The following is a 912,539-nucleotide window of genomic DNA, read 5'->3' on the forward strand; positions in this document are numbered from 1 at the left end:
CGGTGAACTGCGGCACCTGCGGGACCTTGCCGGCGGCCGCCTGCTGCTTGGCCTCTTCGAGATAGATGCGCGACTGGCCCTGGCCATCGCGCTCGGTATTCAGCGCGACCGGCTTGCGCCACACCCGCACCACCGCCTGCTGCGAGGGACAGGCCGCGCTGGGCACGCGGATCAGATCGTTGAACTTCCAGCCGGTGGCCTCGCTGGGCTTGGCCTGGTCGAACTCGACCAGCCTGGCGCGCGGCTGGCAGGTGGGGCTGCTGCGCACCGCGGAGAACCGGTAGGGCTGCGCCGTATCGCCGGTGTACTCGCCCTCGAAGCGCACGCAGGCCTCGGGGATCTGGCGGATGGTGTGCACCACCCCGACCGCCTGCGGCGCGCTGGCCGGGCGTTGCAATTCGGGGGTCGGATCGGCGGCCGCCGCGGCCAGCGGCGCCAGCGCGTACAGGGCGATGGCCAGGATCGAAGCGCGTGCGCGCAGCCTTGGGGAAAGCGTCGTGTGCATCGGAGGGCTCCTGGGAAGCGATGCGCCACGCTGCCATGCGCAGACTGAACCGGACGCCAAAACTGCGATGCCCTGCCGGGTCGCTGGCGGCAGCACCGAGCCAGGCGCATACTCGCCCACGTCCAGGCCAGATGACATTGCGATACGCACCAGCGGCGCGCGTTGTGGCCGCGGAGTCGTTGCATGCTTCAGCTCCTACGGTGTGATCCCGCGGTACGTCCAACGCTTGGGCGCCATCCACATCCTTGGGAGGGGTCATGCTGGAACGATATGCGGTCACCGTGGCACTGGCGTGCGCGGCTCTGGCGGTGCTCTACGGCATCGTCTCCACGCGCTGGATCCTGGCGCAACCCGCCGGCAACGAACGCATGCGGCAGATCGCCGATGCGATCCAGGAAGGCGCCCGCGCCTACCTCAACCGCCAATACCTGACCATCGCCATCGCCGGCGCGGTGCTGCTGGTGCTGGTCGGCGTTTTCCTGAGCTGGTACACCGCCGGGGGCTTCGCGATCGGCGCGGTGCTGTCCGGGGTCGCCGGCTACATCGGCATGAACCTGTCGGTGCGGGCCAACGTGCGCACCGCCGAGGCGGCGCGGCGCGGGCTGGCGCCGGCCATGGCGGTGGCGTTCCGCGGCGGCGCGATCACCGGCATGCTGGTGGTGGGCCTGGGCCTGATCGGCGTGGCCGGCTACTACGGCCTGCTGCAGTGGCTGGGCCACAGCGTCGGCGACAGCCTGCATGCGCTGGTCGGCCTGGCTTTCGGCAGTTCGCTGATCTCGATCTTCGCGCGCCTGGGCGGCGGCATCTTCACCAAGGGCGCCGACGTCGGCGCGGACCTGGTGGGCAAGGTCGAGGCCGGCATCCCCGAGGACGATCCGCGCAACCCGGCGGTGATCGCCGACAACGTCGGCGACAACGTCGGCGACTGCGCCGGCATGGCTGCCGACCTGTTCGAGACCTACGCGGTCACGGTGATCGCGACGATGCTGCTGGGCGGGCTGATGGCCGCCGAGGCCGGGCGCAACGCGGTGCTGTATCCGCTGGTGCTGGGCGGGGTGTCGATCGTCGCCTCGATCGTCGGCACCTTCTTCGTGCGCGTGCGCCCCGGCGGCTCGATCATGGGCGCGCTGTACAAGGGCGTGGTGGTCTCGGCGGTGCTGGCGGCGCTGGCGTTCTGGCCGGTGACCCAGCAACTGATGGGCGACACCGCCGCCGGTGCCGGCAAGCTCTACGGCTGCGCGCTGATCGGCCTGGCGCTGACCGGGCTGATCGTGTGGATCACCGAGTACTACACCGGCACCCAGTACAAGCCGGTGCAGCATGTGGCGCAGGCCTCGACCACCGGCCACGGCACCAACATCATCGCCGGGCTCGGCATCTCGATGAAATCCACCGCGCTGCCGGTGATCGCGGTGTGCGCGGCGATCTGGGGCGCGTTCGCGCTGTCGGGCCTGTACGGCATCGCCATCGCCGCCACCGCGATGCTGTCGATGGCCGGCATGATCGTGGCGCTGGACGCCTACGGCCCGATCACCGACAACGCCGGCGGCATCGCCGAGATGGCGGAACTGCCGCCGGAGGTGCGCGCGGTCACCGACCCGCTGGACGCGGTCGGCAACACCACCAAGGCGGTGACCAAGGGCTATGCGATCGGCTCGGCGGCGCTGGCGGCGCTGGTGCTGTTCGCCGACTACACCCACAACCTGCGCGCCGCGCATCCCACCGAGACCTTCGCCTTCGACCTGTCCGACCACACGGTGATCATCGGCCTGCTGATCGGCGGCCTGATCCCGTACCTGTTCGGCGCGATGGCGATGGAAGCGGTGGGCCGCGCCGCCGGTGCGGTGGTGGAGGAAGTGCGGCGGCAGTTCCGCGAGATCGCCGGGATCATGCAGGGCACCGGCAAGCCGCAGTACGACCGCGCGGTGGACATGCTGACCCGCTCGGCGATCCGCGAAATGATCGTGCCCTCGCTGCTGCCGGTCGCGGTGCCGATCGTGGTCGGCCTGTTGCTGGGCCCGCGCGCGCTCGGCGGCCTGCTGATCGGCACCATCGTCACTGGCCTGTTCGTGGCGATCTCGATGACCACCGGCGGCGGCGCCTGGGACAACGCCAAGAAGTACATCGAGGACGGCCATTTCGGCGGCAAGGGCAGCGAGGCGCACAAGGCCGCGGTGACCGGCGACACCGTCGGCGACCCGTACAAGGACACCGCCGGACCGGCGATCAATCCGCTGATCAAGATCATCAACATCGTGGCGCTGCTGCTGGTGCCGCTGCTGTAGCTGAATGGACAGCGGGCGCCGGCGACATGCCGACGCCCGCTGCGCATGCGCGTCGTGGCTACAGGCAGTCGATCAACCCGTCGTTGATGCTGCGCTCGCTGTGCGGCAGCGGCGCGAACAGCGGTCGCTCGCCCGACAGCGCCGCGTACAGCGCGTGCAACCGGGTCTGCGGCTGCAGCGGCGTGCGGCAGTGCCACAGCCGCGCATCGACCACCACCTGGCCGGTGTCCGGGTCGACGCTGGCCTCGCTGGCGGCGAAGCTCCACAGGCACTCGCCGATCACCCCGTCGCGCTGACGCACCGAGCAGCGATAGCGCAGCGGCCGGTAGTCGCTGTAGTCGCCTTCGCAGAAGGTGTCGCCGCAGAGCTGGTCGAAGTCGTGCGCCAGCCGTCGCTCCAGGTCGGCGAACGCCTCCCAGCCTTCGCCGGGCGCTGGGTAGTCCATTGCATCCACATACCTCGGCGCCGCCTGCTGCGCCTGCGCAGCGCCGCAGGCCAGGACCAGCACCGCCAGCAGCGGCCATATCGATCGCCGGATTCCGTTCATCGTCTTGCTCCTTGATGGGGGACAGTGGCCACAGGGTCGCCGCCCCCGAGGACCGGCACCATCGGAATGCGCCCCATGCGGGCCGGTATGGAGTCCGAAACCGCTGTAGGAATCCTCCGAAGCGCCGTGCGCTGCATTGCAACAGCCAACCGACTAGAATGCCTGCCTCTTTAGAAGCCACTCCACTGGAGCTAGCGCATGGGTCTGGAACTGGTCACCTCCGGCAAGAACCTGCCGGAAGAAATCAACGTCGTCATCGAAATCCCCAAGGATTCCGAGCCGGTCAAGTACGAAGTGGACAAGGCCAGCGGCGCCATCTTCGTCGACCGCATCCTCTCCACCCCGATGCGCTACCCCTGCAATTACGGCTACGTGCCCAACACCCTGTGCGGCGACGGCGACCCGGCCGACGTGCTGGTGGTGCTGCCGCTGCCGCTGGTGCCCGGCTGCGTGGTGCGCTGCCGCCCGGTCGGCGTACTGAAGATGAGCGACGAGGCCGGCAGCGACGAGAAGATCCTGGCGGTGCCGGTGGCCAAGGTGTTTCAGGGCTACGCGCACATCGAGGACATCACCCAGGTGTCCGGCCACTGGATGGAGCGCATCGGCCACTTCTTCGAGCACTACAAGGATCTGGAGAAGGGCAAGTGGGTCAAGCTCGACGGCTGGGGCAATGCCGAAGAGGCCAAGCGCATCCTGCGCGAGTCCGTGACCCGTTACGAAGCCGGCGCCTGAGCCGCGCGGCCGAGGCGGGGCGCCTGCCCCGCCACGGCTGATCCGTTTCACGTTTTGCCGTTGCCGGGGCGCCGCGCTTCGGGGTTTGCGGTACATTGCGTCATGGCATCAGCGAGCCCGGTCCGTCCGCGATCCGGCTCTTCTTGGGGGACAGTCTCTTGCGCATCCTGTTCGTCGGCGACGAAGCCAGCCTTCCGTCCGAAGTCACTGAATACATTCGCGATCTGGGCGACGACTGGCAGGTCCAGAGCGTCGCCGACGGCAATGCCGCGATCGCCGCGGCAGCCACCGTGCGCCTGGATGCGGTGATCGCCGCGCCGACGCTGCCGGACCTGACCACCGCCACCCTGCTCGGCCAGATCCGCACGCTGAGCCCCGAAACCATCCGCATCGCGCTGATCGAGGCCGAACAGAGCAACCGTGCGCCGCCGGCGCGGATCATCGGCGTGGCGCACCGGTTCCTGCCGCTGCCACTGTCGCCGGAGATGCTGCTGGAGGCGGTGACCAGCCTGGAAGAACTGCAGGAACTGCTGGGCAACCCGCGCCTGCGCTCCAGCATCGGCCGCATCGAGAAGCTGCCCTCACCCCCGCATCTGTACCTGAGCCTGATGCACGCGCTGGAGCAGGACGAAGGCAGCAACGCCGCCGACCTGGCCAAGCTGGTCTCGGCCGACCCGGCGATTGCGGCCAAGGTGCTGCAGCTGTGCAATTCGGCGTTCTTCTCCAACGGCCGCACCATTTCCGACCTGCGCACCGCCGTCACCCGGCTGGGCACCGCCACCCTGCGCGACCTGGTCCTGGCCAGCGAAGTGTTCTCGGTGCAGGCGCTGTCCAACGCCGAGCGCAACGCGCTGCAGCAGCGCTCGCTGCTGGCGTCCAAGCTGGCCGCGAAGATGCTGCCGGCGTCCAGCGTCGAACTGGGCTCGACCGCGGCGCTGCTGGCCGACATCGGCCTGTTGCTGCCGGGCGTGCGCGACGAGCGCGAGCCGCCCGTCGATGCCGACGACGCCCGCCCGGGCCACGCCGAGGCCGGTGCCTACCTGCTCGGCCTGTGGGGCCTGCCGATGCCGATCATCGAGGCGGTGGCCTTCCATCGCCAGCCGCAGCGCTCCAGCACCCGCAGCTTCTGGGTCACCGGCGCGGTACACGTGGCGATGGCCCTGGCCAGCGGCTCGGAGGTGGACGAGGAGTACCTGTCCAAGACCGGCATGCTGAGCAAGCTGCCGACCTGGCGCGAACACGCCGAAAACCTGATGGGGCTGACTTCGGCCTGAGCCGACCGTGGCGCACGCGGCCTCCTGTCGCGTGCGCCGAATGGCGCTTGCCGTCCCCAGCGTCCTCGCTGCCGCTGACACGCGCCTTTCGGCGCCTCTCGCGCCGACACCGCGGCCCGCCAGTCGCTCGATCCACACGACGGCCCGCACGCGCCCCTGCAGCGGTGCGACGACTGCGCCATCCCGCGTCGCGGCGAGAGCCGTGCCGTGCGAGCGCATAGTGGCCACAAGAGGAACCGCGCCAGGGCATTCCCCACGACGACGCGAAGCGTGCTGTCGTAGGAGCGGCTTCAGCCGCGACAGTCACCCCGGCGCAGCCCGTCGCGGCTGAAGCCGCTCCTACGGCAAAGCAATTGCATCCGGCCACAGCGCGTTCTTGGGGTGGGCCCTGACGCCTCGATCGCCGGCACGCGGTGCCAATCACCTTGCGTCGCATCGCCACCGGTCGCCGGAGCATAGCGACGCGGACGCAAGGAAGCGCCGGCCATGTCCCGCGCCCCAGCTCGCCAACCGCCTGCCCGCCGCCCGGCACACCACGTCACACGCGCCGCGCAGGCACAAAAAAAGACGGGCCTTGCGGCCCGTCTTCGTGTCACACAGACAACTGCATCAGAAGCGCTGGGTGTACTTCATGTACACGTAGCGACCGATGTCGAAGCCGCCGTAGTAGGCGAAGCTGCTGTCCGGGGCCGAGTACATCAGCGGACCGCGGTGGTCGAACACGTTGTTCGCACCGATGGCGATCGTCGCGTCCCACGGCGCCTTCCAGTTGACCTGCAGGTCGTGGAAGGTGTTGGAACCGGTGTGACGCAGCGGATCGGATTCGCCGTTGGCGAAGTGGTCCGGCGCATCGCAGTAGTCCGTGGCCAGCGAGATGCAGCTTTCCTTCATGCCGGAGTAGTAGCGCAGGGTGTAGTTCACACCGAAGTCGCCCATCGTCCAGTTCACGCCCAGGTTGGAGCGCACGCGGAAGATGCCCGGCTCGCCCACGCGGCCGATGGTGATGTTGTCGCCCGCGGCGTTCTGGCCGGCTTCGTCGTACTTGCTGACGTAGCTGGTCTGCCAGTCGATCATGATCTTGCCGAACGCCATTTCCGGCAGACGGTAGCGGATGCCCAGATCGTAGCCTTCGGTCTCCATCTGGCCGAGGTTGGCCACGCCGTAGGTCATCGCCGAGATGTGGCCGTCGGCGGCGCGGGTCACGCCGGCGCAGCGCTCGGCATTGCCCAGCACGTAGCAGTCGCGCAGGATGCGGTCCACGCTATCGGCGATGATCATGTCCTTGATCTCGTAGCGGTACCAATCCAGCGAGATGTCCAGGCCCTGCACCCAGCGCGGGCTCCACACCAGACCGGCGGTCTTGCTGGTGGAGGTTTCCGGCTTCAAGTTCGGGTTGGAGCCGCTGATGAACTCGTCCGGGGTCTGGCACGGATAGGTGGTGCACGGCACGTAGCCCTGGCCCAGCTGGGTGTAGCCGACCGGCACGCCGGCCGCGGAACACGCCGCATTGCCGTTGACGCTGTTCGGCGCGCCCACGCCGCACGGATCGACGTACGACTCGAAGCTGCTGCTCAGGCCGCCGTACAGATCGCTGATCGTCGGCGCGCGGAAGCCCTCGGCATAGGTGCCGCGGACCAGCAGCTCGTCGATCGGCTTCCAGGTGAAGCCGAACTTGGAGTTCACCGTGTCGCCGAAGTTGCTGTAGTCCGAGTAGCGGCTGGCCAGGTTCAGGGTCAGCTGCTTGGCGAACGCCATGTCGGCCAGGATCGGCACGTTCAACTCGAGGTAGAACTCGTCCAGATCGTAGTTGCCGGAGGTGGTCTTGGCGCCAAGGCCGGTGCTCTCACCCGACTGCGCGAAGGCGTCCGGCGAGAAGCGGCCTTCTTCCTTGCGGTGCTCGTAGCCGACCGCAACGCCGAGGTCGCCCGCCGGCAGCGTCGCCAGGGTGCCGCTCAGGTTGGCGGTGTAGCTGGTGGTCTTGGTCAGGCCGGTGTCGGTGAAGTACGGGAACAGGAAGGCCTGGGTGTCCGGATCGGCCAGCGAGCCCGGGCCGGCCACGCCGTACGGCAGCAGCGGGTTCCACGGACGGCAGCTGCTCAGCGACACCGGCGCGGCGGCGGTGCCGCACTGGGCGACGCCGTTGGCGTTGATGAAGGACGAACCCAGCGCCTGGCGCGCCGCGATCAGGCTCATGTCGCCGTGACCGGTCTTGGTGCTCTCGTTGCGGTTCCACAGCGCACCGACGTCCCAGTCCCAGGTCTTGTCGGCGAACTCGAAGGAGCCGCTGATGGTCGGCGCGAAGCGCGTGGTCTTCAGCTTGCTCTCGGTGGTGCGCGGCACTTCCCACAGGCGGCGGCGGAAGTCGATGTCCTGGCCGATCGGGTTGAACGCGCTGTCGGCAGCCAGCGGGGTGCCGAACGCGGCGGACTGGTACGGATAGCCGGCGATCTGCTGATCGGTGGTGCGCTCGTTGTAGAGCACGTCGGCGTTGAAGACGATGGAGTCGGTCAGGTCGTAGTTGGCGTTGGCGAACACCGACTTACGCTCGATGCCGGTCTGCACCATCATCTGCTGGTTGGAGTTGGCGCGCTCGGCCGCCGTCAGCGGGTGATAGTCGGCCGGGTTGTTCGGGTTGCCGCCCTGGTTCAGGGTCTGCCACACCGCTACGCTCGGATCCGAGCAATCCACGGTCAGCGGGTTGCACCAGCTGCCGTTCTGGCTGATCGGGCTCCAGCTGCTCGGGGTGGAGTTCGGACCGCGGCTGCCGTCGCGGCTGAACCAACGGTTCTTGGCGAACACCGGATCCTGCTTGGAGTACTCGGCGGTCAGCGCCACGCCACCGCGCTCGCCCTGGGTGCCGATGGTGAAGGAGTACTGCGAGGTCTTGCCGTCGCCTTCGCCGAACTGGCCGAACTCTGCGGAAACCTCGGCGCCGTCGAAGCGCTTGCGGGTAATGATGTTGACCACGCCGGCGATGGCGTCGGAACCGTAGATCGACGAGGCGCCGTCCTTCAGCACTTCGATGCGCTCGATCGCCGCCATCGGCACCTGGCTCAGATCCTGCAGGCCGGAGGTGGTGGCGCCCAGGCGCTTGCCGTTCAGCAGCACCAGGGTGCGCTCGGCACCGAGGTTGCGCAGGTCGACGTAGTAGCCGCCGACGTTTTCGCCGGACGCCAGCGCGTCGGCGCGCGAGATGGCCGGGGAACCGGCCGAGGTCAGGTTCTGCAGCACGTCGGCGACCGAGGTGTAACCCTGGCGCTCCAGCGCCTGGCGGTCCAGGGTCAGGATCGGCTGCTGGGTTTCGACGTCGGCGCTGCGGATGCGCGAACCGGTGATTTCGATCCGGTCCAGCGTGGTGGTGGACGAGGCGGCGGCTTCTTGCGCGCCGGCAATCGCCGGCGTCAACGCGATCGCGATGCTGGCGGGCAGCAAGCCCAGCCGCACTGCGGGAGTGCGAAGGTTCATCAATCTCTCCAGGGTAACGTTAGGGGCGTGTTAAGACGCCCTCGGCACGTTACGTTCCGGTGAGCGCGGCTGCTTTGCCGCTGCCGCTTGCAGACTTTGCCGATTCTGGCGGCACGGGATTGCCGTGGCGATATTGCGAGGCCGAGACCCCGAAACGCGCACGGAACGCCCGCGCGAAGCTGCAGCAGTTGTCGAATCCGCTGGCGGCGGCCACCTCGCCGATCATCATCGTGGTGTCGCGCAGCAGGTCCGCCGCACGCTCCAGGCGCAGGCGCGCCGACAGCGCCTGCGGGCTTTCCTCGTACAGGGTCTGGAACGTCTTGGACAGGTACCAGCCGGAGAAGTTGGTCAGCTCCGCCAGTTCGCTGATCCGCACCACGCGGTCGCGATGGCCGTCCAGATACAGCCGCGCGCGCTGCATGCGCCCGAACACCTGGCGCTTGCGCATCCGCGAGCGTCCCGGGCAGCGCTGCACGCGGCGCGACAACTCGCCCTGCATGGAGGCCAGGTGCAGCAGCACCGGCCGCATCGCCAAGGCATCGCCGGGCCGCGCCGCCGCCTGCCGCCACAGCCGCAAGGCGGTGCGCGTCTCGCGCAGCGACAATTCGCCGCGCCCCGCGTACAGGGTCTCGTCGGCCATCCGCCCAAGGGCCTTGAGCGCCTCGCCGTCCAGGCTCAGGCCGATGCTCAGGCCGTCGCGGTCGGTCTGCAGCAGCGGCCGCGAGTCGCGCTCGAAGGCCAGCCACTGGCCGCGGCGCAGGGCGAAGCGCCCCTCCTTGGCCTCGATCCAGGCGCTGCCGCGCAGCTGCAGCCAGACCGTGAAGGCATTCGCCGACGCCTGCACGCTGGCCAGGCGCGCCGCGCCCAGACAGGCCGGCCCGGCCGGCGCGTCGTCGGCGTCCAGCACCAGTTGTTGTCCATGATCGACCAGGAAAGATTGCCGCATCCGAGCACCCGTTTGACGTAAACCGATGCGCAGTCTTTGCCGAATGTGGCGGCAGGTCAGGACGTCTTGGCGATAGTTGTCCGAAATCGCCACGATGCCCTTACGAACAACTTACGATGCTTATTTTTCTTTCCGGATCAACCAGTTGTGCGAGATCGTCGAGAACCACTCGGGCTGTTCGCGCATGCGGATGAAGCCGATCTCGCTGCCATCCTCGACCGCCAGGGCGACATAGGCGTCGCCGCTGCGCGGGTCGATGCTGAAACCGTTGATCGCACTGAAGTGGTCGCGGTCCAGGCACACGCTGGCATCGCGGCCGCCGTCGATGCGCGCCATGCGGCTGGCGCATTCGCTGGTCTGGAACAGGTAATGCACCGCCCCGTCGGCGCCCACCGCCCAGCTGCGGTAGCGCCACAGCGAGGGCAGGCCGTCGTCCACGGCCCGCACGCTGGCCAGGTCCAGGCTGGCATCGGCGCGCCACAGGCCGCTGCGCGCGAGCCGGGTGAACAGGATCTGCCCGTTGGCCGGATCGATGCGGATCTGCGACACGTCCGGCAGGGTGGCCAGGGGCCGCCAGGGCACCGCACGCCGGTCGTACAGCTGCAGACGGGTGCGACCGTTCTCGCCCAGCAGCACCAGCAACTGCCCGGGCTCGGCGGTGTACAACGCCTGCAGCGGCTCGCCGGCCGGCACCGGCAGGGCCGACACGCTGCCGGACTGCGGCCGGACCTCGTAGATCGCCGAGTGCCCCTGCGCGTCGCGGCCGCTGACCAGCAGCGCCTGGCTGTCGGCCGACCACGCCAGCGGCTGCCGGGTCTCCGGCCGCACGCCCTCGATCAGCCGCAACGAGGCCGGCTGGGTCACGTCGCCCCACCACAGCGCGTAGCTGCCGTCGCGATCGGAGGTGAAGGCGAGCTGGCGCCCGTCGGGCGCGATGCTCGGCTGCCCGTCGCGGCCGGTGGAGGCGAACAGCCGCTGGCGTTCGCGCGGCACGTCCGTCGCCCGCGCCGGGATGCGGTACACGGCGAATTGCGGACGCCGGTGCACGAACGCCAGGCTGCCGCCATCGCGGGCCAGTCGCGGCGCCTGCGCATCGCTCAGGCCCAGGTCGCGCAAGCGCCGGGTCTGGGTGTCCAGGCGGTACAGCCGGGTCTCGCCATCGACCCGGCGCCCGAACACGATGCCCTCCCCGTCGCGCGCCCAGTCCCAGCCGCGGATCTCGGCGAACTCATGGGTCAGCGGCTCGGCGATACCGCCGGCGGCCGGCACCCGCCACAGCCCGCCCATCTGCGGATTGCGCACGAAGGCGATCCATTTGCCGTCCGGCGAGTAGCGCGGCGCGTAATCGAAATCGCCGGCGCCCACCGGATAGTCCAGCGCCGTCCAGCGCCCGCTGCCCAGGTCCAGCACGCGGATGCCGCGTGCGGCCTGGCGGCCGCCCAGGCTGCCGAAGATCAGGCCGCGGCCGTCCGGCGTCCAGTCGAAGCTGAGCAACTCGCTGTCGTCGCAGCGCGCGACCTCGCGGGCGGGCGCACGGCCGTCGGCCTGGACCAGCATGACCCGGCACTGCCGGTCCGCACCCAACCGGGCGAAGGCGATCTGCGTGCCATCGGGCGACCAGGTGGGCAGGCGGTCGGACGCGCCGCGGGCCGGCACCCCGAGCGAGCGCGGAGGGGTGCTGCCGGTGGCGCCGCTGGTCGGCTGGATGAGCAACTGTGTGCCGTCGCTGCCGTTGCTGCGTGCGGCATACGCCACCTGCGCACCATCCGGTGACAGCGCCGGCTCCAGCTTGAATCCGGACAGGGTGGTGATCAGCCGATACGGCCGGCTGGGGCTGCCCAGCACGCGCTCCTGCTCGGCGCTGTCGGCAGGCGCGGCCGCGGGGCGCGCGAACCACCACCAGAAGGCCAGCGCCAGGACCAGCATCGACGCCGCGCCCGCGGCGGCGGCCAGCCATGACGGCGGACGCCGCCGCGCCGCAGGGGCGATGGCGATGGCCGGGGCGACGGGGGCCGCCGTGTCCTCGGCGTGGTCCGTGTCCGGCGACGCAGCCGAAACCGCGCCGGTCTCGGCCTCGACATCGGGCAAGGCCTGCACCGGCGCCACCAGGCGATAGCCGCTCTTGGCCAGGGTCTCGATGTACACCGGCGACTCGCCACGCACGCCGGCGGCGAAGGCCTTGCGCAACTGGGTGATGGCCTGGGTCACCACGTCGTTGGTCGGCTGCGTGTCCGGCCAGACCTGCGCCAACAGCGCCTCGCGTTCCACCACCTGGCCCGGTTGCGCCAGCAGCACCCGCAACACGCCCATCGCCTTCGGCGTGAGCCGCTGCGGCCGGCGCGCGCGCGGCGCGTGCACTTCGCGCAACGACAGCAGCACCAGGCAATCGCCGACCTGCATCCGTTGCGGAAGCGTCGGTATGGCGGACGATGGAAACGACATGTTGGACAACAAGGAAAACGCCGTGACGGAAATGCCGCAGATGCGGCGGCAACGCGGCCACGCGTGGCCCCGCGGCGGGAGCCAACGAGCAAACTCGGCAAAACGAGGCAGCGGATGTCGCCAAGCGCGACATGTCACTGGATTCTACTCTAGTCATCGCCGCCGCCAACCGCGACGACGCATTCAGGCTCTCTCTCCGCCGACGAAATTCACATAATCGCTCCATGACTGCGCGCCCCTGGGCGCGCTTTTTTTACGCCACGTTCACGCTTTCATGTGGCGTGTGACGCTGAGCCCAATCAGCCGCGATACCACCAGGGCGATGTACATCACCCCTGCGAACTGCTCGAGCATCACCAGCGCCCGCGCGAACGGCTGCACCGGCACCACGTCGCTCAGGCCCACGCCGGAGAGCACGCTGAAGCTCAAGTACAGCAATTCCATCCAGGTCCGCGGCGAGGACGCGTCCACGGCCGCGGTGAAGCTGCCCGGCCACCATTGCTGGCACACCGCGAAGACGAACGCGAAGGCCCAGGCCAGCAAGGTGAAGGTGGCACCGGCGGCATACAGTTCGTCGCGGGTGACCACATGGTCCTGCAGCATGTAGGCGATCAGGCTGGCGGCGGTATAGAAGTACAGCAGGCTTTCCAGCAACTGCGCCCACGCGGTCATCGCCGGATTGCCGAGCAGGGCCGCGGCGATCGACAGCGCCACCGACGGCAGCGCCAGACAACAGGCGATCCACAGCGCCGTGGGTCCGCGGTTGACCACCCAAAGCGCCAGCGACAGCACCACGATGCCGAACGCACCGAACAGCGCGCGCCCGGCCGCCGTGTCCTCCATCCAGGGATACAGCAGCACGCCCAGCAACTGCACGCCGAGCAGCAGCGCGGACGGATGGCGACGCAGCGCGAACGCATAGCGCAGCATGGGACATTCCCTGTGGCGACCAGCGCGCATGATAGACGGGCGCGTGCATGGCGCCGTCGTCACGACCGAAGATGCCGGCCGCACCTGCCGTGCGAGCGCACGGCAGGCGTGGCATTGGACTGGCGCATGCGCACACGCGCCGACCGCCACAGGTCACTCGGCGCGGTACACCTGCGCGCCGGCCGCCAGGAACTGCGCCGATTTTTCCGCCATGCCGGCGTGCAGCGCGGCCTCGGCGTCGACCCCGTGTTCGGCGGCGTAGTCGCGCACGTCCTGGGTGATCTTCATCGAGCAGAAGTGCGGCCCGCACATCGAACAGAAGTGCGCCAGCTTGTGCGCGTCCTTGGGCAGTGTCTCGTCATGGAACTCGCGCGCCTTCTCCGGATCCAGGCCGAGATGGAACTGATCGTCCCAGCGGAACTCGAAGCGCGCCTTGGACAGGGCGTTGTCGCGCACCTGCGCACCCGGGTGGCCCTTGGCCAGGTCCGCGGCGTGCGCGGCGATCTTGTAGGCCATGATGCCGTCGCGCACGTCGGCGCGGTTGGGCAGGCCCAGATGCTCCTTCGGCGTGACGTAGCACAGCATCGCGGTGCCGAACCAGCCGATCATCGCCGCACCGATGGCGGAGGTGATGTGGTCGTAACCCGGGGCGATGTCGGTGGTCAGCGGCCCCAGCGTGTAGAACGGCGCCTCGCCGCACTCGCGCAGTTGCTTGTCCATGTTCTGCTTGATCAACTGCATCGGCACATGGCCGGGGCCTTCGATCATGGTCTGCACGTCGTGCTTCCAGGCGACCTTGGTCAACTCGCCCAACGTCTCCAGTTCGCCGAACTGGGCGGCGTCGTTGGCGTCGGCGATGCAGCCCGGGCGCAACCCGTCGCCCAGCGAGAAGGCCACGTCGTAGGCCTTCATGATCTCGCAGATCTCTTCGAAGTGGGTGTAGAGGAAGTTCTCGCGATGATGCGCCAGGCACCACTTGGCCAGGATCGAGCCGCCGCGCGAGACGATGCCGGTGACGCGTTTTGCGGTCAGCGGCACGTAGCGCAGCAGCACGCCGGCATGGATGGTGAAGTAGTCCACGCCTTGTTCGGCCTGCTCGATCAGGGTGTCGCGAAAGATCTCCCAGGTCAGCTCCTCGGCACGGCCGTCCACCTTCTCCAGCGCCTGGTAGATCGGCACGGTGCCGATCGGCACCGGCGAATTGCGCACGATCCATTCGCGGGTTTCGTGGATGTGCTTGCCGGTGGACAGGTCCATCACCGTGTCCCCGCCCCAGCGGATCGCCCACACCAGTTTCTCCACTTCCTCGGCGATGCCGGAACTGACTGCGCTGTTGCCGATGTTGGCGTTGATCTTGGTCAGGAAGTTGCGGCCGATGATCATCGGCTCGCTTTCCGGATGGTTGATGTTGCACGGCAGGATGGCACGCCCGCGGGCGATCTCGTCGCGCACGAACTCGGGCGTGATCTGCTGCGGGATCGCGGCGCCGAACGCCTCGCCGGGATGTTGTACGCGCAGTTGCGCATCGTGCAGGTCGTGCAGGCGCTGGTTCTCGCGGATCGCCACGAATTCCATTTCCGGGGTGACGATGCCGCGCCGCGCGTAATGCATCTGGGTGACGTTGGCGCCATCGCGGGCGCGCCGCGGCAGGCGCCGTGCGGGGAAGCGCACCGCCTGCAGGCGCGCGTCGTCCTCGCGCGCGCGGCCGAACTGCGAACTGAGCCCGGCCAGCGCCACGCTGTCGCCGCGCTCGGCGATCCAGGCGGCGCGCAGCGGCGCCAGGCCGGCGCCGAGATCGATCCGCGCCTGCGGGTCGGTGTAGGGCCCGGAGGTGTCGTAGACGGTGATGGGGGCGTTCTCCTCGCCGCCGAACACGGTGGGCGTGCGGGTCAGCGCGATCTCGCGCATCGGCACCTGCAGGTCGGCGCGCGAGCCCTGCACGAAGATCTTGCGCGAACCGGGGATCGGGCGGGTCACCGCCGCGGACAAGGTGTCGGTCTGCTGCTGCAGCGGGTTGGGTACGGCGTTCATCGGCGTTCGTCCTGGTTGGGTGACCCGCGGGGGAACGCGGGACGGGTGCGAGCGGACTCGCATCTCGGACGAAGCGGCGGCGCGGGCCCGCCACGGACGCGCACGCGCCGACAGCGGACTTGCGAAGCTTCCCTACGCCGGTATCAGCCGGATCAGGTTCGAAGGGACTGTCTCAACCGCGGCCTGCGCCGCGGTACCCCCGCTTCTGCGGCTATTAGACCCGTTTCCGCCGCTGGCCGCCAACCGGCGCGGGCTGAACGCCAGCATAGCCGCCGCGCCCATGTGTCAGCGCCGCGACACAGATTGCCGCCGGCGACAAACCGCGACCACGCGGCCGGCCTAGGCTGGACCGACAAGAATCCACGCTCTCTCTCTCATTGCCGCCGGCACCACCGGCGGCATTTTTTTGCCCGCGCGGGCGATGGCTCATTCCAGCATGTAGGCCACGCGCAGGCCGCCCCAGTGGCGCCCGCGCACATGCACCGGCACCGACAGGTCGAACAGGATCTGCCCGGTATCGCGCCGGTACACCTGCAGCAGATAGGGCGCGGTGTGGCGGCCGACGTTGCGGCCGACCCGGTCGGCGAAGATGCGCTTGGTGCGGTTGCCGACCAGGTCGCGCGCGCGGTCGCCGCTGAGCGGCTGGCTGAAGCGCAGATTGTGGGTCGGCACATAGCCGTCGACGTTGGCGCAGATCGCGAACACGATCCATGGATGCGCGGCCAGCAACGGCTCCTGCAGCGGCGGCAACAGCTCGTCGCACAACGCATCGAACGCGGTGCGGTACTTGGGCGGGTCGATGCCGGGGATCGGCACGTATTCGGTGGAGAACAGCGCATCCTCGCCGATCCGCCCGCGCGCCAGTGCGGCCTCCAGGGCCAGGCCAACGCTGACCGCGGCCGCCTGCGCCAGATCGCGCACGCGCGCATGCCGTGGCTGCCGCATCGGATCGGCGGGCAGCCGGAACAGGTTCACGCAGTCGTGCAGGGTCTCGCTGCCGGCGGCCAGGTCGGCGCTGCGCTGGAGCACCTGCGCGGCGTGCTGCAGATTGCTCCGACTGAGCCCGACCACGTGCTCCACGGCGCGGCCGATGCCGCCGATCTCCCCGCTCTGCGTGGCGATGCGGCCGGCCACTGCCTCCATCGCCGTACTGGCGCGGCCGAGCAACTCGCCGATGCCACCCAGCACCTGTTCGGTGCGCTGCGCCGAGGCGGCGCTGTCCTGCAGCGCCGCACCGGTCTCGCCGATGATGCTGCGCACGTCGCGCGCCGCGGTGGCGGCGCGGTCGGCCAGTTGCCGGATCTCGGTGGCGACCACCGCGAACCCGCGCCCGGCCGGACCGGCATGCACCGCTTCGATGCTGGCGTTGATCGAGAGGATATTGGTCTGGAACGCGACCGCATCGATCACCTCGATGACCTGGTTGGCGCGCGCCGAACGCCGCGCCAGCTCCTGCATCGCCTGGCCGAGGCTGTGCGCCGCCTCCACGCCCTGGCGGGCGCTGTCGTCGGCGCTGGCCGCCACCGCGATCACCGCGCGCAGGTCGCGGTCCATCTCCTGCAGGCTCTGCAGCAACTGCCGGGTGGTGCCCAGCACGGTCTGCAGCGCATCCAGCTGGGTCTGGGACTGCCGCGCCAGTTCGTCGTTCTCGGCGACCACGTGCGGCACGTCGGCGGCGATCTGCAGCGACAACGCCACCGCCTGGCGGATCGCCTCGGCCAGGTTGCCGAAGCCGGCCGACAGGCGCCGCCCCGGCATCGCCTCGGTCTCCTGCGCCGACAGCGGCGTCTGCAGCCCCAGATCCAGATCGCAGCCGGTCAGCCGCTCGCCGACCCGATCCAGCAGCGCCTGCGCCACCGCCCCCTCCTGGATCCGCTGCGCCAGCGCCTGCAGCGCCGGGCTGGTCGCCCCCTGCGGCTGACCCTCGCCGAGCAGCGCGACGTCGCGCAACAGTGCCGCGGTTTCTGGATGCGGCAGCGACAGCAGCCAGCCCTGGCCGCCACGATCGCGGTCGCGCTGGTAGCGCACGCGGCGCGCGGGATCGCCCCCCGGCGCCTGCCAACTGCCTTCGCTGTCGACCAGCGCGGACAGCGGCAAGCCCCAGACCGCCTCGCTGGCGGCGCCGAGCAGCGTTTCGGCCGGGACGCCCAGCAGGTCCAGGGCGGCACGGTTGGCGGCACTCACGCGACCGTCGGGCTCCAGCCGCAACAGCGCGATCGGGGCATCCGGCAAACCGGCAACGGGCGCGGCGTCGGCATCGGGACTGCGTGAGAACAAGGCCATCGGCGTCTTCCTCAGTGCTGCGGCCATGGTATCGGGTCGCCCACCTGGCGTTGCAGCCGTCGCACGCGCAAACGGGATCGCCATCATGGGCCGGTCGGCCAGGACGCCCGCCGCGGCATCACGCCGAGGCGGCGGCCGCGCGGCGCACGATCGCCGCCTGGCGCCGCGAACCGGACGTAGCGGCCGGATCGCGTCGTGTCTGCCGCCCTCGCTTTTGCGGGCCCCGCGTCCCGGGCCCAGTTGCGGCGTTTCCTCAATAACCGGCGGCCTGCCCGTCCTTGCGGCTCTCCGAGGCGCCGTAGTACACGCCACTGTCCGGGTCGCGCGCGATCGCCTGGTAGCCGCCATAGGGGCCGTCGGCGAAGATCACCCGGTGACCCTTGCGCATCAGCGCGCGGATCGTCTCGTAGGAAAAGCCGGTCTCCAGGTTCAGCTCGCCGCCGTCGCGCATCGCGGTGGCCTGCCCGGTCGGCTCGGTGGAGCCGTCGTGCTGGATCCGCGGCGCGTCGCCCGCCTCCTGCAGGTTCATGTGGAAATCGATCAGGTTCATCAGGATCTGCACGTGGCCCTGCGGCTGCATCGCCCCGCCCATCACGCCGAAGCTCAACCACGGCTTGCCGTCCTTGGTCACGAACGCGGGGATGATGGTCTGGAACGGACGCTTGCCCGGCGCGTAGCCGTTGGGGTGGTCCTTCTGCAGCACGAACATCTCGCCGCGGTCCTGCAGGATGAAGCCCAGCCCCGGCGGCGCCATGCCGCTGCCCATGCCGCGGTAGTTGGACTGGATCAGCGACACCATCATGCCGTCGGCATCGGCGACGGCCAGGTAGATGGTGTCGCCCTCCTCCAGTTGCTTCGGCGTGCCCGGCTGCACCTCCTTCAGCGCGCGGTCCATCGAGATCAGCGCGCGCCGCTGCGCGGCATAGTCCTTGGAGATCAGCCGCGCCAGCGGCGCCGGCTGGAACGCCGGGTCGGCATAGAACCGCGCGCGGTCGGCGAAGGCCAGCTTCTTGGCCTCGGTGAACAGGTGCACGTGCTCGGCCGAGCCGAACGGAATCCTGGAGAAGTCGTAGCCCTCCAGGATGTTGAGCATCTGCAGCGCGGCGATGCCCTGGCTGTTGGGCGGCAGCTCCCACACGTCGTAGCCGCGGTAGTTGGTGGACACCGGCTCGACCCATTCGCCGTGGTGGCTGGCCAGGTCCTCATAGCGCAGGAAGCCGCCATTGGCCTTGAAATAGGCATCGATGGTGCGCGCGATCGGCCCCTTGTAGAACGCGTCGCGGCCGCCGTCGGCGATCTGCTGCAGGGTGTTGGCCAGGTTCGGGTTCTTCCACAGCTCGCCCTTGCGCGGGGCGCGGCCGTCGATGGTGAACTGCTCTTTGAAGCCGGGGTACTGCGACAGCCGCGGCACCGAAAGGCCCCAGTAGTAGGCGATGGTCTCGGCCACCGGATGGCCGTCGCGGGCGTAGCGGATCGCCGGCGCCAGGTTCTGCGCCATCGTCCTGCGCCCGAAACGGTCGTGCAGCGCAAACCAGCCGTCGACCGCGCCGGGCACCGACACCGGCAGCGGGCCGGTGGCCGGGATCTCCTTCAGCCCGCGGCGCTGGAACTCGGCCAGGGTCAGCGCCTTGGGCGAGCGGCCGGAGCCGTTGTAGCCGTACAGCTTCTGCGTCTTCGGATCCCAGACGATGGCGAACAGGTCGCCGCCGACGCCGTTGCCGGTCGGCTCCATCAGCCCCAGCGCGGCGTTGGCGGCGATCGCCGCGTCCACCGCCGAACCGCCATCGCGCATCGTGTCCAGCGCGATCTGCGTGGCCAGCGGCTGCGAGGTGGCGGCCATGGCATGCGGGGCGATCACTTCCGAGCGGGTGGCGAACGGCTGGCCGGTGATGCGGTCGGCGGCCTGCGCCGGCACCGACGTGGCCAGCGCCAGGGCCAGCGCCAGGCGCGCCAGGGAAGGAAGCGAGACGGACATCCGCGGCTCTCCGGAAACAGGGACGCCCACCGTACCCGAGTGCGGCGGGCGGCGCCGCGCACGCGTGCACATCGCGCCCTTGGCAATCGCCGCATTTCCGCGCAGTCGGCGCCATTCGCCGCCCGCGCCGCCTCCGTTTCATGCGTAACCATGCAGTGCTGGCGCGGCTTTCGGCACATTCGTGCAGAAGGGCCGGCGACACAGTTGACAGTCGCGCAAAGCCCATGTTTATCTCGCTGCATGTTGCAGCGCCACACCCGCCCGAAGCCGACCCACCAGCCCGCCGCATTGCGCGCGGACGCTGCCGCGTCGCTCCTCGTACTCGTGCTTATTACCTCGCCCACAAGTGCGGGACGAACCGGCGTGTAAGCGACAAGCAGCCAGGATTCGATCAGACCCCGCACCGGCAACGGCGCGGGGTTTTTCGTTTCAGTGACCACGAATGCAAGACCCCTCTCCACTCCAACACCGTTCAAGGACATCCGCCCCATGACCAGTTCCGCCCAGCCCACCACCAAGATCGCCATCGTCGGTTACGGCAGCCAGGGCCGCGCGCACGCGCTGAACCTGCGCGAGTCCGGCTTCGACGTCACCATCGGCCTGCGTGCCGGCGGCCCGACCGAAGCCAAGGCGCAGGCCGACGGCTTCGTGGTGAAGAGCCCCGCCGAGGCGGTGAAGGACGCCGACCTGGTCGCGGTGCTGACCCCGGACATGGTGCAGAAGAAGCTGTACGAAGAGGTGCTGGCGCCGAACATGAAGCAGGGCGCCTGCCTGCTGTTCGCGCATGGCCTGAACGTGCACTTCGACATGATCAAGCCGCGCGCCGACCTGGACGTGGTGCTGGTCGCGCCGAAGGGCCCCGGCGCGCTGGTGCGCCGCGAGTACGAGATCGGCCGCGGCGTGCCGTGCATCTGGGCGGTGTACCAGGACAAGAGCGGCAAGGCCGAGCAGTTCGCGCTGGAATACGCCGCCGGCCTGGGCGGCGCGCGCGCCAACCTGATCAAGACGACCTTCAAGGAAGAGACCGAGACCGACCTGTTCGGCGAGCAGGCGGTGCTGTGCGGCGGCGCCTCGTCGCTGGTGCAGGCCGGCTTCGAAGTACTGGTGGAAGCCGGCTACCAGCCGGAAATCGCCTATTACGAAGTGCTGCACGAACTGAAGCTGATCGTCGACCTGTTCTACGAAGGCGGCATCACCCGCATGCTCGAGTTCGTCTCCGAGACCGCGCAGTACGGCGACTACGTCAGCGGCCCGCGGGTGATTGACGCGGCCACCAAGGAGCGCATGCGCGACGTGCTGACCGACATCCAGAACGGCACCTTCACCAAGAACTGGGTGGCCGAGTACGACGCCGGCCTGCCGAACTACAAGAAGTTCAAGCAGGCCGACCTGGACCACCCGATCGAAACGGTCGGCAAGCAGCTGCGCGCCAAGATGGTGTGGCTCAACGGCGACGCCGCTGCCGCGCCGGCCGCCGGCGGCACCAAGGCCGCGTAACCCGCGGCTCCCCCACCCGCTTCCACCGAAAGGTCGCCACCGTATGAACTCCTCCGCTCACGGCACGCCCCGCAACGGCGCGCGCTGGCTGACGCAGGCCCTGGAAGCCGAAGGCGTGGACACGCTGTTCGGCTATCCGGGCGGCACCATCATGCCGTTCTACGACGCGCTGGTAGACAGCCAGCTCAAGCACATCCTGGTCCGCCACGAACAGGGCGCGGCGCTGGCCGCCAACGGCTACGCCCGCGCCAGCGGACGGGTCGGCGTGTGCGTCGCCACGTCCGGCCCGGGCGCGTCCAACCTGGTCACCGGCATCGCCGATGCGATGCTCGACTCGGTGCCGATGATCTGCCTGACCGGACAGGTCGCCACGCCGCTGCTGGGCACCGACGCGTTCCAGGAACTGGACGTGTTCGGGCTGACCCTGCCGATCGTCAAGCACAGCTTCCTGGTGCGGCATGTGGAAGACCTGCCGCAGGTGCTGCGCGACGCGTTCCGCATCGCCCGTGAAGGGCGGCCGGGGCCGGTGCTAATCGACCTGCCCAAGGACGTGCAGCTGGCCGATGCCGCGCATCTGCCGGCGCACGTGCCGGCGGCGGTGCCGACCCCGCCGGCGCCGCAGGACGCGGTGCTGGCCGAGGCGCTGGCGGCGATCGCCGGCGCCGAGAAGCCGGTGATCTACGGCGGCGGCGGCATCGCCCTGGGCGATGCGGTGGACGCGTTCCGCCAGTTCGTCGAGGCCACCCGCATCCCCACCGTGCTGACCCTGCGCGGCCTGGGCGCATTGCCGCACGCGCACCCGCATTACCTGGGCATGCTCGGCATGCACGGCACCCGCGCCGCCAACATGGCGGTGCAGGAGTCGGACCTGCTGATCGTGGTCGGCGCGCGCTTCGACGACCGCGCCACCGGCAAGCTGGCCGAGTTCGCGCCGTTCGCGCGGGTCATCCACCTGGACGCCGACGCCTGCGAGATCTCCAAGCTGCGCCAGGCCGATATCGCCGTGCCCGGCGACGTGGCGCAGGCGCTGCGCGCGCTGGCCGCGGCCACCAGCACCTGCGAGCCCTGGCACGCGCGCTGCGTCGCCCACCGCGAGAAGTTCGGCGCGCGCTACGACGCACCCGGGCAGGACATCTACGCGCCCGGCCTGCTGAAGCGGCTGAGCGAACTGGCCCCGGCCGACACCGTGATCGCCTGCGACGTCGGCCAGCACCAGATGTGGGTCGCCCAGCACTGCCGCTTCAACCACCCGCGCAACCACCTGACCAGCGGCGCGCTGGGCACCATGGGCTTCGGCCTGCCGGCGGCGATGGGCGCGCAGTTCGCCTGCCCGGACCGCACCGTGGTGCTGGTCAGCGGCGACGGCAGCTTCATGATGAACGTGCAGGAGCTGGTCACCATCGCCCGCTGCAAGCTGCCGGTGAAGATCGTGCTGCTGGACAACAGTTCGCTGGGCATGGTGCGGCAGTGGCAGGAACTGTTCTTCGCCGAGCGCTACAGCGAGATCGACCTGTCCGACAACCCGGATTTCGCCGCGCTGGCGCAGGTGTTCGGCATCCCGGCCAAGCGCATCACCGCGCGCGGGCAGGTCGACGACGCGCTGGCCGAGCTGCTGGCGCAGCCGGGCCCGGCGCTGCTGCACGTGGCCATCGACGCCCGCGCCAACGTGTGGCCGCTGGTGCCGCCGAACACCGCCAACAGCACCATGCTGGAAAGCAATCCCGCGACCCAGCGCCAGGAGACGACACATGCGTTACCAGCTTGACCTGGTGCTGAAACCGATCGACGGCGCCCTGCTGCGCGCGATCGGCATGGCCGAACGCCGCGGCTTCGCGCCGATCTCGATCAGCGGTGCGCCGGTGGCCGAGGACGCCGGCCGCTGGCACCTGCAACTGGTGGTGGACGGCAACCGTCCCGGCGAGACCCTGCGCCTGCAGATGGAGAAGGTCTACGACTGCGAATCGGTGCGCGTGACCGCGCTGGACGGCGTAGCGTGATGGCGCCGGGATTCGGGAGTGGGGAGTCGGGATTGGGCGCGCATCCCAACGTCCCGGCGTGCATGGCGGTCCTGCCGCGCCAGCGCCGTACTGCCATGCGGAGGCATCTTCTTCAACGGAGGTCGCTTCTTCTCGCCTGCGCCCAGGATTCCCGCTGCGCATCCCCACTCCCCACTCCCCGCTCCCGGCCCCACCATGTCTGACGCCGGCCGCCCTGCGCAGGAGCCGGATGTAGGCCACGTCGCCGTCAGCGTGGCCGACGTGCTGGCCGCGCAGGCGCGGCTGCGCCGCTACCTGTCGCCGACGCCGGTGCATTACGCCGAGCGCTTCGGCGTCTGGCTGAAGCTGGAAAACCTGCAGCGCACCGGTTCCTACAAGGTGCGCGGCGCGCTCAATGCGCTGCTGGCCGGGCTGGAACGCGGCGACGAGCGCGCGGTGATCTGCGCCTCCGCCGGCAACCACGCGCAGGGCGTGGCCTGGGCCGCACACCGGCTGGGCGTGCAGGCGATCACGGTGATGCCGCACGGCGCACCGCAGACCAAGATCGCCGGCGTCGCGCACTGGGGCGCCACGGTGCGCCAGCACGGCAACAGCTACGACGAGGCCTTCGCCTTCGCCCGCGAGCTGGCCGAACAGAACGGCTACCGCTTCCTGTCCGCTTTCGACGACCCCGACGTGATCGCCGGCCAGGGCACCGTCGGCATCGAACTGGCCGCGCACGCCCCGGACGTGGTGATCGTGCCGATCGGCGGCGGCGGCCTGGCCTCCGGCGTGGCCCTGGCGCTGCGCTCGCAGGGCGTGCGCGTGGTCGGCGCCCAGGTCGAAGGCGTGGACTCGATGGCGCGGGCGATCCGCGGCGACGTCCGCGCCGTGGATCCGGTGCCCACCCTGGCCGACGGCGTCAAGGTTAAAATCCCCGGGTTCATCACCCGCCGGCTGTGCGCCAGCCTGCTCGACGATGTGGTGATCGTGCGCGAGGCGGAACTGCGCGAAACGCTGGTCCGCCTGGCGCTGGAGGAGCACGTCATCGCCGAGGGCGCCGGCGCGCTGGCCCTGGCGGCCGGGCGCCGCGTCGCCGGCAAGCGCAAGTGCGCGGTGGTGTCCGGTGGCAACATCGACGCCGGCGTGCTGGCGACGCTGCTGTCGGAGGTGCGCCCGCGCCCGCCGCGCAAGCCGCGCCGCCGCAGCGCCGAGCGACTTCGCAGCCAACGTCCCGCTCCGCCCGCCCCTGCCCGCATCGCTCCGTCCCCGCATTCCCATCCGCAAGCCACCGCCGCCGTAGAGGAACCCATCTGGTGAACACTTCCGTTTCTTCCCAGACCCCCCGCATCCGCATTTTCGACACCACCCTGCGCGACGGCGAGCAATCCCCCGGCTGCAGCATGACCCCGCCGCAGAAGCTGGTGATGGCGCGCGCCCTGGCCGAGCTGGGCGTGGACATCATCGAGACCGGCTTCCCGGCCAGCTCGCAGTCCGACCGCGAGGCGATGGCGCTGATCGGCCGCGAGCTGCGCACGCCGACCCTGGCGGTGCTGTCGCGCTGCCTGGCCGCCGACATCGAGACCTCGGCGCGGGCGCTGGAAGCGGCGGCCAATCCGCGCCTGCACGTGTTCCTGTCGACCAGCCCGCTGCACCGCGAGCACAAGCTGCGCATGACCCGCGAGCAGGTCCTGGAGTCGGTGCGCAAGCACGTGGCGCTGGCGCGCCAGTACGTGGACGATGTGGAGTTCTCGGCCGAGGACGCCACCCGCACCGAGGAGGATTTCCTGGCCGAGGTCGCCAGCGTGGCGATCGCCGCCGGCGCCACCACCATCAACCTGCCCGACACGGTCGGCTTCACCACCCCGGAAGAGATCCGCGGCATGTTCGCGCGGATCATCGCCAACGTCCCCGGCGCCGACCGCGTGGTGTTCAGCACCCACTGCCACAACGACCTGGGACTGGCCGTGGCAAACTCGCTGGCCGCGGTGGAAGGCGGCGCGCGGCAGGTGGAATGCACCATCAACGGCATCGGCGAGCGCGCCGGCAACTGCGCGCTGGAAGAGATCGCGATGGCGCTGAAGGTCCGCAACGCGTTCTACGAGCTGGATACCGCGATCAACACGCCGCGCATCGTCGCCACCTCGCAGCTGCTGCAGCGCCTGGTCGGCATGCCGGTCCAACGCAACAAGGCGATCGTCGGCGGCAACGCCTTCGCCCACGAGTCGGGCATCCACCAGCACGGCATGCTGCGCCACCGCGGCACCTACGAAATCATGCGCCCGGAAGATGTGGGCTGGGAGTCCTCGCAGATGGTGCTGGGCCGCCACAGTGGCCGCGCCGCGGTCGAGCAGCGCCTGCGTGCGCTGGGCTACGTGCTGGACGAGGCCGAACTGAACATCGCCTTCGATGCGTTCAAGGCGCTGTGCGAACAGCAGCGCGTGGTCAACGACGCCGACCTGCAGGCGATGATGCAGGATGCGCCGGAGAGCCAGGGTTACCGGCTGTCGTCGATGACCGTCAGCGACCGCGGCCAGCGCGCCAGCGCGCAGGTCGAGCTGTCCGACCCGGACGGCCAGCGGGTCAGCGAGCGCGCCGAGGGCGACGGCCCGGTGGACGCGCTGTTCGCCGCGCTGTCGGCCGCCACCGGCGTGCAGCTGGTGCTGGACAGCTACCAGGTGCACAGCGTCGGCATCGGCGCCGACGCGCGCGGCGAGGCCAACCTCAGCGTGCGCCACGGCGAGGTCGAGTACGACGGCACCGGCACCAGCCGCGACATCATCGAGGCCAGCGCGCTGGCCTGGCTGGACGTGGCCAACCGCGTGCTGCGCCAGCGCCAGGCGGCGCCGGCCGCCGCCGACGCGATGGCCTGAGCGGCCACGCCGCGGTCATTGTCCTCGTGCACGCTCGCCTTCGCTCGCCCTCCCCGCCCAGCTTTCCTGCCAGGTAGTTCCGCAATGTCCGCCACTCCCCGCACCCTGTACGACAAGCTGTGGGACGCGCACGTCGTCGTCCCCGAAAGCGCCGCCGCCCCGGCGGTGCTTTACATCGATCTGCACCTGATCCACGAAGTGACCTCGCCGCAGGCGTTCACCGAGCTCAAGACGCGCGGCCTGGCGCCGCGCCGGCCCGACCGCACCAAGGCGACGATGGACCATTCCACGCCGACCCTGCCGCGCGGCGCCGACGGCAAGCTGCCGTACTACACCCCGGCCTCCGAGGCGCAGGTGGACATGCTCGCGCGCAACTGCGCCGACTACGGCATCGAACTGTTCGACATGGGCTCTGACAACCGCGGCATCGTCCACGTGATCGCGCCGGAGCAGGGCTTCACCCAGCCCGGCATGACCATCGTCTGCGGCGACAGCCACACCTCCACGCATGGCGCGTTCGGGGCGCTGGCGTTCGGCATCGGCACCAGCGAAGTCGGCCACGTGCTGGCCACGCAGTGCCTGCTGCAGCGCAAGGCCAGGACCATGGCGATCACCGTCGACGGGCCGCTGGCGCCGGGCGTTGGCGCCAAGGACGTGATCCTGCACATCATCGGCGTGATCGGGGTCAACGGCGGCACCGGCCACGTGCTGGAATACCGCGGCTCCACCATCGAAGCGATGGACATGGAACAGCGCATGACCCTGTGCAACATGTCGATCGAGGCCGGCGCGCGCGCCGGCATGGTCGCGCCGGACCAGGTCACCTTCGACTGGGTCGCCAACACCCCGCGCGGCCCCAAGGGCGCCGACTTCGACGCCGCCGTGCAGCGCTGGTCGCAGTTGCGCAGCGATCCCGGCGCGCGCTTCGACGCCGAGGTGCACATCGATGCGCGCGACATCCGCCCGACCCTGACCTGGGGCACCCACCCCGGCACCGCGATCGCGGTGGACGTGCCGATCCCGGCCGCACAGGATCCGGCGGCGCAGAAGGGTCTGCACTACATGCACCTGGAAGCCGGGCACGCGCTGATCGGCACGCCGGTGGACGTGGTGTTCGTCGGTTCCTGCACCAACGGCCGGCTCAGCGACATGCGCGCCGTGGCGCAGGTGCTGCGCGGCCGCAAGGTGGCGCCGCACGTGCGCATGCTGGTGGTGCCGGGTTCGGAGATCGTCAAGCGTCAGGCCGAGGCCGAGGGCATCCACGAGGTGGTGCGCGCGGCCGGTGCGGAATGGCGCGAGTCCGGCTGCTCGATGTGCATCGCCATGAACGGCGACCTGGTGGCGCCGGGACAGCTGGCGGTGAGCACCAGCAATCGCAATTTCGAGGGCCGTCAGGGCCCGGGCTCGCGCACTCTGCTGGCCTCGCCGCTGACCGCGGCCTGGGCGGCGGTGAACGGCAAGGTCAGCGATCCGCGCGCGCTGTTCGCGGAGGTCGCGTGATGGCATCGCACATCGCCGCGTTCGCGGCCACGCTGACCTTCGTCGCCACCACCACCCGCGCCTTTGCGCACCGCCACCAGCCGCTGCTGCCGCCGCACGTGCCGCCCGCGGCGCTGCCGCCGCCCGTGGCCGACGCCGCAGCGCCCGCCCCCGACTCCGTCGCTTCCCAGGAGACCCCGTGATGGCCGGCTTCGCCACCCTCACCTCGCGCAGCGTGGTGCTGCGCCAGACCAACATCGACACCGACCAGATCATCCCGGCGCGGTTCCTGTCCACCACCGAGCGCGCCGGCCTCGGCCGCCACGCCTTCAACGACTGGCGCTGGCAGGCCGACGGCACGCCGAACCCGGAGTTCGCCTTCAACCAGGCGCACAACGCCGGCCGCCAGATCCTGCTGGCCGGGCGCAACTTCGGCTGCGGCTCCTCGCGCGAGCATGCGCCGTGGGCGCTGACCGACCTGGGCCTGCGCGCCATCGTCAGCAGCGAGATCGCCGACATCTTCCGCAACAACAGCCTCAAGAACGGCCTACTGCCGATCGTGCTGGCCGAGGACGACGTGCAGACGCTGATGCAGCGCCCGGACGACGAACTGACCGTGGACGTGGCCGCGCGCGAACTGCGCACGCCCGACGGCCGCGTCTACGCCTTCCCGCTCGACGCGTTCTCGCAGACCTGCCTGCTCGAAGGCGTGGACGAGATGGGCTACCTGCTGCTGCGCCAACCCGACATCGAACGCTACGAGGCCACCCATGCACGCTGACATCGTCGTCCTGCCCGGCGACGGCATCGGTCCGGAAGTCGCCGCCGCCGCGGTCGCGGTGCTGCGCGCCGTCGCCGCGCGCCACGGCCACGACTTCCAGTTTCACGAACACGACATCGGCGGCATCGCCATCGACCGTCACGGCGAGCCGCTGCCGGCGGCCACGCTGACCGCCTGCCAGGGCGCCGACGCGGTGCTGCTGGGCGCGGTCGGCGGACCGAAGTGGTCCGATCCCAACGCCAAGGTGCGCCCCGAGCAGGGCCTGCTGGCGATCCGCCGCGGCCTGGGCCTGTTCGCCAACCTGCGCCCGGTCAAACCGCACAAGGCGGCGCTGGACGCCTCGCCGATCAAGCCGCACCTGCTGCAGGGCGTGGACATCGTGGTGGTGCGCGAACTGACCGGCGGCATCTACTTCGGCGACAAGACCCGCAGCACCAGCGACGCCAGCGACCTGTGCCGCTATACCGTTGCGGAGATCGAACGGGTGCTGCGCAGCGCGTTCCGCCTGGCCCGGCAGCGCCGCAACCACGTGGTCTCGGTGGACAAGGCCAACGTGCTGGAAACCTCGCGGCTGTGGCGCGACGTCGCCGCGCGCATCGGCCGCGAGGAATTCCCGGACGTGCGCCTGGAACACCAACTGGTCGATTCGATGGCCATGCACCTGCTGGCCAAGCCGCGCGAGTACGACGTGATCGTCACCGAGAACATGTTCGGCGACATCCTCACCGACGAGGCATCGATGCTGGCCGGCTCGCTGGGGCTGCTGCCCTCGGCCTCGCTGGGCGACGGCCGCATCGGTCTGTACGAGCCGATCCACGGCTCGGCACCGGACATCGCCGGCAAGGGCATCGCCAATCCCTACGCGACCATCCTCAGCGCGGCGCTGCTGCTGCGCCATTCGCTGGGCCTGGACGCCGAAGCGGTGGCCATCGAGCAGGCGGTGGATGCCGCGCTCGAGGCGCAGGCGTTCACCGCCGATCTCGCCGCGCCCGGCCAGGGCATCTCCACCGAGGCGGCCACGCAGGCGGTGTTGCAGCGCCTGCAAGGCTGATCCGCGCCGGCGCGCTGGCGCCAGCCGCCTCCCGCCCGCCGCGACGATGCGGCGGGTGCGGAACGCCCCACTGGAATACCCCACGCGCTTCGCGGCGCCTGCCTGGCGCCTGCGCGCGCTGCCCACGCAACCTGCGTCGCCGCGCAACCGTCGCGCTGCGTCCGTGTGGCGACAGCGCCCTAGCCCACCACCCGATCGCGGCCTTCGCGCTTGGCCTGGTACAGGAGCTTGTCGGCCTTCACCAGCAGGTCGCGGCGCGTGCGCAGGGTCGGCGACACGCAGGCGAAGCCGATGCTGGCGGTGAAGCGCACCGCGCGCCCGTCGTCGTCGTACAGCACCAGGTCGGCGATGCGCACGCGCAACGCGTCCAGGCGCGCACGCGCCGGTTCCTGGTCCAGGCCGGGCAGCACCAGCAGGAATTCCTCGCCGCCGTGGCGCGCAGCGAACGCCTGCTCGCCGAGGCTGGCGCGCAGCGCCTCGCCGACCCGGCGCAGCACCTCGTCGCCGATCTCGTGGCCGTACGCGTCGTTGATCTTCTTGAAATGGTCGATGTCCAGCAGCGCCACGCACAGGGGCGTGCGCGTGCTCAGCGCCCGCTCCAGCGCCGCGTTGAGGTAGGGATCGCCGGTGCGCCGGTTGGGCAGGCCGGTCAGGGCATCGTGGCCGGCCTGGTAGGCGAGCTTGCGCACCAGATCCTCGCGTTCGAGATTGGCCAGCTTCAAGGCCAGGTTCTTGGCCTTCAGCTCGTGGGTACGCTCGGCGATGATGGTGTTGAGGCGACGCTGGCGGCGCCGGTAGCGATGGCTGCGGCCGCGGTACCACCACAGGATCAGGCCGGTCGCGCACAGGGCCACCAGCACCACGAACGGCCAGCGCTCCCAGAACGGCGGCACCAACTGCAACTGCAGCGAGGCGCTGCCGATGCGGTCGCTGCGCGACCAGTCCAGCGGGCTGGTCATCGCCTGCACGTCCAGGCGATAGCTGCCCGACGGCAGGTTGGTGTAGACGGCCTCCTCGCTGCTGCCGGCATCGACCCACTGGCGGTCGAACCCCTGCAGGCGGTAGCGGTAGCGCACCTTGTCCGGCGAGCGGAAGCTCAGCCCGGCATAGCCGACCGCGAGCCGGGCGACGCCGCCGTGCAGGCGGTACTCGCCCCGCAGCGGCTGCGCCACGCCATCCACCTGCACGTGCGAGATCACCAGCGGCGGCGCCCGCACGTCGCGCCGGCTCGGCAGCGCCGGATCGATCAGCGCCAGGCCGGCCGATGTCGGGATCAGCAATATCCCGTCGCGGCTGCGCCAACCGGCCGGCGCGGTGCTGCCGTTGCCCTGCACGCTGGGCATGCCGTCGCTGCGATCGACCACGTCCACCGCCAGGGTGCTGCGCTGGCCGGCGTCCAGTTCCGCCAGACGCGCGCGCGCGATGCGCAGCACCCCACGATTGCTGTTGGCCCACAGGTTGCCGTTGCCGTCGTCGAGCAACCGGAACAGCTTGTCGCGCGGCAGGCCGACGCTGTGGTCGTAGATGCGCCACTGCCCGCCGCGTAGCCGCAGCAGCCCGCGGTCGCTGGCGACCCACATCGTGCCATCGGCATCTTCGAGGAAGTCGAAGGCGTTCTGCGCCGGGAAGCCGTGGCCGCTCGGCCGCGCCCGCAGCGTGCCGTCCGCGGCGAGCGTGGCGATGCCCTGGCTGGTGCCGATCCACAGCACGCCGGCGCGGTCGCGGTACAGCGCCTGCACCTGCCGCCCCGGCAAGCCGTCGGCGCTGCCGTAGGCCCGCGTGCGATCGCCCTTGCGGTACAGCAGCCCCTCGTTGCCGCCGATCCACAGGCCGCCGTCGGCGTCGGCCAGCAGCGCGCGCACCATGCTCCGCGGCACGCCCGCGGCCACGCCCAGGCGCTGCCGGATGCTGCCGTCGGCCGACAGCAGCAGCACGCCCTGGTCGTAGGTGCCCACCCACATGCCGCCGTCACGCGCGGCGGCCAGCGCCAGCACCGACGGATCGCGGCCTGCGCGCTCGCTCAATCGCACCCCACGGATGCGGCCGCCCTGCCAGCGGTCGAGGCCGGCGGCATGGCCGATCCAGATCGCGCCATCGGCGTTCTGCTGGACCACGCGCACGTAGTCGCTGCCCAGCCCGTCCTGGCGGGTCAGGCCGCCGGCGTCGCCCTTGGCGACGCGGAACAGGCCGTCGGTACTGCCGGCCCAGATCAGGCCTTCGTGATCCTCGATCAGCGCCGGGCTGACCACGCCGGAAATCGACAGCACTTCGTCGCTGGCGCCGTTGCCGGCGCGCCGCAGCAGTTGTCCGCTGGACAGGCTCATCCACAGCTGGCCGTCGCGGTCCTGCAGCGCGGCATCGACGCGCTGGCCGCGCCGCAGCCATTGCAGGCTGTCATCGGCGCCGAGCCAGAACACGCCCTCGTCGCTGGCCGCCAGCAGGCCGCCGTGGCGGTCGGGGGCCAGGCGCCGGATCGACGCCGTGCGCATCGCCGCCGCGCCCCAGCGCTGCGCGCGCGTGCCATGCGCGGTCAGCCGGAACAGCCCTTGCGGCGTGCCCACCAGCACCGCATCGCGGTAGCGCAGCAGCGCGGCGATGCGGGTCCTGCCCAACCCCGCGGCGGCGCCGGCATCGACCAGGCGGCCGTCGGCCTCGATCCGGAACAGGCCGTCCTCGCTGCCCACCCACAGCCCGCCATCGGCATCGCGCAGCATGGCGGTGACCCGCAGCCGTTGCGCGCGCGCATCGCCCAGATGCTCCCAGCGCCCGGCGGCGTAGCGGAACACGCCGTCGTAGGCGGTGCCGACCAGCATGCCGCCGTCGGCGTCGGCGAGCAGCGCGAACACCCCCGACAGCTCCATGCCCGGCGTGTTCTGCCGATCGAAGACGGTGAAGGCGCGGCCGTCGAAACGCGCCACGCCTTCCCAGGTGCCGACCCAGATCATGCCGTCGCGGTCCTGCGCCAGCGCGTGCACGAGGTTGTGCGGCAGCCCTTCTTGCATGGTCCAGCGCGCGATCACCGGGCGCTCGAGCACCGCGCGCTCGGTCAGCGACGCGGCCGGTTCGGCGCGCGCGACGACACTGGCGCAGCACAACGCCAGCAACAGGCACAGACCCACGCCCAGGCGGCGACACAGCGCGTGCGCGCCGTCGCGAATATCGTGACGCCGATCCCCCTGTTCCATCCTTTCCGAATCACACCGGTAACGGCGCGCGGGTACCCCCTGTGGGCAGATGGCTAATCTATCACCGCCTGTTCGGCGCCGATGTCAGGGTGTTCCTGACGCCCCGGCTGGATTCACGGCGGCAGCGGCAGGGTCACGCAGACGCGCAGGCCGCCCAGGGTCGGGGAGGTGTCCAGGGTCACCTCGCCGCCGTGCGCGCTCACCACCTCGCGCACGATCGCCAGGCCCAGGCCGCTGCCCTCCACGCCGCTACCCAGTTCGCGGTGGAAGCGCGCGAACACCCGCTCGCGCGCCTCGGCCGGGATGCCGGGGCCGGAATCCTCGACGCTGAAGCAGACCCCGTCGCGCCCGGCGCACAGCGCCACCTCGACCTGGCCCTGCGGCGGAGCGTAGCGCAACGCGTTGTCGATCAGGTTGCGCACCAGCGCCGACAGCGCAGCCTCGTTGGCCGGCAGCCGCGCCGGGTCGTTGCGGCGCAGGTGCAGGTGCTGGCCGCGGCGCGCGGCCAGGTCGTGCGCCTCCTCCACCTGCAGCGCCACCAGCGCGTCCAGCGCCAGCGGCGCCAGCGTCGCGGCGGCAGCCCCCGGCTCGACCCGACTCAGGGTCAGCAACTGCGCGACCAGCCGCTCCACCCGGCGCACGCTGGCATCCAGGTGCCGCTGCGAGTCGGCGCGCTCGTCGGCATCGCGGGCCTGCCGCAGGTTGTCGGCGTGCACCTTCAGCGCGGCGATCGGGGTGCGCAGCTCGTGCGCGGCGTCGGCGATGAAGCGGCGTTCGCGCTCCAGCGCGGTCTGCAGGCGCCGCATCAGCCCGTTGACCGCGGCGACCAGGCCGAGGATCTCGCGCGGCACGCCCTGCAGCGGCAGCGGCTCCAGCCGCTGCGGATCGCGCTCGCCGATCTCTTGCGACACCCGGCTCAACGCGCCGCTGGCCCAGTTCACCAGCAGCCACACCAGCACCAGCAGCACCGGCAGCGCCAGCAGCAGCGGCAAGGCCGTGCCCAGCGCGATGTCCTCGGCCAGTTCCTCGCGGATATCGGCCTGCTCGCCGGTCTGGAACCAGCGCCCGCCCGGCGAGCGCAGGCTGAAGGTGCGCCAGCGGTCGCCATCCAGGGTCACGTCGGCGAAGCCGGCGCGCAGCGGCGCCAGTTGCCGGGTCGGCCCGCTGTCCGAGCGCAGCAGCAGATGACCGTTGCCGTCGCGGACCTGGAACGCCAGCTTGCTTTCGTAGGCGTGCCCGGTGCGGAACGCCAGCGCCTCGCCCACGCCCTGCGCCTGGCCATGCCAGCCGCGGATCACGATGGCATCGCCGGCCGGCCCCAGTCGCGACAGATCGTCCAGCGGCTCGTCGACCAGGCTCATCAGTACCCGCGAGGACTGCACCAGCTTGGCGTCGAACATCTCGCCGGCCTCCTGCAGCCCGGCGCGGTAGCTCAGCAGCGCGGTCAGCGCGAACACCGGCACCACCACGCCGAGCAGGCCGCCCAGCAAGCGTCGCCGCATCGAGCTCATGGCGCGGCCGTCGCGGCCTGGGTGTCGAGCGCGTAGCCGACCCCGCGCACCGTACGGATCAGCGCCGGATCGAGCTTGCGCCGCAACTGGTGCACGTGCACGTCCACCGCGTTACTGGCCACGTCCTCGTCCCAGCCGTACAGCCGCTGCTGGATCGAATCGCGGGCGATGGCGCGGCCGTGGCGCTCGGCCAACAGCCACAGCAGGGCGAACTCGCGTCGGGTCAGGTCGAGCGCACGGCCGCGCCAGCGCACCGCCAGGCGCTCCGGGTCCAAGTGCAGCGCACCGATCTCCAATTGCGGCGTGGCGCGGCCGGCGCTGCGCCGCAGCAGCGCACGCGTGCGCGCCAGCAGTTCGGTGGTATCGAAGGGTTTGCCCAGGTAGTCGTCGGCGCCCACGTCCAGGCCGAGCGCGCGATCGGCTGGCCGTTCGCGCGCGCTGAGCACCAGGATCGGCACGTCGGCGCCGAGCTGGCGGGTGCGCCGGATCACCTCCAGCCCGTCCATTCGCGGCAGACCCAGGTCCAGCAGCACCAGGTCGATCTCGCCATCGCCGATCGCGGCCAATGCAGCGGCACCGTCCTGCACCCAGTCCACCGAATAGGCGGCGCGGCGCAACGCGGTGCGGATGCCTTCTCCCAGCGACAGATCGTCTTCCACCAGCAGGATGCGCATGGCCGCAGTGTGGGCGGCCGCTCAGCGGCTGGCAAGATGCGTTTCGACCTCGTGCAGTACCGCCTGGATCTGCTGGCGGCGGCCGTGGTCGGCCACTTCGCGGCCAGGCCGCGGCGGTGCCGCCAGGGCCTTGCGCAAGGCCGCGGCAGCGCCGCTCCAGTCCTTCTGCGCGCGCAGGAAATCGCCGTAGAAGTAGTTGGCGTCGATGCCGTCCGGATCGTACTGCAGGCCCTGCTGCAACAACGTCCGCGCCTTGGCGTCGTCGCCGAAGCCCACCGGCCAGCCGGGCACCTGGTAGTACAGCGCGCCCAGGCTGGTGCAGCCTGCGCCGTTCAAGGCGGCCGGGTCCAGCGCCAGCGCCTGCTCGAAATCGCTGCGGGCGCGCTTGACCAGGGCGAGCGCGCCGAGTCCACCGCGTTCATTGGCCTCGCTGGACAGCACGATGCCCTCCCAGATCAGCGCCGCCGGATCGCGCGGCGACGCTTGCCGGGCCACGCCCGCCTGCGTGGCGAGGCGGGCGTAGGCCTGCAGGCGCTGCGGCTTCGGCGTCTGGTAGGCGACCTGCGCCCACTGGTCGCGCACCGCGGCCACCGCCGGGTTCAGTGGCGCGGCAGCGGCCGCCCCCAGCGGCGACAGCGCAAGCAACAACGACAGCGCACGCAGACGGACGTTCATCGGGCATCTCCAAATCGGGAAGGAGCGCGCGCGGCATGCCGGCGCACCACGGGCAACTGCGCCTTCAAACTGCGGTCCACCAGTCCCGGCAAGGCGCCGTTGAGGCGGGCGAAGAGCTTTTCCGGCCAGCCGATCTGCAGGCGCCGATCGCCGCGTTCGATCGCCTGCCGCAGCGCACGCGCCACCCGCTCGGGCGTATCGGCGCCGACCTTCAGCTCCTGGTTCATCGCATCCACCTGCGCGGTGTTGAACGCGGTGCGGGTGGCGCGCGGCGCCAGGTACTGGAAACGCACATGGCTGTCGGCGTATTCGCGCGCCAGCGCCTCGAACAGCCCGCGCAGGCCGAACTTGCTGGCGCTGTAGCCGGCGAAACCAGGGAACCCCAGGCTGCCGAAGGTCGAGCCGACCGCCACCACCGTGGCCTGCGGCTGCGCCTGCAGCAACGGCAGCAGCGCGCGCACCAGCAACATCGGCGCCATCAGGTTGGTGTCCAGCAGTTGCCGCAGATCCTGCTCGGACTGTTCGGCGAACAGGCCGAAACCGCTCTGCGCATGCGCGATCAGCAGCAGCGACGGACGGATCGGCAAGGCTCCGGCGGCGCCGAGCAACTGCGCGCGCCCGGCCGGCGTGGACAGGTCCAGCGGCAGCGGCAGCACCCGCCCCTGCGGATGCCGGCCGGCGACCTGCGCCAGCCGCACCGGGTCGCGGCCGACCGCCAGCACGCAGGCGCCGGCGGCCACCAGTTCGTCGCACAGGGCGGCGCCGATGCCGCCGCTGGCGCCAGTGAGAATCACGCTGCGTCCGTTGAGATCCATCATGCGGCCTCCGCCATGGGCAGCGCCGGCTGTACGCGCAGGCTGCGGAAGATGTCGCCGTACAGGCCGTAGAAGCGCTTGGCCGCGTGTACCACCGCGCGCTGATCGTCGGCGTCGTCGAGGCGGTCCATCAGGCCTTCGAAGAACCCGGCATGCTCGATATCCAGGTCGCCGTGCGAGCGCAGATAGCTGAATGCGTTGCGCGGCAGGCCCAGCGAGGTTTCGATGCTTTCGGCCGCGCGCGTGGCCAGCGCCACGCTGGTGCCTTCCAGCACCAGCACCATGCCGAAGAAGCCCACCGGATTGCCGCGGGCGATGGTGTCGTAGGCGTAGGCCACCATCAGTTCGGTCGCCGCCGATGGCATCGAGGCGGCGGCGGCGGCGCGGTCGGCGCCGCAGGCGGCCAGGTCGTCGAGGATCCACTCCTGGTGGCCCAGTTCTTCCTCGATGTACTCGGCCACCGCGCTGCGCAGCCACTCCAGCCGTGCCGGCAGGCGCGCGCCGCAGGCCATCAGCAGGGGCACGGTGTGGCGCACGTGGTGATAGGCCTGGCCGAGGAAGGCGACGTAGTCGGCGCCGGCGATCTGCCCGGCCAGGGCGGTCTGGATGATCGGGATGGCGATCAGGTCGGCGCGTTCGGCCTGGGTCTCGGCGAGCAGGCGGGCATGGAAACTCATTGGAAGGCTCCTGGGGCGGGATCGGGTTCGAGTTCGGCATAGCGCTGCGCCACGGCGTCGGCGTAGCGCTGCAGGATGGCGTCGCGGCGTGGGCGGCCGTTGCCGGTGAGCAGGCCGTCGGCGGCGCTGAATGGCGCGGCGGCACGTACGAAGCCGGCGACGCGGGCGTAATCGGGCAGGCCGGCGTTGACCTCGGCCAGCGCGCCGTGCAGCGCGGCGTCGTCTTCGCCGGCGCGGCGCGGCCACAGCACCGCCAGGTTGTGCGCGCGTGCCTCGCCGCACACCACCGCCTGGGCGATCAGCGGATGCTGCAGCAGTTCGCTTTCCACCCACTCCGGCGAGACGTTGCGGCCGAACGCGGTGATGAACACATGCTTGCGGCGGCCGGTGATGTGCACGAAGCCATCGGCGTCGACATGGCCCAGGTCGCCGGTGGCGATCGGCCCCGGCGCCGGGCCGGGGGCGCCCAGGTAGCCCAGGCAACGCACGCCGTCGACCTGCAGTTCGCCATCGACCACCTGCACCCGCGCATGCGGCAGCGGTCGCCCGACGCTGCCCAGGCGCTGCGCCTCGGGCCGGTTCAAGGCCACCACCGAGGCGCATTCGGTCAGGCCGTAGCCTTCGAACACCGGCAACTGCAGCGCCGCCGCACGGCACAGCAGGCCCGGACCGACGCGGCCACCGCCGACCGCCAGGTAGCGCAACGAGGCGGGCAGCGGCACGCCGCGCTCGGCGGCCATGACCAGCCCCAGCAGCAACTGCGGCACCAGGATCACGCTGTGCGGCTGGTAGCGGTGCAGGCAGGAGATCAGGGTCGGAATGTCCAGGCCGGCAGCGCCGCTGTAGCCGATCTCGGCCAGCGACGGCAGCGCGATCTGGGCGCCCGACAGCAGCGGCGCGTACAGGCCGCCGACGTTTTCCAGCAGCGTCGAAAGCGGCATCAGGCACAGGTGCCGGCGCGGCGCCAGCGCCGAGGCCGCGTCGGCCAGCGAGCCGGCCACCTGCAGCAGCGCCTCGGCACTCAGGCACACCCCCTTGGGCTGGCCGGTGGTGCCGGAGGTGTAGGTGATGCAGCCGGTGCCCGCGGGCAGGGCCACCGGCGCCTGCGCCAGGCGCCGGCCCGCCAGGCCCGGCTCCGGCAGGCGCAGCGCCTCGCCGTCGAGGCCGGCCAGCGCCGGACCCGGCGCCGCGACCAGCCCCTGCGCACCGCTGCTGGCCAGGGCGTACTGCACCTGCGCCGGACTGAAGAAGGTCGGCAGCGGCACGTGCACGCCGCCACCCAGGCGGATCGCCAGGTCCAGCAGCAGCCAGTCGGGGCCGTTGTCCAGGCGGCTGGCCACGCAATGCAACCCATGCCGCTGCAGCGCATCGGCCAGGCGCCGTGCGCGCTCGAGCAGATCGCGCTCGGGCAGCGCCCCATCGGCGTAAAGCACCCGCGCGTCGTCGCCGCGCAAGCCGGCCAGCAGGTCGGCAACGCCGGGCGCGCTCACGGCGCCCCCGCCAGGCAGGCGCGGAACGTCGGCAGCGCGCCGTGGCGTGGTTCCGCCTCGCGCTGCAGGAAGGCGTGCCCGGCGGCGATGTCGCCGAACATCAGCCGCGGCTGCGCCGCGTAATAGTCGCCCCAGTCGCTGGGGTCGTCGCGCAGGTCCTGGCCGCGCGCTTCGCCCAGTTCCACGGTCGCCAGGTGCAGGCGGTCGAAGGCGTTGCGCAGTTGCCGGGTCGCCACGAACAGCACCCAGCGCAGGCCGGCGCCGTGCAGGGTGCAGGTCAGTGCGCGGATCATCGCCCGCGCATCGCCGGCGTGTTCGGCGGCGAAATTGCCCACCTCCACCAGTTCGCTGCGCACCACCCGCCGTGGCATCCGCTCGGCGATCGCCAGCTCGGCCGGCTGCGCCAGGTACTGCTCGACGAACAGCGGGCCCTCGCTGGCGCAGCGCAGGCCCAGCGCGGCCTGCAGGCGACCGTCGGCGCCGTGGTAGGCGAGCAGGTGCGGAAGGAAGCCGCGCAGAACCGCGCCGTAGCGCTCGCGGTAGACCCGGGCGATGAAGGCTTCGACCTGCGCGCGGTCGGGATGCAGGGCATCCACCAGCACGGGGTCGGCGAAGCGGAAACCGGAAGCGGCGGAGAGCGGGACGATGGCCATGGCGGCATCGTCGGGGCCGCCGATTAGGCGACCATGAGCCCGATGTTAGGCAAATGTAAGCCGCGCATAAGCAAAGCATTGGACGGCGATATTGGCCGGCGATGCCGCCGCGGCCCGACAGGCCGATCGGCGGCGCCTGCCCTGCCCGACCACGACGCCGGCCGAACGCAGCGTCACAATAATGAACCAGCGGGTCTAGTATAAATATCGAACCGACTGGTCTAGTATTGCCGCCATGGTCAGCAAATCGCCCGCCGCCGCCAAGCCCGCCTCCCGTCCCGCCGGACCCGGCCGCCCCAAGGACATGGGCAAACGTGCCGCGATCCTGGAAGCGGCGCGGGAGATGTTTACCGAACTGGGCTTCGGCGGGGTCAGCATGGACGGCATCGCCGCCCGCGCCGGCGTCTCCAAGCTCACCGTCTACAGCCACTACGGCGACAAGGAGACCCTGTTCGCCGAGGCGGTGCGCGCGCAATGCCAGGCGCTGCTGCCGGACGACCTGTTCGGGCACGCGCTCAAGGGCCCCCTGCGCACCCAGTTGCTGGACATCGGCCAGGCCTTCTTCGCCATGATCAGCAGCGAGGCGGCGATGGCCACCCACCGCATGATGCTGACCCCCGGTACTGGCGACGACCACGTTCGCGAGATGTTCTGGAATGCTGGCCCCAAGCGCACCCAGCAGGACCTGGCCAGGTTGCTGCAGGCCCATGTCGCCGCCGGCGAACTGGACATCGCCGACCTGGACCTGGCCGCCTCGCAGTTCTTCTGCCTGGTCAAGGGCGAGCTGTACTCGCTGATGATGTGCGGCCTGTGCCGCGACGCCAGCCAGGAGCGGATCCGCGCCCATGTCGAGGCCAGCATCGACTTCTTCCTGCGTGCCTATGCGGCGCGCTAGCCCGGCCGCCCGGCCGTTCCCCGGCGCCGATGACTTCCGGCACTGCGCGCCGGGCCGTCCGGCGGCGATGCTGCGGCATACGCCCGGCCTCCGTGCCGGCTAAAATGCCCGGCCCTCCGCGTTGGATGCCCGAAATGACGATCGACTACTCCCAAGCCCGCGAAAAGATGGTGGAACAGCAGGTCCGTCCCTGGGACGTGCTGGACCTGCGCGTGCTCGACGTGCTGTCGCGGCTGCCGCGCGAGATCTTCGTGCCGCCGGCCCACCGCGCCGTGGCCTACGCCGACCTGGAAATTCCGCTGGGCCACGGCCAGTTCATGATGAAGCCGGTCATCGAAGGCCGCATGCTGCAGGCCCTGGACCTGCAGCCGGGCGAGGACGTGCTCGAGATCGGTACCGGCAGCGGCTTCGTCAGCGCCTGCCTGGGCGAGCTCGGCCGCGAAGTGGTCAGCCTGGAGATCGAGCCGGCCCTGGCCGCCGCCGCGCGCGCCAACCTGGACGCCGCCGGCCTGGGCAGCAACGTCCGCATCGAGACCGCCGACGCCTTCGCCTGGAACAGCGAGCGCCGCTTCGACGTGGTCTGCGTCACCGCCGCGGTCACCGAGATCCCGGCGCAGTTCCTGGCCTGGCTGCGTCCCGGCGGGCGCCTGTTCGCGATCCGCGGCCGCGCGCCGGTCATGGAAGCGGTGCTGGTGCATGCCGAGGCCGGCGCGCCGCGCACGGAATCGCTGTTCGAAACCGATCTGGCGTACTACCTGCGAGGCGCAGCGCCAGTCCCCCAGTTCACATTCTGATCCATCAAGGAAGCCGCAATGATCCGCCGATCCCTCGTCCTGGCGCTGGCCGCCGCGCTGTTTCCGCTGGCCGCCAACGCCACGGACCTGCTGCAAGTCTACGAAATGGCCCGCAACAGCGACCCGCAGTTGGCCTCCGCGGAATCGACCCGGCTGTACGACAAGGAGGGCGAGGTGCAGGCGCGCGCCGCACTGCTGCCGCAGCTCAACGGTAGTGCATCGCTGCAGCGCAGCCATAGCGAGATCGAGCGCGGCACCGGCGAGCTGTCCGGCACCAGCAAGAGCCGCAGCTACGCCGTGCAGGGCCAGCAGACCCTGGTCAACTTCGCGCAGTTCTCCAACCTGCGCGCGCAGAAGGCGCGCAGCCTGGCCGCCGACTACACCCTGGATTCGGCCAACGACGACCTGATCGTGCGCACCTCGGCGGCCTATTTCAACGTGCTGGTAGCGATCGAGTCGCTGGTCGCCGCCGAGACCAACGAAGCCGCCGCCAAGAAGCAGTTCGACTATGCCGACAAGCGCCTGGAAGTGGGCCTGGCGCCGATCACCGATGTGCACGAAGCCCGCGCCGAGTACGACCAGGCCCGCGCCGACACGATCACCGCGCGCAACTCGCTGCAGGACCTGTACCAGGCGCTGACCGAGATCACCGGCCAGCCGGTGCGCGACCTGCGCGGCCTGCCGGAGGATTTCCGTCCGCAGCTGCCGGCCACCGGCGGCGACATCGACAGCCTGATCGCCTCGGCGCTGGACAAGAATCCGTCGCTGCGCTCGTACCAGTACCAGGTGCAGGCCGCCGAGGCCAGCGTCTCGGCCGCGCGCGCCGGGCACCTGCCGACGCTGAACCTGTCGGCCAGCGCCGGTCGCGATGCGACCTGGGGCGACGGCGTCTCCGGCAGCAATTCGCCGCGCGCCGACAGCAACACCATCGGCGTCACCCTGAACATCCCGATCTTCGCCGGCGGCGCCACCCAGTCGGCGGTGCGCCAGGCGTTGGCGCAGCGCGACATCGCCCAGGACACCTACGAACTGCAGAAGCGTGCGCTCGACCGCAACACCCGCAACGCCTACCAGACGGTGGTGGCCGGGATCAGCGAGATCGAGGCGCGGCGCCTGGCGGTGGTCTCGGCGCAGGCCGCGTTCGACGCCTCGCAGGTCGGCCTGGAAGTCGGTACCCGCACCGTGCTGGACGTGGTGCAGAACCAGCGCACCCTGTACCAGGCGCAGCTGGCCTACGCGCAGGCGCGCTACAACTTCCTGCAGAACCGCCTGCTGCTGAGCCAGGCGCTCGGCTCGCTGGACGTGGCCGAGGTGCAGTCGATCAACGCGCTGCTGACCCAGAGCGCCGAATCCAAGCTCAACTCCACCAGCACGCAGTAAGCGCGTCCGCGCGCGCATCGAAACGGCGGGCCTTCGGGTCCGCCGTTTTGTTTTGGGGAGCTCGGGCTGAGCTGTGTCAGCACGCCGTTCCCGCCTGCCGGTCGCGGCTGAAGCCGCTCCTACGAGTGCGCACTCGCCATGCGACACGCGCCCGCCATCTGGCAAAGCGAACGCCGTTCTGACCGTGACACGACAGTCCGGCAGCACACTGTGGGAGGGACTTCAGTCCCGACGCGCTGCGCGATGGAAGGGGCGGAATAGGCGCACGGAGAGCGTCATGCGTCGCGGCTGAAGCCGCTCCCACACGGGTCTTTCTGGGATACGGAAAAGGAAGCTGGCGCAGTCACCGTAGGAGCGGCCTCAGCCGCGACGCGCTTTACCGGGAACGCCGAATGACGCACGCATCCCGGCGCCACGCACGTCAGTCCTCCGCACTCGCCTCGCCGGCCAACGGCGGCAGATGCGGCGCGATCAGTTGCAGGGTCCGTTGCAGCGCACCGCGGCCGTTGGCGACCAGCGCGCACCCGGCCTCGGCCATCTGCTTGCGCGCATCGGCATCGCCCAGCAGGGACTGCAGCGCCGCGCACACGGCGCCTGCATCCTCGCAGATGGCCACCGCACCGGCCTCGCGCATGCGCCGCGAGATTTCGGAGAAGTTGTGCAGGTGCGGGCCGGTGACCGACGGCGTGCCGACCGCCGCCGGCTCCAGCAGGTTGTGGCCGCCGATCGGCTGCAGGCTGCCGCCGACGAAGGCGACCTGCGCGCAGGCGTAGAAGCCCATCAACTCGCCCAGCGTGTCGATCACGAACACCGCATCGTCGGCACCCGGCCATTGCTGCTGGCGGCGCGTGGCCACGCGCCAGCCCTGGTCGCGCGCCAGCGCCTCGACCTTGGCGAAGCGTTCCGGATGCCGCGGTGCCCACAGCAGCAGCAGGTCCGGCCACTGCCGGCGCAGTTGCCGGTGCATCTCGATCACCGCCGCTTCCTCGCCGTCGTGGGTGCTGGCGGCGATCCACACCGGGCGCGCCGCCGGCACGCGCTCGCGGAACGCGGCAACGACCTCCGGCAGGTGCGCGGGCGCGGCGATGTCGAACTTCAGGTTGCCCAGGGCGCGCACCTGCTCGGCGCGCGCGCCCAGCGCGACGAAGCGCTCGGCGTCCTCCTGCGACTGCGCCGCCACGCAGGTGACGGTGCGCAGCGCACGCCCGATCAACGGCCGCAGCACCCGGTAGCCGCGCAGCGAACGCGCCGACAGCCGCGCGTTGAGCACGTACACCGGAATGCCGCGGTCGCGGCAGCCGAACAGCATGTTCGGCCACAGTTCGGTTTCCAGGATCAGCGCCAGGCTCGGGCGGAAATGCTGCAGGAAGCGGCCGACGCTGCCGGGCACGTCATAGGGGAGGTACACATGGTCCAGCGCGTCGCCCCACAGCGCGCGCACCCGCTCCGAGCCGGTCGGGGTGATGGTGGTGATCACCCAGCGGATGTCCGGACGCTGCGCACGCAGCGCGTTGACCACCGGCGCGGCGACGTTGACCTCGCCCACCGAGACCGCGTGCAGCCACACCCGCGGGCGTCCGCGCGCCTGCGAGTACGAGGCGTAACGCTCGTCCCAGCGCTGGAAGTACTGGCGCACGCGGAAGCCGCGCCAGACCAGGTGATAGACGGTGACCGGCAGCAGCAGATAGAGCACGGCCGAGTACAGGCCGCGCAGCAGCCGCTCGATGAAATCGTTGCGCATCCGGACAGCATAGCCGGTTGCGTCGGGACGGCGGCAGACGATCGCCATGCCCCCAGCAGTGCGCGCCGACGCGGCCGTACGCGTGCCCGGCTAAACTTGGCGCATGTCTGCCGCTCCCACTCCGCCCGCGTCCGCGACCCAGGCCGCACCGCCGCCACGCTCGCCCCGCCACTGGCCCACCTGGCTGCTGCTCGGCCTGGCGGTGATCGCCGCCCGCCTGCCGTGGCTGTTGCAGCGCGCGCTGGGCCGCGGCATCGGCTGGCTGGCGCTGCGCCTGGCCGGCACCCGCCGCCATGCCGCCGAGGTGAACCTGACACTGTGCTTCCCGGAGCAGAGCGAGGCCTGGCGCGCGCGCCTGCTGCGCGACAGCTTCGACGCGCTGGGCGTGGGCGTGTTCGAATTCGCCCGCGCCTGGTGGGGCGGCATCGGCGCGATTCGCCGGCGCACCCGCATCGAGGGCCTGGAACACCTGCAGGCGCTGCAGGCGCAAGGCCGCGGCGTGCTGCTGGTGTCGGGCCACTTCATGACCCTGGAGATCTGCGGCCGCCTGCTGTGCGATCACGTGCCGCTGGCCGGCATGTACCGGCGCCACCGCAATCCGGTGTTCGAATGGGCGGTCAAGCGCGGCCGCCTGCGCTACGCCACCGCCATGTTCGCCAACGAGGACCTGCGCGGCAGCGTGCGCCACCTCAAGCGCGGCGGTTTCCTGTGGTACGCGCCGGACCAGGACATGCGCGGCAAGGACACGGTGTTCGTGCCGTTCTTCGGCATGCCCGCGGCCACCATCACCGCCACCCACCAGCTAGCGCGGCTGACCGGTTGCGCAGTGGTGCCGTACTTCCACCGCCGCGAAGGCGCCGACTACATCCTGCGCATCGCGCCGCCGCTGGAGGACTTTCCGTCGGAAGACATGGTCGCCGACACCGCGCGGGTCAACGCCGCCATCGAGGCGATGGTGCGCGAGGCGCCGGCGCAGTATCTGTGGATCCACCGCCGCTTCAAGCGCCAGCCCGGCGGCCGCAGCGACTTCTACGAGCGCCAGCGCGGCTGAGCGCTCACCCCGGCGTCGCGGCGTCGGTGCGTTCGCCCGGTTCGGGGTCGTTCGCCAGCAGGGCGCCGGCGTACAGGCCGATCAGCAGCATGGTCAGCGCGCCCCAGAACGACGAGTAGAAGGCCAGGTGGGTGTTGAACGGGAACACCGTGATCAGCAGCGCCTGCATGGCCGGCCGCGCGCGTTCGCGCGCCTGCGCCGACGCGTAGCGCCACGCGCGCCACGCCTGCGCCGCACCGGCCAGCCACAGCAACAGGCCGATCACGCCGGTCTCGGCAAGCACCTCGAGCACGATCTGGTGGGCATGGAAGGCCGGTTCGCGTCCCCACTCCCCGGCATGGCTCGGATCCGGATCGCACCCGACGTAGGCCTCGCGGAAGCCGCGCACGCCGACGCCGTTGATCGGGTGCTGGCGGATCATGCACCAGGCCGCGGTCCAGATCTGCGCACGCCCGGTCAGGGCGGCGTTGAGGTCGGCCGGATGCCCGCTGAGCGCGCGCGCGGTGCGCTCGAAGCGGTCGTGCACCTGCGGCGACACCACGCCCAGCACGCCGGCGCCCAGCAGCGCGGCCACGCCCAGCGCCAGCAGCTTGCGCGTGCCGAGCAGGCGCCAGCCCGACAGCACCAGCAGCAGCGCATAGGTGACCCACGACGCGCGCGATCCGGCCAGCACCAGCACCCCGCCGACCGCGCCCGCCGCAAGCAGCCAGCCCCAGGCGCCGCCGCGGCGCGCCGCCACCCACAGCAGGAACGGCGACACGCTGGCCAGCACCTGGCCGAACTTCAGGTTGCACGGGCCGAACACGCCGCTGAGGCGATCGGCCAGGGCGATCTCCTGCGGCGTGCACAGGCCGTGGTGGCTGATCGCCCACTTCAGCTGGTCCATCGACCAGAACAGCGGGCTGGTGCCGCACAGCGCCTGCGCCAGTGCGTCCACGGTCCAGATCGCCGCGATCGCCGCCAGGCCGTTGAAGGTGATGCGGCGCCCGCGCGGCGTCGCCACGGCCATCGCCACCAGCCACAGGAACGGCAGGAAGCGCAGGTCCACCGCCGATTCGCGCAGGGCCAGCGCCACGTCCACCGCACCGAACGCCGACAGCGGCTGCGGCAGCCAGTAGGTGAGGAACAGCAGCGTGGTCAGCGCCCAGGCCGGACCGCTGAGCAGGCGCGCGCCGCCGCGGAAGCGGCTGTGCAGCAGCCGCGCCAGGGTGACCAGGGCGCCCAGCGCCAGCACGCCGGCGGCCAGGCCGGGCGCCGGCCACAGCGCGACGAACACCAGCACCCATACCGGCGCCCAGCGTTCGCGGACCTCGGGCAGGGCAGAAGCGGACAGGGAACCGTCAGGGCCGGAGTTCGTCATAGATCGCCAGGGTGCTGCGCTGCATCGCCTGCAGCGTATAGGGAAGCGTGGCCGGCGGCGCCGGTGGCTGCGCCAGCAGCGCGCGCGCGGCGGCCTGCAGGGCCGTGGCGTCGAACGTCGCCACGGCGCCGGCGGGCTGCAGTTGCGCCAGCAGTTCGCCGACCCCGCCATGCGCCCAGCCCAGGACCGGCCGCCCGACCGCCAGCGCCTCGACCACGGTGCGGCCGAACGCCTCGGGCTTGCGCGAGAGTTGCAGCACCAGGTCGCTGGCGGCATAGGCCTCGGCGATGCGGGCGGTGGGCGCGGTGAACGCCAACGCATCGGCCACGCCGACTGCAGCGGCCTCGGCCTCCAGTTCGCGGATATAGGCCTCGCGTCCGGCCTCGCGCGCGCCGGGCAGCCACAGCCGTGCGTCGCTGCCCTCCCCGCGCAGTGCGGCCAGCAGGCGCAGCGCATCGGCATGGCCCTTCAGGCGGGTGCCGCGCCCCGGCAGCAACAGCAGCGGCCCGTTCCCGGCCAGCGCCGGCGCCTGGCTGGCGGCCCAGGCCCGCGCCTGCGCATCTGGCCAGGGGCGGCGCGGGAACTGCGCCGGATCGATGCCGCGCGGCACCACCCGCAGGCGCGCCGGATCGGTCTGCGGATAGTGCCGCAGCACGTAGTCGCGCACGGTCTCGGACACGCAGATGACCCGCTCGCCGCGGGTCATCACCGCGCTGTAGCGGCTGGGCGAATTGAGCCCGTGCACGGTGGTGACCAGGCGCGGACGTTGCGCCACCGGCATGCCCTGCAGCGCGCGCCAGCCCAGCCAGGCCGGCAGCCGCGAGCGCGCGTGCACGATGTCGGCGCGCTCGCGCGCGAACAGCCGCCGCAGCGCCGGCACATGGCGCAGGGTCAGCAAGGACTTGCGGCCGATGTCCAGGGCGATGTGCTCGGCACCGGTGGCGGCCAGCGCCGGCAGCAAGCGGCCGCCGGCCGACACGACCACGGCGCGATGCCCGGCGTCGACCAGGGCCTGGGCGATTTCCAGCGTGGACCGCTCGACGCCGCCGGACTCCAGCGCCGGCAGCAACTGCACCACGGTCAGGCGGTGCATCGAATCCGGATCAGTCGACCAGCACGAAGACCGCGCCGCAGTACGGGCACTTGGCTTCCAGGCCCGGCTCGTCCTCGATCGGCAGGTACACCCGCGGATGCGAGTTCCACAGCGCCATCTCCGGCGTCGGGCAGCTCAGCGGCAGGTCGGCGCGGCGCACCTCGTAGCGCGTCTGGGCGTTGGCGGGCGCGGTGGCGGTATGGCTCATGGCGGTGGGGACACGGCGAAAAGGGACAGGCGATTCTAGCAGCCCGTCCCGCTACGGGCGCGGCTTGCGGCGGCGGCGCGGCGCGGTCCTTTCACGCGCCTTTCCGCTTCGCTTGATACGGAACCAACGCGCCACTATGCTGGCATCACGCGGCGCCGACATGCCGCTTTGAGGTGTCTCGTGGATATAGGTGTGCGTTTGATGCAGGCGCGGCGAAATGCCGGTTTCACACTGCGCGAGCTTGCCGCCTTGTTGGGCGTGGCGCATAGCACGCTGGGTCATTGGGAGAACAACCGTTCGGTCCCCAATGCCCGGCATTTGCTGAAGATCGCCGAACTTACCGGCGTCGACGCATATGTGCTGCTGACCGGCAAGCCTTCCAAGCTGAACCAGACCGACGGCGACAGCCTGCCGCTGCCGTGGGCAAGCGCATGGCCTGAACGGGGCGCGGCGCCGCCGGCGCCGCCTTCGTGCCTGGCCTTCCCTCGCGCGGCCTTCGTGCCGGCCGCGCGCGCAGCGATGCGAATGGCACTGCGGCATTTCGTGTCGCCCACGGATGAAAGCGTTTTCAGTCTCGTCCTTTCGGTCTCTCCCCTAGCGCCCCCCTCGCCCGCCGGCCCCGCAGCCGTGGGGATCGTGGCGCCGCTGCTGTTCTCTTCTCGCCCCACACCATTCCGCGCAACCAGCGCAGGCGGCTGCATGCGCGGCAGGTGCGATTCGCCTGCAATGCGAATGCGCACGCCAATGCGCCGCCGCATCAGCGGCAGCGCATCGGCACAGCAGCAGTGGGCGCAACCGGCGAACGCACGGCGCGCGACGCGTGCCAACGCCGCCGCGTGCGGCGCCGACCCGGCGCTTATTTCTCCGCGTCGCGTTGCTTGCGGATCTGCGCATCGACCGCGGCGATCGCGGTCATGTTCATCACCCGGCGCGAGGTGGCGCTGGTGGTGAGGATGTGCACCGGCTTGGAGATGCCCATCAGGATCGGGCCGATCGCCACGCCGTCGGTGAACACGCGCACCAGGTTGTAGGCGATGTTGGCCGCTTCCAGGTTCGGCAGCACGAACAGGTTGGCGCGGCCCTTCAGCGTGCTGTTGGGCATGATCTGCTTGCGCAGCGCCTCGTCCCACGCGGTATCGCCCTGCATCTCGCCGTCGATGTTGAGTTCCGGCTTGCGCTTGAGCAGCGCCTCGCGCACCTGGCGCATCTTCAGCGCGTCGCGCGAATCGTGGCTGCCGAAGTTGGAGTGCGACAGCAGCGCGATGTTTGGCTCGATGCCGAACAGCTTCAGGCGATAGGCGGCCTGCAGCGTGGCCTCGACGATCTGCTCCACGCTCGGGTCTTCCTGCACGTGGGTGTCGACGAAGAAAAACGCGCCCTGCTGGTTGATCACGCCGGTCATCGCCGAGGTCGAACTGACCCGCGGCTCCAGCGGAATCACGCTGCGCGCGTAGCCGAGCTTCTTGTGGAAGCGGCCGACCACGCCGGTGAGCAGCGCATCGGCTTCGCCGCGCGCGACCATCACCGCGGCGATCAGCGTCGGCCGCGAGCGCATCAGCTCCTTGGCCGCGGTGACGGTGACGCCACGGCGCTCGGTCAGCGCGTGGTAGTACTGCCAGTAGTCGTTGAAGCGCGGATCGTCGTGGATGTTGGTGATCTCGAAATCCACGCCGGCGGTGATGCGCAGGCCCAGGCGCTGGATGCGCGCCTCGATCACGTCCGGGCGGCCGATCAGGATCGGGAACGCCAGGCCCTCGTCGATCACGCTCTGCACTGCGCGCAGCACCACTTCCTCTTCGCCTTCGGCATAGACCACGCGCTGCTTGTCGGCGCGGGCGCGGTCGTACACCGGCTTCATCATCAGGCTGGTGCGGTAGACGAACTGGCTGAGCTTGTCGCGGTAGGCGTCCATGTCGGCGATCGGCCGCGTGGCCACGCCCGAATCCATCGCCGCCTGCGCCACCGCCGAGGACAACTCGACCAGCAGGCGCGGATCCAGCGGCCGCGGGATCAGGTAGTCGGGGCCGAAGCTCGGCGTCTCGCCGCCGTAGGCCGCACCCAGGTCCGAGGCCTCGCGCCGTGCCATCGCCGCGATCGCCTTGACGCAGGCGATCTTCATCTCCTCGTTGATGCCGGTGGCGCCGACGTCGATGGCGCCACGGAACAGATAGGGGAAGCACAGCACGTTGTTGATCTGGTTCGGGTAGTCCGAACGGCCGGTGCCGATGATCGCGTCCGGGCGCACTGCCTTGGCCGCTTCGGGGGTGATCTCCGGATTGGGATTGGCCAGGGCGAAGATCACCGGCTGCGGCGCCATGGTCGCCACCATCTCCGGCTTGAGGATGCCGGCGGCCGACAGGCCGAGGAAGATGTCCGCGCCCTCGACGATCTCGGCCAGCGTGCGCTTGTCGGTGTCGCGCGCGTAGCGCGCCTTGTCCGGGTCCAGGTCGGTGCGGCCGGTGTGGATCACCCCGTCGCGGTCCAGCGCCAGGATGTTCTCCGGCTTCAGGCCCAGCGAGACCAGCATGTTGACGCAGGAGATGCCGGCCGCGCCCATGCCGGTGGTGGCCAGCTTGACCTCTTCGATCTTCTTGCCGGTGACCACCAGCGCGTTGAGCACGGCCGCGCCGACGATGATCGCGGTGCCGTGCTGGTCGTCGTGGAACACCGGGATATTCATGCGCTCGCGCAGCTTGCGCTCGACGATGAAGCACTCCGGCGCCTTGATGTCTTCCAGGTTGATGCCGCCGAAGGTCGGCTCGAGGCTGGCGATGATGTCGACCAGCTTGTCCGGGTCGTTCTCGTTGATCTCGATGTCGAACACGTCGATGCCGGCGAACTTCTGGAACAGCACGCCCTTGCCTTCCATCACCGGCTTGGACGCCAGCGGGCCGATGTTGCCCAGGCCCAGCACCGCGGTGCCGTTGCTGATCACCGCCACCAGGTTGCCGCGCGCGGTCAGTTCGCTGGCCTGCTGCGGATCGGCGACGATGGCCTCGCAGGCGAAGGCCACGCCCGGCGAATAGGCCAGGGACAGGTCGCGCTGGGTCAGCATGGGCTTGGTCGCGGAGACCTTGATCTTGCCCGCCGGCTGTTGGCGGTGATAGTCGAGGGCGGCCTGTTTGAAATCGTCGTTTGACATCGAGGGCTTCTTTTGTCGAAAGGCGCGGAGGCCCGGAATTCTACCCCCAGCAGCAGGAGTGGTCCTGTCTGGCGGCTGTCGCCAGGGCCTTGAGTGCCGGGAAAAACGCAACGCGCCGGCAATGCCGGCGCGTCGTGCGGTGCAGCGGATCAGCGCGTGGCGAGCGATTCGGCCGCCACCGCGGGCAGCGGCACGGCCTCGCCGTCCAGGGCCAGGCGCAGGCGATCGCGATCCAGTGCGTTCTCCCAGCGCGAGACCACCACGGTGGCCACCGCGTTGCCCATGAAGTTGGTCAGCGAGCGGCACTCGCTCATGAAGCGGTCGACGCCCAGGATCAGCGCCATGCCGGCCACCGGCACTTCCGGCACCACCGCCAGCGTCGCCGCCAGGGTGATGAAGCCGGCACCGGTCACGCCGGCCGCGCCCTTGGAGCTGAGCATCGCCACCAGCAGCAGCGTGATCTGATGGCCGAGGGTGAGTTCGGTATTGGTGGCCTGGGCGATGAACAGCGCCGCCAGGGTCATGTAGATGTTGGTGCCGTCGAGATTGAAGGAGTAGCCGGTGGGTACGACCAGGCCGACCACCGACTTCTCGCAGCCGGCGCGCTCCATCTTCTCCATCAGCGACGGCAGCGCCGATTCGGACGAGGACGTGCCCAGCACCAGCAACAATTCGGCCTTCAGGTAGCGGATCAGCTTGAAGATCGAGAACCCGCACAGATACGCCACGGCACCGAGGATCACCACCACGAACAGCAGCGAGGTGACGTAAAACGAACCGACCAGCCAGGCCAGCTGCACCAGCGAGTGCAGGCCGTGTTCGCCGATGGTGTAGGCGATCGCGCCCAGCGCGCCGATCGGCGCGGTCTTCATCAGGATGTGCACCAGCTTGAACACCGGCGCGATCAGCGCCTCCAGCAGGTTGACCACGGGCTTGCCGCGCTCGCCGATCAGCGCCAGCGACACGCCGAACAGCACGGCGACGAACAGCACCTGCAGCACATTGGGACCGACCAGCTTGCCATTGACCACCTGGTCGCCGGTGAACGCGCCGATCAGCGACGTGGGGATGATGTCCATCAGGAAGCCGACCAGGGTCAGGTCGTGCGACTTCTGCACGTAGCTGGCGACCTTGCTCTGGTCCAGCGTGGCCAGGTTGACGTTCATGCCCGCGCCCGGCTGCACCACGTGCGCGACGATCATGCCCACCACCAGCGCCAGGGTGGAGAAGAACAGGAAGTACACCATCGCCTTGCCGAACACCCGGCCGACCGTCTTCAGGTGGGTCATGCCGGCGATGCCGGTGACGATGGTCAGGAAGATCACCGGCGCGATGATCATCTTCACCAGCTTGATGAAGGCATCGGCCAGCGGCTTGAGCTGGGTGGCGAACTGCGGTTCCAGATGGCCGAGGACGGCACCGATGACGATGGCCGCCAGCACCTGGACATAGGTGTGCCGGTAGAACGGCACAGGCCGCGGCGCAGGCGTGGCCGGGGAAGTTGAGATGTGCATCGAAAGCGCTCCGGGACGGTCCGCCCACCCGACGCGGGTCGCGGAATGCTGCCTTTGTACGCGTCGCCAGCGTCTAAGCAGATAACCTATTGGTACTAGGCCCGGCGCCGCGCCTTGTCGACGCGGTTACAGTGGCGCGGTAGGCTCACGGAAGGGCTAACGCAACGCCGCACGCAGACGCCGCCCGCGCTGCGATGGCGGCGCCGTCGCCATCGCAGCGCATGTCTTCAGGGGGAGACGGCGCCGCAGGACTGCAACATCGCCGTAAAGAACGGCCGGGCGCGTCCGCTATTGCATGCAGGGGGCATCACGTCCGGCACCGTGTCCGCATCGCGGCGGCATCGCCGTTCGCGTGCGGCCCGCCGCCGCACTGCCCGCGTCATCGCACCACCTGCCGGCCGGGGACTGCCGTGCCTTCATTCCTTACCGAGACGACTCCATCATGCGCCACACTCTTCTCTTCGCCGCGCTGGGCCTGACCGCCGCCGCTCCCGCCTTCGCTGCCAACGGCTTCGACGACTGGCCGACCAAGGTCGCCTTCAACGACGGCACCGAACTGGCCGTGACCGGCAACTACGCCTACGACTGGAACAACTTCTCCAACGACGACGGCCGCCTGGAGGACGACAATACGTTCCGGCGCAAGGAGTTCGGCGCCACGCTGAAGAAGAAGGGCGTGTACGACGCGATGGTGTACTTCGACTTCCAGTCCAAGCTGTGGCTGGACGTGTTCTTCCGCTTCGAGACCAAGGCCCTGTTCGGCGCCGACTACGGCAAGGTGCGCCTGGGCTACATCAAGGTGCCGGTGGGCCTGGAAGGCGTGACCAGCTCGCGTGCGGACAGCTTCATGGAAGTGGCGCTGCCGGTGCAGGCGATCTACCAGGGCCGCCGGACCGGCGTGGAGTGGACCTTCGAGCGTCCGCAGTACCTGCTGCAGGCCGGCGCCTACGGCGGCAAGGATCTGCAGGGCGACAATCCCGGCACCACCCAGGCGGTGCGCGGCGTGTGGACCCCGTTCAAGGCCGACGGCGACGTGCTGCACCTGGGCCTGGCGTATTCGCAGGAGAATCCGCGCGGCTACCACAACGGCCTGGACGTGAGCTTCAGCCCGCGCGCGCGCTTCCGTGCGCGTCCGGAAGCCGGACTGACCGACGTGCGCCTGATCGATTCGGGCACGCTGGTCGACGTCGACCAGGTGCGCCGCACCGGCCTGGAGGCGATCTGGATCAAGGGTCCGTTCTCGATGCAGGGCGAGGCGCTGCGCGCCGACGTGACCCGCGACAACGGCCGCCCCGACTACACCGCCGACGGCCAGTACGTGTTCGCCAGCTACGTGCTGACCGGCGAATCGCGGCCCTACAGCGCCGGCAACGTCGGCAACATCAAGCCGGCCAACGCCTACGGCGCGGTCGAACTGCTGGCGCGCTACAGCCGCCTGGACCTGGACGACGGCACGGTGCTCGGCGGCCGCCAGCACGACTGGACCCTGGGCGCCAACTGGTACCTGACCAGCCACTTCAAGTTCCAGGTGAACTACGTGCGTGCCGATGCCGAGCGCGCCGGTGTGCGCGTCAAGCCGAACTCGCTGGACCTGCGCGCCCAGGTCCAGTTCTGAGCCGCCGCAGTCCGGCCGATCCGACGCGATCGGCCGGGCTGCGGGTTGCTGCGCCGCGCGAAAGCGCTGCGCAGCGGGCTGCGGGCATGGCGCTCGGCGATGCCGACGACGCTTGGGCGATGCGACCTGCCCATACACGGCGTACCGTTGCAGATCCGCAAGACGGCATCGCCCGGCGTCCACTGACGCGATCGGCGGCCAATCTGCCTGGGTCCTTCGCTTTCGCTTCGCGATCCACGGCGGCAGCCATCGCCACCGCGCACCGCAAACGCCAGCGCACCCTCTAAGCTGATGCGGTCCCGGTCGCCGCGTTCTTCAGCATGCCCTCGCTCCTGCGCCATCGTCGCCTGATCCTGCTGCTGGTCGTCATCGTCGGCGGCATGGTGCTGGCGATGCTGTCGGCGCAACACGTCGCCGAACAGCGTGCGCTGCGCGCCGAGAGCGTGCAGTTGCGGCAGCAGTTGGAGCTGTATGCGCAGACCCTGCAGCAGCGCATCGACCGCTACCGCACCCTGCCGCAGGTGCTGGCGCTGGACCCGGAACTGCGCGACGCCCTCACCCATCCGCTGGACACGGCCACGCAGCAGCAGTTGAATCTGAAGCTGGAACGCGCCAACGACGTCACCCGCTCCTCGACCCTGACCCTGATCGACGCCAACGGCGTAGCCCTGGCCGCCAGCAACTGGCGCCTGGCCAGCAGCAACGTCGGCGCCGACTACAGCTTCCGCCCCTACGTGAAGCAGGCCCTGGCGCAGGGCAAAGGCCGTTTCTACGGGATCGGCATGACCACCGGCGTGCCCGGCTACTTCCTCTCGCAGGCGATCCTCGACGCGCATGGACGCCCGCTCGGGGTGATCGTGATCAAGATCGAACTGGCCGCGCTGGAGCACGAATGGCTGCGCGTGCCCGACGTGGTGCTGGTCAGCGATGGGCATGGCGTGGTGTTCCTGTCCAGCCGCGACGTGTGGCGCTACCGCCAGTTGCAGCCGCTCAGCGCGCGCGAGCGCGACGAACTGCTGGCGACCCGCCAGTACGCCCAGCAGACCCTGCTGCCGGCGAAGCGGCGGGTGCTGGAGACGCTGGACGACGGCGGCCAAGTGATGCGCATCGACATGCCGGCGCAGCCGGCGCCGCTGCTGTGGCAGAGCATGGCGCTGCCGGAGAGCGGCTGGCGCCTGCACCTGCTGCACGACGTGGGCGGCAGCCGCGCCGCCGGCCGCGCCGCCGCGCTGGCCGCGGCCGGCATCTGGCTGGCGCTGTCGTTCCTGGGCCTGCTGTTCCAGCAGCGCCAGCGCCTGGCGCGGCTGCGCCAGCGCAGCCGGCGCGAACTGGAAGCGCTGTTGCAGCAGCACGCGCAGGAACTGCGCACCGCCCAGGACGGTATCGTGCAGGCCGCGCAACAGGCCGACACCGGCCTCAGCCGCAGCCTGGAGCACCTGCCGCAGGGTGTGGTGATCATCGACGCGCAACTGCGCCTGGTGGCGTGGAATTCGCGCTATCTGGAGATCTTCCGCTTTCCGCCGGAGTTGATCCGGGTCGGCCGCCCGATCGAGGACGTGTTCCGCTACAACGCGCGCCGCGGCCTGCTCGGCCCCGGCCCGGTGGAAGCGGCGATCCAGCGCCGCCTCGACCACCTGCGCAGCGGCCGCCCGCACATGCGCGAGAGCGAGAAGGACGACGGCACGGTGCTGGAGATCCGCGGCAATCCGCTGCCCGACGGCGGCTTCGTGACCAGCTACGCCGACATCACCAGCTACAAGAACGCCGCACGCGAACTGCGCTCGCTGGCCGACGCGCTGGAGCACCGCGTCGCCGAACGCACCCACGATCTGGCCGAGGCCAAGCGCGAGGCCGAGAACGCCAACCGCTACAAGACCCGCTTCGTGGCCTCGGCGGTGCACGACCTGCTGCAGCCGCTCAACGCCGCGCGCATGTTCGTCTCGGCACTGCGCGGCAAGCTGCACGACGCCGATGCGCGGCAGATCGCCGACCACGTCGACAACGCGCTGGCGGCGCAGGATGCGATCCTCAACAGCCTGCTGGACATCTCGCGGCTGGAAGCGGGCACGCTGAAGACGCAGGTGCAGGACCTGGCGCTGGACCCGCTGCTGCAGACCCTGGCGCGCGAGTTCGGCATCGTCGCCGAAGGCCGCGGCCTGCGCTTGGACTATGTGCCGACCCGCGCCACCGTGCGCAGCGATGCGACCCTGCTGCGGCGCATCCTGCAGAACTTCCTGTCCAACGCGGTGCGCTACACCCCGCGCGGGCGCGTGCTGCTGGGCTGCCGGCACGACGGCACGCAGTTGCGCATCGAGGTCCACGACCAAGGACCGGGCATTCCCGACGCGCTGCAACAGGAGATCTTCGAGGAGTTCCGCCGGCTCGGCGACGGCGTCGCCAACGACCGCGGCGCCGGCCTCGGCCTGGCGATCGTGGAACGCATCGGCCGCCTGCTCGGCCACCGCATCGGCCTGCGTTCGCAGTTGGGCCGCGGCAGCGTGTTTTCGGTGACCGTGCCGCTGGGCGATGCCGCGGCCGCACAACGCCAGGCGCCGGCGGCGATGGCCAGCGACAACGGCGACGATCCGATCCTGCACGGCTGCCGGGTCTGGTGCATCGACGACGACCCGCGGGTCTGCGAGGCCAGCCGCACTCTGCTGACGCGCTGGGCCTGCCAGGTGGAACTGGCCGCCGGCCCGGACCAGGCGTTGGCCGCGGCACAGCCGGCGCAGGCACCGGAACTGGTGCTGCTGGACGTGCGCATGGGCGAGTGCGACGGCCCGACCCTGTTCGCGCAGCTGTGCGCGCGCTGGCAGGCCGAGCCGCGCGCGATCCTGGTCACCGCCGAGGCCGATCCGGCGCTGCGCACCCTGGCGCAGGAGCACGGCTGGGGTTTCCTGGCCAAACCGGTCCGCGCGCCAGCCCTGCGCGCGCTGATGACGCAGATGTTGCTGCGGCGTGGGTGAGGCGTGTGAGCGGGTTTATCAGGTTTGGGGAATGTGGATCTTTGGCCGCCGTACCCTCATCCGCCCCTACGGGGCACCTTCTCCCGAAGGGAGAAGGGAAGCGCTGGCCCCTCTCCCCTCGGGAGAGGGGTTGGGGTGAGGGTCAGGGGCGCGCAGCGCCACGCACAACCTCAACCACAGTTGACGCGCCAATCCGGCCGCCGCCCTGGCGGCGAAAGGATCCTGGCTGCCGTACCCTCATCCGCCCCTGCGGGGCACCTTCTCCCGAAGGGAGAAGGGAAGCGCTTAGCCCCTCTCCTGCCGGGAGAGGGGTTGGGGTGAGGGTCCGGGCACGCAGCGAGGCCTCTACCACTCGCGCGGCGCGATCAGCTCCTCGACGTCGGCGTCTTCGAAACCGTAGGCCTTGGCGATGTGCAGGAAATCCACGCCGATGTTCTCGCTTGCGGCGGTCTCGATCTCGCTGTCGTGGGCCTCGAATTCCAGCGCCAGCTTGTTGAATTCCTCGGTAGCGGCATGGGTCAGCCGGTACAGCGCCGGCAGGTCCGCCGGTGCCTGCGCCTCGATCGCCTCGCACAACCGCAGCAGGATCTTCTGCCCCTTGCCGACCAGCGACGGGGGGAAGTAGTCGTCGTCCAGCATCTCCTGCAGGAACGGATAGTGGGCGGTCTGCTCGTTGCGGAGGGTCGTGGTGGGCATGGTCCGGTGGTCTCCGCCCGCGGGGGGCGCGGGCATCGGCGCATAGCATCGCGTATCCGGGCGCCGCGGAAAACGCCCCCCGCGGCGATTCGGTTCAGGCCTCGCCTTCCGGCTCCAGCGCCTTCACCAGCACCGCGGCCTGGGTGCGGCTGTGGCACTCGAGCTTCTTCAGGATCGCGGTCACGTGGACCTTGACGGTGTTCTCGGCCAGGCCCAGCTCATAGGCGATCTGCTTGTTGAGCAGGCCATCGGCCAGGCACAGCAGCACCCGGAACTGCTGCGGGGTCAGTTGCGCCAGACGCGCGGCCAGTTGCGCGTCGGCCTCCGACCGTGCCGCGGTCAGCGGTGGAAACCAGGTGCCGCCGTCGAGCACCGCCGCCACCGCGATGCCGATGGTCTCGGCCGGCGAGGACTTGGGGATGAAGCCGGCCGCGCCGAACTGCTGCGCGCGGCGGATCACCCGCGGGTGATCGTTGGAGGAGATCACCACCACCGGCACGTCCGGGCGCTCGCCGCGCACGTGCAGCAGGGCCGAGAAGCCGCGCGCGCCGGGCATGGCCAGGTCCAGCAGGATCAGGTCGGCATCGGCCTGCGCGGCCAGCGCAGCGTCCAGGGTGGCGGCGCTGGCCGCTTCCACCACCAGGGCGCGCGGCAAGGCCTGGCGCAGCGCGTGCAGCACGGCGGCGCGGAACAGCGGGTGGTCGTCGGCGACCAGGATCGTCGGGGCATCCATGGGCGTGAGGCGGCTGGCATGACGCCGCAAGGCGTCGGGTGGGCGCGGACGGCGCGCAGGACATGCAGTGTACGTGTGGCGCGGAGGGATGCCGAGCGTGCGTCCGCGCCACCGGAGCGTTGCGCGCCATGACCGGCCTGCCGGATCTTGTCGGCAGTGCGCACCACGCGGCACAGCCCCGCACGCGCCGCACCGGACAATCGCCCGGCCTCCTGGCCGCCAGCGCCAGCGGCAGGCCCCGACTGCCGCCCATTCAAGACCGACACCACAGTGGCCGATAACACGGCGTGATCGTCTCCCTCTCCAACCTGCTGGGCCGCCTGCCGCTGGCCGCGTCCTGGCTCACCCTGTGCCTGGCGCTCGCGCCGGCTGCCTCCGCGGCCGTGGCGGCCGACGACGACGCCCTGCCCAGCAGCCTGGAGCACTTCGGCCTGGACGAGGGCCTGTCGCAACTGTCGATCAACGCCTTGCAGAGCGACGACCAGGGCTTCCTGTGGGTCGGCACGCAGGAAGGGCTGAACCGCTTCGACGGGCATCTGTTCCGCGCCTACCGGCGCGAACTCGGCAGCGACAGCCGGCAGAGCCTGCTCAGCAGCAGCATCGACAGCATCGGCTTCGAGCCGCGCGGCACCCGCCTGTGGCTGGGCACCAACGACGCCGGCCTGGAAGTGATCGAACTGGCGACCTGGCAGCACCACCGTCTCGACACGAAGCAGGGCCTGTCGCACAACCGCATCACCCAGATCCTGATCGATCCGCAGGGCGGCGCGTGGCTGGGCACCGAACGCGGCCTGGACCGGGTCGAGGCCGACCTGCAGCGGGCACGGCCGCTGGGCGGCGATGCGCCGGTGGTGGGACTGACCTGGATGCCGGACGGCACGCAGCCGGTGGCGCTGGACCGGCAATGCCGGCTGTGGCGGCTGAGCCGCGACGCACGCGAGGAGCTGCCGGCGCCGCGCGGGATCGACGAATGCGTGGGACTGCAGTCCGGGCCGGAAGGGCTGTGGCTGGCCTCGGCGCGCGGGGGGCTGTTCCAGCTCGATCCGCGCGGTGCGGTGCTGGCGCACTGGACGCCGGCGCAGCTGTTCACCCGCGGCAGCGACCTCAGCGCGCTGATCCGGCTGCACGACGGCCGCGTGCTGGTCGGCACCACCAACGCCACGGTGACGCAACTGGACAGCGTGCGCCATGTGCCGCAGCGGCTCAGCTTCGACCTGCCGCCGAACAGCGCCATCATCCGCTTCTACCAGGCCCCCGACGGCACCTGGTGGATCGGCACCTACACCGCCGGGCTGTACCGGGTGCGGCCGTTGTCGGCGGTGATCCGCAACGACGAGGAGCGCGTCAGCGACACCCACGACTGGTCCAGCAGCAGCGTACGCAGCATCTGGCGCGACGGCGAGCGCATGCTGATCGGCACCGACCAGGGCCTGCTGACCCGCGACAACAGCCGCGCCGCCTGGCAACTGGTGCCGGGGCTGGCCAGCCAGGCGATCCGCAGCATCGCCGCCGATCGCGACGGCTGGTGGCTGGGCACGCGCCAGGGCCTGTGGCGCCTGGACCGCAGCGGCGCGCTGCGACGCCTGGGCGGCCTGGCCGACGAGCACATCAACGATCTGCTGCTGGAAGGCGACACGCTGTGGGTGGCCACCCGCCGCGGCCTGAGCCGCGTGGTCGGCGGCCAGGTACGCAACGATCCGCGCTGGGCGCCGCTGAACGGACACACCCTGACCCGGGTGTACCGCGACAGCGAGGACACGCTGTGGATCGGCTGCAACGACTGCGGCGTGTGGCACATGCGCAGCGGCCGTCCCGCCGAGCCCTACCGCCCGCGCGGCAGCACCCTGTACCCCTCGGTGTGGTCGCTGTACGCACACGACGGCGTGCTGTGGGTGGGCACCTTCTCCGGTGGGCTGTACCGCATCGACCTCAAGCGCGACGTGGCGCTGCGCTACAGCGACCGCGAGGGGCTCAGCAGCAACGTCATCTACACCATCCTGCCGGATCCGCAGGGGCGGCTGTGGCTGAGCACCAACAACGGCCTGAGCGTGCTCGACCCGCGCACCCGCATCGTGCAGAGCCTGGGCCGCCGCGACGGCCTGCAGAACCAGGAGTACAACAGCGGCCGCGGCTATCGCGACGCGCACGGGCTGCTGTACTTCGGCGGCACCCAGGGCGTGGACGTGGTCGATCCCACGCGCCTGCCGCTGCGCAGCCCGCAGGCGCGCGCGGTGCTCACCGACCTGCGCATCCTCAATGCCGGCGAGGACCGCGACGGCGGCGAGAACCAGACCGAGAGCGACGTGGTCTACGCGCAACGCATCGCCCTGGACCACCGCGACAACGTGTTCACCATCGGCATGACCGCGATCGACTTCGCCGCGCCCGGCACCGCGCGCCTGCGCTACCGCGTCGACGGACTGCAGAAGGGCTGGGTGTACCCGCAGACCGCACACAGCGATTTCTCGGTCAGCCACCTGCCGCCGGACCGCTATACGCTGGTGGTGGAAGCGGCCGGGCGCGACGGCCAGTTCGGCGCCGCGCGGCGACTGCAGATCGAGGTACTGCCGCCGCCGTGGCGGCATCCGTTGGCCTACGCCGGCTACGTGCTGCTGGCGCTGGCGCTGCTCGGGCTGGTCTTGCATCGCGTGCGACGCACGGTCAACCGCGAGCGCGACATGGTGGAACTGTTGAACCTCACCGTGGCCGAGCGCACCCGCCAGCTCGAACGCGCCAACCAGCAACTGCTGCAGAGCAACGCGCGCCTGCAGGCGGCCACGCGCCTGGATCCGCTGACCCAGGTCGCCAACCGCCGCGAGCTGCAGGATTGGCTGGCGCGCGAATGCCCGGTCCTGCTGGCGGCGCTGGACGACGGCAGCAGCGCCGATGCGCTGTATTTCTTCATGATCGACGTGGACAACTTCAAGCGCATCAACGACGACTATGGCCACCAGGCCGGCGACGCGGCGCTGGTGCACTGCGCCGACCGCCTGCGCGGGCTGTGCGGCGAGCGCGACCTGCTGGTGCGCTGGGGCGGCGAGGAGTTCCTGCTGGTCACGCGCCTGCCGCGCGAGGACGCCGCCAGCGCTCTGGCCGAACGCCTGCGCGCGGCGGTGGCGACGCAGGGCTTCGCCCTGGCCGAGCGCGAACTGACCCTGACCTGTTCGATCGGTTTCGCACCGTGGCCGTTCGTCGCCGCGTGGCCGGCGCTGGGCGACTGGGAACAGAGCGTGGGCCTGGCCGACCGCTGCCTCTACGCCGCCAAGGGCGCCGGCAAGGACGCCTGGGTGGGGCTGGCGCCGGGCGCGGCCCCGGACCGGCCGCGCCTGCACGCGCTGCTGGCCGGCGGCGCGCCGGAACAACTGGGCGACAGCGTGCGCGTGCTGTGCTCGCCCGGGCGCCAGCCGCGCTTCGCACGCTGAGCACCGGCACCGCGGCTCAGCGCGGCGGCGCCTGCTGCATGCTGCTGCGCCAAGCGTCCAGGAACTGCCGCCGCTTCAGCGCATCCAGGTACACCAGCAGGCCCGGGCCCAGCGCGATCGGGCGGAACGCCGGGGCCGCCGCCGGCCCGCCCTGCGCGACCCCGCCTGGCTGCGGCAGGATCGGCTGCAGCCGCGCCTCGCGCGACAGCACCTGCTGTCCGCGCGGCGACAGCAGGTAATCCAGGAAACGACGCGCCTCCGCCGCATGTGGACTGTCGCGCGGGATTACCGCGGTCCGCAGCGCGACCAGGGTGTAGTCCTCCGGCTGCACGATCGCCAGCGGCGCGCCGGCGTCGATGCGCGCCTGCGCGTACGAACCCAGCACGTTGTAGGCCAGCAGCAGTTCGCCGCGCGCGACCTTGTCCAGCAGCACGCCGGTGCGCTCTTCCAGCACCACGTGGTTGTCGCCCATCGCCGCCAGCAGCGCCCCGGCCATGCTGCCGAGCTGGCTGTCCTGGGTCGCGAACAGATAGCCCACGCCGCTGCGTTCGACGTCGTAGGTGCCGATGCGCCCGCGCAGCGGCGATGCGGGCGCGCGCAGCAGTTCCAGCAGCCGGCGGCGGGTCCGCGGCACCTGCGCGGCCGGCAACCGCGCGGTGTTGTAGACGATCGCGACCGGCTCGTAGCTGATGCCGAACACTTCGTGCCGCCATTGCGCCCAGGCCGGCAGCGCCTCGGTCTGCGGCGAGCGGTGCGCCAGCGCGTGGCCGTCGTTCACCAGCTTGGCCTGCAGGTCCATGCTGGCGCTGATCAGCAGATCGGCGCAGCGCGGGCCCGGGCCCGGATGCAGGTAGCGCCGGTAGATATCGCCGGCGATCACGTCCTGGTACACCACCTCGGTGTGCGGATGCAGGCGTTGGTAGTCGCCGATCACCGCGGCGAACACCTCGATGTCGGTCGAGCCCTGGATGCACAGTTGCGCGGTGGCCGCACCCTGCGCCGGGAAGCGGCGCACCTCGCCGGGCGCGGCCAGCGCGGCATTGGCGAGCAGCATGGTCAGCAGCAGCGGCAGACGGCGCAGCAGCATAGACAGGCTCATGGATGCAACCTCGGCAGATGCAGGCTGGCGATCAGGCCGCCGCCCACGCGGTTGGACAGATCGATGCGCCCACCATGCGCTTCGACCACGCGCTTGACGATCGCCAGGCCGAGCCCGGCGCCGCCGGCGGCCGCGCCCTCGCCGCGCACGAAGCGCTCGAACACGCGCTCGGCCTCGGCCGCGGCGATGCCCGGGCCGTGGTCGGCCACGGTCACCACGCAGTCGCGCGCGCTGCAGGTCAGCGCCACCTGCAACGGGCCGTCGCTGCCGTACTTGCAGGCGTTGTCGATCAGGTTCTTGATCGCCTCGCGCAACAGCAGCGCATCGCCGCGCACCAATGCCGGTTCGCTGGCGACGGCCAGTTGCACGCGCGGCCGCGGCGCGGCCTGCGGCACCGCTTCGTGCAGCGCCTGGTGCAGCACCTCGGCCAGGTCGACGCTGGCGTAGCGCTGCAGGTTGGAGCGGTGGATCACGCTGGCGTCGCTGAGCAACTGGTTGAGCAGGCGGCTCATGTGCGTGGCGTTGCGCTCGATCGCCTCCAGGCTGCGGCGCATCTCCTGCGGGTCGTCCTCGTCCAGCGCCAGTTGCGCCTGTGCGCGCAGCGCCGCCAGCGGCGTGCGCATCTGGTGCGCGGCCTCGGCCATGAACGCACGCAGGGTTTCGTTGCTGCCGGCCAGGCGCGCCATGAAGCGGTTCAACGCCGTCACCATCTGCTGCATCTCCTGCGGCGCAGTCGCGGCCACCGGCTTGAGCTCGGACGGTTCGCGCCGCGACAGCTCGCGCTCCAGCGTGCGCAACGGCCGCAAGGCGCGCGACACGCCCAGCCACACCAGCGCCAAGGCCAGCAGCGACAGCAGCGCGATCGCCACCAGCGCATGCAGCACCACATCCTGTGCCAGCGCCTCGCGCGCGCGCCGGGTCTGCCCCACCTGCACCCACACCTGGTCCTGCGCCGCCGCCGAGGACACCCGCCGCGACACCACCGCAAAGCGCACCGGCTCGCCGCTGTACACCGCATCGAACAAGCGCGGCGGCGCGCTGGCGCGCGGCAGCGACGGCGCCGCCGGCAGGTCGTCGTAGCCGGTGATGGTGCGCCCGCGCGCATCGAACACGCGGTAGAACACCCGGTCCTCCGGCGCCATCGCCAGCAGGTCCAGCGCCGCATACGGCAAGTCCACCTGCCACTGGCCGCCGGCCAGCGCCACCGAATCGACGATGGACAGCGCCGAGGACACCAGCAGGTGGTCGTAGGAACGGTTGGCGGCACGCTGGCCGTAGTCGCGCGCCACGAAGAACAGCGCTACCGCGCCGAGCAGCGACAGCGCGCCCAGGTAGCGCAGCAGCGTGCGCCGGATCGACGGCGCCGGCAACGCGGCCTCAGCCATCGGCGTCCGCTGCCGCCGGATCCGGCGTCGCCGCCGCCTCCAGCTTGTAGCCGACGCCGCGCACGGTGACGATGCGCAACGGCGCGGCGGCCAGCTTCTTGCGCAGGCGCCCGACGTACAACTCGATCGCGTTCGGCCCGGCCTCGTCGTCGAAGCCGAACAGGCCGTTGCCGATCTCGTCCTTGCCCACGACCTGGCCGAGCCGGCCGATCAGGATCTCCAGCAGGCGGTACTCGCGGTTGGGCAGCTCGATCGGCGTGCCGTCCAGGCTGACGCTGTGCGCGGCGTTGTCGAAGGCGAAACCGCCGAGCTGCACCACCTCGCTGGCCTGGCCGCGATTGCGCCGCAGCAACACCCGGCAGCGCGCCTCAAACTCGCGGAAATCGAATGGCTTGCCCAGGTAATCGTCGGCACCCACGTCCAGCGCCTGCACCCGGTCCTCGATGCCGTCGCGCGCGGTCAGCATCAGCACCGGCGTGGTATCGCCGCGCTCGCGCAGCCCGGCCAGCACGCGCAGCCCGTCCAGCCCCGGCAGGCCGATATCCAGCACCACCAGATCGAAGCGCTGGTAGCGCAGCACCCCGGCCGCACTCAAGCCGTCGCGCTGCCAATCCACCGCATGCCCGCTGCGGCGCATGCGCCGCACGATCGCATCGGCGAGATCGGCGTTGTCTTCTACCAGGAGCAGGCGCATTGGGGCCGGGATTGGGGATTCGGGATTGGGGATTCGCAAAAGCGGCTTCCGCAGACTGATGCTAGCGCGCTTGCGTCAAGTCAGACAGCGCGCAGAGCGCTTTTACCAATCCCCAATCCCGAATCCCCAATCCCGGCCTTCCCGACAGGTCGTTGACAGCTACGCCCGACTAGGCTGCGTCCATGCCGGTCCGCGGCCGTTGCTGGCGGGCCGATCCAATCGCTGCGACACGCACCTGGGAGGGGACGTGGAACTGAAGACTCTGACATTGGGCAGCGCCTGCGCGTTGCTGTGCCTGGCCGGATCGGCGCGCGCCGCCAGCGACGACGACGGCCCGGTGACCGCCGAGCTCGGTGGGCGCCTGCATTGGGATTTCGCCCACTTCGACAACGACAATCGCGGCACGCCCAATCCCGACGACACCGAGATCCGCCGGCTGTGGCTGGACGTGTCCGGCAAGTTCTTCGGCTTCGGCTACAAGGTCGAAGGCGATTTCGCCGGGCTGCAGGACGACTTCAACGGCAAGGGCATCGAGGCCAAGGACGTCTACATCACCCGCAAGTTCGGCGCCGGCACGCTTACTGTGGGTCAGTTCAAGCAGTACTTCACCCTCGACGACCGCACCGGCTCCAACTTCGGCCAGTTCCTGGAGCGCAGCGGCGCGGCCAGCACGCTGGCGCCGCTGTACCGCAAGGCGGTGTCGTGGCAGGCCGCGGGCACCGACTACACCTGGGCCGCCAGCGTCTACAGCCTGCAGAGCATCGACGTCTCCAACACCCGCGGCCACGCGTTCGGCGGCCGCGGCACGTGGGCGCCAGGCGCGCGCGACGGCGACGTGCTGCACCTGGGCCTGTCGCTGGCGCACGAGCACTACGACCATCCCGGCGCCGGCGGTGCGCCCGCGCTGAGCATCCGCCCGCGCCCGGCCGGGCATCTGTCCGACGACAGCCGCGTCACCCTGGCGCGCTTCGCCGACGGCCGCGATACCGACGTGGACAAGTGGTCGCTGGAATACGCGCAGGTGCGCGGACCGTTGTCGTGGCAGGGCGAGTTCAGCGGCGGATTGTTCGACGACGGCGCGCAGCGTGCCGACGTGATGGCGGCCTATGGCTTCGTCAGCTGGTTCGCCACCGGCGAATCGCGCCGCTACGACGGCAAGACCGGCCGCTTCACCCGCATCAAGCAGGTCAACCACAAATATGGCGCCTTCGAACTGGCATTGCGCTACGACCGCATGTGGGGCGAGCAGCACCGCGATGGGCAGCCCGATCTGCTCGACGCTTCCACCGCGTCGTGGACGCTGGCCGGCAACTGGTACATCAAGCCGAACCTGCGGCTGATGCTCAATCTGATCGACAGCCGCAACCGCGATCACCTGGCCGGGACCACGCTCGACCATACCCGCGCGATTACCGGTCGTTTCCAGTACGACTTCTGAGTCCTCCGCTCCTCTGCAGGAGCGGCTTCAGCCGCGACAGATCCTTCCGATGCCGGCCTGTCGCGGCTGACGCCGCTCTTACAAAAACCGCAACGCCTCTTCCCCCGCACCACCAAGGAACTTCCATGCTGACCGCGCTCGGTTTCGGAATGGTCATTACCTTCATGTACCTGATCATGAGCAAGCGGCTGTCGCCGCTGGTCGCGCTGATCATCGTCCCGATCGTGTTCGCGCTGGCCGGCGGCTTCGGCACCGGCATCAACGAGATGATGCTGGAGGGGATCAAGAAGATCGCGCCCACCGGCGTCATGCTGATGTTCGCGATCCTGTACTTCGGGGTGATGATCGACGCCGGCCTGTTCGACCCGCTGGTGCGGCGCATCCTGCGCCTGGTCAAGGGCGACCCGATGAAGATCGTGGTCGGCACCGCGGTGCTGGCGCTGCTGATCTCGCTCGACGGCGATGGCTCCACCACCTACATGATCACGGTTTCGGCGATGCTGCCGCTGTACCGCCGCCTCGGCATGAACGCGCTGAACATGACCTGCGTGACCATCCTCGCCGGCGGTGTGATGAACCTGACGCCGTGGGGCGGCCCCACCGCACGCGCCGCCACCGCCCTGCACGTGGACCCGGCCGACGTGTTCGTGCCGCTGGTGCCGGCGATGGCGCTGGCGATCGCCGGCATCCTGGTGCTGGCCTGGTACCTGGGCATGAAGGAGCGGCGCCGCCTGGGCGTGGTGACGCTGCCCGGCGATGCCTGGATGGACGGCAGCGTGGCCGACGACGGCGAGGCACTGCCCACCGTGGAGGACGCCGAGGACGTCAAGCGGCCGCGGCTGCTGTGGGTGAACCTGGTACTGACCCTGGCGCTGATGGCCGCGCTGGTAATCGGCGTGCTGCCGATGCCGGTGCTGTTCATGATCGGCTTCGCGCTGGCGCTGCTGATCAACTACCCGAACCTGGCCGAGCAGCGCCGCCGCCTGGTCAACCATGCCGGCAACGTGCTGTCGGTGGTGTCGCTGATCTTCGCCGCCGGCGTGTTCACCGGCATCCTCTCCAACACCGGCATGGTCGAGGCGATGTCGCGCAGCTTCCTGGCGGTGATCCCCGACGCCTGGGGCCCGTACCTGGCGGTGATCACCGCATTGGCGAGCATGCCCTTCACCTTCTTCATGTCCAACGACGCCTTCTACTTCGGCGTGCTGCCGATCCTGTCCGACGCCGCCAGCCACTACGGCATCACCCCGGTGGAAATGGCCCGCGCCTCGCTGGCCGGGCAACCGGTGCACCTGCTCAGCCCGCTGGTGCCGTCCACCTACCTGCTGGTCGGCCTGGCCAAGGTCGACTTCGCCGACCACCAGCGCTTCACCCTGAAATGGGCGGTGCTGGTGTCGTTGGTGTTGATGGGCGGCGGGTTGTTGTTCGGCCTGTTTCCTTTGGCGAAGTGAGCGCCGCCCGGGATTGGGGATTGGGCATTGGGGATTCGTAACAGCCACTGCCCGCGCGCCCATCCAATCCCGACTCCCCAATCCCGATTCCCAACTCCGAAGGAGTTCAACGTGACCCTCAGAATCGCCTACGTCACCAGCGGCATGGGCAGCATCGGTACCGCAATCTGCCAGAAGCTGGCGCGCAACGGCCACACCGTGGTCGCCGGCTGCGGGCCGGACTCGCCGCGCAAGTCGGCGTGGCTGCGCGAGCAGCGCGAGCTCGGCTTCGACTTCATCGCCTCCGAGGGCAACGCCACCGACTGGGATTCGACGGTGGCCGCGTTCGCCAAGGTCAAGGCCGAGGTCGGCGAGATCGACGTGCTGGTCAACAACGCCGGCGGCAGTCGCGACATGCTGTTCCGGCAGATGGGCCGCGAGGACTGGCAGGCGGTGATCGCCAGCAACCTGCATGCGCTGTTCAACATCACCAAGCAGGTGGTCGACGGCATGACCGCGCGCGGCTGGGGCCGCATCGTCAACATCGGCGCGGTCAGCGCGCAGAAGGGCCAGATCGGGCAGATCAACTACGCCACCGCCAAGGCGGCGATGCAGGGCTTCAGCCGCGCACTGGCGCAGGAAGTGGCCTCGCGCGGCGTCACCGTCAACACGGTGTCGCCCGGCTACATCGCCAGCGCGGCGATCAGCGGCTTCCCGCCGGACGTGCTCGACCGCCTGGCCAGCTCGGTGCCGCTGCGCCGGCTCGGCAAGCCCGAGGAAGTGGCCGCGCTGTGCGCCTGGCTGGCCTCGGACGAGGCCGCCTACGTCACCGGCGCCGACTACGCGGTCAACGGCGGCCTGCATATGGCTTAGGGCGTGTCACCAATTCCCGATTATGCCGCGCCTGCCAGGCCCAACCCGAAGGGCCGCTCGGGAATTGATGACACGCCATAGCCATGCGCAGCGCCGCGACGCGCGCCTGGCATACACTGCCGGTTCCGCTTCGTCCGTCGCGCCCGCTCCGCATGTCCGACAAACCCGAATCCGGCGCGCCCGCCGCGCGCCTGCAGATGGCCGACATCGCGCGCATGGCCGGCGTCTCCGAATCCACGGTCTCGCGCGCGCTGGCCGACAACCCGGTGGTCGCCGAACGCACCCGCGCCTACATCAAGCAACTCGCCCGCGATGCCGGCTACCGGGTCGATCCGGTGGCGCGCAGCCTGCGCTCGCGGCGTTCCAACATCGTCTGCGTGGCCGTGCCGCTGATGCACGCGCACGAACAGCCGCTGTCGGACCCGTTCATGATGACCATGCTGGCGCTGCTGGCCGACGCGCTGACCGCGCGCGGCTACAGCATGCTGCTGTCCAAGCTGGACCAGCACCAGGACCACTGGGTCGAGGACCTGGCGCGCAACAGCCGCGCCGACGGCGTCATCATGCTCGGCCAGAGCCACGAACACGCCTCGCTGGACGCCGCCGCGCGCGGCGGCCTGCCGATGCTGGTGTGGGGCAGCCGCATCGACGGCCAGGCCTATGCCAGCGTGGGTAGCGACAACCTGCGCGGCGGCGAACTGGCCACCGCGCACCTGATCGAGCACGGCCGCCGGCGCATCGCCTTCCTCGGCGACGAGCAGTTGCCGGAAGTGGCACCGCGCTTCGCCGGCTACCGGCGCATGCTCGACGCGCATGGCCTGGCGTTCGACCCGCGGCTGCACGCGCGCAGCCACTTCCTCAGCGAGGACGCCTACCGCCTGACCCGCGCGATGCTGAAGAAGACCGAGCCGCCGGATGCGGTGTTCGCCGCCTCCGACGTGATCGCCCTGGGCGCGATCCGCGCCCTGATCGAAGCCGGCCACCGCGTGCCGCAGGACATCGCCCTGGTCGGCTTCGACGATATCCCCCTAGCCGCCTACAGCCAGCCGCCCTTGACCACCGTGCGCCAGGACCTGGCCCAGGCCGCCACCCTGCTGGTGGACGGCGTACTGAACCTGATCGCCGGCACGCCGGTGGACTCGGTGGAGATGCCGGTGAGTCTGGTGGTGCGGGAGTCGGCTTGAGGGGCCGGGATTGGGGATTCGGGATTCGGGATTCGCAAAAGCCAGGACGCGCGCACTGCGGGTACACTCGCTGAATCGGCTTTTTTCCAATCCCGACTCTCGAATCCCGACCTCACCGCTTTACGAATCCCGAATCCCTACTCCCGAATCCCGACGCTTCACAAACAACATCGCCACCGCCGCCAACAGCATCAACACGCCGGCCAGGCGAATGACGTTGCGCGGATCGCCCTGCAGCAGGCTGTCGTAGTACAGCGGCAGGGTCACGATCTGGATCAGCATCGGCAGCACGATGAACAGGTTGAACAGGCCCATGTACACGCCAGTGCGCTCGGGCGGGATGCTGTTGGCCAGCATCAGGTAGGGATTACCCATCATGCTGGCCCAGGCCAGGCCGATGCCGAGCATCGGCAGCAGCAACAGCCAGCGGTCGTGGATCGACGGCAGCACGCACATGCCGACGCCGGCGGCGACCAGGCACGCGGCGTGGGTGGCCTTGGGGCCGAACCGCCGCGCCACCGGCACCATCGCGAACGCGGCCAGGAACGCCACGAAGTTGTAGAAGCCGCCGATCTGCCCGTTGACCAGGCCGGCCTCGCGGAAGCCGTGCGAATCGGCCGCGGTGGTGCCGAACAACGTGGTCGACAGCGACAGCACGATGTACTGCCAGTAACAGAACATCGCATACCACTGGAACAGCATCACCGGTGCCATCTGCCGCATCGTCGGCGGCATCTGCCGCACCGCGTCGACGATCTCGCGCAACGTCGCCAGCGGCCCGACCGCGGCGCTGCGCAAGCGCTGCAATTCCGCCGCCGGCAGCACCGGCTCGCGCACGCTGCGCGCGGTGAGCAGGATCGAGGCGGCGGAGAATCCCGCACCGATCGCGAACGCGGCGATGGTGACGTAGGGAATGCGGTGGGCGTTGGCCGCGTCCTGGTTCATGCCCAGCCACACCAGCAACGGCGGGGTGACATAGGCCAGGGTCTGGCCGAGGCCGGTGAACGCGCTCTGGGTCAGGTAGCCCAGCGGCCGCTGCGGCGGTGCCAACACGTCGCTGACCAGCGCGCGGTACGGCTCCATCGCCACGTTGTTGGCCGCATCCAGCATCCACAGCAGCGCCACCGCCATCCACAGCGCCACGCTGAAGGGCATGGTCAGCAGGCACAGGCTGCACACCAGCGCGCCCACCACCATGTACGGCATGCGCCGGCCCCAGCGGGTCACGGTGCGGTCGCTGAGCACGCCGACCACCGGTTGCAGCACCAGCCCGGTGATCGGGCCGGCCAGCCACAGGTAGGGCAGGTTGGCGTGGTCGGCGCCCAGGTAGTTGTAGATCGGGCTCATGTTGCTCTGCTGTAGCCCGAAGCTGTACTGCACGCCGAAGAAACCGGCGTTGAGCGCCAGCACGCGCGAGAGCGGAAGCAGGGGGCGATCGGAACGCATGAGCATCGGCATCGGCCTGGGCGGGTCGGGCACGCGGGAGGCGTGCCGCAGCGGCGGAGCGGAGTGTCGCCGCGCCTGCAATCGTTTGTAACGCTGCGCTGCACCATGCAGAATGCTTCGATCTCCCAACGATAAGGTTGGCGTAAGCGCCCCTGGTGGATTTGCTGCACTGCAAATTGCAATCGATTGCGGACAGCCGTATCTGTACGCCGCCGCACCCACCGACCGCGCCGCGCCCTGCCCGTTCCGGCAGCGGCGCGCCGCCACCCACTGCACCACTTCGCTTCGGGAGAGACAGCGATGCATCACCCTTCGATCCGCCTGCAGACCCTGGCCCTGGCCGTCGCCGCGGCGCTGTCCGCACCGGCTGCGCTCGCGCAACAGGCCACACCCGCCGCTGCCGACGCCCCGGCGGCGCAGGGCGACGTGGTCAGCCTGGACTCGGTCTTCGTCACCGGCACCGCCACGCCCAAGAGCAAGCTCAAGTCCAGCGTCTCGGTCAGCACCGTCGGCGCCGAGGCGATCGAACAGTCGGCGCCGCGCAGCACCGCCGAGATCTTCCGCAACATCCCCGGCATCCGCTCCGAATCCAGCGGCGGCGAAGGCAACGCCAACATCGCCGTGCGCGGGCTGCCGGTCGCCTCGGGCGGCGCCAAGTTCCTGCAATTGCAGGAAGACGGCCTGCCGGTGCTGGAGTTCGGCGACATCGCCTTCGGCAATGCCGACATCTTCCTGCGCGCCGACTACAGCCTGGAGCGCATCGAGGCGATCCGCGGCGGCTCGGCGTCCACCTTCGCCAGCAACTCGCCCGGCGGCATCATCAATTTCATCAGCAAGACCGGCGACACCGCCGGCGGCAGCGTCGGCCTCACCCGCGGCCTGGGCGGCTACGACAACACCCGCCTGGACTTCGACTACGGCGCACCGTTCGCCGAGCACTGGCAGTTCAACGTCGGCGGTTTCTACCGGCGCGGCGACGGCGTGCGCGACGCCGGCTACACCACCGACAAGGGCGGCCAGCTCAAGGCCAACCTGACCCGGCTGTTCGACAACGGCTACGTGCGTATCTATGCCAAATACCTCAACGACCGCGCCGCCGGCTACCTGCCGGTGCCCACGCGGGTCAGCGGCAGCGACGGCTCGCCGCACTTCGGCAGCATCGACGGTTTCGATCCCGGCACCGACACGCTGTACAGCCCGTACTTTCGCAGCAGCGCCACCCTCGATGGCCGCAACAAGCCCTCGCGGGTGGTACTGGGCGATGGCATGCATCCGCTGTCGCGCGCGTTCGGCGCCGAGGCGCAGTTCGACATCGGCGGCGGCTGGACCCTGACCGACAAGTTCCGCATCGCCGATACCTCCGGCCGCTTCGTTTCGCCGTTCCCCGCGCAGGTCGCCGATGCCGGCGCGCTGGCGGCGAGCATCGGCGGCGCCGGTGCCAGCCTGCGCTACGTCGACGGCCCGAACGCCGGCCAGGCCTACACCGGGCTGGCGCTGCGCACGCATCTGTTCAACGTGCACCTCAACGACCTGGGCAACGCGGTCAACGACGTCAGCCTGGCGCGCGACTTCGGCAGCGGCGACGGCGGCAACCTCAACCTCAAGGCCGGCTGGTACACCTCGCGGCAGACCATCGACGTGGACTGGACCTGGAACTCCTACGTGCAGTCGCTTGGGCACCGTGCGCGGCTGCTGGACGTGGTCGCCGCCGACGGCAGCCTGCGCTCACAGGACGGCCTGTACGCCTACGGCGTGCCGTACTGGGGCCTGGACGTCACCCGTCACTACGACGTGCGCTACGACATCAATGCGCCGTACCTGGCGCTGAGCTGGGACCAGGGTCCGCTGAGCCTGGACGGCAGCCTGCGCTACGACATGGGCCGCGCGCGCGGCAACACCGCCGGCGGCCTGCTGGCCAGCAACGTCGACGTGAACGGCGACGGCGTGATCGAGGCGCCGGAGCAAAGCGTGGCGACCATCGACTACGCCAACCCCAAGCCGGTGCGCTACGACTGGAACTACCTGTCGTATTCGTTCGGCGGCAACTACATGCTCAACGACGACCTGGCCGCGTTCGCGCGCTACAGCCGCGGCGCCCGCGCCAACGCCGACCGCCTGCTGTTCGGCGTGGTCCGCGACGACGGCTCGGTCTCCTCCAACGAGGCGGTGAACTTCGTCAAGCAGCTCGAAGGCGGCCTGAAGTGGCGCAGCGGCGGGCTGAGCCTGTTCGCCACCGCCTTCGCCGCGCGCACCCAGGAGCAGAACTACGAAGCCACCACCCAGCGCTTCTTCGACCGTACCTACAAGGCGCATGGCCTGGAGCTGGAAGCGGCGTACCGCGCGGGTGGCTTCAACCTCAACGGCGGCCTGACCTGGACCGATGCCACCATCGACAAGGACCAGATCACCCCGGCCAACGCCGGCAACACGCCGCGTCGGCAGGCGCGCTTCGTGTGGCAGCTGACGCCGAGCTATCGCGGCGAGCGCTACCAGGTCGGCGTCAACGCGATCGGCACCAGTTCGGCCTACACCCAGGACAGCAACCAGCTGAAGATGCCCGGCTACACCCAGGTCAACCTGTTCGGCGACTACCGCATCACCGATGCGCTGACCGTCTCGCTCAACGTCAACAACCTGTTCAACACCTTCGGCCTGACCGAAGCGGAGGAAGCGTCGATCGCCGACGCGGCTTCCGGCGTGATCCGTGCGCGCTCGATCCCGGGCCGCACCTCCAGCATCAGCCTGCGCTACGACTTCTGACGAGGACCGCACATCCGCGCCCCGCCCGGGGCGCGGCCAAGCCCCCCATGACCGCACCCGCTCCTTCCGCACTGTCCGCGCTCGCCCACACCCTGTGGCAGGCGCATCTGCATCCGGATGTCGCCGCCACACTGTTGCCGCGGCTGCAGCGCCACGGCGAGCGTCTGTTGGCGCCTTTGCATGCGCTATACGGCACGCATCCGGCCTTCGCGCAGTGGTTGCCGCAGTGGCTGACGCAACTGGCGACCGCCGCCAACGCGCGGCCGTCGGCGCTGCGCCAGCTCGATGCCGAGCGCGCGCCCGACTGGTTCGCCACCCCGGCGATGCTCGGCTACAGCGCCTATGTCGACCGCTTCGCCGGCACCTTGCATGGCGTCGGCGAACGTGTGCCCTACCTGCAGGAACTGGGCGTGCGCTACCTGCACCTGCTGCCGTTCCTGCGCGCCCGCGCTGGCGACAACGATGGCGGCTTCGCGGTCAGCGACTACGGCCAGGTCGAGCCGCGGCTGGGCGACACCGCCGACCTGGCGGCACTGACCGCACGCCTGCGCGCGACCGGCATCAGCCTGTGCGCCGACTTCGTGCTCAACCACACCGCCGACGATCACCCGTGGGCGCTGGCGGCCAAGCGCGGCGACGCGCGGCATCTGGACTACTACCACCACTTCCCCGACCGCAGCGTGCCGGACGCCTACGAGCGCACCCTGGGCCAGGTGTTCCCGCACACCGCCCCGGGCAACTTCACCTGGGTGCAGGAAGCCGACGCCTGGGTGTGGACCACGTTCTACCCCTACCAATGGGATCTGGACTGGAGCAACCCGGCAGTATTCGGCGACATGGCGCTGGCGCTGCTGCAGCTGGCCAATCTGGGCGTGGAGGTGTTCCGCCTGGATTCCACCGCCTACCTGTGGAAGCGCCCGGGCACCGACTGCATGAACCAGCCGGAGGCGCACACCATCCTGCAGGCGCTGCGCGCACTCACCGACATCCTGGCGCCGGCGGTGCTACTGAAGGCCGAGGCGATCGTGCCGATGGCGCAGTTGCCGCCGTATTTCGGCGAAGGCGCCGCGCGCGGCCACGAATGTCACCTGGCCTACCACAGCACGCTAATGGCGGCCGGCTGGGTGGCGCTGGCCGAGCAGCGCGGCGACATCGTGCAGGCCGCGATCGCGCACACGCCGGCGCTGCCGCCGGCCTGCGGCTGGCTCAGCTACGTGCGCTGCCACGACGACATCGGCTGGAACGTGCTGCAGCGCGAAGCCGCCGGTGGCGATGGCGTGGCGCCGTTTGCGCTGGCGCGCACCGCCCAGTTCTACGCCGGCCGCACCGCGGACAGCTACGCGCGCGGCGAAGCCTTCCAGAGCAGCGGCGATGGCGTGCACGGCAGCAACGGCATGAGCGCTGCGCTGGTTGGCATCGCCGCGGCGCTGGCCGCCAGCGACAGCGACGCGCTGGAACTGGGCGTGCGCCGCCTGCTGCTGCTGTACGCGGTGGCGCTGGCGATGCCGGGCATCCCGCTGTTGTACATGGGCGACGAACTGGCGCTGGGCAACGACGAGGACTATCGCCACGACCCGCTACGCCAGCACGAAGGCCGTTGGCTGCACCGCCCGGTCATGGACTGGGCACGCGCGGCGCAACGCCACGACACCGGCAGCCTGCCCGGCCAGGTCTACACCCGCCTGCGCGGGTTGATCGCCGCACGTGCCGCCACCGCGGCGCTGGCCTCCGACCAGCCGCTGCGCGCGATGCCACTGGGCAATCCCGCCCTGCTCGGGCTGGCGCGCGGCGAGGCGTTCGTGGCGGTGTACAACTTCAGTGCGGAGCCGGTTGCGGTGGAGGTCGCCGATGCGCTTGGAGCAGGCGACTGGCACGCCATCGCCGATGGCGGCAACGATCCGGCAACGCTGGTGCACTGGGATGGCATCCTGCCCGCGTACGGCCTGCGCTGGTGGCGGCGCAACTGAGCCGAAAACAGCAGCGGTGCCGATCAGCGCCGCTGCGTTGCATCTGCGCTTGCGAGTGCGTGCAGTCGGGACTGAAGTCCCTCCCACAAGCGTAAAGCCTGCCTGGCATCCGGCGGCACAGGTGTGCGTTGTAGGAGCGGCTTCAGCCGCGACCGGCATCAATGGGAACGCCCGTCGCGGCTGAAGCCACTCCTACGAATGACGGAGCAAGGGTGCGTTTAGTGGAGCACTACAAGGCGGGCTATCAACGCGACCTTCAAGCGCTGCGCCATCACCAGGAACCGAAGCACCCCTTGTGCCGTGATGGCAAGTTGGCCTCGCCATCCTCGCGATCGGTGATTACTCACTTACCGCGCAGCAATCCCAGCAACGCCTCAGCCGCCGCCTCGGACGAGGCCGGGTTCTGCCCGGTGACCAAGCGACCGTCCTCGACCACGTGCACGCCCCAGTCGGCGCCCTTGCTGTAGTTGCCGCCCAGCCGCTGCAGTTCGTCCTCGACCAGGAACGGCACCACGTCGGTCAAGCCCACCGCGGCTTCCTCGCCGTTGGTGAAACCGGTGACGCGGCGGCCTTTCACCAACGGCGCGCCATCGGCCGCGTTCACCCGGCGCAGCACGCCCGGTGCATGGCAGACGAAGCCGATCGGCTTGCCGGCGCGCGCGAACGCTTCGATCAGCGCGATGGAGTCGCGGTCTTCGGCCAGATCCCACAGCGGGCCGTGGCCGCCCGGGTAGAACAGCGCGTCGTAATCTTCCATGCGCACCGACGCCAAGGTCTGCGTGCTCGCCAACTGCTGCTGCGCCGCCGGGTCGTCCTTGAAGCGATGGGTGGCCTCGGTCTGCGCATCCGGCGCATCGCTCTTCGGGTCCAGCGGCGGCTGCCCGCCCTTGGGCGAGGCCAGGGTGATCTCGGCGCCGGCATCCTTGAACGTGTAGTACGGCGCGGCGAATTCTTCCAGCCAGAAGCCGGTCTTGTGGCCGGTGTCGCCGAGACGGTCGTGCGACGTCAGCACCATCAGGATCTTCATGCGGGTCTCCTCGTGAGGGGAAGCGGCCATACGGGGGCAGGCCGGGCGCCGCAGTATCGGCAGCCCCACATTCGCGGCGGGTGAGCATCGCGCAATGCGGTTCAGCTCACACACGCGATCCTGCAAGGCGGCCGAAGCCAGTCACTACGGCGGCAGCCCAGCCGCTGCGCCGGGTCGCCCAGCTTGTTCGAAGCGGATAGCGACCAGTTGATCAGCCAGCGAACCATAGGCGGCCTCCATACACCAGACGAAGTCACCGGCGTCCTGGGGCAGTCCATGCGTCCCCCGGGCCAGGCTGCATGCAGTGCGCGCTCTGTTCGACGTGAAATGAAACTGCAGGCCGAACGGCGGCGCGCACTGGAATCGGCGGCTATCCAAATCCACCGAGTGATGGCGTGGATGCCGATGCGCCGCCACCCCGTACGCACGCGATCAGGCATCGCGCCCGGCTACTCCAGCGAGACACCAGACCACTCCGGCAACTCCATGGCCGGTATCAATCATGCCACTACTTCTTCACGACGGGGGTTTCCGGGAGACTCTGGACGACGTCACCCTTGTCATCAATAAAATCCAACGATGCCTTTCCAGCAGGCGTGACGGACATGATGATCCTGGGATTTCCGGAATCGTCCGCGAGAATCACCGCAGACGATTTTCCGCGAGTACGCCCGACAAAGAGTCTCTGCGTCTGCTCACCACCCGCGTCCTTCCACTGCTTCAACAGCGCATCCTTCTCCGGCCCATTCGGGGCCGCCAGATACTTTTCATACAGCCCTTCGTACTGCTTGGAGAGTCCGCGATCGAATACGGAAAGGCCGGTTTCCATGAAGCCGCCCTCCTCGTAGTGATGCAGGGCGATTTGCTGATCTCCGCCGAACCGATCCATCGAAAGATGCACGCCGCCACTGGGCTTTCCATCTTGACCGAGACTGCCGTCATAGATGAGCCCGCCGACCTCGTCGCCCACGCCGTTATAGAACAGCATTCCGGGCATGTTGCTCCTCTCGGTTTTCATGACCTTCCCGCCCATCACTGGATCGGGCAGCAAACCGCGGGCGGCCAACACCATGGACCTGGACCCGTCCTCGTTGACGATATTGATGCGCTTGACATCGATTTCGGAAAATACCTGCTTGCTGCCAGCGCCTCGGGCGCCCATCAGCATGAGCGTCAAAGGAAGGGCGAGCGCCACAGCCGAAAAAATCTTCAGAATTCGATTTTGCCTGCGCAGCTGCGCGATGACGCCAGCCGCTCCCATGTCCCCACCCCTACCTTCCGTTATCGACACGCGAGCCTCCTTATTGGCGATAAATGCGCGACCCAGCATAGGTACTTGATTCTTCTCTCTGCAAGCAAGATGGACATGAGCGAACCATCCTTCTTGCCAGAGAAATGCCTCGGACTTCTTTTCGTTTCTTCAAAAAAACGGCCGACAGCCCGCAATAGAAGGTTGCGATAGTCATAGGAACAATGCAGCCGCATTCGACGCTTCCGATCGTCCCCGCGGCTGGTCGCTGCGAATGCCGTCCACTTCTCGCAGCGGCAGCTCCTTTCTTCTGGAGCGCCCTACTCCACCTGATCCATGCGAATCCGGTTGGCGAACAGCGAGAACGCCAGCATCCCGGCCAGGCCGCTGGCGCGCGCCACCCAGGTCGGCAACCAGCGCGGCGGCGCCAGCACGCCGGACTCGAACAGCGGTGCGAACGCGGCCACGTCCTCCAGCGCCATCTTGCCGGCGAACAGCCAGCGGCACAGCGGCAGGCGATCGCGCTGCAGCGCCTGGCGGAAGAAGGTGTGCACCGACACCAGCCCGCGCAGGTACACGGTGTCCTTGGTGAACGCGGCGCCCCCGGTGGTTGGCACGCCGCGGAACACGCGCTGCGCCGAGGAGAAACTCTCCGCAGGCGATTGCCCGGCCGCATCGAAGTAGCGGAACACCTCGATGAAATCGGCGCCGTCGCGGGCCAGCGCGATCGCCTCGATGCGCAGGCTGATCCGCTTCATTCGCTCGATGTCGATGCTGCCGGTGATCTGCTCGGCGAAGGTCGCCAGGCCTTCCTGGGTGGCGGTGGTGCGCGGCGAGGACAGCGCCAGGCTCGGCAATTGCGCCTGTTGCCGGCCGTTGAGCGCGGTCAGCGAATGCACCAGCGCCTCGTGATGGAACAGTTGCGCGCGGTCGTAATCGCTGAAGTGCGCGCCGGAGCGCAGGCGGATGCGCTGCGCGCCGGCGGCGGCCTTGGCCAGCAGGTCCGGATCCAGTTCCACCGTGATCACCCGCCCGCCGAAGAACTCGTCCAGGTCGCGCTGCAGCAGAAGGCGCAGCGCGGTGGCCGACACCGGTACCTGTTCTTCGGCCGAGAACAGTTCGCGGTCCAGTTCCTGGGCGATGCGGATGAAATGGCCGGCCGCCTCGCGGGTCGTCGGGCCGTGGCCGGGCATCGGGTCGTCCGGCACCCCGAACAACTGCGCCGAATAGCTACCCACCGCCGGCGTGCCGAGCGCTTCCAGCAGGGCGGCGGCCAGGTCCCAGCTGTGCACCGAGGCCTGCAGGTAGGCGCCGAGCGGATGCATCGGATCGGCGGCCTCGGCGATCGCCGCGAGCTCGCGGCGGGTGTCAGCGAAATCCAGCCTGGGATATTGCACCTGCGGCAGTTGCGGCTGCCCGCGCGCCACGCTCTCCAGGAACGGCGCCTGCAACGCCACCGGCCAACTCGCCAGCGCCAGCAGGCGGATGCCGCGCACGGCCTTGACCAGCCGCGCATCGAGCGCGGCGTGGTGGCGGATCTCGGCCGACAGCGCGCGCTTGGCCACGGCCGGCGTCAACGGCGCAAGGTGCGCGGCGGCGGGCGCTTGCCGCCCGGCTTGCCGCCGCCGGGCTTGCCGCTGCGGCCGGCGGCCGCGTTCTGCGCCTGGCGCTGCGCCAGCTTGCCGGCGGCGCCGGCCACTTCCTCGCGCAGCTTCAGGTAGTTGGCCAGGCGCGCGGCATCGATCTCGCCACGCTCGATCGCCGCCTGCACCGCGCAGCCCGGCTCGGCCAGGTGCGCGCAATCGTTGAAGCGACACTGCGCCGCCAGCGCCTCGATGTCGGCGAAGGCGCCCTCGGCCAGGTCTTCCTCGCCGGTGGGCTTGAGTTCGCGCATGCCCGGGGTATCGATCAGGCAGGCGCCGGAGGGCAGCGGCAGCAGCGCGCGATGGGTGGTGGTGTGGCGGCCGCGCGAGTCGGTGGCGCGCACCGCTGCGGTGCGCATCTTCTGCACGCCGAGCAAGGTGTTGGTGAGGGTGGACTTGCCGGCGCCGGAGGAGCCGACCAGCACCGCGGTCTGCCCCGGCCCCAGCCACGGCCGCAGCGCGGCGACGCTGTCGGCCTCGCGCGCGTTGACCGTGAGCAGCGGGATCGACTGCGCCGCCAGTTCTTCCAGCACCGCCAGCGCGTCGTCGGCGTACTCGGTGAGGTCGGCCTTGGTCAGCACCACCACCGGCGCCGCACCGCCGCCGCCCACCAGCAGCAGATAGCGCTCGATCCGCCGCGGGTTGAAGTCCGCATCCAGGCCGCAGACGATGAACACCGTGTCGATGTTGGCCGCGATCACCTGCTGGTGGTAGTGCTCGCCGGCGGCGCCGCGCTTGATCGCGGTGCGCCGCGGCAGCAGCGCGACGATGCGCGTGTCCTCCAGCAACACCCAGTCGCCGACCGCGGCGCGCTCGTGGCTGGGAAAGCGCGGCCGCTGCCAGTCCGGCAGCGATTCGACCTTGAACCCGGTATCCACCGCGTCGGCGACCACGTAACCGGTGCGGTGCTGCTCCACCACCCGCGCCGGCCGCGCCTGCGGATGCGCCTCGAACAGCGCGCGCCAGGCCGGCTCCTCGGGCAATCCGGGCCAGGGCCAGCCGATGGGGCGCAACGCGTCGAAGTCGATCGGGGAGGAGGTCATGCGCGGATTCTAGAGGGTGTGCCGGGCCCGGAGGTGAGCGCACTCCGGCCGCGGGGGCGAGGTGCGCGGGCATGCCTGGCGCCGCCGCCTCGCCCATCGCAGCGCCGAGCGCGGAGGCCGGCCGCCGTAGACGGCCCGCCACCACGCAGCCCCCGCCCCGCCGCGGTGTCACATTTCCGCTACCATGCAGGTCCCACGCCCCACCGGCCAATGCGATGCCCACCCTGCCGATCAAGCCGCTCGCGATCCGCGAACGCCTGTCCGAAGTCCGCTACGAGATCCGCGGCGAACTGGCACGGCGAGCCCGCGAGCTGGAGGCCCAGGGGCGCAAGCTGATCAAGCTCAACATCGGCAATCCCGGCGCGTTCGGCTTCCGTGCGCCCGAGCACCTGCAGCGTGCGATCGCCGACGACATGGGCCGCACCGATCCCTACACCCACCAGCAGGGCCTGCCGGAGGCGCGCGAGGCGATCGCCGCAGCATACGCCCGGCGCCAGCATCCGGACGCGCACCCGGATCGCATCTTCGTCGGCAACGGCGTCAGCGAGCTGATCGACCTGTCGCTGCGCGCACTGCTCAACCCCGGCGACGAAGTGCTGGTGCCCTCGCCCGACTACCCGCTGTGGTCGGCCGCCACCATCCTCAACGACGGCCGCCCGGTGTACTACCGCTGCGCGCCGGAGAACGGCTTCCAGCCCGACCCGGTGGAGATCGAGACGCTGGTGTCCTCGCGCACCCGCGCCATCGTGCTGATCAACCCGAACAACCCCAGCGGCGCCAGCTACTCGCGCGCGCTGCTGGAGAAGATCGTCGCCATCGCGGTCAAGCACAACCTGCTGCTGATGGTCGACGAAATCTACGACCAGGTGCTGTACGACGCTGCGGAGTTCGTGTCGGTGGCGCCGCTCGCCGGCGCGCATCCGTGCATCAGCTTCGGCGGCCTGAGCAAGGTGCACCGCGCCTGCGGCTGGCGCGTCGGCTGGGCGCTGCTGTCCGGCGATAGCGAGCGCGTCGGCGATTTCCGCAACGCCATGGACCTGCTCGGCGCGCTGCGCCTGTGCGCCAACGTGCCCGGCCAGTTCGCCATCGATGCCGCGGTCAACGGCCCGGACACGATCTCGCCGTTGTGCGCGCCCGGCGGCCGCCTGTACGAGACCCGCCGCGCGGTGATCGAGGCCTGCGCCGCGAGCGAACACCTGTCGCTGGTGCAGCCGGCCGGTGCGCTGTACGCGTTCCCGGCCGTGGTCGGCGCCGCCGCGCGCGGCTTCGACGATCACGCCTTCGCCCTGGAACTGATGGAACAGGAAGGCGTGCTGGTGGTGCCCGGCTCCAGCTTCAACGTGCCCTACCGGCACCATTTCCGCGTCACCCTGCTGCCGGAGGCGGCGACGATGCGCGAGGTGTTCGCGCGCATCGACCGCGTGCTGGCGCGCCGCGCCGAGGACGCCACCAAGGTGGTGCCGCTGAAGCCGCGGGCGGCTGTGGGGCGGTGAGTGGGGAATGGGGAATGGGGAATGGGGAATGGGGAATGGGGAATGGGGAATGGCAAAGCGTGCGCCGTTCCTGCGAGCGCGCGTCTCGGTGCTGAGGCTGCCATTGGCACCGCGTAGATGAGCCAGGGGCGTTTCGCCGCGGTCCAGCACGCTCCGCTGCGCTACTTGGCGCTGGGCGATTCCTACACGATCGGCGAAGGCGTTGACGCCGACGGACGCTGGCCGATGCAGCTGGCGGCGGCGCTGCGCCGCGACGGCATCGCCCTGGCCGATCCGCAGATCGTCGCCACCACCGGCTGGACCACCGACGAACTGGACGCCGGCATCGACGCGGCTGTGCCGCAGGGACCTTTCGACCTGGTGACGCTGCTGATCGGCGTCAACAACCAGTACCGCGGCTACCCGCTCGACGACTACCGCGCGCAGTTCGACGCGCTGCTGCAGCGTGCGATCGGTTTCGCCGACGCGCGGCCGCAGCGGGTGCTGGCGGTGTCGATCCCGGACTGGGGCGTGACCGCCTTCGCGCAGCCGCCCGCACACGATCCGGCACGCATCGCCGCGCAGATCGACGCCTTCAACGCCGCCGCGCAGGCCTGCTGCGCCGCGCGCGCGGTGCGCTTCGTCGACATCACCGCCTGCAGCCGCGACGGCGGTGGCGACGCGGCGATGCTGGCCGCCGACGGGCTGCATCCGTCGGCGGCGATGTACGCGCGCTGGACCGCAGTGCTGTTGCCGGCGGCACGCGATGCGTTAGCCTAGCTGGCGTACGCCCGCTGCCAAGGACCGACATTGCGCGACGCCAGCACCACCCAGCCCATGACCCGCCCGCAGGCCCTGGCCATCGCCCGCGCCTTCCTGCCCACGCACCCGCTGGGCAATCGCTACGACTACTACTACACGCGCACCAAGCTGCGCACCGACCCGCTGTATCCCGGCGTACTCGCCGCGCTGCGCGGCACCGATGCGCCGGTGCTGGACCTGGGCTGCGGGCTGGGCCTGCTCGCGCACGCGCTGCGCGCCGACGGCCAGCGCCAGCGCTACCACGGCGTGGACATCGACGCGGCCAAGATCCGCCGCGCCGGCGCCATCGCCGCGCGCAACGGGCTGCAGGACACGCAGTTCGCGGTGGTCGACCTGGGCCAGTCCTGGCCCGAGCACCACGGCAGCGTCGCGATCCTGGACGTGCTGCAGTACCTGGACCGCGACATGCAGTCCAACCTGATCCGCAGCGTGGCGCGCATGCTCACGCCCGGCGCCAAGCTGGTGATCCGCAGCGGCCTGGGCGATGCCAGCGGCCGCGGGCGCACCAGCCGCATCACCGACGTGCTGGCGCACCTGGCCGGCTGGATGCAGGAGCTGCCCAAGGCCTACCCCACCCGCGACAGCCTGCAGGCCCAGCTCGACGCCGCCGGCCTGCGCGCCAGCTTCGCACCGTTGTACGGCAACACGCCGTTCAACAACTGGCTGATCGTGGCGGAGCCGCGTTGAGGCGGGTGCAGGAAGACCGCTTACGCAGCGGCCGCGTCGGCTGCGCCGACCCGCACCCGGTTGGCTGCGCATGACCGCACCCGCGCCACGGCCACGCTCCGGCCTGGGCATCGCGTCCCTGGCGACCAGCCTGCTCAGCGCGTTGGTGCTGCTCGCGGCGCTGTTGCTCAGTACCTTCTTCGTCATCCCGACATTCGCCGCTGACCCGCACACGCCGATGTCGCTGCTGCTCGGCCTGCTGGCACTGTTCACCGCCATCGCGCAGGTCTGCGCCATCGCGCTGGGCATCGGCAACTGCCTGCAGCCTGATCGCAGCAAGCAGTACGGCCTCCTTGGTCTGTCGTGCGCCCTGCTTACCCTCGGCGCGATGGCGGCGCTGATGGCCTACGGCATGACGCGGCCGGGCTGATTCAGGGCGCTGAGCGAACCGATCGGCACGCGGCGTGCCGCGCGCATCGCACTGCCGCGGCACGACGACGCACCTCCGAGTCAATCCGGCAGCACCGCCTGCAGCCCACGTGCCTGCACCGCCTGCAACACCCCCTCCACGATCGCCGGGTTGTGCCCGTGCGCCGCGCCCTCGTGCAGCAGCACGATGGCGCCGGGGCGCAGATCGCGGGCGATGCGCGCGACGGTGACGACGGGGTCGCAGCGCACGCCATCGAAGCCGCGCGCGCTCCAGGCCACCCGGGTGAGGCCGTGCCGGCGCAACGGTGCGGCGACGAAAGGGTTGGTCATGCCCACCACCGAGCGGTACCAGCGCGGCGCAGTGCCGGCGATCGCGGCCAGGGTCTGCTGCGCCTGGCCGATTTCCTGGGCCATGCGCCGCGGTCCCAGCGCCCAGAACCACGCCTGCGGGTGATGCTGACTGTGGTTGCCGATGCCGTGGCCGCGGCGCAGGATCTCGCGCACCAGCTGCGGGCGCGCGGCGGCGCGGGCGCCGACCAGGAAGAAGGTGGCCTTGGCCTGGTGGCGGTCGAGCAGGTCCAGGATCGCCGCGGTGTCGTCGGACGGGCCGTCGTCGATGGTCAGCCACACCCGCGGCGCACTGCCGGGCAGGTGGTCCAGCACCGGCGCGTACAGCCGCGCCCGCGGCAGGAACACCGGCAGCACCAGCGCCGCGTGCGACAGCAGCAGCGCCGGCAGCCCGACCTGCCAGCCATACACCCGCCACAGCGCCGCCACCAGCGCCTGCGAGGCCAGCGCCCAGGGCAGCCAGCGGTACGGGTGGCGCGGGATGCGATGCAGCGTTTCCGGAACTGTCATGCCCCATGATGCCATGCGGCGTAGAATGACCGGTCCGACTCTGCGACGACTGCTGCCATGTCCCTCGACCCCGCCCTGCGCTCCCGTATCGAAACGCTGCTCAGCTCCAACCGCGTCGTGCTGTTCATGAAAGGCCAGCCGGGCATGCCGCAGTGCGGCTTCTCCGCCAAGGCGGTGGGCGCGCTGAACGAGCTCGGCGTCGACTTCGCCCACGTCAACGTGCTGGCCGACCAGGACATCCGCGAGGGCATCAAGGTCTACGGCGACTGGCCGACCATCCCGCAGCTGTACGTGGACGGCGAGCTGATCGGCGGCAGCGACATCATCCTGCAGATGGCCGGCAGCGGCGAGCTGAGCGAACTGCTCGGCGTGGCCGCGCCGGACCGCACGCCGCCGTCGATCACCATCACCGATGCCGCCGCCGAGATGCTGCGCGGCGCGCTGGCCGACGCCCCGGGCGCCAGCCTGGCGCTGGCGATCGACGCGCAGTTCCAGCCGAACTTCCAACTGGCGCCGACCGATCCCAATGCCATCGCCGCCGAGTCCAACGGCCTGCGCGTGCAGTTCGACCTGAGCAGCGCGCGCCGCGCCGACGGCATCACCATCGACTGGGTGGACGATATCCGCGGCCGCGGCCTGGCGATCGACAATCCCAATGCGCCCAAGCCGGTGCAGGACCTCAGCCCGCGCGACGCCGACGACCAGGTGCGCGCCGGCGGCCTGCTCCTTGTGGACGTGCGCCCGCCGGAAGAGCGCGCGGTGGCGGCGGTCAACGTGCCGTTCCGCACCCTCGACGGCGAGCAGCGCGCGCAACTGGAAGCGCTGCCGAAGGACACCGCCCTGGCCTTCCTGTGCCACCGCGGCGGCCGTAGCGCGCAGGCGGCCGAGCACTTCCGTTCGCTGGGCTTCACCAAGGTGCACAACGTGGTCGGCGGCATCGACGCCTGGACCGACCAGGTCGACGGCAGCGTGCCGAAGTACTGAGCCGACTGCGCGTTGTTTGCGCCCAGCGCGGACGCATCGAAAGGGCGATCGAACGATCGCCCTTTTTTGTGCCCGCGCGTCGCGTTCGCCACAACGCGCAACCGCGCAACCGCGTAGGAGTGGCTTCAGCCGCGACCGGGCCTTACCGGGAACGCCCGGTCGCGGCTGAAGCCGCTCCTACCCTGGGCACACCACCGCTTGGCGTCTTGCGCACCTGCTGACGGCAGCAGCGAAGTCCGGCAATCCCTGTGGGAGGGACTTTAGTCCCGACTGCAATGAAGTCGAATGCGTCCGATGGCTTCGCTCGTCGCGGCTGAAGCCGCTCCCACAAGAAGCGCACTCCGTGTCGCCGGTGCGCGTACCAGGCGAATGCTGGCGGCCGCGCCAACTGCCTGGTGGCTCGCTGTGGGAGGGACTTCAGTCCCGACTGCAGTGACATCCGGTGCGCCAGCGGCGTCGCTGGCATGACGCCATGATCGCGCAGCCCCCTCCCTCACCCAGCAAACCCACCCGCATCCAGAAACGCCTGCTCCTCCGCCGTGGTCGTGCGCCCCAGCGCCGCATTGCGGTGCGGGAAGCGGCCGAAGCGCTGGATCACGTCCTCGTGCACCACCGCCCACTGCAGCGACTCGGCATCGCCGAGCGCGCTGAACAGCTCCACCGCCTGGCGCTGCCGCGCCGCGTCCTCGGCATGCGTGTAGGGCAGGTAGAAGAACATCCGCAGTTCCGCATCGGCCTGCTGGTCGAAGCCGGCCGCCAGCGCCTGGTCGGCGTAGCGGCAGGCCAGGCCGTCGGTGGCGAAGGCGTGCGCGCTGCCGCGGAACACGTTGCGCGGCACCTGGTCGAGCAACAGCAGCAGCGCCAGCGCGCCCTCGGCGTCGGCCAGCCAGTCGCCGCGTTCGCCGCGCGCGGCGGCATGGTGCGCGTCCAGCAGGTGCTGGCGGACATTGGCGTCGAAGGAGTCGTTGGCGGCGAACCAGCGCTCGCGGCCGGCGCTGCGCCAGAAGTCCACGACGGTGCGCGCGGGGGTGTCGGTCATCGCAGTTTCCATGGGCGGCAATCGGCCTGGATAGCAGGGTCGGCGTCGCGATCCGGTGCAGCCGGGCGCGCCGATGCCGCCCCCGCACTTGGCAAGCGCGCCGGCTCGGGCTAGCGTGCGGGCACGGCCGCAAGGGCCACGTCCATCTTCCGGGGAAAATCCGATGCGTCATCTGTTGCTCGCCTGCCTGGGCGTGGCGTTGTGCGGCCCTGCCGCTGCCGCCTCGCGTTTCGTCGACGATCCCTATCCCAGCACCTACCGCGCGCTGCCGTCTGTGCCGGTGCTGATCGAACACGCCACCGTGCTCACCGGCACCGGCGAGCGCCTGGACGACGCCGACGTGCTGCTGCAGGACGGCCGCGTGCAGGCGGTCGGCCGCGCGCTGGCCGCGCCGGACAACGCCACCCGCATCGACGGCCACGGCAAGTGGGTCACGCCCGGCATCATCGACGTGCACTCGCACCTGGGCGTCTACCCGAGCCCGGGCGTCAGCGCGCACAGCGACGGCAACGAGGCGACCGCGCCGGTGACCCCGAACGTGTGGGCCGAGCATTCGATCTGGCCGCAGGATCCCGGCTTCGGCACCGCGCTGGCCGGCGGCGTCACCGCGCTGCAGGTGCTGCCCGGCTCGGCCAACCTGGTCGGCGGCCGCGGCGTTACCCTCAAGAACGTGCCGGCCACCACCTACCAGGCGATGAAGTTCCCCGGCGCGCCGTGGGGCCTGAAGATGGCCTGCGGCGAGAACCCCAAGCGGGTCTACGGCGAGAAGGGCGGTCCGTCCACGCGCATGGGCAACGTCGCCGGCTACCGCGCCGCCTTCATCGACGCCAGCGAATACATGCGCAAGAACGCGCCCAAGCAGAAGAGCCCGCCCAAGCGCCACTGGTGGAGCCGCGGCAACGGCGACAACGACAGCAGCGGCGACAGCGGCGGCAAGCGCGACCTCAAGCTGGACACGCTGGCCGGCGCCATCAACGGCGACATCCGCGTGCACATCCACTGCTACCGCGCCGACGAGATGACCACCATGCTCGACCTGGCCAAGGAGTTCGGCTTCAAGATCGCCGCTTTCCACCATGGCGTGGAGGCCTACAAGATCGCCGACCGCCTGGCCCAGGAGAACGTCTGCGGCGCGCTGTGGGCCGACTGGTGGGGCTTCAAGATGGAGGCCTTCGACGGCATCCAGGAGAACATCGCCCTGGTCGATCGCCCCGCCAATGGCTGCGCGATCGTGCACTCGGATTCGGAGGAAGGCATCCAGCGGCTCAACCAGGAAGCGGCCAAGGCGATGGCCGCCGGCCGCCGCGCCGGCATCGACATCCCGCCCGAACGCGCGATCCGCTGGCTGACCAGCAACCCGGCCAAGGCGCTGGGCATCGACAAGCAGACCGGTTCGCTGGAGCCGGGCAAGATGGCCGACGTGGTGCTGTGGAACGGCAACCCCTTCAGCTCCTACGCCCTGGCCGACAAGGTCTACATCGACGGCGCGCAGGTCTACGACCGCGCCGACCGCCGCCTGCAACCGACCTCCGATTTCATGCTCGGCCAGGAGGCTGCCCGATGAGCCGCGCCCTGCTCTCGTCCCCTCGCCTGGCGCAGCGCCTGGCCCTGGCCGCCTGCCTGCTGCTCGGCAGCGCGCCCGGGTTCGCCCAGGACGTGCTGATCCGCGGCGCCACCGTACACACCGCCAGCGCCCGCGGCACCCTCGCCAATGCCGACGTGCTGGTCCAGGGCGGGGTGATCCGCGCGGTCGGCCCCGGCCTGAGCGCGCCGGCCGGCGGCGCCGTGGTCGAGGCCAAGGGCCGGCCACTGACCCCGGCGCTGTTCGGCGGCATCACCGAGATCGGCATCGAGGAGGTCTCCGGCGAGGCCTCCACTGTCGACAGCACGCTGACCCTGCCGCACGACCAGCCGATGCGTCCGGAGTTCGACGTGACCCTGGCCTACAACCCCGAATCGGTGCTGATCCCGGTCGCGCGGGTGGAAGGCATCGGCTTCACCGCACTCGGCGCCAACACCGGCGGCGCCTTCGTCGCCGGCCAGGGCGCGGTGATGCGCCTGGACGGCGGCGCCGACCCGATCGGCCCGCGCGCGCTGTACCTGCACCTGGGCAGCGATGCGCTGGAGCTGAGCGGCAAGTCGCGCGCGGCGCAATGGATGCTGCTCGACCAACTGGTGGCCGAAGCGCGCGGGCGCATGCCCGCCGACTCGCCGCATGCGCTGCTGACCCCGGCCGGACGCGCGGTGCTGGCGCGCTACCTCGCCGGCCAGGGCCGCATCGTGGTGACGGTGAACCGCGCGGCCGACATCCGCCAGTTGCTGCGTTGGGCACAGCGCGAGAAGGTGCGCATTGCCATCGCCGGCGGCGACGAGGCCTGGAAGCTGGCGCCGGAACTGGCGAAGGCGCAGGTGCCGGTGTTCGTCAACGCGCTGGACGACCTGCCGGCCAGCTTCGACCAGATCGGCGCCACCCTGGAGAACGCCGCACGCCTCAACGCCGCCGGCGTGGCGGTGAGCTTCACCCAGGGCGGCGACGGCGCGCACAACGCGCGCAAGCAGCGGCAACTGGCCGGCAACGCGGTCGCGCACGGGCTGCCGTGGGACGCCGCCCTGGCCGGCCTGACCCGGGTCCCGGCCGAGGCCTTCGGCGTGGGCGATCGCCTGGGCAGCATCGCCCCGGGCAAGCTCGCCGATCTGGTGCTGTGGGAAGGCGACCCGCTGGACGTTGCGCATTACGCCGAGCAGGTCTGGCTGGGCGGCCGCGCGATCCCGATGCGCTCGCGGCAGACCGAGCTGCGCGACCGCTACATGCAGCAAAGCGGCGCGCTGCCGAAGGCGTACACGCGCTAAACCGCGTCGAGTACGCCGGGACGGCATCGCACGGACGATGCCGTCCCGCGATAGCGGCGCCCCGCAACGCACAACGCGGCGCTGTGCAAGGCGCCGCCGCGCTGAGCCAGGCAGGAACGGCGGCGCCCGTGCGGCGCCGTCAGTTGGCGCCGATATTGGCCTGGATCCAGGCCCAGCCGTTGCCGCGCACCACCTCGAAGCCGGCTTCGACCACGTGCAGGTACATCGCGTTGCTGAAGCGTCCGTCCTGCGCGCGGTGCGTGTGCAGCCAGGTCAGGAACGGCTTGATGTCGATGTTGAGATTGCCGTTGCTCGGCAGGGTCGGCTGGCCGGCGGTGTTGTGCGGAATGAAGGTGTAGACGTAGTAGCCGGCGGCGCTGTTCATGCCTTCCCACAGATCGAAGGTGTAGCCGCCGGCGCTGATGACGTTGCTGGCGGTGAGGGTGCCGATCGGATACGAGTTGTGGCCGCCCCAGATCATCACCTCGGCCTGCGGAATCGCGCTGGACGACACCGTGCTGTCCCAGCGGAAGAACAGGTCGTAGGCGAAGTCGCCGGCCAGGTTGCTGCCGCCGGACGAGTACGCGAAGGTCGCCGGCAACGAACGCAGCGCCGAGACCTGCCGCGGGAAGGTGCGGTCGGCGGTGGGATTGAAGCCGTAGTGCGAGCCGCGCAGGATCGCCGGATAGCCGTACAGGCTGGCGTTGGGGAAATTGAAGGTCACGGTCATGCTCGGCGTGCTGCCGCTGTGGAACGTGCCCTGGATGACGTTGTTGGGATCGTTGAAGTTGTTCACCCACGCGTACTGGTTGCCGTACACCTGGTAGGGACCGGCCAGCGCCAGCGGCGCCGCGGCGAGCAGGGCGGCGGCGAACAGCGCGCGCAGGACGCGCGTCCGGCCGCGCCGCGGCCCGACGACGGTGGCGGGAAGGCGCGGCGAAGCGGCATCGGAAACGGGAGCGGAAGCGTGCATGGCGGTCTCTCCTGAACGTGCAGGGGCAGCGACACTGCTGCCGCGACGGACGCTAGCAAGGCGCGCGCGCCGCGAGCTATGACAAGACCCGCGCGCGCCATGCGCCAGCGCAATAGCGCTACCGCGATCCAGGCCGCGGGCGTGGGCCGCTTCACAGGTATCTCGTGCCGGCGAGATTCTCGCCACTGCATCGTCTACGCCGTGCTGTCCGCACCCGCACCGGGCGGCACTGACGTCCCGCACTGCACCATGCGCTGGCAGGTCGCCGCGCGCGCAGCGCCGCGATAAGCTGATGGGTCATTGCGGAGAAGCACAATGACATTGCGCTGGTACTTCGATTTCATCTCGCCGTTTTCCTATCTGCATTGGCAGCAGGTGAAAACGCTTCCGGAGTTCGACCGGATCCAGCCGGTGCCGATCGTGTTCGGCGCGGTGCTGGCGCAGTTGCAGGCACGCGGGCCGGCCGAGGTGCCGCACAAGCGCGAGTTCACCTACCGCTTCGTGCAGTGGCAGGCGCAGCAGCAGGGCGTGCCGCTGCGTTTCCCGCCGGCGCACCCGTTCAACCCGCTGACCGCGCTGCGCCTGTGCGTCGCCGCAGGCACCACGCCGCAGGCCATCGACGCGCTCTTCGACTGGCTGTGGCGCGACGGCCACGCCGGCGACGACGCCGCGGCGCTGGCGCCGGTCGGCCAGGCGCTGGGCATCGCCGACGTGGCCGCGGCCACCGCCGATGCGCAGGTCAAGGCGCAGCTGCGCGCCAACACCGAGCAGGCGCTGGCAGCCGGCGTGTTCGGCGTGCCGACCCTGCAGATCGACGACACCCTGCTGTGGGGCAACGACGCGCACCCGCTGATGCGGGCGGTGCTGGCCGACCCGCAGCTGCTGCAGCGCGGCGAGATGGCGCGCCTGGCGACGCTGCCGGCCGCCGTGCAGCGGGGCGCCTGAGCGGCCGCCATGTTCATCGCCATTTCCCCGTACTGGAGCTTCAGCGGATGCGTATCGGCATCGTCGTAGATTCCGCCTGCGATCTGCCGCAGGACTACATCGCGCAACACGATCTGGTGGTCCTGCCGATCAGCGTGCGCCTCGGCGGCACCGTGCTGGCCGATCAGCGCGACGAAGCGGCGACGCTGGAATTCCTGCACGCGCAGGTCAGCGCGCACGGCGCCGAGGCCGAGACCGTGCCGTACAGCGTGGCGCAGATCCGCGAGCTGTTCCTGGGCCGGCTGGTCATCGACTACGACCACGTGTTCTGCCTGACCATCGCCAAGACCCGCAGCCCGATCCACGACCACGCGCAGCAGGCCGGCTTCGCCATCCTCAGCGACTACAAGCCGATCCGCCAGGCCGCCGGTCACGCCTCGCCGTTCGCCCTGCGGGTGATCGACACCCAGAACCTGTTCGCCGCGCAGGCGGTGGTCGCCGTCGAGGCGGTGCGCTTGCGCGCCGACGGCGCCGGCGTGCAGGCCATCCGCGAGCGGCTGGAGACGCTGGCCGAGCACACCCATGGCTACATGATCGCGCGCGACCTGTACTACCTGCGCAGCCGCGCGCGCAGCAAGGGCGACCGCAGCGTCGGCCTGCTCAGCGCCGCGCTCGGCTCGGCCCTGGACATCAAGCCGGTGCTGCACTGCCACCGTGGCGAGACCGCGCCGGTGGCCAAGCTCAAGGGCTTCGACCACGCCGTGCAGACCCTGTTCGGCCTGGCCGCCAAGCGCGTGGCCGCCGGGCTGATGACGTCCACGCTGTGCCTGAGCTACGGCGGCGAGCTGGCGGAACTGCGCGCCCGGCCCGGCTACGCGGCGCTGCGCCAGGCCTGCGACAGCCACGGCGTGGCGCTGCTGGAAAGCGTGATGAGCCTGACCGGCATGGTCAACGTCGGCAAGGGCGCGCTGGTGCTGGGCTTCGCCGGCGAGGCGCTGCGCTTCAGCTGATCCGACCCGGGGCCGCGTCGACGGCGGCGCGGCGCCGGCTCTGCTAGGCTCCGCCGCTTCGTACCGCCCACAAGAGATGCCCATGGCCGTGACCTACTCGATCAGCCTGCCCGATCCCGCCCGTGCCCGCGGCAGCCAGCCGTCGCTGAGCTTCACCGCGCACGGCGCCGACGCCTTCGCCGAACAACTGCAGGCCGCGCTGAGCGACCCGGCCTGGTTCGAGCGCTGGCGCGCGCTGCAGCCGGAGCCGGACGAGGTCGATCCGGCCCTGGGCGTGACCGATCCGGCAGCGCGGGTGACCGGCCGCCAGGACGATCTGCGCATCGACCTGTCCGCCACCACCAGCATCCCCGGCGACATCCTCAAGCAGCGCCTGCGCCTGCTGGCCGGCAGCGGCTGGGAACTGCGCGACGTGCGCTGAAACGCGCGCCCAGGCCACCGCACCGCGGTGGCCGACGCGCCCACGCGGAGCCGCGCCACGCTACGACGCGGCCACCGCCCGGCGCGGCCAGGACCAGCGCAGATTGACCGCCAGCGTGCCCAGCACGATCAGCGCCAGGCCCAGCCACTGCACCGGCACCAGCCGGTGGCCGTACAGCAGGTAGTCCAGCAGCAGCGTCACCAGCGGGTAGACGAAGGCGACCACCGCGATCGCCGCCACGTGCAGGTGCCGGTAGGCGCTGTAGAACAGCACGTACACCACGCCGCTGTGGATCACCCCCAGGCCGACCAGCCAGAACCAGTGCCGCCCGGGATGCAGCGCGGCGCTGCTGGAGAAGCCGGCCAGCATCGCCGCCCCGACCCAGCACTGCACCGTCACCACCGCCAGCGGCCGCTCGCGGCTGATCCGCCGCGACATCAGCAACGAGGCGCCGCACAGCAGCGCGCCAAGCAAGGTCAGCGCGATCCCGCCCAGATAGCCGCGGTCGGCGCTGGACCACAGCCGCAGCGGATCGGCCGAACACGCCACGCCGACGAAGGCCAGCAGGGTCCAGCCCAGGTCGGCACGGCGGCTGCGCTCGCCCTGCAGCACCGCCGCCAGGATCAGCATGACGAACGGGAACACGTGGTAGACCATGGTCGCCACGCCGATCGACGAGCGCGCCATGCCGGCGAACAGCGCCACCCAGTTGAGCACCAGCAACACGCCGCTGAGCGCCGCGTCGCGCAGCAGCGCGCGCTCGCGGCACAGGCCGCGCAACTGCCCGCCGAGAAGGCCGCACACGGTCAGGAACAGCGCGCCGAACAGGCAGCGGTAGAACACCGCGGTCACCGGATCCTGACCGCTCTCGTGCACGAACACGCCGACCGAGCCGATCAGCACCTCGGCCAGCAGTAGCTGCCACAAGGCACGCCGCACCGTGCCCGCCGACGTCGCAGCTACGGCGCTCATAGCGCGATGCTCCCGTGCAGGTACTGCACCGCCGCGCCGCGCACCTGCACGTGGTCCGGCAGAACCCGGCAATCCAGTTCGCCGCCGCGCGCCGAGGCCTGCCACGCGCGCAAGTCCCACTTGCCCAGCCGCTGCGCCCACAACGGCGCCAGCGCGGCGTGGATCGAGCCGGTCACCGGATCCTCGGCACCGCCATTGGCTGGCCAGAAGTAGCGCGAGACGAAATCGTGGTCGCGGCCGGGCGCGGTGACCGCGACATCGCGCGGCGCCAACGCCAGCATCCGCGCCAGGTCCGGCACCACCGCGCGCACCTGGGCTTCGTCCGCGTACACGGCGATGTAGGCCTGGTCGTTGCGGTACGCCGCCTGCGGCGCGATCGACAACGCCTGCGCGAGCGCCTGCGGCACCGTCGCCAACGCGGTCGGCGCCTGGTTCGGAAAGCGCAGGACGAAGCGCCCGTCGGCCTCGCGGTCCACCCCCAGTTCGCCGACCGCCGCGGCGCGGAACCGCAACGGCAGCGGCGCCAGGCCCTGGGTGGCGACGACGAAGGCGCTGGCCAAGGTGGCATGGCCGCAGAACCCCACTTCGCGCAGCGGCGAGAACCAGCGGATCGCGAACGCGCCATCGGCCTCGCGCACGAAGAACGCAGTCTCCGACAGATTGTTCTCGCTGGCGATGGCCTGCATCAGCGCGTCCGGCAACCACGCCTGCAGCGGCACCACCGCGGCCGGGTTGCCGCGGAACCGCACCGTGGCGAAGGCATCGACGATGAACAGCGGCAGTTGCACGCGCGGCCTCTGACATGGGGGAAGGACGCGGCCAGTGTGCGCCGGGGTGGGCGACCAGCACAGAGTCAGATACGCTGCAAATCGACCGATACAGATGAGGCCGCCGCATGCGCCTGTACGAAGCCCTCGCCAGCCAGCTGCGCGAACAGATCGCGCAGGGCACGCTGCGTGCCGGCGAGCGCCTGCCGTCGATCCGGCAACTGGCCGCCGGCCACGGCATCAGCGCCGCCACCGCGGTGCAGGCCTGCCTGCAACTGGAACGCGAAGGGCGGGTGCAGGCACGCCCGCGCTCGGGCTACTTCGTGCGCGCCGCGGCCACGCCGCAACCGACCGGCGCAGGCGCCGCTACCCGGCGGCGCGCGCCGGGCGCGGTCGCCAATCCGGCGCTGCAGGGCGTGCTGGACATGCTCGCGCGTTCGGACCTGGTGCCGCTGCACACCGCCACGCCGGCCGCGGCGCTGCTGCCCGGCGCACACCTGGCCAGCGCACTGGCGCGGCAGTTGCGCCGCCAGCGCAGCGCCGCGCTCGACTACGCCCCGCCGCAGGGCCATGCCGCGCTGCGCCGGCAGATCGCGCAGCGCTACGCGCATTGCGCCACCGCCGTGGCCGCCGACGAGGTGGTGGTGACCGCCGGCGCGATGGAGGCGATCAGTCTGGCGCTGCGCACCCTCACCGCGCCGGGCGACGTGGTGCTGGTCGAGACCCCGACCTACCACGGCATCCTGCAGGCGGTGGCGGCGCTGCGCCTGAAGGTGCTGGAGGTTCCGAACCGGCCCGGCCAGGGCATCGACGCCGCGCGCCTGGATGCGCTGCTGCAGCGCACGCCGGCGCGCGCCGCGGTGCTGGTACCGAACTTCAACAATCCGCTCGGCAGCCTCACCCCGGACGTGGCCAAGCGCGCCCTGCTGGACAGTTGCGCGCGCCACGGCACGGTGGTGATCGAGGACGACATCTACGGCGAACTCGACTGGTCCGGGCAGCGTCCACGGCCGCTGCGCCATTTCGACACCCACGGCAACGTGATCACCTGCGGCGCCTTCTCCAAGGTGCTGGCGCCCGGCCTGCGCGTGGGCTGGCTGCTCGGTGGCGCCTGGACCGACGCGCTGGTGCGCGCCAAGTACTTCTCCACCATCGGCGGCGCCAGTCTGCCGCAACTGGCCCTGGCCGACTACCTGCAGCGGCACGACCTGGAACGGCACCTGCGCAAGCTGCGCCGCACCCTGGCCGACAACGGCCAGCGCCTGCGCGAGGCGGTGCTGCGGCACTGGCCGGCCGGCACCCGCATCGGCGACCCGGCCGGCGGCCTGTCGCTGTGGCTGCAACTGGCCGACGGCGGCAGCGGCTAGGCCTTGTTCGAGGCCGCCCTCGCCGCCGGCATCGGCACCTCGCCCGGGCATCTGTTCTCCAGCCGCGGCGACTACACCGACCACCTGCGGCTGAGCTGCGGCCAGCCGTGGAGCGAGCCCCTGGAACACGCCATGCGGCGGCTGGGCACGCTGGCGGCGCGGCTGCCGCGCTGAACGCGACGCCCGGCGCCATGCCGCTGCCCCGATGCGAAACGCGTACTGCCAGCATTTGCCTGGCAGTCCATCGCACCATGCTGTCCTACCGGCACCGCGGGGCGATGCAGCGGATTGCAGGCGAGCGCTTGCCGATCCAGACGATCGCCGCCGCGGTACGACACGACCGCGTCAGCGCGTCCCGCGCGACGGCGTCGATGCGATCGCCGGCAGCCGGGAATGGCTGCGCTAGCGCGTGGCCGCGCCGATCGCCAACGCCACGCAGGCACCGAACACGGTGCAGGCCAGCATCGCCACCGCGCTGAGCGGGCTGCGCCAGCGCTGCCAGGGGAGCAGCAAGGTGCGACGGCAGGACATGGCGCGGCTCCGATCCAGTGACGTGGGGATGGCGAACACTGCGGAATCTAGCCAGCGCCCGTCTCAGCAGGCGCGAACGCGATCGCACAACCGCACGCTGGCTGCCGCCGCCCCCACGTTTGTTTACGAGACCGGCCACACCGCCGCCGTGATGGTCACGGCGCTGTCATGTGCAGGCCGGCGAGCCCACATCTGCGCCGCTCGCCTCCAGCCGCCCGCCACCGCACGGCAGCGACGACAGCCCGGAGGGCACGGGTGCGCCGGCACCGCCGCCAAGCCCGCGGTGCCTGCCCGGCGGCCGCGTCGCACGCGGCCGCCAGCGGAGCGCGCTCAGCCCTGCAGCGCGCGCGCGTGGAAGGCGATGTGCTCGCCGATGAAGCTGCCGATGAAGTAGTAGCTGTGGTCGTAGCCGGGCTGCACGCGCAGGGTCAGCGGATAGCCGGCGGCGTCGGCGGCGGCCTGCAACAGCTGCGGGCGCAACTGCTTGTCAAGGAACTCGTCGCCGCCGCCCTGGTCGACCAGCAGCGGCAGGCGCTCGCTGGCACTGCCGATCAGCACGCTGGCGTCGTACGCCTGCCACTGCGCGCGGTCCTCGCCCAGGTAGGCGGTGAAGGCCTTCTCGCCCCAGGGCACCTGCGTGGGCGCCACGATCGGCGAGAACGCCGACACGCTGCGGTAGCGGCCGGGATTCTTCAGCGCGATCACCAGCGCGCCATGGCCGCCCATCGAGTGCCCGCTGATCGCGCGGCGGCCGTTGTGCGGGAACTGCGCCTCGATCAGCGCCGGCAGTTCCTGCACCACGTAGTCGTACATGCGGTAGTGCGCGGCCCACGGCGCCTGGGTGGCGTTGACGTAGAAGCCGGCGCCCTTGCCCAGGTCGTAGCCCTCGGCATCGGCGACGTTCTCCCCGCGCGGGCTGGTGTCGGGCGCGACCAGGATCACGCCGTGCTCGGCCGCATAGCGCTGCGCGCCGGCCTTGGTGATGAAGTTCTGCTCGGTGCAGGTGAGGCCGCTGAGCCAGTACAGCACCGGCAGCTTGCTGTGCTCGGCCTGCGGCGGCAGGTACACGGCGACCTGCATGCTGCAGCCGAGCACGGCCGAATCGTGGCGATAGACGTCCTGCCAGCCGCCGCAGCAGGCGTGGTGTTCGATGCGTTCCATGGGCAGTTCCGGGAAGAGGGCCTGCGACCGCGCGCGGCCGCAGGCGGAGATGCCGCGACGCGTCGACCGACGACGCGCACGGCAGCGGACTTCAGTGCAGCACGCCGTTCTTGCGCGCCACGTGGGTGGAGATCGCGTCCATCAGCGGCGGCGACAGGCAGTCGTACGGCTCCAGCTTCAGTTCGCGCAGGCGATTGCGTATCCCGTCCATCGCCTCCGGACGCGTGCCGCTCTCGATGATCGAGGACACGAACGCGGCGAAGCCCGGCGCCGACCAGCCCTGCTGCGGCGACAGTTCCGTATGCACGAAATCCAGGCCGTAGAACGGATGCTCGGTGTTCTCGATGCGGCCGTACATGTGCACGCCGCAGCCGGTGCAGGCATGACGGCGGATGGTCGCGCTCTCGTCCACCACCTTGAGCTTCTCCTCGTGCGCGGTCACCTTGACCTTGTCGCGCGCCACCACCGCCACCACCGAGAAGGTCGCGCCCTTCGGCTTCCAGCACTTGGTACAGCCGCATGCATGGTTGTGCGCGGTCTGCGCCCCCACTTCCACCACCACCTTGTCGCTGGCGCAGTGGCATTCCAGGGTGCCGCCCTGGAAATGCTCCGCGCCGGCACGCACGCCGGCATCCACCGACGGATGAATCGTCACAGTACTCATCTTGCCCCCTCCCGGGTTCGTTGCGTCGCTGCAATGCGCGGAAACGGCCGCGCGCCGGACTGACCTGCGGTCAGAAGTGGATGACGGTGCGGATCGACTTGCCCTCGTGCATCAGGTGGAAGGCTTCGTTGATCTCGTCCAGCGGCAGGGTGTGGGTGATGAACGGATCGAGGTCGATCTCGCCGTGCATCGCCTGCTCCACCATGCCCGGCAACTGGGTGCGGCCCTTGACCCCGCCGAAGGCGCTGCCGCGCCAGACCCGGCCGGTGACCAGTTGGAACGGGCGCGTGCTGATTTCCTGGCCGGCGCCGGCCACGCCGATGATGACGCTCTCGCCCCAGCCCTTGTGGCAGCACTCCAGCGCCGAGCGCATCACGTGCACGTTGCCGATGCATTCGAAGCTGAAGTCCACGCCGCCATCGGTCAGCTCGACGATGACCTCCTGGATCGGCTTGCTGTAATCCTTGGGGTTGATGCAGTCGGTGGCGCCCATGCTGCGCGCCAGCTCGAACTTGCCCGGATTGGTGTCGATGGCCAGGATGCGGCTGGCCTTGGCCTGCACCGCGCCCTGGATCACCGCCAGGCCGATGCCGCCCAGGCCGAACACCGCCACGGTGTCGCCTTCCTTCACCTTGGCCGTGTTGTGCACCGCACCGATGCCGGTGGTGACGCCGCAGCCGAGCAGGCACACCTTCTCCAGCGGCGCCTCGGGATTGACCACCGCCAGCGAGATCTCCGGCACCACCGTGTACTCGCTGAAGGTGCTGCAGCCCATGTAGTGGTAGATCGGCTGGCCGTTGTAGGAGAAGCGGGTGGTGCCGTCGGGCATCAGGCCCTTGCCCTGGGTGGCGCGCACCGCCTGGCACAGGTTGGTCTTGCCGGACAGGCAGAACTTGCACTTGCGACACTCGGCCGTGTACAGCGGGATCACGTGGTCGCCGACCTTGACGCTGGTGACACCCTCGCCCACCGCCTCGACGATGCCGCCGCCCTCGTGGCCGAGCACCGCCGGGAAGATGCCTTCCGGGTCGTCGCCGGACAGCGTGAACGCGTCGGTATGGCACACGCCGGTGTGGGTGATGCGCACCAGCACCTCGCCCTGGCGCGGCGGTTCGACATCGATCTCCACAATCTGCAGCGGCTGGCCGGCTTCGAATGCAACGGCGGCTCGGGATTTCATGCGCTTTCTCCTGGCTGAGGAAATGGGTGTGGGGTGCGGATCACTTGAGATAGGAGCGGACCAGCATGCCCATCTCGCGCACGCGCGCGGCGCGCTGCGCGTCGGAACTGGCGGGCTGGCCGAATTCTTCGCGGACGTGGGCTTCCATCACCTCCGACATCAGGCCGTTGACCGCACCGCGGATGGCGGCGATCTGCTGCAGCACGGCAGCGCACTCCGTCCCCTCTTCCAGCGCACGTTCCAGCGCCTCGGTCTGGCCGCGCAGGCGGCGGATGCGGGCGAGGACGCGCTTCTTCTCGTGCGGGGTGTGCGGCATGCGGTGAGGCCCTAGAACTATACTGGGGGATAGTATGCCGGCCGCCGGCAAAAGAAAACGGCCGCGCATCCCGCAACCCCGGCCCAGCCTGTGACAGACGCCCCGCCAACGCAGGTGCCGACGCATGGCAACGCGTGTCGGCACAGGACACGCGACGGCCATGATCCCGCTGCCGGCGCTGCCTATGATGGCCATGCGTTCAGGCGCGGGCCCCGGGTGCGGTGGCCTCGTCCCTGGGCGCCCCCAGTTCCAGGCAGCCGCGGCCACGTCTAGACTGGGCGACTCCCGTGTGGCGGCCCTTCAAGATCGTGGACATGAAATCCTTCATTCTGGTCGTCGACGACGATCCGGATCTGCGCCGACTCATCAGCGAGTTCCTGAGCGACCACGGCTACCAGGTGGACACCGCCGAGACCGTGGCGGACATGCGCCTGCGGATGGCCGAGCGCCAGCCGGACCTGGTGATCCTGGACGTGATGATGCCCGGCGAGGACGGCCTCAGCGCCGCCCGCCAGCTCGCCAGCGAGCGCGGCGCGCCGGCGGTGATCATGCTCAGCGCGCTGGGCAGCGACACCGACCGCATCATCGGCCTGGAGGTCGGCGCCGACGACTACCTGGCCAAGCCATGCAATCCGCGCGAGCTGCTGGCGCGGGTGCGCGCCCTGCTGCGGCGCAGCCAGGCCACGACGCTGCCGCCGGAAGCGCGCGGCAACGTCTACGAGTTCGCCGGCTGGCGGCTGGACGTGATCCGCCGCGACCTGCGCGACCCCACCGGCATCTTCATCAACCTCTCCGACGGCGAGTTCGCACTGCTGCGCACCTTCGTCGAGCATCCGCAGCGCGTGCTCAGCCGCGACCAGTTGCTCGACTATGCGCGCGGCCGCGACACCGAGGTCTACGACCGCGCCATCGACAGCCAGATCAGCCGCCTGCGCCGCAAGATCAACGAACGCGTGCAGACCGAACTGATCCGCACCGTGCGCAACGAGGGCTACATGCTGTTGCCGAGCGTCGCCCGCCTGTGAGTGCGTCCACGCGCGCCCGCCGCGGCGTGCCGATCTTCGCCCGCGCCTTCCTGCTGCTGGTGGTGGCGCTGCTCACCGCGCAGCTGATCGGCATCGCCCTGGTGCTGCGCACGCCGGTCTACGAGATGCCGGTGCATCCGCCGGAGGTGATCGCCCTGCTCAGCACGCGCATGCCGGCCGGCACCCAGACCCTGAAGGTGCAGGACACCGCGCATGCACCGCTGCCGGCTCGCGACCAGGTACGCGACCGCAATGCCGAACGGGTGATGGCGCACTGGCTGGACGTGCCGCCGGACCAGGTGCGTTTCTACCGCAACAGCGACGGCCGCCTGGAGCGCCTGCGCCTGCGCCTGGGCGAACACCCGCCGCCGCCGCCGCACGCCGTCGCCGCCGACGACGATGCGTCCTCGCACGGGGCGATGCCGCCGCCGCACGGACAGGAACCGCCGCCGATGGAGCCACCGCCCGGCCCGGGCGAGCCACCGCACGATGGCGCCTTCGGCGGCACCATGCACGCGTCGGGCTGGCGCGAGCGCGGCTTCGCCCCGGCGGTGCCGCTGCTGGATGGCTTCACCGCCGCACTGCGCCAGCCCGACGGGCGCTGGCGCAGCGTGATGTCGCCGCCGCGGCGGTTCTCCAACGAATTCAAGACCCAGGTGGTCATGCTGTTCCTGGCCGGCATGCTGGCGATGCTGCCGCTGGCCTGGTGGTTCTCGCGGGCGCTGTCGGCGCCGATCCGGCGCTTCGCCGAGGCGGCCGACCAGCTCGGCCGCAACCCCGACGCGCAACCGCTGCGGCGCAGCGGCCCCAGCGAGATCGTGCAGGCGGCCGATTCGTTCAACGCCATGCAGGCGCGCCTGAACCGGCTGATCAACGAGCGCACGCACATGGTCGCGGCGATCGCCCACGACCTGCGCACGCCGCTGGCGCGGCTGGCGTTCCGCCTGGAGACCCTGCAGTCGCCGCTGCGCGAGAAGACCATGGCCGACATCGACGAGATGAAGGCGATGATCTCCGCGGCGCTGGACTTCATCCACAACGACAGCCGCCGCGGCAAGCGCTCGCCGCTGGATTTCCGCCTGCTGGTGGAAAGCGTGGTCGACGACGCCAGCGACACCGGCGCCGACGTGGTCCTGCTGCTCGGCGACGCCATCACCCTCGACGGCGACCCGCTATCGCTGCGGCGCATGGTGATGAACCTGGTGGAGAACGCGCTGAAGTACGGCAAGCGCGCACGCCTGCAACTGCGTCACGAGGCCGGCGAGTGCGTGCTGTGGATCGACGACGACGGTCCCGGCATCGATCCGGCGCAGCGCGAAAAGCTGTTCCTGCCGTTCTTCCGCGGCGAGAACTCGCGCAACCGCGACACCGGCGGCATCGGCCTGGGCCTGTCGGTGGCGCACAGCATCGTGCTGGCACACGGCGGCCAGATCGCGCTGGACAACCGCCCCGACGGCGGCCTGCGGGTCAGCGTGCGGCTGCCGTGCCACGCGGTCGGCGGCTGAGCCGCCCCCGCGGCCGGAGCGCCGCACGCCGACCGGCTCAGTGCGGGTTCGGCTCGACGATCACGGCCGTGCCGTAGCACAGCACCTCGGTCAGGCCAGCCATCAGCTCGGTGGCGTCGTAGCGCACCGCGACGATGGCATTGCCGCCCATCTGCCGCGCGTGCTGCAGCATGTCGCGGTAGGTCTCCAGGCGCGCCTGCTCGCACAGTTGGGTGTAGATGGTGATATTGCCGCCGAAGATGGTCTGCAGCCCGCCCAGGAAGTTGCCGACGATGGAACGCGAGCGCACGGTGATGCCGCGCACGATGCCCAGATTGCGCACGATGCGGTAGCCGGGAAGCTCCAGCGCGGTGGTCACCATCGCATCATTGAGCGGCGAGGCCGCCATCGCGCGTGGCGGCGAGGAATTGTACGGATCGGTCATGGATGCCCCCTGTGGCGCCGGCCCGTGGCTCCGCGGACCGCGGACCCGGCACGCGTGCGCCGGAACCGGCAGTGTTAGCACCGCAGGAAGAACGACGCAATCGCCAGGACCAGGCCGCCGATCCACAGCAGCAACATCGCCACGACGCCGGCCAGGACGACCGCGACGCGTCGCCAGCGGCGCAGGCCGCGCGCGCGCCGCACTACGTGCACGCACAACCCAGCGCCCAGGACCCCACCGGTGACGATCACGGCCCACCCGAGCAGATCGACGAGCGGATCCTTCGGGCCAACGTCAGCTGGGCATTGGCTGGTCGCATGCGCGGATGCCATGCAGCCGAGCAACACGCTCGTAACGCCGGCCCTGCCGCCGCGGCGACGCCCAACGCCGCTGCCCGCCTTCATGCAGGTCGCGGACTCGGCGCGAACGCGACGAAGCGTGGGCAATATGAAGGGGCTCGACATGCAACGGGGCTTCGCGGAACGCGGAAAATGCCGTTCAACGGATCGGCGGCATGGGGCTGTCGGCACCTGTCGCGGAGAGTCGCCGAAACTCGGCCGTCACGGATCGCGACAGCAAGCGCGCGATGATCCAGCCATGCAAGGCGACGAAGGCCGCCGCAAAGACCACGCCGATCGCCGACATGGCCCACAGCATCGGCCGCATGTCCGGCGCGCCCTGCATCTGCGCAACAGCGAACTGCTTCTGCATGAACGCGATCATCTGCACCTGCACGACTGCGCCGCCCAGGTTCCATGCGATCACCAGCGACATGGCCGCGATGAAACACCACCGTGCCCAATTCAACCGCCGCAGAAGCCCGATCGAACTCACCAGGGTCCACGCCGAAAACAGCGCAGTCCCAAGAAAAAACCACCGAAAGTGCGAAAAAATGAAGGCGATCGTCGGCGGCATCCCTGGCGGAAACCTGTGCACCGCATCGGCGAACTGCACGTGATCGAACATGGCGAACACAACCAAGACCTGCATGATGCCGATCACCGTGCCGAAACCGGAGAGTGCGATGAAGATCGAGGCCAGGATGGTGACAAAGTTGGACCGCGGTGGTGCCTGATGCATACGTCCCCCTGAAGACGAGTCGTCAATAGTGCCGCCTGGCCGCTCCCCGCGCCATCGCCTGCAGCCACATCCGATCGCCGAACGCTCTAGCCGCGTCGCGCAATGCGCATGCGTCGGTCACCGCGCTGGTACAGCCAGCCCGCCGGCAGGACGCCGCAACAGGCGAAACGGCACTCAGCGGCACGGTCAGGCGGCGTCGCCCGCGGCGACGCGCATCGCCTCAACTTCGCTGCGCCAGCGCCGCGGCATGACGCTCCAGCAACAGCGGCCGTGCGGTCGTCCGCCAGAACACCAGGCTGACGTACCCCGAGGACATGCCACCATGGCTGAGCCGCGGCACGAACACCGACTCGACGGATGCGTCGTCCAGCGCCGTGCCGACCAGGCGCGCGAAGGTGTCGGCGAGCAGCGCCGCGCACTGCGCCGCCGTCGCCGGCAGCGGCACGCCGGTCAAGGCCGACGCCATCTCTTCCCACAGATACGGATCGCCACGGCCGCCCCATCTGCCCGGCTCGTCCTGGAACAGGCCCGCCGTGTCTGCGATCACGGTCACCGTGCTGCCGGCCTGCGCGCGTGCGGCGCGGCGCTCAATACGCGAACTCGCGGAACACGTGGTCGATGTCGCCCTGCCAAGCGCCGTGGTACAGCGCCAGCTTGCGCTCGGCCGCGGTCTCGCCGGCGTGCAGGATTTCCACCAGCGGCTCGAGGAAGCGCGATTCGTCCTGGCCGTCGCGGTTCAGGCGCGCGCGGCGGCGCAGGCCGGCCAGGGCGATCTTCACCGCCTCGGCGGCCAAGTCCTGCACGGTGCCGTTGCGGAACGGCAGCTTCAGCGCCTGCCGCGGCACGCCGTCGCGCAAGGCGTGGCGTTCGGCCAGGGTGAAGTCCTTGACCAGGTCCCAGGCCGCATCCAGTGCGGCATCGTCGTACAGCAGGCCGACCCAGAACGCCGACAGCGCGCACAGCCGGCCCCACGGACCGGCGTCGGCGCCGCGCATTTCCAGGTACTTCTTCAGGCGCACTTCCGGGAACGCGGTGGTCATGTGGTCGGACCAGTCGCGCAGCGTCGGCAACGCGCCCGGCAAGGCCGGCAGCCTGCCCTGCAGGAAGTCGCGGAAGCTCTGTCCGCTGGCGTCCACGTAGGTGCCGTCGCGATAGGAGAAGTACATCGGCACGTCGAGCAGGTAGTCGACGTAGCGCTCGTAGCCGAAGCCGTCCTCGAACACGAAGTCGAGCATGCCGGTGCGGTCGGCGTCGGTATCGGTCCAGATGTGCGAGCGGTAGCTGAGGTAGCCGTTGGGCGTGCCGTCGGCGAACGGCGAATCGGCGAACAGCGCGGTGGCGATCGGCTGCAGCGCCAGCGACACGCGGAACTTGCGCACCATGTCCGCTTCGCTGGCGTAGTCCAGGTTGACCTGCACGGTGCAGGTGCGGGTCATCATGTCCAGGCCGAGCGCGCCGACCTTGGGCATGTAGTGTTTCATGATCTTGTAGCGGCCCTTGGGCATCCACGGCATCTCGTCGCGGCGCCACTTCGGCTGGAAGCCCATGCCGAGGAACCCCAGGCCCAGTTCGTCGGCGACCTGCTTGACCTCGTTGAGGTGGCTGCCCACTTCCACGCAGGTGTCGTGGATGGTCGGCAGCGGCGCGCCGGACAGTTCCAACTGGCCGGCCGGCTCCAGCGTCACCGAGGCGCCGTCGCGCAGCAGGGCGATGGTGTGCCCGGCTTCGCGCACCGGCTCCCAGCCGAAGCGGGTCAGGCCCAGCAACAAGGCCTCGATGCCGCGCTCGCCGTCGAAGGTCGGCGGCCGCAGGTCGTCCAGGCGGAAGCCGAACTTCTCGTGCTCGGTGCCGATGCGCCACTGCGCTTCGGGCTTCTCTCCGGAGGCGAGCACCTGCACCAGTTCGGCGCGGTCGGTGATCGGCGTCTCGGCAACGTGGCTGGGGCTCGACAAGGGCAGGACTCGCACGGCGGGTGAGGCGATGTGGGGACCGGGCCCGGCCATCGCAAGGCCCGCACTATAGCCTGCCGGGGGTGAGGCCCATATCGCTACCGGCGGCACTGCAGCATTCCACGGCCGCGCCGCCGCCGCGTCGAGAGTGAGACGCAGCAAGCGCCCGCGGCGCCGGCTTCGGTAGGCTGCGGACTCTCTCACCGCCCGCGGCAGGCAACGCATGCGCCCGACCCACTCCGAACGCCATCGCACCGACCGCGCCGGCTGGCTGCGCGCGGCCGTGCTCGGCGCCAACGACGGCATCCTGTCCGTGGCCGGCCTGGTGGTCGGCGTCGCCAGCAGCGGCGCGTCGGCGGCCACGGTGTTGACCACCGGCATTGCCGGCCTGGTCGCCGGCGCGATGTCGATGGCCGCCGGCGAATACGTGTCGGTGCAATCGCAGGCCGACACCGAGCGCGCCGACCTGGCGCTGGAGCGCCGCGAACTGCACGAGGATCCGCAGAGCGAACTGGAGGAACTGACCGCGATCTATCGCCAGCGCGGCCTCGATCCCGCCCTCGCCCGCCAGGTCGCCGAGCAGTTGACCGCGCACGATGCGCTGGGTGCGCACGCGCGCGACGAACTCGGCATCACCGAGAGCCTGCGTGCGCGCCCGCTGCAGGCGGCCGCCGCATCGGCCGCGGCGTTCTGCAGCGGCGCGGCGCTGCCGATCGTGGCCGCCTGGCTGGCGCCGGACGGACGGCAACTGTGGGTGACCGGCGCAGCCACCCTGGTCGGCCTGTCGCTGACCGGCGCGCTGGCCGCGCGCGCCGGCGGCGCCTCGGGCCTGCGCGGCGCGGTGCGCGTGGTGTTCTGGGGCGCGGCGGCGATGCTCGCCAGCGGCGCGATCGGCCATGTGTTCGGCGTGCATGTCTGAGCGGGCATGCGCGGTAATGGGTAGCATCACCGGCATGGCCGACGCCCGTTTCCCCGAAATGCAAGGCAAGCGCACGCCCATCGCTCAAAACGCAACCTGACCTGGAGGACTGAAAATCAACACGGACACCTGCGTCGTCGACCACATGGGATTTTCCGTTTCGTCGCTGGATGAGGCGATCGCGTTCTGGACTGAGGCCATGGGCTTCGAACTTGTCCGCACAGGCGAAATGGGCGGCGATTTCCTGCGCGAGGTGACGGGCGTCGACGATCCTCGTTGCCGCATGGCGCTGGTGGTCTCGCCTGCCGGCTTTCCCATCGAACTGCTGGAATACTCGACAGCCCGCACGTTGGGCAAGACACCCGCGAGCGCTGGCGCGATCGGCGCAGCCCATCTTGCCGTCACCGTGACGGAGATCGACGTGGCTGTCGCCAGGATCCAGGCGCAGGGATGGCACTTGAAAGGATCTCCGCGGCCGATCGAGGCCGGGCCACGCACGGGAACCGTCGTTGCCTACGTCAGCGGGCCCGACGGGATCACCATCGAGCTCATGCAACCTCCCAGGTAAGCCTGGCTGACAAAACGACTGCGCAGTCGCCAGACCGCGGGGAAACGACCTGTGGCGCACCGAGACCGGCAGTTTGCGGGGCCGGCACCAGCGCAGCCGTGGTGGTCCGGCCGGCTGCGACGTGGCAGCCTGGCGCTTTACGCTGAGCGCGCGCGCGCCGCGCTGCGCTAGCATCACGGCCATGGCCGACACCACCTCTCCCGATGCCCTGCTGCTGGCGCGCCTGTCCAGCCTGGCCGACTGCACCCAGGCCGAGGGCTACGCCTGCATCAGCGCGCGCCGCGAACACGGCGCGCGCTCGGTGGAGATCCCGCGGCCGCAACTGGCGATCCTGCTGCAGGGCCGCAAGCAGGTGCGCACCGCCACGCAGACGCTGGACTTCGTGCCGGGCGATCTGTTCCTGGTGACGCGGCGCTGCCGCATCGATGTGGTCAACATCCCGGATCCGCACAGCGGCCTGTACCTGAGCGTGCTGGTGCCGCTGTGCGAGGAAGCGCTGAGCGCCGCCCGCGTGCTGTGGAACGAGCCGCTGCCCGCCGCCGGCGCGGAACTGGCGCGCCTGCGCGCCGAGACGTTCGGCGGCACCCTGCTGCAATGGCGGCAGGCGCTGCAGGACGGCCGCTACACCGAGGCGCGGCTGGCGCTGGCAACGCTGGTGGTGGCGCTGTGCCGGCAAGGCCACGGCGGCCTGCTGCTGCCGCCGGCGCCAAGCGTGGCGGCGCAGGTGCGCGAGCTGATCGCCACACAGCCGCAGCGCGACTGGCGTTCGCGCGACATCGAAGACCATCTGGGACTGAGCGGTGCGACCCTGCGCCGGCACCTGGCCGGCGAAGGCACCTCCTTGCGCGAGCTGCTTGCCGATGCGCGCCTGGCGCATGCGATGCAGCTGCTGTACACCACGCGCTGGCCTCTGAAGACGGTCGCCGCGCACGCCGGCTACCGCTCGGTGCGCAGCTTCAGCCAACGCTTCCAGCAACGCTATGGCCTGGATCCGGCCAGTATCGGCAATTGATGCCACGTCGGCGTTGAGCGCCGCGCGCAGCGGAATGAGCGAATCGCGCAGCGGCGCCGGTGCAGCATGTCATGACCGCGGCGCACGCCGCTCTACCAGGAAATCCCATGTCCGTGTTCCCGTTGCGCGCGCTGTGCGCGCTGGCCCTGAGCGCCAGCGCGGCGCTGACGCTGCCGTCCTCCGTCCACGCCGCCGCGCCGGCCAGCGCCCAGACGCAGGTGCCCGGCGTCTATCGCCAGACGATCGGCCGGTTGCGCGTCACCGCACTGTTCGACGGCACCGTGGCGCTGTCGCGCGCGGAACTTGCGAACATTCCGCCGGAGGCGATCGCACGCCTGCTCGACCACCGCTACGTGCCGGAGAACGACAAGGGCCTGCAGACCGCGGTCAACGCCTACCTGATCCAGGACGGGACGCACCTGACCCTGGTCGATACCGGCACCGCCACCTGCTTCGGCCCCGGGCTCGGCCAGGTGCTGGCCAACCTGCGCGCGGCAGGCTACGCGCCCGAGCAGGTCGACGACGTGCTGCTGACCCATGCCCATCCCGATCACCTGTGCGGCCTGCTGGACGCACAGGGCCAGCCCGCCTATCCCAAGGCGACGGTGTGGCTGAGCGCCGCCGACGCGGCGTACTGGCTGGACCCGGCCAGCGAGGCCGGGGCGCCGCAGGCACTGCGCTTCGCCTTCCCGCTGGCGCGTGCGGCGGTGGCGCCGTACCAGGCTGCGCAGCGGCTGCGGCGCTTCCACACCGGAGACGCGTTGCCGGGCGGTGCGGTGGCGCTGGACACCCGCGGGCACACGCCCGGGCATGTGTCGTACCGCTTCGACGGTGGTGCGGGGCAGCAATTGCTGGTGTGGGGCGACCTGGTGCACTACCACGCGGTGCAGTTCGCGCAACCGCAGGCCTCGTACGAGGCCGACAGCGACCGCGCCGCAGCGATCGCCGCGCGCAAGCGCATGCTGGCGCAGGCCGCGGACCACGGCTGGTGGGTGGCCGGCGCACACCTGCCGTTCCCGGGCCTGGGCCACGTGCGCCGCGAGGGCGAAGCCTTCGCCTGGGTGCCGGCGGAGTTTTCGCCGTTGCCGGCGGCGCCTTGATTGGCCCGTACCCTCATCCGCCCCTGCGGGGCACCTTCTCCCGGTGGGAGAAGGAACAGCCGCTAGCCCCTCTCCCCTCGGGAGAGGGGTTGGGGTGAGGGTCCGGCGCGAAGCGTCTCGCAGCGTTCAAGCGCAAGAAGCCGAATCCGGCACCACCCCACTCACTCCGCGACAGTCGGCTCCGTCTCCAATCCCAGCCAGCCACCGACGATGCCACGCAACTCGTCCACGCCCTGGCGGCTCTCGCCGGAGAAGGCCTGCACGCTGACGGTGTCGCCGAACGCGCTGGCCAGCTCCTTGCGCACCTGCTGCAGCACCTGCGCCTGCTGGCCGCGGCCGAGCTTGTCGGCCTTGGTCAGCAACGCATGCGCCGGCAGGCCGCGCTGCACCGCATACCCGAGCATCTGCCGGTCGTAGTCCTTGAGCGGATGGCGAATGTCCATCACCACGACCAGCCCGCGCAGGGCCTCGCGCGTGCGGAAATAGGTGTCGATGAACTTCTGCCAGTGCGCCTGCAGTTCCTGCGGCACCTTGGCGTAGCCGTAGCCGGGCAGGTCCACCAGGTAGCGCTCGGGCTGGACCTGGAAGAACACCAGTTGCTGCGTACGGCCGGGCGTCTTGGAGACACGGGCCAGGGCGTTCTGCCGGGTCAGCGCGTTCAACGCGCTGGACTTGCCGGCGTTGGAGCGGCCGGCGAAGGCCACCTCCCAGCCACCGTCGTCCGGCAACTGACGGGCATTGTGGGCGGACAACAGATAGTGGGCACGTTCGAGGATCAGCGACATCCGCCTAGGATCGCACGTCCGCGGCCCCGGGCGGGCTTCGTTGACCGCCGGGCCGCGGCATGCCGATAATCGCGCGAGTGCGGTCGCCGGCCCGGCAGCCGCGGGGTCGGGTCATACGGAGCTTCAGCAATGCGCCACGCTCGCGTTCTTGCCTTTGCCGGTCTAGCGGTTTCCGTCGCCGCCGCGGTCGCGTTCGCGCAGACCTCGGTGGTTCCCATTCCAGACCACGCCCCGGTGCGCACCACGCCGCTGGAGAGCGACGTCGGCAAGGCCGCCTGGGGCGACCCCAAGGCCGGTCAGGCCAAGGCGGCGGCCTGCGCCGCCTGCCACGGCGCGGACGGCAATCCCGCCATCGCCATGTATCCGCGCATCGCCGGGCAGATGGAGCGCTACAGCGCGCGGCAGATGGCGCTGATCGCCCACGGCGAGCGCACCAGCGGCGCGGTCGCGGCGATGGTGCCGTTCGTGCAGCCGTTGAGCACGCAGGACATGCGCGACATCGGCGCCTACTTCGCCACGCAGAAGGCCGGCGCCGGCATCGCCGACGACGCGGTGATCGCCGACGGCCCGTACGCCGGCATGAAGTTCTACGAAGTCGGCCAGCAGCTGTATCGCGGCGGCGATGCGAGCCGCGGCATCCCCGCGTGCATGGCCTGCCACGGCCCGGCCGGCGCCGGCAACCCTGGCCCCGCCTACCCGCACCTGGGCGGCCAGCACGCCGACTACGTGGCGCGGCGCCTGCAGGAGTACCAGGCCGGCACCACCCAGGAACGCGATCCGACGATGTTCAAGATCATGGCGCAGGTGGCCAAGCCGCTGACCGACCAGGAGATCAAGGCGCTGGGCAGCTACCTGCAGGGCCTGCACGACCGCGCCGACGACGCGGCCGCCGCACAGGCCGCACCGGCCGCGGCAACGCCACAGCAGCCGGCGCCCGCGCAACAATCCTGACCGCGCGCCGCCGCGGCGGCGCCGGCCCGTTTCCCCTTCGCGCCGGTCCCGACGACCGGCGTTCGTTTTTTGCCATTGGAGATCGCATGAATCGTCTGCCCCGCCTGCTGTTGTGCCTGCTCGCCCTGCTGCCGTTGAGCGCCTGCGCGCAACCCAAGTCCGCCACTGTGGTGGAAGGCGAGGACTACACCCTGATCGCCGACCCCAAGCCGTTCGCGCCGCTGGCCGGCAAGATCGAGGTGGTGGAAGTGTTCGGCTATACCTGCCCGCATTGCGCGCACTTCGAGCCGCTGTTGGAGGAATGGGCCGGCAAGCAGGCCAAGGACGTGCGCCTGACCCTGGTGCCGGCGGCGTTCGGCGGCTACTGGGACAGCTTCGCCAGCGCCTTCTACGCCGCGCAGCAATTGGGCGTGCAGAGCCGCAGCCACCGTGCCATGTTCGAGGCCATCCACGACAAGCGCAGCGTGCCGGTGCAGAACGTGGCGCCGGAGGAACTGGCCACGTTCTACGCCGGCTTCGGGGTCAAGCCGCAGGCCTTCATCGCCGCCTACCAGAGCCCGCAGGTCGCCGCGCAGGTGAAGGCCGCGCGCGATTTCGCCGTGCGCGCCGACATCGCCGGCACTCCGGCGCTGATCGTCAACGGCAAGTACCTGGTCAAGGGAAAGAACTTCGAGGACATGCTGCGCATCGCCGATGCGCTGATCGCCCGCGAGCGCGCCGGCAAGTAATCGGCGCACGGCGCTTCATCCGCGCCATGGCATCATGACGGGGTGGCCGGACCGCGCTTGCGGCGCGTCCGGCGTTTTTCCCCCATCCTGCTGGAGATGTCGCCGATGAAGACCCGCTTCGCCCTGACCCTGATGGCCCTGCTGCCGATCCTGGTGGCATGCAAGGCCCAGGACGGCACTGCCGACACCGTCGCCCCTGCTTCCGGCACCGCCGCGGCCCCGGCTGCGCCTGCCGCCGGCGACACTGCCGCCGCGCCCGCCGAGACCCCGGCCGCGCCTGCGGCCACCACCGCCGATGCCGCCGCGCAGCCCGCCGCCACCGACGGCGACACCGCCGCCGCGGCCAAGCCGGTCGCCGCCAAGACCCCGAACGGTCCGGAGCCGGTCGCCGGCACCGACTACGTCGACATCGCCGGTGGCCAGCCGTTCCAGCCGACCAACGGCAAGATCGAGGTGGCCGAGATCTTCGGCTACGTCTGCCCGGCCTGCGCGCGCTTCCAGCCGCTGATCGGCCCGTGGAAGGCCGGTCTGCCCTCCGACGTGCGCTTCGTCTATGTGCCGGCGATGTTCGGCGGCACCTGGGACGACTACGCCCGCGCGTTCTACGCCGCCGAGGCGCTGGGCGTGCAGGAGAAGACCCACGAGGCGCTGTACAAGGCCATCCACGTCGACGAGACCCTGAAGGGCGAGCGCGGCCGCGACTCGGTGCAGGACATCGCCAACTTCTACGCCAAGTACGGCGTGGACCCGAAGCAGTTCGCCGACACCATGGGCAGCTTCGCGGTGGCCACCAAGACCAACCGTGCCAAGCAGTTCGCCACCCGCAGCGGCATCACCGGCACGCCGTCGCTGATCATCAACGGCAAGTACCTGGTCAAGGGCAAGAGCTACGACGACATGCTGCGCGTGGCCGATCACCTGATCGCGCGCGAGCGCGCGGCGATGGCCAAGTAAGCCGTCCGCCCCGGGCCGCACCGCCGTGACCGCTCCCGCCACCCGCACCCTGCGCGTGCTGACCGCCAACATCCAGGCCGGTTCCAGCACGCGCCGCTACAGCGACTACGTGACCCGCAGCTGGTCGCACGCGCTGCCGGCCGGGCGCAAGCGCAGCAGCCTGGACGCGATCGCGCAGCTGGCCAGCGACCACGACATCGTCGGCCTGCAGGAGGCCGACCCCGGCAGCCTGCGCTCGGGTTTCACCAACCAGACCCACTACCTGGCCGAGCGCGCCGGCTTCAACTACTGGAGCCACCAGCCGAACCGCCGCGTGGGCGGCGTGGCGTCCAGCGCCAACGGCCTGCTCAGCCGGCTGGAGCCGGTGGAAGTGCAGGACCACGCCCTGCCCGGCCGGCTCGGCGGGCGCGGCGTGCTGCTGGCCAAGTTCGGCAACGGTGCCGACGGCCTGGCGGTGGCGGTGGCGCACCTGTCGCTGGGCGCCAATTCGCGCGCGGCGCAGTTGGCCTTCATCGCCGAGCTGCTGTCCGATCATCCCAACGCGGTGCTGATGGGCGACTTCAACTGCGTCGCCGACCGCCCGGAAATGCAGTTGCTCTACAAACGCACCCGGCTGCAACCGCCGGGCTGCGTGGTGCCGACCTTCCCGAGCTGGCGCCCGCAGCGCGCCATCGACCACATCCTGGTCAGCGACGGCCTGCGCTGCAACGAACAGCGTGCGGTGCCTGCGGCGTTCTCCGACCACCTGGCGGTGGCCACCGAGATCGATGTGCCGCAGCACTTGTTGCGCTGAGACAGCACGGTCGATTCTTGTAGCGCGTCGTCGCGGCTGAAGCCGCTCCTACAGCTCGCATCGATACGCCCTTCGGGAGCGTACACACGCTCCCGAAGTGTGTCAGGCGTAGGCAGCGACTAGAACTTCAGATCCGCACGCACATACAGGTAACGTCCACCGGGAATGCCGTAGGTGGAGGCGTCGTAGCCGTTGAGCGAGCACGACAGGCAGATCGGCGGGTCCTTGTCGAAGACGTTGTTGACGCCGCCGCTGAGGGTCAGGCCCTTGAGCCAGTCGAAGCGGTAGCCCACCTGCAGGTCGTGGTAGGTGATCGCGTCCAGCGTGTTGGTGCCGGCGACCGGATTGCTGCACACCGGGAACGCGACCGCATCGCCGCATTGCTCGGTCAGCTCGGAGATGTGCCGCAGCGTCCACGACGCGTTCCAGCGCCCGCGCGACCAGTCCAGGCTCAGGTTGCTGGTCCACTCGGGAATCGCGCTGTCCATCACTTCCACGCCCGGGCGCTGCGGCTGCACCTGGCCGGCCGCGCCGGTGGCGACGTAGCGGGTGACGAAGGTGTTCTGCCAGCCGATCTTGAAGCGGCCGGCGGCGGTCTCCGGCGAGTTCCAGAACAAGTCCACGTCCCAGCCGTCGGTCTTGATCGAGCCGAGGTTGGTCAGCCGGTTGTTGAAGCCGTTGATGCCGCCGGTGGAGGCGCGGGTGATGCCGTCGCAGTAGGTCGGCGACAGCGTGTCCACGCACAGGTCGAGCTGGGTCTGCGCGTTGATCGCCTGGATCGCGCCGTCGATGTCGTGGCGGTAGAAGGTCACCTCCACGTCGAAGCGGTCCGACCACGGCACGTTGCTGGCGAACCACGGGCTCCACACGAAGCCGGCGCTGAAGCTGCGCGCCTTCTCCGGCTCCAGCGCGCGGTTGCCGCCGGTGGTCACCGAGATCTGCGAGTTGGCCTGCTGGTAGCCGGCCGGCACGCCGAGCGCGGCGCAGTTGCTGGCGCTGCCGCGCGGCGCGGTACCGCCCAGGCCGATCGAGCACGGGTCGGACAGGGTCAGGTCGGCGCGCGCGGCCGAGCCGTACAGTTCGCCGATGCTGGGCGCGCGGAAGCCTTCGGCATAGCTGGCGCGCAGCACGAAGTCCGGCGCCACCTGCCAGCGCAGGCCGTACTTCGGGGTGAACTTGCCGCCGAAGGTGGAGTAGTCGGAATAGCGCCCGGCCAGGCTCAGGTCGAGTTTGTCGCCCAGCGGCGAGTCGGCGAAGATCGGCACGCTCAGTTCGAGGTAGGCCTCCTTGACGTCGTAGCTGCCCTGCGTCGGCAGCGACGGCACGCCGTTGTAGTGGCCGATCACGGTCAGCGGGTCGGGGCGGTAGAAGCCCTCGTACTTGCGGTACTCCACGCCGGTGGCGAAGGACACCGCGCCGGCCGGCAGCCGGAACAGGTCGCTGCTGAGGTTGGCGGTGAACTGGGTCAGCTCGTTCTGGCTGCGGTCGTGCACCACCGGCTGGATCCAGCGCAGCATGTCCGGGGTGATGCTGCCGGCGCCGCCGAAGATGTTCAGCGGCACGCAGCCGGCTACCGCCGCGCACGCCGCCGGATCGCCCAGCGCCAGGTTGATGTTGTAGATGTTGTAGCTGCCGTAGTTGGTCTGCTCGGCCTTGTTCTTGCTGTAGGCGCCGTTGACGTCCCAGAACCAGGTGCGGTCGGCGCGCTCGAAGCTGCCGATGAAGCCGGTGCCGACGTACTGGGTGTCCACGCGCTGCTCGAACACGCGCGGCCCGCCTTCCACCGGGCGGCGCCCGATCATGATCAGGTTGCTGCCCGAATCCAGCGCGAAGCCGAACGGGTTGTACGGGTTGGCGGCGGAGATGACGATGTTGTCGGCCAGCGGATTGCCGGTGCCGGCGTCGGGGCCAAGGAAGATCGGCTCCGGCGCGGCCTGGTTGGTCGATTCGCGGCGGTTGCCGAGCAGCTTCAGGTACCACTGCACGTCGTCGTTGAAGAAGAAGCGGAACTGGCCGAACACGCCCTTGCGCTCGGACGGCGTCAGCAGCAGGTTGGAGGCGGCGAAGTTGTAGCGGTCGGCGGTGGTGAAGCAGTGGTAATCGTCGCTGCGGGTACAGCCGCCGGCGCCGTCGTAGCGCGGCGTGCCCACGCCGCTGTTCGGGGTCAGGTTCTGCTCGGCGCCGGTGTTGGGGTCGACGAAGATGAAGCGCCCGTCCGGCGTGGCCGAGCTGCCGAAGGTCAGGCCGGTGCCGGGAATCGGATACAGCGACTGCGCCCGGTCGCGCGCGTAGATCGGATCCTGCTTGGTGTAGCTGGCGCCGAGGAACAGGCTGGTGCGCTCGGTGCTGTGGCCCCAGGCCAGGTCCACGCCCTTGCTGGCGCCATCGCCCTTGTCGTACTCGCCGTAGTTCAGGGTGACCTGGCCGCCTTCGAAATTGCGCCGGGTGATGATGTTGACCACGCCGGCGATGGCATCGGAGCCGTACAGCGAGGACGCGCCGTCCTCCAGCACCTCGACGCGCTCGACGATGGCCAACGGGATGGTGTTGAGATCGGTGGCCGCGCCCACGCCCGAGGCCGAAGACTCGTTGACCCAGCGCATGCCGTCGACCAGCACCAGCACACGCTTGGCGCCGAGGTGGCGCAGATCGACCTGCGCCGAACCGGCGCCGACGCCGCTGCCGTCCGGGGGAAAGCCGAAATTGCCGGAGGAATTGAACTTGGCGTTCAAGGCCGAGCCGGAGGCGGTGAGTTCCTGCAGCACGTCGCCGATGGAGGTCAGGCCGGTGCGTTCGATGTCGGCGCGGCTCAGGGTCTGCACCGGCACCTGCCCCTCCACTTCCGCGCGCCGGATGCGGGTGCCGGTGACCTGCACGCTGTCGAGCGTGGTGGCGGTACCGGGGGCGGCCGGGGGCGTCTGTTGCTGAGCGCCGGCGATGGCGGGGATGCCGCCGAGCAGGACCAGGGATACCGCGAAGACCAAAGGATGGCGGTGCAGGAAATTCATCCGTCTCTCTCTCCAGAAAGGATGTGGGTCGGCCGCTGCGACCCCCTGCACCGCGACGGCGTGGAATTCTTTGTAAACAAATCGTAAACGGCCTGCAAGCGTCCGGCCGGCAAAGCGCGGGCCATGGACGCGACTGGTCGATCTGGTAGACACGAGTGCCGCGAGACGCCGTCAACTGGCGACGCACCGAAGCCCCTCTCCCCTTGGGAGAGGGGTTGGGGTGAGGGTACGGAGCGAAGCGCCTCGCAATGCCTGGCTGCACTGGCTGTCGTTGTCCACAGCGGCACTCGTACCCTCATCCGCCCCTGCGGGGCACCTTCTCCCAATGGGAGAAGGTAGAAGCCAAAGCCCCTCTCCCACCGGGAGAGGGGTTGGGGTGAGGGTAAGGCGCGAAGCGACTCGCAGACTTCAGGCGTACGAAGCTGCACCCGCACCTCGCCCGCCGTGCCGGAGCACAAAACGCAGGCCGACGCGCGATACCGATCTGCAACGCTACAGGGCATCGCACTGACACGACCTGCCGTGGCTCTACCCGTCGTTGAAACGGCGATTCATCGGCGTTCGGTATAGTCCCGCGCATGATCCTGCGCACGTCCCTTCTGCTGTTCGCCGCCGCGTTGTGCGGCCCCGTTTCCGCCCTCGCCCAGTCCCTGGATGCGCAACGCCCGGCGATCCGCTCGGCGATCGACGATGCCGAACAGGGCCGCTTCGATCCGGTCCGCGCGGCCGCCTTCAAGCAGCATCCGCTGTACGGCTGGCTGGAGTACGCCAACCTGCGCCGCACCATCGACAAGGTGTCCGATGCGCAGGCGCAGGACTTCCTCAAGCGCTACGCGGGGCAGCCGGTGGCCGAGAGTTTCCGCGCGCTGTGGCTGCCGGCGCTGGCGCGGCGCGAGGACTGGCCGGCGCTGCTGGCGAACTGGAAACCCACCGAGAACCTCGGCCTGCGCTGCGCCCAGCTCAATGCGCGCCAGGCCACCGGCCGCGCCGACGCGCAATGGATGGACGAAGCGCAGGCGCTGTGGCGCAACGCCGGCAAGTCGCTGCCCGACGCCTGCGACCCGGTGTTCGCGGTGCTGCAGGCGCGCGGCGGCATGACCGATGCGCTGCGCTGGGCGCGCGTGGAAGCGGCGGCGGACGCACAGCAGCCGGCGGTGATGCGCGCCGCCGCACGCGGCCTGCCCACGGCCGAGCTGGCCCTGGCCAACGACTACGCGGCGTTCCTGGACGCGGTACACACGCGTGCGCTGAACTGGCCCAAGACCGAGCGCAGCCGCAAGGTGGCGGTGGACGGGCTGCAGAAGCTGGCCAAGACCGACCCGGACGCGGCCGAGCGGCAACTGCCGCAATTCGCCCAGGCACTGCAGTTCAGCGAGGCGCAGCGCGGCGCGGTGCTGTACCAGATCGCGCTGTGGACGGTGGCCTCGTACGGGCCGGATTCGGCGCGCCGGCTCAACGCCGTGCCCGAGTCCGCCTACGACGAACGCCTGCACGAGTGGCGCGCGCGCGAGGCGATGGCGCGCGGCGACTGGCCGGCGGCCCTGGCGGCGATCCGCAAGATGCCGCCTGCGCAGCGCAACGATTCGCGCTGGCAGTACTTCGAGGCACGGCTGGCGGAGAAGACCGGCAATGCCGGCGAGGCGCAGCGGCTGTATCGCGCGGCGGCCAGCTCTGCCACCTTCCACGGCTTCCTGGCCGCCGACCGGCTGAAGCAGCCGTATGCGCTGTGCCCGTGGGAACCGAACGACAGCGCACAGGCGCAGGCGGCGGTGGCGCGCGATCCGGCGCTGATCCGCGCGCTGGAGCTGTTCAAGATCGACCGCGCCGGCTGGGCGGCGGCCGAGTGGAACGATGCGCTGAGCCGCTTCGACGACACCCAGCGGCGCCTGGCGGTGGAAGTGGCCAGCGCCAACGGCTGGTTCGACCGCGCGGTGTTCGGGCTCGGCAAGCGCCCGGAGGAGCAGCGCCTGTACACGCTGCGCTTCCCGCTGCACCACGCCGACACCATCCGCCGCGAAGCCGGCAAGAACGCGATCGATCCGGCCTGGGTTGCCGCCGAGATCCGCGCCGAAAGCGTGTTCAACCCGAACGCGCGCTCCCCGGCCAACGCGATGGGCCTGATGCAGGTGGTGCCGGCCACCGGCGCCAGCGTCGCCCGCAGCCTCGGCCTTGCCGGCTACGGCGGCGCCGCCAGCCTGTACGACCCGGACACCAACATCGCCATCGGCGCCGCCTACCTGCGCCAGTTGCTCAACACCTACGGCCTGCCCTACCTGACCATCGCCGCCTACAACGCCGGCCCCGGCCCGGCCTCGCGCTGGCAGAGCCAGCGCCCGGGCCACGATGCCGACTTCTGGATCGAGACGGTCAGCTACAAGGAAACCCGCGAGTACGTCGCGCGCATCCTCGCCTTCAGCGTGATCTACGACTGGCGCCTCAACGGCGACGCCCTGCCGGTCACCGAACGCATGCTCGGCAAGCTGGACGCGCCGCGGAAGAAGTTTGTGTGTGAGGCGGAGAGTCGGGATTAGGGATTGGGGATTGGTAAAAGCGCACGCATCCGTATGCGGTTAGCATTCCTGGAACAGGCCACAGCGGCATCCGTTCGCGCGATGTCGCTCTGACCAATCCGAATCCCCACTCCCGAATCCCAGCCCCATGCACATCTACCTCGTCGGCGGCGCCGTCCGCGACGCCTTGCTCGGTCAACCGCCCGGCGACCGCGACTGGGTGGTGGTCGGCGCCAGCGCGCAGCAGATGCTGGAGCTGGGCTACAAGCAGGTGGGCCGCGATTTCCCGGTGTTCCTGCATCCGCGCAGCGGCGAGGAATTCGCGCTGGCGCGCACCGAGCGCAAGGCCGGGCGCGGTTACCACGGCTTCGTGGTGCAGGCCGATCCGTCGGTGACGCTGGAAGAGGATCTGCAGCGGCGCGACTTCACCATCAACGCCATCGCCCGCGACGAGGCCGATGGGCGTCTGGTCGATCCGTATGGCGGCGCGCGCGATCTCGAGCAGCGGGTGCTGCGCCATGTCGGCCCGGCCTTCGCCGAGGATCCGCTGCGGGTGCTGCGCGCGGCGCGGTTCATGGCGCGGCTGGCGCCCCTGGGATTCGTCGTCGCGGCCGAGACCATGGACCTGATGCGCGCGATGGCCGCCGGCGGCGAACTGGAAACGCTGGTGCCCGAACGCGTCTGGCAGGAACTGCGGCGCAGCCTGGCCTCGGCGCAGCCCTCGGCGTTCCTGCGCACGCTGCGCGAGGCCGATGCGCTGCGCTGGGTGCTGCCGGAGCTGGATGCGCTGTACGGGGTGCCGCAACGCGCCGAGTACCACCCCGAGGTCGACACCGGGCGCCACCAGGAACTGGTCAGCGACATGGCCGCGCGGCTGGCGCCGGGCGATGCGCTGATCGGCTTCGCCGCGCTGACCCACGACCTGGGCAAGGCACTGACGCCGCCGGAGGAATGGCCGCGCCACCTGATGCACGAACAACGCGGCCTGGCGCCGCTGCGCGCACTGTGCGAACGCCTCAAGGTACCGCAGGAGCATCGGCAACTGGCCGAGATCGCCTGCCGCGAGCATCTGAACGTGCATCGCCTGGCCGAGTTGCGCGACCGCACCGTGCACGAACTGCTGCAGCGCTGCGACGGCTTCCGCAAGCCCGAGCGCATCGCGCAGCTGGCAACGGTGTGCGAGGCCGACAAGCGCGGCCGCCTCGGCAGCGAGGATGCCGATTATCCGCAGGGCCCGGCGCTGCAGCGCCTGCATGCGGCGGCGCTGGCGGTGAACGCGCGCGACCTGGCCGCGCAGGGCCTGAGCGGCCCGCAGATCGGCGAGGCCCTGGCCAAGGCGCGGATCGCGGCGATCGCCGCGGCGCGGAGTGCGGCAACGATGTCTGCAGAGCGCGGACGCTAGTTTCCTACTGGAACAGTCAAAGTTCGCGCGCCCGCAGCTCCCTGAATCCCGAATCGATCGCGGCCGGATCCGCGAACTCGACCTGCAGACCATTGGCGGCAAGCGCGAGCACCTCACTCCCATCGACAGCCGTACCGCTCATCTTTGCGAGTAGCGGCTCAAGCACGGCCGTGGCGAACGCGCGGGACAAATCCGCGCGACACGCCAGATCGGAGACAGTGACGGGAACGGTACTGGCGGCAGCCAGGTACGTTTCAAGATCTCGCGAGGGCTCGAAGAAGGTAGCGACCAGCATACCGACCCCAGGCTGCCCGACCGCCATCAGGCCATAAGGGACGAACAGGTACATGGGGCGCCCATGCTCCGCGGGCGTGTCTTTTTCGCTGGCCCCAAACAAATGCGCGACCATGAGCCGACCGCTGTCCCACGGTAACCGGACAAGGCTTCCATCCCTGACGTAGGCACCGTTCTTCCAGGCGGCGAAACCGGCACGAAACTCCTTCAGAAACACGCCGGCGACATGTTCGTTGAACCACGCAGGTGCGGCAGGATGCCGGGCATTTTTGGCAAAGCGCCGATGCAGCAGCATCATTCCAGCCGACAGCTTCATCAACCACAGATGCGCTTCGTCGTCCGCGACCTTGGACCAGTCTTCCGACAGTCGTTGTTCAAGCCGGCCGAACTCAGCATTGGCCTGTGGATCGGCGGGCGCCTTGAAATCGCAGAGCCGGGCAAAGCTCCCGGCACCGCCGAGCAACACCCGGCCCTCACCTTGATGGCGCCGAGCAAGCCATCGGGGAATTACATGCTCGCCGGCGCCTGACACCGGCGCCCCGGTAAAGAGACAGGCCGCGTCCATCGGCTCTTCGAGATAGCGGTTCGGTTCCATGCATTGCCGCCTGCGTTGTCAGCGACGCACACTGTACACAACGCATGGCAGCACGCGCGGGTTTCAGCAGCCTGGCTAAACAGCCGCAGTACCGCCACCTACTCCATCACACCCGCGATCCAGGTATGCCGGACCTGCAACGCGTCGTCCAGCAGCACCAAATCGGCCTGGTAGCCGGGGGCGATGTGGCCGTAGCGGTGGTCCAGGCCCACGCACTGCGCGGGGTACAGCGAGGCCATGCGCGCGGCCTCTTCCAGCGGCACGTCCAGCCACTGCACGCTGTTGCGCACCGCGCTGGCCATGTCCAGCGCCGAACCGGCCAGGGCGCCGGCGGCATTGCGCACCACGCCGTCGATGGCAGTGATGGTTTCGCCGTACAGGTCGAACGCGGGGCTGTCGGCGCCGACCATCGGCATCGCGTCGGTCACCAGGAACACGGTGCCGCGCGGCTTGGCCGCCAGCGCCACGCGCAGGCTGGCCGGATGTACGTGCACGCCGTCGACGATCACGCCGCACCAGGCATTGCGGTCTTCCAGCGCCGCGCCGACCACGCCGGGATCGCGCCCCTGCAACGGGGTCATGGCGTTGTACAGATGGGTGAAGCCGCAGATGCCGGCGTCCAGCCCGGCGCGGGTCTCTTCGTAGCTGGCGGCGGTGTGGCCGGCGAACACGCGCGCACCGGCCGCGGCCAGGGTGCGGATGCTGGCCGCCGGCACGCGCTCCGGTGCCAGGGTGATCAGGGTGACGCCGTTGTCCAGCGAGGTGGCCATGGCCAGTTCGTCGGCGTCGGGCACGCGGAACTTGTCGGCGTTGTGGGTGCCCTTGCGCGCCGGCGCCAGGTAGGGCCCTTCCAGGTGGATGCCGAGCACGCCCGGCACGCCTTCGGCGATGGCCTGGCGCGTGGCGGCGATCGCCGCGCGCATCACCTCCACGTCGTCGCTGATCAGCGTCGGCAGGTAGCCGGTGGTGCCGTAGCGGCGGTGGCCCTGGCCGATGCGACGCAGCGCCTCGACGTCGGTGCGGTTGTTGAACAGCACGCCGCCGCCGCCGTTGACCTGCAAGTCGATGAAGCCCGGCAACAGGCTGCCGCCGCCCAGGTCGTGCTGCACCGGCGCTGCCGCCACGCGCGGATCGGCGTCGTCGAGCAGGGCGAGGATGCGCCCGCCCTCCAGCAGCACGCTGACGCCGTCGAGAAACCCGTCCTCGCCGAGCACGCGCGCATTGCGCAGCGCCACCGTGGTCATCAGACGGTCTCCGTCACTTTGTTCAGATGCGGCGGCAGGTCCGGGTTGTAGCCACGGCGCAGCGCCAGGGCGTTGATCGCGCGGTAGAAGCTCTGGATCGCCAGCAAGGGCGCGCAGGCCGGATGCGGTGCGGCGACCAGCGGCAGGTCGCCGCCGGCGCTGGCCAGCCACACCTGTGCGCCGCGGCCGCGGAACTCCTCGGCCAGGCGCCGGGTGCCCTCGCCGGCTTCGTCCGGCTGGTCGAACGCCAGCACCGGGAAGCCCGGGCCGACCAGGGCCATCGGCCCGTGCTTCACTTCCGCCGAGCTGTAGGCCTCGGCGTGCAGGCCGCAGGTCTCCTTGAACTTCAGCGCCGCTTCCTGCGCCGCCGCCAGGCCGAGGCCGCGGTCGAGCACGAACAGGTTGTGCGCCTCGACCAGGCCGTCGGTCAGCGAGCGCCAGTCGGCCTGCCAGGCCGCACGCAGCGCCTGCGGCAATTCCTGCAGTGCGCCCAGCAGCGCCGGGTCGTTCTTCCAGTGCGCGCCGAGCTGCAGGATGGCCGCCAGCGAGGCCAGGTAGCTCTTGGTCGCGGCCACGCTCTTCTCCGGGCCGGCGCCGAGCGGGATCACCGTGTCGGCCAGCTGCGCCAGCGGCGAATCCTCGACGTTGACCAGGGCCACCACGCGCGCGCCGGCGTCCTTGGCCGCCTGCGCGTTGCGCAGCAGATCCGGGCTCTTGCCCGATTGCGAGATCACCAGGTACAGCGCGCCGCGCAACTGCAGCGGCGCTTCGTACACCGACCCCACCGACGGCGAGGCCGAGGCGGTGACCACGCCGAGCTGGGTCTCGAACAGGTACTTGGCGTAGGTGGCGGCGTGGTCGGAACTGCCGCGCGCGCAGGTCACCACGAACGGCGGCGGCGCGGCGCGCAACGACGCGGCGAGCGCGCTCACGGTGGCGTGGTTGCGTTCGAACTGCGCGGCGATGACCGCGGCGGCTTCCGCGGCTTCGCGGAACATCAGGGTGTCGGTTTCGGAGGGCAGCGCCATGGGCAGGGTCATGTGGGGTCAGGGGAGGAGGAACGGCGGGAATGCGGCTGCATGGGCGCGGTCGAGCCACGCACCACCAGTTGCGGCACGAAGCCCTGGTTGTGCACCGGCGCCGGATGGTCTTCGTAGGCATCGCTGCGCAGTTGGCTGATCAGCAGCCGCGCGGCGTGGCGGGCGATGTCTTCGGTGGCCTGCTTGGCGGTGGTCAGCGGCGGCCACGACTGGCGCGAGAACGGGCTGTCCTCGAAGCCGGCGATGGACAGGTCGTAGGGTACGTTCATGCCTGCCGACTTGGCCGCGGCCAGTACGCCGGCGGCGATCTCGTCGTTGGAGCCGAAGATCGCGGTCGGCGGCTCGCGCAGCGCCAGCAGCCGCCGCGCGCCGCGGAAGCCATCGTCGAAGGTGTAGTCGCCGGGGATCACCAGGTGCTTGTCCAGGGTGATGCCGTAGTCCTTCAGCGCCGCCTCGTAACCGGCGTAGCGCTCGCCGCTGGACCGGTGCGAGGTGCCGCCCCACAGGAAGCCGATGCGCTGGTGGCCGAGCTGGATCAGGTGCTCGGTGATCTCGTAGGCGGCATCGCGGTCGTCGACGTAGACGCAGGGGCCGTCCTGCGGATCCTCGGTGGCGGCGATGATGCGCACGGTCTTGATCCCGCGCGCGGCCAGCGCCGCGACCAGGTCGGCGCGCTCGGACATCGGCGCGGTCAGCACCAGCCCGGCCAGGCGCGAGCGCTGGGTCCACTCGGCCAGTTCCTCGGCCAGCATCGGCGCGGTGGAATCGCAGGGATGGATCTGCAGGCCGAAGCCGGTCTCGCGGCAGGCGGCGAGCACGCCGTTCTGCACGCCGATGATGTGGTACGGGTTGGGGTTGTCGTACACCAGCCCGATCACGAACGGCGTGCCGCTGCGCAGGTTGCGCGCCGACGGATCCGGCTCGTAGTCCAGCTCGGCGATGGCATGCAGCACGCGCGAGCGCGTGGCCTGCATCACCGACGGTTCGTTGTTGATGACCCGCGAGACGGTCTTCAGCGACACCCGCGCCCGTTCGGCGACGTCTTTGATGGTGGGTCTGCGCATTGGAATGAGTTTGCCGGGTTGGAGAAAAGCGCGTCAGCTCACCGCGCGCCCTGGCCGACGCGGTGACCGCGCAGCGCGAAGAACAAGATGTACAGGTAGCAGGCGATCATCAAGCCGGCGAAGACCACCTGGAAATCGAACGACTCCTTCAGATGGGCGAACAGCTGCGGCACCGCGGCGCCGCCCACGATGCCCATGATCAACAGCGCCGCGCCCTTCTCGGTGAACTTTCCCAGCCCCTTGATGGCCAGCGGGAAGATGGCCGGCCACATGATGGCGTTTGCGAATCCGAGCGCCGCCACGAACGCCACCGAGACATAGCCGCCGGTCAACATCGCGCACAGCGAAAAGACGATGCCGAGGCATGCCGAAATGGACAGGTACTTCTCCTGCGAGATGTACTTCGGAATCAGCACCAGGCCGACCAGGTAGCCCGCCAGCATGCAGGCCAGGGTGCCGATGGTGAAATACTTCGCGTAGTCGAGCGAGAGACCGAGGCTGTTGCCGTAGATGCCGATCGCATCGCCCGCCATCACCTCGGCGCCGACGTACACGAAGATGCACAACGCGCCCAGCCACACGTGCGGGAACGCGAAGATGCTGTCGCGGCTGCGCTCGTCGGCGGCCGACGCGTTGGCCTTCTCGGCGCTGATCTCGGGCAGGGGCGAAAACAGGATGGCCACGGAAAGCACGGCAAGCACGCTGGCGATCGCCATGTAGGGGCCGTGGATGCGGCCGGCGAACTCCTGCAACAGCAGTTCCTTCTGCGCCGGCAGCACCTGTTCGATCTGGGTCGAAAAATCCTCCATGCCGTGCAGGACCACCCTCGCCAGCCCATACGTGGCCAGCGCGCCCGCCACCTTGTTGCAGATGCCCATGAGCGCGATACGGCGCGCGGCGCCGTCGATCGGCCCGAGGATGCTGATGTACGGATTGACCGCGGTCTGCAGCAGGGCCAGGCCGCCGCCGATGATGAAGATGCCGCTCACCGCGCCCACGTAGGAACGGGCATTGGTGAACTGGCCGAAGATGGCCGCGCCGATCGCCAGGATCAGCAGGCTCAGCGCCAGGCCCTTCTTCATCCCGGTCAGCTTCAGGATGAACGACGAAGGCAATGCCAGGCAGAAGTAGGAAATGTAGAACGCGCTCGGAATGAGGAACGCGAACGTGTCGCTGACATTGAAGGCGACCTTGGCGAACAGGATCAACGGCCCGTTGATCCAGGTAAAGAAGCCCATGATGAAGAACAACAGGCCGACGATGGCGATGGAGGCGTAGGGACTGGCGGGCCGTGCGGTGGTCATGGGCGGGCGTGCTCCGGGAGGGCGCGGGGGTCGGCGATCAGCGTCGCAGTTCGGCGACGAAGTCGTAGTAGTCGTTGTGGCAATAGGTGTCGGTCAGTTCGATCGCGCTGCCGTCGCGGGTGTAGCCGACCCGCACCACATGCAGGATCGCCTCGCCTTCCTTCATGCCGAGATGGCCGGCCAGCCGCGCCGGCAGGTTGATGGCGCGAAAGTACTGCAGCGCCCGCACCACCGGGGTGCCGCGCTCGTCCAGGTAGCTGTAGAGCGAATCGGCGATGGCGTGCGGATCGGGCACCACGTGCTGCGGCAGCACCGCCTTCTCGTAAGCCATCACCCGGCCGTCGGCGCTGCGCAGACGGGTCAGCGCCGCAACCACCGTGTCCGGCGACAGGCCCAGGCGCAGGATCTCCTCCCCGTGCGCCGGACGCGTGCGCCGCTCCAGCCAGCGCGTGCCAGGCTCAAGCCCCTTCATGCGCAGGGTTTCGCTGAAGCTGGCCAGGCCGCTGAGCTGGTGCTGGATGTGCGAGGTGACGAAGGTCCCGGCGCCCTGGCGGCGCGACACCAGGCCCTGCTCGACCAGCGCGTCCACGGCCTGGCGCAGGGTCACCCGCGACACCTGCAGGTATTCGCACAGTTGCCGTTCGGCCGGCAGCGCCTCGCCCGGCTTCCACTGCCCGCCCTTGATCGCCTCCACCAGCTTGCTAGCCAGTTGCAGGTACAGCGGCGTGGGCGCGTCCGGATCCACGGCCAGCGCATGCAGGCGTGGATCGGCCTGCGGCTTGGGCTTTGTCATGGCGCGCTCTCCAGTCCGCATGAATTCGTTATGTCCAATATAGTACCAATTCGCGGTCCGTGCACGCCGGGTCACAGCCGCAGGTACAGCCTCCTGCGATCCATCCACCAGCCCACCAGCCAACACAGCAACGTATAGGCCAATGCGCAGGCCAGGCTGCCCCACGGGCCGGGCAGCAGCCGCTGGAACACCTCCACGCCCAGCCACTGGTACAGGTCCATGCCGCTGGCGCCGGCCGGGACCAGCCGCAGGCAGACCACGAACAGTTCGGAAAACAAATAGATCGCCAACGGATTGCGCCCGAGCACGGTGAAGAAGCCGCTGCCGGCCTGCCAATGGCGCACTTCGATCGCCCACAGCAGCGCGCCCAGCAGCCACAGGTCCAGGCCTACGGTCAGCAGCACGAACGAGCCGGTCCACAGTTTCTTGGCCAGCGGGAACCACGGCTGCCAGGCCAGCGCCAGCAGGACCAGCGCGCCGCCGGCCAGCCACAACCAGCGCACCGTGCGCGCCTGCTTGCCGACCCGGCGCACGTACAACCCGGTCAGGTAGCCGGCGATGACGTTGACCGTGGCCGGCAAGGTGCCGAGCAGGCCCTCCGGATCGAACCCGCCGTCCTTGCGATACAGCTGCGCCGGATCCAGCAGCCACAGGTCCAGGCGCGTGCCGGCATTGCCGAGTTTGCTCAGCTCCGCGCCCGGCTGGCCCCACAGGTACAGCGCGCCCCAGTAGCCGAGCAGCAGCGCGACGCACATGCCCAGCAGGCCGCGCGGCGACAGCCAGCGGCACAGCAGCGCCGCCAGCGCGTAGCACAGCGCGATGCGCTGCAGCACGCCCGGTACCCGGGTCTGGTCGATCGCGGTAAGGCTCCAGTGGCCGTCCGCGCCCTGGTGTACGAACGGGAACCAGTACATCAAGAAGCCGAGCAGGAAGATCAGCGCGCTGCGCTTGCCGACCCGGCGCAGGAACGCGCCGAGCGGCTGGCCGCGGTCCAGCGCAAAGCTCATCGCGTTGCCGACCGCGAACAGGAACGACGGAAACACCAGGTCGGCGGCGGTGAAGCCGAACCACGGCGTATGCCGCAGTTGCACGAACGCATCGGCGCCGGCACCCGGCGTGTTGACCAGGATCATCAGGAAGATGGTCAGGCCGCGGAACACGTCCAGCGACAGGAAGCGTTCGCGCGGCGGCGCCGCGGCGGGAAGGCGGACGGACGCGGCGCTCATGGCGCATCCACCTGTTGCAGCAGCGTGCGCACCGCCGCCACCGGATCGGCCGGCGCGTGCCGCACGTAGGCGGTGTCGCGCGCCACCCAGTCCCGTTCCCAGGCGCGCAGCCGTTGCTGCAGTTGCGCCTCGTCCACGCTGCCGCCGGCGACCGCCGCCTCGCGCAGCATCTGCAGCGCCAGCGTCCAGCGCGGCAGGTAATAGTCCGCATACATGCCCTGCCAGGCCTTGGACGCGTAATCGCCCAGATTGCCCTCGCCGCCCCACACGCTGACCTGCGCCTTGGCGTCGCGCCGGTAGTAGGCCGCGTCCTGTGGGGTCTTCGCATAGCCGGCGGCGGCGTCGAGCCAACTCGACAGGGTGTCCTGCTGGCCGCCGACCAAGCTGTCGAGCTGCGTCACCGCCTCGCGCACGCGCGTGGTCGCCGCGTCGCCGGCCGCGACATCGCCACGCCGGTAGGCGGCCACCGCCTGCTGCAACTGCACGTCCACGCGGCCGGTGGCGTAGTGGCGGGCGAAATCGACCAGGTCGTAGCGATACAACGGCGCGTCGGCGTACTCCGGCGCCAGCGCCAGCAGTTGCTGCACCGCGCGGCGCAATCGCGGCGGATCGCCGGGCGCACCTTCGAACTCGCCGATGTCCAGCGTCGGCCGCTTGAACAACAGGTAGGCGCCGGCGCGGCTGCGCCACCAGCGCGGCGTCCAGTAGCGGGTCGACAGCACCGACGCCTGCAGGTCGTCCCAGGCCGCGCGCAAGGCCGGCGAGGTGTGCCCGTAGCGGGCGCGGGTGTAGTCGTCGAGCCAGTCCTGCAACGGGCGCTGCTGCGTGCCCCAGGCCAATGCGTACATGTATTCGTAGACCACCGAGGTGGTGTGTAGCCCTTCCGGGAAGGCGCCGAAGCCGACCAGTTGCTGCTTGCCCTTGTCGGCGAGCAGCGCACGCAGGTCCTCGCGGTAGAACGCCAGGTCGCCGTACACCGGATTGCTGCCGCCGTAGTTGTGCACGTAGCCGTAGATCCACTGCTTGCCGTCGAACGCGTCGGACAGCTTCCAGGTACCGGGGTAGCGGTCGTTGCCGATATCCAGCACCAGCAACTTGTCGTTGGGCACCTCGCGCAGGAACGCGGCGATCGCCTGCGGCGTCCAGAAGTGGCGATCGGCACCGAACAGCCAACCCTGCATCACCCACACCGCATCCGGGTTGGCGCGGTGGATCGAGGCGTACAGCGCACGGCCGTACGCGGCCAGGCGCTTGTCGCGCTGCGCCGGCGGCACCTCGGGCGGCTTGGCCTTGGCGGTGTTGGCGGTGCTGTCGCCGTAGCTGGCCAGGCGCGCGTCGCTGCCGTCGGCGGCGATCGGCGGCAACATCTCGTTGAACGCATCGGCCAGGTAGTAGGTACCCTTGCCATAGGTGCGGTCGTAGAGCTGGATGAAGCGCTGCGCGATCTGCGCGAACAGCGGATCGGCCGGATCCAGCCAGTAGGTCTCGTGGAAGCCCTCCCAGGCGCGCATGCGGTAGATGCGCGCCTGCGGATGCGCCTGCGCGAACGCCTTCGGCACGTAGCCGGCGAAGGCCGGCAGCACCGGTTTCATGCCCAGCGCGCGCATGCGTTGCAGGATGCGCAGCTGCAGCGCGTGCTTGTCCTCGATCCACTGCTGCGGCAGCGGCGCGTCGTAGCCCTCGATGTTGCCCATGCGCTGCCATGGCGCGAACGCCGGGCCGGAGAAGTACTGCGCCAGGTCCGCATCGGCGACGCCGAACTCGCGCCACAGCGCCTGCCACACGTACTCCTGGCCTTCCATCGCCAGCGGCATGTCGATGCCGTGCAGCGCCATCCAGTCGATCTCGCGCTCCCAGCGCGCCCAGTCCCACCACGGCGTGGTGTAGCCGTAGGTGCAGACGTTGAGGTAGGCGCGGTGCGCGAACGGGGTGGCCACACGCGGCCCCTGGACGTCCGCGTAAACCGCCGGCAGCGCCACGCGGCTGCCCTCCCAGCTCACCGACGCCGCGCCGATCGACTGCAGGTAGCTGTACGCGCCATGCGCCAGCGCCACTTCGGACGACCCGGACACGCGCAGCGTGCCGGCCTCGGCGGCGACCTGGTACCAGTCGTTGCCGCGGCCGCGCGGCTGCCGTTGCAGCTGCAACTCGGCGGCGCGCGGGCCGAGCGTGCGCAGCAGCACCTCGCGTGCGGTGCCGCCCTGCGTGTCCTGCGCGGGCGACGCGAATGCACCCGGCGCCAGCAGCGCACAGGCCAGCAGCACCAGCACGGCATGCGCGCGCAGCGATATCGCCTGGACACGGCGCAGTCCGGCATGGCCGCGCAGGAAGATCTGGCGGAAAGCATGGTTCATTGGCTCAATACTCCACTGTCGCGACATCGTCGAAGCCGAATGGCGCTCCGGCCTTCACCTGCATCACCACCGCCAGTACCCGTTCGCCAGCCGCCGGCGACAGCCGCAGGGACACCGGCTGCCCCGCCGCCACACTGGCGACCCGCTGCCGGTCCAGATACACCTGCACCGCGCCGGTCGCGCGGCCGAGCCGCAAGCGACCGCCGCGCTGCTGGATTCCGCCCCAGGGCGTGAACGCGGTCCGGTACAGCACGTAGCCGTCGCGCTCGGCGCGCATCTCCAGGTTGCCTGGCTGGCAGAAACTCCAGCTGTTGTTGTCGTTGGCCGCACGCGGAAGCGCCGGATCCGGCGGCGCGGCGAACGGCAGGGTGCGCCGCCAGCCGCCCACCACCATCGCCGTGGCGGCCGGCGGCAACGACAGCGGCGGCGTCGCCGCGTCCAGCGTGATATCTGCCTGCGCCGCACGCAGGCCAGGCGCGCTTGCCACGATACGTAGCCGACGCCGACCGCTGCCGGCCTCGACGATGGCCTGCGCCAGGCCGTTGAACAGCTGCACCTGCGGCACGTTGTCGGGCGCATGCCGGTTCGGGTCGCCGTTGCCGACGCCGAGCAGGCGCCCGCCTTCGACCTGCAGCGCGATCTGCGCATCGGCGAACGGCACATGGCGGCCCTGCGCATCCACCGCCTCCAGGGTGATCGGTTGCGCGTCGCGGCCGTCGCCGTGCATGCGCGTGCGGTCCGGGGTCAGCCGCAGCGCGACCGGCGCACCAACCGTCTGCACCCGCTGCCGCGCGACCTCGTGCCCGTCGCGATACGCCACCGCTTCCAGCACGCCGGGCGCATACGCGACCTGCCAGGTGTTCATCGCGATCCGGTCCACCGCCTGCCGCCCTTGCGAACGACCGTTGAGCCACAGCTCCACCTGCTGCGCGTTGCAGAACGCCATCACCTTGATCGGGGCGCCCTCGCGGCCCGGCCAGTTCCAGTGCGGCAGCAGCTGCAGCACCGGCGCCTCGTCGATCCACTGCGCCTGGCGCAGCCAGTAGGCGCCGCACAGGTCCATGATGCCGAAGAACGAGGAAACCGACGGCCATTCGAACGGCGTCGGCTCGCCGCGATAGTCGAAGCCGGTCCAGACGAAGCCGCCGGCCAGGTAGGGCCGCTCGTCGATCAGCTTCCAGGACGCGCGATGGGTGTTGCCCCAGGGCGCGGCCACCGAATCGTCCTCGGCGATGACATGCGCGTCCATGTCGGTGAACCAGGCGCCGCGGGTCTGGAAGGCGCTGGTGTCTTCGCTGGACAGCAGCGGCGTGTGCGGCATCGCCGCATGCACGCGGTCGTAGTTGAACTGGCGGTAGTTGAAGCCGACCACGTCCACCGCATGGGACGCGTTGCGCTCGGTCAGCATCCCGTCGTTCATCGCCGCGGTCACCGGACGGCTGTCGTCGAGCGTGCGCACCAGCGCCACCGCGCGGCGCACCATTTCGTAGCCGGCGACGGTGCCCTGCATCGGCTCCTCGTTGAACACCGACCACAGGAACACGCAGGCGCGGTTGCGGTCGCGGCGCACCAGCCAGCGCAGTTGCGCAGCGTAGTCGGGCGCCGGATTGAACACGCGGTTCTCGGCCATCACCAGCATGCCCAGGCGATCGCAGACGTCGAGCAGTTCGCTCGCCACCGCGTGGTGCAGGCGGATCGCGTTGCAGCCCAGCGCCTTGAGCCGGCGGATGCGGAACTCCAGCAGGCTGTCCGGCACCGCCACGCCGACCCCGGCATGGTCCTGGTGCAGGCAGGCGCCCTTGATCTTGAGCGGCCGCTCGTTGAGGAAGAAGCCCTGTTGCGCATCGAAGCGCAGCGTGCGGAAGCCGATCGCGCACTCGCGGCGATCGCGCTCGCGGCCCGCGCTGCGCAGCACCGCCGTGAGCCGGTGCAGATGCGGTGCGGCCACGTCCCAACGCTGCGGCTGCTGTACCTGCAACACGACCTGGGCCTGCACCTGCGCCAGCGCACCGGCCTGCAGCGCGGCGCTGCCCTGCGCCACCACCGCGCCCTGCGCGTCGTACAGCGTCGCCTCCAGCAGCGCCGCATCGGCCTGCTCGCCGACATTGGCGACGGTGACCGTCACCGGCAGCGTCCAGCGATCGTCGGCCTCCCTGCGCGGGACTGCGTGCACGCCGTCGCCGACGATGTGCAGCGCATCGCGCACCGCCAGCCAGGTATGCCGGTAGATCCCGGCGCCTTCGTACCACCACCCGTCCATCGCCTCCGCATCCACGCGCACCGCGATGGTGTTCAGATCCTGGCCATAGCGCGCGATCGCGGTCATGTCGATGGCGAGGCCGTCGTAGCCGCTCCAACTGCGCGCCATCAGCAGGCCGTTGACCCACACCGTGGCGCGGCTGGCGATGCCGTCCAGGCGCAGTTCCAGCGCCTTGCCGCGCTGCGCCTCGTCCAGCCGCAGGCTGCGCCGGTACCAGCCGATGCCGCGGCGGCGATAGCCCTGCGCCACGTTGGCGCTGGCCTCGATCGGCTGCTCGATGGCGAAATCGTGTGGCAGCCGCAGTTGCCGCCACTGGCTGTCGTCGAAATCGCCGGCGGCCGCGCCCCAGGCCTTGCCGGCCTTGGCGTTGTCGTAGCTGGCGTCCTGCCCGGTGATCGGCGGAAACGGGATGTCGCCCTCGTGGAAACGCCAGCCCTCGTCCAGGCAGAACAGGCCGGGATCGGCCGCCAGGGTCACGGCGGGCACGGCCGCCACGGCGGCCGTGCCCGCGCTGGCGAGCCCGGCGGACGCCGCCGTGCCGGCCCGGCTCCCGCGCGGCAGCGCCAGCAGCAGGCCGGCGCCGGCGCTGCCGGCCAGGAAGGTTCTTCGTTGCATGCGCTTGTCCTCATCGGATCGACCGCCCGGCGCCACCGCGGCGCCGGGCCAGGCTCGCGCTAGCCCACAGGCGCCTGCGCCGCCCTCACAGGATGTCCCACTGCATCGACACGTAGAAGCTGCGGCCGGTGACCCCGGTCATCTGCCAGCGGCTGCTGATGTCCTTGTACGCCTCTTCCTTCTTGTTGGTCAGGTTGAGCGCGCCGAGCTGGAAGCTGAGTTTGTCGGTGGCCTGGTAGCCGAGCACCGCATCGACCTGGGTGCGCGCCTTCATGGTGTGGCCTTCACGGGCGAAAAAGCTGTCGCTGCTGTCCTGCTCGTACTCGCTGCGATGGTTCAGCGACAGGCGCGCGGAGAACATCGCGTTCTCCCAGTAGCCGGTGGCGTTCCAGGTCTTCTCCGACAGGTTGCGGATCTTGAAGTCGGTGTCGCGCTGCGGGATCACCCGGGTGAAGTTGGCGGTCAGCCCGAAGCCCTGGATCGGCAGCCAGGCATCGAACGATTGCGTCCAGCCCAGTTCGTAGCCCTTGATCTTGACCTTGCTCGGATCGTTGCGGGTGGCGGTGATCTCGTAGATGTTGCCGCCGCCGTCCACGCAGTCGCCGGCGCCATTGGTGGACAGCGCCGTGCCGTTGAACGTGGCCGGGCAGACGATGCTGTTGAAGGTGCCGTTCTTGACGTTCTTCCAGAAGCCGGCCAGGGTCAGCCCGCCGCCCTGGCCGTAGTACCACTCCAGGCTGAGGTCGGCCTGGTCGGCGGTCAGCGCCTTCAGGTCGGTCTGGCCGAGCGCCACGTCGTAGGTGGTGGTGCCGCCGGTGTTGCTGCCGGAGGAGATGGTGGTGGCGATGGCGGTGTTGCTATCCAGGATCGGCCGCACCAGTACCTTGCCGGCGGCGAAGCGCAGCAGCAGGTCCTCGCGCATGTCCAGCACCAGGTTCAGGCTCGGCAGCCAGTTGTGGTAGTCGTACGGGGCGCGCGCGGTGCCGACCACCTCGTTGGCGTCCTCGCTGTATTGCGAGGCGGTGGTCAGGTAGGTGTCGGTGGTGCGCTTGGTGCCCTCGTAGCGCACGCCGACGTTGCCGCGCAGGCGCATGCTGCCGACGTCGGTGTCGATCCTGGCCAGCGCGTAGGCGGAGAAGATGTCGTTGCGGATGTGGTAGCTGGCCTGCGGCGCGAACAGCACCGGCACGGTGATGCCGGAGGCCGCCAGGGCCCTGGCGTAGGCGTACACGTCCGGCGCCACCCAGTCGCTCTGCGAGGCCAGGTCGCCGTCGAGGAAGTTGCTGACGTTGGAACTGGCCGCCGACAATTCCGGGAACATGCCGTAGCCGGACACCGCGCCGGAGTTGATCAGGTACAGGAAGTCGCGACGCCAGACATTGCGGTCGAAGGTCTCGCGGCGGAACTTGGTGCCGACCTTGACCGCGTCCAGGAAGCCGTTGCCGACGTAGCGCTCGGCATCGAACTGCAGCGACCATTCCTTGTTGCGCAGCGCGTTGATCGCACCGTTGGGGTACTCGTCACGGACCAGATTGGCCTTGTTCCAGGCGCTGGCGTCGGTGGCGTCGGCATCGGTGGTCAGCGAGATCGCGCCGGGGTTGGACATGTCGAACAGGGTCGCGCTCGGCTTGCGGCCGAGGATCACCGCGCGCTCGTCCTCGTCGGTCTTGCCTTCGGTGTAGTTGGCCACGCCGCTGAAGGTCCACGCGTCGCCCTTCCAGCGTGCGTCCCAGGTCAGCAGTTGCGAGCTCAGGTCGTGGCGCTCGAGCTGGCGGTTGTTCTCCAGCCAGTAGTTGGACGCCGACACCTTGGTCGCGGTCAGGCCTTCGGTCTGCAGTACGGTCAGGTAGTTGCGGTCGAAGGAGTAGACCAACTGATTCATGTCGTTGTCGGTCTTGTCCTGCGAATACAGCGCGGTCAGGTTCATCTCCAGCCGGTCGTTGGGTTTCCACTGCAGCCCGGCGGTGAACATCTTGCGGTCGGTCTCGCGCTCGATCGAGCGATAGCGCGGACGCCGCGGGATGTAGAGCGTGCCGTCGCCGGTGTCCTGGGTGTACCAGCGGTCGATCCACAGGTAGTCGGCACGGTCGCGAAGCTTCTGGTAGCCTGCGTTGACGAACACGCCCAGTTCGCCGCCGTCGGCCAGATGGAACTGGTCGATGTAGGTCAACACGCCCTTGGGCGTCGGCGCGCCGCCGGCGAATTCGGCGTACTGCTCCTTCGCCGAGAAGATCAGCTTGCGCTCCTTGTAGTCCAGCGGCTTGGTGGTCTCGATGTTGACCGTGCCGGACAGGCCGCCGGCATCCATGTCCGCCGACGGCGACTTGATCACCTCGATCGCCGCTGCCACCTCCGGCTGGATGATGTCGTAGCGGAAGCCGTCGGTGAAATCGGCGCTCTTGATGGTCTGGCCGTTGATCGTGGTGGCCGAGTATTGCGGGCCCAGGCCGCGGATGCTGATGGTCGAGCCGCGCCCGTTGATGGTGGAGATCTGCACGCCGGGAATGCGCTGGATCGCCTCGGCGATGTTTTCGGCCGGGAACTTGCCGATGTCCTCCGACGAGATGCCGTCGGTCATGCGCGCATCCTCGCGCTTGTTGTCCAGCGCGGTGATCAGGCTCTTCTGGTAGGAACTGGTGACGGTCACCGTGTCGAGCTGGGAAATCGAATCGGACGCGGGCGCTTCCTGCGCCTGCGCAGCGGCACTGAGCAGGCCGAGCGCGATGGCGCTGGCGAGGACGGACAGGGGACAACAATGCGAACGGGAGCGGGCGACATGTGGCATTGGGCTATCCTGGTTGATGGCGATCGGCACGACGACGTCTGACATCCAGGGCGGCGATCGGCAGGCAGCACCCTCCCTCGCGCCCGACGCGACGCGCAGGGCGATACCGTCCGTGCGGACGGAGTCGATGGAACGTTCTGGCTGTTTCCTGCGCCCTGTGTTGCAGGAGGCGCGTCCCCGTCCCTTCCCCGGAACGGGCGACTGCATGTGCGGCTTGACGGATCTGGCCCGAATTGGCAAGGACCAATTCCAGGCGCTTCGATTCTTATGGTCTTAGAAAGATTGTGTCAACGCCACACCGCACGAAATCGAAGAATGACACCTGGACTCGCGCGCTTAACCGGATAAACACCTTAAAAATCAATTTCATGCGCGGGGAAAATATTTCTCGCGAGGCGTTGTTCACGCATCGTTGTCACGATACCTATGCCGCACCAATTGTGACAACGAGACCAATTTTGTGCGCCGCCGCATAAGCGCATTGCATTCTCATTTGCGCAAGGTGATAAGCCGCGCTGAGTGCCCGCACAAGCACTTGATAAACAATGATTTTTATTTCAGCAGCGCATTCTTTCCGGGATCGACTGCCGATATTGAGCGGCAAAACCAGAACCAGACAAATTTTCGCAGCAAGACTTGACATCGTTGTCATAGGCTCGTAAGAATCGGCGCACACGGGGGTGTAGCCGCGCATTGCGGCGCGAAAGCGGGGCCAAGGGAGGCATGTGATCGCAATGATCCGTTCGCACGCGTCGCGTGTCGCACGCGGCACTTCGTGGCATGACCAAGCACAGCCGTTGCCGAGCGCGCATGCCGCGCCCAGTCCACTGCGGCTGTTGCTGCGCCGCGCCGCTCTCGCAGCCCATTCCGATCGACCGCGATGGACGGACTCGCTGATCGCCGTCTCCGGTGACCGCCCTAACACCCTGCCCGCACCAAGACCGGCCACGCATGCGCGTGCGCACCGCACCGGCAGCACCCGCCTTCCCGCGCAACACGCGACGGCCTTCGCGTTTCGCAACACCCGGCACTCCAGCCCGCATCCGCAGCACAGGCAGTAAGGCAACAGGCACCCCGGCGCGCGGCGCACCGTCCGCGCAATCGCGTTGATCCATTGAATGATGAGGGAGAGACATCATGCAATATCGCCATTCCGTCTTGTCCGCGGCCATCGCCGCCAGCGTCCTCGCCTTCGCCGCGCAGGCGCAGCAAACCGATTCCGCCGCCACCGATCTGGACGCGGTCCAGGTGGTGGGCATCCGCGCCAGCCTGGAAAAGTCGCTGGACACCAAGCGCAACAACGTCACCGTGTCCGAGGCGATCACCGCCGAGGACATCGGCAAGTTCCCCAGCACCAACGTCGCCGAGGCGTTCGCGCAGATTCCCGGCGTCACCATCGACCGCCGCTTCGGCCAGGGCGAGCGGGTCAGCATCGACGGCACCGATCCCAGCCTCAACCTGTCGTTCCTGGACGGCCACCCGGTGGCCCAGGCGATCTGGCTGTATGGCGAGCAGCCCAACCGCGGCTTCGACTACACCCTGCTGTCGCCGCAGATCCTGGGCCGCGCGGAGATCGTCAAATCCTCCGAGGCGCGGCTGACCGAGGGCAGCCTCGGCGGCACCGTGCTGATGCATACCCGCCAGCCGCTGGACCTGAAGGCCAACGAGATCGCCGGCTCGGTGGGCTACAGCTACAGCCAACAGGCCAGCGAAGGCAAGCCGAACGCGTCGCTGCTGTACAGCTGGAAGAATCCGCAGGAGACCTTCGGCGTCGCGGTGTCCGCGCAGCACTACGAGGAACGCGTGGACCGCCAGGGGCTGGAGGTGTTCGGCTACGCCAAGGCCAGCACCTTCGCCAACGCCACCGGCGTGCCCGCCGATGCCGACGTGCCCAACTCGATCAACGCCGCCTGGTTCCAGCAGGACCGCAAGCGCGACAGCGCGGTGCTCAACCTGCAGCTCAAGCCCAGCGACGCGCTGGAGTTCAACCTCAGCGGCCTGTACATCAAGGAAGACTTCGACAACTACAACCAGTCGATGTACAGCTTCCTCACCTGGAACCCGGGCACCGTCGCCGCGGTCGACGCGCTGGGCGACGTGCGCAACGGCGTGGTCAACAGCGGCCATTCCAGCGCCAACGCCAACGCGGGCGGCGGCACGGTGATCTACGACAACAACGTGCGCCAATCGCAGGTGACCACCAAGGGCCTGGATTTGCGTGGCGCCTATCGTGGCGAACGCTGGACCCTGCGCGGCCAGCTCGGCCAGAGCAAGTCCGACAACGACGACCTGGCGCAATACTTCATCGAACCGTTCTACAACGGCGGCTTCCGCTGGGATCTGGACCGCGGCATCCGCTTCGACGATCCCACCGCCGCGCGCAACCCGGCCAACTGGGGCTCGGCCGGCGGCTGGATCGGCAACAACGGCGTGTTCTCCACCCAGAGCAAGGACCGCTACGGCCAGCTCGACCTGGAGCTGCCGTTCGACGGCGTGTTCAACCAGTTGCTGGTCGGCGTGCGCCAGGGCAAGCACGACGAGGACTTCGCGCTCAACGTCTACGGCGGCGTCACCCCCGGCACGCTGGCCGACATCGGCACCATCGGCCTGACCGACATCCGCGGCTTCTACCCCGACCACGGCCAGCACGTACAGGCCGGGCGCGGCAACGTGATCGACTGGATCCGCAACAGCCCGGTCGACTACGCCAACCCGGATCCGTCCAGCTACCTCAACAACACCTGGGCGCTGCAGCAGACCAACAACGCCGCCTACGTGCAACTGAACTTCTCCAATGCCGGCCTGCGCGGCAACCTCGGCCTGCGTTACGTGGACTCCAAGACCCAAGGCAGCGGCTTCGTCTACAGCGGCACGCCGACGCTGCAGGATCTGGACAGCAAGTGGCAGACCCGCACGAAGACCGAACACTTCCTGCTGCCGTCGCTGAATCTGGCCTACGACACCGAGAACGACTGGGTGTTCCGCTTCGGCGCCGGCAAGGTGATCGCCTGGGCGCCGTACAACCAGATGGTCAACAACACCTTCCTCAACGACACCACGCTCACCGGCAGCGGCGGCAATGCCGCGCTGTCGCCATACGAATCGTGGAACTTCAACCTCTCGGCCGAGTACTACTTCGCGCCGCAGGCAGTGGTGGCGTGGTCGGTCTTCTACAAGAAGATCGACAACTACATCGACACCTCGGCCACCATCGAGCGCCAGTACAACGCGATCCGCGACACCTCGCCGCAGACCTGGGCGCAAATGCTCGGCAGCAACGGCTGCACCGCAGACGGCTACTGCGACTACAGCATCCAGCGCCCGCGCAACGCCGGCACCGGCAAGGTCAAGGGCTTCACCCTGGCCTACCAGCAGCCGTTCGGCGAGAGCGGCTTCGGCCTGTCGGCCAACTACACCTACGCCAGCGGCGAGAACAACAGCGGCAATCCGCTGCCCTACCAGTCGCGCAACAGCGTCGCCTTCAGCCCGTACTACGAGAAGGGCCCATGGAATGCGCGGATAAGCCTGAACTGGCGCGACAGCTACCTGGCCGGCGGCTACGTCGCCGGCGCCGCGCCAGCCAGCGTCGACGACTACACCGACCTGGGCGCCAGCGTGGGCTACGCGATCAATGCGCAGTGGTCGCTGCAGCTGGACGCGCAGAACCTGCTGGACGAGGAGTACCTGCAGTATCTGGGCGACAAGGACCACCCGGCCGGCCGCTACCACAACGGCCGCCGCTACATGGCGACGCTGCACTTCAAGTTCTGAGCAGGCGGCCGCGCCTGCGCTGCGGCGTCATCGCCGCGACGCAGGCGCGCGCATACGAGTGGAAGCAGCGCCGGCGCGCAACCGCCGGTGCATGAACGAGCGCCAGTCAGCGCGGGAACTGCACGTGCCCGTCGGCGAAGTACACGCCCTTGTCGCCCTGGCTGGGCAGCGCGCCGAGGGTGTCGGTGACCACCTGGCCACGAATGTCGGTCAAGCGGATCTCCAGCAGTTGCGCGCCCATCTGCTCGCCGACGAAGTGGTTGTACGCGGTCTTGGGCAGGCTGACCCAGTCGCCGTTCTTCTTGTATTCGAACTTCACCACTGGATAGCGGTGGTTGCGCACCTGGATCGCCGCCCAGTATTGCGAGCTGCCTTCCTTGATCCGGTACACCACGTTGCCGGTGACCGGCGCGGCCACCACCTGCCAGCGGATCGGGATGCGCCCGGCGCTGGTGTCGCCGATCGCGGCGAAGGCGTTGGGCGACAGGTCCAGCCCGCAGTCGGCGCCGTCTGGATACAGGTCGGTGACGTACACGGTGACCGAGCCGCGCGGCCCCTGCACCTGCAGATAGGCGCCGGCCAGCGCCGCCTGGATTCCGCCGTAGTTGAGCTGATTGGGGTTCAGCGCGGTGATCGTGGCGGCCGGGTCGATGGGATCCAGCAGCAGCGCGCCGCCGGAATACCCGGAGCTGGTGTAGGTGGCGGTGCCACTGCACAGATCGTTCCAGGCGGCGCTGGCGGGCGCGGCGCTGAGCGCCAGGCACAGCGCGGCGCACAGGCCGGCGCCGCGCGCGGCACGGGTGGACTGTCGTGCTTGCATGCGTGTTCTCCTGCACAGGCGCGCGGAGCCGCCGCGCGGCGACCGGGCGGGGTACCCGGCGCCGGCACTCTAGGACGCGGTGCACCTGCCGCGCCTTGCGCGCGGCCGGGAAATCCGGCGTTTGGCCGATGGCGTAGACCGCGCCGCCGCCGCGCTCAACGACGGTGCAGGCTGCCGCGCTCCAGCCGCCACAGCAGATCGCGCCACGGCGTGGCCGCGGTGGCCATGCCGGCCGCCACGCCCAAGGCGTCGGCCAGGGCATCCAGCGGATCGGCCGAGCGCGTGGTGGTCCAGGCGCCCTGCGCGAATTCGATGCCCACGCCCAGTGCCAGCAGGCCCAGCGCGGCCCAGGTCCAGGCGCGCGGCCCGGCATAGACCTGCACGGCCGCGGCGGCCAGCAGCAGGTAGGCGATGAAGTGCTCGGCCTTGTCGCTGTCGGGCAGGTCCGACAATTGCGGCGGGTGCGGCATCATGCACACGTAGATCAGCACCACGATGCCCAGCCACCACAGCCCCAGCCACAGCCAGGGCCAGCGGAAGTCGCGCACTGCCGCCATCACAGCCGCCAGGTCAGGTCGCCGGACAGGAACGCCGGCGCCAGCGACACGTCGCGCTCGAAGCCCATCACCTGGAAACGCTCGCCCATCTCGCTGGGCAGGGTCAGTCGCTTCACCTGCTGGCGCAGGCGCAGCCGCGCGGTCTCGTCGCTGCGTGCCTCGGCCTCGGCCAGCAGCGCGTCCAGGCCGTTGCCGAGCAGGAAGCTGGCCTGGTTGCAATAGCCGGCCAGGTCGAAGCCCGCCCCGGTGCCGGCCTCGGCCAGCGCGGTGAAGTCCACCGAGGCGGTCAGGTCCTGCAGGCCCGGCCAGCGGTACGGATCGGCATGCGTGCGGTGCCGGTAGAACGCGCGCAAGGTGCCATCGTCGCGCTCGGGCAGATAGAACTCGCGGCGCGGATAACCGTAGTCCACGAACAGCATCGCGCCGCTGCGCAGGCCGCCGGCCACCGCCTGGATCCAGTACGGCAACTGCGGCAGCAGTTCGGAGCGGTAGCCGTCGGCGAACGGCGTCTGCAGATAACGCTCGAGGTGGCGCACCGCCGCCGCTAGCAGCGGATCGGCCGGCTGTTCGCCGCGGCGGAAGCGGCCCTCGCCGTCCAGCATCACCGTCTCCTCGAACACCTCGCCGTCGCGCAGCGCGAAGCGCGGCGTCGGCAACGCGTCGATCACCTCGTTGGCGAACAGCACGCCGTTCCAGTCGTCGTCGAACGGCCGGTCCAGCCATTCCACCAGATCGAACACCGGCGGGATCAACGTGCGCGCCAGGCGCTCGCGCTGGCGTTCGCGCAAATCGGCGCTGGGTTCCAGGATCGCATAGCGCTCGGGCAGCGCATCCAGCGCCAGCAGGCGCTTGAGCATGACCTCGGCGAACGCGCCGCTGCCGCCGCCCACTTCCAGCACGCGCGCCTGCGGCCCGAGTTGCTGCAGCACCGGCGCCAGCGCATTGGACACGGTGGCGGCGAACAGCGGCCCCAGTTCCGGCGCGGTGACGAAATCGCCCTCTTCGCCGAACTTGCTGCTGCCGGCGCTGTAGTAGCCCAGGCCGGGCGCGTACAGCGCCAGCTCCATGAAGCGCGAGAACGGAATGGCTCCGCCGGCGGCGGCGATCTCGGCGCGCATGTGCGCGGCCAGGCGATCGCTGTGGGCCAGCGCGGTGGCATCGGGCAAAGGAAGGTCGGTGGGCATGCGCTGCGCGATTGCGTGGACAATGCACAGCATAGCCGAGCATGGAACCCGTACATGACCCAGACCAAAGTCGCCCTGATCACCGGCAGCGCGCGGCGCATCGGCGCCGGCATCGCCCGGCGCCTGCACGCGGCCGGCTATGACGTGGCCTTGCATGCGCACACCTCGCAAGCCGAGCTGCAGGCGCTGGCGCAGGAACTGGAATCCCAGCGCGCCGGCAGCACGCTGACGCTGCAGGCCGACCTGCGCGACACCGCGCAGCTGCCCGACCTGGTGACGCAGTGCGTGGCCCGCTTCGGCCGGCTCGACGCGCTGGTCAACAACGCCTCCAACTTCTATCCCACGCCGCTGCACGAGGCCACACCAGCGCAGTGGGACGACCTGTTCGCGGTCAACGCGCGCGCGCCGCTGTTCCTGGCGCAGGCCGCGGCCGCGCAGCTGCGTCAGCACGGCGGCGCGATCGTCAACATGACCGACGTGCACGCGGAAACGCCGCTGCGCGCGCATCCGCTGTACAGCGCGGCCAAGGCCGCCCTGGCGATGCTGACCCGCTCGCTGGCGCTGGAACTGGCGCCGCAGGTGCGGGTCAACGCCATCGCCCCCGGCGCGATCCTGTGGCCAGACGCCGGCAAGGACGCCGCCGCACAACAAGCCCTGCTGGCACGCACCCCGCTGGCGCGCATCGGCCAGGTCGAGGAAATCGCCGAGGCCGTGCGCTGGCTGCTCGACGACGCCAGCTTCGTCACCGGGCAGACCGTGCGGGTGGATGGTGGGCGTGGGTTGATGTGAGGCCGGGATTGGGGATTCGGGATTGGAGATTCGCTGTGAAGCAGGGATTCGGGATGCAGGGATTGGGGATTCGCTTCAGGCAGCAGAGACCTCATCGGGTAAGCGCAACGACGTTCACGCGGGCGCTATCGGACCGCTGCAATCCGCTTTTGCGAATCCCCAATCCCCAATCCCCGCTACTCAACCAACTCGACCACCTCGAACGCCTTCCCATGCTCCGCATGCGCCTGCCATAGCGCGCCGAGGGTTTGGCCGCTGACCGGGTCGACGAAATCGGCGGCGATGTCGGCCAGCGGCTTGAGCACGAAGGCGTGGCGCAGCTCGGGCCGCGGGATGCGCAGGTGGCCGGGACCTTCGACGATGCGGTCGCCGTAGAACACCACGTCGATGTCCAGGGTGCGGTCGCTGAAGCGCGGGCCGCTGCGGTCGCGGCCATGCGCGTCCTCCAGCGCATGCAGCCAGTCGTCCAGCGGCGCCAGCTCCCAGTCGGTCTGCAGCGCCACCGCGTTGTTCAGGAACGCCGGCCCGTCGAAGCCGACCGCCGCGGTGCGATAGGTCGGCGACACCGCGATCGCGCCGAACTGCCGGCGCAGCGCCGCGATCGCCGCGGCCAGGTGGTGATGCGGGCGCAGATTGCTGCCCAGGCTCAGAAGCACGGTGGTCATGCACTATTCGCGCATGCCGCGGCGCCGAGCGTCAACGGCTAGCCAGCCCGCGCCAGCCCGCATAGAATCCAGATGCACCCGGTTTCGGCATCGCCATGACATATTGCGTCGGCATCGAAGTGGACGAAGGCCTGGTCTTCGCCGCTGACACCCGCACCAACGCCTCGCTGGACGACGTCCGCGTGCACCGCAAGCTGCACGTGTTCGAGTATCCGGGCCAGGCGGTGTTCGCACTGATGTCGGCCGGCAACCTGGCGACCACCCAACTGACCATTTCACGCCTGCAGCGCGACGCCGAGGATCCGGAGGCGCCGCGCAGCCTGCGCAGCTTCCGTCACCTGTTCGAGGTGGCCGAGTACGTCGGCGAGGTGCTGGCCTCCAGCCAGATCAAGCTCTCCGAGCAATCCCAGCACAGCGGCGTCAACGTGCAGTCGACGCTGATCCTGGGCGGGCAGATCGCCGGCGAACGGCCCGGGCTGTACATGATCTACCCGCTCGGCAACGCCATCGCCACCTCGCCGGAGACGCCCTACCTGCAGATCGGCGAATCCAAGTACGGCAAGCCGATCCTGGACCGCATCATCCGTTCGGAGATGCAACTGGAAGATGCCGCGCGCACCGCCCTGGTGTCGCTGGACTCGACCATCCGCTCCAACCTGTCGGTGGGCATGCCGATCGACCTGGCGCTGATCCGCCGCAACGACCTGCGCGTGACCGAGCGCATGCGCCTGGAAGCCGACACCCCGCTGTACGCCGAGATCCACGACACGTGGTCGCGCAAGCTGGAGAACGCCGTGCGCACCCTGCCGCGCTTCCCCTGGGAACCGGCCCTGGCCGCCGACCACGACACCGAAGCCCGCGACGCCCTTCCGCCCCTGCCTCCCCGCCGCTCCCCCGCCCGCCGCGACCCGGAAGACCAGTCGGCGCAGCAGTGAAAGGCCGGGATTGGGGAATCGGGAATCGGGATTCGGGATTCGCAAAAGCGGGTTTCTGGGAACTGACACCGCGCGCTTAGAGCATCGCTGCGCTTCGCGCGCGAAGCGGAGACGGCCGTTGCTGTTGCCTCCAACGAATCCCTAATCCCGACTCCCGAATCCCTGCTTCACAACGAATCTCCAATCCCGAATCCCTAATCCCGGCCCCTGACTCAGCCACTTTCGAGGGCATGCGCCACAGCCCGGAACACGCGCTGCATTTCCAGCGGCTTGCGCAGGACGTGCACGGCGATGTCGGCGGGGAAGTGGTCGCGCTCCAGGGTGGTGCCGGTGTCCTCGAGGACGATCGCCGGACCCTGGTAGCCCAGGTCCTGCAACGCCAGCAGCAGGTGCACCGCCGAGAGCAGGATGATGTCGCTGTCGACGATCACCAGCTCCGGCAGGCCGTGCTCCTCGACGTCGCGCAACGCCGCGGCGCCGTCCGAGGCCAGTTGCGGGCGATAGCCCTGGCTGGACAGCGCATTGCCAAGCAGCGACAGGCGCGTGGCCTCGCCGTCGACCAGCAGCACGCGCTGGCCCTTGCCCATCGGCAACGACAGCTCGGGCTCGGTCGATGGCGCCGGCGCGCGCAGCGGGATCAGCATTTCGAAACAGGTGCCCTGCCCCGGCGTGCTGTCCACGCCGATCCGGCCGCCGTAGCTTTCGACGATGCGCTTGCACGAGATCAGGCCCAGGCCGGTACCGTCCGGCTTGGTGGTGAAGAAGGGACTGAACAGCCGCGCCTGGGTCTCCGCGTCCATGCCCATTCCGCTGTCGCGGACCAGGATGCGCACCTGCTCGCTGCCGTCGGCGCCGATCGCCGGCGCCGCCGAGAAGCTCAGCTGGCCGCCGTCGGGCATCGCCTGGATCGCGTTGAGGCCGAGGTTGAGCAGGCACTGCTGCAGTTCGGTGTAGTTGGCTTCGATCGACAGCGCCGGATCGGCCACGTCCGCCTGCAGCGTCACCCGCTCCGGGAGGCTGCTCTTGAGCAGCATCTGCACCGCCTGGAACAGTTCGGCGATGCGCACCCGCTCGCTCGGCGTGCGCGAGCCGCGCACGAACGAGAGCATCGACTCGGCCATTTCGTGGCCGCGCCGGCCGCACTCGGCGATGACGTCGGCCAGGTGCCGCAGTTGCGGATCGTCGCTGCGACCGACGATCAGTTCCGGCACGATCAGCAGCGGCTGCAGGATGTTGCGCAGGTCGTGGCTGAGGCCGGCGGCGAGCAGGGCCAGGCTCTCCAGCCGCTGCGCGCGCATCAGTTCGCGCTCCACCCGCTGCCGCTCGCGTTCGGTGCGGGCCTCGCGGATCGCCCGCGCCACCGCCGACGGCAGGCGGGTCGGGTTGTGCTTGATGATGTAGTCGTTGGCGCCGTCGCGCAGCGCCTCCACCGCGGTCTCCTCGCCGATGGTGCCGGAGACGAAGATGAAGGGCACCGCGTTGCCGTCCTCGCGCACCACCCGCAGCGCCTCGTGCCCGGAGAACCCGGGCATGCTCAGGTCCGACAGCACGATGTCCGGGGCGAACTCGCCCAGCGCCTCACGCAGGGTCGGCTCGCTTTCCACGCGGCGGAAGGTCGCCTCCAGGCCGGCGTCCAGCAACTGGTCGGACAGCAGCTCGGCATCCTCCGGCGAATCCTCGACCATGAGGATCCGGATCGGGCCAAGCCTGGGGCCGGTGGTGGGCATGCGCGCTTACTCTTTGTCCGGCGCCTGGTTGATCAGCGCCCAGAAGGTGCCCAGGGTCTTCACCGCGGTGAAGAACTGGTCCACGTCCACCGGCTTGACCACATACGCGTTCACGCCCAGGTCCCAGCTGCGGGCCAGGTCGCTTTCCTCGCGCGAGGACGACAGGATCACCACCGGCAGGCGCTTGAGCGATTCCTCGCTGCGCACCAGCTTGAGCACTTCCAGGCCGTCCATGCGCGGCATCTTGATGTCCAGCAGCAGCACCGCCGGCAGGCCTTCCTCGCGGTCGGCATAGGCGCCGCGGCGCAGCAGGTAGTCCATCGCCTCCACGCCGTCCTCGACGTGCACGATGGGATTGGCCAGACGCGCGTCGCGCAACGCATCCACCGCCATTTCGGCATCGGCGGGGCTGTCTTCGGCAAGCAGGATGGTGCGGATGGCGGTCATGCAATGAACTCGGTAGAGGACGCTTCGGGCGCCGGGGGCAAGACGAAATGGAAGGTGGCGCCCTGGTCGGGGGCGGACTCGGCCCAGATGTGGCCGCCATGGCGGGCCAGCACGCGGCGCACGCTGGCCAGGCCGATGCCGGTACCGGAATACTCGCTGGCCTTGTGCAGGCGCTGGAATACGCCGAACAGCTTGGCCGCGTAGGTCATGTCGAAGCCTGCGCCATTGTCGCGCACGCTGAAGTGATGGCTGCCGTCCGGCTGCACCTGGTAGCCGACCTCGATCTGCGCGACCTCGCGCTTGGCGCTGTACTTGACCGCATTGCCGAGCAGGTTCAGCCACAGCTGGCGCATCATGTTTTCGTCGGCGACCAGGATCGGCAACGGCGCGATGCTCCATTCGATGCGATGCCCGCTGTCGCCATGGTCGGACTGGTAGTTGGCGTCGAGCACCGAACGCGTCTCCGCCACCAGCGACTGCATGTCCACCGCCTGCAGGCGCAGCGCACTGCGACCCAGGCGCGAGTACACCAGCAGGTCGTCGATCAGCGAGGCCATGCGCCGCGCCGAGGTGCCGATCACCTCCAGGTAGTGCCGGCTCTTCTCATCGGCACCATCGCCCAGGTGCCGCACCAGCTTGTCGGCGAAGCCGGCCACGTGGCGCAGCGGCGCGCGCAGATCGTGCGAGACCGAGTAGCTGAACGCCTCCAGTTCGCGGTTGACCTCCGACACCTGCTCGACCTTGCCCTCCAGTTGCCGGTTCAGCTCCTGGATGCGCTGCTGGGCGCTCTTTTGCAGGGTGATGTCGCTGACCGTCATCAAGACCACTTCATCCTCGCTGTCCGGTAGCGGCATGCGCCGCGCATTCAGCAGCATGGTCCTTGGTACGCCGTCCGCGCCAAGTTGTTCGTGCTCGAAATCCCATAATTCGCGTCCGCGCAGCAGCACGTCGGCCAGGCGCTGGGCGATGATCGGATCCCGCCAGACGCCGTCGCCGACATCGGTCAGCATCCTCGGCGGATCGGCCAGGTCCATGCCGTACAGTTCGGCGAAGGCGGTGTTGTGCATCAGCATGCGCTGCCCGTTGTCGAGCAGCACGATCGGCTCGCGCACGGTCTGCAGCACCGCCGCGGCGCGACCGTTGGCACGCAACATGTCGCGCTCGGCGTCCAGGCGCCGGCCGATCTGCCGTTGCAGCAGCCAGATCACCAGGCCCAGCAGCAGCAGCTGCACCACCAGCGAGGTCCAACTGACAGCGGAAGCCAGCATGCGCCGCTGATCGGCGTCGGCGGTGCGCTCGACCAGCAGGTCGTCCTCGCGCCGCTGCAGTTCGTTGATCAGGCCGCGCACCGGGTTGTCGGCGGTCATGTCCTGGATCAGGGCGCGGATCCGCTCCGGATCGCGGGTCTGCGCGATCCGCTCGGCGATCAGGCCCCGCCGTTCCAGCGTGCTCTGCAGGCGACCGACGCGGATCTGCTGGTCCGGATTGTCGCGGGTCAGCTCGGCCAGGTGCGCAAGCGTCGGCTGCAGCGACTTGCGCGACTGCTCCATGCGCGCGGTCAGGATCGGCGACTGCACGCCATGCGACATCGCCATCGCCGCCGATTCCATGTCGCGCAGGTCCGCCTCCATCCCGTTCAGGGTGGCGGTCACTTCCTGACTGTGCGCCACCCAGTCGGCGGCGCGCAGGGTACTGGCATTCATCTGCCGCAGCAGCAGCGAGGGCAGGATGACGATCAGGACGACGGCCAAGGCCAGCAGCGGCAGGCGCCAGCGGTCCCAAGCATCGTGTTTGGCGATGGTCTGCATAGCGGATGCGTGAAAAGAAGGAACGGCTGCGGCCATCGCGGGCGCGCATTGTCGCCCATCTTCCCCGGCAGCAGATGAATTATTCAGCGGAAGCGCGACACCCCGATCGCGGCAGCGGCAATGACTCTATCCCAGTGCACGCGCACGACGAAACGGGCGGCATGGGGCCGCCCGCACGAATCCCACGCACACACCGCGCTCAGGGCCGGCGCGCCGGGGGCGGGGCGGAACCGGCATTGGCGCCGACCAGGGTCCAGGCCGGCATGCCGGCGCGCACCAGCAGGAAATCGGCGTGGCTGTGCAGGCGCCGGCGCTCGGACAGGCTCAGGCCCTGATCCAGCTCCTGCATCAGCACGGAGAACGCGGGCCAGAAGCCGGCGTCGTCATGAAAGGTGGTCAGCAGCATGCTCAACTGCGCCTCGAGCCTGCGCACGGCCGGCAGCAACAGCGACGGCTGGGCGCCACGGCTCGACAGCGCGGCGCCGAGCGCTTCGGCCGCCGCGGCCGCAGGGCTCGCGGCTGGGTGGGCTTGGGTCTCCAACATCGCGCGTGATCCGTTGACGAACATGAAGGGATGATGTCTGAACCTGTGTCAAAGCGACGCGAAATGCGATGCGCGTCTCCAATTTCGAGCTTCCAAAAAAAACGCACCCCGCAGGGTGCGTCGCAGGCCGGCTGTCGCGGGTGGGGCGCCTCGTCGCATCCCCACCCGCGGCCGCGGAGCGCAATGCTTACTTCTTGGCGGCGGCGCTGACCTTCAGGTCGGTCGCATCGACCTTCTTGACCCCGTCGATCTTCTTGGCGACCGCCACGGCCTTGTCCTTCTCCGCCTTGGTCGCGACCGCGCCCGAGAGCTTGACCGTGCCATTCACGGTATCGACCTTGATCTCGGTGCCCGACACGTTCTTGGTGGCCAGCAGATCGGCTTTCACCTTGGTGGTGATCCAGGTGTCGGTGACCGGCTCCTTGGAATCGTGGCGGCTGGCGTCGTGGGCGGTGGTGTCGTGCTGCATGGTGTCCTGCTGGCCCATGGTGCCGTGGTCCTTGGCGCCGGTGGCCTGACCGGCGGCGAACGCCTGGCCGGCGCCGAACGCGAAACCGGCCATCAGGGTGGCGCCGAGCAGGGTGCGTGCATTGATCGTCTTCATCGTGTCTTCCTCCGCTGAATGTGCGCGCAGTCTCCACCACGCCGTCGTACAGGCAGCGTGACCACGGAATCGCCGCAGCGTGAATGCACGATGCGCGCCAGCAGCCGGGCGATACTGGATGCCCGTCGCTTCCGCCCGCGCCCATGTCCGCCTTCAATCTCGCCCTGCTCGGCTTCGGCTACGTGGGCCGCACCTTCCATGCGCCGCTGATCGCACACACGCCCGGCCTGCACCTGCACACCGTGGTCTCGCGCCAGGCCGAGGCGGTGCATGCGGCCTGGCCACAGGCGCACGTGGTCGCCGATGCGGCGCAGGCCTTCGCCGATCCGCGGATCGATGCGGTGGTGATCGCCACGCCCAACCAGACCCACGCGCCGTTGGCGCTGGCCGCCCTGGCCCAGGGCAAGCACGTGCTGGTGGACAAGCCGTTCACGCTGGACGTCGCCGAGGCGCAGCAGGTGCTCGACCAGGCGCAACGCGTCGGCCGCATCGTCAGCGTGTTCCAGAACCGACGCTGGGACGGCGACTTCCTGGGCGTGCGCGCCCTGCTGGAGGCCGGCACGCTCGGCGAGATCGCCGAGTTCCATTCCCACTTCGACCGCCATCGTCCGCAGGTGGTCGACCGCTGGCGCGAGCACGCGCTCCCCGGCTCGGGGCTATGGTTCGACCTGGGGCCGCACCTGCTCGACCAGGCGCTGCAGCTGTTCGGGCCGCCGCAATCGCTGCAGGCCGACCTGGCGCTGCAGCGCCCCGGTGCGCAGACGGTGGATTACGTGCACGCGGTGCTGCGCTATCCGCGGCTGCGGGTGGTTTTGCATGCCGGCTCGCTGGTCGCCGCGAACGGCCTGCGCTTCGCGCTCCACGGCACCGCCGGCAGCTATCTCAAGCATGGACTGGACACGCAGGAAGCGCAGTTGCGCGCCGGAGTCGCGCCGGGCGCGCCCGGCTGGGGCGAGGATCCCCTGCCCGGCCAGTTGCGCCTGGTCGGCGCCGACGGCACGCACGCCGTGCAGACGCTGCCGGCGCACCGCGGCGATTACCGCGACTGCTACGCGGCGTTTCGCGAGGCGCTGGCCGGGCGTGGGCCTGCGCCGGTGGATGCGGCGCAGGCGCTGGCGGTGATGCGCCTGCTGGAGGCGGGCGTGCACAGCGCCGCCTCCGGTTGCAGCGTGACGCTGGACTGAGCGCCGCGGCTCAGGCCGGACGCGTGCCGCCCGGCGCGGGTGCGGCGCCGCCCTCGTGCTTGATCGCATGACCGCCGAACTGGTTGCGCATCGCCGCCAGCAACTTGTCGGCGAACGAATCGTCGTCGCGCGAGCGCAGCCGCTCCAGCAGCGAGAGGGTGATCACAGGAGCAGGCACGTCCAGGTCGATGGCCTCGGCCACCGTCCAACGGCCTTCGCCGGAATCCTGGACGAACGGCGCGATGCCGGCCAGGGTCGGATTCTCGCCCAGCGCATCGGCGCACAGGTCCAGCAGCCAGGAACGCACCACGCTGCCCTGGCGCCAGACCTCGGCCACCTGGTGCAGGTCCAGCGCGAACTCCTGCTTGCGCCCCATCAGCGCGAAGCCTTCGGCATAGGCCTGCATCATTCCGTACTCGATGCCGTTGTGGACCATCTTGGTGAAGTGGCCGGCACCGCTGGGGCCGACGTGTCCCCAACCGGCATCGGCGGCCGGCGCCAGGGTCGCGAACACATCGTGCAGGCGCTGCACCGCGGCGGTGTCGCCGCCGATCATCAGGCTGTAGCCCTCGCGCAGCCCCCACACGCCGCCGCTGGTGCCGCAGTCGACATAGGCGATGCCGTGCGCGGCGAGTTCGCCGGCACGGCGCATCGAATCCTTGTAGTAGGAATTGCCGCCGTCGATCACCACGTCGCCCTCGCCCAGCAGCGGCAGCAGCGCCGCCAGGGTGTCGTCGACGACCTTGCCGGCAGGCACCATCAGCCACACCGCGCGCGGCGCCGGCAGCGCCGCGATCAGCGCGGCCATGCTGTCGACCGCTTCCACCCCGCGCTGCTGCGCCGAACTGCGCGCGGCCTCGCCCAGGTCGAAACCGACCACGCGATGCCCGCCGCGCACCAGCCGCTCGGCCATGTTGGCGCCCATCCGGCCCAAGCCTACAAGTCCCAGTTCCATGCGTCGTTCCCGGTTCGAAAAAAGGAGGGTTAGGGTCTCACGAAGCGGCGATGCCGACGTGACGCGCAGCTAAGGCGCCGGCACATCGGCACGCGCCGACCGCGGCGTCTGTGCGCAGTCGTGCAGTTGCAGGTCGCGCCAGCGCCGGTACAGGGTGGTGTGCAGGTTGTGCAGGGTCAGCTCGATCGCAAACGGCGTGCGCGGATTGCGATCCAGCAGCCGCACCACGTGATAACCGATCGGCTTGACGCCCTTGGGATGCACGTAGACCTGAAAGCCCCGGTAGAACGGATCGTCGAGCAAGGCGTCGAGTTGCGCGAGCACCGCCTGCTGCGCCGGATCCAGGCGTGCGCGCAGCGCCGGGTCGCGCACGTACAGCAGGCGCTCGAAGCGCTCCCGCCCCGGACCGCGCAGCGCCTGCGCCAGTTCCCAGATGCGCCGGTTCTGGCCGTCGTAGTAAGCGAAGCCACCATGCGCGCGCAGAGATGCCGCGGCCTCGGCACTGACCGCGGCGACCACGAAGTTTTCCGCCTGGTTGTTGATGTCGTCCAGGTAGCGACGCTCGAACACGTGCACGATGTAGCCGGGCGCACCGAGGAAGGCCGCACGGCCGCGCTGCGCGGTCCTGGCCGCCTTGCCGTCGGCGAAGAACTCGCCGGCATGCGCGCCGAGCAGGATGCTGTCGGTGTCGTGCAGGGTCAGGAAGGTGCCGATCGACAGCTCGTCGGCGCTGAACGCGCGGTCGAACGCGGCATCGCCATACAGTTCGCGCTGCGTTGCCAGTTGCGCGATCTGCCGGCCGACGCCGCATTCCGAGCGCACGTGGCCGCTGTAGAACGCCTCGATCGCCTGCGCATTGCCGCCGGCCGGGCGATAGCCGCGGCCGAAGCTGCGGAAGCGCTCCCAGCCTTGCGCGTGCGCGCCGCGCAGGCCGAAGCCGATCCAGCCCAGTTGCAGCGCCGAGAAGCGATAGCCCGGATTGTCCTGCAGCCGCGCGACCGCGCGCGTGGTGGCCGCGCCCAGTTGCAGGAAATAGCCGCACTGCGTCGCCGGCGCGTCCAGCAAGGCGCGCAACGCCTGCTGCCGCTGCGCGTCATTCCAGCCGGTGGGCAAGGCCGCCTGCAGATCGCCGTGCGCCTGCGCCTCGGCCAGCGAACCGCGTTCGCAGGGCGCGCCAGCGGCGATGTGTGGCTGCGCGTCGGCGGTCCTGCCGATGCGCCAGCCGAGCCGCTCCAGCAGGGCAGTCAGACAGGCGGCGCTGGCCTGGTCGGCCGGCGCTGGCGCGGCCGTCGCCGCGGCACTGGCGAGCAGCGCAGCCAGCAGCAGACCCACGCCGCGGCGCGGACGCGGCATGCGCGCGAATCGGGGTGGTCGGATCATGGAGCGGGCATCGCGAGCAGGAACATCCGTTGGTTGCGCGGCGCGGCGCGGCGCCCGCGCAGCCTGACGGGTGGCCCGTGCAGGCGTCGCGAAACCGCCCCGCCGCACCGGCGGCGTCGGCATTCACTCTTCCGCCATGCCCGGCGCACCTACACTGCGGCTCCCTTGGCGCAAGCGATCCCCTGCATGCACGTGCTCGTTACCGGAGGCACCGGATTCATCGGCAGCGCACTGTGCGCTGCCCTGCTCGACGCCGGGCACAGGGTCAGCGTGCTCACCCGCGACCCGGCGCGCGCGGCGCGGCTGTTGCCGGCGGTGCAGGCGCTGGACGATCTGCGGCGCGCCGCACCGGCCGATGCGGTGATCAACCTCGCCGGCGAACCGCTGACCGAGGGCCGCTGGAGCGCCACCCGCAAGCGCCGCTTCCGTACCTCGCGCATCGGCACCACCCGCGCCCTGATCGACTGGATGAGCGGGCTCGACGCCGCGCGGCGTCCGGGTTGCCTGATCTCCGGCTCGGCGATCGGCTACTACGGCGATCGCGGCGACGAGGTCCTGGACGAAACCAGCACGCCCGGCGACGACTTTTCCGCCGAGCTGTGCCGCGACTGGGAAGCCGAAGCGTTGCGCGCGCAGGAGTTGGGCGTGCGCACCAGCCTGATCCGCACCGGCGTGGTGCTGGGCCGCGACGGCGGCGCGCTGGCGCGGATGCTGCTGCCGTTCCGCTTCGGCATGGGCGGACGCATGGGCGATGGCCGCCAGTGGATGAGCTGGATCCACCGCGACGATCAGGTCGGGCTGCTGCTGTGGCTGCTGCAGCACGGTGGCGAAGGCGCCTACGACGCCACCGCGCCAGCGCCGGTGACCAATGCCGCGTTCGCGCAGCAACTCGCCGCGACCCTGCATCGTCCGGCGCTGCTGCCGATGCCGGCGGCGGCGCTGCGCCTGGGCTTCGGCGAGATGGCGGAACTGCTGCTAGGCAGCCAGCGCGTGCTGCCCGCACGCGCACAGCGCGAGGGCTATGTGTTCCGTTATCCGCAGTTGGACGCGGCGCTGCGCGACCTGCTCGCCGGTTGAGCTACGGCGGCGGCGCTGCGCGCGACGTCGCAACCGACATCCCAAAGAAAACGCCCCGGCGGAGGACTCCGCCGGGGCGTGCTTTATCACGTCGTCAGGTCGTCAGGTCGGCGCCAGGCGCCGACCGACACGGCGCAGTGGCGCGACTCAGTAGCGCTTGCAGACGGTCTCGACCACGCGATTGCCATTGGCCTGCTGACGCTGGCCCTGGATGTAACGGCCGGTGGCGCCACCGGCGACCGCGCCGCCGACCGTGGCCAGCTTGCGGCCATCGCCCTTGCCGATCTGGTTGCCGAGCAGGCCGCCGATCGCCGCGCCCGCCAGGGTGCCCCCGATGCGGTCCGGGTCGGTGCTGTTCTTGCGCACCGCGACCTTCTTGCAGTGCACGCGGGTGCCGTCGCTGAAACGGCGGCCATTGTCCTCGGGGCCGTAATGGCGCTGCGCCTCGGCGAGCGGCGCGGCGGCCGTGGCGATGGCGAGCACGGAAAGACACAAGGCGGATTTGAGAGTGTTCATGCTGATTGCTCCTGGGTGGCGGAGCCGATGCACTAGCACCGCGCTCTCGACGGGCGCCACCTTCTCACCGATTTCGCGAATGGTTCGTGAAGCGAAATCGGCCGCATTCAGCTTCTGCAGCAGCGCCTGAATCAGTCGGCGCCACCGGGTTCGTTGCTTGCCGGCGCCGTCGTGGCCGGCGGCTGCGCTGCCGTGGCCGATGCGGGTGTCGGCGGCGACGTAGGCACCGCAGCGGGCGTCGGTGACGGCTCGGTCGACGCGGCCGCTGGAGGTGCTGCCGGTGCCGGCACCGGTGCTGGCGCCGCCATCGCCGCCGGCGTCGGCGGATGCGCGGGCGGCTCCGGTGCGGGCTTGCTCTTGGGCAGGTACTCGCTCATCAACTGGAAGAAGCGCTTGTAGAAGTCGCCGTCTTGCACGGTGCTGCTGGCGACCCGCACCATCGAGTCGTCGCTGCTGCCGATCGGCAACGACACCGAGCCGAGTACGCCGACACCGACGCTGGCCGAGGTCGGGCTCTTCTTCAGCGCATAGCGGTCCTGCAGCGCGCTGACGAACACCCACGACTCGTCCTGCCCGTGCGCCACGCACGACACGCGCAGTTCCAGTTGCTCGTGCAACTCGTCGCTGGGCTGGAAGTTCTTGGTGCCTTCCACCGCATCGGCGGTGGCCTTGGACACCACGTAGCCCTGGCTCAGCAGCGCGCGGCGCGCCGATTCGCAGGCCTGCGCCGGCTGCACCGGATAGTTGCGCGAATACGTGTTGTCGGAGTTGAAGGTCTCTTTCACCAGGCCGTCCTGCTTGCGCGCGAAGCAGCCGCTCAGGCCGATCGCGATCAGCGCGAGCGCGGGAATGGCGAGAACCTTGGGGGTAGCGGACATAGGCCGTTGACCGGAGAGAGGGAACCGCGGCAAAGGATAGCCGCAAGCGCGTCGGCGCGGCCTTGACGCCGCCGCGGCCGCTCATCCCGCGGTTAGCGAGATGCGCGGCCGGGCCGCCGCCGGGTCAGGCGGCGGCGGGTTCCAGCGCCAGGTCCACGCGCAGCAGGCCGCCGTCGCCGGCCCGGCGTTCGGCGCGCAGGTAATGATGGGCGTCGAGCAGTTGCAGGGTCGGCGGCGCCGCCAGCGGCTCGCCCCACAGGCTCAGCAGGAAGCCACGCGCGCGCAGCCAGTCGAGCAGCCGCAGCAGGCCGTCCAGGTCGCGCGGCAACAGCAGGTCGACGTCGCCGGGCAGACGCGGTGCCGCCGCCGGATCGGCCAGCCAGCGCGGATAGCTGCCGTACAACGCGAAGGCGAAACCGTCGGCGCGCAGGGCCGCCAGCAGTTGCGCCGTGCCCGCCAGGTCGATGCGCTGGCGCCGGTGCTGGAAGATCAGCGCGTACTCGTGGCTGCGATCGTTGCGGGTGTCGCCGGGCGCCAGCGGCTGCGCCGTCTCGCGCGGGTAGCACAGCACGCGCTCGGGACAGGGCGCGAACAGGCTGCCGAGGATCCGGGCCAGGTCCCAGGCCTGCGGCACGGTGACCTCGCCGAGTTGGACGTTCTCCACCATTGCGATGCAGAAGCCGTCCTCGCGCAGGTGGCGGCGCACGCCATGGAACACCGCGCGCAGGCCGTGCAGGTAGCTTGCATAGTCGGCGCTGGCGTAGAGCTGACCGGCCCCTGCATCGGCGGGCCAGGCACAGCCGAAGTACGGGACGTTGGTCAGGCACAGGTCCACCGGTGCGGATGGCGCGCAGTGCGGCAAGCCGCCGTCCAGCACCTCGGCGTGCAGGCCCAGCCGCTGCAGCCGTTCGCGCGCCAAGCGCGCACGTGCCGCGTCGATCTCCAGGCCGATGCCGTGGCGGCCTTCCAGTTCGGCCGCGAGCAGCGTGCTGCCGAAGCCGCAGAACGGATCCAGCACACGCGCGCCGGGCGCGCTGAAGTGGCGCACGAACGGCCGCATCTGCCCGACCCAGCCGCAGTCGCGCGCGCCCAGCGGATCGCGCTGGCGCAGGTCCTCCGGCAGCCGATGTTCCGGCGGATCCGGCTGCGGCGTCCACCAGCTGCGGCTATCCATGCGGCGCCCGCCACAGCAAATCGCGGTCCGGCTGCCAGCCCGCGCACAGCCGGCCGTCGGCGAAGAACACCAGCTTGTAGATGTCGCCGCTGTCGTGGCGCGCGTGCATCGCGCCGTAGTCGGAGGTCTCGAACACCACCTCCATGCCGTCGGCGGTGGCCAGGCGCAGGTTCCAGAAGTAGTAGCCCTCGGTGATCTGCAGCGGCTGCAGCGTGCGCCACCACGGCGCGGCCATGCAGGCACCGAGTACCTGTTCCACCGCGGCCCGCGCCTGCGTCAGATAGCGCGCGGTGCCGCCGTCGCGGTAACCGTCGCCGAGTCGGGAGAACTCGCGGAAGATCACCGTGCGCGCCCCGCAGGCACGCGCCCACTCCAGGTAGGCGGCGACGCCATCGGCATCGGCGATGCCGCCGTGCTGCAGGATGCACACCAGGCGCAATGGCAGCGCTTCGGCGATGCGCTGCGCCGTGGCGACGAAGACGCCCGCGTCGGCAATCGCTTCGCCGTCGCGGAAACGCATGATCGCGTCGTTGTGCGCCTGCTGCGGATGGTGCCGCGACAGTTCGATCCACGACAGGCCGAAGCGCTGCAACGCCTGCAGCAGCGCGTCGCCGCGGCCGCGGGCGAAGCCGGCGCCATTGCTGTACAGCACCCGCTGCTCGACCAGCAGACCCTCGCGCTCGGCGGCACCCAGGGTCTGCAGCAGTTCCACGAACCAGTTTTCGTCGTCGGTCATCTCCAGCCCCGACAGCGAATGCGACAGCGGCAGCCCGCGCAACTGCGCCAGCGCCTGGCGCAACTGCGCGAAGTAGTCCGGCGGTGGCCGCAGGCTCGCCGCGGCGGTGCCGCCGGCCTGCGGCCGCAGGGTTTCCGAGCAGAAGCGGCAGCGCGCCGAACATGGCCGCACCGATGCGTAGGGAGTGAAGGTCACCGGCTGCGCGACGCGGTAGTCGCGCGCGCCGATGCGCTGACGTCGCCAGCGCGACGCATCGGCGGCGGCCGGCACCCGCCATTCCAGGTGCGGGGTGCTGGCGCGCAACGCGGCGAACAGCGGCGAGCCGCCGCTCAACGGCGGCGCGCTTGGCAGGGAGGCGTGCATGGCCGCCTCCTACAGGCGCGCGGCGTTCGCGCGCTCGCGTACCTCGGCGAAGGTCCAGTCGTGTAGCAGGCGGCCGTTCTCCCACACGGTGACCATCGCATCGTCGTAGCCGGCCGGGCCGGCGACCGCTTCGGCCGACACCGCGTCTGGCGCCACCGGCTCGGTGCGGTAGCTGCCGTACTCGCGGTGCCGCAGCAGGCGCATGCGCCCGCGCTTGCTGAGCTTGCCCTTGTCGGTGACCGGATCCTTGTAGACGTCGATCCAGCGGCCGTCGACGCGCGCGGCCGAACACTTCAACGCGAACTTCTGCGTATCGCGGTCGAGCCGCTGCAGCAACGCGCCGCCCATGCCGAAGGCCAGGTTGTCGGTGGCGTAGCCGGCGCTGGTGATGCGCTCCAGGATCGCGCGGATGCTGGTCGGGTTGACCCCGTCGCCCTGGATCACCCGCACGTGGTTGAGCACCTTGTAGCCCTTGCCGTTGACGCTGTGGCCGAAGGCCTCCTCGAGCAGTTCCAGGCACTGGTGCACCACCGCCACCGGATCGCCGGAGTCCGGGCGGATCACCACGGTGGCGCCGGAGGCGATCACCTCCTCGCGCAGCGTGGTGCCCCAGTGCTCGCGGATCGCGTGGAAGATGTCATAGCTGTCCGATACCACCGCGACCACGCCGCCGGGCTTGCCGAACTGCTTGAGCATGTTGCGGTACGCATCGACCTCGCGCTCGCGGCCCCAGCTGGTGATGGTGCTGTGCTCGGCGGCGGGGATCGAATAGCCGGCCATCGGCTCGTGGTAGTGCGCGCGCGCCAGCAACAGCCCGGACACGGTGTCGGTGCCGAGGAAGTTGACCAGGTGCGCCGCGCCGCCGATCGCCGCCGATTCCAGGCTGGACACGCCGCGCGCGCCGAAATCGTGCAGCTTGAACGGCAACTGCCCGTCCGGATCGTCGCTGGTGCGCTCCAGGAACTGGCGGATGGTCTGCTTGGCGTGCCAGCTCACCGTTGCCACGGTCACCGGATACCAGATGCGCAGCAGCAGCGTCTCCAGGTACGACGGCACCCAGTAGGCCTGCGCGTCGGTGGACTCGATGGTCATCAGCGCGTTGTGGGTCGGCACCACGCTGCCCTCGGGCACGGCGCGGATGCGGATCGGTAACTGGCCGCCGAGGCGGTCGACGATGTCGCGCCAGCCGGCCTCGTTGAACGGCTCGCCGTGCGCGGCGAACAGGTCGCGCGCCTCGTCGATGTCGGCATGGGTGACGGGGCGGCCCAGCGCCTCCTTCAGGATCGACTGCAGGCCGAAGAACACGGTGCGGTCGTAGACGCCGCCGCGCGATTCCACATAGAAGAACGTGGCGTCGGTGCCGGGCGGGTACTGCAGCCAGTGGCTGGCCTTGTAGCTGTCGGTGTTGAGCAGCAGGTTGTTCAGGCATTGCATGACGGAAGCTCCTTCGCGTCGGGGAAAGCCGGCGGTCTGTCCGCCAGCCGGGGAGGCCGCGTCAACCGCGGCCCAGGAAGAATTCGAGCAGGTGCAGGTGGTCTTCGAACAATTTCGGGCCCATGCCCAGCACCTCGCTGACCGGCACCCAGCGCGCCTTGTCGGCGTCGTCGCCGCCGCGCACCTCGGGCAGTTCGCCGAACACGAACTCGAAGTGGAAGGCATGGGTGATGGTGCGCCCGCGCAGGCTGCGTTCGGGGTGGTCGAAGACGTGGCGGTTCTTCAGCGAGCCCTTGAGCACCGGCACCGGGATCTTCAGCCGGGTCTCCTCGCGCAGCTCGCGCAGGCACGCATCGAGGATGCTCTCGTGCTGGCCGACGAAACCGCCCGGCAGCGCCCACAGGCCCTTGCCCGGCGCCGCGCGGCGGCGCACCAGCAGCACGTGCCCGGAATGCACCACCACCGCATCGGCGGTGACGAAGGTCGGCGGATACGGCGCCTCCTTCCAGGCGGCGCGGTACTGCTCGATGAACTGGTATTCGGCGAGCAGTTCGGCGTACGACGGCGAGTTCTTGCGGAACGCCTCGAGCATGTCGAACACCGGCGCCGGCACGTTGCCGCGCAGCATCAGCAGCGCACCGTGGAAATCGATGTTGCCGGCCTCGAACAGGTAGCGGCGCAGCTCGGTCGCCGACAGCGTCTCGGTGTGCTGCACGTCGACCAGCGGCCACTGCGGGAACTCGCGCAGGTAATAGCTGCTGGCGTCCTTGTCCATGCCGATCAGGCCGATCCGCGCCTCGGCGCTGCCGCCGTCGCTGCGCACCGCCTCGGCCACCGTGAACTGCACCGCGGCGATCCACTGGCTTTCGTTGTACAGGTGATCGCGCAGCGGACGCAGGATCAAGCGCTCGCCGGCACCTTCCAGCGCGGCCTGGATCATCACGCTGCGCTCGGCAACGGTCCAGGGATTGCGGATGGTGCGGGGGGTCTCGGCCGAGCCGATCAGGAAGATGAGTTTCTGCCCACGCGCCAGGGCGTGGCGGGCAACGGCAGCGTGGCCGTTGTGGAAGGGCTCGAAGCGCCCGATGAACACCAAATAGTCGAACTCCATGAGCATCCCTCACGGTTGGGTGGATCGCCGCGGGTCTGTCCCTTGGCGTGGGCGGAATGCTACGCCGATGCCGCATCGCGTCAAGTGACGCACCGCGCAGATTCATCGGCCATCCAGACAGCGCGCGCGGACGCCGCGCCGGCGACGCTGCAGTGCAGCGCGCGTCGCCACAGCGATCGCGCTAGCCTCGTGCGCGCCGCGGCCACGGGGACCGCCCGGCACGTCGCGCCGGGCGTCGTTCGCGGCCCGCGCGACGCCCCTTCTTCCCTCCTCCCATCACTGCGAGAATCGCATGAACCGATCGAGCAAGCGCGTGTCCGCCTGGCTGCTGGTGTTGTTGCTCGCCTGCCTGTGTGCGCCGGCCATGGCGCAGACCTTCGCCAAAGGTGCCGATGTCAGTTGGATCGACCAGCAGGAGAGCAGCGGGCGCGTGTTCCGCAACGCCTCCGGCGCCACCACCGATTTCTTCTCGCTGCTCAAGGGCACCGGCGTCAACGCGATCCGGCTGCGCGTATGGGTCAATCCGCAGGGTGGCTGGAACGACGGCGCCGACACGCTGAACATGGCCAAGCGCGCGAAGGCGCAGGGCATGCGCATCATGATCGACTTCCACTACAGCGACAGTTGGGCCGATCCCGGCAAGCAGACCAAGCCGGCGGCCTGGAGTAACCACGACTTCGCCACCCTGGTGAAGGACGTGTATTCGCACACGAATGGCATCCTGTCCTACCTCAAGTCCAACGGCATCGACGTGAGCTGGGTGCAGGTGGGCAACGAGATCAACAGCGGCATGCTGTGGCCGGACGGCAAGACGCCCAACTTCGGCAACCTCGCGCAGCTGATCAACAGCGGCTACAACGCCAGCAAGTCGGTCTATCCCAACGCCAAGGTGATCGTGCACCTGGCCAATGGCTACGACAGCGCGACCTTCCGCTGGTTCTTCGACAGCCTCAAGTCGGCCGGCGGCAAGTGGGACGTGGTCGGCATGTCGCACTACCCGTCCCCCAATGCCTGGCAGAGCGCCAACACGCAGATCGCCAGCAACATGCAGGACATGGTGGCGCGCTACGGGTCGGACGTGATCGTCAGCGAGGTCGGCATGGACTGGCAGCAGGCCGCCACCACCCGCGCGATGCTGGCCGATCTGCTCAGCAAGACCCGCGCGCTCGGCAGCCGTGGGCTGGGCGTGTTCTATTGGGAACCCGACGCCTATCCGGGCTGGCAGGGCTACACGATGGGCGCGGTCGACAACAACGGCAAACTCACCCAGGCGCTGTCGGCGTTCAACTGATCGCCGCTCGGCAGGCGCGCCACGCGGTGGTCACCGACACCACCGCCGTGCCACCATCGCGTGCTCCGCTCCTGTCGAGATCTGCCATGTCGCTGTCGCTGTCGTCCGCGCGCAAGCTCGCGCTTCCTCTGCTGCTGGTGCTGGGCGCGTGCATCGCGCCGGCGCAGGCGCGCACGCCCGCCGCGCCGGCCCCGCTCAAGGTGATGAGCTTCAATGTGCGCGTGCCGGTCGACACCGACGGCGACAAGCGCTGGGACGTGCGCCGCAGCGCGATGGCCGCGCTGATCCGCGCGCAGCATCCGGATGTGTTCGGCACCCAGGAACTGGTCGAGCGCCAGGCCGACTACCTGGCCGCGCAATTGCCGGAGTATCGCTGGTTCGGTCCCAGCCGCGATGGCAAGGACGACGGCGAACGCATGGGCGTGTTCTACGACAGCCGCAGGCTGAAGCTGGTGGACTCGGGACACTTCTGGCTGTCGGACACGCCGGAGGTGATGGGCAGCATCAGCTGGGGCCATCCGCTGCCGCGCATGGTCAACTGGGGCCTGTTCGAGCGCATCGGCGATGGCCGGCGCTTCTACCTGTTCGACACCCATCTGCCCTATCGCGACGAGGACGAAGCGGCGCGCGCCAAGGGCGCGGCGCTGATTGTGTCGCGGCTGAAGGCGCTGCCGGCAGACGTGCCGGTGGTGCTGACCGGCGACTTCAACACCGTGCCGGACTCGCCGACCTACCGCACCCTCACCGCCAGCCTGGCCGATGCACGCACGCAGGTGGCGCAGCCGCGGGGCCCGGAAGCGACCTTCCACGATTTCACCGGCCACCCGGACCGGCGCATCGACTGGATCCTCTCGCGCGGGCTCAAAGCAACCGACTACGCCACGCTCGACGCGCGGCCGCAGGGCCACTGGCCGTCGGACCACTTCCCGGTGATCGCCACGTTCGCCTGGCCGCAGTGAGGCGCGTGGGCATGCGGCATGGACCGCAGGCCCGCGAACGGGAGCGGTTCCTATCTGTTCGGTATCAGCCGCGACGAGGCGCCAGCGGTAAAGCCCGTCGCGGCTGAAGCCGCTCCTACCAGGCGACGCCATGCCTGGTAAGGCAGACGGTTAACTAACGAAGTGCCGCTCGTCGTAGGAGCGGCTTCAGCCGCGACGCGCATGACGTGAAAGGCCTTCGCGTGGCTGGCTGGCCAAGGCCACATCGAGCGCTGCAAGACAGGCAACACCTCCGGCAGAGCCAAAGCAGAAGCGCGTGATCCGCTCAGTTCTTCAGTCGCAATCTCGCACCGGGAAGCATCCGGCTCCGGTAGCAGTCGGGACTGAAGTCCCTCCCACAGGAAGCAACTGCGCTGACAGAGGGCCGTACGTCCGCAGGAGCGACTTCAGCCGCGACACGCGTCACCGAGGAACAGCCGTCGCAAGCGATCCCGAACAGCGTAGCAAGGCCCGCGCCTGCCAGTTAACGATGCCTCGCTGCACCATTGCGCAAGCGCATCGTCAGAGGCGTCCGTCGTGCGCCAGCCGACGGATACTCAGGCCGCCGGCACGGCATGCGCGCACAACCAATCGAGAACCTGCTGCACCGGCGACGATGGCGCCGGTGTCGCTCGCCACACGATCGACAACTGGCGCAACGCCCACGGCTCCTGCAACGGCACCGCGACCAGTTGCGCGCGCACGCTGACCCGCTCCAGCGCCGCCTGCGGCAGGATCGCCACGCCGGCGCCGCGTGCCAGCATCCGGCACAGCGGTTCGATGCCGTGCACCTGTGCGCGCAGACGCAACTGGCCACCGGCACGCGCGGCCTGGGTCCGCAGATGCTGCTGTAACGCGCTGTCCTCGGCCAGGCCGAGCAACTGCGCCTGCCATACCTCAGCGAACCGCAGCTGCGACGCCTGTGCCAGCGGGTGCGTGGCCGCGGCCACCAGCACCAGCCGATCCTGCTGGAATGGGTGGGCCTGCAAGCCCTGCAGATCGGCGTGATCGGCGATCACCGCCAGGTCGGCGCGTTGCTCGCGCAGCGCGTCGGCCGCGGCGATGCTGCCCTGCTCGCGCAGCGCCAGATCGATGCGCGGATGCGCCACCAGGAACTCGGCCAGCACCTCCGGCAACCACTCCGACAGCGCCGCAGTATTGGCCAGCAGGCGCACACTCGCCTGATGGCCGCCGGCGTATTCGCCCAGTTCGCTGCGCATCGCCTCGGCCTGGCGCAGCAACTGCCGCGCGTGCCGCAGCAGCGCGGTGCCGGCCGCGGTGAGGCCGACGCCGCGCGGGCCGCGCTCGAACAACGCGACGCCGAGCTGCGTCTCCAGCGCGCGGATGCGTGCACTGGCGGCGGCCAGCGACAATGCGGCGCGGTCGGCGCCGGCGGTGATGCTGCCGGCTTCGGCCACCGCCAGGAACAGCAGCAGATCGGTGAAATCCAGGTGCATCGGCGCTCCCGCCTTCGTCGTTGCCGAAGTCTGCCTGAAGCATTTGCGCATTGTCCGGCCGCCGCGGCACGCTGATGCTCGACGTCATGGACACGCTCGCCCCGCACCTGCTGCCGATCGCCCTGGTCTTCCTGCTGGCCGGCGGCGTCAAAGGCGTGGCCGGCATGGGCCTGCCGACGGTGGCGATGGGCCTGCTTGGGCTGTGGCTGACGCCGACCGAGGCGGCGGCGCTGCTGGCATTGCCGTCGCTGCTCACCAACCTGCAACAGGCCTGGGGCGCAGGCACGGGCGCGCTGCTGCGGCGGCTGTGGCCGCTGCTGGCCTGCATCGTCGCCGGCACCTGGTGCAGCGCCGGCGTCCTCGCCGACGCCGACCCGCGGCTGGCGCGCGCCGGCCTGGGCGCATTGCTGGCGCTGTACGCCGCGCTCGGCCTGAGCAAGTGGCAGGGGCGTCTGTCGCCATCGCAGGCGCGCTGGGCAGGGCCACCCGTGGGCCTGGCGACCGGATTGCTGACCGGCGCCACCGGCGTGTTCGTGTTGCCGGTGCTGCCCTACCTGGTGGCGCTGGAGCTGCCGCGGGACACGCTGATGCGCGCCCTCGGCAGTTGCTTCGCCGCGGCGACACTGGCGCTGGCCGCGGCCCTGGTCGCGCACGGCGCCTTCCCCTCGCACGCACTGGGTCCATCGCTGCTGGCGCTGCTGCCCACCGCCATCGGCATGTGGCTGGGCGCACGGCTGCGCCAGCGCATCTCCGCTAAGACGTTCCGCCACGTGTTCTTCCTGACCTTGCTGGGATTGGGCGTGCACCAGGTGTGGCAGGCGCTGGGCTGAAGACGTGGTTGCGCCGCTGTATCGCGCAGCGGTAGGAGCGGCTTCAGCCGCGATGGGGCCTTCTCGGGAATGCTGGGTCGCGGCTGAAGCCGCTCCTACGACGCCACACGGCAAGGACGCGGCGGACCCAACGCCGCGTCCGCGGTGCGTACCGATCCAGGAGATGGACTGCCGGCCCACGCAGCCCGCCAGTTCCTCCGCACGCATCGACGCAGCGGACCGATCGACCAGCGCATGACGATGACGCATATCGGCTACCTGCAAAACCCGACCTGCAACAAAAAACGCGCCACCGCTGGGCGATGGCGCGTTCGTGTTCGGACGAAGGCGGCGTGCGGGCTCAGTCGGCCCAGCGCCCCGGGCCGGTGGATTGCGGCAGCACCTGCACCGACAGCGGGCGATCCTTCTCCAGCAGGTTGACCGCATCGCTCAGGATCGAGGCCGACTCGCGCAGCAGCGGATCCGGGCGTTTGTCGACCAGCTTCTCGCGCGCGGCATCCTTGATGATGTCGCGCTCGTTGCCGGTCAGGCCGTCGTCGCTGCTGTCGTCGGCCAGCGGATCCAGCGGCAGGCCGAGCTGCTTGCGGATCTCCTGGCGCTGCTTGCGCTGCGCGTCCTGCTTCTCACGCTCGGCGCGGCGCTCGGCCTCGTTGAGCACCACGTACTTCTTCGCCGCTTCGTCGCGGAACTGGCGCACGTCCTCTTCCCACCACTGGAATTCCTTGTCGTTGGCGATGCGCGTGGTGTGCAGCGCCTCCAGCTTGGGCAGCAGCGGCGCGAAATTGCCGTACTGGGTGTGCGGCACCGCGGCGATGCGGCTCCACGGCAGCGCGTTGTCGTAGGTGCTCTCGCCGAACTCGGTGGCATCGACGCTGGCCGGGAAGGCGATGTCCGGCACCACGCCCTTGTGCTGGGTGCTGCTGCCGCTGACGCGGAAGAACTGGGCGATGGTCAGCTTGACCTGGCCGAAGCGGTCGGTCTCGTTGGCCGGCCAGCGGTCCAGGTCGACGATGTTCTGCACCGTGCCCTTGCCGAAGCTGGTCTCGCCGATGATCAGGCCGCGGCCGTAATCCTGGATGGCACCGGCGAAGATCTCCGACGCCGAGGCCGAGCCACGGTTGATCAGCACCGCCAGCGGGCCGTCCCAGGCCACGGCCGGGTTCTGGTCGCTGTTGACGGTGACGCGGCCGCCGGATTCGCGCACCTGCACCACCGGGCCCTGCTCGATGAACAGGCCGGTCAACTCGATCGCTTCGTCCAGCGAACCGCCGCCGTTGTTGCGCAGGTCCAGCACCACGCCGTCGACCTTGTCGGTCTTGAACCCGGCCAGCAGCTTGGCCACGTCGCGTGTCGCCGAGGCATAGTCCTTGGCGTTGCGGCGGCGGCCTTCGAAGTCCTGGTAGAACGCCGGCAGCTTGATCACGCCGATGCGCCGCGCCGGTTCACCGTCCTTCGCCGGCAGCTCGATGGTCTCGCCCTTGGCGGCCTGCTCGGCCAGGCGCACCTTCTGCCGGGTCAGCAGCACCTGGCGATGCTTGCCGTCCACGCCGGCTTCGGCGGGGATGTACTCCAGGCGCACCTGGGTGTCCTTGTCGCCGCGGATCTTGGCGACCACATCATCGATGCGCCAGCCGATCACGTCCTCGACCGGACCGCTCTTGCCCTGGCCGACGCCGACGATGCGGTCGCCCGGCTTGAGCGTGCCGTCCAGCGCGGCGGGACCGCCCGGAATCACCTCGCGGATCACCACCAGGTCGTCCTGCTTCTGCAGCTGCGCGCCGATGCCTTCCAGCGACAGCGACATCTGCTGGTTGAAGTTCTCGGCGGTGCGCGGGGTGAAGTAGTCGGTGTGCGGGTCGACCGTGTTGGTGTAGGCGTTCATGAAGAACTGGAACACGTCCTCGCTCTTCAGTTCCTTCACCGAGTCGTCGAGGTTGGCGTAGCGCTTATCGAGCGTCTTGCGGATGTCCTCCGGCTTCTTGCCGGCGAGCTTGAGCCGCAGCCAGTCGTTCATCACCGACTTGCGCCACAGCGCATCCAGTTCCTGGTCGTCCTTGGCCCACGGCGCGTTCTTGCGGTCGTACTCGAACTTCTCGTCGCCGTCGAAGTTGAAGTCCTGCTTGAGCAGCTTGCGCGCGTAGGCGATGCGCTCGTCCACACGTTGCCGGTACACGGCGAAGATCTGGAACGCCGGTTCCAACTGGCCCGAGGAAATGTTGGCGCCGAGGTTGTTCTGGAAGGCGGCGAACTTGTCGATGTCGGCCTGGGTGAAGAACTGCTTGCTGCCGTCCAGGGTCTCCAGATACTTCTTGAAGACCTCCTTGGAGGTCGCCTCGTCGAGGGCGCGCGGCCGGTAGGCGTAGCGGCTGTCGGAGAGCAGGCCGTACACCAGCTTGGCGGTGGTGGCCTGGTCGGCGGTGGCAGCGGCCGGCAGGGCGGGCGCATCGGTACGGGCGAACAGCGCCAGCGGTGCGGTCAGCGCAAACGCCAGCAGGAAGGCGGAAGCTTTGAATTTCATCTGGGGACTCTCGGCACCAGGCCGTCAGGGGGGCAGCACATCGCGTGAGACAACACGACAGTGACGCAAGTTGCAGGCCGTGTCACCTGTTCATGAAGCAGACTAGCGGCGTGCCTGCGCAGAAGTGTGAACGCTGCCGGTGCAAGCCGCGCGGACGGTCGTCCTGCGGCGACGAACGCGCGTCGCCGCCGCGCACAGGCGCGATCGACGACGCGGCTCAGGAGAACGCGATTCAGGCGGCGACGCCGGCGCCGGCCGCCTGGCGATCGGCGTGATAGGACGAACGCACCATCGGCCCGGAGGCGACGTGGCTGAAGCCCAGCGCGTTGCCGTACTCCTCCAGCGCCTTGTACTCGTCCGGCGTCCAGTAGCGCATCACCGGGTGGTGATGGGCAGTCGGCTGCAGGTACTGGCCGATGGTGACCATGTCCACGTCGTGCGCGCGCAGGTCGCGCAGGGTCGCCTGCACCTGCTCCAGGGTCTCGCCCAGGCCGAGCATGATGCCGGACTTGGTGGCGATCGCCGGATGCTGCGCCTTGAACTTCTTCAGCAGGGTCAGCGACCACTGGTAGTCGGCGCCGGGGCGCACGTTCGGGTACAGGTCCGGCACGGTCTCGATGTTGTGGTTGAACACATCCGGCGGATTGGTCGCCAGGATCTCGAGCGCGCGGTCCATGCGGCCCTTGCCGCGGAAGTCCGGGGTCAGGATCTCGATGCGGGTGTTCGGCGCGGCGACGCGGATGGCGCCGATGCAGTCGGCGAAGTGCTGGGCGCCGCCGTCGCGCAGGTCGTCGCGGTCGACGCTGGTCACCACCACGTACTTCAGGCCCATGTCGGCCACGGTCTGCGCCAGGCTGGCCGGCTCGCCCGCATCCGGCGGCTTGGGCCGGCCGTGCGCGACATCGCAGAACGAGCAGCGGCGGGTGCAGACCTCGCCGAGGATCATGAAGGTGGCGGTGCCGTGGCCGAAGCACTCGTGGATGTTCGGGCAGCTGGCCTCTTCGCAGACGGTGACCAGGCGGTTCTCGCGCAGCTTGGCCTTGAGGGTCTGCACCGCATTGCCGGAGGGAATGCGCACGCGGATCCACGAGGGTTTGCGCAGCACCGGCGCGTCGGCGAACTGCACCGGCGAGCGCGCGATCTTGTCGCCGCCCAACTGCTTGACGCCGGTCTGCAGCGGCGCGGGCGCGCTGTCGCCGGAAAGGACCTGCAAGGGAATGGAGCGTGCGCTGGGCTGGGTCATGGCGTGGTCGGCGGGCAGGCGGTCAGGCCGCGTGCGTGAGCGAGAGATCGGGCAAGGCGTCGAGCGGCTGCAGGGTCAGCCCGAACTGGCGCGCCAGTTGGGCCAGCAGGACCGGAGTGACCGCCTGCATGCCGGAGGGACCGCCCAAGTCTAGCACCGCGGTCACCTGCAGGCCCTGGTAGCCGCAGGGATTGATCCGGTGGAACGGCTCCAGGTCCATCGCCACGTTGAACGACAGGCCATGGAAGGTGCAGCCGCGGCGCACACGGATGCCGAGCGCGGCGACCTTGGCGCCGCCGACATAGACGCCCGGCGCGCCGTCGCGGCGCTCACCGAGGATGTTCCATTCGTCGAGGGTGTCGATGATCGCCTGCTCGATCCGGCACACGTAGTCGCGCACGCCGATGTGCAGCCGGCGCAGGTCCAGCAGCGGGTACACCACCAACTGGCCGGGGCCGTGGTAGGTGACCTGGCCGCCGCGATCGACCTGCAGCACCGGGATGTCGCCGGGCGCCAGCACGTGTTCCGGCTTGCCGGCCTGGCCGAGGGTGAACACCGGCTCGTGTTCCACCACCCACAGTTCGTCGGGCGTCGCCTCGTCGCGCGCATCGGTGAAGCGCTGCATCGCCCGCCACACCGGCTCGTAGGGCTGACGGCCGAGCTGGCGCACCCGGCACGGCGGCAGCGTGAGGGCCGGCGCCAGTGGCGCGTCCCCGGCTACAGCGTCCACTTCACTTCCGGGTGCTCGCGCAGCGCCTGGTGCGCGGCGTCGTACTGGGCGCGGTCCACCGCACGGAAGGCGATGCGCACCGACACATACTTGCCGTTGGACGAATGCTTCCAACTGATGCGCTCCTCCATCACCTCCACGCCGGCGGCGACCAGCAGGCGCGGCAGTTCGGCCTCCAGGCCGGTGTTGGCGGTGCCCATGGCGCTGAGTTCGAACACGCCGGGGAACTGGAAACCGTGATCGGGGTTATCGGAAGTGATGTCCATGCCCGCATTATCGGGCCGGCACCGGGCAAACCCAAGGCCGGGCCGGAGTGGACGGCAGCGGCCCGGGCCTGCCAGCCGCATGCCAGGCACGGGTGGGGAGCGGCCACGCTGCCTCGGCTGCGCCTACCTGCGCGGGTCATTGCGCACCATCGCCTTCACGCGACAAGAGGGCGAATGGGACAGACAAACCCAAACGGACGAATTTGTCCGCTACGGCACTTTTGCCTATCCTTCACTGCACGGGCTGCGTTCATGGTCCGGGATGTCGCCGGCATCGACTGCCTGCAGGCGGACATCGCCGCTCACGCCTTTTTCCGACCAGAGACGCCGCCCATGCCGTCGCCCCGCCCGCTTGTTCCGCTGGCCATCGCCCTGGCCTTCGCCTCGGCCCCGGTCGCCGCCACCACGCAATGTCCACACGACACCCTGGAAGCGACCGCGCCGACCATCAACGTCCGCGTCGACAACGACCTGTTCGGTGGCGCCGGCCAGGACCAGGGCTATACCAATGGGTTCGGCCTGATCATCGTCTCGCCGAACCTGCGCGACTACACCGACGACCCCTGCCTGCCGCGGCTGGCGCGGGCGGCGAACCGCGCCCTGACCTGGCTGCAGCCGAACAGCGACTTCACCCAGCGCAACATGACCTTCGCGATCGGCCAGGCGTTGTTCACTCCCACCGACAAGACCCGCCGCGACCTGATCGAGGACGACCGTCCCTACGCCGGCCTGTTGCTGATGAACATCGGCTACAACGCGCGCAACGACGACCGCCTGCGCACCACGCAACTCACCCTGGGCCTGGTCGGCCCGTCGGCGCAGGGCAAGCAGGTGCAGGATGCGGTGCACGACCTGTTGGGCGACGCCAAGTTCCAGGGCTGGGACAACCAGTTGCACGACGAGCCGGTGTTCCGCGTGCTGCACGAACGCCTGCGCCGCTGGTCCGGCGACGGCAGCCGCGACGGCTGGGGGTGGGACGCGATCAGCCACTGGGGCGGCGCGCTGGGCACCCTGGATACCCACGCCAATGCCGGCATGGAACTGCGCCTGGGCTGGAAGCTGCCCGACGATTTCGGCAGTTCGCCGCTGCGCCCCGCCGGCGAGAACGTCGCCCCGCCGGCCGACAGCGTCGGCAGCGGCTGGTCGGCCCACCTGTTCGTGACCACCGATGGACGCTGGGTCTTGCGCGACATCACCCTGGACGGCAACACCTTCCGCGACAGCCACAGCGTGAAGAAGCGCCCCTTCGTCGGCGACGCCGGCATCGGCCTGGCGGTGATGCGCGGCAAATGGAAGTTCGCCCTCGCCCGCTACTGGCGCACCCGCGAGTTCGACCTGCAGCGGCAGACGCCGGTGTTCGGGAGTTTTACGGTGAGCAGGCGGCTTTAGCCGCCGGGATTTGGGAGTCGGGATTCGGGATTCGAAGGTCTTCGCGAGCGCGCGGTGCCGTAGGAGCGGCTTCAGCCGCGACGCTTTATCGGTAAGGCGTCGCGGCTGAAGCCGCTCCTACAAGAAGCGAGGGCAGCACGCGCTGTCGCCACCAATCCCGAATCCCCACTGCCGAATCCCCAAGAAAAAAGCCGGCATCAGCCGGCTTTTTTCAAACACTCATTCCGATTCCCACCACATCCAGAAGCTGTCCCACAGGCGCTTGAAGAAGCCAGCCTCGTCGACCGCCTTCAGCGCCACCAGCGGGGCCTGCGCCACCACCTTGCCGTCCAGGCTCACCTTGACCGTGCCGATCTGCTGGCCCTGCTTGATCGGGGCCTCCAGGGTCTTGGGCACTTCGATCGCCGGCTTCAGTTCGTTGTAGCGGCCGCGCGGCACGCTGACCAGCAGCGGCTGCGCCACGCCCAGCAGCACCTGCTTCTCGGTACCCTTCCACACGCGCTGCTGCGCGACCTGCTTGCCCGGTTCGTACAGGCTGTGGGTCTCGAAGAAGCGGAAGCCCCAGTTCAGCAGCGCCAGGCTGTCCTCGGCGCGCTGCTTCTCGGAACTGTCGCCCATCACCACCGCGATCAGGCGCTGGTCGCCGCGCTTGGCCGAGCTGAGCAGGCAGTAGCCGGCTTCGGAGGTGTGGCCGGTCTTGATGCCGTCCACGCTGGGGTCGCGCCACAGCAGCAGGTTGCGGTTCGGCTGGGTGATGTCGCCGACGCGGAATTCCTTGATCTTGTTGTACGCGTAGGTTTCCGGATAGTCGCGCACCATCGCCCGGCCCAGCAGCGCCAGGTCGTAGGCCGTGGTGTAGTGGCCGTCGGCCGACAGGCCGTGGGCGTTGACGAAGTGCGAGCCGGTCATGCCGATCTTCTTCGCGTACTCGTTCATCAGCGACGCGAAGGCTTCCTCGCTGCCGGCGGTATGTTCGGCCAGCGCGATCGCCGCGTCGTTGCCGGACTGGATCGCCATGCCCTTCTCCATGTCTTCCAGGCGCGCGGTCTTGTTGACCGGGAAGCCGCTGTAGCTGCCGTCGGTGCCGGCGCCGCCCTCACGCCAGGCGCGCTCGCTGAGCATGACCTGGTCGTCGCGGGTGATCTTACCCAGCTTCAGTTCGGCCGCGATCACGTACGAGGTCATCACCTTGGTGATGCTGGCCGGGGCCACGCGTTCGTGTTCGTTCTCGCCGGCCAGCACCTGGCCGGTGGCGTAATCCATCAGCACCCAAGACTTGGAGACGGCCGGCTTCGGCGCGGGCGGGATCGCCACGGTGGCCGGAGCGGCGGCAGCGGCGGCCGGCGGCGCGGGAACCGGACCGGGCGTCTGCGCGGAAACCAGGCCGACGGCAAACGTGGCCACGGCAGCGACGGCGAAGCGGAATTTCATCTAAAACGACTCCTGGCGGGCCCGAAGGCCGATGGAAAACGCGACATTGTAGGCCGAGCCGGCGCCCGGGCAGGCGCGGCCGGGATACGCGCGCAAACCGGCGTTAAGCCATCGGCGCGCCGAAAGCCCGCCGCGGTGGGCGAGCTACCTCAATCCTTGACGATCTGCGGCCGGCCGAAGCCCAGGCCGGCGATGCGCGTGGCCAGTTCCGCGGCGCGGCCATGGTCCTCGGCCGCCACCCGCAGCCGCCACAGGGTGCGCCCCCCGGAGACGATGTCGCTGATGCTGGCGCCGACGATGCCGGCCGAGGCCAGCTGCGACAGCGCGCGGTTGGCGTTCTCGCGGCTGGCGAAGCTGGCCACCTGCAGCAGGATGCCGAGCGGCCCGCGCGCGCTGTCGGCGTCGGCCCGCGGCTCGGCGCTGGCGACCGCTCTGGCGGGAGTCGCCGGCGTCGGCGTGGCCACGGCGACACTCGGCGCAGGCGCGGCAGGTGCGGCCGTGGGCGTGGCGGCTGCAGTGCCGCGGGATCCGCGCGCCGGGGTGCTCGCCGCGGCGACGCTGGGCGCCGGCATGGTCGGCTTGCCGGTGGCCACGCGCACGCCACGCGACTTCATCCACGCGTCGAAGCGATCGGCATCGCCGACCCGACCCGGCGCGTCCTGGACGCGATAGCGCCAACGCTCGCCTTCCGGCAGCGCCGCGGCCGTGGCGGTCGCCGCGGCGGCGGTAGGCGCGACCACCGCAGCCACCGGCACGGCACGCGCCGGCGCGGCCGCGGCCACGCTGCCGCCGGCCGTTCCGGCCGACGTCGCCGGCAGGGTCTTGACTAGGTTGTCCATGTCCGCCGCGCGCCGCACCGCCGCGGGATCGCGCGTGGCGGCCGCAGTGGACGCGCTGGCCAGCAGCGTCGCCGGGCGCCGGCCGGGAGTGCGCCGTGCCAGCAGGTCGCCGTTGTCGGCCGGGGTCAGGCCGCGCACTTCCACGCGGCCGGTGCCCTTGCCGGTGATGCCGAGCTTGACCGCCGCCGCGTAGCTCAGGTCGATCAGCCGGTCGTCGTGGAACGGGCCGCGATCGTTGATCCGCACCACCACCGATTCGCCGTTGTCCAAGTTGGTGACCAGGGCGAAGCTGGGCAGCGGCAGGGTCTTGTGCGCGGCGGTGAACGCGTACATGTCGTAGACCTCGCGGTTGGAGGTCAGCCGGCCATGGAACTTGCTGCCGTAGTACGAGGCGGTACCGCGCTCGACGTAGCTGTGCGGATCGTCGATGACCACGTACTCGCGGCCCAACACCATGTACGGGGAGCGGTTGCCGATGGCCGAGCGCGGCTCGTCGGTGACCAGCGGCTCGGGAATGCAGGCGACGTTGGGCACGTAGTCCGGGGTGCTGTCGCGCACGCCGGGCGCGTAGAGGCCGCCGGCGGTGTAGTTGCCGCGCTTGGACGGGTCTTCCTTGGCCGGCGCGTAGGGCGAGGTCGACGGGCAGCCGGTGGCGACATGCGCCGGGCCCTTGCCCTCGACCCGGATGCCGGGTCCGGCGCCGCCGGCGGTCTTCTTCGGGGCGCTGCTGCAGGCGGCCAGCGCCAGCACAGCGACGACGGGAGCGATCCGGAGCAGCGCGTTCGGGTTCATGCCGGGGGTAACTCCTTGCCGGCGATGGCCTGGGACAGTTGATAGACGGCCATCGCGTACATCTTGGAATTGTTGTAGCGGGTGATCGCGTAGTAGTTCTGGAAGCCCAGCCAGTACTGCTTGCCGGCGCTGCCGTCGAGGCTGATCGGCGTGGCGGTGCCCGCCGTCGCCGGCACCGGCGCGGTCGGCGTGTAGCCGCGCGCGGCCAGGTCGGCCAGGGTGTAGGTCGGCGTCCAGTCGGTCGGATTGAATTCCTCCGCCCCCGGACGCAGCGTCGCCGGCACCGCGACCACGCCGTCGCGCACCCAGCCGCCCTTCTTGACGAAGTAGTTGGCGATCGACGAGAACGCGTCGTCGTAGTCGGTGAACAGGTTGCGCTTGCCGTCGCCATCGCCGTCGACCGCGAACTGGCGGTAGCTGGACGGCATGAACTGGCCCAAGCCCATGGCGCCGGCATAGCTGCCGATCAGGCTGGTGATGTCCAGGTTCTCCTCGCGGGCCAGCGCGAACAGCTGGCCGAGTTCGTCGCGGAAGAACAGCTCGCGGCGCACCTCGCGCTCGAGCTTGGCCGGGTCGCCGCTGCGCGGGTAGCGGAACGCCAGCGTGTACAGCGCATCCAGCACGCGGTAGGAGCCGGCGTTCTTGCCGTAGCTGGTCTCCACGCCAATGATCGCCACGATGGTCTCGGCCGGCACGCCGGTGCGCGCCTGCACCCGCTGCAATTCGTCGCGGTGCGTGGCCAGGAACGCGCGACCGCCGTCGATGCGCGCCTGGCTGATGAACATCGGCCGGTATTCGCTCCACGGCTTGACCCGCTCGGCCGGGCGCGACATCGCCGCGACGATCGCATCCTTGAACTGCGCCTGCGCCAGGGTCGCCTCGATCTGCGCCGGAGCGATGCCGTACTTGGCCGCGGTGTCGCGAACGAAGTTGGCGCGGGCGACCTCGAACGGCACCGGGGTCAGGTCCACCGGCGGCGCCTGCACCGCCTCGGGTGCGGCTTCGACCGGCGGTGCCGGGCGTGGGGCCGGCGGCGGCGCGCTGGCCTGCGGCGGCGACGGCGGCGCCTTGGGCTGGGTCGCGCATGCGACCAGGCCAAGCGTGAGCAGGCAAATCAGCGAGCGTCGGATCATGCCGGCAGACTAACAGATTCAAGATGAATTTCTACCAATAACGCCATGAAACAAAAGAACTTTGCCGCAGGTCAAGTGCGCCTGCAGCATTCTCTTCCAGCGTGCTCCCGCACTTCACGCGGCGCTTGCCGCCGCTGGAGCGTGAAAGGGCGCCGGACGTGCCTCCGCGGCAACGCAAGGCCTTGGATCTGATGCCGCTCTCGGAACGCCGGGCAGCACCCGGCGCAGCGGCCCACGCGCACCATCGGCACGCACCGCCCTGCCCCGCGCATCCCTGGCAGCGCCTCGCACAAAACAGCCTGGACTGCCGAGGGATGGAGGGCGACGGGTTTGCCGCGCAGCAGCTACAGGGCCGGAAACACTGGCGCGCTGGCGCAGGCGGGGACCGACCCGGCGAGCGTGGTCGCATAGGTCGAGGCCGCGCTGCTGTCCTCGCTCAAGCGCAAGTCGGACTGGTCCACGCCGATGCGCGCGTTGCCGGCATGCAGGGCAACGACGTCGGCCTCCACGTGCGCGAGCACCAGGTCGAGCGGCGTCGCGGCGCTGTCGCCCTGCACGGTGCTGCCCTTGCCGGCAGGCGTGTCCTGCGCGCGCAGTCCGTCGACCACGATTCCGACGAAGGTCGGCACATTGCCGCTGCCGCTGCCGCCGTGGTCGTGGCCGTAGCGCGGCGTGATCACCAGCGGCCTGGCCACGCCGAACAGGCAGGTGTTGCGGTAGAGCACATCGCGCACCGGGCCGCCCTTGGTCGGGCCGGTCTTGATGCGCAAGCCGTTGTTGTCGGTGGCGACGATGCCGTCGGCGTCGTGGCCGACCAGGCGGTTGCCGTCCACCAGCACGTTGTCGACGCCGTACATCACCTCGCTGCCGATGGAGATGCCGTGGGTGCCGTAGAAACGCGAATCGCGCACGGTGATGTCGGCCGAACGCGCGGCGCTGGTCTTGATCGCGATGCCGTCGTCGCCGGCCATCACGTCGTTGTCGGCCAGGGTCGCATTGCGCACGCTGTCCAGATCCAGGCCATCGGTGTTGGGGCTGTTGGCCGGTGCCCTGACCCGCACGCCCCACACGGTGACGCCGTCGCCGCCGTGCACGAAGAAGTGGAAGTACGGCGCATCGATCAGGTTGAGGTGGTAGAGCTGCAGATCGGCGACGTCCTGCGCACGGATCAGGTCGGGCGCGTTCTGGGTCAGGCCGGCGGCCTTGGCGCTGCGCGCGAACTGCCACCAGCTGTCGCTGCCGCCGAGCATCGGCAGGTCGCCGCGGCCGTCGATGCTGCCCTGGTGGCCGGCGGCGTCGCGCACGCCCATCACCCCCAGGGCGCGCCCGTGCAGGGTGATCAGCGCGCGGCAGCTGCCACTGCGATCCGCGGCCTGGCCGCAGGCGCTGCGGCCAGAGACCTGGTAGTCGGCCGGCTGGCGCGAGGCGAACAGGGTCACGCCGCTGTCGATGACCAGCGTGGTGTTGTTGCGGATCGTCAACGGCCCGCTGAGGAAGGCGGTACCGCTGCCGGCGCGCAGCAGCACCGCGCCGTGCGCGCCGTCGGCGCAGCGGTCGAGCGCGGCCTGGATGCGTGCGGTGTCCGGCGGGCGGCGCTCCTGCGCGTCGGCGAAGCGGCGTTGCTGCGCCTGCAGGGTCGCATCCAGGGTCGTACACACCGGCGGCAGCTGCGGTTCGACGACACGGCGGGCATCGCCGGTCGCAGCGGCGCTGGCGAACGCCACGGCCGCGAGCAGGCCGCCGCAGACCAGCGCAACGCGCATGCGCAGGCTCATTGCCGCAGCGCGGCGTGCGACGGCGGCAGCGCGGCGGCGGGCGATGCCGTGGCCGCGGCAGGACGCGGCGCGCGCAATTCGGCCACGGGCAGGCGCGCGTCGGCGGACAGTTGCTGCCAGCGGTCGTCGACGATCGTCGCCAGGCCCGCCGGGTGTTGGTCGAAATGGTGACCGCCGTGCAACACCACCACCTCCGCGCCGCGCGCACGCAATTGCGGGCAGAGCGTATCGGTTTCCTTGTCGCCGTACACGCACAGCAACTGCGCCGGGGCGATGCGCGCCACTTCCGGCTGTACCGGCAAGGCATCGTCGGCGTCGCCGAGATTGAACCAGCCGCGCACGCGGATCTGGAAATCGGCCTTGTGCTCCAGGCCCAGCAGGGCCACCAGGCCGACCTGCTCGCGCTGCGCCGGCGGCAGCCGGTTGACCATGAACGGCAGCGTGGTGGCGCCGAAGGAATAGCCGACCAGCAGGATCTTCTGCGGACGCCAGCGCTGCTGGTAATAGGCGATGACCCGGCTCAGGTCGGCGCTGGCCCGCGCCGGCGGCTTGGCCCGCCAGAAGTAGCGCAGACTGTCCCAGCCGACCACGGCGATGCCGCGGCGCTGCAGGGCCTCGGCCATGCCCTTGTCGATGTCGCGCCAGCCGCCGTCGCCGGACAGCACGATGGCCAGCGGCGCGCCCGGGATGTTCGACGGCAGTTCGGTCAGCGGCAGGTCGTCCAGCGCACCGCCGCGGCCGCGCGCGTGCAGGTGCACGGCGACGCGCGCCGCCAGCGCGGCATCCACGCCGCCATCGGCCGGCGCCGCCACGGTGTCGACGAAGCCCTGCGCCGGAGTAGCGGCGGCGGTGCCGGCGCAGACCTCGGTGGGTGCCGGCGCCACGCCGATGGCGCCGCCCAGGGTCGCGGTCGGCGCCGCCCCGACGATGCGCTCGGCGAGGGTCGCGGCGGTACCGGTGCCGGCCAGCACCGGCAGGTAGTAGCTGTCGCCATGCAACTGCCGCTGCAGCCGCCGGCTCAACTGCTCGGCGTCGTGCCAAGCCTTGTCGCAGCCGTGGCCGCCACGACGCAGGTGCTTGAGATAACGCTGGCCGTCGACCACCGCGACCAGCGCGCCGCTGGCGGCGATGCGCTGCGCGGCGGCCTGCCGCTGCGCCGGGCTGCCGCTGGCGAGCAGGATCACCAGGCCCTGCGGCGTGCCCTGCGGATGCACCAGGGTCGCACGACCGTAGCCGCGGGCATGCAGCGCACCCGGCGGAAAGTAATAGCGCAGCAGTGCGTAGCCGCTCAGGCCCAACACCACGCTCGTCAACAGCAATACACGCAGGAATTTCATCAAGACGCATCCAGCCCGGCAGTGCCGGACATCGGGACAACCACGGGACGCGAGGAAACGGCGTTGCGGCGAACGCACGCGGACGCGCAGGCCTGGGCCCGGGTCGGCGGACGTGCTGCGCGTGGCTCCTCGACGACGGTGGGCTGGGATGGATGCGCGGGGTCGCACCTGCCTACCCGGAACGTTCCTGCGCGCGTGTGGGCCGGGGGGAGCGGCGCGCGTCACGTGGCATCGACGCGAATTGTGGCACGCGTGACACGCGCTGCCATCCTGCAGTCATCTGCCTGCAAGGGAGCGGTTAAGCCAGCGCGCGGCAGCGGCCGTGCGGCTCGCTCAGTAACCGTGCACCGGACGGTGCGCCTTCACCGCCATCACCAGGCCCAGTCCGGCCAGCAGCGACACCGCCGAGGTGCCGCCGTAGCTCATCAGCGGCATCGGCACGCCGACCACCGGCAGCAGCCCGGAGATCATGCCGCCGTTGACCAGCACGTAGACGAAGAACGCCAGGCCGGTGGCGCCGGCCAACAGCCGCGAGAAGGTGTCGCGCGCCTGCGAGGCGATCCACAGGCAACGCCCGATCACGATCAGGTACAGGGTCAGCACGGTGGCCACGCCGATCCAGCCGAACTCCTCGCTGAGCACTGAGAAGGCGAAGTCGGTGGTCTGCTCGGGAATGAAGTTCAGGTGCGACTGCGAGCCCAGGCCCCAGCCCTTGCCGTGCAGGCCGCCGGAGCCGATCGCGATCTTGGACTGGATGATGTTCCAGCCGGCGCCGAGCGCGTCGTTCTCCGGGTTGAGGAACATCATGATGCGGTCCTTCTGGTAGGGCCGCAGCAGCCACAGCCACGCCACCGGCGCGGCCGCGGCGACGCCGCCGACGGCGATGCCCACCCACCACCACGGCAGGCCGGCCAGCAGCAGCACGAAGCCGCCGCTGGCGGCGATCAGCACGCCGGTGCCGAAGTCCGGCTGCAGCATGATCAAGGCGGTGGGAATGCCGATGATCACCGCGCTGACCAGCACCGTGGGGATGCGCGGCGGCAGCGGCATGCGGTGCAGGTACCAGGCCACCATCATCGGCATGCTGATCTTCAGCAGTTCGGCCGGCTGCAGGTAGAACACCTTCAGGTCCAGCCACTGCCGCCCGTACTTGCCGGTGCCCAGCACGAATACCGCCAGCAGCGGCAGCATCGACAGCGCGTAGATCAGCGGGGTCCAGGCGCGCAGGCGCAGCGCCGACACCCGCGACAGGCTCCACATCGCCGCCGCACCGATGGCGAAGCGCGCGCCCTGCGCCATGACGAGGTGCATGCCGCCGGCGCTCTTGAGCACCGCCAGCCCCATCGCCATCAGCGCGCCCAGCGCCAGGCACAGCGGCCAGTCCAGGGTGCGGGTGAAGCGGCCGCCGATGTCGACCAGCCAGCGCAGGAAATCCTTCATCGCTCGTCCGGAATCTCGTCGGGGATCGCCGGCGCCGCGGACTGCAGCGGCACCACCGCCGCATCCACCTCGGCCTCGCCGATCAGCACCGGGCGTTCGCCGGCGGCCAGGGCGACCGCATCGGCGGCGGCGCGCGAGCCCGGATCCTCGGCGTAGTACAGGTGGCTGCCGAAGGCGGTGGCGCCGCGCAGGCTGTCCAGCGGCTCGACGCCGGGCGGCAGCCGGCCGAGCAGCCAGGCATCGAAGATCTTGCGCGCGATCGGCGCGGCGGTACTGGCGCCGTAGCCGCCGCCTTCCACCGCGATCGCCAGGGCGATGGTCGGCCGCTCGGCGGGCGCGAAGCCCTCGAACAGCGAGCGGTGACGCAGGTGCATCGGCAGGCTGCGCGGATCGACCGCGGCCAGCCCCTTGCGGCTGACCACCTGCGCGGTGCCGGTCTTGCCGGCCATCTGGTACGGCGCACCGACGGTGATGGCATAGCCGCTGCCGCCCGGGCGCATGGTGTCCATCATGCCCTCGCGCACCGCCTGCAGGTTGCTGGGGTTGTCGCTGATCGGCTTGCTCGGCTCCGGCTGCACCGGCGCCCACGGCTGGTCGAAGGCCTGGCGCGTGGCCATCACCAGGTGCGGCGTGCGCAATTGCCCGTCGGCGATGCCGGCAACCCCGCGCACCAGTTGCAGCGGCGTCACCTTCCAGTCGCCCTGGCCGATGGCGATGTTGACCGTGTCGCCGGGGTACCAGGCTTCCTTGCGGCTCTTGGCCTTGTAGGCCGGCGACGGCACGATGCCGCCGGTCTCGCCGACCAGGTCGATGCCGGTGGGCACGCCGAAGCCGTAGCGGGTCATGTACTGGTCGACCTTGGTGATGCCCATGTCGATGGCCAGCTTGTAGTAGTAGGTGTTCACCGACTGCGCGATCGACTTGCGCAGGTCGGTCCAGCCGTGGCCGCCGCGGTGCGAGTCGCCCCAGCCGCGGCTGACCCCGGGCAGGTAGAACATGCCGGTGGAGAGGATCTTGTCCTCCGGGCGGCGGGTGCCACTGTCCAGGCCGGCCAGGCCCATGAACGGCTTGATGGTGGAGCCGGGCGCCACGCCGCCCAGCACCAGGCGGTTGAACTGCGGCCGCGACGGGTCGCTGTTGAGCGCCTGGAAATCGGCGTGGGAGATGCCGTTGACGAACAGGTTGGGGTCGTAGGATGGCAGGCTGACCATGGCCAGGATCTCGCCGGTGCGCGGATCGATGGCGATCGCCGAGCCCTGGTAGTCCCCGAAGGCGGCGACCATGGCGCGCTGCAGATCGGCGTCGATGGACAGGCGCAGGTCGGCGCCGGATTGCGCCGGCACCCGGCCGACGGTGCGGATCGCGCGGCCCTGCACGTTGGTCTCGACCTGCTCGTAGCCGACCTTGCCGCGCAGTTCCTCTTCGTAATAGCGCTCCAGCCCGGACTTGCCGATGTGGGTCAGCGCGGCGTTGCCCTCGCCCAGCGCCTCCAGGTCCTTCTCGTCGATGCGGCCGACGTAGCCGATGATGTGCGCGAACAGGTCGCCGTAGGGGTAGTGCCGGGTCAGGTAGGGCTCCAGCTCCACGCCCGGGAAGCGCCAGCGGTCCACCGCGAAGCGCGCCCGCTCCTCCTCGCTGACACGCAGCTTCAGGGTGATCGGACGGAAGCTGCGGCTGGCCTTGCGCGCGGCCTGGAAACGCTCGATGTCTTCCGGCGACAGCGCGATGACCTTGCCCAGCTCGGCCAGCAGCGCGTCCATGTCGGCGACCTTGTCCGGGGTCACGTCGAGCCGGAACGCGGGCACGTTCTCGGCCAGCAGCCGGCCGTTACGGTCGTAGATCATGCCGCGCCCGGGCACCACCGGCCGCGGCTTGATGCGGTTGGCGTCGGAGCGGGTGGCGTAGACATCGTGGTCCAGCACCTGCAGCTTGAAGTACCAGCCGCCCAGGCCCAGCAATGCCACCAGCACGCCGAGGAAGCCCAGCGCCGCGCGGCGCCGGAACTGCTCGGCCTCGGCGTGCGGATTCTTCTGCGCGCGGCGCGGATGCAGGGCCATGCTACTTGCTCCGCCGGCCCAGCCGCAGCGCGTCCAGCAGCACGAACAGCGGCGGCCACAGCGCCATGCCCAGCAGCGGCGCCCACCAGTAGTTCCACGGCAGCGTCGGCTCGCCGACGGCCAGGTGCACCGCCGCGGCGACGATGCGGTCGTTGACCAACAAACCGCCGATCGCCAGCGCCTGCTGCGACATCGGGAAGAAGCGGATGCGCGCGCGGAAGCGCTGCAGGATGAAGCTCAGGATCACCAGGCGCAGCGCCTGCTCGCCCAGCACCCCGCCGTACAGCAGATCGGCCAGCACCCCGACCGCGAAGGCGAAGCCCAGCCCGACCTTGTCCGGGGTCTCGATCACCCAGTACGCCACCACCAGCGCCAACCAGTACGGCCGCAGCGGCTGCACCACCAGCGGCAACGGCATCAGCCCCAGCAACAGCGCCACGATCACGCTGACCGGAAGCACCCAGCCTTTGCTGCGCAGGCGGCTCATTGGGTGGGCTCCTTTGGAGCCGGGATTGGGGATTGGGGATTGGGGATTGGCGAAGCGGCTGGTCGTTTGGGCTTGGCGGAGGCCGCCTCTGGTGATGCGGGCGTGCCACTTGCGGAAGTGGCGCGATTGGCCGACTCGGGCTTGCCTTTTCCTAGCGCCGCCGCCGGGGCATTGGCCTGGGCGCCAGGGCCTGCGGAGGCGGCCGGCTGCTGGGCCGCCACCGAGGCGGTGTCAGCGCTGTTGACCCGGCTTTTCACCAATCCCGAATCCCCAATCCCCACTCCCGTTGCCGCGGCCGAAGGCCGCAGCAACAACACATCCCGCCCCCGGTCCAGCTTCGCTGCCGGCTTCAGTTCGCCGACCAGGAAGGCATGGGTGTCGTCCGGGCGCAGGGCGGAGATGGTGCCGACCGGGAAGCCGGCCGGGAAGCGGCCGCCCAGGCCGGAGGTGACGATCTCGTCGCCCACTTCGACGCCGGCGCTGAGGGGGATGTCGCGCAGTTCCAGGCTGCCGCCGCGGCCGTAGACGATCAGGCGCACGCCGTTGCGCGCCACCGTCACCGGCACCGCGTGGTCGGGGTCGGTCAGCAGCAGCACGGTGGAGTGCAGCGGGGTCACCGCGATCACCTGGCCCATCAGGCCGCCGGCGTCGATCACCGCCTGGCCGACGTGCACGCCGTCGCGGCTGCCGGCGTCGAGCACCAGCCGCTGCCGGGTCGGGTCCAGGTCGATGTCCAGGATCGGCGCCAGTTGCACGTCCAGGCCGCGGCGTTCTGCCACGCCCAGCAGTTCGCGCAGCTGCGCGTTGTCCAGCGCCGCGGTCTGCAGCCGGGTCAGGCGCGCCTTGGCGATCAGCAGCTCGTTGCGCAGCGCGCGGTTTTCCTTGACCAGTTGCGCGTGGCTGGCCGCGTTCTCCTGCACCTGGGTGCCCAGCCGCCCGGGCAGGCCGGCCAGCGCCCAGATCGGCTGCACCAGCACCGTGGCCTGGCTGCGCAGGCGGGCCAGCCAGTCGGCCTGCGCGTCGAGCACGATCAGCACCAGCGCCAGCGCCAGGTAGACCAGCAGGCGCGGCGTGCTGGCGGATTCGCCGGGGCGGGCGGTGACGGGAGGACCGGCGTAAGGAGGCACGGTTAGAGCCGGGAATGGGGAATCGGGAGTGGAGAATCGGAACGCAATGGCGCGCTCCCGGCGCGATCGGGCCGGGGCGCAGGCAGGCTAGTGGAGACGGCGTCGGCAGGGCAGCGTCGGAGGGGCCATTCTATTCCCCATTCCCCACTGCCCATTCCCGGCCTCACATTCACTCCGGCGCGAAGAACTCGTTGCCGTGCATGTCCACCAGCTCCAGCGCACGGCCGCCGCCGCGGGCCACGCAGGTCAGCGGATCGTCGGCGACCTGCACGTGCAGGCCGGTTTCCTCGGAGATCAGCCGGTCCAGGTCGCGCAGCAGCGCGCCGCCGCCGGTCAGCACGATGCCGCGCTCGGCGACGTCGGCGCACAGTTCCGGCGGAGTCTGCTCCAGGGCGAGCTTGACCGCCGAGACGATGCCCGACAGCGGCTCGTGCAGCGCTTCCAGCACTTCGTTGGAGTTGATCTTGATCATCTTCGGCACGCCCTCGGCGAGGTTGCGGCCGGAGATCTCCATCTCCTGCACCACCGCCTGCGGGTAGGCGCAGCCGATTTCCAGCTTGATCCGCTCGGCGGTGGCCTCGCCGATCAGCATGCCGTGGTTGCGGCGCACGTAGTTGGTGATCGACTCGTCGAAGCGGTCGCCGCCGATGCGCACCGACTGCGAATAGACGATGCCGTTCAGCGAAATGACCGCGACCTCGGTGGTGCCGCCGCCGATGTCGATGACCATCGAGCCGCGCGCCTCGGTGACCGGCATGCCGGCGCCGATCGCCGCGGCCATCGGTTCCTCGATCAGGTACACGTCGCGGGCGCCGGCCTCCTCGGCCGATTCCTTGATCGCGCGGCGCTCGACCTGGGTGGAACCGGCCGGCACGCACACCAGCACGCGCGGGCTGGGACGCAGGAAGCGCGACTTGTGCACCTTCTTGATGAAGTGCTTCAGCATCGCCTCGGTGTAGGTGAAGTCGGCGATGACGCCGTCCTTCATCGGGCGGATGGTGGTGATGTGGCCCGGCGTACGGCCGAGCATCTGCTTGGCCTCGGCGCCGACCGCGGCCACCGAGCGGGTGCCGCCGATCGCCCGGTCCTGGCGCACTGCCACCACCGACGGTTCGTTCAGCACGATGCCCTGGCCACGCACGTAGATGAGGGTGTTGGCCGTGCCCAGATCGATGGACAGGTCGTTGGAGAACATGCCGCGGAGTTTCTTGAACATCGGGGGATTGGGTCCTGGGGCGCGCGCCGTCGCCAGAATGGCGAAAAAATGGGCAGAAAACGAAGTCCGCTAGCCTAGCAACCCGCCTGGGTGCGGGCAAGGAAAATTCTCGCTAAAACCACGCGTTGCGTGGTATCGGCGGGACCGCGATGGATCGTGGTTCTGGCCCTGCCGGGCCGCAGCCGTTACCCTTTGCGCCGCGGCGACCCCGCCCCTCGCCCGCCTGAATGCGGGCTCATTCCTCCGCCAAGGCCTGCCCGATGTCTGCACTGATCTGTGGTTCTCTCGCTTACGACACCATCATGGTGTTCCCGGACCAGTTCAAGAACCACATCCTGCCGGACAAGGTGCACATCCTGAACGTGTCGTTCCTGGTGCCACGGATGCGCCGCGAGTTCGGCGGCTGCGCCGGCAACATCGCCTACAACCTGCACCTGCTGGGCGGCCACCCGATCCCGATGGGCACGGTGGGCCAGGACTTCGGCCCGTACCGCGAGCATTTCCAGGCGCTGGGCATCGACCTGTCGCGGGTCAAGGTGATCGAGGAACTGTTCACCCCGCAGGCGTTCATCACCACCGACCACGACAACAACCAGATCACCGCGTTCCATCCGGGCGCGATGATGCGCAGCTACGAGAACCACGTGAAGGACGTGCCGGGCGTGACCCTGGGCCTGGTCGGCCCGGACGGGCGTGAGGGCATGATCCAGAACGCCGAGGAGTTCAGCGCCGGCGGCGTGCCGTTCATCTTCGACCCGGGCCAGGCGATGCCGCTGTTCAACGGCCCGGAACTGCGCCAGTTCATCGAGCAGGCCGACTACGTGGTGGTCAACGACTACGAGTCCAACCTGCTGCAGGAGCGCACCGGCTGGGACGAGAAGGACATCGTCTCGCGCGTGCAGGCCTACATCACCACCCAGGGCCCGAAGGGCGCGCTGGTGCACACCCCCGAGAAGACCTACGACATCCCGCCGGCGCACGAGCGCCGCGTGGTCGACCCCACCGGCTGCGGCGACGCCTTCCGCGCCGGCCTGATCTTCGGCATCCAGCGCGGCTGCGACTGGCTGACCATCGGCCGCATGGGCAACCTGATGGGCGCCCTGAAGGTCGAGCACCCAGGCACCCAGAACCAGCGCTTCGACTTCGACGAATTCAACGACCAGTTCAAGCAGCAGTTCGGGTACGCCTTGTAGAGCTGGGATTTGGGAGTCGGGATTGGGGATTCGTAAAAGCTGGCCCCTGGCGCTTGAGTCCACGAAAAACCGCGCGATCACGCGGCTTTTTCGTTTGGCCTGAGCGGAAAAGAAGCCACCCCAGCCAAGCCGCTTTTGCCAATCTCCAATCCCGATTCCCCACTCCCCGCCTTTGCTGCACTGCGGGTTGAGCGCCGGTCCGGTTTGTGCGTCACTTGCCCCAGGGGCCCCCTGGGGGGACGAGAGCGCGCCCATGTCCGAGTCGACTGTCGCCAGCCTCGCGCAAGCCAAGGTCGTCGCAGCATCCGCCGCCGAGGCCGACTGTGCGCCGCTGGCGCGCATGCGCCATTTCCGCCAGATCGAGTCCCTGCCGCCGGTTCTGGCGCGCTCGTGGCGGCGCTGCCTCGACGAGTACGGCCTGGACCCGGACACCCATCCCTCGCCGATGGTCCACGACGACAGCGAGCTGCGCGAACGCCAGCAGCGGCTGGAGGCGTTGCTGCGCATCGCCAAGGTGGAGATGGAAAATCTCTACGAACAGATCGCCGGCGGCAGCTACGCCGTGGTGTTCGCCGACACCGAGGCCACGGTGCTGCACAGCGTGCAGGATCCGGCGCTGTTGCGCGCGTTCCGCGAGACCGGGCTGTTCTGCGGCGCCAGCTGGGCCGAGCGCTACCAGGGCACCAATGGCATCGGCACCTGCGCGGTGGAAGGCAGCGCGCTCAGCGTGCACCGCGGCGAACACTACCTGGAGCGGCACCTGCCGTTGTCGTGCAGCGGCGCGCCGATCCTGGATCCGCAAGGCCGCCTGCTGGCGGTGCTGGACGCCTCCACGCCGGACGCGCGCGATACCAAGCTGGTGCAATGCCATACCGGCGCGCTGGTGCGCATGTCGGCGGCGCAGATCGCCCGCGCTTACTTCCTGGAACAGTACCGGCATGCCTGGATCCTGCGTTTCCACAGCCGCCCGGAGTTCGCCGGGCTGCTGCACGAAGCGTTGATCGCCGTGGGCGGCGATGGCCGCGTGCTGGCGGTCAACGAGGCGACGCTGGAACAGCTCGGCAAGCCCGACCGCTCCCCGCTGGTCGGGCGCGACATCGCCCAGGTGATGCAGCTGGATTTCGACACGCTGGAGCAGCGCGCGCGCAACGACGCCAGCACGCTGTGGTCGATCCGCTGCGCCTGCCACGGCCGCCGCTTCTTCGCCCTGGCGCAGCCGCCACGTGCACGCACCCCCGCCAGCCGTGCCCGCGCCGGCAGCGTGGATGACCAGGCCACGCGCGCCAACGACCATGTCGGCTCCGATCCGCGCATGCTGCACAACCTGGACAACGCGCTGAAGCTGGCCAAGCACCGCGTGTCGATCCTGCTGTGCGGCGCCACCGGCACCGGCAAGGAAGAATTCGCCAAGGCGGTGCACCGCAGCTCGCCCTGGGCCGACCGGCCGTTCGTGGCGGTGAACTGCGCGGCGATCCCGGAAGCGCTGATCGAGAGCGAGCTGTTCGGCTATGCGCGCGGCGCCTTCACCGATGCCGCGCGCGAGGGGCGTCACGGCAAGCTGCTGCAGGCCAGCGGCGGCACCCTGTTCCTGGACGAGATCGGCGACATGCCGCTGCCGCTGCAGACGCGCCTGCTGCGCGTGCTGGAGGAACAGAGCGTGACCCCGCTGGGCAGCGACCGCGCGGTGCCACTGGAACTGCACGTCATCAGCGCCAGCCACCGCGACCTGGCGCAGATGGTCGGCAGCGGCGGCTTCCGCGAGGACCTGTACTACCGCCTCAACGGCGTGGTGCTGCACCTGCCGCCGCTGCGCGAGCGCAGCGACAAGGCCGAACTGATCCGCACCCTGCTGCGCGAAGAGAGCGGCGAACAACCGGTGCGCATCAGCGAGGACGCCCTGCACAAGCTGCTCAGCTATGCCTGGCCCGGCAACCTGCGGCAGCTGCGCAACGTGCTGCGCACCGCGGCGGTGCTGTGCGCCGACGGCGTCATCCGCATCCCCAACCTGCCACAGGAGATCGTCGACGCCGACAGCGGCCCGTGCCTGCTCGGCGACGATGCGCATGCCGGCGACGGCGTGCCCGGTCGCGTCGCCCTGGACAGCGCCGAGCGCAGCGTGCTGCAGCAGCAGCTCGAGCGCCATCGCTGGAACGTCAGCCGCACCGCCGATGCGCTGGGCATCAGCCGCAATACCTTGTATCGCAAGCTGCGCAAGCATGGGTTGGCGACGATGTGAGTTGAGATGCCATCGCAATGCAAGGAGGTTGCTTGTCGCGAATGAAACCTCGCCTGTCGCTCCCCGCCTGGCGGTTGCGCGAGTACTTCGGGAAATTCGGATCCCGACCGCTGATGCGCTTGGAGGATGCCCGGCTTCGACGTCGCGGCTGAAGCCGCTCCTACAGGAATCGCTGCGCCGGTCAGGCTGCGCTACCTCCGTAGGAGCGGCTTCAGCCGCGACAGTCGCCGGAGCCGATCGGCTTCCGGCCGCATGGACCAGCCGGATCACGCGAAGCCGCAACAGCGCACGACCGCCACTAGAACCGCCAGCGCAAACCGACCTGGTATTGCCGCGGGGCGCCAGGCGCGACGAAACGCGAGGGGCCGTCCTCGACCGCGGCGTCCTGCGGCCGCGCCAGCGCTCCGCCCGGAAACAGATCCTCGGCGATGGCCGCATACGTCTCGTAGCGACGGTCGAACACGTTGTTGACCCGCAGGTACAACGACAGCCCTTTGGCGAGTTCCCAGGTGCCGTGCAGGTCGAGCAAGGCGTAGCCGCCGGTGGACAGGTCGTGGCGCGCTGGCGCCTCGCCTTCCTCCGGATCCTCGACCAGGCCGTCCTCGTTGCCGCTGGCCACGCGCCGCGACACCGCACGCAGGTCCGCGCCCAATGCCAGCTGCGCCAGCGCCTGCCACTCCACGCCCAGCTTCAGCGTGTTGCGCGGCAGGCCGGCGATGCTGGTGCCCGGGCGCAAGGTCACGGTGCGTTCGCCCGAGAGTAGTTCACCGGCGCTGCGGTAGGTGGCGTCCAGGTAGCTGTAGCCGGCGAACCAGCGCAGCGCGCCGTGGCTGCCGCGGTAGCTGAGATCGGCGCCCTGGTAGCGGGTGCGGTCGACGTTGTCGAAGTAGCCCTGCTGGGAATTGGGTGCGCGCAGGAACAGGATGTCGTCGCGGTTGTCGGCGCGATACAGCGACGCGTTCAGCGTCTGCGCCGGCGACGGGTTCCAGCGCAGGCCGAGCTCGTAGGTGCGCGAGACGATCTGCTCCAGGCGCGGATCGGCCTGCAGCCCGGTCGGCAGCCGGCACGGTTGCTCCGGGTCGGCGCAGCCGAGTTCGATCGCGGTCGGCGCGCGGCTGTTCTGCGAGGCCGAGGCGAACGCGGTGAAGCCGCCGCCCAGGCGCTGGGTGATGCCCAACGACGGATTGGCCTTGGCGAACACGAAGCGCTCGCGCGGCAGCACGCCGTCGTCGGCGGTGGACAGGGTGTTGGCGACAGCGACGCGGTTCCAGCGCAGCGCAGCGCTGACATGCGTGCCCTCGCTCACTTCCCAGGTATCGGCGGCGAACAGGCCCAGGGTGCTGCTGCGGCCGTCGACGCCGGAGAAGAACGCACGGTCCTCGTCCGGATCGGCGACCACCGAGCGGTCGTCCTGCACGAACGCCTCCTGCTCGTACTGGCGGTAGCGCACGCGGTTGCGGTCGTAGGTGGCGCCGATGCTCAGCGCGTGCGCGCCGGCCTGGCGGCTGAGGTTCAGCGCCACGCCCTCGGCATGCTGGCGCATCTGCGTGGTGTTGAGCACGCCGCTGTGCAGGGCGTCGGCATCGGCGCGCGAGACCGTGCAGCCGGCATCCAGCGGCGTGCCGTCGGCGGCGTAGCCGTCGGCGCAGTCGTCGACGAATTCCTCGTAGTCGTCGTTGATGTCGCCGTTGACGGTGTCGCGGCGCCCCTGCCGGTAGTAGGCCAGCAGATGCAGCGCGGTGCGTTCGTCGAAGCGATGGTCGAACTGCCCGGTGAGCAGCGTGTTGCGGTTGCGGGTCAGGTCCGGCGAGGTGTAGACCGCGGCGCGGTCGGCTTCGTACAGCCCCGGCTCGGTGCCCTCGTCGGTGTAGCGGTAGCTCGGCAGCAGGCCATTGCCGATCAGGCGGCTGCGCCCGTGCAGCAGCGACACGTCCCAGTCGGTGCGCTCGCCCTGCCGGCCGAACTTGCCGAACACGGTGCCCAGGCGGCCAGCGGAAGCGTCGCGCCAGCCGTTCTCGTCGAAGCCGGTGACCGCGACGAAGGCATGCAGGCCGTCGCGTCCGGCGTAGCCGTAGGACGCATCCAGGCGCTTGCGCGCGCCGCTGCCTACCGACAGGTCGGCGCGCAGGCCCGGCGCGGTGAGGCCGGACTGGGTGGTGAAGGCCAGCGCGCCACCGAGCGTATTGGGACCGAACAGCGGGTTGGAGCCCGGCATCAGCGCGACGCTGCGGATCGCCGCCTCCGGCATCATGTCCCAGCTGACGATGTCGGCGAACGGCTCGTTCATGCGCACGCCGTCCAGGTACACCGACACGCCCTGCGAGGCGCCGGGCAGCGCCGAGGCGCGGAAGCCGCGGAAGGTCAGATCGGTCTGGAACGGACTGCCCTGCACCTCGTTGGTGTCCACGCCGTTCATCTCGCGCAGCAGGAAGTCGGTGAGGTTGCCGGCCTGGCTGCGCGCGATGTCGTCGGCATTGGCGGTCTGCACCGTGTACGGCAGCAGGTCGGCATCGATCAGCGTGCCGGGAATCGGCGTGGCGGTGACCTCGACCCGGTCCAGCGCGGTGATCTGCGCATCGTCGGCGTTGACCGTGGTTTGCGCGCGCGCCGGTGCGGCAAGCACGCCGATGGCGGTGGCGACGGCCAGCGCGATCGAACTCGCCGACGGGGTGCTGGGTCCTGGGGTATAGGGCATGCCGGTTCCTTGAGGCTCAGTAGAGAACGATCGATTTGATGCCGCGGCCTGCGCGCATCGCCTCGAAACCGCGGTTGATGTGGTCCAGCGGCAGGGTTTCGCTGATCAGTTCGTCGATGCGGATCTCCCCGGCCAGGTAGCGCTCGGCATAGGCCGGCAGTTCGCTGCGGCCCTTGACCCCGCCGAACGCGCTGCCGCGCCAGGCGCGGCCGGTGACCAGTTGCAGCGGCCGCGTGCTGATCTCCTGCGCGCTCGGCGCCACGCCGAGGATGATGCTTTCGCCCCAGCCCTTGTGGCAGCACTCCAGCGCCGCGCGCATCGCGCGCACGTCGCCGACGCAGGCGAAGCTGTGGTCGGCGCCGCCGTCGGTGAGATCGACGATGACCTGCTGCACCGGCGCACCGAAATCCTTCGGGTCCAGGCAATCGGTGGCGCCCAGCGCACGCGCCAGCGGGAACTTGTCGCGGTTGATGTCGACCACGATGATGCGTTCGGCGCGCGCCATCACCGCGCCCTGCACCACCGACAGGCCGATGCCGCCCAGCCCGAACACCGCCACGCTCTCGCCCGGACGCACCCGCGCGGTATTGAGCACCGCGCCGATGCCGGTGGTGACGGTGCAGCCGAGCAGGCAGGCCTTGTCCAGCGGCGCGGCCGGATGGATCCTGGCCACCGCGATCTCCGGCAGCACGGTGTACTCGGCGAAGGTGCTGGTGCCCATGTAGTGCAGCAGCGGGCGCCCGTGCAGCGAGAAGCGGCTGCTGCCGTCGGGCATCAGCCCGCGGTCCTGGCTGCTGCGGATCGCCTGACACAGGTTGGTGCGGTTGGAACGGCAGTACTTGCACACGCCGCATTCGGGCATGTACAGCGGGATCACGTGATCGCCCGGGCGCACGCTGGTGACGCCGACACCGACTTCCTCGACCACGCCGGCGCCTTCCTGGCCCAGGATCACCGGAAACGCCGCCTCGGCATCGATGCCGGACAAGGCGATGTCGTCGCCATGGCAGATGCCGCTGGCGACCATGCGCACCAGCACCTCGCCAGCCTTGGGCGGCTGCAGATCCACTTCCTCGATGGCCAGCGGCTGGTTCGCCGCCCAGGCGACCGCGGCTCGCGTCTTCATTCCGGCTCTCCCCGCCTCCCGTCGCGGCGCCCGAGAGCGCCGCTCGCCTCACCTCACTGCGCCACGACCACACCCCATGGCATCTCGCCCACCGCGATCTGCTTGATCTCCTTCATCGCCGCCGTGTCGATGACACTGACGCTGTTGGAACGGCCATTGGCCACGTACAGCTTCTTGCCGTCAGGACTCAGCGCCGGATTCCACGGCCGTTGCCCGACCGGGATTTCCGCCAGCACCCGGCGCGCAGCCGGGTCGATCACGCTGACCGTGCCGGCGCCGTTCGACGCATACACGCGGCTGCCGTCGCGGGCGATGGCGATGCCGGCGGTGCGTTGCCCGGCCGGGATGCTGGCCACGCGCTTGCGCGCCGCCAGATCGATCACGTCGACCACGTTGGCCGCTTCCTGCGCCACGTACGCCGTCTTGCCGTCCGGCGCGAACGCCATGCCGCGCGGATGCCCGCTGGTGGCGATCACGCCGATGGACGTGCCGGCCTTCAGGTCGATCACGTCCAGGTCGTTGGAGCCCTCGTTGCTGGTCAGCAGCAGCGCGCCGTCCGGGGTGTACACGCAGTGTTCCGGCGCCTGCCCGCGGGTGGCGATGTGCGCGCCGATGGTGAAGCCGGCCGGGTCGATCAGCATCACCTGGTTCTGCCCTTCCACGCACACCGCCAGCTGGCGGCCATCCGGCGACGCGGCCACGCCTTCGGCGTTCTCGCCGATGTCGACGCTGCGCAGCACGTGGTCCTGCACGGTATCCAGGTCCAGCAGGCGATGGCCCTGCGCGTCGATGACGTACAGATGCCCGGGCGGACCCGGCACCACCTGCTGCAGGCGCTTGCCCAGCTGCCCCTGCGCCGACAGCGTCCGCACCACGCGGTCGCTGCCGGTGTCGATCACCGAGATGGTGCCGCTGCGCTGGTTCGGGACGTAGGCCAGCGCCGCGGCAGCGGCCGTCGGTGCCGGCGCAGCCTTCGCGGCGTCGGCCCCTGCGGCTGGCGCAGGGGCACGCTGGCAGGCCGCGGCGCACAGCGACAGCGCGACGACAGCGGCCAGTCGCAACGCATTCCTCATTGCGGGGCGCCCGCAGTCTTGTTGATGGAATGGATGAAGGCCAGCAGCTTCTCGGTATCGCCTGGCTTGAGCACCGGTCCGAACGGCGGCATCTGCCCGACCACCTTCTCGTGGCCGATGCGGGTCTTGCCGTGCGCGGCCATGCCGGCGGTGCCTTCGGTGATCAGCGCGCGCAAGGTGTCGTCGTCGCTGCCGTAGACCCAGATGTCGTTGGTCAGCGGCGGGCACATGCCGCCGCCACCGGTGCCGCCATGGCAAGCGGTACAGCCGGCGGAGTTGAAGATCGCCTTGCCTTCGGCGACCAGTTCCGGGGTGACCTTGACCGGCGGCCCCTTCGGAATCGGCGTGACCGCCGCAGCGGGTGCAGGTGCAGGTGCAGGCGCCGCGGCAGCGGGCGCGGCAGGCGCGGCCGGTGCAGGCGCAGGCGCTGCGGCAGGCGCGGCCGGGGCCGGCGCGGCCGCGGGCGCAGGCGGCGTCTCCTGCTTGCCGCAGGCGGCCAGCAACAGGAACGCGGCGAACAGGGACATGGGCAGCAGCACGGAAACGGCGCGACGGCGGACGGAAGCAGGACGCATGGGAACAACACCTTTGCGGAGTGCACGATGGGAAGAGCAGGCCGCGCGGGCGGCATGTGCGGGACGACAGGAAGCGGTCATTGCGTGCGTCGGTGCTGGGCCTCCGTCAACAGGTGGGCGAGTTCGGCATTGCCGCGTTGCTGGGCCAGCGCCGCGGGCGTCTTGCCGTCGGCGTCGCGCGCGTCGGCGCTGGCGCCGGCGGCGAGCAGGCGCCGGGCGCTGTCCTCGCGACCGGCGGCGGCAGCGAGCATCAAGGGAGTGACGCCGGCGCGGTTCGCGCGGTCGGGCTCGGCGCCGCGCTTGAGCAGCAGATCGAGGATCTTCGGCTCGTTGCGCGCCACCGCGAACATCACCGGGGTGAAGCCGGCCGGATTGGCGTGGCGCACGCTGGCGCCGGCGTCGAGCAGCGCCTGCACCACGTCGGCATCGGCGTAGGAGATGGCCAGGTCCAGCGGCGTCCAGCCATCGGCGGACACCGCCTCGACCTTGGCACGATGCGCCAACAGTTGCGCGACGCTCTTGCCATCGTTGGACCAGGCCGCCTTCATCAATGGCGTCCAGCCATTGCTGTCGCGGTTTTCGACCTTGGCGCCGGCGGCCAGCAGTTCGCCGACCAGCAGCGGCGCCTGGTTGCGGATCGCCTGCTGCAGCGGCGGCTCGCCGAGCAGGTTGGGTTTGTCGGCGCTGGCGCCATGGCGCAGCAGCCAGGCCACGCGCACGCCGTCGCCGGCATCCAGCGCATGCGCCAGTTCCTCGTTGGGATCGGCGCCACCGGCGATGCGCAGCTGCAACTGCGCCAGCATGTCCGAGGAGGCCTGCGCGCTCGGCGTGTCGTCCTGGTCGTCGGGCGCCGCATAGGGACCGTGCGAGCGCAGGTCGCCGGCAACGATGCAATCGGCGCAGGCCACCAGCGGCACGTGGTAGTCGCGCAGGATCGCGCCGATCTTGCCGGCACTGCGCTGCATCGCCGCGTTCAGCGCATCGCGCAGGTCCGCGTTCTTGCGCGACACCGCCCACGCCATCGAATACTCCAGCACCTCGTTGTCGATGACGTTCAGCGGCACCACGCCGAGGCCGCCGCGCGCGGCGTAGTAGCCGGCCACCGGGCCCCAGGATTCGGCGGCATCGAGCTTGCCGGCGGCGACCTGCTCGGCGAGCTTGCCAGGATGTTCCTGCGGCGCGCTGGCCGAGTCGTAGAACAGGTATTGCACCTCGCCCTGCACGCCATGGTCGAACAGCGCCTGCCGCGCCGGCGAACTCTGGAACACGCCGACCTTGAGTTTTTTCAGCGCAGGATCGTCCAGCGACGCCGGGCGCACATCCAGGCCCTTGCGCGTGACCAGCACATAGGTGGAGCGATACAGCGGGCGCGTGGGCAGGCCCATTTCGAAATCGCTGTTCATGTCCATCAGCACGTCGCAGCGCCCGGCGTTGATCGTGCTGCGCGCCAGGCCGCGCTGGTAGTAGCTGCGCCACTCGTACTCCAGGCGCCGGCCCATCTCCGCGGCCACCACCTGGGCGATCTTGTTCTGGAATCCTTCGCCTGCGCGATCGGACAATGGCATGTTGCCGGGATCGGCGCAGACCCGCAGCACCGGCGCATCGGCCGGCAGCGTCGTGGCGGGCGCGGCGGAGGCCGGCGCCGCAGCGGCGGGCGGGGCAGCAGGAGCGCGAGCCGTCGCGGACGACGGCTCGCGCGTACAGCCTGCGGCGACGAGTCCGAGGCTGCACAACAGCAACACGGCGCGTGCGCCCGCAGGCAGGCGCCACGAGACGGGCGCCATGCGGCCCCCGCTCGCACCCTGGACGCGGCGCCGCCGGCTCATCGCACCGTCTTGGCGGCGACCGCCGCGCTACCGCCACCGGCGGCCGCGGTGGCGGTCGTGGTGGGCGTGACGGTCTTGCCGGCGCCGTCGATGCGGAAGGTGTGCACCATGCCGCCCAACGGGATCTTGTCGAAGCCATTGCTGAAGGCCAGGCCGGCGGCACCCAGCGCGCCGTACGGATCGCCCGGATCCAGACCGGCGGCGACCGGCAGGCCGATCCAGCCGCCGATGCCCGAGAACACCGCCACGTACTGGTGGCCATTGGCCTTGTAGGCGATCGGGTTGCCGATGATGCCGGAGGGCAGCTTGGTCTCCCACAGCTTCTTGCCGGTGTCCTTGTCCACGGCGCGGAACCAGCCGTCCAGCGTGCCGTAGAACACCAGCCCGCCGTCGGTGACCAGGGTACCGCTCCACACCGGGAACTTCTCCTTGATCTCCCACTTGGACTTGCCTTCGACCACGTCGAACGCCTTGACGATGCCCAGCGCGCCGGGCTCGTTCGGCTTCATCATCACGTTGGCGAACACGTACGGCAGGCCCATCATGGTGTTGCCGCGTTCCTGCGGATCGAGTTCCATGTGCCAGTTGTTGGTGCCGCAGAAGAACACCGCCGAGTTGGCCGGATCCACCGAGCACGGCTGCTGGTCCTTGCCGCCCATCGCCGACGGGAACGCCTCGACCTTGCGGCCGCGCTCCAGCGGCGAATGCGCCGCGACCTTCACCGGGCGCCCGGTCTTCATGTCGATGCGCTCGGCCCAGTTGGCCGGCACGAACTTGTTGGCGCGCAGCAGCGTGCCGTCGCGGCGGTCGAGCACGTAGGCGAAGCCGTTGCGGTCGAACTGCACCACCGAGGGCACCTGCTTGCCGTCGATGGTCAGGTCGACCAGGATCGGCTCGTTGATGCCGTCGTAGTCCCACTGATCGAACGGGGTCTTCTGGTAACCCCACACCGCCTCGCCGGTGTCGATCTTGCGCGCGAACAGGGTCATCGACCACTTGTTGTCGTACTCGCCGGTGTCGCATTCCTTCTGCGTGGTCTTGCCGCAGCGGTACGACGGACTCCAGAGGCCGGGATTGCCGGTGCCGTAGTAGACCAGCTTGAGTTTCGGGTCGTAGCTGTACCAGCCCCAGGCTGCGCCACCGCCGCGCTTCCAGCCTTCGTCGGGATAGGTCTTCTGGCCGAGGTCGCCGAGCTGGCCGTGCTGCGGGTTGGCCTTGTTGAAGTCCGGGCCGAGGCAGATCTCCTTGTCGGTGCCGGTGGCCTCGCAGGACCAGGCCTGCTTGCCGTCGGCCAGCGCGTACGCGGCGACACGCCCGCGCACGCCGAACTCGTTGCCGCTGATGCCGGCCACCACTTTGCCGTCGGCGATGATCGGGGCCATGGTGATGGTCTCGCCCTTCTCGGGATAGGCGAGCTTTTGCTTCCACACCTCCTTGCCGGTCTTGGCATCGAGCGCGATCACGTCGCCGCTGAGGCTGCCGAACACCACCTTGCCGTCGGCATAGGAGGCGCCGCGGTTGACCGTGTCGCAGCAGGCCACCGCCACCGCGCGCTCGTCCTGCTGCGGGGTGTACTTCCACAGCACCTTGCCGTTGTCTTCCTGCGACAGGTCGATCGCGAACACGTTGTTCGGATAGGCGCTGACCATGTACATGGTGCTGCCGATCACCAGCGGCTGGCCTTCGTGGCCGCGGGTGGCGTCGGTCTTCATCTCCCACGACATCTTCAGGTTCTTGACGTTGTCGCGATTGATCTCGGCCAGCGGGCTGTGCCGGTTCAGGCCGAAGTCGCGACCGATGCCACCCCAGTTGTCGGGGTTGGCGGCATTGGTGGCGAACTCGCTGTCGGTATCGGCAACCGCGGCCGGCGCGGCAGCCGGCGGTTGCTGTGCGGCGGCGGCCGGTGCGGCCGGGGCCGGGGCCTCTTCCTGCTTCTTGCAACCCGCCAGCGCCAACGCAGTGGCCAGCGCGAGCAATGTACAAGCCTGGGTACGACGTGAATGACTGTGCATCGTTCTACTCCCCTCGTTGAAGAGCCGCGACAGCTGCACCTGGGTCGGCGTGTGCCACGGAACCTGAAGCGTGGGTGTCTACGAGCAACGTCCATGCCATCGCAGCGCTGCGATGCAACATCCCTTGACGCGCGGATCACGACGCCATGCGCCGCCCTGAAGGTGTCCATCCAGGCGTCCGCAGGCGTCTCGAGAACGTGACACTTTGTGCCACACCGTTGCATCGCCCGTGGCGCAGTGTGAGCACGCGCCTCGGTGGCACACCCTGCGCCATCCAGGCCCGTGCGTGGAGGCACGGCAGGGGAAGTGAGGCCGCGGCAGCCGTCAGCCGCCGCGGCGCGCGGTCAGTGCGGCTGCGGCCCGGCGCCGTCCTGCCACCACGCCAGCAGCGCGGCGCAATCGGCGAAATGCAGGTCGGCCAGCGCCGGCCAGGGGTTGTCCGGATGCAACAGCACGGTCGTCGCACCGGCGTGGCGCCCGCACTGCAGGTCGTAGGCGTGATCGCCGACCATCGCCAGCGCCTGCGGGGCCACGCCCCAGTGCTCGGCCAATTGCAGCAGGCCGCCGGGATGCGGCTTGGGCGGCGCCTCGTCGCGACCGAGGATGGTCACCTCCTCGAACAGATCGTCGACCTCGATCTCCTCCAGGGTCAGTTGCGCCAGCTCGCGCGCGTTGCGGGTCAGCACCGCCAGCCGACAATCGGCCGCACGCAGGGTGCGCAGCAGCGCCGGGGCGCCGTTGGCCGCGGTGGCCTCCTGGGCCAGCACGCGCTCGTGCTCCAGCAGCCAGGCGTGCTTGCTGGCGCGCTGCGCATCCGGCAACGCCGCCAGGTGCTGCAGGATGTCGGCCTGCGGCGGGATCTGCAGTTCGCGGCGGATCAGCGCGAAATCGTGCACGGCGCGGGTCAGCGTGCCGTCCATGTCGAACACCCAGTGACGGACCTGGCGCAGGGCTTCGGCTGGCGGCGGCGTGGCGGCGTGCATGGAGCTCAATCCCAGCCCGGCATCTGCGCGCCGTCCAGGCCACCGGTCTCGAACACCGCGGTGCGGGTGCCGCCGGCCTTCACCGGGAAGGTGATCTGCAGCACCGTGGTCTTGCGCGCCAGCTTCCACAGCGCCTTGTCGTCGCTGATGAACATGGCGATGGCTTCGTCGGTCTTGGGCCGCCAGGCTGCGGCCGCGTGCGGCGGCGCGTCGTCGGCCTTCAGTTCCACCTTGCAGCCACCGGCGCAGCGGAAATCGCCGGACTGCAGCACCAGATAGGCGCTGCGCTTCCATTCCGGGTGGTCGCGGAACACCAGTTGCACCGGCTTGGGCCCGCTGCCGTCCACGTCGACCTTGTCGCGGCTGTACAGCATCGCCGAGCGCTGCACGCCCTTGCCGGCCGGCACCTGCGAGTACTGCCAGGCCGCCTGCATGCGCCGCAGCTCGCGCGCCGCCTCGCCCTTGGCCTTGACCTCGGCATAGCCGGGCTGGATGCGTTCGGCCGCATCCGACCCGGGATACTGCTGCAGCAGCGCCGCGCCATGGATCCGCGCCAGGTCCCAATTGCCCGATTTCACCGCGGCGTCGTACTGCTTGGCCAGGTCGTCGGCCGCCTGCGCCTTGGCCTGCGCTTCGGCCGCGGCCTGCGCCTTGCGCTCGGCCTCGTGATCGCCGCAAGCGGCCAGGGCAACGGCGCACAGCGCGCCGAGCAGGATGCGTTTCATCGTGGGGTTCCTCGTTGGATCAGGGCGTCGATGGCCTGCGCGACCTCGGCGGGCTTCTCGACGATGGACATGTGGCCGCTGCCGTCCAGCAGCACCTGGATCGCCTGCGGCAGGCGTTGCGCGTACAGCGCCAGCGCACTGACGTCGATCACCGCGTCCTGCACGCAATTGAGCAGCAGCGCCGGCTGGCGGATGCGCGCGGCCTCCTCGAACGGCAGGAACGCCTCCTCGCCGCGGCCGATGCGCGCCAGCACCTGCTGCTCGAACGCGGCCTCGCGGCGGCGCCAGGCCACCACCGCCGGCACCGCCCAGCGCGGGATGTGCGGCTTGGCACGCTCGAGCAGGAACACGGTGTCGATGTAGCGCTGCAGCGATGCGGCATCGTGAACCGCGAACGGATTGTGCCCGTCCAGCACCGCCTGGCCGAAGACGTTGTCGGCGAAGCGCACGCCGGCGGCGTTGAACAGGCCGACCCGGTCGAACACGGCGGGATGGTGCGCCGCGGCCAGCGCGGCGATGCCGCCGCCCATCGAATGCCCGAGCAGCACGCATTCGCTGCCCGCACGGCGCGCGCACTGGACCGCGAACGCGGCCACGCGCTCGGCCTGCGCGACGAAACCGTAGTCCTGCCCGGCGATGCGCTGGCTCTCGGCCCAGCCGGGCAGATCCGGGATCACCAGGTGATAGCGCGTGCCCAACGCGCGCGCCAGCGGCAGCCAGTTCTCCTTGCTGCCGGTGAAGCCGTGCACCAGCAGCAGGGTCGGCGCGGCGGGATCGACCGCGGCGCGCACCAGATAGGTCCAGCTGTGTCCGGCGACCTGCGCCTGGCGCCGCTGCAGCCCGCTGCCGCGGCGCTGGCGCAGGCTCTCCAGGCGGACCAGCAGGAACGGATCGCGCAGCACCAGCAGCACGCCGACCAGCGTCGCAACCAGCAGCAGGACGCCGGCCAGCAACAGCCAGGCCATCGTCAGCACCAGCATGGCGACACCGGGAGGCAGGGACAGGTCATACGCTCACACCACCACGTCGGCTTCGCCGAGATGGAGGGCCAGCCACACGGTGGGCTGCCCGGGATCGGTAAAGGTCACCCAATGCGGCGTATCGGCCGGGATGAACAGATGATCGCCCGGCGCCAGCGCGACCTCGCGCTCGCACAGCGCCACCCGCGCACTGCCGCGCAACAGCAGCACCCACTCGTCGTGCGCCTGCACATAGGGCGTCTCCTGCGGCGTGGTCTGCCCGTGCGAGACGATGCGTTCGACGCGGCAACCGGAGCGCCGCAGCAATTCGGTGAAGATTTCGCCACTGCGCGCATCGGGCAGCGCGGCCAGCAGGGAACCGGACAGTGGATGCGCGTCGCTCATCTCAGGAGCACCTCGACACGCGCAGGCGATTCCGCTCGCATCGGCATCGGCACCGTCCTGCCGTGGCGATGGCGCTTGCAGCGGAGACCAGGGAGGCGGTGGCGAACGGGGTCATGCGCGCATGGACCGGGGACCATCGGGACTGCCGAGGATATCGCGAATGCGTGGCAACGGGTCGCTGCGCGCGAGCAGCGACATGTGTGGAATTCGTTAACGCCGCACTGGGCAGACGCGCGTCGTGCAGGACGCGCAAGCGATGCCGCGCATGCGCATCTGGCGCAACGTGCGCGCAGCGAACTGCTGCAGCGATCGCCGCTTTCGCATGGCGCGCCCGCCGCATCATGCAGGCCTCGCAAACGCACACGGCGCCGGGATCGCTCCCGGCGCCGTGTGCGCGGTCTTCAGCAGCAGACGCGCGTCAGTGCGCGGTGTTGCCGGCCTTGGCCTTGTCCAGCATCTCCTGCACCGACACCGTGGTGATCGGGTGGTAGCCGGGCTTGGCCTTGGCGAACACCTCCTCGGCGAAGGCCAGGCCGTCCGGCGTCTTCACCAGTTCGGCGTAGATCGGCAGGATCAGCTTGCGGCGACCGACGCGGGCGATGAATTCGCCGGCGGCCGGGCGCGCGTCCAGGTAGCCGCTGCGGATCGCCAGCGGATACCAGCGCATGGCGATCTCGCCATTGGCGGTGCCGGTGAAGTGGTAGGCGTCGTCGAGCTGCTTGAGCTGCGCCGGGGTGAGTTTGTCGCCCAGGCCGCTGAGGAAGCGCGTCCATTCCTGGGTGCTCCACGCATCGGTCACCTGCTTGCCCGGCAGCGTGCCGCTGCCGCTCCAGGCGATGCGGGCGGTGTCGACCATGGCGAAGTTGCGCGAACGCGCCTTCTGCGCGAACGCCGGAATGCCCGGCTCGTCCAGCCACGCATGCAGTTCCTGCGCGGTCACCGCGTTCGGCTTCTTGGACAGCAGGTGGGTCTTCAGGTACTCGACGAACTGGTCGGTGTTGGCGCTCTGGAACGCGTGGTCGTCGAACCAGCCGCGCAGGAACGGATCGAAGGTGTCGCGACCGAAGCGCTGCTCCAGGAACTGCAGGAACCATGCGCCCTTGACGTAGGCGACCTGGCTCAGCGCCTCGTCCGGATCGCGCTCGGTCAGCGCCGGCAGCGCCAGCGCCTGGTCGGCCGGGCTCATGCCCTTCAGTTCGGCCAGCAGATCGGTCTGGTCGATCTCGCGCTCCATCTCCGCCGCTTCCGGGCCGTACAGCGCCTCGGTGATGCGCGCCTGCACGTAGGTGGTGAAGCCTTCGTTGAGCCAGATGTCCTTCCAGCTGGCGTTGGTCACCAGGTTGCCGGACCAGCTGTGCGCCAGTTCGTGCGCGATCAGCGACACCAGCGACTTGTCGCCGACGATCACCGTCGGGGTGGCGAAGGTCAGGCGCGGATTCTCCATGCCGCCGAACGGGAACGACGGCGGCAGCACCAGCATGTCGTAGCGGCCCCAGCGGTACGGGCCGTACAGCGTCTCCGCGGCCACGATCATCTTCTCGGTGTCCTCGAACTCCTTGGCCGCCTTGTCGACCATCGCCGGCTCGGCCCACACGCCCGAGCGCGCGGAGATCGGCTTGAACACCAGGTCGCCGGCGGCGATCGCCAGCAGGTAGGACGGGATCGGCTGCGGCATCTTGAAGCGGTAGTCGCCGTTGCGCACCGCCTTGGGATCGTTGTCGGCGCTCATCAGCACCATCACGTCCGGACGCGAGACCACGTGCGCGCTGTAGGTGAAACGCACGCTCGGCGTGTCCTGCAGCGGCACCCACGAACGCGCGTGGATCGCCTGCGACTGGCTGAACATGAAGGGCAGCTTCTTGCCCTCGGTCATCGACGGCTCCAGCCACTGCAGGCCCGAGGCGGTCGGTGCGGTGTGGTAGGTGATGCTGATCTTCTGCGGCTGGGTCGGCGCCTCGATGGTCAGCTTGCTGCCGTAGATCTTGTCGGCCGGCGCCAGCGCGTACTGCAGCGGCGCCTCCTGTCCCTTGCCGTCGTCGGCCTGCACCTTCTCGATGGTCAGGTCGCGGGTATCCAGCACCAGTTGCTTGGCGCTCTTGTCCTTCCAGTCCAGCGTGTAGGTGGCGGTGCCGCCGATCTGCTTGCTGTCGAAATCCAGCTTCAGATCCAGCGCCAGATCCTTGATCACGACCTTGGACGGCTCGGCGTAGGAGGTCTCGTCGTGGCTGCGGTCGGCCGGCTTGGCCGCGGCGGGCGCCGGCTTGGCGGCAGGTGCGGCCGCATCGGGCGCAGGTGCTTCACGGGAACACCCGGACGCGACCATCGCGGCCAGGGACAACAACAGGAACGGGGAACGCATGGCGGACAGCACCGATTCGGGAAAACCCGAAGTTTACCGGAAGGCCGGGATTGGGGATTCGGGAGTGGGGATTCGTCACAGCGGAGCTGCTTCGCCGGCACCGTGGGACCGCGCGTCGGGACTGAAGTCCCTCCCACAAGGGCAGCCCAGCGCCCCGGTCAGCACCCGATCGCTCGCTTTTGCGATTCCCGAATCCCGAATCCCGAATCCCGGCTTCTCAGATCTTGTCGCCCGAATGGATTGCCACGATCCCGCCGGTGAGATTCTTGTAGTGGCTGCGGGCGAAGCCGGCCTCTTCCATCATCGCCTTCAGCGCCCCTGCGGCGTGTGCTTGCGCCGGCACCGAAGGACCGCGCGTCGAGACTGAAGTCCCTCCCACAAGCACAACCCAGCGCCGCGATCAGTCAGCACCCGATCGCCCGCCTTTGCGAATCTCCAATCTCCAATCCCGAATCCCCAATCCCGGCTCTAAATCCTATAGCCCGAATGGATCGCCACGATCCCGCCGGTGAGATTCTTGTAGTGGCTGCGGGCGAAGCCGGCCTCTTCCATCATGCCCTTCAGCGCGTCCTGCGGCGGATGCTTGCGGATGCTCTCGGCCAGGTACTGGTAACTGTCGGCGTCCCTGGCGAACAGCTTGCCCAGGCGCGGCAACACCTTGAACGAATGGAAGTCGTACAGCGGCTTGAACCAGTCGGCGGTGACTTCGGAGAACTCCAGCACCCGCGCCTGGCCGCCGACCTTGAGCACGCGGTACATCTCGCGCAGCGCCGCGTCCTTGTCGGTGACGTTGCGCAGGCCGAAGGCGATGGTCACCAGGTCGAAACTCTGGTCCGGGAACGGCAGCGCCTCGGCGTTGCACTGCACGTAGTCCAGGCCCGCGACCAGGCCGCGGTTGGTGAGGCGGTCGCGGCCCACCGAGAGCATGCCGGCGTTGATGTCGCCCAGCACGATCTCGCCGTCGGCGCCGACCCGGTCCTTCAGCAGCGCGGCGATGTCGCCGGTGCCGCCGGCCAGGTCGAGCACGCGGTCGCCCGGCTTGACCTGCGCGGTGGCGACGAAATAGCGCTTCCAGACCCGATGGATGCCCATGCTCATCAGGTCGTTCATCAGGTCGTAGTTGCCGGCGACCGAGGTGAAGACCTCGCCGACCAGCTTCTGCTTGTCCTTGGCGGCGACGTCGCGGAAGCCGAAATGGGTGGTACCGGTCTTGTAGGGGGATTCGCTCATGCCGGGATTATCGCACTGCCGGCCGCCGCGTGCCGGTGAAGCGCCGCCCGGGATGACAGCCGCCGGCCGCCTGGGCCAGACTGCCGGCCACTCCCTTCCCCCGGCCCTGCCATGCTGACCACGCCCGACTACCGCGCCCTGCTCGACACCGCCATCGCCGAAGCCCGCCAGGGCCTGGCCGAGGGCGGCATCCCGATCGGCGCCGCCCTGTACCACCGCGACGGCCGCCTGCTCGGCTGCGGCCACAACCGCCGCGTGCAGGAGGGCGACCCGTCCGTGCACGGTGAGACCGACGCCTTCCGCAAGGCCGGCCGCCAGCGCCGCTACAAGGACACCATCATGGTCACCACCCTGGCGCCGTGCTGGTACTGCAGCGGCCTGGTGCGGCAGTTCAACATCGGCACGGTAGTGGTCGGCGAATCGGTGACCTTCCAGGGCGGCATCGACTGGCTGCGCGAGAGCGGCGTGGAGGTCATCGACCTGCACAGCCAGGAATGCATCGACCTGCTCGGCGGCTTCATCGCCGCGCACCCGGACGTGTGGAACGAGGACATCGGCGAGGACTGAGCCTTGCGCCGCCGCGCCGGTGCAGGCGCGGCGGCCTGACGACGCGATCCGCGGACAGATACCCGCGTCCGCCAAGGATCGCGCCCTCGCCCCGTCTGGCGCGCGCCGCCGGCACGACCGGCCATCGCCCCGCGTGACCATCAGGGTCGCGACGGCGCCCGACGCGCAAGTGTTATATTGTTTCAATATTCGACACTCGCCGTCACGCATGCCACCCGCTGCTTCCGTTTCCGCCGCGCCCGCATCCTTCGTCCTGCCCGCCGTTGCCACGGCCCACACACGCCTGGCCTCGATCGACCTGCTGCGCGGCACGGTGATGCTGCTGATGCTGCTCGACCACGTGCGCGAGACCTTCTACCTGCACCATCCGGTCAGCGACCCGATGCAGGTGGAAGGCACCGCGCCGGCGCTGTTCGTCGCGCGCACCCTGGCCCACCTGTGCGCGCCGGTGTTCGTGTTCCTGACCGGCCTGTCGGCGTGGCTGTACGCGACGCGGCAAGCCGACGGCCGTGCGGCGGCCGCGAGCTTCCTGCTCAAGCGCGGCCTGTTCCTGATCGTGCTGGAGCTGACCCTGGTCAACCTGGCCTGGAGCGGCGCCTTCCCGCCGCAGGCGCTGTACCTGCAGGTGATCTGGGCGATCGGCCTGAGCATGCTCGCGCTGGCTGCGTTGCTGTGGCTGCCGCGGCCGGCGCTGGCGCTGCTGGGCGCGGCGCTGGTCGCCGGCCATCACCTGCTGGACGCCGTGCAGGTGCAGGGCGACGGCCCGCTCGCGGCCGCCTGGGCGGTGCTGCACGACCGGCGCTGGCTGGAACTGGGCGATCTGCGCCTGCGCACCTCGTATCCGGTGCTGCCGTGGATCGGGGTGATCGCGCTCGGCTACGCCGCCGGCCCCTGGTACGGCGCCGCCACCGACCCGGCGCAACGCCAGCAGCGCCTGCTGGCCTGGGGGCTGGGCGCGCTGGCCGGCTTCCACCTGCTGCGCTGGCACAACGGCTACGGCGATGCGCCCTGGCAGGCGCAGGACGACCTCGCGCATACCGCGATGAGCTTTTTCAACGTCACCAAGTACCCGCCTTCGCTGCAGTTCCTGCTGCTGACCCTGGGCGTGGGCCTGCTGTTGCTGCGCCTGTACGAACACCCCGCCGTGGCGCGCAGGCTGGCGCCATTGGCGGCGATCGGCGCGGCGCCGATGTTCTTCTACCTGCTGCATCTGTACGTGCTCAAACTCGCCTACCTGGCTGCGCTGGCGCTGTGGGGCGCCAACCACGGCGCCGTCTTCGGCGTGGACAGCGTGGCCGCGCTGTGGGCGATCGCCGCGGCGCTGGGGCTAGCCCTGTACTGGCCCACCGCCGCGTTCGCGCGGCTCAAGGCGCGGCGCCGCGACCAGGCCTGGCTGCGCTACTTCTAGGAGCGATGGGCGGTTCATCTGCGTGCAATGCGGGCGTGCTCGACTGCCGCTTCCCTCGTCCGCCCCGGAGACCCGCGATGTCCACCCGCCTGCCGCAGTTGCTGCTGATCGGCCTGACCCTTGCCGCATGCGCCGGGGGCGCGACGGCGGCGAGCAAGCGCGACGCCTGGGTGGTGCAGCAGATCCACGACTACAACCATCCCTACGCCGCGCAGCGCGCTGAGTTGGACACCAAGATGGCGACCATGGCCACCAGCGCCTACGCCTTCTACCGCGGCACCGACCACATCTTCTACCAGGACATGACGACCTTGCCGGGTTCGCTGTGGACCTCGCCGCAGACCGGCTACACCTGGCTCGGCGGCGACACCCACCTCGGCAACTTCGATGCGGCGCGCGACAGCAGCGGCAAGGCGGTGTTCAAGGTCGCCGACTTCGACGAAGGCCACCTCGGCCAGTACGTGTGGGACCTGCGCCGGCTGGCCGCGAGCATGGTCCTGGCCGGCCGCGACAACGGCCTGTCCGACAGCGACATCGGCGATGCCATCGACACCATGGTCGGCGCCTACCTGGACAAGATCGCCGATTTCCGCGGCAGCGACGCCGAAGCGAGCTTCCAGTTGAGCAAGCGCAACACCAGCGGCGCGGTGGCCAAGATCATCGACAGCGCCGACGGCAAGAGCCGCAGCAGCCTGCTGTCCAAGTACACCGTGGTCAACGGCGGCAAGCGCCAGTTCCAGGACCTGGACAACCTGGTCGCGGTGGACGCCAGCACCGCCTCGGCGGTGGCCGCGGCGATGAACGGCTACATCGGCTCGATCGCCGCGTCCAAGCGCTATGCGTCCAGCTACTACACCATCAAGGACGTGCGCCAGAAGCTGGGCTCGGGCACCGGCAGCCTCGGCCGCCTGCGCCTGTACGTGCTGATCGAAGGCGCGAGCGCGTCGACCAGCGACGACGTGATCCTGGAGTGGAAGCAGGAAGCGGCCAGCGTGGTCGCGGTGGCGGCGCCGTCGCAGATGCCGGCCTCCACCTACGACAACAACGAGGGCGCGCGGGTGGCGCGCACGGCGAAGGCGCAGACCATCGACGCCGACGTGCTGGTCGGCTACGCCAGCGTCAACGGCACCCCGTTCTACGTGCACGAGAAGTCGCCGTTCCAGCAGGACCTGGACCCGACCGCGCTGGACAGCGCCGGCAAGCTCGCCACCGCCGCCACCTACCTCGGCCAGGCCCTGGCCTCGGCGCACGCCCTGGCCGACCAGGACTACGACCCGAACGTGGTGCCCTACAGCATCGACAAGCAGATCGACCAGGCGGCCACCAGCAAGAGCGGGCTGAAATCGGAACTGCGCCAGTTCGCGTTCGACTACGCCGCGCAGGTGCAGTTGGATTGGCAGTCGTTCGTGGCCGCGTACAAGGCGGGCACGCCGCTGTATTGAGTTCGCAGTTGCATGCGGTCGACCATCCTGGCGCGGCGGCGCTAGCACGCGGCGTCTGTTGCGCGTCAGCGACCGCCACTGGCCGCCGATGACGCGCTTGCGCTGCCACCGCCACGCCTAGGAGAGAAGAGGCGCCACGCCGTCGCAGCGCAGGCGGGCGGCGCCAGCGCGCCTCAGTGCAAGGTCGGGCTGTGCGGATCCAGCCGATCGATGACGCCCTGCATGGCGCTGTCGAAGGCGCCGTCGTCCACATGCGCGCGCAGCCGGCCCAGCCGCACCATCACCGCCAGTTCTTCCGGCGAGGCCACGCAGAAGCGCACGCCGCGCCGGTTGACGAACAGCAGGCGCGACGAGATCGGGCTCACCCACGATAGCTTGCCGGCCTGCATCTTGCCGTCGCGGTCGACGAAATCCAGCCAGGTGCCGATCGGCATCGCGCGGAAGCGGTCGGCATCGGCGTTGTCGAAATCGTCCATGGTCTGCGGCGGCGCCACCTCCACCGGTTGCGCCTCCTGCACCGGCGGTTGCGGCAGCGCCACCTGCGGCAGTTCCGGCAGCGGCCGCTCCAGTTCCGGACGCAGTTCGGCCACCGCCTGCAGCGTGTCGTGCAGCGCATCGATCGCCGCGGTCGCCGCCTCGGCATGCAGGCCGACGCTGGCGAAGACCCGCTGCAGCGCGCCCTGCCAGGCCTGCAGCCAGGGCTTGCCGACGATGTGCCGCTGCGCCTCGGCGGCTTCCTCGAGCAGGCCGTCGGCCAGCGCCAGCGCATCGCGCACGCCGGGACCGCCCTCGCCTTCGCGCAGCATCGCCATGGTCAGGTGGTGCTGCCACGGCTGGCGCAGGAAATCCTGCAGCGCCTGCGGCAACTGCCGGCCCTGCAGGCGCAGCTGCAGTTCGGCCTCGGCGCGCTGCCGCGCCAGTTCCAGCTTCTCCTGGCCGCGCTGGGTCTCGGCGGCACGGCGCTCGGCGATCTCGATGCGGCGGCGGTGCTGCACCAGGAAATCGCGGAATTCCTCTTCCAGGGTCAGGAAGATCGCCAGGTTCTCGTTGAACTCGGCCACCAGCCGGTCGATGATCTCCTCGACCTTGCCCATCAGCACGCGCTCGGCCTGGCTCTCGCCGGTGTTGCCCTCGCAGGCCTCGGCCAGCGAGTTGAGCAGGCGCCGCGCCGGATGGGTCTTCTGCACGAACATGCGCCGGTCCAGCAGCGCGACCTTGACGAACGGCACCACCAGCCGGCCGATCAGTTCGCGCGAGCGGCCTTCCAGGTCGCGCTCGTCGAGCATCACATCGAACAGCATGCCGACCAGATCGATCGCATCCTCGTCGACCGGATCCAGCCGTGCATGCGCCGGGTCCACGCCGAACTGAGTGGCGTTGGACAGCACCTCGCTCTTGAGCCGCTGCGCCAGCGACTCGCTGTCGTCGCCGATCGCCGCGCGCAGGGTGGCGCTGGGCGTGGCCTGCAGCAGCGACAGCACCGACATCATCTCGCGCTGGCTCAGCGGCCGTTGCTGGCCGACCGCCGCGGTCGCCGCGGAGGTGGCGCTCTCGCGCGCGTTGCGGGTCTGCTGCAGCAGTTCGTGCAGCGCCTCCAGCAACACACCCTGGCTGCCGCCGGGCAGGCGCGCCTCGGGATCCTCATAGCGCTCGCCGGCCTGCAGACTACCGCGGCGCTCGGCCCAGCGGTTGACGAAGCGATTGGCCCAGGCCGGCGCGTAGTGTTCCTCGTCCTCGCCCAGCTCGGCGCCGATGCCGGCATCGGCCGCAGCGCCGGTGTCACGCGGTGGGCGCTGCTCCGGCGGCGGCGCGCGGCGCGGCGGCGGCGTGCGTGGCCGCGAGATCTCCGGCATCACCCCGGCCTGGGCGAGGCTGTCGTCCAGGTCCTGGTAGAGCTTGCCGACCCCGGCGGTGAAGTCGCGCTCGCACAGCTTGATCAGCACCAGCCGAACTTCCGGGGCCAGATCGCTGGTGGAGAAGGCAGCATGCACGGCCACGCCGATGTGTTCGGGGCCGATCGGGTTGGTGTCCGCATCCAGTTCCAGGCCGCCGGCGATCCAGCCCAGGCGCCGGTCGATGCGGGTCAGCACCGGCTTCCACTCGCGCAGCAGCACGCTGGCCAGGTTGCGCACCGCCAGCCGCGATTCCAGTTCGTGTTCGGAGATCAGGCTCAGGCCCTGCCCATAGCCGGCCAGGGCGACTTCGGCCGACAACGGCGCGCCGGCCTCCAGCGCCTCCCAGGCGGTATGCAGTTGCGCGCGGAAGCGCGCGGCGATCTCGTCGCGGCGGCGCCGCAACTCGCGCATCCCGTCCAGGAACAGCAACTGCGACGCACCGGCGCTCTCGGCGCGGTCGAACAGCACGTCGTCGAAGTGCGCCAGCGCCTCGGCGAAGGCCTGGCCCAGCACCGGCAGCATGCCCTCGCGCGCCTGCGTCAACAGGCGCGGGTCACGCGCCGGGTGTGCGTGCGGGCTGGGGCTGAAACTCATGCGCGACGGCTCCGCGCCATGGACGGCGCCAGATGGAGGAATGGTGGAGGACAAACAGACGCGGCCCCTGTTTCCGCTCCTGCATGGTAGGCAAGGTAGCTGAATATCGACCGTGACGGGCTACGCATTTCTCGCTCCAGAACGTGACCCCGAGCAGAATCGTAGCGGTCGGCAGCGTAACCGCGTGTGCAGCGCGGCCTGAATGCGCAACCGCTCAGGCCGCGACCGCCACCCGTTCCAGGCGGTCGACCACGCCCTGCATGGCGCTGTAGAAGGCATCGTCGTCGCGATGCAGGCGCAGCCGGTCCAGCCGCGCCATCACCGCCAGCGCCTCGGCCGAGGCGACGCACAGCCGCCCGCCACGACGGTTGACGAACAGCAGGCGCGCCGAGATCGGACTCACCCAGGTCAATTTGCCGGGTTGCACGCGGCCCTCGCGGTCGACGAAGTCCAGCCAGGTCCCCAACGGCAGGTTGCGGAAGTAATCGGCGGTGATGTGGTCGAAATCGGTGGCCTGGGCCGGTTCCGGCAGGGCCGGCACGGTCTCGGCGGCGGGCGGCTCGGGCACATCCACGCCCGTCGCGGGCAGCGCGGCCTGCAGCGGCCGCGCGTGCGCCAGGTCGTCCAGCGCCGTGTGCAGGGCCTGCCAGGCGGCTTCGGCCGCCGCCGCGTCCAGGCCGACGCTGGTCCACAGCCGGGTCAGCTCGGCATGCTGCGGCTGCAGCCAGCCCTCCGCCGGTGCCGCGCCGGACTGGGCCTGGCGGCACTGCGCCAGCACCGCATCGCCCAGCGCCAGCGCCGCGGCGAGCGCGCTGCCCTGGCCGTCGTCGCGCAAGGCCGACTGCTGCACGTACTGACACCAGGACTGGCGCAGGAACGCCTCGATGGGCAGCGGCAGGGCCAGGTCGTCGCCGGCCTGCTGCAGCAGTTCGTGCAGGGCCTGCGCGGCGCGCTGCCGGGCGACCTCCCGGCGTTCCTCCGCCCGCTGCAGTTCGGCCGCGCGGCGCTCGGCGATCTCCACCCGGCGCCGGTACTGCTCGTAGGCGCTGCCGAACTCGGCCTCCAGCGCAAGGAACACCGCCAGGTGCTCGTCGAAATCGCGCACCACCCGTTCCACCGCCGCCTGCGCCTGCGCCAGCAGCGCCTGCTCCGGGCCGGTGCTGCCGGCATTGCCGTCGCAGGCGTCGGCCAGCAGGTTGAGCAGGCGCCGCGCCGGATGCCCGTCGCGCACGAACAGGCGGCCGTCGATCAGCGCCACCTTGGCCATCGGCACCAGCATCTGCCCCAGCAGTTCGCGCTGCGCCGGCTGCAGCACGCATTCCTCGAGCATCACGTCGAACAGCAGGCCGACCAGATCCAGGGTGTCGGCATCGGCCGGGTCCAGGCAGGTGCTGGCCGGGTCCAGGCCGAGCGAGGCGCCGACCCCGGCGATCTGCCGGCGCAGGCCCTGCGCCAGCGGGCCGCCGTGTTCGCAGACCGCGGCGAATCCGGCCAACGGCATGGTCTGCAGCAGCGACAGCACCGACAGCACCTCGCGCGGCGACAGGCAGCGGCGGCCGTCGCCCGGGCCCGCCTCCGGCTGCGCCTCGTGCAGCAGCGCGCGCAACGCCGGCGGCAGCACCTCCTGCTCGTTGCGCGCGTGCGCGTCCAGCGCGCGCGCGGCACGGCGCTGCGCCGCCGACAGCGGCGTGGCGGTGTCCCAGTTCTCGAAGAAGCGGCTGATCCAGTCCGGCGCCGCCTCGTCCTCGCTCGCGCCCAGGCGCGGGATGGCGCGCCGGCGCGGGCGCCCGCTGGGCAGCGCGCGGGCGCGCGCAACCTCGTTCAGGCGCTGCTCCAGTTGCGCATACAGCTCGCCGACGCGCTCCTGCAGTTCCTGTTCGCAGATCTTGACGATCGCCAGTTGCACCTGCGGCGCCAGCACCAGCCCGTGCAGCGCCGCGTACACCGCCGCGCCCACGTGCTCGGGGCCGAACGGGTTGTTGTCGGCATCGATGCGCTGGCCGCCGGCGATGAAGCCGAGGAACCGGTTCAGCCGCATCAGCTCCGGCCGCCAGCGGTGCTGGATCGCGCCAGCCAGGTTGCGCACCGCCAGGCGCACGTCCAGTTCCTGCTCCGAGACCAGGCTGAGATCGCCGCGCTCGCGCGCCAGGCTGCGCTCCACCGACAGCGGACGGCCGGCTTCCACTGCCTGCCAGGCCTGGGCCAGGTGCGCGCGGAACCGCGCGGCGATCGGCTCGCGCTGCTGGCGCAACAGCTGGATCGCCTCGAAATAGTCGTTCTGCGCCGGCCCGGCGCGCTCGGCCATGCGGAACAGGGCCTCGGCGAGCACGTCCAGCACCTCGCCGAACGCGCCGGCGAGCGGAACCGACACCACGTCACGGACCTGCTCGAGCAGATCCGCGTTGCGGCTGGGCGACAACTCTTCAGCGTATTCAGCAAGGGTCATGGCAGTGTGATACGCAGGCGGCAGTGAGACCGACGTCAATTCGGAAGCTAGCGGCAGATCAGCAACGCAACGTGATTGTCCGTGTAACCGCGGCATCCGCTGCCGCCTGCGAGCGCCCGACTATAATTCCGCGCTCGCCCCACGGAATCGAGACTATGCGCACAATTCATTCGCTGCAAGCGCTGGATGCGCGCCGTTCAGTGCCATCCAAGCAGTTGGGCGAGCCGGGACCGGACGCGGAGACGCTGCTGGCGATGCTGCAGTCGGCAGTGCGTGTCCCCGATCACGGAAAGCTGGTGCCGTTCCGCTTCCTGCGCATCGCCGGCCCGGCGCGCCAGGCGTTGGGCGACATCCTCGCCGCGCGCACCCTGCAGCGCGATCCCGGCGCGGCACCGGCGGCGGTGGAGAAGGACCGCGAACGCTTCGCCCACGCGCCGCTGGTGATTGCGGTGATCGCCTGCCTGCAGCGCGGACACAAGGTGCCGGAGATCGAACAGTGGATGACCGCCGGATCGGTGTGCTTCGCGCTGCTGCAGGCGGCGCAGGCCTACGGCTTCGGCGCGCAGTGGCTGACCGGCTGGATGGCGTATGACGAAACGGTGACCGCGCGACTGGGCCTGGCCGAGCACGAGCATGTCGCCGGCTTCATCCATATCGGCACCGCCCGCCTCGACGCCCCGGAGCGCGAGCGGCCGGACCCACGCGCGCTGCTCAGCGACTGGACGCCGTGAACGCAGGCCTGCCCGTGTCGCGGCCGCTGTACCTGGTCGATGCCAGCCTGTACGTGTTCCGCGCCTGGCATTCGATTCCCGACGAGTTCCAGGACGCGCAGGGCTGGCCGACCAATGCGGTACACGGCTTCGCCCGCTTCCTGCTCGACCTGCTCGAGCGCGAGCGCCCGCAGCACATCGTGATCGCCTTCGACGAAGCGCTGGACAGCTGCTTCCGGCATCGGCTGTACACCGCCTACAAGGCCAATCGCGCGCCGGCACCGGACGCGCTGCGCCGCCAGTTCGCGCACTGCAAGGCGCTGTGCGCGGCCCTGGGCCTGTGCGTATTGGCGCACCACGACTACGAGGCCGACGACCTGATCGGCAGCGCCCTGCACAGCGCCCGCGGCAACGGCTTCCACGGCGTGATCGTCTCCGCCGACAAGGACCTGTCGCAGTTGTTGCTGGAGTTCGACGAACAGTGGGACTACGGCCGCGGCCAGCGCTGGGGCGCGGCCGGGGTCAAGGCGCGCCACGGCGTGCATGCGCACCAGATCGCCGACTACCTGGCGCTGACCGGCGATGCGATCGACAACATCCCCGGCGTCACCGGCATCGGCGCCAAGTCGGCGGCGATCCTGCTGGCGCATTTCGGCGACCTGGACACGCTGCTGGCACGGGTCGACGAAGTGGCATTCCTGCGCCTGCGCGGCGCCGCGCAGATGGCCGTGCGCCTGCGCGAGCAACGCGAACACGCGCTGCTGTGGCGGCAGCTGACCACCATCGCCCTGGACGCGCCGCTGCACACCGCCACCGCGGATTTCGCCCGCGGCGCGGCCGATGCCGACATGCTGCACGGCCTGTGCGAGGCGCTACGCTTCGGGCCGCTGACCCGGCGCCGGCTGCTGCAGGCCGCAGGCCTGGAGTTCGTGGCCGGCTGAGCGCCGGCCCCGCGTCGCGCCCGCCCACCGCTGGCCGCAGGGCACGCATCAAAAAAACACAGCACACGCTCTACACTGCACCGCATCGCCGGACCGCGCCGCGCGCGACCGCGCCTTCTTCCTCCGCCATCTTGCGAGCTGCCCATGCCCCGCCACGATTCCCCGCCCCGCGTCGTCTACGAAGGCAAGTACCAGCGCATGGTCGTGCGCGGCACCTGGGAGTATTCCGAACGGGTGCATGCCGGTGGCCTGGCCGCGATCATCGTGGCGGTCACGCCGGACGACGAAGTGCTGTTCGTCGAACAGTTCCGCGTGCCGCTGCAGGCGCGCACCATCGAGATGCCGGCCGGGCTGGTCGGCGACATCGATGCCGGCGAATCGATCGAAGTGTCGGCGGTGCGCGAACTGGAGGAGGAGACCGGCTGGACCGCCGACCACGCCGAAGTGCTGCTGATCGGCCCGACCTCGGCCGGCGCCAGCAACGAGAAGATCGCCTTCGTGCGTGCCACCGGCCTGCGCAAGGTCGGCAACGGCGGCGGCGACGCCAGCGAGGACATCACCGTGCATTCGGTACCGCGCGCCCGTGCCGCCGCGTGGCTGGTGCAGAAGATGGGCGAAGGCTACGCACTGGACGCGAAGCTGTGGGCCGGCCTGTGGATGATCGAACACGAGCTCGACGGGACGCCGCGTGGCTGAGGCGCCCCGTTCCGATCTGCCGCCGCTGCTGGGCGCCGGCGACCCGGCGGTGTTAACCATCCACCGCGCGCACGGCGCTTCGCCGTTCGTGCTGCTGGCCGACCACGCCGGCCAGGCGGTGCCGCGCGCGCTGCACGGTCTCGGCCTGGCGCAGGCGGACCTGGACCGGCACATCGGCTGGGACATCGGCATCGCCGGCACCACCCGCGCGCTGTCCGCGCTGCTCGACGCCTGGGCGATCGAACAGACCTATTCGCGACTGCTGATCGACTGCAATCGCCCGCTGGCCTCGCCGACGCTGATTCCGCCGGTCAGCGACCACACCGTGGTGCCGGGCAATGCCGCACTGACGGCGGCGCAGCGGCAGCAGCGCATCGACGCCGTGCATGCGCCCTACCACGCGCGCATCGCCGCCGAACTGGACGCACGCCGCGCCGCCGCGCGCCCCACCCTGCTGGTGATGATGCACAGCTTCACCCCGGTGATGGACGGCGTGCCGCGGCCCTGGCATGCCGGCGTGCTCTACCACCGCGACACCCGCTTCGCCCACGCGCTGCTGCAGGCGCTGCGCGAGGAAGACGACCTGCTTGTCGGCGACAACGCGCCGTACGCGGTCAGCGACAGCAGCGACTACGCGGTGCCCGTGCACGGCGAAGGCCGCGGCCTGCCGCACGTGGAACTGGAGATCCGCCAGGACCTGATCGCCGACGCCGCCGGCCAGCAGGCCTGGGCGCAGCGGCTGGCGCGGATCTTCAGCGCGCTGCAGCCGCCGTTGCTGGCGCTTGGCTGAGTACAAGACGTCGGCGAGAGATGTGGCTTCTGCCGCGTCCCTCCGTCGAAGACGACCGACCACCGCGCCCACGCGCTGCCGCAAGGACCCCCGGTGCGGCGGTCCTTGGCGTCGCGCGCACGTCGCGCCGCGGTTTCGCCGCCCACCCGTCGCCAATGCGTCGGTTCGACATGCACTGAGACCCCTCCGCCGCTCAGCATGCTGAAGCGGCGGGCGCCCGCCTTCACACCAAGCTGAGCGCGGCCTGCGCACGCTGGGCTTGGACCGGTCCGCACCGGCAACCCGCCCCGCACCGGACACACCATGCTCATCCGCCTCGGCTACGAGATTCGCTACCGGTTCGCGCAGGCGACGCCGATGCTGGCGATGCTGGACATCCACGACAGCCGCCACGACGACATCGTCGCCGCCACCGCCCTGCACAGCGTGCCGGCAGTGCCGCTGCACACCTATCGCGACGGCTTCGGCAACCGCTGCACGCGCCTGCAGGCACCCGCCGGCGCGCTCACCCTGCGTGCCGACGCGGTGGTGCGCGACAGCGGGCTGCCGGACCAGTACCGCTACGACGCCGCGCAGACCCCGGTGGAGCAGTTGCCCGACGATACCCTGGTGTATCTGCTCGGCAGCCGCTACTGCGAGACCGACCTGCTCAGCGGCATGGCCTGGGAACTGTTCGGCGGCACGCCGCCCGGCTGGGCGCGGGTGCAGGCGATCTGCGACTACGTGCATGCGCGCATCGCCTTCGGCTACGTCCATGCCTGCGCCACCAAGAGCGCGGCGCAGGCGCTGCAGGAAGGGCGCGGGGTGTGCCGCGACTTCGCGCATGCGGCCATCGCCCTGTGCCGCTGCATGAACATTCCGGCCCGCTACTGCACCGGCTATCTCGGCGACATCGGCGTCCCGGCCTCGGACGCGCCAATGGATTTTTCCGGCTGGTTCGAGGCCTTCCTCGACGGGCACTGGTACACCTTCGATGCGCGCCACAACCTGCCGCGCATCGGCCGCGTGCTGATCGCGCGCGGCCGCGACGCCGCCGACGTGGCGATCAGCACCACCTTCGGCGACAACGTGCTGGAATCGTTCGTGGTCTGGACCGAGGAGACCACGCAGGCGCAACTCGACCCGCTGCCTGCACCGGCCAGCGCCACCGCGGCTGCCGGCTGCGAACCCCGCAACGCGCTGGCCTGCTGAACCGCAGACCGGCGCACCGCGGACGGCGCCGCGCGCGAACTCAGGCGAAGCCGTCGGTGGCGCGCACCAGCGCGTCGACGTTCTCGGCTTCGAACGCCGAATGCCCGGACGCCGGCGTGATCTGCAGCGTCGCCTTCGGCCAGGCCTTGGCCAGGTCCCAGGCATTGGCCAGCGGGCAGACCACGTCGTAGCGGCCATGCACGATCACCCCGGGGATGTCGGCGATGCGGTGCGCGTCGCGCAGCAACTGGTCCTCGACCTCGAAGAAGCCGCCGTTGACGAAGTAATGGTTCTCGATGCGCGCGAACGCCAGCGCGAAGTGCGGGTCTTCGTGGCTGTCGACGAAATCGGCATCCACGTGCAGGAAGCTGGTGGCGCCTTCCCACACGCTCCAGGCCTTGGCCGCGGCCAGGCGGGTGGCCTCGTCGTCGCTGGTCAGGCGCCGGTGGAAGGCGGAGATCAGGTCGGCGCGCTCCACCGGCGGGATCGCCGCGACGTAGTGCTCCCACGCATCCGGGAACAGGCGGCTGGCGCCTTCCTGGTAGAACCACTCCAGCTCCCAGCGGCGCAGCATGAAGATGCCGCGCAGCACCAGTTCGGTGACGCGCTGCGGATGCGTCTGCGCGTAGGCCAGCGCCAGGGTCGAGCCCCAGCTGCCGCCGAACACCTGCCAGCGGTCGATGCCCAGGTGCGTGCGCAGCCGCTCGATGTCGGCGACCAGGTCCCAGGTGGTGTTGTCGACCAGGTCCGCATGCGGCGTGGAGCGGCCGGAACCGCGCTGGTCGAACAGCACGATGCGGTACTTGGCCGGGTCGTGGAAGCGACGCATCTTGGCGTTGCAGCCGCCGCCCGGACCGCCATGCAGCAGCACCACCGGCTTGCCGTGCGGATTGCCGCACTGTTCGTAGGACAGGGTATGCCGTGCGTCCACCGGCAACATGCCGCTGTCGAACGGCTCGATCTCGGGATACAGCGTGCGCATGGCGCCTCCTGCAGGGAAACCCCCGATTCTACCCAGCGCTTGGCCTGGACTCGCAGACGAATGCACCGCGCTCCCTTGGCGCCTGGGGCGAGTCGACACGACCGCTCGGCGCAGCGCGGGGGCGCTTCCCTGCACGGCGCGCATCGCGTGGCCGCCATCGGCAACGGTCGCGCGCCCCACAGACCCTGTCGCTCAACTGGTCGGCCACTGCCCCAGCGTGACCCGGTCGCGCGCCTCCAGGTCCTGCCGGGTCGCCACCTCCGCGAAGCCGGCCGCCTTCAGCAGTGCGCGCACCGCCGCGCCCTGGTCCCAGCCGTGTTCCAGCAGCAGCCAGCCACCGGGCAGCAGATGCGCCGGCGCATCGGCGACGATCCGGCGCAGATCGTCCAGCCCGTCCGGGCCGGATGCCAGCGCGCTGGCCGGTTCGTAGCGCAGGTCGCCCTGCTGCAGGTGCGGATCGCCATCGGCGATGTACGGCGGGTTGCTGGCGATCAGGTCGAAGCGCTGGCCGGCCAGCGGCGCCAGCCAGGCGCCGTGGACGAAGACGACGTTGCCCAGGCCGTGCGCGTGCGCATTGGCCTGCGCCACCGCCAGGGCGGCTGCACTGAGGTCGGTGGCCGTCACCTGCGCCTGCGGGCGCTCGCTGGCCAGGGCCAGGGCGATGGCGCCGCTGCCGGTGCCGAGGTCGGCGACGCGCCGGCCCGGTGCCCTATCCAGTCGCTCCAGCGCCAGTTCCACCAGCCGCTCGGTGTCCGCGCGCGGGATCAGCGTGGCCGGCCCGACCGCCAGGTCCAGGGTCCAGAAGCCGCGCCGGCCGGTCAGGTAGGCCACCGGCTCGCCCTGCGCACGCCGCGCCAGCAGCGCCTGGAAGCCGGCGACCACACCGTCGGGCAGCGGCTCGCGGGCATGCGCGAACAGCCACGCGCGGTCGCGTTGGAGGGCGTGCAGCAGCAGGGCTTCGGCATCGCCGCGCTCGACCTGGGTGCAGGCCGCGCGCAGCAGGGACTCGGGGGTAGGCGCATTCATCGCTGTCACGATGACGCAGCGAGTCCGGAAAAGCCAACGTGGTAGAACGGACCAACGCCTATGCGCCATGGGCGGGTGGCGCCCTCGCGCGGCAGTGCAGCAAAGAGCCAGGCTTGGAAATCGATAGAGGAAAGCTATCTATTCAATTCCATCAATCGATTTGAGGGATCTATCGGCACCCCCTATCATGAGCCTCGTTCCATCCCCCGACCCCTATTGCAACCACGAGGAAACTCCATGTCGTCTTTGATCAACACCCAGGTCCAGCCGTTCAAGGCCAACGCCTACCGCAACGGCGAATTCATCGAAGTCACCGACGCGGACCTGAAGGGCAAGTGGTCGGTGCTGATCTTCATGCCGGCTGCCTTCACCTTCAACTGCCCCACCGAAGTGGAAGACGCCGCCGAGCATTACGCCGAGTTCCAGAAGATCGGCGCCGAGGTCTACATCGTCACCACCGACACCCATTTCTCGCACAAGGTGTGGCACGAGACCTCGCCGGCGGTGGGTAAGGCCCAGTTCCCGCTGGTCGGCGACCCGACCCACCAGCTGACCCGCGCCTTCGGCGTGCACATCGAGGAAGAAGGCCTGGCCCTGCGCGGCACCTTCGTGATCAACCCGGAAGGCGTGATCAAGACCCTCGAGATCCACGACAACGCGATCGCCCGCGACGTCACCGAGACCCTGCGCAAGCTCAAGGCCGCGCAGTTCGTCGCTTCGCACCCGGGCGAGGTGTGCCCGGCCAAGTGGAAGGAAGGCGAGAAGACCCTGAAGCCGTCGCTGGACCTGGTCGGCAAGATCTAAGCCGCCCGCGCTCCCATCTCCGCCTCGCGGCGGGGGTGGGGGTGAACCGCAGCCGGCATCGCGCGCCGGCGCCGGCTGCGGTTCATCCCTCCTCCCTCTTCGCAGCGCGCTGCTCCGGCAGCTCGCTTCCCCCTCGCTTTGCCCAACGTCAGGAGTCCGCCATGTTGGATGCCGATCTGAAAACCCAGTTGAAGGCTTACCTGGAGCGGGTCGTCCGGCCCATCCACATCACCGCGTCGGTGGACGATGGCGCCAAGTCGCGCGAGATGCTCGACCTGCTCGAGGATCTGGTGCTGCTGTCGGACAAGATCACCCTGGACGTGCACCGCGACAGCGGCGAGCGCACCCCGTCGTTCGCGCTGAACAGCCCGGGCCACGACATCCACCTGCGCTTCGCCGGCCTGCCGATGGGCCACGAGTTCACCTCGCTGGTGCTGGCGCTGCTGCAGGTCGGCGGCCACCCGTCCAAGGCCACCGCCGAGCTGATCGAGCAGGTGCGCAACCTGCCCGGCGAGTACCGTTTCGAAACCTATTTCTCGCTGTCCTGCCAGAACTGCCCGGACGTGGTGCAGGCGTTGAACCTGGCCGCGGTGCTGAACCCGAACATCCAGCACGTGGCGATCGACGGTGCGCTGTTCCAGGACGAGGTCGAGGCGCGGCAGATCATGTCGGTGCCCACCGTCTACCTCAACGGCGAAGTGTTCGACCAGGGCCGCATGACCCTGGAGCAGATCGTGGCCCGGCTCGACACCGGCGCGGCCAAGCGCGATGCGGCGGCGATCGCGGCCAAGGCGCCGTTCGACGTGCTGGTGGTCGGCGGCGGTCCGGCCGGCGCGGCCGCGGCGATCTACGCTGCGCGCAAGGGCATCCGCACCGGCGTGGCGGCCGAGCGCTTCGGCGGCCAGGTGCTGGACACCATGGCGATCGAGAACTTCATCTCCGTGCAGGAGACCGAAGGCCCGAAGATGGCCGCGGCGCTGGAACAGCACGTGCGCCAGTACGACGTGGACATCATGAACCTGCAGCGCGCCGAACAGCTGCTGCCGGCCGGTGCCGACGGCCTGGTCGAGGTCAGGCTGGCCAACGGCGCCTCGCTGAAGAGCCGCACGGTGATCCTGTCCACCGGCGCGCGCTGGCGGCAGATGAACGTGCCCGGCGAAGACCAGTACCGCAACAAGGGCGTGGCCTACTGTCCGCACTGCGACGGCCCGCTGTTCAAGGGCAAGCGCGTGGCGGTGATCGGCGGCGGCAACTCCGGCGTGGAAGCGGCGATCGACCTGGCCGGCATCGTCAGCCACGTCACCCTGGTCGAGTTCGACAGCAAGCTGCGCGCCGACGAAGTCCTGCAGCGCAAGCTGCGCAGCCTGGGCAACGTCGACATCCTGGTCAACGCGCAGAGCACCGAGGTGCTGGGCGACGGCCAGAAGGTCACCGGCCTGGTCTACAAGGACCGCGTCGGCGGCGATGTGCATCGCGTGGCGCTGGAAGGCATCTTCGTGCAGATCGGGCTGCTGCCGAACACCGAATGGCTGCAGGGCACGGTGGCGCTGTCGCCGCGCGGCGAGATCGTGGTCGACGACCGCGGCCAGACCTCGCTGCCGGGCGTGTTCGCCGCCGGCGATGCGACCACGGTGCCGTACAAGCAGATCATCATCGCCATGGGCGAAGGCTCCAAGGCCGCGCTGAGCGCCTTCGACCACCTGATCCGCCACAGCGCACCGGTCGCCAGCGGCAGCGTCGCCGAAGCGGCCTGATCCGCCCCGTCCCGCGCCGCACTGTCGGCGCGGGATCAGGGCGCGCGGCCTGCGACACGCGCGCGCCCATCTGTCTCGCCGCCATCTGCGCCAGACGCTCTATGCTGTGACCCTGCGACACCTCCCGCCGCTGCGTCCCGAGGACCCCGTCGATGAACCTGCGTGATCTGAAATACCTGGTGGCGCTGGCCGATCACAAGCATTTCGGGCGCGCCGCCGCGGCCTGCTTCGTCAGCCAGCCGACGCTGTCCACGCAGATCAAGAAACTCGAGGACGAACTGGGCGTGCCGCTGGTCGAACGCGCCCCGCGCAAGGTCATGCTGACCCCGGCCGGGCGCGAAGCCGCCAGCCGCGCGCGTGGCATCGTCGCCGAGATCGAGCAGATGAAGGAGGCGGCGCGGCGCAGCCAGGATCCGGAAGCCGGCACCGTGCGCCTGGGCATCTTCCCCACGCTCGGCCCGTACCTGCTGCCGCACGTGATCCCGCGCATCCGCGAGCGCTTCCCGCAGCTGGAACTGCTGCTGATCGAAGAGAAGAGCGACGTGCTGCTGACCCGCCTGCGCGAAGGCCGGCTGGACGCGGCGCTGCTGGCGCTGCCGCTGCACGACGAGCAGTTGCACGCCGAATTTCTGTTCGAGGAACCGTTCGTGCTGGCGGTGCCCGAGCAGCATCCGCTGGCGCGGCGGCCGACCCCGCTGACCCTGGAGGAACTGCACGCGCAACGCCTGCTGCTGCTCGAGGATGGGCATTGCCTGCGCGACCAGGCGCTGGACGTGTGCCATCTGTCCGGTGCGCTGGAAAAGGCCGAGTTCCAGGCCACCAGCCTGGAGACGCTGCGGCAGATGGTCGCCGCCAACGTCGGCGTGACCCTGTTGCCACTGCTGGCGGTGCAGCCGCCGGTGGCCAATCCGCCGAACCTGCGGCTGTTGTCGTTCGCGCCCGACGGCGGACCGAGCCGGCGCATCGCCATGCTGTGGCGGCGCAGTTCGGCGATGGGCGCGTTCCTGCAGCAACTGGCGCACCTGTTCGGCGCGCTGCCCGAAGACCTGTTCACCCTGCCGGCACAGGCGCCACTGCCGAACCAGGCGCCGCGGCAGGTGGCCTGAGCGGGGCAGACCCGGCCGCAGCGTCGCATCGGCGCCGGCTTGCTTGCACAATGGCAACAGGGGGCGGCACGGTGCCGCCCCCGTGCGTTGTGCCATCCAACCGGAGCCTGTCCATGACCTCGCAACACCACAGCGGCCTGCCGCCCTCGTTGACCGTCTCCAGCCGCGATTTCGCGCGCCTGGAAGCCCTGCTCGATTCCCCTGCCTTGCACCAACACCCGGCCGCGCTCGCGCTGGGCGCAGAACTCGACCGCGCCACCGTCGTGGCGCCGGAGCAACTTCCTCCCGGCATCGTCGCCATGCATTCGCGCGTGGAGTGCGAAGACGAACTGCACGGCGAACGCCACCAGCTGACCCTGGTCTATCCGCACGAAGCCGATGCCGCGCATGCGCGCATCTCGGTGCTGGCCCCGGTCGGCAGCGCCCTGCTCGGCCTGGCCGTGGGCCAGTCGATCGACTGGCAGGCGCCCGGCGGACGCCCGCTGCGCCTGCGCGTGACCGCGGTGCAGCGCGCCGACGACGACAACGCGCGCGCAGCGCGTTAACGTGCGCGGCCCTATCCTTGTTCCCACTCGTTTCCGAGAGATACCGATGACCTCTTCCGCCCCCTCCAAGCTCGCCCAGTTGCGCGAGTTGTCCGTGGTCGTGGCCGATACCGGCGACTACGACGCGATCAAGCGGCTCAAGCCGGTGGACTGCACCACCAACCCGACCCTGGTGAAGAAGGCGCTGGACCTGCCGGTCTATGCCGACCTGATCGACGAGGCGCTGGCCTGGGCGCGCGGCCAGGACGGCGACCACGCCGCCCTGGTCGACGAGATCGCCGACCGCCTGACCATCGGCGTCGGCGCCAAGCTCAGCGCGCTGGTGCCCGGCCGCGTGTCCACCGAGGTGGACGCCGACCTGGCCCACGACACCGCCGCCACCATCGCCAAGGCGCACAAGTTCATCGCCATGTATGCCGAGCGCGGCATCCCCAAGGACCGCATCCTGATCAAGGTCGCTGCGACCTGGGAAGGCATCGAGGCGGCGCGGCAGTTGCAGAAGGACGGCATCGACTGCAACCTGACGCTGATCTTCAACCGCACCCAGGCCCTGGCCTGCGCCGAGGCCGGGGTATTCCTGATCTCGCCGTTCGTCGGCCGCATCCTCGACTGGTACGTGGCCAAGGGCCAGACCCCGGCGACCATCGACGAGGACCCGGGCGTGCAGTTCGTGCGCGGCGTGTACGACGAGTTCAAGCGCCGCGGTTCGCAGACCGTGGTCATGGGCGCCTCGTTCCGTTCCACCGCGCAGATCGAGGCGCTGGCCGGCTGCGACCGCCTGACCATCTCCCCGGACCTGCTGGAGAAGCTCGACGCCGACCACGGCCCGCTGCCGCGCAAGCTCTCGCCCGGCCAGGCCGACGGCGCCAAGATCGAGCCGATCGATGCCAAGCGCTTCGCCGCCGACCTGGCCGCAGATCCGATGGCCACCGAGAAGCTGGCCGGCGGCATCGACACCTTCGCCAAGGACCTGCAGACCCTGCGCGACACGATCCGGCACAAGCTGGTCGGCTGAGTGTGTGCCTGCACCCCAAGCGCGGTGATGCTGCGCTTGGGGTGCAGGGAATGGGGAAACCGAAATGGGGAATCGGGAAAGCGAGTCCCCGTTTCTCTGCCGTCTCCCGATCGATTCGATGACGTCTGCACGCGGTCGCACTGCGCGAGCGCGAAGGCGCACGCCCCACGAACGCCGAAAACAGACGTGGGCGCGGCGCGTATCACCTGCGGCGCTTTCGACACCGCGTTGGCGCGGCCGCAACTTTTCCCGGGCTATGCTGCGCGCCCGAGTGCAGAGGCAAGGCAATGGCAACGATCGCAGTGGTGATGGTGGACGGCGTGGCGGACTGGGAAATCGGCACCATCCTGCCGGCGGCGCGGGCCTGGTTCGGCGACACGATCCAGATCGCCAGCATCGACGGCAAGCCCATCACCTCGATCGGCGGACTCGACTTGCACCCCACCCATGCTCTGTCGGACCTGGCGCCGCTGGACGCCGACCTGTGGCTGCTGCCCGGCAGCGACCGCTGGCAGGCCGGCGAGATTCCGGGCCTGAGCGCGTTGCTGCAGCAGCGCCTGGAGGCCGGCCGCGGCGTCGCGGCGATCTGCGGCGCGACCCTGGCGCTGGCCTACGCCGGCCTGCTCGATAGCCGCCCGCATACCAGCAACTCCGAAGCCTTCCTGCGGGAGCACGCCGGCGTCTATGCCGGTAGCGCGCATTACCAGGAACGCCGGGTGGTCAGCGTCGGCGGCCTGATCACCGCACCGGGCACCAGCCCGGTCAGCTTCGCCGAGGAATGCCTGCGCCTGCTGCACCCCGAACGCGAGGAGCAGATCGCGCAGATGCGGCAGATGTTCGCGGCCGAGTTCGTCTAGCGCGACCAGTGCCACCTGTCATGCAGACGGCGGCGGCACACCATGACTACACTTGTCGCCACACCCTGCAACCCGCCATCGGCGGCTGCGCGCGGCGTCGCGGTCGATCCGCGACGGGCGTGACGTAACGGCGCTCACGCACACCCGCGCGCCGGCAGGGTGCTTCCACGGCTTGGACAGGAGAGCGTGCATGCGCGGATGGATGGCGCGTTGTTTGTTTTCGCTGACGCTGGCTGCCGCCAGCGCCACCGGCATGGCCGCCACGCCGGCACCGACCCGGGTCGCGATCCTGGGCGTGGAGCACGCGGCGCAACTGGTCTCCGAGCGCGACCAGCCGGGCGTGCTCGCCGCGTTCCTGGAGCACCTCGCGCCGGATGCGATCTGTCTCGAGCGACCGCCGGAGCAGGCGGCGCGCGGCGACTATTACGAGTACACCTACGAGGTGCAGGGCGTGATCCTGCCGTACGCCGCGGCGCATCCGGTCACCCTCTGTCCGATCGACTGGATGCCGCCGGTGGAGGACGCCAGGCTCGGCTTCGGCGTGGACCTGGACACCCCGCTGGAACTGCGCCGCGAGCAGGGTTTCCAGGGATTCCTGTCCTTCCCCGACAAGGCCGCCCTGCAGCGCGACTTCTTCGCGGCGGATGCGGCCGAAAACGTGGCCGCGGTGCAGAAGTGGGCGCAGACGCCGGCGCCGCGTGCCGACCAGGACCTGCCGCGACGCCTGTACCTGTACCGCACCTTCCTGCAGGCCCAGCGCATCCGCGCCGCAGCGCTGGCGCACCCGGGCAAGACCGTGCTGGTCGTGGTCGGCTATTTCCACAAGCCGGACCTGGAAGCGATCCTCGCGCACGATCCGGCGATCGCACTGGTGCGGCCGTCGACGCTGGGTCGCCCCACCGCGGACGCGGTCGCGCGCGCCACCACCGCGTCACAGCGCGCGGCGATCCTCGCCTTCAATTTGCTCGGCACCCAGGCCGACACCGGCAACGTCGATTGGGCGTGGATGGGCCGCGTCCTGGATGCCTACGCGGTCGACGCACCAGCCGCCGAAACGGCGCTGTTGCAGACGCGCCTGGCGCTGCTGAGCGGCCGCATCGCACCGGCCGAAGCACGGCGGCGCTATGCACGGCTCGCCGAGGAAACCCCAGCCGAACTGGCGTTCGGCTGGACCGGCGTGCAGGACCGCGCGCGCGTGGATTCGTTCTTCGATCCCTTCGGCAACCTGACGGTGCGTCAGCGCGCGACGCTGGAACTGGCGCGGACCGACTACGCGCTCGGCCGCAGCCGTGACGGCGACGCGGCGATCGAACGGCTCAAGGCCGAGCTGTCGCCGCGCAAGGCGCTGCAACTGTCCGGCTATGCGGCGCGGCTGCGGCCGGCCGCCGGCAAGGGCTGCGCGGTTATCGCCAAGTAAGCGGATGACGTCGGCAAGGCGCGCGCTGTCGCCGCGCCCGTCGAGGTGCAGTCTCGCTCCTTGAGAGGGTGCTTTGGCTTGATGCGGCCGAGTCCAGTTCGGAGACGCAGCATGTCACTCGCCGAGATCGCAGGTCGCTACAGCAATATCGCCGGCGTCATCGCCGCCGCCGGCGCGCTGCCCATGTTCTTCCTAAAGTGGAGGACCGGCTTTCTCGGTCTCTCGGTGAAACGCACGCAACGCCTCTATGCGCTGTCCCTTGGCGGTGCCTGGCGGCATGCGGATGCAGCCGCCTTGCAGATCGCGGTCGGCAATGCCATCGGGGGCAATCTCGATGGCGACGACATCAGAATTGCGCTGGCACGCAGCAATGCCGTGCGGGTGCTGACGTACTGCAAAATGGCCAAAGGCATGATCGGGGTGTCGGACGACAAGTCGCACTTCGTGCCCAAAGGGAATTGGAAATCAGCCAAGAGCTATCGAAAAGGGGCCATTGCCCTGTACGTAGCCGCATTTGTCCCCTGGTTGCTTGCACCGGCCGCCTTCACTCTCTTTGAGCCATCCAAACAAATTGCCGGTGGGATTGCGCTGGCGATGTTGCTATTGCCCCCCGTCCTGACATGGCTATCCGCGTGTGCGGAAGCTGCTTACCGGCTCACAAGCGACTTCGATCGGAAGTACCCCAGGCTTCAGCCGCTCCCGGCCACCAAAGGACGGACACGGACAGCACGCACGAAGCGTGCAGGCGCGCCGCAGCCGAGCGCCGGTCGGCCGCGGCGCAGCCTCCGCGTCGAGGCTCAGGCCTCCAGCCCGATCGGACAACTCACCCCGGTCCCGCCCAGGCCACAGTAGCCGCCCGGGTTTTTGGCCAGATACTGCTGGTGCTCGTCCTCGGCGTAGTAGAACGGCGGCGCCGGGAAGCGGATCTCGGTGGTGATGGGACCGTAGCCGGCGGCGTCCAGGCGCTGCTGGTAGGCATCGCGGCTGGCCAGCGCGGCCTCGTACTGGGCCTGGGTGGTGCAGTAGATCGCCGAGCGGTACTGGGTGCCGGTGTCGTTGCCCTGGCGCATGCCCTGGGTCGGGTCGTGGCTTTCCCAGAAGGTCTGCAGCAGCTGCTCGAAGCGCACGGCCTGCGGGTCGAACGCCACCAGCACCGCCTCGGTGTGGCCGGTCTGGCCCGAGCAGACCTCGCGATAGGTGGCATTGGGCGTCTCGCCGCCGGCGTAGCCGACCGCGGTGCTGAACACGCCCGGCAGCGACCAGAACTTGCGTTCGGCGCCCCAGAAGCAGCCCAGGCCGAACTGCACCTGCTCCAGGCCGGCGAAGGCGTCGCGCAACGGATGGCCGTTGACGAAGTGGCGGTTGTGCAGCGGCAGCGGCTGCGCGCGTCCCGGCAAGCTCTCGCCCGGACGCGGCAGGCGCTGCTTGAAGGCACCGATTCCCAACATGGCATGGACTCCTGGCAGCGACGGCGATGTCTTTGTGGATGGCGCTGCCGGAGTTCGCTTTCAAGTGCGCCGGCCACCGCGGCGGCGGCGGGCGCGACGTTCACTTCGTTGCGGTGCTGGCCGTCGCGGCGGCGACCGGCTCCGGCATCGCCGAGCTGTGGTGGTTGATGATCAGCCAGCGCCCGTCGCGCTTTTCGTAGACGAAGGTGTAGCGCGCCTGCACCTGGCGGGTGCTGCCGTCGGGATTGTTCAGGGTGAAGGTGTAGACGCCGGCGTCGACCGCGCTGTCGTCGTCGAGCAGCCGCACCTGGCGGTAGTTGATGGCGCCGCGCGGCTTGGCGGCGAGGAAGTGGCTGAAGTAGTCCTCGATCTCGGCGCGGCTGGCGCGGACCTGGTTGGACACCGTGGGCAGCAGCACGCCGTCGCGGGCGTACAGGTCGGCCACGCGCTGCGGATTGCCGGTGGCCAGCGCCGCGTTCCAGCGGTCGAACAGGCCGGCGATTTCGCGCTCGGCGCTGCTGGCCGGCGTCGCCGGCTGGCCGTCGTAGTGCATCGCCGGCGCGGCCAGCGCGGTGGTGGTGGTGGTCAGGCCCAGTGCCAGGGCGAACAGGATGCGACGCATGGGAAGTCTCCGTGTGCTGAGGGGATGCCGTCTCGGGGCGAAGCGAGTATTGGCAACCGCGGCTTGCGCAACATCCGCTGGGCGGCATATCCTCGAATATGCCGTTCGGCATACCGGAGACGCGCCCGTGCACCCTCCCTCCAATGCAGGCCAGTGGCGTGAGGCACTACGCCGCGACGCTGCCGACGCGGCACGCTGGCAGGCGGTGGCCGCCGCCGCAGTGGCGCTGCGCGAGTCCGGCGATGCCGCCCAGGCCGCCGCGCACGCGCTGGTGCCGGCCAGCGCCCTGGTGGCGGCCCCGCACGCCGCGGTGCTGGCGGTGCGGGGCGCCCGCTGCCTGGTGCTGGCCAGCCAGGGCGATGCGTTGCCGCCGGGCGCCAGCGTCGCCGTCGAGGCGCCAGCGCATGCGTGGCGCCTGCGCGGCGATGCCGCCAACGAGGCCGGCGAACTGTGCCTGCCGATCGCCGCGCTGGGCGTGCCGCTGGGCACGCTGTGCCTGGGCTGGGACGCCCGCACCGTGCCAGCGCCGGAAGACGTGCAGGCCCTGTCCGCGATCGCCGCGCTGCTGGCACCGCTGGCGGCCGAACCGCCGCGTGCGCCGCGGCGACGCAAACCGGCGCAGGCCGACCGCCTGGCCGTGCTCAGCGCGCGCGAGCGGCAGGTGCTGGCGCTACTCTCGCGCGGCCTCACCAATGCCGCGCTCGGCGCCGAACTCGGCATCAGCGCCGGCACCGCCAAGGTCCACGTCGAGCGCATCCTGCACAAGCTGCAGGTGGCCGACCGCACCCAGGCCGCGGTGGTCGCGGTGCAGGCCGGGGTGGCGCTGTGAAGGCGCTGGCGCGCCGCTGGAACGACTGGCCGCTGACCCGCAAGAGCCTGGCGCTGGTGGCGCTGCCGCTGTTGCTGCTGGTGGCGGCGCTGGTGGCGATCTACAGCGTGGAGCGGCAGAACATCGCCGCCGAGAACGACGTGCGCCGCACCCTGCAGTTGCTCAGCGACCTGCACGAGGCGCATGCGCTGCTGGCCGAGACCGCCGCCGGCGTGCGCGGCTACCGGCTGGTGCGCCAGGACGCGTTCCTGACCCCGTACCGCGATGCCGAGCCGCGGCTGAAGACCGTGGTGCAGCGCCTGTCGCAGCGCATCACCGACCCGCGCCAGGCGCAGCGCTTCGCCCGCATCCAGCCGCTGTTCGAGGAGAAGATGCAGGGCTGGCGGCGGCTGCTCGCGCCGGACCTGAGCCGCGAGGAAGAGATCCGCCAGCTGCGCGAAGGCAAGGTCACCCTCGACATCCTGCGCGCGGAACTGCGCGAGCTGCGCAACTACGAGACCGCGCAGTTGCAGGTGCGTACCGCCAAGGCGCAGGCGCTGCGCCAGCGCAACTTGCTGATCACCCTGTGCGCGGCGATGCTGGGCGGGCTCGGCGCGGTGCTCGCGGTGGCCTGGTTCGCCTCGTCGCTGTCGCGGCGCCTGCGCCAGCTCTCGGCCAATGCCGACCGCCTCGGCGACGGCCGGCCGCTGGCGCCACAGCCACCGGCCGGCGACGAACTGGGCCAGGTCGCGCAACGCCTGCAGCAGGCCAGCACCCTGCTCGCCGCGCGCGCCGAGGAAGCGCAGTCGGCGCGCCGCGAGGCCGAGAGCGCCAACCGCGCCAAGACCGAATTCCTCTCGCGCAGCAGCCACGAACTGCGCACCCCGCTCAACGCCATCCTCGGCTACGCGCAGGTGTTGGAGATGGACCTGCCGGGCGCGGCGCAGCGCGATCACCTGCAGCACATCCTCGGCGCCGGCCGGCATCTGCTGGGGCTGATCACCGAACTGCTGGACATCGCCCGCATCGAGGCCGATCAGCTCGACCTGAGCCCGCGCCCGGTGCCGGTGCGCACCGCGCTGGAAGAGGCGCTGGGGCTGGTCGCGCCGGAGGCGCGGGCGCGCGGCATCGTGCTGCGGCCACCGCAACTGCCGCCGGAGTGGACCGTGCGCGCCGACCCGCAGCGGCTACGCCAGGTGCTGATCAACCTGCTGTCCAACGCGATCAAGTTCAATCGCCCCGGTGGCGCGGTATGGGTAAGCGCGGTGCCCGAAGGCCAGTCCCTGGCGCTGACCGTGCACGACCAGGGCCACGGCCTGACGCCGGCGCAGGTGGAACGCTTGTTCACGCCGTTCGAGCGGCTCGGCGCCGAGCGCTCGGCGATCGAGGGCACCGGCCTGGGCCTGGCGCTGAGCAAGCGCCTGACCGAGGCGATGGGCGGGCGCATCGCCGTGGACAGCGGCCCGGACGGATCGCGCTTCACCATCGCGCTGCCGCTGGACCGCCCACAGGCAGCGGCGCTGCCGGACCCGGCCGTGGCGACGACGACGGCGGGCGGGGGACAGCGCCAGTTGCTGAGCGTGGAGGACAACCCCTCCAACCAGGCGCTGATCCGTACCCTGGTCGAACGCCGACCGCACTGGCGCCTGTACGAGGCCGCCAGCCTGGCGCAGGCGCACGCGCATCTGCAGCACGCCACGCCCGACCTGATCCTGCTCGACCTGCATCTGAGCGACGGCAACGGCGAGGACCTGCTGCAGGCGCTGCGCGCGCAGCCGCACACCGCGGCGATCCCGGTGGTGGTGGTCAGCGCCGATGCCACCGCGACCACGCTGGCCCGCGTGCAGGGCGATCCCGTGCGCGCCTACCTGACCAAGCCGCTGGACGTGGCCGACTTCTTCTCCGTTCTGGACCGACACCTCGCATGACCCGCAACGATGTCCTCGCCGCGCGCATCCTGATCGTCGACGACGAACCGGCCAACGTGCGCCTGCTGGAAGAACTGCTGCAGCGCGAAGGCTTCCGCCAAGTGGTGGCGACCACCGACCCGCAGCGGGTGCTGGGCCTGGTCGCCGCATTCGCGCCGGACCTGATCCTGCTCGACCTGATGATGCCGGAGCTGGACGGCTACGCGATCCTGGAGCAACTGGCGCGCTTGGCCGGCCCGTCCAGCTTCCTGCCGGTGATCGTGCTCACCGCCGACCCCAGCCGCAGCGCCCGCCACCGCGCCCTCGGCCTGGGCGCCAAGGATTTCCTGACCAAGCCGCTGGACACCTTCGAAGTGGCCCTGCGGGTGTGGAACGTGGCCGAGACCGTGGTGCTGTTCAAGCGACTGCGTGCGCTGGCCGTGGCGGATGCCGTGCCCCCGGGCTGGTCGACGGCCGGGATTGGGGATTAGGGATTGGGGATTAGGGATTAGGGATTAGGGATTCGCAACGGCGGCACCCCGCTTTTGCCAATCCCCAATCCCGACTCCCCAATCCCCGCCCCCAACCTACATCGCCCGCGTCACCTGGCCGCCCAGGCCCAATGCCATCAGCACTTCCTGGGCCTTTTCCAGCAATTCGTCGGCCACGCAGACCTGGACCACGCCGAACGGCAGTTCGCCGGCGCCGCCGAGCAAGGCCTCGCCGAACACGAAGGCGGTGATGCCGGCGTCCTCCAGCGCGTGCTTGGCCAGGTGCGCATCGATCAGGTGCTGGGCGCGGTAGGCGATCTGCATGGTCGGCCCTCAGCCGTACACAGCGACATTGGCGACGACACGGGAGACGCGCCGCACGCTCGCAGACAGGGTCTGGGCGCCGATAACGAGGCTGAGCAAAGGCATGGCGCGTTCTCGCAAAGGGAGATCGGCAGAGTACGCTGGGGACGCCGGTCGCAGCCAGCCGAACCGAGCCCCCAGCGTCAACAAACGTCAACATAGAGTCAACGTTTGTTGACCCGAGTAGACTGTTGCGCACCCAATTTGTTGACGCGCGCATGTCCGACACCCCCGCCACCGACGCCTCCGCCCCGGCCGAGAAGAAAGACTTCATCCGCCAGATCGTCCGCGAGGACCTGGCCAGCGGCAAGCACACGGCCATCCGCACCCGCTTCCCGCCCGAGCCCAACGGCTATCTGCACATCGGCCACGCCAAGGCGATCTGCCTGGACTTCGGCATCGCCGCCGAATTCGGCGGGCGCTGCAACCTGCGCTTCGACGACACCAACCCGGCCAAGGAAGATCCCGAATTCGTCGCCGCGATCCAGGACGACGTGCGCTGGCTGGGCTTCGACTGGGCCGAGCTGCGCCATGCCTCGGACTATTTCGAGGTGTACTACCTGGCCGCCGAGAAGCTGATCCGCGACGGCCACGCCTTCGTCTGCGACCTCTCCGCCGAGCAGGTGCGCGAGTACCGCGGCACCCTCACCGAGCCGGGCCGCGACTCGCCGTACCGCACCCGCAGCGTCGAGGAGAATCTGGACCTGTTCCGGCGCATGCGCGCCGGCGAGTTCCCGGACGGCGCGCGCACCCTGCGCGCCAAGATCGACATGAGCAGCGGCAACATCAACCTGCGCGACCCGGCGCTGTACCGGATCAAGCACGTCGAGCACCAGAACACCGGCAACGCCTGGCCGATCTATCCGATGTACGACTTCGCGCATTCGCTGGGCGATGCGGTGGAAGGCATCACCCACTCGCTGTGCACCCTGGAGTTCGAGGACCACCGCCCGCTGTACGACTGGTGCGTGGACAAGGTCGACCTGGCCGGCCACCCGGAACTGCTGCAGCCGCTGCTGGACAAGGGCCTGCCGCGCGAGGCGGCCAAGCCGCGGCAGATCGAGTTCTCGCGGCTCAACATCAACTACACGGTGATGAGCAAGCGCAAGCTGACCCAGCTCGTCGCCGAAGGCCTGGTGGACGGCTGGGACGACCCGCGCATGTACACCCTGCAGGGCCTGCGCCGCCGCGGCTACACGCCGGCGGCACTGCGCCTGCTGGTCGACCGCGTCGGCATCAGCAAGCAGAACTCGGTGATCGACTTCTCGGTGCTGGAAGGCTGCCTGCGCGAAGACCTGGACGCGCATGCCGCGCGGCGCATGGCGGTGATCGAGCCGCTGAAGCTGGTGCTGAGCAACCTGCCCGAAGGCCACAGCGAGACCTTGACCTTCTCCAATCATCCCAAGGACGAGGGCTTCGGCACGCGCGAGGTGCCGTTCTCGCGCGAACTGTGGATCGAGCGCGAGGATTTCGCCGAAGTCCCGCCCAAGGGCTGGAAGCGGCTGGTGCCGGGCGGCGAAGTGCGCCTGCGCGGCGCCGGCATCGCCCGCGTCGACGAAGTGATCAAGAACGACGCCGGCGAGATCGTGGAACTGCGCGGCTGGCTCGACCCGGAATCGCGCCCGGGCATGGAAGGCGCCAACCGCAAGGTCAAGGGCACCATCCACTGGGTCAGCGCCGCGCACGCGGTGGAGGCGGAGATCCGCCTGTACGACCGCCTGTTCTCGGTGGAGAAGCCCGACGACGAGTCCGAGGGCAAGACCTACCGCGATTACCTCAACCCCGCCTCCAAGCGCAGCGTGCGCGGCTACGTCGAACCCGCCGCCGCCCAGGCCGCGCCGGAGCAGGCGTTCCAGTTCGAGCGCACCGGCTATTTCGTCGCCGACCGCTACGACCACCGCGCCGATGCGCCGGTGTTCAACCGCAGCGTGACGTTGCGCGACACCTGGAGCGGCGGCCAGGGCGGCGCCTGACGCAATGCGCGTGCGGTCCTCGCGGCCGCACGCGCAGCGCCCCCATAGGCCAGCGCCGGCCGATATCGGCGCCTGGTCTCCGCACCGCAGCATCGCTGGTACACCGCGATGAAACGCTCGAAGCGTCCGTAGGAGCGGCTTCAGCCGCGACGGGCAGGAGCCCAGGGTCGCGGCTGAAGCCGCTCCTACGACGACAGCGCACCATCGGGCTATTGCGAATCCCCAATCCCCGCCCTTCCCCCACCACCGTCCGCGCGCTAGCGTAACCGGCATGTTCCCCGCCCCATCCCTGAGCCTGCGCAGCTACGGCCGCGACGGTGCCGCCCATCAGCACGACCACGTGCAGTTGGTGCTGCCGTTGCGTGGCTCGATGGAACTGGAGGTGGACGGCCGCGGCGGCTACCTGGACCGTTTCCGCGCCGCGGTGGTCGCGCCGCAGACCCGGCATGCGCAGTGCGCGCTGGACGCCAACCGCTTCCTGGTCGTCGATTGCACAAGCGATATCTTTGGCGACGATGCGCTGGAGCGCCTGCGGCGCCAGCCGTTCCTCGACCTGCCACCATCCCTGCAGGATCTGCTCGCCGCCCAGGCACCGCATCCACACCTCGCGATCGCCCATGCCGATGCCGGCGCCGCCGTGCTGGCCTGGCTGCAGGCGGACACCGCGCCCCGCGGCTGGCAGCGGCTGCAGGCGCTGTGCCGGCGCATCGAGGCCGCGCCCGGCCAGGACTGGCCGGTGCGGCGCATGGCGCAGCTGGCGCACCTGAGCCCGAGCCGCCTGCATGCGCTGTTTCGCGCCGCGCTGGGGCGCACGCCGCAGGACTGGGTGGCGGCACGGCGGCTGGACTGGGTGCGCCGGCAACTGGCGCATGGCAACCGGCCGATCGCCGACCTGGCCCAGGACAGCGGCTATGCCGACCAGAGCGCGCTGACCCGCGCGCTCAAGCGCAGCACCGGGCAAACCCCGGCCGCCTACCGCCGCCGTCATCGCCCGGCGCCAGGACAGGAGTCTGGGACAAGCCGGCCGCTGCCGGCGCCGGCATGCTGAGCCGTCACGGCTGACACGGCCGATACGGAAACCAACCGCATGCGCGAACGTCTATGGGCAGGGGTCGGCAGCGGCATGGTCGCGGGCGCGCTGTGGGGCCTGGTGTTCCTGGCGCCGCAATTGCTCAGCGCCTTTTCGCCGCTGCAACTGGCCATCTCGCGCTACCTGGCCTATGGCGCCATCGCCGCCGTGGTGCTGCTGCCGCGCTGGCGCGCCGCCACCGCGCCGCTGGGCGCGGCCGAGTGGTGGGCGCTGCTGCGCCTGAGCCTGCTCGGCAACATCGTCTACTACGTGCTGCTGGGCAGCGCGGTGCAGTGGGCCGGTGGCGCCGCCACAGCGCTGATCATCGGCCTGCTGCCGGCGGCGGTCACCGTGATCGGCTCGCGCGCGGCCGGCGCGGTCCGCCTGCGCAGGCTGGCCGCGCCCTGCGCGCTGTGCGTGCTCGGGGTGGCGCTGGTCGCGGTGCAGACCCTGGCCGTCGCGCGGCCGCACATTCCCGCCAGCCTCGGCCTGCGTGCGGCGGGACTGGCCTGCGCGGTCGGCGCGCTGGCGTGCTGGACCGCCTACTCGATCAAGAACGCGCGCTGGCTGCGGCGGCGCCCGGACCTGTCCGGCCGCGACTGGTCGCTGCTGACCGGCGTGGTCACCGGCGCGCTGGCCCTGGGCCTTGCGCTGCCGGCGTTCGCGCTGGCCGGCACGGCGCACGCCGGCCCCGAGTGGATGCGCTTCTGGGGCACGGCGCTGGTGCTGGCGCTGTTCGCTTCGGTGATCGGCAACGCCTGCTGGAACCACGCCAGCCGGCTGCTGCCGCTGACCCTGGTCGGGCAGATGATCGTGTTCGAGACCGTGTTCGCGCTGCTGTACGGCTTCCTGTGGGAGCAGCGCTGGCCGACCGCGCTGGAACTGCTGGCGATCGCCTGCCTGCTCGGCGGCGTGCTGTGGTGCACCCTGGTGCATGCGCGGCCGCAACCCGCCGTGCGCGAAGCCAAGCCCGGTTAAGCGGCGCTGCCTAGACTTGCGCAGGTCCTCTCACGGGAATCGCGCCATGCACACCGTCCTGCGCCGTTGCTGCCCCGCTCTCATCCTGGCCGCCGCACTGGCTGGCTGCCACGCCTCCAACGCGCCATCCGGCGCGGCACCGAGCCCGGCCGCCAACGCCAGCGCACCGGCGGCAACCGGCAAGTGCGACGCCGTCCCCGACCACGCCTACGACCTGCCGGCCGGGCGCTTCGATGAGGTGTCGCAGCAACTGGCCCACGCCACCGGCTGCATGGTCGTGTACCGCGATCCCGGCCTCGCATCGTTGCAGGTCAACGCGGTGAAGGGACAGGTCAGCATCCGCCAGGCGCTGCACCAGGCACTGGACGGCACGGGGTTGCGGATCGCGCAGGAGAACGCGGACACGTTGACGGTCGTGCGCCGCTGACCCGGCGGCGGCGCATGGGGTTGCTACCATGGCCGCACTCCACCGCACGGAAGGTCGCCATGTCCCGCCATTTCGCGTCGTTGCTGTGTTCCCTGTGCCTGCTCGCCGGCATGCTGCTATCCAGCGCCTGTGCGCGCAGCGAAACCGCCAAGCCGGCGGTGCCGGCGCCGGCGCAAGCGGCATCCGCACCGGGCCTGCCGATCAAGGTCGACACCAGCTGCCGCACCGATGCCGACTGCACCGTCAAGAACGTCGGCAACTGCTGCGGCGCGATGCCGGCCTGCGTCAACCGCGACAGCCCTACCGATCCGCAGAGCGTGATGGCGCAGTGCCAGGCCAGCGGGCGCATGAGCGTGTGCGGCTCGCCCGCGATCGCCGGCTGCTCCTGCGTGGCCGGGCAATGCAGCGCGCGCGCCGCGCAAGCCGATACACTGCGCGCCCCCCAGCCTGCCGAACCCGTCCGCTGATGCTCTACGCGCAAGTCCACCTCACCCTGCCCGCCTGGATCCACGAGGCGGTCGATCCGCAGGCCGTCTACGCCAGCGACGCCGACAAGGTCGCGCTGGCGGTGGAACTGTCGCGGCTGAACGTGGACGCCGGCAGCGGCGGCCCATTCGGCGCGGCGGTGTTCGGCCCGGACCACCGCATCATCGCCGTCGGCGTGAACCGCGTGGTACCACAGACCACGTCGCTGGCGCATGCCGAGAACATGGCCTACATGCTGGCCCAGCAGCGCCTGCAGACGCCGCGATTGAACGCGGTGCTGTCACCCGTGACCCTCGCGACTTCCTCGCAGCCGTGCTGCCAGTGCTACGGCGCGACCATCTGGGCCGGCATCGACCGCCTGCTGATCGGCGCCAGCGCCGAAGACGTGATGGCGCTGACCCCGTTCGACGAAGGCCCGCTGCCGGCAGACTGGGTCGGCGAACTGCAGCGCCGCGGCATCGAGGTGGTGCGCGGCCTGCACCGCGACGCCGCCTGCGCGGTGCTGCGCCGCTACGGCGAACTCGACAGCCCCCGCTACTGACGCCGCCGGCGAAGGCTTGCCCATGTCCTCCGAGAACGGCCCGCTGGTCCATGGCCTGCTGTGCTACTGCCGGCCCGGCTTCGAACCCGAACTGGCGGCCGAGCTCAACGCCCGCGCCGGCGAGGCCGGGCTGGCCGCCTACGCCCGCACCGAGCGCAACAGCGGCTATGCGCTGCTGCTCAGCGACACCGCGGTGCCGGCGCAGGCGCTGCCATGGCGCGGGCTGATCTTCGCCCGGCAGAAGCTGCAGCTGCTGGCCGACCTGCGCGAGTTGCCGGCCAGCGACCGCATCGCGCCGATCCTGCAGGCGCTTGCCGGACAGCCGCGCTTCGGCGACCTGTGGGTCGAACATCCGGACTCGGACGCCGGCAAGCCGCTGTCGGGCCTGGCGCGCAGTTTCGGCAACGCGCTGCGCCCGGCGCTGCGCAAGGCCGGCCTGCTCAGCGACAAGCCGCAGCCGCGGCTGCCGCGCCTGCACGTGTGCTTCGTGACCGGCACGCACGCCCTGCTGGCGGTGGCCGACAGCGAGGACAGCGCGCCGTGGCCGCTGGGCATCCCGCGCCTCAAGCTGCTGCCGGAGGCGCCCTCGCGCTCGGCGCTGAAACTGGAGGAAGCGCTGCTGGCGCTGCTGACCCCGCACGAGCGCGAGACGCTGCTGCGCCCGGGCATGCGCGCGGCCGACCTCGGCGCCGCCCCTGGCGGCTGGACCTGGGTGCTGACCCGCCAGCACCTGCACGTGACCAGCGTGGACAACGGCCCGCTGCGCCAGCACGTGCTCGACAGCGGCCTGGTCGACCACCTGCGCGCCGACGGCTTCCACTGGAAACCGCCGCAGCCGCTGGACTGGATGGTCTGCGACATGGTCGAGCAACCGCGCCGCGTCGCCGAGCGCATGGCCACCTGGTTCCGCGAGGGCTGGTGCCGGCACGCGATCTTCAACCTGAAACTGCCGATGAAGAAGCGCTGGGACGAGACCCGGCTGTGCCTGGACCTGTTCGCCGAGCGCGCCGAGCGTCCGCTGCAGTTGCGTGCCAAGCAGCTGTATCACGACCGCGAAGAGATCACGGTGCTGGCGATCCCGGGCTAGGCGGCCGCGAGCATCCGACCCGTTTCTTCGTAGCAGCGGCTTCAGCCGCGACAGGCTTTCCCGGGAACGCCCATCGCGGCTGAAGCCGCTCCTACGAAGAGCGCACTGGCTCCACCCACCGCTACAACACGATCCGCGCCCCATCCTCGCGCGCCGAACGCTGGATGGCATCGACGATGCGCATGTCGCGCAGGCCTTCTTCGCCGGGCACGCGCAGCGGCGTGCCCTGCAGGATCGCCAGCGCGTCCTCGTCCATCTGCAGCGCCTGCTGGTGGTGCACCCGCGCGTCGAACAGGCGTCCATCGCTGGCCCGGCCGCGCACGCCGTCGTAGGCCTGGAACGGCGCCAGTTCGTACCAGCCGTTCGCGCACTCGGCGCGCAGCAGGTTCATGGTGCGGCCGAAGCTGGCCGCGCAACTGGCGGTCACCCCGTGCGGGAACTCCAGGGTGAAGTGCATGTGCTCGTCGACCTCGTCGAACAACGCCGGCCGATCGGTGGAACGCCGCGCGCTGACCGCCAGCGGCTCGGCGCCGGTCGTGTAGCGCGCCGCGTTGAGCGGATACACGCCCATGTCGTACATCGCACCGCCGCCGTACTGCGCGCGCAACCGCCACGGCCGCTGCGCCGGGTCGGTGTCGCCGTAGCCGGCATAGCCCGCCTCGGCGCGCACGCTGCGCATCGCCCCGAACGGGCGTTCGCCGGTCAGGGCGATAAGGCGCCGGGTGTTGGGCTCGTGCTGCATGCGGTAGCCGATGCTCAGCCGCACCTTGTTGCGCGCGCAGGCCTCGATCATCGCCTGCGCCTGCGCGGCGTGCAGCGCCATCGGCTTCTCGCACCACACGTGCTTGCCGGCGGCCGCGGCGCGGATGCTCAGCGGCGCATGCAGATGGGTGGGCGTGACCACGTAGACCACGTCGATGTCCGGGTTGTCGGCGATGCGTTCCAGGTCGTCGTAGCTGTAGACATTGCGATCCGGGATGCGATAGCGCGCCTGCCACTGCGGAATCTTCTGCGGCGAGCCGGTGACGATGCCGGCCAGGCGGCAGTGCCTGGTCAGGGTGAGCCCTGGAGCCAGGCGGCTGCTGGCGTACTCGCCTAGCCCGACCAGGGCCACGCCCAGCGGCTTGCGCCGACGCGCCGGCGTGGCCGCCCATGCGGACGCTCCGAGCATGCCGGCGGCGGTGGCGGAGAGGCCGGCCAGCAACAGGCGGCGGCGATTCGGCGAGGACGGCTCCATGCGCAACTCCGACCGGAAGGATGCTCCACCCTAACCGCTCGTGCGGCATCGGCACTGTGAGCGCTATCGCGCGATGCGCCGGGGCCTCTGGCACACTGCCGCCTCCCCCGCCGTCCGGACACCCGATGCGCTGCCGCCCACTGCTTGCCGCCCTCGCCCTGCTGCTGGCTGCCCCGGCCGGGGCGCAGGACCCCCTGTTCCACGCCCGCGACCTGGTCGGCGACGGCGTATTCACCGACAAGATCGAAGGACCTGCGACCGGCCCCGATGGTGCGCTGTACGTGGTCAACTTCGCCCACGACGGCAGCATCGGCCGGGTCCAGCGCGATGCCGACGGCCGCGGGCAGGCCACTCTGTTCGTCGATCTTCCTGAGGGCAGCATCGGCAACGGCATCCGCTTCGACCGCCGCGGGCGCATGTACGTGGCCGACTACGGCAAGCACCGCATCCTGCGCATCGCCCTGCCGAGCAAGCGCATCGAGGTCTATGCCACGCTGCCGGGCGCGTTCCAGCCCAACGACATCGCGATGGCGCCCGACGGCACCCTGTACGCCAGCGACCCGGACTGGAAGCACGACGGCGGCCAGCTGTGGCGCATCGACCGCGACCGCAGCGCGCACCTGATCGAGACCGGCATGGGCACCACCAACGGCATCGAGGTCAGCCCCGAAGGCAAGCGCCTGTATGTCAACGAGAGCGTGCAGCGGCGGATCTGGGTCTACGACCGTGCGGCCGACGGCAGCGTGTCGAACAAGCGGCTGTTCGCCAGCTTCGCCGACGCCGGCCTGGACGGCATGCGCTGCGACGTCGACGGCAACCTGTACGTGGCCCGCTACGACGCCGGCAAGGTGATCGTGCTGGCGCCCGACGGCACGCTGCTGCACGAGGTCGCGACCAAGGGCCGCAAGCCCACCAACCTGGCCTTCGGCGGCGCCGACGGGCGCGATGTCGACGTGACCCTGCAGGACCGTGGCGCGATCGAGACCTTCCGCAGCGACCGCCCCGGGCGCGAGCACGGACGTTGATGGGATGCGTATCGCAGCGGTGTCTCAGCCCGCGCAATGGCTGCCTGGCATCCTGGCTGTACTGACTGGAGGGCCGCGCACATGCAGCCGATCGAACTGAACAACCCGGCCGGCTTCGCCGACGAATTCCTGCGCCTAACCCTGTTGCAGGGCTTCCAGTCGCTGACCAAGCGCGACCTGGAACTGCTGATCTTCGTGTTGCTGGAACGCGACGGCGCGATCTCGCGCAGCGATTCCAACAACGCGGTGGCGATGCGCCTGCGAGTGACCCCGGCCAAGGTCAAGGGCCTGCGCCGCGACGGCTATGCGCGCTGGCGCGCGCTGGTGCCCGAGGACAACGAGGCGGCGCTGCAGCGCATCGTCGCCACCGTGCTCACAGAGGACAACCTGCGCGCCGGGGCCAAGCACGTCAGCGAGCGCAGCAAGAAGGACGGCTTCCTGGCGATCCGCATCGAGCACCCCGACGACCAGCAGCGCTTCGAACAGGCCATCGTCGATGTCGGCGCCATGCCCGTGTACGAGCGCAATCGCGACGTGATGGCGGTGCGCTTCGACACGCTGCTGAAGATCGCCGAGCGCTGGGGCTACCTGCAGCCGGAGCCGGAAAAGGTGACGCAGGAACTGCAGAAGCTGGCGCCCACTGCCGAAGAGGTGGCCGACCTGTTGAAGAAGGACGTGAGCAAGCTACGCTGGGAGGACGTGCGCCGCGCCCTCAACAGCCTCGGCGCCAAGGCCATCGCCAGCACCGCCGAGGGCGGGCTGAAGGGCCTGTTGAAGCTCGCGTTTCCGTTCATCCCCGGCTGAGCCGGGGCCACCATCCATCGCCATACCGGAGTTCGTCGTGTCCATGTCCTGCCGTTCCCTCGTCCTGCTTTGCTGCCTGTGCGCCTGTGCCGCGCCGGCCGCGGCGCAGAATCTCAACAGCGCCTCCAGCGCCACCACAGAACCGCTGCGGGATGCGCCGGTCAACGTGCGCGCGCAGCCGCTCAGCAACGGTGTGGTCACCCACCAGGTGCAGTTGCCGGCCACGCCTGGCGAAGCGCAGGTGACCGTGCGCAGCATCCAGCCGGACCGCGTCGCCGGCAGCTACCGCATCGACTTCGAGGCGTTGGACACCGACCACGACGGCTACATCAGCCGCAGCGAAGCGCAGGCCAATCCGTCGCTGGCCGACGAGTTCGACGCGCTCGACACCACCCACAGCGGCCGCCTCAGCCGCGCGCAGCTCGCCGGCTGGCTGTAACCGCAGCGACATGCGTCCCGGCGCCGCCATGAAGGACGCCGGGACCCATTCGATCGCAGTCCAGGACACATTGGAAACGCTTGCTAAACGGCGCCGGCGCACACCTGCGAACGCCCGATTTTTTTAGCGTCGATTAATTCGGCCAGGCCTATGTTTTTGACTCCTTCCCAGCAACAGGAGTCGTGCCATGAACCGCATCGTTCCTCGTCTCGTCCCGTTCGCGTTCGCGCTGCTTGCCGCGCCGGCGCTGGCCATGGCGCAGTCGGCGCCGGACGAAGTGACCCTGCACCAGAACGGCCAGATCATCAATGTCACCTCGGTCGAACCGAACTCGATCGTCGGCGACTACCACATCGATTTCGCCAAGCTCGACCGCAACCATGACGGCTACATCAGCCGCGCCGAAGCCAAGGCCGACCCGACGCTGTACGCCGAGTTCGATGCCGTCGACGTGCATCACCACGGCCGCCTGAGCAAGGCCGACCTGGAAGGCTGGATGTCGACGTGACGCGACTTGCGCGTCGACCGATTCGCGTCCTTCCCACCACACGCGCCGCCTGCGGCCTCCCCGCCGCATGCGGCGCGATTTTTTTCTGAAGCGGCAACACCGCAGACACCCGTCACGCGAAGGCCGGAGCATCATGCGCTCGCTTCATCGCAGCTGCCGCCGCATCGATCGCCGCGCCGCGCGCGTCATCCAACGCCCTCCATCTCGCCTCGCCGCGCTGACGAGCGCTACAGCATGCCTTCCTGCAGCGGCGCATCCTGCGTTCCGCCCCAGGGATCGTCCAGCAGATAACGCGCCGCCACCGGCTGCGTCGCCGGCACCAGGGTGAGCCGGTAATACACCTCGTCCTCGCCTTCGCAGACTTCGTAGTACAGCGCGTAGTCGCCAGGCTGCAGCGCCAGCGTCACATCGAAGGCCTCAGCGGCGGACGCCACCTGCACCCGCGCGTCCGGATCCACCCGGAACGGCACCTGCATGCGCCGCTGCGCACGCGGATCGGGGGCGAACGCCTCGGCCAGCACCAGGTGCACTTGCGCGCCGAACGCGTCCTCGGGCAACGGATCGAACACCACGTAGTCGCGATGCAGGATCGCGCCCTGCTCCAGGTTGCGCGGCCCCCAGCGGCAGGCGGCCTCGTCGAAGGCGCGGGCGCGCAGTTGCAGCTGGCTGTGGGAAATCAGCAGATCCACGGTCTGCGCCCGGGTCGCGTCTTGCATCGTCGTCCTCCATGGCAGGGACGCGGCCTGCGTGCTGCGCTTCGCGCCCTACCCTCACCCCAACCCCTCTCCCGAGGGGGAGAGGGGCTCAAGCAAACCAGCCGACGCTGGCGCTTCCTTCTCCCTCCGGGAGAAGGTGCCCCGAAGGGGCGGATGAGGGTACGGGCGCCGCTCGGCGCGCGTGGTCGAATCTGCGGCCGCCGCGTCCGGCCGCAGCGTGCGGTCACACGCCGGAAGCGCGCTTCCAGAAACCATGCATCAACAAGGGCAGCTTGCCGGCCAGGCCCAGCAGCGGGCCGCGCAGCAGGGTCAGGTGCAGCTCATCGTTGGAGAACAGCCGGTTGATCGCATCGAAGCCGTAGGCGGCCACGGTGTTGTCGCTGCGGCGACCACGCGCCCAGCGCGCCAACCGCTGCGGCGCCGCCCAGTCGACCCGCTGCGCCTGCGCCTGCCGCACCAGCGTCGCCAGCGCGGCGACGTCGCGCAGGCCCAGGTTGACGCCCTGCCCGGCCAGCGGATGCACCACGTGCGCGGCGTCGCCCAGCACCAGCAGGCGGCCGCGCTGGTAGGCCTCCACCAGTTGCCGGCGCAGCGGGAACGCCAGCCGCGGCGACAGCGCGCGCACCGCGCCCAAGCGGGCGCCGAAGGCCTGGGTCAGTTCGGCGCCGAAGGCCGCATCGTCCAGCGCCAGCACCCGCGCCGCCTCGGCCTCGGGCAATGTCCACACGATCGAGCTGCGGCCGTCTGCGAACGGCAGGAACGCCAGCGGCCCGCCCGGCAGGAAGCGCTGCCAGGCAGTGTCCTGGTGCGGTTGCTCGGTCTGTACGAAGGCGACCACGCCGCGCTGGCCGTAGTCGTGCGCCGGCGCGTCCAGCCCGGCCAGCCCGCGCAGGGTGGAATCGGCACCGTCGGCGGCGATCGCCAGGCGCGCGTCCAGGCGGCTGCCATCGTCCAGGCGCAGGCGCGCGCGCTCGGCCGACGGCTCCAGCGCCTCCACCCGTGCCGGGCAATGCACCTGCACGCCGGCAGCCGGCAGCGCCGCCCACAGCTGTTCGACCAGCAGGTTGTGTTCGACGATCCAGCCGAGTTGGTCGCGACCCAGGGTGTCGGCGTCGAAGGCCAGTTCGCCACCGCCGCCGGCATCCCACACGCGCATGCGCCGGTACGCGCTGGCGCGTTGCGCCAGCACCTGCGGCCAAACGCCCAGGCCCTGCAGCAGCGCCGCGTTGTCCGGGGCGAAGGCGTAGACCCGCAGGTCCGGCGTGTCCGCCGACCAGCGTGGCGGTTCGCGGCCCTCGACCAGCGCCACCGCCAGGCCTTCGCCGGCCAGGGCCAGCGCGCAGGCCGCGCCGACCACGCCGCCGCCGACCACCACCACATCCAGCACGCCGCGCCGGCTCATGCGCGCGTCTCCCGGCACAGCTGCGGCACATCGCCGCGGAAGCCCATCGCGCCGCCGACCAGGAACGACTGCAGCGGCGCGGCCTGCGCCGCCGCCAGCAGGCCCAGGCTGCGCAACGGGCGCAGCAGCGGGGTGGGATTGGCGGTCAGCCGCGCCAGCCCGCCGGAGAATGCCACCGTGCGCTGGCGATCCTGTTCGCGGCGCTGCGCGTACTGCTGCAGCAGCGCCGGCGCGCCCGGGTCAGTGCCGTCGCGCTCGATCAGTTCTGCCAGGGTCAGCGCATCGCGCAGGCCCAGGTTGAAGCCCTGCGCGCCCAGCGGGTGCAAGGTTTGCGCGGCATTGCCCAGCAGCACCGCGCGCGCGTCGGTCAGCCGCTCGGCCAGCACCTGCACGATCGGGTAGGCACTGCGCTCGCCACTGCCGAGCAGGCGGCCGACGCGCCAGCCCAGCGCATCCTGCAGCCGCTGCAACCAGGCGCCCTCGTCCAGCGCGGCCACCGCATCGGCGTCCTCGGCGGCGACCGCGTGGATCGCGCCGTAATGGCGGTCGCCGCGCGGCAGCAGCGCGGTCGGGCCATCGTCGCGGAAGCGCTCGTAGGCGGTGCCGTCGGGCTGGCGGCTGCCGCGCACCCGCGCCACGAACAGGGTCTGCTGGAAATCATGGCGCGCCGCGGCGATGCCCAAGGCCTCGCGCACCGCGCTGGCGCTGCCGTCGGCGCCGACCAGCAGCCGCGTGTGCAGGACCTGCTCGCTGCCGTCGCGCGCGATGCGCAGGCGGCGCTCGCCCTCCTCGGTGTCGGCCTCCAGCGTCACGAACTGCGCCGGGCGATAGCGGGTCAGCCGCGTGGTCGCCGCCAGGCTGGCCTCCAGCGCCTCGCCGAAGTCGCGCGCGACCACCACCTGACCGAAGGCCTCGCGCCCGTAGTCGGCCGCCTCCAGCCGGACCCGGCCGAAATCGCCGGCGCGGCTGACGTGGATGCGGCGGATCGGGCCGGTCGGCGCGCGCAGCCGCTGCATCACCCCCAGCGCGCCCAGCGCGTTGACCGTGGCGGCGGCGAAGCTGAGGTTGCGCTGGTCGAACACCGGCGGCAACGCGCCCGGCGGTGCGGCCTCGACCAGGCCCACGTCCACCCCCAGCCGGTCCAGGGCGATAGCCAGGCTGGCGCCGACCAGGCCGCCGCCGACGATCACTACGTCATGTCGTTTGCTCATCCGGCCATGATACGACCCGCACCCGTCTGCCCGGTGAGCGCCACCGCCCAGCTTGCGTGCCGTGGCGGCAGCGGTGCACGGCGCTCGCGCACGCCGCGCTTCCAGTAGAATCCGGGGTCTTACGTGCCCCGGTGCCCGCCGCCATGACGCCTTCCGCCCACCGCCTCCCCGCCCTGCTGCTGTTGACCGCGCTGCTGGCCGCAACCCGCATCAACCACTTCGGGGCGATCCCGGACGCGTCGTGGGCGGTGTTCTTCGTCGGCGGTTTCTACCTGCGCAACTGGACCCGCTGGGCGTTCCCGCTGCTGATGGCGCTGGCGGTGCTGGTCGACTACCTGGTCATCCGCAGCCAGGGCCTGGATTTCTGGCAGCACTACTGCGTGTCGCCGGCCTACTGGTGCCTGATCCCGGCCTACTTCTTGCTGTGGGCCGGCGGCGCCTGGCTGGCGCAGCGCTACCGCGGCGCCGACTGGCGCGCCCTGGGCCTGGCCGCAAGCAGCCTGCTGGTGGCGGTGGCGTTGTGCCACCTGCTGGCGCAGGGCAGCTTCTACTGGGTCAGCCGCAGCGTGCCGAACCCGACCCTGGCCGGCTGGTGGCAGAACTACAGCGACTGGCTGCTGCCCTACCTGGGCAGCGCCGGCCTGTACGTGGCGCTGGCCGCGGCGATCCAGGTCGGCCTCGAGCAACTGGCGCGGCTGGGCCAGCGCGGCCAGCCGGTCGGTCACTGACCGGGATGGGCAACCGCCTCTCCAAGATCTATACCCGCACCGGCGACGACGGCAGCACCGGCCTGGGCGACGGCAACCGGGTCGGCAAGGACTCGGCGCGGGTCGCCGCCTACGGCACCGTGGACGAGGCCAACTCGGCGATCGGCGTGGTCCTGGCCTGCCCGCTGGCCGAGGACGTACGGCAATTGCTGACCGCGATCCAGCACCAGCTGTTCGACCTCGGCGGGGAGCTGTGCATCCCCGGCCACGCCGCGATCCATGCCGCCGACATCGACGCGCTGGAACGGCACCTGGACCGCTACAACGACACCCTGCCGCCACTGCAGGACTTCATCCTGCCTGCCGGCGGCGAGGCGGCGGCCCGATGCCACCTGGCCCGCACCATCGTGCGCCGCGCCGAGCGCGAGACGGTGGCGCTGTCGCGGCAGGACGCGGTGCGCCCGGAAGCGGTGCGCTACCTCAACCGCCTGTCCGACCTGCTGTTCGTGCTGGCGCGGGTGCTGGCGCGGGCCGACGGCCACGGCGAAGTGCTGTGGCGCCACGACCGGCGCCAGGCCTGAGCGACGCCCGGGCCGCGGCCGCGCATGCTGATCTACAGCCATCCTGCGTGCCTGGGTCACGCGCCCGGCCCGGAACACCCGGAACGTCCGCAGCGCCTGGAGGCGGTGACCACCGCGCTGCGCGAGGCCTTTCCTGCGCTGGAATGGCGCGAGGCGCCGCTGGCCAAGCTCGGCGACCTGGCCCGGGTCCATGAGCGCGACCTGATCGACCGCGTCCTGGCCGACCTCGACGGCCCGCAGATGCTCGACGTGGACACGGTACTCTCGCCCGGCTCGCGCGCCGCCGCCCTGCGTGCCGCCGGCGCCGGCGTGGCCGCAGTGGACGCGGTCATGCACGGCGTCAGCGACACCGCGTTCTGTGCGGTGCGCCCGCCCGGCCACCACGCCACCGCCGACACCGCGATGGGCTTCTGCCTGTTCAACAACGTCGCCGTGGCCGCCGCCCATGCCCGCGACGCGCATGGCCTGGAGCGGATCGCCATCGTCGATTTCGACGTGCATCACGGCAACGGCACCCAGGCGATCTTCGAGCGCGAGCCCCGCGTGCAGTACCTCAGCACCCACCAGTCCGGGCTGTTCCCGCACACCGGCGGAGTCCACGACCGCGGCGTCGGCAACCTGCACAACGCGCTGCTGCCGCCGGGCAGCGGCGGCTTCCGCTTCCGCAACACCTGGGCCGACCAACTGCTGCCGCTGCTGGACGCGTTCAAGCCGCAGTTGCTGCTGATCTCGGCCGGCTTCGACGCGCACATGCGCGATCCGCTGGCCGACCTGATGCTGGACACCGAGGACTTCGCCTGGATCACCGCCGAGCTGCGCGCGGTGGCACAGCGGCATGCGCGCGGCCGGGTGGTGTCCCTGCTGGAAGGCGGCTACGACCTGCAGGCCCTGCGCGAAGGCAGCGTCGCCCACGTCGACGCGCTGCGCTGAGCGTCCCGCCGGCCCGATGAACCCCGTCCCCCGCGCCGGGGACGCCTTCATTGCCCCTATGCACAGGATGGGGCAAGCTAGCGACCGTTTTCGCCCGATACCTGACGCGCGTGCGCCGAACCCTTCGCCTGCTCCCTCTTCCGTTCAGTATCGCCCTGTGCCTGCCGGCAGTGGCGGCTGAGAAGCCGCCGAACTGGGGCCTGTGCCCGACCCCGGACGTGCTGCCCAAGTTCGACGACGCGCAGCAGCCGGATCCCAAGCTCGCGCAGAACCGCGACCAGCAGCCGACCAATATCGAAGGCGACCAGCTGTCGGGCACCACCACCATCCCCAACTACACCGGCAACGTCGCGCTCAAGCGCGGCGACCAGTTCATGGGCACGGACAGCCTGCGGGTGGACACCGAGACCGGCAACTACATCGCCGAGGGCCACGTGCGCTACCAGGATTCGTCGATCCGCATGATCGCCGACCGCGCCGAGGGCAATCAGGACACCGATACCCACAAGATCACCAACATCCGCTACCAGCTGCTGGCCCGCCGCGGCAACGGCAAGGCCGACTCGGTCGACCTGCAGGGCGCGCTGGGGCAGATGCACCGCTCCACCTACACCACCTGCGACCCCTCGCAGCGGGTGTGGGAACTGCATGCGCCGGAAATCGACGTCGACAACGACGAGGGCTTCGGCACCGCACGCAACGCGATCCTGAAGGTCTACAACGTCCCGATCCTGTACGCGCCCTGGTTCAAGTTCCCGATCGACGATCGCCGCAGCAGCGGCTTCCTGTTCCCGGCGATCGGCATGTCCAGCCGCAACGGCTTCGACTACACCCAGCCGTACTACCTGAATCTGGCACCGAACTACGACGCCACCCTGTATCCGCGCTTCATGGCCCGCCGCGGCCTGATGCTGGGCAGCGAATTCCGCTATCTCTACGACGGCGGCAAGGGCGAACTGCAGGCCGCCTACCTGCCCGACGACAAGCTGCGCGACAAGGATCGCGGCCGCTTCGGTTACCAGGGCTACCACAACATCAATTCGCAGTGGCAGGCGCGCGCCTCGCTGGCCTGGGTCAGCGACGAGCGCTACACGGAGGATTTTTCCAACCGCCTGCTCGGCAATGCGGTGTCCAACATTCAGAGCCAGATCGGCGTCTACGGCACCGGCGACACCTGGACCGCGGGCGTGATGGCCGACCGTTGGCAACTGACCGACTACACCCTGACCGAGGACTCGCTGCCGTACAACCGCCAGCCGCGCGCCTTCTTCAACTGGGACCAGTCGTTCGGCAACTACTTCGAAGCCGGCCTGTACAGCGAGGCGGTGCGGTTCGTGCACGACGACATCCATGCCAAGGACGCGCTGTACGAGCGCACCGGCGTGGTCACGCCGCGCCCCGGCGGCAGCCGACTGGACCTCAAGCCCTACATCTCGATGCCGCTGGCCGGCGCCGCCTGGTTCCTCAAGCCGACCCTGGCCTGGCGCTACACCGCCTATCAACTCGACAAGGATCTGGCGGCCACGCTGGGCGGCGATACCACGCCCTCGCGTAGCCTGCCGATCGCAACCGTCGACGCGGGCGTGTACTTCGACCGCGATACCAAGATCGGCAACACCAACTATCTACAGACCCTGGAACCGCGGCTGTTCTACCTGTACACCCCGTACCGCGACCAGAACGACCTGCCGATCTTCGATACCCGCGAGTTCACCTTCAGCTGGGGCCAGTTGTTCCGCGATTCGCGCTACACCGGTGCCGACCGCCAGAACGACGCCAACCAGCTGACCATGGCCCTGAGCTCGCGCCTGCTGCGCCAGGACGACGGCAAGGAAAAGCTGTCGGTCAGCCTCGGCCAGATCCTGTACTTCAGCGATTCGCGGGTCAGCCTGCCCAACAGCGACACCACGATCGAGCAGGGCAAGTCGGCCTGGGTGGCCGATGCCAACTACATGATCAACGACCGCTGGAATCTGGGCGCCACCTACCAGTGGGATCCCAAGTACCGGCGCAAGGACCTGGCCAGCTTCCGCGCGCGCTATCTGATGCCAGGCGACGGCATCGTCAACATCGCCTACCGCTATCGCCGCGACCTGCTGGAGCAGGCCGATGTGTCGTTCCTGTACCCGATCAACCCGACCTGGAGCGTGGTGGGCCGGCATTACTACTCGCTGATGGACAAGAAGCCGCTGGAAAGCATCCTTGGCGTGCAGTGGGACAGCTGCTGCCTGGCGGTGCGGGCGCTGGCGCGGCGCTACGTGCGCAACCGCACCGGCGCGCTGGATACCGCGTTCCAGGTCGAGTTCGTGCTCAAGGGCCTGTCGTCCCTGGGCCAGGACACGGACCGCGTTCTGCGCCGTGCTATTCTCGGCTACAACCGCGACGACCTGTACTTGGTCCCGCCCAGCAACACCACGACCGATCCGGACGCTTACGATCCGAACCAGATTCCATGACCAAGACCCTTTCTGTATTTCTCGCCGCCCTGATGGCGGTCGCCGGCGTGTCCGCTCCGGCCGCCGCGCAACAAACCCAACCGCTGGACCGCATCGCCGCGGTGGTCGACGAGGATGTCGTGCTGCAGAGCGAACTGGATCGTGCCGTGCGCAACGTGAAGGCGCAGTATGCCGGCCGCGAGGCGCAGCTGCCGCCGGATAACGTGCTGCAGCGGCAGGTGCTGGAACGCCTGGTCCTGGTCAAGCTGCAGGTCGCGCGCGCCAACAGCACCGGCATCCGCGTCGGCGACGACGAACTGAACCGCGCCATCGCCAGCATCGCCCAGCAGAACGGCACCGACGTGGACGGCCTGCGCAAGAAGCTGGCCGCCGACGGCATGTCCTACACCGACTTCCGCAACTCGGTGCGCGACGAAATCACCGTGCAGCGCCTGCGCCAGAGCTTCGCGCAGAGCCGCATCAACGTCAGCGAGGCCGAAGTCGACGCAGCGCTGGCGCAGCAGGCCACCACCGGTGCGCAGTACCACCTGGCGCACATCCTGGTCGGCCTGCCGGAAGGCGCCACCGCCGAGCAGATCAAGACCGCCCAGGGCAAGATCGACGGGGTCAAGAACCTGATCGACAAGGGCGAGATCGACTTCAACGCCGCCGCGGTGCGCTACTCCGACAGCCCCAATGCGCTGGAAGGCGGCGACCTGGGCTGGCGCAGCCTGGACGAAATCCCCAATGCGTTCGCGCAGCTGATCCGCGACATGAAGCCGGGCCAGGTGGTCGGCCCGCTCCGTGGCCCCAGCGGCTTCCAGCTGCTGAAGCTGGTCGAAGTGCGCGACGCCTCGGCCAATCCGGAAAAGAAGACCGTCACCGAGTACCACGCCCGCCACATCCTGATCCGGGTCAACGATGCGCAGCCCGATGCGGCCGCCAAGGCCAAGATCGAGACCCTGCGTGCGCGCATCGCCGGCGGCGCCGACTTCCAGGCCGTGGCCAAGGAAGCGTCGGAAGACACCAACAGCCGCAGCCAGGGCGGCGACCTGGGCTGGTTCCCGGCCGACGCGTTCGGCCCGGACTTCGGCCAGCACGTGGCGAGCCTGCAGGATGGCCAGGTGTCGCAGCCGTTCCGCACCGAGGCCGGCTGGCACATCGTGCAGCGGGTCGGCGAGCGTCAGACCGACGTGACCAGCGATACCCAGCGCGCCCAGGTCCGCGAGACCATCGGCCGCCGCAAGCTGGAAGAGGAATACAACCGCTTCCTGCAGGAAATGCGCGGCGAAGCCTATGTCGACCTGCGCGTGGGCAACACCGACGCCGCCACTGCGCCGGCGGCCACGCCCGCGCCGGCGCCCGCCGCCAAGCCCTGACCCATGCGCCCCTCGCTCGCGCTGGTGCCGGGCGAGCCGGGCGGGATCGGCCCGGAGCTGTGCGTGCGGCTGGCGCAACAGCCGCGCCACGACTGCCAGCTCCTGGCCTTCGCCGATCCCGACACCTTGCGCGCTGCCGCCGCGGCGCTGTCGCTGCCGCTGCAGCTACTCCCCGAATCCAGCCCCGCCCTCGCTCCTGGCGACCTGCGCCTGCGCACGGTCGCCAATGCCGTGCCCAGCCGCTTCGGCGCGACCGAGCCGGCCAATGCCGCGGCGGTGATCGCCGCGCTGACCCAGGCTGCCGATGCCTGCCTGCGCGGTGAACTGGACGGCGTGGTCACCGGCCCGGTACACAAGGCCGCGATCAACGCCGGCGGCATCGCCTACACCGGCACCACCGAGTTACTGGCCCAGCACGCCGGCCGCGAGGTGGTGATGATGCTGGCCAATGCCATCGTGCGCGTGGCCCTGGTCACCACCCACCTGCCACTGCGCGCGGTCGCCGATGCGCTCACGCCGGCCCTGCTGGAACGCAGCCTGCGCATCACCGAGGCCGCCTTGCGCGGCGAGTTCGGCATCGCCGCGCCGACCATCGCCGTGCTGGGGCTCAACCCGCATGCCGGCGAGGACGGCCATCTGGGCCTGGAGGAAATCCAGGTGATGCAGCCGGTGCTGGACGCCTTGCGTGCGGAAGGCATGCGCCTGCTCGGCCCGCTGCCGGCCGATACCGCGTTCCTGCCGCAGAAGCTGGCGAGCGTGGATGCGGTACTGGCGATGTACCACGACCAGGGCCTGCCGGTACTCAAGTACAGCGGCTTCGAGCAGGCGGTGAACCTGACTCTGGGCCTGCCCTACCCGCGCGTGGCGGTCGACCACGGCACCGCGCTGGAGCTGGCCGGTCGCGGCGTGGCCGACCCGTCCAGCCTGTTCGCCGCCACTGCGCTTTGCGCGCAACTGGCCGCGCGCCGCGCGCAGTCCTAGCTGCCGGGCCGAGCGCGTTCGGCGCTCTGTCGCAACCAGGCTCCCGGTCATGCCGGTTGCGGCTGAAGCCGCTCCTACGTCGCCGCAGGCGCGCGCCACCCCGTGCATGCCGATAAAATGCCCGCCATGACTTCCTCCTCCGGCTTCGGCGCCCCGGCCAAGAAATCCCTCGGCCAGCACTTCCTCAGCGACCGCCACTACATCGACAGCATCGTCCGCGCGGTCGATCCCAAGCCGGGCGATCGCCTGGTGGAGATCGGTCCCGGCCAGGGTGCGATCACCTTTCCGCTGCTGCGCCGGCATGGCCAGCTGACCGTGATCGAATTCGACCGCGACCTGATCGCGCCACTGACCGCAGCGGCGGCCGGCGTCGGCGAACTGACCATCCTCAACCGCGACGTGCTGTCGGTGGATTTCGCCGCCCTGGCCGAGGGCGCGCGCATCCGCCTGGTCGGCAACCTACCGTACAACATCTCCTCGCCGATCCTGTTCCATGCGCTGGACCACGCCGCGGCGATCGCCGACATGCACTTCATGCTGCAGAAGGAAGTGGTCGACCGCATGGCCGCCGACCCGGGCAGCAAGGTCTACGGCCGGCTCAGCGTCATGCTGCAGGCGTATTGCGAGGTGACCTCGCTGTTCGTGGTGCCGCCGGGCGCGTTCCGGCCACCGCCGAAGGTGGACTCGGCGGTGGTGCGGCTGGTGCCGCGGCCGCCGCAGACGGTGGGCATCGCCGATCCCAAGCGCTTCGCCGACGTGGTCCGCGCCGCGTTCGGGCAGCGCCGCAAGACCCTGCGCAACGCCTTGAACGGCGTCTGCGATGCCGCCCAGTTCGAGGCCGCCGGCGTGCGCCCGGACGCGCGCGCCGAGCAACTCGAGGTCGCCGACTTCGTACGCCTGGCCAACGTCGCGCAAGCCTGAGCGGACGTCCCGCGCGGCGCGCGCATGCATGCATGCGTGGTGCGGCCCTCTGCGCGCGCGTTGCTCCGCTCCTTGCATGCCGGCGCAGGCGTCGCCGACCTGCGCCGTAGACATGGTGATGACGGCACCGCCTCGACACCGCAGCGTGGCAAGCCGCACAACACAGACCGCCACCGCGAACGACGGCCCTCCTGCACACTGCCCGCGGCAACAACAGGCCCGCACGGGCGGCTCGCGCAGGCGGCAGCCAGGGCCACTGCCACGCGTCAGCCGCCTGGCAGTGACAACCGTTGACGCATCTCGCCTCAAACGGCAAAACACGCTCTAAACTGTGGGGATGAACGATGACGCCCCCTATCGGATCGAGGTCGAAGTGTCGCCCCGATTCCTCGACGACCAATCGGCGCCGGAGGACGGACGCTACACGTTCGCCTACACGATCCGCATCCACAACCGCGGCCGCGTCGCCGCGCGGCTGATCGCCCGGCACTGGGAGATCACCGACGGCAACGGCCGCATCGAACGCGTGGACGGCGACGGCGTGGTCGGCGAACAACCGCGGCTGCGCCCGGGCGAGGATTTCCGCTACACCTCCGGGCTGGTGCTGGAGACCGAACACGGCACGATGCGCGGCCACTACGACATGGAGGCCGACGACGGCACCCACTTCATCGCCGCGATCGCGCCGTTCGTGCTGTCCGTGCCACGGACCCTGCACTGATGGCGGTCTGGGCGATCGGCGACCTGCAGGGTTGCTACGACATCACCCAGCAACTGCTGGAGAAGATCCGCTTCGATCCCGCGGTGGACACGCTGTGGTTCTGCGGCGACCTGGTCAACCGCGGCGGGCAGTCGCTGGAGACCCTGCGCCTGGTGCACTCGCTGCGCGCGCACAGCGTGGTGGTGCTGGGCAACCACGACCTGTCGCTGCTGGCGATCGGCGAGCGCAGCCCGGACGAGCAGCGCAAGGTCAACCCGGACCTGCAGCGCATCGTGCTGGCCGAGGACCGCGACGAACTGCTGACCTGGCTGCGCATGCAGAAGCTGCTGCACGCCGACCGCCAGCTCGGCTGGATGATGATCCACGCCGGCCTGGCGCCGAAGTGGACCACCGCGCTGGCCGAGAAGCACGCGCGCGAGGTCGAGCAGCAACTGCACGGCAACGGCTACCGCAAGCTGTTCCGCAACATGTACGGCGACCGCCCCGCCTGGTCGCCGGGCCTGACCGGCTACGACCGCTCGCGCGCGATCATCAACCTGTTCACCCGCGCCCGTTACTGCACGCCGCGCGGGCGCATCGCGATCGAGGAAAAGGGCACGCCCGGCACCCAGGCGCAGGGCCTGTACCCGTGGTTCGAAGTGCCGGGTCGGGTCGAGCGCGACCTGAAGATCGTCTGCGGGCACTGGTCGACGCTGGGCCTGACCATCACCCAGGGCGTGCACGCGATCGACACTGGCGCGGTCTGGGGCGGCAAGCTCACCGCCCTGCGCCTGGACAGCGAGGACCTGCAGGTCGTGCAGGTTCCGGGCCGCCCGGTGCAGGGACCGCCACCAGCGGCGCGCAGTGGCACGCCGCGACGGCAAATCATCAACAAGCCAGCCGTTTAAACCGGCTGGCTTGTTGCCGCACCTTCGGCTTCGTAACGATCAACTGCAGATCGAAGCAGCCATTCGCTTGAGCTGCCCCTTTTCGCAAGTGATTGTCTCGACGGAAGTACAGACCTTATCAGCAGTGACAACAGTCCCGTTCGAGTAAGTGACTTGCACCTGCCCACCAGCGGTACAACGCATAGATTTTACTGACAAATCCATGGGACTGACCTGGGTAAACGAGCTGAAAACAAAGGCATCCATCTCCGGATAGTACCTACCTCCATTCGCAGCAGAAACTTCGAAGTCCTCGCCTTTAATGAAAGTAAAGCCTGACAAATCGATCAGGTAAGGCCAAGAACCCTTCGACTTTCTGTCTACAGAAAAAGTTGCGCCGTCTGCAGAAACATAGCTCCCAGACTTGGAAAAGAACAATGGCTCCTTAGCGCTGACGGCATTATTGGCATCGGAAACCTCACTGGCATTCAAGTTAAATGAATCCCCCTTGGAAGATGCATACACGCCGAGCGCAGCGGTAGAAAGCAACAGTGAAGCAAGAACTAGCCCGATCTTCATGAATTACTCCTTGGCATGATTTCCTTAAAAGCACGTGCCATTAACCATGGCCCGTCATTTATGAAGCAGAAAGTCAGAGCCCACAACTCCTGGCGCACCGGAAAATTAGAACAGATCGTTTTTTGAGATAAAAAGCATTATCTGTCTAAATTTCGCACCGATAATTTCACCGTCATCATCCGCCTGGCGGAATCGGGGCAGCAAGCGCCCTACGGGATCGCGTGACACCTATACGCGGCGCCGGTAATCCACGAACTCGAAGGCCAGCGCATGCCGCGCATCGACCGGATGCGCCCGCCGCGCCACCACGTCCCACTGCGCCGGATCGAACGCAGGAAAATGCGCATCGGCACCGTCGACCGCGGTGTCGACATGGGTGAGGTACAGCGCCTCGGCCAACGGCAGGGCCAGGGCGAAGATGTCGCCGCCGCCGATCACCGCCAGCTCCGTCGCGCCGGACGCACGCGCCGCGTCGATCGCCGCCTGCAGCGACGCCACCGGCTGCATGTCCGCGAACGGCACCTGCCCCGAACGGGTCATCACCAGGTTCAAGCGCCCGGGCAGCGCGCGCCCGAGCGACTGCGCGGTCTTGCGCCCCATCAGCACCGGCTTGCCCAGGGTCAGCGCCTTGAAGCGCTTGAGATCGTCCGGCAGGCGCCACGGCAGATCGTTGTCGCGACCGATCGCATTGGCCCGATCCAGCGCCGCAATCAGGCTCAACTGCAGCGAGGGGCGCGTAGACCGCTCCAAACCCGTCCCCGCCGCCACTGCCGCCTTTTCCGATTCCCCATTCTCCATTCCCCACTCCCCGCCACTCACACCGCCACCGGCGCCTTGATCGCCGGATGCGGGTCGTAGCCCTCGATGGCGATGTCGTCGTAGGTGAAGGCGAACAGATCGGTCACCGCCGGATTCAGCCGGAGGCGCGGCAACGGCCGCGGCGTGCGCGCCAATTGCTCGCGCGCCTGCGCGAAGTGGTTGGAGTACAGGTGCGCATCGCCCAGCGTATGCACGAAATCGCCCACACCCAGGCCGGTCGCCTGCGCCACCATGTGAGTCAGCAGCGCGTAGCTGGCGATGTTGAACGGCACGCCGAGGAAGATGTCGCCACTGCGCTGGTACAGCTGGCAACTGAGCTTGCCGTCGACCACGTAGAACTGGAACAGGCTGTGGCAGGGCATCAGCGCCATCTGCGGCAACTCGGCCACGTTCCAGGCGCTGATCACCAGCCGCCGCGAATCCGGATTGCGCTTGATCTCATCCACCAGCCACTGCATCTGGTCGATCTCGCGGCCGTCGGCGCCGGTCCAGCGCCGCCATTGCTTGCCGTACACCGGACCGAGTTCGCCCTGCGCATCGGCCCACTCGTCCCAGATGCTGACCTTGTTGTCCTTGAGATAGGCGATGTTGGTCTCGCCCTTCAGGAACCACAGCAGTTCGTGCACGATCGAGCGTAGGTGCAGCTTCTTGGTGGTGACCAGCGGGAAGCCGTCGTTGAGGTCGAAACGCATCTGCCAGCCGAACACGCTGCGCGTACCGGTACCGGTGCGGTCGGCTTTCTCCGCGCCGTGCTCCAGCACGTGCTGCAGCAGGTCCAGGTATTGCTTCACTTGCTCACCTCCGGCGGCGGCACCGGCTGCAGCACCGGCGCGCTGCGCGAGCGCCACAGCAGGAACACACCCAACAGGATCAGCGGAATGCTCAGCTGCTGGCCGCGCGTCAGCCAATGGAACGCCAAGTAGCCGAGCTGCGCATCCGGCACCCGCACGAACTCCACGGCGAAGCGGAACACGCCGTACAGCAGCGCGAACAGGCCGGACACCGCATAGCGCGCCCGCGGCTTCATCGAGAACGTCCACAGCACCACGAACATCACCAATCCTTCCAGCGCCGCTTCGTACAGCTGCGAGGGATGGCGGGCATAGCGATCGAGCATGCCGGCGGCGTACTGCTGCTGCAATTGCGCGCTGCTCATCAAGCTCTCCAGCGCTGGCGCGTTGGCCACACCGTCCTGCACCGGTGCGTGCGGGAAGATCACGCCCCAGCCGGCGTGGGTCAACTTGCCCCACAACTCGCCGCCGACGAAATTGCCGATGCGACCGAAGCCCAGGCCCAGCGGCACCAGCGGGGCGATGAAGTCGACGGTGTCGAAGAAATGCAGGCGCGCCTTGCGCGTCCACCACAGGCAGGCCGCCAGCACGCCCAGCAGGCCGCCGTGGAAGCTCATGCCGCCGTCCCACACCTTGAAGATCAGCAGCGGATCGGCCAGGAAATCGGACAGCGCGTAGAACAGCATGTAGCCGATGCGCCCGCCCAGCACCACGCCCAGCATCGCGTAGAACAGCAGGTCGGAGAAACCGTCCTCGTTCACCCCGGGCAAGCGCCCGGCACGGATGCGGCGGCGGCCCAGCCACCAGGCCGAGATAAAGCCGGCCAAGTACATCAGCCCGTACCAATGCACCTTCACCGGCCCGAGCGAGAAGGCGATGGGGTCGATCTGGTGGAGATAGGTCATGCGCAGGTGTCGGCCGGGGGGGCAAAGAGCGCCTATTCTGCCACCGACTCCGCTACTTGCCGCGAATGCGGATGGCACAGCGGGGTGGCGCTTCATCTACTGGCAGGCGCAAGCGTCTGCCACCGACTCCGCTCCTTGCCGCGATTGCGGATGGCACAGCGGGGTGGCGCTTCATCTGCTGGCAGGCGCACGCGTCTGCCACCGACTCCGCTCCTTGCCGCGCCTGCGGATGGCACAGCGGGGTGGCGCTTCATCTGCCGGCAGGCGCACGCGTCTGCCACTGACTCCACCGCCGACTCTGCGCATGACCGATGTGCAGCCGGATGCTGTGCGCATTCCCATAGGAGCGGCTTCAGCCGCGACGAGGCTTTACCGGGGAACGCCCGTCGCGGCTGAAGCCGCTCCTACGGGAGGATCCGTCGGTGGCGAAGGTCGGTGCAAAAATCCCAGCCAAGTAAATGGCTCGGATCGGCAGCATGTGGGCAGCGCATTCTGATTCCCCCTGCATGCTTGCGGAAGCCAAGCCCCTGAAATCCACCACATCGGCGCCAAAACGCCGCGTGTCATCTACCGGCAGGACACGCCCGAACTCCAGGCGCGCTCAATCCAGCACCTGCGGCAGATTCGGCAACTCGTTCTCGCCCTGCTGGCCCGGCTGCGCCGGGAAGTGCGCGGCCAGCAACGCGGAGACTGCGCCGACGCCGGCGATCACCGCCTGCTCGGGCTGGCCGGCGCGCATGTCGCGCTCGATCAGCGCGCAGACCTGGCGCCACTGCGCCGCGTCCACCCGTCCGCGCAGGCCGCGGTCGGCGACGATCTCGATGTGGTGATCGGCCAGCAGCAGATAGATCAGCACGCCGTTGTTGGCCTCGGTATCCCAGGTGCGCAACTGCGCGAACGCATGCTCGGCGCGCAGCCGCGGCGCCATGCAGCGCAGCACCTGCGCCGGTGCCAGCCCCGATTCCACCGCGAACATCACCTGCCCGCTGTGCAGGCGCTCGCCCTCGGCGATCGCCGCGCCGATGCGTTCCAGGCTGGCCGCGGGAAACAGGCGCTGCGCGGACGGCGCGAACAGGTGCCGAAGCAAGCGCATCACCAGCTCCCCGAGGCGCCGCCGCCTCCGGAACTGCCGCCCCCACCGCCCCAGCCGCCTCCGCCGAAGCCGCCTCCGCCGCCACCCCAACTACCGCCACCGCCGCCCCAGCCACCGCCGAAGCCGCCGCCACCCCAGCCGCCCCAACCGCCACCGCCAGCCGAGCGGCCAGGCGCGATGCCGACGAACAGGCCCAGCAGCAGGCCGATCGCGCCGGTCAGCGCACCGACGAACAGCGACAGGCTCAGCAGCAGGCCGACGCCGCCGCCGACCACGCCGCTCAGCACACCGCGCACAGGACGCGACAGCCGCGCGAACAGCACCTGCGCGACCAGCGCCGCGAACAGGCCGGCGAAGAATCCGAATCCCAGGCCGCCGCCGCGCGAGGTGGAAGCGTGCGCACTCACCGGCGCCGGCAACGCCTCGCCGTCGATCAGCTTGACCAGCATCGCGGTCGCTTCGGCAATGCCGCCGCTGTAGTCGCCGGCGCGGAAACGCGGCACCAGGTACTCCTGGATGATGCGGTTGGCGGTGGCGTCGGGAATTGCGCCCTCCAGGCCGTAGCCGGGCTGGATGCGCACGCGCCGATCGTCCTTGGCCACCACCAGCAGCACACCGTCGTCCACGCCCTTGCGGCCGAGCTTCCACTGGTCGAACACGCGCTGGGTGTACTGCTCGATGCTCTCCGGGGCGGTGCTGGACACCACCAATACCTGCAGCTGGCTGCCCTTGCGCTGCTGCAGTTGCACCGCCTGCCGGTCCAGTTCCAGGCGTTGGTTCGGCGTCAGCGTGCCGGTGGTGTCGACCACCGGCGCATCCAGCGGCGGGATCGGTGCCTCGGTCTGCGCCCAGGCCAGCCACGGCCACAGCGCCAGCAGCAGCACCAGCCAGACGCAGACGTGTCGACGGCCGGCCGCAGCGCGGGTGCCACCGCACGACGCCGTCGCTGCGGCGGCGCGCTCAGCCTCGGAGGTGAAACGCACGGTCGGGCCGGCCTGCAGCGACGCTTACTGCGCCGGTGCCGGCTGCTGCGGCTGCTGCGGCTGCTGCGGCGCGGACGCCGGCTGGCCGCCGAAGTTCACCGCCGGCGCCTCGGAGATCTGCGCCTCGTTCTCCACCGAGAAGTTGGGCTTCTCCTTGTAGCCGAACATCTTGGCGGTGAGCACCTGCGGGAAGGACAGGATGTAGGTGTTGTAGTCCTGCACCGCCTGGATGTAGCGACCGCGTGCCACGGTGATGCGGTTTTCGGTGCCTTCCAGCTGCGCCTGCAGGTCGCGGAAGGCCTGGTCGGATTTCAGGTTGGGGTAGTTCTCGCTGACCACCAGCAACCGCGACAGCGCGCTGGACAACTGGCCCTGCGCCTGCTGGAACTGCTGCAGCGAGGCGGCGTCGTCGGCATTGACCTGCACCTGGCCGACGCGGGCGCGAGCGTTGGTCACGTCGGTGAGCACCTGCCGCTCCTGGTCGGCATAGCCCTTGACCGTGTTGACCAGGTTCGGCACCAGGTCGGCGCGGCGCTTGTACTGGTTCAGCACTTGCGACCAGCCGGCCTTGACCGCCTGGTCCTTCTGCTGGATCGCGTTGTAGCCGCAGCCGGACAGCAACACCGCCAGCGCGGCCAGGAACAGGGAGCGGGACAACAGGCGCATGCGAGGACTCCGGCAGATGACTGCGCGCAGCTTGCCACGCCGCCGGTGAAAACGCAGCCGACCTCAGCGGTGGCTCACCACTTGCCGGCGCCGGGCACCTGGTGCGCGGCGGCGCGCCGGCGCATCAGCAGGTTCAGCCACTCCACCAGCACCGAGAAGCCCATCGCCGCGTAGATGTAGGGCTTGGGCACGTGCACGTCCAGGCCATCCAGGATCAGCACCACGCCGATCATCAGGATGAAGGCCAGCGCCAGCATCTTCACCGTCGGGTTGGCGTCGATGAAACGGCCCAGCGGATTGGCCGCCAGCAGCATCACCGCCACCGCCAGCAGCACCGCGGCGATCATCACCGGGATGTGCTGGGCCATGCCCACCGCGGTGATCACCGAGTCCAGGGAGAACACGATGTCGATCACCGCGATCTGCGCGATCACCATCCAGAACACGCCCGAGGCCTTGCTGGTGGTGGGGTCTTCGTCCTCGCCGCCGGTGATCAGCTCGCGGATCTCCATCGTGCCCTTCACCAGCAGGAACAGGCCGCCGACGATCAGCACCAGGTCGCGGATCGAGATGCCCATGCCGGCGACGCTGAACAGCTCGCCCTGCATGCGCGCCAGGAACGCCAGCGACACCAGCAGCGCGATGCGGGTCAGGCACGCCACCGCGATGCCGAACTTGCGTGCGGCTGGGCGTTGCGCTTCCGGCAGCTTGCCCACGGCGATGGAGATGAACACCAGGTTGTCGATGCCCAGCACGATCTCCAACGCACTCAGCGTCAACAGCGTCAGCCAGGTGTTGGGATCGGCGAGAAATTCGAGGGCCATGGTGTCGGGTCCTTTAACGGAAGAAGAAACGGGCGGCGATCACAGCAGGCGCGGCAGCAGGATCAGGCCCCAGCACAGCACCACGTTGGCCAGCATCACGAACACCGCGGCCGAGCCCATGTCCTTGGCGCGGCCGGCCAGCTCGTGATGCTCGGGACCATAGCGCTCGATCACCGCCTCGATCGCCGAATTGAGCAGTTCCACGGCCAGCACCAGCAGCAGCGAGCCGATCATGAGCACCTGCTGCACCGGCCCCTGCCCCAGCCACAGCGCCAACGGCGCCAGGATCAGGAACAGGCACACCTCCAGGCGGAAGGAGGATTCGTGCAGCCAGGCGGCGCGCAAGCCCTGCCAGGACCAGCGCGCCGCCATCAGCATGCGGCGCGGCCCGCGCGGCAGGTGCCCGAATTGGTCGGCCACGGCTCAGCCCCGCCCCGTGCAACGGGGGCGCGACGACGACGGCCGGAAGGAATCGGTCATGGGCAAGGGCGCAGCGGGATAGGCCGCAATTTTGCCACAAGCCCCGCGGCGGCGCCGGCATCGCCGCGGATTTGCCTGCATGTCGCGCCTGCGGCACCATCGGCGATCCCCTTGCTTCGAGGAGGCGTCATGCCCCGTTCGCCGCTGCGCGCACCGCTGCTCGCCCTGAGTCTGTTCAGTCTGTCCCTGCTGAGCCTGTCGCCGGCGCTGGCGCTCACCCCGCCCCCGCCGCCCAGCGTGCCCGAGCAGGTCTCCAATGCCGCCTGGGAAGAGGACATGGCGCGTTTCGCCAAGGACGATGCCGCGCATCCGGTCAAACCCGGCGGCGTGCTGTTCGTCGGCAGTTCCTCGATCCGCTTCTGGACCTCGCTGGCCACCGATTTCCCCGGCGTGCAGACGCTGAACCGCGGTTTCGGCGGCTCGGAGATCCGCGACAGCACCTGGTACGCCGACCGCATCGTGGTGCCGTACAAGCCGCGGTTGATCGTGTTCTACGCCGGCGACAACGACCTCAACAGCGGCCGCAGCCCGCAGCAGGTGCGCGACGACTTCGTGGCCTTCGTGACCCGCGTGCATCGCGACCTGCCCAAGACCCGCATCGTCTATCTGTCGATCAAGCCCAGCCCTTCGCGCGCGGCGCTGATGCCGAAGATGGCCGAGGCCAACGCGCTGATCCGCAAGGCCGCCGCCGGCCTGAAGCAGGTGCAGTTCGTCGACGTGTACACGCCGATGCTGGGTGCCGACGGGCAGCCGCGCGCCGAGCTGTTCGGCCCGGACAAGCTGCACATGAACGCGGCCGGCTACGCGCTGTGGCGCGACACCCTGCGGCCCTACCTGAGCCCCTGACACGCCGATGAGCGGCCTTTCGCGCCTGCATGAACACCGGGGGCGTGCCGGCGCGGCCAGCACGCGCCGGCAGTCGCACGTCGCCGTCTCCGGCCTGGAGTAAGCCAGGATGCCCAGGGCCCTGGTCATCGAAGACGATGAAGTAACCGCCCGCGACATCGTCGCGGAACTCGGCGCGCACGGCTTCAGTGCCGACTGGATCGCCGACGGACGCGACGGCCTGCAGCGCGCGCTGGCCGATGGCTACGACATCATCACCCTCGACCGCATGCTGCCCGGCATGGACGGCATCGACGTGGTGTCCGAACTGCGCAAGCACGCGGTGCAGACGCCGGTGCTGATGATCAGCGCACTCTCCGAGGTGGACGAGCGCGTGCGCGGCCTGCGCGCAGGCGGCGACGACTACCTGACCAAGCCGTTCTCGCCCGACGAACTGGTCGCGCGTGCCGAAGTGCTGGTGCGCCGCCACCGCAGCGCGACCGCGCCGGAAACCCGCCTGCGCGTGGCGGACCTGGAGCTCGACCTGGTCCGCCACAACGCCTTGCGCAACGGCCAGCCGCTGACCCTGCTGCCCACCGAGTTCCGCCTGCTCGAATTCCTGATGCGCAACGCCGGCCAGGTGGTGACGCGACAGATGATCTTCGAGCATGTCTGGGGCTTCCATTTCGATCCGGGCACCAACGTGATCGACGTCCACATCGGCCGCCTTCGCCGCAAGATCGACGGCAGCGGCCAGCCGCCGCTCATCCGCACAATGCGCGGCTCGGGGTATGTCCTTGGTCACGCTGAGTGACGCCTGGCGGTCGGCCACCTCGCGGCTGATCCTGATCTACGGGTCGCTGTTCGCGATCTGGTGCATCGTGCTGCTGGGCATCGTGCAGTGGGAGTCCACCCGCTATCTCTCGCACGTGATCGACCAGATGCTGGTCGCGCGCATCCATTACCTGGAACACACCGACCCCAGGCGCCTGGCCGACACGGTGGGCCAGGCCAACGCTATCGACATCCAGGGCTTCATGTGGGTCGGCCTGTTCGACCCGCAGGGACGCCGCATCGCCGGCAACATCGCCGAGGTACCCAGGGACATGGCCGCCGATGGCAGCGTCGGCGTGGTCAACGCCACGCTGATCGGCAGCGGGCACAGCGGCCAGACCCGGGCGCGCGGCATCGCCCGGCAACTCCCGGACGGCCGTCGCCTGGTCGTGGCGAAGGCCAGTACCGTGATCGACGGACTGACCGCGATCATCTACCGCGGATTGCTGTGGGGCCTGTCGTTGACCCTGCTGCCCGGCGTGCTCGGCGGCCTGCTCATCGCGCGTGGCCCGGCCCGACGGATCCGCGCCATCCAGCAGGCCATGCAACCCATCCACCGTGGCGATCTCAGCGTGCGCCTGCCGGTGTCCCGGCGCGGCGACGAGGTGGATCTGCTGGCAGCCACGGTGAACAGGACGCTGGGCGAGGTCGAGCGCCTGCTCGGCGAGGTGAAGGGCGTCACCGACAACATCGCCCACGACTTGCGCACCCCGCTGACGCGCATGCGCACGCGCCTGCACCGGCTGCAGCAGCAGTTCGCCGAGCGCCCGGAAGGCGCGCAGCTGGACGAATGCGTGGGCGAGATCGACACCGTGCTGACCCGCTTCCGCGCGCTGCTGCGCGTGTCGGAACTGGAAGACCGCCAGCGCAGCGCCTGCTTCTCGACGATCGACCTCGCGCCTCTGCTGCACGAGGTCCACGCGTTCTACGCACCCTTGGCCGAGGACCGCGGCCAGACCTTCGACCTCGCCCTGGAGCCGCTGCCGGCCGTGCACGGCGATCGGCACCTGCTGTTCGAGGCGCTGGCGAACCTGGTCAGCAATGCCATCAAGTTCACGCCCGACGGCGGGACGATCCGCCTGCGCGCAGGCACCGACCAGGACGGCAACGCCCGTCTCGAGATCGCCGACAGCGGGCCGGGCATCGCTCCCGACGAGCGCCAGACGATCTTCCGCCGGTTCTACCGCGTCGACCAGACGCGCGCCAAGCCCGGCTGCGGGCTGGGCTTGGCGATCGTCAGCGCCATCGTGCGCCTGCACGGCTATACGCTGCAGGTGGGCGGCGACGCGCGCGGTGCCGTGTTCTCGCTGCTCTGCCCGCCCGCCGCGGCCGCGCCGTCCGCGGGCTGCGCGCCCCGCCCTGCCTGAAACGGGGCACACCCGGTCCGCGGTCGTACGCCTCTCTCCACGTGCCGTCGCGCGCGGCTTGGCGGCGCCGGCCACGCGGCTTGCAGTACACACCCCGACCTGCGCACAAGTCGTTGAGCCAACGAGCGTTTGTGGCCCCGGAATGGATGTCTAAATAAATCTTAATGCGGCCAGCAAGCGTGCCGCAGGCAGAATTCGCCGCGACGCAACATTCGCGCACGGAACCACTCCTCCATGATTGGCCTTGTCCGGATCGCACTGACGCGACCGTATACCTTCGTCGTCCTGGCCCTGCTGATCCTGATCGTGGGTCCGCTCGCCGCATTGCGCACGCCCACCGACATCTTCCCGGATATCAAGATCCCGGTGATCGCCGTGGTCTGGCAGTACAACGGCCTGCCGCCCGACCAGATGGCCGGCCGCGTCAGCTCGCCGTTCGAACGCGTGCTCACTACCACCGTGAACGACGTCGAGCACACCGAGGCCACGTCGATCCAGGGCTTCGGCATCATCAAGATCTTCTTCCAGCCCAACGTCGACATCCGCACCGCCAACGCGCAGGTCACCGCCGTGGCGCAGACCATGCTGCGGCAGTTGCCGCAAGGCACCACGCCGCCGCTGATCCTCAACTACAACGCTTCCACGGTGCCGATCATCCAGCTGGCGCTGTCCGGCAAAGGGCTCACCGAGCAGAACCTGGCCGACCTCGGCCTCAACATCATCCGTCCGCAGCTCACCTCGGTGGCCGGCGCGGCGATCCCGTATCCGTTCGGCGGCAAGACCCGCCAGGTGCAGATCGACATCGATCCGCCGGCGTTGCAGGCGCGCGGCCTCTCGGCGCAGGACGTGGCCAATGCGCTGGCGGCGCAGAACCTCATCACCCCGGTGGGCACGCAGAAGATCGGCAAGTACGAATACACGCTGCAGCTCAACAACGCGCCGTCGGACATCCAGGAACTGGGCAACCTGCCGGTGAAGACGGTCGACGGCGCCACGGTGTTCATCCGCGACGTGGCGCATGTGCGCGACGGCGCGCCGCCGCAGACCAACATCGTGCACGTCAACGGCGACCGTTCGGTGCTGATGACGGTGATGAAGAACGGCGCGGCCTCGACGCTGGCGATCATCGCCGGCATCAAGGACCGGGTCGCGGCGATGAAGGAGGCGCTGCCGCCGGACCTGCGCATCGTTCCCATCGGCGACCAGTCGCTGTTCGTGAGCGGCGCGATCGAGGGCGTGGCACGCGAAGGCGTGATCGCCGCGGCGCTGACCAGCCTGATGATCCTGCTGTTCCTCGGCAGCTGGCGTTCGACGCTGATCATCGCCATCTCGATCCCGCTGGCGATCCTCGGCTCGATCGCCGCGCTGTCGGCGATCGGCGAGACACTGAACATCATGACCCTGGGCGGCCTAGCGCTCGCCGTGGGCATCCTGGTGGACGACGCCACGGTGACCATCGAGAACATCAACTGGCACCTGGAGCAGGGCAAGTCGGTGGAGACGGCGATCCTGGACGGCGCCTCGCAGATCGTGACGCCCGCCTTCGTCTCGCTGCTATGCATCTGCATCGTGTTCGTGCCGATGTTCTTCCTGGAAGGCGTGGCGCGCTTCCTGTTCGTGCCGATGGCCGAAGCGGTAATGTTCGCGATGATCGCGTCCTTCCTCCTGTCGCGCACGCTGGTGCCGACCATGGCCAAGTACCTGTTGCGTCCGCATGCGCCGCATACCGACATGCACGGCGACGGCCATGGCCAGCCGCCGTCGCGCAATCCGCTGGTGCGCTTCCAGCGCGGTTTCGAAAAGCGCTTCGAGCGGCTGCGCGCCGGCTACTACGCGCTGCTCGAGACCGCGCTGCTGCGCCGCAGGATGTTCGTGCCCGGCTTCGTGCTGTGCGTGGCGCTGTCGTTCCTGCTGCTGCCGATGCTCGGCCGCAACTTCTTCCCGTCAGTGGACTCGGGCCAGATCCTGATGCACGTGCGCGCGCCGGTCGGCACCCGCGTCGAGGAGACCGCGCACCTGTTCGCCGACGTGACCGGCGCCGTACGCAGGCTGATTCCGCCGCACGATCTGGCCGGCATCGTCGACAACATCGGCCTGTCGTCCTCGGGCATCAACAACGCCTACAACAACACCGGCACCATCGGCTCGCAGGACGGCGACATCCAGATCGCGCTGAGCGAGGGCCACGCGCCCACCGCCGACTACGTGCGCACGCTGCGCCAGACCTTGCCGCGGCAGTTCCCGTCCGTGGTGTTCTCGTTTCCGCCAGCCGACATCATCAGCCAGATCCTGAACTTCGGCGCACCGGCGCCGGTGGACCTGCAGATCCGCGGCCCGAACCTCGCCGCCAACTTCGCTTATGCCAATCGCCTGCTGCGCGAGATCCGCCGCGTCCCGGGCGTGGCGGACGCGCGTATCCAGCAGTCGCAGTCCAGCCCCGGCTTCGCGGTGAACGTGGACCGCAGCCTCGCGCAACAGGTGGGCATCACCGAACGCGACGTTACCAGCAGCCTGGGCGTGAACCTCGCCGGCTCCAGCCAGATCGCGCCGACGTTCTGGCTGAACCCGCAGAACGGCGTGTCGTATCCGATCGTGATGCAGACGCCGCAGTACAGCCTCGACAGCCTGCCCGACCTGCAGAACGTGCCGATCAGCCCCAGCGCGGGCCAGGGCGGCGCGCAGAGCCTGGGCGGGCTGGCGACACTGTCGCGGACCGCGACCAATGCGGTGGTCAGCCAGTACAACATCAATGCGACCGTGGACATCTTCGCCTCCCCGCAGGACCGCGACCTGGGCGCGGTCGCGGCCGACATCCAGAAGATCCTCGACGCCGATCAGAAGTTCCTGCCCAAGGGATCCAGCACGGTGCTGCTCGGCCAGGTGCAGACGATGAACAAGGCGTTCGCGGGCCTGATCTTCGGCCTGCTCGGCGCGATCGTGCTGATCTACCTGTTGATCGTGGTCAACTTCCAGTCGTGGAGCGATCCGTTCGTGATCGTGACCGCGTTGCCCGCGGCGATCGCCGGCATCGTCTGGATGCTGTTCGCCACGCACACCACGCTGTCGGTGCCCGCGCTCACCGGCGCCATCATGTGCATGGGCGTGGCCACGGCCAACTCGATCCTGGTGGTCAGCTTCTGCCGCGAGCGCCTCGCCGAGCACGGCGACGCGGCGAAGGCGGCGCTGGAAGGCGGATTCGTGCGCTTCCGCCCGGTGCTGATGACCGCGCTGGCGATGATCATCGGCATGGCGCCGATGGCGCTGGGCCTGGGCGAAGGCGGCGAGCAGAACGCGCCGCTGGGCCGGGCCGTCATCGGCGGCCTGATCTTCGCCACCGTCAGCACGCTGTTCTTCGTGCCGATCGTTTTCAGCCTCATCCACCGCCGTGGTTCCCAGCCGTCCTCGCCGACGGCCCACGCCTCCGGAGCGTCCCCGCATGTCGCCTGATCTGTCGCCCCCCGTTTCGCCGCGCCGTCTCCGCCTGGCCGGCGTCATCGCCTTGATCGTGGTCCTGGCCATCGTCGTCGCCGGCATCGCCACGCGCGCCGGCGACGCGCACCGGCTGCGCGCCTGGACCGACGACCAGGCGGTGCCGACGGTCACCGTGGTGGCTCCGGACACCGAGCAGGGCGCCGGCGTGCTCAACCTCCCCGGCCGCCTGGAAGCGTATGCCCGCGCGCCGATCTTCGCCCGGACCAGCGGCTACCTGAAATGGTGGAAAGCCGACATCGGCGCCAAGGTGAAGGCCGGCGACGTGCTCGCCGAGATCGAAACACCCGACCTGGACCAGCAGTTGCTTCAGGCCAAGGCCGACCTGGCCAACGCCCGGGTCAACGCCGCCCTGGCCCAGACCACCGCCAAGCGCTGGCAGACCATGGGCCAGACCGAGGTGGTGTCGAAGCAGGCGGTGGACGAGAAGAACGGCGACTACGACGCCAAGCGCGCCCTCGCCCAGTCCGCACAGGCCAATCTCGAGCGCCTGGAAGCGTTGAAGGGCTTCGCCAGGCTGGTGGCGCCGTTCGACGGCACCGTCACCGCACGCGAGACCGATGTCGGCGCGCTGATCAACGCTGGCGGCGGCGGCCAGGAACTGTTCGTCGTGTCGGACACGCACAAGCTGCGCATGTACGTGAACGTGCCGCAGAGCGATGCGCCGTCGGTGCGCGCCGGCAGCAAGGTGACGCTGACCGTGCCGGAGTACCCGGGGCAGACCTTCAGCGGCGTCGTCGACAGCGCGTCGGGGGCGGTCAACGCCGCCTCGGGCACCACCCTGGTCCAGGTCGCCGTGGACAATCAGGACGGCCGGCTGATGCCGGGCGGCTACGCCAGCGTGCGCTTCGATCTGCCGGCCGACGCCGCGCTGGTGCGGGTCCCGGCCAGCGCGCTGGTGTTCGACGACAAGGGCCTGCGGGTGGCGGTGGTCGACGCGCACGACACGGTCGTCTTCAAGCCGGTGACCATCGCCCGCGACTTCGGCAAGACCGTGCAGCTCGGCTCGGGCATCGCCGCCGGCGACCGCCTGATCGAAAGCCCGCCGGACGGCCTGACCGACGGCGACAAGGTGCGCATCAGCGCGCCGAAGGCGGACGGCGGACACACCAAGGCGTGAACACGACCGGCCGGTGTTCTCCTAAAAGAACACCGGCCATTGCGGTGCATTGAGCCGGCACAGGCCAGCGCCAGGGTGCCGGCCTGCGCCGACACGAACCTGCCGGCGTCAAGTCGCCGGGGCGAACCGCACCGTCGCGAGGATGCCGCCGCCCTCGGTGTTTTCCAGGGCCACCTGCCAGCCGAAGCGGTCGCATAGCCGGCGCACGATCGACAGGCCCAGCCCGGTGCCCTGCGGACGCTCCGGTTCGGCGCGGAAGAATGGCTCGAAGGCATGCCGCAGCGCCTCCTCGGACATGCCGATGCCGGTATCGCGGATGCGGATGCGGTCGGCCTCGACCTCGACCTCCACGCGTCCGGCATCGGTGTAGCTGCAGGCGTTGCGCAGCAGGTTGCTGACCACCACGTGCAGCACCCGCGGCGGCGCGTGCAGCGTGGCCGGGGCCAGCACGCGCACGCTCAGGGCGACCGGCTTGTCCGCCAGCAGCTCGCGCGCGTTCTCGGCCTCGTATTCCACCAGCTCGGCGACGTCGATGGTCTCGCTCTGCGGCACCACGTCCGCTTCCCGCGCCAGGATCAGGAACGCGTCGATCACCGCTTCCATGTCGCGGCCGGCACGCTGGATCCGCTGCAGGCTGCGGTTCAGGCGCGGCGGCAGTTCCTGCTCGGTCATCGCGATGTCGGTGGCGACGCGGATCACCGTCAGCGGGGTGCGCAGTTCGTGGCTGGCATCGCGGGTGAAGTTGCGTTCGCGGGCGACGTGGTCGGTGACGCGCTGGGCCAGCGCATGCAGCGCGGCGGCCAACTGCCGCGCCTCGCCCTGTACGTCGGCCGGCAGGTTTTCCGGGGCCAGCTCGGCGGCGGCCGGGTGCCGCGGATCCCAGCGCGAGACCCGCCGCGCCAGCCAGTTCATCGGCGACAGCAAGCGTCGCGACACCCGCCAAGTCAGCCAGGCGACCACGATCACCGCGATCAGCGTCAGCAGGGTCGGTACCACGCCGAACCAGAACGCCAGCCGCTGCGCCGGCGCGCGCAGGAACACCAGGTACAGGCGGCCGGACGGATTCTGGTCGACCAGCACGATCTCCCCGCCGGGGCGGTCCTCGTGCAGGCCGGGCGCCAGCCCCCGCAGGTCGACAGGCACGGCGGCATCGGATTGGCCGGGCGCCACCAGGTAGCCGCGCAGGCTGTGGGTGTTGGGCGGAAGCTGCTGCGGCTGCTGCGCATGTACGCGCCAGTAATAGCGCGCTTCCTGCTGCAGGATCGAGCCGACCAGCGAGTGCTGCACGATCGCCACCACCAGATAACTGGCAAGCGTGACCACGCAGCCCGCAAACACGATGCGGGCGATCAGGGCGAGGCGAAGTTTGCGCGGCAACCCGTGCGGCATACGGCATCCGTGATCGTTGCCGCGATTATAGGAAGGCCGATCGTGAGCCTTTCGTGCAAGCGGCCCCGTTCACCGGAGCCGCTGCGGATGTCACGATCGGGCGACGCCTCAGCTCATCGGCTGGGCGATGTCGGCAATGCGGTAGCCGGCGCTCTGCACGGTGTGCAGCAGCGGGCGGTCGAACGGCTTGTCGATGATCTTGCGCAGGTTGTACAGATGGCTGCGCAGGGTGTCCGAATCCGGCAGGCCGTTGCCCCAGATCTCGCGCTCGATCTCCTGGCGGGTGACCACGCGCGGCGATTCGCGCATCAGGATGGTCAGCAGGCGCAGGCCGATCGGCGAGAGCTGCAGCTCGGTGCCGGCGCGGGTGGCACGCATGCTCACCGGGTCCAGCACTAGATCAGCCACCTTCAGCACTTCCGAGCCGACCTGGCGGCGCTCGCGGCGGATCAGCGCGCGCAGGCGCGCTTCCAGTTCCTGGATCGCGAACGGCTTGGTCAGGTAGTCGTCGGCACCGAAGCCCAGGCCGGTAAGCTTGTCGTCGAGCGTGTCGCGCGCGGTCAGCATCAGCACCGGGGTGGACTTGCGCGCGTCGTTGCGCAGGCGGCGGCACACTTCGATGCCGTCCAGACGCGGCAGCATCAGGTCCAGCACCACGACGTCGTAACTGTTCTCGGCCGCCAGGCGGTAGCCGTCCAGGCCATCGCAGGCGTAATCCACTTCGAATCCGCGGCCCTCCAGATACTCGCCGATCATCTCGGAAATATTGCGGTTGTCTTCCACGACCAGCACGAGCCCGGATGTTTCCTTGGTCTGACGCATAACGCTTCCTCAGTCTTCAGCTTTGTGAAACATGCCGGATGTGCGGTGGTGGCGGCGTGAAGACCGCTTCATTTGCCTGAGCCGGAAAAAAACTATTGCGCGATCAATGGTTTGAGCTGCGGCCACACGTTGTCGAGCACCTTGGGCTGGGCCGCGGCGGTGGGGTGCAGACCGTCGCCCTGCATCAGCGCCGGATTCAGCGCCACGCCCTCCAGCAGGAATGGCAACAGGCCGGTCCGGTACTGCTTGGCCAGGTCCGCGTAGACCGCGCGCAGGCGCTGGCGGTAGCCCGGGCCGTAGTTCGGCGGCACATCGATGCCCAGCAACAACACCTTCGCGCCCGCGTCACGGCTGAGCACGATCATCTTCTCCAGGTTGCCGCGCAGTTCGGCTGGGCTCAGCCCGCGCAACGCGTCGTTGCCGCCCAGTTCGATCACCACCACCGACGGCCGGTGCTTCTGCAGCAGCGCCGGCAGCCGGGTCAGCGCGCCGGAGGAGGTCTCGCCGCTGATGCTGGCATTGACCACCGCCGGCGGCGTCCGCATCTGTTGCTGCAGGCGCTTGTCCAGCAAGGCCACCCAGCCGGACTGCACCGGGATGTTGTGCGCGGCGCTGAGGCTGTCGCCGAGCACCAGCACCGGACCCGTCGCACCTTTGGCACAGGCGATGACGGGCAGCAGCACCCACCATGCCAGCAGCAGCCAGGCGCGGCGCGTCCAGGCCGGCTTGCTTCTCGTCTCATCACCACGCATCGGAGATTCCCTCATCGACAGTCAGGCCCCCACGCTTCGCGCCGGCATCGCCATCGACGTGCGCGATGTCGGCAAATCCGTCAGCGGACCGGAGGGTACGGTCCACATTCTCGACAAGGTCGGATTGACCATCGGTGAAGGCGACAGCGTCGCCATCGTCGGCGCCTCCGGCTCCGGCAAGACCACCCTGCTCGGCTTGCTGGCCGGCCTCGACCTGCCGACGCGCGGCGAGATCTTGCTGGCCGGACAGTCGCTCAATGCGCTGGACGAGGAAGCACGCGCCGCACTGCGCGCGCGCGAGGTCGGCTTCGTGTTCCAGAGTTTCCACCTGCTGCCGTCGCTGACCGCGGCCGAGAACATCGCCCTGCCGCTGGAACTGGCCGGCCGCGAGGATCCGGCACGGGTGCGCGAGGTGCTGGAGGCGGTGGGGCTGAGCGCGCGGGCACGGCACTATCCGCGGCAATTGTCCGGCGGCGAGCAGCAGCGCGTGGCCCTGGCGCGCGCGTTCGTGGCGCGGCCGCGCATCCTCTTCGCCGACGAGCCCACCGGCAGCCTCGACCAGGCCACCGGGCAGCAGATCAGCGACCTGCTGTTCGCGCTCAACGCCGGCAGCGACACCACGCTGGTGCTGGTCACGCACGACATGCGCCTGGCGCAGCGCTGCGAGCACCGCTACCGCCTCGACAGCGGCCGCCTGCGCGCCGCCGACGCGGCGGATGCCGCATGAACGTGCTGCGCCACGCCGCGCGCGCACTGCGCCGCGAACTGTTCGCTGGCGATCTGCTGACCGTGTTCGCCGCGCTGGTGCTGGGCGTGGCGGTGATGACCGCGGTCGGCACCCTGGTCGACCGGGTGACCCTGGCGCTGACCGGCAGCGCCGCCGAGGTGATCGGCGGCGACCTCGGCGTCAGCGGGCGCCAGGACATCCCCGCCGCCTTCGCCGAGGAGGCGCAGCGGCGCGGGCTGCGCAGCACGCGCCTGGTCAGTTTCCCGAGCGTGCTGTTCCATGGCGACGCCAGCCAGATGGCCAACATCAAGGCGGTGGGCGCCGGCTATCCGCTGCGCGGCGAGCTGCTGGTGGCGCGCGATACCGTCGGCGCCGGCAGCGAACGCACCGGGCCGCCGCCACGCGGGGAGGCCTATGCCGATCCGCGCCTGCTCGAGGCCCTGGGCCTGAAGCTCGGCGACGCGCTGGAATTCGGCGCCGGCACGCTGCGCGTGACCCGGGTGCTGCGCGCCGAACCGGATGCCTCCGGCGAACTGATGCAGTTGTCGCCGCCGCTGCTGGTCAACCGCGCCGACGTCGATGCCGCCGGCCTGCTAGGGCCCGGCAGCCGCGCGTCCTACCGGCTGATGTTCGCCGGCGCGCCGGGCGAGATCGCCGCCCTGCGCGCATGGCTGGCGCCGCGCGCCAAGGCATTCCGCCTGGTCGGCATCGAGGACACCCAGCGCGGCGTGCGCGGCGCCTTCGACCGCGCCGGGCGTTTCCTGGCGCTGGCCGCGTTGCTGGCGGTGCTGCTGGCCGGCGTCGCCACCGCACTGGCCGCCAACCGTTTCGCGTTGCGCCGCATCGACAACGTGGCCGTGCTGCGCTGCCTGGGCGCGCGCCAGCGCGACATCCTCGGCGCGCTGGCCCTGCAGTTGCTGCTGCTGGCGATCCCCGCCTGCGCGCTCGGCGTGGGCCTGGGCATGCTGGCCCAGGTCGGCCTGGTCGAAGCGCTGGGTAGCCTGATTCCCAACCGCCTGCCGTTGCCGCAGGCGACGCCGGCGCTGGCCGGCGCCGGCATCGGCCTGTTGCTGCTGCTCGGCTTCGGCCTGCCGCCGCTGCTGCGTCTGCGCGACGTGCCGCCGATGCGCGTGCTCAACCGCAGCTTCGCCGCGCTGCCGCCGACCTCGCTGCTGGTCTACGCCGCCGCGCTGGTCGCCACCGTGGTGCTGGCGGTCTACGCCACCGGCGACGGCGTGCTGGCGGCCTGGGTACTGGGCGGCCTGACCCTGCTGGCGGCGCTGGCCGCGGCGGTGGGCAGCGTGCTGCTGGCGGTGCTGCGGCGGCTGCAGGGACGCCTGCGCGGGCCATGGAAGCTGGGCCTGGCGGCGCTGACCCGGCGCCGCGCGCTGAGCGTGGTGCAACTGGTGGGATTGTCGCTGTCGCTGTGCGCCCTGCTGTTGCTGGCGGTGATCGGCCCCGGCCTGCTGGGACAATGGCGCGACCGACTGCCCGCGGACACGCCCAACTACTTCCTGATGAACATCCAGCCCGACCAGGCCGAGCAGGTGCTGGGCACCCTGCGCACGCTCGGCGTGGCCGACGCGGCGGTGGAGCCGTTCAGCACCGGCAAGCTGGTGGCGATCAACGGCAAGCCGCCACAACGCCGCGAGCAGGGTCCGGACGACGAGGGCGACGGCAGCGACCGGCCGATCAACTTCTCCTGGCGGCATGAGTTCCCCGCCGCCAACCGGCTGCTGTCCGGCCGCTTCTGGGCCGCCAACAGCACCGCCGCCGAAGCCTCGGTGGAGGAAGGCTGGGCGCAGCGCTACGGGCTCAAGCTCGGCGACCGCATCACCCTGTTGCTCGGCGACCAGCAGCGCAGCTTCACCGTGACCAGCCTGCGCAAGGCCGACTGGGATTCGTTCCGCGTCAACTTCTTCCTGCTGCTCAACGCCGGCGCGGTGCAGGACGCGCCGTACAACCTGATCTCCGCCTTCCATCTGCCGCGCGCCTCGGCCGCGCAACTGAGCGGGCTCAGCCGCGCCTATCCGAACGTGTCGCTGCTGGACATCGACGCGATCCTGCAGCGCGTGCGCGAGGTCATCGACCGCGTCGCCCAGGCGGTGCAACTGGTGATGGGTTTCAGCCTGCTGGCCGGTGCGCTGGTATTGCTCGCCGCCCTGCAGGCCACCGCCGGCGAGCGCCGCTACGACAGCGCGGTGCTGCGCACCCTGGGCGCACGCCGCGGGCAATTGCGCGGCGCGGTGCTGGTGGAGTTCGGCGCGCTCGGCCTGCTCGCGGCGATCCTTGCGGTCGGCGCGGCCGCGATCATCGGCGTGGTGGTGGCCAGGCAGGCCTTCGACCTCGCGCTGTCGCCGCCGTGGCCGGCGCTACTGCTCGGCGGCCTCGGCGGCGTGGCGCTGAGCCTGCTCGCCGGCTGGTCCGGCACCCGGCGCATCCTGCGCACGCCGCCGGCGCTGGCCTTGCGCGAGAACTGAGCACACGGCGGCCCGGCACACCGGGCCGCTGCAAGACGCGGGCGTCGCCGTGCAACCATCGGCGGCGCGCACCGCCGACGGCGATCGGCGGACCAAGACGAATCCCGAATCCCGAATCCCGAATCCCGGCACCAAGCATATGCCGGTTGCCTATAAGCACCATCCGAATCGTTGCTTCGACGCGCGCCGGACGCGGCCTACAGTGGGCATGGACGCCGCATGCCGGAGCCGCGGCGTCGCATCCTTCGCAGACGAGGCCGCCGCATGGCACGCGCATCCATCGCAACACGGCCGGCCGCCGCCGCGCCGACGGTCCGCATCGAACCGTTCGCCGCGCCGCTGGGCGCGCAGGTGCTGGGGCTGGACCTGACACAGCCGCTGGACGCCAGCACGTTCGCGCTGCTGCATCGAGCGCACCTGCACTACCACGTGCTGGTGTTCCGCGACCAGCGCATCACCCCGGCGCAACAGGTCGCCTTCAGCCGCCGCTTCGGCCCGCTGCAGATCCATGTGCTGCGCCAGTTCCAGTTGCGCGACCACCCGGAAGTGCTGGTGGTGTCCAACATCAAGGAGCATGGCCAGCCGATCGGGCTGGGCGATGCCGGCCACTACTGGCATTCGGACCTGTCGTACAAGCCGACCCCGAGCCTGGGCTCGATGCTGCTGGCGCAGGAGTTGCCGGCCGAGGGCGGCGACACCTTGTTCGCCAACCAGCACCTGGCCTGGGACACGCTGCCGCTTGAGCTGCAACGCGCGGTCGACGGACGCCTGGCCGAGCACAGCTACCTGGCCAAGTACGAGGACCTGCGCAAGCGCAATCCGTGGCGGCCGCCGCTGACCCAGGCGCAGATCGACGAGGTGCCGCCGGTGCGCCATCCGATCGTGCGTACCCATCCGGAGACCGGGCGCCGCGCGCTGTTCGTCAGCGAACACTTCACCACCCGCATCGTCGGCCTGCCGCAGGACGAAAGCGATGCGCTGCTGCAGGCGCTGTTCGCGCACAGCAGCGCCGATGCGCTGGTCTATCGGCATCGCTGGCAGGCGCACGACATGGTGTTCTGGGACAACCGCTCGGTCACCCACCTGGCCGGCGGCACCCCGGACCACCTGCGCCGGCGCCTGCACCGCACCACCATCGAGGGCGACGTGCCGTTCTGAGCCACGCCCCTCCACGCGGCGCATCCGCCGCTATCCGACAGCGCAGTCCTCTCCCCCACTGGAACGACGCATGACCGCTTTCGATTCGCCCGCTCTCCTGCCCACCGCGCCGCCGGCCGCGGCGCGGCGACGACTGCGCTGGTTCGCCGCCGCGCTGCTCGCCGTCGCCCTGCTGCACACCCAGCCTGCGCAGGCCGAAGGCCGGCTGCGCATCGCCAAGCAATACGGCATCGTCTACCTGCTGCTGGACGTGGCCCAGGAGCAGAAGCTGATCGAGAAGCACGGCAAGGCCGCCGGCCTCGACATCGCGGTGGAGACCGTGCAGCTGTCCGGCGGCGCGGCCGCCAACGATGCGCTGCTGTCCGGGTCGATCGACGTGGCCGGCGCCGGCGTCGGCCCGCTGTTCACGCTGTGGGATCGCACGCGCGGCCGCCAGAACGTGCGCGGCGTGGCCTCGCTGGGCAACTTCCCCTACTACCTGATCAGCAACGATCCGCGGATCAAGACCCTGGACGACTTCGGCCCGCGCGACCGCATCGCGGTGCCGGCGGTCGGCGTGTCGGTGCAGTCGCGCTTGCTGCAGCATGCCTCGGCGCAGCGCTGGGGCGAGCGCGCCTACAACCGGCTGGACGCGCAGCAGGTGGCCTTGCCGCATCCCGACGCGGCCGCGGCGATCATCCGCGGCGGCACCGAGATCACCGCGCACTTCGCCAGCCCGCCGTTCCAGGAACAGGAACTGGCGCGCAACCCGAAGGCGCACATCGTGCTCGATTCGTACGCGATCGAAGGCGGCCCGACCTCGGCCACGGTGCTGTACGCCACCGAGAAATTCCGCCGCGACAATCCCAAGACCTACCAGGCCTTCGTCGCCGCGCTGGCCGAGGCGGCGGTCTTCGTGCAGCGCCAGCCGGAACAGGCGGCGGACCTGTTCGTGCGCCGCAATGGCGGCAAGATCGACCGCGCGCTGGTGCTGCGCATCCTCAAGGACCCGAAGGTGCAGTTCAAGACCGCACCGCAGAACACGCTCAAGCTCGGCCAGTTCCTTTCCCGGATCGGCGCGATCAAGCAGGCGCCGACCTCGGTCAGGGACTATTTCTTCGACAGCGCGCAAGTCGCCGGAGGCAGCTGAGATGAATCCCTTCGCCTTGATGCCGGCGCCGTTGCTGCAGCTCGAACGGGTCAGCCTGGACTACGCCAGCGGGCCGCGCGTGGTCCGCGCCACGCACCAGGTCAGTTTCGACGTGTACGCCGCCGACCGGCTGGTGCTGCTCGGCCCGTCGGGCTGCGGCAAATCGACCCTGCTCAAGGCCATCGCCGGTTTCGTCGCGCCCAGCGAAGGACAGATCCGCCTGGATGGGCAGGTGCTGCGCGCACCGGGGCCGGACCGGGTGGTGGTGTTCCAGGAATTCGACCAGTTGGCGCCGTGGAAGACGGTGCGCCAGAACGTCGCCTTCGGCCTGCGCGCGGCGCGCAGGCTGGGGCGGCGCGAAGCGGGCGAGCGCGCGGATCATTTCCTGCACAAGGTCGGGCTGTCGGCGTTCGCCGATGCCTATCCGCACACTTTGTCCGGAGGCATGAAACAGCGCGTGGCGATCGCGCGGGCGCTGGCCATGCAACCGCGCGTGCTGCTGATGGACGAACCGTTCGCCGCGCTCGATGCACTGACCCGCCAGCGCATGCAGGAAGAGGTGCTGGAACTGTGGGAGGAGGCGCGCTTCACCCTGTTGTTCGTGACCCACTCGATCGAGGAGGCCTTGCTGGTCGGCAGCCGCATCGTGCTGCTGTCGGCGCATCCGGGCCAGGTGCGCGCCGAACTCAACAGCCATGGTTTCGGCCCCACCAGCGTCGGCAGCCCGGCGTTCCAGCACGCCGCGCAGCGCATCCATCGGCTGCTGTTCGATCCGCCGGCCGCCGCCGACGTCGGGGACGACACCGAGGGCACGGCGACGGCCGCCAGCAATGTGGCCCCGTTGCGTCGGCGCGCCGGCGTGCGCGAGGCCGCGCCATGAGTGCCGCCGCACCGTTGCGGCCACCGATTCGCGCCGAGTACGAGAACCCGGTTGTGCCCTACACCGCCACGGTGCCGGCAGCCGCGGCGCGGCGCCGGCAATTACCGGACTGGCTGCGCCAGGCGCTGGTGTTGGTCGCGCTGGCGGCACTGTGGGAGGCGGCGGCGCGCTGGCTCGGCGACGACCTGTTGCTACCGAGCTTCCTGCAGACCGCGCGTGCCTTCGCCGACGGACTGTGGAGCGGCGAACTGCTGGGCCGGGTCGGCGCGTCGCTGCGCATGCTCGCGCAGGGCTATGCGCTCGGCGTCGCGTTGGCCTTCGGCCTGACCGCGCTGGCGGTCTCGACCCGGATCGGCCGCGACCTGCTGGGCACGCTGACCGCGATGTTCAATCCGTTGCCGGCGATCGCCCTGCTGCCGCTGGCCCTGCTGTGGTTCGGCCTGGGCAATGGCAGCCTGGTGTTCGTGCTGGTGCACGCGGTGCTGTGGCCGCTGGCGCTGAACACCTATGCCGGTTTCCAGGGCGTACCGGAAACGCTGCGCATGGCCGCGCGCAACTACGGCCTGCACGGCCTGCGCTACGTGGTCGCGATCCTGGTACCGGCCGCGCTGCCGGCGATCCTGTCGGGCCTGAAGATCGCCTGGGCCTTCGCATGGCGCACGCTGATCGCCGCCGAACTGGTGTTCGGCGCCACCTCCGGCCAGGGCGGCCTGGGCTGGTACATCTTCCAGAATCGCAACGAGCTCTACACCGACCGCGTCTTCGCCGGGCTGGCGATGGTGATCCTGCTCGGCCTGCTGGTGGAAGGCGCAGGCTTCCGCGTGCTGGAACGGCTCACCGTGCGCCGCTGGGGCATGCAGCGCTGAGCGATTCGGGCGTCATCCTCCTCGGCGGGTCGTCAAGGGGTACGGACGCCCGCGCATCGGTCACAACGCAAAAAAGGGGAAGGCGCCATCCCGGCCGCCTTCCCCACCCTGGCTGTGGCGCCGGCGCTGACCTCAGCGCGCGGCCGCTGCCGGCGCCGTCCATTGCGCGAACACCGCATCGAGTTGCGCATCGCTGACCGGCTTGCCCTGTTGCACCGCCTCGGCCTGGCCGAACAGCGGCACGATGATCGCCATGCCATCGACCTTGGTCTTCAGTTGCACGCCCGGCGGCTTGCCGAGCAGGCCGTCCCAGCGCGCACGCACCCTGGCCCAGTAGCCCTGGGTCGCCTTCCAGTAGGCGTAGGCAGGGGCGAAATCCACCTTAGTGGTCTTGACGTAGTCGTTGAAGCCGAACTCGCGGGCAATCGCCTGCTGGCTGCCGTCGGGCTTGCGCAGCACCTTGGTGTTGAACTGCTCGTGGGTCCAGCCGGCCGGGGTCAACGTGTGCCGGTTGATCACCGCCAGTGCGTTGTAGTCGCTGCGCTTGGTGTACTCGCGGCGCGGCAACGGGCGCCAGCTCAGGTCGCTGGTCCAGGTCGGATGGCCATCGGCGTAGTCCCAGCGCCCGGTGCCGCAGTAGCGCGGCGCGTCGCTGACCTCGTACACGCACTGGGTCCAGGCGCCGCGGGTGGCCGCCGCATCGAGCGGGCGCACCTGCCAGGTCTGGTCGGCGCTGAACTCGAAACGCTGCGGCGCCTCGTAGACCCAGTCCTGGCGCCAGTGCTTGGTCACATGGCCGCTCTTGGGTTCCACCAGCAGGTGCTGCAGCACCACCTTGCGCGGGCTGTCCTCGACCACGATCACCACTTCGTCGCCGCCGCTGCGCATTGGCGCGGCGCGCGTGTAGCCGGGTTGCAGCAGCACGGTCTCGTCGAAGGCGAACGCCACCGTGTACTCGCCCTGCATCGCCAGGATGCTGGCACGATCGCGCGCCGGATCGGCGGTTTCGGCATGGACGGGAAGGCTGCCGGCTAGCAGCAGGGCGCAGAACAGAGGCGGAGCTTTCATCATCGAGAGGTGGGTCGTTGTGGAGGGAAAACGGAGAAGCGCGATCGGCCGCTCACAATCGCAGCAGCGGCCACGGCCGCTCGGGATCGGGGCGCGGCGCAGGGCGGCCGGCGCGGGCGCAACAGCAGTCGTCGACCAGCACATCGCCTTCGGCCGCCTCCAGGCGCGCAATGCGCCTGGCGATGCTGGCGCCGAGCGGCGACACGCCGGCCACACTGGCCGCCAGCACGCCATCGGCCGCGTGCAGACGCAGCGCCCGTGCATGCCATCCATCGCCGCGCAGGCGACCGGCCACGCGCCGCCACAGTCGTTCGGCAACACCGCCGTCGGCGGCGTCCTGTGCCGCGGGCAACGCCGACAACAGCGTGTCCCAGGCGACGAAATCGCTGTCCGGCAGCAGGTACAGGCGCCAGCAGCATTGCTGCTGGCGGTCGTAGAAGCGCAGGCTCTCCAGCACGCCGTCGCTGTCCACGTCCAGGTGCGCGGCCACGCTGCGGGCGTGGCGCCAGCCGATCAGTTCGGCGCCGGTGCGGGCGCGGTACAGGCATAGCACGGTGCCCAGCGCGGCCAGTTGCGCCGGACGCGGCAGCGGCGCAAACGCGGCCATCCGCTCCTGCTCCGTCCGCGCTGGCGACACCGTGCGCACGCGCCGCTACCAATCCAGCGCCAAACTGACCGAGACGTTGCGCCCGGCGCCGGTATAGCGGTCGAGCACGGCGCTGCTGGCCAGGGTTGCGCCGGGCAGCATGTTCCAGTCGATGTAGCGGCGGTCGGCCAGGTTGAACACGCCGACGTCGAGCCGCGCGCCTTCGGTGAAGCGCCAGTGCGCGAGCAGGTCCAGCGTCGCGTAGCCGGCCGGGGTGTAATAGGTCGGCAGTTCCGGCCGGCGCTTCTTCGCCACCGCGGTGGCGACCAGTTGCGTGCCCCAGGTGCTGCGGTCGTAGCCCAGGCCGAGCACGCCGCGCAGCGGATCCACCGAATTGAGCGGGGTGCCGTCGGTGCGGTTATCGCCGCGCGCATACGCCGCGCTGGCCTGCAGCGACCAGCCGGCCCAGCGCGCGCCGAGTGCGCCGAAGTCGATGCCGGCCTTGGCTTCCACGCCGCGGATGGTGACCCGGTCGACGTTGCGCGATTGATACAGCATCAGGCCGTCGGCGTTGAAGCCGACGAAGCGGTAGGACTCGATGAAGTCGCGGTAGGCGTTGCGGTAGGCGCTCAGGCCGGCGTAGATAGCCGGACCGACGTAGCGCACGCCCAGCTCGGCGCCGCGGCTGGTCTCCGGCTTCAGGTCGGGATTGGCGATCGCGGTGTAGCCGATCAGCAGGTTGGTGAAGCCGATATTGACGTCGTTGTAGGGCGGCGCGCGGAAGCCGTGCGCATAGTTGGCGTACAGCGACCAGGCATCGTCCAGGCGCCAGATCGCGCCGAGCTTGGGCGAGACGTTGCGGTCGCTGATCTTCTTCGCCGCCACGCCGGGATTGTCGGTGGCGAAGATCGCATCGACCTGCGGCGACAGCCGGTAATAGTCCGCACGCAGCGCTGGAATCAGGCTGACGCGGCCGTCGGCCAGCGCGATCTCGTCCTGCAGGTAGGCGCCGGCCTTGAGCGTCTCTGTGATCGGAAAGTCGCGGACCGGGAAGGTCTCCATGCCCACGGTCTTGCTGATCGCGCCGGTGCGCAGGTTCAGCGTGTGGCCGTCGCGCTTCTCGTGGGTGTCGGTGTGCGACAGATCGATGCCGTAGCTGAAGTCGTGCACGACGCGACCCTGCTCCACCCGCTTGTGCAGGTTGGCCTGCAGCCCGTACAGGCGCTGGTCGAAGTCGTGCTCCATGTGCCGCAGCGTGCCGTTGCTGCGGCGTTCGTCGGTACGTTGCAGGCTCTGGCTGTCCTGGCGGTACAGCTGCCACTGCAGGTCGTCGGCGAGCAGCGTATCGAGCTGCTCCACCTCGTGTCCCAGCGACACGCGGGCGCGGGTCTGATGGTCGCGGCCGCGCTGCGACAGGATGCTGGCGGTGACGTTGCTCAGCGCATCGATGCGGGAGTAGTCCTCGTTGCCTTCGACGGTCAGCTTGAAGCGCTGGTTGGCGCTGGGCGCGTAGACCAGCTTGCTGAGCAGGCTGCGGCCGTCGCTGCTGAGCGGATTGGGCGTGGTGCGGGCGGCGCCGACGCTGCGGTTGTCGCCCTGGGTCTCGCTTTCCTGGCCCTGGCGATGGCTGACCGCGGCCATGCCGCTCCAGCGGTCGCCGCCGAAGGCGACCAGCGCACCGGCGAACAGGCCCTTCCACTCGCTCTCGTAGCCGAACTTCAGGCCGACGTAGCTGTCCTTGCCCGGCGCCAGATAGTCGGCCGGATCCTTGGTGACGTAGGCGACCACGCCGCCCAGCGCATCCGAACCGTACAGCGCGCTGGCCGGGCCGCGCACGATCTCCACGCGCTTGAGCGTGTCCATGTCGACGAAATTGCGGTTGGCGTTGAGGTAGCTGCCGAAGCTGAAGGTGTCCGAGACCGGGATGCCGTCGGTCTGGATCAGCACCCGATTGCCGTCCAGGCCACGGATGCGGATGCCGGAGATGCCGCTGAAGCGTCCACTGTTGCCGGTGGCGGACAGGCCGGGCGTGTAGCGCAGCAGATCCTTCAGGTCGTGGACCAGGGCGCGGTCCATCTGTTCGCGGTCGATCACATCGACGCTGCCGGGCACGTCGACGATGGCGCGCTGGGTGCGGGTGGCGGTGACCTGCAGGCGATCGAAATCGCGCACGGCGGACGCGGCGCTGGCGTCAGCGTTGGAGGAAGAGGGTGCGGATGCAGGAGCGGCATGCGCGCCGGCGGCCAGGGCCAGCCACAGCGCGCCGGTGAGCGGGGCGGTACGGAACATGGAGAGCATCGGTGGTCGCGGAAGACCCTCGACCGGCACGGCGCGGGGTCCGCGCCTGGCCGAGGGGGAGAGAAGGATCGCGACTGCGAGGCGGCCGCGGCCGGCGCGCAAGGGCGTCGGCCAGGTGGCGGCAGATCGAGCGGGGAGGCCGGCCGCGCGTGGCGGCCGGACGGCGTTACTTGGTCAGGATCAGCTTGTCGTTGCTGGTGTGGCGCAGGCGATAGACGCGGTCGCCGTGCTGGATCAGCACTTCGCGGCGGCCCTTGAGCAGCGCCTGGCTGCTGATGGTTTCTTCTGCCGGCACGGCGCGCGGCACGGTGCGCTCGCGCAGGCTCAGGGTCTCGGGGTGACGCAACAGCACGGGTTGAGCGGTCATGGTCGAACTCCATCCACGGGGTGCATCGAGATGATAATGATTCTCAATACTTAATCAAGACCCATTCTCGCCCGATTCGATTCGCAATCCAGATCGAAATTTCGATATCGAAAGATTCCAAAGATTACGAGGCACCGCAACGCGCGTTGCTCCACCGCGGCGGCACAACGCAGGCCGTGCTCAGCGCACGGCGGCTTCGATCCGCTCCCACCACGCCGCGTCGTCGCGCTCGGCCAGTTCCAGGGCGGCCAGGTTCTCCAGCAACTGCGCGACCCGGCTGGCGCCGAGTATCACGGTGGAGACGTGCGGGTTGCGCAGGCACCAGGCGATCGCCAGCGACGCCGGCGCCACGCCCTCTTCCGCGGCCAGCGCGGTGAAGGCGCGCGCGCGCTCGACACGGCGCTGCGCCGGCGGCCCGATGACCTCCTGCTGCAGCCAGGCATTGCGCTCCTGGCCCAGCCGCGAGGCGGGATCGATACCGTCGTTGTACTTGCCGGTGAGCAGGCCCGAGGCCAGCGGCGACCAGATGGTGGTGCCCAGGCCCAGTTCGGCGTACAGCGGCGCGTACTCCTGCTCCACGCGCTCGCGATGCAGCAGGTTGTATTGCGGCTGTTCCATCGACGGCCCGTGAAGGCCCAGAGCACGCGCCACCTGCGCCGCCTCGCGGATGCGCTCGGCCGGCCACTCGGAGGTGCCCCAGTACAGCACCTTGCCCTGGCGGATCAGCGCGTCCATCGCGCGCACGGTTTCCTCCACCGGCGTGTCCGGATCGGGGCGGTGACAGTAGTACAGATCCAGATACTCCACCCGCAGCCGCTTGAGCGCGGCATGGCAGGCATCGGTGACGTGCTTGCGCGAGAGCCCGCGCTGGGTCGGGCGTGGCGACTCGACCGCGCCGAAGTAGACCTTGCTGGACACGCAGAACCCGTCGCGCGGCAGCCGCAGGTCGGCGATCACGTCGCCCATCACCTGCTCGGCGCGGCCGTGCGCATAGACCTCGGCGTTGTCGAAGAAGTTGATGCCGTGGTCCCAGGCGGCGGCGATCAGGTTGCGCGCTTCGTCGCGGCCGGTCTGCCCGCCGAAGTTGATCCAGGCGCCGAACGACAGCGCCGACAGTTGCAGCCCGGTGGCACCGAGGCGACGGTAATGCATGGCAACTCCTCCTGCTGAACAAACCCACGGCACGGCCGGGGGCGGCCGCACAGTGTAGCGGCGGCGCCCGACATCGCCCTGCCAATAGCAGGGCGCCTCCCCGCGCTTGCGAATCCCCAATCCCAAATCCCCAATCCCCCATCTGAACACCGCTCGCCTTGCCGGCCGTCACCCCCTGCACTAGGCTTCCCGTCTTTGGTCGGGGACCGGGGACGCAGATGGTCGAGGGATTGGGAAGGATCGGCTTCGGCCTGTTCGGGTTGGCGGTGTTGATCGGGATCACCTGGCTGTTCTCCAACAACCGCCGCGCGGTGGACTGGAAGCTGGTCGCGACCGGCCTGGTCCTGCAGATCGGCTTCGCCTCGCTGGTGCTGCTGGTTCCCGGCGGCCGCGAAGTGTTCGACTGGCTCGGCCAGGTGTTCGTCAAGGTGCTGAGCTTCGTCAACGAAGGCTCCAGCTTCATCTTCGGCAGCCTGCTCGACACCAAGACCTACGGCTTCATCTTCGCCTTCCAGGTGCTGCCGACCATCATCTTCTTCTCCGCGCTGATGGGCGTGCTGTACCACCTGGGGGTGATGCAGGCGGTGGTGCGGGTGATGGCCTGGGCGATCACCAAGGTGATGCGCGTGTCCGGCGCCGAGACCACCAGCGTCTGCGCCAGCGTGTTCATCGGCCAGACCGAAGCGCCGCTGACGGTACGCCCGTACATCCCGCGCATGACCGAGTCCGAACTGCTGACGATGATGATCGGCGGCATGGCGCATATCGCCGGCGGCGTGCTGGCGGCCTACGTGGGCATGCTCGGCGGCGGCGACCCGGCGCAGCAGGCGTTCTACGCCAAGCATCTGCTGGCGGCCAGCATCATGGCCGCGCCGGCGACGCTGGTGGTGGCCAAGCTGCTGATTCCGGAAACCGGCACGCCGCTGACCCGCGGCACGGTCAAGATGGAAGTGGAGAAGACCACCAGCAATGTGATCGACGCCGCTGCCGCCGGCGCCGGCGACGGCCTGCGCCTGGCGCTGAACATCGGCGCGATGCTGCTGGCGTTCATCGCCCTGATCGCGCTGGTCAATGCGCCGCTGACCTGGATCGGCGACGTCACCGGCCTGGCCGGCGTCATCGGCCGCCCGACCAACCTGTCCACCATCTTCGGCTACGTGCTGGCGCCGGTGGCCTGGGTGATCGGCACGCCGTGGCCGGATGCGACCACGGTCGGTTCGCTGATCGGCCAGAAGGTGGTCATCAACGAGTTCGTCGCGTATACCGAACTGTCGCGTATCGTCCAGGGCCAGGTGCCGGGCGTGAGCCTGAGCGCGGAGGGCCGGCTGGTCGCCACCTATGCGCTGTGCGGCTTCGCCAACTTCAGCTCGATCGCAATCCAGATCGGCGGCATCGGCGGCCTGGCCCCCGAACGCCGCCACGACCTGGCCCGCTTCGGCCTGCGTGCGGTGCTGGGCGGCTCGATCGCCACCTTCATGACCGCGACCATCGCCGGGGTGCTGTCGCACTTCGCCTGATCCGGCCGCAACATCCGCTCCACCGTTTTTCCTTTTTCAGTTCCAGTCGAGAAGCAGTACATGCCTATGAGTTCGGTCATCGTCGTCGGTTCGTTCAATGTCGACCATGTGTGGCGTTGCGAGAATCTGCCCGCACCGGGGGCGACCATCGCCGGCCGCTACAGCACCGGCCCCGGCGGCAAGGGCTTCAACCAGGCGGTGGCGGCGGCACGTGCCGGCGCGCGCACCAGCTTCGTCTGCGCGCTCGGCGACGATGCCGGCGGCGCGATGGCGCGTGGTCTGGCCGCGCAGGACGGCATCACCCTGGTGGCTGAGGCGAGCAGCGAGCCGACCGGCACCGGCGGCATCTATGTCGACGGCCATGGCCGCAACACCATCGTCATCGGCGCCGGCGCCAACGCCGCGCTGAGCCTGGACTTCGTGCAGGCGCAGCGCCCGCTGCTGGGCTCGGCGCGGGTGCTGCTGGCGCAGCTGGAATCGCCGATCGAGACCATCGAGGGCACCCTCGCCCTCGCCCGCGAGGCCGGCCTGACCACCGTGCTCAACGCCGCCCCGGCCAATGCGCAGACCAGCATCGGCCTGCTCAAGCTGGCCGACGTGCTGACCCCCAACGAAACCGAGTTCGCCGCCCTGCTGGCGCGCCATGTCGGCGTGCGCGTGGACGCCGACGACGTCGCCGCCACCGATGGCGGCAGCCTGCACGCGCTGTGCCGCAAGCTGCTGCCGGGCGGCACCGTGGTGGTGACGCTGGGCGCGGTGGGCGCGTTCATCTCGCACCCCGAGGAGCGCCTGCTCGGCGACACCCAGCCCTACTACCGGATCGGCGCCGAAACCGCGCACACGGTGGACACCACCGGCGCCGGCGATGCCTTCAACGGCGCCCTGGTGGCGTCGCTGGCGCAGTCGCCGAACGCCGCGTTCGCCACCCACGTTCGCTTCGCCAACCACTATGCGGCGCGCTCCACCGAGGCCGAAGGCGCGGCGGCGTCGATGCCGCGGCTGACGCCCGAGGCCGGCTGAGCGATCGGCGCGACGGTGCCGGCCGTCGCCGTTGCCTGCCATCACAAACCAGCGCCGGCGCTGCGCCGGCCACGCATCCGACAAGGAGTTGCCGATGCCCCGCCGTTCCGTCACCCAGTTCGCCGCGCTGTGTGCGCTGCTGCTCCCGCTGTCCGTCGCCGCGGCACCACGCTGCGACTGGAACAGCCTGGCCGCCGATGCCGACCGCGCCGCGGTGACCGTCTCCGCCGAGCGGCTGCAGCAGGTGATCGCGGCGCATTACGACGATGCCGAGCAGGAACAGGGCGCGGCGCTGGCGCGGACCCTGCTGCAGCGCGCGCAGACGCCGCAGGCGCCCGGCACATTGGAGGGCCGCTGGAAGGTGCGCTCGATCCAGGTCGATCCGCACTTCGCCTACGCCTATCCCTACTTCAAGGCCGAGATCCGCCGCGATCCCTGCGGCTACCACCTGAGCAAGACCAGCGGCTCGCAGCGGCGCAGCGGCACGCTGTATCCGCTGTCCGCCGGCAGCCGCGAACTGGCCTTCCTCGGCGCCAGCACGGTCAACGACGAGCCGGAAGCGGTGTACGCGCCCGGTCATGTTTCCGATGGCACGCATGGCAACAGCGTCGGCCGCCTGGTCGCGCTGGGCCCGAACGAACTGCTGCTGATCCTGGACGGCAAGGACACCGGTTTCGAGCTGTACCAACTGATGCGCTGACGGCCGCGCGGCGCCGCCCGGCCCGCCAGCGCATGCGCCCCGCTACACTACGCGCATGCGCATCGGCCCCTACACGATCGAACCGAAGGTGATCCTGGCACCGATGGCCGGGGTCACCGACAAGCCGTTCCGGCTGCTGTGCAAGCGCCTGGGCGCCGGGCTGGCGGTGTCGGAAATGACCATTTCCGATCCGCGCTTCTGGCAGACCCGCAAGTCGCTGCAGCGCATGGACCATGCCGGCGAGCCGGACCCGGTCAGCGTGCAGATCGCCGGCACCGAACCGCAGCAACTGGCCGAGGCCGCGCGCTACAACGCCGACCATGGCGCGCAACTGATCGACATCAACATGGGCTGCCCGGCCAAGAAGGTCTGCAACGCCTGGGCCGGCTCGGCGCTGATGCGCGACGAGGCGCTGGTGGCGCGCATTCTCACTGCGGTGGTGAAGGCCTCGCCGGTGCCGGTGACGCTGAAGATCCGCACCGGCTGGGATTGCGACCACCGCAACGGCCCGGTCATCGCGCGCATCGCCGAGGACTGCGGCATCGCCGCGCTGGCGGTGCATGGGCGCACCCGCGACCAGCACTACAGCGGCCAGGCCGAATACGCCACCATCGCCCAGATCAAGGCGATGCTGCGCATCCCGGTGATCGCCAACGGCGACATCGACTCCCCGCAGAAAGCGGCGCAGGTGCTGGCCGCGACCGGCGCCGATGCGGTGATGGTGGGGCGCGCGGCGCAGGGCCGGCCGTGGATCTTCGGCGAGATCGCGCACTATCTGGCCACCGGCGAACTCCTGCCGGCGCCGTCGCTGGCGTTCGTGCGCGACACCCTGCTCGGCCACCTGCAGGCCCTTCACGATTTCTACGGCGAGACGCAAGGCGTGCGCATCGCGCGCAAGCACCTGGGCTGGTACGCCAAGGATCGGCCCGAGAACGCCGCGTTCCGCGCCGTGGTCAACCGTGCCGAGAGCGCGCAGGCGCAACTGGCGCTGACCGCCGAGTACTTCGATGCGCTGATCGCCGGCGTGCCACCGGCCTTGTCCGCCGCCGCCTGACGTTTTCTCCCTGGAGCACCGCCATGCGCTCGTCTCCCGACACCCCGACCTACCTGCACGGCTATTCCGACACCGAGCAGGCGCGCCTGCTGAAACAGGCGCGCTTGCTGGAAGCCACCCTGTTCAACCAGATCGACTACACCGGCGCGCGGCGCCTGCTCGAAGTGGGCAGCGGCGTCGGCGCGCAGACCGAAGTGCTGCTGCGGCGCTTCCCGGAACTGCACGTCACCGGCATCGACCTGAGCGAAGCGCAGTTGCAGGCCGCACGCGAGAACCTGCAGCGCATGCCCTGGTGCCAGGACCGCTACACGCTGCAGCAGGCCGATGCCGGCGACCTGCCGTTCCAGCCGCGCAGCTTCGATGCGGCGTTCCTGTGCTGGGTGCTGGAGCACGTGCCGTCGCCGGCGCGGGTGCTCAGCGAAGTGCGGCGGGTGCTGGCGCCGGGATCGCCGGTATACGTGACCGAGGTGATGAACGCCTCGTTCCTGCTGCACCCGTACTCCCCGAACGTGTGGCGCTACTGGATGGCGTTCAACGACTTCCAGTACGACCATGGCGGCGACCCGTTCGTCGGCGCCAAGCTCGGCAACCTGCTGCTGGCCGGCGGCTATCGCGACGTCAGCACGCAGATCAAGACCCTGCACCTGGACAACCGCGAACCGGCGCGGCGCAAGACCATGATTGGGTTTTGGGAGGAACTGCTGCTGTCGGCGGCCGAACGGCTGCTGCAGGCCGGCGCCGTGGATGAGGAGACCGTTGCGGGAATGCGCCGGGAAATGGCGCAGGTACAGAGCGACCCGGACGCAGTGTTCTTCTATTCGTTCGTGCAGGCGCACGCGACCGTGTACTGAGCGGCGTTTACTGCGCCGCGGGCGACGCCTGCGCGCCGACCGGCGCGGGCGACGCCGGCTCGACCCAGATCCGCTGCCACATCCGCGCCAGCGCTGCACCGATTTGCCCACGCGCCTCCGGCGCCCGGTAGGCGGCCTGCAACTGCCGCGGCGGAACCGCCGCCCAGCCGTCGCCGCGCTGCCGCGCCACCGCGAAGTTGAAGTTGTAGTCCGGTTCCAGGCCCATGCGCAGGTCGCTGAGCACCAGTTCACCGTCCTGGACCTGCGCGCGCATGAAGCCGCGGTTGAACCAGCTCAACCGCTGCACCGCCGGCAGCGCGCGCACCTGCGCCAGCGCCTGGGTGTTGGAGGGATAGCCCTGGAAGCGCATCGGCCCGCGATCGGCGGCCAGCGAACGCTCGCCGATGACGTAGCCGCTCGGCGTCATCGCCACCACCCGCCACAACAACGTGTTGAACGGCATGGGCACCGAGAAGCGCGGCGCCTGCGCCAGGCCCATCGCCGCCAGCGCACGATCGGCCTCGCGATCGACCAGGTGCTTGGCCAGCAGCGACCAGCCCAGGTAAGCGCTGCTCAACAGCAACCCGCCCAGCAACGCCTGCTGCGCCACCCGGCGCGCACGCGCGAACCAGGCGATGGCGCAGGCCAGCAGCAGCCACAGCGTGTAGGCGGGATCGATGATGAACACGCTCGACCACATCGTCGGCGGCGGCCGCAGCGGCCACCACAGCTGCGTGCCGTAGACGGTGAACGCATCCAGCAGCGGATGGGTGATCAGCGCCAGCTGGATCGCCCAGAACCAGCGGCGCGGCGCTTCGGCGACCCGTCCATGGCCGAAGCGCCGGAACAGCCACCAGATCAGCCAGCCGAGCAACGGCAGCACGAACAGCGAATGGCTGAAACTGCGATGCACCGTCATCAACGTGACCGGGTCGCGGGTCAACGGCAACAGGATCAGCGAATCGAGATCCGGCACGGTGCCGAGCGCGGCGCCAGCAAGCAGTGCCGCGCGCCGATGTGCGGCCGGGGCAATGGCGGCAGCAATGGCGCCGCCGAGCACGATCTGGGTGAGGGAATCCATCGGCCGATGCTAGCAACGATGCGGGGATGGGGCGCAGCGATGCAGGGCGGCCGCAGCACTGCCGCGCCCGGTTGCACATACGGGCCGGCACGCTGCGAATCGCATAGAGCCGGCTCGCTCCCGACATCCGGTTGGGCGGCTGCCAGCACGCCGCACCGCGAGTGTGGAGAGGCCTCCCATGGGAAGCGAGGTTGCTGGCGACAAGCAGGCCGCCTTGGCTCAACGGTCTGCAGAAGCACGGTGCAGTGCTGCGCCCGCACACCAGATGTCCGCCTTCCGGGTGTGCCCGATGCAGAAAGGCGCCCCCCGACGGGGACGCATCTGCCTATTTCATCTGCGTTGCCTGAAGCAGGATCATGGAGAAGACTCTTGGGATGCGTAAAGTGGGAAATATCCTTCAGAAAGGAGGATGCCAAAGGCCAGAAACGACATGCCTGACGCCATTTCGCTGTCACCAAAGAGGAAGTAGCCCACCGCATCACTCGCTGCAACCATCGCCCAGCCCGTGTGCGGAGGCGCAGCCTGTCTCGATGTGGTGTCGGCCGCAAATTTGGACCAGTAGCGCGTGGAGTGTCTGACCACGCTCAGCCCGCCCAGGACCAGCGCGCCGTTCTTCGACTTGGGATCGAGCCGCGCGATGCCTTCCCGTTCCAATTCCTCGAATTGCACCGCCGCCGCGTCCAGGTCCTGGGCGTTCTGCACGATCTGGTCCATGCGCACGATGAACGAGAATTCGTAGGCGCTAAGCTGCTGGCGCAGTCCAGCCAGGTTCTCGGTCATCGGTCGGGTCGGGTCGATCGCGTCCACCATGGGCTGCCGCGTGGCGATGAAGCGCTCCAACGGCATGCCGGGGTTATAGCCGCACTTTTCCACCAACACGGCAAGGGCATCTGCGGGCGAGGCGTTGGTCTCCATCAGGCAGCCCAGGTACATGTTGTGCTGGATGCCGGCCTGGTCGACCGGGTTCTCGGCCGCCAGCGCGGGGAAGGCACCGAAGGCACTGCCGGCCAGAAGGACGGCGGTCATTGCAAAAAGTCTTTTGTTCATGGACATTCTCGTGAAATGGAGGGGTAGCAGGTGGCCAGGTGCCCAGGCGTTCCTGCGCAGGGCCCGGCAAGGCAACCACTGGCGCACCGGCAGTCAGCGCGATGCGGCACGGGAAGACGCCCACCGGGCGCCTTCCCCTTCTACGTGCCCGCTCAGGTCGGGATTCCCAAAGACTGGCGAGCAGATGGATCGGCTCACGGTTGCGGATTGGGAGTCGGAGTCGGAGTCGGAGTCGTCGTACCGAAGATCGCACCATGCGCCTGGTTGGAGGCCGAGGCCGATGTGCCGACGTTCTCATTGGAAGCAAAATAGCCAAGGACATCCACTGCGATGACAGCCAACCATTTCCAGAAACGTCCTTTCGCCGTGACACCATCGCCGCTCTCGGCCGCGTGCTTGGACCAGTACTGGGTGGAGTGCCTGGCCACGCTCATCCCGCCCAGGATCAGCGCGCCATTCTTCGACTTGGGATCGAGCCGCGCGATGGCTTCCCGCTCCAGTTCCTCGAACTGCAGCGCTGCCGAATCCAGATCCTCGGCGTTCTGCACGATCTGGTCCATGCGCACGATGAACGAGTATTCGTAGGCACTGAGCTGCTGACGCAGCCCGGGCAGGTTCTCGGTCATCGGCCGGGTCGGGTCGATCGCGTCGATGATGGGCTGCTGCGTGGCGACGAAGCGTTCCAGCGGCACACCGGGGGCATAGCCGCACTTCTTGACCAGCAGGGTCAGCGCGTCTTCGGCCGTGGCGTTCAGGTCCATCAGGCAGCCCAAGTACATGTTGTGCTGGATGCCGGCCTGGTCGACCGGGTTTTCGGCCGCCAGCGCAGGGGCGCCGACGACACTGCCCACCAGCAGGGCGGTTGCGACAAGGAACTTCTTCTTCATGAGCGTTCTCTCGCTATATGGAAGGGATTGGAGATGGCTGGGGTGCGTGGATCGCCCCCGGGGGATGGCCACCGCCGCATCGGCAGACGCTGCGATCCGGCGATTCCAGGCTAGGCAGCGCGTCGGCGTGGCACGAGGGCGAAGCCGGGCCGCCCACGGAACGAACCGGGTCGGATTCGCGACGCCGTGACAGGCGGGGCGACTGCACAGGGGCGCGCCTCGCGCCTGCGGCACGGATGCCACGGCCGAAAAATCAAGGCCTTAGGTGGATTTATTCCCGATCTATACCCGCGGATGCGCTGGAATCCGCACCGCCGCCATTCGTAGGCTGCAGGTCTCTTCTCTGCGCGTTGCGAGGTTCCGATGCCCACCCACCGTTCCCTCTTTCATGCCGCCCTCGTCGCGGTGCTGCTTGCCCTGCCCCTGGCCGCCCACGGCCACGACACCCTGCCGCCGGACTGGTGCCTGGAGCAGGACCAGGAACCGGAGGTCGTGGTGAAGTTCGACTTCGACGGCGCACAGTTGCGGCAGACGATGGACAAGTGCGGGGTGGTCGACAGCCACGAGCCGTACACGAACACGCTGAACACCATCGCCGCCTATTGCGAGGTGGTGGCGCCGTCGCGATCGGCCAAGCCCATCGTGCTCGGCCCGACGACCTTTCTCGCACGCGACCACCACAGCAGCTACCGCATGGAACACGGCCTGAAGGGCGCGTGCGTGGTCTGCCCGGCCAAGCGCGGGCGCTGACGCACCATGCAGGCGCGCGCGCCGGTTAGCGCAGCCGACGATCGCCGGCAGCAGAAGTGCCGGGCTTGCTCAGCCGAGCGCATCCCGGCGGGTGTAGGCCAGCACCGTGTCGATCCGCGACTGCAAGGCCGCGCGTGCCTCTGCCGAGAGTCCCTCGCAGTGCGCGAGCACGAAATAGGCCGAGCGCAGCACGTCGCGCCAGCGCGGGTTGCTGGGCAATTTGGAGACCGTCAGGTAGCGCTCCATCGCCCGCGCACGCAGGCGGCCGTCGTCGATGTTGACGCGCCAGATCCGGCTGCGCTCGGCCAACTCCAGCCGACCGGTCGCCGTGGCGCGCTCCCAGGTGTCGATGACCGCCAGCATCAAGTCGACCAGCGCGCGCCGGAACGCGTCGCGCAACGCAGGCGCGGCGGCCGCCTCTGGCACGGCCTCGGCCTGCGCGGCGTCCGACGCCGCGCCACGGTCGCGCTCCTGCAGGGCGAGCACGACCAGGCCGTCGCCGCCCTGCCAGGGCGCGAGGGTGGCGGCGAGCGGCGTGCCGGGTCGCGCCACGACCTCGAGGCGCTGCGCAGCGCTGTCCTCCATCCGCTCCAGCGCCGCCTGCAAGGCCGGACGGTCGCTCTCGGCAACCAGGGCGAACACCGCCTGTCCCACCGCTTCGGCATCGTCCGCGCCGCCAAGCAGCAGGCGGCCGGCACGATTGGTGGCCAGCACCTGGCCTTCGGCATCGAGCAGGCACAACGCATCCTCGCGGCTGTCGAGCAAGGTCTGCAGCAGGCTGCGATCCTCGGCCAGGGCATCGGCCTCGCGCCGATAGCGCGCGAGCTGCTCTTCGTGGCGGACCTGCTGCGCGGCCTGCAACACGCGCTCGCGCTGCCGGCGACGCTGCCACCACAGCCATACGCCGAGCACGGCGGCGACGCCGGACACCAGCGCCAGCCACAGCAACAGCGTGCGTTGACGCAGTTGGACCTGGCGCAGGCGGTTTTCGCTCTGCAGGGCATCGATGGTGCTCTGCTTTTCGGCGGTATCGAAACGGACCCGCAACCAATCCAGTTGGCGGTCGTGCTGCGCGCGCACCAGCGCGGCAGCTTCCGCGTTCGCGCGCCGCAGCGTGGCGATGGCGGCCACCGTATCGCCACTGCCTTCCTGCAGCCGCGCCAGTTCCTCCAGCAGCGGTACCCGCACCGGATCGCCACTGGCGGCCGCCGTCAGTGCCGCGCGCAGGCGGGCCGCGGCGGCCGCGGCGTTGCCTTCGAGCCGGGCCGTCCGCGCCAGTTGCAGCTGCAATGCAGACGGCAACGGCAGCGCCCATGCCTCGGCCAGCGCCAGCGCGCTGGAGCTCCAGCGCTGCGCCTGCGCCACGTCGCCAAGCGCCAGTGCCGCGCGGATCAGACCATCGTGCACGCGCAGTTCGTACACCCGGTGGCCCTGCGCGCGGTACACGGCCAGGGCCTCCTGCAACCAGGCCAGCGCCTGCGCCGTGTCGCCACTGTCGAGCGCCAGCTCGGCCATGGTTTCCTGCACATGCGCGGCCTCGATGGCGTCGCCCTGCGCGCGGTTGGCGGCCAGCGCGTCGCGGTAGTAGCGCATCGCGGTGTCGGGCTCGCGCAGTTCGCGATACACGTCGGCGATATTGGTGAGCACCGAGGCCGACGCCGCGCCGCGCGCGCGCTGCAGTTCCAGGCTCAACGTCAGGTTGCGCAGGGCGCCGCGGAAATCGCCAAGCCGGCGCAGCGCCGCACCGACGTTGTTCAGATCGCGCGCCTCGCCGGCACGGTCGTGCAGCGAGCGGGACAGCGCGGCCGCGCACTCGAAGCGCGCCAGCGCCTGCGGCAGGCGTTCGCGGCGGAAATCGAGAATGCCGCGGCGGCGGGTGAGCTCGTAGCGCGATCGCGCATCGCCGGCATCGCCGATGTTGGCCTCGGCGCAATCCAACGCCTGCTCGGCGGCATCGAAACGGCCGCCGTCGAGCTGCTCCTTGGCACGCGCGAACAGCGCGCCCACGCGCGTGTCGCCGGCTGCGCGCGAGGTCGACAGACCGGCCTGCTGCACGCACAGCATCGCATCCGGAAGTGTGCGGGGGGCTTCGGCATCCGTGCAGCCGTAGACCGTGTTCTGCGCGATGGCTGTTGCACTCGTCGCAAGCAGCAGGCCCAAACAGACGACGCCAGGGCGTACCCGCTGCCGAGCGCATGCCGCAGCAGCGCAGGCATGCAGCAGATGGCCGGAACACGTAGACCATCCCGGGCGCAACCAGGTCCATGCGGATCGCAGCGACCAGCCACACCATGCCTTCCCTGGTTTCACGTTCTCCACGACTCCAGAACCGCTGACCGAACCACGGCATCGTTGCACCGCAGCGATATCGCGCGGTGCGGCGACCGGGCTCGAACATCGACACCTGCCCGGGCGTGCCGCTCCGACGCAATGCAGTAGACCCGATGCGACGAAGGCCGGGCAAGCAGACGCGGCAGCCGCGCGTGCGGCGTTCGATCACCGTGGAATGCGCGTCACGCTCGGTTCTACGCTTCCGTCCACGACGTCCGCGAACCGATGCGGTCGTGTGCGCGGCGTCGGTCTCTAAAACACCGGACGTGCAGGACATTCCCAGGCGCGCTCGCCCGGGAATGCGGGGCCATCCCGGACGGACTGGCAGCTTCAGGCCGCGCGCGGCCAGGCGTTCTCCTGCACCAGCCGCAGGCGCGGCGGCAGTTCGCGCAGCACCTCGCCGCGGTGCGAGAGCAGGCGCAGCGTGCCGTCGGCCTCCTCGGCGAGCGCGGTGAGGTTTTCCACCCAGTCGCCGTCGTTGGCGTAGACCAGGCCGTCGCGTTCGAACAGCCCGGCGCGGTGCACGTGGCCGCAGATCACCCCGTCCAGGCCGCGGCGGCGCGCGTCATCCAAGCCGGCGGCGACGAAGCGCTCGATGTAGCGCTCGGCGGCGCTGCTCTGCCGCTTCAGGTAGTCGGCCAGCGACCAGTAACGCATGCCCAGGCGGCGGCGTACGCGGTTGGTCAGCTGATTGCCGGTGAGGATGCGGTAGTACAGCCAGTCGCCGAACTTCTCCTGCAGGCCACCGAATTGGGTCACGCTGTCGTAGTCGTCGCCGTGCACCACCAGCAGGCGGCGTCCGTCGGCGGTGGCGTGCACCGCGCGCCGACGCACCTGCATGGCCGGCAGTGCGAGTCCGCAGAAGCGGCGGATCGGCCGGTCGTGGTTGCCCGGCACGTAGATCAGTTCGGTGCCGCCGCGGGCCAGCGCGTGCAGCGCATCGACCACGCGCTGGTGCGCGGCGCCCCACACTGCGCGGCGTTGGGCCATCCACCAGAAGTCGACGATGTCGCCGACCAGGTACAGCTGGTCGCAATGCAGGCCGCCGAGGAAGTCGGCCAGCTCGCGCGCATGGCAATGCGGCGCGCCCAGGTGCACATCGGAGACGAACACCGCGCGGCGCGGCGCCAGGCTGTTGAGCGGACTCATGCCACCACCTCTGCTTCGTTGCGGGGACGTTCGAGGTAGCGCGCGCGCTTCTTGCTGCGGATGCGCTGCAGATCCAGTTCGATCAGGCCGTCGACGGCGTCGTTGAACGCCGGGTCCACGCCGAAGGCGAGGAAGCGCGCACCGCCGGGCTCGCACAGATCGGTGTACTGCTTGTAGAGCATCGGCACCGCCGCGCCCAGCGCGTCGAGGTTGCCCTTGAGCACCTTGAAAGCGGTGTCGGCATCCAGTTCGTCGAACGCCGGCGGCGCTTCCGGATACGGGAACGGCCGCGCCGAGGCGGCTTCGCCGCTGGCGTCGCCGTAGTAGCGCGCGTAGTAGGCCACGATCTGCTCGCGCGCTTCGTACGGCAGCGCGGCGCTGATCGACACCGCGCCGAACAGGTATCGCACCTGCGGATGGTCCTGTAGATAGGCGCCGATGCCCTGCCACAGGTAATCGATGCTGCGGCTGCCCCAGTAGTCGGGCACCACGAAGCTGCGGCCCAGCTCCATGCCCGCGGCGATGCGCGGCAGCATGGCCTCGCCGTAGCGGAACAGTTCGGCGGTGTAGAAGCCGGCCAGGCCGCGTTCGGCCAGCACCGGCGCGCCGCGGGCGACCCGATACGCGCCGACGACGCGCGTGGCGGCGCCGTCCCACAGCACGATGTGTTCGTACCAGGTGTCGTAGTCGTCCAGGTCCAGGCGCCGGCCAGTGCCCTCGCCCACCGCGCGGAAGGTGAGCTCGCGCAGGCGGCCGATCTCGCGCAGCAGCGCCGAGCCGGCGCGCAGCCGGCCGACGCGGATCTGCTTGCCGTCAAGCGTGTGGCCGAGGCTGCGCAGGCCGGCCACTTCCACCGCCAGTTGCGCCGGGTCCTCGGCGGCGACCAGCGCCTCCTCGCTCGGCGCGGCCTGCCCACCGCTGCGGCCGAGCGCATACAGTTCGCTGCGCAGGCGCCGCATCAGGTCGGCTTCGGGCAGGTCCTGCGGCAGCGCGCGGGCGCGGCCCAGGCTGAGCGCGATGCGGCGCTCGCGGCGGGCGAACATCTCCCGCGCCAGCAGCGCCGTGCCGGCCGGCTTGAACAGCGCCGAAGCACCGTAGAACAGCGCCGAGTTGCGCGCATGGATACGCACCGGCAGCACCGGCGCGGCGGTACGCAGGGCGAAGCGCAGGAAGCCGCGGCGCCAGCGCCCGTCGGCGACGCCGCCCCAGCCCAGCCGCGAGACCTCGCCGGCCGGGAACACGATCACACATTGCTCCTGTGCCAGCGCCTGCTCGATCGCGCGCACGCTGGCCGGCGACGGCGCGCCACCGAGGATGCGCACCGGCAGCAGCAGGTCGCGCAGGCCTTCCAGCGCCCACAGGAAATCGTTGGCGACGATCTTCACGTCGCGCCGCACCTGGCCCACGCAGTCCAGCAGGGCCAGCGCATCCAGCGCGCCGGAGGGATGATTGGCGACGATCAGCAGGCGCCCGCGCGCCGGGATGCATTCGGCGGCGGTCGGTGCGACCACGTAGCGGGCCTGCAGGAAATCCAGTCCGGCCTGGACCAGGGCGAACCCACGCAGGTCGCGGTTGGCCTCCAGGAACGCGTCCAGCGCGTCCAGTCCCGACCATTTCTGCAGACCACGCAGCAATGGCCGGACCAGCCGCGAGCGGCGTCCGGCAAACCAGTGTGGGTAGCGGTCCTGAAGACGGCGTTCGAGTGCGAGCACGGCAAGCCCCCTTGCTGACTGCGCACAGCTTCGGCCGCGGCGGCGACACCGATCTTGCAATCTGGCTACGGCAAGGTGACGGACGCACCGTGGCGCGCCAACCGGTTAACCTTGGGCAACGTCCGCCCCGGGCATCATGCACGCCGCCCGGCGCCCGTGTATCATTCGCCTCCATCTTTTCATCCGAATACAAGGATATAGCCGCGATGTCCAGCTATCTCTTCACCTCCGAGTCGGTCTCCGAAGGCCACCCGGACAAGATCGCCGATCAGATCTCCGATGCGGTGCTCGACGCGATCCTGACCCAGGACAAGCGCGCGCGCGTGGCCTGCGAAACGCTGGTCAAGACCGGCGTGGCGATCGTCGCCGGCGAGATCACCACCAGCGCCTGGATCGATCTGGAAGCGCTGACCCGCAAGGTGATCCTGGACATCGGCTACAACAGCTCCGACGTCGGTTTCGACGGCGAGACCTGCGGCGTGCTCAACCTGATCGGCAAGCAGTCGCCGGACATCAACCAGGGCGTGGACCGCAAGAAGCCGGAAGAACAGGGCGCTGGCGACCAAGGCCTGATGTTCGGCTACGCCACCCGCGAGACCGACAGCTTCATGCCGGCCGCCATCCACCTGTCGCACCGCCTGGTCGAACAGCAGGCCAAGGTGCGCAAGAAGAAGAACTCGCCGCTGGCGTGGCTGCGCCCGGACGCCAAGAGCCAGGTCACCCTGCGCTACGAAGACGGCGTGGCGACCGCGATCGACGCAGTGGTGCTATCCACCCAGCACGATCCGGACATCAAGCAGAAGCACCTGGTCGAAGCCGTGCGCGAGGAGATCCTCAAGCCGGTGCTGCCGGCCAAGTGGCTGCACAAGGGCACCAAGTTCCACATCAACCCGACCGGCAAGTTCGTGATCGGCGGGCCGGTGGGCGACTGCGGCCTGACCGGGCGCAAGATCATCGTCGACACCTACGGCGGCTGGGCGCGCCACGGCGGCGGCGCGTTCTCCGGCAAGGATCCGTCCAAGGTCGACCGCTCGGCCGCCTACGCCGCGCGCTACGTCGCCAAGAACGTGGTCGCCGCGGGCCTGGCCGACCGTTGCGAAGTGCAGGTCTCCTACGCCATCGGCGTGGCCGAGCCGACCTCGATCTCGGTCACCACCTTCGGCACCGGCAAGATCGCCGACGAGCAGATCGAGAAGCTGATCCGCAAGCATTTCGACCTGCGTCCGTTCGGCATCATCCAGATGCTCGACCTGATCCACCCGATGTACCAGCAGACCGCCTCGTACGGCCATTTCGGCCGCACCCCGAAGGCCTTCACCTACACCGACGGCACCGGCGCCCAGCACCAGGCCACCGCGTTCTCGTGGGAGAAGACCGACCGCGCCGAGGCGCTGCGCGCGGACGCCAAGCTGAAGTAAGCCGGCCTGCCCGCGCTTGCAACAAGGAACGGGCCGCATTGCGGCCCGTTCTGCGTTTGGGGGATGGGTGGTGCTGCACCGTCGACGCAGACGCTGTCGCGGGATGCGCCGTCGTAGGCGCCACCGCCGCGATGGCTGGGCGTCACGACGCAGCCCCGTCGCGGCTGAAGCCGCTCCTACAGGATCAGCGGCAGATCGTTGTCGCCTGCACGCAAAGGGCACGGCATCGCACTGCCGGCAACGCGTCATCCATCCACGCGTCAGCACACCGTCCGCCGTAGGAGCGGCTTCAGCCGCGACGGGCATTCCTGGGAACGCCTGTCGCGGCTGAAGCCGCTCCTACGCTGAGCGGACAAGCAGACGCGCGAAGAACCGCCTCAGCCGCGCCGCTGCAGCGCCGCCTGCAGCAGCGACTGGAACTTCGGCAGCGGGCACAGCCCGGTCGCGGCGTCGCTGCACCCAGGGATCTGCAGGGTCTGCAGCAGCGGCGGGTGGCGCAGGCTCAATGGAGTCAACGCGCGCAGTTGATCCAACGACTGCGCCTGGTAGCGCACGCGCACGTAGCGCTGGCCGTTGCGTGCATCGCGCACCTGCTCCACCACCAGCGCGCCGCCCGGGGGCGCGTCGTCGCGGCCGAAGCCGGGCAACTGGAAGTGCAGGTCGAGCAGACCGCTGAGCGCGGCGATGTGGGTGTCGCTGGCGACCAGCACGCTCAGCCGCGGCGCGTCGTTCGCGCCCAGCGTGCCCAGCAGGCGGTGCGCCAGCGGCGCGCCCGCGCGCGCGGCCATGTACTGCGGCCGTGCGTAGATCTCGAACAGCAAGGCATGCAGGCGCGACACCGCAGCGATGCGCGCCGGCGTCGCGCGGCCCCAGCCGACCTGGTCCAGCGGCATGCCTTCGGCGTACTGCAGGATGAACACCTCGGCCGTGCCCGAGGTCAGGTCCAGCGGCCCGTGCAGGGCCAGGCTGCGCCCGTTCTCGCCCGCGGTCAGCGACGAGGGCATGTGCACGAAGTCGCAGCGCTCCGCGCAGCCGAGGATCTCCTGCATGGTGCGCAGTTCGCGCGCATACGGCGCCAGCACCGCGCCCGGGCCGCCGGTCTGCCGCTGGATCGATGCGACTGCGGCGGCGGCATCGAACTCCACCGCGCCGGCTTCCACCGGGCGGAACAGCGGGTCGTCGCTGCCTTCGGCCTGATGGCCGGCCTGCAGATGGCAGCCGGGCGCCAGCGTGTCGGCGAGCAACTGCGCACTGACGATGGTGCGCTGGTCGGTGTTGGCGTAAATGCTGACCGTGCCGTCCGCAGGGCAGCCCTGCGCCGGCAGCACGCCATCGCGCAGCAGCCATTGCCGGGTGTAGTCGCCGCTGCGTTCCACCGCGGTGCGGCCGTGCGCGGTGAGCAGGCTCGGCGGCGTGTCCCATACAGGCCAGGGCTGCGGCGCCAGCGCGGCGGCCGCGGCCTCGCCCGGCAGCGGCGCGCGCACGCCGTGGCGGAACAGCATCCACACCTTTTCTACCTGCAGCGCGGGCGCGGCCTTGGGCGCCGGCCGCGCCTGCGCGCCCAATGCCGCCACCAGCAGCACGACCCACAGCATCCAACGCGTACCTGTTTTCATCATCGTCCCCAACATGGAAAGTCTCACGGTGCGCTCGCGCCGCACGCGGCCGTGACCCGGTCGCAGTGCAGGCCCGTGGCGATGCCGAGCCGATAGCCCAGCCGCTGCGGATCCGGCGCGCCGGCGTAGTAATCGGTGCTGATCCATTGCGCGCCGGCCTCCAGCGCCGCCTGTGCGCGGCGCCGGTCGTGCGCGCGCGCCTCGCGGCCGTCGGTATCGGCGCGGGTGCGCACCACGAAGCCCTGCGTCACCAGCGCGCGGATCCGCGGCGCCTCGGCCAGCGGATCCTCGATCGACAGCACCGCGGCTTCCGGCTGGTCCGGCGCGTACCAGCCGAACATCATGCGACCGCGCAGCGACGGATGCGCCTGGCGATACAGCGCCTCGTGCCGCGGATTGCCGTCGAGCACGAACAGCAGGCGGCCGCGTGCCTGCGCCACGCGTGGCCAGGCATGCGCCAGCACCGCCTCGCGCAGGCTCGGCGCGTCGCCGCGCACGTCGTCGGGCACGATCAGGCGCGCACGCCCCACGACCTCAGCGATGTCGCGGTCCAGCGCGTCCAGGTCGTGAGCGTCGAAGACGGAACGGTACGGCCACAGGCCCGGCACCGGATCGAAGTCCACCGCATTGACCAGCACCACCAACGGCGTGTGCCGCGGGTGCGCGCGCGACCAGGCGGCAAGGATCGCCAGGCAGTCACGGAAGCGCAGGCAATGGCTGGCGTAGTCCAGGCCCGGCTGGTGCAGCACCTTGGCGCCGGGCGCGTGCATGCGGGCCCGGGTCGCCGCATCGGCACGCGCATACGGCGCGGCATACAGGCCGCCGTGCGGATCGGCGGCCACGTCGAGTTCGAGTTGCCGCAGCCCCAGCGCGAGCTGGGCCTGCAGCGAAGGATGGCCATAGGCCAGTGCCGGCCATTCGGCGGCGTCGTGCGCCTGCAGGCGCCGCCGCACCTGCGCGGTCGGCGCCGGCCGATAGCTGTTGTGCGAGCCGAGCAGTTGCACCTGGTCCAGGCGCAGGCCGTCGATCGGCACCGTCGCCGGCACCTCTGTCGACCACGCCATTCCCGGCAGGATCGTCAGCGCCAGCCAGACGAACATCGCGGCGATGCCGGCAACGCCCCACCCGCCGCGCGGCACAGGGCCGTGCGACGGGTGGCGACGTCCAGCGTGCGCAAGCGCCCGCTTCAGAACGTGTACTTCACGTTCAACAGCGCGGTGCGGCCGGCATCGACGATGTCGGAGATCGCGGTGCTGTTGTGGCCCACGTGCGCCCAGTAGCTCAGGCGGTTGGTGAGGTTGGCCACCGACAGGTCGGCGCGCAGGTGCTCGTTGAAGGTGTAGCCCACGTGCAGGTCCACGCGCGTGATCGGCTTGACCCACAGGTCGTCCCAGGTCGCGCCACGGTTGTAGTAGTCGTACACCGAGACGTATTCGCCGGAGTAGTGGTAGGCCAGGTTCACCGACAGCGGGCCCTTCTCGTAGAACAGCTCGGCGTTGGCCATCAGGTCCGGCGCGTTCTGGATACGCTCGTCGTGGAAGCCGTCCATACCCAGGTCGACGCGGGTGGTCTGGCGGGTGACGTTGGCGCCGATGCCGAAGCCGTCCAGCGGTGCCGGCATGCCCTGCAAGGTCTGCCGCACCGCGGCCTCGAAGCCCAGCACCTTGCCATCGCCGCCGTTCTGCGGACGCACGTAGCGCACGTTGCCGGCGCCGGTGCTGCTCCCGGCGTTGGCCGGATCCGAGCCGCTCTCGTAGATGTAGTCGGTCAGGCGCTTGTAGTAGCCGGCCAGCATCGCGTGGCCGCCGTGGCCGTTGTCCCACTCGCCGGACAGGTCCACGTTGAGCGACTTGATCGGCTTCAGGTCCGGATTGCCCTCGGTGATGACCGTGGTGCCGTCGCTGGAGACGTCGTAGTTGGCGCCACCGCCGAGCTGCACCAGCGCCGGCCGGGTGTAGCTGGTCCACACCGAGGCGCGGTACACCGCACTGCCGTCGCCGGGGCGGTAGTTCAGGAACACGCTCGGCAGCGGCACGTCGTAGCTGGTGTGGTTGCTGCTGAAGAAACCGGGCAGTTCGTTGCCCTTGGCGTCTTCGGGCATGGTCCAGAAGGTGTTGCGGATACTGGTGTGCTCGAAGCGCACGCCCGGGATCACCTCCAGGTCGCCGGTGCGGAAGGTGGCCATCGCATACGCCGAGGTCACTGCCTCGTCGCCACGCATGGTCGCGCAGTTCTGGTTGTTGATCGCCAGGCTGCCGCAGGTGTCGAAGCTGGCCGCGGTCAGGTGCTGGGCGATCATCGCCTTCAGTCCGCCGTTGCTGAGCTTGACCGTCGGCCACGCGTACTTGCCCGGATACACCGAGTCGTACTGGCCGACCACCAGGCCGGTGTCGCGCAGCAGGGTGCCGTCGGTGAACTTGCTGTTGGTCCAGTCGCGCGAGGTGAAGTCGCGGGAGCTGTCGACGTACTTCACGCCGAACTGGAGGTTGCTCAGCGCGCCCTGGTCGAAGTCGTAGCGCACGTCGAACTTGGCGCCGCCCTTGGTCTGGCCGCTGTAGGACTTGGTCAACTGGCCGTAGCGGCGCGCATACAGGCTGCCGATGTCGCTGGCCTGGGCCTGGATCGCCGGGGTCAGCAGCGGCTTGGGGAAGCCTTCGCTGTCGTAGCCGGAGAAGGTGCTGGCGCCGCCGTACGGAAACTGGGTGGACGCGTACTGGTCTACCCGCGCGGAGATTTCCACGTGGTCCGGGCGATCGTTGTCGCCGTAGCTGTAGAACAGGTTCGGCGACAGCGTCCAGTTGCCCAGTTGCTTGTCGGCGCCGAACTGGAAGGTGGCCAGGTCCGCCACTTCCGGATTGGTCTCGTACCAGTAGCGCACCGCCACGCGGTTGATCTGCGGCTGGTACACGCCGGTGGTGCCGATCTGCGCAAGGCTCACGTTGGCCGGCACCAGTTGGGTGTAGCCGGTGTTCTGCTCGGTCTTGGCGTAGGCATAGGTGGCGCGCGCGTACAGCTGCAGGCTCGGATCGACGTGCCAGTCGAAGGACACGTTGCCGCCGTAGCGCGTGGTGTCGCCTGCGGAATAGCCGATGTTGGCGCCGGTGGCCATCAGCAGGTCCTGCGGATCGTAGCCGGGCGCCGGCTGGCCGCTGGCGTCGGTGCGCGAGAAGTAGCGCTTGTTCCAGTCGCCACGCGAGGCGGCGGCGTTGGCCACTTCGCTGTTCACGTAGTGGCGTTCGTCGTAGTACGCGCTGGTGTAGATGCCGAACTGGTTGTCGGCGCCGAACTTGGCGTGGAATTCGCCGGCCGCGCCCTTGCCCAGGCCGTTGTCGCCGTAGTCGCGCGCACGGCTTTCCATGCGCCCGCTGGCGGTGACGCTGCCGCCCATCGCCTCGCTGTAGTCGAAGCCGCTGGGGGTGCGGTAGTCGATGGTGCCGCCGATCGCGTCGCCGTCCATCGCCGCGGTGGAGGTCTTGTTCAACACGATGGTCTGCAGGCCCGACGGCGGCAGCAGGCTCAGCTGCACGCTGCGGCTGTAGGGCAGGCCCTGGGCGACGTTGACGCCGTTGATCAGGTTGACGTTGTACTCGGCGTTGAGGCCGCGCACCGAGGCGAACATGCCCTCGCCGCGCGCGGCGCCGTCGACGCCGCCGAAGTACGACTGCCCGGTGTTGACCACGTTGACGCCCGGCAGCAGGCCCAGCGCCTCGGCGATGTTGTGCACGGCGGTGTACTTCAGGTCCTCGGCCGACAGCACGTTGGCCGTGTTGGTCGCGGCCATCTGCATGTCCGCGGCGTTGTAGCGGGTGACGGCGACGGTGATCTTGTCCAGGGTCTTGGCGCTGGCGTCGGACGCGGTGGTCTGCGTCTCCTGCGCATCCTGCGCCTGGGCCAAGGCCATCGGCGCGACACCGAGCAACGCTGCGGCGATCGCCAGTGACAGGCGTTTTTGAAGATGGATCGAGTGCGACATGAAAAATCCGAACGTAGGCGCAGCCAGCGGAACGCGCCGCAGGCCGGGCATGGAGGGGAGAGAGGCCGTGATCGTGTGCACGGCGGCGCGCATTGTTCGGGTTGGTGGCTGCAATTTCGTGACAACGATGTCATCGACCACCATCGAAGGACGATTCGACGCATTTCCTGCGTAATTCGGCACAACTGCAGCGGGTCGTCGACGCTGCGATGCGGGTATGGCACTGCGGAGAAGGCGAAGGGTCAGGTGTTTCCGCCCGATGCGCCGCGAAGCGATCGTCGGCGATGCATCGCGCCTCTCCGGGCGTGCACGGCGGCAACGCGATGCCCTCGGCGCGCTCGACGACGCGCGTGCAACCGCCCGTCGCGGGCATCGTCACCGCGTCGCGGTGGCGTCGACCTGCAACTGCGCGTGCAGGATGCGGCGGATCTCCAGGATCGCCTGCGGCGTCTCCTGCACGCTGTGGCCCGAGGTGATCACCAGTTCGGAGACTGCGCCCGGCAGGTGCGCACTGCGGTACGGCACCAGCCCATCGTCGGAGGCAGCCAGCGGCACCGCCGGATCGCGGCGGGCGATGATGGTGTGGTAGCGCACCGCCGGCGCGATCGGCAGATCCGCCGCCGCGCGCACGAACGGATCGGTGTCGCGCAGGTTATCGATGCTGTTGGGCACGCGCACCGGCGCGCCGTCTGGGCCGTCGATCCCCTGCAGCAAGGTGTTCAGGCGATCGAGCAGCGTCACCGGCAGGCGCACCAGGCGCCCGGCCAGGCGCCCGAGCCGCCCTTCGGCGAAGGTAGTGCCGCGTTGCGGCGCGGCGATGAAGATGGCGCGGTCCACCTCCGGCAACGGCGCGAAGCGCAGCAGCGGCTGCAACTGCGCCAGCGCCTGCGGGTCCAGCGGGCGCCGGCCGGTGCGTGCGCCGATCAGGTCGTTCCACAGCGTGTCGCCGGAATCGCTGACCAGCAGGCGCCCGATCACCCCGCCCATGCTGTGGCCGATCAGGACCATGTGCTGCGACGCCGGCGCCTGCCCGGGCGGATCGAAATGGCGCAGGGTCTGCTGCAGCAGCGTGGCGATCTGCGCGCGGTTCCAGGCGATCGGCATGTTGGTCGGGTAGTAGACCTGCCAGATCTGGTAGTGGCGGCGCAGTTGCTCGTCGCCCATCAGTTCGTTGGCGACGTTGACCCATGCCTCGGGACTGCTGGCCAGGCCGTGCAGCATCAGGATGATGCGTCGGTCCGGATCGTACGGCTGCATCAGGTACAGATGCGGCTGGTCGATGCCATCCCCGCGCCCGAGCATCGAGCGCAGCGACTGCCGGGCGAAGCCGGCACGGGCCAGCCACAGGCCGTAGGCGGCGGTGAAGTTGGCCGCCAGCGGCAGGCGCTGGCCGTGTACCTCGACCTCGCCGTCGCGGTACGGATCGTAGGGCGCGACCACCACGCTGCGGGTGTCGAGTACCTGCGTCAGGCTGTCGCCGTCGAAGCGCAGCAGCACCGTGGTCGGCGCATACGGCATTTCGCTGAACGCTGGCGCGTGCGGGTCCGGCGCGCCCTTGGCGGCGGCCGCCGCGGTCGGGTCGCCGACCTTGGCCGGCGCGATCTCCGCGACCAGTTCGGCGCCGAAGCCGTCGCGCCGGTAGGTACTGCGCAGGCCATCGAAGCGCAGCGTCGACGCCGGCAGCATCGCGTCCGGCCGCGCCACCCCGCCGGGCAGGCGGAAGCTGCCCATGTCCGCGCGCACCTGCCAGCCGGCCGTGCGCAGCGCGTCGTCGTCGTGCAGCTCACCGCTGGCGCTGCCGGCGCGCCAGCGCAGGAACAGTTCGCCGACCGCCTGCTGCACGGCATAGTTGTAGTAGTCGCGCACCTGGGTCTGCCGATCCTCGAAGGCGCGCGCGCTGGCCGGGCGCGGGGTGTAGAACAAGTAGGCGTAGCGCGCGGCCTCCAGCCACGCCTGCAGCGTCGCATCGTCCAGCGCCCCCGCCTGCCGCGGCGTGCGCGCATTGGCCGCATGCACCCACAGCTCCGACAGGGTCGCCAGCCGCCGCTCCTGGTCCAGCCCCTGCAATGCGCGCAGCTGCGTGGCGCAGGCCGCAACGTCCGCCTCGCAGGTCTTGGGATCGAGCGCGAGGACGCGCAACGTCTCCAGGCTGGCATCGCTGAGCCTGCCGGTGCTGAGCACGTCGCCGCGCTGGGTGGCGATGTAGTCGGCGGCGCTGCGCGACTGCACGCTGACCATCGCGCAGCCGCTGCCGAGCAGCAACGCGGCAGCCAGCAGCGCGGCGCCCGCGTGCCGCGCAAGACGTGCGCGCAGGGTCATGGCCTAGCCGCGGGATCGTCGCCGGGAATGCCGGCGCGGATGCGCGTGGAGAAATCGGCGCCGGCGCCGGCCGCGCGCGCGCGTGCGCCGATGCGGCCGCGCGGGCGCAGCGTGGCCAGGCTGTAGCCGGGCACGAAGCCGTGCTGCGCGTAGACGTAGGACGGCAGGTAGCCGGACAGCAGCAGGCGGATGTCGAGCGGCAGTGCGGGATCGAGCTTGCGCGCCAGCTCGAACACGATGGTGGTGCAGTTGCTGGTGGCGGTGTTGTAGAACCGCGGCGTGCGCTGCAGTTGCTGCGCCTGCGCCACGTAGCCCAGGAACAGCTGGCGCAGTTGTACGCGCGAGAGGTTGAGCCGGTACAGGTACACGTCCTCGCCGCGCACGTTGCTGCGCACCGCCAGGATGTCGCGCTCGTCGGCGGCCACCATCACCTGCTCGAAATTGCGGAAGAACCCGGCCAGCGCCGAGAACGCCTCGTCGCGCTCCTTGCGGATCTCCAGCGAGAACATCACGCGGCGGCCGTCGTCGAAACCGAACGAGACCAGCGTGTGGGCGATCGCCGGCCCCATCCAGTACGACAGCGCCAGATCCGCCGAGGCCAGCCGCTCCAGGTCGTAGCGGCGCGTCTCCCAGTGCGGGGTGTAGTCGTGGTCGCTGCGCCAGGCGAAGTTGCGCACGTTGTGCAGGGTCACCACCTGCCCATCCACCTGCGGCTCCAGCAACTGCGCGACATCGTCGGCCCAGTCGCGGTTCTGCTGCGGCTGCAGCGCCGACCAGCCCACCGCCATGCCCGCGCAGCCGAGCGCGAACAGCAGCGGCAGCACGCGGTACTCGCGCGGATGGCGCAGGCCCCACAGCGCCGCGCCGCCCAGCGCGGCCCACAGCAGCGCCGAGCCGTAGCGCACCACCGCGCCGGTGTGCGGCAGATAGGCCAGGAACAGCGCGCCCCACAGGCTGGCGGCCAGCACCGCCAGCATCGCCACCGCGCGCGCCAGCCGCCTCGGCCAGGCGCGTCGGCGTGCGGCGCTGTCGGCGCTCACAAGTCCGCCGCCGCCGCGGGCGTGGCCAGGGCGTGGCACAGCAGCCGGCAACCGCGTTGCGCCAGCGCCTTGCGTTCGCTCTCGTCGCTGCCGCGCTGGCAGGCGCCGAGCATGTCCATCGCCAGGGCCAGGTCGTCCTCGCCCAGGTCCGCACGGCACAGGCCGGCGGCGATCGCACGCTGCAGGAACGGCAGCAGGATCGCCATCGCCCGCGTATGCGCCGCGTCCATCATCGGATGCTCGCGCGGCATCGACCGCCAATAGTCGGCCAGCGGCGCCGACATCGCGATGTGTTCGGCGACGTCGTACATCAGCAGGAACAGCCCGTCCGGCCGCGTGCCGATCTCGCGCGCGCAGCCCTCCAGGCCGTCCAGGCCGCGTTCCAGCAGCGCCGCCATCAGCTCGGTGCGGTCGGCGAAATGACGGTACAGGGTGGCGCGGCCGAGGCCGGCGCGCTCCACCACCAGTTCCAGCGGCGCCAGCACGCCGTGCGTGCAGAACACCTCGTCGGCGGCGTCCAGCAACAGGCGGCGGCGGTGGGCGGTATCGGCTCGCATCTCCATGCGCGGCATTATCGGACAATTTTGTCCGCCCGCAAGCGGGTGGCGACGGGCGGCCGCCGGCAGCGGCCGGCGGCGCCTTGTGGCACCAGCCTCAACCGGTGTTCTGCACGCCCTGGGCCACGCCGTTGACGCAGGCCACCAGCGCCCGCAGCAGGTCTTCGTCCTCGCCATCGGTGGCGCGCCAGCGCTGCAGCAGGTCCACCTGCAGCACGCTGATCGGGTCGATGTAGGGATTGCGCAGGCGGATCGACAAGGCCAGGCGCGGGTCGTGCTGCAGCAGCGAGGCCTGGCCGGTCAGCGCCTTCACCCAGCCCTTGGTCAGCGCCAGTTCGTCGCGGATGCGCGGGAAGAAGCGTTCGTGCAGCGGACCGGACAGGCGCGAGAACATCTCGGCGATGTTGAGGTCGCCCTTGGACAGGACCATGGCGATGTCGTCGAGGAAGGTGCGGAAGAACGGCCAGTCCGCGGCCATCGCGCGCAGCGCGTCCTCGTGGCCGGCATCCACCGCCGCCTGCAGGCCGCTGCCCACGCCGTACCAGCCCGGGATCACCGCGCGCGCCTGGCTCCAGGCGAACACCCAGGGAATCGCCCGCAGGTTGGACAGCGCCGCATCCTGACCGAGCCGCCGCGACGGCCGCGAGCCCAGGGTCATGCGTTCGATCACGTCGATCGGCGTGGCCAGGCGGAAATAGCGCATGAACTCGGCATCGCCGACGAAGCCGCGGTACGCCTGGCTGCTGTGCTCGGCGACCAGGTCCATCACCGGCCGCCAACCGGCCTCGCGCGCATCGGCCGCACGCGGGCGCAGGCTCGACAGCAGCACCGCGCCGGTCATCTGTTCCAGCGAACGCAGCGCCAGCGCGCGGATGCCGTACTTGCGGTGGATCACCTCGCCCTGCTCGGTCACACGCAGACGCCCGTCGACGCTGCCGCGCGGCGCCGCTTCCAGCGCGCGCGTGGTCTTGCCGCCGCCGCGCACGATCGAGCCGCCTCGGCCGTGGAAAAAGGTCAGGCGGATGCCCAGTTCGGCCGCCGCCTCCAGCAGTTCCACCTGCGCGCGCTGCAGGCCCCAGCGCGAGGCAGCGATGCCGCCGTCCTTGCCGCTGTCGGAATAGCCGAGCATCACCATCTGCACGTCGTCGCGCGCGGCCAGGTGGCGGCGGTAGACCGGATCGGCCAGCAGGTCGCGCAGGGTCGCGGTGCCGCCGCGCAGGTCGTCCACGGTCTCGAACAGCGGCACGATGTCCAGCGGCACCGCGCCGTCGGCATCGACCAGGCCGCCGCGGCGCGCCAGCGCCAGCACGGTCAGCACGTCGGCGCGGTCGTGCGCCATCGAGATGATGTAGCTGCCCAGCGCGTCGGCGCCGTGTCGCGCGCGCGCATCGGCGAGCGCGGCGAACACCGCATCCAGCCGCGCGTTGCCTTCGTCGTCGGCCGCCGGCAGGGCCTGCTCGCCGCCGGCATAGGGACCGAGCAGCTGCGCGCGCTCCTCCACCGCCCGTGCATCCCAATCCTGCGTGTCCAGCGCCGCGGCGACCGCGCGCGCGTGCACGCTGGATTCCTGGCGCACGTCCAGCCGCGCCAGGTGGAAGCCGAAGCTGCGCACCCGCCACAGCAGGCGCCGCACCGCGAACCAGCCGGCGTGCAGGCCCTTGTTGGCCTGCAGGCTGTCCAGGATCAACTGCAGGTCGCTTTCCAGTTCGGCCGGCGCGGCATAGGCGCCCGGCGCATCGTCCAGGGTGGCCTGCAGGCGCGCGCGCATCAGATCGTTGAGCAGCCGGTAGGGCATGTCGCCGTGGCGCGGCCGCGAGCGCGCCGCGGCCTCCGGCAGCAGTTGCCGATAGCGCTCCAGTTGCTCCAGCAACGGCGCGCTGACCGCGACCAGGGTGGTCGACTGGCTGAGCAGGCTGGCCAGCTGCCACAGCTCCTTCAGATAGCGCTCCAGCACCGCGCGTCGCTGCGCGTCGAGGGTGGCGGTGATGGTGGCGGCATCGACATTGGGGTTGCCGTCCATGTCGCCGCCGACCCAGGTGCCGAAGCGCAGCAGCCGCGGCAGGGGCAGCGCCTGCCCGTAGGTCTGCTCGATGGCGTGCTCCAGGGTCTCGTACATCACCGGGATCACCCGGTACAGCACCTGGGTCAGGTAGAAGCCGACGTGCTCGCGCTCGTCCTCCACGGTGGGGCGCACCGGCGAGGAATCGGCGGTCTGCCACGAGGCGGTCAGCGCCATGCGGAAGCGCGCCGCGTCGGTCGCGCGCTCGCCCGGGGTGCGCAGGCCGTCGAGGTTGTCGACCAGGCTGGCCACCATCAACTGTTCCTTCTCCAGCAGCGCGCGCCGCACCGCCTCGGTCGGGTGCGCGGTGAACACCGGCTCCACGTCGATGCGCGGCAGCCAGTCGCGCAGTTCCTCAATGCCGACGCCCTGCGCCTTGAGCCGGCGCAAGGCGTCGAGCAGGCCGTCCGGCTGCGGCGTGTCGGCGCTGCTGCGCTGGTAGTCGCGGCGGCGGCGGATGCGGTGCACGCGCTCGGCGATGTTGACCACCTGGAAATAGGTACTGAAGGCGCGCACCAGCGCTTCGGCATCGCGCGGCGCGCGGTCGGCGAGTTGCTCGCTCAGCGAGGACAGCGGCGCGGCGCGCTCGCGGCGGGCGATCGCGGTGGTGCGGATGCGTTCGATCTCGTCGAGGAACTGCGCCGAGACCTGTTCGGCGAGCAGGTCGCCCACCAGGGCGCCGAGCCGGCGCACGTCGTCGCGTAAGGGAAGGTCGGGCGTGGCGAAGGCGATGCTGCTGCGGGACTCGTTCATCGGGAAACGCATGGCTCGGCAGTGGGGGCGCCGCAAGCCTAACCGAAAAGGGCGCGCGCTCCCGTCGGCCGAGGCGACGGTTTCAAAGCGAACCATTTGCGCGGCACAGCAGCGCCCTGCGCCACGGCGGCACGCACGTGCGGCCGTGGCGCAGGCGCGGCTCAGCGCAGCGTGGCGCCTGCCGCAGCCGGCGCGGACACAGGCCCCAGATAGGTGCGCAGCCAGCGCTCGCTCTCGGCCAGCATCTGCAGCACCGATTCACGTGCGCGGTAGGCATGCGCCTCGTTGGGCAGCATCACCAGCCGCGCAATACCGCCGTTGCCCTTGATCGCCGCGTACATGCGCTCGCTCTGGATCGGGAAGGTGCCGGAGTTGTTGTCCTCGGCACCGTGGATCAGCAGCAGCGGATCCTTGATCCGGTCGGCGTAGTTGAATGGCGACATCGCCTGGTAGACCGGCTGCGCCTGCCAGTAGGTGCGCTCCTCGGACTGGAAGCCGAACGGGGTCAGCGAGCGGTTGTAGGCGCCGCTGCGGGCGATGCCGGCCTTGAACAGGCGGGTGTGCGCGAGCAGGTTGGCGGTCATGAAGGCGCCGTAGGAATGCCCGCCGATGGCGATGCGATCGCGATCGGCGACGCCGCGCCGCACCACCTCGTCCACCGCCGCCTGTGCGTCGGCGACCAGTTGCTCGACGTAGGTGTCGTTGGGTTCGCGCGCGCCCTCGCCGACGATCGGCATCGACGGATCGTTGAGCACCGCATAGCCCAGCGCCAGGAACGCCTGCGGCCCCCAGTAGCCGATCGCGTTGAAGCGGTACGGCGAGTCGGTGACCTGGCTGGCGGCGTCGGCGGATTTGAACTCGCCCGGGTAGGCCCACATCAGCATCGGCAGCGGGCCGTCGCGCTTGGCGTCGTAGCCTGGCGGCAGCAGCAGGGTCGCGGTCAGTTCCACGCCGTCCTTGCGCCGGTAGCGGATCTGCTCCTTGTGCACGTCGCGCAGTTGCGGCGTGGGATGCGGGAAGCGGGTCAGCGCCACGGGCTCCGCGTCCGCACGGTCGAGCCGATAGAAGTTGCGCGGCTCCTGCGGCGTCTCGCGGGTGATCAGCAGGCGCTGGCCGCTGTCGTCGAGCAAGGCCTGCGGTACCGCGTAGTACGGCGCCTGCGACTGGAACAGGCGGGTGCTGTGCCGCGTCTCCAGATCGTAGCGATCCAGGAACGGCCGGTCGCCCTGCGGCGAGGCGCCTTCGCCGCGCAGGAACAGGCTGTGACCATCGGCGGCGATCAACAGGCGCGGGTTGCCGGCGGCATCGCGCTCCGTCACCGGCGTCCCCGGATCGGCGTAGCGGTCCTCCTGCGAACGCTGCACCAGCAGCTGCGGCGCCTGCGCGGGATTGTCCGGCGCCACGCGCCATTGCTTGGTCTGCCGCGTCTTCCACCAGAACTCGTCGATCAGGGCCAGGTCGCCGCGGCCCCAGAAAATACCGGCGAAACGCGACTGCAGGCGCGCCAGCTTCACCGGCGGCGCGGTGAACGGCGCCGCCTGCATCAGCACCGCGTCGCGCACCGCCGCCTCGCGCGCCGGATCGCCACCGTCCTGGGCCTCGGCCCAGACCAGGGTAGCCGGGGAGTCGCTGCGCCAGTCGATGTCGCGCACACCGGTGCGCACCGCATCGTTGCCGGTCGGCAGGCCTTCCACCAGCGGCAGCTGCGCCACCGTGTGCACCGGCTTGCCGGCGCGGTCCAACACCTCGATGGTGCGCGGGAAGCCGCTGGCCGGCACCAGGTAGGAGAACGGCCGCTGCAGGCGCTGCGCCAGCAGATAGCGGCCGTCCGGCGACGGCGCCAGCGACAGGTACAGGTCGGGAGACGCGATGCGTTGCATCCGCCCGTCGACGTCGACCAGCGCCGGCTGCGCGCGCAACTGGTAGTCGAACTGGCGCGCGTCGGCCTCGCTCTTCAGCAGGTCCTGGTAGGTGCGCAACGCGGTGGCGCCGCCGCCGGCGGTCTGCTGCACCGCGGGTCCGGTCGGCACCGCATCGGTGGGCGGCGCGGCGCCCTGCTCCTGCGGCTGCAGCAACACCAGCAACTGGCGACTGTCGGGCATCCACGCATAGCCGTCGCCGGACACCGTGTTGAGCCGCTCGGCGACCCGCCGCGCCCGCAGCGTGGCGATGTCCACCACCCATAACTCGTTGGCGCCGCTGCGCGCGTCGACCAGGTTGAAGGCCAGGTGCCGCTGGTCCGGCGCCCAGGCCATGCCGGCGATCGACAGCGGCGCCGGCAGGCCCTCGATGCGCAGTTCGCTGCCGTCGGCAATGCGCAGCAGCCACAGTTTGTCGCCGAAGGCGAAGCGGCTCTGCGAACGGGTGCGCGGATGGATGCGCAACCCGGCGAGTTTGAGTTCCGGCTGCGCGACCTGGGCGATGCCGGGCAATGCGGGTAGCTGCAGCATCGCCGCCAGATCGCGCCGCGGGCTCAGCGACAGTTGCGGCGGCCGCGGCGCATCGACGATGGCCTGCAGCGGCGCCGACGGCAACTGGTAGCCGCTGTCGGCGGCATCGGCGGGCGCGGCGGCGGCCGCAGGTGCCGGGGCGGCATCCGCAGCGGCGCTGCCGGCCGCCGCCAGGGCCACGCACAGCAGGCCGCAGACCGGGCCGGCCACGCGGCGGCGCCCACGCACTGTGATCTGGTTCATCTCTCCCCTCTCCTTCCCATCGATCGAACCGACGACGGTAGCAGGGCGGGCGCCGCCCGCCCCCTGTCGATGGTTGGGCGCGGGCGCGTGTTCAAGCGCCGCACGTGGCAGCCGCTATAATCGGTTACCCCTTGCGCCGAGGGGCGCTGCGACCGGATCGAGACCGGAGTCACCGTCTCCAGATCCGGCCAGGCTCGGCGCGAGGCTTGAGCGACAACGGCGCCCGGACTTCGCGAGTTTCTCGCCATTGACCGGAGCTTTATCGATGAACGCTGCACTCAAGAGCTTTTCCACCGAGGGCGACTACAAGGTCGCCGACATCAGCCTGGCCGACTGGGGCCGCAAGGAACTGGACATCGCCGAGCACGAGATGCCGGGCCTGATGTCGATCCGCCGCCAGTACGCCACCGCCAAGCCGCTGGCCGGCGTGCGCGTCACCGGCTCGCTGCACATGACCATCCAGACCGCGGTGCTGATCGAGACGCTGAAGGACATCGGCGCCGACGTGCGCTGGGCCTCGTGCAACATCTTCTCCACCCAGGACCACGCCGCCGCGGCGATCGCCGCCACCGGCACCCCCGTGTTCGCATGGAAGGGCGAGACCCTGGAGGAATACTGGGACTGCACCCTCGACGCGCTGACCTTCACCCTGCCCGACGGCACCCAGACCGGTCCGGAGCTGGTGGTGGACGACGGTGGCGACGTGACCCTGCTGATCCACAAGGGCTACGAGCTGGAGAACGGCTCCAAGTGGGTGGACGAACCGGCGTCCTCGCACGAGGAGCAGGTGATCAAGAACCTGCTCAAGCGCGTGGCGGTGGAGCGCCCGGGCTACTGGACCCGCGTGGTCAAGGACTGGAAGGGCGTCTCCGAAGAGACCACCACCGGCGTGCACCGCCTGTACCAGCTGGCCGAAGCCGGCACCCTGCTGATCCCGGCGATCAACGTCAACGACTCGGTGACCAAGAGCAAGTTCGACAACCTGTACGGCTGCCGCGAGTCGCTGGCCGACGGCCTCAAGCGCGCGATGGACGTCATGCTGGCCGGCAAGGTCGCGGTGGTCTGCGGCTACGGCGACGTCGGCAAGGGCTCGGCGCACAGCCTGCGTGCCTACGGCGCCCGCGTCATCGTCACCGAGATCGACCCGATCTGCGCGCTGCAGGCGGCGATGGAAGGCTTCGAGGTCAACACCGTCGAGGACACCCTCGGCCAGGCCGACATCTACGTCACCACCACCGGCAACAAGGACATCATCCGCATCGAGCACCTGACGCAGATGAAGGACCAGGCCATCGTCTGCAACATCGGCCACTTCGACAACGAGATCCAGGTCGAGGCGCTGTACAAGCTGCCGGGCGTGCAGAAGATCAACATCAAGCCGCAGGTGGACAAGTTCGTGCTGCCCAACGGCAACGCGATCTTCCTGCTGGCCGAAGGCCGCCTGGTCAACCTGGGCTGCGCCACCGGCCACCCCAGCTTCGTGATGTCCAACAGCTTCGCCAACCAGACCCTGGCGCAGATCGACCTGTGGCAGAACAAGGACAGCTACGAGAAGCAGGTGTACCGCCTGCCGAAGAAGCTGGACGAGGAAGTGGCGCGCCTGCACCTGGAAAAGATCGGCGTGAAGCTGACCAAGCTCACCGATGCGCAGGCCGCCTACCTGGGCGTGCCGGTCGACGGCCCGTTCAAGCCGGAGCACTACCGCTACTGAGCCGTTGGCAGGACATCGCCAGGCAGACAGGAACGGGCGCCGCGAGGCGCCCGTTTTTTGTTTGATCGGCGCCGCAAGCGCGTGGGGGGAGAAGAGAGCTGGAAATCGTACGGAGCGAAAACCGCAGACATCGCCACCTTGCGCACTCCCTGCTGCAAGCGACCTTTTCCGACCAGTCGGCCGACGCGCCTGTCCAGCCAGGCCATCTGTACCACACCTGTGCTACATTGATTCCACACCAATCGCCTGGAGCTCCCCAATGAGCACCACCACCATCCGCCTGCCGGACGCGCTCAAGGCCCGCGTCGCCAAGGCCGCGGAAGCGGCCGGCACCACCTCGCACAACTTCATCCTGGAAGCCATTGCCGAGAAGGCCGAGTTGGCCGAGCGGCGCGTCGACTTCCATGCAGAGGCCGAGCGCCGTTGGGGCGAATTTCTCGAAACCGGCGAGAGCATTCCCTGGGACGAGATGCGTCGCTATCTGATGGAACGCAGTGAGGGCAAGCACACTCCTCCTCCCGCCCCCCGCAAGTTCGCGAAATAGCATGGCGCACGTCGAGTTCCTGCCCTCTGTCAACGAGGATCTACGGCGCATCATCGGCCATCTGGAACAACACGAAGCCGAGCATATCCAAGAGCGTCTGAGCGAGATCGTCAGCGCATCGAACGTGCTGACGAACAATCCGCTGATCGGCCGGCTGACGCGCCATGATCTGCGTGAACTGGTGATTGGCCAAGGCGCTCAGGGATATATTGCCCTCTACCGATACGTGGTGGCGCTGGATACCGTCTTTGTCCTGGCGATCCGCGCACAACGCGAGGCAGGCTATGCACGCGATGCATGAAACCGGGGCCGGTGCCCACGCCGACCTGGTCCATGCGGTGCTTGCCTGATTTGCTGTCACTGCCTCCCATGGCGCGGGCTAGCGCAGCACTTCGCAACCGAGGATGGCATGCTGGGTGTTTCCCGCCGTAACTGGCGATCGCGAAGCCAAGCACCCGTGCCGGGTCGTAGCACGGGCGTCGACCAGACCAGACACGATGCGCGCGGCTGCAGGCGCGGTTCGCCTAGACAGCAACGGGATAGCCTAGTCCGGCAACGGCATGGCCGCAGGCGCCGAATGCGACAAGGTTCAGCGGCTTACGACGTCGCCACTCGCAGACCGGACATCGCTGTCCAGCGCTTACGACGGCGCGAATCTCTCAGGCCGTGCGCTCACTGGTCGGTGCATACACCGAAATCTGGATGCGGCTGCGCGCGTGGTACGGCGTGCGTGCCCAGTCGCTCCAGCGCACCTCCAGGCGCAGGCCGGCGATCTGCGCCATCAGGTCCAGTTCCGATGGCCACACGTAGCGGCGGCGCTCGCTGAAGATGCGCGTGCCGGATTCGCCCAGTACCACCACGCGCTGGTCGATGCGCTGCTGCAGCGGATCCGGCTGCGAGCACACCAGCATCACCGCCGCGCCGTCGCCGTCGATGTCCGGCACGTCCAGCACCTGGCTGACCTTGCCGCCGCCTTCGAACACCTCTGCGCCCGGCACCGCGCTCTGGATCAGCAAGCGCCCGTCGGGCGCCAGGCAGCGCGCGGCATTGACCACGCAGCGCAGCTGCTCGGCCTGCGTCAGCAGATAGCCGAACGCACCCACTGCATAGATCAGGCCGAACGGCCCGGACACCGGCATATCGGCGAAATCGGCGCAGACCAGTTGCAGGCGGTCGCTGCCGGGTTTGGCGCGCAAGGCCTCGAGCATCGCCGGCGCGTTGTCGATGCCGGTGACCGGCACATCGCAGTACGCGAGCGGCAAGCCGATGCGGCCGGTTCCGATGCCCAACTCCAGCGCCGCGCGGCCCGCGGCCAGTTCGGCCAGCACGCCGACGCACTGCTGCGTAGCAGCGGCAGGCCAGCGATCGTAGACGCGATCGTAGATCGCGGCCAGGCGATCGTACTCGTGGGTCACGGGCATCCGCAGCCACTCGTTGCCGAAGTGGCGCGACGATAGCACGCAGCGATCGCGACGCAATGGCGCACGCACGGCCGCGACGCCGATGCCAAACACGGCAACGCGATCCGATCGCTTGCAACGCGAGGCGCTCGACGAAAGATGACAGGAATATTGCAGTTGGCGGCGCTTCAGTCTTTCGCTTGCGTCGCCGTAGTCGAGCGAGGAAGCTTTCTCCGCGCCTGCCACAGGCGGCAGGCGCGACGATCGCACAGAGTCCCCCGTTCAATCAGGAGTATCGCCATGAAGCGCCTTTTTGATTCGCTGTCGCGTTGGGTACAGAGCCTCGGTGGCAACAGGCTCGGCTACATCTACACCTACTGACGTCCCGCCACCGTTGCGTGGCATTCGCGTGCGAGAGGGGGCGATCCGCCCCCCCTCTCTTCGGCACTCGGCGCATTGCATGGCCACGCATGCGTACGCCATCGGTCCCATGTCGCCTTCCGCATCGCGGTGCACCGTGCCGTCATGCTTCTTCGTGCAGGTGAGTGCGTGACACAGACGCAACGGTGTCCGCCCGGTCCGCGTGGGCATTGGGCGTTCGGCAACCGGCAGGCCTTCGCGCACGATCCCCTCGACTTCCTGCAGCGCTGCGCACGCGAACATGGCGACGTGGCGCGGATCGCCGAGCGCACCTACCTGCTGGCATCGCCGGCGAGCATCGCGACGGTGCTGGGCGACGATGGCAGCCTCTACGCCAAATCCGATCCGGACCCGCGCGCGCGGCGTGCTGCATTCCCGGCCTCGGTGATGAACAGCGAGGGCGAGGCCTGGCGACACAAGCGCCAGGCGTTGCAGCCCGCATTCCGCGCTGGGCTGGTGCGCGACTACGCCGGACAGGCGCTCGCCGCCACGCAGGCGCTGCTGCACTCGGGCGACGACATCGCGCATGCGCAGGACCTGCGCCTGAAGATGACGGCGCTCTGTGCGGAACTGGGCTCAGGCTTCCTGCTCGGCGATACGGCGCACGCGCCCGCGCTGCTGCGGATGCTGCCGATGGTCGATGCGATCCTGCAGCAGACCCGCACGCCGTCCGCGGCGCCGGCCTGGTGGCCGAGTGCCGGCAAGCGCCGTCTACGTGCCGCACGCAACGCACTGGACAGCGCACTGACGCAGATCCTGGCATCGCCGCGTCCGCCAGATGCGAACGCCTCGGTGCTGGACCTGCTGCGTCGCGAAGATCCACCGAATCAGGGCGACTGGTGCCGCGACGAAGCGGCGGCGATGCTGATGTCGGCACTGGAGCCGATGGCGGCAGGCCTGACCTGGACGCTGTTGCTGCTGGCGCAGCATCCATCGATCGCGCAAGCGGTGGCGGAGGAAGCCGATGCGTTGCCCGACATCGGAAACGCCTCCGCCACGGCAGGCGACGACACTCTTGCCGAACACCTGCCACTGACCCGCGCCTGTGTGAAGGAAGCCATGCGCCTGTATCCGCCGGCATGGATGACCGCGCGCATCGCGCAACGCGACACCACGCTGGACGGCTTCGCGGTGCCGCGCGGCACCCAGCTGATCGTCAGCCAGTGGGTGGTGCAGCGCGATCCGCGCCACTTCGCCGCGCCGGAGCGCTTCCTGCCGACGCGCTGGCTGGATGCCGCACACACGCCAGCACGCTACACCTACTTTCCGTTCGGCGGCGGCCCGCGCAGCTGCATCGGCACCCAACTCGCGCTGGTGCAGATGACCGTGGTCGTGGCCGGCCTGTTGCGCGAGCGCACGCTGCACCTGGCAGCGGATGCGCAGCCGCGGCCGTTCCCGGCGCTGGTGCTGCGCCCACTCGACGTCCGCATCGCGCTGCGGCCACGCACCCCTCCCCTTGTCCGTCGGTCGCATGACACGACGCCGCCCCAGCCTCCTGCCCCGGACGCCCCGCATGGCTGACCTCGCCGCCTTCGCCAAGACCCGGGAATATCCCAACCGCTTCTTCGATTCCGCCGCCTGGAACGAACTGGAGTTTCGCGATGGCGACATCGTCATCGCCAGCTACGCCAAGGCCGGCACCACCTGGCTGCAGCAGATCGTGGCGCAACTGCTGTTCGAAGGCGCAGCGGACGTCGACGTGTCGGCGATCTCGCCGTGGTTGGACGGCGTGTACCCGGACCGCGCCAGCAAGCTCGCGCTGCTGCAGGCGCAGACCCACCGGCGCTTCATCAAGACCCACCTCCCGGCCGATGCGCTGGTGATCAGCGACCGCGCCAAGTACCTCTACATCGGCCGCGATGGCCGCGACATCGCGCTCAGCCTGTACGACCACCAGTGTGCGGTCAGCCAGGATGCGCAGGCGCGGCTGGATGCCGGCGCGGCCGAACCGGGCAAGCTGCGCGTGGTGCCGCCGCCGAGCCTGCCGGTGGACGCCTACGTGGCGCATTGGCTGGCCCACGACGGCGCGCCGTTCTGGCCGTTCTGGGAAGGCGTGCGCAGTTGGTGGCAGCAGCGCGCGCAGCCGAACGTGCTGCTGGTGCACTACGCCGATCTGCTGGTGGATCTGCCCGCGCAGGTGCGGCGCATCGCCGCGTTTCTCGAGATCCCGATACGCGACGCCACCTGGGACAAGATCCTGGCGCACTGCCAGTTCGACTACATGCGCCAGCACGCCGCGCGCTACGTGCCGCAGGGCGCCGGGCTGTGGCGCGAAGGCGGCAAGGCCTTCTTCAACCAGGGGCGCAGTGGCCGCTGGCGCGCGCTGTTGCCGGCGGCCGTGGCGGCCGACTACGAGGCGCGTGCGCAGGCGGAGCTGGGCCGCGAGGCGGCGCAGTGGCTGGCGCAGGGCGCTGGGGCGACGCCATGAGCCTGCGCATCATCGGCGCCGGCCTCGGCCGCACCGGCACCCTGTCGCTGAAGCTGGCGCTGGAGCATCTGGGCTTGGGCCGTTGCTACCACGCCATGGAACTGGCCGCGCACCTGCGCCAGGCCTTGCCGCTATGGGATGCGGCGCTGGACGGACAGGCGGACTGGGACACACTGTTCGCCGGCTATACCGCCACCGTCGATTATCCCGGCTGCTGCTTCTGGCGCGAGCTGGTCGCGCGCTACCCACAGGCCAAGGTGATCCTGACCGTGCGCGATGCCGATGCCTGGTTCGATTCGGTACGCAACACCATCTTCGCTAGCGACGGCCGCGTGCCGGCGCTGTTCGGTCCCGACGGCCAGCGCCTGAGCCAGTTCCTGCGCCGCGATTTCGCCACGCGCATCGACGATCGCGGCTTCATGACCGACTATTTTCACCGCTGGAATCAGGAGGTGATCGCCAGCGTGCCGGCGCATCGCCTGCTGGTACTCGACACCGACGCACAGACGGGCTGGGAACCGCTGTGCGCCTTCCTCGACGTGCCTGTGCCGGCGCAGCCGTATCCGCGCGTACATGCGCGCAGCAGCGGCGCCCAGGCGCGCCCGCTGCCCAGCGACCCGGCACAACGCGAACAACGCCTGCGCGACTACCTGGACCGGCTCGCCGTGGAGGCGTTCGCGCCGCCCGCCGATGGCTGAGCGCGCGCCCGGCTACAGCGAAAAACTGCGCTTGATGGTGAACGACCAGGCGCCGTCGATCGGGTTGGAGACATGCACCCGGCCTTCGCCGTCCGCCACGCCGGTGGTGTAGCGACGATAGACCCCGGCGCTGTTCCAGGCCCGTGCGTAGCTCAGGCCGAATTCGGTGCCGCGCCAGGTGCGGCTCACACCGAGACGCGCATCGGTCCAGCCGTAGTCGGCGAAGTTGCGCACGTGCTGGTGGCCCGCATGCACGCTGGCCTGCCAGTCCGAGGCCAGCGGCAGCGTGGCGTCCAATGCCAGATAGCCGGAGCCGCGCGAGTGCCGGCCCTGGCCGACACCCAGCGTGGCGCTGTTGTAGCCGAAGTAGTCGCGCGTCCAGGTGCTGGCGTAGGACAGCTCCAGCGTGCGCCAATGCCCGGCGACGATGGCCTCGCCGTAGTCGTAGCGCGTGCCGCTGGCGCTCATGCGTGCGCCGGGATAGGCATAGTGGTAGACGCCGGCACGCCAACCCCAGTCGCCGCGGCTGGCCGCGTAGCCGGCGTACACGTCCCACTCCACGTGCCCGCCTTCGATGAAGTACGAGCTCACCCCCGACGCCCAGGTGCCGGCATACCAGCCGCTGTCCGCGGCCACGTCCAGCCCGCCCTGCAACACCGGCCGGCCCCAGCTCTGCTCGAATCCGCGCGAGACGTAGTTGGAGGTCGCGGCCAGGTTGGCGCTGGCGGTGCCGGCCCAGGCCGGTGCGGCGACGCCCAGCGCCAGCAGCAGCGCGGCGCTGCGTATGGCCCTCACGACACCACCTCCAGCCGCGTCCGGACCGGTGCGGCCAGGCGAGCCGATGCAGGCGCGGCGAGCTTGAACAGGGCCACCGCGCGCTGCAGTTCCCCGGCCTGCTCCTCCATCGCCCGCGCCGCCGCCGTGGCTTCCTCGACCAGCGCGGCGTTCTGCTGGGTCACCTCGTCCATCTGCACGATGGTCTTGCCCACCTGTTCGATGCCGGCGCTCTGTTCCTGCGAGGCGGCGGCGATCTCGCTCATGATGTCGGTGACCTGGCGCACGCTGGCCACCACCTCGCGCATGGTGTCGCCGGCGCCGTTCACCAGCGCCGTGCCATCGTCGATCTTGCCGACCGAGGCGTCGATCAGGCCCTTGATCTCGTGCGCCGCGGTCGCCGAGCGCTGCGCCAGCGCGCGCACCTCGCTCGCCACCACCGCGAAACCGCGACCCTGCTCGCCGGCACGGGCGGCTTCGACCGCGGCATTGAGCGCCAGGATGTTGGTCTGGAAGGCGATGCCGTCGATGACGCCGATGATCTCGGCCATCTTCTTCGACGCGGCGGCGATGCCGGACATGGTCTCCACCACCTGCTCGACCACCGCGCCACCGCGCGAGGCCACGCTCGCGGTGTCCTGCGCCAGCCGATTGGCCTGGTGCGCGTGCTCGGCGTTTTGCTTCACCGTGGAGGTCAACTCCTCCATCGACGCGGCGGTCTCTTCCAGGTTGGCCGCCTGCTGCTCGGTGCGGCGCGACAGGTCGTCGTTGCCGGCAGCGATCTCGCTGGCGGCGGTGTTGATCGCGGTGGTGGCGTGCTGGATGCGGCCGACGATGCCGGTCAACTGCTCCACGGTGGCATTGGCGTCGTCGCGCATCTGCGCGAACACGCCATGGAACTCGCCATGCATCCGCGCGGTGAGGTCGCCCTGGGCCACGGCACGCAGCAGCGCCGACAAGGCCGAAAGGTTGCCTTCGGTCAGTTCCATCAGCCGGTTCAGCCCGACCACCATGCCGCGGAAGTCGTACTGGAAGCGCTCGGCATCGCCGCGCCGGGAGAAATCGCCGGAGGCCGCGGCCTGCGCCAGTTCGGTGATGGCCTGGTTGATCGCCTGCAGGCTGCGCTTGGTGGTGCGCATCGCCTCGGTGATCGCCGCCTTCTCGCCCGGCAGCGCTTCCATGTCCACCTGCATGTTGCCGATCGCGTATTGCGACATCACCTCGACCAGGCGTCGCTGCACGTCCACGTGCGCGGCGACCAGCGCGTTGGTGCCATGGACCATGCGCCCGTACTCGCCGGGGAAGCGCGCCGCGTCCATCCGGTAGCTCATCTCGCCGGCGTCGTGGCGCTGCGCCATCTCCGCCTGCGCCTGCATCACCGCCTGCAGCTGCGCCTGCATGCTGCCCATCGCCTCCAGCAACTGGCCCAGTTCGTCGTCGCGACGGTGCCGGACCTGGCTGTCCAGGCGTCCGGCGGCGACCGCGGAGGACACCCGCACCGCCTCGGCCAGCGGGTCGAGCACCTGCCGGCGCAGCAGCAGGTACAGCGCGCCGCTCAGCAACAGCGCCGAGAGCAGGCCGACCGCGGCGATGGTCCACAGCAGCGCACGCGCCTTGGCCATCACCAGCGCATACGGCACCGAGATGCCCAGCGCGAACGCCTGCGGCGCATCGCCGATCTTCAGCGGCACGAACACGTTCAACGCATCCTCGCCGTCGGCGCGGCGATGGTCGAACACCACCTGCCCCTTGGCCACGCGCGCCAGCATGTCCTTGGACCAGGCGTCGTTGCGGGTCTTGCCGACCTGCTGTGGATCGCGGCTGGCCATCACCATGCCCAACGGCGACAACAGGCTGGCGTGCCCCTCGCCCATCGGCCGCAGCGCGGCGATGCGCTGTTGCAGGGTATCGAGGGTGAAGTCGACGGTGACCACGCCCAGGAAGCGGCCGTTCTCCAGGATCGGCGTGGCCAGCGTGGTCATCAGCGTGTCCTTGCCGGCCACCGGGTAGTAGTACGGCTCGATCACCACCGGCTTGTGGGTGTTGCGCGCCAGCAGGTACCAGTCGCCGTCGCCCGGCTTCTCGTAATCGCGCAGCGCCTCGCGCACCAGCTGGCCGTTCTGCCGCGACCACCAGGTCATGTAGCGGCCGGTGGCGTCGTGGCCCTCGGCACCGACGAAGCCCTTGTCGTTGCCGTCGAACGCGTCCGGCTCCCACATGGTGCTGATGCCCAGCCACTGCGGATGCGCATCGAGCTGGCTGCGCAGCACCGCGGTGGCGGTGGCACGCGACAGGCCGCCGGCGCCATGCTGCACGCGGAAGCTGTTGGCCAGCGCCTCGCTGGCGTCGAAGGCCACGCCGATCTCGCGCGACACGCGCTGCGCTTCCAGTTGCGCCAGGTTCTCGATGCTGGTGCGCGAGGTCGACAGCAACGCATCGCTGCTGCGCCAGTAGATGATCATCGCGGTCAGGCCGAAACAGGCCAGCGCGAGCAGGCCGGTACCCAGCATCAGGCGTTTGGCGACGCTGCCGCGACGGCGATGCGGCGACGGAGTGGACATGACAACTTCCTTGGCGGGGGGAGGGAATGCGGTCGCGGGGAACGCGCCGCGCGGCACAGCCCACCGCGGCGCACGGCGCGAGCGCGCGTGTCCGTTGCCGATGACCTGCTGCCCGGGACGCCTTCCCCAACCGGCCACGACGCGCCGCCGGAGATCGCTTCCCGGCGCTGCTGCGTGCGGCCCACCTTCTCGCTATCGTCCCGTCGTGCGCAAACTTGATGGTCGTCCCGCGCGAGCCGGATGAACGCACATGGCTTCGCCGTGAAAGTGGTCAACAGCGCGCTGTTTACTCTTGCGCGCGTGCGCCAGTGAACAGGCATGCACACTGATGCAGCACGGCGTTGCCGGCTTCGGCAACGTACAGACGCAGCAACAGAGACGTAAGCGCGCATGGAGCAGCCATAGGCGCTCGCGCCGGCGTTGTGACCGGCGATGCATGCATCATCGTCGCGGGCTCATCGATGCTTGCGCGCGCCCAGCTCGCTGGGCGCAAACGGCGCGTAGCGCTTACGGCCGCCAGTTGGCGTTGTGCTCCCAGAACGCCACGCTGCGCCGGTAGGCGTCGCGATCCAGCGGCACGCCGGAGCCGCCCTCCTCCACGCCCAACGCATTACGCAGCATGGTGATCGGCGCCATCGGGATTTCCTGCGGCTCGGCGGTGTACAGGCAACCGACCACGCCCCAGTCGGCCTCGATCGGCGCGCCCTCGTGGGCGAGCTGGTCGCGGCTGTAGAGGATCGGCAGCAGGTAGGCGGCCACCGGCGGCTCGACGCCTTCGAACCAGCGCACCAGCACCGGGAGTTCCTCGCGGCTGCGCGCCTCGTAGCCGGAACGCAGCAGGCGCCGGTTGGCGTCGGTGATCGGCACGGTCAGGCAGCGCGTCGAGGTCCAGTTGCGGTGCACGTGCAGCTTGCAGAACGGCGCGTAGCCGTCGAGCACCTGCAGCGGCGCGTTGGCGTTGAGATGCTGCTCGAACTGCTCCGGCGTGCAGTCCTGGATCGCATTGCGACGTCCGTCGCGCGGGAACAGGCGGGTGCGGGCGAATGGCGTGAGGACGATGGACATGGCATGCATGGCGAACGAGGACGGACAAGCGTAGCGCGCGGCAGGGTCGGTGCCCACCGCGGCCGGCGCATCCGCGTGGTCGCACGCCTATGTAGGAGCGGCTTCAGCCGCGATGCCTTACCGGTAACCCATCGCGGCTGCAGCCGCTCCTACGGATACTGCACACCATGCCTGCGATACGGATGCGCCAACGCGTAGTCGATCGCCGCGCGCACCGCCGCCACCTGCGCGGCGTTGCACTGCTCCGGCGTGGCGCTGGCGCTGTCCGGATACACCTCGGTAGTCGTGGTGTAGGGCGCGTCGGTAATGCCCGCACACAGCCCCAGCCGCTTCACCGGATAGTTGATGACCCCCGGCGCCGCCAGCGGCGTGCCGATCAGTTCGCCCGCGGCGTCGGCCGGCGCGATATGGGTGACCTGTGCCACCGAGGCCAGGACTGCCTGCTGGAAGGCCGGCTGCGGATTCTCGCTGTCGCCGACCAGGTAGAAGCCATCGGGAATGCCGCCCGGCGCGTAGTCGACGCCATCGCGCGCGGCCAGCGCCGGACGGAATTCGGACTCGTCGCTGTCGGTGGTCTCGTGCAGATCGATGTGCATGCGAACGTGCTCGCGCAACGGCGCGACCAGGCGCAGCAACGCCGCCGATTCCTGTGCCGGACTGTCGGCGCGGAACGAACGGTTGGGATCCAGCGCATCGGCGTTCCAGCGATGGATGCGCTCGTACGCCCAGGGGCTCACGCACGGCGCCACCAGCACGTTGGCGCGGCCGGCGTAGTCCCCGGCATGCTGCTGCGCGAACTGCAGCGCGCCGTGCACGCCGCTGGTCTCGTAGCCATGCACGCCGCCGGTGACCAGCATGCACGGCAGCGCCGCGTTCCAATCGCGGCTGCGCAGCGCCAGCAGCGGATAGCGCTCCTGCGCATACGCCAGTTCGCCGTATTCGACCAGCTCCCACGGCCCACGCAAGCGCTCGATGGCCGCCACCACCTCGTCCTGATAGCTGCGCCGGCGCGGTTGCGCGGCCAGCCACGCCGCCTTCTCGGCGGCGCCCCAGGGCACGCCGGGGGTTCCGATCGGATAGAAGGCTGCGCTGGTCATGATGCGGCTCCGCGTCGACAGGTGAGGGCGGCGACTGTAGCAAAGCGCAGGGGCCGCGATGCGCTATGTGCCACGAACACCGCGCTAGCGGTACCTCGTTGCGGAAGCGGATGCCGATCCCGCTTTCGCGCGCTGTCGCCATGAATACGTATGTAGCGCGCGCATGTTGCGCCGCGATGCGCGCTTAGCATCCTCCCGCCGCACGCCAGCCCCGCGGCGAGGTCATGCCCCTGTCCTGCAGGCCCCCGCCTGCGCCTGCGCAACGAGGAGATCGAACGATGCGCGTCCCATCCGCTGCAAATCGTCTGCTGCGCCTGCACCGCTGGCGCAGCCTGCTGGTCGGCCTGCTGCTGCTCCTGGCCACCGCCAGCGCCCAGGCCGACGTCATTCTGCATGCCTTCAACTGGCCCTACGCGACCGTGGAAGCGCGTGCCGCGCAGATCGCCGCCGCCGGCTACCGCAAGGTACTGGTGGCGCCGGCCTACCGCTCGCAGGGCGACGCCTGGTGGGCGCGCTACCAGCCGCAGGACATGCGCCTGATCGACAACCCGCTCGGCGACACCGACGCCTTCGCCAGCATGGTGCAGGCGCTGAAGGCCGTGGGCGTGGAGACCTATGCCGACGTGGTGCTCAACCACATGGCCAACGAAGCGGCCACGCGCTCGGACCTGAACTACCCGGGCAGCGCGGTGCTGGGCCAGTACGCCGCCAATCCGCAGCGCTATGCCGCGCTGCGGCTGTTCGGCGACCTCTCGCAGAATTTCCTCAGCGCCAGCGATTTCGGCCCGGCGCAGTGCATCACCAACTACAACGACCCTTACCAGGTGCGCACCTACCGCATCTGCGGCGGCGGCAACGATCCCGGCCTGCCGGATCTGGTCGGCAACGACTGGGTGGTGCAGCAGCAGCGCAACTACCTGCTTGCGCTGAAGACGCTGGGCGTGACCGGTTTCCGCATCGACGCCGCCAAGCACATGACCTTCGACCATCTGAACAAGGTGCTCGATGCGCAGGTGCGCTCCGGGGTGATGGTGTTCGGCGAAGTGATCACCGGCGGCGGCAGCGGCAATTCCGACTACGACCAGTTCCTGGCGCCGTACCTGCAGGCCACCCCGCACGCGGCCTACGACTTCCCGCTGTTCAACTCGGTGCGCAACGCCTTCGCCTACGGCGGCAGCATGGATCTGCTGGTCGATCCGGGCGCCTACGGCCAGGCGCTGCCGGGCGCGCGCGCAGTGACCTTCGCCATCACCCACGACATCCCCAACAACGCCGGCTTCCGCTACGCGATCATGGACCCGGTGGACGAAACCCTAGCCTACGCCTACCTGCTCGGCCGCGACGGCGGCGTGCCGATGGTGTACTCGGACAACAACGAGAGCGGCGACAACCGCTGGGTCAACGCCTACCAGCGCGACGATCTCAAACGCATGGTCGGTTTCCACAACGCCGCGCAGGGCCGCGACATGCAGGTACTGGCGCACGGCGACTGCTACCTGCTGTTCCGCCGCGGCGACCTGGGCATCGTCGGCATCAACAAGTGCGGCACCACCGTCACCGCCGCGGTGCCGATGAACGGCAGCGTGCTGCGCTGGAACGTCGACTACACCGATGCGCTGGGCTCGGGCAGCGTGGTGCGCATTTCCAGCGGCAGCTACACCTTCAGTCTGCCGCCGCGGCAAGCGCGGATGTGGAAGCGCTGAGCGTCCGCATCCAGCCGGCGCGCCCAGGTGGGCGCGTCGGCGTCGTAACGACCTGGCCCGCGTGGTCCCGCGGCTCCGGCGCGGCGCCGGCCGTCCCTTTCCGGCGGCCTGGCCATCTCTTGCACATCCATCCGGATGAAGAGATATACTGACCGCACCGCCCGCTGCGTTGCGCCCATGACCGCCATCAGCTTCGAGTTCTATCCGCCCAAGACCGACGAACAGCGCGCGCAGCTCGACCGCACCGCCGCGCGGCTGAAGGCCTACGCGCCGGAGTACGTGTCCTGCACCTTCGGCGCTGGCGGCTCGACCCTCAGCTACACCTCCGAGACCGTGCGCCACCTCAAGCAGCATCACCGCTTCGAGGCCGCGCCGCACCTGTCCTGCGTGGGTGGCAGCCGTGAGGAGATCCGCGAACTGCTCAAGCTGTACCGCGCCATCGGCTGCCGGCGCCTGGTCGCGCTGCGCGGCGACCTGCCCTCCGGCATGGGCCACCCCGGCGACCTGCGCTATGCCGCCGACCTGATCGCCTTCATCCGCGCCGAGCACGGCGACGCCTTCCACCTGGAAGTGGGCGCCTATCCGGAGACGCACCCGCAGGCCCACGACGCGCTCAGCGACCTGCGCCACTTCAAGGCCAAGGTCGATGCCGGCGCCGATGCGGCCATCACCCAGTACTTCTACAACGCCGACGCCTACTTCCACTTCGTCGACGCGGTGCGCAAGCTCGGCGTGCAGATTCCGATCGTGCCGGGCATCATGCCGATCTCCAACTTCAGCCAGCTGCGACGCTTCTCCGAGCAGTGCGGCGCGGAAATCCCGCGCTGGATCGGCAAGCGCATGCAGGCCTACGGCGACGATGCCGAAGCCATCCGCGAGTTCGGCGCCGACGTGGTCGCCGCGCTGTGCCAGCGCCTGATCGACGGCGGCGCGCCGGCGCTGCATTTCTATACGCTCAACCTGGCCAAACCGACCACCAGCGTCCTGGCACGGCTGCCCTCAGCCGTCGGCTGAGTGTCGCGGCTGCTGTGCGGCCGCTCGGGATTGGGGATTGGGGATTAGGGATTCGCCAAAGCGGGGCCGCGCGCCGCTGTTGCCAATCCCCAATCCCGAATCACCAATCCCGGCGTGACCACGCATTCGCTCCGCGGTCACGCCGGCTGCGGCTACCCTGCGGCGATGCGCCTGCTCCCGCCGATGCTGCTGCTCCTATGCCTGTGGGGCCTCGCCACGCCCGCCGCCGCGCAACGGGTAAACCGTTGCACCGGGCCCGACGGCACCACCGTGTTCAGCGATCGCCGCTGCGAAGACGTCGGCGCGATCGACCGCTTGCCGCCACCGGTGGCGCCCGGCAACGTCGGCAGCGATGCCCGCGGCCTGACGCCGCCGCAGTGCGTGCGCCGGCTGAGTGTGCTGGTCCAGCAGATCCGCAGCGCCGTGGACGCCCGCGACGTCAATCGGCTATCGGCGCTGTACTGGTGGAATGGCGTTTCCGACGACGGCGCGCAACGCATCTTCGACCGGCTGGAGGCGATCGTGCGCCGCCCCCTGGTCGCGATCGTGCCGGTGTTGCCGGACACCAGCGCGATCACCGATCCCGCAGCCAGCACGTCGTCGACAGCCGCATCCGCGACAACGGCCACGTCGGCCGCGGCGGATGCCGACGGTGGCGAGGCGCCATCGCGCCCGCATCCGACCGGCCTGCGCCTGCAGCAGACTCTCGCCGGCAGCATCACCCCCGCCTCCACCGTACTGGACCTGCGCCGGCAGTACGACTGCTTCTGGATCAGTTTTTGAGGGCCGGGATTGGGGAATGGGGATTGGGGAATCGTAGGAGCGGCTTCAGCCGCGACCTGTCGAGATCCGATGTCGCGGCTGAAGCCGCTCCTACGGGTGCGGCGCCCGCCTCGTCGGAGGATCACAGTGGGAGGGGCTTCAGTCCCGACGCATTGCGCCATCGGAAAGCACGCCACGTCGCGCGTCGCGGCTGCATGACGGCCTTACGGGAAGCGGCTGCTGTCGCCCCGCTCACGCCACATCGGCCGCCAGCGGCCACAGCCCGCGGATCGCGGCGATGCCCTGGCCGCCGTGGCGGCGCGCTTCGTCCACCTGGCTCGGCAGCAGACCGCCGATCGGGTAGATCGGCAGGGCGACCTGCTCGCGCAGGTGTTCGAACGCCTCCCAGCCCAGCGGGGCGGCGCCAGGATGACTGGCGGTGGCCGCCAGCGGCCCGACCACCGCGAAATCGCAACCGAGGTGCTGCGCCATCTGCAACTCTTCGAGCGTGTGGCAGGACGCCGCCACGGGCTGTCCGGCCGGCAGCGGACGCGCCTGCCACTGCGGCAGCTGCTCCGCGCCCAGGTGCACGCCCACGCCCAGATCCTGCGCCAGCGCCACGTCGCGGTTGACCAGCACCTGCGCGCCACGCGTCGTGCATAGCGCTGCCGCGGCCCGCGCCAGCGGCGCCCACTGCTCGGCCGGCAGGCCACGCGCGCGCAACTGCACGCGGCGCACGCCAGCGTCCAGCGCGCGCTGCAGCGCCGCCAACCAGGGACCCGGCTCAGCCGGCTCCGGCGTCACCAGGTAGCAGGCGGGCTGGCGCAGCATCGCCACCACCGGCTGGTCGGCTGGCGGCATTGCGTAGCGGCCCAGCTTGTCGGCGCTCACCCAGGTCAGCGCCTGGCCCTCGCGGCCGCGCGGCGTGCCCTTCCACGCCGCCACCTGGCGCACTTCCAGGCGCAGGCGCTTGTCCGGATAGCGCTGCGGCACTTCCATCAGCCACTCGCCGACCACCGCATCGATGCCCAGTTCCTCCTGCAGCTCGCGCACCAGCGCCTGCTCCGAGGTCTCGCCGGGCTCGCGCTTGCCGCCAGGGAACTCCCACAAGCCGGCCAGGTCGCGGCCCTCGGTACGGCGGGTCAGCAGGATACGACCGCGCGCATCGGTGATGACGCCGGCGACGACATGAATGGATCTGAGCGGTTCGGACATGGCGCAAGCTTGCCGTTTCCGGCAGCGCCAGCGCAATCAACCGGGTTCACATCGGCGACGATCGGCCATGCAAGCGGCGCCAATGCAATCCGGAAACCGCGCGCTGCGCGTCGGCGTGCGCTGCTGGCCGGGCTGCCACGCCAAGGCAAGATCATGCGCAGGCTGGCCCGCCACGCTGCGGGCATCTACCGCTGCCCCTGCGCGGCCGCCTGCATCGCGTCGGCGCCGCCCATCCAGCGCGCACCGGTCAGGCCGCCAGACCGTGGCCGATCCGCCACAGCACGCCGCCGGGATCGTGCAAGGTGAAATCGCGCATGCCCCAGGGCCGGTCCTCGGGCTCGCCCATGCTCGCGCCGTAGCGGCCAGCCAGGTCGGCCGCATGCAGCCGCCGCCACCACGCATCGGCATCCTCCACCCACAGGTGCAGCACGAGGTTGTGCGCCAGGCCCGCGTGGTAGAAATCCTGCAGCAGGAACGCGCAACGGTCGCCATGGCGGAAGCAGATCAGGCCGTCGCCGAGCGGCTCGGGCGCGAAGCCCATGTCCGCATAGAACTGCGCCGACAGCGCGAGATCCTGCGCCGGCACGAAGACCTTGAGTTCCAGACTGGGCGAAAGCTCCACGGCAGGCCTGCAGAGGCAATGGCGACATCGGCCACCCTACGCGCCGCACGCACGATACGCCACGTCGGCAAGCGCATCGCCCCAAGCCCTTCCCAAAAACAGAATGCCCCGCGCAAGGCGGGGCGATTCGCAAACGCGCGATCGGTCCGACACCTGCATCCGTCGCCCGCTCCTTCACCGCAGGGCGTGCACCGGCCGGCGTGGGGCTGTGATGGCCGGCGCACCGGCACCCACAGCGTGCGGCGCCGCATGCGGGGCCGCCGCGCGATTGCGCAGCGGTCCGCGCAACGGCAGGCTCAGCTCAGCTGGCCGTGGCAGTGCTTGTACTTCTTGCCGCTGCCGCAGGGGCACGGATCGTTGCGGCCGACCTTCGGCGCTTCGCGGGTCACCTGCGCCACGGTCGGCGCTCCCGCTTCGCCGCGTTGCACCTGCTCGGCTTCCTCGTCGGCGCTGTAGCCGCCGGCGTCCTGGTGCTGGAACTGCGCCTGGCGCAGCTGCGCCTCCATCTGCTGGCGCTCCTGCGCCTCCAGTGCCGCCACTTCTTCCTCGCTGCGGATGCGCACCCGCGCCAGCAGGGTCACCACTTCGCGCTTGGCGTGCTCCAGCATCTCCGAGAACAGCTCGAAGGCTTCCTTCTTGTATTCCTGCTTGGGCTGCTTCTGCGCGTAGCCGCGCAGGTGGATGCCCTGGCGCAGGTAGTCCATGCGCGCCAGGTGCTCCTTCCAGCTCTGGTCGAGCACGGTCAGCATCACGTGCTTCTCCAGCGCGCGCATGGTCTCGCTGCCGATCGCCGATTCCTTCTCGCGGAAATGGCGGTCCACTTCCTCGCGCACCTTCTCGACGATGCCGTCCGCGTCCAGTTCCTCGTGGCGCTTGACCAGGTCGCCGATCGACAGCGACAGGCCCAGCTCGCTGGCCAGCGTGGCTTCCAGGCCCGGCAGGTCCCACTGGTCGTCCACCGAGTTCGGCGGCACGAAGCGCGAGACGATGTCGTAGATCACGTCGTCGCGGATGCCGTCGACGTTCTCCTTCACCGACTCGGCGTCGAGCAGTTCGTCGCGCTGGGCGTAGATCACCTTGCGCTGGTCGTTGTTGACGTCATCGAAGTCCAGCAGGTTCTTGCGGATGTCGAAGTTGTGCGCCTCGACCTTGCGCTGCGCCTTCTCGATCTGCCGGCTGACCAGCTTGTCCTCGATGACGTCGTCTTCCTTCATGCCCATCATGCGCATCGCCTTCTGCACCCAGTCCGAGGCGAAGATGCGCATCAGGTTGTCTTCCAGCGACAGGTAGAAGCGCGAGGAACCCGGGTCGCCCTGACGGCCGGAACGGCCGCGCAACTGGTTGTCGATACGCCGCGATTCGTGGCGCTCGGTGCCGATGATGTGCAGGCCGCCGGCGGCCTTGACCGCGTCGTGGCGCTCCTGCCAGGCGGCCTTCAGGCGCGCGCGCGTGGCCTCGTCCGGCTCCTCGCCCAGCGCATGCAGTTCGGCTTCCAGCGAGCCGCCGAGCACGATGTCGGTACCGCGGCCGGCCATGTTGGTGGCGATGGTCACCGCACCCGGCTGGCCGGCGTTGGCGACGATCTGCGCTTCGCGCTCGTGCTGCTTGGCGTTGAGCACTTCGTGCTTCACGCCCGCCTTGCGCAGGTGCTCGGACAGCATCTCCGAGGTCTCGATCGAGGTGGTACCGACCAGCACCGGCTGGCCGCGCTTGGCGCAGTCCTCGATGTCGGCCAGCACCGCGTTGAACTTGCCCTGGCGGTTGAGGAACACCTGGTCCGGCCAGTCCTTGCGGATGGTCGGGCGGTTGGTCGGGATCACCACCACTTCCAGGCCGTAGATGCTCTGGAATTCGTAGGCTTCGGTATCGGCCGTACCGGTCATGCCGGACAGCTTCTTGTACATGCGGAACAGGTTCTGGAAGGTGATGCTGGCCAGCGTCTGGTTCTCGCGCTGCACCGGCACGCCTTCCTTCGCCTCCACCGCCTGGTGCAGGCCATCGGACCAGCGGCGGCCCGGCAGGGTGCGGCCGGTGAACTCGTCGACGATCACCACCTCGCCGTCGCGCACGATGTAGTCCACGTCGCGCTGGTAGATCGCGTGCGCGCGCAGCGCCGCGTTGAGGTGGTGGACCACGCTCAGGTTCTGCGCGCCGTACAGGCGGTCTTCCTCGTCGGTGAGGATGCCGGCCGCGCGCAGCAGTTCTTCGGCGTGCTCCATGCCCGCCTCGGACAGGTGCACCTGCTTGCCCTTCTCGTCGACCCAGAAGTCGCCCTCGCCCTCTTCCGACTCCTGCTTGATCAGCTGCGGCACGATGCGGTTGACGCGGATGTACAGCTCCGGCGACTCGTCGGCCGGGCCGGAGATGATCAGCGGGGTGCGCGCTTCGTCGATCAGGATCGAGTCGACCTCGTCGACGATGGCGTAGTTGAGGCCGCGCTGGAAGCGGTCGGCCTTGGACAGCGCCATGTTGTCGCGCAGGTAGTCGAAGCCGAATTCGTTGTTGGTGCCGTAGGTGATATCGGCGGCGTAGGCGGCGTGCTTGTCGCTGTGCGGCATGCCCGGGTACACAACGCCCACGCTCAGGCCCAGCCAGTTGTACAGCTTGCCCATCTGCGCGGCGTCGCGGCGCGCCAGGTAGTCGTTGACGGTGACCACGTGCACGCCCTTGTCTTCCAGCGCGTTGAGGTACACCGGCAGCGTCGCGACCAGGGTCTTGCCCTCGCCGGTGCGCATTTCCGCGATCTTGCCCAGGTGCAGGACCATGCCGCCGATCAACTGCACGTCGTAGTGGCGCATGCCCAGCACGCGGCGGCTGGCCTCGCGACACACCGCGAACGCTTCCGGCAGCACCTTGTCCAGGGTCTCGCCGCCGGCGATGCGCCCGCGCAGTTCCGGGGTCTTGGCCTGCAGCTGCTCGTCGGAGAGCTGCTCCATCTCCGGCTCCAGCGCATTGATCTTGGCGACGATACGGTGGAGCTGGCGCAGTTGGCGCTCGTTGCGGCTACCGAAAACGCGAGTAAGCAGACTGTTGATCATTGAAGGAACCGGTTGGAAAGGAACGCCCCGACGGCCCGATCCCCAGGGAATCGACGGGCCGCAAACGAAACAGGGCGCGAGGCGCCCTGTCGATGGCAAAGCACATTGTAGCTTGGGGCGGCGCCCGGCGATTCAAGCGCCGGCACGCCAGGCCCCGCGCGGCTCAGCCGCGGCCGCGGCGGCCCACCGGAATGGCGCCATCGCCGAGGAACTTGGCCGGATTCACCACCACCCCGTCCTTCCACACCTCGAAGTGCACGTGGGCGCCGGTGGAACGGCCGGTGGAGCCGGCCTTGGCCACTTCCTGGCCGACCCGCACCAGGTCGCCGACCTTCACCGACAACCGCGAATTGTGCGCATAGCGGGTGACATAGCCATTGCCGTGGTCGACCTCGACCACGTTGCCGTAGCCGCCGCGCACGCCGGCGTAGCTGACCACGCCGTCGGCCACCGCCAGCACCGGGTCGCCGACGTTGGCGTGGAAGTCGATGCCCTTGTGGTTGCCGGTGCCGCGGCCGAACGGATCGGCGCGGCCGCCGAAGGCCGAGGTGATGTAGCTGTTGCGGATCGGCATCCGCGAGGGCACCGCGTTCTGGTCCAACTGGTGGTCGAACAGCAGCGATTCCAGCACCGACAACTGCTGGCCGGAGGTGGCGAACTGCTGCTGCAGCCCGTCCAGTTCCTTGCCGAGCTGCTGCGCGGGCATGTCGTGGCTTGGCTCGTCGTCGCCGCCACCGACGCCGACCGGCTGGTCGAAATCGAACTCGCCGTCCTGCAGCTTGCCCATGCGGGTCAGGCGCTCGCCGAGCGCGTTGAGCCGGGTCGCCTGCGCCTGCAGTTCGCCCAGCCGCGCGGCCAGGGCGTTGACCTGGGTCTGCGCGTCGCGGCGCACCTGCGCCAGTTCCTGGTCCTGCCGCTCGAGCTTGGCGCGCAGTTGCGCCGAACCACCCCACCCGGCTGCAGCGCTGACGCCGATGCCGAGTACCATGCCGAGGCCGAGCACGGAACCGAGCGCGGCGAGGGGGCGGCGGTCGGCGAAATCGCGCAATCGCCACGGCAACGTCTTGACCCCCTTTTCACTGGAACGGATTACGATCTTCTTGAACGTCATATGAGTTTTCATGTCTAAGCGAAAGTCCGGCGAAGGCCATACCGCCACGCCGCAGCCGGCACTGGACGCCGCACTGGCGGACAAGGCGGGCGACCCGTTGCGCCGCGCCCTGTGGCTCGACGCGCTGGACCGGCAGTTACGCCCCCATCTGCCGCCGAACCTGGCCTCCCGTTGCCGGTTGGCCAATGTGAACGGCGAACAGCTCGTTTTTCTCGTTGAGTCTCCGGTCTGGCACGCCCGGGTCAGGCTGGCCGAGGCCGACATCCTTGCTGCGGCCCGTTCCCTCGGGCTGAAAGCCACCAAAGTGACCGTCAAGACTGCGACTGCACCCGCGCATTCCCCAATGCAGCAGGCAAGAAGCACGCCAGCTCCGGTTTCTGCGGCCACGCACAAGGGGTTGCGCGAGGCCCTGGCTTCCCTGCAGGACGTCGTCTCCGCGACGCCCGATGCGACCACGGGCTCCGACCGTGGCCGTCGACGTACGTAGACACGCACGCCGCGACCGACGCATCCTAGCGGGCGTCGGGCGTCAGGTCGTTACCGATTCGTTAAATCGGCGTTAAGGGGAGAAGAAGGAACGGCCGATTGCCGATTCCGTGATACCCACCCGGCCGTCACCGGGTTGAACGGGTTCAGGCGTAAGCCGCCGCCCCGTAGGCCACCGGCGCCTGCTGCGCGGCGGATTCGAAGCTGACCCATTCCCACGCCGCCTGCTCGGCGAGCAGGGCGCGGACCAGCTTGTTGTTCAGTGCGTGGCCGGACTTGTAGCCCTCGTACGCACCGAGGATGGCGCCGCCGGCCAGGTACAGGTCGCCGATCGCATCGAGGATCTTGTGGCGCACGAACTCGTCGGCGTAGCGCAGGCCGTCGTCGTTGAGCACGCGGAACTCGTCGAGCACGATGGCGTTGTCCATCGAACCACCCAGACCGAGATTGCGCTCGCGCATGTACTCCAGGTCGCGCATGAAGCCGAAGGTGCGCGCGCGGGAGATTTCCTTGATGTAGGCCATCGTCGAGAACTCGATCTCCTGCCGCGACTGCTTGGCCGGGATCATCGGGTGGTCGAACTGGATGGTGAAACCGAGCTTGTAGCCGCCGTCGTAGGGCACGAAACGGGCGATCTTGTCGCCGTCGCGCACTTCGACCTCGCGCTTGATGCGGATGAAGCGCTTGGCCTTGTCCTGCTCGACGATGCCCGCCGACTGCAGCAGGAACACGAACGGACCGGCCGAGCCGTCCATGATCGGCAGTTCGGCCGAGGACAGTTCGACGATGGCGTTGTCCACGCCGAGGCCGGCCATCGCCGACATCAGGTGCTCCACCGTCTGGATCTTGGCCTGGCCGCGGCTCAGGCCGGTGCACAGCGTGGTCTCGGTGACCAGCTCGGCATCGGCAGGCACGTCCACCGCCGGATCCAGGTCCACGCGTCGGAACACGATGCCGTGGTCGGCCGGTGCGGGGCGCAGGGTCATGTAGACCTTGTCGCCGCTGTGCAGGCCCACGCCGGTGGCGCGGATCGTGTTCTTGAGGGTGCGTTGCTGGGTCATGGCAGACAGTCTGGGAACGTCTGTTCGCACGGGAACTGAACAGACAACGAGAATATCACGCGTTTAGCTAAATTTTAACAAAGCGGTCACAGCATCCCATGCTTGCAACACTGGTCCGTGCCGGCGTCGCGGTCGCAAAAACCTGCCGGGTCGCGGGGACCCGGCAGCAAGGGACACGGCGCGCCGGCCAGGGAGGCGCTCCCGGACGGCGGTGTTGCGGGCCGGCGCGCGCGCCGGCCGATGACGCAGACCTCAGTCGGCCTGGCGGCGCAGGGCGGGCCGCTCGCTTGCGAAGCACTGCTTCGCGAGCGGCCCCGCGCCCGGCCATGGATGGCCGGGCAGGCCCATCCGCAAGCCGGACGGCTGCGCCAGGGACGGCATCAGTCGGCCTGGCGGCGCAGGAACGCCGGAATATCCAGGTAGTCGCTCGGCAGGTCGGCCGCGGCCGGCGCCGGTGCGGACGCCGCCGCGCCCATGCCGTCGCCGCTCGGACGGCGCAGGCCCAGGCCCATCGCACCGCCGACCGCCTTGGACACGGCATCGCCGCCGTGCTCGAAGTCGCCGAACTCCGGCTGGCCGGTGGTGGCGTTGCGCACCAGCTTGATCGGCGCACGCTGCTCCGGACGCTGCGACTGGCGCGACACCGCACGGTTCAGTCCGGTGGCGACCACGGTCACGCGCACTTCGTCCTGCATGTCCGGATCCAGCACGGTGCCGACCACCACGGTGGCGTCCTCGGAGGAGAAGCCTTCGATGGTGCGGCCGATCTCGTCGAACTCGGCCATGGTGAAGTCCGGGCCGGCGGTGATGTTGACCAGGATGCCGTTGGCGCCGGCCAGGTTGACGTCGTCCAGCAGCGGATTCTGGATCGCCGCCTCGGCGGCGGCCTGCGCGCGGTCGTCGCCGCGGGCCGAGCCGGTGCCCATCATCGCCAGGCCCATTTCCGACATCACGGTGCGCACGTCGGCGAAGTCGACGTTGATCAGGCCCGGACGCACGATCAGGTCGGCGATACCCTGCACTGCGCCCTGCAGCACGTCGTTGGCGGCGCGGAACGCCTGGATCATGGTGGCGTTGCGGCCGAGCACAGTGATCAGCTTTTCATTCGGAATGGTGATCAGCGAGTCGCAGTGCTGGCTCAGTTCCTCGATGCCCTTCAGCGCCACCTGCATGCGGCGGCGGCCTTCGAACGGGAACGGCTTGGTGACCACGGCCACGGTCAGGATGCCCATTTCCTTGGCCAGCTGCGCCACCACCGGCGCGGCGCCGGTGCCGGTGCCGCCGCCCATGCCGGCGGTGATGAACACCATGTCCGCGCCCTGCAGCGCGTCCATGATGCGCTCGCGGTCTTCCAGCGCGGCCTGGCGGCCGACTTCCGGGTTCGCGCCCGCGCCCAGGCCCTTGGTGACGTTGGTGCCGAGCTGCAACTGCAGCTTGGCGCCGCAGTTCTTGATCGCCTGCGAGTCGGTGTTGGCGGTGATGAACTCCACGCCGTCCACGCTGCTGCTGACCATGTGCGCGACCGCGTTGCCGCCGCCGCCGCCCACGCCAACGACCTTGATCACTGCATTGGGTGCCATCTTTTCAATCAGTTCGAAATGCGCCATGTCCGTTTCCTCTTTGAGCCGGGATTCGGGATTGGGGATTGGGGATTCGGAAGTACTCCGATCCTTTTTTCCTGCCTCTCCGTCCGGCGAGTGTTGTTGTTTGGATGCCGGGATTGGGGATTCGGGATTGGGGATTCGCAAAAGCGACTCTCCGGTCCGTCACCCTCTCCGCAGCGGAATCACTGCAAAAAAACCTATCGCCTGCCTACCTACCGCTCTCCACTCTCTCTGCCTACCGCTGTTGCTCCCACCAATCCCGAATCTCCAATCCCGAATCCCGAATCCCGGCCTCATCAAAACTCACCGCGATACCAGTTCTTCAATTTCTTGAACAAGCTGCCGGCGCGGCCGGTCGGCAGCGACGGGCGGCGCGGGTGTTCGATCTGGCTGCCCATCAGCAGCAGGCCCACGCCGGTGGCGTGGACCGGGTTGCCGACGACTTCGCCCAGGCCGGTGACGTGCTGGGGAATGCCCACGCGCACCGGCATCTGCACCATTTCCTCGGCCAGTTCGACCACGCCTTCCATCTTCGAGGCGCCGCCGGTCAGCACCATGCCGGCGCGCACCAGTTCCTCGAAGCCGGAGCGGCGCAGTTCGGCCTGCACCATCTCGAAGATTTCCTCGTAGCGGCCCTGCACCGCCTGCGCCAGCGAATGGCGCGGCATGCGCCGCGGCGGACGGTCGCCGACGCTGGGCACCTGGATGCTTTCTTCCGCGGTGGCCAGCTGCGCCAGCGCGCAGGCGTAGCGCACCTTGATCTGCTCGGCTTCCGGGGTCGGCGTGCGCAGCATGTGCGCGATGTCGTTGGTGACGTGGTCGCCGGCGATCGGCAGCGAGGCGGTGTGGCAGATCGCGCCCTGCACGAACACCGCCAGGTCGGTGGTGCCGGCGCCCATATCCACCAGCACCACGCCCAGCTCGCGCTCGTCGGCGGTCAGCACCGCCACCGAGGACGCCAGCGAGGACAGGATCAGGTCGTCCACCTGCAGGCCGCAGCGCTGCACGCACTTGCTGATGTTGGCCGCGGCCGACTGCGCGCACACCACCAGGTGCGCGTGCACCTCCAGGCGCACGCCGGTCATGCCGACCGGGTTGCGGATGCCTTCCTGCGAATCGTCCAGCACGTACTCGCGCGGGATCGCGTGGAGGATGCGCTGGTCGGCCGGGATCGCCACCGCCTTGGCCGCTTCCAGCACGCGGTCCAGGTCGTTCCAGGTCACCTCGCCGTCGCGGATCGGCACGATGCCCGGCGAGTTCTTGCACTGCACGTGGTTGCCGGAGATCGACGCGTACACCGAGCGGATCTCGCAGCCGGCCATCAGCTCGGCTTCCTCGATCGCGCGCTGGATCGACTGCACGGTGGACTCGATGTCCACCACCACGCCGCGCTTGAGCCCGCGCGACTCATGCGAACCGATGCCGATCACCTCGATCGGATTGCCGGGCGAGTATTCGCCGACCAGCGCGACAACCTTGGAGGTGCCGATGTCCAGTCCAACGATGAGGGATTTGTCGCCTTTGCGGTTCATGTCTTGGAGCCGGGAATAGAGAATCGGGAATGGGGAAGGGAGAAGAGCGGGCTCTCGCGATGGGATGGAGGGTCGGCCAGTGCCGCGTGCCGCGCGGGCTGGGCCGGCGCCGCAGGCTTCTTCTCCTTGCCCGGCTCCTTACTCGGCTCTTTGCTCTCGGGTACCCATGCCACGGTGAATCCGTTGGTGTAGCGAAGATCGGCGCGCGCCAGCGGCGGCTGGCCCGGCTGCAGCAATTGCGGCAGCACCCGGGCGAAGCGCTCCAGGCGCGCGCGCGCGTCGTCGCGGCCGACCACCACCTGCACGCCGTTGCCCAGCGCCAGCGACCAGCTGCCGCGCGCGTCCAGGGCCACGCCCTGCACCGGCAGGCCGACCGGGGCGAACAGCGCGCGCGAGGTGTTGTACAGCGCGACCACGTCGGCGGCCTTGGCGTCGGGGCCGGCCAGGTGCGGCAGGGCCACGTCGCGCAGTTCGTTGGGCAGGGCGAAGATGCGGCCCTGCTCGGACAGCATGCGGTCTTCGCCCCAGCGCGCGAACGGGCGATGCTCGACGACACGCACTTCCAGCACGTCCGGCCAGCGCTTGCGCACGCGCGCGCTCTCGACCCACGGCAGGCGCTCGATCGCGTCCTGCGCATCCTGCAGGCGCACCGCGAAGAAGCCGCGGCGCGCGTACGGCAGCACCACCTGGCGCAACTGCTCGGCGGACACGCGCTTGAAGTCGCCGCTCACCTGCAACCGGCTCAGCGGCCAGCGCTCGGCCCCGACCCAACCGTTGAGCACGGCCACGATCGGCAGCGCGACCAGGGCCAGCGCCAGCAGCCAGGCGAGGATACGCAGGGAGGCGTTCATTGGCGCACCTTCCGGTGCGCGGGATTGGGGATTGGGGATTGGGGATTGGCGCAACGCGCGCAGCGGAACTCGCCGGCGGCGCGAAGCGCCGACGGTGCGAATCCCCAATCCCGAATCCCCAATCCCGGCTTCACAACGTCTGCTCCAGGATGCGCCAGCACAGGCCGGCGAAATCCACGCCCAGTTGCGCGGCGGCCTTGGGCACCAGCGAGTGGCTGGTCATGCCCGGGGCGGTGTTGACCTCGATCAACTGCAGGCCGCGCACGCGGTCGCGCATCACGTCCACGCGGCCCCAGCCGCTGCAGCCGGCGGCGGCGAAGGCCTGCAGCGCGAGCTGGCGGATCTCGGTCTCGTCCTCGCCCTGCATGCCCGGGCACAGGTACTGGGTGTCCTCGGCGATGTACTTGGCGTGGTAGTCGTACCAGTCGCCGGCGGGGACGATGCGGATCGACGGCAGCGCGACGTCACCGAGGATGCCGACGGTGTATTCCTCGCCCTGCACCATCTGCTCCATCAGCAGTTCGCCGCGGTAGTCGGCGGCGAAGGCGCGCACCGGCGCCAGGTCGGCCTCGGACAGCACGCGGAACACGCCGACGCTGGAGCCTTCGCAGGCCGGCTTGACGAACAACGGGTAGCCCAGCGCGGCGGCGGCCGCGGCCAGGTCGGCCTGGGCGTCGATGCGGGCGAAGCCCGGGGTCGGCAGGCCGGCGGCGATCCACACCTGCTTGGTGCGGATCTTGTCCAGGGTCAGTGCGCTGCCGAGCACGTCGGGGCCGGTGAACGGCACCTGCAGCGCGCGCAGCAGACCCTGCAGCACGCCGTTCTCGCCGTCGCCGCCGTGCAGGATGTTGAACACGCGATCGACTTCGCCGGCGCGGATGCGCTCGAGCAAGGCGGGAATGCCGTCCACCGGCTGCGCGTCGACGCCGCGGCTGCACAGCGCCTCGAGCACGTTGGCGCCGGAGTTCAGCGACACCTCGCGTTCGCTGGACGTGCCGCCGAGCAACACGGCGACGCGGCCGAACGCGGCCGGGTCGGTGACGCGCGGCGGCGGCAGGATCTGCGCGCTCATGCGTCCGCTCCGCCGGCGAAGCCGTGCTGTGCGATGTGCTGGGCGACGTAGCCGATGTCGCCCGCGCCCATCATCAGCAGCAGGTCGCCGTCCTGCAGCACGTCCGGCAGCACGCTGTCGAGTTCGCCGACCTGGCCGACCACCACCGGCTCGCTGCGGCCGCGCGCGCGGATCGCACGCGCCAGCGAGCGCGCGTCTGCGCCCGGGATCGGTGCCTCGCCGGCCGGATAGACCTCGCTGAGCACCAGCGCGTCCACTTCCGACAGCACCGCGGCGAACGCGTCGAACTGGTCGCGGGTGCGGCTGTAGCGATGCGGCTGGAACGCCACCACCAGGCGCTTGTCCGGCCAGCCGCCGCGGGCGGCGGCGAACACCGCGGCCAGCTCGCGAGGGTGGTGGCCGTAGTCGTCGACCACGCGCACGCGCGCGCCACCGGCGGTGGTCACTTCGCCCAGGTCGTTGAAGCGGCGGCCGATGCCGGCGAAGCTCTGCAGCGCGCTGGCGATCGCTTCCGGCGCCACGCCGAGCTGCCAGCCGATGGCGGCGGCGGCCAGCGCGTTGAGCACGTTGTGCCGGCCCGGCAGCGCCAGGGTCACCGGGATGCTGCTGCCCTCCGGCAGGCGCAGGGTGAAGCGCATGCGCGGGCCGTCCTGGACCACGTCCTCGGCGCGCACGTCGGCGTTCTCGCTGAGGCCGTAGCTCATCACGTGGCGCGGCGTCTTCGCCGCCAGCGCGGCCACTTCCGGATCGTCGATGCACAGCACCGCCAGGCCGTAGAACGGCAGGCGCTGCAGGAACTCGGCGAATGCGGCCTGGACCCGGGCGAAGTCGTTGCCGTAGTTCTCCAGGTGGTCGGCATCGATGTTGGTGATGACCGAGATCAGCGGGTTCAGGCGCAGGAAGCTGCCGTCGCTTTCGTCGGCCTCGGCCACCAGCCACTGGCCACCGCCGAGCTTGGCGTTGGCGCCGGCGGCGAGCAGCTGCCCGCCGATCACGAAGGTCGGGTCCAGTCCGCCTTCGCTGAGCACCGCCGCGGCCAGACTGGTGGTGGTGGTCTTGCCGTGGGTGCCGGCCACCGCGATGCCGCGGCGGAAGCGCATCAGCTCGGCGAGCATCGCCGCGCGCGGCATGATCGGAATGCGCTGGCTGCGCGCTTCCATCAGTTCCGGGTTGTCCTCGCGGATCGCGCTAGACACCACCACGCAGTCGGTGCCGAGCACGTTGGCCGCCGAGTGCCCGCGCATCACCCGCGCGCCGAGCTTGACCAGGCGCCGGGTGGCCGCGTTGTCGGCGTTGTCCGAGCCGGAGACCTCGTAGCCCAGCGTCAGCATGACCTCGGCGATACCGCTCATGCCGGTGCCGCCGATGCCGACGAAGTGCACGCGCGGGAACGCGCGGACCAGATCGCCGGTGTCGTGGAGGCGGCGAATCACAGGGCACCTCCGGTGGAGGTGCCGGGATTGGGGATTCGGGATTGGGGATTCGTGTCGCTGGCGGCCGGTTGCCGCAGCGCTGCACGTTGTACGGGTGTCTGCATGGTGTCCTGCTTGTGCTCCTGCTTTTTGCCAATCCCGAATCCCGAATCCCGACTCCCGGCTTCTTCGAGCACGATGTCCGCAATCCGCTCGGCCGCATCCGGCTTGGCCAGCTGGCGCGCGGCCTCGGCCATCGCCAGGCGCTGCGCCGGCTGTGCCAGCAGGTCGCGCAGCACGCGCTGCAGGTGCTCGACCAGGGCGGCGTCCTGCTTCAGCAGCACGGCGGCGCCGCGCTCGACCAGGTATTCGGCGTTGCGGGTCTGGTGGTCGTCGACGGCGGCGGCGAACGGTACCAGCACGCTGCCGATGCCGACCGCGCACAACTCGGCCAGGGTCGAGGCGCCGGCGCGGCACACCACCAGGTCGGCCCAGGCGTAGGCGGCGGCCATGTCGCCGATGAAGGCTTCGACGCTGGCGGCGACGCCGGCGTCGGCGTAGGCGCGCGCGGCTTCCTCGCGCAGCGCTTCGCCGCACTGGTGGCGCACCTCGACGGCCACGCCGAGCGCGGCCAGCGCCTGCGGCAGCGCCTGGTTGAGCACGCGCGCGCCCTGGCTGCCGCCCAGCACCAGCAGCCGCGGCGCGCCATGGCGCGCAGCCAGGCGCTGCGCCGGCGGCGCCAGTGCCGCGATCTCGGCGCGCACCGGATTGCCCACCGCTTCCTCGCGCGTGGCGAAGCTGCCGGGGAAGCCGGTCAGCACGCGCCGCGCGACCCGCGCCAGCACCTTGTTGGTCAGGCCCGGCGCGCGGTTCTGCTCGTGCACCAGCAGCGGCAGCTTGAGCAGCCGCGCGGCCAGACCGCCGGGGCCGGCCGCGAAGCCACCGAAGCTGATCACCGCCCGCGGCGCCCGCCGGCGCAGCACGAAGCCGGCGGCGCGCACCGCGCGTATCACCCGCACCGGCGCGCCGAACAGGGCCAGCGCGCCCTTGCCGCGCAGCCCGCCGATCTCGATCGTATCCAGCTCGATGCCGTGCTCCGGCACCAGCCGCGTTTCCATGCGCCCGGCCGCGCCCAGCCACACCACCGGCACGCCGCGCGCGCGCAGCACCTTGGCCACGGCCAGCGCGGGGAAGATGTGCCCGCCGGTGCCGCCGGCGAGGATCATCACCGGACGATCGCCCTGCACCGCGCTCATCCGAGCCTCCCGAAGGTGGGTTCGACCCGCGGCTGCATGCGGCTGGTGCCGCGCCCCGGGGTGCCCTGGATCGCCGCGGCGACCGCGCTGGCGCTGGCCTCGCGTGCGGCCTGCAGGTCCTCGGCGTTGTCCACGGTCTGCTTGACCGGCATCGCCGCATCGCTGCGCACCAGCGCCACCTGGCGCTCGGCGCGGTTGAGCTCGTAGGACACGCGCAGCAGCAGGCCCATCGCCGCGCAGGTCATCAGCACGCTGGAGCCGCCGGCGGAGATCAGCGGCAGGGTCAGGCCCTTGGTCGGCAGGATGCCCAGGTTCACGCCGACCGAGACGAAGCTCTGCAGGCTGATCCACAGGCCGATGCCGAAGGCGATGTAGCCGGAGAAGTGGCGCTTCATCTCCACGCAGCGCATGCCCAGCCAGAACGCGCGGCCGACCAGCAGCGCGTACAGCGAGATGATCAGGCACACGCCGACGAAGCCCAGTTCCTCGGCGATGACCGAGAAGATGAAGTCGGTGTGCGCTTCCGGCAGGTAGTTGAGCTTCTGCACCGAACCGCCGAGGCCGACCCCGAACAGTTCGCCGCGGCCCACCGCCATCAACGCGTTGGACAACTGGTAGCCGGAGCCGAGCTGGTCGGCCCACGGATCCAGGAACGAAGTGATGCGGCGCAGGCGGTACGGCTCGAGGATCGCGATGAAGGCGAACACCGGCAGGCCGATCACGATCGGCATCGACATGCGCGGCAGGTTCACCCCGCCAAGCACCAGCATGCCGGCGGTGATCGCCAGCAGCAGCGTGGAGGAGCCGAAGTCCGGCTGCAGCAGCAGCAGGCCGACCAGCGCCACCGCCACGCCCAGCGGCTTGAGCATCGCCGGCCAGGTCGCGTTGACCTCGTCGCGGAAGCGCACCAGGTAGCTGGACAGCCAGACGATGTAGAGCACCTTCACTGCTTCCACGGTCTGGAAGCGCGAGATGCCCAGGTTGATCCAGCGCCGCGCGCCGTTGACCGTGCTGCCGAGGCCGGGCACGAACACCACCAGCAGCAGGCCGAAACAGGCCAGCAGCAGCAACTGGTTGTATTGCTCGATGTTCTTCAGCTCGGTGCGCATCGCCCAGAACGCCAGGCCAATGCCGCCGGCCAGGAACAGCAGGTGGCGGCTCAGGTAGTAGAAAGGGCTGGTGGTCAGCTCGATCGAGCTGGAGCCGACCATCACCACGCCCAGCGACGCCAGCGCCACCGCGGCGCCGAGCAGCCACGGGTCGTAGCGGCCACCAATGGCCTCCAGGCGGGTCGCTTGGCGGGCGGCGTCGTTCATCAGCGCACCTTCAACGTGGCCAGGCCGACCAGCACCAGCACCACCGAAATGATCCAGAAGCGCACGATCACCCGCGGCTCCGGCCAGCCCTTCAGCTCGAAGTGGTGATGGATCGGCGCCATGCGGAACACGCGCTTGCCGGTGAGCTTGAACGAGGCGACCTGGATCATCACCGACAGGGTCTCGATGACGAACACGCCGCCCATGATCACCAGCACCAGTTCCTGGCGCACGATCACTGCGATGGTGCCCAGCACCGCGCCCAGCGCCAGCGCGCCGATGTCGCCCATGAACACCATCGCCGGGTAGGTGTTGAACCACAGGAAGCCCAGGCCCGCGCCGGCGATCGCCGCGCAGATAATGATCAGTTCGCCGGCGCCGGGGATGGTCGGGATCTTCAGGTAGGCCGAGAACACCGCGTTGCCCGACGCATAGGCGAACACGCCCAGCGCGCAGGCCACCAGCACGGTCGGCATGATCGCCAGGCCGTCCAGGCCGTCGGTCAGGTTGACCGCGTTGGAGAAGCCGACGATCCAGAAATAGGCGATGGCAACGAAGCTGATCCCCGCCAGCGGCAGCGCGATCGACTTGAACATCGGGATGTAGAAGGTGATCGCCGCCGGCACGTCGGCGGTGTAGTACAGGAACAGGCCGGCGGCCAGACCGAAGATCGACTGCAGCAGGTACTTCCAGCGCGACTTCAGCCCGTTCGGGTCGCGGCGCACGATCTTGATCCAGTCGTCGTACCAGCCGATCACGCCGAACGCCAGCATCACCGCCAGCACCAGCCACACGTAGCGGTTGCGCAGGTCGCCCCACAGCAGCACCGACAGCAGCACGGTGAGCAGGATCAGCGAGCCGCCCATGGTCGGGGTGCCGGCCTTGGAGAAGTGGGTCTGCGGGCCGTCCTGGCGGATCGGCTGGCCGCCCTTGAACTGCGCCAGCTTGCGGATCACCGCCGGGCCCAGCCACAGCGACAGGAACAGCGAGGTCAGCGCCGCGAGGATGCCGCGGAAGGTCAGATAGCCAAACAGCCCGAACATGCTTTCGAGCTGCTGCAGCCAGCGGGCGAGTTCAAGCAGCATGCGGCGCCTCCTGTGCCTGGTTCAGCAGCGCGCGGACCACAGTGTCCATGGCGCTGCCGCGCGAGCCCTTGACGAGGAGCGTGGCCGGGGCCGGCTGGAGCGCGCCATGCGTCGGCGCGCCGGTGGTCTCATGCATCTGCTTTTCCTGCTCTTGATTCTGCGTGTGCCGCGTCGCGGCCACGGCCGCCAGGTCGCGCTGCAACGCCTCGATCAGCGCCGCATGGCTGTCGAACACCCGGCCGTTCTCGCCGAAGGCCTGCGCGGCGTGGGCGCTGAGCGGGCCGAGCGCGTACAGCCGGGTCAGCCCGGCGTCGCGCGCGCGGCGCCCGCCGCTGGCGTGCAGGGCTGCGGCGTCGGCGCCGAGTTCGCGCATGTCGCCGAGCACCAGCCAGCGCTCGCCGCCGGCCGCGGCCAGCGCATCGATCGCCGCGGCCAGCGAGCCGGGGTTGGCGTTGTAGCTGTCGTCGATCAGCACCGCGTCGTTGGGCAGCGTGTGGGTGATCTGCCGGCCCGGCACCGGCTGCACCTGCGCCAGGCCGGCGGCGATGCGCGCCGGCGCCACGTCCAGCGCCAACGCCAGCGCGGCGGCGGCCAGGGCGTTCTGCAGGTTGTGCCGGCCCGGCAGCGGCAGCGTCGCCTCGACGTCGCCGCACGGGGTGGTCAGCACGAACTGGGTGCGGTCGGCGGCCATGCGGATCTGCGCGGCACCGACCTCGGCGCCCGGCTGCAGGCCGAAGCGCAGCACCTGCGGCCGCGCCTCGCCGGTCGGCAGGCGCTGCTCGAACCACAGGCCGAAGGCGTCGTCGGCATTGATCACCGCGGTGCCGTCGGCCGGCAGCGCGGTGTAAATCGCGCCCTTGGTCTGCGCCACGCCGAGCAGGCTGCCCATGCGCTCCAGGTGCGCGGCGGCGATGTTGTTGACCAGCGACACCTGCGGCGGCGCGATGTCGGTGAGATAGGCGATGTCGCCCGGCTTGCCGGCGCCCATTTCGTAGATCGCGTAGTCGGCGTCGTCCGGCGCCTCGATCACCGCCAGCGGCAGGCCGATCTCGTTGTTGCGGTTGCCGGGGTTGGCGTAGACGCTGCCGCCGTCGATACGGCAGGCATGCTGCAGGATCGCCAGCAGCAGCGCCTTGACGCTGGTCTTGCCATTGCTGCCGGTGATCGCGGCCACACGGGTGGCGCGGCCGCGCTGCATGCCGGCGGCGATCCGCGCCAGTGCCAGCTCGGTGTCGGCGGCGACGATCTGCGGCAGTTCGATCTGCGGCTGCACGCGCTCCACCAGCAGCGCGCTGGCGCCGCGCGCAGCGGCGTCGGCGACGAAGGCGTGGCCGTCGAAACGCTCGCCGCGCAGCGCCACGTACAGGCTGCCGGCGGCCAGGCTGCGGGTGTCGTGGCTGATCGCGTCGATCGCCACGTCGTCGCCATGCAGTTCGGCGCCGGCCCAGTGCGCGATCATCGACAACGGCAGGCGCTTCATCGGGCCGCCTCCGTTGCATGCGCGCGCAGAGCCTGCGCGGCGACCTCGGTGTCGTCGAACGCATGGCGCACGCCGGCGATCTCCTGATAGGGCTCGTGGCCCTTGCCGGCGATCAGCACGATGTCCTCGGCACCGGCGTCGGCGACCGCCATGGCGATCGCCTGCGCGCGGTCGCGCTGCACCTGCACCGCCTGCATGCCGTCGAAGCCGGCCAGGATGTCGGCGACGATGCGGTCGCCGTCCTCGCCGCGCGGGTTGTCGTCGGTGACCACCACGCGCTCGGCCAGACGCTGCGCGATCGCCGCCATCTGCGGACGCTTGCCGGTGTCGCGCTCGCCGCCGCAGCCGAACACGCAGGTGATGCGGCCCTGTGCGTGCGCGCGCAGGCTCTGCAGCGCCTGCTCCAGCGCGTCGGGCGTATGCGCGTAGTCGACCACCACCAGCGGCTGCGCACCATCGCCGCCGAGACGGTTCATGCGCCCGCGGATCGGCTGCAGCTGCGCCAGGGTGGCGGCGATGCGCACCGGCGCCACGTCCAGCGCATGCAGCGTGCCGGCCACGGCCAGCAGGTTGTCGACGTTGAAACGGCCCAGCAACGGCGACTGCAGCGGATGCCGCTCCTCGCCGATCGCCAGGGTGAAGCCGATGCCGCGCGCGTCCAGGCGCAGCGCCTCGGCGCGCACCTCGGCGCCGTCCTGGCCGCGCGAGCTGACCGCGATGCGGCGCAGCGCCGGATCCAGCGTGCCCAGCAGCTCGCGGCCGAACGCATCGTCCAGGTTGACCACCGCCGACTTCAGCCCCGGCTTGGCGAACAGGCGCGCCTTGGCGGCGCCGTAACTGGCCATGTCGCCGTGGTAGTCGAGATGGTCGCGGGTGAGATTGGTGAACACCGCCACGTCGAAATGCACCGCATCCACGCGGCCCTGGTCGAGCGCGTGCGAGCTGACTTCCATCGCCACCGCCTGCGCGCCGGCGTCGCGCAACTGCGCCAGCAGCGCGTGCAGCGGCAGCACAAGCGGCGTGGTGAAGCCGGTCGGCTGCACCTGCCCGTACAGGCCGGCGCCGAGCGTGCCGATGCTGCCGCTGCGCGTGCCCAGCAGGTGCCAGGCCTGCGTCAGCAACTGCACGGTGGAGGTCTTGCCGTTGGTGCCGGTGACCCCGACCATGGTCATGGTCTGCGACGGATGGCCGTGGAACTGGTCGGCCATCGCGCCCATGCGCGCACGCAGGCCGGGGACCGCAATCGCGTCGGCCGGCGCCGGCAGTTCGGCCGGGGCCGGCGGGTCGTACAGCACCGCGACCGCGCCGTTGGCGCGCGCCTGCTCGACGAAGCCCAGCCCGTGCGCGCCAAAGCCGGCGATCGCCACAAAGGCATCGCCCGGGCGCACCGCGCGGCTGTCCATGACCAGCCCGGACACCTGCACGTCGTGCGGCAGCGCCACGCCGGGCAGCAGTTGCGACAGCGACATGGCGCGGGTCACTGGCGGGTCTCCTGCAGCGGGGCCGGCAACGCGGCCGGCGCCGGCGGCGCCACGGCGCGCGCGCTGGGCAGCGCGGCATCGACCTCGGCGGCGGCGTCCGGCACGGTGGCCGGATCCGGCTCCACCGGCGCCGGCGGCGGCGCATGGCCGCTCTTGCCGGCGGCCTGTGCGGCCAGCCACGACTGGATGTCGTCCGGCGGCACGTCCATCAGGCGCAGCGCGCCTTCCATCACGTTGTGGAACACCGGCGCCGAGACCAGGCCGCCGTAGTACTTGGCGCCCTGCGGGTCGTTGATGACGATGACCGTGGCGAAGCGCGGGTTGCTCGCCGGCACCAGGCCCGCAAACAGCGCGTTGTAGTGGCCGCGCTCGTAGCCGCCGGGGCCGGCCTTGCGTGCGGTGCCGGTCTTGCCGGCGACGTGGTAGCCCAGGATCGCCGCGCCCTTGGCGCCGCCCTGGGTGACCACGGTCTCCATCATCGCCACCACTTCCTTGGAAATCGCCGGGTCCAGCACCTGCTTGCTGTCCTCGTGCTGGCCCTTGACGAAGGTCGGGGTCACCAGGCGCCCGCCGTTGCCCAGCGCGCAATAGGCGCGGGCGATCTGCAACGGCGTCACCGACAGGCCGTAGCCGTAGGACATGGTGGTCTTGGACGCACCATTCCAGCGCCCCGGCGACGGGAACACGCCGGCCGATTCGCCGGGGAAGCCGCTGTGCGGGGAGCTGCCGTAGCCGTAGCTGTGGACCTGGTCGTAGAAGGTCTGGTCCGGCAGCTTGGCCGCGATCTTCGCCGCGCCGATGTTGGAGCTGCGGGTGATCACCCCGGTCACGGTCAGCACGCCGTTGTTGCGCGGCACGTCCTTGATGGTGAAACGGCCCACCGACATGTAGCCGGGGTTGGTATCGATCAGCGTGTCCTTGGTCACCACCCCGGCCTTGAGCGCGGTGGAGATGGTCAGCGGCTTCATCGTCGAGCCCGGCTCGACCAGGTCGGTGACCGCGCGGTTGCGGCGCACGTCCGGGTTGACCCCGTTGACCGCATTGGGGTTGTAGGTCGGCAGGTTGACCATGGCCAGGATCTCGCCGGTGGCCACGTCCATGATCACGATCGAGCCGCCGGCGGCCTTGTTCTCCACCAGCGCGTTGCGCAGTTCCTTGTAGGCCAGGAACTGGATGCGGCGGTCGATGCTCAGGGTCAGGTCCTTGCCCGGCTGCGCCGGCTTGACCAGGTCGATGCTCTCGACGATCGCGCCCTTGCGGTCGCGGATCACGCGCTTGGCGCCCGGCTTGCCGCGCAACCAGGAATCGAACGCCAGCTCCAGCCCTTCCTGGCCGCGGTCGTCGATGTTGGTGAAGCCGAGCACGTGCGCCATCGCTTCGCCCTGCGGGTAGAAGCGGCGGAATTCGCGCTGCGAGAACACGCCGGGGATGCCCAGCGCGACCACCGCATGCGCCTTGTCCGGATTGATCCGGCGCTTGAGGTACATGAACTCCTTGTCCGCCTTCTGCGACAGCTTGGCGGTCAATTCGTCGACCGGCAGCTCCAGCGCCTGCGCCAGCTGCGGGATGCGGTCGGGGCTGCGCAGCAGTTCCTGCGGATTGACCCAGATCGACTCCACCGGCGTGGACACCGCCAGCGGCTCGCCGTTGCGGTCGGTGATCATGCCGCGCGAGGTGGCGATCGGCAGTTCGCGCAGGTAGCGCGCTTCGCCCTGGCGCTGGTAGAAGTCGCTGTTGATCAACTGCACGTAGGCCGCGCGGCCGATCAGCGTCACCGAGCACAGGCCCAGCGCCGCGCCGACCAGCGCCAGGCGGCCGCGCAGGTTGAAGTTGCTGCGGGGACGGTTGCGGCCGCTCTTGTTCACGGACGCACCACCACGATGTCGCCGGTCTCGGGGAACTTCATCCCCAGCCGCTCGCGCGCGACCTGGTCGACGCGATTGCTCTCGGCCCAGGTCGCCTGCTCCAGCTGCAGCCGGCCGAACTCGATGTTCAGCTCATCGCGGTTGTGCTCCAGCCGCGACAGCTCCACGAACAACTGGCGATGGCGGTGGCGCATGTACACCACCCCGATCGCCGAGGCGATGGTGCAGGCGAGCAGCACGAGCAGCAGCAGCCGGCTCATTGGGCGTCTCCTTGCGGAGACGCCGGGATTGGGGATTGGGGATTCTGGATTCGTCGGGCGCGCTCTTCCAATCCCGAATCCCCAATCCCCAATCCCAGCTTTTCAGCCACCCGCAGCACCGCGCTGCGCGCGCGCGGGTTGGCCGCCAGTTCGTCGGCGTCGGCCTTGATCGCGCCGCCGTGCAGGCGCAGGGTCGGCACGAAGGTCGTGGCCTCCGGCAGGCGGCGGTTGCTCGGCGGGGCCTTGGCGTGGCGCTGCATGAACTGCTTGACGATGCGGTCTTCCAGCGAGTGGAAGCTGATCACCGCCAGGCGGCCGCCGGGCTTGAGCCGGGCCAGCGCCGCGTCCAGGCCGGTTTCCAGATCGGCCAGTTCGCGGTTGATGTGGATGCGGATGGCCTGGAAGCTGCGCGTGGCCGGATGGGTCTTGCTGTCGCCGCGCGGCATCACGCTGGCGATCAGCTCGGCCAGCTCGGCGGTGCGGGTCAGCGGCTGCCTCTCACGGCGGGCGACGATGGCGCGGGCGATGCGCCGGCTCTGCCGCTCTTCGCCGTAGGTCCACAGCACGTCGGCGATCTCGCGCTCGTCGGCGCGCGCCAGCCACTGCGCCGCGCTCTCACCGGCATCCGGGTCCATGCGCATGTCCAGCGGGCCGTCCTTGCCGAAGGAGAAGCCGCGCGCGGCCACGTCCAACTGCGGCGAGGACACGCCCAGGTCGAACAGCACCCCGTCCAGGGCGGTGGCGGCGTCCCACTGGCCCAGTTCGGCGAAGCTGCCGCGATAGATGGACACGCGCGCGTCGGCGCCGAACGCATGTTCGGCTTCGGCGATCGCCTCGGGGTCCTTGTCCATCACCAGCAGCCGGCCTCCTGGGCCGAGTTTGTGCAGCACCCCGCGCGCGTGTCCGCCACGCCCGAACGTGCCATCCAGATAGATTCCGTTTTCGATCACCTGCAGCCCGTCCAGGACCTGCGCGAACAACACCGGCACATGCGCCGCCGATGGTTGCGACACCGGGAGGTGACCGGCCTGCGCCTGTCCGCGCATCCGGACACCCCGACTCACAACTTCAGATCGAGCAATCCATCGCCCAGATCCTCGTCAGACAACGTCTGCTGGATCAGTGCGCGATGAGCCTGCTCGCTCCACAGTTCGAACTTGTCGCCCATGCCCAACAGCACGGCGCGCTTTTCAATGCCCACCGCGGCGCGATGGCTCGGCGGAATGGTGATGCGGGCGTTGGCATCCAGCTCCAGCGCCGCCGACGAACCCACCAGCTTCTGCTGCAGGACCCGCACCACGCGCTGGGTGTTGGGCTTGGCCATGACGTCGTCACGGACCCGCTCCCACTCCTTCTCCGCATACAGCCACAGGCAGCCGGCCTCGAACGGGTTGTAGGTCAGCACCAGCCGATTGCCGCTCACGCGCGCGACGAGGTCGCGGTACGCGGTGGGAACCGCCATACGCCCCTTGTCGTCCACAGTGATTGCGGTCTCGCCCTGAAACACGACGCCTGCACCTTTCCGAATCCGCCTGGGCGGTCATTGAACCACGAAAAACCACAAAAAACCCGGTTTCCCCTCAAGTGCCCACCTTAGCAGCGCGCAACGGGTTGTCAACAACTTTGCGAGCGGTAAATCGCTAGCGGGATCAATGGTTTGCAACGATCTTTAGAGACTTGTTCAAGGCTTATCCACAAGTTACTGTTTCGTCTCAAATTTTGAGATTGAACGGAAATTCAGGCCTGTGTAGGGGGCGTTAAGGCGGTCGTCACCGGCCGTCGACATGTCGCCTGGGCTCGCCTCGCGTTGCGCAAGCGCGCACACTGCCGGGCATGTGTCTGGTCGTTCTCGCGCACGCTGCGCACCCGCGATGGCGCTTGCTGCTGGTCGGCAACCGCGACGAATTCCACGCCCGCCCGACCGCGCCGCTGCAGCGCTGGCCGGCCCCGGCGCAGCGCCTGCTGGCCGGGCGCGACCTGCGCTCCGGCGGCACCTGGGTGGGGCTGGACGACGCGGGTCGCTGCGCGGTGGTCACCAACGTGCGCGACCCACTGGCGTCGATGTCCGGCGCCTCGCGCGGCGCCCTGATCGCCGACTACCTGAGCGGCGGACAGCCGGCCGCCGCCTTCGCCGACGCGCTGGCGGCGCGCGCCGACACCTACCCGCCGTTCAACCTGCTGCTGGCCGATGCCGCCGGCGCCGCCTACGTCGGCAATCACCCGCCCGGCCGCAGCGCCCTGGCGCCCGGCGTGCACGGCATGTCCAACGGCGCGCTGGACGCGCCCTGGCCCAAGACCCTGCGCCTGCGCGCGGCCGTGAGCGCCTGGATCGCCGCTGGCGACGACGATCTGGTGCCGCTGTGGCGGGCACTGGCCGACGAGACCCTGGCCGACCCGGCCGACCTGCCCGACACCGGCGTCGGTCCGGACCTGGAACGGCGGCTATCGCCCGCCTTCATCCGTGGCAGCGAGTACGGCACCCGCGCCAGCACCATCGTCGCGGTGGACGCCGCCGGGCACGGCTGGATCCACGAGCGCCGGTTTGGTCCGGATGGGGTGTTCCTGGGGGAGACGCGGATGGAGAACCGGGATCTGGGGGCGGACGCCGGAAAGCAGTGACGCCTGCGCTCAGGCATCGACTTCAGCCGCGATGGTGGGGCGAACCAGTGCCGGCACGTCGGGTTTGTGCAGTCGGGACTGAAGTCCCTCCCACAATGGAAGGCGACGGGGACGACAGACAGACGGCGAAAGCCCGCATCCATCGCACCGCCGGCGTCAGCGCCTGGCAGGCGAGCGGGACAAGCGAGCGAGCGCCGTAGCGCGTCTGGAAAAGAAAAAGTGGCGGAGCCGGCCGATAAGCCGGGTTCTGTCGTGGACAGTCATTCTTCTAGGCGCACCGTCACCGGTACGCTCAAGCAACCTACCCGGACCCGACGCGGGCCGCGCCATGAGGTCCCTATTTGGTCTTGCTCCAGGTGGGGTTTGCCGTGCCGGTCCGTTACCGGACTCGCGGTGCGCTCTTACCGCACCATTTCACCCTTACCGGCCTGCTTGCGCAGACGTAGGCGGTATCTTTCTGTTGCACTAGTCCGTCGGCTCGCGCCGCCCAGGCGTTACCTGGCACCTTGCCCTATGGAGCCCGGACTTTCCTCGGCATCCCGCCGCACCGAAATGCGATGGGATGACGCGACTGTCTGGCCGGCTCCGCCACGCGCATTGTCGCATGCCTGTAGGAATAAATTCCCAATTGCGCGCAAACGCCCGGTAAAGCCCGACAACAAACGCACGCCTCAACCGCCGTACAACGCCTTGCGCGACGCACCGGTCAGCTCGGCGGCCAGCTTGGCGGCGGTGGACGGCGGCAGGTGTTCGCTGAGCTTGGCGTAGACGCGGCGGCCTTCGGCCAGTTGCGCGTCGGCGTCGTCGCCGGCGCCCTGCACCATCAGCACGAACTCGCCCTTGCGCTGGTTGTCGTCGGCCTCGACCCGGGCATGCAGGTCGGCCAGGGTGCCGTCGAGCACGGTCTCGAACAGCTTGGTCAGTTCGCGTGCCAGCACCGCCGGGCGGGCGTCGCCGAAGGCGGCGCGGCAGTCGGCCAGGGACTCGGCGATGCGGTGCGAGGCTTCGTAGAACACCAGGGTGCGTGGTTCGCTGGCCAGCCGGACCAGGCGCTCGCGGCGCGCCGAGGCCTTGGCCGGCAGGAAGCCTTCGAAGGCGAAACGGTCGCTGGGCAGGCCGGCCACGCTGAGCGCGGCGATCGCCGCGCAGGCGCCGGGCACCGGGCTGACCCGCACCCCGGCCGCGCGTGCCGCGCGCACCAGGCGGTAGCCGGGGTCGCTGACCAGCGGGGTGCCGGCGTCGCTGACCAGGGCCAGCGACTGGCCCTCCAGCAGGCGCGCGACGATGCGCTGGGACAGCGCTTCCTCGTTGTGTTCGTGCAGCGCCAGCAGCGGCCGCTCGATGCCGAAGTGGGCCAGCAATTGGCCGCTGCGACGGGTGTCCTCGGCGCAGATCGCCGCCACCGAGCGCAACGTCTCCTGGGCGCGCGGCGTCAGGTCGGCGAGGTTGCCGATCGGCGTGGCGACGACGTGCAGGGTTCCGGGCTGGGCGCTCATCTACGGGCTTTCCATGGTCAAGGGTAGAATCGTAGCGGTTTTCCCCGGCGCGCCCGGCGTGCCCAGCCGAATGGACCAGAAATGAACAAGCGATTCGCAAGGATTTCCGCCCTGTCGCTGCTGGCGTTGCTCATCGCCGGCTGCGCCACCTCCAGCGTGACGCCGAGCGCCTCGCCGGCCCAATCGGCGGCGCTGGCGCTGCTGGACCAGGGCAAGCCGAAGGACGCGGCGCAGCAGCTCGAGGCGCAGGCCGCCGGTGCCACCGGCAGCGAGCGCAACCAGTTGCTGGGCGACGCCGCCTTCGCCTGGTACGAGGCCGGCGACGCCGCCCGTGCGCGCAGCCTGCTGGCGCAGGTGCAGCCGCGGCAGTTGCCGCCACTGAGCAAGGTGCGGGTGGCATTGGTGGAGGCCGAGCTGGCCCTGGCCGACCGCCAGCCGGCCAAGGCGCTGCAGGCGCTGGGCAGCGATCCGCGGGACGTGCCGCAGAACCTGCGTGCGCGCTGGCACCTGGCCCGTGCACAGGCGCTGGAAGGGACCGGCGACGCCACCGCGGCGCTGGACGAGCGCGCCCGCGCCGACAACGGCCTCAGCGGCCAGGCGCGCAGCGACAACCAGCGCGCCATCGTGCGCCAGTTGGCCACGCTCAACGACGCCACCCTGCAGGCGCGCGCCGCCGCGCTGCCGGCCGGCGATCCGCTGTACAACTTCGTCGGCCGCGCGCTGCTGAGCCGCGGCCTGGCCCTGCCGCGCCCGTTCGACCGCGGCGAGCAGTGGGGCTTCGACACCAGCAAGCGGCCGCCGGCCGAGCGCGACGGCTATCGCCCGCCGGCCAAGCTGGCGGTGCTGCTGCCGTTGAGCGGCAGCCTGGCCACCGCGGCCGCGCCGGTCCGCGACGGCCTGCTCGCCGGCTACTACGGCGAGACCCGGCGGCGTCCTGCGATCGACTTCATCGACACCACCGGCACCCCGGCCGGGGCGCTGGCCGCCTACCAGAAGGCGGTCGACGGCGGCGCCGACTTCGTGGTCGGCCCGCTCGGTCGCGACGAGGTCACCGCGCTGTTCGCACGCGACGCGCTGCCCGTGCCGGTGCTGGCGCTGAACCGCGGCACCCACGCCCCGCCCGGCGGCAGCGCCGGCTTCTCGCTGGCGCCGGAAGACGACGGCATCGCCGCCGCCGAGTACCTGCTGGCGCACGAGCGCCACAACACCCTGGTGATCGGCAGCAACGACGACAACGGCCGCCGCGCGGTGGCCGCGTTTCGCGACCGCTTCAGCGAGCGCGGCGGCAAGGTCGCCGGCAGCATCAGCGTGGCCGAAACGCCCGGCGACATCGCCGCGCAACTGCGCAACGCCGGTGCCGCCGACTCGGTGCTGCTGGCGGTCAAGGGCAACACCGCCCGCGCGCTGGCGCCGCAGCTGGCGCTGGCCGGTTTCGCCGGCAAGACCCGGGTCGCGACCTCGCAGCTGGTGCTGGGCACCGGCAAGCCCGAGGACGACCTGGTGCTGGACGGCATCGTCTACCCGAGCGAACTGTGGAACGTGCGTGGCGTCGGCGGGCTGCCGGCGGCGACCAGCGTGGCCGACATGCTGCCGACCGCGCGCGGCCCGGCCGGGCGCCTGTTCGCGTTCGGCTACGATGCCTGGCAGATCACCGCGTACCTGGAGAAGCTGGCGACCGGCAAGGACAGCGGCCTGCGCGGCGCCACCGGCGTGCTGCATCTGGACGGCTTCGGCAACATCGTGCGCACCCCGGCCTGGTCCACCTTCAGCGGCGGGCGTCCGACCCCGCTGCCCGATGGAAACTGAGCGGCGCCGACGCGGCAACGCGGTGGAAGCGGCGGCGCGCGCCGAACTGGAGCGCGCCGGCCTGCGGTTGATCGCCGCCAACGTCGCCTTCCGCGGCGGCGAGCTGGACCTGGTGATGCAGCAGGCGCAGAGCCTGGTGTTCGTCGAAGTGCGCTACCGGCGCAGCACCGCATTCGGCGGCGGCGCGGCCTCGGTCGACCTGCGCAAGCGCCGCCGCCTGCTGCTGGCGGCGCAACTGTTCCTGGCCGCGCATCCGCAGTACGCCAACTGGCCGTGCCGCTTCGACGTGGTCGAGGCCGACGGCGATCCGCCGCGGCTGACCTGGCTGCGCGATGCGTTCCGCGCCGAGGATTGCTGAGGTGCCCAGCATCTTCACCCACGCCGCGGTGCCGCTGGCGCTGTGGGCCGCCGCCGATCGCGGGCGCATCTCCACCCGCCTGCTCGGCGCCGGCATCGTCGCGGCGATGCTGCCCGACGCCGACGTGCTCGGCTTCGCCCTGCACATTCCCTATGCCGACGCCTTCGGCCATCGTGGGGCCAGCCACTCGCTGCTGTTCGCCGTGGTGCTGGGCGCGCTCGGTGGGCTGCTGCACCGGCCCCTGCGCGCCGGCGCGCTGCAGGCGGCCACCTGGATGTTCGTCTGCACCGCCTCGCATCCGCTGCTCGATGCGATGACCTCCGGCGGCCTCGGCGTGGCCCTGACCTGGCCGTGGAGCGAGCAGCGCTGGTTCGCGCCGTGGCGGCCGATCCGGGTCTCGCCGTTCGCCAACGGTTTCTTCAGCGCCCGCGGCGTGGCCACACTGCTGTCGGAGCTGCGCTGGGTGTGGCTGCCGCTGGCGCTGGCGGTGTGCACCTGGAAACTGCTGCAGCCGCCCTCGCCCTCCGCGTCTTCCTCTTCGCCGCCTTCGCCATGACCACACCGCTGCCTGCCGCGCTCACCGACACCCTCGCCACCCTGCTCGGCCCAGAGGGCTGGCGCACCGACGCCGACAGCCGGCGCCGCTACGGCGAGGACGATTCGCGGCGCTGGGCGCTGGCCGACGCGGTGGCGCTGCCGCAGACCCGCGCGCAGGTGCAGGCGATCGTGCGCGCCTGCCGCGCGCACCGCGTGCCGCTGGTGGCGCGCGGCGCCGGCACCGGCACCGCCGGCGCCGCGGTGCCGTTCTCCGGCGGCGTGGTGCTGTCGTTCGCGCGCATGAACCGCATTCTGCAACTGCGCCCGGCGGACCGCTGCGCGGTGGTCGAACCCGGCGTGCTCAACGGCGACCTGCAGCAGGCCTTGGCGCCGCACGGGCTGTTCTGGCCGCCGGATCCGTCCAGCGCGGAGATCTGCAGCGTCGGCGGCAACCTGTCGACCAATGCCGGTGGGCCGCGCGCGGTGAAGTACGGCGCGACCCGCGACAACGTGCTCGGCCTGGTCGCGGTGACCGGCACGGGCGAGCTGATCCGCTGCGGCGGCGCCTACACCAAGGACGCCACCGGCTACGACCTGACCCACCTGCTGGTCGGCAGCGAAGGCACGCTGGCGCTGATCGTGGAAGCGACGCTGAAACTGTCGCCGCGGCCGCTGGCGCAGGCCGGACTGCGCGCGCTGTACCGCGACGCCGCCGCCGCCGCCGCCGCGGTGTCGCGGCTGATGGCGCAGCCGAGCACGCCGACCATGCTCGAGTTCATGGACCGCAGCGCGATCGCGCTGCTGCGCCGCAATGGCAGCGACGTACCCGAAGCCGGCGCGATGCTGCTGATCGAGGCCGACGGCGACCACGACACCCTGCCCTACGCGCTGCAGGCGTTGGGCGCGGCGGCCGAGGGCGACGGCCTGCTGACGCTGGACGTGGCCGCCGACGGCAGCGCGCGCGACCGCCTGTGGGCCGCACGCCGCGCGCTGTCGCCGGCGTTGCGAACGATCCGCCCGGGCAAGATCAACGAAGACGTGGTGGTGCCGGTGTCGCGCATCCCCGACCTGGTGGCAGGCGTGGAAGCGCTGGCCGCCGAGTTCGACCTGCCGATCGTGGCCTTCGGCCATGCCGGCAACGGCAACCTGCACGTCAACATCATGTACGCGCCCGACGACGCCGCCGAAACCGCGCGCGCGCAGGCGGCGCTGCCGCGCCTGTTCGCACTGGTGCTGTCGCTGGAAGGCACGCTCTCGGGCGAACACGGCATTGGCGTGGCCAAGCGCGACTACATGGACCAGGCCTTCGACGCGGCCACGCTGGACGCGATGCGCGCGATCAAGCGCGCGCTGGATCCGGATGGGATCCTCAATCCGGGGAAGGTGTTGCCGGAGCCTTGAGGGGATTCGGGATTCGGAATGACCAGCCTGGCGGCTGTTGAGAGCCGGGGTTCGGGATTCGGGATTCGGGATTCGGGATTCGCAACAGCGTCTTTCGCGTGCTGATTCATTGCAACGTCACCATGCCGCGGTGCCGTCGTAGGAGCGGCTTTAGCCGCGATGGGCATCACCGGTAAGGCCACGGTCGCGGCTGAAGCCGCTCCTACGAGGGGCTGGGCGATCGCGTCACAAGCGATGGCATTGCGCTATCGCTGCCGGCGACCGATGCGTGTCGCGGCGGCGATGTGCGACGTGCTGGACGCCGCTGCCGCGCACGCAGCCTTCAAGGCGCCCATTCGGCAGGCGTGACCAAGCTGACGTGATCAGCGCCTTCGGCGAGCGTCGGCGCTTCGAACAGGCTGGCCACGGACCGGATCGCCGACTCCGGCACCTGTTCGTCCGCTGGCCGCTGTAGATTCCGCGCGAGCGCAATCGGTAATGCGACCTTGATCCAGACGACCTCGATCCTGGCACCGGCCGCTTTCGCGATGGCGACGATCGGCGCGCGCTGCCGGGCACCCGGCAGGGCCGCGTCGAAGTAGACGGTGCATGGCCGCACCGGTTGCCGCGCAATCCATGTGGTCTTTCCCGCGCCCTGGAGGCCGCATACGATCACGACCGTCCAGGCTCCCGCAGGTTCACACGGACCGGCGAGGATCGTCGTCAGGGCGTCGTGGCTTTGCCGCCATGCTGCTTGGCTGCGTTCCGGCGTCCACACGCGACCACGTTCCGTTTGCAGGAAGTGATCCGGGTTGATCACGATGGGATGGGAGCGCACGGTCATCTGTTCTTTCGTTTATCGCTTTCCACCCGCTCCCAGGGCATGCGTTGCCGCCGTAGGAGCGGCTTCAGCCGCGACCGGACGTCACCGGTAATCGTCGGTCGCGGCTAAAGCCGCTCCTACGAGATCCAAGCAAGGCCACCAGACCCATCACGCCGGCGGGCACTGCACCCCTATGAAGCGCAGCCCCACGCCCGGCTCGGTGGCGATGTAGCGCGGGGCCACGGCGCTGTCGCCGAGTTTCTGCCGCAGCTTGCCGACCAGGATGCGCAGGTAGTGGGTGTCGTCCTGATGAGTGGGCCCCCACAGTTCGCGCAGCAGTTGCGGCTGCGTCACCACGCGGCCGCTGTGCCGCAGCAGCAACGCGAGCAGCGCGTACTCCTTGCGGCTGAGCGGCAGCGCCTCGCCGTCCAGGCGCACTTCGCGCAGGCCCAGGTGGATGTGCAGGTGGCCGTCGTCGAACACCGGCTCGGCCTCGCCAGCGACGGGCTGCATGCGCAGCAGCACGCGGATGCGCGCCATCAGTTCCTGCACGCCGAATGGCTTGGTCACGTAGTCGTTGGCGCCGGCGTCCAGCGCCTGCACCTTCTCGTCCTCGCCGGCGCGCACGGTCAGCATGATCACCGGCACCGACGACCATTGCCGCAGTTCGCGCAGTACGCTGTGCCCGTCCTGGTCGGGCAGGCCGATGTCCAGCACCACCAGTTCGGCGCCGTGCGCGGCCAGTTGCGCCAGGCCGGCGGCGCCGGTGTCGGCCTGCAGCACGCGGTAGCCCTGCGCGCGCAGGCTGATGTCGAGGAAACGGCGGATCTGCGGCTCGTCGTCGATGACCAGCACGCGCGGCGGCGGAATCGGATCGGCGTGGGACTCAGTCGGCATCGGGGCGGGACGGCGGCGCGGCGGGTTCGATGAGCGGCAGGGTAATGCGGATCGTGGTGCCGCGGCCATCTGGGCCCGGCAACGCCTCGACGCTGCCGCCGTGCGCGCCGATCATGCCCTGGCAGATGGTCAGGCCCAGGCCGGTGCCGTGGCGGCCGCGGTCGCCGCGCTCGACGCTGTAGAACATGTCGAAGATGCGCGCGCGCTCGTCCTCGGGAATGCCCGGGCCGCGGTCGCTGATGTCGATGCGCAGGCGGCCCTCGACCATGCCGGCGGCGACGCGGATCGCCGCGTCAGCCGGCGAGAACTTGGCGGCGTTCTCCAGCACGTTGAAGATCGCCTGTTCGACCAGTGCCGGGTGCACCCACAGCGTCGGCAGCTCCGCGGCCAGGGCGATGTCCAGGCGCACCTGCGGCTGGTAGCGCTGCAGGCGCCGCGCGGCCGAGCCGATCAATTCGTCCACGCCGATCCAGTCGCGGTTCAAGGTCAGCCCGGTGTGGCCGAGCCGGGTCATGTCCAGCAGGTTCTGGATGTAGCGGTCCAGGCGCTCGCCTTCCAGTTGGATCGTCTCGAGCAGGCTGCGGCGATCCTCCGCATCCATTGCCTTGCCGTAGCTGGACAGGCTGCTGGCCGCGCCGATCATCGCCGCCAGCGGCGAGCGCAGGTCGTGCGAGACCGAGGACAGCAGGGCCGAGCGCAGCCGCTCGGTCTCGCCGCTGACACGCGCGCTTTCCAGGTCGGCGACCAGGCGCGTGCGCAGCGCCGCCTGGCCGATGTCCTCGACCATCGCCTCGGCCAGGCGCTGCTGCTCCAGGCCCGGGCGCTGCACGCCGGCGCCGAAGCGCAGGCCGACCACGCCGATGGTGCCGCGCTCGTGGCGCACCGGCAGGAACCACCAGCTCGCGCCGGCCAGGGTATCGGTGAAGCGGCCGGTGGCCTGGCCGTGGCGCTGCGCCCAATCGGCGGCGCTGCGGTCCACCGCGGCCATCGACGGCGCGTAGTCGTCGGCCTCGGCGTGCGCGCGCTCCAGCGGTTGCAGGCGCAGCCAGGCCTCGGCATCGAGGGTGCCGGCGAGCGCGCGGCGGCCGGCCTCCAGCACCTGCCCCAGGTCGGCGGCACTGGTGAGTTCGCGGCCCAGCCGCTGCAGTGCGGTGGTCTGTGCGTTGACCGCGCGCAGCGCCAGCACCTGCATGCGCAGGCGCGAGGCCAGGCGCCCGGCGACCAGGGCCGCGACCAGGAACAGCAGCACCGTGACCACGCCCTGGCGCGCGCCGATCTGGAAGGTGAAGCGCGGTTCGATAAAGAAGAAGTTGTAGCTGAAGAAGCTCAGCAGCGCCGCCAGCACCGCCGCGGTCATCCGCGTCTTCGACGCGACCATCACCACTGCGACGATGAACACCATCGAAAGGTCGTCGATGCCGACCCAACTTTCGGCGATCCAGGCGACCACCACCGCCAGCGCCGAGGCCACCGTGGCGAACAGCAGGTCGTCGCGCGACAGCCAGTGCGCCGGGCTGCGCCAGCGCCGCCGCGCCCGCGCGCGCGCTTCCGGCGAACTGATGATCACCAGTTCGTAGTGCGCGCCGCGTTGCAGCAGTTGCTGGGTCAGGGTGCGGTTGATCATGCGCGCCAGCGGGCGCTCGCGGGTGCGGCCCAGCACTAGGGTGGACACGCCGCTGCGCGCGGCGTGGTCGAGCAAGGCGTCGGCGACGTTGGCGCCGTGCAGCAGCGCGGCCTCGCCGCCGAGCCGGCGCGCCAGAGCGAACGCACGGTCGATCTCCAGTTGCCAGTCGGCCTCCGGCTGCGCCTGGGTCTGCACGGTGACCACCGTCCACGGCGCGCCGCGGCGCTCGGCCAGGCGCCGCGCCACCCGCACCAGGTAGTCGGACTGACCGCGCCCGTCGATCGCCACCATCACCGTGCGCCGCAGCGCCACGCTGGTGCGGCCCTGCGCGGCCTGCACGTCGCGCAGATCGTTGTCGACGCGGTCGGCGGCGGTCTGCATCGCCAGCTCGCGCAGCGCGGCCAGGTTCGACGGCGAGAAGAACGCCTGTAGTGCCTGCCCGGCCTGCTCGGGCAGGTAGACCTTGCCCTGCTGCAGTCGCTCGATCAATTCGCGCGGCGGCAGGTCGACCAGGACGATGTCGCGCAGGCGGTCGAAGATCGCATCGGGCACGGTCTCGCTGACGCGCACGCCGGTGATGCGGTGGACCACGTCGTTGAGGCTTTCCAGGTGCTGGATGTTGACCGTGCTGTAGACGTCGATGCCGGCGTCGAGCAGTTCCTGCACATCCTGCCAGCGCCGCTCGTGGCGGCTGCCGGGCGCGTTGCGATGGGCCAGTTCGTCCACCAGCACCAGCGGCGGGCGCAGCGCCAGCAGCGCATCCAGGTCCATCTCGTCCAGCGTGCGGCCGCGGTACTCCAGGCGCCGCCGCGGCTGCACGGTGAGGCCCTCCAGCAGTGCCGCGGTCTCGGCGCGGCCGTGGGTCTCGACCACGCCGACCACCAGGTTGCTGCCCTGCTGCTGCAACTGCCGCGCGCGCGACAGCATCGCGTAGGTCTTGCCGACCCCGGGCGCTGCGCCGAGGAACACGGTCAGGCGCCCGCCGCGCTCGCGCTGCAGTTCGCCGATCAGGGCGTCGGCCTGTTGGGTGCGGGGGTCGGGCATTGAAGGGCCGGGATTGGGGATTCGGAATTGGGGATTCGCGAAGCGTACAGCCTCGGGCCATCCGCCCTACTGCTTTTGCTCCTTCCCATTCCCGATTCCCGTTTCCCTATTCCCGGCCGCGTCCAACGCCAGATTCAGCGCCAGCACATTCACCCGCGGCGCGCCGAGCACGCCGAACTGGCGCGGCTGGGTCTGCGCGGCGACCAGGGCGGCGACGGTCTGCGGCGGCAGGCCGCGCGCGGCAGCGACGCGCGCCACTTGGATGTGCGCCGCGTCCACGCTGATGTCCGGGTCCATGCCGCTGCCGGACTGGGTGACCAGATCGTCCGGTACCTGCGACGGGTCGATGCCTTCGCGCGCGGCCACCGCCTGGCGGGTGTCATCCAGGCGCTTGCGCAGGTCGGGGTTGCTGCGCGCCTGGTTGCTGCCGGCCGCCGACATCGGATCGTACTTGGCGCCGGACGGACGCGGCTGGAAGTAGCCCGCGGCGGCGAACGGCTGCGCCACCAGCACCGAGCCGACCACCCGGCCATCGTGGCTGCGCAGGCTGCCGTTGGCCTGCTCGGGGAACAGCGTGCCGGCCAGCACGGTGGCCAGCAACGAGTACAGCGCGGCGGACGCAAGCACCAGCAGCGGCAGCACCAGCACGGCGCGCCAGCGCATCGGTTCGCGGGGGGAAACGGAGGACACGGTCATGGAGGCAATTCCGAAAGAGCGTAAAGATCGGCGCCGGGGTCAGCCCAGCGCCACCAGCAGCAGGTCGATGGCCTTGATCCCGACGAACGGCAGCAGCACGCCGCCCACGCCGTAGATCAGCATGTTCCGGCGCAGCAGCGAAGTCGCCGAGGACGGGGTGAAGCGCACGCCGCGCAGCGCCAGCGGGATCAGCGCCGGGATCACCAGCGCATTGAAGATCAACGCCGCCAGCACCGCGTTGCTCGGGCTGGACAGGCGCATCACGTTCAGCGCGGCCATCTGCGGGATCGAGGCGGCGAACAGCGCCGGCAGGATCGCGAAGTACTTGGACACGTCGTTGGCCAGCGAGAAGGTGGTCAGCGCGCCGCGGGTGATCAGCTGCTGCTTGCCCACTTCCACCACCGCCAGCAGCTTGGCCGGATCCGAATCCAGATCGACCATGTTGCCGGCCTCCTTGGCCGCCTGGGTGCCGGAGTTCATCGCCAGGCCGACGTCGGCCTGGGCCAGCGCCGGCGCGTCGTTGGTGCCGTCGCCGACCATCGCCACCAGGCGTCCGCCGGCCTGCTCCTGGCGGATGCGCGCCAGCTTGTCCTCGGGCGTGGCTTCGGCGATGTAGTCGTCGACGCCGGCCTCGGCGGCGATGGCCGCGGCGGTGAGCGGGTTGTCGCCGGTGATCATCACCGTCTTGACGCCCATCGCGCGCAGCCGCGCGAACTTCTCGCGCACGCCGTGCTTGACCACGTCCGACAGCTCGACCACGCCCAGCACGTGCCGGCCCTCGGCCACCACCAGCGGCGTGGCGCCGCTGCGCGCGACCTGCTCGACGCGACTCTTCAGTTCCGCCGGCACCTGTCCGCCCAGCGCGGTGACGTGGCGGATCAGCGCATCGGCAGCGCCCTTGCGGATCGCCCGCGGCGGCTGCATGCCGCTGGCCGGCAGATCGACACCGGACATGCGCGTCTGCGCGGTGAAGGCGATGAACTCGGCGCCGGCCGGATCGGCCGGCGGCAGGCCCTGCTCGCGCGCCAGGCGCACGATCGACTTGCCTTCCGGGGTCGGGTCGGCCAACGACGACAGCATCGCCGCCTCGCGCAGCTGCGCCACGTCCACGCCGCTGACCGCATGGAACGCGGTGGCCTGACGATCGCCGTGGGTAATGGTGCCGGTCTTGTCCAGCAGCAGCACGTCGACGTCGCCGGCCACCTCCACCGCCTTGCCGGACTTGGCCAGCACGTTGGCCGACAGCGCGCGGTTCATGCCGGCGATGCCGATCGCCGGCAGCAGGCCGCCGATGGTGGTCGGGATCAGGCACACCAGCAGCGCGATCAGCAGCAGCGGATCCACCTTGACGCCGACGAAGGCGGCGATCGCCGGGAGCGAGGCGACCACGATCAGGAAGGTCAGCGTCATCGCCGCCAGCAGCATGGTCAGTGCGATCTCGTTCGGCGTCTTCTGCCGGTTGGCACCTTCCACCAGCGCGATCATGCGATCCAGGAAGCTGTGGCCCGGCTCGGCGGTGACCTTCACCAGGATCTCGTCGGACAGCACCTTGGTGCCGCCGATGACGCCGGAGCGGTCGGTGCCGGCCTCGCGCAGCACCGGCGCCGATTCGCCGGTGACCGCGGCCTCGTTGATGGTGGCCAGACCTTGCACGATCTCGCCGTCGGCGGGGATCAGTTCGCCGGCCGAGACCACCACCAGGTCGCCCGGACGCAGTTCGGCGGCGGGCACGCTGTTCTCGCCGTCCAGCCGCGCGCTGGCGACCCGGCGCGCCACCAGGTCCTTGCGTGCGCGCCGCAGCGACGCAGCCTGGCCGCGACCACGTGCCTCGGCCACCGCCTCGGCAAAATTGCCAAACAGCACGGTGACCAGCAGGATCGCGGTCACCGCCCAGCCGAAGCCGGCCGGGCCCTGGCCGGCTACGGTGATCAATGCCGACAGCAGCGTGCCGGCGAAGACCACGGCCATCACCGGGCTGCCCAGCAGATGCCGCGGCGACAGCTTCAGCACGCTGTCGCGCAGCGCCGCACGCAGCGCGGCGGCGTCGAACAGCCCGGGCCGGCGCGCCGGTGCGGAGGCCACGGAAGAAGATTGGTGCGGGGTGCTCATCGTCGTCGTCTCAGTGCGCGGCCAGGGTCAGGTGATCGGCGATCGGTCCCAACACCAGGGCCGGCGTGAATTGCAGAACGGTCAGGATCACGATGACCGCGATCAGGGTCAGCGCGAAGGTCGGGGTTTCCACCTGCAGGCTGCCGCCGGTTTCCGGCGCCACCCGCTTGCGCGCCAGTTGCGCGGCCACGATCAGCGGCACGATCAGCGCCGGATAGCGGCCCAGCAGCAGCACGGCCGCACAGCTCAGGTTCCACCACGGAATGCCGTCGCCCAGCCCCTCGAACCCGGAACCGTTGTTGGCGAACGCCGAGGTGTACTCGTAGAACACCTGGCTGATGCCGTGGAAGCCGGGATTGGAGGTCGCCGACATCGATGCCGGCAGCGCCAGGGTGACCGCGGTGAAGCCGAGCAGCACCAGCGGCTGCAACAGGATCAGCAGCGCCAGCAGGCGCACTTCCGGCGCCTCGATCTTGCGCCCGAACAACTCCGGGGTGCGCCCGGTCATCAGGCCGGCCAGGAACACGCTCAGCAGCAGATACACCAGGAACTGCTGCAGGCCGCAGCCGATGCCGCCCCAGATCGCGTTGATCAGCATGTTGACCATGGCCACGCCGCCGGTCAGCGGCGCCAGCGAATCGTGCATGGCGTTGACCGAGCCGTTGGAGGTCTGCGTGGTCAGCGACGACCACGCCGCCGAGCTGTCCACGCCCAGGCGCACTTCCTTGCCTTCCATCAGTGCGGCGCTGGCTGTGCTGGCGGTATTGCCTTCGGCCCACATCGACAGCGCGGTGGACGCCAGCGACATCACCAGCATGCTGCCGAACACCAGCGCGGTGAACTTGCGGCGCCCGGTGAACGGGCCGACCATGAACGCCACCGCCACCGGGATCAGCACGATGCCCAGCATCTCCAGCAGGTTGGAGAACGGCGTGGGATTCTCCAGCGCCATCGCGCTGTTGGGGCCGTACCAGCCGCCGCCGTTGGTGCCGAGCTGCTTGATCGCCACCATCGCCGCGACCGGGCCGAGCGGGATCTTCTGCGTCTGCTGCCCGGCACTGGCGTCCAGCGGCGTGGCGACCGGGCCGGCGGCCAGGGTCGAGGGCACGCCCTGCTGGGTCAGCAGCAGCGTCCACAGCAGGCACAGCGGCAGCAGGAAGCGCAGGGTCGGACGGATCACATCGGCCCAGTAGTTGCCGAGATCGACCTCCTGCGCCACCTCGCCGCCGGTGGCGGCCGCCGTGTGCGCTGCGTCGTGGCCGCGCCCGCCGAACAGGCCGCGCAGCGTCGCCGCGACCAGCGCCAGGCCCATCATCGGAGTGATGAACTGCAGGCCGACCACGCCCACCGCCTGCGACAGATACGACAGCTGCGCCTGTCCGGAGTAGTGCTGCTGATCGGTGTTGGTCAGGAACGAGATCATGGTGTGCAGGGCCACGTCCCAGCGCATGTTCGGCACCGCATCGGGATTGAACGGCAGCCAGGCCTGGGTCACGAACAACGCAAACACCAGCACGCCCAGCACCAGGTTGCTGGCCAGGAACGCACCGGCGTAGGCGCGCCAGTGCATGCCGCGCGCCGGATCGGTGCCGAGCAGGCGGTACAGCGGGCGTTCGATCCAGCCGAACAGCGCGTCGCCGCGCATCGGCGCCCCGCGCATCACCTTGGCCAGGTACAGGCCCAGCGGCCATCCCACCAGCAGCGCGAGCGCATAGACAAGCAATGTATCGATCATGGAAGTGGCACTCGGCTCAGAAATCTTCGGGGCGCAGGATCACGTACAGCAGGTAACCGGCCGCGACGATCACCGCCACGCCGCAAACGAACGAAAGCCAACCGCTCATGGTCTCAACTCCGAAACAAGGGGACGCCCCGCCGCATGGCAGGCCGCAATCGCATGGGAAGGCCACCGCGCGCGATGCGCACGACGGCAGAAGGGAAGCGCAACACAGCGACGGACACCGGGTCGGACAGGCCTTCTGGCCCAGGCCGGCATTATCGAAGTCGCCGCCATAAACTCTCCGTGGCGAAGCCGCGCGGCCCGCATAAATTCTGCGTAAAACCGTGCGGCGCCGGCGATCGCGCCGCACGTTGCAGATGCATCGCCGCTGCCCGCGCCGGCAGCGCGCGTGCAGTGCTCAGTAATGCAGGATCGCGTCGATCAGCGCCGTCGCCTGGTGATTGCGATGCCCGCCGTCGTAGGCGGGGAAGTCGTAGGCGTGCTCGTAGCGCAGCTCCGGGCGGATCTCCAGATCCTGCGACACCCAGTGGGTCAAGCCGATGGTGTGGCTGGAGTAGCGCGTGGCGAAGCCGGTGCGCTGGCCGTCGTGGTCGTTCACGAACTCGTTGCGGATCGCCAGCATGTCCGAGGCGCCGAGCTGGATGTTGACGTAGTTGACGATGGCGTCGGCGGTGCTGCGTCCCAGCGGGAAGTCCGGCGCCTCGCCCAGCGCATAACCGGGGCGGCCGGTCGGCGCATGCGACTGCGACGGATCGGTGGCCAGCGCCTGGTCGCGCACGTAGAGGTGGTAGGCCTCGGTGAGCATGTGCACCTTCGGCGAGAAGCGGTGGCCCCAGGTGAGCACGAACTCCTGCAGGTTGTTGTAGGTCTGCGCGGCGTTGTTGTACGACTCCACGCACGGATACAGCATGTCGTCGTTGCTCCTGGAGACCCAGCGCAGGCAGGCCTGCGCGCTCAGGCGGCTGGTCGCGTCCCAGATCGCCGAATCGTCGCCACCATGCACGCCGAGCTGCAGCGTCCACTGGTCGTTGAGCTTGGTGGTGGTGAGGATGCCCATGTTGGTATAGGCATCGACCGTGTACAGGATCGAATGGGTCAACAGGTAGTTGTTCGGCGAGAACTGCGCTTCGATGTCGGGCAGCGACAGGTAGCGGCCGACCGTGACCAGCATGCCCTGCGCCACCGACGGCAGGTACAGGTCCACGTGCGCGATCATCGGATCGTTGCCGTAGATCTTGCCGTTGAGCGCGCTGTTGGGCTGCGGGTGGTGCAGCAACTGGTCGCTGGTGACGCCCTTCATCGTAGTGTAGTGGTAGTCGTAGCCGTACAGGTCGTCGAGGTGGAAGCCCCAGTCGACATGATCGGTCTGCACCGTGTCCGGCACGCGCTGCAGGCGGATCAGCGCCTGGTTGAATTCGCCGCGGTTGGGCCGCGTGGAATAGGACAGCGGATAGTTGCTGCGCGAGGACGTGCTGGCGTTGAGCGAGGGATTGATCCAGCCGTACAGCTCGATGCGGTTGCGCTGCATCCACTGCCCCACGCGCATGCAGGCCAGCGCCCTCTCCACCGGATATTGCGCATTCTCGTTGGGCACCCCGACCGGGTAGTCCACCGCGCCAAGCTGCCATTCGGCCGACGGGAACGGCGGCGAGGAGAACGGCGCCGCCAGGCCGCGACGCGCCGGCGTCGGCGCATCGGGATCGGCGGGCTGCGCATCCTCACGATAGGCGGAGGCCAGGCGCGAGAAAAAGCCATTGGCACAATCGGCACTGCGCGCCAGCGCTGGCGTGGCGACGTCCTGCGCCGCTGTCGGCAGCGCTTCGGACACCGGCGCCGCCAAGCCAGCCGCAGCGGCGGGGCCAGCGCACAGCGTGGCCAGGGACAGGAAGAGGGGGTGGAGCTTCATGGACATCGGGTTCTCGGCTCGCGAAGAGCCGTCCTTCTTTGGGTGGAGGGAAGCAACGACAGCGCGAACGCGTCACGCGCACGCGCTATCGCAGGCGATGCGCCTGGTGGCGTATCGCGGGAAGAGAGTTGAAATGCAGCGCCGCGGTGGCGGCGTCAGCGGATCAATGCGCGTGCAGCGAACGCGCGCGACTGTGTGGGGGCGGATGCTGCAACGCGCTGCGGCAACCATGGTGGCCTCGCGCTGCACGCGGCGTGTCGCGTCGCCTGGTCCGGAGGCCCGAGTGTTGCGCCGTCGCCGGATGCGATACACCGCGTCCGTACACGACCGTTGCGGGCAGCGACACGCTCAAGATTGCAGCCATCGATTCCTCGCAAACACCCCTGTCGTCAGCGCGGAAAGTATAGGAATCGCCGAATATCTTCGTTGCAAAGCGCACGCCGGTTCGAATAAAAGCTGCGTAAATTCGTGTGTTTGGCGTGGTGTGCGCGCTGTGTGGCGATGCGTGGTATCGCACCCTCATCCGCCCCTGCGGGGCACCTTCTCCCGGCGGGAGAAGGGAGAAGCTAAGCCCCTCTCCCACCGGGAGAGGGGTTGGGGTGAGGGTCCGGCGCGCGAAGCGCCACGTCGATCTGGCCATGCGAGGCTGCGCCCGTACCCTCATCCGCCCATGCGGGGCACCTTCTCCCGAGGGGAGAAGGGAGAGGCTAGAGCCCCTCTCCCATCGGGAGAGGGGTTGGGGGTGAGGGTCCGGCGCGCGAAGCGCCGCGCTGACCTATCCACGCGAGGCTTCGCCCGTACCCTCATCCGCCCCTGCGGGGCACCTTCCCCCGAAAAGGGGGCCATGGTCCCGGAGGGAGAAGGTAAAAGCGCAGCCTCAGTGCAACGGCACACTCAAGAACGACGGCGTCGCAGCCGGCGAGCTGAAGCTCACGGTGCCGCCGAAGCGGCTGGCCGAGGTGTAACGCGGATCGGTGGTGTCCACCACCAGCACCAGGCGACGACCGGCCGGGATCTCGACCGCGGTCGCCTGCAGCGCCAGGTCGAGAGTCACCGGCGTGCCCGGCGTCGCATTGCGCAGCGTGTACGGCACGTGGCTCAGCAATTGCGCCGACCCCGCGCTGTCCATGCTGTAGAGATAGGCGAACAGCGACACGTTGGATTGGCTCGGGGTCACCGTCAGCCGCAACGACGGCGCGCCGGCCAGGCGCTTGTCGCTGGACAGCGCCGGGCCGCTCCACACCGCGGCGCCCACCCGGCTGACCAGCGGAATCGAGGTGGTCACCGGCTGGCCGAAACCCTGCAGCAGGCCACTGACCAGCACCACGCCGGAATCGGCCAGCGTCGGCACATCGGTGGCGATGCGGTAGTTCCAGCCGCTGCTGTTGCCGCTGGTCAGCGACCCGGTCGGCAGCAACAGGCCGCTGGGGCCAGTCAGGCCGTAGCGGGTGGCGCCGGCCTGCACGCTGTTCCAGTCGGCATAGCTGAGCCAGGTGCCGCCCAGGGTCGACAGCTGCACCGGCGCTTCGCGATCCACGCCGTTGTCGCGGCCCTTCAGGTAGTGGTCGAACCAGCGCGTAGCCTCGGTATACACCTGGTTCGGCAGGCCCAGCGCGCCCGGCAGTTCGGCGGTGGCATGGTCGCCCTGGCTGAACATCAGGTGCTTGGGCACGCTCAGCCGGTTGAACAGGTTGATGTATTGGTTCGGCGGGAACAGGCCGTCGTTGAAGGCATTGGCCATCAGCACCGCCGGGCCGTTGCGGTTGAGCGCCTGCACCTCGTTGATCACCCCGCGTTCGGCCGCCTTGGGCAGGAAGCCCTGCACCGCGCCGTCGTAGTCGCCCACCGCCACGTGCGCGGTGATCTGCGCCAGGTCCGGACCGGGCCGGCCGGTGAGCGTGCCGGCACCGACCAGCAGGGCGACGCCCTGCTGGCTGACCGTGCTGTTGGCGTACAGCGAGGCCTGCAGATCGGCCCAGCCGCTGAGCGCGGCCACCGCCTTGATCCGCGGGTCGCGCGCGGCGGCGAGCAGGCTGGTGCCGGCGCCGTAGGAGATGCCCGACACGCCGATCGCCTTGGCGTCGGCCGGGGTGTTGGCCAACGCCCAGTCGATCACCGAACTGACGTCCTCCACCGTCGGCGCGCCGGCGATGTCGATCAGCCCCTGCGAATCCCAGAAGCCGCGCGAGGTGTAGCTCACCACCACGTAGCCGTCGTTGGCCAGTTCGCTGGCGCGGCCCACGTATTCCAGGTTGGGCAGCGACCAGCTGGCCGGCATCACCACCAGCGGGAACGGCCCCGGCCCCTGCCCCTGCGGCACCAGGACGAGCGCGCCGAGCTTGGTGCCATCGAAACTGGGAATGCTCTGGTACTGCTTGCTGAAGCCGGCCGCAGCCGCGGCGGCGGAGAACACCAGCAACATCGCGCCAAGGGCGATGCGACGTGACACGGACATGCGCATGGACTGCCTCCCAAGCGGCGCCGGACCGGAATGGCCGGCTGCCGGAACGGTAATGCCAGAACGGTGACAAGCGCTCGACGTGGGGCCGGGCAGGCGGACCGTACCACCGGGTACGGGCGATATTCACGCCGCAGTGCGGCACGGTATGGAAGGACCTTGGCCGGAGGCACAAACGTGCTGGCGCCGCGGCCCGTGGCCGGCGCGCGCCCAGGCCACGCGGCTCAGCTCAGAAAGTGCTGGTAGCCGCTACGCGGCGGTTGCCATGGTTGGCCGTCGGCATCGCGCACCACGATGTCGCGGCCGGCGACGATGCGCCCGATCGGTGTGGCCACGACCCCGACCGCCTGCAACGCCTGCACGATCGCCGCGCGCTGCGCCGGGTCGGCGGTGAAGCACAGCTCGTAGTCGTCGCCGCCGCCCAGTTGCCAGGCATGCACCTGTGCAGGGTCCGCATCGGCCGGGGCGGCGACCGCCGGCAGCGCGGCCAGGTCCAGTTCGGCGCCGACGCCGCTGCGCGCACAGATGTGCTCCAGGTCGGCCAGCAGGCCGTCGGAGACGTCCACGCAGGCACGCGCCAGGCCGCGCAGGCGCACGCCGGCCTGCACCCGCGGCGTCGGCCGCAGCAGGCGCTGGCGCAGGCGTTCGTGCAGGGGATCGGCGGCCGGCGCGGTCACGTCCAGGCGGCCGGCCTGCCACAGCGCCAGCGCCGCGGCGGCCTCGCCCGGCTGGCCGGTCACCCAGACCGCGTCGCCGACCTGCGCGGCGTCGCGGCGCAGCGCCGCCGTCGCCGGCACGCTGCCGATGGCGGTGACCGACAACGCCAGCGGCCCACGCGTGGTGTCGCCGCCGGCCAGGCCGATGCCGTGCGCGTCGGCCAGGGCGAAGAAGCCCTCGGCGAACGCATCGACCCAGGCCATGTCGACCTGCGGCAACGACAGCGACAGCGTGCACCAGCGCGGCTGCGCGCCCATCGCCGCCAGGTCGGACAGATTCACCGCCAGCGTCTTCCAGCCGATGTCGGCGGCCGCGGTCTCGGCCGGGAAATGCACCCCGGCATTGAGCGTATCGGTGGTGATCGCCAGCAACTCCCCCGCCGGCGGCAGCAGCAAGGCCGCATCGTCGCCGATGCCCAGCGGCAGGTCGTCACGCGCCCGGCTGCGCGCACGCAGGCGCTCGATCAGATCGAATTCGGGCATTGGAGGGCCGGGAGTGGGGATTCGGGATTGGGGATTGGCAAAAAGCGCGTCCGAGGACGGGAATGCCGCGCTTGCGAATCCCCAATCCCGAATGCCCAATCCCGCGCCGTCAGGCGCCTCCGCCCGACTCCACCGCGCGCCACTGCAGCGCGGCGCGGTCGAGGACGCCGTTGACGTAGGTGTGGCCGTGCTCGGAGCCGAAGCGTTTGGCGGTCTCGATCGCTTCGTTGATCACCACCCGGTACGGCACGTCCATGCGGTACAGCAGTTCGTAGGCGGCCAGGCGCAGCACCGCGCGCTCGATCGCATCTACTTCCTCGACCGTGCGGTCCAGGTAGCCGACCAGTGCTTCGTCCAGTTCGGCGCGGTGCTTGAGCACGCCTTCGACCAGGTTCTCGAAGTACACCAGGTCGGCGATCTCGTGGGCCTGCTCGTGCGCGAACTGGGCGATCACGTGCTGGGCATTGCCGCCGGAAATCTGCCAGGCGTAGATCGCCTGCAGCGCGCGCCGGCGCGCGCGCGAACGCAGGACCGGATCGACGCCGTCGCGGCGCGGGTGGTGCTTGTGGCCAGCGGGTTTGTTCACGGCAGCAGCTCCAGCAGGTTGACCATCTCCAGCGCGCCCAGCGCCGCTTCCTCGCCCTTGTTGCCGTGGCTGCCGCCGGCGCGCGCCTCGGCGTCCTCGACCTGCTCCACCGCGAGCACGCCGTTGAGCACCGGGATGCGGAAGTCCAGCGAGACGCGCAGCAAGCCCTCGGCGCAGCCGTCGGCGACGTGTTCGTAGTGGCGAGTGTCGCCCCGGATCACGCAGCCCAGCGCGATGATCGCGGCATGCTTGCCGGCCGCGGCCAGGCGGGCGGCGACCAGCGGCAGCTCCCACGCGCCCGGCACCCGGATCACGTCCACCGCGTCATCGGCGATGCCGTTGCCGGCCAGGCTCTGCCGCGCGCCGGCGACCAGCACGTCGGTGATGCGGGCGTTCCAGCGGCTGGCGATGATCGCGAAACGCGCCGACTCGGGAGTGCGGAGGTCGCCTTCGTAGTGGGACATGGCGGTGGCAGCTTGAGGGGGTGGGAGAGTTTAGCAGGCAGGGAGGCCGCGGCCCGGGCGAGGGAGAGCAGTCGCTCGCCCAGCGCCGATCCGGCACCAGAATCAGGCTTTGCCCAATCCCGAATCCCGATTCCCCAATCCCTGCCCCACCTCCACATGCTCCACCACCTCCAGCCCGAACCCGGCCAACCCGACCTGCCGGCGCGGGGTACCGAGCACGCGCAGCTTGCCCAGGCCCAGGTCGGCGAGGATCTGGCTGCCGGCGCCGTTGCGCCGCCACTGGCCCACGTCCTTGCCGTGCGCCGCCTCGGGCTGCGCGCGCAGCCGCGCCAGCAGCGCCTCGCTGTCGCGCGGCGCCGACAGCACGACCATCACCCCGCGCTCGGCGGCGGCGATCGCGCGCAGGGCGTCGCTGGCGGCCACGCCGAAATCGTCGCGGCGCCAGTGCAGCAGGTCGGCCAGCGGATTCTCCACCTGCACCCGCACCAGGGTCGGCGTCTCGGCGTCCGGGGTGCCGCGGACCAGGGCGAAGTGCAGGTCGTGGGCGATGCGGTCGCGGTAGGTGACCAGGGTGAAGCCGCCGAACTCGGTGTCGATCGGCCGCTCGTCGATGCGCTCGACGGTGTGCTCGGTGGCCAGGCGGTAGGCGATCAGGTCGGCGATCGAGCCCATCTTCAGGCCATGGGTGCGGGCGAACGCCTCCAGCTGCGGACGCCGCGCCATGCTGCCGTCCGGGTTGAGCACCTCCACCAGCACGCCGGCCGGCTCCAGCCCCGCCAGCATCGGCAGGTCGCTGGCGGCCTCGGTGTGGCCGGCGCGGGTCAGCACCCCGCCCGGCTGGGCGATCAGCGGGAAGATGTGGCCGGGCTGGCTGAGGTCGTGCGGCTTGGCGTCCGGCTTGACCGCGGTGCGCACGGTGTGGGCGCGGTCGTAGGCGGAGATGCCGGTGGTCACGCCCTCGGCGGCCTCGATGCTGACGGTGAAGTTGGTATGGAATTGCGCGGTGTTGCGCTGGACCATCGGCGCCAGGCCCAGCTGCGCGCAGCGCTCGCGGGTCAGCGACAGGCACACCAGGCCGCGCGCGTGGGTGACCATGAAGTTGATGTCCGAAGGCTTGACCAGCTCAGCGGCCATGATCAGGTCGCCCTCGTTCTCGCGGTCCTCGTCGTCGACGATGACCACCATGCGGCCGGCGCGGAGTTCTTCCAGCAGCTCGGGGACGGAAGCGAAATTCAGGCTCGGGGTAACGGAAGGCGACATGCGGGAACTCGTGGAAAGACGGAGGATGCCGCGCGCGCCGCGGACAGCGGCGCAGCGTGGCGGATAGGGGAAAAGGCCGGACGACGCCAGGATCAGTCCTGGCGGCCCTGCAGCAGGCGTTCGACGTAGCGTGCGACCAGGTCGATCTCAAGGTTCACCGCCGCACCGACCGCGGTGTGCGCGAACGCGGTGTGCGCCACGGTGTGCGGAATCAGCGCGACCTCGAAGCCTTGCGCATCCACTTCATTGACGGTGAGGCTGACCCCGTCCACGCAGATCGAGCCCTTCTTGGCGATGTAGCGCAGCAGCGACGCCGGCGCAGCGAAGCGCCAGCGCTGCGCGCGCGCGTCGTCGTGGATCGACAGCACCTCACCGAGGCCGTCGACGTGGCCGCTGACCAGGTGCCCGCCGAGGCGGTCGCTGGGGCGCATCGCCCGCTCCAGGTTCAGCGCCGCGCCCTCGGCCAGGCGGCCGAGCGTGGTCAGCGCCAGGGTTTCGGTGGAGGCGTCGGCCTGGAACGCCGCCGCGTCGAAGGCGATCACGGTCAGGCACACGCCATTGACCGCGATGCTTTCGCCCAGGCGCACGTCGGCGAACGGCAGGCTGCCGGTGGCGAAGGTGAAGCGCAGATCGCCGCCCTGCGGCTGGCGTGCGGCGAGGTGGCCGACGCCTTCGATGATTCCGGTGAACATAGCTACGTTTCTCGCAATGGGGTGAGCGAAAAACGCCACAAGGCAAACAGGCACGCGCACAGCCGCGAGGCTGCGCGAAAGCCGTCTTCTTTCATCCGGACTATACCGTCGGCCCCGGCATCGCACCGGATCTGCTGACCTTCCCGAGCCGGCGCGGCGCGCCTGCGCCGGGAAGCGCTCGCGGGCTCGTGCGCGAACGCACCTACCGCCGGTGGGGAATCGCACCCCGCCCTGAAGACGTTTGTGGTCGCCGGCGAACCGGCCCGGGCATTCTAGCAGGCGTGGTCAGGCGGGCCCGACCCGCACTGTCGACCAGGACAGGACACTGCATCGCGCGGTATGCCCGCCCCCAAGACAGCAATGTGAAATATTTGTTAAGATGCGCGTGGGCGACAGCGACGTCGCCCGTGTCCGCCCTGCAACGGGGCGCTGACACTGCCATTCATTCGGAGAGCATCACCCATGCGCAACACCCTGATCCTGGCTGCCCTGTTGGCGGCCGCACCCTTTGCTGCGTCGGCCGAGGGCCTGAGCTACAACTATGTCGAAGGCGGCTGGAACCGCACCGAGATCAACGTCAACGCGTCCTCCGAGGACATCACCGGCGGCTACCTGCGCGGCTCCTGGCAGATTGCCGAGCCGGCGTATGTGTTCGCCGGCTACCAGCGCGCCAGCGAGGACTTCGTCCTGTCCGAGGTGTACACCGCCAAGGTGACCGTGCAGCAGGCCAGCCTGGGCATCGGCTACCGGCAGGAAATGACCGAGCGCGTGGACTTCATCGCAGACGCCAGCGTGCTGCGGGTCAAGGCCGAAGCCGACCTGCGCGAGGACGGCGTGCGCCTCGGCCGCGGCTCCGATTCCAGCACCCTGGGTGCCGTCAATCTCGGGGTGCGCGGCAAGCCCTCGCCGCGGACCGAAGCCTGGATCAAGGCCGGCTACATCGACGGCAGCGACGCCGACGAAGGCAAGTTCGTCGGCACCGTTGGTGGCCAGATCAACTTCACTCGCACCTGGGGCATGGTCGGCGAATTCCAATACATCGATGACGCCAACCAGTACAAGATCGGCGTGCGCGCCAGCTTCTGATCCAAGACGTGGCGCCTTGCGCACATAAAGGGCACGCCGGCAAACACCGCCGGCGTGCCCTTTGCATTGATGCGTTCGTCGGCGGGCTCAGTCCGCTGCCGGGAGATAGCGCAAGCGCAAGTCCTGCCCCAGTTGCACGATGTCCGCAAGGTGCAGCGGCACCCGCTGCGCCATGGTCTTGATGCCGAGCCCGGCCAGCAGCGGACGAGCGGTATCCCCCAGCAACAGCGGCGCCATGTACACCAGCAACTCGTCGACCAGGCCGGCATGCAGCAACGCGCCGCTCAGCGTTGCGCCGGCTTCGACCTGCACCTCGTTGATCCCGCGTTCGGCGAGCAGGCGCAGCGCCGCATGCAGATCGCAGCGCCCGTCGTGCAGCGGCACGGCGGCGAATGTCGCGTGATCCAGCGTCGGCGGCACGCGGTCCGGCGCATGCAGATACAGGGTCGGTGCGCTGCCGTCGCGGACCTTGGCCTGGGCCAGGCTGCGCAGTTGCGCGTCCAGCACCACGCGCAGCGGCGGTATCACCTCGGTCGCCGCATCCAGGCGCACGGTCAGCGCCGGGTCGTCGGCCAGCACGGTGCCGGCGCCGGTGAGGATGGCGCCGGCGCGGGCGCGCCAATGCTGCACGTCCTGGCGCGCCGCCGCGCCGGTGATCCATTTCGATTCGCCGCTGGCCAGCGCGGTGCGTCCGTCCAGGCTGGCACCGAGCTTGATCCGCAGCCACGGTCGGCCGCGCTCCACCCGCGACAGGAAGCCCCGGTTGAGCGCGCGCGCCTGCGCTTGCATCAACCCGGATTGCACCGCGATGCCGGCTTCGCGCAGCAGTGCGAAGCCGCCGCCGTTGACCTGCGGGAACGGGTCGGCCATCGCCGCCACCACCCGCGCCACTCCGGCTTCGATCAGCGCCAGCGCGCATGGCGGCGTGCGGCCGTAGTGCGCGCATGGCTCCAGGGTCACGTAGGCGGTGGCGCCGCGGGCGCGTTCGCCGGCGGCGCGCAGCGCGAACACCTCCGCGTGCGGCCCGCCGGCGCGCTGGTGGAAGCCCTCGCCGACCACCGCGCCGTCGCGCACGATCACGCAACCGACCATCGGGTTCGGCCGCGTGGTGTAGGCGCCGCGCTCGGCCAGGCGCAGGGCCTGCGCCATCCAGCAATGGTCGTCGGCGGAAAAGCCGGGCGCCTGCGGAGCGCTCATGCGGCAGCGCCGCCGGCGTCGATACGCATCACTACGATCTGCAGCGGCCCCAGCGGCAGGTCGGCATGGCGCTGCCAGCCCAGGCGCTCGTAGAACGGCACCAGCACCGGCTCGCAGTACAGGTACAGCCACTGCACGCCGAAGCCCGCCGCGGCCTGCACGCAGTGCGCGACTAGGGCGGCGCCGACGCCGGCGCCGCGCGCCTGCGGCCGCACGTACAGCGTGGCCAGCCACGGCGAGAACTGGCGGATGCGCGCGTCGTCGTTCTGCAGCAGGCTCACCGACCCCAGCCAGTCCTCGCCGTCCAGGGCGATCCAGCTGGTGGGAATGCGCTTGTCGTCGCGATGGCTGCGCAGGTCGGCCTCGGCCTCGACCACGTTCCATTCCGGCAGCAGCGGACCGAAGGCCTGCAGATGTTCCTGCGCCAGCGCCGGGATGTGCTGCGCCGCCTCGGCCAGACAGACGATGCGCATGCGCTCAGCGCTTGCCGGTCTTGTCGCCCGGCTTGGCCGCGCGCACCAGGTCCAGCAGCGGCAACTGCTCGCTGCCGACCGGCAATTCGCGCTCGAGCTTCTCGATCTCCTCGCGGAAATCGGCCACGTCCTGGAAGCTGCGGTACACCGAGGCGAAGCGCACATAGCCGACATGATCGAGCTTGCGCAGCTCGGCCATGACGTACTCGCCGACCCGGATCGAGGGCAGTTCGCGCTCGCCGGACATGCGCAACTGATGCACCACCGCACGCACCGCCGCCTCGATCTGTTCCTCGGCCACCGGTCGCTTCTGCAGCGCGCGATCGAAGCTGGTGCGCAGCTTGCGCGCATCGAACGCCTCGCGACCGCCGTCGCTCTTGATCACCGTCGGCAGCTTGAGCTCGATCGTCTCCAGCGTACTGAAGCGCTCGCCGCAGGCCTCGCACTCGCGACGCCGGCGGATCGTCGCGCCATCCTCGGACACGCGCGAATCGATCACCCGGGTATCGGTGTGCTGGCAGAAGGGGCAGTGCATCAGGGGCTGGGATTGGGGATTGGGGATTGGGGATTGGAAAAAGCAGAAACCTCAGGAGCCGAGCTTACGCCCAATCCCGAATCTCCAATCCCCAATCCCGGCTTCTCAGCCATACACCGGATACTTGCGGCACTGCGCGGTCACCGCGTCGCGCACGCGCGCCAGCACGGTGTCGTCGGCCGGGGCGTCGAGCACGTCGGCGATCCAGTTGGCCAGGTCGACGCAGTCCTGCTCCAGGTAGCCGCGGGTGGTGATCGCCGGGGTGCCCAGGCGCAGGCCCGAGGTCACGAACGGCGAGCGCGGGTCGTTGGGCACCGAGTTCTTGTTGACGGTGATGTGGGCCTTGCCCAGCGCCGCTTCCGCGTCCTTGCCGGAGACGTCGCGGCCGATCATGTCGACCAGCATCAGGTGGTTTTCGGTGCCGCCGGAGACGATCTTGTAGCCGCGCGCGATCAGGGTCTTGGCCATGGCCTGCGCATTCTTCACCACCTGCTGCTGGTAGCTGGCGAACTCCGGCTCCAGCGCTTCCTTGAACGCCACCGCCTTGGCCGCGATCACGTGCATCAGCGGGCCGCCCTGGATGCCGGGGAACACGATCGATTGCAGCTTCTTGGACAGGTCCTCGAGCGTGTCGCCGGCGCCGGCGGCACTGGCGACGATGATGCCGCCGCGCGGGCCGCGCAGGGTCTTGTGGGTGGTGGAGGTGACCACGTGCGCGTGCGGCAGCGGGGTCGGATACACGCCGGCGGCGACCAGGCCGGCCACGTGCGCCATGTCCACGAAGAAGTACGCGCCGACCTTGTCGGCGATGGCGCGGAAGCGCGCCCAGTCGATGACCTGCGAGTACGCGGAGAAGCCCGCCACCACCATCTTCGGCTTGTGTTCCAGGGCCAGGCGCTCGACCTCGTCGTAGTCGATCAGGCCCTGGTCGTTGACGCCGTACTGCACGGCGTTGAACAGCTTGCCGGAGGCATTGACCTTGGCGCCGTGGGTCAGGTGGCCGCCGTGCGCCAGCGACATGCCGAGGATGGTGTCTCCCGGCTGCAGCAGCGCGAAGTACACCGCCTGGTTGGCCTGCGAGCCGCTGTGCGGCTGCACGTTGGCGTAGTCGGCACCGAACAGCTGCTTGACCCGGTCGATGGCCAGTTGCTCGGCGACGTCGACGAATTCGCAGCCGCCGTAGTAGCGCTTGCCCGGATAGCCTTCGGCGTACTTGTTGGTCAGCTGGCTGCCCTGCGCTTCCATGACGCGCGGGCTGCAGTAGTTCTCGCTGGCGATCAGCTCGACATGGTCTTCCTGGCGGCCGGCTTCGGCGGCGATGGCGCGGGCCAGTTCGGGATCGTAGGTTTCGATGCGGGCGTCGCGCGGGAACATCGGGTCTCCGGGGGCATGGACAGAAGGCAGACGACTAGTTTAAGCCCCGCGCGCGCCCGAGGGCGAACCAAAACGCGAACGGCCTCTTGAAGGAGGCCGTTCGGCAGTGCTGCGGCGGGGATCAGCGGCCGCTGAGCACCAGGTCGGCGATGATGCCGGTGGCGACGGCGACCAGCAGCAGGTTGCCGGTGTCGTCGCGCACCCAGCGGTAGCCGTACGGCGGGCGCCGGACCTGGTAGCGGTCGTAGTCGTAGACCACGTAGTTCGGGCCGTAGTAGCGCTGGCCGCGCGCCCAGCGCGGCGGGCCCGGACGGTAGTAGACGACGTCGGGGCCATTGCGATAACCGTCGCGGTAGCCGCGATCGTAGGCGCGACGGGCATCGCGGCGATCGCGCTCGCGGTCGCGCCAGTCGCGATCGCGATCGGCGTCGCGGTATCCGCGGTCGTACCAGCCATGGTCGCGCGGGCCCGGTCCCGGGGGCGGGGGCGGCGGTCCCGGAGGACCCCAGCCCGGGCCCGGGCCACCCGGACCCCAGGCGAACGCGGATGGCGCCATGAAACCCAGCGCCAGCGCGGACGAGAGGGCAATTGTGGCAAGGCGTTTCATGTTCATGGCAGCTCCGTCACGTGGTGTGGCGATTGCATTTAGAGCCTTGCCGTCTGAACCGCCTCCTGCTGGAATCGGTTACGTATTCAGCTTTGCCGATCGGGCTAAGAAAGCGTTCATCCATGGGTACTTGCGGCCTGCGCGTGCAGGCGCAACAACGCGGCCTGCGCTGTGTCATCGGCTGGCAAATAGACCACCAGGCGGTTGCCGTTGCGCGGCGCCGACCACCAGTTGACCTGCTGCAGGCGCAGCTCGCCTTCCTGCGGATGGCGGAAGCGCTTGAGCTGATTTTCCACCCCGCGCACCTCGCGCCGCTGCCGCCACAGCGCATCGAACTCCGCCGAGGCGGCACGGTAGCGCGCCAGCAAGGCCTCCCATTCCGGCTCGCCCAGGTGCTCGGCCATCGCCGCGCGCAACATCGCCACCATGTGCTGCAGCACGTCCTGGCGATCGAGCAGCGCGTCGCGCCAGCGCGGATTGGTGAAGGCCTGATAGACGCAGTTGCGATCGGCATCCGCCAGGCCGGCCAGGGTCACGCCCATCAGCCGCTCGAAGGCCGGGTTGGCGCCGAGGATGTCGAAGCGCGGGGTCTGCAGCATCGCCGGCCACGGCCCGAGCTGGTCCAGCAGCATGCGCCCGGTGTCGGTCAGGCGCTGGCACGACGGCGGCGCCAGGGCCGTGGTCTCGCCCACCCCGGCCAGGGCCAGCACGTGCGCGGTTTCCACCTCCGAACACTGCAGGGCGCGGGCGATGGCGGTCAGCACGCGCGCCGAGGCGCGCACTGGGCGGCCCTGTTCCAGCCAGGTGTACCAGGTGACGCCGACATCGGCGAGCAAGGCCACTTCCTCGCGGCGCAGGCCCGGGGTGCGGCGCCTGCCGCCGCGCGGCAGCGCCAGGCGCGCCGGATCCAGGCTCTCGCGGCGGGCACGCAGGAAGGCGCCCAGCGCGCGTGCACGCTCGCCAGCCAGGGCCGGGCCGGACGCGGCCGCTGCGGCCGCCCGCTGCGGCGTGGGGGTGGAATGCGCGAGGTCCAGTTGCATCGTCTTCTCCGCGTCGTTGTCTGCCGGCACCGAACGATCCGGCGTCAGGTCCCGGCGCACGCCGCGCCGCCGCGTCCGGCCGCGCCTGAGACGCCGCTCCGGACCGTCAGGGAGGCACTGCCAGTACCAGGATAAATGAGTCCTTGTACCAGTTTATCGACTGCCCATACTGCGCGCCATGACCACGCCCACCTCCCCCGCTTCCGCCATGTCCGCCAGCGCCCCCACCCTGAGCCACCGCGGCCTGGGCATCCTGCTGATCGGGCAGATGCTGCCGCTGATCGACTTCTCCATCCTCAACGTGGCGCTCAGCTCGATCGCGCACACGCTGCATGCGTCGGCGACCCAACTGGAACTGATCGTGGCCGTCTACGGCGTCGCCTTCGCGGTGGGCCTGGCAGCGGGCGGCCGGCTCGGCGACAACCTCGGCCGGCGCCGCGTGTTCGGCGCGGGCGTGCTGCTGTTCGGCCTGGCCTCCTTGCTGTGCGGGGTCGCCGGCTCGGTGGGAGCGCTGCTGGCCGGCCGCATCCTGCAGGGCCTGGGGGCGGCGCTGGCGGTGCCGCAGATCCTCGCCACCATCCACGTCAGCCTGCACGGCAAGGCACATGCCCGGGCGCTGGCGCTGTACGGCTCGCTGGGCGGCATCGCCTTCGTCATCGGCCAGGTGCTGGGCGGATCGCTGGTCAGCGCCAACATCGGCGGCTCCGGCTGGCGCAGCGTGTTCCTGATCAACCTGCCGTTCTGCTTGCTGGCACTGGCCTGCCTGCGCGCGGTGCCGGAGACCCGCGCGGCACGGCGGATGCCGCCCGACCTGGCCGGCGCTGGGCTGCTGGGGCTGTTCCTGGCCTGCCTGCTGCTGCCGTTGGCGCTGGGCCCTTCCCTGCACTGGCCGCCGGCGTGCCTGGCGGTGCTGGCCGCGTGCCTGCCGCTGCTGGTGGCGCTGGCCCGGGTCGAACTGTGGCAGGAACGCCGCGGGCGCACGCCGCTGCTGCCGCCGGCCCTGCTGCGGCTGCCCAGCGTGCGCTTCGCGCTGCTGGTGGGCGGGGTGTTCTTCACCTGCTGGAGCGGCTTCATGTTCGTGCTGGCGCTGACCCTGCAGACCGGCGCCGGGCTGTCGCCGCTGCAGTCGGGCAATGCCTTCATCGTGCTGGGGGCGGCCTACTTCGCCTCCGCGCTGGTCAGCGCCCGCGTGGCGACGCGCTGCGGCCCGCTGCCGACGCTGTTGCTGGGCTGCATGGTGCAGATGCTGGGCCTGCTGGCGCTGGGCTGGACGCTGCACGCGGTGTGGCCGCATCCGGGCGCGGGCAACCTGGCGCCGGCGACGGCGCTGATCGGCGCCGGCCAGGCCTGGATCGTGGCCAGCTTCTACCGCATCGGCCTGTCGCAGGTGCCCACCGAGCATGCCGGCGCCGGCAGCGCCATGCTCTCCACCATCCTGCAGGCGGCCATGGGCCTGGGGCCGGCGGCACTGGGCGCGATCTACGCGCACGCCCACGGCGGCGGCAGCCTGGCCGCGATGCAGGCAGCGCTTCACAGCGAGTGGCTGGCGATGCTGCTGCTGGTGCTCTGCGCGCTGTTCTACCTGCGCCGGCAGCGCCACGCCGGCGCATCGTCGACGGCGTCGACCGCGGCACTGCCGCCGATCGCCGAATAGCCCGCGCAGCACCGCCAGCGCGTGTGCTGGCGCAACCGCGGCAACGATTGCCGGCGGCCGTCCGGCTATAATCCGTCATCCCTTTCGACGCCCTCCGGCTGCCGGCCGGCGGGCGCCCTGCGCCTTTGGAGCTGCCATGTCGCAATACATCTACACCATGAACCGGGTCAGTAAGACCGTGCCGCCCAAGCGCCAGATCATCAAGGACATCTCGCTGTCCTTCTTTCCCGGCGCCAAGATCGGCCTGCTCGGCCTCAACGGCGCCGGCAAGTCCACCGTGCTGAAGATCATGGCCGGCGTGGACACCGATTTCGAAGGCGAGGCGCGTCCGCAGCCCGGCACCAAGGTCGGCTATCTGGCGCAGGAGCCGGAACTCGATCCGAACAAGACCGTGCGCGAGTCGGTCGAGGAAGGCGTGGGCGAAGTGCTGCAGGCGCAGGCCGCGCTGGAAGCGGTGTACGCCGCCTATGCCGAGGAAGGCGCCGATTTCGACGCGCTGGCCAAGGAACAGGAGCGCCTGGAGGCGATCCTGGCCGCTGGCGACGCGCACACCCTGGAGAACCAGCTCGACGTGGCCGCCGACGCGCTGCGGCTGCCGCCGTGGGACGCCAAGATCGCCAACCTGTCCGGCGGCGAGAAGCGCCGCGTGGCGCTGTGCCGGCTGCTGCTGCAGAAGCCGGACATGCTGCTGCTCGACGAACCGACCAACCACCTCGACGCCGAGTCGGTGGAGTGGCTCGAGCAGTTCCTGGCGCGCTACACCGGCACCGTGGTCGCGGTCACCCACGATCGCTACTTCCTCGACAACGCCGCCGAGTGGATCCTGGAACTTGACCGCGGCCGCGGCATTCCGTGGAAGGGCAACTACACCGAATGGCTGATGCAGAAGGACGAGCGCCTGAAGCAGGAAGAGAACCAGGAAAAGGCGCGGCAGAAGGCGATCCAGAAGGAACTGGAGTGGGCCCGGCAGAACGCCAAGGGCGGCCGTTCCAAGGGCAAGGCACGTCTGGCGCGCCTGGACGAACTGCAGTCGGTCGATTACCAGAAGCGCAACGAGACCAACGAAATCTTCATCCCGCCGGGCGAGCGCCTGGGCAACTCGGTGATGGAGTTCAAGAACGTCTCCAAGAAGTTCGGCGACCGCCTGCTGATCGACAACCTGTCGATGATCATCCCGCCGGGCGCCATCGTCGGCATCATCGGCCCCAACGGCGCCGGCAAGTCGACCCTGTTCAAGATGATCACCGGGCAGGAGAAGCCGGATTCGGGCGAGATCGTGGTCGGCCCGACCGTGCAGCTGTCGTACGTGGACCAGAGCCGCGACAAGCTGGAAGGCAACCACAACGTGTTCCAGGAAATTTCCGGCGGCCTGGACATCCTCAACATCAACGGCGTGGAGATCCAGTCGCGCGCCTACATCGGCCGCTTCAACTTCAAGGGCCAGGACCAGCAGAAAATGGTCGGTTCGCTGTCCGGCGGCGAGCGCGGCCGCCTGCACATGGCCAAGACCCTGCTGCAGGGCGGCAACGTGCTGCTGCTCGACGAACCGTCCAACGACCTGGACATCGAAACCCTGCGCGCGCTGGAAGACGCGCTGCTGGAGTTCCCGGGCAACACCTTCGTGATCTCGCACGATCGCTGGTTCCTGGACCGCATCGCCACCCACATCCTCGCCTTCGAGGGCGACTCGCACGTGGAGTTCTTCCAGGGCAACTACCGCGAGTACGAGGAAGACAAGAAGCGCCGCATGGGCGACGACGCCGGCCCCAAGCGCCTGCGCTTCAAGGCGCTGAAGTAAGCCGCAGCGCGTTCATAGCAGCACCCGCCACGGCCCGCTTCGCGCGGGCCGTGCGCGTTTTGGGCAGCGCCTGTGATCGGCGCTGTCGTAGGAGCGGCTTCAGCCGCGACCGGGCACGCTCGGTCGCGGCTGAAGCCGCTCCTACGAAAACACACAGCGCGATGTCGATGCCGGTACTACAAGTCGTAGGAGAGCACGTCCTCGAAGCCGAACTTGTCGAAGTCGCGGATACGCGAGGGATACAGCCGACCGATCAGATGGTCGTGCTCGTGCTGCACCACGCGGGCGTGGAAGCCCTCGGCCTCGCGCTGCAGCGGGGTGCCGTCCGGCAGCACGCCGCGGTAGCGGATGTGCCGGTAGCGCGGGATCACCGCGCGCAGCCCAGGAATGGACAGACAGCCTTCCCAGCCGTCCTCCAGTTCGTCGGACAACGGCTCGATCTCGACGTTGGCCAGCGCGGTGCGCGGCACTGGCGGCGCGTCCGGATAGCGCGCGCTGCGCTCGAAGCCGAACACCATCAATTGCAGGTCCACCGCGATCTGCGGCGCGGCCAGGCCGACGCCGCGCGCAGCGTCCATGGTCTCGAACATGTCGGCCACCAGCGCATGCAATTGCGCGCTATCGAAGTCGGTGACCGGCGGCGCCTGGCGCAGCAGACGCGGGTCGCCCATGCGGATGATGTCGCGGATCATGGCGGGCTCCTGTGCGGGGATGGCCGCGATTATCCGCCGTGCTGGCGGCGCGTGCAGCGGGGGCTGCGATGTACCGTGCCCGCAGCGGTGCGATATCGGCACTCCAGCAAAGCGCCGACGCAACGTCGGAGGAGCGGCTTCAGCCGCGACAGGCGTTGTCGGGAACGCCCGTCGCGGCTGAAGCCGCTCCTACGTACGCCGGGAGCAGCGTGCCTGGCGCGCCCTACTCCGGCACGTACGGCGAAGCCAGCACCTGCGGGCGGCGACCGAGGCCGGCGCCGAGCCGGTCGAGCACGAAGCGCACGTAGAGGTTGGTGCTGAACTGGGTGTAGTCGCGGGCGTTGTTCAGCAGCAGGCGGCCGCCCAGGAACAGTTGCGGGGCGATCTGCCACTCCGCCGCGCCGGCGATGTTGTAGGACATGCCGGTCTTGCTCTGCCCGGCGTAGACCGGCGCGACGTAGCGGTCGGTCAGCCCCAGCAGCGCGGCCAGCGAGGCAGCGTCGTAGGCGGCCTGCTGCATCTGCGCGCTGGTCGGGAAGTACGGGCTGTCGTCGCTGCGGAAATGCTGCACGCCGACGCTGGCGTCCACGCTCCAGTTGACCGTGCGCCCGGCCGTGCGCCCGCTCCAGTGCACCGGGAAGCCCAGATCCACGTAGTCCTGCGGGCTGAAGTAGCCGCCCTGGCCGTAGGTGTAGCCGCCCAGGTTCTTGTCGTACTGCATCGCGGTCAGGTTGAGGCCGGCGGTCAGCGACTGGTTCTCGGTGTCCAGCGCGTGCACGTACACGCCCAGGTCGACCTGGCGGTGGTCGTTGCTGGCGACGTTGCGGCCGACCAGGCGGTCGGCGCTGGCGCTGGCGTAGCCGCCGAGCAGGCCGTTGTCGAGGGTGGCCGACAGGCGCAGGCCGTTGCTGGTCACGCCACCCCAGCCGAGCCCGGTGCGGCCGTCGTCGACGCCGCCGAAGGACAGCAGGCTGTCGCTGACCGCGCGGCGGAACACCTCGCCCGAATAGGTGAGGTTGTCGCCGGCCTGGCCGCGATAGCCGACGCCGCCGACGATGCGGCGCTCGGGGAAGCCGACCGGCGTGCTGCCGAGATCGGCGCTGAAGCCGCCGTTCTTGTAGGTCACCGCCATGCCGACGCCGCGCGCGTCCTGGTCCATGCGCCGCGCGCCGTTGCCGTTGGCGGCCATGGTGTACAGCGCCTGGCTGAAGCCGGCCGGCGTCAGCGCCGCGGCAGTGGGATTGGCGGCGAGGTTGCGGAAGCGGGCGATGTCGGCGGCGCTGAGGTCGGCGCTGCGCGAGGCATCGCCGAGGATGGCGCTGGCCAGCGTGCCGATCGCGGTGTCGGCGGCGGTGTTGCCGAGCAGGAACGCCGACAGCGGTTCGGCGTACAGCGCCTGCAGGGCTGCCGCCTCGCGCTGCGCGTTGGTCAGCGCCGGGTCGGTGTCGTTGAACAGCTTGTTGTACAGCCCGCTGTTGACCGCGTAGGTGCGCAGCGCGTTGCGGGTGGCGTTGCTGTTGCCCTCGGTGAGCAGCAGTTGGTACAGGTCGCTGCCGACCAGGCTGTCGATCGGCGTGCGGTCGGCGGCCAGGGCATCGCCCATCGCCGCGGCGGGGCCGGCGCCGAAGCGGCTGGCGGTGGCGTAGTCGGTGCCGAGCGTGCCGGCGTCGAGCAGGGTCGGGGTGACGTCGACCTGCAGCTTGCCCTCGCCCACCGCGAATTCGCCGTGCAGCGGCACTTCCAGATCGCGCAGCCGGCCCAGGCCGGCCTCGCCGTCGCGGGCGCGGTAGCTGGCGCCGGTGGCGAGGCTGTCGCTGTTCTCCGCCTGCACCTCGCGCAGTTCGTCGAGCACGCTGGAGCCGCCGGCGGCGGTGGCCGGTGCGGCCGGCTGGCGCAGGGACGCGCGCGGCGCGGCGGCCAGCAGCCCGTCCTCGCCGGGCAGCGCGCGCGGCGCGGTGCGGGCGGTGGTGGCGCGCTGGCCCGGCACCGGCAACGCGCCCAGGGCCACGCCCGCGGCGCTGGCGCTGGCCGGCGGCGGCAGGTCGTCGCCGGCGCTCATCGCCGGCGCGGACGTCGGCAGCGCGGACGCGGCGTAGGCCGGGGCCGGGGCCGGCACACCGCCGCCGAGGCTGTCGGACACCACCGCGGCGCTGCGCGGCATGCGTCCGTTCATGCCGGCGAACGGGTTGAGCGGGCGCCCGGCCGCGGCGTAGGACGCCGGGCCGTTGGCGGCCGGCAGGCCGTTGTCGTACTGGCCGGATTGGCGCGCCTGCGCCGCCAGCGCTGCGCGGAAATAGCTCTCGGCCTTGCGGTTCTTGCCGGCGCTGCGGTACACGCGCCCGGCAGCGGCAAGCACCTGCGGCGAATCCGGCGCCTGCGCCAGCGCGCGCTGCAGGTAGTCCTCGGCACTGTGCAGGTCGCGCAGCGCGGCGGCGGTGTTGGCCGCGGCGATCAGCGTGTCCAGGTCGTTGGGCGACTGCTGCAGTTGCTGCTGGTACAGCACCAGCGCCTGGCGCTGGTCTCCGGCGGCGGCGTACAGCCGCGCCAGCGCGGCCACCGCCTGCGGATCCTGGTTCTGCTGCGCCAGCAGCGGCGCCAGCGCGTCGTAGGCGGCTTCGAGGTTGCCGAGTTCGCGCAGCGCATCGACCTGGCGCAGCACGTAGCCGCTGCGCAGCGCCTGGTAGCGGCGCTGCTGCTCGGCGCTCATCTCGCTGTCGCGCAACTGGCGCAGGGTGGCGGCCAGTTCGGCGTCCTGGTGCGCGCGCAGCAGCACACTGGCGTACTGCAGGCGCGCCTCGGTGGTGGGGTTCTGCGCGACCAGGCGCTGCGCCAGGGTCAGCGCGCGCTGGTTGCTGCCGATGTCGGCGTAGGCGCCGGCCATCGCCGCCAGCAGCGCCGGCTGCTCCAGCGCCTCGCCCAGCGCGGCCTCGGTACGGCCGAGCAGCAACTGTGCTTCGCCGCCGCGGCCCTGCTGTTGCAGCAGGCGCGCCTGGGCCGCCTGCTGTTCCACCCAGGCGGTGTTGCGCAGCGCGCTCATTTCGGCGGTGCGCGCAGTGGCCGGAATGCGCTCCAGGCTGGCGTAGGCGCCGGCCCAGTCGCCGCGTTCCTGCGCCAGCAGCGCATTGGCGTACAGCGCCTCGGGCATATCGCCGTGCACCGCGAGCAGGCCGTCCATGACGCTGCGCGCCTGATCCGGACGCCCGGCCTGCTGGTACAGCCGCGCCAGGTCCAGCCGCACCCACGGATCGCCCGGGTTGTCGACCATCGCCTTCTCCAGCTCGCTCTGCGCGGTGACGGTGTCGCCGGCCTCCAGCGCCTGCTGCGCACGGGCGCGCTGCAGGTTGGCTTTCAATGCCGACTCGCCACCGGCCTGCTGGCGCTGCGCCGGACTGAGCCTGGCGAACAAGGCACTGGCCTCGTTGGCACGGCCCTGGCGGCTGTACAGGGCGATCAGGCCCTGCAGCGCGCCGGCATCGTCGGCGTGCAGGCGCAGCGCCTCGCGGTAACTCTTTTCGGCCGCGGCGGCATCGCTGGCCGACTGCAGATCGCCCAGCAACGCGTAGCCGGCGGCCTCCTCGGGCTTGAGCTTGACCGCCTGCTGGGCCAGGCGCAGCGCGGCGTCGGTGTCGCCGCGGGTGCGTGCGGCCTGCGCCTGCTGCACCTGCAGCCAGTAGCGCGCGCTGTCCAGCGCGCTGCGCCACTTACCGTTGGCGGCCGCGGCCGGGCGCAGCAGTTCCTGCGCTTCGCCGAAACGCTGCTGGCGCAGCCGCACCGAGCCCAGGCCACCGAGCGCCTCGGCATCGCGCGGACGCGCGCGCAGCACCTGCGCGAAGCGCTGCTCGGCCAGCGCCAGGTTGCCGGCGTTGAGCGCCTTGAAGCCCTCGCCCAACTGTTCGCCGGCCGGGTCGCCGCCGCCTTGCGCGCGGCGTTCCTGCAGTTGCGCGGCCTTCTTGGCCACCTCGGCATCGTTCGGATTGGCGGCCAGGAACGCCTGGTAAAGCGGCGCATCGGCGGGACCGGCATTGAGCCACAGCAGGGCCTGGCGCCAGCCGGCACGCGCGGGGCCGGCGACATCGGCGCGCTTGCTCAGCGCGGAGAGCTGGGCGATGCCCTCGCGCCGCGACGGTTCGCGGTAGGTCTGCACCTGCGCCAGCGCCAGCGCCGCGGCGGTGTTGTCCGGCTGCGCGGCGGCCAGGCGGCGCAGGCCGTCGCGCGCGCCCTCCCACCCCTGCGGCGTGCCGGCCAGCGCCTGGTAGTACTCCAACGCCAGCGAGTCCGGCGGGCCCTTGCCGTCGAACAGTGCCTGGTAGGCGCGTACCGCGTCCACGTAGCGGCCGGCGGCAGCGGCGCGGCGTGCGTTGCGCAGGTCGGCGTTGTCACCGGTGCCGCCGATCGACATCGCCAGGCGCTGGGTCTGCGGCGCCTGCGGATGCGCCTTCTGCAGCTGTGCCAGGCGCTTGCGCGCATCGGTCTGGCGGCCCTGCGCCAGGTCGATCTGGGCCAGGCCCAGCAGCGCGTCGGGCTGGTTCGGATCGACCTGCAGCAACTTGCGCCAGGCGTCGGCGGCGAGATCGTCGCGGCCCTGGTCGTGCCAGTAGTTGCCCTGGCTGACCAGTTGCTGGGTGGCGCCGGCGTTCTGCGCCTGCGCGCTGCCGGCGAGCAGGCACAGGTCGATCATGCCGGCCAGGTACAGGGGCTTGAGGTTCATGCGGAGCATTGGGTTCTCCAGGCGGGCTGCAGCGCGCCGTCTGCGGAAAAGCGGTAGCGGTTGTCGAGCCAGGCGCGTCCGAACAGGATCAGCACCCGGTCGTAGTAGGGAAGCCGGGCCGCGGCGGTGTCGCCGGGCGCGGGAATGCGTTGCGCCTGGGCCTTGAGCAGCGCCGGTTCGCGCAGCGCGCTCAGGTACGGCAGCAGCGCCGCGGCGAAACCGGGCGGCGCCTGGCCATTGCCGACGCCCTGACGGGTGTCGATCTTCTCGTCGAGGCGGCCCTGTGCGCGCAGTTGCTGCAGCGGGCCGGACAGATCGTCGAGCAGCGCCTTGCGCAGCGGATCGGCGGCATCGAGCATGCCGGCCCACAGGTACACGCGGATCGCGTCGTAGCTGCCGATCGCGCCCTTGTCCGGATCGACGCCGAACGTGCGACCGTCCCAGGCGATCCAGTCCGGTGCGAACCCGACCGGCGCACTGTCGCGCAGCATCCGCGCGCTGCGCGTGGCCAGGCCGGCCCACGGCCCTTTCGGATCGACCGCGGCGAAGCGCCGCAGCAACTGCAGCGGCAGGTAGCTGGGATTGAGCGTCCAGCGCTGCGGCTGGACGAAGCCCTTGGCCGCCGGCAGCAGCATGCTGCCGAACCCGGGCAGCTCGGCCAGCTCGGCGCGCCGCACCAGCGCCAGCATCTGCAGGCCGGCCTGGGTGTAGCCCGGCCGCTGCCACAGGCGCCCGGCCTCGAGCAGCACGTAGGCGATCCACAGGTCGGCGTCGCTGGCGCTGTTGCTGTCGAGCACGCGCCAACTGCCGTCGCTGGCGCGGCCCCACAGCCAGGCCGGCAATACCTGCTGCGGGCGGCCGCCGCACAGGTTGTGCCGGGTCCAGCCGAGCACGCGCTCGAACAGCACCTGGTCGTTGGCCACCAGCGCGAAGAACAGCGCATAGGACTGGCCTTCGGAGGTGCTGCGCTGGTCGGCGTGCTGGAAATCGATCACCCGCCCGCTGGCATCGAGGTGCTTGCCGACGAAGGCGCTCCACTCGCGCCACGGCGCGCAGGCTGGCGCGGCCGCCAGCGCAGCGCGCGCCGGCGGCAGCAGCGTCGCCGCACCGGCGGCGAGCAGGCTGCCGAGCAGACGCCGGCGTTGGCCGGTGTGTGTGTTCACTGCCCTTCCTGCAACCGCGCCGCCGAATGCCGGCGCAGCACCACGCGCGCGGCCAGCGCCAGCAGCACGCTCAGCACCACCACCGCCAGGCCCAGCAGCAGCGGGTGCTGCGAGAAGTACCAGCGCGCCCAGGTCGGCAGCGGCAGGTGGCCGACGTAGTAGGTCTGGTCGCCAGCCAGGCTGCGCACCTTGCCTTTCTGCAGCAGCACCACGCTGCCCTGGAAGTCCTTCAGCGTGGCCGGCTCCAGCCAGGCGTCGAAGAAGTCCTCGACGCTGGCCGGATCCTCGGCCAGCAGCGCGACCACGCTGCGCCCGGCCTTCAGCGGCGACTGGAAGCCCATCAGCACCACATCGCCGGGCGCCGGCTTGACCGCGACCTCGGCGGTGGTCGGCAGATCGGTGCGGCGCGCGTCGAACGAGAGGAACCCGGGCAGCTTGTCCAGCACCCAGTCGCTCATCGAGAAGCGCCGGCCGCTGGCGCCGTCGCCGATCGGCAGCGCCGCGCTCCAACGCTGGAACAGCGGCTGCGAACGCAGGCTGCCGAACACCAGCAGGTCGCTGTCGGCGTGCTGGTCGACCTCGGCGGCGTGGATCAGGGTCACCCGCAGCGCCGGGTAGCCGGTGGACGCGCCGAGCCGGCCGAGCAGGGTCAGCAGATTGGCCATGTCCTGGTCGCCGATCTCGTCCGGCACCACCACGGTGGACTCGGACAGGTCGGCCAGGCGCGTGAACGGGAAGCCGGCATTGCCGAACGCGGCCAGGTTCGGCATCGCCATGTAGTGATGGAACGAGCGCAGGTCCACGCTGGAGTCGGCATCGATCGCGCCGGACACGTCGGGGAAGGTGTTCTTGCACGCCTGCGCCTGCGGGCGGTCGAAGAAGAAATGGAAGCGCAGCTGGCTGTTGGCCGAGAACGGCCCGGTCGGCAGCAGCAGTTTCTGCTCCACCGGCATCGCGCCCTTGGGCGAGAGTTCGTGCCACCAGCGCAGCGGCAGCGACTCGGCATAGGCGTGACCGGTCAGCGGCAGCGTGGTGACGAAGGCATCGTTGATGCTGACGTTGAGCGCGGACTTGTTCTGCGTCTCCGGCACCGTGTAGCGGTAGCGCAGGTTGACCGGGATGCCGTCGCGCTGCCACACGAACAGGTCCGGCGGCAGCTGCAGGCCGACCCGGATCAGGTCGGGGTGGTAGCCGCTGACGTTCAGTTGCGAAGTCTGCGCCACCAGGTCGCCGAAGTGCACCGGCCGATCGCTGGAGATCCAGTTCGGCGCGTCGTAGGGCTTGCGCGGCTGCGCCTGCTTGAGTTCGCCGATGCGCGCCACCGGGCCATTGAACGGCGTGCCCAGGCTCAGCGCGGTAGCGGCCTGCTGCAGGTCGTTGTCGTCGCGGCCCAGCACCAGCAGCAGCTTGCCGGTGGCATCGCGCGGGTTGGCGATCATCGCCAGGGTCGGGCCGGCGATCTCGCTCAGGCCGGCCTGGGTCGCCGCCAGTTCCGCCGGCAGGGTCGCGGCGGTGGCGAACAGCACCGCATTGCCGGTGGCCGGCACGTCGCCGATGGTCACGCCGAACGCGGCGCCGCGGTAGCCGGCCTGCGCGCCGAACCAGGAGGCGACGATGCCGGCGCTGCGCAGCGTGGCCAGGTCCGGGCGCTGCGGGAACACGAACGGCAGTTCCAGCCGGCGCGTATCGCGCTTGTCGTAGAACGGCACCGGCAGCAGCGCCAGGTCGTTGCGCAGCACCAGCGGCGTGGCGGTCAGCGACAGCCGCGTGGCCGGATCGATGTTGGCCCACAGGCTGGTGTGGTCCGGATCCTCGCAGTCGCGGGTGTAGTGGCCGATCAGTTGCAGGTTGAGCCGGTTGTAGTCGCTGATCAGGCGCGGATCGATCGGCACGTCGCTCTGCTGCAGCCTGCCGGCGTTCTCGCGGCTGACCGGCAGGGTCGCCACGGTGACGCCGTTGACGCTGACCTTCAGGTGCGACAGGTCCGGCAGCAGCGCTGGCGAGTAGCTGTAGACCAGGTGCAGGTTCGCCGCCTGCACCACTTCGTCGGTGCGGGTGCTGAAGGCGATGCCGGCGCTGCCCTGGATGCCGCGCAGGGTCATCTCGTAGTCCACGCCGAGCTGCTTGAGCGTGGCCGAGCGCTCGCGTTCGGCCGGAGACGGCTGCGGCGTGGCGGTCGCGGCGGCGGCGGGCGCCGGCGCGAAGGCGGGAAGGGTCGGCTCCTGGGCCAGGGCGAGGCCGGAGAGGAGCGTGAGACAGCACGCAGCCAGGGCGAGTAGACGCATCGACGGCAACCGGAGGGAAGTGGGAGAGAAAAAGGAACGCGACACGGCGCAACGACGACTCACGGCGCAGCCTCCTCGCCGGCGGTGCGGCCGCGCCAGCCGCTGCGCGCGCTGCTGGCGACGTGCTGGCCGAGGCGCTTGAAGCCGCGCATGCTGGCCGCGAACACGCGCCCCAGCGACACCCAGAAGCGGTCGCGGTCGTGGCGGCCCCACTGCGACACCCAGATGTCGGCGCGGGCGAAGGTGCAGGCCACCAGCCAGCGCTCCTGCTCGATCGACATCGGCCGGAACTGAATGCTGATTTCGCCGTCGCGGTCGTGGCGCACCATCGCCGGCAGGCGCTTGGAACTGCCGCGCTGCGGTAGCGCGATCTCCACCGGCAGGTCCGGCTCCACCGGCACCGGCGCGAGCAGGCGCAGCGCCATGCCGCCGGTGGAGAAGTTGACCGTGCGGCAATCCAGTTCGCGGCCATCGGCCAGGTGCAGCGTTGCCGGGATGTCCAGCGGCACGCGGTGCGAGCGGCGCACCTGGCGCATCTCGCTGGCGGTGGCGATGGTGGCGCCGAGCAACAGCACGTTGTAGGCGGTCCAGGCCAGGTTGAACCAGATCGTCTGCGCCTCGCCGCCGGCCTGCACGCTGAGCAGGCGCATCACCCCGGCGGCCAGGCCGGCCAGGTTGAGCACCAGCAGGAACAGATAGGGCTTGGCGATCTGCCCGTCGAAGTAGCTGCGCGGCACCAGTCCGCCCTTGGGTGTGACGTTGAACTTGCCGAGCTTGGGATTGAACAGCGCCACCAGCGTCGGGCGCAGGATGTACCAGGCCAGGGTGGTCTCGTAGACCTCGTTCCACAGCAGGTGGCGGAACTTGCCCTGGGTGCGCAGGTTGGTCAGGTTGGCCTGCAGGATGTGCGGCAGCGCATACGCCAGGATCATCAGCGCCGAGGCGTGGATCACGTGCGCGCCGAAGAACAGGAAGGCCAGCGGCGCGGTGAGGTAGACGATGCGCGGCAGCCCGTAGAAGAAGTGCAGCATCGCGTTGGCGTAGCACAGCCGCTGCGACAGGCGCAGGCCCTTGCCCAGCAACGGGTTGTCCAGCCGCGCGATCTGCGCCATGCCGCGCGCCCAGCGGATGCGCTGGGCGACGTGGCCGGACAGGCTCTCGGTGGCCAGGCCGGCGGCCTGCGGCACCGCGATGTAGGCGCTGCGGTAGCCGCGACGGTGCAGCTTCAGCGCGGTGTGCGCGTCCTCGGTGACGGTCTCCACCGCCACCCCGCCCACTTCCTCCAGCGGCTTGCGCTTGATCACCGTGCACGAACCGCAGAAGAAGGTGGCGTCCCATTGGTCGTTGCCGTCCTGCAGCAGGCCGTAGAACAGCTCGCCCTCGTTGGGCACCTTGCCGTGGTTGCCGAGATTGCGCTCGAACGGATCGGCCGAGAAGAAGTAGTGCGGCATCTGCACCACCGCCAGCTTGGCGTCGCGCAGGAACCAGCCCATCGCCACCTGCAGGAACGAGCGCGTGGGGATGTGGTCGCAGTCGAAGATCGCCACGTACTCGCCGCTGGACTTCTTCAGCGCGGCGTTGATGTTGCCGGCCTTGGCGTGGAAGTTGTTGGTGCGGGTGACGTAGTGGATGCCGACCTGCGCGCAGAACGCGCGGAACTCCTCACGGCGGCCGTCGTCGAGCAGGTAGATGTTGAGCTTGTCGGCCGGCCAGTCCATCACGCTGGCGGCGAGGATGGTCGAGCGCACCACCGACAGCGGTTCGTTGTAGGTGGGAATGAACAGATCGACGCTGGGCCATTGCTGCTGGTCGGCCGGCAGCGGCAGCGGCCGCCGATTGAGCGGCCACAGCACCTGGAAGTAACCCAGCGCCAGGATCACGAACGCGTACAGTTCGGCCAGCAGCAGGCCCAGGCCCAGGCTCAGGTCGATCGGGCTGCTCATGCCCACGGTCTGGGTCAGGCGCCACCAGATGTAGCGCGAGGACACCGCCAGCGACAGCGCCATCATCACCAGGATCGCCAGGCGGCTGCCGCTGCGCCGCAGCAGCATGGCCGCGGCGAAGACCACCAGCGAGAACAGCAGTTGCTGCGGCACATCCATCGGGATGGCGACGACGAAGACCAGCAACACGGCGCCCAGCAGCCACAGCGACCAATTGGCCAGGACATGCAGCGGGCGCGCGGCACGCGACGCGGAGGCAGCGCTCATCGGCGATTCCTAACAAGGGGAGGAGGTCGGCGCGCGGTCTTCCCCACCGCGCGGCGACGGCAAACAGGTGCGGCGCCCGCAGGCGCCGCGTGACATCAACGATTCAAGAAACGCTTAAGCGGTCCGCCCGGCGCCGGCACGGTGGCCTCGCGGCCGACCTCGAGCAGGCGCTGGAACAGCTGCTGCAACGGCGTGCCGGTGGCGGCGGGCGTCATCGGCAACGTCACGGCAGGCACCGGTGCCGCCGGCCTGGGCTCGATCGCAGCGCGTACCACCGACAACACCGGCGCCGGCGCGGCAGGCACCGGAGCGGCAGGCGCCGCTGGCGGCGCAGCGGCCGGTTCGGCGGCGCTGAGCCGGTCGGCGGAGAAATCCTGGTACGCGGTGGCACCGCTGCTGCCGAGCTTGGCAAACAGGCTGGAGACGTCGTCGCCGGTTTCGGCACCCGTCTGCTTGGACTTCTTGGACATGACGCCCCTCATGACGATCTGAAAATAATCGGTCGCTACCGCCGCGCTCAGCCGGCCCTGGCCAGCACGAAGCGCCGCAGGTCTTCGCTCCCGGACGACAACGCACGCACGCCCAGGCCGGACGACATCCCCACTTGCACGAACCATGCCTGATACACCCCTTCCAGGAAGCCGTCGGCGCCGCTGGCCTGCCCGGCCAGGCCGATGTGCAGCGGCGAGCCGGCGTGCAGCAACTCGACACGGTCGGCGTGCTCCTCGAAGCGCGCGTAGCCCCATTCCAGCCGGTCCCAGACGCGGTTGGCCGCGTCCTCCAGTTCCTGCAGGGTGCTGCAGCCGCCGACCGGGTGCTCGACCGCGAAGCGGCGGCCGATACGCGCCATCAGCAGGGCCAGGTCCTCGGCGCCCAGTTCGGCGGCGAATTCCTCGGCCAGCGCGCGCAGAAAACCGCGCCACTGCCGCGAACAGGCGTGGGTGCGGTAATGGGTCTGCAACGCGTGAACGCTCATCGAGGAAGTCTCTGGCCAGGGACGGAACGACAACGGCGTAGCGGCTGTGGCGCCTCGGACCGGCTGTTGGCGGCCGTCACTATTGCGACACAGTTCTCACTTTGCAATGCAGTGTATCTCACTCTTTCTTCACAGCAAAGCCCTCGCAGACGGAAATGCGACCGCTGCCCGGCCGTCAGCGGTCGGCGCGCACGGGCCGGCCATTCCCGGCTCAGGGCTGCTCCTCGGCCGACACCTGGAACACCTGCCGCAGGTAGGCCAGATAGGCGGGGTCGTCGCACAGGGTCTTGCCGGGCGAGTCGCTGAGCTTGGCCACCGGCTGGCCGTTGCAGCGGACCATCTTGATCACGATCTGCAGCGGCACCAGGCCCAGGTCGTTGGTCAGGTGCGTGCCGACGCCGAACGCCAGCATGCAGCGGTCGCGGAAATGCGCGTACAGCCGCATCACCTTGTCGATGTCCAGGCCGTCGCTGAACACCAGGATCTTGCTGCGCGGATCCACCCGGTGCCGCTGCAGATGCGCCAGCACCCGCTCGCCCCACTCGAACGGATCGCCGGAATCGTGGCGCATGCCGTCGAACAGCTTGCAGAAGTACAGATCGAAATCGCGCAGGAACGCATCCAGGCCGACCACGTCCGACAGCGCGATGCCGAGATCGCCGCGGTACTCGCGCGCCCACGACTCCAGCGCCGCCGCCTGCGAATCGCGCAGCCGCGGCCCCAGCGCCTGGAACGCCTGCAGGTACTCGTGCGCCATCGTGCCCAGCGGGGTCAGGCCGTAGCGGCGGGCGAAGTACACGTTACTGGTGCCGACGAACTGCTTGCCCAGGGTCTGCTGCAGCACCGGCAGCAATTCGCCGTGCCAGGCGCGCGAATAGCGGCGCCGGGTGCCGTAGTCGGCGATGGCGCAATTGTCGTAGCCCGGGGTGTCGCGCAGCAACGCGATCTTGGCCTGCAGGCGGCGCAGGCCTTCGGCATGGTCGGCGCCCCCGGCGTTGCGGAACCACACCTCGTTGACGATCGCCAGCAGCGGCACCTCGAACAGGATGGTGTGCAGCCATGGCCCGCGGATGTGCAGCTCGATCTCGCCGGGCACGCTGGTCGAGGCCTGCAACTGCAGGTACTTGCGGTCCAGGTGGAACAGCGCCAGGAAATCGACGAAGTCCGGCTTGATGAAGCGCATCGCGCGCAGGTAGTCCAGCTCGTCCTCGCGGAAGCGCAGCGCACGCAGCGCGTCGATCTCTTCGGAGATCTGCGGCAGGTACTGCGCCAAGTCGATGCCCGGGGTGCGGCACTTGAAGCGGTACTCCACCTGCGCGCCGGGATGCTGATGCAGCACCGCCTGCATCATGGTGAACTTGTAGAGGTCGGTGTCCAGCAACGAGTCGATGATCATCCGCCGATTATGCGCCCGGGTGCGTTGCAGGCTTTGTCATGCGCGCGTTGCGACAGGCGCCACGCCATGGCGCGCCCACCGCCTCAGCGCTTCAGCACCGCCTGCGCCGGCTTGTGCTGCACGGTGAAATCGCTGTCGCGGGCGCCGCCGGCGTCCGGATCGGTGTACCAGCACCACAGCGCGATGCCGGCGATGCGCGGTTGCGCGTCGAGCACGTCGCGCCACTCGCGCAGCACCTGCGCCTGCAACGCGGTGTCGACCTCGGCCGTGCGTTGCTCCGGGCTTTCCCACGGCGCCGCCAGGCTGCCGTGCGCCGAGCGCAGGCCCAGCTCGGCCACCCACACCGGGCGGCCGCTGCGCTCGCCCAGCGCCTGCACCCGCGCCGCCGCCGCGCGCATCTGCGCGCGCCGTTGCTCCGGCGCGGCGGCCAGCGCCGGATACAGGCTGGTGCCGACGAAATCGAAACGGTCCCAGTAGCCGAAGCGCTCGGCCTGCTCCAGGCCGTCGGCGACGTAGCCGATCGGGCCGCGATAGACCTGGCGCACCGCCGCCAGCAGCGCCGGCCACTGCGGCGCATCCTGCAACTGACGCAGTTCGGTGCCGACGATCAGCGCGCTGGCGCGTTCCTCGGCGGCGACCTGGGCCAGTTGCAGCAGCGCGCGCCGATAGGCCGCGAACCAGGCATCGCGATCGGCCGGCGCGGCCTCGCCGGCCCAGTGTCCGGGAATCCACAGATGCACCTTCAGCACCGGCTGCAGGCCGGCGGCGCGCATCTGCCGCAATCCGGCGCGGACCAGCGCCGGGCTGCTGTCGCTGCCCAGTACCGGGGCCGACGACTGCGGCGACGCCTGCCAGACGAAGGCGACCAACAGCGCACGCGAAGCGCCGGCCTCGGCCAGTTGCCGCAGCGACTGCTGCGCCGCCGCGCTGCCCCAGGGCGCCTGCGGCGACACCTTGACGTTGGCGCCCATCCACGGCGGCGCCGGCGCCGCACTGCAGCCGCCGGCGCTCAGCGCCAACAGCAGTGCGGCCAGCAGTCTCACGGCGATCGGCGCCATACCCGGTAGATGCCCTGGTGGTAGACCAGACTGTAGCCCGGCAGGCCCTGCTGCCACAGCTGCGGGAAGCGCCGGTTGAGGCTGTCCAGCGCGCCGGCCTGGCTGGCCGGGTCGCTCACCACCACCTGCGCCGGCATCCGCCGCGGATCGACCAGTGCCTGCTTGAAGCGCGGATCGAACGGCAGGATCAGTTGTTTGGCGTCGCCACGGGCGACGATCACCGGATAGCTGGCGCGATCGTCGAGCAGGGTCGGCAGCCGCGCCTCGGCCAGCCATGCGCCCAACTGCGCGGCGTCGGCGTGCCGCGGCGGTGCCGGTGCCTGCAGCGCGGCGATCCAGTCGCGGGTGGTGGAGGTGGCGGTGCGGGCGATCACCCAGCCGCTGGACACCGCGCCGGCCAGCAACAGCGCCAGGCCGAGCCAGCGCGCGTTGCGGCGCAGGTCGCCCAGCACCAGCGCCACCGGCACCAGCAGCAGGGCCAGGAAGTCCAGCGGCTGCGCACTGAAATGCGCCCAGGTGGCCAGCGTGCCGGCGCCGAGCACGGTGGCGGTCGCGGCGAGCACGCTGCGCCAGGTATCGCCGTCGCGGGTGTGGCGCAGCAGCAGCAACAGCGGCGCGCTGACGATGCCGGCCAGCAACAGCCACAGCGGCGGCCACCACGGCCGCGCCGCGGCCTGCTGCAGCCATGGCTGCAGCGCCGCCTGCGCCGAGATGCCGCGGAAAGCGGAGGTGGCATCGCGCACGAACAGCAGCGGATCGCCGAAGAACATGTAGTTGAGGTACATCCACGCCCCCACCGCGAACAGGAACGGCAGGTAGCACACCAGGTAGAAGGCCAGCGGCGCCTGCCGCATCAGCCGCGGCGGCGCGATCAGGAACAGCCACGGCGCCAGCGCCAGCGCCAGGAAGCAGGCGCGTTCGTCGACGAAGAACAGCAGGCACAGGCTCGCCGCCAGGCGCAGGTAGGCGAAGGCTTCCGGGTCGTCGCGGAAATGGCGCAGCGCGCGCGCGGCCACGTAGAACACCAGCAGGCCCAGGCCCTGGTTGTTGCCGGACAGCGTGGGCCACAGGAAGAACGGCTGGATCACCACACCCGCGCTCAGCGCCCAGGCCCAGCCACGGCCCAGCCCCGCGGCGATGTCGCGCCACAGCAGGGTCACCAGCGCCGCCCCGGCCAGCACGTCGACCAGGTACGGCAGCAACGGCGTGGACAGGCCCGGCAGGCCGCCGATCAGCACGCCCAGGTACAGCGAGGCCTGCGCGTACAGGAACCCCAGGTACTCGATGCGGAAACCGGCCGCGTCGCGCAACAGCAGCAGCTTGGCGTACTGCGCCATCGCGTCGTCGCTCATGTAGCCGTGCGCGAGCAGCCGGTGGCACAGCAGCGCCAGCAGCGCCGCGGTGAACACGAACACCGCGGTGCCGCGCGCGCGCGGCGGCGCGTCAGTCGTCGAGCGCGGCGCGGCGCTCTTCGGCCATGTGCTTGCTGATGCCATGGGTGGTCTTTTCCCAGTAGAACGGGTTGCGGATGAGCTGCCACAGGCCCTTGTAGGCAGCGATGGACTGCAGCAGCCAGTACAGCGGCACGGTCAGCGCGTAGGGCGCCAGGCGGAAGTAGTCGCGCTTGAACGCCGCCACCAGGGTCATGTAGATCAGGAAGCCGTTGCCGAGCAGCAGGTTGAGCAGGCTCAGGTACAGCAGCGCCGGCGGGAAGAACGGGTCGAAGAATGTCGAGCCCACCGCCAGCCACAGCCCGTAGCTCAGCCACATCAACGGCGCGGCCAGCGCGGTGAAGAAGGTGCCGCCGACGAACAACTGGAAGCCCCAGAACCCGCGCACGCCGGTGGAGCGGTACAGCTGCACCGGGTCGCGCATGTGCACCAGCCAGGTCTGCATGTAGCCCTTGAGCCAGCGCGAGCGCTGCCGGATCCAGTTGGGGATGCTGACGTTGGCTTCCTCGAACGTGGTCGAGTTGACCACGCTGACCCGGTAGCCCTGCTGGGTCAGGCGCACGCCCAGGTCGGCGTCTTCGGTGACGTTGTACGGGTCCCAGGCGTGGACCTTGCGCAGGATGTCCAGGCGGAAGTGGTTGGAGGTGCCGCCGAGCGGAATCGGGATGCGCAGGGTCTCCAGCGCCGGCAGGTAGAAGTCGAACCACAACGTGTATTCGAGCGTGAACATGCGCGTGAGCCAGTTCTCGTCGGCGTTGTAGTAGTTCAGCCGCGCCTGGATGCAGGCCACGTCGGCCGGCGACTTGCGGAACGCGGCGACCACGCGCTTGAGCTGGTCCGGCTCCGGCTTGTCCTCGGCGTCGTAGATGGTGAGCATCTGCCCGCGGGCGAAGCGCAGCGCGTAGTTGCAGGCCTTGGGCTTGGTCTTGGGCTGCGACGGCGGCACCCGGATGATCTCGAAGAACGCCTCCAGGCCCAGCGCCTTGGCCGCCTCGATGGTCTCGGTGTCGTCGGCCTCCAGCACCAGCTTCACGTCCAGCTTGGAGGTCGGGTAATCGAGCCGGCGCAGCGCGTTGGCCAGGATCGGCAGCACGTCCGGTTCCTTGTACATCGGCACCAGCACCGTGTAGACCGGCAGGTCCTCGTCGCCGAGCGCGGCCACTTCCTCGTCGCTGACCTTGATGTCGATGCGGCGCCGCGCACCGCGCCAGGCCAGTACCAGCTTCAGCCCGAAGGTGGCCAGGAACGCCACCGCGATCAGCGTGTTGAGCGCGATCAGGGTGACCAGCGGCCACAGCGCCAGGGCCGCGGCCAGCGCCACCGTGAGCGCCACCAGGAACACCGACTGCGCGCGGGTGATCACCTGCCGCGCCGAATGCTCGGGCGCATGCTCGGCCAGCAGGTTCAGCGCATCGTGGGTGAGCTGCGCGTCGGCGTGCTGCTGCAGGCTCCAGACGATGTCGAACTTGGAGGTGCCGACGAAGCGCACCTGCTCGCCGTAGGTGGCGCGCGCCCAGGCGAAGATCTCCGGGCCGGGATCGGCCACCGCCAGCACCAGCTGGCCGTCCTCCTCGCGCCACGGCAGCACCAGGCGCTGCGCGTAGTCGGCCAGCCGCTCCGGCTGGAACAGCGCCGGGTCGATCGGCTGCTTGAGCAGATTGACGAAATGCAGCCCGAAATGCTGCGCCAGCACCGTGTAGAAGCGCAGCGGCGCGACCCCGCGCTGGGCCAGCACCACGTCGCCCAGCCGCGAGCGCCAGCGTGCCTGCAGCGACAGCGCGTTCTGCAGCTGCGGCGGGTCGATCACCCCCGCGGCGACCAGCGCCTCGCCGATCGGCGCCTGCAGGCCGCCCTCGGTCGGCAGCCGCCCGAGCCGGCCGGGGACGCTCGCCTCGGCGGCGACGCTCTCGTGTTCGCCGGACACGGCTAGAACCGCCACCAGGCGGCCACGAACGGACCGCCCGCGCCGCCGGTGTTGCGCCCGGCCACCGGCTGCTGGTAGCCGAGCTGCAACTGCGTGCCGCCTGGCAGCGTGTACAGCACCGAGGCCTGCAGCTTGCTGAAATCGAAGTTGTTGCCGCGGATCGGCGTGTTGTCGCCGGGCGCGTAGATCCGGTTCGGGCCCTTGCCGTTGCCCAGGCTCTGGATCACGTTGAACTCGCCGATCAGCATCCAGCGCGGCGCCAGCGCCACGCCGCTGGACACGTCCAGCCGCGCCTCGTCGGAGGCGTCGCCGCCGCGCAGTCGCACCGCCGTACCCAGGTCCACATAGCCGTCGTGCTCGCCCAGGCGGTAGCCGCGGCCCACGCTGTAGCGCAGCTCGGCGCCGTAGTCGCCCTGGCCCAGCGCCGGCCGCTCGCCGTCGCGCTGGCGCGCATACGCCGGCACCAGCGCCAGCACCTGCAGCGCGCCCTGCCAGGGACCGTCGCGGCCGTCCGGGTCGATCCGGTAGCGCAGGCCGATTTCCTGGTCGGACCAGCCGCTGCTGTGGCGGTCGCCGTAGCCGCTGTCGTTGCGGTAGCCGACCTTGCTGAAATAGAAGTTGCCGACCAGGGTCAGGTCCGAGGTCAGTGCGTATTCGCCGTAGAGATTGAGCTGGTCCTGGCGGCTGCGCCCGGCATCGGGGAAGTTGCCGGACTGGCCGTGGCTGTTGAACACCGCGCCGCCATCGGTATGGCTGGCCTTGAGGATCACCAGCCCGTGGCCGGCTTCGTCGACCCAGGCGCTGGCCCAGCAGGGACCGGCCGCCAGGGCGAGCAGCGCCAGCGCCAGCCGCGCGCGGCGCGCAGGCGTGGCGCGGCGGGCACCGGGCAGGGGCATAGCGGACGCGCAGGCGCGAGGACGCACGCCGTCGAAATCATGCATGGTTGAGTTCCTGGTGGGGGTCCCCCGAACCGGAAAGCAGGCGCGGTCCAGGAGGAAATCGGCGGAACACGTCATTTGTTAAGTGACGCACTTCCCAATATAGCGAATTTATGCTGCCATGCCGCACGCGCGCGCGGCGCGCGCCGATTTCGTTCAGCCTGGGCGGCGCCAGCACAGCCGGGCGAAGGTGACCCAGGCGTGCAGCCAGATCACCGCCCAGACCGCCGCCCGCACCGGCCAGGCCCGGGTCGGCGCCTCGAACTTGCGGAAGTAGCGCCACAGCCCGCGATGCTTGTGCCACTCGACGAACCACGGCCGCTTGCGGCTGGACACGCCGCGCACGTGCAGCACGCGCAGGCGGTTCAGTACCGCCACCATGGCCCCGGCCTGGCGCACCCGGCGGCACAGGTCCAGGTCCTCGGCGTGCAGCCGATAGCCGGCGTCCCAGCCGCCGATGCGGGTGAACAGCGCGCGCGGCAGCAGCATCAGCGCGCCGGACAGCGCCGGCACCGGCTGCAGCGGCTGCGCCGGGTCGGCCGCCAGCGCCAGCCGCGAGCCGGCCAGCGGATGCCGCAGCATCGCCGCGAAGTCCGGGTCGCGGCGCCGCACCGCAGCGTCGGCGCGGCCGTGTTCGTCGACCTGCTCCACGCCCAGCAGCGCCTCGCCGAGCGCGGCGGCCTGCGCGCGCAGTTGCGCCAGGGTGTCGGGCTCGACCATCAGGTCGGGATTGACGAAGGCCAGCCACGGCGCATCGCTGGCCGCGGCACCCTGGTTGCAGGCGGTGGCGAAGCCGGGATTGTCGGGATTGGCGATGAAGCGCACCCGCGCATCGTCCAGCGCATGCCGCTGCACCAGCGCCAGGGTGTCGTCGCGCGAGGCATTGTCGACCACCCGGATCTGCGCCACCTCGGCCGCCGCGCGCAGGCGCTGCAGACAGGCATCGATGGTGCTGCCGCTCTCGTAGGTCACCACCACCACGGCTATCTGCTGTTCGCTCATCGGTCGATTATCCCGCATGCGCCGCCCGCCACGCGCGCAGCAGGCATGGCGGCGGCGGCGATTGCCGCGCATACTCTGGGCCCCGTGCACTGCGCGGCCGTTTGCGGCCCGCACGTGCGGGAGACGGAGCGATCCGTGTCCTTTCCTTCGCCCAGTGCAGATGCCGGCCAGCGTTGTTTCCTGTCCCAGGCTGCCGCCCCACCCCGCACACCGCGCGCGCCACCCGAGCCTGCGCGCATGCCGAGATGCCGGCGGCGACCGCTTCTCCGCTCCCGATCGCGCGACCGGGCCCTGCCCCAGGCCTCCCCGCTTCTGGTCTAGACCAACCACCCGCAATGGCAGTGCCGTCGCGCATGCCGGGGCTGGCATGCGGCGGTGGGTCCAGCGCGCCGGTTCGCGCCTGCGCTGCGAGGCGCGCGCATGAGCGCCCGCCACCAGATGCACGGCATGGGCACGCAGACCGTAGCCGCGGACTGGCCGCCGCTGTCCGACGGCGAGGTGGAGGCGCTGCTGCAGCAGTACGCCTTGCCCGGTCACCTGCACGGACTGCGCTGGCATAGTCCGCGCCCGTTCTCGGCGGCGGCGGAGGTCGAGACCGGCGTCGGCACGCTGTTCGTCAAGCGCCACCACCGCCGCGTGCGCGATCTGCACGCGTTGGGCGAGGAGCACGCCTTCATCGCCCACCTGCGCGCGCAGGGCGTGCCGGTGCCGGAGGTGCTGCGCGACCGCGACGGCGCCAGCGCGGTGCGGCGCGGCCACTGGACCTACGAGGTGATGCGCGCCGGCGCGGGCGAAGACCGCTACCGCGAGGCGATGTCGTGGACGCCGTTCGCCGACACCGCCCATGCCGCCGCCGCCGGCCACGCGCTGGCGGCGTTGCACCGCGCCGCCGCCGACTACACCGCGCCGCTGCGCAGCACCAGCGTGCTGGTCGCCAACCTGCGCCTGTTCGGCCAGCCGCAGCCACTGCAGGCGTTGCAACAGGATCTGGCACGGCGCCCAGCGCTGGCCGCGTGGCTGCAACCGCGCGACTGGCAGGGCGACCTGCGCGCGCACCTGTTGCCCTGGCACGCACAGGCCTGGCCGCTGCTGCAGACGCCGCCGCCGGCGCTGTGGACCCATGGCGACTGGCACGCCTCGAACCTGCTGTGGCGCGGCCACGGCGCCGCCAGCACGGTCAGCGCGGTGTTCGATTTCGGCCTGGCCGACCGCACCTTCGCCCTGTTCGACCTGGCCACCGCGATCGAGCGCAACCTGATCCCGTGGCTGCACCTGGACGACGGCGGCACCGCCATCGCCGACCTCGACCAGCTCGATGCTCTGCTGCACGGCTATGCCACGCTGCTGCCGCTGGACGCGGCGCACCTGCGCCTGCTGGCCGCGCTGCTGCCGCTGGTGCATGCCGATTTCGCGCTCAGCGAGATCGAGTACTTCGCCGGCATCACCGGCTCGGACGCGCACGCCGGGATCGCCTACCGCCGCTACCTGCTCGGCCACGCCGCCTGGTTCGGCGATGACGAAGGCCAGCGCCTGCTGCGACACCTGCAGCGGCGTGCCGCGGCCGCGCCATGAACCGTCGCATCCACCCCGACACGTCCGCGGTCACGCCTGCCGCGCACGCACCGCGCGGCGCTGCCGCTTCCCACTTTCGTTTCGTTTGCCCGAGGTCGTTCCGCATGCTTCCCACCCGCCGTTTCCCCGCTCCGCACGCCCTCGCGCTGGCCCTGGCCACCGCCCTGCCGTTGCCGGCCCTGGCCGCCGACGATGCGCCGGCATCCGCCAGCACGCAGACCCCGGTCGAACTGGACGCGGTCAACGTGCAGGGCCGGCAATCGCACAACCGCAGCAGCCTGAGCGGCTATGGCGATGCGCCGCTGCTGGACACGCCGATGGCGATCGCCACCATCGACCGCAACCAGCTGTCCGACCGCCAGGTGCGCGTGCTCAGCGAGGTCCTGCGCGCCGACGCCGCGGTCGGCGACAGCTACGCGCCGATCGGCTACTACGAGAACTTCCTGGTGCGCGGCTATTCGCTGGATGCGGCCAACAGCTACCGCATCAACGGCCTGACCATCGCCGGCGAGCAGAACGTGGCGCTGGAGAACAAGGAGCAGGTGCAGGTGCTCAAGGGCCTGTCCGGGGTGCTGTCCGGCATCACCACCCCGGCCGGCGTGATCGACTACCAGACCAAGCGCCCGCAGCACGTGCGCAGCCTGGTGCTGAGCGGCGACGACGACGGCAGCCGCGGCGCGGCGGTGGACCTGGGCGACTGGTTCGGCAGCGAACGCCAGTTCGGCCTGCGCGTCAACGCCGCGCACGAGACCCTGCGCAGCTATGTGGATCACGCCGACGGCCACCGCAACTTCCTGTCGCTGGCCGCGGACTGGAACATCGATCCGCAATCGACCCTGCAACTGGACGTGGAATACCAGGACCGCCAGCAGCGCTCGGTGCCGGGCTATCAACTGCTCGGCGGCACGCAGTTGCCGAGCGGGGTGTCGGTGCATCGCCTGCTCGCCTACCAGCCGTGGTCGAGGCCGGTCGGCATCGAGGCGCTGAATGCGCAGGCGCGCTACGAATACCGCTTCAGCGACGCCTGGAATCTGCAAGTCGCCGCCTCGCACAGCCGCGCGCTGATCGACGATTACTCCAGCTTCGCCTGGGGCTGCTACGGCGCGGCCAGTTGCGCCGGCGACGCGGTGCCCAACTACTTCAGCCGCGAAGGCGACTACGACATCTACGACTACCGCAGCCCCGCCGACAGCCGCCGCAACGACGAACTGCAGGCGATCGCCAGCGGCAGCGCCAGCACCGGCGTGCTGCAGCACCAGTTCCAGGTGGGCGTCGACTATCTGCATCGCACCATCGACCGCCACGGCTCGATCAACGAGATGATCGGCAGCGGCAACATCGATGCCGACCCGCCGCTGCTGGCGCCGGCCGACGCCACGCTCGGCCCCAAGCGCCGGCGCCTGGACAGCGAGCAGACCGCGCTGCTGGCCAGCGACCGCATCGGCATCGGCGATGCCTGGCAACTGCTGCTGGGCGCGCGCCAGGTACGCTACGACGAACGCGCCTGGGACCGCGACGGCATGCTGACCCGGCGCACGCGCCGCTCGGTGCTGCTGCCGCAGGCGGCATTGCTGTTCAAGCTGCAGCCGTCGCTGTCGCTGTATGCCAGCTTCGCCAAGGGCCTGGCGCCGGGCGGCACCGCGCCGTGGTTCACCAGCAACGCCGACAGCATCCTCGCGCCGACCAGCGCCTACCAGCGCGAGGCCGGCATGAAGTACGAGCGCGACGGCCTGACCCTGGGCGCGGCGCTGTTCGACATGCGCCAGGCGGACCAGTACGCGCAGCCGCAGGCCGACGGCAGCTTCCTGTTCGTGCAGCAGGGCCGCCTGCACAACCGCGGCATCGAACTGTCGGCCGCCGGCACGCTGGGCGCCAGCCTGCACCTGCAGGCCAGCGTCGCCGGCATTCGCGCGCGCGCCGAGGACACCGGCACGCCGGGCGACGAAGGCCATCAGGCACTGAACGTGCCGCGCTTGCGCGCCAGCGCCCAGGCCAGCTGGGACGTACCCGGCGTCAGCGGCCTGGCGCTGCTGGGCGGCGTGCAGTACAGCGGCGCCAAGTACGCCGACCGCAGCGGCCAGGTCGCCGTCGGCGGCTACAGCGTCTACAACATCGGCGCCCGCTACGCCACGCGCCTGGGCGCGGTGCCGACCACGCTGCGACTGAGCGTGGACAACCTCACCGACAAGCGCTACTGGCGCGACGTCGGCGCCTACGAAGGCGACGATTATCTGTTCCTCGGTGCGCCGCGGACCGCGCGGCTGGCGCTGCAGTTCGATTTTTGAGGGGCGGGGATTGGGGAATCGGGATTCGGGATTGGTAAAAGCCAAAAGCGGAACATGGCGCGCCACCATGTAGGAGCGGCTTCAGCCGCGACGCGCTATTGCTGACCGGTCGCGGCTGATTCCCACAGTGAGACAAGCGCTGCTCCTTCAACGAACACTGTCTTCTTTGCTCGCAAAAACGCATGACCCTGTTCTCCGGATCCACCATGACTTCATCCACTGCTGCCCCTTTCGAACACCAGCCGCGCCGATGACCACTGTGGCAATCAACTGTGATGCAGCCGAAACGCGCGAAGTGGTGTGCTTTCCGATGCCGCAATGCGTCGGGACTGAAGTCCCTCCCACATTGCACTCGGCGGGCTCGCCGCAAGTCCCTGTAGGAGCGGCTTCAGCCGCGACGGGCTTTCCCGGTAACGCCTGTCGCGGCTGAAGCCGCTCCTACAGAAAAGCGCGCAATGCACCGAGCTGGCGAACCATCCCCAATCCCGAATCCCCAATCCCTGCCTCCCCACCATGTCTCCTCTCGAACTGCTCGCCGTGCTGGTCAACGTCCTGGGTGTGTGGCTGACCGCGCGGCGGGTGCGCTGGTGCTGGCCGGTCAACGTGGTGGCGGTGCTGCTGTACGCGTGGCTGTTCTATCAGTGGAAGCTGTACTCGGACATGCTGCTGCAGGGCCTGTACGTGGTCCTGCAAGGCTACGGCTGGTGGCGCTGGAGCAAAGGACTCGGCGACGACGGCAAGGTCCAGGTCGGGCCGCTGCCGTGTGCCGAAGGCCTGCGCTCGGTGCTGGCCGGCGCCGCCGGCGCGGCGCTGCTGGGCTGCTGGATGCACCGGCACACCGACGCGGCGCTGCCATGGCTGGATGCCGCGCTGTCGGCGTTCAGCGTGGTCGCCAGCGTCTGGGCCGCGCGCAAGCGCATCGCCAACTGGGGCCTGTGGATCGTGTTGGACTGCGTCTACGTCGGCGTGTTCGTGTACAAGGGGCTGTATCCCACTGCCGCGCTGTACGCCGGGTTCGTGGTGCTGGCGGTGTATGGCCTGCGGCTGTGGCAGGCGGATCTGCGTCGCGCGCGTGCCATCACCTGATTGCGCTCAGTGACTTTCTTGGTTTAGCGACACAGCACGATCGAACGCAAGACGGCCGCCATGCGGAAACCGCGCAAACATCGGACGCCACATCGTCCGCATGCCTGGCGGCAGCGTAGTCTTGTCAGCTACGCTTCACCAGGCCCAGAACGCTACATGAGCTTCCCCACTGCCACCGCCGCCGGCTTCGCTCAACGCATCGCCGATGCGCTGCTGGCGCGCATCGCCGCCGGCGAATGGCGCGCCGACCAGCGGCTGCCGGTGGAGCGCGAGCTGGCCGCGTTGTTCGGTTGCACCCGCATCACCTTGCGCGAGGCGCTGCAGCAACTGGAATCGGATGGGCACATCTACCGCGAGAACCGTCGCGGCTGGTTCGTCAGCGCGCCGCGGGTGCGTCACGATCCCAACAGCATCGCCGGCTTCATGCAGTACGTGGCCGCACAGGGCGGCATCCCGCGTACCGAACTGCTCGCCGCGCAGCGCCAGCCCGCCGGCCCGGCGCTCGCCCGGCATCTGCACCTGGACGATCCGGCAACCGACGTGTTCGTGCTGCGCCGCCGCCGCTGGATCGGGCGCCGCGCCGTGCTGCTGGAGACCAACGCGATCCTCGCCGCGTGGGCGCCACGCCTGCTCGACCACGACCTGGCCGGCTCGTTGAGCGCGGTGCTGACCCAGCGCCTGGGCTTGCGACAGGCGCGCAGCCGGCTGTCGATGTATCCGGCCACGCTCGATGCCGAGCAGGCCGCACTGCTGCAATCCACCGCCGGCACGCCCTGCTTCCGCCTGCAACGCGTCAGCTACGATCCCGACGGACGCGCCGTGGAGTTCGACATCGAAGCCTGGCGCCACGACGTTCTGGAAGTGTCGGTGGATGTTTACGCGCCGCCGGAGTGAAGCGACTCTGCAGAGCGCCGCGCAGGCGCGTTGCCGGGAGTGGCTTGCATGGCCAGCCGGGGCGTTCCCGCCTCACCACCAGAACCACAGGCGAAGATCGCCCCTGCCGATGCAGTGGTCTCCCCGCCCCTTCGGAATGCCGTCGATTCCGTCTCGCAGGGCAGCAAGCCACGCCGCGCCGATGTCCAGTGCGGCCGGCGCCAGATCCGCTGGAAACGACCAACGATCATCGGTGGTCGAGAAGGTAAGGCGCAGCTTCTCCGGAGCGACCCACGCAGCGCGACCGCGCCGATTGTTTGGAACGGCAAGCTCGGCCCTGGTGGGCGCCGTGATCGCGATGACGCGCGAACCGTCGCCATCGGTGGCCAGCGCGTCGAGCAGCATCAACAGCGACCGGCACCCGGCCGCGTCTGCGTTGAGATGCCAGCCGGGATAGTTGCGCTCGTTCTCGAGATAGCGCCACAGCGAGATGCGGCCGGTTTGCCTCCAGCGATGGGCAAGCCGCAGGTCGGGCGGCGACAGGCTACGCATCGAACAGCGCACGTTGCGGATCCGGCGGCGGCAACGTGTCGTACAGGCGTTGCAACTCCTCGCGGCAGGCGCGCAACGGATCGTGCATCAGGAAGCCGGCCAGGCGCGCGTGCCAGGCCGGCCAGCGCGTGGCCAGCGCATCCATGTCGCCGTCGGCGGCGCGGCCTTCGCCGCTGCACGCGACATGCGCGGTCTCGCACAGCACGTTGCGCCAGCCGAGTCCGGCCATGCGCAGCGACAGGTCGGTCAGCGCCGCATACCAGGAGCCATAGCTGCTGGCATCGAGGCCGCCGGCACGCTGCCGCGCCACCCCACGCAGCACCACCGCATGGCACACCGCCGACGGCAGTTCCGGATGCAGCGGCGGCAGTGCCGCGCACGCCCGCGCCAGGCGCTCGGGATCTTCGGGCAGCGGATTGATCTCGCCCAGCCGCGGCCACGCGCAGGCTTCGCCGGCATTGCTCCACGGCGTGGCACTGGCGATGGCCGCATCGCGCGCCAGGCAGGCGCTCAACTGCAGCAGCCAGCCCGGCCCGGGCTGCGCGTCGGCGGCCAGCACCGCCACGTCGGCATCACCGCAGGCGCGCAGCATCTCGTCCAGATGCGCGACCTCGCCGAGCATGCGCGGCCGCCGCGTGTAGTCGGCCTGCAGGCGCGTGTGCGCTAGCCAGGCCTCGATCACCCAGATGCCGCGCGGGCCGGCCTGCGCATCGTCGGCCAGCCACACCCGGGTGCCGGCCGGCGTGTTCGCTTCGAGCGCGCCCAGGCAGGCGTCCAGCGCGACGTCATCGACGCCGACCGGCAGCAGCACGATGGGCAGGCTCACCCGCTTACTTCTTGCCGCGTGCCGGCAGCGGCTCCATGGCCTTGAACTTCGCTCCGTACTCATCGGTGAGATTGCGCGCTTCCTGCGGGTTGCGCACGATCGACGGCGTGATCAGCACGATCACTTCCTGGCGATCCCGATTCTGGGTCTTCTGCCCGAACAGCGCGCCGACCACCGGCAGCTTGCTCAGGTACGGCACGCCGTTGCTGCCATCGGAGGTGCTGTCGTTGATCAGGCCGGCCAGCATGATGGTGTCGCCGCTCTGCACCGCCGCCTCGGTCTTGACCCGGCGCGTGTTGATCGGCACGTTGCAGGCGGTGCTGGTGCCGGCACTGGTGCCGCAGTTGGTCGATGCCGCACCAGGCGAACTGACTTCCTGCACGATGTCCAGGAACACCATGCCGTCCTTGGTCACGCGCGGGCGCACCTTCAGGATCACGCCGGTATCGATGTAGTTCACCGACGAGTAGGTGGTGCCGGTGCCCAGGCCGGTGTCGACGCTCACCGAATTGATGGGGATGCGCGTACCCACATTGAGCGTGGCCTCGGCGTTGTTGCGCACGAACACCGACGGCGTCTGCAGCAGCTTGACGTCGGTGACCTCGTCCAGCGCGGTGATCACGGCCGCAGCGTTCTTGCCGAGGAAGGTCCAGCCCAGGCCACTGCTGCCGGTGATCTTACCGGCGATATCGCCCCAGATCTTGCGGCCCGCCGCGCTGGGCAGATTGGCGCCGCCGCCGATGCCGATATTGGTGGCGTCGGACGCCGCATTCACCGCCTGCTCGAAGTACCAGTTGACACCGTACTTGAGATCACCGGACAGGTTGACCTCCGCAACCTGCGCCTCGATATGCACCTGCATCGGCATCACGTCGAGCTTCTCGACCACGTCGCGGATCGAGCGCCAGGCCTGCGGGGTCGAGCGCACCAGCAGGGTGTTGGTTTCCTCCACCGCCGACACGCCGACCTTGTCGCCCTGCACTTCCAGGGTCACGCTGCCGTTGCCGGACGTGCGCGGCGACAGTTGCAGGCTGCCATTACCCAGGCCACCGCTGCTGCTGCCGGAAGAACTGCTGCTGCCCAGGCTGTCGCTGCTGCTGCCCAGGCTATTGCTCCCCAGACCGCTGCCGCCCAGGCTGCTGTCGCTGCCGTTGAAGCCGCCCAGGCCGCCGCCGTTCAACTGGCTCATCTGCGAGCCCGGCATCAGCGAGGCGTTGGAGTCGCCGCGGTTGCCGCCGCCGGCGCCGAACACTTCGGCCAGGCGGTCGGCCAGGTCCTTGGCCTTGATGTACTTGAGCTCGTAGGAGAACAGGCGCGCGCCGCCGCCGGCGCTGTCGATGCGGTCCAGCCACTCCTGGATCTGGTCCAGGTAGCGCGCCTGCGGGGTGATCACCAGCACCGCATTGGCGTTCTCCAGCGGCATGAAGCGGAACATGCCGGCGCTGGGGGTCTTGCTGTTCTCGCCGAACACCTTCTCCAGGTCCGCCGCGACCTGTTCGGCCTTGCCCGACTGGATCGGGAACACGCCCACCGACATGCCCGACAGCCAGTCGACGTCGAAGATCTGCACGGTGCGCAGATAGTTCTCCAGCTCGGCACGGGTGCCGCCCAGGGTGATGACGTTGCGCGAACTGTCGATGCCGACGATGGCGTTCGGCCGCGCGTAGGGCTCGAGCACCTTCTTCATCTCGCTGGCGGAGATGTACTTCAGCGGCACCACGCGCACCTCGAAGCCGCGCGCGTTGGCCGGCGAGGCGGTGCTCGGCGCCACCGTGCCGGCCAGGGCCTGATCGGCGGGGACGATGTTGTAACGGCCGCCGCTGTAGACCATGCGCGCGTTGTTCCAGCCCAGCACCATCTCCAGCAGGTTCAGCGCCTGCGCCGGCGACACCGGCTTGGGCGTGGCCAGGGTCACCGTGCCCTGCACGCCCGGCGCGATCACGTAGTTCTGCCCGAGCATGTCGCCGAGGATGGCCTTGACCACCGCCTGCAGCGATTCGCCCTCGAAGTTGAAGGTGGCGCTGCCGCTGCTGGCGTTGCCCAGCGACGGCGCCGGCGCCGCGGCGGCCGCGGAATTGATCATGGTGCCGCTGCCGCGGCGGATCACCGGGGTGGCGCGCTCGGGCAAGGCATTGGGATCGGCCGGGCCGCCCTCGCCGTCGGTCTGGGTGCTGCCGGCCGCGCCGACCTGGGGGTTGATCGCGGCGCCGCGGCGGACGTCCGGCGAAGGCGTGGTGGCGCAGCCGGCCACCAGGCCGATGGCGAGGAACAGGGAAAACAGACGCGGCGTCATGCGATCACTCTTCAAGGGTTCTGACCTGAGGGGTTGTTCTGGCGCTGTTGCTGCAATTGCCGGCGCCGCGCTTCGATCCGCTCGCGGATCGCCTGCAACTGCTCCGACGAGGGGGCCGGCGAGGACGGCGGCGGCGCGCTCGGGGTCGGCGCCTGGTTCGGCGCCGGGTTGGACGCGGAAGGGGTTTGCGGTCGCGGCGCGTTGGCGTTGGACTGGCCATTGGGCGCGGACGCCGGCGGCGGCATCTGCCCCTGCGCAGCGGCGCGTCCGGCCTGGCCGAGCACGGTCGGCGGTTGCCCGCCCTTGCCGTCGAATACCTTCAATTCCAGGGTCTGGGTGCCGCCGGAACCGCTGACCGTGGCCTGCCGCGGCGACAGCGACAGCAGCCGCCAGCCCTGCACGGCGTCGCCGCCTTCCTTCAGGCGCAGCGATTCGCCCTGCTCGGTGGTCAGCGTCGCCATCTTGAAGCGGTCGGTGAGCAGCACGCCGGTCAGGCGCACGTTGGGCGCAGCGGCCTGACCGCTGTCGGCGCTGAGGAAGAACGGATGCGGACGGCGATCCTCGGCAAATATCGGCCGCGCGGCGATCTCGCCGTACTGCGAGAAATCGCCCAGGCGCTGCGTGGTGGCCGCGGGCAAGCCCGGCAGTCGCTGCAGCATCGACGGATCGTCGGGCAGCGGCGCCACGCGCTCGCCGAGCCCGCCCAGGCCCAGCGCCCAGACCAGCAGCCCCCACAGCGCCAGCGTGCCCAGCCACACGGTGCGCAGGCCCATCGCTTCAATTCGCATGGCGGCCCTCCACCTGTTGCGGCAGGTCCGCCGGCGCGGCATTCGCGGCTCCGGACGCACCCGGCGGGTTGGTCGCGCCGGGCGTGCCCGGTGGCGGCGGTGGCGGCATGGACGCCGGCTCGCTCGGCCCGGCACCGGCGGAACCCCCGGCGTTCATCACCGGCGTGGCGGCGGCGGGTGCCGTCGCCGCGGACGGGTCGGAACCGGCGGACGCCGCTGGCGGCGCCGGCATCGCGTTCGGGCGCAGGTAACCGGCCAGTTCGAAGGCCACGTCCAGGCCGTTGCCGCTCTCGCCCGGCGAGAGCTGGTAGCGCTGCGCCATCACGTTGAGGTTGTCGATGAACAGCGCCGGCGTGCCGCTCTCCAGCGCATGCAGCACCGCCGCCAGTTCCGGCGTGCCGCAGCGCAGGCGCACCTGCACCGCGACGCGGGTGAAGCGGTCGCTGCGGTTGTCGGCGGCCAGCGGCGAGCGGTTGCTGATCGCGCAACTGCGGTTGCCGGGGCTGGCCGTGGCCACCGCGCTTTCCAGGCGCTGCACCAGGCCGGCCGAGGCCAGCTCGGCCGAGGTCTCGCGCAGGAAGCCCGGGCGCGTGGCCAGGTCGCGCTGCGCCTGCTGCAGCCGTTGCGCCACCTGCGGCGCCTGCTGCAACTGCATGCGCACGCGCAGTTCGCGCTGCTGCAGTTCCTGGATCTGCGCATCGACCTCGCGCATCGGCACGGTCCACCACGGATGCACCAGCACCAGGTAGCCCAGCGCCAGCGCCGCCAGCAGCAGGCCCAACGCCAGCCAGCGGTCGCGCTTATCGACCTGCACCGGCATCGGCGGCCTCCTTGCGCTTGGTGCCGGCCAGCTCGGCGGTGAGGGTGAAGCGGTCGCGGTGGCTGCCCGGGTCGGCCTGCAGCACGCCGGTCAGCGACGGCGTGCGCCACAGCGGCGACCCCTCCAGGCGCCCGACCAGCGACGAGGCTTCGCTGCTGAGGCCGATCAACTGCAACTGGTTGCCCTCGATCGAGAACTTCTCCAGATAGGTGCCCTCCGGCAGGCGCTTGCTCAGTTCGTTCCAGACCTCCACCGAGGCCGGGCGCTCGGCGCGCAACTGGTCGAAGAACGCGGCGCCTTCGACCAGATCGAGCAGTTGCTGGCGCTGCGCGGCCACCGCGCGTGCGCGCTGCGCGCCGCTGTCCACCTGCGTGCGCAGGTGCTCCAGCGCATCGCGGCGGTTGTCCAGCAACTGCCAGCCGGCCGCGCACAGCGCCAGCAGCGCGGTGGCGGCGAGGATCGCGTTCCAGCGCCGCATCGGGTCGGCGCGGCGGTGGCGCTGTTCCTGCGGCAGCAGGTTCACTCCCAGCGGCGCGCCGTCGCTGCCGGCGACGTCGATGCCGGCCAGGGTCGGGCGCAGCGCGCCGGCGCTGGCCTGCAGGTCGTCCAGCACGCGGCGCGGCGCCACCACCAGTTCGGCATCGAGCTGGGCGTCGTCGCGGCGGCCGTCGGCGCGCACGTCGTAGATCACCTGGTCGGCCTGGAACGGGGTCTGCCGGTCGATCTCGAACTTCACCACCTCGCGCAGGTGTTCGGCCGCCGCTGCCGGCAGGCGCAGCCGGCGTTGCAGCGCCGCCTCGGCCGGCAGCAGCCACACCCGCGGCAACGCCGCCAGGCGCGGCCCCAGCAGCGCCTCCAGTTCGGCGGGCAGCAGCGGCCACGGCAGCGCCAGCGGCGCGCCCAGCTCGGACTCGACCTGCCGCGCCAGCATCAGCTGCTCGCCCTCGCGCCACAGCAGCAGCCGCGCCTGCGACCAGCCCAGCTGCAGTTGCCAGCGCGGCGGCAGCCACGCCATCAGCGAGCGCTGCCACCAGGCCAGCAGCCCGCCCGCACCGGGGGCGATGCGTACGCCAAGTTTGTCCATCGTGTCGCGCCACGCCGTCATCGCACCGTCGTTCCTTCTTCCCAACGCAACACAGTGTAGGCGGAGCCCGGCAGCGCCGACGAGCCTGGGCGCACCACCGCACGCAACACGCCCTCGCGGCCATTGCCCAGCCGCGCCCGGCTTTCGATGCTGTAGGTGCCGCCACCGCCCATGCCGACCATGCCGAGCTGGGTCTGGTCGGTGCGTTCGCGCTGCGCCAGCACCTGCTGCGCGTCCAGGCCGAGCGCGGTCAGCACCGGCCCCGGCGCGAAGTCCGGCGTCGGCCGCGACACCCCGCCGTACAGGGTCAGGTTGGGCAGCAGCTTGGCGTACAGCTCCGGGTCCATGCCCAGCACCAGTTGCAGTTCGGCCAGGCTTTCGAACGGCGCGTCCTTGGCGCCGTAGGGCAGGCCGGCGGCGGCGTAGTCCGGGTCCTCGGCGCCGTTGGGCTGGGTCAGGTTGTCCGGGTCGCGCCAGTCCACGATCGCCGCGGCGATGCGCTCGGCGCGCTGCGGCTCCTCGCCGACCGCGCGCACCAGCGCCGCCAGCAGCGGCGCATCGGCCATGTTCAGATCCACCTTGCCACTTTCGTCGGTGACCCGCAGGTCGACCGTGGCCCCTTCGTACTGCCAGCGATAGCGCCGCCCGTCGGCACGCCAGCCCGGCTGGGTGGGGGTGCCGGCGAGCCGGGTCAGCGCGTATTCCAGGCCGGCGCGGGCGCGCTCCTGCGCCTCGGCGCCGTCGCCGAGCACCTTGCCCTGCAGGTTCTCGGTGCGCGCGGTCAGTGCGAAGGCGCCGATCAGCGCGGTCAGCAGCGCGATCAGCCACAGCACCAGCACCAGCGCGGCGCCGCGGTCGCGATGCGCAGCGCTCATTGCCGCATCTCCGCGCCACCGGCCTGGCGCAGCGCCACCACCAGCGGCGGCCACGCCGTGCCGTCGCCGCTGCGCAACTCGATCGAGACCAGCAGCGGCAGCGTGTCGGTGCGCTCCCAGCGCTCCTGCCAGGGGCCGATGGTGCCGCGCTCCGGGTCCAGGCCGCGGTAGCGGAAGCGCACCTCGCGCAGGTCGCGCGCCAGCGGCTCGGGCGGGCGCGGCGGGGTTTCGGCGAGTTGCTTGCCGGCCTGCACCTGCACCAGCGCGATCGCCAGTTGCCGATGGTCGCCCTCGCCGCTGACCCGCAGGTCGTGCAGGTAGGGGCCACCGCGGCCGAGGTACTCGGGCAGATCGGCCACGAACTGCATGCGCTGCGGTTCGCCGACGAAACGCACCGGCTGCAGCGTGTGTGTGTCGATATCCAGCGGCAGCGACTGCGCGCCGCTCAGGCGCCGGCGCAGGAAGCCCTCGACTGCGCGCATGCGTTCGCTGCGCCCGGCGATCGCCTCGCCGCGGCCGCTGATCGCCATCGCCGAGCGCAGCGTGGCGAAGGCCAGGGTCAGCCCGCCGACCAGCAGCACCGTGGCCAGCAGCACCTCGATCAGGGTGAAGCCGCGCGCGCTGGCGCGCTGCGGCGCGCGCGTGATCATTGCGGCACCCCGTTGCCTTGCGGGGCGACCAGGCGCAGGGTCTTCCACTGCAGCGCTTGCGCCGGCGCATCGCCCCAGCGCACCTGCAGGGTCAACTGCAGCAGGGTCGGTGCGCCAGGCGTCACCGCCGCATCGGGCGGCCGCCGCGGATCCGTGTAGGGCGCCACGTCCAGGGTCCAGCGGTAGCGGCCCTGGTCCAGGGTGCCCTGGCTGCGTCCGGGCTGCAGCGGCTGCTCCACGCCCTGCGCCGCCAGCAGCGACTGCGCGTACAGGGTGGCGCGGCTCAATTGGTCGGCGCGCTGCACCTGGCGCGCGGCGCCGGACAGCGAGCCGAGCAGCAGGGTCAGCGCCAGCGCCAGCAGCGCGAACGCCACGATCACCTCGATCAGGGTGTAGCCGCGCTGGCGGTTCATGAGCCCGCCTGCTCCGGCGCACGCCCGACCGTGACCTCGCCGGTCAGCCAGGTCACGTCGATGCGCCAGCGCGCCTGACGCGCCTGCAGCTCGATGCGTCCGCCGCTGGAGGCGCCGTCCTCGAAGAACTGGATCGCGCCCTCCCCTTCGCGGCGCTGCACCTGGCGCGCGCCGGTGAAGCGGATCGTCAGCGACGGCGGGATCTCGCCGTGGCGGCCGTTGGGCGCCTGCCAGCGGTGCGCCTGCGGGTCGATCAGGAACCGCTGCGGCTGGCCGCTGGCGATCGCCTGGGTGCGGGTGTAACGCAGTTGCGAAGCGATCTCCTTGGCCGCCGAGCGCAGGCGCATGCCGTCGATGCCGCCAGTCAGCACCGAGGCCGCCAGCAGCGCGGCGATCGCGATCAGGCCCACCACCAGCAGCATCTCCAGCAGCGACACGCCGCGCATGCGCGCACGCGCGGCCGGCGCGCACGCCGGCGCGCCGAAGCGCAGCGCACCGGCAGGGGCCCGGATCACGGCGCCGGATCACTCGTACTTGATGTCGGCGTCGTAACTGCTGCCGCCGGGCTGGCCGTCCTTGCCCAGGCTGATCAGGTCGAACGGACGGCCGTCGCCGGGCACCTTGTACTCGATCGGGTGGCCCCAGGGGTCGTTCAGTTCGGCGGGCTTGGCATACGGGCCGAGCCAGCCGCTGACGCCGCCCGGCGCGGTGACCAGGTCGTCGAGCTTGGACGGCAGCTTGCCGGTGTCGAGCTGGTAGTTGTCGACCTTGCCGGCCAGGGTCTGGATCTGCGACTTGGCCAGGTTGGCCTTGCCGCGATCGGCGCCGCCGAGCACGCGGCTGCCGACCAGGGTCAGCACTGCGCCGATCAACACGATAACGATGATGATTTCCAGCAGGCTCATGCCGGCCTGGCGTGCGGCGGACGGGGAACGGGTGAGGGAGCGGCGGAGAGTGCGCATTGCATGGATCCTTGCGGTGGAAGACCTATGTAGCCGAACACGGTGACGATGGCAGCCGGCGGCGGCCGGCGGTACAGCGGCGCGTCACGCACGCCGTCACACCTGCCGCCGGAGGATCCGTGCCGCGCGCACGCACGGCCGCGGCCGGCACGCAAGGCGCCGCTGGCAATGGGACAGGGGCGGCGGCCGAAGGTTCCCGGACGGACACGCGCGGCGTCACAGTCCGCGATGACCGCCTGAGGCTCGGCCGAGGCCGGGCGCGCAGCGCCACATGCGCCATGGCGCATCGCATGGACGCACCAAGCAACGCCGCTGCCGTCCATGGCGTCACATCGCCGGCGCCGGACAGACCGGCCCGGCCATCCATGGCCGGGCGTTCGGCCATGCGCGAACCAGTGGTTCGCAAGCGCATGGCCTCCTTCGATTCATTCGTCCACTGCGCCAGAAGCCTGCGTCGCCATCCATGGCGCAACATCACGAGCGCCGGAACCACCGGCCCGGCCATCCCTGGCCGGGCGTTCGGCGCCACATGCGCCATGGCGCACCGCGCGGGCGTGTCAGGCGAGGCCGCGGCCCTCCATGGCGTCGCATTGCCGGCTCCGGATAGACCGGCCCGGCCATCCATGGCCGGGCGTTCGGCCATGCGCGAACCTGCGGTTCGCAAGCGCATGGCCTCACCCAATAGCATTGGTGAGGTCGTAGAGGGGGACGAGGACGGAGATGATCACCAGGCCGACCACCGAGGCCAGGACCAGGGTGATCGCCGGCACCATCGCCGCCAGCAGGCGGTCGATGGCCTGTGCGGTCTCCTGTTCGAAGGTGTCGGCGGTCTTCAGCAGCATGATGTCGAGCGCGCCCGATTCCTCGCCGACCTGGATCATCTGCAGCGCCAGGCGCGGGAAGCGCTTGCCCTTGGACAGCGAGGCCGACAGGCCGTGGCCGTTCTTGACGTCGTCCGCGGCGGCGCCGACGTCGGCGGTCAGCGCCAGGTTCGACAGCACGTTGCGGGAGATGCCCAGCGCCGCCAGCAGCGGCACGCCGTTGCGCAGCAGGGTGCCGAGGGTGCGGGTGAGGCGCGCGGTCTCCAGCCGCGCGATCAGCACGCCGACGAAGCGCTGGCGCAGCAGCCAGGCATCGAAACTGGCGCGGAACGCCGGGTCGCGGCGCTTGCGGTCCACCGCCAGGATGGTCACCCCAGGCACCACCAGCAGCACGATCCACCAGTCGCGCACGAACAGGCCCACGCTCAGCACCGCCTGGGTGAACCACGGCAGGGCCACGTCCAGGCTCTCGTACATCTGCGCGAACTGCGGCACCACGTAGCCGAGCAGGAACAGCAGCGCGCAGCCGACCACGCTGACCAGGATCGCCGGATAGATCAGCGCGTTGATCACCCGCCCGCGCAACTCGCGACTGCGCTCCAGGTACTCGGCCAGGCGTTGCAGGGTGTCGTGCAGGCTGCCGCCGGCCTCGCCGGCGCGCACCATGTTGATGTACAGCCGCGAGAACAGCCCATGCTGGCGCTCCAGCGCGGTGGACAGCGGCGCGCCGCCGCGCACCGCGTCGCGGATGTCGCCGACGGTGCGCTTGGAACGCTCGTCCTCGGGCAGTTCGAGCAGGATCGACAGCGCGCGGTCCAGCGGCTGGCCGGCGCCGAGCAGGGTCGCCAGTTGCTGGGTGAACTGCACCAGCGCCGCGCCGTCGAACGGCTTGGGCCGGAACAACCCGCGCAGCGAGGTGCCGCCGCCCTCGGCCGCCAGCCTGGCCTGCATCGGCATGTGCCCCTGCTCCTGCAGGCGCAACGCCACCTCCGCCTCGCTGGCGGCTTCCATCTGCCCTTCCAGGATCTCGCCATGCGAGTCCAGGGCCTTGTAGCGGTACAGGGGCATCAGGGCTGGGAGTGGGGAATGGGGAATCGGGAATGGGAACGCGCGTCGTGCGCGGTCCATGCGTTCCCGAGCGCGGACCGCCGGCGCATGGCGCAGCGACACGTCGTCACCACCGGAGCGCAGGTCGCGCGCATCAGGTTTCCTCCGTCACGCGCAGCACTTCCTCGATCGTGGTCTGGCCGCTGAGTGCCTTGGCCAGGCCGTCTTCGTACATGGTGCGCATGCCGGCCTCGCGCGCCAGTTGCTCGATCTCGCCCATGCCGGCGTGGCGCATCACCGCGCGCCGCAGCACGTCGTTCATCACCAGGAATTCCATGATGGTGGTGCGGCCCACGTAGCCGGTCGGCGCGATCGCCGAGGGCCGCGGGCGGTACAGGAAGATCTCGCCTTCCGGCTGCAGCCGGCGCAGCTCGAATTTTTCGATCTCCTCCGGCGAAGCCGCGTAGCGCTCGGCGTGGGTCGGCTCCAGCCGCCGCACCAGGCGCTGGGCGAGGATGCCGTTGATGGTGGAGGTCAGCAGGTAGTCCTCCACGCCCATGTCGAGCAGGCGGGTGATGCCGCCGGCGGCGTTGTTGGTGTGCAGGGTCGACAGCACCAGGTGACCGGTCAGCGCGGACTGGATGGCGATGCGCGCCGTCTCCAGGTCGCGCATTTCGCCGATCATGATGATGTCCGGGTCCTGGCGCACGATGCTGCGCAGCGCATGCGAGAAATCCAGGCCGATCTGCGGCTTGGCCTGGATCTGGTTGATGCCCTCGATCTGGTATTCGACCGGATCCTCGACGGTGATGATCTTGACGTCGGCGGTGTTGAGCTGGCTCAGCGCGGTGTACAGCGTGGTGGTCTTGCCCGAGCCGGTGGGGCCGGTCACCAGCAGGATGCCGTGCGGCTGTTCCAGCACCTTGCGGAACTGCGGCAGGAACGCGTCGGTGAAGCCGAGCCGGTGGAAGTCGAACACCACGGTCTCGCGGTCGAGCAGACGCATCACCACGCTCTCGCCGTGCGCGGTGGGCACGGTGCTCACGCGCAGGTCCAGCTCCTTGCCCTGCACCCGCAGCATGATGCGGCCGTCCTGCGGCAGGCGGCGCTCGGCGATGTTGAGCTTGGCCATGATCTTGACGCGGCTGATCACTGCCGCGGTCAGGTTGGCCGGCGGGCTCTCGCCGTCGATCAGCACGCCGTCGACGCGGTAGCGCACCTTCAGCCGGCTCTCGAACGGTTCGATGTGGATGTCCGAGGCGCGCAGTTCCACCGCGCGCTGGATCACCAGGTTGACCAGGCGGATCACCGGCGCCTCGGAGGCCAGGTCGCGCAGGTGCTCGATGTCGTCGGCGGCGACGCTGTCGCCGTCGGCGGTTTCCACGATCGCGCCCATCGCGCTGCGGCCCTGGCCGAACCAGCGCTCGATCAGGTCGTCGATCTCCGAGCGCAGGCCGACCCGCGGCAGCACCTGCAGGCCGGTGGCAAGGCGCACCGCGTCGGCGGCGTAGGCGTCGTGCGGATCGGCCATCCACAGTTCCAGCACGCCGTCGCGTTCGCCCAGCGGACACACATGGAATTGCTTGAGGAAGCGCAGCGACAGCGGTTGCGCCTCGGGCAGGCTCTCCGGCGCGGTGGCCGGCAACTGCTTGGCGTCGAGCAGCGGCAGGCCCAGGACCTCGGCGCTGAGTTCGGCATGGTCGCGCTCGGAGACCAGGCCCAGGCGCGCCAGCAGCGCCAGCAGGCCGCCGCCGGATTCGCGCTGCAGTTGCCGCGCGCGCGCCAGGTCGCCGTCCTTGAGCCGGCCCTTGGCCAGCAACGCCGCGATGATGCGGGTTTCGGGCGTCTCCACGGCGACGGCAGTGTCCTTCACGAGCGCATTCACGCGATCCCTCCCAGATGACCGTGCGACTTTAGCAGTTCGGCATGACCCGACGCCGAATCCGGCGCGCGCCGGCGTCGCTGTCTACCGACGGCCAGGACGTCGGCGCTGACAGGACGCGCCGCCGTCATCGGCCTGACATTCCGGCAGGCGATGGTGGACGGTTACGCGCCGGCCACCGGAGCCGCGGCTGCCTGCTGCAGACGCAGGAAACCCGGCCGGAGCCGGGTTTCCTGGGACACCATGGCGCCTCCCTGCGCCGCGTGCGCTTACTGGCGCGCGACCAGGCTGACGCCGCTGTAGGTGCTCTCGCCGACCAGCTTGATGTAGTAGGTGCCGGCCTGCGGCGCGGTGAAGCGCACCGTCTCGTTGTTGCCCGGACGGGTCGACTTGGCGTCGGCGTTGCCGGTGCCCGGCTCCTTGCCGAAGCTCACGTACATCGACACGTTGCCGCTGCCGCCGTAGGTGAGGAAGCTCAGCACCGCGCCGGCCTTGGCCTCGAAGCTGTACAGCGCCTCATTGCCGGCAGCGCCGGCCAGGCCCGCCACCGCCACCTTGTTGGTCAGCGCGGTCGCCGTCGGCGCGCACTGCTCGGTGGCCGGATCGCACGGCTCTTCCAGCGCCTTGGCCAGCGCGGCCTTGGCATCGACGATGCCGGTGCCGATCGGGGTGCTGGACGGGATCGACACCGGGAACGGACGCGCGGTCTGCTTGAGCAGGGTCTCCAGCGCAGCCGGGGTCAGCGGCGCCTTGCCCGCGGCGATCAGCGCGCTCTGCACCAGCGCCGCCACCGCGGCCACGTGCGGCGAGGCCATCGAGGTGCCGCCCATGCCCATATAGGTGTAGTTGCCGGAGGTCGGCGTGGTCGCGCCGGTGTAGCCGTTCTGCCAGACATAGCCGCCCGGGTTGCCGTCGACGCTGCCGCCGCCGCCCGGACCGGACAGGTCCACCTTGGCGCCGTAGTTGGAGTAGTAGGTGATGCCGCCGGTGATGCGGGTGGCACCGACCGCGATCACGTTGTCGCAGCTGGCCGGGCTGAAGTTGGCGGCATTGGCGGTGTTGTTGCCGGCGGCCACCACCACCGTGGTGCCGCGCGAGACCGCACCGTTGATCGCGTCCTGGGTGACGCTGTCGCAGGCGCCGCCGCCGCCCAGGCTCATGTTGATGACCTCGGCCGGGTTCTGGTTGGCCGGCACGCCGGACACGGTGCCGCCCGAGGCCCAGATGATGGCGTCGGCGATGTCGGAGGTGTAGCCGCCGCACTTGCCGAGCACGCGCACCGGCAGCACGGTGGCGTTGGGCGCCACGCCGGCCATGCCGACGCCATTGTTGGTCGCCTCGGCGACGGTGCCGGCGACGTGGCTGCCGTGCCAGGAACTGTCGTCGGCGACGGAGCCGGCGTAGCACTCGTTGTCGTTCTCCACCCAGTCGCCGTAGTCCAGCGCGCCCGGCACGCGGTCGTCGGTCGCACGCCGCGAGACTTCCTTGTCGGAGATGAAGTCGTAGCCCTGCAGCAGGTTCACCGCCACGTCCGGGTGGTTCGGCAGGATGCCGGTGTCGAGCACCGCCACCACCACGCCGTCGCCCTTGGACACGTCCCACGCGGCCGGCGCGTTGATGCCGCCGTTGGCATTGCTGTAGTGCCACTGGTACTGCGCGTACAGCGGGTCGTTGGGCACGAACTGCGGCTGTACCTGCGCCTTGGCCCGCAGCACCTCGACCGGGCGCAGCTTGGCGTCGACCTGCGCGTACTTCACCGTCGGGTCGGCGGCGATCTCGGCCACCACCTTGTCCAGGTCGGCCTTGCTCAGCTTGCCGGTCAGGCGGATCAGGTCCGCGCCGATGCCCAGGGTGCGCACGTACTCGGCGCGCACGCTGGCCGCGGCCGCGCGCGAGATGCCGTTGCCGCCGCCGAGGCTGGCGCGGCCCACCGCAGACTGCACCGCCGACAGCTTGGCGCTGCGGTCGCTGGCCGCGGCGCTGCCGGCGTTGTAGCGCACCAGGATGCGGTTGGAGGTCACCGCATCGGCCGGCGCGGAGGTGCCCGGTTCCTTGACCGGCAGAGGCGCCGAAGCGCCCGCCGCGATCGCGCTCGAGGCTCCCAGCGACATCGCCAGCATGGCGGCGGCGATGGCATTGATACGAAGGTTTTGCTTGTCGATCACGTTGACGTCCTCTTCAAAGTTTCGTGGATCAGGCGACAGTTGCGGCCGTAAAACTCCCTTTTTCCGAATCCGTTGGCCGGCCCAGCCAAGGTCCTGTGGTCTGCCCCCTCAGGCCATTGCGTGGCGGACGGCGGCAGCTGCCGCCGTCCGCGATGGATCACCAGCCGAAACCGGCGCCGATGCCGATCGAGCTGTCGTCGCTGCTGAAGGCACCGCCGATGGTCACCGTGGCGCGGTCGCTGAAGGCGCGCTGGTAGCCCACCGACAGCGCCGACTCGCCGTTCTGGAAGCCGATGCCGGCACCCACCCGGTTCTGGGTGCGGATGCCGGCGGCGCTGGTGGCCATGTTGAGCATGGCCGCGCTCATCGCGCCCTGGCGGTCGATGCGACGGTCCTGGTCGCGCAACCGCGCATCGACGTCGCCGCGCAGCACCTCGAAGCTGTCGGCCATGGTGCCGAAGCGTGCATCGGTGTACGACTTGGCGCTGGCCACGCCGTTGTCGAGCTGGCTCTTGTTGACCGCATCGGTGGCCTGGGTGCCGGCGGCGACGTTGGCGAGCTGGCGCTCGTTGCCGGCGCTGCCGATCGAGACCGTCTGCGCGCGATCGGCCACCGACCCCTGCCCCAGTGCGACCGCGCCCTGCGCCGTGGCGCTGGCGCCCTGGCCAAGGGCGGTGCCCGAGGCCGCGCTGACGCTGGCGCCCTCGCCCATCGCCACCGCGTTGGTCGCCACCGCCGCGATGTGGCTGTTGGCGCCTACCGCGGTGCTGCCGTCGGCATTGACCTTGGCGTTGCTGCCGATCGCGGTGTCGTTGGCACCATGCGCGTAGGCGCTGCCGCCGATCGCGGTGCCTGTGACGTCGTTGGCGCGCGCGGCGGTCCCCACCGCCGTGGCGCTGGAGGCCACCGCCGTGCTCTCGCCGACCTGGGCGGTGCCGATGCTGCCGGACACCGACGCAGTCGTGGTCGTGGCCGTCGCCGCGGTCTCGGCTGCAGTCGCCGGCGCCGCCTCGGTGGCCTGCGCGGCCACTGCACTGGTGCCGACCATGCGCGCGCTGCGTGCCGCGGTGGCGCTGCCACCGGTGCGCGCATCCAGTTCGCTGACCTTGCCGTCCAGCGCTGCCAGCGCCGCGCCGACGTTGTTGTAGCTGGCGCCCTGGATCACGTAGGTCGGCGCCACGAACAGTCCTTGCGCGCCGAGTCCGGCGCCGCCGCCCAGGAACGTGGCCATGTTGCTCAGCGACTGGTACAGCTGGCCGCCGTTGATCGCGTCGGTGCTGCCGGCGGCGACGCTGCCGGCGGTCAGGTTGACGATGCGCCGGGTGGCCGGGCCGCCGCGGCCGTTGCCGCTGCCCAGCGACACGGTGTCGGCCTCGTACACCCGCGAGCCGGCACCGAGTGCCACCGCGTTGTCCGCCGAGACGCCGGCATTGGCGCCGAGCGCGACGCCGTTGCTGCCGCTGTTGCGGACGAAGCTGTTGTAGCCCATCGCCACGCCGTTCTCGCCGATCGCGTTGGTCTGCAGGCCGATCGCGGTGCTGCGCGCACCGGTCGCCGAGCTGCCGGCACCGGTGGCGGTGGCACCGGCACCGGCGGCGACGCTGCCCACGCCCAGCGCGGAACTGCGCAGGCCGCTGGCGGTGGCGCCGGCACCGGCCGCGGTGCTGTCCACGCCGCTGGCGCTGGCCACCGCGGTGCCGGAACTCTGGAAGCGTGCACTGGTGTCGCCGGCGGCGGTGGCCACCGCGTCCAGCTGCGCCTTGTTCACCGCGTCGGTGGCGTTGACCGCCGCGCCGACGTTGGTGATGCGACGCGTGGCCGGCGCAGTGACGCCGTTGCCGCCACCCACCGACACCACGTTGGCTTCGCTGGTGCGCGCGCCCGAGCCCAGGGCGACGCTGCCGGCGCCGCTGGCCGAGGCGTTGATGCCCAGCGCCGTGGCATTGGTGCCGCCGTAGGCGAAGGCGTTCTGGCCGATCGCGGTGCCGCCCTGCGCCGTGGCCCAGGCGAACTGGCCGACCGAGGTGGTCTGCGCCGCGGTGGCCCAGGCCGAGGCGCCGAGCGCGGTCGCGTCCTCGCCGGTGGCGCGGGCGCTGTAGCCCAGCGCCGCGGCATAGGCGCCGGAGGCGGTGCTGCCCCAGCCCAGCGCCGAGGCGTAGTTGCCCGCCGCGGCCGCGCCGTAACCGAACGCGCTGGTGCGGGTGCCGCTGGCGGCGCTGAAGGCACCGACCGCGGTGCTGTAGTCGCTGCCGGCCGTCGCCTTGTAGCCGTCGGCAGTGGCCTGCAGGCCGCTGGCGATGGCGCCGGCGCCACTGGCGCTGCTGAACGTGCCGCTGGCCTGCGCGCCCGCGCCCAGCGCGGTGGCACCGGCGGCGCTGGCGGTGGTGGTGCCGTCGAGCAGCACATTGCCGGACGCGTCGGTGTAGTACAGCGAGCCGCCGATCGCGGTGCTGGATTCGCCGGTGGCGGTGGCGTTATAGCCGGACGCGGTGGCGTAGCGGGCGCCGGCCAGCGCGCCGCTGCCGAACGCCGAGGCACCGGTGCCGTAGGCGTTGCTGGCCTCGCCGGCGGCGGTGGCGTAGGTGCCTTCCACGTAGCTGCCGACATCGTCGGCCGGGTCGCTGCCGCCGCTGGCCTTGAACTGCTTGCCGGTGGCATCGGCCGACTGCTTCACCTCGTTCAGTTGCGCCACGTTGACCGCGTCGGTGGCCTCGGTGCCGGCGGCGACGCTGGTGATCTGCCGCTCCTTGCCGGCGCTGCCCACCGAGACGGTGTTGTCGCGCGCCGCCTCGGAGTTCGCACCCAGCGCCACGCTGTTGACGCCGGATGCATAGGCGCCGTAGCCGAACGCACTGGCGCTGTCGGCGCTGGCGTAGCTGAGGCTGCCGAGCGCGCTGCTGAAGTCCGCGGTGGCGCCGGCGCCGGCACCGAACGCGGCGCTGTTGGCGCCCGACGCCTCGGCCGGGATCAGGCCAAAGAACGAGGTACCGCCAACCGCCACGCTCTCCTCGCCGGAGGCCACGCTGTACTCGCCCACCGCCACGCTGCTGCTGCCGGAAGCGGCGGAGGACACGCCGACCGCGGTGCCGTAGCTGCCCGAGGCGAGTGCGCCATAGCCCAGCGCCGAGGACAGATAGCCCGTGGCCTCGCTGTAACCGCCCAGGGCGGTGGCGCCGATGCCCGACGCAGCGCTGCGGAAGCCGGTGGCCGTGGCCTGGTTGTCCGAGGCCACCGCCTCGTTGCCGGTGGCGGTGGAATAGGTGCCGCTGGCCTGCGCGCCGGCGCCGCTGGCGGTGGCGCCGATCTCGCTGGCCTGGGCGTTGCTGCCGATGGCGATGCTGTTCTCGCCCGACGCCTGGCTGGCGTTGCCCAGCGCGACCGCATCGACACCGCTGGAGACGGCATTGAAGCCGATCGCGGTCGCCCCGGCGGCCACGGCATTGGCGCCGCCACCGAGCGCAGTGGCGCCGTCGGCGGTGGCGTTGGCGGCCTCGCCGGCAGCCAGCGCATTGTCGCCGTCGACCAGTGCGCCGGCATCGCTGTCGGCGCTGCCGCTGGCCTGGAAGTACTTGCTGGTCGCTGCCGCGGCCTGCTTCACCGCATCCAGCTGGGCGACGTTGACCGCATCGGTGGCCTCGGTGCCGGCGGCGACGTTGGTGATCTGCCGCTCCTGGCCGGCGCTGCCCACCGACACGCTGTAGGCGCGGTCGGCGACCGCCCCGGCGCCCAGCGCCACCGCATTGGAAGCCGTCGCCTCGCTGCCGGCGCCGATGCTGATCGCGCTTTCCGCATCGGCCACGGTGTTGGTGCCGATGGCGATGGTGTTGACCTGGTTGCCCAGCGCCTGGAAGCCCAGCGCCACGCTGTAGTTGCCGTAGCCGAACGCGCCGCGGCCGACCGCGGTGGCGCTCAGGCCCGGCGCCCAGCTGTTGAAGCCGATCGAGGTGGCGCCGCTGCCGCTGGCCCACGCCCCGGTGCCGAACGCCGAGGCGTTTGCGCCGGTGGCCCAGGCCGAGGTGCCGAACGCCGACGCGCCATCGGCCGTGGCCCAGGCGTAGGCGCCGACCGCGCTGGCGTCCTCGCCGCTGGCCCAGGCGTTGTCGCCCTGCGCCAGGCTGTAGTTGCCGGTCGCGCGCGCCTTGTAGCCGCCAGCGGTGCTGTGGTCGCCGGTGGCCTGCGCACCGTAGCCGGTGGCAGTGGCGACGCTGCCGGTGGCCTGCGCGCCCGCGCCGAGCGCGGTGGCGTTCTCGCCAGCATTGGCGCCGACCAGCACCGGCTTGCCGTCGGCATCGACGATCGGCTGGTTGTACTGGTCGTAGGCCTGGCCGCGGCCACCGATGGCGGTGCCGCCGGTGCCGCCGGCCGTGCTGCCGTTGCCCAGCGCGACCGCGTCATCGCCCATCGCCGCCGCGCCGCTGCCGAACGCCGCCGCACCGCTGCCGTAGGCATTGGCCGCATCGCCGGCGGCCAGCGCGCCGGCGCCGTCGGCATAGGCGCCGACCGTGCCGTCGCCGCCATGCGCGAAGAACTTGGAAGTGCCTTCGGCGGTGGCGCGCACCGCATCCAGCTGCGCGAGGTTGACCGCATCGGTGGACTGCGTGCCCGCGGCGACGTTGACCACCTGCCGCTCGCTGCCGGCATCGCCGACCGAGACCGTGTTGGCCCGACGCGCCACCGAGTTCGCACCCAGCGCCACGCTGTCGGCGGCCAGCGCGGTACTGTAGAAGCCCACCGCGGTGCTGTTGGCGCCGCTGGCCCAGGACTGCGCGCCCAGCGCGCTGGCGTAGTCGCCCGGCGCGTAGGCGAAGTAGCCCAGCGCGGTGCTCTGCAGGCCCGAGGCTTCGGTCATGCTGCCGTTGGCGGTGGAGTCGTCGCCCGAGGCGATCGCGCCGGCGCCGAATGCGGCCGCGTTGGCGCCGCTGGCCTGGGTCTGCACGAACAGGCCCAGGCCCGGGATCAGGTCGGCCGGACCGCCGACCGCCACGCTGCTGGTGCCGGTGGCCGCACTCTGCGTGCCGACCGCCGTGGCGTAGTCGCCGGTGGCGTTGGCCACCGCACCGAACGCCGACGCCTGCGCGCCGCCGGCATAGGCGCCCACGCCCACCGCCGAGGCGGCGAAACCGCTGGCATCGGCGCTGGCGCCCAGCGCGGTGCCGCCGACCCCGGCGCTGGTGGCGCCGGTGTCCACCGCCACCCCGCTCTTGGTGATCAGCGGATCGCCGTTGGCGTCCACCGCCACCCCGCCGACCGCCACCGCCGCCGGCCCGGTGGCCTGCGCGTTGGTGCCGAAGGCGGCGCTGTTCTGCCCGGCCGCGACCGCGCCGCTGCCCACCGCGGTCGCCCCGCTGTTGAGCGCATCGGCGCCGGCGCCGAGCGCGGTGCTGCCGTTGCCGATGGCATTGGCGGCCTCGCCGGCGGCGAGCGCGTCGTCGCCTTCGACGTAGGCGCCGGCATCGCTGTTGCCAGCGCTGGCCTGCAGGTACTTCCCGGCTTCCTGCAACTGCGCCACGTTGACCGCGTCGGTGGCTTCGGTGCCGGCGGCGACGCTGGTGATCTGCCGGGTCAGGCCGTTGGCCACATCGCCGACCGAGACGCTGTTGTCGCGCGCGGCGTAGGAATGCGCGCCGAGCGCGACCGCATTGGTCGGCGCCTGGTTGCGCGCGTCGTCGAGCCAGGTGCTGACCCGCGCGCCGTAGCCGATCGCCGTGGCATCGCTGCCGTTGGCCTGGCTGTCGGTGCCGAGCGCGGTGCCGTTGGTATTGAAGGTCGAGGTCACCGCACGCGCGCCCAGCGCGACGCTGTCGGCGTTCCAGGCAGTGGCCTTGTAGCCCAGCGCGATGCCGCCATCGCCGGAGGCCAACGCATAGCTGCCCAGCGACACCGTGTACGGCGCGAACGAGCCGGCGCTGTGGCCGATCGCCACCGAATCGACATTGCCCGGCAGGTTCGGGAACACGTTGGCGTTGTAGCCCATGGCGATCGCGTAATCGCCCTGGCTCTCCGCGCCTGCCCCCAGCGCCACGCTGCCGACGCCGGTGGCCGCGGTGATGCCGACGCTGTTGCCGGCACTCGCCGCGGCGGTGCTGACCCCGCCGATCGCCACGCTGTCGGTCCCGCTGGCCAGGGAGTTCATGCCCATCGCCACGGTGCTGGTCGCGGTCGCTCGCGCGCCGATGCCGGCCGCGGTGGCGTAATCGCCGGCCGCGCGCGCGCCATAGCCCACCGCCGTGCCCAGGTCGCCAGCCACTTCGGACAGGCCGCCGACCGCGGTGGCACCGTCCTTGAAGGTCTGCGCGTGATAGCCCAGCGCGGTGCTCTGCACGCCGCTGGCCGAGGTGCCGGTGCCGACCGCGGTGCTCAGCGGATCCAGCGCCTGCGCGCCGCCGCCGACCGCGGTCGCAGCCACGCCCAGGGCCTGGGTGGTCTGTTCGCGGCTGCCGACGATGAAGCCGTTCTCGTCGTACTCGTACACCGTCGCGGTGCTGCCGATCGCGGTGGCCGAGGTGCCGGCCGCGGTGGCATCGGTGCCGACCGCGCTGGCGTGGTCGCCGCTGGCGACTGCGCCGCTGCCCAGCGCCGCGGCGCCGAGGCCGGCGGCGGTGCTGGTGGAACCGACGGCGGTGGTGTAGTCGCCATCGGCCAGCGCGTCGGCGCCGGCGGCGGTGGCCTGCTGGCCCTGCGCCAGGGCGGTGCCGTCGCCGCTGCCGGCGAAGAGCCGCGCGGTGCCGTCGGCCACCTGCTTGACCGCGTCGAGCTGGTCCAGGTTCACCGCATCGGTGCCCTCGGTGCCGGCGGCGACGTTGGCGATCTGCCGCTCCTTGCCGGCGCTGCCGACCGAGACCGTGCCGGCGCGATCGGCGACCGATCCCTGGCCGAGCGCGACGCTGCCGCTGGCCGCGGCCTTGGCGCCGTAGCCCAGCGCGGTGGAATCGTCGGCCTGCGCCCAGGACGCGGCGCCGAACGCGGCGCTGGAGGCGCCGTCGGCCGAACTCAGCCAGCCGACCGAGGTGGAGAAGTCGCCATTGGCCCAGGCGCCAGCGCCGAACGCGCTGCCGCCCTCGCCCTGCGCCTCGGTGGTGAACAGGCCGAGCACGCTGCCGCCGACGGCGGTGCTGGACACGCCGCTGGCGAGACTGGAAAAGCCCACCGCCACGGCGTCGCCGCCGCTGGCGTTGGCGCCGTAGCCGAACGCGGAGGCGAAGTCGCCGCCGGCCTGGCTGAAGCCGCCGGTGGCGGTCGCCGCCAGCCCGGTGGCGGCGGCGGAGAAGCCGGTGGCGGTGCTCTGCGTGCCGTCGGCGCGCGCGGCGGTGCCCAGCGCGCTGGAGAACGCGCCATTGGCCTGCGCACCGGCGCCGAACGCGCTGGCGCCCTGCGCGGCCGCGGTGGTGGTGCCTTCCAGCAGCACCTCGCCGTTGTCGTCGACGATCGACAGCGCACCGCCGACCGCGGTCGCCGAGGCGCCGACGGCGGTAGCATTGCTGCCGACCGCAGTGGCGTTGCCGCCCAGCGTGGTGGCGCCGCTGCCGAGCGCGCTGGCGCCGTTGCCGATGGCGTTGGCGCCTTCGCCGGCGGCCACCGCATTGGCGCCCTCGACGTAGGCGCCGGCATCGCTGGCGTCGCTGCCGCTGGACTGGAAGTACTTGGCGGTGGTGTCGGCGGTCTGCCTGACCGCGTCCAGCTGCGCCACGTTGACCGCATCGGTGGCCTCGGTGCCGGCGGCCACGTTGGTGATCTGGCGTTCGCCGCCGGCCTTGCCGACCGACACGCTGTCGTCGCGGTCGGCCACCGCGTCGGCGCCCAGCGCCACGCTGTTGCGGCCCTGCGCGACCGCGCTGTTGCCCAGCGCGGTGCTGTTGAAGCCGCTGGCGCTGGAGAAACCGCCGACCGCGGTGGCGTACTCGCCCGTCGCATCGGCAGCCACGCCGACCGCGGCGCTGGCGGCGCCGGAGGCGATGCTCTCGGCGCCGAGCGCGGTCGCGCCGTCGCCACTGGCGGTGCTGTAGTAGCCGAGCGCGCTGGCTTCCACGCCGCTGGCCTCGCTGAGGGTGCCGCTGGCCACGCTGCCGTCGCCGCTGGCGTTGCTGGCCGCGCCGGTCGCGGTGCTCTGCGCGCCGCTGGCGTTGCTCTCTGCACCGACCGCGGTGGCGTAGTCGCCGCTGGCGTTGGCGTTGTCGCCGATCTGCACGGCCTGCGCCTGGGCGCTGCCGGGAAGGGCGCCGGCGCCCAGCGCCAGGGCGATCGCGCCGGCCAGGGCCAGGCCGTGTGCGCGTGCGGCACGGCGATCGCGGACGACCGCGCCGCGCGCATCGCCGCTGGCCAGTTCCGATGCCACCACCCACATCCCCAACGCGTTGTTCCAGACCTTGCGATAAATCCGATTCATCGACGACTGCTCCTCAATTCGGCTGGTTTTTGGTCAAAAAGCCACCCTCGCCCGGCGTTCCGGCCGGCCGACCCCCTGTCGGTTTTTTAGGTGCCGCACGTCCCGACCGGGACGCGAGAGGCTCACGCCTGTCGCTGCTCGGAGCTGTAGATGAACCGAGGTGGAATGCGGAACTGACTGGAGTGTTAACCCGGCCTTTCGAGTACGTCAAGTTTTTGACTTGCTGCGACACATGCCGTGACACAGACCGCGAATTCAGGCTTATTTCGTTAATTTTTCGATAAATATCAATGAAAACAACCCCATTGCGCCAACTTTTCGGCACAGACCTTGCCAGTCTTGACACACGGCGGTCGGGACGATTTCGTTTCTCGTCAAGGACTTGACGCAAACGTGTGGTAGGTGCGCCAGGAGCTGCACAGTCGAGGTACGCGATCGCGCCAGACGGACGCGAATGGCGCCGATTGCGCGAAACAGGCGCCCGTGGTCACGCGGCGGCGCAACCCGGGGGGCGACGGCGGAATGGATGCGGCCGCAGTGCGACCATGCAGCCCGGAGCGCTAGGTGGGCGCACACCACCGGCTGGTTCACCGTGACGGTGGCGCAGGCACAGGCGCGCGACCGCCCTGACGGCAGCGCGCGGGCGGAAAAAAACCTGCGGTTTCTCGTAGGAGCGGCTTCAGCCGCGACCGTGCACGGTCAGATCGTCCGAAGACGGGATTTGCCGAAGACACCCATCTCGACGCACAGGAAACTCCGCAGCGCGGCCCGGCAAACCGCCGGTCTGGCGGCCCCGGACACGGTCCTGCGTCGGGACTGAAGTCCCTCCCACATGGAACGCAGCGATGCGCGACCCAGCGCGTCGGCGCTTGATCGGGCTGGGCAACACCGCGCCGTCGCCGTCGCGCAGGCGCGTCGCCATCGCGGCGAGCGCGCCAGGGGCAACGCCGTCAGCCCACCCACACCCGCGCGTTGCGGAACATTCGCAGCCACGGCGATGCGTCCGGCCACTCGGCCGGATGCCAGCTGAGGTTGAGCGAGCGCAGGGTACGTTCCGGGTGCGGCATCAGGATCGTCACCCGGCCGTCGTCGCTAGTCAGGCCGGTGATGCCGTCGGGCGAGCCGTTCGGGTTCAGCGGGTACTGCGTGGCGACGGCGCCATGGCCGTCGACGAAGCGCAGCGCCACCCGCGCGGCGGCCTGGTCCACGGCAGTGTCGAACTCGGCGCGGCCTTCGCCGTGCGCCACCGCCACCGGGATCCGCGAGCCGGCCATGCCGCGCAGGAAGATCGACGGCGATTCCACCACTTCCAGCAGGCTGGTGCGCGCCTCGAACTGCTCGCTGCGGTTGCGCAGGAAGCGCGGCCAGTGCTCGGCACCGGGAATGATGTCCTTGAGCTGGCTGAGCATCTGGCAGCCGTTGCACACGCCCAGGGCGAAGGTGTCCGGACGCGCGAAGAACGCGGCGAAGGCATCGCGCAGCGCCGGCCGCTCCAGGATCGAGGTCGCCCAGCCGCGGCCGGCGCCGAGTACGTCGCCGTAGCTGAAGCCGCCGCAGGCGGCCAGGCCCACGAAATCGGCCAGGTCCACGCGGCCGGCGATGAGGTCGCTCATGTGCACGTCGAAGGCGCGGAACCCGGCGCGCTCGAACGCATTGGCCATCTCGATCTGGCCGTTGACGCCCTGCTCGCGCAGGATCGCCACCTTCGGTCGCTGGCCGCTGGCGACGAACGGCGCGGCGATGTCCTCGGCCGGGTCGAAGGCCAGCTTCGGCTTGAGCCCGGGCGCGGCGAAATCGCGCGCCAACGCGCGCTCTTCGGCGGCGCTGTCGGGGTTGTCGCGCAACGTCTGCATGGCGTGGGTCACCGACCACCAGGCATCGAACAGCTCGTCCCAACGCCATTCGGCCAGGGTCTTGCCGCCCAGGGCCACGCGCACCGCCGCGGCGGTGCTGGGGCGGGCGATGCGCTGCGCGCACTCGGTCAGCGCATGGCGCTCGACCAGGTCGGCGAACGCGGCGCGGTCTTCCTTGGCGACCTGCACCACCGCGCCCAGTTCCTCGTTGAACAGGCTGCGGAACGGATCGTCGCCCCAGGCATCGAGGGTGATGTCCAGGCCCTGCCGCGAGGCGAACGCCATCTCGCACAGCGCGGCGAACGCGCCGCCGTCGCTGCGGTCGTGATACGCCAGCAGCATGCCGGCCTCGCGCGCATCGCGGATCAGCTCGAAGAACGCACGCAGCCGCTGCGGATCGTCCAAATCCGGCACCGCGCCGCCGAACGCCGGCAGCGCACCGTCGCCATGCACCTGCGCCAGCACCGAACCGCCCAGGCGCTGCTTGCCGCCGCCCAGCCCGATCAGCCACAACTCGCTCTCGGCCTCGCGCGCCAGCAACGGCGTCAACTGCGCCCGCGCATCGGCGACGGGCGCGAAGGCGGAGACGATGAGGGAGACGGGCGAGACGGATTTGTGGGTGGCAGTGACGCCGGGAGTGGGGAGTGGAGATTCGGGATTCGCAGAAGCGCCTTCCGCGCGCGCAGTGCCGCTCTCGCCAATCCCCAATCCCGACTCACGAATCCCGGCCACACCCCACTGCGCCTGCATCGACAGCGAGTCCTTGCCCACCGGGATGCTCAGGTCCAGCTGCGGACACAGTTCCATGCCGACGGCCTTGACCGCGGCGTACAGGCGCGCGTCCTCGCCGTCGTGGTTGGCCGCGGCCATCCAGTTCGCCGACAGCTTGACCTGGTCCAGCGCCTGCACCGGCGCCGAGCACAGATTGGTGATCGCTTCGCCCACCGCCATCCGCGCCGCGGCGGCGGCGTCGAGCAGGGCCAGCGGGGTGCGCTCGCCGATCGCCATCGCTTCGCCGGCGTGGGTATCGAAGCCGGCCAGGGTGATCGCGCAATCGGCCAGCGGCAGCTGCCAGGGACCGATCATCTGCTCGCGCGCGGTCAGGCCACCGACGCTGCGGTCGCCGATGGTGACCAGGAAACTCTTCGCCGCCACCGTCGGATGGGCCAGCACGCGCAGCCCGGCCTCGCGCAGGTCCAGCGCATCGGTGTCCAGCTCCGGCCAGCGCGGCGCCGGCGGCTGCCGGGTGTCGCGATGCATCTTCGGCGGCTTGCCGAAGAGGACGTCCATGGGCAGATCGATGGGGTGCGGGGATTCGGGATTCGGGATTGGGGATTCGTGAGACGCGGGGGAGCCGGCCGACGTTGCGCCGTTGCCAATCCCCAATCCCGACTCCCCAATCCCGGTACGCAGCACCCCGTAACCCACGACCAGCCGTTCCTCGGCGGTCGCCACACCCACAGCGGCAAACGGGCAGCGCTCGCGCTCGCAGATCGCGGCGAATTCGGCCAGGCTCGCCTGCGGCACGCCGAGCACGTAGCGCTCCTGCGATTCGTTGCACCACAGCTGCATCGGCGACAGCGAGGGATCGTCGCTGGGCACGCGGTCCAGGTCGATGAGGCCGCCCACGCTGGAATCGTGCAGCAGCTCGGGAATGGCGTTGGACAGGCCGCCGGCGCCGACGTCGTGGAACCAGCGGATCGGGTTGTCCGCGCCCAGCGCCACGCAGCGGTCGATGACCTCCTGCACGCGCCGCTCCATCTCCGGGTTGTCGCGCTGCACGCTGGCGAAATCCAGGTCCTCGGCGCTGTCGCCGGAGGCCACCGAACTGGCCGCGCCGCCGCCCAGGCCGATCAGCATCGCCGGACCGCCGAGCACGATCACCGCATCGCCGGGCTGCAGCGGGATCTTCTCCACCTGCACGCGGTCGATCGCGCCCAGGCCGCCGGCCAGCATGATCGGCTTGTCGTAGGCGCGGGTCAGGTCCTGCGTCTCCGGCAGCTCGAAGCTGCGGAAATAGCCGAGCAGGTTGGGCCGGCCGAATTCGTTGTTGAACGCGGCGCCGCCGAGCGGGCCGTCCAGCATGATCTCCAGCGCCGGCGCCATGCGCGGGTTGAGCGGACGCGCGCCCTCCCACGGCTGCGGCAGGCTGGGGATGCGCAGGTGCGAGACGCTGAAACCGGTCAGGCCGGCCTTGGGCTTGCCGCCGCGGCCGGTGGCGCCCTCGTCGCGGATCTCGCCGCCGGCACCGGTGGAGGCGCCCGGGAACGGCGCGATCGCGGTCGGGTGGTTGTGGGTCTCGACCTTGATGCAGAACGCCGACGGCGTCACCGCCTCGCTGCGGTACTCGCCGCTGGCCGGATCCGGGCGATAGCGCGCGGCCGGATGGCCTTCCACCACCGCCGCGTTGTCGCTGTACGCGCTGAGCGTGTGCTGCGGGGTCTGCTGGTGGGTGTGCTTGATCATCCGGAACAGCGAGCGGTCCTGCTCCTTGCCGTCGATGGTCCAGCTGGCGTTGAAGATCTTGTGCCGGCAGTGCTCGGAATTGGCCTGCGCGAACATCATCAGTTCCACGTCGGCCGGATCGCGGCCGAGCTCGCCGAAGCGCTGGCGCAGGTAGTCGATCTCGTCCTGGGCCAGGGCCAGGCCCAGGCGCGCGTTGGCCGCTTCCAACTGGTCCAGCGGGATGCGCTCGACCTCGCCGCGCGCCGGCGCCTGGAACAGCGCCTGCGCCTGCGCGGCATCGTCCAGCAGCGACTGCGTCATCGGATCGTGCAGCAGCTTGGCCAGCGCGGCCTGGTCGGCCGGCGCCTGCGGCCAGCCGGCCAGGTCCAGGCGCGTGCCGCGCTCGACCCGGCGGATCGCCAGCCCGGCGCCGCGGACCAGTTCGGTGGCCTTGCTCGACCATGGCGAGCGCGTGCCCAGCCGCGGCACCACGTAGCGCGAGCAGGTGCCCGCGTCGGCCGGCGCCGGCGCGTCCTGCGCCTGCAGGATCCGCCGCGCCGCGACCAGGTCGAGCGACGCAGCGTCCTCGCCGTCGATGAAGTAGACGTGCCAGGCGCCGGCGATGCGCACGCCGGGAACAAGGGACTGCAGGCGGGTTTCGAGCCGAGCGCGACGGAACGGCGAAAGGGCGGAAGCGCCCTCGAGGACGATCATGTCCGGGGAACCGTGTGAGGAAACGGGCTGGCTATTGTAAGCCGGGATTGGGGATTCGGGATTTGGGATTGGTAAAGGCGGCGCTCCGTGCACGGGTGTGCTCCCGGTAACGCCTTGACGATGGACACGTGGCGGGATTGCGGGGTCGAGCGCGGCGGTCGCCGCGTCCCGGCTGGCGTCCTCGCCATCGGACGCGCTGACGGCGTCCTGCTCGCAGTAGACGTCTAAATCAGCAGCCCGCATCCGCAAGCGGGGCGTCTGCGCAAGGAGATTCGCCGAAGCAGCGCTCCAGCGAATCCCCAATCCCGAATGCCGAATCCCGGCGCGCGGCCCTTAACGGCTTCCGCCAGCCTTCGTCGCTTCCGCCGCGCGCTTATCGAGCGCTTCGCGCATCTTGGCCGGGGGCAGGTAGCCGCCGATCTGGGTGCCGTCCGGGGCGAAGATCGCCGGGGTGCCGTTGACGCCCAGGCGCTGGCCCAGGTTGTACTGCATGGTCACCGGGTTCTTGCAGTTGGCCGCGCTCGGCACCTTGCCGTTGGCCTTGGCGTCGGTCAGCGCCTTCTTCTTGTCGGCCGCGCACCAGACCGCGACCATGTCCTTGTAGTCCTGGCTGCCCAGGCCCATGCGCGGATACGCCAGGTACTCCACGGCGATGCCCTGCTTGTTGAGCTCGCCGATCTCGCTGTGCAGCTTGCGGCAGTAGCCGCATTCGATGTCAGTGAACACGCTGATGGTGTACTTGGGATTGGCCGGGGCGAACACGATGCGGTCCGCGCGCGGCGCCGATTCCAGCAGCTTGCGGCGGTAGCTCAGCAGGCCCTCGCTGGAGGCGAACTGCTTTTCCTGGATGTCGAACGGCTGCGCCTGGAACAGGTAGCGGCCATCGTCGGAGACGTACAGCACCTGGCCGCCGACCACCACTTCGCGGAAGCCAGGGAACGGCGCGGCGCCGATGTAGTCGGGCTTGAAGTTGGGATCGAGCTGCAGCAGCGCCGACCGCACGCGCTGCTCGCCCGGTGCGCCGCTGACGGCGGGTGCGGCCTTGGACGACGTGGCGGCGCCGGCCGGCGGCGTGGTGGACTGTGCGCAGGCGGAGAGCGAAGCCGCGCCCAGCAGCGCGCAAAGAGCAAAACGGAGCATTGGCGATCCATGAAGGCTGCGAATGGCCGGATTGTCGCACACCCCCCAGCGCGGTCCATGTAGACAGGCTGAGCGGCGTCGCGCAACGCGGCCACCTTCATGAAAGCTCCAAATCACCCGCAGGAGCGGCGTCGGCCGCGACGGCAGTCCACGAAGGCACCATCGCGGCTGAAGCCGCTCCTGCACGATCGCGCTCAGCCCACGTGGCGGATTGCAGGGGCCTTCAACCGCGCGGATGATGCTTGCGGTGCAGGCTCTGCAGGTGTTCGCGCGCGACCAGGGTGTAGATCTGGGTGGTGGACAGCGAACTGTGGCCGAGCAGCATCTGCAGCGCGCGCAGGTCCGCGCCGCGGTTGAGCAGATGCGTGGCGAAGCTGTGGCGCAGGCCGTGCGGGCTGATCCGCGCCGGATCGATCCCGGCCACCGCTGCATAGCGCTTCACCAACACCCAGAACTGCTGGCGGGTCAGCGCGCGGCGGGCGGCGTCGATGAACAGCGGCACCACACCATCGCTGGCCGGCACCGACTGCCCGGCCGCCAGGGCCGGCCGCGCACTGTCCAGGTAGCGCTGCAGCCAGTGCTGCGATTCCTCGCCCAGCGGCACCAGCCGCTCCTTGCTGCCCTTGCCCGTGACCCGCAACACGCCCTGGCGCAGGTTCACCGCGTTGGCCGGCAGGTTCACCAGCTCGCTGACGCGCAGCCCGGCGGCGTACATCAGCTCGAGCATGGCGCGGTCGCGCAACCCGGCCGGCGCGGTCGCGTCCGGCGCCGCCAGCAGCGCATCGATCTGGCTTTCGGCCAGCGCCTTGGGCAGCGAACGCGGCAGCCGCGGCGGCTCCAGCAGCGCGGTCGGATCGTCGCTGCGCTCGCCGCGGCGCACACGCAGGGCGAAGAACGCGCGCAACGACGACAGCCAGCGCGCATTGCTGCGCGGCGAATAGCCCAGTCCGGTGCGCCAGGCCAGGTAGTCGAACAGCGCCTGCCGATCGGCCCCGGCCAGGCCGCCGCCCGCACCGTCGCGCCAGCGCGCGAACGCCTCCAGGTCGCGGCGGTAGCTGTCCAGGCTCTGCCGCGCCAATCCCTGCTCGGCCCAGGCCGCATCCAGGAACTGCTGGATCGCCAGCGCATCGGCTTCGCGCAGCGGCGCGAGCCGTTGCGTCTGCTGGCGGCGTTCGGCGGGGGAATGCAGGGAGGGCATTGGGGGGATTGGGGATTGGGGATTGGGGATTGGGGATTGGGGAATCGGGAATCGGGAATCGGGAATCGGGAATCGGGAATCGGGAATCGGGAATCGGGAAGCCTAGCGGCTTCGCCGGGGGGCGCAAGGTCGATGTGGGCGGGACGAGCGCAGGGCTGCGCATGCGCGAGCCGCACGACACGCAGTCCACCGCAAAGCGCGCCACTGGCTCTAAGCTGTGCCGATGAACCCCTCGCCTCCCGATCCCGGCCCCCGCCCACGCGCGCTGCTGCTGTGGCGGCTGCTGGCGCTGTTCTACGACGCCTGGCCGGTGCTGGCGCTGTGGTTCGTGGTCTCGGCGCTGTTCACCCTCGGCTACACGCTGGAAGGCCATGCGCCGCGCGAGAACATCGCCCCGTTCAGCGCCCTGCAGTGGCTGCTGTGGCTGTGTTGCTGGGTGATCGCCGGCCTGTACGCGACGCTGAGCTGGCGCCGCGGCGGCCAGACCCTGGGCATGCGTCCGTGGCGCCTGCGCCTGCACGGTGCCGATGGCACCACGCCGGGCTGGGGCGCGCTGTGGCGGCGCTATCTGGTCGGCAGCGTGTCGTTGTTGCTGGGTGGGCTGGGGTTTTGGTGGGCGCTTTTTGATCGCGAACGGTTGACGTGGCACGACCGCGCCAGCGGTACCCGTCTGATCCGCCAGCCCAAAGCCAGGCCCTGACTGCAGCACATGGGCGCGCGCCATCGCGCGCGAAGGTGAGAGCACGGCACGTCGCGCCGCCGCCAACGCAGCGACGCGGCCACGCAACCCCTAGACCTTGGTTTGCCCGGTCACGACGCGCTCGATGACCGCCAGCCTGACCCTGTCCTCGGGCGAGTCGCTGAGGTTCAGAAATCCGTCGACACCGTGCTTGGTGCCATTGCGGAAATCCTGGAAGGTGTCGAGGATCCGGGTCGGGTAGCGCTCGAGGTGCTGCGCATCCTTCAGGAACACGGTCACGCAGTCGTTCCATTGATCCAGGTGCTGGTTGCTGACATAGGACTCGAGCAGCACCGCATCGATCTTGTTCCACTTCGCCCAGGTGACCAGCGCCTGGCCGGCGTCCGGATAGAAGCGCCAGCAGTCGACGGGGTAGCGATGGAAGTCGCCATTGGAGGGCGTATTCAAGTAACACAGCCCGCCCGGCTTCAGGACCCGCAGGATCTCCAGGAACACCACCCAGAACATTTCCGAATGTTCGAGGCAACTGCTCGACACCACCATGTCGATGGACGCATCGTCGAACGGGAGCGCATACGGCGAATCCAGCACGACATCGACGCCGTCGCCGCTCGCAAAATCCACACCGATGTACTCGAACTGCTCCGGCGTGACCTGGCGCAGGGTGCCGTTGAAATTCCTGGATCCGATCTCGACGACCTTGACGCTCGATTGGCTTTTGAATGGCTCGGAGTACGCGTCGAAAAAACGCTGGCCATTACTCATTGCAGTGGGATGCATCGAAAACCCTTCCAGATGGCAATTACAACGATTCCAGCCTTCGTCAAGCCGGCGACAACGCCGCTCGAAAGACCGCCAATGATGGGGCACAAAGGCAATGCCACCCCTGCAGAACGCGCACGATTATTGCCGCATCGGGCAGGCGGGGTAAAGCGTGCCCGACGCGGCGGCCGGGCGCCGCTGCGTCCCCCGAACGACCGCGGAACGCCAGGCCCGACAGCGCCCGGAGCCGCGTCTGCGACATGCGCTAGCTGCTGCGTTTGCGGAACAGCAACCAGGACACGGTCAGCATCACCAGCGGCGGCAAGGCGTAGGCGATGCGGTAGTCGAACTTCAGGGCGCCGGCCATACGTCCGAAGAACAGTTGCAGCAGCCAGAACACCAGCGCGAACAGGATGCCCAGGAACAGGCGTTTGCCCATGCCGCCGCTGCGCAGCGCGCCGAACGCGAACGGGATCGCGGCGAAGCACAGCGCCAGCACGTTCAGCGGGTAGAACCAGCGGCTCCAGTACTGGTCCTCGTAGTCGCGCGCATCCAGGCCATTGCGGCGGCGGTATTCGATGCTGGTGTGCAGGTCGCGCGCCGACAGGTTGCGCGGCTTGGCCAGGCCCGAGGCCAGCGCCTTCGCATCCAACTGCGATTGCCATGGCAGGCTGTCGAACTTCTCGCGTTGCACCGAGCGTTCGGCGAAGTTGTCGCGGTAGGCCTGCTTGAGGGTCCAACTGCTGCGACGGTGCTCGGCGATGGCGGCGTGGGTCAGCGACGCCAGCCGGCCGCTGTCGTCGAGCGTGTAAAGGCGCACGTCGCGCAGTTCCAGCCAGGTGCCGCCGTCGTCTTCCAGGTGCTCTTCGCCGGCCTGCGCGTTGAGGAAGGTGTTGCCCTCGCGCGCCCACAGCCCGGAATAGCGGGCCATGCTCATGTCGCCGTTGTACTTGGCGTTGGCCTTGATCGCGTCGGCCTGGTTCTGCGCCCACGGCGCCAGGGTCTCGCCGTTGACCACCATGACCACGGTCAGCACCGCCATGGTTGAGGCTGCGGCCAGGCTGAGCCGGCGCCGCGACAGGCCCAGCGCGCGCAGCGCGGTCAGCTCGGAGGTGGCGGCGAGCTGGCCCAGGCCCATCAGCACGCCGATCACCGCGCCGGTCGGGAACAGGGTGTAGGCGCGGCGCGGCACCGTGTAGGCCACGAACGCGGCCGCATGGCCCAGGCTGTAGCTGCCGGTGCCGATCGTCTTGAACTCGTTGGACAGGGCCATGATCACGTCCAGGCCCAGCAGCACCGCCCAGGTCAGCAGCACCGTGCCGAGCACGGCGCGGCCCACGTACACATCGTGCAGGTTCGGACGCAGCCTCATGCCGGCTGCCTCCGCGGCCGCGACAGCCGGCCATCGCGCAGGTACATCCACACCGACAGCGCCAGCAACGGCAGGGTCAGCCACCACAGGCCGAGCGCGCGCGGAAGCTTCTCGGTGCTCAGCCACTGGGTGCCGAGGAACATCAGGTTGGTGCCGACCAGGTAGGCCAGGAACGCCAGCATGATCCGGCCATAGCGCTGCTGCCGCGGCGAACTGCGCGACAGCGGCAGGGTCAGCAGGGCGAAGGCCAGCGCCAGCAGCGGCGGCGCCAAGCGCGCATGCAACTGCGCATTGGCCTGCGGGCGCGGATCGCCGATCAGCTTGGCGGTGGGCAGCAGCTCCGGATCGTCATCCTTGCGCGCGGCGTTGCGGTCGGGCAGCGCCACGTCGTTGCTGACGAAACGCATCATCCGGTAGTCCAGCCCGTCGCCGGCCAGCGGGCCCTCGACCCGGTAGCCGTCTTCCAGGCGCAGGTAGCGGTCGGCCTTGCCCTCGAAGAACATGGCGCCGCGCTGCGCGGTGACCACGTCGAGGCGGCCGTCCTTCTGCCGCTGCATGAACACCTTGCTGAGCTTGGTGCCGTCCCCGGACAGGGTGCTGATGTAGACGATGCCGCCATTGGACAGCGGGGTGAAGCGCCCCGCCTCCAGCCCGGCCATCAGCAGGCTGTGGTTGGCCTCGTCGATCAGCCGGTCGGAGGTACGGTCGGCCCACGGGCCCAGCCACAGCGAGCACAGGCCGACCAGGGTCACCACCGGGATCACCAGCATCAGCATCGGCCGCAGCAGGCGCCGCGGACCCACGCCGATGGCGGTGATCACCGCCATTTCCGAGTCGCGGTACAGCCGCGCCAGCGCCAGCAGCAGGCCCAGCATCAGCGCCAGCGGCAGGATCAGCGGCAGGTACACCACGAACTGCAGGCCCAGCTGGGAAAACAACAACTTGGCTGGGATGCGGCCATCGGCGATGTTGCCCAGGATGTCCACCAGCACACCACCGACGCTGACCACCAGCAGCACGATCAGGGTGGCCGAGAAGCTCTGGACGAAATCGCGCAGCAGGTATCGATCGAGCTTCGGCATGGGGGTGGGTTGATTTAAACTCTCGGATTCGTTCGCGGCGGACCCAGCCTATCCGACTGGGGGTAAAGAGTCCGCGATTGTACGGATTTGCCAACGGAATCTGATCAATGGCCCTGGAATTCACCCTGAACCACGACGCCCCGGCCACCGCGGCGTTCGATTGCATCGTCGTCGGCGTGTTCGCCGACAAGCGCCTGTCCCCGGCCGCCCAGGCCCTGGACGCGGCCAGCGGCGGACGCCTGACCGCCCTGGCCGAGCGCGGCGACGTCAGCGGCAAGACCGGCGCCACCGCCCTGCTCCACGACCTGCCGGGCGTGAGCGCGCCGCGGGTGCTGGCCGTGGGCCTGGGCGACGCCGCCAAGTTCGGCGTGCCGCAATACCTGAAGGCGGTCGGCGACGCCGCGCGCGCGCTCAAGAGCGGGCCGGTGGCCAGCGCCCTGCTGACCCTGAGCGAATTGGAGGTCAAGGGCCGCGACCGCGCCTGGGCGATCCGCCAGGCGGTGATCGCCAGCGACCACGCCTGCTACCGCTACACCGCCACCCTCGGCAAGAAGAAGCCCGACGACAGCGGCCTCGCCCGCCTGGCCGTGCACGGCGACGACGCCACCGCGCTGGCCCAGGGCGAGGCGATCGCCGCCGGCGTGAAATTCGCCCGCGAACTGGGCAACCTGCCGCCGAACCTGTGCACCCCGGCCTACCTGGCCGAGACCGCCGCCGCCTTCGCCCAGGGCGTGGACGGCGCCGAGGCCGAGATTCTCGACGAGACGCAGATGCAGGAACTGGGCATGGGCTCGCTGCTGGCGGTGGCGCGCGGCTCGGCCAACCGCCCGCTGCTGCTGGTACTGAAGTGGCATGGTGGCGGCGACGCCCAGCCCTACGTGCTGGTCGGCAAGGGCATCACCTTCGACACCGGCGGCGTCAACCTGAAGACCCAGGGCGGCATCGAGGAGATGAAGTACGACATGTGCGGCGGCGCCAACGTCATCGGCACCTTCGTCGCCGCCGCGACCGCGCGCCTGCCGCTGAACCTGGTGGTGGTGGTGCCGGCGGTGGAGAACGCGATCGACGGCAATGCCTACCGCCCGTCGGACGTGATCACCAGCATGTCCGGCAAGACCATCGAGGTCGGCAACACCGACGCCGAGGGCCGCCTGATCCTGTGCGATGCGCTGACCTACGCCGAACGCTTCAAGCCGGCCGCGCTGATCGACGTGGCCACCCTCACCGGTGCTTGCATGGTCGCCCTCGGCCACCAGACCGCCGGCCTGATGAGCAAGCACGACGACCTGGCCGCCGAACTGCTGGCCGCCGGCGAGCACGTGTTCGACCGCGCCTGGCGCCTGCCGCTGTGGGACGAGTACCAGGGCCTGCTGGATTCCAGCTTCGCCGACGTCTACAACATCGGCGGCCGCTGGGCCGGCGCGATCACCGCCGGCTGCTTCCTGTCGCGCTTCACCGAAGGCCAGCGCTGGGCGCACCTGGACATCGCCGGCGTCGCCAGCGACGAAGGCAAGCGCGGCATGGCCACCGGCCGCCCGGTGGGCCTGCTGTCGCAGTGGTTGCTCGACCGCGCCGCAGGCGGCGCGGCGTGATTGCGGAGTCGGGATTGGGGATTCGTGAAAGGCGCCTCCGCGTTTCCTTCGCGTGCCCCCTGCTCCAGCAGGCGACCATGATCCGCCGTTGCCAATCCCCAATCCCCAATAACGAATCCCCGCTCTGATGCGCGCCGACTTCTACCTGATCGCCAAGCCGCGGTTCCTCAACGAACCGCTGCGGCTGGTGTGCGAGCTCGCGCGCAAGGCCAACGACGCCAACCTGTGGACGCTGGTGCTGGCGCGCGACATGGCCCAGGCCGAGGAACTGGACGAGTTGTTGTGGGCGTTCGATGCCGACGCCTACATCCCGCACCAGATCGCCGACGCCGATGCCGACGAGGAAGAGGCCCAGGTGCTGATCGTCCCGCCCGGCGTCGACGCGCCGCAGCGGCCGCTGGTGATCAACCTGCGCGATGCGCCCTACCTGGGCGCCTGCGACCGCGTCCTGGAAGTTGTGCCGGCCGACCCGTCCGCGCGCGACCCGCTGCGCGAGCGCTGGAAGCAGTACAAGGCCCAGGGCTACGCGGTCAACAAGCACGATATGTGAGGAGCCGGAATTTGGGATTGGGGATTCGGATGAATTCCTGCCCCGCTCCCTCATCGGCACCGCACGGCAAGACATCCCGAATCACCAATCCCCAATCCCGGCTCCTCAATGACCACCCTCGCCTCCAGCTACGATCCCACCTCCTTCGAATCGCGCCTGTACGCGCAATGGGAAGCGTCCGGCTACTTCGTGCCGTCCGGGAAAGGCACGCCGTACACCGTGCTGCTGCCGCCGCCGAACGTGACCGGCACGCTGCACATGGGCCACGCCTTCCAGCAGACGCTGATGGATGCGCTGGTGCGCTACCACCGCATGCGCGGCTTCGACACGTTGTGGCAGGTCGGCAGCGACCACGCCGGCATCGCCACCGAGATGGTGGTGTCGCGCAACCTGGCCCTGGAAGGCAAGGGCGAGACGCGCGATTCGCTGGGCCGCGACGGCTTCATCGCCAAGGTCTGGGAGTGGAAGCAGCACTCCGGCGACACCATCGAGCGGCAGATGCGCCGCCTCGGCACCTCGGCCGACTGGTCGCGCAGCACCTTCACCATGGATCCGCAGCCGTCGGCGGCGGTGATCGAGGCCTTCGTGCGCTGGCACGAACAGGGCCTGATCTACCGCGGCCAGCGCCTGGTCAACTGGGACCCGGTGCTGAAGACCGCGATCTCCGACCTGGAAGTGGAGAACGTCGAGGAAGACGGCTTCCTATGGTCGATCGCCTACAAGCTGGACGACGGCGCCAGCTACGAGCACGTCGAGCACGACGCCGACGGCAACGAGACCCTGCGCGAGACCCGCGACTACCTGGTGGTCGCCACCACCCGCCCGGAAACCCTGCTCGGCGATACCGCGGTGATGGTGCACCCGGAGGATGCGCGCTACGCGCACCTGATCGGCAAGACGGTGACGCTGCCGCTGACCGGCCGCCGCGTGCCGGTGATCGGCGACGACTACGTGGACCGCGCGTTCGGCACCGGCGTGGTCAAGGTCACCCCGGCGCACGATTTCAACGACTACCAGGTCGGTGTGCGGCATGGGTTGCCGATGATCAACCTGTTCACCCCGACCGCTGCGCTCAACGACAGCGTCCCGGAAAAATACCGCGGCCTGGACCGCTACGACGCGCGCAAGGCGGTACTGGCCGATCTCGAGGAACAGGGTCTGCTTGTCGAGACCAAGCCGCACAAGCTGCAGGTGCCACGCGGCGACCGCACCGGCCAGGTGATCGAGCCGTACCTCACCGACCAGTGGTTCGTGAAGATGGACGCGCTGGCCAAGCGTGGCCTGGAACTGGTCGAGTCCGGGCAGATCCAGTTCGTGCCGCCGAACTGGATCAACACCTACCGCCACTGGATGGAGAACATCCAGGACTGGTGCATCAGCCGCCAGCTGTGGTGGGGCCATCGTATTCCGGCCTGGTTCGACGACACGGGCAAGTACTACGTCGGCCGCGACGAGGCCGACGCGCGCGCCAGGGCCGGCCTCGGCGCCGACGTCGCCCTGCACCAGGACAGCGACGTGCTGGAAACCTGGTTCTCTTCGCAGCTGTGGCCGTTCTCGACCATGGGCTGGCCGGAGCCGCAGGCGATGGCCGAGCGCGGCTTCGACCGCTACCTGCCGTCGAGCGTGCTGGTCACCGGCTTCGACATCATCTTCTTCTGGGTGGCGCGCATGATCATGGCCACCGACAGCTTCACCGGCAAGGTGCCGTTCCGCGACGTCTACATCACCGGCCTGATCCGCGACGCGCAAGGCCAGAAGATGTCCAAGTCCAAGGGCAACGTGCTCGATCCGCTGGACATCATCGACGGCATCGACATCGAGGCCCTGGTCGCCAAGCGCACCACCGGGCTGATGAAGCCGCAGGACGCCCCCAAGATCGAGAAGGCCACCCGCAAGGAATTCCCGAACGGCATCATCGCCCACGGCGCCGACGCGCTGCGCTTCACCATCGCCGCGCTGGCCGGCCACGGCCGCGAGATCAAGTTCGACCTGGGCCGCGCCGAGGGCTACAAGAACTTCTGCAACAAGCTGTGGAATGCCAGCCGCTTTGTGCTGATGAACACGCCGGGTGGGGATTCGGGAGTCGGGATTCGGGAGTCGCAACAGCTTGCACCGGTCACCGATGCCGAGAAGTGGATCCTGCTGCGCCTGCAGGCGGTCACGGCCGAGGCGCAGGCGCAGTTCGCCGCGTACCGCTTCGACCTGCTGGCGCAGTGCCTGTACGAATTTGCCTGGAACGAGTTCTGCGACTGGTTCCTGGAACTGGCAAAGCCGGCGCTGAGCGGCGACGACGCGGCCGCCGCCGACAGCACCCGCCACACCCTGCTGCACGTGCTGGAAACCCTGCTGCGCCTGCTGCATCCGCTGACCCCATTCCTCACCGAGGAACTGTGGCAGCAGGTGGCGCCGCGCCTGGGCATCGCCGCGCCGACCATCTCGCTGCAGCCGTATCCGGAGGCGGCGGCGATGGACGTGGCCGCCTACGCCGGCGCAGCGGCCGACGTGGAATGGCTGAAGGCGATGGTGTCGGCGCTGCGCCGCGTGCGCAGCGAACTGCAGGTGGCACCGTCGCGGCAGGTGCCGCTGCTGCTGCAGGGCGGCCAGCCACAGGACCGTGCGCGGGTGGAACGCTTCGCGGCGCAGTTGCGCTTCCTGCTCAAGCTGGAGTCCATCCAGTGGCTGGACGACGGCGCGCCGTCGCCGGCCGCGGCCACCGCGATCGTCGGCGACCTGACGCTGCTGGTGCCGCTGGAAGGCCTGGTCGACCTGGATGCCGAACGCCTGCGCCTGGACAAGGAGATCGCCCGCGTCGCCGCGGAGAAGGACAAGAGCGAGGCCAAGCTGGGCAAGTTCACCGACAAGGTGCCGCCCGCGGTGATCGAGCAGGAACGCCAGCGCCTGGCCGACTGGAGCGCGCAGCTCGACGGCCTGCGCGCGCAGCGCGCCAAGCTGTAACGCAACACAGGTTGTAGGAGCGGCTTCAGCCGCGACCTCTGTCCCTAACGGGTCGCGGCTGAAGCCGCTCCTACAACACAAGCACCGGCGACGCGGCGCCGTGCCATGTGCGGGTATTGGCAGCGATGCGGACGGCCTCGAACCATCGCAACGTCATCTCGGCTTGGCAGCGCGACTGACGCCCCATCGCCGCAACACGCACACCGCCGCCCGGCCTTCCAGGCGGCGGCGCAGCGATCCCTCAGAGCTTGCCGGCGCCGGCCTTGGCCTTGACGTCGGCCGCCACCTTGTTCGCCGGCAGCAGCGAATAGGTGTACGGCGGGGTCCAGCCGATGTTGTTGTTCCACGAGCAGGTCAGCGCCTGGCCGTTGAGCAGCGAGCCGAAGTCGCGGTAGACGCTGCCGCCGTAGTCGGCCGCGATCTTGTCGCAGCTGCTCACGCCGCTGATGTCGAAGACGTTGTTCTCGGAGAAGATCTTCGATTCCTTGCCGACGCCGTGCGCGTAGGAGAACGGATACACCGCGTTGCTGGTGCTGCCGACGTGGTAGTTGTTGTACAGGTGCACCTGGCCGAAGCGCACCCGCGGCGCGCGCGCGGAGATGTTCTCGAACAGGGTGTTGTGGATGGTCACCTTGAGCTTGCCGCTGTCGGTGCTGGAGGCGCTGTCGCTGGAGCCGATCAGGTTGTTCTTCTCGTGCGACTTGAACGCCGAGTACGACACGGTGACGTAATTGGCGCCCTTCTTGATGTCCAGCGCGCCGTCGTGGTGCTGCTTGGGCCGGCCGTTGGCGGTGCCGTTCTGGTCGTCGGTGCGGCGGCCGTCGGTGAAGGTCACATGGTCCACCCACACGTTGCTGGCGCCCTCGATGGTCATGCCGTCGTATTCGGAATTCCAGTTGCCGGCGCTGCCGTCGTCCGGATCCCACACCGGCTGCGGATCCCATGGATTTTCGATGGTGATGTTGCGCACGATCACGTCGTTGGCCTTGACGTAGAAATAGCCCTCGCGGATCTCGGCGTTGCTGCCGACGCCGATCAGCGTGGTCTTGGTCGGGACGTCCAGACGTGCGCGGCTCTTCATGTCGGCGGTGGTGCTGTACGGCGTGCCCTCGCTGATGTCGATGATGCCGTTGACCTTGATGATGCGGCCATTGCTGCCGGCGCTGGCCTTCAGCGCGGCCTTCAGCTGCGCTGCGGTGCTGACGCTGTAGATGTCGGCCGCGGCGGCCTTGGATCCGCCCTTGGTGCCGCCGTTCTGCGTGGCCCAGCCGGTGGTGGCGACCTCCAGGCTGGCGTCGGCATGGGCGGCGCCGGCGATGCCGGCCAGGCACAGGGCCAGGCCGAACGTGCGCAGCGGCGAGCGCGGCGATGGAACGATGCGGGACTGCGTGGTCATCCTGGAAACCTCGTGAGCATGCGTGGTTTGGACGCAGGCGCGCGCGCTCCGCCACGGCGGAATGCACGGCGACGCCTGCGCGGTCGCTGTCCCCTCGGACAACTGCGGGTCATGCCTTCGTGGGAGGCAGGCGCCGAAGAGGCGCGCACTGTAGGCAGCGCGCGGCGGCTGTAAAGCGCCGCGGTAGACACCCACGATCCAGCAGCAGGATGTGTGAGATACGTCGCACAAATCGGCCGCGGGCGGCAACGCGCCGTGGCGCCCACGCTGCGGGACAACAACGCTGTCCCACCGACAGCAGGCGACATTGCAAAGCAGCCTGCAGCCGCACCAGGACCGCGCAAAACGCGCATGGCGGACGCGGAGCAGGCGCGCGGTTCGGCATCCCGACAGCGGCAGCGGCGAGGCAAACGCGGGACGCAAGCAGGCGGCGTGGTGCGACATGCACGGAATCCGCCACCCAGGCGAAGCGGCGGCGCGCGGCGCGCGAACGCGCCTCAGGACATGCCGTCGAAGAACAGCTCGATCGCCATCACCAGCGCGTCCTCGCGGCCATTCGCGGCCGGATAGTAGCGCGGGCGCCGGCCGATCTCGTTGAAGCCTTCGCTGTGGTACAGGGCGATTGCATTGGGATTGGACGGCCGCACTTCCAGGAACACCCGGCGCGCGCCGAGATCGACGCCGTACTTGATCAGCGCGCGCAGCAGCAGCCGGCCATAACCGCGCGATTGCCGCTCCGGCGCCACGCAGACGTTGAGGATATGCGCTTCGTCGGCGGCGACGCTGATCACCCCGTAGCCGACGATCGTGCCCTCCTCCACCAGCACCCAGCCCGGGTAGCCGGCCTGCAGACAGTCGCGGAAGATGCCGCGGGTCCAGGGGAACGGATAGGCGCGGCGCTCGATCTCCATCACCGCGTCCAGATCGGCCTCGCGCAAGGCGCGCAGCGTGGCCGGCGGCGCCGACGCCGAGCCGAGCGCGCTCATCGCGGCGCCCGCTTGCGCAGCGCGCGCAGCTGCGGCCACAGCGCGCGCTTGGCCGCGGCATTGCCGCGCAGTTCGTCCAGCGGCCAGGTCGCCATCAGCGCCTGCGTGGCCGGATCGTTGGGATTGAGGCCGGAAGCGCGCAGCAAGGCGATCTGCAGGCGATCGGGCAGGCGCAGGCCGACCCGGCGCGCCCCTGCCGCAGGCGCCGCACGCGGCGCGTCCGGCTGCACCGCCGGTGCCGGGGGCGCGGATGCCCGCCGCCGCTCCGGTGCGTCGCCGGCCGGCATGGCGGCGGCATGGCCGCCACGCGGCGGCGCCGATGCCGATGGCGCGCGCTGCACCGGCGGCGCCGGCTCGGTCGCCGGCGACGGAATGGGCTCGGGCTCGACCACGGCCGCGGCATCCACGTACACGGTGTGGCCGAGCGCCTGCAGCCAGCCGACCTGCTCGGCCGACCACAACGGCGCATGCATGGACGCGGACTCGCTCATGCTGCGTCCGGCACCTTGCGCCAGCGCCGCCACAGCCACAGGCACGGCCCGGACAGTGCGTACAGCACGCCGATCGCCAGCAGCGCCCGCGCCAGGTCGATGACCAGCACCGCCAGCACGATCGGCGCCAGCACCAACATCAGGAACGGCACCCGGTCGGTGCGCGGGCCCTTCTCGCCGCTGCCCTTGAAGCTCCAGAAGCGAATGCGGCTGACCATCAGCAGTGCCGCGGTCACGGTCAGGCCCAGCGCAACATAGCGCAGCTGTTCGCCGTCCCAGCCCAGCGAGCCGTCGGCGAAGGACCACACGAAGGCCATCATCAGCCCGGCCGCGGCCGGGCTGGCCAAGCCCACGAACCAGCGCTTGTCGACCGTGCCGACCTGGGTATTGAAGCGGGCCAGGCGCAGCGCGGCGCAGGCCGCGTACAGGAACGCCGCCGACCAGCCGACCCGGCCGAGCATGCCGCCGTCGAACTTCAGCGCCGACAGCGACCAGTGGTACATCACCAGCGCCGGCGCCATGCCGAAGCTGACCAGGTCGGCCAGCGAGTCGTACTGCACGCCGAATTCGCTGCTGGTGCCGGTCAGCCGCGCCACGCGCCCGTCCAGCCCGTCCATCACCGCGGCCACGAACACCGCCACGCTGGCGTGCACGAACTGGCCGTTGGCGGCGGCGATGATGGCGTAGAAACCGGAGAACAGGCCGGCGGTGGTGAACAGGTTCGGCAGCAGGTAGATGGTGCGCGAACGGGGGGGCGGTCGGGATGGGTCCATCCCGCCAGTCTAATCGACTTGCCAGGCCCGTCGGCGGGTGCTGCAATCGGCGCTCCCGCCGCGCCCTGGAGACCGAGATGCGCGCCCTGCCCTGGTTTTGCTGCCTGTCCCTGCTCGCCGTCAGCGGCATGCTCGGCGCCACCACCCTGTACCAATGGAAGGACGCCCAGGGCGTCACCCACTATGCCGAGACCCCGCCCACCGGCGGCAAGTACCAGGTCCGCAAGGTCGACACCCGCGGCGACGCCCCGGCCGAGACGCCCGCGGCCGCCCCGGCCGAGAGCGGCCAGTGCCTGACCGCGCGCAAGAACCTGGACATCCTCAACAAGCCCGGCAAGATCACCACCGACAGCGATGGCGACGGCAAGCCGGACGGGGAACTGGACGAATCCCAGCGCGCTGCGCAGAAGGCCCTGGCCGAGGCCGCGATCAAGGCCTACTGCAGCCCGGCGGCCGCGCCCGCCAAGTAAGCCGGCCGCGCCCCAAACGCGCGGGGCCGGCCGCGGGCGATGCCCGCAGCGCCGGCAATGACTGGCAAAATGGGCGACCCGCCGTCTGCGAAGCCCCTCGATGCGCCTTTCCCAGTTCCACCTGCACACCACCAAGGAAACCCCGGCCGACGCCGAACTGGTCAGCCACCAGCTGATGCTGCGCGCGGGCATGATCCGCAAGCTCGCCTCCGGCCTGTACACCTGGTCGCCGCTGGGCCTGCGCGTGCTGCGCAAGGTGGAAGCGGTGGTGCGCGAGGAAATGAACCGCGCCGGCGCGGTGGAAGTGCTGTTCCCGACCATCCAGCCGCGCGAGCTGTGGGACGCCACCGGGCGCTGGAGCAAGTTCGGCGGGCTGATGCTGCGCATGCAGGACCGCAAGGAACAGGACTACTGCTACAGCCCGACCGCCGAAGAAGCCGCCGCCGATTTCGCGCGGCAGGAGCTGAGCAGCTACAAGCAGCTGCCGGTCAACTTCTACCAGATCCAGACCAAGTTCCGCGACGAGATCCGTCCGCGCTTCGGGGTGATGCGCGCGCGCGAATTCCTGATGAAGGACGCCTACTCGTTCCACATCAGCGACGAGGACCTGGCGCGCGAATACGAGAACATGAAGGCGGCCTACACCCGCATCTTCACCCGCCTGGGGCTGCAGTTCCGCGCGGTGCAGGCCGATTCCGGCGACATCGGCGGCGACGCCTCGCAGGAATTCCACGTGCTGGCCACCTCCGGCGAGGATTCGCTGGCGTTCTCCACCGGTTCGGACTACGCCGCCAACGTCGAAGCCGCGGTCGCCGCGGCCCCGGCACCGCGCGCCGCAGCGAGCGAGGCACTGCGCAAGGTCGCCACGCCCACCCAGAAGACCTGCGAGGCGGTGGCCGAGCTGCTCGGCCTCCCGCTGCAGCGCACGGTCAAGTCGGTGGCGGTGATGGCCGGCGAGAGCTTCGTGCTGGCGCTGGTGCGCGGCGACCACACGGTCAACGAGATCAAGTTGGGCAAGGTCGCCGGCCTGGCCGGCTACCGCATGGCCAACGAGGCCGAGATCCTTGCGCATCTGGGCAGCGAGCCTGGCTTCCTCGGCCCGCTGGGCCCGCGCCAGCCGATCCGCGTGGTCGCCGACCGCGACGTGGCGGCGCTGGCCGACTTCGTGGTCGGCGCCAACGAACGCGGCTTCCACCTGGCCGGGGTCAACTGGGGCCGCGACCTGCCGGAACCGGACGCCGTGGCCGATCTGCGCAACGTGGTCGAGGGCGAACGCGCCCACGACGGCGGCGAGATCCGCCTGGCCCGCGGCATCGAGGTCGGCCATGTATTCCAGCTCGGCCGCCAGTATGCGCAGGCGTTGGACGCCACTGTGGTGGACGAGAACGGCAAGACGGTGACGCTGGCGATGGGCTGCTACGGCATCGGCATTTCCCGCATCGTCGCCGCGGCGATCGAGCAGAACCACGACGATGCCGGCATCCGCTGGCCGCAGCCGATGGCGCCGTGGACGGTGGCGGTGTGCGTGATCAATCCCAAGCGCGATGCGTCGGTGGACGCCGCCGGCGAGGCACTGCTGGCCGAGCTGCAGCAGGCCGGGCTGGACGCGGTGCTGGACGACCGCGGCCTGCGCCCCGGCGCGATGTTCGCCGATATTGAACTGATCGGCGTGCCGCACCGGGTGGTGGTCTCGGAGCGGGGATTGGCTGCCGGCACCTTCGAATACCGTGCGCGCAGCGGCGGCGATGCCGAGCACCTGGATCGAAGCGCCTTGCTGGCACGCCTGCAGGCGTGACGAAAGGGCCGGGAGGATATCCCGGCCCTTTTTCTTTACGCCGCCGTCACGTCATATGGGCGAAACCGGAGCGGCACGTTCGCAATTGAATACGCCGGACATGGATCCATAAGGACATATTCCAACGACATTGCGACTGGAAATACTCGCAGCGAATAAGCCGGATATTTGTCAATCCGATAAAGCATCATTATGATCCTGCGCTGGCCAGGGAATGGCGGAAGCCACCACCCATTTTCCGGAGTAAAGATGACCATCGATCTCAGTGGCCTGTCGGCCAAGCAGTTGGGCGCCCTCATCAAGACCGCCAAGAAGCAGCAGTCCATCGTCGCCAAGCGCACCCCCATCGCCAAGGTCCGCACCCAACTGGCGCGCCTGGCCAAGAGTCACGGCTACAGCATCGAGGAAGTCTTCGGCGGCGCTCCCGCCGCGCGCGGCCGCAAGGCCGGCAAGCCGGGTCCGAAGCCGGGCCGCAAACTGGGCAAGGTTCCGCCGAAATACCGCAATCCCGCCAATGCCGCCGAAACCTGGACCGGCCGCGGCAAGCAGCCGCGCTGGCTGGCCGACCTGGTCGCCAAGGGCAAGAAGGTCGAGGATTTCCTGATCGCCGGCGGCGCTGCCAAATCCGCTGCTGCCCCGGCCAAGAAAACCGCCAAGAAGGCCACCAAGCGTGTTGCCAAGAAGGCCAGCAAGAGCGCCGCGCCGAAGGCCTGATGCGCCGCGACGACCGTAGCGAAAAAACGCCGGCACAACATGCCGGCGTTTTTCTTTTCAGCATTCAAAGATTCTTGCGCGCCGGTACCAACAGATTGCCGAACAACAGGCCGGCGACCAGCGCCATCACGATATTGGTCACCGTCAATAGCGCCGATTGCCCGCCGATCACGTCCTGCTGCTGGACCATCGTCAGCAGCCCGCGCAGGCTGGCGCTGCCGGGCACCAGCATGATGATGCCCGGCAGCCGGACCAGCGCGCCCGGCCGCTGCACGATGCGCCCGAACAGATTGCCGGCCGCGGTCAGCACCATCGCCGAGAGGAAGATGCCGACCGGGCTGCCCCAGGCGTCGCCAGCGAAGCGCGCGATCGCATAACCAGCCACCGAGGCGGCCATCACGAACGGATAATCGCGGCCGCTGGCCTTGAACAGCAGCGCGAACGCGTAGGCGGCCACCAGCAGCGACGCCCACTCCACCCAGCCGTGCTGCGGACGGGACGCCTGCACCATCGGCTCCAGACCGAGCAGTTGCGCCAGCGTCACCGCGATCACCGCGCCGACGGTCAGCTTGAGGATGGTGGTGACCGCGCCGGCGAAGCGCGCCGTGCCCGAGACCCAGTGCTGGCTGGTCAGTTCGTTGACCGCATTGGTCAGCGCCATACCCGGCAGCAGCACCACCAGCGAGGCGATGATCACCGTATTGAGATTCAGCGGCGCCACGAAACTGGCCACCAGGGTCGCGACGAAACCGGCCAGCAGCGCGGCCAGCGCATCGTTGGCCTCCTTGGTCGCCGGGCGCTTGTCGGTGAGCTGGGTGAGCACGCCGATCAGCAGGCCGATGGCGCTGGCGGTGGCGATGTCCAGCCACGGCAGGCGCCACAGCCCGGCCACGCCGGCCGCGGCCAGGCCGAAGCCGAGTACCTGCATCGCCATCCAGCGCCGTCCCGGCGGCTGGTCCAGCTGGCGCAGCGCGGTGTGGCCCTGGGCCACGCTCATGCGCCCGCTGGCCACGTCGTCGGCGATGCGGTCGGCGACGCTGAGCTTGTGCAGGTCGTTGTCGCCGGGCGCCAGCCGCACCACGCGGGTGATGTCGCTGGACCCGATCGCCTTGGTCGGGTCGCTGAAGCTGAGGATCAGCCCGGTCGGGTTGGACCAGGGCTCGCAGTCCAGGTCCAGTTGCTGCGACAGCGCCACCACCGCCGCCTCCAGCCGCTGCGCGGTGGTGCCGTAGGTGTGCAGTCGCCCGGCGATGTCGGAGACGAAGGCGATGCGCTGCGCGTAGGTCGCGGTGGCGGAGGGACTGACGGTGGGAGCGGCGGGCATGTCGGCTAGTATGGCGCGAACGCCGCGCCCGGCCACCCCGCCGCGGTCACCACATCTGCAACACGGGCGAAACAGGTATGCTCGCGCACCGGACGCCCCCATGATCGAACCGCAACCGCCCAAACTCAGCCAGGACGACCGAGACCCCTCGCGGGTGCGGCTGACCGGCAGTTGGACCCTGGCCACCGCCCTGGCCTCCTCGGAAGTGTTGCGCGGGATGCCGGCCGGCACCACCGGCATCGACGCCAGCGGCATCGGCCAACTGGATTCGGCCGGCGTCCTGCAACTGATGCGCTACGCCACCCGCAACGGTATCGCCCACGAGGCGCTGGATTTCCGCCAGGATCACCGTGCGCTGGTCTCGACCATCGAGGACGTGGCCGACGACCGCCCCAAGCGCAAGCGCGACTATGGTTTCGCCGCGGCGCTGGAACGCCTGGGCTACGCGGTACACCGCAACGGCAAGGAAATCGTCGCCCTGGTCGGCTTCCTCGGCGAGACCCTGGTCAAGCTGCTGCGGCTGCTGCATGCGCCGCGCCGGTTCCGCCTGACCGCCACCGTGCACCACATGGAGCAGGTCGGCCTGGACGCGGTGCCGCTGGTGGCGCTGCTGTCGTATCTGGTCGGCGCGGTGATCGCCTTCCTCGGCTCCACGATCCTGCGCGACTTCGGCGCCGAGATCTACGTGGTGGAGTTGGTCAGCATCGCCTTCCTGCGCGAGTTCGCGGTGCTGCTGACCGCGATCGTGCTGGCCGGACGCACTGCCAGCGCCTTCACCGCGCAGATCGGCGCGATGAAGGCGCGCGAAGAGGTCGACGCGATCCAGACCCTGGGCCTGGACCCGATGGACCTGCTGGTGATCCCGCGGCTGGTGGCGCTGCTGCTGATGCTGCCGCTGCTGACCTTCGTGGCGATGATCGCCGGCCTGGCCGGCGGCGTCACCGTCGGCGCCTTCGACCTGGGCATCCCGCCGCAGATGTACCTGGCGCGCATGCACGACACCATCCAGATCCGGCACATGCTGGTGGGCCTGTCCAAGGCGCCGATCTTCGCCATCGTGATCGGCCTGATCGGCTGCCTGGAGGGACTGCGCGTGGAAGGCACCGCCCAGTCCGTCGGCGAGCGCACCACCTCCAGCGTGGTGCAGACGATCTCGCTGGTGATCATCATCGACGCGATCGCCGCGCTGTGGTTCATGAACATGGGGTGGTGATGGAGCCGGGATTCGCAATTCGGGATTGGGGATTGGTTGAAGCCGGGCGCCGCGCGCCCGTGCGGGAGCTGTTGCTTTGACCAATCCCGAATCCCCAATCCCGAATCCCGAGCAAGAACTCGCCATCTCCGTCCGCGGCCTGGTCAATCGGTTCGGCAGCCAGACCGTGCACGAGGACCTGGACCTGGACGTGCGCCGTGGCGAGATCCTCGGCGTGGTCGGCGGCTCGGGCACCGGCAAGTCGGTGCTGATGCGCACCATCCTCGGCCTGCGCGACCCCGATGCCGGCAAGATCCAGGTGCTGGGCGTGGATACCGATTCCGGCCGCCGCGCCGATCGCCTGCATGTGGAGCGCAACACCGGCGTGCTGTTCCAGGACGGCGCGCTGTTTTCCTCGCTGACCGTCGGCGAGAACGTGCAGGTGCCGCTGAAGGAGCATTTCGGCGAATTGCCCGACAGCTGGCATTACGAGCTGGCGCTGTTGAAGGTGAAGCTGGCCGGCCTGCCCGCCGATGCGTTGAACAAGCTGCCCTCGCAGCTGTCCGGCGGCATGCGCAAGCGCGCCGGGCTGGCGCGCGCGCTGGCGCTGGATCCCCCCCTGTTGTTTCTGGACGAACCCACCGCCGGGCTGGACCCGATCGGTGCGGCCGCCTTCGACCGGCTGATCCGCACCCTGCAGGAAGCGCTGGGCCTGACCGTGTTCCTCATCACCCACGATCTGGACACCTTGTACGCTATCTGCGACCGCGTGGCGGTGCTGGCCGACCGCAAGGTCATCGCCAACGCGCCGCTGGCCGAGATCGAGCAAGTGGACCATCCGTGGATCCAAGAGTATTTCCACGGCCCGCGCGCACGCGCCGCGCGCGATGCCAAGACCGCCTGGACCGAGACCCCCTGAGCCCATGGAAACCAAAGCCAATTACGTGCTGATCGGCGCCTTCACCATCGTGGTGGGGATCGCGCTGCTGCTGTTCGGACTCTGGGCCGCCAAGTATTCCTCCGACCGCACCTGGCAGGAGTACCGCGTGGTGTTCCGCGAGGCGGTGACCGGCCTGTCGGTCGGCAGCCCGGTGCAGTACAACGGCATCGCGGTGGGCTCGATCACCGAGCTGACCCTGGCGCCGAACGACCCGCGCCAGGTGGTGGCGCGGATCCGGGTCAACTCGACCACGCCGATCAAGAGCGACACCCGCGCCAAGCTGGGCATCACCAGCCTGACCGGCCCGTCGATCATCCAGCTCTCCGGCGGCACCCCGGAAGCGCCGGCGCTGACCTCGATCGACAACAGCGATGCGCCGATCATCCAGACCACGCCCTCGGCGCTGCAGAACATCACCGACACCGCCAACCGCATCGTCGAGCGCCTGGACGAGGTGCTCAGCGACCGCAACGTCGCCAGCATCACCGCCACCCTGCACAACCTGGAAACCATCAGCGGCGGCCTGGCCGACCGCGACCAGGGCATGCAGTCGCTGATCGTCAGCGCGCGCGATGCCGCGCGCAACCTCGACACCACGCTCAAGACCACCAACGGCACCATCCAGCGTCTGGACCAGAATCTGGTGCAGCAGCTGCCGCCGATCCTGGACAAGCTGGAGGACACGCTGAGCAAGCTGGATTCGGCCGCCGGCAATGCCGACAAGATCCTTGGCGAGAACCGCTCGGCGATCAACAGCTTCGCCAACGACGGCCTCGGCCAGCTCGGCCCGACCCTGACCGAACTGCGCGGCCTGATCCGCGACCTGCGCCGGGTCAGCGACCGCCTGGACAACAACCCCGCGCGCTACCTGCTCGGCCGCGACGCCCCGAAGGAGTTCAAACCTAAATGAAGCCGATGCGCGCCCTCTTCCTGCTCGCCGTGCCGGCCCTGCTGCTGGCCGGCTGTTCGCTGCCCGGCGGCAGCAAGGCGCCGGTGACGATCTACGCGCCGGACGTGCGGGTGACCGCCGACCCGGCCTGGCCGCAGGTGAGCTGGCAGCTGGCGCTGACCAAGCCCAGCGCCGCGCGCGTGGTCGACAGTTCGCGCATCGCCGTACGGCCGACGCCGGACGAACTGCAGGTGTACGGCGGCGTCAGTTGGGCGCAGCCGGCCACCGACATGCTCGAGGACATGCTGCTGCGCGCGTTCGAGGATTCCGGGCGGATTCCGGGCGTGGCCCGGCTCGGCACCGGCATCCGCGCCGACTACAAGCTGCTGCTGGACCTGCGCCGTTTCGAATCGGACTACGCCGGGCGCACGGTGCCGTCGGCCACCATCGAACTCAACGCCAAGCTGCTGTACAGCGCCGACCAGCGCGTGGTCGCCTCGCGCACCTTCCTGGTGACCCAGCCCGCCGCCGGCACCGCCGAATCGCAGGTGGTCGACGCCTTCGGCCAGGCCATGTCGCAACTCGGCCACGACGTGGTCGGCTGGACCCTGCAGCAGGGCCAGGCCGACGCCGCCACCGCACTGGCGCCCAGCGTGCCGCCGCCGGCCAGCCCGAAGCCGCCGCGGCGCTGATGACTCCCCTCTCCCACCGGGAGAGGGGCCGGGGGTGAGGGTTCGGCCGCCAGGGAGCCATCTCCCCCAGATGCCTCCCTAACAACTCGTACCCTCATCCGCCCCTTCGGGGCACCTTCTCCCGGAGGGAGAAGGAATCAAGGCTTCGCTCCCCTCTCCCACCGGGAGAGGGGTCGGGGGTGAGGGTGCGGCGGCCGCAGAGTCCTCCCCAGATACCTCCCTAGCAACCCGACCCTCATCCGCCCCTTCGGGGCACCTTCTCCCGGAGGGAGAAGGGATCAAGGCTTCGCTCCCCTCTCCCACCGGGAGAGGGGCCGGGGGGTGAGGGTGCGGCCGCTAGGAACTATTTTCCCCAGACGCATCCCTAGCAACCCAACCCTCATCCGCCCCTTCGGGGCACCTTCCCCCCGAAAAGGGCGCCATGGTCCCGAAGGGAGAAGGGATCATGCGCAATGCGGCGAAACGTCAGGTTGATCCGTTCGCCGACCGGCTTGGCGGTGCGTGGCAGGGCGTGCCGGTACAGACGCTGGGTGTCGCCCGCCATCAGCAGCAGCCCGCCGGAGGTCAGTTCCAGCGCCTGGCGCAGCGCCGGCTGCTGACGATGGCGCAGCACGAAGCGACGCGTGGCCCCCAGGCTCAGCGAGGCGATCACCGGCGTCGGGCCGAGTTCGCGCTCGTCGTCGCTGTGCCAGCCCATCGCGTCGCGGCCGTCGCGGTAGCGGTTAACGAGCACGCTGTTGAATGGCACCCCGGTCTCGGCCGCCAGCCGCGCACGCAGCGGCAGCAGCGCCGCCGGCCATGGGTGCGGCGCGAAGCGGGTGCCGGAATAACGGTAGCTGGCGTCGGCGTCGCCGATCCAGCAGCTCAGCCGCGGCGAATCGACCAGCTTGCCGAACAGGCGGATGCGGTGCACCTCCCATGGCACCTCATGCAGCAACTGCACGCACAGCGCCGCGGCCACGGGCGGGTCCAGCCACTCGGGATACCAGCGCAGGTCGGCGCCGGGCAGGTCCAGTTCCATCGCGCCACGCTAGCATGCCAGCGGCCACCATACGCCAGCGTGCGGAATTTGCCCCTTCACGCGCAAACCCTGAAAATGCGGGCAGCCAGAACGAGCCAACGGGAGCGGAGCAGATGACGGGAACCGAGGGCGGCGCCAATGCGCCGGAGCCAGTGGAGCGCGACGTCATGGAATACGACGTCGTCACCGTCGGCGCGGGCCCGGCCGGGTTGGCGTTCGCGATCCGGCTCAAGCAGCTCAACCCCGACATCTCGGTCTGCGTGATCGAGAAGGCCAGCACCATCGGCGCGCACATCCTGTCCGGCGCGGTGATCGAACCGGCGCCGCTGGACGCGCTGCTGCCGGGCTGGCGCGACAACCCGCCGCCGATCTGCGTACCCGCGGCCGAGGACGAGTTCTGGTACCTGAGCAAGGACGGCGGGCACAAGTTCCCGATGGTGCCGCCGGGCATGCGCAACCACGGCAACTTCATCGTCAGCCTCGGCGCGATGTGCGCCTGGCTGGCGCCGCAGGCCGAGGCGCTGGGCGTGGAGATCTACCCGGGCTTCGCCGCCGCCGAGACCCTGCACGCCGAGGACGGCAAGGTGCTGGGCGTGCGCATCGGCGACATGGGCGTGGCCAAGGACGGATCGCACAAGCCGGGCTACACCGCCGGCATCGACATCCGCGCCAAGGTCACGGTGCTGGCCGAAGGCGCGCGCGGGCATCTGACCAAGCGCCTGATCGCGCGCTTCGCGCTCGACGCCGGGCACGATCCGCAGGCGTTCTCGATCGGCATCAAGGAGCTGTGGCAGTTGCCCGAAGGCCGGGTCAGCCCCGGCAAGATCGTGCACACCCTCGGTTGGCCGGCCGACAGCAAGACCTATGGCGGCAGCTTCCTGTACCACCTGGAGAACAACCAGGTGGCGCTGGGCTACGTCAGCGGCCTGGACTACCACGATCCCGAATACCGCCCGTGGGAGGCCTTCCAGCAGTGGAAGAACCACCCGATGATGAAGTCGCTGCTGGACGGCGGCACCATCCTCTCGGCCGGCGCGCGCGCCATCGCCAGCGGCGGCTGGCAGTCGCTGCCGAAGGTGGAGATGCCCGGCGCGCTGCTGATCGGCGACACCGCCGGCCTGCTCAACGTGCCCAAGATCAAGGGCACCCACCAGGCGATCCGCAGCGGCATGCTCGCTGCCGAACACCTCGCCGCCGGCGCCGCGCTCGATCCGGCCGGCTTCGACGCGCGCCTGCGCGGTTCGGAGGTGATGGCCGAACTGCGCCAGGTGCGCAACATCAAGCCCGGCTTCAAGAAGGGCCTGTGGTTCGGCCTGCTCAACGGCGCCTGGGAGACCCTGGTCAAGGGCGCCTCGCCATGGACGCTGAAGGTCGGCGCCGACTGGAAGAGCCTGGACCGGCTCGGCGAGCACGAGCAGCCCAAGCGCGACTACGTACAGCGCGAGCTGGCCCCGCGCGACCGCCTGCAGGGCGTGTACTTCGCCGCCACCGAGCACGACGAGGATCAGCCGGTGCACCTGCACGTGCTCGATCCGCAGATCTGCGTGACCCGCTGCACCGAGGAATACGGTAACCCCTGCACGCGCTTCTGCCCGGCGGCGGTGTACGAGATCGTCGACGACGCGGCCGGCAAGCGCCTGCAGATCAATGCCGCCAACTGCGTGCACTGCAAGACCTGCGACATCAAGGATCCCTACGCGATCATCGACTGGGTGACGCCGGAAGGCGGCTCCGGGCCGAACTACCAGAACCTGTGAGCGCAGGCCTGCCCGCGCGCCTGAAGACCGCACTGTTCCTGACGCTGCGTGCCGGCTTCCGCGCCCTGCCGCTGTCGCCGGCGCAGCGCGACCGCCTGCGCGCGCGGTTCCTGGAACGCCATGCGGACCTGGTGCCGCCACCGCCGCGCGGACAGGTGGGCGGTGGGTTCGGCGAACGCCGGCCGCGCGCGCGCGCCGACGAGCGTGCGATCGGCTACGTGCCTTCGCAGCAGGCGCCGTTGCCCGCGCCGCTGCCGGCCACCGTGGTGGCGTTCTACCTGCCGCAGTTCCATCCGATCCCGGAGAACGATGCCTGGTGGGGCGCCGGTTTCACCGAATGGCGCAACGTCACCCGCGCGCTGCCGCAATTCGAAGGACACGTGCAGCCGCGGCTGCCGGCGGACCTGGGCTTCTACGACCTGCGCAACCCGCACAGCATGCGCCAGCAGGTGGCACTGGCGAAGCAGTACGGCGTCGGCGCGTTCTGCTTCTACTTCTACTGGTTCGGCGGCAAGACCCTGCTGGAGACACCGCTGCGGCAGTGGCTGGACGACCCCACGCTGGCGCTGCCGTTCTGCCTGTGCTGGGCCAACGAACAATGGTCGCGGCGCTGGGACGGCCGCGGCGACGACGTGCTGATGGCGCAGGCGCACAGCGCGCAGGACGACCTGGACTTCATCGCGCACGTCGCCGACTACCTGCGCGACCCGCGCTGCCTGCGCGTGGACGGCCGGCCGATGCTGCTGGTGTACCGCCCGCACCTGCTGCCGGAGCCCCAGGCCACCGCCACGCGCTGGCGCGACTGGTGCCGAGAGCACGGCATCGGCGAACTGCACCTGGCCTACGTGCAGGGCTTCGAGCGGCCGGACCCGCGCGACATCGGCTTCGACGCGGCGGTCGAGTTCCCGCCGAACATGAGCAATCCACGCTCGCTGGCGGCCGACCAGCACCTGCTCAATCCCGACTACAGCGGTGCCGTGCTGGATTGGCGCGCCCTGGCCGCGGAGATCGCCGCGCGCCCGCTGCCCGACTACCTGCTGTATCCCGGCGTCAACCCGGGCTGGGACAACGAGGCGCGCCGCCCCGGTGCCGGCCGCGTCTATCTGCATGCCTCGCCGCGCGGCTACGAGGACTGGCTGCGCACCACGATCCACACGCGGCTGCAGGGCCGCCGCGCCGAGCAGCGCCTGGTCTTCGTCAACGCCTGGAACGAATGGGCCGAAGGCGCCGTGCTGGAGCCGGATGCGCGACTGGGTCATGCCTATCTCGACGCCACCCGTCGCGCGCTTGCACCGCTGCCGGCGCGCGACACGACACCGCACGCGATCATCCACGCGTGGTATCCGCAGGTGCTGCCGGAACTGCTGGCGCAACTCGCCGCGAACGCCTTGCCCTGGCGTCTGCTGGTCACCACCTCGCCCGACCAGGCCGATGCCGTGCGCGCGCACCTGCACGCGTGCGCGTTCCCGTTCGAGCTGATGGTGCTGGAGAACCGCGGCCGCGACATCCTGCCGTTCCTGCACGCGGCCGAGCGGTTGCTGCGCGACGGCGTGGACGTGGTGCTGAAACTACACACCAAGCGCAGCACCCATCTATCCAACGGCGATGCCTGGCGCAGCGAACTGGTGCAGCGCCTGGCTGGCGCCGACCGCGCCGCGCGCGTGCTGCAGGCCTTCGCCCAGGATCCTGCGCTCGGCCTGGTCGCACCCGAGGGCCATCTGCTGCCGTTGGCCGAGTTCTGGGGCGGCAACCGCGCGGGCGCCGATTATCTGCTGCGCCGCACCGGGCACAGCGACGCGCGTCTGGCGCAGGCGCAGTTCATCTCCGGCAGCATGTTCTGGGCGCGCCTGCAGGCGCTGCGGCCGCTGTTGGACAGCGGCCTGTGCCCGTCCGAATTCGAGCCCGAGCAAGGGCAACTCGACGCCACCCTGGCGCATGCGGTGGAGCGGCTGGTCGCGCCGCTGGCCGAGTGCGTCGGCTATCGCGTCGCCAGCGCCGCCGACCTGCTCGGCCAGCCGCCACCGGTGTCCGCCGACTACGCCTACGCGCAGCGCAGCACCTGAGCGGCGCTGTTCCGGCGCTTAGCCGCGTCGGAACGGCACGCCGGTCTTGGCGGCCAGTTCCGCCTCGTCCACGCCCTCGGCGGTCTCGACCAGGACCAGGCCGCTGTCGGTGACGTCGAACACGGCCAGGTCGGTGATGATGCGGTCGACCACGCCGACGCCGGTCAGCGGCAGATCGCAGGCCGGCAGGATCTTGTGGCTGCCGTCCTTGGCCACGTGTTCCATCAGCACGACCACGCGCTTGACCCCGGCCACCAGGTCCATCGCCCCGCCCATGCCCTTGACCATCTTGCCGGGCACCATCCAGTTGGCCAGGTCGCCTTTCTCGCTGACCTGCATCGCGCCGAGGATGGCCAGATCGATATGACCACCGCGGATCATCGCGAAGGAATCGTGGCTGCCGAAGTAGCTGGCGCCGGCGCGGGCGGTGACGGTCTGCTTGCCGGCGTTGATCAGGTCGGCGTCGACCTCGTCCTCGGTCGGGAACGGGCCGATGCCGAGCAGGCCGTTCTCCGACTGCAGCCACACGTCCACGCCCTCGGGAATGTGGTTGGCGACCAGGGTCGGCAGGCCGATGCCCAGGTTCACGTAGGCGCCATCGGTGAGTTCGCGGGCGGCGCGCTGCGCCATGTCGTCGCGGGTCCAGGCCATGTCAGGCGTCCTTCTGGCGCAGGGTGCGCTGTTCGATGCGTTTTTCGGGATGCGGGTTGTGCACGATGCGGTCGACGTAGATGCCGGGCAGGTGCACCTGGTCCGGATCCAGGCTGCCGGTCTCCACCACCTGCTCGACCTCGGCGATGCAGAGCTTGCCGGCCATCGCGCAGGCCGGGTTGAAGTTGCGCGCGGTCTTGCGGAACACCAGGTTGCCGGCGGCATCGGCCTTCCACGCCTTGACCAGGGCCACGTCGGCGCGCAACGCGGTCTCCAGCACATAGTGCTTGCCGTCGAACTCGCGGGTCTCCTTGCCCTCGGCCACCACCGTGCCGTAGCCGGTGGCGGTGAAGAACGCGGGGATGCCGGCACCGCCGGCGCGCAGGCGTTCGGCCAGGGTGCCCTGCGGGTTGAATTCCAGCTCCAGTTCGCCGGCCAGGTACTGGCGTTCGAACTCCTTGTTCTCGCCGACGTAGGACGAAATCATCTTGCGGATCTGCCGCGTCGCCAGCAGCTGGCCCAGGCCGAAGCCATCGACGCCGGCGTTGTTGGAGATCACCGTGAGACCGTTGACGCCGCTGTCGCGCAAGGCCGCGATCAAGGCCTCGGGAATACCGCACAGGCCGAACCCGCCGACCGCCAGGGTCTGTCCGTCCGCCACCACATCGGCCAGCGCCGTGGCCGCATCGGGGAAAAGCTTGCCGCGCCGCCCGCCCGCAGGGGTAGAGGTGTCGCCCATTCGCCAGCTCCGCATTGGAATGTAGACAGCTAGTTTAGCCGCTCGGGGACTGCGACCCCCGCCGCACCGCCGCAACGACCGATTAAGCGCCGTAACGTTACACTCGGGTTTCCCCCAACTAGGACCCTCTTCCATGTCGCTTCCCGCATTCAAGGCCTACGACATCCGCGGCCGCGTTCCCGACGAACTGAACGAGGACTTGGCGCGTCGCATCGGCGTGGCGCTGGCGGGGCAATTGGGCAGCGGCCCGGTGGTGGTCGGCCACGACGTGCGCCTGGCCAGCCAGGGGCTGCAGGACGCGCTGTCGGCCGGCCTGCGCGCCAGCGGCCGCGAGGTCATCGACATCGGCCTGTGCGGCACCGAGGAAGTGTATTTCCAGACCGACCACCTGCAGGCCGCCGGCGGCGTGATGGTCACCGCCAGCCACAACCCGATGGACTACAACGGCATGAAGCTGGTGCGCGAGAACGCGCGCCCGATCAGCTCCGACACCGGCCTGTTCGCGATCCGCGACACCGTCGCCGCCGATACCGCGCCAGCCGTTGAGCCGACCGCTGCCGAGCATCACCGCCCGGACAAGAGCGCCTACATCGAGCACCTGCTGAGCTATGTCGACCGCGCCACGCTCAAGCCGCTGAAGCTGGTGGTCAACGCCGGCAACGGCGGCGCCGGCGCCATCGTCGACCTGCTTGCGCCGCACCTGCCGTTCGAGTTCGTGCGTGTCTTCCACGAGCCGGACGGGCACTTCCCCAACGGCATTCCCAACCCGCTGCTGCCGGAGAACCGCGCCGCCACCGCCAACGCGGTCAAGCAGCACGGCGCCGACTTCGGCATCGCCTGGGACGGCGACTTCGACCGCTGCTTCTTCTTCGATGCCGACGGCCGCTTCATTGAGGGCTACTACCTGGTGGGCCTGCTGGCGCAGGCGATCCTGGCCAAGCAGCCTGGCGGCAAGGTCGTGCACGACCCGCGCCTGACCTGGAACACGATCGAGCAGGTCGAGGAGGCCGGTGGCATTCCGGTGCTGTGCAAGAGCGGTCACGCCTTCATCAAGGAGAAGATGCGCAGCGAGAACGCCGTGTACGGCGGCGAGATGAGCGCGCACCACTATTTCCGCGAATTCGCCTACGCCGACTCCGGCATGATCCCGTGGCTGCTGATCGCCGAGCTGGTGTCGCAGTCCGGCCGCTCGCTGGCCGACCTGGTCGAGGCGCGCATGCGCAAGTTCCCGTGCAGCGGCGAGATCAACTTCAAGGTCGCCGACGCCAAGGCCGCGGTGGCGCGGGTGATGGAGCACTTCGCCTCGCACGCACCGACGCTGGACTACACCGACGGCGTCAGCGCCGAATTCGCCGACTGGCGTTTCAACCTGCGCAGTTCCAACACCGAACCGCTGCTGCGCCTGAACGTGGAAACCCGCGGCGATGCGGCGCTGCTGGAGCAGCGCACCCAGGAGATCTCCGAGCTGCTGCGCGGCTGATCCCACCACCCTCCCCTAGACGCACTATGGAGTTCCCCCGCCCATGAGCGACGTCCTTCCCATCATCCTGTCCGGCGGTTCCGGCACGCGGCTGTGGCCGCTGTCGCGCGAGTCGTATCCGAAACAGTTCCTGCCGCTGGTCGGCGAGCAGAGCATGCTGCAGGCCACCTGGCAGCGCGCGGCACCCGTGGCCGCGCACGCGCCGATCGTGGTCGCCAACGAGGAGCACCGCTTCGTCGCGGCCGAGCAGTTGCAGCAGATCGGCGTGAAGCCGCATGCGATCCTGCTCGAACCCAAGGGCCGCAACACCGCGCCGGCGATCGCCGTGGCGGCGCTGGAGGCCTCGCGCGATGGCGCCGACCCGCTGTTGCTGGTCCTGCCCTCCGACCACGTGATCGGCGACGAAGCCGCCTTCCAGGCCGCGGTGCGCGTGGCCGCCGTCGCGGCCGAACAAGGCAAGCTGGTGACGTTCGGAATCAAGCCGACCGCACCGGAAACCGGCTACGGCTACATCAAGGCCGCCGCCGGCGACGGCGCGCACGCGGTCGAGCGTTTCGTCGAAAAGCCCGACCTGGCGACCGCGAAAAGCTACCTGGCCTCTGGCGAGTACTACTGGAACAGCGGCATGTTCCTGTTCCGCGCCTCGCGCTACCTGGAGGAACTGCGCAAGTTCCAGCCCGCCATCGCCGAGGCCTGCACCAAGGCCTGGCAATCGGCCAAGCGCGATGCCGACTTCACCCGTCTGGACAAGGAGGCCTTCGCCGCCAGTCCCTCCGATTCCATCGACTACGCGGTGATGGAAAAGACCGCCGACGCGGTGGTGGTGCCGCTGGACGCGAAGTGGAGCGACGTCGGCTCGTGGTCTGCGCTGTTGGACGTATCGCCGCAGGACGCCAACGGCAACGCCCACCACGGCGACGTGATCGAGATCGATTGCCGCAACACCTACGCCTACGGCTCGCGCCTGATCGCGATGGTGGGCCTGCAGGACGTGGTGGTGGTGGAGACCGACGACGCGGTCCTGGTCGGCCATCGCGAACGCATCCAGGAAGTGAAGGACATCGTCGGCAGGATCAAGGCCGACGGGCGTTCCGAAGCCACCTGGCACCGCAAGGTGTACCGCCCGTGGGGCGCCTACGACTCGATCGACAACGGCCAGCGGTTCCAGGTCAAGCGCATCACGGTCAAGCCCGGCGCCACGCTGAGCCTGCAGATGCATCACCACCGTGCCGAGCACTGGATCGTGGTCAGCGGCACCGCCGAGGTCACCCGTGGCGACGAGGTGCTGCTGCTCACCGAGAACCAGAGCACCTACATCCCGCTCGGCGTGACGCATCGTTTGAAGAACCCGGGCAAGCTGCCGCTGGAGCTGATCGAAGTGCAGTCGGGCAGCTATCTGGGCGAAGACGACATCGTGCGCTTCGAGGACACCTACGGTCGCACCTGAGTTCGGCGCACGCCGCAAACGCAAAGAGCCGGGCAGTGCCCGGCTCTTTGTTTTTCGGCTACTTGGTTTAACGTGTGCGGCGGTCAGGCGGCCGGCGCTGCCGCGGCGAGTTCGCCGATGACCTGGCGCAGACCATCGCGCCACTGTGGCAGTTCCAGCGCGAAATCGCGCTGCAGGCGCGACACGTCCAGGCGCGAATACGCCGGGCGCTTGGCCGGGGTCGGATACTCCGCCGTGGTGATCGGCAGCACGCGTGGCGCGCGCGGCAACAGGCCCGCGGCCACCGCCTCGGCGAAGATCGCCTCGGCGAAACCGTGCCAGGTGGTCTCGCCGGCCGCGGTCAGGTGCCAGGTGCCGGACGGCAGGGTCGCGCGCTGTGCCAGCACGCGCGCGGTGACATCGGCGATCAGCGCCGCCGGCGTCGGCGTGCCGACCTGGTCGGCGACCACCTTGAGTTCGTCGCGGTCGGCGCCGACCCGCAACATGGTGCGCAGGAAATTGTGCCCGTGCGCGGCGTACACCCAGGCAGTGCGGAAGATCAGGTGCTGCGCCCCGGAGGCGCGGATCGCCTCTTCGCCAGCGAGCTTGGTGGCGCCATACACGCCCAGCGGCGCGGTCGGCGCGTCCTCCGGATAAGGCTGCGTGCCCTGGCCATCGAACACATAATCGGTGGAGTAATGCACCAGCGGCACGCCGTGCGCCGCGCACCAGGCGGCGATCGCCGCCGGCGATTCGGCATTGGCGCGGCGCGCCGCTTCGGCGTCCTGCTCGGCGCGATCGACCGCAGTGTAGGCAGCGGCATTGACCACCGCCGTCGGCCGCAGCCGATCCAGCAATTCGCCCAACGTCTGCGGCTGGTCGAAATCGGCGCGCTCGCAGGCGCTGCCGTCGGGCAACTGGCCGCTGCGCGTGGTCGCAACCACCGGCCCCTGCCCGGCCAGCGCGCGCAGCAGTTCCTGCCCGACCTGGCCGTTGCCGCCGAAGACCAGCACGCTCATGGCTGGTAGACCGGCAGGCGCTCGACCGGGATATCGGCCAGGAACGGCGCAACCGCGTCCTTGGCCGACAGCACCGGCTCGGAGATCGGCCAGTCCACGCCGATCGCGGCATCGTCCCAGCGCACGCCGGCGTCGGCTTCCTTGACGTACACGTCGGTGCACAGATAGCTGAACACCGCACGCTCCGACAACACGGCAAACCCGTGCGCGAAACCTTCCGGAATCCAGAACTGCTTCTTGTTCTCCGCGCTCAGCACCACCGCGGCCCAGCGGCCGAAGTGCGGCGAGCCATGACGGATGTCGACGGCGACGTCGTACACCTCGCCCTCCAGCACGCTGACCAGCTTGCCCTGCGGCCGCGGCCACTGGTAGTGCAGACCACGCAGCACGCCCTTGGCCGAGGTGGAGACATTGCTCTGCACGAACTTGGTCGGCAAGCCGTGTTCACCGAAGCGCTCGGCGTTCCAGGTCTCGAAGAAATAGCCACGCGCGTCGCCGAACACTGCCGGCTCGATCACCACGCAGCCAGGCAGATGGGTTTCAATCACTTTCACGGAACGGATCCTCGTACAGCCAGCTCATGCAGGTAGGTGCCATAGGCGTTCTTGCGCAGCGGAGCGGCAAGTGTCTCCAGCTGCGCCGCGTCGATCCATCCTTGCCCGAAGGCGATCTCTTCCGGGCAGCACACCTGCAGGCCCTGCCGCGACTGGATGGTCTCGATGAAATTGGAGGCCTCGTGCAGCGACTGGTGGGTGCCGGTGTCCAGCCACGCGTAACCGCGGCCCAGCGCTTCCAGGTGCAACTGGCCCGCTTCCAGGTAACGGCGGTTGAGATCGGTGATCTCCAGTTCACCGCGCGGCGAGGGCTTCAGCTCCGCCGCATGATCGCTGGCCTGGCCATCGTAGAAATACAGGCCGGTGACCGCATAGTTGGAGCGCGGCTTGGCCGGCTTCTCCTCGATGTCGATGACCTTGCCGGAGGCGTCGAACTCGGCCACGCCGTAGCGCTCGGGGTCGTTGACCCAGTAGCCGAACACGGTGGCCCCCTGTTCCCGCGCATCGGCGCGGCGCAGGGTCTCGGTCAGGCCATGGCCGTGGAAGATGTTGTCGCCCAGCACCAGGCAGCTCGGCTTGCCGGCGACGAAGTCGCGGCCGATCAGGTAGGCCTGGGCCAACCCGTCCGGGCTCGGCTGCACGGCGTATTGGATGTCCATGCCCCACTGTGCGCCATCGCCCAGCAACGCCTGGAACAGCGCCTGCTCGTGCGGGGTGTTGATGATCAGCACCTCGCGGATGCCGGCCAGCATCAGCACGCTGAGCGGGTAGTAGATCATCGGCTTGTCGTACACCGGCAGCAGCTGCTTGCTGACGCCCTTGGTGATCGGGTACAGCCGCGTGCCGGAGCCGCCAGCGAGGATGATGCCCTTGCGTTGTGTCATGAGGTCTTTCCTGGTGAAGCCCGCACCTGCGTGGGCGGACTCTTGCGAGGGACGCGGGTTATGCCGCAGTGCCGATCCGTTCCAGCCGGTAGCTGCCGTCGAGCACGCCCTGCACCCAGTCCTGGTGGCTCAGGTACCAGTCCACGGTGAGCGCGATGCCCTGTTCGAAGGTGTATTGCGGTTCCCAGCCCAGTTCGTTCTTCAGCTTCGACGCATCGATCGCGTAGCGGCGGTCGTGGCCGGGCCGGTCGGCGACGTAGGTGATCTGGCTGGCGCGCGGCTTGCCGTCCTCGCGCGGACGCCGCGCGTCCAGCAGCGCGCAGATCGCCTGCACCACCTCGATGTTCTGCTTCTCCGAGTTGCCGCCGACGTTGTAGGTCTCGCCCACCTTGCCCTTGGCCAGCACGGTGCGGATCGCCTCGCAGTGGTCGCCGACGAACAGCCAGTCGCGCACCTGCTTGCCATCGCCGTACACCGGCAGCGGCTCGCCGGCCAGCGCCTTGGCGATCACCAGCGGAATGAGCTTTTCCGGGAAGTGGTATGGGCCGTAGTTGTTGGAGCAGTTGGTGGTCAGCACCGGCAGGCCGTAGGTGTGGTGGAACGCGCGCACCAGGTGGTCGGACGCGGCCTTGGACGCCGAATACGGCGAATTGGGCGCATACGGCGTGGTTTCGCTGAACTTGCCGGTCTCGCCGAGCGTGCCGTAGACCTCGTCGGTGGACACGTGCAGGAAGCGGAACGCGTCGCGGCGGCCGTCCGGCAGCGCCTTCCAGTGATCGCGCACCGACTCCAGCAGGCCGAGGGTGCCGACCACATTGGTCTGGATGAAGGCGCCGGGGCCATCGATCGAGCGGTCCACGTGGCTTTCGGCGGCGAAATTGACCACCGCGTCGGGCTGGTGCTCGGCGAGCAGGCGGCTGACCAGGTCGCGGTCGCCGATGTCCCCGTGCACGAACACGTGATCGGGGTTGCCCTCCAGCGACGCCAGCGTGTTCAGGTTCCCGGCATAGGTGAGTGCGTCCAGGTTGATCACGCGTACGCCGCGCGCCACTGCCTCGAGCACGAAATTGCCGCCGATGAAACCGGCACCGCCGGTCACGAGCCAAGTCGCCACTGTGTATCTCTCCTGATTGGGCGCCGTCGGCGCCTAATGTCCAAACCACACAGGATATACGCTTTATATGAACCGGTCGTGGTCGCCGCGGGCGGCGATCGCATCCGCCGAAGGTGCCCACCATACTCCCTCGCATGGTCCCTCGCGCCCGGTTAGAATCCTCCGCCTGCCCCGTGCCAGCCGCCGCGGCCGGGCCTTCCCGCACTGCTGAAGGATCTCGTACACGATGAAAATCCTCGTCGCCTACAAGCGCGTGGTGGACTACAACGTCCGCATCCAGGTCAAGCCGGACGGCTCCGGCGTGGTCACCGAGGGCGTCAAGCTCTCCGCCAACCCCTTCGACGAAATCGCCCTGGAAGAGGCCCTGCGCCTGCGCGACGCCGGCATCGCCAGCGAGGTGGTGGTCGCCACCATCGCCCCGGCCGACGCCGCCGCGCACCTGCGCAATGGTCTGGCCATGGGCGCCAACCGCGCCATCCACGTGGTCGCCGACGCGGCGATCCAGCCCCTGACCGCCGCGCGCACCTTGCTCAAGCTGGTCGAGCAGGAGCAGCCGGACCTGGTGATCCTGGGCAAGCAGGCGATCGACGACGACGCCAACCAGACCGGGCAGATGCTGGCCACGCTGTGGGGCCGGCCGCAGGCGACCTTCGCCGGCAAGCTGGTGGTGGCCGACGGCAAGGCGACGGTGACCCGCGAGGTCGACGCCGGCCTGGAGACCCTGGAAGTGGACCTGCCGGCGGTGGTCACCACCGACCTGCGCCTGAACGAGCCGCGCTTCATCAAGCTGCCGGACATCATGAAGGCCAAGAGCAAGCCGCTGCAGACGCTGGCCTTCGCCGACCTGGGCGTGGAGGCCAACGACAGCCTCACCACCACCCACTACGCCCCGCCGGCCAAGCGCAGCCGCGGCGTGATGGTCAAGGATGCCGCCGAACTGGTGGCCGCACTCAAGCAGAAGGGGTTGCTGTAATGGCCAAGATCCTCGTCGTCGCCGAACATCTCAACGGGCAGCTCAACGCCGCCACCGCCAAGTGCGTCAGCGCCGCGCAGGCGCTGTCGGCCGAGGCCATCGACATCGTGGTGCTGGCCGCCGATCCGGCCGCGGTGGCCGCCCAGGCCGCGCAGATCGCCGGCGTCGCCCGCGTCCTCACCGTCGCCAACCCCGCCAACGCACACGCCATCGCGCAGGTGCTGGGCCCGCAGATCGCCGCGCTGGCGACCGGCTACACCCATGTGTTCGGCCCCTCCACCACCTTCGGCAAGGACCTGATGCCGGTGGTGGCCGCCCTGCTCGGCGTCAACCAGATCTCCGACCTGATGGCGGTGGACGGCGACTACGCGTTCAAGCGCCCGATCTACGCCGGCAACGCCATCATCAGCGTGCAAGCCCCGGCCGACCAGATCGTGGTCGCCACCGTGCGCAGCGCCTCGTGGCCGGAAGCGGCGCAAGGCGGCAACGCGGCGGTCGAAGCGGCCAGCGTGGACGCGACGCTGCCCAGCCACACCCGCTTCGTCGGCCTGGCCGCGGGCAAATCCGACCGCCCTGACCTGCAGAGCGCCAAGCGCGTGGTCTCCGGCGGCCGCGGCGTCGGTTCGGCGGAGAACTTTCAGATCGTCTACCAGCTCGCCGACAAGCTGGGCGCCGCGGTCGGCGCCTCGCGCGCGGCGGTCGACGCCGGCTACGTCCCCAACGAACTGCAGGTCGGCCAGACCGGCAAGATCATCGCGCCGGAGCTGTACGTGGCGGTCGGCATTTCCGGCGCCATCCAGCACCTGACCGGCATCAAGGACGCCGGCACCATCGTCGCGATCAACAAGGACGCGGAGTCGCCGATCTTCGAGATCGCCGACATCGGCCTGGTCGGCGACCTGTTCACGGTGCTGCCTGAACTGGAAAAGGCGCTGGGCTGAGTCGCGCGGAGACCCGGGGATGATGCCGCACGGCGCCGACGGCGTGCCCGCGCCGCGCCACCGTGCGGATCATCTGGCGCTGTTCGTCGTGCTGCTGTGCGGCGGCTACCTGGCCGCCCTGTGGTGGGTGGACCGCGGCAACGGCACGTTCGCCCGGCTGGGCACGATCTGGCCGTTGCTGGCAGTGGCGGTGCTGCCGGTCTCGGCCAGCTATCTGTTCCGCTTCTGGCGCTGGCGCTGGCTGCTGCAACGGCAAGGCCACGCCGTGCCGTTCTGGCTGAGCTGGGCCGCGTACCTGGCCGGTTTCGCATTGACCGCCACCCCGGGCAAGGCCGGGGAATTGCTGCGCATCCGCTATTTCGCCCGCATGGGCGTACCGGCGGGGCGGACGCTGGCGGTGTTCGTGTTCGAGCGCGCCTCCGACCTGCTGGTGATCCTGGCACTGTCACTGCTGGCCGCACCGGTCTTCCCCACCCTGGGCACGCTCGCCGCGGTGGTGCTGGGCTTCGTCGCCCTGCTGTTCGGCGCCGCCGCCTGGCCGGCCCTGCTGGCTTGGCTGGACAGCGTGGGCCAGCGACTGCCCGGTCGCTGGCTGCGGAGCGCCGCACAATTTGCGGTGTTCGCCGCTACGGAACTGCGCGCCTGCCTCGGAACGGCACAGATGCTGCGCAGCCTGATCGCCGGCATCGGCGCCTGGGGCCTGACCTCGGCGGTCTTCGTCGGGCTGTGCAGCGGCCTTGGCCTGGACCTGGACCCGTTGGTCGCGTTCGGCATCTACCCGCTGGCGATGCTGATCGGCGCACTGTCCTTCGTCCCAGGTGGGGTCGGCACCACAGAACTGGCGATCGTGCTGATGCTGGACCGGCTGGGCGTCGCCACCGCCGATGCCATCGCGGTCGCGGTCGCCGCGCGGCTGGTCACGCTCTGGTACGCGGTCGCCGTGGGCGCCCTGGCGATGGGCGCCACCGAATTCCTGCAGCGGCGCCAGCTTGCCTGAACCGCTGGTTATAATGCGGCCCCGCTATGCATCACCAGGCCGCAGCATGTCTTCCCCCCCCAGTTCTTCCGCCGACCGCCCGGCTGTCTCAGGGCGCGCGCTTTGCGTGGATCTGGACGGCACGCTGCTGAATTCGGACATCCTCTACGAGTCCCTGCTGGCCCTGCTGGCGCGCAATCCGCTGTACGTGTTCCTGCTGCCGCTGTGGCTGCTGCGCGGCAAGGCCGCGCTGAAGCGCGAACTGGCCGCCCGGGTCACCCTCCCGGCCGAGACCCTGCCCTACAACGAGCACGTGCTGGAGCTGCTGCGCACCACGCCGCAACGCCCGCGCGTGCTGTGCACCGCCTCCGACCAGTTGCTGGTCGCGCCGATCGCCGCGCACCTGGGCCTGTTCGAAGAGGTCATCGCCAGCGACGGCCAGCGCAACCTGTCCGGCCGCAACAAGGCCGAGGTGCTGGTGCAGCGGTTCGGCGAAGGCAATTTCGACTATGCCGGCAACGGCCGCGTGGACCTGCACGTGTGGGACAAGGCCGATGGCGCCTGGGTGGTCAACAACGGCAACGGGCTGCGCGCCGCTGCCGCGCAGCGCACCACCGTGCACGGGCACTGGCCGGCGCCGCCGCGCGCCCGCGCCTGGCTCAAGGCGCTGCGCCTGCATCAGTGGCTGAAGAACCTGCTGGTGTTCGTGCCTCTGCTCACTGCACACCGCTTCCTGGAGGGCGAATCGGTACTGCAGTCGGTGATCGCCATGGTGGCGTTCGGACTGTGCGCCTCCGGCGTCTACGTGCTCAACGACCTGCTCGACCTCACGCCCGACCGCCAGCATCCGCGCAAGCGCAAGCGGCCGTTCGCCGCCGGCCGGCTGCCGCTGCTGCAGGGCCTGTTCGCCGCACCCGCGCTGACCGTGGCCGGACTGGCGCTGTCGCTGGCCTGCAACCTGCACTTCACCCTGGTATTGCTGGCCTACTACGTGATGACGCTGGCGTACTCGCTGCGGCTCAAGCGCATCGTGATGATCGACGTAGTGCTGCTGGCGGCGCTGTATACCGTGCGCATCATCGGCGGCGCGGTGGCCATCGACCTGGAACTGTCGTTCTGGCTGTTGGCGTTCTCGATGTTCATCTTCCTCTCGCTGGCGCTGCTCAAGCGCTACACCGAACTGCACGCGATGCTGGGCAGCGGCAAGACCAAGGCCAGCGGGCGCGCCTATTCGGTGGAAGACCTGGTGCTGCTGCAGTCGATGGGCGCGGCGGCCGGCTACATCGCGGTGCTGGTGATGGCGCTGTACATCAACAGCCCGGCGAGCATGTCGTTGTATCGCCACCCGCAAATACTCTGGCTGATCTGCCCGGTGCTGCTGTACTGGGTCAGCCGGGTCTGGATCGTGGCGCACCGCGGCGACATGCACGACGACCCGATCGTGTTCGCCGCCACCGACCGGGTCAGCCAGGTGGTCGTGGTGTTGTGCGGGCTGTTCGCGCTGAGCGCCATCTGATGGCCGATGCTGGGCAGTCCTGGGGACGCTATCCGCACGCGACGCAGACGCTGCTGCCGATCGCCGACCGGGCGGCGGCCCTGCCGGCCTTCGCCGGCAACGCGCTGCCGCGCGGAAACGGCCGCAGCTACGGCGACAGTTGCCTCAATCCCGACGGCACCCTGCTGTGCGCGCGCGGCCTGGACCGCTTCATCGGTTTCGACCCGGCGTCCGGCCTGCTGCGCTGCGAGGCCGGGGTCACGCTCGCCGAGATCATCGATCTGGTCCTGCCGCAGGGCTGGTTCCTGCCGGTGACGCCGGGCACCCGCTACGTCACCGTGGCCGGCGCCATCGCCAACGACGTGCATGGCAAGAACCATCACCGCACCGGCAACTTCGGTCACCACGTGCGCGCCTTCGAGCTGCTGCGCAGCGACGGCAGTCGCCGCCTGTGCACGCCCGACGCCGATGCCGACGGCTGGTTCGCGGCCACGGTCGGCGGACTCGGCCTGACCGGGCTGATCACCTGGGCGGAGATCCAGTTGCGCCGCGTGCCGGGTCCGGCGCTGGAGACGGAGAACATACGCTTCGGCTCGCTCGACGAGTTCTTCGCGTTGTCCGCGGCCTCGGCCGACAGCCACGAGTACAGCGTCGCCTGGATCGACTGCCTGGCCAGCGGCCGCGCCCGCGGCCGCGGCCATTTCACCCGCGCCGATCACTGCGCCGGCCTGCCCGAGGAACGCCCGGCCTCGCCCGGCAAGGGCCTGGCGATGCCGCTGACCCCGCCCGTCTCGCTGGTCAACAAGCTGTCGCTGCGGCCGTTCAACGCGCTGTACTACTGGCGCCAGCCCGCACGCAGCAAGCGCCGGCTGAGCCACCTGTTGCCGTTCTTCTACCCGCTGGACGGCATCCGTCACTGGAATCGCATGTACGGCCCGCGCGGCTTCCTGCAATACCAGTGCGTGCTGCCGCCGGCCACCGCGCGCGACGGCGTGGACGCGCTGCTGGCGGAAATCGCCCGCAGCGGCAGCGGTTCCTTCCTGGCCGTGCTGAAGGAATTCGGCGACGTGCCTGCACGCGGCATGCTGTCCTTCCCGCGACCGGGCACCACGCTGGCGCTGGATTTCCCCAACGATGGCGCCGACGTGCTGCGCCTGCTGGAGCGGCTGGACCGGATTGTCGACGCCGCTGGCGGCGCTCTGTACCCTGCCAAGGACGCGCGCATGTCCGCCGCCTCGTTCCAGCGCGCCTATGCCCGCTGGCAGGACTTCAGCCGCTATCTCGATCCCCGCTTTTCTTCCGGCTTCTGGCGCCGGGTCACGGAGTGAACATGCAACGCGTCCTCATCATCGGCGCCACCTCGGCCATCGCCGAGGCCACCGCCCGGCACTACGCTGCGCGCGGCGCGGCCATCCACCTGCTCGGCCGCCAGGCCGCGCGCCTGGACGCGATCGCGTCGGACCTGTCGGCGCGCGGCGGCAAGGCCAGCGTCGGCGTGCTCGACGTCAACGACAGCGCCGGCCATGCGGCGGCCTTCGATGCCGCCTGGGCCGCGCTGGGTGGCGTGGACGTGGTACTGATCGCCCACGGCACGCTGCCCGACCAGGCCGCGTGCGACGCCTCGGTCGAACTTTCGATGCGCGAGTTCGCCACCAACGGCACCTCGACCATCGCGCTGTGCGCCGCGCTGGTGCCGCGCCTGCGCGCGGGTGCGACGCTGGCCGTGATCTCCTCGGTGGCCGGCGACCGCGGCCGCGCCAGCAATTACCTGTACGGCAGCGCCAAGGCCGCGGTCAGCGCCTACCTGAGCGGCCTCGGCCAGCGCCTGCGCCCGGAAGGCATCAATGTGCTCACGATCAAGCCGGGTTTCGTCGATACGCCGATGACCGCCGCCTTCAAGAAGGGCGCGCTGTGGGCCAAGCCCGACCAAATCGCCAAGGGCATCCTGCGCGCGGTCGACGGCCGCCGCGCGGTCGCCTACCTGCCCGGTTTCTGGTGGGCGATCATGTTCGTCATCAAATCCATTCCCGAATTCGTCTTCCGCAGGATCAAGCTCTGACATGACCGACAAACACGCCAAGATCGTCATCACCGGCGCCGCGGGCCTGGTCGGCCAGAACCTGATCGTCGAACTGGAGCAGCAGGGCTACACCCAGCTGGTGGCGATCGACAAGCATGCACACAACCTGCAGATCCTGCGCGAACTGCATCCGGCCGTGCGCGTGGTCGAGGCAGATCTGGCCGAGCCTGGCGACTGGGCACGCGAATTCGAGGGCGCGGCGTGCGTGGCCCAGTTGCACGCGCAGATCACCGGCAAGACCACCGACCTGTTCACCCGCAACAACCTGACCGCGACCGCGCACGTGCTCGATGCCTGCCGCGCGGCGAAGGTGCCGTACCTGGTGCACATCAGCTCCTCGGTGGTGAACTCGGTGGCCAAGGACGACTACACCAACACCAAGCGCGCGCAGGAAGAGATGGTGGTCGCCAGCGGCCTGCGTCACTGCGTGCTGCGCCCGACCCTGATGTTCGGCTGGTTCGACCCCAAGCACCTGGGCTGGTTGTCGCGCTTCATGGCCAGGACCCCGGTGTTCCCGATCCCGGGCGATGGCCGCTTCATGCGCCAGCCGCTGTACGAACGCGACTTCTGCCGCTGCATCGCCAAGTGCATCGAGCGCGAACCCGACGGCGATGTCTACGACATCGTCGGCGACACCCGCGTGGACTACGTCGACATCATCAAGACGATCAAGCGGGTCAAGAAACTGCACACCCTGATCGTGCATATCCCGATCGGCTTCTTCGCCTTCCTGCTGCGCGTGTATTCGCTCTTCAGTTCCAAGCCGCCGTTCACCGCCGACCAGTTGAAGGCGCTGAGCGCCGGCGACGACTTCAAGGGCGTCGATACCGAAGCGGTGTTCGGCGTGCGCCAGACGCCGTTCGAAGACGCGATCCGCGAAAGCTATACCGACCCGCGCTACAGCCACATCGTGCTCAAGCGCTGAACCGTCATACGAGACCAGAACCATGAGTACATTCGCGATCGTCGGCAGCGGCCCCATGGGCCTGATGGCTGCCATGGAACTGCTGAAGAAGGGCCACCAGGTCGACGTCTACGAGCGCGACGACCGCATCGGTGGCATGTCCGCGGACTTCGACTTCGACGGCCTGCGCATCGAGCGCTACTACCACTTCATCTGCAAGACCGATTTCCCGCTGTTCAAGCTGCTCGAGGACCTGAAGCTGTCCGACCGCCTGCACTGGACGGACACCAAGATGGGCTACTACTACCAGGGCAAGCTGCACAAGTGGGGCACGCCGTTCGCGCTGCTCGGCTTCCCGCACCTGGGGCTGGTCGACAAGATCCGTTACGCCCTGCACGTCATGCACACCAAGGGCATCAGCGACTGGACCGCGCTGGACAAGGAGAACGCACGCAACTGGATCACCCGCTGGATCGGCCCCAAGGCCTACAAGGTGATGTGGGAAAAGGCGTTCGCGCTGAAGTTCTTCGAATACCAGAACGACCTGTCCGCGTCGTGGATCGGCACCCGCATCAAGCGCGTGGCGCTGTCGCGACGCAACCTGTTCAACGAAAGCATGGGTTATCTGGAGGGCGGCTCGGCCGTGCTGCTGGAACGCATGGCGGCGGAAGTGACGCGCCTGGGCGGACGCATCCTGCTGTCGCAACCGATCGAGGAAGTCGCCTCGGTCGACGGCAAGGTCACAGGCATCCGCACCCGCGACGGCCATCATGCCTATGACGGCGTGGTGTCGACGGCCCCGATCCAGTACGTGCCCGGCATGGTTCCCGGCCTGCCCAAGACCTTCGCCGACCAGGTCGCCGCGATCGAGAACATCCCGGTCGCCTGCGTGATCCTGAAGCTGTCCAAGCCGGTCAGCGAGAACTTCTGGATGAACATCAGCGACGAGCGGATCGCCATCCCCGGCCTGATCGAGTACAGCAACCTCAACCCCGGCAAGGGGCCGGGCGAGCACATCGTGTATGCGCCCTACTACATGCCCAAGACCCACCCCAAGTGGCAGTGGAGCAATCAGCAACTGATCGACGAGGTCATCAGTTACCTGCCGATGATCAATCCGGACTTCAAGCCGGAGTGGATCCGCGCGACCCATTGCCATCGCTACGAATATGCGCAGACCATCTGCCCGCCTGGCTTCCAGGACATGCTGCCGCCGATGAAAACGCCGCTGCGCGGTTTCTACATGGCGGATACGGCGTACTACTACCCGGAAGATCGCTCGATCAACGAGAGCATCGACGTCGGCAGGCGCCTGGCCGAGGTCGCGGCGAGCGCATGATCAGCAAGCGCTTCTTCTTCTTCCTGTTGTCCGGCGGCATCGCTGCCGCCGCCAACTTCGGCTCGCGCATCCTCTTCAGCCTCTGGTTTCCGTATGCGGCGGCGATCGTCCTGGCCTATCTGGTCGGCATGACCACGGCCTTCATCCTGATGCGCAAGCTGGCGTTCAAGGAAACCTCCAACACCAAGCGCACGCAGATCGCCTGGTTCGTCGTGGTCAACGCCGTCGCCCTGCTGCAGACCCTGGCGATCAGCCTGTTGCTGGCGAAATGCGTGTTCCCCTGGCTCGGCATCCGCTATCTGGACGAAACGATCGCCCATGCGATCGGCGTCGCCGTGCCTGTGGTCACCAGCTATCTGGGCCACAAATATTTATCGTTCAAGAACTGATCCGACTCCCGCCTCGCCGCTATATGGCGGATGGCCTTCGACCTCCGCCCCATCCGTCACCGAGCAGGCATGTCATGACGTTTTCTTCCCAACTGTCCCCGCAAGGCGTCATGCGTTTCGCAACGAGATTCCTGCTTCCCTGGCTGGCGCTGACTTGCTTTCTGGGAGCGTTCTATCACGTGTCCGGATTGAACATTCAACCATTCAGGGCCGAGTCCGGGCGCTTTATCGCCTGGGCACACAGTGGTGACCTCTCGGAGTTTCTCGAAACCCATATCTACGCGTCGTACAGTGGCCACTACACGCCACTGTATTTCGCCGCCGAACTCCTGCAAGCAAGGTGGTTTGGCGCCAGCGAGCAGTTATGGTTCTGGCGGCAGATACTGTTGCTCGGCCTGCTCGGTACCGCACTGGCGTCCTTGGCACGCACGACGCTAGGCGCCCTGGGCACGGACCGCAACGTGTCCCGGATGGCAAGCTATCTCCTCGCCGCCGTATTCTTGCTGCAGCCGGCGATTGCAGAGATGGTGACCTGGCCGTTCATGGCCGGACAGTTCCTTTGCCTCGCCTGCGCAGCGATGGGCCTGCGTTATCTGATCCGCGCCAGCGGCCTGGGCGACGAGCACGCATTACCGTGGGCGATGGCCTGGAGCTACGCCTCGATGCATTTTCTCGGAGTGGGCTTCGTGATCAGCGCCACCACCCTGATCACCTGCTGCGTGCTGATGTGGAGTCAGCGGCTTCCGCATCGTCTCTGGCGCATCATCGCGATCTTCACGGTGCTGACGGCCCTGCACGGCGCCATGATGACCTATGGTGCGTCCACCCAGGAACTGGCGGTGCCGCTGCAGACGTTGGTGAAGCGCTTCGGCGCGCTGTACATGGGCCTCGTGCATGGCGGGCTGCAGTCGTTATGGGCCAGTGGACGCTTCCGCTGGCCGGACGTGGAAGCCTTCCCTGTTGATGCCGTCTACGGCTTGGCCCTGCTCGCCGCACTGCTGACCTCCGCAATCGCCTTGGCTCAGCGTGCGCGCGCGCAGTCACGGCCATCACTGATGCTGGCCAGCATCGTGGTCGGTTTCCCAAGCCTCGCACTGGCGCTGTACAGCGCGCTTCCGGTGCTGCGGACCAAGGGAACCCTGGACCCCCACAGCCTGGACGGCTACCTGTTCGGCACCCGCTATCTGATCTTCGCCACCTTTTTCGCCTACGTGCCGATCAGTGCGCTCGTCGGCATCGTGGCGCGCAAGCTCGGAAAGCCGATGCTGGTGCCGCTGCTGCTCCTGTCGCTTGGATCGGCGGCAGGTACGGCGGCCTTCATTCGTATCATCATTCCGCAGATCTGGCCCTACCTGCTTACCCCCTCGGACGTGCTCTGGGCCAACGTCGTCAAGGAAGCCGAAATGCAGCAGCAGACACTGGGCTACGTGAAGGATCGCCCGTTAACCGAACTGGATCGCGAGTTCAATCCACCCATGCACCTGTATGCGCCGCTCATCGAGCAGGATCTGGGTTGCACCAAATGCATCCATTTCAAGAACAATCCCTGACCGCAGGTTCCCGCAGCTCCAGATCCTTGGCCGATCAAGCCAGCGCCTGCACGCGATACGTCCGCGATACAGGGTGCATGCGCGCTCAGCACACACAAGGCGTACCGCAGCACAGGAAGTTGGCAAAAGTTAGCGCCGGATCAGGCGCCATCAAGGGCGTTGAGGGCGTTGAGGGCGTATCCGCGGCACGCACGGACAGATGATCGGCCACAACGGCAGGAGGCAGCGCGCGACGTGCATGCGAGGCACCCCGATGAAAGGGATGCCCCGCCCATGCGCGTCGGCCGAAATGCGCTAGCGCTGATACAGCATCAGATTGAGCACCTTGCTCTCCGCATTGCCGTTGAGCATCAGCGACTCCTTGCCCTGCGCCGGATAGATCCAGACGACCAGCTTGTCGTCCCCGGACTCCCGCGCTAGTTCGTAGCGCACCACGCCACCGATCTGGCTCATGGCAAACTCGGACTCCAGCGTCACCGCCAGATAATCGTTGTCCCTGGAGCCGGCGAGGTCCGCACGCCCGATCGTGCAGCGCTCATCCTGGCAGAGCTTGAGCGAAATCTTGCCCTGCGCAGCACCACCGCTGTTGCCGATCTGCACCGCCGCCCGCTTGATGTGCAGGGTGGCCGGAGGCGCGAAGGTGCCGGCGAGCACCTGCCGATCGTTCAACGGAATCGCCACATTGGAGGAGTCGTCCATCGGCACGCGAACGGAAACATCGCCTGCCGCCAGGTACTTTTCGCATTCGCTGGTGGGATACTGTCGGCACCCGGCCAGTACCCACAGGACGGAGGCCATGGCCAGCATCGGACGCACGCGCATTTCGTTTCTCCTCGATTTCCACGTCAGGCCGATGGCAGCAAGGCGCGTGCCCGGACCCACAACAAGCCAAGATTGAGCAATAGCTGAAGAATCACACAAGCTAGCGCGACCCGATGGTTCATCCGTTCCTGCATGAATTTCATCGCGAACACGCACAACACGATACCGATGGCCTGCAGGCCATGGACCGCAGGAATCGCCGGCGCACTGAACACGCCCACCAGCAGTGCACTGGGCAGGAGCACGAAGGCGACGAGTTCCTTGGGCCTGCGACTGCCGTAGATCCATGCGCCCGCATACGCCTGAGCAATCAGCAACAAGCCCATAGCGCCAGTGATGGAGACCAGTAACTCCTGGAAGAGTTGATTCGGCACCAACGGATATGTTCCTAGATATATCGGCAGGAATGTCCGTGCTGCATTGGCGACGCGGATCCAGATCAGATCGATCAGGCCGGCCGAGCTGAGCAGGTTTTGCGCTACTAGGTCCGACGGAATCTTCAGGTACCATCGCGTCCACAGCCACCAGGGCAGTACGCAGGCGACCAAGGCCACGCCGTAGGCGATCACGTTACGCACGCATTGCGGCTTGAATCCGTCGCGAAGCAGGATGTACAGCCCGAAGCATCCGGCAAAGACGATCGCGTAGGGATGGGACCAGTACGCCATGCCCGCCAGCACACCGGCGGCGAAGGCAGAACGGCGCGACAACAACGCGTAGGCACCGAGGATCAGGAAGAAGCCGCCCAGGGATTTCGGCCAGGTGAACAGGGTCTGTGCGATGAAGTACGGGCTGCTGACGACCAGCAGCAATCCGGCCAACACATACGCGCCGCGCAGGCCGGCCCGCATAAGCAGCAGTGCCGCACCTAGCAACAGTGTGCTGTTCAACACGATGCCGACCGCGAGGAACTGCCGGAACGCGTCGTCGTCCCCCAGACTCCCGACGTCCGGCCAATCCTGGCCGACATAGCTGAATCTGGGCAGGGCGCGCGCCTGCTTGGCTGGTGGATCAAGCACAGCACGGAACGGCACGTTCACCAGCGACATCAGAATGGGGCGGTTGGACAGCTCCTGCCCGGGCATGAGCGGCCGCTCGAACGCGAACTGGATGTCCCGCAGCAGGAACTCGCTGGACAGGAACGGCAGGTAGTTATCCGCCGGAAATGCCCCCATCATCACCTGCACCTTGACGTGCAGATGATGGTTCTTGATCACGTACGGCCCGTCCGGCAACTCGCCGGGAAAGCGGACCGGCATCGACACGATCGTCATGCACGACAACGCCATGCCGATCCATGCGCCGAAACCAAGAACGGTCAGCCGCCAATGCCCGGCGAGCAACTTGCCGAGCACGCCGTGGCGATACCACTGCCAGCAGGAGAGCGCGTACAGCAGCGCAAACCCGATGCAGGCATTGAGCCGGTTGTCGCTGGGAAGCGAGACGACGAAGACGCCAAGCGCGCCATGCCCGACCACGCCCACAGCGACGGAGTACGCCAGCAGTTCCAGGCCGTGCAGCCGTCGACCAGCTTCGCTGAGCGACAGCAACCCTGCCCCAACGCCGAGCAACGACAACGCCACCGCGACGCAAAGCGCCAGGCTTCCCCACAACTCCACTGCCACGTTACCGACTCCTCACGTACGCGAACCACGTTTCCCGTTGCCGAGGCTCGGCCATCGGCCAAGCCCCGGCTTCCCCGTCAACGGCCGGCCTGCCACTCCTGCACATGCTGCAGCATCGTCTGCGCGCGGTGCAGATAAGTATGTTCGCGCAGCGTGCGCTGCTGGGCGGCCGCAGCGATCGCCAGGCAGCGGGTACGATCGCCCACCATGGCCTCTATGCACTCGCGGAACTCGCGCACGGAGTTGTAGAGCAGGACCTCGGTGCCGGGCGCATAATAATCGACGATCTCCAGGCTCTCGACGAAGAACAACTGGGTCGTGCCCGCCATCGCCGCTTCAAACGTGCGCGGGCCCGGCGTGGAGGGGTCCAGCTTGAAGCGGTCGTTGGCGTAATGGTAGTCGCGCCCCATGTTGAGCGTGATCCAGGCGCGCGCATACCGATCCGAGAGCTCGTTGTTGGGCAGGCGCTGGTTGCGGCAGAACGGCAACTCCGACTCCGGCCAGCCGTCGCCCAGCACCACCGCGCCGTGTTCCTGCAACGGCTTTGCCAGATCGCGCAGCAACTTGATCCGGTTGCCGAAGGCCACGCCGCAGAAAAAGATGTTGACGTCCTTCGTCGCCGAGATCGGACGCCAGTGCGCGCGTTCGCTCGCTGCCAACGGCAGGTGGAACGCGCGCGGGTGGTCGTAGTGCTCGGCGCACCACTTGTCGTTGCTGAAGACAAGATCGGCAACGTCCTTGATCTTGTAGCTGAAATCGAACTCGTAAGGGTCGTCGTGCAGCCAGAACACCAGCGTTGCCCCGGTCTGCGCGCAGTAGCGCTTGATGCCGCTGTAATCGGCATCGTCGGGCATGCACGAACCGAAGCACACCACCAACTCCGGCCTGGCCGACGACGCCTTGGTCGCCGCGTGCTCGAGCGGCACGTTCACCACCGATTCGATCCCGCGCAACTGCCAGAAACCTTCGGCCACGTAGCTGCGCAGCACCACGTTGCGATTCTGATTGTCCGGCGAGGCGCCGCAGACCAGGACGCGAGAGGGCATGCTCATTTCGCAGCTCCAGAGAGGCGGCGCACGACCTCCGAGGCAAGCCTGCGCGCCGTGTTCACAGCGCCGTTCTTCATGAAATACCGGTACAGCCGGCGCACTCTTCCCGGCTCTGGCGTCGGCACCAACTGCGCAACCTCATTCACCACTACGGTCGCGCCGCTTGGCTGGATTGTCCATTCCCGATCCATCAGCAACACACCGATCTCCTTGAGGGTCTGCCCACGCGGTGGTGCCCCGGCGTCACGCGCGCGCCATGGCGGCAGCTGTGCCAACAGGCCGCGATAGAGTCCGCTGAGCCACTGCATATGTTCCTGGTGACCGACGCCGAGGCCGGCATGCACGTTCGCACGCAAGCGCTCGACCTCCGCGCGGTCGGCAATCAGCCTCCGTACAAGCGAGACAATCGCGCCCGATTCTCCCATCGGCAGCTTGAAACCGTTGACGCCATCGACCACTCGCTCGCCCAGAGCGCCCGTGTCCGAGACGATCGGCACCAACCCCGCGCTCCACGCCTCGGACAGGCTGATGCAGTAGGTCTCGGGCCAGATGGAGAAGTGCATCGACATCGAGAAGCCAGCCAGTATCTGCGGCAGGCTGCCCGGGCGATAAGCGCCATGCACCCGCAGATTCGGGATCTTCAGTACGTTGAAGATGTCGCTGTACGGCTCGGAAAGTCGCCCGATCACCGTGAATTCGACATTGTCCGTCCGCAGCTGATTGAAGGCATGGACCAGTTGGTCGCCGCCCTTGTTCTTGGTGAAGTTGCCGACGATGGCGATGCGCAATGGCGCATCCGGCAGTTCCGGCAGGTGCTGTGGCACCATCGCACGCTCGTCGCCAAGCGGCATCGGCACACCCATGACCCGCAGCTTGTCGCTTCCCTCCAGCAACGGATACATCGTCCTGAACAGCGCTGCCACGCCCTCGGTATTGGCATGCAGCGCATCCATCGCCAACAACATGCGTCCGAAAAAGGCCCTGCGCTTGGCCTGACTGCCCGCTCCAAGGCCGTGCGCCGCGTTCAAGCACACATCGCAGGTCTCCGCCGGCAACGCCGGGATGTTGCAGTACACCCCGCGGTAGTCCAGCAGGTTGAAGCGCGAGCAGACGACGTAGTAGTCATGCAGGCTCAACACCGCGGGAATTCCGAGCGCGGACGGAATGAAGCCGAGCGATGGCACATGGCCGATCAGATGCTGGAAATGCACCAGATCGATCTGGAACTTCTCCAGCAACCTGGAAAACACCTGTTCGCGTTCGGGGCAGGACAGCAGCGAATCGTCGAGCGTCGAAGCGCAGTCGAAGCTCTGGACCACCTGCATCGCTTCGTTGTACACCACGTAGCGCATGCCGACCGGCGTCACCGTCCGATCGGGAACGTAGAAGAACAGTTCGAATTCGTCCTTGATCGCCTGGCGCACGGAGTCCTGGTAGACCTCCACGCCGCCGTATGGCTCCACGCCGAGAATATTGTGCGACACCATCATGATGCGCCGGCGCGCCTTGGGCGCAGGCTGCAGCGAGGCCGAGGGCAGCGGCGTCACCGTCAACGCCTCCAGCTCCACGAACAGGGTCTGGACCCGGTTGGCGTACAAATGCTCGGTGCGGGCGCGCTGCTGCGCAGCGCGGGCGATCGCCAGGCGTTCCTGCGGATAGGCCAGGTAATGCTCCAGTTTCTGGATGCACTCCTGCACGCTGGAAAACCCGACGTATTCCTTGCCTTCGGTGAAGAAGTCGTCGACCCGGATGTCGGGGATGGAGGTATCCACCAACTGGAAGCCGCCCGCCAGCGCCACTTCGAAGAAGCGCGGCCCCGGCGTCTGCGCAACCGGATCGTTGCCCGAAGAAGAGAACGCACGATGCAGGGTCAGCACCGAACGGCTGCGGTTGGAAAACTTGGCGAACTCGGTGTTCGGCGTGCGCCAGTCGTACTCACTGAGTTCCATGCCCAGCTTGGGCGCGGGGATGTACGGGTTGGCGGGCAACGCCAGCTTCAGACGAATCTGGGGAATCGCGGCCTGCAGCTTGCCGAGAAACTCGGAGCGGTTCGGCCAGGCCGTGCCCGCGAAGAACAGGTCGTAGAAATAGTGACCGTCGTCGGACTCGGGCACCGCATGGAAATGGAAACGCTCATCCGCGGCGAAGGGCAGATGCCGCCCCTTGGCACCGTAGCCAGCGACACTGCCGGCATCGTTGGTGAACACCAGATCGAACAGATCTGAATTCTTCACATTGATGCTGCGCTCGTAAGGATCCTCCGTGACCCAGAGGACGGCGCGGCCGCAGACGTCCACCAGGCGCTCGACGACCGAGCGATCCAGTTCCTCGCCATCGAACGCGAGCAGCAGGTTGCACCCGTGCCGCTGCGCCTGCGCGATCGCCGACCCATAGTCGGCTTTGATCATGCACTCGACACCGCCATGTTGTTCGAGCGCCCTGGCGATGGCCAAGCATATGTAATGGTTGGGATTACTCCGCTTGGTGTCGAGGAGCAGGACGCGCCATGGCTTCATCAAAAATTCCGGGTACTGAGATCCGTGCGCGCGGACCGATTACCACAATATTAACATCATTGGGCACCAGTGAACATTCGCTTCATGGCCCGCAACGGCGCCATCAGACGCCAGCTGAACGAAGCGCGCATCCTTTCCAACGCCACCTCGTGCTGCTGCTTCTCGGCCTGAATCCGATGTATGTCCGCCTCCTTGGCCGCGAGCATTTCGGTGAGCTGCACCAGTTCTTCCTGCAGGCGCCCCATCAGCACCGGGACTTCCGCCACCTTCGCCGACAGCTCTGCACCGTGCGCCACTTCGCTGCGATACGCGGCAGCCTGTTCGTCCAGCTTTGACTGCAAGGCGGCGTGCGTTTCGCGCAAGCCCGCGAGCTCGGCAGACAGCTCGCCCTTCGTCGCTTCGCTCTCGTTCAACAACCCTGCCAGCCTGCCCTGCTCCCGCGCCAGGGTTCCGATATCCAGCTTGGTCGAGATCAGCTGCCCCACATGCTCGAACATGCGATTCACGAGAACCGGCGCGCCATCCACTTCGGTGAACGCACATAGCTGGCGCAGCGCTTCGGGCTGGTCCTCGCCCACCAGCAGCACGCCCAGGCCATGGGTGTGGGTGAATTCGAACGACGGATAGCGCTGGCGAATCTCCGCCCAGTAGCGCCACACGCCGAAATCGCGCTCCCTGACGTTGATGTCGTGGAACAGCACCACGGCGCGCTTGGACAGCTTGCTCGCCCAGGTCTCGAAATCGTTGCGGACCGCGTCGTAGGTATGCAGCCCGTCGATGTGCAGAAGGTCCACGCTGCCGTCTTCGAAATACTCGACGGCTTCCTCGAAGCGCATGCGCATCAAACGCGAAAAGTCGGCGTAGTTGCGCTGGTGATAGTCCAGCAACGTAAAGAACACTTCGTCGCCGTACACACCCGCGTGCTCATCGCCTTCCCATGTGTCGACGGCGTAGCACTTGGCCTGGACCGCGCAGCGCTGAATCGCCTGACAGAACGCCAGGTAGGACGCACCGCGATGCGTTCCCAGCTCAACCAGGATTCCCGGACGCATTTCCTCGACCAACCATCCTGCGAACGGAATATGCCCCAGCCAGGCACTCTCCGGAGTGCATTGCGGGTGCAGGAACATCGTATTGTTAATTGGAAAATTGATCACGATTGTGCTCCGTACACGACATTCCCGAAGGGAGATGCACACTGCGCGTCATGCGGACGCGCTACTGGAACTGCGCGATGAAGGCACCGACATCGTCCTTGCATAGCAGATGTTGGCAAGCATGGATCTTTTCGATCGGCCAATCCCACCAGCGGATGGCGAGGAGCGCTTCGATCTGCTCCTCGGAAAAGCGCTTCCTGACGACCTTGGCGGGATTGCCGGCGACGATCGCGTAAGGCGGAACGTCCCTGGCGACCACGGCACCGGCGCCAACGATGGCACCATCGCCGATGCTGACGCCGGACATCACCATCGCGCCGTGTCCCAGCCAGACGTCGTTGCCGATGCGGGTCGGTCCCTTGCTGGCCGGAAGACCGTCGCGCTTGGCGAGCGGATCGCCAAAGGCGATCCGCAGGGGGAACGTCGTCACCCAGTCGCTGCGGTGCTCGCCGCCACCGAAGATGACCACCTCGTCGGCGATCGAGCAGAACGCGCCAATGGCGATGGATTCGTCCTCGGCCCAGACCTTCAGCGCAGGGTTGCCGTAGGTGAAGCGTCCCACGCTGATGCGCGGATCGTCGCTACTGAGCAGCGCGATCCTGCTTTGGTAGGTATCGTTCATTGGGAGTCCGCAATCTTCATCTGCACCCGCTCGAACGGAATGCCGACCAATCCGTAGCGCAGGGTCGGGGAAGACACCTTGAGGATCACCGCATCGTGCAGCCAGTGGTGCTGCGTGTTGGTCAGGGGATCGCCTTCGGCGACCGAGACGGTCATGGAGTAGTCCCCGTTCGGCAGCAATGGCAGGTGGAAGACGAACTCGGCTTCCAGCTGATTGCCCGCGGCGACGTCCAGCGGCGGCTGCACATGGGTGAAAGTGTGCTCGCCGAACAAGGATTGCCCCAGGCTGTCCTTGACGAAAAAGCCCAGAATGGGACTCTTCATGTCGCGATGCACCTGGGCGACGATGCGCAGCGCGACATGCTCGCCACCGAAGAAATAGGGCCGACCAGGATCGTCGAGGTTGGTGAGCGCCACCGACGCGATGCTGGCGGCGCCCGACTGCCAGCCGTCGGAGTGGGCGATGTTGTCGAACAGCTCGAGCTTGATCTCCTCCACCGGCTTGGCCACCGGACGCGGCCCGATGGCCTTGCCCTCGCGCTGATCGAGCGCCTGCAGCTTCACCTCGTCGCCATAGCTTTCCTGCGCGCAATATTCGATGTAGGCCTGGGTGGTTTCCTGGGCCGAGGCGTGCATGCGCATGACCCCCTTGTCCAGCCACACCGCCGACTGGCAGAAGCTCAGGACCGAGCCGGTATCGTGACTGACGAACAGCAGCGTGCCGCGCTCGCGGAAGGCGCGCAGGAAGCGCATGCACTTCTGCACGAACACCGCGTCGCCGACCGCCAACGCCTCGTCAACCACCATGATGTCGGCGTCCACGTGCGCGATCACCGCGAACGCCAGGCGCACGTACATGCCGCTGGAATAGACCTTGACCGGCTGATCGACGAAATCGCCGATATCGGCGAATGCCAGGATGCGGTCCAGGCGCGCCTCGATTTCCGCATGGGTCAGGCCCAGGATGGACGCGCTCATGAACACGTTCTCGCGCCCGGTGAACTCGGGATTGAAGCCCGCGCCCAGCTCCAGCAGCGCGGCCACGCGCCCGTTCACCTGGATCGAGCCCGAGGTCGGCGCGAGCGTGCCGCAGATCATCTGCAACAAGGTCGACTTGCCCGAACCGTTGCGGCCGATGATGCCCACGGTATCGCCGCGGCGCACCTCGAAGGACACGTCCTGCAGCGCCCAGAACTCCTTGAAGTACTTGCGCGAGGCGAGGCCCAGCGAACGCCCGACCCGCGGGAACAGCGCCTGCTTGATGCGATCGTGCGGCTTGTCGTAGACCTGATAGCACTTGGAGGCGCCAGAGACGCGAATCGCCAATTCCGACATGATGGACCTTTGAATCGAAGCGGATGCTTCAGCGAGCGATTAGACGACGTCCGCGAAACCGCGGCGTACCAGTTGGAACCAGTAGTAGCCCACGTACGCGACCACGAGGCTGCCGATGGAGTACTTGAGCAAACCCATCCAGTCCGGCGGCAGCCCCCACATCAGCACGTTCCGGGACTGCTCGATGATGAAGGTCAGCGGATTGAGATAGATCCACTTGCGCATGCCTTCCGGCAGCGAGGTGATCGGATACAGCGCCGGACTCATGAACAGCAGCACCGTCGCCAGCAGGCCGGTGATCTGGCCGATGTCGCGGTAGTACACACCCAGCGCGGCGAAGAACCAGGTCACTCCCGAGGCGACCATGACCAACGGTGCGACCACCAGCGGGAAGTAGAGCACCGTCAGCGGCAACCGATGCAGCAGCAGGAACTGCGCGATGAGCAACACCGCCAGGGTGATGACCATATGGAACAGCGACGACGCGACCGCCGACCAGGTCAGGATCTCCAGCGGGAACACCACCTTCTTGACGTAGCTGGCATTGGCCAGCACCAACATCGGCGCACGGCTGATGCACTCGGACAGGAAGCCGTGCACCATGATGCCGGCGAACAGGATGATCGCGAACTCGGCACGGTTCGTTTCGACGGAACCGCCCCAGCGCGCATTGAACACGTAGGAAAAGACGAAGGTGTAGACGGCCAGCATCAACAGCGGATTGAAGAACGACCAGGCCAGGCCGGCGATGGAACCGCGGTAGCGGCCCAGCACCTCGCGCTTGGCGAGCTGGTAGATCAGCTTGCGGTGCTGCGCGAAGCTGCGCAGCGCCGATGCCGGCGAAAGAGAATTGCTCATCAGGAAGTCGCCTCGTGGAACAGGTCAGGTGTGACGCACGGGCGCAAGCGCCTGCTCGAGGTCATGGCGCAAATCCCCCACATCCTCCACCCCCACGCTCAGCCGCACCAGCGCATCGCTGATGCCGAGCTGCTCGCGCCGCGCGACCGGCACCGAGGCATGGGTCATGACCGCGGGGTGGTTGACCAGGCTTTCGACGCCGCCCAGGGATTCGGCCAGGGTGAACAGGCGGGTGCGTTCGCAGAAGCGCTTGGCCGCGTCGAAGCCGCCCTTGAGCACAATCGAGACGATGCCGCCGTAGCCGGCCATCTGCCGGCCGGCCAGGGCGTGCTGCGGGTGCGAGGGCAGGCCCGGGTAGATCACCTTCTCCACCGCCGGGTGCGTCTGCAGCCACTGCGCCAGCGCCAAGGCGTTGTCGCAGTGCGCGCGCATGCGCAGCGGCAGGGTCTTCAGGCCGCGCAGCGCCAGGAAGCTGTCGAACGGGCCCTGCACGCCGCCCACCGAGTTCTGCAGGAAGGCCAGTTGCTCGGCCAGTTCGGCATTGTCGCCGACCACGGCCATGCCGCCGACCATGTCCGAGTGACCGTTGAGGTACTTGGTCGCCGAATGCACCACGATGTCCGCGCCCAGGGCCAGCGGCCGCTGCAGCAGCGGCGAGGCGAAGGTGTTGTCGACCACCACCAGCAGACCGTGCTTGCGCGCGATCGCGGCGATCGCCGCGATATCGACGATCTTCAGCATCGGATTGGTCGGGGTCTCGATCCACACCATCTTCGTGGTCGGGCGGATCGCCGCCTCGAACGCGGCCGGGTCGGTCAGGTCGACGAAACCGAACTCCAGTGCCGCGGTGCGCTTGCGCACCCGCTCGAACAGCCGGTAGCTGCCGCCGTACAGGTCGTCCATGGCGATCACGTGGCTGCCGCTGTCCAGCAGCTCGATCACCGTGGCGGTGGCGGCCATGCCAGAGGCGAAGGCGAAGCCGCGGCTGCCGCCTTCCAGGGCCGCCACGCAGCGCTCGTAGGCGAAACGGGTCGGGTTGTGGGTGCGCGAGTACTCGAAGCCCTGGTGCTCGCCGGGGCTGGACTGGGCGTAGGTGGAGGTCGCGTAGATCGGCGGCATCACCGCGCCGGTGGACGGGTCCGGGTGCTGTCCGCCATGGATGGCCAGGGTCGCCAGCGCCAGCGCGGGGCCGTCGCCATGGGGGTTCGACGTGTTGTCCGTCATGAAGGGTTACCGGAAAAGGGGCGTGATTCTAGCAGCGCGGTCTGAACGGCCCCATGCAGCGGGGCCGCGCCGACCGCAGGGATTACTGCACCCGGCGGCGCAGGTAGTTGAGCAGGTCGATCCGGGTGATCAGGCCCAGGAAGGCGCCCTCGTTCATCACGATGGCGACCTGGCCGCGGTCGAACACCGGCAGCAGGGCCTCGATCGGCGATTTGACGTCGAGCCGGTCGAGCTTGCTGACCATGGCCGTGGCCACGGGGTCGCGGAACCGCGCTTCGTCGCCATATACATGCAACAAGACGTCGCTTTCGTCGACGATGCCGACCAATTGGTCGCCTTCCATCACCGGCAGCTGCGACACGTCGTACAGCTTCATGCGCTGGTAGGCGGTGGTCAGCAGGTCCTTGGGGCCGACCACCACGGTGTCGCGCTGGCTGTACGGGCGCAGGATCAGGTCGCGCAGGTCGCCGTGCTGCGGGCGCTCCAGGAAGCCGTTGTCCAGCATCCAGTAGTCGTTGTACATCTTCGACAGGTACTTGTTGCCGGTGTCGCAGACGAACACCAGCACCCGCTTGGGTTCGGTCTGCGCGCGGCAATACTTCAGTGCCGCCGCCAGCAGGGTGCCGGTGGAGGAACCGCCGAGGATGCCCTCCTTGGCCAGCAGTTCGCGCGCGGTGTGGAAGCTCTCGGCGTCGCTGATCGAATAGGCCTTCTTGACCCGGCTGAAGTCGGAGATCGCCGGCAGGAAGTCCTCGCCGATGCCCTCCACCAGCCAGCTGCCGGACTTCTCGCTGACCGTGCCCTGCTCGATGTACTCGGTCAGGATCGAGCCGACCGGGTCGGCCAGCACCAGTTCGGTATGCGGCGAGGCGGCGGCGAAGGCGCGCGACAGGCCGGTCATGGTGCCGGAGCTGCCGCAGCCGAACACGATCGCGTCCAGCCGGCCGTCCATCTGCCGCAGGATCTCCGGGCCGGTGCCGAACTCGTGCGCGGCCGGGTTGTCGGGGTTGCCGAACTGGTTGATGAAGTAGGCCCCCGGGGTCTCGGCGGCGATGCGCGCGGCCAGGTCCTGGTAGTACTCGGGGTGGCCCTTGGCCACGTCGGAGCGGGTCAGCACCACCTCGGCGCCCATCGCCTTGAGGTTGAAGATCTTCTCCCGGCTCATCTTGTCCGGGACCACCAGGATCAGCTTGTAGCCCTTCTGCTGGGCGACCAGGGCCAGGCCGATGCCGGTATTGCCGGCGGTACCCTCGACCAGCACCGCACCGGGCTTGAGGTCGCCGCGGCGCTCGGCCGCCTCGATCATCGACAGGCCGATGCGGTCCTTGATCGAACCGCCGGGATTGGCGCTTTCCAGCTTCAGGTACAGCTCGCACACACCGGTGTCGAGCTTGCTGGCCTTGACGATGGGGGTGTCGCCGATCAGGTCGAGTACGGAGGAGTGAATGGCCATCGGGTCCGAATGCGTCGCGCCGCGGCAGCGGCTGGACCGGGCATTATCCGCGCTCGGGGAGGGAAAGTCAGAGAATGCGCGTGGCGCAGACGAAAAAAGCCGCGATCGCGGCCTTCGGCAGGGGGATGACGCGGACGGTGGCAAGCCGACGAGGAGGCCAGCCACCGCCCGCGACAAGGGGAAATGATACGGTCAGTGCGGCTTCTGCTCGTAAAGGCGCAGCAGCTTTTCCTTGGCGGCGAGCTTTTCGCGCTTCATCTGCGCCAGGGTGACGTCGTCGATCGGCAGCACGCCGAGCTCGGCGTCCATGCACTTCTTGTCCAAGGTCTTGTGGCGCTGGTAGAGCTGCTTGAACTCCGGATCGGACTTGATCAACGCGTCGATTTCGGTCTGCGGTTGCCCTTCGAACATAGGAATAGCCTCCTTCAGCTGGAAACAAGAACGCCCCGGCCGCTGCGGCACGGGGCGTTGCCTGGGAGCGGAAGCGCGCGAGCCGCCGGCTGCACCGCCACAACGCCTGGAACAGCTGGAACCGCGGTTCCTGCGACGTCGGATTGCGGTGCGCGCCACTGCGTCATCGGCTCGAACTCCTCCGTTGGCACCAGGCGGCGGGAGTGCCGCCTGGACTACCGACCCTACGCCTCCCTACCGTCGCGGACAAGAGAAGCAGGCCCGCTTTGCCGCATTCAGTTGCTCGGCGCTCAGGCCCAGGGAAAAACCCCGTTAAACGCCCGGGCGCAGGGCACGACGCACTTAGGGCGCGATCACAACTTCGGCCGAACGGGCCTTGGTCGACGCCCCCTTCTTGCCGACCGCCTGCATCCGGTTGGCGGGCACGCCGCCGCTGACCAGCGCCGCGCGCAAGGCGTCGGCGCGCTTCTGGGCCACGCCGGCGTCGGTGTCGTAGGCCTCGATCCGCACCTTGCCCTTGCTGATCTGCAGGTATTGCGACAGGGCCTTGGCCTGGTTCGTGGCGTCGCCCGAGAGCGCCGCCTTGCCGGCGCCGAAAGCCGCGCCGGAGAAGGTGAAGACCTCCCCGCGGGTCTCGAAGCGCGAGGCCGGCAGCTTGGTGCCGGCGACCAGTTCGGCCTCCTCGCGCGCCAGCTTGGCCGCCTTCTGCTGCGCGGCGCTGAGCTTGGCGGTCTGCTGTCCGGCCACGCTGGCCAGGGCCGCATCGGCGTCCGCGCGCGCCGCCTGCTCGGCCTCGGCGGCCTGGCGCAGGTTCTCGGCCTCCTCGGCCTGGATCTGCGCCTGCACGCGCAGGCGCTCGGCTTCCTGACGGGCCCGCGCGGCCTCGCGGCGGCTGGCCTCGATCAACAGGTCGCTGCGGGTCTTTTCCAACTGGTCGACCTGGCGCCGGGCGATTTCGGCGCGGGCCATGGTCTCGGCGATCTCGACCCGGCGCTCGGCCAGGTAGCGCGCCTCGTCGCGCTCCTTGCGCTTGGCGTTGGCGAAGTTGGCCACCGCCTGCTGCGCCTGCAGGCGTTCGTAGGCGGCGACATCGGCGTTCAGCGGATCGGCCTGCAGTGCCACCAGGCGCTGGTTGAGTACAGCCAGTTCCGGGTCGTCGGCGGCCATCGCACCCAGCGGCGCCAGCAGCAACGCCAGCAGGGCCAGGCGGCGCATTCCGTGCAGAGCGCGGCTCATGGACGGCCCTCCCCGGTGCCCAGGGTCTGTTGCAGCTGGGCCACCTCGGCCTGGCGTTGCTTCAGTTGCGCATTGGCCACCGCCTCCTCGCTGCGCGCGCGCGCCAGGTCGGCATCGGCGGCCACGCGCAGCGCCAGCTGCGGCGCGGTCTTGCGCTGGCGGCGGTCGAGTTCGGCCTGCTGCGCCTGCTCCAGGCCCTGGCGGGCGCTGGCCAGCAGGTCCGGCGCGTACTGGTCGGCATCGGCCTGGATCGCACGCTGCACCGCCTGCTGCGCGGCCAACAACTCCGGCGAGGCCACCTGGGCGAACGCGGCCGGCGCGGCGAACAACGCCAATGCGCAGGCCATCACATACTGCTGACAACGGAAGTGTGCGAAGCTAGTTTTCATCTAGGGGGGCCGTGGACGGAGACGTCGATCACGGCCATTGTCGGAAGCCTGTGGCGCGCTTGCAACGGGCGATTGCGGATTGTTGGGGAACCATTGCGCATGGATATCGGCTATTTCCTGAAGCTGATGACCGAAAAGAACGCCTCGGACATGTTCCTGACCACAGGAGCACCGGTCTATATCAAGATCGAAGGCAAGCTGTACCCGCTCGGCGCCACCGGCCTGCCGCCGGGCATGGTCAAGAAGATCGCCTATTCGTTGATGGACGAGGGCCAGGTGCCGCAGTTCGAGCGGGAGCTGGAATTGAACATGGCCATCGCCCTGCAGGACGCCGGGCGCTTCCGCGTCAACGTGTTCAAGCAGCGCGGCGAGGTCGGCATGGTGATCCGCGCGATCCGCAGCAAGATCCCCAGCATCGAGGAACTGCACCTGCCGCAGGTGCTCAAGGACGTGATCATGACCCCGCGCGGGCTGGTCCTGGTGGTCGGTTCGACCGGCTCGGGCAAGTCCACCTCGCTGGCATCGATGATCGACTACCGCAACAGCACCACCACCGGGCACATCCTCACCATCGAGGACCCGATCGAGTACCTGCACAAGCACAAGCTGTCCATCGTCAACCAGCGCGAGGTCGGCCTGGACACCCACGCCTTCCACAACGCGCTGAAGAACGCGATGCGCGAGGCGCCGGACGTGATCCTGATCGGCGAGATCCTGGACGCGGAGACCATGGAGGCGGCCATCGCCTTCGCCGAGACCGGGCACCTGTGCCTGGCCACCCTGCACTCCAACAATGCCGACCAGACCATCGAGCGCATCCTCAACTTCTTCCCCGAGAGCGCGCACAAGAACGTGCTGATGAACCTGTCGCTGAACCTGCGCGCGGTGATCTCGCAGCGCCTGGTCAAGGACAACACCGGCCGCCGCCGGCCGGCCTCGGAAGTGCTGCTGAACACCCCGATGATCCGCGACCTGCTGCGCCGCGGCCAGGTCCACGAGATCAAGCAGGCGATGGAGGAGTCGCTGGAGGACGGCATGGAGACCTTCGACCAGTGCCTGTTCCGCATGGTCAAGCAGGGCCAGATCGAGCAGGAGGAAGCGCTGCGCGCGGCCGACTCGCGCGACGGCCTGGCGCTGAAGTTCCGCCTGTCCGAAGGCGGCAGCGGCGAACACGACCCCTACGCCGACTACGACAGCGGCCCCAGCGCCGCGCCGCGCATCACCCACGGCTTCGTCTGAGCGCATCGCCGCACGCAATGCGGCGCCTATGCAGGAATAGGCGCGTAGGAGCGGCTTCAGCCGCGACCGGGCGTTCGCAGATGCCTGGTCGCGCCGGTCCCGCAGCGACGGCGGCAACGGCTGACCGGAGAGTCCGTCGGCGGTTGCCGCGGTGCCGCCCTTGCCGGGGGCAAACACCACGTCCAGGCTGCTGCGCGTCGGGACTGAAGTCCCTCCCACAGTGCACCCAGCGAGTTTGCCGCAAGCGCCTGTGGAAGCGACCTCGTAGGAGCGGCTTCAGCCGCGACCGGGCGTTCGCAGACGCCAGTCGCGCTGGTCCCGCAGCGACGGCGGCAACGGCGGACCGGGGATCCAGTGGCGGTCGCCGCGGGGCGGCAGGCATGGCGGCAACTTCGCCGATCGGGCATCACCGGTACATCGGTCGCGGCTGAAGCCGCTCCTACGACACGGCGAATTTCACTGCGCGTCCGGCTGGTGTTCCGGGCGTGCCGCGTCGAACGCCGGCAGGGCCAGGCAGGCGCGCTCGATTCGCTCCAGGGTCGGATACACCTGCAGGTCCACGCCGAAGCGGCGCGCGTTGTACAGCTGCGGCACCAGGCAGCAATCGGCCAGGCCCGGCTGCTCGCCGTGGCAGAAACTGCCGGTATCCGGCGACTCGGCCAGCAACTGCTCCAGCGCGTCGAAGCCGACCTGCATCCAGTGCCGCATCCACTCCTCGCGCTCGGGTTGCGGCACGTTCCAGGCGCTCTCGAAGAACTGCGCCACGCGCAGGTTGTTGAGCGGGTGGATGTCGCAGGCGATCAGTTGCGCCAGGCCGCGCACGCGGGCGCGGTCGATCGGCGCGTCCGGCAGCAGCGGCGGCTCCGGCCAGCGCTCGTCCAGGTACTCCAGGATCGCCAGCGACTGGCGGATCGGCTGGCCGTCGTGGCACAGGGTCGGCACCAGTTCCTGCGGGTTCAGCCGCGCATACTCCGGCGAGTGCTGCTGCCCGCCGTCGCGCACCAGGTGCACCGGCAGCGACTGGTAGGACAGCCCCTTCAACTCCAGCCCGATGCGCACCCGATACGCGGCGCTGGAGCGCCAGTAGGTGTAGAGCTGCAGTGCCTCGTCCATGCCCGCCTCCGTCTGCGCAATCGACAACGATACCGGTGGACACCTGGGCTGCGGCGCCGCCGGTCGCCCCGGCACCGCCGCCGGCCGGGTCAGGGCAGCGGCGCCTGCTCGATGCGCTGCTCGATCGCGCCGAAGATGCTCACTCCGTCACGGTCCAGCATTTCGATCCGCACCACGTCGCCGAAGGACATGTACGGCGTGCTCGGCTTGCCGTCGCGCAGGGTTTCGACGGTGCGCTGCTCGGCGAAGCAGGAGGCGCCGCGCGCGGTGTCCTGGTTGGCGATGGTGCCCGAACCGATCACCGCGCCCGCCGCCAGCGGCCGGGTCTTGGCCGCGTGCGCGACCAGCTGCGCGAAATCGAACTGCATGTCCTCGCCGGCTTCCGGCGCGCCGAACCAGGCGCCGTTGATGTGGGTCAGCAGCGGCAGGTGCACCTTGTTGCCCTGCCAGGCCTCGCCCAGTTCGTCGGGAGTGACGAACACCGGCGACAGCGCCGAACGCGGCTTGGACTGCACGAAGCCGAAGCCCTTGGCCAGTTCCGGCGGGATCAGGTTGCGCAGCGACACGTCGTTGACCAGGCCGATGAGCTGGATGTGCGCGGCGGCCTGCGCCGGCGTCACCGCCATCGGCACGTCGTCGGTGACCACCACGATCTCGGCCTCCAGGTCGATGCCGTAGTCCTCGCTGACCACCTTGACCGCATCGCGCGGGCCGCAGAAGCCGGCGCTGACCGCCTGGTACATCAGCGGGTCGGTGTAGAAGCTCTCCGGCACCTCGGCGCCGCGCGCGCGGCGCACGCGCTCCACGTGCGGCAGATAGGCGCTGCCATCGAGGAACTCGTAGGCGCGCGGCAGCGGCGCGGCCAGCGCCGCCATGTCCAGGTCGAACTGGCCGTCGGCGCTGCCGTCGTTGAGCGACTCGGACAGGGCGTTCAGGCGCGGGGCGAGGTTGCTCCAGTCCTCCAGCGCGCGCTGCAGGGTCGGCGCGATGCCGGTGGCGCGCACTGCGCGGGTCAGATCACGGGACACGACGATCAGGGTGCCGTCGCGACCGCCTTCCTTCAGGGAACCTAGCTTCATGTCCGTCCAGTGCTGGGGGCTGAGCGGGCGATTGTACGGCCAGACGGCGGCTTGGTTTCAACTGAAACGGACCCGCATTTTGTGCAGCGCGCCAATTCAGGTACACTGCCCCGGTCTGCATGCGGCCGTCCGTTTCCCTCAGGGACCGCCGGCGAGGCCAGGATCGCAACGATCCGACTCGCCCGCCCCGCCCGACGCCTTTCGTGGTGCCGACGAACCCCAGCCTCGCGCTGCGGGTTGATCCACCCTCTCGCAGCGCGGTTCACGGGAACGCTCCGAGCCTCACCTACTTGCGCCTGCGCGCCGGGTCCGTCCCGGCGTCGGCGCGTTATCCGGAGCATTCTCATGTCGTTCGAATCCCTGGGCCTTGCGCCCTTCCTGCTGCGCGCGCTGGCCGAGCAGGGCTACGAAACCCCCACCCCGATCCAGGCGCAGGCCATTCCCGTCGCCCTGGAAGGCCATGACCTGATGGCCGGTGCGCAGACCGGCACCGGCAAGACCGCCGCGTTCGGCCTGCCGCTGCTGCAGCACCTGGGCACCTCGCCGCAGACCGTGGGCGCCGGCCCGCGCAAGCCGCGCGCCCTGGTGCTGACCCCGACCCGCGAACTGGCCACCCAGGTCCACGACAGCCTGCGCGGCTACAGCAAGTACCTGCGCATCCCCAGCGCCACCATCTACGGCGGCGTGGGCATGGGCAACCAGCTCGACGCGCTGCGCCGTGGCGTGGACCTGCTGATCGCCTGCCCGGGCCGCCTGCTCGACCACCTCGAGCGCCGCAGCGTGGACCTGTCCGGCATCGAGATCCTGGTGCTGGACGAGGCCGACCGCATGCTCGACATGGGCTTCCTGCCGTCGATCAAGCGCATCCTCGCCAAGCTGCCGCGGCAGAACCGCCAGACCCTGCTGTTCTCGGCCACCTTCGAGGAAGGCATCAAGCAGCTGGCCCGCGAGTTCATGCGCGACCCGCAGGAAATCCAGGCGACCCCGAGCAACACCGTGGCCGACACCATCGCCCACCGCGTGCATCCGGTGGACGGCGCGCGCAAGCGCGAACTGCTGCTGCACCTGCTGGCCGCCGACTCGCGCAAGCAGACCCTGGTGTTCGCCCGCACCAAGCATGGCGCCGACAAGCTGACCACGTTCCTGGACAAGTCCGGGATCAAGGCCGCGGCGATCCACGGCAACAAGAGCCAGGGCCAGCGCCTGCGCGCGCTCGGCGACTTCAAGGCCGGCCGCATCACCGTACTGGTGGCCACCGACATCGCCGCGCGCGGCATCGACATCGACCAGTTGCCCAAGGTCATCAACTACGACCTGCCGATGGTCGCCGAGGACTACGTGCACCGTATCGGCCGTACCGGCCGCAACGGCGCGCAGGGCGAGGCGGTGTCGCTGGTGGCGCAGGACGAGGCCAAGCTGCTGCGCGCGATCGCACGCCTGCTCAAGCGCGACATGGACATCCGCGACGTGCCCGGTTTCGAGCCGGTCACGCCGATCCGCTGGGGCAACAACAATCCGCCGGACGAGCGGCCCGGCGGCCAGCGTCCGCCGCGCCGCGGCAGCCACGCTCGCCGCGGCCACGGCGATGCACCGGCGCACGCGCATGCGCACGCCGGCAGCAAGAAGCCCGGCGGCAACCACGCCGACGGCGCGCGCCGTCAGGGCCAGGGTCGCCGCCACGGCAACGGCGGCAACCGTCCTGCCGCGCCGCGCTGAGCCATCCGCGGCCGCGCGCGTAGCACACACCCAGGCCGCCCTTCGGGGCGGCTTTTTTTGTCCACCCACCCGGCCTCGCACGCCTGTCGCCTGCTAACTCAGCACAACGCCATGGTCGCTGCCTGCACCCGGCACCGCGCCTTGCCGCTCCACCCCTGACCGTACAATGCCGCCCATGGATATCTTCAAAGTCTTCACCCTCGAAGCCGCGCACCGCCTGCCCAACGTGCCGCCCGGCCACAAGTGCGCGCGCCTGCACGGGCATTCGTTCCGCATCGAGCTGCACGTCAGCGGCGAACCCGGCGCCGAGAGCGGCTGGGTCATGGATTTCGGCGATATCAAGGCGGCGTTCCGCCCGCTCTACGACCAACTCGACCACCACTACCTCAACGACATCGACGGGCTGGACAACCCGACCAGCGAACGCCTGGCGGTGTGGATCTGGGAGCGACTCAAGCCGGCGCTGCCGCTGCTGAGCGAGGTGGTGGTGCACGAGACCTGCACGTCTGGGTGCCGGTATCGCGGGCCGGGTTGAAGAAGGCCGGGAATGGGAATGGGGATTCGGGAATCGTAAGGGCGGCGGCGCGACGACCGAGGGCCTGCGTGCCGGCCCGCCTGTTCCTTGTCGCGCGCAGTTGGCGTCCGCCGGAGGCGCGGAGGCGATCGGCAAGCGCCGGCAGAATTGCGTCAAGCCATTGATCAGAAAAGCAGTTTGAACGAATCCTGAGCGACTTCAGAAAATTTTGTTGCATCGCAGCAGAATGGGCGTATGTTGCACCGCAACAGCAGTCGGCATTCCAACGGAGTTGCATGATGTCCGCTCAATTCAACGACCAGTTCAGCAGCTACACCCAGCAGTTCGCCGCTGCCGCGGCGCGTGCCAACCGCCTGGCGCTGGAGAGCGCCGAGAGCGTGTTCGGCGTGCAGTTGAAGACCTTCGAGAAGAACGTGTCGGCCACCACCGGCTTCCTCGGCGAACTGACCGAGGCGCGCGACCTGGGCACCGTGCAGGCGCTGTGGCCGAAGGGCCTGCAGATCGCCCGCGACAACTTCGAGCGGCTGGCCACGGCCAACCAGGAAGTGTTCGGCCTGGGCCTGAAGACCTCCGAGGCCATCGGCCAGCTCGCCAAGCACCAGTTCGAGGCGGCGACCGAACAGGCCGCGCCCAAGGCCAAGCCCGCCGCGAAGTAACACCCGATTCGACGTCGCTGCGGTCCGCCGCCCGACGCACCCTCGGTCTGCATGGGTCCCTCCCCCCGTGCAACCCCCAGGCCCGGTAGATCCCTCCCTCTACCGGGCCTTTTTTTGTGGGTGGGATTTGGGATTGGGGATTCGGGATTGGTTGATCCCTTGCGCTTCGGCATCCCTGATTTCCTTTTGGGGCTGCAGCACTGGCGCTTCATTGGTTGGGGCCGTCGGGACTGAAGTCCCTCCAACACAACCCGCCCGGTGTCGATCAGCCCGGCGACATGCCCGCCCACGGCTGCAACTGCGCTGCCAACTGCTCGGCCTGCGGTTGCGGCCGGTACGGCAACCGCCCCCAGCACGGCATCGGCAGGCGCGCGCGCAGCATCGCCATGTTGTCGTCGATGCGCTCCATCGCCGGGTCGATCTCGTTGCCGATCCAGCCAATGCACTGCAGGCCGTCGGCGGCGATCGCCGCGGCGCTGAGCCGGGCGTGGTTGAGGCAGCCCAGGCGCAGGCCGACCACCAGCACCACCGGCAGCCGCAGCGCCCGCGCCAGATCGGCCTGGTCCAGCGTCGCCGACAGCGGCGCCGCCCAGCCACCCACGCCTTCCACCACCACCACGTCGGCCTGCGCGCGCAGGCGGTCGAACGCGGCCGCGATCGGCGCCAGCTCCATCTGCACGCCGGCATCGGCGGCGGCCAGTTCCGGCGCCAGCGGCAGCGGCAGCGCGTACGGATTGAGATCGTCATAGCGCGGGCGTGGCGTGCTGGCCTCCTGCAGGGCCAGTGCGTCCTCATTGCGCCAGCCCTCGGCCTCGCGCGTGCAGCCGCTGGCCACCGGCTTCATGCCCACCGCGCGCTGGCCGCGCGCGCGCAGGGCATGCAGCAGCGCAGTGCTGGCGATGGTCTTGCCGATGCCGGTATCGGTGCCGGTGACGTAGAAGGCGGGAACAGCCATGCGAACGAAACCCTGTCGGTTGGCCGGCGGGACGCGCGGCGGCGCGCAGGATAGCCGGGCCCGCCGCGCGCGTCAGCCGCCGCGGTGCCGGCGGACGCAGCGCGCTGCTAGACTCGCGCGATGTTCGCCTCGTCCTCGCTCACCGGCAGCAAGCCGGAACAGTACGCCCAGTTGCTCGACCAGGCCCGCGCCCTGGTCGCCGGGGAGCCCGACCGCATCGCCAATGCCGCCAATCTGGCGGCGCTGGTGTACCACGCGCTGCCGCGGCTGAACTGGGTGGGTTTCTACCTCTACGACGGCAAGGAACTGGTGGTCGGGCCGTTCCAGGGCCTGCCGGCCTGCGTGCGCATTCCGCTGCACAAGGGCGTGTGCGGTGCGGCCGCCAGCAGCGGCCAGACCCAGCGCATCGACGACGTGGAGGCGTTTCCCGGGCACATCGCCTGCGATGCGGCCTCGCGTTCGGAACTGGTGGTGCCGCTGCTGCGCGACGGCGCGCTGGTCGGCGTGTTCGACCTGGACAGCCCCGACCTGGCCCGGTTCGACGCCGACGATCAGCGCGGCCTGGAAGCGATCGCCCAGGTCTTCGTCGACAGCCTGCGATGAGCACCACCAAGCTGCGCAACATCGGCCCCAAGAGCGCGGCGTGGCTGCGCCAGGTCGGCGTGCGCACGCAGCAGGACCTGGAGGCGGCCGGTGCGGTCGGCGCCTTCGTCAAGGTCAAGCGCGCCGGCTTCAAGCCCAGCCTCAACCTGCTGTACTCGCTGGAAGGCGCGCTCAGCGGCTGCCACTGGCAGGAACTGTCCGAGGCGCGGCGCGCGCAGTTGCTGGGCGACCTGGAAACCGCGACGGCGGCGCTGCCGGCGCAGCGCGGCCTGCCGGTCGCCGGGCCGGTGGCGACCACCCACTTCGACCGCGACGACACGCACGGCGACGATGACGCCGACGGCGCCTACGCGCAGGACACGCACGACACGCCGGTGGGCGACCGCCACGGCGACGACGACGGCCACGGCGCCCACGCCGACTGAGCCGCGCGGGCAGCGGCGATCGCGTACAATCGCGCCGCTTCAAGGTGACCCGCCGGCTCCGGCCAGCGGGTTGAAACGGGAAGCCGGTGCGTCTTGCGACAAGGCCGGCGCTGCCCCCGCAACGGTAAGCGATCCGCGCTGACGACCTGCGCCACTGTGCCCTGGGCATGGGAAGGCGTCGCAGCCGGGAGGTCCGCCTCCCTGATCGCCAGCCCGGAGACCGGCCTTGCAGTTCACTGGTTGCGATGCGGAGGGCGTCGCGGCGTGCCGCGCCGTGTCCGGCGCCGTCCGCTTGCACCTTCCGTTCGCGGCTCCCTTGCCGTCACAGCGCGCAGCCGCGCGCCGGAGTTGCCACCCATGTCGTCCCGCCTGCTTTCGGTCGCGATCGCGTCCGCCCTGTCCCTGCCCGCGCTGGCCCACGCCGCCGATGCCGCCACCGACCTCGACCAGGTCCTGGTCACCGCCACCCGCACCCAGATTTCCGTGGAGGACAGCGTGGTGCCGGCGCAGGTCATCGACCGCGCCGAGATCGAGCGCAGCCAGGCCACGTCGCTGGCGCAGTTGCTGCAGGGCCGCGCCGGCATCGGCGTCTCCAACCAGGGCGGCCTGGGCAAGCTGACCACGCTGAACCTGCGCGGCAGCGAATCGGACCACGTGCTGGTGCTGGTGGACGGCGTGCGCATCGGCTCGGCCAGCGCCGGCCTGGCCGCGTTCCAGGACCTGCCGCTGAGCCAGATCGAGCGCATCGAGATCGTGCGCGGGCCGCGGTCGAGCCTGTACGGCTCCGACGCGATCGGCGGCGTCATCCAGATCTTCACCCGCCGCGGCGGCCAGGGCTTCCAGCAGAACCTGAGCCTGGGCGGCGGCAACCATGGCCTGCGCGAGGCCGGCGCCGGCTTCAGCAACCGCGGCGAGCGCGGCTGGCTGGCCGTGCAGGGCGGCTACCAGAAGACCGACGGCATCAATGCCTGCAACGGCTCGGCCACGCTGTTCGCCGGCTGCTTCGTCGACCAGCCCGACCGCGACGGCTACCGCAACGTCTCGCTGAGCGCGCGCGGCGGCTACGCGCTGACCGACACGCTGCGCGTCGAAGGCCAGGCGCTTAACATCGACAGCCGCAACGAGTACGACGGCGATCCGCTGTTCGCCGGCAACGAGGCCGACAACACCCAGCAGGTGTTCAGCGGCAAGCTCGACTGGACGCCCTCCGATCGCCTGCACCTGGCCGCGCAACTGGGCCGCAACGTCGACGACGCCGACAGCTACTACCGTGCGCCGGGCGCGCGCACGCGCAGCTTCGTCAGCACCTTCGACAGCCGCCGCGACACCGCCGCGCTGCAGGGCGACATCACCCTGGCCGAAGGCCACCTGCTCAGCGTCGGCAGCGACTGGCAGCGCGAGCACGTCACCAGCACCACCGCCTTCGACGTCGACAGCCGCGACAACACCGGCGTGTTCGCCGAGTACCAGGGCCGCTTCGGCGCGCAGCAGGTGCAGGCCAGCGTGCGCAGCGACGACAACGAACAGTTCGGCGAGCACACCACCGGCAGCCTCGGCTGGGGCCTGTCGCTGGCGCATGGCCTCAAGCTCACCGCCAGCGTCGGCACCGGCTTCAAGGCGCCGACCTTCAACGACCTGTACTACCCGTTCGCCGGCAATCCGGCGTTGAAGCCGGAACGCTCCAAGAGCGGCAACCTCGGCATTGCGCAGTACGCCGACAGCTGGAACTGGACCTTCAACGCCTACGAGACCCGGGTCAAGGACCTGATCTCCTACGACGCGGTCAGCTTCCTGCCGGTCAACGTGGACGAGGCACGCATCCGCGGCGCCGAACTGACCGGCTATGCGCTGCTGGCCGGCTGGGAACTGTCGGCGCAGCTGAGCCACACCGATCCGCGCAACCGCAGCGACGGCGACAACCGCGACAACTGGCTGGCGCGCCGCGCGCAGAACACCGCGCGCCTGGACGTGGACCGCGGCATCGGCCCGGTCAAGCTCGGCGTCACCGTGTTCGGCAGCGGCCACCGCTTCGACGACGCGGCCAACCGCGTGCGCCTGGCCGGCTACGGCACCGTCGACCTGCGCGCGGAATACGCCTTCACCCCGGACTGGACACTGCAGGCCAAGGCCAGCAACGTGTTCGATCGCGACTACCAGACGGTGAACTGGTACAACCAGCCGGGCCGCGAATACGCGCTGACCCTGCGTTACGCGCCAGCGGCGCGCTGAGCCGGCGCCCCGCGCTGCGCCAGCCGGCGTGGCGCGGGGCAACGGCGCGGCCACAACACGCGTCTTTTTTGTAGGAGCGGCTTCAGCCGCGATGGGCTTTCCGGGAAGCCCGTCGCGGCTGAAGCAGCTCCTACGAAAGGCGGCATGTGCGACCACACCGCATGTAGATGCGCGCATTCGCAAAGCAGGCATGCGCGACGCATCGCGCAATTGGTCGCTCGCGATAAGGGCCGCTGGCTGCCGAACGCAAACAGCCGCCCTCGTGCTCATGCATCGCGGCACCACCTGACAGTGCGATGCGCGCTACGCGCCCGGCCCCTCACCCCAACCCCTCTCCCGGGGGGAGAGGGGCGTCCTGCGTCATGCGCTGCAGGCGCGGCTTCAGCCGCGACGGGCTTTCTCGGGAACGCCCGTCGCGGCTGAAGCCGCTCCTACAAGCGCATCCCGATCGTTGCGCTAGTCCTCGGTGCTTGCCGCAGTCGTATCAACGCAGCTGCAGCAGCTCGCGCAGATCGTCCATCAGCAGCACCACGTCGGCCGTGGCCAGATCCAGGTCGCGCGGATAGCCGTAGCGCACCAGCGCCACCGGCATGCCGGCGGCGTGCCCGGCCTGCAGGTCGGTCCCCGAATCGCCGACCATCAGACAGCGCGCCGGCGGCTGCGCGAACTGCTGCGCCAGGTGCAGCAACGGCACCGGGCTGGGCTTGCGCTCGGGCAGGCTGTCGCCGCCCAGGACCGCGGAAAACAGCTCGGCCACGCCCAGATGCTGCAGCAGCGGTGGCACCATCGCCGCCGGCTTGTTGGTGCACAGCGCCAGCGTCACGCCTTCCGCGTGCAGGTGCGTCAGCGCGTCCGCCGCCCCCGGATACAGCCGCGGACTGCGCAACAGGCACTCGGCGTAGTGGCGCATGAAGGTCGGCATCACCGCATCGATCGGCGTGGTATCCCCGGCATGCCGCCAGGCGGCCTCGACCAGCTTGCGCACGCCCTCGCCGATCCAGCCGAGCACGGTCGCCTCCGGCACCCGCGGCAGGCCGAAGTCGACCAGGGTGCGGTTCAGCGCCTCGGCGATGTCGGCGCCGCTGTCGACCAGGGTGCCGTCGAGGTCGAACACCACCACTGCATACGGAAACGTCATGTCGTGCCAGGACAGGGAAGAAGTGTGCATTGTAGGTGGCGCACGGCCGGTATGCGGTCGCGACAAGGCCGATCAGCATGGCCAGACGATGAAGTCCGTGCTCCAATCCTTGCACGCACATGTGGGAGGGACTTCAGTCCCGACACGGGATGGGCAAAGGCCACGTTCCCGGTTCGCTCGCGTATCCCCTGGCGTTTAATCCACGCACGGCGAGGATGCGGCTGCCAACTTGGCATCCTCAACGACGACAACCCGCTTCAATCCACGTACGAGGCAGAACATGCTTACAGCCTCCGCGCGTGACCACCTCAACCGAACAAGCGCCCCTGCGCCTGTGCGGGTGTGGGTTCGTGAAAGCCGGACAGGCCCACGCCGACCAGGCGGTAGCGGGTGGACGCCGGCAGGTCCACGCGCGCGCGCAGCGCCAGGGCGATGTCGATCAAGGTCTGCAGCGACTCCGGCGGCTGCTCGGGAGTAAAGCTGCGGGTGAGGATGCGGAACTGCGCGGTCTTCAGCTTCAGCACCACCGTGCGCGCGATGCGCTCGGTGCGGCGGGTGGCGTTCCAGGTCTTCTCCGCCAGTTGCCGGATCGCCGGCTCCAGCGCGTCCAGCGCCAGGTCTTCGGCGAAGGTGTCCTCGGAGGAGATCGACTGCACCGGCTGGTCCGACTCCACCGGGCGTTCGTCGATGCCGCGCGCGCGTTGATACAGGCGCAGGCCGAAGCTGCCGAAGCGCGCTTCCAGTTCGGCCTCGCTGCGCGCGCGCAGGTCGCCGACGGTGGCGATGCCCAGTTCCGCCAGCTTGCCCTCCATCACCTTGCCCACGCCGGGCACTTTGTTCACCGGCAACGGGGTCAGGAAGGCTTCCACGCGATGCGGGCGGATCACGAACTGGCCATCGGGCTTGCGCCAGTCCGAGGCGATCTTGGCCAGGAACTTGTTCGGCGCGATCCCGGCCGAGGCGGTCAGTTCGGTTTCGGCGCGGATCTGCGCACGGATGGTCTGGGCGATCTCGGTGGCGGTGCGCAATTCGCCCTTTGGCTCGGTGACGTCCAGGTAGGCCTCGTCCAGCGACAGCGGCTCGATCAGGTCGGTGTGACGCTGGAAGATCTCGCGCACCTGCCGCGACACCGCCTTGTAGCGGGCGAAATCCGGCGGCACGAAGATCGCGTCCGGGCACAGCCGCTCGGCGCGCAGCGCCGGCATCGCCGAGCGCACGCCGAACACCCGCGCCTCGTAGGAGGCGGCGCACACCACCGAGCGCATGCCGCGCCAGGCCACCACCACCGGCTTGCCGCGCAGCGCGGGATCGTCACGCTGCTCCACGGACGCGTAGAACGCATCCATGTCGACGTGAATGATCTTGCGCATCGACCCCCTACCCTACGCCTGCGAACGGTGTGCGCATGATAAGCCTGGCACTGCGCACGGACTGAGAATGCGCGCCTTGATCCGGCGCAGTGTGCGCGCCGTCGCCGCTGCCGACACTACGCGTGCGTACGGATAAAACGTTTGATTGAACGCGCAAGGCTCATGCACTCTTGCGCGCCTCGACTGTCTGGCCTGGGAATGTTCCGTTCATGAGTCGTCTGTCTTCCTATTCGCGCGAGCAATTGCTCGCCAGCGCACGCGGCGAGTTGTTCGGCGCCAACGCCGGGCGCCTGCCCAACGATCCGATGCTGATGTTCGACCGCATCGTCGCCATCGACGAGACCGGCGGCGCGCACGGCAAGGGCGTGATCCGCGCCGAGCTGGATATCCGCCCGGACCTGTGGTTCTTCGGCTGCCATTTCATCGGCGATCCGGTGATGCCCGGCTGCCTGGGCCTGGATGCGATGTGGCAGCTGACCGGCTTCTTCCTGACCTGGCTGGGCGCGCCCGGCCGCGGGCGTGCGCTGGGCGTGGGCGAAGTGAAGTTCACCGGGCAGGTGCTGCCGAGCGCCAAGCAGGTGGTGTACGAGATCGACATCAGCCGGGTGATCAACCGCAAGCTGGTCATGGCGGTGGCCGATGGCCGCATGTCGGTGGATGGGCGCGAGATCTATACCGCCAAGGACATGCGCGTGGGCCTGTTCACGTCGACGGAGGCGTTCTGATGCGGCGCGTGGTCATTACCGGAATGGGCATCACGTCGTGCCTGGGCAACGATCTGGACAGCGTGGCGCGCGCATTGCGCGAAGGTCAGTCCGGCATCCGCCACAACCCGCAGGCGGTGGAAGCCGGCCTGCGCAGCCAGGTCGGCGGCGATGTGCAACTGGACCTGGACGCGGCGATCGACCGCAAGCTCAAGCGCTTCATGGGCGATGCCTCGGCCTACGCCTACCTGGCGCTGCGCGATGCGCTGGCCGATGCCGGCCTGGACGAGGCGGCGATCAGCGACCCGCGGATCGGCCTGATCGCCGGCTCCGGCGGCGGCTCCAGCCACTGGCAGGTGGAAGCGGCGGACCTGCTGCGCAACCGCGGCGTGCGCAAGGTCGGCCCGTACATGGTGCCGCGCACGATGTGTTCGGCGGTCTCGGCCAGCCTGGCCACCGCGTTCAAGATCAAGGGCGTGAGCTACTCGCTGTCGGCCGCCTGCGCGACCTCGGCGCACTGCATCGGCGCAGCGGCGGACCTGATCCGCCATGGTCAGCAGGACGTGATGTTCGCCGGTGGCGGCGAAGAGCTGGACTGGACCATGAGCCTGATGTTCGACGCCATGGGCGCGCTGTCCACCGGCTTCAACGACACGCCGGCGGTGGCCTCGCGGCCCTACGACGCCGCGCGCGACGGCTTCGTCATCGCCGGCGGCGGCGGCATGCTGGTGCTGGAGGACTACGACCATGCGGTGGCGCGCGGCGCGCGCATCCATGCCGAACTGGTCGGCTACGGCGTGACCTCCGACGGCGCCGACATGGTCGCCCCGTCCGGCGAAGGTGCGGTGCGCTGCATGCGCATGGCGCTGCAGGGCGTGGACGCGCCGATCGACTATCTCAACACCCACGGCACCTCGACGCCGCTGGGCGATGTCACCGAGCTGGATGCGGTGCGCGCGGTGTTCGGCGATGCGGTGCCGCCGCTGTCCTCGACCAAGGCGCTGTCCGGGCATTCGCTGGGCGCGGCCAGCGTGCACGAGGCGATCTACTGCCTGCTGATGCTGCGCGACGGCTTCATCGCCGGCTCGGCCAACATCGACACGCTGGATCCGCGCGCCGAGGGCTTCCCGATCGTGCGCGAAAGCCGCGATGCGGACTTGCGCACGGTGATGTCCAACAGCTTCGGCTTCGGCGGCACCAACGCCGCGCTGGTGTTCGCCAAGCCCTGAGCGGGGCTACGCGCGCACGCTGCCGGCACCGGCAGCGTGCCGCGCCTCAACGCTCCAGCTGCCTGACGTCGCGACGCCCGGTGTCGTCGTCCTTGTGCGCTTCCGGCTTGGCCGGTGGCGCTGAAGGCGGAGGCGGCGGCGGAGGTGGTGGCGGTGGAGGTGGCGGCGAACTCGGCTTCGGCGGATGCCGCTCGACCCACTGGATCGTCGCCGGCGACGGCGGCCACGCCGGCGATGCCGACGGCGCGGACGCAGGGGGCGACACCGGCTGCAGTCCCATCGATTCGCGCTGGCGGCGGTCGCTGTCCTGGCGTTGCAACTCCTTCGCCAATTCCTTGTTGTAGCGGGGATTGAGCGCGTCCGGCGGCGGGATCCGATGCATCCGCTCGCCGGGCGGCGTCCATGCCGGCGTGGCGCTCACGGCCTCGGAGGCAGACGCCGCTGGTGGCGGCGCCCGCCATTGCGGCGCCAACTGCCGCTGCAACGGGGCCGGAATCTGCGCCGGGCCGGCCGCGGCCGTTGCGCTTTCCAGCGGCCGATAGCGCGCGCGTTCACGCGCCCACGGCTGACCGCGATAGTGCGTGTCCCAATAGCGATCCAGCGCAAAGCCGACGGTGGGCACGCCGGGTGCGATGCCCTGTTCCTGTGCACTGAAATCGATCGCGCCGGCCGGCAGCCAGCCGCGTTTTTCGCGCCAACTGACATCGCACCAGGCCCAGTCGCGGGTGCAGCCATGCACCCGCAGCGCGTCGTCGGTGACCGGCATGGCCACCCGCGGATACTCCGGCGCCGGGCCGGCACGCAGGCTGGCGCCGATGCGCACGGTGCCACTGCCGTCCTGCGCCAGCGCCAGCGCCGGCGCGGCCATGCTCAACAGCAACGGCGTCCACCACCCTGCTCGCTTCATGCGGCCCTCCTTGTGCGGTGCGGCGGTTTCCTGCGCCGCGATCACGGCGGCGAAGATCGCCGTGCCGCGGCGTCCTGTTCTAGCACGGAGGAGCCGGGATTGGGGATTGGGGATTGGGGATTGGGGGCGGTAGCGTGCTGGGCGGAGCCAACGCATTGGCAAGCGATTTTCTGCGGGAGCGGCTCTTGTCCCCTTTTGTGGGATCGGCCGCGACGGGCGTTACCGGTAATGCTCCGTCGCGGCTGAAGCCGCTCCTACAACAAAGCCAGAAGCGCTGGAAATGCCTTGCACTCGCGAAAAATCACATCCCCAATCCCGAATCACAAATCCCCGCTTATCCCGCCATGCCGCTGTGCCGCAGCAGCGCTTCCAGCTCCGGCGCACGGCCGCGGAAGGCGGTGAAGTTCTCCAGCGCCGGGCGGCTGCCGCCGCGCGAGAGGATCTCGCGCAGAAAGCGCGCGCCAGTGTCCGCCAACTGATCCGGCGCTTCCTCGAATGCGGCATACGCGTCGGCGCTGAGCACCTCGGCCCACTTGTAGCTGTAGTAGCCGGCCGCATAGCCGCCGGCGAAGATGTGGTTGAACTGGTGCGGGAAGCGATTCCAGGCCGGCGGACGGTTCACCGCCACGGCGTCGCGCACGCGCTCAAGCAACTGCAGCACGCTGTCGGACTGCGCATCGAAGCTGTGGTGCAACTGCATGTCGAACAGCGCGAACTCGAGTTGGCGCACGGTGAACATGCCGCTCTGGTAGTTCTTCGCCGCCAGCATCTTGTCGAACAGCGCGCGCGGCAGCGGCTCGCCGCTGTCCACGTGCGCGGTCATCGCCTGCAGGCGCGGCCATTCCCAGCAGAAGTTCTCCATGAACTGGCTGGGCAGTTCCACCGCGTCCCATTCCACGCCGTTGATGCCGGCCACGCCCAGTTCGCCGACTTGGGTCAGCAATTGGTGCAATCCATGGCCCATCTCGTGGAACAGGGTGGTGACCTCGTTGTGGGTGAAGGTGGCCGGCTTGCCGTCGCTGCCGCGGCCGAAGTTGCACACCAGGTACACCAGCGGGGTCTGCACGCCGTCGGCGCGTTCGCGGCGGTTGCGGCAGTCGTCCATCCAGGCGCCGCCGCGCTTGCCTTCGCGCGCGTACAGGTCCAGATAGAACTGCCCGACCAGGCGCCCCTGCCCGTCGCTGAGGCGGAAGAAGCGCACGTCCGGATGCCACACTGGCGCGCTGTCGGCCTCCACGCGCAAGCCGTACAGGTCGTGGATCAGCCCAAACAGGCCGTCCAGCACCTTGGGCTCGGTGAAGTAGCGCTTCACCTCCTGCTCGGAGAAGCTGTAGCGCGCCTGCTTCAGTTTTTCGCTGACGTAGGCCAGATCCCAGGCTTCCAGCGTGTCCAGGCCCAGGTGCTCGCGCGCGAACTGCTCCAACTCGGCGCGATCGCGCTGCGCGTAGGGCTTGGCGCGTGCGGCCAGGTCGTGCAGGAACTCCAGCACCTGTGCCGGATCCTGCGCCATCTTCGTCGCCAGCGAATACTCGGCGTAGCTGGCGAAGCCGAGCAGGGCCGCCAGTTCGTGACGCAGGGCGAGGATGCGGCCGATCGCCGCGCTGTTGTCCAGCGCCGCATCGCCGAACTCCGAGGCGCGGATCGCGTTGGCGCGGTACAGCGTCTCGCGCAGGGCGCGGTCTTCGGCGTACATCTGCACCGGCAGGTAGCAGGGCATCTGCAGGGTCAGCTTCCAGCCTTCCTGGCCGTCGCGTTCGGCCGCCGCACGCGCAGCGGCGATGCTGTCCTCGGGCAGGCCGGCCAGGCGCGCCGGGTCGTCGATCAGCAGCGACCACGCGTCGGTGGCGTCGAGCACGTTCTGCGAGAACTTGGCCGACAGCGCCGACAGCTCTTCCTGGATCGCGGCGAAGCGCTGCTTGTCGGCCTCGCCCAGTTCGGCGCCGCCCAGGCGGAAATCGCGCAGCGCGTTGTCCAGCACCTTGCGCTGCGCCGGCGTCAGCGTGGCCGCCTCCGGCGATTGCGCCAGCGTGCGGTACTGCGCGAACAGCGCCAGGTTCTGCCCCAGCGCGCTGGAGAAGCGCGTCACCTTGGGCAGGTTGGCGTTGTAGGCCTCGCGCAGCGCCGGCGTGTTGACCACCGCCTGCAGGTGGCTCACCTGGCCCCAGGCCCGCCACAGGCGCTCGGTGGCATCGTCCAGCGGCGCCACGAAGCTGTCCCAGCGCACCGGCGCCACCGTCTCGGCGGCGGCCACGGCGGCCTCGGCCTGCGCCAGCAGCGTGTCGATCGCCGGGCCGATGTGCTCGGGCTGGATCGCGTCGAAGCGCGGCAGGCCGGAAAAATCGAGCAGTGGATTGGTCATCGCGGAACTCTCGGTAGCGGAGGAAGGACCGGCGCGGCCGGCCATGAACGACAGATGGCGGTCAGTCCAGCGCGGCACAAGGCAGCGGCGGCAGGCCAGCACCGGCCACCGCCGCGGCCAGCTGCGCATCGGCCTGCTCCACGTCGATGCCCTGCTCGGCGTACCACTGCGGCCGGTAGTAGCTGTGCACGTAACGCTCGCCGCTGTCGCACAGGATGGTGACGATGGCGCCGCTGCGGCCTTGCGCGCGCATGCGCGTGGCCGCCTGCAGCACGCCGACGAAGTTGGTGCCGGTGGAGCCGCCCACGCGCCGGCCCAGGCGCGCGCTGACGTAGCGCATCGCCGCCAGGCTCAGCGCGTCGGGCACCTTGACCATCGCATCGACGCAGCTGGGGATGAAGCTCGGCTCCACCCGCGGCCGGCCGATGCCTTCGATGCGCGAGCCGCCGGTGCTTTCCAGGCCGGCATAGTCGCGCCCGGCCAGCGCCTCGCGGTAACCGTCGAAGAACAGCGACACTTCCGGATCCGCGCACAGGATGCGGGTGGGATGGCGCCGGTAGCGCACGTAGCGGCCGAGCGTGGCCGCGGTGCCGCCGGTGCCGGGGCTGCACACGATCCACGCCGGGATCGGATGCGGCTCCTCCTGCATCTGCCGGAAGATCGACTCGGCGATGTTGTTGTTGGCGCGCCAGTCGGTGGCGCGCTCGGCGTACAGGAACTGGTCCATGAAGTGGCCGCCGGTCTCGCGCGCCAGTTGCACCGAATCGGCGTGCAGGTCGCAGGCGCGCCCGACCAGGTGGCAGCGCCCGCCCTGGAACTCGATCGCGGCGATCTTCTCCGGCGAGGTGGTGGCCGGGATCACGGCGATGAACGGCAGCCCCAGCAGGCGCGCGAAATACGCCTCGGACACCGCGGTGGAGCCGCTGGAAGCCTCGATCACCGGGCGCCCCTCGCGCAGCCAGCCATTGGCCAGCGCGTACAGGAACAGCGAACGTGCCAGGCGGTGCTTGAGGCTGCCGGTGGGATGGCTGGACTCGTCCTTGAAGTACAGGTCGATGCCGGGGAAACCGGGCAGGTCCAACGGGATCAGGTGGGTATCGGCCGAGCGGTTGAAGTCGGCTTCGATCTTCTGGATGGCGGCGGCCACCCAAGCGCGATGGGTCATGGCGGTGCGGGAGCGGAGAAACCGCGCCCACGATACACGCCCGGCCACGCGCCCGGGCCATGCGCGGCAGCGGCCGCCACGGCCGCGTTCACCCTGAAAGACGCGGCGCCGGGGCGGCGCTCAGCCGGCGACCACGCTGAAGCCGGCGTCGGCGATCGCCTGCTCCAGCGCGGCCACGTCGATGCGCGCCGGGTCGTAGTCGATGCCGACGCGCCCGCCTTCCAGCACCACCGTGCTGGCGGTCACGCCCGGGCAGGCGTCCAGCACCCGCTGCAGCCGCGCGCTGCAGCCGCCGCAGGTCATGCCGTGGACCAGAAGATCGAGATGGTGCATGTCAGGCTCCAGGGTCAAGAAGTCGAATCCGCACTCATTGCGGGCGCCAGCGGTTCAGCAGCAAGGCATTGCCCAGCACCGAGACCGAACTCAGCGCCATCGCCGCGCCGGCGATCACCGGATTGAGCAGGCCGAACGCGGCCAGCGGGATGCCCAGGCCGTTGAAGACGAAGGCAAAGAACAGGTTCTGGCGGATCTTGCGCACGGTCGCCGCGGACAGGTCGATGGCGGCGGCGACGCCGGCCAGGTCGCCGTGCATCAGCACCACGTCGGCCGCCTCGATGGCGATGTCCGAGCCGCTGCCGATGGCGAAGCTGACGTCGGCCGCGGCCAGCGCCGGGGCATCGTTGATGCCGTCGCCGACCATGCCCACGTGTGCGCCCGGCACGGCCTGCAGCCGGCGCACGTGCTCGGCCTTGTCCTGCGGCAGCACCTCGGCCTGCACCTGCTTGATGCCGAGCCGCACGGCCACCGCCTGCGCCGCGTGGCGGTTGTCGCCGCTGAGCATGGTCACCGCGATCCCGCGCGCCTGCAGCAACGCCACCGCCTCGGCGGCATCCTCGCGCAGCGGATCGGCGATGGCGATGTAGCCGGTCACCGCGCCGTCCACCGCCACCCCGACCACGCTGTGGCCCTGCGCCTGCGCCGCCTCGGCCTGGCGGCGCAGCGCCGGGTCGGCCGGCGCTGCGACCAGCCCGTCGAGCCATGCCAGCGCGCCCAGTGCCACCTCGCGCCCGTCGACGCGGCCGCGCACGCCCTGCCCCGGCAGCGTCTGCACCGCCTCGGCCAATGGCGCCGGCACGGCCGCGCGCACCCCCAACTCGGCGGCGCGTTGCACGATGGCGCGCGCCAGCGGATGCGCCGACCCGGTCTCGAGCGCCGCGGCCAGGCGCAGCAGCGGCGCGGTCTCGGCCGCGTCGGCGACCAGCACCGCCGTCACCTGCGGCTGGCCCAGGGTCAGCGTGCCGGTCTTGTCGACCACCAGCGCGGTCAGCGCGCGGGCGCGTTCCAGCACCTCGGCGTCGCGGATCAGGATGCCGGCGCGCGCGCCGACACCGGTGCCGACCATGATCGCGGTCGGCGTGGCCAGGCCCAGCGCGCACGGACAGGCGATCACCAGCACCGCCACCGCGTGCACCAGCGCCTCGGCGAAGCTGCCGCCCAGCGCCCAGGTCGCGCCCAGGGTGACCGCGGCGATGGCCAGCACCGCCGGCACGAACACCGCGGCGATACGGTCGACCAGGCGCTGAATCGGCGCGCGCGAGCCTTGCGCGGCATCGACCATGCGCACGATCTGCGCCAGCAGGGTGTCCGCGCCGACCCCGGTGGCGCGTGCGCGCAGCAGGCCGAGCTGGTTGACCGTGGCCGCATGCAGGCGGCTGCCCGGCGCCTTGGCCACCGGCATGGCCTCGCCGGAGAGCATCGCCTCGTCCACGCTGGAGTGGCCCTCGAGCACCTCGCCGTCCACCGGCACGCGCTCGCCGGCGGCGACCACGAACACGTCGCCGACCGCCAGTTCCGCCGCGTCCACCTCCACGATGGCGCCATCGCGCTCGACCCGCGCGGTGGTCGGCGCCAGGTCGAGCAGCGCGCGCACCGCCGCGGTGGTGCGGCGCTTGGCGCGGGCCTCGAGCAGGCGCCCAAGCAGCACCAGGGTGATGACGCTGGTGCTGGCCTCGAAGTACACGTGCTGGCCGTGCAGGCCGGCCACGGTGACCACGGCGCTGTACAGATAGGCCATGCCGGTGCCCAGCGCGACCAGCACGTCCATGTTGGCGCTGCCGTTGCGCAGTGCGCGGTAGCCGGCGCGATAGAAGCGCGCGCCGATCCAGCACTGCACCGGCGTCGCCAGCAACAGCTGCAGCCAGCGCGGCAGCGGTTCGACGTGCGCGCCGCGCAGGGCGTCGCCATCCAGCATGCCGAGCATCTGCCCCCAGAACGGCAGCGTCAGCAGCACCGCCGCGGCGAACAGGCCCAGCTCGCGTCGCCAGGCGCGCCGTTCGCTGCGCTCGCGCTCGGCCAGCTGCGCCGGGTCCATGGCCTCGACGACGCGCGCGCCGAATCCGGCGCGGGCGATCCGCGCGACCAGGTCCGCGGGCGCGACCGCACCAGGCACGATCTCCACCCGCGCCTCGGCCGAGGCCAGGTTGGCGTGGCCGGCGAGCACGCCCGGGGTCTTCGCCAGCACCGCATCGATGGACGCCAGGCAGGACGCACAGTGCAGACCGCTGAGTTCCAGGGTCACAGTCTGGGTCGGCACCGAATAGCCGGCCTGCTGGATGCGCTGCAGCAGCGTCGGCAGCTCCACCTGCTGCGGGTCGTAGTCCACCTGCACGCGCGCGCCGGCGTAGCTGGCCTGCGCCGCCACGCCGGGCAGACGCGTGAGCGCTTTTTCCACGCCCGCCGCGCAGGCGGCGCAGGTCATGCCCTGCACCGGCAGCGTCAGCGACGCGGTGGCCCGGTCCGCGCTCATCGCGACGGCTCGTCAGCGGCATCGCCGCGGATGTCGCCCAAAATCGGGCAGGCGTCCGGCGCGCCTTGGCCGGGGCACTCCTCGACCAGGGCCGCCAGGGTGTCGCGCATCTCGGTCAGTTCGGCGATGCGCCGATCCAGCGCCTGCAGGCGCGCGCTGGCGCGCTGCTTGATGCCCTCCACGCCATGCACGCGATCGTCCTGCAACGCCAGCAACTCGCCGATCTCCTCCAGCGAAAAGCCTAGTTCCTTGGCGCGGCGGATGAAGCGCACCCGCTGCACCGCCGCGACGTCGTACTCGCGGTAGCCGGAGGCACGGCGCGGGGCGGGCGGCAGCAGGCCCTGGCGTTCGTAGTAGCGCACGGTGTCGATGGCGACGTCGGCCTGGCGGGCGAGCGCGCCGATGGTGAAGCGGGCGGTGGCGGGATCGGATCGCATGCGCACACCCTACTCCCTGGACCCGGGTCCAGAGTCAAGCCTTGCCGCGTGGCGGTCGCTTGCCGCGCGCGCCGGCTTCGGTATCCTCTTCCGTTCCCGACGCCACGCTGCCGCCTGTGCCGACTTCCGCCGTCCTGCTGCGCCTGCTGCTGTGCCTGAGCCTGCTGCTCAACGGCACCGCGGCCGCCATGGCGATGCCCGGCACGCCGGCACACGGCACCTCGATGCACGGCACGACTGCCACCGTCGCCAGCACGGCGCCGGCGCATGCGGCGATGCCCTGCCACGACGCGCCGCCACCGCCGCCGGCCGACCACGGTGAGCATTGCCACGACCATGCCGGCAAACACGGCGGCTGCGGCGGCATGGCCGGCTGCCAATGCCCGCACGCGCAACCGCTGCCGGCCTTGCTGGCGATGCCGCTGGCGCTGCCACGCTTGCCTCGCACCCTTATTGCCGCCGCTCCCCAGGCCGCGCACGGCGCGCCCGGCCTGCCGCGGCTGGAGCGCCCTCCCAGCGCCTGAGCGCGCGCGGCCGCCTGCTGGGCGGTCTCCCGGCGGCAGCGCACAGGCGCTGCCGCGTCCGTGCCTGCAGCGCTCCGTCGGCGCTGTGCGGCGCATCGCATCCGCTTACGGACATCGCACATGAACCCATCTTCTTCCGGCCTGCCGGCGCTGCCGTCGCGGCGCCGCTTCGTCACCGGGCTGGCGCTGGGCGCCGCCGCCGGCCTCACCGGGCTGCCGCTGCGCCACGCCCAGGCCAGCGCACTGGCGCGCAACGGCGCCGCGCCCTACGTGCTGCATGGCACCGACCTGGACCTGAGCATCGGCAGCACGCGGGTCAATTTCACCGGGCGCGAGCGCCCCGCCATCGCGGTCAACGGCAGCGTGCCGGCGCCGCTGCTGCGCTGGCGCGAAGGCGACACCGTGACCATCCGCGTGGCCAACCGCCTGCCCGGCCACACCCAGACCTCGGTGCACTGGCACGGCCTGCTGCTGCCTGCCAACATGGATGGCGTGCCAGGCATGAGCTTCGACGGCATCTATCCCGGCGAGACCTACCAGTACCGCTTCGCCCTGCGCCAGTCCGGCACCTACTGGTACCACAGCCATTCGCTGCACCAGGAGCAGGCCGGGCTGTACGGCGCCATCGTCATCGACCCGCGCGAGCCGCCGCCGTACCGCTACGACCGCGAACACGTGCTGCTGCTGTCGGACTGGACCGACCTGGATCCGGCGGCGCTGTTCCGGCGGCTGAAGCAGATGCCGTCCTACGACAACCTGTACCAGCGCACCGTCGGCGATTTCCTGCGCGACGCGCGCGAGGACGGGCTGCGCGCCACCCTCGCCGACCGCGGCATGTGGGGGCGCATGCGCATGACGCCGAGCGACCTGTCCGACGTCAACGGCAACACCTACACCTACCTGCTCAACGGCATGACCCCAGCCGGCAACTGGACCGGGCTGTTCCGCCCCGGCGAGAAGGTGCTGCTGCGCTTCATCAACGCCTCCAGCATGAGTTACTTCGACGTGCGCATTCCCGGGCTGAAGATGACCGTGGTCGCCGCCGACGGCCAGTACGTGCATCCGGTGAGCGTGGACGAGTTCCGCATCGCCGCGGCCGAGACCCTTGATGTGCTGGTCGAGCCCAGCGGCCAGGACGCCTACACGGTGTTCGCCCAGGACATGGGCCGCACCGGCCACGCGCGCGGCACCCTGGCCGTGCGCGAAGGCCTGCAGGCGCCGGTGCCGGCGAACGATCCGCGTCCGTTGCTGCGCATGCAGGACATGGGCCATGCGATGGCCGGGCACGCCGGCATGGACCACGGCGCCGGCACGGCCATGCAGGGCATGGAAGGCGGCTGCGGGGCGAGCATGCACATGGCCGGCATGCCGGGCATGGACCACGCCGCGCACGCGGCTTCCAGCACTGCCGCCGCGCCTGCGCATCCAGCCAGCGAACGCGGCAATCCGCTGGTGGACATGCAGTCCGCCGCCACTGCGCCGCGGCTGGACGACCCCGGCATCGGCCTGCGCGACAACGGCCGCCGCGTGCTGACCTATGCCGATCTGCACAGCCTGTTCGAGGACCCGGACGGACGCGAGCCGGGGCGCGAGATCCAGTTGCACCTGACCGGCAACATGGAGAAGTTCGCCTGGTCGTTCGACGGCATTCCCTTCGCCAGCGCCGAGCCGCTGCGGCTGAACTACGGCGAGCGCCTGCGCATCGTGCTGGTCAACGACACGATGATGCAGCACCCGATCCACCTGCACGGCATGTGGAGCGACGTCGAGGACGCCACCGGCCGCTTCCAGGTGCGCAAGCACACCGTGGACATGCCGCCGGGCACGCGCCGCAGCTACCGCGTGCGCGCCGACGCGCTGGGCCGCTGGGCCTACCACTGCCACCTGCTGTACCACATGGACGGCGGCATGATGCGCGAAGTGCGGGTGGACGCATGAGCCGCTTCCGTCTCGCTCCGCTCGCCCAGGCGACAGGCCTGGCGTTGCTGTTGGCGCATGCCGCCGCGCATGCGCAGCATGTTGCCAGCGCCGGCAGCGCCACCGACGTCCCTGCATCGGCCTGCGTCTGCCCGACGTCCGCATCGGCCATACCCAAGGCGGATACGGCGGCGCCGCCGGACGCGGCAAGGCACGCCGCCATGGACCATGCCGCCATGGACCACACCGCGCATGCGCCGGGCATGCACGGCACACCTGCCACGCCGCCCGCGGCAGAGAACGCCGACGCCATGACGCACGACCATATGGACCACGCCACGATGGACCCCGCGGCCGCGCCGACGTCGCAGGTCGAGCACGGCGAACACGCGCACTCCGCACACGACGGCATGCATCACGACGGCATGGACCATGCGACGCCTTCCGCGCCGACCGCGACCGCGTGCCACTGCCCCGCGAGCGCCGACACGCCACTGCCCCGCGAGCCGATCCCACCGATCACCGCCGCCGACCGTGCGGCCGCGTTCCCGGTGCTACACGACCACGGCATGGCGCACGGCGCGGCGCGTACCGGCTACCTGCTGGTCGATCGCCTGGAAGGATGGGACAACGCCCACGGCAGCGGCCAGGCCTGGGAGGCGCGTGGCTGGTACGGCGGCGACATCGACCGGCTGTGGCTGCGCAGCGACGGCGAACGCGAGGGCGGCCGCACCACGGCGTCCTCGCTGGAACTGGCCTACGGCCGCGCGATCTCGCCCTGGTGGGACGTGTTGGTCGGCGGCAGGCAGGCGTTCGCGCCCGGCAGCGCGCGGACCTCGGCCGCGTTCGGCGTGCAGGGCATGGCGCCGTACAAGTTCGAGGTCTCGGCGATGCTGTACGTCGGCGCAAGCGGCCATGCCAGCCTGCACCTGGAAGGCGAATACGACGTGCTGCTGACCAACCGGCTGATCCTGCAGCCACGGCTGGAGGCGGAACTGGCCGCGCGCGACGATCCGGCGCACCACACCGGCAGCGGCCTGGCCACCGTGGAGGGCGGACTGCGCCTGCGTTACGAGGTCACGCGGCGGTTCGCGCCGTACATCGGCGTGGACCACGTCCGCCACTTCGGCGACACCGCCGACCTGCGCGGTGGCGACGGCGAGGCGGTGCGCGAGACGCGCTGGGTCGCGGGCCTGCGGTTCTGGTTCTGACGGTTCTGGTGTCGAGCTGCCGGCGCGCGGCGAACGGCGGCGCAAGGACGCGCCGCCGTAGCGAAACGCGGCATCCCCGCTAGAGCGGCGCTCGCGATGCGGCGGTTGCATATGCATCCATCTCAACCACCCAGGCACAGCGAACGACGACGTGCCTTTGTAGGAGCGGCTTCAGCCGCGACCGGCGTTACCGGGAAAGCCCGTCGCGGCTGAAGCCGCTCCTACGAGATGCGGCGCTGGGCTATGGCGAAGGGCATCCGCCGCAGCTCACGCATGCAGCGCCGCCTGCAATGCCTCCACTTCGTGCCGTGGCGGACGCAGCGCGCCCAGCGTGCGGACCAGCTCGCGATAGCTGCGCGCGAGTTGCCCGAACAGGCTGGCGTCGCTGTCGCGGGTTTCGGCGACTTCGGCGTAGGCGCCGCGGCCCAGGTCGATGAAGTAGTCCACGCTGACCCGACGCCGTGCCGCCACGCCGGGGAACAGCCCGGCGATCAGCAGGCAGCCGTCGCCGACCTCGCGCAAGGCGTCGGCACGTGCCCGCCCCACCTGCTCCTGCGCATGCAGCCACGCCAGTGCCTGGATGCGCGCCAGCAACTGCGCGTCGCGCTGGTAGCGCAGCAGCACGAACACCAGATAGTGCTCGCGCGATTCGTCCAGCGGCCGGCCCAGGCGCTGCCCGGCCTCGTGCACCAGCGCCTGCCACAGCTCGGCCGGCGCCCCCTGTCTGAAAGACTCGTACATGCGTCCTCCTGCGTGGTGGGAACCCTCGCAGGAAGCTTATGCATAACCCGCGCCACACTGCTGGCAATGTCCACGCACAAGTGCCAGCGTTCGCGTCGTATCAGCGGCGTCATGCGGCGCTCGCAGCTGCGCAGCAGCGCTCGGAGCCCGGATCGTTCAGGACCTGCGGCGCTTGCGGACGTCGCAGGTCGTCGGCGCAGCGCACTGCGCCAGGATGCCGGCGAGGATCAGGTCGATCCCGGCGACGAAATCCAGACGGTCGTCGTGCGTGCGCAGCGCGGCGGCCATGCTGCGCACGAACGGATACGCGGCCGGATCGAGCCGCGACCACATGCCCGCCATCGCGTCCAGGGCCTCGCTGCGGACAAGCCCCTGGGTCATCGCCAACTGCGTGTTGGCCGCGTTCTGCCCGCTCACGCCGAGCATGTAGTTGAGCAGCGCGGACACCGCCGCCCACTGCGCGGTGTCGGCCACACCGAGCGCACGCAACGGCTGGCCCAGGCCTTCGATGATGCGCACGATCGGCAGCTGCCCCGGCGCCTGCCACAGGGCCGACCCGATCCAGGGATGCGCATCGATCGCGTCGAACATGGCCAGGGCCAGCGCGCGGATGGCGGCCTGCGGCGTGGCGCCTGCCAGTGGCGGCGACAGGCTGCGCGCGATGACGGCGTCGCAGGCGGCGGTCAGCAGATCGCGCTTGTCGGCGATATGGCCGTACAGGGCGCCCGGTCCGGTGGCGAGCCGTTCGGACAGCGCGCGGAAGGTCAGGCCGGCTTCGCCGTCGCGATCGAGCAGGGCGATCGCCGCGTCGACGATCTGCTCGCGCGACAACGCGGCATCGCGGCGGGACGGGCTGGGGCGTGGCTCGGCCATGGCCGATCTTGACACGAATGGAACGTCATTCCAAGATGATGGAATGACGTTCCATAGCCACGTGCCGCGCGCATCGCTGCACGCACTGCTCCCTTGAGGTCCCGGATGCACACTCCCATCGCGATCATCGGCGCCGGACTGGGCGGGCTCGCGCTCGCCCGCGTGCTGCACCTCCACGGCATCGCCGCAACGCTCTACGAAGCCGAGGCATCGGCCGAGGCGCGCCCGCAGGGCGGCCTGCTCGACATCCACGCGTACAACGGGCAACTCGCGCTCAAGGACGCCGGGCTGTACGCGCAGTTCCGCGCGCTGGTGTTGCCCGGCGCGGATGCGAAACGCGTCGTCGACGCGCACGGGACGCTGCTGGTGGAGCGGCCGGACATCGCCGCCGGCAGTCGGCCTGAGGTGGATCGCGGGCAGTTGCGCCGCCTGCTGCTCGATGCGCTTCCCGCCGGCGCGGTGCGCTGGGGCCACAAGCTCGCAGGGGTGTCGCCGCTCGGCGAGGGGCGGCATCGGCTGCATTTCGGCAATGGCGCCACGGTCACCACCGACCTGCTGGTGGGTGCGGATGGCGCCTGGTCGAAGGTGCGGCCCCTGCTGTCCGCTGCGGTGCCCGCCTACAGCGGCATCACCTTCGTCGAGACCTGCCTGTTGCACGCCGACACCCGGCATCCGGCCAGCGCGCACCTGGTCGGCGGCGGCACGCTGATGGCGGTCGCACCGGGCAAGGGCATCCTCGTGCACCGCCATGCCGACGGCATGTTGCAGGCCTATGTGGCGCTGGTCAGGCCGGAGTCGTGGTTCGACGGCATCGACGCTGCCGTGCCGGCGAGCGCGATGGCGCGCATCGCCGCGGAGTTCGCCGGCTGGGCGCCGGCGCTGACCGCGTTGATCACCGCCAGCGACACACCACCGGTGCTGCGTCCGATCCACGCATTGCCGGTCGAGCATCGCTGGGAACGCGTCCCCGGCGTGACCCTGCTCGGCGATGCGGCGCACCTGATGTCGCCGTTCGCCGGCGAAGGCGCCAATCTCGCGCTCTACGATGGGGCCGAGCTGGGCAAGGCCATCGCCGCGCATCCCGGCACGATCGACGCCGCGCTGGCCATGTACGAAGCCGAGCTGTTCGCGCGCAGCGCGCCGTTCGCCCGCGAATCGCAGCGCAACCTCGCCCTGTTCTTCGACGACACCGCGCCGCAGAGCCTGGTCGATTTCTTCAACGGCATCGCCGTCTAGCGCTCAGCGGCAGCCCGGCGCCGCGGCGGACATGGCCACGGCGCTCAGCCTGCGCATCGCTGGCGCACCGAACGCGACTGAGCGCGCTTACTCCACCGTCACCGACTTGGCCAGGTTGCGCGGCTTGTCCACGTCGGTGCCGCGCGCCAGTGCGGTGTGGTAGGCGAGCAACTGCACCGGCACGGTGTGCAGCACCGGGCTGAGCACGCCGGCGTGGCGCGGCGTGCGGATCACGTGCACGCCCTCGGATGCGTTGAAGTTGCTGTCCTGGTCGGCGAACACGAACAGTTCGCCGCCGCGCGCGCGCACTTCCTGCATGTTCGACTTCACCTTCTCCAGCAGGGTGTCGTTGGGCGCGATCACCACCACCGGCATGTTGGCGTCGACCAGCGCCAGCGGGCCGTGCTTGAGTTCGCCGGCCGGATAGCCCTCGGCATGGATGTAGGTGATCTCCTTGAGCTTGAGCGCGCCCTCCAAGGCGATCGGGTAGTGCAGGCCGCGGCCCAGGAACAGCGCGTTGTGCTTGTCGGCAAAGCGCTCGGCCCACACTGCGATCTGCGGTTCCAGGTTGAGCACGTGCTGCACGCTGCCGGGCAGGTAGCGCAGCTGCTCCAGGTACTCGGCCTCCTGCTCGGCGCTCAGCCGCCCGCGGCGCTTGGCCAGCACGCAGGTGAGCTGGAACAGCGCCGCCAGCTGGGTGGTGAAGGCCTTGGTCGAGGCCACGCCGACCTCGGCGCCGGCGCGGGTGTACAGCACCATCGCGCTGGCGCGCGGGATCGCGCTCTCGGGCACGTTGCAGATCGACAGCGTCTTGGCATGGCCCAGCGCCTTGGCGTACTTGAGCGCCTCCATCGTGTCCAGGGTTTCGCCGGACTGGGAGATGGTCACGATCAACTGCCGCGGGTTGGCGCAGGCATCGCGGTAGCGGTACTCGCTGGCGATCTCCACGCTGCACGGCAGCCCGGCGATGCCTTCGATCCAGTAGCGCGCGGTCAGGCCGGCGTAGTAGCTGGTGCCGCAGGCCAGGATCTGCACGGCATCCACGTCGGCCAGCAGCGCCTCGGCCTTGCTGCCGAACAGCGCGGTGTCGAAGCCGCCGGCGTCGAACAGCGCCTCCAGGGTGTCGGCCAGCGCGCGCGGCTGCTCGTGGATCTCCTTCTGCATGAAGTGGCGGTACGGCCCCAGTTCCAGCGAGGCCAGCGACACGTCGGAGACGTGCGGCTCGCGCTGCACCGGCTGGTCCTGCGCGTCGTACACCTGCACGCCGTCGCGGCGCAGTTCGGCGGTATCGCCCTCTTCCAGGAAGATCACCCGGCGCGTGGCCTGGATCACCGCCGAGACGTCGGAGGCGATGAAGTTCTCGCCCTCGCCCAGGCCGATCAGCAGCGGGCAGCCCATGCGCGCGCACACCAGCAGATCCGGGCGCGACTTGCTGACCGCGGCCACGGCATAGGCGCCGGTCAGTTCCTTCACCGCCGCCTGCAGCGCGCCGAGCAGGTCGCGGCCCTGGTCGATGTAGTGGTGGATCAGGTGGGCGATGACCTCGGTATCGGTCTGCGATTCGAACACGTAGCCGAGCGCGGTCAGGCGCTCGCGCTGCTGTTCGTGGTTCTCGATGATGCCGTTGTGGACCAGGGCCAGATCGCCGTGGCTGACGTGCGGGTGCGCATTGGCCTCGGTGACGCCGCCGTGCGTGGCCCAGCGGGTGTGGCCGATGCCCAGCGGCGCGTGCAGGCCCTCGGCCTGCGCCGCGCTTTCGGTCTCGGCCACCCGGCCGGTGCGGCGCACGCGGCGCACCTGTCCGTCGGCGATGGCGGCAATACCGGCCGAGTCGTAACCCCGGTATTCCAGGCGCTTGAGCCCTTCGATCAGGACCGGGACCACATCGCGATCCGCGATCGCACCGACGATACCGCACATAGCCACGCCCTTCCCGAAAAGTCCGCCATTCTAGCCAAGTCCGCTGAATGTCTCGCCGCTGTCCGCTGCCGGACACAGGGCGTGCCAGCCATTCCCGAGGATGCCGTGCCCTAGTGTCCGCGAACGTGTCCGCGGACACCCGGACACCTGTCCGCGCCGGCCACACCCATACAATTCAATGACTTGCAGTTGGCACGCATCGTGCGATGGAGCCCCCATCCTCACCGCTGCGACCGTCCGATGATCCGTGACACCTCCGCCCAGGACCAGGTTCTCGCCCGCCCCCGCTCCGCCGCCTGGCGCCGCTGGCTGTGGCCCGGGGCGATCGCCGCGCTGGTGCTGCTGGGCATCGCCTTCGCCGCGCGCGGCTGGATCGCCGGCAGCCGCTCTTTCGACGCGCAGCGCGTGCGCATCGCCACGGTGACCCGCGGCGACCTGGTCCGCGACATCTCCGCCGACGGCCGCCTGATCGCCGCCAACAGCCCCACCCTGTACGCCATCTCCGGCGGCACGGTGACCCTGAAGGTGGTCGCCGGCGACGTGGTCAAGCAGGGCCAGGAACTCGCCGAGATTGACAGCCCGGAGCTGCGCAGCAAGCTGGCCCAGGAAGAGGCCACCCTGGCCGGCCTGGAAGCGGAGGCCGGCCGCGCCGACCTGGACGCGAGCCTGGCCCGCGCCACCGCCAGCAAGCTGATCGACCAGGCGCAGATCGAGCGGCAGGCCGCCAGCCGCGACCTGGAGCGCTACCAGCGCGGCTACGAAGGCGGCGCGGTGCCGCAGGTGGAGCTGGCCAAGGCCCAGGACACGCTGAAGAAGGCCGACATCGCGATGAGCCATGCGCAGAAGGATTCGGGCCTGCAGGCGCAGGGTGCGTCGCTGGACGCGCGCAACAAGCGCCTGCTCGCCGAGCGCCAGCGCGCGGTGGTGGCCGAGGTGCAGCGCCAGGTCGACCTGCTGACCCTGCGCTCGCCGTTCGACGGCCAGGTCGGCCAGGTGCAGGTGTCGCAGCACACCAACGTCGCCGCCAACGCGCCGGTGCTGAGTGTGGTCGACCTGTCCAAGTTCGAACTGGAGATCAAGGTGCCGGAGAGCTTCGCCCGCGACCTGGCGATCGGCATGCCGGCGCAGTTGACCAGCGGTGCCGGCGAACCCTTCGCCGGGGCGATTTCGGCGGTGTCGCCGGAAGTGGTCAACGGCGAGGTCAACGCGCGCATCCGCTTCACCGACAAGCAGCCGCCGGGCCTGCGCCAGAGCCAGCGGATGAGTGCGCGGGTGCTGCTGGATACCCGCAAGAACGTGCTCAAGCTCGAGCGCGGCCCGTTCGTCGAACAGTCCGGCGGCCGCTACGCCTATGTCATGGACGGCGACTCGGCGGTGCGTCGCCCGGTCGAACTGGGCGTCACCAGCCTGGGCGAAGTCGAAGTGCGCTCGGGCCTGCAGCCGGGCGACCGGGTGGTCGTCTCCGGCAGCGATCTGTTCGGCGACGCGCCGCAGGTCACGGTGCATTAGAAGCCGGGATTGGGGAATCGGGATTGGGGATTCGCAAGCCTCTCTCGTTTTCCTTTCCTGGTCACTGATTCCGAATCCCGACATCTCCAATCCCCAATCCCCGCTCCACCACCACAGGAACTCATGCCATGCTCGAAATGCGCGCCGTCTCCAAGGTCTTCCGCACCGAACAGGTCGAGACGCATGCGTTGCGCTCGCTGGACCTGCATGTCCGCGAGGGCGAGTTCGTCGCCGTCACCGGGCCGTCGGGTTCGGGCAAGACCACCTTCCTCAACATCGCCGGCCTGCTGGAGACCTTCACCAGCGGCCAGTACCTGCTCGACGGCCAGGACGTCAGCAACCTCAACGACGATGCGCGCTCGCGCATGCGCAACCAGAAGATCGGCTTCATCTTCCAGGGCTTCAACCTGATCCCCGACCTCAACCTGTTCGACAACGTCGACGTGCCGCTGCGCTACCGCGGCATGGGCGCGGCCGAGCGCAAGCAGCGCATCGAGGAGGCGCTGAGCCGGGTCGGGCTGGGCTCGCGCATGAAGCACTATCCGTCCGAACTGTCGGGCGGCCAGCAGCAGCGCGCGGCGATCGCCCGCGCCCTGGCCGGCAGCCCGCGCCTGCTGCTGGCCGACGAACCGACCGGCAACCTGGACTCGCAGATGGCGCGCGGGGTGATGGAACTGCTGGAGGAGATCAACGCGCAGGGCTCGACCATCGTCATGGTCACCCACGATCCGGAACTGGCCGCGCGCGCGCAGCGCAACGTGCACATCGTCGACGGCCAGGCCACCGACCTGCAGCGCGACCCGGTGCTGGTGCACGGCGGCAGCGACGCCGCGGCCACGCGCTGACCGGCACGGCGACGGCGCGGAGATCGACATGGTCGGCTACTACGTCCAGCAAGCGTGGCGCAGCCTGCGCCGCAGCCCGGTGCTCACCGCGCTGATGGTGCTGTCCATCGCCGTGGGCATCGGCGCGGCGATGACCACGCTGACGGTGATGCGGTTGCTCTCCGGCGACCCTCTGCCGGGGCGCAGCCAGCAGATCTTCTTCGCGCAACTGGATCCGCGCCCCAGCAACGGCGCCAACCAGAAGCCGTACGACAAGCTCGACTACCCCTCGGCCATGGACCTGTGGAAGCGCGGGCGCGCCGATCGCCAGGCCATGGTCGCCGAGAGCGAGATCAAGGTGCACGCGGCGGACAGCGCCGCACCGCCCTTCATGACCCAGTTGCTGATGACCCAGGCCGATTTCTTCCCGATGTTCCAGGTGCCGTTCGCCTACGGCAGCGGCTGGCGCGCGCGCGAGGACGAGGACCGGGCGCGGGTGGCGGTGATCTCCTCCGACCTCAACGCCAAGCTGTTCGGCGGACGCAACAGCGTCGGACGCAACCTGCTGGTGCGCGGCACCGCGGTGCGCATCGTCGGCGTGCTGGCGCCGTGGCGGCCGTCGCCGCTGTTCTACACCTTGGCCGGCGGCAGCTTCGCCCATGGCGATACCGGCAGCTTCTACGGACGGCCGCAGGACGTGTTCATGCCGCTGTCCAGCAGCCTGGAGGTCAACGACGGCCACGTCCAGCCGTGGACCTGCTTCGGCAAGCCGGACGCCAACATGGACCTGCGCAGCGCCCCGTGCGTGTGGCTGCAGTTGTGGGTGCAACTGGACACGCCGGCGAAGGTCGCCGACTACCGCCGGCTGCTGGCCGACTACGCCGCGCAGCAGCATGCCGCCGGGCGCATCGGCCGCGCAGATACCGCGCGCCTGCTGTCGCTGCCGCAATGGCTGGACCACAACCGCGTGGTGCCGGGCGACGTACGCCTGCAGAGCTGGCTGGCGCTGGCATTCCTGGGCCTGTGCCTGTTCAACAGCGTCGGCCTGCTGCTGGCCAAGTTCCTGCGCCGCGGTGGCGAGATCGGCGTGCGCCGCGCGCTGGGGGCCTCGCGCCGCGCGATCTTCGCGCAGTGCCTGACCGAGGCCAGCGTGATCGGCCTGGTCGGCGGCATCGGCGGTTGGCTGCTGACCCTCCTGGGCCTGTGGAGCGTGCGCCAGCAGCCCACCGCCTACGCCGACCTGGCGCACCTGGATCTGACCACGTTCGCCGGCACCTTCGCCCTGGCGATCGCCTGCAGCCTCGCGGCCGGCCTGTTCCCCGCCCTGCGCGCCAGCCGTATCGCGCCAGCCATGCAACTCAAGAGTCTGTAACCGGGGCCCGCGACCATGCAGATCACGCCCATCCTCAGCGCGCTGTCGCGCCATCGCATTGCGGCCACGCTGATCGCGCTGGAAGTGGCGCTGGCCTGTGCGGTGCTGTGCAACGCCTTCTTCCTGATCGGCAACCGCCTGGACCTGGTGCATCTGCGCAGCGGCATCGACGAATCCGCGCTGGGCCTGGTGACGCTGTCCGGCTGCGACGGCTGCAACGATGCCGATGTCAACGCGCGCGCGCTGGATGCGGTGCGGCGCACGCCCGGCGTGCGCGCGGCCGGCGCCATCAACACCGTGCCGTTCGCGCCGCCGGCGTTCAACAACGGGCTGTGCCTGGACCAGGACTGCACCCAGGTCGGCGGCGTGCCGCACTTCTACATGCTCAGCCCGGGCGCTGTCGCCGCGCTGGAACTGAAGCCGGACAGCGGCCGCGCGTTCGCCGACGCGGACTACCAGCCGCTCGTCAACGGCATGCCGACCGCGGCCGGCGTATGGATCACGCGGGCGCTGGCCGCGCACCTGTGGCCGGGCCAGGATCCGCTGGGCAAGGAATTCTGGGCCGGCGGCCATTTCCGCGTGATCGGCACGCTGGCGCATCTGGCGCGCCCCGACCCCGGCCGCAGCGAGGACGGCGTGATCGGCAGCGACTGGTCGGTGGTGCTCCCGGTGCGCGGGGCGGAGCAGTCCGGCACCTACGTGCTGCGCGCCGATCCGCGCGACCTGTCGCGGGTGTTGGCGCAGGCGCGCGCGGCGGTGGCGCGTGCGGTGCCCGAGGCGGTGCTGGACAACGCCAACAGCCAGCCGCTGGACGCGCTGCGCCAGACCTATTTCCAGAGCGACCGCGCGATGACCGGGCTGCTGGTCGCGATCATCGTCGCGATGCTGCTGGTGACCGCGCTGGGCATCGTCGGCCTGGCCAGCTTCTGGGTGCAGCAGCGCACCAAGCAGATCGGCATCCGCCGCGCGCTCGGCGCCACCCGCCGCGACATCCTGCGCTACTTCCAGACCGAGAACCTGCTGCTGGTCGGCGCCGGCGTGGCGCTGGGCATGCTGCTGGCCTACGGCGGCAACGTGCTGCTGATGCAGGTGTTCGAACTGGAGCGGCTGCCGGCCAGCTACCTGCCGGTCGGCGCGCTGCTGCTGTGCGCGCTGGGCCAGTTCGCCGTGCTCGGCCCGGCCCTGCGCGCCGCCGCCGTCCCGCCCGCCACCGCCACCCGCAGCGCCTGACCCGGAGCCCGCATGTTCGCTTACTACCTTCGCCTGGCGCTGCGCAGCTTCGGCCGCAACCGCATCCTCACCGCGCTGATGGTGCTGGCCGTGGCGCTGGGCATCGGCGCGTCGATGACCATGCTGACCGTGCTGCATACGCTCTCCGGCGACCCGCTGCCCGGGCGCAGCGCCACGCTGTTCCATCCGCAACTGGATCCGCGTCCGCGCAACCTGCCCAGCGCCGACCCTGAGCCGCCGGACGAGCTGACCTGGCAGGACGCGACCGCCCTGTATCGGGCGCAGGCGGCGCCGGCGCAGACCATGACCAGCGCGAACTGGCTGCCGGTGCGCCAGACCGTGCCCAACAGCCCCCTGCGCATGCTCACCACGCGCGCCGCCACGGCCGACCTGTTCGGCATGTTCGGCATGCGCTTCCTCTACGGCAGCGGCTGGAGCCATCGCGACGATACCCAGCGCGCGCCGGTGGTGGTGCTGAGCCGCAAGCTCAACGACGCGCTGTTCGGTGGCGCGGACAGCGTCGGCAAGACCCTGACCATCGCCACCCGCCCGTTCCGGGTGATCGGGGTGATCGACGCCTGGAATGCGCAGCCGCGCTTCTACGATCTCAACTCCGGCGCGTACACGCCGCCGGAGGAGCTGTACATGCCGTTCGAGACCTGGCTGGATCTGCCGCAGGACTACGGCTACGGGCCGATGCAGTGCTGGGGCAAGGATGGCGAGGCCGGCCTGCACGACCCCAAGGCCGCGCAATGCACCTGGGTGCAGTACTGGGTGCGGCTGGACACGCCCGAGCAGGTGCGGCGCTACCGCGCGGCGCTGGAGGCCTACAGCGCGCAGCAGCGCCAGCTCGGCCGCTTCGAACGCGCCCCCAACACCCGCCTGCGCAGCCTGGTCGACTGGCTGGACTACAAGCGGGTGGTGCCGGCCACGGTGCGCATGCAGACCTGGATCGCCTTCGGCGTGCTGCTGGTGTGCCTGCTCAATGCGGTCGGCCTGCTGGTCGCCAAGTTCATGCGCAAGGCCGGCGAGATCGGCGTGCGCCGCGCGCTCGGTGCCAGCCGCCGCGCGGTGTTCGCGCAATGCCTGGCCGAATCGGCGCTGATCGGCTGCCTGGGCGGCCTGCTCGGCATCCCGCTGACCTGGATCGGCCTGTGGCTGGTGCGCCAGCAACCGGTGGCCTATGCGCAGCAGGCGCATGCCGATCCCGCGATCCTGGGCATCGCCCTGGCCGTGGCCACGCTGTCGGCGCTGGCCGCCGGCCTGTGGCCGGCCTGGCGCGCCTCGCGCATCGCCCCCGCCCTGCAGGTGAAATCGCTATGACCCCGTTGCCTCCGGTACGCCCCATCCTGTCCGCACTGGGCAGCCATCGCGCCGCGGTGGTGCTGATGGCCCTGCAGATCGCCCTGACCCTGGCGGTGCTGTGCAACCTGGTGTTCATCATCGCCCGCACCTACCAGCGCGTGCAGACCCCGACCGGGGTGATGGAACAGGATATCGGCCTGATCCAGAGCATCAGCGTGGTCGGCGAGCCGGGCAGCATCAGCAGCGTCGGCCGCAGCCTGGACCTGTTGCAGGCGGTGCCCGGCGTGGAAGCGGCGGCGTTCGGCACGCCGCCGCTGTGGGGCCCGACGCAGGCGCAACTGTTCCTGCAGCCGCAGGCCACGCAACCGGTCGCCCGTGCCCGCCTGTTCCTCGGCAGCCAGGGCCTGAACCGTACGCTGGGCATCCGCATCGTCGCCGGCCGCGACCTGCGCGACGCGGAACTCACCGGCGCCTCCGACCTGTTCGGCGCGCCGCCGGAGATCGAGCGGCGCCTGCCGGCGCTGATCACGCCCTCGCTGGCCGCCAAACTGTTCCCCGGCGCGTCGCCGCTGGGGCGCACGCTCTACACCAGCGCCTTCAACCAGCCGGTGCGCCTGGACATCGTCGGGGTGATGGCGCCGGTCCGCGGCGAGATCACCGGCCACGCCGACGATGCCGATGCGCTGCTGACCGAGATCCGCATCGGCAGCGAAGGCTGGGGCGGCGGCTACGTGATCCGCAGCACGCCGGGGCAACTGGCACAGGCGCTGCCGCGCGCGGCCGCGGCGATGCAGCGCGCCAACCCGACCTACGTGCAGCAGCGCGTGAGCACCATGCAGGAGCTGCGGACCGAGTACTTCAAGAGCGACAGCGCAGTGGCGCGGATGCTGCTGGCGATCATCCTGATCCTGCTCACGGTCACCGCGCTGGGCATCGGCGGGCTGGCCAGCTTCTGGGTGCAGCAGCGCACCCGGCAGATCGGCATCCGCCGCGCGCTCGGCGCCACCCGCGGTGACATCCTGCGCTACTTCCAGACCGAGAATTTGCTCATCGTCGGCGCCGGCGCGCTGCTCGGCGCGGTGCTCGCCTACGTCATGAACCAGTGGCTGATGCAGCGCTTCGAACTGGAGCGGCTGTCTTCGCCGACCGTGCTCACCGGCATCGTCGCGGTGTGGCTGCTCGGCCAGCTCGCCGTCCTCGGCCCGGCCCTGCGCGCCGCCGCCGTCCCACCCGCCACCGCCACCCGCAGCGCCTGACCCCGGAGCTCCCATGTTCGGCTACTACGTCCGCCTCGCCTTGCGCAGCTTCCGCCGCAACACCGTCCTCACCGCGCTGATGGTGCTGGCCATCGCCTTGGGCATCGGCGCCAGCATGACCACGCTGACCGTGTTCTACGTGCTCTCCGGCGACCCGATTCCGCAGAAGAGCGATCGCCTGTTCTACGTGCAGGTGGATGCGCAACCCAAGGCCGGTTTCCAGCCGGGCGAGGAACCGGATTCGCAGAACACGCGCTTCGATGCCGAGGCGCTGCTGCGCGAGAAGCGCGCCAAGCGCCAGGCGCTGATGACCGGCGGCAGCGTGGCGATCGAACCGACCAAGAGCGGCCTGAAGCCGTTCAAGTCGGAAGTGCGCTTCACGTCGGCGGACTTCTTTCCGATGTTCGACACGCCGTTCCAGTACGGCCACGGCTGGACCGGCACCGAAGACGAGCGCCACGACCGCGTGGTCGTGATCAGCAGGAAGCTCAACGAGAAGCTGTTCGACGGCGCCGACAGCGTCGGCCGCGAACTGCGCATGGACCAGAACACCTTCCGCATCGTCGGCGTGCTCGACACCTGGGAGGTCAAGCCGCGCTTCTACGACGTCACCAACACCTATGGGTCGGACGAACAGGCCTATCTGCCGTTCTCGGTGGCGATGGATCTGAAGATGGACCGCAACGGCAGCATGAACTGCTTCGGCGACAGCAACGGCGACCAGACCGCGCTCAATGCGCCGTGCGCCTGGGTGCAGTACTGGGTGGAACTGGAGAACCCGGCGCAGGCTGCCGACTACAAGGCCTACCTGGAGAACTATTCGGCCCAGCAGCGCGCCGCCGGCCGCTTCCAGCGCCCCAACAACGTGCGCCTGCGCAACGTCATGCAGTGGCTGGACCACAACGAAGTGGTGCCCGGCGACGTGCGCCTGCAGCTGTGGCTGGCGATGGGCTTCCTGCTGGTGTGCCTGCTCAACACCGTCGGCCTGCTGCTGGCCAAGTTCCTGCGCCGCAGCGGCGAGATCGGCGTGCGTCGCGCGCTCGGCGCTTCGCGCGGGGCGATCTTCGCGCAATGCCTGGTGGAAGCCGGCGCGATCGGCCTGGCCGGCGGCGTGGCCGGTCTCGGCCTGGCCACGCTCGGTCTGTGGGCCGTGCGCCAGCAGCCGGCCAGCTACGCCAAGCTGGCGCATCTGGACCCGAGCATGCTGGCGCTGACCTTCGCCATGGCGGTGGGCGCCAGCCTGCTCGCCGGTCTGTTGCCGTCGTGGCGCGCCATCCAGGTCGCGCCCGCCCTGCAGCTCAAGTCCTGATCCTGCGCGCCCTGCGCCTTCCACGCATTCTCACAAGGTCATCGCCATGGATATCCGCCCCATCCTGTCCACCTTGCGCCGCCACAAGACCGCCGCCGCGCTGATCGTGCTGGAGATCGCCCTGGCCTGCGCGATCGTCTGCAATGCGCTGTTCCTGATCGGCAACCGCATCGAGACCCTGCACCGGCCCAGCGGCATCGCCGAGTCGGAACTGGTGACGATCTCGCTGGGCGGCATCGGCCAGCAGGTCAACGCCGCCGCGCGCACCCGCGAAGACCTGGCCGCGTTGCGCGCGGTGCCCGGCGTACGCAATGCCACGCTGCTCAACCAGGTGCCGTTCGTGCACTACTCCTGGAACACCAGCCTGTCGCTGAGCGCGGACCAGGAGCGGCCCACCCTCAATGCCGCGCAGTACATGGCCGAGGAAGGCACGCTGAAGACCCTGGGCCTGAAGCTGGTGGCCGGGCGCGATTTCGCCCCCGACGAGTACATGGATCTGGAAGCCGCGCAGACCGACAAGCGGATCCAGGAGAAGGGCACCGCCATCATCCTCAACCGCGCCACCGCGGAGAAGATGTTCCCGGGGCAGAACGCGCTGGGCAAGACCGTGTACACCGGGCCGGTGGGCGCCCGCGTGGTCGGCATCGTCGAGACCCTGGCGCGGCCCACCGCGGCCAGCGGCCTGGCCGAGATCGACTACGCGATGCTGCTGCCGTTTCGCCTGAACTACACCGACGGGCTATACGTGCTGCGGGTCACCGACCCGGCGCGGCGCCAGGAAGTGCTGAACGCGGCCACCGCGGCGCTGATGAAGGTCGACAGCAGCCGACTGGTTCTCAAGCAGCAGACCTACAGCGAGATCCGCGACGCCTACTTCCAGGGCGATCGCGCGATGGTCTGGCTGCTCGGCGCGGTCTGCGTCGCGTTGCTGATCGTCACCGCGCTGGGCATCGTCGGCCTGGCCAGCTTCTGGGTGCAGCAGCGCACCAAGCAGATCGGCATCCGCCGCGCGCTCGGCGCCACCCGCGGGCAGATCCTGCGCTACTTCCAGACCGAGAACTTCCTGCTGGCCAGTACCGGCATCGTGCTCGGCATGCTGCTGGCCTACGCCATCAACCAGTGGCTGATGGGCAAGTACGAACTGCCGCGGCTGCCGCTGGCCTACCTGCCGATCGGCGCGGTGGCGCTGTGGCTGCTCGGCCAGCTGGCGGTGTTCGCGCCGGCGCGCCGCGCCGCCGACGTGCCGCCGGCCGTCGCCACCCGCAGTACCTGACCCATCCCCTTGGCCGGCTCCGGCCGGCCTTTTTTCTTCAGGACGCCCGATGTTCGGCTACTACTGCAAACTGGCGCTGCACAGCTTCGGTCGCAACCGCCTGCTGACCGCACTGATGGTGCTGGCGATCGCGGTCGGCATCGGCGCATCAATGACCACGCTGACCGTATTCCACGTGCTGGCGGCCGATCCCATTCCCGGCAAGAGCGCGCAGCTGTTCAACGTCGAACTCAACGTCGAGCCGGACGACCGTTACGATCCGAACGACGCCGACCCGCAGCAACTGACCCGCCGCGATGCCGAGGCGCTGCTGCGCGACAGGCGCGGCGACCGCCAGGCGATGATGTCGGCCGGCAGCGTGACGGTGGTGCCGGCCCAGCCGCAGCTGACCCCGTTCGGCGCCGAAGCGCGCTACACCAGCGCCGACTTCTTTCCGATGTTCGCGGTGCCGATGCGCTACGGCCACGCCTGGAGCGCGGACGACGATGCCCGGCGCGCGCGTGTCGCGGTGATTTCGCGACGGCTCAATACCCAACTGTTCGGCGACGCCAACAGTGTCGGCCGCCAACTCCAGCTCGGCGATGCCGTGCTGCGCGTGGTCGGGGTGATCGATGCCTGGGACATGAACCCGCGCTTCTACGACCTGACCAACACCGAGTATGGCGACAGCGAAGACGTGTTCGTGCCGTTCTCCACCGCGCGCGACCTGGACCTGGACGTCAGCGGTTCGATGTCCTGCTGGGGCGACCATGCCGGCAACAGGACCAGTGCGAACGCCCCCTGCGCCTGGATCCAGTACTGGGTGGAACTGGACAGCCCCGCCAAGCGCGCCGCCTACCTGGACGCGCTGCAGGCCTATGCGCGGCAGCAGCGCGACGCGGGCCGCTTCCGCCATCCGCCGGACATCCGCCTCAGCGACGTGATGACCTGGCTGGACCGCAACCACGCCGTGCCCTCCGACGTGCGCCTGCAGGTGGGGCTGGCGCTGGCGTTCCTGGGCATCTGCCTGCTCAACACCGCCGGGCTGATGCTGGCCAAGTTCCTGCGCCACAGCGGCGAGATCGGCGTGCGCCGCGCGCTCGGCGCCTCGCGGCGGACGATCTTCGCCCAGCACCTGATCGAAGCGGCGGCGATCGGCCTGGCCGGCGGCGCCGGCGGCCTGCTGCTGGCCTGGATCGGCACCTGGCTGGTGCGGCAGCAGCCGGCCGACTACGCCGCGCTGGCGCACCTGGATGGCCGCATGCTGCTGCTCGCCCTGGCGATGAGCCTGGGCAGCGCGCTGCTCGCCGGCCTGCTGCCGGCCTGGCAGGCGATGCGCGTGTCCACCGCCCTGCAGCTCAAGTCGCAATGACGCGCCGCGCGCGCCCTCTCCGCCAGGAACTCCCACCGTGTCCCTCCATCCCATCCTCTCCAGTCTGCGCAAGCACCGCGTCGCCGCCAGCCTGATCGTGCTGGAGATCGCCTTCAGTTGCGCCGTGGTCTGCAACGCGCTGTTCCTGATCGATCAGCGGCTCGAGCGCATGCAGCGGGCCAGCGGCGTCGCCGAGCAGGAGCTGGTGCAACTGCGCAGCCGCAGCGTGGTCAGCGACGGCAACAGCGCGGCGCAGACCCGCGCCGACCTGGACGCGCTGCGACGCATTCCGGGTGTACGCGAGGCCAGCATCATCAACCAGGCGCTGTTCGGCGACTCGCTCGGCTACAGCGGCGTGTCGCTGCGCCCGGAGCAGGAGCGCAGCACCCTGCATGCGGTGCAGTACTTTGGCGACGCGCGGCTGCTCGATACCCTGGGGCTGCATCTGGTCGCAGGGCGCCGCTTCGCGGACGACGAGTTCATCGACGACGCGCAACTGCGCGATCCGGTGGCCAAGCGCATCCCGCCCTCGGTCATCCTCAGCCAGTCGCTGGCGCAACGCCTGTTCCCCGGCCAGAACGCCGTGGGCCGCACCATCTACGTCTACGGCGAACACCGGGTCGTCGGCGTGGTGCAACGCTTGGTGCAACCCCGCGAAGGAGGGAACGTCGGCCACTACGAGGACACGATGCTGTTCCCGGTGAACGTTCCCTACGATCGCGGCACCTACCTGTTGCGCGTGCGCGACCCGGCGCAGCGCGAGTCCGTGTTGCGGCAAGCCAAGGCGACGCTGTCGCAACACGGTCCACGGCGGATGGTGAAGGGCGGCAAGACCCTGCAACAAGCGCGCGCGGACTACTACCGCGACGACCAGGCGATGGCCTGGCTCCTGGTCGGCGTGTGCGTCCTGCTGCTGTTGGTCACCGCGCTGGGCATCGTCGGCCTGACCAGCTTCTGGGTGCAGCAGCGCACCAAGCAGATCGGCATCCGCCGCGCGCTCGGCGCCACCTGCACGCAGATCCTGCGGCATTTCCAGCTGGAGAACTTCCTGCTCGCCAGCGCCGGCATCGTCCTCGGCATGCTGCTGGCCTACGCCGCCAACCTGTATCTGATGAGCGCCTACGAGCTGCCGCGGCTGCCGTTGTGGTACCTGCCGATCGGCGCACTGGCGCTGTGGCTGCTCGGCCAGCTTGCGGTGCTGCCGCCCGCGCGCCGCGCCGCCGCGGTGCCGCCGGCGGTGGCCACGCGCAGTGTCTGAGCGAACGCGGCCACCGTCCAAACGAGGAGAAGCAGGATGCTGAACCATTATCTGCTGCTGGCCTGGCGCAGCCTGCGGCGCACGCCGATCGCCACCGCGCTGATGGTGCTGGCGATCGGCCTGGGCATCGGCGCGAGCATGACCATGCTGACGGTGCTGCACGTGATGTCGCGCGACCCGCTGCCGGACAGGAGCGGTGCGCTCTATACCCCGCATCTGGATCCGTTGCCGAGCAGCTACCCGGACAATCAGGAGTGGGGCGATCCGGCCGACAACCTCACCTGGCCCGACGCCATGGCGCTGCTGCGGGCCGCACCCACCACGCCGCAGGCGGCGATGGCCGGCGGGCAGGTCTTGCTGTGGCCGCCGCGCGCGGCGCAAGCGCCGCTCGACCTGAGCGGCCGCTACACCAGCGCCGGGTTCTTCGCCCTGTTCGGCATCCCCTTGCAGCGCGGCCACGGCTGGAGCGCGGCGGACGACCAGCGCCACGCCCGCGTCATCGTGCTGAGCCGCACCTTGGCCGACACCCTGTTCGGCGCGCGCGATCCGGTCGGCCAACGGGTGGCGCTCGGAGAAAAGCGCATCGGCTTCGAGGTGATCGGCGTGACCGGCGATTGGGATCCGCAACCGCTGTTCTACGCCGACCCGGGCAGCAAGGGCAGTTTTGGCCAGCGCGACGATTTCTTCCTGCCGCTGTCGACCGCGATGGAACTGGCGCTGGACGTCAACAGCAACATCAGCAGCTGGAACAGCTTCAACGGCGACGACGCGGCGCGACGCAGGGATCCGTCGACCAGCTGGCTGCAGTTCTGGGTGCGCCTGGACACGCCGCAGCAGGTCGCCGCCTACCAGCGCCTGCTCTACGACTACGCCGCGACACAGCACGCCAGCGGCCGCTTCCAGCGCCCGCCGGAACGGGCGCGGCTGTATGCGTTGATGGACTGGCTGCGCCACCTGCGGATGGTGCCCGACGATGTGCGCCTGCAGACACTGCTGGCGCTGGGTTTCCTGTGGATCTGCCTGGTCAACGTGATCGCCTTGCTGCTGGCGAAATTCCTGCGCCGCGGCGGCGAGATCGGCGTGCGACGCGCGCTCGGTGCCCGCCGCGGCCACGTGTTCCTTCAGTTCGGCAGCGAGGCCGCGCTGATCGGGCTGTTCGGTGGCGCAGTGGGCATCGCGATCGCCGAACTGGGTCTGTGGAGCGTGCGCCAGCGCCCGGACGACTACGCCAGGTTGGCGCGGATGGACCTGCAGATGTTGCTCGCCACCGTGGCATTGGCGGTGATCGCCGCACTGCTGGCGGGCCTGCTGCCCGCCTGGCGGGCCAGCCGGATCGACCCCGCCCTGCAGATCAAGGACCTGACATGAATCTGCCGATCCGCCCCATCCTCTCCAGCCTGCAGCATCACCGCCTGACCGCCGCGCTGCTAGCGCTGCAGGTCGCCCTGACCTGCGCCTTCGTCGCCAACGCCGTGTTCCTGATCGGTGGGCGCATCGAACGTCTGCGGGTCTCCAGCGGCTTGCCCGAGGAAGAACTTTCGCTGATCTCGGTGCGCGGCGTCCAGAGCGATGGCAATGCGCTGGCCCAGCAACAATCCGATCTGCGGGCGTTGCGCAGCATTCCCGGTGTCACCGCAGCCGCCGCGATCGGCTTCAGCCTGCCGCTGTCCGGCGGCGCCAACGACTATGGCGGTTGCCCCGACCAACAGACGCTGGAGCGCGCGATGGCGCAGCAGTCGATGGACAATACAGGGTGCATCCAGGCCACGTATTACTCCGGCTCGCAAGGTTTCGTGCAGGCCATGGGCGCGCACCTGATCGCCGGCCGCGACTTCCGTGCCGACGAATATTCCTCCGCCACACCGAGCGCGGTGATCGTCACCCGCGCGCTGGCGCGGCAACTGTGGCCAGGCCAACCTGCGGTCGGCAAAACGCTGTATGGCGGAGTCCACGGCGCCATCGTCGTCGGCGTCGTCGACGACCTGCTGCGCACGACGCTGCGCGGCGCAGCGGTCGACCATCTGGCCGCGCTGTCGCCGCAGCTGCCTGCGGGCAACCAGGTGCAATACCTGTTGCGCAGCGCGCCGCAGGACCGCGAACGGATCCTGGCCGCGGCGGCCGACGCGCTGGCACAGGCAGGACCGCTGCGGCTGATTCCCGCCGAAGGGCGCCGCAGCTACGCCCAGCTGCGGCAGCGCTATTTCCAGCGCGATGCCACCATGATCGGCTTGCTGCTCGCGGCAACCACGGGCCTGTTGTTCGTGACCGCCCTGGGCATCGGCGGGCTGGCCAGTTTCTGGGTGCAGCAACGCACGCGCCAGATCGGCATCCGCCGCGCCATCGGCGCGACCCGTCGTGACATCCTGCGCCATTTCCAGACCGAAAACCTGCTGATCGTGAGCGCCGGCAGCGCCGCGGGCATGGTGCTGGCGTTGCTGCTCAATCAAGCGTTGTTGCAGCGCTACGACCTGCCGCGCCTGCCGCTGGGCTACCTGGTGACCGTCGCTGCGGCGCTCCTGCTGCTCGGCCAGCTGGCGATCCTGGCGCCCGCGCGCCGCGCCGCCGCGGTGCCGCCGGCGGTGGCCACGCGCAGTGTCTGAGGCGCCGATGCACGCAGGCACGACAATCTCCACGCAGACTGCGATGATGCCGCCTGGTCCGTTTTTCTTCGCCGGCGCGCGGTTCCGCGCCCAAGGTTCACGATGCCCTGCCTGCTGATCATCGACGACAACCCCGCGGTCGCCACCGCGCTGGAAGTGCTGTTCTCCCTGCACGACATCGACACCGTCTACGCCGACAGTCCGCAAGCGGGCCTGCAGCGCCTGGGCGAAGGCGACATCGACCTGGTCCTGCAGGACATGAACTTCACCGCCGACACCACCTCCGGCGAGGAAGGCGTGGCCCTGTTCGAGGCGATCCGCACGCGCCATCCGGACCTGCCGGTGATCCTGCTGACCGCCTGGACCCAGCTCAGCAGCGCGGTGGAACTGGTCAAGGCCGGCGCCGCCGACTACCTGGCCAAGCCCTGGGACGACCGCAAGCTGCTGACCACGGTCAACAACCTGCTGGAGCTGTCGGAGACGCGACGCGAACTGGAACGCCGCCGCGACGGCGAGCGCCGCCACCGCCAGCAGCTGGCGCAGCGCTATGACCTGTGCGGTGCGGTGTTCGCCGACCCCGCCAGCGAGCGCGCCATCGCCCTGGCCTGCCAGGTCGCGCGTTCGGAACTGCCGGTGCTGATCACCGGCCCCAACGGCAGCGGCAAGGAGAAGATCGCGCAGATCATCCAGGCCAACTCCTCGGTGCGGCGCGGCCCGTTCGTGGCGCTGAACTGCGGCGCGATCCCGGCCGAACTGATCGAGGCCGAACTGTTCGGCGCCGAGGCCGGTGCCTACACCGGCGCCAACAAGGTGCGCGAGGGCAAGTTCGAGGCCGCCGACGGCGGCACCCTGTTCCTCGACGAGATCGGCAACCTGTCGCTGGCCGGGCAGATGAAGCTGCTGCGCGTACTGGAGACCGGCCGCTTCGAGCGCCTGGGCTCCAACCGCGAGCGGCAGGTCAAGGTGCGGGTGATCAGCGCCACCAACGCCGACCTCATCGGCATGATCCGCGACGGCAGTTTCCGCGAGGACCTGTACTACCGGCTCAACGCGGTGGAACTGTCGCTGCCGGCGCTGGCCGAGCGCCCCGGCGACATCGTGCCGCTGGCCGAGCACTTCCTGTCCGGCGACAAGCCGCTGTCGGCGGGCGCCTGCCAGGCGCTGCAGCGCCACGCCTGGCCCGGCAACGTGCGCGAACTGCGCAACGTGGTGCAGCGCGCCGAGCTGCTGGCCGGCGGCGCGCAGATCGAGGCCGCCGACCTCAACCTGCCCAAGCCCGCCGCGCCGCGCACGGCCACCGTCGCCGAACCCGACCGCGAACGCATCGTGGCCGAGCTGAGCCGTGCGCACGGCGTCATCGCCCAGGCCGCCGCCGAGCTGGGCATGAGCCGGCAGGCGCTGTACCGGCGCATGGACCGCTACGGCATCCCGCGCGAATGAAACTGCGCCGCTCCTTCACCGTCATGCTGTTCCTGCGCCTGCTGCCGGTGCTGGCGCTGGCCGCCGCCCTGCCGTGGCTGCTGGCCTACTGGATGGACCGCGGCTGGGAAGTGGTGACGGCCTCGGCGCTGGCCCTGCTGCTGTTGATGTGGTGGACCCTGCGCCGCGCCACCGCACCGATGCGCTCGCTGTTCCGCGCGCTAGCCGGCACCGTCAGCAGCTACCGCGACGGCGAATACAACTTCGGCGTGCACTGGCGCGGCGACGACGAACTGGGCGAGATGGTCGCCGCACACGCCCAGCTCGGCGAGATCCTGCGCGAGCAGCGCCAGGGCCTGGCGCAGCGCGAACTGATGCTCGACACCATGGTGCAAAACACCCCGGTGGCGATGCTGCTCACCTCCAAGGGCGGCGACGGCCTGCGCCGCGTGGTGTTCTCCAACCTGGCCGCGCGCAAGCTGCTGCACAGCGGCTGGAAGCTGGAAGGCCAGCGCCTGGACGACCTGCTGCTGGGCGTGCCGGGGCCGTTGCGCGAAGCGATCTCGCGCGGCGGCGACAGCCTGTTCGCCATCGAGGGCGGCGACGAGGATCCGGACGAGGAGCAGATCTACCACCTGTCGCAGCGGCGCTTCCATCTCAACGGCCGCCCGCACGAACTGCTGCTGATCCGCCTGCTTACCGCCGAACTGCGCCGCCAGGAAGTGCACACCTGGAAGAAGGTGATCCGGGTCATCAGCCACGAGCTCAACAACTCGCTGGCGCCGATCGCGTCGCTGGCGCATTCCGGCGCCGAACTGGTACGGCGACAGAAGGTGGAGCGGCTGGAAGAGGTGTTCGGTACCATCGAGGAGCGCGCGCGGCACCTGGAAGGCTTCATCCGCGGCTATGCTCGCTTCGCCAAGCTGCCGCAGCCGCAACTGCAGACCGTGCACTGGGCGCAGTTCCTGGCCGGGCTGCAGCAGCACATTCCGTTCGCGCTGGAACTGGAGTCGCCGGACCTGCACAGCCGGGTCGATCCGGCGCAACTGCAGCAGGCCCTGCTCAACCTGGTCAAGAACGCCCACGAATCCTTGCCCGAGGGACAGACACCGGTCGACGGCGTGCGCGTGCGCGTGTCCACCCGTCCGGACTGGCTGCGCCTGGAGGTGCTGGACCGCGGCAGCGGCATGAACGAGGCGGTGCTGCACAACGCGCTGATGCCGTTCTATTCGACCAAGCGCAACGGCACCGGCCTGGGCCTGGCCCTGACCCGCGAGATCGTCGAAGCGCACGGCGGCCGCCTGTCGCTGCACAACCGCGACGAAGGCGGACTGTGCGTGACGGTGCAGTTGCCGCAGGGCGAGCGCGGCTGATTTGGGGTCGGGATCGGGGATTCGGGATTGGAGACCCGGCTCCCTGGGAATGCAGCGGTCGCGGCGAGTTGAGAAGCGGCGAGCCGGCCGCGAGGCTCAGTGCGACGGCAGCGGACAGCGCATCGCCACCCGCAAGTGCATCGGGAAGCCGAGCACGGCTTCCTGTTGCCAGGTCGCGCGCAGTTGCGGCCCCCACTGCGCAGGTGGCAGTTCGGCGAAGCCTTCGCTGGCGTAGAACGGCGCATTCCACGGCACATCGCGCAAGGTGGTCAGCAGCATGCACCGGAAGCCCGCCTCCATCGCGGCCGCGCGCGCATGCCGCAGCAGCGCACGGCCATGGCCGCGGCGCCCGAAACGCGGATCGACATCCATCTGTTGCACGTGGAAGCCGTCGTCCAGGCGCCCGCCGAGCAGATAGCCCACGCACTGGCCGTCCTCGTCCAGCGCCACCCATAGCTGCTCGCGCGCCAATCCAGCACGCAGCGCTTCCGCGTCCAGCGCGTGCGCTGCGAACACGGCCTGCGCCGCGTGGCCCTGCAGCAGGGCGCCGGCACGCCGCTCGATCTCCTGCAACCGCGCCAGTTCCTGCGCGCGCGCCAGACGCATGCGGCCGGCCATGCCTCAGTCGCGCTTGCCCGGGCGTTTCCAGCCTTCGATGGTTTCCTGGCGCACCCGCGCCACGCTCAGCTTGCCGGCCGGCGCACTGCGGGTGATCACCGAGCCGGCACCGATGGTGGCGTCGTCGCCGATCTCCAGCGGCGCCACCAGCGCGCTGTTGGAGCCGACGAACACGCCATCGCCAATCGATGTCTGCGACTTGTTGACGCCGTCGTAGTTGCAGGTGATGACGCCGGCACCGATGTTGACGCCGCTGCCGATGGTGGCATCGCCCAGGTAGGTCAGATGATTAGCCTTGCTGCCGACGCCGAGCACCGCCTTCTTGGTCTCGACGAAGTTGCCGATGTGCACGCCGTCGGCCAGCACCGTGCCCGGGCGCAGCCGCGCGAACGGGCCGATCTGCACCGCGCCCTCGGTGACCACACCTTCCAGATCGCAATGCGCACGCACCTCGGTCCCCGGCCCCAGCACCACGTCCTTCAGCCGCACGAACGGGCCGATGCTGACGCCGTCGCCCAGTTCCACCTCGCCTTCCAGGATCACGTTGGCGTCGATGCGCACATCGTGGCCGGCGCGCACGCGGCCGCGCTGGTCCAGGCGGTTCGGGTCGATCAGTTGCACACCCTGTTCGCACAGCGCACGCGCCGCACGCAGTTGCCAGGCGCGTTCCAGTTGCGCCAGCTGCCACGGGTCGTTGGCGCCCTCGGCCTCGATCGGGTCGGCCACCAGCACCATCTCGGCCGGGGTGAACTCGGCGGCGGCGGCGGCGAACACGTCGGTCAGGTAGTACTCGCCCTGCGCGTTGTCGTTGCGCAACTGCGCCAGCCAGCGCTTCAGCGCGGTGGACTCGGCGGTGACGATGCCGGTGTTGATGGTGCGGATGCGCCGCTGCTCGTCGTCGGCGTCCTTCTGCTCGACGATCGCTGCGACCTTTCCGGCCGCATCGCGCACGATGCGGCCGTAGCCGGTGGGATCTTCCGGTTCGGCGACCAGCACCGCGACGCGGCCGGGCGCGTGCAGCAGGCGGATCAGCGTCTCGGCACGGATCAGCGGCACATCGCCGTACAGCACCAGCACTGTGGCCGCGTCGGGCACGGCCGCCATCGCCTGCTGCACCGCGTGGCCGGTGCCGAGTTGCTGCGCCTGCTCGGCCCACAGCAGGTCCGGCTGGTCGGCGAACGCCGCCAGCACCGCCTCGCCGCCGTGGCCATGGACGATGTGGATCGCATCGGGCTGCAGGTGGCGCGCGGTCTCGATCACATGCGCCAGCATCGGCCGGCCGGCGATCGGCTGCAGCACCTTGGGCTTGACCGACTTCATCCGCTTGCCCGCACCGGCGGCGAGGATCACGACGTGCAGGGGCAGACTCATGGGGCGGTTCCGTTGCGGGTGGACGACGAATTCTAGAGGCTGCCGGCCACGTCTGCCGTCACGATCGCGCCACACGCGGCGGGCTGCACATCGGCGCCGCAGGCGCTAGCATGCGCGATCGTCTTCTCCTGCGGATGTTCATGGGTCTCCTGCGCCAGGGCAGCCAGTTCCTGCTGATCGGCCTGCTGCAATTGCTGATCGACTGGAGCGTGTTCGTCGCCGCCACCGCGGCCGGCATGCCCACCGTGCCGGGCAATGTGCTGGGCCGCGTCTGCGGCGCGCTGCTCGGCTTCTGGCTCAATGGCCGCATCACCTTCGCCAACGGCGACGCCGCGCGCCTGGGCTGGCGGCGCTTCGGCCGCTTCATGGCCATGTGGCTGGTGCTTACCGCGCTCAGCACCTGGCTGGTGGCGCTGTGCGCGCACGGGCTGGGCCTGCGCCTGGCCTGGCTGGCCAAGCCGCTGGTCGAAGGCATGCTGGCGGTGGTGTCGTTCTTCCTGGGCCGGCAGTTGGTGTATCGCTAGCATTGGCGAGCACGGCCTGGAGGGTCGGCGATGCGTGCCACCGGCCTGCGCTCCGCGGCGACGGCTGTCGGGTGGGAACCCTCTCGCATGGAAGACGCCCCAGATGCAGCGAGCTGCTCATGGGAACAATCTCCGGTCGCCGCTCATCGAGCCTCCGCGACGAACGCGTTGCACCGTAGGAGCGGCTTCAGCCGCGACCGGGCGTTACCGGGAGAGCTTGTCGCGGCTGAAGCCACTCCTACGAGTGCGCCTGCTACTGCATGCCGCGAACAGCGAAGTCCGGACAGCGACCGGCTTCGACAGCCGTCGGGGCTGAAGCCCTTCCCACAAGAGACCCGCGGGATGCAGCGAGCCCCCCTGTAGGAGCGACTTCAGCCGCGACGAGCGCAGCGTAGACGGCCAGTGTGGATCGGGCCTGCAGAGCGCCCGAACGGCTCAAGTGCCGCTTAGGGCGCCGCCAGCGCGCCGCTGGCGCTGGCGGCTGACGACTCAGTGGCAGAAATCGCCCAGGCTGCGCACCAGCGCCGTGCGGTGCAGTTGGTCCAGCTGCCAGCGCAGCGCATAGGCTTCGGCCGCACGCGCGGTCGTGGCCGGGCAATCCGGCGCCTGGCGCACCGCGGCGCTGGCCTGCAACGCATCCAGCATCTCGCCCTGCAACTGGTCCAGGCGCGCGCGCAGCGCGGTCAGGTCGGGGCGCGGGCTGTCGGGCGCGCGACCGCGCAGATGCCAGCGCGACAGCAGTTCGTATTGCACCAGCTTGTTAGATTCGATCTGCATGCCGAAGAAGCGCGCGGCATCGTCGGCATCCACGCCATGGGCCGGCGCCTGCTCGCGCACGCTGGCCAGCACCGCGGCCTCGCGCGTGGCATCCAGCACCGGCTTGCCGCTGTCCCACTTGCTCAGCGCGACCTGGTCGCCGATCGCATTGCGCTCGACGATGCGATCCAGCAGCGGCTCCAGCGGGGTGGCGCTGCGCGCGGGCAAGGCGCAGCCCATCAGCATGGCGCCGGCCAGCACGGCGGTCAGGGCGTGCGCACAGGGACGAGGAACGGTAGCGGACAGGCTCATCTCGGTTCTCCGGTAACCGTCTGCGCGTGGGGGATGGAGCGCAGATCGGGCGGCCATCTTGCCGCAGTCCACCGACCGCACGATGACCGCACCCGCGTCTTGTCGCATGGCGACACCGCCGAGTCAGCGACCAGCAAGCCAGCGCCGTGCGCGACGTCGCATTCCGCGGTGGCCACGTCGCAGCGCGCCCGCGACCACCGCGCGCCGGTGCCGTCCACCCGCCGCCCTTCCCAGACACGACAACACCGGCAGAAGCCGGCGTCGTCGTCGCGCATGCAGCCGCTGGGCCGCGTGGCGGGAACCCTCAGTGCTTGAGGTTCTTGCGCAGGCGCTCCAGCGCCTGCAACTGTGCGGTGACCTCGGCCAGCTTGGCCTGCGCCTCGGCCACGTCCATGCCTTCGCCGCGGTTGGCGAGCAGGCGCTCGGCTTCTTCCTTGGCCTTGCGCACCGACGCCTCGTCGATGTCCTGCGCGCGGATCGCGGTGTCGGCCAGGATCGTCACCACCTGCGGCTGCACCTCGAGGATGCCGCCGGAAATGGCGAAATCCAGCTGCTCGCCGCTCGCGGTGGTCACCACCACCTTGCCGGGCTTGAGTCGGGTGATCAACGGCGCGTGCTTGGGCGCGATGCCCAGCTCGCCCAACTCGCCGGTCGCGACCACCAGGGTGGCGTCGCCGTGGTAGATCTCATGCTCGGCGCTGACGATGTCGCAACGGATGGTGCTCATGGTTACCTCGCTGGCGCGAGGCGGGATTGGGGATTGGGGATTGGGGATGGGGCAAAGCAGTCGCGCCGCCTTGTCCTCACTCCCACTCCCTTGTCCTCGATGCCGCCTTGCGAATCCCTAATCCCGAATGCCGAATCCCGGCTCTTACGCCTTCTCGGCCATCTTCTTGGCCTTCTCGACCGCTTCCTCGATGCCGCCGACCATGTAGAAGGCCTGCTCCGGCAGGTGGTCGTATTCGCCGTCGACGATGGCCTTGAAGCCGCGGATGGTGTCCTTCAGCGACACGTACTTGCCCGGCGAGCCGGTGAACACTTCGGCCACGTGGAACGGCTGGCTGAAGAAGCGCTCGATCTTGCGCGCGCGCGACACGGCCTGCTTGTCCTCTTCTGACAGTTCGTCCATGCCCAGGATCGCAATGATGTCCTTCAGTTCCTTGTACTTCTGCAAGGTGGACTGCACGCGGCGGGCGGTGTCGTAGTGCTCGTGGCCGATCACGTTCGGGTCCAGCTGACGGCTGGTCGAGTCGAGCGGATCCACCGCCGGGTAGATACCCAGCGAGGCGATGTTACGCGACAGCACGACGGTGGCGTCGAGGTGGGCGAAGGTGGTCGCCGGCGACGGGTCGGTCAGGTCGTCCGCGGGCACGTACACGGCCTGGATCGAGGTGATCGAGCCGGTCTTGGTCGAGGTGATGCGCTCCTGCAGCACGCCCATTTCCTCGGCCAGGGTCGGCTGGTAGCCCACCGCCGACGGCATGCGGCCCAGCAGCGCCGACACTTCGGTACCGGCCAGGGTGTAGCGGTAGATGTTGTCGACGAAGAACAGCACGTCGCGGCCCTTGCCGTTGGCGTCCTTCTCGTCGCGGAAGTACTCGGCCATGGTCAGGCCGGTCAGCGCCACGCGCAGACGGTTGCCCGGCGGCTCGTTCATCTGGCCGTACACCATCGCCACCTTGGACTTGCTCAGGTCGTCCTGGACGATGACGTTGGCGTCGCTCATCTCGTGATAGAAGTCGTTGCCCTCGCGGGTCCGCTCGCCCACGCCGGCGAACACCGACAGGCCCGAGTGCTCGGTCGCGATGTTGTTGATCAATTCCAGCATGTTGACGGTCTTGCCGACGCCGGCGCCGCCGAACAGGCCGACCTTGCCGCCCTTGGCGAACGGGCACATCAGGTCGATGACCTTGATGCCGGTTTCCAGCAGTTCGGTGCTGGAGGACTGGTCGGCGTAGTCGGGCGCCTCGCGGTGGATTTCCCACTGCACGTCGGACTGGACCGGGCCGCGCTCGTCGATCGGCTCGCCGAGCACGTTCATGATGCGGCCCAGGGTGCCGGTGCCGACCGGCACGGCGATCGCCTTGCCGGTGTTGGTGGCGACCAGGTGGCGCTTGAGGCCGTCGGTGGAGCCGAGCGCGATCGTGCGCACGACGCCGTCGCCCAGCTGCTGCTGCACTTCCAGCGTGATGGCGGTGCCTTCGACCTTCAGTGCGTCGTAAATCTTCGGCACATCGGCACGCGCGAATTCGACGTCGACGACCGCGCCGATGATCTGAACGATCTTGCCCTGACTCATTTTGCTGCTCCGGTTAGCTTTAGTTCTGTCCGGATGGCCTGCGCCATCCCGTGGATTTCGTGATTGGGGATTCGCGATTCGGGATTCGCAAAAGCGCGCTGCGCTGCTCTTGCCACTCCCGACTCTCCAATCCCGAATCCCGGCACTTACACCGCCGCCGCGCCGCCGACGATTTCGGAAATTTCCTGGGTGATCGCGGCCTGACGCGCCTTGTTGTAGACCAACTGCAAGGTGCTGATCAGCTTGCTGGCGTTGTCGCTGGCCGCCTTCATCGCGACCATGCGCGCCGCATGCTCGGACGCCACATTCTCCAGCACCGCTTGGTACACCAGCGACTCGATGTAGCGCGTCATCACGTGTTCGAGCACGCTCGCGGCATCGGGTTCGTACAGGTAGTCCCAGTCGTGGTGCGCGACCTGGCTTTCGGCCGCCGGCAGCGGCAGCAACTGGTCGAAGCTGGCCTTCTGCGTCATCGTGTTGACGAAGCGGTTGTAGACCAGATACACGCGATCCAGCTTGCCTTCGGTGAATGCGTCCAGCATCACCTTGATCACGCCGATCAACTGCTCCAGCTGCGGCAGGTCGCCGAGGTGGCTGACGCTGCCGACCATGTCCACCTTGATCCGGCGGAAGAACACCGAGGCTTTCTGACCGATGGTGACCACGTCCACGCCAGCGCCCTGGTCCTGCCACTGGCGCACTTCGCCCAGCATCTTGCGGAACAGGTTGTTGTTCAGGCCGCCAGCCAGGCCGCGATCGGAGGAGATCACGATGTAGCCGACGCGCTTGACGTTCTCGCGCTCGGCCAGGAACGGATGCGTGTAGTCGGTGCTGGCCTGCGCCAGATGCCCGATCACCTGCTTCATCGCCTGCGCGTACGGACGCGAGGTCTTCATCCGATCCTGCGCCTTGCGGATCTTGGAGGCCGAGACCATCTCGAGCGCGCGCGTCACCTTGCGGGTGTTCTGCACGCTCTTGATCTTGGATTTGATTTCGCGTCCGCCTGCCATTACTCGCTCGCTCCGCTCGTGGGATTTGGGATTGGGGATTGGGGATTCGCTAAAGCTCCCAAACCCACCTCACCTGCAAACCCAAATACCTGACTCTTGAGATCCTGACGGTGATCGGGGATCGGCAGATCCCCTGTACCACCGCTCTTACCAATCCCGAATGCCCAATCCCGAATCCCGGCTCTTTACCAGCTACCCGTGGTCTTGAACTCGCCGATGCCCTTCTTGAACGCGGCTTCGATGTCGCCGTTCCAGTCGCCGGTGTCGTTGACCTTGGCCACCAGGTCGCCCTGGGTGTTGGCGAAGTGGGCGTGCAGGCCCTCTTCGAACGCCAGCAGCTTGTTGACCGGCACGTCGTCGAGGTAGCCCTCGTTGACCGCGTAGATCGACAGCGCCTGGTTGGCGATGGACATCGGCAGGTACTGCTTCTGCTTCATCAGCTCGGTGACGCGCTGGCCGCGCTCGAGCTGCTTGCGGGTGGATTCGTCCAGGTCCGAGGCGAACTGCGCGAACGCCGCCAGCTCACGGTACTGCGCCAGCGAGATGCGGATGCCGCCAGAGAGCTTCTTGATGATCTTGGTCTGCGCAGCGCCGCCGACGCGCGAGACCGAGATGCCGGCGTTCACCGCCGGGCGGATGCCGGCGTTGAACAGGTCGGTTTCCAGGAAGATCTGGCCGTCGGTGATCGAGATGACGTTGGTCGGCACGAACGCGGAGACGTCGCCGGCCTGGGTCTCGATGATCGGCAGCGCGGTCAGCGAACCGGTCTTGCCCTTGACCTCGCCATTGGTGAACTGCTCAACGTATTCCTCGGACACGCGCGCGGCGCGCTCCAGCAGGCGGCTGTGCAGGTAGAACACGTCGCCCGGGTAGGCTTCGCGGCCCGGCGGGCGCTTCAGCAGCAGCGAGATCTGGCGGTAGGCCACGGCCTGCTTGGACAGATCGTCGTACACGATCAGCGCGTCTTCGCCGCGGTCCATGAAGTACTCGCCCATGGTGCAGCCGGCGTAGGCGCTGATGTACTGCATCGCCGCCGATTCGGAGGCGGTCGCGGCGACCACGATGGTGTGCGCCAGTGCGCCGTTCTCTTCCAGCTTGCGCACGATGTTGGCGACGGTCGAGGCCTTCTGCCCGATCGCCACGTACACGCACTTGATGCCGGTGCTCTTCTGGTTGATGACCGCGTCGATGGCCATGGCGGTCTTGCCGGTCTGGCGGTCGCCGATGATCAGTTCGCGCTGGCCGCGACCGATCGGGATCATCGCGTCGACCGACTTGTAGCCGGTCTGCACCGGCTGGTCGACCGACTTGCGCCACAGCACGCCCGGCGCCACGCGCTCCACCGGCGCGGTCTGGCTGGTGCCCAGCGGGCCCTTGCCGTCGATCGGCTCGCCCAGCGCGTTGACCACGCGGCCCAGCAGTTCCTTGCCCACCGGCACTTCGAGGATGCGGCCGGTGGTCTTGGCCACGTCGCCTTCGCGCAGGTTCTCGTAGTCGCCGAGCACCACGGCGCCGACCGAGTCGCGCTCCAGGTTCAGCGCCAGGGCGTAGGTGTCGTTCGGCAGTTCGATCATTTCGCCCTGCATCACGTCGGCCAGGCCGAAGATGCGCACGATGCCGTCGGACACGCTGGTGACCGTACCTTCGTTGCGCGACTCCGCGGCCAGCTTGACCTGCTCGATGCGGTTCTTGATCAGTTCGCTGATTTCGGAGGGGTTGAGCGTGGTTGCCATCTTGGTTTCCTTCGGATCGTCCATCGCGCAGCGGCGGATGGCGACGTGTGGTTAGCTTCTTTGAGAATCGGGAATGGGGAATCGGGAATCGCGGGTGGCGTCGCCGCCGGGCCGGGTTCTCTCCTCTCTATTCGCCATTCCCGTTTCTTAGTGGGCCAGTGCGGATTGCAGACGCGACAGCTTGCCTTTCAACGAACCGTCGATGACCACGTCGCCGGCGTCGATCACCGCGCCGCCGATCAGCGAAGCGTCCACCGCCGTGGTGATCTCGACCTCGCGGCCGAAGCGCTGCTTCAGCGCCACCTTCAGCGAGGCCACCTCGGCATCGCTCAGCGCCGTCGCGGAGGTCACGTTGGCCTGCACCACGCGCTCGGCCTCGGCGCGCAGCTGGTCGTACAGCCCGGCGATCTCCGGCAGCAGCGGCAGCCGCTGGCCTTCGGCCAGCAGGCTCAGGAAGCGCTGGTACTGCTCGTCGGCCGCGTCCGGCGCCAGCAGCGACACCGCCTGCTCCCGCTGCAGCAGCGGGTTGTGCAGCAGCGCGGCCACGCGCGGGTCGGCCGCGACCTGGGCGGAGAACGCCAGCGCCTGCGACCAGGGCGCGAGCTTGCCGGCGTCGCTGGCCGCGGCGAACGCGGCGCGAGCGTAGGGACGCGCCAGTGTGAGGGCCTGGCTCATCTCAGATCTCCGCCGCCAGCTCGTCGAGCAGCGCCTTGTGGGCGTTGGCGTCGATTTCGCGCTTGAGCAGCTTCTCGGCGCCGCTCACCGCCAGCAGCGACACCTGGCGACGCAGGTCCTCGCGCGCGCGGTTGGCCGCGGCGTCGATCTCGGCCTGGGCCAGTTCCTTCTGCCGGGTGGCTTCGACGATCGCCTCGTGCTTGGCCGCCTCGACGATCTGGTTGGCGCGCGCATGCGCCTGGTCGATGATCTCGTTGGCCTTGATGCGGGCGTCCTTCAACGCTTCGTTGACCTTTTCCTGCGCCTGCGCCAGATCCTTCTGGCTACGATCGGCGGCGGCCAGGCCTTCGGCGATCTTCTGTTGGCGCTCTTCGATGGCCTGCATCAGCGGCGGCCAGATCTTGGTCGCGACGATCCAGATCAGACCGGCGAACGCCAGCGCCTGGGCAAAGAGGGTGAGACCGATATTCATGGGGTACGCTCAGCCAATGGTGACGGGGTGGACGCGCCGCCAGCACGGCGACGCGTCCGAACCTTCATCCGTAGCGGCGGCCGCCGGTGGCGACCGCACGCCGGTACGACGGGATCAACCGCCCTGCGGCAGACGCGCGACGAACTCGCCGATCATCGGGTTGGCGAACGCGAACAGCAGGCCGACCGCGACGCTGATGATGAACGCGGCGTCGATCAGGCCGGCGGTGATGAACATGCGGACCTGCAGCACCGGGATCAGTTCCGGCTGGCGCGCGGCCGATTCCAGGAACTTGCCGGCCATGATGGCCAGACCGAGGCCGGCGCCCAGCGCGGCCAGGCCGATCATGATGCCGACGGCGAGGACGGTGGAGCTCTGGACTTGGGCGAGGTTGGTCAGGACGGCGAAGTACATGGTTTTCTCCAGGAACAAAGTTGCTTGAGGATGGTGAATCGAACGAAGGGTTGCTTAGAACGCGTGAAACAGAAACGTCAGTGGCTGTCTTCCGCCAGGCTCAGGTACACGATGGACAGCATCATGAAAATGAACGCCTGCAGCGGAATCACCAGCAGGTGGAACAGCATCCAGCCGAAGCCGAACGCGCCGCCGGCCAGCGCACCGAGGATGCCGGCACCGCCCAGCACCCAGATCAGCAGGAACACGATCTCGCCGCCGAACATGTTGCCGAACAGTCGCATCGCCAGCGACACCGGCTTGCTCAGCCATTCGACGATATTGAGGATCAGGTTGAACGGCAGCATCCACTTGCCGAACGGCGCGGTGAGGAATTCCTTGGTCATGCCGCCCACGCCCTTGGAGCGCAGCGAGAAGAACAGCATCAGGAAGAACACGCTGATCGACATGCCGAGGGTGGCATTGACGTCGGCGGTCGGCACCGGCTTCCACGCATGCACACCAAGCAGTTCCAGCGGCTTGGCGATGAAGTCCGCCGGGATCATCTTGATGAGGTTCATCATCAGGATCCAGAAGAACAGGGTGATCGCGATCGGGGTCACCAGCTTGCTGGTGCCGTGATAGGTGTCCTTGGCCTGGCGGTCGACGAACTCCAGCAGGATCTCCACGAACGCCTGCCACTTGCCGGGCACGCCCGCGGTGGCCTTGCGCGTGGCCAGCCAGAAGCCGAACACCATCAGCAGGCCCATCAGCAACGACATCACCAGGGTGTCGACGTGCAACTGCCAGAACCCGCCTTCCTGCACCTGGAAAGTGAGGTTCTTGAGGTGGTGCTGGATGTAGGAGGTAGGGGTTAGTGCCTCGCCCGCCATGAGTCCTGAGCCTTTTCTTGATTCGATCAACGCCTGGCCAGAGCCAGAACCTGGAACATCAGCCCGACGGCGATACCCGCCAACAGGGCCAGAGGAGGCAACCGCCACCAGGCAAAGCCCAGTGCCAGCACCGCGAACACCAACACCCACTTCAGCACCATGGCCACGATCAACCGCGCCAGCGCCGAACCTGCTGCCTGCACGCCGCCATTGAGCGCGGTGCGTGCGGCCAGCCATCCCCCTGCCACGGTCGCCAGCCCGGTTGCGGCGGCGCCCATCGCGTATTTCGGTCCCAGCAGCAGGAACAGCAGGGACACCACGGCCACCGCCACCAGCGGGTAAATCGCTGCGCGCAGCATCAGCCGCCGACCCGCATCAACGGAGTTCAGCACAGAAAATCCTGCAATTGGTGGTGGATTGAGGACGTCTTCGCGTCCGTCGAGCCGCGGAATTATAGCAATGGGACAATTTGCGAGACAACCGCCAGGAGTCCTGACAGCGTCCGGGTCCCCGTCCGCCCGTAGACGATAGCACGGCGGCCGTCCGCCACCGGCACCGAATGCGGCATTGCAGCACGTGTTTGCGGGGGAACTTTCTGTCCGCCCCGCTGTCCGATCAGACAGGGACTGCGCCCATCCTCGTCGGCCCACAGCGCAGCCCCACCGAGCCCCGGTCCTTCCGGGGCTTTTTTCGTGTCGCGTTTTGGGACAGCCGTGGCGGCTCGAGCCACCATACTTTCACGAATGGTGGACGCAAATTTAAGGATAGTGATGGCACGCGCTGGCACTGCCATCGACGCCTTATCCAAAAAAATCCCAAGACGACGGAGCTTGTCCCCCATGAAACACCTGCTTGCCCTGGCGCTGCCCTGCGCGCTCGCCGCCGCTTACGCCCTGCCCGCCCACGCCGAAGACGGCGACGACCGCTTCACCCTGCGCGTCGGCGCGATGAACGTCGACAACGACAACACCTTGCGCGGCAATGCCGTGATCAACGGCAATGCCATTTCCGGCTCGCAGGACTTCAACTTCGGCGGCAAGGAATGGGAGCCGCGCGTGGACGGCGTGTTCCGCCTCAGCACCCGCCAGCGCCTGATCTTCGACTACTTCAAGTTCGACAAGGATCGCCGCGAGGAACTGGGTCAGGACGTCAGCCTGGGCGGGGTGACCGTGCCGTCGGGCAGCTTCGTCAAGGGCGAACTGAAGTACCAGGTCGCCAGCCTGGTGTACGACTACTCGGTGATCGACAACCCGCAGTTCAGCATGGGCCTGCAGATCGGTGCCGAGTGGGCCAAGGTGGAGTCCAATGCCTACGCCGACCTGGGCCCGGTCTACACCGGCACCTTCCTGGACGAGAGCGAGGACGGCGCCGCGCCGGTGGTCGGCCTGCGCTTCACCGCGCACCCGAGCGAGCACTGGCTGTTCAACATCCAGGGCCAGTACCTCAACACCAAGTGGGGCGATTTCGGCGACTACGACGGCGACCTGAGCCGCGCCAACGCCATCGTCGAGTACCGCTTCACCCGCAACTTCGGCATCTTCGCCGGCTACGACTGGTTCAAGCTGGACGTGGACCGCAAGCGCGACAACGCCAGTGTCGGCCTGAAGCAGGAGTTCAAGGGCCCGGTCGCGGGCGTGACCTTCGCGTTCTGATCAACGCCCCACGCGCGCCGCAAGCGCGCGTTGCAAACGAAAGGCCCGCCATGTGCGGGCCTTTCGCGTTCCTGCAGGCATGCAACGCCGCCGACGCGGCGGATTCAGGGCGACTTGGTCGCCCCGGCCACCAGCAGGTGCCGGTGCGTGGTGCAGTAGCACTCGTCGTGCCAGCCGTAGTGCGGGTCGGTGCAGATGGCGTGCTGCACCGATGCCGGCAGCGACGCCGCGTCGCTGCGCAAGTCGCGCTTCAGCGAGACGAACACCGAGCCCGGATGCGGCCAGTCGGTCCGGCGCGGCGGCTCGGCGATGCGGTTGCCGCTGGCCAGTTCGCGCTGCAGCAGCGCCTGCAGTTCGGGACACAGGGTGCCCTGCCCCACGTCGACCTCCATGCGTCGGTTCACCCCGGTGGCGACCGCACCGCACCTGGCGGCACGGTCGCATGCAGGGGCGTCACTTCTTCTTGGGGATGTACAGGTCGGTGATGGTGCCGTCGTAGACCTCGGCGCTCATGCCGACCGACTCGCTCAGGGTCGGATGCGCATGGATGGTGTGGCCGATGTCCTCGGCCTCGGCGCCCATCTCGATCGCCAGACCGATCTCGGCCAGCAGGTCGCCGGCGTGCACGCCGACGATCGCGCCGCCGATGATGCGGTGCGTCTCCTCGTCGAAGATCAGCTTGGTGAAGCCCTCGGTACGGCCGATACCGATGGCGCGGCCACTGGCCGCCCACGGGAACTTGGCCACGCCGACCTTCAGCCCCTTGGCCTTGGCCTCGGTCTCGGTGACGCCGACCCAGGCGATTTCCGGGTTGGTGTAGGCCACCGACGGGATCACCCGCGCCACCCACTCCTTCTTCTCGCCGGCAGCCACTTCCGCGGCCAGCTTGCCCTCGTGGGTGGCCTTGTGCGCCAGCATCGGGTTACCGACGATGTCGCCGATGGCGAAGATGTGCGGCACGTTGGTGCGCATCTGCCGGTCGACCGGAATGAAGCCGCGCTCGGTGACGTTGATGCCGGCCTTGTCGGCGCCGATCTTCTTGCCGTTGGGCGCGCGGCCCACCGCGACCAGCACGCGGTCGTAGGTGGTGGCGGCCAGCGCCGGCGTCTCGCCCGCGGTGGCGGCCTCGAAGGACACGGTGATGCCCTTCTTGTCGGCCTTGACCTCGGCCGCCTTGGTCTTGAGATGGACCTCCACGCCTTGCTTCTTCAAGCGGTCGGCCAGCGGCTTGACCAGGTCCTTGTCGGCGCCCGGCATCAGCTGGTCCATGAACTCGACCACGGTGACCTTGCTGCCCAGCGCGCTGTACACGGTGGCCATTTCCAGGCCGATGATGCCGCCACCGACCACCAGCAGGGTCTTGGGGATCTCCTGCAGTTCCAGCGCGTCGGTGGAGTCCATCACCCGCTTGTCGTCCCACGGGAAGTTCGGCAGCTTCACCGCCTGCGAGCCGGCGGCGACGATGCAGTGCTCGAAGCGCAGCAACTGGGTCTTGCCGTCGGCGCCGACGATCTCCAGTTCGTTCGGCGACACGAACGACGCCACGCCGGTGACGGTGCGCACCTTGCGCTGCTTGGCCATGCTGGCCAGGCCGCCGGTGAGCTTGCCGACCACCTTCTCCTTGTACTCGCGCAGCTTGTCCAGGGTGATCTTGGGCTTGCCGAAGTCCACGCCGAAGTCGCCGGCGTGGGCGACCTCGTCGATCACCGCGGCCGCGTGCAGCAAGGCCTTGGAGGGAATGCAGCCGACGTTGAGGCAGACGCCGCCGAGGCTGGCGTAGCGCTCGATCAGCACCGTGTCCAGGCCCAGGTCGGCGGCGCGGAACGCGGCGGTGTAGCCGCCGGGGCCGGCGCCGAGCACCACCATCTTGCATTCGATGTCGGCGGGCTTGCCGCTGGCCAGCGCCGGCTTCGGTGCCGGCGGCTCGGCCGGGGCGCGGTGCGACGGCGCCACCGGCGGCTTGCTGGCCGGCACTTCGACCGGGGCCGCGGCGGGCGCGCCGGCAGCGGCGCCATCGGCGGTCTCCAGCAGCGCGATCACCGCGCCCTCGGACAGGGTGTCGCCGAGCTTGACCTTCAGCTCCTTGATCACGCCGGCGGCCGCGGACGGCACTTCCAGCGTGGCCTTGTCCGACTCCAGCGTCACCAGGCCCTGGTCCTTCTTCACCGTGTCGCCGACGGCGACCAGCACCTCGATGACCGGAACGTCGCTGTAGTCGCCGATATCCGGGACCTTGACCTCAATGACCGCCATGCAGCTTCTCCTGTGGCCCTTCGCCTCAGCGAGGGGCGTTTGCAGTTCGTCGGCGCGACCGCGCAAACAGGCGGCGCGCGCAGGTGGGGGAAAACCGGCGCCGCGACGGACGCGGCGCCGTGACGACAGGGCTTACAGCAGCACGCGGCGCATGTCCGCCAGCACCTGGCTCAGGTAGGTGGTGAAGCGCGCGGCGGCGGCGCCGTCGATGACCCGGTGGTCGTAGCTCAGCGACAGCGGCAGCAGCAGCTTGGGCGCGAATTCCTTGCCGTTCCAGACCGGCTGGATCGACGACTTGGACACGCCCAGGATCGCCACCTCCGGCGCATTGACGATCGGGGTGAAGGCGGTGCCGCCGATGCCGCCGAGCGAGCTGATCGAGAAGCAGCCGCCGCTCATGTCGGCCGGGCCGAGCTTGCCGTCGCGCGCCTTCTTGGCCAGCTCGCCGCTCTCGCGCGCCAGCTCGACCACGCCCTTCTTGTCCACGTCGCGGATCACCGGCACCACCAGCCCGTTCGGGGTGTCGGCGGCGAAGCCGATGTGGAAGTACTTCTTCAGGGTCAGGTTCTCGCCGCTGGCATCGAGCGAGGCGTTGAACTCGGGAAACTGCTTCAGCGCCGCGGCGCTGGCCTTGAGCAGGAAGGCGAGCATGGTGAGCTTGATGCCCGCCTTCTCGTTTTCCTTGTTCAGCGCCACGCGCAGGGCTTCCAGGTCGGTGATGTCGGCCTGCTCGAACTGGGTGACGTGCGGGATCATCGCCCAGTTGCGCGCCAGGTTGGCGCCGGAGATCTTCTTGATCCGCGACAGCGGCTTGACCTCGACCTCGCCGAACTTGGCGAAGTCCACCTTCGGCCACGGCAGCAGGTTCAGGCCATTGCCGCCGGCGGCCGGCGCGGCACCGGCGGCCACCGGCGCGGCGCCGGACAGCGCCGCCTTGACGTAGCGCTGCACGTCGTCCTTGGTGATGCGACCGCCCTGCTCCGAGCCGCTGACCTGGAACAGGTCCACGCCGAGCTCGCGGGCGAACACGCGCACCGCCGGGCTGGCGTAGGGCACCTTCTGCGGCAGCACGCTGTCGGCGTCGAACGCCACCGGCGGGCTGCTCTGGGTGGCGGACGGCGCGGCGGCCTTGGCCGGCGCCGTCGCCTGGACCTGGGCGATCTCGCGCTGGGCCAGCTTGTCCGGCGCGGAAGAGGCAGGCACCGGCTCCACGCCGCCGCCGGTCTCGGCGCTGGGCTGGACCGCGGATGCGGCCGGCGCGTCGGCATCGCTGCCGGCCACCTCGATCAGCGCCACCACCTTGCCCTCGGACAGGCTGTCGCCGACCTTTACCTTGAGTTCCTTGACCACACCGGCCACCGACGAGGGCACTTCCATCGTCGCCTTGTCCGATTCCAGGGTGACCAGGCCCTGGTCCTTCTTGACCGTGTCGCCGACCGCGACCAGCACCTCGATCACCGGCACGTCGCTGTAGTCGCCGATGTCCGGCACCCGCGCCTCGACCACGCCGGCGGGCGCGGCCGCGGCCGGGGCCGGCTTGACCGCATTCTGTGCGGGTGCGGCGGCCGGGGCGGCGGCCTGCTGGGCCGGCGCGGGCGTGGCCTTGGCGGCCGCAGGCGCGGCGGGTGCGGCACTGGCGCCACCCTCGGCCACTTCGATCAGCGCCACCACCTTGCCCTCGGACAGGCTGTCGCCGACCTTGACCTTGATCTCCTTGACCACACCGGCGAACGGCGACGGCACTTCCATCGTCGCCTTGTCCGACTCCAGCGTGACCAGGCTCTGGTCCTTCTTCACCGTGTCGCCGACGGCCACCAGCACTTCGATTACCGGGACGTCGCTGTAGTCACCGATATCGGGGACAAGTGCTTCCTTGATTTCGGCCATGCGGGGAACTCCGGCAACTGATGAGGGGGAAACCCCTATTGTGGCGGCCCGCAGCCGCAGCGCCAACCTTTGCCGGGCAAAAAAGCCCGATCGCCTGCGCGCGCGGGCGCTGCCGGCGGACAGTACGCCGGCGCATGTTGCGCACCCGCGGCGCCCGCCGCCGGTGCGCCGCCTTCACGGCGCCGCGGCTAGGCTCGCCGCAGATTTCCGGAGGGCAGGCATGCGGATCCTGGTGCTGTTGATGGCGTTGGCGATGCCGCTGGTCGCCTGGTTCGGGCAACGCGGTGCCTTCGGCCCGACCAACGGTGCCATTTCCGACCGCTACCCGACCCTGATCGTCGCCGCCGGCTATGCCTTCGCGATCTGGGGCGTGATCTTCCTGCTCGACCTGGCCTTCGGCCTCTGGCAAACCAGCGGCCGGCGCCGCCGCGGCAGCGCGCTGGCGCAGGTGCGGGCACCGGCGGCGCTGGGCTTCGCGCTGACCGCGGCGTGGATGCCGGTGTTCTCGCAACAGCACTTCCTGCCGGCGCTGGCGGTGATCTGGACCGCGCTGGCGGCGACGCTGTTGGCCGCGCTGCGGCTGTCGCGCGATCCGTCAGCCGAGCCCGGCCAGACGCTGTGGGCGTGGCTGCCACTGTCGCTGCATGCCGGCTGGCTGTCGCTGGCGGCGTTCCTGAACACCGCGCAGGTGATCGTCGCCTATCGCTGGCTCTCGACCGAGCGGATGCTGCCGTGGAGCCTGGTGCTGTTCGCGCTGGCGGCGGCGCTGCTGCTGGGCATGAACCGGGCGATGCGCGGCAATCTCGCCTATGCGGCGGCAGCGCTGTGGGCGCTGGCGGCGGTCTACGTCAAACAGGCCGAGAGCACACTGGCCGGTGCGCAGACCGCGGCATGGGTGGCATTGCTGCTGGCCGCCGTGCTGGCGCTGCAGACCCTGTGGCTGCGCCTGCGTGCGCGGCGCTGATCGATCGGCGCGACGCCAGAGCACCGCCAATCACCTGTTTTCCCGTACAGCGCGCCGTCTCTCGTAGGAGCGGCTTCAGCCGCGACAGCGTTGCAGGGAGAGCCTCGTCGCGGCTGAAGCCGCTCCTACGCATGTGCCGCCTGTGGGATTGGAGGCACCCTTCAGTCACCGGCCGGCTGGCGCGCGCAACCACTGCTGCAACGGAGCCCACGCCTGCAGCAGGCGTGGCGAGGCGAAGGCGGCATTGGCCGGGCTGCTGGACGGCAACGCCAGCAGCACCAGCGGCGGATCGCGCGGCGGCAACTGCGGCTGCACGAAGCGCGCGAACGCCTGCGCCGCTGCCGCGCCATTGCAGGCGATGACCCGCAGTTGCGGCAACTGGGCGATACGCTCGGGCAAGGCATTGGGCACTTCGCTGCCGCGCACGATCGCCGCATCCAGGCTGCCGCGGCGCCGGCACTGGCCGATCACATCCCACAGGCCGACGCCGGCTTCGTGCAATGCCTGCACGCGCGCTTCTGTGTCGAGTGCCGGATCGAAACCGCACAACGTCGCCATCAGCGGCCAGAACCGGTTGCGCGGGTGCGCGTAGTAGCGCGCCTGCTGCAACGATGCCGCACCGGGCATGGAGCCGAGCAGCAGCACCCGGCAATCGTCGCGTATCTGCGCGGGCAGCCCCTGCAGCAGCGGCTGCGTCGTCACGTCGCGCGCATCTGGATGAACAGCCAAAAGTCTTAAAACCTCGTTATTTCAAGCGCAGAGCGCATGTGGCTGAACGTCGTCTGCATTGGTCCGGCGAGGGTCGGCAACGATTCATCTTCTCATCGATACGGTGTGCGCGCCCACTCCCGTGGCCCCACAAGAAAAAGATGAGGAGATATCCCATGCGGTCCATTCAGATCCTGAGCCTGGCTGTCGTGTCCGCCCTTGCGTTTGCGCCTGCCGCATTCGCACAGGATGCCGATACCGCGTCCGGCAAGCACTTCTCCGTCGTCGGCAGCGCGACCCTGCTCGACCCGCACTCCAAGCCGGCGGCCGGCCTCGACGTCGATGGCGGCCCGGCGCCGACCATCAGCGCCAGCTGGCTGATCGACGACAACTGGGCGGTCGAACTGTGGGGCGCTGCCGACAAGTTCAACCACCGCGTCAAGGCCGACGGTATCGGCAAGGTCGGCACCGTCGAGCAGCAGCCGATCGCGCTGAGCGGCCAGTACCACTTCGGCCAGGCGGACAACGTGTTCCGTCCGTTCGTCGGCGTCGGTTACTACGAGTCCAACTTCAGCAACGAGAAGCTCGCCGGCCTCAACGCCGACCAGCACGTCAGCCTGGACACCGCCAAGGGCGCCATCGGCACCGTCGGCGTGGACATGAACATCAACTCCACCTGGTTCGCCCGTGCCGACGCGCGTTACATGCGCTCGCGTCCGGAGCTGAAGGTGGCCGGCGAAGGTACCGGCGAAGACCTGAAGCTGGATCCGTGGCTGTTCAGCTTCGGCGTCGGCGCGCGCTTCTAAGCGCTCCGTCTCCAGTCGCAATGCAAACGGGCCCGCAAGGGCCCGTTTGTTTTTGTGCATGCGCTGGATCGAACGCGCGCCAGCGGAAACGGCATGGCGTGTGCCCGCAGGCGCGGCCGCTTTCAGCGCGGCGAGCGATCGAAACCGCGGTAGCGGTCAAAACGACGCAGGCGCCGCCGCAACAACCAGGCGTAGGCGCAGGCATAACCGAGCAGCAATGCGGCGGCGGCCAGCAGGCTGGCGTGGCTCATCCAGCCCTGGGTCGGCCAGGCCGCACCATCGACGAGGCTGCGCCAGCCCTGCCACAGCCCGGCGCCGATGCGCACCGCCACCAGCGCGGTCAGGCCCAACACCAACCATAGGTTCGGCGTGTAGTGCAGGCCGTGCGGCAGCGGTTCGAAGCGGGTGACGCCGATGCCGAGCGTACCCAACAGCACGCCGCAGCCCCAGCCCGCCAGTGCGTACATGGCGGCGTCCGGCCACCAGTGCCCGGCGATCACGGCAAAGACGAGCAGCACGCCGCTGGACAGCAGCGCCGACCACAGCTGCACCGCGACCAGCCAGCCACGCGCCTGACGCCGTGCGGTGCCCACACGGAACCGTTGCAGCAGCGACAGCGGCAACAGCACCGCGGTCACCGCCAGCGCGATCACGATCGCCAGCGGAATGGCCAGCAGCAGCGGCATGCGCGCAGGTCGATCAGAACGCCGGCAGTACCGCGCCCTGGTACTTGCGCTGGATGAAGGCCTTCACTTCCGGGCTGGTCAGCGCCTTGGCCAGCTTCTGCACGCGCGGATCGTCCTTGTTGTCGGGACGTGCGACCAGGAAGTTCACATACGGCGAATCCTTGCTCTCGATCGCCAGTGCGTCACGGGTCGGGTTGAGGCCGGCGTCGAGCGCGTAATTGGTGTTGATCAACGCCAGGTCGACCTGGTCCAGCACCCGCGGCAGCATCGCCGAATCCAGCTCGCGGAACTTCAGTTGCTTGGGATTGGCGACGATGTCGCGCTGGGCGGACAGCGCATTGCTCGGATCCTTGAGCTTGATGACCCCGGCCTTGTCCAGCAGGATCAGCGCGCGGCTGTTGTTGCTGGGATCGTTGGGAATCACCACATCGGCGCCCTGCGGCAGCGCGTCCAGCGACTTGTAGCGGCGCGAATAGGCGCCGAACGGCTCGATGTGCACGCCGACCACGGTGACCAGGTCGCTCTTGCGGTCGCGGTTGTAGGCCTGCAGGTAGGGCTCGGTCTGGAAGTAGTTCACGTCGATCTGCTTCTGCACCACCTGGTCGTTGGGCTGCACGTAGTCGTTGAACACGCGCACGTCCAGGGTCAGCCCCTGCTGTTCCAGCATCGGCTTGACCACCTCCAGGATCTCGGCGTGCGGCACGGCGGTGGCGGCGACGCTGAGGTGGTCGCTGGCGGCGCCGGCATCGGGCTTGCCGCAGCCGCCGAGCACGAGCACGGCGCTGGCGAGCAGGAGGCGGAACGGGAATCGGGTCATGGCAGGTATCCGGGGAAACGGGGAGAGTGGAGGAACGCGACCCGCGGCCGCGATGCGTGCACGCTAGCAGACGGCCGTGCAGGCGGGGCGATCCATGCGCGCAGGAGCGGCTTCAGCCGCGACCGCTCACCGGTCGGGGTCGCGGCGGAAGCCGCTGCTACCGCGGTACGCAGGACATCAGCGCCGGCTGTAGTGCGCGACCAGCCGGTCGCCGAGCATCTGCAACGCCTGCACCAGCAGCAACAGGATCACCACCGTCACCAGGGCCACGTCGGCGTGCGAGCGCTGGTAGCCGTCGCGGTAGGCCAAGTCGCCGAGGCCGCCCGACCCGATCGCGCCGCCCATCGCGGTGAAGCCGATCAGGGCGATGGTGGTCACCGTAGCGCCGGCGATCAGGCCCGGCCGCGCTTCCGGCAGCAGCACCCGCGTCACCAGTTGCCAGGTGGTCGCACCCATCGCCAGGCTGGCCTCGACCACGCCGCGGTCCACTTCGCGCAGTGCGGTCTCCACCAGCCGCGCGTAGAACGGCGCCGCGCCCACCACCAGCGGCAGGATCGCGCCGCGCACGCCCAGCGAGGTGCCCATCGCCCACAGCGTCAGCGGGATCATCGCGATCATCAGGATGATGAAGGGCACCGAACGCAGCACGTTGATGACCAGCGCCAGGCCGCCGTACAGCAGCGGCTTCTGGTGGGTCTGGCGCGGGCCGGTGAGGAACAGCAGCACACCCAGCGGCAGGCCGATCAGCAGGGTCAGCGGCAGCGAGCCGCCGAGCATCAGCAGCGTATCGACGGTGGCGCGGCCGATCTCGCTCCACTTGCCGGCATCGAGATTGCGGAAGAAGCCGGTGGCGGCGGTGGCGAACGGACTCATCGGCGCAGCTCCTGCACATGCACGCCGGCCGCGACGAATTCGGCCTGCGCCGCATCCATGTCGCCGCCGACCAGGGCCACGGTCAGCTGGCCGTAGGGAGTGTCCTTGATCCGGTCGATGCGCCCGGACAGGATGTTGTAGTCCACCGCGGTGGCGCGGGCGATGCGCCCGAGCAGCGGCGCGTAGGTGTCGGCGCCGAGGAAGGTCAGGCGCAGGATGCGGCCGTCCACCGCGGCGAGGTCGCGGTACAACTCGCCCTCGTCGACGTGCTCGGCCTCGGAGACGAAGCGCTTGGTGGTCGGATGCTGCGGATGCAGGAACACCTCGGTGACCGGCCCGCTTTCGACCAGGTGCCCGGCATCGAGCACCGCCACGCGGTCGCAGACGCGGCGGATCACTTCCATCTCATGGGTGATCAACACGATGGTCAGGCCCAACTCGCGGTTGATCTGCGCCAGCAGCGCCAGCACCGAGGCGGTGGTCTGCGGATCCAGCGCACTGGTGGCCTCGTCGCACAGCAGGATCCGCGGGCGCGTGGCCAGGGCGCGGGCGATGCCGACGCGCTGCTTTTGCCCGCCCGACAGCTGTGCCGGGTACTTGTCCGCATGCGCGGCCAGCCCGACCCGCTCCAGCAGTTCGGCCACGCGCGCGTCGATCTCCGCGCGCGGCGTGCCGGCCAGTTCCAGCGGGAAGGCGACGTTGCCGGCGACCGTGCGCGAGGACAGCAGGTTGAAGTGCTGGAAGATCATGCCCACGCGCTGGCGCAAGGTCCGCAGCCCGGCGCGGTCCAGCGCGGTGACGTCCTCGCCGTCGATGATCAGGCGCCCGCCGCTGGGCTCCTCGAGCCGGTTGATCAGCCGGATCAGGGTCGACTTGCCGGCACCGGAATGGCCGATGATGCCGAACACCTCACCGGCCTCGATGCGCAGGTCGAGCGGATGCAGCGCCACGACCGGCTGGCCGGCGACGGAATAGGACTTGTGCAGGCGCTCGAACTGGATCAACGCGCGGAACCGGCAGCGACGGGGGGCGCAAAGCCTAGCAGGCCGAGATGGCGTGCGTTATTCCATTCGATTCTAACGTAGGCGCGCATCGCGGGGCCTAGGGCCGCGCCTGCGGCGGCGGATGCGCCACCGCGCGGACCCGCTCGCGATGCAGCAGGTACAGGCCGCTGGCGACGATGATCGCCCCGCCCACCCAGGTCCAGGCATCGGGCAGCTTGCGCCACAGCAGCCAGTCCCAGGGGATCACCCACAACAGGCCGCTGTACTCCAGCGGCGCGACCAGCGAGGCGTCGCCACGGCGGAACGCCTGGGTCAGCGCCACCTGGCCCAGCGCACCGGCCAGGCCCATGCCGGCGATCCAGCCGGCGTCGGCCGGGCGCAGCGGGGTCCACTCCGGCAACGCCAGCGCACCGGCGCCCAGCGCCATGATCAGCAGGAACCACACCACCAGCGACTGCGAGGTGTCGGTGCGCGCCAGCAGGCTGACCAGCACCGAGGCCACCGCGTACGCGATAGCCGCCAGCAGCACCATCAACCCCGGCAGCGAGACGAACCCGTCCATGCCGGGGCGCAGCACCACCAGCACGCCGACCAGGCCGACGCCGATCGCCGCCCAGCGCCGCGGGCCCACGTATTCGCCCAGCAGCGGCACCGACAGGGCGGCCACCAACAGCGGCGCGACGAAGTAGATGGTGTAGGCGGTGGACAGCGGCAGGCTGCGCAAGGCCCAGGCGAAGCAGCCGATCATGGCGATGCCGAGCACGCCGCGCAGCAGGTGCAAGCCCCAGCGCACCGGCCAGATCGCGCGCGGCCCGGCGCTGGCCAGCACCCACACCAGCACGAACGGCAGCGAGGCGCCGCCGCGCAGCGCCGCGACCTGCAGCGCCGGATAGTGCGTGCTGAGCTGCTTCATCGACGCATCCATCAGCGAAAAGAACGCGACCGCGGCGATCATCCACGCAGCGGCGGCGGCATTGGAACGGGAGTTGGGCATCGGCGCATTATCGCCGCGATCGGCGACGTGCGTGGTGTCGGAGGGCATCGCGTCGGGACTGAAGTCCCTCCCACATGGCTCCAGCCCCGGCTGCAGCGGCTGACACAGCCTTCTGTGAGAGCGGCTTCAAGACATCTCTGATCACCTGCTTTTCTCCGCGCATCGCGTTGTCTCGCAGGAGCGGCTCTTGTCCCCTTTTGCGGGATTAGCCGCGACAGGGCCTTCGTGGCACAGCAGTCGCGGCTGAAGCCGCTCCTACGACGGCGCCTGTCGTGTCGGCGCAGGACACTTCTACGAATCCCCAATCCCCAATCCCGAATCTCCGCCCCATGCACGACCCGCACGTCTTACGATAGGCATCTTTGCCGAGGACTTGCCCATGCCTTCCTTCGATATCGTGTCCGAAGTCGACAAGCACGAACTGACCAATGCCGTCGACCAGGCGAACCGCGAGCTGTCGACGCGCTTCGACTTCAAGGGCGTGGACGCCAAGTTCGCGCTCGACGACCAGGTCATCACGCAATCGGCGCCCAGCGATTTCCAGGTCAAGCAGATGACCGACATCCTGCGCGCGCGCCTGCTGGCGCGCGGCATCGACGTGCGCTGCCTGGAATTCGGCGACCTGGAGACCAACCTGGGCGGCGCGCGGCAGAAGATCACCGTCAAGCAGGGCATCGAACAGAAGCTGGGCAAGAAGATCGTCGCCACGCTCAAGGAGGCCAAGCTCAAGGTGGAAGCGCAGATCAATGGCGACAAGCTGCGGGTCAGCGGCAAGAAGCGCGACGACCTGCAAGACGCGATCGCGCTGCTGAAGAAGAGCAACTTCGAGCTGCCGCTGCAGTTCGACAACTTCCGCGACTGAGCGCAGTCCGCCGTTCCATCGACAGGAGCAGAGCGCCAGGCCGGCCGGACAGCGACACCGGCCGCGCCGGTTTGGCGCGATCGGCGCACCATGGCCTCGTCGCGGCTGAAGCCGCTCCTACGCGTGCGCCATCCGGGAATATGCGGGGTGGCCTACAATCGTCTGCACCTTTCCCAGCCAGCTCCGCGACGATGCACGACGAGATCCCCGGCGACACGCCCGACTACCTGGGCGACACCCGCCGCTGGCTGGAACGGGCGGTGATCGGCCTGAACCTGTGCCCCTTCGCCAAGGCCGTGCACGTCAAGCAACAGATCCGTTACGTGCTCAGCGATGCGAGCACGCCGGAGGCGCTGCTCGAACAGTTGGCCGAGGAACTGGTGCTGCTGCGCGACACTCCGGCCGAGCAGATCGACACCACGCTGATCGTGCATCCGGACGTGCTGCAGGACTTCCTGGACTACAACGACTTCCTCGACAACGCCGACGCCGCGGTCGAGGCGCTGGACCTGCAGGGCATCCTGCAGGTGGCCAGTTTCCATCCGCAGTACCAGTTCGCCGGCACCGCGCCGGACGACATCGGCAACTACACCAACCGCGCGCCCTACCCCACCCTGCACCTGCTGCGCGAGGACAGCGTGGAACGCGCGGTGGCCGCCTTCCCGGACGCGGACGTGATCGTCGAGCGCAATCTGCAGACCCTGGAGAAACTGGGGCTGGAGGGCTGGAAGCGGGCGCTTGACAGCCGGGATTAGGCATTCGGGATTCGGGATTCGTAAAAGCGGGATTCGCCGCGGTGCGAGGAGCATCGCGCCTTTGCCAATCCCGAATCCCCAATCCCTAATCCCCGCCCTCGAACAGCACCGCCACGTCCGCCGCCTCAAGCACCCGCCACTGTCCGGAAGGCAGATCGCCCAGGGCGAAGCCGCCGATGCGGCTGCGGTGCAGCGCCGCCACGTGGTTGCCGACGGCGGCGAACATGCGCCGCACCTGGTGGTAGCGGCCTTCGTGCAGGGCGACGCGCACCTGCCGCGGCCCCAGCGTCTCCAGTTCCACCGGCAGCAACGACGTGGTCTCGCCGTCGAGCATCAGCGTGCCGCTGGCGAATTGCGCCGCTTCGTCGCCGCGCAGGTCCTCGGCCAGGGTGGCCTCGTAGACCTTGGCCAGGCGCGCCTTCGGCGAGACGATGCGATGCAGCAGCGCGCCGTCGTCGGTCATCAGCAGCAGGCCACTGGTGTCGCGGTCCAGCCGCCCGACCGTGGACAGCAGCGGCGAGCGCAGACGGAAGCGCGGCGGCAGCAGGTCGTAGACGATGCGCCCCGGATCCTTGGTCGAGCAGGTGTAGCCGACCGGCTTGTGCAGCGCCAGGATCAGCCCGGGCGGCGGATCCAGCGCTTCGCCGTCGACCCGGATCGCCGCGTGCGGCACCTGGTCGTCGGCGTACAGCACCTCGCCGTCGGCATCGGTGATGCGGCCTTCGCGAAACATCAGCGCCACCTGCTTGCGGCTGCCGTAGCCCAGATTGGCCAGGTGCTTGACCAGTTTCATCGGCGCGCTCCGGCGCGGCTGCGCACCGCATGGATCAGCTTGAAGCCATCGCGGGTGGCGAGCACCTCGGTCGCGCCGAAGCTGGCGTCGAGCACCGCCTCGTAGGGCAGATGGCGGTTGGCGACCAGGAACAGCCGCCCGCCCGGCGCCAGCGCCTGCGCCGCCACCGCGATGAAGCGCCGGCCGATGTCCGGACGTTCCAGCCGCCCCGGCGCATGGAATGGGGGGTTGCTGACGATGACGTCGTAGTGTCCGGGCAGGCCGGTGGTCACGTCGTGCCAGTGGAAGCCCAGCGTGACCGCAGCCGGCGCCTGCGCCAGGTTGGCGCGCGCCAGCGCCAGCGCGCGCGCGTCGGCCTCGAACAGGTCCAGTGCGGTGAGCTGCGGGCAGCGCGCCAGCAGCTCGGCCGACAGATAGCCGTAGCCGGCGCCGAGATCGGCGGCGCGGCCGCGCAGGTCGGCGGGCAGGTGCTCGGCCAGCAGCGCCGAGGCCGGGTCGATGCGGTCCCAGGCGAACACGCCCGGGCGGCTGCGGAAGCGCCCATCCAGAATCGGCCGCACCGCATCCAGCTTGGCCCAGCGCTGCTGCAGCGCGGCGTCGTGGCCGCCCTGCAGCGGCGCGGTCCAGTACACCCGGCAGTGGTGCTTGGTCAGCTTGCCGCCGAGGCCGGCCAGTTGCTGCAGGTCGTCCTCGCCGGAGCGCGCACCCTCGTTGTTGGCCTGGCAGGCCACCACGATGCCGCCCGGCGCAGCCAGCGCCACTGCGCGCGCCAGCAGCGCCCGCGCTTCCTCGCGCTGGCGCGGCGGCAACACCAGCACCAGCGCGTAGCCGCCGGCATCGGCGTCGCCATCCTGCTCGGCGCGTACCGTCCAGCCGCCCTGTTGCAGCGCAGTGGCGAACGGGCGGTAGTCCTGCTCGCAGACCAGTTGCGCGGGCTGGGCGTGCTGGCGCAGCGCCCAGCCGTCGCGGGCACGCAGGAACAGCACCTTGCCGGCAGGCCAGCGCAGCACGCCCTGGGCGAACGGCAGGAACAGGGTTTCGAGAGGGGCGTCTTGCGCGGCCGGCATCGGGCGTTGTCTTTGGAACAGGGACGCGCATTCTACCGGCAGCGGGCGGCGAGCCCGGTTTTGCGCGAATCCAACGCATCATTGATGTTTCGGCAACATCGCCGCGCCTAGGCTGCGAGGCACCCAACGACTGGAGAGGCAGCATGCGCGCAGTGTTCATCGGCGGCGTCGTCGACAACAGCGAAGTGGATCTGGATGGCAGCCAGCCGCCTTTGCACTACCCGGAGAACACCGGCACCGGGCGCCCGCGCTACCGCCTGCACCAGCGTGGCGCACGCGACGACGGCAGCGTGGTCTACGCCGTCTACGCCGCGCCGGAACTGGGCGACAGCGAAGTGCAGCGCGTGTTCGACGAACGCGGCTACGCCCGCCGTTTCGGCGTGGAGCCGGCGCCGGTGGAGCACTGACGCCAGACGGTTGGCCTCGCGTTTCCGAATTTGAGGTGTAGGAGCGGCTTCAGCCGCGATGGGCGTTCCCGAGAACGCCTGTCGCGGCTGAAGCCGCTCCTACGATTGCGCGGTGTTTCACGGTGCAAACGTGTGCCACGCCATGCGCGATATCCCGCGTCGTGTGCCGCATCGCATCTACCATGACGCTTGCAGGGGCAGCTCACTGCCCGGGCCTCATCATGAGGCCCTCCACGTCGCGGCTGAAGCCGCTCCTACGCCCGTGGGGCGGGCAGGCGCGCCCGCCGTTCTCCACTCATTTGCCCGGCTTCGGCGTTACCCGCCACACCACGTTGCCGACATCGTCGGCGACCAGCAGCGCACCGGGCTTGTCCACCGCCACGCCGACCGGGCGGCCTTGCGCGCGGCCTTCGGCGTCGAGGAAGCCGGTCAGCACGTCCAGCGGCTTGCCGCTGGGCTTGCCGTTGACGAAGGGGACGTAGATCACCTTGTAGCCGGACGGCGGGTTGCGGTTCCAGGAGCCATGCTGGCCGATAAAGGCGCCGCCACGGTAGGTCGGCGGCAGCAGTGCGCCCTCGTAGAAGGCCAGGCCGAGCGAGGCGGTGTGCGGGCCCAGTGCATAGTCGGGCTTGATCGCGCTGGCCACCATCTCCGCGTTCTGCGGCTGCACCCGCTCGTCCACATGCTGCCCGTAGTAGCTGTACGGCCAGCCGTAGAAGCCGCCCTCGCGCACCGAGGTCAGGTAATCGGGCACCAGGTCGCTGCCGAGTTCGTCGCGTTCGTTGACCACGGTCCACAGCGTGTCGGTGCCGGGCTGCCAGGCCAGGCCCACCGGATTGCGCAGGCCGCTGGCGAACACGCGGGTGGCGCCGCTGGCCGCGTCCACTTCCAGGATCGCGGCGCGGTTGAGCTCCTGGTCCATGCCATTCTCGGCGACGTTGCTGTTGGAGCCGACGCCCACATACAGCTTCTTGCCGTCGCGGCTGGCCAGCAGGCTCTTGGTCCAGTGGTGGTTGATGCCGCCAGGCAGGTTGGCGACGAAGCTGGGCGCGGCGGTGATCTGGGTGTCGCCGTCCTTGTACGGGAAGCTGACCAGGGCATCGGCATTGGCCACGTACAGGCGGTCGCCGACCAGAGCCATGCCGAACGGCGAATACAGGCCCTTGAGGAACTGCGTGCGCACCTCGGCGACCCCGTCGCCGTCGGCGTCGCGCAGCAGGGTGATGCGGTTGGCGCTGGGCACGGAGGCGCCGGCCTTGGACATCATCGCGCCCTGGATCTTGTCGCGCAGGCCGCTGCTCTCCTTTTCCGGGGCGGGCGGCTCGGCGGTTTCGGCGACCAAGACGTCGCCATTGGGCAGTACATACAGCCAGCGCGGATGGTCGAGGTCGCGGGCGAACGCCTGCACCGCCAGGTCCGCGGCCGGCACCGGCGCGGCGCCATCGGCCCAGCGCTTGACCTCGGCGACCTTGACCGTGGGAATCATGCGCTTGACCGGATCGGGCAACACCGGATCCGGTCCCATGCCGTCCTCGATGGGGTGCTTGGCGGTGTCGCCGCAGGCGGCGAGCAGGGCGGCACTGAGTGCACACAACACCCAACGGGCACGAATCGGCGAAGACATGGCCATGCGTCTTGGATATCCGGGAACACGGGGGAACGCCGATGATGCCCAGCCATGACGCGGAAAAAGTGAAAGATGCGTCAAGAGGCGTCGCCGCGCGGATCGATGTCCCAGGGCCGCGCCGGCAACTGGCGCACGCTGCGGATTTCGTCCAGCCACAGGTAGTGGTGCTCGGCGGGATCGTCCAGTCCGTCGATGCGGACCTGCGCGTTGCTGCCTTCCTGCTCGTTGGCGTCGCGGAACAGCTGGATGCTGGGCCGGATCGTGACGGTGCCGAGGAAGGTGCTGCCGTCCTCGAGCTCGATGCGCACGTTGGACTGCTCGGGCAGTTGCTTGGCCAGTTCTTCCAGAGCCTGGATCTGCGCCTGGTCGGTGTGGACACGCTTGGCGTACTTGGTCATCGGTAGACTCCGTGCGAGGGACGTTCCACCGTAGCGCCGCCGGCGTGAGCCGGCGGGCAAGACCGCTGGCGCTCTAGCGCTGTCGCGCGAAGCGCACCGCAGACACCAACTGCGCCACGCTGTACGGCTTGGCCAGGTGTTCCTGGAAGCCGGCCTGCAGCGCGCGCTGGCGATCGTCGGCGCGCGCCAGCGCGGTCACCGCCACCGCCGGCAGGTCATCCGCACCCAGGCCCATGTTCTCGCGCACGGTGCGGATCAGGCCGTAGCCGTCCATGCCCGGCATGCCGATGTCGGTGACCATCACGTCGATCGCCGCATGGCCGCCGCCGTCGAGCACCTCCAGCGCCTCGCTGGCCGAGCCCACCGCGACCACCTCGGCACCCTGCTCCTCGAGCAGGCGCCGCAGGTAGTCGAGCATGTCCGGCTGGTCCTCCACGGCCAGCAGGCGCACGCCCTTGAGCGAATACGCCTCGACCACCTGTTCGGCCATCGCGAACGCGCGCACTTCGCGCAGCGGGCGCGAGCCCGGCGCGTCGCGGTGCAGCGGCAGACGCACGGTGAACACCGAACCGCAGCCGCGGCCTTCGCTGGCCGCACTGATCTGGCCGCCGTGCATCTCCACCAGTTGCTGCACGATCGCCAGGCCCAGGCCGAGGCCGCCATGCAGGCGCGTGGTGGTGCTGTCGGCCTGGCGGAAGCGGCCGAACAGATGCGGCAGGAATTCCGGCGGGATGCCATCGCCGGAATCGCGCACCGCCACGCTGACATGCTCGCCATCGTCCTCGAGTTCGATCGCCAGGGCGATGCGCCCATGCGCGGGCGTGAACTTGATCGCGTTGGAGAGCAAGTTCCAGAACACCTGCTGCAGGCGCGTGGCATCGCCCAGCACCATGCACGGCTGCGAGGGCGCCTGCAGGGTCAGCGCCTGGTCCTTGCCTTCGGCCACCGGCTCCTGCGCACGCATCGCCTCGCGCACCTGCTCGGCCAGGTCCAGCGCCTCCACTTCCAGTTGCACCTTGCCCAGCAGCATGCTGCTGAGATCGAGCATGTCCGAGATAAGCCGCTGCTGCGCGCGTGCGCTGCTGGCGATCACCGACAGGCCCTTGCTGCTCGGATCGCCCGGCGGCAGCCGCTGCAGCAGCAGGTCGCTCCAGCCGAGGATGGTGGTCAGCGGCGTGCGCAGTTCGTGCGACAGCGTCGCCAGGAATTCGTCCTTCAGCCGCGCCATGCTCTCGGCGGCGTTGCGCGCGCTGCGCTCGGATTCCAGCAACTGCTCGCGCGCCAGTTCGATGTCGCGGCGTTCGGTGACGTCCGGGCTGCTGCCGGCCAGGCCGATGAACTGGCCCTCGGCGGCATACCGCGGCACTGCGGTCATTTCCAGCCAGCGCCATTCGCCGTCGTGGCGGCGCGCGCGCACCAGCGCGCGCAGGTTGCGCTGGTCGTTCAGCGCGTTGCGCAGCTCGTAGGCGAACACGCCGGCGTCTTCCGGATGCAGCACGTCGCCCCAGCCTGGGCGCGCCGCCTCGGCGCCCGGATCGATACCGAAGAAATCGGCATAGGCGGTGTTGGTGAAGCGCAGTTCGCCCTGGGCGTCCAGCACCCACACCGGCATCGGCAGGCCCTCTGCCAGCGCGCTGAAGCGCGCCTCGCTCTCGGCCAGGTCGCGCTCCATCCGCTTGCGCTCGGTGATGTCGAGGAACTGCACCGCAACCAGATGTTGCTCGGGCGGCCCGACGCGGAAGGCATCCACGGCCCACCATCGCCCCAGCGGCGTGGAGAAATTCTCGAACTTGGCCGAGCGCCCGCTCAGCGCGACCTCGCCGTATAACCGGAACCAATGCTCCTCGTGCGTCGGTGCCAGCTCGCGCATGCGCCGGCCGACCGCATCGCGCATGCCGGTTTCGCGCTCGAACGCCCGATTGACCTGCAGGAACACGTAATCGACCGCGCGCTCGCCCTCGAACAGCATCTGGATGACGCAGAAGCCGGAATCGATCTTGTCGAAGATTTCGCGATACTGCAGGTCCGTCGCCTGCGCGAACGAAGACGCGTTGGAGTCTGAACTGGCATGCATGACGGAGTAACTCTGAAAGCGGCCTACGGCAACGGATGAAGACGGCGCCCGACATCCGCGGCGCAACAACGACGCGCCAGGAACGGCGAGGCGGAACGCCCATCTTGTTAAGCCACTCCGCCGACGTCAAGCCGCCGCACCGACCGGCCGTCGCCCAGCGGTCACCAATAGAAGGCGATCACCAGCACGATGCCCAGCAGCGACAGACCGATGCCGGCCAGCACCATCCACTGGGTCAGGCGCGCATTGCGCAAGGCCTGCTCTTCCAGCCAGCGCTCGGCCTCTTCGCGCCACGGCGGCGGCGACGCCTCCAGCAATTGCTGCACGCGCGCCGGCCCCAACTGCCGGCATTGTCGGCGGAAGTCTTCTGGGACGACGATTCGCTCGGGGGCGCTGACGACGGACATGCCAAGGTTCCTGAATTGCTCAGCCGAGCGTGAAACGCGGAGCGTCGCTGGCCAGTTCGTGCTCCACCGCCATCCGCGCCAGGCGCGTGTAGTTGGCGCGCGGGCCGGCACCGCGGCCGACGATCAGGCCCAGATACTCCAGGCCCGTCCAGACCCGCGCCTTCCACTCCACACCGTCCTCGGCCAGCACCAGGGTCAGCGTGTAGCGGAAGCTCTGCCCCTGCGGGCTGCGGTAGTGATAGCTGGGCGGAAATTGCACGGCCACGTCCTGCGCCTCGCCGAGCGAAACCAAGTAGCGCCGCAGCAGATGCCGCACGTCGTCACCCGGATTCAGCCGCAACTGGCGTGCCGCCTCGTCCAGGTTGGCCTGGTGCTCGACGAACGCGGCCGCACCGCTGGCCGGGCTGTGCCCGTGCCGCTTGGCCCAGTCGATGAACTGCAGGCGCACATCGCTGCCGGTGTGGGCCTGGTGGAACAGCGGCGTCTTCATGCGATCCCCGTCGTGCTCGATTGGCTGCCATGCTCGCGCGCGCACCGTGAAGCAGGCGGCGAGGCGATGTGAGCCGCCTGTCATGCCCGGGCGGATGAATCCGCGGTCAACGGTCGCCGCCGCGCGGCTCGCCGCGATTGCGGGCGCGCCGGCACAGGCACACACTGCGCGTACGCCTCCTGGAGATCCGCCATGAAGATCCGCTATGCCTGGACGGCGCTGGCTGTCGCCTGCCTGTGGGCGGGCGGCGCCTCCGCCGAGATCCGCAACGTCACCGACCCTCAGGCGCCGCGCAGCCTGGCCAGCGATGGCCCGGTGCAGGTGAGCTGGGCCGACCCGACCACCTTCAGCGAACTGCGGCAGAGCCGCAACCGCTGGGAAGCCGAACGCGGCGACTGGGTACAGGACCTGGCCGCCTACCTGCAGAAGCAGGCGGCCAAGCAACTGCAGCCCGGGCAGCGCCTGGACATCAAGCTGACCGACATCAAGCGCGCGGGCGACTTCGAGCCGTGGCACGGCCCCAACTGGAACGACGTACGGGTGATGCGCGACCTGTACCCGCCGCGGATCAGTTTCGACTTCACCCTGTACGGCGCCGACGGCCAGGTGCTGGCGCAGGGCCAGCCGAAACTGATGGACCCCAGCTACCTGTACAACAGCTCGGTCGGCCTGAGCACCGATCCGCTGCGCTACGAAAAGCGCATGCTCGACGAGTGGCTGCGCCGGCAGTTGCGCAAGGACAGCACGGTCGCCGAGCGCTGAGGCCCCGCGCGCGGCGTCGGCATCGCGCCGGCGCCGTCAGCCATTGGCTTATGCGTCGAGATAGACGCGCGGCGCGCGCTTGAGGCCGCACAGCAAACGGTAGGCGCTGGAACTGCAGCGCCCGGCCAGCGCATCGATGCGTGGCTGCTCGCCCCACAGCCGCACCTCGCTGCCGAGGCCGGCCTGCGGGTGGTCGGTCAGGTCCACGGTCAGCATGTCCATCGACACGCGTCCGATCAGTGCGCCGGGCACGCCGTCGATCAGCACCGGCGTGCCGTTGGGCGCGAACTGCGGATAGCCGTCGGCATAGCCGATCGCCACCACCCCGACCCGGGTCGGCCGCGTCGCGACGAAGCGCGCGCCGTAGCCGACCGGCTCGCCCGGCGCGATGTCGCGCACCGAGATGATCCTGGACTGCAGGGTCATGACCGGGCGCAGTTCGCCGGGCAGCGTGGCCGCGGCGGCGAACGGGTCGGCGCCGTACAGCATCAGCCCCGGCCGTCCCCAGTCGTTGCGCAACTCCGGCCAGCCGAGCAGCGCCGGCGAGTTGCACAGGCTGGTCTCGCCGGCCAGGCCGGCGGTGGCCTGGCGGAACACCTCCGCCTGCTCGCGCGTGCGCGCGCTGTCCAGTTCGTCGGCACGGGCGAAGTGGCTCATCAGCACCAGCCGCTCGACCTGCGGCAGCGCGCTCAGCCGCGCATGCGCGGCACGGAATTCGTCCGGCGCCAGGCCCAGCCGGTGCATGCCGCTGTCCAGCTTCAGCCACAGGCACAGCGGCTGCGGCGCGGCGAAGGCGGCGATCGCCTCCACCTGCCAGGGCGAGGCCACCGCGCACCACAGCCGGTGTTCGGCGACCAGCGGCAGTTCATCGGCGTCGAAGATGCCTTCCAGCAACAGGATCGGCGCGGCGATGCCGGCCTGGCGCAGTTCCAGCGCCTCCTCGATGCAGGCCACCGCGAAGCCGTCGGCCTCGCCGTCCAGCGCGCGCGCGCAGGCCACCGCGCCGTGCCCATAGGCATCGGCCTTGACCACCGCCAGCGCCTTACCACCGCTCAGTTGGCGGGCCAGGCGGTAGTTGTGGCGCAGCGCGCCGAGATCGATCACTGCACGGGCTGGGCGCACGCGACGGCCTCGGCAACGGACGCGGCGGAACCGCGGGAATAACGGAAGATGTCCAGGCCCTCGCCGCTGATCTGCGGCTGCCGCGAGACCATCAGGTCGGCCAGGTAGCGACCGGAGCCGCAGGCCATGGTCCAGCCCAGCGTGCCGTGGCCGGTGTTGAGGAACAGGTTGCGGTAGCCGGTGGCGCCGACCACCGGCGTGCCATCCGGGGTGGCCGGGCGCAGCCCGGTCCAGAACTCGGCCGCGGCCAGGTCGCCGCCGCGCGGGTACAGGTCGTTGACCACCTTCTCCAGGGTGGCGCGGCGGCGCGCCGGCCGCGACAGGTCGAAGCCGGCCAGTTCGGCCATGCCGCCGACGCGGATGCGCTCGTCGAAGCGGGTGATCGCCACCTTGTAGCTCTCGTCGAGGATGGTGGAGGTGGGCGCCAGCGCGGCGTCGCGGATCGGCAGGGTCAGCGAATAACCCTTCAGCGGGTACACCGGCAGGCGGATGCCCAGCGGCGCCAGCAGGCCGGGCGAGTAGCTGCCCAGCGCGACCACGTAGCGGTCGGCGCGCTCGACCCGGCCGCCGATGCGCACGCCGTCGATGCGGTCGCCATCGGCCTGCAGCGCCTCGATGGTCTCGCCCTGGCGGAACTGCACGCCGGCCGCGGCGGCCATCGCCGCCAGGCGCTGGGTGAACAAGCGGCAGTCGCCGGTCTGGTCGTTGGGCAGGCGCAGCGCGCCCACCAGGCTGGCCGGCGCGCTGGCCAAGGCCGGCTCGACCCGGGCGATGCCGGCGCGGTCCAGCAGTTCATAGGGCACGCCGTACTCGCGCAGCACCTCGATGTCCTTGGCCGCGCCGTCCAGTTGCTGCTGGGTACGGAACAGCTGGGTGGTCCCGAGCTGGCGGCCTTCGTAGGCGATGCCGGTCTCGGCGCGCAACTGGTCCAGGCAGTCGCGGCTGTACTCGGACAGGCGCACCATGCGCGCCTTGTTGATCGCATAGCGCTCGGCGGTGCAGTTGCGCAGCATCTGCGCCAACCACAGGTACTGCTGCAGATCGGCGGTGGGCGTGATCGCCAGCGGCGCATGGCGCTGGAACAGCCACTTCAGCGCCTTCAGCGGCACCCCCGGCGCGGCCCATGGCGATGCATAGCCGGGCGAGACCTGCCCGGCATTGGCGTAGCTGGTCTCCAGCCCCGCTGCCGGCTGGCGGTCGACCACCGTCACCTCGCAGCCGCTGCGGGCCAGATACCACGCCGTGGTCGTGCCGATCACACCGCTGCCGAGAACCAGAACCCGCATGCGCCTACTCCGCTTGGATCAATTCCCTGGCTGGATGGCACCAGGGCAGAAGTTCGGTGCAGTATAGGCAGCGCAACCCAGGATTTTCCCCTGACTTCTGCCAGCTCGGCAGGCCAAACCCCTGAGACCCGCCCGCATGGCCGCACGCCCCCGCGAACTGGACAAGATCGACCGCAAGATCCTGCGCATCCTGCAGCAGGAAGGGCGCATTTCCTTCACCGAACTGGGCGAGCGGGTCGGCCTGTCGACCACGCCCTGCACCGAGCGGGTGCGCCGGCTGGAACGCGACGGCGCCATCACCGGCTACTACGCGCGGCTGGACCCGCACTACCTCAAGGCCAGCCTGCTGGTGTTCGTGGAGATCAGCCTGGCCTACAAGTCCGGCGACATCTTCGAGGAATTCCGCCGCGCCGCGCTGAAGCTGCCCAACGTGCTCGAGTGCCACCTGGTCTCGGGCGACTTCGACTACCTGCTCAAGGCCCGCATCAGCGAGATGGCGTCCTACCGCAAGCTGCTGGGCAGCACCTTGCTGACCCTGCCGCACGTGCGCGAGTCCAAGAGCTACATCGTGATGGAGGAAGTGAAGGAAACGCTCAGCCTGCCGATCGCCGACTGAGCGCTTCGCGCGGATGCATACGGATCAGGAGACCAGCAGCTTCTCCAGGTCGTCGCGCGAGGAATTGGCGTGGTTCTTGGCCAGCTCGGCCACCACCCGCTTCTGGACCTCCTTGTGCAGCAGCGGCCTCAACTGCCCCAGCGTGTGCGGGTCGGCGACCAGCATCAGGTGCTCGACCTGCCCGCGCAGCGCGTCCTGGTACAGCCGCTCGGCGATCTGACGCACGAACCCGGCCTCATCCATGATCATCGGCCGGTCGCCGTCCTCCACGCCCTCGATGGGCGTCGGGTTCAGCACTTCGGTCTGCTCCAGCAGCGCGGTCTCGCCGGCCAGGTTGACCCGGAACAGGCGCGCAGTGGTGCGGTCGGCGACGACGATCAGGGTGTTGTCGGGAAGCTTGCTCATCGGTTCTCCTGCGAAAACATGGCGCCGCGGCAGTCGCGGCCGGTTCGCCAGTCTAGGAACCGATTTGTGAGGATGGCGGCCACGCGGCGTTCGCCGCGCGTTCGCCGCCGGGGCGCAGGCGCTCAGTCCTGGATGCGGACCCCGTCGCCGCTGGGCACGGTGGTGTAGTAACGGCCGGTGCGGGTATCCAGCGCGCGATTGGGCCCGACCTGCATCGCGCCGGGGATCAACTGGCCGCGGCGGTCGTAGAGGCGCACCGGGCGGCGTGCGGACGGGTCGGCAACCACGTCCGCCGGCACCGCGTGGCTGGTCGGGCGCTTGCGCTTGGCCTGCCCCTGCGGCCGGTCGTCCAGGTTGGCCGGGACTGGCGTCGCCTTGGGAGCGGAGGCCGATGCCGGCGGACGCTCGTCGAGGCGGCTGGCCACCGAGGGCGCCGGCGCCGGTGCGGACCGCAAGGCGTTGGCGTCGCGATCGCTGGCCGGTGCGCCGGGGACTGGCTGAAGCTGCTGTGCGGCGGCAAGCGCCGGCACGAGCAGGGCGATGGCAACGCAGGGCAGCAAGCGGTTCACGGTGGCTCCATCGATGGGCCGGCAAGAGGATTCCACGCTAGCGCATCGATCCGGCCGCGTCGACGCCACGCGGTGCGCTTGATCCGCCCGGTACAGCCCTCATGTTGTTTTCCCCTCTTCCGCCACGGGCCACGCCATGAGCCGATTCGACCTCACGCCTCCCACCGCTGCCGAGCGCGAGCAGCTGATCGGCGGACTGAACGCGGAGGAACGCCGGGTGCTGCTGCAGCACGGCACTGAGGCGCCGTTCTGCGGCGTGTTCCTGGACAACAAGCTGGAGGGCGTCTACACCTGCCGGCTGTGCGGGCTGCCGCTGTTCCGCTCCAGCGCCAAGTTCGATTCCGGCACCGGCTGGCCGAGCTTCTTCGCGCCCTACCACCCCGACCACGTGCGCGAACTACGCGACACCAGCCACGGCATGATCCGCACCGAGATCGTCTGCGCCCGCTGCGACAGCCATCTCGGCCACGTGTTCCCGGACGGCCCGCCGCCGAGCGGCGAGCGCCACTGCCTGAATTCGGTCTCGCTGCAGTTCACCGAACAGGGCCAGGCGCTGCCCAACCCGCTGCACCGCGGCGGCGGCGAGACCGAACCGGCCTGATTCCCGGCGCAGCCGCGCCGCCACAGGGAGACCATCGGTATGCGTCGCTCGTTGCTTCCCCTCTTGCTGCTGCCGCTCACTCTGGGCGCCTGCCAGCGCAGCCCCACCCCGCCGCCGGCACAGGCCGCGCCCGTCGCCGCCGCGCCGTCGCCCGCCAGCGCCCCCGGCCTGCAGGCCGATGCCCTGCCCATGCAGTGGCGCTGCGGCGAGGAACTGGTGCAGGCCGCCGCCGATCCGGCGCGCGAGCGCCTGGCGCTGCAGGTGCGCGGCACCCGCCTGGACATGCAGCGCACCGATGCCGGTGCCGCCACCGGCGCGCGTTATACCGATGCGCTGGGCAATGTCTTTCTGCAGGCGCAGCCGGACCAGGCGACGCTGACCCTGGCAGGCCTGGGCGAGACGCTCAAATGCGTCCGGCATGACAGCGGCATGACCGGCTGAGCGGGCGGGCCGCCGCGGGGCCGCCAAAAACCCGGCACGGTTCACACCTTCAGAACGGCGGCGCCGGGCCGACATCTAGAGCGTCCCCGTTCCGGCCCGCAGGCTGCTCCGCCATGCTCATCATCGTTGGCTTCATCGTCGTCATCATCAGCGTGGTCGGCGGCTACGTGCTGTCGCACGGCAAACTTGGCGCACTGTGGCAGCCCTACGAGTTGATGATCATCGGTGGCGCGGCGCTGGGCGCGTTCCTGGTCAGCACCCCGGGCAAGATCGTCAAGGCCACCATCGGCGGCGTGCTGGGCGTGTTCAAGGGCCCGCAGTACAAGGCCGACGACTACCGCAGCACCCTGACCCTGATCTACGAACTGCTGAACAAGGCGCGCCGCGACGGCTTCATGGCCCTGGAAGACCATGTCGAGCGCCCCGCCGACAGCGCGATCTTCGGCAATTACCCGAAGGTGCTGGCCGACCACCACCTGCTCGACTTCATCACCGATTGCCTGCGCCTGATGATCGGCAGCAACATCGAACCGCACGAACTGGAACCGCTGCTGGAGCTGGAGCTGGAGAAGCACCACCACGAGGCGATGGCGCCGGCGCATGCGCTGAGCAAGGTGTCCGACGGCCTGCCCGGTTTCGGCATCGTCGCCGCGGTGCTGGGCATCGTCATCACCATGGGCTCGATCGGCGGCCCGATCGAGGAGATCGGCCACCACGTCGGCGCGGCGCTGGTCGGCACCTTCCTCGGCATCCTGCTGGCCTACGGCTTCGTCGCGCCATTGTCGGCGGCGATGGAAGCGCGCGCCGAGCAGGACAGCCGCATCTTCGAATCGGTGAAGACCGCGCTGCTGGCCTGCCTGCGCGGCTACAACCCGAAGATCGCCCTCGAATTCGCGCGCAAGACCCTGCCGACCGACGTGCGGCCGAGCTTCGCCGACTTCGAATCGCATCTGAAGACGATCAAGTAACGCGGTCATGGCCGAGACCAAATCCACCGTCGTCATCCGCCGGGTCAAGAAGGTCCAGGGCGGCGGCCACCACGGCGGCGCGTGGAAGGTGGCCTATGCCGACTTCGTGACCGCGATGATGGCGTTCTTCCTGGTGCTGTGGCTGGTGGCGGCCACCACCAAGGAACAGCGCGCGGCGATCGCCGAATACTTCCGCAATCCCAGTCCGCTGGCCGGCAAGAGCCCGGCGCCGAGTCCCGGCATGGCCGGTCCCGGCGGCGCCAGCACCTCGATGATCAAGCTCGGCGGCGCCGGCGAGATGCAGCGCGGCAACAACAAGGATCCGTTCGGCAGCAAGAGCCTGAAAGGCGACGACAGCAAAACCACGCAGCGCGAGAAGGAAAAGGAGCGCCTGGAAACGCTGATGCAGGAGCTGAAGGAAGCCATCGACAAGAGCCAGGCGCTGGAACCGTTCAAGGACCAGTTGCTGCTGGACCTGACCCCGGACGGCCTGCGCATCCAGATCGTGGACAAGGAGAACCGGCCGATGTTCGACCTCGGCAGCGCGGTGCTCAAGCCCTATACCCGCGGCATCCTCCACGAGCTGTCCGGCTTCATCAACCAGGTGCCCAACCACATCAGCATCACCGGCCACACCGACGTCACCCAGTACAGCAGCAAGAACGGCTACAGCAACTGGGAACTGAGCGCGGACCGCGCCAATGCCGCGCGCCGCGAGCTGGTCGCCGGCGGCATGGGCGAGGACAAGGTCTCGCGCGTGGTCGGGCTGTCCTCCTCGGTGCTGTTCGACAAGCAGGTGCCGAACAATCCGATCAACCGCCGCATCAGCATCGTGGTGATGACCAAGGATGCCGAGGACGCCGCCACCGCCGATGGCGACCACAGCGTCGCCCTGGGCACGGTGCAGCCCGACGCCGACACCAAGGTACCGGACCTGAGCGCGGCGGCGACCGAAGCGGCCGCAGCGCCGGCCGCCGGCAAGGGTGCGCCCGCGGCGACGCCTGCCGCCGCGAACGGCACTGCGCCGACGGCCCCGGCCGCCACCTCCGGCAAGGCCTCGGTACAGATCGTCGAACCGCGCACCACTTCGCCGGAGGCGGCCGCCGCCGCTGCGCGCGATGCCTTGCGCAGCATCAACGGCGGGGCACCGGTGACGGCTGCCGCCAGCGCAGGCGCAGGCGGAACCGAGGCGACCAGCGCACGCTGATCGCGGCAATGCTCGCTGTGCCGCCGGCGGCCAGGCAGACAGGCACCGGCGGGACCGCACACGGCGCGGCGCTTACAATGGCCGCCACTTCGCCAACGAGACCGCCGTGTCCAAGCAATCCAAAGCCAAGCGCGACAAGCGCAAGAAGCAGCAGTCGCCGCGCCCCTTCGCCCGCCTGGGCCGCGAGCAGCCCATCGCCAACCACGCCGTGCTGCAGAACGAGAGCGGCCGCGTGCTGGCCGCGATCGGCCTGCAGGGTCGTCAGTGGTTGCTGTCGGTCGGCGGCCAGACCATGGGCAATGCCGACAATCCGGTGCCGATGCTGGCGATGCTCAAGCACCTGGCCAACCTGCAGGAGCAGGAAGGCAACACCATCACCCTGGACTACTCGGTGCAGTTGCAGCAGATGATCGACGCACTGGCGGCCGAAGCCGGCCAGACCCCGACCGAGTACCTGGACGCGCTGGTCGCCGAGTTCGCTGCGGGCGATGACGCGGCAGAAGGTGCGGACGAGGACGGGGCCGACGCGGACGCCGCGGCGCAGACGGACGATGCCGCTCCGGCCGATGCCGACGGCAGCGCCACCGCGGAACCCGCGGCCGACGCCGACGGCACGCACAAGCCGGCCTGACCTGGCGCGTGGCGGTCTACATCGACGATGCGGTGCATCCCTGGCGCGGCCAGCGCTGGGGCCACCTGCTCGCCGACACGCTGGACGAACTGCACGCCATGGCGGCGCGGCTGGGCATCCCCCGCCGCGCCTTCCAGAACAAGCTCAGCGGCGCGCACTACGACGTGCCCGCCGCCCTGCGCGACGAAGCGATCCGCCTGGGTGCGGTGCCGGTCTCGCGGCACAGCGATCGCGAACTGCTGAAAGCATTGATCCGCAATGCGCGTGCGCAGGCGCGGGGCGAGGCGCAGTGACCGGTGGCGGCACCTTCGCCGCCACGCGTTTCGTAGGAGCGGCTTCAGCCGCGACAGGCGTTCCCGGGAACGCCTGTCGCGGCTGAAGCCGCTCCTACGGCACACCCGCAGTGCCGGCTGACGTCTGCCTAGAACGGATCGCTGCCCGGGCGCAGGTCGATGCCCAGGATCGCGGCCAGGCGCTGCATGTCCTGGTCGTCGCGGCTGAGCGCCATCCAGCCGGCGCGGATCTCGCTGCCGGCGTCCCAGCACCAGATGCTGTAGCCGTGCTCGCGCAGGCGGTCGTAGGCCACCGCCAGCAGCGAGGCGCTGTCGTGGCCCTCGAGGAAATCGGCATCGTCGATGTCCCCACCCCAGTCGATGCGCAGGTTCCAGCGCGCGGCCAGTTCGTCGATCGCACCGATCAGCGCCTCGCGGTCGTGGCCGTCGACGTAGAAGCCCGCCCGCCAGTCGATCGCGTCCTTCAGCGTCCACAGCCAGTCCGCGTCCTCGCGCTCGGCCTCACCGGCGGCCTCGCGGTAGGCGTCGAACTGGCGCAGCGCGCTTTCCTCGTCGCCGGGATTGATCAGCAGCAGCAGGTTCCAGATCAGGCCCTGCTGGGTGTCCGGATCGTCGTCGTCGTCGAACAGGTCGTCGGGATCGTCGTAGTCGGCGCTGTTGTCGGGCATGGCGGCGCATCGGGCAGCACGGGGGAGCGCCAGTGTGCCGCGCCCGGCGCGGCGACGGAAGCGCGGAACTCGGCAACGGCGCCGCGGGCGTTTATCCTTCGCAGCCCGGAAGACGGCGCTGTCCGCCGTCACGCGAAGCCACCACGATGTCCGACACGCCCCCCGACCGCCTGGCGGTCAGCCCGCAGAGCCCGTTCCACGATGCCGAGACGCTGTCGCGCGGCGTCGGCATCCGTTTCAACGGCGTGGAGCGCGACAACGTCGAGGAGTACTCGATCAGCGAAGGCTGGATCCGCGTGCAGGTCGGCAAGGCGCGCGACCGCCGCGGCAACCCGATGACCATGAAGGTCAAGGGCACCGTCGAGGCGTTCTGGCTCGACGCCAAGTAAACGCGGTAAACGCGAGCGCCGGCAGGCACAGCGCCCGCCGGCGCGTTGGGACGCGCGGCCGCGCGCTGCGCGCCCCTCGGGCAGCGCTCAGGGCTTGAGCCGGTAGCCGCTGCGGAAGATCGCCCAGACCACGCCCAGGCACAGCGCCAGGAACGCCAGGGTCATGCCCAGGCTGGTCGCGATGTGCACGTCGGCCTTGCCGTAGAACGCCCAGCGGAAGCCGCTGATCAGGTACACCACCGGGTTGAACAGGCTGATCTTCTGCCACAGCGGCGGCAGCATGTTGATCGAGTAGAAACTGCCGCCGAGGAAGGTCAGCGGCGTGATCACCATCAGCGGAATCACCTGCAGCTTCTCGAAGCCGTCGGCCCACACGCCGATGATGAAGCCGAACAGGCTGAAGGTCAGCGCGGTCAGCACCAGGAAACCGAACATCCACAGCGGATGCGCGATCTCGTACGGCACGAAGGCGCGCGCGGTGAGCAGGATCAGCAGGCCCAGCAGCACCGACTTGCTCGCCGCCGCGCCGACGTAGCCGATCACCACCTCCCACCACGCCACCGGTGCCGACAGCACCTCGTAGATGGTGCCGGCCCAGCGCGGCATGTAGATGCCGAAGGAGGCGTTGGAGATGCTTTCGCTGAGCAGCGACAGCATCACCAGCCCGGGGATGATGTAGGCGCCGTAGCGGATGCCGTCGATGTCGCCCATGCGCGAGCCGATCGCCGCGCCGAACACCACGAAGTACAGCGAGGTCGACAGCACCGGCGAGGCGATGGACTGGGTCAGCGTGCGGAAGGTGCGCGCCATCTCGAAGCGGTAGATCGCGGCGATCGCGTGCAGGTTCATGCGCGCACCTCCACCGCGGCCGACGCCGGCCGCACCAGGTTGACGAAGATCTCCTCCAGCGAACTCTCGCTGGACTGCAGGTCCTTGATCTCCACACCTTGCGCCTCCAGTTGCCGCAGCAGCGCGCCGATGCCGGTCTGCTCGGCCTGCGCGTCGTAGGTGTAGGTCAGCGTCGCGCCGTCGGCGGACAGCTCCAGCGGCTGCGTCGCCAGCGCCGCCGGCACCCTCGTCAACGGCGCCTGCAGGGTCAGCGCCAGCTGCTTCTTGCCGAGCTTGCGCATCAGCGTGCGCTTGTCCTCCACCAACACCAGTTCGCCGCGATTGACCACGCCGACGCGGTCGGCCATGTCCTCGGCCTCTTCGATGTAGTGCGTGGTCAGGATGATGGTGGTGCCCTGCTCGCGCAGGCGCCGCACCATCTGCCACATGTCGTGGCGCAGCTCCACGTCGACGCCGGCGGTGGGTTCGTCCAGGAACAGGATGGACGGCTCGTGGGCCAGCGCCTTGGCGATCAGCACGCGCCGCTTCATGCCGCCGGACAGGGTGGAGATGCGGCTGTCGCGCTTGTCCCACAGCGACAGTTCGCGCAGCACCCGCTCCAGGTGGGCGTCGTCGCGCGGCTTGCCGAACAGGCCGCGACTGAAGCGCACCGTCGCCCACACCGTCTCGAACGCATCGGTGGCCAGTTCCTGCGGCACCAGGCCGATCTTGCTGCGCGCGGCACGGTAGTCGCGCACGATGTCGTGGCCATCGGCCAGCACCCGGCCGCTGCTGGGGGTGACCAGTCCACAGATGATGCTGATCAGCGTGGTCTTGCCGGCGCCGTTGGGGCCGAGCAGGGCGAAGATCTCGCCGCGGCGGATCTCCAGGTCGATGCCCTTGAGCGCCTGGAAGCCCCCGGCGTAGGTCTTGGTGAGCTGTTGCACGGAAATGATCGGCGACACGGGAACTCCCTGGGCGCGCGGTGGCGGCGGAAACGGCCTCCAGGGTAGAAGCCCGATCGTGATGGATAAATCCCGATCCGGCGGAAGCACTCTCCCGGATGCGGGACAGTGCGCCAGCCAGGGGCCCGCAACCGCCGGGCGACGCCGTCGTCGCGCCGTGGACTAGCGCTCGCCGGTCTTGAGCCCGCCGGCGGCCTCTCGCGCCGCGCGCGGCCAAGGCCACACACGCCAGCCGAAATTGACCCCGGCCGCCGCCAGCAGGATCAGCAACGCCCCCAGCACCTGCGTCCATGCCAGCGATTGCCCGAAGGCGATGCGATCGACCGCGATCGCCACCACCGGGTAGATGAACGACAGCGCGCCGATCATCGCGGTGGGCAGCTTCTGGATGGCGCCGTACAGCAGCACGTACATCACACCGGTGTTGACCACGCCGAGCACGACCAGATCCAGCCATTGGCCGGGACGGCTGGGCAAGGCATCGAAGTGCACGAACGGCGCCAGCAACACGATGCCGATGCCCAGTTGCAGCAGCGCGAGCAGGTGCGGCGGCGTGCCTTTCAGGTGCTTGGTGACGATCGACGACACCGCGTACAGAAACGCCGCGCCCAGCGCCAGCGCGACGCCCTGCAGGTACTCGCCCGGCACTGCGAGCACCGCCGGCGCGATGCGCACCACGCCCACCAGCCCGACGAAGGCCACCGCCAGCCACGCCATGGTCGAGGCGCTGATGCGCTCGCGGAACACGAGCGCGCCCAGCCCGACCAGCATGAACGGCTGCGTGTTGTAGACCGCAGTGGCCATCGAGATCGAGGCGCGACCATAGGCGGCGAACAACAGCAGCCAGTTCGCCACGATCGCCACCCCGCCGAGCAGCATCAGCGCCAGCATCCGCGGCGAAAACGCCTTGCGCCGCAACAGGCCCAGTGCCGCGCAGACGATGAGCAACGTGGCGGCGCCGAACAGGCAGCGGAAGAACACCACGTTGAACGGCAACTGCCCCGACGACACCACCAGCCAACCGATCGTGCCGGACATGAGCATGGCCACGACCATCTCGGCCGCACCACGGCGAATTTCGTTGGAAGCCATTCCGATTCCTTGCAATGCTGCGAACGGCAGTCATTGTAGAAATCGGGACTCCGCGAAGACATGCTTAAACTTAGGCTTGCTCCGGAATTTGCCTGCGAAATGAAGGCCACTATGCAAAACCGCCTTTCCCCGTCCGCCGTTGCCCCGCTCGACCCAATCGACCGCGCCATCCTGGCCGCCCTGGCGCAGGACGCGCGCATGGCCACCAGCGAACTGGCCCGGCAGATCGGCCTGTCGGCGCCTGCCACCGCCGACCGCGTGCGCCGGCTGCAGCAGCAGGGCGTGATCGCCGGGTTCACGGTCGAACTCGACCCACGCGCGCTTGGCTACACCTTGCAGGCGATCGTGCGGGTCAAACCGCTGCCGGGGCAGTTGCACCTGGTGGAGGAACTGCTGCAGCGCATCCCGGAGTTCGTCGAATGCGACAAGGTGACCGGCGAAGACTGCTTCATCTGCCGGCTGTACCTGCGCACCATCGCGCACCTGGACAGCATCCTGGCGAAAGTCACCGATCGCGCCGAAACCAACACCGCGATCGTGAAGTCGACCCCGGTGCCGCGACGGCTGCCGCCGCTGGCCGAAGACACCTAGCCCGGCGCGCTAGCCGGGCGCGAGCAACGACACCGCGAAAAATCTGCAACGGCGCGACGAAGCCGCTTTCACGAATCCCGAATCCCGAATCCCCAATCCCCAATCCCGGCCCTCATCAGCTCTTACGCCGCGCCTCCAGCAGATCAAGGTTGCGGATCAGCCGCCGCGCGATCTCGTCGGAGATCTTGCGCTGCCGGGTCAGCTTGAACAGCTCCTGGCGTTCGGCCTGCAGGCCGGCATGGCGCAGCTGGCGCAGCACCGCATCCAGCCGCCGCGCCTCCTCCGGATCGCTCTCCATCGCTTCGCCGTGGTCGAGATGGCGCTGGTACAGCGCGCTGACCCGGTTGGCCGCCTCGTTGTACAGGTCGGCGTGCTCGCTGTCCTGCACCAGCCGCTGGCGCAGCTTCTCCACCGCCGCCAGCGCCGCACGCGAGGACTCGCGCCGGGCCAGGTCTTCTTCCAGGCGGTCGCTCGGTTCCTCCGGCAGCTCCAGCCCGCGCAGCAGCCGCGGCAGGCCGATGCTGGCGACCAGCAGCGAGGTGACGATCACCGCGCTGGCCAGGAAGATCGCCAGGTCGCGCGCCGGGAACGCGGCGCCGCTGGGCAGGACCAGCGGCAGGGTCAGCACGCCGGCCAGGGTGATCGCGCCGCGCACGCCGGCCAGCGAGGTCGCCACCACGATCCGCCACGGCGGGCTCTGCCGGTCCTCGCCGCGACGGCGCGCCTTGAGCAGGGTCCAGCGCAGCGACAGCCACACCCACAGGAAGCGCAGCAGCAGCAGGCCGACGTAGATCGCCAGCGCGTAGGCGGGCAGCCACCACGGGTCCAGGTGTCCGGCCTCGTCCATGTTGTGCATGGCGCCCTGCACGATGCCCGGCAACTGCTCGCCGAGCAGCACGAACATGATGCCGTTGAGGGTGAACTGCACCATGTCCCACACCGCCGAGCGCTGCACGCGCATGCTGCCCGGCGCGCGGCCGCTCAGTTCCACGTAGCTCATGGCGATGCCGGCGGCGACCGCGGCGAGAATGCCCGAGGCGTTGATCGCCTCGGCCAGCAGGTAGGCGGCGAACGGCAGCAACAGGTTGACCAGGATCGCCGCGCCCGGCTCCTCGCCGACCTGGCGCCACACCCAGCGCTGCGCCAGGCTGGTGCCGACCACCACCGCGATGCCGGCGGCCACGCCGACCAGCGCCACCCACAGGAAGGTCAGCGAGGCGTCGGCCAGCGAGAACGTGCCGGTGATCGCCGCCGCCACCGCGAACTGGAAGCAGACCAGGCCGGAGGCGTCGTTGAGCAGCGACTCGCCTTCCAGGATGTGCATCAGCCGCTTGGGGATCGGCGCGCGCGCGGCGATCGAGGACACCGCGATCGGATCGGTGGGCGACACCACCGCGGCCAGCGCGAACGCCACCGCCAGCGGCATGGTCGGGATCATCCAGTGGATCAGGAAGCCGGCGCCGATGACGGTGAACACCACCAGGCCCAGCGCCAGCTCCAGGATCACGCCCTTGTCGCGGAACAGGCCCTGCTTGGGGATACGCCAGCCGTCCAGGAACAGCAGCGGCGGCAGGAACAGCAGGAAGAACAGCTCCGGCTCCAGCGCATAGCCCTTCTTGAACACGCCGGCGATGATCGCGCCCAGGCCGATCTGCACCAGCGGCAACGGCAGCGAGAACGGCAGGACACGCACGAGGTAGCCACTGGCCACCACCGCCAGCAACATCGCCAAGACCACTTCGATCGAATGCATGCTCGTCCGGACGGCGGCGCCACGCCGGCGGCGCCGCCCATGAATGGGGGAGCCTGCAAGCAAAGCGCACCGCGGCGGCGATGTCCAGTGGGGCGGGCGGCGTCCAGGCTACTATCCGGCGGCAGAGCCGGTGGCGGACACCGGCGCCTTTCCGCCGGAGACCGCATGCTCACCATCCAGGAACTCAACCGCTTCATCGACGAACACGCGGCGGAAGGCAGCATTCCGCGGATCTGGGAGCTGATCGGCGAGCACTTCGTGCAGGCCCAGGTCGGCCTGCCGGCCGAGCACGCGATGGAGCGGCGCGAGCTGTCCTTCCACGATCACGTGCGGCTGCTGGGCTACCTGTGCCTGCTGCTGGAGGGCGTGCCGGGCGACCTGGTGGAGATCGGGGTGTGGAAGGGCAAGTCGCTGGTGCTGATGAACGAGGTGTCTGGCCGCCAGCGCCGGGTGATCGGCATGGATCCGTTCGCGCTGCCGAACCAGTTCGAGGAGTTCAACCACTATCGGCAGCAGTTGCTGCCCAATGCGCGCTTCATCCGCGGCTATTCCGAATTCTGCGCCGAGCATTTCTACGCCATGGAGCCGAAGGTGGCGCTGTTGCACATCGACGGTGGCCACACCGGGCGCAATGTGCTGCTGGATTTCCTGCTGTACGCGCCCAGCGTCGTCTCCGGGGGATTCGTGGTGTTCGACGACTACGGCGACTGGGAATACTCGCCGGAGGTCGGCCCGGCGGTGGACCTGCTGCGCGCCGCCGGGTACTTCGGCGACTTCCACGTGCTCGGCTGCGCCCACGGCTTCGAGAACAGCTACGTGCTGCAGCGCCGCTGAGCCGATACGCCGCGTTGCGCTGACCGGCGCTGCCAAGCGGCGGCGTCTACGGACGCGTCGATGACGCACCACAGGCGGTTGCGCACATCGTGCGCACGCGCCGCTGCATCGCACGGCCTGGCGCAGTGAGATTCAGCACACAGGAGGCCCGCTGGACCGCGCACGACACCTGCGACGACACGACCGGTGCGCGCATTCATCATTATCTGGACGGCGTGATGCAACCGCGACGGCGCGGCGCGCGTAAAGAAAGCTGCACGGCCGACTGGCCGCGCATCCCTTTCCAGGAGCCAAACCCATGAAACTCCACTTGCTGTCCCTGGCCCTCGCCGGCCTCGTCTCCCTGCCCGCCATGGCCGCCCCCAGCCAGGCCGCCATGCACGACCACGCCGCGATGAGCGAGGCCAAGCCGAATCCGATGGTCGGCGGCGCGCCGATGTACGCCACCAAGGACATCATCGACAACGCGGTCAACTCCAAGGATCACACCACCCTGGTCGCCGCGGTCAAGGCTGCGGGCCTGGTGGACACGTTGAAGGGCGCCGGCCCGTTCACCGTGTTCGCACCGACCAATGCCGCCTTCGCCGCGCTGCCGGCCGGCACGGTGGACACGTTGCTCAAGCCGGAGAACAAGGAAAAGCTGACCCAGGTGCTGACCTACCACGTGGTCCCGGGCAAGCTCGATGCGGCGGCGTTGCTGGCGCAGATCAAGGCCGGCGGCGGCAGCGCCAAGCTGACCACCGTGCAGGGCGAAACGCTGATCGCCAAGGCCCGCGGCGGCAAGGTCACCCTCACCGACAGCAAGGGCAATACCGCGCACGTCACCACCGCCGACGTGATGCAGAGCAATGGCGTGATCCACGTGGTGGACAAGGTTTTGATGCCGTAAGCACATCGGGGGTGCATTGGCATCGCGGGGACGGCTGCGGCCGTCCCCGTTTTGCACGTCCACGCATGCAACCGCGCCGCCGCGCCCCGATGGCGACACCGCGGCACGCGCACGCATGGTCAGTTGCCGGAATTTCCCGTGTGCAGCATCGGCACCTGCGCCGCCAACAAGCGCAGGTCGCGCACGAAGCCTTGATAGGCTTCATCGCCCGCTTCGCCGCCACGCTGGCGCAGCACCCACGACGGATGCACAGTGGCCAGCGCGCGGGTGCCGTCGTCCAGCGCTTGCCACTGCCCGCGCTGGGCCATCAGCTTGAAGCCGCTCCCCAGCACCGCGCGCGCCGCGGTCGCGCCCAAGCACAGCACGATGCGCGGGCGCACCCGTGCCAGTTCGCCGGCCAGCCACATCCGGCAGGCCTCGACATGCGCGCGCTCGGGATTGCGGTGCAACCGCGCCTTACCGCGCTGCTCGAAGCGAAAATGCTTGACCGCGTTGGTGACGTACATGCCTGCACGTTCGACCCCCAGCTCCTGCAACGCGCGATCGAACAGGCGTCCGGCCGGACCGACGAAGGGACGCCCGCTCAGGTCCTCCTCGTCGCCGGGCTGCTCGCCGACCACCATCACCGCGGCGTCCTGCGGGCCTTCGCCGAACACGGTCTGGGTGGCCGGCTGCCACAACGGGCAGCGCCGGCAGTCGCGCGCCGCCGCGCGCAGCGCCTCGAGGCTGTCGTCGGCGGCCACCACCGGCGCCGGTGCCGGCGCGGGAATGCGCCGGCGCACCGGCTCGGGCGCGCGCTCGGCCATCTCGCGCACGCGTAGCCCGGCGTCGCGGATCAGCGTGGGCAGCAGCTGCGCCTCCGGCAGATGCTTCCAGTATTTCTGCGGCATCTCCTGGCGCATCATCGTCGGATTGAGCCGCGCCGGATTGAAGATGTTGGCGTAGTAGGTGCGCCACAGCGCGTCCTGCGCGTCGTCGGCCGGCGCATCGGCACGCTGCGCGCCGGCGCCGAACTGCAGCGTCTCGCCGTCCCAGCGCACGCTGCGGTACGGGGTGAGGATCGCCCAACGCATGCCGGCGAAGCGCCGCGCGAAGAACGGCGCCACCCGATCGACGATGTGATGCTCCGGCTCGAACCAGGCGATGTAGGCCTCCTGCTCCCCCGGCACCTCACGGAAGCGCACGAACGCCTTCATCTTGTGGCTGTCGCGGCGCACCGCCTGCGCCCACTGCTGCGCGCGGTGCACGTCCGCATCGGTGGCCCGCTGCAGCAGCGCGCGCTCGCCGCCGGCGATGCGCCACAGCAGGCGGTACAGCAGCGCGTGCCGCTGCGGATCGCGATGACACAGCACCGCACCGGCCAGCGCCAGGAACTCGGCCGACACCCGCGGCGGCGGCACCTGCGCCGGCAACGTCGCGACATCGGTCCCGGCGAGCAGACCACCCTGCGCATCGCCATCCCACGCCAGCGTCTCCGGCGCCACCTGCGCGCACCACGCCGCCCGCGCCACCGCCCGCCAAGCCTCCAGGCTCCACGGCGGCGCCACCTCAGCCTGGAACACGGCCTGCTCCCTGCCTCGCACCAGCGCGTCGAACGCGACGGGCCGCACTCACCGCGTCAATCAAACAAGCCCCCCTGCCGCGGCGCCGGCGCCAGTTGCGCGCGCAGCCGCTGCGGATCGTCCAGTCGTTGCCGCGGGTGGTGGTCAAGCACACTGACGAACGGCAGCAGCTTCTTCAGCGGCACCCGCAATCGCGCCAGATCCTCGACCCGCAGCCGCGCATGCCGCCGCGCCAGCAGCAGGCGCTCGACGTTGCGCGTGCCCAGCCCCGGCACCCGCAGCAGCATCTCGCGCGCGGCGGTGTTGAGATCCACCGGGAACCGCTCGGGGTTGCGCAGCGCCCAGGCCAGCTTGGGGTCCACGTCCAGATCGAGCATGCCGCTGGTGGTAGGCGGGGCGATCTCCTCCACCGAGAAATCGTAGAACCGCAGCAGCCAGTCGGCCTGGTACAGGCGGTGTTCGCGCTGCAGCGGCGGCGCCAGCAGCGGCAGCTTGGCCGAGGCGTCGGGAATCGGGCTGAACGCGGAGTAGTAGACCCGGCGCAGGCGGTAGTTGCCGTAGAGATTGTGGCTGGTGTGCAGGATCGCGCGGTCGTCCGCGCCGTCGGCACCGACGATCATCTGCGTGCTCTGCCCGGCCGGGGCGAAGCGCGGCGGCTTGGCGCGCACGCGGGCTTCGGCCTTGCGCGCCTCCTTGCTTTCCTCGATGCGCCAGCGCAACTCGCCCATCGCCGCGCGGATGCCGCCGACGTTCTTCTCCGGCGCCAGTTGCGCCAGGCCGCGCTCGGTCGGCAACTCCACGTTGATGCTGAGCCGGTCGGCGTAGCGGCCGGCGGCGGCCAGCAGTTCCGGCGCTGCATCGGGAATGGTCTTGAGATGGATGTAGCCGGCGAAGCGGTGCTCCTCGCGCAGCTGCCGCGCCACCTCCACCAGTTGCTCCATGGTGTAGTCGCTGTTGCGGATGATGCCGCTGGAAAGAAACAGCCCTTCGATGTAGTTGCGCTTGTAGAAATCCAGGGTCAGCTTGACCACTTCGGCCGGGGTGAAGCGCGCGCGGCGCACGTTGCTGGAGACGCGATTGACGCAGTACGCGCAGTCGAACACGCAGAAGTTGGTCAGCAGGATCTTCAGCAGCGACACGCAACGCCCATCGGGCGTGTACGAATGGCAGATGCCCATGCCCTCGGTGCTGCCGATGCCACCGCTGCGCAGCGAATGGCGCTTGTCGGCGCCGCTGGAGGCGCAGGACGCGTCGTACTTGGCCGCGTCGGCGAGCACGGCGAGTTTCTCGAGGGTATTCACCGGCCGACGATGCCGGATCCGCGTCTCAAACGGTGAGACGCGGATGCGCTGTGCCTTCACCGCGATGAACCGCTCAGGCCGCCGCGCGCGCCGCAGCGCCGTCGAAGCGGTAGATGTCCATCGCCAGCAGGCCGGCATCGATGCCGGCGTCGATGCGCTGCGCGCCCAGCCCGTCCGCCCCGGCCGCGCCCATCGCCACGTAGATCGGCAGCCAGTGCTCGTCGGTGGGATGCGCGCGCGCGGCGAACGGCGCCTGTCGGCGGTAGTCGAGCATCGCCGGCATGTCCTCGCGGCGCAATGCCTGCTCGGTCCACTCGATGAACGGACGCACGTAGGGCACCTCCTTGCCCTCGGCGTAGCGGCCCAAGTCATGCAGGTTGTGGGTGATGCTGCCCGAGCCGATCACCAGCACGCCGTCCTCGCGCAGCGGCGCCAGCGCACGGCCCAGGGCCAGGTGGTGTTCCGGCCCCAGTTCGGGCTGGATCGACAGCGGCACCACCGGGATGTCGGCCTGCGGGTACAGCAGCGACAGCGGCACCCATACGCCGTGGTCCAGGCCGCGACGCTCGTCCAGCACCGGCGCCAGCCCGGCCTGCGCCAGCAGCTCGGCAACCTGGTGGGCCAGGGCCGGCGCGCCCGGCGCCGGGTACTGCATCGCGTACAGCGCCTGCGGGAAGCCACCGAAATCGTGGATGGTCTGCGGCTGCGCGGCGGCACCGACCAGCGGCCGTCGGCCCAGCCAGTGCGCCGAGGCCAGCACGATGGCGCGCGGCCGCGGCAGCGTGGCCGCGAGCTGCGCCAGCCGCGTGCCGACCAGGCCGGGCTGCAGCGCGGTCATCGGCGAACCGTGCGAGATGTACAGGGAAGGCAAACGCGCCATGGCAGGTCTCCACACAGTGGGGGATGGCACGGTGGCGCGCGCGGCCAGCGCCGGGCGTTCGTGCAGGCGACCAGGGTATTCCCGCCATCTGCGGGAATAAATTACCCTGCCGCCGACGATCCATTTCAGGAACCGAAACAATGGACACGCTGGAGGCGATGCGGGTCTTTGTCGCCGTGGTCGACCGCAACGGGTTCAACGCCGCCGCCGACGCACTGGGCATGTCCACCGCCAGCGTCACCCGCCAGGTGGCGTGGCTGGAACAGCGCCTGGGCTCGCGCCTGCTCAATCGCACCACACGCCGGGTCAGCCCGAGCAGCGTCGGCGCCGCCTATTACCAGCGCTGCCAGTTGCTGCTGGCCGAGTTCGACGACATGGAGGCCGCGGTCGGCGAACAGGCGCTGACGCCGTCCGGCACGCTGCGGATCAACGCCCCCTTCAGTTTCAGCGTCGCCCGGCTCGGGCCGCGCCTGGCCGGCTACAGCGCGCGCTACCCGCAGGTCGCCCTCGATCTGTCGCTGTCCGACCGCCTGGTGGATATCGTCGAGGAAGGCTACGACCTGGCGATCCGCATCACCCGGCAGGTGGCGCCGACCCTGATCGCGCGCAAGCTCGGCGAAGTGCAGGCGTTCCTGTGCGCGGCGCCGGCCTACCTGGCCCGCGCCGGCACCCCGCAACTGGCGGCCGACCTGGCCGGCCACCCGTTCCTCAGCTACAGCTACGTGCAGGACGACCTGACCCTGCACGGCCCCGAGGGCGCGATCCAGGTACGGGTGGCCGGCACCCTGCGCGCCAATTGCGGCGACGTGCTGCGCGAGGCGGCCATCGCCGGCATGGGCATCACCGTACAGCCGGACTTCATGGCCGAGGCGGCGCTGGAGGACGGCCGGCTGGTGCGGGTGCTGCCCGACCACGAGATCGGGCCGATCGGCGTGTACGCGGTGTACGCCAGCCGCAGCCACCTGGCACCGAAGGTGCGCAGCTTCATCGACTACCTGGTCGAAGTGGGCATCGACCGCACGATGCGCTCCCCGGCCGAGAGCTGAACCGCGGCGGGCGGTCGGACACAACATCCCGCCGATGGCGCTGATCGGGGCGGCCGGGCATGCGCACAATGCCCGCGCTTTTCCCCCTCACCTTCAGGAGTCCGCGCATGAGCAAGATCGCGATCGTCTACTTCAGCGGCTACGGCCACACCGTCAAGCAGGCCGAAGCCGTGCACGCCGGCGCCGCCAGCGTCGGCGAAGCCACGCTGTACCGTATCGACCAGGACGGCAACCTGCCCGACGGCGCCTGGGAGGCCATCGGCCAGGCCGACGCCATCGTCTACGGCAGCCCGACCTACATGGGCGGCCCGGCCTGGCAGTTCAAGAAGTTCGCCGACGCCAGCTCCAAGCCGTGGTTCGCGCAGGCCTGGAAGGACAAGATCGCCGCCGGCTTCACCAACTCGGCCTCGGTCAACGGCGACAAGTTCGCCACCATCGAATACTTCTGGACCCTGGCCCAGCAGCACGGCCAGATCTGGGTGGGCACCGGCCTGCTGCCGTCCAACACCAAGGCGCACGGCCCGAACGACGTGAACTGGACCGCCGGCTCCGGCGGCGCGCTGGCGATCTCGCCGTCCGACGCCTCGCCGGACGAGGCGCCGCGCAGCGGCGACCTGGAGACCGCGCGCCTGCTCGGCAAGCGCGTGGCCGAGTTCGCGGCCAAGCTCAAGGGCTGAGCCCCCTCGGTGCCGCCCGCGCAGGGCGGCACCCTGCATCGCGACGCAGCGGTGCTTGAGCAACGCACTGCCCTTCGGCGCCCGGCCTTGTCGGTCGGGCGCTTCTCGACGCCGCACTCACGGCTGCGGCACCACCGCCTGTTCCCTCTATCCCACTTCACCCGCCAGCCCTCGGCCAGCGCCATCGCTACGTCGTGCCACCCACTGCATGCGCCGCACGCAGATGATCGATGAACACGCGCAGCTTCGGCGGCAAGTGTTCGCGCGCCGGGTAGTAGATGTGCCAGCCGGCGAACGGCGCGTGCCAGTCGTCCAGTACCCGCTGCAGGCGGCCGGCGGCGACGTCGGCGGCCACCTGCCACTCGAACGCCTGGCCCAGGCCCAGACCGCGGCGCGCGGCGTCCAGGCCGACCGCGGTGTCGTTGACCACCAGCCGCCCGTTGACTTCGACCAGGAAATCGTGGCCGTCGCGGGTGAACTCCCAGGCCTGCAGGCGGCCGTCGGTGCGGCGCCAGCGGATGCAGTCGTGCGCCGCCAGTTCGGCCGGCGTGTGCGGTACTCCGTGCGCGGCGAAATACGCAGGCGCGGCCACCACCGTCTGCCGCTGCGGCGGCCCCAGCGGCACCGCGATCATGTCGCGCGCCAGGCTCTCGCCCAGGCGGATGCCGGCGTCGAAGCCGCCGGCGACGATGTCGGCCAGGGTCCGGTCCGAATACAGCTCGACGCTGACTTCCGGATAGCGCGCCAGGAACGCCGGCAGGTGCGGGCACACCAGTTGCTCGGCGGCCACCAGCGGCAGGTTGATGCGCAGCGTGCCGGCCGGCCGGTCGCGCAGGAAATCCAGGTCGGCGAAGGCCGCATCGATCTGCGCCAGGCCCGGCGCCACCCGCTGCAGGAAGCGCTCGCCGTGCTCGCTCAGGCCGACCCGGCGGGTGGTGCGGTTGAGCAGGCGTGCGCCCAGTTGCGCCTCCAGCGCGCGCAGCGTCTGCGACAGCGCCGAGGGCGAGACGCCCAGCTCCGCCGCGGCGCGGGTGAAGCTGCCATGGTGGGCAACGCGGACGAAGGCGACGACGGCGGACAGCGGCGAGGGACGGTGCATGGCGGGCGGGCAGCAAGGGAAGGACGGACGCGGCAGGCGCCGGTCATTGTGTAGCACAGCTTCAAAGCCCATGCGGATTACCAGGATTTATCCAGGGCACCGCGGCGCCTACAGTGCCCCGCACCCTCACCTGGAGATCGCCGCGATGGCCCTCGACCATTACCGCCTGCTCGGCCGTTCCGGCCTTCGCGTCAGCCCGCTGTGCCTGGGCACCATGACCTTCGGCGCCGACTGGGGCTGGGGCGCGGACGAAGCCGAGGCGCGCCGCCTGTTCGACCTGTACGTCGATGCCGGCGGCAACTTCCTCGACACCGCCAACATCTACACCAACGGCAGCGCCGAGACGCTGCTCGGCCGCTTCGTCGCCGGCCGCCGCGACCGCCTGGTGATCGCCAGCAAGTTCGCGCTCAACCCCTTCCCCGGCGACCCCAACGGTGGCGGCAACCACCGCAAGGCGCTGCTGCGCTCGGTCGACGCCAGCCTGGCGCGGCTGGGCACCGATTATCTGGACCTGCTGTACCTGCATGCCTGGGACGGCACCACCGGCATCGACGAGGTCATGCGCGGCTTCGACGATCTGGTGCGTGCCGGCAAGATCCTCTACGCCGGCATCTCCGACACGCCCGCCTGGCAGGTGGCGCGCATGCAGACCCTGGCCGACCTGCGCGGCTGGACGCCGTTCGTCGCCCTGCAGATCGAGTACTCGCTGGCGCAGCGCACGGTCGAGCGCGAACTGGTGCCGATGGCCGAGGCGCTGGGCATGTCGGTGCTGGCCTGGTCGCCGCTGGCGATGGGCGTGCTGACCGGCAAGTACGGCGCCGCCGATCTGGCGCGGGTGCGTGCGGCCGCCTCGGGCGGCGCGCAGGTCGATGGCGTGGGCCGCGCCGAGGTCGCGCATTCGCAACGCACCTTCAACGAGCACGCGCTGGCGGTGGCCGAGGCGGTGGTGGCGCTGGCCGCCGAGCTGCAGCGCTCGCCGGCGCAGGTGGCGCTGGCCTGGCTGCTGGCGCGCGGGGCGATGCCGATCGTCGGCGCGCGCAGCGTGGCGCAACTGCAGGACAACCTGGGCGCACTCACCCTGCACCTGGATGCCGAGGCGCTGCAGCGGCTGGATGCCGCCAGCGCGATCGAACTGGGCTTCCCGCACGACTTCCTGGCCTCGCCCAACCCGCAGGCGCTGCTGAGCGGCGGCACCCGCATCCAGCCGCGCTGAGCGCGGCCATCGTGTCCTTCGCGCACCGAGAACCGCACATGCCCTCCACACCGAACGCACCAGGCATGTCCTCACCCTGAGCGAACCGCCCGGCGGCCACGCTTTCCCTCCCCTCCCCCTCAGGAGCATCCTCCATGCAAACCCGCACCCTCGGCCGCAACGGCCCCCGCGTCTCCGCCCTCGGCCTCGGCTGCATGGGCATGAGCGCGTTCTACGGCGGCCGCAGCGACGACGCCGCCTCGATCGCGGTCATCCATGCGGCGATCGAGCACGGCGTCAGCCTCATCGACACCGCCGACATGTACGGCCCGCACACCAACGAAGTGCTGGTCGGCAAGGCGCTGGCCGGGCGCCGCGACCAGGTCGTGCTGGCGACCAAGTTCGGCATCAAGCTCGATCCCAACGACCCGGCCGCGCGCGGTATCGATGGCCGCCCGGAGTACGTGCAGTCCGCCTGCGAGGCCAGCCTGCGCCGGCTCGGCGTGGACCATATCGACCTGTACTACCAGCACCGGGTGGATCCGAACGTGCCGATCGAGGACACGGTCGGGGCGATGGCGCGGCTGGTGGAACAGGGCAAGGTGCGCTTCCTGGGCCTGTCCGAAGCCGCTGCCGCCACCATCCGCCGCGCGCACGCGGTGCATCCGATCACCGCGCTGCAGAGCGAGTACTCGCTGTGGTCGCGCGACCCGGAACACGACGGCGTGCTGGAGACGGTGCGGGAGCTGGGCATCGGCTTCGTGCCGTACTCGCCGCTGGGCCGCGGCTTTCTGACCGGGGCGATCCGTTCGCCGGAGGACTTCGAGGCCGACGACTACCGGCGCCATTCGCCGCGCTTCCAGGGCGAGAACTTCGCACGCAACCTGCAACTGGTGGAGCGCGTGCGCGAACTGGCCCAGGCCAAGGGCGTGACCCCGGGGCAACTGGCGCTGGCCTGGGTGCTGGCGCAGGGCGAGGACCTGGTGCCGATCCCGGGCACCAAGCGCCTGGCCTACCTGGAAGAGAACCTGGGCGCGCTGCAGGTGAAGCTGAGCGCCGAGGAGCTGGCGCAGATCGAGGCGATCTTCCCCGCCGATGCCGCCGCCGGCCATCGCTACCCCGCCGCCTCGCGCGGCGCGCTGCAGGGCTGAACCGCGCCCCCGGCCGCGGCGCGGGTCGATTGCCCGCGTCGCGCCGGCCCCGCATGATGCGGGGGTGATCTCCTTCATCGTCCCCGCGCACGACGAAGCCGCCCTGATCGGCGACACGCTGGCGTCGCTGCATGTCGCCGCGCAGGCGCTGCGGCTGGACTGCGAGACCCTGGTGGTGGCCGATGCCTGCCGCGACGCCACCGTCGAGATCGCGCGCCGCCACGGCGCGCAGGTGCTGGAGGTGGAGTTGCGGCACATCGCCGCCGTGCGCAATGCCGGCGCCGCCGCCAGCCGTGGCCGCCACCTGCTGTTCGTCGATGCCGACACCCGGGTCAACACGCCGCTGCTGGCTGCGGCGCTGCGCGCGCTGGGCACCGGCGCGGTCGGCGGCGGCGCGCAGGTGCGCCTGCTCGGCGACATCGCCTGGTACGAGCGCCTGGCGCAGACGCTGTTCGGCTGGCTGTTCCGCTGCAACGGCATCGCCCCCGGCTGCTTCCTGTTCTGCACGCGCAGCGCCTTCGCCGCCGCCGGCGGCTTCGACGAGCGCTACTACGCCGGCGAGGACGTGGCGCTGAGCCGCGCGCTGGCGCGGCAGGGACGCTTCGTGATCCTGCGCGAGCCGGTGCACACCTCCGACCGCAAGCTGCGCAGCTTCAGCAAGCGCGAGCACCTGGGGCTGCTGCTGCAGTTGCTGCGCCGCGGCCGCGGCATGCTGCGCTCGCGCGATGCGCTCGGCTTCTGGTACGGGCAGCGCCGCGGACGCTAGGGCGCTCCGCCCATTTCCGCACAGCAGGTTGCGTCCGGGAGGCAAAGCAGTTGCGCCCGACGCGGGCGACTTCCTACTCTCTGCAAATGCGCGAGAACGGCATTCTGAAAATCAGAAACGCGGCAATGGCGGACCGGCAGGCGATCGTGGCGCTGATGGCGGCGCTGGACTATGCCGGAACCGAGGATTTCATCGAGGCGCGCCTGGCGCAGCTCCTTGCGCATCCGGACGCGGCCTTGCTGGTGGCCGCCGCAGGGGACGGCGTCCTGGGGGTGCTGTCGCTGCACTTTCTGCCGCAGTTGGCATTGGCCGGCGACATCTGCCGCATCAGCTACTTCTGCGTCGACGATCGTGCGCGCGGCGCCGGGGTGGGACAGCGTTTGCTGGCAGAGGGCGAGGCGCTGGCGCGGCAGCGCGGCTGCGACCGCCTGGAGGTGCACTGCCACAGCCGGCGGGAACGCGCGCACGCCTTCTATCGGCGGGAAGGCTTTGTCGAAGCGCCCAAGTATTTCGCCAAGTCGCTGCGCGATTGAGGATTGTCTGAGGTCGCCAGCCGCAGACAGCGGCGCGATCTTCATAAGGGCGGTTGCCGGCGCCGAGCCGCTGGCAGTACGCTGCGCGCCCCTTGTGCGAGCTTTACGGATGAGCGTCCACACCAGCAGGCCCATCGCGCTGCGCATCCTCTGCACGGGCGAGTATCTGCCCGCGCAGCAGGTGCCGGCGGAAGCCTTCGACCGGCGCTGGGGCAAGCCCGCCGGCTGGACCCTGCGGCATACCGGGGTCGCCACGCGCCACTATGCGGGCGCCGACGAGCCGGCCACCTTCATGGGCGAACGCGCCGCGCGCGCGGCGCTGGACGCGGCGCAGCTGCAGGCGCACGAGATCGATTGCGTGATCAGCGCCTGCAGCCTGATGGAACAGGCGATCCCGTGCAGCGCAGCGCTGCTGCACGCGCGGCTGGGCCTGCAGGGCAGCGGCATCCCGGCCTTCGACATCAACGCCACCTGCCTGAGCTTCATCGCCGCACTCGACCTGGCCGCCTGCGCGATCGCCGCCGGCCGCCATCGCCGCGTGCTGATCGTCGCCAGCGAGATCGCCAGCGTCGGCCTCAATCCGGACGATGCGGATACCGCGCCGCTGTTCGGCGATGGCGCCGCGGCGGTGGTGCTCGGCGCCGACACCGGCGACAGCGGCTCGCAATTGCTGACCGCGCGCCTGGAAACCTATTCCGAAGGCATCGACCACTGCCGCGTGCGCGCCGGCGGCACTCGCCTGCGCCTCGATCACGGCGTCGACGCGCTGCGCGCCGGCTCGCAGTTCGAAATGAACGGGCGCGCCACCTACCGGTTGGCCGCGGCGAAGCTGCCCGGTTTCCTGCAGCGGCTGCTGGCGCAGGCCGGGGTCGAGCTGGCGCAGCTGCGGCGGATCGTGCCGCACCAGGCCAGCGCCAAGGCGCTACGCCATCTGCGCGTGGCGCTGGGGCTGGCGCCGGATGCGCTGATCGAGGTGATCGGCCACCGCGGCAACCAGATGGCCGCGTCGATTCCCAGTGCGCTGCACCAGGCGATCCACAGCGGCCAGATCGTGCGCGGCGACCTGATCGGCCTGGTCGGCTCCGGCGCCGGGCTGGCGTTCGGCGGCGCGGTGTTGCGCTACTGACATGGCCCGCGTCCTGGTCACCGGCGCGTCCGGCTTCATCGGCGCCTACATCGTGCGCGCACTGGCCGATGCCGGCGTACCGGTGCGTGCCAGCGGCCGCGACGCCGCCAAGCTGGCGGCCTTCGCCGGCGATCCGCGCATCGAGGTGCAGCGCGCTGACCTGTGCCGCGACGACCTGACACCGTTGCTGCACGGCTGCGATGCGGTGATCCACTGCGCGGCGCTGTCGGCGCCGTGGGCCAGCGCCGAGACCTTCCGCCTGGCCAACGTGGTCGCCACCGAGCGTTTGCTCGCCGCCGCGCTGGCCACGCGTGTGCGCCGCTTCGTGCATTTCAGTTCGCCGAGCATCTACTTTCGTTTCGCCGACCAATACCAGGTGCGTGAGGCGTTCACCCCGCCGGCACGCTGGATCGGCGGCTACCCGCAGACCAAGTGGGAAGCCGAGGAGAAGGTGCGCGCGGCGGCGGCGGCCGGGCTGCCGGCAGTGGTGCTGCGTCCGCGCGCGGTGTTCGGCCAGGGCGACAACGCGATCGTGCCGCGCTTGCTGGCGGTGGCGCAGCGCGGCTGGTTCCCGCTGGTCCACGGCGGCCGCGCGATGATCGACGTGTGCTGCGTGGAGAACGCAGTGGCCGCGGCGCTGGCCGCGCTGCGCGCCGAACACATCGGCGACGGCCGCGCCTACAACATCAGCAACGGCGTGCCGATCGCCGTGCGCGACCTGCTGACCGAACTGTTCGCGGTGCTGCGCCTGCGCGTGCGGCTGCTGCCGGTACCGCGCGGGCCGGCGCTGGCGCTGGCCACGCTCGGCGAGCAGATCGCGCTGCGCCGACGCGGCCAACCCGAGCCGCGGCTCAGCCGCTACGGCATCGGCGTGCTCGGCTATTCGCAGACGCTGGACATCGGCCGCGCGCGCCGCGAGCTCGGCTACGTGCCGGTGCTGTCGACCGAGGCCGGGCTGGCCGCGCTGGGGCGGCCATGAGCGCGCCCAGGCTGCAGTGGCGGCTGTACGAGGCCGGCCACTGCACGCATCCGGAGCGCGCCACGCGCCGCGGCGCGCCGCTGGCGCCATGTCCGTTCCCGGCGCTGGCGGCATTGCTGCAGCATCCGCAGCATGGCGACCTGCTGTTCGACACCGGCTATTCGCCGCACTTCTTCGACGCGACCGCGCGTTTTCCCGAGCGCCTGTACCGCTGGCTGACCCCGGTGCAGTTGGCGCCCGGGCAATCGCTGCGCGAACAACTCGTCCGCGACGGCGTGGACGCGGACCGCATCGGCTGGATCGTGCTGTCGCACTTCCACGGCGACCACGTCGGCGGCGTCGCCGATTTCCCGCACGCGCGCCTGGCCTGCGCACAGCAGGCCTGGGACGATCTGCAGCGCCGCGGCCGGCTGGCCGCGCTGCGCGAAGGCTTCCTGCCCGCGCTGCTGCACGGCGCGCGTCCGCGCATGCACTGGATCGAGGCGCTGCCCGCGGCACCGGTGCCCGCGGAACTGCGCGACTTCGGCACGCCACGCGATCTGTTCGGAGACGCCAGCGTGCTGCTGGTGCCGCTGCCCGGACATGCGCCCGGCCATTACGGGCTGTGGTTCGAGGACGCGCACGGCCCGGTGTTCCTGATCGCCGATGCGGCCTGGTCCAGCGCCGCGCTCGCCGACGGCACGCCACCGCCGGCGCTGGTCACCCATCTGCTCGGCGAGCATCGCGTGTACCGCGACACGCTGGCGCGACTGCATGCGCTGCGCCAGGCCGCGCCACAGGTGCGCCTGGTGCCCTCGCACTGCCGGCAATGGCGGCCGACATCGGCGGAGCACACGTATGGCTGACGCACCCGGTGTGCTGATCACCGGCGCGCGCGCGCCGGTCGCCCTCGATCTGGCGCGCCGTTTCGCCGCGCAGGGCTGGCGGGTGCACCTGGCCGACAGCGTCGCCAGCCGCATCTCCGGCTGGTCGCGCGCGGTGGCCGGGCATCACCGCATCGCACCGGCACGCGATGCGCCACGCGCGTGGCTGGCCGATCTCAACGCCCTGCTCGCGCGCCAGCGCATCGACGTGCTGGTGCCGACCTGCGAGGAAGTGTTCTACCTGGCCCGCTATCGCAGTGCGCTGCCGGCGCAGTTGCAGCTGCCGTTGCACGACTTCGACACGCTGCGCACGCTGCACAGCAAGTACCACTTCATGGAACTGGCGCGTGGACTCGGCAACGATGTGGAGGTGCCCGCCAGCGTGCGCGTGCGTAGCCTGGCGCAGGCGCGCGAGTGGGCCGGTTCCGAACCGCTGGTGCTCAAACCGGAGTTCTCGCGCTTCGGCGTGCATGTGCGGCTATACCCGCAAGGCGCTCCCGCCGATGCCGCGCCGCTGCCCGCGCAGGGCGATTGGGTCGCACAGCGCCTCTGTGCGGGCGAGGAGCGCTGCTCGTATGCGCTTGCGCGCGACGGCGTGTTGCTGGCGCATGCGGTGTATCGCCCGCGCTATCGGCTGCGGCGCAGTTCCAGCTATTACTTCGACGCGGCGCCGGATCCGCAGATCGAGCGCTTCACCGCGCAGTTGGTGCGGGCGCTGCACTTCACCGGGCAGATCTCCTTCGACTGGATGGTGTCTTCGGAAGGGCGCTGCAGCGTGATCGAATGCAATCCGCGCGCCACCAGCGGCCTGCACCTGTTCGCCGCGGCCGATCCGCTGGTGGCCTTGCTGTGCGGCGACGCGGGCGCGGCGCCGGCGCCGTTGCGCCCGGCCGACGACCGCGCAGCGATGCTGGGCATGCTGATGCTCGGCGCGGCGTTGCCGACGGCGCTGGGCCAGGGCCGGCTGCGACAGTGGCGCCACGACTACGCACGCGCCGAGGATGTGCTGGCGCCGCGCGGCGACCGCTGGCCGCTGGTCGGCACGCTGTGCGACCTGGGCAGCCACGCGCGCCTGGCGCTGGCACAACGCTGCAGCGTGCGCGAAGCCGCCACCCGCGATACCGAGTGGGACGGCGAGGCATTGCCGCCGCCATGAGCCATGGCGACGCCGCCGCCGCAGCCGCCGACTACGCCGCGCAGCTGCAACGCTTCGCCGCGCTGCACGCCGACGGCGACGCGCAGCAGTTGGCCGACAACGCACATGCGCGCATCGAGGTAGTGCAGGCCGGCGACCTGGCGCTGCCGGTGACGGTCGGCGAACGCCACCCCGGCAACGCCTGGGTCTGCTCGCCGCGCACCACCTACGCCGACTACGCCGCCGAGGAAGCCGCACGGCTGCTGCCGGGCGCACTGGCCGCGCCGGTGCGCGGACTGTGCGGCGGCATCGGCGCCTGGCTGGACTGGGCACGGATCGACCGCGCCGTCACCCTCAACAACTGGTTGCTGTCCACCAACCTGTACCCACCGCTGCCGCCGACCGGCCTGCGCACGCTGCTGGACGCCGCACGCACGCGCTGGCCCGACCACGCGCTGTGGTTCCGCTCGCTCAATGCGGTGGACACGCCGCAGTGGCTGCACGCGCTGCAGGCCGAGGGCTTCACCCTGATCGGCAGCCGCCAGGTCTATCTGTACGAGGACTGGCCGCAGTTGCTGCGCCATCGCGACCTGGCCCGCGATCTCAAGCTGGTGGATCGTCGCGACCTGCAGCGCTGCGGCAACGACGCCATCGGCGACGCCGACTACCCGCGTATCGCCGCGTTGTATGCGCAGCTGTATCTGGAAAAATATTCGCGTTGCAATCCGGCCTACCACGCCGGCTTCCTGCGTGCCTGGCACCGCGCCGGGCTGCTGCGCTTCGACGGCTTCCGCGACGACGCCGGACAGCTGGTGTGCATCACCGGGCTGTTCGGCATCGGCGGCACCGTCACCGCGCCGATCGTCGGCTACGACCTGCAGCTGCCGCAGCGGCTGGCGTTGTACCGCACCCTCACCGCCTGCGGCATCGACCATGCGCGCCGGTACGGCCAGCGCCTCAACCAGAGCGCCGGCGCTGCCAGCTTCAAGCGCCAGCGCGGCGGCGTGCCGGTCATCGAGTACAGCGCGGTCGATGCGCGGCATCTGCCGTTGCGGCGACGCCAGCCGATCGCCGCGCTCGGCACGCTGACCCGGCGCATCGGCGTGCCGCTGATGCGCCGCTATCGGCTGTGACTGGGGTCCGCACCCCGCGTTTTGCACTCCGTAACCGTTTTCAGCACGAACTCGGCGTGCCTTGCCGAATTCCAGGCACACACGCTGCCTTATACTTTGCCGCACCTGCAACACGCCATCGCCGCTGCGGCCCGGAACATCTGTGGAATGGATTGCGCATCTGGCCCATGCCGGCACCCTGCTGATCGTCAACGCGTTGCTCGCGGCAGTGTCCTCGGCGATGTTCCTGGCCCTGTACGTCACCGGCCGCAAGGAACGGCACGCGCGCAGCCTGTTGCTGCTGGCGCTGAGCTACGGCGTGTTCGCCCTGGGCTTCGGCATCCTGCTGGCGCCGGCCTGGAACGTCACCAACTTCTGGGTCAACCACATCGGCAACGTCATCCTGGACGTGGCCACCATGCTGACGCTGGTGGCGGTGAATGCCTATCTGCGGCGTCCGCTGCTGCAATGGACACTGCTGTTGCCGGTCGCGCTGCTGTGCGCACTGGAGCTCTACAGCCTGTACTACGCCAACCACGATCACCGGATCATGGTGATCTTCGGCGGCATGGTGCGCGGCCTGCTGACCGCCGCCACGGCCGTTGCGCTGTGGCGCTATGCCGACAGCGTGGTGCGCTCGGCGGCGCGCTTCACCGCCGTCTGCCATTTCCTGTGGGCGGGCATGGTGGGACTGCGGATCGCCTGGTGGGCGCTGCATCCCGATGCCGATACCAGCTACGACCCCACCACCAACTTCGGCCTGCTCTCGCGCATCGTGCTGACCGCCAGCATCACCCCCGGCTTCCTGTGGATGCTGACCCGCGAAATGAACGCGGAACTGCGGCGGCACGCCTCGCAGGATCCGCTGACCGGGGTGACCAACCGCCGGGTGATGTGGGAGCGTGGCGAGGCGGCGACCCACGATGCCGCGCGCAGGCAGGCGTCGATCGCGGTGCTGATGATCGACGTGGACCATTTCAAGGCGATCAACGACCGCTTCGGCCATGCGATCGGCGACCAGGTGCTGGTCGCCATCGCGCAGACGCTGGCGCAGCACATCCACACCCCCAACCTGCTCGCGCGCATCGGCGGCGAGGAGTTCATGGTGCTGATGCCGCATGGCGACGAGGCGGAGGTGCGCGACCTCGCCGAGCGCCTGCGGCGGCGCATCGAACAGCAGCAGATCGACGCCGCAGCGGAGGCATCGCCGGTGTGCACGGTGAGCATCGGCTATTGCCTGTCGCCGCGCGCGCAAGCGCCGTGGCAGACCCTGGTGCTGGCCGCCGACCAGGCGCTGTACGCGGCCAAGCGCGCCGGCCGCAACCGCATCGCCGGCACCACGGTCGCATGAGCGCCCCGTGCGCGCGGCACGCCATGCGCACCACGCCGCCGGCATGAGCGCCTGGCATCCGTCGCTGTACCGACACTGGTTCGCCGTCGCACCCGCCGCGGCGTTGCGGCGGCAGCCGCTGGCGGTGACGGTGATGGACCGGCATGCGGCGATCGCGCGTTGCGCCGACGGTCGCCTGCTGGCGCTGGAAGACCGCTGCCCGCACCGGCATGCGCCGCTGTCGGCCGGCTGCGCCACCGGCGACGGGCTGTCCTGTCCGTATCACGGCTGGCGCTTCGACCGCAGCGGCGCGCTGTGCGAGATTCCCGGCCTGCCGCCCGGGCAGACACCGCCGTCCGTGCGGGTGCGCGCCTTCGCCGCGCGCGAGCACGACGGCCTGATCTGGCTGCGCCCCGATCCCGAAGGCGCCAACGCGCCGTCGCAGCTGGTGCAGGCGCTGCAGCCGTCGGCGCGGCGCTTCCTGTGGCGCACCCGCTGGGACGCCCACGTGGTCGATGCGCTGGAGAATTTCCTCGACCCGCTGCACACCCATCTGCTGCATCCGGGGCTGGTGCGGCGCGGCGGCGCGCGCACCGCGATGCGCGCCGAACTGCGCCACACCGAGGAAGGCTTCCACGTGGACTACCGCGGCGCCGCGGCGCAGAGCGGCTGGCTGTACCGCTTGTTCGAATCGCCGCGCACGCTGGAACGTGCGCACTTCGCCGCCCCTGGCAGCGCGCAGATCGAGTACCGCTATGCGCGCGGCGGCCGCGTGCGGATCAGCCTGCACTTCACCCCGCTCGACGTGCGCAGCACCGAGGTCTTCGCCAGCCTGCACGTGGAAGGGCGCTGGGCGCCGGCGTGGGCGGTGCGCCTGCTGGTGTGGCCGCTGCTGCGCCGGGTCGGCGAGCAGGACCGGCGCATGCTCGCGCTGCAGTCGCGCAACCTGCAGCGCTATCCCGGCGCACGCGGCGCCTCCACCCCGCTGGACCTGGTGCGCGAACCGCTGCGCCGCTACTGGGACGGCGAGCCGCTGCCGGCGCCGGGCAGCGGCCACGACGTGGAGATCATGCTGTGACCGCGCCGAGCCGCTGCAGCACCGTCGCCAATGGGGCCGGACGCCCGAGCAGATAGCCCTGCACGCCGCCGCAGCCGTGCGCGCGCAACCAGCGCAGCTGCGCCTCGGTCTCCACGCCTTCGGCGACCACGTCCAGCCCCAGGCAATGGCCCAGGGTCAGCAGCGCCTGGCAGATCGAGGCATTGCGCGGATCGCGATCGACCTCGGCGACGAAGCTGCGGTCTATCTTCAGCGTGTCCAGCGGCAGGTCGCGCAGATACGCCATGCTGGAGAAGCCGGTGCCGACATCGTCCAGGGCCACGCGCACGCCCAGCGCACGCAGTTGCCGCAGCACGTCGCCGGCCTGCTGCGGCTGCCGCATCAGGCTGCTTTCGGTCAGTTCCAACTGCAGGCCGTCGACGGCCAGCCCGGCCTCGGCGCACGCCTGCACCAGGTCGGCGACCAGGTCGCCATCGAAGAACTGCAGCGCCGAGACGTTCACCGCCACCGGCAGGTTCGGCCATCCGTGGTCGGCCAGTGCGCGGCGCGCGCGCGCCGCCGCGTGCATCACCCAGCGCCCCAGCGGCAGGATCAGCCCGGTGTCCTCGCACAACTGGATGAACGCATCCGGCGCGATGAAGCCGCCATCGGCCTGCGGCCAGCGCACCAGCGCTTCCAGTTCGCGCGGCGCACCGCTGACGGCATCCATGATCGGCTGGAAATGCAACTCGAATTCCTGCCGCTCGATCGCCTGCTGCAGGCGGCCGGCCAGGCGCAGGCGTTCGCCGGTACGCGCAGCCATGGCGCGATCGAAGCGCACCAGGCTGCGGCCCTCGGCCTGCGCCGCATGCGCGGCCTGGGCGGCGCTGCCGATGGCCTCGTCGGCATCGGCGGCATCATCCGGACACAGCGCCACGCCGATGTGCGCCTGCAGTTGCTGGGCGAACTCGCCGCCCTGTACCGGGGTATGCAACGCCTCCTGTAGCGCCTGCAAGGCCTGCGGCAGGGACTGCGGGTCGAGGATCGCCAGCACGAAGTCCTGCGCCGGCTGGTGCGCACTCAGGCCGAAGCGCTCGCCGAGCGTGCGGATGCGCATGGCCACCGTGCTGCGGACTGCATCGCCGGCGGCACGGCCAAGGGTGTCGCCGATCAGGGCCAGGCCGCGCACCTGGACGTAGGCGATGGCGTAGCCGCCGCGCTGCGCGCGCAGCGCCTCGGCCAGCGCATGCGGCTTGAGCAGACCGGTACCGAAGTCGTGGCGCGCGAGATAGGCCAGTTCGCGCTCGTGAGCCAGGCGTTCGGTCACGTCTTCGGCCAGGATCAGCCGTGCCGGCACGCCGCCGAACTCCAGGTCGACGCTGTGGATGCACACCGACAACAGGCTGCCGTCCTTGCGCCGGTGGGTCCACACGCTCGGCGCGTCGAAGCCGTCGCGCGGCTTGCGCACGTCCCGCAGCAAGCGCTCGGCGTCCTCCGCCGAGCGCAGGCCAAGCAGGTCCATCGCCAGGAATTCCTCGCGGCTGTAGCCGTACTGGCGCACCGCGGCCTGGTTCACTTCCAAAAAGCGCAGGCTGTCGACGGCGAACACCCAGTACGGCAGCGGATTGCGGTCGAACACCAGGCGGAACTGCCTCTCGGCATCGAGCAGGCGCGCCTGCGCCGCCACGCGATCGCTGACGTCCTGCACCGCGCCGGTCATGCACATGCCCGTGCGGGTGCGCACCAGCGCGCCGCGCGCGGCCAGCCAGCGCAGGCGCCCGTCGGGCAGGTGCATGCGATAGACGGTGCTGTAGTCCGCGCGCCCTTGCGCGGCATCCTCGTACAACTGCTCCACCCGCGCGCGATCCTCGACGTGGAGCCGCTCCAGGAACGCCTCGATGGGCATCTGCATGCGTTGCAGGCCGAACATCGCCCCGGTCGGCTCGGACAGGCGCAGCACGCGCTGCGCGATGTCGATGCGCCAGGTGCCGATGCCGCCCATGCCATGGGCCAGGCGCAGATCCTCGTCGCCGCGACGCAGCCGCTGCAGCAGGTGGCGCTGGCGCCGCTCGGCGCGGCGCAGGCTGCCGAGCAGATAGGCCAGGCCGAGCAGGTACAGCACGTACACAAGCGCCGCCGCCGCAACGAACCACCACCAGCCGGACAGCGTCTCGCGCAACCCCACGCCGGCCACGGCCAGCAACGGATACGCGCCGCCGCCACTCACTGCCAGGATCCGCGGCGTGGCATCGAAGACATCGCGACCCACGCCGAGCGCGCCGCCGTGCGGCATCGGCTGCGCCAGCGCCTGTGGCAGGCGCGACTGGCCAGCGGCGAGCGGGCGGCTGGCGGCAAGCAGCAGGCCCTGCGCGTCGGTCAGCGCGACGATGCCGTCGCGCCCGCTGTCGGTGCCCTGCACGATGCGCTGCAGCGCGGCCACCCGCCATTGCGCCTCCACCCAGCCGTCCGTCCCCCAGGGCACGGCGACCCGCACCACTGCCGTGCCGTCGGCCAGGTGCAGCGGCGGACTCACGCAGACCCGGCCGCCGCAGCGCGCGCGCGCCATCCAGGCGCGCAGGTCCGGATCGCCGGCACCGCCGAAGCGGCGTTGGCCCTGCGCATCCAGCAAGGCCACGTCGTGCAGCTCCGGATGCCGCGCCAGCAGGCCGTGCAGCGAGGCGTCGATCAGGTCGGGGGCGCGTGCCGGCGCCTCCGCCAGCAGCGCCTGTGCGCCCAGGCCCTCGCCATGCAGCGCCTGGCCGAGATTGTCCAGTTGCAATTGCAGCAGGCGGTCGGTGCCGGTGGCCAACGCCAGGCTCTGCCGCTGCGCCGCCGCCAGGCGGTGATGGCGGTCCTGCGCCAGCACCAGCACCAGGCCGGCCGCCAGCAGCACCGCCAGCACCAGCCCCCAGGTCGCGATCGCCCGCACCGGCGCGCGCGTGACGCGCCGCAGGCTGTGCCGAAAGCGATGGTCGCGCTTCCTGTCGGCGAGCGGGTTCGGCGGCATCGAAAAGGGAGGACTGGCGTAGGTGCTGGTTACAGCGGCCTGGGTCTGGCGATCTTGACCGTGCGTGACGCGATACTGCGTTCAGCGACACAGATAAATCATTCAGCGCACTGCGGCCACTGCGCCAGTGCCTGCGTCGGCAGCCCTACCCGCCGACACGCGCGCGCGGCGATGCCGTCGTGCAGTGCGACCCGGAACAGCGGCGCCACCTGCTGCAGCAGCCAGGCCGGCACCGCCGGGCCGGTGCGCTGCAGCCGTGCCTGCCGCAGCAGGGCGCTGGCCCACGGCGGCAGCAGTGCCGCGCCTGCCCCCAGGAACAGTTCCCGCGACAGCCCCGGCGCCGGCACCGGCAGGCGCAGGCCGGACAGCACCGCCAGCACCTCGCGCGAACGCGCATCCACCCGCAGCAGCGGCCGCTGCCGCTCGAAATAGGCCAGCACCGCCGCCTCGCTGGCCGGAACCGCGCGCGCGCCCAGCGCTTCGGCCACGCGCCGGCCTTCGTCGTAGTAGCGGTCGGCGATCGCGGTCGGCACCGCGCGGCAATAGCGGCGGTAGCCCTGCAGGAATCCGTAGGCCTCGGTCACGTGCACCCAGGTCAGCAGCGCCGGATCGTCGGCCGCATAGGCGCGCCCGTCGGGCGTGTGGCCGCGCACCCGCGCATGGATCGCGCGCACGCGGGCGATCTGGCGCTGCGCCGCATCCGTGGGCGCGTAGCTGGTGGCGGCAACGAACTGGGTGGTGCGGCGCAGGCGCCCGACCAGGTCCTCGCGGAAGTTGGAGTGGTCGTAGACCCCGGCCAGCGCCAGCGGGTGCAGGGTCTGCAGCAGCAGCGCACACAGCCCGCCGGCCAGCATCCCGGGAAACTCGGCATGGATGCGCCAGGTGACGCTGTCCGGACCGAACAGGCCCACATCGCCGAGCGGCTGGTCGTAGTCGATGGCGTCGCGTTCGCGCGGGAACGCGCCCAGCACCCAGCGGCGGATCTGGGTGGTGGCCGGAGCGGAAAGGGTGCGCAGCAGCGAAGGCATGCCCCGATGGTAGCGGAGGCGGCGCCAGCGCCGTGCGATGGCGTATGGCGCGCGCGGGCCGCTCTGCATGTGCGACCGCAGCATGCACTTTGCGGCCGCTGTGCTAGAAAGAAGCTGCCTCAAGATCGCCCGCCGACGTTCCGCGTCCGTCACCGCATCTGCAAGGAGCTCGTCATGATCGCTTTGTTCAAGGGGTTGGGATTGCTGCTCGAGGACAACGCGCTGCACCAGCGCTCGTTTCCCGAACAGGTCGCGCACTGGCAGCACAAGAGCGAGGCGCAGATCCGCGAAGAGGTGGCGTTGCTGGCCAAGGCCAAGCAGCAGTGGCTGGTGGCCTCGATCATCGGTTGGCAGGCGATCTCGCTGATCCTGCTCGGCGTGATCACCGCGCAGTTGTGGCAGCACGACTACCACCTGACGTTCTCGCGCATCGTCATCGTGGTCACCTCGTGGGTGGCGATCCTGTTCGTGATCTGGTTCATCGCCAACATGTTCGACCGCACCGCCGGTTTCGAGCGCTGGCTCACCGCGTTCAACAGCCGCGAACCGCTGTCGGCCGATGCCGATACCGTGGAATGCGTGGCCGACGCGCTGAACATGGCGCGCAAGTATCCGGAGATCCTCGCCTACAAGCGCGAGGTGGTGGCCAACCGCGAACTGCGCCACGAGGACATCCGGATCATGCGCGAGATGGGCCGCATCCGCCTGCATGCCGAACTGGTCGCCTCGCTGATCCAGTTCGAAGGCATCCCGCCCGGTGGCCAGCCCGGCGTGTTCCGCGTGGCCGGCTGAGCCCGCCGCGCGCCCGCGCGACGCGCACCACCTCAACGGCGTCACCGCGCCGCAAAGCGACCGCACCGGCGGTCGCTTTGCGTTTGTGGACAGCGCGGCACAGCCCGGACCACGCACGCCCAGTACGCACGCCTGCCGCGCAGCGTGCACTCCGCCGTGCCGCGGCCGCGGGCATTCCCAAGGCCGCTCTCGCGAAATATAATCATTCTCGATTAGAACTTTCGCCCCCACGGTCTCGATGACACTGCACCCCCTCTCCTGCGCCTGCCTGCTGGGCATGGCGCTGTCCCTGCCTGCGCATGCTGCCAGTGCCGACACTGCCACGGACGCCGATAGCGGCGCCGATGCCGCGCAGGCCACCGCCCTGCCCGCGGTGCAGGTGCGTGCCGACGCGCAGAGCGGTTTCCGCGCCACCGGACCGGTGCAGGCCGACAAGTCCGATGCGCCGCTGGCGCAGACGCCGTTCTCGATCACCGTGGTGCCGCGCGCGCTGTTGGACAGCCAGCAGGCGCTGAGCCTGTCCGACGCCCTGCACAACGTCTCCGGGGTGGTCGCCAACACCTACGGCCGGCGCGGCTGGGACGATCTGATCATCCGCGGCCAGACCGCCTCCGATTCGCTGTTCGTCGATGGCCTGCGCACCGCCGACAGCAACCGCGTGGCCGAGCAGTTGTTCGGCGTGCAGCAGGTGGAAGTGCTGAAGGGCCCGGCCTCGCTGCTGTACGGGCAGGTGCTGCCCGGCGGCCTGGTCAACCTGATCAGCAAGCGCCCCGGCGCCGAGCCGATGCGGCGGATCGACCTGGGCGTGGGCAGCGACGGCCTGCGCCAGGGCAGCGTGGATCTCAACCAGCCGCTGTCGGCCGACGGCAAGGTGGCGCTGCGCCTCAACGGGCTGGCGATGAACAGCGACGACCCCACCGACCACGTGTATTTCCGCAGCCGCTGGATCGCGCCGTCGCTGTCGCTGGACCTGGGCCCGCGCACCGACTTCGTGCTGCTGACCAGCTACCAGGAACGCGACTACATCCGCCAGCAGGGCCTGCCCTGGGAAGGCAGCGCCGAACCCAACCGCAACGGCAAAATCGACCGCGCGCTGTTCACCGGCGAACCCGGGCAGCGGCCGTACCACAGCCACCAGAGCCGGATCGGCTACGTGCTCGATCACCGCTTCGACAATGGCTGGACCCTGCACCACGCCGCGCGCTGGCAAAGCTTCGGGCTGGACGGGTTCCTGATCGCCAACAACGGCCTGGCCGCCAACCTGCGCACCCTGCGCCGCACCGCCACCCAGCAACAGTTCGACGGTCGCACCTGGGTGCAGGACACCTACCTGCAGGGCGGCTTCGCCACCGGCACCTGGCAGCACACGGTCACCGCCGGCCTGGACGCGTTCAAGACCTGGGAATGGAACGTGCAGTCGACCTGCCGCGTCGGCAACCTCGACGTATACGCGCCGGTCTACGGCAGCGCCGTGGTCTGCCCCGCCCGGCCCACCCGCGACAACCTCAGCGTGGTGACCTCGGGCGGCCTGTACCTGCGCGACCGAATCCAGTTCGCACCGGACTGGCAGTTGCTGCTGGGCCTGCGCCACGATCGCAGCCGCAACCAGAGCGAGGACCGGCTGGCCGGCAGCGACACCCGTACCGACAACAGCGCGACCACGGGCTCGGCAGCGCTGATGTTCGACGCCGGTGGCGGGCTGCGCCCGTATGTCAGCGTCGCCACCTCGTTCTATCCCAACGTCGGCGTCGACGCGCAGGGCGCACAGTTCGATCCCGAGCGCGGCCGCCAGGTGGAACTTGGCGTCAAGATGGAAGTGGGCAGCGGCACCAGCCTGAGCATGGCGCTGTACGACCTGCGCCGGCGCAACGTGCTGCAGAGCGATCCGTTCAACGACGGCTACAGCATCGCCGTGGGCGAACAGCGCAGCCGCGGCCTGGAACTCAACGCCGCCGCCGACCTGGGCGATGGGCTGAGCCTGTTCGGCGGCTACGCCTATACCGATGCGGTGGTCACCGACGACGGTGGGCAACGCGTCAGCACGGTCGGCAGCCGCCTGTACAACGTGCCGCGGCACAGCGGCTCGCTGTGGCTGCAGTACACCGCCCACGGCATGGCCGACGGCTGGAGCGTCAGCGGCGGCGCCCGCGCCGAGGGCGAGAAGACCGCCTACGGCCATCGCATTCCCGGCTACCTGGTGTTCGATGCCGGCCTGGGCTACCGCCAGGGCCATTGGCGCTACGCGCTGAACCTGAAGAACGCCTTCGACCGCGACTACTTCACCGGCGGCCTGCAGCGCGCGGTGGCCCTGGGCGATCCGCGCACCCTGCTGTTCTCGGTGGGCGTGGATTACTGACTGGGTGGGTGGCGTCGCTGCGCACGACGCGATGCAGTTCGTGCCAGCGTGCTGTGGGATCGCGGGACAGCGTCCTGTGGAAGCGGCTTCGGTCGCGACGCGAGACGTCATCCGGCAGTTCCGTTGCCGATGCGTCGGGACTGAAGTCCCTCCCACAACAGCGACGGGCTGATTGCGCCATTCGGATGCAAGGGCGGATGCGGCGACGCGATGCATCGGTCGACCTCGCATCCGGGTCGCGGCTGAAGCCGCTCCTACGCGGTACTTGGTGCGATCCGAACATCGGCAGCGTAGGAGCGGCTTCAGCCGCGACGCACGACGTCATTCGACAGATTCCCGGCAATGCCACTCGGCGGCTTCAGCCGCAACCCGCGACGTCCGACAGCTCCGCGGTAACGCTTCCTGTGGGAGCGACTTCAGTCGCGACGCGGGACGTCGTCCGGAAGCTTCGTTGCACGCACTGTCGGGACTGAAGTCCCTCCCACAACAGCCGCGGTCATCGTGACATCGCTGGACGTGTCGGAAGTTCGTATCGATCGTTCCTTCCCTGCCGCCCCTCACTCCCGCCCGCAGGCCGACGCCGAAGCATCCGACACCACGCACTGGCGGAAGTCGCGTGGCAGCCCGGCGATCTCGCGGCGCTGGCCGACCGCCAGATCGAAGGCCTGCAGCACGCGCGGACTGCATGCAGCGCGCTCGCTGTCGGGCGCCGCCTGCGCTGCCGTGCAGGCGGCATAGACCTGGTAGTGGCAGCGCCCGCTGCGGCTGTCGAGGCAACGGAACGTGGCCAGGCCATCGCGGTAGGTGGTCCGGCTGAAGATCTGCGGCACGCCGCGGTCGCTGGCCTGCACCACCGTCTCGCGGCGGGCGCCCGTGGACAGGTCCAGATCGGCATGTCCCTGGCAGCCGAACAGGCCGAGCAGGCACGACCACAGCAAGGAGAGCAGGCGCATGACCGAGATTCCTTTTCCAGGGCGAAGCGAAGGGGCTGCGCGGCTACATGCCGCGGAACAGGCTCATGTACGGCTGGCTGACGGTCAGGACCTCGTCGCGGTGGCGCAGCTTCAGCCGGCCTTTGCCGGTGTCCTCGCGCACCACCGAGGCCACCGCCTTGAGGTTGACGATGGTGGAGCGGTGGATCTGCCGGAACGCGGTCGGATCGAGCACGTCCAGCAACTCGCGCAGCGAGGTGCGCAGCACCGCCTCGCCGTCGCGGGTGAGCACCGTGGTGTACTTGCTGTCGGCCTGGAAATACAGCACGTCGTCGAGCAGGATCAGCCGCGTCTCGCGGCCGCTGCTGGCGGTGACCCAGGCCAGCGGCGGCGGCGCCGACGGCGCGGCCGGGCGCTGCTGCAGGCGCTGCAGCAAGGCATCGAGCACCGCCGGATCCGGCCCCTGCGCCGCACGCGCCTGCAGCCGCTGCACCGTGGCCTGCAGGCGTTCGCGCACGATCGGCTTGAGCAGGTAGTCCACCGCGCCGTGTTCGAACGCATCGATGGCGTACTGGTCATAGGCGGTGACGAACACCACCTGCGTGTGCGGGCTCAGTTCGCCCAGCGCACGCGCCACCTCGATGCCGCTCAGCCCGGGCATGCGGATGTCCAGGAACGCCACCTGCGGCTGCAGTTCGGCCAGGCGTTCCAGCGCGCTGGCACCGTCTTCGCACTCGGCGACGATGCGCAGCTGCGGCCACACCTCGCCCAGCAACGCGACCAGCGCATCGCGCAGCAGGGTTTCGTCCTCGGCGACGATCGCGTCAGTCATGGTGCGCTCCCGTGTGCATCGCCACCGGTGGCGGCGGTGGCGCTGGCGGCGGTGTCTGCGTCGTCCGCGCCGGCCACGGCAGGGTGATGGTGGCGGCCACGCCGCTGGGGAAGTTGGAGACGATGGCGAAGCTCGCCGCGCCGCCATAGGTCAGGCGCAGCCGTTCGCGCAGGTTCTTCAGGCCGATGCCGGTGCCGCTGGACTGGGTGTTGAAGCCCAGGCCGTCGTCGGCCACGGTCAGGGTGACGTGGTCGTCGACCGCGCGCGCCAGGATCCAGATGGTGCCGCCGCCGGGCTTGGGTTCCAGACCGTGCTTGATCGCGTTCTCCACCAGCGTCTGCAGCATCATCGACGGCAGCGGCAGCGTCTTCATCGTCTCCGGCACCTGCACCTGCAGTTGCAGGCGCGCGCCCATGCGGATGCGCAGGATCTCCAGGTAGGCCTGGGTCCGTTCCAGTTCGTCGCCGAGCGCACTCATCGCGTCCTCGGCGCTGGGCAGCGAGCGCCGCAGATACTGGATCAGGTAACCCAGCATCAGGTCGGCGCGCGGCGGATCGGTCCGCGCCAGCACCTGCGCACTGGCCAGCGTGTTGTAGAGGAAATGCGGCTCGACCTGGGCGTGCAGCAGGTTCAGCCGCGCCACGGTCAGTTCCTGCTCGGTGGCGGCCTGGGCGGCGGCGGCCTGCTCGTCGCGGCGCAGCTCGGCCACGCGCCGCGCCAGCGCGCGGCCCAAGGCTTCGGCGTTCTCGTAGTTGCTGCCTTCGTCGACCGCGAACAGGTCGATCCAGGCGCTGGCGTCCGGCTCCAGCAGCAGGGTCAGGCTGCTGGTGCCGGTGCCCGGGGTCACCGTCGCCAGCACCTGGTTGCGCTTGACCGCGAAGCGCGCGGCCAGGTTCCAGCGCGACGGCGGGCGGCCGTTGTACGGATCGATGCGGCGCACCTTGGCGCGCACCTGCAGGCTGTCCAGCGTGCTTTCCACCTCCTCCACCCGCGGCAGCTCGCGCACGGCCGCATCCAGCAGTGCGAACGCCTCGTGGGTGTCCAGCGGAATCTCGATCTGGCGCCGCTGGCGGCTGGCCAGGGTGCCCCAGTCCAGGCGTCCGGCGATCAGCCAGACCTTGCGCAGGTGGGTGATGCCGGCGATCAGCGCCGACAGCATCAACAGCATCGCCAACAGGCCGAACAGCCAGCCTGGCCCGGAGTTCATGCCGTAGAACAACCCGGCCCAGACGAAGGCGGCCACGATCACCGCGCCGGCCCAGGCGCACAACAGGCGAACGAGGAAGAACAGGCTGGCGAGCATGGCGGCCGGGGGTTGGGGAGTTCCGGCGAGGATAGCCGCGGCGTCGCGCAGCGCCAGCGGCGTGCGACGAAACCGCCGCTGGCATGGATGGAGCCCGACCTTGGCAGGACGAAACCGCAGCCCAGCCGCACGCAAAGGCGGCGGCGCCATTCCAGGCGACAGCGCGCCCTACAGCCGGCTGACGCTGCGGATGCGGATCTCGCTGCTGTCCACCCCGTGGCGTTGCGCCGCCTGCGCGCGCAGGCGGCCCAGCAGCCGCTCCGGATCCAGCGGCGCCGGCTCGGCCCAGGTGTGCGCCAGCGTGCCCCAGGCCACGCGCTGGCCGAAGCTGTAGGCCTCGTAGTCGGCCAGGTAGTGGCGCGCGCGCTCAGGTGCCGACGTGGACATCGCCTTCGTAGCCGTTGCAGCCCAGGTGTTCGAGGGCGATCGACAGCGCCAGCGCGTAGCCCTGCGCGCAGTAGCCGCCGACCTGGCCTAGCCGCTGCCCCGAGGCCGCGCACAGGCAGGCTTCGCGGCGATCGCTGGCATCGTCGTGCACTTCCACGTAGGGCCGGCGCAGATGCGCCACCGCGTCGGCGGTGACGGCGCTGTCCGAACACGCGCCCGGATCCAGCAGCAGCATCTCCACCCCGGCCTGGTCGGCCTGGGCCAGCGCCTGCAGCAGTTCGCGCTCGCTGGCGCAGCCGCGCACGGCCAGGGTCTTGCCGGCGCGGCCGGCATGGGCGAGCAGTTGCCGCATCACCGGCGCGGCAATGCGGGCCGGGCGGCCGCGATGGCCGGCCACGCAATCCGGACCACGAAGCAACAGGATCGACATGGCGGCGCCCTCAGTTGGCCAGCGCCGCGCGCGCGCCGAGCCGGCGCTGCGCCACGCCCAGGGCGATGGCATAGCTGTCGGCGAGCGCGCCGTTGGCGATCACCGTCAGCAACGGCGCGTGCCGCGGGTGCAGCAGCGGTTCCAGCGCCTGCGCGCTGGCGTCGTGCACCTCGATGTACGGGTGGCCCAGCGCCTCCAGCGCCGCGCACAGCTGCGCGCCGTGGTCGGCCAGCTCCGACGCCGGCAACTCGCCGGAGTCCAGCAGCACCAGTTCGGTGTCGTCGCACGCGCCTTGCCGCAGCCGCGCCACGATCTGCGCGGCATCGGCGCAGGCCACCGGCACCACCTGCGCAGCATGGGACGCGGCCAGACACTGCGCCGCGGCAATGGCCGACGCATCGCGATGCGGGCCCTGGATCAGCAGAATCGACATGGAACACACCCATCGGGGAAGACGGAGCGCAGTCTGTGCCTGAGCGGCGTAAGCGTTCCATGCCGATGGAGGGCGTGGGGCGTAAAGTCTTTGTAAGGCCGGGATTCGGGATTGGGGATTGGGGATTCGCAAAAGCGGATGGCGGCGCTGCGCCTCCACCAATCCCAAATCCCCAATCCCGAATCCCTGCTTCTAAGCCAATCCCCAATCCCGAATCCCCAATCCCAGCTTTATGCGATCATCCCCGGCTTCCCGCAGCCACCGCCGCCCGGACCCGCCATGACCCACTCCGCTCTGCGCCGCGATGTCGGCCCGTTCGCCCTGATGCTGACCGGCCTCGGCTCGATCATCGGCTCCGGTTGGCTGTTCGGTGCCTGGCGCGCCGCCGGGCTGGCCGGTCCCGGTGCGATCTGGGCCTGGGTGCTGGGCGCGGCGATCGTCACCACCATCGCCCTGGCCTATGCCGAGCTGGGCGCGATGTTCCCCGAGTCCGGCGGCATGGTCCGCTACAGCCACTACTCGCACGGCTCGCTGGTCGGCTTCATCGCCGGCTGGGCCAACTGGATCGCGATCGTGTCGGTGATCCCGGTGGAGGCGGAGGCCTCGGTGCAGTACATGGCGTCCTGGCCGTGGCAGTGGGCGCAGGATCTGTACGTGCAGCAGCCCGGCGGCGCCGGCGAACTGTCGGTGCCCGGGCTGTGCATCGCCGCGGTGCTGGTGCTGGTGTATTTCCTGCTGAACTTCTGGAGCGTCAAGCTGTTCGCGCGCTCCAACAGCCTGATCACCGTGTTCAAGCTGGTGGTGCCGGCGCTCACCGGCGTGGCGCTGATCGCCAGCGGTTTCCACAGCGAGAACTTCAGCGTCGGCCTGCACGGCGGCAGCCACACCATCGACTTCGCCGCGGTGCTCACCGCAGTGGCCACCGCCGGCATCGTGTTCAGCTTCAACGGCTTCCAGAGCCCGGTGAACCTGGCCGGCGAGGCGCGCAATCCCGGGCGCAGCATCCCGTTCGCGGTGCTCGGCTCGATCGCGCTGGCCACGGTGGTCTACGTGCTGCTGCAGGTCGCCTACCTGGGCGCGGTGCCGCCGGACCTGCTGGCCAAGGCCGGCTGGCACGGCATCGACTTCCGCTCGCCGTTCGCGCAGCTGGCGATCATCGTCAACCTGCACTGGCTGGCGATGCTGCTGTACGTGGACGCCTTCGTCAGCCCCAGCGGCACCGGCATCACCTACACCGCCACCACCGCGCGGATGATCTACGGCATGGAGCGCAACGGCACCATGCCCAAGGTACTGGGCCGGGTGCATCCGACCTGGGGCGTGCCGCGCCCGGCGATGTTCTTCAACCTGCTGGTGTCCTACCTGTTCCTGTTCTTCTTCCGCGGCTGGGGCACGCTGGCGGCGGTGATCTCGGTGGCCACCATCATTTCCTACCTGACCGGCCCGATCAGCGCCATGGCGCTGCGCAAGCACGCGCCGGAGATGCACCGCCCGCTGCGCATCGCCGGCCTGCCGGTGCTGGCCGCGGCGGCCTTCGTGCTGGCCACCGAACTGCTGTACTGGGCGCGCTGGCCGCTGACCGGCGAGATCATCCTGCTGATGCTGGTGGCCCTACCGGTGTACGCCTACTACCAGCAGCGCGACGGCTGGAAGGATTTCCGCCGGCACCTGCGCGGCGCCAGTTGGCTGATCGCCTACCTGCCGACCATCGCCCTGCTGTCGTGGGCCGGCAGCACCACCTTCGGCGGCCACGGCTACCTGTCCTACGGGCCGGACCTGGTGGTGGTCGGCGTGGTCGCGCTGGGCTTCTACTTCTGGGGCGTGCGCGCCGGCTGGCGCACCCCGTCGCTGCAGCAGGCCAGCGCCGGCTGAGCCGCGGCGGCGCTCAGCCGCCGCGCAGGAATTGCAGCGCGCGCGACAGCAGCGCGGCGCCGACGAAACCGGCCAGGGCGCACAGGCCCACCGCGATGACGCCCTGGTGGGACGGGTCGTCGCGTCTGTCGAACAAGGCCAGCGCCGCGGCGACGCAGACCGCCGAGGTGCCGGCGCCGATCAGGCCGATGCGCAGATGCGCGCGCCAGCCGCGCAGGCGCGGCCAGGCGCGTGCGGCGAACAGACCGGTCAACAGCGCCGGCAAGGCGCCGAAGACATAGGAAAACATCGCCATCAGCAGGAGCAGCAGCAGCGGAGCGCTGACGCCACTGCCCTCTCCCCAGGTCATCGCGATCGCCACCGGCAGCCCGACCACCACGGTCCCGAGCGGCGGGCCGACGAACAGGAAGGTCATGACCACGCCGACGCCGACCAGCCAGCGCGGCAGCGGGTCGTTGCCCGCTTCCGCGTCGAACGGGTCGACCTCGTGCGCGCGTGCGTCCGGGGCCGCCTGCGACGCAGGCGGCAACGGGTCGTGGCTCACTGCTTGGCGGGCGCCGCCTGGCGCTGCGCGGCGCTGGCGTCGCGGGCGGCGCGGAACTCGGAGTCGCGGCTCCAGTTCGGCCACTGCGGCGAATTGGCCAGTTCCTCACCCAGGGTGTACAGCACCTGCATGTCGCGCGCGGCGCCGGCGAAGGTCCAGCTCGGCTGCCATTCGTCGCCGGGCTGGTGGTAGCGCTTGGCGGTGTAGTCGTCCGAGGCGGCCTTGCCGGCGGCAACGCCGCCGTCCACCCAGTCCTGGCCAGCGGCGAAGGACAGCGCCGGCACGCCGCGCTTGGCGAAGGAGAAGTGGTCGGAGCGGAAGAAATAGCCGGCTTCCGGCTTGGGATCGGGCGTGTAGCGCAGGTCCCAACCCTTGGCCACGCGCTTGAGGTCGTCGAGCAGCTCCAGCTTGGCGGTGCCGTAGATGCCGAAATCGCGCGAGGGTCCGAACGGGCTCATGCCGTCCATGTTGATCACCGCCACCGTGCGCGCCAGCGGGTACAGCGGCTTGGAGGCGTAGTACTCCGAGCCGAGCAGGCCCTTCTCCTCGGCGGTGACCGACATGAACACCACCGAGCGCTGCGGCGCCGGGCCCTTGGCGAAGGCGCGGGCCAGTTCCAGCAGCGCGGCGACGCCGCTGGCGTTGTCCAGCGCGCCGTTGAAGATGCGGTCGCCCTTGGCGTCGGGCGCGCCCACGCCCAGGTGATCCCAGTGCGCGGTGTAGATGAGGGTCTCGTCCGGCCGGGTCTTGCCGGGCAGCCGCGCGACCACGTTGTGCGAGGTGATCACCTCCGACTTCACCGCGTAGTCGGCGTACAGGCGCTCGCCCTTCAGCTCCACCGGCTTGAAGTCGCGCGACTGCGCCTGCTTCTTCAGCGCATCGAAATCCAGCCCGGCGCGCTTGAACAGGTCCACCGCCAGGTCGCGCTGGATCCAGCCCTCCAGTTCCGGGTGCACCGACTTGGGATCGTCGCGGACCACGTCGAACATGCTGTTGGTGTTGGAGTTGGCGACGGTGGCCCAGCCGTAGGAGGCCGGTGCGGTCTCGTGCACGATCAGCACGCCGGCCGCGCCCTGCCGCGCGCCTTCCTCGAACTTGTAGGTCCAGCGGCCGTAGTAGGTCATGCCCTTGCCGTCGAACGCGCCCTTGCCGGTCTCGAAATCGGGGTCGTTGATCAGCACCACCGCGATCTTGCCCTTCAGGTCCACGCCCTTGAAGTCGTCCCAGCCGCGCTCGGGCGCCTTGACGCCGTAGCCGACGAACACCAGCGGCGCGCCGTCCAGGCTGACCTGGCTGCTGCCGTCGAGCGCGGCGCGCACGGCGATCTGCTGGCCCTGGGTCAGGGCCTGGCGCTGGTCGCCGCTGGCGATCGCCAGGCGCGGCGTGCCGACGATGTCGGCGCGGCGCAGCGGCACCGCCTGCGTCCACAGGCGCTTGCCGTCGCGCAGGTCGCCGCCAGGCTGCAGGCCGGCCGCCTGGAACTGCGCGCTCAGGTAGGCCACGGTCTTCTCCTCGCCCGCCGAACCCGGGGCGCGGCCCTCGTAGGCGTCGGAGGCCAGCGTCTTGACGTCGTTGGACAGGCGCTGGGTATCGAAGGTCGGTGCGGACGGCGGCGCCGCCAGGCAGGCGCCGGACAGCGCCAGGGCCAGCAGGCTCACGATCGGTTGTTTCACGGGGTTCCCCTCGGCAGACACAAAGAGCATCGAGTGTAGCGGCGCCCGCCCCGGGCCGGGGTGTGTCGAATGATCGCCGTACGTGCGCTGTCGCAAAAATTTATTGTGATAAACCGCTCAAATGCGAACCTGAACATGCTCTAATGCCGCGCTCGCGCATCCCGGGGCCATGCCGATCCGGTGGCCCAGGCCGATCCGCGTGCCCATGGCGGCTTCCACCCGAGCCGCGCATGGCGTCCGTTGCCCCCACCCTCACCCTGGGCCGCTCCGACTGCGGGGCCGGCCCGCTTCCGGAGACCTGCAGAGATGGCGATGTCCCCCTTCACCCGCATCACCCGTTGCGCGCTGGCCGCCGCGCTGCTGGCCGCCAGCGGTTCGGCCTGGAGTTACGCGGTCAGCAAAGGCACGGTGGTGGACGACCGCGGCAACGCGGTGCAGCTGCGCGGCGTCAACTGGTTCGGCTTCGAAGGCAGCGCGCACACCGTGCACGGCCTGTGGGCGCGCAACTGGAAGGACATGATCACGCAGATGCAGGGCCTGGGCTTCAATGCCGTGCGCCTGCCGTTCTGCCCGCAGACCCTGCGCGGCGTCGCCCCCACCAGCATCGACTACGGCCGCAACCCGGACCTGCAGGGCCTGAACTCGCTGCAGGTGCTGGACAAGCTGGTCAACGAGTTGAGCAGCCGCGGCATGTACGTGCTGCTGGACCACCACTCGCCCGATTGCCAGGGCATCTCCGAGCTCTGGTACACCGACTCCTACAGCGAGCAGCAGTGGATCAGCGACCTGAGTTTCGTGGCCAAGCGCTACGCGTCGGTGCCGGGCGTGATCGGCATCGACCTGAAGAACGAGCCGAACGGCCGCAACACCTGGGGCACCGGCAACCTCAAGACCGATTGGAACAAGGCGGTCGAGCGCGCCTCGGCAGCGGTGCTGAAGGTGGCGCCGAAGTGGCTGATCGTGGTCGAGGGCATCACCGACAACCCGACCTGCTCCAGCAGCTACGGCTACTGGTGGGGCGGCAACCTGGAACCGCTGACCTGCACCAAGCTCAACGTGCCGGCCAACCGCCTGCTGCTGTCGCCGCACGTGTACGGCCCGGACGTGAACTGGCAGCCCTACTTCGGCGACAGCAGCTTCCCGGCCAACATGCCGGCGATCTGGGAGCGCCAGTTCGGCCAACTGACCCAGCGCGGCTACACCATGATGATCGGCGAGTTCGGCGGTAACGAAGGCCGCAACCAGGCGCAGGACCCGATCCTGCAGAAGGCGCTGATCGACTACCTGATCAAGAAGAACATCCGCAGCGGTTTCTACTGGGCCTGGAACCCGAACAGCCGCGACACCGGCGGCGTGCTCGACGACGACTGGACCACCGTGCGCACCGAGAAGATGACCGGGCTCAAGCGGCTGTGGGGCGACACCAGCGGCACCACGCCGACCCCGACTCCGACTCCGACGCCCACCCCGGAGCCGACGCCGACCCCCACGCCGACCCCGGCCCCGGGCAGCGCCAGCTTCAGCACCAAGATCATCGTCGACAGCGACTGGAACGCCGGCTACTGCGAACGCGTGCAGGTGACCAACAGCGGCAGCGCCACCGGCAACTGGGCGGTCACCCTGTCCATCAGCGGCACCGTCAACAACCTGTGGAACGCCACCTGGACGCAGTCGGGCACCACGCTCAGCGCCAGCGGCGTGGACTGGAACAAGACCCTGGCCCCCGGCGCCACCGCCGAGTTCGGGTTCTGCGCCGCCCGCTGAAGGCCGCGCCATCGCCCCGCGCACCCCGCGGGGCAACACCCGACGGCAGCGTCCCACGACGCTGCCGTTGGCGTTTCTGCGCTCCCCATCACCGCCCGGCCACGGCCAGGCGCCTGCGCATCGGCCGGCCATGCGCAATCGGTGGACAAGCGCGTCTTCTGCAACCGCAGTCACGGCCGCCGCGGCGGACACTGCCGATCATCGCCGCCGAGCATCCGCCCCCCTTTGGCCGGCGCGCTCCGCACCGGCCGCCATCGGAGCATCGCAATGAACAGGTCCCTGCATTCCCGCATTACCCGCTGCCTGCTGGCCGCGGCGCTCGTGGCCGCCAGCAGCCCGGCCTGGAGCTACGCCATCAACCAGGGCAAGGTGGTGGACGACGCCGGCAACGCCGTGCAGCTGCGCGGCGTCAACTGGTTCGGTTTCGAGACCTCGCAACACACCGTGCACGGTCTGTGGGCGCGCAACTGGAAGGACATGATCACGCAGATGCAGGGCCTGGGCTTCAACGCCGTGCGCCTGCCGTTCTGCCCGCAGACGCTGCAGGCGGTGTCGCCCGGCAGCATCGACTACAGCCGCAACCCGGACCTGCAGGGCCTGAACTCGCTGCAGATCCTGGACAAGGTGGTCAACGAACTCAGCAGCCGCGGCATGTACGTGCTGCTCGACCACCACACTCCGGACTGCAACGCCATCTCCGAGCTCTGGTACACCGGCAGCTACAGCGAGCAGCAATGGCTGGACGACCTGACCTTCGTGGCCAAGCGCTACGCGTCGGTACCAGGGGTGATCGGCCTGGACCTGAAGAACGAGCCGCACGGCGCCGCCACCTGGGGCAGCGGCAATGCCGCCACCGACTGGAACAAGGCCGCCGAGCGCGCGGCGGCGGCGGTGCTGAACGCCGCGCCGAACTGGCTGATCGTGGTCGAAGGCATTTCCAACACGTCGACCTGCTCCAGCGACACCGCGCACTTCTGGGGCGAGAACCTGGAACCGCTGGCCTGCACCGCGCTGGCCATTCCGGCCAACCGCCTGCTGCTCGCCCCGCACGTGTACGGGCCGGACGTCTACATGCAGCCGTACTTCAGCGCCTCCAACTTCCCGGCCAACATGCCGGCGATCTGGGAGCAGCACTTCGGCCAGTTCGCCCAGGCCGGCCACGCGCTGCTGCTGGGCGAGTTCGGCGGCAAGTACGGCCAGGGCAACCCGCTGGACGTGCAGTGGCAGAACGCGCTGGTCGACTACCTGATCGGCAAGGGCATCCACAGCGGCTTCTACTGGTCGTGGAACCCCAACAGCGGCGACACCGGCGGCATCCTCAACGACGACTGGAGCACGGTGCGTACCGACAAGGTGACCCTGCTGAAGAAGCTGTGGGACGGCGACGGCAGCAGCACGGGCGGTGGCGGTGGTAACGGCGGCGGTAACGGCGGTGGCAATGGTGGAGGCGGTGGTGGTGGTGGTGGCAACGGCGGCGGCGGAACGCCCACGCCGCCGCCGTCCGGCAGCAGCTTCAGCACCAAGGTGCTGGTCGACAGCGACTGGAACGCCGGCTACTGCAACCGCGTGCAGGTGACCAACACCGGCGGCAGCAGCGGCGACTGGAGCGTCACCCTGTCGATCAGCGGCACGGTCAACAACCTGTGGAACGCCACCTGGACCCAGTCGGGCACCACGCTCAGCGCCAGTGGCGTGGACTGGAACAAGACCCTGGCCCCCGGCGCCACCGCCGAGTTCGGCTTCTGCGCCGCACGCTGAGCGCTCCGCGGCTTGCCTGACGGCACGCGCCCGGCCACTCCCTCGGGGGATGGCCGGGCGCGCTGCCGGCCGTCCGCCAGCGCACCGCGCTGTGCCATCAGTCACGTTCCCGCTGCCGCCGCCGGCCCTCTATGCTGGCGCACTGTCCACACTCAGGCCCGGCCCATGCTCCGACCCTTGTCGCTGTTGATCTCCAGCATCCTTACCCTCGGCACCGGCGCCGCCCTGGTGGCCGCGCCGTCGGCCCTGGCCGCGGCCACGCCGGGCCAGGCGACCGCGCCGGAGATCGCCTACACCCGCTTCACCCTGCCCAACGGCCTGACCGTGGTGGTGCACGAGGACCACAAGGCGCCGGTGGTGGCGGTGAGCATCTGGTACCACATCGGTTCGGGCGACGAGCCGGCCGGCAAGACCGGCTTCGCGCACCTGTTCGAGCACCTGATGTTCTCCGGCTCGGAGAACCACAAGGGCACCTATTTCCAGCCGTTCGAGAAGGTCGGCGCCACCGACATGAACGGCACCACCTGGTTCGACCGCACCAACTACTTCGAGACCGTGCCGACCACCGCGCTGGACACCGCGCTGTGGATGGAATCGGATCGCATGGGCCACCTGCTCGGCGCGATCGGCCAGAAGGAACTGGACACCCAGCGCGGCGTGGTCCAGAACGAGAAGCGCCAGGGCGAGAACCGCCCCTACGGCCGCGTCGACGAGAACATCCTGGCCAACATCTTCCCGGCCAACCACCCGTACCAGCACGACACCATCGGCTCGATGGCCGACCTCGACGCGGCCTCGCTGGACGACGTCAAGCAGTGGTTCCACGACAACTACGGCGCCGCCAACACCACCCTGGTACTGGCCGGCGACATCACCGTGGCGCAGGCCAAGGCCAAGGCCGAGCAGTACTTCGGCGACATCCCCGCCGGCCGCCCGGTGCCGCGCCAGCAGCCGTGGATCACCCCGCTGGCCAAGCAGACCCGCGGCGTGCAGCACGACCACGTCGCGCAGCCGCGCATCTACCGCACCTGGGTGGCGCCGCAGTTGGGCACCGACGACGCGGTGCTGCTGGACCTGGCCACCACCGTGCTCGGCGGCGGCAAGACCAGCCGCCTGTACCAGCGCCTGGTCTACCGCGACAAGCTGGCCGACGACGTGTCCGCCGGGCTGCAGTCGTTCGCGCTGGCCAGCCAGCTGCAGATCACCGCCGACGTGAAGGAAGGCGTGGACCCGGCCAAGGTCGAGGCCGCCATCGCCGACGAACTGCAGAAGTTCCTGGCCGAAGGCCCCACCGCCGACGAACTGCAGCGTGCGCAGGTGGGCTACCGCGCCGGCTTCGTGCGCGGCCTGGAGAAGGTCGGCGGCTTCGGCGGCAAGGCCACGGTGCTGGCCGAGGGCCAGGTCTACCGCAACGATCCGGGCGCCTACAGGAAGGACCTGCAGCGCGCGCAGGACGCCACCGTCGCCAGCGTGCGCAAGGCCGCCGACACCTGGTTCGGCAAGGGCGACTACCTGCTGACCGTGCTGCCGGCGCCGGAGGGCTTCGATCCGGCGGCCGAGGACAAGGCGGTCAAGCCGCTGCCGGCAGCCCCGGGCAAGCCCGCGCCGAAGGTGCCGGCCAAGGGCAACTACAGCGTCGGCAAGACCCAGGTCGATCGCGCCGCCGGCGTGCCGGAGACCACCCAGTTCCCGAGCCTGAGCTTCCCGCAGCTGCAGCGCGGCAAGCTCAAGAACGGCATCGAGGTGGTGCTGGCCGAGCGCCACACCATCCCGGTCACGCAGATCCAGCTGCTGTTCGATGCAGGCTATGCGACCGACCGCGGCAGCAAGCTCGGCACCGCCAACTTCACCGCGGCGCTGATGAACGAGAGCACCCGCAACCTGGATTCGGTGGACGTGGCGCAGCGCCGCCAGCGCCTGGGCGCGATGACCAGCGTGTCCTGCGAACTGGACAGCTGCGATGCCTCGCTCAACGCGCTCAACGACCAGTTGGCGCCGTCGCTGGCGCTGTTCGCCGACATCGTGCGCAACCCGGCGTTCAAGGCCGACGACATCGAGCGCATCCGCGGCCAGTGGCTGGCCTCGATCGCGCAGGAGAAAACCCAGCCGCAGGGCCTGGCGCTGCGCACCCTGCCGCCGCTGCTGTACGGCCCCACCCATCCGTACGGCGTGCCGCTCACCGGCACCGGCACCGAGGCGGCGATCAAGAGCCTGACCGCGGGCGACCTGAGCGCGTTCCAGAACAACTGGCTGCGTCCGGACAACGTGCGCATCCTGGTCGCCGGCGACACCACCCTGGACAAGATCATCCCGCAGCTGGATGCCGCCTTCGGCGACTGGCAGGCCCCGGCCGGCAAGCGCCCGACCAAGAGCCTGCCGCAGGTGGCCGCGCAGCCCAAGCCGCGCGTGTTCCTGATCAACCGCGACGATGCCCCGCAGTCGCTGATCCTGGCCGGCCTGCTGGCGCCCTCCACCAAGGCGCCGAACAACCTCGCCATCGGCGTGGCCAACGGCGCCTTCGGCGGCACCTTCACCTCGCGCCTGAACATGAACCTGCGCGAGGACAAGCGCTGGGCCTACGGCGCCAACAGCTTCATGATCGACGCGATCGGCCAGCGCCCGTTCCTGTTCTTCGCCCCGGTGCAGACCGACAAGACCGCCGAATCGGCCGCCGAGATCCTCAAGGAAGCCAAGGCCGTGGTCGGCGACAAGCCGCTGACCGCCGACGAGATCGCCAAGATCAAGGAACAGCGCGTGCGCGCCCTGCCGGGCAGCTTCGAGACCACCAGCGCCGTGCTCGGCGCGATGGAAGGCATCGTCCAGTACGGCCGCCCGGACGACTACGTGCAGACGCTGAAGACGCGCCTGGAAGCGATCGACCAGCCGGCGGCGGAAGCGGCGATCAAGGAGATCGTGGCGCCGCAGGCGATGACCTGGGTCATCGTCGGCGACCTCAAGCAGATCGAAGCGCCGGTGCGCGCGCTGAAGCTGGGCGAGGTGCAGGTGCTGGACAGCGACGGCCAGCCGGTCAAGGCGAAGGCCGCGGCCAAGCAGTAACGCCGCACACGCATGGCGGGGCTGCCCCGCCATGCGCCACGCGCCGACGCCGGCATCGGGCGTCGGCGCCATCGCAGCGCATCGCCAACGCGCGATGCGACATGCGACATGCGACGACAGTGAGTGAACGCGCAGGCTGCGCTGCGGCGCAGCCTGCCCGCATCTGCCCTCGCATGCGCGGGTCGCGGATGGGTCGCCAAGGCGGTGCGCCGCGCCTGTCCTTCACGGCGCCTGGTCGCAACGCTTGGTATCCGCAAGGCCTGTCCTGGCCTGCCACCGCCGATGCCGACCGCTTCTCCCCGCCGCGTCGCCGCTCCCCGCATCCGCGTCGGCTGCGCCGGCTGGTCGATCGCCAGCACGCAACGCGCCTTGGTCGGCGACGGCGCCAGCCAGTTGGCGCGCTATGCCACCCGCTTCGACGCGGTCGAGATCAACTCCACGTTCTACCGCGCCCACCGCGCCAGCACCTACCAGCGCTGGGCCGACAGCGTGCCGACGGGGTTCCGCTTCTCGGCCAAACTGCCACGCACCATCACCCACGACGCGCGCCTGCACCGCGTCGCGCCGCTGCTGAAGACCTTCCTCGCCGAGGTCGGCCATCTCGGCGACAGGCTCGGCTGCCTGCTGGTGCAACTGCCGCCAAGCCTGGCCTTCGATGCGCGCACCGCCGCCACGTTCTTCGCGATGCTGCGGCGCCGCTGGCAGGGCGGCATCGCCTGCGAACCGCGCCACGCCAGTTGGTTCAGCGCACGCGCCGAGGCACTGTGGCAGCGCCATCGCATCGCGCGCGTGGCCGCCGACCCGGCCCTCACCGCCAGCGCCGCGCAGCCGGCAGGCGCGGCGGCGCCGGCCTACTGGCGCTGGCATGGCGCGCCGCGCGTCTACTACAGCGACTACGCCGACGCCACGCTGCGCAACCTGGCCGAGCGCGTCGCCGCCGCCACGCCGCACCCGCACGAAGCCTGGGTGATCTTCGACAACACGGCGCTGGGCCACGCCCTCGACAACGCCGCCACGCTGCAGGCGCAGCTGCGCGCGCTCGGCGTCGGCGCCGCCGACTGATCGCCGACGCGTGGCCGTCGGCCGTCGGCCGTCTGGCGTGCGCCGCGTCACGCTTGCGCGCTTGTCCACGCGACCTCGCCACGCCCTGCGGTATGGTGCTGCGCCTCGCGATCCGCACCAGACCCGACGCCGCCCATGACCGATGAAGCCCAGCGCCAGCGTGTCCTCGACAGCTACCGCATCGTCGACAGCCTGCCCGAGGCCGCCTACCAGGACATCGTGCAGATCGCCGCCGCGCTGTGCGACACGCCGATCGCGCTGCTGTCGCTGCTGGACCGCGACCGCCAGTGGTTCAAGGCAAGGATCGGCCTGGAGCTGCCGCAGACCGAGCGCAGCCAGGCGGTATGCGACCACGCCATCCGTGCGCCCGAGCACATGCTGGAAGTGCCCGACCTCGCCGACGATCCGCGCTTCGCCGACCTGCAGATGGTCCGCGGCGACACCGGCGCACGCTTCTACGCCGGCATGCCGCTGGTCACCGAAGAAGGTGTCGCGCTGGGCACGGTCTGCGTGCTGGACACCGCGCCGCGCCAGCTCACCGAGACCCAGCGCGACGGTCTGCGCGCGCTGGCGCGCACCGCCATGCGCCTGCTCGACGAACGCCGCCGCGCGCTGCAGCGCGAACGCGAGGCGCTGCTGCAGGCGCATCCGGCCGCCAGCGTGGACGCCCCCGCCGACGGCCGCTACCGGGTGGTGATCCTGGAAGTGCAGGAACTGGCCGCGCTGGCCGAGCGGCAGAGCGAGCGCCTGCTGGGCAGCAGCCTGCAGCAGCTCGACCGCACCCTGGCCAGCTACGTGCACGACGGCGGCGCCGACACGGTGGACCGCGCCACCGAGCATGCCGAGTTCATCGTCATGCTGCATGGCGCCGATGCCGAGCAGAAACTGCGCGGCCTGCGCGAGATCGCCGCGCGGCAGCAGGCGCTCGGGCTGACCGTGCTGGTCGGCGACGCCCAGGCCACGCGGGCGGACGAGCCGATCGGGCAGGTGTTCCTGCGCGCCGAGGCCGCGCTCAGCGCCGAGAAGGATCGCCAGCCGCCGCAGGCGCCCTGACCGGCGGGAGGACCGCCGACCGGCGCGCGTGGCGCGCCGGCAGCGCTGGTCGGCGCAGCGGGCGCGCACTCACGCGTACCGGCCCTGGCCGCGCGCTGGACGACCTACCGCCCCGATCCGGCAGGCGGCGCCACCCATCCGGCTGAAGAGGCCTCCCGGCCGCCGCCCGGGCGACGGACACCCGCCCCGCCTCAGCGGCCCCGTTCTTGCATCCCTCCAGGCGTTGCGGTCCCTCACCGGTGCGAGCCGGGCGGCGCGCGGCCGCCAGGGCAGGATCGGCAGCCGCGCCTTGCGGATCCGGCCGCGCGCCCCGTCCCCGCTTCGGTCGTTTACCATGCCGCACGCATCCTGCTCTGGACCCGACATGAGCCATGCCGCTCCTCCCTGCTGCACCCCGCTGCTGAGCCTGTCGCTCGGCCTGTTGCTCGGCACCGCCGATACCGCCATGGCGGAGGCCGCGCCGGCGACGACGCTGACCGCGCCGGCACCGCCGCCGCAGACGCCCGACCTGGCCTACCCGGAACTGTTCCAGGCGGTGCAGCAGCAGGAGCTGTTCGACGACCAGAAGCACTTCGTCGACGCGCTGCCGCTGCGCGACCCGGCGCTGATCAACGCCGACTATCTGGCGCAGCGCCAGCAGCCCGGTTTCGACCTGCGCCGTTTCGTCGCCGCCAACTTCGAGGAATCCGGCCCGGTGCAGACCGAGGCGATCCGCCAGGACACCGGCCTGCGCGAGCACATCGACGCGCTGTGGCCGCTGCTGGTGCGCCGCCAGGTCGACGTGCCGCCCTACAGCAGCCTGCTGTCGCTGCCGCACCCCTACGTGGTGCCGGGCGGGCGCTTCCGCGAGGTCTACTACTGGGATTCCTACTTCACCATGCTCGGCCTGGTGGAGAGCGGCGAACACGAACGCAGCCGGCAGATGCTGGACAACTTCGCCTACCTGATCGACACCTACGGGCACATCCCCAACGGCAACCGCACCTACTACCTGAGCCGCTCGCAGCCGCCGTTCTTCTCGCACATGGTGCAGTTGCAGGCCAAGGTGGAAGGCGATGCCGCCTGGGCGCGCTACCTGCCGCAGTTGCAGAAGGAATACGCGTACTGGATGGAAGGCGCGCAGACCCTGGCCCCAGGCAGCGCGCATGCGCACGTGGTGCGCCTGGCCGACGGCAGCCTGCTCAACCGCTACTGGGACGCCCGCGACACGCCGCGCCCGGAAGCCTGGCTGCACGACGTGCGCACCGCCGCCGAGGCCAAGGACCGCCCCGCCGCCGAGGTCTACCGCGACCTGCGCGCCGGCGCCGAGAGTGGCTGGGACTATTCCAGCCGCTGGCTCGGCGACCGCAAGACCCTGGCCAGCATCCGCACCACCGCGATCGTCCCGGTCGACCTCAACAGCCTGCTCTACCACCTGGAGACCACCCTGGCCCTGGCCTGCGCCAAGAACCCGGGCGCGCCCGGCTGCGACACCGACTATGCCGCCCTGGCCAGCGCCCGCAAGACCGCGATCGACAAGCACCTGTGGAGCGATGCCGGCTACTACGCCGACTACGACTGGCAGCAGCGCCGGCTGCGCGAGCAGGTCACCGCCGCGGCGCTGTACCCGCTGTTCGTCGGCGTTGCCTCGCCGGCGCGGGCCAAGCGCACTGCCGACACCGTGCAGGCGCAGTTGCTGCGCCCCGGCGGCGTGGCGACCACGCGCCTGCACACCGGCCAGCAATGGGACGAACCCAACGGCTGGGCGCCGCTGCAATGGATCGCCGTGGACGGCCTGCGCCGCTACGGCCAGGACACGCTGGCGCAGCGCATCGGCAGCCGTTTCCTGGCGCGGGTGCAGGCGCTGTTCGCGCAGCAGCACAAGCTGGTGGAGAAGTACGGCGTGGACGCGCAGGCCAAGGGCGGCGGCGGCGGCGAGTACGCGTTGCAGGACGGCTTCGGCTGGACCAACGGCGTCACCCTGCTGCTGATGGATCTGTACAACGCCCCGGCCGCAACCGCGCCCACCGCGCCGCAGCCGCGCACGCAGCCGGAACCGGAGCCGGCATTGCCCTGAGTCGCCCGGGGTCCACACCGCGCCCGGCCGGGGCACGCGCCTGGCGCCGAAGCCGCCGTGGGGCGTGGCGGCCTGCGCAGGGCAGGCAGGCGCGTGGGCGATGACCGCGACCGTCGCCCCCGACGTCGGCGACGTGGCCGACCAGGACGCGGCCGCACAGGCCGCCGTGCTGCGCGGCCTGCCGTCGCAGGCGCAGCTGTGGCACTGGATCGAACGCCTGAACGGGTTCGGCCCACGCCTGACCGGCAGCCCGGCGCACGCCGCGGCGATCGACTACCTGGCCGCCGAACTGCAGGCGCTGGGCCTGCAGGTCCAGCGCGACCACCTGCCGCTGCGCCTCTGGACGGCGCATGCCACGCAGCTGACCCTGGACGACGGCAGCGCGATCGCGGTCGCCGCGCCCCTGCCCTACTCCGGCGTCACGCCACCCGACGGCCTCGCCGGCGAACTGGTCTGGTTCGACGGCCGCCCGCGCTCGTTCCGCAAGGCGCGCGGCAAGATCGCGGTGGTGGCCCTGCGACGTCGCGACCTCGATCGGACCTTGCTGACGCTGGCGTTCAAGCGCAAGGCGCGGCTGCCCGACGGCGACGCCGACTTCGCATCGTCCATCACCACCCCGCTGCTGACCGGCCTGCAGGCGGTGGCGCTGGACAAGGCGCGCCGGCACGGCGTGCGCGCCGTGATCTGCGTGTTCGAGGGCGTTTCCGAGGCGCAACTGCACGGCCAGGTGCTGCCGTTCATCACGCCGTACCGCGACCTTCCGGCGGTGTGGGTGAGTGCACGCCACGCCGAGGCGCTGCGTGCCGCGGCCGCGCAGCGCAGGCAGGCGCGGCTGACCCTGCACGCCACGCTGCAGGACACCACCACCGACACGCTGTATGCGGTGCTGCCCGGCCGCGCCCAGGACGAGACGCTCATCGTCAACACCCATACCGACGGGCCGAACGCTTGCGAGGAGAACGGCGCGGCCGGCGTGTTGGCACTGGCCCACGCCTTCGCCGCGCTGCCGCGCGCGGCGCGGCGCCGCACCCTGGTGTTCGTGCTGGTCACCGGCCATTTCCAGTTGCCGCAGATCGGCGTGCGCGGGCGCCAGGCGACCTCGGCCTGGCTGCAACGGCATCCGCAGCTGTGGGACGGCCGCGGCGGCCACGCGCGCGCGGTGGCCGGCATCACCATCGAGCACCTCGGCTGCACCGAATGGCGCGACGACCTGGCGGCCGGCGCGCCAGCACCGACCGGCAAGCTGGAACGGGACCTGGTGTACACGGCCACGCCGGCACTGGATGCGCTGTACCGGCAGGCCTGCGCCGGGCGCAGCAAGCTGCGCGCGCTGACCCTGTCGCCGCGCCTGGAGGTGGCGATGCTCGGCGAGGGCCAGCCGCTGTACCAGGCCGGCATCCCGGTCGTGGCCACCTGCCCGATCCCCGACTACCTGTGCCAGGTCCTGCCGGAGGGCGGCATCGCGCGCCTGGACCCGGCGTATGCGCAGCAGCAGGTGGAGACCTTCGCACGGCTGCTGGCGCGGCTCGACCAGCGCGACGCCGCACAGATCGGACGTATTGCGCTCACGCCGGGCCGGCTGCTGTCCCGCCTGATCGAACGCCTGCGCTGAGCCGCCGCGCTACTGCGCCGGCGTCTCCACGGCGATGCCCATCGCAGTGCGATAGCGCTGGTACAGCGCCATCACCTTGTCGATGTACTCCCGGGTCTCCGCGTACGGCGGCACGCCGCCGTAACGCGTCACCGTGCCGATGCCGGCGTTGTAGGCGGCCGCGGCCAGCACCCGATCGCCAGCGTAGCGACGCAGCAGCGCGCGCATGTAGCGTGCGCCGCCGGCGATGGACTGATCGGCCGCGAACGGATCGCGCACGCCGTATTCCTTGGCCACCTCCGGCAACAGCTGCATGACGCCCTGCGCGCCCTTGGGCGACACCGCGGCGGCGTCGAAGCCGCTCTCGGCGTGCGCGATCGCGCGCAGCCACGGCTCGTCCACCCCGGTGGCACGCGCCGCAACGCGGAACTGTTTGGCATGCGCCTGCAGTTGCGGCGCGCCGAGCTTACCCAGGCCAGGATGCGCGCTCTCCCCGGGCGGGGTCACCGCAGTGAAGCGCAGATAGGGCCGCGAGCCCGGCAGGTTGCGCGTGGAGTAGACCAACCGCCCATCCTGCTCACGCTCGTACAGGGTGCCACTGAACACGCCCAGGTTGCCCCACAGGTTGGGCGTGGCGATCGCCGCATCGTCCAGCTCCTTCGGCGTGCAGCGCGAGCCCGGTTCCGGTGCGGTGGCCAGGCTGACCGTGCCATCGCGCACGCAGCGGTACACGGTGCGCGCGGACGCGCCGGCGGCGATACCGCAGCACAGCAGCAGGCACAGCGCGGCACGGGCAAGCGGCATCGGCGACAGCTCGGATGGGGCGGGCGCGCATCATCGCGCAGCGCATGTCGAGGCGAGTGATGGCGGGGATCGGCACGCTGTCCGACAGCGCCCTCCCTCGCAGGAGCGGCTTCAGCCGCGATGCTTTATCGGGAAAGCCATCGCGGCTGAAGCCGCTCCTACAGACATCCGGCAAGCTGGCTGGGTGCACTGTGGGAGGGACTTCAGTCCCGACGCTTCCAACTCGAATACACCGCATCCTCCGCCTGCGCGGCTGAAGGGCGCCTCCGACAACCCAAGAGAGCACACCCGTAGGAGCGGCTTCAGCCGCGACGAGGACTTCCCTGGAAAGCCATCGCGGCTGAAGCCGCTCCTACAGACATCCGGCGAGCTGACTGGATGCACTGTGGGAGGGACTTCAGTCCCGACGCTGCCAAGCTCGAATCACCGCCTACGGCGCACACGCCGCCAGCTTCTGATCGGCGTACCACAGCGCGCGCCGCGCCAGGTCGTAGGCGCTGTCGGCCTCGCGCGGCAGCAGTTGCTGCGCGCGGATCGGGTCGGCGCCCTTGGCCATTGCGGTTTCCACGTGCAGCAACGCGTCCAGGTGCTCGCGCACCGGCGTCAGCAGGCGTTCGCGCTGCGCCGCCGGGCAGGCGCCGCGCCGCTGCTGCAGGTCGGCCAGGGCCTGGCGAATCCGCCGGCTGGCTTCGCCATCCAACCCGGGCACCTTTTCGAAGGCGATCGGCGCGGCCTTGTAGGCATCGCCGGTGGCCTCGCTGCCGAGGTCGCTGGGGCGTTCGTGCAGCGCCGGGTTGAAGCGCACGTCCGGCGGCGGCCGCGCCACCGCCGACTGATGCGTGTTCTTGGGCAACAGTTGCTTGATCGCGCGGTCGATGCCCTGCACGGCGACGTCGCCGAGGGTGCCGTCGCTGGCCCAGTCCTTGTCGAAGCGGGTGGACCGGTAGTCGATCGGATTGGGCCGTTCGAGCAGGCGCTTGGACTTGGCGACATCGCGCGGATTGAGCGTCCCCGGCGGCGTGCCCTGCGCCTGCGCGAACGGATCCACCGCCACCCCATCGGGCAGGCGCGGATGGCCATCGCCGGTGTAGAGCGTCGCCGCCATGCCCGTGGCGGCCGCAGTGGGCGCGATCGGCGTCGACGAAGAAGTCGGCGCGGGGGCGGCGTGCGGTTGCCGCGCCGCGGCCGGCATGCGCGCGGCCGTCGAGGGCGCACGCGTGGAGGCCGGCGGCGGGACCGGCGCGCGACGCGCCGGCTGCCGCGGCAGGAACACCAGGCGCAGCGCATCCTCGGCCGCCGCGCGCGGCGGCGCCGACGGCGCGCCCCACAGCAGGCGCCCCAGCAAGGCCAGGATCATCGCGGTCGCCAGTGCCGCCCACAGCTGCAGCCAACGGTCTTGCGCAGGGAGGGCGGTCACGACGGTCGAGGATCCATGGACAGGCGGCTGGGGCGAATGTGGGGGACGGACCGGTACAGCGTGCCGGGAGTTCCGTTGCCGGCGCGTGCCGCGGCGCGCGGCGGGCCGCGACACGCCGCCATCTGCCGCCGCTGTAGACACGCAAAGCCTTGTCGCGCCAGGGATTGCGTCGGCGCATGAGGAAACCGGCTAAGGTGACGCGCCCGGCCGGCGCGACAGCCGGCGTACAGCCAGCGGGCCCCGACACCCGCTGCCGCAGGAGAACCGCATGACCCGATGCCTGGCCACCGCCCTGCTCGGCGCCGCGCTGGCGCTGCCCGCGCACGCCGCGCCCTCGCACCTGGACAGCGTCCTGCAACGCGGCGTGCTGCGCGTGTGCACCACCGGCGACTACGCGCCCTACAGCCGCCTGCGCAGCGACGGCACCTACGAAGGCATCGACATCGCCCTGGCGCAATCGCTGGCCGACAGCCTGGAGGTCACGCTGCAGTGGGTGCCGACGCGCTGGCCGACGCTGCTGCCGGACCTGCACGCCGACCGCTGCGACATCGCCGTCGGCGGCATCTCGGTGTCGCTGCCGCGGCAACGCCAAGCCTGGTTCAGTGCGGTGCTGGAGGTCGACGGCAAGATCCCGCTGGTGCGCTGCGCCGACCAGGCGCGCTACCGCGACATCGCCCAGATCGACCGGCCCGAGGTGCGGGTGATCGAACCGCGCGGCGGCACCAACGAGGCGTTCGCCCGCCGCGAACTGCCGCATGCGCACCTACTCCTGTCCGACGACAACCCCGCCATCTTCCGCGACCTGCGCGAGGGCCGCGCCGACGTCATGATCACCGACGCCTCCGAGGCCCGCTTCCAGCAGCGCCAGGTGCCCGGCCTGTGCGCGGTGGCGCCGCAGCGGCCGCTGCAGTACAGCGAGAAGGCGTTCCTGCTGCCGCGCGACGACATGGCCTGGAAGGCCTACGTCGACCAGTGGCTGCACCTGAGCAAGGCCAGCGGCGCCTATGCGCGGATCGTGGCGGCGTGGCTCGGCGATCCGGAAACAATCCCCTAAACCTCCCGCCTGCCCGCGCGCAGCCGCTATGCTGCCGCGGCCGGCGGCGTTCGCCCCGGCATGGGGACCCAACAAGGAGAGAGCATGAAACTGCAATGGAAAACGCTCGCGCTGGTGAGCGTGATGTTGTTGGCCGCCGGCTGCGCGACCAACAGCGTGGTGCACCAGAGCTACAAGGCGACCACCGCCGAAACCTACTGGTACCAGCTCACCGGCAACGACGACACCGATGCCGAGAGCCTGGCCATGTTCCACCGCCAGCTCGACGCGCAACTGGACGCGGCGCACCTGCACGGCACGCAGGGCCAGGCCGATGCGCGCAGGATGACCATCGTCATCGACCACTACTACATGCGCAGCAACGGCGCGCGCTTCTGGGCCGGCATCATGGCCGGGCGCGACAAGATCAAGAGCCGCGTCACCGTCGCCGATGCCAACGGCAAGACCGCCGCGCAGTTCGACGTGGAATCGACCAACAGCACCGCCTGGGGCACCTCCGAAGGCCTGATCGAGCGCCACGCCCAAGAGATCGTCGCGCGACTCAAGCAACTGCAGTAACACGTGGCGCCCGTGCAGGACTGCAACGGTCCTGCACGGGCGCCGAAGCGCACCAACTCGCTGTCTGCAGCACACCTCGCATCATCTGCTCCCACGACACGCACGCCGGATGCCGCTTGCTCTGTAGGAGCGGCTTCAGCCGCGACGGAGCGTTCCCGGTAAAGCCCGTCGCGGCTGAAGCCGCTCCTACAGGGCACGCTTCGAATTGATGCGAGATGCCCTGTCGCCGATCACGCAGCAGCACGTCGGATGCGCAAGGCGGCCCACGCACTGCCAGTACCGCTCAGCCGGCCAGGCCCAGCTGCTCGGCCAGATCGCTGCGCGGCGAACGCCCATACAGCCGGCTGTATTCGCGACTGAACTGCGATGGACTCTGGTAGCCGACGCGGTAGCCGGCCGCGCCCACGTCCATGCGTTCGACCACCATCAGCCGCCGCGCCTCGCGCAGGCGCAATTGCTTCTGGTACTGCAAAGGTGTCATCGCCGCGACCGCGCTGAAATGGTGGTGCAGCGAGGACACGCTCATGTTGACCTGGCGCGCCAGGTCCTCGATCCGCAGCGGTTCGGCGTAGTGCTGGCGCAACCAGGCGATGGCCTTGGCGATGCGGTTGCTCGGGCTGTCCTCCTGGGCGATGCGCAGCAGGTTCGGCCCGCATGGCCCGACCAGCAGGCGGTACAGGATCTCCTGTTCGATCAGCGGCGCCATCGCCGCGATGTCGGCCGGGCGCTCCAGCAGCCGCAGCATGCGCAGCGTGGCGTCCAGCAGGTCCGGGCACGCGGTATTGACCGACACCCCACGCGGGCGCTCGGCCCCGACCTGCGGCGGCAACGGAATGCGCTCGAGCAGTTCGCGCAGCCGGTCCGGCCGGATCGACATGCCCACGCCCAGCAGCGGCTGTTCCGGGCTGGCCTGGGTGATGCGCGAGACCACCGGCAGATCCAGCGTCACCAGCAGAAAGGTGCCCACGCCGTAGCGGTACTCCTCGTTGCCCAGGGTCAGGCATTTCTCGCCCTGCAACACCAGCGCGAAGACGGGCCACTGCGCGGTGTGCGTCTTCGGCGACGGCGCGGAACGGTAGGAACAGAAGAAGCCGTCGATGGCGGTGTCGTGGTCGCCATCGGGGACGGCCAATCGGGCAACCAGGGCGGCCATTTCCTGGTAGCGGTGGGCGAGCGCGGTCATCGGCAAGGGCGCCGTAGCGTGCGAAAGGAGGAAGGCAAGCTTGCACGATGCTGCGCCGGCGCGGACCACGGCGCGACGCGGCTTGCAGGATCGTACAAGAATTCCGTTGGATCGCGCTAACGCGCCCGCGGCGCGGGCCAGCATCCTGTATCGGCCGGTTCCCCTACCGGCGCCGTCCCGGAACGCCCGCCCGCGCCCGCCTGTTCCGGCCGTACGGCCCTGTCCCTTCCCCATGCCCCTCGTCGCGCTGTCGCGTCGCCGCCAGCGTGCCATGCGGGCGATGCAGACCGCAGGAGAGACTGATGCATCCCCATACCGAAGCCCTGGAAATCGCCACCTTCCGCCTGCTCGACTGCACCTGGCGCACCTTCCTGCGCGCCAATGCCGAAGTCGATGCCTGGCTGCAGCGCCAGCCCGGCTTCCGCTCGCGGCGCATCGCCCGCCGCCGCGACGGCAGCGTGGTCGACATGGTGCTGTGGGACAGCGTCGCCCACGGCACCGCGTCGGCACGGCGGCTGATGCGCGAACTGCACGGCGCGGCGATCCACGCCCTGATCGACCCGGACACGGTGTCGTGGGACATCGCCCCGGTGCAGCACGTCAGCGGCGAGGAAAGCGACCGGGAGGAGGACGCCGCCGAGGCCGACAGCCTCGCGGCGTGACCTGCACGGCCTGCGCCGCGCGCGGCTGGCTCAGACCCAGCCGCGCCGGCGGAACCAGGCCAGCGGCAACAGCATGCTCAGCGCGATCACGCCCAGCGCCCAGTAGTAGGCGTCGTGCCATTTCAGCTCGGGCATGTGCGCGAAGTTCATGCCCCAGATGCCGACCAGCACCGTCGGCGGGATGCCGACCACCGAGGCCACCGCCATCACCTTCATCACGTTGTTCTGGTCGACGTTGATCATGCCCAGCACGCTGTCGAGCAGGAACTCGATGCGGTCGTCCAGGTGCTGCTCGAATTCGATCAGGGTGGCCAGATCCTTGTGCAACAGGCCGATGCGCTTGGCCGCGTCCTCGCCGAACCAGTCCGGCGCGGCGTCGTCCAGGTAGGTGGCCACGCGCAGCAGACCGTGGCCGGCGTTGTGCATGCCGCCCAGGCGCCGGCCCATGTCGCCGACGTCGTGCAGCATCCGCTCCAGGTGCCGCGACTTGTGCCGCGCATGCGGCTTGGCGAACGCCGCGCGCGTGGTCTCGGTGATCTGCGCCTCCAGCGCTTCCAGGCGGTCGGCCAAGCGCCCGACCAGTTCGTCGAGCAGGCGCAGCAGCAGGTCGTCGCTGCTGTGGCAGGGGCTGTGCTGCAACTGCACGGCCACCGCATCCAGCGAGGCCATCGGCTGCTCGCGCTGGGTCACCAGCACCCGCGGCGACACCGCGAAACCGAGCGGCGCGGTCGGACCGTCCTCGTCCTGGAAGCGCGGCACGTTGAGGAACAGCACCTCGCCTTCCACCCGCACCCGGCTGCTGAACTCGATCTCGCCGATGGCCGCGCGCGTCGGCACCGCGAAACCGACCTTCTCGTCGACCTCGGCCAGCTCCGCCTCGCTCGGCCGGCACAGGTCCACCCAGCACACCGGCGTATCGGAGGTGCCGCCGAGGCGGTGGATGGTGATCATCGGGGCTGGCTCGCGCAGGAAAGGCCGCGAGCATCCGTCAGCGCGCGCGGAGCGTCAACGCCCGCCGCGCGCACCGGTTCAGGCGCTGCGGCGCTTCAACGCGTAGCCCACGCCCAGCAGCAGGAACCACACCGGGCTGGCGAACAGCGCCTGGCGGGTGTCGGCCTGCAGGGTCAGCAACGCCAGCACGAAGGCGAAGAACGCCAGGCACACGTAGCACATGACCACGCCGCCGGGCATCTTGAACGCGGAGGCCGCATGCAGCTGCGGGCGCTTGCGCCGGTAGGCGATGTAGGCGCACAGGATCAGCGACCAGACGAACATGAACAGCACCGCGGCCAGGGTAGTGACCAGGGTGAAGGCGGTGACCAGGTTCGGGATCAGGTACATCAGCACGGTGCCGCCGAGCAGGCAGGCGCAGGAGAACAGCAGTCCACGCGCCGGCACCGCCGCGCGCGAGAGCCGGGCGAAACCACGCGGCGCGTGGCGCTCCTCGGCCAGGCCGTAGAGCATGCGACTGGTGGAGAAGATGCCGCTGTTGGCCGAGGACGTGGCCGAGGTCAGCACCACGAAGTTGATCAGGCTGGCCGCGGCCGGCACGCCGGCCAGCACGAACAGCTCCACGAACGGGCTCTTGCCCGGCACCACCTCGCGCCACGGCGTCACCGCCATGATCGCCACCAGCGCCAGCACGTAGAACACCAGGATACGCACCGGGATCGAGTTGATCGCCTTGGGCAGGTTGCGGCGCGGGTCGGCGGTCTCGGCGGCGGTGGTACCGACCAACTCGATGCCGACGAAGGCGAACACCGCGATCTGGAACCCGGCGAAGAATCCGCCCAGCCCCATCGGGAACATGCCGCCGTCGTTCCACAGGTTGGCCAGCGAGGCCACGTGCCCGGACGGCGACTGGAAGCCCCAGGCGACCAGGCCGGCGCCGGTGAGGATCAGCGCGCAGATCGCGATGATCTTGATCAGCGCGAACCAGAATTCCATTTCGCCGAACAGCTTCACCGTCACCAGGTTCAGCCCCAGCAGCAACAGCACGCACAGCATCGCCGGGATCCACGGCGCCAGCGTCGGGAACCAGAACTGCGCGTAGGCGGCGATCGCGATCACGTCGGCGATGGCGGTGATGATCCAACAGAACCAGTAGGTCCAGCCGCAGAAGAATCCGGCCCAGGGCCCCAGCAGATTGGTGGAGAAGTCGATGAACGACTTGTACTCCAGGTTCGACAGCAGCAGCTCGCCCATCGCGCGCATCACGAAGAACAGCATCACGCCGATGATCAGGTACACGAACAGGATCGACGGCCCGGCCAGGCTGATGGTCTTGCCCGAACCCATGAACAGGCCGGTGCCGATCGCCCCGCCGATCGCGATCAGCTGCAGGTGGCGGTTGGAGAGGCTGCGCTGCAGGTGGTCGGGCTGGGCGGACGGATCGGTCATGGGCGCAGGCCATCGCGGGGGATTAGCCTGCAAACATAGAAGATGGCGGCAGCGCGCGCCAGCCGCGCGTGCGCCGGATGGCGCCGCATGCCGTCCGCGCCGCCGCGGGGGCCGTCGCACAGGCCAGCGCGCCGCCCTGCCCGATCGCCACGAAGCCGTATCGGCGATTTCCTGATCGGCACCGGTGCGGCGACCGAGATCGGCTCAGGCGGCCGCGCTCACACCAATTTGGTGCGCCGCCACCACCGCGTGACCTTCTCCTCGCGCACCAGGGTGAACAACCCGGCACCCAGGATCAGCGCGATGCCCACTGCCATCGGCCAGTCCAGGTGATCGTGGAACAGCCAGTAACCGAACCCGATCGCCCACAGCATCTGGCTGTACTGGGTCGGCGCCACCGCGCTGATCGGCGCCGACCGCGAGGCGTACATCATGAAGATCGCGGCCAGGCCGGCGAGCAGGCCGTAACCGGCCAGCAGGATCCACTGCTGCCAGGTCGGCCAGACGAAGGTCGGCAGCATCAGCAGGCCGCCCATCAGCAGTGGGCCGAGCACGCCGGCGCCGTACAGGGTCAGGCGCTTCTCGCCGGGCCCGGCCATGCGCAGGCTGATCACCGACACCGCCCCCACCAGACCGCAGACGATCGCCGCGACATGGCCCTGGCCCAGGTGCCGGAACCCCGGCCGCAGCACCACCAGCACGCCGATGAAGCCGACGATCACCGCCAGCCAGCGCCGCCAGCGCACCTCCTCCTTGAGCAGCAGCACCGACAGCACGGTGACGAAGATCGGCATCAGGAAGATCAGCGCGAACGCCTCGGCCATCGGCAGCAGTGTGAACGCGGTGACCGCGGACAGATTGCCGGCCGCGCCGGTGAACGCGCGCAGCAGCCAGATGCTGGGCCGCTGCGCCACCACCACCTCGCGCCAGCGATCGCCCGGCTTCTTCAGGAACGGCAGCGCAGACAGCATCAGCAGTGCGCCGAAGAACACCACCTCGTAGGCCGGCAGCGAGCCTTCCAGCCCCTTCACGAAGGCGTCGCTGATCGAATAGGCGGCGTAACAGGCGAAACCGAGCAGCACACCCTTGAGCATCATGAGCCTCTTGCGATCGAACGGCGCCCCCATACCGGGCACGCGGGAACTGGCGCCCATTATGCGGGGGGAACGGAAGCAGCGACCGCGCGAACCGTCCAGGACACGACAAATTCTTAAGCAATGCGTTGCTATAAGCCTCAGCGCAACCAAGGGTGCCCCCGCGGTTGCATCCAGGGAGCGGGAGTTGCCTCCGTGTCAGGAAGACGCGAACCCAAGACCGCCTCGTCGGCCTCCCTGCTGCCTTGAACCCGATCGCAACGCGTCCGTTGCATGCAGCCAGAGACCGCCCGATGCCATCACTGCCACGTTGTCTGCCTTTCCTCCTTGCGGCAAGCCTGATCGGCTGCCAGCCGTCCGCGCAAACCACACCGGCCGACCACGCCGCCAACGGCGGCACGGACTCGCCCTCCCCTGCTCCAACGACCGACAAGGCGCCCGCTTCGCCGGCGGCGTCGCTTTCCGGGGAGGCGTCCCTGCAACCCTTGCTCAAGCCGGGAGACCAGATCCTCGCCTTCAAACAACACGACCTGACCGGCAACGGTGGGACCGATGCCGTGGCCATCGTCCGCCACGCCAATGCCGATGCGTCAGGCAATACCTGTGAGCTGCTGGTCCTGCAACAGGCGAATGCGGCATGGAACGTGGCCGACCGTAGCCCGCAAGCGGTCGACTGCCTCTACAACGATGTGGCGCGCAACGCGAAGCGCCTGGACGACAACCTGAGCCTGAAGACGCAGGAAATCGTCTACGTCAACCAGCAGACGCGCAGCAATGTCACCTACACGCTGAAGTACGACTCGGCCAAGAAAGCCTGGTATCTGGCGGAAGCGAGCAGCACGGCACCTGCAGAGAATCCGCAGAGCGGCACGATGGAGGTCTTCCGCGGAACCGCCAGTTATCCGGCGGACTTCGCATGGACCCCGATTTCGCAGATCGACCCAGAAAAACTGCAGGACGCCATGGACAAGCACCGCGCCGTCGTCCAGTAATCCGATTCCAAGGAGAGAACCATGCCCCGTTTCAACGAAAGCTCGGCATTGCTGCTCAAGACTGCGGTCGATTCCGGCATCACCTCGCCGACGGAACTGGCCAACCTGATGGGAAACGCCGCCGTCGAGACCGGCCACTTTCGCCGCATGCACGAGAACCTGGGCTATACCTCGGCCGACAGCGTGATCGCCGCGGTCTCCTCGGCCGATGACCGCTTCACCCGCAAGCAGGTGGAAGACGCCGTCGCCAGCCGCGACCCGCAGCGCATTGCCACCGTGATGTACGAAAACCGCGCCGATCTCGGCAATACCGAACCCGGCGACGGCTGGCGGTTTCATGGCCGCGGCTATCTGCAGTACACCGGCCGCGACAACTACGAGCGCTACGGCCAGCGCTTCAATGTCGATCTCGCCAACAACCCGGACCTGGCGGCCGAACCGCAGACGGCGGCCAATCTCGCGGTGGCCTATTGGCGGGATCGCGTACCGGAGAACCTGCGCGACAACGCCCGTGCAGCGGGCCGCATCATCAATGGCGGCGACAACGGTGCCAACGAACGCGTGCAGGCCGCGAACCAATGGGCCCAGACCATCACGCCAGAGCTGGTCGCCGACATCCGGAGTGGCAAGGTCTCGCTGCAGCAGCTGGCCAGCATGGGTGGAGATGAGCGCAGCCAGCAAACCCGGGCACTGCAGGAACAGTTGGCTGAACTGGGCTACCGGGGCGCGGACGGCAAGCCGTTGAAGCCGGACGGCGACTTCGGACGCAATACGCGCCATGCCCTGAAAGAGTTCCAGCGCGCGCATGGCCTGGATGACGATGCCGTCGTCGGACGCGACACACGGACGGCCCTGGCCGAGGCCAAGCGTTCGCCGCTGGTCTCCGAAGCCACGCACGCCGAGCATCCGTTCTTCAACGCGTTGCGCGAACGCATGCACGGCGCCACCGACGCGCAAGTCGCGCACACCCTGCAAGCGGCCAAGGCCGAGGGCATCCAGGGGCCGCAGCAACTGCAGACGGTCACGGTGCAGGACAAGGTTGCGTTCGTCGCCGGTACCACACCAGGGTTTCGTGCGCGCGTCGATCTGGACCAGGCGCCGACGCTGCAGGAAAGCACCCGCCAAGTGAATGCGCAGAATCAGCAGCGCGATCAAGCATTGCAGCAGCCGGCCCCACAGCAGGAACCCGCGCAGGCACGCGGTGGCATGGCGCATTGAACGAAGCTGCCGCGCTGCTCGCGCAGCGCGCGGCACCTCGGTCCCGGTGGGATGTGCACCGGAGAGCAAAGCGCTTCTGCCGGAGTAGCGCTTTGGTCCGGTGCCGCAATCCTGCCGATACGTTTCGCACGTAGCGACGTCACATGCGGCGCTTGCCCGCCGCAGTTATCCCCTCTCGGCGCCGCGTCGGTTACGATGCGCTCCCGCATCCGAGCCCCGTGCCGCGCCCTGCCGCCGGCAGATCCCCCGTGACCCGCTATTCCGGCCCCCTGCTGACCCGTCCGCTCGCCGCCGCATTGCTTGCCGCGCGCGATGCCGGCGCCGCCACCTGGTCCGGCTCGCTCGACCTGGAGCGTAGCCAAGGTCAGGCCCTGCTTGGCGCCGACCGCTGGCAGTGGCAGGGATGCGACTACCCCTACCCGGGCAAGCTCAAGGACCGCACGCTCTACTACTGGGACGGCGAGGACTTCGCCGCGGTGTCGCGCTTCGGCGGTGCGTTGATCAAGCTGGTGCCGACCGAGTGGGGCGCGCCGACCTTCGAGATCGACGGCATCAAGATGTTGCCCAGCGCACAGCTGTCGCCGTTCGAGGACGCGCGGCGCAAGGTGGCGCTGGTGGAGCCGCGCGGCAAGCAGGTGCTCGATACCTGCGGCGGCCTCGGCTATTTCGCCGCCTGCGCGCTGGAGGCCGGCGTGGCACGCCTGCACTCGTTCGAGAAGAACGCCGATGTCCTGTGGCTGCGCACGCTCAATCCGTGGTCGCCGGATCCGGCCGCCAGCGATGGTCGCCTGCAGCTGACGCATGGCGATGTCGGCGCCGCCATCGGCGGAATCGCCGATGCGTCGATGGATGCGATCCTGCACGACCCGCCGCGCTTCGGCATCGCCGGCGAACTCTACGCGCAAACCTTCTACGACCAACTCGCGCGGGTGCTGCGCCGCGGCGGCCGGCTGTTCCACTACACCGGCAGTCCGAACAAGCTCACCAGCGGGCGCGACGTGCCGCGCGAGGTGGCCAAACGCCTGGAGAAGGCCGGCTTCGCCGCGCAACTGGCGCTGGACGGCGTCCTGGCCACGCGCCGCTGAGGCGGCAGCGCGCCCAACGCGATATCAGATCGACGCGAGAATGTGCTCGCGCAACCAGCGGTGCGCCGGATCGCGGTGCACGCGCTCGTGCCAGAGCATGGCCATCTCGTAGCCGAGCAGCTCCAGCGGCGGCGCGCACACCCGCAGGCCGGGCTGGTCGCGCACCAGGCGCTCGGGCAGCATCGCCACCAGGTCGCTGCGCTGGAGCGCGGCAACGACGAACTGGAAGTGCGGCACCGACAGCACCACCCGGCGCTGCAGGCCATGCGCGCGCAGCGCGGCATCGGTGACGCCGCTGAAACCGCCACCATCGGGCGAGACGATGATGTGTTCGAGCGCGCAGAACTGGGCCAGGCTCGGTCGACGTCGCAACCGCGGATGACCGGCCCGACCGACCAGCACGTAGTGTTCGGCGAACAGCGTGCGCCGGCGCAGGCCGGGCGGCGCGTCGGCGACGGTGTGCAGGGCCAGGTCGATCTGGCCCTGTTCGGCCTGCTGCGCGATCGTCGGCGGCGCCAACTGCAGCACCGCCAACGTTGTCCCCGGCGCCACCCGGCGCAAGGCGTCGATCGCCGGCAGCAACACGGTGGACGCACCGTAGTCGCTGGCCGCCACCCGCCACAGCGTCTGCGCGCGCGCCGGATCGAACGGTGCGTCCGGCGCCACCGCCTGTTGCAGCGCCTGCAAGGCCTCGCGCAACGGGGCGCGCAGCGCTTCGGCGCGGGCGGTGGGGCGCATGCCGCGCGGCCCCGGCAGCAGCAACGGATCGCCCAGCGCCTCGCGCAGCTTGGCCAGGTGCACGCTGACCGAGGGCTGCGACAGATGCAGACGCGCCGCAGCGCGGGTCACGTTGTGCGTGTCGAGCAGCGTGTCCAGGGTCAGCAGCAGATTGAGGTCCAGGCGCCGCAGATCAACCATGGCAATAGCGACTATCAAGGCAATTCATTTCCACTATAGCGAAGCGCGACCTAGCGTGGAGACCTTCCCTCACCGAGCACCCGCATGAACGTCTTGCTGGTCTATGCCCATCCCGAACCCGCCTCGCTCAATGGCGCCCTCAAGCAGGTGGCGGTGCAACGCCTAGAGAATGCTGGCCATCGCGTGCAGGTGTCGGACCTGTATGCGATGGACTGGAAGTCCACGGTCGACGCGCAGGACAGCCTGGACGGCGCGGCGGACGCGCGCTTCGATCCTTCGCGCGACTCGCAGCGCGCCTTTGCCAGCGGCCGCCAGCGCGCGGACATCGCCGCCGAGCAGGACAAGCTGCGTTGGGCCGATGCGCTGCTGCTGCAGTTCCCGCTGTGGTGGTTCTCGATGCCGGCCATCCTCAAGGGCTGGGTGGACCGGGTGTATGCCTGCGGCTTCGCCTACGGCGTCGGCGAACACTCCGACACGCACTGGGGCGACCGCTACGGCGAAGGCACGTTGGCCGGCAAGCGCGCGATGCTGATCGTCACCGCCGGCGGCTGGGAATCGCACTACGCACCGCGCGGCATCAACGGCCCCATCGACGACCTGCTGTTCCCGATCCAGCACGGCATCCTGCATTACCCCGGGTTCGAGGTGCTGCCGCCGTTCGTGGTGTACCGCAGCGGACGCATGGATGCGGCGCGTTTCGCGCAGACCAGCGCGGCGCTCGGCGAACGGCTGGACACGCTATTCAGCACCACGCCGATCGCGTTCCGCAAGCAGAATGCAGGCGACTACGCGATTCCGGCGCTGACCCTGCGAGATAAGTTCGCACCCGGCCGTAGCGGCTTCGGTATCCATGTGGTCGACGCGGACGAGCGCGCGGCAACAACCTCCGACCGCACAGCGTCGACGCCGACGACGTAGGCGCGGTGCCGACAGCGCACCTGTAGGATGCAGCGACGCTATCCCGTTGGAGCCGCCGCGCCGATGTCCACCGCCGTCTTCGTCCGCCTGCTCGCCGTATGCAGCGCCGTCTTGCTCGGCGCCTGCGCCACGCAGGCGCCGCGCGTGCCCGAGCGCACGCCCAGCGAGGTCAAGGCCGACATCGCCCGGCGCATCCCGGTGACGGTACCCGATCGGCGCGGCTGGGCCGACGATGTCTACGTGGCCCTGGCTTCGCAGAGTCTGGGCACCAATGCCGAGAACATCTGTGCGGTCCTTGCGGTCATCGAACAGGAATCGACCTACCAGACCAATCCGCCGGTGCCGGGGCTGGGCAAGATCGCCCGGGCGGAACTGCAGCGGCGCGCGGCGGCGGCGCATGTGCCGGCGTTCGCTGTGGATGCGGCGCTCAAGCTGCGCGGGCCGGATGGGCGCAGCTATGCCGAGCGCCTGGCCGCTGCGCGCACCGAACAGGATCTCAGCACCATCTTCGAGGACATCGCCGGCAGCGTGCCGCTGGGCCAGCGCCTGTTCGGCGACCTCAACCCGGTGCACACCGCCGGGCCGATGCAGGTGAGCATCGCCTTCGCGCAGGCGCATACCGACGGCTATCCGTATCCGCTGAGCGACGGCGTGCGCCACGCGGTGTTCAGCCGCCGCGGTGGCATCTGGTTCGGCACCCGCCACCTGCTCGGCTACCCGAACGAAGCGGCGATGCTGTACCGCTTCGCCGACTTCAACGCCGGCTGGTATGCCAGTCGCAATGCCGCGTTCCAGGCTGCGCTGGCGCGTGCCAGCGGCATCTCGCTCGCCCTCGATGGCGATCTGCTGACGCCAGGCGCCGACCTCGACACGCCCGGCGCCACCGAGCGCGCCGCACGCAGCCTGAGCACGCAACTGGGCATGGACGCGCGCACCATCCGCCGCGAACTGCAACGCGGCGGCGAAGCGGATTTCGCCGACAGCGCGCTGTATCGCCAGGTGTTCGCGCTGGCCGACCGAGATGCCGACAAGCCACTGCCACGCGCGGTGCTGCCGGGCATCGCCCTGGAAAGTCCGAAGATCACCCGCAAGCTCACCACCGCCTGGTTCGCGCAGCGCGTGGCCGAGCGGTGGCAGCGCTGCCTGGCCAAGTGATCGCCGCGACACGCCGATGGCAGCGCACTACTTCGGTTTGCGCAGCGCCATCAGCGACCAGCCCGTGGCGCTGGCCAGCGCCAGCAACACGAGGCAGAGCACGCTGTCCCACGCGATCGAGAACCAATAGTGGCCTGGATCGGTCGCCAGCAGATAGATCCGTTTCGGCCCGGCTCTCGGTACGCCAATGTAGACGCCGCTCTGCAGCGCTTTCGCCAGCAGGTACAGCTTCATCGCGGCGCACGCCACCATGACCACGGCCATCAGCATCAACACCGGCCGTTCCAGACGCGCGACCAGCCGTTGCAGGCGCGTGGGTGTCGGCATTGGCGGGGGCGGTCGTCGTTGGCGTTTACCCATGGCCTCCTCGCCTGCACTAGGCACTGCAGTCTAGAGCGATGCCGGAGAACGCCGGCACAACGCGCCGCAGCGCACACCGCGACGTGCCTGCGCCGAAGCGCAGCACTAGGCAGCTGTGCGCTGCCCTGGCGCGCCGAGCAGGCCGATGCGGCGGAACCACAGTTCCAGCGGCACCGTGACCAGCGGCGGCAGCGCCGCCAGCAGGCTCAACGCCCACGCCCACCAGGGCCAACGCAACCGCAACGCCGCGAACAGACTGGCGACCACGTACAGCAGGAACGCCACGCCATGCAGACGGCCGAACAGCCACACGCCCAGCTCGGTGGTCTGGGTGCCGTACTTGAGCACCATGCCGAGCAACAGGCCGGCCCAGGTCAGGCCTTCGAACACGGCGGCAGCGGCGAACAGCCGGCCCACCGGCGACAACGGACGGGAAGAAGACAAGGACACACGCGACTCCAGTGAGGAAACGAGGCCGCGACGCGATGGCGGCGGCGACGCCCGCTGGCAGTTGCATTGTAGAGCGTGTCCTTGCGCGTGGCGCACAGGCGCGACGCGGCCACGGCGAGCGCGGCATAGGTGCACCCACCGCACCGATCCATCACCGCGCGGCCGGCAGTGCGCCGCAGCGCACCGCGGCAGTCCTCAGCGACGCTGTTCCAGCACCGCCACGTCATCGGGTGCCAGCTGCACCGTGTCGTTGCTCGGCGCCGGACCCAGCAGCGCGCGCATCGACGCCGGCAGCCGCACGGTGTGCGCGGTGGCGCCGTGGTTGATCAGCACCACGGTGCGGCGCGCGCCATCGCTGCGTACGCCCACTTCCACATCCTCCGGCACGTCGGCCAGCGGCGCCTGCACGTCGGCGTCGCGCAGCCAGTCGCCGGTGAGGCGATCCAGCGTGGCGTCGTCGAACCAGCCACCGACATAGCTGATGCGACCCTTGCCGACGCGCCGGGTCAGCAACGCCGGCGCACCGTCCAGCCAGCCGTTGGCCGTGCCGTAGTGCAGTGGCGCGGTGGTGTCGGTGGCAGTGGCCTGCAACTGTTCGGCCCAGATTTTGGCGCTGCCGTCGGCGCCCGCACCAACCAGCGGGATCGGCTTGTCCAGCGCATAGAACTGCTCCACGCGTCCGCCGAGCAACGCCGCCAGCGGGCCGGGCTGGCGCTGCGGATGCAGGCCGTTGTCGCTATTCTTCATGCCGCTGCGCGGCCCCAGCACCAGATGCCCGCCGTGTTCGACATAGGCCTTCAGCCGCTGTGCCTGCGCCTCGGTCAGCACGTTCAGCGCCGGCGCTACCACCAGCTTGTAGCGCTCCAGCGGCGCCATCGCCGAGACCACGTCGACCACCTGTGCCTGCTGCCGCAGCGGACGGTAGAAGCTTTTCATCTGCACGACCGGATCGAAGTCGGCCGCGTGCTTCTGGAAGCCGATCGCCCAGCGGCTGTCGAAGTCGTTGATCAGCGCCACCTGCGCCTGCGGCGTGGTGCCGGCCAGCGCCGGCCCGGCCTTGGCGAACTCCGCGCCGACCTGCTGGATCTCCGCATACACCGGCACCGGCTCACCATCGGCGCCGACCAGGGTGCCGTGGTACTCCTCCTGCCCGTTGGGCGCGGCACGCCACTGCCAGTACGACACCGCATCGGCGCCATGCGCCACCGCCTGCCACGCCATCGCCCGCACTTGGCCCTTGCGCAGCGCCACGTTGGTCGCGCGCCAGTTGACGAAGCCCGGCTGGGTCTCCATCACCCAGTAGTTGCGGTGCTTGTAGCCGCGGGTCAGATCGTGGCGCGCCGCATTGTCGACCCAGTCGTAGCGCTCGCCGGCGACGTAGTCGTCCCAGGCGGCGATGTCGAGCACGCTGTGCACGGTGTAGGCGTCGAAGCCGGCGAACCAGCCCATGGTGTTGGTGGTGATGAACTGGCGCGGATCGGCATGCGGGCGGATCGCGTCGATCTGGTTGCGCGAATAGTCGGCCCAGGTGTCGCTAACGAAGCGCTTCCACTCCAGCAGCAGCGCCGGATTCTCCTCGTCCTCGCGCACCGGGATCTGCGCGAAGTCGTTGTAGGTCTGGCTCCAGTAGGCCGTGGCCCAGCGCTGGTTGAGCGCCTCGATGCTGCCGTACTTGCGCTGCAGCCAGGCGTGGAACTGCGCCTTGGCCTCGGGATCGAACGAGGACTGCGCGTACTCGTTGTCCAGTTGCCAGCCGACCACGTGCGGGTTGTGCCCGTAGCGCTGCGCCATCTGCTCGGCGATGGCATGGGCGAAGCGCCGGTAGCGTGCGCTGGCGAAGGAGAACTGCTGGCGGTTGCCGTGCTCGTCGCGCACGCCGTCCTGGCTGACCCGCAAGGTATCCGGATAGGCCTGGGTCAACCACGCCGGCGGCGCCGCGGTCGGCGTGCCCAGCACCACCACCATGCCGTGGCGCGCGGCCGCGGCGATGGCGCGATCCATCCAGGCGAAGTCGTACTGCCCCTCGCGCGGCTCCATCCGGCTCCAGGCGAACTCGCCGATCCGCACCACGCGCACGTGCGCCGCCTGCATCAGCGCCAGATCGCGCTCCCATTGCGCCTCCGGCCACTGCTCCGGATACCAGGCCACGCCCAGCAACAGCGGCGCGACGTCGCGATAACGGGTGGCCTGCGCCTGCGCGAGCATCGGCAGGCAGAGCAGGATCGACAGCATCGCAGCGAACAGGGCAACGCCGCAGCGTTGCGGAACACGGAACAGTGGCATGCGCAACACCTTCGCAAGAGGAAACGCCGGCACGCCCCCCTGCGCCGTGCCGGCGCCTGCATTGTGCGCAGTTTTGCCATGCGCGCACTTGTGCATCTTGCGGCGTTTGCACGCGCAACTGCGCACAATCCGCACGCCGTACCTCACGCCGCAGCCGGATGATGCACCGCGCTGCGCGCATCGTGCAGCGCGACGCAGGCGCTGATGTGGATTGAGGAGACGTTAGCGCTTGGGGTGCGCCGCCGGTCTCACTTGCCGGCTTTGGACGACCGCGACATTGAAATGGTCATCTGCGCTGGCTAGCGTCACGCCTCCCCCAACCGCTGGAACCACCATGAAGACCCCTCGTTTGCTCGGCACCTTGCTCGCCGCAGCCGCCACGTTGTTCTCGGCCGGCACCGCCCTGGCACAGACCGTCACCGTCACCCCGAGCGAGGTCCACCAGACCATCCAGGGCTTCGGCGGCATGAACGGCGCCGGCTGGATCGCCGACCTCACCCCGGCCCAGGTCGACCTGGCGTTCGGCAGCGACACGGGGCAGATCGGCCTGTCGATCATGCGCATGCGCATCGATCCGTCCAGCTCCGGCTGGAGCCAGCAGGTGTCCTCGGCGGTGCGGGCCCGCGCGCACGGCGCGGTGCTGCTGGCCACGCCGTGGTCGGCGCCGGCCTACATGAAGTCCAACAACAGCCTCAACAACGGCGGCAAGCTCCTGTCGCAGTACTACGATGCCTACGCCAAGCACCTGCTGGATTTCACCGCCTACATGGACAGCAAGGGCGCGCCGATCTACGCCCTGTCGCTGCAGAACGAGCCGGACTGGCATCCGGACTACGAGTCGGGCGACTGGAACGGCACCGACTTCCTCAACTTCATCAGCGCGCAGGGCGCGAAGTTCGGCAAGTTCAAGCTGCTCGCCGCCGAGTCGCTGGGCTTCAACACCGCGCTGACCGACCCGGTGCTCAACAGCAGCGCCGCCCAGTACCTGTCGATCATCGGCGGCCACCTGTATGGCGTGCAGCCCAAGGACTACCCGCTGGCGCGCAGCAAGGGCAAGCAGCTGTGGATGACCGAGCACTACACCGACAACACCGACGGCAACGCTTGGCCGTCGGCGCTCGGTGTGGGCAGCGAACTGCACAACAGCATGCTCGCCAACTACAGCGGCTACATCTGGTGGTACATCCGCCGCAGCTACGGGCTGATCGCCGAGAACGGCACGGTGAGCAAGCGCGGTTATGTGATGTCGCAGTTCGCGCGGTTCGTGCGTCCGGGCTCGGTGCGGATCGGCGCCACCGCCGCGCCGTATAGCGATGTCGCCGTCAGCGCCTACAAGACCCCGGGCGGCAAGCTGGTCTTGGTGGCGGTCAACACCGGCACCCAGCATCGGCAGCTCACCGTGCGCGTGCCCACCGGCAGCGCCACCGCATTCACCAAGTACAGCACCTCGTCCACCCTCAACGTCGGCTACGGCGGCAAGTACAGCGTCGCCTCGGGCCAGACCGTGGTCTACGTCGACCCGCAGAGCGTGGCGACGCTGGTAGGCGAGTGATCCGCAGGACGGGTTGAGTCGGCCGGATCGATCCGCGGCAGCCGAGCGCTGCCGCGGGTTGGTTCTACCTGCTGCCTGGTTGCGCCGTCGCGGCACCGCGCCTTGCGCGTCGGCGCCGCGATACGGGCCAGCGATGATCAGCCCAGCTTGGCCAGGAACCCGAGCAGCGCCTGATTGAACTCCTCGGCATGGCTGGTGTTGCAGCCATGCGGCGCATCTTTCAGCAGCACCACGTCGCTGCCGGCGATGACGCGATGGGTGCGCTGGCCCGAGCCCTCGTACGGCACGGTCGCGTCGGCATCGCCGTGCAGCACCAGGGTCGGCACGTCGACCTTCTTGAGATCCTCGCGGAAGTCGGTGGTGCCGAACGCCTGCATGCAGCCCAGCGCCGCAGTCTGGTCGCTCTGCAGGCACAGCGCGATCGCCTCCTGGCGCTGCGCCTCGCTCACCTTCAGCGTGCCGTGGGCGCTGAAGAAGCCGCGGGTGAAGTCGTCGAAGAAGGTCTCGCGCGAGGCCTTCAGCCCCTGCTCCATCTCCTGCGCCTGTTTCTTGCTGAGCGGCCCTTCCGGGTTGTCCTCGGTCTTGAGCATGTACGGCGGCACCGCGGAAGCGAACACCACGCCGGCCAGCTTGTCGGTGCCATGCCGCGCCACGTAGCGCGCCACTTCGCCACCACCCATCGAGAACCCGACCAGCACCGCCTCGCGCAGCTGCTTGTCCTCGATGATGCCGGCCAGGTCGTCGGCCAGGGTGTCGTACTCGTAGCCGCCGGCCGGCTTCTCGGAACGACCGAAGCCGCGGCGGTCGTAGGCGATGACCCGATAACCGGCCTGCTGCAGCGGCCCAACCTGATCCTTCCACGCCTCGGCCGACAGCGGCCAGCCATGGATCAGGATCACCGGGCGACCGGCACCGCCGGTATCTTCGACATGCAGACGGACGCGTGCGCTGGTGGCAGCCATGGGCAAGACCTCGTGGTGGGGAGTCGCGGCAGCTTCCACTGCCGCATGTCCGGCCCGCGTGAGGGCGATGTGTCGGGTGATTTAACGCTGCGAGAAAGCGCTCAACCGATCCGCGGCATGGCGCGGGTCAACTGCGCCAGCGCGCCCCGCGCAATGCTGTGGAAGGCCGCGGACACATGCACATCCTCGATGACACGCTCCCAGAACAGCACCGCCATGCCGGCCGCTGCACGCCAGTCATCGCGCTGGTCTGGTGTCGGCAACGGCACCACATAGGCGCGCTCCACCACCTCGCCACTGGCCGCGGGTCGGAACGCCATCGGCAACATGTCGTAGATCGGCGCCAACGCCAGCGGCAAGGCATCGCCCAGCATCAGCCCAGCGTTGCCCAAATGCATGTCGTTGTTGCCGATCAATGCGCCGAACCAACCGCACACGCGCAGGCGCTGCGCATCTGCGTCGCTCAGCCAGCCTTCACGCTGAAGTTGCGGTGCAAACGACCACCAGTCGATGCGCCCATGGCCGAAGTAGGCCGCATCCACCGCGGCCAACGAGACGAAGCCGCGCCGTCCCAGCACAGGCGTGCGGTCGAACCGCGTGGACTGCAGGAACACGCGACCGTCGCTCTCGAGCAGTTCGCTCTCGACGGCAGCGATGCCGTGCGCACGCAGGATGTCGCTGGCCAGGTGTTCACACCGCAGCAGGTCGCTCCAACGCTGCGCGGCCGGCGTGCCGGCACGCTCGCTGAACTTGACGATGACCGGCGTGTAGCCGCCTTCCGTTTGCAGGATTGCGGTGAACTTCGGTTGTTCGCCTCCTGCCGACGAGCCCACCGCCTCGCCACGCAAGACGGCGTTGGCGCGCTGCGGATAATGCTGGGATCGCTGCGCCTTCTCCAGCGCATCAGCCGGCTGCAGGGCGGCCTGTTGCGCACGCTGCAAAGCGAACTCGCCCAGGACCAGGTCGCCGGGCTGATCGTCGCCATGCCGCAGCAACGACAGGACGACATCGTCAGGCTGCCAGCGCTGCAGATCCTGCGGCGCGCCGATGTCTTCGGCGACGCGCCGTGCGAAGGCACGGCCGAGGAAGCCTTGCGGGCGCTGATCGTCCAGGAACCACGGCAGCCCTGGGAACACGCCATCGGCGAATTCGCCATGCACCAGAACCGGTCGCGCGTTCTGTGGAACGAACAGAAATCCATCGCCGTGCATGGCATGGAGATCGCCAAGCGTCTCGGCGCGCCCGTCAGGACGCAGACGGAACAGGGGCCAGCGTCGGCCTGCCCGGCCCAACGTGCGGCTGAGCGCGTAGCGCGTGGCGCGCGCCTTGCCGATCCGCAGCACCTGATCGCCGGCAGCGCTGAGCAGACGCGAGACCGTCGGCTGGCTGATGCCGAGCGCCGCTGCGATACCAGGCGCCGTCGCTGCCCCCTCATGGCGCAGAAAAGCAATCAGATCGCGTAGCCGGGCCTCGCTCATTCCCGGATTGAATAGATTTATGAATAGATAGTCAAGAGAACTAGACTTGTAAGTGTCTGTATTTTTTGACCCTTAATTCGATACCTGCCCACTGATGACTGTTTTTTTGAATAGATCCCTGAAGCGATGAATGGCCAGCCTGCCGAATCTCAGGCGAGCGCACTAGCGGCGCTCGCCTGACTGCTCGATCCGGCAGCAATGCAAGCGGCGAGGTTACGTCCAGTTGTCGTTGCCGAAGTCGCCGTCGTCCTGGAAGTCCTGGCCCATGTCCTGCTGGGGGGTGTCGTCGTAGTAGTTGTTGGTGATGTTCTCGACCACCGTCTCCTGCGGCGCGCCGCCGCCGAACAGGCCGCCGCCGTGGTGACCGCCCAGCAGGCTTTCCACGCCCTCGAACAGGAACATGCCGCCGGCCACGCCGGCCGCCGTGGTGGCCGCGGTGCTGAGGAAGCTGGGGCCACGCGCTGCGGCCGGTGCCGGCGTCGGCTCCGCGGCCGCAGCGCCACCACCGAACCAGCGCTCGCGCCAGCCGGGCGCACCGGCGCCCGCGACACCTGTGGCGGCGGGCGCCGGGGGCAACGGCGGCGGCGCCGCATTGAAGCCCTGGCCCAGGAAGCTGGCCGGCGGCGGTGGCGGCGCGGCCTGCTGCTGCAACTGCGCGATCTGCGCCTTGGCGGCTTCCAACGCGTGCTCCAGCAGCAAGGTGCGCTGCACCAGCAGATACACGGCATCGGGTTGATCGGCCAGGCGCGCGTGGATCAGCGCGTCGGCCTGCGGATCTTTGGCCACCCCGCCGGCGCTGCGCAGGCGCGCCAGGAAGTCTTCGAGAAGCTGCTGTTCTTGCGGAGTCATACCCGTACCTGGATGCGATGACCGGCCCAGTGCCGGCACGGCACGGTATGGGCATGGTCAGGGTGGCGCCAAGGGCACGGCCTGCGCGTCAGTGCGCCGGCATTCATCCAGGCGCCGTCGGCGCAGAGCCGGCGCATGACTTCCGACAGGTCCGGACCTAGCGCGACATGACTACATTTGTAGTCAAACAGGAAGGAGAGCACCGATGCGCGGACGCAACACGCGATGGGCAGCCATATTGGGCTTGGCCGTGCTGACGGCCGCCCCGGCCTGGGCCGGCGAACAGTGGATCGTGGCGACCGATCTGTGGGGCAACCGTCTGTACCAGACGCTGGAGCTCGAAACCCACGGCAACCGGCTGCAGGGACGGCTCGACGCCGACCCCATCCAGGGCACCCGCAACGGCAAGGCGATCGCGTTCACCGCCACCGGCACCGATGGCCGCCTGTCCCGCTTCGACGGACGCGTGGATGGCGCGCGCATGTACGGCCGCAGCACGCGCCCCGATCCCAATGCCGCCAACGTGCGCGCCACGCATGCCTTCGATGCGTGGCGCGTCCCGACGCGCACGAGCGCGGCGGCGCAGACGCATGTCTTCGTACCCCACGACTACGCCAACACCTTCAGCGCCGACCGGGCACCAGCGCTGGTGCTGTGGCCGGGCGACAGCGTGCGCACCCAGACCCTGGACTCCGGCGGCGTGGATGCCGATGGCAAGACCCGCGCCCTGTACGGCAATCCGCAGGTCGGCCCGTTCTTCGTCGTCGGTGCCGAACCGGGCGACATGCTCGCCGTGCACCTGGTCGTGCTGCGGCTCAACCGAGACACCGCCGACAGCCTCGACGGCCTCGTCGGCCGCCTGCAGAGCCCGTACATGGCCACGCAGGCGGCCGGCCTCGGCAAGCATGTGCGCTGGCACCTGGATCGCGACGCCGGAACAGCCCGCCCACTCGATGCCGACGGCCCGATGCGCACCTTCGCCATACCGGTGCGGCCGATGCTCGGCGGGCTGGCGGTGGCGCCGGGGTTCGGCAACGCCGCGCTGTCCACCGGCGACACCGGCGTCGGCGGCGGCAACATGGACTTCAACGCGGTGGTGGCGGGCAGCACCGTGTACCTACCGGTGCAGCAACCTGGTGCGCTGCTGTACCTGGGCGATGGCCATGCCGTGCAGGGCGACGGCGAAACCACCCAGTGGGCACTGGAAACCACGCTGGACGTCGAGTTCCGCGTCGAACTGGTGAAGCGCCATCCGATCGCGATGCCGCGCGTGGAATCGCCCGAGCAGATTGCGGTGCTGGGCCAGGCCGGCTCCAGCGACGACGCGCTGCGCCTGGCCACTTCCGGTTTGCTGCGCTGGCTACAGCAGGACTACGACCTGTCGCTGTCGCAGGCCACGCAAGTGCTGGGCGTCGCTGTCCGCTATCGCGTGGCCAATCTGGCCGGACGCAGCGTCGGCGCGGCAGCCAGCATCGACAAGGCGGTGCTGCGCACCTTGCAGCCGGTATCGGCGCCAGCGACGGATCACCCCGACACAAGGCCGGCCGCGCGCTAGGCCTGCTCAGGCGCGCGACCCGCCCCACCCATTCGGCCCTACTTCGACTTGGCGGTGCTGGAGGACGATGCGTCGCGTGGCAGCCGCGCGGCCCACATGTTGTCGACCAGGTTCGGATACGGACGGCCGTTCTCCTCGGCGCGCTGCTTCGCGGCTTCCTTCTGCGCCGACGACAACGGCTGGCTGCGCTGACCGCGCGGATTCGGCTTCTTCCACGGAGGCGTCTTGGACGAGGGCATGGGCGTCACGGTGGGCGGAGAGGCGCCATCGTGATCCGGCCATGCGTGCGTGGATAGTGAAGGGACGACCACATCGCCCGGCAAGTCCGCGATCGCTGCGCTACTCAGCATCCACCCCAGCCAGCGCGAACACCCAGCGCGGCACCACCGGTTCGCCGGCATAGATGTCCTTGGGCTTGTCCTCGGCCATCGCCCAGCGGTGCAGCCAGCTGATCCCGCCGGGGCCGGTGTAGCCTTCGGCATGGGTGTAGGCGGGATCGCGCAGTGCCTCCTCCAGGCTGATGAAGGCATAACCGCGGCGGCGCGTGGCCGCGACCAGATCCGGGAAGGCGGCCGCGTTGAGCGCATTGGCATGCATCAGCCACACCTGCGGGATGCGGCGGCCGAACAGGGCCTGCGATTCGTGCTCGAAGAAATCCAGCTTGTTGAGCATGTACGGCACGTAGCCCTTGCGCAGCCGCAGCAGCATGGCATCGCGCGCCGGGCCTGCCGGCTCGTCCAACACATGCGCGTAGGCGAACGCCCACACCCACTCGCCGCTGTCCACGGTGACCGGCGCGATGCAGTAGCCATGCGCGGCCAGGAAGCCATTGACCGCCTCGCGGTCCGCGACGCTGCGCCCGGTCGCCAGATACGGATGACGGAACCACTGCAACGACTGGCCACGCTCGGCCAGCAACGGCCGCAACGTGCGCTCGCCGCGCACGATCGCATCCTCGTATGCCGACACGCCGACCTGGTGCAGGTTCACGTGGCCGTAGGTGTGGTTGCCCAGCGCATAGCCGGCGTCCAGCCAGTCGCGCAGCATCGCCACGCGTTGCGGCTGCACGTGTCCGTCCTGCTCCAGCTTGTCCTCGTTGACGAAGCCGACGATCGGCACCTGCGCCTGCCGCAGCGAGGCCATCAATTGCGCATGCAGCACCGGCAATTGCGCCGACGGCGTCTGCTCGATGCGCTGCCACGGCAGGTCGTCGATGGTCACCGCGATGCGGCGCGTGTCGTCCTGGGCCTGGGCGAATACGGCGACGCACAGCAGGGCCGGCAGCAACAGGCAGCGAAGTACTCTCATCGGACGTCCCCGGGATCGAGCTGCCAGTCTATACGCACACCTACAGACGACACCAAGGAGCATCTTTCATCTAGTCGCGCGCCCTGCCTGGCCGACTCACCGGAAAGAGCCAGGCACCGAAGATTCAACTACCTCCGTGCGCCACGATCCTGCGAGCAGGATAAAGGAGAGCGGCGTTCCAGGTTCCGAGCCAATACCCTCACCAGTTGCTCGCGCGCCAAGCGCTTTCGTGCAGGCGACAGGGCCGGCAGGATCTCCACAAGCGCATCGCTGAGCGGCAGCGACCAAGTCGCCTTGGGGCCATCTATCGCCCCATCTCTTCGGACCCCAGGCATACCGTGGATCCACGCCAGCATGAACGGCTTCTGCGACTGCGAGTGGACCACTAGCGGCGCCCCACGTTCGGGCACGATGCGGATCGTCATGGACGGGCTATCGTCGGTCCATGGGATAGTTTCGCGATAGAGTTGTTCGAGCTCTGTCCTCACGCTACCGGCAGTCGCTTGTGCGGCGCGCCACTGACGTTGCTGCAGAGGTGAGCAATCCCGAGCAGCAAACATCGTGTTGCGGATTCTGGCGATGGTCGCTGGCTCCATCGCCCGCTGCTGCAACACGTCCAGCCCGGTCGCGCGGTCGATGCGAGGCGCGCGTGCCGCCGCGAACAGCGCCATCACCTTGTCCGTAGCGACCCGCTGCTCGGCGTGCTTCGCCCCATCCTCGTCCGTCCAGCGCATGACGAACCCCATGCCGTTGCGCGCCGGAACCAAGTGGAACATTTCATCGACGTAGCCCCACCCCATGTACGTATAGTGGATGGAGACCGAGGCGATCTTGATGGAGTTTTGCTGCCTGCCCGGTGCTTGAGTACGGTCGGCGGCAAACAGACAAAAGGACGCCAAGGCGATGACGACGACCAATGCATTGCGCATGCGACTCCCCCAAGTGCAAGCACGGTAGTCCACCTCGCACAAAGAAGGAAGGGCCGCGCCGGCAACTCGATGGTCTGGAATCGGCATTCGCACACACTCGCGATGCGGCGCTCGACAGCTGGCACGAACAGCACCGCTATTACCTGAGTCCCGATGCCGTAGCGGATCTGCAAACTCAATACTTCAACGCATCCGCCGTCGGCGCCAATGGTGCGAAGCGCGCACCGCTGAAATCGTGCAGCAACTGGAAGGCCTGCTCACCCCGCTGCGCCACCTCACGGAAGTCGCTCTTGCGCAGGCGATAGAGCCTGCCATCGCGCGCGAACACCAGGTCACCGCCATCCCAGTCGGCCCAGTCGCTGCCCGGCAGGTCGACCAGCACGGTGCCGTCGCGGTCCAGCACCCGGTGATCCAGGCCATACCAGGCATGGTTTTCCTGGCCGACCGCATGCAGCAGCGACTGCAGGCGGCGGCCATTGGCGCCGGGCTTCTCGCGCACGCGCGGGCGGCTGAAGCGGAACAATGCGCCGCTGCGCAGCCCGCCACGTTCGCCCTCGCCGTCATCGCGCAACTGCCAGCCATCGCGCTCGCGCAGCACGCCGTCGATCGGCTCGTCCTCGCCGCGCCCCGAATACTCACCGAACGGCCGCACCTGCAGATGGTGCGGCAACTGGAAGCCGGTCGGCATCGGAAAAGGATCCCGCCCCTCGCATGGCCGGTGGTTCAACAACAAGGTCCGCTCGTCCTCGAACATCCCGCCGCCGCCCCAGCAGTCGCCCTTCGGCCACAGCGACAGTGCGGTGAAGAACGGCGGCCGCGAAAGCGCGGTCCAGGTGCCGAAGTCGCCGCGCTGCTTGGAGGCGAAGTACACCAGCAGCCGCCCCGACGGCGACAGATCGCAACGCCGCTCGTAGATACGGCCCTTGAACCACTGGCCATGCACGAACGTGTCGTCGCGCAGATCCCAGTGGATCAGCTGCACCTGCTTGCTCGGCCCTCGGCGGAAGATCACCCCGGTGCGGGCGTCGCGCGCCAGCAGGGCGAACAGGCGGGTCGCCGGCGGGCGCGACCCGCTAACGCTCTCGGCGCACTCCATCTTTCGATCTCCCAAACCGCTGCCCGCGTACTCTGGCACAGCGGGCTACAACACTGCCAGCGCAGGTCGTCTACGTGGCCGACGCCGCAGGGACGTCCGGACGCTCTGCATGCTCGGGGATTCAGGTGAGGGAATTCGCGTCGTCGCTCGTCTTCGATGAAACAACTCCGGTCGCGCCCTACGACCTGGATCAGTCCCGCCCCTCCTCTTGGAACCAACACACATGCAGGACAACGACTCCACCGTGATCCACAGGTTACACACCCTCGCTGGGCAAGGACGGGACACGATCGAGGTCTACGAAGGCGGCAGCACGATCCCGGTGATCGTCCTGCTGTGGGTGATGTCCTTCTTCATGACGGTGCCGGCCTTGATGATGCTGGCATTCGCCTTCAGGCAGACATGGTGGATGGGCGGCGCCGGACTGGCCATCGGCATCGGCTTGCTCCTGCTGGGGCGCATGTTCTGGAAGCGTCGCACCACCCCGTTCCTGTGCCTCAGCGAGGCCGGCTTGCAGTATCCGGATCTCACCCGTCCGATCCCGTGGACAAGCGTCCAGGGCTATCGCGTGGGCGCCGGCCAACTTGCCGGCGAGAACCTGATCCTGTTCGTGGACCTGCGCGACGGCTGCGAGGTGCCGCTCAAGGATTCAGGCCTGACCAGCGCAGCCCACAGCGTGCGACGTGTTTGGTACAACCCGAAGGAACACTGGATCGTGTTCAAGACCCTCGGGGTGCGCGGCATGTCCTGCGCACACCTGATCGAGCTGTTCGAGACCTACCTGGAGGCTGGGCGTGCCCGTGCGCAACTGGCGCCCCTGGAGCGCCCTGGCACGCGCTGAAGTCGGTCGCCTGCGGCCAAGCGCTTCCGGGCAGCCCGCAAAGTGTCAGGCCGGTAGACGGCCAAGGACCCGCATCCAACGCCCCACAACGGCGCAGGATGCGATGACGCGTGGAAGGCGTTGCCGCGGCGCTACTTGGCGATCACCGACGTCCCCGACGGCACCATGTAGCAGGCCTGCGCCTTGGCACAGGCCTCGGCGTTGATCTCGGCGATCTGGCTGGCGAGGTACTGTTCCGGGGTCAGGCCCATGCGGTTGCGGTAGGCGTTGTCCGCATCGGCCTTGGCCACCTGCTCCTGCTCGCGCTGGCGCTCGGCGGTGGTGGCTTCCACCAGGGTCTTGACCCGCTGCTGCTGCGCCGCGGTCAGGTTCATCTGCTGCAGCACGTCGGGATTGGGACGGGCGCGGCCGAGGGTGATGTTCTGGATCTGGATCGGCAGTCCCTGCTCCTTGACCAGGGCGCGCACGTTCTCGGTCACCGCCTCGTCGATCTTCCGTGCACTGTCCGGGTCGCTCATCATCCGGGTCATGTCGTAACGCTTGACTTGGTCGCGCACGATCGCCGCGTACTGGCTGGCGACGTTGTTCTTGAACCAATCCTGGCCGAAGCCGGACAGCAGCCGCGCCGGCGCGGTGATGCGGTATTGGATCTGCGTGGAGAAGTCCAACAGGATGTTGTCGCTGGACGAGAAGTCGTCGAAGGCCACCTGCACCGTCTGCGGCGTGGTATCCACGTACACCGCCGAGGTCGTCATCCAGGTGTAGGTGCGGCCCGGATCGCGCACGTCGTCCAGGCGGATGCCGCCCTTGCCGAACAGCAGCGGCTTGTCCACCAGCACCGCCTGCTGCCCCGGATCGGGCGAGACCACGGTACAGCCGCACAGCAAGGCCGCCAGGGCGGCGGCCAGCAGGAAATGTTTCATCGATGTCCCCCTGAAGGACGGCGCCGCGCGCCGTCGTGTGCGGGGGATGCTAGCGCATCGTGGGGGGCAAGGCATCTGCAATCAGAAGCAACTCACGCAGAAAGACATGAGTAGGCTGACTTTTCGCCCCAATTTGCACACGACATCTATCCCATCTGATGTGGTCGGGCCTGTATCTGGTCCCGCTGCTCCACACCTTGTGCCTGGTTCTGGCGTTGCGCATCGTTCAACGACTGCAGCTGCGCCAGCGTCTCTTCCACCGGCTTGCGCAACGCATCCTCTGTCCGCATATGTGCACGTAGATGCGCGGGATCGTTCAGCGCGCCCTGGACAACGAACAGGTTCTCGCCTGCGCGCACATTGCGCGAGTCCTGGCTGAGTACCACATGGTCGATACGCGAGAGGCCGCTTTCTTTTGCAAGGTATGCGGCACTTGCCGCCAACTTGGCGCTGTTGCCGTCGTAATTCCGCCCCAAGCCTTGCTCCAGCTTCACCACTGCGGACTCCGCCTGCTGCAGCAATGGGTCGCGTGGTAACTCAGGCCCTGCACCGGCGAGCCTCCCGGACACGCGCTGCTCGCCTTGCGTCCCATTCTCGGTGATGGCCTTCTGCAGGATGGTCTGCTTCGGCATCGGATTGTGATGCTCTTTGTTGAGTTCGCTTCCCGGCTTGGGTGCGGGGATGCTTTGAACGTCGTCCTTGTTGCTCAACGGCTTGAGGTCGCCTTCGAATTTTTCATCGATGGCGCCGTGGCGGTCTCGACGGTGCAGCCCTGCGTAGTTGAGCGCGCCCCAGGTGAAGTCGATACAACTGTTCGTCGTACCGCTGTACTTCATGTCGAAGCCGTGCTTTTGCGGTGCGTCGCCAAAGGCGCGCAGCCGATCGTACTGCTCCCGGCTGATTTCCATGGTGCGGCTGTAGTAGGGATCCTTGTAATCCCGCAGATCCCTGTCGTACACCTTCCCCTGACCGCTGGAGCTTCCATGTTCGACAGGCGCAAAGCCGTAGCTATCGACCTGCTTTCCATCGGAAAGCGTGTAGTACATGTGCCCCGCCGCAGACGTTCCGCCGGATAACGTCAACGGTGTGCCGGGGGCAGCCAGATAGACAGTGACCGTGTACCGTGGTGTGGGCTCACTCATGGTGCTACACCTCCCTATTGCGCCTTGGCGGTGAAGGCAACCAGCAGTTCCGGGTGCGTCTCTTCCAAGGCACGAACATTGCCCCCGAAGCGGACGGACACCCGGTAGCGACCAGGCGGTGTATCGCGGACAAAGGCCAGATCCATTTCACGGTAAGCGGCATCCGGAGCGATCAATCCAGCGGCGCGCATCGTCGGCTCATCTGCATTCGCCTTGAGCAGACCTGGCACATGTCCGTCGCGGTCCAATGCCACCGCCTGGTACTCAGTGCGCCCAACCAGTTCGCTCCGCTGCAAGACCACGGGCTCCTCGCCTGCCGCCGTCAACCGAGAGAGATGGACCTGCGCGGTGACGCCGGCGTCGCGTAAGCGGTCCACTTTGGACAGCGCAGCCTCAGCATCAGGGGCCGTTACCCTCACCCCAATGAAGATAGGCGGCTCCGTATCATCGGCCTGGGCGGGAACATCGAAATCCAACGTGATGGCATCAGCCAACACGTGCGGGCTCAGCGGCCTGACCAACGGCACGGTCGTTCTCATTGCAGATTCCTCCTTGGCATGCGGCGCTCGGTCCGGCGCTGGGGGCTGGGCCGAGTCAGCCTGGCATCCTGTCAATTGCAGCGTCGCGGCAATGACGAGGATGCCGATCAAGTGCTTCGCTGTCACCATGACTCGCTCGCTTCGATTCTCTTGCACTAGAGAGTAGTCCGGCCGGCCAGTCGGCGCGAGTATGCCGTCGCCCACGCGGACGCTGGCTGCAGCCCTATTCGGCTCAACAGCGTCGGGCGGCCTTGTCCTACAAAGCGCCCGCGCCAACGTAGCCAGGATCAATGTAGCCACCCGCCTCCCGCAGGCGGCGCCTCGGATTCCAACGCATAGACCGCCCGCTCTTCGCGGACGCGGTTCGACGCCGGTTCGCGAAGCGGCTGGCGTGCGATCTGTACCAGCAGTTCACGCACGTCGTTCGCTGCGGCGCAGAGCGTGCTGCCCACTTCCGGCAGCGCTTGGCCGGCACGCTCGGCCGCATCACCGGCCGCCACCATCCGGGCGTTGGCCGAGACGGTGTCAGCCAGCTGAGTGAGCCTGTCGATCTGCTGCTGCGTCATGCGGAACATGCCGCTGCCGGCGCGCGGCACTGTTTGGGTAGTGGTATCGGGCCAGGCGCCGCGCGTCGTGTCGGTCCTCTGGGCAGGATAGGACAGCGCGTCCAGCACCAGGTCCACCTGGTCGGCCAGCAGCTCCAGACAGAGCGCCAGCTCGCCCATGCGCACTTTGGGCTCGGCGGCGCGCTCCTCGTCCAGCGACCGTGGCTGCGCCAGCCGGACCAGGAACCTCACGTGATCGCGCAGCTTCGCCAGCCGGAACTGGCTGTCCTCCGGCAGGAAATAGCCGGGCATGTCGTCGTCGTCCAAACGGTCGTGCGCCATCGTTGCCTCCTCGTTCCATGAAGGGGTCCGACCGCCACGCATGGCGGACGGGAAGTCGGGAGGTTCGAAACCGCAGAGAGCCGGCGGGCGTATTTCCCCGAAGGGTGTTGTATTAGCCGCCCTCCCGACGCAGGCATCGCGTCGGCTTGCGCCCGAGCTTCGGGCACAAAAAACCCACCGGTTTGTCGGAGGTGGGTACCGCTCTCTGAGGAGTTTCGACGCTCCTTAGTTAGAGAGATTGCTACTGTCCACAGTGTATGTCAACAGGCGCAAAGCAGAAAATTCCTTACTCCAGATCAGGTCCAGTAGCGGCGATTATCTTGCTCCTTATGTCTACCAACCACGGACGCGGCGTAGCTAGTATTAGCGCAGATTGAAACAGCCCATTAGCATTCAGGGGGATGCCTTGGAGACTACTTCTCGTAAAGAAAAGCTATCGATCTACCTGCTAAGAGATGGCGTCAATTCAATTGAAGCTTGCCTCAAGGAGGACATGATAAGTAGAAGGTACGTCTTTCCGCTTGTGGATGGCGACGCCACTCTACTTTTGAAACGTGCCCCGCTAGAGAAACCTCCCATCTGGACTAGACTGTTCACTGAGCATCCCAATTCTCCGGATGTGGATTTCGGATCCAGTAAGAGTGTGGGGGCAGTTTTACATATAGCTGTAGGCCATAGAAAATTTTTAATTTCATTCGGGACCGGATTTCACCTTATAAGAGGTGAGGCATTAGAGAGAGACTTTGGTCTTCGCGTCACGTTAAATTCGGTTGATCCAGATAAACTTAGAAGCCTCGACAAAGCTAGCTACGATGACAACCCGCTTAGCTCGCGAACACAGAGCACACTTCAAGCGGATATTTTTGACCTGCAAGTAAACTCCGAACTGGATTTAGTTTATGCAATAACCGGCGCCTGCAAGTTTCCGCTTCTTGGAACTCATGTCACTGGCCGGGATGCGCTAACCTTGATGGTTGAAACAAAACTGAATGGGATAAGTTCTATCCTAGCAAAAGCGCTTGAGCTATTTGAACAGAAGCTACCTCCGACCTATGCTTGGATCGACAATGTTGCCAGAATCAGGGATGCTGAGACTATCGAATTACTGGACATGCTTCTCGATGATTTGATAAAAGGCGGCAGCACAGAAATATGGCTAGGAGAACCGGAAATTATTGACTGGGAGTCAAACTCTGGCTATTCGTTTGATATGTATCCGAGCACCCCCAGGCACCAGGTACTTACAATCGACGATCTCAATAATCATATTCTATCAAAGGGGATGTGCTTTAACTTAGATTCAATTAAATTAATTCACATACACATCAATGATCAAAACTATAATTCCATCAAGGAATGGCCGGCTTACAGATGCATATATGCCGAAGTTACAGATGGCGACAATAGATATGTGCTTCGAAATGGCTCTTGGTTAAAGATAGAATCCAGCTTTATTAATCAGATTGACCGGCAGCTAGCTAATATTGAAGTAGAAACATGTGCACTCCCGCCGTATTCATTCGCCAATGAAGGCGAATACAATAAGAACGTCTGCGCCCTCAACACAAACCTACATTTGATGGACAAGGACAACATTAGAACTGGCGGACCTTATGACAAAATTGAGTTCTGCGATCTAATAGAGGGACAGAGCAAATTTATTCACGTGAAGTATTACAGATCATCCGCCACACTAAGCCACCTTTTTGCACAAGGCGCTGTAGCTGCTGAAACATTTTTAAAAGACGAAGAATTTCGCAAGAGACTAAATTCCAAGCTCCCGACCAATCTAGCACTTAGTGACACTAGACTAAGACCCGATGCAGGAAAATACAAAATCACTTACGCCATAGCGACCAATAAATCCATACCATCGGAGCTTCCTTTTTTTTCAAAAATCTCACTCAAGAATGCAGCTTCGCAACTAGGCGCACTCGGATACAACGTGTCATTGACGGCAATTCCAGTAGATCCAGCACTTTTGATTACGAAAAAATTTAAGCCGAAGCCGATAAAGAAGAGATAAAGATCAAGAGCAGGGGCAAGGTTTAGTTAGGTTTACTTAGAGCCAGAAGTGTACCTGACCCCGTTATTACGGTTCTGGACATGCATAGCCGGAAAATCGTGGTCTGGGCGATGGGCCAGCTGGCCGGATAAGGCGTTGGCCAGCGCTGCACTGGCCATGGCGCTCCAGATCTGGTGGCCGGCGAAGGGCGCAATCCACCATAGCGACTATGTCACGCAATGCACCAGCAGTGCGTATCAGCGGCAGTTGCAGGAAGCCGGGATGGTCGCGAGCATGAGCCGCGAGGCCATGCCTTACGACAATGCAGTGATGGAGAGCTTATTCAGTTCGCTCAAGCAGCAACTGACGCACCACGAGCGCTTCGCCAGTCTCGACGAAGCGCAAGGGAAGGTGCCGAGTTCATCGGAGTATTCTACCGCCGGCAGCAGTTGCACGGTACGTGGACTACCGCTCGCCGAATCGAGTTCGAGAAAATGGTTGGTGTTCCCTAATTAACCTGCCCGAGAAATCGGGGCGCTTAACTTAACCCCGTAATTTCTCATTTTGAACCAATTGAGCCTGTTAACCGAACGGGGAAAAATGCAAAGCCGAGTGCACGATGGACATGCACTCTCGCCCCTATTTCCCTATTTTCCCCTATTTCCTAGCGCAATGTTCGTAAAGCCAAACTAAGATTTAAATTCCTTCAACGCCCTCTGTAGAAGCGTAGACACCGCGTGGCGAAGGTCAGAAAAGCGCTCATTGGCCGGCTCTGCCAACTTACTTTGATGCCTCCTGAGAATTTTCTCCGAAATAAGAGTAATTGAGCGCCGTAAATCAACCTGATCCAAATGATAGCCTGCAACGAAAATTTCGCAAAGGCTACTCACGTCCCCACCGGGTTTCATTGAAGAAATCGCACTTCTCAGTGACTTTCTTGAAGTGAGTAAGGCCTTGGCTTGTTCCTTAAGCTTTTTAGAATGAAGATGATCTACTAAGGGAACAAGCGCAACTATTAAAATCATCACCACCACGGACGAAGTTATTACGATTGATTCACTAGAGATACCAGAAAGAAGATCTAATGTCCTAGATACCCAAAGAACAATCAGCCCCGGTATCGCAAGTATAAAAAACATTAGCGCACTCAGCATAACACTGAGCCCCAAAACCCCTAAAAATAGGCGTGATACAGCCAATACATCCCTCAGAGATATGGTGTTTTTTCTTGAAATTAGATGGATCCTAAAAAATAAAGACGCAAGAAGGAGTGACGAAAAAATAAATGCACCTATTGAAACCGCTTTTGGCGCATCCGCACTCAAACTCTCGCTTGCCCCAATGATAGTGACCATAAAAATCGCGAGAGGCATCATGCATGAAAATATAAGTTTTACCTTGAAGTTTCCTTCAGCAATAACATTTCGACCTTTTTTAAATCCTTTACCAAAAAAGTTTGGCTCAATAATATCAAAGATACGACGAAACATGCGTAGACCTTCGCTGATTTTCCTTAGTGATCTTGCTCGCGCCAAGGAAAATTCCATCTCATATGCCAAGGGCAATTGAGACCCAATAGTTTCCCATTTCAATGCATCAAACTTTGCGGGGGCCATTAAAACACTCATCGCCACACGCTTTCTTACCCAGTTCGCTAGTTCATCACTTGGCTTCGTAGCAAACTGACAAGATGAAACAGCCTCCTCTTGAATTACTTCAACCCCAAGGCGAAACGAATAATCAAGTCGGCGAGAATGCTTTTCAGCGTTTCCTGCCCCTCCAAATCTTATAATCATTGCTCGATCATAAAGATCTCCTCGCACCCATAACTTTTCGAACAGTTGTTCGACCTCATCTTCAACAGGCAGCCATAGCGGCGAGGGATTGAACTTTTTAACATCCACAAATATTTGCAACAAATGCTCTAAGATTTCATCGTTCCAACTATATGTTTTTACAGTATAGCCAGAAATTTTTTCCTCAGAGAGCCGAATTAGAGAGATTCTTTCTGAAACGATATTCTTAGCGGCATCAATCAATGAGGCCTGCGATTCTATATGGGCCGATTGAAGCATAGCGACGACATATTCACGCCAGCGCGGGTTAGATAAGATGGACCTAGCATCAATAAACCCCTCATTCTTGGCGAGAAATCGTGCGAATATCGCCTCATGATATCGCCGATGAGAGAACGCAAATCGACGCTCGGAGGAGGATGAAGATGCCAGATCTGTCCTACCTATCTTTACATATGTCAATGCTTCAATAGCAAAATTTACTCCATCTTTAAATACCCCAAGCTTTTTAGCCTGCTGATTAATTTGATCAATGGTCGGTGAAAGACCGATTTCAGGGCTTAACGCAAACAATTTCGCCAACTCGGAAGCTAAGTCAATCAATTCGGGCGGTTTCAGCCCCCAGCGCGACGCTATATACTCACTATCGCGCGAAGCAAGCGAATCTACATGCCTCAGCAAAAGTTCATGCTCGTTTTTAGGTGGAGCACTATTCTCTTTTACATATCGACAAAGTAATGTCAAAAAAAGAGGATTTTTGTAAGTGGAGCTGGCGGATGCGGAAATTGCCCTCAATGCAACTCCCTTTTGATTATCACTCAAAAAAGTACGGGCGATTAACTGGTCCTGGAGCTTTTCATTTAATGGCAAAATTCTAAGCTTGGGCCAAGCTAGGGCTTTAGGACTTTTGTACTCTCTAGACGCAAGCACTCCCCTACAAGCGCCAAGCCCGTCCATGAACCTTTGTATTACCGCACCATATCGTCCAACCTCGGCGTCCTCGTTTGCTGCATGCAAGACTTCCGGTATTTCATCAAATGAGTCAAATAGGAAGAACCACCCACCCTTGAGATTAAAATCTGCCCAGTGCGCCTGTACATATTCAGCCGTATCGGCATCCCCTCTGCGTACATTGTCAATAACAAATTTTTTAAATGCAGTTGAATCTGAAACGCCATCCGCACTCAGATCTCTAAGATTTACATACAGCGGTATGGGGCAATATTTTCTTTTGCTCTTTTTGGCGCGCTCTATCATTTGAACTGCTAAATGCCTCAGAGCAACACTCTTCCCCGCTCCGGGATCACCAGTCAATAGCAAGCAGCGCTCGGCGCTGCCGTCGATTGCCCCAATTAATGACGGCTCCTTCCGTAAAGAAAATGACCTCTTTTTTCTGAGTCTATCCAGTAGAGAAGCATAGTAGCCACCTTCGATCTCCACCTCGGCCTCTAAATCGGTGAAATTTTGATCATTCCATGCTTCGGACTTTCCTATGGTAGCCAGATCAGATCCCAGTACCGTTAAAAATTGCCTCCTTCGTTCAATGTGCTCTCTAAAGCTCTTCTCCCCAGAGAACCTTTCAGATAAGTATCCCCATGCAGACTTGAGATAGTCAAAAAGCTTAACCAACAACTTGAGTAAATTAACAACGGCGCCAATAGCAAGGCCCGCAGTAATTACGTATAACAGCAGTATGACGAAATAATTCTCTTTAGAAACAGTATTAAGCAATTTGACAAGCTCAGAAAAATCTTTAATGCTCACCCCACCCCCCCTAATTTACATGTCGAAAAACGCGCAAGTTAAACCTAGCGGTAGTGAGACGCAGTTATTTTCACTAAAGCCCACTGTAGAACTTAGCTGAAATAAGGTGCGTGGCCACCGCGCCAACTTGCGAGGTGAATGTGTACACAGCGTTGTTCTGTGTAGCTGAGGCCATATGATTGCCCAGCTTGCTAGTCGTATTGGTAGACAGGATGCTTGAACAGCAACTAGCTGCCGCCCCACTTACTAACTACCGGCCTTCTTCCCGGAATTGCAGCACGTCACGGAATTTCGGTCGCATGCTCGCCGAGCTAGCGAATAGAGGCCGCGACGGAAGAGCGGTCTCTTCCGTCGCGGCCCTCTCTCCCGCGTGGCGGGAGAGGGGCAAAGCGTTATTGCCTAACGCGTCGGTCAAACCCCAACCGGATTAGCTTTCTCAGGATCAATCTTGTACTGCTTGATCGCCCTGGCCACATCCTTGCCCGTCATCTTCCCATCCTTCGCCAACGCCGCAATGGCGGCATGCGCGATGTAGTAGCGATCGACCTCGAAGAACCGGCGCAGGTTCGCACGCGTATCCGAGCGACCGAAACCGTCGGTGCCCAGCACGGTGTAGTGCATCGGCACGAAGGCGCGGATCTGGTCGGCGAAGGCGCGCACGTAGTCGGTGGCGGCGATGGCCGGGCCCTGGCGGCCTTCCAGCAACTGGGTAACGAACGGCTTGCGCTGTTCGCCTTCCGGGTGCAGGCGGTTCCAGCGCTCGGCGTCGAAACCGTCGCGGCGCAGTTCGTTGAAGCTGGGGCAGGACCAGATGTCGGCGGTGACGCCGAAGTCCTTGTCCAACAACTCGGCGGCGGCGATGGCTTCGCGCAGGATGGTGCCCGAGCCCAGCAGCTGCACGCGCAGTTCGCCCTTCTTGGGCTTGCCGGCGTCCTTGAGCAGGTACATGCCCTTGATGATGCCGTCTTCCGCGCCGGCCGGCATCTCCGGGTGGGCGTAGTTCTCGTTCATCAGGGTGATGTAGTAGTACTCGTCCACCTGCTCCTGCATCATCCGCTGGATGCCGTACTGCATGACAACAGTGACTTCGTAGCCGAAGGTGGGGTCGTAGCTGCGCACGTTGGGGATGGAGCCGGCGATGACCTGGCTGAAGCCGTCTTCGTGCTGCAGGCCTTCACCATTCAACGTGGTGCGGCCGGCGGTGCCGCCGAGCAGGAAGCCGCGGGTGCGCATGTCCGCCGCCTGCCAGGCGATGTCGCCCACGCGCTGGAAGCCGAACATGGAGTAGTAAATGTAGAACGGCAGCATCGGCACGTTGCTGACCGAGTAGCTGGTGCCGGCGGCCAGCCACGAGGAGATCGCGCCCGGCTCGCTGATGCCCTGCTGCAGCACCTGGCCGGACTGGTCCTCGCGGTAGAACATCAGCTGGTCGGCGTCCACCGGCTTGTACTTCTGGCCGAACGGGGCGTAGATGCCGATCTGCCGGAACATGCCTTCCATGCCGAAGGTGCGGGCTTCATCGGCCACGATCGGCACGATGCGCGGGCCCAGTTCCTTGTCGCGCAGGGCGATGTTGAGGCTCTGCACGAAGGCCATGGTGGTGGAGTAGGTGCGCTCGCCGCTGTCCTTGAGCAGGCGATCGAACTTGTCCAGGCCCGGGGCCGGGATGGACAGGTCGGCCTTGCGGCGGCGCTGCGGCAGGTAGCCGCCGAGGGACGCGCGGCGCTCCTGCAGGTACTGCACTTCCGGCGAGTCCGGGCCGGGGTGGTAGAACGGCACCTGCTCGGCGTCGGCCAGCTGCTTGTCGCTGAGCGGGATGTTGAAGCGGTCGCGGAACGCGCGCACGGCGTCGTCGTCCAGCTTCTTGGTCTGGTGGGTGGGGTTCAGCGCCTCGCCGGCCGAGCCCATGCCGTAGCCCTTGACGGTCTTGGCCAGGATCACGGTGGGCATGCCCTTGGTGTTCACCGCCTGGTGGTAGGCGGCGTAGACCTTGTGCGGATCGTGGCCGCCGCGGTTCAGGCGCCAGATGTCGTCGTCGGACAGGCCGGCGACCATGGCCGCGGTCTCCGGGTACTTGCCGAAGAAGTTGGCGCGGGTATAGGCGCCGCCGAAGGCCTTGCAGTTCTGGTACTCGCCGTCGACGGTTTCCATCATCAGCTTCTTGAGGACGCCGTTGGTGTCCTTGGCCAGCAGGGCGTCCCAGTAGCCGCCCCACAGCAGCTTGATGACGTTCCAGCCGCCGCCGCGGAACACGCCTTCCAGCTCCTGGATGATCTTGCCGTTGCCGCGCACCGGGCCGTCCAGGCGCTGCAGGTTGCAGTTGACCACGAAGATGAGGTTGTCCAGGCCTTCGCGGCCGGCCAGGGCGATGGCGCCCAGGGTCTCGGGTTCGTCGCTCTCGCCGTCGCCGATGAAGCACCACACCTTGCGGTCGGACTTCTCGATCAGGCCGCGGTGCTCCAGGTACTTCATGAACTGCGCCTGGTAGATGGCGCTGAGCGGGCCCAGGCCCATCGACACAGTGGGGGTCTGCCAGAAGTCCGGCATCAGCCACGGGTGCGGATAGGAGGAGATGCCCTGCCCGTCCACTTCCATGCGGAAGTTGTTGAGCTGGTCTTCGCTGATGCGGCCTTCCAGGAAGGCGCGGGCGTAGATGCCGGGGGAGCTGTGGCCCTGGATGTACAGCAGGTCGCCGGGGTGCTTGTCCGAGGGCGCGCGCCAGAAGTGGTTGAAGCCCACGTCGTACAGGGTGGCGCTGGAGGCGAAGGAGGCGATGTGGCCGCCCAGGTCGCCCGGCTTGCGGTTGGCGCGGACCACGGTGGCCATGGCGTTCCAGCGGATGATCGAGCGGATCTTCCACTCGATGGCCGCGTCGCCCGGGCTCTTGGCCTCGTTGGCGGGGGCGATGGTGTTGACGTACTCGGTGGTCGGCGAGAACGGCAGGTAGGCGCCGGAACGACGGGTCAGTTCGACCATGTCCTCCAGCAGCTGATGCGCGCGCTCGGGGCCTGCGACATCGATGACGGCCTTGAGCGATTCGATCCACTCCTGGGTCTCAGTGGGGTTCGGATCGTTCTGCAGCACCTCGTTCAACCAGTTCATAACGCTCCCGTAGGTCGCACGCACGCGCGCGATGGCATGTGTTTTCTCGAAGCCTGCAAGTGTAGCGCAACCGCCTCTCAGGACCTCGTACGCCAGCGTATGGAACGGACTGTCACATTGGCCCGGGACACCCCGCGGGACAGCCGCCGCGGCCGCTGCGCCGGGCGGCCGCAGCTGCGCTTATGATCGGGCTCCAGGCCCCCTTGGAGCGCCGCCATCGCCCTTGCCTCGTCAGCGCAGGACGCCTCCGCGGTCGCCTGGCGGCACAGCCTGCGCACGCGGCTGCTGCTGTGGGGCAGCCTGCTGCAGGTGGCGCTGCTGCTCGGCCTGGCCCTGCTGTTCTACCTGGGCGCGCGCGAGGTGATGGTGCGCAACGCCCGCGAGGAGGTGGCCGGGCTGACCCAGCAGACCGCGCGCAGCCTGGACGCCACCCTGGGCTCGGTGCAGGTGAGCGGGCGCACCCTGGCCGCCGCCGCGGCGGGGCTGGGCCGGCAACCGTTCAACCTGCGTAATCTGCTGCAGGCCACGCTGCAGGGCGACCCGGACATCGCCGGTGCCCTGCTGGTGATCGAGCCCGGGGCCCTGAAGGACGACGGCCGCGGCTTCGCCTGGCACCTGCGGCGCACCGCCGGCGGCGTGCAGGAGCAGTCGGCGGAGGCGCTGGGCTTCGACCTGCACAGCATGCCGTGGTACCGGCGCACGCTGGCCGCGCCGGCGCCGTGGTGGTCCGAGCCGTACAGCGACGCCGGCAGCGGCGGCACCTACCTGACCACCTACAACCTGCCGCTGCGCCTGCCCGGCGACGGCCCGCAGGCGCCGGCGATCGGCATGGTGAGCGTGGACGTGCCGCTGCAGCGCCTGCAGGCCATCGTCGCCGAACTGCCTGCCAACAGCGGGCTGCAGCCGATGCTGCTGTCGCCGGACGGGCTGTTCGTGCTGCACCCGGACCCGGCGCTGCGCTTCCGCCGCACCCTGGAGGCGCACGTGGCGCGGGCGCGGCCGGACCTGTCGCCGCTGGCGCAGGCGGCCGACACCCACACCGCAGTGCGGTTCGAGCACACCGCACCGGACGGCACCCGCTACCTCACCCAGAGCGCGGCGGTGGGCGACACCGGCTGGACCTTCGCGCTGAGCGTGTCGGAGGACTACATCCTGGCCGGGCTGGACCGCATCGTGCTGTGGGGCGCGCTGGCCGGTGCCGCCGCGCTGGCGCTGTGGCTGTGGCTGCTGCACCGCTACACGGTGCGGCTGGTGCGGCCGATCGAGGACCTGACCGACTCGGCGCTGCACTTCAGCCAGGGCGCGTTCGATTATCCGCTACGCCATGTCGAACGCGCGGACGAGGTGGGGGTGATGGCGCGTGCCTTCGACAGCGCGCGCGGCTCGATCAAGCGCCAATTGGACGAGATCGCCACGTTGGCGCAGGCGCGGCAGCGCATGCAGAGCGAATTGTCGATCGCGCGCGACATCCAGCAGGCGATGCTGCCGGGCGGGCGCACCTTCGACAGTGCCCACAAGCACCTGGAGACCTATGCCCTGCTGGAACCGGCGGAGATGGTCGGCGGCGATTTCTACCAGTTCTTCGAGACCGAGCCGGGGCTGCTGTGGTTCGTGGTCGGCGACGTGTCGGACAAGGGCGTGCCGGCGGCGCTGTTCATGGCGCGGGCGATGACCGTGCTGGAGATCGCGGCGCGCCGGCATACGCGCCCGGACGCGATCCTGATCGCGGCCTCGCAGCGGCTGGTGGAAGGCAACGAGCCGTGCATGTTCGCCACCGTGCTATGCGGGCTGATCGACGTGCACAGCGGCGACTACTGGCTGTCCAGCGCCGGCCACGAGCCGCCGCTGCTGCTCGGTGCCGATGGGCGCGCGGCACTGCTGCCACTGGAATCGGGCCCGCCGCTGGGGCTGGAGCCGCAATCGCGCTACCCGGTGGTGCATGGGCGGCTTGCCGCCGGCGCCACCCTGCTCAGCTACACCGACGGCATCACCGAGGCGATGGATGCGCAGGACCGGCCCTATGGCGAGGCGCGGCTGCTGGCGGCGCTGCAGCCCGGCGCCGACGCGCAGGCGCAGTGCGCCGCGGTGCTGGCCGACGTGCAGGCGTTCACCGCGCCGGCACCGCAGTCCGACGACATTACGCTCCTGGCGATCCGGCTGCGCCAGGATCCGGCACGGGAGGCGACGCGATGATGCTGCGATGGCAGATGGAACCGGCAATCGACGCACTGGCGCAACTGAGCGACAGCGTGGAGGCGGCGCTGCGGCGCCACGGCGTGAGCGGCGAGCAGGTCAGCCGCACCCGGCTGATCGTCGAGGAACTGGCCTGCAACACGCTGGAGCACGGCCACCTGCGCCGCGCCCCGCTGCCGGTGGACGTGATCGTGCACCTGCAGCCCGACGCGCTGGTGCTGGAATTCCACGACAGCGGCCCGGCCTTCGACCCGCGCGACGCGCCGGTGCCGGACCTGGACGCGGACATCGCCGAACGCCCGATCGGCGGCCTTGGCCTGCACCTGGTGCAGCAACTGGCCGATCGCCTGGACTACCGCCACGACGCCGGCCGTAATGTGGTGCGCATCGTGCTGTTGCAACCTGCCGATCCCCCTCTTCAGGAGTCGCCCGCATGACCACGTTGAGCCTGCAGATCGACCCGGCGCAGGACAAGCGCCAACGCCTCACCCTGAGCGGGCGGCTGGACACGCACACCTACCAAGCCCTGGACGAGGCGCTGGCGCCGCTGCTGGCCACCCCGATCACCACGTTGGTGCTGGACCTGTCGCACCTGGACTACATCAGCAGCGCCGGCATCCGCTCGATCTTCAAGGCGCGCAAGGTGCTGGCCGCGCGCGACGGGCGGGTGCTGGTGGTGAACCCGCAACCGCAGATCCGCAAGGTGTTCGACGTGGTCAAGGCGGTGCCGTTGAACGAGATCTTTACCTCGGTGCAGGAGCTGGACGAGTACCTGGACGAGATGCAGCGGCGGGTGTTGGAGCAGGAGCGTGGTGGGTGAGGTCAGGCGGCGTCTGTGCGGTACGCCCGCAACCGCTGCCTTTTTGCTCCTCGTAGGAGCGGCTTCAGCCGCGACAGGCGTCACCGGTAACGTCCATCGCGGCTGAAGCCGCTCCTACAGGGATGGCTGGGCATCCTTGTGGGAGGGACTTCAGTCCCGACGAGGGAGGGTGTCAGTCGGCGTACGGCTTCCCGTGTCGCGGCTGCATGGCAATTGATTCCCACACGGGCCACCCCTGGCCGGTGCAACCTAGGGCAGCGCACGCCCGCAGAACTCCAACCCGCACCGAACCCACGCGCACGTCGCAAACGCGTTCTGCCGTCCTGACTGAACCAATCCCCCAGCGCTCCAGCGCCCACCCTGCCAGGCGCTTGCCGACCGCCCAACTTCGATATATCGTTTCCGAACCAGATTCGACATATCGAAATGCCACGACCCCATCCCCCCGGCCCGCACCCCGCGCACCGCCTGTTCGAGGAAGACCGGGCCGGCCGCGGCCGTGGCGCACGCGGACCTCGCCCGCTGGGCCACGGCGACCTGCGGCTGTTGCTGCTGGCGATGATCGAGACCCAGCCGCGCCACGGCTACGAGCTGATCCGCGCGGTCGCCGAGCTGTTCCATGGCCTGTACACGCCCAGCGCCGGCACGGTCTACCCGACCCTGGCTCAACTGGAAGCGCAGGGCCTGGTGCAGGCCGATGCCGACGCCACGCGCAAGCGTTATGCGATCACCGAGGCCGGCCAGGCCTTCGTGCAGGCCGAGCGCGCGCAGGTGGAGGCGGCGCTGCAGCGCACCCATCACAGTGCGCGGGCGCTGGTGCGCGCCAACGTGCCCGCGCCCGTGCGCGAGGCGATGCACCGCATCAAGCACGGCCTGCTGGCGCGGCACGGGCGCTGGGACCCGGACGAGATCGAACGCGTCGCCGCGCTGTTGAATGCCGCCGCCGACGGTATGGATGGCACCACCCCCTGATTCCTTCCAGCCAGCGCGCGGGTGCTTGTGAGGTTTCGCCCCGCGTCGCGCGCCAATCCCCTCCCCCACGTTTCGAGGATTCCCATGGCGACCCACGAACACCGCCTGCTGCGCCACCCGCTGCGCCTGCGTCATCTGCAGGTGCTGCGCACGCAACCGCTGACCCCGCACATGCGCCGCATCGTCGTCGGCGGCCCCGAGCTGGACGGCTTCGTCAGCGCCGGGCCGGACGACCACGTCAAGCTGTTCTTCCCCAATCCCGAAGGCGCGTTCGTGCTGCCGACGATGACCGAGCATGGCCCGGTGTATCCGGCCGATGCGCTGCCCTCGCCCGCCCGCGACTACACCCCGCGCCACTACGACGCCGACGCGCAGGAACTGACCCTGGACTTCGTGCTGCACGGCGACGGCCCGGCCTGCCGCTGGGCGGCGCAGGCCGACCCGGGCGATGCGCTGGTGGTCGGCGGGCCGCGCGGCTCGTTCTTGGCCGCCGACGACTTCGACGCCTACGTGCTGATCGGCGACGAGACCGCGCTGCCAGCGATCGGCCGCTGGCTGGAAACCCTGCCGGCCGATGCCGAAGTGGACGCGCTGATCGAGATCCCGGGCTACGCCGACCGGCAGACGCTGGATTGCGACGCCGAGCTGCGCGTCACCTGGCTGGAGCGCAACGGCGTGGATGCACGCAGCAGCCAATTGCTGGAAGGCGCGCTGCGCGACTTCGATCCGCCCGATGGCGATGCGTTCTACTGGATCGCCTGCGAATCGGCGCGTGCGCGGATGATGCGCAAGTTCGTCGAAGGCCACCTGGGCGTGCCCAAGGAGTGGATTCGCGCGACGGGGTATTGGAAGGCGGGTGGGGACGCAGCCGAAGACTAAGGGCGTTTCATAACGGCAGGAAGCACACGCGTAGGAGCGGCTTCAGCCGCGACGAGGCTTTCCCGCCAAAGCGGTCGCGGCTGAAGCCGCTCCTACGCAGGATGGCCGGCGCCGACGGCAGCCGCTCTTTTTTGCTGGCCCTGTCCGGACGAAACGAACGCAATAGCCCCTCTCCCACCGGGAGAGGGGTTGGGGTGAGGGTAAGGACGCGCGCCTGGCGCTTCAGGCGCATGCAGCTTCGCCCAGGCCATCACGGTAAGGCCATCGCGGCTGGAGCCGTTCCTACGTGCACCATTCGGCGCTGGTGAGGTTGCCGCGCGCAGTTTCATTGCACGGCACACAGCGAGATCCCGAAAACGCAAACGCCCGCCGAATGGCGGGCGTTTGCGTTGCGGCGAACGACGGCGCGCGAAGCGCCGTCGCCGCGACGGCATACAGGCTTACTTGGCCGCGTTCAAGGTCGCTTCGGTGGTGATGCGGATCTTCACCTCGTCGCTGACGTTCGGCACGTAGGCGCCCAGGCCGAAGTCGCTGCGCTTGATCGTGGTGGTGGCGTCGAAGCCCAGCGCCGGCACCTTCTTCATCGGGTGCGGACCGGCACCGTTGAGGGTCACCGCCAGCACCACCGGCTTGGTCGTGCCCTTGATGGTCAGGTCGCCGGCGACGGTCAGCTTGTTGCCGCCGGCCGAGGTCACCTTGGTGCTCTTGAAGGTGGCGGTCGGGAACTTGGCGGCGTCGAAGAAGTCGCCGCTCTTCAGGTGCTCGTCGAACTTGGCGGTGAAGCTGTTGAGGCCGGACAGCGGCAGGGTCACGTTGACGCTGGACTTGCTCACGTCCTGCGCGTTGTAGACCAGGGTGCCGTCGACGTCGCCGAAGTGCGCGGACGGGTTGGAGAAGCCGAAGTGGCTCCACTGCACCAGCACGTCGGTGTGGGCCGGGTCGAGCGTGTAGGTGCCGGAGACGCCCTTGGCGGCGGCAGCGGCGGCGGCCGGGGCGGCGAAGGCGCTGGTGGCCGGCTGGGCGACGACGACGGCCAGGGCCATGGCGAGCGGGAGCAGCAGTTTGCGGGTCTTGGTCATGGTGGAACTCCTTGGAAGGGTGATGGGACGAAACTGCGGCAGGCGCGGGCCTGCGGTGGGACAGGGAAGCGGAACGCGCGCGCTCATTCGATGCGCGCGGCCTCGTCGAAACTCAGCCGCGGCAGGCGCGGGAACAGGCCGCTGGGGTCGCCGTAGCCGAGGTTGACCAGGAAGTTGGATTTGATCGCAGTGCCTGCGAAGAACGCGGCATCGACCTTGGCGTTGTCGAAGCCGGACATGGGACCGGCATCCAGGCCCAGCGCACGCGCGGCCAGGATCAGGTAGGCGCCCTGCAGCGAGCCGTTGCGGAACGCGCCTTCGCTGCGGCCTTCCCGCGGGCCGTCGAACCAGCTCTTGGCGTCGGTGTGCGGGAACAGGTACGGCAGCTTCTCGTGGAAGTCCTCGTCGTGGGCGACGATCACCGTGACCGGCGCGGCCAGGGTCTTGGCCAGGTTGCCCTCGGACAGCGCCGGCTTGAGCTTTTCCTTGGCCTGCGGCGAGGTCACGAAGACGAAGCGCGCCGGGCTGCCGTTGGCCGCGGTCGGGCCCCACTTCACCAGGTCGTAGAGGGCACGCAGGGTGGCTTCGCCGACCGGCTTGTCCAGGAACGCGTTCTGGGTGCGCGCGGTACGGAACAACTGGTCGAGGGCGGCGTCGTGCAAGGCGTCGGACATGGAGGAAGTTCCTTGATCGAGGGAAGCGTCAGGATGCCGGTGGGGCCGTCCCGATGCGAGGCGGCCAGTGTAGAGTGGCGCGATTGTCGCAACACCCGGCCGCGATGCAACGGATTACTACCAAACGTGAAACGATCGGACGCGACCTGGGCGATTAGCGATGGCCGCGCCGGCAACGCCCGCCAGGCCGAGGCGCTGGCCGCCGCGTTGGCGCTTCCGGCCGCGACACCGATCCAGGCGCAGGTGCTGCAGCCGCACATGCCGTGGCGCTGGTTGGCACCACGCTGGCTGCCCGTCGCACGGCATGCGTACGGCGCGACGTTCGCCGCCGCACTGCGGCAGCCGCCGCCGCTCGCCGTGGGCTGCGGCCGCCAGGCGGCGCTGGCGACGCGGTTGCTGCGCGCACGCGGCAGCAAGGTGGTGCAGATCCTGGATCCGCGGCTGGATCCGCGGCACTGGGACATCGTGGTGGTGCCGGAACACGATCGGCTGCGTGGCCCCAATGTGCTAACCCTGCTCGGCAGCCTGCATCCGATCGACGATGCCTGGCTGGCCGCAGGACGCGCCGCGTTTCCTGCGCTGGGCGCGCTGCCCTCGCCGCGTGTCGGACTGTTGGTCGGTGGTCCGTCGAGCCTGGCACCGTGGAGCGAGGCGCAGGCACACGCCGCCTTCGCCGACATCGCCGTGCAGTTGCGCATGCACGGCGGCAGCATTCTCGCCAGCGCATCGCGGCGCACGCCGCCCGCGGTGGCCGCAGCCCTGCGTCGTACGTTGGCCGACGTGCCGGGCATGGTGTGGTGTGGCGCGGACGATGGCGCCAACCCCTATGCCGGCCTGCTCGGCTGGGCCGAGCGCCTCGCCTGCACGCCGGATTCGGTGAACCTGCTGTCGGAAGCCTGCGCCACGCGCGTGCCGGTGCAGGTGCTGCTGCCGGAGACGGCGCGTGGCCGCGCCCTGGATTTCCACCGCGCCCTGCAGGCACGCGGGCGGCTGCTCCCGGCGGAGGATGCCGGCGACGCGCACGCCGCCGGCATCGCACCGCTGCGCGAAACCGCGCGGGTGGCCGCGCTGATCCGCGACCGTCTGGCGGCGCTGGCCTGATCGGCCGCCGCGCCGGCGTCGCTGCCACGACGCCGGCACGGCAACCGGGCCCAACGCGTCACATCACGCTGTGTCAGGGGTTGCTCGGCGAGCGCGGCACGCCCGCCGGCGCCGCATCCAGCGCGCCGATCAGCAACCGCACCACCGGCGTGCCCACGCCGACCGTGTAGTTGTACTTGCCCTTGATCGGCTGGTTGTTGTCGACCACGCCGTTGTAGCCGGGGATGCCGCGATGCAGCGCCTCCGGGCCATTGGCGGCCAGGCGGTACAGGTAGTCGTTGAGATTGCCCTGGCGGCCCTGCTTCTCCACCAGCAGCGCGACCGCGCTGGCGAACTCCGGCGCGGCGACGCTGGTGCCGATCACCGCCGAGAGTTTGCCCTTGAAGTAGGTGGCCACCGAGCTGTCGCCGTCGCGGCAGGGCTGGGTCGCGGTCGTCGGGCAGCCGCCGACCAGCATGCCGATGTCCGGCAGCGCGCGCATGGACGTGCGCGTGCCGCCGAGCGCACGCAACTGGTAGGCCGGGCGCTGGAACAGCGTGCTGACGCCGCCGCCGGCGCCCCAGTAGCCGCCGGCCAGGTTCGCGCCGATGCCGTAGTAGTCGGCGGTCTCCAGCGGATCGCCGTAGGCGCTTTCGCTCTTGTAGCCCGACTCCAGGCTGCCCTTCTTGTAGGCGGTGAGCAGGTTGCCGCCGCCGACCGCGGTCACGTTCGGGCTGGCGGCCGGGTGTTCGACACCTGGAATGAAATGTCCGTCCTTGCCGTCGACCAGGTACTGCGTGTCGGCGCAGCCCAGGCCGGCGTTGTCGCCGCTGGAGGCGACGAAGGTGATGCCCTGCGCATTGCCCTGCTTGAACACCGCTTCGTAGGGACGCAGCAGCGGGGTGAAATCCTTGCCGCCGTTGTAGGCCGCGGTGTAGTACAGCTCGCAGACGCCGAACGAGGCGCTGACCACGTCGGCCTGGTTGTCCTGCACGATCTGCCGGTAGCCGGCCAGCACGGATGCGTCGCTCAGGTCCGGGATCACGTACAGCAGCACGTGCGCACCGGGCGCACCGCCGAGCGCCATCTGCACGTCGAGCGCGGCCTCGCCCCCCGCGGCGTCGTTGCCGTCCTGCAGGCCCGGCTTGGCGCCGGCCACGTAGTGGCGCGCGTACAGGGCCGGGTCGGCGTGGTTGGCGGCGTAGCGGCTGAAGTTCTCATGGTCGAACATCGCCTTGATGTCCGAGTCCAGCACGTCGCTGCTGATCAGGATGGCGATGGTGCTGCCGGTGCCATCGAGCCGGCGTTGCTCCCCCGCCGCGCCGGTGGTGGCCTGGTAGGACGGATAGCCGTAGGCCTGCTTGAGGTCGTTGTACCAGTAGGTGGTACCGCCGGCGCCGTAGCGGTTGGACGGATTCTTGACGGCCGACCGCTGCCAGTTGACGTGCATCGCCGGCGCGCCCCGGGTCAGGCCGGTCACCGTCGCACCCGTGTCGCGCAGCGCGGCCGGCAACTGCAACGGCGCGGCCGCGGCGAGGCGGGCCTGGGTCCCCTGCTGCACCTCGGCGGTCAACGGCACCGCGAACAGCCGTTCGACGTTGTCCGCGCTCGCGCTGACATGCAGGGTGGCGCCCTGCTCGACGACGTTCATGTGCGCGGCCTGCAACGCGGCGCGCACCTGCGCGATCTGCGTCGGCGCCGGCGCGAAGCGGCGCTGGAACTCGGCCGGCGTCAGCCAGTGGTGGTACTGCGGCGAGACCGGATCCTGGATGTCGGCCAGCAGGGCGTCCAACCCGGCCTGGTCGCGCAACGGCAGGTGCACGTCGAAGGTGACCGGCGCGCTGCGCAGGGTGGCGGTCATCGCCGCGATGGAGGCGTCGGGCGCGGCATTGGCGGTGCCGAGCGCGCACAGCAGGGAAGCGGACAACACGGCAGCCAGCGACGGCCGACGGCGGATGCGATCAAGCATGGGCGTCTCTCCGGGGGTAGAGCGAGTGGGACGAGGCCGTGGCGGCCTCGCGGTTGGAAATCGATGGCCCCTCTCTCTGCACGGGAGAAGGGTTGGGGCGAGGGTGCAGCGCGCGAAGTGCATGCGTGGTTCGTTGCTGCGAGGCTGCGCCCGTACCCTCATCCGCCCCTGCGGGGCACCTTCTCCCGAGGGGAGAAGAGAGAAGCCTGAGCCCCTCTCCCACCGGGAGAGGGGTTGGGGTGAGGGTACGGCGCGCGAAGCGCATGCGTGATGCATTGCTGCGAGGCTGCGCCCGTACCCTCATCCGCCCCTGCGGGGCACCTTCTCCCGAGGGGAGAAGGGAGAAGCCTGAGCCCCTCTCCCACCGGGAGAGGGGTTGGGGTGAGGGTACGGCGCGCGCAGCGCCCGCGCCGCCATCTCCACGCAAGGACCCAGCGCGGCACGAAGACAGCGATCCGATAGCTGCGGGTGCACTGTGCTTCCTGCTCATGTCTGCACGCATCGGCATGCCACCGGGCCTGGACGAGGCGTGATGATTGAGGAGGATTGCGCCACAAAACCTTGACGGCGCGCGCCGTTTTTTACTTTGTAAACAGGCCATTTCAGCGCGTTGCCGACACATGCGCGTACATGTGTTCTCTACCCGCGATTCGTGGCACTTGATGTCACGGTGTAACGCCTTGATGTCGATGCGCTCGCATGCGGCCTCAGCGATGACGGAGCCGATCGCGCGGCCGTCGACGCACCACCATTACTCCCAATCACGGTGGCGCTCGTCCATGCCGCGCAGGCCACCACTCCACATCTGCACCCGCGCCACGACGCGCGCCACCGTGCCGTTGCATGACAAACGCAACGCCGCTGACGCCAACCTGCAACGTCGCTGTCGCATCGTGTGCGCACTTCCTTTACGAATCACCTTGCGCATGCCTCTCCATTCCCTGCTGAGCACGGCGATCCTCGCCGCCCTGTTGTCGCCTTTCGCCGCCACTGCCGCAGAACCCGCCGCCGATGGCGCCGCGGCCGACGTGCAGCAACTCGATGCGGTGTCGGTGATCGGCCAGGGCGAAACCCGCCAGGTGCAGCGCATCACTACCCAGGACGTGGCGGTGCTGCCGCCGGGCACCAGCATCCAGAAGCTGCTCAACCGCATTCCCGGCGTCAACGTGCAGTCCAACGACGCCTTCGGCGCCAACGAGGAATCGCAGACCATCAGCCTGCGCGGCTTCAACGGCGTGCGCCTGGGCTACACCCTCGACGGCCTGCCGCTGGGCGACAACGCCTACGGCAACTACAACGGCCTGAACATCAGCCGCGCGCTGATCGCCGAGAACTTCGGCGGCGTGGAACTGGCCTCGGGCATCGGCAGCCTGGGCACGGCCTCCACCAGCAACCTCGGCGGCACGGTGCAGTACTACTCCGACGATCCGTCCACCGAGGTCGGCGTGCGCCTGGCGCAGACCGTGGGCTCGGACAGCAACCGCCGCACCTACCTGCGCCTGGATACCGGCGAGCACAACGGCTTCTCCGCCTACCTGTCCGGCATCTACGCCGACGCCGACATGTGGGCCCCGCCCGGCTCGCCGACCCACACCGCGCAGTTCAACGGCAAGGGCGTGTACCAGTTCGAGGGCGGCAAGATCACCGCGTTCGTCGACACCTCGCGCACCTCGCAGGCCGACTACGCCTACCTGTCCAAGAGCGGCCTGCACCGAGGCCTGGGCTGGGACTGGAACCTGTACGCGCCGGACTGGCAGCGCGCGCTGGCCGCGGCCTACTGCGCGCCAGCCACGCGCAACCCCAGCCGCTGCGCCTATAGCGGCGGCGTGGACAACATCGACGACGCCTACTACCAGAGCCGCGCGTTGCGCAACGACGACCTGTACTACCTGGCCGGCGACTTCCAGCCGTCCGATGCGGTGAGCGTGCACACGCAGGTCTACCACCACGAGAACGAAGGCCAGGGCCACTGGTGGTCGCCGGGCCAGCCGTCCTACCCCGGCACGCCGCAGGCGCTGCCGATCTCGATCCGCAGCACCAACTACACCATCAACCGCACCGGCGGCATCGCCTCGCTGGGCTGGGACATCGGCCCGCACCACCTCGAAGCCGGCGTGTGGTACGAGCGCAACAAGCACCACGTGGAGCGCAACTTCTACTGGATCGACGGCCCGATCGACGACGACATCTTCCTCAGCAACCCCAACCGCCGGCTGTTCTCGCAGGACTACGTCATCACCACCAAGCAGGCCTACGTGCAGGGCACCTTCAAGCTGCTCGACGAGCGCCTGACCCTGGACATCGGCGCCAAGAGCCCGCACACCACGATGACCGCGCGCGAGACGCCGGGGATCGCGGTGGAGTCGCCGGTGGCCAACGGCGAGCTGAAGGCCAGCAAGGCGCTGCTGCCGCAGGCCGGCCTGAGCTACCGCCTGGCCGAGGGTCAGGAAGTGTTCGCCTCCTACGCCGAGAACATCGCCGCGTTCCAGGGCGGCGGCGCCGGCGGCCCGCTGCTGGTGACGCAGGCCTCGTTCGACGCCAGCGTCGGCGCGCTGCAGCCGGAGAAGTCCAAGACCTTCGAAGCCGGCTACCGCCTGGTCCGCGACCAGTTCGAGGCCTCGCTGGTCGGCTACGACGTGACCTTCGACAACCGCCTGCTGTCGCTCAACCCGTGCCCGAGCATCCAGCAAGGCACCACCCCGGCGTGCACCACGCGCTTCTTCAACGTCGGCTCGGTGAGCAGCCGCGGCGGCGAGCTGACCTTCATCTGGAAGCCGACCGCGCACCTGCAGTGGTACAACTCGGCCTCGATCAACCGCTCCACCTACGACGACAACTACGTGCAGAACGGCGCGGTGATCCCCACCGCCGGCAAGTACACCGTGGACACGCCCAAGCGCATGTTCGCCAGCGAACTCAGCTGGACCTGGAACGGCTGGAACGCCAACCTGCGCGGCAAGTACACCGGCCAGCGCTACTACACCTACACCAACGACCAGGGCTTCGGCGGCTACACCTCCTTCGATGCCGGCGCCGGCTACGATTTCGGGGCGGTGTCGTTCCTGCGGGACCTGAAGCTGTCGTTGAACGTCACCAACCTCACCGACAAGCGCTACGCCTCCAACCTCACCGCCTTCAGCAACAGCGACCCGAACGGCCGCTCGCTGGCCTTCCACGCCAGCGCGCCGCGGCAGGCGTTCCTGACCCTGGACGCGCGCTTCTGAGCGCGTCCATCCTGTCCGTCCGCCCTCGAACCGGAACGCATGCGATGATCCGATCCACCTCCTGGTTGTTGGGATGCGCGATGGCCGTGTTGGCGACCACCGCGGCGGCCGCCCCGGCCGCCGCCCCGGGCGAGAGCAAGCCGCTGGTGATCGGCCACCGCGGCGCCAGCGCGCTGCGCCCCGAGCACACGCTGGCGTCCTACGCCAAGGCCATCGCCGACGGCGCCGATTTCATCGAGCCGGACCTGGTCTCGACCAAGGACGGCGTGCTGGTGGCGCGCCACGAGAACGAGATCGGCGGCACCACCGACGTGGCCGCGCATCCGGAGTTCGCCGCGCGCAAGACCGTCAAGCAGATCGACGGGCAGCGCGTGGAAGGCTGGTTCACCGAAGACTTCACCCTGGCCGAGCTGAAGACCCTGCGCGCGCGCGAGCGCCTGCCGCAACTGCGCGGCACCGCCTTCGACGGGCAGTTCCAGGTGCCGACCATGGACGAGATCATCGACTTCACCGCAGCCGAGTCGGCCACGCGCGGGCGGCCGATCGGGCTGATTCCCGAGATCAAGCACGGCACCTACTTCCGCGGGCTCGGCCTGGCGATGGAAGACAAGCTGGTGGCCACCCTCGATGCGCATGCCTACACGCGCAAGGCGCCGGTGGTGATCCAGTCGTTCGAGATCGGCAACCTGGAGTATCTGCACGGCAAGTTGGGCAGCACCCATCCGAACGTGCGCCTGGTGCAGTTGCTGGGCGATCCCAAGGACCGCCCGGGCGACCAGTTGCGCAATGGCCCGACCTACGCGCAGATGGGCAGCGCGCAGGGCCTGCGCGCGATCGCCAAGTACGCGCAACTGGTCAGCCCCAACCTGCGCGCGATCGTGCCGGTGAGCGCCGACGGCGCCCTGGCCGCGCCCACGTCGTTCGTTGCCGATGCGCATGCGGCCGGCCTGCAGGTGATCCCGTACACGTTTCGGCCGGAGAACTATTTCCTGCCCAAGCAGCTGCAGGACGCGCGTGGCCCGGCGGCGGTGAATGCGGCCGGCAGCATCAACGAAATGCGCGCACTGCTCGACGCCGGCATCGATGGCTTCTTCACCGACGACCCGGCCGTGGGCCGCGCGGCGGTGGATGGGACGGCGCCGCCGGCGCGGTGAGGCCGGGAGTGGGGAGTGGGGAGTGGGGAATGGGGAATGGGGAATGGGGAATGGGGAATCGCAAAAGCGGTTCCCAGCGCGGAGTTCAACCTGTAGGAGCGGCTTCAGCCGCGACAGGACGTTTCCGATCTCGCGTGGTCGCGGCTGAAGCCGCTCCTACGAAGAGCGTGTCTGCGTCCGCGCATTGGTCATCGCGCGTCCGGGCCGCGATAATGCGCGCCCGCCGCCCCTGCCCCGACCGCCGTGCCGTCCGTCGCCGCTCCCTCGCCCACTTTCGCCGCGCTGACCCCGCGCGCGCTGCTGCTGTCCGTGCTGGCGATGGGCGCGGTGGTGTTGCTGTCGAACGTGCTGGTGCAGTTCCCGATCAACGACTGGTTGACCTGGGGTGCCTTCGGCTATCCGCTGGCGTTTCTGGTCAGCAATCTGATCAACCGCCGCTTCGGCCCGCGCGCGGCGCGGCGGGTGGCCTGGTGCGGCTTCGCGCTGGCGGTGCTGCTGTCGATCTGGATCGCCACCCCGCGCATCGCCGCGGCCTCGTGCCTGGCCTTCATCGCCGCGCAATTGCTGGACATCACCGTGTTCGACCGGCTGCGCCGCGGCCGCTGGTGGCGCGCGCCGATCGTCGCCACCACCTGCAGCGCAACGCTGGACACCACGATCTTCTGGTCGATCGCCTTCGCCGGCTCGGCGCTGCCGTGGCTGAGCTGGGCTGCCGGCGACCTGGCGGTGAAGCTGGGCATCGGCGTGTGCCTGCTGGCGCCGTTCCGCGCGCTGCTGTGGCGGATGGCGCCGACGCGCTGACCCGCGGAGCTGGGCGACCACCACTTCACAAACGTCCGCGGCAGACGTTGATCAGGCCATCGGCGGTGCGCCTCCCGCGCGCCGCGCCCACCAGGCCACCCATATGCCGCACGACGTCACCCCCGCCATCGCCCTGAGTGCGCTCAACGCCACCCTGGCGCAACTCGACCCTCCGGGCATGGCGCTGCCCACGCTCACGACACCGGCCGTGTCCGATCCGGCATGGTCCTGCAACACCTTCGCCCCATTGATGCTGGAGATGGTGCTGCTGCGTCGCGACCGGCCCCTGCGCACCCGGCTGTACCTGGCGGACGCGGCGCTGCCGACCTTCGCCGACGGCGACTTCGTCAACATCGTGCTGCTGGGCGATCCTTCGCAGTTGATCCACAACTTCAACATCCTGGTGGCCGGCGAGCGGGTTTACCTGTTCCAGGCCTACCTCGAGCAGGTCGTGGACGTGGTGCGGGTGTTCGAGTCAGTGACCTTCCATGCGCTGTGGCACGACCTGTGCGCCGGCCGCACCGGCCTGTGGAAGCGCGCCTACCAGGGGCTGTTCGGGGTGGATCCCGACCAGGTGGTGGACACGGATCCCGACGCGGTCTGGTTCCAGACTCAGTACGTCAGCGCGTAGCAATCGCGCCACCACGGAACGGCATGCCGGCGCCGATCGCCGCGGCCATGGCAGCGTGTTTGCGGTTGCAGCACGGCTGCATGCCCATTCCCTCCGGTCGATTGCAGCCAGCGCCGACGGCACGCTTTCTGCCGCGACTCGGCAAGACGCGACGTTGCCGGAGAAGCATGTCGCCACCGACACCACGCGTGCGCGCCTGCGCCTGCCGTCAAGGACCGCGCGAGTGCGCCGCGTCGCCGTCCGCACGGCCATCGACGAATACCAGGTCCAGGGCGACCGCCGCCTGCCGAATCGCCGCACGCGCCGCGGCGATGTCGGCAGTGGGCGCGGTCAGGCGCGGACGCCGGTCCAGCGTGCAGGCCAGGCCCGCTTCCACCAGTGCGGCGTGGGCGGCATGCAGGCGCTCGGCGATGGAAGGCGACAGCCAGCCGCTGTGCGCCAGCGCGTCGAGCAGCGCCGGCGTGTCGCGCGGCGCCAACAGTGCCGGCTGCTGCGCGGCGCCGAGCAGCACGCCGGCCTGCACCAGGAATTCCAGGTCGACCAGGCCGCCGGCGCCCTGCTTGAGATCGAAACGCGCGGCATCGCTGCGGTCCAGTTCGGCGCGCATGCGCGCACGCATCTTGCGCACTTCCTCGCGCAGCGCTGCGGGCTCGCGCGGGCGTGCCAGGGTCTGCGCGCGCACCTGCTCGAACTGCTGCAGCAGCGGCGCATCGCCGGCCACGCCGCGGGCGCGCACCAGCGCCTGGTGCTCCCAGGTCCAGGCGCGCTCGCGCTGGTACTCCCGGTAGCTGGCCAGCGACGACACCAGCGCGCCCTTGCCGCCGTCCGGGCGCAGGCGCACGTCGATGTCGTACAGGCGGCCGCCACCGGTGACCGCGCCGAGCAGGGCGATCACCTTCTGTGCCAGCCGCGCGAACCAGCGCCCGCTCTCCAATGGTCGCGGCCCGGCCGAGGCCTCCACGCCCGGCGGATGGTCGTACAGGAACACCAGGTCCAGGTCCGAGCCGATGCCCAGTTCCACGCCGCCGAGGCTGCCGTAACCGACGATGGCGAAACTGCCGCCGGGCACCTCGCCATGCGCCGCGACCAGATCGGCACGCGCCAGGCGCAGCACGGTCACGACCACCGCCTCGGCCAATTGCGCGAGCTGGCGCGCGCTGTCGAGCGCGGGCTGGCGCCGGTCCAGCGTCGCCAGGGCGATGCGGAAACTCAGCGCCTGGCGCGCTTCGTTGAGGCCGCGCAAGGCCGCTTCCGGATCGTCGCCGGCAGTGGCGATCGCGGCATCGCACAGCCGCTGCATCGCCGCCAGGTCCGGCATCGGACCGTCGACGCGGCTGTCGAGCAGTTCGTCCAGCAGCAGCGGATGCGCAGCCAGCCGTTCGGACAGGAACGCGCTGCGCGCCAGCACGTCGACCAGCCGCGCCAGTGCGCTGGGCTGTTCGTCGAGCAGGGCCAGATAGCTGGCCCGGCGCAGGATCGCCTGCAGCAGGCCGAGCACGCGGTGCAGGGCGGCATCGGCCTGCGCCGAGCGCGCCGCGGCATGCAGCAGCGCCGGCAGCACCCGGTCCAGGCGCGCACGCGCGGCATCGGACAAGGTGCGCACGCCCAGCGACTGCACGAAACCGCGCAAGGCCTGGTCGGCGCCGTCGGCATCGGCGAAGCCGGCAGCGCGCAGCACCTGTGCCTGGCCGGCGTCGGGCAGGCCGCGCCAGTAGTCGGCCAGTGCATCGGGCGCCAGCGCGCGCTCGCGCGGCGCCAGCAGTTCGGCGAACTCGGCGGCGACGCGATCGCGCTGCACCTGCAGCGCTGTGTGCAGCGCGGCCCAGTCGGCATGGCCGAGGCCGAACGCGATGCGCGCGCGATCCAGCGGATCCTCCGGCAACGCGTGGGTCTGCGCGTCGCGCAGCATCTGCAGGCGGTTCTCCACCTGGCGCAGGAAGCGATACGCCTGCGCCAGCGCCGCGCCATCCTCGGCGGCGACCTGGCCGGCGGCGACCAGCGCGTGCAGCGCCGGCAACAGGCGGCGTTCGCGCAGTGCGGGTTCGCGGCCGCCGCGGATCAACTGCAGCGACTGCACCAGGAACTCGATCTCGCGGATGCCGCCGGCGCCGCGCTTGATGTCGTCCAGGCGGTCGTGGCGCGCGACTTCGGCGGTGATCGCCGCCTTCATCTCGCGCAGGCCGTCCAGCGCGGTGTAGTCGAGATAGCGCCGGTACACGAACGGGCGCAGCGCCTGCAGCCATTCCTCGCCGGCGGCGATGTCGCCAGCCACCGCGCGCGCCTTGAGCCAGGCGTAGCGCTCCCAGTCGCGGCCTTCGCGCTGGAAGTACTGGTCCATGCCGGCGAACGACAGCGCCACCCGGCCGGCGGTGCCGAACGGGCGCAGGCGCAGGTCCACGCGATGCGCGAAGCCGTCGGCGGTGGTCTCGTCGAGCAGCCGCGCCAGGCGCTGGCCGAGCCGCGCGAAGTATTCCTCGGCGGCGAGTGCGCGCGTGCCGTCGGACTCGCCGCCCTGCGGATAGGCGTAGACCAGGTCCACGTCGGAGGAGAAATTCAGTTCGCCGCCGCCGAGCTTGCCCAGGCCGAACACCACCAGCCGCTGCACGCTGCCGTCGGCAGCACGCACCACGCCATGGCGCGCAGCGAACTCGCCTTCCAGCGCCTGCAGCGCCAGCGCCAGGCAGTCCTCGGCCAAGCGCGTGCTGCCGGCCAGCGTCGCATCGACCTCGTCCAGGCCCAGCACGTCGCGCCACACCAGGCGCGCCGAGGCGGCCGCGCGGTAGCGGCGCAACTGCGCCGGCCACGCCGCCGGCTGCGCCGGATCCAGTTGTGGCAGCGGCAAAGGCGGTGGGTCCGGCTGCGCCAGGTGCGCGAGCAGCGACGGCTGCCGGCACAGCGTGTCGAGCAGGAAATCGCTGGCCAGCAGCGCGCGCGCCAGCGCGGATTCGAAATCGGGGGAAGACGGCCATGGCTGCGCGGCCACGGCCTGGCGCAGGCGTGCCAGGCTGCGTTCGAGGGTGGGTTGCAGGACGTCGGGAACCACGAAGGGAGCAGAAGCCATCGGCCGATGATGGCATCCCGCGGCGATCGCGGACAGGACCGCGGCGTCGAGGCGATCACGCCACCATGGCGCATTGCACTGTGGGAGGGACTTCAGTCCCGACCCGACGGCGCATCCGACGTGCGAAGCCGTTCCACCGTCGCAGGTTACGACTGAGGCCATTCCCGCACGGCTCCAAAAATCCACGCAGAACGCAGCTTTTCAGCACTTTTCGCAACGTTTCGCAGACCTTGCCGCCAGCCCCCTTCACGACGATGGTGTATCATGGCCGCCTCGACGGAGCACCTGTGCGCCCTGCGCCGCCCGCTCCGTCCTTCGATCCTGCAGCGCCGTGGAGTTGACGCGGCCATCCGGGATCGCCCCCGCAGACCAGTGCGGCGCCTGTTGCGCCCTGTCGTTCCGTCTTGCTTGCCTGCCGCGTGCAGGCCGGGGGTCATGACCTCACCGTTCCAGGACAGGAGAAGACATGTCGGAGTTCCACGCCCATTTCGGATGGTTCAAGCGCCGCCGCCAACTGCAGGTGGAAGAAGTCACCGTCGTCGACAAACCGATGCTCAAGCGGGCGGTCGGCGCGGCGGCGCTGGGCAACGCGATGGAATGGTTCGACTTCGGCGTGTACGGCTACCTGGCCGTGACCCTGGGCCACGTGTTCTTTCCCAGCACCAACCCGACCGCGCAGCTGATCGCCACGTTCGCGACCTTCACCGTGGCGTTCCTGGTGCGCCCGCTGGGCGGATTGGTGTTCGGCCCGCTGGGCGACCGCTACGGCCGGCAGAAGGTGCTGGCCGCGACCATGATCCTGATGGCGCTGGGCACGTTCTCGATCGGCCTGATCCCCTCCTACGAGCGCATCGGCATCTGGGCGCCGATCCTGTTGCTGGTGGCGCGGCTGGTGCAGGGCTTTTCCACCGGCGGCGAATACGGCGGCGCGGCGACCTTCATCGCCGAGTACTCCACCGATCGCAACCGCGGCTTCATGAGCAGCTGGCTGGAGTTCGGCACGTTGGGCGGCTATATCGCCGGCGCCGCCACGGTGACCGCGCTGCACTTTGCGCTGAGCGATGCGCAGATGCACGACTGGGGCTGGCGCGTGCCGTTCCTGATCGCCGGCCCGCTGGGCCTGCTCGGCCTGTACATGCGCATGAAGCTGGAGGAAACCCCGGCGTTCCAGGCCTATGCCGAAGAGGCGGAAAAGCGCGAGCACGATGCGCCGGGCCTGGGCGCGCTGTTCCGCGTCCACTGGCCGCAGTTGCTCAAGTGCGTGGGCCTGGTGCTGGTGTTCAACGTCACCGACTACATGCTGCTGACCTACATGCCCAGCTATCTGAGCGTCACCATGGGCTATGCCGAGAGCAAGGGCCTGCTGCTGATCATCATCGTGATGCTGGTGATGATGCCGCTCAACGTGCTCGGCGGATTGTTCAGCGATCGCCTGGGCCGCAAGCCGATGGTGATCGGTGCCTGCATCGCGCTGCTGGTGCTGGCGGTGCCGTGCCTGCGGCTGGTCGGCACCGGCAACGACTGGCTGATCTTCCTCGGCCTGATGCTGCTGGGCGTGGCGCTGGTGTGCTTCACCAGCTCGATGCCATCGACCTTGCCGGCGCTGTTCTACACCCCGGTGCGCTACAGCGCGCTGTCGATCGCCTTCAACGTGTCGGTGTCGCTGTTCGGCGGCACCACGCCGCTGGTCACCGCGTGGCTGGTCGAACGCACCGGCGATCCGCTGGTGCCGGCCTACTACCTGATGGGGGCGGCGGTGGTCGGCATCGCGACCATGGCCTTCGTGCGCGAAACCGCCGGCCTGCCGCTGCGCGGCTCGCCGCCGGCGGTGGCCAGCGAAGCCGAGGCGCATGCGCTGCTGCGCAGCGACGAGCCGCTGACCGTGGACCCGACTCGCCCCGAACTGCCGCCGTCGCCGCACGCGACGTCGCAGGCGATGCCGACCTGACCCGAGCGCCGGCTGCGCGCGCTGCGGCGCAGACATCCATGGGACGCGACCCGGCAATGTCGCTGTCACGGAAGCGTGTTATCGATACCTCGCGCCAGGCCATCGCATCGCCCGCAGCGGCAGGCCCGGAAACGGGCAATAAAAAAGCCCGCTGGCAGCGAACTGCTAGCGGGCCTTGCTCCCTCCCCCACGTCGGGATGCAGGGCGATCTTGGGCGCTTTTTTGAGACATTGCACGCTGCAGTGCAAAACGATACTGGGCGGTACATTCTGCGGCGTTGGGGGAATGGGGGAAACGGGAATACGGAATGGGAAAAGCGGGCTGATGTGCACCCTGCGCGTGCCTGCACATCTCCAGCGCCGCGATGCATTGCCTAGCCTTGCCTACGCAAGAGCACGACGCGTTCGTCGTCGCGTCAGGGCGATGCCGCCGGCGCCGGTGCCTCCGGCAGCCACGCCGGTTGCCGGTCGTACCACTCGCGCGCGCCGAGCAGATGCCATTGCCGTTGTTCGCCGCGCAAGGCCACGCCGACGCCGAGCACGCCCCAGCGCGCATACAGATCGCCCAGCGTGCCGGCATCGCCGACGCGCAGGCGAGCGCGCAAGGCCACCCGTTCGTTCTCGGCGGCGACCCGGTCCAGCCACAGTGCGTCCTTGCGCCAGCGCAACTGCCCGCTGGCCTGCAGTTGCCCGGCGTCGGCCAGCTTCAGCAACCACGCCGGCGCATCGCTGTGCTGCGCGAATACCGCCAGCACCGGGCCGGCGTCGCGCATCTGCATCTGTACCTGCGCATCGGCCTGCACCGGCGCCGCCGCAGCGATGCGGCCCTGCGGAATCCGTAGCGTCGCCCACCAGTCGCCCTGCCTGGGCTGGGTGCCGTAGCGCACGCCCTGCAGGCGCAGCGTGCTGCCGCCCAGATCGAAGCGCTTGTCCTGCAGTTCGGCGCGGCGCAGCCGCGCGTCCAGGTCGAGATCGCCGGCCAGTTCCAAACCCGCGGTCTGCAACCGCGCCTGGCGGCCGAGTACGCGCACGGTGCCCTGGCCGACCTGGCCGGACGCGTCCAGCTGCAGGTCGCCGCTGAGCCGGCCATCGCCGCCGAGCACGCGCACCTGCGCCGCCGGCAGATAGCGGTTGTAAGCGCGCAGATCCGGCACGCGCGCATCGGCGAAGCGCAACCGCGCCTGCAACGAGTCGCGCAGGGTGGCCAGCGCGCCGTCGCCCTGCAAGTCCAGTTGCAGGTTCTCGCCTTCGACGAAGCTGGCCTTGGGCGCGTCCAGCGGCGCCAGCGCGAAACGACGCATGCGCACGTCCAGTTGCGTGCGCGGCCGGTCCGCAGTGCCGACGATGCGCCCGGCCGCCTGCGCCTTGCCGCTCAGGCGTACACGCATGATCTCCGCCACCGCCTGCACGTCGGGCACGTCGAGGCGGCTGCCCGGCTGCAACGCGCCCTGCCGCAACCGCAGATCGGCGGCGACGTCGCCGCCGCCGTCGAGCTGGAACCACGGCTTGCGCACCAGCAGGTCGCTGATCCAGTTCAACGATTCGAAATGCCAACGCCCCTGCACGCGGCCGGAGGTGCGCGGCAGCAGCGCCGCCGGGTCGGCGAACGGCACCTGGCGCCCGGTGATGCGCAGGTCGGCATCGAGCATGCTGCGCGGATCGACCTGGCCGGGCAGGCGCGCACGCGCGCGGATGTCCTCGCCCTCCACGTCCAGCAGCAGCGTCAGCACGCCGCGATCGGTGGCGCCGACGCCGGCATGCAGCGGCACCCGCCAGTTGAGCGAGCTGCGGGGCTGCAACGCGCCGCGCAGCAGGTGCAGATCGGCCTGCACGTGGCCCAGACCGGGTTCGGTGCTCAGCTTGGTGGTGTCGCCGGCGGTGTCGATGCGCAGGGCCACGCTGCGTCCGTGTACGCGCAGCGCCAGGTCGGTGATGCCCAGCTTGCGCAACCCCGGCGCCTGCGCGCGGTAGTGGCGCGGGAACGAGAAGCGCGCGTCCAGCGTGGCCTGGTCGGCGATCTGGCGCTTGCCGTAGCGCACGCTGGCGTTCTCGAACACGATCTGCGAGGGGAACAGTTCCGAGGGGCCGCCACGCAACTGCTTGAGGAAGCCGACGGTGCCGTGGCCCTTGCCCTCGACCGCAAAATCGCCGAAGCGCGCGCGGCGCAACGTGCCGCTGTGGATCGCGTCGAAGCGCAGCGTCCAGCCCTGGTCGCTGGGCGGCGGTGGCGGGATCATCTCCTCGACGCGGTCCATCTCGCCGATCACGTTCACCGCTTCCATCCACGGCAGGCGCACTTCGCGGTGCAGCAGCGGCAGCAGCGCGATGCGCGCGCTGGCGCGGTCGGCGCGCACCTGCCAGACATTGCGCTGCACATGGCCGCGCATGCGCACGTTCCAGGCGGTGATGAAGCCGGGCAATACGGTGATCGCCGGCCCGGTGTGCATGCGGAACTTCTCCGGCTTGCGGTTGGTGGCCAGGTCGAACAGCGGCGTGTTGAGGAACACGTTGCCGGCCAGCAAGTACAGCAGGTAGGCGATCAGCAGGCCGCGCAGGAGCAGGCGCCAGCCGCGCGGCAGACGCCGGTAGCGTGCGTGGACGGCGGTCAGCGGGCGGGCGAAAGGCGGCACCGCCGCACTATCGCCGCGGCGCGGCGTGGAGCGCGTGAAAGCGACGGTGGCACGCACCCGGCACTGCGCCGGCTGCATGCGCGTTGCGTCCCGCCGTCCAACAGGAGCAGGGAGAAGCCAGAGCCCCTCTCCCACCGGGAGAGGGGTTGGGGTGAGGGTCCGGCCCGCGAAGCGCCGCACACATCGCACAGACCGCGGCGCGCTTGCATCGCGTGGCGCCCGCCTGCACCGCGACGCGACAGGCGCAGAAAGTGGGGACGCGCCCCAGCGCGAGCCCCGGCCCGATCCGCGATAATTGCCATCCCCTTCCCACGCCCTGGTCGCCGCATGTCCGCCGAACGCATCCTCCATCCCCGCCTGCGCGAGCGCATCGTCAGCGCCGAGGCCGCGGCGGCGTTGATCCAGCCCGGCGAGACGGTGGCGATGAGCGGCTTCACCGGCTCCGGCTATCCCAAGGCGGTGCCGATGGCGCTGGCGCAGCGCATCGAGGCGGCGCACCTGCAGGGCCAGTCGTTCAAGATCCAATTGCTGACCGGCGCCTCCACCGCGCCGGAACTGGACGGCGCGCTGGCCAAGGCCGACGGCATCGCCCTGCGCATGCCGTTCCAGTCCGACCCGGACGCGCGCCAGCGCATCAACGCCGGCACGCTGGACTACATCGACATCCACCTCAGCCACGTCGCCCAGCACGTGTGGTTCGGCTTCTACGGGCAGATCGACACCGCGGTGGTGGAGGTGGCCGGCATCCGCGAGGACGGCAGCCTGATCCCGTCGACCTCGGTCGGCAACAACAAGACCTGGCTGGACCTGGCCAAGAAGGTGATCGTCGAGGTCAACGACTGGCAGCCGGCCGGCATCGACGGCATGCACGACGTGTACTACGGCACCGCGTTGCCGCCACACCGCAAGCCGATCCCGCTGCTGCACGCCGACGACCGTATTGGCGAGCCGTCGCTGCGCTGCGACCCGGACAAGATCGTGGCGGTGGTGCGCACCCACGGCCCCGACCGCAACAGCCCGTTCACCCCGGCCGACGCCACCAGCCAGCGCATCGCCGAGCACCTGATCGCGTTCTTCCAGCACGAGGTCGGCAAGGGCCGGCTGCCGCCCAACCTGCTGCCGCTGCAGTCCGGCGTGGGCAACATTCCCAACGCGGTGCTGGCCGGCCTGGCCAGCAGCGGCTTCCGCGAGCTCAGCGCGTTCACCGAGGTGATCCAGGACGGCATGCTCGACCTGCTGCGCAGCGGCGTGTTGAAGGTCGCCTCGTGCACCGGCTTCGCGCTGAGCCCGGAAGCCAACGAGGAGTTCAAGCGCAATATCGACTTCTACCGCGAGCGCATCATCCTGCGCACGCAGGAGATCTCCAATCATCCGGAGCTGGTGCGGCGGCTGGGCTGCATCGGCATGAACGGCATGATCGAGGCCGACCTGTACGGCAACGTCAACTCCACCCATGTGATGGGCAGCCGCATCATGAACGGCATCGGCGGCTCCGGCGACTTCGCGCGCAACGGCTTCCTGTCGATCTTCCTCAGCCCCAGCACGGCGAAGAACGGCAGCATCTCCTCGATCGTGCCGATGGTCAGCCACGTGGACCACACCGAGCACGACGTCTCCATCATCGTCACCGAGCACGGCCTGGCCGACCTGCGCGGCCTGCCACCGCGGCAGCGCGCGCAACAGTTGCTTGCGCACTGCGTGGACCCGAGCTACCGCGCGCAGTTGCAGGACTATTTCGACCGCGCCCTGCACGCCAGCTACGGCAAGCACACCCCGCACCTGCTGCCCGAGGCGCTGTCCTGGCACCAGCGCTGGCTGGATACCGGCACCATGCACGCGGGAGGCTGAGCGGCAACGGCAGCGGGTATGCTGCGCCGATGCTGACGACCCTGGCGGTTTCCTCCTATCGTTCCCTGCGCGAGCTGGTGCTGCCGCTGGCGGGGCTGACCCTGATCACCGGCGCCAACGGCAGCGGCAAGTCCAACGTCTACCGCGCGCTGCGCCTGCTCGCCGACACCGCCCAGGGCGGCGTGATCGCCGCACTGGCCCGCGAAGGCGGCTTGCCGTCGGCGCTGTGGGCCGGCCCGGAGACGCTGAGCCGCGCGGTCCGGCGCGGCGAGCATCCGGTCGAGGGCACGGTGCGGCAGCAGGCCGTCGGCCTGAAATTGGGCTACGCCAGCGACGCATTCGGCTATGCCATCGACCTGGGCCTGCCGATGCCGTCGGCGTCAGCCTTCGGGCTGGATCCGCAGATCAAGCGCGAATGCATCTGGGCCGGCCCCTGGCTGCGCCAGTCCAACCTGCTGGTGGACCGCAACGGGCCGGCGGTGCGCCTGCGGACCCGGGACGACGGCTGGACCGATGCCGGCGCCGGCATCGCCAGTTTCGACAGCGTGCTGGCGCAGTTCTCCGATCCGCGCGCGGCACCGGAGATGCATGAGGTACGCGAGAACATCCGCCGCTGGCGCTTCTACGACCACTTCCGCACCGACGCCGCGGCACCGGCACGCATGGCGCAGATCGGCACGCACACGCCGGTGCTGAGCAACGACGGCGCGGACCTCGCCGCGGCCCTGCAGACCATCCTGGAGATCGGCGACGCCGACGGCCTGCATGCGGCGGTGGACGATGCCTTTCCCGGCGCGCGGTTGACGATCGAGGTGCATGCCGGGCGCTTCGATTTGGCGATGCACCAGCATGGCCTGCTGCGGCCGCTATCGGCGGCCGAGCTGTCCGATGGCACCTTGCGCTACCTGCTGTGGATCGCCGCCCTGCTGAGCCCGCGCCCGCCGGAACTGCTGGTGCTCAACGAACCGGAAGCGAGCCTGCATCCAGACCTGCTGCCGGCGCTGGCGCGGCTGATCGGCAGCGCCGCGCGGCAGGCGCAGATCATCGTGGTCTCGCATGCCAGCCGGCTGATCGCGGCGCTGGAGCAGCAGCCGGACTGTCTGCACCACCTGCTGATCAAGGAGCACGGCCAGACCGACGTGGCCGGCCTGCGCGCGCTCGATCGGCCGGCATGGCATTGGCCCAGCCGCTGAGGCGGGGTGTGCATCGGGTGTGTCTGCTGCATACAGCGACATGCCCAATGGGGCGATTGGCGCGTCGTTTGAGTCCGTCGCGTCGGGACTGAAGTCCCTCCCACAGTGCAGTCCTCTCGCATCCAAAATCCGCGCCAATGTGCGGCACCGTCGTAGGAGCGGCTTCAGCCGCGACGGGCTTGCCATGGTCGCGCTTGAAAGCGCTCCTACAACTGCTGGCAGTGGTCCTGTTGGGGGCTCGCCGAGCAGTTGCGGGACAGCGCGTCGGGACTGAAGTCCCTCCCACAGTGCAGTCCTCTTGCATCCGAAGTCCGCGCGAATGTGCGGCACCGTCGTAGGAGCGGCTTCAGCCGCGACCGGCTTTACCGGTCACGCCTCTCGCGGCTGAAGCCGCTCCTACAACACCGCTGCGGATTCGGCTGTCGTTTGCAGGTTGTCGGCGCCAGGTGCGGGGTCGGGCGCGGCCAGGAACGCCAGCTTGCGGCCGCGCGGCAAGCGCTTGAGTGCGTATTCGGCGCGCGAGGCGGCGGCACGGTCGGGGTAGGCGCGACTGGCCAGCAGCCGTACCGGCGGGTTGGCGCGGGTGTACTTGGCGCCGGCGCCGCGCAGGTGCGCCTGGAAGCGCGCCTGCAGGTCCGGGGTGATGCCGGCGTAGTAGCTGCCGTTGCGGCATTCGAGCAGGTACAGGAACCAGGGCGAGTCGGCGGCCATGCGGGCATTATCGACGTGGCGGGCGGTTTCGCCAGCAGCGGCGCCCGCACATGTGCGCTTGCGACCTCGGGCAGCACCTATTGGCCACACCTCGATGTCGTCCGACGCGGCGCTGGCGGCATCGGCCAGTTGCCGGCCTTCGGCCAGTTCGACCCCACCCGCATGGCGCTGGAACAGCGTGGCGCCGAGAGGGCCTGGTACGTCCGGCAGGCAATCGCCGCCATGCCCCGGCCCGTCAATGCGCAGCGTGTACATCCCATCGCGCCACGTCCACGCCGTCGCGCTGAACCGGCGACAACAGGTCTTAACGCCCCGCCAACACCTTGCCAGCCGCTGCCACACACCGGCATACCGTGGTCACCGGATGGGCGGATAACGTCATCACCGGCACGCAGCCGTCGATACCGAAGCTCTCTCCCTTCGCATTCGGCGGCGCGTCCGGCCCCTCTTCCGGGCCTCCCCCGCCCCCACGCACGCAGCCGGTCAGGCTGCGTGCGTTTTTCCCACTACGAGATCAGGCCGCCTGCGCCACGCGCGCCTGGCGCCGTGCGCGCACCGCCTGCGCCAGCCGCTCGAGCACCTGCACCGAGGTGTCCCAGTCGATGCAGCCGTCGGTGATGCTCTGTCCGTAGACCAGCGGCTGGCCCGCGACCAGCTCCTGGCGGCCACCACGCAGGTGGCTCTCCACCATCGCGCCGACGATGCGGGACTGCCCGGCCTCGAGCTGGCGCGCGATGTCCTCGATCACCTTGGGCTGGTTGTCCGGGTTCTTGCCGCTGTTGGCGTGGCTGGCGTCGACCATCAGCCGCGCCGGCAGGCCGGCCTTCTCCAGCACCTGCGCCGCCGCGGCGACGCTGTCGGCGTCGTAGTTGGGCTGGGTGCCGCCGCGCAGGATCACGTGGCAGTCCGGGTTGCCGGCGGTGGCCGCCACCGCGGTCTGCCCGTCCTTGGTCACCGCCAGGAAATGATGCGGATGCGAGGCCGCGCCGACGGCATCGACCGCGATCTTGACGTCGCCGCTGGTGCCATTCTTGAAGCCCACCGGGCACGACAGGCCCGAGGCCATCTCGCGGTGCACCTGGCTCTCGGTGGTGCGCGCGCCGATCGCGCCCCAGGCCACCAGGTCGGCGATGTACTGCGGCGAGATGATGTCGAGGAACTCCACGCCGGCCGGCAGGCCCAGGCGATTGATGTCGCGCAGCAGGCCGCGCGCCAGGCGCAGGCCCTTGTTGATGTCGAAGCTGCCGTCGAGGTTGGGATCGTTGATCAGTCCCTTCCAGCCGACCGTGGTGCGCGGCTTTTCGAAGTACACCCGCATCACGATCTCCAGCGCATCGCCGTAGGTCTCGCGCAGCGGACGCAGACGCTGCGCGTACTCCATCGCCGCGACCGGGTCGTGGATCGAGCAGGGGCCGATCACCACCGCCAGGCGGTCGTCGCGGCCGTGCAGGATCTCGTGCAGCGCCGCGCGCGCGGCAGTGACGGTCTGCGAGGCCTCCTCGTCGCAGGGCAGCAGCGCCTGCAGCTGGGAGGGCGGAGTCAGCGGTTCGATCTTGCGGATGCGCAGATCGTCGGTGTGCGGGGCCATGTGCGTGTCTCGTCGGGGGGCTAGGTGGGGGCCAGATCCGGCGGCATGAAAAAAGCCGCCAGGTTCGCTGGCGGCTTTCGGGATTGCGGCTGAAGTTTCCTTCAGGGTGAACGCGATCCTTCCTCCGCCAGCGGCATCGGAAAACCGTAATACCAAAAGTAAAAGCTGCGGCAGGACGTGTTCATGGGACGTAGTGATAGCACAGGGTTTGCGGCAGCGCCACAGTTGCTGGTGCAACGAATGCGGGGATTGGGGATTGGGGATTCGGAAAAGCGGCTCAACGCGGCGGGAGGGCCATGAGGTCGCCGTCATCGCGTAGGGGCGTGGGTTTGTGCGCGGCGCTGCGCGCTCCGGACCCTCACCCCAACCCCTCTCCCGCAGGGAGAGGGGCTAGTGCGCTTCCCTTCTCCCGCCGGGACCATGGCCCCCTTTTCGGGGGAAGGTGCCCCGCAGGGGCGGATGAGGGTGCGGCAGCAAGCGATCCAATCTCCACAAGCACACGCCTATGCGCTCTTGCGTGGCGCTGCGCGCTACGGACCCTCACCCCAACCCCTCTCCCAGAGGGAGAAGGGCTGAAGCGTGTTCCTGCCGCATGTTGCGCAGCACCTGGTCGACTTCAGCGCTGACCCAAACCAATCCCGAATCCCCACTCCCGAATCCCGGCCCCTCAGAAATCCAGCACATATTCCGCCGCCACCTCGCGGCCGATCGCGTCGTACAGGGTGGTGTTGTAGAACTGATAGCCGTAGTAGCGCTCCTTGTTGTCGTAGCCGACGGTGTTGAGCACGTTGTTGATGTACAGGTTGACCTTCATCTTCGGGGCGATGCGGTAGCCGGCGGTGAGGTTCCAGTACAGCGCCGGGCCGACGCGGCCGAAGTAGCGCGTGGTGCTCTCGCCGAAGTGGCGGTTGCCGCTGTCGGTGACGCGGCAGGCGTCGGAGGGGCTGGGCTGGTAGCCGTCGTCGAAGCGGGTGCAGGTGCCCCAGTTCACCGCCTGGGTGGAGCCGAAACGCTTGGCGTACACGGTCAGGTCCAGCGGGCCGCCGTTCTCCCAGTGCACGCTGCCGCGCAGCTTGCTGCGGATCTTCTGGTCGCGCAGGTTCTTGTCGTCGTCGGTGCGGTAGGTCTGTTCGTGGTAGCCGATCAGGTTGTTGTAATCCAGGGCGAAACTGAAGTTGCCCCAGCGCGCGGTGTTGAGCCGGTACTTCAGCGAGGCATCGACGCCGGACACGTGCATCTGCGCGATGTTGATCGGCCCCTGCTCGATACCGGTGACGCGGCCGTCGGCATCGCGCGACACACGCGAGAGGATGCGCGCGCAGTACTCGGCGCCGCCGGGGTTGACCCACACGCCGCCGGCGGTGGTCAGGCCGGTGCGGCAACCGGCTTCGGCGCTGAGCACTTCGTCGCGGTTGAGGTCCTTGATCATGTCCTGCAGCCGGATCTTGTAGTAGTCCGCGGTCAGCGACAGGCCCTCGGCGATGTCCCAGACGAAGCCGGCGGTGACCGAGCGGCCATGCTCCGATTCCAGGTCCGGGGTGCCGCGGCGATTGACCTGCATCAGGTAGAACACGTCGCTGTTCTCGGCGCTGCAGCCGCCGGTGAGGTAGTAGCCCTTCTGGATGCAGCGGTACTGGTCGATCACGGTCTGCTGGGTGGAACTGGGCTCGCCGAGCACGTAGTGCATGTCCGGGGCGCGGAAACTGGTGGCGACGCTGCCGCGCAGCAGCAGCGTGCTCAGCGGCCGCCACTCCAGGCCGGCGCTCCAGGTGGTGTCGCGCTGGGTGCCGATCGCCGCGCCGAGGTCGCTGCCGTAGGCGCGGTAGTCGCCGTAGCGGTCGTGACGCGCGGCCAGGCTGGCGTTGAGCGTGGACAGCAGCGGCACGTCGAACTCGATGCCGCCGGAGTAGCGCAGGCGCTCGCCGCCGCCGTAGTCGACCACGTCCAGCGGATAGCAGGTGTTGGCGCAGGGATCGGGCGACAGCCGGTAGCCCTGCTTGGCCACTTCGCCGACCGCGGCGAACTTGATCGGCCCGGCCCAGCCCTGCAGCAACTCGCCGGTGATGTTGGCGCTGGCCTGGTTGACCCAGGAATCGGCGCGGTTGTGCGCCTTCACCGCCAGGTCGTTGTACTGCGCGCCGGTCAGCGGCTGGTACCAGCGTTCCTCGTTGAGATCGTAGATCGGCGTGCCGTCGGCGGTGCTGCCCAGTTGCGGGCCGAGGAAGTAGGCGGTGGCCTTCTGCGTGTCCACGGTGCGCACGTATTCGTCCACGGTGTAGCGCGCGCGGCCCACCGCCACTTCCCAGTCGAAGCGATCGGCGAGGCGGCCCTTGAGGCCGGCGCTCAGGTCCCAGGACAGTTCCTTGGTGGTGTTGGCCAGGTTCTTCCAGCCGCCGGATTCGAAGCGGGTGAGCTGGCGGATCGCGTACAGGTCGCGGTCGCTGCCGGTGTCGTGGAACGGGCCGAGGTAGACGTAGGGCGGGTCGTAGGTCCAGTAGCCCAGGCTCTTGGTCGTGGACAGCGTGCTCCAGGCCTGCACGCCGTTGTCGAAGTCGAAGGTGCCGTACAGATACGCCGAGCCGCTGTCGCCGCCGCTGGCGGCCAGCCAGTCGGCGTAGTCGTGGGCCATGCCGCAATAACCGCCGAGATTGCGCACGGTATCGCTGTTGTAGTCGTAGCTCAGCCGCTGCGCATCGATGAACTGGCCGCCGAAGCGTGCGCAGGTGCCGCTGGGCGGCGCCAGGCGCGTGTTGCTGCCGGCGTCGACCAGGCTCAGGCCGGTGAACGGATTGAAGCCGTACTTGCGCGCCTGCGCGGTCCAGTTGCTGTAGGACTCGTCGTCCTGGTCGTCCATCTTCGGCCGCTCGCCGACCGAGAGCGGATCGCGCCGGGTCCACTGCAGCGCGTAGGTCAGATTCCACTTGTCGCCGCTGCGCCCGCCGACCCAGGACAGGTCGACCACGTCGCGCCCGCCGGCGGTGGCAGTGCCGCCGCGCAGGCGCACCTGGTTGCCTTCGTAGCCCTGCTTGAGGATCACGTTGATGACGCCGGCGACCGCGTCCGAGCCGTAGATGGCCGACGCGCCGCCGGTGAGGATCTCGATGCGTTCCACCGCCGCGGAGGGGATGTTGGCGTAGTTGGCGAAGTTGCTCTCGCCGGCGTAGGGCTGCGGGTAGTCGGCGACGCGGTGGCCGTTGACCAGCAGCAGCGTGCGTCCGGGACCGAGGTCGCGCAGGCTCACCGGCGAGGCATTGGGCGTGTGCGAGCCGTATTTGGTGTCGGCCTCGACGCTGCCTTGCTGATTGAGCGTGCTGAGCACGTCGTAGACGGTGAGGAAGCCTTCCTGCTGGATCTGCTGCGCACTGATCGTCAGCACCGGTTCGGCACCCTCCACTTCCGAGCGCTTGATCCGCGAGCCGGTGACCACGACCTGGCCCAGGTCGGTAGCAGCGGCCTTGGGCGCGGCGGTGTCGGCATCCTGCGCGTGCGCCTCGCTGGCGCCGTACAGCGCCAGCACGATGCCGAACGCAAGGGTGGTGAGGGGGCGACGTGGCATGGGTGTCCTCTGCAGCGGATGGAAGCGACGCCGTGCACGCACGACGTCCGGCGTCCCCTTCGCTGCGCCGCGCCCACGACCGTACGCGCATGCCGCAGGCACACGCCACCCTCGCCGGTCGCGACGCACAGAAGAAGACGAACATGCGGGCGTGCAGATCCCCCTGGACGCCCGTGCGTCCTAACCTGCATGGCGCCGACACCCGCTGTCAACACACTGCCACGCATCACGCGTAGACGCTTGTCGGTTATGCGCGATTCGCCGCATCGCGCGCGGAATCGTGCCGCATCGCCGCGGCAGGGCGCGGCGGCCCGCTCAGGCGGACGATGACCCCTGCGTGGCGTGGCGCCCGCTGGCATACGGACCATGCACGGCCAGCACCGTGTCCGACTCGTCGCTGTTGTCGGTGACCACGATTCGGTACTGCGCACCACCCGGCGCGACCCGCACCACCACGTGGCCATTGGTGCTGGTCATCTCGCGGATGCGCTTGTTGGCGACGATATTCTCCGGCTTCATCGCGGTGGCGTAGATGTCGCGCGGGCCCGGGTACAGGCGTTCGCTGAGCATGTTCTCCAGCGGCGACACCGATGGGTGCGCCGAGTCGTTGGTGAGAATGACGAACGCACGCGGGCGCAATGCGCGCACGCAGGCCGGGCCCATCGCGTCGGCATAGGCGTGATGGTTGGCCACCGCCACGTCGACCGCACCGGTCACCTGCGCCACCGGCGTTTCCACGTCGCGCCAGGGGTCCTCGTCGTAGTAGTTGATGCTGTTGGAGAGGTCGCCGCCGCTGTAGTAGGTGAACGCCCCGTAGTGCAGGCGTAGCGCCGCCGAGCACTGGTTCTCCGTCGGCACGGCACCGGGTGGGAACAGGGCGCGCGTGCGCGCGCCATCGCCGGTCCACACCTCGCCGTTGGCCACCAGGTTGCGGATGGCGAAGCCGGGATAGGCCGCGGCGTCGCGCCGCAGCCGCAGTTGGTCGGCGGCACCGGCACGGAAGCGCTCGACCTGCGCGCCGCGGGCGCGCTCCTGCTGGATGAAGGCGCGGTAGTTGCGTTGGTTGGGATCCTCCAGCGCTTGCGGAAACGCATAGTCCGGGTAGCCGCGATCCAGGTAGCGGCGGATCGGCAACAGTTGCGCCACGTCGGTCACGCCGGTCAGGGCGTAGTGCCCACCCGGCGCCAGCGGCGTGTCCGGCAGGCATTCGCCCATATGGTCACGGTGGAAGTGGGTGAGGATGAAATCGTCGAGTTCGTGCCGCCCCGCTTGCGCCAGATGCCGGCGCGCGTAGCGTCCGACCCACTCGCCCGGACGCCGGCTGGCGTTGGGCAGCTGGTCGATCAGGTACTTGTCCAGGCCGTCGATGGCGCCGGCGTCGATCATCATCGCGGTGCCGTCGGGGCAGACGATCAGGGTGGCGTTGCCGCGGCCGGTGCCGATGTGGTGGATGTCGAGCATGCCGGGAACCCAGCCGCTGAGCGGTTCGCGGATGCTGTCGACCGAGGCGGAAGGCGTGGCGGCGGCGCGCTGCGCCCAGGCGGGGAGCGGCAGCATGCCGGCGGCGAGCGCCGTGCCGAGGCCGCCGAGGAAGCGGCGGCGGGTGAAATGCGGAAACGTCATCGGAGGGTCCTGGCGATCAACGAAACATGCGCACGTGGCATCGCCGCGCGCTGGCGGCGACCCACGTGCGACGGAGGGCGCGTGTCACCACGCCCATTGCAGCGAGGCGACGTAGCTACGGCCGAAGATCGGCCGGCCCACGGTCGCGTCCGCCTGCACCAGGTCGCCGGACACGCCGGGCGCGCGCGCATTGCCTTCGGTGAGACCGTGCGCATCGGTGACGTTGCTGCACAGCAGTTGCGCGCTGAGGTTGGCGTCGAGCTGCAGATGCAGACCCAGGTCCAGGGTGCGATAGGCCGGCAGCACGCTGGCGTTGGTGAAGTCCTGGAAGCGCCGGCCGATGCCGAACCAGGTGGCGTAGGCGCGCGCATCCACGCCGCCGACCTGGAAGCGGTAGCTCGGTTGCAGCGACCAGCTGTACTTGGGCACGCGCGGAATCTCGTTGTCGACCAGCGCGGCACCGGACAGGCCGCTGAAGGTGTCGGCGCCGCTGATGCGCGGATCCTGCAGGGTCACCGAGCCGGTCAGCTCGAACCCGCCCAGCGGCCGCCACGTGCCTTCGAACTCCACGCCCTTGGTACGCGTGTCGATGAGCAGCGGCACGTTGACCAGCAGGCCGTTGGCGTTGGCGACGTAGGTGCTCGAATTGAGTCTCCTGAAGTCGCTGTAGAAGCCGATCAGCACCAGTTCCAGCGGCCGCGTGGCGTACTTCACGCCGAGCTCGGCCTGGCGGATCGGGGTCACCGGCGTGGCGCTGCCGTCGGGCATGCGCCCGCCGACGCCGTTGACCACGTTGCCCCATTGCTCGCTCAGCCGCGGGAAACTGAAGCTCTCGGTATAGCGCGCGAAGACATTGACCGGGTCGGCGAGCTTGTACGAGGCGCCCAGCGTCCACGAGGTGCCGGCCATGTCCTTGCTGTAGGGCACGCTGCCGACCAGGCCGGTGACGGTGCGCGCGGCCAGCGGACCGCTCGTGGCGATGGTCTGGGTGCCGATCACGCCGCGGTTGCCCTCTTCGCGGCGCCACACCCGGCGCAGGCCGGCATCCACTTCCAGCGCATCGTTGAGCTTCCAGGTGTCGGCCGCGTACAACGCCGTCGCGGTCCCGTGGCTGTCGCCGATCAGGTCGCCGCTGCCGTAGCTGGTGAAGCCGTTCTCGGTGACGTTGCCGAGCACCTGCCCGGCCGCGTTCAGGGCCTGGATGTCGAGCGCGTCGGGATTGCTCTTGACGTCGGTCAGCAGCGCATTGCCGATCTGCTGCTGGCGCAAGGTGAAGTGGCTGAAGCTAAGACCCAGCGACACGTCGTGGCTGCTGCCGCCGGACATCTCGAACAGCCGTCCCAGGCGCAGGTCGTTGATGAAGTCGGTGTAGTGGGTCTGCGTGCTGGACCAGGTATTGATCATCGCCAGGCCGGCGGTGGAGGCCGGATCGAATGGGGTGTTGGTGCCGGCCAGCACGTAACGCAGCGAGGCGGTGCCCGGGAACGCGGCGCGCGCGGCGGCCAGGCGGCTGCTGAGCACGCTGGCCGCGTCCACCGGAGACCCGTTGAACAGCGCGTTGAAGCCCACGTCGCCATCGACGTAGCGCGCCTTGTCGCTGAGCCGCCAGCCGTTGGCGAACTCGGTGTCGCCGCCCACGGTCAGGGTGCGGGTGACCGGATGCACGCCATCGGCGAGGTCGCGCGTCTCCACGCGGTTGCTGCCGTTGCCGTCCAGCGTGCGGATGCGCACGTTGCGGAAGCTGTCGCTGACGAGCGTGCCGGTGGACGGGTCGATCAGGTCGGCCAGCGAATCGCCGTTGCGCGGATCGGCCAGCGGGATCGCGCTGTAGAACACGCCGCGGTCGTTGAGGTATTTGAAGTCGGCGAAGAGCTTGCCGAAATCGAACTTGTAGGTGCCGCCGAGCTTGAGTTGGCCGCCCTGGTTGCCGTTGCCGAAGCCCGGGTCGCGCAGGCCATCGCTCTGCCGGTAGAAGCCGCTGATGGCATAGAGCAGATTGTCGTTGCCCTGCACCGGCCCGGACGCGGTGGCATCCATGCGTGCCAGCGCGTTCGCCCCGCCGGTCAGCTTGACCGCGCCCTTGGCGGTGTCGGTGCCGTGATTGGTGATGAAGTTGAGCACGCCGCCGGAGGCGTTGTTGCTGTAGATCGGCGCGGTGCCGCCGCGCACGATCTCCGCATCCTGGGTGCCCAGGTCCAGCCGGTACACCTCGTCGATCTGCAACTGGCGCTCATAGTTGGACTCGAACAGCGGCAGGCCGTCCTCGAGCACGTCGAGCAGGCGGAAGCCGGACCACGGCAGGCCGCGGATCACCACGTTCTCGCCGCCGGCTTCGCCACCGGAATTCTCCACGGTGACACCGGGCACCGAGCGCAGCATGTCGACCATGCTGCGCGGCGCCTGCCCGGCGATCGTCTCTGCGCTGACCGTGGAAATCGCGTACGGGGCGAGGAATTTCGGTCCCTGGCTGGCGGTGCCGGTCACCACGATCCGGTCCAGGTCGATGGCACCGGCGGCAGCCGGGGAGGCGGTCGCGCTGGTGGCGGGCACTGCAGCCGCGTGCACGATCACCGTGTCGCCGTCCAGGCGGAAGCCCAGATCGGTGCCTCGCAGCAGGCCGCTCAGCGCCTGCTGCGGATCGCCGGCGACGCTGCCGCCGGGGCTGCGCTTGTCGCGCAGCAGCGCCGGATCGGCGATCACCTGCAGGCCGGTGGCGCGCGAGAACGCGGCCAGGGTGGCGCCGAGATCGCCGGGCGGCAGGGTCGCGGCGGCCGGCGTCGCGGCGGCGGCCGACGGTGCGATGGCGGGCAGCGCCACCAGCGCGGCCAGGGCAGCGGCCAGCGCGGTGGCGCGCGGAGAACGGAGGGCACAACGGAAGGAGCGGCGGGGCGGCATGAGCAAGGTCGTCGTCGGGTCGCCAACGTGGCGTGGCAAAGGACAAAGACGCCGCAACGCGCCGATCCCGACAGGGGATTGCATGAATTTTTTGTGACGCGTCGCAGCACCTCACGGTCGCTTGGCCGGCGAACCGGCCGCGTGGACAGGCGCCGCGCGTCGTCGCGCGGCCGTTCGCTCCAGCGCGATCACTGATGCGCGATGGCGCCCGCCGGCCACTCCACCGTCGCGTGCACCATCGCGTTGCCCTGACACTGCCGGCGACGGCAGCCAGACCCGGCACGTCGCGCCTGCCCGCGCACGCAACGCCGCGACGGCGACGGCGACTACTGTGGCGCGGCGGCGCGTTCCACGCGGATGCCGTCGGCGCGCCGCTGCAGTTGCAGCGGATACAGCTGCGCCAGGTGCATGAGGGTCTGCTCCGGCCGGTCCAGGCGGAAGCGTCCGGACACCTGCAGCGCACCCAGCGCCGGATCGGCGAGCACGATTGGCTGCGGCGAGCGCCGATTGAGTCGCTCGATCAGCCGCGCCAGCGGAATGCCAGCAGTCTGCAGCCAACCCTCGCGCCAGTCGCCGGCCTGCGGATCGAAGCGTGCCAGCGCGCCCAGGCCGGTGCCGGCCGTGTCGATGCGCATGCCGGCCGCCAGCACCTGGTGCGCGGCGCCGTTGTCGATCTCCACCCGCCCCGAATACACCGACAGCTCGCTGGTGGCGCCATCGCGCGCCAGGTTGAAGACGGTGCCCAGCACCCGTACCCGCGCCGGGCCCAGATCCACCTGGAACGGGCGCTGCGGATCGTGGGCGACATCGAAGAACACTTCGCCGCGCTCCAGCGCCACCTCGCGCCGCTGCGCGCGTAGTTGCACCCGAACCCGGCTGGCACCGTTGAGGGTAAGCACGCTGCCATCGTCCAGGCGCAGCACGCGGGTCTGTCCGGGCGCAGTCGTGGCCACGATCGGTGCCGGATCCGGGCGCAGCCGTGGCCACAGCAGCACGGCCAGCATCGCCAGGCCGGCGGCCAGCGCCGCCGCCAACGGCCGCCAGCCGCGGCGCGGACGTCGTGCGCCGCTTGCCGGCGCGACGGCTCCGGCGACGGCGGACGCGACCGGCTCGTGGACGGCAACGGCAGCCACCCCGGTCGCCTGCGCTGGCGCCTCGGCCTGCACGTCGTAGGCGGCCAGCGCCTCCAGCAGCGCCGCATCGTGGGCCAGCACCCACAGCGCATCGAAGGCAGCGCGATGCGCCGGATCGGCAGCCAGCCACGCGGCCAGCCCGGGCGGATCGCCGCCCGTCGTAGCCAGCGCGCGCGCCACCCAGTCGGCCGCGGCGTCCTGCACCGCGTCGTCGGCGGTGTTGCTGTCCGGCCTCATGCCGCGTCCTCCGGGCCACGTCGGCGCAGCGTGGTGGCAGGCGGCGGCACCGCGTCGCCGCGCGCCACCGTTTCCTGCAGCCAGCGCAGGCCGCGGCTGACGTGCTTCTCCACCGCCGCCTCGCTCAGCCCCAGCGCCTCGCCGATCTCGCGGTAGCTCTGCCCGCGCAGGCGGCTGCGCACGAACACCTCGCGGCGCAGCGGCGGCATGCCCTGCAGCGCGCGGGCAAAGGTTTCCATGCGTTGCCGCTGCATCGCCGCCTCCTCCACGCCAGGCGCCGGGCTGGGCACCTCGTCGTCGATCGGCTCGGTACGCTGGCGCTGGCGGCGGCGCAGGTGGTCGTGCAGCAGGTTGAGCGCGATCGTGCGGGCCAGCGCGGCCAGATCGGTGACCGCGTGGTCGCGCGCGTACACGACCACGCGCAGGAGGGTCTCCTGCACCAGGTCCTCGGCCAGCGACCAGTCGCCGGTACGGCGGAACAGGAAGCGCTGCAAGGCCGGCCGGTGCTGGTCCAGCCGATGCGGATCGAGTTGGCAGACCGGGGCGACCATGACCGCTCGCAGAGGCTGGGCGAGCGCAGCTTATAGCGCATCGGGGTTCCGCCACGATGACCGTCACGCGGTGCGCAGGCCGCCATGCCGCCGGCACAAAAAAAGAGCCCCGCATCGCTGCGGGGCTCCTTTCGACTGCATGGAACGGGTCGGCCGAGGCCGGCTGGATCAGAAATCCATGCCGCCCATGCCGCCCATGCCGCCGCCCATGCCGCCCGGGGCAGCCGGTTCTTCCTTCTTCGGGGCCTCGGCCACCATCGCTTCGGTGGTGATCATCAGGCCGGCGATCGAGGCGGCGTTCTGCAGCGCCGAACGGGTCACCTTGGTCGGATCCAGGATGCCGAACTCGACCATGTCGCCGAACTCGCCGTTGGCGGCGTTGTAGCCGAAGTTGCCGCTGCCTTCCTTGACCTTGTTGAGGATCACGGACGGCTCTTCGCCGGCGTTGGTGACGATCTCGCGCAGCGGCGCTTCCATCGCGCGCAGCGCGATCTGGATGCCGTGGGTCTGATCTTCATTGGCGCCCTTCAGCTCGCCGATCGCGCTCAGCGCGCGCACCAGCGCCACGCCGCCACCCGGGACCACGCCTTCTTCCACCGCCGCACGGGTCGCGTGCAGGGCGTCTTCGACGCGCGCCTTCTTTTCCTTCATCTCGATCTCGGTCGAAGCGCCGACCTTGATCACCGCCACGCCGCCGGCCAGCTTGGCCACGCGCTCCTGCAGCTTCTCGCGGTCGTAGTCCGACGAGGTCTCTTCGATCTGCGCCTTGATCTGCTTGATGCGCGACTCGATCGCCGAGGTGTCGCCGGCGCCGTCGATGATGGTGGTGTTTTCCTTGGAGACCTGCACCTTCTTGGCGCGGCCCAGGTCCTTGATGGTCGCCTTCTCCAGCGCCAGGCCCACTTCCTCGGAGATCACGGTGCCGCCGGTCAGCACGGCCATGTCTTCCAGCATCGCCTTGCGACGATCGCCGAAGCCCGGAGCCTTGACCGCCACGACCTTGACGATGCCGCGGATGGTGTTGACCACCAGGGTCGCCAGCGCCTCGCCTTCCACTTCCTCGGCGACGATCAGCAGCGGCTTGCCGGCCTTGGCCACGCCTTCCAGCACCGGCAGCAGGTCACGCACGTTGGAGATCTTCTTGTCGTGCAGCAGCACGAACGGGTCGTCCAGGTCGGCCTGCTGGCTCTGCTGGTTGTTGATGAAGTACGGCGACAGGTAGCCGCGGTCGAACTGCATGCCCTCGACCACGTCCAGCTCGTTCTCCAGGCCCGAGCCTTCCTCGACGGTGATCACGCCTTCCTTGCCGACCTTCTTCATCGCGTCGGCGATGATGTTGCCGATCGACTCGTCGGAGTTGGCGGAGATGGTGCCGACCTGGGCGATGGCCTTGTCGTCGGCGGTGGGCTTGCTGATCTTCTTCAGCTCGGCCACGGCGGCCACGACGGCCTTGTCGATGCCGCGCTTGAGGTCCATCGGGTTCATGCCGGCGGCGACCGCCTTGGAACCCTCGCGGATCAGCGCCTGCGCCAGCACGGTGGCGGTGGTGGTGCCGTCGCCGGCATTGTCGGAGGTCTTGGAGGCGACTTCCTTCACCATCTGCGCGCCCATGTTCTCGAACTTGTCGGCCAGTTCGATTTCCTTGGCGACGGAGACGCCGTCCTTGGTGATGGTCGGGGCGCCGAAGCTCTTCTCAAGCACGACGTTGCGGCCCTTCGGGCCCAGGGTGGCCTTGACGGCATTGGCGAGGATGTTGACGCCGCGCACCATGCGCGAACGGGCGTCTTCACCGAAACGGATATCTTTGGCAGCCATGTGTGTTGCTCCGGGATTCGTGATTGGGGATTAGGGATTCGCTAAAGCGGAATTCGGGCGGAGATGTCGGGTCGCGCGGCGCCTGGCGCCTTTGCCAATCCCGAATCCCGATTCCCGAATCCCGCGATCGGGGGCTTTAGCCCACGATCGCCAGCACGTCGTCTTCGCGCAGCACCTTGTACTCGACGCCTTCGGCCTTGTAGCTGGAACCGGCGTACTGGCCGTAGATGACCTTGTCGCCGACCTTCAGCGCCGGGGCGCGCACGCTGCCGTTGTCCAGCGGCTTGCCGGCGCCGACGGCCACGACCTCACCCTTGGTGGACTTTTCCTTGGCCGAATCCGGGATCACGATGCCGCCGGCGGAGATTTCGTCGGCTTCGATCGGCTTGACTACGACGCGGTCGTGAAGCGGCTTGATGCTCATTGAGTGAGACCTCTTAAGTGATTGATTGGTCTAGGAAAGGCCGGCGATGTTAGCACTCGCACATGACGACTGCCAGCAACGCTCGCGAAAAAACCCGGTAGCGCCGGGATGCGCCTGATGTAGTGCCGCGGCGGTGGCTTTCAAGGGCCAGGGGCAAAAAATTTTTGCCGAAGACGTGCGTTGCATGCCAAGCAGTGACCGAATCCCGTCACAGTGTCACAGAGTCGGGCTAGGCTGGGCGGACCCAGGGGGGGATCCATCACCAAAAGGAGTTGTCGATGAAGCCATCCGCCGTTGCACTGCCGCTGGCCTGCCTGCTCGCCCTTGCCGGACCGGCCCAGGCCGCCGTGTTCATCAACGAATTGCATTACGACGATGCCACCGCCGCCGGCGACACCGGCGAAGGCGTGGAGATCGTCGCCACCGCCGGGGAGAGCCTGAGCGGCTACCGCGTCTACCTGTACAACGGCAGCAACCCCGGCTCGGCCACCGTCTACGCCAACAGCGCGGTGCCGGCCGGCAACCTGGTCAGCTGCGGCGGGCAGGTACGCATCGCCACCGTCAGCTATGCCAGCAACGGTATCCAGAACGGGCCCAACGACGGCCTGGCGCTGGTCGACGGCAACGGCCAGGTGGTGCAGTTCCTCAGCTACGAGGGCGCCATCACCGGCGGCGGCGGCCCCGCCGCGGGCATGACCAGCCAGAACCTGCCGGTCAGCGAGAGCAACAGCACCCCGGCCGGCACCTCGCTGCAGCTGCGCGGCAACGGCAGCGCCGCGGCCGATTTCAGTTGGAGCGACAGCGCCACCAGCACCTTCGGCGCCTGCAACAACGGCCAGACCTTCGCCGGCGGCGGCGGCAGCAATGCCGCGCCGACGGTGACCGCCACCACCCCGACCCAGGGCGCCACCGACTTCCCCGCCGCCGGCGACCTGGCGGTTACCTTCAGCGAGGCGGTGAGCCTGGCCAGCGGTGCGTTCGGCCTGAGCTGCCAGCAGTCCGGCAGCGTGGCGCTGACCTACCCCAGCAGCGGCACCCAGTTTTCGCTGTCCACCAACACCGCGCTGAAGGCCGGCGAGAGCTGCACCCTGAGCATCGTCGCCGCGCGCGTCAGCGATGCCGACGGCGCGCACCCGGCGCAGGACCGCAGCGTCGCCTTCACCGTGGCCAGCGGCTCGGGCGGCGGCAGCGGCGCCGGCACCTATTATTCGCACGTCAACACTTCCAGCCCCAGCCAGTTGCGCTGCTCGCTGCACGAGACGATCAAGGGCCACACCGTCTACCCGTACAGCAGCAGCTCCGGCACCGACACCTGGGCCATCCTGGAGATCGCCGACGAGGATCCGAACAACAGCCAGCGCGTCCTCGACGCCTACCGCAACCGCAGCTACGCCAAGGGCACCGATCGCGCCGGCAGCGGCAGCGGCCTGAAGTACAACCGCGAGCACAGCTGGCCGAACTCGCTGGGCTTCGGCACCGCCACCGGCAACAAGGGCCTGCCCTACGCGCCGTACACCGACACCCACATGCTGTACCTGACCGACGCCACCTGGAACGCCGACCGCGGCAACAAGCCCTACGCCAAGTGCGACAGCAACTGCGGCGAGCGCGCCACCGAGGCCAACGCCGGCTTCGGCGGCGGCAGCGGCCCCTACCCGGGCAACTCCAACTGGGTGCGGACCCCGGACGGCAACAGCGGCACCTTCGAGGTGTGGGACCACCGCAAGGGCGACATGGCGCGTGCGGTGATGTACATGGCGATCCGCTATGAAGGCGGGGTCGACGCCAAGACCGGGCAGTCCGAGCCGGACCTGGAGCTGACCGACGACCGCAGCAAGATCGTCAAGACCTCGTCCTCGCCGGCCTACATGGGCCTGCTGTCGACCCTGATCGCGTGGAGCCAGCAGGATCCGCCGGACGACGCCGAGCGCGCTCGCAACGAGGTGATCTACAGCTTCCAGGGCAACCGCAACCCGTTCATCGACCACCCGGAGTGGGCGACCTCGTCGCTGTTCACCTCGGCCAAGCCGGCCAGTTGCCAGTTGGTCAACTGAGCCGTGTGGCCTCGCCCGCTGCGGCTGCAGCGGGCGGGGATTCGGGATTCGGGATTCGGGATTCAGAGCGGCGCCGGCTTTCCCCACGGTCGCCGCCAAAGCGCGGCCGGCATCCCTATACTGTCGGCCGCATGTCCGCGCCCGCCCTCCGCTTGTTGCTCAGCACCTGCCCCGACTCGGCCAGCGCCGCGCGGATCGCCCAGGCGCTGGTCGACGAGCGCCTGGCCGCCTGCGTCAGCCGCCTACCCGGCGTGCAGTCCACCTACCGCTGGCAAGGCGAGATGGAACACGGCGAGGAAGTGCTGCTGCTGATCAAGACCGCCGCCGACCGCCTGCCCGCCCTGCGGCAGCGGCTGTGCGCGTTGCACCCCTACGAGGTCCCCGAACTGGTCGAACTCGAGGTGACCGGCGGCCTGCCGGCCTACCTGCAGTGGGTACATGCCGAAACCCGTGAGGAACCCTAAGCCGATGACCCTGCTGCACCGCCTCGCCGCCCTGTGCCTGCTGGCCGTGGCCGCCTTCCCCGCCCTGGCGATCAGCGAAAAGGACTTGCTGCCGGTGGACCAGGCCTTCGCGCTCAGCGCGCAGGCGCCCGAACGCGGCCGCATCGCACTGCACTGGGACATCGCCAAGGGCTACTACCTGTACCGGCACCGCATCGCGGTGAAGGTGATCGGCGGCTTCAAGCCCAACCCGACCCTGCAGTTGCCGGCCGGCCACAAGAAGACCGACCCGTACTTCGGCGAGGTGGAGACCTACCGCGACGCGTTGAATGCAGTGCAGAGCGGCATCGCCGACCCCGGCACCGACCGCGTGCAGGTCGAGGTGCGCTACCAGGGCTGCGCCGATGCCGGCGTGTGCTACCCGCCGCAGAAGCGCCTGCTCGAAGTGACCCTGCCGGCCGCCACTGCCTCCGCCGATGCCGCGCCGCCACCGGCGGCGACGGGCGGGCTGCCGGGCAGCGGCCCGGGCGCGGGCAACGGGGCCAAGCCGCTGTTCGGTCCCGGCCCTGGCGCCGCTGCGGTGCAGGGTCTGCCGCTGCCGTCGGACCAGGCGTTCCATTTCGAAGCCATCGCCAACGACGGCAATACGCTGTTGCTGCGCTTCACCCCGGCACCCGGCTACTACCTCTATCGCGACCGCACCGCGCTGGCGCTGGAGGGCGCGCCCGGCATCCGCACCGGCATGCCGCGCTGGCCGCAGGGCAGCTCGCACCAGGACGAACACTTCGGCAAGGTGGTGGTGTACTTCGACCAGGCCGAGGTCACCGTGCCGCTGCAGCGCCAGCGCGCCGATGCCGCCGCCGCGACCCTGGTGGCGACCTTCCAGGGCTGCCAGACCGACGGCATCTGCTACCCGCCGATGACCCGGCGGGTGAAGCTGGCGCTGCCCAGGGGCACCGTCACCCCGGCCGACCAGGCCGAGGTCAGCCCGCTGCTGGTGACGCCGCTGGACAGCCGCCAGGCCGACGCCAACGACGCGGCCGCGGCCACCGCCGCCGATGCCTTGCCGGCGACGCCGGACGCCTCCGCGCACAACGCCGCGCGCAGCGCCGCACCGCCGCCGGCCACGCAGAACCTGCTGTGGATCCTGCTGCTGGCGCTCGGCGGCGGGCTGCTGCTGAACCTGCTGCCGTGCGTGCTGCCGATCCTGTCGCTGAAGGTGCTGGGCCTGGCGCAGAGCGGCGAGAGCCGCGGCCGCGCCCGCAGCCATGCGCTGTGGTACACGCTGGGCGTGCTCGCCTCCTTCGCCGTGATCGGCGGCATCGCCGTGGCCGCGCGGCTGCTGTGGGGCTTCCAGCTGCAGCGCCCGGGCTTCGTCGCGGTGCTGGTGTACCTGATGTTCGTGGTCGGGCTGAGCCTGTCGGGCGTGTTCACCCTCAGCGCCAATCTGGGTGGCGTCGGCCAGTCGCTGTCCACGCGCAGCGGCCCGGTGGGCGACTTCTTCACCGGCGTGCTGGCCTGCGTGGTGTCCAGCGCCTGCATCGGCCCGTTCATGGGCCCGGCGCTGGGCTATGCGCTGACCGCGCCGGCGGCGGCGGCGATGCTGGTGTTCCTGACCCTGGGCCTGGGCCTGGCGCTGCCGTTTCTGCTGATCGGCTTTGTGCCGTCGCTGGCCAGGCGCCTGCCCAAGCCGGGCGCGTGGATGGAGACGCTCAAGCAGGTGCTGGCGTTCCCGATGTACCTGAGCGCGATCTGGCTGTTGTGGGTGCTGGGCAAGCAGCGCGGCGTGGACGCGGTGGCGCTGCTGCTGATCGGCGCCACCCTGCTGGCGCTGGGCCTGTGGTGGTTCGAGCGCGCGCGCTGGCGCGACCACAAGACCGGCATGCGCCTGGCCGCCGTGCTGCTGCTGGCCGCCCTGCTGCCGGCGTGGGGCGTGACCCGGCTGCCGCCGCCCAGCGCCAGCGTCGAGCGCAACACCGTGGCCTATTCGCCGCAGATGCTCGACCGCCTGCGCACCGACAACCGCGTGGTCTTCGTCAACATGACCGCCGACTGGTGCGTCACCTGCAAGGCCAACGAGCGCAACGTGTTCGACAGCGACGCGTTCCGCGACACCATCAAGCGGGTGGACGCGGTGTACATGAAGGGCGACTGGACCAACGAGGATCCGCGCATCAGCGCCTTCCTCGCCGAACACAAGGCGGTGGGCGTGCCGCTGTACGTGGTCTACGGCCCCGGCGCGCCGCCGACGGTGCTGCCGCCGGTGCTGAGCCAGGCAGTGGTCGAGGACGCCCTGCTGCGCGCGGCGCGATGACCCCCGCCAGCGCGCGCCTGCTGGCGGTCGCCGTGGTGGCGGCGGTGCTCGGCGTGGCGGCGGCGCACTGGTGGGAACGGCGGACGCCGGCGATGTCCTCGGCGGCGCCGGCCACACTCAGCGGCCATGCCACGGCGCCCCCGGTTGCCGCGGCACGCCCGGGCGATCCCGCCCCGGCGCTGCGCCTGCCCACGCTCGACGGTGGCCATCTGACCCTGGCGCAGTTCCGCGGCCGGCCGCTGCTGGTCAACGTGTGGGCGAGCTGGTGCGAGCCGTGCGTGCGCGAGATGCCGGAACTGGACCGGCTGGCGCGCGCGCAGCCGGCCGACGGCCTGCAGGTGCTCGGCATCGCCCTGGACCGTGCCGAGGACGTGCGCGCCTTCCTGCAGCAGGTGCCGATCGGCTACCCGATCGCGCTGGAGACGCCTGGCCCGGCCGACGCCAGCGTGCGCCTGGGCGACACCCAGGGCCTGCTGCCGTACAGCGTGCTGATCGACGCCGACGGCCGCATCGTCAGGCAGAAGCTCGGGCCTTTCGCGCCGGGCGAAGTCGAGGGCTGGGTAAGCGGCGGCGCGCAACCGTCACGCTAGCCGGCAGAGCGCAGGGCGTTCTCGTAGGAGCGGCTTCAGCCGCGACCAGGCCTTACCGGTAAAGCCCGGTCGCGGCTGAAGCCGCTCCTGCGCGGCAGTGCGGACAGCGCACGCATGCGGATCCGGCACTAGAACGCCAGCCGCTGCGGCGGATCGCCACTGGCGCCACCATCGGCGGTCCGCACCTGCGCCAGCGTCGCCAGCTCCTCGGCCAGGCGCTGCGCGGCGGTGCGCAGTTCCGGCACCGCAGTAATTTCCCACAGGCCGCCGCGCAGCAGCGGCCCCAGGCAGTACAGACCGGCGACCGGCTGGCCGCCGGCGTCGCGTACCCGCAGCCGCGGATCGACCACCACCCCCAGGCCCAGCGGATCAGCCTGCAGCAGGCCGGCCTCGCGCAGCGCCGCAACCAGCGGATGGCTGGTGCGGGCGACGTCGGTATCCAGCCCGGTGGCGCGGATCAGCACGTCGAACTGTTCGGTACGCGCGCCGCGGTCGGCGCGGTCGCGGATCACCGCCTCCACGGCGTCCTCGCCCAGGCGCGCGCGCAGCAGGCGCCCGGCGCGGATCCGCAGCTGCCCCTGCTGCTGCATCTGCGCCAGCGCGGTGGCCGCGGCCGGCGCCAGGCGGTGCCGCGCCACCTCCCAGTACGGCCGCAGGTGGCGCAGGAAACGCGCGCGCGCCGCCGGCGCCAGGCCGCTCCAGAACGGCTGCAGGTGCGGACGCAGCGCATCCACCACGCAGCGCCAGTCCTCCACCACCGTGGTCAGTTGCCGCAGGCTGCGCACCAGGCCACGCAGGTCGTGGCCACGCAGCGCCTGCACCACGCTGGGCGGCAGGCTCACCGGCGCGCCAGGCTGCGGCAGATGCGCCTGCGGCGCCAGGCCGCGCCGCGACAGGGCGGTGATCGCGCCGCGGTGGCCGCGCCGGCGCAGGGTCAGGGCCACGTCGGCCATGGTCAGGCCGGTGCCGACCAGCAGCAGCCGCGCCTGCGGCGGCACCGTGTCGAGCACGCCGTCCTGCCACGGCCAGCCGATGTAGCGCCGGTGCACCGCCAGGCGCGGGCCCACGCCCGGCAGCGCCGCCGGCGGCAGTGCGCCGATCGCCAGCACCACCACGTCGCTGACGAAATCCTCGCCGTTGGCCAGGAACACGCGGAAGCCGTGCGGATCGCGCTCCAGCGCCACCGCCTCCTGCGCCAGCGGCACCACCTCGGTGGCCGAGTCGGCCAGGGCGGCCGCCAGGTGCTGCTCCAGGTACTGGCCGTACTGCAGCCGTGGCAGGAACGCCATGCCCTGCGCCGCATCCAGGTGCAGCGCCGCGGCGAAGCCGCCGGGATCCTGCGGATCCACGCCCAGGTCCTTGGCGCGCACGTTCAGCAGGTGCTCCGGCCGCGCCGCGCCGTAGGCGACGCCGCGGCCGAAGGTGTCGGCCATGCCGACCAGGGTGATGCGGCTGGCGGTGCCCTGGCGTGCCAGCGCCGCGGCCAGCACGTTGCCGCAGAATCCTGCGCCGATGATCGCGATTCGCATGGCACGCACCTTGGCCGCTCGGGGCGTCCTTTGTGCCCCGGATCCGGCGCGCGGGTGTAAATCGCCGGTTAATGCGTGCGCTGCGCGGCATGGCGATCGGGCATCAGCACATGGGCGATGCCCATGAGCGAGCCGGGACACCGGCGCGCGGACCGCGCCGATCCGCCGCGGCTCGCGGTTTCGCTAGCGTGCCGGCGGGCGTTCCACCAGGCCGGGCGCATCGGCGATGAAGGTATCCAGCACGCCGTCGGCGACCTTGACCGGGCCGCCGAAGCGGGTCGCACCGGGAATGGAAGGAATCGCCGCCGCCTGGGCGGCGAGTTTCCCGGCCGCGGCGAAGGCCTGTTCGGCCGCCGGATCGCCCGCCAGCGCCTGGTTCAACCCGTCCACGCTCAGGCGCAGCGCGCGGCCCCACAGCGCGGTCGCATCCAGCCATGGCGCCGCCTCGGCCACGAACGCGCCGGTAGTGGTGCCGGCACGGATGCGCTGCGGTGCCGCGGCCAGGTCGTCGGCCGCGCGTCCCAGCGCGGTCAACGCCGCGGTGCGGGCGGCCGGATCGCCGTCGGCCAGCGCATCGCGTGTCGCATCGATCAACGCCTTGAGCCGCGGCGCCTGCGGCTGCCAGGGCAGATGGCCGAAGGTCGGCGCCAGGTGCTGGGTGTCGAAGAAGGTCAGCAGCGCGTCGGCGACCTGCGCATCGCCGCCGGCCAGATCGCGCGCGGCCGCGCGCCAGGTGCGCGGCGCGTCGTAGCCGCGGTCGTTCCAGGCGAAGGCCAGCAGCCCGGCCACCGCCGGCCGGCTGGCCACTTCCTGGTTCATCGGGTTGGACACGATGCCGCTCAGCTCCGTCGACAGCCCGGCCTGGCGACGGTCGTACGGCGCCAGCAGCAGGCGCCCGGCGGTCTCGGCGAAGTCGTTGACCGGATAGTTGTCCCACAGCAGGGTCTTGCGCCCGAACGCCTTGGTCGCGTTCTTCGCATCGCTCACCGAGATCGACGCCGGGACCACGTCGGTGCCGGTCCACTGCACCACCACGCGTGGATCCAGCGCCTTGCGCAGCGTCGCCTTGTACGGCGATTCGGTGACGTTGTAGTACTCGGTCGGCACCATGATCAGCGCGCCGTGGCCGGCCGCGGCGATGTCCGCCTGCACCGCGTTGAGCAGTTGCGCCTGCGCAGTCGCCGCGGCCTGCTCGCCGGCCCCGCCGAACGCGGCGGCGTCGCCGGGGCAGTTCCACTTGGTGTATTCGATGTCGTCGAAGGCGATGTAGAAGCTGCGCACGCCGCGCGCGCGCAGCGCGGCGAACTTGCGCCGGATCGCCTGCAGGTCGGCCGCATCGCTGTAGCAGATCGACGGCCCCGGCGAGAGCGCGTAGACGAAGTTGATGTGCTCGCGATTGGCCACCGCGGCCAGCTTGCCGAGCGCCGCCAGCGTGGCCGCCGGGTACGGCGCGCGCCAGCGATCGCGCGCGAAGGCGTCGTCCTTGGGACTGTAGATGTAGGTGTTGGCCTTGAACCGCGCCAGGAACGCCAGGTGCGCGGCGCGCTCGGCCATGCTCCAGGGCTTGCCGTAGAAACCCTCGATCGTGCCGCGGACCGGCATCGCCGGCGCGTCGGTCACCGCCACCGAGGCGACGCGTCCGTGCGCGACCAGTTGCCGGAAGGTCTGCGCCGCGTGGTACAGGCCGGCGCCGTCGCGGCCGGCCAGCACGATCAACGTGCCGCGGCCGCGGGCCATGCTGCCCAGCGCATAGCCTTCCGCGCGTTCCGGCACGTCCAGGTCGACGGCGGCCAGCGCATCGCGCACCGGCGCCGCGTCGACGGTGCCGAGCACCACCGACACCGCCTGCGGGTCGTGCGGCAGCGTGCTGGCGCGGCGGATGCGGGAAACGCCGGCCTCGCGCAACACGGCGCGCACCAGTGCGTCGGTGGCTGGATCGGGCGTGCCGGCCTGCACCAGCACCACCGACGGCCCCAGCGGCAGTTCCGGCCCGAGCAGACGCAGCGCGGTCGGCGCCGGGTACACCGCCGGCAGGGTCGCCGGCGCCGCCGTCAGCGCGGGCGCGGTCGCCCCGGCCAGCAGCGCGAACGCCAGGATGTGGCGGCCAAGGCCGCAACGGCCAATACGCTCGGTTCGCATGCGCCTACCCTCGACTGGTATGTCAGTGATTTTGAAATGGTATATACCACTTCCACCGGCGCGTCGACGCGCGGCGGCGATGGCGCTGCAATGTGGCCGTCCCATGCTGCAGCGACACTTGCATGGTCCGCGCAAGATGCGACATAACCGCAGGCAGTGGCGCGGCCCGTTGCCCGCCCGCCATGCCTGCGCTGACGCGACGCAGACCGGCGAAAAATCAAACATTTGTTTAAAACACCCGCAACTTCGCCGAACTGGACAGCAATGCCGGCTTCGCGCAGACTGCCGCCCTTTCCGCTGCTTTGTTCCCGATGGCGCGACTGCTGCTGCTGCATGGCCCCAACCTCAACCTGCTCGGCACCCGCGAGCCGGGCGTGTACGGCCATGCCACCCTGGCGCAGATCGATGCCGCGCTGCTGGCCCAGGCCAGCGCCGCCGGTCACGCGCTGGAGAGCCTGCAGTCCAACGCCGAGCACGTGCTGGTGGACCGGGTGCAGGCCGCGCGCGGCGACGGCACCGCCTTCATCCTGATCAACCCGGCCGCGTTCACCCATACCTCGGTGGCGCTGCGCGACGCGCTGGCGGCGGTGGCGATCCCGTTCATCGAGATCCACCTGTCCAACCCGCACAGCCGCGAACCGTTCCGCCACCACAGCTATTTCAGCGACCACGCGGTCGGCGTGGTCTGCGGCTTCGGCGCCGACAGCTACCGCTATGCGATGGACGCGGCGCTGACCCGGCTGGGAGCGGCCGCATGAACCGCGCCCAGGCCCGACCGGCACCGCGCCTACCTGTCTGAGTCCCCGGGCCGCGCGCCCGGTCTTTTTCAAAAGTCACCTCACGAGGCCGTTATGGATCTCCGCAAAATCAAGAAACTGATCGACCTGCTGGAAGAATCGAATCTCGCCGAGATCGAGATCAAGGAAGGCGAGGAAAGCGTGCGCCTGGCGCGCACCCCCAAGGGCATGACCGCCAGCGCGCCGCAGTACGTGGCCGCCGCCCCCGCGGCCGCGCCGGCCGCCGCCGCGCCGATGCCGATGAGCTCGCCCACCGAAGCCTCCACCGGCGGCAGCGCCAAGCCCGGCAACGCCCTGCCCGAGGGCCACGTGCTGCGCGCGCCGATGGTCGGCACCTTCTACACCTCGCCGGCCCCGGACAAGCCGGCCTTCGTCAGCGTCGGCCAGGCGGTCAAGGCCGGCGAGACCCTGGCGATCATCGAAGCGATGAAGATGTTCAACCCGATCGAAGCCGACGTCTCCGGCACCATCGTCGCGATCCTTGGCGAAAGCGGCCAGCCGGTGGAGTTCGACCAGCCGTTGTTTGTGATTCAGTAGCCGGGATTGGGGATTCGTGATTCGGGATTCGCAACAGCGGCCGCACGAGCGCCTGGACGTCTGGCGCGACGCGATGACGCTGGTCGAATCGATCTACCGGATCACCGAACACTTCCCCGACTCCGAGCGTTTCGGACTCATCGCGCAGATGCGCCGAGCAGCCGTCAGTGTTCCCTCCAACATTGCCGAGGGGGCGGCCCGCAGATCCACCGCGGAGTACCTGCGCTTCCTGTCGATGGCCCGTGGCTCGCTGTCGGAACTGGATACCCAGACCCAGCTCGCCGTGAGGCTTGGTTTCAGCGGCGCAGACGCATCGCTGGCCGCGCTGCTCGATCGCGTTTTTTCCCGACTCAACGCCCTGATTCGTTCGCTGGACAACGCCCACTCCATCCGGGAGGACGTTGCCCCCTACGAATCCCCAATCCCGAATCCCGAATCCCATGCTCGATAAAGTCGTCATCGCCAATCGCGGCGAAATCGCGCTGCGCATCCTGCGCGCGTGCCATACGCTCGGCATCCGCACGGTCGCGGTGCATTCCACCGTGGACCGCAACCTCAAGCACGTGGCCATGGCCGACGAGTCGGTGTGCATCGGCCCGGCGCCCTCGTCGGAGAGCTACCTCAACATCCCGGCGCTGATCGCCGCGGCCGAGGTGACCGACGCCCAGGCCATCCACCCCGGCTACGGCTTCCTGTCGGAGAACGCCGACTTCGCCGAGCGCGTGGAGCAGTCCGGCTTCATCTTCATCGGGCCCAAGGCCGACACCATCCGCCTGATGGGCGACAAGGTCGAGGCGATCCGCGCGATGAAGGCCGCCGGCGTGCCGTGCGTGCCTGGCTCCGGCGGCCCGCTGGGCGAGGACATCGTCGCCAACACCAAGATCGCCCGCGAGATCGGCTACCCGGTGATCATCAAGGCCGCCGGCGGCGGCGGTGGCCGCGGCATGCGCGTGGTGCATTCGGAGGCCGCGCTGAAGGCCGCCATCGAGACCACCAAGTCCGAAGCCAAGGCCGCCTTCAGCAACGACCAGGTGTACATGGAGAAGTTCCTGGAGAATCCGCGCCACGTGGAGATCCAGGTGCTGGCCGACGGCCAGGGCGGCGCCATCCACCTGGGCGAGCGCGACTGCTCGATGCAGCGCCGCCACCAGAAGGTGGTGGAGGAAGCGCCGGCGCCGGGCATCACCGAGGAACTGCGCAACGAGATCGGCAAGGTCTGCGTGGACGCCTGCATCCGCATCGGCTACCGCGGCGCCGGCACCTTCGAGTTCCTGTTCGAGAACGGGCGCTTCTACTTCATCGAAATGAACACGCGCATCCAGGTGGAGCACCCGGTCACCGAGCGCATCACCGGCATCGACCTGGTCTGCGAGCAGCTGCGCATCGCCGCCGGGCACAAGCTCAGCATCAAGCAGAAGGACATCGTCCTGCGCGGCCATGCGATCGAGTGCCGCATCAACGCCGAGGATCCGGAAACCTTCATGCCCAACCCGGGCCTGATCACCGGCTTCCATCCGCCCGGCGGCCCCGGCGTGCGCGTGGACACGCACATCTACAGCGGCTACAAGGTGCCGCCGAACTACGACTCGATGATCGGCAAGCTGATCGTGCACGGCCCCGACCGCGAGACCGCGATCGCGCGCATGCGCGTGGCGCTGAGCGAGATGGTGGTGGACGGCATCAAGACCAACATCCCGCTGCAGCAGCGGATCATGCGCGACAAGGGCTTCCAGGCCGGCGGCCAGAACATCCACTACCTGGAAAAGCGCCTGGCCGAGCGCAAGAACAAGTCGATTGCGTTGTAGGAACGGCGGGATTCGGGATTCGGGATTTGGGATTCGCTAAAGCCGGCTTCGGATCGATGCCGGCGAGCGCAACGGTTGCGGCTTCGATGGGCCCATGGTCTTGCCGGGCCTAGGGTCGCAGATGCGCCCAGCCGCACCCGAAGGATTCGGATCTGGATCCGCTTTTGCGAATCCCCCCATCCCCAATCCCGAATCCCGGCTACTTCGCCTGCGTCCCCGCCACCGGCTCCGCGCCCAGGCTCGAGGTCGGGCTGACGATCATCACGGTCTCGGTGGAGCCGTCCGGCCAGACGATCTGGAAGGTGCTGCCCGGGGCCAGGGTGGAGAACGGCATGCCGCTGTTGGCGCGGTAGATCGCCGCCACCTGCGCGGCGCCGGCACGGCGCACGTCCGGCGCGGAATGCGCGGTGGTCAGCTCGACCTTGGACAGGCCGCGGTAGCGCTGCTCGGCGGTGTCGATCAGTAGCAGGCCCGCCGCCGCCGCCGAGTAGGCGACGAAGGCCAGGACCCAGAACCAGAACTTGGCGCCATGCAGCCATCGCCGATAATTCATGAGCCTGCTCCCGTGCTGTCCACCAGTCGATTGACCATGTCGTTCATCGTGTCCGTGCCTTGCCGCGGCACCGCGGCGTCGTAAACAAAACTGCTGAAGTCCTGGGTGGGGTCACGCGAGCAGATCCCGCCGTTGGCGCAATAGCGGGTCATCAGCTCGCTGTCCGGGCCGCAATCCAATCCCAGCCTGCAGGCGGCCAACTGCCAGGCCAATTCGGAAAACTGGGTGCCGGCCACGCTGCCGCCCAGGCTGTCGTCGCCGCTGGCGGCCAGGCCCATCGCCGGCGCCAGCGCCACGTAGGCATCGGGATCGCCGGAGGCGCGCACCCGCGCGACCAGGTCGCGCTTGTACTCGGCGCCGGCATGCAGCGGCTGGCCCAGCGCCAGCAGCGCCGCTTCGGCAGCCAGGTTGCCGCCACGCGCGGCCTGCACGCGCTGGGCGACGATGGCCTGGCGGGTCAGGCCGTCGCCGGGCACGAAACCGGCGCAGCGGCGGCCGACGCGGGCGCGCGCCTGCACCATCTGGTCCGAGGTCGGCAGGCGCGCATCGGCGATCGCGCGGGTGTCGGCGCCGTAGCCGACCGGGTCCATCGCATAGCCGGCGCAATAGTCGTAGATGCGGCTCAGCCGCCAGGACGCCTCGGGGTCGCCGTGCGCGGCGGCGATCGACAGCTGCTGCGCGGCGCGGTAGAGGTCGGCACTGTGTTCGCCCTCGTTCTCCTCACGCAGGCGCGCAGGCGTCGACGCCTGGCGCGACGCCGTGGCCGGCGTGGCGGACGCGGGGTAGGCGTCGGCCGCCACCGCGCTCGCCGGCGCGGGCGCCGCGGGTGCACCCGGCAGCGACAGCGCGCGATAGGCGACCACGCCCAGCAACAGCGCGGCGGGCGCCAGCAACAGCCAGGTTGGACGGGACACGACGGGCATGCGCGAAAGAGCCGGACAACGGGCAGAAACGCAGCCGGACCCCCTGTCGCCCCGCCGCTGCGAGCCGGCAGTCTACCCCAGGCCACGGCCGCGGCATGCGCCAAATGTGGGCCGCGGCATCGGCGCAGGGATGCGCGGCCCGGCGACACCGACGAACGGCAGGGTGCGATGCCGGCATGGCACCACGCCGCAGTTCTGACCCGCCGCACGCACGCCCTGCTCCGCCGCGTCGGCCAGGCCGCCGCCAGCGGGACGCCCGCCGCCCGTCTAAGATGCGCGCTTCTCCTTCTTGCCCCACCGACCGATGCCGTTCCTCGAACTGACCCTGCGCTGCACCGACGCCACCCAGCCCCGCTACGAGACCGCGCTGGAGGATGTCGGCGCGCTGGCGGTGACCCTACTCGATGCGGACGCCGACACCAGCAACGAACGCGCGATCCTGGAACCGGGCGTGGGCGAGACCCCGCTGTGGGGCACGCTGGTGCTGAGCGCGCTGTTCCCCGAGGAACAGGACGCGCTGGTGCTGCTGGCCGCGCTGGAGGCGTTCGACCCCGGGCTGGACTGGGCCCAGGTCACCTTCCGCAAGGTCGACGACCAGGACTGGGAGCGGGCCTGGCTGGACCAGTTCCAGCCGATGCGCTTCGGTGCGCGCACCTTCATCGTGCCGTGGAACCACGACCTGCCCGAGGACGCCCGCGGCGCCGACGCCGCGGTGGTGCGCCTGGACCCGGGCCTGGCGTTCGGCTCCGGCACCCACCCGACCACCGCACTGTGCCTGCGCTGGCTGGACGCGCTGGCCGCCGACGGCGTGCTGGCGCAGGCGCGCGTGCTGGATTTCGGCTGCGGCTCGGGGATCCTGGCGCTGGCCGCGCTGAAGCTGGGCGCCGCCGCCGCGGTGGGCGTTGACAACGACCCGCAGGCGCTGCTGGCCAGCCACGACAACGCCGAACGCAACGCCGTGGGCGAGCGCCTGGCGGTATACCTGCCGGCCGACGAACCGACGGCCACCTATCCGGTGGTGGTAGCCAACATCCTGGCCTCGGCGCTGGACGCGCTGGCGCCGACCCTGGCCGCGCGCGTGGCCCCGGGGGGGCGCATCGCCCTGTCCGGCATCCTGCACGGGCAGGAACAGGAGCTGCTGCAGCGTTATGCGCCGTGGTTCACCCAGCTGCGCACCGAGCAGGACGGCGACTGGATGCGCATCGACGGCGTGCGCCGCGACTGAATCGGGGCGCGAACGCGCCCAGCGGCGCCGAAGCGCGGCATTCGCCACGCCAGGCATGGTCCGCGCCCGGGCCGGCCGGCCCAGTGAAGCAAAGACAGTATCGCTAACATTTGCTCTCTGGACAGCACCACGAACCAACCGCAGCGGCCGCCGCGGCTATATCTCGCCTCCCCTGCGGAGGTGCGTGTGAACAGCAAGCTGTACGAACGGGTGCGCGAAGCGCGCAAGCTCACCGGCCTCACCCAGGAGGCCCTGGCGCTGGACCTGGGCGTGACCCGCAGCGCCGTGGCGCAGTGGGAAATGGCCGAAGGCACGGCGCCGGCGCTGGAGCACCTGATCGCCCTGGCCCGCCGCAGCGGGCTGCATTTCGAGTACCTGGCCACCGGCCGCGGCGAGCGCGTGTTCGGCGAACCGATGACGGCCGATGCCGCCGCCATCGGCGAACTGCCCAGCCAGTACCAGTTCACCGACCAGCAACTGCGCCTGCTGGAGCGCTTTGAAGGCCTGAGCCCGCGCCAGCGCGCCGGCCTGCTCGACCTGCTCGACACCCGCAGGTCGCGCTGAGCGCGCCGCGGCGGGTTGCCCGCGCCGGGAATCGGGAATCGGGAATCGAATTCAGGTTTTCGGCCGAGTCCCGGTGCTGCGCCCTGCTCGCGCGGCGCCGATCGGCGCGCCTGTCTGACGCCTGCAAGGCCGCAGCCCAGCCGCCAGCGCGCTGCAGATCCCGCCGGCGCGTGCTTGAACATGCTTGAATAAGGGTCTCGCCGTCGTCGTCCGCGCGCATGCCCGATCGCACTCCGCCCCGCCCGAGCCTCGCCACCTTGCTGCGCCAACCCGATCCGTCCGCCACGCCGGACGAGACCCCGGTTGCGGCAGCGGCGGACGAGGCGGCGTCGGCAGGCGCGGTGCCGCCGACCGACACCACAGCGCACCCCACGGCGCCGAGCGTCTCGCCAACGTTTGCGAACGCAACGTCGGTCGAGACCGAGAGCGAGGCCGACACATCCCGCGCGCCCAGTCAGACGCATGACCTGGACGCGCCGGTGTCGGCGCCGGACCCGACACCGGGACCGGCGCCAGCCACATCCGCGGCAGTCGCGACCGCCACCACCGCGCCGGCATCCGCTGCCGCGCCTAGCTTCCTGCACGGGCCAGGCGCACGGCGCCCGGTGCTGCGCGCCGCGCCCTGGCAGTGGATCGCGCTGGCCGGGCTGGGCCTGCTGCTGGCGCTGCAGATCCTCATCGCCGATCGCCAGCGCCTGGGCGCCGACCCGCGCTGGCGGCCGTGGGTGGCCGGGGTCTGCCAGGTCCTGCGCTGCAGCGTGCCGGCCTGGCGCGAGCCGGCCGCCTTCACCATGCTCAGCCGCGAGGTGCGGCCGCTGCCCGGCCATGCCGGCACCCTGCAGGTGCAGGCGACCTTCCGCAACGACGCGCGCTGGGCGCAGGCCTGGCCGCTGCTGCAGCTATCGCTGGCCGACGCCGACGGCCGCACCATCGGCAGCCGTGTGCTGCGCCCGCAGGAATACCTGGGCCGCGCGCGTCCGGACAGCGTCACGCTGGCACCGGGACAGAGCGCGCAGATCGCCTTCCAGGTGCGCGAACCGGCGGCCGAGACTGCGGCATTCAGTTTCGACTTCCACTGAGAACGCTGCGTTCGGGCACTGCGCCATGGCAGCGGCGCAGGCCACGCGCTAGACTCGTCCCCCCGCGCCGGCCCTCCTGCCGTCCGGTGCCGCTGTCATCCGGGGATCCGTCGAACTTGAACGCCGCCACCACTCGTCCTGACTCCAGTCGCGGCGCGCCGAAGCCGCCGCTGCGCGAACACGTGGCGCAATCGGTCCGCCGCTACCTGCGCGACCTCGACGGCTGCGATGCCGACGACGTGTACGAGATCGTGCTGCGCGAGATGGAGATCCCGTTGTTCGTGGAAGTGCTCAACCATTGCGAAGGCAATCAGAGCCGCGCCGCCGCGCTGCTGGGCATCCACCGCGCGACCTTGCGCAAGAAGCTCAAGGAATACGGGCTGGCGTGAGTGAGGCGGGGATTCGGGATTGGGGATTCGGGATGACCAGCCTGCGGCTGGTGAAAGGCCGGGAATCGGGAATCGGGCGTGCTGTCCTGCATGACTTGACTGTCAAGCAATCCGATACGCAGCGTGTGGCGCCTGCACATCGCCCTCGTAGGAGCGGCTTCAGCCGCGACCCCTGAAACCCACCCAGGCGATAGCAAACGCGCTACCGCAGCGAAGAAACCACCGAACGCCGAACCGCGCGCCTCGCCATTGTGGGAGGGGCTTCAGCCCCCACGCGACATTGTCTGAAGATGCGGGTGCGGAAGCCATGCTGTCCTCCTGCGCGATCAATCGCGATGCGCTCTCGGTAAAGCGTCGCGGCTGAAGCCGCTCCTACGCCCGCATACGCGCACACGCGCCCTGCGCGGCGCTCCAACCAATCCCCAATCCCCACTCCCCGCCCCTCACACCCATCCATAGCGGATCAGGTGGAAGAACACCGGCGCCGCGAAGCACACCGAATCCAATCGGTCGAGCACGCCGCCATGGCCTTCGATCATGTGGCCCCAGTCCTTGATGCCGCGGTCGCGCTTGATCGCCGACATCACCAGGCCGCCGAAGAAGCCCATCAAATTCGCCACCAGCGCCAGCGCGAATGCTTGCAGCGGCGAGAACGGGGTGATCCACCACAGTGCCGCACCGAGCAGGCTGGCCGAGAGGATGCCGCCGACGAAGCCTTCCACGGTCTTGGACGGCGACAGCTTCGGCGCGATCAGGTGCCGGCCCAGCAGCTTGCCCCACACGTACTGCAGCACGTCGGAGGACTGCACCACGATCACCAGGAACGCGAACAGCAGCAGGTTGCGGTCCTCGTAGCCGGGGATGCGCAGGTTCAGCAGCGCCGGCACGTGCGAGATGCAGAACACGCAGATCATCAGCCCCCACTGCACCTTGGCGGTACGTTCCAGGTAGCGCGTGGTGTCGCCGCCGATGGTCGCCAGGATCGGCAGCACCAGGAACGCGTAGACCGGGATCAGCAGCGTGTACAGGCCGTACCAGTCGCTCCACACCAGCCAGTACTGCCACGGCAGCACCACGTAGAACGCGGCCAGCAGCGCGTAGTAGTCGCCGCGCCGGGTCGGAGTGAGGGTGATGAACTCGCGCAGCGCGAACAGCGACACCAGCGCGAACAGCACGATCACGCCCAGCCGGCCGAAGGCGAACGCCAGCGCCACCACCCCGGCCATCACCCACCACGCGCGGATCCGCGCCACCAGGTTGTCCAGCACCGCGCTGGGCCGTCCGCGTGCGCGCCAGCGCAGGGTCTCGGCGATCAGCGTGGCCACCACCAGCACCGTGGCGATGCCCAGGAACAGCCACACCGTCTGTTGCCGCAGCGAGGATTGCTGCAGGTGTTCGCTCAGCGCGATCGGATTCATCGGGCCGCCTCCGCCTGCTCCGGCGCCAAGGCCAGCAAGGCCGCGCGCGCGCGATCGAGGAAGGCCTGCTTGTCCTCGCCGGCGCCCAGCCGCAGCGGTTCGCCGAAGGTGGTGGTGCACAGCAGCGGCAGCGGCAGCCACATGCCCTTGGGCATCACCCGCTTGAGGTTGTCGATCCAGACCGGCACGAACTCCAGTTCCGGACGCTGCCGCGCCAGGTGATAGAGCCCGCTCTTGAACGGCAGCAGGCCGTCCTCGGTGTTGCGCGTACCTTCCGGAAACAGGATCAACGAGCCGCCGGCGTCGACCGCCTCGCACAGGCAGGCGATCGGATCGCGCTGGCGCTGCTGCGGATCGCGCTCGATCAGCACGCCGTTGAACACCGCGTGGATCAGGTAGCGGCGTAGCGCGTCGCGCTGCCAGTAGTCGGCCGCCGCTACCGGCCGCACCTCGCGCCGCAGCGGCGCCGGCAGCGACGACCAGATCAGCACGAAATCGCCGTGGCTGGCGTGGTTGCCGTAGTACACGCGGCGTTCGCTGGACGGCATGCAGCCGCGCCACAGCGCACGTGCGCCGGTGAGCAGACGAATCGCGGCGCTGCAGCCGCGGGCGATCAGGCGTTCGATCATTTCCACTCCAGTTCGCGCACGATGGCGCGCACGCGGATCACGATGGTCAGGGCGGCGGCGGCGATCAGCAACGCCAGCGCCACGGCAAGGATCGTGCGGGCCAGTACCACGTGTTGCAGCAGCAGCGCGGCCGCCGCCAGCAACGCGGCCAGCGACAACCAATGCATGCGTTGCGCGCGCGCCATCGGCCCCTGCAGCGGTTCGCGCACCGCGCAGGCCAGGCCGAGCATGCGCACATAGGCGGTGCCCACGCACAGCAGGGCGGCGGCCCAACCCAGTTCCGCGCCGACGCCCAGCACCGGTTGCAGGCCATAGCCCACGCCCAGGCACACCGCCACGTCCGACAACCGGTCCGGCGCCTCGTTGTACACCGCCCCGGCACGGCCGATCATCTGCGCCTGCTGCGCCAGCAGCCCGTCCAGGCGGTTGCACAGCAGCCGCGCCTGCAGCGCCAGCGCCGCCAGCACCAGCAGCGCGGCGGCATTAGCCGGCGGCTCGCGCCAGGCCAGCGCGAACATCAGCGCCGCCAGCACCGCGCACGCCAGTCCGCTCCAGGACACGCCATTGGGCGTGGCCCCACGCGCGCGCAACGCCAGCGCCAGCCGCGCGCGCCACTGAGCGCGCCGCGCCTGCCAGGTCGAACCAGCCATCAGTCGCCGCCTCCACACCCGCCGCAGCCACCGCCGCCGCAACTGCTGCCGCCGTCGCTGCTGCCACCGTCGCCACCGCAGTTGCTGGTCGAACAGCTGCCGCCGCGGCCGTTGGCTGCGGGCGCACGCAAGGCGTGATAGTCGGCCCAGGGCGTGGTCATCAGCACGCTGGTACCAGCCAGGGCCAGCGGCAGCGCCAGGTGCGAACCGGGCGCCAGCGAGGGCGCGGCGACGCCATCGCGCCAGGCCGCCTCGCGGTCGGCCAGCAAGGCATCGCCGGCGACGCTGCGCCGCGGTGGCGTGAGCAGGAAGCCAAGCGCAACGACGCTGACCACCACCATCGCCGCCACCAGGAAGCCGATCGGACGCTGTAACTGCAGGCCGATCCGCAACTTCATCACGCCCAGGGTCCACAGCGCCAGCAACGGCGCCGCGCCGAACAGGCGGGCGCACAGCGCCTGCCCGTGGCCCAGCCACAGCCCCTTGGCGACCAGTGCCCGGCGCAGCGGCGCGGCGTCGCGCTGCAGCGCGGCCAGCGCCTGCTGCAGCTGCGGGTGCGCGCGCACGATCGCGAGCGCGCGCTGCAGCGCCGGCGGTACCGCGACCGTGGTGGACTGCAGCCGCGCCTGGCGGCGCACGTGCGGCTCCGCCTGCAGGCGCACCGCGCCGGCCGCCAGCAGCAGAGCCAGCTGCTGGTCGGCGACGCGCTCGCTGCCACCGGCCAGATAGGCCAGTTCGGTGGCGTCGAGCGGCGTGTCGAGCGCGGCGCGGCGCAATCCGCGCACGGCCAGGCGCAGGCGCGCGCCCAGGCTCCAGGCCAGGCCGATGCCGGCCAGGAACAGCAACAGGAACGGCGGTCCGGGCCAGTGCAGTGGCGACAGCGGGCCGTGGCGTTGCCAGAGCACCGCGAACAGCAGGGCAACGCCCAGCATCCAGCCCCACACGGCGATGCCGGCACGCGCCGGCGCGCTGCGGCGCGTGCCGGCCTGGCGCGGTGCCGGCGCGGATGGCCGCGTGCCGGCCGGCGCCGGCCAGCATGCCGCCGGCGGCTCGCCGAAGTAGTGCCGGTACTGCGCCAGGGTGGCCGCGTACTGGGCCTGGAAGCGCGCAGCGTCGGCCGGGTCGCCGCGCCCGGGATGGTGGTGCAGGGTGCGGCGCAGCACCTGCGGACAGAACCGCTGCCAGTACTCGCGGGTGTCGGTGAGATGCGCGTGCCAGGCCTGGTCGACCAGCGGACTCGGCGTGATCTCCTCGCCGGCGACGCAGGCCAGGAAGCAGAAGCGCCGATATTCCCCGACCAAGTGCGCGGCCAGCGCCAGCGACACGCCGGCCTCGTCGGCGACGCGACGCTCGAACGCCGGCAACGCCGCGTCGCCCTCGCCGAAGCCATCGGCCTGCAGGCGCTGCCACAGCGCCGCGTGATCGGGATCGACGTTGGCCGGCAGCAGCGGCGTCGGCGTTCGCGTCATCGCAGCGCTCCCCAGCCCGCGGGCGCCGTGCACAGCGCCAACAGCAGGGACAACCCCTGCAGGGCGAAGCACAGCAGCTGCCGCCGCAGCAGGCGGCGCATGCCCTGCCAGCGCGCCAGCCAGTCGCGCGGCGGCGGCGGCGTGCGCAACAGGCCCAGCCGCTGCAGGGCCGCGTCCAGGTCGGCGCCGGCGCGCTGCAGGTCCGGTTCGGCCAGCATTGCCTCAAGCAACGCCACGTCCAGGCCGACCCGCGCCGCCCAGTAGCGCTGCAGCAAGCCGGCCAACGCGGCGACGCCGCAGCAGGACACGGCGAGGACGGCACCGCTGCCGGCATACCACGCCGCCAGCGGCACGCTGACCGCGAGCAGCAGCAGCGACAGCCGATCCAGCGGCGCGGCCTGGCGCAGCACCGCCGCCATCGTGCGCAGTTCCAGCGGCGTGCTCATGCCGGCAGCTCCTGCGCCTGCAGCGGCGCCGGTGGCGCGGTGCAGGCGGCGGCGATGGCGGCACGCTGCGCCGGTCCCAGCACGATCCGTGGCGCGTGCGCTCGCAACAGCGCCAGCGCCTCGTCCACGCTGGCAGCGCGGCCACTGCGCAGCAGCCAGGTGGCCACCGCCGCCGCGCTGCGCGAATAGCCCAGCGCGCAGCAGGCCAGGACGTGGCCGTGCGCGCGCGCCGCTTCGATCGCGTCGGCGGCCATGCGCAAGGCCGCGGCCGGCGGCGCCACCAGGTCCAGCATCGGCACCACGCGGTCGTGCGCCTGCGCCTCGCGCAACGACAGTTCCGCGCTGACGTCGACCACTACGGCGAAGCGTGCGCGCTCGCCATGGCCGGGCAGGCGCCCGAGCCAGACGCCGTCGGCGATCTCCTGCGGCGCCGGATCGCGCCAGGTCCAGGCGCGCGAATTGAGCCACGCAGCGACCAGGTACGGCGCGTACAGCCAGCGCGCGGCCAGGCTCAGCTGGCCGTCGGCGCGCTTCTGCAGGCCCAGCGGGCCGAGCAGCGCGTAACTGAGCGCCACCAGCAGCAGCGACAGCGCCGGCCACAGCAGCCACCAGCCGGCGCCACCGAGCGCGCGGGCGGCAGCCACGCAGGCCGCGCTACCGAGCAGGTACAGCGCGGCCAGGCGCCAGCGCCGCGGATCGCGCGCGGGCGCCGCGGCCCGCCACGGCGCGGCGATGCGCTCCGGCCACAGCCACACGCACAACCAGCCCGCGGCCAGGCCGGTGGGCACGTCGAGGAAGTGGTGCTGGTAGGTAGTCAGCACCGACAGCCCGATCAGCGCGAACCAGCCGTGCAGGGCCCACCGCGCCAGCCCGTGCAGGTGCTGCGCATAGCGCACCCACAGCACCACCAGCAGCACGATGTGCAGCGACGGCGCCTGGTTGAACGGCTTGTCGAAGCCGAGCAGCACCGCGAACAGCCAGCCGAACACGCCTTCGGTCGGCGGCCGTTCGAAGCTGAAGCGCAGCGGCCACAGCAGGAAGCAGCCCACCGCCAGCAGTTGCGCGGTGAGCAGGCGCCGCGCATGCGTGTCCAGTTCGGCACGGGTGCGGCAGACGAAGAACGAGGCCGCGTAGAACAGGTCGATCGACCAGTACGGCACGATGGTCCACGGCCAGAACGGGATGTGGCTTTCCCAGGCGAACGGCAACGACGGCACCTCGGCACGGCGCGCGGCCAGGGTGTTGGCCAGGCCGTAGCTGAGGAAGAAGAACGGCCCCAGCAGCGCCAGCCAGGCCAGCGCACGCCGCCACGGCCGCGCGGCCGCCGCGCTCATGGCGCGATCCGCTGCGCCAGCGACACGGTGAAGATGCCCCACTCGTCGATGCGCTGCTCCAGCTTGCGGAAGCCGGCCGTGCGCACCAGTTCGTCCATCTCCTGCTGGGTGCGCCGGCGCATCACCCAGGCTGCACCGCCGCGGTGGCTGGTCAGCGCGCGGGCGATGAACTCCAGCTGCGGATGCCAGGGCTGGCCGGTGTAGGCCAGGTAGCCGCCCGGCTCTACCGCCGCGGCCACGCCCTGCAGCGAGCGCAGCACCTGGTCGTTGTCCGGGAACAGCTCGTACAGACCCGACACCACCGCCAGCGTCGGCCGCGGCTGCAACGCCGCTAACGCGTCGCGGTCGAAGGCGTCACCCTGTTCGAAGCGGGCGATATCGATGGCGCCGAGCGTAGCGATCAGCGCGCGGCCCTGCTCCACGTTCAACGGGCTGAAATCGCGCAACAGGATCGCGTCGGCGCGCTGGCTGCCGCCGGCCAGCGCTTCGAGCACGTAGCGGCCGTGGCCGGCGGCGATGTCCAGCGCGCGCACCGGCAGGCCCGCGGCGCGCAGCCGCTGCATCGCCAGGCCCAGCAGTTCGTGCAGATGCTGGCGGCGCACGCGGATGCCGCGCCAGCCGATCGCATCCAGGTAATTGCGGTCGATCATCCGCCCCAGCGGGCCGCGCCCGGCCGCCTGATCGCGGTAGATGTAATCCAGCGTGCTGCCGGAATCGAAGCCGGTCTGCAGACCCAGGGCAATGCCTTCGGAGAGCCGCCCGCTCACGCGCAGGCCGGCGCGCACGCCGCGCCAGCGCAGGTCCTGCAGGCTGTGGCGCTGCGGCGGCCAGGCCAGACGCTCGGCCTCCTCGAAGGTCGGCCCGCGGCGGTGCGCGTGGCGCAGGCTGGGCAGCGCCGGCACCTCGGCGAAGCGCTCGCGCACGAAGCGGCGGATCTGCGCCAGTGCCGGCGCGCGGTCGCGTTCGCCCAGGGTGTCGTGGAAGAAACCGGGCAGCAGGTGGCGCTCCTTCACCGGCGAAGACAGGCGCTCGTAGAAGCGGTCCTGCGGGCCGCGGTGCACCACGAAATCGCTGCCGGACACCAGCAGTTGCACCGGCACGGTGATCGCCTGCGCATCGCCGACCACGCGATCCGCCGCCGCGTACAAGTCCAGCAGCACGCGCACCGAGATCGGCCGGGTGATCAGCGGATCGGTGCGGTAGCTCTCGACCCGCGCCGGATCGTGGGTCAGCCACTGCGGCTTGACGTAGCTGTTGACGAAGAAGTTGCCGCGCAGCGTCTGCATCAGGGCCAGCCCGGGCCGCGCGAACGGCACGTACAGCTTGACCTTGAACGCCGGCGAGGCCAGCACCAGCGCGCGCAGCGGCGGCGCGTAGTCGTGCACCCAGGTGCTGGCGACTACCGCCCCCACGCTCTGCGCGATCACCACGATGTCCTGCACGGCGACGCCGTGGACCTCGCCGATATGCGCGACGAAGCAGTCCAGGTCGCGCACCAGCGCCGGGAAGCCGGGGGCATCGCCGCGCGCGCCGGGCGAGCGGCCGTTGCCGCGCGCATCCCAGGCGAACACCGCGCAGTCGTCCAGGCCCAGTTCCTCGGCCAGGTGCGCGACCCGCCCGGAATGTTCGTGGCCGCGATGCAGCAACACGATCGCCCTGGGCGGTGCCGCTGGCGTCGTGGCCGGCCAATGCCGGTAGAACAGCCGTGTGCCGTCGAAACTGACGAATTCGCTTTCGTTGACCTGCCGCATCCGTTGCCGATGTCCTGTCTGCCGTGAATCCACTGTGTCCCGCGGCCGCATCGGCCGCGCCCCCGCTCACGCGCGCGCAGCCGCCTCGCGCAATCCCGCCGCGACCCGGCGCAGCACGGTCGCCGCGCACAACAGCGCCACCGCCATGGCGATGGCCGTGACCGTCGCCGCGCCGATCCAGGTGCCGGCCAGCAGCACGCCGATCAGCCCGACGACGAAGGCGCGATCGCTCTTGCCCATCGGCCCATCGTAACGGCGGCTGGCGCCGACCATCAGCCCCAGCACCCCGGCATACTCGGTCAGCGCCGCGGTCAGCACCATCAGCCACACCCAGCCGCCCATCACGCCCGGCACGCTCAGCAGGCTCAGGTACAGCGCCGCATCGGCGATCACGTCGCACAGTTCGTTGAGGTAAGCGCCCAGCCGCGACTGCTGGCCGAACTCGCGCGCCAGCATGCCGTCCACCGCGTTCAAGGCCATCCGCAGCAGCATCCACAGCGGCAGCAGCGCGTACCACAGCGGCTGCGCCGCGCCTTGTGCGTAGACCACCGCGGCGACCAGCAGCGACACCAGCGCCGCGGCCGCCGTCACCTGGTTGGCGGTGACGCCGCGCCGGTACAGCACCCGCACGCCGGGCCGCAGCAGGTCCTGGAAACGTCCTTTGAGGGCATAGATCGACACGCGCGTGGTCCTGACGGCGAGAGCGGGGCGGCGACAGCCTAATGCATCGCAGCGGCGGCGCGCGCGATGGCGCGCAACCCAGCATGCCCAATGCAGGCGGCGCGCGCAGCGGCACAGGCAACCATGTCGCGCGGCGGAGTGCCGCGCAGCGTCTGCGGCGCCGAACGCTGCTCTGCACGGGCGCTCGCCCTCGGCGCGATCGTCCCGACCGGGGCGCCTCGGCACGATCCGCGCGTCCGGCACGCGCGCCGGCCGGGCGTCGCCGGGCCCCAGCGCCTACAATGGCGGCCCGTTCCGCTGCCCCCGCCCTGCCCCATGTCCTCCGATTTCCTGCCCGTGCGCCGGGCGTTGCTGTCCGTTTCCGACAAGACCGGCCTGATCAACCTGGCCCGCGCGCTGGCCGCGCGCAACGTCGAGCTGCTGTCCACCGGCGGCACCGCCAAGGCGCTGCGCGAGGCCGGGCTGGCGGTGAAGGACGTGTCCGAACTGACCGGCTTCCCGGAAATGATGGACGGCCGGGTCAAGACCCTGCACCCGCTGGTGCACGGCGGCCTGCTCGGCCGCGCCGGCACCGACGATGCGGTGATGGCCGAACACGGCATCGCCGCGATCGACCTGCTGGTGCTCAACCTGTATCCGTTCGAGGCGGTCACCGCCAATGCCGACTGCACGCTCGCCGACGCGGTGGAGAACATCGACATCGGCGGCCCGGCGATGCTGCGCTCGGCGGCCAAGAACTTCGCCCGCGTGGCCGTGGCCACCGACCCGGCGCAGTACGCCGAGCTGCTGGCCGAGCTGGAGGCCAACGATGGCCGGCTGTCGGCGGCCAAGCGCTTCGCCCTGGCAGTGGCCGCGTTCAACCGCGTCGCCCAGTACGATGCGGCGATCAGCAACTACCTGTCCGCGGTCACCGCCAGCGATGCCGCCGTGCCGGTGCGCAGCGCGTTCCCGGCGCAGATGAATTCCAGCTTCGTCAAGGTGATGGAACTGCGCTACGGCGAGAACCCGCACCAGCAGGCCGCGTTCTACCGCGACCTCTCCCCCACGCCCGGCACCCTGGCCACCTTCACCCAGCTGCAGGGCAAGGAGCTGTCCTACAACAACATCGCCGACAGCGATGCGGCCTGGGAATGCGTGCGCCAGTTCGACGCGCCGGCCTGCGTCATCGTCAAGCACGCCAACCCGTGCGGCGTGGCGGTCGGCGCCGGCTGCGGCGATGCCTACGAACTGGCCTACGCCACCGACCCGACCAGCGCCTTCGGCGGCATCATCGCCTTCAACCGGCGCCTGGACGCGGCCACCGCCCAGGCGATCCTGGACCGCCAGTTCGTCGAGGTGCTGATCGCCCCCGACTACGACGATGCCGCGCTCGAATACGCCAAGAAGAAGGCCAACGTGCGCGTGCTGCGCATCCCCGCCGGCGACGGCGCCTACGGCATCGACAGCAAGCGCGTCGGCTCCGGCATCCTGCTGCAGACCAGCGACGCGCACGTGGTGCCGCGCGAGGCGTTGAAGGTGGTGACCCGGCTGGCGCCGACCGAGGCGCAGTTCGACGACCTGCTGTTCGCGTGGAAGGTGGCCAAGTACGTAAAGTCCAACGCCATCGTCTACGCCAAGGACCACCGCACCATCGGCGTCGGCGCCGGGCAGATGAGCCGGGTGTACTCGGCGCGCATCGCCGGGATCAAAGCCACCGACGCCGGCCTGGCGGTGGAAGGCTCGGTGATGGCCTCCGATGCGTTCTTCCCGTTCCGCGACGGCATCGACGCCGCCGCCGCGGCCGGCATCAAGGCGGTGATCCAGCCCGGCGGTTCGATGCGCGACGCCGAGGTCATCGCCGCGGCCGACGAGCACGGCATCGCCATGGTGTTCACCGGCGTGCGCCACTTCCGGCACTGAGTCCCGGAGCGCTGCGCATGTCCGCTGTCGCGCCCCGTCCGCACGCCGCGCTGGCCATGGCCGGCGTGCTCGTGCTCGGCGGCTGCAAGCCGGCCGCGACGCCCGCACCCAGCGCGGCACCTGCGTCCGCCAGCGCCCCAGCGCCGGCCCACGTCAGCCGCACCGCGCGGCTGCAGGCGTTCCTGCAGCAACGCTACGGCAGCGCCGCCATGCTCGCCGGGCACTGGCCGGGACAGTGGACCCAGGATGGCGCGCGCCATGCGGTGGACTGGCGTGTCTGCGCCGAACAGCCGGTGGTGATCGGCGACGGCTGGCAACAGTTGCTGGCGGTGTGCGGCGCGCTGCGCGATGCCGGCCACCCGGAACCCGGCACCATCGACTTCTACGTGCTGCGTCCCGAGGGCCAGGGCTTCGCCGTCGCCGCCGAGCGCACCGGCGGCACTTATGGCAGCAACGGCCAGCCGGGCGAGGTCGGCATCGTCCGCGCCGGCAGCGATTTCTACGGGTTCCGTGTCGAGGACGGTTGGTTCGGCCAGGGCTATGCGCTGCAATCGCAGACGCTGATCCTGCCCGGCCCCAAGGGCCTGGTCGATGCCGGCAGCCTGCGCAGCCACATCGACAACGGCGCCGCCGCCGACTGCGACGCCGCAGATGCGGCAGCGGACTGCAAGGCCGGTCAGTTCGACCTCGACTTCGCCCTGCGCTTCGACGACCGCGACCACGCCGCCCGCGTATGGCCGCTGCTGATCGAGGAGACCGGCGTGGATTGTGGCCAGCGTCAGGTCCAGCGCGAACACCGCTTCGTGCTGGACACGAAGACCTGGACCTACCATTTCCCCGAAGCGCTGCAACGCGAAGGCTGTGCATGAGGCACGCGCGCCCGGTGCAGCCGTTCCCCTTTCCCCTGCAATCTGGAATTCCGCGATGAAACTGCTCGTCATCGGCTCCGGCGGCCGCGAACACGCCCTGGCCTGGAAGCTGGCCCAGTCCCCCCGTGTCGACGAAGTGCTGGTGGCGCCCGGCAATGCCGGTACCGCCAGCGAGGCCAAGTGCCGCAACGTGGCGGTCAAGGTGAACGACCTCGACGGCCTGCTGGCGCTGGCCCAGGACGAAGGCGTCGCGCTGACCGTGGTTGGGCCGGAAGTGCCGCTGGTGCTGGGCGTGGTCGACCGCTTCCGCGCCGCCGGGCTGCGCATCTTCGGCCCCAGCGCCGCCGCCGCGCAGTTGGAAGGCAGCAAGGCCTACGCCAAGGACTTCCTGCAGCGCCACGGCATTCCCACCGCGTTCTACGCCGTGCATACCGAGGTCGAGGCCGCGCTGGCCTATGTCCGCGACAAGGGCGCGCCGATCGTGATCAAGGCCGACGGCCTGGCCGCCGGCAAGGGCGTGATCGTGGCGATGTCGCTGGAGGAGGCCGAGGCCGCGGTGCGCGACATGCTCTCCGGCAACGCCTTCGGCGACGCCGGCGCGCGCGTGGTGATCGAGGAATTCCTCGACGGCGAGGAAGCCAGCTTCATCTCCATGGTCGACGGCCACACCGCGCTGCCGATGGCGGCCAGTCAGGACCACAAGCGCGTCGGCGACGGCGACACCGGCCCCAACACCGGCGGCATGGGCGCGTACTCGCCGGCGCCGGTGGTCACGCCCGAGGTGCACGCGCGGGTGATGCGCGAAGTGGTTGAACCGACCGTGCGCGGCATGCGCGCCGACGGCGTGCCGTTCACCGGTTTCCTGTACGCCGGGCTGATGATCGACGCCAGCGGCGCGCCCAAGGTGATCGAGTTCAACGTGCGTTTCGGCGACCCGGAAACGCAGCCGGTGATGTTGCGCCTGCAGTCGGACCTGCTCGACCTGCTCGACGCCGCGCTCGACGAACGCCTGCACGCGACGCAGGCGCAGTGGGATCCGCGCCCGTCGCTGGGCGTGGTGCTGGCTGCCGCGCCGTATCCGGAGACCCCGGTCACCGGCGAGCCGATCACCGGCCTGGACGCGGTCCCGGCCAACGCCAAGGTGTTCCATGCCGGCACCACGCTGGATGCGCAGGGCCGCGTGCTCAGCGCCGGCGGCCGCGTGCTGTGCGTGGCGGCGCTGGGCGAGAGCGTGGCCGAAGCGCAGCGCCATGCCTACGCCGGCGTGGCGCAGATCCACTGGGCCAGCGAATTCCACCGCCACGACATCGGCTGGCGCGCGATCGCGCGCGAGCAGGGGGCGTAGTACGTCGCCACGTGCAGGAGCGGCTTCAGCCGCGACGCGCGAAGCCAAAGCACAGCTGACAACTTCGCTCGTCGGGACTGAAGTCCCTCCCACAAGGATGCCCAGCCCGCTCCCGGTAGGAGCGGCTTCAGCCGCGACAGGGGCATGACCGGGAACGCCAGTCGCGGCTGAAGCCGCTCCTACGATTGGGCCCACGCCCTTTCCATCGCCCCTGCGCTAGCCTGGATCGTCTACCGCTTCGTGCACGCCCATGGCCCTCTCGCCCGCCCTCCGCACCCGCTTCCGCGCGCTCGCCGCGCAGACCGACGGCATCGACACCGCGGCCTATGCCGCCTGCGGCAAGGATCCGCTCGATCCCATCATCGGCCTGGGCCGCCGCGATGCGAAGGTGTGCATCCTCGGTCGCGACCCGGGCCGCAGCGAGGTGGAACACGGCCAACCCTTCGTCGGCAGCGGCGGCCAACTGGTGCGCAAGGCGCTGTACCGGCACCTGCACCACGGCGAGGAGATGCCCGACTTCGCCGCCGGGCTCAAGGCCGGCCGCGTCGCCTTCTGGCTCAACACCGTGCCGTACAAGCCGGTGGGCAACAAGGCGTGGTCGATGCCGGTGAAGCGGCGCTTCCATCCGCTGATGCGGCGCCTGCTGCTCGAGCAGTGGCGCGGCGATGCCATCCTCACCCTCGGCCGCGAGGCCTTCCTGTGGTTCGGCATCGACCAGCCGCGCGAGGTGCGCGCGGCGCTGGACGCGTTCTGGGCGCGCGAGGACCGCTTCCAGGCGCAGACCGAGGTGGAGCTGCGCAGCGAGGACGGCCGCCGCACCCGCCGCGTGACGCTGTACCCGCTGCCGCATCCCTCGCCGCTCAACCAGACCTGGTACAAGCGCTTCCCGGCGCTGCTGGACGCACGCCTGCGGCAACTCGCGGTCTGAGCCAACCTCTCAGAGGGGATCGCATACAGCGACGGTGCGCTATCGTGTCGCCGTGCCGACCCCCTCGATCGAAACCCGCCTCAGCCGCCTGTGGGCCCACGAAAAGGCCAGCTACGGGCTGCGCGTGTTCATCGCGCTGGCGGTGGCGATGGGCGTGTGCTGGCACCTGCAGCAACTGGAGGCGGTGCCGGCGATCTTCCTGGGCACCATCGCCAGCGCCATCGCCGAGACCGACGACAACTGGCTGGGCCGGATCAAGTCGGTGCTGCTGTCGCTGCTGTGCTTCGCCGCCGCTGCCGCCGCGGTGGTGCTGCTGTTTCCGTATCCGTGGCCGTTCGCCGCCGGGCTGGCGCTGTCCACCTTCGCCCTGACCCTGCTCGGCGCGCTGGGCGAACGCTACGCTTCGATCGCCCAGGCCACGGTGGCGCTGGCCATCTACGCGATGATCGGCCTGGACCACGGCAACCAGAACGGCCATGTCGGCGGCGACGCCTGGCACGGCGTGGCGCTGCTGTTGCTCGGCGCCAGTTGGTACGGCGTGCTGTCGGTACTGTGGACGGTACTGTTCGCCAACCGGCCGGTACGCGAGCGGCTGTCGCGGCTGTACCTGGAGCTGGGCCGCTACCTGCGGTGCAAGGCGGCCCTGTTCGAGCCGGTGCGGCAGAGCGACCTGCACGCGCGGCGGCTGGCGCTGGCCGAGCAGAACGCGCGGGTGGTGGCGGCGCTGAACGCGGCCAAGACCGCGATCATCAGCCGCTTCGGCCGCTCCGGCCGGCCCGGCGTGCAGTCGGGCCTGTATTTCCGCCTGTACTACATGGCGCAGGACTTCCACGAGCGCGCCAGTTCCTCGCACTACCCGTACGAGGCGCTGACCGACGCGTTCTTCCACAGCGACGTGCTGTACCGCTGCCAGCGCCTGCTTGCCCTGCAGGGCAAGGCCTGCGCGGCGCTGGGCGAGGCGATCCGGCTGCGCCAGCCGTTCGACTACGGCGAACAGACCCAGCAGGCCACCACCGACCTGCGCCAGTCGCTGGATTTCCTGCACGCCCGCGCCGATCCGCGGCAGGCGCGCCTGCTCGGCTCGTTGGAACTGCTGGTGACCAACCTGCACAGCATCGAGCGGCGCCTGGCCGAGGCCGCGCAATCGGATACCACCAGCGACACCCTCGATACCCGCCTGCGCGACTCCTCGCCGCACACCCTGCGCGAGATGCTGCGGCGCCTCGGCCAGCAACTCACCCCCGGCTCGGTGCTGTTCCGGCACGGCCTGCGCATGGCCATCGCACTGGTGCTGGGCTATGTGGTCATGCAGTCGATCCACGCCAGCAACGGCTACTGGATCCTGCTGACCACCGCCTTCGTGTGCCGCCCCAACTACGGCGCCACCCGCCTGCGCCTGGTCCAGCGCATGGCCGGCACCCTGATCGGCCTGGGCGCGGCCTGGGCGTTGATGCAGTTGTTCCCGGGCACCGAACTGCAGCTGCTGTTCGCCCTGCTCGGCACCCTGGTGTTCTTCGTCACCCGCACCGACCGCTACATGCTCGCCACCGCGGCGATCACGGTGATGGCGCTGTTCTGCTTCAACCTGATCGGCGACGGCTTCATGCTGATCTGGCCGCGCCTGCTCGACACCCTGATCGGCTGCGCGATCGCCGCCGCCGCCTCGTTCCTGATCCTGCCGGACTGGCAGGGCCGGCGCCTCCACCAGGTGCTGGCGACGGTGCTGTCCAGCAGCGCGCGCTATCTGGCGCAGGTACTGGAGCAGTACCGCAGCGGCATGCGCGACGACCTGCCCTACCGCATCGCCCGCCGCGACATGCACAACGCCGACGCCGCGCTGTCGGTGGCGCTGTCGAACATGCTGCGCGAACCCGGCCGCTACCGCCGCAACCTGGATGCCGGCTTCCGCTTCCTGGCCCTGTCCAACACCCTGCTCGGCTACCTGTCGGCGCTGGGCGCGCACCGCGCCGCGCTGGCTGGCGAGACCGATCCGGACATCGCCCGCGCCGGCGACTACCTGCCGCAGGCGCTGGGCGCGTTGGCCGACGCACTGGCCGCGCGACAGGCGCTACCGCCCGCCGACGAACCCGCCGAGATCGCCCTGGCCGAGGCGCTGGAGCGCGAGGACGGCATCGACGAGGCCAAGCGCCGGCTGGTGCGCAACCAGCTCGCGCTGACCCTGCGCCTGCTGCCCAAGCTGCGCGCCGCCGCGCAGGCGGTCAGTGCCGCACCGGTGCCGCCGGCGCCGACGCTTGCCGCCCCGGCCGCACGCTGAGGCCCATCCACAGCAGCGCCGCCACCGCAAGCCCCGCGCCACCGATCGCCACCCCGCGCCAGCCGGCGTAGGCATAGGCCGCGGTGCCGAGGCTGGACCCGATCGCACCGCCGATGAAGTAGCAGGTGACGTAAGCCGAGGTGATGCGGTTGCGCGCGGCCGGATCCAGTTGGTAGATCACGCTCTGGTTGCCGATGTGCACGCCCTGCACCGCCACGTCCAGCAGCACCACCCCGGCGATCAGCAGCCACAGCGAGTGCGGCGCGCCGAGCAGCAGCAGCCACGACAGCAACAGCATGATCAGGCCGCCCCAGCCGACCAGATGGCCGGCGCCGCGGTCGGACAGCTTGCCGGACAGGTTGGCGGCGAACGCGCCGGCCGCGCCGATCAACCCGAACAGGCCGATGGTCGCGGTGCCGTAGCGGTAGTCCGGGCCGGACAGCAGGAACGCCAGCGTGGTCCAGAACATGCTGAAACCGGCAAAGATCAGCCCACCCAGCACCGAGCGCGCGCGCAGCACCGGCTCGTCGCGCAGCAGCGCCAGCACCGAGCCGATCAGGTGCGGATAGGACAGCTGCGGATTGCCCGGATGCCGCGGCAGGCCGCGCCACAGGAGGCCCGACACCAGCAGGATCAGCGCCGCCGCCACCCAGTACACGGTGTGCCAGCCGCCGATCCCGGCCAGCAGGCCGGACACCGTGCGCGCCAGCAGGATGCCCAGCAACAACCCGCTCATCACCGTCCCGATCACCCGGCCGCGCTCGTGCGGCGCGGCCAGGGTCGCGGCGAACGGCACCAGGATCTGCGCCGCCACCGAACTCAGGCCGGTGATCAGCGTGCCCAGCAGCAGCAGCGCGAAGCTGTGCGCCATCGCGCTGACCAGCAGGCCGACCGCGCTGAGCGCATACAGCCCGACGATCAGGCGGCGGCGCTCGAAGCGGTCACCCAGCGGCACCAGGAACAGCAGGCCGGCGGCATAGGCCAGCTGCGCGGTGGTGACCACCGCGCCGGCATGGCGCACGTCGATGGCGAAGGTCTGCGCCAGTACCTCCAGCAGCGGCTGCGCGTAGTAGTTGCTGGCCACCGCCAGGCCGGTGGCGGTGGCCATCAGCAACACCAGGCCGCGGCGTATCGGCGGATGCGAGGTCGTGTCCATGGAAGGGAACCGGATCGAAGAGAGGGGCGCAGTCTGTGGCGGCGGCAGCGATCGTTCAAACGCATTTTTTTCACCACTGCCATCTGTTTTTGAGATAGCGTGGGTGCGGCCCGCGGCACCGCAGCTTCCGAGGAACCCGCCCATGCCCAGCACCGACATCGCCGAGGCGCTGCACCGGCACGGCTACGCCGTGGTCCACGGCTTCCTGGGCGACGGCGACATTCCTGACGGCCTGCTGCGCTTCCTGGAAGGCGCCGAGAAGTTCCACGATGGCGTGATCGGCGACCTGCCGGCGGCGGACATGCAGCGGATCCAGGCGCGCATCGCCGCCACCGTGCCGCCGGTGGCCGCGGCCATGGGCCTGGCGATCGCCGTCGACCGCTTCGGCTACTGCGCCATCCGCATCCGCGAGAGCCACGCCGCGCCGAGCCTGCGCCTGCCGTTCGACCAGCACCGCGACCCGAAGACCGCGCCGGGCGGCGCGCTCAACTGGCACCTGGACCACTTCAGCTATTTCCTGCATGGCGACCACCGCAACTACCTGATCTGCTACATGCCGGTGTTCAAGCCCGACGCCGGCCTGGCCAATGTGGCGATCGTCGCCGACGACGTGGTCGCGCGCCTGGATCCGCACCTGCACCAGCGCATCCAGGGCCGCGGCGCGCTGCGCTTCCGCTGCGTGGAGGCCGACACGCTGGACTGGTTCCGGCTGCGTTTTCCGGGCGAGGCCATCGCCATCGGCGACTGGTATGCGATCGAGGACCTGCACGACGCCAGTCCCGGCTGGAAGATCGGCTTCGACCTGGAAGCGCACAAGGTGGTGCCGCAACTCGCCGTCGGCGACCTGCTGATCATGCGCGCCGACGTCATCCACCGCACCCACGACGCCGGCTGCGACCGCATCTCGGTGCGCTGCGACGCCCTGCCCGCGCAGGCGCCGCGGCTGGACACCCTGCGCGGCCTGCTCGGCATGACCCTGCGTTACCCGTTCATGAGCCGCAAGCGTCGCTACAACATCCGCCTGTGGCTGCGCCAGCAATGGCGCAGGCGGCTGGGACGCCCGGCATGAGGCGCGCGCCGCGACCACGGGCGACGCACGCCTGCGGCAGCAGTGCCGATCGGCTGCCACATCGGCGCGACGCACGCGGGGCGCCATCATGCTGACCCTGCGCCAGCTCGAATTCGCCGTCGCCGTCGCCGAGGAAGGCAGCTTCACCGCCGCCGCACGCCGCTGCCACACCGTGCAATCGGCGCTGAGTCACCAGATCGCCAAGATCGAGCAGGCGCTGGGCGCGCGGCTGTTCGAGCGCGGTGCGCGGCAGGTGCGCGCCACCGCCGCCGGCGAGGTGTTCCTGCACAACGCCCGCGCCACCCTGCGCGCCGCCGAGCGCCTGCACGAGGAAATGGCGCAGACCCTGGGCACGGTGCGCGGCCGCCTGCAGATCGGGCAGATCTCCTCGTTGAACGCAGTGCAGGTGCCTGCGGTGCTGCGCCAGTTCCGCGAGGCGCACAGCGCGGTGGACGTGCACCTGCGCACCGGCATGAGCGATGCGCTGCTGCTGGACCTGGGCGAAGGCCGGCTCGACGTGGCCCTGGTCGGGGTCGGCCCGCACGTGGCGCTGCCGCCGCAGCACCTGCTGCTGCACGAGGAGCCGCTGGCGCTGATCGCCGCGCCCGGCAACCGCTTCGCCGCGCGTCGCGAGGTGTCGCTGCGCGAACTGGAGGACGCACCGATGGCCGGGCTGACCCCCGGCGCCGGCGTACGCGGCATCATCGACCGCGCCTTCGCCGCCGCCGGCCTGCGCCAGCGCCTGCAGTACGAGGTCACCCACGCCGACCTGCAGCGGCAACTGGTGGCCGAGGACCTGGGCCTGGCGGTGGTGCCGCAGACCATGGCCGCCGGCATGCACGGCGTGGCCACGGTGGCGCTGCGCGAGCGCTTCCGTTTCCTCACCTACGCCGTATGGCGGCCGGACCCGACCCCGGCCGCACGCGCCTTCATCGCCCTGCTGCACGCGCGGCGCGACGCCATCCAGGCGGCGGCCGGCAGCGCCGGGGCGGGCCGCCGCGCGCCGCGCCTGCGCGCGCGGCGAACCTGCTAGGCTGCGCGCGTTCGCAAAGGAGCCTGCATGTCCGCCCACAGCCAGTTCGCCCTGCTGCGGCAACGCCGCTTTCTGCCGTTCTTCGTGGTCCAGTCGCTGGGCGCGTTCAACGACAACGTGTATCGGCAGGCGATCATCGGCCTGCTGTTCTACCTGGGCGTGACCCCGGAGCAGCGCACGCTGTACACCAACCTGGCACCGGCACTGTTCATCCTGCCGTACTTCCTGTTCTCCTCGCTGGCCGGGCAGATCGCCGAGAAACTGGAGAAATCGCGGCTGGTGGTCATCACCACCACGATGGAGATCGGCATCATGTCGCTGGCCGCGGTCGGCTTCCTGACCGAGAACATGGCGGTGCTGCTGGTGGCGCTGTTCTGCACCGGCCTGCAGTCCACCCTGTTCGGCCCGGTGAAGTATTCGATCCTGCCGTCGGTGCTCAAGCCGGAGGAACTGACCGGCGGCAACGGCCTGGTCGAGATGGGCACCTCGATCTCGATCCTGTGCGGCATGATCCTGGGCGGGCTGATCTTCCAGATCGCCGGCAGCCACGGGCCGGTGGCCGCGGCCACCGCGGTGGTGGCGCTGGCGGTCACCGGCAACCTGATGGCGCGCTGCATCCCCAAGGTCGACGCCGGCGCGCCCGAGTTGAAGATCAACTGGAACCCGCTGCCGGAATCGCTGGCGATCATGCGCCTGACCCGGCGCCAGCTGGCGGTGCGCAACGCGGTGCTCGGCGTGTCCTGGTTCTGGTTCGTCGGCACCGTGCTCACCGCGCAGTTGCCGACCTACGCCGAACTCAACCTGGGCGGCGCGCAGGACCTGTACATCTTCGCCCTGGCGCTGTTCTCCATCGGCACCGGCACCGGCTCGCTGCTGTGCGAGAAGCTGTCCGGGCGCACCGTGGAAATCGGCCTGGTGCCGCTGGGCGCGTTCGGCATCAGCGCCTTCATGCTCGACCTGTACTTCGCCCGGCCCGGCGCCGCGCTGCAGACCGGCCTGGGCATCGGCCAGTTCGTCCACCAGGCCGGCAGCTGGCGGATCATGCTCGACCTGGTCGGCATCGGCCTGTGCACCGGCCTGTTCGTGGTGCCGCTGTTCGCGCTGATCCAGAGCCGCACGCCGAAGGCGGAGCTGTCGCGCGTCATCGCCGGCCTCAACATCCAGAACTCGCTGTTCATCGTGCTGGCGGCAATGATCGGCATCGCCCTGCAGATGCAGGAGCTGCACCTGTTCGGCGTGCTCATCCCGCTGCCCGGGCTGAGCATCCCGCAGGTGTTCCTGGCGCTGGCCATCGCCAACGCGGTGGTCGCGATCTGGATCTTCAGCATCGTCCCCGAATTCCTGATGCGCTTCCTCAGCTGGGTGATGGTGCGCACCCTGTACCGGCTGCGCCTGCACGGCATCGAGCGGCATGTGCCCGAGGAGGGCGCGGCGCTGATCGTGTGCAACCACGTCAGCTACATGGACGCACTGGTGCTGGCCGCGGCGATCCCGCGACCGGTGCGCTTCGTCATGTACTACCGCATCTTCAACATTCCGGTGATGCGCTGGATCTTCCGCACCGCCAAGGCGATCCCGATCGCCGGCGCACGCGAGGATCCCGAGCTGATGCAGCGCGCGTTCGACGCCATCGACGCCGCGCTGGCCGAGGGCGAACTGGTGTGCATCTTCCCCGAGGGCGCGCTGACCAAGGACGGCGAGATCGCCGCGTTCAAGTCCGGCGTGGAGAAGATCCTGGCGCGGCGCGCGGTGCCGGTGGTGCCGATGGCCTTGCGCAACATGTGGACCAGCATGTGGAGCAAGCGCGACTCGCGATTGCGGCGCATGCGCGTGCCGCGGCGCTTCCGCGCGCATGTCGAGGTGATCGCCGATGCACCGGTTCCCGGCGCGCAAGCCAGCGCCGAGAGCCTGGAAGCGCAGGTGCGGCGACTGCGCGGCGATGCCGCCTGAGTGCGACGCAGGTGCCGCAGGCGCGCGCTTGGGGTAAATTAGCCGCAGGGGAGACGCCACAAGCGGTGGCGTCCATCACGAAGGACCGCGCGGAAAGTGAACCACGTCGCACCACCACCAGCGCCCAACGCGACGGGCGTGTATGTACCCAACAATCTCGTCTGGGCGATCCTGTCCACGCTGTTCTGCTGCCTGCCGCTGGGCATCGTCTCCATCGTCTACGCCTCGCAGGTGGATGGCCGCCGCGCCGCCGGCGACATCGCCGGCGCCCGCGAGGCCTCGCGCAAGGCCGGCCTGTGGGCGCTGTGGTCGGCGTTCGCGCTGCCGATCCTGATGGCGCTGTGGTTCCTGCTGTTCGGCGGCCTGGCCTTCCTCGGCAGCCTGACCAACCACTAGCGCCAAGCGTTTCCCGTTTCACCACCCAACCATCGGAGCAACACGGATGAATACCACCGCACCGCAAGTGTCCAACAACCTCGTCTGGGCGATCCTGACCACGCTGTTCTGCTGCCTGCCGCTGGGCATCGTGTCCATCGTCTACGCCGCGCAGGTCAACACCAAGCTGGCCGCGGGCGACGTGACCGGCGCGCGCGAGTCGGCGGACAAGGCCAAGAAGTGGGCGATCTATTCGGCGATCACCTCGGTGGTGCTGCTCGTGCTGTACCTGATCTTCCTCTTCGCCCTGGGCGGCCTGGGCATGATGCAGCAGTCGTCCATGTCCTGAGGACTGCGGCCGCCGTCGCCTGCGACGGCGGCCGACCACGCGATCGTCCGCCTGCCATGTCCCTTCAGCGCCTGCAGTCCCTGCCCCGCTGGCTGCCGCTGGCCGCACTGAGCGGCGCCGCAGCGGTCGCCACCGTCGTGCTGCGCCGGGTCGATCCCAATGTCCCCGGCAATCCACTACCGGGTTGTCCGTTCCGCGCCCTCACCGGCCTGTACTGCCCCGGCTGCGGTAGCACCCGCTGTCTGCATGCGCTGGTGCATTTCGATCTGGCCCACGCCTGGGCCAGCAATCCGTTGCTGGTGGTGGCGCTGCCGCTGTTGGCGATCATGGCGCTCAACGCCGCCGGCCTGCGCCTGCGTCCGCTGACGCCGCTGCTGAAGCTCCTCGCCGACCCACGCCTGTGGCTGTGGGTACTGCTCGGCTACGCGCTGCTGCGCAATCTGCCCTGGTACCCCTTCACCCTGCTCGCGCCGCACTGACGGCGCGCCATGCCCGCACCGCAGCGGCTCGTCTAGACTCAGCGGCTGCCGTGCACCATCCCTTGAGGAGATCCACATGAGCACCGTCAGCCCCGTCACGCCCCCGCCTCCGCCCGCTCCCGGCCCGGTCCCCAACCATCTGGCCTGGGCGATCGTCTCGACGGTGCTTGGCTTCTGCTTTTGCTGCCCGTCGTTGATCACCGGCATCGTCGCCATCGTGTTCTCCAGCAAGGTCAACGGCCTGCTCAACCAGGGCGACCTGGAGGGCGCGCGCCGCGCCTCCAATAACGCCAAGATCTGGTGCTGGGTGACCACCGCGCTGGCCATCATCGGCATACTCTTCACCACCTACAAACTCTCTACCGGCGGCATGCAGGGCTACACGGAGTTCATGCAGCAGATGCAGCACGCGAGCTGATCGGCATGCGCGCCTGGCAACAACGGGCGTGCCTGGGCGCCGCCGCCGCGTTCGCGGCCGGCGGCGCCACACTGCTGTACCGCTTCGATCCCAATGCCGCGAACAATCCGTTCGCGCCGTGCATGTTCCATGCGCTCACCGGCTATTACTGCCCGGGCTGCGGCATGACCCGCGCCCTGCATGCGCTGGTGCACCTGGACCCGGTGGGGGCGTTCGCGATGAATCCCGGCGCGATGCTGGGCCTGGTCCTGCTGCCGGGCCTGATCGCCTGGAAGGCCGGCTGGCGCGCGGCCTGGTTCGCGCCGGTGGTCGGCGTGGTGTCGCGGCCGAACTTCTGGCTGATCGCACTGCCGGGCTACTGGATCGCACGCAATCTGCCGTGGTTTCCCTTCACCCTGCTGGCGCCCGGCTAACGGCCATGCCGCAGTTCGGCATCTACAGCAAGGAACTTCTGGTCGGCTGGTCCGCGCTCGAACTTGGCGACGCGCCCATGGGCGTGGCGTTCGGCAGGTTCGTGCCGACACCGTCTTATCGATTGATCCAGGCGCAGGTGATCGCCGCCCAGGGTCCGGCGTCGGAGGGCTTGCATCTCTCGGCACGCGATGCGAACGGAACGTTGCTCGAATGCATCGGCGTGTGCATCAGCGACCACTCGGCGGAACTCGGCGCGAGTGGACGCGAGGTGTCGGTCATCGGCATCAGCGATCCGCAGTATGCCCAGTTGTTTCCCCAGCATGTCGCTGCGTACGAGCGCCAGTTCCCGAGCGGCGACTGACAGCCCGCCATCAGTTCGGAACGCGTCCCCCCACCGAATTGATGCCGGCCTTGGGACGCGCCTCAGCTGACCCAGCCGGCGATCACCAGCAGCGCCAGCAGCACCAGCCACAGCAGCAGCACCCGCCAGACCTGGCTCATCGCATCGCGCAGTTCGGGCAGGCGCCGCAGCGCCGGCACCACCATGCCCGCGTCGCTGTAGTCGTGCGCCTCGGCATCGAGTTCGCCGCGCACGCTGGCGCAGGCCACCGGCCCGAGGAAGCCGATGTCCAACTGCCAGCGCTTGCTGCCGGCGGCGCGCCAGGCGCCGAATACCGCCTCGAAATTGCCGACCAGGGCCAGCGAGAAGGTCATCAGGTGCGCCACCGGCCATTCCAGCGCCGCCAACAGCAGGCGCGCGCCGGCGGCGGTGGCCGGCGGCAGCCGCGACGCGTACGGGCCGACCGCGGCCAGCGCCAGCAAGCGGTAGCCCAGCGCACCGAACGGCCCCAACAGCAGGAACCAGAACAGCACCGCAAACCAGCGCCGCAGCGCGCTGACCGCCACCGCCTCGACCAACCCGGCCGGATCGGCGCGCAGCGGCCCGCCATCGGCCTGCAGTTGCGCCACCGCCAACTGCCGCGCCGCGGCATCGTCGGCGTCGATGATCGCCTCCACGTCGGTGTCCAGGTCGCGCGGCCCCCAGCTGAAGGCCAGCACCGCGATCCCGAACAGCAGGGTCAGCAGGCCCAGGTGCGGCGCGGCCAGCAGCCACTGCAGCAGGCCGACCAGCAGCAGCGGCGGTAGCAGCGCCAGCGCGATGCCGTAGCGGCCGCGCCAGGCACTGCCCTCGCCGGCATGCGTGTCCAGCCAGCTGAGCCAGTCGCCGAAGGCGTCGAAGCGGCGCAACGAAGCCACCATGCCGGGGGCGACATGGCCCAGCACCAGGGCGACGATCACAGCGACGAGGGTCGTGAACATGCAGGTCCTCCGGGACCATTCTGAAACGGATGCGCGCAGCGCGCCGGCGCGGTCAGGCCGGCGCGCCGTGCCGGTACCAGTCCTCGATCAGCGCGCGGGCGATGGAGATGCGCGGCGGCAGGCGCAGGCCGTGGCCATCGTCGGCGCTGTCGCCGTGCGCGGCCAGGCGCGCCAGCGCGGCGCCGACTTCCTCGCGCTCGAACCAGCGCGCGTCTTCCAGCTCGCCATCCACCTGCGGCGTGTCCGCTTGCGCCTGCGCGGTGAAGCCGAGCATCAGCGCGCCCGGAAACGGCCACGGCTGCGCGCCGAAGTAGCGGCAGCTGCCGGGCCGTACCCGCACCTGGGTCTCTTCGGCCACCTCGCGCGCCACCGTCTGCTCCAGCGATTCGCCCGGTTCGACGAAGCCGGCGATCACCGAATAGCGCCGCGCCGGCCAGCTCGCCTGGCGCCCCAGCAGCAGCCGCCGACCGTCGCTGACGGCGACGATCACCGCCGGATCCACCCGTGGGTAATGTTCGCTGGCGCACTGCGTGCAGACGCCGAGGAAGCCGCCGCGCTGCAAGGCGATGCTGCCGCCGCACACGCCGCAGAAGCGCGTCCGCGACTGCCAGTGCAGCATCGCGCGGGCGTAGGCGAACAGCCCGGCCTCCCGCGCCGGCCACTCGGCGGCGGCGCGGCGCAGGTCGATGCGCTGCGGTGGCGGCGCCAACTGCGGCACCGCGTCGGCGGCCAGCGCAAACCAGGCCTGGCCGTGGTCCAGGCCGAGGAACAGCGCCTGCTCCGCCAGCGCGCCCAGCGCGGCGCCGCTGGCGATCAGCGGGCGTCCGTCGGCCTCGGCATGCGCATGGCCATCGGCCTCCAGCACCAGCACCCGTGCCTGGTCCCAGGCCTGGCCCAGCGCGGCCGCATCGTTGCGCACGGCATCGGCACGGTCGATCGCGGGACCGGCGAAGGCGAAGGAGTCAGGCGTCGGATCGGACATGCGCCGCAGGGTGCAGGCAAACCGGGCGTCCCGCAAGCCGCAGCGTGTCTACACGCTGAAGCTGCTGCCGCACCCGCAGGTGGTCTTGGCGTTGGGATTGCGGATCACGAACTGCGCCCCGTGCAGGCCCTCGCTGTAATCCACTTCCGCGCCCATCAGGTACTGCAGGCTGAGCGGGTCGACCAGCAGGGTCACCTGGTCGGTCTGCACCGCCAGGTCGTCCTCGGCGCGGTTCTCGTCGAACTCGAACCCGTACTGGAAGCCGGAACAGCCGCCGCCCTGGATGTACACGCGCAGCGCCAGCGCATCGTTGCCTTCCTCGCGGATCAGCTCGCGCACCTTGGCCGCGGCGGCCGCGGTGAAGTTCAACGGCCGATCCAGCGACTGGTAGTCGGGCGTGGGCGCGGCGCCCGGCAGGGAAACGAGAGTGCTCATGGCGGCAGGATGGGGACGGCCGGCGCCCGAATCAAGCCTCGGCGGTCAGCGCGCGCGGCGGCTCGGCGTCGCCGGCGGCCTCGCGGTGCGCTTCCGGCGGCGCCAGCGCCGCCAGGCTGCCGGCGTGGATCAGGCGCCCGGTCAGCTGCGCGCCAGCGTTCATCTCCACCACCTGGTAGTGCACGTTGCCCTGCACCCGCGCCTTGGACGCCAGTTCCACGCGCTCGGCGGCATGCACGTCGCCGATCAGCTGGCCGTTGATGATGACCACCGGCGCGCGCACCTCGCCCTCGATGCTGCCGTGCTCGGACAGGGTCAGCGTGGCCGGCGCGCCGTCTTCGGCGATGACCTTGCCGAGAATGCGCCCTTCCACGTAGAGCCCGCCGCTGAACACCAGGTCGCCGCGGATCACCACCTGCGCGCCGATCAGCGTGTCGACCACGGTCTGGCCGCTGCTGCGGCTGTTCTTGTTCCCAAACATAGGCTGATTATTCCCCTTTGCCGTTACCGGCCAATGTCCAATCGAAGGTCTGGCTGACCGGCGCCCCCCCGCCGCTCAGCACCACCCGCACCCGTTGCGGAGTGAAGCCCTTGGGCAGGATCACGCTGCCGTCCAGTTGCTGGAAGTAGCGGAACGAGTAGTCCTGCCCGGGCACACCGGTCTTCTGGTGCAGTTCGTCCCAGCCCACGCTGGTCAGCTTGCCGCCGCGCACGCCTTCCACGGTCAGCCGCAGCTGGCCCTGGCTGATCGCGCCGCGGTTGAGGTTCTGGGTCAGCACCACGTTGTAGCGCCAGGTGCCGCCGGCCTCGGCGGAGAACTCCACCGAATGCACGCTCAGGCCCTTGCGCTGGCTGGTCGCGCCGACCAGGCGCTCGTAGAACGCCACGTCCGCGCGCAGCCCGGCGATCTCCTCGTCGCGCTCGGCCAGCGAACTCTGCACCTCGTTGTTGGCGGCGCGGCTGATCTGGTCGGAGCGGGCCAGGGTGGCCTGGCGCTGGTTGAGCGTCTCGATCTGCCGCTGCTGCGCCTGCAGATTGCGTTCGGCCTCGCGCAACTGCGCACTGACCGCACTCAGCCGCGGCGCGGCCTGGCGGCTGGCCAGCCACCAGGTCAGCGCCAGCGACAGCAGCCACAGCGCGGCCAGCAGCAGCCACAGCCCGCGGCCGCGGCGGGGCGCGGCGCCATTGGGCACGATCTGGAAACGGGGAACGGGTCGGTTCATGCGCACTGCCACGCCACCGAGGCGGCGCCGGCGTCGATCCTCGCGGGTCGGCCTGCTGGAACGCCCTAGTGTAAGCCACCCTCCTGAGCGGCGCCGGACTGCACCGCATCCCACGCCCCGCCCCGCGGGCTGGCCTTCGCGGCAGGCATGGCCGATAGTGGCCGACACCCGTGCTTTGCAGGAGCGCCTGCCATGACCGACGCCCATCTCTTCGTAATCGGCATCCTGCTGGCCTGGCTGGCCGGCATCCGGGTGTACCTGACCGTGTTCGGCATCGGCCTGGCCGGCCTGCTCGGCTGGCTGGAGCTGCCGCCGGCGCTGCAGGCGACGCAGTCGTGGTGGGTGCTGGGCACCTCCGGCGCGCTGGCGCTGGCGGAATTCTTCGCCGACAAGATCCCCGGCGTGGACTCGGTCTGGGACCTGCTGCAGACCCTGACCCGGATCCCGGCCGGTGCGTTCCTGGCCGCGGCCACGCTCTCGCCCGACGGCCAACTCAGCGCCGGCGCGCTGGCCACCGGCGCGGGCGTGGCGCTGACCAGCCACGCGCTCAAGGCCGGCACCCGCGCCCTGCTCAACACCTCCCCGGAACCGGCCAGCAACTGGATCGCCTCGCTGGCCGAGGATTCGGTGGTGATCGCCGCGCTGGCCCTGGCCCTGGCGCACCCGTGGCTGGCGCTGGCGGTGGTGCTGGCGGCGAGCGCGCTCGGCGCGCTGCTGGTGTGGTGGACCTGGCGCCTGCTGTGGCGGGGCATGCGCCGCCTGCTGGCCTCGCCCGCCCCCGCACCCGGCAACGCCACGCACACGGGCGCCCTGCCATCGTGAACTTCATCGCATAATTGGACGCGCCCCAGGAACCAGACGCGATGCCCGCCAACGACACCGCTCCGCTTTCCCCTCGCGAGGACGCCCGCGCGCGTCACGTCCGCGCCGAGACGCCGCCGCCGCACTACTGGCGCCGCTGGGTCGGCGATGCAGCGCGCGCCACGTCCGCCGATTCGGCCTCTGCTGCCGGCATCGCCAATCCTGCGCCCTCCGCCGCGACCGCCGACGCCACGCCGCCGGCCGGCAACGAGCACGACGACGGCGCGGCCGACGCCAACGCGGCCGCCTTCGTGGTCGCCGACGTCACCGCCGATTCCACCGCACAGGCTGCAGCCGCCGCGCCGTATCGCGTGTTGATCGTCGAGGACGATCGCGCGCAGGCGCTGTTCGCGCAGAGCGTGCTGCACGGGGCCGGCATGCACGCGCAGGTGCAGATGCAGGCCGAAGGCGTGCAGCAGGCCATCGCCGACTATCGGCCGGACCTGATCCTGATGGACCTGCACATGCCGGGACTGGACGGCATGCGCCTGACCGCGCTGATCCGCCAGCAGCCGCAGCACCAACTGCTGCCGATCGTGTTCCTGTCCGGCGACGCGGATCCGGAGCTGGAATACGAAGTGCTCGACAGCGGCGCCGACGATTTCCTGACCAAGCCGATCCGGCCGCGGCACCTGATCGCTGCGGTCTCCAACCGCATCCGCCGCGCCCGCCAGCAGGCCCAGCACGGCCACGCCGAGGCGGTGCCGCTGAACAACCCCGAGACCGGCCTGCCGACCCGCGCGCATGTGCTGCAGTTGCTGGACACGACGTTGCGCGCCCACCGCCACGGCAGCCTGTACTTCATCGAGATCGCCAGCGCGCTCGGCCTACGCGAGCGCTACGGCTACGCCGCGTTCGAGCGGCTGATGGTGCAGGCCGGGCGCCGCCTGGCCGGCGTCACCGCCCCACAGCCGCTGGCGCGGCTCAACGACAACAGTTTCCTGCTGCTGGCCGACGACGCCGATGCCGACGCGCAGTTGCAGTGCGCGCAGCGCCTGCGCGACGCGCTGTCCGGCCATGCCTTCCCGCTGCGCGAGGACGAGGCGCTGCACCTGCGCTGCGCGATCGGCTATGCCGACTTCGGCCATGGCTTCGAGGACGCCGGCAGCGCGCTGGAGGCGGTCGAGCGCACCGCGCTGCAGGCGCGGCTGCAGCCGCAGGGCATCGCCGCGTACGTGCCGCCGCGCGCGGACGAGGACCTGCAGCGCATCGCCATGCTGGAAGGACAGCTGGAACCGGCCTACCAGCCGATCGTCGCCGTCGCCGGCGGCGACATCGCCCAGTACCAGGTGCTGCTGCGCCTGCGCCAGCGCGACGGCAGCCTGCTCTCGGCCGGCCAGGTGCTGCCGGCCGCCGAGGCCGGCGGCCGCATCGCCGACCTCGACCAGCAGGTGCTCGATCACGCGCTGGGCCTGCTGCACCTGTACCAGCACGCCACGCCGCCGCTGCGCCTGTTCGTCTCGCAGTCCTCGCGCACGCTGGCGCGTACCGCCTTCGCCGAGTGGCTGATCGACACCATCGGCCGCCGCGGCGTCACCGGCACCTCGCTGGTGATCGACCTGCGCCTGGACGACGCCCTGGTCCACACCGCCACGCTGCAGCAGTTCTGCGCGCGGCTGATGCCGCTGGGCGTGCAGTTCTGCGTCAGCCAGTTCGAGCCGGGGGCGGAGGCCGAGGCGCTGCTCGCGCACCTGCCGCTGGGCTATCTGCGCCTGTCGGCGCGCTTCGCCGGCGCGCATGCCGATCCCGAGTTGCGCGACCAGTTGCGCGCCACCATCGATCTGGCGCACCGCGCCGGCCTGCTGATCATCGGCCAGCAAATCGAGCAGGCGCAGGCCGCGGCGGCGATGTGGATGGGCGGGGTCGACTTCATCCAGGGCAACCTGGTGCAGTCGGTCGGCGACCAGTTGAACTTCGACTTCCAGAACGCGGTGCTCTAGCCATGTCCGTCCGTCGACGTCGGCCCGTCCCACGGCCGGCGGCCTTCGCCGCGGTGCTCGCCGTCGCCGGCACCCTGCTGGCGCTGCCGCCGCTGGCACTGCCCTTGCCGGCGCCGTGGCACTGGCTGGCGCCGGTCTGCATGGCCGCCGCCGCGGCCCTGGCCACCCTCGCCGGCTGCCGCGCACGCCAGCAGATCGAACGCCTGGATGCGGCGCTGGCGCGTGCCGCGCTGGCCGAGTCCGAACGCAACGCCCTGCAGCACGACGTGCATGCGCGCGAGCGGCTGGAACAGGAACTGCTGCAGGCCAAGCAGGCCGCCGAGGCCGCGGTGCTGGCCAAGGGCGAGTTCCTGGCGACGATGAGCCACGAGATCCGCACCCCGCTCAACGGCATCATCCCGATGCTGGAGCTGATCGGGCGCGGCCCGCTCGGCCTGGACCAGCGCGAGATGCTGCGCGCGGCCAGCACCTCCTCGCTGCAGCTGCTGCGCATCGTCGACGACATCCTGGATTACTCCAAGCTGGAAGCGAACCGGCTGGAGCTGGAGATCACCACCTTCAACCTGCGCGAGCTGCTCGACGGCGTGCTGGAGCTGATGCAGCGCGCGGCCGAAGCCAAGGGCCTGCGCATGACGCTGCAGCTGGACCCGGCGGTGCGCCTGCCGGTGCGCGGCGATCCGGTGCGCCTGCGCCAGGTGCTGAGCAACCTGCTCGGCAACGCGGTCAAGTTCACCGCGCGCGGCGGCATCGACCTGGGCGTGCGCCGGCTCGGCGAGACCCCGGCGCAGCACCTGCTGCGCTTCGAGGTGCGCGACACCGGCATCGGCATCAGCGCCGAACGCCAGGAGCACCTGTTCCAGGCCTTCACCCAGGCCGACGCCTCCACCACCCGCCTGTACGGCGGCACCGGTCTGGGCCTGACCATCTGCAAGCGCATTGTCGAACTGATGGGCGGGCGCATCGGCGTGACCTCGCGGCAGGGCCAGGGCGCCACGTTCTGGTTCGAGATCCCGTTGCTGAAGGTGATCGGCGACCTGGCGCAGCACCCGGGCGGCCTGCCGCGGCTGCATGCGTTGCTGGTCGGCGCCGACCAGCGCCTGCAGCAGCGCCTGAGCGTGCTGCTGCCGAACTGGGGCGTGCAGGTCAGCAAGGTCGATTCGACCCAGGAGGCACTGGAGCGGCTGCGCGGCAACGGAAACGGCAACGTCGCGCGCCCAGCCTACGACCTGGTGATCGGCGACCTGGATGGCTTGCGGCAGAGCGCGCGCGCCCTGCAACGCGCGGTGGCGCGGCTGCCGGCACGGCAGACCACGCGGCTGATCTGGCTGTACGGCGAGGCCGACATTCCCGAGGAGATCCGCGCACACGGCGCACTGCTGTCGCGGCAGGCCGCCGACATCGATCTGCGCAGCATGCTGGCGCTGGCGCCGGCGACGCCGCACCTGCCCAGCGAGACGCTTGGCGCCAGCGACGACGCCGCGGATACGTTCTACCACGACGCCTTCGCGCAGGACGCCGCGGACAGCGCCACGTCCCCTCCCGCCGCGGACGCGGCGAGCGCGATCGCCGACGCCCCGCCGCCGCGCAGCGGCTACCAGCTGCTGCTGGTCGAGGACAATCCGGTCAATCTGATGGTGGCGCGGCGGCTGCTGGAATCGCTGGGCCACCACGCCGACAGCGTCGAGGACGGCGCCGCCGCACTGGCGCAGTTGGCGCAGCAGCCGTACGACCTGGTGCTGATGGACTGCCAGATGCCGGTGCTGGACGGCTACGCCGCCACCCGCCAATGGCGCCAGCGCGAGGCCCAGGCGGCGCGCCCGCGCCTGCCGATCGTGGCGATGACCGCCAACGCGATGGCCGGCGACAGACAGCGGTGCCTCGATGCCGGCATGGACGACTACCTGTCCAAGCCGATCGACCGTGCGCGGCTGGAGACCTGCCTGCAGCGCTGGCTGCCGCTGCAGCCGGCGGCCTTGCCGGCCAGCGCGGGGATCGCGCCGGAGCCGGCCGTCGCGGACGCGTCCGCGGCCATCGCGGGCGGGCCAGCGGCAGATGCGCTCGCAGACGCGATGCACGTCGAACCGCAGGACACCCGCCACGCCGACATGCCCACGGCCGACACCGCGGCGGCCACGCCTGCTACTGCACCCAGCCCCACTACCCCGTCGACCGCCCCGATGCCATCGCTCGATCACGCCACGCGCGACGTCCCCCCGGCAGCGCCTGCGCTGGAACAGGACATGGCGTCGCGCGGCGCCACCGCGGCGTCAACGCCGCCGCTCGCCTCGCCGGAGGCCGACGATCTGCAACCACCATCGGCGGTGCCGGCGCCAGTGCTGGACATCGCGGTGCTGGACGAACTGCGCGACGTCATCGGCGCGGCCAGCGTGACCCAGATCGTCGAGCTGTTCCTGGCCGATGCGCCGCTGCTGATCCAGCGCCTGGAGCAGGCCGCGGCGACGGCGCAGAGCGACGCGCTGCGCGAAGCCGCGCACACGCTGAAATCCTCGGCCGCCAACCTCGGCGCGCTCGCGCTGTCGGCGGCGGCCCTGCGCATCGAGTCGGGCGTGCGCAGCGGCACGCTGGAGCGCCCGGTGGTCGCGGTCGCCCTGGTGATCGCGGAGTTCGCGCGCGCACGCCTGGCGTTGAGCGGCTACCGCGCCAGCGTGCGCGATGCCGTCGAGGACAGCACCGCGCCCTAACGCTGCATCGCGTGGTGGCGTTGCCCTGTGCCTGCAGTTCGCCAGACCTGCCGCAGGGCATCGAAGACGCAGACGCACCGCCTACCGCTTTTCTCGTAGGAGCGGCTTCAGCCGCGAAAGGCATGACCTTTACGCCCGTCGCGGCTGAAGCCGCAGCCACAGAAGAGCGGCGTCGTGCGATGCCGATGCCATGTCGCCTACATGGATTCGCGCAGAAGTGGCATGTGCAGTTGTGAGGGTCAGCGGCGTCCTTCCGCCAGCAACGCGTCGCGGCTAAAGCCGCTCCTACAAAAGGGCGGCGCCGCGCCATATCGATGCCATGTCGTCCACGTGGACTCACGCAGCAACGGCATATACCGCTGTTCGGGATCAGCGGCGACTTCCAGCAACACGTCGCTCCTGCACGTGCATGGCAGGACCGACGCATATCCCAGGCGCTGAGCGGATACCACCCATCACGGCGCTGCCACAGGCCAGCGTCGCGCTTTCATGCGCCGACGATTCAGTCGTCGAGCTTGGTCAGCAGATAGTTCGGCTCGCCGATACGATCAATCAGGTCGAGCTGGGTTTCCAGCCAGTCGATGTGCTCTTCTTCCGATTCCAGGATGTCGGCCAGGAGCTGGCGGCTGACGTAGTCCTGGATCGATTCGGCGTAGGCGATGGCCTCGCGCAGCGTGACCGTGCCGTCCTGCTCCAGCGCCAGGTCGCACTCAAGGATTTCCTTGGGGTTCTCGCCGATGCGCAGCTTGCCCAGCGCCTGAAAGTTGGGGAGCCCCTCGAGGAACAGGATGCGGTCCGCCAGCTTGTCGGCGTGCTTCATCTCGTCGATGGATTCCTTGTACTCGTGCTCGGCCAGTTCCTTCAGGCCCCAGTTCTTCAGCATCTTGGCGTGCAGGAAGTACTGGTTGATCGCGGTCAGCTCGTTGTAGAGGACCTTGTTGAGGAACTCGATGACTTTGCTGTCGCCCTTCATTGCATCGCTCGCGTAAGCCGGAAAGCGCAGACTCTAGCGAATCGCGCCGCGACGTGAAGGAACGCGAATCGTGATCATCCCGCGCCGCAGCGCGGCAGACGCACTCAGGCGGCGCGGGCCAGGCCGCCCAGCACCGGCAAGGGCAGTTCGCGGCTCAGCGCGCGCTCGAGCAACTCGCCGGCCATGTCCAGGCAGGAGCCGCAGGTGGCGCCGCAGCCCGTGCGCATGGTCAGTTCGGACACGCTGCGGCAGCCGGCTTCGGCGGCTTCGCGGATCTGGCGATCGGTGACCCCATTGCAGATGCAGACGTACACGGCAGGCTTGACGGCGGACGGCGCGGACTGCGCCTGGCGCCCATTCAAACCAAAGTGAGAATGGTTGTCAATTCCGCCCGTTAATCGTTATTAATGCGCGCTACCCAAGGCCCGCCGCGCTTGCGTGGACGCTTGCGCGGGCGCTCGTGGCCGGCGGTATTGCCCGGCAACCAGGCCTCCTGGGCCAGGGTCGGCATGGCGCGGATGCCGGCGCCGGCGATGGTCTGGGCCAGCGGCGCCAGATGGCGCAGCGCTCGCGCGTAGACCCCGCGCTTGAACAGCACCACGTGCTCCACCGGGTACCAGAAATCGACCCAGCGCCAGTGGTCGAACTCCGGCGTCTCGGTCAGTTCCAGGTTCAGCTGACTCTCGTCGCACTGCATCCGCAGCAGGAACCACACCTGCTTCTGGCCGATGCAGACCTGGCGCTCGTTGCGGCGGATGGCCCGGCTGGGCAGGCGATAGCGCAGCCAACCGGGGGTGGCGCCGAGCACTTCCACATGCTCGGGCAACAGCCCGGTTTCTTCGCGCAACTCGCGGTACATGGCCTCCACCGGGGTCTCGTCGGTGTTCATGCCGCCTTGCGGGAACTGCCAGCCGTCCCGGCGCACGCGGCGTGCCCAGAACACCTGACCATCCGGCCGCATCAGCACGATGCCTACGTTCGGTCGATAGCCGTCCGGATCGATCACGATGCGGACTCCTGAAAAATCTACTGGCTCCGACTCTGCCATGGCTGCGGCCGGGCCACAAGCAGCGCAGAAACCCGTTGACAGCCGCCCGCTTCTCCATAAGAATTGGCGGTTCACCAAGGCTATGTAGCTCAGCCGGTTAGAGCACAGCACTCATAATGCTGGGGTCGGTGGTTCGAGTCCACCCATAGCCACCATGGTGTGTACGCCCAAGGCGTGCGATACTTGCAGTCCACATTGCCCCGTCGCCAAGCGGTAAGGCACCTGACTCTGACTCAGGCATTCGGTGGTTCGAATCCATCCGGGGCAGCCAAACACACAAAAAAGGCCGATCGAAAGATCGGCTTTTTTTGTGTGTTTGGCTGCGGGTTCGCGCAGGCGCAAAGCGCCTGCGCCCCACGCCTTGCTGCGCAAGGCGCGGGCCCCGGCCTTCCGCCCCCACATCCCCGCGCCTGTCGGCGCGCCCCCTTGGACTCCAAGGGGGCTTTTCACCAGATGCATTTCGGGCTGAGCCTTCGCATAGCGAATGCCGAGATCAGCTACTCGCTCCCGGTTGCGCACTCGCCCGAAGTGGCGACGCTGCTGCAGCGAACGCCCACCAAGCCAGCCCGGGCACCGCGATCAGACAACCATTATCCAAGGCTGCCAATCCGACCGCCCACTCTCCTCCAGCGAAGCGAGACGCCGCAGCACCAGGCCAGAACGACAAAAGCCCGGCCGAAGCCGGGCTTTTGCTTGGTCCCAGCAGGCTCCCGAAGGAGCCCACGCCAGGCGCGATGGATCAGCGCTTGGAGAACTGGGTGGCGCGACGGGCCTTGTGCAGACCGACCTTCTTACGCTCGACTTCGCGGGCGTCGCGGGTCATGAAGCCGGCCTTGCGCAGCTCGGTCTTCAGGGTTTCGTCGTACTCGACCAGCGCACGGGCGATGCCCAGGCGGATCGCGCCGGCCTGGCCGGTGGTGCCGCCGCCGGTGGCGGTGACCAGGATGTCGAAGCTTTCGGTGTTCTTGGTCAGCTCCAGCGGCTGGCGCACGATCATGCGCGCAGTCTCACGGCCAAAGAACTCGTCCAGCGGACGGCCGTTGACGGAGATGTTGCCGGTGCCCTTGCGCAGGAACACGCGGGCGGTGGAGGACTTGCGGCGGCCAGTGCCGTAGTTTTGCGAAATCGCCATGATTAGATATCCAGAACCTGCGGCTGCTGAGCGGCGTGCGGATGCTCCGCACCGGAATAGACCTTGAGCTTGCGGTACATCGCGCGGCCCAGCGGGCCCTTGGGCAGCATGCCCTTGACCGCGATCTCGATCACGCGCTCCGGGTGGCGCTCCAGCGCCTGCTCCAGGCTCTCGGTCTTCAGGTTACCGATGTAGCCGGTGAAGCGGTGGTACTTCTTGTCCTTGAGCTTGTTGCCGGTGACGACGATCTTCTCGGCGTTGATCACCACCAGGTAATCGCCGGTATCGACGTGCGGGGTGTAGACCGGCTTGTGCTTGCCGCGCAGGCGGCGGGCCAGTTCGGTGGAAAGCCGGCCCAGCGTTTTGCCGGCGGCGTCGACGAGATACCAGTCGCGCTGGACGGTCTCGGACTTAGCAGTGAAGGTGCTCATGATCAGACTCGGTTGGTCGGGCGGATTCCTGCAGCGAACGGCCGGAACTTTGCCACGCGTTGTGAATTGCAAAAACGCAAGAGGCGAAATTCTACGTGGCCCGGCCGGCCGGCGCAAGTCCACCCATGACCGGCGGAGATCGGGCAGCGGCGCGCTTGGCAGTGCGCCGGTCGGCGGCGAAAATCGGGATCCCCACCGCTTCCGGGCTTGCCCATATGACGACCAGCCGCCAGCATTCCCCGCTCGATCGCGCCCTGGTCGAGGCCCAGCGCGCGCTGGAGACCGTATTCGGCGACCCGCCGGCGCAGCGCCCCTACCCGGCCGCGGCCACCGCCGACGTGGTGCTGGCGCCGGACGAGCGCCGCCATGCCGCCGGCCTGATGCGCATCAACCACGTCGGCGAAGTCTGCGCCCAGGGCCTGTACTTCGGCCAGGCCGCGGTCGCGCGCGATCCGGCCACCCGTGCGCACCTGCTGGAGGCGGCGCAGGAAGAGACCGACCATCTGGCCTGGTGCGCGGCGCGGCTGCGCGAGCTGGACAGCCGCCCCAGCCTGTTCAATCCGCTGTGGTACGCCGGCAGCTATGCGATCGGCACCCTGGCCGGGCTGCGCGGCGACGGCTGGAACCTGGGCTTCGTGGTCGAGACCGAGCGCCAGGTCGAGGCGCACCTGGACGAACACCTGCAGACCCTGCCGCCGGCCGACCTGCGCAGCCGCGACGTGCTGAAAGTGATGAAGGCCGACGAGGCCCGCCACGCCGAGCATGCCGAACAGGCCGGCGCACGGCGCCTGCCGCCGCCGATCCCCACGGTGATGGCCGCCGCCTCGCGGCTGATGAAGGCCGTCGCCTATCGGCTGTAGCCGCCCGCCGGTCGGGCCGGCGATGCGCCGGCTGGCATTGCCGGCCCGATGGGGGTAAAGTGAACGAACGCTGACTGATTCCACGTCGGCGCACGCCGTTCCGGTCGCAGCACCGCCATGTGCCGCAGCCACCGATGTACCCGTGCCGAGCCGCGTCCGCGTGCGCTCTGCCTGCCGACTGCCATGCCCGCATCCACGCTCCACCTGCCATCGCCCCGCACCCGCTGGTTGTCGCGCCTGCTGTTCGCGACCCTGTTCGCGATCGGCGGCGGCACCCTGTTGCACCACCTGCTCGGCGATTACCGCCAAGCCAGCGCGATCCTGCGCGACCATTCGGTGGCGACCGTGCCGGTGATCGCCGACGGCGCCTTCGGCGTACAGACCGAGCCGCTGGTGCGCTACCGCTTCCATTATGTGTTCGAGAGCAAGGGCCGGCTGCACAGCGGCGCCTTCGAGGCCAGCGGCGCCGAGGCCGCGCCGCTGCTGCTGGACGGCGCCACCGTCGAGATCGCCTACGCCAACGCCGACCCCGCGCGCTTCGGGCGGCTGGACCAGCTGCAGCATGCCGGCAACCTCGGCAGCGTGTTCACCCGCGCGATGATCGCGCTGTCGATCGCCGCCCTGCTGGCGGTGGTGGCGCACCGGCTGCTGATCGGCCGGGTGCTGACCCGACGCCGCATCGCCGCCGCCTGAGTTCCTGCGCGCGCCGCTCAGTGCGCGACCAGTTTCAGGCCGATCACCCCGACCACGATCAAACCGATGCAGGCCAGCCGCGCCGGCGAGGCGCTGTCGTCGAACAGGACCACGCCGAGCACGGCCGTGCCGAGCGCCCCGATGCCGGTCCAGATCGCATAGGCGGTGCCCAGCGGGATGTGCTTGAGCGCCTGGGTCAGCAGCCACAGGCTGAGGGCGGCACCGGCCATGGTTCCCAGGGACGGCCACAGCCGGGTGAAGCCTTCGCTGTACTTGAGGCCGAGGGCGAAGCCGATCTCGAACAGGCCGGCCAGCAACAGGTAGATCCAGGGCATTGTCTTTCTCCGTAGACAAATGAAAACGAAAACGGCCCGATGTCTGCACATCGGGCCGCCGTCGGCAGGGGTCGCAGCGCAGGCTGCGGGCGGGTCGTCCCGCCGGTGTGGAGGCTGCCTACTCGGACAGGTTGCGCCCGTGGAACAGCTCCTCGATCTCGCGCTTGAGCAGCGCCTCGATGCGCATGCGCTCCTTGAACGAGAGGTTCTTGGCCTTCTCCTCGAACAGGTACTGGTCCAGGTCGAAGTCCTTCAGGTGCATCTTGGTGTGGAAGATGTTCTCCTGATAGACGTTGACGTCGAACATCTCGTAGCGCGACTTGACGTTCTTGGCGAGGAAGTTCTGGATCGAGTTGATCTTGTGGTCGATGTAGTGCTTCTTGCCCTTCACGTCCCGAGTGAAGCCGCGCACGCGGTAATCCATGATCACGATGTCCGATTCCAGGCTCTCGATCAGGTAATTGAGGGCCTTCAGCGGCGAAATGACGCCGCAGGTGGCGACGTCGATGTCGGCGCGGAACGTGGCGATACCGTGCTGCGGGTGGGTTTCCGGGTAGGTATGGACGGTGATGTGGCTCTTGTCCATGTGCGCGACCACGGCATCGGAAATGATCTCCTTGCCGGCGGCCTTCTTGTCGATGACCGGCTCTTCGGAGATCAGGATCGTCACCGAGGCGCCCTGCGGATCGTAGTCCTGGCGCGCGATGTTGAGGATGTTGGCGCCGATGATTTCGGCCACATCGGTGAGGATCTGGGTCAGGCGGTCGGCGTCGTACTGCTCGTCGATGTACTCGATGTAGCGCTGGCGCTCCTCTTCGGAGATCGCGTAGCAGACGTCGTAGATGTTGAAGCTCAACGCCTTGGTGAGGTTGTTGAAACCTTGCAGCCTCAGGCGAGGCAACGGCTTGACCACGGCGTGGATCCTCTGGAAGTGGGTGGGGAAAGACACTCAATTATGAGCCAAATGGCTCCGCTGCGAAACGTGGCGCCCGTCTCTTGTTTGCCGCCGCGAACGCGTCCCGTTAAGCTTCGGGAATTACGCCGTAGCGAAGCCGCCATGAGCCCCGGAAACACATCCACTGCAGCACCTGTGCGCATCGCTCCAAGTCCTCTGACGTTGGACACCGCCACCATCGACCGCTTCCTGGCCCACAGCCACCGTCGCCGCTATCCGGCGCGGACGGATGTGTTCAGGCCTGGCGACCCGGCCGGCACCCTGTACTACGTCGTCAGCGGCTCGGTCAGCATCATCGCCGAGGAAGATGACGACCGCGAGTTGGTGCTGGGCTATTTCGGCAGCGGCGAGTTCGTCGGCGAGATGGGCCTGTTCATCGAGTCCGACCAGCGCGAGGTGATCCTGCGCACCCGCACGCCCTGCGAACTGGCCGAGATCAGCTACGAGCGCCTGCATCAGCTTTTCCTGGGCTCGCTGTCGTCCGATGCGCCGCGGGTGCTGTACGCGATCGGCGTGCAGCTGTCCAAGCGCCTGCTGGACACCTCGCGCAAGGCCAGCCGCCTGGCGTTCCTGGACGTCACCGACCGCATCGTGCGCACCCTGCACGACCTGGCCCAGGAGCCGGAGGCGATGAGCCATCCGCAGGGCATGCAGTTGCGCGTGTCGCGGCAGGAACTGGCGCGGCTGGTCGGCTGCTCGCGCGAGATGGCCGGCCGGGTGCTGAAGAAGCTGCAGGTCGACGGCATCCTGCATGCCCGCGGCAAGACCGTGGTGCTGTACGGCGCGCGCTGACCGCCATGGGGCGATAGGCCCGGCGCGATGCTGCTGAGCGAGACGTTCTACTGGTTCGTGCTGGTCGGCCTGGCCGCGCAACTGGTGGACGGCGCGCTGGGCATGGCCTTCGGCCTGGTCTCCTCCTCGGTCCTGCTGAGCCTGGGCCTGCCGCCGGCGGTGGTCAGCGCCAGCGTACACAGCGCCGAGGTCTTCACCACCGGCGCCTCGGGGCTGTCGCACCTGGCCCTGGGTAATGTGGACAAGCGGCTGTTCCTGCGCCTGGCGCTGCCGGGCATGGCCGGCGGCATCGCCGGTGCCTACGTGCTGACGCAACTGCCGGGCGAGCTGATCCGCCCCTTCGTCTATCTGTACCTGCTCGCCCTGGCGGTGCTGATCCTGCTGCGCGCGGCCGGCCGCGCGCTGCCGCGCCGCGAGGTGCGGCGGGTGCCGCTGCTGGGCTTCGTCGCCGGCCTGCTGGACGCCAGCGGCGGTGGCGGCTGGGGACCGGTCGCGACCTCGACCCTGCTCGCCCACGGCGGCCAGGCCCGCACCACCATCGGCACGGTCAACGCCGCCGAGTTCCTGGTGACGCTGTCGATCTCGCTGACCTTCCTGCTGACGATGGGCGTGCAGCACCTGGACATCGTGCTCGGCCTGCTGGTCGGCGGCATGCTCGCCGCGCCGCTGGCGGCGTTGCTGGTCAAGCGCGTGCGCGAGCGCTGGGTGCTGGTGGCGGTGGGCCTGCTGGTGCTGGGCATCAGCCTGTATCAGGTGGGTGGGGCGCTGTATCGCTGGCTGGGCTGACGCCCGGGATTTGGGAGTCGGGATTGGGGATTCGCGAAGGCGGTCTCCGCGGCGCCTGAAGCCGTTGCGCTGGTGACCCGATCTGCGGTCAGGCCGCGTTCGCTTTTTCATGGGTGGACCGCGCGATGATCGCGGCCGGGACGCCGCCGCCGATGGCCGCGCGTCTCGCCACTCCTCTGCCCCGCGAGACCGCCATGCGTGCCATCCCATTGCTCCTGGCCTTGTTGTGTCTGGCGCTGCCTGCGCCGCGCGCACGAGCCGACGACGCCTTCGCCCGGCTCGGGCGCGGGGTCAACATCCTCGGCTACGACCCGCTATGGAACGACCCGGCGAAGGCGCGCTTCCGCCCGCCGCTGTACCGCACGATCCGCGACGGCGGCTTCCGCACGGTGCGGGTCAACCTGCAGGCGTTCGCGCACATGGACGCGGACAACCGGCTCGACCCGACCTGGCTGAAGACGCTGGACACGGTGGTCGACCAGGCCACCGCCGCGGGCCTGAACGTGATCCTGGACGAACACGACTTCCACCCCTGCGCGGCCGACGCGGCGGTGTGCCGGACCAAGTTGCTGGCGTTCTGGACCCAGATCGCCCCGCGCTACCGCCACGCGCCGCCGTCGGTGCTGTTCGAGATCCTCAACGAGCCCAACGGCCAGATGACCAGCGCGGTGTGGAACGATCTGCTGCGCGATGCGCTGCAGATCATCCGCCGCGACAATCCGACCCGCACGGTGGTGGTAGGCCCGGCCAGCAGCAATTCCTTCACCGCGCTCGACAGCCTGCGCCTGCCCGACGACGATGCGCACGTGCTGGTCACCGTGCACTACTACAACCCGTTCCGCTTCACCCACCAGGGCGCGCCATGGGCCCCGGCGGACATCCGCGACCACACCGGCGTGAGCTGGGGCAGTGCAGCCGACCGGACCAAGCTGTACGGCGAATTCGACCGCATCGCGGCCTGGGCCAAGGCGCACCATCGGCAGGTACTGCTGGGCGAGTTCGGTGCCTACGAGCAGGCGCCGCCGGCCGATCGCCTGGCCTGGACGGTGGCGGTGGTCAACGCCGCGGAGAAACGCCATTTCGCCTGGGCGTATTGGGAATTCGAGGGCAGCTTCGGCGCCTACGACATCGACCGCGGGCAATGGGTCGCGCCGCTGCACCATGCGCTGGTGGGCAGCGACAGCGCCTACCGCGGGGCCGGCGGCTGACGCCGGCCTTCCCCGCCGCGGCGCGCCCTAGCGGGAACCGACGGCGTCGCCGGCGCGGTCGCGGCAACCCCAGTTGAGGATCGGCGTGCCGGACGGCAGCAGCCGGCGGAACACCGCCACCGCGCCGTGCTTGGGATTGACCACCACCGGCGCGGCCGCGGCCTGCAGCAGCGGCAGATCGGCGGTGCTGTCGGAATAGGCCATGGCGATCTCGCCGTAGCCCAGTTCGCGCAGCATGCGCATCTTTTCCTCGTTGTGGCAGTGGCGGGTGGCGGTGACCGCGCCCAGGCGCGGGCCGATCAGGCTGCCGACCACCGGCACGTCCTGGTGCGCGACGAAGCCGAGGATGGCGCGCGCCAGTTCCGGCGGCGCGCCGGTGGCGACCACCACGCGATCGCCGGCGGCGCGGTGCCGGGCGAACACCTCCAGCGCCTGCGGCAGCAGCCGCTGGCGGATCTGCGCCTGATGCTGCAGCACGTACTGGTCGATGATGCGGTTGAACTCGCGCGCCCGGCGCAGGCCGAAGCTGGCGATCCAGACGTAGCCGGAGATGCCGGTGCGGCGGGTCGGCAGCATCGCCACCAGCGGCCCCAGCAACGGCGTGGCCAGCACCGCGGCGGCCAGGCGCAGCGGATTGCGCTTGATCAGCCAGGCGAACAGGTGGCTGCCGGAGTCGCCGTCGTAGAGGGTGTGGTCGAAATCGAACACCACCAGCGGCGCGTCGGCGCGCGGCAGCGGGTACGGGCTCGGCGCCTGCCCGCTCATGCCGCGAAGAACAGCTGGCGTAGCGCCTCGCCCGGCTCCTCGGCGCGCATGAACGCCTCGCCGACCAGGAACGCGTGCACGCCGGCGCCGCGCATCAACGCCACGTCGTCGGGGCCGAGGATGCCGCTTTCGGTGACCAGCAGGCGGTCGCGCGGCACCGCGTTCTGCATCGACAGGGTGGTCTGCAGCGACACCTCGAAGGTGCGCAGGTTGCGGTTGTTGATGCCGATCAGCGGCGCCGGCACCTGCAGCGCGCGTTCCAGCTCGTCGATGTCGTGCACTTCCACCAGCACGTCCATGCCCAGTTGCAGGGCCAGCGACGACAGCTCGGCCAGCTGCAGGTCGTCCAGCGCGGCCACGATCAGCAGGATGCAGTCGGCGCCGAGCGTGCGCGCCTCGTAGACTTGGTACGGATCGATGGTGAAGTCCTTGCGCAGCACCGGCAGGGTGCAGGCGTCGCGTGCCTGCTGCAGATAGCGGTCGTGGCCCTGGAAGAAATCCTCGTCGGTCAGCACCGACAGGCAGGCGGCGCCGCCGAACTCATAGCTGACCGCGATGTCGGCCGGGTGGAAGTCCGGGCGGATCACGCCCTTGGACGGGCTGGCCTTCTTGACCTCGGCGATCACCGCCGGGTCGCCGTTGGCGATGGCCGCCTGCAGCGCGCGGGCGAAGCCGCGGGTGGGCGGCATGGCCTCGGCACGGGCGACCAGCTCGGCCAGCGGCACGCGCGCGCTGCGCTCGGCGATCTCGTCGGCCTTGCGCGCGAGGATGGTGCGGAGAATGTCGCTGCTCATGCGGTGGGAATCCTGGGGGATGGCCGGATTATCGGCGATGCAGGGTGTCGGGGGTGAGAACCGGGATCGGGCGCTGGCAAAGGCGGTTCAGTCCAGCCCGGCCAGGCCGCGGGTGCAGGCCACGTAGGCCTCCAGCTTCGCCCGCGCGCGGCCGTCGGCGATGGCCGCACGCGCCAGGGCGATGCCGGCACCGATGTCGGCGGCCAGGCCGGCCACGTACAGCGCCGCGCCCGCGTTGAAGGCGACGATGTCCAGCGCCGGGCCGGGCACGTTGTCGAGCACGGCGCGCAGCATCGCCATCGATTCGGCGGCGTCGGCGACCTTGAGGTTGCGGCTGGCCGACATGGCGATGCCGAAGTCCTCCGGGTGTACTTCGTACTCGCGGACCTGGCCGTCGCGCAGTTCGCCGACCAGGGTGCCAGCACCGAGCGAGAGCTCGTCCATGTCGTCGCGACCCCACACCACCAGCGCGCGCTCGGCGCCCAGTTCCTGCAGCACGCGTGCCTGGATGCCGACCAGGTCGGGGTGGAACACGCCCATCAGGATGTTCGGCGCACCGGCCGGATTGGTCAGCGGACCGAGGATGTTGAAGATGGTGCGCACGCCCATCTCGCGCCGCACCGGCGCCACCACCTTCATCGCCGGATGGTGCACCGGGGCGTACATGAAGCCGATGCCGGTGGCCTCCAGCGCCTGCGCCACTTGTTCGGGCTGCAGTTCGATCGCCGCGCCCAGTGCCTCCAGCGCGTCGGCGCTGCCGGACTTGGAGGAGACGCTGCGGTTGCCGTGCTTGGCGACCTTGGCGCCGGCCGCGGCGGCGACGAACATTGCGCAGGTGGAGATGTTGAAGGTGTGCGAGCCGTCGCCGCCGGTGCCGACGATGTCGACCATGTGGGTGCGGTCGGCGACCGGCACGGTGCGCGAGAACTCGCGCATCACCAGCGCCGCGCCGGCGATCTCGCCGACCGTTTCCTTCTTGACCCGCAAGCCGGTGAGGATGGCCGCGGTCATCATCGGCGAGACCTCCCCGCGCATGATCTGCCGCATCAGCCCGACCATCTCGTCGTGGAAGATCTCGCGGTGCTCGATGGTGCGTTGCAGGGCTTGCTGGGGGGTGATGGTCATGGCGAAGACGGTCTGCGGTTAGGCGAATGAGGAAAAGGCGGCGCGGGTCAGCGCGGAGGCGTCGGTCGCGGCATGCGCAGGCGCCCTTGCGCCAGCACCTCGAAGTAGTCGGCCGGGCCGCCGGCACGCAGCAGGGTGGCGACCGCGGCCGGGTCGTAGATGCCGTCCTGCAGGGCGTGCTCGGCGATGTGGACGCCGACCACCTCGCCCAGCACCAGCCAGGTCTGGATCGGCTCGCCGCGCGCGCTCTGCAGCGGCAGCAACTGGCTGAGCCGGCATTCGAAGCTGACCGGGCTGGCGGCCACCCGCGGCGCCGCGATCAGGCGCGACGGCGCGGCAGTCAGGCCGGCCAGCGCGAACTCGTCCACCTCCGGCGCCACCGCGGCGGAACTAGCGTTCATCGCCTCGGCCAGCGGCCGCGTGGCCAGGTTCCAGGTGAACTCACCCGTGGCCTCGATGTTACGCACGCTGTCCTTCCAGCCGATGCTGGCAAAGCCGACGATCGGCGGGACGTAGTTGAAGGCGTTGAAGAAGCTGTAGGGCGCCAGGTTGGCGACGCCATCGGCGCCGCGCGAACCGATCCAGCCGATCGGCCGCGGCCCGACGATGGCGTTGAACGGGTCGTGCGGCAAGCCGTGGCCGTTGGCCGGTTCGTAGAAATGGAAGGCGTCGGTGCGCTCGTGCATCGGCAGGGTCCGGCAGTGACGGGAAGTGGGCGACGCCGGCGCGGCGCGCTCAGCGCTCCAGGAAGTTCTTCAGCAAGGCGTGGCCATGCTCGGTAAGAATGGACTCGGGATGGAACTGCACGCCCTCGACCGGGAACTGGCGATGGCGCAGGCCCATGATCTCCTCCACCGTGCCGTCGTCGTGTTCGGTCCAGGCCGTCACTTCCAGGCAGTCGGGCAGCGTGGTCTTCTCCACCACCAGCGAGTGGTAGCGGGTGGCCTCGTAGCGGTCCGGCAGGCCGGCGAACACGCCGCGGCCCTCGTGGCGGATGCGCGAGGTCTTGCCGTGCATGATGGTGCCGGCGCGCACCACCTGCCCGCCGTAGACCTGGCCGATGCTCTGGTGGCCCAGGCACACGCCCAGGATCGGCGTGCGCTGGCCCAGCCGCTCGATCAGTTGCAGCGACACCCCGGCCTCGTTCGGCGTGCACGGCCCCGGCGAGATGACGATGCGCTCGGGCGCCAGGCGCTCGATCTCGTCCACGCTGAGCGCATCGTTGCGCACCACCTTGACCTCGGCGCCGAGCGCCTGCAGGTACTGCACGAGGTTGTAGGTAAAGCTGTCGTAGTTATCCAGCATCAAGACGGTCATCGACTTAACCTATTGATTTTCATTGCATGTCTTGGAGAGGGAAAGCCGATCCGCGTGCAGCACTGACGCGCGATGGCTGGGTGCGGCGCAACCGCAGCATCGTTCGCGCCCGCCATCGTTGCCGCGCAGCACCCGCAACGACAGCACCAGGAGCGGTTCGGTCCTCACGCATGGATGCCACCGATCCGTGGCGGGAGGCGCCGGCTCCGCAGACGCGGGAAACCGGGCAGGCGCCGTGACGCGCGGCAGGCATGGGAGGCGTGGATCTGGTGGGGGACAAGACAACTCTCCTTCGTTGGGAGCCGCCATGCCGGGAGCCGAAGGAAGCCGCCACCGGTCAGGGCGGCGATCGTGCAGTCATGGACCGCAGGGGTGCGCCGCTTCTAGGAGAAGCGCCACCAATGCACCACGTTGGACGGGATGTTGCGGGTCATGCACTCGGCCACTTGATCGATGGAGGGTCCGGCCACCGCTGCAGGCAGCGGCGACAGGCCGGTCCCGAGTGTAATGCCCATGTTCGACAGTGTCGATTGCGCGCCACGCCGGTCGTGTCGCCGAGGGCAGCGGACCTGGTAAACCCCGCTGTTTCACCGCGCCGGCGACGGCGAAGACGGCGCGCCCACGGCACATTACCGCGCTCGGCGACAGCACTGCGGACCGGTCGGGCTTCCACCGCGTCAGGCGCTGCGCTCAAGCGTCGAGCGCGTGCCCGGCAAAGGTGGCGACCGCCTCGCGGAAGGTGGCGACGATCGGACGCGCATCGTCGCTGCGCCAGACCAGATACAGCTTCACCCGCAGTCTCAGCCAAGGCAGATCGCGGAACACGATGCCGGCCGGCGCGCGCTCCTTCAACGCGGACTGGACCAGCGCCACACCGAGGCCGGCACTCACCAGATACAGCGAGGCCAGTGGATCGGAGGTCTCGTAGGCGATGTCCGGCGTGAAACCGGCATCCTGGCAGGCGGCGAGCAATGCCGGGCGAATCGTGTCCACCGGCTGGCGCGTCACCGCGATCCAGGTCTGTCCGTCGAGCTGCGCCGGGGTGATGCTGCGCGAACGACACAACGGATGCCCCTTCGGGATCGCCAGCGTCAACGGCTCGTCCAGCACCAGGGCGCTGCTCAGGCCGGTATCGCGTTCCGGCATCCGGTAGGCGAGCCCCACGTCGAGCATGTGCCGGCGCAGGTAATCGAACTGCACGGCGGTCCCCAATCCCTGCAGCGACAGCAGCACCGACGGGCTGGCGATCCGGAACGCGCGCACGCTCGGGCTGACCACGTTCGCATACATCGCGCCCTCCACGTAGCCGATCGCCAGGCGCCCGGCGCTGCCCGCACCGAGGCGCCGCGCGAAGGTCTCGACCCGATTGGCGTTGGCGATCAGCGTCCGCACCTCGCCGAGCAAATCGCGCCCCTCCTGGGTGAGCCGAATGCGCTGCTTGCTGCGCTCGAACAACAGCACGCCCAACTGCTCCTCCAGTTGCTTGATCTGCCGGCTCAGCGGCGACTGCGAGATGTACAACTGCTCGGCCGCACGACCGACGTTCTCGGTTTCGGCCACCGCAACGAAGTACCGAAGCTGGCGCAGGTCGAGCATGGGGGTGTGTCCTTTTGGGTCTCAACTTTCCCATATTCCGTCTTGGACGCCCAGCGACCGGGCGGCCATCCTCCGCATCGCCGAGCCGGCGCGACCCACGCGCAGCTCCACTCACCCAACAGCGGACAGAGCACCATGCACATCCTCCACCTCGATTCGAGCATCCTCGGCGATGCGTCGGCGTCCCGAGCGCTGACGGCATTGGTTGTCGCAGAGCTGCTGGCGCACGCGCCAGCGGCACAGATCCGCTACCGCGACCTCGTCGCGGAGGCGATTCCACATCTCGACGGCCCGATCGCGGCCGGATTTCGCCCCTTGACCGCACCGGCGGACACGGCAAGCGTGGCCGCCGAGCACGCGCGATCCGAAGCGCTGGTTACCGAATTCCTGGCCAGCGACGTCGTGGTCGTCGGCGCACCGATGTACAACTTCTCGGTCGCCACACAGTTGAAGGCGTGGATCGACCGGATCGTGCAGCCCGGCCGGACCTTCCGCTACACGCCCGACGGTCCGATAGGACTGGCCACTGGCAAGCGCGTGGTGATCGTGACCACGCGCGGCGGCGTCTACACCAGCGGCCCCCTCGCGCCACTGGACTTCCAGGAGCCGTATCTCAAGGCCACGCTGGGCTTCATGGGCATCACCGATGTGCATGTGGTTCGCGCCGAACCCCTTTCGAAGGGCGATGTGCTGGCCACGCAGGCCATGGCCGCCGCCCGCAGCGCCGCGGCCGACGTTGCGCGCCAGATCGCCCTGCACTGATCACCCGCACTTTCCGAGGAATCCAGATGATCTACATCGTCGCGTTGTCCTACCTCCGCCCGCCCGAGCACATCCAGGTGCATCTCGATGCCCACCGCCGATGGCTGGCGAACCATATCCAGGCAGGCCGCATCCTGGCGGCGGGACCGAATGCGGACAAATCCGGCGGGATCGTGCTGGCGTCATGCACGAGCCGCGTCGAACTCGACGCCATGATGGCGGAGGATCCGTTCGTGACCCATGGCCTGGTCGCGGTGTCGGTACAAGGTTTCGAGCCGGCGATCCGCGCCGACGCACTGGCGGCGCGCTGGGCAAGCGCCGCCGCCGTGGTCAGCGCCCAGCCCGCCTGAGCACACGGCAAAGGAATTCCCATGGCGCTCTCCACCAAGCTGCTTGCAGGCCTTGCGGTCGCCGGCGCGCTCGCTGCCGGTGCGTTTCCGCGATCAAGCCGGGCCGAGACGCTCCGCGGCGCCGGGCCGAACATCGTGCTGGTGCACGGTGCATTCGTCGACGGATCGAGCTGGGCGGAGGTCGTACGGCGACTGCAGCGCAAGGGTTACCACGTGACGGCCGTGCAGAACCCGCTGACCTCGCTGGCCGACGACGTCGCCGCAACCCGCCGCGTGCTGGCGCGGCAGTGCGGACCTGTTCTGCTCGTCGGGCACTCCTGGGCAGGCGCGGTCATCACCGAAGCCGGCAATGCCGACAACGTCCGCGGCCTGGTCTATCTGTCCGCCCTCGTGCCCGACAGCAACGAATCGGTCGCCGACCTGCTGACCCGGCTGCACGCGCCCATGGACGGCCTGACGCCCGATGCGGACGGATGGCTGTGGCTCGACGCACCGGCCGCCTTTCGAACCGTCATGGCGGGCGATGTGCCGATGGACACGGTGCGTGTGCTCGCCGCCACGCAGCAGCCCATGGCCGCGCGCGCCTTCGCCGACAGGGTGTCGCATGCGGCGTGGCGCAGCAAGCCCAGTTGGTATCTGGTCACCGACAAGGATCACGCCTTGCCGCCGACGGTGCAGCGGCAACTGGCGCACGACATCGGTGCCCAGGTCCAGCACTTGGCGTCGAGCCACCTGTCGCTGGTGTCGCACCCGCAGGTGGTCGCCGATTTCATCGACCGCGCGGCGCGCGACGTGGCGCGGTGAGCGGCTGGCCCATGCTTGGGTGCCACCGCGCGGCGCGCCGGGCGGATCGGACGGCGCACTGCGATGGCGTCAGACATACGCAGCGCGGCATCGGACTCATTGCGCGATCAGGAACACCGCATAGACGTTTTCGGAAAGGGTGAGGGTGCCGGCTTCGAGGGATTCGGCGACAGCCTGCCCACGCGAAGCAGCTCGTCTACGCGAACCTCCCAAGATGTCAATGCCATTGAGCCGCTCGGTGACGACATCTGTATCGGATGACGGCCATTGCCCAGCTCGAATGCCATAGGCGAAGTCCGGTGCCACCTCGGAGATGGTGTATAGACCTCCCAGACGCACGCCGTAGGCCTTGGCCAAGGACTGCGCGGAGCTGCGGGTCTGCTCGGCCGCCTGTCGCTTGAGCTCGGCGCGCAGCGCGGCTTCGCCGCTGTAGCGTGGCGCGATCCCAGACACCTGTACTTCTTCACTGGTGACCAGCGTGCCCAGCATGCCACGCACATCATCCAGCGTGCCGAAGTCGGCCGAGAACGTGCGCTGCACGCGCGTGCCTTCGAACACCGGCTTCTCGTCCTCGTAGCGACGCTCGGGTCTGATCGACAGCGTCGTGGCCTGCACGCTGCCGGCCAGCACATGGCGCTGCGCGAAGGCAGACAGCACCTTCTCCGCGTTTGCCTGCACGCGCTTACGCGCCGCCGCCGGGTCGATGTCCACAGCGCTCAGAGTGATGGTGAGACCGAAGCGATCCGGCACCACCTCGCGCTCGGCCTCGCCCTTCACCAACAGATGCGGCTGCGACGGCAGGCTGTTGACCTGTGCGCTGGCGATGGCCGGCAAGGCCAGCGCCGCGGCAAAGGCCCAGGCAACGAGCGTACGGGTTTTCATCTTCCTCTCCTTGGCGGAATGTCAGCCGGCCGCAGGTTGCGTGCAGGACTGGAGCAGCGTGGCGAAGTCCGCGATCAACGTATCGACCGCACCGGCCTGTGTGGCCCACGACGTGACGAAACGGATCACCCAGCGGCCGTCGCCCAGCAGTTGCCAGCGCTCGAAGTCGTAGCGCTGCGCCAGCGTCTCGACCGCGGCGGCGGACAGGATCACGAACAACTGGTTGGTCGGCGAATCCGAGGCGAACTGCGCGCCGGCCGCGGCCAGTCCGTCGCGCAGCCGCGCGGCCATGCGGTTGGCGTGCGCGGCCAGTTCGTAGAACAGGCCATCCTCGAACAGCGCGGCGAACTGCGTACCCAGTACCATGCCCTTGGCCAGCAGCGCGCCGCGCTGCTTGAGCAGGTAGCGGAAATCCGCTTTCAAGGCCGGGTTGAGAATCACCAGCGCCTCGCCGAGCAATGCGCCGTTCTTGGTACCGCCGATGTAGAACGCATCGGTCAGCGCGGCGATGTCGGCCATGCGCAGGTCGTTGCCCTCGGCGGTGAGCGCGCTACCGATGCGCGCGCCGTCCAGGAACAACAGCAGGCTGTGCGCGTCGCAGAACGCGCGCAAGGCCTGCAGTTCGTGCTTGCGGTAAATCGTGCCGACTTCGGTGGTGTTGGACACGTAGACCAGCCGCGGCTGCACCAGGTGCTCGTTACCGTGCTCGGCCAGCACCGGCGCGATCCGCTCCGGCGTGAGCCGGCCGTCGGCCGCCTCCACGGTGAGCACCTTGTGTCCGGTGGCCTCGATCGCGCCGGTCTCGTGGGTGGCGATGTGGCCGCAGGCCGCAGCGATCACCGCCTGGTGCGGGCGCAGGAACGCGGCGATGGCGGTGAGGTTGGTCTGGGTGCCGCCGACCAGCAGGTGCACGTCGGCGTCGGCGCAGCCGATCTCGGCACGGATCAGTTCGGCGGCGCGCGCGCTGTGCCGGTCCAGGCCGTAGCCGGCGTTCTGCTCGGCGCTGGCGGCGGCCAGGGCGGCGAGCAGGCGCGGATGCGCGCCTTCGCTGTAGTCGTTGCGGAAGCCGATCCGCGGCGCGGCGGCGCTCACAGCCCCTTCGCCGCTTCGGCGACCGCACGGAACAGCGCGCGCCCCTTGTTCATGGTCTCGTCCCATTCGGTCTGCGGATCGGAGTCGTAGACGATGCCGGCGCCGGCCTGCACGTGCAGGCGGCCGTGCTTGATCACCGCGGTGCGGATGGCGATGGCGGTATCGGCGTCGCCGTGCCAGCCGAGGTAGCCGATGCTGCCGGCGTAGACGTTGCGCTTGATCGGCTCCAGCTCGCGAATGACTTCCAGCGCGCGGATCTTCGGCGCGCCGCTGACGGTGCCGGCGGGGAAGGTGGCGCGCAGCACGTCGGCATAGCTCAGGCCGGGCAGCAGGGTGCCGGTGACTTCGCTGACGATGTGCATGACATGGCTGTAGCGTTCGATCACGAAGCGCTCGCCGACGGCGACGCTGCCGGCCTGCGAGACGCGGCCGGCATCGTTGCGGCCCAGGTCGATCAGCATCAGGTGTTCGGCGCGCTCCTTCGGATCGGCGAGCAGCTCCGCCTCCAGCGCCTGGTCCTCTTCCGGGGTCTTGCCGCGCGGCCGGGTGCCGGCGATCGGGCGCACGGTGACCTGGCCGTTCTCCAGCCGCACCAGGATCTCCGGCGAGGAGCCGACCACCTGGGTGTCGCCGACGTCGAGGAAATACATGTACGGCGACGGGTTCAATGCGCGCAGCGCGCGGTACACGTCCACCGGACGCGCGGCGAACGGCACGCTTAGGCGCTGGCTCAGCACCACCTGGAAGATGTCGCCGGCGCGGATGTAGTCCTTGGATGTCTCCACCGCGGCGATGAAGCCCTCGCGGGTGAAGCCGGAGACGAAATCGCTCTCGTCCAGCACGTCGCGCGCCAGCGGCGCGGGGTAGCCGGCGCCGGGCTGGCGCAGCGTGGTGGTGAGCGCATCCAGACGCGCCTGCGCGCGCTCCCAGGCGTCGGCCTCGGCCGGGTCGGCATGCACGATCAGGTACAGGCGGCCCTTGAGGTTGTCGAAGACCGCCACTTCCTCGGACAGCATCAGCAGGATGTCCGGGGTGTCCAGTTCGTCGCGGGCGACGGCGCCGGCCAGGCGCGGCTCGATGTAGCCGATGCACTCGAAGCCGAACCAGCCGACCAGGCCGCCGGTGAAGCCGGGCACGCCCGCCAGCTTGGGCACGACATGCTGGGCGCGCAGCGCCTCGACCTCGGCGAAGGGATCGGCGACCTCGCGGCGCTCGATCAGTTCGCCATGGTCGCGCACGTCCAGGGTGTGCCCGCGGAAGGTGTACACGCGGCGCACCGGCAGGCCGATGATCGAGTAGCGCCCGAAGCGTTCGCCGCCTTCGACCGATTCGAACAGATAGGTGTGCGGGGCGTCGGCGAGCTTGAGATAGACCGACAGCGGCGTGTCCAGATCGGACAGCACTTCGCGGACGACGGGGATGCGGGTGTGACCTTCAGCGGCGTAGCGCTGGAACTGCTCGCGGGTAATCAAGACGGCTTTCCTTCCGGGACTCGGTGACAGGGCGGACGACGGCTGCAGGCCACCATCGCCACGCACGGCGAGCGGAAGTGAAGGAACGCGGGGTCGTCAGACTGGACACGGCGGCTACTTTACCGCAACTGCGGCGACTGGCAACGGTTGCAGGCGCGACCGATCGAGTGCGGTGCGGAGGTGGTCGGTGAGGGCGTCGCGTCGGGACTGAAGTCCCTCCCAAAAGGGCGCACTCGCCTTGGTGCGCCGTGCGGCGTCTGAGGTGCGCGATCTGGTCAGCGCAAGCGCGTCCACGATCGAACCGATCCTCGCCACGCCGCCTGTCGTAGGAGCGGCTTCAGCCGCGACGGGCGTTACCGGGAATGCCTGTCGCGGCTGAAGCCGCTCCTACAAGAGCAGCACGCGAGCAGCACGAAAGGAGATGGATGGCAGGCCCTGCGACCTGCTGGCGTCAGCGCGCCTGCAGCAGCGGCGAGTCCGGCGGCAGGTGCATGCGCAGGCGCCCGGGCACGCAGTCGATGCGGAAGTGGCGCGAGGTTTCCGGCTCGCCGTCCAGGTTCAGGGTCAGCGGCTGCGCCGCCTCGATCCGCAGCCATGGCAGGCGCGCACGCACCGCCACCCGCTCAAGCGCGGCCTGCTTGCCGGACGTGACCAAGGTGCCGAGGGTCGCGGCGACCTCGCCGGTCAGCTCGGGCACCAGGGTCAGGTCGAGCAGGCCGTCGTCGAGCAGCGCCTCCGGGCACAGCACCTGGCCACCGCCGGCCTGGCGGCCGTTACCCAGGCCGAGCGCGATGAAATCGCCTTCCCAGGCAAAGTCCGGCCCTTCGAAGCGGGCCCGGATCGGATCGATCCGGCCCAGCCGGCTCATGCCGGTGACCAGGTAGGCCAGCCCGCCCAGCATCTTCTTCAGGCCTTCGTCGGTCTCCACCGTGACCTGGGTGCCGAAGCCGCCGCTGGCGACATTGGCGCACCAGTGCGGGCCGTGCTCGGCCTCGATGCGCAGCAGGTCGATCGGCAGCGCCGTGGTGCGGGCGATCAGCTCCAGCGCCTCCAACGGCGGCAGCGGGATACCAGTGGCCGTGGCGAAATCGTTCGCCGTGCCCAGTGCCACCAGGCCCAGCGCCGGCAACGCCGCGGCCGGTTCCTGGCGATGCGCCAGCGCGCTGGCGACCTCGCTCAGGGTGCCGTCGCCACCGGCGGCGACGATGCAGGCGGCACCATCGGCCACCGCCTCGGCCACGTAGCGCTCGGCATCGCCCTGCTCCCAGGTGACCCGCACCTGCAGCGCCACGCCGCGCGCGCGCATGGCCATGACCGCCTCGCGCAATGCCTCGTCGCCGGCCGACTTGCCGTTGAGGATCAGACGCCAATGCGCTGCAGCCATGCGAACCATCCCGGGGTGAGGCGCCCAGGCTAACGGGCGCGGCATGCGCGATGCGTGAATCCTGGCGCAGCGATTGTCATACGCACGTCACCGAGCGTCCGGAACATGGAAGGCCATAGCAAGGAAGACGGATGGAGGCAGGATCAGCCTCCGATTTATCTCCCAGGGGCCGCACCGGCGACGGTGCGGTTCTTTTCTTTTGCCCGCCCGGCGCCGCTCAGCCGGCGGCGAACCGGGCCAGCGCCTCGCCCTGCAGCCGGTACACGGTCCACTCGTCCTGCGGGCGGGCGCCGACCGCTTCGTAGAAATCGATCGCCGGCTGGTTCCAGTCCAGCACCGACCATTCGAAGCGGCCGCACCCCTCGGCCACCGCCTGCCGCGCCAGATGCTGCAGCAGCGCCTTGCCGGCGCCGACGCCGCGGTGCGCCGGGTCCACGTACAGGTCTTCCAAGTACAGGCCGTTGCGGCCGAGCCAGGTGGAGTAGTTGTAGAAGTACACCGCGTAGCCGATCGGCTGGCCGTCGGCCTCGCAGATCAGCGCCTGCGCGCGGGCATCGGCGCCGAACAGGGTCGCGCGCAGGCCGGCCTCGTCGGTCTGCACCGCGTCCTCGGCGCGCTCGTAGCGCGCCAGGTCGCGGATCAGGCGCAGGATCAGCGCCGCATCGTCGGCCACCGCTGGGCGGATGTGCAGCACCGCCATCTCAGCGCCCCGCCACCGCGGCGCGCATCTGCTTGATCACCTGGGCGTAATCCGGCGCATTGAAGATGGCCGAACCTGCAACGAAGGTGTCGGCGCCGGCGGCGGCGATCGCGGCGATGTTGTCCGGCTTGACCCCGCCGTCGATCTCCAGCCGGATCGGTTTGCCGCTGGCGTCGATGCGGGCGCGGATCGCGCGCAGCTTGTCCAGCGCCGAGGGAATGAAGGCCTGGCCGCCGAAACCCGGGTTGACCGACATCACCAGCACCAGGTCCAGGTCGTCCAGCACCCAGTCGAGGATGTCCACCGGCGTGGCCGGGTTGAGCACCAGGCCGGCCTTGCAGCCGTGCGACTTGATCAGCTGGATGCTGCGGTGCACGTGGCGGCTGGCTTCGGGATGGAAGCTGATGATGCTGGCGCCGGCCTCGGCGAAATCCGGGATCAGCCGGTCCACCGGCTCCACCATCAGGTGCACGTCGATCGGCGCGGTGACGCCGTGCTTGCGCAGCGCCTGGCAGACCATCGGGCCGATGGTCAGGTTCGGCACGTAATGGTTGTCCATCACGTCGAAGTGGATCCAGTCGGCGCCGGCGCGCAGCACGGCATCCACTTCCTCGCCGAGGCGGGCGAAATCAGCGGACAGGATGGACGGGGAGATGATGCAGTCGGACATGGCGGGATCTCAGCGCTTGCGCAGGGTGCGGATACGGTCGTAGGCGGTGTTGAGCTGGCTGGCCTTCTTCTCGGCGCGGGCGCGCAACTCGGGGCTGGCGCTGGCGACCTTGTCGGGGTGGTACTGGGACATCAGCCGGCGATAGGCCAGTTCGATCTCGGCGTCGGTGGCGTCGCGGGTCAGGCCCAGCTCGCGGTAGGGATCCTCGCGCTGGGACAGCTTGAACCAGTCGGCGTCGAAGGCATGCCCGATCAGCAGCCCGATCAGGGCGCCCAGCACCGGCGTGGGCCGCAGCAGCAGGGCCCCGGCGATGGCGCCGAGCAGTTTTCCGTACCAGGGCATGGGGCGAGGGCGGGCGCGGCGTCAGGGCCGGCCATTTTACGGCACAGCGGGGCATTCCGGCCGTACACTACGCGGCCCGCCGTCCGCCGCGGGCCCGCCGGGTCCCGGGACGGTCGCCATTGCGAAGTCCGTAGGAGTGCCTGTGTCCACCACGCTGTTGCAATCCGATCTGCCTGGCCTGCCCTTGCGCCACCGCGGCAAAGTCCGCGACGTGTTCGATATCCCCCGCGAGCGCCTGCCGGCCGACGCGCCGCCCGGCGACTACCTGCTGATGGTCGCCACCGACCGCCTGTCCGCCTTCGACGTGGTGCTGCCGGACCCGATTCCCGGCAAGGGCGAGATGCTGTGCCAGGTCTCCAACTTCTGGTTCAAGAAGACCGAGCACCTGATGCCCAACCACCTCACCGGCATCGACGTGGCCGCGGTCCTGCCCGAGGGCGTGGACACCGCGCTGTACGCCAGGCGCGCGGTGGTGACCCGCAAGCTCAAGCCGGTGCCGGTGGAGGCCATCGCCCGCGGCTACCTCATCGGCAGCGGCTGGAAGGACTACCAGCGCACCGGCAAGGTCAGCGGCATCGAACTGCCCGACGGCCTGCGCCAGGCCGAGAAGCTGGCCGAACCGATCTTCACCCCCTCGACCAAGGCCGCCGTCGGCGACCACGACGAGAACATCGACTTCGATGCCATGGTCAAGACCGTGGGTGCGGAACTGGCCGAGCGCGTGCGCGACGCGACCCTGCGCATCTACCGCTTCGCCGCCGACTTCGCCGCCGAGCGCGGCATCCTGCTGGCCGACACCAAGTTCGAGTTCGGCACCGACGCCGACGGCCGCCTGTACATCATGGACGAGATGCTGACCCCGGACTCCTCGCGTTACTGGCCGGCCGACCAGTACGAAGTCGGGACCAGCCCGCCGAGCTACGACAAGCAGTTCGTGCGCGACTACCTGGAGACGCTGGACTGGGGCAAGACCGCGCCGGGTCCGCACCTGCCGCAGGACGTGATCGACCGCACCCGCGCCAAGTACGCCGAGGCGCTGCAGCGGTTGGCGGGGATTTCGGTCGACTGAGTGAGGTCGTGCGCCTGGATGCGCCGGCGCGTGAGGGTGGTCGCGGAAGGCGGCCGCCTTGCGGTCAGTGAGGTAATCGCTTCCGCTTCACGAGCAGACTGGCATGGATGTTCCTCGCGAACGAGCTGTGATCCGTCGCGATGTGCTGGTGTTTAATAGCGGGTTGCTCGGGCTACTTTCCGCCCTTGCATTGTGAGTTGTAGCAATGGCGGCAATACCCTGCCCCGGCTTCACGACATGATGATCCTGGTGAACTAAACTCACCCGCCCGCAGGGCGATTGCCCGCCCGACCCGATCAGGAAGATCCGTTGGCTACCGCACGCCCCATTCTGATGTCCCTGGCATTGGCCGCGGCCCTGGTCGCGTGCAAGGCGCAACCGGCTGGCTCCAAGGTCGCTGCGGCGGCTGGCGCGCCCGCGCAGACCGCACCTGCCGCAGCCGCCCCGCGTTGCCAGGACGCCGATTTCGATGCCTTCCTCAAGCGCTTCAGCGCCGACATCGCGGTCCAGGAAAAGGCCACCGCGAACCCGTTGACGATGATCCACATCGACCCGGACGCGCAGCCGGAACCGGCGCCGGTGACCCGCAACGTGCCCCTGGCCGAGGTCGAATGGCCGGTGATCCCGAACCTGGAGGCGGCCCGCAAGGGTGGACGCGAGGTCATGGTGACGCAGAACGCCGAGGGCCGGCAGATCATGGTGCGCACTCCCGATACCGGCGACCAGCAGGTCTACCAGTTCGCGCAGAAGCCGTGCTGGACGCTGGTTCGCGTGGACGATCAAGTACTTTAACTGCCGCTTTCCAACAGCTCCGCGCAAGTCCCACTCAGCCTCAACCTCCTTCACTATGCTGTATCTCGCCCACGCTACATTTCCGCAACCCTGCTCGCATGTGAGGTAAAGATGCGCTTGTCCCGTCCTTTCCGCCACTCCGGCAACCGCGTTGTGTGGCCTGCTATTTCGGTGATGCTGCTCGCGCTGAGCGCATGCAGCAACGGCCAGTCTGCCGCCCCTGCCGCTGTGTCCGCGAGCGACCCTGCGCCGGCCAAGCAAGCGGCTCACGCCACGCCCGCAACTGTAGAAGCCACGCCAAGCGACGCAGTACAGCAACTGGTGCAGTCCAGTGGTGTCCAGTGCGAAGACAGCAAGACGGTACGCAACTGTACGGCCGGCAATCTCGACGCGGGCGACTACTACGACGTCGAATTGACGGCAGACTGCGGCGAGCATGGATTCTTCGCAGGCGTTGCAGACACCAAGGGCGCGCCAGCACTGAATGCCGTACCAACGACGGGCAGCCATGCCACACCGCGGGCCACCCTCTCGCAAGGCCAGCTCGTCTGCGTCCAGGGCATCGCCCGCGCCGGCCAAAACCCAATGTACTACTACGTCGTCGCGGTTCCTGCGGAAAGCGTGGCGAAGTGCAAGGGCAATGCACTATGCAAGCAGTATGGGGATCGTCCAATCAAGTGGACCTCCCCCGCAAACGGCGCCGCCTGCCATGCCGCTGCGCCGGGCCACTATGCAGGTAACTGCGCGCAAGGCTGGGTCAGCGCCAGCGCGCTGGACGTGTTTTCAGACGGAATGTAGCAACTGCTTCCACAAGCCTCGCGCTTGTCCAATCGCAAGGAGAGCAATGTATGTCGGACCCCAAAATCACTCGACTCGTCAGCAGCGTCGGCACCACGCGCACGGTAGAGATGGACGATGGAAGTACCGTCAGCCGATCAGGCGGATCGGTGTCGTGGCGCAACAACAATCCTGGCAACCTCAAGTTCGAGTTCGCTGGCAGTGCGGACAAAACAGTCAACAACCCGCGTACGCGCGAAGAGGCGTTGCAGTCGGCACAGGACCGTTATCGTGGTGTCGTTGGTCTCGACCAGTGGGGTAATGCGGTTTTCGAAAGCTACGAAGCAGGTCGCGCCGCCAAGATCCAGCTGCTGGAGCGACGCTTCGGCAACGACACGGTCGAACAGATGCTGCCGCGCTACTCGAAGGCCGATTACAGTGGCACCACGCATCATCGCGAACAGGCCGCCACCATTTTCGCGGAGGGCGACCGCCAAGGCGTGGACCTGCGTAATAAAACGGTTGCGCAGATGAGCGAGCGCGAGCGCGAAGCGCTGGCCGACGGCATCAGGCGCTTTGAGGGTTGGCGAGCGGGCGAGGTCACGGTCCAAACACCCGCTCAGACCACGGCACAGACCGTGGCGCAACCGACGTCCCCAGCTACGCCCACTGCATCGAGTCCTGTCCCCGCGACATCCGATAGACCTAGCGCGGCGGTCTACAACGAGGCGTACCAGCACTTCTTCAACGAGGGCCGACGCTACGAGTACGGTCGTCCGGACCACCCCAGGCCGGGGCGCGACAGCAGCCGCCTTGAGCGCGATGGTGATGGCGACGGTCGCCTTGGCGTGGATTGTTCCGCCTTCGTATGGCGCGGCCTCAAGAACGCCGGCTACGACGTGCCGGGCGAGAATGCCGCAGGATTTACCACCGCCAAGCTCTTCAATGGCTCACAGGTCACGCCTTATGCGCGTGAGCATTTCGATGTCACCTCGGCAGCGGAGGCACGCAAACCCAATGGCTCGTTGCACCAGGGCGATCTGCTGCTGTTTTCGTCGCCAAACGGGCAACACATCGGCATCTTCAAGGGATATGACAAGGCAGGAAACATTCAGTTCATCGGCTCGCAGGGCAGTACCGGGCCGGCGGAGGTCACGATTCGCCCAGGTGGCTACTGGGATGGAGGCAGCACCCGCATCGTGGGCGCGCTAACCCCGAAGCCGGAATTCCAGGTTCGCGCTCCACTGCATGGCAATGGCGAAGTTCCTGCGCGGCAGGCATCCGCCACACCCTCAGAAGCACACGGCGCCAAGAGTGCGGCCATGGCCGATGGCCTGCTCAAGCAGGGCGAACGCGGCAATGAAGTCGAAGCGCTGCAGCGTCAGCTCAACCGTATCGGCGTGCGCGATGCGCAAGGCAAGGCGTTGGCCGAGGACGGACGCTTCGGCGAGCATACCCGCGAGGCGGTTCTTGCCTTCCAGAAACAACGCGGCCTCACCCAGGACGGCATCGTCGGCGGCGACACCCGTGCCGGGCTGGCGGCTGCCGAGCAGGCCCAGGCCAAGCCGGCGAAAGGTCCGCAGCTGGGCGAGCCGGGGCATCCGGATACGCCGCTGTACGACAAGATGCGCACGGAGGCCGATCGCGGCGCCGAGAAGGCCAACCCGCCGCACGCCAAGCTCTCGAACGAGGCGGTGGCCAACCTGACCCTGCAGGCCAAGCAGGCCGGGATCGACAGTCCCGACAAGCTGAAGGAGGTCAATGTGGCCAACGACAAGGCCTTCGTCGCCGGGACCACGCCGGGCTTCCGTGCGGTGGTGGATCTGCAACAGCCGGCACCGCCGCTGGAGCAGACCAGCGCGCAGTTGGCCCGCCAGTCCGCGCAGCAGCAGGAAACGGTGCAGCGCGAGCAGCAGCAGGAGACGAACAGGAGCATGGCGCGCGCCTGAGCCGCCAAGCCGTGGCGGGGCGGTCGTGCCGACAGCGCGATCGCCCCTGATCGGCGACGCCGCCGCTTGCGTGCGGTGATCGGTCACGCGGTGTCCGACGCATTCCAGGCGCGGTCGTCGAAACTGAAAAAGCCTCCCTCATCCCCTGCCTCCGGCTCGATCGAGCCGGCTGCAAGTTGCACCTGTAGGAGCGGCTTCAGCCGCGATGGGGCGTCCCCGGTGAGGCCCGTCGCGGCTGAAGCCGCTCCTTGTATCTGGACATGTCGCCCCTAGACAGGCGTCATGTCTTCCGACTGATCATCGGAGGAGGTGTGGGAGGTCCAGTCGCTCCTAAAGCTTCGAGCTTGCATCGTAGATCGGCTCCGCCCTCCACATGCTGGCCCTTGTGTGTCCGAACGGTATCCAGAGTCCGCCCCCGGGCGTGAACTCGCATCGACAAGGCAGGACCGGGCTCAGCGCCGATCATGACCCTGACACGATGGAGGAATCGCGTATGTCTCCCGTCATCGGCATCGACGTCGCTAAACGCAGTTTCGATGTGGCCATCGATCTGACCAATGGCAAGCACCGTACCAAGGCCAAGTTGTCCAACGATGCCAAGGGTTTCCAGGCCCTGCAGGCATGGCTGCAGACGCATGCGCAGCCCGATAGCTGGATCGCCATGGAGGCCACCGGCACCTACCACCAGGCGCTGGCCGAGTTCCTCCACGCACGCGGCTATCGGGTGTGCGTGCTCAACCCGGCGCAGACGGCCGCGTACGCACGCAGCCAGCTCAGCCGGGTCAAGACCGATCGCAGCGATGCCAAGCTGATCGCCAGTTATGCCTTGCGTCACCGCGAGCAGTTACGCCGTTGGTCCCCTGATCCGCCGGCGCTCAAGCAGCTCAAAGCGCTGGTGCGCCGGCGCCAGGATCTGCAACAGATGCTGCAGATGGAGCGCAACCGGCTGGACGTCGCTCCGGCTCAGGTGAAGGACTCGATCCAGGTCCATCTGGCCGATCTGCAACACCACATCGCCCAGATCGAGCAGGCCATCGATGACCACATCGACCAGGATCCGACCTTGCGTGGGCAGCGCGAGCTGCTGGTGAGCATCCAGGGGATTGCCGACACCAGCGCGGCCTTGATGCTGGCCGAGCTTGGCGATGTGAGGCGCTTCGCCGATGCCGCGGCGGTGACCGCCTTCGCGGGCCTGAATCCGTGCCTGCAGCAGTCGGGCGACCGCAAAGGCCACGTCTGCATCTCGCGCACCGGCTCGCCCCGCCTGCGCGCGGGCCTGTTCATGCCGGCCCTGGTGGCCATGACCCACAACCCGATCATCCGCACGCTGAAACAGCGGCTGAGCGAACGCGGCAAAGCCGGCAAGCAGATCGTGTGCGCCGCCATGCGCAAGCTCCTGCATCTGGCCTACGGGGTTCTCAAATCGGGCACCGCGTTCGATCCGAAAAGGGGCCTTGCCTGCTAGGGGGTAAGACGGTATCTACGGGATGCTTCCCGAAGGTTTAGAAGCCCGACACGCCGCGTGGTGTCTCCGCATCGCGCCGGCGATGGCGCTATGCTGGGCCGGTTCCTGGGAGGGAAGATGGATACCACCGCCTACGCGCGCCCGATCGACCGGTATTTCGCCAGCTATTCCGACGATCACCGCAATGCCGCCAACCAGCGCATCCACGTGGTCGCGGTGCCGGCGATCCTGTGGTCGGTGGTGGCCCTGCTGTGGTGCATCCCGGTCGGCGGCACCTGGTTTCAGAGCGGGCTGTGGGCGGCGTTGGGCATGTTCGCGGCGTGGATGTACTACAACCGCCTGTCGCGCCCGCTGGGCTACGGCATGCTGGCGGCGTTCTTCTTCTGCGGCTGCCTGTGCCGGCTGCTGGAGGCGCACCTGGGCCTGCAGGGGCTGCTGTGGCTGGCGATCGGCGTGTTCGTGGTGGCCTGGATCGCGCAGTTCATCGGCCACGCGCTGGAAGGGCACCGGCCGAGTTTCCTCACCGACCTGACCTATCTGCTGATCGGCCCGGCCTGGGTGCTGGCCAAGCTGTACCGGCGCATGCACTGGCGCTACTGAGCGCGGCTGAGACCCTTACCGCGCCTTTTTCCGCACCCATCGCGGTCGCTGCGCGCCGCCCGCAGCAGGCTTGACTGTGCGCGCAACACGACATCAGCCCTGCTTCGCCGTCTCCGCGGTCTCCAGGCCCAACATCGCCGCATCCGGGGCGAAGACGCGCGGCGCGTAGCCGAAATCCTGCCGCGCCGGTTGCAGGTCGAACGCCAGGTCCTCGCGCATGCGCTGCAGCGCGGCGCGGTTCATGCCCTGCAGGCGGCCGCAGGCATGGGCCAGCGCCAGCGCCGACGCGAACAGTGCGTGCGGCAGGGTCAACAGCCGCGCCGGCGGCCGCAACACGGCCAGGACCCGCCGCACCATTTCGCGGTAGCTGAGCATCTCGCCACCCCCGAGCGCGTAGCTGCGTCCGTGCGTGGCCGGATGCGCCAGCACCGCCAGCGCCGCGTCGGCCAGGTCCTGCACGTGCACCGGCTGGCGCAGGCCAATCGCGCTGCGCGGCAGCACGAACCAGCCGGTGCGCCGCGCCAGCGCCGCGATCGCGCTGAGGGTGCGGTCGCGGCCAGCGCCGTAGACCAGGGTGGGCCGCAACACCGTCGCCGCCGCGCCGCGCTCGGCGGCGACTGAGAACACGATCGCTTCGGCCTCGCGCAGGCGCCGGGCGACATCGCGTTCGGCGGCATCCAGCGAGTCGCGCTTGACCTCCAGGCTGGTGGAGCCGAAGGCGACCACGCGCGCGGCGGCGACCGGCGCGCGCCGGTACCAGTCGGCGAAAGCGTCCAACGGCCCGCAACTGAACACCACCTCCGCCGCCACCGGCGGCGCCTGCAGCGCGCTCAGTTCGCCGGCATGCCAGTGCAGGCCGGGTTGCGGCGCACGCGCCTGCCGTGAGTAGGCATGCACGTCCCAGCCGTCGGCCAGCAAGCGGTGTAGCAGGCGCTCGCCGATCTGGCCGCTGCCACCGAACACCAGTGCGATGCGCGGCGACGCCACGGACGGAGGGGAAACGGATGCAGCGGCAAGCGAATCGGTCATCGGCACAGGATAGTGCGTGCGCCGCCATTTGCGGCCGCCACTGCGCGGGATCGTTGCACTGCACCGCATGCCCACGGCTGGTGACGCATGGCAGGCGATTGGCAGCACAGGCCTGCACAGCGCCGGCGATCGCCACGCTCACCGGCGAACTTGCCCGCGCATCACGCACCCTCGTCCGCATCAAGGTCGCACGCGCCTCTGCTGCCGAACGTGCCCACACGAGGCGCTGCCCGCACCGCACGCCAGCCGATAACGCGCAGCGCCGACGTCCAACATCGTCCGCCACGCATGCTCGCAAGCGCCTCACCCACCCGCGGCTACGCTGTCAGCATGACCGTGCACGCCTTCCGTTCCCGCGCCGGCCACCGCCGTGATGCGCCTGTTACACTCGGGCTCCTGCTCGCGAATCTCGTATTCCCTGCATGATCCCCGCCCTCGACATCCTGCTGGCCCTGCCGTTTCTGATGGCGGCGGCCGTAGTGGCCCTGCGCCACCGCTCGCGCGCCGCCCTGGCCTGGGCCGCGGCGCTGGCGCCGTTGGCGGGATTGGCGGTGCTGGGCGCGCTGACGCCCACCGTGCTCGAGGGCGGCATCGTCCGCGCCGACCACGCCTGGCTGCCGCAGATCGGCCTGCAGTTCTCGCTGCGCCTGGACGGGCTGGCCTGGATGTTCGCCGGCCTGGTCCTGGCGATCGGTGCGCTGGTGGTGATGTACGCGCACTACTACCTCAGCGCGCGCGAGAACGCCGCGCGCTTCTACGCCTGCCTGCTGCTGTTCATGGGCGCGATGCTGGGCATGGTGATCGCCGGCAACCTGTTGCTGCTGATGGTGTTCTGGGAACTGACCAGCATCAGTTCGTTCCTGCTGATCGGCTTCTGGTCGCACCGGCAGGATGCGCGCGACGGCGCGCGCATGGCGCTGGTGATCACCGGCGGCGGCGGCCTGGCATTGCTGGGCGGCGTGCTGCTGCTGGGACGCATCGTCGGCAGCTACCAGCTCGACGCAGTGCTCGCCGCTGGCGATGTGATCCGCGCCAGCGCGCTGTATCCGTGGGCGCTGGGACTGATCCTGCTCGGCATCTTCACCAAGAGCGCGCAGTTCCCGTTCCATTTCTGGCTGCCGCACGCGATGGCCGCGCCCACCCCGGTATCGGCGTATCTGCATTCGGCGACGATGGTGAAGGCGGGCGTGTTCCTGCTGGCGCGGCTGCATCCGGCACTGGCCGGCAGCGACCTGTTCTTCTACACGGTCAGCGGCATCGGCGCGATCACCCTGCTCACCGGCGCCTGGTTCGCGATCTTCCAGCACGATCTCAAGGGTCTGCTGGCATATTCGACGATCTCGCACCTGGGCCTGATCACCATGCTGTTCGGGCTGTCCACACCGATGGCGGTGGTGGCCGGCGTGTTCCACATCCTCAACCATGCGGTGTTCAAGGCCTCGCTGTTCATGGCCGCCGGCATCATCGACCACGAGACCCACACCCGCGACATGCGCCGGCTCGGCAACCTGCGCCGCTGGATGCCGCTCACCAGCGCGCTGGCGATCACCGCCTCGCTGTCGATGGCCGGCATCCCGCTGCTCAACGGCTTCCTGTCCAAGGAGATGTTCTTCGCCGAAGCGCTGGGCGCCGACGGCCCGGCGGCGATGCGGGTGTTCACCGCGACTTCGGCGCTGCTGGCCGGCGTGTTCGGCGTGGCCTACAGCCTGCGCTTCGTCTATGAAACCTTCTTTGGCACGGGCCCGCGCGATCTGCAAACGATGCCGCACGAGCCGCCGCGCTGGATGAAGATTCCGGTGGAGATCCTGGTGCTGGTGTGCGTGGCGGTCGGCATCGTGCCGGCGCTGACCGTGGCGCCGGTGCTGCGCGCCGCCGCCGGCGCGATCCTCGGCGACGCCCTGCCCGACTACAGCCTGGCGGTGTGGCACGGCTGGAACGCGCCGCTGGCGATGAGCATCGCTGGCGTCGTCGGCGGCGTGGTGCTGTATTTCGGCCTGCGTCGGCTGACCGCGCTGTACACCGAGGTCAGTCGTTCGCTGGGCAAGCGCGTGTTCCACTGGCACGTGCAGACCCTGTTCGGCGTGTCCACGCGTTTTACCCGCCTGCTCGCCAACGGCCGCCTGCAGCGCAGCCTGCGCTGGCTGGTGCTGGCCGCGGTGGTCGTCGTGGCCGCGCCGCTGCTGCGGGCGCCGCCGCTGTGGCAGCAGTGGCCTGCGCCGCAGGGCATGCCGTTGCTGGGTTGGGGGCTGTGGCTGCTGATCCTCAGTTGCGCGCTGTCCACGCTGTTCCTGTACCGGCAGCGGCTGCTGGCGGTGCTGGTGCTGGGCGGCAGCGGGCTGGGCGTGAGCCTGGTGTTCGTGTTCCTGTCGGCGCCGGACCTGGCGCTGACCCAGTTGCTGGTGGAGATGGTGACCCTGGTGCTGATGCTGCTGGGCATGAACTACCTGCCCAAGGCCTCGCCGCCGGAGCCGCGGCGCTGGCGGCGCTGGCGCGATGCGGCCCTGGCGATCGTCGCCGGCGGCGGCATGGCGCTGCTGGCGTATTCGGTGATGACCCGGCCGGCGACGACCATGGCCGGCGAGCTGCTGCAGCGCGCGCTGCCCGAAGCCTACGGCCGCAACGTGGTCAACGTGATCCTGGTGGACTTCCGCGGCTTCGATACCTTCGGCGAGATCACCGTGTTCGGCATCGCCGCGCTGGTGGTGCACGCGCTGCTGCGGCGCGCGCGGATGGCACCGGAGAAGGTGATGCCGGGGCCGCCGATCAAGCTGCCGGTGCCAGCCGATCTGGCGCAGTTGATGTTCCCGCTGACCCTGACCGTGTCGATCTTCCTGTTCCTGCGCGGCCACAACGCGCCCGGCGGCGGCTTCATCGCCGGGCTGGTGCTGGCGGTGCCGCTGCTGATGCAGTACGTGATCCAGGGTGCGGCCTCGGTGGAGTCGCGCTTCGGCTTCGACTACATCCGCTGCATCGGCCTGGGCCTGCTGCTGGCCACGTTCGGCGGCATGGCCTCGATGCTATTCGGGGTGCCGTTCCTCACCAGTGGCCACCTGGATCTGCAAGTGCCGCTGATCGGCACGGTCCCGCTGGCCAGCGCGCTGATCTTCGATACCGGTGTATACCTGGTGGTGTTCGGCGGCACCATGCTGACCCTGTCGATGATGGGCACGATCAAGCCTTCGCGCACCCGCGATTCGCAGCGCGGGCAGATCGACCCGACGCGGCGGTCGGCCATCACCGGGGAGATGCCCTGATGGAACTGGCACTGGCGAGCGCGATCGGCGTGCTGACCGCAGTCGGCGTGTACCTGCTGCTGCGCGCGCGCAGCTTCGACGTGATCCTGGGCATGACCGTGCTGTCCTACGCCACCAACCTGCTGATCTTCGCCGGCGGCCGGCTGGTGCAGGGCAAGGCGCCGGTGCTGCGCGACGGCATCGCCCCGACCCTGGCCGAGCACGCCGATCCGCTGCCGCAGGCGCTGGTGCTGACCGCGATCGTGATCGCCTTCGCGATGACCGCGGTGAGCATCGTGCTGGCGATGCGCAGCCGCGGCGACAACCACAGCGACCACGTCGATGCGCGCCCGGACCCGGGCGACGGCGAAGGCGAGGCGCCATGACCCATCTGCTGATCCTGCCGATCCTGATCCCCTTGCTCGGCGCGGCGCTGTCGCTGTTCGCCGAGCATCGCCGCTACGGCCGCAAGATCCGCCGTGCGGTGGCCTGGACCGCGATGGCGGCGCTGGCCGCGGCGGTGCTGGCGTTGTGCGTGCAGGTGAGCGATGGCCAGGTCCACGCCTACCTGCTCGGCGACTGGCCCTCGCGGCTGGGCATCGTGCTGATGGCCGACCGCCTGTCGGCGTGGATGCTGGCGACCACCACCCTGCTCGCCGGCGCCTGCCTGCTGCACGCCTGCGCCGGCTGGGACCGACGCGCACCGCATTTCCATGCGCTGTTCCAGTTCCAGCTGGTCGGCCTCAACGGCGCGTTCCTGACCGGCGACGTGTTCAACCTGTTCGTGTTCTTCGAGGTGATGCTGATCGCCTCCTACGGCCTGCTGCTCAGCGGCGGGCGCGGCCTGCGCCTGCGCGTGGGCTTCCACTACGTGGTGTTCAACGTCACCTCCTCCACCGTGTTCCTGATCGCGCTGGGCCTGCTGTACGCGCTGCTCGGCTCGCTGAACATGGCCGAGCTGTCGCAGCGCGTGGCGCAGGCGCCGCCGCAGAACGTGGCGCTGATCAAGGCCGCGTTCGGCCTGTTGCTGCTGGTGTTCTGCGCCAAGGCCGCGCTGCTGCCGCTGTACCTGTGGCTGCCGGAGACCTATGCGCGCGCGCCGGCGGCGGTGGCGGCGCTGTTCGTGATCATGACCAAGGTCGGCCTGTACGCGGTGCTGCGGGTGAGCACGCTGATCCTCGGCAGCCAGGCGCAGGCGCTGGACGGCTACGGCCGCGACTGGCTGCTGTGGCTGGGCCTGGCGACGCTGCTGCTGGCCGCGCTGGGGGTGCTGGCGGCGGTGCGCCTGCGGGTGCTGATCGGCTACCTGGTGATCGTGTCGGCGGCGACGCTGTTCGTGGCCTTCGCGCTCGACGCACCGGGCACGCTCGGCGCCGGGCTGTATTACCTGGCGCACAGCAGCTTCGTCGCCGCGGCGCTGTTCATGATCGCCGACCTGATCCGGCGTCGCCGCGGCGGCGCCAGCGATCGCAAGGAGATCATTGCGCCGCTGCCGGGCAAGACCGTGCCCGGCGTGCTGTTCCTGATCGCGGCGATCTCGGTGGCCGGGCTGCCGCCGCTGTCCGGCTTCCTGGCCAAGGTGGCGATCCTCAGCGCGACGCCGGCCGGGCTGACCGCACCGGTGTGGGCCGCGGTGCTGCTCAGCAGCCTGATGGTGATCATGGGCCTGACCCGCGGCGGTGTGCGCCTGTTCTGGCGCGTGCCCGGCGACCAGGACACGGCCGAGCGCGGCACCGTGGAGTTGCCGCGCCCGGCGCCGCGCAAGGCGCCGGCACGGCCGCTGGAAACCGCCGCCACCGTGCTGCTGCTCGGCTACAGCGTGGCGATGACCGTGGCCGCCGGGCCGCTGCTGCGCTACAGCGAGGCCGCCGCCGCGCAACTGCTGCGCCCGGCCGACTACACCACCCAGTTGCGCGGCACCGCGCCGGTCCTGCGGGAGCCCTGACATGTCCGCCCGTCCCTGGTCGCGCCGCCTGTTCCCGTCCTGGCCGCTGAGCCTGACCGTCACCGCGTTCTGGCTGCTGATGAGCGACAGCTTCAGTCTCGGCCAGGTGCTGCTGGGCGCGGTGCTGGGCGTGGCCGTGCCGCTGTTCGCCGCGCGCCTGGACCGCGAGTTCGCGCGCATCGGCTCACTGCGCCCGGTGCCGAAGATGCTGTGCGTGGCGGCGTGGGACATCGTGCGCTCCAACGTGGTGGTGGCGCTGCAGGTGCTGGGCCCGGAGAAGCGCATCCACCCCGGCTTCATCTGGGTGCCGCTGGACATCGCCAACATCCACGGCATCGCCGCGCTGACCAGCATGATCACCCTGACCCCGGGCACGGTGTCGGCGGCGCTGTCGGACGACCGCAAGTACCTGCTGGTGCACGTGCTGCACCTGGACGATGCCGAGAGCGTGATCCGGCAGATCAAGACGCGCTACGAGGCGCCGTTGATGGAGATCTTCCCATGACCAGCCACATGTTCATCGAGACCACGATCGTCGTGTGCATGCACGTGGTGGCGCTGTCGATGCTGCTGGCGCTGTGGCGGCTGCTGCGCGGGCCGACCGTGCCCGATCGCATCCTGTCGCTGGACACGCTGTCGGTGACCGCGATCGCCGAACTGATGCTGTTCGGCATGTACCTGGATTCGCCGGTGTACTTCGAGGCGGCGCTGATCATCGCCATGCTCGGCTTCGGCAGCACCGTGGTGCTGAGCAAGTTCGTGCTGCGCCGGGACATCGTCGAATGATCGGCGTGCTGCAGGTGGGGCTGTCGCTGCTGCTGATCGTCGGCTGCTTCTTCATCCTGGTCGGCGCGCTGGGCCTGGTGAAGCTGTCGGACTTCTTCAAGCGCCTGCACGCGCCGACCAAGGCCAGCACCCTGGGCGTGGGCTGCGTGCTGCTGGCCTCGGTCGGCTACCACCTGTTCCTGGGCCAGGACCCGCAGCCGCGCGAACTGCTGATCACCGCGTTCCTGTTCATCACCGCGCCGATCAGCGCGCACATGATGGCCAAGGCGGCGCTGTCGCTGATGCTGGAACAGCGCCCGCAGGTGCCGGGCAGCGACCACGCCGAGCAGGAAGGGCTGCCGCCGCCGGAGCAACCGGAGCAGCGCTGAGCGCGCAGGTCTGCGTAGGAGCGGCTTTAGCCGCGACAGGCTTTACAGGGAACGCCCGTCGCGGCTGAAGCCGCTCCTACGAGCGAGGCCGGTGCGTACCGTGGGACCAGCCGCTTTTTCCAATCCCCAATCCCGACTCCCCACTCCCGGCCCTCAAGCCAGCAACGCCAGCTCCAGTCCCACCCACGCCAGGAACGCCACCAGCAACACCGCCCCCTCGCCGCGACTCAAACGCATGTCGCCGCGCAGCATCGGGTACAGCACCACCGCCAGCGCGATCGCCGCCGGCAATTCCAGGCGCACGAAGGACGCCGGCAACGGCAGCGGCCGCAGCGCCGCCATGCCGCCGATCACCACCAGCAGGTTGAACAGGCTCGAACCCAGCACGTGGCCGACCACCATGTCGCCCTGGCCACGGCGTGCGGCGGCCACCGCGGCGGCGGCTTCCGGCAGCGTGGTGCCGATCGCCACCGGCAGCAGACCGACCAGCAGCGGCGACAGGCCCCAGGCCGCGCCCAGCCGCGGCGCGTGTTCCACCACCAGGTTGGCGCCGGCGTTCAACAGCACGAGGGCGATCAGCAGGCGCAGCAGGTTGAGCACCAGCCCGGTACGGGTCACCGCGTAGCCGGACACGCCGAGCTGGCGTGCGGCCGGCTCGTGCCGCGCGCGCAGCAGCAGGAAGGCGACCACGCCGACGAAGGCCAGCAGCAGCGCCACGCCCTCGGTGCGCGAGATCGCGCCATCCAGGCCGAAACCGATCAGCGCCAGCGTCGCCAGGGTCAGCAGCACCAGTAGCGGCGGCAGCAGGCGCGTGCGCAGCAGCAGCGGCGCCGCCAGTGCGCCAAGCCCCAGGGTCAGGCCGAGATTGGCCAGGTTGCTGCCGACCGCGTTGCCCAGCGCCAGGTCCTGCGCGCCGGCGGCGTAGGCGCGCGCGTTGACCGCCAGTTCCGGCAGCGAGGTGCCGAAGGCCACCAGCAGCAAGCCGGCCACGAACGGCGAGGCGCCAAAGCGCTGCGCCAGGCCGGAGGCCGCCTTCACGATCGAGTCCCCGCCCAGCGCCAGGAACGCCAGCCCCAACACGACCCAGCCGATCGTACCCGCCATCGCCGACTCCCCACCCTCAAGAAGCGGCGATTCTATGCGCAGCGCCGATGACGCCGCCGTGGTCGTGCCGCCGCAGTGGTACGCGGCCGGCGTCCGGGCTGGGGCGCCGCCACGACCGCGCGTTCATGCCCGAGCGTGTCTGCTAGCGCCTGCCGCGCGCCCGAGCGCGCCCTCCCTCGCCGCCGCCACAGGAGCCGTCCCATGTCCCGTCCCGATCCCACGCCGCCGCGCCGGCGGCCCTGGCTGGCGCTGGCCGCCATCGCCGCGATCGCCGCGACGCTCGCCGCCGCCTTCGCCTGGAGCGCCGGCTGGCTCGGCGGCCCGCAGCGGCTGACCGCGCAACGCATGACCGACGCCATCGAAGCCGGCGGCCCGCCGCATCCGGGCTTCCGCCGTGCGCACAGCAAGGGCGTGTGCGTCAGCGGGCATTTCGAGGGCAACGGCCAGGGCAGCGCGCTGTCCTCGGCGCGGGTGTTCGCACAGGACTCGGTGCCGGTGCTCGGCCGCCTGTCGATCGGCGGCGGCGACCCGCACGGCGCCGACGGCGCCGCCCGCGTGCGCAGCATGGCCCTGCAGTTGCGCAGCGACGACGGCCAGGAATGGCGCACGGCGATGAACAGCTTCCCGTTCTTCGTGGTCGCCAGCCCCGAAGGCTTCATGGCGCAGACCCTGGCCGCGCGCCCGGACCCGGCCACCGGCAAGCCGGATCCGGCGAAGATGGCGGCGTTCCTGCAGCGTTACCCGGAGGCGAAGAAGTTCCAGGAGTGGGCCAAGACCGCACCGTGGTCGGACAGCTGGGCCAACACCCAGTACAACGGCGTCAACGCGTTCCGCTTCACCGCCGCCGACGGCAGCACGCATGCGGTGCGCTGGTCGATGCGCCCGCACACCCCGTTCGCGCCGCTGTCGGCCGAGCAACGCGCCAAGGCCGATGCCGACTTCCTCAGCGAAGACCTGCAGGCGCGGCTGGCGCACGGCCCGCTGCGCTGGGACCTGGTGCTGACCGTGGCCGCGCCCGGCGACCCGGTCGACGACCCCTCGCAACCGTGGCCGCAGGATCGCCAGCAGGTGGTCGCCGGCACCCTGGTGCTGGACCATGCCGAGCCGCAGGCCACCGGGCCGTGCCGCGACCTCAACTACGATCCGCTGATCCTGCCGCACGGCATCGCCGGCTCTGACGATCCGATCCTGGCCGCGCGCTCGGCGGTGTATTCGCAGTCCTTCAACCGCCGCGAGCGCGAGATCGCCCACGGCCAGGCGCCCGACGCCACCGGCCGCCCGTACGGAGGTGCGCAATGAACCGCGACGACCGCCCCGCGCACTTCAACCTGCTCGCGCGCGTGCTGCACTGGCTGATGGCGGCGATGATCCTGACCATGCTGTTCGTCGGCGTGGGCATGGTCGCCTCGGTGTCGCAGCGGCCCTGGCTGCTGAACCTGCACCGCCCGCTCGGCATCGCCATCGGGCTGCTGGTGCTGGTGCGCCTGGGCAACCGCCTGCTGCACCGGCCGCCGCCGCTGCCGGCCGACCTGCCGCGCTGGCAAAAGGCCGCCGCGCATGCCTCGCACTGGCTGCTGTACGCGCTGATGCTGGCGATGCCGCTGCTGGGCTGGTCGATGCTCTCGGCCGGCGGCTACCCGATCGTGCTGTGGCCGGGCGTGCAGTTACCGCCGATCGCCCCGCACAGCCCGGCGCTGTACGCCTGGCTGCGCAGCGCGCACGGTTGGCTGGCCTACCTGCTGTTCGCCACGGTGCTGATGCATCTTTGCGCGGCGCTGTTCCATGCCTGGGTGCGCCGCGACGGCGTGTTCTCGAGCATGGCGCGCGGCGCGGCGACGCCTGCAGCGCCGCGCGACAAGGCGTAGTCCACCCGACGGCACGCACGCGCGGTGCAGCGTTCGCACGCACCGCGCCCCACGCACCTCAATCGGCGAGGTGACCTCCTGCAGCCGAACGCGCGCCAAGGATTTGTGTCGCCCCCGACATGGTCCCAGCCCTGGGCCGCCGTTACACTTGTCGATGGACGGGCACGCTCGTCCGCCCTTGTTCTTCCCGCGCACCGCTCGTTCCCCTGGGAATCCGGCGGCGCGGCCGCGCCAGCCAGTGCCGTTGTTCCGCAGCCCGCCACGCCGGCCTGCGAGTCCGCGCGCCAAGCCAGCTCACCCTCGATCGTCGTCCGGCACCGCATCCGCGCCGGCGATGGCCCTGCCTGCTGCCTTGGAGTCCGCGATGTCCCGTATTGCCCCCGCCTGTCGTTTACCGCGCCGTTCGGCCCTGGCCGTGGCCTGCCTGTTGGCCGCCGTGCCGGCGTTCGCCGCGACACCGGCCGCGACCGCCGCCGACGGCGCGGACGATGCAGAACGCGACGTCACCACCCTCGACAAGATCAGCGTCAAGGGCGAGCGCGCCGAGGGCTACAGCGTGCGCAAGACCAGCGCCGGTACCCGCTTCGAACTGGCGCCGCGGGAGATCCCGCAGTCGGTGAGCATCATCAGCCACCAGCGCATCGAGGATCAGGGCCTGGACGACATCATCGACGTGCTGCAGAACACCACCGGCGTGTCCAGCACGCGCTCGGACAGCGAGCGCTTCGAGTTCTACGCGCGCGGCTTCTACATCGACAACTACCAGTTCGACGGCATCCCCACCACGATGGTGCAGAACTGGAGCTACGGCGATTCGGCGCTGGACCTGGCACTGTACGACCGTGTGGAAGTGGTGCGCGGCGCCACCGGCCTGCTCACCGGCGCCGGTAATCCTTCGGCCTCGGTCAACCTGATCCGCAAGCACGCCGACAGCGCCGAACTGACCGGCAGCGTCACGGTCAGCGCCGGCAGTTGGGGCCGCACCCGCTCCACGGTCGACGTCACCACCCCGCTCAACGCCAGCGGCACGGTGCGCGCCCGGGTGATCGGCAGCTACCTGGACACCGATTCGTACGTGCAGCGCTACAGCCAGCGCAAGTCGCTGGGCTATGCGGTGATCGATGCCGACCTGACGCCGGACACGCAGCTGAGCGTGGGCTACGACTACCAGAACAAGCAGTCCGACGGCGTCACCTGGGGCGGTTTCCCGCTGTGGTACGCCGACGGCAGCCGCACCGACTACCCGCGCTGGTTCAACCCGGCGGCGGACTGGACGTTCTGGGACACCACCAGCAAGCGCGCCTTCGCCACCCTGCAGCACGCCTTCGGCAACGGCTGGCAGCTCAGGCTCAACGCCACCCACGACCAGACCGACGTCACCGACAAGCTGTTCTACCCGTACTACACGATCTATGGCTTCGACCGGCAGACCGGCGCCGGCGTGGTGCCGTACTCGGGTTACTACATCACCGGGCGCAAGGTCGACGGCCTGGACGCCTACGCCGAAGGCCCGTTCCAGTTGGCCGGGCGCGAGCACGAATTGATGGCCGGGCTGAGCTACAACCGCCGCCGCTACGTGAACACGGGCGCCTTCGACTTTCCCGGCCCGCTGCCGAGTTATCTCGGCTGGACCGGCGCCTATCCGGAGCCGGCGTGGTCGCCGCTCAGCGAGTTCAGCCGCGGCACCGTCACCCAGAAGGCCGGCTATGCGGCGGCGCGGCTGTCGCTGGCCGATCCGCTGAAGCTGATCCTGGGCGCGCGCTACACCGACTGGAGGGTGGACGGCAGCGAGAGCGAGGTGGGCTACGTGCTGCACCAGGAGAAGACCACGCCCTATGCCGGCCTGGTGTACACGCTCGACGACGTCTGGTCGGTCTACGCCAGCTACACCGACATCTTCCAGCCGCAGACCGCGCGCACTGCCAGCGGCGCCTACCTGGACCCGGTGATCGGCAAGAGCTACGAGGTCGGGGTCAAGGGCGCCTGGTTCGACGACCGCCTCAACGCCGCGCTGTCGGTGTTCCGCATCGACCAGGACAACGTCGCCCAGGCCACCAGTGGGTTCGTGCAAGGCACCACCGAAACCGCCTACGTCGCCGCGCAGGGCACGGTCAGCCGCGGCGTGGAGTTCGAATTGAACGGTGAGCTGGCGCCGGGCTGGAACGCCACCTTCGGTGCCTCCCGCTACGTCGCCAAGGATGCGGCCGGCGCCGACATCAACAGCCAGCTGCCGCAGACCACGCTCAAGCTCTACAGCAGCTACACCCCGCGCCGCCTGAGCGAGTTGACCGTCGGTGGCGGCGTCAACTGGCAGAACCGCATCTACTACGTCGATGCCACTTACGGCCGCTTCGCGCAGAGCGGCTACGCGCTGGTCAGCGCCTTCGCGCGCTACCGCCTGTCGCCGGCGTTCACAGTGCAGCTCAACCTCAACAACCTGCTGGACAAGCGCTACTACGCGCAGATCTACGGCTACGGCGCCTGGGGCGAACCGCGCAACGGCACGCTGAGCTTCAGCTGGTCGTTCTGAACCGGCAGTCCACGCCGCACGCATGCCGCGACGCGGCATGCGTGGGAGGGAGACAGGCGCCTCAGGCCTCGACGATGCGCAGCGGCACGTCGTCAGCGGCGGCGACGCGGTTACGGCCGCCGCGCTTGCCACGGTACAGCGCCGCATCGGCGCAGCGCAGCAGTTCTTCGGTGCTGCGGCCGTGGTCCGGATAGGCGGCCACGCCGATCGACACGGTCACCGGCGGCAGCGCCTGGCCCTGGTGCTGCACCTGCAGCGCCGCCACCGCGGCGCGGATCTGCTCGGCGCGGCGCTGCGCCACGTCGGCGGCGGCGCCGGGCAGGATCACCGTGAATTCCTCGCCGCCGTAGCGGCAGGCGATGTCCTCCGGCCGCACCAGCCCGGCCAGCAACTGGCCGAATGCCGCCAGCAAGGCATCGCCGCCGGCATGGCCAAGGCGGTCGTTGAGCGCCTTGAAGTGGTCCAGGTCCAGCATCATCAGCGCCAGCGGCTGCTCGCGCCGCTCGCAGCGCGCCAGTTCGCGCACCAGCGATTCTTCCAGGTAGCGGCGGTTGTACAGCCCGGTCAACGGATCGCGGATCGACTGCGTGCGCAGGCGCTGGCGCAACTGCAGGTTGTGCAGCGCCATCGCCAGCTGTTCGGCCACCACCTCGACCAGGGGCAGGCGCTCGAGCAGGGTCGGATCGCGGCTGGACAGATGGATCAGCCCCAGCGGCTCGCCCTGCACCACCATCGGCACGCAGGTGCCATGCCGCGCCGCGCCGGCGGCGTGGACGCAGGCCGGCGCCGCGCCGGGCCGCTGGATCTGGGTGGCGCGGCTGCGCAGACCTTCGCAGCCGCTCAGCGACAGCGCCGGCATGCACAGCGCCTCTTCGCCCCAATGCGCCACGCAGACGGCCTGCTCGCCTGCCGCATCGGTGCAGTACACGCTGCAGCCGGCGTCGCCGAGCAGGCGTTCCAGCGCCTGCCGCGCGACCTCCACCGCCTCGTCCTGCTGCACGCAACTCTGCAGCCCGCGGCTGCAGCGGTTGAGCGTGCGCAGATCCTGTTCGGTGCGCTGCATCTGCTGCACGGTGCCCACCAGCAGCGCATTGGCATGGTGGCCACGCAACTCGGCCTGACTGCGCCGGCCGATCTCGCGGCGCAGCAGCAGGTACAGGCACAGCGTCATCGCGCAGACGGCGGGAATGCCGACCACCGCCAGCCGGCGCAGCAGATCGGCATTGGCGGCGGTGGAGCGGGCATTGCTGGCCAGCGCCGCGCGCTCGCTGCGCACCATGCTGTCGGTGTTGCGTCGGATCGCCTGCGCCAGCACGCGGCCCTGGCGCGCGCGCTCCGGGTCCGGCCTGAGCATGCCCGGGCCGCCGCCGCGCTCGAAACGGGTCACCGCCCGCGCGCTGTCGTGCATGCGCGTCTGCACCTGCGCCTGGACCAGGCGCAGGCGCTGCTGCTGGGCCGGGTCGTGCCGTACCAGCGCGGCCAGTTGCTCCAGCCGCGCCGGCAGCGTTTGCTGGCAGCCGCGGAAGTCGGCCAGATGCTCGTGGCTGCCCAGCAGCAGGAAGCCGCGCAGGGAGGCATCGCAGTCGGCGAGGTTGAGCTGCAGGCCGTTGATGCCGGCAATCACCTGGTGGCTGCGTTGCACCTCGGCGGCATCGTCGAGGAAGCGCTCGCTGCCCACCAGCACGCCGCCGCTGATGCCCAACAGCAGCAGCAGGGCCAGCGGCACGCCATAGCGGTTGATCGTGGTGGAGGGCATGGCGTCGACGAGGGGAAGGGAGGAAGGCCGCGCGCGCCACCAACTGCGCTGCGCAGTCAAGCGCAGGGAACCATGCAAATTCCAGGCCACTTGGCGCGTCGCGTCACAGCCAGCCCTTCTGCCGCGCCAGCCGCGCCGCCTCGATGCGGTTGCCGACCCCGAGCTTGCCGATCGCCTCGGACAGGTAATTGCGCACCGTGCCCGACGACAGCCCCAGCTGCGTGGCGATGTCGCCGGCCGAGGCGCCCTCGCCGGCCAGGCGCAGCACCTGGCGCTCGCGGTCGTTGAGCGGGTCGGCTTCGGACCACGCTTCCAGTGCCAGTTCCGGATCGATCGCGCGGCCGCCGCGGTGCACCTGGCGGATCGCGTCGATCAGCCGCTGTGGCGGTGCGTCCTTGAGCAGGTAGCCGCCGACCCCGGCATCCAGCGCGCGCCGCAGGAAGCCGGGACGGGCGAAGGTGGTGACGATGATGACGCGCACCGGCAGTTGCTGCCGCTGGATGCGCTGGGCCAGCTCCAGCCCGCTGAGGCCGGGCATCTCGATATCGGTGACCAGCAGGTCGGGGGAATGCGCCTGCAGCGCGCGCCACGCGGCCTCGCCGTCGGCCGCGCTGGCGACCACGTCCAGATCCGCTTCCAGGCCCAGCAGTGCGCCCAGCGCACCGCGCACCATCGCCTGGTCCTCCGCCAGCACTAAACGAATCACGGCACCCCCCGGTCCTTGTCGGCCCATTGTAGTGCCCGGGCCGGGCCGGCGCTCAGCCCAGCGCGGCGTCCTGGTCCGCCGGCGCGGGCACCCGCGGTGCCGCTGCGGGTTCCGGCACCACGGTCGCCTCGATCCGGGGCAACGGCGCGGCGGCGACCAGGCAGGTGCCCAGGCCGCGCTCGGAGGCGATGCGCAGGCTGCCGCCTACCGCCTCCAGCCGCTCGCGCATGCTGCTCAGCCCGGTGCCCGGCTGCAGCGCGCCGCCGCGGCCGTCGTCGCGCAGTTCCAGCAGGGCCTGGCCGCGCTCGCACCACAGCCGCAACTGCGCGTGGCTGGCACGGGCATGGCGCTGGATATTGGTAGCGGCCTCGCGCAGTACCAGCGCGAACACCGTCTCCAGCTGCGGGCATGGCGGCAAGGCCTCGACCTGATAGCGGAAGCTCACCCCCGACGATTCCAGCAGCAGCTTGGCGGCGGCGATCTCCGCGGCCAGCTGCGCGGCGCGGATACCGCTGACCGCGCGCCGCACCTGGCCCAGCGCCTCGCGCGCGACCTGGCCCACTTCCTCCATCTCGCGCTGCGCCGCGGCGGCGTCGTGGGCGAGCAGGCGCGTGGCCAGGTCCGACTTCAGCGCCACCAGCGACAGGGTATGGCCGAGCAGGTCGTGCAGGTCGCGGCCGATGCGCTCGCGCTCGGCCACCGCCGCCAGGCGCCGCACTTCCTCGTGGCTCAGGCGCAGTTGCGCCTCGCCGCGCGCACGGCGCTCGAAGCTGATGTTCATCAGCCCTACCGACAGGCCGACCACCACCGCGCTGACCATGTACAGCGGCGACCAGCCGCGCAGCGTCCAGGCCAGCGCGAACAGGGCCAGCACCAGCAGCATCGCCGCCACCGCCCGCACCGGCGACAGGCAGAACGCCAGGAAGGCGCAGGCATAGATGATGTAGCACTGCGCGCCGGGGTTGTACGGCAACAGCACGAACGCCAGCGCCGCCATGCCCGCCACGCACCAGGGCAGGTAGCGCCGGTGGAGGTAATAGGCCACGTAGTACAGGGCCAGAAACACCAGGTAGCTGGCCAGCGTCGGCGGGAACCAGTTGCGGAAGTAGTACGGCTCGTACAGCGGAGTGACGAACAGCCAGATCGACCACACCAGCGACAGCCACACGAACCAGTGGGTGCTGGACTTGGCCGAGCTCCAGCCGATGCGGCGGGCGATCAGCGAGTCGGGCGAGGCGTGCAGCAAGGCGATCACGTCGGGCTCCCAGGGCGGCACGGCCGCCGCGGCGCATAGCTTAGCGAAGGCGCCGGCACGCGGAACCGCGCGACGGCGCCGGGATCGGGATGGCGCGCCATCAGCCGCGACGCAGGCGCCGCTGCGCCAGTGCGTAGAACACCACCGTCACCGCCAGCAGCGCGGCGACATGGCCGACACTGCTGCGGCCATCGGCCTGGCCGACCACGCGCAGCGCCAACTGGCCCAGGTGATAGGACGGCCACAGCGGCGCCAGCGTGGTCAGCCACGCCGGCAGCAGCTGCAGCGGGATCCACAGCCCGGACAGGAACGCCATCGGCAGGTAGATCAGGTTGACCAGCGCCGGCGCACCGCTGCCGCCGGCATAGGCGCCCAGCGCCAGCCCGATCGCACAGAACGGCAGCGTGCCCAGCACGTCGACCAGCAGCAGCCAGAGCCGCTGGCCCGGCGTCAGCATCACCCCGCCCAGCAACGCGGCCAGCGCCTGCAGCAGCACCCCGATCGCCAGCGCGAACGCCATCGCCAGCGCGGTCCGTGCCAGCAGCAGCGCCATCGGCGGCACCGGCATCGCCCGCTTCAGCGCCAGCAGGCCGCGCTCGCGGTCCAGGGCCAGGCCCACGCCGAACCCGAACAGCGCCGGCGCCGTCACCCCGAACACGCTGTAGCTGGCCATCAGGTACACCGCCGCATCGTGGCGCCCATGATTGAGCAGCACCCCGAACAGCAGGTAGAACAGCGGCGGGAACAGCAACGTGGGCAAGGCGAACGACGGCGTGCGCAGCCAGCGCAGCACCTCGTAGCGGATCTCGCGCAGCAGCAGCGCGCCCTGGTCGCGCAACGACCAGGCGGCCGCCGGCGGGACAACGGACAGATCGATCGGGTTCATGCGGCCTCCGCACGGGTGATGGCGAGAAAGGCGTCGGCCAGGCCGGCGCGGCGGACTTCCAGCGCGCCCAGCGCCGGATCGCTGGCGAGCAGGCGCGCCACCACCGGCTCGGCCGGCTCGGCGACCACCTCCAGCACACCATCGCGGCTCTCGGCGTGTCGCACCTGCGGCCACAGCGCCACCTGCGCCGCCGGCAGCGCGCTGCGGCAGCGGATGGTGCATTGTTCGAAGCGCGCACGCAGCTCGGCGACACTGCCCTCAGCGATCAGCGTGCCGCGCTGCAGCACCGCCACCCGGTCGGCCAGCGCCTCGGCTTCTTCCAGATAGTGCGTGGTCAGCAGCACCGCGCAGCCGTCCGCGACCAGTTCGCGGATCGCCCGCCACAGGCCCTGCCGCGCCTCGATGTCCAGGCCGGTGCTGGGCTCGTCCAGGAACAGCACCCGCGGCCGCCCGCAGATCGCCATCGCGAACTGCACGCGCCGCTGCTGGCCGCCGGACAGTTGGCCGTAGCGGCGTGCCATCAACCCGTCCAACCCGGCCAGCGCCACGCAATCGGCGACGCTGCGCGGCTGCGGGTAGTAGCCACGCGCCTGCAGCAGCAGTTCGCCCACACGCAGCGTCTCCGGCAGCCCTGCGGTCTGCAGCATCGCACCGGCCTGGCGGCGTGCGGCCAGCGCCTGCGGATCCTGCCCGCACAGGCGCACGCTGCCGACGTCGGGCGTCTGCAGCCCGAGCAGCAGGCTCACCGCGGTGCTCTTGCCGGCACCGTTGGCGCCCAGCAGTGCCAGCAACTGGCCGCGGTGCAACTGCAGGTCGACGCCGTCGAGCGCGACCAGCGCCCCATAGCGCTTGTGGACACCGCTGAGCTGCGCCAGCGGCAACGCATCATGGTCAGGCATGGACAATTCCAGTGGTGGCAGGGAGTGCCTAGGCTGCGCCGTGGCGGCGACGCGTCCCAGTGCGGCGCGTCAACTGCATCGGATGACATCTGTCACTGGCAGCCCCGGCACGATTGCCGCATGCTGCGATCCACGCCGAGGGGCGGCGTTTCTTCCCGTTGCAGCGCACCGCAGAAAGTGACTTCCGGCCATGCCCACGGCGGCCGGTGGCTCGCACACTGCAGCGCGCCGACCGTTTCGTTCAAGGACACGATGAGTACTTCCTCCGACCTGCTCAAGGAACTCCGTATCGACCGCAAGGCGCCGCCAAGCGAGCCGCCGTCGCGGCGCGGGCTGTGGATCGCTTTGGTACTGCTGGTGGTGCTGCTCGCCCTGGGCGCCGGCGGCTGGTGGCTGTTCGGCCGCAGCAAGCCGCTGGAGGTGCGTACCGCGGCGGTGGTGGCGATCGCCCCCGGCAGCAGCAGCGCCTCGGTGCTGGACGCCAGTGGCTACGTGGTGGCGCGGCGCATGGCCACGGTGTCGGCCAAGATCACCGGCAAGGTCCGCGAGGTGCGCATCGAGGAAGGCATGCGCGTGGAGGAAGGCCAGGTGATGGCAACGCTGGATCCGATCGACGCCAATGCGCAGCGGGTGCTGTCGGCCTCGCAACTGGACGCGGCGCGCAGCCTGGTCGCCAACATGCAGGCGCAGGTGCGCCAGGCCGATGCCGACGCGCAGCGGCTGCAGACCCTGGCCGGCCAGCAACTGGTCTCGCGGTCGCAGTACGAGCAGGCGGTGGCGCAACGCGACGCCCTGCGCGCGCAGTTGCAGAACGCGCAGCGCAACGTGGCGGTGGCCGGCAACCAGTTGTCGATCTCCGATCTCAACGTCGACAACACCATCGTGCGTGCGCCGTTCTCCGGCGTGGTCACCGCCAAGGCGGCGCAGCCGGGCGAGATCGTCTCGCCGCTGTCGGCCGGCGGCGGCTTCACCCGCACCGGCATCGGCACCATCGTCGACATGGATTCGCTGGAGATCGAGGTCGAGGTGGGCGAGTCCTACATCGGCCGGGTCAAGCCGGGCATGCCGGTGGAAGCGGTGCTCAACGCGTACCCGGACTGGAAGATCCCGGCCGAGGTGATCGCGATCATTCCCTCCGCCGACCGCGGCAAGGCGACGGTGAAGGTGCGCGTGGCGCTGAAGCAGAAGGACGCGCGGATCGTGCCGGAGATGGGCGTACGGGTCAGCTTCCTGGAGGCACCGCAGCCGCAGGCGCAGCACACGCCGCAGGGCGTGCGGGTGCCGAGCGCGGCGATCGTCAAACGCGAGGGCCAGGACGTGGCGTTCGCGGTGAAGGACGACAACACGATCGAGCAGCGCGCGCTGAAGACCGGCCTCGCCCTGGGCGACGACCGCCAGGTGCTGTCCGGCTTGGCCGCAGGCGACACGGTGGTGCTGGATCCGCCGGAGGCCTTGCATGCGGGTATGCAGGTGAAGACGGCGGAGGCCGCCGCGCAGTAGTACGCGATCGTGTGCTGCGCACTGCGTCAGCACCCGAGGTTGCACCTGAAGTGGTCACTTTCCAACGGCGCTCCACCGCAGCCACAACGCTCTAGCTCAAGTTTATGCAGTTGCTGTTGCATTCCTTCCCCGAGTGACGCTCCTGCTGTTGCTGTTGCTTTGTAGCTGTTGCTCTTGATTTTTGCTCTACCGGGTTCCCTTCCGCAGCGGCGGATGGACCGGGGAAAAACCCGAAGGGCGGCGCACATGGATGTGCGCCGTTCGCGGCAGGGGCAGGATGCCCCTTCCGCGAATCCCCGGTGCATCCGCGGACCCGGAGCGCGCAGCGCGGAGGGCGCAAGGCAGGGCGCGCTTTCTTTTGGTTACCTTTTCTTTGCGCGAGCAAAGAAAAGTAACTCGCCCGCAAGGGCGAAAGCCTTTGCTGTTGCTTCAAGCTTGAGTATCAAACGAGAAGATCTGTAGGAGCGGCGTTAGCCGCAACAAACGTAATTGGTCATGGCTGTCGCGGCTGAAGCCGCTCCTACAATCCAGCGGCCGTCACCGTAGCAGCAAGTGCAAGAGCAAAGCTTTCGCCTTGCGGCGAGTTACTTTTCTTTGCTTGTGCAAAGAAAAGTAACCAAAAGAAAGCACACCCTGCCTACGCGCCCTCCGCGCTAACGCGCTCCGGGTCCGCGTCCAGCCCGGGGATCCGCGGAAGGGGCATCCTGCCCCTGCCGCGGACGGCGTACATCCATGTACGCCGCCCCTTCGGGGTTTTTCCCCGCGCTGGCCGCCGCTTCGGAAGGGAACCCGGCAAGTCAAAAGCAAAAACAACCGCAACGGCAGAAACAACAGCAAAAGCACAACCACTGCAGCTGCACTTGCAACAGCAACAGCAACAACAGAAAAAGCAAAAGCAACGGTAATTACATCGCCGCCAGCGGCGACCACATCGCCTCCACCTCGTCCACCGCCAGGAACACCACCATGTCCACCCTCGTCACCCTGCGCAACGTCACCAAGACCTACCAGCGCGGCCCCGAGAAAGTCCAGGTCCTGCACGGCATCGACCTGGATATCGCCCGCGGCGACTTCGTCGCCCTGATGGGCCCGTCCGGCTCCGGCAAGACCACCCTGCTCAACCTGATCGGCGGGCTGGATTCGCCCAGCGGTGGCGAGATCGAGATCGAAGGCCAGCGCATCGACCGCATGAGCGGCGGCCAGCTCGCCACCTGGCGCAGCCACCATGTCGGCTTCGTGTTCCAGTTCTACAACCTGATGCCGATGCTCACCGCGCAGAAGAACGTCGAACTGCCGCTGCTGCTGACCTCGCTCGGCGCCGCCCAGCGCAAGCGCAATGCCGAGATCGCGCTGACCCTGGTCGGCCTGGCCGAGCGCCGCAACCACAAGCCCAGCGAACTGTCCGGCGGCCAGCAGCAGCGCGTGGCCATCGCCCGCGCCATCGTCTCCGACCCCACCTTCCTGATCTGCGACGAACCCACCGGCGACCTCGACCGGCGCTCGGCCGAGGACGTGCTGGGCCTGCTGCAGGAACTCAACCGCAGCCACGGCAAGACCATCGTCATGGTCACCCACGACCCCAAGGCCGCCGAGTACGCCACCCATACCGTGCACCTGGACAAGGGCGAGCTGGCCGACGCGCCGGTCGCGCACTGAGCGAGGCGATGCCATGAAGTATTTCTCGTTGATCTGGGCGCAACTGTTCCGCAGCAAGACGCGGACACTGCTGACCCTGTTCTCGGTGATTGTCGCCTTCCTGCTGTTCGGCCTGCTCGACTCGGTGCGCGTGGCGTTCACCGCCGGTGGCTCGGTGGAAGGGGTCAACCGCCTGGTGGTGGCCTCGCGGCTGTCGATCACCCAGTCGCTGCCGGTGCGCCTGGAGTCGCAGATCCGCAGCGTGCCGGGCGTGCGCGACGTGACCTATGCGATGTGGTTCGGCGGCATCTACAAGGATCCCAAGGACTTCTTCCCCAACTTCTCGGTCGCGCCGAACTTCTTCGACGTGTACAGCGAATACGTGGTGCCGCCGGAGCAGCTCAAGGCCTTCCGCGACACCCGCACCGGTGCGGCGGTGGGCGAAGCGCTGGCGAAGAAGCACGGCTGGAAGGTCGGCGACGTGATCCCGCTGCAGGCCACCATCTTCCCGCGTGGGGGCAGCAACGACTGGCCGCTGGAGCTGAAGGCGATTTTCAAGGCCAAGGACCGCGCCAACGTGCAGGCCGAGAACCAGTTGATGATGAACTGGAAGTACTTCGACGAGAGCAACGACTACATCAAGGGCAAGGTCAGTTGGTACACGGTGCGGCTGGACAACCCCGAGCACGCCTCGCGCGTGGCGCAGGCGATCGATGCGCTGTCGGCCAACTCCGACCACGAGACCAAGTCGCAGACCGAGTCGGCGTTCCAGCAGGCCTTCGTCAAGCAGTTCGCGGACATCGGCCTGATCGTCACCTCGATCATGGGCGCGGTGTTCTTCACCCTGGTGCTGCTGACCGGCAACACCATGGCGCAGGCGGTGCGCGAGCGCATCCCGGAACTGGCCACGCTCAAGACCCTGGGCTTCCAGGACCGCACGGTGCTGGCCCTGGTGATCGTGGAGTCGGTATTGCTGATCGTGCTCGGCGGCCTGCTCGGCATGGCGCTGGCGTCGGTGGCGATCCCGGTGCTGGGCAGCGCCAGCCGCGGCGCGCTGCCGGTGCACGCGGTGCCGGCGCAGACCTGGCTGATCGGCGGGGCGCTGATGCTGGTCATCGGCGTGGTGGTCGGCCTGCTGCCGGCGCTGCGCGCCCAGCGGCTGAAGATCGTCGACGCCCTCGCCGGGCGTTGAGCCCGCCCCTTCTCTCCAGCACATCGATGCCACGGACGGCGACGCAGACCCGAGGAACAACGCAATGAAGATGCAATGGTTATGGAATGTCCTGGCGATCGCGGCGCTGGCGCTCGGCCTGGGACTCTGGATCGCCCTGCCCTGGTTCCTGGTCCTGGCGCTGGTGGCGGTGCTCGCCGTGCTGCTGCTGGTCACCCGCAGCGGCCGGCTGTCGCTGGCGGCCGCGCGCATCGGCATCGCCAGCCTGCCGCAACGCTGGGGCGCCAGTTCGGTGATCGTGGTCGGCATCGCCGGCGTGGTCGGGGTGCTGGTGGCGATGCTGGCGATGGGCCAGGGCTTCCAGGCGACCCTGGACAGCACCGGCGACGACACCACCGCCATCGTGCTGCGCGGCGGCTCGCAGGCCGAGACCAACTCGGTCATCACCCGCGACCAGGTGCCGCTGATCGCCAGCCTGGCCGGCGTGGCGCGCGGCGCCGACAACCGCCCGCTGGTCTCGCCGGAACTGTCGCAGGTGGTGAACCTGCAGTCCAAGTCCGACGGCAGCGACGTCAACGCGCAGTTCCGCGGCGTCGGCGAGCAGGGCTGGGCGGTGCACGACAAGGTCAAGCTCCTGCAGGGCCGTCGCTTCACCCCCGGCCTGCGCGAGATCGTGGTCGGCAAGGGCGCGCAGTCGCAGTTCCGCGGCCTGCAGCTCGGCCAGACCCTGACCCTGGGCAACCAGGCCTGGACCGTGGTCGGCGTGTTCGCCAGCGGCGATGCGCACGACTCGGAACTGTGGACCGACACCCAGACCCTGGCCACCACCTACAACCGCAGCGCCTACCAGTCGATCAGCGTGCGCACCCAGGGCCAGGACGGCTTCCGCCAGTTCAAGGCGGCGATGGACGCCGACCCGCGGCTGAAGCTGGACGTGTTCACCACCCGCGAGTACTACCGCAAGCAAGGCGGCAACCTCAGCAAGGTGCTGGAGGTCCTGGGCACCTTCATCGGCACCATCATGGCGATCGGTGCGGTGTTCGGCGCGCTCAACACCATGTACGCGGCGGTCGCCACCCGCGCCCGCGAGATCGCCACCATGCGTGCGCTGGGCTTCCGCGGGCTGCCGGTGGTGGTGGCGGTGATGCTGGAGACCATGCTGCTGGCGCTGCTCGGCGGCGTGCTCGGCGGGCTGATCGCCTGGGCGATCTTCAACGGCTACAGCGTCTCCACCCTGGGCAGCAACTTCAGCCAGGTGGTGTTCCAGTTCAAGGTGTCCCCGCCGCTGCTGTGGACCGGGTTGAAGTGGGCGCTGGGCATCGGCCTGGTCGGCGGCCTGTTCCCGGCGCTGCGTGCCGCGCGCCTGCCGATCACCACCGCCCTGCGCGCGCTGTAGCGCCAGGGCTGAACGCGCCGGGCCGGGACCCCTGTCCCGGCCCGGCCCAATGGCCGCTGACGCGTCATCGTTTCGTCATCGAAACGCGGTAGAACGGCCGCCGCCGAGGCGCTAGCCTGCGCGGCCATTTGGTTCCACGCCGCCACGTCCATGTCCTCGCGCCTGCGCCTGCTGCTCGTCCTCTGCGCCAGCCTGTGGCTGAGCGCCTGCTCCTCCACCTCGCTGAGCGACCGCCTGGTCGCGCCGGGCGGCGTGTCGCCGCTGATGGACGAGGAGCGCATCCAGAGCCTGCTGGCGACCCTGCCCAACCGCAGCGGCCACGTGGTGGTGCCCGGCGGCATCCCGATCTTCTGGCGTGCCATCGACCCGGGCGACTACCACATGCGCTACCGCTACGAGCATGCCGGCCGCGATGCCAGCGGCCACGAGCACGCCGACTTCGCCATGGACGTGGGCACCCCGGCGCCGACCACGCACATGGCCCCGCGCGGCACCGTGGTGCTGCTGCACGGCTGGATGATGGACGGCGATTCGCTGTTGCCGTGGTCGCTGGACCTGGCCCAGGCCGGCTACCGCAGCATCAGCATCGACCTGCGCAACCACGGTCGCTCCGGCGGCGGCCCGGCCGGCTACGGCACCCGCGAGTCCGACGACGTGGTCGCGGTGATCCGTGCCCTGCGCGCCAGCGGCGAGGTGCAGGGCCCGGTGTACCTGTTCGGCGTGTCCTACGGCGCGGCCACCGCGCTGTTCGCCGCGCAGAAGCTCGGCGACGAGGTCGACGGCGTGGTCGCGATGGAATCCTTCGCCAACGCCGGCCGCGGCATCCGCGACATGATCCCGCACATGCTCGCCAGCCGCCCGCGCGGCTGGATGGCCAGCGCGGCGATGGACCTGGCGCGCTGGCGCTACGGCGGGCAGAACCTGGATGCGGTGATCGCCAACGCCAACCAGCGCCTGGCGCTGAACCTGGACCAGGTCGACGTCACCGCCGCCGCGCGCGCCGCACCGGCCTGCGTGCTGCTGCTGCACGGCAGTGCCGACCAGCACATCCCGGTGGCGCACGGCCGCCTGCTGGCGCTGGACGCCCCGCGCGCGCACTACCTGGAGATGCCCGGCGAGAACCACCTGAGCCTGCCGATGCGGCTGGACCTGCTGGCGCCGACCGTGGAGGACTGGTTCGCCGACCTGCAGTCGCCGAGCCCCGGCGGCCGCTGCCCGCAGCCGCTGCCACCGCGTGCGGATCCCGAGCTGCAGCTGACGGGTGAACCGGCGACGAGCGGTAGCCGGGGGTGAGCGGGGATTCGGGAGTCGGGATTAGGGATTCGTAACAGCGGCTGCGCTGGCGACCTGCCACTTTCAGGGAACGGCGCCGGCTTTTGCCAATCCCGAATCCCTACTCCCCAATCCCCGCTCGCCGCCACACGCCGGACCGCCAAAGACTTTCGCCGGCGAACAACAGCAAGCCGATCCAGATGGCGGCAAAGCCGATCGCCTTGCCCGCGTCGAACGGCTCGCGGAAGAACCACACGCCCAGCAGCAACTGCAGGCTCGGCGCGATGTACTGCAGCAGCCCCACCAGCGACAGCGGGATGCGCCGCACGCCGTAGGCGAAGCCGATCAGCGGCACCGCGGTGACCACGCCGCCGAACACCAGCAGCAGGTCGTTGCGCCAGCCCCAGCCGCCGACGAAGCCGCCGCCGTGGCCGGCCTCGCCCCACAGCACGAAGCCCAGCGCCGGCAGGAACAGATACAGGCTTTCCACGCCCAGCCCTGCCACCGCATCCACCTGCACCAGCTTGCGCAGCAGGCCGTACAGCCCGAACGAGCCGGCCAGGCCCAGCGCGATCCACGGCAGCGTGCCGGCGTCGACGGTCAGCCAGGCCACGCCCAGCGCGGCGCAGGCCACCGCCAGCCACTGCAGCGGGCGCAGCCGCTCATGCAGCACCAGTACGCCGAGCAGCACGTTGACCAGCGGGTTGATGAAGTAGCCGAGGCTGGTCTCGATCACGTGGCCGGCATTGACCGCCCAGATGTACAGGCCCCAGTTGAAGGCGATCGCCAGGCTGCTCAGCGCCAGCGTGGCCAGCGCGCGCGGCTGCGCGGCGATGCGCCGCCACCACTGCAGGCGCGCGCTGTACACCAGCCAGGCCACCACCAGCAGCGTGCTCCAGACGATGCGGTGGGCGATGATGTGCGGCGACGGCACCGCCTGCAGCAGGTGCCAGTACACCGGCACCACGCCCCACAGCGCGAAGGTCGCCGCGGTGATCCACAGGCCGCGCCGGGCCTCCTGCTCGGCGGCCGCGGTCATCGCCGGGTCCTCGCCACGGTGATCACCACCACGCCGGCCAGGATCACTGCCATCGCACCGACATCGCTGGCGCTGAAGCGTTCGCTGCCGAGCCAGCTGCCCAGAGCCACCGCGATCACCGGATTGACGTAGGCATAGCTGCCGGCCAGCGCCGGGCGCACGTGTTGCAGCAGCCACACGTAGGCGGTGAAGGCGACGATCGAGCCGAACACGCACAGGTAGGCCACCGCCAGCACGCCCTGCGCGCTCGGCAGGGTGTGCAGGCGTTCGCCGCTGAGCAGGCCGATCGCCACCAGCATCACCCCGCCGCACAGCATCTGCCCGGCAGCCGCCATGAACGGCATCGGCAGGTCGCGCCCGCGCGACCACACCGAACCGAACGCCCAGCCGACGGGCGCGATCAACAGCAGCACCAGGCCCAGCGGGCTGGCAGTGAGACTGCTGCCGGCATTGAGCCACACCACCCCGGCGAAGCCGACCACGATGCCCAGCCATTCGCCGCGGCTGGCGTGGTGGCCGCGCAGCGTGCCGAACAGCGCCATCCACAGCGGCACTGAGGCCACCGCCACCGCCGCCAGCCCCGAGGACACCTGCCGCTCGGCCAGCACCACCAGGCCGTTGCCGCAGACCAGCATGAGCGCGCCGAGCATGGCCAGCGGCCGCCACTGCGCGCGGGTGGGCGCGGCCACCCCGCGCCAGCGCAGCACCGCGTACAGCACGCTGCCGGCGATCACGAAGCGCGTGCCGGAGACCACGCTCAACGGCGGCGCGCCGCCTTCCAGGGCGAAGCGGATCGCCAGATAGGTCGAGCCCCAGACGACGTAGACCAGGAACAGGGCGAGAACGACGAAGCCGCCGCGCGCAGGCGCAGCGGCGACAGGAGCAGAAGGCATCGGACGGCGCCAGAGACAGCAGGGGCGCTATTCTAGAGCACCTGGTCTGCGCGCAAGCCCTCTCACCCGCGCGCGGCGCGCTGCCGCGGCGTACAGACCACTCGTCGAGAAAGGAGTCGTGGATGACATCACACCGCACCTGGCTCGCGCTGCCCTTGCTGGCGGCGCTCGGCAGCAACAGCGCGGCACGCCCGCCTGCCGGACCCTGGGAATTGAACGGACATCAGTTGCTGGAAGCCCCGCTGGACGGCTCGCTGGCCGCCGACCTGGGCCTACAGCAACCGCAGGAACTGCGGGTCATGGTGTCCTCGCGCACGGCGGCCGCGTACATGCTCGGCATCGCGGCCGGCAGCGAGGGCGCGCGATGGTGCCGACCGACCGGCCAGTCCGGCCCACCGGATGTGCAGGCCCTGGTCGCCGATCTCGGCGCGCTGCCCGACGCGCGCCTGGACGCGCGCGCCAGCGATCTGGTCGTGCAGGCCCTGGCCAAACGGTATCCCTGCAAATCCACGCCGCACCGCGCATCACGCTGAGGGCACCCGACTGCCGCAGGTCGCGTCGGCGCAGCGAGGCAGCGATGCGCCGCGTCCGGCGCGGTGTCCGCGCCGGGTGCCGAACGCGCATCCACTGTGGCATCGGCGCAACAAGAGCGGCGCCTGGCGCTCAATCAGCACCACCAAGCCGGTCTCGCAGGCCAGCATGGGCACGCCGAGTCGCGACGGCGGCCGCTCCTGTGCGCAGCCGTGCCGCGTCGCGCTGCAGGCAAGGAAACGCGATCGGCCTCGCGCAGCGAGTGTGCTGCGCAGAGCAGTTCTTGTCCTGATGTCTTCACCGATGAACGGACGTCCATGACAGCACGGTCGGCACCTGCTGCTGCGCTCCACCGCGCCGCGAAATACCTAAGAGACGGTTCAGCCGCACGGGCGTATCTGTACGCACATACGCCCGCTCGCTGAGCACCGCCATGGCCATCGCTACCGCACTGTCGCCGCTCGGCACCGTCAATCCGTATGGCACCTCGCCCTATGGCTTCTCCGCAACGGGCACCTCGGGCGATTCGGCCCAGGCCGGCAACCCGATCGTGTCCAGCAACGATCCGGCGGCGGTGCAACAGGCCGTGGAGTTGTCCGGCGACGCCTCGGTGATCCTCAGCCTCGGCGGCCTCGCCGGGAGCACCGCGGCGGACACGGGCCTGACCTACAACGCCGCCGGGCTGTTCAACAGCATCGTCAGCGCCGGCCCGACCGATGCCACCTCGGCCACCGGCACCTCCGGCTCCAGCACCGATCCTTCGACGTCGACGACCGGCACCGGCACCGGCACGTCCACCTCTCCATATCCCACCCTCGACCAGGCCACGCAGACCTACGACCAGGGCCTGCTCGGCACCATCACCGCGCCGCCGTCGACCCCCGGCCTGTACAACGCCTCTGGCGTCTTCAGCAGCCAGGGCCTGACGCCGCAGCTGTCGTCGCTGCTGCAGTCCAATCCCGACCTCAGCGGCACGGTGACCGGCGATCTGCTCAACCAGGGCATCGTCGGCGGGCTGATCGACACCACCGCCTGAGCGGTGGCCGCCCCGCAGTACCTGCGTACGTCTGGCCGGTGAGCGGCACCTCTCATTACGGCCTCGCAGGACATCGCGTCGTCCCCACGTAGGAGCGGCTTCAGCCGCGACAGGCGTTACCGGTAACGCCCGTCGCGGCTGAAGCCGCTCCTACGGGATGACCTTGCAGCCCTCTCGGCGATGCCCTTGTGCTGCGACACCAGCGCAACCGTGCGTGCCGGCCCTTGCCGAGAGGCGCCATGACGGCGCAATCGACTTGCTGCGCCGGAACCTCGTGCCGCAGTTCCGGCATCGTCTTCCTGCCAACCGCTCAGCCCGGCAGCGCCGGACCGCAGCTCTCCGAGGAATCGCAGGCCGCCGGCAGCGCATGCCGCTCCAGCGCATCGGCGTCGCTTCCGGCATCGCCGGCCAGCGCATCGTTGGCCGCCTGTGCCGCACCTCCCATGAACAGGGAAGCGGACAGCAGCAACATGCGCATCGGGTTCACGGTCACGACCTGGCAACAAGCGGGCCGCACAGTGTAGAGAATGGCGTCGCGCCGAGACAGCGCTGCGTGGCGTTCGCGTGCGCCACGCGAGGCGTCGTTCAGCGCGCGGGACGCTCCAGCCAGCAGGCCAGCCCCTGCGCATTGAGCTCGATGTCCATGTGCAGCACGCGCTCCACGCCGGCATCGTCCAGCGGACAGCCATGCAGCCGCGCCCGCTCCAGATACAGCGCGGTCAGCGCCGCGACCAGGCAACGATGGCGATCGGAGCGGCCATCGCAACCGCGCGCGATCGCCACCATCGCCTCCAGCTGTTCCAGCAGTTCCGCCGCCAGCGTTTCGGCGCCCTCCACCGGACCGTAGTGGGTGAGATACAGCGTCTGCGGCGCGTAGCCGAGCATGCGTTGGATCGAGGTCTGCATGGCCTCCGGCTCGAACTGCACAGGCGACGAGGTCGGGATCGCGAACGCGCCACGCGCGCTGTCCAGTTCGCGGTAGGACAGGCCGAAGGTGTCCCCACTGAACCAACTGCGGCTGCGCGCGTCCCACACGCAAAGGTGATGGCGCGCGTGCCCGGGGGTGTCGATGCACAGCAGCTCGCGCCCGGCCAGCGACAGGCGATGGCCGTCCCCGGCCACGACCACGCGCTCTGCCGGCACCGGCACAATGCTGCCGTAGCTGCGCGCCATCTCCGCCTCGCCGTACACCGCGGTGGCGCCGGCGATCAGCCGCGCCGGATCGATCATGTGCGGCGCGCCGCGCGGATGCACCAGCAGGCGCGCGTTCGGCAACTGCTGCAACAGCGCACCGGCGCCGCCGGCATGGTCCAGGTGCACGTGGGTGAGGATCAGCCAGTCCACCTCGCCCGGCGCCAGGCCCGCGTGCGCCAGCGCCTCCAGCAGCACCGGCACCGCATGGCTGGTGCCGCAGTCGACGAAGGCGCCGCGCCCGTTCTCCACGATCAGGTAGGCGGCATCGAACTGCGCGCGCTGGAAGCCGGTATCGACGAGATGGATGCTGGGATCGCGTGGCATGGCGCAAAGGCGTGGCGGGCGAGGCTCCATTCTAGGCGGTATGGAGGGCGCTGCCAGTGCTGCCGGCAAGGGCCGGACGGAGAATGGACGACAGAACCGCCCTGACGACCGCCGGCGCCCAGTGTGGGAGGGACTTCAGTCCCGACTGCATGCGACCAGCAAACACACGCGCGTCGGGTGTCGCAACAAGACGCCTCGTATGCCGTGTAGGACCCTGTAGGAGCGGCTTCAGCCGCGACGCTTCTACGGCAACGCGTCGCGGCTGCCCCCGCTCCTACGAAGGACCGCCGTGCGAGCGCTCAGCCCGCCTCGCGCAAGCGCGCCAGCGCCGCCAGCACCGTCTCGGCCGGCGTTTCCAGCGTCACCGGCGCGGCCTGCAGTGCATCCGCCTGCGCGGCCTGCTTGAGCGCAGCGATGGTCTGCCCGGCATCGCGCGGCGAGGCAAAGCCGCCGCTCTGCAACAGCAGCACGCCCTCGCCATCGAGCAGCTTGAAGTAGAACTGCCCATCGGCCTCGCGGTACTGCTTGAAGCTCGGCAGCGCCTGCTTGGCCGTCGCCGTTTCCGCGGCGCCACCGGCCTGCGCCGACAGGTCACGCAGGCCCACCGCGTGCCGCAGCTCCGCCAGGAACGGGATCGCATAGCGCTCGCGCAGGCGCTGCGCGTTGTCGCGCAGGATCGCCTCGATGTCCTGCGGACGCGCCATCAGCGCCTCGTAGCGCACCCGCATCGGCGCGATCTCGGCGTCGATGCGCTCGAACAACTGCTGCTTGGCCTCCCCCCAGCCGATGCCGGCGGCGAACGCCTGCGCGAACGCGGCCGTCTCCTCGGCGCTGGCGAAGGCCTGGTACAACTGGAACAGCGCCGAGCCCTCGGTGTCCTTCGGCTCGCCCGGCGCGCGCGAATCGGTGACGATGGCGAACACCCGCTTCTTCAGCTCCTCGCGCGGGGCGAACAGCGGAATGGTGTTGTCGTAGCTCTTGCTCATCTTGCGCCCGTCCAGCCCGGGCAGCGTCGCCACCTGCTCGTCGATCAGCGCGTCGGGCAGCACGAAGTGCTCGCGGCCGTAGACGTGGTTGAAGCGCTGCGCGAAATCGCGCGCCATCTCGATGTGCTGGATCTGGTCGCGGCCCACCGGCACCTGCTGCGCCTTGAACAGCAGGATGTCGGCGGCCATCAGCACCGGATACATGAACAAGCCGGCGGTGACCCCGGCATCGTCGTCCTCGCCGTCGGCGCGGTTCTTGTCCACCGCCGCCTTGTAGGCATGCGCGCGGTTGAGGATGCCCTTGCCGGCGACGCAGGTCAGGAACCAGGTCAGCTCGTTGGTCTCCGGCACGTCCGACTGACGGTAGAACCACACCTGCGCCGGATCCAGGCCTGCGGCCAGCCAGGTCGCCGCGATCTCCAGGGTCGAGCGCTGGGTCCGCGCCGGGTCCTGCGCCTTGATCAGGCTGTGCAGGTCGGCCAGGAAGAAGAAACTCTCGATGCCGGGACGGCGGCTGGCCTGCAGCGCGGGGCGGATGGCGCCGACGTAGTTGCCCAGGTGCGGCGTGCCGGAGGTGGTGATGCCGGTGAGAACGCGGGTGCTCATGCGAAATGGACGGTCCGGAGAAAACCCGGCGAGTTTACCCGCTGCGCGACAACCCCGTTCCGGCGCGTGGGGCGTTCAATCCGGCGTCCCCGTCCTGGAGTCGCCGCGATGCACGTTCCTGCTCCGTCCCTGCCCCGCCGTTCCCTCGCCGTCCTCGCCTTCGCCGTGCTGTGCATCGGCGGGCTGTGCGGCTTCCGCCCATGGCCTTCGCCGCCCGCAGCAGCGCCGGCGGTGCAATTGCAGGTGATCGATCGCGATGCAGGCGACGCGCCGCTGCCCGCGCATGCCTGGCGCGGCGAGCGCTGGATCGCGGCCACGCCGGGCCATCGCTACGCGCTGCGCCTGACCAACCTGACCGGCGCGCGGGTGCTGGTGGTGCTGTCGGTGGACGGCGTCAACGCGGTCAGTGGCCAGACCGCGGCCAGCGACCAGCGCGGCTATGTGCTGGCGCCGTGGCAACAGACCGAGATCGCCGGTTGGCGCAAATCGTCCGAGGACGTGGCGCAGTTCGTGTTCACCGACCTGCAGGACAGCTATGCGGCACGCACCGGACGCCCGCGCAATGTCGGCGTGATCGGGATGGCGGTGTTCGACGAAGCGCGCGCATGGCCCGATGATGCCGTGCGCGACGCGGACATCGACGCAAAGCGGGCAGCCGAGACGCCGGCGCGCGCAAGCGCAACGCCTGCACCGGCAGCGGCCGCCGACCTCCCGCAACCCAGTGCCGACGCACCGCTCGCGGCGGCGCCGTCGGCCGACGCACGGGCGTATGCACGCGAGGGCAACGCCGCCGAACGCGTGCAACAACGTCTGGGCACCGGCCACGGCGCACGCGAATGGTCGCCCTCGCGCGTCACCGAGTTCGAGCGCGCCAGCGACGTGCCGATGCAGCGGACCACGTTGCGCTACGACAGCCGCGCGCGGCTGATCGCACGCGGCGTGCTGCCGCGCGCCCTGCCACCGCCGCGCGTGGCGATCGCGCCGGATGCGTTTCCTGGCGACTACGTACCGGATCCGCCGGCGCGCTGATCGGCAGGGACACAAAAAGACACGGGCCGCGATGCGGCCCGTGTCGACGACGCTGCGGCGATGTGCGCCTCAGTCGTGGTATTCCTTGCCCAGGCTGTCGCGGAAGGCATGCACTTCCTTTTCGGCGCGATCGCGCGCCCAGCCGTAGCGCTCCTGCAGCTTGCCGGCCAGGTATTGGGTATTGCCTTCGGCGACGTCGAAATCGTCGTCGGTCAAGTCGCCCCACTGCGCCTTGATCTTGCCCTTGAGCTGGGTCCACTTGCCGGCAATGATGTCTTTGTTCATGGCATCTCTCGTGATGTGTAAGCGGCGCCGTACGCCGCCCGCGCAGCATCGCGCAGCCTGTGTCGCGGATCGATCAATGCAGCGTCAGCGATGCATGAGCATCGTGAACCGTTGTGCATGGCAGGCAAACGCGCAAAAAAAACGGGCCGGCAAGCCGACCCGTTTTTCGCAGCTGAGACGAGGCTCAGTTCTTGGCGGCGTCTTCGACCTTCTCGCCCGCCTTCTGCACGTCCTTGCCGGCACCGGCAACGGTGTTGCAGCCGGACAGCAGGCCCACCGAGAACATCGCCAGCAGCATCCACGCAAACGTACGCTTCATAGGTTTCACTCCTTACTTGGTCATGGGACGCGGCACGCAGGCCGCGCGAAACTCAGCACTTGCCAGCGCTGCAATCCTGCGCCTTGTCTTCCACCTTCTCGCCCGCCTTCTGCATGTCCTTGCCGGCGCCGGCGACGGTGTTGCAGCCGGTCAGCACGCCAGCGCAGAACAGGGTCAGCATCAACAGGGTGGTCAGTCGCTTCATCGTGTCGTCCTCGGCAATCGCAGGTGGTCGGGGTGGGCGGCGATAGGCGTCGCCGCGCTACCGTCTGGCGGTGAATCTGCCGTCACGACTGTGGATTTCACGTGAATGAACCGGCGACCCATTCAGGCTGAGGCCGCACCGCTCAGTCGCGCATCAGCGTCGATTTGCCGAACAGGCTCTCCACCAGGTCCACCGCCAGTTCCGCGGTCAGGTTGCGGTGGTCCAGCACCGGATTCAGTTCCACGATGTCCAGCGAGGCCATGCGCCCGCTGTCGGCGATCATTTCCATCACCAGCTGCGCCTCGCGATAGTTGGGGCCGCCCGGCACGGTGGTGCCGACGCCCGGGGCGATGCTGGGGTCGAGGAAATCCACGTCGAAACTGACGTGCAGGTGGGTGTCGGCATCGAGCCCGTCCAGCGCTGCCTCCATCGTCCGCTTCATGCCCATCTCGTCGATGTAGCGCATGTCGTACACGTCGACGCGGTGCTGCTTGATCAGCCGCTTCTCCTCGGGATCGACCGAGCGGATGCCGATCTGCCGCACCTGCTCCGGGCGCAGCGCCGGCGCACTGCCGCCGAGTTCGGTGAGCGCCTGCGGACCAAGCCCGCACAGGCAGGCCACCGGCATGCCGTGCACATTGCCCGACGGGGTGACCTCGCTGGTGTTGAAGTCCGAATGCGCGTCCAGCCACAGCACGCGCAGCTTGCGGCCCTGCTCGCGGCAGTGCCGCGCCACCGCGGTGATCGAGCCGATGCCCAGGCAATGGTCGCCGCCAAGCACGATCGGCATGCGGCCCTCACGCAGTTCCGCATAGCTGGCCTCCATCAGCGCGTGGTTCCAGGCCACCACCTCATCCAGATGGCGATAACCGTCGACCGGCGCCTGCCACGGATTGCGCGGACCATCGATGTTGCCGACGTCGCGCACCTCCACGCCGCGATTGGCCAGCGCCTCGTGCAGGCCGGCGATGCGCAGCGCCTCCGGCCCCATCCGCGCACCGCGATGGCCGGCGCCGATATCGGTGGGAACGCCGATCAGGGACACCGGCAGAAAAGACGACTTCATGCGCATACGCTCCAGCCAAAAAAAGTGGCCCAGTCTAGCGGGACCGGCATGGCACGACCCGCCGCGGCGCAGCAGGCGGAGGCGTGCGGTTGGACGTCGATTGCAGTGCCTGACCAAGCTGCTCCGCCGTTTCTGGAGATCGCCTTGGAAAAGCCCTTGATCGTGACCCTGGAAGCCGCATTCGCCGGGTTGACGTTCCTTCCCTGGTTCGCGTCGGCGCACAACAGCCTCAACCCCAAGCTGATCCTGCATGCGGACCGCGTGGCATATCGGGTTCTGCGCACGCGCACCTACCCGTATCGCGCGATCGCCAATGTGGACTATCGAGCAGCGTGGGGAACCGAGAACATCGTGCTGAAATTCCACGACGCGAAGACGACCTTCACCGCCAATACCGGCCTGCTGCGGCGGACAAGGAGGCCATCGCGATGTTGAAGGAACAGGGTTGTCCGCTTTCCATGCGCGCGCAGACCATGCTGATGTCGCACAGCGCCGCGGTTTCGCAGCAGTAGCACGCACCACGACTGCGCAGCGCTGCAGACGGGATTTGCTGGCGGGCTGTTGCGTCCTCGCGCCTCGCATCCGTGCCAAAAAGCCGCTGTTCCAGCGGATCGACGATGCGCCGCGGATCTGCGCGATGCAGAAGAGAAGAGGGATGGTGCCGCTTATCCGAATCGAACGGATGACCTACTGTTTACAAGACAGTTGCTCTACCGACTGAGCTAAAGCGGCAAGACGGACGATGCCCGCAGGCGGGGCCGAGGCAGTCTACCTGCTGGCGCGGGCCGCGGCACGCCCGACGGCGCGGCGCCGAACACCGGCAGGCGCGGCATTCTAGCGCAGCGTGGCGCAGTCCACGCTGCGCTGGCGCGCGGCGCCGAGTTGGCGGCGCAGGGTCGCGGCCTGCGCCGCGGAGTCGGCGCGCAAGTCCAGCCACCAGCGCGACTGGCCGCTGCCGCCGCTGGGGATCAGGTCGGCGTTGAAGCCGGCACGGGTCAGTTCCGCGCGGCGGCGCTCGGCGCCTTCGCGGCTGCGGTACTGGCCCAGGGCGATGGCATTGCCGGTCTCGCCCTGGCGCAACGGGTAATAGTCGCGGATGCCGGCGGCAACGATACGCTCGGTGGCCTGCCTGAGGCCGTCCTCGCCGCCGATGGTCGGCAGGATCACGCGGAAGCTGGTGGCATCGCTGTCGGCCGCCTCGCGCAGGCGCGGACGCGGCGCGCCCGGGGCCAGCGCGGCGACGGCCGCCTGAGCGGCATCGCGATCCGGGTACGGCCCCACGCTCAGGCACACCGCCGCGTCGGCGGCGGGCTTCGCTGCAGGTTCGACCTGGGTCTGGGTTGGAGCGGGCGCAGGCGCAGCAGCGGGTGGCGCGGGCGCGGTGTCCTGGGCCGCGGTCGCGGGAGCCGCCGGTGCGTCAGCCTGCGCCGGAACCGATCCGGCCATATCGGCGGCGACGGCGGTGTCGGCCTGCACAGCGTTCTGCGCATCGGCTGGCGCGGCGACAGGCGCGGCCGCCGGCGGAGCGGGCGCAGCGGCCGGTGCCGGCGCCTCGTTGACCAGTTGCAGCGTCGCCACCCCGACCGGCACGGCCGGCATCGGCACCGGGGGCGGCGTCGGCGGCTGCATCGCCCACCACACCGCGACGCCGAGGTTGAGGATGGTCAGGACGACGAGCAGGGCGCGAACGAGCATGGCCGGATTCTAGAGCGTGCGATGCAGCTTGGGAGAGACAGTGGCTGTTGTGTGGGACCTGGCCGACCGTCCGCGCTGCACGCGGCAGTCAGCGCCACCCCGCTCAGGCGGGACCGGCCACGGTGTGCGCCTGCGCCCACAGCGCCAGCCCGTCCAGGACCAGCGCTGGGCGCTGCTCGGCTGGCGGCAATGCAGGCAACAGCGGCGGCACGCCGCCGCCATGCAACAACAGCCGCGGCCGTCGCCCCAGCACGGCCTCGCCCTGCTGCAGGCTGCGTTCGATCAGCGCCACCGCGGCGCCGTCGCAGCCGGAGGCCAGGGCGTCGGCGGTGTCGGCGGCGAACTCGTGGTAATCGCCGCCCTCGGCCGGCAGCTGGGCCGCCTTTTGCTGCAGGGCCTGGCGCATCACCGTGGGCGACGGCGCGATGCGGCCGCCGTGATGCAGACCGTCGCGATCGAGCAGGTCCACCGTCAGCGCCGTTCCCACCCCCACCACCAGCACGTCGCCGCCGCCATGCGCGGCGAGCAGGGCCAGGAACCGGTCCACGCCGAACGCCTGCGGCCGCGCATAGGCGATGCGGACCCCGGCGCAGACGGCCTCGGTCCGCGCCACCTGCACCTGCGCGAAGCGACTGCGCAGCGTCTCCAGCACGGTCGCGGTCAGGGCCGGCGCGGCGACGCTGGCGACATAGGCGATGTCGCCCTGCGGCAGGGCCGCCACCGCCGCCGCGTCCATGGCTTCGGCACCATGCGGCCAGGCCTGCACCGTGCCCGCCTGGCCGTTCTGCAGCGCGGCGAACTTGAAGCGCGAGTTGCCCAGGTCGAACAGCCAGTCGCTCATGCCGCCCTCACGCTGACATCGCCCGCATGCACCGGCAGCTCGCCGTCGGCGAAGGCCACGCGCAGCGCGCCATCCTCGGCCAGCCCCAGCGCCACGCCTTCGCGCACCTGGCCGCCATCGTCGATGCGTACGGCGCGTCCGGCCAGCAGATCCAGCGCGGCGTAGCGCGGCAGGAACGGCGCCAGGCCTTCGGCGTCGAACAACGCCAGCGCCGGCAGCAACTGCGACAGCACCGCCGCGGCGATCGCGTTGCGCGACACGGGGCCACCGGCGAGCCGGGTCAGGTCGGTCCACGGCTGGTCGATGTCCGCGGCAGTGGCCGCCGGCATCGCCACGTTCAAGCCCAGGCCGATCACCGCCCGCGCCGGCCCAGCGAACTCGCCGCCGCCCTCCACCAGCAGGCCGCCCAGCTTGCGCCCGTCGGCCAGCAGGTCGTTCGGCCACTTCAGCCCGACCGCGGCGAATCCGGCCGAACGCAGGGCTTCGGCCACGGCCACGCCGGCCGCCAGGCTCAGGCCGCCCAGCCGGCCCAGCCCGCCCTGGAAGCTGCGCGCCACCGACAGGTACAGATGCGCGGCCAGCGGCGAGGCCCAGACCCGGCCACGGCGGCCGCGCCCGCCGGTCTGGCGCTCGGCCAGCAGCACCGCGCTGCCCTGCGCCGGCGCCGGCCGCTGCAGCAACGTCGTGTTGCTGGAGACCAGGCTCCAGGCGATCTCCAGGCCGGCCAGTTCGGTGCGCGCCGGCGCAGTCAGCCCGGCCCGGATCGCTGCGGGGTCGAGCAGTTCCAGCGGCCGTGCCAGCCCATAGCCCTCGCCGGCCCGGCCCTCGATCTCCACCCCGGCCGCGCGCAGCGCCTGAATGCGCTTCCACACCGCCGCCCGGGTCAGCCCGCAGGCGCGCGCCAGGGCATCGCCGGACAGGGGGCCCTTGCTGAGCCTGGCCAACAGTTCGCGCTCGTCCAACGCCGGTTCCATCGCCTCGTTTCGCCCCCGGGCGCGCCGTTGCGCGACCTCGTAAACCGAAAAGTATGCGGCAACGCCCCCCGGGCGCCCAGGGCCGGCACCCTGCAGCGGGTGAAAACCGCGTTAGAATCGGGATTCACCGCCGCTCGCCCTGGATGCCGACGATGCGCCGTTCCTTGCCCTGCCTGCTCCTGTTGCTGCTGCCCCTCGCTGCCGCCCACGCGTCGAATGTGCTGGCGGAGAAGCCGCACACCGACTGCACCTACGGCGACGCGGTCGATGCCGACAACACCCCGACGCGTCCGCCCGCGACGCTGCACGCGCCCTCCTCCACCAAGCCGGCCTCGACCACCACGGGCGGCGGCAGCGACAGCGACCTGGTGCCGCGCATGCGCATGCCGAAGTGGCACAGCTTCCTGCCGGGGATGTTCCGCTGATTCCACGCTGGCTGCGCGGGCTGTGGTCCAAGCCTGCTGCCATCGATGACGCCACCTGGCAGGCCGTGCGCCGCGACTGCGCCTGGGTCGCCGCGCTGGATGCGCCGCGCGAACAGCGCCTGCGGGCGCTGGCCAGCGAATTCCTGCACCGCAAGACCATCTCGCCGCTGGGCGGCCTGCAGCTGGACGCCCGCCAGTGCGGCCTGCTTGCCGCATTGTGCTGCCTGCCGCTGCTGGAGTACGGCGTCGACGGCATGCGCGGCTGGTCGCAGTTGCTGGTCTACCCGGACGCGTTCCGCGTGCAGCGCAGCCATGTCGACGCGGCGGGCGTGCTGCACGAGTGGGAAGACGAACTGATCGGCGAGTCATGGGACAGCGGCCCGTTGATCCTGTCGTGGGCCGACGTGCAGGCCGACCTGGACGATCCGCGTGCCGGCTACTGCGTGGCGGTGCACGAGATGGCGCACAAGCTCGACGTGCTCGACGGCGTCCTGGACGGCACGCCGCTGCTGCCGCGCGCCTGGCAGCGGCAATGGGCCGACGATTTCCAGCGCAGCTACGACGCCTTCTGCGCACGCGTGGACCGCGGCCGCGCCAGCGAGATCGACGCCTACGCCGCCGAAGCGCCGGAAGAGTTCTTCGCGGTGGTCAGCGAATATCACTTTTCCGCGCCAGAGCGGCTGCAACGCGAGATGCCGGAAGTGGCGGCGCATCTGGCGCGGTTCTATGGACCGTCGCCATTCGCTGTGGACTGAGCGGCCATCGCGTCTTGAGGCATCGCTTCAAGACGTCGTCGCGATGAACGCGACAAAGCATGCGTTACGGGGAGTCGAGCGCGTCACGCGTCGGGACTGAAGTCCCTCCCACAGTGCACTCGTCGCGGCTGAAGCCGCTCCTACAGGACATTTTCGAATCCCTTCGTCGCGAAGAACGCATCACACCAACTTCAGATCCCGCGCATGCGCCTGCGGAAACACCTTCTGCAGCTGCGTCGGCGACAAGCCCCACATCCGGCCGAGCAGGCCGGCGAACATGTCGCGGTAGTTGGTCAGCACCGGGTAGTCGCGGTCCTGGAACAGCTTGTCCTTGCTCACCGCCACCTGCTCGCCGGCGATGCGGCCGCCATTGACTCCGCCGCCCAGCACCCAGTACGTGGTGCCGTGACCGTGGTCGGTGCCCTTGTCGCCATTCTCGCGGAAGGTGCGGCCGAACTCGGACAGCACCACCACCACCGTATTGCGCCACTCCGGCCCCAGCGCCTCGGCATAGGCCGACAGCCCCTCGGACAGGTTGGCCAGGTTGTTGGCCAGCGCGCCGTCGGTGCTGCCCTGGTTGACATGGGTGTCCCAGCCGCCGACATCGACGAAGCCGAGCCGGTAGCGCTCGCGCATCAGCGTGGCGATACGGCGGGTTTCGTCGGCGAAGGTGCGCGCGCTGGCGGCGCCGCGGTTGGCCTGCTGCATCTCGTCGCGCAAGGCCTGCGAGACCTGCTGGCGCAGCGCCAGGCCGTCGTGCGCAGCGCTGGCCAACTGCGTGCCGTGATACATGCCGGCGAGGATGTCGGCCTGGCGCTGGTCGAAGGCCGGGGTCGGATTGCGCTTGAGCGAGAGATTGGGGATGTCGCCGCCGCCCTGGAAGCTCAGCGGCAGCGAATCGGTGAAGGCGATCGACGGCGTGCCGGTAGCCACCTGCGACAGCCGCGCCAGGAAGCCGGTGCGATAGTCGCTGCGCTGCCCGGCCGGTTGCCCGGCCTCGATGCTGTCCTGGGTCTCGAAGTGACTGCGCGACAGGTCGTCGGTGCCGGCGAAGGGCACGAACGCCAACTGCTTGTCGGTCCACAGCGGCATCAGCGTGTCGCGCAGCCGCGGGTTCAAGCCCCACTGGCTGTCCAGCGCAATGGCGCTGTTGGGATTGGCCGGATCCGGCCTGGCGATCGCCAGGCTCGGCCGCGAAGCGTAGTAGAAGTCGCTCGCGTACGGCACCAGCAGGTTGTTGCAGTCGTAGCCGCCGCGCAGGAACACCACCAACAGGCGCGGCGACGGCGCCGGTGCGGCGAACAGGCGCCCGGCGAACGGCAGGCTGGCCGCAGCGGCGGCGGACGCGAGCAGGAAGCGGCGACGGTGCATGACGGAACTCCGGGCGGCGAAGGCCGCAGTCAGCGGTAATTGAAGTCGGGGGACGCCAGCAGGTAGCCGTTCCACTCCTGCTGCGAGCGCGCCTGCGCCAACGCCTGGCGCGTGGCGTCGCTCAGTTGCGGCTCGATCGCGTGGTAGTACAGCGGCGTGCTCAGTTGCGGGAAGCCGCCGCGCTGTTGCCCGTCGACGGTGAACAGCTGGGTGTTGCCGTTGCCGATCGCGCGTGCGATCTCGAAGCGCTGCGCCATCTGCCCGGAGCTGTTCCAGGCACTGGACTGCAGCGACCAGCCATCGGGCGTGATCCGTCCGAAACTCGGCTCGCCCATCTGGTTCAACCAGCCCAGCAGCGGCTGCGGATTGACGATGGTCTGGCCGTCGTAGGCCAGGCGCAGCGCCGAGACCAGGAAGCGATAGGGGTCCTTGAACTTGTGCGGCGCGCCGGCGGCCATCTCCGGCGCGGTGAACATCACCTGCAGCACCGCGGCGATATCGCCATCGCTGCGCTGGAAGGTACGCGCCATCTTCTCCACCAGCGCCGGCGGCGGATCGTCGGCGACGAAGTACTCGGCCAACTGCCGCGAGATGAAGTGCGCGCATGCCGGCTGGCGCACGATCAGTTGCACCGCGCGCTCGACCTCGTCGAAGCCGCCGCCGGCAATGCGCTGGCCGAGCAAGGTCTTGTCGCCGGGTTCGTGCCGCGCCGGATTGAATTCGAACGCGCCGCGGCGCACATACTGCGCCTGCAACGCCGGCGGCAGCTTCGGCGGCCCGTCGCGGTCGACCGGCGCGATGCCGACGCCGGTCAGGATCAGCGCCAGTTGCTGCACGTCCTTCTGCGTGTAGCCGGCATCGACGCCGAGGGTATGCAGCTCCATCAACTCGCGCGCGTAGTTCTCGTTGACCTTGCCCTTGGCGTTCTGCGCGTTGTCCAGGTACTCCAGCATCGCCGGACTCTCCAGCGTCGCCATCACCAGGTCGGAGAACTTGCCCAGGGCATGCGGACGGATCGCGTTGTCGGCGTAGTCGGCCACGGTCCAGTGCAGGCGGCCCTTGTCGGCGAACACGCTGAAATGGTTGAGCCAGAACCACACCATCTGCTCGCGCAGTTGGTCCGGCGCGTAGATCGCACGCAACAGCTGCGCCTGCCGAGTCTGGTTCAACAGCAGATCGCCGCGCTGTTGCGCGGCCTTCTTCGCCGCGACCTTGGCATCGCCGTCCGGCATCGCCTTGATCGCCTGCTGCGCGGCGGCCTGCTGCTTGAGCAGCTCCTGCACCGGCGTATGCAATGCCGCGTAGCCATCCAGTTGCGCGCGCACCGGCGCCGGCAGAGCGGCGTCGCCGGCATCGGCCTGCAGTTGCTCGCGCAGGAAGCGCTTGCGGCCGTCGCGCTCGAACTGCGCCACGCTGGCGCTGTCCAGACCGATGGTCATCGACTGCAACCAGCGCGCGTCGTCGCGCTTGATCACCTTGTCGGTGGCGGCGATGGCGCCGACGGTGAACAGCACCAGCAACAACGACAGCAGCAATCGCTGGGTGTGGCGCAACACACGCCGGCCGCGCACGCGCAGACGCGTTGCTGCAGGACGATGCCGGGGTACGGGCATGCGGGGCTCCTGGACGAAAAGCGGCGTGAAGACCGGCGCAGTATCGCCAGCTGGGCGCCGGTCGCGTTAAGCCACTGTCGGAAACCTCCCGGTCATTTGCACGGGATTCACCTGCTGCTGCGGTGCAGCGCTGCCGCGTGGGTCGACCGGATGTCGGGCCTGTAACACCGTGGGATACGGGTCTCAGCTGGCCGGACCTGTTCCTGCGCCTACAGCCCCGGCGGCAGAGTGACGAGGAAGCGCGCCCCGCCCAGTTCCTCGGAGCGGCTCACCTGCAGTTCGCCGCGGTAGCCCTTGACCAGGTCCTGCACGATCGCCAGGCCGATGCCGTGACCGTGCACGCGCTCGTCGCCGCGCACGCCGCGCTGCAGGATGTGCGCCACTTCCTCCGGGGCGATGCCGGGGCCGTCGTCCTCCACGGCGATGATCAGGCCGGCGCGGCGGCTGCCGGCGGCCGGCTCCGGGCGCACGCTCAGCAGCACCCGCCGGCGCGCCCACTTGAACGCGTTCTCCAGCAGGTTGCCGAGCAGTTCCTGCAGGTCGCCGGGCTCGCCATGGAAGCGCGCGCTCGGCTCGATGTCGAACTCGCACAGCACGCCCTTGGCCGCGTAGACCTTCTCCAGGCCGCGCACGATCTCCTCCGCGTTGGGTTCGATCGGCAACGGTGCGGCGAACAGCTTGTGACCGCTGGAGGCGGCGCGCGCGAGTTGGTAGGACACCAAGTTGTTCATGCGCCGCAACTGCACGTCCAGCTCTTCGCGCAGCTCCGGCCCCTGCGCGCCGCTGTCGAGCTGGGTGCGCAGCACCGCCAGCGGCGTCTTCAGGCTGTGCGCCAGATCGGCCAGGGTGTTGCGCTGGCGGTCCAGGTTCTCGCGCTCGCTCTCGATGAATGCGTTGATGCTGTCGGTCAGCGGCTCCAGCTCGCGCGGGTGGCGATCGCCCATGCGCATCGCTTCGCCGCGCTGCACCTTGGTCAGTTCGTTGATCACCCGGCGCAGCGGGCGCAGGCTCCATTGCAGGATGAAGGCCTGCAACACCAGCAGGATCAGACCGGCGCCGCCGAGGTTGAACCACACCCGGCCGCGGAACACGCGCAGCTGCGCACCCAGCGCGCGGGTGTCCTCCATGATGTAGATGGTGACCGGGGTTTCCTTGTCACGGCGCACGTAGGCCAGGCCGATGCCGTAGCGGTAGACCTCGCCCTGGCTGCCGTCGATCTGGGTGATCGGCCAGGGGCCGTCGAAGGTCTCCTGACGCGGTTCGAGCATGCCACCCGTGGGCGGCAGCGGACCCTCGCTGGACATCGAGACCCAACGTTCGTTGGGCAGCACGATCTGTGCGTACAGGCCGCTGCCCGGCCGGTCGAAGTGCGGGTCCGGCGGCGGCTTGTCGTAGTTGATGTACAGCGAGCCGTCGCGTGCCACGTCGACGTTGTTGGCGTAGGCGGTGGCGTAGCTCTTCAGGCGCTCGCGCAGGTTGCTCAGCGCGGTGTCGGCGAAGGCCTGGTCCAGCGCGTAACCGGCCGCGGCCAGGAACGCCACCAGGCTGAGGCTGGCGGCGAGCAGCTGGCGCGCCTGCAGTGAACGCGGGCGCCAGCGCTTGTACCACCTGGGTCGTGCCGCCACGCGGTCGCTTCCTCGGTGTGCTCGCCGGCGCCTGCAATCAGCCTTCGGTGCGCGGAATCGCGAACCGGTAGCCGCGGCCGCGCACGGTCTCGATCGGCTTCAACTCGCCGTCCGGGTCGAGCTTCTTGCGCAGGCGGCCGATGAAGACTTCCAGCACGTTGGAGTCGCGGTCGAAATCCTGCTGATAGATATGCTCGGTCAGGTCGGCCTTGGAGACCAGTTCGCCGGCATGCATCATCAGGTACTCGAGCACCTTGTACTCGTAGCTGGTCAGGTCGACGTTGCTGCCGCTGACGCTGACGGTCTGCGCCGCCAGGTCCAGCGCGACCGGACCGCATTCCAGCGTGGGCTTGCTCCAGCCGGCGGCGCGGCGCAGCAGCGCATTGACGCGCGCCAGCAGCTCTTCGACGTGGAACGGCTTGACCAGGTAGTCGTCGGCGCCCTGCTTGAGGCCTTCGACCTTGTCCTGCCAGCTGGAACGCGCGGTGAGGATCAGCACCGGGAACTTCTTGCCTTCGTCGCGCAGCGCCTTGATCAGCTCCATGCCCGACATCTTCGGCAGGCCGAGATCGATGATGCCCACGTCGAAGGGCACTTCGCGGCCCATGTACAGGCCTTCCTCGCCGTCCTGCGCCGCATCCACCGCAAAACCTTCGCGCTTCAGGCGAGCGGCCAGGGTCTCTCGCAGCGGAGCTTCGTCTTCGACCAGAAGGATACGCATAACTCTCCCTAGTAACTTACAGGTGGCCGGTGGCCGGGGCGGTGTGTGGAACCTGAACCGAACTATCCGGACTCACGGGTGATCGTCGCGTGGTGGCTCCGGAGGCTCGCCCGACCGCGGCGCCCGCGGCGGTGCCGCACGGCCAGGCTGCGGATCGTCCATGTAGCGTACCCGCCCACGGCCATCCATGTACTTGACGCGGTTGATGTCGCGGCCGTCGAACGGCACGCGCTCGGCGCCAAGGATCTGCCCCCCGGTGGAGCGCTGCACCCGACGCACCGCGTCGGACAGCGAGCTGCCGCCATAGTCCCGATTACGCCCCGCGTCCCGCTCCGGCGGCGCCATCACCCCCGGCATGGGCGGCTGCTGCGCACGGCCGTGGCCAGCCGCGACCGACGCCAGCGCGAGCGCGAACACAGCGGCGAAGCGGTAGTGGCGGGAAGCGGAAGAAGTCACGACGGGCATCCTAACGGACTGATCGGAAACGTTCAAAACTTGTGAAGCGCGACACCTCGCGGGAACGGCGGCGACCTCGAGAAATCGAGGCAAATTCTTGATTTTTCGGGGTGAATCCGGTCTGAACTTTTCCGGGCGCCACGGGCAACATTCAGTCAAATGAACCTGTGGAAGGCCGATGCAAGGGCCGCGCCAGCGGTCCGGAGAGGCCCTCGGCAAGTGCTTCAGAGCGTCTCCCGGCAGGCAGAGACTAGTCGCCAGACCCTGAACAGACTCCCTGAACGAGCAGGGGGAAAGGGGATCCGGGTCCACCACCGAGCAGGCCGCCATGTCGTCGGATGCCTCCGCGCGGAGGCGATGACGGCCAGCCGCCACGCAGCAGCTACGGTCCGAAGACGCTCCATGGACCGGGTCAGGCCGCCGCGCGCGCCGCCCCGTCGGTGACCGCCAGCGCCCGCTCCAGCAGTGCCCAATCGGCCCCGGGGCGGTGCGCCCCTTCGCTGAGCACCTGGCGGAAGGCACGCCCGCCGGGCTGGCCGTGGAACAGCCCGAGCAGGTGCCGGGTGATGTGCTTGAGCGCCAGGCCTTCGGCCAGGCGTGTCTCGACGTAGGGACGCAGCGCACGCAGCAGTTCCGCACGCGGGCGCAGTGCGGCGCCGGTCAGGGCCGCGTCCAGCCGGTGCAGGACGTAGGGGTCGTGGTAGGCGGCGCGGCCCAGCATCACCCCGTCCACCGCCTGCAACTGCGCCTGCGCCGTCTCCACCGCAGCCAGGCCGCCATTGAGCACCACCTGCAGCTGCGGCCGCTCGCGCTTGAGCCTGTGCGCCCAGTCGTAGCGCAGCGGCGGCACTTCGCGGTTCTCCTTCGGCGACAGGCCCTGCAGCCAGGCGTTGCGCGCATGCACCACGAACATCCCGCAGCCGGCCGCGGCGACCTGGTCGACGAAGGCCAGGAACACCGCGTAGTCGTCGTCCTGGTCCACGCCCAGGCGGCATTTCACCGTCACCGGGATGTCGACGGCCTCGACCATCGCCGCCACGCACTCGGCGACCAGCCCCGGCTCGCGCATCAGGCAGGCGCCGAAACGCCCGGCCTGGACCCGGTCGGACGGGCAGCCGCAATTGAGGTTGATCTCGTCGTAGCCCCAGTCCTGGCCGATCCGCGCCGCCTGCGCCAGCAGCGCCGGCTCGCTGCCGCCGAGCTGGAGCGCCACGGGATGCTCGGACGCATCGAAATCCAGCAGCCGCGCGCGGTCGCCCAGCACCACCGCATTGGCGTGCACCATCTCGGTGTACAGCCGCGCCGACGGCGCCAGCAGCCGGTGGAAGACCCTGCAGTGGCGGTCGGTCCACTCCATCATGGGCGCAACGGACAGCCGCAGCGAGGCGGCATAGCGCGCGGGGAGATCGGCGGCGGGGAGCGGAAGCGTCATCGGCACGGCGGACGGGCGCCGCTGGCCGTCGGCCGCAGCGCCAGGTCATTGGCTTAGGGATCAATAGCTTACACGTTCGCCATGAACGCTGCCGGTGTGGCGGTCCGCAGGGCGACAGCGCCGCGGAATCAGCCTGCGGTTTTCGCCGCGCTGCTACTTGCGCAGATAGAGCGTCTTGGCGCCGAAGTCGATCACCGCACCGGCCTTGGCCAGGAAATCCGCTCCCAGCATTCCGCCCCTGGCCTCGCCATCCGGACGCGCCTGGCTCGCATAGGCGTAGACATCCTCGATGGCGGCATCGTGCACCGGCTTGGACGACCAGGTACCGATGCGCACGACGATCGACTGCCCGGTGCGATAACGATAGATTTGTGCCCCCTTCGGACCGGCCATTTCCCTGTCGATCGCGCCCTTTTTCACGCCGGCCTGGCGCGCGAAGGCCTCGTCGATGACGAGATTGCCGACCGTGCTGACGACCATCGCGCGTTCTACCCGCCCAAGCGTCGCGCTGACGGTATAGCGATTCGCCTTCTCGTCGAACTGCATGGGCAGCGCCACGTAGCCCGCGCCCAGCAGGCGCGCGCGCAAGCTGGAGATCTGCGTCGCGTCTGGGCTCACCAGGATACGCTTGCCGGGATAGTCCAGGACCACGCGGTTCGCGCGGATCCAGCCGATGCCCAACATGCCCACGTCGGCGTCTGGTTCCGGCGTCTCGAAGACCGACACCGGTACGTTCGTCACGGTGACGTCACCGATCGTGAGGCGATCCAGGACGCCCTCGTCGCGGCCGAGCGTGCTGACCTTGCCGGGTGCCTCGATGCCGAACGCGCCCTGATGGCGCAGGTCCCTGACGCCGACCTGGGTGGCGATGCGATGGATCATCTGCACGTACAGCGACGCATTGGAGTGCACCATCATCTTGTTGGGGTGACCGTTCAACTGCACGTCGATGACCGGGCGCGTGGCGTCGCCGATCGTCGCGTTGGAAAAGGGCGCCGTCGCGAAGGTGGCCGCACCCGGACTCGGCGGGCCGAGCGTATCGGCAGACACGGCACCTGCAGCAAGTGCGAGCCCGAGCAGCGCGGCGCGCAACGACGAGCGGAACGGCGGGATTCTGGACATCCAGGCTGACCTTGGCAAAGGCGATGGCGGGAGCAACGCAGCGCATCGGCACGCCTTGCCGCCTCTGCGTCGGATAACGCACCCGAGTCTATCGGGGAAACAGGGCCGGCGAGCGGCAACGTCGTCGCCGCGGCGACGCACGCAGTTCCGTCGCTTGCCCTCCTCTTGGCGAGACGGCCGGAAACGCCGCGCCCATTTGACGCAGCCCGCGCCTGGGTCCTCGGCCGCCCACCGCCACTTGGCGGATGCACGGCCGCGCGTCGACACGCTTGACCGCCCGCCGCATCCGGCCTATCGTGCGCTCGCCGAAGGTATTCATCGCTTCATTCGGATGAAGGGATGAATTTAAACGGGAATCCGGTGACGGCCGGCGCCGCAAGCGCCTGCCCATTCCGGAGCTGCCCCGCAGCGGTGAATGGAAACGACCTCCGTCAATGGCACTGGGCCGGCGTATGCCGGCCTGGGAAGCGACGGACAGTAGGTGCGCAGCCAATGTGGTGCGCGTGTCCATCAGCCCGAATACCGGCCCCGGCCGGAGGACCGTGCGTCCTCCGATTCGACCTGGCGCCTCCGCGGGGAGGCGGCCGGACCGCGACCCGGCCTTGCGCCGCGCCGCGCCGTCCGCCTGCCCGCGCGGTACCGGTTCGCCCGCGGGGGCGAAGGTCGCTGGCGTGGCGGGCGGTCCGTGCAAGCGGGACGCGCGGCGCGCGGTTCCTTCGTTCCTCAATGCCCTTGAACGCAATGAGGAAACGCAACATGACGATCGTGACCAACCTGGGCTTCCCGCGCATCGGTGCGCGACGCGAGCTCAAGCAGGCCCTGGAACGCTACTGGCGCCGCGACATCGACGGCGCGCAACTGCAGGACACCGCACGCGAGCTGCGCCTGCGCCACTGGCAACTGCAACGCGAGGCCGGGGTGGACGTGCCGCCCAGCAACGACTTCAGCCTGTACGACGCGATGCTCGACACCGCGTTCCTGTTCGATGCGATCCCGCAACGCTACCGCGCGCTGGCCGATGCCGATCCGCTGGCCGGCTACTTCTCGATGGCGCGCGGCACGCAGGAGCATGGCCTGGACCTGCATGCGCTGGAAATGACCAAGTGGTTCGACACCAACTACCACTACCTGGTGCCGGAGCTGGCGCGGCGCCAGCACTTCCGCCTGCGCGGCGACAAGCCGGTGGTGGAGTTCCTGGAAGCCAAGGCGCAGGGCATCCAGACCCGGCCGGTGCTGATCGGGCCGGTGACCTTCCTGGCGCTGTCCAAGACCGTGGACGGCAGCGACCGCTGGGCGCTGCTGGACAGCCTGCTGCCGGTGTACGCCGAACTGCTGCAGCGCCTGCATGCGGCCGGCGCCGGCTGGGTGCAACTCGACGAACCGGCGCTGGTACTGGACCTGGACGAGGCCGCACGCGCCGCCTATCGCCGCGCCTATGATGTCCTTTCGCAGGCGCCGCGGCCGAAGTTGCTGCTGACCAGCTACTTCGGCGAACTGGGCGACAACCTGGAACTGGCGATGGCGTTGCCGGTGGACGGCATCCACGTGGACCTGGTGCGTGGCGTGGCGCAGCTGGACGCGGTGCTGCAGGCGCTGCCGGCCGGGCGCGTGCTTTCGGCCGGCCTGGTCAACGGCCGCAACGTGTGGCGCACGCCGCTGGACAACGCGCTGACCCTGGCCCGCTACGCCGCCGGCCATGTCGGCCGCGAGCAGCTGTGGCTGGCGCCCTCGTGCTCGCTGCTGCACGTGCCGGTGGATCTGCAGCAGGAGACCAAGCTGGATCGCGAACTGGTCGGCTGGCTGGCCTTCGCCAGGCAGAAGCTGCAGGAACTACGCACCCTCGCCGATGCGCTGGACGACCAGCCGCAGGCGGAGGCCGCGCTGGACGCGGCACGCGATGCCCTGGCCAGCCGTCGCGCCTCCACCCGCGTGCACCGCGCCGAGGTGGCCCGGCGGGTGGACGCGCTGACCGACGACGCCGGCCGCCGGCAGTCGCCGTACGCGCAGCGCCGGCAGGCGCAGCAAGCGGCGTTGCGGCTGCCGCTGTATCCGACCACCACCATCGGCTCGTTCCCGCAGACCGAGCAGGTGCGGAAGGCGCGCGCGCAGCACAAGGCCGGCAAGCTCGACGATGCCGCGTACGACGCGTTCCTGGCCGCCGAGACCGAACGCTGCGTGCGTGCGCAGGAGCAGCTGGGCCTGGACGTGCTGGTGCACGGCGAGTTCGAGCGCAACGACATGGTCGAATACTTCGGCGAGCAGCTGGACGGCTTCGCCTTCACCCGCCACGGCTGGGTGCAGAGCTACGGCTCGCGCTGCGTGAAGCCGCCGATCATCTACGGCGACGTGCAGCGCCCGGCGCCGATGACGCTGCGCTGGACCACCTACGCGCAGTCGCTGACCGAGCGGCCGATGAAGGGCATGCTGACCGGGCCGGTGACGGTGCTGCAGTGGTCGTTCGTGCGCGACGACCAGGAGCGCGCGCAGACCTGCCGGCAGATCGCGCTGGCGCTGCGCGACGAGGTGCGCGACCTGGAGGCGGCCGGCATCGGCGTGATCCAGATCGACGAGCCGGCGATCCGCGAAGGCCTGCCGCTGCGCCGTGCCGACTGGCAGGCGTACCTGGACTGGGCGGTGCAGTGCTTCCGCATCGCTGCGGCCGGGGTGCGCGATGCCACGCAGATCCACACCCACATGTGCTACTCGGAGTTCAACGACATCATCGAGGCGGTGGCGGCGATGGACGCGGACGTGATCTCGATCGAAACCTCGCGCTCGCGCATGGAACTGCTCGATGCCTTCGTGCGCTTCCGCTACCCGAACGCGATCGGCCCGGGCGTGTACGACATCCACTCGCCGCGCGTGCCGAGCACGCAGGAGATGGTGGAGTTGCTGGAGAAGGCGCGTGCTGTGCTGGATCCGCAGCAACTGTGGGTCAATCCGGATTGCGGGCTGAAGACCCGCGGCTGGGCGGAAACCCGCAACGCGCTGCAGGCGATGGTGGCGGCGGCGCAGCAGTTGCGCAGCCAGCACGCGCAGGCGGCGTGACCTGGCGATGCCCGGCGCCAGGTGCGCCGGGCATCGCGATGGTTGCAGCATGTCCGGCATCCCAGTTCGGCGTGCATTGCTGCATTGCGTCTTTGTCCGGCAATGTGCGCTGGCTATAACCACAGGCGAACGCGTGGCGAGGGGGCGCTGCGTCCTCGCCGACGTGCTGCCGGCGGCGCACTGCGTCGCGGCTCCGGCATGCACGTCTGCTTTTCAGCACCGCCAGGGAGAGCGCGTCATGCCGAAGCTGTCGAACCTGTCCGCCGTCTGCGTCCTGTGTCTCGTTGTCCCCGCCGCCGCACTGCACGCGGCCGAACTGATTCCCAAACAACTGGCCGGACCGCCCGAAGAGTTCGCGCAGATGCGCGCACCCGCCCCGGCGGAAGCGGCGATCCTGTCCAAGAGCGCGTTGCTGCCGGTGGAATTCTCCGCCGCGCGCAGCGGCGGCCCGGCGCAATGGCAGACCACCCTGCCAGTGGAGAACGGCAAGCTGCGCTTCGTGGTGTTGTCCGGCGAGCACGACTGGCAACCGCGCCTGAGCGCACCGGCCACGACCAGCGCACGCATGGGCACCGCCGCCGCCACGCCGATGCTCGCACCCAGCGCCAAGGCCACCCAACTGGGCGCCGGCGGCGCCGCGCTGCCGGCCCGCGAGTACCACGTGGACAGCGCCGCCAACGGCGACTGGACCTTGACCCTACAGGCCGATGGCAGCAACACGGCGCAGCGCGGCTATGTGCTGATGGAAGGCGACCCGCGCACGCAACTGGCGTCCTATCCCAGCGACCGCGCGCAACTACAGCGCGGCCAGCGTATCGGCCTGACCGCGCTGCTCGGCGGCATCGATGCGCAGGGCGGCGTGTCGCTGGCGCGCAGCGCCGGCAGCGGCCGCATCGACACCGCGCAGCTGCGCGTGATCGCGCCGGACGGCTCCGTCAGCCAATGGCCGATGGCCGACGACGGCCGCCACGGCGACGGCGCCGCGGGCGATGGCGTGTATGCCGGCGACTTCCCGGCGACGGCTACCGGCACCTACATCGCGCAGGTGGTGGTGCATGGTCACGACGCCGCCGGCCAGGCCTTCGTGCGCACCAGCGAGCACGTGCTGCCGGTGCTGGACACCACCTTGCGCATCACCACCGATGCGGTCGCCGCCACTGCGCAGCCCGGCACCCGGCTGACCCTGCCGATCCCGGTGCGCATCGGCGGCCGCCAGGCGCCGGCGCATTACCGCGTGCTCGGCGAACTGTGGGGCACTGGCCGCGACGGCAGCGCGGTGCCGGTGGCCTGGCTCGGCGGCATGCTCGCGCCGCAGGACGGACGCCTGCCGCTGAGCGTGGACGAACGCTGGATCGTCCGCGCCGGCGCGCGCGCACCGTTCACCCTGCGCAACCTGCGCGTGGAGGATCCGGACAACTTCGTGCCGCTGGCCACGCGCACGACGTTGCCGCTGACCCTGCCGGCACTGCGTCGCAGCAGCGTGGCGCGCAGCACCGGCGCGATCGACGAGAGCATGCGCATGGGCGAGCGCCCGGCGCAGCTGAGCACCGCCGCCACCGACATGCAGGCGCAGGCCACCGGCAAGCGCCTGGTGCTGGTGCACGGCTATTGCTCGGGCGGGGTGTGGCCGGTGGCGCAGTTCACCAATGCCTCCGCGTTCCTGGACGTCAACCAGAACCGCAGCAACGACCAGTTCGCGCAGCGCCTGGCGCAGTTCGGCAGCCAGTGGAACTCGTTCGGAACCGTGGCGCACAGCCAGGGCGGCATGGCGGCGCTGCACCTGTACGTCTACTACTGGAGCGGCCTGGACAACGCCAGCGGCGGGCGGGTGATGCAGTCGGTGGGCACGCCCTACCAGGGCACCAACCTGGCCGGCATCCTGGCCACGGTGGGTTCGTGGTTCGGCGTGGGCTGCGGTACCAACAACGACCTGACCTACGACGGTGCCAAGGCCTGGCTGGCCGGCATCCCCAACTCGGCGCGGGCACTGGTGAACTACTACACCACCTCCTTCGCCAAGACCAACTGGTACACCAACGACTACTGCAATGCGGCCTCGGACCTGGTGCTGAGCGACCCGGAGGACGGCACCGTGGAGCAGGTCAACGGCCAGCTACCCGGCGGCGTCAACCGCGGTCACACCACCGGCGAATGCCACACCACCGGCATGCGCGACCCGGCGCAGTACCTGGACGCCGGCCGCAACGCGACGATGAACGCCAACGCGGCGCGTTGAGGGCCGGGATGATCAGCCATTCGGCTGCTGAAAAGCCAGGGAATCGGGATTGGGGATTGGTGAAGCGCTGCCCAGGCATGTCAGCCTGGGTCGGTGCCGATCTGCCCAAGTGCCGAGCTGCCGCGGGTTCACTTTCGCTCGGCGTGCGGCTTTTGTAGGAGCGGCTTCAGCCGCGACAGGCATTGCCGACAATGTCTGTCGCGGCCGAGCCGGTCCGACGATTGTGCGGGGAATACGCTAACGCGCCGCATCCGCCACAGACTCGCCGCTCTGCGCATCGGCGCCGCCGCCAAGCACCTTGTATAGGGTCACGCGGTTGCTCGCCTCGGTCAGGCGTAACGTGATCAGGTCCTGCTGCGCGGCGTAGAGCGAGCGCTGCGAATCCAGTGCGTCCAGATAGCTGTCCACGCCATTGCGATAGCGGGCCTCGGCCAGGTCATCGCTGCGCTGGGTGGCCGCGACCAAGGCGCGTTGTGCGTCCATGCGTTCGTCCAGCTGCGCGCGCGTGGCCAGTGCGTCGGCCACTTCGCTGAAGGCGCTCTGGATCGCCTTCTCGTAGGTGGCGACGTTGGCGTCACGAGTGATGCGGGCCACGTCCAGTTCGGCCTTGAGCGCGCCGGCGCGGAAGATCGGCACGCTGATGCTGGGCACGAACGACCAGGTGCGGCTGCCGGCGTCGAACAGGCTGGACAGCGCGCTGCTGCTGCGCCCGGTCGAGGCGGTCAGCGAGATGGTCGGGAAGAACGCCGCGCGTGCCGCGCCGATGTCGGCGTTGGCCGACTTCAGCGCGTGCTCGGCGTACAGAACATCCGGCCGCTGCAACAGCACGCGCGATTCCAGCGGCGCCGGCAGTGGCGCCAGCGCCACGCCGTCCTCCAGCGCGCCGGCCTGCGGCAGGGCATCGGCCGCCACCGACGCGCCGACCACCAGGTCCAGGGCGTTGCGCGCCGTGGCCAGTTGCGTGGTGTAGCTGGCCACGTCGGCACGTGCGCTCTCCACGCTGGTCTGCACTTGGGCCAGGTCCAGCCCGGAGGCGATGCCTTCGCGATGCCGCGCCTCGGTCAGCGCCAGCGTCCGCCGCTGGCTGTCCAGGGTCTGCTGCGCCAGCGCCAGGCGTTGCTGGTCGGCGGCCACGGCCAACCAATCCGCGGCGACCTCGGCGACCAGGCTCAAGCGGGTACTGCGCTGGGTCTGCGCGGTGGCCAGGTAGGTTTCTAGGGCTTCGTCCTTGAGGCTGCGGATGCGTCCGAACAGGTCCAACTCCCAACTGCTGACGGCGACGTCGGCCGTGTAGGTACGTGCCACCTCGGCGTGTCCGCTGGCGTTGGTGGACGCGCTGCTGCGCGCAGCGCTCTGGCTGCCGCTCACACTTACCGACGGGAACAGGTCGGCGCTTTGGATGCGGTATTGCGCGCGCGCCTTGTCGATGTTGAGCACGGCCACGCGCAGGTCGCGGTTGTTGTCCAGCGCCTGCGCGATCACCTGCTGCAGGCGCGGATCGAGGAACACCTGGCGCCAGTCCAGGATCGCCACGTTGGCGCCGTCGCCAACGGCGCCGCTGCCGCTGTCGGCAAAGGTGGCCGGCACCGGTGCGTCGGGACGGGCATAGCTCGGCGCCAGGCTCGCGCAGCCGGCGAGGACACCGGCGCAGGCCACCGCAAGCGCGCCACGGCGCAGGAACGAACGGATCACGGCGTTGCCTCCTCGGTGTGCAGCGGTTCCGATTCGGCGCGCTTGCCGGGGAACAGGCTGCGCACGATCACGTAGAACAACGGCACGAAGAAGATGCCGAGTGCGGTCGACACCAGCGTTCCGCCGAGCACGCCCGTGCCCAGCGCGTGGCGGCCGCCGGAGCCGGCACCGCTGCTGACCACCATCGGCAGTACGCCGAGCAGGAACGCCAGCGAGGTCATCAGGATCGGGCGCAGGCGCAGGCGCGCGGCATGCAGGGTGGCGTCGATCAGCGGCTGGCCCTTCTCTTCCAGTTCCTTGGCGAACTCCACGATCAGGATGCCGTTCTTGGCGGCCAGGCCCATCGTCGCCAGCAGGCCCACCTGGAAGTAGATGTCGTTGGACAGCCCGCGCAGCCACGTCGCCAGCAGCGCGCCGACGATGCCCACCGGCACCGCCAGCATCACCGAGATCGGGATCGACCAACTCTCGTACAGCGCGGCCAGGCACAGGAACACGAACACCAGCGATACCGCGTAGAGCATCCAGGTCTGCGCACCGGCCGCCTGCTCCTGGTAGGACATGCCCGACCAGGCGTAGCCCACGTCCTTGCCGATCTTGCCGACCAGCGCGGCGACGCCGTTCATCGCCTCGCCAGAACTGATGCCGCTGGCGGCGCTGCCGGTGATCTCCATCGACTCGACGCCGTTGAAGCGGCTCAGCACCTGCGGCGCATACGCCCACTGGCTGCTGGAGAACGCCGAGAACGGCACCATCTCCGCGCTGCTGTTGCGCACGTACCAGCGGCCGATGTCGGCGGGCAGCATGCGGGCAGCCGGCTCGCCCTGCACGTAGACGCGCTTGACCCGATTGTTGTTGAGGAAATCGTTGACGTAGCTGCCGCCCATCACCGTGGCCAGCGTGGCGTTGATGTCCGCAGCGCTCAGACCCAGCGCGCCGGCCTTGGCGTCGTCGATCTGCACGCGGTACGTGGGCGCGTCTTCCAGCCCGTTGAAACGCACGGCGCTCAGGTTCTTGTCGGCGTTGGCCAGATGCAGCAGCTGCTGGCGCGCGGCGACCAGCGCGTCGTGGCCCTTGCCGGCCACGTCCTGCAGTTCCAGGGTGAAGCCGGAGGTGGTGCCCAGGCCGTTGATCGCCGGCGGCGACAGCGCGAACACCTGCGCATCCGGCAGCGTGCCCATCATCGCGCCGGTGATGCGGTTGGCGATCTCCTGCGCCGAGGCATCGCGCTCGGCCCAATCCTTGAGCTTGATGAAACCCATGCCCGAATTCTGGCTGCTGCCAGCGAAGCTGAAGCCGCTGATGGTCATCATCCCGGCCACCTCCGGCTGCTTGAGGATGAAGTCCGATGCCTGGTCGATCGACTGCTGGGTACGTTGCTGGGTGGCGCCGGCCGGCGTGGTGAACATCACCATCAACATGCCCTGGTCCTCGTCGGGCAGGAACGAACTGGGCAGGCGCCAGAACAGCAGCGCCATCACCACGAGCAGCGCCAGATAGACCAGCCCGCCGAGCTTGCGATGGCCGATCAGCTTGCCCACGCCGCGGCCGTAGCCGTCGGCGCCGCGGTCGAAGCGGGCATTGAACCAGCCGAAGAAGCGCCCCAGCGCGCCCTTGCGCGACACGTGCCCGCCGCGCGCGATCGGCTTGAGCAGGCTGGCGCACAGCGCCGGACTCAGGGTCAGCGCCACCAGCAGCGACAGCAGCATCGCCGCGGCGATGGTCACCGAGAACTGGCGGTAGATCTCGCCGGTGGCGCCACCGAAGAACGCCATCGGCAGGAACACCGCGGTCAGCACCAGGGCGATGCCGACCAGCGCACCGGAAATCTGCCCCATCGAAGTGTAGGTCGCCTGCCGCGGCGACATGCCGTCCTCGCTCATCAGGCGCTCGACGTTCTCCACCACCACGATGGCGTCGTCGACCAGCAGGCCGATCGCCAGCACCATCGCGAACATGGTCAGCGTGTTGATCGAATAGCCGAGCAGGGCCAGCACGCCGAAGGTGCCCAGCAGCACCACCGGCACCGCGATCACCGGCACCAGCGTGGCGCGCCAGTTCTGCAGGAACAGGTACATCACCAGGACCACCAGCACGATCGCCTCGAGCAGGGTCTTGACCACCTCCTCGATGGAGATGCGCACGAACGGCGTGGTGTCGTAGGCGATCTCGTACGTCAGTCCGGCGGGGAAGTACGGCTTGAGCTGTTCGAGCTTGGCCTGCACCGCCTTGGCCGCATCCAGCGCATTGGCCCCGGTCGCCAGTTCCAGGCCCATGCCGGAGGCGGCCTTGCCGTTGTACTTGGAACTGGACGCGTAGGACTTGGACCCCAGCTCGACCCGCGCCACGTCGCGCAGGTACACAGTGGCGCCGCCGGTCTGCGACTTCAGCACGATCGCCTCGAACTGCGCCGGGGTCTTGAGCTTGCTGCGCGAGGTGACCGTGGCGTTGAGCTGCTGGCCCTGCACCGCCGGCAATGCGCCCAGCGCGCCGGAGGAGACGTCGGCGTTCTGCGCCGAGATCGCGCTGCTCACGTCCGAGGGCATCAGCGCATAGGTGCGCAGCTTTTCCGGATCCAGCCAGATCCGCATCGAATACTCGGAGCCGAACACGTTGACCCCGCCGACGCCATCGAGGCGGCTGATCGGGTCCTGCAGCGTGGACACCATGTAGTCGCCGATATCGGTGCTGTCCATGCTGCCGTCTTCGGAGGTGAAGGCCAGCACCATGAACATGCTGCTGCCCATGGACTTGGTGACGGTCACGCCATTGCTCTGCACCGCCTCCGGCAGCATCGCCTCGCCTTGCGAGACCTTGTTCTGCACCTGCACCTGGGCGGTGTCCGGGTCGGTGCCGGACGCGAAGGTCAGGGTGATCGAGGCGCTGCCGGCGGAGCTGCTGCTGGAGGTCATGTACAGCAGGTGGTCCAGCCCGGTCATCTGCTGCTCGAGGATCTGCGTCACCGAGTTCTGCACGGTTTCCGCCGACGCGCCGGTATAGGTGGCGCTGACGTTGATCGACGGTGGCGCGATGTTCGGATACTGCTCCAGCGGCAGCGACAGGATCGAGAGCGCGCCGGCCAGGGTGATCACGATCGCGATGACCCAGGCGAAGATGGGACGGTCGATGAAGAAACGGGCCATAGCGGTTCCTCAGTCGGCCTTCGGCGGCGCGGCGGCGATGCCTTGCTTGGTCGCCGGGGCGGTGTCGGCGGCATTGCCGGCCATCGCGGCCGCGGTCACCTCCACCGCTTTGACCTCGGCGCCGACCGACACCTTCTGCAGGCCCTGCACGATGACCCGGTCGCCGGCCTTCAGGCCGTCGCGCACCACCCACTTGTCGCCGATCGCATCGCCGGTGCGCAGCACGCGCTGGGCGACCTTGTGGTCGTTGCCGACCACCATCGCCACCGCTTCGCCCTTGCTGTTGCGGCTGACCGCCTGCTGCGGCACCAGGATGGCCTGCTCGTCCACCGCCATCGGCAACACCGCCTTGACGTACATGCCGGGCAGCAGCAGATGGTCGGGATTGGGCACCACCGCGCGCAGCTTGACCGTGCCGGTGGCGGTATCGACTGCGGCATCCACCACCTCCAGCGTGCCGCTGTGCGCATAGGTGCTGCCGTCCTCCAGTTGCAGCTTCACCTCGGCCTTGCCGTCCACCGCCATGAGCTGGCCGGCGTCGAGTTGGCGGCGCAACTGCAGCAGTTGCGCGCTGGACTGGGTGACGTCCACATACATCGGGTCGAGCTGGTTGATGGTGGCCAGCACCTCGCTCTGGCCGGCGCTGACCAGCGCGCCCGGCGTGTAGCTGGAGGTGCCGATGCGTCCGGAGATCGGCGCGGTGATGCGGGTGTAGTCGAGATTGATGCGCGCGGTCTGCAGTGCGGCCTTGGCCGCGACCACCGCCGCCTCGTTCGCGCGCAACGTGGCCAGCGCATCGTCGCCGTCCTGCTTGCTGACCGCATCCAACCCGACCAAGGTCTGGTAGCGCTGCGCCTTGGGCCTGGCCGACAGGACCGCCGCCTCGGCCTGTGCCAGGTCGCCCTTGGCGGTGTCGTACGCAGCCTGGTAGCTGGCCGGATCGATCTCGTACAGCACCTGCCCCGCGTGCACGTCCTGGCCTTCGGCGAACAGGCGCTTGCGCAGGATGCCGCCGACCTGCGGGCGCACATCCGAGGCCATGTAGGCCACGGTGCGGCCGGACAGGGTCTGAGCCACAGCGAGGCGTTGCACCGTCACCGTCTGCACGCCGACCTGCGTCTGCGGCATCTGCGGCAGCGGCTTGGAGGAACACGCGGCCATGACCGTGGCGATGGCAACGGGCAACAGCCAGCGCGAGGGCGCGACGGGAAGACGACAGGCGATGGACGGCATGCGGCGAACTCACGGGATTTCCGAAGCTGGCCACGCTAGTGCGCAAATGTGCAGCAAATTTGGAGATTGCCGGCGATGGCGCGGATTCGCTTGATTTCCACTGTCATGACGGGGCTAATACGCAGCAATTGCCGTTTCCGCGCCGCGCGTCGCCCCTCCGATGAAACTGGGCCTCACCGCCAAGCTGTTCCTCGCCATCCTCGCCGCCTGCGTGACGGTGCTGTTGATCAACGGCCTGGCCGTGCAGGCCTTCGTCAAGCGCCAGTTCCTGGATTACCTCAACGAACAGGGCGTGGAGCGCATGCAGGAGGCCTTGCCGCGGGTCAGCGCCGAATACGCGCGGCACGGCAACTGGGATTTCGTGCGTGACAATCCCGAAGTCTGGTTCGTGCTGATGCGCCCGGAGCGTGGCCCCGGCCCGCCGCGCAGGGCGCCGCCGATTTCCGACCAGACCGGCGCGGTGTTTCGCTTCGCGCTGCTCGACCAAGACTTCAAGTCGCTGATCGGCAATCCGGATGTCGGGCGCGACGACATCCTGCGCCCGGTGGTGGTCGGCGGCCGTACCGTCGGCTGGATGGCGATGCTGCCGTTCCAGAAAGCGCTGGCGGCGGCAGACGCGCGTTTCTACGCGGCGCAGCAGCAAGCATGGTGGACGATCGGCAGCGCCTCGCTGGTGGTCGCCGCGCTGCTCGGTTGGCTGCTGTCGCGCGCCCTGTTGCGGCGCATGCGCGGCCTCACCGGCGCCACCCACCGCCTGGCCGCCGGCGACTACGCCACCCGCATCGACGCCGACGCGCGCGACGAACTCGGCCAGCTGGCGCGCGACTTCAATCTGCTGGCGCAGGCGCTGGAACACAACGAGCGCGCGCGGCGCGACTTCATGGCCGATATCTCGCACGAGCTGCGCACGCCGCTGGCGGTGTTGCGTGCGGAACTGGAAGCGCTGCAGGACGGCATCCGCCCGATGACGCAGCACTCGCTGGGCTCGCTGCACCAGCAGGTCGGCCAGCTCGGCAAGCTGATCGAAGACCTGTACGACGTGTCGCTGACCGACGTCGGCGCGCTCGCCTATCGACGCGCGCCGGTCGACCTGGCGGTGATCCTGGCCACCGTGCTGGACGGCATGCGCGCGCGCTTCGCCGTCGCGCAGCTCCATGTGCAGGCGCAGATCCAGGCCGGCCCGCTGCCGGTGGACGGCGACGAACGCCGCCTGCAGCAACTGCTCGGCAACCTGCTGGAGAACGCCCTGCGCTACACCGATGCCGGCGGCACGGTGCAGGTGCGCTGCACGCGCCGCGACGCGATGCTGGAGCTGATGGTGGAGGACAGCGCACCAGGCGTGGAAGCGGACAAGCGCGCGCGCCTGTTCGAACGCTTCTATCGCGCCGAGGCCTCGCGCAACCGCGCCAGCGGCGGCAGCGGCCTGGGCCTGGCGATCTGCCGCAACATCGCCGAGGCCCATGGCGGTGCGATCGACGCCGAGCCTTCTACACTCGGCGGATTGCGCGTGGTGGTGCGTCTACCGGCGCTCGCGGCATGAGCAGCCTGGATCCGATCGGGCACGTGCTGATCGTCGAGGACGAACCGCGCCTGGCCGCGGTGCTGCGCGAATACCTGCACGCGGCCGGCTATTCGCACGACTGGATCGCCGATGGCGCGCAGGTACTGGGCGCCTTCCGCGCGCAGCAGCCGGACCTGGTGCTGCTGGACCTGATGCTGCCCAACCGCGACGGGTTGGAGATCTGCCGCGACCTGCGCAGGGAAAGCGCGGTGCCGGTCATCATGGTCACCGCGCGGGTGGAGGAGATCGACCGCCTGCTGGGTCTGGAGATCGGCGCCGACGACTACATCTGCAAGCCGTTCAGCCCGCGCGAGGTGGTGGCGCGGGTGCAGGCGGTGCTGCGCCGCCATCGCCACGATCCCAACGGCGCGCCGGCGCCGGGCCTGCGGATCGACGAGGACGCGTGCCGGGCCAGCGTGCACGGCCGCGACCTGGACCTGACCCAGGTCGAGTTCCGCCTGTTGCGCACCCTCGCCGCCGCGCCGGGACGCGTGTACTCGCGCGAGCAACTGATGGACCGGCTCTACCTCGACCACCGCATCGTCACCGACCGCACCGTCGACAGCCACGTCAAGAACCTGCGCCGCAAACTCGCCGACGCCGGCGTCGAGGACTGGGTGCGCTCGGTGTATGGGGCTGGTTATCGGTTTGAGCCGTGATTGGGGATTCGGGATTGGGGATTCGTCAAAGCGGCCCGCATCGCAACGGTGATCAGCCAGGCCGCTTTTGCGAATCCCCAATCCCGAATCCCCACTCCCCGCCTTACCGAAACACGACCGTGCGATGCCCGTTGAGCAGGATGCGATGTTCGACGTGGCGTCGCACGGCGCGGGCCAGCACCTGCGACTCGGTGTCGCTGCCCAGGCGCACCAGTTCGCGCGGGGTCATGGCGTGGTCCACGCGGGCCACGTCCTGCTCGATGATCGGGCCTTCGTCCAGGTCGCCGGTGACGTAGTGCGCGGTGGCGCCGATGATCTTGACCCCGCGCGCGTGCGCCTGGTGATACGGCTGCGCGCCCTTGAAGCTGGGCAGGAAGCTGTGGTGGATGTTGATCGCGCGTCCGGCCAGTGCCGCGCAGAGGGTCGGCGACAGAATCTGCATGTAGCGGGCCAGCACCACCAGGTCGATGCGTTCGCGTTCGACCAGCGCCAGCAACTGCGCTTCCTGTTCGTCGCGATTGGCGGCGCTCACCGGCAGGTGATGGAACGGCACGCCGTAGGAGCCGGCGAGCGCGGCGAAATCGGGGTGATTGGAGGCCACCGCGGCGATATCCACCCGCAACTGCCGGCTGTGCGCGCGGAACAGCAGGTCGTTGAGGCAGTGGCCCTGTTTGCTGACCAGCACCAGCAGGCGCGCACGGCGGCGCGCGTCGTGCAGTTGCCAGTCCATCGCGTAGTCGGCGGCCAGCGGCTCCAATTGCAGCTTCACCGCGGCGACGACGCCGTCGGCCGGCACGTCGAAGTGCACGCGCAGGAAGAAGCGGCCGCTTTCCTCGTCGCCGAACTGCTGCGCGTCGAGGATGTTGCAGCCGTGCTCGAACAGCAGGCCGCTGACGCGGTAGACGATGCCGGTACGGTCCGGGCAGGACAGGGTCAGGATGTAGTCGTGGCGCATTTGCGGATGATAGGGGACCCGTACCCTCACCCCAACCCCTCTCCCGGGGGGAGAGGGGCTAAGAGCCATGCAGCCGAGGCCGGCTTTTCCTTCTCCCTCTGGGAGAAGGTGCCCCGAAGGGGCGGATGAGGGTCCGGGCGAAGCCTCGTGCAGTCGAAACACCGCGTGCGCTGCGCGCTCGTACCCTCACCCCAACCCCTCTCCCGGAGGGAGAGGGGCTTAGCGATCCAGCCGAAGCCGGCTTTTCCTTCTCCCTTTGGGAGAAGGTGCCCCGAAGCGGCGGATGAGGGTGCGGGCGAAGCCTCGTGCAGTCGAAACATCGCATGCGCTGCGCGCTCGCACCCTCACCCCAACCCCTCTCCCGGGGGGAGAGGGGCTCGGCCGTGCTCGCACTGAAATCAGGTCGCAGCTGACGCCTCGCCTGGGACGTTGCTCACTCGCCTGCGCTCACTCCGGGCGCAGGCGCAGCGCCAAACGGCGGTTGACCTTCTCCAGGCGCGCCAGCGAATCCTCCACCGACATGCCGACCGCTTCGTGCGTGGTGATGTGCGCGCGCAGGTGCGCCGGATCGTCCAGGTCGCCGCGCACCAGGAACACGTTCTCGCCATCCTCCACCTCGCCGATCTCGCGGCTGAGCACCACGTGGTCGACCTGGTCGAAGCCGTATTCCTTGGCCAGCGGCAGCAGCCGCGCGACCATGCGCTCGCTGATCGCATCCGGCGCGCGGCCGCAGGCCGCGTCCAGCGCGTGCACGCCCTCGCGGATCTGCGCGTACAGCAGGTGGTCCGGATGGTCCGGATGATCGGGCCCCGGCACGGCCTCGCGCACGACCGCGCGCGGTGGCTGGATCGGCGCTCTGTCGCCGGGATCGGACGAATTCGGGCTCATGGCATCCTCCTGTGATGCGCCAGCAAATCGCCTCACCTTAGCGGCAAGCGCGCGCCAGGCTCAAGCGGGCACGCAGTGTGCCGCATGCGCCGCCAAGGTCCGCTGAAGATCGTGCCGCGTCGCTCAGGCCTGGCCGGCGCGGCGCGCGGCGACCTTGGCCAGCGCCGCCCAGTCCAGCTCGCCGTCGCCGTGCGCGATCGCTTCGATGAAGGCATCGCGCAGCACCCCCGCCAGCGGCATCGGCACGTGCCGGGTCTCGCCGGCGTTCAGCGCCAGGCGCACGTCCTTCAGGCCCAGCGTGGCCTTGAAGCCGGCCGGGCTATAGCGCTGCTCGGCGATCATGCCGCCGTAGGTCTGGTAGGCCGGTGCGGCGAACACGGTGCTGGTGAGCATGTCGAGGAAATCGGCCGCTTCCACGCCGTGCCCACGCACCAGCGCCGATGCTTCGGCCATGGTGCCGATGGCGCTGGCCAGGCACAGGTTGGCGGCGAGCTTGACCGCGTTGGCCTGTTCCGGCGCGGCGCCGAAATACCAGGTCTTGCGCCCGACGACATCGAGCAAGGGCTGCACCCGCGCCAGCGCCGCGGCGTCGCCGGCGGCGAGCAGGTTGAGCTGGCCGGCTGCGGCCACCTCGACCCGCCCCAGCACCGGCAGCGCCAGGTAGGCGACGCCGCGCTCGGCATGCAGCGCGTGCAGTTCGCGCGCCAGCGCCACCGAGATGGTGGCCATGTTGACGTGCACGCTGCCGGCGGTGAGCGCGTCCAGCGCGCCGCGGTCGAGCAGGGTCTCGCGCACCGCGGTGTCGTCGGCCAGCATCGAGAACAGCACCGGACCGCGCACCGCGTCGGCCGGTTGCGCGGCCAGCTGCGCGCCGGCCTCTAGCAGGGGCTGTGCCGCCGCGGGGCTGCGGTTCCAGACCGTCAACGCATGGCCGGCACGCAGCAGGTTGAGCGCGATCGGCTGGCCCATCGTGCCCAGGCCGAGAAATCCAATCGTCGTCATTGCATGCTCCCTGAAGGAATCAAAGTGGAGGCCGCCAACCGTGCGGCGCGTCGGTCAGGCGTCGAACACGCCGCGCGCCGCGTGCGGCTCGCAGCGCAGGTATTGCGGCGATGGCCGCAACCGCGCGCCCAGCGCGGCGGCTGCGTGCCAGGGCCAGCGCGGATCGTAGAGGATGCCGCGGGCCAGCGCGATGGCGTCGGCGCGGTCCTCGGCGAGGATCGCCTCGGCCTGCTGCGGCTCGGTGATCAGGCCCACCGCGATCACCGGCATGCGCAGCGCGCGGTGCAGCGCCTCGGCCAGCGGCACCTGGTAACCCGGCGCCACCGGAATGCGCTGGCGCCGGTCCAGCCCGCCGCTGGACACGTGCAGATAATCGCAGCCCTGCGCCTGCAATGCCTGCGCCAGCGCCTCGCTCTGCGCCAGGTCCCAGCCGCCGTCGACCCAGTCGGTCGCGGAGATGCGCACGCCCACTGCGATGCTCGGCGCCACCGCGGCGCGCACCGCCGCATGCACGCGCAGCAGCAGGCGCATGCGGTTCTCCAGGCTGCCACCGTAGGCATCGGCGCGCTGATTGCTCAGCGGCGACAGGAACTGGTGCAGCAGGTAGCCGTGTGCGGCATGCAGTTCGATCAGCTGGAAGCCGAGACGCTCGGCGCGCCGCGCCGACGCCACGAATGCCTCCACGATGGCGTCGATGCCGGCCAGGTCCAGCGCCTGCGGCGGCACGCCATCCTGGTCGAACGCCTGCGCCGACGGCGCCACGGTCTGCCAGCCGTTCGGCTGGTCGGGCGCGATCGCGCCACCGCCGTCCCACGGCTTGCGAGTGGACGCCTTGCGCCCGGCATGCGCGAGCTGGATGCCCAACGGCATCGGCGACCAGCGCCGCACCGCGCGCAACACCGTATCCAGCGCGGCTTCGGTGGCATCGTCCCACAGGCCCAGGTCGGCGTAGCTGATGCGCCCGCGCGGCTCCACCGCCGTCGCCTCCAGGATCAGCAGGCCGGCGCCGGACTGCGCCAGTTGGCCCAGATGCTGCACATGCCAGTCGCTGGCACGGCCGTCCTCGGCCGAGTACTGGCACATCGGCGCGATCACGATGCGGTTGGACAACGACAACGGCCCCAGTGCCAGGGGCGAGAACAACTGGCTCACGATGCGAATCCATGAAAACGCCGCGCGCGGCGCGGTAAGCGGCCATTGCACTCCTGCCGTACAGCGCGATCAACCACTGCCGGTGGATCAGTTCGTGCCGGGATTCGGAACGCGCGCCGCTGCCGGCAAGAGGAACGCCAGCGCCTGCGCGCACGATTGCTCCACTTTCAGGCTCAGCAGATCGTCGCCGCGGGTGCGGCCCAGGTTGACCGCGGCGATGGGCAGGCCGACCTTGGCCGCGGCTTGCACGAAGCGGAAGCCGGAATAGACCATCAGCGACGAGCCCACCACCAGTACCGCGTCGGCGCGCTGCAGATGCGCGAAGGCACTGGCCACGCGCTCGCGCGGCACGTTCTCGCCGAAGAACACCACATCCGGCTTCAGCACGCCGCCGCAGTGCGTGCAGGCGGGCACCACGAAGCTGGCGAAATCCTCGCCCTCCAGGTCGGCATCGCCGTCCGGCGCCGGCGCAGCCTGCAGCGTCGCCCACTGCGGATTGTGCTGCAGCAGGTGCTGCTGGAACGCCTCGCGCGGCATGCGCCGCTCGCAGCCCATGCAGCGCACCACGTCCAGGCGCCCATGCAGATCGATGGTGGCGCGGCTGCCGGCGGCCTGGTGCAGGCCGTCCACGTTCTGGGTCAGCAGCAGTTCGACCTGGCCGCGCGCTTCCAGCTGCGCCAGCGCGGCGTGGGTGGCATTGGGCCGCGCATGGCCGAAGCGCGGCCAGCCGAGCAGGCTGCGCGCCCAGTAGCGCTGCCGCGTCGCCAGCTCGCCCATGAAGGCCTGGTAGGTCACCGGCTGCGCACGCTTCCAGTCGCCGGCGGCATCGCGGTAGTCGGGAATGCCCGAGTCGGTGCTGCAGCCGGCGCCGGTCAGCACGAACAGGCGCCGGTGGCAGTCGACGAACGCTTCCAGCGCGGACGCCGCTGGCTGTGCGGACGCGGGGTGATCCTGCAGCAACTGCGACATCGTGAAGGTCCCGGACGTGATGGAGGCGCACGCGACGGCCGCGTGTCGGCTCCCTATCTAGGGGGTGGGCGGCGGCAACGCAAGCCCTGGCCAGCGCCGCCGCTGAAGCGTTGCCGCGCGCATTGAAAGCCTGCGGGAAACTGGCTACTGTCCAGAACGCGGCAGGATGCTGAGCGTTCACGGCATGCGTCACGCCGCACGCTGCCTCCGTGAGGAATGCCGTCCCTTCGCCGATTCCGCCTCGTGAGCCGCGTTTCCGATCCCACCCCGCCCCCGTTCGCCCCTGCCGCCAACGCCCCGCTGCGGGTGGCGTTGCTGGAGGACGACGATGTGCTGCGCGACCGCGTGCTGCTGCCGGGCTTGCTGCGGCACGGATTCGAGGCGATACCGCTGCGCACCGCGCAGGCGCTGTGGACGGCGCTGGAGGCGCAACGTGTCGATCTGATCGTGCTCGACATCGGCCTGCCCGACAGCGACGGTTTCACCCTGACCCAGCAACTGCAGGAACGCCGTCCCGGCATGGGCATCGTCATCCTCAGCGGCCGCGGCGAGCAGCCGGATCTGGTGCGCGGGCTGGTCCAGGGCGCCGATGCGTACCTGATCAAGCCGGTGCAGATCGAGATCCTCGCCGCCACCCTGTTCAGCGTGGCCCGGCGCATGCTGCGGCCGGCGGCGCCGGCCAGCGAGGAATGGCAACTGCAGGACGACGGCTGGTGCCTGTTCGCGCCGGATGGGCAGGCGGTGCCGTTGACCGCCTCCGAACGCAAGGTGCTGCAGAGCCTGTGGCAGGCGCGCGGGCGCCTGGTCAGCCGCGATGCGTTGATCGGCATGCTCGGCGGCAACGCTGGGCTGGAGATCGATCCGCATCGGCTGGATGCGTTGCTGCATCGGCTGCGGCAGAAGGTGCACGAGCGCACCGGCAGCGCGCTGCCATTGCGCGCGGTGCGCGGCGAAGGCTATCTGCTCATGCCGCAGGAGCGCTGAGCCCGGCCAGCGGCAGGCGCAGCACGAAACAGGTGCCGGCGCCGGGTGCGCTGCGCACCTGCAGGCTGCCGTGCGCCTCTTGCGCCATTTCGAACGCCACCGCCAGGCCCAGCCCGGTGCCCTGTCCGGCCGGCTTGGTGGTGAAGAACGGCTCGAAGATCTGCCGTTGCACGGCCTCGCTCATGCCCACGCCGGTATCGGCGATGGCGATGGCGATGGTCTCGCCGTCGCGGCGCAGTTGCAGCGAAAAACAGCCGCCGCCCGGCATCGCGTCGCGTGCGTTGGCGGCGAAATTGAGCAGCGCCAGATCGAAGCGGCTGCGATCCAGGAATACCGGCGCCGGTTCGGCGGCCACGTCCAGCCGGACCTGCACCGCGGCGCCGAACAGTTGCCGCAGCATCGGCTGCAGGCTGCGCAGCGCTTCGCCGGCATCGAAACGCTCGGGCACGCTCGCCTCGCGGCGACTGAAGCTGAGCAGCTTGCGGCTGACCGCCACGCCGCGCTGCGCGGCCAGCGCCACGCCCTCCAGCGCATCGGCCAGCACCAGCGCATCGCGCGGCGGGTGATAGTCCAGTTCGTGCACGCAGTGGCGTTGCTCGGTGTAGCCCAGGATCGCGCTGAGGATGTTGTTGAAGTCGTGCGATACGCCGCTGGCCAACTGTTCCACCAGCTCGATCTTCTGCAGGTGCAGCAGGCGTTGCTGCGCCAGGGTGCGCTCGCGCATCTCCACGCGCAAACGCGCGGCGCTGCGCCGCGCGCGCCACAGGCTCTCGCGCAGCGCGGCGACGGTGCGGTCCAGCACCAGGGTGATCATCAGGTAGCTCAACGCCAGCGACGGCAGGTTCTGGAACGGGCTGCGGTTGCCGTGCGGATCCTGGCCCCACGGGCTTTCCATGCCCAGCCAGAAGATCAGCGGGATGCACAGGTACACCAGCCACAGCGCGCGACGCCCGATCACCAGCGCGGCCAGGGTCAGCATCATCATCGGATACGGATCGAAGGCCTGCAGCTGGTAGCCGAACGCCAGGTTGGCGGCGACCGCCGAGCACAGCACCACCGCGATGAACATGGCCGTGGCCTGTTTCAGCAGACCGCGGCGGATCATCCAGACCCCGGCCCATGCCGCGCCGGCGATCGCCGCATCGGTGCCCACGTCTACCGCCAACTGCACCGTGCCCATCTCGATGCGCGGTGCGGTCAGCAGGTGATAGAGCTTGTTGAGCGGAATCTCGCTGCCTAGGAACACGAACAGCACCTGCAGCGCGGGTGCGTTGCGGCGGTCCAGCGGGTCGGCGATGGGCACCCGGCGCAGCCACAGCGAGAGGCGCCGCCACAGCCGCACGGCAAGCGCGACCGGCGCAGAGTGCGCACCCCATCTCACCCAGACTCCCATGGCGGTGAGTCTACCGTGAGGAAGACGTGAATTTGCGTGCATTGAAGGGCAGTGGGGCTTGCCGCCTTAATCGGGCCTGACTCGTTGTCGGGACGACGCTCCCGGCCCCAGCCCCGGAACCGACCATGCCTTTTCTGCCCAACGCCCTGCGCACCGCCGTGCGCCCGCTGTCGTCGTCCCCGTCCATCCTGCCGCAGGCCTCTGACGGGTTGTTGACCGCCGCGTTGCTGCTCGCGCTGAGCCTGCCCGCGAGCGCCTTCGCGGCACCGGCGCCGGCGCCGACGCCGACCACGGCCACGGCCACGCCGACGGCGCAACGCGATACCGCCGCCGCGGTCACCCGCGCAGCGCCGGACAGCGCCGACGCCGCCAACGCCACGCCGCAGGACGCCACCGCCCAGGACGTGCAGCCGGGCACCCAGAACACCACCCGCTACTTCCTGGCCGAAGGCCTGAACGACGGCAGCGACTACGCCAGCGCCGCCGGCCTGCGCGCGGTGGCGATGGGCGCGCGTGCCGATGCCTCGGGCGCCTTCGCCATCGCCATCGGCCACCACACCGTCGCCTCCGACAGCGCCGCCATCGCCATGGGCGATGGCGCGGTGGCCAGCGGCACCTCGGCGATCGCGATCGGCGGCAGCTTCTTCGGCAGCGCCAACGGCGACTCGGCCGGCGCGCAGAGCACCGGCTTCGGCGCGCTGGCGATCGGCACGGCTGCCGCCGCCACCGCCGGCAACGCCAGCGCGCTGGGCTGGAACGCCAGCGCCGATGGCGACAGCGCCACCGCGGTCGGCTCCACCTCCGCGGCCAGCGGGATCTATGCGACCGCCGTCGGCGGTTCCTCGCGTGCCGAGAGCGAACAGGCCAGCGCCTTCGGCTACGCCGCCCTGGCGTCCAACGTCGGTGCCACCGCGGCCGGCGGCTACAGCACCGCCTCCGGCTATTTCGGCACCGCGATGGGTTACACCGCCACCGCCAGCGGCGACGGCAGTGTGGCGCTCGGCGAAGGCGCCGCGGCCTCCGGCCAGCAGAGCGTGAGCATCGGCGCCAGCAACAGCGGCGTTCCCGCGCAAGCCAACGGCCTGGGCGCGGTGAACGTGGGCGCCGGCAGCTGGGCGCTATCGGATTACGGCGTGGCGCTGGGCTTCGACAGCCATGCCGATGCGACCCACAGCGTGGCGCTGGGCGCGCAGGCGCTGGCGACCAGCGAAAACGCCATGGCGGTGGGCGGTCAGGCCTACGCCGATGGCGTCGATGCCAGCGCCTTCGGCAGCATCGCCAGCGCCAACGGCGAAGGCGCCACCGCACTGGGCAGCGGCGCCACCGCGATGGGCGCGAGCACCGTGGCACTGGGCTACAACAGCGCCGCCACCGGCGCCAACAGCGTGGCGATCGGCGCCGGTTCGATGGCCGACCGCGACAACGCGGTCGCCTTCGGCAGCGACGGCGCGCTGCGCCAGCTCACCTACGTCGCCGCCGGCACGGCCGACACCGACGCGGTGAACGTGCTGCAGTTGCGCAGCATCGCCAGCGCGCTCGGCGCCGGCAGCGCGCTCGGCGGCGATGGCAGCTTCACCGGCGGCAGCTACCTGATCCAGGGCCGCAGCTATGGCACGGTCGGCTCGGCGCTGTCGGCGCTGGATGGCGCGTTTTCGGCGCTGGATGCCCGGGTCGGCAACCTGGTGCAGAGCGGTGGCGGCGGCGTGGCGGTGGGCAGCGGCGCCACCGGCGCTCCCACTGTCGGTGCCGGCACCAATGCGGTGGCGGTCGGCGCGCAGGCCACCGCCAACGGGCAGAACGGCACGGCGATCGGCTCCAATGCGCTGGCCTACGGTCCCAACGACACCGCACTGGGCGGCAACGCGCAGGTCAATGCCGACGGCAGCACCGCGGTCGGCGCGAACGCCAGCATCAGCGCCAGCGCGACGAATGCGGTGGCGGTGGGCGAAAGCGCCACGGTCACCGCCGCCTCCGGCACCGCTGTCGGCCAGGGCGCCTCGGTCTCGGCAAGCAACGCTGTGGCCCTCGGCCGCGGTTCGTCCGCCACCCGCGCCAATACCGTCTCGGTGGGCAGCGCCGGCAACGAACGCCAGATCAGCAACGTCGCCGCCGGCAGCGCGCCCACCGACGCGGTCAACGTGGCGCAGATGCAGGCCGGCGACAGCGCCACGCTGAGCAGCGCCAAGGCCTATACCGACAACCGCATGGCCGGCTGGGACGACAACCTGACCCGCCTGCGCACCGATACCGACCAACGCTTCCAGCACCTGGACCGGCGCATCGACCGCATGGGTGCGGTCAGCGCTGCCTACGCCGGCATGGCGACCAACACCTCCGGCCTGGCCGGGGCCAACCGGGTCGGCGTCGGCGTCGGCTCGCAAGGCGGCGAAAGCGCGCTGGCGATCGGCTACCAGCGCGCGATCGGCAACCGCGCCAGCGTCTCGCTCGGCGGCGCCTTCTCCGGCAGCGAGAAGAGCGTGTCCGCCGGTGCCGGCTTCAGTTGGTGACACCCCGCCGGTATCGCCCCTTTCGCGATTTCCACGCCTTCGTCGATCTTCCCAGAGACACCGCCATGACCCATGCCATCCCGCTGTCCCGCAATCTGCTCGCCCTGTCGCTGGGCCTGGCCCTCGCCGGTACCGCACAGGCGCAGAGCGCCCCGCGCTTCTCGGTCCTGGCCCAGGCCACGCCTGGGCAATCCACCGTCTACGACGGCCTGATCGTGACCTACCGCGACGGCAGCAGCGCCGTCCGCGACGCGCGCGCGGCCAGCGCCACGTTGAACCAGATCATGGCCGCGCGCAGCACCGCCAGCACCTGGACCAGCACCTACCGACAGGCCGCCCCGGCCTTGAACCGGGTGCGCCGGCTCGCCATCGGTGCCGACCTGGTGCGGCCCAGCCGTGCGCTGACGCCGTCGCAACTGCAGACACTGATCGCCAGCCTGAAGGCCGACCCCGCGATCGCGCACGTGGAGCCGAACCTGCTGCTCAAGCCGGTGCGCAGCACCGCGCAGGCCACGGCGGCCGCGGCGACCGCGCCCAACGATCCCGGCTACTCGGTGCAGTGGCATCTGCGCACGCCCGACGGCCATCTGGAAACGCTGGCGCCGGAGACCACCGGCTATCCCAACCGCGGCGGCATCGACCTGGTGCCCGCCTGGCAGTACGGCACCGGCCAGGGCGTGGTGGTGGCGGTGATCGACACCGGCATCACCGCCCACCCGGACCTGGACACCTCGCTGGCCAGCGCCGGCTACGACTTCATCAGCGATGCGCTGCTCTCCGGCCGTGCCAGCAACGGGCGCGTGGCCGGCGGCTGGGACACCGGCGACTGGACCACCGACGACAAGTACCTGGTCGCCAACGGCGGCTGCGTGCAGCCGGAGGAACAGAAAACCAGTTCCTGGCACGGCACCCACGTCGCCGGCACCATCGCCGCGCGCACCAACAACGGCATCGGCATGGCGGGCGTGGCCCCGGATGCGAAGATCCTGCCGATCCGCGCGCTCGGCCACTGCGGCGGCACCACCGCCGACATCGCCGATGCCATCGTCTGGGCCTCGGGTGGCCATGTCGACGGCGTGCCGGACAATCCGAACCCGGCCGAGGTGATCAACATGAGCCTGGGCGGCGGCGGTTCCTGCGCGCAGGATTCGGTGACCTCCAGCGCCATCTCCAGCGCGATCGCGCGCGGCAGCGTGGTGGTGGTGGCGGCCGGCAACGACAACGCCGATGCCGCGGGCTATTCGCCGGCCAGTTGCCCGGGCGTGATCAACGTGGCGGCCAACGGCATCACCGGCGGCCGCGCCTACTACTCCAACTACGGCAACACCATCACCCTGTCGGCCCCGGGCGGCGGCGTCTATGCCAACGATGCCGCCAGCGGATCGGGCTCGGTGCGCACCGGCCTGATCTGGTCCACGCTCAACACCGGCGAAAAGGGCCCCGACCAGCCGGCCTATGCGGGCTACGCGGGAACCTCGATGGCCTCGCCGCACGTGGCCGGCGTGGTTGCGCTGGCGATCAGCGCCGCGCTCAACGCCAACCGCCCGGTGCCCTCGCAGGCGCAGCTGCGCGACATCCTGACCCAGACCTCCCTCCCCTTCCCGAGCAAGCAGACGCCGTACATCGGCGCTGGCATCCTCAATGCCGCCAAGGCCGTCGCCCGTGCCGCCGGCGCCAGCGGCGGCGGCGACGAGGCCACGGCGATCAGCGTGGGCCGCGGCACCGTCAGCAAGCTGTCGGCCGCGGCCGGCCAGGGCCCGCTGTACCGCCTGGACGTGCCGGTCAATGCCCGCAACCTGCAGATTCGCACCCTCGGCGGCAGCGGCCAGCTCAAGCTGTACGTGCGTGCGGTGCGCGCGCCCGGCACCGACGGCAGCAATGCCGACTACAGTTCGCTGCGCAACGGCACCACGCAGAACGTGCAGATGGCGCTGCCGGCCACCGGCAGCTACTTCTTCCGCCTGGTCGGCGGCAGCGGCGGCTACGCCAACGTGACCCTGTCGGTCAGCTATTCGGAATGACCGCGCCGTGCAGGCGCTACGGCGCCTGCGCTCACAAGGGGTTGGCGATCTCGATCAGGTTGCCGTCGGGATCGCGGATGTACACCGACAGGATCGGCCCGCGGGTACCGGTGCGTTGCACCGGCCCCTGCTCGATCGGCACGGCGGCGGTACGCAGTTCCTCGACCACCTGCGCCAGCGGCGTGGCAGTGAGCAAGCACAGGTCGGCCGAGCCCGGCGTGGGCACCCGCGCCTTCGGGTCGAACTCGTGGCCATGCCGATGCAGGTTGATCTTCTGCTGGCCGAACGCCAGCGCCTTGCGGCCTTCGCCGAAGGTGACCACGCGCATGCCCAGCACCTGCGCATAGAACGCGCAGGTGGCGTCGATGTCGGCGACGGTGAGGACCAGATGGTCGAGATGGTCGATCTGCATCGCGAAATCCTCGCTGGATGACGGCGGCGCGGCTCACTCGCCGCGCGGCGGATGCGGCCCGAAGCGGCCATAGGGGCGGCTGTCGTCGGCACCGCGGCGCAGCACGTGCGCGGCGACCAGGCCGATACCCAGCAACACCAGGCAGCACGCGACCAGCGCGTTCCAGCCACCGTGCTGCCAGGCCGCGCCGCTGAGCGAGCCGATCACGCTGGCGCCGGCGTAATAGGCCAGCAGGTACAGCGAGGCGGCATGGCTCTTGTGCTGGCCGCCCAGGCGCCCGACCCAGGCGCTGGCCGCCGAGTGCGCCACGAAGAAGCCGATGGTCAGCAGCACGATGCCGGCGATGACCGGCACCAGCGCATGCGCCAGGGTCAGCGCCACGCCCAGCGCCGCGGTGGCCAGGCCGGCCAGCACCACCGGGCCGCGGCCGAATCGGTCGGAGGCGGCGCCGGCGACCGAGGACGACACGATGCCGAACACGTAGGCACTGAAGATCAGGCCGAGCTGGCTCTGGCTCAGGCCGAACTCCGGACCGCCCAGGCGGAAGCCGGCGTAGTTGTAGACGCTGACGAACACGCCCATCGCCAGGAACGGGATCGCGAACAGCCACGGCAGATGGCGATCGCGCAGATGCCCGCCCCAGGCGCGCAGGTGGAAGCGCAGGTTCACGCCCTGGCGGCGCACGAAATGCCGCGACGGCGGCAGCAGCCACACGAAGCCGATCGCGGCCAGCAGATCCACCGTGCTCAGCGTGGCCAGCGCGATGCGCCAGTCGAAGTGGTCGGTGAGCATGCTCATGCCGATGCGGCCGACCATGCCGCCGAAGGCGTTGCCGGCCACGTACAGCCCGGTGGCCGCGCCGAGCCGGCTCGCCGGCAGTTCCTCGGCCAGGTACACCATCGCCACCGCCGGGACGCCGCCCAGGGCGATGCCGGACAGCGCGCGCACCGCCACCAGCGCGCCCCAGTGCGGCAGGCAGGACGCGAGCAGGTTGAGCAGCGCCGCCAACGCGATCGACACGAACATCAGCCCACGCCGGCCCAGCGTCTCCGACACCGCGCCGGCGCAGAAGATCGCGATCGCCAGGCCGCCGGTGGCCAGCGACAGCGGCAGCGAGCTGGCCGCCGCGCTGAGCCCGAACTCGCGGGCGAATTCGGGCAGCAGCGGCTGCACGCTGTACAGCAGCGAGAAGGTGGCGAAGCCGGCCAGGAATAGCGCCAGGCGGATGCGCAGCAGCGGCGCATCGTCCACGGCGTGCGCCGGCGGGCATTGGCTGGAGGCGTTCACGGGATGGGTCGTGGCGGGAAACGGAAGGCCAGTATTCGCCCGACCGGCCTCGGCGTCCAATATATGATCGGCCCGTTCTCCATATGTGTCGGATATGACATGGAACTGCGCCACCTGCGCTATTTCCTGGCCGTGGCCGAGGCCGGACACTTCACCCGCGCCGCGGCGCAACTGGGCATCCAACAACCGCCGCTGAGCCAGCAGATCCGCGCACTGGAGGAGGAGCTGGGCACGCCGCTGTTCGTGCGCACACCGCGCGGCGCCGAGCTCACCGATGCCGGCCGCGCCTTCCGCACCGAAGCCCGGCGCGTGCTCGCCGACCTCGAGCGCGCCGGCGATGCCGCACGCCGCGCCGCACGCGGCGAAAGCGGCGTGCTGCGGCTAGGCTTCACCGCCTCGGCCGCGTTCAACCCGATCGTGCCGACTCTGGTGCGCGGCTTCCGCCGCGGCTGGCCGGCGGTGACGCTGGCGCTGGAAGAGACCAACACCGCCGGCCTGCTCGCCGCGCTGCTGCAGGGACGGCTGGATGCGGCCTTCATCCGCTACAGCGTGGCCACGCCCTCGGAACTGCAGTTGCTCAAGCTGCCCGACGAACCGATGAAGATCGCGGTACCGGCCGCGCACCGCCTGGCCAAGCGCCGCCGCGCCCCGCTGTCGGCGCTGGCCGGCGAACCCTTCATCCTGTTCCCGCGCAGCTTCGGCACCAGCCTCTACGACGAGATCCTCGACGCCTGCCGCCAGGCCGGCTTCGAGCTGAAGATCGAACAGGAAGCGCCGCAGATGTCCTCCATCGTCAACCTGGTGGCGGCCGAACTGGGCGTGTCGGTCGTCCCCGCCTCGACCGCGCAGGTGCAGTTGCCCGGCGTGCGCTATCTGGACATCGACGGCCGCGTGCCGATGGCGCGGTTGGCGCTGGCCGCGCTGCCGGCCACTGCGCAGGCGATGCCGATCGTGCGCCACCTATGGCAGCTGGCGCAGGGGCATGCGGCGGGCAGGCGTGGGTAGGAGCGGCGGTGCATGGCTGCGCTCTCTTGGTAGAAATGTAGGAGCGGCTTTAGCCGCGAGCTTTTTCCCGGTAGACGAGAGCAAAGGCTTTCGCCCTAACGGGCGAGTTACTTTTCTTTGCTCGCGCAAAGAAAAGGTAACCAAAAGAAGCGCTTTACCACAGCCGAAGGCTGGTCAAGCGCGCCCTGCCTTGCGCCCTCCGCGCTGCGCGCTCCGGGTCCGCGGATGCACCGGGGATTCGCGGAAGGGAACCCGGTAAGTCGAAAGCCAACGCAACATCAATAGCAAAAGCAGAAGCTAGTGCGGATACAGCGCGTACATACGTCATTGCAATGGCGATGCCCCTGATCTTGGTGCACGCCGACACAGCCACCTGTACGCCATGCACAACTGCGCCTGTAGCTTCTTCGAAAACCGGCGTCGTTTTTCGCGTCCAACATGATCGACAAGCAACGTGGGCCACCACGCGTAGCGCATTCGCTTGCGAACGCTGCAATGATGCGGGCGTGCGCTGCAGCGGCAGTCGCTTCGGCCGTTGCTGTTGCCGTTGCTGTTGCTCCGGCTGTTGCTGTTGCTTTGGCTTTTGACTTACCGGGTTCCCTTCCGTAGCGGCGGCCAGCGCGGGGAAACACCCGAAGGGCGGCGTACATGGATGTACGCCGTCCGCGGCAGGGGCAGGATGCCCCTTCCGCGGATCCCCGGGCTGGACGCGGACCCGGAGCGCGTTAGCGCGGAGGGCGCGTAGGCAGGGTGTGCTTTCTTTTGGTTACTTTTCTTTGCACAAGCAAAGAAAAGTGACTCGCCGCAAGGCGAAAGCCTTTGCTGTTGCTTGAGTTTCACGGTCCGACGAGAAAACCCGTAGGAGCAGCTTCAGCCGCGACAAACGCTATGGGAAAGCCCGTCGCGGCTGAAGCCGCTCCTACGAGATACGAGGTGCGAGGAACGCGGCGCGCTCAGCCCAAGTGCGTGCGCACCGCTTCGTCGATCTTGGCCGGCGGCACGAAGCCGGGCACCCGCGCCACTTCCTCTCCCTGGCGGAACAGCATCAGCGTCGGCGTCTGCCGCAGGCCCTGGGCACGGAAGAACTCCTCGCCCACGTCTTCCATCTTCACCTTGAGCAGGGTCACGCCCTGCGCCGTGTCGCTCTCGGCGAAACGCTCCAGCGACTTGTCGAGCATGCGGCAGCCCGGGCAGTTGTCCTTGTTGAAATCGGCCAGCACGCGCGGGTGCGCGGCGAGGGCATCGGCGAACTGTTCGGCACTGGAAACGGTGATGGTGGTGAGCATGGAACGGACCTCGTCTGGAACGTGACGCCCGGCGCGGCGATGGTCGGCGCCCGGGGCGGAAAAAGGAAAAGGATCAGCCGCTGCCGGCAGGCAACGGCACTGCGGTCTGCACGGCATCGGTTCCAGCCGTGCCGACCACGTCCTGCGACACCGCCGCTACATCGGGCTGCAGGAGCCGCGCCGCGCGCAACGCCAGCACCTGCGCGCACCAGGCGTCGATCGCCGCGTTGTCGCGGTCGCCGTGCGGCATCTGCTCGATCTCCAGCAATGGATAGGCGCTGTCGAAGAACCGCGCGATGCGCTTGACCGCCCCGCAGTAGTACTCCAGCCCCCACTGCGTCTCGCCGGTGCCGAACGCCGCCACCTCGATCGTCTTGCCGGTCGCCTCGACCAGCTCGGCGATGTAGCGCTTCATCTCCGACGGCGTGCGTCCGGCGTTGTCGGTCCAGCTGCCGAGCAGATGCAGGTCGAACGCCGCCGCGCGCCCTGCGTCGCCGAGCGCACCCTGCAGCGTCTGCAGGTCGGTGTGGATCCAGGTCACCGCGTGCCCCGCCGCCTCGCACTGCGCATGCACGCGGCGGGCGACGTCGCGGGTGTTGCCGCTGAGCGAAGCGTAGGCGAGCAAGATTTTCATGAGGCGGGGATTCGGGATTGGGGATTCGGGATTCGTCAGGGCGGGGTTCGCTTTTGCCAATCCCCAATCCCGAATCCCCAATCCCGGCTCTTCACAGATCGTCGAAGCCGTTGTCCGAGTTGGTCTTCTTGTAGCTGGCGTTGCGCATCTCGAAGAAGTCGGTCTTGGTCTCGGTGAAGTTGTCGGCGTAGGCCTTGATCCAGGGCATCACGTTGTCGCTGGCGCCGCTGTACAGCTTCTCGATGCCGAGCATGCCGGACATCTTGTTGGCGCGGTACTTCACGTACTGGATCATCTCGTCCACGTCGATGCCCTCGATGCCGTCGAGCACTTCCGAGGACCACTCGGTCTCCAGGCGGATCGCGTGTTCGAAGGCCTGGTGCACGTAGTCGGTCAGCTCGTTGGTCTGCAGCTCGGCGTTCTCGCCGATGATGGCGCGGATCAGCTCGCTGATGAACTTGGTGTGGGCCAGTTCGTCGCGGTTGATGAAGCTGATGATCTTGCCGGTGCCGGTCATGCGGTTCTGCCGCACCAGGTTGTAGAAATACGCGAAGCCGGAATAGAAGTTGATGCCTTCCAGGATCGAGGACTGGATCAGCGAGCGCAGCAGGGTCTCTGCGGTCTTCTCGCGCATGAAGTCGTCGTAGGCCTGCATGATCGGCTGGTTGCGCGCGATGATGGTCGGATGCGTGCGCGCGATCTCGAACACGCGGTTCTGGTCGGCCAGGCCGGCGATCGAGGCCAGCACGTACGAGTAGCTCTCGTTGTGGATCACTTCCTGCTGGCCGATGATCGCGGCGTTGGCGTGCGCGGCCGGGTCGGTGATGTATTCGGCGACGTTGTAGATGAAGCGCGTCTGCGGCGAATCCAGCGTGGCCAGCAGGCCGATGATCGAGTCGTAGGCGTTCTTCTCGCGCGCCGACAGCTCCCCGTACTGCTTGGCATCGCCCTTCATGTCCACTTCGTCGGGGATCCAGAAGTTGGTCGACAGCTCCTTGTACGCCCGGTAGAAGGACGGGTACGGGATGTCGTTCCAGTTGAGGATGCCGCTGGTGGTGCCGTTGATGATGCCGGTGGAGCGGTTGGGGTGCAGCGGTTCGAGGATCTTGATGCGGTCGAGCGCGATGGCCATGGATGTGCTTCGGTAGTCGGGTGAACGGCGCCGGCGGGCGGCGCGGGAATGCGGGACGCGCGCGGCAGGTCGAGCCTGCCGCGCGGCGTGGGCGTCAGACGCCGGCGATCAGCTCGAGCACCACTCGCACTCGCTGATGTCGATGTCGTTGGAACGCACGTAGTAGGTGGTCTTCAGGCCTTCCTTCCATGCGGTCATGTGCAGGTCCAGCAGGGTGCTGGCGCGGATGCCGCTGGGCACGTAGAAGTTGAAGCTGATCGACTGGTCGACGTGGCGCTGGCGGCGCGCGTTCTGGCGCACGCTGGCGAACTGGTCGACCTTGTAGGCGCCCTTCTCGTAGTACGGATAGGTGTCCACGGTCAGCCCCGGCGCCACCACCGGACGGCGGAAGTCCTTCTTCTCTTCGTAGTAGAACGCGCTGTAGATCGGGTCGATCGACGCGGTGGAGCCGGCGATCTGCGCGGTGCTCATGTTCGGTGCCACCGCCACCATCCAGGCGTTGCGCACGCCGTGCACGCTCACCTGCGCGGCCAGTTCCTGCCACTCGGCGCTGTCGTAGCCGCGCTTGGTGAAGTACTCGCCGTTCTGCCAGTCGCTGCCCTTGAACACCTTGTACGCGCCCTTCTCCTTGGCCAGCGCCAGGCTCGCCTGGATGGTCAGGTAGTTGATGCGCTCGTACAGCGAATCGCTGTACGCCTCGGCCTCCGGCGAATTCCAGTCGATGCCCTTCTGCGCCAGCAGGTGGTGCCAGCCGAAGGTGCCCAGGCCGATCGCGCGGTACTTCTGGTTGGTGATGGTGGCCTGCGGCACCGGCAGCTCGTTGAGGTCGATGACGTTGTCGAGCATGCGCACCTGGACGCGGATCAGCCGCTCCAGGATGTCCGGCGACAGCAGGTCCGGCTGCGCGGTGACCGCACGGCCCAGGTTCACCGAGGACAGGTTGCACACGACGAAGTCGCCGGCCTGCTTGGTGGTGACGATCTGGTCGCCGCTGATCATCTCCTGGATGACCCGCGTCGGGCTCATGTTCTGCAGGATCTCGGTGCACAGGTTGCTGGAATACACCATGCCCTGGTGCTTGTTCGGGTTCATGCGATTGACTTCGTCGCGATAGAACATGAACGGGTTGCCGGTCTCCAGCTGGCTGACCATGATCCGCTTGAACATGTCGATGGCCTTGACCACCTTGCGGCCGATGCGCTCGTCGGCCACCACTTCCTCGTAGCGGGCGCGGAAGCTGCCTTCGCCGCGCTTCTCGTCGAAGAAGTCCTGCAGGTACCAGCCCTTGACCTCCTTCACCTCGTGCGGGTCGAACAGGTACCACTCGCCGCGGCGCTCCACCGCTTCCATGAAGATGTCCGGCACGCACACCGCGGTGAACACGTCGTGCGCGCGCAGGCGCTGGTCGCCGTTGTTCAGGCGCAGGTCCAGGAACGCCTCGATGTCGCGGTGCCAGATGTCCAGGTACACGGCGATGGCGCCCTTGCGCTGGCCGAGCTGGTCCACCGACACGGCGGTGTTGTTGAGCTGCTTGATCCACGGCACCACGCCGCCGCTGGAGTTCTTCACGCCGCGGATCGCCGAGCCGGACGAACGCACATAGCCCAGGTAGGCGCCGACGCCGCCGCCGTGCTTGGACACGCGCGCCACGTCGGTGTTGGAGTCGTAGATGCCCTGCAGGCTGTCGTCGACGGTGTCGATGAAGCAGCTCGACAGCTGCCCGCCGATCTTGCCGGCGTTGGCCAGGGTCGGCGTGGCCACGGTCATGTACAGGTTGGACAGCGCCCAGTAGGCCTCGCCGACCAACTGCATGCGGCGCTCGCGCGGCTTCTCGTCCTGCATCAGGTACAGGGCGATGGTCAGCCAGCGCTCCTGCGGCAGTTCGTAGACCTTGCGCGAGTTGTCGGTGGCCAGGTAACGCGTGGCCAGCAGGTACAGGCCGTTGTAGGCGAACAGCTTGTCGCGCTCCGGATCGATCATGCGGCCGGCTTCGGCCAGTTCGTCCTTGGAGTAGTTCTTGAGGATGTCGATCGAGTACACGCCGCGGTCGGCCAGGCTTTCCTGCAGGCCGACGTAGGAGCCGTACTTCTCGCCGGCATCGTAGAAACGGTTCTTGCTGGCGCGCTTGTACAGGCGGTCCAGGTACAGGCGCGCGGCGAAGTACTCCCACTCCGGCGTGGCGATGTCCACACGCGACTCGGCCTCGCGGATCAGGTAGTCGACCATGTCGTCGGCCGACAGGCTTTCCTTCTTCTCGATGAAGGCGAAGGCCTTGCGCTCGTAGTCGCTCACGTCCAGCTGCGGGAACTCGGCGTGGATCCGGTCCAGGGTGCGCTGCAGGCGCGAGCGGTCGAAGGCCATGCGGCGGTTGCCGCCGTCCTTGACGATCCAGGTCACGGCGCGCTGGTCGTTGCTCGGCTCGCTGCTGGCCGTCGGCTCCGGCTGGGCAGTGGCGGCAGCGGTCGTGGGGTCGACGGCGGCGTCGACGGACGCGGTGGCCGGCAGGCTGTGGGTCTGGCTCATGAAGGTCTCCAAGCGTGGTGCACGCGGCCGCCCGACCCTCGCAGGCAGCGGTCCGACCGGGTTCGCAGGTGGGCGGGCGGTGTCGCGAAGACTGCAAACGGCGCAGGCACCGGGCCTGCGGGCGGTCATCGCTGCACCGACCCTCTCCCCCCGGAGAGCGCGCGGTCGGCGCCGCGCGGTGTGCTTCGCGCGGCTGTCGGCAGGTCTTCGGGCTGATGGGCAACGGCCGTGGCCGGTTCCTAGCCCGTCGCTTCCCAAGGCGGGCGCCTCAGTGCGGATGACGGGTTCGTTCCCAATTACCGCTGCGGGGCAGCGCCGGAGTTGGCGTTGGCACGCCGCACCGGCTTCCCTTTTGATCCCGCGGCTTGTGGCCGCCGGAACCGACCACCCCAAGATAGTGGGGTCGGTCGGCGACGTCAACGCTAAATATGGGTGGAATTACGAAAACCTAAGCCTGGCAACGGTTTGCCGCCGGCAGTCGATTGCGGTCCCGCCGCGACGGCCGTTCACGGCCGTGACGGGGCCGTGAAGCCGGCCGCGGCCAGGGGCGTTGGCGCTCCCGGACGGCCCCCGACACCGCCGCCTCGCCTAGGGCCGGCACGGCACCACCGCGCCGCTGGCGTCGGTGCAGGTGCCGGTGTGGACGACGCTGCCGTCCTGCACGCTGGTGCTGCCCTGGTAGCTGCCCTGTGTGCCCGCGACGCTGCTCTGGCGGCTGCCGCTGAGGGTGCCGTCGGCGGCGCGAGCCAGGCTGCCGCTGCTGCTGGCAGTGGCGCCGTCGGCGCCTTGCACGCTGGCGCTGCCCTGGCGGCTGGCGCTGCCGTCGGCGTTGCGGTCGGCACTGCCCTGGCGCGTGGCGCTGCCGCCGGCGGCCGTCGTGCGGGTGGCGGCGCTGCTGGCGCTGGCGTTGCCCTGGCCGTCGGCCTGCCATTGGCGGGCGCGCTGCACGCTGCCGTGGGCGCCGCTGGCGCTGGCCTGCACGGCCGCGTGGCGGGCGCCATCGGCGCCGCCGGCGGTGCGCGTGCGGGTGTGCTCGCGTGCCGGTGCACTGGGCGCGACCAGAACGCTGGCGGCCAGCGCCAGCAGCAAGGGAGTGATGCGACGGGACAGCGACATGGTGTTCTCCGGTGACGGCAGCGGCGTGCTGCCAGGCATCACCGTAGTCACGGCGCCGGCGCGCGGGGCGCCGGATCGGCCAGCGGATGTTGCCGCAGGCCACGGCGGAAACATCCGCTTACAGATACGCCGCCATCGCCGTTGCCGCCAGGCCGCGGCGCAGCCGATAGTGGCGTCCATGCACGATGCCGCGCCCGCTCCCCGCCTGCTGCTGGTCGACGACGACGACCGCCTGCGCGCCCTGCTGTGCCGCTACCTGGAAAGCCAGGGCTTCGCGGTCAAGGCGGTGGCCGACGGCGTGCAACTGCAGCAGGCGCTGGCGCGCGGCCACTACGACCTGGTGGTGCTGGACCTGATGCTGCCCGGCGAGAACGGCCTGGAGATCTGCCGACGCTTGCGCGGCCAGGGCGACCACACCCCGATCGTGATGCTGACCGCCAAGGGCGACGAGATCGACCGCATCGTCGGCCTGGAGATCGGCGCCGACGACTACCTGCCCAAGCCGGTCAACCCGCGCGAGCTGCTGGCGCGGATCCGCGCGGTGCTGCGCCGTACCCGCCCGGGCGGCGCCGGCGCGCCGCAGCCGGACGGCGGCGAGATCGGCTTCGGCCGCTTCCGCCTGCACCTGGGACGGCGCGAACTGCGGCGCGACGGCGAACCGCTGAAGCTCACCACCGCCGAGTTCGCGGTGCTGTCGGTGCTGCTGCGGCACCCGCAGCAGCCGCTGAGCCGCGACCGCCTGTCCAGCCTGGCGCACGGCCGCGAATACGAACCGCTGGGCCGCAGCATCGACGTGATCGTGGCGCGGCTGCGCAAGCTGCTGGAAGACGACGTGCGCACGCCGCGGCTGATCCAGACGGTGTGGGGCGTGGGCTATGTGTACGTACCGCCGGAGCCGCAGGCATGAGCGCGCCTGCCTTCCGCGCCAGCGGCTGGCCGCGCAGCCTGTTCGGGCAACTGGCGCTGGTGATCGCGCTGGTGCTGGCCGGCGCCGGCCTGCTGGCGCTGCTGCTCGGCCGCGAACTGGCGTTGCGCCCGGCAGCGCAGCAGCAACTGCGCGTGCTGCACGGCTTCGCCAATGTCGCCGAGGCGCTGCAGCGCTCGCCGGCCGCCGCGGCGCTGGCGCCGGCGTTGCGCGAGGCCGGGCTGCAACTGCGCAGCGCGCCGCCCACGGCCAATGCCGCCGGCCCGCTGGTCGACGCCGTGCAGCGCCGCGCGGCCGACCAGCTCGGCCCCGGGCGCGCGTTGCGGCGCGACGCCGACGGCACCCTGTGGCTGCAGTTGGCCACGCCCACGCCGCTGTGGATCGCGTTCTCCAGCCAGCCGCGCGGACACGGCCTGCGGCGATTTTCGGTGGCGATGCTGGCCGGCTGCGCGCTGCTGGTCTGGCTTGCCGCTGCGCTGGTCGCGCGGCGGCTGGTGCGGCCGCTGCGGCAACTGGCGCAGGCCGCGCCGCACCTGGTGCGCGGCGAAGACGCCGGACCGATCGCCACCGGCGGCCCGCGCGAAGTCGCCGCGCTGGCGCAGGCGCTCACCGCGGCCAGCGCCGACGTGCGCCAGGCCGCGGCCGAGCGTGCGCTGCTGCTGGCCGGCATCTCCCACGACCTGCGCACCCCGCTGACCCGGCTGCAGTACGCGCTGGCGCTGCTGCCGCAGGTGGAGCCGGAACTGCGCGAGGGCATGGAGCGCGACATCGGCGAGATCGACGCGATCCTGGCGCAGTTCATCGCCTACGCCCGCGACGGCCGCGACGAACCCGCCGTGGCCCTGGACCTGGCCGACCTCTGCCGGCAGGCGCTGGGCGCGGCGCAACCTGGCTGGGAGGCCGTCCTGCCCGCGCAAGCACCGCTGCACGGGCGGCCGCTGGCGCTGCAGCGCGCGCTCGGCAACCTCATCGGCAACGCCGAACGGCACGGCGCCGCGCCGTTCCAGCTGCGCCTGCACAGCGACGGCGGCGATGGCTGGCGCATCGAGGTGCGCGACCACGGCCCCGGCCTGGACCCGGCGCTGGCGGCGCGCGCGCTGCAGCCGTTCGTGCACGGCGGCCATGGCGGCAGCGGACTGGGCCTGGCGATCGTCGAGCGCATCGCCCGCCAGCATCGCGGCGCGTTGCTGCTGCAGCCCATCGCCCCACACGGCTTGTGCGCCACCCTGCACCTGCGCCCGGCCTGAACCGGCGCATGTCGGCGCCTACACCGGCCGGCCGCGCCACGCCCTCCCTCGCCGTCCTTCAAGGAGTGATCCGTCATGCGCCTGTCCCGCCCGTCGCCCACCCATTGCCTGCTCGCCCTGGCGCTGCTGTTGCCGGCGCTGACCATCACGCCTGCCCACGCCCAGGACGGGCGCCTGCGCGCACGCCTGCTGCAGCGTCTGCAGGGCGATCGCGCCGACACCGCGCGTGCGCCACTGCCCGCCGGCGCGCAAGTGCTGCGCGATGTCGCCTACGGCCCGGATCCGGCGCAGCGCATGGACGTGTACCTGCCGGCCGGCGCGCGCCAGGCGCCGCTGCTGGTGATGGTGCACGGCGGCGGCTGGGCCGATGGCGACAAGGACAACCCCGGCGTGGCCGCCAACAAGGTCGCGCACTGGCTGCCGCAGGGCCATGTGCTGGTGTCGCTGAACTACCGCCTGCTGCCGCAGGCGACGCCGCTGCAGCAGGCGCAGGACGTGGCGCGCGCGGTCGCGCGGATCCAGCAGCTGGCGCCGCAGTGGGGCGCCGATCCGGCGCGGCTGGTGCTGATGGGCCACTCGGCCGGCGCGCACCTGGTGAGCCTGCTCGACCTGTCGCCGGACCTGCTGGCGCAGGCCGGGGCGCGCCGACCGCTGGGCACGGTAGCGCTGGACAGTGCGGCGATGGACGTGGAGCAGGTGATGCAGCAACGGCATCTGCCGCTGTACGACCGCGCCTTCGGCAGCGTGCGCAGCGACTGGATCGCCGCCTCGCCGTACCACGTCATGGGCGCCAGCGCGCCGCCGCTGCTGGCGGTGTGCTCCAGCCGCCGTGCCGATGCCTGCGCGCAGGCAAGCCACCTGGCCGCCAAGGCCAACGCCCGCGGCATCCGCGTCGAGGTGCTGCCGCAGGATGCCAGCCACGCGGAGATCAACCGCGACCTGGGCCTGCCCTCGGCCTACACCGCGGCGGTGGACGCGTTCCTGCACACACTGCGCTGAGCGCCGCGCGCGGCTCCCGCGGCCGGCAACGCGCTCAGGCCACCATGCACTGCTGCAGCAGCAACGGCAGCGCCACCGCGGCGCTGTCGCGCCAGTGCAGATCCGCACGGGCCGACAAAGCACTGGGTTCGGGATTGATCTCGACCACGCAGGCGCCGCGCTCCTTGGCCTGCAGCGGCAGGCTGGCGGCCGGATAGACCAGGCCGGAACTGCCGATCACCAGCACCAGGTCGGCGGTGTCGGCCGCAGTCTGCGCGCGCGCCCACTCCGCCGCCGGCAACGCTTCGCCGAACCACACCACGCCCGGGCGCACCGTGCCGCCGCAGGCCGCGCACACCGGCGGCGCCAGGCGCTGGCTGGGGGTGTGCACGTCGATCGGCGGCAGCAAGCCGCGCCAGGGCTGGCCGCAGTCGCTGCAGCGCAGCGCCGACAGGCGGCCGTGCACGTGCGCGGCGACCTCGCTGCCGGCGCGCTGGTGCAGGTCGTCCACGTTCTGGGTCACCAGGGTGGTGTGGCGGACCTCGGCCAGGCGCGCCAGCGCCAGGTGTCCGGCGTGCGGCTGGGCCTGCGCCACGATCGCCGTGCGCCAGCGGTACCAGCCCCAGACCAGGGCCGGGTCGGCACGCCAGGCATCCTCGGTGGCCAGTTGCTCGGGATCGAAGCGCGACCACAGGCTGTCGTCCTGGCCACGGAAGGTCGGCACCCCGCTCTCGGCGGACATGCCGGCACCGGTCAGCACCAGCAGACGGCGCGCGCCCTGGATGAAGGCGGCGACGGTCTCGGCGTTGTAGGCGGAACTGAGCATGGCGCGCTCGATTTGACGAAGCGCACACTATTGCATCGCCGCAGGGCGGCCTCAATGTGCACGGCAGCACGCGCAGGCGCCCGCAACAGGAACGGGCGGCCACTGGCCGCCCGTTCGCGTGTCGCGTGTCGCGTGTCGCGTGTTGCCCTGGACCGGCGCAGGCGCCGGCCCGGACCTCCGGCTGGCTCAGTCGAGCACGACCAGCTTGACGTCGATGTTGCCGCGGGTGGCGTTGGAGTACGGGCACACCTGGTGGGCCTTCTCCACCAGCGATTCCAGCGTCGCACGCTCCAGGCCCGGCACGGCGATGCGCAGTTCCACGGCGATGCCGAAGCCGCCCGGGATCTGGCCGATGCCGACGTGGCCTTCGATGCTCGGCTCGGCCGGCAGCTTCACCTTCTCCTGGCCGGCGACGAACTTCAGCGCGCCGATGAAGCAGGCCGAGTAGCCGGCCGCGAACAGCTGCTCCGGGTTGGTGCCGTCGCCGCCAGCGCCGCCCAGCTCGCGCGGGGTCGACAGCTTGACGTCCAGCGCCTTGTCCGGGGTGGCGGCGCGGCCGTCGCGGCCCCCGGTGGCGGTGGCAGTGGCGGTGTAGGCGATGGTGGTCGGTGAAGCCATGGTGGTTCTCCTTGGAGGGCGGCGCCGCGGCGCCATGGGGTAGAGGGATGGGGTAGAGGGGACTGCGCGATCGGGTCGGGAACCGCTCAGGCCGCGGCCTGCAACTTGCCGCGGACCTCTTCCAGGTCGTGCTTGAGCCGGGTCAGTTGCTGCAGGTCGCAAGCGACCGCGCACAGCACGCCTTCCGGCACCGCCTGCGCGCTCGTGCGCAGCGCCTGGCCATCGGCGGTCAACGCGATCAGCACGCGGCGCTCGTCATCGGCGGCGCGGCGGCGGGTCAGCAGGCCGATCGCCTCCAGGCGCTTGAGCAACGGGGTCAGCGTGGCCGAATCCAGGAACAGCTTCTCGCCGATCTCCGACACGCTGCGCTGGTCCTGCTCCCACAGCACCAGCATCACCAGGTACTGCGGATAGGTCAGGCCGAGGTCGCGCAGCAGCCCGCGGTAGAGCTTGTGCATGGCCAGGTTGGCCGAATACAGCGCGAAGCACAGCTGGGTGTCCAGCTTCAGCAGGGCGGTGGCGTCGGGGGGAGTAGTGCGGTCCATGGGCGCCAAATTACATAGTTCACGATTTAATAGCAAGCGATATTTTTACCCCGCCGACTCCTCGCTTAAGCGGGCGCCGCCCTCCCCTCGCGCGGCCAGCGGCGCAGGACTACGCTGCGCGCAACTCGAGGAGCTTCCGCATGCGCGCATCGTTCCTGCTGCTGGCCGCGCTCGGCGCTGCCCCCTTGGTGTCCAAGGCCGTGCCCAACACGCTGCCCGCCGGCCCAGTGCTGGTCGGTGCCGGCGCCGACGCGCTGGCCCGCGAAACCCGGCGCCAGTGCCCCGGCGTGCCGACCGACCGGCTCACCCCGGCCGATCTGCTCGATGCCGAGGAGACGTTTCGCGATGGGCTGTCCGCGGCGCAGCGCCAGGCCATGGACCGGCAGCTGCCGAAGGACGGCGCGTCCGGGCCGGCGCGCTGCGCGCACAGCGCAGGCGCGGCCAGTTGCCCAGCGGCCGCCTATCTGGAAGAGATCGCCGGCGCGGGCCTGATGCCGCGCTTCGTCGCCGGGCTGTGTGCGCCCGGCGCGGTGCGCTGAGCGTCCGCAGACGCTCCTGCGCTCAGACCCGGTGCGCCGCCGCCAGGTACTCGGCGCTCTGCATTTCGATCAGGCGCGAGGCGGTGCGCTCGAACGCACCGGCCAGGCGCTCGCCGGTGTACAGCAGCGGCGGCGGATCCTGCGCGGTGCAGACCAGGTTGACGTGGCGGTCGTACAGCTCGTCGATCAGGTTGACGAAGCGCCGCGCCGCATCCTCGTTCATGCGGTCGAAATGCGGGATGCCACCGAGCAGCACGGTGGTGAACTCGTGCGCGATCTCGATGTAGTCGCTGGGACCGCGCGGGCCTTCGCACAAGGCGACGAAATCGAACCAGACGATGCTCTTGCCGCGCGCGCGCACCGGGATCTTGCGCCCTTCCAGTTCGATGTTGCCGCGGCGCGCCTCGGCATTGCCGGTCAGCGCGCCCCAGCGCTCGCCCAGCCAGGCATCGCTGTCCTCGGCCAGCGGCGCGCGGTACACCGGCGAGCGGGTCAGCGCGCGCATGCGGTAGTCCTCGGTGCCTTCGGCGTACAGCTCCACGCAATAGGTCTGCAGCAGGCCGATCGCCGGCAGGAAGCTCTCGCGCTGCAGGCCGTTGAGGTACAGGTTCTGCGGCGCGGTGTTGGAGGTGGTGACCAGGGTCACGCCCTCGGCGAACAGGCGTTCGAGCAGGCGCGACAGCAGCATCGCATCGCCGATGTCGGTGACGAAGAACTCGTCCAGTACCAGCACGCGCAACCGGCTGCGCCACTCCTGGGCGATCTTCGCCAGCGGATCGCTCTGCCCGGCGTGTTCGCGCAGGCGCTCGTGCACGCCGCGCATGAAGCGGTGGAAATGCGTGCGGTATTTCCGCGCGATCGGCAGGCCGTCGTAGAACAGATCGACCAGGAAGGTCTTGCCGCGGCCGACCCCACCCCAGAAGTACAGGCCGCGCACCGGCTCGGGCTTCTTCCAGAACGCCGACAGACGGTCCAGCCAGCCCTCCTGGTCGCCGTCCACGATCGCGGTATGGATGCGGTCCAGTTCCGCCAGCGCCGCGTGCTGGGCCGGATCGTCGCGCCAGTCGCCGCGCGCCACGCCCTCGGCGTAGCGCTGCGACGGCAATGCCGCCGCGCTCACGCCTGCGCCGCCGGCAGCCAGGCCTTGACCGCGTGCTGCAGGGCGCCGCGCAGGTCGATCAGCTTGCGATGGAAGAAATGGCTGGTGTCGGGCATGCGCACCAGTTGCGGTTGCGCCTGCAGCGTGTCCAGCCAGTCGTACACGGCCTGCGGGTCGACGATCTCGTCGGCCTCGCCCTGGATCACCAGCCACTGCGGCGGCGGCGCCATGTCGGAGAAATCCCAGCGCCCGGCCGGCGGCGCGATCGAGATCAGCACCTGCGGCTGCAGCGCGGCGCTGGCGCGCAGCGAGACGTAGGCGCCGAAGCTGAAACCGGCCAGCCACAGCGCGTCGTGCGGACGCTGATCGCGGACCCAGGCGGCCACCGCGGCCAGGTCCTGCTGCTCGCCTTCGCCGTGGTCGAAGCTGCCGGCGGAGGCGCCGACGCTGCGGAAGTTGAAGCGCACCACGCGCACGCCCAGTTCGCGCAGCGCGCGCGCGACCATCGTCACCACCTTGTTGTGCATGCTGCCGCCCTCGGTGGACAGCGGATGGCAGACGATGGCGGTGACCGGCAGCGCGGGGACGTCGGCATCGGGCAGATCGACCGCGGCCTCGATCGGGCCGGCGGGGCCTTGCAGGGTCAGCGCGCCGGAAGCGGTGGGGAAAGCAGGAGAAGTCATGCGGTCATAATACCGGGGCTGGGTCGCGGCCACATGCCGATGCGGTGCACGCAGCGTTCTTTTTCCTCCCGATCCGGATCCTGCGTGTGGCGTTCGTCCTGCTGAGTGTGGTGTGCAGCGTGCTGGTCTCGGCGCTGCTGAAGCTGGCGCCGCAACGGCGCATCGACCTGGCCCAGGCAGTGACCTGGAACTACCTGGCGGCGCTGCTGCTGTGCGCCGCGCTGCTGCACCCGCCGCTGGCCGCGCTGGGCGACGCGCAGACGCCGTGGGTGGCGCTGTTGGGCCTGGGCGTGCTGCTGCCGGGCATCTTCCTGGTGCTGGGCCATGCGGTGGCCAGCGCCGGCATCGTGCGCACCGACGCGGCGCAACGGCTGTCGCTGCTGCTGTCGCTGGCGGCGGCCTTCCTGTGGTTCGGTGAACGCGCCAACGGCGCCAAGCTGGCCGGCCTGGCGCTGGGCCTGCTGGCGATCGCCGGCATCGTGCAGCGGCCGGACGCGACGCCGCGCCGCGCCGCAGGCACCGCGCAGTGGCTGCTGCTGGTGTGGGTCGGCTTCGCCGCGATCGACGTGCTGCTCAAGCGCATCGCCCTGGCCGGCACACCGTTTGCCGCTTCGCTGCTGGTGGCCTTCGCGCTGGCCTTCGTGCTGCTGGGCGTGCAGCTGTGGCGCCACCTGCGCGGCACCGCCCCGCTGGCCTGGCGCAACCTCGGCGCCGGCCTGCTGCTGGGCGCGCTCAACTTCGGCAACATCCTGTTCTACGTGCGCGCGCACCAGGCCCTGCCGGACAGCCCGGCCAGCGTGTTCGCAGCGATGAACCTGGGCGTGATCGGCCTGGGCACCCTGCTCGGCATCGCCGTGTTCGGCGAACGCACCACCCGCTGGAACCGTCTCGGCCTGCTACTGGCGGTACCGGCGATCATCCTGATCGCGATTGGCGCAGGCAGCTAACCGTCAGCACCCGCACCCCGCTCTCAAGATTCCCCAATCCCGATTCCCCACTCCCGGCCCCTCAACGCCTCCACACCGGGAAGGGATCCTCCAGTCCCTGCCACGCCACCGGCCCCTGCCGCAGTTCGGCGTCGTCGAGCAGGCAGGCATCGAGTTCGGCGCGCACCCGCGCCGTGTCCAGGCCGACGCCGATCACCGCCAGTTCCTGGCGGCGGTCGCCCCATAGCGGATGCCACATCGCGCGCAGCGCCGCGTACTCGCGCGCATCGCCGACCTCCTCGGCCTGCGGCGGCGGCGCGTTCCAGCACGCGGTCTGCTGCCGCTGCCAGCCGAGCTCGGTGTACGGCAGCGGCGACGGCGGCAGCGCCAGCGGCGTGTCCAGCAGGCCGCGGTCCACGCGCTCGCGCGCCGCATACCAGAAGCCGGCGGCCTGGGTCTGGGTGGCCGCACCGACGATGGACAGCTCGCCGACCCAGTCCATGCGGCTGGCCAGCCAGAAGAAGCCCTTGCTGCGGATCACGTCGCGCAGGCCGCGCTGCGCCAGCCGCGCGAAGCGCAACGGGTGGAACGGCCGGCGCGCGCGATAGACGAAGCTTTCGATGCCGAACTGCTCGGTCTCCGGCGCGTGCTCGCCGCGCAACGCCTGCATCCAGCCCGGCGCCAACTGCGCGCGCACGAAATCGAAACGGCCGGTGTCCAGCACCAGCTCCAGCGGCACCTCGCCGCGGCTGGCCTCGACGATGCGGGCATCGCGGTTGAGCGCACGCAGGACCGCGCGGGTGCGGTCGAGGGTGGCCGTATCGGCCAGGTCGGCCTTGCTGATCACGATCACGTCGGCGAACTCGATCTGCTCCACCAGCAGGTTGACCAGCCCGCGCTCGTCGTCGGCCCCGGCCTGCAGGCCACGATCGGCCAAGCGCTCGGCCGAGCCGAAGTCACGCAGGAAGCTCACCCCGTCGACCACGGTGAGCATGGTGTCCAGGCGCGCGACATCGGCCAGGCCGCGACCGTCGGCATCGCGCACAGCGAAGGTCGCGGCCACCGGCATCGGCTCGGAGATGCCGGTGGATTCGATCAACAGGTAGTCGTAGCGCCCGCTCTCGGCCAGGCGTTGCACTTCCTGGCGCAGGTCGTCGCGCAGGGTGCAGCAGATGCAGCCGTTGCTGAACTCGACCAGCGTCTCTTCGGTGCGGCTGAGCGCGGCGCCGCCGTCGCGGATCAGCGCCGCGTCGATGTTGACCTCGCTCATGTCGTTGACGATCACCGCCACGCGGCGGCCATCGCGGTTGTGCAGCACGCGGTTGAGCAGGGTGGTCTTTCCGGCACCCAGGAAGCCGGACAGGACGGTGACGGGGAGGCGGCGATCGGAAACGGCGGCGTTGGACATGGCGGGCATCGGCGCGAAGGCGTGGCGGGCTAGAAATGTTACTATATAACACTTGATGCATTGGAGTGATCGTCCATGAAATCCCTGCCGCAATCCTTCTTCGATGCCTCGGCGATGCTGTTGTCCGGGCTGTGCTTGCTGCACTGCCTGGCATTACCGTTGCTGGCCGCGGCGCTGCCGCTGTTCGGGGTCTGGGCCGAGGCCGAGTGGGTGCACGTGGTGTTCGTGGCGATCGCCGCGCCGTTGGCGGGGCTGGCGCTGTGGCGCGGGCATCGGCGCGACGCGCTGCCCTGGCCGCTGTGGACGCTGGCGGCGCTGGGGCTACTCGGTCTGTTGGCCGGTGCCTTCGGCATTCCCGACGAGGCCAGCGAGACCGCGATGACGGTCAGCGGCAGCCTGGCCCTGGCCAGTGCGCACCTGTGGAATTGGCGCCGGCACCGGCGGCGTTGCCGGCATTGAGTGCAGGCCGGGGCGCGGGCGCGGGCGCGGGCGCGGGACATGCTGCATCGTGTGCGGTCGCCGAGCTGCAAGCAGGGTCGAGGCGCAGTTTGCTGTCGCCATCGCCTTGGCACCTGCCGTTGCCTCTGCTGTTGCTGACGCTTTGGCAGTTGCCGCTGTTTTTGCTGTTGCCGTTGCTCTGGCTTTTGATTTACCGGGTTCCCTTCCGCAGCGGCGGATGGACCGGGGAAAAACCCGAAGGGCGGCGCACATGGATGTGCGCCGTTCGCGGCAGGGGCAGGATGCCCCTTCCGCGAATCCCCGGTGCATCCGCGGACCCGGAGCGCGCAGCGCGGAGGGCGCAAGGCAGGGCGCGCTTTCTTTTGGTTACCTTTTCTTTGCGCGAGCAAAGAAAAGTAACTCGCCCGCAAGGGCGAAAGCCTTTGCTCCAAGCTTTGGTGTCAGATGAGAAAACCTGTAGGAGCGGCGTTAGCCGCGACAAATTTAATTGGCCATGTCTGTCGCGGCTGAAGCCGCTCCTACGACCGTGCGGCCGCCCCAGTAGCAGCAAGTGCAAGAGCAAAGCTTTCGCCTTGCGGCGAGTTACTTTTCTTTGCTTGTGCAAAGAAAAGTAACCAAAAGAAAGCACACCCTGCCTACGCGCCCTCCGCGCTAACGCGCTCCGGGTCCGCGTCCAGCCCGGGGATCCGCGGAAGGGGCATCCTGCCCCTGCCGCGGACGGCGCACGTCCATGTGCGCCGCCCCTTCGGGGTTTTTCCCCGCGCTGGCCGCCGCTTCGGAAGGGAACCCGGTAAGTCAAAAGCCAAAGCAACGGCAACAGCAGAAACAACGGCAAGTGCCAAAGCAACAGCAACAGCAACAGCAACAGCAACAGCCGATGCTGTCGTCCTTCTTAACGAGCGAGAACACCACATCTCACAGCGTCGGTCAGCACCACGACACATCGTGCAGTTGGCGCAAGATGGACAGAAGCAACGTTCAGGAGATGGCAGTGACGCGTAAGACCGGACACTCACTGCGACCGGCCTGAAACACAGCACATCTACTCACGACAGACCGTCGTGCGCCTCGCGAAGGACGTGAGCCTCCAGCAGGAATGTCCCACACATCGAGGACGGGGAAAGGAAGGCCGACCATCGGCTTTTCCGATTCCCCATTCCCAGTTCCCCATTCCCAGCCTACAGATCAAACCCCAGCAACAACGGATCGTGATCCGAACTGCGCCACGGGCCGGGCAGATCGCGCTCGCGGTAACCATCGCTGTCGGGAAGGTCCGCGTTGACGTGCCACTCGGCGGCGCCGCGCAACCGCGCCGCCAGCGCCGGACTCAGCAAGGCATGGTCCAGCCGACCACTGAGCCCCCGATAGACGAAACTGTAGGGCTGCGCGACATGCGCCTCCTGCAGCGCATCGCGCCAGCCGGCGTCGCGCAGCAGGCGCAGCGGATCTTCCATCGCATAGGCGTTGAAATCGCCAAGCAGCACGCTGGCCGCGCTGCCGGTGCCGGTGGGGTCGCTGCGCAGCCACGCATCGACGCGGCGCGCCGACTCGGTGCGGGTCGCGTTCCAGCAGCCCTGGCCATCGCCGCGGTCGGCATCGGCGCCGTTGGCCTCGCTGCAGCCGCCCTTGGACTTGAAGTGGTTGGCCACCACCACGAACGGCGCACCACTGCCGCGGCGGAACGCCTGCGCCAGCGGCACCCGGCTGTGCTCGGCGAACGGGCCGCCTTCCAGCATCGCCGGCTTGCCCACCGGGCTGACGCGCGAGGCGCGGTAGATCAGCCCGACCCGGATCGGGTTGTCGCCGGGGCCGCGCCCGGCGTCGACGAAGCGCCAGTCGCCGCCGCCGGTATTGAGCGCGTCGACCAGGCTGGCGATCGCCGAGGTCGGGCCGTAGCCGTCGTTCTCCAGTTCCATCAACGCGGCGACGTCGGCCTGCAGCGGGCGGATCGTCGCCACCAGCTTGCGCAGCTGCGCCTGGAATTCGGCCGGCGTGCGTGCGCCGCGCAAGGTCGGGAACCCGCCGCCGCGGCCGTCGCCGTTGAAGAAGTTCTCCAGGTTGAACGCGGCGATGCGCAGGCTGCCCTCGACCTGCGGCGGCGCCGGTTCCGGCGGCGGCGTCAGCTGCAGCGCGGCGGTCAGATACAGCCGCGCGGCACCCTCGATCACCCCGCCGACGATGCCCTCCACGTCCTGGACCGTGCTGCCCGCGCGCGGCGGTGCAGTGGCGCTGCCCAGATAGTCCGGAAGTTTTGCCGTTGCCGTTGCCGTTGCCGATGTTGATGTCGGCGTCGGCGTCGGCGTCGGCGCACCGAGCGTACCCAGCCGCAGCCCGCGCCGCGCATTGTCGGCAATGACCGCCGCCTGCTCGGCGCTGCCGGGCGCGACCACTTCGCTGGGCTGCCACAGGCGCCCGCCGAAGGCCACGCCAAGCTCGCCGGTCTTGCCCAGCATGTCGTTGTCGACCACGGTCAGCGGCGCGGTGATACGCACGCGCATGCCGGCCAGCGCCGACCAGTCCGCCGGCGCTGCATCGAGCACCTGCAGCGGCAACGGTTGCGCGCGCGCCAGCACGGTGTGCCCCTGCTCCAGAACGCTGCGCCCGACGAACGCCGTGCCGGCCTTGGCCGACGCGGCGGCCTGCGGGGCCAGTTCGCCCCACACCCGCACGCGGTCGCCCGGGGCCAGGCTGCGCTCGGCATCGCCGCGCACCAGCAGGGCGTCTGCGGTCAGCGGATCGTCGTCGCCGGCGTCCTGCACCAGGTAGCCGCTGCCGCCGGCCTCCACGCGCGCGGTGACCACGCCCTCGAACACCACGCCCTGCGCCTGCGGCCCCGGGCGCAACTGCCCGATCGGCAGCAGCGTCGGCGGCGTCAGCGCCTGCGCGGCGGGGGCTGCGACCAGCAGCAGCAACGACAACAACGATGACGGCGGCATGCGCATGCGATCACTCTCCTTGTTTGCGCCGGCACGCGACGGGCGCGGAAACGACTGCGCCGCCCGAAGGCGGCGCAAGGGCGTGCGGGAGGCGCAAGGTTACTTCAGGTTGGCCAGCATCCAGTCCACGGTGGCGTGGATCTGCTCCTCGGTCAGCCCGGGATTGCCGCCCTTGGGCGGCATGATGCCGCCGTCGGGGCCGGTATAGCCCTCGATGGCGTGCTTGTAGAGCGTCTCCTTGCCCTGCGCGATGCGCTTGTCCCAGTGCGCATGGTCCAGCGTCGGCGCCTTGCCCACGCCGGTGGTGTGGCAGGCGGTGCACAGGTTGTTGAAGATGGTCTTGCCGTCGGTGGTGCCGCCGTAGGCCGCCTGCGCCGAGGCCTTGGCCAGCGCCGCAGCCTGCGCGGCGGCCTGCGCCGCGGCGCCGGTGCTGCCGGCGTAGACCGCGCCCACGGGCGCAATGCGCTCGTCGGTGCGCTTTTGCGCGGTCGGCGACACCTCCGGCGGGATGGCCCGCTGCAGGTGATGCGCGAACACGATCAGGCCGAGGGTGATCAGCACCAGCAGGCCGATCACCATCGAGAAGCGCTTGAGAAATTCGAGGTCGTAATTCCGCACATCACACCCCTTTGGCACGTGGTAATCCGGACCACCGCTACGCGACCGAGTATAGCCAGCGTTTGCGCCGCGCGGCACGCCAGGATGGCCCGGAATCGCAGGCGATGCGTGCTGCATCGCAGCAGTTCGGCACAGGCGGCGCAGCCGTTGCGCTCAGGCGCTGCCCACCGCGCGCAGGCAGAACCCACACACCGCCTCGACCAGGCGCTCGCTGTCGCGCGGGCCGTCGCGGCTGGGCGCGGTCGGGCCGACCAGGGCCTCGGTGTAGGCGCCGACCAGGCACGCGGCCGCCGCATCGAGATCCTGCGCGGGGAACTCGCCCGCGGCCACACCCTCGGCCAGGATGCCCTTGAACACGTCGCCGAGCAGACGCCGGCAGCGGATGCGCTCGGCATCCACCTCCGGTTCCACCGGTTCGGCGATGAAGGCGTAGGCCAGGCCGGGGCCGGCCAGAGCGCGGCGCACGAACGAGGCGATGGCGTCGCGCAGGCGCTGCGCGGCCGGCGCCGGTGCGGCGGCGATGGCGCGCAGGATGGTCAGCTCGTGCTCCACGGCGGCGGTCAGCACCTCCACGAACAGCTCGGCCTTGGACGGGAAATGCCGGTAGATCAGCCCGGTGGAGACCCCGGCCTCGGCCGCCACCGCGGTCACCGGGGCGCCGCGGAAGCCGTCGGCGGCGATCAGCCGGCGCGCCGCCAGCAGGATCCGCTGGCGGTTGCCGGCGAGGCGTTCTTCCATCAGGGCGGAGCGTTTGTAGGCCATGGCGTGATTCTAAGTTCAATTAATGAATTTCTGTTCACTTCTTTGCCGTTCCCGGCTACGCTGGGCGCTCTTGCCCGGCGCGGGTCCGATTCTAGGCGCCGCCGGCCACCCGCCATTCCCGGAGTTGCCGCCATGCTGATGCCGTCGTTGAATTTCGAGTTGGGCGAGGAGGTCGACCTGCTGCGCGACAGCGTCGCCGCCTTCGCCGCGCGCGAGATCGCGCCGCTGGCCGAGCAGGCCGACCGCGACAACGCTTTCCCCGCACCGCTGTGGCGCAAGCTCGGCGAACAGGGCCTGCTCGGCCTTACCGTGGAGGAGGAGTACGGCGGCAGTGCGATGGGCTACCTGGCGCACGTGGTGGCGATGGAGGAGATCTCGCGCGCCTGCGGCGCGATCGGCCTGTCCTACGGCGCGCATTCGAACCTGTGCGTGAACCAGTTGCGCAAGAACGCCAGCCCGGCGCAGAAGGCGCGCTACCTGCCGAAGCTGTGCAGCGGCGAGCACGTCGGCGCGCTGGCGATGAGCGAGCCCGGCGCCGGCTCGGACGTGGTGTCGATGAAGCTGCGCGCCGAGGCGCGCGGCGACCGCTACGTGCTCAACGGCAACAAGATGTGGATCACCAACGGCCCCGATGCCGACGTGCTGGTGGTCTACGCCAAGACCGACCCCAGCGGCGGCGCGCGCGGCATCACCGCGTTCGTGGTCGAGAAGGGCATGCCCGGCTTCAGCACCGCGCAGAAGCTGGACAAGCTCGGCATGCGCGGCTCCAACACCTGCGAACTGGTGTTCCAGGATTGCGAGGTGCCGGCGGAGAACGTGCTCGGCGAGGTCGGCGGCGGCGTGCGCGTGCTGATGTCCGGCCTGGATTACGAGCGCGTGGTGCTGTCCGGCGGGCCGCTGGGGCTGATGGCCGCGGCGCTGGACGTGGTGCTGCCCTACGTGCACGAGCGCCGCCAGTTCGGCGAACCGATCGGCAGCTTCCAGCTGATGCAGGGCAAGCTGGCCGACATGTACGTGGGCCTCAACGCCTGCCGCGCCTACGTGTATGCGGTGGCGCGCGCCTGCGACGCCGGCCGCACGACCCGCCAGGACGCCGCCGGCGCGATCCTTTACGCCGCCGAGAAGGCGACCTGGCTGACCGGCCAAGCAATCCAGGTGCTGGGCGGCAACGGCTACATCAACGACTATCCGACCGGGCGCCTGTGGCGCGACGCCAAGCTCTACGAGATCGGCGCGGGTACCTCGGAGATCCGCCGCATGCTGATCGGCCGCGAGTTGTTCGAGCGGACCAAGTGATGCGCTGCGGGTGGGGCGTCGGCCGCGACGACGTTCCAACGTCACCGCGTCGGGGCTGAAACCCCTCCCACATCAGCAGCCTTCCCTTCCTTTCTTTCCACGGCCCAGCCATGAGCGCGATCCAGACCCAGTTGCAACCCGGCAGCGACGCCTTCGCCGCCAATGCCGCCGCGCTGCGCGCGGTGGTCGACGACCTGCACGCCACCCAGGCGCGCATCGCCCTGGGCGGCAGCGAGGCCGCCCGCGCCAAGCACCAGGCGCGCGGCAAGCTGCTGGTGCGCGAGCGCATCGACGCCCTGCTCGACCCGGGCAGCGCGTTCCTGGAGATCGCGCCACTGGCCGCACTGGGCCTGTACGACGACGAGGTGCCGTGCGCCGGCGTGGTCGCCGGCATCGGCCGCGTCTCCGGCGTGGAATGCGTGATCGTCGCCAACGACGCCACGGTCAAGGGCGGCACCTATTACCCGATGACGGTGAAGAAACACCTGCGCGCGCAGGAGATCGCCCAGCAGAACCGGCTGCCGTGCATCTACCTGGTCGATTCCGGCGGCGCGTTTTTGCCGCTGCAGGACGAGGTGTTTCCCGACCGCGACCACTTCGGCCGGATCTTCTACAACCAGGCCAACCTGTCGGCGCAGGGCATCGCCCAGATCGCCTGCGTGATGGGCTCGTGCACCGCCGGCGGCGCCTACGTGCCGGCGATGAGCGACGAGACGGTGATCGTGCGCGAGCAGGGCACGATCTTCCTCGGCGGCCCGCCGCTGGTGAAGGCCGCCACCGGCGAGGACGTCAGCGCCGAGGACCTCGGCGGCGCCGACGTGCACACACGCATCTCCGGCGTGGCCGACCACTTCGCCGACAACGACCTGCAGGCGCTGGCGCGGGTGCGCGCCATCGTCGCCCAGCTCAACTGGCGCAAGCCGGCCCCCGCCCTGGCGCTGCGCATGCCGGAGCCGCCGCTGTATCCGGCCGAGGAGCTGTATGGGGTGATCCCGGCCGACCCGCGCAAGCCGTTCGACGTGCGCGAGGTGATCGCGCGGGTGGTGGACGGCTCGCGCCTGGACGAATTCAAGGCGCGCTACGGCACCACGTTGGTCACCGGCTTCGCGCACATCCATGGCTATCCGGTGGGCATCGTCGCCAACAACGGCATCCTGTTCTCGGAGTCGGCGCTGAAGGGCGCGCACTTCATCGAACTGTGCGCGCAGCGCGGCATCCCGCTGGTGTTCCTGCAGAACATCACCGGCTTCATGGTCGGCCGCAAGTACGAGCACGGCGGCATCGCCAAGGACGGCGCCAAGCTGGTGATGGCGGTGGCCTGCGCCAAGGTGCCCAAGTTCACGGTGGTGATCGGCGGTTCGTTCGGCGCCGGCAACTACGGCATGTGCGGCCGCGCCTATTCGCCGAACTTCCTGTGGATGTGGCCGAACGCACGCATCGGGGTGATGGGCGGCGAGCAGGCGGCCAGCGTGCTGGCGACGGTGCGCCGCGACGGCATCGCGGCCAAGGGCGGGCAGTGGTCGGACGCGGAGGAAGTGGCGTTCAAGGCGCCGATCCGCGAGCAGTTCGAGCGGCAGGGCCATCCGTACTACGCCAGTGCGCGACTGTGGGACGACGGGGTGATCGATCCGGCGCAGACGCGGCGGGTATTGGGGCTGGGCTTGTCGGCGGCGTTGAACGCGCCGGCGGAGCCGAGCCGGTTCGGGGTGTTCCGGATGTGAGCGGGCGCATGCGCTCGTTGTTTCAGGCGCGTTCGCGCGGGGATCGGCGGTGGTCACGCAGGTGGTCGCTGGCGATGCCGGCGCTA

General features: G+C 69.7%; 778 protein-coding genes, 3 tRNA genes, 1 other RNA gene, 7 pseudogenes and 6 riboswitches (1 of these 795 only partly in view). Of the genes and pseudogenes, 340 read left to right on the forward strand and 449 right to left on the reverse strand.

Annotated elements, in window-relative coordinates; translation table 11 throughout:
* A protein-coding gene (locus AC1PK7_RS16380; RefSeq protein WP_481098822.1) for a hypothetical protein crosses the window boundary here: on the reverse strand, positions 1–505 show its 5' portion. Its footprint begins 35 nt before the window's first position; 505 of the gene's 540 nt are visible here — the first part of the coding sequence; the start codon lies at positions 503–505; its stop codon lies beyond the left edge, outside the window.
* A 257-nt stretch (positions 506–762) separates the two neighbouring features.
* Here AC1PK7_RS16380 and AC1PK7_RS16385 point away from each other — a divergent pair, with 257 nt between their 5' ends.
* Positions 763–2,790 carry a sodium-translocating pyrophosphatase gene (locus AC1PK7_RS16385; RefSeq protein WP_017910504.1) on the forward strand — a complete coding sequence of 676 codons (2,028 nt, stop codon included), beginning with the start codon at positions 763–765 and terminating at the stop codon, positions 2,788–2,790.
* Positions 2,791–2,848: 58 nt separating this feature from the next.
* Here AC1PK7_RS16385 and AC1PK7_RS16390 read toward each other — a convergent pair whose 3' ends face one another.
* Positions 2,849–3,337 carry a hypothetical protein gene (locus tag AC1PK7_RS16390; RefSeq protein ID WP_481098823.1) on the reverse strand — a complete coding sequence of 163 codons (489 nt, stop codon included), beginning with the start codon at positions 3,335–3,337 and terminating at the stop codon, positions 2,849–2,851.
* Between the two features lie 198 nt (positions 3,338–3,535).
* Between AC1PK7_RS16390 and ppa the strand changes: the two genes are divergently transcribed.
* Together ppa and AC1PK7_RS16400 are read left to right on the forward strand one after the other, a co-directional pair.
* Entirely contained in the window at positions 3,536–4,069 is a 534-nt protein-coding gene (gene ppa, locus AC1PK7_RS16395; protein WP_010343376.1) for an inorganic diphosphatase, read from the forward strand.
* Between the two features lie 158 nt (positions 4,070–4,227).
* On the forward strand, positions 4,228–5,343 hold the full coding sequence (locus AC1PK7_RS16400) for an HDOD domain-containing protein (protein ID WP_010343377.1): 1,116 nt from the start codon (positions 4,228–4,230) through the stop codon (positions 5,341–5,343).
* 609 nt (positions 5,344–5,952) lie between these two features.
* Here AC1PK7_RS16400 and AC1PK7_RS16405 read toward each other — a convergent pair.
* The 7 genes from AC1PK7_RS16405 to ggt all read right to left on the reverse strand — a co-directional run bounded on the left by AC1PK7_RS16405 (position 5,953) and on the right by ggt (position 19,415).
* Complete coding sequence (locus AC1PK7_RS16405; RefSeq protein ID WP_481098824.1) at positions 5,953–8,808, reverse strand: TonB-dependent receptor; 2,856 nt, start codon at positions 8,806–8,808, stop codon at positions 5,953–5,955.
* Positions 8,809–8,857: 49 nt separating this feature from the next.
* Positions 8,858–9,754: a helix-turn-helix transcriptional regulator gene (locus AC1PK7_RS16410; RefSeq protein ID WP_010343379.1), complete on the reverse strand. Its 897-nt coding sequence runs from the start codon at positions 9,752–9,754 to the stop codon at positions 8,858–8,860.
* 120 nt (positions 9,755–9,874) lie between these two features.
* A complete protein-coding gene (locus tag AC1PK7_RS16415; protein ID WP_481098825.1) occupies positions 9,875–12,154 on the reverse strand; it encodes a winged helix-turn-helix domain-containing protein in 2,280 nt (759 codons plus the stop codon).
* Positions 12,155–12,460: 306 nt separating this feature from the next.
* Positions 12,461–13,126, reverse strand: coding sequence for an ion channel (locus tag AC1PK7_RS16420; RefSeq protein ID WP_481098826.1), 666 nt, complete (start codon positions 13,124–13,126; stop codon positions 12,461–12,463).
* Positions 13,127–13,279: 153 nt separating this feature from the next.
* On the reverse strand, positions 13,280–15,157 hold the full coding sequence (thiC, locus tag AC1PK7_RS16425) for a phosphomethylpyrimidine synthase ThiC (RefSeq protein ID WP_481098827.1): 1,878 nt from the start codon (positions 15,155–15,157) through the stop codon (positions 13,280–13,282).
* A gap of 111 nt (positions 15,158–15,268) precedes the next feature.
* Positions 15,269–15,368, reverse strand: a riboswitch (TPP riboswitch).
* Positions 15,369–15,583: 215 nt separating this feature from the next.
* Positions 15,584–17,440: a methyl-accepting chemotaxis protein gene (locus tag AC1PK7_RS16430; RefSeq protein ID WP_481098828.1), complete on the reverse strand. Its 1,857-nt coding sequence runs from the start codon at positions 17,438–17,440 to the stop codon at positions 15,584–15,586.
* A gap of 253 nt (positions 17,441–17,693) precedes the next feature.
* Positions 17,694–19,415 (reverse strand): gamma-glutamyltransferase, encoded by a 1,722-nt coding sequence (gene ggt, locus AC1PK7_RS16435; RefSeq protein WP_481098829.1) that lies wholly within the window; start codon positions 19,413–19,415, stop codon positions 17,694–17,696.
* Between the two features lie 489 nt (positions 19,416–19,904).
* Here ggt and ilvC point away from each other — a divergent pair, with 489 nt between their 5' ends.
* From ilvC to leuB, 9 genes are all read left to right on the forward strand, one after another.
* Positions 19,905–20,912 carry a ketol-acid reductoisomerase gene (gene ilvC / locus AC1PK7_RS16440; protein WP_010343386.1) on the forward strand — a complete coding sequence of 336 codons (1,008 nt, stop codon included), beginning with the start codon at positions 19,905–19,907 and terminating at the stop codon, positions 20,910–20,912.
* Between the two features lie 43 nt (positions 20,913–20,955).
* Positions 20,956–22,677 carry an acetolactate synthase 2 catalytic subunit gene (ilvG, locus tag AC1PK7_RS16445; RefSeq protein WP_481098830.1) on the forward strand — a complete coding sequence of 574 codons (1,722 nt, stop codon included), beginning with the start codon at positions 20,956–20,958 and terminating at the stop codon, positions 22,675–22,677.
* Positions 22,661–22,909 (forward strand): ACT domain-containing protein, encoded by a 249-nt coding sequence (locus AC1PK7_RS16450; protein ID WP_010343388.1) that lies wholly within the window; start codon positions 22,661–22,663, stop codon positions 22,907–22,909. Before ilvG ends, AC1PK7_RS16450 begins: the two co-directional genes overlap by 17 nt.
* 195 nt (positions 22,910–23,104) lie before the next feature.
* Positions 23,105–24,208, forward strand: a complete 1,104-nt coding sequence (locus tag AC1PK7_RS16455; protein ID WP_481098831.1) for a threonine dehydratase — start codon at positions 23,105–23,107, stop codon at positions 24,206–24,208.
* Positions 24,205–25,761: a 2-isopropylmalate synthase gene (locus AC1PK7_RS16460; protein ID WP_010344477.1), complete on the forward strand. Its 1,557-nt coding sequence runs from the start codon at positions 24,205–24,207 to the stop codon at positions 25,759–25,761. Before AC1PK7_RS16455 ends, AC1PK7_RS16460 begins: the two co-directional genes overlap by 4 nt.
* An 84-nt stretch (positions 25,762–25,845) precedes the next feature.
* Positions 25,846–27,261, forward strand: coding sequence for a 3-isopropylmalate dehydratase large subunit (gene leuC / locus AC1PK7_RS16465; RefSeq protein WP_481098832.1), 1,416 nt, complete (start codon positions 25,846–25,848; stop codon positions 27,259–27,261).
* Complete coding sequence (locus AC1PK7_RS16470) at positions 27,261–27,443, forward strand: hypothetical protein (protein WP_152235851.1); 183 nt, start codon at positions 27,261–27,263, stop codon at positions 27,441–27,443. The genes leuC and AC1PK7_RS16470 overlap by 1 nt, the downstream gene beginning before the upstream one ends.
* Positions 27,443–28,021 carry a 3-isopropylmalate dehydratase small subunit gene (leuD, locus tag AC1PK7_RS16475; protein ID WP_017914017.1) on the forward strand — a complete coding sequence of 193 codons (579 nt, stop codon included), beginning with the start codon at positions 27,443–27,445 and terminating at the stop codon, positions 28,019–28,021. Before AC1PK7_RS16470 ends, leuD begins: the two co-directional genes overlap by 1 nt.
* The gene (gene leuB / locus AC1PK7_RS16480; RefSeq protein ID WP_481098833.1) at positions 28,011–29,072 is read left to right on the forward strand and encodes a 3-isopropylmalate dehydrogenase; all 1,062 of its coding nucleotides are present in this window, start codon (positions 28,011–28,013) and stop codon (positions 29,070–29,072) included. The genes leuD and leuB overlap by 11 nt, the downstream gene beginning before the upstream one ends.
* A 179-nt stretch (positions 29,073–29,251) precedes the next feature.
* Here leuB and AC1PK7_RS16485 read toward each other — a convergent pair whose 3' ends face one another.
* From AC1PK7_RS16485 to AC1PK7_RS16520, 8 genes are all read right to left on the reverse strand, one after another.
* Complete coding sequence (locus tag AC1PK7_RS16485; protein WP_481098834.1) at positions 29,252–32,257, reverse strand: two-component regulator propeller domain-containing protein; 3,006 nt, start codon at positions 32,255–32,257, stop codon at positions 29,252–29,254.
* Between the two features lie 113 nt (positions 32,258–32,370).
* Positions 32,371–33,747: an ATP-binding protein gene (locus tag AC1PK7_RS16490; RefSeq protein ID WP_481100914.1), complete on the reverse strand. Its 1,377-nt coding sequence runs from the start codon at positions 33,745–33,747 to the stop codon at positions 32,371–32,373.
* Between the two features lie 17 nt (positions 33,748–33,764).
* Complete coding sequence (locus AC1PK7_RS16495; RefSeq protein ID WP_010344484.1) at positions 33,765–34,442, reverse strand: response regulator transcription factor; 678 nt, start codon at positions 34,440–34,442, stop codon at positions 33,765–33,767.
* Positions 34,443–34,463: 21 nt separating this feature from the next.
* A complete protein-coding gene (locus tag AC1PK7_RS16500; protein ID WP_481098835.1) occupies positions 34,464–35,117 on the reverse strand; it encodes a tetratricopeptide repeat protein in 654 nt (217 codons plus the stop codon).
* On the reverse strand, positions 35,114–35,932 hold the full coding sequence (locus AC1PK7_RS16505) for an SDR family oxidoreductase (RefSeq protein WP_152239343.1): 819 nt from the start codon (positions 35,930–35,932) through the stop codon (positions 35,114–35,116). Before AC1PK7_RS16505 ends, AC1PK7_RS16500 begins: the two co-directional genes overlap by 4 nt.
* On the reverse strand, positions 35,932–36,609 hold the full coding sequence (locus AC1PK7_RS16510; RefSeq protein ID WP_481098836.1) for an iron-containing redox enzyme family protein: 678 nt from the start codon (positions 36,607–36,609) through the stop codon (positions 35,932–35,934). Before AC1PK7_RS16510 ends, AC1PK7_RS16505 begins: the two co-directional genes overlap by 1 nt.
* The gene (locus tag AC1PK7_RS16515) at positions 36,606–38,099 is read right to left on the reverse strand and encodes an AMP-binding protein (RefSeq protein WP_481098837.1); all 1,494 of its coding nucleotides are present in this window, start codon (positions 38,097–38,099) and stop codon (positions 36,606–36,608) included. The genes AC1PK7_RS16510 and AC1PK7_RS16515 overlap by 4 nt, the downstream gene beginning before the upstream one ends.
* Complete coding sequence (locus AC1PK7_RS16520) at positions 38,096–38,752, reverse strand: thermostable hemolysin (protein WP_481098838.1); 657 nt, start codon at positions 38,750–38,752, stop codon at positions 38,096–38,098. The genes AC1PK7_RS16515 and AC1PK7_RS16520 overlap by 4 nt, the downstream gene beginning before the upstream one ends.
* Positions 38,753–38,987: 235 nt before the next feature.
* On the opposite strand from AC1PK7_RS16520, the gene AC1PK7_RS16525 reads away from it, so the two are divergent.
* From AC1PK7_RS16525 to AC1PK7_RS16535, 3 genes are all read left to right on the forward strand, one after another.
* The gene (locus tag AC1PK7_RS16525; RefSeq protein WP_481098839.1) at positions 38,988–39,647 is read left to right on the forward strand and encodes a TetR/AcrR family transcriptional regulator; all 660 of its coding nucleotides are present in this window, start codon (positions 38,988–38,990) and stop codon (positions 39,645–39,647) included.
* A 134-nt stretch (positions 39,648–39,781) separates the two neighbouring features.
* A complete protein-coding gene (locus AC1PK7_RS16530) occupies positions 39,782–40,441 on the forward strand; it encodes a protein-L-isoaspartate O-methyltransferase family protein (protein WP_481098840.1) in 660 nt (219 codons plus the stop codon).
* Between the two features lie 18 nt (positions 40,442–40,459).
* Positions 40,460–41,821, forward strand: a complete 1,362-nt coding sequence (locus tag AC1PK7_RS16535; RefSeq protein ID WP_420007712.1) for a TolC family outer membrane protein — start codon at positions 40,460–40,462, stop codon at positions 41,819–41,821.
* A 421-nt stretch (positions 41,822–42,242) separates the two neighbouring features.
* Here the strand turns inward: AC1PK7_RS16535 and waaA are convergent, their stop codons facing one another.
* Positions 42,243–43,562 carry a lipid IV(A) 3-deoxy-D-manno-octulosonic acid transferase gene (gene waaA, locus AC1PK7_RS16540; RefSeq protein WP_481098841.1) on the reverse strand — a complete coding sequence of 440 codons (1,320 nt, stop codon included), beginning with the start codon at positions 43,560–43,562 and terminating at the stop codon, positions 42,243–42,245.
* A 103-nt stretch (positions 43,563–43,665) separates the two neighbouring features.
* On the opposite strand from waaA, the gene AC1PK7_RS16545 reads away from it, so the two are divergent.
* Positions 43,666–44,613, forward strand: a complete 948-nt coding sequence (locus AC1PK7_RS16545; protein WP_481070429.1) for an LpxL/LpxP family Kdo(2)-lipid IV(A) lauroyl/palmitoleoyl acyltransferase — start codon at positions 43,666–43,668, stop codon at positions 44,611–44,613.
* 4 nt (positions 44,614–44,617) lie between these two features.
* Here AC1PK7_RS16545 and AC1PK7_RS16550 read toward each other — a convergent pair whose 3' ends face one another.
* The 4 genes from AC1PK7_RS16550 to AC1PK7_RS16565 are packed head-to-tail and all read right to left on the reverse strand — an operon-like array spanning position 44,618 to position 47,556.
* Complete coding sequence (locus AC1PK7_RS16550) at positions 44,618–45,973, reverse strand: O-antigen ligase family protein (RefSeq protein WP_481098842.1); 1,356 nt, start codon at positions 45,971–45,973, stop codon at positions 44,618–44,620.
* Positions 45,954–47,066 (reverse strand): glycosyltransferase, encoded by a 1,113-nt coding sequence (locus AC1PK7_RS16555; RefSeq protein ID WP_481098843.1) that lies wholly within the window; start codon positions 47,064–47,066, stop codon positions 45,954–45,956. The genes AC1PK7_RS16550 and AC1PK7_RS16555 overlap by 20 nt, the downstream gene beginning before the upstream one ends.
* A gap of 10 nt (positions 47,067–47,076) precedes the next feature.
* Complete coding sequence (locus tag AC1PK7_RS16560) at positions 47,077–47,274, reverse strand: zinc-finger domain-containing protein (protein ID WP_010344507.1); 198 nt, start codon at positions 47,272–47,274, stop codon at positions 47,077–47,079.
* 51 nt (positions 47,275–47,325) lie between these two features.
* A complete protein-coding gene (locus tag AC1PK7_RS16565; protein WP_481100960.1) occupies positions 47,326–47,556 on the reverse strand; it encodes a hypothetical protein in 231 nt (76 codons plus the stop codon).
* On the opposite strand from AC1PK7_RS16565, the gene AC1PK7_RS16570 reads away from it, so the two are divergent.
* On the forward strand, positions 47,476–48,225 hold the full coding sequence (locus tag AC1PK7_RS16570) for a helix-turn-helix domain-containing protein (RefSeq protein ID WP_481100915.1): 750 nt from the start codon (positions 47,476–47,478) through the stop codon (positions 48,223–48,225). The genes AC1PK7_RS16565 and AC1PK7_RS16570 overlap by 81 nt on opposite strands.
* Here the strand turns inward: AC1PK7_RS16570 and AC1PK7_RS16575 are convergent.
* The gene (locus AC1PK7_RS16575; RefSeq protein ID WP_420007717.1) at positions 48,131–50,416 is read right to left on the reverse strand and encodes an NADP-dependent malic enzyme; all 2,286 of its coding nucleotides are present in this window, start codon (positions 50,414–50,416) and stop codon (positions 48,131–48,133) included. The genes AC1PK7_RS16570 and AC1PK7_RS16575 overlap by 95 nt on opposite strands.
* Before the next feature lie 149 nt (positions 50,417–50,565).
* Entirely contained in the window at positions 50,566–51,930 is a 1,365-nt protein-coding gene (locus AC1PK7_RS16580) for a dicarboxylate/amino acid:cation symporter (RefSeq protein WP_481098844.1), read from the reverse strand.
* A 442-nt stretch (positions 51,931–52,372) separates the two neighbouring features.
* On the opposite strand from AC1PK7_RS16580, the gene AC1PK7_RS16585 reads away from it, so the two are divergent.
* Both AC1PK7_RS16585 and AC1PK7_RS16590 read left to right on the forward strand, forming a co-directional pair.
* Positions 52,373–53,545 carry an OprO/OprP family phosphate-selective porin gene (locus tag AC1PK7_RS16585; protein WP_209246116.1) on the forward strand — a complete coding sequence of 391 codons (1,173 nt, stop codon included), beginning with the start codon at positions 52,373–52,375 and terminating at the stop codon, positions 53,543–53,545.
* 320 nt (positions 53,546–53,865) lie between these two features.
* A complete protein-coding gene (locus tag AC1PK7_RS16590) occupies positions 53,866–56,511 on the forward strand; it encodes a hybrid sensor histidine kinase/response regulator (protein WP_481098845.1) in 2,646 nt (881 codons plus the stop codon).
* Between the two features lie 345 nt (positions 56,512–56,856).
* Here the strand turns inward: AC1PK7_RS16590 and AC1PK7_RS16595 are convergent, their stop codons facing one another.
* Together AC1PK7_RS16595 and AC1PK7_RS16600 are read right to left on the reverse strand one after the other, a co-directional pair.
* Entirely contained in the window at positions 56,857–57,207 is a 351-nt protein-coding gene (locus AC1PK7_RS16595) for a DUF5713 family protein (RefSeq protein ID WP_010344517.1), read from the reverse strand.
* 94 nt (positions 57,208–57,301) lie between these two features.
* A complete protein-coding gene (locus AC1PK7_RS16600) occupies positions 57,302–57,940 on the reverse strand; it encodes a LuxR C-terminal-related transcriptional regulator (RefSeq protein WP_048490880.1) in 639 nt (212 codons plus the stop codon).
* Between the two features lie 287 nt (positions 57,941–58,227).
* Here AC1PK7_RS16600 and AC1PK7_RS16605 point away from each other — a divergent pair, with 287 nt between their 5' ends.
* Complete coding sequence (locus AC1PK7_RS16605) at positions 58,228–61,362, forward strand: two-component regulator propeller domain-containing protein (RefSeq protein WP_481098846.1); 3,135 nt, start codon at positions 58,228–58,230, stop codon at positions 61,360–61,362.
* Between the two features lie 16 nt (positions 61,363–61,378).
* Here AC1PK7_RS16605 and AC1PK7_RS16610 read toward each other — a convergent pair whose 3' ends face one another.
* The 3 genes from AC1PK7_RS16610 to AC1PK7_RS16620 are packed head-to-tail and all read right to left on the reverse strand — an operon-like array spanning position 61,379 to position 64,540.
* Positions 61,379–62,416, reverse strand: a complete 1,038-nt coding sequence (locus AC1PK7_RS16610; RefSeq protein ID WP_481100916.1) for an ABC transporter substrate-binding protein — start codon at positions 62,414–62,416, stop codon at positions 61,379–61,381.
* 41 nt (positions 62,417–62,457) lie between these two features.
* Positions 62,458–63,846: a sensor histidine kinase N-terminal domain-containing protein gene (locus tag AC1PK7_RS16615; RefSeq protein ID WP_481098847.1), complete on the reverse strand. Its 1,389-nt coding sequence runs from the start codon at positions 63,844–63,846 to the stop codon at positions 62,458–62,460.
* Positions 63,839–64,540: a response regulator transcription factor gene (locus tag AC1PK7_RS16620; RefSeq protein WP_010344522.1), complete on the reverse strand. Its 702-nt coding sequence runs from the start codon at positions 64,538–64,540 to the stop codon at positions 63,839–63,841. Before AC1PK7_RS16620 ends, AC1PK7_RS16615 begins: the two co-directional genes overlap by 8 nt.
* Before the next feature lie 247 nt (positions 64,541–64,787).
* Here AC1PK7_RS16620 and AC1PK7_RS16625 point away from each other — a divergent pair, with 247 nt between their 5' ends.
* From AC1PK7_RS16625 to AC1PK7_RS16640, 4 genes are all read left to right on the forward strand, one after another.
* Positions 64,788–65,978, forward strand: a complete 1,191-nt coding sequence (locus AC1PK7_RS16625) for an OprO/OprP family phosphate-selective porin (RefSeq protein ID WP_481098848.1) — start codon at positions 64,788–64,790, stop codon at positions 65,976–65,978.
* Between the two features lie 125 nt (positions 65,979–66,103).
* Positions 66,104–67,429, forward strand: a complete 1,326-nt coding sequence (locus tag AC1PK7_RS16630; RefSeq protein ID WP_481098849.1) for a CitMHS family transporter — start codon at positions 66,104–66,106, stop codon at positions 67,427–67,429.
* A gap of 111 nt (positions 67,430–67,540) precedes the next feature.
* Positions 67,541–68,281: an acetoacetyl-CoA reductase gene (gene phbB / locus AC1PK7_RS16635; protein ID WP_010344527.1), complete on the forward strand. Its 741-nt coding sequence runs from the start codon at positions 67,541–67,543 to the stop codon at positions 68,279–68,281.
* Between the two features lie 152 nt (positions 68,282–68,433).
* Positions 68,434–69,465 carry a LacI family DNA-binding transcriptional regulator gene (locus AC1PK7_RS16640; RefSeq protein ID WP_481098850.1) on the forward strand — a complete coding sequence of 344 codons (1,032 nt, stop codon included), beginning with the start codon at positions 68,434–68,436 and terminating at the stop codon, positions 69,463–69,465.
* Positions 69,466–69,585: 120 nt separating this feature from the next.
* On the opposite strand, the gene AC1PK7_RS16645 is transcribed toward AC1PK7_RS16640, so the two are convergent.
* Entirely contained in the window at positions 69,586–70,911 is a 1,326-nt protein-coding gene (locus AC1PK7_RS16645; RefSeq protein ID WP_481100917.1) for an MFS transporter, read from the reverse strand.
* A 300-nt stretch (positions 70,912–71,211) separates the two neighbouring features.
* Between AC1PK7_RS16645 and AC1PK7_RS16650 the strand changes: the two genes are divergently transcribed.
* On the forward strand, positions 71,212–73,671 hold the full coding sequence (locus tag AC1PK7_RS16650) for a TonB-dependent receptor domain-containing protein (RefSeq protein WP_481098851.1): 2,460 nt from the start codon (positions 71,212–71,214) through the stop codon (positions 73,669–73,671).
* 47 nt (positions 73,672–73,718) lie between these two features.
* Positions 73,719–75,638, forward strand: a complete 1,920-nt coding sequence (locus AC1PK7_RS16655; RefSeq protein ID WP_481098852.1) for an alpha-amylase family glycosyl hydrolase — start codon at positions 73,719–73,721, stop codon at positions 75,636–75,638.
* A 343-nt stretch (positions 75,639–75,981) separates the two neighbouring features.
* On the opposite strand, the gene AC1PK7_RS16660 is transcribed toward AC1PK7_RS16655, so the two are convergent.
* The 4 genes from AC1PK7_RS16660 to rsgA form a co-directional block, all read right to left on the reverse strand.
* Positions 75,982–76,665 (reverse strand): type 1 glutamine amidotransferase domain-containing protein, encoded by a 684-nt coding sequence (locus AC1PK7_RS16660; RefSeq protein ID WP_481098853.1) that lies wholly within the window; start codon positions 76,663–76,665, stop codon positions 75,982–75,984.
* A gap of 508 nt (positions 76,666–77,173) precedes the next feature.
* Positions 77,174–77,995: a hypothetical protein gene (locus AC1PK7_RS16665; protein ID WP_481098854.1), complete on the reverse strand. Its 822-nt coding sequence runs from the start codon at positions 77,993–77,995 to the stop codon at positions 77,174–77,176.
* A 239-nt stretch (positions 77,996–78,234) separates the two neighbouring features.
* Positions 78,235–79,479, reverse strand: coding sequence for a flavohemoglobin expression-modulating QEGLA motif protein (locus AC1PK7_RS16670; RefSeq protein WP_481098855.1), 1,245 nt, complete (start codon positions 79,477–79,479; stop codon positions 78,235–78,237).
* 8 nt (positions 79,480–79,487) lie between these two features.
* Positions 79,488–80,600 (reverse strand): ribosome small subunit-dependent GTPase A, encoded by a 1,113-nt coding sequence (gene rsgA / locus AC1PK7_RS16675; RefSeq protein WP_481070418.1) that lies wholly within the window; start codon positions 80,598–80,600, stop codon positions 79,488–79,490.
* Between the two features lie 215 nt (positions 80,601–80,815).
* Here rsgA and AC1PK7_RS16680 point away from each other — a divergent pair, with 215 nt between their 5' ends.
* The 4 genes from AC1PK7_RS16680 to AC1PK7_RS16695 all read left to right on the forward strand — a co-directional run bounded on the left by AC1PK7_RS16680 (position 80,816) and on the right by AC1PK7_RS16695 (position 83,990).
* A complete protein-coding gene (locus AC1PK7_RS16680) occupies positions 80,816–82,093 on the forward strand; it encodes a pyridoxal phosphate-dependent aminotransferase (protein WP_209246148.1) in 1,278 nt (425 codons plus the stop codon).
* A gap of 117 nt (positions 82,094–82,210) precedes the next feature.
* Positions 82,211–82,852, forward strand: coding sequence for an SGNH/GDSL hydrolase family protein (locus tag AC1PK7_RS16685; RefSeq protein WP_481098856.1), 642 nt, complete (start codon positions 82,211–82,213; stop codon positions 82,850–82,852).
* 57 nt (positions 82,853–82,909) lie between these two features.
* Entirely contained in the window at positions 82,910–83,581 is a 672-nt protein-coding gene (locus AC1PK7_RS16690; RefSeq protein WP_481100918.1) for a methyltransferase domain-containing protein, read from the forward strand.
* 70 nt (positions 83,582–83,651) lie between these two features.
* Positions 83,652–83,990: a hypothetical protein gene (locus AC1PK7_RS16695; RefSeq protein WP_481098857.1), complete on the forward strand. Its 339-nt coding sequence runs from the start codon at positions 83,652–83,654 to the stop codon at positions 83,988–83,990.
* An 80-nt stretch (positions 83,991–84,070) separates the two neighbouring features.
* On the opposite strand, the gene AC1PK7_RS16700 is transcribed toward AC1PK7_RS16695, so the two are convergent.
* Positions 84,071–84,862, reverse strand: coding sequence for a polysaccharide deacetylase family protein (locus AC1PK7_RS16700; protein ID WP_481098858.1), 792 nt, complete (start codon positions 84,860–84,862; stop codon positions 84,071–84,073).
* A 42-nt stretch (positions 84,863–84,904) separates the two neighbouring features.
* On the opposite strand from AC1PK7_RS16700, the gene grxD reads away from it, so the two are divergent.
* A complete protein-coding gene (grxD, locus tag AC1PK7_RS16705) occupies positions 84,905–85,831 on the forward strand; it encodes a Grx4 family monothiol glutaredoxin (protein ID WP_481098859.1) in 927 nt (308 codons plus the stop codon).
* Positions 85,832–86,324: 493 nt separating this feature from the next.
* Here grxD and AC1PK7_RS16710 read toward each other — a convergent pair whose 3' ends face one another.
* Entirely contained in the window at positions 86,325–86,870 is a 546-nt protein-coding gene (locus AC1PK7_RS16710; RefSeq protein ID WP_481098860.1) for a DUF924 family protein, read from the reverse strand.
* 163 nt (positions 86,871–87,033) lie between these two features.
* Between AC1PK7_RS16710 and AC1PK7_RS16715 the strand changes: the two genes are divergently transcribed.
* Positions 87,034–88,434, forward strand: a complete 1,401-nt coding sequence (locus AC1PK7_RS16715) for an amidohydrolase (protein ID WP_481098861.1) — start codon at positions 87,034–87,036, stop codon at positions 88,432–88,434.
* A complete protein-coding gene (locus AC1PK7_RS16720; RefSeq protein ID WP_481098862.1) occupies positions 88,431–89,720 on the forward strand; it encodes an amidohydrolase family protein in 1,290 nt (429 codons plus the stop codon). Before AC1PK7_RS16715 ends, AC1PK7_RS16720 begins: the two co-directional genes overlap by 4 nt.
* 139 nt (positions 89,721–89,859) lie before the next feature.
* Here AC1PK7_RS16720 and AC1PK7_RS16725 read toward each other — a convergent pair whose 3' ends face one another.
* Positions 89,860–90,693, reverse strand: a complete 834-nt coding sequence (locus AC1PK7_RS16725; RefSeq protein ID WP_481098863.1) for a GH12 family glycosyl hydrolase domain-containing protein — start codon at positions 90,691–90,693, stop codon at positions 89,860–89,862.
* 315 nt (positions 90,694–91,008) lie between these two features.
* Here AC1PK7_RS16725 and AC1PK7_RS16730 point away from each other — a divergent pair, with 315 nt between their 5' ends.
* The 3 genes from AC1PK7_RS16730 to AC1PK7_RS16740 all read left to right on the forward strand — a co-directional run bounded on the left by AC1PK7_RS16730 (position 91,009) and on the right by AC1PK7_RS16740 (position 93,048).
* Positions 91,009–91,638: a 2-hydroxychromene-2-carboxylate isomerase gene (locus tag AC1PK7_RS16730; protein WP_371183514.1), complete on the forward strand. Its 630-nt coding sequence runs from the start codon at positions 91,009–91,011 to the stop codon at positions 91,636–91,638.
* Positions 91,639–91,685: 47 nt separating this feature from the next.
* Positions 91,686–92,627, forward strand: coding sequence for a DegV family protein (locus AC1PK7_RS16735; protein ID WP_481098864.1), 942 nt, complete (start codon positions 91,686–91,688; stop codon positions 92,625–92,627).
* Between the two features lie 82 nt (positions 92,628–92,709).
* Complete coding sequence (locus tag AC1PK7_RS16740; protein WP_193314198.1) at positions 92,710–93,048, forward strand: hypothetical protein; 339 nt, start codon at positions 92,710–92,712, stop codon at positions 93,046–93,048.
* A gap of 60 nt (positions 93,049–93,108) precedes the next feature.
* Here the strand turns inward: AC1PK7_RS16740 and AC1PK7_RS16745 are convergent, their stop codons facing one another.
* Positions 93,109–94,020 carry a DMT family transporter gene (locus AC1PK7_RS16745; protein WP_481098865.1) on the reverse strand — a complete coding sequence of 304 codons (912 nt, stop codon included), beginning with the start codon at positions 94,018–94,020 and terminating at the stop codon, positions 93,109–93,111.
* Positions 94,017–94,808 (reverse strand): PhzF family phenazine biosynthesis protein, encoded by a 792-nt coding sequence (locus AC1PK7_RS16750; RefSeq protein WP_481098866.1) that lies wholly within the window; start codon positions 94,806–94,808, stop codon positions 94,017–94,019. Before AC1PK7_RS16750 ends, AC1PK7_RS16745 begins: the two co-directional genes overlap by 4 nt.
* A 107-nt stretch (positions 94,809–94,915) precedes the next feature.
* Between AC1PK7_RS16750 and AC1PK7_RS16755 the strand changes: the two are divergent.
* Positions 94,916–96,328 (forward strand): annotated as a pseudogene (locus tag AC1PK7_RS16755) (aminotransferase-like domain-containing protein).
* Between the two features lie 228 nt (positions 96,329–96,556).
* Here AC1PK7_RS16755 and AC1PK7_RS16760 read toward each other — a convergent pair.
* The 5 genes from AC1PK7_RS16760 to AC1PK7_RS16780 all read right to left on the reverse strand — a co-directional run bounded on the left by AC1PK7_RS16760 (position 96,557) and on the right by AC1PK7_RS16780 (position 100,006).
* A complete protein-coding gene (locus AC1PK7_RS16760) occupies positions 96,557–96,685 on the reverse strand; it encodes a hypothetical protein (RefSeq protein ID WP_017916620.1) in 129 nt (42 codons plus the stop codon).
* Between the two features lie 330 nt (positions 96,686–97,015).
* Positions 97,016–97,846: an S-formylglutathione hydrolase gene (fghA, locus tag AC1PK7_RS16765; RefSeq protein ID WP_295945102.1), complete on the reverse strand. Its 831-nt coding sequence runs from the start codon at positions 97,844–97,846 to the stop codon at positions 97,016–97,018.
* 91 nt (positions 97,847–97,937) lie between these two features.
* The gene (gene gfa / locus AC1PK7_RS16770) at positions 97,938–98,510 is read right to left on the reverse strand and encodes an S-(hydroxymethyl)glutathione synthase (protein ID WP_010344556.1); all 573 of its coding nucleotides are present in this window, start codon (positions 98,508–98,510) and stop codon (positions 97,938–97,940) included.
* Between the two features lie 70 nt (positions 98,511–98,580).
* On the reverse strand, positions 98,581–99,690 hold the full coding sequence (locus AC1PK7_RS16775) for an S-(hydroxymethyl)glutathione dehydrogenase/class III alcohol dehydrogenase (protein ID WP_481098867.1): 1,110 nt from the start codon (positions 99,688–99,690) through the stop codon (positions 98,581–98,583).
* Between the two features lie 40 nt (positions 99,691–99,730).
* Positions 99,731–100,006: a metal/formaldehyde-sensitive transcriptional repressor gene (locus tag AC1PK7_RS16780; protein ID WP_010344558.1), complete on the reverse strand. Its 276-nt coding sequence runs from the start codon at positions 100,004–100,006 to the stop codon at positions 99,731–99,733.
* Between the two features lie 314 nt (positions 100,007–100,320).
* Here AC1PK7_RS16780 and AC1PK7_RS16785 point away from each other — a divergent pair, with 314 nt between their 5' ends.
* Both AC1PK7_RS16785 and AC1PK7_RS16790 read left to right on the forward strand, forming a co-directional pair.
* Positions 100,321–101,031, forward strand: a complete 711-nt coding sequence (locus AC1PK7_RS16785; RefSeq protein WP_209030781.1) for a response regulator — start codon at positions 100,321–100,323, stop codon at positions 101,029–101,031.
* The gene (locus AC1PK7_RS16790; RefSeq protein WP_481098868.1) at positions 101,028–102,536 is read left to right on the forward strand and encodes an ATP-binding protein; all 1,509 of its coding nucleotides are present in this window, start codon (positions 101,028–101,030) and stop codon (positions 102,534–102,536) included. The genes AC1PK7_RS16785 and AC1PK7_RS16790 overlap by 4 nt, the downstream gene beginning before the upstream one ends.
* Before the next feature lie 37 nt (positions 102,537–102,573).
* Here AC1PK7_RS16790 and AC1PK7_RS16795 read toward each other — a convergent pair whose 3' ends face one another.
* From AC1PK7_RS16795 to AC1PK7_RS16815, 5 genes are all read right to left on the reverse strand, one after another.
* On the reverse strand, positions 102,574–102,960 hold the full coding sequence (locus tag AC1PK7_RS16795) for a YbjQ family protein (protein ID WP_010344561.1): 387 nt from the start codon (positions 102,958–102,960) through the stop codon (positions 102,574–102,576).
* Positions 102,961–103,034: 74 nt separating this feature from the next.
* Positions 103,035–103,424, reverse strand: coding sequence for a hypothetical protein (locus tag AC1PK7_RS16800; RefSeq protein ID WP_481098869.1), 390 nt, complete (start codon positions 103,422–103,424; stop codon positions 103,035–103,037).
* A gap of 34 nt (positions 103,425–103,458) precedes the next feature.
* Entirely contained in the window at positions 103,459–104,040 is a 582-nt protein-coding gene (locus tag AC1PK7_RS16805; protein WP_481098870.1) for a hypothetical protein, read from the reverse strand.
* Between the two features lie 220 nt (positions 104,041–104,260).
* Positions 104,261–104,587 carry a hypothetical protein gene (locus tag AC1PK7_RS16810; RefSeq protein WP_420007752.1) on the reverse strand — a complete coding sequence of 109 codons (327 nt, stop codon included), beginning with the start codon at positions 104,585–104,587 and terminating at the stop codon, positions 104,261–104,263.
* A 40-nt stretch (positions 104,588–104,627) separates the two neighbouring features.
* Positions 104,628–105,992: a glutamate--cysteine ligase gene (locus AC1PK7_RS16815; RefSeq protein ID WP_481098871.1), complete on the reverse strand. Its 1,365-nt coding sequence runs from the start codon at positions 105,990–105,992 to the stop codon at positions 104,628–104,630.
* A 220-nt stretch (positions 105,993–106,212) separates the two neighbouring features.
* Between AC1PK7_RS16815 and AC1PK7_RS16820 the strand changes: the two genes are divergently transcribed.
* From AC1PK7_RS16820 to AC1PK7_RS16835, 4 genes are all read left to right on the forward strand, one after another.
* Positions 106,213–106,908 carry a VIT1/CCC1 transporter family protein gene (locus tag AC1PK7_RS16820; RefSeq protein ID WP_481098872.1) on the forward strand — a complete coding sequence of 232 codons (696 nt, stop codon included), beginning with the start codon at positions 106,213–106,215 and terminating at the stop codon, positions 106,906–106,908.
* Between the two features lie 145 nt (positions 106,909–107,053).
* Positions 107,054–107,476 (forward strand): VOC family protein, encoded by a 423-nt coding sequence (locus tag AC1PK7_RS16825; protein WP_481098873.1) that lies wholly within the window; start codon positions 107,054–107,056, stop codon positions 107,474–107,476.
* 181 nt (positions 107,477–107,657) lie between these two features.
* Entirely contained in the window at positions 107,658–108,488 is an 831-nt protein-coding gene (locus AC1PK7_RS16830) for a helix-turn-helix domain-containing protein (RefSeq protein ID WP_481098874.1), read from the forward strand.
* Between the two features lie 107 nt (positions 108,489–108,595).
* Positions 108,596–109,588, forward strand: coding sequence for an MBL fold metallo-hydrolase (locus AC1PK7_RS16835; RefSeq protein WP_481098875.1), 993 nt, complete (start codon positions 108,596–108,598; stop codon positions 109,586–109,588).
* 161 nt (positions 109,589–109,749) lie between these two features.
* Here the strand turns inward: AC1PK7_RS16835 and yihA are convergent, their stop codons facing one another.
* On the reverse strand, positions 109,750–110,373 hold the full coding sequence (gene yihA / locus AC1PK7_RS16840; RefSeq protein ID WP_481098876.1) for a ribosome biogenesis GTP-binding protein YihA/YsxC: 624 nt from the start codon (positions 110,371–110,373) through the stop codon (positions 109,750–109,752).
* Between the two features lie 129 nt (positions 110,374–110,502).
* On the opposite strand from yihA, the gene AC1PK7_RS16845 reads away from it, so the two are divergent.
* The 4 genes from AC1PK7_RS16845 to AC1PK7_RS16860 all read left to right on the forward strand — a co-directional run bounded on the left by AC1PK7_RS16845 (position 110,503) and on the right by AC1PK7_RS16860 (position 113,799).
* Positions 110,503–111,324, forward strand: a complete 822-nt coding sequence (locus AC1PK7_RS16845; RefSeq protein ID WP_481098877.1) for a c-type cytochrome — start codon at positions 110,503–110,505, stop codon at positions 111,322–111,324.
* An 86-nt stretch (positions 111,325–111,410) separates the two neighbouring features.
* Positions 111,411–112,052: a thiol:disulfide interchange protein DsbA/DsbL gene (locus tag AC1PK7_RS16850; RefSeq protein ID WP_481098878.1), complete on the forward strand. Its 642-nt coding sequence runs from the start codon at positions 111,411–111,413 to the stop codon at positions 112,050–112,052.
* Positions 112,053–112,157: 105 nt separating this feature from the next.
* Positions 112,158–113,006 carry a thiol:disulfide interchange protein DsbA/DsbL gene (locus tag AC1PK7_RS16855; protein ID WP_481098879.1) on the forward strand — a complete coding sequence of 283 codons (849 nt, stop codon included), beginning with the start codon at positions 112,158–112,160 and terminating at the stop codon, positions 113,004–113,006.
* A gap of 25 nt (positions 113,007–113,031) precedes the next feature.
* Positions 113,032–113,799 carry an endonuclease/exonuclease/phosphatase family protein gene (locus AC1PK7_RS16860; RefSeq protein WP_040902002.1) on the forward strand — a complete coding sequence of 256 codons (768 nt, stop codon included), beginning with the start codon at positions 113,032–113,034 and terminating at the stop codon, positions 113,797–113,799.
* Positions 113,800–113,918: 119 nt separating this feature from the next.
* Here AC1PK7_RS16860 and AC1PK7_RS16865 read toward each other — a convergent pair whose 3' ends face one another.
* Entirely contained in the window at positions 113,919–116,807 is a 2,889-nt protein-coding gene (locus AC1PK7_RS16865; RefSeq protein ID WP_481098880.1) for a TonB-dependent receptor, read from the reverse strand.
* A gap of 578 nt (positions 116,808–117,385) precedes the next feature.
* On the opposite strand from AC1PK7_RS16865, the gene AC1PK7_RS16870 reads away from it, so the two are divergent.
* Both AC1PK7_RS16870 and AC1PK7_RS16875 read left to right on the forward strand, forming a co-directional pair.
* On the forward strand, positions 117,386–119,338 hold the full coding sequence (locus tag AC1PK7_RS16870) for a transglycosylase SLT domain-containing protein (protein WP_481098881.1): 1,953 nt from the start codon (positions 117,386–117,388) through the stop codon (positions 119,336–119,338).
* 127 nt (positions 119,339–119,465) lie between these two features.
* Positions 119,466–120,719 (forward strand): multifunctional CCA addition/repair protein, encoded by a 1,254-nt coding sequence (locus tag AC1PK7_RS16875; RefSeq protein ID WP_481098882.1) that lies wholly within the window; start codon positions 119,466–119,468, stop codon positions 120,717–120,719.
* A gap of 16 nt (positions 120,720–120,735) precedes the next feature.
* Here AC1PK7_RS16875 and AC1PK7_RS16880 read toward each other — a convergent pair whose 3' ends face one another.
* The 11 genes from AC1PK7_RS16880 to AC1PK7_RS16930 all read right to left on the reverse strand — a co-directional run bounded on the left by AC1PK7_RS16880 (position 120,736) and on the right by AC1PK7_RS16930 (position 136,987).
* Positions 120,736–121,608 (reverse strand): hypothetical protein, encoded by an 873-nt coding sequence (locus tag AC1PK7_RS16880; protein ID WP_420007765.1) that lies wholly within the window; start codon positions 121,606–121,608, stop codon positions 120,736–120,738.
* A 98-nt stretch (positions 121,609–121,706) separates the two neighbouring features.
* Complete coding sequence (nagA, locus tag AC1PK7_RS16885; protein ID WP_371183474.1) at positions 121,707–122,852, reverse strand: N-acetylglucosamine-6-phosphate deacetylase; 1,146 nt, start codon at positions 122,850–122,852, stop codon at positions 121,707–121,709.
* Positions 122,852–123,880: an SIS domain-containing protein gene (locus AC1PK7_RS16890; protein ID WP_209246297.1), complete on the reverse strand. Its 1,029-nt coding sequence runs from the start codon at positions 123,878–123,880 to the stop codon at positions 122,852–122,854. The genes nagA and AC1PK7_RS16890 overlap by 1 nt, the downstream gene beginning before the upstream one ends.
* Positions 123,881–123,888: 8 nt before the next feature.
* Positions 123,889–124,956: a LacI family DNA-binding transcriptional regulator gene (locus tag AC1PK7_RS16895; protein WP_010343153.1), complete on the reverse strand. Its 1,068-nt coding sequence runs from the start codon at positions 124,954–124,956 to the stop codon at positions 123,889–123,891.
* Between the two features lie 38 nt (positions 124,957–124,994).
* Positions 124,995–126,260: a sugar MFS transporter gene (locus AC1PK7_RS16900; RefSeq protein ID WP_481098883.1), complete on the reverse strand. Its 1,266-nt coding sequence runs from the start codon at positions 126,258–126,260 to the stop codon at positions 124,995–124,997.
* 37 nt (positions 126,261–126,297) lie between these two features.
* Positions 126,298–127,053 (reverse strand): GntR family transcriptional regulator, encoded by a 756-nt coding sequence (locus AC1PK7_RS16905; protein WP_010343151.1) that lies wholly within the window; start codon positions 127,051–127,053, stop codon positions 126,298–126,300.
* 71 nt (positions 127,054–127,124) lie between these two features.
* Positions 127,125–128,279 (reverse strand): acyltransferase family protein, encoded by a 1,155-nt coding sequence (locus AC1PK7_RS16910; protein ID WP_481098884.1) that lies wholly within the window; start codon positions 128,277–128,279, stop codon positions 127,125–127,127.
* Positions 128,276–130,633, reverse strand: coding sequence for an alpha-N-acetylglucosaminidase (locus AC1PK7_RS16915; protein WP_481098885.1), 2,358 nt, complete (start codon positions 130,631–130,633; stop codon positions 128,276–128,278). Before AC1PK7_RS16915 ends, AC1PK7_RS16910 begins: the two co-directional genes overlap by 4 nt.
* Positions 130,634–130,637: 4 nt before the next feature.
* Entirely contained in the window at positions 130,638–133,508 is a 2,871-nt protein-coding gene (gene galA, locus AC1PK7_RS16920; RefSeq protein ID WP_481098886.1) for a beta-galactosidase GalA, read from the reverse strand.
* Positions 133,509–133,593: 85 nt separating this feature from the next.
* Positions 133,594–136,293 (reverse strand): TonB-dependent receptor, encoded by a 2,700-nt coding sequence (locus tag AC1PK7_RS16925; RefSeq protein WP_481098887.1) that lies wholly within the window; start codon positions 136,291–136,293, stop codon positions 133,594–133,596.
* 424 nt (positions 136,294–136,717) lie between these two features.
* The gene (locus AC1PK7_RS16930; protein WP_481098888.1) at positions 136,718–136,987 is read right to left on the reverse strand and encodes a hypothetical protein; all 270 of its coding nucleotides are present in this window, start codon (positions 136,985–136,987) and stop codon (positions 136,718–136,720) included.
* Between the two features lie 443 nt (positions 136,988–137,430).
* Here AC1PK7_RS16930 and AC1PK7_RS16935 point away from each other — a divergent pair, with 443 nt between their 5' ends.
* On the forward strand, positions 137,431–140,064 hold the full coding sequence (locus AC1PK7_RS16935; RefSeq protein WP_481098889.1) for a TonB-dependent receptor: 2,634 nt from the start codon (positions 137,431–137,433) through the stop codon (positions 140,062–140,064).
* A 106-nt stretch (positions 140,065–140,170) separates the two neighbouring features.
* Here the strand turns inward: AC1PK7_RS16935 and AC1PK7_RS16940 are convergent.
* The 3 genes and pseudogenes from AC1PK7_RS16940 to AC1PK7_RS16950 all read right to left on the reverse strand — a co-directional run.
* A pseudogene (locus AC1PK7_RS16940) lies at positions 140,171–140,773 on the reverse strand (expansin EXLX1 family cellulose-binding protein); the annotation flags it as partial.
* Between the two features lie 266 nt (positions 140,774–141,039).
* Positions 141,040–141,441, reverse strand: coding sequence for a VanZ family protein (locus tag AC1PK7_RS16945; protein WP_481098890.1), 402 nt, complete (start codon positions 141,439–141,441; stop codon positions 141,040–141,042).
* Positions 141,441–142,625, reverse strand: coding sequence for a class I SAM-dependent methyltransferase (locus AC1PK7_RS16950; RefSeq protein ID WP_481098891.1), 1,185 nt, complete (start codon positions 142,623–142,625; stop codon positions 141,441–141,443). The genes AC1PK7_RS16945 and AC1PK7_RS16950 overlap by 1 nt, the downstream gene beginning before the upstream one ends.
* Positions 142,626–142,679: 54 nt before the next feature.
* On the opposite strand from AC1PK7_RS16950, the gene AC1PK7_RS16955 reads away from it, so the two are divergent.
* Positions 142,680–143,414, forward strand: a complete 735-nt coding sequence (locus tag AC1PK7_RS16955) for a pteridine reductase (RefSeq protein ID WP_481098892.1) — start codon at positions 142,680–142,682, stop codon at positions 143,412–143,414.
* A 176-nt stretch (positions 143,415–143,590) separates the two neighbouring features.
* Here AC1PK7_RS16955 and folK read toward each other — a convergent pair whose 3' ends face one another.
* Positions 143,591–144,079, reverse strand: coding sequence for a 2-amino-4-hydroxy-6-hydroxymethyldihydropteridine diphosphokinase (gene folK, locus AC1PK7_RS16960; protein ID WP_420007775.1), 489 nt, complete (start codon positions 144,077–144,079; stop codon positions 143,591–143,593).
* A gap of 95 nt (positions 144,080–144,174) precedes the next feature.
* Between folK and AC1PK7_RS16965 the strand changes: the two genes are divergently transcribed.
* Positions 144,175–145,014, forward strand: a complete 840-nt coding sequence (locus AC1PK7_RS16965; protein ID WP_481098893.1) for a proteasome-type protease — start codon at positions 144,175–144,177, stop codon at positions 145,012–145,014.
* A 212-nt stretch (positions 145,015–145,226) separates the two neighbouring features.
* Here AC1PK7_RS16965 and AC1PK7_RS16970 read toward each other — a convergent pair whose 3' ends face one another.
* The 5 genes from AC1PK7_RS16970 to AC1PK7_RS16990 form a co-directional block, all read right to left on the reverse strand.
* On the reverse strand, positions 145,227–146,741 hold the full coding sequence (locus tag AC1PK7_RS16970) for an ATP-binding response regulator (RefSeq protein ID WP_481098894.1): 1,515 nt from the start codon (positions 146,739–146,741) through the stop codon (positions 145,227–145,229).
* A 6-nt stretch (positions 146,742–146,747) separates the two neighbouring features.
* On the reverse strand, positions 146,748–147,188 hold the full coding sequence (locus AC1PK7_RS16975) for a response regulator (RefSeq protein WP_010343137.1): 441 nt from the start codon (positions 147,186–147,188) through the stop codon (positions 146,748–146,750).
* The gene (locus AC1PK7_RS16980) at positions 147,185–148,996 is read right to left on the reverse strand and encodes a sensor histidine kinase (RefSeq protein WP_420007777.1); all 1,812 of its coding nucleotides are present in this window, start codon (positions 148,994–148,996) and stop codon (positions 147,185–147,187) included. The genes AC1PK7_RS16975 and AC1PK7_RS16980 overlap by 4 nt, the downstream gene beginning before the upstream one ends.
* A 199-nt stretch (positions 148,997–149,195) precedes the next feature.
* Positions 149,196–149,564, reverse strand: a complete 369-nt coding sequence (locus AC1PK7_RS16985; protein WP_209231485.1) for a hypothetical protein — start codon at positions 149,562–149,564, stop codon at positions 149,196–149,198.
* Positions 149,565–149,727: 163 nt separating this feature from the next.
* Positions 149,728–150,144, reverse strand: coding sequence for a BON domain-containing protein (locus AC1PK7_RS16990; RefSeq protein ID WP_481098895.1), 417 nt, complete (start codon positions 150,142–150,144; stop codon positions 149,728–149,730).
* Between the two features lie 143 nt (positions 150,145–150,287).
* Between AC1PK7_RS16990 and AC1PK7_RS16995 the strand changes: the two genes are divergently transcribed.
* On the forward strand, positions 150,288–151,328 hold the full coding sequence (locus tag AC1PK7_RS16995) for an oxidoreductase (protein WP_481098896.1): 1,041 nt from the start codon (positions 150,288–150,290) through the stop codon (positions 151,326–151,328).
* Positions 151,329–151,338: 10 nt separating this feature from the next.
* Here the strand turns inward: AC1PK7_RS16995 and gnd are convergent, their stop codons facing one another.
* Together gnd and AC1PK7_RS17005 are read right to left on the reverse strand one after the other, a co-directional pair.
* Complete coding sequence (gene gnd / locus AC1PK7_RS17000) at positions 151,339–152,283, reverse strand: phosphogluconate dehydrogenase (NAD(+)-dependent, decarboxylating) (protein ID WP_481098897.1); 945 nt, start codon at positions 152,281–152,283, stop codon at positions 151,339–151,341.
* Between the two features lie 69 nt (positions 152,284–152,352).
* A complete protein-coding gene (locus AC1PK7_RS17005; RefSeq protein WP_481098898.1) occupies positions 152,353–153,663 on the reverse strand; it encodes a hypothetical protein in 1,311 nt (436 codons plus the stop codon).
* A 186-nt stretch (positions 153,664–153,849) separates the two neighbouring features.
* Between AC1PK7_RS17005 and AC1PK7_RS17010 the strand changes: the two genes are divergently transcribed.
* The gene (locus AC1PK7_RS17010; RefSeq protein WP_481098899.1) at positions 153,850–154,740 is read left to right on the forward strand and encodes a TIGR01777 family oxidoreductase; all 891 of its coding nucleotides are present in this window, start codon (positions 153,850–153,852) and stop codon (positions 154,738–154,740) included.
* Positions 154,741–154,887: 147 nt separating this feature from the next.
* Here the strand turns inward: AC1PK7_RS17010 and AC1PK7_RS17015 are convergent, their stop codons facing one another.
* The 6 genes from AC1PK7_RS17015 to AC1PK7_RS17040 form a co-directional block, all read right to left on the reverse strand.
* Positions 154,888–155,256: a glycine zipper 2TM domain-containing protein gene (locus tag AC1PK7_RS17015; protein WP_048492391.1), complete on the reverse strand. Its 369-nt coding sequence runs from the start codon at positions 155,254–155,256 to the stop codon at positions 154,888–154,890.
* A 131-nt stretch (positions 155,257–155,387) separates the two neighbouring features.
* A complete protein-coding gene (locus tag AC1PK7_RS17020) occupies positions 155,388–156,134 on the reverse strand; it encodes a DUF2242 domain-containing protein (protein ID WP_481098900.1) in 747 nt (248 codons plus the stop codon).
* Between the two features lie 124 nt (positions 156,135–156,258).
* Positions 156,259–157,308: a DNA methyltransferase gene (locus tag AC1PK7_RS17025; protein WP_481098901.1), complete on the reverse strand. Its 1,050-nt coding sequence runs from the start codon at positions 157,306–157,308 to the stop codon at positions 156,259–156,261.
* Positions 157,301–158,407, reverse strand: coding sequence for a hypothetical protein (locus AC1PK7_RS17030; protein WP_481098902.1), 1,107 nt, complete (start codon positions 158,405–158,407; stop codon positions 157,301–157,303). Before AC1PK7_RS17030 ends, AC1PK7_RS17025 begins: the two co-directional genes overlap by 8 nt.
* Before the next feature lie 9 nt (positions 158,408–158,416).
* Positions 158,417–159,841, reverse strand: coding sequence for a nicotinate phosphoribosyltransferase (locus AC1PK7_RS17035; protein WP_481098903.1), 1,425 nt, complete (start codon positions 159,839–159,841; stop codon positions 158,417–158,419).
* Between the two features lie 61 nt (positions 159,842–159,902).
* On the reverse strand, positions 159,903–160,958 hold the full coding sequence (locus tag AC1PK7_RS17040; protein ID WP_481098904.1) for a bifunctional nicotinamide-nucleotide adenylyltransferase/Nudix hydroxylase: 1,056 nt from the start codon (positions 160,956–160,958) through the stop codon (positions 159,903–159,905).
* Between the two features lie 286 nt (positions 160,959–161,244).
* Between AC1PK7_RS17040 and AC1PK7_RS17045 the strand changes: the two genes are divergently transcribed.
* The gene (locus tag AC1PK7_RS17045; RefSeq protein ID WP_481098905.1) at positions 161,245–162,243 is read left to right on the forward strand and encodes an arabinogalactan endo-1,4-beta-galactosidase; all 999 of its coding nucleotides are present in this window, start codon (positions 161,245–161,247) and stop codon (positions 162,241–162,243) included.
* Between the two features lie 86 nt (positions 162,244–162,329).
* Positions 162,330–163,202 carry an endonuclease/exonuclease/phosphatase family protein gene (locus tag AC1PK7_RS17050; RefSeq protein WP_481098906.1) on the forward strand — a complete coding sequence of 291 codons (873 nt, stop codon included), beginning with the start codon at positions 162,330–162,332 and terminating at the stop codon, positions 163,200–163,202.
* A 575-nt stretch (positions 163,203–163,777) separates the two neighbouring features.
* Here the strand turns inward: AC1PK7_RS17050 and AC1PK7_RS17055 are convergent.
* Positions 163,778–164,677, reverse strand: a complete 900-nt coding sequence (locus tag AC1PK7_RS17055) for a LysR substrate-binding domain-containing protein (protein ID WP_481098907.1) — start codon at positions 164,675–164,677, stop codon at positions 163,778–163,780.
* 86 nt (positions 164,678–164,763) lie between these two features.
* Here AC1PK7_RS17055 and AC1PK7_RS17060 point away from each other — a divergent pair, with 86 nt between their 5' ends.
* Complete coding sequence (locus AC1PK7_RS17060) at positions 164,764–165,507, forward strand: sulfite exporter TauE/SafE family protein (protein WP_481100919.1); 744 nt, start codon at positions 164,764–164,766, stop codon at positions 165,505–165,507.
* 340 nt (positions 165,508–165,847) lie between these two features.
* On the opposite strand, the gene AC1PK7_RS17065 is transcribed toward AC1PK7_RS17060, so the two are convergent.
* The 4 genes from AC1PK7_RS17065 to AC1PK7_RS17080 all read right to left on the reverse strand — a co-directional run bounded on the left by AC1PK7_RS17065 (position 165,848) and on the right by AC1PK7_RS17080 (position 170,264).
* Positions 165,848–168,025 carry a carboxy terminal-processing peptidase gene (locus AC1PK7_RS17065; RefSeq protein WP_481098908.1) on the reverse strand — a complete coding sequence of 726 codons (2,178 nt, stop codon included), beginning with the start codon at positions 168,023–168,025 and terminating at the stop codon, positions 165,848–165,850.
* 232 nt (positions 168,026–168,257) lie between these two features.
* Positions 168,258–169,268, reverse strand: coding sequence for a lipoyl synthase (gene lipA, locus AC1PK7_RS17070; protein ID WP_267082856.1), 1,011 nt, complete (start codon positions 169,266–169,268; stop codon positions 168,258–168,260).
* Between the two features lie 22 nt (positions 169,269–169,290).
* Positions 169,291–169,998, reverse strand: coding sequence for a lipoyl(octanoyl) transferase LipB (gene lipB, locus AC1PK7_RS17075; RefSeq protein ID WP_481098909.1), 708 nt, complete (start codon positions 169,996–169,998; stop codon positions 169,291–169,293).
* Positions 169,986–170,264, reverse strand: a complete 279-nt coding sequence (locus AC1PK7_RS17080; RefSeq protein WP_160945443.1) for a YbeD family protein — start codon at positions 170,262–170,264, stop codon at positions 169,986–169,988. The genes lipB and AC1PK7_RS17080 overlap by 13 nt, the downstream gene beginning before the upstream one ends.
* A 333-nt stretch (positions 170,265–170,597) precedes the next feature.
* Here AC1PK7_RS17080 and AC1PK7_RS17085 point away from each other — a divergent pair, with 333 nt between their 5' ends.
* Positions 170,598–171,653: a lipid A deacylase LpxR family protein gene (locus tag AC1PK7_RS17085; protein WP_481098910.1), complete on the forward strand. Its 1,056-nt coding sequence runs from the start codon at positions 170,598–170,600 to the stop codon at positions 171,651–171,653.
* A gap of 219 nt (positions 171,654–171,872) precedes the next feature.
* Here AC1PK7_RS17085 and AC1PK7_RS17090 read toward each other — a convergent pair whose 3' ends face one another.
* The 10 genes from AC1PK7_RS17090 to AC1PK7_RS17135 all read right to left on the reverse strand — a co-directional run bounded on the left by AC1PK7_RS17090 (position 171,873) and on the right by AC1PK7_RS17135 (position 185,287).
* Positions 171,873–173,084 (reverse strand): D-alanyl-D-alanine carboxypeptidase family protein, encoded by a 1,212-nt coding sequence (locus AC1PK7_RS17090; protein WP_010343114.1) that lies wholly within the window; start codon positions 173,082–173,084, stop codon positions 171,873–171,875.
* A 149-nt stretch (positions 173,085–173,233) separates the two neighbouring features.
* Complete coding sequence (locus AC1PK7_RS17095; protein WP_481098911.1) at positions 173,234–174,715, reverse strand: septal ring lytic transglycosylase RlpA family protein; 1,482 nt, start codon at positions 174,713–174,715, stop codon at positions 173,234–173,236.
* Positions 174,712–175,848, reverse strand: coding sequence for a lytic murein transglycosylase B (gene mltB / locus AC1PK7_RS17100; RefSeq protein WP_481098912.1), 1,137 nt, complete (start codon positions 175,846–175,848; stop codon positions 174,712–174,714). The genes AC1PK7_RS17095 and mltB overlap by 4 nt, the downstream gene beginning before the upstream one ends.
* A gap of 344 nt (positions 175,849–176,192) precedes the next feature.
* Positions 176,193–177,611, reverse strand: coding sequence for a glycoside hydrolase family 28 protein (locus AC1PK7_RS17105; RefSeq protein ID WP_481098913.1), 1,419 nt, complete (start codon positions 177,609–177,611; stop codon positions 176,193–176,195).
* An 8-nt stretch (positions 177,612–177,619) separates the two neighbouring features.
* Positions 177,620–178,960 carry a virulence factor family protein gene (locus AC1PK7_RS17110; protein WP_481098914.1) on the reverse strand — a complete coding sequence of 447 codons (1,341 nt, stop codon included), beginning with the start codon at positions 178,958–178,960 and terminating at the stop codon, positions 177,620–177,622.
* Between the two features lie 333 nt (positions 178,961–179,293).
* A complete protein-coding gene (gene rodA / locus AC1PK7_RS17115) occupies positions 179,294–180,400 on the reverse strand; it encodes a rod shape-determining protein RodA (protein ID WP_010343696.1) in 1,107 nt (368 codons plus the stop codon).
* Positions 180,397–182,457 (reverse strand): penicillin-binding protein 2, encoded by a 2,061-nt coding sequence (mrdA, locus tag AC1PK7_RS17120; protein ID WP_481098915.1) that lies wholly within the window; start codon positions 182,455–182,457, stop codon positions 180,397–180,399. Before mrdA ends, rodA begins: the two co-directional genes overlap by 4 nt.
* Position 182,458: 1 nt before the next feature.
* Positions 182,459–182,944: a rod shape-determining protein MreD gene (mreD, locus tag AC1PK7_RS17125; RefSeq protein ID WP_010343694.1), complete on the reverse strand. Its 486-nt coding sequence runs from the start codon at positions 182,942–182,944 to the stop codon at positions 182,459–182,461.
* The gene (gene mreC / locus AC1PK7_RS17130; RefSeq protein ID WP_481098916.1) at positions 182,941–184,071 is read right to left on the reverse strand and encodes a rod shape-determining protein MreC; all 1,131 of its coding nucleotides are present in this window, start codon (positions 184,069–184,071) and stop codon (positions 182,941–182,943) included. The genes mreD and mreC overlap by 4 nt, the downstream gene beginning before the upstream one ends.
* A gap of 169 nt (positions 184,072–184,240) precedes the next feature.
* Positions 184,241–185,287, reverse strand: coding sequence for a rod shape-determining protein (locus tag AC1PK7_RS17135; protein WP_010343692.1), 1,047 nt, complete (start codon positions 185,285–185,287; stop codon positions 184,241–184,243).
* Between the two features lie 260 nt (positions 185,288–185,547).
* On the opposite strand from AC1PK7_RS17135, the gene AC1PK7_RS17140 reads away from it, so the two are divergent.
* Together AC1PK7_RS17140 and AC1PK7_RS17145 are read left to right on the forward strand one after the other, a co-directional pair.
* Positions 185,548–186,480 carry a carbohydrate kinase family protein gene (locus AC1PK7_RS17140; protein WP_010343691.1) on the forward strand — a complete coding sequence of 311 codons (933 nt, stop codon included), beginning with the start codon at positions 185,548–185,550 and terminating at the stop codon, positions 186,478–186,480.
* Between the two features lie 253 nt (positions 186,481–186,733).
* On the forward strand, positions 186,734–188,716 hold the full coding sequence (locus AC1PK7_RS17145) for a sigma-54-dependent Fis family transcriptional regulator (RefSeq protein WP_481098917.1): 1,983 nt from the start codon (positions 186,734–186,736) through the stop codon (positions 188,714–188,716).
* Between the two features lie 298 nt (positions 188,717–189,014).
* On the opposite strand, the gene AC1PK7_RS17150 is transcribed toward AC1PK7_RS17145, so the two are convergent.
* The 13 genes and pseudogenes from AC1PK7_RS17150 to ubiE form a co-directional block, all read right to left on the reverse strand.
* Positions 189,015–191,411: a TonB-dependent receptor gene (locus tag AC1PK7_RS17150; protein ID WP_481098918.1), complete on the reverse strand. Its 2,397-nt coding sequence runs from the start codon at positions 191,409–191,411 to the stop codon at positions 189,015–189,017.
* Between the two features lie 16 nt (positions 191,412–191,427).
* Entirely contained in the window at positions 191,428–192,537 is a 1,110-nt protein-coding gene (locus AC1PK7_RS17155; protein ID WP_209247057.1) for an S-(hydroxymethyl)glutathione dehydrogenase/class III alcohol dehydrogenase, read from the reverse strand.
* A 53-nt stretch (positions 192,538–192,590) separates the two neighbouring features.
* A complete protein-coding gene (locus tag AC1PK7_RS17160; protein ID WP_481098919.1) occupies positions 192,591–193,610 on the reverse strand; it encodes a beta-propeller fold lactonase family protein in 1,020 nt (339 codons plus the stop codon).
* A complete protein-coding gene (locus AC1PK7_RS17165; protein ID WP_481098920.1) occupies positions 193,607–194,137 on the reverse strand; it encodes a c-type cytochrome in 531 nt (176 codons plus the stop codon). The genes AC1PK7_RS17160 and AC1PK7_RS17165 overlap by 4 nt, the downstream gene beginning before the upstream one ends.
* A gap of 125 nt (positions 194,138–194,262) precedes the next feature.
* Entirely contained in the window at positions 194,263–195,969 is a 1,707-nt protein-coding gene (locus AC1PK7_RS17170; RefSeq protein WP_481098921.1) for a quinoprotein dehydrogenase-associated putative ABC transporter substrate-binding protein, read from the reverse strand.
* A gap of 38 nt (positions 195,970–196,007) precedes the next feature.
* Positions 196,008–198,023, reverse strand: coding sequence for a methanol/ethanol family PQQ-dependent dehydrogenase (locus AC1PK7_RS17175; protein ID WP_481098922.1), 2,016 nt, complete (start codon positions 198,021–198,023; stop codon positions 196,008–196,010).
* 344 nt (positions 198,024–198,367) lie between these two features.
* Positions 198,368–199,006 (reverse strand): HAD family hydrolase, encoded by a 639-nt coding sequence (locus AC1PK7_RS17180; RefSeq protein ID WP_010341919.1) that lies wholly within the window; start codon positions 199,004–199,006, stop codon positions 198,368–198,370.
* 5 nt (positions 199,007–199,011) lie between these two features.
* The gene (locus AC1PK7_RS17185; RefSeq protein WP_017910020.1) at positions 199,012–199,731 is read right to left on the reverse strand and encodes a hypothetical protein; all 720 of its coding nucleotides are present in this window, start codon (positions 199,729–199,731) and stop codon (positions 199,012–199,014) included.
* The gene (locus AC1PK7_RS17190) at positions 199,728–200,711 is read right to left on the reverse strand and encodes an alpha/beta fold hydrolase (protein ID WP_481098923.1); all 984 of its coding nucleotides are present in this window, start codon (positions 200,709–200,711) and stop codon (positions 199,728–199,730) included. Before AC1PK7_RS17190 ends, AC1PK7_RS17185 begins: the two co-directional genes overlap by 4 nt.
* A gap of 33 nt (positions 200,712–200,744) precedes the next feature.
* A complete protein-coding gene (locus AC1PK7_RS17195) occupies positions 200,745–201,095 on the reverse strand; it encodes a cupin domain-containing protein (RefSeq protein WP_481098924.1) in 351 nt (116 codons plus the stop codon).
* A 418-nt stretch (positions 201,096–201,513) separates the two neighbouring features.
* Positions 201,514–203,454, reverse strand: a complete 1,941-nt coding sequence (locus AC1PK7_RS17200; RefSeq protein ID WP_481098925.1) for a M1 family metallopeptidase — start codon at positions 203,452–203,454, stop codon at positions 201,514–201,516.
* Positions 203,455–203,671: 217 nt separating this feature from the next.
* Positions 203,672–203,790: pseudogene (locus AC1PK7_RS17205) on the reverse strand (class I SAM-dependent methyltransferase); the annotation flags it as partial.
* 132 nt (positions 203,791–203,922) lie between these two features.
* Complete coding sequence (ubiE, locus tag AC1PK7_RS17210; protein WP_019801478.1) at positions 203,923–204,684, reverse strand: bifunctional demethylmenaquinone methyltransferase/2-methoxy-6-polyprenyl-1,4-benzoquinol methylase UbiE; 762 nt, start codon at positions 204,682–204,684, stop codon at positions 203,923–203,925.
* 111 nt (positions 204,685–204,795) lie between these two features.
* On the opposite strand from ubiE, the gene AC1PK7_RS17215 reads away from it, so the two are divergent.
* The 3 genes from AC1PK7_RS17215 (at position 204,796) to AC1PK7_RS17225 (ending at position 208,101) form a co-directional block, all read left to right on the forward strand.
* A complete protein-coding gene (locus tag AC1PK7_RS17215; RefSeq protein WP_010341927.1) occupies positions 204,796–205,251 on the forward strand; it encodes a nucleoside deaminase in 456 nt (151 codons plus the stop codon).
* 208 nt (positions 205,252–205,459) lie between these two features.
* Positions 205,460–206,659 carry an acetyltransferase domain-containing protein gene (locus tag AC1PK7_RS17220; protein ID WP_481098926.1) on the forward strand — a complete coding sequence of 400 codons (1,200 nt, stop codon included), beginning with the start codon at positions 205,460–205,462 and terminating at the stop codon, positions 206,657–206,659.
* A gap of 77 nt (positions 206,660–206,736) precedes the next feature.
* Positions 206,737–208,101, forward strand: coding sequence for a DUF2252 domain-containing protein (locus AC1PK7_RS17225; RefSeq protein ID WP_420007807.1), 1,365 nt, complete (start codon positions 206,737–206,739; stop codon positions 208,099–208,101).
* A gap of 173 nt (positions 208,102–208,274) precedes the next feature.
* On the opposite strand, the gene AC1PK7_RS17230 is transcribed toward AC1PK7_RS17225, so the two are convergent.
* Positions 208,275–210,590 (reverse strand): DUF1631 domain-containing protein, encoded by a 2,316-nt coding sequence (locus AC1PK7_RS17230; RefSeq protein ID WP_481098927.1) that lies wholly within the window; start codon positions 210,588–210,590, stop codon positions 208,275–208,277.
* Positions 210,591–210,804: 214 nt separating this feature from the next.
* Positions 210,805–213,036, reverse strand: coding sequence for a DUF1631 family protein (locus AC1PK7_RS17235; RefSeq protein ID WP_481098928.1), 2,232 nt, complete (start codon positions 213,034–213,036; stop codon positions 210,805–210,807).
* A 155-nt stretch (positions 213,037–213,191) separates the two neighbouring features.
* Between AC1PK7_RS17235 and AC1PK7_RS17240 the strand changes: the two genes are divergently transcribed.
* From AC1PK7_RS17240 to AC1PK7_RS17260, 5 genes are all read left to right on the forward strand, one after another.
* A complete protein-coding gene (locus tag AC1PK7_RS17240; RefSeq protein WP_481098929.1) occupies positions 213,192–213,767 on the forward strand; it encodes a nitroreductase family protein in 576 nt (191 codons plus the stop codon).
* Entirely contained in the window at positions 213,764–214,687 is a 924-nt protein-coding gene (locus AC1PK7_RS17245) for a 5'-3' exonuclease (protein WP_481098930.1), read from the forward strand. Before AC1PK7_RS17240 ends, AC1PK7_RS17245 begins: the two co-directional genes overlap by 4 nt.
* Before the next feature lie 144 nt (positions 214,688–214,831).
* Positions 214,832–215,383, forward strand: coding sequence for an NUDIX hydrolase (locus tag AC1PK7_RS17250; protein WP_019801603.1), 552 nt, complete (start codon positions 214,832–214,834; stop codon positions 215,381–215,383).
* Entirely contained in the window at positions 215,376–216,173 is a 798-nt protein-coding gene (locus AC1PK7_RS17255) for an N-formylglutamate amidohydrolase (RefSeq protein ID WP_481098931.1), read from the forward strand. Before AC1PK7_RS17250 ends, AC1PK7_RS17255 begins: the two co-directional genes overlap by 8 nt.
* Before the next feature lie 303 nt (positions 216,174–216,476).
* Positions 216,477–217,364 (forward strand): transglutaminase-like domain-containing protein, encoded by an 888-nt coding sequence (locus AC1PK7_RS17260; RefSeq protein ID WP_481098932.1) that lies wholly within the window; start codon positions 216,477–216,479, stop codon positions 217,362–217,364.
* Positions 217,365–217,404: 40 nt separating this feature from the next.
* On the opposite strand, the gene pip is transcribed toward AC1PK7_RS17260, so the two are convergent.
* Both pip and prmC read right to left on the reverse strand, forming a co-directional pair.
* Positions 217,405–218,346 carry a prolyl aminopeptidase gene (gene pip, locus AC1PK7_RS17265; RefSeq protein WP_010341938.1) on the reverse strand — a complete coding sequence of 314 codons (942 nt, stop codon included), beginning with the start codon at positions 218,344–218,346 and terminating at the stop codon, positions 217,405–217,407.
* Positions 218,347–218,538: 192 nt separating this feature from the next.
* The gene (gene prmC / locus AC1PK7_RS17270; RefSeq protein ID WP_481098933.1) at positions 218,539–219,372 is read right to left on the reverse strand and encodes a peptide chain release factor N(5)-glutamine methyltransferase; all 834 of its coding nucleotides are present in this window, start codon (positions 219,370–219,372) and stop codon (positions 218,539–218,541) included.
* Between the two features lie 237 nt (positions 219,373–219,609).
* On the opposite strand from prmC, the gene ahpC reads away from it, so the two are divergent.
* From ahpC to AC1PK7_RS17310, 8 genes are all read left to right on the forward strand, one after another.
* Complete coding sequence (ahpC, locus tag AC1PK7_RS17275) at positions 219,610–220,176, forward strand: alkyl hydroperoxide reductase subunit C (RefSeq protein ID WP_010341941.1); 567 nt, start codon at positions 219,610–219,612, stop codon at positions 220,174–220,176.
* 161 nt (positions 220,177–220,337) lie between these two features.
* The gene (ahpF, locus tag AC1PK7_RS17280) at positions 220,338–221,930 is read left to right on the forward strand and encodes an alkyl hydroperoxide reductase subunit F (protein WP_420007815.1); all 1,593 of its coding nucleotides are present in this window, start codon (positions 220,338–220,340) and stop codon (positions 221,928–221,930) included.
* Positions 221,931–222,082: 152 nt separating this feature from the next.
* Positions 222,083–223,036 carry a LysR substrate-binding domain-containing protein gene (locus AC1PK7_RS17285; RefSeq protein WP_481098934.1) on the forward strand — a complete coding sequence of 318 codons (954 nt, stop codon included), beginning with the start codon at positions 222,083–222,085 and terminating at the stop codon, positions 223,034–223,036.
* 113 nt (positions 223,037–223,149) lie between these two features.
* Positions 223,150–223,581: a nucleoside diphosphate kinase regulator gene (rnk, locus tag AC1PK7_RS17290; protein WP_481098935.1), complete on the forward strand. Its 432-nt coding sequence runs from the start codon at positions 223,150–223,152 to the stop codon at positions 223,579–223,581.
* A 46-nt stretch (positions 223,582–223,627) separates the two neighbouring features.
* Positions 223,628–224,596 (forward strand): transaldolase, encoded by a 969-nt coding sequence (tal, locus tag AC1PK7_RS17295; RefSeq protein ID WP_481098936.1) that lies wholly within the window; start codon positions 223,628–223,630, stop codon positions 224,594–224,596.
* 287 nt (positions 224,597–224,883) lie between these two features.
* The gene (locus tag AC1PK7_RS17300) at positions 224,884–225,453 is read left to right on the forward strand and encodes a type 1 glutamine amidotransferase family protein (protein ID WP_481098937.1); all 570 of its coding nucleotides are present in this window, start codon (positions 224,884–224,886) and stop codon (positions 225,451–225,453) included.
* A 190-nt stretch (positions 225,454–225,643) separates the two neighbouring features.
* Complete coding sequence (locus AC1PK7_RS17305; RefSeq protein WP_481098938.1) at positions 225,644–226,870, forward strand: hypothetical protein; 1,227 nt, start codon at positions 225,644–225,646, stop codon at positions 226,868–226,870.
* Positions 226,871–226,981: 111 nt separating this feature from the next.
* Positions 226,982–227,722: a hypothetical protein gene (locus AC1PK7_RS17310; protein ID WP_481098939.1), complete on the forward strand. Its 741-nt coding sequence runs from the start codon at positions 226,982–226,984 to the stop codon at positions 227,720–227,722.
* On the opposite strand, the gene msrA is transcribed toward AC1PK7_RS17310, so the two are convergent.
* Both msrA and AC1PK7_RS17320 read right to left on the reverse strand, forming a co-directional pair.
* The gene (msrA, locus tag AC1PK7_RS17315; protein ID WP_152246327.1) at positions 227,668–228,318 is read right to left on the reverse strand and encodes a peptide-methionine (S)-S-oxide reductase MsrA; all 651 of its coding nucleotides are present in this window, start codon (positions 228,316–228,318) and stop codon (positions 227,668–227,670) included. The genes AC1PK7_RS17310 and msrA overlap by 55 nt on opposite strands.
* A gap of 100 nt (positions 228,319–228,418) precedes the next feature.
* Complete coding sequence (locus tag AC1PK7_RS17320) at positions 228,419–228,940, reverse strand: SgcJ/EcaC family oxidoreductase (RefSeq protein ID WP_481098940.1); 522 nt, start codon at positions 228,938–228,940, stop codon at positions 228,419–228,421.
* Between the two features lie 127 nt (positions 228,941–229,067).
* Here AC1PK7_RS17320 and AC1PK7_RS17325 point away from each other — a divergent pair, with 127 nt between their 5' ends.
* From AC1PK7_RS17325 to AC1PK7_RS17335, 3 genes are read left to right on the forward strand one after another with little or no spacing between them, the layout of a single operon-like run.
* Positions 229,068–229,769, forward strand: a complete 702-nt coding sequence (locus tag AC1PK7_RS17325) for a helix-turn-helix transcriptional regulator (RefSeq protein ID WP_481098941.1) — start codon at positions 229,068–229,070, stop codon at positions 229,767–229,769.
* Positions 229,766–231,676: an ATP-binding protein gene (locus AC1PK7_RS17330; protein WP_481098942.1), complete on the forward strand. Its 1,911-nt coding sequence runs from the start codon at positions 229,766–229,768 to the stop codon at positions 231,674–231,676. The genes AC1PK7_RS17325 and AC1PK7_RS17330 overlap by 4 nt, the downstream gene beginning before the upstream one ends.
* Positions 231,673–232,146 carry a response regulator gene (locus tag AC1PK7_RS17335; RefSeq protein ID WP_209247109.1) on the forward strand — a complete coding sequence of 158 codons (474 nt, stop codon included), beginning with the start codon at positions 231,673–231,675 and terminating at the stop codon, positions 232,144–232,146. The genes AC1PK7_RS17330 and AC1PK7_RS17335 overlap by 4 nt, the downstream gene beginning before the upstream one ends.
* Positions 232,147–232,242: 96 nt before the next feature.
* Here AC1PK7_RS17335 and AC1PK7_RS17340 read toward each other — a convergent pair whose 3' ends face one another.
* On the reverse strand, positions 232,243–232,470 hold the full coding sequence (locus tag AC1PK7_RS17340) for a putative signal transducing protein (protein ID WP_017915895.1): 228 nt from the start codon (positions 232,468–232,470) through the stop codon (positions 232,243–232,245).
* A 257-nt stretch (positions 232,471–232,727) separates the two neighbouring features.
* Here AC1PK7_RS17340 and AC1PK7_RS17345 point away from each other — a divergent pair, with 257 nt between their 5' ends.
* The 7 genes from AC1PK7_RS17345 to rlmM all read left to right on the forward strand — a co-directional run bounded on the left by AC1PK7_RS17345 (position 232,728) and on the right by rlmM (position 239,070).
* A complete protein-coding gene (locus tag AC1PK7_RS17345; protein WP_481098943.1) occupies positions 232,728–234,482 on the forward strand; it encodes a glutamine--tRNA ligase/YqeY domain fusion protein in 1,755 nt (584 codons plus the stop codon).
* A gap of 271 nt (positions 234,483–234,753) precedes the next feature.
* Positions 234,754–235,530, forward strand: coding sequence for a helix-turn-helix transcriptional regulator (locus AC1PK7_RS17350; protein ID WP_481098944.1), 777 nt, complete (start codon positions 234,754–234,756; stop codon positions 235,528–235,530).
* Positions 235,531–235,569: 39 nt separating this feature from the next.
* Positions 235,570–236,529, forward strand: a complete 960-nt coding sequence (locus AC1PK7_RS17355; protein WP_481098945.1) for a DMT family transporter — start codon at positions 235,570–235,572, stop codon at positions 236,527–236,529.
* 46 nt (positions 236,530–236,575) lie between these two features.
* Positions 236,576–236,956 carry an STN domain-containing protein gene (locus AC1PK7_RS17360; protein WP_481098946.1) on the forward strand — a complete coding sequence of 127 codons (381 nt, stop codon included), beginning with the start codon at positions 236,576–236,578 and terminating at the stop codon, positions 236,954–236,956.
* Between the two features lie 59 nt (positions 236,957–237,015).
* Positions 237,016–237,423: a hypothetical protein gene (locus AC1PK7_RS17365; protein ID WP_481098947.1), complete on the forward strand. Its 408-nt coding sequence runs from the start codon at positions 237,016–237,018 to the stop codon at positions 237,421–237,423.
* Complete coding sequence (locus AC1PK7_RS17370; RefSeq protein ID WP_017914178.1) at positions 237,423–237,983, forward strand: nucleoside deaminase; 561 nt, start codon at positions 237,423–237,425, stop codon at positions 237,981–237,983. The genes AC1PK7_RS17365 and AC1PK7_RS17370 overlap by 1 nt, the downstream gene beginning before the upstream one ends.
* A 22-nt stretch (positions 237,984–238,005) precedes the next feature.
* On the forward strand, positions 238,006–239,070 hold the full coding sequence (gene rlmM / locus AC1PK7_RS17375; protein WP_017907753.1) for a 23S rRNA (cytidine(2498)-2'-O)-methyltransferase RlmM: 1,065 nt from the start codon (positions 238,006–238,008) through the stop codon (positions 239,068–239,070).
* Between the two features lie 121 nt (positions 239,071–239,191).
* Here rlmM and AC1PK7_RS17380 read toward each other — a convergent pair whose 3' ends face one another.
* On the reverse strand, positions 239,192–240,241 hold the full coding sequence (locus AC1PK7_RS17380) for a Gfo/Idh/MocA family protein (protein ID WP_481100920.1): 1,050 nt from the start codon (positions 240,239–240,241) through the stop codon (positions 239,192–239,194).
* Between the two features lie 191 nt (positions 240,242–240,432).
* Between AC1PK7_RS17380 and AC1PK7_RS17385 the strand changes: the two genes are divergently transcribed.
* The 4 genes from AC1PK7_RS17385 (at position 240,433) to AC1PK7_RS17400 (ending at position 243,083) form a co-directional block, all read left to right on the forward strand.
* The gene (locus AC1PK7_RS17385) at positions 240,433–241,332 is read left to right on the forward strand and encodes an SMP-30/gluconolactonase/LRE family protein (RefSeq protein WP_481098948.1); all 900 of its coding nucleotides are present in this window, start codon (positions 240,433–240,435) and stop codon (positions 241,330–241,332) included.
* A gap of 81 nt (positions 241,333–241,413) precedes the next feature.
* Positions 241,414–242,136: a hypothetical protein gene (locus AC1PK7_RS17390; RefSeq protein WP_481098949.1), complete on the forward strand. Its 723-nt coding sequence runs from the start codon at positions 241,414–241,416 to the stop codon at positions 242,134–242,136.
* A 43-nt stretch (positions 242,137–242,179) separates the two neighbouring features.
* Positions 242,180–242,575 (forward strand): EF-hand domain-containing protein, encoded by a 396-nt coding sequence (locus AC1PK7_RS17395; protein WP_481098950.1) that lies wholly within the window; start codon positions 242,180–242,182, stop codon positions 242,573–242,575.
* Between the two features lie 187 nt (positions 242,576–242,762).
* Positions 242,763–243,083, forward strand: a complete 321-nt coding sequence (locus AC1PK7_RS17400) for an EF-hand domain-containing protein (RefSeq protein ID WP_010340011.1) — start codon at positions 242,763–242,765, stop codon at positions 243,081–243,083.
* Positions 243,084–243,310: 227 nt separating this feature from the next.
* Here the strand turns inward: AC1PK7_RS17400 and comJ are convergent, their stop codons facing one another.
* The 3 genes from comJ to ubiH all read right to left on the reverse strand — a co-directional run bounded on the left by comJ (position 243,311) and on the right by ubiH (position 246,412).
* A complete protein-coding gene (gene comJ, locus AC1PK7_RS17405) occupies positions 243,311–243,799 on the reverse strand; it encodes a competence protein ComJ (RefSeq protein ID WP_481098951.1) in 489 nt (162 codons plus the stop codon).
* Between the two features lie 223 nt (positions 243,800–244,022).
* Positions 244,023–245,201 carry a UbiH/UbiF family hydroxylase gene (locus AC1PK7_RS17410; RefSeq protein WP_481098952.1) on the reverse strand — a complete coding sequence of 393 codons (1,179 nt, stop codon included), beginning with the start codon at positions 245,199–245,201 and terminating at the stop codon, positions 244,023–244,025.
* A complete protein-coding gene (gene ubiH, locus AC1PK7_RS17415; RefSeq protein ID WP_420007835.1) occupies positions 245,198–246,412 on the reverse strand; it encodes a 2-octaprenyl-6-methoxyphenyl hydroxylase in 1,215 nt (404 codons plus the stop codon). The genes AC1PK7_RS17410 and ubiH overlap by 4 nt, the downstream gene beginning before the upstream one ends.
* 143 nt (positions 246,413–246,555) lie before the next feature.
* Between ubiH and AC1PK7_RS17420 the strand changes: the two genes are divergently transcribed.
* From AC1PK7_RS17420 to AC1PK7_RS17460, 9 genes and pseudogenes are all read left to right on the forward strand, one after another.
* Positions 246,556–247,140: a hypothetical protein gene (locus AC1PK7_RS17420; RefSeq protein WP_481098953.1), complete on the forward strand. Its 585-nt coding sequence runs from the start codon at positions 246,556–246,558 to the stop codon at positions 247,138–247,140.
* A gap of 5 nt (positions 247,141–247,145) precedes the next feature.
* The gene (locus AC1PK7_RS17425; protein WP_010340006.1) at positions 247,146–247,700 is read left to right on the forward strand and encodes a cob(I)yrinic acid a,c-diamide adenosyltransferase; all 555 of its coding nucleotides are present in this window, start codon (positions 247,146–247,148) and stop codon (positions 247,698–247,700) included.
* 24 nt (positions 247,701–247,724) lie between these two features.
* Positions 247,725–248,630, forward strand: a complete 906-nt coding sequence (locus AC1PK7_RS17430) for a histone deacetylase family protein (RefSeq protein WP_481098954.1) — start codon at positions 247,725–247,727, stop codon at positions 248,628–248,630.
* Positions 248,631–248,740: 110 nt separating this feature from the next.
* The gene (lptD, locus tag AC1PK7_RS17435; protein ID WP_481098955.1) at positions 248,741–251,086 is read left to right on the forward strand and encodes an LPS-assembly protein LptD; all 2,346 of its coding nucleotides are present in this window, start codon (positions 248,741–248,743) and stop codon (positions 251,084–251,086) included.
* Positions 251,083–252,444 carry a peptidylprolyl isomerase gene (locus AC1PK7_RS17440; RefSeq protein ID WP_371183335.1) on the forward strand — a complete coding sequence of 454 codons (1,362 nt, stop codon included), beginning with the start codon at positions 251,083–251,085 and terminating at the stop codon, positions 252,442–252,444. Before lptD ends, AC1PK7_RS17440 begins: the two co-directional genes overlap by 4 nt.
* A 3-nt stretch (positions 252,445–252,447) precedes the next feature.
* The gene (gene pdxA / locus AC1PK7_RS17445) at positions 252,448–253,425 is read left to right on the forward strand and encodes a 4-hydroxythreonine-4-phosphate dehydrogenase PdxA (protein ID WP_481098956.1); all 978 of its coding nucleotides are present in this window, start codon (positions 252,448–252,450) and stop codon (positions 253,423–253,425) included.
* A 126-nt stretch (positions 253,426–253,551) separates the two neighbouring features.
* Positions 253,552–254,346, forward strand: a complete 795-nt coding sequence (rsmA, locus tag AC1PK7_RS17450; RefSeq protein WP_481098957.1) for a 16S rRNA (adenine(1518)-N(6)/adenine(1519)-N(6))-dimethyltransferase RsmA — start codon at positions 253,552–253,554, stop codon at positions 254,344–254,346.
* Positions 254,347–254,683: 337 nt separating this feature from the next.
* Positions 254,684–255,067, forward strand: a complete 384-nt coding sequence (gene apaG / locus AC1PK7_RS17455) for a Co2+/Mg2+ efflux protein ApaG (protein WP_010340000.1) — start codon at positions 254,684–254,686, stop codon at positions 255,065–255,067.
* A pseudogene (locus AC1PK7_RS17460) lies at positions 255,067–255,927 on the forward strand (symmetrical bis(5'-nucleosyl)-tetraphosphatase); the annotation flags it as partial. The gene apaG and the pseudogene AC1PK7_RS17460, both read left to right, overlap by 1 nt.
* Before the next feature lie 66 nt (positions 255,928–255,993).
* Here the strand turns inward: AC1PK7_RS17460 and AC1PK7_RS17465 are convergent.
* From AC1PK7_RS17465 to AC1PK7_RS17505, 9 genes are all read right to left on the reverse strand, one after another.
* A complete protein-coding gene (locus tag AC1PK7_RS17465) occupies positions 255,994–256,512 on the reverse strand; it encodes a hypothetical protein (RefSeq protein WP_152246449.1) in 519 nt (172 codons plus the stop codon).
* Positions 256,513–256,740: 228 nt separating this feature from the next.
* Positions 256,741–257,238: a dihydrofolate reductase gene (locus AC1PK7_RS17470; RefSeq protein ID WP_481100921.1), complete on the reverse strand. Its 498-nt coding sequence runs from the start codon at positions 257,236–257,238 to the stop codon at positions 256,741–256,743.
* Between the two features lie 89 nt (positions 257,239–257,327).
* The gene (locus tag AC1PK7_RS17475; protein WP_481098958.1) at positions 257,328–258,122 is read right to left on the reverse strand and encodes a thymidylate synthase; all 795 of its coding nucleotides are present in this window, start codon (positions 258,120–258,122) and stop codon (positions 257,328–257,330) included.
* Entirely contained in the window at positions 258,119–259,027 is a 909-nt protein-coding gene (gene lgt, locus AC1PK7_RS17480; RefSeq protein WP_481098959.1) for a prolipoprotein diacylglyceryl transferase, read from the reverse strand. Before lgt ends, AC1PK7_RS17475 begins: the two co-directional genes overlap by 4 nt.
* A 601-nt stretch (positions 259,028–259,628) precedes the next feature.
* The gene (locus AC1PK7_RS17485) at positions 259,629–260,120 is read right to left on the reverse strand and encodes a TPM domain-containing protein (RefSeq protein WP_481098960.1); all 492 of its coding nucleotides are present in this window, start codon (positions 260,118–260,120) and stop codon (positions 259,629–259,631) included.
* Positions 260,120–261,007, reverse strand: coding sequence for a TPM domain-containing protein (locus AC1PK7_RS17490; RefSeq protein ID WP_481100922.1), 888 nt, complete (start codon positions 261,005–261,007; stop codon positions 260,120–260,122). The genes AC1PK7_RS17485 and AC1PK7_RS17490 overlap by 1 nt, the downstream gene beginning before the upstream one ends.
* Positions 261,008–261,127: 120 nt before the next feature.
* The gene (locus AC1PK7_RS17495) at positions 261,128–261,769 is read right to left on the reverse strand and encodes a LemA family protein (protein ID WP_481098961.1); all 642 of its coding nucleotides are present in this window, start codon (positions 261,767–261,769) and stop codon (positions 261,128–261,130) included.
* Between the two features lie 74 nt (positions 261,770–261,843).
* Positions 261,844–262,593, reverse strand: coding sequence for a TerC family protein (locus AC1PK7_RS17500; RefSeq protein WP_010342213.1), 750 nt, complete (start codon positions 262,591–262,593; stop codon positions 261,844–261,846).
* 39 nt (positions 262,594–262,632) lie between these two features.
* Positions 262,633–263,013, reverse strand: a complete 381-nt coding sequence (locus AC1PK7_RS17505) for a diacylglycerol kinase (protein WP_010342212.1) — start codon at positions 263,011–263,013, stop codon at positions 262,633–262,635.
* A 189-nt stretch (positions 263,014–263,202) separates the two neighbouring features.
* On the opposite strand from AC1PK7_RS17505, the gene AC1PK7_RS17510 reads away from it, so the two are divergent.
* From AC1PK7_RS17510 to AC1PK7_RS17530, 5 genes are all read left to right on the forward strand, one after another.
* A complete protein-coding gene (locus tag AC1PK7_RS17510; RefSeq protein ID WP_481098962.1) occupies positions 263,203–263,919 on the forward strand; it encodes an SGNH/GDSL hydrolase family protein in 717 nt (238 codons plus the stop codon).
* Positions 263,920–264,028: 109 nt separating this feature from the next.
* Positions 264,029–264,712 (forward strand): response regulator transcription factor, encoded by a 684-nt coding sequence (locus tag AC1PK7_RS17515; protein ID WP_481098963.1) that lies wholly within the window; start codon positions 264,029–264,031, stop codon positions 264,710–264,712.
* Complete coding sequence (locus tag AC1PK7_RS17520) at positions 264,690–266,099, forward strand: sensor histidine kinase (RefSeq protein WP_481098964.1); 1,410 nt, start codon at positions 264,690–264,692, stop codon at positions 266,097–266,099. Before AC1PK7_RS17515 ends, AC1PK7_RS17520 begins: the two co-directional genes overlap by 23 nt.
* Before the next feature lie 234 nt (positions 266,100–266,333).
* Positions 266,334–269,546, forward strand: a complete 3,213-nt coding sequence (locus AC1PK7_RS17525; RefSeq protein WP_481098965.1) for an efflux RND transporter permease subunit — start codon at positions 266,334–266,336, stop codon at positions 269,544–269,546.
* Positions 269,536–270,708 carry an efflux RND transporter periplasmic adaptor subunit gene (locus tag AC1PK7_RS17530; RefSeq protein WP_481098966.1) on the forward strand — a complete coding sequence of 391 codons (1,173 nt, stop codon included), beginning with the start codon at positions 269,536–269,538 and terminating at the stop codon, positions 270,706–270,708. The genes AC1PK7_RS17525 and AC1PK7_RS17530 overlap by 11 nt, the downstream gene beginning before the upstream one ends.
* Positions 270,709–270,816: 108 nt before the next feature.
* Here AC1PK7_RS17530 and AC1PK7_RS17535 read toward each other — a convergent pair whose 3' ends face one another.
* The 3 genes from AC1PK7_RS17535 to AC1PK7_RS17545 form a co-directional block, all read right to left on the reverse strand.
* The gene (locus tag AC1PK7_RS17535; protein WP_481098967.1) at positions 270,817–272,097 is read right to left on the reverse strand and encodes a sensor histidine kinase; all 1,281 of its coding nucleotides are present in this window, start codon (positions 272,095–272,097) and stop codon (positions 270,817–270,819) included.
* A gap of 108 nt (positions 272,098–272,205) precedes the next feature.
* The gene (locus AC1PK7_RS17540) at positions 272,206–272,919 is read right to left on the reverse strand and encodes a response regulator transcription factor (protein WP_003481607.1); all 714 of its coding nucleotides are present in this window, start codon (positions 272,917–272,919) and stop codon (positions 272,206–272,208) included.
* A 92-nt stretch (positions 272,920–273,011) separates the two neighbouring features.
* Positions 273,012–273,671: an arylesterase gene (locus AC1PK7_RS17545; RefSeq protein WP_481098968.1), complete on the reverse strand. Its 660-nt coding sequence runs from the start codon at positions 273,669–273,671 to the stop codon at positions 273,012–273,014.
* 124 nt (positions 273,672–273,795) lie between these two features.
* Between AC1PK7_RS17545 and AC1PK7_RS17550 the strand changes: the two genes are divergently transcribed.
* From AC1PK7_RS17550 to AC1PK7_RS17575, 6 genes are all read left to right on the forward strand, one after another.
* A complete protein-coding gene (locus tag AC1PK7_RS17550) occupies positions 273,796–274,398 on the forward strand; it encodes an ABC transporter ATP-binding protein (protein WP_481098969.1) in 603 nt (200 codons plus the stop codon).
* Complete coding sequence (locus AC1PK7_RS17555) at positions 274,395–276,878, forward strand: ABC transporter permease (RefSeq protein WP_481098970.1); 2,484 nt, start codon at positions 274,395–274,397, stop codon at positions 276,876–276,878. The genes AC1PK7_RS17550 and AC1PK7_RS17555 overlap by 4 nt, the downstream gene beginning before the upstream one ends.
* A gap of 264 nt (positions 276,879–277,142) precedes the next feature.
* On the forward strand, positions 277,143–278,036 hold the full coding sequence (locus tag AC1PK7_RS17560; protein ID WP_420007852.1) for a TauD/TfdA dioxygenase family protein: 894 nt from the start codon (positions 277,143–277,145) through the stop codon (positions 278,034–278,036).
* Between the two features lie 70 nt (positions 278,037–278,106).
* Entirely contained in the window at positions 278,107–279,165 is a 1,059-nt protein-coding gene (locus tag AC1PK7_RS17565) for an ABC transporter substrate-binding protein (RefSeq protein WP_481098971.1), read from the forward strand.
* 19 nt (positions 279,166–279,184) lie between these two features.
* Positions 279,185–280,045: an ABC transporter ATP-binding protein gene (locus AC1PK7_RS17570; RefSeq protein WP_481100923.1), complete on the forward strand. Its 861-nt coding sequence runs from the start codon at positions 279,185–279,187 to the stop codon at positions 280,043–280,045.
* Positions 280,042–280,911, forward strand: a complete 870-nt coding sequence (locus AC1PK7_RS17575) for an ABC transporter permease (RefSeq protein ID WP_481098972.1) — start codon at positions 280,042–280,044, stop codon at positions 280,909–280,911. Before AC1PK7_RS17570 ends, AC1PK7_RS17575 begins: the two co-directional genes overlap by 4 nt.
* 132 nt (positions 280,912–281,043) lie before the next feature.
* On the opposite strand, the gene AC1PK7_RS17580 is transcribed toward AC1PK7_RS17575, so the two are convergent.
* From AC1PK7_RS17580 to AC1PK7_RS17600, 5 genes are all read right to left on the reverse strand, one after another.
* A complete protein-coding gene (locus tag AC1PK7_RS17580; RefSeq protein ID WP_481098973.1) occupies positions 281,044–281,982 on the reverse strand; it encodes a DUF6607 family protein in 939 nt (312 codons plus the stop codon).
* A gap of 49 nt (positions 281,983–282,031) precedes the next feature.
* The gene (locus AC1PK7_RS17585; RefSeq protein ID WP_481098974.1) at positions 282,032–282,586 is read right to left on the reverse strand and encodes a Hemin transport protein; all 555 of its coding nucleotides are present in this window, start codon (positions 282,584–282,586) and stop codon (positions 282,032–282,034) included.
* Between the two features lie 45 nt (positions 282,587–282,631).
* Positions 282,632–284,854 carry a TonB-dependent hemoglobin/transferrin/lactoferrin family receptor gene (locus AC1PK7_RS17590; RefSeq protein WP_481098975.1) on the reverse strand — a complete coding sequence of 741 codons (2,223 nt, stop codon included), beginning with the start codon at positions 284,852–284,854 and terminating at the stop codon, positions 282,632–282,634.
* A 175-nt stretch (positions 284,855–285,029) separates the two neighbouring features.
* On the reverse strand, positions 285,030–285,230 hold the full coding sequence (gene hemP / locus AC1PK7_RS17595) for a hemin uptake protein HemP (RefSeq protein WP_017907561.1): 201 nt from the start codon (positions 285,228–285,230) through the stop codon (positions 285,030–285,032).
* Between the two features lie 180 nt (positions 285,231–285,410).
* Entirely contained in the window at positions 285,411–286,382 is a 972-nt protein-coding gene (locus tag AC1PK7_RS17600) for an aldo/keto reductase (RefSeq protein WP_481098976.1), read from the reverse strand.
* Between the two features lie 218 nt (positions 286,383–286,600).
* Between AC1PK7_RS17600 and AC1PK7_RS17605 the strand changes: the two genes are divergently transcribed.
* From AC1PK7_RS17605 to AC1PK7_RS17625, 5 genes are all read left to right on the forward strand, one after another.
* On the forward strand, positions 286,601–287,899 hold the full coding sequence (locus AC1PK7_RS17605; RefSeq protein ID WP_010342192.1) for a NupC/NupG family nucleoside CNT transporter: 1,299 nt from the start codon (positions 286,601–286,603) through the stop codon (positions 287,897–287,899).
* Between the two features lie 66 nt (positions 287,900–287,965).
* The gene (locus tag AC1PK7_RS17610; protein WP_209247185.1) at positions 287,966–288,919 is read left to right on the forward strand and encodes a ribokinase; all 954 of its coding nucleotides are present in this window, start codon (positions 287,966–287,968) and stop codon (positions 288,917–288,919) included.
* A 94-nt stretch (positions 288,920–289,013) separates the two neighbouring features.
* The gene (locus AC1PK7_RS17615) at positions 289,014–289,619 is read left to right on the forward strand and encodes a DUF4893 domain-containing protein (protein ID WP_481098977.1); all 606 of its coding nucleotides are present in this window, start codon (positions 289,014–289,016) and stop codon (positions 289,617–289,619) included.
* Between the two features lie 55 nt (positions 289,620–289,674).
* Positions 289,675–290,673: a tRNA dihydrouridine synthase DusB gene (gene dusB / locus AC1PK7_RS17620; protein ID WP_481098978.1), complete on the forward strand. Its 999-nt coding sequence runs from the start codon at positions 289,675–289,677 to the stop codon at positions 290,671–290,673.
* A 23-nt stretch (positions 290,674–290,696) separates the two neighbouring features.
* The gene (locus tag AC1PK7_RS17625) at positions 290,697–291,524 is read left to right on the forward strand and encodes a methyltransferase domain-containing protein (RefSeq protein WP_420007861.1); all 828 of its coding nucleotides are present in this window, start codon (positions 290,697–290,699) and stop codon (positions 291,522–291,524) included.
* Positions 291,525–291,531: 7 nt separating this feature from the next.
* Here the strand turns inward: AC1PK7_RS17625 and AC1PK7_RS17630 are convergent, their stop codons facing one another.
* The 3 genes from AC1PK7_RS17630 to AC1PK7_RS17640 form a co-directional block, all read right to left on the reverse strand.
* Positions 291,532–292,605: a metal-dependent hydrolase gene (locus AC1PK7_RS17630; RefSeq protein WP_481098979.1), complete on the reverse strand. Its 1,074-nt coding sequence runs from the start codon at positions 292,603–292,605 to the stop codon at positions 291,532–291,534.
* A 354-nt stretch (positions 292,606–292,959) separates the two neighbouring features.
* The gene (locus AC1PK7_RS17635; protein ID WP_481098980.1) at positions 292,960–293,652 is read right to left on the reverse strand and encodes a hypothetical protein; all 693 of its coding nucleotides are present in this window, start codon (positions 293,650–293,652) and stop codon (positions 292,960–292,962) included.
* A gap of 194 nt (positions 293,653–293,846) precedes the next feature.
* Positions 293,847–294,539, reverse strand: a complete 693-nt coding sequence (locus tag AC1PK7_RS17640) for a hypothetical protein (protein WP_481098981.1) — start codon at positions 294,537–294,539, stop codon at positions 293,847–293,849.
* Positions 294,540–294,902: 363 nt separating this feature from the next.
* On the opposite strand from AC1PK7_RS17640, the gene AC1PK7_RS17645 reads away from it, so the two are divergent.
* Positions 294,903–295,289 (forward strand): hypothetical protein, encoded by a 387-nt coding sequence (locus tag AC1PK7_RS17645; RefSeq protein ID WP_420007865.1) that lies wholly within the window; start codon positions 294,903–294,905, stop codon positions 295,287–295,289.
* A gap of 69 nt (positions 295,290–295,358) precedes the next feature.
* Here the strand turns inward: AC1PK7_RS17645 and AC1PK7_RS17650 are convergent, their stop codons facing one another.
* The 3 genes from AC1PK7_RS17650 to olsF all read right to left on the reverse strand — a co-directional run bounded on the left by AC1PK7_RS17650 (position 295,359) and on the right by olsF (position 300,481).
* Positions 295,359–297,353 carry a tetratricopeptide repeat protein gene (locus tag AC1PK7_RS17650; protein WP_481098982.1) on the reverse strand — a complete coding sequence of 665 codons (1,995 nt, stop codon included), beginning with the start codon at positions 297,351–297,353 and terminating at the stop codon, positions 295,359–295,361.
* Between the two features lie 597 nt (positions 297,354–297,950).
* Positions 297,951–298,769, reverse strand: coding sequence for a UDP-2,3-diacylglucosamine diphosphatase (locus tag AC1PK7_RS17655; RefSeq protein WP_010342186.1), 819 nt, complete (start codon positions 298,767–298,769; stop codon positions 297,951–297,953).
* Positions 298,766–300,481: a bifunctional ornithine lipid synthase OlsF gene (gene olsF / locus AC1PK7_RS17660; RefSeq protein WP_481098983.1), complete on the reverse strand. Its 1,716-nt coding sequence runs from the start codon at positions 300,479–300,481 to the stop codon at positions 298,766–298,768. Before olsF ends, AC1PK7_RS17655 begins: the two co-directional genes overlap by 4 nt.
* Before the next feature lie 206 nt (positions 300,482–300,687).
* On the opposite strand from olsF, the gene metK reads away from it, so the two are divergent.
* The gene (metK, locus tag AC1PK7_RS17665) at positions 300,688–301,899 is read left to right on the forward strand and encodes a methionine adenosyltransferase (RefSeq protein ID WP_242160694.1); all 1,212 of its coding nucleotides are present in this window, start codon (positions 300,688–300,690) and stop codon (positions 301,897–301,899) included.
* 377 nt (positions 301,900–302,276) lie between these two features.
* On the opposite strand, the gene AC1PK7_RS17670 is transcribed toward metK, so the two are convergent.
* The 8 genes from AC1PK7_RS17670 to AC1PK7_RS17705 all read right to left on the reverse strand — a co-directional run bounded on the left by AC1PK7_RS17670 (position 302,277) and on the right by AC1PK7_RS17705 (position 316,909).
* A complete protein-coding gene (locus AC1PK7_RS17670) occupies positions 302,277–303,494 on the reverse strand; it encodes a histidine-type phosphatase (protein ID WP_481098984.1) in 1,218 nt (405 codons plus the stop codon).
* Between the two features lie 44 nt (positions 303,495–303,538).
* Positions 303,539–304,615 carry a Ca2+-dependent phosphoinositide-specific phospholipase C gene (locus AC1PK7_RS17675; RefSeq protein WP_481098985.1) on the reverse strand — a complete coding sequence of 359 codons (1,077 nt, stop codon included), beginning with the start codon at positions 304,613–304,615 and terminating at the stop codon, positions 303,539–303,541.
* Between the two features lie 86 nt (positions 304,616–304,701).
* Positions 304,702–307,416, reverse strand: coding sequence for a TonB-dependent receptor (locus AC1PK7_RS17680; protein ID WP_481100924.1), 2,715 nt, complete (start codon positions 307,414–307,416; stop codon positions 304,702–304,704).
* 447 nt (positions 307,417–307,863) lie between these two features.
* Positions 307,864–309,807, reverse strand: a complete 1,944-nt coding sequence (locus tag AC1PK7_RS17685; RefSeq protein ID WP_481098986.1) for a lipase family alpha/beta hydrolase — start codon at positions 309,805–309,807, stop codon at positions 307,864–307,866.
* The gene (locus tag AC1PK7_RS17690) at positions 309,804–310,784 is read right to left on the reverse strand and encodes an Lnb N-terminal periplasmic domain-containing protein (protein WP_481100925.1); all 981 of its coding nucleotides are present in this window, start codon (positions 310,782–310,784) and stop codon (positions 309,804–309,806) included. Before AC1PK7_RS17690 ends, AC1PK7_RS17685 begins: the two co-directional genes overlap by 4 nt.
* A gap of 59 nt (positions 310,785–310,843) precedes the next feature.
* Positions 310,844–311,419 (reverse strand): TetR/AcrR family transcriptional regulator, encoded by a 576-nt coding sequence (locus AC1PK7_RS17695; RefSeq protein ID WP_481098987.1) that lies wholly within the window; start codon positions 311,417–311,419, stop codon positions 310,844–310,846.
* Positions 311,420–311,501: 82 nt separating this feature from the next.
* A complete protein-coding gene (ppc, locus tag AC1PK7_RS17700; protein WP_481098988.1) occupies positions 311,502–314,216 on the reverse strand; it encodes a phosphoenolpyruvate carboxylase in 2,715 nt (904 codons plus the stop codon).
* A 161-nt stretch (positions 314,217–314,377) separates the two neighbouring features.
* A complete protein-coding gene (locus AC1PK7_RS17705; protein WP_481098989.1) occupies positions 314,378–316,909 on the reverse strand; it encodes a S9 family peptidase in 2,532 nt (843 codons plus the stop codon).
* Between the two features lie 132 nt (positions 316,910–317,041).
* Positions 317,042–317,141, forward strand: a riboswitch (S-adenosyl-L-homocysteine riboswitch).
* Positions 317,142–317,174: 33 nt separating this feature from the next.
* On the opposite strand from AC1PK7_RS17705, the gene ahcY reads away from it, so the two are divergent.
* The 3 genes from ahcY (at position 317,175) to AC1PK7_RS17720 (ending at position 319,465) form a co-directional block, all read left to right on the forward strand.
* On the forward strand, positions 317,175–318,620 hold the full coding sequence (gene ahcY, locus AC1PK7_RS17710) for an adenosylhomocysteinase (RefSeq protein ID WP_209032350.1): 1,446 nt from the start codon (positions 317,175–317,177) through the stop codon (positions 318,618–318,620).
* A 259-nt stretch (positions 318,621–318,879) separates the two neighbouring features.
* Positions 318,880–319,164, forward strand: coding sequence for a CopG family ribbon-helix-helix protein (locus tag AC1PK7_RS17715; protein WP_153751547.1), 285 nt, complete (start codon positions 318,880–318,882; stop codon positions 319,162–319,164).
* Position 319,165: 1 nt separating this feature from the next.
* Entirely contained in the window at positions 319,166–319,465 is a 300-nt protein-coding gene (locus AC1PK7_RS17720) for a type II toxin-antitoxin system RelE/ParE family toxin (RefSeq protein ID WP_153751548.1), read from the forward strand.
* Positions 319,466–319,823: 358 nt separating this feature from the next.
* Here the strand turns inward: AC1PK7_RS17720 and AC1PK7_RS17725 are convergent, their stop codons facing one another.
* A complete protein-coding gene (locus tag AC1PK7_RS17725) occupies positions 319,824–320,585 on the reverse strand; it encodes a class I SAM-dependent DNA methyltransferase (RefSeq protein ID WP_481098990.1) in 762 nt (253 codons plus the stop codon).
* A 528-nt stretch (positions 320,586–321,113) separates the two neighbouring features.
* On the opposite strand from AC1PK7_RS17725, the gene AC1PK7_RS17730 reads away from it, so the two are divergent.
* The 3 genes from AC1PK7_RS17730 to AC1PK7_RS17740 are packed head-to-tail and all read left to right on the forward strand — an operon-like array spanning position 321,114 to position 324,110.
* Positions 321,114–322,505, forward strand: a complete 1,392-nt coding sequence (locus AC1PK7_RS17730; RefSeq protein WP_481098991.1) for a cytochrome P450 — start codon at positions 321,114–321,116, stop codon at positions 322,503–322,505.
* The gene (locus tag AC1PK7_RS17735) at positions 322,498–323,412 is read left to right on the forward strand and encodes a sulfotransferase domain-containing protein (protein WP_481098992.1); all 915 of its coding nucleotides are present in this window, start codon (positions 322,498–322,500) and stop codon (positions 323,410–323,412) included. The genes AC1PK7_RS17730 and AC1PK7_RS17735 overlap by 8 nt, the downstream gene beginning before the upstream one ends.
* Positions 323,409–324,110, forward strand: a complete 702-nt coding sequence (locus AC1PK7_RS17740) for a sulfotransferase family protein (protein WP_481098993.1) — start codon at positions 323,409–323,411, stop codon at positions 324,108–324,110. Before AC1PK7_RS17735 ends, AC1PK7_RS17740 begins: the two co-directional genes overlap by 4 nt.
* A 12-nt stretch (positions 324,111–324,122) precedes the next feature.
* On the opposite strand, the gene AC1PK7_RS17745 is transcribed toward AC1PK7_RS17740, so the two are convergent.
* From AC1PK7_RS17745 to AC1PK7_RS17760, 4 genes are all read right to left on the reverse strand, one after another.
* Positions 324,123–324,905, reverse strand: a complete 783-nt coding sequence (locus AC1PK7_RS17745; RefSeq protein WP_481098994.1) for a TorF family putative porin — start codon at positions 324,903–324,905, stop codon at positions 324,123–324,125.
* Positions 324,902–327,445, reverse strand: a complete 2,544-nt coding sequence (locus AC1PK7_RS17750) for a methyl-accepting chemotaxis protein (protein WP_481098995.1) — start codon at positions 327,443–327,445, stop codon at positions 324,902–324,904. The genes AC1PK7_RS17745 and AC1PK7_RS17750 overlap by 4 nt, the downstream gene beginning before the upstream one ends.
* Before the next feature lie 507 nt (positions 327,446–327,952).
* Positions 327,953–328,510, reverse strand: coding sequence for a DUF3228 family protein (locus tag AC1PK7_RS17755; protein ID WP_209228971.1), 558 nt, complete (start codon positions 328,508–328,510; stop codon positions 327,953–327,955).
* Between the two features lie 149 nt (positions 328,511–328,659).
* Positions 328,660–329,607 (reverse strand): M14 family metallopeptidase, encoded by a 948-nt coding sequence (locus AC1PK7_RS17760; protein WP_481098996.1) that lies wholly within the window; start codon positions 329,605–329,607, stop codon positions 328,660–328,662.
* Positions 329,608–329,939: 332 nt separating this feature from the next.
* Between AC1PK7_RS17760 and AC1PK7_RS17765 the strand changes: the two genes are divergently transcribed.
* From AC1PK7_RS17765 to AC1PK7_RS17775, 3 genes are all read left to right on the forward strand, one after another.
* On the forward strand, positions 329,940–331,310 hold the full coding sequence (locus tag AC1PK7_RS17765; protein WP_420010255.1) for an alpha-amylase family protein: 1,371 nt from the start codon (positions 329,940–329,942) through the stop codon (positions 331,308–331,310).
* A 177-nt stretch (positions 331,311–331,487) separates the two neighbouring features.
* Positions 331,488–332,324 carry a methylenetetrahydrofolate reductase [NAD(P)H] gene (metF, locus tag AC1PK7_RS17770; RefSeq protein ID WP_420007885.1) on the forward strand — a complete coding sequence of 279 codons (837 nt, stop codon included), beginning with the start codon at positions 331,488–331,490 and terminating at the stop codon, positions 332,322–332,324.
* 165 nt (positions 332,325–332,489) lie between these two features.
* Positions 332,490–333,107 carry a DUF4124 domain-containing protein gene (locus AC1PK7_RS17775; RefSeq protein WP_481100926.1) on the forward strand — a complete coding sequence of 206 codons (618 nt, stop codon included), beginning with the start codon at positions 332,490–332,492 and terminating at the stop codon, positions 333,105–333,107.
* A 231-nt stretch (positions 333,108–333,338) separates the two neighbouring features.
* On the opposite strand, the gene AC1PK7_RS17780 is transcribed toward AC1PK7_RS17775, so the two are convergent.
* The 4 genes from AC1PK7_RS17780 to AC1PK7_RS17795 all read right to left on the reverse strand — a co-directional run bounded on the left by AC1PK7_RS17780 (position 333,339) and on the right by AC1PK7_RS17795 (position 339,072).
* Complete coding sequence (locus AC1PK7_RS17780; protein ID WP_481098997.1) at positions 333,339–334,301, reverse strand: Nudix family hydrolase; 963 nt, start codon at positions 334,299–334,301, stop codon at positions 333,339–333,341.
* 247 nt (positions 334,302–334,548) lie between these two features.
* Positions 334,549–334,923, reverse strand: a complete 375-nt coding sequence (locus tag AC1PK7_RS17785; protein WP_481098998.1) for a VOC family protein — start codon at positions 334,921–334,923, stop codon at positions 334,549–334,551.
* 296 nt (positions 334,924–335,219) lie between these two features.
* The gene (secA, locus tag AC1PK7_RS17790) at positions 335,220–337,961 is read right to left on the reverse strand and encodes a preprotein translocase subunit SecA (RefSeq protein WP_481098999.1); all 2,742 of its coding nucleotides are present in this window, start codon (positions 337,959–337,961) and stop codon (positions 335,220–335,222) included.
* Positions 337,962–338,124: 163 nt separating this feature from the next.
* Positions 338,125–339,072, reverse strand: coding sequence for a peptidoglycan DD-metalloendopeptidase family protein (locus AC1PK7_RS17795; protein ID WP_420007890.1), 948 nt, complete (start codon positions 339,070–339,072; stop codon positions 338,125–338,127).
* A 10-nt stretch (positions 339,073–339,082) separates the two neighbouring features.
* Here AC1PK7_RS17795 and AC1PK7_RS17800 point away from each other — a divergent pair, with 10 nt between their 5' ends.
* Complete coding sequence (locus AC1PK7_RS17800; protein WP_010340118.1) at positions 339,083–339,559, forward strand: DciA family protein; 477 nt, start codon at positions 339,083–339,085, stop codon at positions 339,557–339,559.
* 145 nt (positions 339,560–339,704) lie between these two features.
* On the opposite strand, the gene lpxC is transcribed toward AC1PK7_RS17800, so the two are convergent.
* From lpxC to AC1PK7_RS17875, 15 genes are all read right to left on the reverse strand, one after another.
* Positions 339,705–340,619: a UDP-3-O-acyl-N-acetylglucosamine deacetylase gene (gene lpxC / locus AC1PK7_RS17805; protein ID WP_010340119.1), complete on the reverse strand. Its 915-nt coding sequence runs from the start codon at positions 340,617–340,619 to the stop codon at positions 339,705–339,707.
* A 380-nt stretch (positions 340,620–340,999) separates the two neighbouring features.
* Complete coding sequence (ftsZ, locus tag AC1PK7_RS17810; RefSeq protein WP_481099000.1) at positions 341,000–342,226, reverse strand: cell division protein FtsZ; 1,227 nt, start codon at positions 342,224–342,226, stop codon at positions 341,000–341,002.
* Positions 342,227–342,519: 293 nt separating this feature from the next.
* Positions 342,520–343,755, reverse strand: a complete 1,236-nt coding sequence (gene ftsA / locus AC1PK7_RS17815; protein WP_010340121.1) for a cell division protein FtsA — start codon at positions 343,753–343,755, stop codon at positions 342,520–342,522.
* Entirely contained in the window at positions 343,752–344,606 is an 855-nt protein-coding gene (locus AC1PK7_RS17820) for a cell division protein FtsQ/DivIB (RefSeq protein WP_279362502.1), read from the reverse strand. The genes ftsA and AC1PK7_RS17820 overlap by 4 nt, the downstream gene beginning before the upstream one ends.
* A 130-nt stretch (positions 344,607–344,736) precedes the next feature.
* Positions 344,737–345,678 carry a D-alanine--D-alanine ligase gene (locus AC1PK7_RS17825; protein ID WP_481099001.1) on the reverse strand — a complete coding sequence of 314 codons (942 nt, stop codon included), beginning with the start codon at positions 345,676–345,678 and terminating at the stop codon, positions 344,737–344,739.
* Positions 345,675–347,111 (reverse strand): UDP-N-acetylmuramate--L-alanine ligase, encoded by a 1,437-nt coding sequence (gene murC, locus AC1PK7_RS17830; protein WP_010340124.1) that lies wholly within the window; start codon positions 347,109–347,111, stop codon positions 345,675–345,677. The genes AC1PK7_RS17825 and murC overlap by 4 nt, the downstream gene beginning before the upstream one ends.
* On the reverse strand, positions 347,108–348,346 hold the full coding sequence (gene murG, locus AC1PK7_RS17835; protein WP_481099002.1) for an undecaprenyldiphospho-muramoylpentapeptide beta-N-acetylglucosaminyltransferase: 1,239 nt from the start codon (positions 348,344–348,346) through the stop codon (positions 347,108–347,110). The genes murC and murG overlap by 4 nt, the downstream gene beginning before the upstream one ends.
* Complete coding sequence (ftsW, locus tag AC1PK7_RS17840; RefSeq protein ID WP_371183235.1) at positions 348,343–349,662, reverse strand: putative lipid II flippase FtsW; 1,320 nt, start codon at positions 349,660–349,662, stop codon at positions 348,343–348,345. Before ftsW ends, murG begins: the two co-directional genes overlap by 4 nt.
* Positions 349,662–350,747, reverse strand: a complete 1,086-nt coding sequence (gene mraY / locus AC1PK7_RS17845) for a phospho-N-acetylmuramoyl-pentapeptide-transferase (RefSeq protein ID WP_010344435.1) — start codon at positions 350,745–350,747, stop codon at positions 349,662–349,664. The genes ftsW and mraY overlap by 1 nt, the downstream gene beginning before the upstream one ends.
* Positions 350,737–352,227: a UDP-N-acetylmuramoyl-tripeptide--D-alanyl-D-alanine ligase gene (locus AC1PK7_RS17850; protein WP_481099003.1), complete on the reverse strand. Its 1,491-nt coding sequence runs from the start codon at positions 352,225–352,227 to the stop codon at positions 350,737–350,739. Before AC1PK7_RS17850 ends, mraY begins: the two co-directional genes overlap by 11 nt.
* Positions 352,224–353,696: a UDP-N-acetylmuramoyl-L-alanyl-D-glutamate--2,6-diaminopimelate ligase gene (locus tag AC1PK7_RS17855; protein ID WP_481100927.1), complete on the reverse strand. Its 1,473-nt coding sequence runs from the start codon at positions 353,694–353,696 to the stop codon at positions 352,224–352,226. Before AC1PK7_RS17855 ends, AC1PK7_RS17850 begins: the two co-directional genes overlap by 4 nt.
* Before the next feature lie 8 nt (positions 353,697–353,704).
* Complete coding sequence (locus AC1PK7_RS17860; RefSeq protein ID WP_481099004.1) at positions 353,705–355,573, reverse strand: peptidoglycan D,D-transpeptidase FtsI family protein; 1,869 nt, start codon at positions 355,571–355,573, stop codon at positions 353,705–353,707.
* A complete protein-coding gene (ftsL, locus tag AC1PK7_RS17865; RefSeq protein ID WP_010344441.1) occupies positions 355,570–355,833 on the reverse strand; it encodes a cell division protein FtsL in 264 nt (87 codons plus the stop codon). Before ftsL ends, AC1PK7_RS17860 begins: the two co-directional genes overlap by 4 nt.
* Entirely contained in the window at positions 355,830–356,879 is a 1,050-nt protein-coding gene (rsmH, locus tag AC1PK7_RS17870) for a 16S rRNA (cytosine(1402)-N(4))-methyltransferase RsmH (protein WP_481100928.1), read from the reverse strand. Before rsmH ends, ftsL begins: the two co-directional genes overlap by 4 nt.
* A 14-nt stretch (positions 356,880–356,893) precedes the next feature.
* Positions 356,894–357,295: a division/cell wall cluster transcriptional repressor MraZ gene (locus tag AC1PK7_RS17875; protein ID WP_010344444.1), complete on the reverse strand. Its 402-nt coding sequence runs from the start codon at positions 357,293–357,295 to the stop codon at positions 356,894–356,896.
* A gap of 371 nt (positions 357,296–357,666) precedes the next feature.
* On the opposite strand from AC1PK7_RS17875, the gene AC1PK7_RS17880 reads away from it, so the two are divergent.
* Positions 357,667–358,452 carry an NRDE family protein gene (locus AC1PK7_RS17880; RefSeq protein ID WP_481099005.1) on the forward strand — a complete coding sequence of 262 codons (786 nt, stop codon included), beginning with the start codon at positions 357,667–357,669 and terminating at the stop codon, positions 358,450–358,452.
* A 220-nt stretch (positions 358,453–358,672) separates the two neighbouring features.
* Here AC1PK7_RS17880 and rnpB read toward each other — a convergent pair.
* Positions 358,673–359,039, reverse strand: an RNA gene (rnpB, locus tag AC1PK7_RS17885) — RNase P RNA component class A.
* An 84-nt stretch (positions 359,040–359,123) separates the two neighbouring features.
* Entirely contained in the window at positions 359,124–359,948 is an 825-nt protein-coding gene (gene rsmI, locus AC1PK7_RS17890) for a 16S rRNA (cytidine(1402)-2'-O)-methyltransferase (RefSeq protein WP_267096031.1), read from the reverse strand.
* 81 nt (positions 359,949–360,029) lie between these two features.
* On the opposite strand from rsmI, the gene AC1PK7_RS17895 reads away from it, so the two are divergent.
* The 4 genes from AC1PK7_RS17895 to AC1PK7_RS17910 are packed head-to-tail and all read left to right on the forward strand — an operon-like array spanning position 360,030 to position 364,050.
* A complete protein-coding gene (locus AC1PK7_RS17895; RefSeq protein ID WP_481099006.1) occupies positions 360,030–361,754 on the forward strand; it encodes a penicillin-binding protein activator in 1,725 nt (574 codons plus the stop codon).
* Positions 361,744–362,112 (forward strand): YraN family protein, encoded by a 369-nt coding sequence (locus tag AC1PK7_RS17900; protein WP_029562323.1) that lies wholly within the window; start codon positions 361,744–361,746, stop codon positions 362,110–362,112. The genes AC1PK7_RS17895 and AC1PK7_RS17900 overlap by 11 nt, the downstream gene beginning before the upstream one ends.
* Position 362,113: 1 nt before the next feature.
* Complete coding sequence (locus AC1PK7_RS17905; RefSeq protein WP_481099007.1) at positions 362,114–362,668, forward strand: metal-dependent hydrolase; 555 nt, start codon at positions 362,114–362,116, stop codon at positions 362,666–362,668.
* Complete coding sequence (locus AC1PK7_RS17910; RefSeq protein ID WP_481099008.1) at positions 362,665–364,050, forward strand: FAD-binding oxidoreductase; 1,386 nt, start codon at positions 362,665–362,667, stop codon at positions 364,048–364,050. The genes AC1PK7_RS17905 and AC1PK7_RS17910 overlap by 4 nt, the downstream gene beginning before the upstream one ends.
* A 322-nt stretch (positions 364,051–364,372) precedes the next feature.
* Here AC1PK7_RS17910 and AC1PK7_RS17915 read toward each other — a convergent pair whose 3' ends face one another.
* The 14 genes from AC1PK7_RS17915 to AC1PK7_RS17980 form a co-directional block, all read right to left on the reverse strand.
* Positions 364,373–364,873: an AAA family ATPase gene (locus tag AC1PK7_RS17915; protein ID WP_010341967.1), complete on the reverse strand. Its 501-nt coding sequence runs from the start codon at positions 364,871–364,873 to the stop codon at positions 364,373–364,375.
* A gap of 147 nt (positions 364,874–365,020) precedes the next feature.
* Positions 365,021–365,749, reverse strand: coding sequence for a response regulator (locus AC1PK7_RS17920; protein WP_010341966.1), 729 nt, complete (start codon positions 365,747–365,749; stop codon positions 365,021–365,023).
* Positions 365,739–368,417, reverse strand: a complete 2,679-nt coding sequence (locus AC1PK7_RS17925; protein ID WP_481099009.1) for an ATP-binding protein — start codon at positions 368,415–368,417, stop codon at positions 365,739–365,741. The genes AC1PK7_RS17920 and AC1PK7_RS17925 overlap by 11 nt, the downstream gene beginning before the upstream one ends.
* Positions 368,418–368,483: 66 nt before the next feature.
* A complete protein-coding gene (gene kdpC, locus AC1PK7_RS17930) occupies positions 368,484–369,113 on the reverse strand; it encodes a potassium-transporting ATPase subunit KdpC (protein WP_481099010.1) in 630 nt (209 codons plus the stop codon).
* Positions 369,114–369,152: 39 nt separating this feature from the next.
* Positions 369,153–371,222 carry a potassium-transporting ATPase subunit KdpB gene (kdpB, locus tag AC1PK7_RS17935; RefSeq protein WP_481099011.1) on the reverse strand — a complete coding sequence of 690 codons (2,070 nt, stop codon included), beginning with the start codon at positions 371,220–371,222 and terminating at the stop codon, positions 369,153–369,155.
* 10 nt (positions 371,223–371,232) lie between these two features.
* Positions 371,233–372,957 (reverse strand): potassium-transporting ATPase subunit KdpA, encoded by a 1,725-nt coding sequence (gene kdpA, locus AC1PK7_RS17940; protein ID WP_420007906.1) that lies wholly within the window; start codon positions 372,955–372,957, stop codon positions 371,233–371,235.
* Positions 372,958–372,973: 16 nt separating this feature from the next.
* Positions 372,974–373,066 carry a potassium-transporting ATPase subunit F gene (locus AC1PK7_RS17945; protein WP_010341961.1) on the reverse strand — a complete coding sequence of 31 codons (93 nt, stop codon included), beginning with the start codon at positions 373,064–373,066 and terminating at the stop codon, positions 372,974–372,976.
* Between the two features lie 294 nt (positions 373,067–373,360).
* Positions 373,361–374,875 (reverse strand): outer membrane beta-barrel protein, encoded by a 1,515-nt coding sequence (locus AC1PK7_RS17950; RefSeq protein WP_481099012.1) that lies wholly within the window; start codon positions 374,873–374,875, stop codon positions 373,361–373,363.
* Positions 374,876–375,746: 871 nt separating this feature from the next.
* Positions 375,747–377,330 (reverse strand): CocE/NonD family hydrolase, encoded by a 1,584-nt coding sequence (locus AC1PK7_RS17955; RefSeq protein ID WP_481099013.1) that lies wholly within the window; start codon positions 377,328–377,330, stop codon positions 375,747–375,749.
* Positions 377,331–377,551: 221 nt separating this feature from the next.
* Positions 377,552–378,526 (reverse strand): thiamine-phosphate kinase, encoded by a 975-nt coding sequence (thiL, locus tag AC1PK7_RS17960; RefSeq protein ID WP_481099014.1) that lies wholly within the window; start codon positions 378,524–378,526, stop codon positions 377,552–377,554.
* A gap of 109 nt (positions 378,527–378,635) precedes the next feature.
* The gene (gene nusB, locus AC1PK7_RS17965; protein WP_019801150.1) at positions 378,636–379,112 is read right to left on the reverse strand and encodes a transcription antitermination factor NusB; all 477 of its coding nucleotides are present in this window, start codon (positions 379,110–379,112) and stop codon (positions 378,636–378,638) included.
* Complete coding sequence (gene ribH, locus AC1PK7_RS17970) at positions 379,109–379,576, reverse strand: 6,7-dimethyl-8-ribityllumazine synthase (RefSeq protein ID WP_481099015.1); 468 nt, start codon at positions 379,574–379,576, stop codon at positions 379,109–379,111. The genes nusB and ribH overlap by 4 nt, the downstream gene beginning before the upstream one ends.
* Positions 379,577–379,678: 102 nt before the next feature.
* A complete protein-coding gene (gene ribB, locus AC1PK7_RS17975; protein WP_481100929.1) occupies positions 379,679–380,812 on the reverse strand; it encodes a 3,4-dihydroxy-2-butanone-4-phosphate synthase in 1,134 nt (377 codons plus the stop codon).
* Positions 380,813–380,928: 116 nt separating this feature from the next.
* On the reverse strand, positions 380,929–381,528 hold the full coding sequence (locus AC1PK7_RS17980) for a riboflavin synthase (RefSeq protein WP_481099016.1): 600 nt from the start codon (positions 381,526–381,528) through the stop codon (positions 380,929–380,931).
* Positions 381,529–381,607: 79 nt separating this feature from the next.
* Positions 381,608–381,771, reverse strand: a riboswitch (FMN riboswitch).
* A 219-nt stretch (positions 381,772–381,990) separates the two neighbouring features.
* Between AC1PK7_RS17980 and AC1PK7_RS17985 the strand changes: the two genes are divergently transcribed.
* Entirely contained in the window at positions 381,991–382,614 is a 624-nt protein-coding gene (locus AC1PK7_RS17985; RefSeq protein WP_481099017.1) for an outer membrane beta-barrel protein, read from the forward strand.
* 87 nt (positions 382,615–382,701) lie between these two features.
* Here AC1PK7_RS17985 and ribD read toward each other — a convergent pair whose 3' ends face one another.
* From ribD to AC1PK7_RS18015, 6 genes are all read right to left on the reverse strand, one after another.
* Positions 382,702–383,811: a bifunctional diaminohydroxyphosphoribosylaminopyrimidine deaminase/5-amino-6-(5-phosphoribosylamino)uracil reductase RibD gene (ribD, locus tag AC1PK7_RS17990; RefSeq protein ID WP_481099018.1), complete on the reverse strand. Its 1,110-nt coding sequence runs from the start codon at positions 383,809–383,811 to the stop codon at positions 382,702–382,704.
* Positions 383,808–384,284: a GNAT family N-acetyltransferase gene (locus AC1PK7_RS17995; RefSeq protein WP_481099019.1), complete on the reverse strand. Its 477-nt coding sequence runs from the start codon at positions 384,282–384,284 to the stop codon at positions 383,808–383,810. Before AC1PK7_RS17995 ends, ribD begins: the two co-directional genes overlap by 4 nt.
* Before the next feature lie 4 nt (positions 384,285–384,288).
* The gene (nrdR, locus tag AC1PK7_RS18000) at positions 384,289–384,819 is read right to left on the reverse strand and encodes a transcriptional regulator NrdR (RefSeq protein WP_010340907.1); all 531 of its coding nucleotides are present in this window, start codon (positions 384,817–384,819) and stop codon (positions 384,289–384,291) included.
* A 105-nt stretch (positions 384,820–384,924) separates the two neighbouring features.
* Positions 384,925–386,193: a serine hydroxymethyltransferase gene (glyA, locus tag AC1PK7_RS18005; protein ID WP_481099020.1), complete on the reverse strand. Its 1,269-nt coding sequence runs from the start codon at positions 386,191–386,193 to the stop codon at positions 384,925–384,927.
* Positions 386,194–386,314: 121 nt separating this feature from the next.
* Entirely contained in the window at positions 386,315–386,806 is a 492-nt protein-coding gene (locus AC1PK7_RS18010) for an RcnB family protein (protein WP_481099021.1), read from the reverse strand.
* 110 nt (positions 386,807–386,916) lie between these two features.
* Positions 386,917–387,840 (reverse strand): helix-turn-helix transcriptional regulator, encoded by a 924-nt coding sequence (locus AC1PK7_RS18015; protein WP_481099022.1) that lies wholly within the window; start codon positions 387,838–387,840, stop codon positions 386,917–386,919.
* A 208-nt stretch (positions 387,841–388,048) separates the two neighbouring features.
* Between AC1PK7_RS18015 and AC1PK7_RS18020 the strand changes: the two genes are divergently transcribed.
* Together AC1PK7_RS18020 and ettA are read left to right on the forward strand one after the other, a co-directional pair.
* A complete protein-coding gene (locus AC1PK7_RS18020; RefSeq protein WP_481099023.1) occupies positions 388,049–389,494 on the forward strand; it encodes an MFS transporter in 1,446 nt (481 codons plus the stop codon).
* A 136-nt stretch (positions 389,495–389,630) separates the two neighbouring features.
* Positions 389,631–391,292: an energy-dependent translational throttle protein EttA gene (gene ettA / locus AC1PK7_RS18025; protein WP_010341954.1), complete on the forward strand. Its 1,662-nt coding sequence runs from the start codon at positions 389,631–389,633 to the stop codon at positions 391,290–391,292.
* A 176-nt stretch (positions 391,293–391,468) separates the two neighbouring features.
* Here the strand turns inward: ettA and AC1PK7_RS18030 are convergent, their stop codons facing one another.
* The 13 genes from AC1PK7_RS18030 to AC1PK7_RS18090 all read right to left on the reverse strand — a co-directional run bounded on the left by AC1PK7_RS18030 (position 391,469) and on the right by AC1PK7_RS18090 (position 411,095).
* Positions 391,469–391,984 carry a peptide deformylase gene (locus AC1PK7_RS18030; protein WP_295949228.1) on the reverse strand — a complete coding sequence of 172 codons (516 nt, stop codon included), beginning with the start codon at positions 391,982–391,984 and terminating at the stop codon, positions 391,469–391,471.
* Between the two features lie 223 nt (positions 391,985–392,207).
* Entirely contained in the window at positions 392,208–396,701 is a 4,494-nt protein-coding gene (locus tag AC1PK7_RS18035) for a cellulose synthase subunit BcsC-related outer membrane protein (RefSeq protein ID WP_481099024.1), read from the reverse strand.
* Complete coding sequence (gene bcsZ, locus AC1PK7_RS18040; protein ID WP_481099025.1) at positions 396,689–397,855, reverse strand: cellulose synthase complex periplasmic endoglucanase BcsZ; 1,167 nt, start codon at positions 397,853–397,855, stop codon at positions 396,689–396,691. Before bcsZ ends, AC1PK7_RS18035 begins: the two co-directional genes overlap by 13 nt.
* Positions 397,852–400,140, reverse strand: coding sequence for a cellulose biosynthesis cyclic di-GMP-binding regulatory protein BcsB (gene bcsB, locus AC1PK7_RS18045; RefSeq protein WP_481099026.1), 2,289 nt, complete (start codon positions 400,138–400,140; stop codon positions 397,852–397,854). Before bcsB ends, bcsZ begins: the two co-directional genes overlap by 4 nt.
* A gap of 59 nt (positions 400,141–400,199) precedes the next feature.
* Positions 400,200–402,350: a UDP-forming cellulose synthase catalytic subunit gene (gene bcsA / locus AC1PK7_RS18050; protein WP_010343617.1), complete on the reverse strand. Its 2,151-nt coding sequence runs from the start codon at positions 402,348–402,350 to the stop codon at positions 400,200–400,202.
* A 95-nt stretch (positions 402,351–402,445) separates the two neighbouring features.
* The gene (locus AC1PK7_RS18055) at positions 402,446–402,820 is read right to left on the reverse strand and encodes a hypothetical protein (RefSeq protein WP_481099027.1); all 375 of its coding nucleotides are present in this window, start codon (positions 402,818–402,820) and stop codon (positions 402,446–402,448) included.
* 47 nt (positions 402,821–402,867) lie between these two features.
* Positions 402,868–403,326: a cellulose biosynthesis protein BcsD gene (gene bcsD / locus AC1PK7_RS18060; RefSeq protein ID WP_481099028.1), complete on the reverse strand. Its 459-nt coding sequence runs from the start codon at positions 403,324–403,326 to the stop codon at positions 402,868–402,870.
* Positions 403,327–403,537: 211 nt separating this feature from the next.
* On the reverse strand, positions 403,538–404,722 hold the full coding sequence (pncB, locus tag AC1PK7_RS18065) for a nicotinate phosphoribosyltransferase (protein ID WP_481099029.1): 1,185 nt from the start codon (positions 404,720–404,722) through the stop codon (positions 403,538–403,540).
* Positions 404,723–404,805: 83 nt separating this feature from the next.
* Complete coding sequence (locus AC1PK7_RS18070) at positions 404,806–405,780, reverse strand: glycoside hydrolase family 113 (protein WP_481099030.1); 975 nt, start codon at positions 405,778–405,780, stop codon at positions 404,806–404,808.
* Positions 405,762–407,276 carry a hypothetical protein gene (locus AC1PK7_RS18075; protein ID WP_481099031.1) on the reverse strand — a complete coding sequence of 505 codons (1,515 nt, stop codon included), beginning with the start codon at positions 407,274–407,276 and terminating at the stop codon, positions 405,762–405,764. The genes AC1PK7_RS18070 and AC1PK7_RS18075 overlap by 19 nt, the downstream gene beginning before the upstream one ends.
* Complete coding sequence (locus AC1PK7_RS18080) at positions 407,224–409,155, reverse strand: glycosyltransferase family 2 protein (RefSeq protein WP_481099032.1); 1,932 nt, start codon at positions 409,153–409,155, stop codon at positions 407,224–407,226. The genes AC1PK7_RS18075 and AC1PK7_RS18080 overlap by 53 nt, the downstream gene beginning before the upstream one ends.
* A gap of 2 nt (positions 409,156–409,157) precedes the next feature.
* Entirely contained in the window at positions 409,158–410,051 is an 894-nt protein-coding gene (locus AC1PK7_RS18085) for a hypothetical protein (RefSeq protein WP_481100930.1), read from the reverse strand.
* Between the two features lie 198 nt (positions 410,052–410,249).
* Entirely contained in the window at positions 410,250–411,095 is an 846-nt protein-coding gene (locus AC1PK7_RS18090; protein ID WP_481099033.1) for a glycosyltransferase family 2 protein, read from the reverse strand.
* A gap of 420 nt (positions 411,096–411,515) precedes the next feature.
* Between AC1PK7_RS18090 and AC1PK7_RS18095 the strand changes: the two genes are divergently transcribed.
* From AC1PK7_RS18095 to AC1PK7_RS18110, 4 genes are all read left to right on the forward strand, one after another.
* Positions 411,516–412,667 carry a phosphotransferase enzyme family protein gene (locus tag AC1PK7_RS18095; protein WP_481099034.1) on the forward strand — a complete coding sequence of 384 codons (1,152 nt, stop codon included), beginning with the start codon at positions 411,516–411,518 and terminating at the stop codon, positions 412,665–412,667.
* A 104-nt stretch (positions 412,668–412,771) separates the two neighbouring features.
* Entirely contained in the window at positions 412,772–414,952 is a 2,181-nt protein-coding gene (locus AC1PK7_RS18100) for a TonB-dependent siderophore receptor (RefSeq protein ID WP_481099035.1), read from the forward strand.
* Positions 414,953–415,465: 513 nt separating this feature from the next.
* Entirely contained in the window at positions 415,466–416,038 is a 573-nt protein-coding gene (pnuC, locus tag AC1PK7_RS18105; RefSeq protein ID WP_481099036.1) for a nicotinamide riboside transporter PnuC, read from the forward strand.
* 156 nt (positions 416,039–416,194) lie between these two features.
* Positions 416,195–416,932, forward strand: coding sequence for a UTRA domain-containing protein (locus tag AC1PK7_RS18110; RefSeq protein ID WP_481099037.1), 738 nt, complete (start codon positions 416,195–416,197; stop codon positions 416,930–416,932).
* Positions 416,933–417,004: 72 nt separating this feature from the next.
* On the opposite strand, the gene AC1PK7_RS18115 is transcribed toward AC1PK7_RS18110, so the two are convergent.
* From AC1PK7_RS18115 to xerD, 19 genes and pseudogenes are all read right to left on the reverse strand, one after another.
* The gene (locus AC1PK7_RS18115) at positions 417,005–417,463 is read right to left on the reverse strand and encodes a hypothetical protein (RefSeq protein WP_481099038.1); all 459 of its coding nucleotides are present in this window, start codon (positions 417,461–417,463) and stop codon (positions 417,005–417,007) included.
* The gene (locus AC1PK7_RS18120; RefSeq protein WP_481099039.1) at positions 417,456–418,289 is read right to left on the reverse strand and encodes a glycosyltransferase; all 834 of its coding nucleotides are present in this window, start codon (positions 418,287–418,289) and stop codon (positions 417,456–417,458) included. Before AC1PK7_RS18120 ends, AC1PK7_RS18115 begins: the two co-directional genes overlap by 8 nt.
* Before the next feature lie 4 nt (positions 418,290–418,293).
* Entirely contained in the window at positions 418,294–420,582 is a 2,289-nt protein-coding gene (gspD, locus tag AC1PK7_RS18125) for a type II secretion system secretin GspD (RefSeq protein WP_481099040.1), read from the reverse strand.
* A gap of 11 nt (positions 420,583–420,593) precedes the next feature.
* Positions 420,594–421,370, reverse strand: a complete 777-nt coding sequence (xpsN, locus tag AC1PK7_RS18130; RefSeq protein ID WP_481099041.1) for a type II secretion system protein XpsN — start codon at positions 421,368–421,370, stop codon at positions 420,594–420,596.
* A gap of 175 nt (positions 421,371–421,545) precedes the next feature.
* Positions 421,546–422,190 (reverse strand): annotated as a pseudogene (gene gspM, locus AC1PK7_RS18135) (type II secretion system protein GspM); the annotation flags it as partial.
* Positions 422,171–423,295 carry a PilN domain-containing protein gene (locus AC1PK7_RS18140; RefSeq protein WP_104609552.1) on the reverse strand — a complete coding sequence of 375 codons (1,125 nt, stop codon included), beginning with the start codon at positions 423,293–423,295 and terminating at the stop codon, positions 422,171–422,173. The pseudogene gspM and the gene AC1PK7_RS18140, both read right to left, overlap by 20 nt.
* Entirely contained in the window at positions 423,292–424,149 is an 858-nt protein-coding gene (locus AC1PK7_RS18145; protein WP_420007940.1) for a type II secretion system minor pseudopilin, read from the reverse strand. Before AC1PK7_RS18145 ends, AC1PK7_RS18140 begins: the two co-directional genes overlap by 4 nt.
* Entirely contained in the window at positions 424,146–424,799 is a 654-nt protein-coding gene (locus AC1PK7_RS18150) for a type II secretion system protein J (protein WP_481099042.1), read from the reverse strand. Before AC1PK7_RS18150 ends, AC1PK7_RS18145 begins: the two co-directional genes overlap by 4 nt.
* The gene (xpsI, locus tag AC1PK7_RS18155) at positions 424,796–425,212 is read right to left on the reverse strand and encodes a type II secretion system protein XpsI (RefSeq protein WP_481099043.1); all 417 of its coding nucleotides are present in this window, start codon (positions 425,210–425,212) and stop codon (positions 424,796–424,798) included. Before xpsI ends, AC1PK7_RS18150 begins: the two co-directional genes overlap by 4 nt.
* The gene (gene xpsH / locus AC1PK7_RS18160; protein ID WP_481100931.1) at positions 425,209–425,658 is read right to left on the reverse strand and encodes a type II secretion system protein XpsH; all 450 of its coding nucleotides are present in this window, start codon (positions 425,656–425,658) and stop codon (positions 425,209–425,211) included. The genes xpsI and xpsH overlap by 4 nt, the downstream gene beginning before the upstream one ends.
* Positions 425,659–425,736: 78 nt before the next feature.
* Entirely contained in the window at positions 425,737–426,174 is a 438-nt protein-coding gene (gspG, locus tag AC1PK7_RS18165; RefSeq protein WP_029562177.1) for a type II secretion system major pseudopilin GspG, read from the reverse strand.
* 674 nt (positions 426,175–426,848) lie between these two features.
* Positions 426,849–428,063: a type II secretion system protein XpsF gene (xpsF, locus tag AC1PK7_RS18170; protein ID WP_019799989.1), complete on the reverse strand. Its 1,215-nt coding sequence runs from the start codon at positions 428,061–428,063 to the stop codon at positions 426,849–426,851.
* A gap of 133 nt (positions 428,064–428,196) precedes the next feature.
* Positions 428,197–429,927 carry a type II secretion system ATPase GspE gene (gspE, locus tag AC1PK7_RS18175; RefSeq protein WP_010343590.1) on the reverse strand — a complete coding sequence of 577 codons (1,731 nt, stop codon included), beginning with the start codon at positions 429,925–429,927 and terminating at the stop codon, positions 428,197–428,199.
* Between the two features lie 266 nt (positions 429,928–430,193).
* The gene (locus tag AC1PK7_RS18180; protein WP_481099044.1) at positions 430,194–432,089 is read right to left on the reverse strand and encodes a S8 family peptidase; all 1,896 of its coding nucleotides are present in this window, start codon (positions 432,087–432,089) and stop codon (positions 430,194–430,196) included.
* A 157-nt stretch (positions 432,090–432,246) separates the two neighbouring features.
* Entirely contained in the window at positions 432,247–438,228 is a 5,982-nt protein-coding gene (locus AC1PK7_RS18185) for an ESPR-type extended signal peptide-containing protein (protein WP_481100932.1), read from the reverse strand.
* A pseudogene (locus AC1PK7_RS18190) lies at positions 438,211–440,472 on the reverse strand (ESPR-type extended signal peptide-containing protein); the annotation flags it as partial. The pseudogene AC1PK7_RS18190 and the gene AC1PK7_RS18185, both read right to left, overlap by 18 nt.
* Before the next feature lie 950 nt (positions 440,473–441,422).
* Entirely contained in the window at positions 441,423–445,484 is a 4,062-nt protein-coding gene (gene purL / locus AC1PK7_RS18195; protein WP_481099045.1) for a phosphoribosylformylglycinamidine synthase, read from the reverse strand.
* A gap of 333 nt (positions 445,485–445,817) precedes the next feature.
* Positions 445,818–446,624 (reverse strand): DsbC family protein, encoded by an 807-nt coding sequence (locus tag AC1PK7_RS18200; RefSeq protein WP_481099046.1) that lies wholly within the window; start codon positions 446,622–446,624, stop codon positions 445,818–445,820.
* 223 nt (positions 446,625–446,847) lie between these two features.
* Complete coding sequence (xerD, locus tag AC1PK7_RS18205; protein WP_481099047.1) at positions 446,848–447,822, reverse strand: site-specific tyrosine recombinase XerD; 975 nt, start codon at positions 447,820–447,822, stop codon at positions 446,848–446,850.
* 223 nt (positions 447,823–448,045) lie between these two features.
* On the opposite strand from xerD, the gene AC1PK7_RS18210 reads away from it, so the two are divergent.
* On the forward strand, positions 448,046–448,522 hold the full coding sequence (locus AC1PK7_RS18210) for an RDD family protein (protein WP_481099048.1): 477 nt from the start codon (positions 448,046–448,048) through the stop codon (positions 448,520–448,522).
* A gap of 90 nt (positions 448,523–448,612) precedes the next feature.
* Here AC1PK7_RS18210 and AC1PK7_RS18215 read toward each other — a convergent pair whose 3' ends face one another.
* The 3 genes from AC1PK7_RS18215 to lptF all read right to left on the reverse strand — a co-directional run bounded on the left by AC1PK7_RS18215 (position 448,613) and on the right by lptF (position 451,738).
* Positions 448,613–449,287: a methyltransferase domain-containing protein gene (locus AC1PK7_RS18215; protein ID WP_481099049.1), complete on the reverse strand. Its 675-nt coding sequence runs from the start codon at positions 449,285–449,287 to the stop codon at positions 448,613–448,615.
* A gap of 262 nt (positions 449,288–449,549) precedes the next feature.
* On the reverse strand, positions 449,550–450,656 hold the full coding sequence (gene lptG / locus AC1PK7_RS18220; RefSeq protein WP_420007952.1) for an LPS export ABC transporter permease LptG: 1,107 nt from the start codon (positions 450,654–450,656) through the stop codon (positions 449,550–449,552).
* Positions 450,653–451,738 carry an LPS export ABC transporter permease LptF gene (gene lptF, locus AC1PK7_RS18225; RefSeq protein ID WP_420007953.1) on the reverse strand — a complete coding sequence of 362 codons (1,086 nt, stop codon included), beginning with the start codon at positions 451,736–451,738 and terminating at the stop codon, positions 450,653–450,655. Before lptF ends, lptG begins: the two co-directional genes overlap by 4 nt.
* A 107-nt stretch (positions 451,739–451,845) precedes the next feature.
* On the opposite strand from lptF, the gene AC1PK7_RS18230 reads away from it, so the two are divergent.
* The 3 genes from AC1PK7_RS18230 to AC1PK7_RS18240 all read left to right on the forward strand — a co-directional run bounded on the left by AC1PK7_RS18230 (position 451,846) and on the right by AC1PK7_RS18240 (position 456,835).
* Positions 451,846–453,330, forward strand: a complete 1,485-nt coding sequence (locus AC1PK7_RS18230; protein WP_481099050.1) for a leucyl aminopeptidase — start codon at positions 451,846–451,848, stop codon at positions 453,328–453,330.
* Positions 453,331–453,454: 124 nt separating this feature from the next.
* On the forward strand, positions 453,455–453,880 hold the full coding sequence (locus tag AC1PK7_RS18235; protein ID WP_029562175.1) for a DNA polymerase III subunit chi: 426 nt from the start codon (positions 453,455–453,457) through the stop codon (positions 453,878–453,880).
* A 108-nt stretch (positions 453,881–453,988) separates the two neighbouring features.
* Positions 453,989–456,835, forward strand: a complete 2,847-nt coding sequence (locus tag AC1PK7_RS18240) for a valine--tRNA ligase (RefSeq protein ID WP_481099051.1) — start codon at positions 453,989–453,991, stop codon at positions 456,833–456,835.
* Between the two features lie 241 nt (positions 456,836–457,076).
* Here AC1PK7_RS18240 and AC1PK7_RS18245 read toward each other — a convergent pair whose 3' ends face one another.
* From AC1PK7_RS18245 to pssA, 4 genes are all read right to left on the reverse strand, one after another.
* Complete coding sequence (locus AC1PK7_RS18245; RefSeq protein WP_420007957.1) at positions 457,077–458,231, reverse strand: pectate lyase family protein; 1,155 nt, start codon at positions 458,229–458,231, stop codon at positions 457,077–457,079.
* Between the two features lie 497 nt (positions 458,232–458,728).
* Positions 458,729–459,217, reverse strand: a complete 489-nt coding sequence (gene rimI, locus AC1PK7_RS18250) for a ribosomal protein S18-alanine N-acetyltransferase (RefSeq protein ID WP_010343574.1) — start codon at positions 459,215–459,217, stop codon at positions 458,729–458,731.
* Entirely contained in the window at positions 459,214–459,690 is a 477-nt protein-coding gene (locus AC1PK7_RS18255; RefSeq protein ID WP_420010259.1) for an alanine acetyltransferase, read from the reverse strand. The genes rimI and AC1PK7_RS18255 overlap by 4 nt, the downstream gene beginning before the upstream one ends.
* Positions 459,691–459,704: 14 nt before the next feature.
* The gene (gene pssA, locus AC1PK7_RS18260) at positions 459,705–460,481 is read right to left on the reverse strand and encodes a CDP-diacylglycerol--serine O-phosphatidyltransferase (protein WP_010340188.1); all 777 of its coding nucleotides are present in this window, start codon (positions 460,479–460,481) and stop codon (positions 459,705–459,707) included.
* 77 nt (positions 460,482–460,558) lie between these two features.
* Between pssA and AC1PK7_RS18265 the strand changes: the two genes are divergently transcribed.
* The 3 genes from AC1PK7_RS18265 to AC1PK7_RS18275 all read left to right on the forward strand — a co-directional run bounded on the left by AC1PK7_RS18265 (position 460,559) and on the right by AC1PK7_RS18275 (position 463,460).
* On the forward strand, positions 460,559–460,951 hold the full coding sequence (locus AC1PK7_RS18265) for a DUF4124 domain-containing protein (RefSeq protein WP_481099052.1): 393 nt from the start codon (positions 460,559–460,561) through the stop codon (positions 460,949–460,951).
* A gap of 100 nt (positions 460,952–461,051) precedes the next feature.
* A complete protein-coding gene (locus AC1PK7_RS18270) occupies positions 461,052–462,746 on the forward strand; it encodes a proline--tRNA ligase (RefSeq protein WP_481099053.1) in 1,695 nt (564 codons plus the stop codon).
* 249 nt (positions 462,747–462,995) lie between these two features.
* On the forward strand, positions 462,996–463,460 hold the full coding sequence (locus tag AC1PK7_RS18275; protein ID WP_420007960.1) for an H-NS histone family protein: 465 nt from the start codon (positions 462,996–462,998) through the stop codon (positions 463,458–463,460).
* A gap of 64 nt (positions 463,461–463,524) precedes the next feature.
* On the opposite strand, the gene AC1PK7_RS18280 is transcribed toward AC1PK7_RS18275, so the two are convergent.
* Positions 463,525–464,784, reverse strand: a complete 1,260-nt coding sequence (locus AC1PK7_RS18280) for a threonine/serine exporter family protein (protein WP_371183117.1) — start codon at positions 464,782–464,784, stop codon at positions 463,525–463,527.
* Positions 464,785–464,884: 100 nt separating this feature from the next.
* Between AC1PK7_RS18280 and AC1PK7_RS18285 the strand changes: the two genes are divergently transcribed.
* From AC1PK7_RS18285 to AC1PK7_RS18300, 4 genes are all read left to right on the forward strand, one after another.
* Positions 464,885–465,997: an ABC transporter permease gene (locus tag AC1PK7_RS18285; RefSeq protein ID WP_010340194.1), complete on the forward strand. Its 1,113-nt coding sequence runs from the start codon at positions 464,885–464,887 to the stop codon at positions 465,995–465,997.
* Between the two features lie 76 nt (positions 465,998–466,073).
* Positions 466,074–466,895, forward strand: coding sequence for an ABC transporter ATP-binding protein (locus AC1PK7_RS18290; protein WP_481099054.1), 822 nt, complete (start codon positions 466,074–466,076; stop codon positions 466,893–466,895).
* A 4-nt stretch (positions 466,896–466,899) separates the two neighbouring features.
* The gene (locus AC1PK7_RS18295; protein WP_010340196.1) at positions 466,900–467,826 is read left to right on the forward strand and encodes an MlaD family protein; all 927 of its coding nucleotides are present in this window, start codon (positions 466,900–466,902) and stop codon (positions 467,824–467,826) included.
* Positions 467,823–468,497: an ABC-type transport auxiliary lipoprotein family protein gene (locus AC1PK7_RS18300; RefSeq protein ID WP_420007961.1), complete on the forward strand. Its 675-nt coding sequence runs from the start codon at positions 467,823–467,825 to the stop codon at positions 468,495–468,497. The genes AC1PK7_RS18295 and AC1PK7_RS18300 overlap by 4 nt, the downstream gene beginning before the upstream one ends.
* Before the next feature lie 379 nt (positions 468,498–468,876).
* Here AC1PK7_RS18300 and AC1PK7_RS18305 read toward each other — a convergent pair whose 3' ends face one another.
* A complete protein-coding gene (locus AC1PK7_RS18305; RefSeq protein ID WP_481099055.1) occupies positions 468,877–469,518 on the reverse strand; it encodes an alpha-ketoglutarate-dependent dioxygenase AlkB family protein in 642 nt (213 codons plus the stop codon).
* A 113-nt stretch (positions 469,519–469,631) separates the two neighbouring features.
* Between AC1PK7_RS18305 and AC1PK7_RS18310 the strand changes: the two genes are divergently transcribed.
* Together AC1PK7_RS18310 and AC1PK7_RS18315 are read left to right on the forward strand one after the other, a co-directional pair.
* Entirely contained in the window at positions 469,632–471,275 is a 1,644-nt protein-coding gene (locus tag AC1PK7_RS18310) for an electron transfer flavoprotein-ubiquinone oxidoreductase (RefSeq protein ID WP_481099056.1), read from the forward strand.
* Positions 471,272–473,338 (forward strand): glycoside hydrolase family 99-like domain-containing protein, encoded by a 2,067-nt coding sequence (locus AC1PK7_RS18315; protein ID WP_481099057.1) that lies wholly within the window; start codon positions 471,272–471,274, stop codon positions 473,336–473,338. Before AC1PK7_RS18310 ends, AC1PK7_RS18315 begins: the two co-directional genes overlap by 4 nt.
* Positions 473,339–473,356: 18 nt before the next feature.
* Here AC1PK7_RS18315 and AC1PK7_RS18320 read toward each other — a convergent pair whose 3' ends face one another.
* Together AC1PK7_RS18320 and AC1PK7_RS18325 are read right to left on the reverse strand one after the other, a co-directional pair.
* On the reverse strand, positions 473,357–473,989 hold the full coding sequence (locus tag AC1PK7_RS18320; RefSeq protein WP_267118823.1) for a CoA transferase subunit B: 633 nt from the start codon (positions 473,987–473,989) through the stop codon (positions 473,357–473,359).
* Position 473,990: 1 nt separating this feature from the next.
* Positions 473,991–474,728 carry a CoA transferase subunit A gene (locus AC1PK7_RS18325; RefSeq protein WP_010340202.1) on the reverse strand — a complete coding sequence of 246 codons (738 nt, stop codon included), beginning with the start codon at positions 474,726–474,728 and terminating at the stop codon, positions 473,991–473,993.
* 133 nt (positions 474,729–474,861) lie between these two features.
* On the opposite strand from AC1PK7_RS18325, the gene AC1PK7_RS18330 reads away from it, so the two are divergent.
* Both AC1PK7_RS18330 and AC1PK7_RS18335 read left to right on the forward strand, forming a co-directional pair.
* A complete protein-coding gene (locus tag AC1PK7_RS18330) occupies positions 474,862–476,208 on the forward strand; it encodes a phosphohexomutase domain-containing protein (protein WP_209230768.1) in 1,347 nt (448 codons plus the stop codon).
* A gap of 43 nt (positions 476,209–476,251) precedes the next feature.
* Positions 476,252–477,655: a mannose-1-phosphate guanylyltransferase/mannose-6-phosphate isomerase gene (locus AC1PK7_RS18335; RefSeq protein ID WP_420007965.1), complete on the forward strand. Its 1,404-nt coding sequence runs from the start codon at positions 476,252–476,254 to the stop codon at positions 477,653–477,655.
* A gap of 83 nt (positions 477,656–477,738) precedes the next feature.
* Here the strand turns inward: AC1PK7_RS18335 and rfbD are convergent, their stop codons facing one another.
* From rfbD to rfbB, 4 genes are read right to left on the reverse strand one after another with little or no spacing between them, the layout of a single operon-like run.
* Positions 477,739–478,653: a dTDP-4-dehydrorhamnose reductase gene (gene rfbD / locus AC1PK7_RS18340; RefSeq protein ID WP_420007966.1), complete on the reverse strand. Its 915-nt coding sequence runs from the start codon at positions 478,651–478,653 to the stop codon at positions 477,739–477,741.
* Positions 478,650–479,207 carry a dTDP-4-dehydrorhamnose 3,5-epimerase gene (rfbC, locus tag AC1PK7_RS18345; protein ID WP_420007967.1) on the reverse strand — a complete coding sequence of 186 codons (558 nt, stop codon included), beginning with the start codon at positions 479,205–479,207 and terminating at the stop codon, positions 478,650–478,652. The genes rfbD and rfbC overlap by 4 nt, the downstream gene beginning before the upstream one ends.
* Positions 479,204–480,091: a glucose-1-phosphate thymidylyltransferase RfbA gene (rfbA, locus tag AC1PK7_RS18350; protein WP_481099058.1), complete on the reverse strand. Its 888-nt coding sequence runs from the start codon at positions 480,089–480,091 to the stop codon at positions 479,204–479,206. Before rfbA ends, rfbC begins: the two co-directional genes overlap by 4 nt.
* A 58-nt stretch (positions 480,092–480,149) precedes the next feature.
* Positions 480,150–481,205, reverse strand: a complete 1,056-nt coding sequence (rfbB, locus tag AC1PK7_RS18355; protein ID WP_481099059.1) for a dTDP-glucose 4,6-dehydratase — start codon at positions 481,203–481,205, stop codon at positions 480,150–480,152.
* A 226-nt stretch (positions 481,206–481,431) separates the two neighbouring features.
* Here rfbB and AC1PK7_RS18360 point away from each other — a divergent pair, with 226 nt between their 5' ends.
* The 10 genes from AC1PK7_RS18360 to AC1PK7_RS18405 all read left to right on the forward strand — a co-directional run bounded on the left by AC1PK7_RS18360 (position 481,432) and on the right by AC1PK7_RS18405 (position 491,852).
* Positions 481,432–482,178 carry an electron transfer flavoprotein subunit beta/FixA family protein gene (locus AC1PK7_RS18360; protein ID WP_010340209.1) on the forward strand — a complete coding sequence of 249 codons (747 nt, stop codon included), beginning with the start codon at positions 481,432–481,434 and terminating at the stop codon, positions 482,176–482,178.
* On the forward strand, positions 482,178–483,119 hold the full coding sequence (locus AC1PK7_RS18365; RefSeq protein WP_420007971.1) for an electron transfer flavoprotein subunit alpha/FixB family protein: 942 nt from the start codon (positions 482,178–482,180) through the stop codon (positions 483,117–483,119). Before AC1PK7_RS18360 ends, AC1PK7_RS18365 begins: the two co-directional genes overlap by 1 nt.
* A 19-nt stretch (positions 483,120–483,138) precedes the next feature.
* Positions 483,139–484,116, forward strand: coding sequence for a lysylphosphatidylglycerol synthase transmembrane domain-containing protein (locus AC1PK7_RS18370; protein ID WP_481099060.1), 978 nt, complete (start codon positions 483,139–483,141; stop codon positions 484,114–484,116).
* A 106-nt stretch (positions 484,117–484,222) separates the two neighbouring features.
* Positions 484,223–485,611 carry a UbiA family prenyltransferase gene (locus AC1PK7_RS18375; protein WP_481100933.1) on the forward strand — a complete coding sequence of 463 codons (1,389 nt, stop codon included), beginning with the start codon at positions 484,223–484,225 and terminating at the stop codon, positions 485,609–485,611.
* Positions 485,611–486,918: an FAD-binding oxidoreductase gene (locus AC1PK7_RS18380; protein WP_481099061.1), complete on the forward strand. Its 1,308-nt coding sequence runs from the start codon at positions 485,611–485,613 to the stop codon at positions 486,916–486,918. The genes AC1PK7_RS18375 and AC1PK7_RS18380 overlap by 1 nt, the downstream gene beginning before the upstream one ends.
* 2 nt (positions 486,919–486,920) lie before the next feature.
* Positions 486,921–487,649, forward strand: a complete 729-nt coding sequence (locus AC1PK7_RS18385) for an SDR family oxidoreductase (protein WP_481099062.1) — start codon at positions 486,921–486,923, stop codon at positions 487,647–487,649.
* Between the two features lies 1 nt (position 487,650).
* Positions 487,651–488,595 carry an NAD-dependent epimerase/dehydratase family protein gene (locus tag AC1PK7_RS18390; protein WP_481099063.1) on the forward strand — a complete coding sequence of 315 codons (945 nt, stop codon included), beginning with the start codon at positions 487,651–487,653 and terminating at the stop codon, positions 488,593–488,595.
* 22 nt (positions 488,596–488,617) lie between these two features.
* Positions 488,618–489,913, forward strand: coding sequence for an NAD(P)/FAD-dependent oxidoreductase (locus AC1PK7_RS18395; RefSeq protein WP_481099064.1), 1,296 nt, complete (start codon positions 488,618–488,620; stop codon positions 489,911–489,913).
* On the forward strand, positions 489,910–490,302 hold the full coding sequence (locus AC1PK7_RS18400) for a GtrA family protein (RefSeq protein WP_481099065.1): 393 nt from the start codon (positions 489,910–489,912) through the stop codon (positions 490,300–490,302). Before AC1PK7_RS18395 ends, AC1PK7_RS18400 begins: the two co-directional genes overlap by 4 nt.
* Before the next feature lie 74 nt (positions 490,303–490,376).
* Positions 490,377–491,852 carry a hypothetical protein gene (locus tag AC1PK7_RS18405; protein WP_481099066.1) on the forward strand — a complete coding sequence of 492 codons (1,476 nt, stop codon included), beginning with the start codon at positions 490,377–490,379 and terminating at the stop codon, positions 491,850–491,852.
* Positions 491,853–492,146: 294 nt separating this feature from the next.
* Here AC1PK7_RS18405 and AC1PK7_RS18410 read toward each other — a convergent pair whose 3' ends face one another.
* From AC1PK7_RS18410 to AC1PK7_RS18470, 13 genes are all read right to left on the reverse strand, one after another.
* Positions 492,147–492,674: a hypothetical protein gene (locus AC1PK7_RS18410; protein WP_481099067.1), complete on the reverse strand. Its 528-nt coding sequence runs from the start codon at positions 492,672–492,674 to the stop codon at positions 492,147–492,149.
* A 23-nt stretch (positions 492,675–492,697) separates the two neighbouring features.
* Positions 492,698–494,299 carry a hypothetical protein gene (locus AC1PK7_RS18415; protein ID WP_481099068.1) on the reverse strand — a complete coding sequence of 534 codons (1,602 nt, stop codon included), beginning with the start codon at positions 494,297–494,299 and terminating at the stop codon, positions 492,698–492,700.
* 77 nt (positions 494,300–494,376) lie between these two features.
* Entirely contained in the window at positions 494,377–495,351 is a 975-nt protein-coding gene (locus AC1PK7_RS18420) for a CgeB family protein (RefSeq protein ID WP_481099069.1), read from the reverse strand.
* Entirely contained in the window at positions 495,348–497,864 is a 2,517-nt protein-coding gene (locus AC1PK7_RS18425) for a glycosyltransferase family protein (RefSeq protein ID WP_481099070.1), read from the reverse strand. The genes AC1PK7_RS18420 and AC1PK7_RS18425 overlap by 4 nt, the downstream gene beginning before the upstream one ends.
* 56 nt (positions 497,865–497,920) lie before the next feature.
* The gene (locus AC1PK7_RS18430; protein WP_481099071.1) at positions 497,921–499,021 is read right to left on the reverse strand and encodes a class I SAM-dependent methyltransferase; all 1,101 of its coding nucleotides are present in this window, start codon (positions 499,019–499,021) and stop codon (positions 497,921–497,923) included.
* A gap of 61 nt (positions 499,022–499,082) precedes the next feature.
* Positions 499,083–499,643 carry a CatB-related O-acetyltransferase gene (locus tag AC1PK7_RS18435; protein ID WP_481099072.1) on the reverse strand — a complete coding sequence of 187 codons (561 nt, stop codon included), beginning with the start codon at positions 499,641–499,643 and terminating at the stop codon, positions 499,083–499,085.
* Positions 499,640–500,977, reverse strand: coding sequence for an ABC transporter ATP-binding protein (locus AC1PK7_RS18440; protein WP_481099073.1), 1,338 nt, complete (start codon positions 500,975–500,977; stop codon positions 499,640–499,642). Before AC1PK7_RS18440 ends, AC1PK7_RS18435 begins: the two co-directional genes overlap by 4 nt.
* Positions 500,978–501,016: 39 nt before the next feature.
* Positions 501,017–501,835 carry an ABC transporter permease gene (locus tag AC1PK7_RS18445; protein WP_420007986.1) on the reverse strand — a complete coding sequence of 273 codons (819 nt, stop codon included), beginning with the start codon at positions 501,833–501,835 and terminating at the stop codon, positions 501,017–501,019.
* Positions 501,836–501,859: 24 nt separating this feature from the next.
* Complete coding sequence (locus AC1PK7_RS18450; RefSeq protein WP_481099074.1) at positions 501,860–503,059, reverse strand: cystathionine gamma-synthase; 1,200 nt, start codon at positions 503,057–503,059, stop codon at positions 501,860–501,862.
* A gap of 82 nt (positions 503,060–503,141) precedes the next feature.
* Positions 503,142–504,512, reverse strand: coding sequence for a pyridoxal-phosphate dependent enzyme (locus tag AC1PK7_RS18455; RefSeq protein ID WP_010340227.1), 1,371 nt, complete (start codon positions 504,510–504,512; stop codon positions 503,142–503,144).
* Positions 504,513–504,704: 192 nt separating this feature from the next.
* A complete protein-coding gene (locus AC1PK7_RS18460) occupies positions 504,705–504,923 on the reverse strand; it encodes an HP1242/YdcH family protein (RefSeq protein ID WP_010340228.1) in 219 nt (72 codons plus the stop codon).
* A 342-nt stretch (positions 504,924–505,265) separates the two neighbouring features.
* Positions 505,266–506,138, reverse strand: a complete 873-nt coding sequence (locus tag AC1PK7_RS18465) for an OmpA family protein (RefSeq protein WP_371183539.1) — start codon at positions 506,136–506,138, stop codon at positions 505,266–505,268.
* Between the two features lie 17 nt (positions 506,139–506,155).
* Complete coding sequence (locus tag AC1PK7_RS18470) at positions 506,156–506,548, reverse strand: DUF4398 domain-containing protein (protein ID WP_010340230.1); 393 nt, start codon at positions 506,546–506,548, stop codon at positions 506,156–506,158.
* Between the two features lie 99 nt (positions 506,549–506,647).
* Between AC1PK7_RS18470 and AC1PK7_RS18475 the strand changes: the two genes are divergently transcribed.
* Positions 506,648–507,787 (forward strand): PilT/PilU family type 4a pilus ATPase, encoded by a 1,140-nt coding sequence (locus tag AC1PK7_RS18475; RefSeq protein ID WP_209247609.1) that lies wholly within the window; start codon positions 506,648–506,650, stop codon positions 507,785–507,787.
* Between the two features lie 456 nt (positions 507,788–508,243).
* On the opposite strand, the gene maiA is transcribed toward AC1PK7_RS18475, so the two are convergent.
* Together maiA and AC1PK7_RS18485 are read right to left on the reverse strand one after the other, a co-directional pair.
* Complete coding sequence (gene maiA / locus AC1PK7_RS18480; RefSeq protein ID WP_481099075.1) at positions 508,244–508,900, reverse strand: maleylacetoacetate isomerase; 657 nt, start codon at positions 508,898–508,900, stop codon at positions 508,244–508,246.
* Positions 508,901–508,989: 89 nt separating this feature from the next.
* On the reverse strand, positions 508,990–509,979 hold the full coding sequence (locus tag AC1PK7_RS18485; RefSeq protein WP_481099076.1) for a fumarylacetoacetate hydrolase family protein: 990 nt from the start codon (positions 509,977–509,979) through the stop codon (positions 508,990–508,992).
* A gap of 345 nt (positions 509,980–510,324) precedes the next feature.
* Here AC1PK7_RS18485 and AC1PK7_RS18490 point away from each other — a divergent pair, with 345 nt between their 5' ends.
* From AC1PK7_RS18490 to AC1PK7_RS18500, 3 genes are all read left to right on the forward strand, one after another.
* The gene (locus AC1PK7_RS18490) at positions 510,325–511,695 is read left to right on the forward strand and encodes a DEAD/DEAH box helicase (RefSeq protein WP_481099077.1); all 1,371 of its coding nucleotides are present in this window, start codon (positions 510,325–510,327) and stop codon (positions 511,693–511,695) included.
* 175 nt (positions 511,696–511,870) lie between these two features.
* The gene (queD, locus tag AC1PK7_RS18495; protein ID WP_019796881.1) at positions 511,871–512,230 is read left to right on the forward strand and encodes a 6-carboxytetrahydropterin synthase QueD; all 360 of its coding nucleotides are present in this window, start codon (positions 511,871–511,873) and stop codon (positions 512,228–512,230) included.
* A gap of 278 nt (positions 512,231–512,508) precedes the next feature.
* A complete protein-coding gene (locus tag AC1PK7_RS18500; protein WP_010343827.1) occupies positions 512,509–512,886 on the forward strand; it encodes a phasin family protein in 378 nt (125 codons plus the stop codon).
* A gap of 265 nt (positions 512,887–513,151) precedes the next feature.
* On the opposite strand, the gene bioD is transcribed toward AC1PK7_RS18500, so the two are convergent.
* Entirely contained in the window at positions 513,152–513,841 is a 690-nt protein-coding gene (gene bioD, locus AC1PK7_RS18505) for a dethiobiotin synthase (RefSeq protein ID WP_481099078.1), read from the reverse strand.
* A gap of 120 nt (positions 513,842–513,961) precedes the next feature.
* On the opposite strand from bioD, the gene AC1PK7_RS18510 reads away from it, so the two are divergent.
* The 3 genes from AC1PK7_RS18510 to btuB all read left to right on the forward strand — a co-directional run bounded on the left by AC1PK7_RS18510 (position 513,962) and on the right by btuB (position 517,098).
* Positions 513,962–514,444: a GAF domain-containing protein gene (locus AC1PK7_RS18510; RefSeq protein WP_420007996.1), complete on the forward strand. Its 483-nt coding sequence runs from the start codon at positions 513,962–513,964 to the stop codon at positions 514,442–514,444.
* Entirely contained in the window at positions 514,441–514,869 is a 429-nt protein-coding gene (locus tag AC1PK7_RS18515; protein WP_481099079.1) for a TfoX/Sxy family protein, read from the forward strand. Before AC1PK7_RS18510 ends, AC1PK7_RS18515 begins: the two co-directional genes overlap by 4 nt.
* Before the next feature lie 25 nt (positions 514,870–514,894).
* Positions 514,895–515,112, forward strand: a riboswitch (cobalamin riboswitch).
* Positions 515,113–515,226: 114 nt separating this feature from the next.
* Positions 515,227–517,098 carry a TonB-dependent vitamin B12 receptor gene (btuB, locus tag AC1PK7_RS18520; RefSeq protein WP_481099080.1) on the forward strand — a complete coding sequence of 624 codons (1,872 nt, stop codon included), beginning with the start codon at positions 515,227–515,229 and terminating at the stop codon, positions 517,096–517,098.
* A gap of 484 nt (positions 517,099–517,582) precedes the next feature.
* On the opposite strand, the gene gph is transcribed toward btuB, so the two are convergent.
* Together gph and dinB are read right to left on the reverse strand one after the other, a co-directional pair.
* Complete coding sequence (gph, locus tag AC1PK7_RS18525) at positions 517,583–518,236, reverse strand: phosphoglycolate phosphatase (RefSeq protein WP_481100934.1); 654 nt, start codon at positions 518,234–518,236, stop codon at positions 517,583–517,585.
* A gap of 308 nt (positions 518,237–518,544) precedes the next feature.
* Positions 518,545–519,606 (reverse strand): DNA polymerase IV, encoded by a 1,062-nt coding sequence (dinB, locus tag AC1PK7_RS18530; protein WP_481099081.1) that lies wholly within the window; start codon positions 519,604–519,606, stop codon positions 518,545–518,547.
* Positions 519,607–519,815: 209 nt separating this feature from the next.
* On the opposite strand from dinB, the gene fabA reads away from it, so the two are divergent.
* Positions 519,816–520,331, forward strand: coding sequence for a 3-hydroxyacyl-[acyl-carrier-protein] dehydratase FabA (fabA, locus tag AC1PK7_RS18535; protein WP_010343820.1), 516 nt, complete (start codon positions 519,816–519,818; stop codon positions 520,329–520,331).
* Positions 520,331–521,539 carry a beta-ketoacyl-ACP synthase I gene (gene fabB / locus AC1PK7_RS18540; RefSeq protein ID WP_481099082.1) on the forward strand — a complete coding sequence of 403 codons (1,209 nt, stop codon included), beginning with the start codon at positions 520,331–520,333 and terminating at the stop codon, positions 521,537–521,539. Before fabA ends, fabB begins: the two co-directional genes overlap by 1 nt.
* Positions 521,540–521,585: 46 nt before the next feature.
* Here fabB and AC1PK7_RS18545 read toward each other — a convergent pair whose 3' ends face one another.
* The 6 genes from AC1PK7_RS18545 to AC1PK7_RS18570 all read right to left on the reverse strand — a co-directional run bounded on the left by AC1PK7_RS18545 (position 521,586) and on the right by AC1PK7_RS18570 (position 529,213).
* The gene (locus AC1PK7_RS18545; protein ID WP_481099083.1) at positions 521,586–522,446 is read right to left on the reverse strand and encodes an SH3 domain-containing protein; all 861 of its coding nucleotides are present in this window, start codon (positions 522,444–522,446) and stop codon (positions 521,586–521,588) included.
* A 334-nt stretch (positions 522,447–522,780) separates the two neighbouring features.
* A complete protein-coding gene (locus AC1PK7_RS18550) occupies positions 522,781–524,805 on the reverse strand; it encodes a M3 family metallopeptidase (protein ID WP_481099084.1) in 2,025 nt (674 codons plus the stop codon).
* 61 nt (positions 524,806–524,866) lie between these two features.
* Positions 524,867–525,970, reverse strand: a complete 1,104-nt coding sequence (locus tag AC1PK7_RS18555) for a PLP-dependent cysteine synthase family protein (protein ID WP_420008005.1) — start codon at positions 525,968–525,970, stop codon at positions 524,867–524,869.
* 120 nt (positions 525,971–526,090) lie between these two features.
* Complete coding sequence (locus AC1PK7_RS18560) at positions 526,091–526,303, reverse strand: heavy-metal-associated domain-containing protein (protein ID WP_209032516.1); 213 nt, start codon at positions 526,301–526,303, stop codon at positions 526,091–526,093.
* 34 nt (positions 526,304–526,337) lie between these two features.
* On the reverse strand, positions 526,338–528,776 hold the full coding sequence (locus tag AC1PK7_RS18565) for a heavy metal translocating P-type ATPase (protein ID WP_481099085.1): 2,439 nt from the start codon (positions 528,774–528,776) through the stop codon (positions 526,338–526,340).
* Complete coding sequence (locus AC1PK7_RS18570) at positions 528,773–529,213, reverse strand: heavy metal-responsive transcriptional regulator (RefSeq protein WP_371183042.1); 441 nt, start codon at positions 529,211–529,213, stop codon at positions 528,773–528,775. The genes AC1PK7_RS18565 and AC1PK7_RS18570 overlap by 4 nt, the downstream gene beginning before the upstream one ends.
* Before the next feature lie 116 nt (positions 529,214–529,329).
* On the opposite strand from AC1PK7_RS18570, the gene AC1PK7_RS18575 reads away from it, so the two are divergent.
* The 3 genes from AC1PK7_RS18575 to AC1PK7_RS18585 all read left to right on the forward strand — a co-directional run bounded on the left by AC1PK7_RS18575 (position 529,330) and on the right by AC1PK7_RS18585 (position 532,865).
* The gene (locus tag AC1PK7_RS18575; protein ID WP_481099086.1) at positions 529,330–529,737 is read left to right on the forward strand and encodes a CopL family metal-binding regulatory protein; all 408 of its coding nucleotides are present in this window, start codon (positions 529,330–529,332) and stop codon (positions 529,735–529,737) included.
* Positions 529,738–529,857: 120 nt separating this feature from the next.
* Complete coding sequence (locus AC1PK7_RS18580) at positions 529,858–531,675, forward strand: copper resistance system multicopper oxidase (protein ID WP_481099087.1); 1,818 nt, start codon at positions 529,858–529,860, stop codon at positions 531,673–531,675.
* Positions 531,672–532,865, forward strand: coding sequence for a copper resistance protein B (locus tag AC1PK7_RS18585; protein WP_481099088.1), 1,194 nt, complete (start codon positions 531,672–531,674; stop codon positions 532,863–532,865). Before AC1PK7_RS18580 ends, AC1PK7_RS18585 begins: the two co-directional genes overlap by 4 nt.
* A 267-nt stretch (positions 532,866–533,132) precedes the next feature.
* Here AC1PK7_RS18585 and AC1PK7_RS18590 read toward each other — a convergent pair whose 3' ends face one another.
* Together AC1PK7_RS18590 and AC1PK7_RS18595 are read right to left on the reverse strand one after the other, a co-directional pair.
* Positions 533,133–533,606, reverse strand: coding sequence for a hypothetical protein (locus tag AC1PK7_RS18590; protein ID WP_209032510.1), 474 nt, complete (start codon positions 533,604–533,606; stop codon positions 533,133–533,135).
* 156 nt (positions 533,607–533,762) lie between these two features.
* Entirely contained in the window at positions 533,763–534,479 is a 717-nt protein-coding gene (locus AC1PK7_RS18595) for a TetR/AcrR family transcriptional regulator (protein ID WP_481099089.1), read from the reverse strand.
* A gap of 105 nt (positions 534,480–534,584) precedes the next feature.
* Between AC1PK7_RS18595 and AC1PK7_RS18600 the strand changes: the two genes are divergently transcribed.
* The gene (locus tag AC1PK7_RS18600; RefSeq protein WP_481099090.1) at positions 534,585–535,715 is read left to right on the forward strand and encodes an FAD-dependent oxidoreductase; all 1,131 of its coding nucleotides are present in this window, start codon (positions 534,585–534,587) and stop codon (positions 535,713–535,715) included.
* An 87-nt stretch (positions 535,716–535,802) separates the two neighbouring features.
* Here AC1PK7_RS18600 and glmS read toward each other — a convergent pair whose 3' ends face one another.
* On the reverse strand, positions 535,803–537,635 hold the full coding sequence (glmS, locus tag AC1PK7_RS18605; protein WP_481100935.1) for a glutamine--fructose-6-phosphate transaminase (isomerizing): 1,833 nt from the start codon (positions 537,633–537,635) through the stop codon (positions 535,803–535,805).
* A 240-nt stretch (positions 537,636–537,875) separates the two neighbouring features.
* Here glmS and AC1PK7_RS18610 point away from each other — a divergent pair, with 240 nt between their 5' ends.
* From AC1PK7_RS18610 to AC1PK7_RS18675, 14 genes are all read left to right on the forward strand, one after another.
* Positions 537,876–539,144 (forward strand): efflux RND transporter periplasmic adaptor subunit, encoded by a 1,269-nt coding sequence (locus AC1PK7_RS18610; RefSeq protein WP_481099091.1) that lies wholly within the window; start codon positions 537,876–537,878, stop codon positions 539,142–539,144.
* Positions 539,145–539,272: 128 nt separating this feature from the next.
* Positions 539,273–539,989 carry an ABC transporter ATP-binding protein gene (locus tag AC1PK7_RS18615; protein WP_019800633.1) on the forward strand — a complete coding sequence of 239 codons (717 nt, stop codon included), beginning with the start codon at positions 539,273–539,275 and terminating at the stop codon, positions 539,987–539,989.
* Positions 539,990–540,017: 28 nt separating this feature from the next.
* Positions 540,018–541,340 carry an ABC transporter permease gene (locus tag AC1PK7_RS18620; protein WP_481099092.1) on the forward strand — a complete coding sequence of 441 codons (1,323 nt, stop codon included), beginning with the start codon at positions 540,018–540,020 and terminating at the stop codon, positions 541,338–541,340.
* A 15-nt stretch (positions 541,341–541,355) separates the two neighbouring features.
* Positions 541,356–542,570 (forward strand): ABC transporter permease, encoded by a 1,215-nt coding sequence (locus AC1PK7_RS18625; protein ID WP_481099093.1) that lies wholly within the window; start codon positions 541,356–541,358, stop codon positions 542,568–542,570.
* Between the two features lie 12 nt (positions 542,571–542,582).
* Positions 542,583–543,893: an ABC transporter permease gene (locus AC1PK7_RS18630; RefSeq protein WP_481099094.1), complete on the forward strand. Its 1,311-nt coding sequence runs from the start codon at positions 542,583–542,585 to the stop codon at positions 543,891–543,893.
* Positions 543,890–545,131 (forward strand): ABC transporter permease, encoded by a 1,242-nt coding sequence (locus tag AC1PK7_RS18635; RefSeq protein WP_481099095.1) that lies wholly within the window; start codon positions 543,890–543,892, stop codon positions 545,129–545,131. The genes AC1PK7_RS18630 and AC1PK7_RS18635 overlap by 4 nt, the downstream gene beginning before the upstream one ends.
* Before the next feature lie 13 nt (positions 545,132–545,144).
* A complete protein-coding gene (locus AC1PK7_RS18640; RefSeq protein WP_019800053.1) occupies positions 545,145–546,440 on the forward strand; it encodes an ABC transporter permease in 1,296 nt (431 codons plus the stop codon).
* Between the two features lie 46 nt (positions 546,441–546,486).
* Positions 546,487–547,713 carry an ABC transporter permease gene (locus AC1PK7_RS18645; RefSeq protein WP_481099096.1) on the forward strand — a complete coding sequence of 409 codons (1,227 nt, stop codon included), beginning with the start codon at positions 546,487–546,489 and terminating at the stop codon, positions 547,711–547,713.
* A gap of 49 nt (positions 547,714–547,762) precedes the next feature.
* Positions 547,763–549,064, forward strand: coding sequence for an ABC transporter permease (locus tag AC1PK7_RS18650; RefSeq protein WP_481099097.1), 1,302 nt, complete (start codon positions 547,763–547,765; stop codon positions 549,062–549,064).
* A 37-nt stretch (positions 549,065–549,101) separates the two neighbouring features.
* Positions 549,102–550,322, forward strand: coding sequence for an ABC transporter permease (locus AC1PK7_RS18655; protein WP_481099098.1), 1,221 nt, complete (start codon positions 549,102–549,104; stop codon positions 550,320–550,322).
* A 36-nt stretch (positions 550,323–550,358) separates the two neighbouring features.
* Positions 550,359–551,690: an ABC transporter permease gene (locus AC1PK7_RS18660; protein ID WP_481099099.1), complete on the forward strand. Its 1,332-nt coding sequence runs from the start codon at positions 550,359–550,361 to the stop codon at positions 551,688–551,690.
* Positions 551,687–552,922 (forward strand): FtsX-like permease family protein, encoded by a 1,236-nt coding sequence (locus AC1PK7_RS18665; protein WP_481099100.1) that lies wholly within the window; start codon positions 551,687–551,689, stop codon positions 552,920–552,922. The genes AC1PK7_RS18660 and AC1PK7_RS18665 overlap by 4 nt, the downstream gene beginning before the upstream one ends.
* A gap of 102 nt (positions 552,923–553,024) precedes the next feature.
* A complete protein-coding gene (locus AC1PK7_RS18670; RefSeq protein ID WP_481099101.1) occupies positions 553,025–554,362 on the forward strand; it encodes a sigma-54-dependent transcriptional regulator in 1,338 nt (445 codons plus the stop codon).
* A complete protein-coding gene (locus tag AC1PK7_RS18675; RefSeq protein ID WP_481099102.1) occupies positions 554,359–555,714 on the forward strand; it encodes a sensor histidine kinase in 1,356 nt (451 codons plus the stop codon). Before AC1PK7_RS18670 ends, AC1PK7_RS18675 begins: the two co-directional genes overlap by 4 nt.
* A gap of 96 nt (positions 555,715–555,810) precedes the next feature.
* Here AC1PK7_RS18675 and AC1PK7_RS18680 read toward each other — a convergent pair whose 3' ends face one another.
* Positions 555,811–556,332 (reverse strand): GNAT family N-acetyltransferase, encoded by a 522-nt coding sequence (locus tag AC1PK7_RS18680; RefSeq protein WP_481099103.1) that lies wholly within the window; start codon positions 556,330–556,332, stop codon positions 555,811–555,813.
* Between the two features lie 3 nt (positions 556,333–556,335).
* Positions 556,336–557,703, reverse strand: coding sequence for a bifunctional UDP-N-acetylglucosamine diphosphorylase/glucosamine-1-phosphate N-acetyltransferase GlmU (gene glmU, locus AC1PK7_RS18685; protein WP_481099104.1), 1,368 nt, complete (start codon positions 557,701–557,703; stop codon positions 556,336–556,338).
* A gap of 140 nt (positions 557,704–557,843) precedes the next feature.
* On the opposite strand from glmU, the gene AC1PK7_RS18690 reads away from it, so the two are divergent.
* A complete protein-coding gene (locus tag AC1PK7_RS18690; RefSeq protein WP_209032523.1) occupies positions 557,844–558,227 on the forward strand; it encodes a GtrA family protein in 384 nt (127 codons plus the stop codon).
* A gap of 489 nt (positions 558,228–558,716) precedes the next feature.
* Here the strand turns inward: AC1PK7_RS18690 and AC1PK7_RS18695 are convergent, their stop codons facing one another.
* The 10 genes from AC1PK7_RS18695 to AC1PK7_RS18740 all read right to left on the reverse strand — a co-directional run bounded on the left by AC1PK7_RS18695 (position 558,717) and on the right by AC1PK7_RS18740 (position 567,162).
* Positions 558,717–559,295, reverse strand: coding sequence for a chorismate mutase (locus tag AC1PK7_RS18695; RefSeq protein WP_481099105.1), 579 nt, complete (start codon positions 559,293–559,295; stop codon positions 558,717–558,719).
* A 304-nt stretch (positions 559,296–559,599) separates the two neighbouring features.
* Positions 559,600–560,022 carry a F0F1 ATP synthase subunit epsilon gene (locus tag AC1PK7_RS18700; protein ID WP_017910296.1) on the reverse strand — a complete coding sequence of 141 codons (423 nt, stop codon included), beginning with the start codon at positions 560,020–560,022 and terminating at the stop codon, positions 559,600–559,602.
* 144 nt (positions 560,023–560,166) lie between these two features.
* The gene (gene atpD, locus AC1PK7_RS18705; protein ID WP_420008027.1) at positions 560,167–561,594 is read right to left on the reverse strand and encodes a F0F1 ATP synthase subunit beta; all 1,428 of its coding nucleotides are present in this window, start codon (positions 561,592–561,594) and stop codon (positions 560,167–560,169) included.
* A 146-nt stretch (positions 561,595–561,740) separates the two neighbouring features.
* Positions 561,741–562,604: a F0F1 ATP synthase subunit gamma gene (gene atpG, locus AC1PK7_RS18710; protein ID WP_209247680.1), complete on the reverse strand. Its 864-nt coding sequence runs from the start codon at positions 562,602–562,604 to the stop codon at positions 561,741–561,743.
* Positions 562,605–562,789: 185 nt separating this feature from the next.
* Positions 562,790–564,337, reverse strand: coding sequence for a F0F1 ATP synthase subunit alpha (atpA, locus tag AC1PK7_RS18715; RefSeq protein WP_010340678.1), 1,548 nt, complete (start codon positions 564,335–564,337; stop codon positions 562,790–562,792).
* Between the two features lie 147 nt (positions 564,338–564,484).
* Positions 564,485–565,012, reverse strand: a complete 528-nt coding sequence (locus AC1PK7_RS18720) for a F0F1 ATP synthase subunit delta (RefSeq protein ID WP_010340679.1) — start codon at positions 565,010–565,012, stop codon at positions 564,485–564,487.
* A 1-nt stretch (position 565,013) separates the two neighbouring features.
* Entirely contained in the window at positions 565,014–565,484 is a 471-nt protein-coding gene (locus AC1PK7_RS18725; RefSeq protein WP_010340680.1) for a F0F1 ATP synthase subunit B, read from the reverse strand.
* A gap of 114 nt (positions 565,485–565,598) precedes the next feature.
* Positions 565,599–565,898 carry a F0F1 ATP synthase subunit C gene (gene atpE / locus AC1PK7_RS18730; RefSeq protein ID WP_010340497.1) on the reverse strand — a complete coding sequence of 100 codons (300 nt, stop codon included), beginning with the start codon at positions 565,896–565,898 and terminating at the stop codon, positions 565,599–565,601.
* 77 nt (positions 565,899–565,975) lie between these two features.
* The gene (gene atpB, locus AC1PK7_RS18735; RefSeq protein WP_150411110.1) at positions 565,976–566,770 is read right to left on the reverse strand and encodes a F0F1 ATP synthase subunit A; all 795 of its coding nucleotides are present in this window, start codon (positions 566,768–566,770) and stop codon (positions 565,976–565,978) included.
* A 26-nt stretch (positions 566,771–566,796) separates the two neighbouring features.
* Positions 566,797–567,162 carry an ATP synthase subunit I gene (locus tag AC1PK7_RS18740; protein WP_026143249.1) on the reverse strand — a complete coding sequence of 122 codons (366 nt, stop codon included), beginning with the start codon at positions 567,160–567,162 and terminating at the stop codon, positions 566,797–566,799.
* Positions 567,163–567,609: 447 nt separating this feature from the next.
* Here AC1PK7_RS18740 and AC1PK7_RS18745 point away from each other — a divergent pair, with 447 nt between their 5' ends.
* Positions 567,610–568,422: a porin family protein gene (locus AC1PK7_RS18745; RefSeq protein WP_019796081.1), complete on the forward strand. Its 813-nt coding sequence runs from the start codon at positions 567,610–567,612 to the stop codon at positions 568,420–568,422.
* A 104-nt stretch (positions 568,423–568,526) separates the two neighbouring features.
* On the opposite strand, the gene AC1PK7_RS18750 is transcribed toward AC1PK7_RS18745, so the two are convergent.
* The 3 genes from AC1PK7_RS18750 to aceF form a co-directional block, all read right to left on the reverse strand.
* Positions 568,527–568,814, reverse strand: a complete 288-nt coding sequence (locus AC1PK7_RS18750) for a hypothetical protein (protein WP_481100936.1) — start codon at positions 568,812–568,814, stop codon at positions 568,527–568,529.
* Positions 568,815–568,875: 61 nt separating this feature from the next.
* A complete protein-coding gene (gene lpdA / locus AC1PK7_RS18755; protein ID WP_481099106.1) occupies positions 568,876–570,675 on the reverse strand; it encodes a dihydrolipoyl dehydrogenase in 1,800 nt (599 codons plus the stop codon).
* Positions 570,676–570,807: 132 nt separating this feature from the next.
* Positions 570,808–572,562, reverse strand: coding sequence for a dihydrolipoyllysine-residue acetyltransferase (aceF, locus tag AC1PK7_RS18760; protein ID WP_481099107.1), 1,755 nt, complete (start codon positions 572,560–572,562; stop codon positions 570,808–570,810).
* 220 nt (positions 572,563–572,782) lie between these two features.
* Between aceF and AC1PK7_RS18765 the strand changes: the two genes are divergently transcribed.
* A complete protein-coding gene (locus tag AC1PK7_RS18765; protein WP_481099108.1) occupies positions 572,783–573,526 on the forward strand; it encodes a hypothetical protein in 744 nt (247 codons plus the stop codon).
* A gap of 165 nt (positions 573,527–573,691) precedes the next feature.
* Here AC1PK7_RS18765 and AC1PK7_RS18770 read toward each other — a convergent pair whose 3' ends face one another.
* Positions 573,692–574,228 (reverse strand): DNA-deoxyinosine glycosylase, encoded by a 537-nt coding sequence (locus AC1PK7_RS18770; RefSeq protein ID WP_481099109.1) that lies wholly within the window; start codon positions 574,226–574,228, stop codon positions 573,692–573,694.
* A 182-nt stretch (positions 574,229–574,410) separates the two neighbouring features.
* Here AC1PK7_RS18770 and AC1PK7_RS18775 point away from each other — a divergent pair, with 182 nt between their 5' ends.
* The gene (locus AC1PK7_RS18775; protein ID WP_010343282.1) at positions 574,411–575,040 is read left to right on the forward strand and encodes an OmpW/AlkL family protein; all 630 of its coding nucleotides are present in this window, start codon (positions 574,411–574,413) and stop codon (positions 575,038–575,040) included.
* Positions 575,041–575,162: 122 nt separating this feature from the next.
* Here the strand turns inward: AC1PK7_RS18775 and AC1PK7_RS18780 are convergent, their stop codons facing one another.
* The 5 genes from AC1PK7_RS18780 to AC1PK7_RS18800 form a co-directional block, all read right to left on the reverse strand.
* Entirely contained in the window at positions 575,163–575,726 is a 564-nt protein-coding gene (locus AC1PK7_RS18780) for a DUF1453 domain-containing protein (RefSeq protein ID WP_481099110.1), read from the reverse strand.
* A 13-nt stretch (positions 575,727–575,739) separates the two neighbouring features.
* Positions 575,740–576,543, reverse strand: a complete 804-nt coding sequence (locus tag AC1PK7_RS18785) for a MetQ/NlpA family ABC transporter substrate-binding protein (protein WP_481099111.1) — start codon at positions 576,541–576,543, stop codon at positions 575,740–575,742.
* A gap of 177 nt (positions 576,544–576,720) precedes the next feature.
* Positions 576,721–577,416: a methionine ABC transporter permease gene (locus AC1PK7_RS18790; RefSeq protein ID WP_010343279.1), complete on the reverse strand. Its 696-nt coding sequence runs from the start codon at positions 577,414–577,416 to the stop codon at positions 576,721–576,723.
* Positions 577,413–578,420: a methionine ABC transporter ATP-binding protein gene (locus AC1PK7_RS18795; protein ID WP_010343278.1), complete on the reverse strand. Its 1,008-nt coding sequence runs from the start codon at positions 578,418–578,420 to the stop codon at positions 577,413–577,415. Before AC1PK7_RS18795 ends, AC1PK7_RS18790 begins: the two co-directional genes overlap by 4 nt.
* Positions 578,421–578,517: 97 nt before the next feature.
* The gene (locus AC1PK7_RS18800; RefSeq protein WP_209031589.1) at positions 578,518–579,414 is read right to left on the reverse strand and encodes a DMT family transporter; all 897 of its coding nucleotides are present in this window, start codon (positions 579,412–579,414) and stop codon (positions 578,518–578,520) included.
* A gap of 379 nt (positions 579,415–579,793) precedes the next feature.
* Here AC1PK7_RS18800 and AC1PK7_RS18805 point away from each other — a divergent pair, with 379 nt between their 5' ends.
* A complete protein-coding gene (locus AC1PK7_RS18805; protein WP_481099112.1) occupies positions 579,794–580,276 on the forward strand; it encodes a YajQ family cyclic di-GMP-binding protein in 483 nt (160 codons plus the stop codon).
* 191 nt (positions 580,277–580,467) lie between these two features.
* On the forward strand, positions 580,468–581,031 hold the full coding sequence (locus AC1PK7_RS18810) for a DUF1415 domain-containing protein (RefSeq protein ID WP_481099113.1): 564 nt from the start codon (positions 580,468–580,470) through the stop codon (positions 581,029–581,031).
* A gap of 85 nt (positions 581,032–581,116) precedes the next feature.
* On the opposite strand, the gene AC1PK7_RS18815 is transcribed toward AC1PK7_RS18810, so the two are convergent.
* Positions 581,117–581,824: a pseudouridine synthase gene (locus tag AC1PK7_RS18815; RefSeq protein WP_481099114.1), complete on the reverse strand. Its 708-nt coding sequence runs from the start codon at positions 581,822–581,824 to the stop codon at positions 581,117–581,119.
* The gene (locus tag AC1PK7_RS18820; RefSeq protein ID WP_481099115.1) at positions 581,821–582,891 is read right to left on the reverse strand and encodes a class I SAM-dependent methyltransferase; all 1,071 of its coding nucleotides are present in this window, start codon (positions 582,889–582,891) and stop codon (positions 581,821–581,823) included. Before AC1PK7_RS18820 ends, AC1PK7_RS18815 begins: the two co-directional genes overlap by 4 nt.
* Positions 582,892–583,034: 143 nt before the next feature.
* On the opposite strand from AC1PK7_RS18820, the gene AC1PK7_RS18825 reads away from it, so the two are divergent.
* Positions 583,035–583,298 (forward strand): hypothetical protein, encoded by a 264-nt coding sequence (locus AC1PK7_RS18825; RefSeq protein ID WP_371182978.1) that lies wholly within the window; start codon positions 583,035–583,037, stop codon positions 583,296–583,298.
* A gap of 295 nt (positions 583,299–583,593) precedes the next feature.
* Here AC1PK7_RS18825 and AC1PK7_RS18830 read toward each other — a convergent pair whose 3' ends face one another.
* The 5 genes from AC1PK7_RS18830 to AC1PK7_RS18850 form a co-directional block, all read right to left on the reverse strand.
* Complete coding sequence (locus AC1PK7_RS18830) at positions 583,594–584,928, reverse strand: PQQ-dependent sugar dehydrogenase (protein ID WP_481099116.1); 1,335 nt, start codon at positions 584,926–584,928, stop codon at positions 583,594–583,596.
* Between the two features lie 74 nt (positions 584,929–585,002).
* On the reverse strand, positions 585,003–585,323 hold the full coding sequence (locus tag AC1PK7_RS18835) for a DUF3247 family protein (protein WP_160946272.1): 321 nt from the start codon (positions 585,321–585,323) through the stop codon (positions 585,003–585,005).
* A 73-nt stretch (positions 585,324–585,396) separates the two neighbouring features.
* The gene (locus tag AC1PK7_RS18840) at positions 585,397–587,397 is read right to left on the reverse strand and encodes a PAS domain-containing hybrid sensor histidine kinase/response regulator (protein WP_481099117.1); all 2,001 of its coding nucleotides are present in this window, start codon (positions 587,395–587,397) and stop codon (positions 585,397–585,399) included.
* A 161-nt stretch (positions 587,398–587,558) separates the two neighbouring features.
* A complete protein-coding gene (locus AC1PK7_RS18845) occupies positions 587,559–587,804 on the reverse strand; it encodes a hypothetical protein (RefSeq protein WP_481099118.1) in 246 nt (81 codons plus the stop codon).
* 19 nt (positions 587,805–587,823) lie between these two features.
* Entirely contained in the window at positions 587,824–588,294 is a 471-nt protein-coding gene (locus AC1PK7_RS18850; protein WP_010343261.1) for a hypothetical protein, read from the reverse strand.
* A gap of 192 nt (positions 588,295–588,486) precedes the next feature.
* Between AC1PK7_RS18850 and AC1PK7_RS18855 the strand changes: the two genes are divergently transcribed.
* Positions 588,487–589,056, forward strand: coding sequence for a DUF3016 domain-containing protein (locus AC1PK7_RS18855; protein WP_481099119.1), 570 nt, complete (start codon positions 588,487–588,489; stop codon positions 589,054–589,056).
* 48 nt (positions 589,057–589,104) lie between these two features.
* Here AC1PK7_RS18855 and alr read toward each other — a convergent pair whose 3' ends face one another.
* Both alr and AC1PK7_RS18865 read right to left on the reverse strand, forming a co-directional pair.
* Entirely contained in the window at positions 589,105–590,178 is a 1,074-nt protein-coding gene (alr, locus tag AC1PK7_RS18860) for an alanine racemase (RefSeq protein WP_481099120.1), read from the reverse strand.
* Entirely contained in the window at positions 590,157–591,464 is a 1,308-nt protein-coding gene (locus AC1PK7_RS18865; protein WP_481099121.1) for a D-amino acid dehydrogenase, read from the reverse strand. Before AC1PK7_RS18865 ends, alr begins: the two co-directional genes overlap by 22 nt.
* Before the next feature lie 136 nt (positions 591,465–591,600).
* Here AC1PK7_RS18865 and AC1PK7_RS18870 point away from each other — a divergent pair, with 136 nt between their 5' ends.
* Complete coding sequence (locus AC1PK7_RS18870) at positions 591,601–592,080, forward strand: winged helix-turn-helix transcriptional regulator (protein WP_010343257.1); 480 nt, start codon at positions 591,601–591,603, stop codon at positions 592,078–592,080.
* Between the two features lie 24 nt (positions 592,081–592,104).
* Here the strand turns inward: AC1PK7_RS18870 and AC1PK7_RS18875 are convergent, their stop codons facing one another.
* Both AC1PK7_RS18875 and AC1PK7_RS18880 read right to left on the reverse strand, forming a co-directional pair.
* Positions 592,105–592,485, reverse strand: coding sequence for a baeRF12 domain-containing protein (locus tag AC1PK7_RS18875; RefSeq protein ID WP_481099122.1), 381 nt, complete (start codon positions 592,483–592,485; stop codon positions 592,105–592,107).
* 122 nt (positions 592,486–592,607) lie between these two features.
* Positions 592,608–593,054 carry a hypothetical protein gene (locus AC1PK7_RS18880; protein WP_481099123.1) on the reverse strand — a complete coding sequence of 149 codons (447 nt, stop codon included), beginning with the start codon at positions 593,052–593,054 and terminating at the stop codon, positions 592,608–592,610.
* Positions 593,055–593,190: 136 nt separating this feature from the next.
* Between AC1PK7_RS18880 and msrB the strand changes: the two genes are divergently transcribed.
* The 6 genes from msrB (at position 593,191) to AC1PK7_RS18910 (ending at position 597,195) form a co-directional block, all read left to right on the forward strand.
* Positions 593,191–593,655 carry a peptide-methionine (R)-S-oxide reductase MsrB gene (gene msrB / locus AC1PK7_RS18885; RefSeq protein ID WP_420008051.1) on the forward strand — a complete coding sequence of 155 codons (465 nt, stop codon included), beginning with the start codon at positions 593,191–593,193 and terminating at the stop codon, positions 593,653–593,655.
* 39 nt (positions 593,656–593,694) lie between these two features.
* Positions 593,695–594,096, forward strand: coding sequence for a hypothetical protein (locus tag AC1PK7_RS18890; protein WP_209247738.1), 402 nt, complete (start codon positions 593,695–593,697; stop codon positions 594,094–594,096).
* A gap of 113 nt (positions 594,097–594,209) precedes the next feature.
* Positions 594,210–595,064, forward strand: a complete 855-nt coding sequence (motA, locus tag AC1PK7_RS18895) for a flagellar motor stator protein MotA (RefSeq protein ID WP_010340275.1) — start codon at positions 594,210–594,212, stop codon at positions 595,062–595,064.
* A gap of 7 nt (positions 595,065–595,071) precedes the next feature.
* Positions 595,072–596,271 (forward strand): flagellar motor protein MotB, encoded by a 1,200-nt coding sequence (motB, locus tag AC1PK7_RS18900; RefSeq protein WP_481099124.1) that lies wholly within the window; start codon positions 595,072–595,074, stop codon positions 596,269–596,271.
* Between the two features lie 106 nt (positions 596,272–596,377).
* Positions 596,378–596,902, forward strand: a complete 525-nt coding sequence (locus AC1PK7_RS18905; RefSeq protein WP_481099125.1) for a hypothetical protein — start codon at positions 596,378–596,380, stop codon at positions 596,900–596,902.
* Between the two features lie 8 nt (positions 596,903–596,910).
* Entirely contained in the window at positions 596,911–597,195 is a 285-nt protein-coding gene (locus tag AC1PK7_RS18910) for a DUF4031 domain-containing protein (RefSeq protein WP_010340278.1), read from the forward strand.
* 128 nt (positions 597,196–597,323) lie between these two features.
* Here AC1PK7_RS18910 and AC1PK7_RS18915 read toward each other — a convergent pair whose 3' ends face one another.
* On the reverse strand, positions 597,324–597,863 hold the full coding sequence (locus AC1PK7_RS18915; protein WP_481099126.1) for a DUF6630 family protein: 540 nt from the start codon (positions 597,861–597,863) through the stop codon (positions 597,324–597,326).
* Positions 597,864–598,009: 146 nt separating this feature from the next.
* Between AC1PK7_RS18915 and AC1PK7_RS18920 the strand changes: the two genes are divergently transcribed.
* Positions 598,010–598,252 carry a DUF3297 family protein gene (locus AC1PK7_RS18920; protein WP_010343635.1) on the forward strand — a complete coding sequence of 81 codons (243 nt, stop codon included), beginning with the start codon at positions 598,010–598,012 and terminating at the stop codon, positions 598,250–598,252.
* Between the two features lie 87 nt (positions 598,253–598,339).
* Here the strand turns inward: AC1PK7_RS18920 and AC1PK7_RS18925 are convergent, their stop codons facing one another.
* The 3 genes from AC1PK7_RS18925 to AC1PK7_RS18935 form a co-directional block, all read right to left on the reverse strand.
* Positions 598,340–599,101, reverse strand: a complete 762-nt coding sequence (locus AC1PK7_RS18925) for an ABC transporter permease (protein WP_010343636.1) — start codon at positions 599,099–599,101, stop codon at positions 598,340–598,342.
* Positions 599,098–600,045 (reverse strand): ABC transporter ATP-binding protein, encoded by a 948-nt coding sequence (locus AC1PK7_RS18930; protein WP_481099127.1) that lies wholly within the window; start codon positions 600,043–600,045, stop codon positions 599,098–599,100. The genes AC1PK7_RS18925 and AC1PK7_RS18930 overlap by 4 nt, the downstream gene beginning before the upstream one ends.
* Before the next feature lie 162 nt (positions 600,046–600,207).
* The gene (locus AC1PK7_RS18935; protein ID WP_481099128.1) at positions 600,208–601,137 is read right to left on the reverse strand and encodes a DMT family transporter; all 930 of its coding nucleotides are present in this window, start codon (positions 601,135–601,137) and stop codon (positions 600,208–600,210) included.
* Positions 601,138–601,248: 111 nt separating this feature from the next.
* On the opposite strand from AC1PK7_RS18935, the gene AC1PK7_RS18940 reads away from it, so the two are divergent.
* The gene (locus AC1PK7_RS18940) at positions 601,249–601,728 is read left to right on the forward strand and encodes an Lrp/AsnC family transcriptional regulator (RefSeq protein ID WP_481099129.1); all 480 of its coding nucleotides are present in this window, start codon (positions 601,249–601,251) and stop codon (positions 601,726–601,728) included.
* Positions 601,729–601,843: 115 nt separating this feature from the next.
* On the opposite strand, the gene AC1PK7_RS18945 is transcribed toward AC1PK7_RS18940, so the two are convergent.
* A complete protein-coding gene (locus AC1PK7_RS18945) occupies positions 601,844–603,481 on the reverse strand; it encodes a Na+/H+ antiporter (protein ID WP_010343640.1) in 1,638 nt (545 codons plus the stop codon).
* Positions 603,482–603,646: 165 nt separating this feature from the next.
* On the opposite strand from AC1PK7_RS18945, the gene AC1PK7_RS18950 reads away from it, so the two are divergent.
* Both AC1PK7_RS18950 and AC1PK7_RS18955 read left to right on the forward strand, forming a co-directional pair.
* Positions 603,647–604,315 (forward strand): class I SAM-dependent methyltransferase, encoded by a 669-nt coding sequence (locus AC1PK7_RS18950; protein ID WP_481099130.1) that lies wholly within the window; start codon positions 603,647–603,649, stop codon positions 604,313–604,315.
* Positions 604,316–604,613: 298 nt separating this feature from the next.
* Positions 604,614–605,204, forward strand: a complete 591-nt coding sequence (locus AC1PK7_RS18955) for a fasciclin domain-containing protein (RefSeq protein ID WP_209247762.1) — start codon at positions 604,614–604,616, stop codon at positions 605,202–605,204.
* A gap of 119 nt (positions 605,205–605,323) precedes the next feature.
* On the opposite strand, the gene AC1PK7_RS18960 is transcribed toward AC1PK7_RS18955, so the two are convergent.
* The 3 genes from AC1PK7_RS18960 to AC1PK7_RS18970 all read right to left on the reverse strand — a co-directional run bounded on the left by AC1PK7_RS18960 (position 605,324) and on the right by AC1PK7_RS18970 (position 608,947).
* Entirely contained in the window at positions 605,324–606,766 is a 1,443-nt protein-coding gene (locus AC1PK7_RS18960; protein ID WP_481099131.1) for a UdgX family uracil-DNA binding protein, read from the reverse strand.
* Positions 606,767–606,822: 56 nt separating this feature from the next.
* Entirely contained in the window at positions 606,823–608,067 is a 1,245-nt protein-coding gene (locus AC1PK7_RS18965) for a putative DNA modification/repair radical SAM protein (protein WP_209247766.1), read from the reverse strand.
* Between the two features lie 73 nt (positions 608,068–608,140).
* Positions 608,141–608,947: a DODA-type extradiol aromatic ring-opening family dioxygenase gene (locus tag AC1PK7_RS18970; RefSeq protein ID WP_481099132.1), complete on the reverse strand. Its 807-nt coding sequence runs from the start codon at positions 608,945–608,947 to the stop codon at positions 608,141–608,143.
* A gap of 140 nt (positions 608,948–609,087) precedes the next feature.
* Between AC1PK7_RS18970 and AC1PK7_RS18975 the strand changes: the two genes are divergently transcribed.
* Positions 609,088–609,993, forward strand: coding sequence for a LysR family transcriptional regulator (locus AC1PK7_RS18975; protein ID WP_481099133.1), 906 nt, complete (start codon positions 609,088–609,090; stop codon positions 609,991–609,993).
* Between the two features lie 107 nt (positions 609,994–610,100).
* Positions 610,101–610,670 carry a flavodoxin family protein gene (locus AC1PK7_RS18980; protein ID WP_010343649.1) on the forward strand — a complete coding sequence of 190 codons (570 nt, stop codon included), beginning with the start codon at positions 610,101–610,103 and terminating at the stop codon, positions 610,668–610,670.
* Positions 610,671–610,857: 187 nt separating this feature from the next.
* On the opposite strand, the gene AC1PK7_RS18985 is transcribed toward AC1PK7_RS18980, so the two are convergent.
* A complete protein-coding gene (locus AC1PK7_RS18985; protein ID WP_420008063.1) occupies positions 610,858–611,769 on the reverse strand; it encodes a LysR family transcriptional regulator in 912 nt (303 codons plus the stop codon).
* A 145-nt stretch (positions 611,770–611,914) separates the two neighbouring features.
* Between AC1PK7_RS18985 and AC1PK7_RS18990 the strand changes: the two genes are divergently transcribed.
* The 11 genes from AC1PK7_RS18990 (at position 611,915) to AC1PK7_RS19040 (ending at position 623,034) form a co-directional block, all read left to right on the forward strand.
* Positions 611,915–612,982 carry an aldo/keto reductase gene (locus AC1PK7_RS18990; protein WP_209230703.1) on the forward strand — a complete coding sequence of 356 codons (1,068 nt, stop codon included), beginning with the start codon at positions 611,915–611,917 and terminating at the stop codon, positions 612,980–612,982.
* A gap of 134 nt (positions 612,983–613,116) precedes the next feature.
* Positions 613,117–614,112 (forward strand): aldo/keto reductase, encoded by a 996-nt coding sequence (locus tag AC1PK7_RS18995; protein WP_041500567.1) that lies wholly within the window; start codon positions 613,117–613,119, stop codon positions 614,110–614,112.
* 64 nt (positions 614,113–614,176) lie between these two features.
* The gene (locus tag AC1PK7_RS19000) at positions 614,177–614,878 is read left to right on the forward strand and encodes a glycosyltransferase (protein ID WP_481099134.1); all 702 of its coding nucleotides are present in this window, start codon (positions 614,177–614,179) and stop codon (positions 614,876–614,878) included.
* An 86-nt stretch (positions 614,879–614,964) separates the two neighbouring features.
* Positions 614,965–615,411, forward strand: coding sequence for an N-acetyltransferase family protein (locus AC1PK7_RS19005; RefSeq protein ID WP_481099135.1), 447 nt, complete (start codon positions 614,965–614,967; stop codon positions 615,409–615,411).
* 109 nt (positions 615,412–615,520) lie between these two features.
* Entirely contained in the window at positions 615,521–616,537 is a 1,017-nt protein-coding gene (locus AC1PK7_RS19010; protein WP_481099136.1) for a 3-oxoacyl-[acyl-carrier-protein] synthase III C-terminal domain-containing protein, read from the forward strand.
* Position 616,538: 1 nt separating this feature from the next.
* On the forward strand, positions 616,539–617,516 hold the full coding sequence (locus AC1PK7_RS19015) for an NAD-dependent epimerase/dehydratase family protein (RefSeq protein WP_481099137.1): 978 nt from the start codon (positions 616,539–616,541) through the stop codon (positions 617,514–617,516).
* Positions 617,513–618,361, forward strand: coding sequence for an MBL fold metallo-hydrolase (locus AC1PK7_RS19020; protein WP_481099138.1), 849 nt, complete (start codon positions 617,513–617,515; stop codon positions 618,359–618,361). The genes AC1PK7_RS19015 and AC1PK7_RS19020 overlap by 4 nt, the downstream gene beginning before the upstream one ends.
* The gene (locus AC1PK7_RS19025; RefSeq protein ID WP_481099139.1) at positions 618,354–619,535 is read left to right on the forward strand and encodes an ATP-grasp domain-containing protein; all 1,182 of its coding nucleotides are present in this window, start codon (positions 618,354–618,356) and stop codon (positions 619,533–619,535) included. The genes AC1PK7_RS19020 and AC1PK7_RS19025 overlap by 8 nt, the downstream gene beginning before the upstream one ends.
* Positions 619,532–620,647, forward strand: a complete 1,116-nt coding sequence (locus tag AC1PK7_RS19030; RefSeq protein ID WP_481099140.1) for a hypothetical protein — start codon at positions 619,532–619,534, stop codon at positions 620,645–620,647. Before AC1PK7_RS19025 ends, AC1PK7_RS19030 begins: the two co-directional genes overlap by 4 nt.
* Before the next feature lie 142 nt (positions 620,648–620,789).
* The gene (locus AC1PK7_RS19035; protein WP_481099141.1) at positions 620,790–621,977 is read left to right on the forward strand and encodes a GGDEF domain-containing protein; all 1,188 of its coding nucleotides are present in this window, start codon (positions 620,790–620,792) and stop codon (positions 621,975–621,977) included.
* 7 nt (positions 621,978–621,984) lie between these two features.
* Positions 621,985–623,034 (forward strand): Rieske 2Fe-2S domain-containing protein, encoded by a 1,050-nt coding sequence (locus tag AC1PK7_RS19040; protein ID WP_481099142.1) that lies wholly within the window; start codon positions 621,985–621,987, stop codon positions 623,032–623,034.
* Here AC1PK7_RS19040 and AC1PK7_RS19045 read toward each other — a convergent pair.
* A complete protein-coding gene (locus AC1PK7_RS19045) occupies positions 623,024–625,921 on the reverse strand; it encodes a bifunctional diguanylate cyclase/phosphodiesterase (protein WP_481099143.1) in 2,898 nt (965 codons plus the stop codon). The genes AC1PK7_RS19040 and AC1PK7_RS19045 overlap by 11 nt on opposite strands.
* Before the next feature lie 176 nt (positions 625,922–626,097).
* Positions 626,098–627,027 (reverse strand): oxygenase MpaB family protein, encoded by a 930-nt coding sequence (locus tag AC1PK7_RS19050; protein WP_481099144.1) that lies wholly within the window; start codon positions 627,025–627,027, stop codon positions 626,098–626,100.
* Positions 627,028–627,201: 174 nt separating this feature from the next.
* Here AC1PK7_RS19050 and AC1PK7_RS19055 point away from each other — a divergent pair, with 174 nt between their 5' ends.
* Both AC1PK7_RS19055 and AC1PK7_RS19060 read left to right on the forward strand, forming a co-directional pair.
* On the forward strand, positions 627,202–627,819 hold the full coding sequence (locus AC1PK7_RS19055; RefSeq protein ID WP_481099145.1) for a hypothetical protein: 618 nt from the start codon (positions 627,202–627,204) through the stop codon (positions 627,817–627,819).
* 238 nt (positions 627,820–628,057) lie between these two features.
* Entirely contained in the window at positions 628,058–630,175 is a 2,118-nt protein-coding gene (locus tag AC1PK7_RS19060) for a TonB-dependent siderophore receptor (RefSeq protein WP_481099146.1), read from the forward strand.
* 557 nt (positions 630,176–630,732) lie between these two features.
* Here AC1PK7_RS19060 and AC1PK7_RS19065 read toward each other — a convergent pair.
* From AC1PK7_RS19065 to AC1PK7_RS19090, 6 genes are all read right to left on the reverse strand, one after another.
* Positions 630,733–631,128 carry a hypothetical protein gene (locus AC1PK7_RS19065; RefSeq protein ID WP_481099147.1) on the reverse strand — a complete coding sequence of 132 codons (396 nt, stop codon included), beginning with the start codon at positions 631,126–631,128 and terminating at the stop codon, positions 630,733–630,735.
* 43 nt (positions 631,129–631,171) lie between these two features.
* Positions 631,172–631,939 carry a LytR/AlgR family response regulator transcription factor gene (locus AC1PK7_RS19070; RefSeq protein ID WP_481099148.1) on the reverse strand — a complete coding sequence of 256 codons (768 nt, stop codon included), beginning with the start codon at positions 631,937–631,939 and terminating at the stop codon, positions 631,172–631,174.
* Positions 631,932–633,242, reverse strand: a complete 1,311-nt coding sequence (locus tag AC1PK7_RS19075; RefSeq protein WP_481099149.1) for a sensor histidine kinase — start codon at positions 633,240–633,242, stop codon at positions 631,932–631,934. The genes AC1PK7_RS19070 and AC1PK7_RS19075 overlap by 8 nt, the downstream gene beginning before the upstream one ends.
* A 168-nt stretch (positions 633,243–633,410) precedes the next feature.
* The gene (locus tag AC1PK7_RS19080) at positions 633,411–633,629 is read right to left on the reverse strand and encodes a hypothetical protein (RefSeq protein ID WP_019802179.1); all 219 of its coding nucleotides are present in this window, start codon (positions 633,627–633,629) and stop codon (positions 633,411–633,413) included.
* Positions 633,610–634,059, reverse strand: coding sequence for a type II 3-dehydroquinate dehydratase (locus tag AC1PK7_RS19085; protein ID WP_010343672.1), 450 nt, complete (start codon positions 634,057–634,059; stop codon positions 633,610–633,612). The genes AC1PK7_RS19080 and AC1PK7_RS19085 overlap by 20 nt, the downstream gene beginning before the upstream one ends.
* A 10-nt stretch (positions 634,060–634,069) precedes the next feature.
* Positions 634,070–634,492, reverse strand: a complete 423-nt coding sequence (locus AC1PK7_RS19090; RefSeq protein ID WP_160946232.1) for a hypothetical protein — start codon at positions 634,490–634,492, stop codon at positions 634,070–634,072.
* 279 nt (positions 634,493–634,771) lie between these two features.
* On the opposite strand from AC1PK7_RS19090, the gene AC1PK7_RS19095 reads away from it, so the two are divergent.
* On the forward strand, positions 634,772–636,364 hold the full coding sequence (locus AC1PK7_RS19095) for an APC family permease (protein ID WP_355501123.1): 1,593 nt from the start codon (positions 634,772–634,774) through the stop codon (positions 636,362–636,364).
* Between the two features lie 13 nt (positions 636,365–636,377).
* On the opposite strand, the gene AC1PK7_RS19100 is transcribed toward AC1PK7_RS19095, so the two are convergent.
* Both AC1PK7_RS19100 and AC1PK7_RS19105 read right to left on the reverse strand, forming a co-directional pair.
* Positions 636,378–636,908, reverse strand: coding sequence for a hypothetical protein (locus AC1PK7_RS19100; RefSeq protein ID WP_481099150.1), 531 nt, complete (start codon positions 636,906–636,908; stop codon positions 636,378–636,380).
* A complete protein-coding gene (locus AC1PK7_RS19105; RefSeq protein WP_481099151.1) occupies positions 636,905–638,581 on the reverse strand; it encodes a M28 family metallopeptidase in 1,677 nt (558 codons plus the stop codon). The genes AC1PK7_RS19100 and AC1PK7_RS19105 overlap by 4 nt, the downstream gene beginning before the upstream one ends.
* A gap of 312 nt (positions 638,582–638,893) precedes the next feature.
* Here AC1PK7_RS19105 and AC1PK7_RS19110 point away from each other — a divergent pair, with 312 nt between their 5' ends.
* From AC1PK7_RS19110 to AC1PK7_RS19140, 7 genes are all read left to right on the forward strand, one after another.
* The gene (locus AC1PK7_RS19110) at positions 638,894–640,345 is read left to right on the forward strand and encodes a cellulase family glycosylhydrolase (RefSeq protein WP_481100937.1); all 1,452 of its coding nucleotides are present in this window, start codon (positions 638,894–638,896) and stop codon (positions 640,343–640,345) included.
* 267 nt (positions 640,346–640,612) lie between these two features.
* Complete coding sequence (locus AC1PK7_RS19115) at positions 640,613–642,103, forward strand: cellulase family glycosylhydrolase (RefSeq protein ID WP_481099152.1); 1,491 nt, start codon at positions 640,613–640,615, stop codon at positions 642,101–642,103.
* Between the two features lie 165 nt (positions 642,104–642,268).
* Entirely contained in the window at positions 642,269–645,160 is a 2,892-nt protein-coding gene (locus AC1PK7_RS19120) for a M16 family metallopeptidase (RefSeq protein ID WP_481099153.1), read from the forward strand.
* A gap of 282 nt (positions 645,161–645,442) precedes the next feature.
* Positions 645,443–646,222, forward strand: coding sequence for a DUF72 domain-containing protein (locus AC1PK7_RS19125; protein WP_481099154.1), 780 nt, complete (start codon positions 645,443–645,445; stop codon positions 646,220–646,222).
* 135 nt (positions 646,223–646,357) lie between these two features.
* Positions 646,358–647,275 (forward strand): GAF domain-containing protein, encoded by a 918-nt coding sequence (locus AC1PK7_RS19130; RefSeq protein WP_481099155.1) that lies wholly within the window; start codon positions 646,358–646,360, stop codon positions 647,273–647,275.
* A gap of 364 nt (positions 647,276–647,639) precedes the next feature.
* Entirely contained in the window at positions 647,640–649,331 is a 1,692-nt protein-coding gene (treA, locus tag AC1PK7_RS19135; protein ID WP_420008083.1) for an alpha,alpha-trehalase TreA, read from the forward strand.
* A gap of 100 nt (positions 649,332–649,431) precedes the next feature.
* Positions 649,432–650,943, forward strand: coding sequence for a hypothetical protein (locus AC1PK7_RS19140; RefSeq protein WP_481099156.1), 1,512 nt, complete (start codon positions 649,432–649,434; stop codon positions 650,941–650,943).
* A gap of 9 nt (positions 650,944–650,952) precedes the next feature.
* Here AC1PK7_RS19140 and AC1PK7_RS19145 read toward each other — a convergent pair whose 3' ends face one another.
* Together AC1PK7_RS19145 and AC1PK7_RS19150 are read right to left on the reverse strand one after the other, a co-directional pair.
* Positions 650,953–651,726, reverse strand: coding sequence for a lytic transglycosylase domain-containing protein (locus AC1PK7_RS19145; protein ID WP_481099157.1), 774 nt, complete (start codon positions 651,724–651,726; stop codon positions 650,953–650,955).
* A 430-nt stretch (positions 651,727–652,156) separates the two neighbouring features.
* On the reverse strand, positions 652,157–653,083 hold the full coding sequence (locus AC1PK7_RS19150) for a hypothetical protein (protein WP_481100938.1): 927 nt from the start codon (positions 653,081–653,083) through the stop codon (positions 652,157–652,159).
* A gap of 328 nt (positions 653,084–653,411) precedes the next feature.
* Here AC1PK7_RS19150 and AC1PK7_RS19155 point away from each other — a divergent pair, with 328 nt between their 5' ends.
* The gene (locus tag AC1PK7_RS19155; RefSeq protein ID WP_481099158.1) at positions 653,412–654,197 is read left to right on the forward strand and encodes a transporter substrate-binding domain-containing protein; all 786 of its coding nucleotides are present in this window, start codon (positions 653,412–653,414) and stop codon (positions 654,195–654,197) included.
* An 84-nt stretch (positions 654,198–654,281) separates the two neighbouring features.
* A complete protein-coding gene (locus AC1PK7_RS19160; RefSeq protein ID WP_481099159.1) occupies positions 654,282–654,755 on the forward strand; it encodes a DUF4410 domain-containing protein in 474 nt (157 codons plus the stop codon).
* A gap of 283 nt (positions 654,756–655,038) precedes the next feature.
* Here AC1PK7_RS19160 and AC1PK7_RS19165 read toward each other — a convergent pair whose 3' ends face one another.
* Positions 655,039–655,938, reverse strand: a complete 900-nt coding sequence (locus AC1PK7_RS19165; RefSeq protein ID WP_481099160.1) for an AraC family transcriptional regulator — start codon at positions 655,936–655,938, stop codon at positions 655,039–655,041.
* 302 nt (positions 655,939–656,240) lie between these two features.
* Between AC1PK7_RS19165 and AC1PK7_RS19170 the strand changes: the two genes are divergently transcribed.
* A complete protein-coding gene (locus AC1PK7_RS19170) occupies positions 656,241–656,600 on the forward strand; it encodes a hypothetical protein (RefSeq protein ID WP_420008089.1) in 360 nt (119 codons plus the stop codon).
* Positions 656,601–656,630: 30 nt separating this feature from the next.
* Here the strand turns inward: AC1PK7_RS19170 and AC1PK7_RS19175 are convergent, their stop codons facing one another.
* From AC1PK7_RS19175 to AC1PK7_RS19185, 3 genes are all read right to left on the reverse strand, one after another.
* Complete coding sequence (locus AC1PK7_RS19175) at positions 656,631–657,551, reverse strand: CorA family divalent cation transporter (protein WP_481099161.1); 921 nt, start codon at positions 657,549–657,551, stop codon at positions 656,631–656,633.
* A gap of 78 nt (positions 657,552–657,629) precedes the next feature.
* Positions 657,630–659,000 (reverse strand): D-serine/D-alanine/glycine transporter, encoded by a 1,371-nt coding sequence (cycA, locus tag AC1PK7_RS19180; RefSeq protein WP_481099162.1) that lies wholly within the window; start codon positions 658,998–659,000, stop codon positions 657,630–657,632.
* A 218-nt stretch (positions 659,001–659,218) separates the two neighbouring features.
* Positions 659,219–660,094: a DMT family transporter gene (locus AC1PK7_RS19185; protein ID WP_010340290.1), complete on the reverse strand. Its 876-nt coding sequence runs from the start codon at positions 660,092–660,094 to the stop codon at positions 659,219–659,221.
* Positions 660,095–660,387: 293 nt separating this feature from the next.
* Here AC1PK7_RS19185 and AC1PK7_RS19190 point away from each other — a divergent pair, with 293 nt between their 5' ends.
* The 3 genes from AC1PK7_RS19190 (at position 660,388) to AC1PK7_RS19200 (ending at position 663,389) form a co-directional block, all read left to right on the forward strand.
* Complete coding sequence (locus AC1PK7_RS19190; protein WP_481099163.1) at positions 660,388–661,086, forward strand: hypothetical protein; 699 nt, start codon at positions 660,388–660,390, stop codon at positions 661,084–661,086.
* A 48-nt stretch (positions 661,087–661,134) separates the two neighbouring features.
* The gene (locus AC1PK7_RS19195) at positions 661,135–662,304 is read left to right on the forward strand and encodes a peptidoglycan-binding protein (protein ID WP_481099164.1); all 1,170 of its coding nucleotides are present in this window, start codon (positions 661,135–661,137) and stop codon (positions 662,302–662,304) included.
* 143 nt (positions 662,305–662,447) lie between these two features.
* Entirely contained in the window at positions 662,448–663,389 is a 942-nt protein-coding gene (locus AC1PK7_RS19200; protein ID WP_481099165.1) for a class I SAM-dependent methyltransferase, read from the forward strand.
* A gap of 24 nt (positions 663,390–663,413) precedes the next feature.
* Here the strand turns inward: AC1PK7_RS19200 and AC1PK7_RS19205 are convergent, their stop codons facing one another.
* Complete coding sequence (locus tag AC1PK7_RS19205) at positions 663,414–664,307, reverse strand: LysR family transcriptional regulator (RefSeq protein WP_481099166.1); 894 nt, start codon at positions 664,305–664,307, stop codon at positions 663,414–663,416.
* Positions 664,308–664,391: 84 nt separating this feature from the next.
* Here AC1PK7_RS19205 and AC1PK7_RS19210 point away from each other — a divergent pair, with 84 nt between their 5' ends.
* On the forward strand, positions 664,392–665,225 hold the full coding sequence (locus AC1PK7_RS19210; RefSeq protein WP_481099167.1) for an NAD(P)H-dependent oxidoreductase: 834 nt from the start codon (positions 664,392–664,394) through the stop codon (positions 665,223–665,225).
* A 63-nt stretch (positions 665,226–665,288) separates the two neighbouring features.
* Positions 665,289–666,380, forward strand: coding sequence for a DUF1615 domain-containing protein (locus tag AC1PK7_RS19215; protein WP_481099168.1), 1,092 nt, complete (start codon positions 665,289–665,291; stop codon positions 666,378–666,380).
* Between the two features lie 27 nt (positions 666,381–666,407).
* Here the strand turns inward: AC1PK7_RS19215 and AC1PK7_RS19220 are convergent, their stop codons facing one another.
* The 3 genes from AC1PK7_RS19220 to AC1PK7_RS19230 form a co-directional block, all read right to left on the reverse strand.
* On the reverse strand, positions 666,408–666,707 hold the full coding sequence (locus AC1PK7_RS19220) for a hypothetical protein (protein WP_481099169.1): 300 nt from the start codon (positions 666,705–666,707) through the stop codon (positions 666,408–666,410).
* 138 nt (positions 666,708–666,845) lie between these two features.
* The gene (locus AC1PK7_RS19225; RefSeq protein WP_440986071.1) at positions 666,846–667,166 is read right to left on the reverse strand and encodes a DUF3817 domain-containing protein; all 321 of its coding nucleotides are present in this window, start codon (positions 667,164–667,166) and stop codon (positions 666,846–666,848) included.
* Between the two features lie 219 nt (positions 667,167–667,385).
* Positions 667,386–669,473 carry a beta-galactosidase gene (locus AC1PK7_RS19230; RefSeq protein ID WP_481099170.1) on the reverse strand — a complete coding sequence of 696 codons (2,088 nt, stop codon included), beginning with the start codon at positions 669,471–669,473 and terminating at the stop codon, positions 667,386–667,388.
* Between the two features lie 334 nt (positions 669,474–669,807).
* On the opposite strand from AC1PK7_RS19230, the gene AC1PK7_RS19235 reads away from it, so the two are divergent.
* Positions 669,808–671,025 (forward strand): glycoside hydrolase family 30 beta sandwich domain-containing protein, encoded by a 1,218-nt coding sequence (locus AC1PK7_RS19235; protein ID WP_481099171.1) that lies wholly within the window; start codon positions 669,808–669,810, stop codon positions 671,023–671,025.
* Between the two features lie 137 nt (positions 671,026–671,162).
* On the opposite strand, the gene AC1PK7_RS19240 is transcribed toward AC1PK7_RS19235, so the two are convergent.
* The 3 genes from AC1PK7_RS19240 to AC1PK7_RS19250 form a co-directional block, all read right to left on the reverse strand.
* A complete protein-coding gene (locus tag AC1PK7_RS19240; RefSeq protein ID WP_481099172.1) occupies positions 671,163–671,987 on the reverse strand; it encodes an alpha/beta fold hydrolase in 825 nt (274 codons plus the stop codon).
* Between the two features lie 101 nt (positions 671,988–672,088).
* Positions 672,089–673,465: a type II toxin-antitoxin system HipA family toxin YjjJ gene (yjjJ, locus tag AC1PK7_RS19245; RefSeq protein ID WP_481099173.1), complete on the reverse strand. Its 1,377-nt coding sequence runs from the start codon at positions 673,463–673,465 to the stop codon at positions 672,089–672,091.
* A 213-nt stretch (positions 673,466–673,678) separates the two neighbouring features.
* Positions 673,679–674,314: a DUF2076 family protein gene (locus AC1PK7_RS19250; protein ID WP_481099174.1), complete on the reverse strand. Its 636-nt coding sequence runs from the start codon at positions 674,312–674,314 to the stop codon at positions 673,679–673,681.
* A 250-nt stretch (positions 674,315–674,564) separates the two neighbouring features.
* Between AC1PK7_RS19250 and AC1PK7_RS19255 the strand changes: the two genes are divergently transcribed.
* Positions 674,565–675,869: an acetamidase/formamidase family protein gene (locus AC1PK7_RS19255; RefSeq protein WP_481099175.1), complete on the forward strand. Its 1,305-nt coding sequence runs from the start codon at positions 674,565–674,567 to the stop codon at positions 675,867–675,869.
* Between the two features lie 38 nt (positions 675,870–675,907).
* On the opposite strand, the gene AC1PK7_RS19260 is transcribed toward AC1PK7_RS19255, so the two are convergent.
* From AC1PK7_RS19260 to AC1PK7_RS19275, 4 genes are all read right to left on the reverse strand, one after another.
* Entirely contained in the window at positions 675,908–676,108 is a 201-nt protein-coding gene (locus tag AC1PK7_RS19260) for a hypothetical protein (protein ID WP_420008102.1), read from the reverse strand.
* A 100-nt stretch (positions 676,109–676,208) separates the two neighbouring features.
* Positions 676,209–677,177 (reverse strand): polysaccharide deacetylase family protein, encoded by a 969-nt coding sequence (locus AC1PK7_RS19265; RefSeq protein WP_481099176.1) that lies wholly within the window; start codon positions 677,175–677,177, stop codon positions 676,209–676,211.
* Positions 677,178–677,305: 128 nt separating this feature from the next.
* Positions 677,306–678,106 (reverse strand): hypothetical protein, encoded by an 801-nt coding sequence (locus tag AC1PK7_RS19270; protein ID WP_481099177.1) that lies wholly within the window; start codon positions 678,104–678,106, stop codon positions 677,306–677,308.
* A 175-nt stretch (positions 678,107–678,281) separates the two neighbouring features.
* The gene (locus AC1PK7_RS19275) at positions 678,282–679,202 is read right to left on the reverse strand and encodes a hypothetical protein (RefSeq protein WP_481099178.1); all 921 of its coding nucleotides are present in this window, start codon (positions 679,200–679,202) and stop codon (positions 678,282–678,284) included.
* 223 nt (positions 679,203–679,425) lie between these two features.
* On the opposite strand from AC1PK7_RS19275, the gene AC1PK7_RS19280 reads away from it, so the two are divergent.
* A complete protein-coding gene (locus AC1PK7_RS19280; protein WP_481099179.1) occupies positions 679,426–680,043 on the forward strand; it encodes a hypothetical protein in 618 nt (205 codons plus the stop codon).
* 131 nt (positions 680,044–680,174) lie between these two features.
* On the opposite strand, the gene AC1PK7_RS19285 is transcribed toward AC1PK7_RS19280, so the two are convergent.
* From AC1PK7_RS19285 to AC1PK7_RS19300, 4 genes are all read right to left on the reverse strand, one after another.
* Positions 680,175–680,954 (reverse strand): SPFH domain-containing protein, encoded by a 780-nt coding sequence (locus AC1PK7_RS19285; protein ID WP_017912181.1) that lies wholly within the window; start codon positions 680,952–680,954, stop codon positions 680,175–680,177.
* Between the two features lie 158 nt (positions 680,955–681,112).
* A complete protein-coding gene (locus AC1PK7_RS19290; RefSeq protein WP_481099180.1) occupies positions 681,113–682,108 on the reverse strand; it encodes an XVIPCD domain-containing protein in 996 nt (331 codons plus the stop codon).
* 14 nt (positions 682,109–682,122) lie between these two features.
* Positions 682,123–682,776, reverse strand: coding sequence for a hypothetical protein (locus AC1PK7_RS19295; RefSeq protein ID WP_481099181.1), 654 nt, complete (start codon positions 682,774–682,776; stop codon positions 682,123–682,125).
* 158 nt (positions 682,777–682,934) lie between these two features.
* Positions 682,935–683,534: an XAC0095 family protein gene (locus AC1PK7_RS19300; RefSeq protein ID WP_481099182.1), complete on the reverse strand. Its 600-nt coding sequence runs from the start codon at positions 683,532–683,534 to the stop codon at positions 682,935–682,937.
* Between the two features lie 373 nt (positions 683,535–683,907).
* Between AC1PK7_RS19300 and AC1PK7_RS19305 the strand changes: the two genes are divergently transcribed.
* Together AC1PK7_RS19305 and AC1PK7_RS19310 are read left to right on the forward strand one after the other, a co-directional pair.
* The gene (locus tag AC1PK7_RS19305) at positions 683,908–685,560 is read left to right on the forward strand and encodes a TIGR04141 family sporadically distributed protein (RefSeq protein ID WP_481099183.1); all 1,653 of its coding nucleotides are present in this window, start codon (positions 683,908–683,910) and stop codon (positions 685,558–685,560) included.
* 135 nt (positions 685,561–685,695) lie between these two features.
* Positions 685,696–686,055 carry a hypothetical protein gene (locus tag AC1PK7_RS19310; protein ID WP_481099184.1) on the forward strand — a complete coding sequence of 120 codons (360 nt, stop codon included), beginning with the start codon at positions 685,696–685,698 and terminating at the stop codon, positions 686,053–686,055.
* A 173-nt stretch (positions 686,056–686,228) separates the two neighbouring features.
* On the opposite strand, the gene AC1PK7_RS19315 is transcribed toward AC1PK7_RS19310, so the two are convergent.
* Both AC1PK7_RS19315 and aceE read right to left on the reverse strand, forming a co-directional pair.
* Positions 686,229–689,099, reverse strand: coding sequence for an NACHT domain-containing protein (locus AC1PK7_RS19315; protein WP_481099185.1), 2,871 nt, complete (start codon positions 689,097–689,099; stop codon positions 686,229–686,231).
* Between the two features lie 411 nt (positions 689,100–689,510).
* On the reverse strand, positions 689,511–692,201 hold the full coding sequence (aceE, locus tag AC1PK7_RS19320; protein WP_481099186.1) for a pyruvate dehydrogenase (acetyl-transferring), homodimeric type: 2,691 nt from the start codon (positions 692,199–692,201) through the stop codon (positions 689,511–689,513).
* A gap of 216 nt (positions 692,202–692,417) precedes the next feature.
* On the opposite strand from aceE, the gene AC1PK7_RS19325 reads away from it, so the two are divergent.
* The 5 genes from AC1PK7_RS19325 (at position 692,418) to AC1PK7_RS19345 (ending at position 697,065) form a co-directional block, all read left to right on the forward strand.
* A complete protein-coding gene (locus AC1PK7_RS19325; RefSeq protein WP_481100939.1) occupies positions 692,418–694,394 on the forward strand; it encodes a SpoIIE family protein phosphatase in 1,977 nt (658 codons plus the stop codon).
* Positions 694,391–694,831: an ATP-binding protein gene (locus AC1PK7_RS19330; protein ID WP_017911337.1), complete on the forward strand. Its 441-nt coding sequence runs from the start codon at positions 694,391–694,393 to the stop codon at positions 694,829–694,831. The genes AC1PK7_RS19325 and AC1PK7_RS19330 overlap by 4 nt, the downstream gene beginning before the upstream one ends.
* On the forward strand, positions 694,828–695,214 hold the full coding sequence (locus AC1PK7_RS19335; protein WP_010340145.1) for an STAS domain-containing protein: 387 nt from the start codon (positions 694,828–694,830) through the stop codon (positions 695,212–695,214). Before AC1PK7_RS19330 ends, AC1PK7_RS19335 begins: the two co-directional genes overlap by 4 nt.
* A 426-nt stretch (positions 695,215–695,640) precedes the next feature.
* Positions 695,641–696,186, forward strand: a complete 546-nt coding sequence (locus AC1PK7_RS19340; RefSeq protein WP_481099187.1) for a PadR family transcriptional regulator — start codon at positions 695,641–695,643, stop codon at positions 696,184–696,186.
* A gap of 84 nt (positions 696,187–696,270) precedes the next feature.
* Positions 696,271–697,065, forward strand: a complete 795-nt coding sequence (locus AC1PK7_RS19345) for a siderophore-interacting protein (RefSeq protein WP_481099188.1) — start codon at positions 696,271–696,273, stop codon at positions 697,063–697,065.
* 440 nt (positions 697,066–697,505) lie between these two features.
* On the opposite strand, the gene AC1PK7_RS19350 is transcribed toward AC1PK7_RS19345, so the two are convergent.
* Together AC1PK7_RS19350 and AC1PK7_RS19355 are read right to left on the reverse strand one after the other, a co-directional pair.
* Positions 697,506–698,144: a YceI family protein gene (locus AC1PK7_RS19350; protein WP_010343091.1), complete on the reverse strand. Its 639-nt coding sequence runs from the start codon at positions 698,142–698,144 to the stop codon at positions 697,506–697,508.
* Positions 698,145–698,227: 83 nt separating this feature from the next.
* On the reverse strand, positions 698,228–698,818 hold the full coding sequence (locus AC1PK7_RS19355) for a malonic semialdehyde reductase (protein WP_150410862.1): 591 nt from the start codon (positions 698,816–698,818) through the stop codon (positions 698,228–698,230).
* Positions 698,819–698,944: 126 nt separating this feature from the next.
* Between AC1PK7_RS19355 and AC1PK7_RS19360 the strand changes: the two genes are divergently transcribed.
* Complete coding sequence (locus AC1PK7_RS19360) at positions 698,945–699,919, forward strand: mitochondrial fission ELM1 family protein (protein ID WP_481099189.1); 975 nt, start codon at positions 698,945–698,947, stop codon at positions 699,917–699,919.
* Between the two features lie 73 nt (positions 699,920–699,992).
* Here AC1PK7_RS19360 and AC1PK7_RS19365 read toward each other — a convergent pair whose 3' ends face one another.
* Positions 699,993–701,867, reverse strand: coding sequence for a S53 family peptidase (locus AC1PK7_RS19365; protein WP_481099190.1), 1,875 nt, complete (start codon positions 701,865–701,867; stop codon positions 699,993–699,995).
* 926 nt (positions 701,868–702,793) lie between these two features.
* Between AC1PK7_RS19365 and AC1PK7_RS19370 the strand changes: the two genes are divergently transcribed.
* The 4 genes from AC1PK7_RS19370 to AC1PK7_RS19385 all read left to right on the forward strand — a co-directional run bounded on the left by AC1PK7_RS19370 (position 702,794) and on the right by AC1PK7_RS19385 (position 707,677).
* The gene (locus tag AC1PK7_RS19370; protein WP_481099191.1) at positions 702,794–705,091 is read left to right on the forward strand and encodes a TonB-dependent receptor; all 2,298 of its coding nucleotides are present in this window, start codon (positions 702,794–702,796) and stop codon (positions 705,089–705,091) included.
* 80 nt (positions 705,092–705,171) lie between these two features.
* On the forward strand, positions 705,172–706,245 hold the full coding sequence (locus AC1PK7_RS19375; protein WP_481100940.1) for a glycerophosphodiester phosphodiesterase: 1,074 nt from the start codon (positions 705,172–705,174) through the stop codon (positions 706,243–706,245).
* A gap of 243 nt (positions 706,246–706,488) precedes the next feature.
* Positions 706,489–707,046 carry a queuosine precursor transporter gene (locus AC1PK7_RS19380; protein WP_481099192.1) on the forward strand — a complete coding sequence of 186 codons (558 nt, stop codon included), beginning with the start codon at positions 706,489–706,491 and terminating at the stop codon, positions 707,044–707,046.
* A 103-nt stretch (positions 707,047–707,149) separates the two neighbouring features.
* Positions 707,150–707,677: a hypothetical protein gene (locus AC1PK7_RS19385; RefSeq protein WP_481099193.1), complete on the forward strand. Its 528-nt coding sequence runs from the start codon at positions 707,150–707,152 to the stop codon at positions 707,675–707,677.
* 208 nt (positions 707,678–707,885) lie between these two features.
* Here the strand turns inward: AC1PK7_RS19385 and glnE are convergent, their stop codons facing one another.
* On the reverse strand, positions 707,886–710,738 hold the full coding sequence (glnE, locus tag AC1PK7_RS19390) for a bifunctional [glutamate--ammonia ligase]-adenylyl-L-tyrosine phosphorylase/[glutamate--ammonia-ligase] adenylyltransferase (protein WP_481099194.1): 2,853 nt from the start codon (positions 710,736–710,738) through the stop codon (positions 707,886–707,888).
* A gap of 466 nt (positions 710,739–711,204) precedes the next feature.
* On the opposite strand from glnE, the gene proP reads away from it, so the two are divergent.
* Positions 711,205–712,686 (forward strand): glycine betaine/L-proline transporter ProP, encoded by a 1,482-nt coding sequence (gene proP / locus AC1PK7_RS19395; protein WP_420008128.1) that lies wholly within the window; start codon positions 711,205–711,207, stop codon positions 712,684–712,686.
* A 415-nt stretch (positions 712,687–713,101) separates the two neighbouring features.
* Here proP and AC1PK7_RS19400 read toward each other — a convergent pair whose 3' ends face one another.
* A complete protein-coding gene (locus AC1PK7_RS19400; RefSeq protein WP_481100941.1) occupies positions 713,102–715,294 on the reverse strand; it encodes an AsmA family protein in 2,193 nt (730 codons plus the stop codon).
* 348 nt (positions 715,295–715,642) lie between these two features.
* Between AC1PK7_RS19400 and AC1PK7_RS19405 the strand changes: the two genes are divergently transcribed.
* Positions 715,643–717,163, forward strand: coding sequence for an acetyl-CoA hydrolase/transferase family protein (locus tag AC1PK7_RS19405; protein ID WP_481099195.1), 1,521 nt, complete (start codon positions 715,643–715,645; stop codon positions 717,161–717,163).
* A gap of 29 nt (positions 717,164–717,192) precedes the next feature.
* Positions 717,193–718,356, forward strand: a complete 1,164-nt coding sequence (locus AC1PK7_RS19410; RefSeq protein ID WP_481099196.1) for an AAA family ATPase — start codon at positions 717,193–717,195, stop codon at positions 718,354–718,356.
* 396 nt (positions 718,357–718,752) lie between these two features.
* On the opposite strand, the gene AC1PK7_RS19415 is transcribed toward AC1PK7_RS19410, so the two are convergent.
* The 10 genes and pseudogenes from AC1PK7_RS19415 to AC1PK7_RS19460 all read right to left on the reverse strand — a co-directional run bounded on the left by AC1PK7_RS19415 (position 718,753) and on the right by AC1PK7_RS19460 (position 732,889).
* The gene (locus AC1PK7_RS19415) at positions 718,753–719,067 is read right to left on the reverse strand and encodes a GIY-YIG nuclease family protein (protein WP_481100942.1); all 315 of its coding nucleotides are present in this window, start codon (positions 719,065–719,067) and stop codon (positions 718,753–718,755) included.
* Between the two features lie 93 nt (positions 719,068–719,160).
* A pseudogene (locus AC1PK7_RS19420) lies at positions 719,161–719,256 on the reverse strand (LysR substrate-binding domain-containing protein); the annotation flags it as partial.
* 325 nt (positions 719,257–719,581) lie between these two features.
* Positions 719,582–720,655: a 3-deoxy-7-phosphoheptulonate synthase gene (locus AC1PK7_RS19425; RefSeq protein ID WP_010343076.1), complete on the reverse strand. Its 1,074-nt coding sequence runs from the start codon at positions 720,653–720,655 to the stop codon at positions 719,582–719,584.
* A gap of 667 nt (positions 720,656–721,322) precedes the next feature.
* Positions 721,323–724,211: a TonB-dependent receptor plug domain-containing protein gene (locus AC1PK7_RS19430; RefSeq protein ID WP_481099197.1), complete on the reverse strand. Its 2,889-nt coding sequence runs from the start codon at positions 724,209–724,211 to the stop codon at positions 721,323–721,325.
* Positions 724,212–724,526: 315 nt separating this feature from the next.
* Complete coding sequence (locus tag AC1PK7_RS19435) at positions 724,527–725,834, reverse strand: ComEC/Rec2 family competence protein (RefSeq protein ID WP_481099198.1); 1,308 nt, start codon at positions 725,832–725,834, stop codon at positions 724,527–724,529.
* 84 nt (positions 725,835–725,918) lie between these two features.
* Positions 725,919–728,729 carry a TonB-dependent receptor gene (locus AC1PK7_RS19440; RefSeq protein WP_481099199.1) on the reverse strand — a complete coding sequence of 937 codons (2,811 nt, stop codon included), beginning with the start codon at positions 728,727–728,729 and terminating at the stop codon, positions 725,919–725,921.
* Positions 728,730–729,055: 326 nt separating this feature from the next.
* Complete coding sequence (locus AC1PK7_RS19445; protein WP_481099200.1) at positions 729,056–730,099, reverse strand: FecR family protein; 1,044 nt, start codon at positions 730,097–730,099, stop codon at positions 729,056–729,058.
* Positions 730,096–730,650 carry an RNA polymerase sigma factor gene (locus tag AC1PK7_RS19450; protein ID WP_481099201.1) on the reverse strand — a complete coding sequence of 185 codons (555 nt, stop codon included), beginning with the start codon at positions 730,648–730,650 and terminating at the stop codon, positions 730,096–730,098. Before AC1PK7_RS19450 ends, AC1PK7_RS19445 begins: the two co-directional genes overlap by 4 nt.
* 168 nt (positions 730,651–730,818) lie before the next feature.
* Positions 730,819–732,465 carry a chaperonin GroEL gene (gene groL, locus AC1PK7_RS19455; RefSeq protein ID WP_010340980.1) on the reverse strand — a complete coding sequence of 549 codons (1,647 nt, stop codon included), beginning with the start codon at positions 732,463–732,465 and terminating at the stop codon, positions 730,819–730,821.
* Between the two features lie 136 nt (positions 732,466–732,601).
* Entirely contained in the window at positions 732,602–732,889 is a 288-nt protein-coding gene (locus tag AC1PK7_RS19460) for a co-chaperone GroES (protein WP_010340979.1), read from the reverse strand.
* A gap of 278 nt (positions 732,890–733,167) precedes the next feature.
* Between AC1PK7_RS19460 and AC1PK7_RS19465 the strand changes: the two genes are divergently transcribed.
* The 4 genes from AC1PK7_RS19465 to AC1PK7_RS19480 all read left to right on the forward strand — a co-directional run bounded on the left by AC1PK7_RS19465 (position 733,168) and on the right by AC1PK7_RS19480 (position 738,290).
* Complete coding sequence (locus AC1PK7_RS19465; protein ID WP_481099202.1) at positions 733,168–734,943, forward strand: endonuclease; 1,776 nt, start codon at positions 733,168–733,170, stop codon at positions 734,941–734,943.
* A 131-nt stretch (positions 734,944–735,074) separates the two neighbouring features.
* A complete protein-coding gene (cutA, locus tag AC1PK7_RS19470; RefSeq protein WP_481099203.1) occupies positions 735,075–735,407 on the forward strand; it encodes a divalent-cation tolerance protein CutA in 333 nt (110 codons plus the stop codon).
* Positions 735,408–735,411: 4 nt separating this feature from the next.
* Entirely contained in the window at positions 735,412–737,700 is a 2,289-nt protein-coding gene (locus tag AC1PK7_RS19475) for a protein-disulfide reductase DsbD family protein (RefSeq protein ID WP_481099204.1), read from the forward strand.
* Positions 737,697–738,290, forward strand: a complete 594-nt coding sequence (locus AC1PK7_RS19480) for a TlpA family protein disulfide reductase (protein ID WP_481099205.1) — start codon at positions 737,697–737,699, stop codon at positions 738,288–738,290. Before AC1PK7_RS19475 ends, AC1PK7_RS19480 begins: the two co-directional genes overlap by 4 nt.
* A 128-nt stretch (positions 738,291–738,418) precedes the next feature.
* Here AC1PK7_RS19480 and AC1PK7_RS19485 read toward each other — a convergent pair whose 3' ends face one another.
* Positions 738,419–739,819: an FAD/NAD(P)-binding protein gene (locus AC1PK7_RS19485; protein ID WP_481099206.1), complete on the reverse strand. Its 1,401-nt coding sequence runs from the start codon at positions 739,817–739,819 to the stop codon at positions 738,419–738,421.
* 183 nt (positions 739,820–740,002) lie between these two features.
* The gene (locus AC1PK7_RS19490) at positions 740,003–741,958 is read right to left on the reverse strand and encodes a glycoside hydrolase family 84 protein (protein ID WP_481099207.1); all 1,956 of its coding nucleotides are present in this window, start codon (positions 741,956–741,958) and stop codon (positions 740,003–740,005) included.
* A 311-nt stretch (positions 741,959–742,269) separates the two neighbouring features.
* On the opposite strand from AC1PK7_RS19490, the gene aroQ reads away from it, so the two are divergent.
* The 4 genes from aroQ (at position 742,270) to accC (ending at position 745,097) form a co-directional block, all read left to right on the forward strand.
* Positions 742,270–742,716, forward strand: a complete 447-nt coding sequence (gene aroQ, locus AC1PK7_RS19495) for a type II 3-dehydroquinate dehydratase (protein ID WP_019801847.1) — start codon at positions 742,270–742,272, stop codon at positions 742,714–742,716.
* A 93-nt stretch (positions 742,717–742,809) separates the two neighbouring features.
* Positions 742,810–743,292 (forward strand): acetyl-CoA carboxylase biotin carboxyl carrier protein, encoded by a 483-nt coding sequence (accB, locus tag AC1PK7_RS19500; RefSeq protein ID WP_010343848.1) that lies wholly within the window; start codon positions 742,810–742,812, stop codon positions 743,290–743,292.
* A gap of 16 nt (positions 743,293–743,308) precedes the next feature.
* Positions 743,309–743,743: a four helix bundle protein gene (locus AC1PK7_RS19505; protein WP_420008143.1), complete on the forward strand. Its 435-nt coding sequence runs from the start codon at positions 743,309–743,311 to the stop codon at positions 743,741–743,743.
* Entirely contained in the window at positions 743,733–745,097 is a 1,365-nt protein-coding gene (gene accC, locus AC1PK7_RS19510; protein WP_010343850.1) for an acetyl-CoA carboxylase biotin carboxylase subunit, read from the forward strand. The genes AC1PK7_RS19505 and accC overlap by 11 nt, the downstream gene beginning before the upstream one ends.
* A gap of 199 nt (positions 745,098–745,296) precedes the next feature.
* Here accC and AC1PK7_RS19515 read toward each other — a convergent pair whose 3' ends face one another.
* Positions 745,297–745,650 carry a hypothetical protein gene (locus tag AC1PK7_RS19515; RefSeq protein ID WP_010343851.1) on the reverse strand — a complete coding sequence of 118 codons (354 nt, stop codon included), beginning with the start codon at positions 745,648–745,650 and terminating at the stop codon, positions 745,297–745,299.
* A complete protein-coding gene (locus tag AC1PK7_RS19520) occupies positions 745,647–746,573 on the reverse strand; it encodes a hypothetical protein (RefSeq protein WP_481099208.1) in 927 nt (308 codons plus the stop codon). The genes AC1PK7_RS19515 and AC1PK7_RS19520 overlap by 4 nt, the downstream gene beginning before the upstream one ends.
* 304 nt (positions 746,574–746,877) lie before the next feature.
* Between AC1PK7_RS19520 and prmA the strand changes: the two genes are divergently transcribed.
* From prmA to fis, 4 genes are all read left to right on the forward strand, one after another.
* Positions 746,878–747,798, forward strand: coding sequence for a 50S ribosomal protein L11 methyltransferase (gene prmA, locus AC1PK7_RS19525; RefSeq protein WP_481099209.1), 921 nt, complete (start codon positions 746,878–746,880; stop codon positions 747,796–747,798).
* 186 nt (positions 747,799–747,984) lie between these two features.
* Positions 747,985–748,362, forward strand: coding sequence for a helix-turn-helix transcriptional regulator (locus AC1PK7_RS19530; RefSeq protein WP_209229061.1), 378 nt, complete (start codon positions 747,985–747,987; stop codon positions 748,360–748,362).
* 605 nt (positions 748,363–748,967) lie between these two features.
* Positions 748,968–749,441: a DUF3426 domain-containing protein gene (locus AC1PK7_RS19535; RefSeq protein ID WP_010343855.1), complete on the forward strand. Its 474-nt coding sequence runs from the start codon at positions 748,968–748,970 to the stop codon at positions 749,439–749,441.
* Between the two features lie 116 nt (positions 749,442–749,557).
* A complete protein-coding gene (gene fis / locus AC1PK7_RS19540; protein WP_010343856.1) occupies positions 749,558–749,830 on the forward strand; it encodes a DNA-binding transcriptional regulator Fis in 273 nt (90 codons plus the stop codon).
* Between the two features lie 443 nt (positions 749,831–750,273).
* Here the strand turns inward: fis and AC1PK7_RS19545 are convergent, their stop codons facing one another.
* The 8 genes from AC1PK7_RS19545 to AC1PK7_RS19580 form a co-directional block, all read right to left on the reverse strand.
* Positions 750,274–751,248, reverse strand: coding sequence for a phosphatidate cytidylyltransferase (locus AC1PK7_RS19545; protein ID WP_010343857.1), 975 nt, complete (start codon positions 751,246–751,248; stop codon positions 750,274–750,276).
* Positions 751,245–751,877 (reverse strand): lysophospholipid acyltransferase family protein, encoded by a 633-nt coding sequence (locus AC1PK7_RS19550; RefSeq protein WP_420008148.1) that lies wholly within the window; start codon positions 751,875–751,877, stop codon positions 751,245–751,247. The genes AC1PK7_RS19545 and AC1PK7_RS19550 overlap by 4 nt, the downstream gene beginning before the upstream one ends.
* Complete coding sequence (locus tag AC1PK7_RS19555) at positions 751,874–752,527, reverse strand: CDP-alcohol phosphatidyltransferase family protein (protein ID WP_481099210.1); 654 nt, start codon at positions 752,525–752,527, stop codon at positions 751,874–751,876. The genes AC1PK7_RS19550 and AC1PK7_RS19555 overlap by 4 nt, the downstream gene beginning before the upstream one ends.
* Positions 752,527–753,996: a TIGR04222 domain-containing membrane protein gene (locus tag AC1PK7_RS19560; RefSeq protein WP_481099211.1), complete on the reverse strand. Its 1,470-nt coding sequence runs from the start codon at positions 753,994–753,996 to the stop codon at positions 752,527–752,529. Before AC1PK7_RS19560 ends, AC1PK7_RS19555 begins: the two co-directional genes overlap by 1 nt.
* Positions 753,993–754,442 carry a hypothetical protein gene (locus AC1PK7_RS19565; RefSeq protein WP_481099212.1) on the reverse strand — a complete coding sequence of 150 codons (450 nt, stop codon included), beginning with the start codon at positions 754,440–754,442 and terminating at the stop codon, positions 753,993–753,995. The genes AC1PK7_RS19560 and AC1PK7_RS19565 overlap by 4 nt, the downstream gene beginning before the upstream one ends.
* Complete coding sequence (locus AC1PK7_RS19570) at positions 754,439–755,776, reverse strand: phosphatase PAP2/dual specificity phosphatase family protein (protein WP_481099213.1); 1,338 nt, start codon at positions 755,774–755,776, stop codon at positions 754,439–754,441. Before AC1PK7_RS19570 ends, AC1PK7_RS19565 begins: the two co-directional genes overlap by 4 nt.
* Complete coding sequence (locus AC1PK7_RS19575; protein ID WP_481099214.1) at positions 755,773–757,527, reverse strand: bifunctional alpha/beta hydrolase/class I SAM-dependent methyltransferase; 1,755 nt, start codon at positions 757,525–757,527, stop codon at positions 755,773–755,775. The genes AC1PK7_RS19570 and AC1PK7_RS19575 overlap by 4 nt, the downstream gene beginning before the upstream one ends.
* A gap of 66 nt (positions 757,528–757,593) precedes the next feature.
* On the reverse strand, positions 757,594–758,208 hold the full coding sequence (locus AC1PK7_RS19580) for a CDP-alcohol phosphatidyltransferase family protein (protein ID WP_481099215.1): 615 nt from the start codon (positions 758,206–758,208) through the stop codon (positions 757,594–757,596).
* A 315-nt stretch (positions 758,209–758,523) separates the two neighbouring features.
* On the opposite strand from AC1PK7_RS19580, the gene purH reads away from it, so the two are divergent.
* The 5 genes from purH (at position 758,524) to yccS (ending at position 765,524) form a co-directional block, all read left to right on the forward strand.
* The gene (gene purH / locus AC1PK7_RS19585; protein WP_481099216.1) at positions 758,524–760,107 is read left to right on the forward strand and encodes a bifunctional phosphoribosylaminoimidazolecarboxamide formyltransferase/IMP cyclohydrolase; all 1,584 of its coding nucleotides are present in this window, start codon (positions 758,524–758,526) and stop codon (positions 760,105–760,107) included.
* Between the two features lie 17 nt (positions 760,108–760,124).
* Positions 760,125–760,976 (forward strand): hypothetical protein, encoded by an 852-nt coding sequence (locus tag AC1PK7_RS19590; RefSeq protein WP_420008156.1) that lies wholly within the window; start codon positions 760,125–760,127, stop codon positions 760,974–760,976.
* A gap of 55 nt (positions 760,977–761,031) precedes the next feature.
* Positions 761,032–762,321, forward strand: a complete 1,290-nt coding sequence (purD, locus tag AC1PK7_RS19595; RefSeq protein ID WP_481099217.1) for a phosphoribosylamine--glycine ligase — start codon at positions 761,032–761,034, stop codon at positions 762,319–762,321.
* 250 nt (positions 762,322–762,571) lie between these two features.
* Complete coding sequence (locus AC1PK7_RS19600) at positions 762,572–763,249, forward strand: uracil-DNA glycosylase family protein (protein WP_481099218.1); 678 nt, start codon at positions 762,572–762,574, stop codon at positions 763,247–763,249.
* A gap of 52 nt (positions 763,250–763,301) precedes the next feature.
* Positions 763,302–765,524 (forward strand): YccS family putative transporter, encoded by a 2,223-nt coding sequence (yccS, locus tag AC1PK7_RS19605; RefSeq protein ID WP_481099219.1) that lies wholly within the window; start codon positions 763,302–763,304, stop codon positions 765,522–765,524.
* On the opposite strand, the gene AC1PK7_RS19610 is transcribed toward yccS, so the two are convergent.
* Complete coding sequence (locus AC1PK7_RS19610) at positions 765,469–766,680, reverse strand: MFS transporter (RefSeq protein WP_481099220.1); 1,212 nt, start codon at positions 766,678–766,680, stop codon at positions 765,469–765,471. The genes yccS and AC1PK7_RS19610 overlap by 56 nt on opposite strands.
* 142 nt (positions 766,681–766,822) lie before the next feature.
* On the opposite strand from AC1PK7_RS19610, the gene AC1PK7_RS19615 reads away from it, so the two are divergent.
* From AC1PK7_RS19615 to AC1PK7_RS19655, 9 genes are all read left to right on the forward strand, one after another.
* Positions 766,823–767,749, forward strand: a complete 927-nt coding sequence (locus AC1PK7_RS19615) for a hypothetical protein (protein WP_481099221.1) — start codon at positions 766,823–766,825, stop codon at positions 767,747–767,749.
* A gap of 88 nt (positions 767,750–767,837) precedes the next feature.
* Positions 767,838–768,782: a LysR family transcriptional regulator gene (locus AC1PK7_RS19620; RefSeq protein ID WP_481099222.1), complete on the forward strand. Its 945-nt coding sequence runs from the start codon at positions 767,838–767,840 to the stop codon at positions 768,780–768,782.
* 27 nt (positions 768,783–768,809) lie between these two features.
* Entirely contained in the window at positions 768,810–770,732 is a 1,923-nt protein-coding gene (locus AC1PK7_RS19625; RefSeq protein ID WP_481099223.1) for an MFS transporter, read from the forward strand.
* A gap of 96 nt (positions 770,733–770,828) precedes the next feature.
* Positions 770,829–771,128, forward strand: a complete 300-nt coding sequence (locus AC1PK7_RS19630; protein ID WP_040901150.1) for a CD225/dispanin family protein — start codon at positions 770,829–770,831, stop codon at positions 771,126–771,128.
* Between the two features lie 46 nt (positions 771,129–771,174).
* Positions 771,175–771,456 (forward strand): CD225/dispanin family protein, encoded by a 282-nt coding sequence (locus tag AC1PK7_RS19635; RefSeq protein WP_481099224.1) that lies wholly within the window; start codon positions 771,175–771,177, stop codon positions 771,454–771,456.
* A gap of 56 nt (positions 771,457–771,512) precedes the next feature.
* Positions 771,513–771,935 (forward strand): DUF2752 domain-containing protein, encoded by a 423-nt coding sequence (locus tag AC1PK7_RS19640; protein ID WP_481099225.1) that lies wholly within the window; start codon positions 771,513–771,515, stop codon positions 771,933–771,935.
* A gap of 76 nt (positions 771,936–772,011) precedes the next feature.
* Positions 772,012–772,353 (forward strand): CD225/dispanin family protein, encoded by a 342-nt coding sequence (locus tag AC1PK7_RS19645; RefSeq protein ID WP_481099226.1) that lies wholly within the window; start codon positions 772,012–772,014, stop codon positions 772,351–772,353.
* 5 nt (positions 772,354–772,358) lie between these two features.
* The gene (locus tag AC1PK7_RS19650; RefSeq protein WP_481099227.1) at positions 772,359–772,766 is read left to right on the forward strand and encodes a DUF2752 domain-containing protein; all 408 of its coding nucleotides are present in this window, start codon (positions 772,359–772,361) and stop codon (positions 772,764–772,766) included.
* A gap of 5 nt (positions 772,767–772,771) precedes the next feature.
* On the forward strand, positions 772,772–773,128 hold the full coding sequence (locus AC1PK7_RS19655; protein ID WP_481099228.1) for a hypothetical protein: 357 nt from the start codon (positions 772,772–772,774) through the stop codon (positions 773,126–773,128).
* Positions 773,129–773,190: 62 nt separating this feature from the next.
* On the opposite strand, the gene AC1PK7_RS19660 is transcribed toward AC1PK7_RS19655, so the two are convergent.
* The 5 genes from AC1PK7_RS19660 to AC1PK7_RS19680 are packed head-to-tail and all read right to left on the reverse strand — an operon-like array spanning position 773,191 to position 776,727.
* Positions 773,191–774,087: a hypothetical protein gene (locus AC1PK7_RS19660; protein WP_481099229.1), complete on the reverse strand. Its 897-nt coding sequence runs from the start codon at positions 774,085–774,087 to the stop codon at positions 773,191–773,193.
* A 52-nt stretch (positions 774,088–774,139) separates the two neighbouring features.
* Positions 774,140–775,069, reverse strand: coding sequence for an NAD(+) diphosphatase (nudC, locus tag AC1PK7_RS19665; protein WP_481099230.1), 930 nt, complete (start codon positions 775,067–775,069; stop codon positions 774,140–774,142).
* Positions 775,070–775,117: 48 nt separating this feature from the next.
* Positions 775,118–775,504 carry an iron-sulfur cluster insertion protein ErpA gene (gene erpA / locus AC1PK7_RS19670; RefSeq protein ID WP_017908990.1) on the reverse strand — a complete coding sequence of 129 codons (387 nt, stop codon included), beginning with the start codon at positions 775,502–775,504 and terminating at the stop codon, positions 775,118–775,120.
* A gap of 31 nt (positions 775,505–775,535) precedes the next feature.
* Positions 775,536–775,985 (reverse strand): bactofilin family protein, encoded by a 450-nt coding sequence (locus AC1PK7_RS19675; protein WP_010341431.1) that lies wholly within the window; start codon positions 775,983–775,985, stop codon positions 775,536–775,538.
* A gap of 7 nt (positions 775,986–775,992) precedes the next feature.
* Positions 775,993–776,727 (reverse strand): DUF6776 family protein, encoded by a 735-nt coding sequence (locus AC1PK7_RS19680; protein WP_010341430.1) that lies wholly within the window; start codon positions 776,725–776,727, stop codon positions 775,993–775,995.
* A 192-nt stretch (positions 776,728–776,919) separates the two neighbouring features.
* On the opposite strand from AC1PK7_RS19680, the gene AC1PK7_RS19685 reads away from it, so the two are divergent.
* From AC1PK7_RS19685 to AC1PK7_RS19695, 3 genes are read left to right on the forward strand one after another with little or no spacing between them, the layout of a single operon-like run.
* Positions 776,920–777,549 (forward strand): DUF4126 domain-containing protein, encoded by a 630-nt coding sequence (locus tag AC1PK7_RS19685; protein WP_481099231.1) that lies wholly within the window; start codon positions 776,920–776,922, stop codon positions 777,547–777,549.
* Positions 777,550–777,590: 41 nt separating this feature from the next.
* Positions 777,591–779,528 (forward strand): EAL domain-containing protein, encoded by a 1,938-nt coding sequence (locus AC1PK7_RS19690; protein ID WP_481099232.1) that lies wholly within the window; start codon positions 777,591–777,593, stop codon positions 779,526–779,528.
* A gap of 2 nt (positions 779,529–779,530) precedes the next feature.
* Positions 779,531–782,230: a hybrid sensor histidine kinase/response regulator gene (locus tag AC1PK7_RS19695; protein ID WP_481099233.1), complete on the forward strand. Its 2,700-nt coding sequence runs from the start codon at positions 779,531–779,533 to the stop codon at positions 782,228–782,230.
* Between the two features lie 502 nt (positions 782,231–782,732).
* On the opposite strand, the gene bfr is transcribed toward AC1PK7_RS19695, so the two are convergent.
* The 3 genes from bfr to AC1PK7_RS19710 all read right to left on the reverse strand — a co-directional run bounded on the left by bfr (position 782,733) and on the right by AC1PK7_RS19710 (position 784,209).
* Positions 782,733–783,203, reverse strand: coding sequence for a bacterioferritin (gene bfr / locus AC1PK7_RS19700; protein WP_420008171.1), 471 nt, complete (start codon positions 783,201–783,203; stop codon positions 782,733–782,735).
* Between the two features lie 104 nt (positions 783,204–783,307).
* A complete protein-coding gene (locus tag AC1PK7_RS19705) occupies positions 783,308–783,517 on the reverse strand; it encodes a (2Fe-2S)-binding protein (RefSeq protein ID WP_029561882.1) in 210 nt (69 codons plus the stop codon).
* Between the two features lie 80 nt (positions 783,518–783,597).
* Positions 783,598–784,209 (reverse strand): RNA pyrophosphohydrolase, encoded by a 612-nt coding sequence (locus tag AC1PK7_RS19710; protein WP_267086096.1) that lies wholly within the window; start codon positions 784,207–784,209, stop codon positions 783,598–783,600.
* A gap of 120 nt (positions 784,210–784,329) precedes the next feature.
* On the opposite strand from AC1PK7_RS19710, the gene AC1PK7_RS19715 reads away from it, so the two are divergent.
* Positions 784,330–784,406: transfer RNA gene (locus AC1PK7_RS19715), tRNA-Met, on the forward strand.
* A 41-nt stretch (positions 784,407–784,447) separates the two neighbouring features.
* Positions 784,448–784,522: transfer RNA gene (locus AC1PK7_RS19720), tRNA-Gln, on the forward strand.
* Between the two features lie 468 nt (positions 784,523–784,990).
* On the opposite strand, the gene rpsI is transcribed toward AC1PK7_RS19720, so the two are convergent.
* Positions 784,991–785,383: a 30S ribosomal protein S9 gene (gene rpsI / locus AC1PK7_RS19725; RefSeq protein ID WP_010341421.1), complete on the reverse strand. Its 393-nt coding sequence runs from the start codon at positions 785,381–785,383 to the stop codon at positions 784,991–784,993.
* Between the two features lie 2 nt (positions 785,384–785,385).
* Positions 785,386–785,814, reverse strand: coding sequence for a 50S ribosomal protein L13 (rplM, locus tag AC1PK7_RS19730; protein ID WP_010341420.1), 429 nt, complete (start codon positions 785,812–785,814; stop codon positions 785,386–785,388).
* Between the two features lie 215 nt (positions 785,815–786,029).
* Here rplM and coq7 point away from each other — a divergent pair, with 215 nt between their 5' ends.
* Together coq7 and AC1PK7_RS19740 are read left to right on the forward strand one after the other, a co-directional pair.
* The gene (gene coq7, locus AC1PK7_RS19735; RefSeq protein ID WP_010341419.1) at positions 786,030–786,674 is read left to right on the forward strand and encodes a 2-polyprenyl-3-methyl-6-methoxy-1,4-benzoquinone monooxygenase; all 645 of its coding nucleotides are present in this window, start codon (positions 786,030–786,032) and stop codon (positions 786,672–786,674) included.
* A gap of 183 nt (positions 786,675–786,857) precedes the next feature.
* The gene (locus AC1PK7_RS19740; RefSeq protein WP_371180535.1) at positions 786,858–787,367 is read left to right on the forward strand and encodes a hypothetical protein; all 510 of its coding nucleotides are present in this window, start codon (positions 786,858–786,860) and stop codon (positions 787,365–787,367) included.
* Between the two features lie 17 nt (positions 787,368–787,384).
* On the opposite strand, the gene sugE is transcribed toward AC1PK7_RS19740, so the two are convergent.
* Positions 787,385–787,702 carry a quaternary ammonium compound efflux SMR transporter SugE gene (sugE, locus tag AC1PK7_RS19745; RefSeq protein WP_481099234.1) on the reverse strand — a complete coding sequence of 106 codons (318 nt, stop codon included), beginning with the start codon at positions 787,700–787,702 and terminating at the stop codon, positions 787,385–787,387.
* A gap of 118 nt (positions 787,703–787,820) precedes the next feature.
* On the reverse strand, positions 787,821–788,615 hold the full coding sequence (gene speD / locus AC1PK7_RS19750; protein ID WP_017910332.1) for an adenosylmethionine decarboxylase: 795 nt from the start codon (positions 788,613–788,615) through the stop codon (positions 787,821–787,823).
* A gap of 144 nt (positions 788,616–788,759) precedes the next feature.
* On the opposite strand from speD, the gene crp reads away from it, so the two are divergent.
* From crp to AC1PK7_RS19765, 3 genes are all read left to right on the forward strand, one after another.
* Positions 788,760–789,449: a cAMP-activated global transcriptional regulator CRP gene (gene crp / locus AC1PK7_RS19755; protein ID WP_010341415.1), complete on the forward strand. Its 690-nt coding sequence runs from the start codon at positions 788,760–788,762 to the stop codon at positions 789,447–789,449.
* A gap of 27 nt (positions 789,450–789,476) precedes the next feature.
* Complete coding sequence (locus tag AC1PK7_RS19760; RefSeq protein WP_481099235.1) at positions 789,477–790,235, forward strand: sulfite exporter TauE/SafE family protein; 759 nt, start codon at positions 789,477–789,479, stop codon at positions 790,233–790,235.
* Positions 790,236–790,429: 194 nt separating this feature from the next.
* Complete coding sequence (locus AC1PK7_RS19765; RefSeq protein WP_481099236.1) at positions 790,430–791,443, forward strand: glycoside hydrolase family 5 protein; 1,014 nt, start codon at positions 790,430–790,432, stop codon at positions 791,441–791,443.
* A 27-nt stretch (positions 791,444–791,470) separates the two neighbouring features.
* Here AC1PK7_RS19765 and AC1PK7_RS19770 read toward each other — a convergent pair whose 3' ends face one another.
* From AC1PK7_RS19770 to AC1PK7_RS19800, 7 genes are all read right to left on the reverse strand, one after another.
* Positions 791,471–792,208 carry a haloacid dehalogenase-like hydrolase gene (locus AC1PK7_RS19770; protein ID WP_481099237.1) on the reverse strand — a complete coding sequence of 246 codons (738 nt, stop codon included), beginning with the start codon at positions 792,206–792,208 and terminating at the stop codon, positions 791,471–791,473.
* On the reverse strand, positions 792,205–793,002 hold the full coding sequence (gene trpC, locus AC1PK7_RS19775; RefSeq protein ID WP_010341411.1) for an indole-3-glycerol phosphate synthase TrpC: 798 nt from the start codon (positions 793,000–793,002) through the stop codon (positions 792,205–792,207). Before trpC ends, AC1PK7_RS19770 begins: the two co-directional genes overlap by 4 nt.
* An 87-nt stretch (positions 793,003–793,089) precedes the next feature.
* The gene (gene trpD / locus AC1PK7_RS19780; protein ID WP_481099238.1) at positions 793,090–794,127 is read right to left on the reverse strand and encodes an anthranilate phosphoribosyltransferase; all 1,038 of its coding nucleotides are present in this window, start codon (positions 794,125–794,127) and stop codon (positions 793,090–793,092) included.
* 47 nt (positions 794,128–794,174) lie between these two features.
* A complete protein-coding gene (locus AC1PK7_RS19785; protein WP_010341409.1) occupies positions 794,175–794,813 on the reverse strand; it encodes a flavin reductase family protein in 639 nt (212 codons plus the stop codon).
* A 49-nt stretch (positions 794,814–794,862) separates the two neighbouring features.
* Positions 794,863–795,444, reverse strand: coding sequence for an anthranilate synthase component II (locus tag AC1PK7_RS19790; RefSeq protein WP_019799299.1), 582 nt, complete (start codon positions 795,442–795,444; stop codon positions 794,863–794,865).
* Positions 795,445–795,827: 383 nt separating this feature from the next.
* Entirely contained in the window at positions 795,828–795,959 is a 132-nt protein-coding gene (locus AC1PK7_RS19795; RefSeq protein WP_481099239.1) for a hypothetical protein, read from the reverse strand.
* A gap of 175 nt (positions 795,960–796,134) precedes the next feature.
* Positions 796,135–797,040, reverse strand: coding sequence for a LysR substrate-binding domain-containing protein (locus AC1PK7_RS19800; protein ID WP_019799298.1), 906 nt, complete (start codon positions 797,038–797,040; stop codon positions 796,135–796,137).
* Between the two features lie 135 nt (positions 797,041–797,175).
* On the opposite strand from AC1PK7_RS19800, the gene AC1PK7_RS19805 reads away from it, so the two are divergent.
* The 3 genes from AC1PK7_RS19805 to AC1PK7_RS19815 are packed head-to-tail and all read left to right on the forward strand — an operon-like array spanning position 797,176 to position 798,956.
* Positions 797,176–797,802, forward strand: a complete 627-nt coding sequence (locus AC1PK7_RS19805; protein ID WP_481099240.1) for an FMN-dependent NADH-azoreductase — start codon at positions 797,176–797,178, stop codon at positions 797,800–797,802.
* Positions 797,803–797,828: 26 nt separating this feature from the next.
* Entirely contained in the window at positions 797,829–798,152 is a 324-nt protein-coding gene (locus AC1PK7_RS19810; protein ID WP_481099241.1) for a YciI family protein, read from the forward strand.
* Between the two features lie 15 nt (positions 798,153–798,167).
* On the forward strand, positions 798,168–798,956 hold the full coding sequence (locus tag AC1PK7_RS19815) for an alpha/beta fold hydrolase (RefSeq protein ID WP_481100943.1): 789 nt from the start codon (positions 798,168–798,170) through the stop codon (positions 798,954–798,956).
* Positions 798,957–799,052: 96 nt separating this feature from the next.
* Here AC1PK7_RS19815 and AC1PK7_RS19820 read toward each other — a convergent pair whose 3' ends face one another.
* The 7 genes from AC1PK7_RS19820 to AC1PK7_RS19850 form a co-directional block, all read right to left on the reverse strand.
* Positions 799,053–799,838 (reverse strand): SIMPL domain-containing protein, encoded by a 786-nt coding sequence (locus AC1PK7_RS19820; protein ID WP_481099242.1) that lies wholly within the window; start codon positions 799,836–799,838, stop codon positions 799,053–799,055.
* A gap of 21 nt (positions 799,839–799,859) precedes the next feature.
* A complete protein-coding gene (locus tag AC1PK7_RS19825; protein ID WP_481099243.1) occupies positions 799,860–800,930 on the reverse strand; it encodes a threonine aldolase family protein in 1,071 nt (356 codons plus the stop codon).
* On the reverse strand, positions 800,927–802,402 hold the full coding sequence (gene trpE, locus AC1PK7_RS19830) for an anthranilate synthase component I (protein WP_481099244.1): 1,476 nt from the start codon (positions 802,400–802,402) through the stop codon (positions 800,927–800,929). Before trpE ends, AC1PK7_RS19825 begins: the two co-directional genes overlap by 4 nt.
* Positions 802,403–802,853: 451 nt before the next feature.
* Positions 802,854–803,786, reverse strand: coding sequence for a lipid kinase YegS (gene yegS / locus AC1PK7_RS19835; protein WP_481099245.1), 933 nt, complete (start codon positions 803,784–803,786; stop codon positions 802,854–802,856).
* Positions 803,787–804,003: 217 nt separating this feature from the next.
* Positions 804,004–804,486: a GNAT family N-acetyltransferase gene (locus AC1PK7_RS19840; protein ID WP_019801110.1), complete on the reverse strand. Its 483-nt coding sequence runs from the start codon at positions 804,484–804,486 to the stop codon at positions 804,004–804,006.
* 1 nt (position 804,487) lies between these two features.
* The gene (rpe, locus tag AC1PK7_RS19845) at positions 804,488–805,156 is read right to left on the reverse strand and encodes a ribulose-phosphate 3-epimerase (protein WP_481099246.1); all 669 of its coding nucleotides are present in this window, start codon (positions 805,154–805,156) and stop codon (positions 804,488–804,490) included.
* A gap of 9 nt (positions 805,157–805,165) precedes the next feature.
* A complete protein-coding gene (locus tag AC1PK7_RS19850; protein WP_010341396.1) occupies positions 805,166–805,498 on the reverse strand; it encodes a J domain-containing protein in 333 nt (110 codons plus the stop codon).
* Positions 805,499–805,640: 142 nt separating this feature from the next.
* Here AC1PK7_RS19850 and AC1PK7_RS19855 point away from each other — a divergent pair, with 142 nt between their 5' ends.
* From AC1PK7_RS19855 to AC1PK7_RS19880, 6 genes are all read left to right on the forward strand, one after another.
* Complete coding sequence (locus AC1PK7_RS19855) at positions 805,641–806,567, forward strand: phosphoribosylaminoimidazolesuccinocarboxamide synthase (protein WP_420008183.1); 927 nt, start codon at positions 805,641–805,643, stop codon at positions 806,565–806,567.
* A gap of 333 nt (positions 806,568–806,900) precedes the next feature.
* On the forward strand, positions 806,901–807,359 hold the full coding sequence (locus AC1PK7_RS19860; RefSeq protein ID WP_420008184.1) for a hypothetical protein: 459 nt from the start codon (positions 806,901–806,903) through the stop codon (positions 807,357–807,359).
* Positions 807,360–807,476: 117 nt separating this feature from the next.
* The gene (locus AC1PK7_RS19865) at positions 807,477–808,157 is read left to right on the forward strand and encodes a hypothetical protein (RefSeq protein ID WP_481099247.1); all 681 of its coding nucleotides are present in this window, start codon (positions 807,477–807,479) and stop codon (positions 808,155–808,157) included.
* A 50-nt stretch (positions 808,158–808,207) separates the two neighbouring features.
* On the forward strand, positions 808,208–810,085 hold the full coding sequence (locus AC1PK7_RS19870) for a peptidoglycan-binding protein (protein WP_481099248.1): 1,878 nt from the start codon (positions 808,208–808,210) through the stop codon (positions 810,083–810,085).
* Positions 810,086–810,578: 493 nt separating this feature from the next.
* Positions 810,579–811,550, forward strand: coding sequence for an IS110 family RNA-guided transposase (locus AC1PK7_RS19875; RefSeq protein ID WP_481099249.1), 972 nt, complete (start codon positions 810,579–810,581; stop codon positions 811,548–811,550).
* Positions 811,551–811,667: 117 nt separating this feature from the next.
* Positions 811,668–812,150 (forward strand): Mpo1 family 2-hydroxy fatty acid dioxygenase, encoded by a 483-nt coding sequence (locus AC1PK7_RS19880; protein WP_152236627.1) that lies wholly within the window; start codon positions 811,668–811,670, stop codon positions 812,148–812,150.
* Between the two features lie 93 nt (positions 812,151–812,243).
* On the opposite strand, the gene AC1PK7_RS19885 is transcribed toward AC1PK7_RS19880, so the two are convergent.
* Positions 812,244–813,179 carry an NAD-dependent epimerase/dehydratase family protein gene (locus AC1PK7_RS19885; RefSeq protein ID WP_481099250.1) on the reverse strand — a complete coding sequence of 312 codons (936 nt, stop codon included), beginning with the start codon at positions 813,177–813,179 and terminating at the stop codon, positions 812,244–812,246.
* 422 nt (positions 813,180–813,601) lie between these two features.
* On the opposite strand from AC1PK7_RS19885, the gene AC1PK7_RS19890 reads away from it, so the two are divergent.
* The 6 genes from AC1PK7_RS19890 to AC1PK7_RS19915 are packed head-to-tail and all read left to right on the forward strand — an operon-like array spanning position 813,602 to position 819,511.
* Positions 813,602–816,433, forward strand: coding sequence for a monovalent cation/H+ antiporter subunit A (locus AC1PK7_RS19890; RefSeq protein ID WP_481099251.1), 2,832 nt, complete (start codon positions 813,602–813,604; stop codon positions 816,431–816,433).
* The gene (locus AC1PK7_RS19895) at positions 816,433–816,798 is read left to right on the forward strand and encodes a Na+/H+ antiporter subunit C (protein ID WP_010341385.1); all 366 of its coding nucleotides are present in this window, start codon (positions 816,433–816,435) and stop codon (positions 816,796–816,798) included. The genes AC1PK7_RS19890 and AC1PK7_RS19895 overlap by 1 nt, the downstream gene beginning before the upstream one ends.
* Complete coding sequence (locus AC1PK7_RS19900) at positions 816,795–818,357, forward strand: monovalent cation/H+ antiporter subunit D (protein ID WP_481099252.1); 1,563 nt, start codon at positions 816,795–816,797, stop codon at positions 818,355–818,357. The genes AC1PK7_RS19895 and AC1PK7_RS19900 overlap by 4 nt, the downstream gene beginning before the upstream one ends.
* 1 nt (position 818,358) lies before the next feature.
* Positions 818,359–818,862: a Na+/H+ antiporter subunit E gene (locus AC1PK7_RS19905; protein WP_481099253.1), complete on the forward strand. Its 504-nt coding sequence runs from the start codon at positions 818,359–818,361 to the stop codon at positions 818,860–818,862.
* On the forward strand, positions 818,859–819,143 hold the full coding sequence (locus AC1PK7_RS19910; RefSeq protein ID WP_481099254.1) for a K+/H+ antiporter subunit F: 285 nt from the start codon (positions 818,859–818,861) through the stop codon (positions 819,141–819,143). The genes AC1PK7_RS19905 and AC1PK7_RS19910 overlap by 4 nt, the downstream gene beginning before the upstream one ends.
* The gene (locus AC1PK7_RS19915) at positions 819,140–819,511 is read left to right on the forward strand and encodes a Na+/H+ antiporter subunit G (protein WP_481099255.1); all 372 of its coding nucleotides are present in this window, start codon (positions 819,140–819,142) and stop codon (positions 819,509–819,511) included. Before AC1PK7_RS19910 ends, AC1PK7_RS19915 begins: the two co-directional genes overlap by 4 nt.
* A 153-nt stretch (positions 819,512–819,664) precedes the next feature.
* Here the strand turns inward: AC1PK7_RS19915 and AC1PK7_RS19920 are convergent, their stop codons facing one another.
* Complete coding sequence (locus AC1PK7_RS19920; RefSeq protein ID WP_481099256.1) at positions 819,665–820,615, reverse strand: calcium/sodium antiporter; 951 nt, start codon at positions 820,613–820,615, stop codon at positions 819,665–819,667.
* Positions 820,616–820,816: 201 nt separating this feature from the next.
* Between AC1PK7_RS19920 and AC1PK7_RS19925 the strand changes: the two genes are divergently transcribed.
* From AC1PK7_RS19925 to fhuE, 3 genes are all read left to right on the forward strand, one after another.
* Entirely contained in the window at positions 820,817–821,914 is a 1,098-nt protein-coding gene (locus AC1PK7_RS19925; RefSeq protein ID WP_481099257.1) for a catalase family peroxidase, read from the forward strand.
* Positions 821,911–822,480, forward strand: a complete 570-nt coding sequence (locus AC1PK7_RS19930; RefSeq protein WP_481099258.1) for a cytochrome b — start codon at positions 821,911–821,913, stop codon at positions 822,478–822,480. Before AC1PK7_RS19925 ends, AC1PK7_RS19930 begins: the two co-directional genes overlap by 4 nt.
* A 364-nt stretch (positions 822,481–822,844) precedes the next feature.
* Positions 822,845–825,010, forward strand: coding sequence for a ferric-rhodotorulic acid/ferric-coprogen receptor FhuE (gene fhuE, locus AC1PK7_RS19935; protein WP_481099259.1), 2,166 nt, complete (start codon positions 822,845–822,847; stop codon positions 825,008–825,010).
* 61 nt (positions 825,011–825,071) lie between these two features.
* On the opposite strand, the gene AC1PK7_RS19940 is transcribed toward fhuE, so the two are convergent.
* The 5 genes from AC1PK7_RS19940 to AC1PK7_RS19960 form a co-directional block, all read right to left on the reverse strand.
* Positions 825,072–826,766 carry a diguanylate cyclase gene (locus AC1PK7_RS19940; RefSeq protein ID WP_481099260.1) on the reverse strand — a complete coding sequence of 565 codons (1,695 nt, stop codon included), beginning with the start codon at positions 826,764–826,766 and terminating at the stop codon, positions 825,072–825,074.
* Positions 826,767–826,869: 103 nt separating this feature from the next.
* Entirely contained in the window at positions 826,870–827,472 is a 603-nt protein-coding gene (locus tag AC1PK7_RS19945; protein WP_010341374.1) for a response regulator transcription factor, read from the reverse strand.
* A gap of 52 nt (positions 827,473–827,524) precedes the next feature.
* The gene (locus AC1PK7_RS19950; RefSeq protein WP_010341373.1) at positions 827,525–828,727 is read right to left on the reverse strand and encodes a sensor histidine kinase; all 1,203 of its coding nucleotides are present in this window, start codon (positions 828,725–828,727) and stop codon (positions 827,525–827,527) included.
* Positions 828,728–828,827: 100 nt separating this feature from the next.
* Positions 828,828–829,613, reverse strand: a complete 786-nt coding sequence (locus AC1PK7_RS19955; RefSeq protein WP_481099261.1) for an ABC transporter permease — start codon at positions 829,611–829,613, stop codon at positions 828,828–828,830.
* Positions 829,610–830,512 carry an ABC transporter ATP-binding protein gene (locus AC1PK7_RS19960; protein WP_481099262.1) on the reverse strand — a complete coding sequence of 301 codons (903 nt, stop codon included), beginning with the start codon at positions 830,510–830,512 and terminating at the stop codon, positions 829,610–829,612. Before AC1PK7_RS19960 ends, AC1PK7_RS19955 begins: the two co-directional genes overlap by 4 nt.
* A gap of 252 nt (positions 830,513–830,764) precedes the next feature.
* Here AC1PK7_RS19960 and AC1PK7_RS19965 point away from each other — a divergent pair, with 252 nt between their 5' ends.
* The 5 genes from AC1PK7_RS19965 (at position 830,765) to AC1PK7_RS19985 (ending at position 837,507) form a co-directional block, all read left to right on the forward strand.
* Positions 830,765–832,012, forward strand: a complete 1,248-nt coding sequence (locus AC1PK7_RS19965; protein WP_481099263.1) for an efflux RND transporter periplasmic adaptor subunit — start codon at positions 830,765–830,767, stop codon at positions 832,010–832,012.
* Between the two features lie 966 nt (positions 832,013–832,978).
* Positions 832,979–833,668, forward strand: coding sequence for an ABC transporter ATP-binding protein (locus AC1PK7_RS19970; RefSeq protein WP_481099264.1), 690 nt, complete (start codon positions 832,979–832,981; stop codon positions 833,666–833,668).
* Positions 833,669–833,681: 13 nt separating this feature from the next.
* Positions 833,682–834,839 (forward strand): ABC transporter permease, encoded by a 1,158-nt coding sequence (locus AC1PK7_RS19975; protein WP_481099265.1) that lies wholly within the window; start codon positions 833,682–833,684, stop codon positions 834,837–834,839.
* 64 nt (positions 834,840–834,903) lie between these two features.
* The gene (locus tag AC1PK7_RS19980; RefSeq protein ID WP_481099266.1) at positions 834,904–836,214 is read left to right on the forward strand and encodes an ABC transporter permease; all 1,311 of its coding nucleotides are present in this window, start codon (positions 834,904–834,906) and stop codon (positions 836,212–836,214) included.
* Between the two features lie 150 nt (positions 836,215–836,364).
* Complete coding sequence (locus tag AC1PK7_RS19985; protein ID WP_481099267.1) at positions 836,365–837,507, forward strand: alpha/beta hydrolase; 1,143 nt, start codon at positions 836,365–836,367, stop codon at positions 837,505–837,507.
* Positions 837,508–837,607: 100 nt separating this feature from the next.
* On the opposite strand, the gene rarD is transcribed toward AC1PK7_RS19985, so the two are convergent.
* Positions 837,608–838,525: an EamA family transporter RarD gene (gene rarD, locus AC1PK7_RS19990; RefSeq protein WP_481099268.1), complete on the reverse strand. Its 918-nt coding sequence runs from the start codon at positions 838,523–838,525 to the stop codon at positions 837,608–837,610.
* A complete protein-coding gene (gene yedA, locus AC1PK7_RS19995) occupies positions 838,522–839,418 on the reverse strand; it encodes a drug/metabolite exporter YedA (RefSeq protein WP_481099269.1) in 897 nt (298 codons plus the stop codon). The genes rarD and yedA overlap by 4 nt, the downstream gene beginning before the upstream one ends.
* A gap of 122 nt (positions 839,419–839,540) precedes the next feature.
* On the opposite strand from yedA, the gene AC1PK7_RS20000 reads away from it, so the two are divergent.
* Complete coding sequence (locus AC1PK7_RS20000) at positions 839,541–839,951, forward strand: Rap1a/Tai family immunity protein (RefSeq protein ID WP_481099270.1); 411 nt, start codon at positions 839,541–839,543, stop codon at positions 839,949–839,951.
* A gap of 431 nt (positions 839,952–840,382) precedes the next feature.
* A complete protein-coding gene (locus AC1PK7_RS20005) occupies positions 840,383–840,985 on the forward strand; it encodes a hypothetical protein (RefSeq protein WP_481099271.1) in 603 nt (200 codons plus the stop codon).
* A gap of 310 nt (positions 840,986–841,295) precedes the next feature.
* Here the strand turns inward: AC1PK7_RS20005 and AC1PK7_RS20010 are convergent, their stop codons facing one another.
* The 3 genes from AC1PK7_RS20010 to AC1PK7_RS20020 all read right to left on the reverse strand — a co-directional run bounded on the left by AC1PK7_RS20010 (position 841,296) and on the right by AC1PK7_RS20020 (position 844,095).
* On the reverse strand, positions 841,296–841,463 hold the full coding sequence (locus AC1PK7_RS20010) for a peptidase (RefSeq protein ID WP_481100944.1): 168 nt from the start codon (positions 841,461–841,463) through the stop codon (positions 841,296–841,298).
* A 107-nt stretch (positions 841,464–841,570) separates the two neighbouring features.
* Positions 841,571–842,503 (reverse strand): MBL fold metallo-hydrolase, encoded by a 933-nt coding sequence (locus AC1PK7_RS20015; RefSeq protein ID WP_481099272.1) that lies wholly within the window; start codon positions 842,501–842,503, stop codon positions 841,571–841,573.
* A gap of 299 nt (positions 842,504–842,802) precedes the next feature.
* Positions 842,803–844,095: a tryptophan--tRNA ligase gene (locus AC1PK7_RS20020; RefSeq protein ID WP_481099273.1), complete on the reverse strand. Its 1,293-nt coding sequence runs from the start codon at positions 844,093–844,095 to the stop codon at positions 842,803–842,805.
* A 108-nt stretch (positions 844,096–844,203) separates the two neighbouring features.
* Here AC1PK7_RS20020 and AC1PK7_RS20025 point away from each other — a divergent pair, with 108 nt between their 5' ends.
* Positions 844,204–845,124 carry a hypothetical protein gene (locus tag AC1PK7_RS20025; RefSeq protein ID WP_481099274.1) on the forward strand — a complete coding sequence of 307 codons (921 nt, stop codon included), beginning with the start codon at positions 844,204–844,206 and terminating at the stop codon, positions 845,122–845,124.
* Between the two features lie 69 nt (positions 845,125–845,193).
* On the opposite strand, the gene AC1PK7_RS20030 is transcribed toward AC1PK7_RS20025, so the two are convergent.
* The 4 genes from AC1PK7_RS20030 to rocF form a co-directional block, all read right to left on the reverse strand.
* Positions 845,194–845,409, reverse strand: coding sequence for a CsbD family protein (locus AC1PK7_RS20030; RefSeq protein WP_010341025.1), 216 nt, complete (start codon positions 845,407–845,409; stop codon positions 845,194–845,196).
* Between the two features lie 184 nt (positions 845,410–845,593).
* On the reverse strand, positions 845,594–845,728 hold the full coding sequence (locus AC1PK7_RS20035) for an entericidin A/B family lipoprotein (protein WP_010341024.1): 135 nt from the start codon (positions 845,726–845,728) through the stop codon (positions 845,594–845,596).
* A gap of 52 nt (positions 845,729–845,780) precedes the next feature.
* A complete protein-coding gene (locus AC1PK7_RS20040; RefSeq protein WP_010341023.1) occupies positions 845,781–845,933 on the reverse strand; it encodes an entericidin A/B family lipoprotein in 153 nt (50 codons plus the stop codon).
* A gap of 142 nt (positions 845,934–846,075) precedes the next feature.
* Positions 846,076–846,999 carry an arginase gene (rocF, locus tag AC1PK7_RS20045; RefSeq protein ID WP_481099275.1) on the reverse strand — a complete coding sequence of 308 codons (924 nt, stop codon included), beginning with the start codon at positions 846,997–846,999 and terminating at the stop codon, positions 846,076–846,078.
* A gap of 48 nt (positions 847,000–847,047) precedes the next feature.
* On the opposite strand from rocF, the gene AC1PK7_RS20050 reads away from it, so the two are divergent.
* Entirely contained in the window at positions 847,048–847,434 is a 387-nt protein-coding gene (locus tag AC1PK7_RS20050; protein ID WP_481099276.1) for a hypothetical protein, read from the forward strand.
* A gap of 221 nt (positions 847,435–847,655) precedes the next feature.
* Here AC1PK7_RS20050 and AC1PK7_RS20055 read toward each other — a convergent pair.
* From AC1PK7_RS20055 to birA, 4 genes are all read right to left on the reverse strand, one after another.
* Positions 847,656–847,731: transfer RNA gene (locus AC1PK7_RS20055), tRNA-Thr, on the reverse strand.
* 102 nt (positions 847,732–847,833) lie between these two features.
* The gene (locus AC1PK7_RS20060; RefSeq protein WP_481099277.1) at positions 847,834–848,694 is read right to left on the reverse strand and encodes an SPOR domain-containing protein; all 861 of its coding nucleotides are present in this window, start codon (positions 848,692–848,694) and stop codon (positions 847,834–847,836) included.
* A gap of 103 nt (positions 848,695–848,797) precedes the next feature.
* On the reverse strand, positions 848,798–849,535 hold the full coding sequence (locus AC1PK7_RS20065; RefSeq protein WP_481099278.1) for a type III pantothenate kinase: 738 nt from the start codon (positions 849,533–849,535) through the stop codon (positions 848,798–848,800).
* Positions 849,532–850,509: a bifunctional biotin--[acetyl-CoA-carboxylase] ligase/biotin operon repressor BirA gene (gene birA / locus AC1PK7_RS20070; protein WP_481099279.1), complete on the reverse strand. Its 978-nt coding sequence runs from the start codon at positions 850,507–850,509 to the stop codon at positions 849,532–849,534. Before birA ends, AC1PK7_RS20065 begins: the two co-directional genes overlap by 4 nt.
* Before the next feature lie 143 nt (positions 850,510–850,652).
* Between birA and AC1PK7_RS20075 the strand changes: the two genes are divergently transcribed.
* On the forward strand, positions 850,653–850,934 hold the full coding sequence (locus AC1PK7_RS20075; protein ID WP_481099280.1) for a hypothetical protein: 282 nt from the start codon (positions 850,653–850,655) through the stop codon (positions 850,932–850,934).
* On the forward strand, positions 850,901–851,689 hold the full coding sequence (locus tag AC1PK7_RS20080) for a M90 family metallopeptidase (RefSeq protein WP_481099281.1): 789 nt from the start codon (positions 850,901–850,903) through the stop codon (positions 851,687–851,689). Before AC1PK7_RS20075 ends, AC1PK7_RS20080 begins: the two co-directional genes overlap by 34 nt.
* A gap of 180 nt (positions 851,690–851,869) precedes the next feature.
* Here AC1PK7_RS20080 and AC1PK7_RS20085 read toward each other — a convergent pair whose 3' ends face one another.
* The 7 genes from AC1PK7_RS20085 to AC1PK7_RS20115 form a co-directional block, all read right to left on the reverse strand.
* Entirely contained in the window at positions 851,870–853,060 is a 1,191-nt protein-coding gene (locus tag AC1PK7_RS20085; RefSeq protein ID WP_481099282.1) for a DUF1501 domain-containing protein, read from the reverse strand.
* 29 nt (positions 853,061–853,089) lie between these two features.
* Entirely contained in the window at positions 853,090–854,673 is a 1,584-nt protein-coding gene (locus tag AC1PK7_RS20090) for a DUF1800 domain-containing protein (protein ID WP_481099283.1), read from the reverse strand.
* A 209-nt stretch (positions 854,674–854,882) separates the two neighbouring features.
* Entirely contained in the window at positions 854,883–856,253 is a 1,371-nt protein-coding gene (locus AC1PK7_RS20095; RefSeq protein ID WP_029561833.1) for an ATP-binding protein, read from the reverse strand.
* A gap of 82 nt (positions 856,254–856,335) precedes the next feature.
* Entirely contained in the window at positions 856,336–857,019 is a 684-nt protein-coding gene (locus AC1PK7_RS20100; RefSeq protein ID WP_003469280.1) for a response regulator transcription factor, read from the reverse strand.
* Positions 857,020–857,091: 72 nt separating this feature from the next.
* Positions 857,092–857,475, reverse strand: coding sequence for a hypothetical protein (locus tag AC1PK7_RS20105; RefSeq protein WP_039726258.1), 384 nt, complete (start codon positions 857,473–857,475; stop codon positions 857,092–857,094).
* Between the two features lie 412 nt (positions 857,476–857,887).
* Positions 857,888–858,907, reverse strand: coding sequence for a tRNA dihydrouridine(20/20a) synthase DusA (dusA, locus tag AC1PK7_RS20110; RefSeq protein WP_481099284.1), 1,020 nt, complete (start codon positions 858,905–858,907; stop codon positions 857,888–857,890).
* A 153-nt stretch (positions 858,908–859,060) separates the two neighbouring features.
* Positions 859,061–860,029, reverse strand: a complete 969-nt coding sequence (locus AC1PK7_RS20115; RefSeq protein ID WP_481099285.1) for a retroviral-like aspartic protease family protein — start codon at positions 860,027–860,029, stop codon at positions 859,061–859,063.
* 291 nt (positions 860,030–860,320) lie between these two features.
* Positions 860,321–860,574, forward strand: a riboswitch (cobalamin riboswitch).
* 211 nt (positions 860,575–860,785) lie between these two features.
* Between AC1PK7_RS20115 and metE the strand changes: the two genes are divergently transcribed.
* On the forward strand, positions 860,786–863,077 hold the full coding sequence (gene metE, locus AC1PK7_RS20120) for a 5-methyltetrahydropteroyltriglutamate--homocysteine S-methyltransferase (protein ID WP_481099286.1): 2,292 nt from the start codon (positions 860,786–860,788) through the stop codon (positions 863,075–863,077).
* Positions 863,078–863,315: 238 nt separating this feature from the next.
* A complete protein-coding gene (locus AC1PK7_RS20125) occupies positions 863,316–865,313 on the forward strand; it encodes a choice-of-anchor X domain-containing protein (protein ID WP_481099287.1) in 1,998 nt (665 codons plus the stop codon).
* A 237-nt stretch (positions 865,314–865,550) separates the two neighbouring features.
* On the opposite strand, the gene AC1PK7_RS20130 is transcribed toward AC1PK7_RS20125, so the two are convergent.
* The 3 genes from AC1PK7_RS20130 to AC1PK7_RS20140 are packed head-to-tail and all read right to left on the reverse strand — an operon-like array spanning position 865,551 to position 871,381.
* Positions 865,551–867,005 carry an efflux transporter outer membrane subunit gene (locus AC1PK7_RS20130; RefSeq protein ID WP_481099288.1) on the reverse strand — a complete coding sequence of 485 codons (1,455 nt, stop codon included), beginning with the start codon at positions 867,003–867,005 and terminating at the stop codon, positions 865,551–865,553.
* On the reverse strand, positions 867,002–870,148 hold the full coding sequence (locus AC1PK7_RS20135; RefSeq protein ID WP_481099289.1) for an efflux RND transporter permease subunit: 3,147 nt from the start codon (positions 870,146–870,148) through the stop codon (positions 867,002–867,004). Before AC1PK7_RS20135 ends, AC1PK7_RS20130 begins: the two co-directional genes overlap by 4 nt.
* A gap of 9 nt (positions 870,149–870,157) precedes the next feature.
* Positions 870,158–871,381: an efflux RND transporter periplasmic adaptor subunit gene (locus tag AC1PK7_RS20140; protein WP_481099290.1), complete on the reverse strand. Its 1,224-nt coding sequence runs from the start codon at positions 871,379–871,381 to the stop codon at positions 870,158–870,160.
* Positions 871,382–871,541: 160 nt separating this feature from the next.
* Here AC1PK7_RS20140 and baeS point away from each other — a divergent pair, with 160 nt between their 5' ends.
* Together baeS and AC1PK7_RS20150 are read left to right on the forward strand one after the other, a co-directional pair.
* Positions 871,542–872,921, forward strand: a complete 1,380-nt coding sequence (gene baeS, locus AC1PK7_RS20145; protein ID WP_481099291.1) for a sensor histidine kinase efflux regulator BaeS — start codon at positions 871,542–871,544, stop codon at positions 872,919–872,921.
* Positions 872,918–873,601, forward strand: a complete 684-nt coding sequence (locus AC1PK7_RS20150; RefSeq protein ID WP_010340999.1) for a response regulator — start codon at positions 872,918–872,920, stop codon at positions 873,599–873,601. Before baeS ends, AC1PK7_RS20150 begins: the two co-directional genes overlap by 4 nt.
* Positions 873,602–873,704: 103 nt before the next feature.
* Here AC1PK7_RS20150 and purU read toward each other — a convergent pair whose 3' ends face one another.
* From purU to AC1PK7_RS20175, 5 genes are all read right to left on the reverse strand, one after another.
* The gene (purU, locus tag AC1PK7_RS20155) at positions 873,705–874,556 is read right to left on the reverse strand and encodes a formyltetrahydrofolate deformylase (protein ID WP_209245002.1); all 852 of its coding nucleotides are present in this window, start codon (positions 874,554–874,556) and stop codon (positions 873,705–873,707) included.
* A 447-nt stretch (positions 874,557–875,003) separates the two neighbouring features.
* The gene (locus tag AC1PK7_RS20160; protein WP_010340996.1) at positions 875,004–875,444 is read right to left on the reverse strand and encodes an XVIPCD domain-containing protein; all 441 of its coding nucleotides are present in this window, start codon (positions 875,442–875,444) and stop codon (positions 875,004–875,006) included.
* 123 nt (positions 875,445–875,567) lie between these two features.
* On the reverse strand, positions 875,568–876,446 hold the full coding sequence (locus AC1PK7_RS20165; RefSeq protein WP_371180590.1) for an NAD(P)-dependent oxidoreductase: 879 nt from the start codon (positions 876,444–876,446) through the stop codon (positions 875,568–875,570).
* 54 nt (positions 876,447–876,500) lie between these two features.
* Positions 876,501–877,598, reverse strand: coding sequence for an NADH:flavin oxidoreductase/NADH oxidase (locus AC1PK7_RS20170; protein ID WP_481099292.1), 1,098 nt, complete (start codon positions 877,596–877,598; stop codon positions 876,501–876,503).
* Positions 877,599–877,685: 87 nt separating this feature from the next.
* Entirely contained in the window at positions 877,686–878,567 is an 882-nt protein-coding gene (locus AC1PK7_RS20175) for an NAD-dependent protein deacetylase (protein ID WP_481099293.1), read from the reverse strand.
* A 243-nt stretch (positions 878,568–878,810) separates the two neighbouring features.
* Here AC1PK7_RS20175 and AC1PK7_RS20180 point away from each other — a divergent pair, with 243 nt between their 5' ends.
* Complete coding sequence (locus tag AC1PK7_RS20180) at positions 878,811–879,551, forward strand: response regulator transcription factor (protein WP_420008231.1); 741 nt, start codon at positions 878,811–878,813, stop codon at positions 879,549–879,551.
* Here the strand turns inward: AC1PK7_RS20180 and AC1PK7_RS20185 are convergent.
* Positions 879,532–880,893: a sensor histidine kinase gene (locus tag AC1PK7_RS20185; protein ID WP_481099294.1), complete on the reverse strand. Its 1,362-nt coding sequence runs from the start codon at positions 880,891–880,893 to the stop codon at positions 879,532–879,534. The genes AC1PK7_RS20180 and AC1PK7_RS20185 overlap by 20 nt on opposite strands.
* A gap of 176 nt (positions 880,894–881,069) precedes the next feature.
* Here AC1PK7_RS20185 and AC1PK7_RS20190 point away from each other — a divergent pair, with 176 nt between their 5' ends.
* Both AC1PK7_RS20190 and AC1PK7_RS20195 read left to right on the forward strand, forming a co-directional pair.
* Positions 881,070–883,451, forward strand: coding sequence for a YadA family autotransporter adhesin (locus tag AC1PK7_RS20190; RefSeq protein ID WP_481099295.1), 2,382 nt, complete (start codon positions 881,070–881,072; stop codon positions 883,449–883,451).
* 65 nt (positions 883,452–883,516) lie between these two features.
* A complete protein-coding gene (locus tag AC1PK7_RS20195; protein ID WP_481099296.1) occupies positions 883,517–885,472 on the forward strand; it encodes a S8 family peptidase in 1,956 nt (651 codons plus the stop codon).
* A gap of 31 nt (positions 885,473–885,503) precedes the next feature.
* Here the strand turns inward: AC1PK7_RS20195 and AC1PK7_RS20200 are convergent, their stop codons facing one another.
* Positions 885,504–885,884 carry a VOC family protein gene (locus AC1PK7_RS20200; protein ID WP_481099297.1) on the reverse strand — a complete coding sequence of 127 codons (381 nt, stop codon included), beginning with the start codon at positions 885,882–885,884 and terminating at the stop codon, positions 885,504–885,506.
* Positions 885,885–885,917: 33 nt separating this feature from the next.
* Positions 885,918–887,171 carry an MFS transporter gene (locus tag AC1PK7_RS20205; RefSeq protein WP_481099298.1) on the reverse strand — a complete coding sequence of 418 codons (1,254 nt, stop codon included), beginning with the start codon at positions 887,169–887,171 and terminating at the stop codon, positions 885,918–885,920.
* A 99-nt stretch (positions 887,172–887,270) separates the two neighbouring features.
* Here AC1PK7_RS20205 and AC1PK7_RS20210 point away from each other — a divergent pair, with 99 nt between their 5' ends.
* Complete coding sequence (locus tag AC1PK7_RS20210; protein WP_152236671.1) at positions 887,271–888,176, forward strand: LysR family transcriptional regulator; 906 nt, start codon at positions 887,271–887,273, stop codon at positions 888,174–888,176.
* A gap of 953 nt (positions 888,177–889,129) precedes the next feature.
* On the opposite strand, the gene AC1PK7_RS20215 is transcribed toward AC1PK7_RS20210, so the two are convergent.
* From AC1PK7_RS20215 to AC1PK7_RS20235, 5 genes are all read right to left on the reverse strand, one after another.
* On the reverse strand, positions 889,130–889,462 hold the full coding sequence (locus AC1PK7_RS20215; RefSeq protein ID WP_209245013.1) for a thioredoxin family protein: 333 nt from the start codon (positions 889,460–889,462) through the stop codon (positions 889,130–889,132).
* A gap of 73 nt (positions 889,463–889,535) precedes the next feature.
* On the reverse strand, positions 889,536–890,096 hold the full coding sequence (locus AC1PK7_RS20220; RefSeq protein ID WP_481099299.1) for a flavodoxin: 561 nt from the start codon (positions 890,094–890,096) through the stop codon (positions 889,536–889,538).
* A gap of 91 nt (positions 890,097–890,187) precedes the next feature.
* Entirely contained in the window at positions 890,188–891,228 is a 1,041-nt protein-coding gene (locus tag AC1PK7_RS20225) for a ribonucleotide-diphosphate reductase subunit beta (RefSeq protein ID WP_010340146.1), read from the reverse strand.
* Between the two features lie 108 nt (positions 891,229–891,336).
* The gene (locus AC1PK7_RS20230) at positions 891,337–893,751 is read right to left on the reverse strand and encodes a ribonucleoside-diphosphate reductase subunit alpha (protein ID WP_371180596.1); all 2,415 of its coding nucleotides are present in this window, start codon (positions 893,749–893,751) and stop codon (positions 891,337–891,339) included.
* A gap of 181 nt (positions 893,752–893,932) precedes the next feature.
* Positions 893,933–894,151, reverse strand: a riboswitch (cobalamin riboswitch).
* A gap of 188 nt (positions 894,152–894,339) precedes the next feature.
* Positions 894,340–894,867 (reverse strand): hypothetical protein, encoded by a 528-nt coding sequence (locus tag AC1PK7_RS20235; protein ID WP_481099300.1) that lies wholly within the window; start codon positions 894,865–894,867, stop codon positions 894,340–894,342.
* A 178-nt stretch (positions 894,868–895,045) separates the two neighbouring features.
* Between AC1PK7_RS20235 and ompR the strand changes: the two genes are divergently transcribed.
* The 3 genes from ompR (at position 895,046) to AC1PK7_RS20250 (ending at position 898,038) form a co-directional block, all read left to right on the forward strand.
* Positions 895,046–895,774, forward strand: a complete 729-nt coding sequence (gene ompR / locus AC1PK7_RS20240; protein WP_481099301.1) for an osmolarity response regulator transcription factor OmpR — start codon at positions 895,046–895,048, stop codon at positions 895,772–895,774.
* A complete protein-coding gene (locus AC1PK7_RS20245) occupies positions 895,771–897,039 on the forward strand; it encodes an ATP-binding protein (protein ID WP_481099302.1) in 1,269 nt (422 codons plus the stop codon). The genes ompR and AC1PK7_RS20245 overlap by 4 nt, the downstream gene beginning before the upstream one ends.
* A 75-nt stretch (positions 897,040–897,114) precedes the next feature.
* Positions 897,115–898,038: an alpha/beta hydrolase gene (locus AC1PK7_RS20250; RefSeq protein ID WP_481099303.1), complete on the forward strand. Its 924-nt coding sequence runs from the start codon at positions 897,115–897,117 to the stop codon at positions 898,036–898,038.
* A gap of 34 nt (positions 898,039–898,072) precedes the next feature.
* On the opposite strand, the gene AC1PK7_RS20255 is transcribed toward AC1PK7_RS20250, so the two are convergent.
* The 3 genes from AC1PK7_RS20255 to AC1PK7_RS20265 form a co-directional block, all read right to left on the reverse strand.
* The gene (locus tag AC1PK7_RS20255; protein WP_481099304.1) at positions 898,073–898,843 is read right to left on the reverse strand and encodes an SIR2 family NAD-dependent protein deacylase; all 771 of its coding nucleotides are present in this window, start codon (positions 898,841–898,843) and stop codon (positions 898,073–898,075) included.
* Between the two features lie 186 nt (positions 898,844–899,029).
* Positions 899,030–899,461, reverse strand: coding sequence for an organic hydroperoxide resistance protein (locus tag AC1PK7_RS20260; RefSeq protein ID WP_010342071.1), 432 nt, complete (start codon positions 899,459–899,461; stop codon positions 899,030–899,032).
* A gap of 86 nt (positions 899,462–899,547) precedes the next feature.
* The gene (locus tag AC1PK7_RS20265; protein WP_481099305.1) at positions 899,548–900,006 is read right to left on the reverse strand and encodes a MarR family winged helix-turn-helix transcriptional regulator; all 459 of its coding nucleotides are present in this window, start codon (positions 900,004–900,006) and stop codon (positions 899,548–899,550) included.
* Between the two features lie 140 nt (positions 900,007–900,146).
* Between AC1PK7_RS20265 and AC1PK7_RS20270 the strand changes: the two genes are divergently transcribed.
* Complete coding sequence (locus AC1PK7_RS20270) at positions 900,147–900,545, forward strand: hypothetical protein (protein ID WP_481099306.1); 399 nt, start codon at positions 900,147–900,149, stop codon at positions 900,543–900,545.
* A gap of 22 nt (positions 900,546–900,567) precedes the next feature.
* Here AC1PK7_RS20270 and zapE read toward each other — a convergent pair whose 3' ends face one another.
* On the reverse strand, positions 900,568–901,665 hold the full coding sequence (gene zapE / locus AC1PK7_RS20275) for a cell division protein ZapE (protein WP_043093670.1): 1,098 nt from the start codon (positions 901,663–901,665) through the stop codon (positions 900,568–900,570).
* Positions 901,662–902,327, reverse strand: coding sequence for an alpha/beta hydrolase (locus AC1PK7_RS20280; RefSeq protein ID WP_010342067.1), 666 nt, complete (start codon positions 902,325–902,327; stop codon positions 901,662–901,664). Before AC1PK7_RS20280 ends, zapE begins: the two co-directional genes overlap by 4 nt.
* Positions 902,328–902,413: 86 nt before the next feature.
* Between AC1PK7_RS20280 and AC1PK7_RS20285 the strand changes: the two genes are divergently transcribed.
* Complete coding sequence (locus tag AC1PK7_RS20285) at positions 902,414–903,274, forward strand: EamA family transporter (RefSeq protein ID WP_481099307.1); 861 nt, start codon at positions 902,414–902,416, stop codon at positions 903,272–903,274.
* A 61-nt stretch (positions 903,275–903,335) separates the two neighbouring features.
* Here AC1PK7_RS20285 and AC1PK7_RS20290 read toward each other — a convergent pair whose 3' ends face one another.
* Positions 903,336–904,661: a GTP-binding protein gene (locus tag AC1PK7_RS20290; protein WP_481099308.1), complete on the reverse strand. Its 1,326-nt coding sequence runs from the start codon at positions 904,659–904,661 to the stop codon at positions 903,336–903,338.
* Positions 904,662–904,736: 75 nt separating this feature from the next.
* Between AC1PK7_RS20290 and AC1PK7_RS20295 the strand changes: the two genes are divergently transcribed.
* Positions 904,737–905,120: a MerC domain-containing protein gene (locus tag AC1PK7_RS20295; protein WP_481099309.1), complete on the forward strand. Its 384-nt coding sequence runs from the start codon at positions 904,737–904,739 to the stop codon at positions 905,118–905,120.
* A 1,178-nt stretch (positions 905,121–906,298) separates the two neighbouring features.
* Here AC1PK7_RS20295 and AC1PK7_RS20300 read toward each other — a convergent pair.
* From AC1PK7_RS20300 to AC1PK7_RS20310, 3 genes are all read right to left on the reverse strand, one after another.
* A complete protein-coding gene (locus tag AC1PK7_RS20300; RefSeq protein ID WP_481099310.1) occupies positions 906,299–908,062 on the reverse strand; it encodes an ExeM/NucH family extracellular endonuclease in 1,764 nt (587 codons plus the stop codon).
* A gap of 93 nt (positions 908,063–908,155) precedes the next feature.
* Positions 908,156–908,674 (reverse strand): c-type cytochrome, encoded by a 519-nt coding sequence (locus tag AC1PK7_RS20305; RefSeq protein WP_481070095.1) that lies wholly within the window; start codon positions 908,672–908,674, stop codon positions 908,156–908,158.
* Positions 908,675–908,827: 153 nt separating this feature from the next.
* Entirely contained in the window at positions 908,828–909,436 is a 609-nt protein-coding gene (locus AC1PK7_RS20310; RefSeq protein ID WP_420008253.1) for a TetR/AcrR family transcriptional regulator, read from the reverse strand.
* 132 nt (positions 909,437–909,568) lie between these two features.
* Between AC1PK7_RS20310 and AC1PK7_RS20315 the strand changes: the two genes are divergently transcribed.
* On the forward strand, positions 909,569–910,732 hold the full coding sequence (locus AC1PK7_RS20315) for an isovaleryl-CoA dehydrogenase (RefSeq protein ID WP_010341368.1): 1,164 nt from the start codon (positions 909,569–909,571) through the stop codon (positions 910,730–910,732).
* Positions 910,733–910,842: 110 nt separating this feature from the next.
* A complete protein-coding gene (locus AC1PK7_RS20320; protein ID WP_481099311.1) occupies positions 910,843–912,453 on the forward strand; it encodes a carboxyl transferase domain-containing protein in 1,611 nt (536 codons plus the stop codon).
* The last annotated feature ends 86 nt before the right edge of the window (positions 912,454–912,539 follow it).

Source organism: Xanthomonas sp. NCPPB 3174 (assembly GCF_056725205.1).

Excerpts from the sequence above, each read along its gene's own strand:
- AC1PK7_RS19080 (WP_019802179.1), bottom strand. The coding sequence starts at position 633,629 with ATGTCCACGTCGGCACCTGAGCGCGCGCGCCACTACCTGGCCGACTAC.
- AC1PK7_RS20320 (WP_481099311.1), top strand. The coding sequence starts at position 910,843 with ATGAGCGCGATCCAGACCCAGTTGCAACCCGGCAGCGACGCCTTCGCC.
- AC1PK7_RS19880 (WP_152236627.1), top strand. The coding sequence starts at position 811,668 with ATGGATACCACCGCCTACGCGCGCCCGATCGACCGGTATTTCGCCAGC.
- AC1PK7_RS18990 (WP_209230703.1), top strand. The coding sequence starts at position 611,915 with ATGGCCCTCGACCATTACCGCCTGCTCGGCCGTTCCGGCCTTCGCGTC.
- AC1PK7_RS18110 (WP_481099037.1), top strand. The coding sequence starts at position 416,195 with ATGAGCTTCCCCACTGCCACCGCCGCCGGCTTCGCTCAACGCATCGCC.
- AC1PK7_RS17355 (WP_481098945.1), top strand. The coding sequence starts at position 235,570 with ATGCGCGAACGTCTATGGGCAGGGGTCGGCAGCGGCATGGTCGCGGGC.
- kdpB (WP_481099011.1), bottom strand. The coding sequence starts at position 371,222 with ATGAGCACCCCGCACCAATCTTCTTCCGTGGCCTCCGCACCGGCGCGC.
- AC1PK7_RS17235 (WP_481098928.1), bottom strand. The coding sequence starts at position 213,036 with ATGACCCTTGCTGAATACGCTGAAGAGTTGTCGCCCAGCCGCAACGCG.
- AC1PK7_RS19295 (WP_481099181.1), bottom strand. The coding sequence starts at position 682,776 with ATGGTGACAGCGAAGCACTTGATCGGCATCCTCGTCATTGCCGCGACG.
- AC1PK7_RS18600 (WP_481099090.1), top strand. The coding sequence starts at position 534,585 with ATGCACACTCCCATCGCGATCATCGGCGCCGGACTGGGCGGGCTCGCG.
- AC1PK7_RS19425 (WP_010343076.1), bottom strand. The coding sequence starts at position 720,655 with ATGGCCCCGCACACCGACGATCTGCGCATCCGCAAGATCGAACCGCTG.
- ahpC (WP_010341941.1), top strand. The coding sequence starts at position 219,610 with ATGTCGTCTTTGATCAACACCCAGGTCCAGCCGTTCAAGGCCAACGCC.
- AC1PK7_RS20220 (WP_481099299.1), bottom strand. The coding sequence starts at position 890,096 with ATGAAAATCTTGCTCGCCTACGCTTCGCTCAGCGGCAACACCCGCGAC.
- AC1PK7_RS19165 (WP_481099160.1), bottom strand. The coding sequence starts at position 655,938 with ATGACCGCGCTCGCCCACCGCTACCAGGAAATGGCCGCCCTGGTTGCC.
- AC1PK7_RS20260 (WP_010342071.1), bottom strand. The coding sequence starts at position 899,461 with ATGGCTTCACCGACCACCATCGCCTACACCGCCACTGCCACCGCCACC.
- AC1PK7_RS17175 (WP_481098922.1), bottom strand. The coding sequence starts at position 198,023 with ATGCACAGTCATTCACGTCGTACCCAGGCTTGTACATTGCTCGCGCTG.
- AC1PK7_RS20295 (WP_481099309.1), top strand. The coding sequence starts at position 904,737 with ATGAAATCCCTGCCGCAATCCTTCTTCGATGCCTCGGCGATGCTGTTG.
- AC1PK7_RS19965 (WP_481099263.1), top strand. The coding sequence starts at position 830,765 with ATGAGTACTTCCTCCGACCTGCTCAAGGAACTCCGTATCGACCGCAAG.
- AC1PK7_RS17755 (WP_209228971.1), bottom strand. The coding sequence starts at position 328,510 with ATGTCCATCGTCCTCACGCCATTCGCCCGCACCCGCCTGTTCCCGCGC.
- AC1PK7_RS20005 (WP_481099271.1), top strand. The coding sequence starts at position 840,383 with ATGGCCATCGCTACCGCACTGTCGCCGCTCGGCACCGTCAATCCGTAT.
- AC1PK7_RS17590 (WP_481098975.1), bottom strand. The coding sequence starts at position 284,854 with ATGTTCCGTACCGCCCCGCTCACCGGCGCGCTGTGGCTGGCCCTGGCC.
- AC1PK7_RS16955 (WP_481098892.1), top strand. The coding sequence starts at position 142,680 with ATGACCCAGACCAAAGTCGCCCTGATCACCGGCAGCGCGCGGCGCATC.
- AC1PK7_RS17170 (WP_481098921.1), bottom strand. The coding sequence starts at position 195,969 with ATGGCGCCCGTCTCGTGGCGCCTGCCTGCGGGCGCACGCGCCGTGTTG.
- AC1PK7_RS19975 (WP_481099265.1), top strand. The coding sequence starts at position 833,682 with ATGAAGTATTTCTCGTTGATCTGGGCGCAACTGTTCCGCAGCAAGACG.
- AC1PK7_RS19185 (WP_010340290.1), bottom strand. The coding sequence starts at position 660,094 with ATGCTCAAGGGTGTGCTGCTCGGTTTCGCCTGTTACGCCGCCTATTCG.
- AC1PK7_RS19960 (WP_481099262.1), bottom strand. The coding sequence starts at position 830,512 with ATGCCTGACCATGATGCGTTGCCGCTGGCGCAGCTCAGCGGTGTCCAC.
- rocF (WP_481099275.1), bottom strand. The coding sequence starts at position 846,999 with ATGAAGTCGTCTTTTCTGCCGGTGTCCCTGATCGGCGTTCCCACCGAT.
- AC1PK7_RS19240 (WP_481099172.1), bottom strand. The coding sequence starts at position 671,987 with ATGGCTGCCACCAGCGCACGCGTCCGTCTGCATGTCGAAGATACCGGC.
- AC1PK7_RS16530 (WP_481098840.1), top strand. The coding sequence starts at position 39,782 with ATGACGATCGACTACTCCCAAGCCCGCGAAAAGATGGTGGAACAGCAG.
- AC1PK7_RS19270 (WP_481099177.1), bottom strand. The coding sequence starts at position 678,106 with ATGCGCAATGCATTGGTCGTCGTCATCGCCTTGGCGTCCTTTTGTCTG.
- AC1PK7_RS19300 (WP_481099182.1), bottom strand. The coding sequence starts at position 683,534 with ATGGCGCACGACCGTTTGGACGACGACGACATGCCCGGCTATTTCCTG.
- AC1PK7_RS19900 (WP_481099252.1), top strand. The coding sequence starts at position 816,795 with ATGACCCATCTGCTGATCCTGCCGATCCTGATCCCCTTGCTCGGCGCG.
- rfbD (WP_420007966.1), bottom strand. The coding sequence starts at position 478,653 with ATGAGCGTGCTGGTCTTCGGCGGCAACGGCCAGGTCGGGCAGGAACTG.
- AC1PK7_RS20100 (WP_003469280.1), bottom strand. The coding sequence starts at position 857,019 with ATGCGTATCCTTCTGGTCGAAGACGAAGCTCCGCTGCGAGAGACCCTG.
- ftsW (WP_371183235.1), bottom strand. The coding sequence starts at position 349,662 with ATGAACGACGCCGCCCGCCAAGCGACCCGCCTGGAGGCCATTGGTGGC.
- AC1PK7_RS17200 (WP_481098925.1), bottom strand. The coding sequence starts at position 203,454 with ATGCGTTCCCCGTTCCTGTTGTTGTCCCTGGCCGCGATGGTCGCGTCC.
- AC1PK7_RS20270 (WP_481099306.1), top strand. The coding sequence starts at position 900,147 with ATGCGCGCATCGTTCCTGCTGCTGGCCGCGCTCGGCGCTGCCCCCTTG.
- AC1PK7_RS19600 (WP_481099218.1), top strand. The coding sequence starts at position 762,572 with ATGGCCCTCTCGCCCGCCCTCCGCACCCGCTTCCGCGCGCTCGCCGCG.
- cycA (WP_481099162.1), bottom strand. The coding sequence starts at position 659,000 with ATGACCGATCCGTCCGCCCAGCCCGACCACCTGCAGCGCAGCCTCTCC.
- ahpF (WP_420007815.1), top strand. The coding sequence starts at position 220,338 with ATGTTGGATGCCGATCTGAAAACCCAGTTGAAGGCTTACCTGGAGCGG.
- dusA (WP_481099284.1), bottom strand. The coding sequence starts at position 858,907 with ATGACGCTTCCGCTCCCCGCCGCCGATCTCCCCGCGCGCTATGCCGCC.
- mraY (WP_010344435.1), bottom strand. The coding sequence starts at position 350,747 with ATGCTGCTTGAACTCGCCCGCTGGCTGCAGCAGCTCGAAAGCATGTTC.
- AC1PK7_RS17105 (WP_481098913.1), bottom strand. The coding sequence starts at position 177,611 with ATGCGCGTTGCGCTGGTCTGCGGCGGCCTGCTCGCGGCCGTGGCGTTC.
- AC1PK7_RS19450 (WP_481099201.1), bottom strand. The coding sequence starts at position 730,650 with ATGGTCGCCCCGGTCTGCCAACTCGATCCGCATCGGCTGGACCAGCAC.
- hemP (WP_017907561.1), bottom strand. The coding sequence starts at position 285,230 with ATGACCGCTCAACCCGTGCTGTTGCGTCACCCCGAGACCCTGAGCCTG.
- AC1PK7_RS18240 (WP_481099051.1), top strand. The coding sequence starts at position 453,989 with ATGACCACCCTCGCCTCCAGCTACGATCCCACCTCCTTCGAATCGCGC.
- AC1PK7_RS18185 (WP_481100932.1), bottom strand. The coding sequence starts at position 438,228 with ATGGGCATGAACTCCCTGGCCAGCGGGACCGACAGCGTGGCGATCGGC.
- lgt (WP_481098959.1), bottom strand. The coding sequence starts at position 259,027 with ATGACCTATCTCCACCAGATCGACCCCATCGCCTTCTCGCTCGGGCCG.
- AC1PK7_RS18640 (WP_019800053.1), top strand. The coding sequence starts at position 545,145 with ATGTTCGGCTACTACGTCCGCCTCGCCTTGCGCAGCTTCCGCCGCAAC.
- AC1PK7_RS19230 (WP_481099170.1), bottom strand. The coding sequence starts at position 669,473 with ATGCCACTGTTCCGTGTTCCGCAACGCTGCGGCGTTGCCCTGTTCGCT.
- lpdA (WP_481099106.1), bottom strand. The coding sequence starts at position 570,675 with ATGGCGGTCATTGAGGTCAAGGTCCCGGATATCGGCGACTACAGCGAC.
- AC1PK7_RS17980 (WP_481099016.1), bottom strand. The coding sequence starts at position 381,528 with ATGTTCACCGGAATCATCGAAGGCGTCGGCCACCTCGCCGCACGCCAG.
- AC1PK7_RS19925 (WP_481099257.1), top strand. The coding sequence starts at position 820,817 with ATGTCCCGTCCCGATCCCACGCCGCCGCGCCGGCGGCCCTGGCTGGCG.
- AC1PK7_RS18635 (WP_481099095.1), top strand. The coding sequence starts at position 543,890 with ATGACCCCGTTGCCTCCGGTACGCCCCATCCTGTCCGCACTGGGCAGC.
- AC1PK7_RS17680 (WP_481100924.1), bottom strand. The coding sequence starts at position 307,416 with ATGGCCTTGGCCCAGGCGCAGGATGCGCAGGAGACGCAGACCACCGCG.
- AC1PK7_RS18200 (WP_481099046.1), bottom strand. The coding sequence starts at position 446,624 with ATGCTCCGTTTTGCTCTTTGCGCGCTGCTGGGCGCGGCTTCGCTCTCC.
- rlmM (WP_017907753.1), top strand. The coding sequence starts at position 238,006 with ATGTCCTCCGAGAACGGCCCGCTGGTCCATGGCCTGCTGTGCTACTGC.
- AC1PK7_RS17360 (WP_481098946.1), top strand. The coding sequence starts at position 236,576 with ATGCACACCGTCCTGCGCCGTTGCTGCCCCGCTCTCATCCTGGCCGCC.
- AC1PK7_RS18330 (WP_209230768.1), top strand. The coding sequence starts at position 474,862 with ATGTCGCTTCCCGCATTCAAGGCCTACGACATCCGCGGCCGCGTTCCC.
- AC1PK7_RS18325 (WP_010340202.1), bottom strand. The coding sequence starts at position 474,728 with ATGGGCGACACCTCTACCCCTGCGGGCGGGCGGCGCGGCAAGCTTTTC.
- dinB (WP_481099081.1), bottom strand. The coding sequence starts at position 519,606 with ATGCGCAAGATCATTCACGTCGACATGGATGCGTTCTACGCGTCCGTG.
- AC1PK7_RS17385 (WP_481098948.1), top strand. The coding sequence starts at position 240,433 with ATGCGCTGCCGCCCACTGCTTGCCGCCCTCGCCCTGCTGCTGGCTGCC.
- AC1PK7_RS19570 (WP_481099213.1), bottom strand. The coding sequence starts at position 755,776 with ATGAGCGCGGCGGCCGCGCGGCCGTGGCGGCGTGCGCTGGCCTGGCTG.
- rfbA (WP_481099058.1), bottom strand. The coding sequence starts at position 480,091 with ATGACACAACGCAAGGGCATCATCCTCGCTGGCGGCTCCGGCACGCGG.
- AC1PK7_RS17305 (WP_481098938.1), top strand. The coding sequence starts at position 225,644 with ATGCGCGGATGGATGGCGCGTTGTTTGTTTTCGCTGACGCTGGCTGCC.
- AC1PK7_RS17720 (WP_153751548.1), top strand. The coding sequence starts at position 319,166 with ATGGCGCACGTCGAGTTCCTGCCCTCTGTCAACGAGGATCTACGGCGC.
- AC1PK7_RS17230 (WP_481098927.1), bottom strand. The coding sequence starts at position 210,590 with ATGAGTTTCAGCCCCAGCCCGCACGCACACCCGGCGCGTGACCCGCGC.
- AC1PK7_RS20015 (WP_481099272.1), bottom strand. The coding sequence starts at position 842,503 with ATGCCACGCGATCCCAGCATCCATCTCGTCGATACCGGCTTCCAGCGC.
- AC1PK7_RS20190 (WP_481099295.1), top strand. The coding sequence starts at position 881,070 with ATGCCTTTTCTGCCCAACGCCCTGCGCACCGCCGTGCGCCCGCTGTCG.
- AC1PK7_RS17320 (WP_481098940.1), bottom strand. The coding sequence starts at position 228,940 with ATGCGTCGCATCCTGTTCGCCCTGGCACTGGGCCTGACCACCACCACC.
- AC1PK7_RS20210 (WP_152236671.1), top strand. The coding sequence starts at position 887,271 with ATGGAACTGCGCCACCTGCGCTATTTCCTGGCCGTGGCCGAGGCCGGA.
- AC1PK7_RS17645 (WP_420007865.1), top strand. The coding sequence starts at position 294,903 with ATGCCCACCCACCGTTCCCTCTTTCATGCCGCCCTCGTCGCGGTGCTG.
- atpE (WP_010340497.1), bottom strand. The coding sequence starts at position 565,898 with ATGTACTTCGCCGTCCTGACCAACCTCGCCCAAGTCCAGAGCTCCACC.
- AC1PK7_RS17945 (WP_010341961.1), bottom strand. The coding sequence starts at position 373,066 with ATGAGCGGTTGGCTTTCGTTCGTTTGCGGCGTGGCGGTGATCGTCGCG.
- AC1PK7_RS18850 (WP_010343261.1), bottom strand. The coding sequence starts at position 588,294 with ATGAAGACGCCGCTGTTCCACCAGGCCCACACCGGCAGCGATGTGCGC.
- AC1PK7_RS17525 (WP_481098965.1), top strand. The coding sequence starts at position 266,334 with ATGATTGGCCTTGTCCGGATCGCACTGACGCGACCGTATACCTTCGTC.
- xpsH (WP_481100931.1), bottom strand. The coding sequence starts at position 425,658 with ATGCGCGGCGTGTCGCTGCTGGAGATGCTGCTGGTGGTGGGCCTGATC.
- AC1PK7_RS19090 (WP_160946232.1), bottom strand. The coding sequence starts at position 634,492 with ATGTCGATTCTGCTGATCCAGGGCCCGCATCGCGATGCGTCGGCCATT.
- AC1PK7_RS16580 (WP_481098844.1), bottom strand. The coding sequence starts at position 51,930 with ATGCACATCTCAACTTCCCCGGCCACGCCTGCGCCGCGGCCTGTGCCG.
- AC1PK7_RS17705 (WP_481098989.1), bottom strand. The coding sequence starts at position 316,909 with ATGAACCAGATCACAGTGCGTGGGCGCCGCCGCGTGGCCGGCCCGGTC.
- msrA (WP_152246327.1), bottom strand. The coding sequence starts at position 228,318 with ATGTTGGGAATCGGTGCCTTCAAGCAGCGCCTGCCGCGTCCGGGCGAG.
- AC1PK7_RS17365 (WP_481098947.1), top strand. The coding sequence starts at position 237,016 with ATGTCCCGCCATTTCGCGTCGTTGCTGTGTTCCCTGTGCCTGCTCGCC.
- bcsA (WP_010343617.1), bottom strand. The coding sequence starts at position 402,350 with ATGAGCGCTGCCTCCGCGTCGCGTGCCGCGCGCCCGCTGCATGTCCTG.
- AC1PK7_RS17510 (WP_481098962.1), top strand. The coding sequence starts at position 263,203 with ATGCCCCGTTCGCCGCTGCGCGCACCGCTGCTCGCCCTGAGTCTGTTC.
- treA (WP_420008083.1), top strand. The coding sequence starts at position 647,640 with ATGAGCCATGCCGCTCCTCCCTGCTGCACCCCGCTGCTGAGCCTGTCG.
- accC (WP_010343850.1), top strand. The coding sequence starts at position 743,733 with ATGCTCGATAAAGTCGTCATCGCCAATCGCGGCGAAATCGCGCTGCGC.
- AC1PK7_RS17900 (WP_029562323.1), top strand. The coding sequence starts at position 361,744 with ATGGAAACTGAGCGGCGCCGACGCGGCAACGCGGTGGAAGCGGCGGCG.
- AC1PK7_RS19055 (WP_481099145.1), top strand. The coding sequence starts at position 627,202 with ATGATCGCTTTGTTCAAGGGGTTGGGATTGCTGCTCGAGGACAACGCG.
- AC1PK7_RS18360 (WP_010340209.1), top strand. The coding sequence starts at position 481,432 with ATGAAAATCCTCGTCGCCTACAAGCGCGTGGTGGACTACAACGTCCGC.
- AC1PK7_RS17985 (WP_481099017.1), top strand. The coding sequence starts at position 381,991 with ATGCGCAACACCCTGATCCTGGCTGCCCTGTTGGCGGCCGCACCCTTT.
- AC1PK7_RS16890 (WP_209246297.1), bottom strand. The coding sequence starts at position 123,880 with ATGGCGCTGCCCTCCGAAACCGACACCCTGATGTTCCGCGAAGCCGCG.
- AC1PK7_RS18320 (WP_267118823.1), bottom strand. The coding sequence starts at position 473,989 with ATGGCCTGGACCCGCGACGACATGGCGCAGCGCGCCGCCCGCGAACTC.
- AC1PK7_RS18875 (WP_481099122.1), bottom strand. The coding sequence starts at position 592,485 with ATGAGCAAGCTTCCCGACAACACCCTGATCGTCGTCGCCGACCGCACC.
- ubiE (WP_019801478.1), bottom strand. The coding sequence starts at position 204,684 with ATGAGCGAATCCCCCTACAAGACCGGTACCACCCATTTCGGCTTCCGC.
- AC1PK7_RS18805 (WP_481099112.1), top strand. The coding sequence starts at position 579,794 with ATGCCTTCCTTCGATATCGTGTCCGAAGTCGACAAGCACGAACTGACC.
- rnk (WP_481098935.1), top strand. The coding sequence starts at position 223,150 with ATGACCTCGCAACACCACAGCGGCCTGCCGCCCTCGTTGACCGTCTCC.
- AC1PK7_RS19590 (WP_420008156.1), top strand. The coding sequence starts at position 760,125 with ATGTCCGCTGTCGCGCCCCGTCCGCACGCCGCGCTGGCCATGGCCGGC.
- AC1PK7_RS18840 (WP_481099117.1), bottom strand. The coding sequence starts at position 587,397 with ATGCATGCCAGTTCAGACTCCAACGCGTCTTCGTTCGCGCAGGCGACG.
- prmC (WP_481098933.1), bottom strand. The coding sequence starts at position 219,372 with ATGAATGCGCCTACCCCCGAGTCCCTGCTGCGCGCGGCCTGCACCCAG.
- AC1PK7_RS18925 (WP_010343636.1), bottom strand. The coding sequence starts at position 599,101 with ATGAACCTGCACGCGATCGCCGCGATCTACCGCTTCGAGATGGCGCGC.
- AC1PK7_RS17155 (WP_209247057.1), bottom strand. The coding sequence starts at position 192,537 with ATGAAGACGCGAGCCGCGGTCGCCTGGGCGGCGAACCAGCCGCTGGCC.
- btuB (WP_481099080.1), top strand. The coding sequence starts at position 515,227 with ATGTCGTCCCGCCTGCTTTCGGTCGCGATCGCGTCCGCCCTGTCCCTG.
- AC1PK7_RS18950 (WP_481099130.1), top strand. The coding sequence starts at position 603,647 with ATGCTCACCATCCAGGAACTCAACCGCTTCATCGACGAACACGCGGCG.
- AC1PK7_RS18475 (WP_209247609.1), top strand. The coding sequence starts at position 506,648 with ATGGATATCGGCTATTTCCTGAAGCTGATGACCGAAAAGAACGCCTCG.
- AC1PK7_RS16450 (WP_010343388.1), top strand. The coding sequence starts at position 22,661 with ATGCGTTACCAGCTTGACCTGGTGCTGAAACCGATCGACGGCGCCCTG.
- AC1PK7_RS18305 (WP_481099055.1), bottom strand. The coding sequence starts at position 469,518 with ATGGAACTGGACCTGCCCGGCGCCGACCTGCGCTGGTATCCCGAGTGG.
- AC1PK7_RS16415 (WP_481098825.1), bottom strand. The coding sequence starts at position 12,154 with ATGCAGGTCGGCGATTGCCTGGTGCTGCTGTCGTTGCGCGAAGTGCAC.
- AC1PK7_RS16690 (WP_481100918.1), top strand. The coding sequence starts at position 82,910 with ATGACCCGCCCGCAGGCCCTGGCCATCGCCCGCGCCTTCCTGCCCACG.
- AC1PK7_RS16615 (WP_481098847.1), bottom strand. The coding sequence starts at position 63,846 with ATGGCTGAGGCCGCGTTGCCGGCGCCGTCGATCCGGCGCACGCTGCTG.
- AC1PK7_RS20140 (WP_481099290.1), bottom strand. The coding sequence starts at position 871,381 with ATGCCGTCCATCGCCTGTCGTCTTCCCGTCGCGCCCTCGCGCTGGCTG.
- AC1PK7_RS18615 (WP_019800633.1), top strand. The coding sequence starts at position 539,273 with ATGCTCGAAATGCGCGCCGTCTCCAAGGTCTTCCGCACCGAACAGGTC.
- AC1PK7_RS19955 (WP_481099261.1), bottom strand. The coding sequence starts at position 829,613 with ATGAACCCGATCGATCTGTCCGTTGTCCCGCCGGCGGCCGCCTGGTCG.
- AC1PK7_RS19015 (WP_481099137.1), top strand. The coding sequence starts at position 616,539 with ATGGCCCGCGTCCTGGTCACCGGCGCGTCCGGCTTCATCGGCGCCTAC.
- ompR (WP_481099301.1), top strand. The coding sequence starts at position 895,046 with ATGCACGATGCCGCGCCCGCTCCCCGCCTGCTGCTGGTCGACGACGAC.
- AC1PK7_RS19805 (WP_481099240.1), top strand. The coding sequence starts at position 797,176 with ATGCACATCCTCCACCTCGATTCGAGCATCCTCGGCGATGCGTCGGCG.
- AC1PK7_RS18700 (WP_017910296.1), bottom strand. The coding sequence starts at position 560,022 with ATGAGCACCATCCGTTGCGACATCGTCAGCGCCGAGCATGAGATCTAC.
- thiL (WP_481099014.1), bottom strand. The coding sequence starts at position 378,526 with ATGCCCGAATTCGATCTGATCGAGCGCCTGCGTGCGCGCAGCCGGGCG.
- AC1PK7_RS20020 (WP_481099273.1), bottom strand. The coding sequence starts at position 844,095 with ATGAGCACCCGCGTTCTCACCGGCATCACCACCTCCGGCACGCCGCAC.
- AC1PK7_RS18560 (WP_209032516.1), bottom strand. The coding sequence starts at position 526,303 with ATGCACCATCTCGATCTTCTGGTCCACGGCATGACCTGCGGCGGCTGC.
- AC1PK7_RS16630 (WP_481098849.1), top strand. The coding sequence starts at position 66,104 with ATGCTGACCGCGCTCGGTTTCGGAATGGTCATTACCTTCATGTACCTG.
- AC1PK7_RS17500 (WP_010342213.1), bottom strand. The coding sequence starts at position 262,593 with ATGGCCCTCGAATTTCTCGCCGATCCCAACACCTGGCTGACGCTGTTG.
- AC1PK7_RS17635 (WP_481098980.1), bottom strand. The coding sequence starts at position 293,652 with ATGAACAAAAGACTTTTTGCAATGACCGCCGTCCTTCTGGCCGGCAGT.
- AC1PK7_RS16550 (WP_481098842.1), bottom strand. The coding sequence starts at position 45,973 with ATGACGAACTCCGGCCCTGACGGTTCCCTGTCCGCTTCTGCCCTGCCC.
- apaG (WP_010340000.1), top strand. The coding sequence starts at position 254,684 with ATGAACGATGACGCCCCCTATCGGATCGAGGTCGAAGTGTCGCCCCGA.
- AC1PK7_RS19645 (WP_481099226.1), top strand. The coding sequence starts at position 772,012 with ATGAGCACCGTCAGCCCCGTCACGCCCCCGCCTCCGCCCGCTCCCGGC.
- AC1PK7_RS20165 (WP_371180590.1), bottom strand. The coding sequence starts at position 876,446 with ATGACGACGATTGGATTTCTCGGCCTGGGCACGATGGGCCAGCCGATC.
- AC1PK7_RS17165 (WP_481098920.1), bottom strand. The coding sequence starts at position 194,137 with ATGTCCCTGTTCGCCGCGTTCCTGTTGCTGGCCGCCTGCGGCAAGCAG.
- AC1PK7_RS18780 (WP_481099110.1), bottom strand. The coding sequence starts at position 575,726 with ATGCCGCTGCTGCTGGCCATTCCGCTGGCGATCGTGATCGCGCTGGCG.
- AC1PK7_RS18385 (WP_481099062.1), top strand. The coding sequence starts at position 486,921 with ATGCAACGCGTCCTCATCATCGGCGCCACCTCGGCCATCGCCGAGGCC.
- metE (WP_481099286.1), top strand. The coding sequence starts at position 860,786 with ATGACGATCGTGACCAACCTGGGCTTCCCGCGCATCGGTGCGCGACGC.
- ribD (WP_481099018.1), bottom strand. The coding sequence starts at position 383,811 with ATGAGCGCTCCGCAGGCGCCCGGCTTTTCCGCCGACGACCATTGCTGG.
- AC1PK7_RS19170 (WP_420008089.1), top strand. The coding sequence starts at position 656,241 with ATGCATCCCCATACCGAAGCCCTGGAAATCGCCACCTTCCGCCTGCTC.
- AC1PK7_RS18800 (WP_209031589.1), bottom strand. The coding sequence starts at position 579,414 with ATGCCCAACTCCCGTTCCAATGCCGCCGCCGCTGCGTGGATGATCGCC.
- AC1PK7_RS18100 (WP_481099035.1), top strand. The coding sequence starts at position 412,772 with ATGCTTCCCACCCGCCGTTTCCCCGCTCCGCACGCCCTCGCGCTGGCC.
- AC1PK7_RS17140 (WP_010343691.1), top strand. The coding sequence starts at position 185,548 with ATGTCTGCACTGATCTGTGGTTCTCTCGCTTACGACACCATCATGGTG.
- AC1PK7_RS17850 (WP_481099003.1), bottom strand. The coding sequence starts at position 352,227 with ATGAAGCGCCTGCCGTTGTCGATGATCGCGCACTGGGCCGGCGCCGAA.
- AC1PK7_RS19980 (WP_481099266.1), top strand. The coding sequence starts at position 834,904 with ATGAAGATGCAATGGTTATGGAATGTCCTGGCGATCGCGGCGCTGGCG.
- AC1PK7_RS19905 (WP_481099253.1), top strand. The coding sequence starts at position 818,359 with ATGTCCGCCCGTCCCTGGTCGCGCCGCCTGTTCCCGTCCTGGCCGCTG.
- groL (WP_010340980.1), bottom strand. The coding sequence starts at position 732,465 with ATGGCTGCCAAAGATATCCGTTTCGGTGAAGACGCCCGTTCGCGCATG.
- purD (WP_481099217.1), top strand. The coding sequence starts at position 761,032 with ATGAAACTGCTCGTCATCGGCTCCGGCGGCCGCGAACACGCCCTGGCC.
- AC1PK7_RS18580 (WP_481099087.1), top strand. The coding sequence starts at position 529,858 with ATGAACCCATCTTCTTCCGGCCTGCCGGCGCTGCCGTCGCGGCGCCGC.
- AC1PK7_RS19760 (WP_481099235.1), top strand. The coding sequence starts at position 789,477 with ATGCTGCTGAGCGAGACGTTCTACTGGTTCGTGCTGGTCGGCCTGGCC.
- AC1PK7_RS19800 (WP_019799298.1), bottom strand. The coding sequence starts at position 797,040 with ATGCTCGACCTGCGCCAGCTTCGGTACTTCGTTGCGGTGGCCGAAACC.
- AC1PK7_RS16855 (WP_481098879.1), top strand. The coding sequence starts at position 112,158 with ATGAAGACCCGCTTCGCCCTGACCCTGATGGCCCTGCTGCCGATCCTG.
- AC1PK7_RS17605 (WP_010342192.1), top strand. The coding sequence starts at position 286,601 with ATGGTCGAGGGATTGGGAAGGATCGGCTTCGGCCTGTTCGGGTTGGCG.
- AC1PK7_RS19910 (WP_481099254.1), top strand. The coding sequence starts at position 818,859 with ATGACCAGCCACATGTTCATCGAGACCACGATCGTCGTGTGCATGCAC.
- AC1PK7_RS16910 (WP_481098884.1), bottom strand. The coding sequence starts at position 128,279 with ATGAGCGCCGCGTCCGTCCGCCTTCCCGCCGCGGCGCCGCCGCGCGAA.
- AC1PK7_RS20150 (WP_010340999.1), top strand. The coding sequence starts at position 872,918 with ATGAGCAGCCTGGATCCGATCGGGCACGTGCTGATCGTCGAGGACGAA.
- AC1PK7_RS17555 (WP_481098970.1), top strand. The coding sequence starts at position 274,395 with ATGAACGTGCTGCGCCACGCCGCGCGCGCACTGCGCCGCGAACTGTTC.
- AC1PK7_RS17910 (WP_481099008.1), top strand. The coding sequence starts at position 362,665 with ATGACCACACCGCTGCCTGCCGCGCTCACCGACACCCTCGCCACCCTG.
- AC1PK7_RS17535 (WP_481098967.1), bottom strand. The coding sequence starts at position 272,097 with ATGCCGCACGGGTTGCCGCGCAAACTTCGCCTCGCCCTGATCGCCCGC.
- pncB (WP_481099029.1), bottom strand. The coding sequence starts at position 404,722 with ATGATCATCGACTCGTTGCTGGACACCGACCTCTACAAGTTCACCATG.
- folK (WP_420007775.1), bottom strand. The coding sequence starts at position 144,079 with ATGACCACCGTGCTTCTGAGCCTGGGCAGCAATCTGCGCCCGCATCAC.
- AC1PK7_RS20290 (WP_481099308.1), bottom strand. The coding sequence starts at position 904,661 with ATGTCCAACGCCGCCGTTTCCGATCGCCGCCTCCCCGTCACCGTCCTG.
- AC1PK7_RS18390 (WP_481099063.1), top strand. The coding sequence starts at position 487,651 with ATGACCGACAAACACGCCAAGATCGTCATCACCGGCGCCGCGGGCCTG.
- AC1PK7_RS16595 (WP_010344517.1), bottom strand. The coding sequence starts at position 57,207 with ATGCCCACCACGACCCTCCGCAACGAGCAGACCGCCCACTATCCGTTC.
- AC1PK7_RS17820 (WP_279362502.1), bottom strand. The coding sequence starts at position 344,606 with ATGAACGCCTCCCTGCGTATCCTCGCCTGGCTGCTGGCGCTGGCCCTG.
- AC1PK7_RS16575 (WP_420007717.1), bottom strand. The coding sequence starts at position 50,416 with ATGTCAAACGACGATTTCAAACAGGCCGCCCTCGACTATCACCGCCAA.
- AC1PK7_RS17080 (WP_160945443.1), bottom strand. The coding sequence starts at position 170,264 with ATGGACATCACTTCCGATAACCCCGATCACGGTTTCCAGTTCCCCGGC.
- AC1PK7_RS17340 (WP_017915895.1), bottom strand. The coding sequence starts at position 232,470 with ATGCAGATCGCCTACCGCGCCCAGCACCTGATCGATGCGCACCTGGCC.
- AC1PK7_RS18670 (WP_481099101.1), top strand. The coding sequence starts at position 553,025 with ATGCCCTGCCTGCTGATCATCGACGACAACCCCGCGGTCGCCACCGCG.
- AC1PK7_RS16710 (WP_481098860.1), bottom strand. The coding sequence starts at position 86,870 with ATGACCGACACCCCCGCGCGCACCGTCGTGGACTTCTGGCGCAGCGCC.
- AC1PK7_RS18515 (WP_481099079.1), top strand. The coding sequence starts at position 514,441 with ATGAGCACCACCAAGCTGCGCAACATCGGCCCCAAGAGCGCGGCGTGG.
- AC1PK7_RS17225 (WP_420007807.1), top strand. The coding sequence starts at position 206,737 with ATGTCCACCCGCCTGCCGCAGTTGCTGCTGATCGGCCTGACCCTTGCC.
- AC1PK7_RS20050 (WP_481099276.1), top strand. The coding sequence starts at position 847,048 with ATGGCACGACCCGCCGCGGCGCAGCAGGCGGAGGCGTGCGGTTGGACG.
- AC1PK7_RS17335 (WP_209247109.1), top strand. The coding sequence starts at position 231,673 with ATGACCCGCAACGATGTCCTCGCCGCGCGCATCCTGATCGTCGACGAC.
- AC1PK7_RS18815 (WP_481099114.1), bottom strand. The coding sequence starts at position 581,824 with ATGAAACTGGTCAAGCACCTGGCCAATCTGGGCTACGGCAGCCGCAAG.
- AC1PK7_RS17465 (WP_152246449.1), bottom strand. The coding sequence starts at position 256,512 with ATGAAGATCGGGCTAGTTCTTGCTTCACTGTTGCTTTCTACCGCTGCG.
- leuD (WP_017914017.1), top strand. The coding sequence starts at position 27,443 with ATGGCCGGCTTCGCCACCCTCACCTCGCGCAGCGTGGTGCTGCGCCAG.
- rsmI (WP_267096031.1), bottom strand. The coding sequence starts at position 359,948 with ATGAGCGCCCAGCCCGGAACCCTGCACGTCGTCGCCACGCCGATCGGC.
- AC1PK7_RS16740 (WP_193314198.1), top strand. The coding sequence starts at position 92,710 with ATGGCCGTGACCTACTCGATCAGCCTGCCCGATCCCGCCCGTGCCCGC.
- AC1PK7_RS16870 (WP_481098881.1), top strand. The coding sequence starts at position 117,386 with ATGATCCTGCGCACGTCCCTTCTGCTGTTCGCCGCCGCGTTGTGCGGC.
- kdpA (WP_420007906.1), bottom strand. The coding sequence starts at position 372,957 with ATGATCGATACATTGCTTGTCTATGCGCTCGCGCTGCTGGTGGGATGG.
- AC1PK7_RS17615 (WP_481098977.1), top strand. The coding sequence starts at position 289,014 with ATGCCCCGCCGTTCCGTCACCCAGTTCGCCGCGCTGTGTGCGCTGCTG.
- AC1PK7_RS18145 (WP_420007940.1), bottom strand. The coding sequence starts at position 424,149 with ATGAGCGCTGCGCATCGCGACCGCGGCGCCGCGCTGGTGCTGGTGCTG.
- AC1PK7_RS19875 (WP_481099249.1), top strand. The coding sequence starts at position 810,579 with ATGTCTCCCGTCATCGGCATCGACGTCGCTAAACGCAGTTTCGATGTG.
- AC1PK7_RS16760 (WP_017916620.1), bottom strand. The coding sequence starts at position 96,685 with ATGTCCTGCCGTCGCACCTTGCTGCTCCCCTGGCAGCGCTGGCGCAGC.
- AC1PK7_RS18510 (WP_420007996.1), top strand. The coding sequence starts at position 513,962 with ATGTTCGCCTCGTCCTCGCTCACCGGCAGCAAGCCGGAACAGTACGCC.
- AC1PK7_RS18940 (WP_481099129.1), top strand. The coding sequence starts at position 601,249 with ATGCAAAACCGCCTTTCCCCGTCCGCCGTTGCCCCGCTCGACCCAATC.
- nagA (WP_371183474.1), bottom strand. The coding sequence starts at position 122,852 with ATGACCACGGTGGCGCTGCGCAATGCGCGCGTGCTCGGCGAGGACGGG.
- pip (WP_010341938.1), bottom strand. The coding sequence starts at position 218,346 with ATGCGCACGCTGTATCCCGAGATCGAGCCGTTCGACAGCGGCATGTTG.
- pnuC (WP_481099036.1), top strand. The coding sequence starts at position 415,466 with ATGTCTCCTCTCGAACTGCTCGCCGTGCTGGTCAACGTCCTGGGTGTG.
- AC1PK7_RS18115 (WP_481099038.1), bottom strand. The coding sequence starts at position 417,463 with ATGCGTAGCCTGTCGCCGCCCGACCTGCGGCTTGCCCATCGCTGGAGG.
- AC1PK7_RS19810 (WP_481099241.1), top strand. The coding sequence starts at position 797,829 with ATGATCTACATCGTCGCGTTGTCCTACCTCCGCCCGCCCGAGCACATC.
- AC1PK7_RS19820 (WP_481099242.1), bottom strand. The coding sequence starts at position 799,838 with ATGAAAACCCGTACGCTCGTTGCCTGGGCCTTTGCCGCGGCGCTGGCC.
- AC1PK7_RS19190 (WP_481099163.1), top strand. The coding sequence starts at position 660,388 with ATGCCATCACTGCCACGTTGTCTGCCTTTCCTCCTTGCGGCAAGCCTG.
- AC1PK7_RS19200 (WP_481099165.1), top strand. The coding sequence starts at position 662,448 with ATGCGGCGCTTGCCCGCCGCAGTTATCCCCTCTCGGCGCCGCGTCGGT.
- AC1PK7_RS19275 (WP_481099178.1), bottom strand. The coding sequence starts at position 679,202 with ATGGAGTGCGCCGAGAGCGTTAGCGGGTCGCGCCCGCCGGCGACCCGC.
- AC1PK7_RS18810 (WP_481099113.1), top strand. The coding sequence starts at position 580,468 with ATGCACGACGAGATCCCCGGCGACACGCCCGACTACCTGGGCGACACC.
- AC1PK7_RS17150 (WP_481098918.1), bottom strand. The coding sequence starts at position 191,411 with ATGCCCTATACCCCAGGACCCAGCACCCCGTCGGCGAGTTCGATCGCG.
- AC1PK7_RS19205 (WP_481099166.1), bottom strand. The coding sequence starts at position 664,307 with ATGGTTGATCTGCGGCGCCTGGACCTCAATCTGCTGCTGACCCTGGAC.
- AC1PK7_RS16590 (WP_481098845.1), top strand. The coding sequence starts at position 53,866 with ATGCCCTCGCTCCTGCGCCATCGTCGCCTGATCCTGCTGCTGGTCGTC.
- glmS (WP_481100935.1), bottom strand. The coding sequence starts at position 537,635 with ATGTGCGGTATCGTCGGTGCGATCGCGGATCGCGATGTGGTCCCGGTC.
- AC1PK7_RS16820 (WP_481098872.1), top strand. The coding sequence starts at position 106,213 with ATGCGCCCGACCCACTCCGAACGCCATCGCACCGACCGCGCCGGCTGG.
- xerD (WP_481099047.1), bottom strand. The coding sequence starts at position 447,822 with ATGCCCTCCCTGCATTCCCCCGCCGAACGCCGCCAGCAGACGCAACGG.
- AC1PK7_RS18955 (WP_209247762.1), top strand. The coding sequence starts at position 604,614 with ATGAAACTCCACTTGCTGTCCCTGGCCCTCGCCGGCCTCGTCTCCCTG.
- AC1PK7_RS19565 (WP_481099212.1), bottom strand. The coding sequence starts at position 754,442 with ATGAGCACGCCGCTGGAACTGCGCACGATGGCGGCGGTGCTGCGCCAG.
- AC1PK7_RS16915 (WP_481098885.1), bottom strand. The coding sequence starts at position 130,633 with ATGAACCATGCTTTCCGCCAGATCTTCCTGCGCGGCCATGCCGGACTG.
- rpe (WP_481099246.1), bottom strand. The coding sequence starts at position 805,156 with ATGTCCGACTGCATCATCTCCCCGTCCATCCTGTCCGCTGATTTCGCC.
- AC1PK7_RS17950 (WP_481099012.1), bottom strand. The coding sequence starts at position 374,875 with ATGTCCATGAAGCTCCACCCCCTCTTCCTGTCCCTGGCCACGCTGTGC.
- yegS (WP_481099245.1), bottom strand. The coding sequence starts at position 803,786 with ATGGCTGCAGCGCATTGGCGTCTGATCCTCAACGGCAAGTCGGCCGGC.
- AC1PK7_RS16535 (WP_420007712.1), top strand. The coding sequence starts at position 40,460 with ATGATCCGCCGATCCCTCGTCCTGGCGCTGGCCGCCGCGCTGTTTCCG.
- AC1PK7_RS19545 (WP_010343857.1), bottom strand. The coding sequence starts at position 751,248 with ATGAATCCGATCGCGCTGAGCGAACACCTGCAGCAATCCTCGCTGCGG.
- ilvG (WP_481098830.1), top strand. The coding sequence starts at position 20,956 with ATGAACTCCTCCGCTCACGGCACGCCCCGCAACGGCGCGCGCTGGCTG.
- AC1PK7_RS19370 (WP_481099191.1), top strand. The coding sequence starts at position 702,794 with ATGCCTCTCCATTCCCTGCTGAGCACGGCGATCCTCGCCGCCCTGTTG.
- AC1PK7_RS19345 (WP_481099188.1), top strand. The coding sequence starts at position 696,271 with ATGGCGACCCACGAACACCGCCTGCTGCGCCACCCGCTGCGCCTGCGT.
- AC1PK7_RS17035 (WP_481098903.1), bottom strand. The coding sequence starts at position 159,841 with ATGCAATGCCTGAACAACCTGCTGCTCAACACCGACAGCTACAAGGCC.
- AC1PK7_RS19785 (WP_010341409.1), bottom strand. The coding sequence starts at position 794,813 with ATGCACGAGCGCACCGACGCCTTCCATTTCTACGAACCGGCCAACGGC.
- msrB (WP_420008051.1), top strand. The coding sequence starts at position 593,191 with ATGAGCCGATTCGACCTCACGCCTCCCACCGCTGCCGAGCGCGAGCAG.
- AC1PK7_RS19690 (WP_481099232.1), top strand. The coding sequence starts at position 777,591 with ATGCCCGCCAACGACACCGCTCCGCTTTCCCCTCGCGAGGACGCCCGC.
- AC1PK7_RS20315 (WP_010341368.1), top strand. The coding sequence starts at position 909,569 with ATGCTGATGCCGTCGTTGAATTTCGAGTTGGGCGAGGAGGTCGACCTG.
- bfr (WP_420008171.1), bottom strand. The coding sequence starts at position 783,203 with ATGAAGGGCGACAGCAAAGTCATCGAGTTCCTCAACAAGGTCCTCTAC.
- AC1PK7_RS17675 (WP_481098985.1), bottom strand. The coding sequence starts at position 304,615 with ATGTTCGTCTGGCTGGCGCTGACGATCCTGCCGGGAATGGCGTGGTCG.
- AC1PK7_RS17585 (WP_481098974.1), bottom strand. The coding sequence starts at position 282,586 with ATGGCCGCGTTTGCGCCGCTGCCGCGTCCGGCGCAACTGGCCGCGCTG.
- birA (WP_481099279.1), bottom strand. The coding sequence starts at position 850,509 with ATGGAACCGGCGTTGGACGAGCGCGAACTGTTGGCCAGGCTCAGCAAG.
- AC1PK7_RS19920 (WP_481099256.1), bottom strand. The coding sequence starts at position 820,615 with ATGGCGGGTACGATCGGCTGGGTCGTGTTGGGGCTGGCGTTCCTGGCG.
- AC1PK7_RS19130 (WP_481099155.1), top strand. The coding sequence starts at position 646,358 with ATGACCGATGAAGCCCAGCGCCAGCGTGTCCTCGACAGCTACCGCATC.
- AC1PK7_RS17915 (WP_010341967.1), bottom strand. The coding sequence starts at position 364,873 with ATGACCGTGCGCTCCCATCCCATCGTGATCAACCCGGATCACTTCCTG.
- AC1PK7_RS17025 (WP_481098901.1), bottom strand. The coding sequence starts at position 157,308 with ATGGATAGCCGCAGCTGGTGGACGCCGCAGCCGGATCCGCCGGAACAT.
- cutA (WP_481099203.1), top strand. The coding sequence starts at position 735,075 with ATGTCCGCGCCCGCCCTCCGCTTGTTGCTCAGCACCTGCCCCGACTCG.
- AC1PK7_RS16980 (WP_420007777.1), bottom strand. The coding sequence starts at position 148,996 with ATGCAGACCATCGCCAAACACGATGCTTGGGACCGCTGGCGCCTGCCG.
- AC1PK7_RS18245 (WP_420007957.1), bottom strand. The coding sequence starts at position 458,231 with ATGACCACGCAGTCCCGCATCGTTCCATCGCCGCGCTCGCCGCTGCGC.
- AC1PK7_RS18485 (WP_481099076.1), bottom strand. The coding sequence starts at position 509,979 with ATGAAGCTAGGTTCCCTGAAGGAAGGCGGTCGCGACGGCACCCTGATC.
- AC1PK7_RS17260 (WP_481098932.1), top strand. The coding sequence starts at position 216,477 with ATGCTCATCCGCCTCGGCTACGAGATTCGCTACCGGTTCGCGCAGGCG.
- AC1PK7_RS16495 (WP_010344484.1), bottom strand. The coding sequence starts at position 34,442 with ATGCGCATCCTGCTGGTGGAAGACGATCTGTCGCTGGGAGAAGGCATC.
- AC1PK7_RS19060 (WP_481099146.1), top strand. The coding sequence starts at position 628,058 with ATGACACTGCACCCCCTCTCCTGCGCCTGCCTGCTGGGCATGGCGCTG.
- glmU (WP_481099104.1), bottom strand. The coding sequence starts at position 557,703 with ATGAGTCTGCCCCTGCACGTCGTGATCCTCGCCGCCGGTGCGGGCAAG.
- AC1PK7_RS18835 (WP_160946272.1), bottom strand. The coding sequence starts at position 585,323 with ATGACCAAGTACGCCAAGCGTGTCCACACCGACCAGGCGCAGATCCAG.
- AC1PK7_RS17575 (WP_481098972.1), top strand. The coding sequence starts at position 280,042 with ATGAGTGCCGCCGCACCGTTGCGGCCACCGATTCGCGCCGAGTACGAG.
- AC1PK7_RS19895 (WP_010341385.1), top strand. The coding sequence starts at position 816,433 with ATGGAACTGGCACTGGCGAGCGCGATCGGCGTGCTGACCGCAGTCGGC.
- AC1PK7_RS17220 (WP_481098926.1), top strand. The coding sequence starts at position 205,460 with ATGCCACCCGCTGCTTCCGTTTCCGCCGCGCCCGCATCCTTCGTCCTG.
- AC1PK7_RS17565 (WP_481098971.1), top strand. The coding sequence starts at position 278,107 with ATGACCGCTTTCGATTCGCCCGCTCTCCTGCCCACCGCGCCGCCGGCC.
- AC1PK7_RS16680 (WP_209246148.1), top strand. The coding sequence starts at position 80,816 with ATGCCCACCCTGCCGATCAAGCCGCTCGCGATCCGCGAACGCCTGTCC.
- mltB (WP_481098912.1), bottom strand. The coding sequence starts at position 175,848 with ATGATCCGACGCTCGCTGATTTGCCTGCTCACGCTTGGCCTGGTCGCA.
- AC1PK7_RS17345 (WP_481098943.1), top strand. The coding sequence starts at position 232,728 with ATGTCCGACACCCCCGCCACCGACGCCTCCGCCCCGGCCGAGAAGAAA.
- AC1PK7_RS19650 (WP_481099227.1), top strand. The coding sequence starts at position 772,359 with ATGCGCGCCTGGCAACAACGGGCGTGCCTGGGCGCCGCCGCCGCGTTC.
- AC1PK7_RS19050 (WP_481099144.1), bottom strand. The coding sequence starts at position 627,027 with ATGCCTTCGCTGCTGCGCACCCTTTCCGCTCCGGCCACCACCCAGATC.
- erpA (WP_017908990.1), bottom strand. The coding sequence starts at position 775,504 with ATGAGCACTCTCGTTTCCCTGCCGGGCGCCGCGCCCACGCCCGACTAC.
- lpxC (WP_010340119.1), bottom strand. The coding sequence starts at position 340,619 with ATGACCCAGCAACGCACCCTCAAGAACACGATCCGCGCCACCGGCGTG.
- AC1PK7_RS18775 (WP_010343282.1), top strand. The coding sequence starts at position 574,411 with ATGCGGTCCATTCAGATCCTGAGCCTGGCTGTCGTGTCCGCCCTTGCG.
- rsmA (WP_481098957.1), top strand. The coding sequence starts at position 253,552 with ATGACTTCCTCCTCCGGCTTCGGCGCCCCGGCCAAGAAATCCCTCGGC.
- AC1PK7_RS19435 (WP_481099198.1), bottom strand. The coding sequence starts at position 725,834 with ATGACGTTTCCGCATTTCACCCGCCGCCGCTTCCTCGGCGGCCTCGGC.
- AC1PK7_RS17725 (WP_481098990.1), bottom strand. The coding sequence starts at position 320,585 with ATGCCCGTGACCCACGAGTACGATCGCCTGGCCGCGATCTACGATCGC.
- AC1PK7_RS16795 (WP_010344561.1), bottom strand. The coding sequence starts at position 102,960 with ATGACCGATCCGTACAATTCCTCGCCGCCACGCGCGATGGCGGCCTCG.
- AC1PK7_RS17610 (WP_209247185.1), top strand. The coding sequence starts at position 287,966 with ATGAGTTCGGTCATCGTCGTCGGTTCGTTCAATGTCGACCATGTGTGG.
- metF (WP_420007885.1), top strand. The coding sequence starts at position 331,488 with ATGACCGCCATCAGCTTCGAGTTCTATCCGCCCAAGACCGACGAACAG.
- AC1PK7_RS19365 (WP_481099190.1), bottom strand. The coding sequence starts at position 701,867 with ATGCTTGATCGCATCCGCCGTCGGCCGTCGCTGGCTGCCGTGTTGTCC.
- AC1PK7_RS16945 (WP_481098890.1), bottom strand. The coding sequence starts at position 141,441 with ATGGCGGCAGTGCGCGACTTCCGCTGGCCCTGGCTGTGGCTGGGGCTG.
- ftsA (WP_010340121.1), bottom strand. The coding sequence starts at position 343,755 with ATGAACCGCAAAGGCGACAAATCCCTCATCGTTGGACTGGACATCGGC.
- ilvC (WP_010343386.1), top strand. The coding sequence starts at position 19,905 with ATGACCAGTTCCGCCCAGCCCACCACCAAGATCGCCATCGTCGGTTAC.
- AC1PK7_RS18660 (WP_481099099.1), top strand. The coding sequence starts at position 550,359 with ATGCTGAACCATTATCTGCTGCTGGCCTGGCGCAGCCTGCGGCGCACG.
- yjjJ (WP_481099173.1), bottom strand. The coding sequence starts at position 673,465 with ATGAGCGAGGCCCGGCTACGCGATCTGATTGCTTTTCTGCGCCATGAG.
- AC1PK7_RS19430 (WP_481099197.1), bottom strand. The coding sequence starts at position 724,211 with ATGCCACGTCGCCCCCTCACCACCCTTGCGTTCGGCATCGTGCTGGCG.
- AC1PK7_RS19870 (WP_481099248.1), top strand. The coding sequence starts at position 808,208 with ATGTCGGACCCCAAAATCACTCGACTCGTCAGCAGCGTCGGCACCACG.
- baeS (WP_481099291.1), top strand. The coding sequence starts at position 871,542 with ATGAAACTGGGCCTCACCGCCAAGCTGTTCCTCGCCATCCTCGCCGCC.
- AC1PK7_RS19985 (WP_481099267.1), top strand. The coding sequence starts at position 836,365 with ATGTCCTCGCGCCTGCGCCTGCTGCTCGTCCTCTGCGCCAGCCTGTGG.
- bioD (WP_481099078.1), bottom strand. The coding sequence starts at position 513,841 with ATGGCTGTTCCCGCCTTCTACGTCACCGGCACCGATACCGGCATCGGC.
- AC1PK7_RS16385 (WP_017910504.1), top strand. The coding sequence starts at position 763 with ATGCTGGAACGATATGCGGTCACCGTGGCACTGGCGTGCGCGGCTCTG.
- AC1PK7_RS18230 (WP_481099050.1), top strand. The coding sequence starts at position 451,846 with ATGGCCCTGGAATTCACCCTGAACCACGACGCCCCGGCCACCGCGGCG.
- AC1PK7_RS19440 (WP_481099199.1), bottom strand. The coding sequence starts at position 728,729 with ATGCCGCCCCGCCGCTCCTTCCGTTGTGCCCTCCGTTCTCCGCGCGCC.
- AC1PK7_RS18820 (WP_481099115.1), bottom strand. The coding sequence starts at position 582,891 with ATGCCGGCCGCGCAAGACGCCCCTCTCGAAACCCTGTTCCTGCCGTTC.
- AC1PK7_RS18335 (WP_420007965.1), top strand. The coding sequence starts at position 476,252 with ATGAGCGACGTCCTTCCCATCATCCTGTCCGGCGGTTCCGGCACGCGG.
- AC1PK7_RS18920 (WP_010343635.1), top strand. The coding sequence starts at position 598,010 with ATGTCCGACACGCCCCCCGACCGCCTGGCGGTCAGCCCGCAGAGCCCG.
- AC1PK7_RS19930 (WP_481099258.1), top strand. The coding sequence starts at position 821,911 with ATGAACCGCGACGACCGCCCCGCGCACTTCAACCTGCTCGCGCGCGTG.
- AC1PK7_RS17050 (WP_481098906.1), top strand. The coding sequence starts at position 162,330 with ATGTCGCTGTCGCTGTCGTCCGCGCGCAAGCTCGCGCTTCCTCTGCTG.
- rpsI (WP_010341421.1), bottom strand. The coding sequence starts at position 785,383 with ATGGCGATTTCGCAAAACTACGGCACTGGCCGCCGCAAGTCCTCCACC.
- AC1PK7_RS18595 (WP_481099089.1), bottom strand. The coding sequence starts at position 534,479 with ATGGCCGAGCCACGCCCCAGCCCGTCCCGCCGCGATGCCGCGTTGTCG.
- yihA (WP_481098876.1), bottom strand. The coding sequence starts at position 110,373 with ATGTCGCTGATCCTCGAACGTGCCCACTATCTGTTGTCCGCCCACAAT.
- AC1PK7_RS17520 (WP_481098964.1), top strand. The coding sequence starts at position 264,690 with ATGTCCTTGGTCACGCTGAGTGACGCCTGGCGGTCGGCCACCTCGCGG.
- AC1PK7_RS17090 (WP_010343114.1), bottom strand. The coding sequence starts at position 173,084 with ATGAAATTCCGCTTCGCCGTCGCTGCCGTGGCCACGTTTGCCGTCGGC.
- AC1PK7_RS19790 (WP_019799299.1), bottom strand. The coding sequence starts at position 795,444 with ATGACCGTCTTGATGCTGGATAACTACGACAGCTTTACCTACAACCTC.
- AC1PK7_RS16505 (WP_152239343.1), bottom strand. The coding sequence starts at position 35,932 with ATGGATCTCAACGGACGCAGCGTGATTCTCACTGGCGCCAGCGGCGGC.
- AC1PK7_RS17395 (WP_481098950.1), top strand. The coding sequence starts at position 242,180 with ATGTCCTGCCGTTCCCTCGTCCTGCTTTGCTGCCTGTGCGCCTGTGCC.
- AC1PK7_RS17580 (WP_481098973.1), bottom strand. The coding sequence starts at position 281,982 with ATGATGAAAGCTCCGCCTCTGTTCTGCGCCCTGCTGCTAGCCGGCAGC.
- AC1PK7_RS16560 (WP_010344507.1), bottom strand. The coding sequence starts at position 47,274 with ATGAGCCATACCGCCACCGCGCCCGCCAACGCCCAGACGCGCTACGAG.
- AC1PK7_RS16995 (WP_481098896.1), top strand. The coding sequence starts at position 150,288 with ATGTCCGCCTTCAATCTCGCCCTGCTCGGCTTCGGCTACGTGGGCCGC.
- AC1PK7_RS18765 (WP_481099108.1), top strand. The coding sequence starts at position 572,783 with ATGCGGATCCTGGTGCTGTTGATGGCGTTGGCGATGCCGCTGGTCGCC.
- AC1PK7_RS18665 (WP_481099100.1), top strand. The coding sequence starts at position 551,687 with ATGAATCTGCCGATCCGCCCCATCCTCTCCAGCCTGCAGCATCACCGC.
- AC1PK7_RS16990 (WP_481098895.1), bottom strand. The coding sequence starts at position 150,144 with ATGAAGACGATCAATGCACGCACCCTGCTCGGCGCCACCCTGATGGCC.
- AC1PK7_RS20040 (WP_010341023.1), bottom strand. The coding sequence starts at position 845,933 with ATGAAGCGACTGACCACCCTGTTGATGCTGACCCTGTTCTGCGCTGGC.
- AC1PK7_RS16650 (WP_481098851.1), top strand. The coding sequence starts at position 71,212 with ATGCATCACCCTTCGATCCGCCTGCAGACCCTGGCCCTGGCCGTCGCC.
- AC1PK7_RS18300 (WP_420007961.1), top strand. The coding sequence starts at position 467,823 with ATGAAGCCGATGCGCGCCCTCTTCCTGCTCGCCGTGCCGGCCCTGCTG.
- AC1PK7_RS19625 (WP_481099223.1), top strand. The coding sequence starts at position 768,810 with ATGTCCGCCCACAGCCAGTTCGCCCTGCTGCGGCAACGCCGCTTTCTG.
- yedA (WP_481099269.1), bottom strand. The coding sequence starts at position 839,418 with ATGCCTTCTGCTCCTGTCGCCGCTGCGCCTGCGCGCGGCGGCTTCGTC.
- grxD (WP_481098859.1), top strand. The coding sequence starts at position 84,905 with ATGTCCCTCGACCCCGCCCTGCGCTCCCGTATCGAAACGCTGCTCAGC.
- glnE (WP_481099194.1), bottom strand. The coding sequence starts at position 710,738 with ATGGCTTCTGCTCCCTTCGTGGTTCCCGACGTCCTGCAACCCACCCTC.
- AC1PK7_RS18585 (WP_481099088.1), top strand. The coding sequence starts at position 531,672 with ATGAGCCGCTTCCGTCTCGCTCCGCTCGCCCAGGCGACAGGCCTGGCG.
- AC1PK7_RS17135 (WP_010343692.1), bottom strand. The coding sequence starts at position 185,287 with ATGTTCAAGAAACTCCGCGGCATGTTCTCCAACGACCTGTCCATCGAT.
- xpsN (WP_481099041.1), bottom strand. The coding sequence starts at position 421,370 with ATGCGAATTGAAGCGATGGGCCTGCGCACCGTGTGGCTGGGCACGCTG.
- AC1PK7_RS19330 (WP_017911337.1), top strand. The coding sequence starts at position 694,391 with ATGATGCTGCGATGGCAGATGGAACCGGCAATCGACGCACTGGCGCAA.
- AC1PK7_RS17875 (WP_010344444.1), bottom strand. The coding sequence starts at position 357,295 with ATGGCGGTTCCCACCGCGTACCGCGACCTCGTCGCGCGCGTGAGCGGC.
- AC1PK7_RS19890 (WP_481099251.1), top strand. The coding sequence starts at position 813,602 with ATGATCCCCGCCCTCGACATCCTGCTGGCCCTGCCGTTTCTGATGGCG.
- AC1PK7_RS16865 (WP_481098880.1), bottom strand. The coding sequence starts at position 116,807 with ATGAATTTCCTGCACCGCCATCCTTTGGTCTTCGCGGTATCCCTGGTC.
- AC1PK7_RS17515 (WP_481098963.1), top strand. The coding sequence starts at position 264,029 with ATGCCCAGGGCCCTGGTCATCGAAGACGATGAAGTAACCGCCCGCGAC.
- secA (WP_481098999.1), bottom strand. The coding sequence starts at position 337,961 with ATGATCAACAGTCTGCTTACTCGCGTTTTCGGTAGCCGCAACGAGCGC.
- ftsL (WP_010344441.1), bottom strand. The coding sequence starts at position 355,833 with ATGAGCCGGCTGCTGCTGCTCGTGCTGCTCGCCTGCACCATCGCCTCG.
- AC1PK7_RS17640 (WP_481098981.1), bottom strand. The coding sequence starts at position 294,539 with ATGAAGAAGAAGTTCCTTGTCGCAACCGCCCTGCTGGTGGGCAGTGTC.
- AC1PK7_RS18970 (WP_481099132.1), bottom strand. The coding sequence starts at position 608,947 with ATGGCGCGTTTGCCTTCCCTGTACATCTCGCACGGTTCGCCGATGACC.
- fabA (WP_010343820.1), top strand. The coding sequence starts at position 519,816 with ATGAGTCGTCTGTCTTCCTATTCGCGCGAGCAATTGCTCGCCAGCGCA.
- AC1PK7_RS20265 (WP_481099305.1), bottom strand. The coding sequence starts at position 900,006 with ATGGACCGCACTACTCCCCCCGACGCCACCGCCCTGCTGAAGCTGGAC.
- AC1PK7_RS18265 (WP_481099052.1), top strand. The coding sequence starts at position 460,559 with ATGCGCGCCCTGCCCTGGTTTTGCTGCCTGTCCCTGCTCGCCGTCAGC.
- AC1PK7_RS17030 (WP_481098902.1), bottom strand. The coding sequence starts at position 158,407 with ATGCACGCCTCCCTGCCAAGCGCGCCGCCGTTGAGCGGCGGCTCGCCG.
- AC1PK7_RS17955 (WP_481099013.1), bottom strand. The coding sequence starts at position 377,330 with ATGCGCATGTCCGTGTCACGTCGCATCGCCCTTGGCGCGATGTTGCTG.
- AC1PK7_RS20230 (WP_371180596.1), bottom strand. The coding sequence starts at position 893,751 with ATGAGCCAGACCCACAGCCTGCCGGCCACCGCGTCCGTCGACGCCGCC.
- AC1PK7_RS17625 (WP_420007861.1), top strand. The coding sequence starts at position 290,697 with ATGCGCTCGTCTCCCGACACCCCGACCTACCTGCACGGCTATTCCGAC.
- AC1PK7_RS18865 (WP_481099121.1), bottom strand. The coding sequence starts at position 591,464 with ATGCGGGTTCTGGTTCTCGGCAGCGGTGTGATCGGCACGACCACGGCG.
- AC1PK7_RS18975 (WP_481099133.1), top strand. The coding sequence starts at position 609,088 with ATGGACACGCTGGAGGCGATGCGGGTCTTTGTCGCCGTGGTCGACCGC.
- AC1PK7_RS17400 (WP_010340011.1), top strand. The coding sequence starts at position 242,763 with ATGAACCGCATCGTTCCTCGTCTCGTCCCGTTCGCGTTCGCGCTGCTT.
- AC1PK7_RS17145 (WP_481098917.1), top strand. The coding sequence starts at position 186,734 with ATGTCCGAGTCGACTGTCGCCAGCCTCGCGCAAGCCAAGGTCGTCGCA.
- AC1PK7_RS16470 (WP_152235851.1), top strand. The coding sequence starts at position 27,261 with ATGGCATCGCACATCGCCGCGTTCGCGGCCACGCTGACCTTCGTCGCC.
- AC1PK7_RS17600 (WP_481098976.1), bottom strand. The coding sequence starts at position 286,382 with ATGCATTACCGTCGCCTCGGTGCCACCGGGCTGCAACTGTCGGCGCTG.
- AC1PK7_RS17735 (WP_481098992.1), top strand. The coding sequence starts at position 322,498 with ATGGCTGACCTCGCCGCCTTCGCCAAGACCCGGGAATATCCCAACCGC.
- AC1PK7_RS20060 (WP_481099277.1), bottom strand. The coding sequence starts at position 848,694 with ATGCTCGTTCGCGCCCTGCTCGTCGTCCTGACCATCCTCAACCTCGGC.
- AC1PK7_RS16405 (WP_481098824.1), bottom strand. The coding sequence starts at position 8,808 with ATGAACCTTCGCACTCCCGCAGTGCGGCTGGGCTTGCTGCCCGCCAGC.
- AC1PK7_RS17655 (WP_010342186.1), bottom strand. The coding sequence starts at position 298,769 with ATGAGTCCGCTCAACAGCCTGGCGCCGCGCCGCGCGGTGTTCGTCTCC.
- purL (WP_481099045.1), bottom strand. The coding sequence starts at position 445,484 with ATGATCGTCCTCGAGGGCGCTTCCGCCCTTTCGCCGTTCCGTCGCGCT.
- AC1PK7_RS17425 (WP_010340006.1), top strand. The coding sequence starts at position 247,146 with ATGGGCAACCGCCTCTCCAAGATCTATACCCGCACCGGCGACGACGGC.
- AC1PK7_RS17040 (WP_481098904.1), bottom strand. The coding sequence starts at position 160,958 with ATGCTCATGGAGTTCGACTATTTGGTGTTCATCGGGCGCTTCGAGCCC.
- AC1PK7_RS18745 (WP_019796081.1), top strand. The coding sequence starts at position 567,610 with ATGAAACACCTGCTTGCCCTGGCGCTGCCCTGCGCGCTCGCCGCCGCT.
- AC1PK7_RS16610 (WP_481100916.1), bottom strand. The coding sequence starts at position 62,416 with ATGCTGCTCGCCAATGCCGCGCTGGCCGCGCCCGGCGAGGTGCGCCGC.
- AC1PK7_RS16830 (WP_481098874.1), top strand. The coding sequence starts at position 107,658 with ATGGCCGACACCACCTCTCCCGATGCCCTGCTGCTGGCGCGCCTGTCC.
- AC1PK7_RS16730 (WP_371183514.1), top strand. The coding sequence starts at position 91,009 with ATGACATTGCGCTGGTACTTCGATTTCATCTCGCCGTTTTCCTATCTG.
- AC1PK7_RS19445 (WP_481099200.1), bottom strand. The coding sequence starts at position 730,099 with ATGAGGCCGGACAGCAACACCGCCGACGACGCGGTGCAGGACGCCGCG.
- AC1PK7_RS16785 (WP_209030781.1), top strand. The coding sequence starts at position 100,321 with ATGAAATCCTTCATTCTGGTCGTCGACGACGATCCGGATCTGCGCCGA.
- rplM (WP_010341420.1), bottom strand. The coding sequence starts at position 785,814 with ATGAGCACCTTCACTGCTAAGTCCGAGACCGTCCAGCGCGACTGGTAT.
- gfa (WP_010344556.1), bottom strand. The coding sequence starts at position 98,510 with ATGAGTACTGTGACGATTCATCCGTCGGTGGATGCCGGCGTGCGTGCC.
- AC1PK7_RS19410 (WP_481099196.1), top strand. The coding sequence starts at position 717,193 with ATGCTGACGACCCTGGCGGTTTCCTCCTATCGTTCCCTGCGCGAGCTG.
- AC1PK7_RS19970 (WP_481099264.1), top strand. The coding sequence starts at position 832,979 with ATGTCCACCCTCGTCACCCTGCGCAACGTCACCAAGACCTACCAGCGC.
- AC1PK7_RS19265 (WP_481099176.1), bottom strand. The coding sequence starts at position 677,177 with ATGAGAGTACTTCGCTGCCTGTTGCTGCCGGCCCTGCTGTGCGTCGCC.
- crp (WP_010341415.1), top strand. The coding sequence starts at position 788,760 with ATGAGCCCCGGAAACACATCCACTGCAGCACCTGTGCGCATCGCTCCA.
- AC1PK7_RS19765 (WP_481099236.1), top strand. The coding sequence starts at position 790,430 with ATGCGTGCCATCCCATTGCTCCTGGCCTTGTTGTGTCTGGCGCTGCCT.
- AC1PK7_RS16925 (WP_481098887.1), bottom strand. The coding sequence starts at position 136,293 with ATGCCACATGTCGCCCGCTCCCGTTCGCATTGTTGTCCCCTGTCCGTC.
- AC1PK7_RS16485 (WP_481098834.1), bottom strand. The coding sequence starts at position 32,257 with ATGGAACAGGGGGATCGGCGTCACGATATTCGCGACGGCGCGCACGCG.
- AC1PK7_RS16525 (WP_481098839.1), top strand. The coding sequence starts at position 38,988 with ATGGTCAGCAAATCGCCCGCCGCCGCCAAGCCCGCCTCCCGTCCCGCC.
- AC1PK7_RS19260 (WP_420008102.1), bottom strand. The coding sequence starts at position 676,108 with ATGCCCTCGTCCAAGACGCCTCCGTGGAAGAAGCCGAATCCGCGCGGT.
- AC1PK7_RS19155 (WP_481099158.1), top strand. The coding sequence starts at position 653,412 with ATGACCCGATGCCTGGCCACCGCCCTGCTCGGCGCCGCGCTGGCGCTG.
- glyA (WP_481099020.1), bottom strand. The coding sequence starts at position 386,193 with ATGTTCCCGCGCGACGCCCGCATCGAAACCTACGATCCCGAACTGGCC.
- AC1PK7_RS18550 (WP_481099084.1), bottom strand. The coding sequence starts at position 524,805 with ATGACCAATCCACTGCTCGATTTTTCCGGCCTGCCGCGCTTCGACGCG.
- AC1PK7_RS18420 (WP_481099069.1), bottom strand. The coding sequence starts at position 495,351 with ATGAGCATGCCCTCTCGCGTCCTGGTCTGCGGCGCCTCGCCGGACAAT.
- AC1PK7_RS18095 (WP_481099034.1), top strand. The coding sequence starts at position 411,516 with ATGAGCGCCCGCCACCAGATGCACGGCATGGGCACGCAGACCGTAGCC.
- AC1PK7_RS20025 (WP_481099274.1), top strand. The coding sequence starts at position 844,204 with ATGCACGTTCCTGCTCCGTCCCTGCCCCGCCGTTCCCTCGCCGTCCTC.
- pdxA (WP_481098956.1), top strand. The coding sequence starts at position 252,448 with ATGCGCCCCTCGCTCGCGCTGGTGCCGGGCGAGCCGGGCGGGATCGGC.
- ahcY (WP_209032350.1), top strand. The coding sequence starts at position 317,175 with ATGAACGCTGCACTCAAGAGCTTTTCCACCGAGGGCGACTACAAGGTC.
- AC1PK7_RS20255 (WP_481099304.1), bottom strand. The coding sequence starts at position 898,843 with ATGCTCAGTTCCGCCTACAACGCCGAGACCGTCGCCGCCTTCATCCAG.
- AC1PK7_RS17380 (WP_481100920.1), bottom strand. The coding sequence starts at position 240,241 with ATGCTCGGAGCGTCCGCATGGGCGGCCACGCCGGCGCGTCGGCGCAAG.
- AC1PK7_RS17045 (WP_481098905.1), top strand. The coding sequence starts at position 161,245 with ATGAACCGATCGAGCAAGCGCGTGTCCGCCTGGCTGCTGGTGTTGTTG.
- AC1PK7_RS18150 (WP_481099042.1), bottom strand. The coding sequence starts at position 424,799 with ATGATCACGCGCGCGCCGCAGCGCGCCAGCGCGCGCGGCTTCACCCTG.
- AC1PK7_RS17540 (WP_003481607.1), bottom strand. The coding sequence starts at position 272,919 with ATGCGTCAGACCAAGGAAACATCCGGGCTCGTGCTGGTCGTGGAAGAC.
- AC1PK7_RS16410 (WP_010343379.1), bottom strand. The coding sequence starts at position 9,754 with ATGCGGCAATCTTTCCTGGTCGATCATGGACAACAACTGGTGCTGGAC.
- AC1PK7_RS19560 (WP_481099211.1), bottom strand. The coding sequence starts at position 753,996 with ATGACGCGAACGCCGACGCCGCTGCTGCCGGCCAACGTCGATCCCGAT.
- AC1PK7_RS16500 (WP_481098835.1), bottom strand. The coding sequence starts at position 35,117 with ATGAACGTCCGTCTGCGTGCGCTGTCGTTGTTGCTTGCGCTGTCGCCG.
- AC1PK7_RS18935 (WP_481099128.1), bottom strand. The coding sequence starts at position 601,137 with ATGGCTTCCAACGAAATTCGCCGTGGTGCGGCCGAGATGGTCGTGGCC.
- AC1PK7_RS19940 (WP_481099260.1), bottom strand. The coding sequence starts at position 826,766 with ATGCCCTCCACCACGATCAACCGCTATGGCGTGCCGCTGGCCCTGCTG.
- AC1PK7_RS17390 (WP_481098949.1), top strand. The coding sequence starts at position 241,414 with ATGCAGCCGATCGAACTGAACAACCCGGCCGGCTTCGCCGACGAATTC.
- AC1PK7_RS16520 (WP_481098838.1), bottom strand. The coding sequence starts at position 38,752 with ATGGCCATCGTCCCGCTCTCCGCCGCTTCCGGTTTCCGCTTCGCCGAC.
- galA (WP_481098886.1), bottom strand. The coding sequence starts at position 133,508 with ATGCAACGAAGAACCTTCCTGGCCGGCAGCGCCGGCGCCGGCCTGCTG.
- AC1PK7_RS19150 (WP_481100938.1), bottom strand. The coding sequence starts at position 653,083 with ATGATCCTGGCCTTGCTGGGGCGCCTGCTGTGGGGCGCGCCGTCGGCG.
- AC1PK7_RS16695 (WP_481098857.1), top strand. The coding sequence starts at position 83,652 with ATGACCGCACCCGCGCCACGGCCACGCTCCGGCCTGGGCATCGCGTCC.
- AC1PK7_RS16655 (WP_481098852.1), top strand. The coding sequence starts at position 73,719 with ATGACCGCACCCGCTCCTTCCGCACTGTCCGCGCTCGCCCACACCCTG.
- AC1PK7_RS17740 (WP_481098993.1), top strand. The coding sequence starts at position 323,409 with ATGAGCCTGCGCATCATCGGCGCCGGCCTCGGCCGCACCGGCACCCTG.
- AC1PK7_RS19335 (WP_010340145.1), top strand. The coding sequence starts at position 694,828 with ATGACCACGTTGAGCCTGCAGATCGACCCGGCGCAGGACAAGCGCCAA.
- rarD (WP_481099268.1), bottom strand. The coding sequence starts at position 838,525 with ATGACCGCGGCCGCCGAGCAGGAGGCCCGGCGCGGCCTGTGGATCACC.
- AC1PK7_RS16935 (WP_481098889.1), top strand. The coding sequence starts at position 137,431 with ATGCAATATCGCCATTCCGTCTTGTCCGCGGCCATCGCCGCCAGCGTC.
- AC1PK7_RS18140 (WP_104609552.1), bottom strand. The coding sequence starts at position 423,295 with ATGACGGCGTGGCGCGACACGATGGACAAACTTGGCGTACGCATCGCC.
- AC1PK7_RS19070 (WP_481099148.1), bottom strand. The coding sequence starts at position 631,939 with ATGACTGACGCGATCGTCGCCGAGGACGAAACCCTGCTGCGCGATGCG.
- AC1PK7_RS20200 (WP_481099297.1), bottom strand. The coding sequence starts at position 885,884 with ATGCAGATCGACCATCTCGACCATCTGGTCCTCACCGTCGCCGACATC.
- AC1PK7_RS18725 (WP_010340680.1), bottom strand. The coding sequence starts at position 565,484 with ATGAATATCGGTCTCACCCTCTTTGCCCAGGCGCTGGCGTTCGCCGGT.
- AC1PK7_RS19520 (WP_481099208.1), bottom strand. The coding sequence starts at position 746,573 with ATGCCCGTCGTGTCCCGTCCAACCTGGCTGTTGCTGGCGCCCGCCGCG.
- AC1PK7_RS18255 (WP_420010259.1), bottom strand. The coding sequence starts at position 459,690 with ATGCATGCGCCGTTGTGGTCGGCCGAGCAGGTCGGCTGGCTGCAGGCG.
- AC1PK7_RS17485 (WP_481098960.1), bottom strand. The coding sequence starts at position 260,120 with ATGCGCTTGCTTCGGCACCTGTTCGCGCCGTCCGCGCAGCGCCTGTTT.
- AC1PK7_RS20215 (WP_209245013.1), bottom strand. The coding sequence starts at position 889,462 with ATGCTCACCACCATCACCGTTTCCAGTGCCGAACAGTTCGCCGATGCC.
- AC1PK7_RS16430 (WP_481098828.1), bottom strand. The coding sequence starts at position 17,440 with ATGGCCTTGTTCTCACGCAGTCCCGATGCCGACGCCGCGCCCGTTGCC.
- AC1PK7_RS18645 (WP_481099096.1), top strand. The coding sequence starts at position 546,487 with ATGGATATCCGCCCCATCCTGTCCACCTTGCGCCGCCACAAGACCGCC.
- AC1PK7_RS18545 (WP_481099083.1), bottom strand. The coding sequence starts at position 522,446 with ATGAAGCGAGCAGGGTGGTGGACGCCGTTGCTGTTGAGCATGGCCGCG.
- AC1PK7_RS17715 (WP_153751547.1), top strand. The coding sequence starts at position 318,880 with ATGAGCACCACCACCATCCGCCTGCCGGACGCGCTCAAGGCCCGCGTC.
- AC1PK7_RS16685 (WP_481098856.1), top strand. The coding sequence starts at position 82,211 with ATGAGCCAGGGGCGTTTCGCCGCGGTCCAGCACGCTCCGCTGCGCTAC.
- gph (WP_481100934.1), bottom strand. The coding sequence starts at position 518,236 with ATGACGTTTCCGTATGCAGTGGTGGTGTTCGACCTCGACGGCACCCTG.
- AC1PK7_RS16510 (WP_481098836.1), bottom strand. The coding sequence starts at position 36,609 with ATGAGTTTCCATGCCCGCCTGCTCGCCGAGACCCAGGCCGAACGCGCC.
- AC1PK7_RS19660 (WP_481099229.1), bottom strand. The coding sequence starts at position 774,087 with ATGTTCACGACCCTCGTCGCTGTGATCGTCGCCCTGGTGCTGGGCCAT.
- AC1PK7_RS20115 (WP_481099285.1), bottom strand. The coding sequence starts at position 860,029 with ATGTCCAGAATCCCGCCGTTCCGCTCGTCGTTGCGCGCCGCGCTGCTC.
- AC1PK7_RS20085 (WP_481099282.1), bottom strand. The coding sequence starts at position 853,060 with ATGCACCGTCGCCGCTTCCTGCTCGCGTCCGCCGCCGCTGCGGCCAGC.
- AC1PK7_RS17055 (WP_481098907.1), bottom strand. The coding sequence starts at position 164,677 with ATGCACCTGGATTTCACCGATCTGCTGCTGTTCCTGGCGGTGGCCGAA.
- atpD (WP_420008027.1), bottom strand. The coding sequence starts at position 561,594 with ATGAGTCAGGGCAAGATCGTTCAGATCATCGGCGCGGTCGTCGACGTC.
- xpsI (WP_481099043.1), bottom strand. The coding sequence starts at position 425,212 with ATGAACCGCCAGCGCGGCTACACCCTGATCGAGGTGATCGTGGCGTTC.
- AC1PK7_RS18455 (WP_010340227.1), bottom strand. The coding sequence starts at position 504,512 with ATGGCCATTCACTCCTCCGTACTCGACCTGATCGGCGACACCCCCATC.
- AC1PK7_RS18830 (WP_481099116.1), bottom strand. The coding sequence starts at position 584,928 with ATGGCCATGTCTTCGCCGATTCGTGCCCGTTGGGTGTTGTGTGCACTC.
- AC1PK7_RS18055 (WP_481099027.1), bottom strand. The coding sequence starts at position 402,820 with ATGTCCAAGAAGTCCAAGCAGACGGGTGCCGAAACCGGCGACGACGTC.
- AC1PK7_RS18015 (WP_481099022.1), bottom strand. The coding sequence starts at position 387,840 with ATGCAACTGGACCTCGCGCATTCCACCCCCACGCCGCAGCGGGCGGCC.
- AC1PK7_RS20035 (WP_010341024.1), bottom strand. The coding sequence starts at position 845,728 with ATGAAGCGTACGTTTGCGTGGATGCTGCTGGCGATGTTCTCGGTGGGC.
- AC1PK7_RS19065 (WP_481099147.1), bottom strand. The coding sequence starts at position 631,128 with ATGCGCCTGCTCTCCTTGCTGTGGTCGTGCCTGCTCGGCCTGTTCGGC.
- AC1PK7_RS19490 (WP_481099207.1), bottom strand. The coding sequence starts at position 741,958 with ATGCGAACCGAGCGTATTGGCCGTTGCGGCCTTGGCCGCCACATCCTG.
- AC1PK7_RS19095 (WP_355501123.1), top strand. The coding sequence starts at position 634,772 with ATGACCCACTCCGCTCTGCGCCGCGATGTCGGCCCGTTCGCCCTGATG.
- lipA (WP_267082856.1), bottom strand. The coding sequence starts at position 169,268 with ATGACCCAGCCCAGCGCACGCTCCATTCCCTTGCAGGTCCTTTCCGGC.
- AC1PK7_RS17795 (WP_420007890.1), bottom strand. The coding sequence starts at position 339,072 with ATGACGTTCAAGAAGATCGTAATCCGTTCCAGTGAAAAGGGGGTCAAG.
- xpsF (WP_019799989.1), bottom strand. The coding sequence starts at position 428,063 with ATGCCCCTGTACCGCTACAAGGCCCTGGACTCGCATGGCGAGATCCTG.
- atpA (WP_010340678.1), bottom strand. The coding sequence starts at position 564,337 with ATGGCAACCACGCTCAACCCCTCCGAAATCAGCGAACTGATCAAGAAC.
- purH (WP_481099216.1), top strand. The coding sequence starts at position 758,524 with ATGTCCTCCGATTTCCTGCCCGTGCGCCGGGCGTTGCTGTCCGTTTCC.
- AC1PK7_RS18945 (WP_010343640.1), bottom strand. The coding sequence starts at position 603,481 with ATGCATTCGATCGAAGTGGTCTTGGCGATGTTGCTGGCGGTGGTGGCC.
- AC1PK7_RS18675 (WP_481099102.1), top strand. The coding sequence starts at position 554,359 with ATGAAACTGCGCCGCTCCTTCACCGTCATGCTGTTCCTGCGCCTGCTG.
- AC1PK7_RS17180 (WP_010341919.1), bottom strand. The coding sequence starts at position 199,006 with ATGCACGCCGCCACGCCGCCGCCAGCCGAAGCCCTGCGCCAGGTCCGT.
- AC1PK7_RS19555 (WP_481099210.1), bottom strand. The coding sequence starts at position 752,527 with ATGGCTGGTTCGACCTGGCAGGCGCGGCGCGCTCAGTGGCGCGCGCGG.
- AC1PK7_RS17015 (WP_048492391.1), bottom strand. The coding sequence starts at position 155,256 with ATGAACACTCTCAAATCCGCCTTGTGTCTTTCCGTGCTCGCCATCGCC.
- AC1PK7_RS19220 (WP_481099169.1), bottom strand. The coding sequence starts at position 666,707 with ATGCCGACACCCACGCGCCTGCAACGGCTGGTCGCGCGTCTGGAACGG.
- AC1PK7_RS19030 (WP_481099140.1), top strand. The coding sequence starts at position 619,532 with ATGAGCCATGGCGACGCCGCCGCCGCAGCCGCCGACTACGCCGCGCAG.
- AC1PK7_RS19375 (WP_481100940.1), top strand. The coding sequence starts at position 705,172 with ATGGCCGTGTTGGCGACCACCGCGGCGGCCGCCCCGGCCGCCGCCCCG.
- AC1PK7_RS16620 (WP_010344522.1), bottom strand. The coding sequence starts at position 64,540 with ATGCGCCTGCTCCTGGTAGAAGACAACGCCGATCTCGCCGATGCGATC.
- AC1PK7_RS18310 (WP_481099056.1), top strand. The coding sequence starts at position 469,632 with ATGACGGGAACCGAGGGCGGCGCCAATGCGCCGGAGCCAGTGGAGCGC.
- AC1PK7_RS19465 (WP_481099202.1), top strand. The coding sequence starts at position 733,168 with ATGAAGCCATCCGCCGTTGCACTGCCGCTGGCCTGCCTGCTCGCCCTT.
- queD (WP_019796881.1), top strand. The coding sequence starts at position 511,871 with ATGGATATCTTCAAAGTCTTCACCCTCGAAGCCGCGCACCGCCTGCCC.
- AC1PK7_RS16665 (WP_481098854.1), bottom strand. The coding sequence starts at position 77,995 with ATGCTGGGTCGCGCATTTATCGCCAATAAGGAGGCTCGCGTGTCGATA.
- ettA (WP_010341954.1), top strand. The coding sequence starts at position 389,631 with ATGTCGCAATACATCTACACCATGAACCGGGTCAGTAAGACCGTGCCG.
- ribH (WP_481099015.1), bottom strand. The coding sequence starts at position 379,576 with ATGTCCCACTACGAAGGCGACCTCCGCACTCCCGAGTCGGCGCGTTTC.
- AC1PK7_RS18465 (WP_371183539.1), bottom strand. The coding sequence starts at position 506,138 with ATGCGCCGCCTGGCCCTGCTGGCGTTGCTGCTGGCGCCGCTGGGTGCG.
- AC1PK7_RS16390 (WP_481098823.1), bottom strand. The coding sequence starts at position 3,337 with ATGAACGGAATCCGGCGATCGATATGGCCGCTGCTGGCGGTGCTGGTC.
- AC1PK7_RS20000 (WP_481099270.1), top strand. The coding sequence starts at position 839,541 with ATGACATCACACCGCACCTGGCTCGCGCTGCCCTTGCTGGCGGCGCTC.
- rodA (WP_010343696.1), bottom strand. The coding sequence starts at position 180,400 with ATGAAGGATTTCCTGCGCTGGCTGGTCGACATCGGCGGCCGCTTCACC.
- AC1PK7_RS16970 (WP_481098894.1), bottom strand. The coding sequence starts at position 146,741 with ATGCCCACCACCGGCCCCAGGCTTGGCCCGATCCGGATCCTCATGGTC.
- AC1PK7_RS17420 (WP_481098953.1), top strand. The coding sequence starts at position 246,556 with ATGACGCCTTCCGCCCACCGCCTCCCCGCCCTGCTGCTGTTGACCGCG.
- AC1PK7_RS16570 (WP_481100915.1), top strand. The coding sequence starts at position 47,476 with ATGCAGGCGCGGCGAAATGCCGGTTTCACACTGCGCGAGCTTGCCGCC.
- AC1PK7_RS20300 (WP_481099310.1), bottom strand. The coding sequence starts at position 908,062 with ATGCGCATGCCGCCGTCATCGTTGTTGTCGTTGCTGCTGCTGGTCGCA.
- AC1PK7_RS18650 (WP_481099097.1), top strand. The coding sequence starts at position 547,763 with ATGTTCGGCTACTACTGCAAACTGGCGCTGCACAGCTTCGGTCGCAAC.
- AC1PK7_RS19280 (WP_481099179.1), top strand. The coding sequence starts at position 679,426 with ATGCAGGACAACGACTCCACCGTGATCCACAGGTTACACACCCTCGCT.
- AC1PK7_RS17010 (WP_481098899.1), top strand. The coding sequence starts at position 153,850 with ATGCACGTGCTCGTTACCGGAGGCACCGGATTCATCGGCAGCGCACTG.
- AC1PK7_RS18070 (WP_481099030.1), bottom strand. The coding sequence starts at position 405,780 with ATGGCGCCGATCGCCGTGAGACTGCTGGCCGCACTGCTGTTGGCGCTG.
- AC1PK7_RS19120 (WP_481099153.1), top strand. The coding sequence starts at position 642,269 with ATGCTCCGACCCTTGTCGCTGTTGATCTCCAGCATCCTTACCCTCGGC.
- thiC (WP_481098827.1), bottom strand. The coding sequence starts at position 15,157 with ATGAACGCCGTACCCAACCCGCTGCAGCAGCAGACCGACACCTTGTCC.
- AC1PK7_RS19355 (WP_150410862.1), bottom strand. The coding sequence starts at position 698,818 with ATGTCCGACGCCTTGCACGACGCCGCCCTCGACCAGTTGTTCCGTACC.
- AC1PK7_RS17995 (WP_481099019.1), bottom strand. The coding sequence starts at position 384,284 with ATGCGCATCGTCTGTCTGGCCGAGGCGGCGCAGCACATCCCGGCGCTG.
- gnd (WP_481098897.1), bottom strand. The coding sequence starts at position 152,283 with ATGGAACTGGGACTTGTAGGCTTGGGCCGGATGGGCGCCAACATGGCC.
- AC1PK7_RS19385 (WP_481099193.1), top strand. The coding sequence starts at position 707,150 with ATGCCGCACGACGTCACCCCCGCCATCGCCCTGAGTGCGCTCAACGCC.
- pssA (WP_010340188.1), bottom strand. The coding sequence starts at position 460,481 with ATGGACCCATCCCGACCGCCCCCCCGTTCGCGCACCATCTACCTGCTG.
- AC1PK7_RS19075 (WP_481099149.1), bottom strand. The coding sequence starts at position 633,242 with ATGCTCGCCAGCCTGTTCTTCCTCGTTCGCCTGTTGTGCGCCTGGGCC.
- AC1PK7_RS16585 (WP_209246116.1), top strand. The coding sequence starts at position 52,373 with ATGCGCCACACTCTTCTCTTCGCCGCGCTGGGCCTGACCGCCGCCGCT.
- AC1PK7_RS18565 (WP_481099085.1), bottom strand. The coding sequence starts at position 528,776 with ATGAGCGCGGACCGGGCCACCGCGTCGCTGACGCTGCCGGTGCAGGGC.
- AC1PK7_RS16700 (WP_481098858.1), bottom strand. The coding sequence starts at position 84,862 with ATGGCATCATGGGGCATGACAGTTCCGGAAACGCTGCATCGCATCCCG.
- AC1PK7_RS18980 (WP_010343649.1), top strand. The coding sequence starts at position 610,101 with ATGAGCAAGATCGCGATCGTCTACTTCAGCGGCTACGGCCACACCGTC.
- AC1PK7_RS18440 (WP_481099073.1), bottom strand. The coding sequence starts at position 500,977 with ATGTCGGAATTGGCGATTCGCGTCTCTGGCGCCTCCAAGTGCTATCAG.
- AC1PK7_RS16565 (WP_481100960.1), bottom strand. The coding sequence starts at position 47,556 with ATGACCCAGCGTGCTATGCGCCACGCCCAACAAGGCGGCAAGCTCGCG.
- AC1PK7_RS19125 (WP_481099154.1), top strand. The coding sequence starts at position 645,443 with ATGCCGACCGCTTCTCCCCGCCGCGTCGCCGCTCCCCGCATCCGCGTC.
- dusB (WP_481098978.1), top strand. The coding sequence starts at position 289,675 with ATGCGCATCGGCCCCTACACGATCGAACCGAAGGTGATCCTGGCACCG.
- AC1PK7_RS19575 (WP_481099214.1), bottom strand. The coding sequence starts at position 757,527 with ATGCGGCAGGTCAACGAAAGCGAATTCGTCAGTTTCGACGGCACACGG.
- AC1PK7_RS16555 (WP_481098843.1), bottom strand. The coding sequence starts at position 47,066 with ATGCACCGCCTGACCGTGGTGCAGTTGCTGCCGGCGCTGGAGTCCGGC.
- AC1PK7_RS16725 (WP_481098863.1), bottom strand. The coding sequence starts at position 90,693 with ATGCACGCTTCCGCTCCCGTTTCCGATGCCGCTTCGCCGCGCCTTCCC.
- AC1PK7_RS18425 (WP_481099070.1), bottom strand. The coding sequence starts at position 497,864 with ATGAAGCCATGGCGCGTCCTGCTCCTCGACACCAAGCGGAGTAATCCC.
- AC1PK7_RS19840 (WP_019801110.1), bottom strand. The coding sequence starts at position 804,486 with ATGGCGGTGCTGCACATCCGCCCAGCGGTGGCCGACGATGCGGCGCTG.
- AC1PK7_RS16745 (WP_481098865.1), bottom strand. The coding sequence starts at position 94,020 with ATGAGCGCCGTAGCTGCGACGTCGGCGGGCACGGTGCGGCGTGCCTTG.
- ubiH (WP_420007835.1), bottom strand. The coding sequence starts at position 246,412 with ATGAGCAAACGACATGACGTAGTGATCGTCGGCGGCGGCCTGGTCGGC.
- aceF (WP_481099107.1), bottom strand. The coding sequence starts at position 572,562 with ATGGCCGAAATCAAGGAAGCACTTGTCCCCGATATCGGTGACTACAGC.
- AC1PK7_RS17650 (WP_481098982.1), bottom strand. The coding sequence starts at position 297,353 with ATGCTGTGCGTGCAGCAGGCCGGTCTGTCGACCTCGCGCGCAGCCGGC.
- kdpC (WP_481099010.1), bottom strand. The coding sequence starts at position 369,113 with ATGACCGTGTCCTCCGTTTCCCCCCGCGAACCGATGCGCTGGCGCGCC.
- AC1PK7_RS18620 (WP_481099092.1), top strand. The coding sequence starts at position 540,018 with ATGGTCGGCTACTACGTCCAGCAAGCGTGGCGCAGCCTGCGCCGCAGC.
- AC1PK7_RS18285 (WP_010340194.1), top strand. The coding sequence starts at position 464,885 with ATGATCGAACCGCAACCGCCCAAACTCAGCCAGGACGACCGAGACCCC.
- AC1PK7_RS19215 (WP_481099168.1), top strand. The coding sequence starts at position 665,289 with ATGTCCACCGCCGTCTTCGTCCGCCTGCTCGCCGTATGCAGCGCCGTC.
- AC1PK7_RS17285 (WP_481098934.1), top strand. The coding sequence starts at position 222,083 with ATGAACCTGCGTGATCTGAAATACCTGGTGGCGCTGGCCGATCACAAG.
- AC1PK7_RS18445 (WP_420007986.1), bottom strand. The coding sequence starts at position 501,835 with ATGAGCAATTCTCTTTCGCCGGCATCGGCGCTGCGCAGCTTCGCGCAG.
- AC1PK7_RS17750 (WP_481098995.1), bottom strand. The coding sequence starts at position 327,445 with ATGTCCACTCCGTCGCCGCATCGCCGTCGCGGCAGCGTCGCCAAACGC.
- AC1PK7_RS18890 (WP_209247738.1), top strand. The coding sequence starts at position 593,695 with ATGCGTCGCTCGTTGCTTCCCCTCTTGCTGCTGCCGCTCACTCTGGGC.
- AC1PK7_RS17800 (WP_010340118.1), top strand. The coding sequence starts at position 339,083 with ATGTCTAAGCGAAAGTCCGGCGAAGGCCATACCGCCACGCCGCAGCCG.
- AC1PK7_RS17780 (WP_481098997.1), bottom strand. The coding sequence starts at position 334,301 with ATGTCCGAACCGCTCAGATCCATTCATGTCGTCGCCGGCGTCATCACC.
- AC1PK7_RS17060 (WP_481100919.1), top strand. The coding sequence starts at position 164,764 with ATGGACACGCTCGCCCCGCACCTGCTGCCGATCGCCCTGGTCTTCCTG.
- trpD (WP_481099238.1), bottom strand. The coding sequence starts at position 794,127 with ATGACCATCACCCCCCAGCAAGCCCTGCAACGCACCATCGAGCACCGC.
- ggt (WP_481098829.1), bottom strand. The coding sequence starts at position 19,415 with ATGTCCGTCTCGCTTCCTTCCCTGGCGCGCCTGGCGCTGGCCCTGGCG.
- AC1PK7_RS18995 (WP_041500567.1), top strand. The coding sequence starts at position 613,117 with ATGCAAACCCGCACCCTCGGCCGCAACGGCCCCCGCGTCTCCGCCCTC.
- AC1PK7_RS19115 (WP_481099152.1), top strand. The coding sequence starts at position 640,613 with ATGAACAGGTCCCTGCATTCCCGCATTACCCGCTGCCTGCTGGCCGCG.
- AC1PK7_RS17430 (WP_481098954.1), top strand. The coding sequence starts at position 247,725 with ATGCTGATCTACAGCCATCCTGCGTGCCTGGGTCACGCGCCCGGCCCG.
- AC1PK7_RS16420 (WP_481098826.1), bottom strand. The coding sequence starts at position 13,126 with ATGCTGCGCTATGCGTTCGCGCTGCGTCGCCATCCGTCCGCGCTGCTG.
- AC1PK7_RS16895 (WP_010343153.1), bottom strand. The coding sequence starts at position 124,956 with ATGCGCAGACCCACCATCAAAGACGTCGCCGAACGGGCGCGGGTGTCG.
- AC1PK7_RS16545 (WP_481070429.1), top strand. The coding sequence starts at position 43,666 with ATGTCTGCCGCTCCCACTCCGCCCGCGTCCGCGACCCAGGCCGCACCG.
- AC1PK7_RS18085 (WP_481100930.1), bottom strand. The coding sequence starts at position 410,051 with ATGCCCCTGCCCGGTGCCCGCCGCGCCACGCCTGCGCGCCGCGCGCGG.
- AC1PK7_RS18915 (WP_481099126.1), bottom strand. The coding sequence starts at position 597,863 with ATGCCCGACAACAGCGCCGACTACGACGATCCCGACGACCTGTTCGAC.
- AC1PK7_RS17300 (WP_481098937.1), top strand. The coding sequence starts at position 224,884 with ATGGCAACGATCGCAGTGGTGATGGTGGACGGCGTGGCGGACTGGGAA.
- maiA (WP_481099075.1), bottom strand. The coding sequence starts at position 508,900 with ATGGACGAGGCACTGCAGCTCTACACCTACTGGCGCTCCAGCGCCGCG.
- AC1PK7_RS17160 (WP_481098919.1), bottom strand. The coding sequence starts at position 193,610 with ATGAGGAATGCGTTGCGACTGGCCGCTGTCGTCGCGCTGTCGCTGTGC.
- AC1PK7_RS19235 (WP_481099171.1), top strand. The coding sequence starts at position 669,808 with ATGAAGACCCCTCGTTTGCTCGGCACCTTGCTCGCCGCAGCCGCCACG.
- AC1PK7_RS16600 (WP_048490880.1), bottom strand. The coding sequence starts at position 57,940 with ATGGATGCCCCGACGATCCTGGTCGCCGACGACCACCCGCTGTTCCGC.
- AC1PK7_RS17310 (WP_481098939.1), top strand. The coding sequence starts at position 226,982 with ATGTCACTCGCCGAGATCGCAGGTCGCTACAGCAATATCGCCGGCGTC.
- AC1PK7_RS18855 (WP_481099119.1), top strand. The coding sequence starts at position 588,487 with ATGAAGATCCGCTATGCCTGGACGGCGCTGGCTGTCGCCTGCCTGTGG.
- AC1PK7_RS16660 (WP_481098853.1), bottom strand. The coding sequence starts at position 76,665 with ATGAAGATCCTGATGGTGCTGACGTCGCACGACCGTCTCGGCGACACC.
- AC1PK7_RS18985 (WP_420008063.1), bottom strand. The coding sequence starts at position 611,769 with ATGCACCGTCCCTCGCCGCTGTCCGCCGTCGTCGCCTTCGTCCGCGTT.
- fabB (WP_481099082.1), top strand. The coding sequence starts at position 520,331 with ATGCGGCGCGTGGTCATTACCGGAATGGGCATCACGTCGTGCCTGGGC.
- AC1PK7_RS18075 (WP_481099031.1), bottom strand. The coding sequence starts at position 407,276 with ATGGCATCAGCAAGCACATGGCCGAAGAGCGCCGCGCCGCGCTCGACG.
- AC1PK7_RS17825 (WP_481099001.1), bottom strand. The coding sequence starts at position 345,678 with ATGAGCGCGCAGATCCTGCCGCCGCCGCGCGTCACCGACCCGGCCGCG.
- ppc (WP_481098988.1), bottom strand. The coding sequence starts at position 314,216 with ATGAACGAGTCCCGCAGCAGCATCGCCTTCGCCACGCCCGACCTTCCC.
- rsgA (WP_481070418.1), bottom strand. The coding sequence starts at position 80,600 with ATGACCTCCTCCCCGATCGACTTCGACGCGTTGCGCCCCATCGGCTGG.
- AC1PK7_RS19655 (WP_481099228.1), top strand. The coding sequence starts at position 772,772 with ATGCCGCAGTTCGGCATCTACAGCAAGGAACTTCTGGTCGGCTGGTCC.
- AC1PK7_RS18785 (WP_481099111.1), bottom strand. The coding sequence starts at position 576,543 with ATGACCCGATTCCCGTTCCGCCTCCTGCTCGCCAGCGCCGTGCTCGTG.
- nudC (WP_481099230.1), bottom strand. The coding sequence starts at position 775,069 with ATGTCCGATCCGACGCCTGACTCCTTCGCCTTCGCCGGTCCCGCGATC.
- AC1PK7_RS17895 (WP_481099006.1), top strand. The coding sequence starts at position 360,030 with ATGAACAAGCGATTCGCAAGGATTTCCGCCCTGTCGCTGCTGGCGTTG.
- AC1PK7_RS16905 (WP_010343151.1), bottom strand. The coding sequence starts at position 127,053 with ATGACAAAGCCCAAGCCGCAGGCCGATCCACGCCTGCATGCGCTGGCC.
- AC1PK7_RS16805 (WP_481098870.1), bottom strand. The coding sequence starts at position 104,040 with ATGCATCAGGCACCACCGCGGTCCAACTTTGTCACCATCCTGGCCTCG.
- AC1PK7_RS17855 (WP_481100927.1), bottom strand. The coding sequence starts at position 353,696 with ATGTCGCTGTCGCAACTGCTGCCCGGCGTGGCGCTGCCGCACGACGTG.
- AC1PK7_RS16985 (WP_209231485.1), bottom strand. The coding sequence starts at position 149,564 with ATGTTCGTCAACGGATCACGCGCGATGTTGGAGACCCAAGCCCACCCA.
- AC1PK7_RS16930 (WP_481098888.1), bottom strand. The coding sequence starts at position 136,987 with ATGCGCGGCTACACCCCCGTGTGCGCCGATTCTTACGAGCCTATGACA.
- AC1PK7_RS19340 (WP_481099187.1), top strand. The coding sequence starts at position 695,641 with ATGCCACGACCCCATCCCCCCGGCCCGCACCCCGCGCACCGCCTGTTC.
- AC1PK7_RS17065 (WP_481098908.1), bottom strand. The coding sequence starts at position 168,025 with ATGAAATTCAAAGCTTCCGCCTTCCTGCTGGCGTTTGCGCTGACCGCA.
- AC1PK7_RS19460 (WP_010340979.1), bottom strand. The coding sequence starts at position 732,889 with ATGAGCATCAAGCCGCTTCACGACCGCGTCGTAGTCAAGCCGATCGAA.
- AC1PK7_RS18680 (WP_481099103.1), bottom strand. The coding sequence starts at position 556,332 with ATGGCCGGCCGCATGCGTCTGGCGCGCGCGCAGGAACTGGCGCGGTTG.
- AC1PK7_RS17005 (WP_481098898.1), bottom strand. The coding sequence starts at position 153,663 with ATGATCCGACCACCCCGATTCGCGCGCATGCCGCGTCCGCGCCGCGGC.
- AC1PK7_RS18790 (WP_010343279.1), bottom strand. The coding sequence starts at position 577,416 with ATGAGTCCGTTCGCCACCGCCGCCACCGGCTTCTTCCGCAATCTCGAT.
- AC1PK7_RS18500 (WP_010343827.1), top strand. The coding sequence starts at position 512,509 with ATGTCCGCTCAATTCAACGACCAGTTCAGCAGCTACACCCAGCAGTTC.
- AC1PK7_RS16800 (WP_481098869.1), bottom strand. The coding sequence starts at position 103,424 with ATGTCGAGCCCCTTCATATTGCCCACGCTTCGTCGCGTTCGCGCCGAG.
- AC1PK7_RS19915 (WP_481099255.1), top strand. The coding sequence starts at position 819,140 with ATGATCGGCGTGCTGCAGGTGGGGCTGTCGCTGCTGCTGATCGTCGGC.
- AC1PK7_RS19795 (WP_481099239.1), bottom strand. The coding sequence starts at position 795,959 with ATGGGCATTACACTCGGGACCGGCCTGTCGCCGCTGCCTGCAGCGGTG.
- AC1PK7_RS20280 (WP_010342067.1), bottom strand. The coding sequence starts at position 902,327 with ATGACTTCTCCTGCTTTCCCCACCGCTTCCGGCGCGCTGACCCTGCAA.
- AC1PK7_RS17545 (WP_481098968.1), bottom strand. The coding sequence starts at position 273,671 with ATGCGTGGTGATGAGACGAGAAGCAAGCCGGCCTGGACGCGCCGCGCC.
- AC1PK7_RS19860 (WP_420008184.1), top strand. The coding sequence starts at position 806,901 with ATGTCCCTGGCATTGGCCGCGGCCCTGGTCGCGTGCAAGGCGCAACCG.
- AC1PK7_RS16825 (WP_481098873.1), top strand. The coding sequence starts at position 107,054 with ATGGGATTTTCCGTTTCGTCGCTGGATGAGGCGATCGCGTTCTGGACT.
- AC1PK7_RS18215 (WP_481099049.1), bottom strand. The coding sequence starts at position 449,287 with ATGAGTAATGGCCAGCGTTTTTTCGACGCGTACTCCGAGCCATTCAAA.
- AC1PK7_RS18280 (WP_371183117.1), bottom strand. The coding sequence starts at position 464,784 with ATGCCCGCCGCTCCCACCGTCAGTCCCTCCGCCACCGCGACCTACGCG.
- AC1PK7_RS16845 (WP_481098877.1), top strand. The coding sequence starts at position 110,503 with ATGCGCCACGCTCGCGTTCTTGCCTTTGCCGGTCTAGCGGTTTCCGTC.
- fhuE (WP_481099259.1), top strand. The coding sequence starts at position 822,845 with ATGTCCCGTATTGCCCCCGCCTGTCGTTTACCGCGCCGTTCGGCCCTG.
- rimI (WP_010343574.1), bottom strand. The coding sequence starts at position 459,217 with ATGAGCGCGCTCGGCTCGGCGTCGGCGCCGCCGGCCACGCTGCGCGCC.
- AC1PK7_RS16875 (WP_481098882.1), top strand. The coding sequence starts at position 119,466 with ATGCACATCTACCTCGTCGGCGGCGCCGTCCGCGACGCCTTGCTCGGT.
- AC1PK7_RS17215 (WP_010341927.1), top strand. The coding sequence starts at position 204,796 with ATGCTGACCACGCCCGACTACCGCGCCCTGCTCGACACCGCCATCGCC.
- AC1PK7_RS19675 (WP_010341431.1), bottom strand. The coding sequence starts at position 775,985 with ATGTTTGGGAACAAGAACAGCCGCAGCAGCGGCCAGACCGTGGTCGAC.
- AC1PK7_RS18695 (WP_481099105.1), bottom strand. The coding sequence starts at position 559,295 with ATGAGCCTGTCCGCTACCGTTCCTCGTCCCTGTGCGCACGCCCTGACC.
- AC1PK7_RS19770 (WP_481099237.1), bottom strand. The coding sequence starts at position 792,208 with ATGAGCGGGCAGGCGCCGAGCCCGTACCCGCTGCCGCGCGCCGACGCG.
- rsmH (WP_481100928.1), bottom strand. The coding sequence starts at position 356,879 with ATGCGCGGACAGGCGCAGGCCGGTCACCTCCCGGTGTCGCAACCATCG.
- AC1PK7_RS19025 (WP_481099139.1), top strand. The coding sequence starts at position 618,354 with ATGGCTGACGCACCCGGTGTGCTGATCACCGGCGCGCGCGCGCCGGTC.
- AC1PK7_RS19680 (WP_010341430.1), bottom strand. The coding sequence starts at position 776,727 with ATGAACCGACCCGTTCCCCGTTTCCAGATCGTGCCCAATGGCGCCGCG.
- AC1PK7_RS18870 (WP_010343257.1), top strand. The coding sequence starts at position 591,601 with ATGGCCGCACGCCCCCGCGAACTGGACAAGATCGACCGCAAGATCCTG.
- AC1PK7_RS18845 (WP_481099118.1), bottom strand. The coding sequence starts at position 587,804 with ATGTCCGTCGTCAGCGCCCCCGAGCGAATCGTCGTCCCAGAAGACTTC.
- AC1PK7_RS20310 (WP_420008253.1), bottom strand. The coding sequence starts at position 909,436 with ATGGCCTACAAACGCTCCGCCCTGATGGAAGAACGCCTCGCCGGCAAC.
- AC1PK7_RS16735 (WP_481098864.1), top strand. The coding sequence starts at position 91,686 with ATGCGTATCGGCATCGTCGTAGATTCCGCCTGCGATCTGCCGCAGGAC.
- AC1PK7_RS20225 (WP_010340146.1), bottom strand. The coding sequence starts at position 891,228 with ATGGCCATCGCGCTCGACCGCATCAAGATCCTCGAACCGCTGCACCCC.
- AC1PK7_RS17495 (WP_481098961.1), bottom strand. The coding sequence starts at position 261,769 with ATGCGCCTGTTGTCCCGCTCCCTGTTCCTGGCCGCGCTGGCGGTGTTG.
- bcsD (WP_481099028.1), bottom strand. The coding sequence starts at position 403,326 with ATGAGCGTTCACGCGTTGCAGACCCATTACCGCACCCACGCCTGTTCG.
- AC1PK7_RS18295 (WP_010340196.1), top strand. The coding sequence starts at position 466,900 with ATGGAAACCAAAGCCAATTACGTGCTGATCGGCGCCTTCACCATCGTG.
- leuB (WP_481098833.1), top strand. The coding sequence starts at position 28,011 with ATGCACGCTGACATCGTCGTCCTGCCCGGCGACGGCATCGGTCCGGAA.
- tal (WP_481098936.1), top strand. The coding sequence starts at position 223,628 with ATGACCTCTTCCGCCCCCTCCAAGCTCGCCCAGTTGCGCGAGTTGTCC.
- AC1PK7_RS18490 (WP_481099077.1), top strand. The coding sequence starts at position 510,325 with ATGTCGTTCGAATCCCTGGGCCTTGCGCCCTTCCTGCTGCGCGCGCTG.
- AC1PK7_RS19850 (WP_010341396.1), bottom strand. The coding sequence starts at position 805,498 with ATGCCCTGGTACGGAAAACTGCTCGGCGCCATCGCCGGGGCCCTGCTG.
- waaA (WP_481098841.1), bottom strand. The coding sequence starts at position 43,562 with ATGCGCAACGATTTCATCGAGCGGCTGCTGCGCGGCCTGTACTCGGCC.
- AC1PK7_RS16850 (WP_481098878.1), top strand. The coding sequence starts at position 111,411 with ATGAATCGTCTGCCCCGCCTGCTGTTGTGCCTGCTCGCCCTGCTGCCG.
- AC1PK7_RS19005 (WP_481099135.1), top strand. The coding sequence starts at position 614,965 with ATGCGCGAGAACGGCATTCTGAAAATCAGAAACGCGGCAATGGCGGAC.
- AC1PK7_RS17630 (WP_481098979.1), bottom strand. The coding sequence starts at position 292,605 with ATGGATTCCCTCACCCAGATCGTGCTCGGCGGCGCCATTGCTGCCGCC.
- AC1PK7_RS18470 (WP_010340230.1), bottom strand. The coding sequence starts at position 506,548 with ATGAAAACTAGCTTCGCACACTTCCGTTGTCAGCAGTATGTGATGGCC.
- AC1PK7_RS20195 (WP_481099296.1), top strand. The coding sequence starts at position 883,517 with ATGACCCATGCCATCCCGCTGTCCCGCAATCTGCTCGCCCTGTCGCTG.
- AC1PK7_RS20175 (WP_481099293.1), bottom strand. The coding sequence starts at position 878,567 with ATGTCGCAGTTGCTGCAGGATCACCCCGCGTCCGCACAGCCAGCGGCG.
- AC1PK7_RS18365 (WP_420007971.1), top strand. The coding sequence starts at position 482,178 with ATGGCCAAGATCCTCGTCGTCGCCGAACATCTCAACGGGCAGCTCAAC.
- AC1PK7_RS18090 (WP_481099033.1), bottom strand. The coding sequence starts at position 411,095 with ATGAGCGAACAGCAGATAGCCGTGGTGGTGGTGACCTACGAGAGCGGC.
- AC1PK7_RS16720 (WP_481098862.1), top strand. The coding sequence starts at position 88,431 with ATGAGCCGCGCCCTGCTCTCGTCCCCTCGCCTGGCGCAGCGCCTGGCC.
- AC1PK7_RS18450 (WP_481099074.1), bottom strand. The coding sequence starts at position 503,059 with ATGACGGACAACACGTCGAACCCCCATGGCGACGGCCCCGCGCTGGCG.
- AC1PK7_RS16780 (WP_010344558.1), bottom strand. The coding sequence starts at position 100,006 with ATGCCGCACACCCCGCACGAGAAGAAGCGCGTCCTCGCCCGCATCCGC.
- AC1PK7_RS18610 (WP_481099091.1), top strand. The coding sequence starts at position 537,876 with ATGATCCGTGACACCTCCGCCCAGGACCAGGTTCTCGCCCGCCCCCGC.
- AC1PK7_RS17195 (WP_481098924.1), bottom strand. The coding sequence starts at position 201,095 with ATGAGCGACGCGCATCCACTGTCCGGTTCCCTGCTGGCCGCGCTGCCC.
- AC1PK7_RS19685 (WP_481099231.1), top strand. The coding sequence starts at position 776,920 with ATGACCGACGCCCATCTCTTCGTAATCGGCATCCTGCTGGCCTGGCTG.
- AC1PK7_RS17410 (WP_481098952.1), bottom strand. The coding sequence starts at position 245,201 with ATGAGCCGGCGCGGCGTGCTGGATGTGGTGGTGGTCGGCGGCGGCGTG.
- AC1PK7_RS20160 (WP_010340996.1), bottom strand. The coding sequence starts at position 875,444 with ATGAGCCCGAATTCGTCCGATCCCGGCGACAGAGCGCCGATCCAGCCA.
- AC1PK7_RS20090 (WP_481099283.1), bottom strand. The coding sequence starts at position 854,673 with ATGCCCGTACCCCGGCATCGTCCTGCAGCAACGCGTCTGCGCGTGCGC.
- AC1PK7_RS19610 (WP_481099220.1), bottom strand. The coding sequence starts at position 766,680 with ATGGACACGACCTCGCATCCGCCGATACGCCGCGGCCTGGTGTTGCTG.
- AC1PK7_RS18020 (WP_481099023.1), top strand. The coding sequence starts at position 388,049 with ATGTCCGCCAGCGCCCCCACCCTGAGCCACCGCGGCCTGGGCATCCTG.
- AC1PK7_RS18435 (WP_481099072.1), bottom strand. The coding sequence starts at position 499,643 with ATGAACGATACCTACCAAAGCAGGATCGCGCTGCTCAGTAGCGACGAT.
- AC1PK7_RS19475 (WP_481099204.1), top strand. The coding sequence starts at position 735,412 with ATGACCCTGCTGCACCGCCTCGCCGCCCTGTGCCTGCTGGCCGTGGCC.
- AC1PK7_RS16835 (WP_481098875.1), top strand. The coding sequence starts at position 108,596 with ATGTCCGTGTTCCCGTTGCGCGCGCTGTGCGCGCTGGCCCTGAGCGCC.
- AC1PK7_RS18275 (WP_420007960.1), top strand. The coding sequence starts at position 462,996 with ATGACCATCGATCTCAGTGGCCTGTCGGCCAAGCAGTTGGGCGCCCTC.
- AC1PK7_RS18010 (WP_481099021.1), bottom strand. The coding sequence starts at position 386,806 with ATGAACATGAAACGCCTTGCCACAATTGCCCTCTCGTCCGCGCTGGCG.
- AC1PK7_RS19145 (WP_481099157.1), bottom strand. The coding sequence starts at position 651,726 with ATGCCGCTTGCCCGTGCCGCGCTGTGCCTGCTGCTGTGCTGCGGTATC.
- purU (WP_209245002.1), bottom strand. The coding sequence starts at position 874,556 with ATGCGCCACGACTACATCCTGACCCTGTCCTGCCCGGACCGTACCGGC.
- AC1PK7_RS19695 (WP_481099233.1), top strand. The coding sequence starts at position 779,531 with ATGTCCGTCCGTCGACGTCGGCCCGTCCCACGGCCGGCGGCCTTCGCC.
- AC1PK7_RS16455 (WP_481098831.1), top strand. The coding sequence starts at position 23,105 with ATGTCTGACGCCGGCCGCCCTGCGCAGGAGCCGGATGTAGGCCACGTC.
- AC1PK7_RS18035 (WP_481099024.1), bottom strand. The coding sequence starts at position 396,701 with ATGCTCCGCATGAACCTCAAGCCCCTGTACCTGGCCGGCATGATCGAC.
- AC1PK7_RS19175 (WP_481099161.1), bottom strand. The coding sequence starts at position 657,551 with ATGATCACCATCCACCGCCTCGGCGGCACCTCCGATACGCCGGTGTGC.
- prmA (WP_481099209.1), top strand. The coding sequence starts at position 746,878 with ATGCCGTTCCTCGAACTGACCCTGCGCTGCACCGACGCCACCCAGCCC.
- mreD (WP_010343694.1), bottom strand. The coding sequence starts at position 182,944 with ATGAGCCGCCTGCGCAGCAAAGGCTGGGTGCTTCCGGTCAGCGTGATC.
- AC1PK7_RS18405 (WP_481099066.1), top strand. The coding sequence starts at position 490,377 with ATGACGTTTTCTTCCCAACTGTCCCCGCAAGGCGTCATGCGTTTCGCA.
- atpG (WP_209247680.1), bottom strand. The coding sequence starts at position 562,604 with ATGGCAGGCGGACGCGAAATCAAATCCAAGATCAAGAGCGTGCAGAAC.
- AC1PK7_RS18720 (WP_010340679.1), bottom strand. The coding sequence starts at position 565,012 with ATGAGCCAGGCCCTCACACTGGCGCGTCCCTACGCTCGCGCCGCGTTC.
- AC1PK7_RS19290 (WP_481099180.1), bottom strand. The coding sequence starts at position 682,108 with ATGAGTGAGCCCACACCACGGTACACGGTCACTGTCTATCTGGCTGCC.
- AC1PK7_RS18690 (WP_209032523.1), top strand. The coding sequence starts at position 557,844 with ATGGGTCTCCTGCGCCAGGGCAGCCAGTTCCTGCTGATCGGCCTGCTG.
- AC1PK7_RS17760 (WP_481098996.1), bottom strand. The coding sequence starts at position 329,607 with ATGACCAGCGCAGCCTTCTATCCGATCGGAACCCCCGGCGTGCCCTGG.
- AC1PK7_RS20030 (WP_010341025.1), bottom strand. The coding sequence starts at position 845,409 with ATGAACAAAGACATCATTGCCGGCAAGTGGACCCAGCTCAAGGGCAAG.
- AC1PK7_RS20010 (WP_481100944.1), bottom strand. The coding sequence starts at position 841,463 with ATGCGCATGTTGCTGCTGTCCGCTTCCCTGTTCATGGGAGGTGCGGCA.
- AC1PK7_RS18750 (WP_481100936.1), bottom strand. The coding sequence starts at position 568,814 with ATGGAGGTCGACGTGGGGCAGGGCACCCTGTGTCCCGAACTGCAGGCG.
- AC1PK7_RS20135 (WP_481099289.1), bottom strand. The coding sequence starts at position 870,148 with ATGGCCCGTTTCTTCATCGACCGTCCCATCTTCGCCTGGGTCATCGCG.
- AC1PK7_RS17685 (WP_481098986.1), bottom strand. The coding sequence starts at position 309,807 with ATGACCCTGCGCGCACGTCTTGCGCGGCACGCGGGCGCCGCGCTGCTG.
- trpC (WP_010341411.1), bottom strand. The coding sequence starts at position 793,002 with ATGAGCAGCGACATTCTCCGCACCATCCTCGCGCGCAAGGCCGACGAG.
- AC1PK7_RS16975 (WP_010343137.1), bottom strand. The coding sequence starts at position 147,188 with ATGACCGCCATCCGCACCATCCTGCTTGCCGAAGACAGCCCCGCCGAT.
- AC1PK7_RS19010 (WP_481099136.1), top strand. The coding sequence starts at position 615,521 with ATGAGCGTCCACACCAGCAGGCCCATCGCGCTGCGCATCCTCTGCACG.
- gspG (WP_029562177.1), bottom strand. The coding sequence starts at position 426,174 with ATGCGCACTCTCCGCCGCTCCCTCACCCGTTCCCCGTCCGCCGCACGC.
- AC1PK7_RS17095 (WP_481098911.1), bottom strand. The coding sequence starts at position 174,715 with ATGAACCCGAACGCGCTGCTCCGGATCGCTCCCGTCGTCGCTGTGCTG.
- leuC (WP_481098832.1), top strand. The coding sequence starts at position 25,846 with ATGTCCGCCACTCCCCGCACCCTGTACGACAAGCTGTGGGACGCGCAC.
- lptF (WP_420007953.1), bottom strand. The coding sequence starts at position 451,738 with ATGCCGAAGCTCGATCGATACCTGCTGCGCGATTTCGTCCAGAGCTTC.
- AC1PK7_RS18555 (WP_420008005.1), bottom strand. The coding sequence starts at position 525,970 with ATGACCCATCGCGCTTGGGTGGCCGCCGCCATCCAGAAGATCGAAGCC.
- AC1PK7_RS18380 (WP_481099061.1), top strand. The coding sequence starts at position 485,611 with ATGGCCGATGCTGGGCAGTCCTGGGGACGCTATCCGCACGCGACGCAG.
- AC1PK7_RS16640 (WP_481098850.1), top strand. The coding sequence starts at position 68,434 with ATGTCCGACAAACCCGAATCCGGCGCGCCCGCCGCGCGCCTGCAGATG.
- AC1PK7_RS18210 (WP_481099048.1), top strand. The coding sequence starts at position 448,046 with ATGAACCCCTCGCCTCCCGATCCCGGCCCCCGCCCACGCGCGCTGCTG.
- coq7 (WP_010341419.1), top strand. The coding sequence starts at position 786,030 with ATGACGACCAGCCGCCAGCATTCCCCGCTCGATCGCGCCCTGGTCGAG.
- accB (WP_010343848.1), top strand. The coding sequence starts at position 742,810 with ATGGATCTCCGCAAAATCAAGAAACTGATCGACCTGCTGGAAGAATCG.
- AC1PK7_RS19635 (WP_481099224.1), top strand. The coding sequence starts at position 771,175 with ATGAATACCACCGCACCGCAAGTGTCCAACAACCTCGTCTGGGCGATC.
- AC1PK7_RS17570 (WP_481100923.1), top strand. The coding sequence starts at position 279,185 with ATGCCGGCGCCGTTGCTGCAGCTCGAACGGGTCAGCCTGGACTACGCC.
- AC1PK7_RS17350 (WP_481098944.1), top strand. The coding sequence starts at position 234,754 with ATGTTCCCCGCCCCATCCCTGAGCCTGCGCAGCTACGGCCGCGACGGT.
- AC1PK7_RS16950 (WP_481098891.1), bottom strand. The coding sequence starts at position 142,625 with ATGCCCACCGACCTTCCTTTGCCCGATGCCACCGCGCTGGCCCACAGC.
- AC1PK7_RS17240 (WP_481098929.1), top strand. The coding sequence starts at position 213,192 with ATGCGCACAATTCATTCGCTGCAAGCGCTGGATGCGCGCCGTTCAGTG.
- AC1PK7_RS17925 (WP_481099009.1), bottom strand. The coding sequence starts at position 368,417 with ATGCCCGACCCCCGCACCCAACAGGCCGACGCCCTGATCGGCGAACTG.
- sugE (WP_481099234.1), bottom strand. The coding sequence starts at position 787,702 with ATGCCCTGGATCTACCTGTTGCTGGCCGGCCTGTTCGAGATCGGCTTC.
- AC1PK7_RS19085 (WP_010343672.1), bottom strand. The coding sequence starts at position 634,059 with ATGTCGATCCTGTTGCTTCGTGGTCCGGATTGCGTGGCCGGCCATCGC.
- AC1PK7_RS19740 (WP_371180535.1), top strand. The coding sequence starts at position 786,858 with ATGCCCGCATCCACGCTCCACCTGCCATCGCCCCGCACCCGCTGGTTG.
- AC1PK7_RS17440 (WP_371183335.1), top strand. The coding sequence starts at position 251,083 with ATGACCAAGACCCTTTCTGTATTTCTCGCCGCCCTGATGGCGGTCGCC.
- proP (WP_420008128.1), top strand. The coding sequence starts at position 711,205 with ATGTCGGAGTTCCACGCCCATTTCGGATGGTTCAAGCGCCGCCGCCAA.
- metK (WP_242160694.1), top strand. The coding sequence starts at position 300,688 with ATGTCCAGCTATCTCTTCACCTCCGAGTCGGTCTCCGAAGGCCACCCG.
- AC1PK7_RS18395 (WP_481099064.1), top strand. The coding sequence starts at position 488,618 with ATGAGTACATTCGCGATCGTCGGCAGCGGCCCCATGGGCCTGATGGCT.
- AC1PK7_RS18410 (WP_481099067.1), bottom strand. The coding sequence starts at position 492,674 with ATGCGCGTGCGTCCGATGCTGGCCATGGCCTCCGTCCTGTGGGTACTG.
- AC1PK7_RS20075 (WP_481099280.1), top strand. The coding sequence starts at position 850,653 with ATGCCGACGATGCGCCGTTCCTTGCCCTGCCTGCTCCTGTTGCTGCTG.
- AC1PK7_RS16880 (WP_420007765.1), bottom strand. The coding sequence starts at position 121,608 with ATGGAACCGAACCGCTATCTCGAAGAGCCGATGGACGCGGCCTGTCTC.
- AC1PK7_RS18370 (WP_481099060.1), top strand. The coding sequence starts at position 483,139 with ATGATGCCGCACGGCGCCGACGGCGTGCCCGCGCCGCGCCACCGTGCG.
- AC1PK7_RS19620 (WP_481099222.1), top strand. The coding sequence starts at position 767,838 with ATGCTGACCCTGCGCCAGCTCGAATTCGCCGTCGCCGTCGCCGAGGAA.
- AC1PK7_RS17690 (WP_481100925.1), bottom strand. The coding sequence starts at position 310,784 with ATGCTGGCGGTGCTGGCCGCCAGCCTGTGGGGCGCGCTGTTCCTGGCC.
- AC1PK7_RS16645 (WP_481100917.1), bottom strand. The coding sequence starts at position 70,911 with ATGCGTTCCGATCGCCCCCTGCTTCCGCTCTCGCGCGTGCTGGCGCTC.
- AC1PK7_RS18400 (WP_481099065.1), top strand. The coding sequence starts at position 489,910 with ATGATCAGCAAGCGCTTCTTCTTCTTCCTGTTGTCCGGCGGCATCGCT.
- AC1PK7_RS17020 (WP_481098900.1), bottom strand. The coding sequence starts at position 156,134 with ATGTCCGCTACCCCCAAGGTTCTCGCCATTCCCGCGCTCGCGCTGATC.
- AC1PK7_RS19140 (WP_481099156.1), top strand. The coding sequence starts at position 649,432 with ATGACCGCGACCGTCGCCCCCGACGTCGGCGACGTGGCCGACCAGGAC.
- AC1PK7_RS17190 (WP_481098923.1), bottom strand. The coding sequence starts at position 200,711 with ATGCTGGTGCTGACGATGGCCTGGCTGTTGCTGGCCGGCGTCCTGCTG.
- murG (WP_481099002.1), bottom strand. The coding sequence starts at position 348,346 with ATGAGCGCGGTGCAGGGCGATCGTCCGGTGATGATCCTCGCCGGCGGC.
- AC1PK7_RS17920 (WP_010341966.1), bottom strand. The coding sequence starts at position 365,749 with ATGCCGACTGAGTCCCACGCCGATCCGATTCCGCCGCCGCGCGTGCTG.
- AC1PK7_RS17670 (WP_481098984.1), bottom strand. The coding sequence starts at position 303,494 with ATGCTGTGGGTCGTGCTGCTGGTGGCGGCATTGGGCGCGCAGGCGCGG.
- AC1PK7_RS19350 (WP_010343091.1), bottom strand. The coding sequence starts at position 698,144 with ATGACCAAGACCCGCAAACTGCTGCTCCCGCTCGCCATGGCCCTGGCC.
- nrdR (WP_010340907.1), bottom strand. The coding sequence starts at position 384,819 with ATGCACTGCCCCTTCTGCCAGCACACCGATACCCGGGTGATCGATTCG.
- AC1PK7_RS18460 (WP_010340228.1), bottom strand. The coding sequence starts at position 504,923 with ATGTTCGAAGGGCAACCGCAGACCGAAATCGACGCGTTGATCAAGTCC.
- AC1PK7_RS19640 (WP_481099225.1), top strand. The coding sequence starts at position 771,513 with ATGTCCCTTCAGCGCCTGCAGTCCCTGCCCCGCTGGCTGCCGCTGGCC.
- AC1PK7_RS20235 (WP_481099300.1), bottom strand. The coding sequence starts at position 894,867 with ATGTCGCTGTCCCGTCGCATCACTCCCTTGCTGCTGGCGCTGGCCGCC.
- motA (WP_010340275.1), top strand. The coding sequence starts at position 594,210 with ATGCTCATCATCGTTGGCTTCATCGTCGTCATCATCAGCGTGGTCGGC.
- aroQ (WP_019801847.1), top strand. The coding sequence starts at position 742,270 with ATGGCGCGACTGCTGCTGCTGCATGGCCCCAACCTCAACCTGCTCGGC.
- AC1PK7_RS19485 (WP_481099206.1), bottom strand. The coding sequence starts at position 739,819 with ATGCGAATCGCGATCATCGGCGCAGGATTCTGCGGCAACGTGCTGGCC.
- AC1PK7_RS18825 (WP_371182978.1), top strand. The coding sequence starts at position 583,035 with ATGCGCGCAGTGTTCATCGGCGGCGTCGTCGACAACAGCGAAGTGGAT.
- ftsZ (WP_481099000.1), bottom strand. The coding sequence starts at position 342,226 with ATGGCGCATTTCGAACTGATTGAAAAGATGGCACCCAATGCAGTGATC.
- AC1PK7_RS19615 (WP_481099221.1), top strand. The coding sequence starts at position 766,823 with ATGCCCAGCACCGACATCGCCGAGGCGCTGCACCGGCACGGCTACGCC.
- AC1PK7_RS19250 (WP_481099174.1), bottom strand. The coding sequence starts at position 674,314 with ATGACTCCGCAAGAACAGCAGCTTCTCGAAGACTTCCTGGCGCGCCTG.
- lptG (WP_420007952.1), bottom strand. The coding sequence starts at position 450,656 with ATGAGGCTGCGTCCGAACCTGCACGATGTGTACGTGGGCCGCGCCGTG.
- mrdA (WP_481098915.1), bottom strand. The coding sequence starts at position 182,457 with ATGGCCCTGCATCCGCGCCGCGCGCAGAAGAATCCGCACGCCGAGGCC.
- AC1PK7_RS19415 (WP_481100942.1), bottom strand. The coding sequence starts at position 719,067 with ATGGCCGCCGACTCGCCCTGGTTCCTGTACCTGCTCGAATGCCGCAAC.
- AC1PK7_RS19020 (WP_481099138.1), top strand. The coding sequence starts at position 617,513 with ATGAGCGCGCCCAGGCTGCAGTGGCGGCTGTACGAGGCCGGCCACTGC.
- AC1PK7_RS16715 (WP_481098861.1), top strand. The coding sequence starts at position 87,034 with ATGCGTCATCTGTTGCTCGCCTGCCTGGGCGTGGCGTTGTGCGGCCCT.
- AC1PK7_RS17370 (WP_017914178.1), top strand. The coding sequence starts at position 237,423 with ATGCTCTACGCGCAAGTCCACCTCACCCTGCCCGCCTGGATCCACGAG.
- AC1PK7_RS19405 (WP_481099195.1), top strand. The coding sequence starts at position 715,643 with ATGTCCGCCGAACGCATCCTCCATCCCCGCCTGCGCGAGCGCATCGTC.
- aceE (WP_481099186.1), bottom strand. The coding sequence starts at position 692,201 with ATGAACTGGTTGAACGAGGTGCTGCAGAACGATCCGAACCCCACTGAG.
- comJ (WP_481098951.1), bottom strand. The coding sequence starts at position 243,799 with ATGCAAGACGCGACCCGGGCGCAGACCGTGGATCTGCTGATTTCCCAC.
- AC1PK7_RS18570 (WP_371183042.1), bottom strand. The coding sequence starts at position 529,213 with ATGCGATCCGATCCCGCCACCGCCCGCTTCACCATCGGCGCGCTCGCC.
- AC1PK7_RS19480 (WP_481099205.1), top strand. The coding sequence starts at position 737,697 with ATGACCCCCGCCAGCGCGCGCCTGCTGGCGGTCGCCGTGGTGGCGGCG.
- AC1PK7_RS19550 (WP_420008148.1), bottom strand. The coding sequence starts at position 751,877 with ATGATCGAACGCCTGATCGCCCGCGGCTGCAGCGCCGCGATTCGTCTG.
- AC1PK7_RS17110 (WP_481098914.1), bottom strand. The coding sequence starts at position 178,960 with ATGAAATTCCTGCGTGTATTGCTGTTGACGAGCGTGGTGTTGGGCCTG.
- fghA (WP_295945102.1), bottom strand. The coding sequence starts at position 97,846 with ATGGAACGCATCGAACACCACGCCTGCTGCGGCGGCTGGCAGGACGTC.
- AC1PK7_RS19210 (WP_481099167.1), top strand. The coding sequence starts at position 664,392 with ATGAACGTCTTGCTGGTCTATGCCCATCCCGAACCCGCCTCGCTCAAT.
- AC1PK7_RS17775 (WP_481100926.1), top strand. The coding sequence starts at position 332,490 with ATGCGCCTGCTCCCGCCGATGCTGCTGCTCCTATGCCTGTGGGGCCTC.
- AC1PK7_RS19885 (WP_481099250.1), bottom strand. The coding sequence starts at position 813,179 with ATGACCGATTCGCTTGCCGCTGCATCCGTTTCCCCTCCGTCCGTGGCG.
- AC1PK7_RS17560 (WP_420007852.1), top strand. The coding sequence starts at position 277,143 with ATGGCACGCGCATCCATCGCAACACGGCCGGCCGCCGCCGCGCCGACG.
- AC1PK7_RS20065 (WP_481099278.1), bottom strand. The coding sequence starts at position 849,535 with ATGAGCGACTGGCTGTTCGACCTGGGCAACTCGCGCTTCAAGTTCGCC.
- AC1PK7_RS19110 (WP_481100937.1), top strand. The coding sequence starts at position 638,894 with ATGTCCCCCTTCACCCGCATCACCCGTTGCGCGCTGGCCGCCGCGCTG.
- bcsB (WP_481099026.1), bottom strand. The coding sequence starts at position 400,140 with ATGCGTCTACTCGCCCTGGCTGCGTGCTGTCTCACGCTCCTCTCCGGC.
- AC1PK7_RS16965 (WP_481098893.1), top strand. The coding sequence starts at position 144,175 with ATGACATATTGCGTCGGCATCGAAGTGGACGAAGGCCTGGTCTTCGCC.
- AC1PK7_RS17695 (WP_481098987.1), bottom strand. The coding sequence starts at position 311,419 with ATGCCGCGCATGGAGATGCGAGCCGATACCGCCCACCGCCGCCGCCTG.
- atpB (WP_150411110.1), bottom strand. The coding sequence starts at position 566,770 with ATGGCGGGCGAGGCACTAACCCCTACCTCCTACATCCAGCACCACCTC.
- AC1PK7_RS17250 (WP_019801603.1), top strand. The coding sequence starts at position 214,832 with ATGCCCCGCCACGATTCCCCGCCCCGCGTCGTCTACGAAGGCAAGTAC.
- AC1PK7_RS17530 (WP_481098966.1), top strand. The coding sequence starts at position 269,536 with ATGTCGCCTGATCTGTCGCCCCCCGTTTCGCCGCGCCGTCTCCGCCTG.
- AC1PK7_RS17085 (WP_481098910.1), top strand. The coding sequence starts at position 170,598 with ATGCCGTCGCCCCGCCCGCTTGTTCCGCTGGCCATCGCCCTGGCCTTC.
- AC1PK7_RS18270 (WP_481099053.1), top strand. The coding sequence starts at position 461,052 with ATGCGCCTTTCCCAGTTCCACCTGCACACCACCAAGGAAACCCCGGCC.
- AC1PK7_RS19515 (WP_010343851.1), bottom strand. The coding sequence starts at position 745,650 with ATGAATTATCGGCGATGGCTGCATGGCGCCAAGTTCTGGTTCTGGGTC.
- AC1PK7_RS18630 (WP_481099094.1), top strand. The coding sequence starts at position 542,583 with ATGTTCGCTTACTACCTTCGCCTGGCGCTGCGCAGCTTCGGCCGCAAC.
- AC1PK7_RS20125 (WP_481099287.1), top strand. The coding sequence starts at position 863,316 with ATGCCGAAGCTGTCGAACCTGTCCGCCGTCTGCGTCCTGTGTCTCGTT.
- AC1PK7_RS18590 (WP_209032510.1), bottom strand. The coding sequence starts at position 533,606 with ATGTACGAGTCTTTCAGACAGGGGGCGCCGGCCGAGCTGTGGCAGGCG.
- AC1PK7_RS18030 (WP_295949228.1), bottom strand. The coding sequence starts at position 391,984 with ATGATCCGCGACATCATCCGCATGGGCGACCCGCGTCTGCTGCGCCAG.
- AC1PK7_RS16775 (WP_481098867.1), bottom strand. The coding sequence starts at position 99,690 with ATGAAATCCCGAGCCGCCGTTGCATTCGAAGCCGGCCAGCCGCTGCAG.
- AC1PK7_RS20245 (WP_481099302.1), top strand. The coding sequence starts at position 895,771 with ATGAGCGCGCCTGCCTTCCGCGCCAGCGGCTGGCCGCGCAGCCTGTTC.
- AC1PK7_RS19160 (WP_481099159.1), top strand. The coding sequence starts at position 654,282 with ATGAAACTGCAATGGAAAACGCTCGCGCTGGTGAGCGTGATGTTGTTG.
- AC1PK7_RS18625 (WP_481099093.1), top strand. The coding sequence starts at position 541,356 with ATGCAGATCACGCCCATCCTCAGCGCGCTGTCGCGCCATCGCATTGCG.
- AC1PK7_RS17185 (WP_017910020.1), bottom strand. The coding sequence starts at position 199,731 with ATGAAACGCATCCTGCTCGGCGCGCTGTGCGCCGTTGCCCTGGCCGCT.
- AC1PK7_RS16900 (WP_481098883.1), bottom strand. The coding sequence starts at position 126,260 with ATGACCACCGCACGGCCCGCCAGTCCCTACGCCTCCATCGCCATCGTC.
- motB (WP_481099124.1), top strand. The coding sequence starts at position 595,072 with ATGGCCGAGACCAAATCCACCGTCGTCATCCGCCGGGTCAAGAAGGTC.
- AC1PK7_RS20250 (WP_481099303.1), top strand. The coding sequence starts at position 897,115 with ATGCGCCTGTCCCGCCCGTCGCCCACCCATTGCCTGCTCGCCCTGGCG.
- gspD (WP_481099040.1), bottom strand. The coding sequence starts at position 420,582 with ATGACGCCGCGTCTGTTTTCCCTGTTCCTCGCCATCGGCCTGGTGGCC.
- ppa (WP_010343376.1), top strand. The coding sequence starts at position 3,536 with ATGGGTCTGGAACTGGTCACCTCCGGCAAGAACCTGCCGGAAGAAATC.
- AC1PK7_RS17880 (WP_481099005.1), top strand. The coding sequence starts at position 357,667 with ATGTGTCTGGTCGTTCTCGCGCACGCTGCGCACCCGCGATGGCGCTTG.